Consider the following 922,746-nt stretch of genomic DNA (forward strand, 5'->3'; position numbering starts at 1 on the left):
TAGGTTTATCAAAAATATTTATTGAAGAGGTAAATATTTCCTCATTAATTTTATCTTTTAAAAAAGATGTGCCTCTTGCAATTGAGGAAGCAGATATTGCACTTGCAAATGTACTCAATATTCCTTTTGAAATTCTTCTATCAAAGACAATACTAATTTTTTCACTTTCTATTTTTCTTGGATCTAATTTTTGTAGTGTTTTTTTTGCTGCCATTTCACCAATTTGACTAGGTTTTAACATATCATTTAAATGACAAGTGCTGGTAAATTCATAATCTCTTTCCATTTTATTATTAGAATCTTTTGCTACAGCCACACATGATGCTGAAAAAGAAGAGGATTTATAACCATTTAAAAAACCATCACTGCTAGCTAATATAAAATTTGATTTTGACTCAGAGAAACCAGTTTCTGTATTAATAATTTCTTTTTTTTGAAATGCAGCCTCTTCTACTTCTTTTAAATATTCAATTTTTTCATCATTCTCTATATGGTCATCATCATATAAATTTAGATCATTAATTTTATTAGCCAGTAAGTCTTTATCTGGTAATGAATTATATTCATCCTCTGGAGTAATTTTTGTTGTCTCAATACATCTTTCAACCAATATCTTGATATTTTCTTCAGTAAGATTTGAAGAAGAAATACTTGATTTTTTTTTGCCGATATAAGTTGTAAGACTAACCCCTAGGCTATCTGACCGATCAGATTCGTCTAATTTTTTATTTCTAAAATTTACTGTTTCTGAGATGGAGTGCATCACAGCAGCAGTTGAGTCTGTTGCTCCAAGTTTTTTTGCTAAATCTATACAAAAAGAAGCTGTCTTTTTTAAATAATCTTGATCTTTAACCATATGATTTATAATTGCGTTCCACCAACAGTCATTTTATCAATTAAGATCGATGGTTGTGCCACACCTACTGGAACACCTTGCCCTGCTTTTCCACAAGTTCCAATACCTGGGTCAAGCATCATGTTGTTGCCAACCAATGAAACCTCCTTTAAAATTGAAGGTCCATCACCAATTAATGTTGCACCTTTAATAGGTGATCCAATTTTACCATTAATAATTTCATAAGCTTCTGTACAGTTAAATACAAATTTTCCTGAAGTAATATCTACTTGCCCACCACCAAAACTTACTGCAAATATTCCTTTATCAACTGATTTAATCATCTCTTCTTGAGAATATTTTCCATTTAACATCATGGTATTTCTCATTCTTGGTAGAACAACATGCTTGTAGCTTTCTCGTCTTCCACTACCTGTTGATCTTGTGTTCATCAATCTAGCATTTAGTCGATCTTGCATAAAATTTTTTAATATACCATTTTCTATTAAGACAGTTTTTTCAGTAGGTGTCCCTTCATCATCTATTGTTAAACTTCCTCTTCTATTATGAAGAGTTCCATCATCAACTATAGTAACACCCTCACTAGCAACTCTTTGACCCATTAAATTATGGAAAGCAGATGTTTTTTTTCTGTTAAAGTCACCTTCAAGACCATGCCCTATAGCTTCATGAATTAGTATTGCTGGCCAGCCCGATCCTAAAACAACTTTCATTTCTCCTGCTGGTGCAGGTTTACTTTCAAGATTTACTGAAGCAATTCTAAATGCTTCATCACATACTTTTTTCCAATTATCATCTTTAAGATATTCATCATAAGATTGTCTTCCACCAATTCCATAAACTCCTGTTTCTTTTTTTCCATCTTTCTCAAGCATGACTGAAACATTAAAACGAATTAAAGGCCTAACATCTGTTAACACTTCACCTCCAGATCTTATAATTTCTATAGATTTATGCTCACCTGCAAAACTAGCAGTGACTTGTTTTACCATTCCACCTTTAGCTCTTGTATAGTTATTAACTTCTTTTAAAAGATCCAATTTAGATTGTAGTGATTTTTCTTCTATCGGATTCACATCTTTATAAAATTTTTCATTAGTTTGTGGAATTTCATGATTGTAAATACCTTTTTGAGATTTTAATGTTGAGCTTAGATTGCTAGCTGATTGTTTTAATGATTTTTTTGAAATTTCATTTGAATGAGAATATGCTACTACTTCACCAGTAACCGCTCTTAAACCGTATCCTAGATCAGAACTATAACTAGAACTCTTTATTTTATCATCATCAAGTACAATAGATTCGCTTTTAGAGTTTTCTAAGTAAAGCTCACCATCATCACAACTATTTAATGTTTCTGATATAATGCTCTCAGCATCTTTTCTTGATAAATCTGTTTTAGTAAAAAAATCATTCATACATAACAAGTAATAGTTATAATTATTTTTTCAATTGTCGTATTTCGCACATATACAATCTATCGGATTCTATATAATTTTAGGAATAAATTAAAAAAAAGGACAATATAATGAAAAAATTTGATGAATTAATGAACGTTTCTAGCGAGATAAAAAATATTTCAGTTGATGAAGCCAAAGAAAAACTAAATGACCCAAATGTTCAATTTATAGACGTAAGAGATAAAAATAGTTTTGAGTCAGAAACTATTGGTAATGCTGTAAATTTAGAAAGAGGCTTATTAGAGTTTTATTTAGCTGATGGTAGTCCTTTAGAAAATGAAATGTTTAAGAAAAATCCTGACAAAGAATATATAGTTTTTTGCGGTCTTGGAGGTCAAAGCACACTTGCAACAAAAACTATGCAGGACATGGGAATAAAAAATGTGAAAAATATGACTGGTGGAATGACAGCTTGGAAAGATAAAAAATAGATTGTGAAAGTTTATTTTAATAATTCATGTAAAATTTGCCGTGCTGAGATAAATTTGTATAAAAAACAAAATATTAAAGACATAGAATGGGTGGATATTACAAATAATAAATCTGCAGAAATAGAAACTCAAAGAAATGCTAAAAACCTTTTGCGTAGACTTCATATTAAAGATGGGGAGAAAGTAATTGGAGGGGCAGAAGCTTTTTTATTAGTGTGGAAAAAAATTCCTAAATATAAGTTTCTTTATAGCTTTTTTAAAACTCCTATAATTTTTACTTTATTTTCATTTTTTTATGAGATTATTGCTTTCTTTTTATTTTTAAAAAATAAAAAACAACTTTTAAAATAAGTTTTTAATGTTGAGATGAGGTACTGAATAAAATATATTTTAATTATGAAAGTTTTTATACTATTCGTATTTATATTTAGTTTTGTTTCTTCTGCTCAGTCATCTCAGAAAGTTATTTTAAATAATCTTTTTGACCAACTTCAAATTATTGATAATTCAAAAAGTGCTGCTCTATTGGAGCAAAAAATTTGGTCTGTTTGGAATGAACATCCTAGTGATTTTAAATTAACTGAAAAGTTAGAGTTTGGAACAGAGTTAATGCAATATGGTGATTATAATTATGCATTAAAAGTTTTTAGTAATATCTTGGAGAATGACCCTAAATGGTCTGAAGCCTGGAATAAAAGAGCAACTGTATATTTTTTAATGAGTCAGTTTAAAAATTCATTAAATGATATTGATAAAGTTTTAGATATAGAGCCTAGACACTTTGGGGCTTTATCAGGACAAGCAAGAATTTTCATAAAACTTCAAGAATATGAAAAAGCTATTAAGAGTATTGAAAGCGCATTAGAATTCTATCCATCATTTAAAAGTCGTGAGCTAATACCTGAAATTGAAAGATTGATTAAGGAAGATAGTATCTAATTTAATCTTTTTTAGCTCTTTTTCTTGAAATTAACTGTGTTAACGAGTCAACCATTAGATCAGATGCTTTAAATATTTCATTTGATTTGAATTCATGAGATAAATTTTTTTCAGGATCTGATTTATCTTCAATGACTATCCCTTCATCAGGAGAATTATTTTTTATATAAATTAATAGCAGCCACTCTTCATCAGGTGCTTCATCCCATTTGATAAAGATCTCACCAGTTTCAAATCTTTGATCAATGCATCTAAAAATAGACATGTGTCTAGTGATGTGCCGTTTATTTAGTTGAAAAACTAAACTACTGGCACTTCTGTAAAAGCTTTCAAGAGAAAGTTCAATTTTCTGCCTCGCAACTTTATAATCTTTCTCTTTTTGAAGTAAAGTATCTCTATCCTCATCACCTTGGATTTTTACTCCTAAAGCTTCTACTCTCTCTCTAATTTTTTGGTCTCTTATGATTCTATATTTATCTTTTAGTTTCTCTATCCTTGCTTGAAGACCAGCATAATCATCTCTTTTTTCTTTTAATGAAATCTTTTCAAGTTTTTCTAATTCTTTAATCTCTCTTATTCTAAATTTTTCTATCTGTTTTTCTAATTGTAATTGTTTTAAAAACTGTTTTTGCCTTTCAGCATGTTCAATTCTAAGTAGTGCTTGCTCCTTACGTAAAAATAATTTTATGTCTCTTGCTCTTTCCTTTTCAAGTTTAATTTCTTCTTTTAATGCTTTTTCTTTAAGTTTAGTTTGCTCCTGTTCTTCTTTTACTTTTTGTTTTTGAATTTGTAATTTTTCTTGTTCTTTCTTTTCAATTTCTTCAAGTTGTCTTCTTCTTTTTTCTTCAGCCTTTAAGGTTTTGTATTCAGATATTCTATTGGCAATATTATCAAAAAAAGCTTGAATATATCTTTCTAAACTAAAATTAATTTTGAAGTTAAATTCTGGCTTTAAAGAATTTTGAAGCTCAACTACTCTTGATATTAAGGTTGCTTTTTTTTTAGAGTAAGTTTTTTGTTTTTTCTTATTTGTTTTGGTATTTTTGCTTATCTTTTTCTTATTATAAATATTTTTTTTAATTTTTAAATTTTTTTTCTGCTTTTTATTTGTAGTTTTTTTAACCTTCTTTTTTGCTAAAGGTTTTTTTTTAGCTAAATTTTTTTTTATTTTTTTCATACTTTAAGAAAATTAGATTTATCAATTAATTACTAATAAATATAGTCTCTTGTTTCTATATTATTGAAAATCTTATTTAATCTATCTTTAACGAATCTATTGTGAAATTAAGCTTACCAAGATCTTCTACAAGTTGTTTTTTATCTTTTTTGTTTAAAAGACTAACCGGTGGTATAACATTTTTGTAACAATCATCTTGATCTGACATAAAAGAATGTAATCCTGATATTAAATTGTATTGGTCAAAAGTACCCCTAACTTTGCCTAGTATCTCATTTACCGTTTGTTGTTTTTTTTCGTTAAAATCATCGTAAACTTTTCTAGATAAATTAGCAGTTACATTGCAAGTTGCTGTAATAATACCATCACATCCAAGCTCAAGACCCTTTAGGAGTTTTAGTTCTGATCCCGGCATAACAGAGAAATTATCAATCTTTAAATTTTCATATAGGTTATAGGAGCTATCTTTGACACCAACTATTTGTTTTGGAAATTTCTTAACAAGCTCCTTAACACACTCAACGCTAAATTTGTAGCCACACAACTTTTCAAAATTATATAAAATAATCTTACTGTCTGGCACAGCTTCAACTACTTTTGAGTAAAATTCTATTACCTCACTATCACCATACTTATAATAAGCTGGTGGCATTATTAAAAAATCACTAAAGTTTAAAGAGTTAGCCACTTTCATTAAATTTATAGTTTCATTTAAGGAATTTAGCCCAGTTCCAATTAAGTATTTTTCTTTATATTTGCTATTCGATAATTCATTTAAGAGGCTAATTTTTTCACTTATAGATATAAGTTGTGCTTGCCCAGTGCTTCCAAAAATAGCAACACCGTGACAACCTTGATCTATTATTCTTTCTGCATGATTTATAGTCTTGGCTATATTTAGACTTAAATCATCATTAAAAACTGACATTCCAGCTGCGTAAATACCTTTAATTTTTTTCATATTAATTCCTATAATGATTACTTATATACTTTAAACAATTAAAAATGAAAAAGAATAATTCAATAATCATAGGTTCTGGAGTTATAGGGAGTTATTTAGCAAAATTTCTATTATCAAAAAGACAAAAGATTATAGTAACTTCAAGAAAAAGAAAAAAGGCTTATACAAATTATAATAAATTAAATATTGAAAATAAAATAATATTTGAGAAGTTAAATTTTTTAAAAAAAGACGAAATATTAAAACTTTTAAAAAAATATACTCCAAAAAATATATTTTACTTTTCTGGGCAAAGCTCTCTTACAAAAAGTATCAAGCTTAAAAAAGTAACCAATGATTCTAATTATATTGGTGCTAAAAAGATTTTGGAAATTCTTCATAAATATGAATTAAAAACAAATTTTTATAAGGCTAATTCAGGATATATATTTGAACCAAATAAAGGATTGGTTAATATAAAATCTAAAATTTCAAAAAATAATAATCCTTATATTCAATCACAAATTAAGGCTCATAAAGAAGTCAAAAAATTCAGAAAAAAAGGAGTTAATTGCTCTAGTATATTTTTTTTACAAGTTGAATCTCCATTAAGAAATAATGATTTTTTTATAAAAAAAATTTGTACACATGCTAAGTTAAAAAAAAATATTACTGTTGGTAATCTTAATACGATACGAGATTATTCCTGGGCTCCAGAAATTGTTGAAGGCATTTATCATCTTACCAAAATTAAACCTAGAGATTTGATGTTATCAAGCGGTCAGGGAATTTCTGGCTATGAAATTTTAAAAACTGCCTATGAACAAAATAAACTTGATTACAGAAAATATTTTTCAATTAATAAAAAATTTATTAGACCTGATGAAGTTGAAGTAATGATGGGATCAAAAAAAAATTATGAAATATTAAATAAAAAATTTAAATATCAAATAAAAATTGGTGGTGCAAAATTAGTCAAGAAGATTTTTAACTCAATATGAAAACATGTATATACTTAAGCTATAAAGGTTTAGGTGCAAATTTATTACACCTTGCTTACTGTCATGAGATAGCTCAAAAATATGGTCCTGTCACGATTATTACATTGTGCAATAATTTAGAGGCTGCTTTAAAGGATGACCCATTAATTGATAAAATTATCTTTATAAATAAGTATCATAAAAGATTTATTGATATCTTAAGGTTAAGAAACTTTTTTAACTCTTTTAATTTTGATCAAATCTTTATTTTTTATCCAAGTGTAAGAATTTATCTAGCCTCAGTTTTATCTAATATTAAGAAAGTTTTTTGCTATCCATTATTCAAGAAAAATAAATTACATTTGGTTGATGCTGCAAAAAAATTCACTGAAAAATCTTTGGGAATAACTGATTGCTCAACTGAAACAAACTATTTCATTAAAGAAAATAAGATACAAAATATAAAAAAAAACATAGACACAAAAAAATTTACAATTGTTATTGGAGCTGGATCTTCTGGACCTACAACAAAGTGGGGTGCTAAAAATTATTCCAACTTGATAAACAAACTCAACAATAATGGAGATTATTATTTTTTTATTCTTTGTGGTCCAAAGGATAAAGATTTGTCCAATGAAATTACAAATAATATTAAAAGTAATAACTATGTTTCATTATACGATAAAAAGATAGAAGAAGTTATTCCATTTCTATGTTCGGCCAACATGTATGTTGGTAATGATTCATTTGGATCTCATATAACAGTTCAGTCAGGAATAAAAAGTTTAGTAATACTCTTAGATTCTCCTAAAGCATACACAGATTATAGTAAAAATTATCAGAGAATATTTCCAGAAAATATTAAAATTGAAAATATAACTCATGGATCAAATTTAAACCCAAACGATGTATCTGTTGAGAAAGTCTATCAAGAAATTCTTAATAATAAATTCTAGACTAAATTTTTTAAAACTACTTCCTTTGCTTCGTTTACAATCATCGATAATCTTGTGGTCTCTGGTGAAATATCAGGATGTATTTTTTTTTGGATTTTTATGTATGCTTTTTGAACATCATCTTTAGTAATTTTTTTTTTAATATCTAAGTTTAAGATCTTATAAGCCTCTTCTATAGTTATTGTGGAAGAATTTTTAATATTTTGATTTTGGTTAAATGAAAATCTCCCAGAGTTTCTAAGTGTTTGTATAAGTCTAAATAAACCAATTAATTGAAATATTGAAAACCCCTTTAGTTTAACTAAAGCTAAGCTAAGCAAAGTAAGTGGTATACTTAACAAAAACTTGCCAGCAACAAAAAGCAATATTGCCAAAATTATTAAACCTAAAAAAATTAATTTTCTTAAATGTTTTGATATTTTTTTTGATGAAGTATTCGCTACTAATTTAAGTAAAAAGTAAGTAATTCCCAAAAAAATTAGTGTATAAATAATAATATTCATATATTTAATTTGTATCCATGAAAATACCACATCTTAAAAAAAAATCAGAAATAAAAACGTGCCATAACATTAGTTGGGAAGATGATTATAGTTGGATACATCAAGATGATATCTTGGAGGTTTTAAAGGATAGCAAAAAATTAAACCCTGAAGTCAGAAAATATCTTGAAGAAGAAAACTCTTATACTGATTTTCACTTATCAGATACCAAGACCATTCAAAAAAAATTATTTGATGAAATCAAAGGAAGAATAAAATTAGATGATGAGTCTTTACCTTTTAAAGATTTTGATTATGAATATTGGTCAAAAACAACTACCAAAGGAAATTATTCCATAAAATTAAGGAAAAAAATCGGAACTAACAATATTGAAGAAATTTGGAATGGAGATGAAGAAAAAGAAAAACTAAAAGTAGAATACTTTGGTGTTGGAGATTTGGAGGTTAGTTTTAATGACAAATATTTGGGATACTCTTTAGATACAAAGGGTTCTGAATATTACACAATATATATTAGAGATATAAATACAAAAAAATTAGTTACTGAAAAGATTGAGGAAACATCAGGTAGCATAACTTTCAGTTTAGATGATCAGTATGTTTTTTATTCAAAACTTGATGAAAATCATAGACCAAGAAAAATTTATAGACACAAATTAGGTACTAAAGTTAGTGAAGATCAATTAATTTTCGAAGAAAAAAGTGAAGCCTTTACGGTTGGAATTGGTTTAAGTGCAGATGATAAATATTTCTTTATCAACTCTTCAGACCATAATACATCTGAGCAATATTACTTTGATGTTAATGAAAAAGATCCCAAACCTAAATTAATAAAAAAAAGACAAAGAGGAATTCTTTATTCTGTCAATTCTTGGGATGGTAAATTTTACAATCATACTAATGAAAATGCTGAAGATTTTAAAATAGACATAAGTAATAGTTTGGAAAAACCAGACTGGAAAACCTTTATTGCTGCAAAAGATGAGGTTCTAATTGGAGGTTTAACATTCTTAAAAAATTGGATCATTAGATCTGAAACTTCAGATGCTTTAGATAAATTATTTGTAAAAAATATTACAACTGGAATAGAAGAAGAATTAATTTTTTCTGATGAAACTGTATATGTTCCTGGTGCCTCTTTGATGCAAAGAGATAAAAATACAGATGAGATATATATAAGTTATTCTTCACCCAAGACGCAGTCTAGAGTTTATTCTTATAACTTAAGCACAAAAGAAAAAAAATTAGTTAAAGAACAAGAGATCCCATCCGGTCATAATCCTGATGACTACATTGTAGAAAGAGTAGATTGTAAATCACACGATGGAAGACTGGTTCCTCTTACAATTACAAGACACAAAAATACTAAAATGGATGGAAGTGCTCAATTGCTACTTTATGGTTATGGATCATATGGGAGTTCTATGAGCCCTAGTTTTTCTACTACTAGATTAAGTTTGATTAATAGAGATATCATCTGGGTTACAGCCCATATTAGAGGGGGTATGGAAAGAGGTATGAAGTGGTGGAAAGAAGGAAAGCTGCTGAATAAAAAAAATACTTTTGAAGATTATATTGCTTCTGCAAAATACTTAATTGAAAATAAATATACTTCAAAAAATCAAATAATAGGTATGGGTGGCTCCGCAGGTGGTCTTCTTATGGGTGCTGTAGTTAATCAAGCCCCGGAATTATTTCTAGGAATTATAATGGCAGTACCATTTGTAGACTCTCTGACAACTAATCTAGATCACTCTTTACCTTTAACAGTTGGAGAATTCGATGAGTTTGGAAATGCAAAAGATAAAAAAGATCACTTTGATTATATTTATTCTTATGCTCCCTATAATAATATTAAGAAAATGGATTATCCTCATATGTTGATCACAACAAGTTTAAGCGACAACAGAGTATTGTTTGATGAACCAGCAAAATTTACTGCCAAACTAAGAGAATATAAAACTGATAATAATTTATTGCTTTTAAAAACTGAAATGAACGCAGGTCATGGTGGTAAATCAGGTAGAGATGGGGCTATAGAAGAAATTGCACTAGATTATGCATTTGCATTAAAAATTTCTAAAAAAATTTAGTCGTCCTATCTTGAAATTTTTAGCATAATTCCTAAATAACATACGTAAGTCGCCTAATGGGGCTTACTAAATTAACCTTGCTAACAAAGGAGGAAACTATGACAAGTAGGGATCTATCTATATTTAACACTCTAAGACCTTTTTCAATTGGATTTGACGATATGTTTGACCAATTTGAAAATATGTTGGGAAATGGAGGGTTAACTATGCAGTCCAATTATCCACCGTACAACATTAGAAAAACTGGAAAAGACAACTACGCTATTGAAGTTGCTTTAGCTGGTTTTAATAAAAATGATGTAGAGGTGGAGTTTGAAGACAATTTATTAACTGTAAGAACTAAACAGGTTGATAAATCTGAGGACAAATCTGATGATGGTGAAATTATTCATAAAGGTATTTCACAAAGACAATTTGCAAGATCATTTACAATCGCTGAGGATGTGAAAGTTAATGGTGCTGAATTAAAAGATGGTCTTTTAACAATTGCCTGTGAAAGAATTGTACCTGAATATAAAAAGAAAAAACTTATTGAAATTAAATAAGTAAAAACCTTACTTGTGGGGTACATTCCCCACAAGTATTAAGTTTTTAAAAACAACCGTTTGAAACAAAACCAATCACTATAGAATTAGAATCTACCTCAAATCTTCTTTCGCAAAGTATTCCATATTTTTTGGTGTTGTAAACAAGCTCTAAGTTACCTTTATCATTTTTAAAATCTTCATCTGGCTTACCTAATTCCATTTGCAAATTGCTTGAAGTTTTTCCAATGTATTCACTTAACTTAGCATTTTCTTTTTCAACAATTGCGTCTGTTTTATTTTTGATTGTTTGACAGCCGGCAACAAGAGTTAAAAAAAATAAGCTTATTAAAATAAATTTTAATTTATGCATGCTTCAATGATAACACTCAAAATATGGCATAAATATAAACTTATAAGTTGAAATATGTTGATAAACTTAGATTTTTAAGAGTAATTTCTTAATTAATCTAATATTAGTCCATCTTAATCTTAGGAGGATCAATGTTAGAAAAATATTTCGACTATAAAAAACACAAGACCGATTTTAAAACAGAAGTAATAGCTGGTGTAACAACATTTTTGACAATGGCTTACATTATGTTTTTAAATCCATTTATACTATCAGGTGAATTTGCTGGACCAGAAAAAGGGTTCTTTGAATTTGGAGCAGTATACACGGCAACAATTGTTGCAACAGCGCTTGCTTGTTTCATAATGGCATTTTATGGAAAAACATGGCCGATAGGTTTGGCGCCAGGTATGGGAATTAATGCATTCGTTGCATTTGGTGTTTGTGCTGGAATGGGCTATACGCCTCAAGAAGCTTTAGGAGCTGTACTAGTTGCTGGGGTTTTATTCTTAATCATTTCATTAACACCTATCAGAGCGTGGTTAATTAATTCAATTCCAAGAAGTTTAAAATTAGGAATTGGCGCTGGTATAGGATTATTCTTAGCAATAATTGGACTTCAGATCATGGAAGTTGTTGTTGATAACCCAGTAACATTAGTTCAATTAGGTGACTTGAGTGATCCCCTTGTTCTATTGGGTTGTGCAGCATTTATTTTGATGGTTGTTCTTGAAAAAATGAAAGTTAAGGGAAATATCATTATTGGTATTTTACTATTCAGTATTATTGCATGGGCTACTGGACTTGCTAAATTTAATGGAATTGCAAGCTCACCACCTCCAATGACTTATCTATTTGATTTTGATTTATCAGCAGCATTAACAGCTGGTATGACAACTGTAGTGTTTACTTTATTATTTGTTGATTTCTTTGATACTGCAGGAACATTAACTTCAGTAGCAAACGTTGCTGGTAAGGTTGATAAAAATGGTAAAGTTAAAGACATTGAAAAAGCGATGATGGCTGACAGTGTTGGAACTGTAGCGGGTGCAATGATGGGAACAACAACTGTAACTAGTTATGTTGAGTCTGGTGCTGGTGTAAAAGCTGGTGGAAAAACAGGAATGACCTCTTTAGTAATTGGTCTTCTGTTTTTAGCTTGTATATTCTTTGCTCCTTTAGCAACAAGTTTACCTAAGCAAATTGATGGTGCAGCTTTAGTATTTGTTTCTGTTCTTTTTGTTAGAAACATAACTGATATTGAATGGGATGATATTGGTGAAGCAGCTCCTGCTATTCTTGCTATGATTGCTATGCCGTTAACATATAGTATTAGTAATGGTATTGCTTTAGCATTTGTATCATACGCATTAATCAGATTATTTACTGGTAAGTTTTCTTCAACTTCACCAGCGATATGGATTATTGCAATTTTGAGTGTTGTAAGTTTTGCAGTTGCTTAAAATATAATTTTTAGGGCTGGAATTATTCCAGCCCTATTTATTTTTCTTAATTATTTCTTCCATAGACATCTCTTCATAATGTTCCGTAGGCTGAACAATCCATGGATCTGAATCAAGTTTTACTGGACAAAAATCTGGCTCAAATGTGGATGATTTTTTTTTCCATAAACAGGCTGTTTTAACTTCATTTATATAATCTTTAGTTGGTTCATAATTCTTTAACCACTCAATACTTTTGTTTAAAGTTAATCCTGTGTCAGATAAATCATCTACTAATAAAACTTTATTAAAATCTTTATTCTCAGCTAAAGAACTAATTTCTCTTGCAAACATTAATTGACCCTGTTTATCTTCCATTCCTTTTCCTGAATAACTTTGGATAACTATATAAGCTATAGGTAATTTTAAAATTCTAGAGAGGATATCTAGTATAGGAGCAGCCCCTCTCATAATGCCTACTAGTACTGTTGGCTTATAATTATTGTGAATTTCTATTGCTAGTTTTTCTACAATTTTTGTATACTGATCAAAAGTGATAATTAATTTCTCTGCCATAAAATTCATTATCATATAAAAAATTATTTAAAAAGGAGAAATAATGAAAGCCTACTGGATCGCTTTATACAAAAGAATAGATAGCCAAGAAAATTTAAAAAATTATGGGGCAAAAGTTACTGGAATAATAAAAAGTTATGGAGGAAAGCCCCTTGTAAGAGGTGGAAAATTTGAAACTTTAGAGGGTGAAACTTACCCAAGAACTGTAATTTGGGAATTTCCAAATTATGAGCAAGCTATGAAGTGTCACGATTCTAAAGAGTATCAAGATGGTTGGGCTATAGCTAGAGATACTACTGAGCGAAACCTACAAATAGTAGAAGGTTTTAGTACTGAATAGGTTCTGGATCTATGCTTCTCCATAAATACCAAGTTGCAACTGAACAGTATGGACTAAATCTTTTGTTTAATAATTTTACATAAGATTCAGGTGGTAGATATTTTTTTTTATAATTTTTTGAAATTCCTCTTAAAAGACCAATATCTTGTATAGGCCAAATATTTGACCGATTATAAGTAAACAATAAAATCATTTCAGCTGACCATCTTCCAATTTGTCTTAACTGAGATAAATAAATAATAGCCTCTTCATCTGACATCTTGGGAATTAATCTAGGATTAAATGATTTATCTAATATTTGTTTAGCCAAACTTTTTATTCCCCTAACCTTTTGTCCACTTAATCCACAGCTTTTAAGTTGGACAGAAGAAAGTTTAGAGACTGTTTTTGCATTAATCTTATTTTTACATTTCTTTTTAAATTTCAAAAAAACTGAGTTAGCTGCAGCAACACTGATTTGTTGTCCAATGATACTCTTGCATAATGAAAAAAATATATCTTTTCTAGATGTAAGCACAGCCTCTGAAGGAGATTTATATTTATTTATCAATGATGACATTACTTTATCTTTATTGGATAAATATTTTTTTGCCGTATTCCAATATTTTGGTTTTTTATTCATGTCTAGTCGTTGATGGTATTTTTTGTTTATGATAAATTTCTCTTCTAAAAATTATAAGAGATGCAAGAACTACAAGCGATGCACCAATTAGTGTTTTTATAGTTGGTATCTCATTCCAAATAAAATAACCAAAAAATATAGCAAATACCAAAGCTAAATATTTTAAAGGTGCTACCAAAGATACTTCTGAAAGTTTATATGATTGAGTTAAAAATAAATTTGCAGAACCTCCTGTTACTCCAATTAAAGCTAAAAGAATAAAGTCTTGAAAATTTGGCATTTTCCATCCCATTGGAATTGTGGCCAAGCCAGCAATTGAAATAGTAATTGTAAAAAAAATTGATATAAGCCAAATAGGTTCTGTTGTTGATAGCTTTCTAATTGTGATGGTTACAAAAGCCATTCCAATACAAAATATTAGAGGAAGGAAATAAAGATAATTCATACCCTTAAAGCCAGGCTCAGCAATTATAATAACACCTATAAATCCAATTAAGACAGCTAACCATCTAAAAATACCCACTTTTTCACTTAATAGAAAAATTGATAATACAGTAATAAATAATGGTGCCGCATACGACAGGCTGACAACGACTGCCAAAGGAAGTTCTCTTAACGCAACAACTATTGCTATCAAGGCCATTAAACCCATAAGGCATCTGAATAAATGTTCTTTTGATCTTTCAGTTGTATAAAAAGTTTTTAATTTACCTTTTGGAATTAAAAAATATGTGGGCAACAGACCAAAAAAGCCTCTAAAAAATAAAACTTCCCCAGTTGGATAGTCGCTTGACCATTTTACCAGCAAATCCATAACAGAAAAGGTGCATACAGATAGAAACATGTACAAAAAACCTAATTGATTTTTAGTTAGCATAGCAATAATTTGTAAATCAAATTAAAGTATAATCAATGGAAATAGCAGTATTAGGATTGGGATGTTTTTGGGGGCCAGAAATTAAGTTTAGTAAACTTGAGGGAGTTATTAAAACTGAAGTTGGCTATTGTGGAGGTGACAGCAAAACAGTCACTTACAAAGAGGTATGTACTTGTAATACAAATCATGCAGAAGTTGTTAAGTTAGATTTTGATCCTAAAATTATCTCTTATGAAAAGATTTTAAATTTCTTCTTTGAAATTCATGACCCTACAACCTTAAATTCACAAGGACCTGATTTTGGGACACAATATAGAAGTGAAATATTTTACCTAAGTGACAGACAAAAAGAAATTGCTGAGAGTGTTATAAAAAAAGTAAATTTAAAATTATCAGGAAATGTTGTAACAAAATCTTCTTTATTAAAAAATTATTGTCCAGCAGAAGAATATCATCAGAGATATTTAGAAAAAAGATAATATGTCTTTAGTTGATACAAATTGGTTAGAAAAAAATTTTGATAAAGTAAAAATTATTGATTGCTCATGGCACATGCCTCAGACAGAACGTAATGGTTTTGATGAATACAAAAACATTCATATTAAAAATGCAATTTTTTTTGATTTAGATAAAAACTCTAAAAAAGATACTGATCTACCTCATATGTTAACTGATGCTAAGTCATGGGAAAATATTGTGTCTAGCATGGGAATTAAAAATGATGATCAAATAGTTATCTATGATAATTCAGATGTAATTAGTTCGTGTAGATGTTGGTATAATTTTATCTATTTTGGTCACAATCCAGAATTAATCCATGTATTAGATGGTGGATTAAAAAAATGGATTAAAGAAGATAAAGCAACCACTAGTGATATAATTAAGATTATTCCCACTAACTATATTGCAAATGAAAAAAGAGAGTTAGTAAAAGATATAAACCAAATTAACAAAAATATTTTAGAAAACGATTTTAATGTTATTGATGCAAGAAGTTTAGAAAGATTTGAAGGTAAAGTTCCTGAGCCAAGAAAAGGATTGCGAAGTGGCTCAATCAAAAACTCTTTTTGTCTACCTTTCTCTGAACTTATAAATGAAGATCATACATTTGTTAGTAAAGAAAAGATTCTTGAAAAATTTAAATCAACTGGATATGAGATGGGTAAAAACATTGTATTTACATGTGGTTCTGGTGTTACCGCTTCAGTTTTGGCTCTTGCTTATTCTTTGATAGATAATAAATATATGCCTAATATTTACGACGGATCATGGAGTGAATATGGAAAAAATTAAAATATGAAAAGATCTACAAAAATTGGAACTGCAATCCTTGCCTTCTTTTTAATCATTACAATAGTAATTGTTGGAAGAACAATGATAGGAAATCATTTTAAAAAAAAATTTAGCAAAAGACCTCCTCCAGGAATAATAGTAACTGAGGTTGTAGCAAAAAATTTCTCTCAAAAAGTTTCAACTTATGGAACAGCAATTCCTTTTAGAACTAAATCATATAAAATTGAAAAATATGAAATAGTTAACCCAATAGAATTCAATAGAAAATTGAAAAAAGGTGATTTAATAACAAAATTAAAAACTAGAAATTTAATAGCATCTTTTGATGGAGTGGTGACTAAAAGAGATTTTTCAAATGATATTAAAGTTTCTGAAAGTTCTCTTTTAATACAACTAGAAGATACTTCGATAATTTATGTAGATGTAGATATTCCTGAGCTTTACGCAAGTTTTATTAAAGAAAATTTAAATGTTGATGTTAAATTTTCAGGTAATAGTGAAAAAATTTATTCAGGTGTTGTTGACTCAACAGCTGGCAGGATTGATGTGGATACAAGATCTTTAGCTATAAGAATAAAATTAGAAAATGATAATTTTGAAATTTTACCAGGTTCTCTTTTGGAGATTATAGTTAAATATAATGAGAGAAATTCCATGAGTATTCCGGATACAAGTTTAATCATGGAAGGTAACAAAACTTATGTTTATAAAGTTGCAGAAGATAATGTGACTAATAAAACTGAAATTGTTATTGGAATAAGAGATTCTGGTTTTATTGAAGTGGTTTCAGGTTTAGCTAATGGAGATAACATTGTAGCTGAGGGTTTAAAAAAAGTTAGACCAAGAGGCAAAATTAAACCAATTAAAAAATAATGTTTATAACTGACGTAAGTATAAGAAGACCAGTTGTTGCTTGGGTAATGTCTCTTATATTAATTGTTTTTGGAATATTTGTTTTTTCACAATTGCCAGTAAGAGAACTACCCGAGGGCTTACAACCACCTGTAGTTCAAGTTAAAGTAGACTACAAATCTGCATCAGCTCCTATAATTGATCAGGAAGTAACACAAGTAATAGAAGACGTAATAGGTGGAGTAGAAGGAATAAAAAATATTAACTCAACATCAGAAAATGGGAGTAGTTCAATTAATGTTGAATTTAATCCTGATATAGATCTTGATAATGCTGCTAATGATATAAGAGAAAGAGTTGCAAGAGTTGTCGATAGATTGCCAAGTGAAGCAGCAGCGCCTCAAATACTTAAACAATCAGCAGGATTTTCAACCACTATGTGGCTGGCCGTATCTTCAGCAACCTGGAGTGATTTAGAGCTTGGAGATTATGTTGAAAGATATTTAGTAGATCAATTTTCAAGTGTTAAAAATGTTGGAACAATCTCAACTGGTGGCTTAAGAGATTTAAGTGTTAGGATCTGGATTGATCCAATTAAACTTGCTGCAAATAATTTAACTATTCAAGAAGTTGAAGGAGCAATAAGGAAAGAAAATGTCAGCCTACCCGCAGGAACATTAGAAGCTACCAACATAGATTTAATACTAAATTTAGATAAGTCATATAACGATATAGAAAAACTAAAAACATTACCTATTAAAAAAAATCAAAATAGTGTTGTAAGACTTTCAGATATTGCCAATGTTGAGTTAGGCCCAGTTTCAGAAAAAAATCTTTTTAAAGCTCAAAGTAAAGATGCTTTAGATTTAAAGACAGTTGGAATTGGTATTTATGCAAAAAGTGGCGCTTCAACTGTAGAGCTTTCTAAAGAAATAAGTAAAAAAATTGAAGAAGTTAAAAAAACATTACCAGATGATCTAAATATAGAAGTAGCTTTTAACAGAGCAACATATGTGGGTACAGCTATCGATGAAGTATACAAAACTTTAATCATCGCTTTTATACTTGTAGTTATTATTATTTATTTATTCTTAGGTAATATAAAAGCTGTAATTGTACCAGCAGTTGCACTACCTGTGAGCTTAATAGCATCGTTTTTGGGTCTTTATTTGTTTGGTTTATCAATAAACATATTTGTCTTATTAAGTTTTATTTTAGCAATTGGAATAATTACTGACGACTCGGTCATAATGACAGATGCAATTTATAGAAGAATTGAAAATGGAGAGAGCCCATTAATTGCAGCTTACAAAGGGTCAAAACAAATCAGCTTTGCAATCATTGCAACAACTTTAATTCTAGTTGCGGTATTTATTCCTTTAATTTTCATAGATGGAATTGCAGGAACATTATTTAGAGAAACAGCAATAGCATTATCTGTTTCGGTTGCGGTGTCCTCTTTTGTTGCTCTTACACTATCACCTATGTTAGCAAGTAAGTTTTTAAAGAAAGAGCCAAAACAAAATTTTATAGTTACTAAATTTGATAAATTTTTTAAATCATTGTTAAAATTTTATGAAGAAACATTGGGGTATTGGCTAAATAAGAAAAAAATTATAATTTCATTTATTGTCTTCACTATTATTATTTCTGGTGTTTTGTTTAGTATTACAAAAAAAGAATTATTACCCTTAGAAGACCGAGGGGTTTATCTTGTTCTTGGATTTACAGATGAAGGAAGTTCTTTTGAATATACTGAAAAAAGAGCAGAAGATGTTGAAAAAAGATTAATTCCCCTTCTTCAAGCTGAGGATAGTCCATATAAAAGATTTATAATGAGAGTGCCAGGCTTTGGTAGTAATAAAAATTCTTTTAATAGCTTTATAATAATTGCATTATTGGATGAATGGGCTGAACGAGATAAAAGTTCACAAACAATAATGAGAGAAGCAATTGGAAAAATTGTGACTGTTCCTGAAACAGTAGCTTTTCCAATATCACCTCAATCAATTAGAGTTTCTAGTTACAATAAACCTGTTCAAATGGTTATATTGGGCAGCACTTATGAGGAGTTAGAGGAAATACAGTCTAAAGTTATCAATAAATTAAGACAAAATAAAAATTTATCTAGAATAGAATCTGACTATTCTAGAGACAAACCAGAGGTCAAATTAGTAATTAATAAAAATAAAGCTAAAGATTTAAGTGTGTCTACTGACTCAATTGGCAAAACCTTAGAAACCCTTTACGGTGGAAAAACTGTAACAAAATTTAATAGACTTGGTAAAGAATACCCAATTATACTTCAACAATACTTGGCAGATAGACGATCGCAAGAAGGCCTTTCTAAAATATTTGTTAGATCTGAAAGCTCTGGTAAACTTATATCTTTATCAAATTTAGTAGAGTTCAGTGAAATTGGATCTGCAAAAAAATTAGCAAGATATAACAGGCAGAGAGCTGTAACAATATCTGCAAATATATCGGAATCTTATACACTTACAGAAGCAATTGCATATTTAGAAGAAACAATGGAAGAAATTGGCTCTTCTAATCAAATTGCATGGAAAGGTAAATCAGAAGAAATAAAAGAAACTAGTAATGAACTATTTATTATTTTTGGATTAGCATTTCTAACTGCGTACCTAGTAATGGCTGCAACCTTTAATTCATTTATTCATCCATTTATTATTATGTTAACTGTTCCACTTGCTTTGTTTGGAGGTTTAGTCTTTATATTATTCTTGAACAGTTCTATTAATATCTTCTCACAAATAGCGCTTGTCATACTAATTGGAATATCAACTAAAAATAGTATTCTAATTGTTGATTATGCCAATCAGTTAAGAACAGCTGGAAAAAATATAGAAACATCTGTTAAAGAAGCTTGTCAATTAAGATTTAGACCCATAATGATGACGTCAATAAGCACAATGATAGCAATGATGCCATTGGTTATAGGAAATATTGGGCCAGGCGCAGGTGAAGCTTCAAGATTAGCAGTGGGTGCAACTATTCTGGGAGGAATGATTATATCAACATTTTTTACATTATATGTAACGCCAACCATGTATTTGGTGTTAGCAAAGAATACGAAACGAATTGATGCTGTTGATATTGAGCTAAAAAAACAACTTCGTTAAAATATAATATATTTATTTTTATTTAATCTTTTCTGGCAATCTTGTAATTGTGATTTGTATTTATTAGATTGTTTTTCTACTTTTTTAGCTAAACCTATAACTTTCTGATTATTCTTATAATCTTTATAACCACCCCACCCTTCATGATACGCAAGATACTGTCTAAAGGCATCTTTCTTAGAAATTTTTAAAAGAGATTCAGTTTTATCGGTATACCAACCAATAAAATCAACACTATCTTTAAATCTTGTTCTTGTTGCTAATTTATTTCCTGTTTCATTTTTATACTGCTCCCAAGTTCCCTTTACTGCTTGTGAATATCCAAATGAACTAGAGGGCCTCTTAAATGGTATAATCTTAAATAATTTTTGCCTTGGCGGTTTAGCTAGCCAATCAAAGTCTGATTCCATCTTAATTATAGCTAACTGAATATAAATTGGGGTTCCCCATTTTTGTTCAGTTTTCTTTGCATGTTTATACCAAAGATATCTTTCATTAAAAATTGAGCAACTATTTGAGGTATTTTGAGGTATTGAGGAGCAGCCAGCTATAAAAATAATTAATAGTATTAAAAAATGATTTTTAAGTTTTGACATACCTAATTACAATCTTATAGATAAGTATAACTAATATTACACCTACAATATTTCCAAATAAATCACTCATCTCAAATCCACGATTTGGAATGATAATGTGAAATAGTTCTAAAAAAATTGATAATAGAATTAAATAAACACTTAAAAGATTAATCTTTTTTGTATTATGAAAAGAAAGTACCCCTAAGCTTGTAAGTAAAAGAAAAGCATAGAAATGGTTTGATGAAATTATAAAATCTTGAGTAATTTGTGGTTGTTTATAACAATCATTATACAAAAAGCATCCGAGAATACTGCCTGGGAATAAATAAAATATTATCAATATTATATTAGAAGAATAAAACCCAATTCTAGAAAAGTTTTTTAATTTATTCATAATAATCTTATTTATTTTATTTATTTTATTTATTTTATCAGTTATCAGAATATATCAAATGACTCATTTAATTTTAGTAAGACATGGTCAAAGTGAATGGAATCTTGAAAAAAGATTTACAGGCTGGGTAGATGTTGACCTTACAGGGCAAGGTAAATTGGAAGCCTGTAAAGCTGGAGAGTATATTAAGGAAACTAAAATTGATATTGATTATTTTTATTCATCATTTCAGTTAAGGGCTATCAATACACTAAAATTTATTCAGGACACATTAAGAGATAAAAGAGAACCAGTTAAAGCTTGGCAATTAAATGAAAGACATTATGGAGCTTTAACGGGGCTAAATAAAGATGAAATGAAAGAAAAGCTTGGTGAAGATAAAATACATGCTTTTAGAAGATCTTGGGATATTAAACCAGATCCATTAAATAGAAATAATCCGTATCACCCGTTAAATATAGAGGTTTATAAAAGTATTCCAAAAGAAAATATTCCTGACACCGAGTCCCTTAAAGATACCTACGATAGAGTAATGAAGTTTTATATTGATGAAATTCAAATGAAACTAAAAAATGATAAAAACATTTTAATTTCAGCTCATGGGAATTCTATAAGAGCGTTATGCAAATTTTTATTTAAATTAGACAATCAAAGGATAACATTACTCGAAATACCAACAGGCAATCCACTTTTGATAAATTTAGATTCAAAGCAAAATATTAAAGAATGCACTTACCTAGATCAAGATAGAGCTAAGGACTTGTTAGTTTTTTAATAATTTTTTGTAAATATTGAGATCTGTTAAATGTCTAAAGTCTTCAAAACTCTCAAAACCATATAAATCGTCTTTATCAATTAATTTATTCCAAATATTTGAAATGGAAAAATTGCCTACCTCATAAGAATCAAATAAACTCTTATTTATGATTTGGCACCCTGTATAAATTAAGTGATTAAGTTCATCTTTTTTTATAATATTTTTTTTAAGATTGAAATCACCCTTCAAATTTTTGTCAAAACTCAAGTTTTCATTAGCTAATAAAAGTATATTTTTAATTTTATTTAAAAAATAAAATTTCTCCATATCTTTAATATATTTTTTGTAATTCTCATTCCATACGGTATCTGGATTAAATATCATAAAATCTGTTTCATTAGATGAATTTATTAAATTTAAAATTCCACCTCCCGTATCTAAAATATTTGAGCCATCATTTATTATTTTAATTTCTAAATTAAATTTCTTATTATTAAGAAATTTTTCAATTTTTTCACTTAGGTAAAATGTGTTAATTAAAATCTTATTAATTCCCAAAGAGTGTATTAAATTAATACAATTTTCTAATAAAGTTATTTCATTTATCCTTAGTAAAGGCTTAGGGGTTCTCAGTGTTATTGGATTTAAGCGTTTACCATATCCAGCACATAAAATTAATGCAGTTTTAATCTTCATTTCTGATTTCTTATTTTTTTGGAAAAATTAAGCTCTAATAAGCTTTTGAGCTCAGAAAATTTTTTATTGTTGGAAATTCTTAATTCAATTAACTTCCAGGCATAGGGAATTAATTTCAAATATTGCTTTTTCTTATCTCTCATGGCCAATCTAGTGAATATTCCAATGATTTTCATATTTCTTAAAATGGACAATATTTCAAAATCACTTAATAACGTAGCCTTGTTAACTCTTTTTTTATTTAGTTTTAGATAATAACGATAAATTTTATTTTTAAATATTTCATCTGTCCTAAATCTAACATCATCAATTAGGGAAGCTAAATCATAAGCCCTATTTCCAATTAAAGCATCCTGTGAGTCGATAACTCCTATTTTATTTTTGAACTTCATTAAATTCGATACATGAAAATCTCTATGAACAAAAACTTTTTCTTTTGATTGAAGGTGCGTTAGTAAAAACCTAATTTGTTTTTTTATATCAATTTTAAACTTGGCTAGTTTATTTTGTTTTACAAATTTTTTTGCATACCATTCACAAAATAAATTTGCCTCATTGAATAATTTAACATTATCATAAATAGGAATTTTATAAGTTTTACCTTTAAAGTTTTTAGATCGATTTTGTTTAATTTTTTGAATCACTCCAAGTAAATCAATAGATTTTTTATAGAGAGTTTCTTTTTGGTTTTTATTTTTTTTTAATAAACTAAAAACCGAGTCGTCTCCAAAATCTTCAATTTCTATATAATTTTTTTTATAATTTTCGCTATAAAGTTTGGGTGCTAAAACTTTATTTTTAATTAGAAGACTATTTATTGCATCATATATTAGCAAATTTTTCTCTTTTTCCTTAGAAGCAAAAACTATGATTGATTTTTTTTTTGATAATGACTTTCTATAAAAAGATCTAAATGATGCGTCACCTTTAATTTTTTTTAATTTATCATTAGTTTGTAACATCTATTATTTATTTTTAACTCCCTTAATTGTTAAATATCTTTTATTTAAATCATCATTGTATTCAAAATGTAAATCAATTTTGGAGTCAATAGTTTCTTTTATTTTCTCAGGCCATTCAATTAATGTCACAACTTCTTCTCTATTTTCAAATAAACCAATGTTTTTTATCGCACTATAGTCAGTCAACCTGTACAAATCATAATGCTGTATTATAAAATTTCCAACATCATATTCATTTACCAAATTAAAGGTAGGACTAGTAACTTCGGTTAAATTGACTTTATTTAATTGTTGAAGATTATTAATGAGATGTCTTATAAATGTGGTTTTGCCAACACCTATTTCACCATGAAAATAAGCTACATCTCCTTTTTGTAGTGTTCTTGAAAAACTTTTAGCTAGCTCAGATGTTTTATCTTCTAGGGAGATGTCTATTTTTTCGCTATTAGTAGCGATAAGCATCTGGTTTGAATGGACCTTCTGTTTCAACACTTATATAGTCAGCTTGGTCTTTTGATAGTTTCGTAAGTTTGGCACCTACTTTTTTTAAGTGAAGCATTGCCACTTTCTCATCTAATGATTTTGGTAATACATAAACTTTATTTTCATAATTTTTATGATTATGCCAAAGTTCAATTTGTGCCATTACTTGATTAGTAAATGATGCACTCATTACAAAACTTGGATGCCCTGTTGCACAACCTAAATTTACCAATCTACCTTTGGCTAAAAGAATAATTCTCTTTCCATCAACTAATTCTATTTCATCAACTTCTGGTTTTACTTCTGTCCATTTATAATTTTTTAAGGCTTCTACTTGAATCTCATTATCGAAGTGTCCAATATTACAAAGGATTGCTCTATCTTTCATATTTCTCATATGATCTGCAGTAACAATATCTATATTACCTGTAGCAGTAACAACAATATCTGCCTTGCTTATAGCTTCATCCATTAAAACTACTTCATAACCTTCCATTGCTGCTTGGAGTGCACAAATTGGATCCGCTTCTGTAACCATCACTCGAGCACCACTTTGTCTTAAAGATGCAGCACTACCTTTTCCAACATCCCCAAAGCCTGCTACAATTGCAACTTTACCAGACATCATTACATCTGTGGCTCTTCTAATTCCATCTACTAAACTTTCTCTGCAACCATATAGGTTATCAAATTTTGATTTTGTAACTGAGTCATTAACATTAATTGCTGGAATCATTAATGTTCCATCTTTTTCCATTTTGTTTAATGCTTTAATTCCAGTCGTTGTTTCTTCTGAAACACCTTTTACTTCCTTTAACAAATCTTTGTAATCACTGTGCATCATTGCAGTTAAATCACCACCATCATCTAAGAGCATATTTGCTTTCCAGTCTTTTTTACCTTCTATTGTTTGTCTGATGCACCATACAGCTTCCTCTTCAGTTTCACCTTTCCAAGCAAAAACTGGTATTCCTGCTTTAGCTATTGCTGCAGCAGCATGATCTTGTGTTGAAAAAATATTACAAGAAGACCATCTAACCTCTGCTCCAAGCTCTACTAAAGTTTCAATTAAAACTGCTGTTTGAATTGTCATATGAAGACATCCCAATATTCTTGCTCCTTTTAAGGGTGCTTTTCCTGAGTATTCTTCTCTTAATGCCATTAGACCAGGCATTTCACTTTCAGCTATTGAAATTTCTTTTCTTCCAAAGTCTGCTAACGATATATCTTTGACTTTAAAATCATCCATTGCTCAGTTTTATATAATAAAAATTTAATTAATCAACTTATGATTAAACTTTAGGGAAGACAATCTCAACATTTGCACCTTCTTGCGTTACATTGTTTGAGGCATTAATGGTAGCACTATGGAGTTCAACAAGGTTTTTTACTATATTTAAGCCTAAACCAGAATGCTCTCCAAAGGTATCAGGTCTATTACTATAAAATCTATTAAATATTTTTTTTGTATCTGTTTCCTTAAATCCTTTACCTTCATCAATAACTTTAAAAATAATTTTATCCTTATCTCCTTTGTAAATTTCAACTAAGATTTTTTTGTTATCATCACTAAATGAAATTGAATTATCTAATAAATTTGCAATAATTTGTTCAATTCTATTTTCTATTCCATTAATAAAATATTCTTCTTGATCATCTTGATCATTTAACATTATTTTAATTCCTCTTTTTGCTTCATAAATATTATTAAAATCATCTACTACAGATCTTGCAATTAATTTGAGATTAATTTTTTTCATTTTTTCTTTACTTAATGCAACCTCATCTTTTAGTATTTGAGAATAATCAGTGATCAATCTTTCAATTCTTTGAACATCGTGATTGAGAATACTAATTAATTTACTTCTTTGAGATTGATCATCAGTCTCGTTCAATATTTCTGAAGCACTTTTTAATGATGTTAAGGGGTTTCTTATCTCATGAACAAGATCAGTTGAAAAATTTTCTGCATGTGAAATTCTTTTTTGAAGTTCACTTGTCATATCATCTAAAGAATTTGACAAAGTTCCTAGCTCGTCATTTCTACTTTTAAGTTCATTAATATTTGTTTTTTTTTTGCTCTTTTCTTTTATAATTTTTGTATATGCTACTAAGTTCTTTATAGGTTTTAGAAAATATCTATTTAAAACAAAAGAGAATACAAATATTACTATAATTATAAATATTGCTGTTCTTAGAATAAATGTTTTTCTTTCATCAATAGCAGATTTTACATCATTAGCATTTTCTGAAATTGCTAGGTATCCAATATTAACTCCATTTAGTGTAATGTTTTTAACTGTTGTTAGTAAAAATTGATCATAGCCTTCCTGTATAAAAGTAAAGGGCTTTCCATAGTCTTTTGACCACGAATAATTTGTAAGAACATCTTTGAATGAAACGGTTTTTTCTTTATTTATGTTTTTTGTTTCAACAATTTTTTTGCTTTTTTCTTCGTCTAATATTTCTAGCTCAACTATATCTAGTCTACTAGAAAAGGATCTCGGGTCTAAATCTAGCGTATCAGTATCACCTACTAAATTAAATTGATTATCAAATAAGATAACTCTATCTAAGTTTTGAAATAAAAATCTTGTTGAAAATAAAAATTTTCTAATATCTTCTTCCTCAAATTTTATATTTAACCTTAAAATATGCTCAATTGTATTGTTAATTATTTGAATATGTTTGGAGGTTTTATTTTTTATTAAATTAGGTTTTGCATTGCTAATGTAAAGTGCTGTTAAAATTCCTATAATTAAAAAAATAACCAAATTAATGAATAAAAATTTTTTTAATATAGATAAACTTTTTAGAAAATTACTGAACATTAACTAACGTTCCATCTGTATCCACTGCCATATCTTGTTTCTATAGCTGTAAAATCAGGATCAACTTTTTTAAATTTTTTTCTAATTCTTTTAACATGACTATCAATAGTTCTATCTTCAATATCAGTATCTTCTCGATAAGCAATGTCCATAAGCTGAGCTCTTTCTTTTATTATTCCTGGTCTCTTTGCTAATTCTTTAACTATTAAAAATTCTGTAGTAGTTAGTTTATCTGGTAGTTGCTTGTTATCCCATTCACATTCAAGTTGTGAAGGGTCAAGTTTTAGCTTCCCATGCGAAATAATATTTTTTGTGTCTTCAAGATTGTTGTTAATATCTTTTTTTCTAAGTTGAACCCTTATTCTTTCTATTAAAACTTTAATGGAAAAACCTCCTGACTTTTTTATAAAATCATCTGCACCCAATTTTAAGCCTAATAATTCATCTATTTCATCATCTTTTGAAGTTAAAAAAATTACAGGCAAGGAAGTTTTTTTTCTTAACTTTTTTAAAAGCTCTTCACCATCCATTTTTGGCATCTTTATATCTATAACAGCAAGGTCTGGTGGATTTCTAGTTAACCCAATTAAAGCACTTTCTCCATCAATATAAGTTTGAACTTTAAAGCCTTCTTTTTCAAGAGCTATACTTATACTTGTGAGTATATTTCTATCATCATCAATAAGAGCTATTGTTTGAGTTTGCATATTCTACTTTAAAAATACTAAATTGTTCTAATTTAGGCAATGGAGATAAATTAATGAAGTATTCCCCAATTGTCCCCTGTATTCACGTCTACCGTCAATGGTGTTGAAAAAGTGTGTAAATCACTTTCTGTAACACTCGTCATTTCATCCTTGATTATTTCAGTTATATTTTTGACTTCTTTTACTGGAACCTCAAAAATTAATTCATCATGAATTTGTAATAATATTTTTGATTTATTATTTTTAATGCTTTCAAATTTTTTATTAAGTCTAATCATTGCAAGTCGCATGATTTCTGATGCTGATCCTTGAATAGGAGCATTAATAGCTGCTCTTTCTTGAAAATTTCTCACATTGAAATTTTTATCATTAATTCCATTAAAGTGAGATCTTCGACCAAAAATATTGGTTACATATCCACTTTTTCTGCAAAACTTAATTGTATTATCCATATAAATTTTTATTTCGGGAAATTTTAAGAAATAGGCATTTAAAAATTCATCTGCTTCATGATTTGAAACGTTGATTTGTTTTGCAAGTCCATATTGTGAAATACCATAAATTATTCCAAAATTAATAGCCTTAGCCTTCCTTCTCATGTCTTGGTCTACTTTTTTAATATCAACATTAAATACCTGGCTTGCTGTAAGAGAGTGAATATCTTCATTGTTACTAAACGCTTTTTTCAGCTCTTTAACCTCTGCCAAATCAGCTAAAATTCTCATTTCAATCTGATTATAATCTGCAGATATTAATGTGAAGCCCTTTTCTGCTATAAAAGCTTTTCTTATATCTTTACCATCCTCTGATTTAATAGGAATATTTTGTAGGTTTGGATCACTGGATGCCAATCTTCCTGTTGTTGTTGCTGCCAATAAAAATGATGTGTGAACTCGTTTAGTATTTGGATTAATGTGTTCAGGTAAAGCATCTGAGTAAGTGTTTTTAAGCTTGGACACTTGTCTCCAATCTAGAATTAATTTTGGAAATTCATGTCCTTTAAACGCTAAGTCTTCTAACACACTTGCATTTGTGGCAAAACTACCTTTTCTAGTTTTTTTAAGTACAGCAATTTTCAAATCATTATAAATAATTTCACCTAATTGTTTTGGTGATGCAATATTAAATTCTTTTTTTGAAATTTTAAAAACTTCTTTTTCTAGTTTACTTATTTTTTTTTCAAATTTTTCAGACAAAACCTTTAAAAATTTATTATCAATTTTAATTCCTTCAATTTCCATAAATGCTAGTATCTTAATTAAAGGTTTTTCAAAGATTTCATAAATATTAGTTAATTTCTCTAATTTTAAATTTTTACTAAATATTTTGTATAATCTGTAAGTAATATCAGCATCTTCAGCAGCATACTCCATTGCCTTATCTAGCTCTACATCACTAAAGTTTATTTCCTTTTTACCTGTACCAACAATTTCTTTAAATGAAATTGTTTTATGCTGTAGATGAATCTCAGACAAGGTATCCATATTATGTCTATTTTTTCCAGCATCTAATACATAAGACATCAGCATTGTATCCTCCATTGAATTCATATTTATTCCCTGTTTATACAAGACAATAAAATCAAACTTAATATTTTGACCAATTTTTTTTACACTCTTGTCTTCTAAAAGTGGTTTGAGTTTTTTAATTACAGTTTCTTTTTTTAAACATCCTTTAAACTTATGACCAATTGGAATATAACAAGCCTGGCCAATTTTAGTGCTTAATGAAATTCCCACTAAATCAGTCTGATGTGCATCTAAAGAACTAGTTTCTGTATCAATTGCTAGCTCTCCAGCTTCTTCTGCTTCGTTAATCCACTCATCTATTTCTTTTTCATTAGTAATTAGATGATAATTTTTTTTACTTATATTTTGATGTTTTTTTTCAGGCTTTGTCTCTTTTGCTGTCTCTTCTAACAGTGGTTCTCCGTATGCAGAAATGACAGAACTAAGAAGTCTATTAAACTCCATTTCTCTTAAAAATTTATATAGTTTATTTTTATCAATCTTCTTTAGATGAAATTCCTCTAACTTTCTTTCAACAGGAGCATCCTTCATTAGTGTCACTAATTTTTTGCTAATTATCGCTTTATCTTTGTTCTCTATAAGTGTTTCTCTTCGTTTATTTTGTTTTATTTCTTGAGCGTTATCTAATAATTTTTCTAGAGTTCCATACTTATTAATCAGTTCTGCTGCAGTTTTTACACCTATCCCAGGTACTCCCGGAACATTATCACTACTGTCTCCAGCTAAGGATTGAACATCAATAACTTTTTCTGGGCCCACTCCAAATTTAGTTACTATATCTTCAGGTGTTATAAATTTATTTTTCATAGGATCGAATATACGAACGTCTTTTCTATACAATTGCATTAAGTCTTTATCTGAAGAGACTATTGTCACCTTTGCACCCTTTGCTAAAATTTGTTCTACATAAGTGGCTATTAAATCATCTGCTTCATAATTTGGAAGATCTACAGATGGTAAATTAAAAGCAACTACTGACTTTCTTATGTATTCAAACTGTGGTGCTAAATCATCTGGGGCTTCTGATCTATTAGCTTTATAGTCTGAATAAATTTCATTTCTAAAAGTTTTTCTAGCAGCATCAAATATTACAGCAAAGTGTGTTGGTTTTTGAAGATTTTCATTTGATTTTGAATCCTCTAATAGTTTAAATAGCATACTGCAAAATCCACTAACTGCACCTACTGGAAGACCGTCACTTTTTCTAGTTAGGGGTGGTAATGCATAATAAGCTCTAAAAATGTAACCTGAACCATCTATTAAATAAAAATGATCTGTTTTTTTTATTTTATCCATTAAATAATATTATCTTAAATATTTTAAATACTATAAATGTATTACCACGCATGGAGCAAAAAAATATACTTTCTGTTAAAAATTTAAAAAAAATTTATTCAAACAAACAAGCTGGGGACAACCTTGCATTAAACGATTTAAACTTAGACGTGAAAGAGGGAGAAATTTTTGGCCTTCTTGGTCCTAATGGTGCTGGGAAAACAACATTTATAAATATTTTAGCTGGAACAGTGGTTAAAACAGCAGGACGAGTAAGTGTCTGGGGTTTTGACTTAGATAAAAACCCAAGACAAGTTAGAGCTTCAGTTGGAATAGTTCCTCAAGAAGTAAATCTTGATCCATTTTTTAGCCCAAGAAAATTATTAGAATTACAGGCTGGTCTTTATGGAATTAAAGAAAAAGATAGAATTACAGATACAATTCTAAAATTAGTGTCCTTAGAAAAACAAGCTAACAGCTATGCTAGAAGTTTATCTGGTGGAATGAAAAGAAGATTGTTAATGGCTAAAGCTTTAGTTCATCAGCCACCAATAGTTATTCTAGATGAACCTACTGCTGGTGTTGATGTGGAGTTAAGACAAAATTTATGGAAAAATGTAAAATTATTAAATGAACTTGGTGTAACAATCATTTTAACAACTCATTACCTCGAGGAGGCTGAGGAAATGTGTGGAAGAATAGCTATATTAAATAAAGGAAATATTGTTGCCCTAGACAGCACTAAGAATTTATTAGATAGAATTCAAACCAAAAAAGTAACCTTTAAAACTGATATAAAGATAAATATTAACGATGATGATCTAGAATCTTTAAAAATAGTTTCACACTTAGATAATGAAGTTTGTGTTTCTTATGAAAAAAATAAAATTAATATAGAAGAATTAATTAATTTAATTAAGAAAAATAACGTCAAAATTATAGATATTTCAACTGACGACGGTGATTTAGAGGATGTTTTTTTAAGATTAATAAAAAACTAGATTATCACATTAATAAATAGTAATTTGTGGATATGGATCTATTAAAAACAAACACAATTCAAAAAGTATTAAAAACATTTATTCTAATTTTTATAGGAACAATGGCTTTAACTGTTTCAGCTAAATTAAAAATACCATTTTATCCTGTGCCTATGACAATGCAAACATTTGTAGTTCTTTTTTTAGGAATTGCTTTCGGGTATAAAATTGGCCTGGCATCTGTAGCTGTTTATCTTCTGGAGGGTATTCTAGGTATGCCTGTATTTTCTAACTCACCAGAAAAAGGTATTGGAATAGTTTATTTTACTGGTCCAACAATGGGATATTTAATTGGATTTTTATTTGCTTCTTTTTTTGCAGGCTATTTAAATCTTAATAAAAATATTTTTATAATTTTTGGAAAATTAATATTTTCTGTTTCTGTAATCTATGTATTTGGAGCTATTTGGTTGGGAACTTTAATTGGATGGGATAAACCAATTCTTCAATTAGGAGTGACACCATTTTTATTAGCTGAATTATTTAAAATTTGCTTATTAGCTATATTGGCTAAACAAATTATCAAATTTAGAAAATTTATCTAGGAGATCTTTTAGATAAAATTCTTTGTAACGTTCTTCTGTGCATTTTAAGTCTTCTAGCAGTCTCAGATACATTTCTATTGCATAATTCAAAAACTCTATGAATATGTTCCCACTTAACTCTATCAGCTGACATAGGGTTTTCTGGTGGTTCAGCTTTTTTCTCTGGATCGGCTAGTAATGCTTTCTCAACATCATCTGCGTCTGCTGGCTTTGCTAAGTAATCAATTGCGCCTTCTTTAATCGCAGCAACAGCCGTTGGAATATTTCCATATCCTGTTAACATTATAATTCTACTGCTTGGATTAGAAATTTGAATTTGCTTTACTACTTCAAGTCCATTTCCATCAGCTAGTCTTAAGTCGACAACTGCAAAAGCTGGTTTTTTCTCTTTAACAGACAGTATCCCTTTTTGTACACCCTCAGCTTGAAAAACCTCAAATCCCTTTTTTTCCATTGCTCTTGCAAGCCTGTCTCTAAAGGGATTGTCATCATCAACAATTAATAAGGATTTATTATCAAAATCACTTAATTTTTTTAAATTAGCTGCTTCAACCATATTATTAATATGGTGCCTTATCTGATAATTTCAACACCCATTATTTGCTTTACATTAATTAAGTATTGCCTTAATTGCATGATTTATATGAAAGTTTTTAAGTATTTAAGAACTTTTTTTTATTAAATTTTTTTTGGGGACATATGAAATGCAAAAATTTAAAACAGTTGATGAGCTTATAAATCAACTAAAACCAGAAAAGCCTATTTATTGTATTAGAAAAAAATCTATACAGTCTGCTTCTACTTATTTTAGGAATAAATTTCCTGGTAAAGTTCTATATGCTGTTAAAACTAACTCACATCCTGAGGTTTTAAAAACAATAGTAGAAAGTGGAATTGAAAACTTTGATGTAGCTTCAATTCAAGAGATTAAAGACATAAGAGCTATCTCCCCTGATGCAAAATGCTCATATATGCATACTGTTAAGAGTAGAGAAAGTATTAAGGAAGCTTACTTTAACTACAATATTAAAGCTTTTTCTTTAGACACTAAAGATGAATTAATAAAAATTATTGAAGCAACCAATCAAGCAAAAGATCTTGAATTATTTGTAAGGGTTGCTGTTTCAAATGAACATGCTGAAATAGATCTATCTAAAAAATTTGGTGTTTTAACCTCTGAAGCTACTGGTTTATTAAGACTAACGAAACAATATGCAAAAAAAATCGGCTTAAGTTTTCATGTTGGTTCTCAATGTATGCACCCAATTTCTTATGCAAAAGGAATTGGGGAGATTGGAAACATAATAAAAAAAACAAAAATTATTCCTGATTACATAAACATTGGTGGTGGATTTCCTGCAATCTATCCTAATTTAGTACCTCAACCTTTAGAAAATTATTTTGAAGAAATAAAAAAAAGTTTAACTAATTTAGAACTAGAAAAACTTCCAGAATTATTATGTGAGCCTGGAAGAGCAATAGTTGCAGAAAGTGGTTCTACAATTGTCAGAGTAAATCTTAGAAAAAAACAAAAACTTTATATAAATGATGGAACATACGGAACTCTTTTTGATGCTGGTACACCAAATATGGTTTACCCATCTCGTTTAATTAAATCTAGCAAGATAATATCAAAAAAATTAACTGCTTTTGATTTTTATGGCCCCACCTGCGATAGCATGGATTACATGAAAGGGCCATTTTTACTTCCAAATAATATTAAAGAAAATGATTATATTGAACTAGGTCAGCTTGGAGCCTACGGTCTAACTTTTAGAACTCAATTTAATGGTTTTTATTCTAATGAGATTTATGATGTAGAAGATGAGCCAATAATGACCATGTATGGTAAAGACAGCAATAAGGCTATACTAGTTGCCTAATGTCAGAAAACAAAAATTTAACTCATAATAGCAAAAAAAGCTTCTTACAAAATCCAGTTGAACACATAGATATTACATCGTTTGATGCAAGAAAGATAATTTCCTCAATGGAAAAAATGTCTTTTGTTTCAAGAGAAACAGCAAATGCAGCCAACATTTTTAATGAAATGATTCAAGATAAGGATTGTACAATTTTTTTAACACTTGCTGGTTCCACTTCTGCTGCGGGATGTATGAATATTTATAAAGATTTAGTTAAATACAATATGGTTGATGCAATTATTGCTACAGGAGCTTCAATAGTTGATATGGATTTTTTTGAAGCTTTAGGCTTTAAACATTATCAAGGTTCACAATTTCAAGATGACACTGAATTAAGAAAAAACTATATAGATAGAATTTACGATACATATATTGATGAAGATGAATTACAGGAATGTGATCAAAAAATATGTGAAATAGCAGATACACTTGATCCTAAAAGTTACACATCAAGAGAATTTATTTATGAAATGGGAAAATATTTAAAGAAAAATTCTAAAAAAAAAGACTCTTTAATTGAAACTGCATATGACAATAATGTTCCCATTTTTTGTCCTGCATTTACAGACTCGAGTGCTGGTTTTGGATTGGTCACTCATCAAGAAAATAATCCTAAAAACCATATTACGATAGATTCTATTAGAGAGCTTCGTGAATTAACTGAAATAAAGATTCAATCAAAAGGATCTGGCTTATTTATGATTGGTGGAGGAGTTCCTAAAAACTTTGTTCAAGATACTGTTATCTGTGCTGAACTTTTAGGAAAAGAGGTTGAGATGCATAAATATGCAGTTCAAATTACAGTAGCAGACTCTAGAGATGGTGCTTGCAGCAGCTCTACATTAAAAGAGGCAAGCTCGTGGGGTAAAGTAGATATTGCAAAAGAACAAATGGTTTTTGCAGAAGCAACTAGTGTCCTTCCTTTGATTGCAAGCGATGCTTATCATAAAGGTGATTGGAAAAATAGAACGAGAAAAAACTTCTCAAAAATATTTAAATAAAATTGAAATATCTTTCTAATAAAAATGGTTTTCTAGGAATTGACAATGATGTTAATTTTAAAGAAAAAGTAGTAGTTGTTCCATTTGGTTTAGAAAAAACTGTAAGTTATGGTGGTGGCACTCGTAATGGCCCTAAAGAAATCATCAAAGCATCTCATCAAGTAGAGCTATATGATGAAGAGTTACATTGTGAGCCCTATAAAAAAATTGGGATCAAAACTTTAAAACCATTTAAAATTGATAAAGACATTAAAAAAGCTCTTAAAAAGATGTCTGATATAAATCAAGAAATATTAGATAAAAAATTATTTCCAATCACTTTTGGTGGAGAGCACTCAATAACACCTGGATGTATTGCTCCATTTGTAAAAAAATACAAAGATATATGTTTACTACATTTTGATGCGCATGCAGATTTAAGAGAGAGTTATAATGGTGAAAAATTTTCACATGCTTCAGCTATTAAGAGATGTCTTGATCATAAAAATGTTTCCATAATTTCATTTGGGATCAGAAATATATCTCAAAGTGAAATACCATTCTTAAAAAAAAACTCATCTAGGATTAATATCTTTTGGGCAAAAGACAAAAATAAATGGGATCTAAAAAAATTTAAAAAAATGATAAAGAATAAAACAGTTTATTTAACATTTGATGTTGATGGTTTAGATTCAAGCATAATGCCCGCAACAGGCACACCTGAACCAGGTGGACTATTGTGGGATGAAACTTTAGATATCATACGGATAGCTGCTAAAAACTCTAATATTGTTGGTGCAGATATAAATGAACTTTCACCTATAAAAGGTTTTAATTCTTACAATTTTCTTGTAGCAAAACTTGCTTATAAAATATTGTCGTACAAATTTTTATACTAAGCTTTTGAAGCTTTAAAAGTTCCTAATAATAATCTAAATGGAATTAACATTGCTAAAGCAACAAATATTTTAACAGCTAAATCACCTAGAGATAAAGTGACCCATGGTATTCCCGTTGCATAAAATGAGATGGAGAAGAATAAAAATGTGTCAACAGTAGACCCAATTAACGAGGAAGTTAATGGAGCAATAAACCATTTCTTTTTTCTTAAATAGTCAAAAATTTGAACATCTAACAACTGTGCAACCATAAATGCTATACCTGAACCTATAGCAATTCTAACTGAAATTAAGTCTGCAAAATTTGTTGAAAAGAAAAGAGTAAATACAATCCCTATAATAAAGCCAACATAAACAATTTTTCTAGCTACAACCTTGCCATAAGATCTATTTCCCAGATCCGTAATTAAAAAAGCAACTGGATAGCTAAAAGCACCATAAGTTAATATTTCTTCTAAACCATAATAATTGATTGGAAATTGTACTAAATAATTTGAAGTTAAGACAACAACTCCCATTATAAATGAGAGTAGTATAAAAAACTTTTTCATTAAGCTGATTTACTAGGAGATGCTTTTGGTGCTTTTTTAATAAAAGGTGATTTAATTAATATACTTTTTTTTAATTTTTTTAGTCTAGGCGAAATATTTTTATTTTTTACAGTCTTTAAAAACTGATCAAAAGTACCTTTTTTATCAACGCTTCTAACACCGGCATTACTAACAGTTAAAGTTAGACTTCTTTTCAAAAGTTCACTTGTAAATTTAGCTTTTTTTAAATTAGGTAGAAATCTTCTTTTAGTCTTATTGTTAGCGTGACTAACATTGTGACCTTTCATAGGAATTTTACCAGTTAATTCACATTTTTTAGACATAATATTTAGTGACTATATAAGATGTGTTCATGATCTCGTCAAGTTTATTAGGATCAATTAGTCAGCTTCTTTCCTATTATTTCTTTAAAATTCTTAATACCTTCGTCAATTAATATTTCTTTAAGCTCTTTTTTTATCTTTCCTACAATGTTTGGTCCTTGAAAAACCATTCCTGTATATAATTGAACATAGCTAGCTCCTGCCTGAAACTTTTTATAAGCACTTTCTCCCGAGTCCACACCTCCTACACCTATAATTTCAATCTTGCCCTTAAGCAGTTTATAAAACTTACTTATTAGTTTATTGGCCTCTTCCTCTAGTGGCTTGCCTGATAGCCCACCCTTTTGATGCTTTAAAATATTATTCAATTTTTCTCTATTTTTAGCTGTTGTGTTTGAAACAATTATTGCACTAACTTTATGTTTAATTAAAATTTTACTTATTAGTTCAATTTGTTCGTCTGAAATATCTGGAGAGATTTTTACTACAATTGGAATTTTTGATTTAAGTTTAACTTTTTCTTTTTCTATTGCATTCAACAATTCATCAAATTTAGTCTCATCATGAAAAGCTCTTAGATTTTCCGTGTTAGGCGAAGAAATATTAACTGCAATATAGTCAGCGATATCATAAAAGTTTCTAAGTCCAATCAAATAATCATTTAATCTATCTTCACTATCTTTATTGGGACCTATGTTGATTCCTAATAAACCTTTATGTGAATTAGATCTAATTCTATGGCTAATATTTTCTGCTCCTAAATTATTAAAACCTAACCTATTTATAAGAGCCTGATCTTCAACCAACCTAAAAACTCTTGGCTTTGGATTTCCATATTGCTCAAGTGGGGTAACCGTTCCTACTTCAACAAAACCAAACCCAAGTTTAAACAGTGGGTTATAAACTTCAGCATTTTTATCAAACCCGGCAGCCATTCCTATTGGATTATCTATATTCTTACCAAATAAATTAGTCTTAAATATTGGATCTCCTTTATTTTGATCAGCTATGTTTGGTAATATGTTTAGTTTTAAAGACTTAATTGCTAAATTATGAGCAGTTTCAGGATCAATTTTGAAAATTAGTGATCTGAATTTTGAAAACATTATTTTATTTTTTCTTTAATTAACTCTTTAGTTTCGTTTACTCCAAAAAAACTTATAAAAAATCCCATTCTTGGTCCATTTTCATCTCCAAAAACAACCTCATAAATTAATTTAAACCAATCACGCAAGTTTTCTGCGTAACCATTTTCTTTTCCCGTTGAATAAATTAATGTCTGAATATCCTCAGGCAACATCTTATCATTGCAGCTATCAAGAGACTTAACCAGTGCTTCTAATGCAACTTTTTCATTTGCATCAGGGGTTTTGTATTTTTTTTGTAATTTTATTACGTCATTAAAATACTTAATCGCATAACCTATAAGATTATCAAAAATTGGGTGTTCTTTTTCTAAAAGGTTTTTTTTATATTTTTTTACAAACTTCCAAAGTAACTCCTTAGAGTCTGCATTGCTCGTTTCTACTAAATTTAAAAGCATTGAAAAGCTCATAATAGTATCTTCTTTAGGAATTAATCCATTATGCACATGCCAAACAGGATTCATTAATAGCTGTAACTCATTTTGTGTTTTAGCTTTTTCTATAAAGTCCAAGTACTCATCGACTGTTTTAGGAACTATTTCTTTATATAGTTTTTTTGCTCTTTTGGGATTTTGATACATATACAATGAAAGACTTTCGGGTGATGCATACTCCAGCCACTGATCAATTGTAATTCCATTTCCTTTTGATTTGGATATTTTTTCTCCTTTTTCATCTAAAAAAAGCTCATAAGCAAACCCAGATGGGTTTGTTTTTCCAATTAACTTGATTATTTTTGATGATAATATTGCACTTTCAATTAGATCTTTTCCATACATTTCAAAATCTATATCAAGAGCGTACCATCTCATTGCCCAATCTACTTTCCATTGTAATTTGCAATTCCCATCGAAGATACTTACCTCAAGTTTTTTTCCATTATTATCAAATATAATTTTGGATTTTTCTTTTAGTATTTCTAAAACTGGAATTTCTAAAACCTTACCGGTGTCTGGACAAATTGGTAAAAATGGACTGTAAGTTTTTTGTCTTTCTTTCCCTAGTGTTGGAAGAATTATATCCATAATACCTTGATAATTTTCTAGGATTATCTGTAATGTGGGATTAAAAAAACCACTCTTATAAAGAACTGAAGAGCTTTGAAAATTATATTCAAAATTAAATTTATTTAAAAAATCTTTTAACATTTCATTATTGTGTTCACCAAAACTTGAAAATTTTTCAAATGGATCTGGCACTTGAGTTAAAGGCTTATGAAGATTGTTATTTAAGAGCTCTTGATTTGGAACGTTTTCTGGAACTTTTCTAAAGCCATCCATGTCATCAGAGAAAGTTATGATTTCCGTTGGTATATCTGTGAGTTGTTTTAAAGCATTAACCATCATCGATGTTCTTGCAACTTCACCAAATGTACCTATATGGGGCAGCCCACTTGGACCATAACCAGTTTGTAAAATTATTTTACCTTTTTTATCAATAAAGGACTTTCTTTCACGCAGTAATTTTTTAGCCTCAACAAAGGGCCATGCGTTAGTTTTATCTAAATTATCTTTTTCAATCACTTTGTTTAATAACAAATATCTTATATTTGGTGTTTTTATTAATTCTTATAGAGTTGAAATTTATTTACCATAAAATAATGTTCTTTCAAAATGTCTAATTATAAAACTGTTTTTTTTACCTTGGGTGTTTTGCAAATTATTCTTGGAATTTCCATGATGATTCCAATTATAGCTCAGCTTATATATTCAGAAATTGACTCCTCTTTTATTGGAGGCTCTATAATTTCTATAATATTTGGTGTTTTATTTTTTTTAACAAATTTAAATCATGATAAAAAATTAAATCTACAACAAGCGTTCTTATTAACTGCTCTTTCTTGGTTAAGTATTGCAATATTTGGTTCTTTACCTTTTATTTTTTCTACTCTTGAACTTTCAATTACTGACTCTTTCTTTGAAAGTATGTCTGGAATCACCACGACAGGGTCGACAATTATCTCCAACTTAGAGAGTGCTCCAAGATCGATACTTTTGTGGCGAGCAATGCTTCAATGGTTAGGTGGAATTGGTATTATTGTAATGGCAATAACCTTAATGCCAATAATGAATGTTGGTGGAATGCAATTGTTTAAAATTTCAAGTAATGATTCTTCTGAAAAACTATTACCAAAATCAAAAGAAATTTCACTTAGACTAATTTACGTTTATTTAGGTCTAACCGTGCTTTGTGCTTCTACATATAAAATTTTTGGTATGAATATTTTTGATAGTTTAACTCATTCAATGACCACGATAGCAACTGGTGGCTTTTCAAATTATAACGAATCTATTGGATATTTTAATAGTCTACCTATCGAAATATCATCCATGGTTTTCATCATATTAGGGAGTTTACCTTTTATTGCTTATATAAAATTTTTAAATGGAGACAGAAAAATTCTTATCTCTGATGTTCAAATAAAGTCATTTTTAAAAATTATTATTTTTTCAATTATTATACTTTTTATATATTTACTTTTTCACAACAAAGATTTTTCTCAAATAAATATTAGGACTATTTGTTTTAATGTTATCTCTATATTAAGTGGAACGGGATATGTTACTGGAGAATTTGATGGATGGGGTAATTTTCCACTCATTTTCTTTCTAACTTTAATGTTCATTGGTGGTTGTGCTGGTTCTACCACATGTGGAATTAAAATTTTTAGAATTCAAATTTTATACCTTTTTATTATTAATCAATTAAAAAAGATTATTTATCCAAAAGGCATATTCATAATAAAATATGATAAAAATAATGTTGATGATAAATTTATGGCTTCCATCATTTCTTTTATCTTTCTTTATTTGGTTATATTTTTTTTAATAACTGCATTTTTATCCTTAAGTGGTCTAGATTTTGTTACTTCAATTTCTGGAGCTGCAACTTCTATCTCAAATGTTGGTCCAGGATTGGGCTCTACAATTGGTCCTAATGGCAATTTTTCAAGCTTACCGGAAATATCTAAATGGATTTTAAGTCTTGGAATGATATTGGGTAGGTTAGAATTATTTGCTATACTTGTATTGTTTCTTCCATCATTTTGGAGAAATTAACTATGATTGAAATTAAAAAACAATCCTTATCAGAAACTTTTGCTGTCTACTTTGATAAGAGAATGCTTAGAATATTGTTATTAGGTGCAATCTCAGGTTTTCCCTGGGTTTTAATTGGGAGCAGTTTAAGTCTATGGCTCAAAGAAGAGGGCTTAAGCAGATCAACAATTGGTTGGGCAGGACTAATATTTGCTGTTTATGCTTTTAATTATTTATGGGCCCCCCTTATTGATAGATTTCAAATACCCTACCTAACAAAAAAACTTGGTCATAGAAGAGGCTGGATAGTTTTAATGCAAATTGCAATTTTAGCTTGTCTTGTTACTTGGAGTTTCATTAATCCTACCGAAAACCTTGCGCTACTAATTACAGTTGGTTTAATTATTGCTATAGCATCAGCCACACAAGATATTACAGTTGATGCTTTAAGAATTGAACAAATAGGCGAACACGAAAGTAAATCAATGGCCGCTGGCGCTGCTATGGCTGTTGTTGGCTGGTGGAGTGGATACAAATTAGGTGGTGTAATAGCTTTATTTACAGCAGAATATTTAGAGAATATGGGTGTTACAAATTACTGGCAAATTACATTTTTAATTTTAGGAATTCTAGTAATTTTAATGAATATAGGTTTGATGTTTGTCCATGAGCCTCTTTATACTGACAGACAAAAAAAACAAAAAGAAACTGATAAACTTATAGAAGGTAAACTTGGATCAAAAAATATTATAACTAATTTTATAACATGGATAAGCAGCACATTAGGTGGCCCTATAATAAGCTTTTTTAGGAAAAATGGTTTTACAATTGCTGTTGGAATTTTAAGTTTTATTTTTTTATTTAAGATTGGTGAGGCCTTTCTTGGACGTATGTCGATAGTTTTTTATAAAGAAATAGGCTTCTCTAAAGGTGATATTGCAATTTATTCTAAAACTTTAGGTTGGATTACTACAGTTATGTTTACATTGCTGGGTGGACTTTTTGTAATTAGATCTGGTGTTTTAAAAGCAATGTTTGTTGCGGGAATATTAATGGCTGCAACTAACTTATTATTCACAGTCTTAGCGTGGAGTGATAAATCCGAGTTGTTATTCGCAGTAGCAGTCATATTTGATGATATAGCAGCAGCATTTGCAACAGTTGCATTTGTAGCATTTATTTCATTACTAGTAGACCGAACATATACTGCAACCCAATACGCGTTACTTGCATCAATTGGAACTGCAGGTAGAACTACACTTGCATCATCATCTGGAGCATTAGTAGATTGGCTTAATGGAGATTGGGGAGTATTTTTTATCATTACAGCCATCATGGTAATACCTTCTTTGATTTGTTTATGGCTTATAAAAGATAAATTAAAACTTCATGAAAGATAATTATTTTTATAAAAAACCATTATCAAATATCTATAAAAAGCCTAATGCATTTTCTGAAGTTACCTCTCAAATTTTGTATGGGGAAAAATTTAAAATTATATCTAAGAATAAAAATTGGATCAAAATAAAAGTTTCATTTGATAATTATACTGGATACATAAAAAATAAATATTACACAAAAGATCACCAACCAACCCATAAAATATTTACTCTAAAAGCGAATATTTATAATAAACAAAAAAATAAAACAAAAAATTTTTTGCCCTTTGCATCAAGAATTTCAATGATTGATGAAAATAAAAAATTCATAGAGTTTGAAAAAAATAAATGGATTAAAAAAAAAGATATAAAAAAAATTAATCATATTGAAAAAGATTATTTAAAAGTATTAAAAATGTTTTTAAAAATTAAATATCTATGGGGTGGTAAAACTTATAGAGGTATAGACTGCTCTGCTATTTTACAATTATTTTTTTACTATAATAATAAATTTTATCCACGAGACACAAAAGACCAAATAAAATATTCAGCAAAAAAAAATAAAAGTAAAGTTTTTAAAAAAGGTGATATTATTTTTTGGAAAGGTCATGTTGCTGTTTGTATTAACGCTCAAAAGTTAATTCATGCATATGGTCCTGAAAAGAAAGTTTTGATTATGAATATAAAAGAGACAATAAATAGAATTGAAAGAACAGCAAAATTAACAGTAAAAAAAATATCCCCTATAAAATACTAATTTCTTCCAAAATCTGGCTTATTAATATCTTGTTTTAGCTTAATTATTTTTTTCCTTACCTTCTTAGTATTAACTAATTTTTTAATAATAGATTTATTATTTTTAAATTGAATATCTCTTTTAAATGAACGTAAATTTTTAATAAATAGATCAATAACTTTTGAAATATTTTTTTGATTATTAAAAAAAATATCTCTCCACATAATTTCATTAGATGCAGCAATTCTTGAAAAATCTCTCAAACCACCGGCACTAAATTTTATTAATTCATATCTTTGTTGTTTTTCAAAGTCTGTAGCTGTTTTAACCAAATTATATGCAATTAAATGAGGCAAATGACTGGTCATAGAAAAAATCGTATCATGTTTTTTTGAGTCCATAATTGCAACTTTTGAACCAATTTTTTTCCAGAACTTGGTAAGTATCAGAAGATGTTTTCTGTTAGTATTTTTTTCTTTTATTAATATGCACCATTTCTTAAGGAATAAATTTTTTACTCCATTTTCTGGGCCACTAACTTCTGAACCTGCAATAGGGTGACTGGATGTCCAAAAAATTCCTTTTTTTAATTTTCTTTTAATTAAATCCATAGACTTTTCTTTAGATGATCCAACATCTGTAATAATAGTTTTGGGTAATAAATATCTGTTTATCTTTAAAATTATTTTTTCATATTCTCCTAGTGGAGTACAAAATATTATCAAATCTAAGTTTGGGATAATTTGCTTTAAATCATTTGTAATTTCACATGGTAATTTTAATTTTTTGATTTTTAAAATATTTGATTTTGATTTTTCATAGACAAATATTTTTTTAGCTATTTTTTTCTCAGAAATTGCTCTTAATAATGAAGAACCAATTAAACCACAGCCTATAATTAAAATATTTTTCATAATCAATTAAAGATAGCCTTAATTGTTGTTATGAATCTCATATTCTCTTTTGTTGATCCAATTGTTAATCTTAATTTGTTTTTAATATTATACCCATCCTCTGTAGATCTTAATATAATTCCTTTTGACTGCAGTTTGTTAAAAATATAGTTAGCTGAAAATTTACATCTATCAAAATTTAATAATAAAAAATTAGCCGTTACTTCATTTGAGAGAATTTTTAGTTTTTGTAAAGCATTTCTAACTTTATTTGCTTCTCTAATATTGTGTTTCACAGAATTATTAATAAATTTTCTATCTTTTAAAGCTTCTATTGCTGCCATCTGTGCAACTTGATTTACATTAAATGGAGGTCTAATTAAGTTCATTGCAGATATAATTTTTTTTGGCCCATGACCCCAGCCAACTCTTAAGGAGGCCAGTCCATATATTTTTGAAAAAGTTCTTATCACAACAACATTATCTTTATTTTTAAATAAATCTAAACCAGATTTATAATCTTTATTTTTCATATATTCAAAATACGCATCATCTAAAACTAGTAAAATGTTTTTATTTAATTTCTTTCTTAAGTCTATTAATTCTGCTCTAGTTAAGTATGTTCCCGTTGGGTTATTTGGATTGGCAATAAATACTAGCTTGGTTTTTCTTGTTACTTTCTTAATAATTTCATTTATCGAAACTTTAAAATTTTTTTCCTTAGAAAAAACAACTTTTGCCCCCACTATTTGTGCATATATCCTGTACATTAAAAAGCTATATTGAGGAACAATCACTTCATCAGAGGGTTTTAAGTATAACTGACAAATCATTTGAATAATTTCATCTGACCCTGCACCACAAATTATTCTCTCAAAATCACACTTAAATTTCTTTGAAATTTCTTTTCTTAAGTTTTTTGCTTTACCGTCTGGATACTTCGATATTAACAATTTTTTATTCTGTAAAATTTTCTTTACTCTCGGGCTTACACCAAGAGCTGACTCATTTGCTGATAATTTTATAATATTTCGTATTTTTGCTATATTTGACTTACCTGGTTTATAAGCCTCTATTTTGAATTTTTTAAATTTTGGAACTGTCATTATATTAATTTAATTTACCTTATAAATAAAATATTATCCTTTCATATAGAATAAATCATTTTTTAAAAAAATTGACATAAGAAATGCTATCTAGTACAAAAAATATGCGCTGATTTAACTGAATTGCGAGCGCTTAAAAAAAACCGCTAAATAAGTTTTTTTGTCTCACAATTCAAATTTGGCTAATACTTATGAATATAAATGTGAACATAAAAAATATTATAATTGATAAACCATTAAAATTAGATTGTGGCCAAACTATCAATAATTATTCTCTTGCTTATGAGACTTATGGCTCTCTAAATGAGAATAAAGATAATGCTATTCTTATTTTTCATGCCTTGACTGGTGATCAATTTGTATCTGGAATAAATCCAATTACTAAAAAAGAAGGTTGGTGGTCTTATGCTGTTGGGTCTGGTAAAGCTATTGATACTGATAAATACTTTGTAATTTGTGCAAATGTTATTGGTGGCTGTATGGGCTCGTATGGTCCCAGTGAAATTAACCCTGATACCAATAAAAAATATGGCACTACTTTTCCTGTTATTACTATTAATGACATGGTTAACGCGCAATTTAATCTCTTAAATTTTTTTAATATTGAAAAATTATTTGCTGTTATGGGTGGATCAATGGGTGGTATGCAGACACTTCAATTCGTTAATAACTTCCCTGATAAAGCAAAAGTTGCTATTCCAATAGCCTGTACAGCTAGTCATTCGGCACAGAACATTGCTTTTAATGAACTTGGTAGACAATCAATTATGGCTGATGCTAATTGGGAGAACGGTGATTATTCCAATCAAAATAAAAATCCTAATAAAGGATTATCTGTTGCAAGAATGGCTGCACATATAACTTATTTGTCTAAAAATGGTCTTCAGGAAAAATTTGGAAGGAAGTTACAAGAAAGAGATGATCTGAAATTTGGTTTTGATGCTGACTTTCAAATTGAAAGCTACTTAAGATATCAAGGATCTGTATTTGTTGATAGATTTGACGCCAATAGCTACCTATACATAACAAGAGCAATGGACTATTTTGATCTAGTAAAAGAACATCATGGTAATTTATCTAAAGCATTTGAAAAAACTAAAACTAAGTTTCTTATTATATCTTTTACTTCTGATTGGCTTTATCCAACCTCTGAAAATAAAGAAATTGTTATAGCCTTAAATGCTATAGGTGCTGAGGTCGGATTTGTTGAAATTGAATCTGACAAAGGGCACGATTCATTCCTTTTAAAAGTTCCTAAATTTTTAAATACTCTAGGTGACTATATTAAAACAGCTTATTCTAAAAACTAAACATGAAACAAGAATTTAAAATAATCTTCGATTTAATTGAAAAAAATACTAGAGTTTTAGATGTGGGGTGTGGAGATGGCATATTAATGGAATATCTTAAGTATAATAAAGAAATAGACATAAGAGGAATAGAAATCTCAAAAGATAATGTTCAAAAATGTTTATCAAAAGGACTAACTGTTATCGAAGGTGATGCAGAAAAAGATCTTTTACAATTTCCTGACAGTTCCTTTGATTTCGTTATTTTAAGTCAAACATTACAAGCATTTTTAAATCCTGAAATAGTTATCAAAGAACTATTAAGAGTTGGCAAAAAAGCTATTGTTACAATACCTAATTTTGGTTTTTGGAAGGTTAGACTTCACCTATTAATTAAAGGAACAATGCCAATTACAAAAAATTTACCTGATGAGTGGTACAATACTCCCAACCTTCATATGTGTACTATAAAAGATTTTTATAATTTTTGTGAAAATAGAAAAATTAAATTAGATAAATCATTAGCTCTACATAACGAAAAGATATCTTCTATTAATAGACTTAATCTAAATACTAAAAATTTGTCTGCAGAATTGGGTATTTTTTTAATTGAAAGTTAAATGGAAATTCAAATAATACGTTGTCTACAGGATAATTATTCTTATCTAATTGTTGATAAAGCTAAAAATATTGCATGTGTGATTGACCCTAGTGAAGCAAAACCTGTTATCAAATATTTGGAAGATAAAAATATACATTTAAAATATATATTAAATACACATCATCATTATGATCATGTTGGGGGAAATAAAGAATTAAAAGAAAAATATGGAGCTAGTGTTATTGGATACAAAGGAGACAAAGATAGAATTCCAGAAATAGATATACTTGTTGGTGATCAGGACATTTGGCACGAAGAAAATTTCCAGGCTAAAATATTTCATATACCTGGTCATACCCTTGGCCATATATGTTTTTATTTTTATAATGAAGAGTCTGTTTTTACTGGAGACACCCTCTTTTCACTTGGTTGTGGGAAAATTTTTGAAGGAACATACTCACAGATGTATAATTCATTAATGAAAATAAAAGCTCTACCAGAAAAAACTAAGATCTATTGTGGACATGAGTATACCAAACAAAACTCTAAATTTTGTATTGCTCATGACCAAGACAATGAAAACCTTAAAGTTAAGATTAAACTTATAGATGAAAAATTAGAAAAAAACCTACCTACTATTCCATCTACGATTAAAGAAGAATTAGAGTGCAATATTTTTCTTAGATCGGGTACAGAGGAAAACTTTTCAAAATTGAGAGATTTAAAGGACAATTTTTAGCTTATTCGCGCTTGACTATAATTTGGTCAAGACTATATTGCTGATTATAAAAAACAGATTAAACAATGTCATACGCAATAATACAAACAGGTGGAAAACAGTACAAAGTTAAAGCTGGTGAAATCCTTAAAATTGAAAGATTAGAAGATTCTAAACCTGAAACTAAAATCGAATTTAAAGAAATCCTAGCTTATGGAGATGATAAAACTATTGAAGTTGGTTCTCCAGTAGTTGAAGGTGCAAAAGTTGAAGCCGACCTTGTAGAAAATGGTAAAAATAGAACTATTTTAATATTTAAAAAAAGAAGAAGACAGAATTCAAGAAGAAAAAATGGTCATAGACAACAGTATTCATTAATTAGAATTAGCAAAATTTTTTCAAAAGATGGTAAAGTTTTATCAGAAGCTGAGAAAATGGTAAAACCAACTAAAAAAGTTGAAAAAGTTGAGACTGAAGTAGCAAGCAAATAAATTAGGTAAATTATGGCAACAAAAAAAGCAGGTGGATCATCGAGAAACGGACGAGATAGTGCCGGTCGTAGACTTGGCGTTAAAAAGTATGGTGGTGAAGTAGTAATTCCTGGAAACATAATTGTAAGACAAAGAGGCACAAAAATTTTTCCTGGTGAAAACGTGGGGATGGGTAAAGATCATTCAATTTTTTCTGTTGTTGAAGGAAAAGTTGTTTTCAAAAAGGGTAAATCAGATAGAACATTCGTTTCAGTAAAGCCCAATTAGTAGTACAACTAAAAAACTAAGAGTTGTATTATGAAGTTTCTAGATCAAGTTAAAATTTATGTAAAAGCAGGCAATGGAGGACATGGATCTCCTAGCTTCCGTAGAGAAAAATTTATTGAATACGGCGGACCTGATGGTGGCGATGGAGGTAAAGGTGGCACCATATATCTTAGGTCAGAAAGAAATTTAAATACTCTTATCGATTATAGATTTCAACAACACCATAAAGCAGGAAGAGGAGTTAATGGCTCTGGACAAAATCGTACAGGTCACAGTGGAGAAGATTTAATTTTAAAAGTTCCAATAGGTACGCAAGTTTTTGAAGAGGATAATAAAACCTTAATTTATGATTTTAAAAAAGAAGGTGAAGAATTTATTGTAGCCAATGGTGGTAAAGGTGGTCTAGGAAATACTCGATTTAAAAGTTCCACTAATAGAGCTCCCAAAAAATTTACTAAAGGTGCGCCAGGTGAAGAGTATGTAATCTGGCTTCAGTTAAAAACTATTGCTGATGTTGGTATTGTTGGACTACCTAATGCAGGTAAATCAAGCTTACTAGCTTCCATTACAAATGCGATGCCTAAAATTGCTAACTATAAATTTACAACATTAAATCCAAATCTTGGTGTTGCAAGTTATGATGATAAAGAAATAACTCTAGCTGATATTCCTGGATTGGTTGAAGGTGCGCACGAGGGTGTAGGTCTTGGTATTCAATTTTTAAAACACATAGAAAGATGCAAAACTTTAATGCATTTAATAGATATTACTGATGAGGACCTTGAAAATACGTATAAACAAGTTCGAAATGAGTTGGGGAGTTACAGTAAAGATTTACTAGAAAAAAAAGAGATAATTGTATTAAATAAGACAGACTTATTAGAAGAAGAAGAAGTGAAAGAAATTTTAAAAAATTTTTCTAAAAATAAAGATTCTGAGGTGGTTACACTCTCAACATTAGAAAAAGGCTCAATATCTAGAATTAAAGCTAAATTGCTCTCTTATGTATCTTAAAGATTCTAAAATAATTGTAATTAAGATTGGTTCATCCTTGTTAATAGACGACAAAAAAAAAGTAAGGAGAAAATGGCTTACTGAATTTGCTAAAGATATTCAGGAATTAATAAAACAGAATAAAAAGGTTATTATTGTAAGCTCTGGAGCAATAGCAATGGGTTGCAAAAAACTAAATATTAGCAAAAAAAACCTTAAGATTGATAAAAGTCAGGCTGTTGCTTCTATTGGGCAAATTGAACTAATGAACTTATTTTCAGAAACATTTGTTAAATTAAAAATTAATATTTCTCAAATTCTTCTCACTCTAGAAGATACAGAACAAAGAAGAAGAGCCCTTAACGCAAAAAGAACTTTTGATAATTTATTTAAACTGGGCTTTGTACCAATAGTAAATGAAAATGATACTATCGCTACTTCAGAGATTAAGTATGGTGATAATGACAGATTAGCATCTCGTGTTGCACAAATATCAGGTGCAGACTCCCTTATTTTGCTTTCTGATGTAGATGGTCTTTATACACATAATCCAAAAATATATAAAAATGCAAAATTAATAAAAGAAATAAGAAATATAGATAAAGATATAGAAAAAATAGCGACCAAAAGTATTAGTGAGCATGGAACGGGTGGCATGAAAACTAAAATAGATGCTGCTAAAATCTGTCAATTATCAGGATGCCAAATGGTAATAGCAAATGGCTTGGTTAACCGACCTATTAAAAAAATAACTGAAGAGAATAAATGTACATGGTTTTTACCTAAGGTTTCAAAATTAGATGCTAGAAAAAAATGGATTATCAGCTCTGTTTCACCTAAAGGTGCCCTGATTATTGATGATGGTGCGAAACAAGCACTTTCAAATGGTAAAAGTTTATTAGCAGCAGGAATAAAAAAAGTATCTGGGCGATTTAGTAAAGGAGATCATATTAAAGTTTTAGATAAAAATAATTATGAATGTGCAAGAGGACTTAGCTCTTTTTCATCTAATGAAATAGAAAAAATAATGGGTCACCACTCAAAAGAAATAGAAAAATTACTAGGATATATTTCCAAATCAGAAGTAATTCATAAAGATGATATAGTAGAGGTATAGAATGAGCAGATATATGAGATTAATAGGTCAAAATGCAAGAAAGGTATCACTTGATAAAGTTAATTCAAAAACTAAAAATAAAGTTTTAAAAAAATATGCTTTCTTATTAGGCAAAGAAAAAAAATCTATATTTAAAGCTAATCAAAAAGATATTCAATTTGCTCTAAACAAGGGCCTAAAAAGTAATCTGATAGAAAGATTAACTATTGATGAAAAAAAGTTAATAGGCATAAAAAATTCTATAAATAAAATTGCTAAATTGAAAGATCCTGTTGATGCTACTTTAGAAAAATGGAGCAGACCAAATGGTTTAACAATTAGCAGAGTGTCTATACCTATTGGTGTTATAGGTGTTGTTTATGAAAGCAGGCCCAACGTTACAGCTGATGTTGCAAGTTTATGCTTTAAATCTGGAAATGCTGTAATTTTAAAGGGTGGCTCTGAAGCTATAAATACTAATAAAATTTTAGCAAAACTATTTCGAAAGTCGCTTAAGGAAACTAGAGTGAATGAAAACTTTATTCAATTTATAGACTCTAAAGACAGAAAAATGGTCGACTTTATGCTTTCAAAAATGAAAGATTATATTGATGTAATAATACCTCGTGGTGGAAAAAATTTAGTAAAAAGAGTTCAACAATTTTCTAACGTCCCTATTATCGGTCACTTGGAAGGTCTTTGTCATACTTTTATTGATAAAGATGCCAATCTAAAGATGGCTACAAACGTTACCTATAATGCGAAACTAAGAAACACTAGTATTTGTGGCGCTACTGAAACAATTTTGATGCATGAAAAAATTGTTAAGAAATTCTGTAACCCAATTTTAAAAAAGTTAGAAGAAAATAACTGCAAAATTTATGGAGATCGTTTTTTGAAAAAATATTACAAGGGAAAGATTTATCCAGCAAAAGAAAAGGATTGGTCTACTGAATATTTATCATCAACAGTGTCTGTAAAAACAGTTAAAGATTGTGACGATGCTATTAGCCATATTAATAAATATGGGACTATGCACACTGACTCTATCATTACTAAAAATAAAAAAACTGCAAATAAATTCTTAAAAAATGTTAAAAGTTCAATAGCAATGCATAACACATCTACTCAATTTGCTGATGGTGGTGAATTTGGTTTTGGTGGTGAGGTTGGCATTTCAACAAATACTTTACCTCCACGAGGACCTGTTGGATTAGGGCAGCTCGTTTCATACAAATACGAAATTATTAGTAATGGTAAAACCAGAAAATAACTTAAATCAAAAAAAGACAAAAATTGGAATCTTGGGGGGAACTTTTGATCCTGCTCACAAAGGTCATTTAGAAATTTCTAAACAGGCTAAAAAAATATTAGAATTAAAAAATATTATATGGGCAATTACTAAACAAAACCCATTTAAAAATACAAGTAAAACAGATCTAAAAAATAGAATAAAATTTGCAAAAAAAATTATTGGTAAAAATAATTTTATTAAAGTAAAATTTTATGAGGAAAAAGTTCTCTCCAATAAAACAATTGACCTCATCAATTACTTAAATAAAGATAAAAAATTTGAGATCTATTTTATTATGGGTGCTGACAATCTAATCAATTTTCATAAATGGTATAAATGGAAATCCATTATAAAAAAATGCAATCTACTTGTATTTGATCGACAGGGATATAAAGCTAAATCGCTAAAGTCTGTGACCTATAACGGTGTAAATAAAAATAGATTATCTTTTATTAATTTTAAAAAGGTTAATATTTCATCTTCTCAATTAAGAAAAATTTGATAAGGTTAAATAAATTAATGGAAAAAAACATAGACCTTAAAGATTTAATCCTAAAAACCCTAGATTCTAATAAAGCCCTAGATATTATTTCAATAGATCTTAAAAATAAAAGTTCAATGGCTGACTATATGATTATAGCAAGCGGAACTTCTTCTAGACACATTCAAGCTTTATCTGAAATGGTGCTAGAAAAATTAAAGACCAATGGAATAAAAAATTCTAAAATTGAAGGAAAAGAAAGTGGTGATTGGAAATTAGTTGATGGTATAGATTTGATTGTTCATATATTTCATCCCGATAAAAGAAAATTTTATGAATTAGAAAAAATATGGTCAGAAATCATTCCTAAAGAAAAAGTGATGATATGATTTTGACTAAAAGATTTTTTCTTTTTTTTATAATACTATTATTTACTTTTCAAAAAAGTTTTTCTGAAAACACCGACTTATATAAAAAAATTGATTTGTTTGGTGAGGTTCTTGAGAAAATTAGCAAAGAATACGTTGATGAAGTTGATCAATCAAAAAGTATGGACTCAGCCATAAATGGTTTATTGCAATCTCTTGATCCCTATTCTGCATATATGACACCTGAAAGTTTTGAGGGTATGCAAACTGAAACTAGTGGAGAGTTTGGTGGGCTTGGTATTGAAGTTGGCATGGAAGCAGGTGTTGTAAAAGTAATATCACCAATAGATAATACTCCAGCATCAAAAGCAGGATTAAAAGCTGGTGATTATATTGTAAAAATTAATAATACCCAGGTCCAAGGCAAAACATTAATGCAAGCAGTAGACTTAATGAGGGGACCTGTTGGATCAAGTATTGAAATAACAGTTAGAAGAAGAGGTGTAAAAAAAGCATTAATTTTTAATATAACGAGAGAAGTTATTCAGGTTCAGTCTGTAAAATCTGAACTTATAGATAATAACATTGGCTATATAAGATTAACTTCCTTTAACGAAAATAGCAGTGAGCAAATTAAAGATAAAATTAATGAATTAAATAAAAAAAAAGATCTAAAGGGTTATATCTTAGATTTAAGAAACAACCCAGGTGGCTTGCTTTCTCAGGCAATTAAAATTTCAGACTTTTTTTTAGAAAATGGTGAGATTGTATCAACAAGAAGTCGACAAGCTTCAGAGAATAGAAAATGGTTTGCTAAAAAAGGTGATCTAACAAATGGTAAAACACTAATTATACTTATTAACTATGGATCAGCTTCAGCATCAGAAATAGTAGCTGGTGCATTAAAAGATCATAAAAGAGCTATTATACTTGGAGAAAATAGTTATGGAAAAGGTTCTGTGCAATCAATAATCCCTTTGAAAAATAGAGGTGCTATTAGATTAACAATCGCAAAATATTATCTCCCTTCAGGAAAATCTATTTCTGAAGTAGGTGTAACACCCGATATAGAAGTTGCAGAAGGTTCGGATGATTTTAAATTTAACTCTGAAACTGATAATCAATTGAATTTTGCAATAAAATTATTCAACGGATAAATGTCAGACAATAAAGTAAATTTACCTCTTAGAAATGGAGTTGGAATTGTTGTCCTGAACAAAGATAATAAAGTTTTTGTTGCAAAAAGGATTGATAATCAAAAAAATTTTTGGCAGATGCCCCAAGGTGGTGTTGATAAGGGTGAGGACTATTTAACTGCTGCTTACAGAGAGCTAGAAGAAGAAACTAGTATAAAAAATGTTGAACTAATCAAAGAATGTGATGGATTAATCTCTTATGAATTACCAAAAAACTTACTAGGTATAATTTGGAAAGGTAAATATAGAGGACAGGAACAAAAGTGGTTTATAATGAGATTTTTAGGACAAGATAATGAGATTGATATTAAAACTAAACACCCTGAATTTTCTGAATGGAAATGGATTGATCTAGAAAATATAACTGACCTAGTTGTAGACTTTAAGCTACATGTGTACAAAGATGTTAAAGAAAAAGTAAAAGAAATTCTTAATTAAGAGTTTTTAGCACATCAATTTTTTGATCAACTAGGTATTTATTTTGATCTGTAATGTCACTATTTTTTGAATTTTCTTCTGCTTGAGTAAGTAGTTCACTAATTTTATCTTTATCAATATCTTTAATATTAAAAATAGAACTTGTTAGAACTGATAAATTATTATTCTTAAATTCAACAATTCCATCCTCAACATAGTAATTATCCTCGCCTGATTTAGAAAAGATTTTAATAATCCCCGGCTTTAGAAATGAAATAATTGAGATATGGTCCTTTAAAATCCCCATTTCTCCCTCAAAAGCAGGTACAACAACTTCTGTTACATCTTCTTTTGAAAGAAAAGATTTTTCTGGGTTTACAATTTCTATTTTGAACTCTTCACTCATTATGCAGCAGCATCTTTCGCCATTTTTTCTGCTTTTTCTACAGCTTCTTCAATTGTGCCCACCATATAAAATGCAGCTTCTGGTAAATGATCATACTCACCATTACATATTGCAGCAAAACCCTTAATTGTAGATTCTAAATCTACTAATTTTCCTGGAGAACCAGTAAAGACTTCAGCAACAAAGAAAGGTTGTGATAAAAATCTTTGTATTTTACGCGCTCTAGCTACTGTTAATTTATCTTCTTCAGATAATTCATCCATTCCTAAAATCGCAATAATATCCTGCAGAGATTTGTAAGTTTGAAGAATTTTTTGCACTTCTCTTGCAACTCTGTAGTGCTCATCACCAACTATTCTAGGATCTAAAATTCTAGAAGTGGAATCTAGAGGATCAACTGCTGGATAAATTCCAATTTCAGCTATCTGTCTCGATAATACAGTTGTTGCATCTAAGTGAGCAAAAGATGTAGCAGGTGCCGGGTCAGTTAAGTCATCTGCTGGTACATAAATCGCCTGTACAGATGTAATAGAACCCTTGTTAGTAGTCGTAATTCTTTCTTGAAGATTACCCATGTCTGTTGCAAGTGTAGGCTGATATCCCACTGCTGATGGAATTCTTCCTAATAGTGCAGAAACTTCTGAACCTGCTTGAGTAAATCTAAAGATATTATCAACGAAGAATAATACGTCTTGTCCTTCTTGATCTCTAAAATATTCAGCCACAGTTAAACCTGTTAAGGCAACTCTTGCTCTAGCTCCTGGGGGTTCATTCATTTGACCATACACTAATGCAGCTTTTGATCCTGGACCTTCTGGCTTAATAACGCCTGAATCTATCATTTCGTGATAAAGGTCATTTCCTTCTCTAGTTCTTTCTCCAACACCAGCAAACACAGAAAATCCACCATGAGCTTTTGCTACGTTGTTAATTAATTCCATAATAAGTACTGTCTTACCAACACCCGCACCTCCAAATAAACCAATTTTTCCTCCTTTGGCGTATGGTGCTAATAGATCAACTACTTTAATTCCTGTAACTAGAATTTCTGTCTCTGTTGACTGATCACTAAATTCAGGTGCAGCTCTATGAATTGGCCATTTTTCTTTTGTTTTAACTTCACCCTTTTCATCGATAGGTTCACCTATTACATTTATAATTCTTCCTAAAGTTTCCGGACCAACTGGAACTTGTATAGGAGCACCTGTTGCGGTTACTTCGTCTCCTCTTTTTAATCCTTCAGTAGCATCCATTGCAATTGTTCTAACACTTGACTCACCAAGATGCTGAGCAACTTCTAAAACTAATCTGTTGTCTCCATTTTTACATTCTAATGCTGATAAAATTTCTGGTAGTTCTCCATCAAATTTTACGTCTACTACTGCTCCAATGATCTGTGTGATTTTTCCTTTGCTCATAATTATAAACTTTCCGCTCCTGATATGATTTCAATTAGTTCTTTTGTAATAGCTGCTTGACGACTTCTATTATACTCAATAGTTAGCTTGTCAACCATTTCACCTGCGTTACGGGTTGCATTGTCCATTGCACTCATTCTTGAGCCCTGTTCGCTAGCTGAATTTTCTAACATCGCTTTAAAAATCTGAGTAGATATATTTTTAGGCAATAAGTTGCTTAAAATTTCATCTTCGTCTGGTTCAAATTCATAATTATCCTCAGAAGAATTTTCTTCTGCTTCAGATGTTTTTAAAGGAATTATTTGTTGTTCTTGAGGTATCTGAGTGATTACATTTTTAAATTTATTATAAAAAATTGTACACACATCAAATTCTTCTTTTTCAAAGTTTTCAATTATCATTTTTCCCACTTTTTCAGCATCTAGATAATTGATAGTTTTTGAATCTTTAAAAGATATTCTCTCTACGATAGCATCTTTATAAACTCTTTTTAATTGATCATAACCTTTAGATCCAACAGTTATAATTTTTAAAGTTTTTCCCTCATCAGATATTTTTTGAAAATATGTTTTGGCTTTTTTAATAATATTTGTATTAAAACCACCACATAGACCACGATCAGATGTTAACACAATACATAAATGCACTTTATCTTCTCCTGTTCCTGAAAGAAGCTTAGGAGCATTTTCCTTATCAGAAATGCCACTAGATAAATTAAGAATAATGTTATTCATTTTTTCAGAATAAGGTCTTCCCTTTTCAGCATTTTCCTGCGCTCTTCTAAGTTTAGCGGCCGCAACCATTTTCATGGCTTTGGTAATTTTTTGTGTAGACTTTACACTCGCTATTCTTTTTTTTAAGTCGTCTAGTGTTGCCATATTTTAAGAATTAAAGTTCTTCTTAAGTTCCATGATAGTATCAACTAATGATTTTTCGGTATCTTCTTCAAGCTTACCTGAACTTAAAACAGATTCTAAAATTTCTGGTTTTTCAGATTTACATTTTTCAATAATCTTAGATTCGAACTCAGCAATATCTTTAAGTTCCACATCATCCAAATAACCTTTAACTCCACAGAAAACTGAAATTACTTGTTCAGCAACTGTCATAGGGGAATATTGTTTTTGTTTTAAAAGTTCAGTTAGTTTTGAACCTCTATTTAAAAGTTTTTGTGTAGATGCATCTAAATCAGATCCAAATTGTGCAAAGGCAGCCATCTCTCTATATTGAGCAAGCTCTAGCTTCATTGAACCAGAAACTTTTTTCATTGCTTTTGTTTGTGCTGCAGATCCAACTCTAGAAACTGATAGACCTACGTTAATCGCTGGTCTAATTCCTTGGTTAAATAATTCTGTTTCAAGAAATATTTGACCATCCGTAATTGAAATAACGTTAGTTGGAATAAAAGCAGATACGTCTCCACCTTGCGTTTCAATTATAGGAAGAGCGGTTAACGAACCTCCACCATGCTCATCACTAAGCTTGGCTGCTCTCTCAAGTAATCTGCTATGTAAATAAAATACATCTCCCGGATAAGCTTCTCTTCCTGGAGGTCTTCTTAATAAAAGTGACATTTGTCTATAAGCTACAGCCTGTTTAGATAAATCGTCATAAATGATTAATGCATGCATACCATTATCTCTATAATATTCACCCATAGTACAGCCTGTATATGGTGCTAAAAACTGAAGCGGCGCTGCATCTGAAGCAGTAGCAGCAACAATTGTTGTATATTCCATTGCACCAGCTTCTTCTAAAGTTTTTTGAATTTGTCTAACGGTAGATCTTTTTTGACCTATAGCAACATAGATACAATAAAGTTTTTGCTTCTCATCACCAGATTCATTTATTTTTTTCTGGTTAATAATCGCATCGATAGCAACTGCAGTTTTTCCAGTTTGTCTATCCCCAATAATTAATTCACGCTGTCCTCTTCCAACTGGAACTAGACTGTCAATTGATTTTAAGCCTGTTTGCATTGGTTCACTAACAGATTGTCTTGGAATAATTCCAGGAGCTTTTACTTCAACTCTACTTCTTTTAGTTGCTTTATCTAAAGCACCTTTGCCATCAATTGGATTTCCTAATCCATCAACAACTCTTCCTAATAATTCTTTTCCAACAGGTGTATCAACAATACTTCCTGTTCTTTTAACAACGTCACCTTCTTTAATTTTTCTATCGTCTCCGAAAATTACAACTCCAACATTTTCACTTTCTAAGTTTAGAGCCATTCCTTTTGATCCATCAGAAAATTCTACCATCTCTCCAGCTTGAACATTGTCTAATCCGTACACTCTAGCAATACCATCTCCTACTGACAAAACTTGACCAACCTCAGTCACTTCTGCTTTATCGCCAAATTTTTTAATTTGCTCTTTTAATATCTTTGTTACTTCTGATGGGTTTATATCCATTTATGCCTCTATCATCCTATTTTCGATTTGTTGTAATTTATTTTTAATGGAAGTGTCCACCATTGTGCTTCCGACTTGCACAATCAAACCCCCAATTAAACTTGCATCGTGTTTGTAGTTTAATTTTATTTTTGAACTAAAGTTTTTAGTCAATTCTTCTTTTATATTGTTAATTTCATTTTCGGTAAGATCTTTTGCAGAAGTTAATTCTGCTTTTAATTCACCTCTTTTGACTGAACATGTCTCAACAAAGCTTTTTAGAATTTTATCCACATAAAAGAATCTTCTTTTAGATATTAGAAAGCTTAAAAATTTAGTTAATAATTCATTCAATTTATATTGTTCTGAAATTTTACTTAGAGCATTTAATTGGTCTTCTTTGTTATTCGTTGGATCCTTGATTAAAGATTTAAAATCTTCACTTGAAGTAATTAAATTGATAATTGAAGCAGAATGAACCTCGATCTCATTTAAATTATTAGCTTCTACAGCTAATTCATAAAGTGCCAGGGAATATCTACCTGCTGATGTTTCAGAAAAACCTTTATTTTTGCTCAATTTATTGTTCCTTATAAATATTAGAAGATTTATTAAAATTTTGTTTTAATTAACATATGACTCCTAGCTCTTCAAGTCACACATTGTCTAAAAGTCTTGTTTTTTCTTTGTTAATTGAAGTTTATTGGGTCAACATCAACCGTTAGTTTCATTCCAGCTGGAAATTTGAATTTTTCAATGACTTTTGAAAGGGAATTTTGAACCTTGAGAGATTTTCGACCCCTGATCAAAAGTCTTACTCTAAACCTTCTTTTTAATCTAAATATAGGTGCATTTACAGGACCAAGCACTCTACCATCAACAGCACTTTCTATAAAACTTTTAAATTTATAAGCCTCTTTTTCAAGTTCTCTTTCATTATTACCGGTAATTATTAAGGCAATAAATCTTTGAAACGGTGGAAGGTTATTTTCCCTTCTAATTTCAAGTTCTTTATCTAAAAAAATATCAGGATCTTTATTGGTAATGTCTGTTATCATTTTGGTATCTAAATTATAAGTTTGAAAATAAACAGTTGCTGGCTTTCCTGTTCTTCCTGCTCTACCTGAAAGTTGATGATATAATTGTAAATTCTTTTCAGCACCTCTTAGGTCGTGACCTTGTGATGATAAATCGATATCAACAACAACAATACAATTTAAACTTGGAAAGTGAAATCCTTTAGAAATTAATTGAGTTCCAATTAAAATTTGAATTTTATTATCTATAATTTTTTCTAAAACATCTGCTGAACTTTTTTTATTCATTGTATCGCTAGAAAATATAGTTGTTTCATTGGTGGGAAAAATTTTTTTTACTTCTTCTGATATCCTTTCAACTCCAGGCCCACTAAAAATAAAATCACATTTTCCTTCTTTTGAGCAGTCCCTATTTAGTAAAGTTTTGTATCCACAGTAGTGACATAATAAATTTTGTTTGTTTTTGTGATAAACTAAATTTATTGAACAATTTGGACATGAATAACTAGTAAAACATTTTTTACATAAAACATGGGGTGAAAATCCTCTTCTATTTAAAAAAAATAATACTTGATCTTTTTTTTCAAGATGAAATTTTACTTTCTCGATTGTTTCTTTAGCTATCCAAGATTGAGATTCGAGTTTGGAATTATTTAGATTAATTATTTCATATTTTGGTAAAGATGCATTTAAATATCTTTGATCAAGTTTTGATAAACTATATTTGCCTTTTTTAATATTGTCATAAGTTTCAATAGAGGGTACGGCTGTTATTAAATTGATTGGAATATTTTCAAAGGATGCTCTAGAAATTGCCATATCTCTTGCGTTATAAGTTACTCCCTCATCTTGCTTATAAGATTGATCATGTTCTTCATCAACAATGATTAATCCTAGTTTTTTAAAAGGTAAAAATAATGAAGATCGAGCACCAATTACAACTTTAATTTTATCATTTGCTATTCCACTCCAAATAATTTCTTTATTTTTTTTTGTAATACCTGAGTGCCACACAGCAGGCTTGAAACCAAAAAATTCTATAAATTTATTTTGAAATTGTCCTGTTAATCCGATTTCTGGTAATAGAATTAATCCTTGAAAACCCTTATCAATTATCTCTTTTAAAGCTTCAAAATAGACCATTGTTTTACCTGAGCCTGTAGTACCTTGTAAAACATGAACTCTAAATTTTTGATTTAATACATTCATTTTTTTTAATGAATTTTTTTGCTCTTTAGAAAGTTTTATTTCATTTTCTTTGATATCAATTTTGAATGGCTCATAAGCTTCAATTGGTAACTTTTCTATGGCGCCACTACTTAATAATAACAATTTTAATGCCATACCTTTAGGGGTCATATTGTATTCAGAAAACCAATTTAAGAATTTAATTGTATTTTTCTTTAAGGGTGGAACATCTAATTTTCTTAAAACTTTTTTAATAGCAAAATTTTTGTTTGTTTTTTTTTCAAAATCATCCCATACAACTCCAGTCACCTCTGACTTTCCAAAAGGCACTGCCACGTAGTCTCCAACTTTTAAATTTAAATCTGAATTATAGGTAAATGGATGATTAAAAATATTTGGTATAAGAATCGGTACTTTCATATTTTTATAATATGAAAATACTTTAAGAGTGTATTGCTCTTTTATCTACTGATAAAGCTGCTTCTTTTACAGCTTCTGAGAATGTTGGATGCGCATGACACGTTCTTGCAATATCCTCAGCGCTAGCACCAAACTCCATTGCTACTCCAATTTCTCCAATTAATTCACCTGCATGAGGTCCAATAATATGTGCTCCTAAAACTCTATCTGTTTTTTCATCAGCTAAGATTTTCACAAAACCTTCTGCTTCATCAATTGCTTTAGCTCTTGAATTTGCCATAAATGAAAATTTACCAATTTTATATTTAGTATTTGCTTCTTTTAATTGTTCTTCTGTTTTCCCAATTGAAGCAACCTCTGGTGTTGTATAAACAACTCCAGGAATAATATCATAATTAACATGTCCTGATTGTCCTGCAATATTTTCTGCAACTGCAATACCTTCGTCCTCAGCTTTGTGAGCAAGCATCGGTCCATCAATTACATCTCCAATAGCATATACATTCTTAACATTTGTTTGAAATGTTTTGTCAGTTTTAATTCTTTTCTTTTCATCTAATTCAACACCAATTGCTTCTAAATTTAAGTTAGTTGTATTAGGTTTTCTACCAACAGATATAAGAACTACATCACAATCAAAATCTGCTTTTTTTCCATCTTTATCTGATGTTGAAACTATAGCACCATTAGCATTTTTTTTAATTCCTTCTACTTTTGTCTGCATATGAAAATTAATTCCTTGTTTCTTTAATATTTTCATAAACTCTGTAGATATTTCTCTATCCATACTAGGAGTAATATGCTCTAAAAATTCAACCACATGAACCTCAGCACCTAATCTAGACCAAACAGATCCCATCTCCAACCCTATATAACCACCACCAACTACAACCATTTTTTTTGGCACAGTTTCTAAAGTTAATGCTCCTGTTGAAGATACAATTATTTTTTCATCAAATTCAATACCTGGTAATGCAACTGGAACTGACCCGGTGCTAATAACTGTTTTATCTGTTTCAATTATAGTTTCTTTTTTTTGATCATCTAATATTGAAATTTTATTTGCAGATTTAAAGCTTCCTGTACCCTTAAAGTAAGTGACTTTATTTTTCTTAAATAAAAATTCTACACCTTTAGTCAAAATTGTTACTGCTTTATCCTTATTTTGCATCATTTTTTGAAGATTAAGTTTTACCTCACCCACTTCTATGCCAAGTTTAGAAAAATTTTGTGCCTTATGATAATTTTCAGAAATATTTAATAAATTTTTAGAAGGTATGCACCCTACATTTAAACAGGTTCCACCTAACGAACCTCTTGATTCTATACATGCGGTTTTAAGTCCTAATTGTGCTAATCTTATCGCACACACATAGCCTCCTGGACCACCACCTATTACTACTGCTTGAAATTTATCTGACATTTAAATATTTAAAAATAACCTTCTTGGATCCTCTAAATTTTCTTTAACCATTTTTAAGAATGATACTGACTCTTTTCCATCTATAATTCTGTGATCATAAGATAAGGCAAGATACATAATAGGTCTAATTTTAATCTCACCATCAACTACCATTGGTCTTTCGACTATATTATGCATACCTAATACACCAGATTGAGGTAAGTTTAATATTGGAGTAGATAACATTGAACCATACACTCCACCATTACTAATTGTAAAAGTTCCACCCTGAAGGTCTTCTATGGTTATTTTTCCATCTCTCGCTTTTTCAGAAATAGTTTTAATATTTTTTTCAATATCAGCAAATGACAATTGATCTGCATCCCTTAATACTGGTACTACTAATCCTTTTTCAGTTCCTACTGCAAAACTCATATTATAATAATTTTTATAAATAATTTCATCTCCATCAATTTCAGCATTAACAGATGGATACATTTTTAGTGCAGCAACACATGCTTTTACAAAAAATGACATGAACCCTAATTTAATTCCGTATCTGCTTTGGAAATCTTCCTGGTTCTCTTTTCTCATTTCCATTATGCCAGTCATATCAACTTCATTGAAAGTTGTTAATAATGCTGCATTTTCTTGTGCTTGTTTTAATCTTTTTGCAATTGTTTGTCTAAGCCTAGACATTTTAATTCTCTCTTCTTGACCGTATTTAATTTTTCTTTCTGATGGTTGAGGGTTCTCTCCCATCATACTAATTAGGTCACCTTTAAGAACTCTACCCTCTTTACCAGAGCCACTAACTTTTTTTAAATCAATTTTATTTTCAACTACAATTTTTCTTACTGCTGGTGAAAGTATTTCATTATTATTATTTGAAGAATTAGTTTTCTCCTCTTTAACCTCATTGGTTAATACCAATGGCTCTTCCTCTTCAGGTTCTTTAAGAACTTTAGGAGCTTCTTTTTTAATTTCTAAATTAACTACATTATTTTCTGTTTTCTTAGGTTCAATTTTTGTAATTATCTTTTTTTCAGATGGTTGAGCTCCATTTTGACTTATCATACCAAGAAGAGCACCTACTTCAACTGTTTCTCCATCTTTAGAATTTATTTCGGACAAAACCCCATCAATTGGAGATGGTACTTCTAAATTAACTTTATCAGTTTCTAATTCTACAATTGCCTCATCAGCTACCACTGTATCGCCTTCTTTCTTAAGCCACTTAGCAACTGTCGCTTCAGTAATGCTTTCTCCAAGAACTGGTACTAAAATTTTTTCGCTCATTTTTATTCAAAAACCTTTTTTATAATTTCTTGTTGTTGGGCAAGATGTCTTTTTGCATAACCTGTAGCTGGAGACGCGTCTGGGCTTCTTCCTATATAAGAAATTCCAGTATTATTAGCGTTAATAGTTTCTAATGTCCATTGTATATAATCTCTTACAGAAAACCATGCCCCCATATTTTTTGGTTCTTCTTGGCACCAATAAAAATTAGCATTTTTTGCATATTTTTTAATTTCTCTAACTAAACTTTTTACCGGAAAAGGATAAAGTTGTTCAATTCTGTACAATACTACATCGTCTTTCTTAAGTTTTTCTCTTGCTTCTAGTAGATCAAAATAAACTTTTCCTGAACATAAAATTACTTTTTTAATTTTTGAGCTTTCTTTTAATTTTATAAATCCATTTTCTTCATCTAGTGCATGATCCCATAAAATTCTATGAAAAAAGTTATCTTTACCAAAGTCTTCTATATTTGAAACACAATGCTTATTTCTTAATAAAGATTTTGGAGTCATTATTATTAATGGCTTTCTAAATTCTCTATGCATTTGTCGTCTTAAAGCATGATAATAATTTGCAGGAGTTGTACAATTCAATACTTGTAAGTTATCATTTGCGCATAGTTGTAAAAATCTTTCTAGTCTTGCTGAAGAGTGTTCTGGTCCTTGGCCTTCATATCCATGAGGTAAAAGCATTACTAGCCCTGATGCTCTAGTCCATTTTCTTTCTCCTGATGCAATAAACTGATCAATAACTACTTGTGCTCCATTTGCAAAATCTCCAAATTGTGCTTCCCAAATAGTTAAAGTATTAGGTTCAACTAAACTATATCCATACTCAAAACCTAAAACTGCTAATTCTGATAAAAAACTATCAACTATTTCATATCTCATTTGATTTTTTGAAATATTATTTAAAGGTATATATCTAGAGTTGTCTTCTTGATTCCTCAAAACTGAATGTCTTTGACTAAATGTTCCTCTACCAGAATCTTGTCCAACTAATCTTACTGGATAACCTTCTTCTAACAATGATCCAAATGCTAGTGCTTCAGCGGTTGACCAGTCAATACCTTTTCCATTAGATACCGATGCTTTCCTAGCATCTAAAATTTTAACAATAGTTTTATGTAATTTTAATTTTTCTGGAGTTGCATTAATTTTTTCAGAAATTTCTAAAAGTTTTTGTTGATCATAGCCACTTACACCTCTTTTATCTTTTCCTTTTTCTGGTTTATATCTTGACCATGTTCCCTCATACCATTCTATTTTTGGTTTATAGTCTTTTGCATTTTTATATTGATCATCAAGCAAATTTTTAAAATCTGTTTTAAATTTACTTAACTCACTTTCTGAAAGTGTATTTTCATTTACTAATTTTTTCCCATACATCTCAACTGGTGTAGGGTGAGACCTAATTTTTTTATACATCAATGGCTGTGTAAAAGAAGGTTCGTCTCCTTCATTATGTCCGAATCTTCTATAACAGATCAAATCAACCACTACGTCTCTATTAAATTTTAATCTAAATTCTGTTGCAATCCTTGTTGCATAAACAACTGCTTCTGGATCATCTCCATTCACATGAAGTATTGGAGCGTCTACCATTTTTGCAACATCAGATGGATATGGTGATGACCTTGCAAACCTTGGGCTTGTAGTAAAGCCTATTTGATTATTAACAATAATATGAATTGTACCACCTGTATTATGGCCTGGTAAACCAGACATGGCAAAACATTCAGTCACAACTCCTTGTCCAGCAAAGGCTGCATCTCCATGTATCAGAATTGGTATAACTTTATTTCTTTCTTTATCTTTGTGAAAAAATTGTTTTGCTCGAGTTTGTCCTAGTACCACAGGATTGACTGCTTCTAAATGTGAAGGGTTATCTGTAAGACTAACATGCACAGAATTGCCATCAAACTCTCTATTTGATGATGCCCCTAGATGGTATTTTACATCTCCCGCACCTTCTTCCCCTGATGTTTGAATATCTCCTGCAAATTCATTAAATATTCTTTTGTAAGATTTTTGTAATACATTTGCTAATACATTAAGTCTTCCTCGATGAGACATACCAATTTTTACTTCTTTAACTTTAGCTTGCCCACCAATTTTAATTATTTGTTCTAGCGCAGGTATTAAGCCTTCTCCCCCATCTAAACCAAATCTTTTTGTACCCACATATTTTTTATGTAAAAATTTTTCAAAACCTTCTGCTTGAATTAGTTTCATTAAAATAGCTTCTTTACCATTTTTCGTAAATTGAAGAGAGTTCTCATCTTGCTCAATTCTATCTCTAAGCCATTTTCTTTCTGTTGGGTTTGATATGTGCATATATTCATAACCAATTGGACCACAGTAAGTTTTATTTAGGAAATTTAATATTTCTTTTATAGAAGAGTGTTCTTTATTAATTACGCCATCTAAATAAATTTTCTCATCATAATTTTCTTTTTTAAATCCATAATGCTCAGGATGAAGTTCATCTAGATATTCTGTTTCCATCATTCCTAGAGGATCAAGCTTAGCTAATAAATGTCCTCTTTGTCTATATGCTCTAATTAACGCAACAGCTCTAATTGAGTTAATATTGCTTTTGACTAAATCTTTTGAATTAACTTTTGCAATGTTGCCTTCATTAGAAAGTTTTTTTTCATCTTCTTCAATCCTTTTTTCAACTTCATCAATATCAATTTTTTTTTTTATATTCCATGATGGACCATTAATTTCTTTGGCAATCATACTTAAATCTTCACTCATACCCTCAAAATAATTTTGCCAGCTTTCAGGAAGATCTTTGTCTTTATTTATAAACTTTAAATACATTTGCTCTATAAATGCACTGTTAGACTTACTAAGAAATGAAGTTTTTTCGAATTCGAGATTTTTTGATGATGACATCTATTCTATTGATATAATATCAGATAAATAATTTTCAATTAGATAATTTATTAAATAATGTTTTGCCAAGTTCTGATGGTGATTTTGCAATTGTAATTCCACATTCTTCCATTTTTTTTATCTTATCTTCTGCTCCGCCCTTACCACCTGAAATAATAGCTCCTGCATGACCCATTGTTCTTCCTGGAGGTGCGGTTATTCCAGCAACAAATCCAACCATAGGTTTTTTTATTTTATGGTTTTTAACAAATTCAGCCGCTTCTTCTTCTGCAGAACCACCAATTTCACCAATCATAAGAATAGATTCCGTCTCAGCATCATTTAAAAATAAATCTAAACAATCAATAAAGTTTGTTCCATTTATTGGATCTCCACCAATTCCTATACAAGTAGATTGTCCTAATCCGTTTTCAGTTGTTTGTGCAACTGCCTCATAAGTTAAAGTTCCAGATCTTGAAACAATTCCAACAGAACCTTTCTTGTGAATATTTCCAGGCATAATTCCAATCTTACATTCATCAGGCGTAATTATTCCTGGACAATTAGGTCCTATCAATCTGCTTTTTGAATTATTTAGCTTTTGTTTTACACGAAGCATATCTTGAATTGGTACACCTTCGGTAATACAAACTATAAGCTCAATGGATGCATCAATTGCTTCTATAATAGCTGCCGCTGCAAATTTTGCTGGCACATAAATCATAGTTGCATCAGCGCCAACTTCTTGTTTTGCTTCAGCTACAGTATTAAATACTGGACGGTCAAGATGTTTTTGTCCTCCCTTTTTTGGAGTAACTCCACCCACAAGATTAGTTCCATATTTTAATGCTTGTTCTGAATGAAAAGTTCCATGTGTACCTGTAAAACCTTGGCATATAACTTTTGTATTTTTATCAATTAAAACTGACATTCTATTTTATAGCCTCTACTATTTTTTGTGCAGCATCATCTAAATTTTCTGCTGAAATTAATTTTAATCCTGAATTATCTAAAATTTCTTTTCCTTCTTTAAAGTTTGTTCCTGCAAGTCTAACTACTAATGGAACACTTATATTTATTTCTTTGGCAGCATCAACAACACCTTGAGCAAGGACATCACATCTCATAATTCCCCCAAAAATGTTTATTAATATGCCTTTAACATTTTTGTCCGAAAGAATAATCTTAAGAGCAGCTGAAACTTTTTCTTTTGAAGCTCCTCCTCCAACATCTAAAAAATTTGCTGGCTCTTCACCATATAATTTAATTATATCCATTGTTGCCATTGCAAGACCTGCTCCATTGACCATGCAGCCAATGCTTCCATCTAGCTTTATGTAAGCAAGATCGTGTTTACTCGCATCTATTTCTGTGGGATCTTCTTCATTTAAATCCCTAAGCTCGATTATTTCAGGATGTCTAAATAAAGCATTAGAGTCAAAATTAACTTTTGCATCTAAACAAATTATTTTTTTTTCTTTAGTTAATATTAGTGGGTTAACTTCAACCATGTTGGCGTCTGTGCCTAAAAACATTTTATATACTGATTTTATCAGCGCTATTGCTTGTTTTTTTGCATCATCTGCTAAAGCATAAATTGCAATTATTTTTTCACAGTCAGCATCAGAAATTTCATCAGTAATATCTATTTTAGTTGTTATAATTTTTTCTGGAGTTTTTTCTGCAACTTCTTCAATGTCCATTCCACCTTGATCGCTGGATATAAATACTATTTTTGAACTTGCTCTATCTACTAAACAAGATAAATAAAATTCTTTATCAATATTAGAGGACTCTTCTACATATAATCTTTTTACTTCTCTTCCTGCTGGGCCAGTTTGATGTGTTACGAGTGTTTTTCCAAGCAATTCTTTTGCAGCAACACTTAATTCATCAATTGTGTTTAAAATTTTTACACCTCCAGCTTTACCTCGTCCACCAGCATGAATTTGTGCTTTTAAAACAAATTTTTCTGTTTTTAATGATTTTGCTTTTTCAATCAACTCATCAACTGTAAAAGCAAAAACTCCTTCAGGAACTACCGCTCCATATTTTTTTAAAATTTGCTTGGCCTGGTGTTCGTGAATATTCATTATTTAGAAAGATCTGGATCTATTTTAGATGCAGCTTCCCATAATGCTTTCACAGCATCTATAGAGTGCATAAATTCTTTTTTTTCTTTTTCATCTAAATCTATTTGCTCTATTTTTTCAACACCATCTTTACCAATTATTACTGGTACACCAGCATAAACATTACTAACTCCATATTCACCATTTAAATGAACTGCACATGGAAGTAATTTTTTTTCATCTTTTAAATATGCTTCTGCCATTTGTACACCTGAAGCTGCTGGTGCATAAAATGCAGAACCTTTTTCTAGATATTTAACAATCTCAGCTCCTCCATCTCTAGTTCTTTGATTAATTTCTTCTAACCTTTCTGGAGATATTTTTCCTTCTTTAACTAAGTCTAATAATGGTTTACCTGAAACTTTTGTAAATCTTGGTAGGGGCACCATTGTGTCTCCATGACCTCCCATAACCATTGCTTCAATTTCTTTTACCGGAACATTAAGCTCTAGGGATAAAAATAATTTAAATCTTGAGCTGTCCAAAATTCCTGCCATTCCAACTACTTTATTTGCTGGTAAGCCTGAAAATTTTTGAAAGGCCATCACCATAACGTCTAGTGGATTTGTAATGCATATTACAAATGCATTGGGTGCATTTTTTTTAATACCCTCTGCTACTTGTTTAATAATTTTTAAATTAATACCTAATAAATCATCTCTGCTCATTCCTGGTTTTCTTGGAACTCCTGCAGTGATTATTATTACATCTGAATCTTTTATATCTTCATAATTGTCTGTACCTGAAAATTTTACATTAAAACCATCAACAGAGGAAGATTGAGCTATGTCTAGAGCTTTTCCTTTAGCTATACCACTTGCAACATCAAAAAGTACCACCTCATCAGCTACTTCTTTAGTTCCTATTAAGTGAGCAAGAGTGCCCCCAATTTGACCCGCTCCTATTAAAGATATTTTTTTCATTTCTCTCCTTATTTCATTGTTGGCATGACAAATTCTGCATTAGATCTTATTCCAGAAGGCCATCTTGATGTTACTGTTTTAAGCTTTGTATAAAATTTAATTCCTTCAGCTCCGTGCATTGCACTATCTCCAAATAATGATCTTTTCCATCCACCAAAACTATGGAATGCCATTGGTACAGGTATTGGAACATTAATTCCAACCATACCAACTTGAATTTTACTAGCAAACGTTCTTCCAGCATCACCATCTCTTGTGTAAATGCTTACTCCATTACCATACTCATGGTCGTTAATTAACTTTGTTGCTTCTTCAAAAGTTTTAACTCTTATGACTGATAAAACAGGTCCGAATATTTCTTCTTTATAAATTCTCATATCCTTTTTAACGTGATCAAATAAACAACCCCCTATAAAAAAACCATTTTCATATCCTTGAAGTTTTATATTTCTTCCATCAACAACTAATTTAGCACCTTCTTCAACTCCAAGATCAACATAACTTTTTACTTTTTCTAAATGTTCTTTGGTAACTAGTGGACCCATCTCAGATGTTTTATCCATACCAGGTCCTACTTTTAATGCTTCAGCTTTTTTTGATAAACGAGCAACTAGCTCATCACCTATATCTCCTACAGCTACTGCTACTGATTGTGCCATACATCTCTCTCCTGCAGACCCATATGCAGCACCCATTAATCCATTTACCGCACCATCAAGGTCACAGTCAGGCATTACAACTAAATGATTTTTTGCACCACCTAAAGCTTGAACCCTTTTTTCATTTTTTGCAGAGTTTTCATAAATATATTTTGCAATTGGTGTTGAGCCTACAAAGCTTACAGCTTTGACATCTTTGTTTGTTAAAATCGCATCAACAGCTTCTTTATCTCCATTAACAACATTAAAAACACCATCTGGTAGTCCTGCTTCTGTTAGCAATTCTGCTAATCTTAGTGGGCAAGATGGATCTTTTTCTGATGGTTTTAAAATAAATGTGTTTCCACATGCAATAGCAATAGGAAACATCCACATTGGCACCATTGCAGGAAAATTAAAAGGTGTAATTCCAGCAACAACTCCAAGTGGTTGTCGCATAGACCAACTATCTACATTTGTTCCTACATTTTCTGAAAATTCTCCTTTAAGTAAATGTGGAATCCCACACGCAAATTCAACAACTTCTAGTCCTCTTGTTAAAGAACCTTTGGCATCTTCATAAACTTTCCCATGCTCTGAAACTATTAACTTTGTAAGTTCATCGGCATTTTTTTCTATTAACTCTTTAAATTTAAACATTACCCTTGCTCTTTGAAGTGAAGGTTTTAAAGACCAAGTTTCAAAAGCTTTTTGAGCTACTTCTACAGCTTTATCTAGATCAGTTTTACTGGCTAATCTTACCTCAGACTCTTGTTCACCAGTTGCTGGATTAAAAACTTTACTTTTTCTGTCAGAAGAGCCTGAAATTAGCTTTCCGCCAACAAAATGTTCTAATAAATTCATGAATGGTGTTATTTAAAGGGGTAATTAGCTTGTTGCAAGCATTTTTTTCAATTCAGCTATAGCTTTTGCTGGATTTAATCCCTTTGGACAAGCATTAGTACAATTCATAATAGTATGACATCTATAAAGTTTAAGCTCATCAGCTACTTTTTTTAATCTCTCTTTTTTTTCATCATCTCTACTATCAACTATCCATCTATAAGCCTGAAGTAAAACTGCAGGACCTAAATATTTATCACCATTCCACCAATAACTTGGACAAGATGTTGAGCAGCATGCACACATGATACATTCATATGCACCGTCTAATTTTACTCTGTCTTCTTTAGTTTGTAATATCTCAGTGGTTTCAACTTTTGTATTTGTTTTTAGCCATGGCTCGATTGATTCATACTGTTTGTATAATCCACTTAAATCACCAATTAAATCTTTTTTAACTTTTAAATGAGGTAATGGATAAATATTTATATCACCTTCAATTTCTGAATGAGGCTTTGTACATGCTAAACCATTTTTACCATCCATATTCATTGCACAAGATCCACAAACTCCATGTGCACACGATCTACGATAAGCTAATGATGGGTCAATTTCGTTTTTAATTTTATTTAAAATATCTAATACTTTTGAAGGACAATTATCCATATCCACTTCATAGGTATCTACTCTTGGGTTTTCTCCATTTGAGGGATCCCATCTGTAAACATTTACTTTTCTAATATTTTTTGACCCAGTCTTATCTTGGTAATAGTTGCCTTTTTGAACTTCTGAATTTTTAGGTAAATTTATTTGAACCACTAGTAAACTCTTTCTTGAGGTGGAAAGTATTGAACTTCATTTGTTAAAGTTGTTTTAGTAACTGGTCTATATCCAATTTTTGAATCTTTTCCATTGCACCAAGCAATAGTGTGTTGCATAAATTTTTCATCATCTCTTTTTGGGAAATCTTCTCTTGCATGCGCACCTCTACTCTCTTGTCTATTATAAGCAGAATCCACTGTTGTAATTGCTTGTCTAATCAAATTATCAAATTCCAATGTTTCCACTAAATCAGTATTGAAAACAAGTGACTTATCTTTTACAGAAATTGATTCCATTCCATCGTATGCTTTTCTAATATTATCAACACCCTCTTTAAGCGTTTTTTCTGTTCTAAAAACAGCACACTTTGATTGCATAGTTTTCTGCATTGAAAGTCTAAGTTCTGCTGTACTATTTTCACCGTTAGAGTTTCTTAATTTATCAAATCTTTCTAAGCATTTTTCTGTTTCAGCCTCTCCTATATCCTCGTGTGGAGTTCCTGGTTTTACAAGTTCTGCAGCTCTCTTGGCTGCAGCTCTTCCAAATACAACTAGGTCAATTAAAGAATTAGATCCTAATCTATTTGCTCCATGAACAGAAACACAGGCAGCCTCACCAATTGCCATTAATCCTGGAACTGTTTCAGAATCATTTCCTGTTAATACTTCAGCTTTATAGTTTGTTGGGATACCTCCCATATTATAATGAACGGTGGGCACTACTGGTATTGGCTCCTTAGTTACATCAACATTTGCAAATAATCTTGCTGCTTCCGTTATTCCTGGAAGTCTACTTTCAATAATATTTTTGTCTAAATGACTTAAGTGTAAATGAACATGATCCTGTTCTTTACCCACACCTCTTCCTTCGTTAATCTCAATTGACATTGATCTACTTACTACATCTCTAGATGCTAAGTCTTTAGCTTTTGGTGCGTAACGCTCCATAAATCTTTCACCTTTTGAATTAACTAAATATCCACCTTCACCTCTAACACCTTCAGAAATTAAAGTTCCGTGCCCATAAATTCCTGTTGGGTGAAATTGTACAAATTCCATATCTTGTAATGGTAAGCCTGCTCTTAAAACCATTGCATTTCCATCTCCAGTACAAGTGTGTGCTGAAGTTGCAGAATAATAAGCTTTTCCGTAACCCCCTGTTGCAATTATTGTGCTGTGCGCTCTAAATCTATGAATTGTTCCATCATTTAAATTCCAAGCAATAAGACCTTTGCATTCACCATCCTTCATTAATAAATCTAAAGCAAAATATTCAATAAAAAATTCAGTGTTATGTTTTAAAGCTTGTCCATAAAGAGTATGAAGTATTGCGTGTCCAGTTCTATCTGCAGCTGCACATGTTCTTTGAACAATTCCATTACCATAATTTTTTGTCATTCCACCAAAAGGTCTTTGGTAAATTTTGCCATCATCAGTTCTGCTAAATGGAACTCCATATTTTTCTAACTCTATAACAGCAGCTGGAGCTTCTTTACAAAGATACTCAATACTATCTTGGTCACCTAACCAGTCAGCACCTTTAACAGTATCATACATATGCCAACGCCAATCATCTTCACCCATATTCCCTAAAGATGCAGAAATTCCTCCTTGTGCAGCTGAGGTATGACTTCTTGTTGGAAATACTTTTGAAATGCAGGCTGTCTTTAAACCAGCTTCACTTAAACCAACAGCAGCTCTTAGACCTGATCCTCCGGCACCAAGTACGATGACATCGTATTCGTGGTCTATTATTTTATATGAGCTCATTAGTTTAAATTCAATATTACAGTTATTGTTATAATTGGCATTATTATAGCAAAAATATTAAGTACTTTGTTTGCGGCATTTTTGATTTTTTCATTCTGAATATAATCTTCAAATACTTCGCTAATACTTAGGGTAGAAAAAAAGTAAGCAAATACTAGTGTTAAAGAAACTAAAATTTTAGATGGTTGAGTGGTAAAGAAATTAACAACCTCAATATAATCTTTATCAAAAATTGAAACTAAATTTAGAATAAACCAAATCATTAAAGGTACTAAAATTACTGAACTAATTTTCATGAACAGCCATTTTTTTGTTACAGAGTTCATTTTAAATAAAATTCCTTCCTAATAGATAAAATAGAATTGTAAAAAAAATAGATCCAAAAATTACAAATAAACCTGTAATCTTTGTGGTCTTTAGTTCAAAACCATAACCAAGATCCATTACTAAATGTCTTATTTCACTCAATACCTGAAAGCTAAAAGACCAAGTTAAACAAATAATAATAAATTTTCCAAAAATAGATTGCAAAAATAATTTTGTTAGATCGTAGCTAGATTCTCCTAACAACAAAGAAAATATCCACAAACAAATTACTGTTATTGCAAATATATTAACTATTCCTGTAATCCTATGAGAAATAGAAACCAAAGAAGATATGTGCCATCTATAAATTTGAATGTGTGGTGATAAAGGGTTGTTATTATCCATTATTCTTCCTAATTAAAAGCTCAGCTATTTCTACTGCATTCAGTGCAGCACCTCTTAATAAATTATCTGATACTATCCACATATTGAGTGTATTTTTTTTTGTTTTATCTTCTCTAATCCTAGAAATATAAGTTTCATTTTTACCTTCTGCCTCTAAAGGAGTAATGTAGCCTCCATCTTCTCTTTTATCATACACCTCACATCCCTCTGCACTATCTAATAAAGAGTGTATTGTTTGTAAGCTAAATGGTTTTTCAAATTCAATATTTACAGATTCAGCATGAGAAACTAGCACTGGAATTCTTACGCATGTTGCAGTTAGCTCAATTTTGTCATCTAAAATCTTTTTTGTTTCGTTAACCATCTTTAATTCTTCTTTTGTGTAACCATCATCTGCAAAAACATCTATGTGAGGAATTGCATTAAATGCAATTTGTTTAGTAAAATTTTTAGAATTTATTTTCTTTTTATCTAATGATAATTTAGTTTGTTCAATCAATTCATCCATTGATGCTTTACCACCACCAGATACAGATTGATAAGTTGATATAACTACTCTTTTTATATTAAATTCATCATGTAAGGGTTTTAGAGCTATTACCAATTGTGCTGTAGAACAGTTTGGATTAGCAATAATATTTTTTTTTAAAACATTAATTGCTTCTGGATTCACTTGTGGAACAATTAAAGGTACATCTTGATCCATTCTGAAAAAGCTAGAATTATCAATTACTGTAGTATGTTTTGCTGCTTTTTCTGCATATTTTTCTGATATTTTTCCACCAGCTGCAAAAAAGGTAATTTCAGCTTTTGAGAAATCATAAGTCTCTAAGTTAAAAATCTCATGCTCCTTACCATTAAAATTTACTTTTTGACCAGCACTCCTTGAAGAGGCAACTAAAAATAATTGTTCTATTGAAATTTTTTTCTGCTCTAATACTTCGAGCATTTTTCTTCCAACATTACCTGAGGCTCCTACAATTGCTATATTCATGATATTATTTTACTTTTATACTAGATGAAGGGTAAATCACAAACGTTTCCATTAATGGTATTATCGTTTATTTGAATTTTAAAGCCTTGAGATGCTTCCCAGTGGGATTTCTTGATCATTGCTATGCCTATAACCTTTTGAAAATGAGGTGAATAACAAGCCGATCTTAATTCACCAATCACATTATTATTTTCATCATATATGTTTTTTGATCCCGTAAGACTAATTTCTTTTATATCAATTTTAACTCCCCTTAATTTTTTTTGGGGTCCTTTTAATTTTATTTCTTTCAATTTTTCTTTTCCTAAAAAATTTATATCACTATCTAAGCTAACATATTGATCAAAACCACATTCAAATGGATTGTCGTTATTATCAAAATCATTACCATAAGATAACAGTGCACTCTCAATTCTCTCTATTAAATTCGGACATCCTGGCCCTACATTAAATTCTTTTCCAACTTCAAAAAGATGGTCATACAATTTTTGTCCTGACTGTGTGTTTTCAACGTATACTTCATATCCTCCTTGTTTAGACCATCCTGATCTAGCTATAAGGTGCTTTGTGCCTTCAAAATCAAAATAATCAAACCCAAAGAATTTTAGCTCAGTAATTTTTTTTCCAAAAACTTTTTCCATTAACGCAAAGGATTTTGGACCTTGTATTGCCATAATATCAACTACTGGTTCTACAATTTTAACATCAAATTTGTGTCCTGATGCTAAGCCTTTGGCAAAAAAGATTACATCCGAATCTGCTATTGATATCCACCATTTATTTTCATCAAGTTTTAAAACAACTGGGTCATTAACTAAATTTCCATTTTCGTCTATTATTGGACAATAATAACATCTGCCTATTTTAGATTTTGATAGATCCCGACATGTCATCAATTGTACTAACTCTGCCGAGTCTTTTCCTGATATTTCTACTTGTCTTTCTGCAGCGACATCCCATATCTGAACATGTTCTTTTAAATGTTTGTAGCTATCCTCTATTGATCCAAATGCAGCAGGTAACAACATATGATTATATATTGTGTATGCTGTAACACCTTGTTTCTCTATTCTTGAGGTATAAGGAGTACTTCTTAATCTTCTTGATTTTGCTATTGAAAAATTTTTCATTTTTTTAAAAATTCAGAGATCTTTTCTCTCATTTCAAAAGCTTTTTCAAACATAATCATATGTCCACAATTTTTAATTATATGAGTTTTTGAATTAAGAACGAGCTCTGCAAATTTCTTACCTTTTTCAATATTAACCATCTTATCTAGCTCACCAAAGATAAATAATGTCGGACACTTGATTGACTTTAACGCCTCAGATCCATTTTTATAATTATTACATGCTATAAGATCGATAGCTAAAACTTCTCTAATATTTCTTGGAGAATTAATAATTTTTTCCACAGGATTACCTCCAATGAATTTTTTATAATTCTCATAGCTCCATTTCATCATTAACTGAACTGCTTTATCATCTCCATTTTCAGCAAGATCAATTAAATCTTGATTAACAGGCATTCTGTAAGAACCACCTATAAATATTAAATTTTTAACTCTTTTAGAATACCTTAATGAATATTCCAATGCTTCCAAACACCCTTGGGAATGACCTATTATTGTTAATTCAGAAACATTAAGTTTTTTAAAAACTTTTTCTAACCAATCTGAAATTTCTTCTATTGATTTTAAACAATCACCTTCAGAATTTCCATGTCCAGGTAAATCTATTGCTAAAACATTATAATTTTGATTTGATAAATACTGTTCTGTTAAGGACCAAACAATATGTGAGAGACCACTTCCATGCAGCAAAACTATTGTTGATTTTTTTTTATCAATACCTTGGCCTGAATCTGATGCAAAGACTTTTTTGTTGTCTACTTGAAAGATCAACTTAATTCCTTAACTTTCTTTCTAAGTTCAAATTTTTGAATTTTTCCTGTTGAAGTTTTTGGTAAATCACAAAAAATAACACTCTTAGGAAGTTTAAATCCTGCCAATGTTTCTCTACAAAAATCTATTATTTCTTTTTCTGTTGCTGGCTTATCTTTAATTAATTCAACAAAAGCACAAGGTGTTTCTCCCCATTTTTCATCTGGTTTAGCAACTACAGCTGCTAAAGAAACTGAAGGGTGTTTTGCAATTGCATTTTCAATTTCTATTGAAGAAATATTTTCTCCTCCAGAAATAATGATATCTTTAGATCTATCTTGAATTTTTATATATCCATCAGGATGAGTCACAGCTAAATCTCCTGAATGAAACCATCCACCTGCCATTGATTTATCTGTTGCTTCTTTATCCTTGTAATATCCCTTCATTACAATATTCCCTCTAATCATAATTTCACCCATAGTCTTTCCATCTTTAGGTACTGGCTTCATTGTTTCTGGATCCATTACAATAGCACCCTCTGTGTTTGGGTAACGTACACCTTGCCTTGCTTTGATTTCATTCTTTTTATCTTTTTCTAAAGAATTCCAATCATCATTCCACGCACACTGCAACATATGACCATAAGTTTCTGTTAATCCATAAACATGCATAACCTCAAAGCCAAGATTTTCCATTTTTTCAAAAATAATACTTGGTGGAGGTGCACCTGCTGTTAAAACATTGACTTTTCTTTTTAAGGCTTTTTGATCTTCCTTAGGAGCATTAACAATCATATTTAAAACTATTGGAGCTCCACCAAAATGTGTTACTTCATATTTATCAATTAGTTCAAACATCTTTTTAACATCAATATTTCTTAAACAAATTACTCTTGCGTGCAGCATTGCTAATGTCCAAGGATAACACCAACCATTGCAATGAAACATTGGGACAACACATAAAAAATTTAATTTGTTAGGCATATTCCAAGCTGTAACACTACCTGTTGCCATCAAATATGAGCCTCTGTGATGATAAACTACTCCTTTTGGGTTTCCAGTAGTTCCTGACGTATACCCTAATGAAATGGCTTCCCATTCATCTTTTGGTTTTTTCCATTCATAATTTTCATTACCTGTGTTTAAGAAACTTTCATATTCAAGTTCACCTATTCTTTTAAAAGAACTTGTGTCTATGTCCTGGTCGTCAATATCAATAATTGTAATTTTATTTTTAACATTTTTTAAAGCCTTCTCAATTACATCATGAAATTGTCTATCTACAATTAAAACCTTTGCATCACTATGTTGTAAAATATAACTTATAGTATTGGGGTCTAGTCTTGTATTGATTGCATTAATTACTGCCCCCACCATAGGTATTGAATAATGTGCTTCAAAAATTTCTGGTGTATTGAAAGCCATTATAGAAACTGTATCTCCAGTTTTCACACCCAATTTATCTAATGCGCTAGCAAACTTAACACATCTTTTATAAACTTCTTCCCAAGTATACGACCTACTTTCATAAACTAAGGCTTCATAATTTGGATATATATCTTTAGTTCTTTCTAAGAATGTTAAAGGGGAAAGAGGAACATAATTAGCCTCATTTTTATCTAAATTTGTATCGTAATGACTCATATTAACTAAATTTAAAATTCATTATATAGTCACTTCCTGATGTGGCTGTTTTAAAATGACTTTCGGCTCTTGGTAAAACTCTTTTAAAATAAAAATTTGCAGTCTGTATTTTATCTTCATAAAAGTCTTTGTTTTGTTCATAATCTTTAAAACTTACCTCTAAAACTTTTATCCACGAATGTGCTATGGACACAAACCCCAATGCTTTTAAATAGTCATTGCATGCTGCGCTTGCATCGTCTTTTGAGTTTTGCACTTTTTCTTTAATCCAATCAGTAAAAGTAGATAATATCTCTAGATGCGTTTTTAATTCTTTTATAAAAGGTTTTAATTTTTCATTTTCAGTACTGCAATCATTCTTGATCAGTTCTAAATATTTATCGATTATATCACCATTTTTATTTACCAATTTTCTAAAAACTAGATCAGCTGCTTGGATAGAATTTGTTCCCTCATAAATTGGGGTGATTCTATTATCTCTATATAATTGCTCTATACCTTGATCTTTCGTGTAGCCATAACCACCATGAACCTGCATAGCCTCACTGGTTATTTCCATTCCCATATCACTAAACATCGTTTTAACCACAGGTGTCATTAACGACACAAGATCTGAAGCTTCTTGTTTAATTTTTTCATCTGGGTGATAAAGGCTAACTTCTGTTTGTTGAGACAGCCAAAAACATAAAGCTCTTTCGCCCTCAATAATAGATTTCATATTAAGCAAAGATTTTCTAATATCTGCATGTTCAATTATAAAATCTGCTCCATTAGTTGATTTTGTATTATTTGTTTTTCCTTGTTTTCGTTCTTTTGCGTAACTCAAAGAGTTTTGATAGGCAATTTCAGAAATCCCCAAGCCTTGGATTCCTACAACAATTCTCTCTAAATTCATCATAGTAAACATTGCGTTTAAGCCTTTATTCTTCAATCCGATCATATAACCAGTTGCATCATCAAAATTTAATACACATGTAGCAGAACCTTTGATTCCCATTTTACTTTCTATAGACCCTGTAGAAACTCCATTTCTAGCTCCAATAGATCCATCTTCATTTACTAAAAATTTAGGTACTAAGAATAAACTTATTCCTTTTGTGCCTGCTGGTGAGTCAGCTGCTCTTGCAATAACTAAGTGGATAATATTTTCAGTTAAATCTTGATCACCTGATGTAATAAAAATTTTCTGTCCACTTAACTTAAAAGTTCCATCAGATTGTTCAATAGCTTTAGTTTTTAGAAGACCTAAATCAGTTCCACAAACTGGTTCAGTAAGGCACATCGTACCACTCCATTTTCCTTCAACCATTTTTGGAAGGTATTTTTCTTTTATTTCATCTGTAGCGTGATGAGAAATACAATTATATGCACCAATACTTAACTCACTATAAAGTTTAAATGATAAACTTGCAGATGATAACATTTCGTCAAAAAAAGCACTTACTGTTTTTGGCATTCCTTGTCCTCCATATTTTGGATCACAAGAAAGTGAAGTCCAACCATCTTCTATATATTTAGAATAAGCTTCTTTGTAGCCTGGCGGTGTTCTAACCACACCATTCTCTAGAACTGTTGGATTTTCATCACCTGATTTTGCTAATGGTAATATTAAGTTTTGATTAATCTTGGCTGCTTCTTCTAAAATATCTTTTACTAATTCTGAATTAACCTCTTTATACTTTTCCAGATCATTATAATTTTTATTATTTCTTAATTTATCAAAAAGAAACATCATGTCTTCGACTGGAGCAGTATAATTTGGCATTCCAGAACTCTAGAATAATTATTTAATTATTGCAATTTTGAAATGATTGCATCACCCATAGCTGATGTTGATACTTCTTTTTTTCCCTGAGAAAGAATATCTTTTGTTCTAAGACCATCATTTAAGACATCTTGCACAGCTTTTTCTAAAGCATCAGCTTCACTATCTAAATCTAAAGAGTATCTTAAAGCCATTGCAAAACTTAAAATTGAGGCTATTGGGTTTGCAATTTCTTTTCCAGCAATATCCGGTGCAGAACCATGAATAGGCTCATACATAGCTCTCATTTCTCCATCTTTATTTTTTGCACCTAAAGAAGCAGATGGTAATAAACCTAGAGATCCCGTTAACATTGAGGCTTGATCGGAAAGCATGTCTCCAAATAAATTGTCCGTAACAATTACATCAAACTGCTTTGGGTTTTTTAATAATTGCATTGCACAATTATCAGCAAGCATATGACTTAATTCTACATCTTTATATTCTTTGTCGTGTAGTTCTTGAACTTCTTCTTTCCAAAGTTGTCCTGCTTCCATTACATTTGACTTTTCACATGAAGTAACTCTATTTGATCTCTTTCTTGCTAAATCAAAAGCTACTTTTGCAACTCTAACTATTTCGCTAGTTGTGTAGGAATGGGTATTAATCCCTTTTCTTTCACCATTTTCTATCGGCTTAATTCCTCTTGGTTCACCAAAATAAATTCCACCTGTTAATTCTCTAACTATCATAATATCTAATCCAGACACGATTTCTGGTTTTAAGGTTGAGGCATCAACTAATTGTTCAAAACAAATTGCAGGTCTTAAATTTGCAAATAGTTTTAATTCTTTTCTTAATTTTAATAAGGCTCTTTCAGGCTTTTTTGAAAACTCTAAGTTATCCCATTTTGGTCCACCAACTGCACCTAACATAACAAATTCACTTTCTAGAGCTTTGTAAAAAACTTCATCCGTGATTGGTGTCCCATGCTTGTCATAAGAACAACCTCCAGCTAAATCTTCATCAATTTCAAAATCTAGAGATTTATTTGAATTCAACCATAAAATAACTTTTTTAACTTCTTGAATAACCTCGGGTCCAATACCATCGCCTGGTAAAAGTAAAATTTTTCTTTTTTTAATTTTTATCATTAAATATCCATGGTTTATTATTCTTTAGATTTTCTTCAAAAGTTATAATTTTTTCTTTTTTGGCTAACGATAGTGCAATATCATCAAGTCCTTCTAACAAACATTTTTTCTTAAAAGGATCAATATCAAACTTGATTTCACTATTTCCAAAAATTATTTTTTCTTCATTTAAGTCTATTGAAATTTCTTCTTTTCTTTTTGAATACTCTGATAATTCTTTTATTTTTTCTTCTGGCAGAGTAATTGGTAAAATTCCATTTTTGAAACAGTTGCTGTAAAAAATATCGGCATAACTAGAGCTTATCACACATGTTATTCCAAAATCTAGCAGTGCCCAAGGTGCATGTTCTCTTGATGAGCCACAGCCAAAATTTTTTCCTGCGATTAATATTTTTGATTGATTGTGAGGTTTTTGATTTAGAATAAAATCTTTAATTTCATTTCCATTATCATCGTATCTCATTTCAAAAAATAAGTTTTTTCCTAACCCTGTTCTTTTAATCGTTTTAAGAAATTGTTTTGGAATAATCATATCTGTATCAATATTTACTATTGGTAAATATGCTGGGATACTAGTAAGTGAATTAAATTTTTGCATTTTAGTTTTGATACTTTCTAACATCATCTAAGTTTCCAGAAATTGCAGCTGCAGCTGCCATTCCAGGACTTACTAAATGTGTTCTTCCACCTCTACCTTGTCTTCCTTCAAAGTTTCTGTTTGAAGTTGAGGCGCATCTTTCTCCTGGTTTTAATTTATCAGCATTCATGGCAAGACACATAGAACAGCCAGGCTCTCTCCATTCAAAACCTGAAGCTATAAATATTTTATCTAAACCTTCCTGCTCTGCTTGTTCTTTAACCAAACCTGAGCCCGGAACAACCATTGCCTGAACATGGGACGCTTTCTTTTTATCTTTTAATATTTTGGCAGCTTCCCTTAAATCTTCAATTCTACCATTTGTACAACTTCCTATGAAAACCTTATCAATCTTAATATCTGTAGCTAGTGTATCAGCTTTTAAGCCCATATAATTTAATGATCTTTCTAAAGAGTTCTTTTTATCTTCATCCTGTTCATTTTTAGGATTTGGAACTTTGCCATCTATAGTGATTACATCTTGTGGAGAGGTTCCCCAAGTAATCATCGGTAAAATATCTTCTGCAACTAAGTTGATTTCTTTATCAAATTTAGCTCCATCATCAGTTTTTAAACTTTCCCAATATTTCATAGCCTTATCCCAATTTTCATTTTTTGGAGACATCGGTTTACCCTTTAAATATTCAAATATTTTTTCATCAGGAGCAATTAACCCTGCTCTTGCTCCTCCTTCAATAGTCATATTGCAAATAGTCATTCGTTGCTCTACGCTTAAAGATGAAATTAGACTGCCGGCATACTCAATAACTGATCCTGTTCCTCCCGCAGTTCCAATCTGTCCTATAATTTGCAAGATTACATCTTTAGAGGTAACTCCAATAGGAAGTTTTCCGTTAACATTGATTCTAAAATTTTTTGCTTTTTTTTGAACTAATGTTTGTGTTGCTAGAACATGTTCTACTTCTGAGGTCCCAATTCCAAATGCCAAAGCACCAAATGCACCATGTGTTGCTGTGTGGCTATCTCCACAAACAATTACTGTACCAGGTTGTGTAAAACCTTGTTCTGGACCAATTATGTGAACAATTCCTTGTCTCTTGTCATTCATTCCTAAATATTGAACTCCAAATTCCTTACAATTGCTTTCTAAGGTATCTACTTGAATTTTAGACTCTGCATCCGCTATTCCTTTAGATCTATCAGTAGTTGGAACATTATGGTCTGCAACTGCTAGTGTTAAGCCAGGTTGTCTAACTTTTCTATTAGAGTTTCTTAATCCTTCAAAAGCTTGTGGGCTTGTTACTTCATGTACTAAATGTCGATCAACAAATAATAGTGCTGTACCATCATCTTGTTGATCTACTAAATGATCATTCCAAATTTTATCGTAAAGAGTTAAAGGCATTGAAAAAAAAATTATTTTTTTTCTTCTGATTTTTCTATTTTTGGTTCTGCTTGAACTTCTGTTTGTTTTTCTGCTTCTGCAGCTACTGGTGCTAAAGTTTCTTCTGTTACCATTTCTGGTTTAACATCAACTTCTATACCAATTTTTTTTCTAATTTTTTCTGCAATTCTAGCTGATTTACCTGTTCTGTCTCTTAGGTAATATAATTTTGCTCTTCTAACTTTACCATGACGGATAACTGTAATTGTATCTATAACAGTACCATATAGCGGAAATGTTCTTTCAACACCTTCACCAAATGAAATTTTTCTAACTGTGAATGAAGAATTTATATCTCTGTTTTTTCTAGCTATACACACACCTTCAAAATATTGAATTCTATCTTTTTTACCCTCTGTAATTCTAACACCAACTTTTATTACATCTCCTGGAAAAAAATCTGGGATTTTCTTCTCAGATAGTATTTTTTTAACGTTTAGTTGATTTATTTCTTCAATTGTTTTCATATTAGTATTTATCAAATTAATTTTTCTTATATTTTTCCCATAAATCTGGTCTTCGGACGCGTGTTATAGCCTCTGATTGTGATAAACGCCAGTCTTTAATTTTGTTGTGATCTCCTGATAATAGCACTTCTGGAACGCTTTTTTCCTCCCAAATTTGAGGTTTTGTGTATTGAGGATACTCCAAAAGTCCGTTCTCAAAACTCTCATCATTCTTTGATTGTTCATTTCCTAAGACACCTGGAAGCAATCTTAGAACACTATCTAGTACAACAAATGCTGCTGTTTCACCTCCAGATAAAATAAAATCTCCTATGCTAAGTTCTTCTATATTCCTTGTAGATAACAACCTTTCATCAACACCTTCAAAATGACCACAAATTAAACTAATAGATTTTTCTTTAGACAGTTCTAGTGCTAATTTCTGATCAAGCTTTTTTCCTTTTGGTGATAAATAAAAAATTCTTTCTCCTTCTTTTTTATTTTCATCAAGAGATTTTGCTAAAATGTCAGCTTTCAACAGCATTCCAGATCCACCTCCAAAAGGGGTGTCGTCTACTGTTTTATGTTTGTCCTCAGCAGCCTCTCTAAAATTTACAACTTTTAAATCCCAAATTTTATTTGTTAAAGCTTTTCCATATAGCCCTTTATTTAAAGGGCCAGGAAAAAAATCAGGATAGAGTGTGAATATCTGAGCTTGCCACATGAATCCAACTATTTAGCTTCTTCCTTTGGAGCTTCTGCTGCTGGTGCTGCTTCTGCTTTAGGAGCTTCTTCCTTTGGAGCTTCTGCTGCTGGTGCTGCTTCTGCTTTAGGAGCTTCTTCCTTTGGAGCTTCTGCTGCTGGTGCTGCTTCTGCTTTAGGAGCTTCTTCCTTTGGAGCTTCTGCTGCTGGTGCTGCTTCTGCTTTAGGAGCTGCTGCTGGTGCTGCTTCGTCTCCTTCTTTTTTTCTTTCTTTTTTAGGAATAGCTTTACTTGGATTACTACCGTTTGCAGGCATTGCTATAATACCATTTTCACCTAAAATTCTTGCAACTCTAGTAGTTGGTTGAGCACCTTGACCTAACCAATATTTAATTCTTTCTGCTTCTAGTCCTACTCTTTCTTTTTTATCTTTTGGTAAAAGTGGATTAAAGAATCCTACCTTCTCAATAAATCTTCCATCTCTTGCACGACGACTGTCAGCTATAACTACTTTATATACCGGTCTTTTCTTTGTTCCACCTCTTGATAGTCTTATTTTTATCATTTTTTTTCCTTTTTTTATTTAAGTTGATTTAGTAGCTCTGGAGGTATTCCTTTATCAGACATACCCTTCAGGTTTCCTTTTGACATCTTCTTCATCATTTCAGACATCATTTTAAATTGCTTAAGCAATTTATTGATAGTGGCCGCATCTGTTCCAGAGCCATTAGCAATTCTTTTTTTCCTAGAACCATCTATGATTTTAGGATTCCCTCTTTCTTTTTTGGTCATAGACAAAATTATTGCTTCGTTTTGAGTAATAATACTTTCATCAATTCCCGCAGCATCCATCTGTGACTTCATCTTTGAAACACCTGGCATAAATGACATTATTCCTTCTATACCACCCATTTTTTTCATTTGTCTTAGTTGGGATAGATAGTCCTCCATAGAAAATTGTCCTTTTTTCAAATTTTCTTCAGCTTTTTTTAAATTTTCTTCACCAAGATCTTCTGCTGCTTTTTCTACAAGGGAAACAATATCTCCCATTCCTAGTATTCTATTTGCTATTCTATCTGGATGAAAAACTTCTAAGTTTTCTATTTTTTCTCCTACCCCTAAAAACTTAATTGGCACTTGAGAAACATATTTCATACTAAGAGCTGCACCACCTCTTGCATCACCATCGGCTCTAGTTAAAACAATGCCTGTTAAGTTTACCGTATTTTTAAATTCTTTTGCAACTTCTGCAGCAACTTGCCCTGTTAAAGAATCTGCAACTAAAAATGTTTCAGTTGGATTGATTATATTCTCTATTTGTTTAATTTCGCTCATCATCTGAAGGTCAATTTGAGTTCTACCAGCTGTATCAAACAATATAATTTCTGCTCCATTTAAGCTTGCAGCACTAACTGCTCTTCTACAAATGTCTGCTGGTAATTGTCCTTCAATTATAGGGAGTGTTAAAATATTATTTTGTTCTCCTAAAGACCTTAATTGTTCTTGGGCAGCAGGCCTGTAAACATCAAGGCTAACCATCATTATCTTTTTCTTTTTATTTTTTTCTAAGTATTTGGCTAATTTTGCTGTTGTTGTAGTTTTACCAGAACCTTGAAGACCAACTAGCATCATTGGAACTGGCGGAACTGCATTTAAATTAATATCTGTGTTGCTTTCGCCTAAAAGGCTTACTAGTTCATCATAAACAATTTTAACAACCATATCTCCTGGTGAAGTTGATCTGATTATCTCTTGACCTAATACTTTAGGTTTAACTTTTGCTATAAAATCTTTAGCTACATCTAAAGAGACATCAGCTTCTAAGAGGGCCTGCCTAATAGCCCTTAAACCTTCATCTACTTGCTTTTCGTCAAGTGAAGGTGCTTTTTTTAAAGAAGAAAAAATTTCTTCGAATTTATTTGTTAAGTTTTCAAACATATTTATTACGCACAGCAGTTTCGCACTAGTGGGCGAATATCGCTGACTAGTGTTGATCTCTTTGTTTCCAAAGACACCACAAATTTAACGTTTTTGTGGAAACGAAATCAACCTATAATAGAGGTTCAAAAAGTCAATAAATAAGTTAAATATCTGTATATGGATATTAAAGCATTTAAAATGGATGGTTTAGGCAATGATTTTGTAATTATTGATCAAAGAAGCCAAGATTTTAATTTAGATAAAGATCAAATAATTAAGATATGTGATCGTAGTTTTATTGGATGCGATCAACTCATCCTAATTAAGAAAAATAAAGAAATAGATGCAAATGTAGAATTTTTTAATTCAGATGGAAGCATATCTGGTGCTTGTGGAAATGGCACTAGGTGTGTTGCAGATCTTCTATCAAAAGAAAGTGGTAAAAAAGAAATAACGCTCTTAACAACTTCTGGCTCACTAAAATCAAAAATTTTAGGAAATAATTTAGTCGAGACTGAAATTGGTATACCAAAAGTTAATTGGCAAGAAATTCCATTAAGTAAGCAGCTAGATACTCAAGACTTAAAAATTGAAATTATAGATAGAAATAATACCAAACATATTGGTGGAATAGCCATAAATGTAGGCAATCCGCACATAATTTTTTTTGTAGATGATATTGAAGCATTTGACTTAAAAAATATTGGTCCGAAAATTGAAAATCATCCTCTATTTCCTGAAAAATGTAATGTGACCCTAGCCAAAGTTATAAATAGAAATTTAATAAAAGTAAAAGTTTGGGAAAGAGGAGCTGGACTTACCAAGGCTTGTGGGACGGCAGCTTGTGCAACAGCTGTTGCAGCTAACATTAATAATCTGGTAGAAAAAACTACAGATATAGAGTTTGTCTTAGGTAGTTTAACAATTTCTATTGATGAAAGAAATAGCATTCATATGAAAGGACCTGTGTCTGATATTAAAAATATCAACATTAAGTTGTAATGGGAATTTTTGATAAATTTAAAATTGGTTTTAAGAAAAGTGCTTCTACATTTACATCTGGTTTAAGAGATATAATTGTAAAAAAAGAAATAGATGACAAAACATTAGATCAAATTGAAGAATATTTGATTCAATCAGATGTTGGTCTTGTTGCAGCTGAAGAAATTAAAAAAATTATTGCTCAAGAAAAAATTGACCCCAAAAAAGATATTATGCATGAGGTAAACTTGATTCTTAGAAACTATATAGTTACTTTAATGAAACCTTTGGAAAATGAGAATTTTTTTAATAAAAAAGAAAAACTTAATGCAGTCCTAGTATCGGGAGTTAACGGGGTTGGAAAAACAACAACTATTGGAAAAGTTGGTAAAATTTTAAAATCTAATGGTAACAAGGTTATGTTTTCTGCCTGTGATACGTTTAGAGCAGCTGCTATAGAACAATTAGAAAGTTGGGCTAATAAAATTGATGTGCAAATTACAAAATCTACTCAAGGATCCGACCCGGCATCAGTTGCCTACAAGGCAATAGAAGAGGCATTAAAGAACGATTTTAACCATGTTTTGATCGATACGGCAGGGAGATTACAAAATAAAAAAAATTTAATGGAAGAATACAAAAAAATTGCCCATGTAACAAAAAAAATAGACCCAGATGCTCCTCACGATGTAATCCTAGTGCTTGACGCAACCTCTGGCCAAAATGTTATCAGTCAAGTTGAAGAGTTTAACAAAATTATACCTCTTACTGGTTTGATAATGACAAAATTAGATGGTACTGCAAAAGGAGGAATTTTATTAGCCCTTGCTAAAAAATATAAGCTTCCAATAATTGCTCTTGGACTTGGTGAAAAAGAGGATGATTTACAAATTTTTAATGCAGAAAAATTTGCAGAAGCATTTACTCAAATTAATTGATTAAATTATTCGAAATTAAAGGTTTATAATAATTACATTTATAATTTTCTTTTAATTGTGAGTGACCACAGTTTTTTGCGATCGATGAAATTATAAATTCAAATTTTCCACTAGAAGGATATTGATTTAACTTTTTATTAGTAATATCGAATTGAAAATTTTTATTAATATTTTTAATAGCACTAATCATAACTAATGTATTATTATCTTTTAATAAATAATAAGCAAAATCTTCAGGGAACACTGGAAAATCATACTCTTCTAAAAAAAATTTAGCCTTTGAAGGAAACCACTCGTATGAAATTAGAGGAAGTGAAGTTTTTGTTTTATAGTTATAGATATAAAGATCCTGAGGAAAATCAGTTATATAATTAGATTCTTCCCCTCGTGCTAAAATAGGTTTTTCTCTAGTTTTAAAATAAAGACTAAAATTTTCATCATGTGAATTCATCTGACCTATATGAAAAAAATTATCCGCAGAATAATCTTTTTCATCCGCATAAGTAAAATTAGCTACAAAGATTATAATAAATAAAGTCCTAACAATTTTTTTCATACTTATTGTATAAATATGAAATTTGTAAATTATTTGTTTAGATTGTGGCTTAATTTATTTAAACTTTTCTCTTAACTATATATACCCCACCAAAAACAAGGGCTGTCCCTATATAATGATAATACTCGAGTTGCTCATTAAAGAATAAAACTCCATAAATAGCACTATAAACTGTAAAAATGTAAAGAGTAAATCCAGTTATAGATGCCCCAAGTTTTTTTTGTGCCATTGTATACAAGGTAAAAGCTATAATTCCCGGTGAAATAGCTGCAAATAAAACCCACATAAAAAAATCAGAATTAAATACAGTTCTTACAAAAAAAGCTTCTTCGATTAGATAAAATGGGAGCAAGCTAACCACTCCAAAAAATGCAATCAAAGTAAATCTATCAAAAATTTTTAGATTAGTTTTCCAATAAAATAGATAAATAGAATAAAGAGCCCAACCTATTGCAGAAGCTAGCATCCAGAGGTCACCAATTGTGAATTTAAGACTAATTAATAAAGATAAATCACCTTTAATAATAATGGCAAAAACACCTATTAAACATGAAACTAGTCCAATAATCCTAAGAAGATTGATTTTTTCCTTAAAAAATAAACTTGAGATTATGATTATAAAAATTGGAGAAGAGGAATATATAATTCCCATGTTGGTAACCGTTGTTGTTTGACCAGCTAAAAATGGAAAAGCTCCACAAACTCCACAACCCATCGATCCAATGAAAAATATTCTTTTATATTCTTGTTTTACAAACTTAAAATTTTTTTTTAAAGAACTGTAGGTGAATGGTAGTAATATTAAAAAAACTGCAGTCCATCTCCAAAAAGCTAAAGATATTGGAGGAACATACTCAACCCCACCTCTTGCAACGATTAAGTTGCTAGCCATAAAAATTGGTTGAATAAATAATAATAAGAAAGGTAAATAGCTATTTTTAGAATTATTCACTTAAAAGAAGATTTAATTCTTGTCGAAAAAAGCTTCGTAGAACATCATAAAAATTGCTACTGCCATTAAAATAAACACTGGCAATATATCCCAAAATCCTATCATCGAAGATCTAGTTAAAGTTGTTGCAAGGCCAATAAGAAATAATGTTGCAAGGCCTGACCCGATTAGAGTTGTTATTTTATTTAGCATATTTTTTACAATTTTTTTCTAGCCAGTTAGCTACACCTAGAAATCTTAAATCATCTAGCTTGTCTCCAATTAGCTGTATACCTAATGGTAAATTATTTTCTCCAACAAGTAAAGGTAATGAAATAGATGGTAGACCCATATAAGTCCAAATAGTACAAAATTCAGGGCTTCCAGTGCTCTTGAGACCCTTAGGTGCAACCCCTGCTGATGATGGAGTTAACACCCCATGATAATCTTCAAAAACCTCTTTATAAGATTCATAACTTCTCTTCATAAAATCTATCGCTTCAGCATATTCTTTGGCTGAGTATTTTAGTCCTCTTTCAATTGCACTGACCATTTCTTTAGAAAGATGTTTTTTTGATTTTTTATAATAACCTTGAAAATTATTTGCCATATCTGTTTCATGAATTATTTTATGGTATTTTGGAATATCATCAAAATAGGAAGGGGTATCAAATACTTCAATATTTTTTTTAAAAGTTTTTATAAAGAACTCAAAAGATTTTTGTGACTCTTTATCAATATTTTTCCAGTTTTTTGTTTTATAAAAAATAAATTTTGGCTCATAAAGTGGTCCTTTTTTACAAACAGTTAACATTTCATCTGCCGCATAATGAATAGTTGATGGATCGTATAAATCTTTTTTTATTAATGATTTTGCAAATAGGGCAACATCTTCTACCGTTTTTCCGAACACTCCGATGTGATCTAATTTATCAGATTGTCTCATCACTCCACTTCGTGAAATCAACCCATAAGAGGGCTTATAACCAACAACTCCACAGTAAGAAGCAGGTCTAATAATTGAGCCGTTAGTTTGTGATCCAATTGATAATGGTGCCATATGTGCTGCTATAACAGCCGCAGAGCCACTTGATGATCCTCCAGGTGTTCTTGAATTATCATGTGGGTTAGTAGTTTTGCCTGGGTGAAAATATGCAAGTTCAGTAGTTACAGTCTTTCCCATTACTATTGCTCCCTCAATCTTAAGTAGATTAACAACTTCAGAATCTTGTGAGCTTGGCATTTTTTTTCTGACAGGAGAACCACATTCAGTGGGCATTTCAAAAGTACCTATTATATCTTTAACTGCTATTGGTAGACCGTGCAAAGACCCAAGAGGTTTTCCTGATTTTCTATACTCATCTGCTTCAGCAGCTTTTTCTAAAAGCTTTTTTTTATCAAAATATTCCCACGCCTTTACATCTTTTTCAAATTTTTCAATTCTCTCAATATATTGATTACAAACCTCTACTGAAGAAATCTGACCCGATTTTAAGTGCTCAACTAATTTATTAGTTGTTAGAGTAAATATATTTAACATTTTAAATTATTTAGTTTGCAAATAACGTTTCTGGTAGCCACAAAGCAATACCTGGAAACATATACATAAGAAACATAGCAAATATTACTATTCCTAAGAAAGGCATAATTCCGGCAAATATTTCCATCAATTCAACATTTTTCTTTTGAACGCCCTTTAAGTAATAAGCGGACATAGCCATAGGAGGTGTTAAAAATGATGTTTGTAAATTTAGAGCGATTAACATTGCAAAGAAATATGGATTAACATCAAACACCTCAAGTAAGGGTAAAAATATTGGAACAAATATAATTAGAATTTCAGTCCATTCTAATGGCCATCCTAAAAGAAAAATTATTACTTGAGTAATAATTAAAAATTGCCAAGTTGATATTTCAATTGATGTAAAAAAATGTTCAAAAATTTCATGACCACCTAGATAAGAAAATACAGACGAAAAAGTCCAAGAACCAATGAATAACCACATAATCATCGCTGTAGTTTTTGCTGTTAGAAAAACAGATTCTTTAAAACTTTGCCATTTAAGTGTTTTGTAAAACCAAGATAACAATATAGCACCAAATGCTCCTGCTGCTGCTGCCTCTGCTGGCGTTGCTATACCTGCTAAGATTGTTCCAAGAACTAACATAATTAATCCAAAAAGAGGAACAAAAGAAACTAATACTTCTTTTAAAATTTCAGCTCGTGGCGGAATATCTTCTGCTCTTGGCTTAGGTGCAATTGATGGTTGGAGCCAAGCTCTACCTACTGCATAAGCTATATAAAGTCCTGCAAGTAAAAGTCCTGGAAAAATTGCTGCAGCAAATAATCTCAAAGGAGATAACTGAGCTATTACTGAATAAACAATTAACATGATACTAGGTGGAATTAAAATACCCAAACATCCACCCGCACAAATTACTCCTGAAGCAAATTTTTTATCATATCCTGCTTTAACCATTGCAGGCCAAGCAAGTAGACCCATTAGGGTTACAACGGCACCAATAATTCCTGTGGCTGTAGAAAATAAAGTACATGTTATTAGAGCAGCTACTGCCATTGAAGCTGGCAATCTGTGAGCTGCAAGTCTTATTGCAAAAAATAATTTTGATACAATTCCAGCTCTTTCAACTAGATACCCCATAAATAGAAATAGTGGGACGGCGGTGAGCACGTTATTATCCATAACGGTATAAGTATTTTTTACAAATAAAGAAAATATCCTATTATCAAATATGTGATCCATTAAAGCAGGATCGTAATAAGCATAATATCCAAAACCTATTCCCATAGCCATTAAAGTGAAGGCAATTGGAAAACCTAATAGCACCGCAAATAAAAATATCCCCATCATGAAGATGGCAACTTCTGGATTTGTTAAACTAAATAACATCTTTTTGATCCTCGTCCTGCGCTGTTCTCATTAAAATTTGTTCTGTTTCTTCTGCAACAACCATTCTTGCTGGCCAATGTCCAGTTTTAATACAAATAATTGCTCTAAATACTTCGGCTATTCCCTGAATAACTAAAAATACTCCCGCAGCTGGTATTAAGGATTTTACCATATAAATATTAATTTGTGCTGGGCTACTCCAACTAGTTTCTTTTATCTTCCAAGCAAGTGCAGCATATTCATAGCCATAAAATGCTAAAGACACGACACCAGGAAAAAAGAAAATAAAATAAAGTACTAAATCAATATAGCCTTGTGTTCTTGGTTTAAATAATCTGTAAATTACATCTCCTCTAACATGAGATTCAGTTGCTAAACAATAAGCACCTGACATCATTAATATTGCACCATACATCTGCATGCTAAAGTCAAAATTCCAAAGTGTTGGCTTATTAAATACATAGGCCATCATAACTTCATAACAAGTTCCACCCATCAAAATAACTATACACCAAGAAAAAGCCTTACCTATCGAGGTGCTTAACGTGTCAGCTAATTTTATGTAGGCTCTCATCATGATTTGAATAGGATACTCTAATTTTGTTAAAAACTGTACTATAAAAAAAGGGGGCCGAAACCCCCTTCTTAAATTATTAAAAAGTTAATTAGATTTTAACTTTTCCAATTGGTCCAAACTCATTTTCATAAGCTAGTTTGTAATTAGGCTGATTCATCAGCAAGTACTTCATTACTTTCTTAGCGTATGCTTTTTGAGAGTCTACCACTTTTTTGAAGAATGCATCTTTTCCAGAGAATTCTCCAACAACTTTATCCCAACCTTTTAACTGTTCAGCTAAAATAGCATCAGATGTTTGGTAAACGTTAACCTTATGTGTGTTCATCAAATCAGCTAAACTGTCAGAATATCTAACAAGTGCTTTGAAGTAGTTATCTGAGTTAGCAGCATAAGCAGCGTTCTTCAAGATAGCTTGATGAGCAGGTGAAAGGCTGTTCAGTCTCTTCGTGTTCATAGGAATTTCAAACATCTCTTGAGATTGGTGGAAACTTCCTAAGTGATAGTGTTTAGAGACATCTTGCATTCCAAACTGTGAGTCTGATGTTGGGTTGTTAAACTCAGCAGCATCGATCAAACCAGTTTTCATTGCTGGTTGGATTTCACCACCTGGTAATTGTCTTACGACCATCCCCATAGCAGTTAAAACGTTAGTCGCTAGACCAACTGTTCTATACTTCATACCTTTAACATCAGATACTTTAGTTACATTCTTTTTGAACCAACCAAAAGGTTGTGCTGGCATAGGCATATGAAAGAATCCAGTGTAGTTATATCCAACACTAGCTACTGCTTCTTCATATAATTTTCTTCCTCCACCATACTCCATCCATCCCATAACTTCTTGAGATGACATTCCGTATGAAGGACCAGTTCCAAAAAGTGAAGCTGCAGCGTTTTTACCGTACCAATACGCAGTCACCCAGTGACCCATATCAACGATTCCATCGCTTACCGCCGCTCCGATTTCTGAAGTTTTAACAATTGCGTTTACAGGCTGAAGATCAATTTTAAGTGATCCACCTGACATATCGCTAACCATGTTACAGTAGTCTTGCGCCATTTCAAAAAAGATGTTTGCGCCTGAAGGCCAAGCAGCTTGCATCTTTAATGTAACGTGTCCGTCTGCAGTTGCAATATTAGGCATTGCTACAGCTGTTGCTGCTGCTGCACCTGTTACTGCTGCTGCTTTAAAGAACTTACGTCTTGAAGGTGTTGAAGCCTTCAGAGATTTTTTATCTTTAATCATTATTTCTCCTCTATTAGTTAATTAACTATAAAGATTTAATTACAAATTAAGATTAGAGTCTATAGTGAAAATGACGCTACAATATCATTTTACAATCTGAGATAGAAATAGTTTGTGAATTTATATCAGTTTTTCGTCTTCATAAACACAACATCTGTCAGCAGGAATATGTAGTTTTACACTATCAGAGGGTACTTCAATTTCTCTATTTATTTTAGATTTGATTGTAAGATTCCCAACTTTAGCCGTTAGCAATTTATAATTTCCAAGATCTTCTACTTTATCTACAGTTGCAGCTAACACATTGTCTTTTTGATTTTCTGCTAATTTTATATATTCAGATCTTATTCCTAATTTAATATTTTTATCTTTTAACTTTGTTAGATCTGTTGTTGTTTTTATTAACGTATCATTAATCATAACACTATCATTAGATAATGCCTCTGTTTTAAACAAATTCATTGCTGGGGAACCTATAAAATATCCCACAAAAGTTGTATTAGGTCTTTCAAATAATTCTTTGGGCGTTCCTGTCTGAACTACTTCACCTTCACTCATAACAATTATATTATCTGCAAAAGTCATCGCTTCGTTTTGATCGTGAGTTACATAAACTAAAGTTGTTTTGTATTGTTCATTTATTTCTTTAAGGTTTCTTCTTAATTTAAATTTTAAATCAGGATCTATAACTGTTAAAGGTTCGTCCATTAAAACTGCAGCTACGTCTTCTCTTACAAGTCCTCTACCTAGTGAAATTAATTGTTTTTGATCAGCGGTAAGTTTTCTAGCAGGTAAATTTAAGAAAGATTTTAAATTTAATGTTTCTGCAACAGAATTAACTCTTTCTTCAACTATATCTTTGGAGAAGTCTCTACATCTAAGTGGAAAAGCTAGATTATCATATACTGTCATAGTATTGTAGATCACTGGAAATTGAAAAACTTGAGCAATATTTCTACTTTCAGTTTTAAGATCTGTAACATCTTTATCGTCAAATAATATTTTGCCAGATGAAGGTCTTACTAGGCCTGATACAATATTTAACATTGTTGTTTTGCCACATCCAGATGGGCCTAAAATTGCATACCTCTTTCCATCTTCCCATGTCATAGAAAATGGATTTAACGCATAAGTCGGATTGGGATCATTTGGATTATATGAATGAGATATCTTATTTAAATTAATTTTAGACATTACTACCCCCAAATGGAGATGAAGCTAAATTTCCAGTTTCATCAAACGCGTAAGCTTTATTTGATTTAAAATTAATTTTAACTTTATCACGGATTTTAAAATCCATAACTTCCTCTATACTTGTTATAATTTTTGCATTTCCTCTAGTAAGATGGAGTAAAGTTTCTGAGCCGCTAATTTCTGCAAGTTCAACTTCAAACTCAAAACCATTATCATTTAATTCGACATCTGATGCTCTTATACCAAAATTAAAACTCTCACTTTCTATTTTAGATAAATGATCTGGAATATCTATTTCAATATCTTCAAATTTTATTTTATTAGAATTTATATCAGCTTTTAAAATATTCATTGGTGGGTCATTTGAAATAGCCGCAACTTTTAAATTTTTAGGATTTTCAAATATTTCTTTTGCAGCGCCCACTTGGAGTACTCTACCCTCATCAAGAACAATGACTTCACCATTAAGTTCCATTGCCTCTCTAGGATCTGTTGTTGAAAAAATTACAATACTCTCTTCTGATAGGCCATTAATGAATATGTTTTTAAACTCTTCACGCAACTGCTCTCTTAACTTGTAATCTAAATTTACTAATGGTTCATCCAGTAGTAAAATCTTTGCATTTTTTACAAGTGATCTTGCAACTGAAACCCTTTGTTGTTGACCGCCAGATAATTCTTGGATTTTTCTTTTTTCATAACCCTCTAATCCTACTAATTTTAAGGATTTAAAAACTTCATCTTTAATCTTTTGAGGATCTAAACGTCTTTGCTTTAAAGGAAATGCAATATTTTCAAAAACATTTAGGTGAGGATAATTAATGAATTGTTGATAAACCATAGCAATATTTCTTTCCCAGACTGGCACCTCTAAAAAATTTTTATCTTCAAATTTAATTGTTCCACTATCTGGCATAAGTAATCCAGCTATTGTTTTTAATAGAGTCGTTTTCCCAGAAAGTGTTCTTCCTAGAATTGTGTAGAGTTTACCTTTTTCAAAATTAAAAGATATTTTTCTTAACTGTAATTCCTCAGTTAATTTGTATGATATATTTTCTCCAACTAAGTTCATTATTTAATTGCTCCTGATAAATTTCCTTTTGATAAGTATCTCTCAACAATAAATGCAACTATGATTAAAGGTGCAACAGAAACTAATGCTGAGGCGGATAAGCTCCACCATGGTGTGATTGAAGAATTTAGAGCTACTATTTTAACTGGCAATAATTGTACTTCTGTAAAGGTTAAAATGAATGCAAAAAAGAAGTCAATCCATCCAAATATTATACAAAACATTCCAGCAACAATTAACCCTGGTATTGAGTTTGGTAGAACTACTTTAAAAAATGCCTGATAAGGATTACATCCATCTATTAATGCAGTTTCATCTATTTCTCTTGGCACCTTATTAAAAAAATCAACCATTATCCAAACTGCTATCGGCATTAATAAAACAATATAAACAACTATCAGCCCAATTAGACTATCTAATAAATTGACCGCTCCTAAAAATAAGAAGAAAGGTATTGATAAAACAATTGGTGGCATAATTCTTTGAGAAATAAAGAAGAATGTAATGTCATTATTTTTTATTGGACCAGCTTTAAACGTATATCTTGAGAGTGCATACGCTGATAAAGTTCCAAGGATTATGCTTATTAAACTTGCAGTACATGTTACAAACAAACTGTTAAAATAAGGTTCGACAATATCCACTCCACCTTGTGCTGGAGATTTAATTAAAACTCTCCACCCTTCTAAGTTTGGTTCAAAATCAACCCAAGGAATATAAGTAACTCCTCCATTTACTGAATTAAAATCTTTAAAAGAAGTTGTGAGCGCCCAAAGAAAAGGAGCCACAACAAATACTGTCCAAATCGTTATAAAAAAATATTTTAAAAATGTATATAGTTTTCCCATATCTAATCTTTGAGTAATAATTTAGTTAATACTTTTGCTATAACAGTTAAGCTTATGATCATTATTATTAAATATGTGAATGACATAGAGGCTGCATAGCCCATTTGAAACTCTCTCAATCCCTTAATAAAAATATAAAAACTTGAAGTCTCGGTTGAGGTTCCTGGACCACCAGAGGTTAACACATAAACTGTATCCATTATCTTTGAGGCTTCAATCAATCTAATAATAATTGCACCGATAGATATAGGTGCCATTAATGGAAATGTTACATAGATAAATTTTCTGACTGGGCTAGCTCCATCAATCGCAGCTGCTAAAAATGGTTCCTTTGGAAGTGATAAAAGGCCTGCTAACAATAGTAAAAACATAAAAGGTGTCCACTGCCAAACCTCAACTATAATAACAGTAAATTTAGCTAAAGTGGGATCTGTGAGCCATTTTGGTGAAAGACCAAAGTTGCCCAGAATATCATTTACAGGACCTAGAGATTCATGAAAAAAAGTTCTCCAAATAACAGTCATGATAACTGGTGTGGTCATCATAGGTATTAAAAATAATACTCTAAAAAACCTTTGAAACTTAATTTCCTTCCAGACCATGTGTGCTAATGCAAAACCAATTACATATTGAAGAACAACAGTTGTTACTGACAAAAAACTTAATCTAAAAAATGATTCCCAGAACCTTGGGTCATCTGTAAATAATCTTATATAGTTCTCAAGGCCTATAAAATTTAAACCATTATAACTATTCCACCCTGATAAACTTAAACGAACTACAAATATTATCGGGAAAATTAAGATACCTATAAGAACAAATAAACCAGGAAATAGAAAAATGTATTTATGTTTAAAGTTCATGACTTTGAATATTGATTATATTGCATGTATATGGCCACCTAATTAAAGGTGGCCATATAAGATTATTTTTATAACTTATTGTCTTCCATTTTGACACCAACAGCATAATCCTCTTGTACTGCTGATTTACCAACTCTTTTGACAATTGCTTCCCACTCTTTAGCAACTTCATCCAAAGCTTCTTGAGGAGATAGCTGACCAGCTAAAGCCTTAGAAGTTCCAGTTGCAACTGCACTAGTGAACTCAAATACACCACGAACTCTTAAAGGGAAAACTCTATTCTTACTTTTTTCCATGTCTTTAAGTGTTTTAGTGTAAGATTCCGCAATCTCTTTATCCCAACCCATTGTATCTATGTAAAGATTTGGATCAAAATCAGAGTTTTTAAATGGATTAACACCAAAGTTACCAATAGCTAAGTCAGCTTGGTGGTTTGCTCCATTAGAAAAGAAACAAAGATAATCAAACGCCATCTCTTGAACTTTACTTTTCTTAGCAACACCTACTGCCCAACCCCATACAATGTACGGTGCTTGGTTGTATTGGTTTTCCCATTTGCCAGTAACTCTGTTCCAAACTTTGTCTGCGCCTGGAAGAGGAGCTGTACCTACTTTATTTTTAATAGGACTATCATCTTGCATTGCTGCAATAAAAGCATCATCCCATGAAAAACTAAATAGAGTTTGTCCACCACCAAATGATCCAATTTCATCACCTAGCCCAAAGTTAATTCCTCCTGGAGGAACATACTTAGTAGCTTCTACCCAGTCAGTTAAAGCTTCAACAAACCCTGGATTGTTAACATTTGGTTTCATAGTTTCTAAATCAAAAAAGAAACCACCTGGAGTTCTAGGATTTTTAGCATACGCTACTGATCTACTGAAAAAAGCTGCGAACATTAAGTCGTCTTTTTTCATAACTTCAGCTGAACCGTATTCTTTTTCTCCATCTCCATCCCAATCCCAACCATTAAAGTATTTGGCCATTTCGCCATATTCTTTCCAAGTTGTAGGAACTTTTAACTCTTTACCAGTGTCTGCTTTGTATTTTTTTTGCATTTCAGGATTATCTATTACGTCTTTTCTGTATTTTAGATAATGTCTGTCTCCATCAACTGGATATTGGTACATAGTTCCATCCCAAGAAGAAACACCCACATGAGATTTTGTAACGTCTTTCATCTCTTTTGTGTTCATGTATTTTTTTGGAACTGGTGCTAAATACTGTCTCCAGTCATTTATAAAGTTAGAAAAACCAAATACGATATCGTATGGGGCTTGACCAGCTTTAAAAGGAACCATAGCTTTTGCATACAAATCACCTGCAGGTGTATGTGTTACATCAACTGTTGCGCCGGTTAGTTTTGCAAACTGTTCAGCATGAAGAGCTGTAGGCTGTCCGATTACTGGAACTGCGTGCGTATTTATTTTAAGAGTTTTTCCTTTATAATTTTTCTTAGAAATTTCTTCATAAGAACAATCACCTGGAATATCTCCTGTCGCTTTGATATGTGGAAATTGATCACTCCACTTATCTGCATAAGCTGGACTAAATATCAGAATTCCTGATATCATAGCACTTAAGCAAGTTTTTATTATTTTCATTACTCTCTCCTTTTTTTATTATTATGGAACTAAAACAGCTCTTCCCTTAACTTTACCCTCGTTAAGATCATGAAGTGCTTTATTAGCATCGCCTAATTTATATTCTTGCATAGAAAGCGTAACTAAACCTTTGTTAGCTAACTCCATCAGCTCATATAACTCAGACCACGTTCCCACTAAATTTCCAACAATTGTTTTTTCTGAAATAATTACATCGACAGCTAGAACTCTGATTTCTTCACCATAGCCAACGATATAATAGTATCCACTTCCTGCTGTCATTTTGATACCCATTGCAGTGGATCCTTTTTCACCAACAAAATCGATTACAGCTTCACCACCTTTACCTTTGGTAAGTTCTAAAACTCTTTCAACTTCATTACCATCAATCAAAACTCCTTCATCACCACCAAGTGACATCGCATGTTTTAATGCTTCAGCAGATTTTTCAACAATAATAATATTTGCAGCACACATTGCTTTCAAACATTGAATTGCTATATGACCCAGTCCACCAGCTCCAATAATTACGCAAGTCTGACCTGGTAATAAATGTCTAGTAGCTTTTTTAACAACTCTATAAGCGGTAAGTCCTGCATCAGAAAATGGTGCAACATCTTTTGGCGCTAATATTGTTGGTAGTTTAATTAAGTTACGAACACTAGTTTTAAGCAGTTCAGCATATCCACCTTCTTTAATGTTTAGTCCTGGAAAGGCACCTTCTTCGGCATGCTGATCTAAGCCTCTACGACAGCTTAAACAAGTTCCATCTGTTCCAGAAATGATTGGGTGCAAAATTACTGGATCACCCTTTTTAAATCCAACGACATCCTTGCCCACTTCTTCAACCCAACCTGCATTTTCATGACCCATAACCATGGGTAATAAATCTCCTTTAGGATCTTGAATATGTTCCCATACACCTTCGATAATGTGTAAATCAGTTCTACAAACTCCTGCAGCACCAATTTTAACAATAACATCTGACGATTTTTCTAATTTTGGATCTGGCATTTCTTGCTCGGTCACCCAAACTTTTTCATCCATTTTTGGATTATATTTATGTAGAACTTGTGCTTTCATAATTACTCTCTATTTTTTTTGTTTGTTAATTTTTTTAATAACAAACCCTATCCAATATTCAGGTCAACTAAGAGTCAACTGCACAAAAAAGTGTCCAAAAAGTTAACAAAATACAACTTATGGTTGGTTGTTCATTTTTAATTATGTCCTAAAATAAGAAATGCCAAATTTAACATCTGTTGAAAAAGAATTCTCTAACCTCACTAAGAAAAGAGGTTTTTTATCTTCTTTGATTGATAAAGATATAGCTGATAGCTGGAAGAGATGTATTTCAACAGGATTGGATCCGCTTAAAAAACCAAAGAGAACGATTCTTTCTTCTAAAGAGCTTGATGAGCTTAAAGAAAAAAATGAATATATTAGAAGACTGATAAACCCTGAGCTTGAACTTCTATATTCACAAATAGCTGGAACAAACTTTATGGTAGCATATTCTGACAGCACTGGCTCAGTTATGGATACTATTTACGATAAAACCTGTCTTAAAACTGATGTTGGAAAAATTGTAATACCAGGTTCAATTTGGAGAGAAGAAATTGGAGGTACTAATGGATTAGGACAGGTTGTAACTCTCAATAAAGACTCCATAGTTTCAGGTAAAGAGCATTTTTTTGAGTCACATGGAAAATTATCTTGCTTTGCAAGTCCAATACTAAATCATGAAGGTAAAACAATAGGTATAATAGATGCTTCTACTGATGTGCATTCAAGAGAGCAGCACACACTAGCGCTAGTTAAGCTTGCTACAAAAAGCATCGAAACAAAATTATTTATAAATCAATTTAAAGATGAATTAATTTTATCTTTCCATCCACGCCAAGAATATCTTAGTACTAATAGTGTTGGTTTGCTTGCAATTAATGGTGATGGATTTGTTGTTGGTTCTAATTCAAACGCACGAATAATGCTACATGGACTAGCACCATTAAAGAATGAGAATTTTAATAATATTTTTACAACTTCATTTTCTTCAATAGCAAATGAACTTTTACAAAATAAAATCCTAAAAATTTCTGATCATTTAGGTTCGTCTGTCTTTATAATAAAAAGTCAAAATTTTAAGAAAAAAATATCCAAAGAAACAGGAATAAAAACTTATGCGTGCAATAACTGTAAAGGTTCTAAGTTTAAGGAAGAAAGATGTGTTTTAATTAAATCTGCATTTATAGAAACTGGAAATATTAGTGCAGCTTCCAGAAAACTTGGTGTATCAAGAACCACAATTTACAAACATCTAAAATAAAATTAATTTTTATAATTTCTTATTAAGAAAAATAGGTAGGAAAAGAAAGAAGTTAATAAAAAAAATATCATAGCAAATCTAAAGCCTGAAATTTCTGAATAGCCTAAGTTCATTGTGAGATCAATAATAACACCAATGATCCATTGAAGCGCAAATGCTCCAATAAAAAGAAGCAGATTAAATGATGTCAGTGCTTTTCCTGCATTTGAAAGTGAAAAAGCCATACCTACTGCTGGTTGGGTTAAGGATAAAAAAACAGAACTTACAGCAAAAAAAGCCCAGTGATATGCTCCTGCTTTAGGTCCAAGATAAATTATAAAAGCTAGAACAATTAAATTTAACGGTGCACCAAACTTCAATAATCTTATCGCATCTGAAACATTTTTTGAAATTTTAGGAACTAAATAGCCCCAAGATAGGAATGATATTAAGAGAGAAAAATAAATTAAGAAAAGACCATTTGCACTTTGTTCGGGTGTATATCCTGAAACTTTAATCATCCATGGTCCTGCCCAAAGTGTCTGAATAGCAAACAATCCACCATAATTAAAAAATCCCATTGGAACTAAGCTTTTAAAAAAACTATTGTTCCAAATTTCTTTTAAAGAACCATTATCATTTGAGTTACTTTGAATATTTGCTTTATTCCAATTAGGTATAAAAAAAATAATTAAGATAATACAAAATATGGTTAATAGAGCTAAAGTGATAAAAATCATTCTCCATCCAATTATCGGTAAAAAAAATTGTACAGGCAAACTAGAAGAGAGCATTCCAATTGCGCCCACCATTAACATCCATGAATTTGCTCTTTGTTGCGTTTCATCTTGATACCAAATTCTATATGCAGTAAGCGGCCCCATCAAACAAGCGCCTACGCCTATTCCAATTAAAATTCTTGATATTAAAAGAGTAATAAAATTTTCTGATAAAGAAAATGAAATCATACCCAATACAGCTATAAGTAAAAAATATGATACTATTTTTTTTGGTCCCTTATTATCTAATAAATAACCTAATGGAATTTGAACAGCAGCAAAACCTAAAAAATATCCACCTCCCAAAAGTCCTAAGTCACCAGCTGATAAATCAAACTCTGATATAAGATTAGGTGAAATAGTTGCAGTGATTGCTCTTAGTAAATTAGAGATATAATAACTGAGAGCAAATACTAAAAATATAGTTATCGCTTTTTGTTTTGGTAAAATAACTTTATTCATAATTAAAAATTATAAAGAAATTAATTTACTTTATTTTTGCAATTTCCTGTTTTGAAAAACTCATCAATATTGTCTATGGCTAGATTGGCCATAGCAATTCTTGTGTGCTTAGTGGCACTTCCAAGGTGAGGCAAAATAAAAACACTTTTAATCTTCAGATAGCCTGGATTTAAATTTGGTTCACCCTTATAAACATCAAGTCCTGCTGCGTAAATTTTTCTTCTGTTTAATGCATCTATTAAAGCTTCATCTTCAACAATGTCTCCACGAGCCACATTTGTTATAACCGCACCTGTTGGAAAATATTCTAATGTTTCTTTATTAATTAAATTTTCTGTTTCTTTTGTTGCGGGGCAACAAATTGACAATACATCTGAAACTCCAAAAAGACTTTTAATGCTATCATGATAAATGGCACCTTGTTCTTTTTCGTCACTTAGTTTTGATCTGTTGTGATAGTGAATAATCATTCCTAAAGATTTTGCAATTTTTGCAATCTTTTGACCTATTCTCCCCATTCCTAAAATTCCAAGCCTCGTACCAGTTAACTGTTTTCCTATCAAATAATCTGCAGACCATTTCCAGCTACTTTCTTTTGCAGCCTGAACACCCTCTGGAACTCTTCTACATGCTCCAAGAATTAATAAAATTCCAATCTCAGCTGTGGCATCAGATAAAACTTCTGGTGTATTAGTTACAGCTATTCCTCTTTTTTTTGCTGCTTCTAAATCAATGTTTCCAAAACCAACTGCAAAATTAGAAATTACCTTAATACTATCTGGTAATTTACTTATAGTCTCTTCATCCATCTTATCAGTTAAAGAAGTTAAGATTGCATCATGGCCTTCACTTAATTCAATAAGTTTTGACTGAGAATATAATTCATCATTACCATTAAGCTTTGCATCAAATGTTTTAGAAGCTTTTTCCTCAGATTCTTTTAATAGTCTTCGTGTAATTATAATTTTTTTCATAGTTAATTCTTTTGTAATATTTTTGGTTTTGGACCACCAGTATACCAATCTAATATCTCAATGGTATGTAAAATTGGAGTTTTGGTTCCATTAGAAATTTGGGTAATACAACCTATATTTCCAGTTGATATAAAATCTGGTTTCAAACTTTCAATATTTTTTACTTTTTTACTTAATAGTTCTTTGGCAATTTCAGACTGCAAAATATTATAAGTTCCAGCAGATCCACAACAGATATGTCCTTCTGGAATTTCCATAATTTCATTATTTGTTTTTGAAAGTAATGACATGGGTTGACTGTGTACTTTTTGTCCATGTTGCATTGAACATGCAGAATGATAAGCAATTTTATATTTCTTTTCTTTTGTTTTAAAGTTTAATTTTAAATTGGTATCTAAATATTCAGAAACGTCTTTTGTTAAATCAGAAATCACTTTTGCTTTCTTTTTCATTTCTTCATCATCTTTAAAAATAAAACCATAGTCTTTCATGGTCGTTCCACAACCAGAAGTATTTGATAAAATAGCATCTAAATTGCCTTTTTGATGTTCATCATACCAAGTATTAATATTATTTCTAAAATCATGGTGAGCATCATCTTCTTTTCCCAAATGATGGTTCAATGATCCACAACATCTAATTTTTTTAGGCACAACCACTTCAACTCCATGTCTATTTAAAAGTCTAATAGTTGCCTCATTAATCTGAGGAGAAATTTCTTTTTGAACACAGCCAGTTAAAAGAGCAACTCTTGCAATTTTATTTTTAGCACTTACAGAATAAACTTCTTTTTGTTTTATGGTTTTTTTAGGAAAACTTGTTGGCATCAAGCTGATCATATCTTTTATTTTTGATGGCATTAAAAACTGAAAGGGTTTAGCTAATTTAACCATATAACTTGCTAATCTAAAGTATCCAGTATTCGGTAATACTACTGATAAAAAGTTCCTAATTGTTCTATCAAAAAAAGATCTTTCATAGTTTTTTTCAATATATTTTTTACCATGATCAATGATGTGCATATAATTTACTCCTGCAGGACAAGTGGTCATACAGCTGTAGCAGGACAAACATCTGTCTATGTGCTTTACTGTCTTTGCTGTTGGTTTTTTTTGATTTTCCAACATGTCTTTAATCAAATAAATTCTTCCCCGTGGTCCATCTAATTCATCACCAAATATTTGATGGGTTGGACAAGTTGCATTACAAAAACCACAATGAACGCACTTTTTAAAAATTTTTTCCGTTTCAGCGTTATCACTGTCTTTTAATTGTTTTTCAGTAAAATTTGTTTGCATTAAATTCCTCTATACATTTTTCCAGGATTAAAAATTCTTTTAGGATCAAAACTTTTTTTGATCTTTTCTGATATTAAAAGTCTTATATCGTCTACTGTAAAAATTGTTTCTTCGTAATCATATTCATCCGATGTCTTTATGATAGTTAAATAACCACCTAATTCTTTGGTCAATTTTTTAATATCACTAACCTTAGAGTTCTTTTTTGATTGAACCTCTATCCAATATAATGAGCCACACCAATCAATATAATATTTATACTTATTACCTAAGAATTGTATCAACTTAGGGCCTTTTGAAGGGGGCACTACTACTCTTAAAAGATTATTTTTTGTTTGTTTGAATAATTCAAGGTTATTTATTTTTTTCCAAAATGGTGTTGATTGGTGAACATCTAAAACTGTTGTATTCAGCTTACTAAGCTCCAGTTCATTTGTTAGAGCTTTTATTTTTTCATCTATTGCAATTTTGTCTCCTTCTATTCTTAACGCCAAAAACGATCCTTTGTATTTTAAGTCATTAAATTTAAAGACCATCTCTTTGTTTTGGTCATAATTTTCATCTTTGGGTTCTTCAGGAATATAAACAGCTCCAGAGACTTCGCTACTTGAACTAGATATCTTATCAAATAAATTTTTAACTAATTTTTTATCATCAGTATGTATAGTAATTGTATTAGATAATTTTTTTTTAGGTAGAACTTTTAATGTTATTTCAGTTAAAGCAACTAAAGTTCCAAAAGATCCTGTTACTAGTTTTGATAGGTCATAACCTGTAACATTTTTTACAACTGTGCCACCTGATTTAATTATATCTCCTTTACCATTCACACCTCTAAAACCTAATATGTGATCTCTTAAACTTCCTACTTTAAATCTTCGAGAGCCAGCAAAGTTACAAGCTAAATGGCCTGCAATGGTGCCCTTATTTGATTTTCCATTTTCAATAAATCCAAAATCAATAGGCTCAAAAGCTAGTTCTTGATTGTTTTTTTCTAACTCCTTTTCAACTAACTCTAATGGCGTGTTAGCTTTAACCTTAATATATAGTTCTTCAGGCAAATACTCAATTACACCTGACAACTTAGACATAGATAGTTTTTTTGCAGATTGAATGTTGTTACCAATAAAATTTTTTGAACCTGTGCCAATTATTTCTGTTGGTTGGTTTTTTTTGTAAAGTTCCTGAACTAGATTTGAAACTTGCAGCTCATCTTCTGGATAATAAGTATTATTAGAATCTTGGAAGATCTGGGAATTTTTCTTCATTTCTGTGGACATGTACCCTTCCTTCCTCTGCACATTTTCTTAATATTGGATAAACTTTTCCTGGGTTTAGTAAATTTTTTTCATCAAGCGATTTTTTAATATCTAATTGTTGTTGAATATCTGTATTATTAAACATCTCACACATTAGTTCTCTTTTTTCTACTCCTACCCCATGCTCTCCAGTGATCACTCCCCCTAATCTAACGCACGTCTTTAGTATCTCAGCTCCAAATTCCTCTGTTTTTCGCAGTTGTTCTTTATCACTTCCATCAAACATTATTAATGGATGTAAATTTCCATCTCCTGCATGAAAACAATTTGCTACAGGTAATTTGTATTTTTCAGAAAGTCTTTTTATTTCAAGTAAAGCTTCCGCAAGTTTTCCTCTTGGTATGGATCCGTCCATACAATAATAATCTGGTGCCATAGCTCCACATGCTGGAAATGCTGCTTTTCTACCTGCCCAAAATGATAGTCTTTCTTTTTCATTTTTACTCAATTTTAAACTTGAGCAATTATTTTTTTCACAAATACTTCTGACTTGTTTTAATAATTCATCTACCTCAGATTCGGTTCCATCTAATTCTACAATTAATAAAAGCTCTGCATCTCTTGGATATCCTGCTTTACTAAAATTATCTGTTGCCTCTATCAAAGCTTTATCCATTATTTCCATACCTGCTGGAACAATTCCACTTGAAATTATTTCTGATGCTGCGTTTCCACCTTCTTCAATTGTTGGAAAGCCTATTAGCGCTGCTTTAACGACTTGAGGGTTTTTTAAAATTTTTACTGTCACTTCAGTAATCACTCCTAATAATCCTTCTGAACCACAAATTAATCCCATTAGATCATACCCTTCTTGATCAAGAGTTTTTCCACCAACTCTACAAACTGTTCCATCCATCATTACCATTTCAACACCTAAAATATTATTAGTTGTCGTTCCATATTTTAGAGAATGGACGCCTCCAGAATTTTCAGCAACATTACCCCCTATTGAGCATGCAAGTTGACTTGATGGGTCTGGTGCATAATAAAAATTTTTATGTTGTACGGCATGTGTTATTCCTAAGTTTGTTACACCAGGTTGGGTTACTACACATTTATTTTCAAAATCAATTTCTATAATTTTGTTAAATTTTCCAAGACTTAATAAAATTGCATCATTTAAAGGTAGAGCTCCCCCTGAAAGACCAGTGCCAGCACCTCTTGGTACAACTTTAATATTTTCTTTATGGCAAAACTTTAAGATATTACTTACTTCTTCAGTATTTTCCGGCATCACAACAGCTAGTGGTGTTTGTGTGTAAGCTGCTAATGCATCAGTTTCATATGGTTTAATATCATCTGCATGACTTAAAACATTTTCTGGATTGATAATTTTAGCAAGATTTTTAAAAATATATTCTTTTTTATTGATCGTTGCTTTGTCAATCTTTGGCAGAACTAATTCACTCATTAGTCTTAGCCTAGCATTTTTTTGATATTTTCCAATGCGTTAGATATGTTGTCTTGTGAAGCTGCATAGCTAAATCTTACGTAATCTTGGCAAGTTTTACCAAAAGCTGTTCCTGGAACTATTGCTACCCCTGCTTCATGCATACATTTTTTTGCAAATTCTGAACCATTCATTCCTGTTCCAATAACTTTAGGAAATGCATAAAAGGCTCCTCCTGGTAAACTGCATTCCACACCTGGTAAACTATTTAAACCTTCGTGAATCAATTTCCTTCTTTGATCAAATTTTACCATCATTTCATGGATTGCATCATCTGGTCCGTCTAAAGCTGCAATTCCTGCAAATTGTGACGGAGCATTAACACATGAAACACTATTAATAATTAGTTTATTTACATGTGGTATTAATTCTTCTGGCCACACACTCCATCCCATTCTCCATCCAGTCATTGCATAAGCTTTACTCCAACCATCTAAAACAATTAATCTATCTTGCAGATCAGGGTAATTAAAAAATGTTGGCATTTCTTTTCCATCATAAATTTGTCTACTATAAATTTCATCACTTAGGATTGCTACATGAGGATGTTTTTTTAACCCTTCTGCTAAAACATCTATTGCAGATTTTTCAACAAAACTTCCCGTTGGATTATTCGGGTTAATTAATATTAACAATCTAGTTTTATCTGTAATTAAAGATAGAATTTTTTCTGGATCAAATTTTAAATCTTTATCTTCTGTTAAGTCATAAGGGACTGGAGTTGAACCTGTGTAATTAATCATTGATTCATATATTGGGAATGCTGGTGTTGGATGTATAATTTCCGCACCTGGCTCCCCAAAACATTGTATCGCATAATACATTGTTGGTTTCCCACCTGGCATTATCAATACTCTTTCAGGGTCAATATCCTTATTGTAAAGTTTTTTAATTTTTCTAGTAACAGCTTGTCTGCACTCTAAAATTCCATTTGATAAAACATATCCATGATGACCTTCATCTAATGCTTTTTTTGCAGCATCTACTACGTGTTGGGGTGTCTTAAAATCAGGCTGACCTAAACCTAAGTGGATCATTGGTTTGCCTTGTGCTTCTAATTTTTTTGCTTCAGCTAAAACACTAAATGCAGATTCTGTTCCTAGTCTTTGTAAATTTTTTGCTAATTTCATAATAATTAAATTCTAGTATTAATAATTTATAATTTAATTTATTTTTTATATATATAATTTTGATAAGTAAAAACTATTTTCTATAAATTAATTTTGACGCGTCTAATTCTTTCAAGGTCTTACAACCCATTAATACCATATTTCTATTGATTTCATCATGCATGTTTTGCAATAGACGTTCCACACCTGGTTGACCCCCAGCACTTAAAGCAAATAAAAACATTTTCCCAAAGCTGCATGCTGTTGCACCAGCTGCTAAAGCTTTTAAAACATGAGTTCCACGTCTTACTCCGCCATCTAAAATAATTTCTAATTTATCCCCTACAGCTTCTCTAATTGCATTAACTTGATCAAAGGGTGATCTTGAGCCATCTAATTGTCTGCCCCCATGATTTGAAATCATTATTGCTGTACAGCCAATATCTATTGCTCTTTTTGCATCTTCAATTGACATCACACCTTTAAGTGCAAATGGGCCATTCCATCTTTTTACACAATATTCTGCATCCTTCCAATTCATGGCCGGATCATATTGTTCATTAATATATTCAATGACTGATTTTGAAATATTGGTTCCTTTATCTGTTTTATTTTTAACATTGGATAATTCAAATTTTTTATGAGTAAAATAATTAAATACCCATTCAGGTCGCATGGCAAAACTCATTAAGCTTTGAAGTGTCAATTTTGGAGGAGTAGTAAAACCAGTTCTGTGATCTCTTTCTCTGTTTCCAGCAACTAATGTATCAACTGTCAAACACATACCATTAAAACCAGACACTCGACATCTATCTATTAAGTCATCGGTAATTGATTGATCTTTGTGAACATATAATTGAAATAACTTTGGTCCATTTGAAATATCAGCAACTTCTTCAATAGTATTATTGGCCATTGTAGACATACTATAAAAGGTCCCAAATTTTTCAGCAGCTCTTGCTGAGGCTTTGTCACCTTCATGATGGTAGAGTCTTTGCATTGCAGTTGGTGAAAGAAAGATTGGCATATCAATTTTTTTTCCAAAAACAGTCGTTGAAAGATCTGGTTTACCAACACTAGCAAGAATATTTGGAATTAAATCACAATCATCGAAAGAATCTGTATTTCTTTTTAAGGTTTTTTCATCATCTGCACCGCCATCAATGTAGTGAAAAATTGGAGAAGGTAATCGTTTTTTTGCTAATTTTCTAAAGTCATTAAAATTATAGCAGTCTTTTAGGTTCATTGATTAAGTTAAAATGTTTTAAAAAAGTTAAACATATAACTATTAGCACCAGGATTTTTTGTTCCTAAGCTTGCATTAGAAAGATGATTATAAGAAAAACCAAGTTGACTATTACTAACAAAGTCTACTGAAATTTGTAATTCACTTTTAAATTCTAGAATATGACCAAGATCTTTACCATCACCCTTACTGTATAATCCTGGTGCAAAGCTTGGTGTAAAATTAATTTTACCTAGCTTATATTGTGCCTGAACACCTGTATAAATATATGCAGCAGAGTCTGCAGTCACTAATGCACCTGTTATGGGAGAAATATTACCTAAAAAAGTATCTCTATTTAAATCCTCATTTTGATGTTGAAATCCAATTAATGTTGATTTTTTACCAGTATCACTGAAATCAAACATTCCAGAATAAACATTAAATTTAGAACTATTTTCTTCAGCATAAACAACTGAAGATAATAGGCTGAAGAAAATGATAAAAATAAATCTTGATATCAACTTGTAATGTTTCATTTAAATTTTGTTATTTTTATTTAATATTATTTTTTTATATATTATTGCACCGCCAAACAAAAATAACAATAATGGTAATAACCATAAAACATATGTGTTTTTGTTTAATTGGGGGTCAAAAATTACCCAGTCACCATATTTTTCTCTTAAAAATTGATATATTTGTTTTTCTTTTAATCCTTCATTAATTTTTCTATCAACAATTAATTTGATGCTAGAAGCAAACTCTGATTCAGAATCGTATACTGACTGACCTTGACAAATTAAACAACGAACATTCTTTAAAATTTTATTCTTTAAAATATCATTTGTTTCAGCTGATTTTAACTCTGAAAAGTTTGCAACTACAAATAGGATTATAAATATTTTTAATACTTTCATTTAATAATTAATTTAATTTCACTAACAATTTCTTGATTGATTGGACCAACAAATTTTTTGATTATATCTTTATTTTTATCTATTAAAAAAGTTTCTGGAACTCCATAAGCTCCAAATTCAACTCCTAGAGTTCCATCTTTATCAATTAAAATTCTTGAATATGGATTGCCAAGGTCATTGATAAATTTTTTTGCATTATTAAAATTGTCCCTATAATTTAATCCAATTAGTTTAATTGATTGGTTTTTACTTAGTTGCATTAATAAGGGGTGTTCTGTTCTGCAAGGTACACACCAGGAAGCCCAAATATTTACAATATAAAAGATGTTCTCTTCAAAAATTTTCTCTGAATTTACATAATTGTTTGAATAAAAGTCTTTTGCTTTAAAGGTTGGGATATTTTTTTTTTCATTAACCTTGGGTGTGTAGTTATTTGGAGTATTTAATCCTTTATAAAAAATAACAAAACAAAAGCTTAAAAAAATAACTACAACAAATAAGCTAAACTTATTTTTCATATCTCCTTTTTAAATAAACTCATTAATCCACCAAGACTTAACAATAAAACTGATACCCATATCCAAACCATAAATGGTTTTATTTGATATCTAATATTAAAATATTCATTACCCTTTACAAGATTCATTACTAAAAACTTATCCTCTAATAGTGTTGTTCTTATATCTGCTTCACTAGTAATAATTATAGGCTGATTATAAATTCTAATCTCAGGTTTTAATTCTATAGTTTTGCCATTTTTGTCTTTTATTTCAAAAGAGGCAATGATGGAGTTAAAATTACTTTCTTTTCTTTCTTCTACCTTTTTAAAAAAAATTTCACCTTTATTATAATCATATCTTTCACCAATTTTTATGTTGGTTATAATTTCTGAGGATAAAATACTATTAAATAGAATGCTTAATATTAATAAACTAAAACCAAAGTGTGAAACAGTTTGAGAAATATTATTAAATTTTTTAATAAATAATTCTTTTAAAGTGGTAAAGAAAAGAAAAAAAGCAGCTGAAATTAAAACTGTATAAAAAAGTAAGTCAGCAGTTAAATTTTTTATAATAAAAAAGGTTAACATTACTGAAATTATAAATGTGATAATTAGTGAGTTCTTATTTTCAATTTTTGATTTAATCCATTTAAGTCTTGGTCCAAGAGACATGAATAATAGAAATGGTATTAAAAAAGGAACAATTAATTTATGATAAAAAGGAGGCCCTACTGATATTTTTTCACTAGATATTACATCTAGAAAAATTGGATATACCGTACCTATTAAAACAACAGCTAAAAAATACATCATAAACCAATTGTTTATTAAGATAGAAGTTTCTCTACTAAGCCAAAAAAAATTATTTGAGCTTTTATTATTTTCTTTGTGAAATATAAAAAATATTCCTAACGATAAGACAATTAGTGCAAATAAAAATATTAATATAAAAATACCTCTTGCAGGGTCATTAGCAAATGTATGTACAGAATTTAATATTCCGGATCTTACTAAAAAAGTTCCACACATACTTAGGGTAAATGTTGTAATAGACAGTATAACCACCCAAGATGTTAGTGATGCTCTTCTTTCTAACACTACAATGCAATGCAATAATGCAGTTAGTGTTAGCCATGGCATTAAAGAAACATTTTCAACTGGGTCCCAAAACCAAAAACCTCCCCATCCTAGTTCGTAATATGCCCAAATTGATCCAAGCATAATTCCAATAGTTAGAAAAATCCAAGAAACTAAAACCCATTTTTTAATATGCTGTCCCCATTCTTTGGTGACATAATTTTGTGTAACTGCGGCAAGGGATGATGAAAATATTATAGAGGTACCAACATAACCTAAATATAAAATTGGAGGATGAATTGCTAAAGCTGGATCTTGTAAAATTGGGTTAAGACCAAGACCTTCATTAGGAATTGGAAATAAATAATTAAAAGGATTAGATGTTATTAATACAAATAAGAAAAACCCGATAATTATTATTTGCTGAAATAATAAAGTTAAAATTCTATATTTTTTAGGCTGCTCTCTTGATTTAATTAAAAACAAAAAAATAAATAAAGTTAATACTAATAACCATAATAACAAACTTCCTTCATGGTTTCCCCAAGTTCCTGAGATTTTATAGAATAATGGTTTGGTTGTGTGAGAATTATTAAAAACAGTCTCATTACTAAAGTCTGAGTTTATAAAAGATACAATCAAGCTCAAAAAACTCACAATTACAAAAACTAACTGTAGAAATGATAGAGATAATATATTTTGGTTAATCTGCTTATTAGTTTTATTGAAGTCTTTAATTGAAACTCCACAAAGCAATACCGAAAGTAACAACCCTAAAATTAAAGAATAATAACCTATCTGATTAGCTAGCAATTTATTTATCTCCTAAGGCTTCTTTAACTTCTGGGGGCATATAATTTTCATCATGTTTTGCTAAAATTTTAGTAGCTGTAAAATAATTCTTATCTTTTAAAAAACCTTCAGCAACCACTCCTTTTCCTTCAGCAAATAAATTAGGGACTGCCCCTGTATAGACAATATTAATTTCATTTTTAAAGTCAGTAATGACAAAATTAACTTTATCAGAATCTATAAAAATCGATTGTTCTTTAACCATCCCACCCACTCTTATTTTTTTTTTATTTAATTCTATTAAAGATTTTATTTCAGACGGAGACTGAAAATATACAACGTTTTCTTTTAATGATTGTAAAACTAAAAAAACTGTTAAAATTACTGAGGCTAAGATTAAAGCTAAGAATATAAATCGTAATTTAACCTTTTTACCATACATGGTTTATTAGTTAAATATTTGATGTATTGGATAATATTTCTCTATTAATATTTTGTGATCTTGCAGCTCTAGCTTTCTCAACATTTAGAGAACCAAATTTAGAAGCAAATCTTTTTTGCTCTTTTGAAAGTTGTAATTTAGTTACAAAGTACAGGGCTGTAAAACTAATCAATGTAAATGAAAAAGCTGACCAAACGTAAGCTCCATATCCATTCATTGAAATTATTTCATTTATCATAATCTATCTAATCCTTTATTTTTAACTTTTATCAGTTCGGTATTATATTTCATCAAAAAAATGAGTAATGAAAAAAGAGCAAATGCCGCAGTCATAATACCCAATGGGACTAACATTGATGGGTGAATTGCTGTGTTGGTTGATAAAATATTAATTGAAGCTGGTTGATGTAACGTGTTCCACCAGTCTACAGAAAATTTAATGATGGGAACATTTACCACTCCTAAAATTGCAATTAAAGACGTAACCTTTATTACTTGTTCTTTGTCCTCATAAATTCTCCAAGCCAATAAATACATTCCATAAAACAAAGCTAAAATTAACATAGAAGTTATTCTTGCATCCCAAGCCCACCAAGTACCCCAAGTTGGTTTTCCCCAAATTGATCCTGTTCCTAATGCTATAATATTAAAAATGAATCCAGAAGGTGCTAAACTTTTAGCAATTAATGCAAAATTTTTATTTTTAAAAACAAAACTTCCAACAGACAAAAAAGCTAAACTTGTAAATATTCCAAGTGATATCCATGCAGCTGGCACATGAACATACATAATTCTTACTGCATCACTTTGTTTATAATCTTCAGGTGAAAGTATAAGCGCTTCTGTTAAACCAATTGTTAGGACAATAATAAATAAAAATAGAACATACTTTGGTGCTTTAGAGGTTATTGCAAAAATTTTATTAGGTTCAAAATATTTAAACATTTTTAAATTATATATATTAAAAAAAAGATAATTTAATTTTTTTTATGGAAGATCATCCTGATCAAGAATGCAGAGGGAGTCAATAATGATAAAAACGTTATTTAACACTCTTGATCAGAACATGAATATAGATAGCAACTATATATGTCGAAGATTTGAATTAATTGTGTTTGAAAAAAGAATTAATTAGAGGGCTTAAAGTAGCTAGAGCCTCTTTTACCAGAAAAAATCTCTTCAATTAAAGGATGTTTAATTGGATCTTCTGAATCGTCCATTAATAGATTTTGTTCTGAAACATATGCTTCATATGTAATTTCATCATTTTCGGCTAACAAATGATAAAAAGGCTGATCTTTTCTAGGACGAACATTCTTTGGAATAGATTGATACCATTCTTCAGAATTATTAAATTCGAAATCAACATCATAAATTACACCTCTGAATTCAAAGTGTTTATGTTTTACAATGTCTCCTATTGAAAATTTTGCTTTTTGAATTGCCATTACTATTAATATGGGGGTTTAAGAACAAAAATCAATAAAAAACATTTATATTTTTTTTATTATGTTAATATCTGTCAAGTGAATAAATCTTTTCTTAAATTTGCAACTGACTTTGGGCCTTTAGCCATTTTTTTTTATTATTATTATAATAATGATAAGAATCTAGCAGTTGCGATTCCTCCACTCATAGTTGCAACATTAACTGCGCTAGCTGTTGTTTGGTTTTTTGAAAAAAAAATACCTATGATGCCATTAATAAGTGGTATCTTAATTACATTTTTTGGGGGTCTAACAATTTATTTTGATGATCCAGTTTTTATTTATGTAAAGCCAACGATCATTAATATTTTATTTGCCCTTGCTTTATATTTTGGAAAATATTTTACAAAAGAACCTGTCCTTAAAAAGATTATGGGTAAGTCAATTGCTCTAACTGATATGGGTTGGGAATTATTAAACAAAAGATGGATGTACTTTTTCTTCTTCCTTGCAATCCTTAATGAATGTGTCTGGAGAACGCAAACAGAAGAGTTTTGGGTTAATTTTAAGGTATGGGGCATGTTACCAATAACCCTTGTCTTTACAGCATTTCAAATATCATTGATTAATAAATACAAGCTTGATGAATAGAAACTTAAAGCTAGTTGTAAATAATCCTCACAAACAAATAGAAGAAAGACAATTTTTTGAAAAAAATGAACTTAAAATCATTTTAGATCTATATGCAAAAATGGTCTCTGAAGGATCATGGAAAGACTATGGTCTAAACATTTCTAACAGGCAGGTTAGTTTTAGTGTCTTTAAAAATGCAGCAGAGAATGCTTTGTATAAAATTTGTAAAAACTTTAAACCTAGCAATAAAAATTTAAAGTATTTAATTACAGATTCTAATGGGAAAGTTTTAAAAAATTCCTTTGATCTAGAAATTTTACTTAAAAATACTAATTGGAAGAACCTTAAGAAATAAAAAGACTATCGTCTTTGACCAAATAATCTTAACAACATTATAAACAAATTTATAAAGTCTAGGTAAAGAGTTAAAGCACCCATTACAGCTTTTTTACCCATCAACTCACCCGTATCGCTTGATACATACATGTTTTTAATTTTTTGAGTGTCATAAGCAGTAAGACCTACAAAAATTAAAACACCTAGAATTGAGATTACAAAATCCATCATTGAAGATTTTAAGAACATGTTAACAACTGATGCAACAATAATTCCAATTAAGCCCATCATTAAAAATGATCCTAATTTTGTAAGATCTCTTTTAGTTGTGTAACCATACAAACTCATTGCACCAAAAGTAATAGAGGTAATAAAGAATACTCTAGTGATACTCGCTCCAGTATAAACTAAGAATATTGAGGATAGTGATAACCCCATTAAAGACGCAAAAACCCAAAAAGTTGTTTGAGCAGTTGAAGCTGTCATTTTATTAATTCTAGCACTCATGTAAAAAACTACTCCAAGTGGAGCAAGCATTACAATCCATTTAAAACCTGAAAGAAATATTGTATTTCCTAAGCTTGTTAATGCTGTAATTGATCCATTAGCATCTGTTACTACAGATAGTTTGAAAAATATTAAAGATATAAGTCCTGTTAACAAAATACCAGAAGCCATGTAGTTGTAGACTTTTAGCATGTAGGCTCTTAAGCCCTCATCCATTACTACTGTTGATTGCTGAGCTTCTTTTACTTTATTTAATATGTTTTGCTTATTGAATTCCATGACACATATATAATAGCCTTTTACTATTATTTCAAGATGTCTTAATAAGATTAAATAATTATGAATTATAAAAAATTAGGAAATACAGATTTAAAAGTAAGCACTATTTGTCTCGGTACTATGACTTGGGGTGAACAAAATACCCAAAATGAAGGTTTTGAGCAGATGGATTATGCTTTAGATCAGGGTGTAAACTTTTGGGACACTGCGGAAATTTATTCTGTTCCACCAAGACAAGAAACGTTTGGTCATACTGAGACTATTATTGGTAATTGGTTTGAAAAAACAAAAAAGAGAGACAAAGTAATTTTAGCTTCAAAAGTTTGTGGCCCAATGAGAGAGTATGTAAGAGGTGGTGGAAATCAATTTGGAGAAAAGAATATTACAGAAGCACTTGAAGGAAGTTTAAAAAGATTAAAAACGGATTGTATTGATTTGTACCAATTACATTGGCCAGAAAGAAAAACAAATTTTTTTGGCAAACTAGGTTATGAACATGATGATAGCAATGAGTGGACTAGGTTTGAAGATATTCTAGGAAATTTAAAAAAATTTATTGATCAAGGAAAAATTAAATACGTTGGTGTATCGAATGAAACACCGTGGGGATTATCTAAATATTTAGAGCTTTCAAAAGATAAAAATTTACCAAGAATGCTTTCAGTTCAAAATCCTTATAATTTATTAAATAGAACTTATGAAATTGGACTTGCAGAAATGTCTATTAGGGAGCAAGCCGGATTGCTAGCTTACTCTCCTCTCGCGTGTGGTTATTTATCTGGAAAATACAGAAATAAACAATTGCCAAAAAATTCTAGAATGGAAAGAGATGGTGATTTTTGGTCTAGATATAATAATCAAAATGCTGAAAAAGCTATTGAATTATATTATGAAATATCAAAGAAACACAATCTGGATTTAGCTCAAATGTCTTTAAAATTTTTAGAAATTCAGCCGTTTGTAACATCGGTTATCATTGGTGCAACGACAATGGAACAGTTGAAAACTAATATAGAAAGTATAGGTATAGATTTAAGTGAAGACGTAATTAAAGAAATAAATGAAGTACAAAAAATTTACCCTAACCCATGTCCATAATTAAAAATTTTATAATTCTAATTCTTGTAAGCTTATTTGCTGTTAGCGTAAATTCACAAGAAGTAAAAAAAGTTGGTAAATTTAAAGACTGGGAAACAATTATTATAACTGAACAAACCGGTAAAGTTTGTTTTGCTCAATCAGTTCCTGTGTTGCAGGCCCCAAAATCTAACCCTAGAGAAGCAAGAATGTTTGTTTCATTTAGACCTGCCGAAAAAATAAATGATGAAATAAGCGTTACTGGTGGCTATGAATTTAATAATCAAAACTCAATTATAGCTACTTCAGGTAAATCTAAATACAAATTTGATATTGCTCAAGAAGGTTTTGCTTGGATTGCTGATAACAAACTTGAAAACAAAATGATTAAGACCATGAAGAAAGGATCAAGAATTATGATCACTGGTCATAATCAAAAAGGCTCTCAAACTATAGACCATTATTCATTGTTAGGATTTACGAAAGCCTATAATGCTGCAAAAACTAGCTGCAGTTAATTAAATGAAATCTAAAAAGAAAATTGTACTCGCATATTCTGGCGGACTAGACACTTCTATTATTTTAAAATGGCTTCAAGAAAATTATGATGCAGAAGTTATTTGTTATACTGCAGATGTTGGGCAAGAAATTGATAGAAAAAAAATTATAAAAAATGCCAAAAGACTAGGTGTTAAAAATATCATTATTGAAGATTTAAAAGATACATTTGTAAAAGACTATGTCTTTCCAATGATTAGAGGGCATGCAATTTATGAAGGTGTTTATTTATTGGGTACTTCAATTGCAAGACCTTTAATTGCAAAACGTCAAATTGCTGCCGCTAAAAAATTTGGAGCTTATGCAGTTTCTCATGGTTCAACTGGCAAAGGAAATGATCAAGTGAGATTTGAATTAGGATATCATTACTTTGGTCCAAAAGTAAAAATTATTGCACCATGGAGAATATGGAAATTAAACTCTAGAACAGATTTAATTAAATATGCAAAAAAAAACAATATTCCAATTCCAACAGATAAAAAAGGTGCTCCTCCTTTCTCTATTGATGATAATTTATACCACACATCAACTGAGGGTAAGGTTTTAGAAAACCCAAAAAATTCAGCTCCTGAGTTTCTTTTTCAAAGAACAGTATCTCCTGAAAAAGCACCTAACAAAGCTTCATTTGTAACTATAGGATTTAAAAATGGAGACCCCATAACTGTTAATGGTAAAAAACTATCGCCTGGAAATTTGTTAGAAAAACTTAATAATGTTGCCGGCAAAAATGGAATAGGTAGAGTTGATTTAGTTGAAAACAGATTTATTGGGATTAAATCTAGAGGTGTTTATGAAACGCCTGGTGGAACACTTTTAATGTCAGCGCACAGAGCAATTGAGTCTATTACTTTGGACAAAGAAACTATGCATAAAAAAGATGAAATTATGCCTAAATATGCTGAACTTATTTACAATGGTTACTGGTACTCAAAAGCAAGATTTAAACTTCAAAAAATTGTCGATCTTAAAAAGAATAAAGTTAATGGCTCTGTTAAGCTTAAATTATACAAAGGCAATATCACTATAATGTCTAGACAGACAAAAAGTAATGCTTACTCAATGAAAAAAGTTTCTTTTGAAGAAAATAAAACCTTTAATAAATCAAATGTAGAAAGATTTATTAACTTTCATAAACAAAAGCTTCGTTCATAAATTAATGAAAATAAAAGTATTTGCTGACACAATTTGTGGGTGGTGTTTTATTGGTCAGACAAGATTAAATAAAGCATTAAAAAATTTTCCTGAGACTAAGTTTGAGATAGAGCATGTTCCATTTCAACTAAATACTGACATGCCTAAAGAAGGAATTGAAAGAAACAAGTACTTAGAAATAAAGTTTGGTGGGAAAGAGTTTGCTCAACCAATGTATGATCGAATGACAGAAGAGGCGAATAAAGAAAATCTTAATTTTAATCTAGATAAGATAAAGAAAACACCCAATACAGTATTTTCTCACTTATTAATAAAATTAGCCGAACAATCTAATGTACACAACGAAATTAAAGAAAAAATATATCAATCATACTTTATTGAAGGTCTTGATATTGGAGATAAAGAAATCTTAATTAATATTGGTAAAGAATTTAATATTAATGGAGATACAATCAATGATTTTTTTAATTTAAAAAATATTGAAGAAATTAATTCATATATTTTAGTCGCAAGAGAGAAAGAAATTAATGGAGTACCCTTCTTTGAAATAGGAACAGATTTTATTTCAGGCGCCCAAAGCTCTGCAAATTTAGAAAGTGTAATAAAGTCCAATTTAAGCTAAAAATTAAAGGACACTTTATCCTTTGCCTTTAACATATAAATATCTATTCTAGCTATATGGAAGCTCTAAAAAATTGGATGAAAGATGCTGCTAACATTTTATTTGATGATAGCAAAAATGATCTGAGGTCTTTACCAAGATCTGTTAGATTACAAATTTTATTAGTTCTGAGTTTCGTTTGGACAACTGTTTTTAGTTTATACATATTTTCTTATACAACTTTTGCATTTGGTTGGGCCGGTTTATACGTTGCTCATATTGGATTGATATTTGCAGTTTACATGACATTCAAACATTTTCATAAAGCAGAGGCGCAATCTAGCAGTGTATTCAAAACTAAAAACTTTGATCCATTTAAGATTATGGTTATTGTTTTTGTAATTGTATTCATCTTTGTATTTTCTAAGGGAATAGAAATTTTAACAAGTCCAAACCCTAGCTCTTATTCAATTCCATATGATGGACCAGTAAAATCTGTGTTTGAAAAGTGGCTACCATTTAGTAAGGATAAGTAATGGATAAAATAGCAAAAATTTTACAGCTTGCACTAATGTGCATTATTTTAGTGAGCACTGTAATTGCTGTTGGTATGGAAATTAATAATATGTTTCTAAATCAATCTGTAATGCTAGCAGATTTACTTTTAATGTTTCTTTATTTAGAAGTCTTAGCAATGGTTCGTGTTTTTTGGAATCAACAATCAATCAGTATAACTTTACCTCTTTTAATTGCCATCACTGCTCTCGCACGATTTATTATATTACAAGGAAAAGAAATGGATCCATCAGCATTAGTCTATGAAGCTATAGCTATAGTTCTAATTGCATCTGCAATAGTTATTTTAAGATTAAGACACAGTGATAAATTGGGTCTAAAGAAAAGAAAATCTAAATAGTTTAAAATGATTTTTGAAGCTTCAAGGGCTAAAGCCGTTGATAAATTAAATACTTTTGTTGAACAAAATCTTTCAGATTATTCAAAACTAAGAAATTTTGATTTTGGGCCTAGTAATAGATCTAATGTTTCTTGTTTATCCCCCTATATAACTCACGGAATAATTAATGAATTAGAAGTAATTAATAAATCTCTTAAAAAGTTTTCATTTGCAAATAATGAAAAATTTATTCAGGAAGTTCTTTGGCATGTTTATTGGAAAGGTTGGCTAGAACTAAGACCTGATGTTTGGTCAGATTACTTAATAGAATTAGATAAAATTAAAAAAGAATTTAAAAACAATCAAAGTTATTTGGATGCAACAGAAGGAAAAACAAATGTAGATTGTTTTAATCAATGGGTAAGTGAACTTAAAGAAAACAATTATCTTCATAACCACACAAGAATGTGGTTTGCTAGCATTTGGATTTTTACACTAGAATTACCATGGCAGTTGGGAGCTGAGTTTTTTATGCAACATCTATATGATGGGGATGCTGCATCAAATACCCTTGGTTGGAGATGGGTTGCTGGCATTCAAACTCAAGGCAAGCATTACCTTGCAAGTGAATGGAATATAAATAAATTTACAAATAATAGATTTAAAAACATAAAACTTAATGAAAATGCCAAACCTATATCCAATGATAAGATATATTCTGTTATTAGCAAAGGCTTTAAAAATTCTGAGATTTTGGAAGATAAAACTTTATTAATATTTGAAAATAATATGACATTTGAATTTTCTGATTTTAAAGAACATAAGTTTAAAAAAATTTTGTTAGTCTCAAATAAAACAGATAGAACTATCAAATTAAGTGAAAAGGTGTTGAAATTTAAAGCAAATCTTTTAGAGGATCAAAAAATAAGATTGAAAGAAAAATCAATAAATTGTGAAACTATTAACACTAATGATTTAAAAAATATTACCGAAGAAGTTTATGCGCTTTATCCAACCGTTGGTGAAAATTTAAATTTTATTCAAAATAATCAATTAAAAAATATAAGATTTTTATATAGAAAGTTGGATCAGTTTTCTTGGCAATATTGTAATAAAGGTTTTTTTAATTTTAAAAACTATATTCCAAAAATTATTGCTAATTTTAATTAAAACCAACGTATCATTCCAATTATACCTGCTGTTGCATAAAAAAATTGCAACACAAGTATTCCCTTGTGACCTCCTCTATATGCCCAGATACCAATTAAAATGGCAGACAACAGCAACAAACAAAATCCTAAAAACTCTATTCCAATGTTTAAGGCTACAAACATAGAATAAAGGATTGCCGTAATAACCCCTGCCCATTCAAAAAATTTATTATTCATAATAGCCTTTTAAAATTCTCATAAAGTATCTTAGAATAATTATTCATATCAGGCATATTATTTTTTGCAGCTTGATCAAATTTATCTAAAGCTCCCTCACCTAATTGACTTTCAAGAGCTTTTTTATATTCAGGCACACACCCCCACTCATTAACTGTTGTGTCTTTAATTTCTATATGAAATTGAATTGCATATGCGTGATTTTGGTATTTGAAAATTTGATATTTAGTAATAGGAGATGATGCTAGTAAAGTTACATCCTTATTATTATCTATTCCTTGCACTTCATATGAATGCCACTGCAAACTTTTAATTTGATCTGGAAATTTTGAAAATAAAATATCCTCCTTTTTTTCTTTAGTAAAATTTATATCCATTATTCCAATTTCTGCTGGATTTGATTTAACTACCTTACCACCTATTACCTCACCTAATAACTGACACCCAAGACAAAAACCTAAATAAGGTTTTTTTAAATTAACAACAAATTCTTTAATTGCTTTTTTTTCTTCAATTAGCCATGGATATTCTTGTTCCATAAAAGTATCCATTGGACCACCCATACAAAACATTCCATCAAATTTTCTTAGATCACTTGGGATTTTTTCACCTTCATCTAGCTCTATAGTGGTTAAGTTAAAACCATCAGCTAACATTAAATCTTTGATATAGCCTGGGTCTTCAATCTTTATATGCTGTAAGACAATTATGTTCATTACTATATTTATAGCATTTTAAAATAGTCTACTGAACAATACTTTAAGCTAAAAAGGTTTTTATTCCGTCTAAAATATACTGAACACTTAATCCAACTAGAATAATTGCTATTACTCTTGAAATTACACTAATAACTTTTTTATTTATTATCTGAGAAAATTTTGAAGCAGTAAAAAAAAATATAAAAGTTAAAAGCAAAACTGAAGCTAAAGCAATCATTCCAACAGATTGGTTTGTAAAATTACTTCCCATATCTGAAACAGAAACAATAACAGATGTGATTGCAGCTGGTCCTGCTATAATGGGTGTTGCTAAAGGAAATACACTTACATTTTCAGAATTAAAATCAATGTCATCTTCTTTTCGTTGTTGTCTTTTATCAAACAACATTTCCATGGAAATTATTAATAAAATGATGCCTCCACCAATTGTAAATGCTGGAAAAGATATATTCAAATAATTTAATAAAGTGCTTCCAAGAAATGCAAAGAATAGCAATATGATTGATGCAATTATTGTTGCACTCAATGCAGTTTTAACTCTTTGTTGGCTGCTCATATTTTGAGTTACTGCTAAGAATAATGGTGTATTTCCTAGTGGATCAATTACAATAAAATATAAAAAGAAAGTTTGAATAAATATTTCAAGCATTCACTTTTCTAGCATAGTTACCTGGATAAATTCAGCAAATATTAAAACAAATAATAAATTAAGACGTACCTACTTACTTTTCCAATTGCCACTAAAATAATAAAATCTAAAAATCTAACTCTTAATAAACCTGCAACTAAAGTCAGTGGATCACCTATTATTGGAACCCAAGCAAATAATAATGACCATTTACCAAATTTATTAAACCATTTTGAAGAGCTTTCTATTTGTTTGTCTTTAAACGGAAACCACTTTTTTGTACTAAGATTTCTTGAATAAAATCCCAAGACCCAGTTAACAACTGATCCCAAAATATTCCCAAAACTAGCAACAATTAACAATAATAAACTATCAAAATTTGATGTTGCAATTAATCCTGCCAATGTGAGCTCAGATGAAAATGGTAAAATGGTTGCTGCTAAAAAAGATATAGCAAATAAAGATAAGTAAATCACTTAGAGCACTTTTTGGAGCAATACTTTACCTTATCCCAATTAAGCTTCCACTTCTTACGCCAAACAAAAGGTCTTTTACAAACAGGACAAACTTTTGAAGGTAAATTTTCTTTTTTCATTAAATAGTATTTTGTTTAATAAATTTATCAGCTTCAGATAAAATCATTTTCTTTCTTTCATCTTTCATTTTATCAAAAACATAAACCATCATAGACAATCTAGGGTTCTTTAAAAAAAATTTTCTATTTTTATTTATAAACCTCCAATAAAGACCATCCATCGTATTACACCATTCCCCTTTTTTAAAATCCATCATTTTCATAAAATAACTTGATCCACAAATGTATGGTTTCGTTGCAAAAATACCTCCATCACTAAATAAGCCCATTCCATAAACATTAGGGACCATCACCCAATCAGAAGAATCTACAAACATTTCCATAAACCACTTATAAACAATTGTTGGTTTCACTTCACAAAGGTTCATTATATTTGATAAAATCATTAACCTTTCTATATGATGAGACCAGCCATGATTAACGGCATTTTTAATTGCATGATCCAGTGGAGGCAAACCTGTTGTGCCTTCATACCAAGACTTTTTCATTTTTCTTTCATGGTTGAAAAAATTTTTTGTTTCCATTTCATCAGAGTAACCTTGATAAATTCCACGCATGAACTCTCTCCAGCCTATTATTTGACGAATATAACCTTCAAGTGAGTTCATTCTAATTTTGTGTTTTTTATGAAATTCTAAAATTTTTTGAATGATAATTTCAGGGGTTATCAATCCTAAATTAATATACGGGCTTAATGCGCTATGAAATAAAATATTGTCTTTTTGATTAACAGCATCTTCATAATCACCAAATAAATTTGATTTTTCTTTAATAAAAAAATCTAAAAGTTTGACCACATCATTGTATTCTGTTGCTAACCAAAAATCATTAGTGCTACCAGGATGATCTTTAAATAGTTTTTCAATAATTGGTTTTAATTTTTTAGTATGATTAGTTTCGTTAATTTTTGGAAATTTTGGTATTGATATGTCTTTTGGTAATTTATTTCTGTTATCTTCATCAAAACTCCATTTGCCTCCAATAGGGTTTCCATCTGCTCCCATTAATATTCCAGATTTTTTACGAACTTCTTTGTAAAATGTTGCCATAAAAGGTTTTTTTGATTTTACTAAATAATTTTTAAACTCATCTCTTGAGTTTAAAAACATTGGAGTTTGAACAATATTCCAGTTAATTTTTTCTTTTTTTAAGAATTGTGAAATTTTCTTTTCAAAAGATTTATCCTCAACCTCAAAACTTGAAATTTCAGTAATTTTTTTTTGATTAATGATAATTTTTAATTTTTTAAAATAAGTATCTTTAAAACCTTTGTCCTCAATTTTAGAATATTCAAGTTTGTATTTATTTGCTCTAAGCATATCTGCATAAGACCTCATAGAAGAGAGAAATAGCAGTATCTTTTGCTTATGATGCTTTTCATAAGTACATAGTTCATAGTCTTCTGCCATGTAAAAAGAGTGGTCCTTTTTGAAGCGGTCTACGTATTTTAATGGAAATAATTGATTGCCAAGTATAAAAAACAATTTCATAGTTAAATATAACTAAATAAAAATTATATGTCAGAAAAATATCTTATTTTTGGTGCGACAGGTTCTGTGGGTTCCAGCTTAGCTGAACAATTGAAAAATTCAGGAAATGATATTCATCTAATAGCAAGAAATGAAAATGAAGTTAAAACTATTGCAGAAAAATTAGGCTGCACTTATACGGTTGCTGACGTTTTAGAAGAAGGATTTATAGAAAAAGTAAAATCAGACATTAGTGAAATTAAGGGTATCGCTTACTGTGTGGGATCTATTGATTTAAAACCATTAAGGATGGTTACAGAAGCAGATATGAATAAATGTATGAAACTAAACCTTTATTCAGCTATTGAAGCAATAAAAGGATTTCAAGAAAGTTTAAAAAAGAACAAAGGCTCAGTTGTTTTATTTTCAACTGTTGCTGCTCAAAGAGGTTTTACTAATCACACAATTATTGCTTCTGCTAAAGCTGCAGTTGAGGGACTAACTGTTACACTAGCTGCTGAGTTTGCTCCACATATTAGAGTGAATTGTATTGCACCCAGTTTATCAAAATCTAAAATTGCAGAACCAATGTTAAAAAATCCTGCAATTGCAGAAGGAATTGCTAAAGCACATCCTCTTAAAAGATTGGGTGAAGGAAAAGATTCTGCAGCGCTTGCAAAATTTTTAATTACTGAAGAGAGTTCTTGGATTACTGGACAGATAATAGCTGTTGATGGTGGTAGATCAAAACTTTCTTAAAGTGAAAAAATATTTTTTATTAATAATTTTTTTTCTTTTATTTGCTTCAAAAAGCTATTCCAATAATTATACATTCACTAAAATTATAGAGTTAGATGAACCTTGGGGATCATCCTTTATTAACAATGATGAAATCATTATTACTGAAAAAAGTGGAAAAATTAAAATTGTTAATATTATTTCAAAAGAAGTTACAGAGATTAAACATAATCTTAATTTTTTAGAAGTCGGCCAAGGTGGGTTATTAGATATTATTCATCAAGATAATACTCTGTGGATTTCTTATTCAGAAGATAGGGGAAATTTAAAAACAAGCACATCAATTGCAAAAGCACAATTAAACAAACAAGAATTAAATTTTAAAAATATTTTTCAAGCAAACCCTCCTATAGATTCTGGTTATCATTTTGGTTCAAGATTAGCGATTAAAGATAATTATATTTATGCATCAGCTGGTGAAAGAGGCCAAGGTATGATTGCCCAAGATCCCACAAAACATCCTGGTAGTATTATTAGAATTCATACTGATGGTCGTATTCCCAAAGATAACCCAAAGTTTACTGGTAAACCAGATTGGTTGCCTGAAATCTATCAAATAGGTGTTCGTAATCCACAAGGTTTAACACTCTCTGATTATGATGGAAAAATATATTTAAGTAATCATGGAGCAAGAGGTGGTGATTGGTTTGGAGAGGCAAAAAAAGGAGAAAATTATGGATGGAAAATTTTAGGCTGGGGTGGAAAAAATTATTCTGGAATTCCTATTGGCCCAAAATGGAAGCCAGGTTTTACTAAAGCAATTCAATATTGGGTACCTTCTATAGCTACAAGTGCTATTACAATTTACAGAGGAAATGAGTTTAAAGAGTGGAATGGGCATGCGCTAGTTACTTCTTTAAAAGATCGATCTTTAAGAAAACTAATATTTAATGATCCAACTAATGTGAAAGAAAATGTTATATTTAAAGATAATGTTGGAAGAATAAGAGATATTCAAGTTCATCCGTCTAATGGTAAAATATTTTTCTTAAGTGAAAATGCTTTATGGTTAATGGAAAAAAAATAATTTTAATTAGTTAATATATTTTTTAATGAATTTATCTCTCCAATTTTAAAGATTATAGCATCATCTTTTTTAAAACCATACTCCTCAGCACTAGCTTTAAATCTTACTGGTGGTTCCATAATAGGTTCTAGTGATAAAACAAAAGTTCCCCAGTGTGTTCCCATAACCTTTTTACTTCTTAAATCTTTTGCTACATTTAAAGCTTCTTCTGGTGTTGTGTGATAAATCGATTTATCAAACATAGGCTTAAAGTCATAAGCTCCAATATTAATCATTGTTAAATCAATTGGACCATATTTTTCACCTAATTCTTTGTAAATATTTCCATAGCCAGTATCGCAAGCAAATAAGATTTTTTTACCCTTATATTCAATTAAGAAATTGCCCCAGAGTGTTTTGTTCATATCTGTAAGGCTTCTCTTCGACCAATGGACAGCTGGGAGTAATGTTACTTTCAGATCATCATTAACCTGAATTTCCTCATACCAATCCATTTCATTTACATCTTTAAATTTATTTTTTGTAAAGTATTTTCCAAGATTTAGTGGGGCCAAAACTTTTGTATTCTTAAACGGATATTTTCTAATGGTCCCCATATCTTGATGATCATAATGATTATGTGTTAATAATAATAAATCAGTCTTTGGAATTTCATTTAAATTTAAAGCAGGCTCAGTAAATCTGTCTGGGCCAAAAATTAAAGGTCCCGCATTTTTTGAAAACACTGGGTCAGTTATAATTGTTGTATCTCCAAGTTTAATTAAGTAAGTAGCATGACCAATCCAAGCAATATAATCTTCATTTTTATACTTTTCTAAATCAGTTAAAACTTTTTCTTTATCAACAACGTGTTCTTTAGGAACCGTCATGTCTATTTTCTTTTTCAATTTAATGAATTGTGTGTAAGAAAACTTCGCTTGACTAGTTCTAACAGGTGATCCTTCTGGATTTCTAAAAGTTCCATCTGGTAAATGATGATAAGGTTTTTTTTCCATAGCAATTAGTGATGAGTTATATGCAATAATTATAAATATAAAAATTATAAATTTTGCCACCTATAATGATATTTTTATTTTTGAGATCTTTTAAAACACTCAATAGTATTTTTTAACAAGCAGGCAATAGTCATTGGCCCTACTCCACCTGGAACAGGTGTTAAAGCTCTTGCAACTTTTGAAACTTCTTCGAATGCAACGTCACCGACAATACCGTTTTCAGTTTTATTAATCCCAACATCTATTACAATTGCATCTTTTTTAACCCAGTCCGCTTTCACAAGCTCTGGAATGCCAACAGCAGCAACTATAATATCTGCCTCCAAGCATTCTGCTTTTAAATCTTTAGTCTTTGAATGAGTAATTGTTACTGTGCAATTTTCTTTTAAAAGTAACTGCGCCATTGGTTTACCGTTTAAATTTGATCTACCAATCATAACAGCTTTTTTTCCACTCAAATTTGGTTCAATTTTTTTAATCATTAAATAACATCCTAAAGGAGTACAAGGAACTGAACTTTCATAACCTGAAGAAAGATTTCCAACATTCATTGGGTGAAACCCATCAACATCTTTTCCTGGTAAAATAGTTTCAATAACTTTTTGCTTATCGATATGTTTTGGTAAAGGTAGTTGAACTAAAATTCCTGAAATACTTTCATCTTTATTTAATTCCTCAATTTTATCTAATACTGTTTTTTCTTCCACAGCTTCAGGGTATCTAATTACTTCAGATTTTAACCCTACTTCATTCGCAGCTTTCTCTTTCATACGAACATAAATTTGACTAGGGGCCATTTCTCCAATTAAAATAACTGTAAGCCCAGGAATTTTATTGTGTTTAGCTTTTAGCTCTACGACCTCTTGTCTTAATTGCTCTCTAAGTTCAGCTGCTATTTTTTTCCCATCTATTAAGATCATGTGTTCCTCTAAAAAATCATTGGCGCAATGTACAACTTCATACACATTTCTATAAACCAAATCAATAAAAGTAATATAACTGGTGAAATATCTATTGATCCTAAATTAGGTAAAAAACTTCTTATTTTATTAAGTGCAGGATTTGTTAATCGATAAGTCACCTCTAAAATAGAATAAACAAATCTATTTTGAGTATTTAAAACATTAAATGCGACAAGCCAGCTGATAACTACATTTGCAATTACCACATAAGAATAGAGCTTTAATATTTGAAGAACCAAATAAAAAATTGCTATCATTTTTTCTCGATATAAATTGACTGACTTGGGAATGCAAATGAAGCTTTGTTTCCTTCTACTATTTCTTTAATTGCAATCGCTAATCTTTCTTTAACTAAAAGAGAGTCGCTCCAACTGTTGCTGGCCGTAAAACATCTAACTAATAAATCTATTGAGCTATCAGAAAACTTTTCAATTCTTACCGCAACACCAACACTTTGGCTAAAGTCCTCGCTTTTATTAATATAGTTTTCTATTTCTTCTCTTACTTTTTTTAACTGTGCAACAGTGGTATCGTATTGAAGAGTAATGGACCATCTTATTCTCCAATTGGTTGTTTCACTAATATTAACTACTGAGTTTTCAGCAAATTGAAAGTTTGGAATTATTGCTAAAGATTTATCAAATTTTCTAATCACTGTTGATCTAAATCCAATTTTTTCAACAATACCTTCAATTGTTCCTTCAACTAAAATCCAATCTCCAATTTTAAATCTTTTTTCAACTAAAACTAAAATTCCTGATATTAAATTTTTAAATAAGTCTTGTGCACCTAAAGCAACTGCAACACCAAATAAACCCAGTCCAGCAATAATTGGTCCAATTTTTATTCCCCAAAGTTCAAGAACAGCCGCTAAGCCTAGAATGAAAATCAAAATTTTTAATGATTTAATAATCCAGCCAATTAACTCTCTAGTTAACATTTTATCTAAACCACTTAAAATATAAGAGATGGGTTCAACAATTTGATGTATCACCCAAAAAATAAAAATAGTTATTAAAGTTCTATTAATTGTATCAATAGCTACTTTACCATCTTCTCCAAAAGACATGTAATAACTTGCAATAAAAAAACCTAGAACAATGGGAAGAAATCTTGCTGGCCCAACCATTGCATGGACGAAAGTGTCATCTAGTTTATTGGTTGTTCTTTTAGAGATACTTTCTAATCTTTTAATAATTACTTTACTGATAATTCCTCTAAAAATTAAAAAAATAAAAAAAATCCCAATTCCAATTAATATTTGAAAAATATCAATACCGTGAATTCCCTTTGACCAAACTGAAAAAAATAAGTCACTAAAATTGTTAAAAATGTCCATAGCTAAATTTTATATAGCAAAAATTCCTCTTCTCCAGGGTTAAAAAGAAAAATTTTTTTCCACTTTATTTCATTAAGAATTGAAGAGGTTTTTTCTCCAATGCACATTAAATTAGTATTCATCCATAGGGTTTCTAACTGATAATTTTTAATTACTTTTAAAAAATTAATCGCACTATTTTGCGAATAAATGTAAGTAATTTCAGGCATTTTTAATTTTAATTTTTCGATAAAGCTTTCATCGTATTTTTCAATTGGGTTAGCTCTGTAATTAATTAATCGTTCTATCGTATACCCACTCGAAATAAGCTCTTTGTCCAAATCACTAGAGATTATCTCTCCACTTATATAAATTAGCTTTCCATCAGAAGGTTTAAAATTTTGCAAGATTAATTCCTTAAGATTACTAACATTTCCTTCAGCTGCAAAAACATTTTGAAAACCAACACTTCTGGCTTTTTTTTCAGTAGCACTTCCAACACAAAAGCATTTTAATTTTTTATCAATGTTCTTAATATCCAAAAATTTAACAGCATTAGCACTGGTAAAAATAATTGCTTTAAACTCCGAATAGTTTGGTGCTTCGTATTTTAAACCTTCAATATTAATTAAAGGTAAATGAGATATTTCATGACCCAATGATTGAAATTTTAATATCATTTCATGACAATCTTCTAGAGGTCTTGTGAATAAAATATGCATATTATTTTTTGTAAGAATTATTAGACATCTTTTTAAGAGTTTTTCCCATCTCTATTCCCAATTCTTCTGCTTTATTTACACTTTCAGATGATTTTAAATAAAATCTTTTACTGCCGTCTAGTGAAAAAAGTTCTACTTCAAGATTAATTTTGTTCCCCTCAATATTTGCAAATGCTCCTACTGCTGTTTCACAATCTCCTTCTAAAACCTTTAAAACATTTCTTTCAGCTTTTATGGAGCTATGTGTTGATTGGTGATCAACTTGTTTTAATAATTCAATTAAACTTTCATCGTTATCTCTACACTGCAAGGCAATAACTCCTTGTCCAGCACAAGGTATAATTTCTGAAGTAGAAAAAGTTTGAGAAATATTTTGATTTAATCCTAAAGAATCGATTCCAGCATAAGATAAGATAATTGCATCATATAAATTTTCCTTAAGTTTTCTTATTCTTGTATCAACGTTTCCTCTAATTAATTTACAATTAAGATCATCTCTTATTTTTTTAATCTGAAATTCTCTTCTATATGAAGATGTTCCAATAATTGAATTTGAAGCTAAATCTTTTAGATGTTTATTGTCTTTGCTAATTAAAATTTCTCTAGGATCATTTCTTTCTAAAAAGCAATCTGTCAACAATCCTCTAGTTTCTTCAGAAGGCATATCTTTTAATGCATGTACCGCTATATCTATTTTTTTTTCTAATAATTCAACCTCTATAGTTTTTGAGAAAAGTCCCTTACCCCCTACTTCTGATAACCTTTTGTCTTGAACTTGATCACCCTTAGTTACAATTTCTTTAATGATTACTTCTTCAATTCCAAAATCTTTTGAATGTTTGAGAATTTTTTCTCTGGCCTTTTCTGCATAGATTAGTGCTAATTTGCTTCCTCTAGAGCCTATAATAATTTTTCTATTTTTCATTTAATTGCTTTATACTTCATACTTATATTGAGAATGTATTATTAATAAAAACTAATTTAATGAATAAAAAACCCATAATCTTAGGAATTGAATCAAGCTGTGATGAAACAGCAGCCTCTATCATAACTGAAAATGAGCAAGGTATGCCAACAATTTTATCAAGTATTGTTTCAAGTCAGGTGGATGTTCATAAAGAGTTTGGTGGTGTTGTGCCAGAACTTGCCGCAAGATCCCATATGGAAAAAATAGATTTAATCACAAAAAAAGCATTTGATAAAAGTGGAGTAAAAATGGAAGATCTAGATGCAATAGCAGCAACTGCAGGACCTGGTCTTATGGTCTGTCTGTCTGTTGGTTTAAGTTTTGGAAAAGCAATGGCCTCTTCGCTAAACAAACCTTTTATAGCTGTTAATCATTTAGAAGGACATGCATTAAGCCCAAAACTAAATTCTGAATTAAATTATCCTTATTTATTACTTTTAATCTCTGGAGGTCACACTCAATTTTTAAGTGTGCAAGGCTTAGGAAATTATAAAAGATTAGGAACAACTATTGATGATGCTGTAGGTGAAGCCTTTGATAAAACGGCAAAATTATTAGGAATAGAATTTCCAGGTGGGCCACAAATTGAAGTGTATGCAAAAAAAGGTGATCCCAATAAATATGAGCTACCAAAGCCAATTTTTCATAAAGGAGGGTGTAATTTATCATTTGCAGGTTTAAAGACTGCTGTTTTAAAAATATCAAAACAAATAAAAACTGAACAAGAAAAATATGATCTTGCAGCATCTTTTCAAAAAACAATTGAAGAAATACTATATAAGAAAAGTAAAATTGCTTTTGAAGAATTCAAAAAAATGAACACAATAAATAAAAATAAATTTGTAGTTGCGGGTGGTGTTGCTGCAAACAAGAGAATTAGAGAAGTTCTAACTAATCTTTGCAAAGAAGAAGAATTTGAAGCAATATTTCCACCTATTAATTTGTGTGGAGATAATGCAGCAATGATTGCAATGGTTGGATTAGAAAAATTTAAGTTAAAACAGTTTAGTGAATTAGATAGTCCTGCAAAACCTAGGTGGCCCCTAGATGCAGATGCTGCTTTTTTAAAGGGTGCCGGAGTAAGACTATGACAAAATATTAGTTAATCTAAAAATAACCGTCATATAAAATCATTAGTAATTATTTCTCATTTGCGATAAAATTAGAGCAAATGATAATCTGGATTGCATCATACCCTAAAAGTGGAAATACTTATTTAAGATCTTTTCTTGCCAGTTATTATTATTCTGAAGATGGAAATTTTAATTTTGACCAACTACTTAAAATCCATCAGTTTCCAAATATTAAATTTTCAAAGTTTGATCCTAAAACAAATGAGGAAGCTAGTAAAAATTGGATGTTTAATCAAAACACTTTTTTTAGTAAAAATAAACTTAATTTAGTTAAAACACACAATTGTTTATATCCGTATGAAGGAAACAATTTTACATCAAAAAATCAAACATTGGGAGCAATATATGTAGTTAGAGATCCAAGAAACTTAATAACCTCACTAACTCATCATTATGTAATTGGTTATAAAGAAGCTATAGAAAAAATGTCTGATGAAAATAGTTCTTTATTAGAGAAATCTCATGATAATGATTATAGTAATTTTACTTATTTAAGCTCATGGTCTAATCATTATAAATCATGGAAAAATAACTCTGAATTTAAAACTCTTTTTATTAAATATGAAGATTTAAGAAAAAATAAAATTGAAATTTTTAAAAAAATTATTTTTTTTATTAATGAAGTTACAGGAGATAATAAAAAAATAGATGAACAAAAATTTTATAATTCTATTAAAACAACCAGTTTCTCAAATTTAAAAAATAAGGAGCTCAACGAAGGTTTTGAAGAAAGTGTTTATTCAAAAAAAACTGGTAAAAAAATAAATTTTTTTAATTTAGGGTTTAACAACCGTTGGCAAAAAATTTTACCCCTTGAAATAAAAAATCAAATAAATGAAATATTTAAAAAAGATCTACATGAGCTTGATTATCCATATGTATAATTATTTAAAAAAATTAGATAAATAAATGAACTACTGGTTAATGAAATCAGAACCTGATGTTTGGTCAATTGATCAACAAAAAAAAGCTGGTGCTAAAGGTGCTCCTTGGGATGGAGTAAGAAATTATCAAGCTGCAAAAAATTTAAGAGCAATGAAAAAAGGAGACCTTTGTTTTTTTTACCACTCAAATATAGGCAAAGAAATTGTTGGTACAGTTGAGGTTATTAAAGAAGCTTTTTTAGATAAAACTGACAAAGATGGACGATTTGTAGCTGTTCAAGTAAAGTTTAAAGAAAAATTAAGGAAAAGTGTGACTCTAGAAGAGATTAAAAAAACCAAGTCTCTTAGCCATTTATCACTTATTAGACAAAGCAGATTATCTGTTATGCCAATCGATTCTAAAAGCTGGAAAATTTTAAATAAGATGAGTAGTATTTAAATAAAAAAAATTCATGCCAAAAAAAAAGTCAATATCGAAAGCGAAAAAAAAAACTTCTAAAAAAACTAAGGCTAAAAAAAAAGTAAAGCCTTTTATAAAAAAGGTTTTAAAAAAAATCGAAGAAAAAGAATTAATCATAAAAACTAAACCTGAGTGGGTAAAAAGTGCTCTAGTAAATAAAGCGAAATATCAAAAAAAATACTCAGACGCGATTAAAAAAAATGATGACTTTTGGAAGAATGAGGGGAAAAGAATTACTTGGATTAAACCGTACAAAAAGATTAAAAATATAAAATACAGTAAAAAAGAGGTTAAAATTAAATGGTATGAGGATGGCACATTAAATGCTTCTGCCAATTGTATAGACCGTCACCTTAAAGATAAAAAAGATAAAACTGCTATTATTTGGGTAGGTGATGATCCAAAAGATACTAAAAAAATTTCGTACAAACAATTACATAATGAAGTTTCTAAAGCTGCAAATGGTTTAAGAAAACTAGGAATTAAAAAAGGTGATCGAGTTACAATTTATTTAACTATGATTCCAGAACTGGCAGTAACAATGCTTGCTTGTGCTAGAATTGGTGCAGTTCACTCTATTATTTTTGGTGGTTTTTCAGCAGACTCTATTTCTGGCAGGGTTAATGACTGTGAGTCAGAATATATAATAACTGCTGATGAAGGTGTTAGGGGGGGGAAAACTATTCCATTAAAACAAATTACAGATGAGGCTTTAAGAAGTTGTCCTAATGTCAAAAAATGTATTGTTGTAAAAAGAACTGGAAATAAAGTTAGTTGGGTTAAAGGAAGAGATGTTTGGTTTGACGATTTAATTAAAGATATGTCAACTAAATGTGAGCCTGAGGAAATGAATGCAGAAGATCCTTTGTTTATTCTTTACACATCTGGCTCTACTGGAAAACCAAAAGGAGTTTTACATACAACAGGTGGATATATGGTTTATGCATCCATGACCCATCAATATATTTTTAATTATAAACCAAAAGATGTTTATTGGTGTACTGCTGATATTGGTTGGGTAACGGGTCACAGTTATATTGTTTATGGACCACTTGCTAATGGTGCCACAACAATAATGTTTGAAGGAATTCCAACCTATCCAGACAGCTCAAGGTGGTGGCAAATTATTGATAAATACAAAGTTAATATTTTTTATACAGCGCCCACTGCTATTAGAGCTTTAATGAGAGAGGGTGATAAGCCTGTTAAGAAAACCTCAAGAAAATCTTTAAAATTATTAGGAACTGTTGGTGAACCCATTAATCCTGAAGCTTGGATGTGGTATTATAAAACAGTTGGAAATTCTAAATGTCCAATTGTTGATACATGGTGGCAAACTGAAACAGGTGGAATTTTAATTAGCCCTCAAACAGGAGCTATGAATTTAAAACCTGGTTCTGCAAGTAAACCCTTTTATGGAATTAAGCCCTCTATAGTTGATAAAGATGGTAAAGAAATCAAAGGAGCTGGTGAAGGAAGATTGTGCATTTCTCAATCTTGGCCTGGACAAATGAGAACTGTTTATGGTGATCATCAAAGATTTATTGATACTTATTTTTCTCAGTTCGATGGAAAATATTTCACAGGTGATGGTGCTAAAAGAGACAAGGATGGCTATTACTGGATAACTGGCCGTGTAGATGATGTAATTATTGTCTCTGGTCATAACCTTGGAACTGCCGAGATAGAAAGTGCTTTTGTTGCTCATCCAAAAGTTGCTGAAGCTGCTGTGGTTGGATATCCACATGATATTAAAGGTAACGGCCTATATTGTTATGTAACTCTAAATGTTGGAGAGAAATCAGATTTAGATCTTGAAAGAGATTTAAAGCTTTGGGTAAGAAAACAAATCGGTGCACTAGCGACACCTGACATTATTCATTTCTCACCTGGACTTCCAAAAACAAGGTCTGGAAAAATTATGAGAAGAATTTTAAGAAAAATTGCAGCTAATGAACATGACCAATTAGGGGATACAACAACTTTAGCTGATCCAAGCGTTGTGCAAAGTTTGGTGGATAATAGAAAGAATATTTAAAATTCTATTAATTTCTCAAATTCTTTTTTAATAATATCCCATTTCAATATCATAGAATTCAATACGATTTTTCGATCTAAAGTTTTAAGCTCTTCAGCTATTGGGGCCCATTCGTATAATGACAAAGCACTTGGATTAAAGGGTAAATCTTTATAATAAATTTCCCAGTTTATATTTTGAAGTCTTTCATTAAAAGTTTTTTTTGCTTCCTCAATAATATCAAGTGGCATCTTATTAGAAATCTCATCATCTAAAATTTTAGAAAAAATTTCTTTAGACTGGTCAAGGTTTTGATAATTAAAATTAACTTTTAAATAAGAAAACGTAAATAATGTCAGATCCTGTAAAGCAACAGAATAAATATTCCATCTGGCAATATCAAGAGATGCCATGAACACGTCATTGTCAAAATGAAGAACATACCTTGTTCCCATCCTGGTTTTTAAATAACTATATAAAGTTACTTGTGTTACCCAAGCAGATTTTGTTTGAATAAAGTGTTCAAGCTCATCTAAATTCTTAATTTTTTTCTTTGGAATAAAAGCCCTAAACATGGCAAACAAGTAAACTTTAAAATCATCAAACGATATGTCTTTCCAAGAGAGTTTATATTTTTGCATAAAAATTCATATATATGGTCATTATACCTTAAAAAAGTAAGTAAATAAGCACCTAATATGAACAATTTTAAGTCTTTTAAAAACTTACAGAATGGTTATGGTTTAGGGTAGTTATAACTAAAAATAGAGAGGTATAAATGTCAAACGCAACAAAACACTGGGAAAAGACTAGATCATTGTTATTCGTAACACTGGCTATTTGGTTTGTTTTCTCAATCGGCATCTTCCTTTTTGCAGCTGAAATGAATGAGGTTACAGGACCTTTCGGTTATCCATGGACATACTGGTTTACATGTCAAGGATCTCTTGGAATTTTTGTAATTTTATGTTTCTGGTTTGCTAATAGGCAAGAGAAAATCGATGAAGAATTTGGCTTCAACGAAAGGGGAGATCAATAATGATTAAAGGTAAATTTATAGACAATTTGCCAAAAGTTTACGGAATCTATACAGGAGGTTTTATAGGTTTCATAATCTTAATGGCAATTGGTGAGCAGATGGGTATGACTGCTAAAGCAATAGGTGTTGCTTTTGTAGCCTTTACAATATTCATCTATGCATTGATCGGTTATCTATCAAGAACAGCTCAAGCAGACGCATATTACGTGGCTGGAAGACAAGTGCCCACTGTATTCAATGGAATGGCGACGGCGGCAGACTGGATGTCTGGTGCTTCATTCGTTGCAATGGCAGGTGGTATTTACTTCAAAGGCTATGGATATATGGCTCTACTTGTCGGTTGGACTGGTGGTTACATATTAGTTGCAACTTTATTAGCACCATACTTAAGAAAATTTGGCTGTTACACAGTTCCAGATTTTGTAGGTACAAGATACGGTGGTAATTTAGCGAGACTATGTGCAGTAATAGTTTTAACTGTTGCTTCATTTACGTATGTGACTGCACAGATAAACGCTACAGGTACTATTGCATCTGTTGCTCTAGATATCGACTTTAAATACGCTGTATATATTGGACTAATAAGTATTTTACTTTGTTCAATGTTAGGGGGTATGAGAGCGGTAACTTGGACACAGGTTGCACAATATATCGTACTAATTATAGCTTACTTGCTTCCAATTTTTTGGATCAGTAACAAAATGGGTGCAGGTTTCTTCCCTCACTTTATGTTAGCTGATGAAGTAGCTAGAATTGGTGAGTTAGAACAACAGTTTGGTTTTGTTAAAAACTCTGCTGCTGATCTAGCAACGGTACCTAAAGGGTTAGCTGGAATAACTAAAGCACACTCTGCAGTAAATGCAACGCCTTGGGCATTTATTTCATTAGCATTGGCGATGATGATGGGAACAGCTTCATTACCGCACGTGATGATGAGATACTTTACTACTCCAAGCGTTAAAGCAGCTAGAAAATCAGTTGGTTGGTCGTTATTCTTTATCTTCCTTCTGTATTCTTCTGCACCAATGTTAGCAACACTATCTAAACTATCGTTGATCGATCCAACACTACCAACAGGTATTATTGGTAAATCATTTGCTGAAGTTCAATCAATAGATTGGTTCCAAAACTGGAATCAAGCAAACTTGATGTTCATCAGTGACTTTAACGGCAATGGAACTCTTGAGTTAAACGAGTTTTTCATGGGTGGTAAAGCGGTTGTGTTAGCAACACCAGAAATAGCTGGATTACCTTATGTAATCTCAGGACTGGTTGCTGCTGGAGGTATGGCTGCTGCCATGTCAACAGCTGATGGTTTGATTCTAGCAATTGCAAATGCGATCTCTCATGACGTTTATTACAAAATGATTGATCCAAAAGCAGAGACTGCAAAAAGACTTCTTGTTGCAAGGGTATTACTTGTAATAATTGGTTTTGCTGGAGCAACTATTGCGGCAATGGAGATCCAAGGTATCTTAGGTTCAGTGATCTGGGCTTTTGACTTTGCGATGTCTGGATTGTTCTTCCCACTTGTACTTGGTGTATGGTGGAAGAGAGCTAACAGAGAAGGTGCTATTGCTGGTATGGTTTTAGGTCTTGGTTCTGCTATTTGGTACCTTGTATGGGTAAGAAATGGTGGAAGTGGGTTCTTAGGACTTACTCAGCTAACATTTGGTATCTTCGGAGCAGCTGTTAGTTTTGTTTCAATGGTTGTAGTGAGTTTAATGACTCAAGAACCAGATAAATCAATTCAAAAAATGGTTGATGAAGTTCGTATACCAAGTGGTAAAACTGTTACTGGTAAGTAGAACTAATAAACTTTAATTTTAAGGGGCGATTAATTTCGCCCCTTTTAATTTAATCTCATTTCTAATATAACTCATTAAATGTCAGCAAACTTCCATCCCTTAATTTATTTTATAGATTACTTATTTGGTATGATTATGTGGACTTTAATAGGAAGAGTTGCGATGAATATTTTTCAAAAAGAAGACTCAGAGTTCTTTTTTATGAAGATTTTTGTCAAATATACCGATCCACTAATAAAAATTTTTAAACCAATAACCCCTTCTTTCATTATAGGACCTCTGGTACCATTATATGTAGCATGGTTCTTTTATATGATTAGATTTTACTTTATGCCATGGGTCTTAGGTTATTCTGTAATGGGAATGTTGTCATTTCCTCTAGAAAGTGAAATTTCTAAACAAATTTATCAATTATTTAATTCAATTAAATTTTAAAAATTGATACTAGTAGAGCTAGCAATCAATGAAAAAAATACAAATATCCCCTTCAATTTTATCTGCTGACTTTAGTCAATTAAGAAATGAAATAAAAAGACTTGAAGAAGGTGGTGCAGATATGATCCATGTGGATGTGATGGATGGTCATTTTGTTCCTAATTTAACCATGGGTCCACCAATCATAAAATCATTAAGAAAATTTACAAAACTACCATTTGATGTTCATTTAATGATTTCACCCGTGCATAAGTATATTAAAGATTATGCAGACGCAGGTGCAGATATTATTACTATACACCCAGAAGCAACTGAAAATTTAGCAGTCTCTATTGACCATATTAAAAGTTTAGGAAAAAAAGTAGGGGTTTCTTTAAATCCAGAAAGTAAAATTAATTTAATAACTGACTTATTAAATCAGATAGATTTAGTTTTAATTATGAGCGTAAACCCTGGATTTGGAGGACAAAAGTTTATGCCAGAAGTTTTAGAAAAAATTAAAGAATTAAAAAAAATAAGAGATCAAAAAAATATAGATTTTGATATCGAGATTGATGGTGGAATCAATTTTGATAATAATAAACTAGCAATAGAAGCTGGAGCAAATATTTTAGTTTCTGGGACAACTATATTTAAAAATAACAATGGAGATATAAAAAAAAATATAGACCTTTTAAAATCAAGTTAGAATAATGATTTTAAACAATTCATTTAGTCTTATTAAAAAAAAAATTCGTCACTTTTATTTAAACTCCTATCTATATAATAAAAAAATTACACCCTCTTCTATTGAGTTACTAGAATATCAGCCAAGCCCTAGCTTGTTAGATGGCCTTATAAAATATGATAAAAAAAAGATTAACATAGAAAATTATTCGTTAAATGAAATTTGGGATAATCCAAATTTAAAAGAAAAAGACCAACAAAATTTAAACAGTTTTTTTTGGCTATTTAGCCTAGATCTTAGATCTTCAAAAAAAGATACTCAAAATGTCATTAATCAATGGATTAATACAAATGACAGGTACAACTCTAAAAATTGGAAAATTGATATAATTGGAAAAAGAATAATAGCTTGGATTTCAAATTCTAGGCTTACCTATGAAGATGGCAATATAGATTATAAAGACAAGTTTAACGGCACTATAAAGAAGCAGATCAATCACCTTATTAATGAAATTGAAACCTCTGAATTAATCGATAATAAAATTATAGGGTGTGCAGCTATCATTTTAACTGGTCTATCGTACCCTCAAAATAATAATTATTTAAATACTGGGTTAAGTTTACTAAAAAAATTAGCCAAATATTCATTGGATAATGATGGCTTTCCAAAATCAAGGAATATTAGACAGTTAAGTTTTTACTTAAAATATTTTATATTAATTAGGGAATGGTTCAAAGAATCTCAAAATGAAATACCAGATTTTATAAATGAAAATATATATTATTTAGGTCAGGCTTACGCTTTTATTTGGCAAAACAATAAAATAGATTTTCTCTTTAATGGTAATCATAAAACAAATAACCATAATTTTGACCTTTATTTAAAAAGACTTGGATATAATTTTAAAAATCAAAATAATGAGCTGGGTGGCTATGTTGTCCTTAATAATAAAAAAAATTCTTTAATAATGGATATTGGATCGAGCCCAAATAAAAAATTATCTTCAGATTATCAAGCTGGTGCTTTATCTTTTGAGATTATATCAAATAATAAAAAATTAATTAGTAATTGTGGTTATTTTCAAAAAATTGATCATCAATTAAATGAGATATCTAAGTCAAGCGCAGTCCATAGCACACTAATTTTAGATGATAAATCCTCTTGTAATTTTAACAAAGTAAGAGGTAAAAAATCTAAAATTAATCAAGAATTAAGAATATTAAAAAAAAAAGTAGTATTTGAAAAAAATTATTGGAAAATTAATGCTTCTCATGATGGCTATTCAAAACCACTTGGTATTGTTCATGATCGAGAAATAGAATTTTACCCAGAACAATTAAAATTCATTGGCCATGATAAAATTATTTCTAACAAGGGTATTAAAAACTTAAAATTTGATATTAGATTTCATTTGGAGCCAAATATTCGATTAATGAAAACTCAAGATGAAAAATCAATACTTATTGATCTTGATGGAGAAGGTTGGAAATTTAGCTCAGAAAATTCTAAGATAAATATTGAAGAAGGGTTATATTTTGGAGAAAAAAATTCTTTTACAAATAATCAAAATATATTTATTTCAGGAATGACTAATGAAGAAAATCAAACTATAAGATGGGAAATCACAAAATTATAATGAAAAAAATAAAAAAAGCTCTTATTTCAGTATCTGATAAAAAAGATTTAGGCAGTCTTTTAAGAGTTTTAGCGAAATACAAAATTGAATTAATTAGCTCTGGAGGCACCTTTAAAGAAATAAAGAAACTTAAATTTAAATGCCAAGAAGTTTCAGAGTATACTGGTTCACCAGAAATTCTTGGTGGAAGAGTTAAAACGCTACACCCAAAAATTCATGCTGGTATATTAAGTAAAAGAAACGACAAATCTCACACTAAAGAACTAAAAGCTAATCAATATGATGAAATTGACCTTGTTATTGTTAACTTTTATCCTTTTGAAAAAACTTTAGATCAAACAACCAATCATTCAAAAATAATAGAGAATATTGATGTTGGAGGTCCCACTATGGTTAGGGCAGCTGCCAAAAACTATAACGATGTTACTGTTATTACATCCTCAGATCAATATGAAACCTTAATTAATGAATTGGAAAATAATAAAGGATCAACATCTATTGAATTTAGAGAAAAGATGTCTTTAGAGGCCTTTTCTGAAACAGCTTATTATGATGCTGTAATTTCTAACTATTTTAATAAAATTAAAAAAAACAATTTTCCCAAAAAAAAAATTATTTATGGAAATTTAATTGAAAAATTAAGATATGGTGAAAATCCACATCAAGAAGCTGCCATTTATTCTAAAACTCAAAATCTTAATATTAAACAAATTCATGGTAAGCAGTTAAGTTATAATAATTATAATGATATTTTTTCTGCATTAACAATATCAAAATCTTTACCAAAAAACTCCGGAACCGTTATAGTTAAACATGCTAATCCTTGTGGTGTTTCGATTAATAAAAATAGTTTGAAAAGTTATAAATTGGCTCTTGCTTCTGATCCAGTTAGCGCTTTTGGAGGAATAGTTTCTTGTAATTTCAAAATAAATAAAACTCTAGCATTGGAGCTTAATAAAATTTTCTTAGAGGTTATCATTGCTAATGGTTTTCAAGCTGATGCTTTAAAAATTTTAAAAAAGAAAAAAAATATAAGAATTATTGATGCATCAGAATTTATGATGAAAGATTTAATTAGATTTGGCTCTGTGAATGAATCTATATTAACTCAATCTGAGGATTTAAAAGTTTTTGAACCTAAAGATTTTAAAGTTGTTTCAAAACTAAGACCAAATAAATCTCAATTAAAAAATTTAATTTTTGCATTTAATGTTTGTAGATATGTAAAATCAAATGCAATTGTTCTTGCAAGCCAAGAAGCAACTGTTGGTATTGGCTCAGGGCAACCTAGTAGACTTGATAGCTGTCAAATTGCTATAGATAAAATGAATAAATTTCAAAACTTAAAAGAAGATATTGTGGCAGCCTCTGATGCATTTTTTCCATTTGTTGATGGTATTGAAAAATTAGTACAATCAGGAGTTTCAGCTGTAATACAGCCTTCTGGATCAATTAGAGATAAGGAGATAATAAAATTTGCAAACCAAACTGGTACTATTTTAGTTTTCTCTAAAACAAGACATTTTAGACATTAAAAATTTGATCAATTTTTGCTGCTAAAATAAAATCATTTTCTGACAATCCTTCAATAGCATGAGTAGTAATTATAATTTTAGCATATCCCCAACCAAAAGAAATATCTGGATGATGATTTTCATTTTCAGATATTTCACCAACTTTATTTATAAAATTTTGACTATTAACAAAATTCTTAAAAATAAAATTTTTCTCTAAAAAATATATTTCTTTTGTATTTTTTTTAACATCCCAACCATCAACTTTTTTTTGATATTTATGAATTTCACTAATATCAAAAGGTAAAATTCCACCCTCACATGGTACACATTTTTTATTAAGTAAATCACTCATTGATTAATATGTTTTAAAATTTTGGAGCGGGTCAAGGGAATCGAACCCTCTACCTAATCGTTGGCAACGATTCGCTCTACCAATGAGCTAGACCCGCTTATAAAAGACACTATAAATAGATGGTTTTTTTAGTTCAATCAATAATAAAGTGTTTCATTGGTATATAGATTTTCAAAAATTTGCTAAAAGAAAGAATGAAAAAACAAGATTTACCAAAAACTATCCCTGTATTTCCATTAAGTAACTTTATTATATTTCCTCATACAACAGTTCCATTAAATATATTTGAACCAAGATATATTGAAATGATTAATGATAGTATGAAAACAAACAAGATGATTGGTTTGATTCAACCAAAAAATAATGATGATAGTTCAATCCCTGGTCTTCATAAGGTTGGCTGTTTAGGTAAAATAACCAATTTTAAAGATACATCAGATGGCAGATATATGATTGATCTAAATGGTATAACGCGGTTTGAAGTAACTAAAGAAATTAAAAGTTCAAAACCTTATCGTATTTGCGAAACTACTTATGATAATTTTGAGCTAGATTTAACTTCTGAAAAAAAGAAATTAAAACTTTCTGATCTAGAGCCAATATTTAAAGATTTAAAATTATTATTTGAAAAAAAAGGATATATTATAAATTGGAAATCTTTAGAGAAACAAGATTTGAATGAAACGATAAATGCTCTAGCAATGGCATCTCCTTTTTCACTAGAAGAGAAACAAATTTTATTAGAAAGTAAGAATTTAGAAGCAAGAAAAGATAAAATTTCTGAAATACTGAGTACTTACAGTTTTGATGATTTTCACAATACAACTATTCAGTAGACTTAAAAATTTATTCCTACATCAGCTAGTTTAATAAAATAATTATTTAGATTTTTATTTTTTCCAATGTTTTTAATAATTTTGCTAAAGCTTTTATTTTGAACTTTTTTATCTAAATTGAAAGATTCATAAATTAAGTCTATGGCTTTAGAAAAAACAAAGTTTTTATCCTTCGTTTTTTTTTCAAATTCATCAAATATTTGTGAATCTAATTGCATACCCAATTCAATTTTGTCTTCAATAATTTTAGTTAGAATTCTAAGATCTCGTATTGTCATATTAAATCCCTGTCCTGCTAATGGGTGCACTCTGTGAAGCATGTCTCCAAAAGCTAAGATATTTTTATGATAATAGTTTCTTAAATTTGAAGAACTCAACTCAAAACTATTTAATTTATCAATTTTGTTAATTAGATATTTGGGGTTATTTTTATTAATTAAATCTATTACATCGCTATTATCAAATTTTTTATTCTTAATATCCATTGAGTATACTACAGATGTTTCGGTGCTAGAGATTGGTAAAAATGCAATTGGACCTTGCTTTGTAAAAATTTGAGTTGCTGTATTATTCTCTATTTTTTTATGTTTTAAAATAGTGGTATAAGCAAGATTATAATAATTTTTACTAATTTTTTTTGTAAAGTACTTTTTCGCTAAAAAATTATTTGCATCACAATTTATTATTAAATCATATCCTTTTTTATTTAAAAACTCCTCATTTATATTTTTGCTTAATATTATTTTTTTAAAAAATTTATTTTTAATAAGGTTACTATTTAACGATTTTAGAAGCTCATCATTTTTTATAATATAAAATAGATCATTTTTATCATTTTCAAATTTTAATAAATTTTCTGTATCAATTTTATCAGTATAAATTTCTATTCTATTTATTTTCCAGTAATTATTTTTTGAAATTTGAAAAATTTTTTCTTTGAAAAATTCAAAATTACTTTTGGATATTCCTATTGTTCTATTGGAGGAAAAATTACTATTTTTACTCTTATAATAATAATGAACATTTATTTTTTTATTTATAAGGCTTTTAGCTAAAGATAGAGCAGTTAGACCTTCACCAATAATACAAACATTCATAATAATTTTAATTTTAACAATAAAAATTAGATGATACAAAGTGATTAATTAGACTCATTTATTTATGGAATTTAAAAAATTAGCCAACAATACAATTAATTTCGGTATAAACAGAATTATAGAAACTGCTGGAATTGCTTTTGTTATAATTGGTCTTCTTTTGTTGGTTTCCCTTGCAACTTTTTCTCCCGATGACCCTAATTTTATTTTCCCAGATAATACAGAAATTAAAAATTTGCTTGGTTTTAATGGAAGTTACACAGCTGATCTTTTTTTTCAAACCTTTGGACTCATTTCTTTATTAATTCCATTTACGCTCATATTTTCTGGCATAAATATAGTTCTGAATAAGAAAATTTTTTTGATATTTGAAAGTATTTTTTATTCAGTTCTTTATTCTTCATTTGGTTCTTTATTTTTTTCTTTTTTTTACCCTACTGCCTTCAACCTTTATATTAATGGAAATGGTGGTTTTATTGGAAAATATTTAGAAACAACTTTTTTAACTTCTTTAATTAATATTAATTCTCAAATTTCTTATTACTTTTTAATTTTAATTATTTTAGTTTTATTTTTAATTAGTATTCATTTTAAAATTATTTATTTTTATAAATTAATAAAAAAACTTTTTAAATTAATCTTTATAAAAAAAGAAAAGAGTTATACTAATGAAAATGAGATAATTAGTGAATTTATACCACAAGAAGAAATTACAAATTTAATTCAAGAAGATTTACCTTTTATAAAAAGTGAAAATAAATCTCCAAGTAAAAAAATTCGCTTCAAACTACCTACTATCGACTTACTTAAAATCCCAACACAAAAAGATAGGGGAAAACTAAAAGATGAAGATTATATTGATAGTGAATTTTTAGAAAAAATCTTATTAGATTTTGGGGTTAGTGGGGATATAAAGAAGGTTAGTCATGGCCCTGTAGTAACACTAAATGAATTTGAGCCAGCAGCAGGTGTTAAAGTATCAAAAATTATTAATCTTTCAGATGATATTGCTCGGAATACTAGCTCTGAATCTGCAAGAATTGCTACTATTCCAGGACGTAGCACCATCGGTATAGAGCTTCCAAATTCTAGTCGTGAGAATGTTTATTTAAGTGAAATACTCTCTAACTCTGATTTTAATAAAAAAGATATTCGATTACCAATTGCACTTGGCAAGAACATTTCTGGTGTTCCTATTGTTGGAGACTTAGCTTCTATGCCTCATTTATTAATTGCTGGAACTACTGGATCAGGTAAATCTGTTTGTATAAATACTATTATCTTGTCGTTACTCTACAGGCACACACCAGACAAATGTAAGTTCATACTCATCGATCCTAAAATGCTTGAACTATCAACCTATGAAGGCATACCTCACTTATTGTGTCCTGTGATTACTGAGGCAAAAAAAGCTGCTTCTGTCTTAGGTTGGGTTGTTAAAGAGATGGAAAATAGATACCGACTTATGACCAAAGAAGGAGTTCGTAATATTGATGGCTATAATGCTAAGCATACTTTGGCTATGCCCTATATTGTTGTTGTAGTAGATGAAATGTCTGACCTAATGCTTGTTGCTGGTAAAGAAATAGAAAATTATATTCAAAAATTATCACAAATGGCAAGAGCTGCTGGAATTCACATTATAATGGCCACACAAAGACCAAGTGTTGATGTTATTACAGGAACTATTAAAGCAAATTTTCCAACCAGAATATCTTTTCAGGTAACCTCAAAAATAGATAGTAGAACAATTTTAGGCGAACAAGGTGCAGAGCAACTACTTGGCAAGGGAGATATGCTTTATATGTCTTCAGCAAATAGGATCGTTAGAATTCATGCTCCATTTGTATCTGAAACTGAAATTGAAAAAGTTAATAATTATTTAAGAAGTCAAGCAGAGCCAGATTATATAGATGAAATCCTAAATTTCGCTGATGAGAAAGAATTGAGTGGAGAAACTTCTAGCTCTGGAGATAAAGATGAGTTGTACCAGGCTGCACTTGATATCATTAAATCAGAGGGCAAGGCATCTACTTCATTTTTACAAAGAAAATTGCAAATAGGGTATAATAGAGCTGCAAGAATTATTGATATGATGGAAGCTGACGGGGTTGTGAGTAAAGCTAATCATGTTGGTAAAAGAGATGTGCTTTAATGCTTAAAGTAATAATCATCTTATTGTTTTTCAGTTTTTATCTTCCAGGCAACTCATCCCCAAAAGATAAAATAATTTCGCAAATGAAACTTACTAATAATTTAAATTTTAATTTCAAACAAACCATTAATGATAAAAGTGAAGATGGAAAATGTATCATTGAATATCCTAAAAAAATTTTTTGTGTATACAATAATGCTAATAAAAAAATTTTAGTTTCAAATGGAAGTTCTTTAGTTATTGAGACTAATAATAAAGGAAGTTATTATCGTTACCCACTTAACAAAACTCCTTTAGAATTTTTACTAGATAAAGAATATCTAATTTCTAAGATAGAAAAACTGGAACCAAGGGATATCGACAATAAGTATTTAAATTTTAAAATTTTTGAGAATAATAATGAAATTAATATTTTTTTTGATAAGAAAGATTTAAATTTGATTGGATGGCAAACTAAAGATATTTATCAAAATTTATCAATAACATTTATTTCTTCTATCAAAAAAAACCAAGAGATAGATGGAAATATTTTTAAATTACCTGAAAATAATTAATCATCTAATTAAGGTTTCAGACTTAAAATTTTTCATACCTCTAGCTAGATAATTTTTTAACGCATTTTTGTGATCTAGAGAACAAGTGTGAAGCCAAACTCTTACACCACCCATATTAAATGAGCATTTAATTGCCTCACTTAATAAATATCCTCCTAATTTTTTTCCAAAATATTCTTCTAAAATTCCAAAATAAGCAATTTCAGCTTCTTTGCTTTGTTTATTAAATAACAGTTCAAAATAGCCAGCTATTTCACCTTTATCTTTAAGAATGTATGTAAATAACTGATCATTAGAAACATAATCTGTCCATTTTAAATCTGTCCAAATAAGTCTATCAATCCATTGACAATTCTTACCAATGGATTTGTAAAAAAATTTATTTAATTGAAAATCTTTTGGTTCTACAAGCTCTACAGAATAATTCTCTGCAGGCCTCTTAACTTCTTTTAATTCATCTAGAGATCTTATCTCTAAATAACTTCGATAAATTTTTTCTGTCACACAACCATTTTTCCAACTTTTTCTCCTCCAAATAAATGGAAGTGTAAATGTGGAACCTCTTGACCGCCATCTTCACTCAAATTTGTTAAAGCTCTATAACCTTTACCTGTGTCTGTTGAGATATTTAATATTTTCGAAACTTCTGAAATAGCTTTACTTAATGCAATTATCTCTTGATCTGAAGCTCTAGCATTAAAATCATCTAAATCAATGTACTCACCTTTTGGAATAACTAGTGCATGTATTTTTTTTTGAGGACTTATATCATGAAAAGAAAGGACATATTCATTTTCAAATATTTTTTTACAAGGAATTTCTTTTCTCAAAATTTTTGCAAAAATATTATTTTTGTCGTAACTCATTATCTATTATTCTTTTCTTCAATACCTGATTGTTTTTTTCTGCCTTCCAACTCTTTTAAGACGTCTTCAAACTTAATATCAGCAGCCTCAAGTGTGACCAATATATGATAAATTGTATCTGCTGCTTCGTGGACTATATTAGATTTATCATTTAGGGCCTCTTTTAGTTCATCAAATTCTTCTTCCATTTTATCTATACATTTTGACAGGCCACCTGATAATAATGATGAAGTATAAGATTTATCTTCATCCTTATTTTTTCTGTCTCTAATTGTATTTACTAAATTTAATAGATTTTCTGACATCTTTAAATCCTAACGGGAATTCCTTTTGAATTCAAATATTGTTTAGCTTCATTAATTGAATGTGTTCCGTAATGAAAAATTGAAGCTGCTAGTACAGCGCTAGCATTGCCAAGCCTAATACCATCCACAAGGTGATCCAGGTTACCTACTCCGCCAGAGGCAATTATGGGTATGTTAACTGTTGAAGATATTTTAAACATTAAATCATTATCATAACCAATTTGGGTGCCATCTCTATCCATAGAAGTAACTAATAATTCTCCTGCTCCATTATCTTCCATTTTTTTTGCAAATTCTATTGCATCTATATTTGTGTTGTTTCTTCCACCATGAGTAAAAACCTCCCATTTATCGCCATTTTTTTTAGCATCTATTGCAACAACAATACACTGTGATCCAAATTTTTTTGAACTTTCAATTATCATTTCAGGGCTTTGAACTGCCGCAGTATTGATTGAAACTTTATCTGCACCACAATTTAATAATTTATTAATATCCTCGACTCCTCTAACCCCGCCCCCAACCGTTAACGGCACAAAACATTTTTTAGACGTTCTTTCAACCACATCATATATTGTGTCTCTATTTTCTTTGGAAGCAGTAATGTCTAAAAAACAAATCTCATCAGCACCACCATCACTATAAATTTTAGCTTGCTCAACTGGATCACCGGCATCCTTTAAATCTACAAAGTTAATTCCTTTAACAACTCTTCCATTTTTAACATCTAAACAGGGTATAATTCTATTTTTAAGCATCTAATTCTTTTACTAATTCTTCCAATTTAATATCACCATCATAAATAGCCTTACCAACTATTATTCCTTCAATATTTTTTAAACCTTTTGCTTTTTTAATGTCGTCAATTGAAGATACCCCTCCTGAAATAATTACCGGGCAATTAGATACATTTGCAACATTAGTTGTTTCTTCAAAATTAGGACTTTCTTTAGTGCCATCTCTATTTATGTCTGTATAGATTAATCTGCTTGCACCATAATCGTTTACTTCTTTTAAAAAATCTAAAGTCAATTGATTAGAATTTTCCTTCCATCCTGAAACCGACAAGTATCCATCTTTAGCATCTAGACCTAAGGCAATTTTGTTTGGAAATTTTTGACATGCTTCTTTTAAAAAATTTTTATTTTTTATAGCTGCGCTTCCTAAAATAACTTTTTCAACTCCTGCATTTATATATTTTTCAATACTATCAATGCTTCTAACGCCTCCACCTACTTCAATTTTTAAATCAAATTTATGAACTATTTCTTTAATAATATCCAGGTTAACTGTCTCTCCTGTTAAGGCGCCATCTAAATCAACAATATGTAAATTTTTAAAGCCATGATCTTTGTATTTACCAGCTTGATCAACTGGTGATATTTCATATTCAGTTTTATTATTAAAGTCCCCTTTAATTAATCTTACACATTTTTTGTCCTTAATATCTATAGCTGGAAATATTTTCATATTTATAAATTTAAAAAATTTTCTATGATTTTAAGTCCTAATTTATCACTTTTTTCAGGGTGAAACTGAGTTCCAAAAATATTTTCTTTTTCGACTGAGCAAACAATATTTGATGAATAATCTGTTGTTGCTGAAATTACACTTTTATCATCTGGAATAAATTCATAGCTGTGTACAAAATACATATGTGATTTATTTTTTATGCCCTCAAAAATCTTGCTTTCTTTAACAATATTAATTTCGTTCCAACCAATGTGCGGAAGTTTGAATTTATTATTTTGATTATCAATCTTTGAAACTTTTCCTGAAATCCAACCAAGCCCTTTTGTTTCAGTTTCTTCATATCCAAGATCTGCAAACATCTGTAAACCAACACAAATTCCAAGAAGAGGTTTTTTATTAGTGACTGTAAACTCATTTAGTGTCTCTACTAAACCATTTATGGCATTTAATGCATCAACACAGCTCTTAAACGATCCCTGTCCTGGTAAAACTACCTTGTCACTTGATCTAATCTTATTTAAGTCTGATGTTACTTCGATATTTACTTTATCTTTAGCGACTTCTTTAAAGGAATTTATTACAGAGCTGATATTTCCTGAATTATAATCAACAATTGTGACATTCATTAAACTTATAATGAGCCTTTAGTTGATGGAATGCTTTTCTTGTTTCTAGGGTCTATCTCTAAAGCTATTCTTAATGACCTTGCTAGAGCCTTATAACAAGACTCAATTATATGATGACTATTATCTCCATAAATATTTTCCATGTGCAAAGTTATTCCTGCTGATTGAGAGAAAGCTTGAAACCATTCTTTAAAAAGTTCTGTGTCCATCTCTCCAAGTCTTTCTACTTTTAATTTAACTTTCCATATTAAATAAGGTCTATTTGAAACATCAATTGCAACTCTTGTTAATGTTTCATCCATTGGGATCATTGCATGAGCGTATCTCTTAATTCCTTTAAAATCTTTCAATGCTTTTTTTAAAGCCTCACCTATAGCAATTCCTGTATCTTCTGTTGTGTGGTGAAGATCTATATGAGTATCTCCTTTTGCTTTAACTTTTAAATCAATCAGTGAATGCTTTGATAATTGTTCAAGCATATGATCTAAAAAACCTATTCCGGTATCAATTTTATATTGACCTTTACCATCAATATTAACTTCAACACTAATGCTGGTTTCTTTTGTTTTTCTGGAAACTTTTCCAATTCTGTTCATAATATATAATATGTATATAGGGATTAATTAACTATATCAATATTTGCAATCTGCTACTTGAAGAATAAAAATTAATATCCATTTATAATCTATGACTACAATAGTGCTTATTAGAAAAAACAATGAAGTAGTGGTTGCTGGAGACGGGCAAGTTAGTATGGGCAATACTGTTATAAAAAGCACTGCTGCAAAAGTTAGAAAAATTGAAAAAAGAAATGTAATAGCTGGATTTGCTGGGTCAACTGCAGATGCATTAACTTTGTTTGAAAGACTAGAAGCAAAACTTGAAAAACATGCTGGTAATCTTCCAAGAGCAGCTGTCGAGTTAGCAAAAGACTGGAGAACTGACAAATATTTGAGAAGACTTGAGGCTTTAATGGCTATTGGTGATAAAGAGAATAGCTTTATAATTTCAGGAACTGGTGATGTGTTAGAACCAGAGGGTGATGCCATAGGTATAGGATCAGGTGGAAATTATGCTTTGGCTGCTGCAAAAGTTTTATTGGATACAGATTTGAGTGCTGAAGAAGTTGCAAGAAAAGCAATTCAAGTTGCATCTGAAATTTGTGTATTCACTAATAATAATATTAAAATTGAAAAAATTTAATGAAAGACACAAACGTTACACCTTTTCCAAAAGAAAAAACTGAAAAGAAAGATAACTCTTTAGTCAGTTCTTTATCACCTAGAGAAATAGTTTCTGAATTAGATAGATATGTTGTTGGACAAAATAAAGCTAAAAAAGCAGTGGCTATTGCTTTAAGAAATAGATGGAGAAGACAAGCTTTAAAAGGTGAAATGAAGAATGAAGTTTTACCTAAAAATATTTTAATGATTGGGCCAACTGGGGTTGGTAAAACAGAAATTTCTAGAAGACTATCTAAGTTAGCTGAAGCTCCTTTTGTAAAGGTAGAAGCCACAAGATTTACTGAGGTTGGGTATGTAGGGAGAGATGTTGAACAAATTATAAGAGATCTTCTTGAAATTGCAATTGCAATGGAGAAAGTAAAAAAAAGAAAAGAAGTTCATGCAAAGGCACAAAAATTAGCAGAAGAAAAAGTTTTAGATGCTCTAGTTGGAGATAAAGCAAGTCTTGCTACTAGAGAAAGTTTTAGAAAAAGATTAAGAGATGGTGATTTAGATGATAACGAAATTGAAATTGAAGTAAATAATAGTGGCTCTCAAGCTGCATTTGAAATTCCTGGAATGCCTGGAGCAAACATAGGAATGATAAATATTGGAGAGATGATTGGAAAATCTGTTGGTAATAAACAAAAAAAGAAGAAAATGACTGTCAAAGAATCTCATGAAATTTTAATTAATGATGAAGCTGACAAGTTAATAGAAGAAGATAAAATTATAAAATCAGCAAAAGATTCAACAGAAAATAATGGGATAGTTTTTTTAGATGAAATAGATAAAATTTCAGGAAGAACAGATAGATCTGGTGGAGATGTTTCTAGAGAAGGAGTACAAAGGGATTTACTTCCTTTAATTGAGGGAACAACAGTAAGTACAAAATATGGTACAATTAAAACTGATCATATCTTATTTATTGCCTCTGGAGCCTTCCAGCTTGCTAAACCTTCAGACTTACTTCCAGAGTTACAGGGTAGACTTCCAATAAGAGTTGAACTTGAAGCTTTAACCAGTGATGACTTTAAAAGAATTCTTAAAGAACCAGACTATAGTTTGATAAAACAATATATTGCTCTTTTAAAAACAGAAAACGTTGAGCTAGAATTTTCTGATGATGGTATCGATGCAATTGCTAATATGGCTTCAGAAGTTAATAACACTGTAGAAAATATTGGTGCTAGAAGACTTCATACTATTATAGAAAGAATATTAGATGATATCAGTTTTACTGCAACAGATAGGGCTGGTGAAAAAATTATAATAGATTCTAATTATGTAAAACAAAATCTAGATGAGCTTGTTAAGGATACAGATTTATCTAAATTTATTCTTTAAATTTGTTTTTATTTTTAAGATAAATATAAAAAGCTCCACTACCACCATCTTCAATCTTAGCATCTGTTGTTTCAATAATAAATTGAGTTAAACTTATATTTTTTTCAATAAATTCTGGAACTGAATATTTTAGTATACTCAAATCTTTTGAGAGGTAAGGATTTTCAATATTTTTAGATCTTAGTCCTTTGCCTGTAATCACTATTATTTTAGTAACATTTTCATCAAAACATTTTTGAATAAATTGTTCTATGGCCTTATTTGCTTCTTCAATAGTGTAACCATGCAAATCTATTTTCTTTATCTTTTCATATCTTATATTTTTTTTAAGAATAAAATCTTTATTGGGAATTTTATCTTTATTATTTAAAAAGTTTTCCCAGTCTTGTTTGTTTTCGTCTGGATTATTTATATTTTTTTGTTTTGCAGAATTTTTATTGATAATTTTTTTTTTATTGTTTAGGAAATTTTCCCAATCTTCTTTATCTTTGTCTGTTATCTTCTTAATCAATTAGGTAATAGTATTAATTAATAACCAATTTGGATTTGATGATTTAATGTCTTTTGAAAAAACCCAAGTATCATAAACAGTTTTTATTTTATCACTATCCCCTGATACAATATTTTTATCTTTATCTTTTATACATGTTATAATTTCACTAACAAAATCTACTGTAACTTCTAAGCTATCTTCAATTTTTTTATGCGTTTTAATTACAGCTGACTTAATCCCTATAAAAGTTATTTCAGCAAAATGACCTTTGTTAGCTCTATCTTCAAGCGCCTCTTTAAACTGATCATAAATTTTTTTACTTAAAAGCGGTTTGCTTGCTATCAGCTTATTATCACTATCACTAAAATCTGTAATAATTGTTTCATAAGCAATTTTGGCGCCTTTTAAAAATTCTTTTTGTGACACTTCATCAAAATTTTCACTAACTGGTTTTGGGGTTATATTTGTTTTTTGAAATTCCTTTTCAAATTGTGGTGGAATTTTTCCTTCGAAACCAGTTTTTTTACCAAGTATTCCTCTTAGACGAAGAAAGATAAAACCAGCAATCATTGCTAAAAGAATAATATCTATGTACTCAAAACTATAACTCATAATTTAATAATATTTACTATGTTGATTAATTACAACTAGCAATTTAGACTAAGGACAAATGAACACATTTTTATTATTATTAGTTGGTATTCCAATCGTTGAGATTTATTTGTTTATCAAGCTGGGTTCTCAAATTGGAGCCTTTAACACCATTTTACTTATCTTTATTACGGCTTTTTTTGGGGTTATCTACGCCAGATATGAGGGCTTTAACACTCTAAAGTCGGGAATGTCTCAAATGGTAAAAAATGAACTGCCAGTTTATGAAATTATTTCAGGTGCAGCTTTAGCATTTGCAGCATTACTTTTGATTTTACCTGGTTTTGCTACAGACTTCTTGGGTTTATTAATAATATTTCCACCAACAAGAAAATTGATATTTAAAAAAGTATCAATTAAAAAAAAGCCTATAAATAAAAAACAAGATTTTATTAATGGTGAATTTGAAGATATAGAGGATGAAAATGACAGAAAATTATAAAATCATTGGAAATTTTATTAAAGATATGTCGAGTGAAACACCTGACACTCCAACATATATATTTGTAAGAGATAAAATTTCTAAATACAAATTAAACATTGATATTAATTCAAAGGCAGTGAAAAATGGAATTATTGAAGTTAACACAATCTTAAGATTTTCAGACCAACCTGAAATTTTAAAAAAAGCACATTTTGAGATAACTTACACATCTATAGTTAAAGTAGATGAAAAGGTTTCTGATAAAAAAGAAATGGAAAAAATTATTCTATGTGATGTCCCTAATAAAATTTATCCTGACCTAGAGAGAATATTTTTAAATTTATTAACCGACTCTGGTTATCCTGGAATAAAATTTGAAAAAAAAATTGATTTTACTGAATTATACAAACAAAGAGCTAATTAAAAAAATTCTTCTTTAAACTATTTTTTAAATATTCTTTATGAAGTTTAAGTTCTGCCTCTGATGGTTTAACTACTTTTTTGTAATACCGATTTGTGTCATTGGAGTTTATTATTATTTTTTCATTATCTTCATTTTTAAAATTTAAAGTTGGTTCTTTTTGATCAAGAAGATTAATATAAACTTTAGCTAATAAATCACAGTCAATAAGAGCAGTATGTTGTGTTCTTTTTGAGTTATCTATTCTGTATCTTTTGCACAACGCATCAAGACTTATTGGAGAGCCTGGAAATTTGTCCCTGGCTAAAGCAAGCGTATCCACAACATTTTCACTATTTAATTTTTCCTTGCCTAGCAATGATAATTCATTATTTAAGTGAGATAGATCAAATTCAGCGTTATGTATTACAAGTCTCTTATTTTCTATAAAAACTAAAAACTCATCAACTATATCTCCAAACTTTTTGTGAGTAGATAAAAATTCATCCGTATAACCATGAACTTCTAGGGCTTTTTCAGAAACTTTTCTTTCAGGATTAAGATAGCAGTGAAATCTATTTTTAGTTGGTATCAAATTTTCTAACTCGATGCATCCAATTTCTACAATTCTATGTCCATCTCTAACAGATAGTCCTGTTGTTTCAGTGTCTAGTATCACTTCTTTCATTTTATATAATTTCTTTTAGTATTTTTTTTACACTTTTCTTAACAAGCTTATTGGTAAAATTATTTTTAATAACATGATTCGCTTTTTTCTTTTTATAACTAAGTGGTAACTGTATTTTTTTAAATTGATTATATAAATTTAAATTAAAATTATCTCTTTTTTTTATTCTTTTAATAATTTCACTTTTTTTTGACTGAACAAAAACTATTATATCACTTTTTTGGTTTAATTTATTTTCTAATAAAAGAGGAATGTCTAAAATTATAGCTTTTCTTTTTTTATTTTTTTTTAAAAAAATAGTTAATTTCTTTCTAACTTCTGGATGAATAATTTTAGTAATTTTTTTTAAATTTTTTTCACTGTCCTCTATTGCTTTTATAATTTGTATTTTGTTTGCTGGAAATGCTGAAAAATATTTAGGTAAAATTTTTTTTAATTTTCTAAAACAATTTTTGTTTTTTTTATATATACTTGCTACTTCTTGATCTGCATTAAAAACTGGATAACTAAAAAGTTTAGCAATATGACTTTTTCCAGAACCAATATCCCCTACAACTGCAATTTTAATCATACATCTAAAAGATTAATTGTTTCACTGTCTACTTCTGGAACAATTTTATGCCAGATAAAAAAGGCTTTTTGAGCTTGATAAATAAACATCATTTTACCATTCTTTGTTATTCCACCGTACTTTTTTGCATTTTTTAAAAAATTTGTTTCTGGTGGATTATAAATTACATCATAAAAAAATTTGTCTTTGCTTATTTTTTGATAATTAATATTAATTTCATCTTCTTCTTTTAATCCAATGCTTGTTGCGTTTATGATCATATCAAAATCTATAGTTTCTCCCCATTTAATTATCTCAATTTCTGGAAAGTGTTTCTTCAACTCTATTGCCTTTAATTCTGTACGATTACTTAAATAAATTTTTTCAATTTGGATTTTTTTAAGTGCAATAATAATTGAAGAGACAACTCCACCCGCCCCAAGTATTAGAGCCTTTTTATTTTTAACATTTTGTTCTGTTTTTTCTAAACTAAGTTTAAAACCCTCAATATCAGTGTTATCACCTATAATTTTATTATCTCTTTTATAAATTGTATTTACCGATTGAGAAATTTCTGCTTCCTCGCTCAGCTCATCTAAAAAAGGTATAATCATCTTTTTAAAAGGGACTGTTATATTTAATCCATGAATTTTTTCTTTTCTAATATTAAAAATTAAATCTTCTATTTCGCTATGATCTAAAAGATTTTTTTCATAGGTTGCATTAATTTTATATTTTTTGATCCAATAATTATGTAGTTTTGGCGATAGGCTATGTTTAATTGGATTTCCTATAACTAAAAAAGTTTTTTTCATTTTATAATTTTAAGATATTCTTTAATTTTTTTGACTGGAAGGCCCATAATTGTATCTTCATCTCCTTCTATCTTTGAAAATAAATTTCTTCCTTCTCCTTCAATTTGATAAACATTATAAGCATACAGATCCTTATCAGAAATTTTTTTTAGGTAGTTCTCTAATTCTAAAAAAGTCATATTTTTCATGGTTAATGAGGCTTTATCAGTGTAATTCCATATCATTGATCCACCCCTTGATATACAAACTGAACTTATCAATTGATGAGTTTTTCCATTCATCCTTTTTAAAATTTCTAGTGCCTCTTCTCTATCATTTGGTTTTGAGATTATTTTGCCTTCTAAATCTATTACGCTATCTGCACCAAGTACAATTTCTTCTGTAAATTTTTGGCTAATTTTATTGGCCTTTAATTCTGCTAGATTTTTTGAAATAATCGTTGGAGTTACTTTTTCTTTTAACAAACTTTCTTTAACACTATCCTCATCCACATTAGATGGCTCCACCCTGAATTGAATATTATTTTCCTCTAAAATCTTTTTTCTCACACCACTTTTTGATGCAAGTATAATTTCTTTAACCATTATTTTTGTTTATTTCATATATTTTAATGATCGATGCTGCAGTCTCTTCCACTGATTTTCTAGTAACATCAATTGTTGGCCATTTGTATTTGATAAATGTTTTTTTGGCTTCGTTAATTTCTTTTTCTATCTTATTGATATTTGTATAGTTTGTATTTTCTTTTTCTTTAAGAGCATTCATTCTGTTTTTTCTAATATCAACTAAGCGCTGAGGTTCGGTTGTTAAACCCACTACACAAGAAAGTTTAGGGTTCTTTTTTAAGCTTTCTGGTATTGATTGTTCATTTACTAAAGGAATATTCAAAGTTTTATAACCTCTATTAGCAAGATAAATTGATGTTGGTGTTTTGCTTGTTCTGCTTACCCCCAATAATATCAAATCTGCTTTATCTACATCCTCAACAAGGTTGCCATCATCATGAGCCATAGTAAATTGGATGGCCTCTATTCTTTCATAATACTCTTCATTTAAAGCATGTTGCCCGCTTGGAACGTGAGATGCTTTTTGATTTAAAAGTTTTGAGAAGTTCATTATTAAATTTCCTAAAACACTAAAACATGGAATTTTCTTTTCATCTCCTTTGTTTGCTAAAAATTTTGCAAGTGAAGTGTCAACAATCGTATATAAAATTATTGCATTATCATTTTTTTTTGCCTCATCCATTATTTTTGAAACTTGATTTTCTGTTCTTGTAAAAAAATAAGATTTAACATCATATTTTATATTTTTGAATTGAGCCTTAATTGCTAGAAAAACTCTATCTAGTGTTTCACCTGTGGAGTCAGAAATAAGGTATATTTGATATGTATTACTCATGAATAAAATGTTGATAATTAAGTATTATTTTTATCATTCTTCAAAATAATCTTGTTTATTATTTTTCTTTGTAAAAACCCATTTTTATAAACATTAATAAACATGTTAAGCAATAATATACATTTTATCTAATAATATTAAATAAACCCTTAAATTTAAGACTATGTGCTAATTCTATAAATTATTAATTGTTAATAAATCATGTATAAAAACTGAAAAACAATTAATTACCATTATTCACATACTATATAACTAATACTATAATTAAATATTTACTTATTATTATGACACCCATCCAAGAAACCATAATAAACAAAAAAACTAATAATTCTCCAATATGGTTAATGAGACAGGCAGGTAGATATTTACCAGAATTTAGAGAAATTAGAAAATTAAATCCAGATTTTATAAACTTATGTCTAAACGAAAACCTATCTTCAGAAATAACCTTACAACCTCTTAAAAGATTTGACTTAGATGCGGCTATAATTTTTTCAGATATTTTAATGATCCCATATGGATTAAACCAAGAAGTAAAATTTGAAAAAAATTTTGGTCCAAAACTGGGTTTATTAGATTTAGAAAAAATATCTAAGATTGATGAAATTGATTTTGTAGAAAAATTATATCCAGTTTATAAATCAATCAAAAAAGTTAGTGAAGACAATTTAATAAAAAATAAAAATTTAATAGGATTTGTGGGTGCACCATGGACATTGTTAGTTTATATGATTAATAAACATTCCCCAAAAAAAGAATTAGTAAAAGATTTTTTTAAAGATGAATTTTTAATAAATAGGGTTTTAATAATTTTAGAAAAGTTTTTAAAATTACATATTGACCAGCAAATTAAAAACGGTGCAACTGTAATTCAAATTTTTGACAGTTGGGCGGGTCTCCTGGAAGAAAAAGACCTACCAAACTATGTGTATGTTCCAACACTAAATTTAGTGAATTATATTAAATCATTAAATATTCCTGTAATTTGTTTCCCCAGAGGAATAAAAAATTATAAAAATTATTGCGATATTGTTAAACCTGATGCAGTTAATATTGATTATGATGTTGATCCTGTTTCAGCATGTAAAGAAATAAAAATACCAGTTCAAGGAGGGCTCGATCCTAAAATTTTATTAACGGACAAAGAAAATTTGAAAAAAGAGACTTTAAAATATTTAAACACCTTTAAAGATCATCCCTATATATTTAATTTGGGTCATGGGGTGTTACCCGAAACCAATCCAAATATGGTAGAGTATTTGGTTAAAATAGTGAAAGATTATTAAATGAAAAAAGCAGTAATTTTGTTTAACCTTGGTGGTCCTGATAAAATTGAAAATGTTGAGCCATTTTTATTTAACTTATTTAATGATCCAGCAATTCTAAATTTACCAACTATATTAAGATACCCTTTGGCAAAACTGATATCCAACAGAAGAGCACCCGTTGCTAAAAAAATTTATAAAGAGCTAGGTGGCTCATCACCGATACTAAAATTAACCATGGCGCAATCAAAAGCACTTGAAACAAAATTAAACCAAACCGAAATCGATAGCGAATATAAATGTTTTATTGTAATGAGGTGTTGGAACCCTAGAGCAAATGATGTGATCAAAGACGTTCAATCATTTAACCCTGAAGAAATTATTTTGATGCCTCTCTATCCACAATATTCTGCTGCAACTTCTGGGTCTTCAATTAAAGAGTGGAGAGATGTTTGTAAAAAAAACAACTACCATGTTAAAACAAACACAATATGCTGTTATCCAACAGATCAAAATTTTATCAATGCACACACAAAAGAAATAATAAAAAAAATTAAAGATCTTAAAAATTTTAAATTAATATTTTCTGCGCACGGCCTGCCAGAAAAAAATATTAAAAAAGGAGACCCCTATCAATGGCAAGTAGAACAATCTGTTAAAAAAATAGTTGAAAATTTGAACATTGAAAACTTGGATTGGATATTAAGTTATCAAAGTAGAGTTGGACCACTGAAATGGATAGGTCCGTCCACTGAAGATATAATTGTTGAAAATTCTAAACTTGCGAAACATATTGTTTTGGTCCCTATCGCATTTGTTTCTGAACACTCAGAGACACTGGTTGAATTAGATATAGAGTATAAGGAGATTGCAGACGCTAATGGATGCAAAAATTATACACGAGTTCCAGCTCTTGGCACTAATGAGGATTTTATTAAAGCAATGTCGGAATTAATAATAAAAAAAAATGAATATAAATTTAGTGAAAACCTTTATCCTCCCAAAATTCAGTGTCCTTCAAATTTTAAAAAGTGTCCTTGTTTAAATTATGAATAGTTATCTTTTGTTTAAAAGTCTTCATTTGATAGCCGTAATTTCTTGGATGGCTGGCCTTTTGTATCTTCCAAGAATTTTTGTTTACCATATTGAAAATATTGATCATAAAATTTCTTCCTCAATATTTAAAACAATGGAAAGAAAATTATTTTATTTTATCATGATGCCAGCAATGATTTTATCTTGGCTCTTTGGATTAATATTAATCTCTGTTATTGGCCATGAGGTTATTTTAACACTTTGGTTAAAACTAAAATTAATATTAATAACTTTATTAACAATTTATCATTTCTATTTAGGAAAATTACTTAATGATTTTAAGCTAGATCAAAATACTAAATCCTCTAAATTTTTTAGAATAATTAATGAAGTGCCAACAATATTGCTTATTTTGGTTGTTTTTATTGTTATATTTAAACCGATCTAGACTTGAAATACTCGTTAGAGTATATATATTGAAATCATCCAACAACCTTAAACACAATCCCTCAACATGAATATTCAAGAACTAAAACTAAAATCGTCTGAACAATTAATAGCTCAAGCAGAAAAGCTTGGGATTGAAAATGCTAGCACACTTAGAAAACAAGAAATTTTATTTGCTATACTAAAAAAAGTTGCAGAAAAAGAGGAGATAACTGGAGCTGGAGTTTTACAATTATTACAAGATGGGTTTGGTTTTTTAAGGGCAATGGAATCAAACTATTTGGCTGGACCAGACGATATCTATGTTAGTCCAAGTCAGATTAGAAAATTTGGTTTAAGAACAGGAGACACCGTCGAAGGTCCTGTTAGAGCGCCCAAAGAGGGAGAAAGATATTTTGCATTATTACAAGTAGAAAAAATAAATTTTGAAGAACCAGAAAAAGCTCGTCACAAAATTGCATTTGACAATTTAACTCCACTCTACCCAAACAAACAAATGGTGATGGAAGTTGAGACAACCAAGATTGAAAAAAAACCAGATTTAACTCCAAGATTAATTGACCTTGTAAGTCCAATTGGGAAAGGTCAAAGATCAATAATTATATCTCCTCCTAAAGCGGGTAAGACAATGATTTTACAAAGTATTGCAAACTCAATAGCTAAAAACTATCCAGAAAGTTACTTGATGGTTTTATTGATTGATGAAAGACCAGAAGAAGTAACGGATATGAAAAGAACGGTTAAGGGTGAGGTTATCAGTTCTACTTTTGATGAGCCTGCATCAAGACACGTTGCTGTAGCTGAAATGGTAATTGAAAAAGCAAAAAGATTAACTGAGCATAAAAAAGATGTTGTAATTTTATTAGACTCAATCACAAGATTGGGTAGAGCTTATAATGCAGTAATTCCAAGTTCTGGAAAGGTGCTAACAGGTGGAGTTGACGCAAATGCACTTCAAAGGCCAAAAAGATTTTTTGGTGCCGCTAGAAATATTGAAGAAGGAGGATCATTAACAATCATCTCAACTGCACTGATTGACACGGGATCAAGAATGGATGAAGTTATTTTTGAAGAATTTAAAGGAACTGGAAATAGTGAAACAGTTTTGGATAGAAAGATTGCAGAAAGAAGAATTTATCCAGCAATTGATATAACTAAATCTGGAACAAGAAGAGAAGAATTACTTTTTGATAAGGATGACCTTTCAAAAATGAATGTATTGAGAAGGATCATCAGTCCTATGGGAACAATGGATGCTATTGAATTTATTAATTCAAAACTTAAAGAAACAAAAAGTAATGCGGATTTCTTTAGCTCAATGAACAAACCAGCTTAAAGTTAAACTCTTTTGAGGTAAAGCTAAGTATTTTTAATTTTTGTATTTAATTTATTATTAAAGATATCCAATCTCGAACATTTCTTTTTCCTCATCAATTTTATCACTCAGACCACTAAAATCTCCTCTTAATGGAAATTGTTTTATTCCTATATCATTAATATTTACATTTGCATCTTGCTTAAATAATAAAGAATCTAAAAATTATCTGACCTAAGTGCTTCCACCCTTTGGATATGAAGCTAACTAAATGATCATAAAAACAATATAATTTTATTGATTTTATCCGTTGTTCTTTTGAGGTATTTATTATCATAATGTCTATAAAACCTGAAAATATAAATCTTAATAAAATTTTTATAAAATATTTAAATGAAAAACAGTATAGCAAACTACAACTTCATTATGAAAAATTAGGCAAAACAGAAAAACAATTACCTGCAATAATATTTTATTATGCATGTGCTATAACATTAAATCCATCTTCAAATATTAAAAATCTCAAACACGCACACAATTTATTTGAGATGCTTTATGTTAATAATAGACATGACTTGCAACTATTATGCAACATGATTGAACTTAGTTTTAGAACTCAAGAATTTAAAGTCGTTTTGCCCTATGTTGAAGAAGCATATAAAATTAATCAGAGTGATGAGAGGCTATTACTTGGATTAAGTAAAATTCACCTTTATTTAGCTAATTTAAAAGAGTCTATAAAATATTATAAAATTCTATTCAAAATTAATCCCAAATCAAAAATTAATAGAGATGAATTTTTAACATCTTTAAATTATGCCAGTGGTATAACTCAAGAATATTATCTCTCTGAATGTAAAAATTATTTAAAATTATTAGAAACCAATAAAGATTTAGAAGATTATAATTTTAATTTTAAAAATTTAAAAAATAATAAAATAAAAATTGGTTTTTTATCAAGTGATTTTAAAACTCATCCAGTATCATTTTTTTTAAAAGGTTTATTATTAAATTTTAATAAAGATAAATTTGAGATTAGTTTAATTAGCAATTTACACAAATCTCATTATGATAATATAACCGATGAATTAAAGTTATTAACTAAAAATTGGATAAATATTAATAGTCTATCAGATTCTGAGGCTACTAATTTATTGAGATCATTTGAGCTTGATATTTTAATAGATCTTTGTGGTTTCTTTAGAGGAAATAGATTTCAAGTTATTTCAAATAGAGCAGCAAAAATTCAAGCTTGTTGGCTTGGCTACAATAATACAACAGGAATTAAAAACATGGATTATCTTATTGCAGACCATAATTTAATCAAAAAAGAAGAAGAAAAATTGTATTCTGAAAAAGTTTTATTTTTACCAAAAATATGGAACGCGATGACCCCATCAAACATTTTACCTGAAATACAAAAAAATAATTCGATATTTACATATGCTTCTTTTAATAATTTTCATAAAATATCAGATGACACTATAGATGTGTGGTCTAAAATTTTGAACAATTCTAATTCTCAAATTATTTTAAAAAACCCTATGCCATCAAGTATTGTTGGTGAAGAACTAAAATTAAATCTTTTAAAGAAATTTATAGCTAGAGGGGTGGAAAAAAAAAAAATTTTATTTATTAATCGTAAAAAAGATTTCCAAGACCATTTAGGCCTCTATAATAATGTTGATGTTGCGCTGGATACATTCCCCTACCCAGGTGTCACAACTACCTTTGATGCTGTTCTAATGGGTGTTCCTGTTTTAACAATGAAAGGTCATAATTTAAATTCACGATGTGGAGAAAGTATAAATATTAATCTTCAAATGCAAAACTTTATCGCTGAAAACAAAGACGATTATTTTAATAAAGCTCTTTCACTTCAAAAAGAAAAAAACATTTTACAAAATTTTGGAAAAAATTTGAGAGAAAAAGTATTAAAATCATCTCTCTTCGATACAAAAGATTTTACTAAGAGTTTTGAAAAAATTATTCAAAAAATTATTTCAAAATAATTTCATCCTTGTTAATTTAACGTTTTACAGAACTGTAAAATAAAAGTTATAATATCAGCATGACAATTTATGCTCTTTCCACTGGTCCAGGTATTTCAGGAATTGCTATTGTTAGAGTTTCTGGAAAAGATACTAAAAAAGTAATAAAACTATTAACCAACGCGGCTCTCCCAGAGACAAGAGTTGCTACTTTAAGAAAAATCAATAAAATCAATACTTCTGAGCTTATTGATGAAGGTATAATATTGTGGTTTCCTGGCCCTGAGAGCTACACAGGGGAGGATATGGCGGAATTCCACATACATGGAAGTAAAGCAGTAATTGATGCCCTGCATCACTCTATTTCAAAAATTAAAAATTGTCGTTTAGCTGATCCTGGAGAGTTTACAAAGCTTGCCTTTCAAAATGGAAAAATAAATTTGCTTAAGGCAGAGAGTATTGCAGATTTAATTTCAGCAGAAACTGAAATCCAAAGACAACAAGCAATTAAGATTATGAATGGAAAATCTGCAGATAAATTTAATAACTTAAGAGAAAAACTTTTAAAAATTTTATCACACGTTGAAGCAAAAATAGACTTTCCAGATGAAGATCTGCCAGAAGATATTTTAAAAAATATAAAAAAAATTTCTAATGAAGTAATTTTAAATATAAAAAAAATTCTAGACGATCAGAAAGTTGGTGAAAGAATTAGAGAAGGTTTTAAGATTGCAATCATAGGACCAACCAACGCTGGAAAGTCTAGCTTACTAAATCACCTTTCTAATCGAGATGTAGCAATTGTTTCAGAAATAGCTGGAACAACAAGAGATGTAATTGAGACTCATTTAAATATTGATGGTTATCCAGTTGTTGTTTCTGATACTGCAGGAATTAGAGATTCTAAAAATGAAATAGAAAAAAAAGGAATAAAATTAGCCCTTGATAAAGCAGACAATGCAGACTTAAAGTTAATTGTTATAGACGCTAAAAGCATTGATTTTAAAGGAGTTTTGAAGGAATTGATGGACGAAAATGCAATACTAGTGATTAATAAATCAGATCTTCTAAATAAAGATTTAAATTCTGAAATAAAAAATTATGAACATGTTTTAATTTCTGTAAAAAATAATCTCAATTTAGAAGATTTAATTTCAAAGATTAAAAATAAGTTAAAAAATAAATTTATCACAAGTGAGGATATTTTAATTACCCGTGCAAGACATAGACAACATCTTGAACAAAGCTTAAATTGTTTGAAAAACTTTGAAGAAAAAAATGAAGCAGAAGATTTTGATAAAGCTGCAGAAGATCTTCGTTTAGCAACACGACATTTAGGAATGATAGTTGGGAAAGTAGATGTTGAAGAGATATTAGGTAGTATTTTCAATGATTTTTGCATTGGCAAATAATCAACATTAGAGGGGTTTTTTAGCCTATTTTCTCTATTTTAGTTGATAACCATAACTAATTCTTCAATTTTAATCATAAAAAAGTAGCCTTAATTAACTTAAGAAATATTTATTAAAAAAATACTGTCTGCTTGTAAATATTTATATCAGTTATAAATTTAACTTATGAAAAATGATTTATCATTTGAGGTAGTAGTTATTGGAGGAGGACATGCTGGCTGTGAAGCTGCTGCAGCGTCTGCTCGTCTTGGAATTAACACTGCCCTTTTTACACACAAAATTGAGACCATAGGAGAGATGTCTTGTAACCCAGCGATAGGTGGTCTTGGCAAAGGTCATCTTGTTAGAGAGTTAGATGCTTTAGACGGTGTGATGGGAGATGTTGCAGATAAATCAGGTATACAATTTAGATTATTAAATAGAAGTAGAGGGCCAGCGGTACAGGGGCCTAGAACGCAATCAGACAGATCATTATACCGTAAATATATGCAAGAAAAATTACTAAACTATTGTAATTTAAGCGTTTTTTCTGATCCAGTAATAAAATTTATTTTTAATAAAAACACTATAAGTGGTTTTGAAACAAATTCAGGTAAAAAAATTTTATGTGGTAAGCTAATCTTAACAACGGGCACATTTTTGAATGGCTTGATTCATATTGGTGATGAAAGAACACCGGCTGGAAGATTTAATGAGAAGCCTTCAACAGGATTAAGTGAACAACTTGAAAAATATGATTTCAAAATAGGAAGACTTAAGACAGGAACACCACCAAGGCTTGATGCTAGAACAATTAAGTATGATAATTTAGAAGAACAGTTTGCAGATGAAGATCCTTACTTTTTTTCTTTCTTAACAAAAAAAAATTTAAACAAACAAATTTCATGTCGGATGACTTATACGAATGAAAAAGTTCATAAGATAATCCAAAAAAATTTAAAAAGAAGTGCGATGTATTCAGGTAGTATACAGGGGGTTGGCCCAAGATACTGTCCTTCAATAGAGGATAAGATAGTAAAGTTTGCAGATAAGGACCGTCACCAGATATATTTAGAGCCTGAGGGGCTAAATGACCACACAATATACCCAAATGGAATATCTACTTCACTACCTGAGGATGTTCAACAAGAAATATGTAACAATATCAGTGGTTTAGAAAATGTAAAGATAATTAGACCCGGCTATGCCATAGAATATGACTATATCGACCCTAGAGAACTATTTTTAACTCTTGAAACTAAAAAAATTCAAAATTTATACCTTGCTGGACAGATAAATGGGACAACTGGATATGAAGAAGCTGCGGCTCAAGGTTTAATAGCGGGAATTAATGCTGCGTTATCTTTTAAGAAACAAGAACCATTTATTTTAGATAGATCAGATGCATACATTGGAGTTATGATAGATGATTTGGTAACAAAGGGTGTTGCGGAGCCTTACAGAATGTTTACCTCAAGAGCAGAATATAGACTAAGCTTGAGAGCAGATAATGCAGACCAAAGGTTAACAAATAAGGGAATTGAAATAGGATTAATATCAAAAGAAAGAGAGGACATTTTTAAGGATAAAGAAAAAAAACTAGGAATAATATCCAAAATAATGGGTGAATCGTTAATTTCTCCAACAAAAATTAAGAGCTTTAATATTAAAATTGCAAAAGATGGCATTCTAAGAAAATCTAATGAAATATTAACCCAAAAAGGTGTTAATATGAAAAAAATAAGAGAAATTTGGCCTGAAATTCCTTATTTTGATAAAAAAATAGATGAGCAAATTGAAATAAATGCTCATTACAGAGGTTATCTTAAAAAACAAAAAGCAGATATATTAGCATTTAAAAGAGACGAAAATTTAGTTATACCTGAAAATGTTAATTATGATGATCTTTCTGGACTATCAAATGAGGTAAAAGCCAAATTTAATCAAATAAAACCAAAAACTATGGGACAAGCACTGAGAATTGATGGAATAACTCCAGCTGCAGTATATATTTTGTTGTCACATGTAAAAAGAAAGTCTATTAAGCTAATAGCTTAATGGAAGAAATTTTTAAAAATTATCCACTACTAAAAAATCAAAATGTTCCACGTGAAACATTAATTGAGTTTGATCTATTTATATCTATGCTACAGGAAGAAAATGAAAAAATTAATATAATAAGTAAAGAAACAGCTAAAAATGAGGTAATTAGAGAGCGTCATATAGTTGATTCAGCACAAATTATTGAATTTGTTGATTTAAATAGCAATATTATAACAGATATAGGTTCAGGCGGAGGTATGCCAGGTATAATTATATCTATTATGATCAAAAATCAAAAAAATTTAGCCAAAGTTCATTTATATGAAAAAAGTCACCATAAAAGCTCTTTTTTAAGAAAAGTATCTAGAGATTTAAAATTAAATACTGAAGTTATGCAAGAAAATATTTTTGAAGCAGAAAAATTAGACTCGGGTACAATAATGGCAAGAGCTTTTAAACCTTTACCAATAATTTTAGATTTAGTTTATAAAAATTTTAACAGTTATAAAAATTTAATTGTCTTTATGGGAAAAAACGGAGAAAAAGTTTTAGAAGAAACTTTAATGAATTGGGATTTTGATTTTGAAAAAAAAAAAAGTATTACGAGCGAAGATTCATTTTTATTAAATATAAAAAAAATTAAAAAAAAAAATTAAAAAACTAAATGCAAATTATTTCTATCATAAATCAAAAGGGTGGGGTTGGAAAAACAACAACAGTAATTAATCTTGCAGCAGGTTTAGCCCAACACGAAAAAAAAGTTTTAGTAATAGACCTTGACCCACAAGGAAACGCTACTACAGGTCTTGGTCTTTCCAATTTAGAAGGCTCGACAGATACTATTTATGGGGTGCTAAATGGAACAAGAGTCATTTCTGATGTGATTAGAAAAACTGAGTTTAAAAATTTAGATATTATCACTTCGAATGTAGATTTATCTGGGCTTGAGGTTGAGACAGCTGATGATAGCATGAGAGCATTTATTTTAAAACGCGAATTAACCGCTTATTTAAATGATTCTAGAGCAACCTATGATTATGTGCTTATAGACTGTCCGCCATCACTAAGCTTGCTTACGGTTATGGCTCTTGTGTCTTCTCACTCACTACTAGTTCCACTACAGACTGAATTTTTTGCTTTAGAGGGTTTAACCCAGCTGATGAAAACCATAGAACGGATAAAAGTTAATTTAAATCCTGAATTAAAAATTAGAGGCATACTTTTAACAATGTTTGATAAAAGAAATAAGCTATCCACACAAGTTGAAAAAGAAGCAAGAGACTATTTTAATGAAAAAGTTTATCTAACAGTGATCCCAAGAAATGTTAGACTGTCTGAGGCACCGTCCCATGGCATGCCAGTTTTAATGTATGATAAATCTTGTCCAGGTAGTAAATCATATTTTAACTTTACAGATGAATTTATTAATCAAGAACAAACAATAGGGAGCGCCGCATAATGGATGCAAATAAAATAAAAAAAGGCCTAGGTAGAGGTTTGTCATCTTTAATAGGTGAAACTAAAGTAGAAATAAATGTCAATAAAGTTTCGATATCTGATCTTGTAAGAAATAAATTTCAGCCAAGAAAAACATTTGATGCGGAAAGTTTACAAGATTTAACTAACTCAATAAAAGAGAGGGGTATTATTCAGCCTATTATTGTCAGAAGGTCTAGTGAAGATAACTCAAAGTATGAGATAATTGCAGGTGAGAGAAGGTGGTTGTCAGCACAAAAAGCAGGGCTACACGAAGTTCCAGTGGTTATAACGAACATAGATGATTTAAAATCTTTAGAATTTGCAATTATTGAGAATGTTCAAAGAAATGATTTAAATGTAATAGAAGAAGCACAAGGTTATCAGCGTCTTATTGAAGAGTTTTCATATGATCAAGAAAAAGTAGCACAATTTATTGGAAAAAGTAGAAGCCATATTGCTAATTGTTTGAGATTACTTAACCTTCCACAAGCAGTTTTAAAGTTAATTCAAACGCAAAAATTATCAGCAGGACATGCAAAAATTTTAGTAGGTCTGGATAATGCAGAGTTTGTTGCAAATAAAATAATTGAAAAAAATCTCTCAGTTAGACAGTCAGAAAATTTTGTTAAAATATTTAAAACTAAAAAACACTCTCTTAAAACATCTAAGGATATTAACCTACAAGTATTGGAGAACTCAATTAGAGAAAAAATTGGTCTTAATGTTTTAATTAAAAATAAAAAAAATAATTCAGGATCTTTATTATTAGAATATAAAGATTTAGATCAGTTGAATAAAATAATTGAAATTATTAAATCTAATTATTAGTTTTTTTTGAATTATTAATTATAAAATCTGCCAATATATTTTTAGCAAGCACTGAGTTTTTTTTGACTAAAAGTTCAATTTCATTAGTTTTATAAATTAACTGCTCTAACCCATCTTTTTTCCAAGATCTTATTTGTTGAATAACAAGAGGCTTGTCTTTCCAAAAAATTGGTGGTTTACAAGCAGTAATTGCTTGTTCAATATTGTTTTTTTCTTCAACTAATTCATGAATTTTGACTAGTCTTTTTAGTTTAGCTAATAATGTTCTAATTATTATGATATTATCTTCATCTGAATAGTTATTTTCACCTAAAATAGTGACTGTTTTCCTGGTATTTTTAGCAAGCGAGTGGTCCACGAGTTCAGAAGCACTATAATTGTCTGCAATGTTAGTTAACTTAATTATTTCTTGAATGTTCAAATTCTTTTTATTTAATGAAAAATTTTCAATTTTTTCTAATTCATTATTTAGATTTTTTCTATCACCCCTGCTTCTTTCTACTAAGACATTAATTAATTGCTGAGATATTGGGATTTTTTTATTTCTAAAAAAAAGACTAATAATTGAATTTAAAGTTTGATTATTATCTTCATAAAACGGGATACATGCAATTGATTTTTCTTTTTCAAAGAGTTTTCTTAAGCTGGATTTTTTTTCTAAATTTTTTGAATTTAAGATAATTTGTATATCTTCAGGTTTTTTCTCCATCAACTCTTCTATGATTGTTTTAATTTTATCTGTAGCTCTATTAATAATTATGAGTTTTTCATTATCAAAAAAAGATTTATTAAAAATATTATTAAAAAAAATATTAATATCATCTAGTATCTCTTTTTCTTCATATCTATGAATTTTATCTTTATAATTTTTTTCAAATAAATTTTTAATATTCTCTTCTTTTAAACCTTCGTTATCACCATAGAATAAATAAAATTTATAATTATTTAGTTTTATTTTGGGTAATTCAAACGACTTTAGTATCATTGAATATTAGATAGTTTAAAAATTAATTTATCTGCAGCTGTCTCAGCTAAATTATTTTTAATTTCATCTTCATATTTTTTCAAATTAAATTTATTAGAAATGCTATTATAATTAAAACTTTCCAAAATTATAAAATTACTTTTAAATTTATTGTTCATCAAAACTTCTACATTAATAGAAACTAAATTTTTAAAGGATGTGCTGTCCCCAGCAGTATTTTTTGCTAAAGTTATTTTTTCTGAAGTGCTAGAGATTCTTAGTATAAAATCTTTATCTTTTTTAGCTTGAGCATAGTTATTTAGTTTTTCTTTGATCTTTAGATTAACTATTCTATCTCCAACAAAGCTTAAATCACTTACTGAAAAACTATAATTTACAGAATTCTTTTTGGAGTAAATTGCTTCATACCCACATGATGATAGTAGTAATAAAAGAAGAAGTATAATTTGTTTTCGGAGCATTTTTTATAGTATAATATTTATAAGCCTGTTGGGTACAAATATTGATTTTTTTATTGTTTTGTCTTTTAAAAATTTTTCAATTTCTAGGTTTGTTTTTATGATCTCTAAAATTTCTTTTTCAACCACATCTCTTTTTATCTTTAAAATAGCTCTTTTTTTACCATTAATCTGAACAACAAAGTTAATATCTTCTTCTATCAAATCTTCCTTTGAAATTTCTGGCCAACTTATTTGATTTTCATTAATGGTACTTAAACATTCATTTGAAAAATGTGGAATAAATGGATTCATTACAATTAAAATTTTTTTATAGTTTTCAATTAAAATCTCTTTTTTTATAGGCTTGTCTATTTCTTTGATCAAAAAATTATACATTTCATAAAAGTTAGCAACTATTACATTATAATGAAACTTTTCTAGGTTTTGGGTTATTTTATTAATTAGTTGATTAGTAAATTTAGCTAAATCGTTACCCTCACTGCCTTGATCATTATTTTTTATTTTATCTAAAATTTTAGAATTTAATGTCCATAGTTTTTGAACAAATTTAAATGATGCTAACATTCCCTGATCTGACCATTGCACATCTTTTTCTGGAGGACTGTCTGATAAAATAAATAATCTAACAGAATCTGCCCCATAATTTTTTATTATATTCTCTGGATCTATTGTATTTTTTTTAGATTTTGACATAGACTCTGTTGGTCCAACAATTATTTTTTCAGAAGGATTATCTTTTTTATAAAATTTTTTACCATCTTCTGAAGTTACCTCATCAGGACTTAACCATTTATTATTTTGGTCTTTGTAAGTTTCGTGACAAACCATTCCTTGTGTAAACAATCCATCGAACGGTTCTTTTAATTTAAAATCATCATTTTTATAAGATAGTGCTTGCATAAAAAACCTTGAGTATAATAAATGTAAAATAGCATGTTCAACACCTCCAATATACTGGTCAACTGGCATCCAGTAGTTAGCCTCTTCTTGAGTAAATCCACGATCTAGATTATGAGGTGAACAAAATCTTAAAAAATACCAAGAAGAATCGACAAAAGTATCCAATGTATCGGTTTCTCTTCTATATTTTTTGCCATCTAAGATAAAGAATTTCCAGTTATCTTCTGAGTCCAAAGGATTTCCTGTGTTGCTTAATTTTTCAATTTCTGGAAGTTTAACAGGCAACATATCTCTTGGAATTTTAATAGGCTGATCATTTTCATCATAGGCTATTGGAATAGGACAGCCCCAGTACCTCTGCCTTGATATACCCCAATCTTTTAATCGATAATTAGTCTTTTTTGTTCCTAGATTATTCTTTTCAAGAAATTCTATAGTTTTAATAATAGATTGGCTTGGAACTTTTAAACCATCAAGAAAATCTGAATTACAAAGATATCCTTCACCCGTATAAGCCTCATTATTTATTTTAAAGTCTTTATCTTTTTCAGGTTTAACAACAGGTGTAATTTTTAAATTATATTTTTTTGCAAAATCTAAATCTCGTTGATCATGTGCTGGACAACCAAAAACAGCACCTAACCCATAATCCATTAATACAAAGTTTGCAAAATAAACTGGAACTTTCATATTTTTATCTAGTGGGTTAACTGCAATCATGTCAGTTTTAAAACCAAGCTTTTCTGCAGAAGCAATAGATTCTTCAGTAGTACCTGTTTTAGAGCACTCTTCTCTAAATTTTTGAAATTCTTTATCTTCCTCGTAATATTTTGCTAAAGGGTGGTCAACTGAAAGAGCAAGAAAGGAAAAACCAAATAAAGTATCAGGCCTTGTTGTATAACACTTAATACTCTCAATAGGCTTTTCACTTTCAATTTTAAATTCAACTTCACAACCAAACGATTTACCTATCCAGTTCTTTTGCATCACTTTTACTTTATTGGGCCAATTTTCTAATGCATCTAATCCTTGCAACAGGTCTTCTGAAAATTTTGAGATATTAAAAAACCATTGATTTAGCTTCTTTCTTTCAACTGTAGCTCCTGACCTCCAACCTTTCCCATCTACCACTTGTTCATTGGCAAGAACAGTTTCATCAACTGGGTCCCAGTTAACATAATTTTCTTTTCTGTAAACTAATCCCTTGTCGTACAGATCTAAAAAAAATTCTTGTTGGTGTTTATAATAATCTTCAGAACAAGTTGAAATTTCTTTGTCCCAGTCAATCGATAACCCAAGCTTTTTAAGTTGGGATCTCATAGTCTTAATGTTTGATTCAGTCCAGGTTTTAGGATCTAAATTATTTTGTCTTGCAGCATTTTCTGCAGGCATACCAAACGAGTCCCAGCCCATTGGATGAAGAACATTGTAGCCCTGCAATGTTTTATAACGTGCTAGCACATCACCAATTGTATAATTTCTAACATGTCCCATATGGATTTTACCAGATGGATATGGAAACATTTCTAGGCAATAAAATTTTTTTTTGGTTTTATCTAATTTTGATGAAAAAACTTTATTCTTATGCCAAAATTTTTGCCATTTTTCTTCTACAGTTTTAAAATTATATCTATCCATAAAATTAATTATTAATTTTATTATTATTTATTAATCTTTGGGGTCAGAAGTGATATATGGTTTGAAGTTTTTATCTTTCATTTGTTTTTCGTAAACAGCTGCGGTTTTTAAAATTTTATTTGTCAATTCAGAAACTAAATTCCCAGACTTTTCAGTTATCACACAATTAAATTGCACATTACACTCTCTATTAAAAACTTTTATATCTAAAGCATCAGACCTTACTTCATTAGTTAAAAACCTTATTGAGATTTTAATACTTTCATTGTCAACATTTGATGAATACCAATCTGTGATTATAATGCCTCCACTATAATTTACAGAAGCTAATGGCATAAAATCAATTGTGTCTAAGGAAGCTCTCCATAATTCATTCGAACTTGCAAACTCAAATGTTCCACCTTTATTTTTCCCAACATCTGAAAGTCTAAAACCTCTACCTTCCTCAATATTTTTTTTAACACGTGCTTCGGGGTTAGGAGGATATTTTCTTGCGTCAGCACCGGGTAATTTACCACCACAAGAATTTAAAAAAATTGCAGAAAGAAATATTAAAAATAAGAATTTTAGGTTTTTTGCTATATTCATGAAAAATTTATTGTTATTTTGAGAATTTACACACTTTACTTAAGAAAACATTAAAAATATAGGAAAATAGACATACAATGTGATGTATATATGCAACACATATTAAAAATTTAATAAATATATGGACTTTATAAACAACTAAAACCCAGATTTCTATATAGATACCGTGTTTAATATTAAACAATAAACAATAACAATAAGGAAAAAATATGAATAACTTAAAAAAAATAGGACTAACAGCTTTAGCTGGTTGTCTAGCCGTAACTTCAGTGCACGCATCTGAATTAACTGCATCTGGTTCAGCTAGTATTGGTTTCGGTGGTGCTGATAAAGGTACTTCTGCAAACGGTTTCTACATGAATGATGAAGTAACTTTTTCAGGTAGTGGAGAATTAGATAATGGTTGGAATGTAACTTTATCTATGCAAGTAGATAACAACGAAAACGTTGGAACTTCTACATTTGATAACAGAAGTGTGACTATTAATATGGGTGATGCTGGAACTTTTGCTTTTGGTGGTCATGGTCTTGATTCAGTTGTAGGTGGTGTTGACGATGTAATGCCAACAGCTTACGGTGAAACTTGGGATATCATTTCAAACACTGTAGATAATGGTGGTGTAACTTCTACTGCTTCTACATTATTTGGTGCTATCGGTTCAGCTGGAAGTAACAACATGATGAGATACGACAACACAACTGCTGTTGAAGGTCTTAAAATTTCTGCTTCATACGTTCCATCTGGAACTGGTGAAGTTGAAAGTTCAGTTGACTACGGTCTTGAATACACTGGCTACGAAGGTTTAACTCTTGGTTATGCTATGGGTGAAAACAATGCTGCTGGTGGAACTAGCAACACTGACAATGACACTATGTATGTTAAATATGCATATGGTCCAGTAACTGTTGGTTACCAAAAATCAGAAATAGATGCTACTACAGCAACTGATACTGACGAATGGACTGCATATGGTGTTACTTACGCTGTATCAGATAGTCTATCAGTTGGTTACGCTGAGTCTACTTACGATGCAGGTAGTTCAACTACTGACCAAGAAAACTCTAACCTATCAGTATCATACACTCAAGGTGGAATGACTTTAGCAGCAGGTTTTGCTGAAGAGAAAAACAGAGGTGGTTTAACTACAGCTGTTAATGATGTTAAAGGTTACGATATAAGTTTAGCATTTGCATTCTAATTAATTTAGAACACAAATTAATAAAAGGGCCCCTTTTTAGGGGCCTTTTTTTTGTTCAAAAAAAGAAATACCAGCAAAGCCTATACAGTTAACTAAATTTAATTTTTTCAAACTAGTCTTTGAAATACCACCAAGAGCTATAAATGGTTTTTTACTCAGACGAGATAGAAACTTAAATCTATTAATACCTAAAAAGTTTTTATTTTTTTTAAATATTGATGATAAAAAAATTGCTTTAACATTTTGTGATTCCTTATTTCTTATTTCAAAAACATTGTGAGCAGAACCTAAAATAATAAAATTTTTTTTAAAAGAATAAGAGAGATGTTTTTTGTCGTTATTAAAAGATGGAATGTACGCCCCATTCAAGTTAAGTTTTATGGCTAATTTTATGTTGTTTGATAGTAAGAATTTGTGACCTCTCTTTTTACAATAACTTTTTATTCTTAAAATTAGTTTTTCATCTATATCTTGGTCATAATTCCTGTAGATTATAGTGGTTTCTTGATCTTGTTTATCTATATGACTTTGATTAAATTTATTTATGAAGTAATATTTTTTTAGAATTTTATTATGCATAATACAGTTAAAAATTTAATTTATATAGAAGACCTCGTTAAATCTAAAGTAAATCATGTTAAATTGCCTAAAATTATTGCAGTATCAAAGACTTTTCCAATAGAAAATATTTTACCATTAATTGAGTATGGCCATCTTCATTTTGGAGAAAATAAAGTTCAAGAAGCCCTTGATAAGTGGGTTCACATAAAAAATCAAAATCCGAGTATTCAGCTTCATTTAATTGGAAGACTTCAAACCAATAAAGTAAAAGTAGCTTTAAGAATATTTGATTATATTCATGCATTGGATAGTGAAAAATTAGCTAATAAAATTGCTGATGAACAAACTAAACAAGGAAAAAAACCTAAGATATTTATTCAAGTCAATATTGGTAACGAAAATCAAAAATCTGGAATAAATAAAGAAAGACTGAGTGATTTTTATAAATTTTGCAAAAATTTAAATTTAGATATCATTGGTACGATGTGTATTCCACCAAATGATGACAATACCAAAAAATATTTTTCTGAGATGAATGAAATAAACCAAGAATTAGACTTTAAAGAGCTAAGTATGGGCATGTCGGGAGATTACTTGGAGGCTATTAGATATAATGCAACATATGTTAGAGTTGGCTCAAAAATATTTGGTAGTAGAACTTAACCAATTTTAATTTTAGTTTTTTTATCTATTAATTTTAGTAAAATTTCAAAATCTTTTTTTTTTAGAGTAACACATCCCGCTGTTGGTTTATAATCATCTGTTAAATGAATAAATACTGCGCTCCCTTTACCTGGAGTTTTTTTTTCATTGTGACTAATTGAAATTATATAATCATATTTATGATCTTTTCTATGAAGGTTTTCTCTAAAATTTTTATTGTTTGTTGTAATTTCTTCATTATATTTTTTGTGTTTTGGGTCATCACACCAAGCCATATCTTGTTCAATGATCTTTTTATTGATTTTGCATTTTGGGATACCAACACGATCTTTTCTAAAATATAATTTTCTTAAATTAAATAACCCTTTTGGGGTTGAATGATCTCCCTCTTTTTTATTAGAATTTAAGCCACTTTTTCCAACAGAGCATTTCAATTTAAATTCGTCAATTATAAGAGTGTTTTTATTTGGCACATGAATTATCATAAGTAATATTAAATATAATTATGCAAAATGTTTTTATTTTAAACTTTAATTCACTATATGAAATTTTAGACGAGATAAAAGAAAATTTATCTTTTACGATTATAAAAATTGAGAATGAAGAAGATTTTCAAAAGAAATTTGATCTAAATAGATTAGATTATTTAATAATTTCAAAAACAGGTCATAAATTACTACGAAATATTAATATAACTGATAAAAATTTTTTACATTTTAATGATCTGCCCTTATCATTTAAAAAATTAATAGAATTAATCAATATTAAATTAATCAAATTAAAATTTAACCAACAGTCTAAGATTATAATTAAGGGCTATGAGTTAAATTTAAATTCTAAATTCTTTTCTAAAGATAATTTAAAATTAAAGTTAACAGAAAAAGAAATTGAAATTATTTTGTATTTAAATAATAAAAAAATTAAACACAATGTTGAAGACTTACAAAAAAATATATGGTGTTACTCGGCAAATATGGAAACCCACACGGTAGAAACACATATTTATAGACTTCGAAAAAAAATAAGTGATTTATTCAAAGATGAAAAATTTATACTAAGCCATAAAAATGGCTATTTTATTGACTAAAATAGCTAATCTAGTCTGGCACCAATTTTTTGAATTATCTTTGAAGACATTGCAGTCCCTTTTTCGAGACATTCTCTAGTAGAACTATTATTGATTAACCCATGAAGAAAACCAGCCGCAAATAGATCTCCAGCACCTGTTAAGTCTACAATTTTTAAATTTGGTTTACTTTTACATTCTGTAATTTCTTGATTCTTAACAGCAATGCTTCCTTTTTCACCACGTGTGATAATTAAAAGTTTCCCCAGTTGTTTTCCAAATTCAATAACCTCTTCAAAGTTTTTAGCATTAATTAATGATCTAATTTCTTGTTCGTTAGCAAAGGTAATATCAAGTTTATTTTTAACTAAATCTAAAAAATCACTTTTATGTCTATCCACACAAAATTGATCTGATAAGGACATTGCTTTAGTGTTAGACATTGACATTGCCTTATCAAAAGCTGACTTGGGTTCTCCCTCATCCCACAAATATCCTTCTAAAAATATCATTTTACTTTCTTGTATAGCTTTTTCATTAATATCACTGGGGCTAATTTTTCCAGCAATACCTAAAAATGTAACCATAGTTCTTTCTGCATCTGGTGTGATTAAGATTAAACAAGTACCCGTTGGTGAGATTTCTTTTTTTTTATTATAAAAATATTGAACTTTTTCTTTAGTTAGACCTTCTTCGTATTTTTGTCCCAAATTATCATCGTTAACTTTACCTATAAACCCAACATCATTTCCTAATTGTGATAGTCCAACAATAGAATTTGCAACCGACCCACCAGAGATAGTTTGTTCTATCTTAAGACTTGATAAAAGTTTTTTAAATTCTATTTCGTCAACCAGTTTCATTGTACTTTTTATTAATTGATTATTTATTAAGTATTGGTCATCAACTTTACAAATGACGTCAACAATGGCATTACCAATTCCTAGTATTTTCATATTAAGCTTTTTTTATTTTAACTGGATTTTTTCGATTAGGATAACAAGTCGTGCAAATTTTACAAGTCAAACCATAACATTCCCTTGCCTTACAAAATTCTCTTCCATAATAAATTATTTGTAAATGCAATTTGCTCCATGTTTTTTCTGGGAATATTCTTTTTAAATCTTTTTCAGTTTGAATTACATTTTTGCCATTTGTTAAACCCCATCTTTGAGCTAATCTATGGATGTGGGTATCAACTGCAAAAGCTGGAACTCCAAAACCTTGAGACATAACCACACTTGCAGTTTTATGGCCTACACCAGGCAGTTTTTCGAGCTCTTCAAAGCTTTTGGGTACTTTGCCTCCATGCTTTTCAAGAAGCTGTTTAGACATCAAATAAATACTTTTAGCCTTAACTCGAAAGAGACCAATACTTTTAATCAATTTTTCTATTCGTTTTTTGCCTAATTTTACAAAATGCTCAGGTTTATTATATTTTGGATATATATTTTTAGTTACATTATTAACATTTAGATCAGTACATTGTGCCGATAAAAGAACTGACATTAAGAGAGTAAAGTTATTAATATGATCTAGCGGGATAGGGGTTGTTGGATAAAGTTTATTTAAAATTTTTAGTATTGTTTTTGCTTTATCTTTTTCATCCATTATCTAAAGTTCAATAAATCTCTCATCGAATAAAGTCCTGGTTTTTTATTAATCAACCATTTTGCAGCAGTTAAAGCTCCATCTGAATAAAGTGCTCTATCAAAAGCCTCATGATTTAATTTTATTATTTCTTTTCCACTGGAAAATGTAACTTCATGTTCACCAATAATTTCACCTTTTCTAATTGAATTAAAATTAATTTTTTTTCCATAAGGAAAAGATTTTTTATTTAAAAATTTTTTACCCATTAAGTTATAAAGGTTTTTATTTTTTCCATCTGCAATTCCTTTTCCTAGCATTAAGGCTGTTCCTGATGGGTAATCTTTCTTGTGTTTGTGATGAACTTCAAAAACCTTGCTTAAATATTCTTCATTTAGTGATTTTGAGGTAATTTCTGTTAAATACATTAATAAATTAACGCCAAGGCTCATATTCCCAGCTTTTAAAATTGGAATGGTTTTAGAAAATTTTTTAATCAAGGCCTCTTCTTTTTGATTAAATCCTGTTGTTCCAATTACTACTCTTTTTTTTAATTTTGAGGCAATTTTTAAAATATCTAAAGTACAGTTTGGGACTGTAAAATCTATTATTACATCAGTTTTTTTAAAAGTTTGTTCGGTGTTTACATCAAGCTTGATACCAGCAATTTTTTTACTGATAGCTTTATTTTCTGTTAGAGCAGTTAGTTTAAAGTTTTTATTATTTTTTGAGGATTTAATAAGCTGTTGACCCATTCTCCCTAGACAGCCAGAAATAGCTAAATTAATTTTTTTCATCTAAGAAAATATTAACCTTTTTTAGTAAATTAGTCTTTAGTTTTTCCAAAAACTTTTTGCTTTTTGAAAGAATTGTTTGATACTTGGATTAGACTTTTCATTTTCAATTTCTCTAAATTTTTCAAGTAAAGCTTTTTGCTCTTTATTTAAAGAAATAGGAACTTCAGTATTTACTTGGACATAAAGGTCTCCATTTCCACTACCTCTCATATAAGGCATACCTTTGCCTTTTAGCCTAAATTGTTTTCCATTTTGAGTTCCATCAGGTATTTTAATTTTAGCTTTTCCGCCATCAATTGTTGGTATCTCTATTGTGGTTCCTAAAGCTGCATCAGCAATGGATATAGGAAATTCAAAGAATAAGTTTTCATCAGATCTTTTAAATAAATCGTGTGAATGAACATTTACAAATAGATAAAGATCTCCATTTGCCCCACCTTTGGATCCCGCTTCACCTTTGCCAGCTAATCTAATCCTAGTTCCATCATCGACACCTTTAGGTATTGTAACTGATATTTTTTTGGAGGCTTGTTTGTTACCTTGACCATTACAATCTGTACATGGATTTGTTATTTCTTCACCAGAGCCTGCACATTGAGGACAAGTTTGTTGAACAGTAAAAAAACCTTGGTTAGATCTTACTTTTCCATTTCCACCACAAACTGTACATCTGTCTGGAGAATGACCAGGTTTAGAGCCATTACCATTACAAGTATTACATTTTTCTGTAGTTGAGAATTTTATATCTTGTTTTTTACCCTCATAAGCTTCTTCAAGAGTAATAGATAAATCATATCGAAGATCAGAGCCTCTATTGTTGGTTTTTCGTCTTCCTCTTGATTGTCCACCACCAAAATCTCCAAAAAAATCTTCAAAAATATCTGAAAAATCTGCTCCGCCAAAACCACCACCAAAGCCTCCTCCTTGTCTGCCTCCACCACCCTCAAAAGCAGCGTGGCCAAAGTTATCGTAGTTTTGTTTCTTTTCTTTATCTGAAAGGACGCCGTAAGCTTCACCAGCTTCTTTAAATTTATCTTCTGAGGCTTTATCACCTGGGTTTTTGTCTGGGTGATATTTTACAGCTAATTTACGGTAAGCAGATTTTAATTCTTCAGGGCTTGCACTTTTGCTAACCCCTAAGACGTCATAAAAATCTCTTTTAGCCATAAGTTACTTTAAGATGATAGTTGCTGTAAGTCTTAGGCGCTTTTTTCTTTATCTTCTTCTTTGCCTTCTTTGCTTTCTTCTTTAACTTCTTCAAAGTCAGCATCAACTACATTATCGTCTTTTTTTCCTTCATCATTTTTATCACCTTCTTTTGGTGAGCCTTCTTTTTTCTCTTGAGATTTATAAATTGCTTCACCTAACTTCATAGAGGCTTGAACTAAAGTTTCAGTTTTCTTTTTAATTTCTTCGGTATCAGTTCCTTTAATAGCTTCTTTCAAGTCAGTTGAGGCATCTTCAATTGCTTTTTTATCAGCATCAGAAACTTTGGCACCATGCTCTTTTAGATTTTTTTCAGTAGAGTGTAAAAGAGTGTCTGCTTGATTTCTAACATCAACAGATTCTCTTTTCTTTTTGTCCTCTTCTTTATTTGCTTCAGCATCTTTTACCATTTTTTCAATCTCTTCATCACTTAAGCCACCAGAGGCCTGGATTTGAATTTTTTGTTCTTTTCCCGTTCCTTTATCTTTAGCAGAAACACTCACAATTCCATTTGCATCAATATCAAAAGTTACTTCTATTTGAGGCACTCCTCTTGGAGCAGGCGCAATTCCAACTAGTTCAAAGTTTCCTAACATTTTATTGTCAGATGCCATCTCTCTTTCACCTTGAAGCACTCTTATCGATACGGCAGGTTGATTGTCATCAGCTGTTGAAAATACTTGGCTTTTTTTTGTTGGTATTGTTGTATTTTTTTCAATTAATTTTGTTGAAACCCCACCTAATGTTTCAATTCCAAGCGATAAAGGTGTTACATCTAAAAGAAGGACATCTTTAACGTCTCCTTGAAGAACACCAGCTTGGATTGCAGCACCCATTGCTACAACTTCATCAGGGTTTACACTTTTATTAGGTTCTTTACCAAAAAAGTTTTTAACTTCAGATAGAACTTTAGGCATTCTTGTCATTCCACCAACCATTACAATTTCATCAATTTCACTTGCAGTAAGCCCTGCATCTTTAAGAGCAGTTTTACATGGTGGTAATGTTCTTGAGATTAAATCTTCAACCAAAGCTTCTAATTTTGCTCTAGTCATTTTTAGATTGATATGTTTTGGACCAGTTTTATCAGCTGTTATAAAGGGTAAATTAACATCTGTTTGCTCTGCAGAAGATAATTCAATTTTTGCTTTTTCAGCAGCTTCTTTTAATCTTTGAAGAGCCAATTTATCTGATCTTAAATCAATTCCAGAATCTTTTTTAAATTCACCAATTAAATAATCAACGATTGTATTATCAAAGTCTTCACCACCTAAAAATGTATCTCCATTTGTAGATTTAACCTCAAATACACCATCACCCAACTCAAGGATAGAGACATCAAAAGTTCCACCACCTAAGTCATAAACAGCTATTTTTTTATTTTGCTTTTTATCTAAACCGTAAGCAAGAGAAGCAGCTGTTGGTTCATTAATAATTCTTAAAACTTCAAGACCAGCAATTTTACCAGCGTCTTTTGTTGCCTGTCTTTGAGCATCATTAAAATATGCAGGAACTGTAATTACAGCTTTAGTTACTTCTTGGCCTAAATATTTTTCAGCTGTTTCTTTCATCTTTTGAAGAATAAAAGCTGAAATTTGAGAAGGTGAATATTTTTCCCCTTTAGCTTCAATCCAAGCATCTCCTTTTTCTGAATTCACAATTTTAAAAGGTGCAGCTGCAATATCTTTTTTTACAGTAGGGTCTTCAAAACTTCTTCCAATTAATCTTTTTACAGCAAAAATAGTATTTTCAGGGTTAGTTACAGCTTGTCTTTTTGCAGGTTGACCTACAAGTTTTTCCCCATCCTCAGTAAAAGCTACAACCGAAGGAGTTGTTCTTGCACCCTCAGCATTTTCTAAAACTTTTGGCTGACTACCTTCCATGATAGACACGCATGAATTTGTTGTTCCTAAATCTATTCCTATAATTTTGCTCATAATTTAATTCCTTTCCTTCATATAAGTGTTAATTTTCAATCTACAAGTTCTTACAATTATAATTAATTGTCTGAATTTTCTTTATTTTCCTCACTTTTTTGATCATCTGGAGTTTTGGTTTTTTTTGAAACTCCGACTAATGCTGGTCTTAAAAGTCTATCTTTCATCATAAAACCTTTTTGAATTTCTTGAACTATTGTTCCAGGTTCTTTTTGATCGTCATCAATTTCCATCATAGCTTGGTGTTGATTGGGATCCAATTTTTTACCAATAGAAACAACAGGTGTAATTCCATTTTTTGAAAAAATTGACACCATATCTTTACTAATAATTTCAAAATGCTCTAAAGTTTTTTTTAAAGCTTCAGTATCTTTTAGTACTTCATCACTTTCTAAAATTTGTTTTGACCTTTCAAGATTATCAATTAAATTTAAAGCTTCTTTTGCAAAAGAAAATCCACCATAATCAAAAGCATCATCTTTTTCTTTTTCAAATCTTCTTCTTTGATTTTCCATTTCAGCAAAAGTTCTAGTAAGCTTATCTTCTAACTCCTTAATTTTTTCTTCAGGTGTAATCTCTTTTGCCTCTTCTGTTTTATCAGCTGAAATTTCTTGTTCTACTTGGTTTTGCTCCTCAGCTTTATTCTCTTTAATTTCTTCATTTTGGTTTTCAGAATTAATGTTTTGATCTTTTTCCATGACAACTTATATGGTATGAAATTTGATAATTGCTAGATGTTAAAGAATAAAATTATAAAATTGTTGGTAGGCACTAATAATAAAGGAAAATTAAGAGAAATTAAGGATTTATTGCCTAAAAATGTTGAAATATACTCTCCACAGGACTTTAAAATAAAAAGCCCTCCTGAAAATGGCAAAACATTTAAGGAAAACTCCTTAATCAAAGCTAAATTTTTTTCTAAAAAATCAAAAATGATATGTCTGTCTGATGACTCGGGCTTAGAAATAGATGTTTTAGATGGAGACCCTGGAATTTATTCAGCTAGATGGGGAGGTAAAAAAGGTGATTTTAAAAAAGCAATGAATAGAGTTTTTAAGGAGTTAGATAAAAAAGACAAAAATTGGCGAGAGAAAAAAATTAAGGCCAGGTTTATTTGTGCCTTAACCATTTATAATAAAAATAAAGAAATAATAAATTCTATTGGAAAGGTTGAAGGTTTTATTTCACCAGTTATAAAAGGTAAAAATGGTTTTGGTTATGATCCTATTTTCATACCACTTGGAAAAAAAATTACATTTGGTGAAATGAGAGCATCACAGAAATATAAAATAGATCATAGATTTAAAGCTTTTAAAAAAATTAAAAAACTTTTTTAAATTCTCCATCTTCAGCTTTATAAAAATTTAAAATATGATTAATTTTATTGTTTTTAATTTCAAAAACTCCAACCTTTCCTTTAAACAAGGTTTTTTTAGTAAACATTTTTTTATCAATAACAGATTCGTTTTGAAGAATTAAATAATACACAAGCCCAACCAAGTCATAACTTAAAAATGACAATTGATTAGGGTACTGATTATATTTTTCAAAATATTCATTAGAAAATTCATCATAATTATCTTTATTTGCAGAAGGAAAATACAAGGGTTGTGAGCTTGTCTCTTTTAAAAGAGACTCATCAAACCATTGATTAAGAGTAATAAAATATTTTTCTTTAGGAGTTATATCCGTATAAAGCAGGGAAGTTGTTACACTTTTTAAACTTTCATCAAAATCAGAAATTACCACTGAATCAAATTTTACACTACCAAGAGTATCTCTCTTTTTTAACCTTTCAATTAAGAGCTCTTTATTGCTTTGTTCCGATTTCTCTAATCTATTTATTTCATCTTCAAGGTTTTGTTTTCTAATTTCATAACGTGTAATTTTTTCAATTTGTTTGGTAAGTTTAGTTGGGTCAGTATTATAAATATAATTTTCTAATATTTTTATTTTAGAATTAGAAATAGCTTTTTCAATTTCATTTTTAAAACCTACATCTGGAGTAAGAAAGATAGTTTTTTTTATTTCGTTTAATTCTATAAACTTCTTAATTGCATTTAGTTGTGAAGTTGCATTAATTCCAGCGTTGATAATGTTTTTGGAAAAATTATCATTCTTATTCGTTAGAGCCAAGAATGTTAATTCACTTAACTCACTTAGGTAAATTAGACTTTCGTTAAAAACTGGACCAATTACAATTTTTATTCCTGAATTAGCCAACTCTTTAGCTGCCTTTAAAGTGACCTCAGGGTTTGACTGTGTATCTTTTGGTATAATCTCAATTGATGCATTGTTAATTGTATTAATTGCAAGACGTGTAGATTTAATTATAGATTGTCCTATTTCAGAGTTCTTTCCAGTTAAAGGGACAAGAAGACCAATCCTAATTTTCTCATTTGCCAAGAGTGCTACTGGAGTAATTGAGAAACCAAAAGCTAAAAAAAGTATAATTTTAATAATTTTGTTCATTTTAATGTTATTATTATAACTATTATAATTTGATGATTCTACATACTGAAAATATAAATAATAAAGTTAAAAGTGGTCTTTATATTGTATCTACTCCAATTGGGAACTTAAGCGACATCACTTTAAGAGCCCTAGAAGTATTAAAAAAATCGGATTATGTACTGTGTGAGGATACACGTATTTCAAAAAATTTATTAGAACGGTATGAAATTAAATCAAAACTTATTGCAAATCATAAATTTAATGAAAAAAAAAATTTATCGAAAGTAATTGATATTTTAAAATCAGGATCGGTCGTTTCTTTGATTTCTGACGCTGGAACTCCATCTATCTCAGATCCAGGAGCTATATTAGTCAATGAATGTGTTATTAATGAAATAGATATCTTTCCAATTCCGGGTGCGTCAGCTGTTTCTTCTGCAGTTTCCATAAGTGGATTTAATGAAAAATATTTTTTTTATGGTTTTTTTCCAGATAAAAATAGCAAATTAAGTGAAGATTTCGAAAGACTTGCAAATTTAGAGGGCTGTATTGTTTTTTTTATTTCTCCACGAAAATTTAATAGATCGATAAAAGATTTAAAACGTTACTTTTTAAATAGAAAAATTTTGGTTTGCAGAGAAATGACAAAATTTTATGAGGAATATATAAGAACAGATGTGGAGACACTTGAACCATTTAAATCTGATCCCAAAGGAGAGTTAACAATTGTTATTTCTGAAAAGGTAAAAGAAAAAAATTCATCGATAATATTAAAAGAATCTGATAAAGTAATTATTCAAAAATTAATTAAAAAACTAAGCATAAAAGATATTACAGATTTAATTAGCCAAAATACGAATGTATCAAAAAAAGAAATTTACAATTATTGTTTAAAAATAAAAAATGAAAAATAAAATATTTTTAATAAGTTTAATTTTTTTAATCTTAACAGGGTGTGTTGGGATTAGCTCAAAAGGAGTTTTTGGAACAGGTGTTAGTGTTGCGTTTGATCCAAGATCTTTAGGGACCCAAATAGACGATTCTGTAATGCAAAAAAATTTAGCTGCGAGATTAGCCCTAAGAGACAAGAGCTATATCTTAGCTGTTAGCACAAAAGTTTTAGATGGAAAAATTTTTGTAACAGGAAAAGTAGATGATCCTGAAGAAAAACTTCAAATTACTAAACTTGCATGGGAAACAAAAGGTGTCAGATCAGTTAAAAACGATATTAAAATAAAAGAAGATTTTAATTTCAAACAATCAGCTAAAGATTTGTTAATTACATCTCAACTTCGTACTGCTTTAATATTTAACAAAAAAATTAAAGCAACCAATTATCAAATTGATACTTATAAGAAAAAAATATTTATTTATGGGATTTCTTTAACCACAGAAGAAAGAAAAGAAGTAATAAATGAAGCAAAAGAAATACTAGATGTAGAAGATGTTATTGCAAGTATTGTCTTGGTTGAAGATTTAAGAATTCAAAAAAATTAACTTTTTTTATAATCAATTACATCAGCAGAGTAGGCAGCAACTGAAGCTAAATTTATGATTTCTGAAGTAGATGACCTTAAAGGAGCTATTTCAATGGGTTGACCCAATCCAATTAAAAGAGGACCAATAACTTTTGTGTCACCTAAGCTTTTCATCATTTTATAAGAAATAGCAGCACTGTGTTGGCCCGGCATTATTAATATATTTGCATTTCCTACAATACTTGAGAAAGGATATAATTCTTTGTACTCTTCATTTAAGGCAACATCTGGCTGCATGTCCCCATCAAAATCAAAATCTACATTTTTATCTTTTAAAATTTCAACAGCCTTTTTTATATGTTTAGTTCTACTTGTTAGAGGTTGACCAAAAGTAGAGTGAGAAACAAAAGCAACTTTTGGAACAAATCCAAACATTTTAACAACCCTAGCTGATGAAATTGCAATTTCTGCAAGCTCCTCTGAACTTGGATATTCATTTACACTCGTGTCTCCAACAAAAATAGTTTTTCCTTTAGCAACAACCATATTTAATCCAAACATGATTTCACCTGGTCTAGCATCTATAACTTGTGTAACTTTATCAAAAGAAGCTCCAAATCTTCTAGTATTTCCAGTGACAGCACCATCTGCATCACCACAAGCAACCATACAAGATGCCCATACAACCCTATCATTTCTAACTAATCTATCACAATCTCTTTCCAAAAGACCTTTCTCTCTTTGCAATTTTTCAAATAAAAAGTTTACGTACTTTTCTCTTTTTTCTTTGTCTTCAGAATTAACTATTTCAATATCAAAATTTTGATTGTAGCCAATTTCTTTTATTCTTTCTTTAATTTTATTTTTTTTACCAATTAAAATTGGTGTACCCAATTTAGAATTTTTAAATGCAATTGCCGCCTTAAGAGTGTTTTCGTCTTCTCCATCTGCAAAAACAATTCTCTTTTGATTTTTTTTGATATGAGAGTTAATACCTTGCATAATAGTTACTGAGGGATCTAGTCTTTGTTTGAGTTGGTCTCTATAAGCCTCAAAATCTTTTATATGTTTTTTTGCAACACCACTATCCATAGCAGCTTTTGCAACAGCTGCAGGAATTACACTAATCAGTCTTGGATCAAACGTGGATGGAATTATATAATCTTTTCCATATTTAGGACGATCTCCTCCCATTGCGGCAACAACTTCATCTGGAACATCTTCTCTTGCTAATTTTGCAATTGCGTTTGCAGCTGCAACCTTCATTTCTTCATTAATAGTTGTAGCTCTTACGTCTAATGCTCCTCTAAAAATATAAGGAAAACCAATTAAATTGTTTACTTGATTGGGATAATCAGATCTTCCAGTTGCAATAATGGCATCATCTCTAACTTCCATTATTTCTTCAGGTGTTATTTCAGGATCAGGATTCGCGCAGGCAAAAATTATTGGGTTCTTAGCCATAGTTTTTACTAACTCTTTTTTCAAAGCTCCTTTGGCAGATAATCCTAAAAATACGTCAGCTCCATTTATAGCTTCTTCTAAAGTTCTTTTTTTAGTTTCTACTGCATGGGCAGATTTCCACTGGTCCATTCCCTCAGTTCTACCTCTATAGACCACTCCTTTACGATCAAGCATGATTACATTTTCACTAAGTACACCACTATTTTTAAATAAATTTGTACAAGCAATTGCTGATGCACCTGCTCCATTTACAACAACTTTAATGTCTTTTATTGATTTACCACTAATATCTAAGGCGTTAATTAATGCAGCTGTAGTTATAATTGCTGTTCCATGTTGATCGTCATGAAAAACTGGAATATCTAAAATTTCTTTTAATTTTTCTTCAATTATAAAACAATCAGGAGCTGCGATATCTTCTAAGTTAATACCACCAAAACTGCATGCAAAGTTTTTAATACTATTAATAATTTCATCGGAATCTTGAGAGTCAATTTCTAAGTCAATAGAATCGATATCGGCAAATCTCTTAAATAAAACTGCCTTTCCCTCCATGACAGGTTTAGATGCAAGTGCTCCTAAATTACCCATTCCTAAAATAGCTGATCCATTACTTATCACTGCAACTAAATTTCCTTTAGATGTATAATCGTATGCTGTCTCTGGATCGTCAGCGATTGCTTGAACTGGAACTGCAACACCAGGAGAATAAGCTAATGCCAAATCTCTCTTAGTTGTCATTGGTTTTGAAGAATTTATTTCTATTTTTCCTGGCTTATTTAAGCTGTGGAATTCTAGAGCCTCTTTATCAGTATAATGATCTATTTTAGTTTTTTTCATTTATGTTAATTAGATATACAAATGGAGCAAATTTAAGACTAATATGATTTATGAACCTTATTAAGTCAACAAGCACGTTTAGCTTTTTTACAATAATTAGTAGGTTACTGGGCTATTTAAGAGATATTTTAATAGCAGTATTCCTTGGAACTGGAATTTTGGCAGATGCTTTCTTTGTGGCGTTTAGAATTCCCAACACTTTTAGAAGGTTATTTTCTGAAGGAACATTTAATGCAGCTTTTGTTCCAAGCTACTCATCATTATTGAATAAAAAAAAAGAAGCACAAAATTTTGCTAATAGTATTTTTAATCTACTCACCCTAGGTCTAATAATTTTAGTTCTGATTGTAGAGATATTGATGCCTTTATTTGTTTATCTAATTGCACCAGGTTTTGAAGGCGATTATGATAAAATGGAACTAGCTATAACCTTAACAAGAATTACCTTCCCATTTTTAATTTTCATAAGTTTGGCATCATTTTTTTCTGCAATTTTAAATTCACATAATAAATTTGCAATAGCGTCCGCTGCGCCAATTATTTTAAATATACTTTTAATTGGAGTTTTGTTATTTGCAAAAATATTAGACGATAATCTTGTTTATTATTTATCTTATGCTGTAACCATTTCAGGCGTTGTACAATTTATTTTTCTATACTTTTTTGTAAAAAAAAATTTTTCACCTAAGATTAAATTTAAAATTAACATTAATAAAAAAATTAAAAACTTTTTTAAAAAATTATTACCTAGTATTTTTTCATCAGGTGTTACTCAAATAAATATTTTAGTAGGAACAATTATTGCATCTTTTCAAGCTAGTGCGGTTTCTTACCTTTATTATGCTGACAGAGTTTATCAAATAAATTTAGCCATTGCTGGAATTGCAATTGGTACAGTTATTTTACCCCAACTATCCAAATATGTTAAAAGTCAAAATAAAGATAAAATAAACTTAATTCAAAATAAAGCTTTAGAACTTAGTCTATTCTTGAGTATCCCAGCAACAGTTGCATTATTAATTGCCTCAGAAGAAATTATTTCTTCATTATTTGGCTATGGTTCTTTTGATGAATTAAGTGTTAAGAATTCAGCAAAAGCTCTATTTTATTTTGCAATTGGTTTGCCTGCTTTTTCATTAATAAAAGTTTTTTCGACATTTTTTTTCGCAAGACATAATACAAAAATACCGTTTTATATTTCATTATTATCTGTTTTATTAAATATATTTATAAGCGTTATCTTTTTTAAACAAATTGGTTTTATAATCATACCAATCGCAACTACCACTTCATCCTGGTTTAATGCATTGCTATTGTTTATCTTTTTAAAAAAAGAAAGTTTTTTCAATTTTAATCATGTCTTTATAGATAGATTAATTAAAATTTTAACAGCATCAGTGATTATGGGAATATTTTTTAATTATATAATTTATTTTTTTAATAATGAATTATCCTATCAAGAAAATTTTAAAGCGATCTATTTAGTGGGTGCTGTTATTACTGGTCTTATATTTTATTTTTTCATTGCAGTTTTAATCAAGGCTTTTAAAAGAACAGATATTAATTTAAACTATTGATATGATTAAAAAAATTTTTTCTGGAGTACAACCTACTGGTAACTTACATTTAGGAAACTATCTCGGAGCAATTAAAAATTTTGTAAAACTCCAAAATGAAAAAGAAAATGAGTGTATTTTTTGTGTAGTTGACCTTCATGCAATTACAGTAAAACAAGATCCTAAGGAACTAAAAAAGAATATAAGAGAAACTGCGGCAACATTTATTGCAAGTGGAATAGATCCTAACAAAAGTATAATTTTTAATCAATCAATGGTTCCAGCTCACTCTGAAGCCGCATGGATATTAAGTTGTGTTTCAAGAATTGGCTGGCTTAATAGAATGACTCAGTTTAAGGAAAAAGCTGGAAAAGATAAGGAAAAAGCTAGTATTGGCCTTTACTCCTATCCAGTATTAATGGCTGCTGATATCCTGTTGTATGACGCAACTCATGTTCCTGTTGGTGATGATCAAAAACAACACTTAGAACTTTGTAGAGATATAGCACAAAAATTTAATAACGATTTTAATGCAACAGATTTTTTAAAAGTTCCAGAGCCCTTAATACAGAAAGAGTTTTCTAGAATAATGAGTCTTAAAGATGGTTTAAAAAAAATGAGCAAATCAGATCCTTCAGATTTGAGCAGAATTAATCTTACAGATAATAGCGAAGAGATTTTAAATAAAATTAAAAAAGCAAAAACGGATCCTTTGCCACTTCCTTCAGATATTAAAGATTTAAACGAAAGACCAGAAGCTGAAAATTTATTAGGGATTTATTCAAGTTTAAAAAATCAAAATTTAGAAAAATCTATTATTGAATTTAAAGGAAAAAATTTTTCGGAGTTTAAAGAGAAGTTATCAGAGACTTTAATTGAAACAATTGATCCAATTTCAAAAGAAATAAAAAAATTATTAAATGATGAAGGTTATTTAGATAAAATTCTTTTAGAAGGTTCTAATAAAGCTAATAAAATTGCTTCAAAAAAAATAAAAGAAATTAAAGATTTAGTAGGTTTTTAATAAGATTATATTAATTAGTTTAAATTTTCTCAGTAATCATTATATATAAAAAGATGTTTATTCAAACTGAAGTAACACCAAACCCAAATTCACTAAAGTTTTTGCCTGGAAAAACAGTTTCCAATAATGGATCATTTGAAGTGATAAAAAAAGAAGAAACTGATAATGAATTAGTAAGAAATATTTTATCAATTAATGGGGTAACAGGCGTATTTTTAGGAGAAGATTTTATATCTATAAATAAAAATGAAGAAGTAAATTGGGAAGATATTAAACATATAGCCATTTCACTGATTAATGATTTTTATTCTACAGGAAAAGAATTTGTAATTGCCAATGAGTTACTTGGAGAAAAAAAAGAGGAACACACTGAAATCGAAAAGCAAATTATAAGTATCTTAGAATCAAAGATTAGACCTGCTGTTGCAAAAGATGGTGGTGATATTAAATTTAAAGAATTTAAAGATGGAATTGTTAAGGTAGAATTACAGGGAAGCTGCTCTGGTTGTCCCAGCTCGACAATGACCTTAAAACAAGGTGTACAAAATCTTTTGTGTCACTATTTACCTGAGGTTAAAGAAGTGGTTGCAATATAGTTATGAGAAAAAAAACAATTATTAGAAAAAAACTTACATCATTTTTTGAAACTGCAAAAAATTTAAAAAAAAAAAATAAACTAGATGCACAAAAAAGTGGACTAGATAATCTTTCAAGAACTTTTTTATCAAGTTTAATCATTATATCGATTTTTTTTATAGCTCCATTAGCCATTAATCTTACAAAAGAAAAAATGATACTTTCTAAGGACTATGAAAATAACTCAAAGAATAATTTAAAAAAATTATTAGAAAACAAAACAACAAAACTAGATGAACAATTAAATAAAAAGTTTTTATATGAAGATGTTTTAACATTCGATGAACAGCCCTCAGATGCCATACTATTAAGTGCTGCAACAATTGAAGAACTTTTTAAATCAACAAATTATAATTTAAAAGATGTTAGAGAAAATAAATTAGTAAAGCCTATAAATTTAGATCTATTACCAAAAGAAATTGGAAAAATAGAAAATACTAAAAAAAGAAAAGAATTATTCATTCAGATAATTTTGCCTTTAGTCATTGATGAAAATAATAGTATTAAACTAGATAGAATAAAGCTCTTTAGTATTTTAAATAAAAGCAAAAATACAAAGACAGAACAAGAGTGGTTAAACATAAAATTTAAACAATATGGAGTTGTAAACAAAGATTTATCTACATTGAAAATTAGAATGGATGAAGTGCCCGTTTCAATGGCAATTGCACAAGCTGCAAAGGAAACTGGTTGGGGAACATCAAGGTTTGCTCAAGAGGGAAATGCATTGTTTGGTCAGTGGACGTGGAGTGGTGAAGGAATAAAACCGGCCGATGCAGAAGATGATAGTACACATAAAGTTATGAGATTTAAGGTTTTGCAGGCGTCCGTAAAAGCATATCAAAGAAATTTAAACACACACTCGTCTTATAAAGATTTTAGAAGTGCAAGAGCAGAATTGCGAGATGAAGGAAAAGAATTAGACAGCATGATTCTTACCGAATACTTAGATAAATATGCAGAGACAGGAAAAGAGTATGTTAAAATTTTACAACAAATTATTAGACAAAATGATTTAACAGATTTTGATGATGCGAAGTTATTACCATCTAGCAAAGATTTAGAAAGTTTAATTTAATTTTGATTCACTGAAAATTGAACGCCGAACCATCTCCATATTCCATCATCATTAAGTGAACAATTAACTCTACCTCTTCTGAATGTGAATTTTTCTCTAAAATTTATGTTTAGTATATTTTTATTAAAAGTAATATTTGACTTATCCCATCCACTACCCTCATCAGAGAAACAATTAATATTTTCTATATTTTTTTGATTTTCAAAAAATTCAACAGATAGTTTTGGTGGATTGTTATTGATAATATACTTGTCTTTAGGGTTTAAAGATTTGTATGGAAGTGGGCCAAGATTAATTAAAAATTTGAATCTTTCTAAGTCACCATATTTTTCATTAATTGGGAATCTGGGTAATTCATGAGGATCTTTATTAATATCAATAACACCAGAATGTTGTCCAAAAGCAAAATCAAAATTTTTGGAAATAAAATCTTTAATAGTTTTGCTATACTCACCAAATGGGTATGAAAAAAAAATTGGGTTATAGCCTAAGTTCTGATTAAAAATTTCAATTGAAGCATTAATATCAGCCAAAAAATTTTTTGTTTCTAGATCAACCAGGTAATTATGAGAATGTGAATGATTGCCAATGTAAGCATATGGCTCTTTTTCTACTTCTTGTATTTGTTGCCAACTCATATAGCCAGTTTTACCTACGGTTTCAGTTGAAACAAATAAAATAAAAGGAATTTTCTCTCTTTTCAAATATGGCCACGCAATTTTATAAAATGATAAGAAAGCATCATCTACAGTGATAAGTATTTCTTTTTTATTTTTTGGAAAATTAAATTCTTTTTGTAAATATTGTGGATCAAAAAATTTATAATTTGAGGTATTGATTATAGACATTTGTTCTTTGAAAATATCCATTTGTATATTTGTTGAAGGATACTTATTTTCATCAAATCGGTGATACATCAAAGAAAGAATGCCACTATCTTCAGAATAATATTTGATATTATTTTCTTCTGCTTTAGAATTGATAGCAAATAACATTATTATAATGAAAAATTTAATAGTAGATGCCACAAGAGATAAAATTTTTTTAACACTCATAGTTAGTGAAAATATTTATACTTGTACTCATGAAAATAGTAAAATTAATTTTGAAAAATTAATGATCTTAATTAATGATTTTTTAAAGGTAAATTCCTCTACTTTAGATCAAATTAATATTATTTATGTTAACAGAGGACCTGGCAGTTTTGCAGGAATTAGAAATTCATTAGCGACGATTAAAGCTTTATTTCTAACAAAAAAAATCAATTATTATTGTTTTAGTTTTGAAGATTTTAAAGGATTTAAAGAAGTTAAGTATGAAGAAGTCCCTAGTTTATGTGAAAAATTTAAAATTAAAAAGAATTTGATTAATCCTATTTATTTAAGTTAAAATTAAAAAATGTCAGAAAATATTGAACAAAAATGTTTAGCTAAAGGAGTTAAACTAACGGATCAAAGAAAAATTATCGCAAAAGTAATGTCAGAGTCTAATGACCATCCAGATGTAGATGAACTATATAATAGAGTTTCAAAGATTGATCCAAAAATAAGTATTGCCACAGTATATAGAACAGTAAAACTTTTTGAGGAGTCTGGAATTTTAGCTAAACATGATTTTAAAGGAGGCAAAGCTAGATACGAGGAATTAAATGAAGGACATCATGATCATTTAATTGATGTTAAATCAGGAGAAATTATTGAATTTGTGGATGAAGAGATAGAAAAGCTACAAGAAAAAATTGCTGATAAATACGGTTATCGATTGGTTGATCACAAATTAGAATTATATGGGGTTAAAAAAAAATCCTAACACAATGTTAAAAAAAATTTTTATTAAAACTTTTGGTTGTCAAATGAATGAATACGATTCAAATCGTATATTTGATACTGTAAAAAAAATAGGCTTTGAAAAAACTGAAAAATATGAGGATGCAAATTGTTATCTTTTAAACACCTGTCATATTCGTGATAAAGCAAAAGAAAAAGTTTACCATGAAATAGGAAGAGTCAAAAAAATTTTTAGAGAGAAAAAAAAACCAATTGTAGTTGTTGCTGGTTGTGTTGCTCAAGCTGAAAATCAAGAAATGTTAAAAAGAGAACCTTATATTGATATTGTAATTGGTCCACAGTCTTACCATAAAATAAATGAGGCAATATTAAATCATTTAAAAAACAAAAAAAAAGAGGAAGAAACAGAATTTGATACAATTTCTAAATTTAATTATTTAAGTCAGATTAAAAATAAAGACAGTAAAGTCTCTTCATTTTTAACAATCCAAGAAGGTTGTGATAAATTCTGTCATTTTTGTGTAGTGCCTTATACTCGTGGACCAGAATACTCCAGACCTTTTGACCAAATCATAAATGAAGCAAAAGAATTGGTTCAAAGTGGTGCAAAAGAAATTATCTTGTTAGGTCAAAATGTAAACGCATACAGTTATGATGAGGAAGGTAAAAAATATAGACTATCAGATTTGTTAATCAAGCTTGATAGCTTTGATAAACTTGAAAGAATTCGATACACAACATCTCATCCCAAGGATATGACAGATGATTTGATTAATGTTTATAAGACATCATCTAAACTGATGCCCCTTGTACATTTACCAGTACAAAGTGGATCAAATAAAATTTTAAATCTAATGAATAGAAAACACACCATTGAAGAATACCTGCTAGTTTATGAAAAATTAAGGAAGATTAACCCAAAAATTGAGTTTTCTAGTGATTTTATTATTGGATACCCAGAAGAAGATGAGCAAGATTTTAAAATGACAATGGAACTAATTGAAAAAGTAAAATTTATCAACTCTTATTCGTTTATTTTTAGCCCAAGACCAGGAACCGTTGCTGCAAATTTAACACTCGTGGATCAAAAAAAATCTAAACAAAGATTAGAGATAATTCAGGAGAAATTATTTAATAACCAAATAAAAAAAAATAAATCTTTAGAAAATAAAATTTTAAATGTTCTAGTAGAAAATAAAATGAAAGATGGGATTAAGTTATTTGGAAGAACAGAATATATGACATCAGTAATTTTTGATGGCAATATAGAAAATATTGGAAAACTTGTGCAGGTCGAAATAATAAGTAGTAATCAAAATAGTCTTTTTGGAAAATTAACTGAAAGCTCTAAAAAAAAGGTAGCTTAAAATTGAATAATACAGTTTCAAAAAAAATTAATTCAACATTAAAATTTGTATACTCTGATAATAACTCTTTAAGCGTTATCTTTCATGATAATGATTTATTAATGGGAGTTGTTGGTGAGTTTAATGAAAATTTAAAAGAACTTGAAAAAATTACTAATACAAATCTTTATTCAAGGGGAAATTCTATTTTAATAAAATCAACCCCAGAACAAAATGAAATTACAAAAAATGCTATTCAATTTCTTGCAAATCAATTTATTAACAATGGCAGTATTGAGAAAAAAGATATAATCTCATCTATAGATAAATTTATGATTGAAGAAAAAGTAAAAAATCAAAATGTTTCTGATATAATTAAAACACCAAAAAAATCTGTTATCCCTAGATCAGAGAGACAAAAAGAATATGTTAGAGCTTTAAGACAAAGTGATATTGTCATATCTGCAGGACCTGCAGGGACAGGTAAAACTTTTTTAGCAGTAGCAGTTGGATTAACTATGTTGCTTGATAAAAAAATTGAAAGAATTATTCTATCAAGACCAGCAGTAGAAGCTGGTGAGAGACTTGGTTTTTTACCAGGAGATATGAAGGAGAAAGTAGATCCTTATTTAAGGCCTCTATATGATTCTCTCTATGATTTATTTGATTTCGAAAAAATACAGAGAATGATTGAAATTGGTGATATTGAAATAGCACCACTTGCTTTCATGAGAGGAAGAACGTTAAAGAATTCTTTTGCAATTTTAGATGAAGCCCAAAATGCAACAGATACTCAAATTAAGATGTTTTTAACACGTATAGGTGAGAATTCTAAAATTGTTATAAATGGTGATCCTTCTCAAATAGATCTTCCAAATAAAAACATGTCAGGCCTAAGTAGATCTAAGAAATTACTTGGGCACTTAAAAGAAATTTCTGTTGTAGATTTTGATCATTCAGATGTGGTGAGACATCCTTTGGTATCTAAGATTGTAAAAGCGTACTCTGACCAAGAAAATGATTAAAATTGATGTAGTTTCGGAGTGCACTCTCTGGAGCAAAAAAATCAAAAGAAATAAAACTTTTTTTAATTCTATTCTAAAATTTTTTCCAAAAAAATATAAATTTATTGGTAAAAAAATAAATCTAACAATTTTACTTTCAAATAATAAGAATATTAAAAAGCTTAATAAAGATTTTAGAAATAAAAATAAACCTACAGATGTATTATCATTTCCATTTGAGAAAAAATTTAACCCAAAAAAATCAAATTATCTTGGTGATATAGTAATTAGCTATGAGTTTATGAATAAACCAAAAAATATAAGCATTTTAGAGTTTAAACAAAAAGTCGTTAAAATTTTTATTCATGGATTTCTTCATTTATTAGGACACGATCATATAAAACTAAAAGATTTTAAAAAAATGATTAAAGAAGAAGATTTAATTTATAAATTCATCAAAACAAAAGTTGCTTAACTTGCTTAAAAAAAATTTTTTAAACATATTATATGTATTTTTTTTAGGTGCTATCAGCTCTTACAGCTTGCCACCTTATAATTATTTTATAATTAATTTTTTTACTTTTTCGTTATTTTTTATTTTTCTTTTTACACAAAAAAAAAATAATCCAAATAATAAATCTTTCTTTAAATATGGATGGTTTTTTGGTTTTGGTTATTTTTTATGTAGTTTATATTGGATTGCAATTTCCTTAACTTTTGATGAAAGCTTTAAATTTTTAATACCAATAGCTATAGTTTTATTTCCTGCTTTTCTTGCAATATTTTATGGATTAATAACTTATTTGTTTTCTGTTTTTTATTCTAGAGATGTTGTTAGTACATTTTTTATTTTTTCAATTTTATTTGGATCTATTGAATTTATTAGAGGGTCCATTCTTACTGGTTTTCCATGGAATTTAATTGCTTTTAGTTTTTCAGAAAGTATTTATTTTATTCAAATTCTTTCAGTAATTGGGACTTATTCTTTCAATTTAATTTGTATATCTTTGTTTACTGTTCCAGCTGTATTTATCTTAAGAAAAACCAGAAAAGAAATTATTGTCTGTTTTTTCTTTATAATAATTTCTGTAGGTTTTTTAGTTTTTGGCAATTTAAAATATAATCAATTTAATACTACAGCTGATATTAAAAATAATTTTACAATAAGAGCCGTATCACCCAATATTAGTTTAGACCGATTTTATTCAAAGCAGGATGAATTAAAGATAATACAAGAACTAATTACCTTGAGTAGTCCAGAAAAAAAAGAGCCAATGATTTTTTTATGGCCTGAAGGAATTATTCCAGACAGTTATTTAAGAGATATGGATATATATAAGGAATTATTTTCAAATAGTTTTTCGAGTGATGATTTAATTATCATGGGTCTAAATAGTGTAAAAACTAAAAATAATGAAAATTTATTTTTTAATTCAATGGCGATTTTTAACAATAAATTGGATTTAATTCATAGTTATAACAAAAATAATTTAGTGCCATTTGGAGAGTTTACTCCATTTGAATCAGTACTTAGTTTAATAGGACTTAAAACAGTAACCAATGATTACCAATCTTTTTCAAAAGGTGAGAACCAAAAAGCACTTTTAATAAAAAATGACAAGATAGAATTAAAATTACTTCCCTTAATTTGTTATGAAATTATTTATTCAAATAGATTATTTAAAGACAAAAACTTTGATTATATAATTAATATTTCAGAAGATGGGTGGTTTGGAAATTCTATTGGCCCAAAACAACATTTTGCACACAGTATCTTTAGATCAATTGAAAGTGGAAAATATGTAATTAGATCAGCAAACAATGGAATATCTGCCATTGTTAATCCAATAGGTATTATAGAAAAAAAAGTTGAGTTTGGCACTATTGGATATGTTGATTTTAAAGAGAGTAAAATCCTTAAATCAACACCTTATATGAATTATGGGGATAAGATATTTTTTATACTTATTTTATTATATATTTTTTTAATTTTTTCATTTAAGAAAATTATAGATGAGTAATTTAAAAAATTTTTTATTTACAAGCGAGTCTGTTTCTGAAGGACATCCGGATAAAGTGTCAGATCGTATTTCTGATATGGTTGTGGATAGCTTTCTTTCAGGTGATCCTTTTTCAAGAGTAGCATGTGAAACTTTAACCACTACAAATAAAGTTGTTTTAGCTGGAGAAGTAAGAGGACCGAGCATCAAAGAAGAAGATCTTATTCAAAAAGTAAGAGAATGCATCAAGGATATTGGGTACGATCAAGATGGTTTTACTTGGAGAGAAGCTACAAAAATAGAAAGCCATCTTCATGCACAATCTGCTGATATAGCCATGGGTGTGGACTCATCAAGTAATAAAGATGAGGGAGCGGGTGACCAAGGAATAATGTTTGGTTATGCTTGTAACGAAACTGAAGAATTAATGCCAGCACCAATTCATTATTCTCATAAGATTTTGAGATTAATGGCGGAGGATCGAAAATCTGGAAAATTAAAAAATATTGAGCCAGATTCAAAAAGTCAAGTCACGTTTGAGTATGTGGATGGAAAACCAACCAAAGTAAAATCAGTTGTTATATCCTCACAGCACTCAGCAGATGTAGATCAAGCTAAAGTTAGAGAATTATTAAAACCTTATTTATTAAAATCAATTCCAGAAAAGTTTTTGAAAGATTTTAATGAAGAAGAATTATATATAAACCCAACCGGAAATTTTGTAATTGGTGGCCCAGATGGGGATTGTGGCTTAACAGGTAGAAAAATTATTGTAGATACTTATGGTGGAGCAGCACCTCATGGTGGAGGAGCTTTCTCCGGTAAAGATCCAACTAAAGTTGATAGATCAGCTGCTTATGCAGCAAGATATATTGCTAAAAATATTGTTGCTTCTAACATTGCTGAAAAATGTTTAATTCAATTAGCATACGCAATTGGAGTTTCTAAACCTTTATCAATTTATGTAGATTTATTTGATAATGATTTAGAAAAAAATAAATTTGTAACAGAAAAGATCTCAGAAAATTTTGATTTAAGCCCAAGAGGTATAAGAGAAATGCTTGGCCTAAATAAACCTATTTATGAAAAAACAGCAGCTTATGGTCATTTTGGAAGAGTGCCTGAAGCTAACGGCTCATTTTCATGGGAAAAAACTGATAAAAAAGACGTTTTTTCTAAATAGTTGCTATTGAATTAAAAAAAAATCTTTATATATTGCCCTTACATTATTGAAATTACAGAATGGGCTTTAGCCCATTTTTTTTTGGAGCTAATAAACTTATGTTAAATAGAAGATCAGATAAATTAGAATTATTAAGAATTGCTGAAGCAGTTGCTTTGGAAAAGTCTATAGATAAAGAATTAATTATAGATTCCATGGAAACGGGAATTGCAAAAGCTGCCAAATCAAAATTTGGACAGGACAATGAAATTAAAGTTTTAATAGACAGAGAAAGTGGTGATATTGGAATTTTCAGAAAATTAATTGTTGTAGAAAAACCAGAAAATACAAATACAGAAATTAATCTTCAAGATGCAATCATTTTAAATGAAGCAAACAAAGATAAAAAAATTGGTGACGAAATTTTACAACCGCTTCCCTCTTTTGATTTTGGAAGAATAGCTGCACAAACAGCAAAACAAGTTATTAGTTTTAATGTAAGAGAAGCAGAACGTGAAAGACAATACAATGATTTTATAGATAAAAAAGACTCAATTCTAAGTGGAATTGTTAAACGTCTAGAGTTTGGAAATGTGATAGTTGATTTAGGTAGAACTGAAGCAATTATTCAAAAAAATGAAATGATCCCTAGAGAAAACATTAAAGCTGGAGATAGAGTTAAAGCTTACTGTTATGATGTTAAAAGAGAAGCTAGAGGACAACAAATATTTTTATCAAGAGCACATCCAAAATTTATGGAAAAATTATTTGTTCAAGAGGTTCCTGAAATTTATGATGGTTTAATTGAAATTAAATCATCAGCAAGAGATCCTGGAAGTAGAGCAAAAATCTGTGTTAAAGCAGTTGATACTTCATTAGATCCAGTAGGAGCTTGTGTTGGAATGAGAGGATCAAGAGTCCAAGCAGTGGTTAACGAATTACAAGGTGAAAAAATTGATATTGTTAATTGGTCTGAAGATCCAGCAATAGTAGTTTCAAATGCATTGTCACCGGCTGAAGTTCAAAGAGTGAACGTTGATAGTGTTGCAAAAAAATTAGATGTAATTTTAACAGAAGAAAATTTAAGTAAAGCAATTGGTCGTAGAGGTCAAAACGTAAGACTTGCTACTAAATTATTAAATTACGAAATTAATATAATGACTGATGCAGAAGATTCAGAAAGAAGACAATCTGAATTTAAAGAAAAAACTGAAAACTTTGTTAAAAATTTAGAGCTGGATGAAACATTAGGACAATTACTTGTTGCTGAAGGTTTTTCTTCAATCTCAGATATTAAAGATAGTTCACCAGAAAATTTAATGAAAATTGAAGGTATAGAGGAAGACACTGCCAAGGCTTTGATTGAAAGAGCAAAAGAGTTTTACCAAAAAGATCAAGAAGATATTACTCAAAGAATTAAAGATTTGGGACTTCAAGATGATCTTATAAATCACAAAGGACTGACTCCTGGAATGTTAGTTACTTTAGGAGAACAAAAGATTTTAAAATTAGAAGATTTTGCAGACCTTGCCTCTGATGAATTAACAGGTGGTTATGATGTTGTAAAAGGTGAAAGAATTAAGATTCAAGGATACCTTGAAGATTTTGCTTTATCAAAAACAGAAGCAGATGAATTAATTATGTCCGCAAGAAGCATAATTTACAAAGATTGAGTAATGAAATATGGAAAACAAAAAAACAAAATTAACACTGTCTGGCATAGCCAAGAAATCGATAGAGAATATAGAGTTAGCAAAAACTCAAAGTAAAAATTCCGTTGTAATTGAAAAAAAGCCCAGCAAATTCGCACCTAGAAGTAGCTTTACTAGACCTGCTAGTGTTAGGTCAAAACCAGCAGTATCAACAACAAGTAGTTTCCCTCCAAGAACCGCATCAGTACCTAAACCGGCTTCTCCAATAACTAATGATTATGAAAAACGTAAGTTAGCTGAACAAAGAGCAACTAGAAGATTGAAAGGGGATACAGGTAAACCTGAAACTAAAAAAAGAGAATTAAAATTAACAGTATCAAGAGCATTAAGTGATGAGATCGAAGCAAGATCAAGAAGTATGGCTTCGCTTAAAAGAGCAAAATTAAAAGAAAATAGAGAACTAACTAAAGAAGAAATTCAAGAAAGTTTAAAGCCTGTAAAAAGAGATGTAAATATTCCTGAAGCAATAACAGTGAGAGAACTATCTAACAGAATGGCTGAGCAATCAAGCAATGTAATTAAACATTTATTTGGAATGGGTGTTACGGTTACTATCAATCAAACATTAGCAGCAGATACTGCCGAATACTTAGTAAAAGAATTTGGTCACAATCCGATTAGAGAAACAAAAGCAGAAGAAATTATTCAAAAAATAAAAGAGTCTAGATCTGAAAATTTAAAGAATAGACCACCAATCGTAACTGTGATGGGCCACGTGGATCATGGAAAGACCTCGGTATTGGATGTTTTAAGAAGTGCGAATGTTGTCTCTGGTGAATTTGGTGGAATAACACAACACATTGGAGCTTACCAAATACAACACGAATCTAATAAACTGACTTTTATTGATACACCAGGTCATGCTGCATTTACAGAAATGAGAGCTAGAGGATCAAAATTAACAGACGTTGTAGTATTAGTAGTTGCTGCAGATGATGGTGTTAAACCTCAAACAATAGAATCTATAAAACACGCAAAAGCTGCGAACGTTCCAATAGTTGTAGCAATTAACAAGTGTGATCTACCTGAGGCAGATCCACAAAAAATAAAGAACCAACTTTTAGAATACGAACTTATTGCAGAAGATCTATCGGGAGATACTTTAATGGTTGAAATTTCTGCAAAAAATAAAAAAAATTTAGATAAGTTAGTAGAGTCGATTGTTCTACAAGCAGAAATTTTAGACTTAAAAACTGACTTTGAATCTAAAGCTACAGGAATTGTTTTAGAATCTAAAATTGATATTGGCAGAGGAGCTGTTGCAACAGTTGTAGTTACATCTGGAACAATTAAAAAAGGTGATTTCTTTGTTAGTGGATTAAAATGGGGAAAAGTAAGAGCTTTAATTAATGATAAAGGAGAAAATGTTAATGAAGCACCACCATCAATGCCAGTTGAAATTCTTGGAATTAATGGAGCGGCTAAATCTGGAGATGATTTTATTGTACTAGATTCAGAAAAAGAGGCAAAAACATTAAGTCAGAATAGAGCAGAAGAAAGCAAAACTGGTGGAAGTCCTTTAACTTTTGCTACTCAAGACTCGGCTTTTGCTGATAAGTCAGCTGCAGAATTAAATATTATCGTAAAATCAGATGTTCATGGATCTGCAGAGGCAATCAAAAGTGCGATTAATCAAATTACCCATGATGAAGTAAAACCTAAAATAATTTTATCTGATATTGGAATGGTAACAGAAACAGATGTAACTTTAGCAAAAGCATCTAACGCTGCACTAATTGCATTTAATGTTAAACCAAGTAAGGAAGCAAAAAAATTAGCAGAAAATGAAAAAATTGTAATCTCTTCTTATAATATTATTTATGAAGTTTTGGATTATATTAAATTAAGAATGTCAGGACTTCTTGCTCCAGATGTTCAGGAAAAAATTATTGGTACAGCTCAAATTTTAGAAATTTTCAAAGTTTCAGGTACAGGAAAAGTTGCAGGCTCAAAAGTAACTGAAGGTGAAATAACTAGTGGCGCAAGTGCTAGGGTAGTAAGAGATGGAGCAATTATTTATACGGGTAAAATAAGTACTATTTTTAGAGAAAAAGATCAGGCAAAACAGGTTAGTAATGGCCAAGAGTGTGGAATAACGCTTAAGGACTTTATCGATTTCCAGAAAAACGATACAATAGAGGCCTTTAGTACGACTACAACGGATAGAACAGTATAATGGCTGATAGAATAGGAAAACCAGTATCACAGAGACAATTGCGTGTTGGAGAGATGATTAGGCAATCTTTAGGCATGATTTTTGCCAGAAATGAAGCTAAGGTCCCAAATTTAGAAACTAATACTATAACGGTTACTGAAGTAAAAATGAGTCAAGACCTTAAAATTGCAAAAGCTTACGTATTACCATTAGGTGGTAAAGATTCGGAGTTAGTTATTAAAAAATTAAAAGAATGTTCTTTCTTAATTAGAAAAGCTTTATCTAAAAAAATAATTATGAAATATTTACCAAAAATACTTTTTGCTAAAGACGACTCATTTGAGTACGCAGAAAAAATAGAAAACTTAATAAAACAAACAAATAAATAGGAAAATAAATAGTATGACGAAAAAAGCAGAAGAATTAAAAATGCACGAGAAGGACACTGGTTCTTCAGAAGTACAAATTGCATTATTAACAGGAAAAATTGAAACTCTTTCAGCACACATTAAACAATTCAAAAAAGATAAACACTCTTCGGTTGGATTATTAAGAGCAGTAAATAGAAGAAAAAAATTGTTAGAATATTTAAAGAAAAATAAATTTGATTCTTACAAAAATGTATTAACTCAATTAAATTTAAGAAAATAGACAGAAGGAAACGGAAAATAGATGTTCAAAGTATACAAGAAGGAAATTGAAGTAGCAGGTAAGAAGATAAGTTTAGAAACAGGTAAAGTAGCAAGACAAGCAGACGGAGCAATCATTGCTTCATGTGGTGAAACAGTTATTTTAGCAACAGTAGTAGGAGCCAAAAAAGTAAATCCAGATATGGATTATTTTCCTCTGTCTGTAAATTACCAAGAAAAATATTATGCAGGTGGTAAAATTCCTGGTGGATACTTTAAAAGAGAAGCAAGACCAACTGAAAGTGAACAATTGATTTCAAGATTAATTGATAGACCCATCAGACCTTTGTTTCCAAGTGAATTCAAAAATGAAGTTCAGTTATTACCAACTGTAATCTCATATGATAAAGACAATCAACCAGATATTTTAGCAATTACAGCTTCATCAGCTGCATTAGCCATTTCAGGAATGCCATTTATGGGGCCTGTAGGTGCTTCAAGAGTTGGTTTAGTTGATGGAAAATACATATTAAACCCATCAAAAGCTGAGTTAGAAAACTCTACTTTAGATTTAGTTGTAGCTGGTACTAAAGATGCTGTGCTGATGGTTGAGTCAGAAACGTCAGGTTTAACAGAAGAAGTAATGTTAGATGCAGTTAAGTTTGGTCACGAAGGTTTTGTTCCAGTAATCGAAATGATCGAGGAACTTGCAAAAGAATGCAGAAAACCAGAATGGACTGTTGAGAAAAAAGATTTATCAGAAGTTAAGAAAAAACTTGAAGAAAACTTTACAGAAGATTTAACTAAAGCTTTTGCAACAATAGACAAACAAGATCGATCAAATCAAATTTCAGAAATTTCTGATAAAGCAAAACAACTTTTTGCAGATGATGAAAATTACTCTGATTTCAATGTTAATGATGAATTAAAAAATCTTGAAAAGAAAATTGTTAGAACTGATATTCTTAAAAATAAAAAAAGAATTGATGGCAGAGGCTTGGCTGATGTAAGAGCTATTGAGTGTGAAGTTGGTGTTTTACCAAGAACTCACGGATCAGCTCTATTTACTAGAGGCGAAACACAAGCGATTGTAGTTACTACTTTAGGTACATCTGATGACGAACAAAGATTGGAAAGTTTAGATGGACAGCATAGAGAAAGATTTATGCTTCATTACAACTTCCCTCCTTTCTCAGTTGGTGAAACTGGAAGAATTGGAACTGGAAGACGTGAAGTTGGTCATGGAAAATTAGCATGGAGAGCAATTAACTCTTCATTACCTCCAAAGGAAGAGTTTCCATATACTTTCAGAATAGTATCAGAAATTACAGAATCCAATGGTTCTTCATCAATGGCGAGTGTTTGTGGTGCATCTCTTGCACTTATGGATGCTGGAGTGCCAATTAAAGAGCCAGTTGCAGGTATTGCAATGGGGTTAATTAAAGAAGGCGATGATTTTAGTGTCTTGTCAGATATTTTAGGTGATGAAGATCACCTTGGAGATATGGACTTTAAAGTTGCTGGAACTAAAGATGGAATTACTTCGCTTCAAATGGATATTAAAATTACAGGTATCACATTTGAAATCATGGAGCAGGCTTTAAAACAAGCAAAAGAAGGAAGAATTCATATCTTAGGTGAAATGAATAAAGCTTTAAGTGAATCAAGAGCTGATGTTGGTGAACACACTCCAAAAATGGAACAAATTACTGTTGATAAAAAAGATATTGCAGCTGTAATTGGAAAAGGTGGAGCAACGATTAGAGAAATTGTTGAAAAATCAGGTGCTAAACTAGATGTGAACGATGAAGGTGTGGTAACTGTTGCTGCTCCGGACGAAGAGTCCAGAAACATTGCTATGCAAATGATCAAAGACATCACAGCAAAAGCTGAACTAAATAAAATTTACTCAGGTAAAGTAATGAAGATTATGGAGTTTGGTGCATTTGTAAATTTCTTAGGTAAACAAGATGGTCTTGTTCACATTTCAGAACTTGCTACTAAAAGAGTAGAAAAAGTTACTGATATTGTTAAAGAAGGTGATGAAGTAAAAGTTAAAGTGATTGGTTTCGATAGAGGTAAAGTTAAACTTTCTATGAAACAAGCTGCTGAATAATTTTAAATTAAAATTCTAAACCTCTGGAATGAAAGTTCTGGGGGTTTTTATTTAAAAATTACTAAAAAACTTAAATGATTTTTAACTACTTAAAAGATATATACAAAAAATTATACATATTACAAAATTTATATATTAAGAATAAAATTTACAAAAAAAGAAAATTTTATTCTCAAAGCAAAGAAGACATCTTTGTATTAAAGTATTTCAAAAACAAAAAAAAGGGTTTGTACGTAGATGTGGGCTGTCATCATCCATCTAGAATTAATAATACATTTCTTTTATACAAACATGGATGGAGAGGTGTAAATATAGATATGAGCAAACTATCCATAGATTTATTCGATGTATCAAGAAAAGAAGATGTTAATATTCATTCTGCTGTTTCAACTAAAAATAAAATAATAGACTATTATACAAACAAAAATTTATTTTTAAGTGCGAGTATTATTCAAAAAAAAGGTAGCTCAAAATTTAAATATAAAGAAAAGGTTTCTTCAAAGCCTTTAACAAAAATTTTAGATAAAACAATTTATAAGGATAAGCAGATAGACTTTTTAAGTATTGATGCAGAAGGAGCAGATTATGAAGTACTAAAATCTTTAGATTTTAAAAAATATAAACCAAAATTAATTTGTATTGAAATTTGGCAAGATCAAATAGAAGAGTTTAATATCAAAAAACATGAAATTTATAAATTTTTATTTAACAAAAAATATAAATTAGTTACAAATTTAGCTGATAATTTTATTTTCAAAAAAATTATATAAAAAATATAAACACTCTATTTAAGTTAAGAGGTTTTTTTATATGTCTTTAATTGAAAAAACCTTTAGCCACTCTTTTGTTTTGCTGGAAAGTATTCTACTTCTGAAAAACGATCTGTCGGAAAAATCCAATAAAATTCAAGGGTTTCTTTTCCATTATTTTTCAAGGCATGTTCAGCATTTCCAGCTATATAAACTACATCGCCCTTTTTAATTGTTTCAAGTTTACCTGATTTATTTAAAATTCCTTTACCATTGGTAACCACATATATTTCTGCTGGTGAGTGATAATGAAGTGTTAAATCTCCACCAGGCGCTATTTCAGCAAAACCAAGGGATAAACCAGAACTACCATCAAAATCTGCATCAATTAAAAATTTCCACCTTACTCCAGGATACTTTTCAGTTGATGACCATTCTTGACTCAAAACAGAAGCAAGATTTTTTACAAAAATCATTCAAAATCTTAGCTTATGTCTTATTTTTTTTAAATATAAATTATTAAGTCTAAAAAATTCTTCCAAATTTTTTTAACTAAATTTAACTATATTTTAGGTAATATTTTTAGGATCTGGCATTCCAACCTTGTTATATCCAGCATCTACGTAATGAATTTCACCAGTAACACCATTTGCAAGGTCGCTTAATAGATATAATGCTGAATTTCCAACATCATGAATATCTACGTTTCTTTTAAGGAAAGAATGATCTTCGTTCCACTTGTATAAGAATTTTGCATCTCCAATAGCAGAAGCTGCTAAAGTCTTAATGGGTCCAGCACTTATAGCATTCACTCTCATGCCTTTAGCACCTAAATCTCTTGCAAGGTACTTAACACTTGCCTCAAGAGCTGATTTACAAACACCCATTACGTTATAATTTGGAATAGCTTTAGTAGATTCGTAAGTTAAGGTTAACATGCTTCCACCTTCTTTCATTATTTTAGATGCTTCTTTTGCAACTTCTGTAAATGAAAAACATGAGATTAACATACTTCTTAAAAAGTTTTCTCTAGTAGTGTTTAAATACTCACCTGATAATTCTGATTTATCTGAAAATGCAACTGCGTGAACCACAAAATCTATTTGTCCCCATTCAGATTTAATATCTTCAAAAAGTTTTATTACTTCTTCTTTATTCTCAACATCACAACTAAATGTAGCTTTTGAATTTAATTTTTCTGCTAAAGGGATTACTCTTTTCTTTAACGCATCACCAAGATAAGTGAATGCAAGTTCAGCTCCAGCTTCTGCAAGTTTCTGCGAAATACCCCAAGCGATAGACCTTTCATTGGCAACGCCCATGATTAATCCTCTTTTGCCTTTCATTAAACTCATTTAAACCTTTTCAAAAATTAAAGTTGCATTTGTTCCACCAAAACCAAAGCTGTTAGACATAACAGAGTTTAATTTAACATCTGTTTCAGTTTTAGTAACGATTGGGAATTTTTTTGCTTCATCATCCATGTCAGTGATGTTAGCTGAAGCTGTGATAAAATTATTTTTCATCATGATTAAACTATAAATTGCTTCATGAACAGAAGCAGCACCTAGTGGATGACCAGAAAGGGATTTAGTAGAGCTTATTTTTGGTACCTCAGCACCAAATGCTTCTCCAACACCTCTAAGTTCTGTTATATCTCCAACAGGAGTTGAAGTTCCGTGAGTGTTTAAGTAGTCCATTTTATTTTTAGCAGTTGCTAAAGCCATTTTCATACATCTAACAGCACCTTCACCAGATGGGGCTACCATATCATACCCGTCAGAAGTCGCTCCATAGCCTGTTAATTCAGCATATATGTTTGCACCTCTTGCTTTTGCATGCTCGTATTCCTCAAGCACCAAAACTCCACCACCACCTGCTATTACAAAGCCATCTCTAGTCTTATCATAAGCTCTAGAAGCAGTTTCAGGCGCATCATTGTATTTAGAAGATAATGCAGTCATCGCATCAAACATTGCAGTCATTGCCCAGTGTAATTCTTCACTACCACCTGCAAACACAACGTCTTGTTTACCCATTTGAATTAATTCACTTGCATGACCGATACAGTGTCCGCTAGTTGCACACGCAGAACTCATCGTATAATTAACTCCTTTAATTTTAAAAGGTACAGCAAGAGTTGCTGAAGATGTACTAGCCATAGTTCTTGGAACAATAAATGGTCCCATTAACTTTGGAGTTTTGGCTCTAGTCTTATCAACTGATAAAACAACATTCTCTATTGAAGGACCCCCAGAACCCATAACTATTCCAGTTTTAAAATTACTTATATCTTTATCCTCTAATCCTGAATCCTTAATAGCTTCTTTCATTGCAATGTAATTATATGCAGATCCAGAGCCCATAAATCTGATAGTTTTTCTATCGACATGATCTTCAAGTTTAATATTTGGTTTGCCATGAATGTGGCTTCTTAAATTATGCTCTTTATATTCCTCGCAAAAAGATATTCCAGATTTTGAATTTAAAAGAGATTGATAAACTTCTTCTTGATTATTCCCCAAACAAGAAACAACTCCCAAACCTGTAACTACTACTCTTCTCATTATTTAAATAACCCCACTTTTAAACTTTCTGCTGAATATATTTTCTTGTCATCGGCAAATACTAAACCATTTGCCAAACCAACCGTTGTTCCACCTGGTGCCATAATTTTTTTCATATCAATTTCATATCTTACATTTTTAACATTTTGTAAAACTTCACCAGTGAATTTTACTGTACTCACGCCTAAAGCTCTCCCTTTGCCTGGATTGCCAAGCCAACCAAGATAAAAACCAACTAACTGCCACATAGCATCCAAGCCAAGACAACCTGGCATAACAGGGTCTCCTTTAAAGTGACAATCAAAAAACCAAAGGTCTTTTTTGATATCAAGCTCCGCTTTTAAAGAGCCTTTGCTAAAAGCACCATTGTCCTCGTTGATTTCAGTTATTCTATCAAACATGAGCATTGGTGGAAGCGGTAATTTTGCATTACCTGGGCCAAAAAGTTCGCCATTTCCGCAGCTTATTAGCTCATCATATGTGAATGAGTTTTTTTTCATAAATTTCAGTCCCTTAATACTTGATTTATGATGATTATAATATAGAAATAGTTTAGAATTATTATAAACAATAATGAATAATATTAATATATACAAAGAAAAACTGAGAGAATCTGGCTTAAGACCAACTAGACAAAGGTTAAAAATCTGTGAAGTATTGTTTTCACCTGAAAAAACTTTTCATTTTACGATAAATGATTTGACCAAAATTATTGAAGAAAAGTTGAGTGAAAAAATTTCCCTAGCAACAGTTTATAATACAATTCATGCATTTAAGAAAAAAGGATACTTAAAAGAAATTTCAATTAATAGTGATAAAAGTTATTTTGACACTAACGTAACTGAACACCATCACTTTTTTGACGAAGATACAAATGAGTTGATTGATTGTAGCAACGAAGAAATTGATTCAGTGAATATAAAAAGAAATATCACAGGAAAAAAAATAAAATCAGTAGAAGTATTGATTAAAGTTGCAACTGATAATCAAACTCAAAAATAATTCAATAATTTCAATAATTTAATAATTACATTAAAATAATTCTAAACTGTTGACTTACAGTTTAGAATGATTATATGTACACCATAATCATTAAGGAGAAAAATATGTCATTAAAAGGAAGTAAAACAGAAGAAAACTTAAAGGATGCATTTGCAGGCGAGAGCCAAGCAAACAGACGTTATTTATATTTTGCTCAAAAAGCAGATATCGAAGGCTATAACGATGTAGCATCTGTATTTAGATCTACAGCTGAAGGTGAAACAGGTCATGCACATGGACACCTTGAGTATCTTGAAGAAGTTGGAGATCCAGCAACGGGACTACCAATTGGTGAGACTAAAGCAAATTTAGCTTCAGCAGTACAAGGTGAAACTCATGAATATACAGACATGTACCCAGGTATGGCAAAAACAGCTAGAGAAGAAGGTTTTCCAGAAATAGCTGATTGGTTTGAAACTTTAGCAAAAGCTGAAAAATCACACGCAGGTAAATTCCAAAAAACATTAGAATCTATTGCGTAAATAAAACTTAATTTATGGTGGGGTTTTCCCCCACCATTAAATCCTAAAATTTTAAATATGAGTAAAGAAGGCAGTATAGACGCACCCATTAGACACCCAATCAATTTTGAGCATCCAGATTTTTTAGATCCTAAAAAATTAGATGACGAAATGAGAAGAGCATTCGATATCTGCCATGGATGTAGAAGATGTTTTAATTTATGTGACTCGTTTCCAAAATTATTTGACATGATAGATGAGTCAGAAAATGAGGATGTAGAAAGTTTAAAAAGTGAACAGTTTGAACCTGTAGTAGATGCTTGCACATTGTGTGATATGTGTTTTATGACCAAGTGTCCTTATGTACCGCCACATGATTTTGATTTAGACTTTCCTCACTTAATGTTGAGATACAGAACAGCTCAAAAAAAATTAAATAAATTACCTGCAGTACCGGCACAATTAGCTCGAATTGATAGAAATGCAAAAATTGGTGTAATGTTATCATCCCTTATAAACTGGGCATCAAACATTAAAAATACATTTTTTAGAAAAATATTAGAATTAGTTGCTGGAATTGATATGAGGGTTAAGCTTCCAACCTACAATTCAGAAACATTTACAAAATATTTTAAAAAAAATAATATTCCAGTAAACAGTGAAGCTCCATCTAAAGATAGAAAAGTTGTAATTTATTCAACATGCTTTGTTAATTTTAATAAAAAAGACACTGGTGTAGCTGCATTAAAAGTTTTAAAAAAAAATGGAGTAGAGGTTCAAGAGGCTTACCCAGGTTGTTGTGGAATGCCTTATCTCGAGCAAGCAGATTTACCAAAAGTTGTGGAGCAAGCTAAAAAAGTTTCCAAAGATTTATTAGAGTGGGTAGATAAGGGTTATCAAATTATTACTCTAACAGCCAGCTGTGGTCTAATGTTAAAATTTGAATGGCCATTGCTATTACCAAACGATGAAAATATTAAAAGACTTTCAAAAAGTGTTAGTGATATAGATGAGTATATCGTTGATATAGCACAAAACGAAGGCTTAGCAGAGGGCTTACAAGAAATTGATGGTGGGGTTACAGTTCACAACGCTTGTCATGCAAGAGCACAAAATATGGGTATTAAATCTAGAGATATGCTTAAATTCATTCCTAATATAAAAATGGATGTTGTTGAAAGATGTGCTGGTCACGGAGGAACTTTTGGTGTGATGAAGGAAACTCACGATCTAGCTATAAAAGTTGGAACACCAACAGCAAAACAAATTAAAAATAAAAATAATAAATACATGGCTTCAGATTGTCCTTTGGCAGGTAAGCATTTGAAACAATTAGAAACAGACACAAATATTTCAAATGATGAGGCACTTCATCCTATCGAATTAATGGCAAAAAGTTATAGATTGTAATTATGAGTAAAGAAAAAAGACTAATAGAAAAAGAAGACTTACTACCATCTGATGTTTACGCAAAAAGTAGAAAACAAATCAGAAAAGATTTAGTTGAGTTTAAAAAAGATAGAAGAATAGCACTTGGTCCTTATGCTACTTTTTATTTTGAAAGTTTTGAAACTATGGTTGCCCAAGTTCAAGAAATGCTTCACATCGAAAAAGGTGGAGATGAGCAATTAAAAGATGAATTAATAGCCTACAATCCCTTAGTACCAAGTGGAAAAGAACTTATAGCAACATTAATGTTTGAAATTGATAATCCAATTTCAAGAGCTAAATTTTTAGGTAAAGTTGGAGGTATTGAAGAAAAGGTATTTATGAAAATTAATAATGAAATTGTTAAAGCAGTTCCAGAAGCAGATGTTGACAGAACATCAGCAGAAGGAAAAGCTTCTTCAGTACAGTTTATCCATTTCAAATTAAATGATGATCAAATTTCTAAATTTAAATCAGATAGTGCAACTATCGAACTTGGGATTGATCATAAAGAGTATACTCACACAACAAAACTATCAGAAAATAGCATTAAATCGCTATGTGATGATTTTATCTAATAGAACCCCAAATATTTTCAGTTTTGATCCAGCCTGAATAATCTTCAGTTTTTACGTTACACCATATATTTTCACATTTTTTTAAGATTAATAGTCTTCCCTTTTCTAGTTTGGCTATTGGTTTTGAAAAGTTAGATGGTTTTTTATATAAAATTTTATCTTCTAAAATAATAATAGAATTTGATTTTTTAATCTGAGAAATGTGGATCCATCCACTATTATTTTTTAAATCTACAATTCTCCTAAAATTTTCTTTTTGATCTATTTGTTTTATCGGTAAATTTATTTTTTTATAAATATATTTGATTTTTGAATCAAAACTTGGTCCATATCGAACATTTACTTTACTTTTTTTTAAAGAAAGAAACTTTTCTTCTGCCATTGAAAATTGACCAAATAAAACTGATAGACACAAAAACCAGATAGCTATTTTTTTTATCATTTACAAAAACAGTTTTTTCTTTTTTTAAGTTTAACTTTTCTAAAATTTAATTGTAATAAATCTAAGATAAAAATATATCCATCAAGACTTTTTCCAATACCAAGTATTTTCTTTAAAACTTCATTTGCTTGTATTGTTCCAATTATACCAGCAACAGTGCCAAGAATACCTTCTGACTCGCAATTTAATAAGTCATCTGAAATATCAGAGTCTTGAAAAAAACATCTTAAACATGGAATTTTTTTATTTTTAAAATTAAAAGTAAATATATGACCGTCAAATTTACTTATGGCTCCGGTTACAAGTATTTTTTTAAATTTATAACAAAAATCATTTAATAAAAATTTTGTTGAAAAATTATCAGAACCATCAACTATATAATCATAATCTTTTATAATTTTCTTAAAGTTATTTTTATCAAGTCTTATTTTGTAAATTTTAATTTTAATACTTGGGTTTATTTTTTTAATTTTAACCCTTGCTACTTGAACTTTAAATTTTTCTATATCGCTGGTGTTATAAAGACTTTGTCTGTGTAGATTAGATAAACTAACTTTATCATCATCAACTATACCTATCGAACCAACCCCAGCTCTTGCAAGAAATTCTGCAACAGGAGATCCTAAACCACCCATTCCAACAATTAAAACTTTTGAAGATATAATTTTTTTTTGTCCAATAGTGCCAATATCTTTAAGTACTATTTGTCTTGAGTATCTTTCTATTGATGCTTTTTTTAATTGGCTATTCATTTACCTGTTGAGCCAAATCCACCATCACCTCGCAATGTATCAGGTAAATTATCTGTTTCTTCAAACTCCATCTTAATTACAGGCATTAAGACCATTTGTGCTATTCTATCTTTATTGTTGATAAGGAAATCTTCTTTACCATGATTAAAAAGTATAACTTTAATTTCTCCTCTATAATCACTATCAATTGTCCCCGGAGTGTTTAAAACTGTAATACTTTTTTTAGCAGCCAAACCAGATCGAGGACGAATTTGAACTTCATAATCCTCTGAAAATGCCATTGAAAGCCCTGTAGGAACCAAATATGAGCTATTAGGTGCTATTCTAATAGGCTCCTCTATAAAAGCCATCAAATCCATACCTGAAGCACCATCTGTTTTGTAAGCAGGTAATTCTACTTTAGGATTTAATTTTTTGATTAATACTTTAGCCACTGAATTTTAATTTAATCTTTTAATAACTCTATCTACTATTTCATCAGAAATTTCAGATTTACTTTTTATTGTAAGCCTTTCATCATCCATATTTTTATCTCTATAATAAATCGAAACTTCATTAAAACTAGAGTCAAATCCAATTGCTTTATTGGAAACATCATTTGCAATTATCCAATCACAGTTTTTTTCATCTAATTTTTTTTTTGCATTTTCTTCTATATTATTAGTTTCTGCAGCAAATCCAATTACCAACTTTGGTCTAAGAGAATTATGTTTTGATACATAATTTAAAATATCAATATTTTTTTCTAGTTCTAGATTTAATTTTTCTTGCTTTTTAATTTTGCTATTACTTATTTCTTTAACTTTAAAGTCAGCAACAGCTGCTGAAAAAATTGCTACATCTGTTGGTAAATTATTTTGTGCAGCTTTAAACATTTCGTCTGCAGTTTCTACTTTAATTAAGTTTATATTGTTGCCTACTTCTAAATTTGTAGGTCCAGAAATTAAAGTGGTTTGAAATCCTTTTTTAGCAAATGCTTTTGCTAAAGCATAACCTTGTTTTCCAGAAGATTTATTTGTTATAAATCTTACAGGGTCAATATATTCATTAGTTGGTCCAGCCGTTACTAAGGCTTTTAATTTATAATTTTTATTTAATTCACTAAAGTATAAATTAATTTCTTGAACAATATTATCTGGTTCAGTCATTTTCCCTTCACCAAATTCTCCACAGGCCATATCTCCAATTTCAGGACCTATAATTTTATAACCAAATGATCTTAATTTTTTAAGGTTTTCTTTCGTCGATGGATGGTCCCACATTCTAACATTCATTGCTGGTGTTAAAAAAATATCTTTATCGGAAGCCAAAATTACAGTTGAGGCAAGATCATCTGAAGACCCTGTGCTTAATTTTGAGATTGTATTAGCGGTAGCTGGAGCTACAACAATTAAGTCTGCCCATCTAGATAGTGAAATATGATCCATTTCAGCCTCATTTTCAGGGTTAAATAAATCGTCATAAACTTTTTCTTGAGATAGTGAGGCAACGGACAAAGGAGTTACAAATTCTTTAGCACTTTTAGTAAGAATAGTTTTAACCTTTGCACCTAATTTTTTTAATGATCTGATTAATTCTAAACTTTTGTAAGCAGATATGCCACCACATATTATTAAAAGTATTTTTCTTTCAGATATATTATTCATTGTGAGAATTAAAATACTACTAGACCAAAAATTACAAGCAGTAATAAACCAACAATAGACTGATTTCTAAAGGCAGTCATTTCAGATCTCTTTTCATTTAAGGCAGTAAATGAATTTGAATTTTGGGGGATCTGTCCACTTGCTAAAAATGATAAAGCTTGATTGGCTTTATCCATAATCTCTGGAAAATCAGGCAATCTTTTAATTACTTCAGTAGTACTTTTTAAACTTTCATTTAAGGTATTAATTGGATCTTTTGTTTCTCTTAACCAACTTTCTAAAACTGGTTTTGAAGTTTCCCATATATTGGTATTAGGGTTAAGTTTTCTCGCAACACCCTCAACCACTACCATTGTTTTTTGTAACATTAATAATTGAGGTTGAGTTTGCATATTAAATTTTTCAGTAACTTCAAAAAGTTGTTTTAATAATTTTCCCCCAGAAATATCTTTTACAGATTGACCAAAAATTGGTTCACCAATTGATCTTAATGCTTGTGCTAAATCATTAACAGGCACATCTTTAGGAACTAGACCAGCAACCAAATGTACCTCAGCAACTTTTTTGTAGTCTCTTTGAATAAATCCAAATAAAATTTCAGCTAAAAATCTTTTGCTAAGATTGTCTAATCTTCCCATTATTCCAAAATCTATAGGAACAATTTGCCCATTATCGTCAATAAATATATTTCCTTGATGCATGTCAGCATGAAAAAAACCGTCTCTAACAGCATGTCTTAAAAAATGCTGAATTACATCAGAGGCTATTCTCTTAGTATCTATATTTCTTTTTTGTAAATCTTCTGTTTCACGAATAGAAACGCCTTCTACCCAATCAAGTGTCATGACATTTTCGCTTGTAAAATTCCAATAAATAGCAGGAACTCTAAAACCTGCATCATTCTTTGTATTTTCGGCATATTCATTTGCAGCTGCTGCTTCAAATCTTAAATCCATTTCTAAATTAGTTATTTCTTTAAGAAGAAAAACTACTTCTACCAATTTCAGCCTTTTTGTTTTTTTTATAAATGACTCAACCATAAAAGCAAAAAGCATCAAAGCATCTATCTCTTCATTAAATACTTTTTTTATATTTGGTCTTAAAATTTTAATAGCAACATCTTTTATGGTTCCATTGTCATTTATTTTTGCTTTATGAACCTGTGCTATTGAAGCTGCTGCAACTGGTTCACTTAAATCAATGATTGAATTGAAAGTATCATCTCCTAGGTCTTTTTTAATTATTGCCTTTGCTTCAGTTAAAGTAAAAGCGGGCAATCTATCTTGTAAGCCCTCTAACTGTTTTGCTAAATCATCTCCGATAATATCAGGTCTAGTAACCAAAAATTGTCCTAACTTAATAAATGTAGTTCCCATTGATTGTAGCGACTTAGAAAGTTTTGCTCCTTCATTTTCGTTTAAATTATTTTTATTAGGTGGAGAAAAAGAAAATGAAAGTATTTGGAAGAGAATCTTAATTGCTAATGGTGGTTTTTTAAATTTAGAAAGAATAGTTAATATATCAGAACGAGCTAATTTTCTTCCTAATTTAAATAAGATGAATATTTTTTTTAACATTAGATTTTCCAGCCTGAATGAATAGCTACAATTCCACCTGATAAGTTTCTATAACTGCAGTTAACAAATTTATTTTTATTCATTAAATCAATTAACTCTTCTTGATTAATAAACTCTTCAATACTTTTAACTAGATATTCATAAGGTTCTTTTTGTCCAACTATAGCTTTTCCAACTAAAGGAATAAGTTTTGAATAATTTTTATATATAAAGTCTAAATTAGAGTTTTGAATTTTAGAAAATTCTAAACATAAGTAACGACCTCCTGGTTTTAAAACTCTATAAGCTTCTGATAAAGCTTTATTTAGATCTTTAGTATTTCGTAGTCCAAAACTAATTGTATAATAATCACAAGAATTATCTTTAATAGGCAACTTTTCAGCTGGAGCAATTATCCAATTGATATTTTTATAAGTATTTAACTTTTCTTTGCCTTTACCAATCATCCCTTTATTTGGATCAACGCAAAATATTTCACCATTTTTATCAGTTGCATCTAAAAAAAGTTTACCAAGATCTCCAGTTCCGCAGGCGACATCAATTAAAGTTTTATTATTTGAAGGGTTCATCCAACTTAATAGATCTTTTTTCCAAATTCTATGAACACCCAATGACATAAAGTCATTCATTAAATCATATTTGTCATAGACATTATCAAAGACACTTTGGACAAGGCCCTTTTTGTTTTGGAGATATTGCTGCATATTAAATTTATTATTTATTGATAATATAGTCTCAAATGCCAGAATTACCAGAAGTAGAAATAGTCAAACAATCGCTATCTAAAAAATTAGAGCATAAAAAAATCAAAAAAATAATAATTACGAATAGAAATTTAAGGTTTAAAATTCCTTTAAAATTTGAAGAATTATTAAAAAATAAAATTATTAAAAAAGTAACTAGATTTTCAAAGTATTTGATCTTGAATTTTTCTGATCAATCTTTTTGTTTAATTCATTTAGGGATGTCTGGAACTGTTCATTTAATAAAAAAAAATAATATTAGTAAGTTTACCAATACTAGTTTTTATAATTCACCAAGCCTACCAAAAAAACATAATCATGTTGAAATTCATTTTAAAGGTTTAAGAGTTATATACAATGATCCTAGAAGATTTGGATTTTTTAAATTTATAGAAAACAAGAAGGAACTTGAAAAAAGATTTAGTCATTTAGGACCTGAACCATTTTTTAAAAATTTTAACTTAGAATATTTAATTGGTTATTTCACAAATAAAAAAAAGGATATAAAAAGTTTCTTATTAGATCAAAAATTTGTATCAGGAATTGGAAATATTTATGCTAGTGAAATTTTATTTTTATGTAAAATTAATCCAATTACCTATGCATCAAAGTTAACCAAGCAAGATTGCAAAAAAATTATTACTTATTCAAAAAGTGTACTTAATAGGGCTATTAAAAAAGGAGGGTCAAGTATTCGAGATTTTAAAAACATCACTGGAAAAAGTGGAAATTTCCAAAAAGAATTTAGGGTGTATCAAAGAGAAAATCTAAGCTGCTTAAGAACTAAATGTAATGGGAAAATTCAGAAAATATTTATATCTAATAGGTCAACATTCTTTTGTAATACATGCCAAAAATAGGGAATTATTCTATTGACCACTATAAATTCTCAAGCTATACCACTGCGCTTATGGCAAACACAAAATCAGCAATTAAAAGAATTAGAAGAATTGCTACACAAACATTGGTTAATAAGGCTCGTAAGAGCAAGTATAGAAATGCTATAAAAAAAATGAACCTTCTTCTGGTAGAAAAGAAAAAAGACGAAGCTCTAAAATTCTTGCCAAAGTTGAACTCTGAGTTAATGAAAGTTGCAAAAACTGGAATTATAAAGAAAGCAAATGCTTCAAGAAACATTTCGAGAATAACAAAGAAAATTTCAGCCTTATAATAAATTTATAAGACTATTTTAAATTTCAACTAATAGTACTTACATCATATAAGAAATCAAATTTTTAGATTAACTATATATAGATTTAGTAAAACAAAAAGAAACATAATTTATAAATCACACAATCATAGATTTTAAATTTGTAAAACTTAATCGTTCAATCAAACAACACTGTGGCAAAATAATTTTTAAGATTTAAAACAGACCACCTCTTGGTTGTAATATTATATCAGCTTAGAGAGAATATTCCCGTTTGAAATGAATCACCTATAGATTTAATTTATTTTTATTTTTACTAAATTATTTATTGCAAATATTAATTTTATTTATTTTTGCTTTTACAAAATTATTTATTGCAAAAAAATTATTTTGCTTCTAACTGACCTTATTCCTACAAATTTTTATGACAAGCAACAACACAACACAAAGTACAAAAGATGTTTCATCTGAAGCTTTAGATTGGGCTTTAATTCAAAAGGATATGAAAAATAAGCTAGGTAGCGATATATATGAAAGCTGGCTTAGAAAGATAGACTTCGTTGAAGAGATGAATAGCTATGTCTTACTTTCGGTTTCTACTAGATTTATTCGAGACTGGATTACTTCAAGATATTTAGACCAAATTTTGCAAATAGTAAAAACGTATAAGAAAGATTTAACAAGAATAGAGTTTAAGATTATTGAAAAAAACTCTGAAAATGAGATAGAAAATAATTTTACTAAAAATGAAAATAATGAAAACGTATCATTCATTAAAGATACATACTTACAATATAACAGAATAGACCCAAATAAAAGATTTGATAACTTTATAACAGGAACAAGTAATAAACTTGCCTATGAAGCATCCATGAAAGTTTCAGAAAATATTTCTCATTATAATCCACTTTATATTTATGGAGGAGTTGGAATGGGAAAAACACATTTATTAAATTCAATTGGTCTTTCATTAAAAGAAAAAAACAAAGTTATGTTTATTTCTGCTGAGAGATTTATGTATCAGTTTGTAAAATCAATCAAATCTAATGATATGGTGAAGTTTAAAGAGTATTTTAGAAATACTGACATATTATTGATAGACGATATTCAATTCATGAATGGTAAAGAAGCAATGCAAGAAGAGTTTTTTCATACGTTTAATGCACTATTAGATAAAGGCTCACAAGTTATAATCTCTGCCGATAGAGCACCGAACAAATTATCAAGAATCCAAGATAGAATTAAATCAAGATTTGCTGGAGGTCTTGTTGTAGATATACAAAAACCTGACTATGAACTTAGAAGTAAAATTGTTAAACAAAAAACAGAGGAACTAAACATTTTTTATTCAAATCAAGTAAATATTTCAGAAGAAATACAAAAGTTTATAAGCACAGAAATAACCACAAGTATTAGAGAGTTAGTAGGAGCAATTAATAGAGTTGTTTCTTTTTCAAGAATTTACAACAAAGTTCCAAATTTATCAGAGGTTAAAGTAGTTTTAAAAGATCTATTAAATATTGGAGAAAATAAAGTAACAATAGATTTAATACAATCAACTGTATGTAAGTTCTTCAAAATTAGTAAAAGTGAGATGCTTTCTTCAAGAAGATCTAGATATCTTGTAAGACCAAGACAAACAGCAATATATTTAACAAAAATTTTGACATCCAAGTCATTACCTGAAATTGGAAGAGAATTTTCTAATAGAGATCATACGACAATCATTCATTCAGTTAAAACCATTGAAAAATTGAAGGAAAAAGATCCAGAAATGACAAACAATATTAATAATCTAAAAAATCAGATATTGTATAATAAAGAAAATGAAATTTAACGTTAATCAACAAGATCTGCAACAAGCACTTAATTATTGCCAAGGCGTAATTGAAAAAAGAAGCACACTTCCTATTTTGTCAAACGTTTTATTAAATGCGAGTAATTCAAACCTAACAATTACAGCAACAGATTTAGATTTAATATTTATTCATCAAATTAACAATGTAGAAGTTATAGAAGAAGGAAACACAACTACTACGTCATCTATTATGTATGACATCATAAGAAAATTTTCGTCAGGAAAAAAAATTAATTTATCTTTAACAGACGTTAGCAAACTCCAAGTTGAGTCTGAAAAATCTGTTTTTAATTTAAATTGTATTAGTGCATCTGAGTTTCCACTAACAGATGAAAACTTTAATCAAAATGAATTTTCTATAAAATCAAAACAATTATTGAAATTATTAAATAAATGTAAATTTTCAGTTTCAAATGATGAAACAAGACACTATTTAAGTGGAATTTTTTTTCATCAAACACAAACTGAAGATAAAAATTTTTTAACAGCAGCAGCTACAGACAGTCATAGAATGTCTATTTCAAAAATAAGATTAGACCAGCAAGTAGATTTTGAACCAATAATACTTCCTAAAAAAACAATTTTTCAACTATGCTCATTGTTAGAAAGTTATGATGGCGATGTTAAAATTTCAAATATTAAATCTAAAATAAAATTTGAATTAAATAATAGTATATTAATATCTAAGTTAATTGATGGGAAATTTCCAAATTATATTCAGGTAATACCTAAGAATAATCAAAAGAAGTTAGAAATAGATTTAAAATTATTTTTAGACTCTGTTGATCGAGTTGCTTCAGTTTCATTAGATAAAAAAGATGGAGTTAAATTTAATTTGTCAAAAGATGTTTTAAACTTATCAGTTAACAACACAAATAGTGGTGATGGAAAAGAAAGTTTAACTGTAAAGTTTGATCATGATCTAGAAATAAGTTTTAATTCTAGATATTTAATTGATGTAGCATCACAACTTGATGGAGATAAGATTGAAATTTTTTTCAATGATACTGGGTCTCCGGCATTAATTAAAGATCCAGGCGATTTTGACAGTATATTTGTTGTAATGCCTATGAAAGGCTAGCTTAAAGTATCAAGTTCAGTATAAATAGTTTTTTCCAATTCTTTCGTAAAAATTTCCTTGCTTAGTCCAGGTTCAATAGGTTTTAAAATTGAAACAGTTAGAGTGGTATTAATTTTTTTCCAACCATGTTTTGGCCAGGTATTACCAGAATTGATTGCGATGGGTTGGCATGGAATATTTAATTCTTCATAAATTCTACCAGATCCTTTTTTAAAAGGAGTTCTATCTTCTGCAGAAAGTCTTGTTCCTTGTGGAAAAATTATTAAAGGTCTTTCAGATAATTTCACTTGTTTAGAAATATCATCGAAAAAACCTAAGTTTTCTTTAGAAATTTTATTTCTTTTAATTGAAATTGACCCTATTTTTTTTAAATACCAGCCAAATATAGGAATCATTAGCAATTCTTTTTTTAAAATAAAAACAGGAGAATTAAAGATAGTTTGTAAAAAAAAAGTTTCAAACATTGACTGGTGTGAAGCAGCTATAAAGAATTTTTTTCCTCTAATTATGTTTTCCCTACCTTTAATGATTATCTTTGTTGATAAAAATATTTTTAAACATAAAGAAGTCCAAAAGCCCATAATTTTTCCACCAAATAAAACTATTTTTTTTGGTAGTAAAATTGCTGGCAAGAAAATTATGGAAATTAAAACTATTCCTAAGAAAAAAAATAATGAAAATAAAAAATTTCTTATCATATTAATCAAAAACTAAATCAAATCTTTTAGTTTTTGTCTTTTTTTAATAATATTAATCTTTGATCCTTTAATTATTAATTCTGCTGGTTTTGGTCTTACATTGTAATTTGAGCTTAGTGACATTCCATAAGCTCCAACATCACACATTAGCACAAGATCTTTTTCTTTTAATTTCTGAAAACCTTTTATAGTTGTAAATTTGTCTGTACTTTCACAAATTGGTCCTACAAATTCATAAGTTTTGTTTGAAATTCTATTATTTTTTACTACAGGTATAGTTTGATGATTTGCACCATATAATGCTGGTCTCATAAGATCATTCATTGCAGCATCTAATATGATGAAATCTTTTTTGGTATTTTCTTTTATATAAATAACTTGAGAAATTAAAAATCCAATATTACCAACTATAGATCGACCAGGTTCAAATATTATTTTTGTTTTTTGGCCCTTTAGAAATTTTTGTATAGCAGTGTTATATTTTTGATAGTTAAGTTTTTTGCTATTTTTCTCATAAGAAATACCCATGCCTCCACCTAGATCAATAAATTCAAAGATATGGCCACTTTTTTTTATTATTTTATTCACTACACTGAGCATTTTTTCATATGGTTTGTGATCTAAAATTTGACTACCAATATGAACACTTAAGCATTTAAGGTTAATATTTTTAGAATGATTTGTAAAATTTACTAATTCAAAAAAAGTTTTTTCATCTACACCAAATTTATTTTCTTTTTTTCCAGTTGAAATTTGTTTTAATGTCTTAGCATCTGTATTTGGATTAAGTCTAATACCTATATTAACTATTTTTTTTTTTGATTTTGCAATTTTTTCAATTTCAATAATTTCACTTTTAGACTCAGCATTTATTAATAAAATTTTTTTATCAATTGCATAACTTATTTCTTTTGAAGTTTTACCCACGCCCGAAAAAACAATTTTTTTTGGGTCTATACCTGCTTTTAGAGCCATCATTAACTCACCCATTGAAACAACATCAGCACCTAGCCCTAATTTTCTAATTTCTCTTATCAGATTTACATTAGTATTGGATTTGACAGCAAAACAAATCAATGGAGAAAAGGAGCTAAAATTTTTTTTAAAATTTTTTATATTTTCTGTTAGCCGTTTGTGCGAATAACAATAAGTTGGTGTACCAAACTTTTTTGCTATTTTTTGAACATTAACTTTTTCAATTGTTAAGTTTTTCTTTATATATTTCATCAATCTACTGACTTTGGAAAAACCATTTCATTCCCCTCATATTGAGGATCTCCTTTTTTTCCACATGAAAACAAGAAAGAACAAATTATAAAAATTAAAATTAGTTTTTTTATCATTTTACGTCTTTTTATATTTCATTATCATTTTTTTGATATTATCAAAAGACGTTCCACCATAAGATTTTTTAGAGTTAACAGAGTTTTTCACATTAAATATCTTTAAAACTTCAATTGTGAGCCTTGGTTCAATTTTCTTTAGTTCGTCAATATTTAATTCATTCAATTTTTTCTTTTTTTTCTCTGCATAATTCACAATAGAAGCTGTAGTTTGATACGCTTTTCTAAATGGCATTGAATGATTTTTAACAAGATAGTCAGCTAAGTCAGTAGCTGTAATATAGCCTGAGTTAGCAAGGTCTAACATTTGTTGTTTATTAGGTTTTAGATTTTTTAAAACCTCATTAAGAATAGCAATACTGTTATTAAGAATTTCATTAGATTTGAAGAGTATTTCTTTATCATCTTGAAGATCTTTAAAATAAGATATGGGAAGCCCTTTAAGAATTGTCAACATTGAAAACAAATTTCCATAAACCGTTCCAGTTTTCCCTCTTAAGTATTCCAACAAATCAGGATTTTTTTTTTGAGGCATTATTGAAGAACCAGTTACCACTTTGTCTGAAAGTGTGATTAAATTGAATCCATCAGAGTTCCAAATAATTAGTTCTTCAGCTATTCTTGAAATATGCATTGAACAAACAGAAGCGCTATATAAAAAATCTAGAACAAAATCTCTATCTGCAACAGTATCAATTGAATTATTTGTTGGTCTTTTAAAGCCTAGTTTTTTTGAAGTAAAATTTCTGTCAATATTAAAAGAAGTACCTGTTAAAGCAGCAACACCCAAAGGATTTTCTGATAAACTTTCTAAATTATAGGTAAATCTTTTTTTGTCCCTATTAAACATTTCTACATAAGACATTAAATAATGCGCAAAAGATACAGCTTGTGCATTTTTTAAATGAGTAAACCCAGGCATTATGGTTTCAATATTTTTTTCTGAAATTTTGAGAATGGTTTTAATAATATTGTCTAAATTCTTATTAATTTCTTTAGTTGCTGAAGTCGTCCACATTTTAAAATCAGTAATTACCTGATCATTTCTAGATCTAGCCGTGTGAACATATCCAGCCTCTTCTCCTATAATTTGAAATAATCTTTTTTCAATATTCATATGAATATCTTCATATTTTTTATTATATTCAAATTTATTTTTTAAAATTTCTTTCTCAATTTTATTAAGTCCAAAAATTATCTTATTCTTAATTTTAAAAGAAATAATTTTTTGTCTAAATAACATCTCAACATGTGCGATTGATCCTAAAATATCTTCTTGAAAAAGCTTTTTATCAATATCTATTGAATTACCAACTTTTTGGAACAAAGTTGAAGCATCTTTCTTTATTCTTGATCCCCATATTGCCATATTGTTTTTATTTTTTACCATGATAATTAATTATACATATTTAGCATGAAATTATTATTAATATTTATCTACCTAATAACTAGCAACATTAGTTATGCACTAGAAAAACCTAATATAAAAAATTTAGTTTTATCAAAAAATACAAAAATATATGAGGGAGTAGTTTTTAAAGACTCAAATAATTATGATGTAAATTTAGATGATTTTAAAGGAAAATTGTTAATATTGAATTTTTGGGCTACTTGGTGTGCTCCTTGCAGAGAGGAGATGCCATCTCTAGATGACTTACAGTCAAATAGTAATTTTGATAACTTAAAAATTTTTCCTATTAATATTGGCCAGGAAAATTTCTCTAAATCAGATTCTTTTTTTAGAGAACTAAATATTCAAAATCTAGAGATATATTTTGATGCGCCAATTACTTTGGCTAAAAAATTTTCTTTAAGGGGAGTTCCTACAACTATTTTATTTAATAAAAAAGGTGAAGAGTTTGGGCGTATTATGGGATCTATTGATTTTAATAATTTGGATTTTATTAATTGGCTAAAACAATACGATTAATCTTTAAAGAAATAAGCAAAACTAACCAATGCTACTATAGCAATGAATTGCAGCAACACTCTTAGCTGCATCAGTTTATTCGAATATTTTTTGCTAGTTTCGCCACCTTTGAACAAAGTTCCAATTCCTAAGATCAAGACGACTGCTACAACTATTAAAAGCACAATACCTAAAATTTTAACTAATGTTCCTGTTATCATGAAACTATTGTAGAATAATTTTTAATAAAAAAAACATAATAAAAACATCTATGACACTTTGTCTATCAACTACAATTATTAAGCCAGAAAAAGATATGCCAATTAAAAATGCTATTATTTTACTGCACGGTTATGGGGGTGATGGGAAAGACATAAGTATGTTGACCTTAAATTGGAAAAGATTTTTGCCTAATACTATTTTTTTATGTCCAGATGGTCATGAAGAATGTAAAATTAACCCAGCAGGTTTTCAATGGTTTGATTTAACTAAAGATGATCCAAGTTATATTCTAGAAGAATCTAAAAAAGCAGAAAATAAACTCCAAAAATATATTGAAGAAGTTAAAACTGAATATAATCTTAATAATTCTCAAATTTGCTTATCAGGATTTAGTCAAGGATGCATGATGTCTATTAATTTAGGTTTAACTAGCAATCAAAATTATAATTGTATTGTTGGTTTTTCTGGTAAGATAATTAATCAAGATGATCTTAGTATGAGAAAATCTTCTTCTACTAAAATGCTATTGATACATGGTGATCAAGACGCAGTTGTGTCACCAACATTTTTATTAGAGGCAAAAGATTTCCTAATTAGAAATAATATTGAAATTGAAACCAAAATGATAAAGAATTGTGAACATCATATTCCTATTGAGGCATCAAGCGCGGCTTTAAATTATATTAAAAATAACTTTCAAATATAATTAAATTCTATTTATTGATAAATTATTTTTTTTCAGTTAGAGTTTTTTATAATGATTTTTAACGATCAGAATTTGTCTTTAGAAAAATGTCCTGCGCTAGTGTTAAATGCAGATTATAGGCCTTTAAGTTATTATCCATTGTCTTTATGGAGCTGGCAAGATTCTATAAAATCTGTTTTTTTGGATAGAGTTGTTATAGTTAGTAATTATGACAGAGTTATTAGGAGCCCATCGTTTAATATGAGATTACCAAGTGTTATTGCATTAAAAAGTTTTATAAAACCACAGTCTAATCCTAGCTTCACAAGATTTAATGTTTTTTTAAGAGATAAATTTTCATGTCAATACTGTGGAAGTGGTGAAGATCTTACTTTTGATCATTTACTTCCAAGATCTAAAGGTGGACAAACCAACTGGGATAATGTTGTAACTGCTTGTTCTTCATGCAATGTAAAAAAAGGTGGAAGGTTATTAAAAAATTTGGATATGAGCTTAAATCAAAAGCCATATCAGCCATCTACAGAAGACCTACATAAAAATGGTAAAAATTTCCCACCAAATTTCCTACACAAGAGCTGGATGGATTATTTGTATTGGGATGTTGAGTTAGAAGCTTAATTAAATTTTCTCAGAAATATTAATAGCAATTTTTGATCCAGTTTTAATTAATTTATCCAGAATAGAATACATTCCTTTTTTAGTTGCACCCTCTTTATAGGCTATATCTTTATGATGCAGCTCATCTTCTCTAAATTTAATTATTTTTTCTTTTAATTTTTTCTCATCGTTTTCTAACTCATTAATTTGATTTAGATAATGTTCGTCAATTACTTCTTCCACTGAGGCAGTGCATAGCATAGCAGCTTTTTTCCCCAGCATTGTTGAGCCAAAACCAAGTCCTACACCAAGCAAATCCCATAAAGGTAAAAACTTTGTAGGTTTTATATTTCTTTTTTTAATTTCATTTTCAAAATATTCACAGTGTTCTTTTTCGTGAATTTTCATTTCTTCAATTTTCTTTTTAAGGTTTTCATCTTTAACAAATGTATTTAGAGCTAGTAATTGGCCTTCATAAATCTTTATTGCACCTCGTTCACCTGCGTGATCAACTCGAATAAATTCTTTTACTTTTTCTTTATTTGTTTTTTTCATAAGTTAAGAAAAGTTTTATAGTTATAGTTGTGATTATTAAAGAGATAAAAATATTTATTGTAGCAAGAGATAATCCTAAAATTTTAAACGTTGCATCTTTACAGCTAACTGTAACCTCTTTTAGCTGATTTAGAAGAGCTTCTTTAGTCAAATCTGCATTATTAGAATTTAGGTCACAAACTAAAGACTCTTTTATAAAGCCTTGCTCTATTCCAAAATGATAAAACGAAATAGAGAATGCTATAATAAATGTAATACTTAAAATTATTAAAAAAAATCTTTCAAACTTTTGAATAAAAATAAAAAGTAAAATTATAACTATTGAAACAACATAAGGTATTCTTTCAATTAAACAAAGATTGCACGGTTGATGACCCAAAATATGTTCAATAAAATAGGCTGTTAAAAGAGCAAAAATACTGAATAACAATATAAGATGAAGTGTAGTTTTTCGTTTAATCATGTTTGTGTTATTTAATTGCAAAATATATTAGGGTAAAAATTAATACAATTATAATACCTAAAATTGTAAACCATTTTGCAGCATCAGTTTTCATAAACTTGCTAAAAATATCACCAAATTTATATGATAGGTATGAGACGATAAAAAATCTCAACCCTCTAGAAAATAGACAAATAATGAAAAATATAGGCAAATTAAAACCAATCATACCACTTGTTATTGTGAATACTTTAAAGGGCAAAGGCGTAAACCCAGCAAGAAATAATGTAGCAAGCCACACATAAAGACCACTTCCCTCAGATAAGCTATTTTTAAGATTAATTACCTTTTCTTCATAATTATAAAATTCTACTACAATCATTCCAAGATCAAAAAAATAAGATCCAATGAAATATCCAAGGATACCTCCAAGTGAAGAAAACAAAGTAGCTATTAAAAAAATTTTTAAATAATCATTTTTTTTTGCAATAACCATTGGAGCAATCATAACGTCAGGTGGGATTGGAAAAAAAGAACTTTCAGTAAAAGATAAAATTGCAAGATAAGTATTTGACTTCTTGTGGGCAGCAAGTTTTAAAGTTTTTTGATATAATTCATTAAGCATTTTTTTGTTTTTAATATAAATTATGTTCTTATACTATTTAATTTTATAGTTATAATAAGGAAAACAAAGGGCGAGTGGCGGAACTGGTAGACGCGCACGACTCAAAATCGTGTTTCGCAAGAAGTGAGAGTTCGATTCTCTCTTCGCCCACCAATATATTATGGAAATAAACAAAATTAATAATTTATTAGAACTATTTTATAAACAGTATCTTACACAAGATAAAACAAGTGTGTTTTTACAATCCTTAAAAGAAGTTGAAAAAAAATATTCTTGGGAAGATGTATATTCAAATGTCATTAAACTTTCTGAGGAAATATCAAGATATATAAAAAAAGGTGATAGATGCTTGTTAATATCAGAAAATAGACCAGAGTGGATGATATCAGATTTATCTATTATGCTTTCGGAGGGCATAACAGTTCCGGCTTATACAACTTATGTAGAAAGAGACTATGAGTATATAATTGATGATTGCACTCCGACTGTTTTAATCATTTCTAATAAGACACAGTATTTAAAAGTAAAAAATATTATACCTAAAAAAAAATTTATAAAAAAAATTATTTTTTTTGATGTAATTGAAGAATTTGACCAAGAACTTCATGTAAGTATTAATCAAATTTTTGCTAATAAAAACTTTAATTCCTTAAATTTTTCTGAATTAAAAATTCAAAGAAAAGATATTGCTTGTATAATTTATACATCTGGTACCCAGGGAAATCCAAAAGGAGTTGTATTAAGCCATGGTGGAATTTTAAACAATTGTGAGGGAGCCCTTGGTTTATTAAAAGAGTTTGTCTCAAAAAAACCTAAATTTTTGACATGGCTACCCCTTTCTCATTCATATGAACATACAGTCCAATTTGTTCAAATAGTCGTGGGAGCACAGGTATTCTATGCTGAGAGTATAGAAAAACTTATAAAAAATATGGAAAATTGTTCACCTGAGATAATGACAGCAGTTCCTAGATTTTATCAAAATTTACATCAAAAAATAAATACTAATTTTAGTAAAGCTACAGGAATAAAAAAATTCTTAATCAATCAAACTATCAAACTTGGAAATAAGAAATTAAATAGAGTGCAATTTTCATTAATAGAAAGTTTAATAAATTTTGTTTGTGATCTTTTAGTACGAAAGAAAATCAAAGAACAATTTGGTGGAAATCTAAAGGCATTTATTTCAGGAGGAGGAGCGTTAGACAAAGAAGTGGGTTGCTTTTTAAATGCAATTGGTCTCCCAACGTTACAAGGGTACGGATTAACCGAAACATCTCCTGTAGTAAGCTGTAATTCTATTAATGAAATTAGGGTAGAAACTGTGGGCAAACCATTTAGGGGAAATTTAGTTAAAATTGCAAATGATGGTGAGATTCTGGTTAAAGGAGAAAATGTGATGTTGGGTTACTGGAATAATGAAGAAGAAACAAATAAAGTTTTAAAGAATGGATGGTTATCTACAGGTGACATTGGAGAGTTTGATGGCGAGTTTTTAAAAATAACAGATAGAAAAAAAGATATAATTATAACTCCAGGTGGAGATAATATTTCTCCAATCAAAATAGAGAGTGATTTAAATAAATCTAATTACATAGAGCAAAGTTTAGTTTATGGTGACAACAAACCTTATCTAGTTTGTTTAATTGTTTTAAGCTCAGAATATAAAAATATAAAGAATGAAGAAATTAAAATAGAAATAGAAAAAATAAATAAAAATTTAAGTAAAATAGAAAAAATAAAAAAGTTTTTTGTAATTAAAAATCAATTTACAATTGAAAACAATATGATGACCCCTACTTTAAAATTAAAAAGATATAAAATTATAAAAACTTATCAAAATGAGTTAGAAAAACTTTTTAATTAATTTTTATAAAAGACATTATAAGTCGCATAAACGTTAATGTTTTTTACATAACAAAAATTTTAAATAAAAATTTTTTTTAAAAAATAAATTTATAATTTGCCAATTAATTAATGAATTGACATCACTTGTATAAAAAAATAAAAATAAGTTAACAACGAATCACTTTGATTCGTTTAACTTAAACAGGGAGCTAAAGATGGCTACAAAGAAAAAAGCTAAAAAAGCTAAAAAGAAGACTAAGAAAAAAGCTAAAAAAGCTAAAAAAGCGAAGAAAAGAAAAAGATAGTATCTTAGACTTTTCAAAAAACGCTTCTCATAACGTTATGTGTGAGAGGCGTTTTTTTTTGCCCTAATTTTTAATCCTCAGTATCGGTAATTGGCTCTGAGTCTGTGTCAGATTCTGTGATAGGTTCTTTAATCTTAGTTGGTGCAGCCACAGCTTTTGCTTGGCCCTCCAAATTTCTCTTTAAAGCCTTATCTAATTTTTTCTGGGTATCTTCTAATGATATACCCATCACTATTTGAAATTCAGATAAAATTCTTTCATAAGCTTTTTCAAACAACTGTCTTTCACTGTATGATTGATCAACCATTAAGTCGTCACCTTTATTTAAATCTCTAACAACTTCTGCAAGCTCATAGATTTTGCCTGAAGAAATTTTTGCTTCATATTCCTGTGCTCTTCTACTCCACATAGATCTTTTAATTTTTGGCTTGCTTTTTAAAATAGATATACATTTATTGACCTGATTTATTGTTGCAAGAGGTCTAAGATGAGATTGCTTATTTACAGGAACCATACCATTGGCTTTGTCTTTTTCAAATTTAAGAACATAAGTTTCAACATCAATTCCACCAATGTTAATTTTTTTAAACTCTGTAATTTGGCCAACGCCATGTTTTGGATAAACAACGTAATCTTTAACTTTATATTCTCTTTTTTCTGTTTCTTGTTTTTTTACCTTTTTAATTTCAGGCTTAACTTCATTACTTTTTGAAATTCTTAAATTATCAGTTTTAATTTCTACTTTTTCTGGAACAGCTTTTTTAGAGACTGTTTTTAAATTTTTTTTAATTTTAGTTGGAGTTGCTTTTATTGTTTTAGTTTTTTTTACTGGAATTTTTTTTTTTACAACTTTAGCTTTAGGAAGCGTAGGCTTTTTTGCTACCTTTGCTTTAGTTTTTTTTTTTACTTTTTTCTCAGGAGTTTTTTTAAAGATTTTCGCTAAAATATTTGTCGTACTTGTTTTCTTCATTTTTATATTTTTCATTATCCTCTGGAGGATCTTTTTTAATAGTTATATTTGGCCAAATTTCAGAATACTTTGTATTTAGTTCAAGCCATTTTTCGCTCCCAGACTCAGTATCTGCTACTATCGCATCTACTGGACATTCTGGCTCGCAAACGCCACAATCTATACACTCCTCGGGTTTAATTACAAGCATATTTTTGCCTTCATAAAAGCAATCAACAGGACAGACTTCAACGCAGTCCATTAGTTTACACTTAATACATTTATCATTTACAACGTATGTCATTTTCCCAATTCACTTTTTACTTTTAACTTCAAGTCTCCCATTGTCTTGGCATCCACATATAGTAAACCTGAGAGTCTTCTCATTAAGTTTGTTTCATAAATGTCAGCACTATTGTTTGAATAGATTATTTTCCATAATGACTCAATTATTTTAATTTTATCAGAATCTGGAACATTTTTTACTTCTCTTGTAAAATCTAATATTTGATTTGAGTTATCTTCAACAATTATTGCTTCAGACATAATTTTATCTATCTCAGAGACCGGTGCGCCTAAATCAATAAGCGTTTCTTTAATAATATCTTCTTCTTTTTTTTCATAAGCCTCATCTATTTTTGCTGCATGAATTAGCAAGGCAGCAATTTTAGAATAAGAGTTATCCTGAGGTTCATTTTTTTCTTTATTTTTAAAAAAGCTAATCATTAATTCAAATTTAAGTTTTTCAATACTTTAAATGGGCTGTTTGAAGTATCTATTTTTTTAAAAGTTTTTTTAATTTGTTTTTTTGGATTATATCTAAAATACATATCATTGTCTTTTTCTAAAGTTTTATAATTCATTTTTTCAATCAATTTCTTAAAGTTATCTTTACTACATCCTAATAAATTAAGCATCTCTGGTACTAGTTTAATTTCTTTATCCTTTTCGGGGCTAGCGTTAATAATTAGCATAAATAATCTCTCTAAGATGTCAATTCTAACAAAATAATTATCAAAATTTTCAAATCCACATAAAAGCATAAATTTTTTATTTCTTTTATTTTTGTCATCTAAAAAATTTAAACCAAACGTAGGTGGCGTCAACTCAAAATACTTTTGGTTAAAATTTTTCCATAATAAAGTTCTTAAAGAAACTGCTTCAGGTTTTAATAGTTTGAATAAAAAAATATGATAACGCCCAAACTTCACCCCTAAGTCTCTTAAAATTTTTCTTTCATCTTGCCCAAGTTTTTTTAAGTATTCGGTAACCATTTCTCTTTTAACTACACCATTGTTTTCATACAATTGATAAGCTAAAGCTTTAATGGATGAGTTACTTTCTTTTAAATTTCTTAGATCAATTAAACTTTTTAGTATTAAATTAATTTTTTCATTAACCCATTTTTCAATAAATTCTGATAATTTTTGTTTGTCATTATTTTCTAAAAGATCATCTACTATTAAAAGTATATCTGGATTTAAATAATCTTTTCCGGTTACTAATTTTGCAATAGGAAAATTTTTCCAATAGATTTTAAAATCATCTTTTAATTCAATTAGACCTGTTTCTATGATTAACTGAACTCTTTTTTGAAGCTCGGGCCCCACAGTCTGTCTTGCTGCCTTTTTCAATGATTTAATGTCAGTTTCTAAAGCCCCAACTTTTAAGTCCATTTCAAATTTTAGACCTTTTAAATCACCAATAAACTGCTCATCAATTATTACTTTGTCGTTTTCCATTATTTCAGTTTTAAAATCCATATCTTGGTTTAAGCCTCTTGCAAGTACGCTGGCTCGTTTATCAATAAATGTTTTTGTAAGTTCTTCATGTAGTCTATCTGATAATCTATCTTCTAATAGTTTTGTTTTCTCTATCCAATAATCTTGGTTTTCAACCCAATTAATTTTATTGGAAACATAAGACCAAGTTCTAACATTTGCAATTCTATTTGACAAAGAATCTACATTTCCTTCTAATTTATCTAATTTCATCAACTGTAATCTCATATAATCATTGGTAATTTTACCATAATTACTATTTAAAAAATTGAATACCTTGCCAACAACTTCAATATGATTTCCATATGTTTTTTTCACAAAGTCTGGAATTTGACAACACTCCCAAAGTAATTCAAGTGTTTCTCTGTTGTTTTCAATTTTGTTACCTTCCATATCTTTTAAAAAATATTTTAATACTTTTTCATCTCCGCACTCGTGTATTTTCCTTAACCAATCTTTATTGGGTTTTTCTTCAAGTGATTTAATTAAACTTAAAGCGTTATTAAAATTTAAATTAGAATTTCTCCAAAATAACATTCTAATTTCTTCAAATTTATGATTTTCAAGTAATTCTACTTCCTCAGCTGAAATATCTTTGCAGTCTCCAGTCACTCCAAAACTACCATCATTTAAATATCTGCCTGCTCTTCCAGCAATTTGCCCAATCTCAGACATATTAAGACGTCTTAATTTTTTACCATCAAATTTTTTAAGGTTTGAAAAATATACATTTTCTAAATCCATATTAATTCCCATACCAATTGCATCTGTAGCAACTAGGAAATCAACATCCCCTGATTGATATAATTCAACCTGTGCATTTCTGGTTTTTGGACTTAGAGAGCCCATAACAATAGCTGCTCCACCTTTTTGTCTACGTACAAGTTCAGCAATTGCATAAACTTCTTCAGTTGAAAAAGCTATTATTGCAGTTTTTCTATTTATTCTTGATATTTTTTTATGCCCTACATAAGTAAGTTTTGAAAGTCTTTCTCTATTTATAAACTCAGTGTCTTCATTCAATTTATTAACTATATTTTTAATAGTGCTAGATCCCATAAACATCGTTAGTTTTTCGCCACGAAGATTTAACAATCTATCAGTAAAAATATGACCTCTCTCATGATCTGCACACATTTGTATTTCATCAATACCCACAAAATCTAAATGCTTATTGATTGGCATCGATTCTACTGTGCAAAGAAAATATTTTGCATTAGGAGGAATTATTTTTTCTTCACCCGTGATTAATGCAACTTTATCAGAGCTTATTTTTTTTATAATTTTGTCATATACCTCTCTTGCAAGTAAACGTAATGGAAATCCAATCATTCCCGAATCAAAAGAAAGCATTGTTTCTATTGCAAGATAGGTTTTGCCGGTATTTGTTGGACCAAGAACAGCTGTAATTTTATTTTTAGACATTTCTATTGATGGTACCTTAAATTTTTACTCCACCATATATTGTTGTCCATAAAGAACAAAAATAGGTTAAAACATGACCGAATCATTAGAGAAAAGTTCTCATTTTAAAGTTTATAAAATTATTAAAAATTAACCACCTGGACCTAAGTTAGAAGATTTTATTTTTAAAATTTTCCATATACCTGAAGCAGAGGTTATAATTTTATTGTTACATTTTAGTTCACAAAACAAAAATACTAGTGAATTTGTTTTTTTTAAAATTCTTGTAAAACCGGTGATTTCATCTCCCACTTTAGATGCACCAATAAATTTTAAGTCTAATGAAATGGTTACACAAGGTGCATTACCTGACGCTCTGTGTGCAGCAGTTCCTGCACCTGCATCAATTAAGGCTGATAAATAACCACCATGAGTTATTCCTGCATTATTCAAATGGTTTTCATTAATTATAGATTTAAACTCATATTCTGTTTCAGACATAGTTCTAAATAAAACACCACCATTGTGTTTCATAAAACCAGATTTAATACTTATTTGTTCAAATTCATTACTCATAATTTTTATAATATGAAGGTTAAAATTAATAAGATTATAAAAACAATTATAAAAAAATATATAACTGATTTTTGTAGAGATGATTTTAGTAGCCAATCTAACATTTTTTTATTTATCCTTTTTGGTGGACCGCCCAGAACTCGAATCTGGAATCTCCCGGTTCGTAGCCGAGCGCCTTATCCAATTTGGCCAGCGGTCCTTAATTAAATAATTTACTCAGTATATCAAAGTTTTTAATGTAATTTAACTTATAAAATATTATGTTGTATTAGCAATGACCAAAAAACTAGATGATGTAGTTATTACAGCTGCATTAAGAACACCTATAGGCACATATAAAGGATCTTTAAAAGATTTGAGTGCTGATAAATTAGGTGCATTAGCTATTAAAGAAGCTGTCTATAAATCAAAATTAAAATCAGACGATATTGATGAAGTGATTATGGGACATGTTTTAACTTCTGGGCTAGGACAAAACCCAGCAAGACAAGCTTCTATTCATGCTGGAATTCCAGTTTCAAAACCTGCACATATAATCAATCAAGTATGTGGATCTGGATTAAGATCTGTAATTTCAGGATATCAGTCTATTAAACTAGGTGAAAATAAAATTATAGTTGCTGGTGGACAAGAAAATATGTCTAGAGCACCACATGCTATATTTTATCGAGAAGATAAAAGACTAGATGAAAATAAGTTAGTAGATACGATGATCAATGATGGATTAATAGACTCGTTTAACAATTATCACATGGGAATAACTGCTGAAAATGTTGCAGAAAAATATAAAATTTCTAGAGATGAACAAGATTTATTTGCATTAAATTCTCAAGAAAAAACTCAACAAGCTATAAATGAAAATAGATTCAAAAATGAGCTGATCAAATTAAAGATTGATACAGATAATAAAAATTTTCTTTTTGAAAAAGATGAACATCCAAGAAGCAATTTAAATTTAGAAGATCTAAAAAAACTAAAAACTGTTTTCAAAGAAAATGGAACAGTCACCGCAGGAAATTCATCAGGAATCAATGATGGTGCGGCAGCAACTATATTAATGTCTAGAGATGAAGCAGAACATAGAGACATAGAGCCTTTAGCTAAAGTAGTCTCTTGGGCAACTTGTGGTGTTGAACCCTCGTTGATGGGGTTAGGTCCAATTCAAGCTGTTAATATAGCTTTAGAAAAAGCTGAATGGAGGAGAGAAGATGTCGATTTATTTGAAATAAATGAAGCATTTGCAGCTCAAAGTATTGCTGTAATTAGAGATCTTAAAATTCCTAAAGAGATTGTAAATGTTAATGGTGGGGCAATTGCATTAGGACATCCAATTGGAGCTTCAGGAACCAGAATTTTAGTAACTCTTATTCATGAGATGATTAGACGAAATAAAAGCAAAGGTTGTGCCACCCTCTGTATTGGTGGTGGAATGGGAATAGCCATGTGCATTGAGAGAAATTAACTTCTTATTTATTTGTTAATTTTAAAGTTTTTTGTTCAATAAAAATACAGGTTTGCACAAAAAGGCTTATTATTGTGCTAAAATAACATGAGATATAGTTTTTTTTAAGTGTATAAATCGATTTAAAATAATGAGTGAAAAATTACTTGTTCCGGACATTGGTGAATTTGAAAAAGTTGAGGTCATTGAACTTTTAGTAAAAGTTGGAGATCAAATAAACTTAAATGATCCTGTTGTTACCATTGAGAGTGACAAATCTAGTGTTGAAATTCCATCAACAGTTTCTGGCAAGATAGAATCTGTAAATATTAAAGTGGGTGATAAAGTTTCTAAAGGAGACATATTATTAAGTATTGAGTCTTCAAAAGAAAGCCCTTCAGAAAAGCCAATTCCTAAAGATACAGAAAGTATTATTAAACAAGCAGAATCTGTTTTAAAGAATGAAAAAAAAGAAGAAGCTAGTCAACAAAGTCCAGCCCCAGAAAAAAAACAAACAATAATTCAAGTTACAAATGAAAATGATATTGATCCATTAGAGACACAAGATTGGTTAGAGTCTTTATCTGCAGTTGTTGAAAAAGATGGAAATCAAAGAGCTCATTTTTTGATAAAAGAATTAATCAACAAAGCATATCAAGAAGGTGCAAATATTCCTTATACACAACACACTCCTTACATAAATACAATCCCACCAGAGGCAGAAGTCAAGTCCAATGGAGATCAGAACATTGAAAGAAGAATTAGATCTTTAATTAGATGGAATGCAGCAGCCATGGTTGTGAGAGCAAATAAAAAATTTCCTGAATTAGGTGGTCATATAGGAACATTCGCATCTGCAGCAACACTTTATGATGTAGGAATGAATCATTTTTGGAGAGCTAAAAATAATAAATTTGGTGGTGATTTAGTTTATTTTCAAGGTCATAGTGCACCAGGCATCTATGCTAGAGCATTTTTAGAAGGCAGATTAAATGAAAAACAATTAGATAGTTTTAGACAAGAAGTAAAACCAGGGGGACTTTCTTCATATCCACACCCTTGGTTGATGCCAAAGTTTTGGCAGTTTCCAACAGTGTCAATGGGATTAGGACCTATGCTTGCAATTTACCAGGCGAGATATATGAAATATTTAATTAATAGAGGATTAATTAAAGATGAAGGTAGAAAAGTTTGGGCATTTCTTGGTGATGGAGAAATGGATGAGCCTGAGTCTTTAGGTGCTATAGGGTTAGCTTCTAGGGAAAAACTGGATAATTTAATATTTGTTATAAACTGTAATCTTCAAAGATTAGATGGACCTGTTAGAGGTAATGGAAAAATTATTCAAGAGCTAGAAGGAAGTTTTAGAGGAGCTGGTTGGAATGTAATTAAAGTAATTTGGGGTTCTTACTGGGACTCACTGATTGCTAATGATAAAACAGGTCATTTAGTTAAAGCTATGAACGAAACTGTTGATGGTGAGTATCAAGCAATGAAGGCTAGAGATGGAGCTTACGTTAGAGAAAAATTTTTTGGAAAATATCCAGAGACACAAGAGCTAGTTTCTAGTTTGTCAGATAAAGATATTTGGAGATTGAATAGAGGTGGTCATGATCCTCATAAAGTTTATGCAGCATATGATCAGGCATCAAAAAATCAAGGCAGCCCAACGGTTATAATCGCTAAAACCATTAAAGGTTATGGCATGGGAAAAACAGGCGAAAGTGTTAACACAACTCATCAAACTAAGAAATTAGACGTAGACGATTTATTATATTATAGAGATCGTTTTGATGTGCCCTTGACTGACGATCAAGTAAAAAATGTAGAGTATTTTAAGCCAGACGAAAAATCTCCTGAAATTAAATACATCAAAGAAAGAAGAACGAACCTTGGGGGTTCTTTGCCAGAGAGAACAACTTACGCAAAGCCAATTAAAGCACCAGCAAAAGATATTTTTGATTTTATGAAAGTATCAACAGGTGAAAAAGAAATGTCTACAACCATGGCATTAGTTAGAATGTTTACAAATTTGCTAAGAGACAAGAATGTTTCACCGAGGTTAGTCCCAATTATTCCTGATGAAGCAAGAACTTTTGGCATGGAAGGATTTTTTCAAAAAATAGGAATATATGCTCATGAAGGTCAAAAATATGAACCTGAAGACTCTGCACAGTTAAGCTCTTATAGAGAAGATAAAAGTGGACAAGTATTAGAGGAAGGAATTAATGAAGCTGGAGCAATGTCATCATGGATTGCAGCTGCAACAGCTTACACGAATCATGATATTGAAATGATTCCAATTTATATTTTTTACTCAATGTTTGGTTTTCAAAGAATAGGAGATCTTGCATGGGCTGCTGGAGATAGTCAGGCCAGAGGTTTTTTAATTGGAGCAACAGCTGGAAGAACTACTTTGGCTGGTGAAGGATTACAACACCAAGATGGACACAGTCACTTGATAGCTTCAACGATACCAAATTGTGTAACATATGACCCAACTTTTCATTATGAGTTAGCTGTTATTTTTAGAGAAGGCTTGAGAAGAATGCATGAAAAAAATGAAAATGTTTTTTATTATATCACAACCATGAATGAAAACTATTCACATCCAGGAATGCCAAAAGATAAAAATTGTGAAGAAGGAATTCTTAAAGGAATGTACAAGATTAAAGAATTTAATAGGTATGGAAAAACAAAAATTCAACTTTTAGGCTCAGGTACAATATTGAGAGAAATGATGTCTGCAGCAGAAATTCTTCAAAATGAATATCAGATAGATAGTGAAATTTGGAGTGTTACTAGCTTTAATGAGTTGAGAAAAGATGGCATGGAAGTTGAAAGATATAATCTCTTAAACCCTGATAAAGAACAAAAAGTTTCATTTGTAGAACAGTGTTTAGGAAAAACTGAAGGACCGATTATGGCAGCCTCAGATTATATGAGAATGAATTCTGACCAAATTAGACCTTATACTAATAAAAGTTTTTATTCTTTAGGGACAGATGGTTATGGAAGAAGTGACACTAGAAAAAACCTTAGAAAATTTTTTGAAGTTGATAAAGAGCATATTGTTGCCTATGGACTGAGTGTGTTAGCAAAAGAGCAACTGATAGCTTCTAAATACGCTAAAGAAGCCATAAAGAAGTATAATATTGATGGCAGCAAACCAATGCCAACAAAACTATAAGATGTCAGATAAAGAGATTAAAGTACCAAATATTGGTGAATTTAAAGACGTTGAGGTAATTGAGGTGCTAGTTTCAAATGGCCAGTCAGTTTCTAAAAATGATCCACTTATTACAATTGAGAGTGACAAATCTAGTGTTGAAATACCAGCTTCTTTTGATGGAAAGATTAAGTCTGTTAAAATTAAAGTGGGAGATAGGGTTTCAGAAGGTGATTTAATATTAACTATAGAACAGTCTGGAGAAGAAGAAAAAAAAATAGAACAAAAAACTATTAAAGAAGCAGAACAAGTTACAAATCAAAATCAAGTAGAAAAAATTGCAAAAGTCAATCCAGCACAAAATACAATAAAAAAAGATAATTCAGAAATTTCATCTGCAAGCCCAAAAGTACGTAAATTTGCTAGAGAACTTGGGGTTAATATTAATGAAATAGTTGGTAGTGAAAGACAGGGAAGAATTGTGGAAGATGATGTAAAAAATTTTATATCCTCTAGAATTAATAAAGCTCCAGATAAGACCGAAGTTCAACCAAAAAAAATTGTTAGTGAATATTCTCATTCTGATTTTGGTGAAATTGAAGTTAAAGATATGCCTAGAGTTAAAAAATTAGCCTCTACATATTTAGTTAATTCTTGGACTACAATACCTCATGTCACAAATCATGATGAAGCAGATATAACTGAAATGGAAGATTTTAGAACTTCACTTACTGACATGTATACAGGGGAAAGAAAAAAAATTACTCCATTAGCTTTTATTGTTAAAGCTTTAGTTGCATCTTTAAAAAAGTTTCCTAGTTTCAACTCTTCAATAGATGATATTGAAAATGGAAAAATTACAATGAAAAACTATTTTCATGTTGGGATTGCAGTGGATACTCCACATGGTTTAATGGTGCCAAAAATTAGAAATGCTGACAATAAAAGCATCTCATATATTAGCAATGAATTGAAAATAGTAAGTGACCAATGTAGAAATTTAAAAATAGATAAGAAAGAATTTTTTGGAGGATCTATGACTATTACGAGTCTTGGAGGAATTGGAGGTTCATTCTTTACACCAATAATAAATTATCCAGAAGTTGCTATATTAGGAGTAGGCAAGGCACAAAAAAAACAAATTTTTATTAATGGGAAATTTGAAACAAGAACAATGCTACCGCTTTCTTTATCATATGATCACAGAATAATTGATGGAGCTGAAGCAGCTAGATTTAATAATGATCTAAAAGAAAATTTAGGCAAAAATTTTGCTTATAAATTAGCTGTATAGATATTAATGTCAAAAACATCATCATTATTTTGTGCATTATTATGTACATTCATATGGGGAACGACTTTTATAGCTCAAGATACTGGAATGGACGACATTGGCCCTTTCACTTTTAATGCTGTCAGGTTTTTTGTTGGTTTTTTAGTAGTAGCTCCATTAGCTTTTATTTTTGAAAGAAAAAAAATATCAAAATCAGTACAAAAAAATCAAAAAGAATTTATCAACTTGGCTATTTTAATAGGCCTATCTTTATTTTTGGGATCAGCACTTCAACAAGTAGCTTTACTCTATACAGATGTTGCTAATGCTGCATTCTTTACGATTTTTTATGTGCCAATGGTTCCGTTTATAATTTTTTTCATGTATAAAAAGCCAATTCACTGGAGTATTTGGCCTTCTGTTCTTCTTTGTGTGATGGGAGGTTATTTGTTAACTAATTTTTATAGCGCAACAGTTAGAAATGGTGATGCACTTATAATAATAGGCGCATTTTTCTGGAGTACACACATTATTTTTACTGGCAAAATTATAGAAAAATATAATCTTCCATTAACAATTGGTGCGATTCAAACTTTAATTGTTTCCTCGCTATCATTAATTATAGGATTAATTTTTGAAGATTTTATTTGGTCCAATATTCTTAAAGAAAAATTTCAAATCTTATATGCTGGAATTTTGTCTGGAGGTCTTGCATTTGTTTTACAAATATATGCACAAAAAAATATATCCCCTGCTCCCTCAGCAATAATCTTTTCTTTAGAGGGTGTTTTTGCGACAATTGCTGCTTGGATTTTATTAGATCAAATTTTAGATATAAATAATTTATTTGGATGTTTATTTATTTTATTTGGTGTTTTGTTTTCACAATTAGCACCAATATTAAAAAAAAATTAATTATATATTATTATAAACAGAATTATTGAAATAATTATTCTGTAAATAACAAAAACATTCAAAGAAAATTTGTTTATATAATCTAGGAAAAACTTAACTGTAAAATAAGAAAATAAAAAAGAAAGAGTGATTGATATTAGTACAAGATAGTTAAGCTCAAAGCTTTGACCAATGGCATTTTTTAACTGTAGCACACTTGCTCCAGCTATAGCAGGTATAGCTAGTAAAAAAGAAATTTTACTTGAATCAAATCTATTAAATCTAAAAAGTCTTGCAGCCGTTATTGTAATACCTGCCCTACTCACACCAGGTATTAAAGCAAGTATTTGGAACAAACCAATATATAGTATTGTTTTAAAATTTAAATTAGATGATATTTTTTTATCAAATTTACTTTTATCTGCGAGATATAAGATAATTCCAAAAATTAATGTTGTCCAAGCGATTATCTTTAAATTGTTTTCTAATAGGTTAACTAGACCTGTGGAGCTGATTACGTAGCCAGCTATTACAATTGGTATTGAGCCAATAATTAATAAAGATAATAACTTCTGATTATTTCTAAGGTCCAATAACTCTCTTCTAAAATAAAAGACTATTGCAAGTAAAGAGCCAAGATGGAGACTAACATCAATCATTAGTGAGTTAGAATTAAACTCAAATATTATCTCAACAATATTCAAGTGAGCTGATGAACTAATTGGTAAAAATTCTGATATTCCCTGAACTATTGATAAGATTATAATTTCAATAATATTTGAGAACATTTAATGCTTCGTAGCTTAAATATTCAATAATTTAAACAATTCCATTTTAACATATTAGATATGCATAAATTAAAATATTAAGATTTAATTGGATTTATTTCAAATTTAAGGTCATATATGCTGACCTTGTTTGTCTTTTATTACATAAAACCTTGATATATGCTAAATTTATTGAGGGTTAAATATGTCAGAAAATATGCTTAAATTTGTTAAAATAGGTCAACAAACTCCACCTAAAAGAGAAGTTGGAAATAGAAAAGAAGACTTTAATGAAATTTATAAGGAATTTATTAACGATAAAGCAAGCGAACAATCTAGCAGGTGTTCTCAATGTGGAGTTCCTTTTTGCCAGGTCCATTGTCCATTAAGTAATAATATTCCAGATTGGCTAAAATTAACCGCAGAAGGACGATTAAAAGAGGCTTACGAATTATCTCAAAGCACTAACAACATGCCAGAGGTGTGTGGAAGAATATGTCCACAAGATAGATTGTGTGAAGGAAATTGTGTAATTGAACAATCTGGACATGGAACTGTAACTATAGGTTCAGTTGAGAAGTATATTACTGATAATGCTTGGGAACAAGGATGGGTAAATCCAATAAAGGTTAAAAATGAAAAGAGTCAAAGTATTGGAATTATAGGAGCAGGCCCAGCTGGTCTAGCTGCTGCGGAGCAGTTACGTAAGTCAGGTTATCAAATTACAGTATACGATCGATATGATAGAGCTGGTGGTTTAATGATTTATGGCATTCCAAATTTTAAATTAGAAAAATTTGTTGTAGAGAGAAGAACCAAATTATTAGAAGAAGGTGGAATTAAATTTGTTCAAAATTTTGAAGTTGGAAAAGATGCTACATTAGAGCAATTAAGAAAAAAACATGATGCTCTTTTAATTGCAACTGGAGTTTATAAAGCTCGAGAAATAGATCTTCCAGGAAAAGATTTAGGAAATATATTTCCAGCCATGGAATTTTTAACAGCTTCAAATAAAAAAGGATTAGGAGACAAAGTAGAATTATTTGATAATGGAACTTTAAATGCTGAAGGAAAAAATATTGTAGTAATTGGAGGAGGTGACACTGCAATGGACTGTGTTAGAACTTCAATCAGACAAAAAGCAAAATCAGTTAAATGTCTTTACAGGAGAGACAAAGAAAATATGCCTGGATCTGCAAGAGAGGTAGCCAATGCAGAGGAAGAGGGAGTAGAGTTTGTATGGCTATCTAGTCCCAAAGAATTTATTGGAACAAATAAAGTTGAAGGTTTGATAGTGGATAAGATCAAACTTGGGGAACCTGATGACAGTGGAAGACGTAAACCAGAAATTCAGAATAATTCTCACTTTAATATTAAGGCAGACATAGTAATTAAGGCTCTTGGTTTTGATCCAGAAAATTTACCAAAACTATTTGGTTCTGAGGATCTACAAGTTACTAAATGGGGAACATTAAAAACCAATTTTGATACTATGGAGACAAATTTACCAGGTGTGTTTGCAGCAGGAGATATTATTAGGGGTGCATCTTTAGTTGTCTGGGCCATAAAAGACGGAAGAGATGTAGCAGTATCAATAAAAAATTTTTTAGAGACCAAAGAACTCAGTAAAGAGAAGGTTGCTTAATGAAAAATTATAAAAAAAATCTTAAAATTCTTGAGGATGGTCATGTTTATTCTAAAGAAATGGAGCATGACGCTTGTGGAGTAGGGTTAATTGCTTCTACAGAAGGTAAAAAATCAAGGAAAGTAGTAGAATATGGAATTAATGCCCTAAAAGCGGTTTGGCACAGAGGAGCGGTTGATGCTGATGGAAAAACAGGTGATGGAGCTGGAATCCATTTAGAAATTCCCTCAGACTTCTTTGCTGAAAAGATAGAAATCACAGGTCATGACCATGATGGTTCAGAAATTTGTGTGGGTATGATTTTTTTACCCAGAAACAATTATCAAGCACAAGAAAATGCAAGAACTTTAGTTGAAAGTGAATTAACAAAAAGTAATTTTAGTATTTATGGATGGAGACAGGTTCCTGTAAATCCAAAAGTTTTAGGTGAAAAAGCAAATCTTACAAGACCAGAAATTACTCAAGTATTATTTAAACATAATAATAAAGATTTAACAGAAAAAGAGTTAGAAAGAAAAATTTATGAATCTAGAAGAAAAATTGAAAAAGAAGCTATTAAAGATGCGATAGAAGGTTTTTATATTTGTTCACTAAGTTCTAAGTCAGTTATTTATAAGGGAATGTTTTTAGCAGAGTCTATTGCAGATTTTTATTTAGATTTAAAAGATGAAAGGTTTATATCTCGATTTGCAATATTTCATCAAAGGTTTTCAACAAACACAGCACCTAGTTGGGATCTGGCACAACCTTTTAGAGCATTAGCTCATAATGGAGAAATAAATACATTCAAAGGAAATACAAACTGGATGAAAGTTCATGAGCAAGAAATGAATAGTCCATTATTTGATAATATGGAAAATTTAAAACCAGTTATACAACCAGGATCATCAGACTCTGCTGCACTAGATAGTGTTTTTGAACTTTTAAATATTTCTGGCCAATCAGCACCCCTTGCAAAATTAATGTTAATTCCAGATGCATGGTCTAAAAAAAGTCAAACATTATCAAAAGATCACCAACAATTATTTAATTTTTTAAATAGCACAATGGAGCCATGGGATGGACCAGCTGCTATTGCAGCTACCGATAATGAATGGGCCATTGTAGCAGCTGATAGAAATGGGTTACGCCCAATGAGATATACTATTTCAAAAGATAAAATATTGTGTGCAGGATCAGAAACGGGAATGGTTGAAATCGATGAGAAGCAAATTCTTAAAAAAGGCAGATTAGGACCTGGAGAAATTCTTGGAGTTAGAATAGCTAAAGGTAAAGTATTTTCTAATGTTGAAATAAAAGACTATCTAGCAAAAGAGTTTAAACATTTTAACAATCAAATAATTGATTTAGAAAAGAAATTCCCAATAAAGAATGAAAAATCTACTTTTTCAGGTGATGAGCTAAAAAAAAGACAACATACATTTGGTTATAGTTTAGAAGATCTGGAGCTTATTCTTCACCCGATGGCAGAAGATGCAAAAGAAGCCATTGGCTCTATGGGTGATGACACTCCACTTGCAGTATTGTCTGACCGTTATAGACCGCTTTACCATTTTTTTAGACAAAATTTTAGTCAAGTTACAAATCCACCAATTGACTCTTTAAGAGAAAACAAGGTTATGAGTTTAAAAACTCGTTTTGGTAATCTTGGAAATATTTTAGATTTTACTAATTTAACAGAAGAAAACATATACGTTTTAGACAGCCCCATATTATCAAATTCTCAATTAGAAAAATTTATTAATTTTTTTGGGGAAAAATCAATAACAATTGATTGTACTTTTGATAAAAGTGAAAATCTTGAAACTTCTATTGAGAGAATTAGAAAAGAGTCTGAAATTGCAGTTCGACAAGGCCTTACGCAATTAGTTTTAAGTGATAAAAATATTTCTGAAAAAAGATTACCCATCCCAATGCTATTATGTGTTGGTGCAATAAATACTTATCTTATTAAAAAAAAATTAAGAGGCTATGCATCAATCAATGCTCAAACTGGAGAAGCATTAGACACGCATTCATTTGCAACACTTATAGGTGTTGGGGCAACTACTGTTAATCCTTATTTAGCACTGGATAGTTTATATCAAAGGTTTGAAAAAAAATTATTTGGAAAGTTTGAGTACGATGAATGCATAGACAGATATATACAATCAGTAAATTATGGACTTCTGAAAATAATGTCAAAAATGGGAATTTCGGTCATAAGCTCTTATAGAGGTGGATGTAATTTTGAAACAGTTGGTTTGAGTAGAACAGTAGCATCAGAATACTTTCCAGGAATTTTATCAAAAATTTCAGGTATAGGGTTAAATGGAATAGAAAAAAAATTAAGAACTATTCACAAAGAAGCATTTGAAGGAACGGATGCAGTTTTACCAATCGGAGGAATTTATAGATATAGAAAGGATGGTGAAACTCATCAATATCAAGGTAAGCTCATTCATCTTTTGCAAAGTGCAGTTTCATCAAATTCTTTTGAAGCTTATAAAAAATATGCAGAAGGTATTTATAATCTTCCTCCTATACACCTTAGAGACTTGATTGGATTTAGAGATAAAAATTTAAACCCATCCTTAGATATTTCAGAAGTAGAACCAATCGAAAATATTTTAACAAGATTTGGAAGTGGAAGTATGTCTCATGGTGCATTATCGAAAGAAGCACACGAAACATTAGCTATAGGAATGAATAGAATTAAAGGAGCCTCTTGTAGTGGTGAAGGTGGAGAAGATGAAAAAAGATTTATTAAGATGGAAAACGGAGATAGTGCTAATTCTAGAGTTAAGCAAATAGCCTCAGCAAGATTTGGAGTAACACTTAAATATCTAAATAACTGTAACGAAATAGAGATTAAAATTGCACAAGGAGCAAAACCTGGTGAGGGAGGTCAATTACCAGGGTTTAAAGTTACGGAAGAAATTGCCAAATTAAGACATTCAACTCCGGGTGTAACCCTAATATCACCACCACCTCACCATGATATTTATTCTATCGAGGATTTAGCTCAATTAATTTATGATCTTAAACAAGCCAATCCAAAAGCAAGAGTTGGTGTAAAATTAGTAGCATCTTCTGGGATAGGAACAATCGCAGCTGGGGTAGCTAAAGCTAAAGCAGATATAATTTTAATTTCTGGACATAATGGAGGAACAGGAGCTACACCGCAAACAAGTGTTAAATATGTGGGGATACCTTGGGAGATGGGATTAACTGAGGCTAATCAAGTTTTAACTTTAAATAATTTAAGGCATAAAGTTACTCTAAGAACAGATGGTGGAATTAAAACAGGAAGAGATGTTGTTATTGCAGCCATGATGGGAGCAGAAGAATATGGAGTAGCTACTACAGCTTTAGTAGCCATGGGATGTATAATGGTTAGACAGTGTCACTCAAACACATGTCCAGTTGGAGTTTGTACTCAAGATGAAAAACTAAGAGAAAAATTTTCTGGTACGCCAGAAAAGGTAGTCAACTTATTTAAATTTATAGCTGAGGAAGTAAGAGAAATTTTAGCACAAATAGGATTTAAATCATTAAATGAAATAATTGGTAGGACTGATTTATTAAGACAGGTAAGTAAAGCTTCACCAAACTTAGATGATTTAGACCTAAACCCTTTATTTGTTCAAACAGATGCTGGTGAGAACACAAGATACTGTACAGTTCCAGAAATAAATTCTGTTCCAAATACTTTGGATCAAGAAATTTTACCTGAAATTAAAGAACAAATTGGAAAAGTAAAAATTATTGAAAAGGAATATATTATTAAAAATACTCATAGGACAGTTGGAACAAGAATTTCTAATCATCTTTATGAAAAATATGGATCTGAAAAACTAGAGGATGGCTTTTTATCTTTAAAGTTTAAAGGATCAGCTGGACAGTCATTTGGTGCATTTGCAATAAAAGGCTTAAAACTTATTTTAAAAGGTGATGCTAATGATTATGTTGGCAAAGGTTTATCAGGCGCAACAGTGGTAGTTAAACTTCCAGACGAAAGTAATCTAGTTTCACATGAGAATACCATAATAGGAAATACAGTTTTGTATGGAGCAACATCTGGAAAACTTTTTGCAGCAGGTCAAGCTGGAGAAAGGTATTCGGTAAGAAATTCAGGATCAATTTCAGTTATTGAAGGATGCGATTCTAATGCTTGTGAATATATGACTGGTGGCACAGTTATAATTCTAGGTGATGTAGGAGACAATTTTGGAGCTGGAATGACTGGTGGAATGGCGTTTATTTACGATATAAATAAGAAATTTGATAAAAAAGTAAACCCAGAGACTGTAGTATGGCAAACACCTGAAACAGATTATTGGATAACTTATTTAAAAAATTTAGTTCAAGAGCATCACCAGGAGACAAATTCAGATTTTTCTAAAAAGATTATAGAAAATTTTGATAGAGAAATTTCTAATTTTATTCAAGTTTGTCCAAAAGAAATGATTGATAAGCTAAAAAACCCAATAAGTTTAAAATCCATTATAAAAGAAGTTAGTTAAAATGAAGGATATAAATATTTTTTGTTTTGGTTTTGGCCAAGTCGCAAAAAATTTTATAAAGAAGCTTAGTGTTGAGCAGTATAATATTAATTTGTCAGCAACCTCTAGAAGTGAGTCTTCAAAAAAATCATTCAACGGTATTAATTATAATAGCTATCTATTTAATAGTGAGAACTTTGATCAAAGTTTAGTTGTAAAATTAAAAGAAGCAGATCATATCTTGGTTTCTATACCACCAGAAAATCAAGAAGATTTAGTTATAAAAAATTTTTCTAAATTTATAGAAAGCTCCAAAACAAAATGGATAACATACTTATCAGCCACTAGTATTTATGGTGATCATAAGGGAGAGTGGGTTAATGAAAATAGCAAAACAAACCCAATTTCAAATAATGGTATTGCAAGATTGAAAGCTGAAAATGCATGGTTTTCTTTAGAGAAAAATAAGAAAGTACCAATTCAGATATTTAGGTTATCTGGAATTTATTCTAATGAAAAAAATATTTTAATGCGTCTAAAATCAGGAGGCGTGAAAGTGATCAATAAAAAAAATCATTTTTTTTCTAGAATTCATGTAGATGATATTTCAAATATATTATTTAAATCTTTATCAAAATTTAAGTCAGGAGAAATATATAATCTATCTGATGATAAACCGTCTACATCTGAAGAGGTTACTTTATTTGGAGCAAAAATATTAAATATTGAAAATATCGAAAAAATTGAAGTTGACCAAATTAAAGGTGAGATGTTGAAAAATTTTTATAATGAGTCTAAAAAAGTTAGCAACAAAAAGATGAAAAGTTATTTTAATTATAATTTAAAATTTCCAAGCTATATCGAAGGATTAAACCATATTAGCTGTAATTTTATTTAGCTCTAAGAGTATTTTTTTTAAACCTCGTTTACTTGATAAGCTGTGATCACCATTTTTTATTATCACTAATTTTTTATTAGCTTTAGTAAATAACTTAAGAACTTTTCTAGAATAACTTGTTGGAACAACTTCATCTTTACTTCCATGAATCATGGTTACATTGATTTTGGATTTAATGTTTTTATTCAAGATTTTATTTTTTCTACCATCTTTTATTAACTGATAAGTGATTGGATACTCATAATTACCATGTTTTAAGTTATAAATTCCTTTCTTTATAGTTTCATTTTTCATTTTTTTTGTAAATTTTTTCCACATTAGGTTTTGTAAAAACTCTGGAGCCGAACCAATTCCTAAAAAACCTTTAATTTGATCTTTAAAATATTTAAATTGATTTAAGGAGAGCCACGCTCCCATACTTGAACCAACTAAGATAAATTTATTTTTTTTAACTATTTTTTTTATTACTATTTCAACTTCTTTTGACCATTGTGTGATATTTCCCTTGGTAAATTTTCCCGAAGATTTTCCATGACCAGAATATTCAAGAGCAAGAAAACCAAGCTTATTTTTTTTTGCAAATTTTTGTATTGCTTGAGGTTTTTCACCTTCAATGTTTGACATAAAACCATGTAAAAAAACAATATAAAGATTATCTCTATATTCCTTACTTAAGTATCTTATTTGCTTGTTATTAAGGATCTTAATGTATTTAAATTTATTCATATAAGTTTATTAGAATTAATTCTTAATATATAGTTCTATCAAATGTCTTCAGAATTAAAAGTACTGCAAGTAATTCCTAAACTTGGATATGGGGGTGCAGAAACAGGCTGTTACGATCTTGCACACTATTTACCAGAAAATAATTGTGGTTCTTATATAGTAACTAGTGGAGGAGAGTTATTAAAATTTATTGATAAAAAAAAAGTAAAAGTAATAAAACTTCCCGTCCATAGTAAAAATCCATTTTTAATGCTCTTTAATTCAATAGCTTTGATTTTTATTATTTTACTAAATAATATATCTATTGTTCATGCAAGAAGTCGTGCTCCAGCTTGGTCTTGTTTGTTTGCAACAAAAATTACAAGAAGAAAGTTTGTTACAACTTTTCATGGTACTTATAATTTTAAAAACTCAATTAAAAAATTCTATAATTCAGTAATGGTTAGATCAGATTTAATAATAGCAGGATCAAATTTTATTTTTTCACATATTAATCAAAATTATCCAAAATTTTTAGATTTAAAAAAAAAATTCTTAGTAATTTTTAGGGGAATTAATGTCGATTATTTTGAATTATCAACAATTTTAGACAGTGAAGAAAACAGACTTATTTCAGATTGGGAAGTTGATAGAAATAAAAAAACGATCCTAATGCCAGGTCGGTTAACTGCTTGGAAAGGTCAGGAGACATTTATTGAGGCATTAAATCTTGTTAATAAAGAACTGGGCTATGAGTCTTTTAATGCAGTTATTTTGGGTAGCGATCAAGAAAGAGACATTTATACCAAAAAAATTAAAAGATTGGCTGAGCAATATAGGCTAACTAGTCAGTTAAAATTTATAGAACATTGTAAAAATATGCCGTTAGCCTACAAAATATCAGACATTGTTGTTTCAGCCTCAGTAGAACCTGAAGCTTTTGGAAGGGTAGCAGTTGAAGCCCAATCAATGGAAAAACCAATAATTGCAAGTGATATTGGGGGATCTAATGAAACTATTATCGATAACGTGACAGGTTTTTTATTTCAGTCTGGCAATGCAGAAGCTTTGAGTAAAAAAATAATAGAAGTCTTACAATTAGACGAATCTAGATTGAAATCTATTGGTATAGAAGGTAGAAAAAATATAATTAAAAAATTTAATGTTGAAAAAATGTGTTTTTCTACATATTCAGAATACAAAAAATTATTGAATTAAATGCCATTAATAACATTGCCAGATGGAAACACTATTGAATTTCCAAATAAAGTAACAGGACTTGAGGTTGCTGAAAAGATTAGTAAATCTTTATCAAAGCAGGCAACTATTATTAGTGTTAATGAAGAGCTTAAGGATTTAAGTTTTGTTTTAGATAAAGATTGCTCAGTCAAAATTTTTACTTCAAAAGATAAAGAAGGATTAGAAACTATCCGTCATGATACGGCCCATATAACTGCAATGGCTGTTCAAGAACTCTTTCCTGGAACACAAGTTACAATTGGTCCAATTATAGAAAATGGATTTTATTATGATTTTTCAAGAAAAGAACCCTTTACAGAAGATGATTTGAATAAAATTGAAAATAAAATGAAAGAAATTGTTGATAGAGATGTTCCAACTACAAGAGAAGTTTGGAAAAGAGATAAAGCCATATCTCATTTCAAAGATAAAGGGGAAATATACAAGGCCGAAATTATTGAAAGTATTCCGCAGGGTGAAGATGTTTCTATATATTTTCATGGAGACTGGCATGATTTATGTAGAGGCCCTCATCTGTCTTCAACGGGAAAAATTGGTAAGTACTTTAAATTAACAAAGGTATCAGGGGCTTATTGGAGAGGTGACTCAAATAATGAAATGTTGCAAAGAATTTATGGAACAAGTTGGGCATCACAAAAAGATTTAGATGAATATTTAAAAAGAATAGAAGAAGCAGAAAAAAGAGACCACAGAAAACTTGGAAAAGAAATGGATTTATTTCACTTTAGGGAAGAAAGTCCAGGATCAGTATTTTGGCATGAAAAAGGTTGGAAGTTATTTCAAAAATTAGTTGCATATATGAGAGCTAGACAAGAAAAAGCTGGCTACAAAGAAGTGAATACTCCTGAAATTTTAGATAGATCTCTTTGGGAAAAATCTGGCCACTGGGAAAAATATGGAGAGCATATGTATACTTCTCAAACACCAGATGAAAAAATATTTGCAATAAAACCAATGAATTGCCCAGGTCACGTACAAGTTTTTAATCAAGGATTAAAAAGTTACCGAGATCTTCCTTTAAGAATTTCAGAATTTGGAAAAGTACACAGATATGAGCCTTCAGGTGCTTTACATGGACTTTTAAGAGTTAGAGCTTTTACTCAAGACGATGCTCATATTTTTTGCACAGAAGATCAAATTACATCAGAATGTTTGATTGTTACTAATTTAATTTTAGATATTTATAAAGATCTTGGATTTGAAGATGTAATATTAAAATATTCAGATAGACCAGACTTAAGAGTTGGTGATGATAATGTATGGGACAAAGCTGAAAAAGCTTTATTAGATGCAGTTAAAGCTTCAAAGCTTCAATACACAATTAATAAAGGAGAGGGAGCATTCTATGGTCCAAAAATTGAATTTGTTTTACGAGATGCTATTGGTAGGGATTGGCAATGTGGAACTTTACAAGTAGACCTTAATTTACCAGGAAGATTAGATGCTTCTTTTGTTGATAAAGATGGAACTAAAAAAATTCCTGTAATGCTTCATAGGGCGTTATTTGGATCATTAGAAAGATTTATTGGAATTCTTATAGAAAATTATGCAGGCAAATTTCCATTTTGGATAGCTCCTTTACAAGTTGTTGTAATTCCAATTTCAGAGGAATTTGACTCTTATGCAAAAGAAGTAAATGAAAAAATTAATAATGCAGGCATAAGCTCTGAGGTAGATTTAAAAAACCATAACTTAAATTATAAAATTAGAGAACATTCACTATCAAAAATACCACTTTTATTGATTTGTGGAAAAAAAGAAGTTGACAGTAACTCAGTAACGATTAGAAGATTGGATACGAACAAACAAGAAAATATGGAATTAAACTTATTCTTAGAAACTTTCTCAGCTTTAAACAAAGCATCCTCAAACTAAGTGGCAGATTTTAAACAAAATTATTTTCAAAGAAGAACTAAAGATAAAGGTCCAAGATCTAACAATAGAATTTCTTCACCTGAGGTTCAAGTAATTGGAAGCGATGGTGAAAATATAGGAATCATAAATACAAATGAAGCCATATCAATGGCTAAAGAGCAAGGATTGGATTTAATTGAAATAGCTCCAAACGCAAAACCACCTGTATGTAAAATTATTGATATGGGTAAATTTAAATATGATGCTCAAAAAAAAGCAAATGTTGCTAAAAAGAAACAAAAAATAGTTTTATTAAAAGAAATTAAAATGAGACCAGTTACAGAAACTCATGATTATGATTTTAAAGTTAAAAATGCTAAAAAATTTATTGGAAAAGGTGACAAGGTAAAATTTACAATACGATTTAAGGGTAGAGAGCTACAACACTCACACCTAGGTAGAGAATTAATGGATAAAATAAAAGCTGATATGCAAGATATTGGCAAAGTTGAATTGCACCCAAAGTTTGATGGTAAGCAAATGATCATGGTTATTCAGCCTTTATAAGGCTTAATAGAGGTTGTAAATCCATTCCAATATTTGTATAAGTCCGCAGAATTATGCCAAAATTAAAAACTAAAAGTTCAGCAAAAAAAAGATTTAAAATCTCAGCTACAGGGAAAGTTATGATGGCTCAAGCTGGAAAGAGACATGGTATGATAAAAAGAACAAATTCACAAATTAGAAAATTAAGAGGCACGACTGCTATGTCAAAACAAGATGGCAAAATAGTTAAATCATACATGCCTTACAGTTTAAGAGGATAAAATGGCTAGAGTAAAAAGAGGCGTAACAAGTCACGCAAAACATAAAAAAGTTTTAAAAGCTGTCAAAGGTCAATGGGGCAGAAGAAAAAGCACTATAAGAGTTGCAAAGCAAGCTATGGAAAAAGCTATGCAATATGCATACAGAGATCGTAGAACTAAAAAAAGAGAATTTAAATCTTTATGGATACAAAGAATTAATGCAGGTGTTAGATCTGAAGGAATAACTTATTCAAAATTTATTAATGGTTTAACTAAATGTGGAATTAAGTTAGATAGAAAAATACTAGCTGAAATAGCATACGATAGCCCAGAAGCCTTTAAAACGATCGTTCAAAAAGCTCAATCGGCACTAAATTAATCTTCACTATTGTTTTTCTTCGGTGAAGAAATAATCTCTCAATATGTCTGATATTAAAAAAATAAAAGATGAATTTCTTTTAAAGTTAAAAGAAAATTTAGATTTAAATCAAGTTAATCAAATTAAAACAGAACTATTTGGTAAAACTGGGTTAATCAGCTCGCAATTTAAACAGCTTGGAAAATTAGCAGAAGAAGAAAGAAAAAAATTTGCATCAGATTTAAACTTAGTCAAAAGTGAACTTGAAAATTTAATTACTATAAAAATTGATGATATTGAAAAAAAAGAGATTAACAAAAAATTAGAAAAAGAAAAAATAGATATAACTTTACCAGAGAGACCTTTTGTTCAGGGAAAAATTCATCCTGTATCTCAAGTTATAGATGAAATTTCTTCAATTTTTTCAGAAATTGGTTTTAGTGTAGAAGAGGGACCAGATGTTGAAAATGAATATAATAATTTTACTGCGTTAAATACACCTGATAACCATCCTGCTAGAGATATGCATGATACTTTTTATCTAGATGATACAAAAGAGCTACTTTTAAGAACACATACTTCACCAGTTCAAATTAGAACAATGCTTAATGATAAACCACCTTTTAAAATAATAGCGCCAGGGCGAACATATAGATCTGACAGCGATCAAACTCATACTCCAATGTTTCATCAAGTTGAAGGGCTACATATTGATAAAAATATAAATATGGGGCATTTAAAAGGATGCTTAAATTATTTTATTAAAGAGTTTTTTGAGGTTGATAAAATTAAAATGAGATTTAGACCTAGTCATTTCCCATTTACAGAGCCATCTGCAGAAGTTGATATTGGTTATGAAATAAAAGATGGAAAAATAGTAATTGGGGAAGGTGATAAATGGCTAGAAGTTTTAGGTTGTGGAATGGTTCATCCCAATGTTTTAAAAAATGTGAAAGTAAACCCTGATGAATTCCAAGGTTATGCATTTGGAATAGGAATAGATAGGCTCGCAATGTTGAAATATGGCATTAATGATTTAAGAGCCTTTTTTGATTGTGACTATAGATGGCTAAATCATTTTGGATTTGATCCAATAGATGTCCCAACAAACTATAGGGGCTTAAGCCGATGAAGATTACAACAGCATGGCTCAAAGATCATTTAGATACCAAACTTAATGAAAATCAAATCATCGATAAACTTACAGATATTGGTTTAGAAGTAGAGGGTGTTGATAGTCAGTCAGGAGAGCTTGATCAATTTGTAATTGCCAAAATTTTGAAGGCTGAAAAGCATCCTGATGCAGATAGGCTTAGAGTATGTGATGTTGATATAGGTTCGGGCAAATCAGTAAAAGTTGTTTGTGGAGCTCCAAATGCTAAAGAGGGTTTATTAACAATTTATGCTCCTCCTGGCGCTGTAGTGCCAAAAAGTCAAATGAAATTGGTGGTAAGCAAAATAAGAGGTGTAACCTCATATGGAATGCTTTGTTCAGAATCTGAACTTAACCTATCAAACGAAAGTGATGGCATAACAGAGCTTTTACCAGAAAAATATAACAAAAAAGTAGGAGAAAATTATTTTCCAAAAAAAAATTTAAATGTAATTGATATTTCTATTACACCAAATAGAGCAGATTGCTTAGGGGTTAGAGGAATAGCAAGAGATTTAGCTGCTGCAGGCGCAGGAAGATTAATAAATCAAAAAGAAAAAAAACTCGATAAAAAAAATAAACAAACAATTAGTGTAAAAATTGAAAATGAAAAAAATCAAGCATGTATATCCTTTGGTAGTTGTTTAATTAAAGGAGTAAAAAATACTGAAAGTCCAGAGTGGCTAAAAGACAAAATAATTGCTCTAGGCCAAAAACCTATTTCGGCAATAGTTGATATTACAAATTATATAATGTTTGATTTGAATAGACCACTTCATGCATATGATGTTGATAAAATAGATAAAGCAATAGTTGTAAGAAATTCTAAAAAAGGTGAAACATTCGAAGCATTAGATAATAAGGAGTATAAATTAGAGGATGAGATGTGTGTCATATCAGATGCGTCAGGCGTATTAGGTCTTGGAGGAATAATAGGAGGCACAAGAACTGGAACTGAACTAGATACAAAGAATGTGTTAATTGAGTCTGCTTACTTTAGTCCACGATCAATCAGAAAATCATCTAAAATCTTGAATATAGATACGGATGCAAAATTTAGATTTGAAAGAGGTATTGATCCATTATCAATTGACCAAGGACTTGAAAGAGCAGCTAATTTAATACAAGAAATATGTGGCGGTGAAGTTAGTGAATTTGATATTCAAAAAATTGAAGATGTTAAAAAAAAATCATTAAAATTTGATCCTTCTTTGTTTGAAAAAATTACTGGATTTAATATTGATATAAAAGAAATGATAAAAATCTTAGATAACCTAGGATTTGAAATTAAAGAAAACAAGGGAATACTAGATGCCGTTATACCATCTTGGAGACCAGATATTTCACAGGAAGTTGATGTGGTAGAAGAACTTGTAAGAATCAAGGGCTATGATCAAATTAAAATTATTGAACCAGAAAAAGTTAGAAAAAAACAAACATTAAATTTAAAACAAAAATTATTTCATTTTTTACAAAGATCTATTGCTTCTAAGGGGTATTTTGAAGCTATCACATGGTCTTTTACCGACAGTAAAATTAATCAACTATTCATTGAAAATAATAAAGAAATTAAAATAATTAATCCTATAAGTTCTGATTTGAACGTTTTGCGAAGTTCAATTTTTTCTAATTTGATAATTCATTTGAATAAGAATTTAGGAAGAGGATTTAAAGATTTGTCATTTTTTGAAATAGGTCCAACTTTTTTAGGATCTGAGCCAGGTGAGCAACAGACAGTCGCTACTGGATTAAGATCAGGAAAATTGGCTAGGCAGAGCTGGCTGGAAAAAGAAAGATTAATAGATGTGTTTGATGTTAAAAGTGATGTTATCAAAAGTTTAGTAGAAGCAGGTTATAATAAAGATAAGCTCTATATTGATGATGAAGCACCAAGTTATTATCACCCTGGAAAATCAGGAAGAATATTTCTTAATAAAGGAAAAGAAAAAGTAGTTGCTTTTTTTGGTGATATTCACCCAGGTATATTAAAAAAATTAGATATTAAAGTTGAATCATTAGTGGGTTTTGAAATATTTTTAGACAATTTAAAACAGCCAAAAAAATCATTAAAAGATCAAAAAACTCAGTATAAATATTCAGATTTTCAAAAATCAGAAAGAGATTTTGCTTTTGTTTTAGATAAAAATTTTAAAGTTCAAGAATTAATTGAAACCATCTCTAATGTAGACAAAGAGTTAATAAAATCTGTCAAAGTATTTGATGTTTATGAAGGAGCAAATATTCCTGAAGGTAAAAAATCAATTGCATTAAATGTAATTATTCAACCTTTAGAAAAAACTTTGACTGAGGATGATTTAAACAAAATTAATCAACTTATTATTTCTGCTGTTGAATCCAAAACTGGTGCTAAGATTAGATCATAATCATGACAAAAATTGATCACATCAGAAACTTTGCAATCATTGCGCATATTGATCATGGTAAATCAACAATTGCAGATAGGATAATTCATAGTTGTGGTGGTCTAACCGAAAGAGAAATGAAGGCACAAGTTCTAGACTCAATGGATATTGAGAGAGAAAGAGGCATAACTATTAAAGCTCAAACAGTTAAACTTAATTATAAAGCAAAAGATGGTAAAGACTATATTCTAAACATAATTGATACTCCAGGACACGTAGATTTTAGCTATGAAGTTAGTAGATCTCTGTATGCATGTGAGGGATCTATTTTAATTGTTGATAGTACCCAAGGAGTAGAGGCTCAAACATTGGCTAATGTTTATCAAGCTTTAGACACCAAGCATGAGATAGTACCTGTACTAAATAAAGTTGATTTACCAGCATCAGACTTAGAAAAAACAAAGAAACAAATAGAAGAGGTCATAGGTATTGATACTGAAAATGCTATACCTTGCTCTGGAAAAACAGGTGAGGGTATAGAAGATATTCTAGAACAAATTATTGTGTCACTACCAGCTCCAGAAGGAGAAAAAGATGCTGATTTAAAATGCTTATTAGTTGACAGTTGGTATGACACTTACTTAGGGGTGGTTATTCTAGTTAGAGTTATTAATGGAAAAATTTCAAAAAATATGAAAATTAAAATGATGTCTACTGACCAAGAATATATAATTGAAAAAGTAGGTGTGTTTACTCCAAAAGCAACTGATGTTAATGAATTAAACGCAGGAGAAATTGGTTTTATAACAACAGGAATAAAAATTTTATCAGAAACAAAAGTGGGAGATACTATTTGTGATGCAACTAAACCACCTCAAGAAGCACTTCCTGGATTTAAACCTAGTAAGCCAGTTGTATTTTGTGGTTTGTTTCCTGTAGATAGCTCTGAATACCAAAAATTAAAAGATGGATTAGGCAAACTTCAATTAAATGATGCTAGTTTTTCATATGAGGCAGAATCTTCCTCTGCGTTAGGTCTTGGCTTTAGATGTGGTTTTTTAGGTCTCTTGCATTTAGAAATTATAACTGAAAGATTAGAAAGAGAATTTGATATAAATTTATTAACCACAACACCAGGGGTTGTTTATAAAGTTCATATGAACAAAGGAGACATAATAGAGTTACAAAACCCTTCAAGTTTACCAGAACCTACTTTAATTAAATTTATTGAAGAGCCTTGGATTAAAGCAACAATTATTACACCAGATCAATATTTAGGAGCAATTATAAAAGTTTGTCAGGATAAAAGAGGAGTACAAACAAACTTGAGTTATTCGGGTAATAGAGCTGTTTTAAATTATGAAATCCCTCTAAATGAAGTTGTTTTTGATTTTAATGATAGGCTTAAATCAATGACTAGTGGCTATGCAAGTTTTGATTATGAGATCATAGGTCATAGAGAAGGAGATTTAGTAAAATTAGGAATACTTGTTAATGCTGAGCCAGTTGACGCTTTATCAATGATGGTTCATAAAGATTTTGCACAAACTGTTGGAAGAGAGGTATGTGAAAAATTAAAAGATTTAATCCCACGTCATAATTTTATGATTCCAGTGCAGGCAGCAATTGGAGGAAAAATTATAGCAAGAGAAACTATTAAGGGTTTTAAAAAAGATGTTTTAACAAAAATTCATGGTGGTGGAGCTAGAGATAGAAAAAGAAAACTACTAGATAAACAGAAAAAAGGAAAAGCCAGAGGTAAACAGTTTGGAAAAGTTGAAATACCACAAGAAGCATTTATAGGAGTGCTTAAAATTAATAAAGACCAGTAACTGGAGAGATGGCTGAGCGGTTTAAAGCGCACGCTTGGAAAGTGTGTGTACTGTTAAAGGTACCCAGGGTTCGAATCCCTGTCTCTCCGCCATTAATTTATTTATTTATAAAATAATAATCTGCATTTATTTTATTAATTTTTTTAAAGCCAAAATTATTTAACCATCTATTAGTCTTAATAAAATTATTGGGAAGTATTTCAATTTGTAAAAATATTTTATTATTTTTAAAAATTTTTTTTAGTCCATTTAAAACAAAAACCTCGTGTCCTTCAACGTCAATTTTTAAGCAAATAGTTTTTTTTTTATACTTGAATTTGTCATCAGCCTTTTTAAACACTGCAAACTCAGTATGTAGGTTTTTGAGGTTATCTTTATTATTTATAACACCATACCCACCAGATTGAATAAATTCTTTTTTAAATAATGCCTTCATCTTAAGTTTTGAATTTTTGTCAGATAAACCATAATTATATTTTCTTATATTTTTAAGGTTGGGGTTTAAAGAAATATTTTTTTTTAGTTTTTTAAAAGTAAATTTAACTGGTTCAAAGCTTAATGTAGAAGTTTTTGGAAATAATTTTGATATTATTAATGAATAAATTCCACAATTAGCCCCAACATCAAAAAAATAATTAATTTTATTTTCCTTAAATATCTTACATAAATATTTTATTTGTTTGTCCTCATAAAAATTAAATAAAAGAATAGACTTGTCGATTGGGTCTCGTATATCTAAATTAAGATAAACATTTTTGAATTTACTTAGAAAAATATTTTTATTCAAAAGATAAGAAAATTTAAGAAATAAAGATGGATAGATTCGTTTTAAAATTGGTATTGATCTTAATATACTTCTTAATTTCATAAATTTTTAAATGTTAAATCAGATATCTTTTTAGAAGAAATTAGCACTTAAAATAGGCATTTTTTTTAAAAATTTTAATTAAGAAAAACAACAAAATTCATCAATTTTATTTAAAAAGTGATATAAATAGATAATTTCCAAATATTTAAAAAATGAATAATAAAAATACATATCAGGCTGACTCTATCAAAGTTTTAAAAGGTCTTGAAGCTGTTAGAAAAAGACCTGGAATGTATATTGGTGATACCGATGATGGAACAGGTTTGCATCATATGGTCTATGAGGTTGTTGATAACTCAATAGATGAAGCTTTAGCAGGACACTGTAAAAATATAGATGTTAAAATAAACTCTGACGGAACAATTACAGTTAGAGATGATGGTAGAGGAATACCTGTTGATATGCATAAGGGTGAAAAAATGTCTGCCGCAGAAGTTATTATGACTCAGCTTCATGCTGGAGGAAAATTTGATCATGATTCCTACAAAGTATCGGGTGGTTTACATGGTGTTGGAGTTTCAGTTGTAAATGCATTATCAGAAAAATTAAAATTAGAAATCGATAGAGATGGAAATAGATATTTTATAGAATTTAAAGATGGAGCCTCAAAAGCACCTCTAAAAGTTATAGGAAAATCAAAAGAAACCGGAACACAAATAACTTTTTTACCATCAAAAGAAATATTTTCTTCAATTAAATTTACTCCAAGTATAATTATTAAAAGAATGCGTGAACTTGCATTCTTGAATAAGGGAATAAAAATAACTGTTAACGATTTAAATCAAAAAAAAGAAAAAATAATTGTATTTAAGTTTGATGGGGGAGTTTTAGAATTTGTTGATTTTTTAGACGAAAAAAGAGAAAAACTTGTTAATAAAACCGGTAATGATTTATTTAAGAAGCCTATTTATATTGAAGGAAAAAAAGACAATATTGAAATTGAATGTTCTTTAAAGTGGAACGCAAGTTATGGAGAAGACATCTATCCATATACAAATAACATTTATCAAAAGGATGGTGGTACCCATTTATTAGGATTTAGGAGTGCCCTTACTAGAGTCATTAATAAATATGCTACAGAGCATAATTTATTAAAAAAAAATAAATTAACTATTTCAGGAGACGATATTAAAGAGGGTCTTACATGTGTAATTTCAGCAAAAATACCTGATCCTAAATTTTCTTCTCAAACAAAAGATAAGCTTGTTTCATCAGAAGTTAGAATGATTGTGGAAAGTATTGTTAGTGAAAAACTTTCAATATGGTTTGATCAAAACCCAACTTTATCTAAGATTATTTTAGCTAAAGTAATGCAGGCAGCTCTAGCAAGAGATGTTGCTAGAAAAGCTAGAGAAAATGTTAGACGTAAAGGTGCTTTAGAATTAAGTGGATTACCTGGAAAATTAGCAGATTGTCAAATAGGCAAACAAGAAGGAACAGAATTGTTTATTGTTGAGGGAGATTCTGCGGGTGGTTCTGCTAAACAAGGAAGAAATAGGTCAAATCAGGCTGTTTTACCACTTAGAGGTAAAATTCTTAATACCTATGTGGAAGAGATTGTTCTTAAAAAAAATAGCAATAGAGATGGTAGCGAACATAGAACAAAATCTTTATCAAAAATGATGTCATCTAATGAGGTTGTGACTTTAATTAACGCACTTGGCCTTGATCCAAAAGTTGAAGATATTGATTTGAAAGATTTAAGATATGGAAAAATTATTATCATGACTGATGCTGATGTTGATGGTTCTCATATACGAGCATTATTACTAACATTCTTTAATAACAAGCCATTTAATAAACTAATTGAAAATGGACATGTTTATCTTGCACAGCCACCTTTATTCAAGATCAATAAGGGAACAAAAGGCATTTATATAAAAGATGAAAAAGAGTTAGAAGATTATATTTTAAAGAATAATAAAGAATTACAAAAAATTAAAAAAGGAACAAAAGAATTCACTAAAGCTTATGAAGATGAAAAATCTAGAATGAGCATTCAAAGGTTTAAGGGATTAGGAGAGATGAACCCAGAAGAGCTATGGAATACTACTTTAGACCCTGAAACAAGAAATTTATTACAAGTACAATACTCAAAAGATATAAAAAAAGATCAAGATTTAATACACACATTAATGGGTAATGATGTTGCATTGAGAAAAGATTTTATTGTTTCAAATGCAATTAATGTTCAAAATCTAGATATCTAATAATGAAGTTTTTCGAAACTTCTAAATATTTTTCATTAAAAAAATCGACCTATATTAATCTAAGATGGATTGCTATTATTGGCCAACTTATAACAGTTAATGTTATTTATTTTTTTTTTGATTTTAGATTTAATCTAATTCTAGAAAATTCAATAATTTTGATTGGAGCGCTAAGCAATCTTTATTTAATCTATATTAACAAAAACACACAATTGTCAGATAAAACAGCATTTCTTTTTTTATCTATTGATATTTTACAACTGAGTTGTTTGATTTATTTAACAGGTGGAATTATAAATCCTTTTTCAATTTTTTTGATTATCCCAGCTATATTTTCCTCATCTAATTTAGGTTTTAGGAGTAATTTATTGTTAGTTAGCCTCACAGTTTTAGTGATTATTTTTCTTACTTTTTTTAACCAACCTTTGCCCTATCCAATTAAAGAACATTTTCACGTAGACAGCTATTATTACTATTCAATTCCAATCGCATTAATTATTGCTTTAATTTTTTTAAATTATTTTGCCTTAACCTTTGGATCAGAATCTAGAATAAGGAAAGAGGCACTGAATAAAATGGAAGAAATCATGTCAAAAGAACATGAGCTATTATCATTAGGAGGACAGGCTGCTGCTGCTGCACATTCATTAGGTACACCGTTTTCAACAATGAAGATTATCTCCACTGATTTATTGGAGCGATTTAAAGATAATGAAGATGTTAAAAAAGATATTGAGTTATTATCCAGTCAATTAGAGAGATGTAGTGAAATTTTAAAAAAATTAACATTAAACCCAATAATCGAAGATAATTTTATTGATCGTGATTTAACAATGGCAGAATACGTAAGTGAAATAGTCAAGTCATTCCAAGAAGTAAGTAAAAAAGATTTTATTGTAAATTATGATCAAAATTCAAATCCACTAAATATAACTAAATCAATAGAAATTATTTATGGACTAAGAAATTTTATCGGTAATGCAAATAAGTTTTCTGAAAATAAGATTTTTATTAATATAAAAAGTGATAGTGATTTCACAGAAGTTATGATTGAAGATGATGGAGAGGGATACCCAAAAGATGTTTTGAGTAAAATTGGAGAGCCTTATATTAAATCTTTTAAGTCTTCAATAAAATCTAAATCTGGATTAGGTCTTGGAATTTTTATAGGCAAAACTTTACTTGAAAAAAATTATGCAAATATTTTATGCAGAAATTCCCAAACAAGAAGTGGGGCTGAAGTAAGTATTAAATGGAAAAATGAAGATCTTTTAAAACTTTAATGTAGTTTTTTTTTATTTTCAAATAAGCCACTCAATTGTGAAACCATAACATCCCCAAGTTCATGCACATCTGTTATTTTAATAGCTTTATTGTAATATCTAGAAACATCATGCCCAATACCGATAGCTAAAATTTCAACGTCACTCTTAGTTTCTATAAATTTAACCATTTTTTTTAAATGTTTTTCTAAAAAATCTCCTGAATTAACTGATAAAGTTGAGTCGTCAACTGGGGCACCATCTGAAATAACCATCAGTATTTTTCTTTCTTCTTTTCTTTTTATAATTCTATTATAGGCCCACGAAATAGCTTCCCCATCAATATTTTCTTTTAATAATCCTTCTTTAAGCATTAAGCCTATATTATTTTTTGCCTGCCTCCACTGTGTGTCTGCACCTTTATAAATTATATGTCTTAAATCATTTAATCTTCCAGGATTTTTTGGCTTATCATTTTTAGTCCAAGCTTCTCTGCTTTTACCACCTTTCCAATTTTTTGTAGTAAAGCCTAAAACCTCTACTTTCACTGAGCATCTTTCTAAGGTTCTAGATAATATATCTGCACAAAGTGCAGCAATTGTTATTGGCCGACCTCTCATGGAACCAGAATTGTCTATTAACAAGGTTACGATTGTGTCCTTAAAATCAAGATCTTTTTCTTTCATAAAAGATAAAGAATTATAAGGATCCATAATTATTCTAGTTAATTTTGAGCTATCTAATAAACCTTCTTCTAAGTCAAACTCCCAAGCTCTATTTTGTTTTGCAAGGAGCTGCCTTTGTAGTTTGTTAGCAAGCTTAGTAATTAAATCTTGAAACCCGACAAGTTGTTGGTCTAAATTTTTTCTTAATTTTTGTGTTTCTTTTATATCTTCTAATATTTCAGCTTTTGCAATTTCATCAAATTCTGTGGTGAATACTTTGTAATCTTGATCAATATTATCAATATTTGTTTTTTGTAAAACACTTTCTGCACTCTCTTTTAAAGAATCTGAATCTTCTAATTGCTCTTCCATCTGCTGGTCGCTTAGATCAAAGCCAGCATCTAAACTAGTCTGGCTATCATCTTGATTATTTTCTTCCTCTTTGTCATCAGACTGGCCGTCATTATCGTTCTCTGATTTATTATCTTGCTCATTTTCTTGTTCATCGTTTTCTTCATTATTTTCTTCATTATTTGAAGCAAAGACATCCATATTCTCTAAAATTTCTGAAAATTTTAAACTATAATTATTTTGATCTTCCAAATTTTTACTTAAAAAATCAAAATGCTTATCAATAGATTCGTCAAATTCTTTCTTCCAAAAATCTAACATTTTTGTAGACACATCATTGAGTTCTAATTTAAAGAATTTGTTTAACATATATAATTCAAAAGCTTCATTCACAGGAACATCTTCTTTATTTTTTAATTGTTCTTTACGATTAGAAAGTATTTTTTGGTTATAATTTTCACTTAAATTTTTTCCAACTCCTTTAAGCATTTTGCCCCCAAGAAGTTCATACCTGATTTTTTCAGCAATATTATATAAAGATTTACAAGAAGGATTATTAGGTAGGTTTTTATTAAATATTTCTTTATTTGAAAATTTTTTCTTTAAGGCTCCAGAGTCAGTTTCTGCTCTTAGTTTAACAAAATCGTTTTTATTTGATAAATTGGTTACATCAAAAAAATCAGTTTTTTTATTACTTAAATCTTTATCTAATTTTTTAACATCTAATTTATAATCTTCAGAAATTACTTTAGCTGTAGAAATTAATGCTTGTTTAAATTGCTCTTTAAAATTGTTTTCTTTTGAGCTCATTTAGATATGAATATTAACCATCGATTCTGGTAATTCTTCTCCAAAACATCTTTGATAATATTCAGCTATTGTATTTTTTTCTATATCGTCACACTTATTCAAAAAAGTGACCCTAAAAGCATAACCTGTGTCTTTGAAAATTTCTGCATTTTCAGCCCAATGAAGTACCGTCCTTGGACTCATTACAGTTGATATATCTCCAGCTATAAAGCCCTTTCTAGTTAAAGATGCAACTTTAATCATGTTAGAGACTTTTTCTTTACCTTTTGGATTGTTTAAATTTTTATTTTTAGCAAGAACGATTTCCATTTCTCTATCAAGACTAAGATAGTTTAAAGATGTTACAATATTCCATCTATCCATCTGCCCTTGGTTAATTTGTTGAGTACCATGGTACAATCCTGTTGTATCCCCTAGACCAACTGTATTTGAAGTCGCAAATAATCTAAAAAATTTATTTTGTTTTATAACTTTATTTTTATCTAAAAGAGTAAAATTACCTTCAGCTTCCAACACCCTTTGAATAACAAACATCACGTCTGGTCTTCCTGCATCATACTCATCAAAAACAAGTGCAACAGGGTTTTGAATGGACCAAGGTAAAATACCTTCTTTAAACTCAGTAATCTGTTTTCCATCTTTTACAACAATTGCATCTTTTCCAATAAGATCAATTCTACTTACATGACTATCTAAATTCACTCTAATACAAGGCCAGTTTAATCTAGCTGCGATTTGTTCAATGTGAGTAGACTTTCCTGTACCATGATAGCCTTGAACCAAGACACGTTTATTAAAAGCAAAACCTGATATGATAGCAAGGGTAGTATCTCTATCAAACTTATAATTTTTATCTATTTCGGGAACGTATTCACTTCTTTTAGAGAAAGCGTCAACTTCCATATCTGAGTCAATTCCAAAACTTTGCTTTAAAGACATTTTAATGTCTGGCTGTATGTTTAAATTAGGTGTCAATTTTTTCCTTATAAGTATTTTTTAGCTGAGTATAAGCTAAAGTAATTAATTTAAGTTTTTCTTCGTATTCTTTATTTCCCAAATTAATATCAGGGTGAAATTTTTTGACAAGAGTTTTGAACTGATCTTGTATTTGTTCCCATTTTTGGCCAACTGAAACACCTAAAATACTAAAAGCTTTAATATCATTAGCATCAAATTTGAATTGATTCATGTGGTTATATTCACCTCTAAGTTTGGTTTTATCAAACTCATCTTTTAAAGTGTTGTTCCATAGAACTTTAAAAAAATTATCTGAAGAGCTAAAGCTCTGAGTGGGTTTATGCCAGGTCATGTCAGACTTTAAAAAATCAAATACTTGCTCATCATCCATTCCTTTAAAATAATTCCAATTTTTATTGAATTCTTTAACATGAGCTAAGCAAAGCAATCTGTAGCGTTTGCTATTATCTTTCTCAATTGGTGCCTTATATTCACCAGTATCAAAGCAATTATTCCAATCACAAATATTTTTCATGCTATATAGTAATAAATTATTATTTATGAATATAAACGAATTAATTAAAATTGTTAAAAATAAACTTGAAGCAAAAATTGTTATACAAGATCTTAAAATCGAAGATAAAAGTTTTTTACATAAAAATCATAAAGGAAATCAAGAAGGAATGTTCCATCTAAAATTAATTATTAAATCTGAAGAGCTTAAAAAATTAAATAAGATAGTATCAACCAAGAAAATCTATAATATTTTAGATCATGAGTTAAAAGAACACATACATTCTATTCAAATACTACTTAGTTAATTCTTTTTTTAAAAAGAGATTAATAGTTTTTTCATTAAACTGTAATTTGTAAACTGGAGAACCTATTCTTTTAAGCAAAACCAGACTAATTTTCTTTGTATTATTTTTTTTATCTTTTCTCATAAAAGATATAATTGTATTTAAATTTTTTATTGAAAAAAATTTATTAATATCTCTTGGAAGATTTAGGTCATTTAAGTGACCATCAATTAATTCAAATTCTTTTTTATTTAAAATTTTATTTAATAAACTAAATCTAGCAGCAGTTTTAACACCGAGGATAACTGCTTCACCATGATTTAATTTTGCTGAATAACGCAGTGTTGCTTCAAAGGCATGAGCAAAAGTATGTCCAAAGTTTAGTATTTTTCTTATACCTAATTCTTTTTCGTCAGCTTCAACTACTTTTTTTTTAATCAAGCAGCTTTGATGAATAGCTGTTTGTATAAAGGGACTTTTTAATTGGATAATTTTTTTTCCATTTTTATTTAAAAAGTAAAAAAATTTTTTTCCATTAATAAGTGAGTGTTTTAAAATTTCACCATAGCCACATACAACTTCTCTTTTTGGTAAAGAGTTTAAAAAGTTAGTATCTGATATAACTAGACTAGGTTGATAAAATGAGCCAATTAAGTTTTTACCATATTTGGTGTTTACACCTGTTTTGCCTCCGATTGATGAGTCGACCTGTGAAAGTAGTGTAGTTGGTATATTTACAAACTTTAAGCCTCGCTTAAAAGTACTTGCTGCAAAGCCTGATACATCACCGGTAATACCACCACCAATAGAAATTAAACAATCATTTCTATTAAAACTTTTTTTTAAAAGAATTGATGTGATTTCATTGACACTTTTTAGATTTTTATTTTTTTCACTCGCATTAAAATAATGAATTGAAACAGATCCTTTTGGTAAAGATTTTAAAGTATCTTTTACTAAATTTTTTGGAATATTTTTGTCAATTACTAGAAGACATTGATTAAAATCAATAGAATTTTCTTTCAAAAATTTATTTACTTTTTTTAAAATATTATTTCCAATAATAATTGAATATTGTTGACTGTTGGTGTTAACTTTTAATTTAATTAAGCCCATATGTTTTTATTATAGTTTTAACTATTTCACTTTTTGTTAATTTATTACAGTTTATTTTAAAATTAGCTTTTGAATATACTTTCTTTCTTTTATTAATAATGGCTTTAATTTCAAGATCAGTTGAATTTGAGGCTAAGGGTCTTTTTTTACTACCTTTAATTCTTTTAATTAAAACTAAATCATCCCAATCGAGCCAAAAAGAAAAATGATTTTTTAAAATATCTTTTCTTATCTTGTCATTAATAAAACTACCTCCACCTAAAGAAACAACAACTTTTTTATGTTTTAAAGACTTAATAGTTATTTTTTCCTCTAAATTTCTAAAGTATGCCTCGCCATTTACTTTAAATATTTCTGAGATGGTCATACCAGCATGTTCTTCAATTAAATTGTCTATATCAATGAATGGAATATTTAATTGTTTCGAAACCATAGCTCCGATAGAAGATTTGCCTGACCCCATCATACCTAAAAAAACGAGGTTTTTATTTGAATTCATAAGCTTTCTTTATTGAAAAAACACAAATATGTCTTAATTTGAAATTACTAAAGAATATATGCAATTTTCAAAAAACACAAGTAATGGGAGTGGTAAAAGTTTATTAATCAAAATAGTATTTGTGCTAATTATTTTTATTGGAGCCATAGTACTACTTGGTAAAATTGAATTTCCATCTCCAAATAAAGACATTGAAAAAATCATCCCTAATGAAAAACTTAAAATTGTTAAGTAAGAACTATTTTTTAGTTATATTATTTTCTTTATTTTTTGGTTTTGCAACCAACTCACAAGAACCAGTGGATATCTGGGAAGTGGGAGAAAAAAAACCTAAAGAAAACTTAATCTTAACAGAAGATGAATTAGAAAAAAATATTCCCCAGAATAGTATTTATGATATGCAATCCCAAAAAGAAGGGGAATTAAGCATAGAAGAAACGCAAACTTTAATTTCAAAAGAAAAAAAATTAATCGGAATTTATGACCCTGCAGAAAATGGGTTGGATATTAATATGTGGTCCAATTCTAACGGAGATCAAATTTTAAATATCTTTAAAAGAATAGATAAATTGGAACTTTCAAGAGATGCTGAAGAGATTTTGGATGTTTTATTATTAACAAATGCACATTATCCAGAAATGAATATTTCAAAAGAACAGTTTTTAGAAATTAAATCAAAGTGGCTTATTAAGCGCTCAAACTTTGACTTGATTGAAAAATATTTATTAAATAATGAGATTATTAATGAACATCCAAAACTTACCAAACACTTAGTAGATCATTATTTGTCTCAATCAGATGTTGAAAAAGCTTGTGAAATTTTTTCTAAAATTAATGAACCGATACAAGATTTATATTTATCTAAATTCAACATTTATTGCTTAATTAATAATAATAAAAGAGATGAAGCTCAATTGCTTATCGATCTTCAATTAGAATTAGGCATTGCAGATAAGTTTTTTAATAAAAAAATTGATTATTTAATGGGGTATAATACAGAACCAGCAACAGAAGTTTCAGAAAAAACAATTTTAGATTTCCATTTATCTCACAGAACGAACCCAGAATTTAAATTTGAACCAAAAAATACTACATCCAGGCAAATATGGAAATATCTATCAACTTCAAATCTATTAGATGATATCAGTGATATTGAACTTACAGATATAGAGAAAATTACGAGTATTGAAAAAGCAACACATGAAGGAAATTATGCAGAAAAAGAATTATTTGAACTTTATAAGAGATTTCAATTTAATATTAATCAATTATTAAATATTAAAGAGTCAACAAAAGTACTCTCAAGAATAGAGACAAGAGCGCTAATTTATCAAGGAATTTTAATTACTACTGAAATTGAGAATAAGTTACAGTTAATGAATGCCCTCAAAAATTCTTTCAAGAATGACGGTATTGAGAATGCATTTAACATAGAATTAAAAAATTTTTTAAAAAATATAGAAGAGAACAAGGTGCCTTCAAATTTTACAACATTTTATCAAGATAATTTAGGTAATGAAGAGACAGAACAAGCAAATATTAAAATAAATAATAAAATTTTACATCAATCAAAATTAATAAATTATTTAAAATTAGAAAAATCTAAAAATGATCCCACAAAAGATATAAATGATTTCTTAAAAAAGATAAAAAAAGATAAAAAATATTTTTTTTCTAAAAAAGATGTAATTTTAGTTGAGACCTTTAAGTCCGATGGTGTCAAGATTTTAGAGAAGTATGATGATTTATACCAAATAAACGATTCAGAAATACCTTCTGATATTCAAATATTTGTTAACAGTGGTGATATGGCTGCTGCATTGCTTAGAATTGTTGAGGTTATAGGGCAGGACAGCTTAAATGCTATTGATGAAGATACGTTATACTTTATTATAAGCACACTTAATCAGCTAAATGCGGATCCACTAAGAAATAAAATACTCTTTAAAGTTCTTCCTTTAAAAGTTTAAAATTTATACTAAAATAATCAACCATAATGTCAGTTAAATCAATTTTAACAGAACCAAATAAACTATTAAGGCAGATTTCTAAACCAGTTGAAAATGTTGGTGATGAAGAAAGAAGACTAATGGATGATATGTTGGATACTATGTATGCAGCACCGGGAATAGGTCTTGCAGCAATTCAAATAGGGGTACCAAAAAGAATTATAGTAATGGATATAAGTAGAGATGAAGACAAAAAGGAGCCAAGATATTTTGTTAATCCAGTAATCAAAAATAAAAATGATATAACGTCAAAATATGAAGAGGGTTGTTTGTCAGTTCCTGATCAGTTTGCTGAAATAGAAAGACCAAATGAATGTGAAGTTGAATATTTAGATTACAATGGAAAAAAACAATTATTAAAAGCAGATGGATTATTGGCTACTTGTATTCAACATGAAATGGATCACTTAGAAGGAGTTTTGTTTATAGATTATTTATCTAAATTAAAAAAATCTATGATAATTAAAAAACTCTCTAAGATTAAGTCGAATAGAATAATCGTTTAAATGACAAAGAAAATTGTCTTCATGGGTACACCATTTTTTGCTGTACCAATTTTAAAATCTTTATATGAAAAAAATTATATAATACCTGCTGTATATACACAGCCACCAAAAAAATCTCAAAGAGGTCAAAAAATAAATAAGTCGCCAATACAAATTGTAGCAGAAGATTATAATATAGATTGTAGAACACCAGACACATTAAAAACAAATAAAGAAGAATATGAATATTTAAAACAACTAGATTTAGATTTAGTAATTGTTGTGGCCTATGGTCAAATAATACCCAAAGAATATTTAAATCTTGCCAAAAAAGGTTTTATAAATATTCACGCCTCCCTTTTGCCAAAGTGGAGAGGTGCTGCACCCATTCAAAGGTCTATTATGAATTTAGAGAAAGAAACAGGAATTAGTATTATGAAAATAGGAGAAAAACTTGATACTGGTCCAGTTGGCAATATTTATAGAATAAAAATTAAAGATAGTGATAATGCAGAAACAATATCAACTAAACTTTCAATTTTAGCTTCAGAAAAAATCATAGAAAATGTAGAAAATATATTTGAAGATAAATTAACATTTAAAGAACAAGATGATACAAGCGCAACCTATGCTTCTAAAATTGAAAAATCAGAGGGTGAAATTAAGTGGAATGATAATGCAGAAAGTATTATTGGAAAAATAAACGGATTATACCCAAGCCCTGGGGCCTTTTTTATTTTTAAAGATGAAAGATACAAAATTTTAAAAGCAGAATTAGGAAATAAAAGTGGTGAGATAGGCGAAGTAATGTCCAATGATTTAGAAATTAGCTGCGGTAACCAAAAATCTATCAAAATTATTGAAATTCAAAGACAAGGAAAAAAGCCTCAAAATATTAATGAATTTGTTCTTGGTTCTCAAATTATAAAAGGCTCAAGAATAACAAATGTTTAGATATCAAGTCTTAATAGAATATATAGGAACTAATTTTGTTGGTTGGCAAATACAATCTAAAGGAAAATCAATTCAAAAAGAAATACAAGTTAAGTTATCAAAATTTTTAAAAGAAAAAGTGGTTTTGATAGGATCTGGAAGAACAGACGCAGGCGTTCATGCAATAGAGCAGTCAGCTCATTTTGATTGCAAAAAAGAAATTCAAAATTTAGATAAGTTATTAAAGTCAATTAATCATTTTATAAATGATAAAGGTATTTCTGTTTTAGCAATTAAAAAAAGAAGTCTAAAATTTCATGCACGACATTCTGCCAAACAAAGAATTTATAAATATATAATTTTTAATAGATTAAGTAAGCCTTCTCTTGAAAAAGAAAGAGGTTGGCACATAATCAAAAAATTAGATATTGAGTTAATGAAAAAAGGATCAAAAAAACTTTTAGGTACTAAAGATTTTTCTACTTTTAGAGCATCAAGCTGTAATGCAAAAAGTCCAATCAAAACTATGAAATCTGTTAATATTAAATCAAAAGATGGAAGAATTGAAATACAATTTAAATCACAATCATTTTTACAACAACAAGTACGATCAATGGTAGGTAGTTTAAAGTACTTAGCTGAAAATAAATGGGATTTAAAAAAATTTGAATTTGTTATTAAATCAAAAAAAAGAATTCTTTGTGCGCCACCAGCACCTGCTGAGGGATTATTTTTAGAAAAAGTTATTTACTAGTTTTTTGTCGACCAATGCTAAATTTTTTATTAATTCTCCATCTAGATTCTGCTCTAACAATATAACCACAACAATTTTTTGACTTACATTTGCATGGAAACTGTTTGTAATCTTCATCATAACCAAAACCATAATCAGCTGTAATCTCTTCACCTTTTTTAATATCTTTTATAGCAACCACCCATAACTTTAAACCTGTCCCGTTATAATCACAATTATTAGAACAAGAGTGATTTATTAAACGTGCTGTGTTCCAAGAAACATCTCCATCCAAGTCATATTTTTTATTCAAATTAAATAAATATATGGGCTTTGCATTATCAAACTTTTGTGACTCTTCAGTTTGTTTCTTAGTGATAATTTTACCAACATAATCAATAATTCTAGTACCTTTTTTGATATCTTTTGCAGCATATAGGCCACGACCTTTTTTATCGATGTCAGATTTTTTAATTTTGTAAAGTTTCATTGTGAGTTCTTTAATGCGTATTGAGAAATTATCAATTAAATTCTAGTAAAGCTTTTACATGCATCTCAGTGCTTTCTTGAAGTGCTTGTAGATCGTATCCACCTTCTAAAATTGACACTACTTTTCCATCACAATATTGTTTTGATAACTCGAGTGTTCTTTTGGTAATATTATAAAAATCTTTTGACTCTAATTGAAGTTGTGCCAATGGATCATCTTTATGAGCATCAAACCCTGCAGAAAGTAAGATAAATTCAGGTTTAAACTCTTTAATTTTATTAAGTACAAATTCATAAGCATTTAAATATTCTTCGGAAGTTGTTCCTGCTGGCAAAGGAATATTTAATATATTGTTATGTTTTCCTTTTTCATCATTAGTGCCTGAGCCTGGGTAATAAGGGTATTGATGAGTAGAAATATATAGAACTTTTTCATTATCATAAAAAATATCTTGAGTGCCGTTTCCATGATGCACATCAAAATCAATAATTGCTATTTTTTTAAGTTTATATTTATTTATAAGATAATTGGCTCCAACAGCGACATTGTTATAAATACAAAAACCCATAGCTTTATTTTTCTCTGCATGATGTCCTGGAGGTCTAACGGCACAAAAAGCATTTTTAAAATCTTTATTTTGAACACCATCAATAGCTGTAATGATTGAACCTACTGCATCTAATGTAGCATCCTTACTTCCTGGGGAGACAATCGTGTCTCCATCTAAAAAGGATAATCCTTTTTCAGGAAAAGATTTTTCTACGAAATTTATATAATCGGAATTGTGAGTTATTTCTAAAAGTGATCGGTTAAATTTTGAAGGTTTTTTCCAAATTAAATTTTTATTATCCAATTTTTTGAAATTATCAATAACTACTGTAACTCTATCAATTTTCTCTGGATGACCGTCGCCCGTATTGTGATTTTGATAAGTATCAGAGGTTATTAAACCAGTTTTCATTTAAGATAGATATTCTTGGTAAATAGTTTCTCGTTCTACTTTTGGCATTCCTTTGGTTCTTTCTACAAACTCATTACGTTGCTCTCTATTTTTAAAAACAAAAAAACAAACTGTATCTTTAGAGTGATAAATAGCTTTTAATTCATCATCAATATCATTCAGTTCTTTAGGAATATCTGTTTTAATGCAAATCATTAAAAGTAATTTTTAAGAATTTCAGAATATATCTTTGTTAACTTTTTTAAGTCTGAAATAGATACTGCCTCATCTACTTTGTGCATTGTTTTACCTACTAAACCAAATTCTAAACATGGAGCAATTTTTCTAATAAATCTTGCATCTGAAGTTCCACCTGTTGTAGACAATTGAGGTTTAATTTTTGTAATTTTTTTTATTACATCTTGAATCATGTAAGTTGTTTTATTGGGCTTAGTTAAAAAAGCTTCACCTGATACACGATATTCTACTTTAAAATTAGACTTATCCTTTTTAGTAATTTTTTTGAAAATTTTATTTAATCTATTCTTTAAGCTAGAAGATGTATGTTTATTATTAAATCTTATGTTGAAAGTGGCTCTTGCAAGTCCTGGAATAACATTATCAGCTGTATTATTGATATTAATTTTAGTTACCTCTAAATTTGTAGGCTGAAAGTCTTTTGTTCCTTTATCAAATTTTATTTCTTTTATTTCATTTAGTATTTTTATTAATGAAGTCGATGGATTTTTAGCACGATGAGGATATGCAACATGACCTTGAGTTCCAATTATAGTTAATTCAGCATTGATACTTCCTCTTCTACCAATTTTAATCATTTCACCAAGTTTATTAGGGTTTGTTGGCTCACCAACTAAGCAAAAATCTATTTTTTCTTTTTTCTTTTTTAAGTAATCAACTACTTTTTTAGTACCATTAATTGCAACACCTTCTTCATCACCAGTAATTAATAAACTAATTGATCCATTAATTTTTTTATTAGTTAATACATAGTTGTTTACAGCAACAACCCAGCTTGCAATTGCACTTTTCATATCATTAGCACCTCTACCAATAAGATGATTTTTTTTAATAGTTGGACTAAAAGGTTTAATCGTCCAATCTTGTATATTTCCGGGAGGCACTACATCCAAATGACCAGCAAACATAAAGTTTGGTTGAGTATTACCCAATCTTGCATATAGGTTTTTAACTGGTTTAGAGTTTTTATCTTTAAACTCTAAAATCTTACATTTAAATCCAATAGTAGTTAATTTTTTAGCTAAGAATTTCATTACCCCAGCATCAATTGGTGTAATGCTTGGAAATCTTATTAGCTCTTTAGCTAATGTGATTTCATTATAAGTTGGCATTTAGTCTCTTAATAAGTCGTTAATAGAAGTTTTAGATCTAGTTTTTTCATCAACTTGTTTAATAATTACTGCACAATATAAAGCAGGACCTTTACCATCTTTACTAGGAATGCTACCTGGAACTATTACTGAGTATGGTGGAATTTTTCCATAAATTACTTCACCAGTTTCTCGATAAACAATTTTTGTAGATTGACCAATAAATACACCCATAGATAATACAGATCCTTCTCCAACAATTACTCCTTCAACTATTTCTGAACGAGCTCCAATAAAGCAATTGTCTTCGATGATAGTAGGGTTAGCTTGCATTGGCTCTAATACACCTCCAATTCCAGCACCACCTGATATGTGACAGTTCTTTCCTATTTGTGCACAAGACCCTACAGAAGCCCAAGTGTCCACCATAGTTCCTTCATCTACATAAGCTCCAATATTTACAAAGCAAGGCATTAGTACTGCATTCTTTCCAATAAAAGATCCTTTTCTAACTGGAGAATTTGGAACCATTCTAAAACCAGCTTTTATATGATCTTCCTTAGTCCAATTTGCTGTTTTACCTTTTAATAAATGAGATTTATCATACCAACTACTATACGGGCCGCTTAATGAATCCATATCATGAGTTCTAAAACTTAACATTATTGCTTTTTTAACCCACTGATTAACTACCCACTCATTGCCATTTTTTTCAGCAACTCTTAGCTCACCTTTATCAACAAGTTCAATTGTTTGGTTGATAGCATCTAATATAGATTTATCAGATTGACCATTTATGGAATCTTTATTTTCCCAAGCTGTATTAATAATGCTTTCAAATTCTTTCATAGTTTTATTTTATCTTTAGTAGGTTAGTTTTATTGTGCTTTTAATATATTAATTTCTTGAAGAAAAGAAGGCAAGTTCTTAATCTTATAATCAATATATGGTTTATCGGCATCTTTTTTTGCAAATACTTCATCATTCTCAAGCCAACAAGTTTTCATTCCTAAATTTTTCGCTTGTTCTAAATTATGAGCAATATCTTCGATTAATATTGATTTTGTTGGATCAAGCTCAAATTTTTCTACTATCTTTTCATAAGGTTCAATTTTTGGTTTTGGAATAAAATTTGCATCAACAATATCAAACGCTCCATCAAACAAACCATCTATACCTAGTTGTTTAGTTACATTTTCAACATGAGCGTGAGAACCATTAGTAAAAATATATTTCTTTTCTTTTATTTTAATTAATTCTTCTCTTAATATCTCATCTTTAGGAAGCCAGCTAATATCAATATCATGAACAAATTCCAAAAATTCATGTGGATCAATTTTATCGTGACTCATTAATCCAGATAATGTCGTTCCATATTCATAGAAGTATTTTTTTTGAATTTCTCTTGCTTTAATTAAATCGACATTAAATTTCTTTGAAATAAAAGAAGACATCTTTTTATCAACTTCAGAAAAAACCTTTGTTTGTCCAGAATACAAAGTATTATCTAAGTCGAATAGCCAGTATTTAGTATCAATTAAATTTTTCATTCTCTAATTAAAGTTCCTGAACCTTTATCAGATAATAGTTCAAAAAGGAGTGAGTGATTTTTTCTGCCATCAATTATTACAACTGCCTTAACTCCATTACTTGCAACATCTAGACAATTCTTAATTTTAGGTATCATTCCACCAGAAATTACTTCTTGATCAATTAATTCATTAGCTTTTTTAGAATTAATTTCAGGGATTAGTTTTTTTTCACTGTCTAATACGCCCTCAACATCACTAATAATCATTAATCTTCTAGCTTTTAGTTCAATTGCAATCGATCCTGCAGTAGTATCTGCATTTATATTAAAGGTCTGATTATCTTTATCCAAACCTAAGGGTGCAATGACTGGTACTTTGTTTGCTTTTATTATTTCAGTTAAGAACTCTTTGTTAATCCCAGTAGGCCTTCCCACAAATCCAAGGTCTTTGTTTTCTTGTACGACAGTAATTATATTATTTTCTTTTGAGGTAATTCTTTTTGCTTTGCAATCTAACTCATTTAAAGCTTCAACAATCTCTTTATTAAATTCGATTAATACATCCTCAACTATGTTGATCGTATCTTTATCAGTAACTCTTAGTCCGTTAATAAAATTGCTTTTAATATTAACTTCTAAAAGCTTACTATTAATTCTTTTTCCACCTCCATGAACAATTATAGGATTGAAACCAAGTTTTTTTAAAACGACTACATCTTCAATAAAAACTTTAAATAATTTTGGATCAACTAAAACACTGCCACCACACTTAATGATAATAAATTCATCATTATATTTTTCTAAATATTTTTTTACTTCTTCAACTGTTGGGCCATCTTTGGGTAGGATATTTATTAATTCTTCTTCTCTTAACGATGACATTTATGTTGTTTTGATAGTCATTTTTCTTTGAACAATATATTGTTGTATCATTGTGAAGATGTTGTTGAAGCTCCAGTAGATAACAAGACCTGCAGGAAATGGTGCAAGAATTACAGTTAAAAATACTGGAAAGAACATAAATATTTTAGCCTGTATAGGATCTGGTGGCGTTGGGTTAAGCTTTTGCTGTATCCACATTGTGATACCCATAATAATAGGCCACGCACCTATTAATAAGAAAGAAGGTGGATCCCAAGGAATTAAACCAAAAACATTGAATAAAGATGTTGGATCTCTATCACTTAAGTCATGTATCCATCCATAAAATGGCATGTGTCTCATTTCAATGGTTACAAATAATACTTTATATAGTGCAAAGAAAACAGGAATCTGAACCAGAATAGGCAGACAACCGCTCATAGGATTAACTTTTTCTTTTTTATAAAGAGCCATCATTGCTTGTTGTAATTTCATTTTGTCATCCTTGTGCAATTCTTTCAGACGAGCCATTTCAGGTGCTAATAACTTCATTTTACCCATAGACTTAAAACTAAAGTTGGCAAGAGGAAAGAAAGCCAATCTAATGCAAATAGTGACAGCAATAATTGCTAAACCGTAATTACCAAGCAATTTAAAGAAGTAATCTAATACAAAGAATAAAGGTTTTGTGATGAAATACATAAAACCCCAATCAATCGCTAGATCAAATTTGTTGATATTTAAATTTTCAGCATAACCATCAATGACGTTTACTCTTTTAGCAGCAACTATAATTTGAATTTTTTCTTCTATAGAGCTGTTTGCTTTAACTTCAATACCTTTGGTAGATATGTAATTTGCTCTGAATTTATTTTTATAGTCAAAAGTTGTTTTAAACTCTTTACCCTTTGGTGGTATAACTGATGTAACCCAAAACTTGTCTGAAATAGCAACAAATCCATCTTGTGCGATTTGAGTAAATTTTTTATCCTGGATATCGTCGTAATCTTCCTCAATTAATTCATCATCAAGTACAGATAAAAACCCTTCATGCAAAATATAAAAACCAGATATTTCTGGTAATTCGTTTCTAATTATTTGCCCATAGGAGTAAAAATTATAAGATTTATCTGATGAGTTAATTATTTTTTCTTTTACAGTAAATAAAAATTGATCATCTAGACTTATATGTTTTTCAAATGTAATCCCTTGAGTATTACTCCATGTTAGCTTTACAGGATTATTATTAGTTAATTTGTTATTTCCTGAAACTTCCCAGACGGTAGAAGCATCAGGTATATCTATATTTTTATTAGTGCTTACAAAGCCACTTTCAATTAAATAACCATCTTCAACATTTCTTGGGCTTAATAAGGTTATTTTTTCATTTCTATTAAGTTCAATATTGTACTCTTTAAAAGTCAGATCATCTATCGCCGCACCCTTTAAAGAAATTGACCCAACAACACTTCCATTTTCAAATTGAATTCTATCATTTTCTTTTAAAGCATCTGCTCTTGAAAGTTTTGAAAAATTTTCATTTTTATCTAAGCTAGGAGTGTCTTCATTATTTTCAATTTTATTTTGTTCAGCTAGATTTTTTTTAATAGTTGCAGGGTCAGGCTGAAAAAAAAGAGAGTATAAAATAATTACCGCTGCTGATAAGGATATTGCTGCGATTACGTTTCTAGTATCCATTATTTCTTAGCCTTGAATTCTTTATTTACTGGATCAAATCCTTCACCACCACCCAATATCTTAATAGGATGACATGAAAATATTCTTTTAGTACTTTTTGAGATTGCCTTAACAAGCCCATATGTTCTTAAACATTCAATTGTATATTCTGAGCAAGTTGGAAGATATCTGCACGAAGGAGTTAAGTAGGGGCTAATAACCATTTTATAAAATTTGATCAGGCCAATTAAAATGTTTGATATAATATTCATTACTTAATCTTTTCTATGTCTTGGAATAAAGTATCTTTTATTATCGCATATTCATTGTTTAGCATAGTTATTTTCGCAATCACAAGGTAAGAATAATTAAAGTTTATAGACACTTTTTTTATAGCTTCGTTCATTATATTTCTTAATCTTCTTTTAATTTTATTTCTCTTTACAGCACTACGGATTAGTTTTTTTTTAGCTACAAAGCTAATATTTAATTTTTTATTATCTTTATCTGCAAGAGGACCAAAAAAGAGAGTGATATATTTATTTGAGATTTTTTTTTTCTTAAGTAAATTTTTAAAATCTTCGTTTTTAGAAAGAGCAACAATTTTGCTTTTCATTTATTTTGAACTATTTACCCTGAGGTTTTTTTTGAGTGGATGACACTGTAAGGTTTTTACGTCCCTTATCACGTCTTCTCTTAATAAGTTTCTTCCCACCTTTAGTTGCCATCTTTGATCTGAAGCCATGCTTCTTAAGACGTTTTCCAACTTTGGGCTGATATGTTCTTTTCATAGGATTTATTTAAGTTTTTTTAAATTTCGCCCTTTATAGTAATTATATGTATAAATAGCAAATAGAAGATTTTATAATACGACCAATAAATTATGGAAAAATCAAAAAAAGTTAAGATAACTTTAGGTTTATTTTATCTTCTAGTTGTTTCATCATTTTTATACTTTTTTTTATCAAAATTCACCCTCGAAGAATTAACAAGCTATGAATTTATTAAAAACAATAGAGATTATTTTTTTGGATTAAAACAAACTAATTTATTTTTAATTTCTTTAATATTTTTAACAGCCACAATTATCTGGGTTGTGATGGCTGGATTTGGTTTGCCAGTTGCACTCTTAGCAGGGTTTATTTTTGGCAAGTGGCTTGGAACGATTATTCTAATAATTGGAATGACTATTGGTGCAACAATTTTATACATCATTGGAAATTATTTTTTTAAAGAAATTATTAAAGAAAAGTTTTTAAATAGATTTAAAAATTTAGAAGTAAAATTTAAAAAATCAGAATTTATTTATCTTTTAGCTTATAGATTTATTGGAGGCATTCCTTTTGCATTATCAAATGTGTTACCTTGTATTTTTAATGTTAGAGTGAGTAATTTTTTTTGGGCAACATTAATAGGATTAACTCCACCACTATTTTTAGTTGTTTCAATTGGAAGTGGACTTGAAAAAATCATAGAACAAAACTTAGAAGCTCCTAGAATCATTGATTTGATATATTCACCAGATATCTACATTCCAATGATTGCTTTTGGAGCTTTATTAGTAGCTGCAATTGTTGCTAGAAAAATATTCTACAAAAAATAATTTGGTGCCCCCACCAAGAATCGAACTTGAAATTTATCCTTACCATGGACATGTTATGCCATTTAACTATAGGGGCTAATTTGTTATTTTATTGAAGTATTTCTATAATAAATCATTTTTTCAAAAAATTGCCTTAATTTTTTTCATATAATGATTTATACCTACGGAGGAAATTTTATGGGCATTCATTACGATTATAAATCTACTAAAGGCAATAAGCTTATGGAGAAGCAGGCAAAGAGAGAAAAAAAGCTTGCTGAAAAAAAAGCAAAACGTGAAGCTAAAGAAGGACCAAAAGTTCAAGAAGAACCAGAGAAAACTTTAGATGCATCAAAGCCTATCACTTTAGATTTTTTAACTAATCCAGACAAATAATGAATGATAAAGAAAAAAATGAGAAGTTAAGTCTGGCTCTTAGAAAAAATTTAAAAAAAAGAAAAATTTTTCAAAAAAAAAATAAGAAGAAAAGTAAATAATGTCAGTACTTTCTGATAAATCTATAAGGAAGTTAGCAGTTGAGCAGTCAATGATTTCTCCTTTTATAGATAAGCAAGTCAGGGATGGTAAAATTTCTTATGGACTTAGTTCATTTGGCTATGATGCAAGAGTAGGAGATGAATTTAAGATATTTCATAATGTTAATTCTTCTATCGTTGACCCTAAGGAGTTTAGTTCAGATAATTTTGTAACCAAAAAAAGCTCTGATTATATTATCATTCCTCCTAATTCTTTCGCTCTTGGAACCACTATTGAAGTCTTTAAAATACCAAGAGATATTATGTGTATTGTTGTTGGTAAGAGCACATATGCAAGAACAGGAATCATAGTTAATGTAACTCCAATTGAATCTGAGTTTTTTGGAACAGTTACTCTTGAGTTTTCTAATACCACACCGCTACCTGCAAAAATTTATGCAAATGAAGGTGTTGCACAATTTTTATTTCTAAAAGGAGATCAGTCTCCAGAAACTTCATACGCTGACCGTAAAGGAAAATATATGGGTCAAACTGGAGTAACTTTACCAAAAGTATAATCATGAAAAAATTGGAAGTCTTTGGGGCAGCAAAGCTCAAGGGACAAATTAGAATTTCAGGTTCTAAAAATGCATCCCTTCCTATTTTAGCTGCAACATTATTATCAAATAAAAAGATATCTTTAGCAAACCTCCCACGGGTAAAAGATATTGAAACAATGATACTTTTATTAAAGTCATTAGGTTCAATTATTGAAGATAATAAAAAAGAATTGATTATCAAAAATACCAAGCAAACAAAAACTTTTGCAGCTTATAGTTTGGTTAAAACTATGAGAGCAGGAATATTAGTTTTAGGACCATTACTTGCTAAATTTGGTAAAGCAAAAGTTTCATTACCTGGCGGCTGCGCAATAGGGACAAGACCTGTTGATATTCATTTGCAAGCTCTATCAAAACTTGGAGTTAAATATAAAATTATCCAAGGTTATGTGCATGCTAATGCACCCAAAGGATTAATAGGAGCAAATATAAAATTTCCTAAAGTTTCAGTTGGTGCTACAGAAAATTTAATTATAGCCGCATGTTTAGCTAAAGGAAAAACAACTTTATCAAATTGTGCGATTGAACCTGAGATTAAAGATTTAGTTAATTTTTTAATTAATATGGGGTGTAATATTAAGTGGACTGCAAAGAGAACGGTTAGAATTGAAGGAGTGAACAATCTTAAAGAATTAGATTACTCAGTAATGCCGGATAGAATAGAGGCTGGAACTTATTTAATAGCTGCAGCATTAACTGAAGGAAATTTGAAAATTACTGGAATTGATCCTAAGATAATAAGTACAGAAATTAATATCTTAAAAAAAGTAGGATCAAAAATTACTTTAAAAAAAAATGAAATCCTTATTCAAGGAAGTAAAAAGATTAAAAATATAAATATTAAAACATCTCCTTATCCAGGGTTTCCAACAGATTTGCAGGCACAAATGATGGTATTATTATGTAAGGCTAATAAAAGATCTCATATTAAAGAAGAAATATTTGAAAATAGGTTTATGCACGTTGCAGAGCTTAATAGAATGGGAGCTAAAATTTCTATTAATGGAAATCAAGCAAGCATAGAAGGAAATATCAAATTTGAAGCAGCAGAATTAATGGCCACAGATTTAAGAGCCTCTGTATCTTTAATTCTTGCAGCTCTTGCAGCTAAAGGAAAATCAGTAATTAATAGAATATATCACCTTGATAGGGGCTATGAAGATATAGAGAAGAAATTAAAAAAAGTAGGGGCTAAAATTAAGAGAATTAATTAATGGATAAAAAATATTTATCAAAAATTATAGCTACAGATAATGAGGGATTACAAGTAATCTCAGCATGTTGCTCTGGAGCTGAAGTTAAAGTTAATGAAATTAAGTATCTTCAGAAAAACAAAGTTTTTCTATTATCATTAAAAAGATCTAAAGTAGAAACGGAAGAACAAGATAAAAAAATTATTAGTATTTGCAAATTTGAATTTGTAGATAGAGTTAAATCTAAAAATATTAAACAAAACGACCCTGAGGAAAAATTAGAGTTAATTGGGATGGATTATTTAAAAAATAATGACAATTATGAGATAAACTTAATGTTTACAAACAATGCATATATTACATTATCGACAGAAATAATTGAAGTAACTTTAGATGACCAAAACAAAGCTGATTAATGATTAAGATATTAGATAGTAAAAATAAAAACTTTGATAAAACTTTAGACGCATTACTGTCTAAACGAAAAAATAAAGTCCAACTTAATTCAGTTTCAGTTATTAAAATTATTAAAGATGTTAAGAAAAATGGAGATAAAGCTATTTTAAAGTATGAAAAGAGATTTAATAAAAATAGTATTATTGCCCCAAGCATAAAACAAATTAATAGAGCTATTCAGTCTTTAGATCAAAAAGTTAAAAAGGCAATCGATCTTGCTTATGATAGAATTTATAAATTCCATTCATTACAAAAATTTAAAAACATTTCTTATACAGACAAACTAAAAAATAAATTAGAGTATAAATACGTACCTATTGAATCAGTTGCAATTTATGTACCTGGTTCAACAGCTTCATATCCTTCCAGTGTTTTAATGAATGCAGTACCTGCAATTGTTGCTGGAGTGAAAAGACTAGTTATGGTTAATCCAGGTCAAAAAGGTAAACAAAATCCTGCGGTATTATATGCTGCTAAAAAATGTAAGATTAAAGAGATTTATTCAATTGGAGGACCATCTGCTATTGCAGCTGTTGCATATGGTACTAAGAAAATCAAAAAAGTTGACAAAATTATTGGCCCTGGAAATTCTTATGTAGCTGCAGCAAAAAAAGAAGTATTTGGAGATGTTGGAATTGAAGGAATGATTGCAGGTCCTTCTGAAGTGACAATTGTTTGTGATAAGTTTTCAAATCCTGAATGGATAGCGAGCGATCTAATAGGTCAAGCAGAACACGATAACCTTGCTCAATGTATTTTAATTTCAAAAGACAAATCAATTATTAAAAAAGTTAATTATGAAATTATCAATCAATTAAAAGAATTGCCTAGAGCAGTGATTGCAAAAAATAGTCTACTTAATAATGGAATTTTAATTTATATGCCGTCTGACCAAAAAATTATTAACACAGTAAATAAAATTGCTCCTGAGCACTTAGAGCTTAATACTAAGAACTATAAAAAGGTAGTGAGTAAGATTAAAAATGCAGGATCTATCTGTTTAGGAAAATATGCTGTAATGGCAATGACAGATTATAATGTTGGCTCTAATCATGTATTGCCAACCAATTCCTCAGCAAGATATTCAAGTGGAGTTAGTGTTAATGAATTTTATAAAAGAATTTCATATATAAACCTATCAAAAAAAGGGATTGAAACCCTTGGTCCATCAGTTATAACACTTGCAAACTACGAGGGTTTAGTGGGACACGCTAAGTCGGTAGAAAAAAGAATTAGGAGAAAATAAATTTGTCAAAACAAGAAATGCTGTCGTTCTCAGGAATTGTTGAGGATTTATTACCAAATGCAATGTTTAGAGTAAAATTAGAAAACGGCCATATTGTTACAGCTCATGCTGCAGGCAAATTGCGTAAGAACAGAATTAGAGTACTTCAAGGTGATAAGGTTCAAGTCGAAATGACACCTTACGATTTGACCAAAGGTCGTATCACTTTTAGAGGTTAATATGGGGCCCTGTAGCTCAGTTGGTAGAGCATCGGATTGAAAATCCGTGTGTCACTGGTTCGAGTCCAGTTGGGGCCACCACCACCTCCCTTAAAAATCTAAAAAATTATTGAAAAAATAAAAGAAATAAAATAACTTTTTTATATAAATAATAAAAGGATGAGTAAAAATGAGCACACTAAAAGGAACAGTAAAGTGGTTTAACGGTAAAAAAGGTTTTGGCTTTATTGAAAGAGAAGATAAAGAAAAAGATGCATTCGTTCACGCATCAGCAGTAAAAACTGCAGGTATGCGTTTTTTAAACGAAGGTGATAAACTAGAATTTGAGATGGAGGATGGCCCGAAAGGCCCTTCAGCTGTAAATTTAAAAAAAATAGACTAGTTCTTAAACTTCAAAAATCTATAAGGGCGTTTAATCCTTAAAAATAAGGTTAACGTCCTTTTATATTTAGGTGTTGAAAATTATTCTTAATTGTCTAAAAGACTGATCATGATTATAAATATTACATACAGAGAGACTTCAAGAAGTACTCACAGACTTTGTTTCCATAGCCTTTAGGCTATTTATTTATAATATAATTTTAAATCCACACAAAAATAATATAAACACAAGGAATGCCTGCGTAGTATAACGGTTAGTACGATAGTTTGTGGAACTATAGGATTTGGTTCGATTCCAAGCGCGGGTACCAAAAAGATGAATAAAGAAAATAAACTAATTCCTGGGTTACCCTCAGGATTTGAAGATCGATGGGGCAAAAAATTAATTCTCAAGAAAAAGTTAATTAATACTATTGAAGCTAATTTTGTAAAATTTGGTTTTGGTGCTCTTGAAACGCCTTCATTTGAAATTTCAGAGAACATAGGATCATTTCTTGCAGATGATGATAGTAATCCTATGTCTGACGTATTCTCATTCAAAGATGGGGAGAAAAATATTACACTTAGATATGATTTATCAAGTCCACTAGCTAGATTTGTTGCTCAAAATAATCAGGAATTACCCTTACCTTATAAAAGATATCAAATGGGTGATGTCTGGAGAAACGAAAAAGCGGGTAATGCTCGTTATAGAAGCTTTTTACAATGTGATGCTGATATAGTTGGTAACGTTAACCCAGCCCAAGCAAATGCTGAACTATGTAATTTGATTGCAAGTACACTTCTTGCCTGTGGTTTAAAAAAAGATCAGTTCGTTGTTAACATTAGTAATAGAAAAATTGTTCAAGGTTTAATTGAAGACCTTAAAATATCCGATGATAAGAAGATAAAGGTTATGAGAGCAATAGATAAATTAGATAAGCCTGGCTTTGGTTTAAGAGGAGTTGAAGATTTATTAAAAGAAGAAAGAGTAGATGCAAGTGGAGCTGTTACAAAGGGTGCTAACTTAACAGATGATCAAGCTTCACAAATAATCAATTTCTTAAAAGTAAAAGATTTAAAAGAATTAAAAGAAAATTTAAAAAATCCTTTATCTCAAGAAGGAATTAAAGAATTAGAAGATTTATTAGAAATAGTAAGTTATGGAGATTATTTAGATCAAATAAAGACAAACTTTACAATTGTAAGAGGGCTTGCTTATTATGATGGGTTTTGTGTTGAAACCAATTTAAATTTCAAAGCAAAAAACAGCAAAGGTAAAGAAGTTGATATAGGAAGTATTTGTTCAGGTGGACAATATAATAAATTAATTTCAAGATTTAAGGGAGTTGATATTCCAGGAACTGGAATGAGCTTTGGTGTTGACCGATTATTATTTGCAATGATGCAACTTGATCAAATTGAAGTGGATGAAAAAAAACCAGTCATTATTTGTGTAATGGACGAAAAGTATTTAAAAAATTATTATGAGATTTTAAAAGTTTTAAGAGATAATAATATTAACTCTGAAATATTTTTAGATAGTAAAAAAAATTTAGGCAAACAATTAACGTACGCAAATAAAAAACAATGCCCGGTAGCTGTTATTTGTGGTGAAAATGAATTTAAAGATAATACGATTACTTTAAAAAACCTTTTAGGAGTTAAAGGTGAAAACAATCAGTTAACGTTCCCAAAAGAAAATTTAATTAATGAAATCAAAAAATTTATCTGAAAAAATTCTTAGATCGGTTAAATCTAAAGGATTTAAATATATTGATTTACCTTCAGTAATTGAGGCCAATCATATCGTTCAACGATCTGGGGAAAATTTTAGAAAGTTTATTTTTTCATTTACTGATCAAAATGGTAGTGAGCTTTGTCTTAGACCCGATCTAACTATTGCATCATGTTTAAGATACTTAGAAAATAATCTTAAAGGAAAAGAGAAAATATTTTATAGCGGTCAGGCCTATAGAAAATCAAATAATAAAAGAGATTCTATTATTAGAGACCAAGTTGGCTTTGAGATTATTGGCTCTAAAGATGAAAAGAAAGATGATAAGGAAATTATTAATACAGCCTTAAAATCTCTATCTAATTTACAATATTCATCAGGAACTTTAAAAATTGGTAACGTTGAGATTTTCAATTTATTAATTTCAAAGCTAGATATCCCAAAAAGATGGAAATTAAGACTTTCAAGACATTTTTGGAGAGAAGAATACTTCAATGACTTATTAAAAAGATTAGAGACAAACTCTGATGTAGACCCAACGATTGTTGAAGTTGATAAAAAGAGATATTTAAAAATGTTAAAAGATAATCAGCAAACAATAGTTGCTGGACGATCAATTGAAGAGATTTTAAAGAGATTTGATAACAAGATTAAAGATCCAAGAAGAGCTAGTAGAGGTAAAAACGTTTCAAAAATTATTAAAGAGTTTTTAAAAATTAACTGTCCAATAGGACAAGCTGCTGAAAACCTTAATATTTTTTTTAAAAAAAATAAAATTAATTTAGTTGTGGATCAAAAATATTTCCCAACTTCATTAAATAAAATTCAAAAATTAAATGTAGAGTTCTCAGCGTCTTTTGGGCGTCAATTAGAATATTATACAGGCATGGTATTTAAAATCGATATTAAATCTAAATCTAAAAATATTAATGTAATCAATGGTGGAAGATACGACAAACTAATTTCAGACCTTGGATCTAAAAAACAAGTTCCAGCAGTAGGAGCTGCTTTAAATTTAAACTACTAATGACAAAAAATATTATTAATATTGGAATTCCAAGTAAAGGTAGATTGAGAGCTGATATCTTAAAGATATTTAAAAAAAATAAATTAAATTTAGTCTCAGAAAGAGGTGAAAGAGATTTATTAGGATCTATTAAAAACTTAAATAATGTTAAAGTATTATATCTTCATGCAAGAGAGATAGTTGAAAGACTTGGAGATGGCTCTTTAGATCTTGGCTTTTCTGGATTTGATTTATTAAAAGAAAGTGAAGTAAATATTCAAAAAAAGATAAGTGTTGTTAAGAATTATGGATTTGGTAAAGCAACATTGGTTGTTGCTATCCCAGACCCTTGGATTGATGTTCAAACAGTTGCTGATTTAGAAGAAATTGCTTTTGAATTTAAAGATAAAAAGAAAAAAAGATTAAGAGTGGCAACGAAATATCCTAATTTAACAAGAGAGTTTTTGTTTTCAAAAGGAGTTACTCAATTTAAGTTAGTTAGTAGTTTAGGTGCAACTGAAGCATATCCTTTTACAGGGTCATCTGAAATTATAACCGATATTACTTCATCTGGTGAAACTCTGAGAGCGAATAATCTTAGAATTCTTAAAGATGGCGAAATTTTAAAGTCAGAAGCCTGCATGATGGCTTCAAAATCTTCTTTAAAAAATAGTCTAGTTAAAAAATTAGTTAAGCTACTTTCTAAGTAGAGTATCCTTAACGTAAATTAAAATAATCTTAATAATATCAAGGTTTCTAAGTACTGCATAAGCCGTAACTATAGTTCCTGTAATAAGTAGTATTTTTAATACTAAGATTAATTCCATAGAGACAGTTTTAAATAATTACATATATAAATCAAATTTTTACTATAAAATATCTCATAGAATCATGGACATAATTTTATTAACAGTTTTAGTCTTATTACTAGGAGTTGCTTTAGCAATCCTTTATCTGAACTTAAGATCTAAGCCAAAAGATGAGAGCGAAAATAAAGAAGCTGAAGAGATGGCCAATTTAAAGACAGAAATTACTTCATTAAAAGATACCTTAAATACTACTATTAATACTTCACTTGGTTCAATGTCGACTTCATTTACCGCTCTATCAACTGGGGTGACTAAAGATATGACAGAAGCTTTAACAAAAGTTGATGAAAAAGTAGGAAACTTCAACAGTCAGGTCGAATTATTAAATAAAAGCCAAGAAGGTATAACAAAAATTTTAGCTGGAGTTAAAAAATATGGAACTCTTGCGGAGTTTTCATTAGATGCACTGATTAAAGACTTATTACCTGCTTCTCAATTCATGACTAACGTTAAGATGAAAGAGGACACAAGTGAAAATGTTGAATTTGCAATTAAGCTTCAGGGTGATGTTTTAGTACCAGTAGATTCTCACTTTCCAGTAGAAAAATTTAAAGCTATTACCGATGGTTATGACGCGGATGATAAAAGAGCTGTTGCAGATGCAAGAGCAAAATTAGCGACTGCATTTAAAGCTAAAGCTAAAAGTGTTAATGAAAAATATATTGTTCCACCAAAGACAACAGATTTTGCAATAGTTTATGCACCGACTGAAAGTTTATATAAAGAGCTAACTGAATACCAAGATCCAACTACTAAAGAGTTATTAACTCAAGAATTAATGAAAAAACATAAAGTTGTAATCTGTGGTCCAAACACTCTTTCTGCTTATTTACAATCATTACACATGGGCTTTCAATCTCTAAAAGTTCAAAAGGGCGCAACTGAAATTTACGATCATCTAAAAACAATTAGCTCAAGATTTGGAAAACACTTTGATAATATAATTGCTCTTAGAAAAAAATTAGAAGAAGCAATGATTGTTGTTGATAAGTTTGGAACAGATGCAAGATCGATCAGCAGAAGCCTAGAAAATATTAAAGATCCCGAACAAGTTGATAAAGCTGTTCAAACAGAAAATGTAGAAAAATTTGTTGACCATTCAAAACAAGCCAAAAATTAATTTCATTTTTCCTTCAATACCCCTTATAACAAACTATATGCAGTGGAATAATAAATTTACTTATCCAAAATCTATGAGATCAATGGTTAGTGGCTCAAGAATGTATGCTGTAAATCAAGAAAAACTTCCATCAGTAACTTCCATATTACAAGCAACACAAAGTGAAGAAAAAAAAGCATCTCTTGCAAATTGGAAAGCAAGAGTGGGCGCTGCTGAAGCTAATAGAATTAAAAATGATGCTTCAAGTAGAGGAACATCGATGCATTCTCATTTAGAAAAATATTTATTAGGTCAATTAAATTTAGAGCTATTAGAAGAAGAGGCTAGTAAATCCAAAAAAATGGCAGATGAAATTATTGAACAAGGTATAAAAGGAAAATTGTCAGAAATTTATGGTACTGAAGCAACATTATATTATCCAGGAAAATATGCGGGTACATGTGATGCTTGTGGAGTGTACGAGGGACAAGAAACTATCATTGATTTTAAACAGTCCAACAAACCGAAAAAAGAAGAGTGGATTGAGGACTATTACCTTCAATTAGGGGCTTATTCATTAGCTCATAACGTTGTTCATAACTCAAATATCACTCAAGGAATTGTCCTGCTATGTACGGTTGATAATTTATTCCAAGATTTTAGAATTCAAGGTGTTAAACTAGAAGAATATCAAAATAAGTTTTTAGAAAAAGTCGAACAATACTATCACCAAAGGAATATGAACTAATATGAACCTTGCAATATGGGATATCGAATCTAGTAGCGCTAATACTTCATGGGGAAGCATTATTGAAGTAGGTGGCATTTTAGTTGACCCAAATTTTAAAGAATTAGATCGTTTTAATTTTAGATGTAGATTGCCAGAAGGAGAAGTTCCTCAAGCAATGGCTTTAATAGTTAACAAAACTAGCGTTGATTTATTAACCAAAGGAAATTTAAGTCACTACCAAATGTTATCTCAGTTAGAAGCAACATTTAAAAAATGGAGCCCAGCAATGTTTATGGGTTGGTCAAATATTGGCTTTGATGATGAAATGATAAGAAATGAATTCTTTAGAGGAATTAGATATCCTTATATCACTAACGCAACTCCTAACAAAAGACATGATGGTTTAAACATTGTAAGAGGCGCTCATGCAGTAGATGAAAGTGTTGTAAAAACTGAAATAAATGCAAAAGGGAATGCGGTCATGAAACTAGAATCGTTAGCTAGAATGAATGGTTTTGAATCAAGTGGTGCTCACTCAGCTTTATTTGATGCAGAACTAACCGTTAAGGTTTTAGGATTAATTAAAAAAAATCAGCCTCAAACTTGGGATACATTTTTAAGAACAGCAAACAAGAGCGATACAGAAACAATATTTAAAACAGAAAAAATGTTTACATTAGCTGAATATCATTTTGGTAAAAATTATAGATTTGTAGTTGCACCACTTCACCCAAAACATTGTATTCACCCAATCTATCAATGGGGCCAAGCTTTTGACCTTAAAATTGATCCTATTCCATTATTTGATATGTCAATTTCTGAACTTAAAAGTGCTATTAAAAAATTAAAGTTTTTAAGAACTATACGATCAAATAAAGCTCCTATAATTCTAGACGCAAGTTATGGACTACAAGTTGAACCATATAGTAATCTTGATCCTGATCTAATTAAAGAGCGTGCAAAATTAGTAAACAGTAATGAGAGATTTTCTCAAAATGTTTTAACCGCATTACGAGAAACAGCTGAAGAAAAAGCACAATTCGATTCACAAGTTGATTTACTGGCAGAAGAGACAATTTATAAAAAATTTACTCCTCAAAAAGATACAGCTTTATTTCCAAAATGGCATGCAGCTTCTTGGAAAGATAAATTAATATTATTAGATAAATTTGAAGACGAGAGAATGGTAAGCTTTGGAAAAAAGATAATATATCAAGAATCACCTGAGACACTTCCACCTGATATGTTTAAGACTATTAAGCGTGGAATAGCCGAAAGAATATTAAGTGATGAAAAAGAAAAATGGTGGACATGCAAAGAATTTTATTTTGAGTGTGATAATTTAAGAGATAGATATACAAACGAAAAAGATGAGAAAAAGCTGAAGTTTCTAGACGAAATTAATGAGTTCGTAGAAGGTATTCAAAAAAAATACGAACAAGCATAATAAGTCTCTGTTAATTAACTAAAAAAATCATTTTTTACATATTGAATAAATCTAATAAGAATTTATATATGAATCATGCTTATTGATTTTAAAGACGAAGAATTTGAAACAAAAATTAAGAATGAAGATATCTCTGTAGTTCAATTTTCTGCAGAATGGTGTGCTCCGTGCAAGAGCCTTAAACCCATCATGGATAAGTTTTCAGATAGCTACAAAGATAAAGCAAACTTTTATTATGCTGACATAGAAAATGGTGGAATTAACACAGGTTCAGCTGCTGGTGTAAGAGGTGTACCTACTGTTATTGTTTACAAAAAAGGTGTTGAAGTAGACAGAAAAGTTGGTGGAGTTGCTGAAAGTCAAATGAAAGAATTTCTAGATAAGAATATCTAGTTTAAGTTTAAAACTTCTCCTGCAAGATACAAAGAACCTGTAATTAAAATAATATCATTTTCTTGAAGATCAATTGAGCTAATTGCTTCCTCAATAGAATTTTTATAATTAATATTTTCAAAATTTTTAATTTTCTCTTTAAGTTCACTTCCCTTAATAGCATTGGGTTGATTTGGAATGTCAATTGTTGTTAATGATTTAATATCTTTAAAGTAACTCATATATTCATTGTGGTCTTTGTTGGCCATCATCCCTAAAATAATATGTTTGTTACAATTTAGACTTTGAAGATATTCATTTAATACCTTTGCGCCAAGTGGGTTATGAGATCCATCAACAAATAATAAATTATTACTAGTTAAATCTTTTAATTTTCCAGATTTTAATTCTTGTAGTCGTGCGATACTTTCTATTTTAGTAATACCACTCTTAATATGTTCATCAGTTATTTTATAGTCTGTTAATTGTCTAACAGTTGCAATTGCCGTAGAGACATTTTCTAATTGAAATTCTCCAGGCAAATTAGGTTTTGGAAGTTTAAGAGCACCAAATTCATCCTCAAAATAAAAAAAATCATTTTCTTTTAATGTAAAATTATAATTTTTATTAAAGATTATTTTTTTAGAAGTATTGTCTTTAATTGTATTTTCAATACTTTTGCTTATTTCATTTGAACTTTGTTTTGCAACTACGATTTTAGAGTTTAACAAAGTGGATGTTTTCTCAAATATTATTTTTTCAACTGTTTGCTCTTCTTTTGGAAGCCAGTCTAAGTGATCCAGACCAATAGCTGTTACAATACTAGCTAAGTTTTTTTTTAAAATATTGGTTGCATCAAATCTATGAAATAGACCTGACTCAATTAAGTTAATGTTTTCAGGGTATTTCTTTGCATAATGAAAATAAGCAACCGTTAAAATTTCAAAGAAAGTGATTTGTGTTTGATTATTAGCTTCTTCTACTTCAGAAAAAAGATTGGCTAATTCATCATCTGTTAGAGGCTTATTGTTAAAGACAAATCTCTCATTAATTTTTTGAATGTGAGGACTGGTATAAATATTACATTTATAATCAGCCTCTTTTAAAATTGCATAAAGTGCCTGGATAGTTGAAAATTTTCCGTTCGTGCCAACAATAGAAATGCAGTTAATTTGATCTTGAGGATTGCCTAATTTTTCTAAAAGATTTTTAGTTCGATCTAGACTTAGATCAATCTCTTTAGGATGCAGCTTTTGTAAGCGCTCTACTATCTTCTGAAGTTTCATTTTCTGATGAATTTATAGCAGAATTTTTCTTTAACAATATTGATAATAATGATCCAATTTTTTCTCTTAAGTCTTTTCTCTCTACAATTAAATCTACAAAGCCAGTTTTTTCTACATACTCACTTCTTTGAAAGCCTTCTGGTAACTCTTCTCTTACAGTGCCTTGAATTACTCTTGCTCCTGCAAAAGCTATAAGAGCTCCTGGTTCTGCTAAGTGCAGATCACCTAACATTGCATATGACGCTGTAATACCACCAGCAGTTGGATCAGTTAGAACAACAATATAGGGTAAATTATTTTTCTTTAGTTCGTTAATTGCAAGTGTCGTCCTTGTCATTTGACTTAAAGATATAAGACTTTCCATCATTCTCATTCCGCCACCAGAAGTAAACACTACAAAAGGTTGTTCATTTTCTATTGCATGTTGAATTCCGTATAAAAAAGCTTCACCTTCTGCAGCACCAATTGAGCCACCTACAAAATCAAAATCAGATGCAATCGCTGTGATTTTTAAATTTAGAATATTAGTATTAACAACCATCATTCCACAATCCATGCCAGTTTTTTTTCTAGCAGCTTTTAATCTATCTTTATAAGGTTTTGCATCATTCCAATTTAAAGGGTCATCTTGAGGAATTGGAGTTTTTAAAACTTCATAATTATTTTTGCCAAATATAATGTCAAATCTCTGACGTGGGCTTATTCTGTGGTGTTTGTTACAAGATGGGCAAACCCATAAGTTTTCTTCTAAATCTTTTTTTAAGATTGGCCCTTTACAACATGAGGTCCAGTCACTATTAGCTATCTCTGTTTTGGTTGCACGTGCTTTAATGATGGTTTTAATCTTTTCACCAAATCTTAAAGTTTTTTTAATCCAATTCATGATATTTTTTTTCTTAACTTTAACACAATATTAGTTACATTTGTGACAGGATTTTGGCGTTTTTTAATAGAATTTGATATTTCTTTACATAAAGCACTGCCAACCACTAATCCATCAGCCTTTCTTAAAGATGCTATGGTTTTTTCAGTGATCCCAAAGCCTATTACAATATTCTTATTCTTGTTAAGTTTTTTAATTTTACCGTAACGCTCTAAAATTTTTTTAGGCGAAACCTTTAGCTTGCCACCAGTTGTTGAGAGCATACTGATATAATAGACCATATCATGTGAGTCTCTTATAATTTTTTTCATTCTGTCCAGAGACGTAGTAGGAGATACTAATTGAATAAAACTAATATCTTTTTTCTTACATTTTTTTGCAAATTCTTTATTTTCTGGATAAGGAAGGTCAACAACAATTAATCCATCTACTCCTACTTTTTTACAAATATTTATAAAGTTATTATCTCCATATTGATAAATCATATTATAATAACCCATCAATATTACGGGTTTTGATTGTTTTGATTTTTTAAAATTTTTAACTATTGAAAAAACATCTTTAATTTTGATACCATTTTTTAGAGCTCTATAAGCGCTTGATTGAATCTGTCCACCATCTGCAATTGGAGTGTTATGAGGAAATCCTATTTCGCAAATGTCAGCATATTTTGCAATTGATTTTAATATCTCAAGAGACTTCTTTTTAGTACTATCTCCAGCTACCGTGTAAGTTAGTAATGCAGGTCTCTTTTCAGTTTTTACTTTTTTAAATGCTAAGTTGATTAATGACATCTTAGTTAATTTTTCCCAATCTTTCTTTTAAAATATCACGATCCTTTTTGGCATCACCACAAGAATTAACAATAATGATAGTATCTTTGTTTAATTTTGGAGCAATTTTTATAGCTTCAGCAAAAGCATGACTAGGTTCAAGACTTGGGTTTATTTTTTCAAGTTTTGTAACTAGTTTGTATGCATTTAAAGCCGCCTCATCAGTTGCAGATGTATATCTTGCTCTTTTAGTATCTTTTAAGAAGCAGTGAATAGGGGATACCCCAGGATAATCTAATCCAGCAGAAATAGAAGCGGTATCGTTAATTTGTCCTTCACTATTTTGACAAACATAAGCTGCAGCTCCATGCAATATCCCAAGTTTAGCTCCATTAGTTAGAGGTGCTGCATGTAGTTTTGAATTTTTTGGTCCACCAGCTTCAACACCAATTAATTCAATCTGTTTTTTGTCATAATCAATAAACTCACTCCAAAACCCATAAGCTGAACTTCCACCTCCAACACAATTAATGAGTTTAATTTTTTTAGGCATCTTTTTAAATTCTGACTGAATTTGAACTTTCAATTCTCTTGAAATTTGAGCTGTACTCCAGCCACAAATTTTAACAAATATATTAGGGCCTACTGTTGATCCAACACACATATGGGTGTTATCGCAATTTGAAACCCAATAACGCATGCATTCACTGACAGCATCTACTAATGTTTGGCTTCCTGAATAAACAGGTACAACTTCTGCACCATTCTTTTTCATTGCATCTACATTAGGCTTTTGTCTTTTAATATCCTTTGCACCCATGAATATTTTGCATTTAAGGCCAAATTTTTTAGCAGCCATACTCAGCATCTTTCCAGCATACCCTGCACCCGTATCACCAACGACATATTTTTTCCCTGCCTTTTTAGCAATAAGGCAATGAACTGTTGCATTATAAATTTTATGAGCTCCTCCGTTCGCCTCAGACACCATTTTGGCATATATTTGAGCTCCACTTAAGTGATCTGATAGGTTTTGAAGTTTAATAAATGAAGTAGGAGAGCCTATATAATTCTTAAAATAATAGTCTCTTTCTTTAAGAAATTTTTTATCGTATCTAAGTTTTTCAAAAAGTTCAGTTAAATCCTCAATGGGCTTTTTTAATGTTTCAGGTATAAAATTTCCACCAAATTTACCACCCCAAAATCCATTTTTGTTGTGCTGATCAATTAAAGGAATTTTTTTTTTAAGTTTCATTGTTAATTAATTTAATTTTATTTAAAAAAATATTTATTTTTGAAACATCTTTTAATCCAGATGTTTCTAGACCTCCAGAAATATCTATAATGTCTGCAATTTCTTTATAATTTTCAAGGTTATCTTCAATTTGAATATTCCCAGCAAGCATCAATTCTTTATTAATTTTAATATTTTTAATTAATTGATGATCAAAGGACATGCTTTTTTCATAACCTTTACTGTCGAATAATATTATATCTGCAAGCTCATTATATTCTAAATATTTAACTGTGTCATTTTGATCTTTTACAGTTATCGCAACAATAATTTTCTTATTATATTTTTCTTTAACTGATTTAACTTCAGTAGGTGTACAATCATAAAGTTGATAATAATCGAATGGTAAATCCTTTATTTTTTCTAATATATCTTCATTAGGTTTAACTAATACAGCAACATATTCTGATTTTTTTTTATCAACTTTTAATAGCTTTTTAAGCTTGCTGTGTTCAACAAATCTTTTTGATTTAGGCCAATTACAAATAAACCCTATCATCTTAGGTGGAGTAGGATGGGAAGTTAAAAATTCTAAAGTTTTAGAGTCGGAGATCCCACAAATCTTGCAGGGTTGGATCATTGATTTAAGTGATTAATTAATCTTTTAATGTTGTTTTTGATATTACCCTTTATTAATGACCTTCCCATTACAATACCAGAAACTTTATTTTTAAAAGCATCATTAGGAGTCATTACTCTAGATTGATCATTTGCATCATCTCCAGGTAGCCTTATTCCTGGCGTAACAATAAATAAATTTTTGTATTTTTTCCTAACTATTTTTGCTTCTTGTGCAGAACACACAATTCCAGCTGCACCTGATTTTTTTATAAGACCAGCTTGTTTTAATACTAGCTGCTCTACGGTCTTGGTGTGACCAATTTCTTCAAGAGATTTTTTGTTAAGGCTTGTTAAAATTGTAACTCCTAATACTTTTAAATTTTTGTTAATTGATTTAGCTTTTTTTGTAATAGCTTTAAGCATTTCAAGGCCACCGCTTACATGAACTGTAATATATTTACATTTCTTTAAATCTTTTAAACTATCCATTGCAGATAAAGCAGTTTGTGGAATATCATTTATTTTTAAATCTAAGAAATAATCTCTCTTAAAATTTTGAAGAAAAGCTCTCCCACTTTTTGAATAAAAGAACTGTAAGCCAAATTTTGGAATTATTTGAAGTTTATTAGTTTTCGTATCGCTAATTATTTTTTTTATTTCTTTTAAGCTTGATGTATCACAAGCAACAAAGATATTTTTATTCATCATTGTTTAATTTTTTAAACATTTCCTTAGACATTTTAAAGTGAATTGTTTTTTTTTCAGGCGTATTCACTTTCTCTCCTGTTTTGGGATTTCTTGATATTCTTGCCTTTTGAATATTAGTAGAGAACATTCCAAAACCTCTTAATTCAACACGATCTCCTCGTTTAAGGGCCTGCTTTATTTCAGTAAGAATAATATCAGTAAACTTTTCTAAGTCTTTTTTTAAAAAATTTGGGTAGTTATTAGCGAGTTGTTTTAGAAGCTTTGATTTTACAATAGCCAATTTTTATTCGTCTTCTTTTTTCTTTTTCTCTAAATCATCAGATAATGATGAGAAAGGTAAGTTTTTACCACTTGCTTCAGAACCATAAGTATCTAGTGCAACTTTACGCTCAATTTCTTCTAAAAGTTTAATACTTAATGTTGCTTTTCTTTTATCTATATCTAACTCTTGAATAGCACAGTCAATTCTTTCTCCACCTGTAAATCTAGCAGGTCTTGCATCAGCAGCATTAATAGCTATTGCAGATTTTTTAATAATGAAGTCCATTTCACAGCCTTCAGGTCTTACAACAAGACCTTTGTTGTCAGTTGAAATAATCTTAACAGTGATAGTTTGTTTAACCTTTTTATCATTAAACCAATCAAAAGGGTCTGGTTGAGTTTGACGTAAGCCAACTCTAACTTTTTGTTCTGCTGCTTTTACTTCTAATACTTTAACTTTTAATTTATCGCCAATTTTATATTTAGCTAATTCTTCTTCACCATTATTTAGGTAAGTTAAATCATTACAATGCAAGAAAGCATCAATATCTAAGCCATCAACTTTTAAGAAAATAGAATATTCATTTTTACTTGCAACTTCACCCTCAACCTCAGATCCAATTGGGTAAGTTTTTTCAAATGTTTCAAAAGGGTTATCAGTTGTTAAACGGTGAGATATTGCCACTCTTCTTTTTTCTTTATCAATTTCAGTGATTACACAATCAATTTCATCTCCAACTTTAAACATTTTTTTTGCAGAAATATTTTTTTTAGTCCAACTTAATTCACTTGAGTGCAATAAAGTTGATAATCCTTTTTCAAGCTCACAAAAAGCTCCAAAGTCCATAAGCTTAACGACTTTTACTTTATAGATTTTGTTTAGTTCATAATTTGAAATGTTTTCAAAAGGGTCTGGTGTAAGTTGTTTTACTGAACAACCAACCTGAAGCTTTTCAAGATCAACACTGATTACTTTAAGGTCATGTTTCTCACCAATTGTAAAAACTTCATCAGGGTGATTAACTCTTGAATAAGAAATTTCTTGTAAGTGAACTAAAACATCAAGCTCACCATTAACACTAAAAAAACAACCAAATGAACTGTAGCCTTTTACTTCAGCACCTTTAATTATATCCCCAACTTTGAATTTTTCGACAATTTTAATTTTATCTTCTTTTTTAAATGAAGAGATTATTTCTCTTCTAGAAACACATGCGTTTCCTCTAACTTTATCTAATTTTATTAGAGCAAATTTTTGAGGCTCATTCATTAAATGACTAATGTCTTTTAATGGTTTATCTGAAATTTGAGATCCAGGTAAAAACATTAAAGAACCAGTATCGATGTGTTCAACTATGCATCCACCTTTAACACGTCCAGTAATTTTACCCATGATAGGTTCATTTTTTTCATACGCTTCAACAAGTTTGTCCCAACCTTGAATTTTTTGAGCTTTTGAAGCTGATACTAGTACTTCACCTTTTTTATCTTCTAACCTTTCAAGAAGAACAGAAATTTTTTCACCCACTTTTGCTTTATCAAGCATACCCATGCTTTTTAATTCATTAATATCTAAGATAGGCTCTGATTTTAAACCAGGTACTTCAAGAAATACAAAGTTATCAGTAACTTTGTTTACTACACCTGTAATAATTTTTCCTTCTTCAAGATTTGCTGTTTTAGTAAACTGTGAATTTAGTAATTGTTCGAATTCTTTAGAGGCGGGGTTTGAAAGGTCTTTATAAATTTCCATTAAGCTTTTAGTTTCCTATCCATAATTTGTTTAATTTTTAAAAAGCATGATCTTTTAGTTAAATTCGTGGTATTAATCAAGACCGAATCTCGAGTTCTCATAAGAGGTGAAACTTTTCTATTATAGTCACTTTTGTCACGGTTTTTGATACTTTTTAGGACTTCATTAAAAGATATTTTCTTATTTAGTCCTTTTAACTCTTTATACCTTCTTAAAGCTCTAGTCTTAGTATTTGCTGTTATAAAAAATTTAAAATCAGCATCAGGAATTATCTTATAAGTTATGTCTCTTCCATCTAAACAAGATCCATTATACTTTTTGGGAGGATGATAAGCGCTTTTAATTTGAAATGCATGAACAAGTTTTCTTATTTTTTTATCTTTTGATATAATTGATGCCATTGTTCCAACTTCATCTGATAACAATTTTTTATTTTGCAAATCTTTCATAGTTAATTTGAGCATCTTTTTTTTTATTAAACTATGACTATACTTATTTGGTTGAGTAAGTTTAATATTTGCAATTAATCTATAAATTTTTCCTGTATCTAAATAAAATAAGTTAAAATATTTAGAAATTAATTTTGCTTGAGTGCCGGCACCAGCAGCAGCAGGTGAGTCTATAGCGATTTTAATTTTTTTTTTAAGCTTCATAGTGATGAATGGTTTATATTTTTAATTATCTTCAAAAAAGATGGAAAGGAAGTGTTTATAGAGTCTTTATCATAAATTTTCCATTTTCCACCAAAGGTTAAAGCAGCAATTGTGCTCATCATAAAAACTCTATGATCCTTTAGATAGTTTTTAACAGTTATTGGTTTTTTTATTTCTAAATCAGGTTGTCCATAAATCTTAATAGAATCGTTTGTTAAATCTGTTTTTATACCCATCATATTTAAAATTTTAGAACCCCAAATTAATCTTGGACTTTCTTTTTGGTTTAGTTCTGAAAGGTCTTTAAAATAAGAAATACCTTTTGCTTTTGCTGCAATTAAAAAAATAACCAAAAATTCATCAATGGCACTACTATTTAATTCAACTGGACAATTAATAGCTTTAAGTTTTTTTGAACTTTTTATTAAAATATCAGAAATTTTTTCTCCTCTATAATTTTTTTGGTTTTCAAGTGTTATTTTGGCTCCCATTTTTTTTAAGATTGTAATAACTCCTACTCTAGAAGGATTGATATTTACATTCTTAATTAAAAGTTTTGAATTATCAGCAAGCGTTGTTAGTACCATAAAAAAAGCACTTGAGCTTATATCTCCTGGAATTTGATAATTGAAGGCAATAATTTTTTTTGGTTTTTTAATATCTATAAAATCAAATTTTTTAGTCTTTCTTACCTTGATTGGAATTTTTAAATATTTAAAAAGTAATTCTGTGTGATTTCTTGATTTCTTTGCTTTAATAGAGGTTGTTCCTGATGCATTCAATGCTGCAAGCATTACGCTACTTTTGCATTGAGCTGAACCTTTGTTCTCAAAATATTTAATACCTTTTGCTGATTGTGTGCCAAGAATTGTTAAAGGCAGTTTATTCTTTATTTTATAAAAAAATTTAACTCCGAATTTTCTTAGAGGTGTGGTTACTCTTGAAAAATCTCTTTTAGATAAACTTTTGTCACCAATTATCTTTATCTTTTTAGGAGATTTAATTAAAAGACCTAAAATTAATCTACCAAGTGTTCCGGAATTTTTAGCATCTATTGTTAAGTTTTTAATGTATTTAAAGCCATTAATTCCATTGCCTACTATTTCACAGTAATTTTTTTGTATCCGCACTTTTATGCCAAGTTTTTTGATGCTATCAATTGCAGCTAATACATCTTCTGACATTAAAAGGTTGTAACCTTTTGATTTTCCAATTGCTTGAGAAGCTAAAAGAACCCATCTTATACTTAAACTCTTATCTCCACTAACTCTTATCTGTTTATTAAATTTTTTTATTTTATCTTTAATTATGAGTGTTTTTGACATGCTTTAATTAAATTTAAAAGAGTCACCGAAATAAGCATTTTTGGCCTCAGTGTTATTAATCAATTCATTAGGAGATCCTTGCGCTACAATCTTACAGTTTGATAAAATGACTGCTACATCCACACAAGAAAGAAGATCTCGCGCTTGGTGATCACAAATACAAATAGTTATGTTGCTTTCTGTTTGTAAATTAACAATGATTTCCTGTAGCATCTTAATAGTCAGAACATCTAGTGCTGCGAAACACTCATCAAGTAAAAGCACCTTTGGGTCACTTAATAAGGCAAGAGCAATTACTAGCTTCTTTTTTTGTCCACCAGATAGAAACTTTGCTTTTATATCTCTGATAGCGTCTAATTCAAATTTAGCTATAAGCATATCAATCTTATGATGAATTAAATTTTTATCGTCGATTACGATTTCTGCTATTGCTTTTAAATTTTCTAATAAAGTAAGATCACTAAAATAACCACCGTATTGAGGAACATACCCAATTCTAAATTTTGTTGTTCTCAAATATATTGGGTAATCAACAACATCAATCCCCTCAAATTTAATTTTACCAAAGTCAGGTTTAATTAAACCTGTGATTAAATTAAAAATTGTTGATTTTCCAACTCCATTTGGTCCTAACATTCCTAAAATTTGTCCATGATTAATCTTAAAGCTTACGTTGTCTAAAATTTTTCTCTTACCAAATGATAATGATATATTTTCTAGAGAGATAAAGGGCTGAGGGTTTTTAAAAGATTTAATCCTAAATTTTTTTATTACACCCATATTACTTAGTTCCTTCGATTAATACTTTTTTTCCAGTATCATTCATAAAAATTTTAGTGTCTTTGGTAGTAAGATTCATTTCAATTTTATCAGCATATAAATTTGTTTTTTCTCCAGCATAAACGACATTTTCAGTAAATGTCCCAAGATTACTTAAAAAGGAAAAATCCAAGTATTCTCCTGATATCTTATGTCTTGGGTAAATAACTATTACATTTTCAGAAAAAATAGTATCATAATTTTTTGAATTATATTTGCCAAAATTAGAAGTAATTTTAACTGTGTCTGAATCTTTTATAAAAATAAAAGCTACAACGTCTCTTAAAAACATCACGTCAGAATTTTCAACTTTAATTTCAGCTTGTTTTGCAGTGATCTGATATTTATTACCTTTAACATCGGTAGAAACATAATTAATATCATCAATATAGGTTGAGTTGCTATTTTGATTTTCATCAATTTTTTCTTTAACTTGAGTTTCCTTTACATCTTCAAAATTCTCAGTGAAGTACTTTAAATAAAACCATAATGAAATAAGGATAATAATAAGAACCATTACAACTTGTAGGCCTGTTTTTTTATTCATTTAACGAATATTTGAATGAAGTATGTTGTGAATATGTAAAATTCCAATTGTCTTTTTTTTGTTTTTATCTTTGTGAACACATAATGAAGTGATTTTCTTTGCATTCATTATAGATAAAGCTTTTTCAGCAAGAGTGTCTAGATTGATGCTTATAGGGTTTTTGGTCATAACCTTTTTGACAGATAGATCTTGGAGATTATTGCTCATTGCATTAACTCTTCTAATTTGGCCATCAGTAATTATTCCTGTAGTGATTTTCTTATTATTTTGAACAATTAAAGTACCAAGTTTTTTATTTGAAATAATTTGTAAAGCTTTTTTCATATTTAAGCTTTCATTTACAAATGGAATTTTTTTTCCTGTGATCATTAATTCTTCAACAGTTCTAAGTTGTGCACCAAGATTTCCAGAGGGATGAAATTTTTTAAAATCTTTTTTATTAATATTTTTTTTATTTAAAACTGCTACTGCCAACGCATCACCTATGCTCAATTGATTAATTGTGCTTGAAGTTGGAACGATACCAAGACCTGCTTCAGTTACTTCTGGAATAAGGAGTTTGATATCAGACGCTTTGTATAATATCGAATTTTTTTTAGACATTATTCCTATTAGAGTGATTTTATTTCGATTTGCATATTTAATAATATTTTTTAACTCTTCTGTGGAACCAGAATAACTTATCAAAATTAAAATATCTTTTTTTGAAATACTACCAAGATCACCATGAGAACAGTCATTTGCAGATAGTGAAAATGAAGGTGTGCCAACAGAGGAAAGTGTTGCTGAAATTTTTGCTGCTATTAATCCACTTTTGCCTACCCCACATAATATCACTTTTGATTGACAGTTTGCCAACGATTCTACCGCTTCATTAAAAGAATTATTAATTGAATCTTTTAATTTTTTTAAAGCTTTGATTTCAAGATCAATTACACTCTTTGCAATTTTTTTATAATTTCTTTTTTTCATTTAATGAGACCATATATCGTCTTTAAATAAAGCCAAATCAAGATCAACTCTAGTTTTTAAAAATGCTAAACAGCTCTTATATAAATCAATTCGCTTTTCTCTTACTAGAATTTTATTTAATTCTTCATGAATTTTATGCAAATAAATAACATCATTAGCACAATATTTTAATTGTGCTGGAGATAGCTCTCCTCCAAAGTCTGAACTTTGAAATTGTTTACTTACATCTACGTTCATAAATTCTTTAATTAATGTTTTTAGGGAGTGACTATCAGAATAGGATCTAGCTAATTTTGAAGCTATTTTTGTATCAAGAATATTATTAGTTTCTGTTTTCAGGTAATGCTTAATGTGAGCCATGTCCGCCCTACCATAATGAAATATTTTTATGATTGATGCGTCAGAAAGAACTTTATTTAAGTTTGGAGCATCATATTTTTCCCTATCAAGCTGGATAATATGAGCATCAGAATTACCAGTTGATATTTGAATAAGGCATAAAGGATCACGCTTAACATTGAGACCCATAAACTCTCCATCAACCGCTATAATATTGCCTAAATCTAAATCTTCTGGTAGATCATTCTTGTGAAGTTTAATATCAATATTCATTTTTAATTATATATATATGAAAGCAAAAAATTGTCTAATTTTTGGCGGTAGTGGTCAAATAGGTCGTCATTTAATAAGAAAGCTTACTAAAAATAATTATAAAGTAACTGTGGTTACTAGAAACCTTCATCAAAAAGGATATGCAATAAAAACTCAAGCTAATGCAGGTTACATAGACATTGTTGAAGCTAATATCTTTGATGAAAAAAAAATTAGAAAGCTTTTCTCTCAAACTGATATTTGTATAAATTTAATTGGTATTTTATATGAAAGTGGCAAGGGCAATACTTTCAAAAATATTCACTCTATTTTTCCATCTATTTTATCTAAACTTTGTAAGGAATATAAAGTTCAGCAATTTATTCATTTGTCAGCATTAGGGATAAATGATGCACCAGACTCAGAGTATGCAAAAAGTAAATTAGATGGCGAACTTAATATTCAAAAAAATTTTCCTTTAGCAACAATATTAAGGCCTTCTGTAGTTTATTCAGTTGATGATAATTTTACTACGTCTTTTATGACTTTACTCAGTAGACTTCCATTTTTCCCTCTTTATTATAATGGATCAACTAAATTTGCTCCAATACATTGTTCGGATTTAACTGATACCATTTATCATGTTGTCTCTAAAAGTATTTACTCGAAAATTATAGAGTGTGTTGGGCCTGACATCTTATCCTTAAAAGAAATTTTAAAAAAATTATTACATTTAATAGATAAAAAAAGATTATTAGTACCATTACCTCTTTTTGTAGCAACTATGTCTGCTAAAGTTTTTCAATTATTTCCAAAACCACTCCTAACAATAGATCAGCTTACGCTTTTAAAATATGATAATGTTCCTTCAGGTAAATATCAAACTAATGCTGATATTGGGGTTCCAAGCACAAGAGTATTTGATAATGAAGTAGAAAAATATAGCTATATGTGGAGAGAAGGTGGGCAATTTTCTACAAAAAAATATAACCCTGCTAATTCTTAATAGAATTTCCTATACTAAAATTGTATGATTATTTATGATAATTAATATTATTTATTTTTTAATATTCTCAATTTTCTCTTATCTAATTTATCTAATCATAAAATCTCTGATTAGAGGGTTTAATGGGAAGAATAAGAAATAAAAAATTAAGATTAATTAAATTAATAATTATTAAGCAGTATTAATTTTTTTATCAATATACTGAGGTGTCTCTTCATCTTTATCAGCTACAGGCTCTTCTTTTCTTCCTTTTGGCTGATAGGCATATAGCAAATGAAGTTTGCAATATGAAAAATCTTTTAAAGACGATCGCCCACAAAAATAAAATGATTGTTCTTCAGGATGACCTATAGGCCATTTACAAGAGCTCTCGTCTAGTTCTTCTAATTTCTTAGGATTTTCTGGTTCAAAATCTTTTTCAATAATTAAGGATTGAAACTTACTTTTTCGGCCTCTTTTTTGCTTAGAAGAATTTTCTTCTGAACTATTATCAAAATTTTGGCTTGAAGATGCATTTCTAGTTTTAATTTTTGATGATAAATTTAATCTATGAGCTTTACCAATTACTGCATTTCTACTTATACCACCGATTATTTCAGCTATTTGGCTTGCAGTGCTTCCTTTGCCCCAAAGTTCTTTTAACTTTTCTACTTTTTCTTCGTTCCAGCTCATATTCTATATTTAGTATGTTAATTAATTTTTATAACTATATACAGATCACACAAGATTAAAAAAAAGACAACGGATTTTTCTGTTTTATACACATCTTTTTTTAAAATTTATATATGATTACTTATGGTTGAATTGGATAAAAAATATCATATCGGAGTTAAAAAGTTTGGCTTTGTAAATTGGATTGGCTTTAAAAGTCTATGGCTTAAAGAGTGTAACAGGTTCATGGCAGTTTGGCAGCAAACTTTGTTATCTCCACTTGTTTCAAGTTTATTATTTTTATCAGTTCTATCCCTAGCTTTAGGCAATAATAGAGGAGATGTACTTGGCTATTCTTTTATAAATTTTTTAGCTCCTGGTTTAATTGCGATGAGCATCTTAACACAATCATTTAGTCACTCTGTTTCTTCACTAATGATAGGAAAAATTCAAGGAAATATTGTTGATATGCTCTATGCACCATTATCAGCCCTTGAAGTATCAATGGCAATAATATTGGCTGCCTTAACAAGAAGTTTTTTAATAGCTATAATTTCAATAGCTGTCTTTTCATTAATAGTTGATATCACAATTTATAATATCTTTTATATTTTTGTCTTTGGTTTTTTAGGAGCATTTATTTTGGGAAGCTTAGGTTTTATCACCGGTCTTTGGGCTGAAAAATTTGATCATACAGCAACTGTAATAAATTTTATAATAACTCCATTAAGTTTTTTATCTGGAGTATTTTATTCAATAGATAAACTTCCACAATTTTTTCAAACGATAAGTCATATTAATCCATTTTTTTATATGATCGATGGGTTTAGATATGGCTTCTTAGGAAAATCAGATGGATCGATAACAGTAGGCTTAATCTATCTAATTATATTAAGTGTTCTCATGTGGTATGTTGCTTTTCTTCTTTACAAAAAAGGTTATAAAATTAAATCTTAGTTAATGAGCGCTTTAGCAAAAAATTATAATAGAAAAAAAATCTCTTTTAAATATGGTAAGGGAAGTTTTTTATATTCTACTAATGGAAAAAAATATTTAGACTTTGTTCAGGGAATAGCAGTAAATTCCTTGGGGCATGCAAACCCAAATTTAATAAAAGCAGTTAACAAACAATCTAAAAAACTTTGGCATGTTTCTAATGCATTTATCATTCCAGAGGGAGAAAAATTGGCTAAAAGATTGGCAAAAAAAACTTTTGCAGATTTTATTATTTTCCAAAATAGTGGAGCAGAAGCCACAGAAGCAGCAATTAAAGTTGCTAGAAGGTATTTTTATTCGATAGGACAACCTTCAAAAAATAGAATTCTTTGTGTTAAAAATTCATTTCATGGAAGAACATTAGCTACAATTTATGCTAGTGGATCAAAGAAGATGACGGAGGGCTTTGGACCGAAAGTTGATGGATTTGACCATTTTGAATTTGGAAATCATAAAGATTTTAAAAAAAAAATAACAAAAAAAACGGCTGCTATTATGGTTGAAACTGTGATGGGAGAAGGAGGAATTAAAGTTATACCCAATTGGTGTTTAAAAGAATTAAGAAAAATTTGTGATAAGAAAAAAATTTTATTAATTTTAGATGAAGTCCAGTGTGGAATTGGAAGAAGTGGAAATTTTTTTGCATTTGAAAATTCGAAAATTAAGCCCGATATTGTTCCAATAGCAAAAGGAATTGGAGGTGGGTTTCCGTTAGGTGCAGTTTTAATGAATAAAAAGGTAGCATCAGGAATGACAGCTGGAACTCATGGGTCAACATTTGGTGGCAACCCACTAGCTATGTCTGTTGGAAATGCAGTTTTAGATCAAATATCAAAAAAAGGATTTCTTTCAAATGTTAAAAAATTATCAAAATATTTTCATTCAGAATTAAATATATTGAGAAAAAAGTTTCCTAAAATAATTAAAGAAGTAAGAGGTGTTGGTTTATTAATAGGATTACAACTTCATAATGATCAAACAAAATTTATACAGAAACTAATGGATAATAAATTATTAACAATTAGAGCGGCTGAAAATGTTATTAGAATATTACCTCCTCTTAATGTTAAAAAAGAAGAAATAAAAATAGCAATAAATATTATTGAAAAAGTGTGTTCTACTTATAAATAAATATGAAACATTTCATCAACCTTAAAGATATACCTTCAGCAGATCTTAAAAAAATCATCATTGATGCAAAGAACAGAAAACAAAAAAGAAAAAATTATAACACTTTAGAAGTTGATAAAGATAAACCTTTAAAAGGCAAGTTACTCATTCAAATGTTTGAAAAAGCAAGTTTGAGAACGCGATTAAGTTTTTACCTTGCAATAAAACAACTAGGTGGAGGAACTATAACACTTAGAGCTAATGAATTACACCTAGGAAAAGGTGGGGAAAGTCTAGCAGATACTGCTAAAATTTTATCAACTTATGGGGATGGTTTTATGCTGAGAACTGACAGTGATAAAAAAATAGAAGAATTTAGCAGATACTTAAAGATACCAGTAATAAATGGTCTAAGTCCATCGTCTCATCCAACACAAGTGCTATCAGATATTTTCACAGTTGAAGAAATTAAAAAAAAATCTATTTCCAAATTAAATATTTGTTGGATTGGAGATTCTAATAATGTTCTAAATAGTTTGATTGCTGCTTCAGTTAAATTTTCTTTCAACTTAAATATTGGTTGTCCCAAGAATTATGGGCCTAAAAAATTTGTATTAGATTGGGTAAAAAAAAATAAAAGAAAAATTCACATCTTTTATGATGCTAAAAAAGCAGTTAAAAATGCTGATGTAATTTTTTCAGATAAAGTAATTTCATTGAACGATAAAGTTAATAAAAATAAAAAAATTAAAGATTTTAGAAACTTTCAAATCAATTCAAAATTGATGAGTTTTGCTAAAAAAGATACAACTTTTTTACACTGTCTTCCAAGGGGAGAAGAGGTTGCAGCAGATGTTTTTTTGGGAAAAAATTCTGAAGTATGGCTGCAGGCTCTAAATAGAGTGCATGTTCAAAAAAGTATTTTATTATATTGTTTTGGTAAATTAAGGTAGCTGTTTAGGGCTATCACTATTTTGATTTAGGTACTTAATAATCGAGGCTCTATCTGCTTCTTTTCTCAAGCCAGCGTAAGACATTTTTGTTCCTTTCAAATATGAGCTAGGTTTTGTTAAAAAACCATTGAGTTCTTCAAAAGTCCAGTCTTTACCATATGAGGCTAAAGTTTTAGAATATTTGTAGTCTTCTACAGCACCTACTTTACTGCCCACTACGTTATAAAGAGCAGGACCAATTTTATTTGGACCACCTTTTTCAATAGAGTGACATGCTGCACATTTTTTAAAAATTTTTTCACCTAAAGTTACATCGCCTAGAGCCATTATAGCGGCAATGTCTACTTTTTGCTCAACTTCAGCAACTTGAGATACTGTGGAAGCTGGTTGTCCTTCTACTTCAACTTGATACCCTGGATTTTCTGGTTTATTTACATGAAAGACACCGTCGGCAACTTTTCCTAAACCAATTACAAGAAGTGCAACCATTAAAATAGCAGCAATAATTTTATTAAGCTCGAACGAATCCATATAAATTTTATTATTTTGCAGATATAACATGATAATTAAAAAAATACTTAATTTTTAATTTTTAATTTTGCGTCTGTTAGACGCACAAATTGGTAAATTTATAATGGCTAAAACATTAATATTAATTCCATCAAGAATGTCAGCAAGTAGATTGCCAGGTAAACCGCTTTTAACAATTAATAATTTATCAATAATTTCTCATGTTTTTAAAAGGGCAGAAGAAACAAATATTGGCGAGGTAGTAGTAGCAACCGAAGATCAAGAAATACTCGATGATGTTGAAAAAAATGGTGGTAGAGCTGTTTTGACGAGTAACACTCACAAAACTGGCACAGATAGAATTTTTGAGGCTTACGAAAAGCTTAATATTAAAGACATTGATTTTATATTAAACCTGCAAGGGGATGAACCAAATATCAATAAAAATGATATTATAAATTTAAATAACTTTATGATTAATAGTAATTCTGGAATTGGAACGCTAGCAGCAGAAATTAAAAATGATAAAATGTTAATTGATCAAAATATAGTTAAGGTTATTACAGAAACAAAATTAGAAAAGAATAATTTTCCAATAGCATTAAATTTTACTAGAGATGGTTTTTCAAGAAATGATCAAAATATTTATCATCATATTGGAATCTATTCGTATAAAACAAGTACATTAAAAAAATTTGTTAGTCTGGACCAAACATTTAAAGAAAAAAAAAATAGATTAGAACAGTTAAGAGCATTAGATAATGATCTGAAAATCAACGTTGCTTTGGCAAACTTTTCTCCCATTGGTGTAGATACAAAAGAAGATTATCTAGCTATAAAAAAAATTATGGAATATAAATCCTAAAATGACCAAAATTTATTTTCAAGGAACGTTCGGTGCTTATTCACATTTAGCAGCTCTAGAAATAGATCCTAAAGCAGAAATAATTCCATGTAAGACATTTGATGAATGTTTTTTAAAAACATCTCAAGATAAAAATTCGAGAATGGTAATTCCAGAATCAAATCGAATTACAGGAAATATTGGAATCGAATATCTTATTTTTAAGTATAGACTTAATATTTATGCGGAACATTTTCAGAAAATTGAACATAATTTATTAGGACAGCCAGATAGCAATTTAAGTGATATCAAAGATGTTTATTCTCACGCTCAAGCTTTATCACAGTGCTCTAAATTTATTAAAAAAAATAATTTAGTTGAACATATTCGTGCAGATACTGCTGGTTCAGCTGAGACAATTTCAAAGTCTAAAATTAAAACAGAAGCTGCAATTGCCTCTACTTTAAGTGCTGAAATTTATGATCTAAAAATACTTTCAAAAAATATTGAAAATGAAAAAGGAAATGCTACGAGGTTTTTGGTAATGGGTAATGAAGTTTTACAGCCTGATTTTGGTGATAAAAAATACATAACTTCTTTTCTATTTAAGTTAAAAAGTAAGCCTGCAGCTCTCTATCAATCATTAGGTGGCTTTGCGATCAATGGAGTTAACCTTACAAAACTTCAAAGCTATCCAGAGCAAAATTCCTTTGAGTCATATTTTTTCTTATGTGATTTAGAGGGACACATAGACAATCCAAAAGTACAAAAGTCTTTAGAAGAATTAGGACTTCATTGCCAAGATTTTCACGTACTAGGTGTTTTTGAGGCTGATAAGTTTAGAGAAAAATAACTTAGAAAGTTTTCTTGTAGAATTGAAAACATTACTGTTATAATAGTTTTGGAGGCTAGAGGTGGATACTGCTTGAACCCGACCAGATCTTAACGGAAGCAGTCGTAGAGACAGTTATTCAGGTTCTAGTCTCCTTTATATAAAATGAATAAAAATACAAAAGTTTTAGCTTTAAAGTACAGACCTCAGACATTTAATGATCTTATAGGGCAAGATGTTGTTGCGGAAACAATTTCTAACTCTATTAAGGCTAATAAAGTGCCTAATGCCTATCTTTTTACTGGAATTAGAGGAATAGGAAAAACGACAACAGCAAGGATTGTTGCAAAATCTCTAAATTGTTCAAATGGAATAGATAATTTGTGTAAAGAGGAACTTTGTGAAAATTGTAATGCCATTTCTAACTCAAATCATATTGATGTATTGGAAATGGATGCAGCAAGTAAAACAGGGGTGGACGATGTAAGAGACCTTATTGAATTTTCTAGATATGGCCCAACTACTGCTAAATATAAAATATTTATAATTGATGAAGTTCACATGCTTAGCAAACAAGCATTCAATGCATTGTTAAAAACCTTAGAGGAGCCGCCAGAATATTTAAAATTTATCTTTGCAACAACAGAAATAAAAAAAATTCCAATTACAGTAGTCTCACGTTGTCAAAGATTTGATTTATCTAGAATTAAATCTTTAGAGTTGTTTGATTTTATTAGGAAAATTAAAGAAAAAGAAAATGGTAACGCATCAGATGATGCTCTTAAATTAATTGTTAAAATTTCTGAGGGTTCAGTTAGGGATGCGCTATCGTTACTTGATAGAGCTCTACTTACTTTGGATAAAGACAAAGAATTAGATCTTGCAGCAGCACAAAAAATATTTGGTTATTTTGATAAGTCTCAATTAATTGATTTATTTGAATTAATATTTGAAGGTAAAGAAACTGAAGTTCTCAACACTTACAGAGAAATATATAACCAGGGTGTTGAACCAAAAATTTTTATTAATGATTTCTTAGAGCTCTTATATTATTTTAAAAATATTGATTCACTAAATTTGGATGGTAATAATTTTTTATTGAATGATGAAGAGTTTAATAAAATTAAAGATCTTTCAGAAAAAGTTAACAATGAGACCCTAATATTATTTTGGCAATTTACTATTAAAACACTTGAGGAGCTTGATATTGTTTCTAATCAACATTTATCAATGGAAATGTTCTTAATTAGATTAATTCATTTAAAAAGCATTAAACAGGAAAGTGAAAAATATAAAGAAGATAGCAAACTATTAGTTGAAAGTGAAAACCAAACATCTTTTTCACCAAAAAAAACAAACGAAGATATCTTTGGAATAAAAGATAAATCTGAAACAATAGGTCAAATGAAAAATATTGTTCAGGAAAAAGATATCAAAGAAAAAGAAAATAATAACATTGAAACAAATACCAGTCTTATAAATTCATTTGATGATCTATTAAAAGCATGCTCTTCTAAAAAAGAGATTAAATTAAAATATGAATTAGAAAAAAATGTTAACCTTGTAAGTTTTGAGAACAAAAGAATTGAAATTTCATTTAATGAAGATTTAGATAAAGATTTTATTAAAGATCTTTCAACAAAACTTTTTGAATGGACCAATGAAAGATGGATTATAAGTCTAAGCAAAACCAAAGGACAGCCATCAAAAAAAGAAGAAGAAATTAATGAAAAAAAAGAACTGATAGAAAGTGTAAAGAACTCCTCAATTTATAAAGATATTTTAAAAAATTTCCCTGATGCAGAACTTATTGATGTTAAACCTAGAAAAGAAGATTAAAGAATGACTGATTTTACAAAAATTTTAGATAAAGCAAAAGAATTAGAGGCTAAAATGAAAGAGAGCCAAGAAAAAATAAAGAACATTCAGGTAGAAGGAACGTCTGGTTCAAATTCTGTAAAGGTTACTTTAAATGGTGAAAATGAAATGATCAAAATTGACCTTTCTGACGAAATATTAAAGGAAAATAAAATTATAATCGAAGATTTGATAGTGGCTGCCCATAATAATGCAAAATCAGAATTAAAATCTAAGACATCTGAAGAAATTTCTAAGTCTACAAGTGGATTAGGTATTCCTGGTTTTAAATGGCCGCTTTAAGAATATGCAAAATATTAATGAGATAGAAGAGTTAATTAAATTAATTTCTAAACTTCCTGGCTTAGGTCCTAAATCTGCAAAAAGAATTGTTTTAAAACTTATTAATAATAGGGATGAACTTGTAAAACCAATGGCAAACACTTTGGCGCAAGTTTATAAAAATGTTATTAGGTGTCAATCTTGTGGTACTTTAAAATCTAATTCATTAGGCTGTAACAATTGTGAAAATTCAAAAGAAAAATATAATAAAATATGTGTAGTTGAAGACATTGCAGATCAATGGTCAATTGAAAATTCTAATATCTATAAAGGCTACTTTCATATTCTTGGTGGCACTATTTCTTCTGCTGGCCAGAGAAAAGAAGATCTTTTGATTAATTCATTAGTAGAAAGAGTTTCAAGAGAAAATATTGAAGAAGTTATACTAGCAACAAGTGCAACAGTAGAAGGTCAAACTACCGCTTATTACATAGAGGATAGTTTAAAAAAAACTTCTACTAAGGTTACAAAACTTGCTCAAGGACTTCCTGTTGGTGGCGAAATAGAAAGTCTCGATGATGGAACTTTATATTCAGCTTTTAAAAACAGAACTGGAATTAAAACTAATTCTGACTAGATTTCTTTAATAATCGATTTAGATGTAATAACGGTTCTGTGTAACCCGAAGGTTGCTCTTTACCTTTAAAGATTAAATCACAAGCTGTCTTAAAAGCAATTGATTGCTCAAAATTTTCAGACATCATTTCGTAGCTTCCTCTTCCGGAGCGAGTATAGGCACCATCATTTTTATTTTGATCATCAACAATTTTTGCCATTTTTTTCATTACTTCCATAACTTGTGATTTTGTACAAATATCGTGATGTATCCAATTAGCTATATGTTGAGAAGAAATTCTTAAAGTGGCTCTATCCTCCATCAAACCAACATTATTAATATCAGGTACCTTTGAACAGCCAACTCCATGATCTATCCATCTGACGACATACCCTAAAAGAGTTTGTGCAGAATTGGAAATTTCGGAGTTAATTTCTTCCATTGACCAGTTTGGTCTGTCTGCTACAGGAATTGTTAACAAATCATCCAGTTTTGCAGATTCTCTTTTTTGAATTTCTTTCTGTTTCTCAAAAATATTTATTTCATGATAATGAAGAGCATGAAGAGCTGCCGCTGTAGGTGAGGGAACCCAAGCACAATTTGCACCAGCATTTAGATGGCTAGTTTTTTGTTCCATCATCTCTTTCATTTTGTCCGGCATAGCCCACATTCCTTTGCCAATTTGAGCCTTACCAGAAAGACCACATTGAAGACCTATGTCTACATTGTTATTTTCATATGCCCCAATCCATTTAGAAGATTTCATATCTCCTTTTTTAATCATAGGACCAGCTTCCATTGAAGTATGCATTTCATCACCAGTACGATCTAAAAAACCAGTATTAATAAAAAATACTCTATTTTGAAGTGTTCTAATACACTCTTTTAAATTAGATGAGGTTCTTCTCTCTTCATCCATAATTCCAATTTTACAAGTGTATTTTTCCAATCCTAAAACTTCTTCAACTTTAGTAAAAATTAAATCAGTAAATGAGGTTTCATCAGGACCATGCATTTTTGGTTTAACAATATAAATAGAACCAGTTCTAGAATTACCTTTTTTTTTAATATCATGAAGGCAAGCTGCTGAAGTTATAAAGGCATCCATAATACCTTCTGGTATTTCAGAACCATCTTTTAAAGTGATTGCTGAGTTAGTCATAAGGTGTCCAACATTCCTTACCAATAATAAACTTCTTCCATGTAGCTTTAATCCTTTTCCATCTTTAGAAATATAACTTCTGTCGGGATTTAATTTACGCTCATAAGTCTTTCCATTTTTTTCAAAAGTTGATTTCAAATCACCTTTCATAAGTCCAAGCCAATTACGATAACAAATAACTTTGTCATCAGCATCTACTGCAGCAACACTATCTTCATTATCACAAATAGTTGAAACTGCAGCTTCAACAATAATATCACTAATTTTAGCAGGATCTTGTTGAGCGCTAAAAGCATTTGGGTCTATAATTATTTCTATATGAAGATTATTATTTTTTAAAATTATTGCTGATGGATCATTGGCCTCTCCTCTATGACCAATATATTTATCTTTATTTTTTAAAGATGATTTATTACTATCTTTTAATACTGTTAAAGAGCCATTATCAATTTTAAAGGCTGTAATATTATGCCATTCAAAATTTTCTAGAGGAAAATATTTTTCTAAAAAGTCTCTTCCATATTTTATAACCATTTCTCCTCTTAAAGGATCGTATCTTTGAGTGGGACTATCCTCAGATTGATCGATTACATCTGTACCATATAAACTGTCATATAAACTCATCCATCTAGCATTAGCTGCATTCAGTGCATACCTTTCATTCATGATTGGAACTACTAATTGAGGTCCAGCAATACTAGTTATTTCTTCATCAACATTATTTGTTTTGATCTTAAAATCAGGGCCTACTTCTTTTAAATAATCAATTTCTTTTAAAAATTTTTTATACTCCTCTAGATTGATTTCATTTCCTTTATTTGCAATATGCCAATCGTCTATTTTTTTTTGTAAATCTTCTCTTATTTTTAATAGCTCTTTATTTTTTGGGGCTAGCTCATGAACTACTTGGTCGAAGCCTTCCCAGAATTTTTCAGAAGAAATATTTGTATCTTTAAGCAGCTCTTCATTAACGAAGTTAAGCAATTTATTAGAAACTGATAGATTGTGTATTTTTGTATATTGTTCTTTCATAGCACCCATTTTACCCCATCTGTATTTTTGCCTGAGAGTTTTGCTCCATCGGCGAGATAAATCTCTTTCCAGAGTGTTATGTTTGTTATCGGTCCATTTGCCTGAGAGTTTCCGGGGTGGTTGCTCCTTCGGCGCTATTATTTAATAGTCTCTCCCGATATCAATTAAGAGTACCTTTTAATAGAATTATGTCAAATATAAATTATTTAAAACATTTTATTGCCTTTTTTCTTAATTAATTAATAATTAAACAATCATATGAAAAATTATTTAAATTTTGAAACAGATATTAAAAATTTAGAGATAGAAATAGACAAACTTAAAGACCCTTATAATCAAGATGGTCTTTCGGAAGTAGATACCAAAAAAATATCTGAGTCTCAAAAAGAGATAGATAATAAACTACAAGAGATTTACTCTAACTTAGACCCCTGGCAAACTACTCTAGTTGCAAGACATGAAGATAGACCTAAAGCAAAATTTTTTATTGATAATTTATTTGAGGATTTTATCCCACTGTCAGGTGATAGATATTATGGAGAAGACAAATCCGTATTAGCAGGATTTGCAAAATTTGATGAAAAATCTGTCTTAGTTATTGGTCAAGAAAAAGGGGACAGCCTTGAAAGTAGAATTGAAAGAAATTTTGGAATGATGAGACCTGAAGGTTACAGAAAAACAATTAGATTAATGAAATTAGCAAATAAATTTAACATTCCGATAATTTCTTTTATAGACACACCCGGAGCTTACCCTGGTGTAGGGGCGGAAGAAAGAGGTCAAGCAGAGGCAATTGCAAAATCAATTGAGTGTTGTATGTCTTTAAACGTCCCAACTCTTGCGATTGTTATTGGAGAAGGTGGATCAGGAGGGGCAATAGCACTTGCTTCATCTAACAAGGTAATCATGTTAGAAAATGCAATTTACTCAGTAATATCTCCAGAGGGCTGTGCCACCATTTTATGGAGAGACCCTAAAAGAACTTTAGAAGCAGCAAAAGCTATGAAATTGTCTTCAAAAGACCTTTTAGAACTAAAAGTAATTGATGAAATTATTCCAGAGCCAATTGGTGGTGCCCACAGAGATAGAGACCTAATATTAGATAACGTAAGAAAATCGATTGAAAAAAATTTGAATGAATTTTTTAACATGAGTGGAGAAGAAATTTTTAATCATAGAAAAAATAAATTTTTAACTATTGGAAGATCTAAAGGTTTCGTAAATCAAATAGACGATCTAAGTACACTCAGCATGAAAGAAAGTAAGGTTAATTTATTTATTAAAAACTTCTTTAAATCAAAGTTAAATTTAGCAGTTTTATTTGGAGTAATAGTTTTATTGGGCTATTTTATATTTTCTTTATAAGGCCCCACAACAGTTTTTAAACTTTTTACCTGTAGCTTCACATTTCTCATTTCTTGAAATTTTTTCATTTTTTCTTTTTATTAGTAAACAATTTGGATCGTTAGATGTTTCTTTTTTTAATGGTCTTGAAATACTTTCACTAGGTTCTTGAACTATTTTTAAATTTATTAAAATTGTAACAAAATCCATTTTCAATTTATTCAATAAGTTTTCGAAAAGAAAAAAGGCTTCTTTTTTATACTCAACTAATGGATCTCTTTGACCATAAGATCTTAGGCCAATAACTTGTCTTAGTTGTTCAAGATATTGAATATGTGACTTCCAGTTTAAATCTATACACTGAAGAAAAATTCTTTTTTCAACTTCTTTTGCTTTTTCTTCATCCAACATTTTAATTCTTTCATTTCTTGCTTCTAAAAATTTAGAATTAATTTTATTTTTGAACTCTTCATCTTTTAATTCAGTAACATTTTTAAATTCATTATCATCAACACTTTTTCCTAGTAAAGTTTTTAACTGATTATTAAATTCATTATTTTTAGTTGTTGATAGTTTCTGTGTTTTTAAGCTGATTAGATGACTAATAATTTCAGATAAGAATTCATCTGAATAATCAAAAACTTTTTCACTATTCATCACGCCATTCCTTTGAGAGAATATTACATGTCTTTGATCATTTAACACGTCATCAAATTTTAATAAATTTTTTCTTATATCAAAATTTCTAGCCTCAACTTTTTGTTGTGCCCTTTCAAGTGCTTTATTAATCCAGGGGTGATCAATACTTTCTCCATCTTTTAAGCCTAATTTTTGAAGAATATTATTCATAGATTCTGAACCAAAAATTCTCATTAAGTCATCTTCTAAACTAACATAAAAAATTGAACTTCCTTCATCACCCTGTCTACCAGCTCTTCCTCTGGCTTGGTTATCAACTCTTCTAGATTCCATTCTTTCTGTACCAATAACAAATAGTCCACCGAGTGATTTTATTTTATTTTTATTTTCTAAAAGTTCATCATCAGGTTGACTTCCTTTTTTTCCACCTAACTGGATATCAACACCTCTACCCGAGATACTTGTTGTGATTATAACTGAATTCATTTTTCCAGCATTTGCAATGATTTCAGCTTCATTTTCATGATTTTTTGCATTTAAAACTACATGTTTAATTTTTTCATCATTTAGTAATTTTGAATAAATTTCTGATTTATTAATGCTAGAAGTGAAAACTAATATAGGCTGACCTTGCTTGTGACACTCCAGAACTTTTTCAATGATAGCTTTATTTTTTTCTTCTTCAGTTCTAAAAATTTGATCATTCCAATCTTTTCTAATCATTTCTTTATTTGTAGGGATGATAACCACAACTAAATTATATATTTCATAAAACTCCTGAGATTCAGTTGCTGCAGTTCCAGTACATCCTGAAATTTTATTATAGAGCTTGAAGTAATTTTGATAAGTTATTGATGCTAGAGTTTGATTTTCAGCTTGAACATCTATTCTTTCTTTGGCTTCAAGTGCTTGGTGTAAGCCATCTCCAAATCTTCTTCCCTCTAATATTCTACCAGTAAGTTCGTCAATAATTTTTAATGTTCCATCTTTAACAATATAATCCTTTCCTTTTTCAAATAGATGATGAGCTCTTAAAGATTGATTTACATGATGAACTAAACTTAAGTTTTCAGGGTCATAAAAGTTATTATTTTTTAGAATTCCAGCATCAGAGAATATTTTTTCTACATTATTTATTCCCTCATTGGTAAGCAATATATTTCTATCTTTTTCATCAATCTCATAATGTTCTGGTAATAATCTTTTTATAAGTTTGTCAATCGCAAGATATTGTTCTGTTTTGTCTTCAGCAGCTCCCGATATTACAAGTGGCGTTCTAGCCTCATCAATTAAACAAGAATCTATTTCATCCACAATAGTATAAACATGTCCTCTTTGAACCATTTGTTCTTTTGAAAATTTCATATTATCTCTAAGATAATCAAACCCTAATTCACTATTAGTTGCATATGTAATATCAAAATTATAATTTTTTTTTCTTTCAAGATCATCTTGGTCATTATTTATAAAACCAAAAGTTAATCCTAAAAATTTATATATCTCCCCCATTTCTTGCGAGTCTCTTTTTGCAAGATAGTCATTTACAGTAACTATATGCACCCCTTCTTCTGTCAGAGCATTTAAATAAGCAGCTAGACTTATTGTTAAAGTTTTACCTTCACCAGTTCTCATTTCTGCAATTTTGCCCTCGTGAAGCACAACACCTCCAAGTATTTGAACATCATGATGTCTCTCATTTCTTGTTCTCTTAGAAGCCTCTCTCACAAGTGCAAAAGCTTCAGGCAATAGGGTGTCTAAATTTTCACCATTTTTAAGTTTATCTTTCAATTCTGTAGTTTTTTTAGGAAAGTCTTCGTCACTAAGGTTTTTAACAGAAGCTTCTAAGGAGTTAACTTTTACAACTATTTTGTTAATTCTATCGAGCTCTTTTTGATTGCTAGATTTAATAAACTTTGTGATAAAATTTAAGGGATTAAGCATTTAATTTTCTGGTATATAATTAATTATAACTTTTAATATAAGTATTAAATAAATATTTTAAACACATGCCAATAAACGTTAAAAACTTTATAAACTCACTAAATTTAAAGTCAAAAAATAGTGACTTTCAAGATTTAGAACATCTAGATGGAGTTTCAATATCCACAGTTTGTGCAAATTTATACAGCAAACCCAGGGATGATTTGGTTATGTTTTATTTTAGAGACGGGGCAAACTATGCATCTGTTTATACACAATCAAAAATAGTTTCAGAGAACATTAAGTGGAATTTAAATATTAAAAGTAAAAAAATAAGCTCTCTAATTATTAATACTAGAAATGCTAATGCATTTACAGGATCAGATGGTTACAAAGGTTTAAAAGAAATAGCAGAAGAAGCAGCATTACAATTAACAAAAAAACAAACTGAAGACGAAGATTTTCCAAAGAAGATATCATCAAATCAAGTACTTTTTGGATGCACAGGGACAATTGGAGAAAAATATCCAACTGAAAAAATTAAAAAGAACATTCCAGAATTAATCAAAAAAATTAAATATACACAAAATAAATTTACCTGGATGAAAGCTGCATTAGGCATAATGACAACAGACCTACAGCCAAAAATTTCTATGGAGGAATGCAAAATAGGAAATAAAAATGTTAAGATTTATGGGATTGCTAAAGGATCAGGAATGATTTTTCCAAACATGGCGACCACATTAGGTTATGTTTTTACAGATGCAGATCTTTCAAACGATATTTTAAACAAACTATTAAAGAAAAATATTAATACAACTTTTAATGCAATTAGTTGCGATGGTGACACTAGTACTAATGATATGGTTTCTATTTTTTCAACAGGAAAAGTAAAAAACTCAATCATTAATAATATTAATGATAAAAAGATATTTAGTTTTGATAAAGCCCTACATTCAGTATTATTAAATTTGTCAAAAAGAGTGGTTAAGGATGGTGAAGGAGCTACTAAATTTATTACAATCAATATAGTTAAATCAAAAAGTGAGAAAGAAGCAAGAGTAATAGCTTTTTCTATTGCGAATTCAAATCTTGTTAAAACAGCCATCGCAGGAGAAGATCCAAATTGGGGTAGAATAATAATGGCCATAGGAAAATCTGGAGTGAAAATAGATTTAAAAAAATTAGCAATAAACTTTGGTGGTATTAAGATTATAGAAAAAGGACAAATTTTTAAATATTATAAAGAAAATGAAGCGACTAACTATATGAAAAGTCAATCAATAGATATTTCAGTAGATTTAAATATGGGATCAAAAAGTTTTACTGCTTACACAATGGATTTAACAAAAAAATATATTGAGATTAATGCTGATTATAGAAGCTAATTTGATATTGAATTAACTTTATTAACTATTAACTATAAACCATGATCAAATACAAGCTCATATGTAAAGATTGTGAAACTACTTTTGATAGTTGGTTTTCATCGTCCAAGGAATATGAAAAACTTAAAAAGAAAAAATTCTTAAATTGTCATTTTTGTAATTCTTTAAATGTTGGAAAGGGCTTGATGTCTCCTAATGTGAGTACTTCAAAAAATATTTTAACAGACATTGATTCATCCAGTGAAAAATATAAAGAAATAAAAAAAACAATTTATAAATATCAAGAATTTATAAAAAAAAATTTTGAATATGTGGGAGAAAATTTTGCTTATGAGGCAAGGTCTCTACATTATAAAGACAAAAAAAAAGCCAAAGGTATTTATGGTACCGCAACAAAAAAAGATCTTAACGAATTAAAGGAAGAGGGTATAAAAGCAGAAATACTGCCTTGGATAAAAGATACTACGAACTAATTTTTTATAAATTTTGTAATATAATTAACAGAAGTATCATTTGTTACTTTCCAGCTATTATCTAATATATTAAAATTCATTCCATCTAATTTTTTAAGAGATAGATTGTTTTTTTTACTTATATCTATTAGCTCACTAGGTTTAACAAATTTTTCCCAATCATGTGTTCCAATTGGAAGCCATTTTAAAATATATTCAGCACCCACTATTGCAAATACATAAGATTTTAATGTTTTGTTAAGGGTTGCGATAAACATTATTCCATTTTTTTTCAATAATTTTGAACTTTCTTTAATAAAAAAGTCTATATCATTAACATGTTCAACTATTTCCATGTTCAAAATTACATCAAATTTTTTTTTATCTTTTAACATCTCTGGAGATGCAACTTTATAGTCAATCTTAAGTTTATTTTTTTTTGCATGAAATTTTGCAACTTCAATATTTTTCTTTGATGCATCAATGCCAACAACACTTGCTCCTAGTCTGCACATCGGTTCAGATAATAACCCCCCACCACAACCAATATCAAGTAATTTAATATTTTTTAACGGCTTATCAGATGATCTAATTTTAAAATCTTTGATAATATTTTCTTTTATATATCTAATTCTTATTGGATTAAAATTATGCAATGGTTTGAATTTACCATTAGGATCCCACCATTCTTCAGCAATTTTGGAAAATTTCTCAATTTCTTTTTTATTTATTGAATTCATAATAGATAACTTGTGGACATAACAATTAAGATGTATTTTATCAAATATAAATTACAAAATTATCAATGAAAACTGTTGTATTAAAGTTCGGTGGAACCTCCGTTGGAAGTATAGATAGAATAAAGAGCGTAGCAAAAATTATTTCCTCTTACAAAAAGAAGAAAATGGGTGTCATTGTGGTTTCATCTGCAATGAGTGGCACAACCAATGAATTAATAAAAAAAACAAAAGAATTAAGTAATACCTTTGATGCAGCAGAATATGATGTTTTGTTAGCAACAGGAGAGCAAGCAACTTGTGCATTAATTGCTGGTAGATTAAAACACCTTGGTTTTAAAGCTAGATCATGGATGTCTTGGCAGCTACCAATTATTACAGAAGGACCTTATAGCTCTTCAAGAATTAGCAAAATCAATAAAGGAAAAATACTTAGTTTCATGAAATCAGGTGGAATACCTATCATAACTGGTTTTCAAGGCATTAACTTAGAAAATAGACTTACAACACTGGGCAGAGGTGGAACTGATGCATCAGCAATAATGCTTGCAAAATTTTTTAATACTGATGCGTGTGATATCTACACTGATGTAGATGGTGTTTATACTACAGATCCAAGAAATCATTCTAAAGCCAAGAAAATTCATAAAATTTCCTATGATGAAATGTTAGAGATGGCATCATTAGGCGCAAAGGTTATGCAACCTACATCTGTGCAAGATGCAAAACTAAATAATATTAATTTTTCAGTTAAATCTTCATTTCAAAAAAAGAAAGGCACATTAATAACTGGTACAAAAAAAACCTTCAGTAATCAAATAATAACTGGAATTACTTCTACAAAAAATGATTCTAAAGTTACGATTGTAGGTGTTAAGGACAGACCAGGAGTAGCAGCTGCTGTTTTTAAACCATTATCACTTAATCAAATTAATGTTGATATGGTAGTTCAAAATATTTCTTTAAATGGAAAAGAAACAGACTTAACTTTTACAATTAAATCTGAGGATGTAAAAAAAACAGAAAAAATAATTAAACAAAATAAAAGAATTTCATTTAGAAAACTTACGTATGACAATAATGTTTCAAAAGTATCTATTATTGGTGTGGGTATGATTACAACACCAGGAATTACCTATAGAATGTTCCAAGCTTTGGCTTCAAAAAAGATTAACATAATGGTTATTTCAACTTCTGAAATTAAAATTTCAGTTTTAATTTCAAATAAACAGATAAAAAAAGCAGTAGCAGTGCTTCACAAAGAATTTAAGTTAGATTAACTTATGAGCTTAAGACCATTTAGAGACATTCATAGAAAAAAAACAAAAGTAATAAATGTTGGTGATGTAAAAATAGGTGGTGACAATCCTATTTCTGTTCAATCAATGACCAATACCTTAACAACCGATATTCAGGCCACAATAAAACAAATTAATGATATTCATGAAGAGGGTGCAGATTTGGTTAGAGTTTCTTGCCCAGATGAAGAGTCTTCATTAGCTCTTAAAGAAATTACAAAACATGTATCTGTTCCAATAATTGCTGATATTCATTTTCACTATAAAAGAGCCATAGAAGCAGCTGAAAATGGAGCAAAATGTTTAAGAATTAATCCAGGAAATATTGGTGATAAATTAAAAATACACGATGTACTTAGTGCTGCTAAAAATAATGATTGTTCTATTAGAATAGGTGTTAACGCTGGCTCTCTTGAAAAAGATATTTTAGAAAAATATAAAGAGCCATGCCCAGAAGCTTTAGTTGAAAGCGCACAAAGGAATATTAAGATTTTAGAAGATCAAGATTTTTTTAATTTTAAGATAAGTGTAAAATCTTCAGATATATTTTTATCTATTGCAGCGTATCGTCAACTATCAAAAGTTACAGATTATCCATTACACCTAGGGATCACAGAAGCTGGAGGTTTTGTATCGGGTAGTGTTAAGTCATCAATAGGTCTTGGCTCACTTTTAATGGATGGAATAGGGGATACTATAAGAATTTCTTTGTCTGATGATCCAGTTAAAGAAATTAAAATTGGTAATGAAATATTAAAGTCACTTAATTTAAGAAATAGAGGTGTAAAAATTATATCTTGTCCGTCATGTGCAAGACAAGCATTTCAAGTAATTGACACGGTAAAAATATTAGAAGATAAACTAGCTCACATCAAAACCCCTTTAACATTATCGATTATTGGCTGTGTAGTTAATGGACCTGGTGAAGCAGCGATGACAGATATAGGAATTACTGGAGGCGGTAAGGGTAATAATATGCTTTATTTATCTGGCATTCAAAGTGAAAAAGTTTTATCAGAAGACATAATATCAAGAGTTGTAAGTGAAGTTGAAAAAAAAGCTGCTGAACTTGATAAAAAATTATAAATACAATGATACCTCTAAAAACTATTGAAGATTTAATATCTAAGCATTCTATTTTGGAGAAAGAGCTATCATCAGGTGAAGTGGATAAAAAACTTTTTGCCGAAAAATCAAAAGAATACTCGGATTTAAACGAAGTAATTGATGATGCTAGAAAATATTTTTCTTATGAGGGTGAAAAAAAAGATCTGGAGAAAATATTAAGCGACTCAAATAGTGATAATGAGTTTAAAGAAATGGCTGAAGTAGAATTAAAAGATTTAAAATTAGAAAACGAAACTATAGAAAAAAAATTAAAACTATTTTTACTACCAAAAGATGAGGCAGATAAAAAAAATGCAATTATAGAAATAAGAGCAGGTACGGGAGGGTTAGAGGCAAGTTTATTTGCTGCAGATCTTTTTAAGATGTATGAAAAAGTTAGTCATCAAAAAAAATGGGAATTAGAATTAATAAGTATGTCTCAGAGTGAGGCAGGTGGACTGAAAGAAGTTATTGCATCAATTAGGGGGAAAAATATTTATTCAACATTAAAGTATGAAAGTGGAGTTCATCGTGTTCAAAGAGTTCCAGATACAGAAACTCAAGGGAGAGTTCACACTTCTGCAGCAACTGTGGCTGTTCTACCAGAAGCAGAAGAGGTTGATATAAAAATAAATGATTCAGACTTAAGAATTGATGTATTTAGAGCTGGTGGCCCAGGTGGGCAATCTGTTAATACAACTGATAGTGCCGTGAGAATTACTCATATTCCAACTGGATTATCTGTATCTCAACAAGATCAAAAATCACAACACAAAAATAAAGCAAAAGGGATGTTAATTTTAAGATCAAGACTTTATGAATTAGAAAGATCAAGAATAGAGGGCGAAAGATCAGAAGATAGAAAAAGCAAAATAGGAACTGGAGACCGTTCTGAAAGAATTAGAACATATAATTTTCCACAAGGAAGAGTAACAGACCACCGTATTAATCTAACCCTACACAAACTTGAAGCTTTTTTAGAGGGTGAAGCCTTTGATGAAATGGTAGAAAATTTAACGCTGCAAGCACAAGAAGAAAAATTGAGCAATCTTAATTAAAATGAATATAGAAAATATTCTGAAAGAAGGAATCAAAATCCTACAAAAAAATAAGATAGCCAATCCTCAACTTGATAGCGAGATATTATTATCCAACTCGATTAAAAGAGATAAAAAGTATATTATTTTAAATCCTAAAGAAGTTTTGAACTCAGAGCAATTACGAAAATTTAAAAGTTTAATTGAAAGAAGAAAAAAAGGTGAACCAATTGCTTATTTAATAAATAAAAAAGAGTTTTGGAAAGATGAATTTTTTGTTAATAAAGATGTGCTAATTCCAAGACCTGATAGTGAACTAATAATAGAACAGGTTTTAAAGATTTATTCAAAAGATGATCATTTACAACTTCTCGATATAGGAACTGGATCTGGATGCATTCTTTTATCCATACTAAAAGAGAGATCTAATTTTTATGGAACTGGAATAGATATTTCTAAAAAAAGTATAAATGTAAGCAAATTTAACGCAAAACAACTAAACTTAACTAATCGAGTAAAGTTTTTTCACTCAAGTGTTGACAATTTTAACAATGGCAAATATGATATCGTTGTTTCAAACCCTCCATATATTGAACAGTTAAGTTTAAAATATTTGGAAAAAGATGTAGTTAATTTTGAGCCAAAGTTAGCTTTAAGTGGTGGGTTTGATGGTTTTTCAAAAATCAGAAAAGTAATCAATAAGACAAATAATCTGATTAAGAAAAATGGTAAATTTATTTTAGAGATAGGTTTTAATCAAAAAAATAAAGTTATAAAAATATTAAAAGAAGAAGGTTTTTACGTTAACAAAGCCATAAAAGATTATGGCAATAATGATCGCTGCGTAATCAGCACTAAAATTTAAATTGAAAAAATATTATGGTAACATTTAGAAGTAATAATAGTAATAACAATAGAAGACCTCCATTTAGAAGTAATAATAATAGAAGACCTCCATTTAGAAGTAATAATGAAGGGTCAAAATTTTCTAACAACGATAATTTTCAAAGAAAAGTTCCAGGCAGAAATAATCATAATGCCGTTAAACTTATTGAAAAATACAATGATTTAGCAAGAGAAGCTTTAGCTAATGAAGATAAAATTTTATCTGAAAATTATTTTCAACATGCGGATCATTTTACAAGAGTTCAAAACGAGCAAGAAAGCCTTAGAATGGCTAGAGTAAATTCATCTGCAACTGCAACTATTAAGCCACTAGATTCAGACAAAAAGGTTGAAGAAACTATTAAAACTGAAGCTGAAACGGTTAAAAAAGAAGTGACTGAACCTGAAGTTAAAAAAGTTGTAAAAAGTGTAGATAAAAAAGTGGTTGAAAAGAAAGTCGCTGCTAGTTAATTTTATCCAATAATTAATTCTGATTTTAAAACATCTAATTTAATTTTTTCTACCTCAAATATTTCTCTTTCTTTTCCTTTAAGTGTTTTGCCAGAAGGCAACTTTAATTTTTGAGAGTTAACCTTCTTTCCATTTACAACTACTTCATAATGTAGATGTGGACCTGTAGATTTTCCAGTCGACCCGACATAACCAATTATCTGACCCTGTTTTACTCTTATTCCCTCTTTTATTCCTCTAGCAAAATTTTTCATATGAGCATAAATAGTTTCATAAGTTGAATTATGTTTTATTTTAATACAATTTCCACCACCACCACACCATCTCGCTCTCGTTATCAGTCCACTTCCAGATGCCATAATAGGAGTGCCCATTGGGGCTGCAAAGTCAGTTCCTCTATGCATTTTATTAAAACCATCTATAGGATGTTTTCTCATTCCAAATGCAGAAGAAAGTCTTGCACCATTAATAGGAGTTTTCATCAATGCTTTTTCAACACTCTTACCATTTTCATCATAGTGTCCTTCACTTCCTTTTTTTTCAAAATAATATAATGCATTATTTTTTCCACTTAGCTTTAGATCTGCAAAAATTATATTACTTGTTTCAAATACTTTGCCCTCATCGTCTTCAAACACTTCATACATGATTTGAAAATTATCATTTTTTCTAATATCTCTTTGAAAATCAACCTGGAATCCATAAATTCTTGCAAACTCAATAATCACATTTGGCTGAACTTTCAAATCAATAGCTGTTTTATATAAACTTTGTGTAATTTTCCCTTCTTTAAAAATAATTTTTTTATTTAAATTTGTAATAATTGTTTTTTTTTCAAAAAGGTTATTATCTAGATTTCTTATTAATTGAATTTTTTCTGTTCTAGAAACTGGAAATAAAAAAGAAGTAATTTTTTTATTATTTGACTGGTCGATAGTAATTTTTATTTCAAGATTTGGCTGAAGATTATTTATATTGTAATCCGAATTTAATTTTTTTTTGATCTGATTAATTTCTTCATTTGGTATTGAATAATTATTTAAAATTTTATCAAAGGTTTCACCACTAGAAATTTTATGATCAATATTTTTATATCTTGGAACTAGATTGTCAAAAATTTCGTTAATACTTTTTTGGAAATAAATATTATTTATTAAATTTTTGTAATTTTCATCTATTAATACTTTTTTTTCATTATAGATGTTGGTGCTTGAAATCGTAATTAACAATAGTAAGAAAAGAAAAGTAATCTCAATATTTTTTTTTATTATTTTTATTATTTTATTTGAACTAAATATCATCTTGAACTTTGAATTATTAATTTAGTAATGACTAAAAATCAAAAAAAACCTAGTATTTATTGATATATTTGAGCATTTATTTAAATGCTAAATGCTTGATTTACTTTTATTTTAGCTTATAAGCAGCACACTTTCTCAGTAAAATTATTGTTTACTCAATAGATTAGTGAGGATTATTGGGCGTTTTAGACCCAATTAGCTATTTAAAAAGTAAAAATTTAAGAAGAGAAGTGTGGACGGTTAAGGTTACCAAAATTTGTCGTACACACTTCAAAATCGTATGGATTGTATTCTTACAATTTATATATGAAGCTAGTGTGCGCCGTTTTTTAACTTGAGAGTTTGATCATGGCTCAGAACGTACGCTGGCGGCACGCCTAACACATGCAAGTCGAACGAAGTAGCAATACTTAGTGGCAGACGGGTGAGTAACATGTGGGTATCTACCCTTTGGCCTGGAATAACACGAGGAAACTTGTGCTAATACCGGATAAGTCTTTACGGAGAAAGCTTTATGCACCATTGGATGAGCCCGCACTTGATTAGTTTGTTGGTAGGGTAATGGCCTACCAAGACTATGATCAATAGCTGATTTGAGAGGATGATCAGCCACATTGGGACTGAGACACGGCCCAAACTCCTACGGGAGGCAGCAGTGGGGAATCTTGCACAATGGAGGAAACTCTGATGCAGCGATGCCGCGTGAGTGAAGAAGGCCTTTGGGTTGTAAAGCTCTTTCGTCGGGGAAGAAAATGACTGTACCCGAATAAGAAGGTCCGGCTAACTTCGTGCCAGCAGCCGCGGTAATACGAAGGGACCTAGCGTAGTTCGGAATTACTGGGCTTAAAGAGTTCGTAGGTGGTTGAAAAAGTTGGTGGTGAAATCCCAGAGCTTAACTCTGGAACTGCCATCAAAACTTTTCAGCTAGAGTATGATAGAGGAAAGCAGAATTTCTAGTGTAGAGGTGAAATTCGTAGATATTAGAAAGAATACCAATTGCGAAGGCAGCTTTCTGGATCATTACTGACACTGAGGAACGAAAGCATGGGTAGCGAAGAGGATTAGATACCCTCGTAGTCCATGCCGTAAACGATGTGTGTTAGACGTTGGAAATTTATTTTCAGTGTCGCAGGGAAACCGATAAACACACCGCCTGGGGAGTACGACCGCAAGGTTAAAACTCAAATGAATTGACGGGGACCCGCACAAGTAGTGGAGCATGTGGTTTAATTCGAAGATACGCGCAGAACCTTACCAACACTTGACATGTTCGTCGCGACTCTAAGAGATTAGAGTTTTCGGTTCGGCCGGACGAAACACAGGTGCTGCATGGCTGTCGTCAGCTCGTGTCGTGAGATGTTGGGTTAAGTCCCGCAACGAGCGCAACCCTCACTTTTAGTTGCCATCATTAAGTTGGGCACTCTGAAAGAACTGCCAGTGATAAGCTGGAGGAAGGTGGGGATGACGTCAAGTCCTCATGGCCCTTACGTGTTGGGCTACACACGTGCTACAATGGCATCTACAACAGGAAGCAAAACGGCAACGTTAAGCAAATCCCGAAAAGATGCCTCAGTTCGGATTGCACTCTGCAACTCGAGTGCATGAAGCTGGAATTACTAGTAATCGTGGATCAGCGTGCCACGGTGAATGCGTTCCCGGGTCTTGTACACACCGCCCGTCACACCATGGGAGTTGGTTCTACCTTAAGGCAAGGTTTTAAACCCTTGACCACGGTATAGTCAGCGACTGGGGTGAAGTCGTAACAAGGTAGCCGTAGGGGAACCTGCGGCTGGATTACCTCCTTTCTAAGGATGAGTGAAAGTAAAATTTCACTCTAAATAATATACATCGGTAATGTTGACCGTCCTCATTTCTCTTCTTAAAGTAATGTTTCCTTCTTGTAGGGCCGGTAGCTCAGTTGGTTAGAGCACACCCTTGATAAGGGTGGGGTCGAAAGTTCGAGTCTTTCTCGGCCCACCATACTTAACTGGGGGATTAGCTCAGCTGGGAGAGCGCCTGATTTGCATTCAGGAGGTCAGCGGTTCGATCCCGCTATCCTCCACCAGGAAACATTTAGTTATTAAAACTGTAAATAAAAATAATTTATATCAATATCTATATCCGAACATTAAAAGTTATTATTTAATGTTCAAAATAAAAATTTGATCACAACATAGATAAATTTTCTGTTAAAAGAATTTTTTTCTGTGCATAAATCAAGCGTTTAAGGGCGTGTAGTGGATGCCTTGGCACTGAAAGCCGATGAAGGACGTGATATACTGCGATAAGTTTCGGGGAGCTGTATGTAAGCTTTGATCCGAAAATTTCCGAATGGGGAAACCCACCACTTTATGTGGTACTTTAAACTGAATACATAGGTTTAAAGAGACAACCTGGAGAACTGAAACATCTAAGTAACCAGAGGAAAAGAAATCAATTGAGATTCCGTTAGTAGTGGCGAGCGAACGCGGAGTAGGCCAGTAGTTTTGTTAGAAAAATTTGAATAGTTTGGAAATGCTAACCATAGAGGGTGATAGTCCCGTATGAGTAATGTCTAACAAAATTCTTGAGTAAAGCGGGACACGAGAAATCCTGCTCGAATATAGGGGGACCACCCTCTAAGCCTAAATACTCTTCAGTGACCGATAGTGAACTAGTACCGTGAGGGAAAGGTGAAAAGAACCCCTATTAGGGGAGTGAAATAGAACCTGAAACTGCATGCCTACAATCAGTCCGAGCCCTTTTTAGGGTGAGGGCGTACCTTTTGTATAATGGGTCAGTGACTTAATTTATTAAGCAAGCTTAAGCCATCTAGGTGTAGGCGCAGCGAAAGCAAGTCTTAATAGGGCGATTAGTTTAATGAATTAGACCCGAAAACGAATGAGCTTACCATGAGCAGGTTGAAAGTTGGGTAACACCAACCGGAGGACCGAACCAGTTGACGTTGAAAAGTCTTTGGATGACTTGTGGTAAGGGGTGAAAGGCCAACCAAATTCGTAGATAGCTGGTTTTCCGCGAAAACTATTTAGGTAGTGCGTCGAATAAATAGATGTTTAGAGGTAGAGCACTAAATGGGCTAGGGGGAAGAGATTCTTACCAAACCTAATAAAACTCCGAATGCTAGACATTGTTCTTCGGCAGACAGACTGTGGGTGCTAAGGTCCATGGTCGAGAGGGAAAGAGCCCAGACCACCAGATAAGGTCCCAAAATCATGATTAAGTGTGAAAGGATGTGGAAATTCCTTAACAGCCGGGAGGTTGGCTTAGAAGCAGCCATCCTTTAAAGATAGCGTAACAGCTCACCGGTCTAATAGAGTTTCTGCGCCGAAGATGTAACGGGGCTAAAATCATGTACCGAATCTGTGGCTTTACAAAGTTTTCGAACTTTGTAAGGGGTAGCGGAACGTTCTGTAAGCCTGCGAAGGGATACCCGTGAGGGATCCTGGAGGTATCAGAAGTGCGAATGCTGACATAAGTAACGATAAACGAAGTGAAAAACTTCGTCGCCGAAAATCTAAGGGTTTCTATGCAAGGTTAATCCGCGTAGAGTTAGTCGGCACCTAAGGCGAGGGCGAAAGCCGTAGTCGATGGAAACAAGGTTAATATTCCTTGACCTGATGGTAGTGACGGATTTCGTAAGTTGTGAGTTCTTAATGGATTGAACTTGCCGCGAAGAGGTCCCAAGAAATAGCTCCATCATGAAGACCGTACCCGAAACCGACACAGGTAGATTAATAGAGTATATTTAGGCGCTTGAGAGAATGATGTTGAAGGAACTCGGCAAAATGCTTCCGTAACTTCGGGATAAGGAAGACCCTTTTGTAGGCAACTATGGAAGGGTGGCACAAGCCAGGGAGAAGCGACTGTTTATCAAAAACACAGGGCTCTGCTAACACGTAAGTGGATGTATAGGGTCTGACGCCTGCCCGGTGCTGGAAGGTTAATGCGGTTGGTGCAAGCTAACTTCTGAAGCCCCAGTAAACGGCGGCCGTAACTATAACGGTCCTAAGGTAGCGAAATTCCTTGTCGGGTAAGTTCCGACCTGCATGAATGGCGTAACGATTTCTCCGCTGTCTCCAACATCAACTCAGTGAAATTGAATTCTCCGTGAAGATGCGGAGTTCGCGTAGTTAGACGGAAAGACCCCGTGCACCTTTACTGCAACTTTACATTGGTGTTAGGAAAAACATATTTAGCATAGGAGGGAGACTTTGAAGCAAAGGCGTCAGCTTTTGTGGAGTCACCAGTGAAATACCTCTTTTGTTTTTCTTGACATCTAACCGCTAGCCGTCATCCGGCAGCGAGACATTGTATGGTGGGTAGTTTGACTGGGGCGGTCGCCTCCCAAATAGTAACGGAGGCGTGCGAAGGTAGGCTCAGAACGGTCAGAAATCGTTCGTAGAGTGCAATGGCATAAGCCTGCCTGACTGTGAGACTGACAAGTCGAGCAGAGACGAAAGTCGGTCATAGTGATCCGGTGCTTCTGAGTGGAAGGGGCATCGCTCAACGGATAAAAGGTACGCCGGGGATAACAGGCTGATACTGCCCAAGAGCTCATATCGACGGCAGTGTTTGGCACCTCGATGTCGGCTCATCACATCCTGGGGCTGGAGCAGGTCCCAAGGGTTTGGCTGTTCGCCAATTAAAGTGGTACGTGAGCTGGGTTCAGAACGTCGTGAGACAGTTCGGTCCCTATCTGCTATGCGTGTAGAAGAATTGAGAGGAGTTGACCCTAGTACGAGAGGACCGGGTTGAACATACCACTGGTGGACCTGTTGTGGCGCCAGCCGCAGTGCAGGGTAGCTAAGTATGGAAGAGATAACTGCTGAAAGCATCTAAGCGGGAAACTCACCTCAAAACTAGTTCTTCCTATAGAGCCGTGGTAGACCACCACGTTGATAGGCTGGATGTGGAAGCGCAGTAATGCGTGTAGCTGACCAGTACTAATAGCTCAATTGGCTTGATTTATGCACTGAAAAAAATTTTTATAGAAAATATATATTGATATTCAAAATTGTGTGAGAAAAGTTATCATACATTTAAAAGTATTTGGTTACAAAGAGTAAACAATTTACATCTTTTATTATAAAAAACTTTAAAATTAAAATTTTTATTTTTTTCTTATTTTTTCATGTCTATTTGTTTGTTTTAAATAAAATAGATATTCCTTTATAAATTTTATTAGCTTATTAAATAACTGCTTACTAATATTAACCAACACAGCTGATTTTTTGCATATTATATTTTACTGCTTTTCTATCTACTGCAGATGATTGGAACGATTACAAGATTGCTTAATTTTATTTATATTACCTTGTACACTTTCGAAACCGTCACATTTTATAGATTTTTAACCGTAGATTCTATAAAGATTGTTAATATTTTGTAATTTTTTAAGTGTAAACTTTAATAAAATGAAAATAATAATAAATAAAAAAAAAATATCTAATTACACAGAAAGAGTATTTAGTGATATTTTTGTTCTAAAATCAAAATATATAAAAATTCTTAAAACTAAAGCAGATAAATCAAATAATAAAAGTTATAGGATTTTATTCCACAAAAATAACAGTCATCTTACTCATGAAATGATGATTTGCTTTAAAAAAAATGCAGTTGTACCAGTACATAAACATCCGGGTAAAAGAAGTGAATCTTACCATATAGTAGAGGGATCAATGGATGTTTATTTTTTTAAAGATAATGGAAAGCCAATTGGCTACATAAGCTTATCTAAAAAAAATAATCAAATTTTTTATAGACTTTCATCATCTAAGTTTCACCTTTTAGTACCCACAAGTGAATATTTAATTTATCATGAAACAGTAACTGGGCCATTTCTTTCTAAAGCTGATATAATTTATCCTAAGTGGTCTGCAAATTTTAATGAAATCTCGAAAATAAATTCATTTATTAAAAAAAATAAAAATGTTATTAAAAAATTATAAAAAAATACAAAATCTTAAAAACTTAGTTTTTTACCCTAAAAAAAAAAATGATTTCGTAGAGGTAAACCTTGAACTTTTAAAATGCATTAAAATTGCTGCAAAAGTAAATAGACAAAATGTTTTTTTGTGCATGCACAATTCACCAAAAGACAAATTTCATAATATGATTATTTTTCTATGGAAAGGAACTCATTACACAATGCACAAACATAAAAAAAAAGAAGAAATAATTAACATTATTACAGGAAAAAAAAGAATTAATATTCACAACTTAAATGGTAGATTAATTAAAAAAGTTATTTTAGACGCAAAGAATAATCCCATTATTAGAATAAATAAAAATAAATTTCATTCGGTAGAAGTTTTGTCTAAATTCGTAATTTACCACGAAATCAAACAAGGGCCTTTTAATTCAAAAAATAAATGACAATATATAATAGCTAATGAAAATATTATTAACTGGTGCAAGTAGCTATATTGGTCAATATATAATTTTAAACCTTTTGCAAAATAATCACAAAATCTTATCTACATCCAGAAGCGACCCAAAGATTAAAAATAAAAATCATAAATGGATTAGCCATGACCTTAGTAAGAAACCTTTAAAACTAAAAGACTTCAAGCCTGATGTAATAATTCATTTAGCAGGCTCTGCGTGGCTTAATATGTCTTCAGAAAATTATGTAAATTCAAACATATTAACAACAAATAACCTTGTTAAAACATTGGAGGGTAAAAAATTTAAAAAAGTTTTTTATCTATCATCAAGAGATATCTATGGTGAAGTAAAAAAAAGTGTACTAAACGAAAATACAATTATCAATGATCCATCAATTTATGGATATACAAAATTAATAGCTGAAAAGATTTTATTAAATAGTTTTCCAACAATAATATTAAGATTACCTGCAATTATTGGTTTAGGAACACATGGTTGGATAAATTCAGTTACCAATAAAATAAAAAAAAATAAAAAAATTATCTTATCAAATTCTAAATTTAATAATTTTATGCACGCATCTGAATTGCCAAAAATTATTATGAAATTATCAAAGTCTAAAATTAATTCTGATATTTTTTTAGTTTCATGTTCTAATATCTTGAAATCATATAATGTTGTTAAACTACTAAAGTTAAAATTAAAATCAAAATCTAAAATAGAAATAAAGAAAAATAAAGATTTAAATTATATTATTTCATCTGTTAAATTAAATCGTATTTATAAAACAATTAGTGTAGAAAAAGTTATTAATATTTATTCAAATGAATTGAGATCTAAAGAAAAATATACAAACTAGACAGCATCCAGTAATTTAGTTTTTCTTTCAATTAGACTGTTTATTTTTTTGAAATTAAATTTTCTTATGACTTTATCATTGCTTTTTAACAAATTAATTTTTGATCTAGGCTCCAAGTAATTAATCTTCAAATATTTAACAATTTTAAAATTTAATTTATTTTTTGAATATTTTTTTATTCGTTTAGCTAAAATAGATCTTGAAATTTTCTCTTTGTTTGCGATATGAAGAATTTTGCTTTTTGACATTAAGTGTTTTTCAATTATTGAACATGTATCCTTAACATTTGTTATTGAAAATAAGTTATCCTTGGCCATTTTAGCATTGTCTTTTTTAATACTATTGTAGGTTAACTCTATTACACACCTGCCATGAAGCACCTCATCACTATTCCAACTAGTTCTTAATATCAAATAGTTTTTAGTTTTTTTTTGGATATACTTTTCAATTTTATATTTTGCCTTACCATAAAAATTCAATGGCTTAGGCTTATCGGTTTCAAGGAAATATTTCTTTTTTCCATCAAATACTTCAACCGAAGACATAAATATTATTTTACATTTTAGTTTAATGATTTGATCAATTAGTTTTTTTGTTGTTAATACGTTAAGATCATTTGCTTCCCTTTTGTTTTGAGAAATCCATCCTGGGTTTGAATATGCTGATAGAATAATAAATATATCATTTTCTTTTATCTCTTTACTAATTTTTGTAATTTTGTCTTTTTTCATATTAAATTTGACAAATTTTTTATTTGTTCGATTTGAATTATAAGTTCCAATAGTTTTATATTTTTTTGTTAGGGTTAAAAATAAATTTTTCCCTATTAAACCTGATGCACCAATTATATAAACTTTCATTAATTATTAGTATTAGATATTGGATCTTTTATAAATGGGTACATTTCACTCAAGTCTGATGGCGCAAAGGAGCCATCAGCATTTTTTTTATAACCCTGTTTGAATAATGACGGTTGACTTTCGTCAACAATGAGATCAACTATTATTGGTCCTTTAATTTTATTACAATTCTGTATAAATTTTTTTGATTTATCAATTGTATTAATTTTTTTATATTTAATTTTAAATGCTTTTGCTAATCTTGAAAAATTTGGAAAAGAAATACCATCACTTGGATGTGTACCAAAATATCTTTCATTAAGAAATTCTTTTTGCGTATGTCTTATGGCAAGATAACCATTATTATTTACTATTATTATTAAAACATTAATATTTTCTTGATAAATAGTTTGTAAATCTTGGCAATTCATTAAAAAACTACCATCACCAATTATACAAATATGTTTATAAAATTTTTTAGATTTATGTGAACCTATTGTTTCTGATAATCCTGTACCCATTGATGAGATAGCAGATGAGCAAGTTATTTTTGTTTTGGAATCAATTACTGAACTTTGAAAACCTGCATATAGAGCTGTTCCACCTCCATCAATTATAATATTTTTCTTATTTTTTATTTTAGTAGTTAATTTTCTAATAAAAGAATTTGAGTTGGGTATTTTTTTTTCTAAAGGTTCGTACCAATTTAGTTTTTTAAATTGTTTTAGTTGATAGGTTTTTTTTTTAGTAAGATTTTTTATAATTTTTTGTAGGTAATCTTTACAATCCATATTTATTTTTAAATGAAATTTAACATTAAGATTTTTAAGCTGATCCTTATCAATATTTATTATTATTTTTTTTGCATTTGGAGCATAATTTTTATAAAGAGTTGTGGTGTGGGGTATTGATAGGTGATTTCCTAAGCACACAATTAGATCCGAGTTAAATACAGCTTTATTGGCACCTCTTTGTCCACTCATTCCAACTATACCTAAATTATATTTATTATTTGTAGGAATTAAATCTGCAGTATTCCAAGTTAATACGCTTGGAATTGATTTCTTTATCAGGGTTTGATTAATGATTTTTCTATCTATGCCAGAAAGAACAGCACCATAACCTATTATAAATAGTGGATTTGTTGATTTATTTATTAAATCTATAGATTTATTTATTTTTTTAGTTTGATTTATTTTTATCTTTTTTGGGATTATCTTTTTAATTTTTTTTAATAATGGAATGTTCTGCCACTGAATGTCGAGTGCAATATCAATCCAGACAGGACCAGGTCTACCAGAAATCGCAATTTTGATTGCCTTATCAATTTCAATTTGAAAGTTTTTTGTTTGGTTTATAAACGTAGTATATTTGGTTATTGGCCTCACTATGTCGCAAATATTAACTTCTTGAGTGCCCACTTGTCTGACCTTTTTTTTGTAAGACGTATGAATAGCCCTAGCTTGGCCACTTATAAAAATTACAGGAATAGAATCTTGCCAAGCTGCCAGTAAGCCTGTAATTGAATTTGTCGAGCCTGGACCTGTAGTTACCACGACACAGCCTATTCCATTTACACTTTTTGCATATGAGACAGCAGCTAACGCTGCTGATTGCTCATGATGAGTAAATGTTACAGAAATATTTTTTTTAATTAATGAATCAAAAATATGAACAACTGCCCCACCTTGTAAACCAAAAGCACACTTAAGATTATTTTTTTTTAAAACTTGTGCTAATAAATCAGTTGTTTTCATCTTTAATTAAAGTATTTTGATATCTTAGCTGTATATAATAAATAAATAAAATATGGAAATTGATTTTATAACAAACCATCATAAACAAACCAAAAGAGACTATTTGGCCAGAGTAAATAAGATAAACAAATCTGAGGCAGCGGTAAAAGCTAAAAAATGGGATTTTGATTACTGGGATGGTTCAAGAGATGTTAATTATGGAGGTTACTATTATGATGGAAGGTGGGAGCCAATAGCAAAAAAAATTATAGATTTTTATAAAATAAAACCAGGTAACAAAATTTTAGATATTGGGTGTGGAAAGGGTTTTTTATTATATGAATTAAAAAAACAAGTACCTGGAGTAATTATAAGAGGACTAGATATCTCAAGTTATGCAATTAAAAATGCAAAAGAAGAGGTAAAAGAATACTTAAAGATAGGAGATGCAAACAAATTACCATATTCTGATAAAGAGTTTGATTTGGTTTTAAGTATAAATACTTTGCATAATTTGTACTGCTTTGATCTATTTTCAGCATTACAAGAAATAGAACGAGTTGGAAAAGAAAAAAAATATCTTTGTGTAGAGTCTTATCGAAATGAGACAGAAAAAGTAAATTTATTATATTGGCAAGTGACTTGTGAAGCGTTTTTCAATACAGAAGAGTGGAAATGGATTTTTAATCAAAACAATTATAGAGGTGATTATTCATTTATTTTTTTTGAATAAAAGCTATGAAGGTTAAAAAATCATTAGGCGCAATACTAACAAAACAAAATCACAAACTTATAATTGATTATTTTTATTTTCCACCAAAACTTCTTAGAGGACAGGTTTTAATAAAAATAAACTTAACTGGAGTTTGTGGGTCTCAAATTGGTGAAATAAAAGGAGTAAAAGGAAAAGATGAATATTTACCACATTTACTTGGACATGAGGGCGTTGGAGTTGTAATCCAAAAACATAAATCTGTAAAAAAAGTAAATGAACATGATAAAGTTTTATTACATTGGATGCCCTCAAAAGGTATAGAAGCAGAAAATCCTAAATATTTATGGAAAAATAAACTATTAAATGCAGGAAAAATAACAACCTTTAGTGAATATGCAATCATATCTGAAAATAGACTTACTAAAATTAAAAAAAATTTTGATGACAATGTTGCAGTTTTACTTGGCTGTACTGCAAGTACGGCCATAGGATCAGTTGAAAAAATTACTAAAATCAATAAGAATTCATGCGTAGTAGTTGCTGGGTGTGGTTTGATAGGTCAATTTATAATAGAAATTTTATCTGCAAAAAAAATAAAAAAAATTATTGCAATTGATAATAATAATAAAAAAGTCAGTTTAGCAAAAAAAAGAGGAGCTCATGAATCTTTTTTAATCAAAAATAATTCATATGAAAAAATAACTTTACTTAAAAATAAAGTAGATTATTTTTTTGAATGTTCAGGAAATATAGATATTTTAAACCTTGGTTTTAAAATATTAAAATCTAATGGGACACAAATTTTAATTGGCGTCACTAAAAAGGGAAAACTTGCTAAACTTAATCCATTAGAGATAAATCTAGGAAAGAAAATTAAAGGATCTAAAGGAGGACAATTTGATCCAGACAAAGATATTTCAAAATTTAATCAAATATTGAAAAAAAATAAGATATCATGTAATAATTTTATTCAAGGTACATATAAAATAAATGAAATAAACTTGGTTATAAAAAAAATGATTTCTGGTCAAATCACAGGAAAACCTTTAATCAAATTCAAATAATGTATTTTACTACTAAAATAAGATGAAATTTAAAATAAAAGATAAATGCAATATTTGTAAAAAATTTTTTTTTACTCACAATTCTATAGATTTACCAAGATTACCAATTACAGAAATTTTCTTGAGATCACCAAATTATAAAAAAAAAATATTATTTGATCAAAAAATAAATTATTGCCAAAGTTGTCATCATATGCAATTACAAAACCAATATGATACATCACATTTTTATAATAAAGATTATTTAACCTCATCAACAAATTCATATTCTGGTCGATATACAAACGACATATTTTATGAATTCATAAAAAGTAATATTGACCAAAATAAAAAATATAATATTTTAGAAATAGGAGCAAACGATCTTTATTTAATAAAAAAAATGAAAAAATTTATTAGATCAGGTTGTACAATCGATCCATGCATTAAACCAGATAGCAGTTTAAAAAAAATAAAATATATCAAAAAATTTTTAGAAAATACATCTATTAATGAAATCGATTTTATACCAGACATAGTAGTTTGTAGTCATACTTTAGAACACATAGAAGATCCAAAGAAATTTATTAAAATGCTCACAAGTTTTGGTGATGATAAAACTAAGTATTTTTTTCAATTCCCAAGTTGTGAAAGTTTATTAGATAGAAGAGCTTTTGATCAAATTCATCATCAGCATTTTAATTTTTTTTCAATAAATTCAATTTCAAAATTATTAAAAAAAATTAAATTCGATGTTAAAGAATACGATATTGGAGAACTTCATTATGGCTCTTTAATGATTTATTTTAAGAAATCTAAAGATAACATCAAAAATAAAAATGTTCAAAAATTTAATGGAAAATTATCAGATATTTATTATGACTATAAAATGTATATGAAAAATTTAATACAAATTATTAAAAAATATCAAAAAAGAGGAAGTAAGGTTTATGGAATAGGAGCAGGTTTAATGCTACCGTTAGTAAACTATCATTTAAACAATTTATTAAAAGACTTTGATGGTATTCTGGATGATGACAAAAATAAATTAAATAAGTTTTATCCAAATTTAAGTACAAAAATTTCTAGTTTAAAAAATGCAGATTTATCAAATGCAGTTGCAGTTATATGTTCAACAGCCTCTTCAGTGACAACAAGAAAACTTGTAGAGATATGTAGATTAAAAAATGCTAAAATAATAATAATCCCAAGCATGACGCTATAATGAATATTGATCTAAAAAGAAAAACTGCCCTTGTGACTGGTGGTGCCACTGGATTGGGTAAGGGGATTGCTATTGCTCTAGCAAACTCTAATGCTAAAGTTGTAGTAACATCTAGAAATAAAAAAGATATTGAAAAAATTTCCAAACATCCTAGTGGAAACATTTTTGGTTACAATTTAGACATTACTAACTCTAGCGAACTTGAAACACTTTATAAAAATATAAAAAAAAAATATCAAAAAATTGATATATTGATTAACAATGTGGGCCATACGTTAGATATAAAAGATCCTTTTACAAATATAAATAACTGGAAAAAAGTAATGGATTTAAATTTTTTTACAGCAGTAAATGTAAATAATATGTTTATTAATGATATGAAAAAAAAAAATTGGGGAAGAATTATTAATATTACCTCTATAGCAGGGACAGAAATAAGTGGTCCTTCGACTTTTAATGCATCTAAAGCTGCACTAACTGCTTATACTAGAAGTGTTGGCAGACAATTAGCAATAGAAAAAAGAAACATTGTAATGACAGCTGTCGCGCCTGGTATTATTGCGACTGAAAGAGGTCACTGGAACAAGAAAACAGTTAAAAGCTTGCATGCAAAAAAATATTTGAAAAATAGAACTGCTATTGGTAGGTTTGGAACAGTGGATGAATTAACAGGTATTATTGTCTTCTTATGTTCTGAAAAAGCTTCATTTTTTCATGGATCAATTCTTCAGCCAGATGGTGGGCAATCAAGGCAGTATATGGCTTTTAATTATTTATAATTTTAAGAAATTCTTCTTAAAAAATCAGAATATAAAAGATCTTGCTTATCAAATTTTTTTTTAACATTCAAAAATTTCTTAAAATTAGGGTAAATCAAGTTAATATCTGACTTGTCTAAGAAAAAATCTTTTGCTAAATAAATTTTTAATTTATTTTTGATTATATAATTATTAATTTTTTTTATTTTACTGATTTTATCTTTATCATTATAATTACAAATAATGTTAATACTTATGCTGATACCTTCGTCAGCAAATGTTAAATAACCAATGCTTTTTTTATGAATCTTAATTCCAGTAATTAAAGCACTTAAATTTTCTTTTTTTAAAAGTTTTAAAAAATTTTTTAAAATCCTAATTTTTTTTTTAGGTATAATAAATTGTATTTCCACAAATGAATTAGGGTAAATTAAATTTGGGAGATCTATTGCGTTTACCTTAGAAAGTTCAACAATATCTTTTATATTTTCAATTTTTTTACTGAATCTTTTATTAATAATAAAAAAGATATAATTTAAAAAGCTCATAAAATCTCTTTTCATAATCTGAGATAAAAAAAATTTGATAATTAAATGTTTTAAATTATTAAGATTTTTTTTAATCTTATTTTTTTTAAATTCAGTACTATTAAGATTTATATGTTTGCTTTTAAAAACTATTCCTCTTCCTCTAACTGTATCCACCCAACTATAAATATAATCGTATTTATCTTTGTCTTGATAAATTACGTCAATTAATTGTTTGTAATCTTTACATTTATGATTTTCAGTAATTACATAAGATGTAATTTTTTTAACATTCAATTTTACATTTAAAATAATTCCTATTAATCCTAATCCACCAATAGCAGCATAAAATATTTCTTTATTAATCATTTTACTACATTTTTTGATCTTCCCATTAGGAAGCAGTATTGTAAAATCAATAATATTCTCAGCAAAAGTACCAAACTTAAAGCTATCCTTACCATGGACGTTATTAGATATACATCCACCTACAGTAATATTTAAATAACCAGGAAGATTATAGAGAGTTAAATTAAGAGGATTTAAAAATTGATAAATCTCTTCAAGTGTAACATTTGAGGACACACAAAGGTTTTTAGAACGATTAAGTTTAATTTGTCTATTAAATTTTTTTAAATTTATGATTATTCCATGTCTATTACTAACAGTATCAAACCAACTTTTTGAGTTACCTACACATAAAATTTTTTGTTTTTTTGTTTTAGCATATTTAAAAATTTTTTTTAACTCTGTTATATTTTTTGGATAGATATGATGAGCTTTATTTTTCTTATCATTGATATTAAATCTTGAATAATATTTGATTGTTTTTGGTTTTACGTTATTTAAAAAATCTAACATTTATTTGATATCATTGGAAATTACTTTAATTAAATGATGACTTTATAATAAAATTTTTTTAATTAAATATATTATTTTGTTTATGGATATAAAAACATTGGTCAGAGTTATTATTCTTTTTTATCTTAAGAAATTTATAAGTTTTAAGATCTAAATATAGCTTATTGTACCCAAGATTTGTTAATAATTTTTTTACTTTAACACTATGTGGATCTAAATATAGTACAGGCTTATATCTTTTCAAAGTTTTAATAGACCCTTTAATAATTTGATATTCAAAACCACCAGCTACTAGTTTTATAAAATCAGGCTTTAAATTAAATGTGTCCAACTTTACGATTTTAATGAAAAATTTCTCATACTCAAACTTTTTCCTAAAATATTTACTAAAACTTTTATTTAAATCATTCTTAGCTTTATCTTTTACAATACATGAATATGAAGTGAGATATACTTTCTTAAATAATACCTTATAAAACGGGACATATAAGTTTAGCATATTCTTTTTTTCTCCTAATCCTAGAAAGAATACTTTTAAATTTTTATTATCTATTTTTGAAAGACTAAACTCATTAAGAGGATTTGGCTCAAAAGCAAAAATTTTTTTTACTTTTATTTTTAGAGATAGGATTAAATTTAAAAAAATTCCATCATTGCTACCAATATCAATAATAGTTAAATTTTTATTTTTTATTTTTTCTAAAACTTTTAATTCTTTATCATAAAATATTTTTATTAAAATTGGATTATATCCAATAAGTTTTCTTACATAATAGTAAAAAAAGGGAATTTTTCTTGTAAGTTTTTGAAGAATGTTTAATAATTTTATCATAATTAAATCTTTATATAATATGAAATATCCCAGACATAAAGTTTTTATACCATTAATGACATTATTTATGACTTTTTTTCGTATGTTATTTGGAGACATTAAAAAAGAGTCTGCTCAAACTGAAAAACTTATATCAATAATTAAAAGTTATTGGGTAAGAAAAAATTGTATCCTAATGTCAACATGGAGAATAGGTCTTTATTATACGTTGAAACATTTAAATTTAGATAAAGATGATGAGATAATTATCACCCCTTTATGCATTGCCGACACAGTTAATTGTATAAAGTTAAATAATCTATCACCTATCTTAGTTGATTTGGATATAAATACTCATTGTATTTCTATAACAGACCTAAAAAAAAAAATTTCAAAAAAAACGAAAGTTATTCATATTACTTATTTAAGTGGAATGGTTCCAGATTTAGAAGAAATATTAAAAATATGTAAAGAAAAAAATATTAAATTAATTGAAGATATTTCACAAAATTATGGAGCAAGAGATACTAATAATAAACTGCTTGGGTCACAAGGTCATATTTCCGTTGGTTCATTTTCTTTTGGAAAGTGCTTTGCTTCTATCGGTGGAGGATTTTTAATAACAGATGATAATCAATTATTTAAAAAAATTAAAAAAGATTATTATTTAAACATAAAAAAAGTGAACAGATTTTTTTTAATTAGGCATTGTTTTTTTCAATTACTAGCTGCTATTGCAACATCAAAATATATTTTTAATTTTTTCACCTACTATATTTTTGTCTTATTAATTAAAACTAATAAGAAAATTTATGACAATTTTCACAAACCTAAATTTAGAATTAATAGTATGTCAGATTATATGTTAAATTCGCCTGTAATAAGAGAAGAATGGCCAAATACTATTTTTTGGATTTTTTCCGATATTCATGCGACCCCAGCAATTAAAACTTATAGATTATTGGATAAAGGTATTGAAAAAAGAAGATATCTTGCTCGAATTTTAATTGAAAATATTTCAGAAAAAGTAAAATCAAATATTCCAACAGGTAGTTTAGACTATAACAAATCTGTTTATTTTCATTTAGTAATATACAATAATATTAACAACAATAAGAATGATATTTATAAATTTCATAGATATTTGTTGGCAAATAAAATTGATGCTGTGGGCTATGGTTTATATTTAATTAATAATGATAGTTCATTAGGTTTGTCAGAATTTAAAACTCCAAATGCTAAATACATTAAAGATAACTCAATTTTTATTCCAATGCATGAAAGTTATGAAAAAAATGATATGATTTATATGGCTAAAATTCTTAATAAGTATTTTGATGATCAAAAATAAAAACTTAAGTCTAATTAATAATATGAATTAATCATATGAGATTAAGTATGAATATATAAGTCCTTTAATATCAAGTAAACTTTTTATAAAGTACAAAATAGTTATTTCTACTAGATAAATAATTTAGCACCTTAACTAATTGATATCGCTTATTCACTTGACTTTTTTTTTTTAAGATTTTATTGATCAATATAAAACTCCACCTTAAATAAATTATTGGTAATAAATATGACATTCTAAGATATTGTGATTTATTCAGTTTAAAAAGTTTATTAATAAATTCTATATATTTAAAATAAAATCTTAAAGAGATTTTCTTTTCAGGTTGTAAAAAATATACTGCAAATAATTTTGAAATATCGTCTAAACCAGAATATTCAAAATCTATATAAAATATTTTTTTATTATTAATTATCATATTTCTCCAATGATAATCGCAAGGAGATAATATCAGCTCATTTTTTTTAATTTTAGGAATTTTATCAAAATAGCTATTTTTAACTAAAATTTGAAATTTTTCTAATAACTTTTTAGATAACAATTTAGATTCTTCTAATTTAATATTTTCTAATATTCTTTTAGAAGATTTGAGTCTTTTATATAGTTCAAGTTTATAAGATTTACCATTTAAGCAGACATCTTTAGCTAAACTAAAGTTGTTTTTTTTAATGTCAAAATAATTAATATTATTTATAAATTTTATATTTTTCAATATTAATTGATCAATTTTCAAATTATTTTTTTTTTTGATAAAAGAATATTTAATCGATTTTTTATTATGAGAAATTTTTAGTATTTTTGGTGTCACATTTAAATTATTCTTTTTTAAATATTGATAAAATTTTAATTCATTCTTAAAAGAATTTTCATTACCAAAATTCTTGACCACAATCTTAAGTTTATTATAGATTTGAAATACTTTATTATTATTTTCTATATTATTTAAATTTTTAATCTTATTTTTAAAAAGTTTTATAATCTGACTCCAATTTTTATTTTTTAAATTATTATTTTTATTTTTCCCAAAAAAAATTTTTTCAGTTACTTTAGAAAATTTTTTGTGGTTAAGAATTTTATTAAGATCATCAATAAAAAAGTCACAATCTAACTCTTTAATTTTTTTAAGTTTATTATTTAAAGTTTCTTCAAAAAAAATATCTTTATTTTTAATAAATTTGTACCTTTTAATATTTTTATTTAAAAAACTTATTGCTGCATTGTGTAAATTAATTTTTTTTCCAATAATTGGAAATTTAGTTTTGTGACTTACTATGATAATTTTTATAGAATTTTTTTTCGCAAAATCTAAAAATTTTTGAAAATTATCACTTAATTTTGCCCTATGAATATACATTCCATAAACTTCACCCTGAGTTTTTGTCCATAAATTTAAACTTACGGACTGAAGTTTTTTTTTCAAAATTTTTTTGTGATTATCTTTTATAGACGTTTTTTTATTTAGTATGTTTTTAAAAACTGAATCATAATTTATAATTGTATTATCAAGATCAATACCTACTAACATTTTAGTTTATTTAGAAAATTCATTTTTTTTACAATTGCATTTTTATCTAATCCTAATTTTTTATGAGTATTTTTGATATCTCCACTTCCTATAATATAATCTTCTCCAGCGTTTAATGATAAAATAACATTATCTTTTATTCTTTGATTAACTTTAATTTCTGAAACAAGATTATAAAGACCACCATGCTTGTAGTGCTCTTCAACAATTAAAATTTTGTGATATTTTTTTAATATTTCTTTAATTTGTTTTTTGTTTATTGGTTTAAGAGTGTGCACATTGTATATTGAGGGGTTAATTTTTTTACTTAATTCATCAAGAGCATCAAGACAATTTCTTAAGATATTCCCATATCCTAAAATACATATATTTTTACCCTTTATTATTTGAGTTATTTTTCCAATTTTTGATTTACATTTATATGAATTATAAACAGTTCTTTCATTTTTTTTTCCAATTCTTAAATAAGCTGGTTTTTTTTGTTTAATAATTTGAGGCAGTAAAATCTCTAATTCTTGTTGATCAGCTGGCGCAAAAATATTCAATTTTGGAATATTCATTAACATCCCAATATCCTCGATACTATGATGGGTTGTTCCCAAATTTGAGTAACTTAAACCTGATCCAACACCAACAATTATTACTGGAAGATTTTGATAGCATATATCAAGTTTGATTTGTTCTATCGTTTTAAGAGTATTAAATGATGTTATTGTATAAGTTATAGGTTGATATCCGTTATACGCCAAACCTGCTGCAACTGTTGTCATATTGCTTTCTGCTACCCCACAATTATAAAAGTTTTTTGGAAATTTATTTTTAAAATCATCAAACAATTTATTGCCAATATCTCCAGCTAACAAAATTATTTTTTTATTTTTTTTTGTAATTTTAGTAATTACCCTTGCAAAAGTGTTTCTCATTATATTATAATTTTTTTTATCATTTTTATCTCCTTTGAATTTGGTACACGATAATGCCAATTATTGTCATCTTCCATAAATTTTATACCCTTGCCTTTGATAGTATTACAAATAATTGCTGTAGGCTTTTCCCTACTTTTTTTTGCTTTTTTTATAGCTCTGTATACTTGATTAACATCATTTCCATTAATTTCTTGAATATCCCAACCAAATGCTTTCCATTTTTCTTTCATTTCACCACCAAAAATTTCTTTTGATCTTCCCGTTGCTTGCCAGTTATTAAAATCTATTAAAGCAATTAAATTATTTAATTTTTTTGAAGAAGCAAAACCTGCTGCTTCCCAAACAGATCCTTCATTGCATTCACCATCACTCAATAAAACTAGGTTTTTATTATTTTTTTTTTTTATTTTTTCCCCAAGAGTAACGCCGCAGCCAAATGATAAGCCATGCCCCAAAGAACCTGTAGAACAAATTACACCATTAATTTTCTTATTAGGATGTTCTTCATAAATCGAGTTATTCTTACCATATTTTATTAAGTCTTTTTCACTTATAAAACCTTTTAATGCTAGGCATGCGTATAATGCTGTTGCAGCATGACCTTTGCTTAATATAAATTTATCTAATGTATTTTTTTTAATATCAAATTTGAGTAGATTTGAAAAAAATATTACACTTAGTATATCTACGCACGATAGTGATGACCCCAAATGAGCAGCTTTCGCTTTGTGACTAAGCTCACATACTGTAAATCTTATTTTTTTTGATATTTTTATTAATTTATTCATATAAATGTTATAAATAGCACAATTAATTTATAAATTTTAATGAAAAATATTCTTGTTACTGGTGGATGTGGATATGTAGGGGTACAGCTTGTGCCTCGATTATTAAATAATAATTATAAGGTTATTGTAATTGATACCTGTTGGTTTGGAAATAAGTTAAAGAAAAATAAGAATTTAACTATAATTAAAAAGGATATAAGAAGCATTGAGGAAAAATATTTTAATAATATAGACACAGTTATTCATTTAGCTTCAATATCTAATGATCCCTCATCTGAGTTAAATCCAAAATTAGCATGGGAAGTTGGACCTTTAGCAACTTACAAGATTCTTCAAATTTGTGTAAAAAAGAAAATAAAAAACTTTTTTTATGCATCATCTGGAAGTGTTTATGGTGTAAGTAAAAAACTTAAAGTCACAGAGAAAACTAATCTTCTTCCTATTTCAGATTACAATAAGCAGAAGATGGTAACAGAAAAAATTCTGGAAACATACTCAAGTAAAATTAGAACAGTAGCCATTAGGCCAGCAACTGTATGTGGTTTTTCAAACAGATTAAGATTAGATGTGACCGTAAATATTTTAACATATCAAGCATACAAAAATAAGATAATTACTGTCTTTGGAGGCAAACAGATAAGACCAAACATTCATATAAGTGATATGGTTGATATTTATTTATTTTTATTAAAAAATAAAAAAGTTAAGGGAATATTTAATGCAGGTTTTGAAAATTTATCTGTTTTAAATATTGCACAAAAAATACAAAAATTAACTTCATGTAAAATTAAAATTTTAAAAAGTAATGATCCAAGATCATATCGACTTGATTCTTCTAAATTATTAAAAACTGGTTTTAAGCCAAAAAGAAATGTTGATTTTGCAATATCAGAATTGTTAAATTTTTTTAATAAAAAGAAATTCAAATCTAATGATAATAATGTAAATTTAAAAGTTATAAAAAAATTGTATGAGTAAGATTATAAAATTTGATGAGCTCAATGAGTTAAAAAAAAAAACAAAAAATAAAAAAATTGTTCTTGCGCATGGAACTTTTGATTTTTTTCATCATGGCCATTTGCAACACTTGAAGAAATCTAAATCAATAGCCGATATTTTGATTGTTTCAATTACCTCTGACAGATATATAAAAAAAGGCCCCAATAGACCATTGTACAATCAAAAAAAAAGAGCTATTTTACTATCTCATCTAGATTTTGTTGATTATGTAGTTGTTGTGGATAATCCCACGGCTATTGAAATTATTAATGAGCTTAAACCAAACTTTTATTCAAAAGGTATTGAGTATAAAAACCATGATAATGATTATACCAATGCAATTTCTTTAGAATTTAAAGCTTTAAAAAAGAATAAAGGAAAAATTGTCTACACTAACGAAAAAGTGATGAGTTCCTCTAATATAATTAACTCAATTTTTGACGAAGAAAATAATGAATTAAAAAAGTTTAAAGAAAATTTTAGATTTAAGAACAAATTTAAAGAGTATTTTGAAATATTTGAGAAATTTAAGAATAAAAAAATACTTGTAATCGGAGATGTGATTTTAGATGAATATATAAAAACAATAGCACTGGCAAAATCACCCAAAGAAGAATTGATTTCGGTTAAAGAAGAAAAAAAAACAATCTACTATGGTGGTATATTAGCAACTGCAAAACATTTATCAAGTTTTTCAAATAATGTTAAAATTATTTCAGTGCTGGGTAAAAAAAGTAATAAAAATAAAATGATAATAAACCATATTCGTAAATACTGTAAATTTAAGTATTTTACCTCAAAGGATAGAGATAATAATATTAAAACAAGATATCTTGATACAAGTAATAAAAAATTATTTCAATCTAATATTGTCAATTTTAATTATATCGATAAAAGTCTAGAAAAAAAAATATTAGATTTTCTAACTAAAAATATAAAATCTTATGATGTAGTATTGATAAATGATTTTGGACATGGTTTAATGACTCAAAACATAAGGAATTTTTTGGAAAAAAATTCTAAAAAGCTTTGTTTAAATGTACAAACAAATAGTTCAAATTTTGGATTTAATTATTTTAATAAATATAATAAATGTGATTATCTTACATTAGATGAGCCAGAGGCAAGGTTAGGAACATTTGAAAGGTTTGGAGATACTAACAAAATAGCAAAAAAAATTCTTAAAGAAGTTAAAACTAACATAGTGTCAATTACATATGGGGCAAATGGAACTAGATCATTCAATTCAAAGAGATTAATTAAATATGTTCCAGCATTTACCAATAAAGCTATAGATACACTTGGAGCAGGAGACGCTTTTTTTGCAATCTCATCTCTATTTTTTTCTGAAAACAAAGATCCCGAAAAAATTGCATTTGTTGGAAATGTTGCTGGTGCATTGAAAGTACAGTATTTAGCTCATCAAAAGCATATTACAAAAAAAAGTTTTTATTCATTTTTAAAGTCCATTTTAGCATAAATGAAATATCATTTTTTAATTATGGCATTAAATGAGGAAAAAAATTTATACAAAACATACAAAGAATTAATTGATGTAATTAAGCATACAAATATTAAGAATTATAAGATTTATATAATTGATGATGGAAGTGTAGATAAAACATTCGAGATTAGTCAAAAAATTAAAAAAATAAATAAAAGAGTTATTCTTCGTCATAATCAAAAAAATTTAGGGATTGCAAATAATGTAAAAAAATTTGTATCAACTTCTCCTAATAGTGGAAAACTAATATTAATTAGTGGAGATAACGATTTAAGTAAAAATATAATTATAAAACTTATTAATGCCTCTAAAAAGTCAGATTTAGTAATTAGTTTTTTTACAAATAGAGAAATGAAAGGTATTTTTAGAGCTTTTTTATCAACAATGTTCAATTTAACTTGCTGCACGATATTCAAAGTTTACGCTTTTTATCTACAAGGACCATTTGTTTGGCCATTGAAACAATTAAAAAAAATTAAAATTTTTTCAAATGGTATTGCTTATGTAAGTGAAGTAAATATTAAACTATTAAGAAGTGGATTAAAATTTAATGAAATATCAGGAGAAATGAATACAGGGTCAGAAAACTCAACTTCTATAAAATTCAAAAATTTCATAGATATTTTTTTTACAATTATACATTTATTGATTGAAATATATGTTAAAAATAAATTCAAAAAAATTTCAAAAAGAGCATAAAACTAATATGAAAATATTTATAATTGGTTCTAATTCATTTATGGGGAATAGTTTTATCAATTACATATATAATAGAAATTATACAAATATTAAAATTATTGGGGCAAGTAGAACAAATCAAAATAATCTAAACCTTAACTCAAATATGCTATTTAAGAAAAAAAATTTTAAATTTTTCAAAATAGATTTAAATAAAGACTTGAAAAAATTAATTTTAATTTTAAAAAAAGAAAAACCAAATATTATCTATAATTTTGCAGCACAAAGTATTGTTCAAAATAGTTGGGATGCACCTTTAGATTGGTACAAAACAAATTTACTTTCAAATGTAAAACTTCTTGATTATCTTAAAAATGTGGATTACTTGGATAAATACATCCAATCATCAACGCCTGAAGTATATGGAAGCACAAAAGGTAAAATTATTGAAAGTTTTAATTATTTTCCAAGTACACCTTATGCATCATCAAAAGCTTCAATCGATATGTATTTAAAAAATTTATTTGATAATTATAAATTTCCAGTATTATTTACGAGAGCATCAAACATATATGGGCCAGGGCAAAAAATTTATAAGCTCATACCAAAAGCATTAATATCTATTATGTTAGGTAAAAAAATTAAATTAGACGGTGGTGGTTTATCAAAAAGGTCGTTTATTTATTCTGATGATGTTTCCTCAGCGCTAATGAAAATTAATAGTAAAGGAAAAGCAGGAGAAATTTATCATATAACAAATGAAAAAATGCACACAATTAAAGATATTGTAAAAATTATTTGTAAAAATCTGAATGTAGAATTTGAAGATTTTACGCAAATAGCAACAGAAAGACCAGGTAAAGATTTTTCTTACAACATGTCATCAAAAAAAATAAAAAAAATAGGCTGGAAACCAGAAGCAAATATTTTTTTTGGGATAGATCACACTAAAAGCTGGATTATGAATAATTTTGAAAAATTAAAAAAAAATAAGTTGGTATATGAACATAAAAGTTAAATATCATATTTTTTTCAAAATAGTAAAAAAATTATTTCTGAATACAGTTTTATAATCAATCTTTTTGAAATTTATTTCAGGGTAATCAATGTGGTTAAATATGATTAGATTTGGTAAATTGTTATAATCATTATACTCTCTATAAAAAAAATTAAATATTTCTTTAAATTCAATTTTATGAAACTTTTCACTTGTTATAGAATGATAAAAATCATCATCTAAATCAAGTCCAAAAAATAATTGTGCTATATTAACATTACTTTTAAAATAGAGAATATTACTCTTTTTAAATATTAATTCATAACAGTCATCCTCATAAATTTTGATAATATGACAAGTTTTAATAAATCTATCGAGTCTTTCTTTAGAATTATAATTATTGTTTTGATAACTTATTAATTGATTATCTATATCTAAATAATAATTAAAAAAATTAATAGTTGGTATATCTAATACAATAATATTTTTTTCATTTAGATATTTTTTTATTTCATATAAACTTTCAAAATATTTTGTTTGTATCTCTAAATTTTTTTTATATTCTATAAAGTAATTCAAAGAGTAATTATATTGTGCAATCAATAAAAATATTGCAAAAAAAGAAAATAAAATTGGTATAAACTTACTAATACCTACTTTTAATATTAAAAAAAAATTTAAAATGGTTAACCAATATGTAATATTTGAAAAATAATAAAAGTGGTCTTCACCTCCTAAAGAAATACCAGTTATTAAATTGCTATAATAGCAAAATAAAAATGAAATCTGAAAAAAAATTAAATAGATAGAATTATTTTTAAGATTTATTTTTTTATTAGAAATTTTTATAGATAATAAATTTATTGATATATAAATTAAAGATATTATTAATGTTTTTAAGTCATTTGGGCTTGTCTTATTAGAAATATCTTGAAAGTAGCCATTGGGATCAGATTGTAAAATTAAATAACACCAGAGTAAAAAAAAGAATAAGGTTAAAAGAATTGATAAAAATATTTTTTTCGTAAATTTATATTTATTCTTAATAAACTCATAAAAAAAAATTATATTAAAAAATACAAATAGAATTAAGGTATTATAAAAATATGAATAAAAACTGACTAATAGAGAAAAAAAAAGAAAGATAAAATTTTTATCTTTATTTAAAAATAGTAATAGAGAAATTAAAAAACATATATTGGTATTCCCAGGCGATTCTGATCTTGTAAGAGCCAATAAATGTGTACTGTTTAATGATATAATTTCAAAAATTTCATTATAGGTTTGAGGCCCATAACCTATAGTGAGTGTAAAAAAACATGCTAAATATAAATTATGTAAATTTGGAATATTTAAAATTTTACATAATATTATATAAAATAAGTAAAAATTCATCAAAAAAATAAAAATATTACTACTTAAATTAAGATAATTTAATTTGAAAATTTTATATAAAATAAAATTTTGTATAAATGAAAAAAAAGTTGAAATAAACACATATGTATCGTCAATTAAATTAAATGAATATTTACCTTGATCAACTAAATGTATTTTTAAAAAATAGGTATTTATTTCATCCCAAGAATGGTTGTTGTAAAAATAGTGCCAATAATTATTGTTTGTATGATAGAATTCAAATATATTAAAAATTACAACAGATGATAATGATAATAAAAGAACTGATATAATTTGAGTGTTTCTTTTGAATATCATTTAATTATTTTTCTAATATTTGTTTCTATTGATATACTAATTTATAGGTTTTTTAAAAAAAATATTATCTTTTCATTAAAATTCTTTATCATAATATTTATAATATTTATAAATATTTTTGAAATAAATCTTTTATTAATTAATATTTTATTTTTCTATTTTCTATTTTCTATCTTTTATACTTTAACTTTTACTGGAATTAAGAATACAAGCCCTTCATTATTTATGATTCATCATCTAGCTAATAATGATATGTCAAAAAAAATACAAATAAATGAAAATTTTTTAAACCAACAATTTACAAAAAAAAGACTTAAAGAAAATTTTCAAAAAAATTTTCTTATAAAAAAAAAAAAAAATATAATTATATCTAAAAAAGGAAAATTATTCATGTATATATTTTCAACGCTAAAAAAAACATATAATTTATAAATGAGTTTGATTTTATTAATTTTAGTATTTATTTTTACATTTTTATTGGGAATGTACTTAGCTCAAAAAATATCTAAAAGGCTAATCTTAAATTTTAAAATTATTTTTATTACAAATATAATAATTTTTTGTTTTTTTTTATCAAAATTCAATGATTTAAATTTAGTGAATTTTATTATATTGTTAGTTAATTTTGTCTTATTTAAGTTTATTTTTTTAATTACTTTACAAGCATCTATATCAAGTATTCAGTTGCAAATACTTTTTAATTTAAATAGATTTGGTAAGATAAATAATAAATATAATGATAAGCAAATTTTTCAAAACAGATTTAAAAATTTCAAAGAATCTCAAGTTTTTAAAATTGTTAGAAAAAAATATATAAGAATAAATAAGAGTTCTATTTTTTTTGTATACTATTTTTTTTTAGTTTTGAAAAAAATTTATAATGAGAAAATGTAAATATGAAAGACATTATTTTAAAAGATCTAAATTCTAAATCTCATATTATAAATAATTTAGATATTAAAAAATTAATAGATATTTCAAAAATTTTCAAAAATGCTATTAATAATAAGAGACTATTTTTTACTTGTGGTAACGGTGGATCAGCTTCTACTGCCGATCACGTAGCTTGTGATTATTTAAAAAGATTTAAAAAATTTAAATCAGCTATAAGAATCATTTCACTTTCTTCCAATAGTTCAACTTTAACAGCTATGGGTAATGATGTTAATTTTAATCAAATATATTCAGAGCAAATACAATGTCTCGCAAAAAGAGGCGATATATTGATAATTTTTAGTGTTTCAGGGAATAGTAAAAACCTATTAGAAGCTGCAAAAATATCAAAGAAAAAAGGTTTAAAAATTATTAGCTTTACTGGAAATAAGGGTGGTAAATTATTTAAATTAAGCAATATTTGTATAAATCTGAACTCCAAAAATTATGGATTAGTTGAGGACATTCATTTGAGTTTAACCCATTTATTATCAGATTATATATTGGGAAAAAAAAATATTATCAAATAATTGATTTAACTTCTTTTAATAAATTATTTCTTTTTAATTTGAATCTGACTCCGGCTTTCTTAGCTGCTATCTGATCAGATTTTAAATCACCAATCATAAAACTTTTTGACAGGTCAATGTTCATTTTTTTTTTTGCTAAGAAAAACAAACCTGGATTTGGTTTTCTATAACTAGCCTTGTATTTTTTTTTTTTAAAATTAGGATGGTAAAAAGCATAATAAAATTTATGAATCTTACATTTAAATTTTTTTAAACTCTCATTAATTTTTAAATTAAGTAAATCACAATCCTTTTTTTTGAAATAACCACGGCTTACACCTGATTGATTTGAAATAATTACTATGAGATAATCTTTTTTATATGCATATTGTATTGCTTTTTTTGCATCTTTTAACCAAATAAAATTTTCATATTTGTAAATATAGCCTAGGTTTTTATTTATTGTACCATCTCTATCTAGAAATAAACATTTTTTCATAATCATAATTTTGTTGATTGTAAAATATTAGATAGTTATTTATTTTAGGCTTTTTTTTATTTGAAGTTTTAACTTAATTGCTGTTGAAACTGCAGTAATCCATTTACCGCTATATATTGTAAAAATTTTTTCTGATAATTTTTTTACTTCAGTTTTTCTCGTGTCATTTTTATTATGATTGATTGCTCTTACAACAAAAAAAGATCCATGATATTTCGCTTTAGTTAGTATGGGTAAATATTTCTTCGAATCTTTAATAAATTTTTTAAAAAGAGAAACTTTCACATTTTTAACTAATTGCTTACTTAAATATTTTTTTTTGTAGTTATTGAATTTAACAAACCTTTTGTTTTGAATCTCAATTTTTGAATTTTTAACATCACTTAACAAGTGTAAATTTGTTCCCAAATATGGATCAATACAGACAAAGTTACCATCTAAAACAACTATACTAGTTTTAGAAAATATTGACGGCATTTTAACAAGAATTTTCTCAACAAGTTCATATCTTTTTTTTATAATATCTTTTGTTAAACCTTTAATATTTAAATTATTTTCTTCATAGGTGGCATAAATGATTTTATCATAATCTTCTATATTACTCTTATTAAATTTCGTATTAAGAGATAATTTAATTTTTTTATTATTTAAAATTTTGTTTTTTAAAAATTTTCTTGCATTAAATATATTTATAATTTTTTCTTTAACTAAAAAAACACTATCAATATTTTTTTTTTCAAAAAATTGAAATTTTTTTAAATTTCTAAAATATAAATTATTTTTTTTCAAAAAATCTAAATATTGACGAGAATTTGTTTTAGTTTTTTTATTTGTTATTGCGTAAAAATTTTTTGTTTTTTCAAATATATTTTTTGGAAAAAATGATTGAAATTTTTTTGTTGATTTTTGAACCTCTTTAACTGTGTCTTTAGATCTTGGATAGTGGTAACCTATATGAGCCCTCATTTGGTTTTTACCTGATGCCGATAGTAAAATATCTTCTTTTCTTTCATATAAATCAACGTACACATTTTTTATTTCTGCTAGTTTTAATGATGCTAAGCATCCAAAAAAACCTCCACCAACAATTGCAACTTTATGTTTCATTTTTTTTATCTATTTTTACAAATTTTGATAAACTATTATATACGATAGCTATAAGTATAAGTTGAAGTGCACCTCCTAGTCCAGAGGACAGATTACTTTCAGATGTAAGTGATATAAAGATACCTATTGATATCAACAAAAACGATAAGTAAGTATTTTTTTCTCTATTTTTATGAATGTAGAAATTTAAAATTCTGTATACCAAACCATAAAATATAGCTAAAAAAATGATACCCAAAAATCTAAAATTTATATAAGCCTCAATTATTGTTGAGGCCCCCACGCTGGTACTTTTATTATAAGATGGAATTAGCTTATAATTTCTTCCATATTTGTTTCCAAAAGTTTCATGCGGTTTATCTTTCCAAAGTTGTCTTGGGATAAATTTACTAAATAAGGGAATATAAGACTCACCATAAAGGAGTTTATGATTTTTTTTTGTCTCAATAATATATGAAAGCTGATCTAATTTATTTATTCTTGAAATTGGGGCACCTAAAACAGAATAGATTACATTATTAGACTTGAAAGGTTTATTGACATTATAAATGTAAATTTTTTGTGAAAGTTTATTCCAATTATAATCCGAATAGCTTCTTAAATTTGTCTTCCAAATGAAAGTTGTAATTATAACTATAATACCTACAGTACCTAAAATTGTAACATTAATAAATGTTAATTTATTTTTTAAATTTAAAAAAATACAAACAATAAAACTTAAAAAATAGAAATAAAAAATTAATTTGTAACTAATTGGTAAATTGTTTTTTGAACGCACCTCAACAATATACAAAAACGCTAAGATAACCAGAATCATAAAAAGAGCTAATTCTTTTTTATTTTTGCTTGTAAACATCAGTGTACAACTAATAAAAAGAAAAAATATTTTAGAAATTAAGATCAAGTTTTCAAAAAGATTAGACACTTTTCTTAATTCAAAATAATTAATAGTTAAAATAACAATAAAAAATAAAGAAAGTATTTGAAAATACTCCTTTTTTTTATTTTCAAGAAAATATACTTCGTAGTTTAAATGCTTATTTCTAAATACAAAAGTAAAAAAGGACGTTAAAAAAAATATTAATACATATAGTAATGAAGTATATATACTTTCTGGATCTATCTTACGAACAATACCTTGTGGCTGAGATAAACTATAGTTGCCATTATCTGAAAAAGTGTCAACTTCATTAGCTTCAATATCCGTACCAAATGATCCTTCGTGATAAATTCGTATATTAATTTCATCACCATATATTAAAAACGGTAGTAAATAATTTGATAAAGGAAACATTATTATAAAAAAATAAATTAAATGTGATGTTCTAATTTTTTGCATAATTTTTATAAATTTTTGATATAGCTTCTTTAAAATTTTTAAATGAAAAAATTTTTATAAGGCTATTTCTTAAGTTGTCCTTCACCATTTTTGACGAGAAATCTAAAGCGTTATAAAAAATAATAAGATCACTTATTAAAAATAAAATAGCGACAATAAATAAATTTGGTTTAAAATCCATAAAAAAATAAAGAGATAAAATGAAAATTACCGCATTAATAAAGTTATATAGTGTAATCTTTTTAAAATTATTTGTTGAAGTGAGAAGGGCCACGGATGAATTAAATAAACTCTGAAAAAAAGTTGAAATCAAGAATATAAAAAAAAGATTTTGATTTATATTAAAATCTTTTCCAATCCAAAAATTAAAAATTAATTGATTAGAAAAACTTAATACCAATATAATAGCTATTGAAACATAGAAAGTAACCTGGATATTAAAAATGAAAATTTTCTTTAAATTTTTTAATTGTTTACTTATCCATAATTTTGCTAATTCAATTTTTATAATACCATCGGTTATACTTGTAAGATTAACCATTACTCTTGCTAATGTAAGATAAATAGATAAAAGAGCCACATATTTTGGGCCTAAAATTGAATTGATTATTAAATTGGTTGATTGATATTTTAAGGCGTTCGTAATTGGAAATAACAAATAAGACAAAGCATGGTCCAGATTATTTTTAATATATTTTTTTTCTAATTTAAATTGAAATTTAATCCAATTATAACTTTTAACTATGTCAAAAATTATGAAAATAAAAAAAAAAATTTTATTAATCAGAAAATACAGAACAATAGTTTCAAAATTGTAATTATTATATAGGCAATAGAATAACAAAAAAGTTTCTATAATTTTTGATAAATATCCTAATCTTATTTTAAAATAATATCTATTATGTGCAGCATATATGGATATAAAAAGTCCATTAAGCTGATGGACAAAAGTATATATAATTAATATTATAGCTATTTTATAAAATTCGTTTGATTTAATAGGACCAAGTTTTAAAAAACCATTATCAAAAAATTCTTTTAATATTAAGAAAAAAAGTAAAGAGAATATTGCGTTTAAAATTATACTCAAATTTAAAGTATTTAAAAAATTTTTTTGCGCTAAATCAAATTTGTTTACTTTGATATTCATATTTATCTGATTTTGACCAACAGTAGAAAAGCCCAAATCACTTATCATTATATAGGCTGGTAGTGAAAATATTATTAACCAAATTCCATAAACTTCAATTGTAGCAAGATTTAAAAAAATTATTGGTTCAATAAATTTAATTATTATATTTATGAACCTATCAACGACATTTTCAGAAGTTCCTTTCAAAATCCTATTAAGAATTATCATTTGGTCAAAATTTCATTATATTTTTTTACTAATCTCGCACCATAAGCTTCTATAGTTAATTTCTTTTTTGCTATTATTGTTATTTCATTAGAATATTTTTTTAGATTTTCTGGATTTAATATAAAGTGGTTAATTTTTTCAGAAATTTGTTTAGGTGATCTGATATCTACTTCATCTCCTTTAATATTTTCATCGTAAAAAAAATCTATGCCTCCTGTATTTTTTGTAAAAATAATTGGAGTACCACAAAAAAGCGATTGAATTTGAACAATAGATTGGCCCTCTTCTATAGCTGGTTGAACTAAACAATCAGCATTATTATAAAATTTATATAGTTGATTTTGATTAATATGACCAAATAATTTAATATTTTTTTTATCTGGTATAATTGATTTTAAAAAGTCAGATATTTCTCCAACTATATGAAGTTCTATATTTTCATTATTTAAAATTTTAATTGCATCTAATAAATAATGTATTCCTTTTCTCACTTCAGTTGAACCTACGTATAAAACTATAAACTTATCATTTTTTTTTGTTTTATTAGCTCTTATGAATTGATTTTCATCTATCCCGTAATTGATAACAATAATTTTTTCTTTATCAATACCATTATCTGTAAAAGTTTTTTTAACAAATGATGATGGTACAGATATATAATCAGCTAAATCATATTCCTTCAATTGTTTTGCAATCAATGCTGTGTTATTTAAAAACTTGGGCTCTTTTAGACCCAATAACTTATATTCCTCTTTTAATATTTCTTGTTGAAATAAAGCATGAGAAGAGCCTCTCTCTAAAATTTTAATTGTTTTTGTTTTTTTTAGTTTTTCGAAAATTTCTAGAGATTTACTGGACCAACTTACGACTATGTCATTATCCATATCTATCTTTTTAGCTACTGACTTACTATATAAATTTGAGACAAATGGATTTATATCAATTTTTATGATTTTAAATTTTTGTAAAAATCTCAATAGTCTTGACAAAATTTCATAAAAAAAAAGGCTTTTAATATTTTTACTTGGTAATTTAGGTTTAACCAAAAATTTAGGATATGAGGTTATAATTTTATTTAAATGATTAGCTTTATGCAATGCTTTTGCCATGTAAAATGCATGAAATTTTCCAAATAATGAAATAGAGACTTTCATGTTTTAAAATTTATTATTTTTAATAATTGAGATGAGTAATTAAACAATCCTTCATTTACTTTTTTAAAACCATTATTTTTTATTTTTTCTCTTAACTTACTATTATTTAAAAAATATTTTACAGTTTTAAGTAATTCTAATTTATTATGATTAAAAAAAACTAGTTCTTTATTATTTTTAAAAATTTTTTTAATATATGGAGAATACTCGCTTAACATAAATCCTCCAGCAGCGAGAATTTCGACAGTTTTTGAATTATAAACATCTTGATTGTCTTTTCTTAAAAAACCCATATTTATTTTGGATGAAAAAATAGTTTTGTAAAATTTTGCACCATAGATTGCCTTTCCCTTTATGATTAAATTTTTATTTGATTTAATATTCTGCCAGCCATTTCCAAAAACAGTTACTTTAATATCATTTTGAGACAGATACTCTAGTAATTCAAATCTTTCTTTTTCATAAGTTCCTATGAAAGTAACATCGTATAAATATTTTTTTTTTCCTAATTTTTTTTTAATTTTTGTAACTCCAGGAAAACATCTAATTTTAAAATTTTTATTTAAAATATTTAAGTATTTTTCATTGAAAGGCTGTCTATAAATAATTTTATCAAAATATCTTAAAGAAAAAATTAAATTAAAGGTAAAGTAATTTTGATGAAGTAGTGGATCAATAAAAAGAGCGATAATTTCAATACCTTTATGTTCCTTTTTAATTTTTTTTAATGTTGAACCGTAAATATTGAAAGGTTGAATTATAATGATTTTTTGAAAATTATTATAATTAAGTTCATCTATTATCTTTTTATTTATATTAAACTGATCATAAAAAATTTTAAATTTAAGCAGTATTTTTGTAAAAATTGAAAAATCCAATTTTTTTTTATTAGATGGATATATAATTTTTGATTTTTTGAATTTTATTGCCTTTAAGGAATTTATTGCATTTGACCAAGCGTTTTTTGAGTTATTTGAAATAATTAGAGTTTTAAAATTTGAATTAAGATTATTTGTTGTATTTCTTAAATTTAGTATTTTAATATTATTTTTTGTATGGTAAATTTTCATGAATTTTTTGAACTTCCAATGAATAATCTTTGTATAATAATTTTAACTTTTAATGAAGAACTAAATATTAAAAAATGCTTAGGGTCGATAAAGAATTTTGCTGATGAAATTATCATAATAGACTCCTTTAGTACTGATAATACTAAAAGTATATGTGAGAATTATAAAGTAAAGTTTGTTCAAAATAAATTTGTTAATCAGGCTAAACAATTTAATTGGGCTTTATCAAATGTAGAAGTCAAGTCAGAATGGATAATGAGATTAGATGCTGATGAAGAGGTAACCGAAAATTTAGCAAGAGAGATAAAAAAAAATATTAATATAGAAAGTGAAAATAATGGATTTTATATTAATAGAAAATTGATTTGGTGTAGAAAATGGATAAGGCATGGGGGTATCTATCCACTTTGGTTAGCTAGAGTTTTTAAAAGAGGAAAAGCTGTTTATGAAGAGAGAACTGAAGAACATTTATTGATAGAAGGAAAAACAAGTAAAATTAGAGGAGATTTAATAGAAAATAATTTAAAAAATAAAATAGAATTTTTTACACTTAAACATTTGGATACAGCAAAAGGAGAGGCCAAAGAAATTTTTGATAAAAACTTTAATAAGAATATTTCTTCAGATCAAATTTATAACAAAAGTAAAATTAGAAGGTTTTTTAAAATAAATTTATTTAATAAAATGCCACTATTTTTTAGATCTACATCATATTTTATTTATAGGTATATTTTTAGATTAGGTTTTCTAGATGGAAAAGAAGGTTTTACATTTCATTTTTTTCAAGCTTTTTGGTATAGGATGTTTATAGATATGTTGGTTGATGAAAAAAAAAAAAATGAAAAAAAATAAAATTTCACCTTTTTATTTTGATTTAAATAAAAGTGAAAGAAAACACTTATTAAATGATTTTTCTGAAATTTTAAAAAATGGTAAATTAATTTTAGGAGATCAAACAATAAAATTTGAAAAAAAATTTGCAAAAGAAGTATCAACAAAATATGCAGTTGCTGTTAATTCGGGGACAACAGCTTTACAAATTTTATTGATGTTAAGTATTAAAACTAAAAATTCTTTAGTTGCAGTACCAACCAATACGAATTTTGCGACAGTTGCAGCAATCTTATATGCAGGCGGTAAACCTTTTTATTTAGATATGGATGAAAAATTTTTTGCTCCTAAATATGATGATTTTTTATATTTCTATAAAAAATATAAATTTAAGGGAATTGTTTGGGTACATATAGGAGGAATAATCTCACCAGATTTTTTAAAAGTAAGAAATTTTTGTAATAAAAAAAAATTATTTTTAATAGAAGATTGTGCCCATGCACATGGAAGCTCTATAAAAGGTATTAATGCTGGAGCAAAATCAACTGGTGGAGCTTTTTCTTTTTTCCCAACAAAAGTAATGACGACAATGGAAGGTGGTATGATCACGACTAATGATGAATCAATATATAAAAGATCAATGTCCTTAAGAAATCAAGGTAAGAGAGCTGGTAATTTTGGAGGACTTCATCATGATCTTGGAAACAGCTGGAGAATATTAGAAGTGTCAGCAACCCTGGGATTAATACAGTTAAAAAAGCTTAAAACAATGCTACGTAAAAGAAAAAAAATTTTTGATATTTATTCAAAAGTTTTTGAAAAAAAGAAAATTCCTTTTTGTAAAACCGATCATATGGATAGGTGTAGCAATTATAAGATGATAGTTTTTGCAAAAAGTATAGAACATAAAAAAAATTTAAAACAAAAATTGTTTAAAGAAGGTGTGGTGTGTGGAGGTGAAGTATACGAAATACCTTGTCACAGACAACCTGTCTTTAAAAAATTAGTTAAATCAAAAAGCTCCTTAAAAAGATCAGAATATTTTTGCTCGATTCATTTTTGCCCTCCACTTACTTCAGGTATGTCAGAGAAGGATGCTAAATATTGTGCTGAAATGATTGGTAAGATTTATTAATCAATGCTTAAAAACAAAATTATATTAGGGTTAAATGCATTTCATGCTGACTCTTCTGCTGCAATTACAATAGATAATGAGATAATAGCTGCCGCAGAAGAGGAGCGATTTAATAGAAAAAAACATTGGAGTGGTTTTCCATTAGAATCAATAAAATTTTGTTTAGAAAAATCAAATATTAATTTTAAAGACATCACAGATGTGGCAATTAATTCTAATCAATTTTCAAATATAAACCAAAAAATTTTTTATTCATTAATAAATCTTAAATTTGAAAATTTATCAAAATTTATAAAAAGAAATAAAAAAAAATTTTTAATTCAGAATATTATTGACTATAATTTTGGAAAAAAAAATAATTATAAATTTCATAGGATTGATCATCATTTAGCACATCTTGCTTCAGCCTTTTATCCATCTGGGTACAGTAAAGCACTTGGCTTAAGTATTGATGGAATGGGTGATTTTTGCAGTATCGCTGTAGCTGATTGTAATTTAGATAACAAAAATAAAATTAACATAATAAAAAGAATTTTTTACCCAAATTCACTAGGAATTTTATATGAGAGTATTACTCAATTTCTTGGATTTGATAAATATGGTGAAGAATATAAAGTAATGGGATTGGCTCCATATGGAAATCCAATTTATTTAAATGAAATTTCGAAATTATTTTTAGGTGATTTTGAGTTAGATCTTAAATTTTTTAATCATGATAAAAAAAATTATAATTATAAATTTGAAGGTACTCCTGTTCAAGAGACATTATTAAATAAAAAGTTTTATGATATATTGGGAAGCCCAAGATCTTCAAATGAAAGTTTAGAGCAATTTCATATGGATGTTGCTGCATCACTTCAAAAGGTATTTGAAGAAAAAATTTTTGTTTTGATAAACCAAAATTTGCATATTGATAATAAAAGATTAGTTTTGGCTGGAGGATGTGCAATGAATTCATCATGCAATGGAAAAATAGTAGAAAAAAAAATATTTGAGAATATTTTTATTCCACCAGCCCCAGGAGATGCAGGTGGAGCAATTGGTTCAGCTCTTGTGGTGCTAGAAAGAAATCAAAAATTTTTAGAACTTAAAAATTTTAAAAATCCTTACTTGGGAAAATCATATTCTAATGATGAAATTTATAGATTTATTGAAACAAAAATTGATAAAAAAAAATTTCAGATAGAAAAATTTAATGATGATGCTTCTTTACTTAAAAACACTGTAAAACTATTATTATCCCAAAAGATTATTGGCTGGTTTCAGGGTTCTATGGAATTCGGTTCAAGAGCTCTGGGGAATAGATCGATAATATGCGATCCAAGACTTAAGCATGCCAGGGATTTAATAAATACAAAAATAAAATTTAGAGAGAAGTTTAGACCATTTGCTCCATCTATTCTAGAGGAGGAAGTTGATAAGTGGTTTGATAGTGAAAATAAATCTTCATATATGTCATTTGTATATAAAATTAAAAAAGATAAACAAAAAATTATTCCTGCTGTCACTCATGTTGATGGAACAGGTAGACTTCAAACAGTTTCGAGAAATATCAATAAAAAATTTTATGATTTGATAAAAGAATTTAATCAAAATACTTCAGTGCCAATATTATTAAATACGTCATTTAATGAAAATGAACCTATTGTAGAAAGTCCATTAAATGCAATTAATACTTTTTTAAAAACAAAAATGGATGTTTTAGTATTAGAAAATTATGTTATTTCAAGAAAATAAATTTTCTCAAAAATTGTTCTTAGATAAATCTGTTTTAGAAATTGGATGTAATCAAGGTTTAACTACATTACAATTATCAAAGTTTGCGAAAAAAGTTACAGCAATAGACAATAATAAGAATCACATTTATTTTGCAAAAAAATTAAGAATCAAAAAAAATATAAAATATTTTCAAGTCGAAATGTTTAATAAAAAAGCAATGTATAAACTGGGTAAGTTTGAAATAATTTATTTAAGAGAAATCTTTAATTTTTTAAAAATTAATGATAAAAAGAAAATTATTAAAATTTTACAAAAAAATCTTAAAGCGAATGGAAAAATAATTATTACCGATTTTTATTCAAGTGTTTTTGTTAGAAAAAAAATTATAAATTTTATTAGATTAAATAATTTTGATATATTCAGCATTGATAAAAGAAGTATAATTTATCACTTCCAAGGTAAGAGGGATCTAAAGATTTTCTTCAATAAATTCAATATGAATTTATCGATATTTACAAAAGACCCCTTAACCAAACATATAGGTTTTTTATCAAAATTAATTGAATATATTTATCCATGTAAATATACGGCGATTGTTAAAAAAAAATAATTATTTTACAAATATTTTATGGAAGTATTTATTAGCTGTTTCTATACTCCAATTTTTTATAATTATCTTTGAGTTTTTTGAATACCTATATCTTATATCTTTATTGTTAATAATATTAATTATGGATTGTTCTAAATGAAATTTATTATTAAAAGCAACTCCATTTACGTTTTGTTTTACAAGATCGTATGATGAAATAACATTCCTTGAGGTTATAACAGGTTTTGAAAAACTCATTGCTTCATTTACTACAAGTCCCCAAGCATCATATTTAGATGGCAAAACAAATAAATCTGATAAAGCATAAAATTGACATAACAAGTTCTGATTTATAAAGCCAACAAATTTTATATTTCTAAAGTTTTTATATCTATTAATTAATCTATCTTTAATATTACCATCTCCCGCAATAATTAAAGTCACTGGGATTTTGCAAGCTTTCTCTATTTTTAAAAAAGACTTAATTAATAACTCTGGATTTTTTCTATCTATGATTTTTGCATTATAAAATATTATAAAAGAGTTTTGTTTAATTTGAATTTTTTTTCTTAAATTCATTAAATCCTCTTTTTTTATTATTTTTTTTTTAGATAAATTTCCAACAATGTAAGGAAGTTTAAGAATATTTTTTTTTGTATTATTAAGATAGAATTCTTTATTTTTTTTACCAATTGCTAGATAGTTTGTAATTAGTGGATCAATTATTTTAAAAAATAAAAAAATACTAATTTTAGATTTTAAATTGTTTTTAAAAAAATTACTACTTTCACCTCTTAACAAAACTTTGATACTTAACAAACGAGCAATAATTATTGATGACATTGAGTAAAAATTAGAATATCCATGTACCCAAAAATACTTAGGTTTTTCTTTAAACAATATCTTAGTGAGCCTAATTAAAAATTTTATTTTACTTTTATTTTTATCTTTAAATATAAATTGATGTTTGTGACTAAAGTTTTCAATATCATCGAATTTAATAGTTTTATTCAAACCTTCGTCGAAATAAGGTTTTAGAGAAAAGTCTGATAGATAAATAACGTTTAAATTAATTTTTGAAGAAAGTGATATTCTGTCTAAAAATGGATTTTGATATTGAATTGGATGGTCTAAAAAATAAAGAATTTTAATCATAGAAAAAAGTATATATAAAATATATATGCGAATCTGTGTAATTGTACCATCATTTTTTCCAGCAGTTTTTTATGGTGGAACAATATTCTCTATACACGAGAGTTTAAAATTATTTTCTAATAAAAAATTAGAAATATTTGTATCCACAACTTCAGCCAATGGAAGAACAAGACTTAAAGTTAAAAAAAATATTTTTTTGAAATTAAAACAAAACTATTTTGTGAAATACTATTTTGATGAAATCATAAACAGATTTTCACTATCTTTTTTATTTGGAATATGGAGCGATGTGAAAAAATCTAATATAGTTTATGTGCAAGATATTTTTTCTATTTTTGCTATTTTAGGATTTGTAGCCTCTCGTATATACAATAAAAAATGTATAATTGCTCCTAGAGGGTCATTATCTGAATATAGTTTAAAAAGTAGATTTTACTGGTTGAAAATGATTTGGATATTTATTTTTTTAAAGATTATGAACAAAAATTTTTTTTGGCATGTAACCTCTGAATTCGAAAAAAAAGATATTTTTAAATTAAATTTAAATGGAAAGATTTTTATTATTCCAAATTTTATTAAATTTGATTTAAAAAAAATAAAAAAACTAAAATCTTTAAACAGCTTAAGTTTAAATAATACTAAAAAAGTTTTAAAAATTGGTACATTAACAAGACTAGATAAAAAAAAAGGTTTGTTAAATTTAATTAGGGCATTTTCTAAATTAAAAACAAAGAAAGATGTACATTTATTTATTTGTGGTGAAGATCATGGATTAAAACAAGAAATTAAAAAAGAAATTAAAATTTGGAGTCTAAATAAAAAAGTTACTATTTTAAAGCCCTTATATGGAATTAAGAAATATCAATTCTTAAAAATGTTAGATGTTTTCTGCTTACCATCTAAAAATGAAAATTTTGGAAATGTATATTTAGAATCATTAAGAGTTGGTACTCCAATTATAGCAAGCAAATTTACACCTTGGAAAAATGTCATAAAATTTAAGTGTGGATTAATAACAAATAATATGATTGATAATATAGCATTAAATATTGATAAATTCATTCAAAACAGAAATAAATTTAAAAAAAGTAATTGTGAAAAATTAGCTAATTTATACAATGAAGTTGTTATTAAAAATTTATACTTAAAAATGTTTTATGAACTTAACAAATAAAATATACTCAAGTTATTCAAAGTTAGCACTAAATTCAGATACAGACTCAGAGCAAAATTTTAATTATTTTGATCAAGAATTAAAAAAGATTGATAATTTGTATGAAAAAAAAATTATTGAAATAGGTTATGGCAAAGGTTTTTTTCTTGATTGGGCAAAAAGTTCAAAATTAGATATTATTGGTTATGAGATAAATGAGGATTTTCATAAAAATGCAGAACAAAATCATAAAGTAATACTAGGTGATGGTAGTAATATTTCAAAAGAGGTATCAGATAAATTCGATCTAATAATATTGTTTGATGTAATTGAACATATAAGTAAAGAAAATTTATTAAATTTTTTTCAAAATTTAAATGAACTACTAAATAAAGAAGGAGAAATATTATTAAGATTCCCAAATGGCTCAAGTGCAGCTGGATTAGAATATTTTAATTCAGACTTAACTCATTTTTCATTTTTAAATAAAAGATCTCTTAAAATGATTGCAGAGATAAACAAATTAGAATTAGTTTACTATGGTAATATGCAAAGAGTTAAAAAATTTAAATCCTTAAGAGGAAAATTATTTGGAAGAATGATTTACTTTTTTAGAGATTTAATAGAATATGTTTATGGAAATTTATATTTTGGGCAAAAAATTCCTCTAGACCCTAACGTTGTTGGTGTACTAAAAAAAAATTAATTTATGTTTTTTTCAAAATCATTAATAATTTTTTCAAATCTTTTTTTGAATTCTTTATAAGAAAAATTATTTTTCCATCTATTTTTTGCATTTTTACCCATCTTCTTTAATTTTAAATTATTGTTTGAAATTTTGTCCATATAAATCAAAAGTTCATCTTTTTTTTTATTATTCAAGTCAGCAGAATAACCAGTTTTTCCATGTACATTTATTTCATGACCTGCATCTTGTTTTGATGTTATAATTGGTATTCCTCTGCTCATAGCCTCAATATATACCAATCCAAAACCTTCAACTTTTGATGGCATAATCAGCACATCTGTTTTAGACCATAGATTATTAAGTTTTTTTTCTTCTAAAAAACCGTACATTTTTACCTTTTTTTGTAAATTTAAACTTGCAATCTTTTTTTTAATATTTTTATATTCTGGACCTTTTCCAACTATTATTAATTTTATATTTTTTTTCTTTATCTTATTAAATGCGTCAATTGTTATTTGATGTCCTTTATTTTTTTCTAATCTTGATAAAAATAAAAAATTAAAGTTTTTCTTTTTTTTTTTTACAAATTTAATTTCATCATATATGGTAGATAACCAGCATACTTTTACATTTTTTAATGTTCCATGAGTTGTGAGGGCCTTATGTTTTGTAAAATTTGAAATTGCTATCGAAAGAGCACTATTTTTTTGGGCTTTAAGTCTTTTTTTGTTACTTTTATCCCATATATCAATTCCATATAAAAATACAATATAAGGTTTTTTTTTGATATGAAGCAGATTTGATCTTGCTAATCCTAAATGATCATACAAAATATAATCAGATTTTTTTGAATTGATAAAATCATTAATTGTAAAAGATAATTTAGATTTTCTATTAAATTTTTTTCTAACAAAATTGCTATTACTAATATTCTGTATATTATCGTCTCGAAATATGTTTAAAAAAGTTTTATCATTATTTAGTTTTGATCTATCTTCAAAAAATTTTAATACTAGATTTGCAACTCTAGATATTCCACCATCAGAAGAATTAAGACTTTCAAAATTGAGAGAAATATTTTTCATTTAGATTTATTATGATTGAGGTATTAATTAGTCGATTAAGAAAAATATTACCAGACACAATTTTTAATTTTTTTAGAAGAATATTAACGGCATTAATTACACCCATATTGTTTTCCTATAAATCTGGTCATTTTTTAAGCTCAATTCAATCAAAAGCAGTTGATAAAAAAAATAATCCAATTCCATGGTACACTTATTCTTGCATAGACTTTTTACAAACATTTAATTTTAAAAATAAAAAAATTTTAGAATTTGGCTCAGGTCAATCGAGTATTTGGTGGTCAAAACTTTCCCAGGAAGTTCACTCTTTAGAAGATAATGAGTATTATGAAAAAAAAATTTCAAAATTGAAAATTAATAATTTGAAGGTATATAATTGTGATACTTACTTAAATAATTTTGATAAATTAAATTTTGAAAACTTTTTTTTCGATATAATAGTGGTCGATGGTTTTGATAGATTTTTAAGTTTTAAAAAATCTTTAGACCTAATTTCAAAAACTGGAATATTTATTTTTGATAATTCTGAAGGATATAATGAACCAAGAGATAATTATAAATCTCATCCAATATTGAATATGATGAGTGAGCAAGGATTCCAAAGAATCGACTTTTATGGTTATGCGCCTGGAGTTATAAAGAAGCATTGTACATCTGTATTTCACAAACAAACTTCATTTATTAATCAATTGAATTTTAATATCAAAAGATTCTAGATGATTAAAAAAAAAATTAATTTAGGCATAATAGGATTTGGCTCTTGGGGTAAAAGAGTCTTCAATGTAATAAAAAAAAATCAAAATATAAAAATATTATTTATAGAAACTAAAAAAAATGACTTTTCAAACATGTATCATAAAGTTGATTGGGTTTATATAGTAACACCCCCTAATAATCATTTTGAACAAGTAAAAAAATTTTTATTACTTAAATTAAATGTTTTATGTGAAAAACCATTATCATTTAAAAAACAAGAACTAGTTTATTTATATGATTTAGCAAAAAAAAATAAAAAAAAACTTTTTATTAATCATATAGAATTTTTTAAAATTAATGAAAAAAAATTTCTGTACAAAAAAAATAATATAATAGAAAATTATTTTCCATTAAATTTAGATTATTCAGAGTCATTCTCAAGACTGTTATATCATGATTTTTATTTGTTATATAATTGCATAAAAAACCAATCATTTAATTTAAGATTGATAGATCAAAAAGATAATTACGAATTAGAATTCAAACATAAAAGTTTAGTTCAAAAAATTAAAACTTCATTATATAAAAAAAAAAAGCGTATTCATAAAATTAATAATGAAAATTTAGTTACGAATAAAGATTATATTAATGAATATTTTTATTCAATTTTTACTAGTCATCAGAGTTATTTAATTAATAAAAAGCAAGTTTTTTTTGTTTCAAAAATTTATGACAAATTTATGAATATTAAAAAAAAATAGATTTATTTCATTAAATGATTTGAAAAACAAATTTAACTTAAGCAAAAAAAAATACAAAAATAGCACTAGTTTAGCTGCTTCAGTATTAAATATACCCTTCTATTATAATATAAAAAATAACGATCAAATAAAAGTTGTTAAAGAAATTTCAAATTTTCAAAAAATAATTAGCTAACCAATTCTAAATTGTTTAATTTTTTGTAAATTTTTAAGTATTAAGGTAGTAAAACCACAAAGATTATTTTTTCTTATAATTTTGTAATCTTCAATCATTTTAACTAGAATATTTTTTACTGATTTATTGCTACTTCCACCCAAATTCATCTTTACAAGTGTTTTTGGAATATAAATAGCAGATATTTTTTTGTTTCGTAAAGCTCTTATTAAGAAATCATAGTCAGAGGATATTTTATAATTTGTATTAAACTTTCCAACTTTATAAATAAATTTTCTTAAGAAATATGTAGTAGGATGAGGTGGCATCCATCCGTATTTAAGTTTTTTATTAAAATATTGGTAATTTTGTAAAATATTCTCTTGATTGTTAGCAATCCATTTTCTTCTAACTTTATCATTTTTATTAATATAATTTAAATCTCCATATGTAAAATTGATATTATTATTTTTAAATTTTTTAACTATATTTGATATAACATTCCTTTTATAAAAAAAGTCATCAGAATGTAAAAATCCAACTATATTTCCATTGGCAAATTTTATACCTTTATTAAATGCATAAAAAATTCCTTGGTCCTTTTCACTAATTAAGATTGTTTTTTTATCTTTTTTGGATTTTAAGTATTCAAAAGTTCCATCATTGGAACAATTATCAATCCATATTTTTTGAATGTTTTTGTAGTCTTGATTGTAAATAGAATTTATTGTTTTTTTTATAGTCTTAATGGAATTAGAAGTTAAAGTAATTATAGATACTTTCATTTAACATGATTTTTTAAATAATTTTTTAACATAATTTTTACAAGTAATTTGAGAAGTGAAAATAGGATTGACGAAAGAAGTACCAACAAGAGATTGAGCAGCTAGATTATAATCTTCGTCAAACTTATAATTTTTGAATAATCTCATCAAACTACTAATTAGTTAAATCTATATTTACTATTTTGATTTTATTTTCCAAACCTAAATTTCTCGATCTACGTTTGTTATCTCTTGCCGACCTTTTATCTGCATCTATTACTTGATAATTTTTTGTTAAAAGAAACTGGGCTAGATAAGCTCCATTCTGTCCAGAAACATCAGTTATTAATGTAGTCTTTTTCATGGTTAAATATATTTAATATTATTATATATATAGTATATACCTCACAAACAAATGATTTATTTATCTCACAGAGGAAATCTTAGAGGTCGAAATAAAAAAAAAGAAAATCATCCAGATTATATTAATATGGCATTAAATAAAAAATTTTCTGTAGAAGTAGATGTCTTGTTTAAAAAAAGTAATTTTTATTTAGGGCACGATAGACCGCAGTATAAAGTTTCAGATAAATTTCTGTTAAAAAAAAACAATTGGGGTCATGCAAAGAATATTAGTGCCTTATCTGAACTAAAAAAAATAAAATCTCATTATTTTTGGCATCAAGAAGATCAATACACAGTAACAAGTAAAGGCTTTATTTGGGCATATCCTGGTGAAAAGTTAACAAACGATACAATATATGCATCTTTATCAAAATAAAAAAGATACATTATTATACCTACTTTATGTATTTCCAATAATTTTGGTTTTTAGCAAGTTCTTAGCAGAAATTTTAATTTTAGTTACTTTATGCTACCTTATTTTGTTTAATAAAAAAGTTACTTTTCAAATAATTAAAAAAGATTTTTTTTTTAAAAGTTTTTTAGTTTATATTTGTATATTAATAATTTTATCATTTTTTTCAGCAGATATTCTACCGTCGTTGAAGAGATCAGTTAGCTATTTTCGATTTATATTTTTTATAATTTTTATAAAATATTTTTTTTTAACAAATGAGAAAAGATTTATTAATTTTTTACTAATTACATCTTTATTTTTGATAATATTATCATTAGATATATTTTTTCAATTTTTTAATGGAAAAGATATTTTAGGCCATCCAAGTGTATCGGAGGGCAAAAGAAATTCAGGTTTTTTTGGCGATGAATTTATAGCTGGAGGATATATTGTTTTATTTTTTTTTCCATGTCTATTACTTTCAAATATTAACAAATATAAAAATATAATATTGTTTTTGATAATAATATTTCCTACCACGATTGTAATCACAGGTGAGAGATCTAGTTTATTTTTGATGTTTCTGGGTCTAATTTTATCTTTACCCCTACTAATTAGAGATAAAAGATTATCAATTGCACTAATTTCATCATTAATATTAATGACTTTAACAATAAATTTTTCTTCAAATGTAAATAATAGAATTATTCAAACTACCATAAGTCAAGTAACTAAAGGATTTGATAATAAATATTTCCAGAACAAAGAATTTGTTAAAGAGTATGATGAAAACTCTATAAATAATAAAAAAAATAGAATTGGTTTTTTAAACTCTGGATGGGGGGCCCACATCTTAACAGCTGTAGAGATATGGAGAGACTATCCAATATATGGAAGTGGGCTTAAAACATTTAGAAAATTATGCTCCAATGAAAAATATGAAAAAATTAAATCTTTAAATTTTAAAAATAGATGTGCCACACATCCACATCAAATATATTTTGAAATATTAAGTGAAACTGGAGTTATAGGTTTTTTTTCAATAATAATAATATTTATAATAATTCTTAATAGAATGTTTAAGATTTTGATTGTTAATAAAAAAGAATATAGCAGTATCTTAGTTTTATTTACACCTATAATTATCAAATTGTGGCCACTTACTACTACTGGAAGCTTTTTTAGTAATTATAATTTAATTTTATTAAGTTTTTTTATTGGATTTGTATTAAGTTTAGAAAATCTTGATATTAATAAACTAACTAAGTTTTCTTAATCTATTAATTAAAAATAAATAAATTATAAAAAAAATTATGATTAATGGTATTGTAATGTTATTAAAAACTTGATCTAAAATGATTGGTATTAACACAAGTAGACCGTATAAAAGAAAAACATATTTTTCAGGAACTATTTTTTTAAGATTGTGGTGCAGGTGATTTTTATCTCTTTTTAATGGGTTTTTTTTCATTTTCAATCGCTCAAGAAATAATCTAAGCATATCTAACCCAGGTATCATAAGAATTAAAAATATTTTATCTGTAAAAAATTTTTCATTAATTATTTTAAGATTATAAAATTTTATTAGATAAACAGCTAAAATAAAAGAAATTAGATAAGCACCATTGTTTCCTAAAAATAATTTTCCAAATAAATTAAATATTAATATTATAACAAGAAAAAAAATAATATTTATTATAAAAAAATGATCTACTTCACTTAAATCAAATAGTGTTATTAGTGAAGTAAAGAAAATAATAGCCAGAGATAAAGCTACACCATTAAAGCCATCTGTTAAATTGAAGGAATTCATTAATAACCAAAAGCATAATATTGTAAAAATGTATGAAAAAAAATTATTTAATACATAAGTTACATCGATAAAAGAAATAAGAATTTTTTTGATTAAAATCTCTTGATTAAAAAATAAAAAAATGAATATTACTGATATAAAAAAAAATGTTTTAAGATAAGGATTATTATCTTTTAAATCATCATAGTATCCTATAAAGAAAATTAAAAGTGAGGCCACTACTAATTTGCTATGAAAATAGTTTAATTCATCAAATATAAGATATTGAAAAAAAATACTTATATATAACAATAAAAAAATTACACCACCAATGGCTGGTGTTGGGTTTTTGTGTGTCTTTTCAGAATTAGGATAATCTATTAACTTAAGTTCTTTAGCAAAAAAACTAATAATAAAATAGAAAATAAAAAAAAGACAAAAATTGAAAATAAAAAATTTAAAAAACATGATTATTGTCTAATAATTTTATCATTCTTTTTAACTAATCATATAAATTTTTTTTATCTTAAACTTTATTTATACTGTAATTAAATTTTTAGTTTTGTTTAAAAGGGATAGTGTTATATTTAAGATATTATGATTTATGATTATACGATAATAGGTGGGGGAATTGCAGGCATTGCTATAGCAGAGTCCTTATCAAGAAACTCTGATAAAGTAATTTTAATCGAAAAAGAAAAGGAACTTATGAGCAAAAGTAGCTCAGATCAACATGGCTGGTTCCATATTGGAAGCCTTTATGCCTTTTTAGATAATAACAACTATTTAAAAGGATTAATTAAAAATACAAAAGATATAATTACATATTATTCCCATTTTGAAAATTTAAATATGTACTTAGATAAAAATGGTTTTTTAAAATTTAAAAAAAAGAACAATGGATGGTTTCAAACCAAAGATGTAAAATACTTAATAGCATCTAGAAATAATAAAGATTTAGATGATAAGCATATTTTTAAGAAAATCAAAAATATATTTGCTTGGGAAAAAAAAATTAAAAAATTTATTTCACGACATAATACGCTAAGAACACATAATTTAAATAAACACGAGTCCCCCACTACAATCTCAAATTCAAACTATTTTAATTATAATAAAAAAAGAATTTTAAAGCCAAATTTTAGTAATTTATTTATAAACAAAGATGAATTTTTTCTAATGAATGGCTTTGATAAACCAATGAGGTCCAAGTTAATTTATGCAGATCTGCTGGAGTCTTTTTATCTAAACAGAGGTAAATGCTTATTGAGTTACACCTTTTCAAAAATTATTGAAAAAAAAAATTACTGTGAACTGAATTTTAAAAATAAAAAAAAAAAGATTTTTTCTAAAAAAGTAATATTTGCTAATGGCACAGGTCTAAAAAAACTAGTTAAAGATATCAGTATTTATGAGTCTCCTCTAATGGTTACCTATCCTAAAATTTTCAATAAAAATATTGTAAAGTTAACTCCAAATAATAACAATACAATAAATCACTTCTTGCATGAGTCACAGAATGATTTTTATTCCGTAATAGGATCGGGATTGAGTTGTAAACTTGGGGATAATAAAGATAAAGCGAGGGTTTTAAAAAAATTTAAGAATACATGTAGATTATTTTTTAAAAACTTTGACAAAATTGATTTTAAAAAAATTTATTTTGGCAAAAAGGTTGAATTTACAAAAAAAACTAAAAGAAATTATGATTTTAAAATATTTGAATTATCAAAAAAGTCAGTTGCAGTTTTACCTGGTAAATTTTCCATGTCATTTAACTTGGCAACAAATATTTATAGAAGATTTAACAACCAACAAGATCCACCATTATTAAGATTAAAAAAAAATTTAAGATTAAGTAAAGATATTTCTAATACAAGACATTATAAAATGGTAAAAAAATATAAAAGTAAAATTTCATAATTAATGAGAAAAGTTTTAATTACAGGTGGCGCAGGGTACATTGGTGCCGCCACAACACAGCTTTTTTTAAAAAAGAATTTTTTAGTTTTTGCAGTGGACAATCTATCAACTGGAAAAAATTTACTTACACATAAAAATTATTTATTTATAAAATCTGATTATTCAAGTAATCATATTTTAAATTTATTAAAAAAAGAAAAAATTCAAGATGTGATACACCTTGCTGCATCTATAGATAATAATGAGTCTGTATTAAATCCTAAAAAATACTATCAAAATAATTTTTTTAAATTAATTAAATTTTTAGAAAATTGTAAAAAAGCTAAAATAAAAAATTTTATATTTTCATCCTCTGCAGCAGTTTATGGAGAGGTTAAAACCTTTAAACCACTAGCAGAAAATTTCATACTAACGCCCTCATCACCTTATGGGATCAGTAAAATGAAAGGTGAAATGTTGATAAGAAAAAAAAAATATTTTAATTCAATTATATTAAGATATTTTAATGTTGCTGGACCTACTTTTGACAATAAATTTCGTCAAAATTTTAAAAGTTACAAACACTTATTAAAAAAGCTTAATGAAATTAATTTTTCAAGAAATAAAAATATATTTAAAATCAATGGAAAAAATTATGATACAATTGATGGAACGTGTGTAAGGGACTTTGTTCATGTTCAGGATATTGCAAATATAAATTATCGTTCTCTTATATCTATAAAAAAAATTTTAAAAAATGATTATTCTTTAACTTTAAACTGTGGAAGTGGAAAAGAAAATAGTGTTTTGCAAATTGTTAAAAAATTTAAAATTATTAGTAAGAAAAATTTTAAAATAATCTTTACTAAACCAAGAATAGGAGACCCACCATTTTTATTAAGCGACAATAGACTTTTTAAAAAAAAATTAGGCCTAAAGTTTTTTGGTATTAATAAGATTATAAAAGATCTTATTAAATAAATAATTCCTATATACCTCAAATATAGCACGATATTCAATATGTGTGGATATTAAGCCATTACATTTTCGATAAAAGATTATTTAAAAAAAATAATTAAATTTTTCATTTAAGAATTATTTGAATTTATTGACTATAAATAATATGTATAATAAAGAAAATCTTTATTAATAAAATTTTATAAATGAAAAAAAAAGCAATTATTTTTGGTATTACAGGTCAGGATGGCTCTTATTTAGCAGAATTACTTTTAAAAAAGAAATACGAGGTTCATGGAGTTAAAAGAAGATCCTCATCTTTAAATACTAGTAGAATAGATCATTTATATCAAGATCCAAACGAAACAAAAAAAAACTTTTATCTACACTATGGAGATGTGACTGATAGTTTTTCAATTTCATCTTTAATTAATAAAATAAGACCAGATGAAATATATAATCTTGCTGCACAATCTCATGTTGCCGTATCTTTTGAAGTACCAGAATATACTGCTAATGCAGATGCTATCGGTGCATTAAGAATTTTAGAGTCAATACGAAGTAATAAACTTGAAAAAAAAACAAAATTTTATCAAGCTGGTACTTCAGAAATGTTTGGTAAAGTTCAAACAGTGCCTCAAAATGAAAAAACACCATTTTATCCAAGAAGTCCGTATGGAGTAGCCAAAGTTTATGCACACTGGGTTACAGTAAATTATAGAGAGTCATATAATATATTTGCTTGTAATGGAATTTTGTTTAATCACGAAAGCCCTGTAAGAGGCGAGACCTTTGTTACAAAAAAAATTGTTAATGCTCTTTGCAAAATCAATATAGGAAAACAAAAAAAACTTTATCTTGGAAATTTAGATGCCAGGAGAGACTGGGGGCACGCTAAAGACTATGTTATTGCAATGTGGAAAATGATGCAGAAAAAAATACCAGGTGATTATGTTATAGCAACTGGCAAGCAATATTCAGTAAAAGACTTTGTTAATTTAGTTCTAAGGGAATTGAAAATGAAATTTAAGTGGAAAGGAAATGGTATTAATACAAGGTGTTATGATCAAAACAATAATTGTATAATCGAATGTAGTAGAAAGTATTTTAGACCTTTAGAGGTAGATACTTTACTTGGTGATCCGCGTAAAGCAAAAAAAGAATTAAAATGGAAACCTAATTATAAAATAAATGATTTAGTTAAGGAGATGGTTTATTATGAAAATCTCATGCTAACTAAAAATGATTAATCGAAATTCAAGAATTTTTATTACAGGTCACAAAGGATTAGTTGGTAGCGCTATATATAGAAAATTAAAAGCTAAAGGTTACACTAATTTATTAATAGCCGACAGAAAAAAGCTAGATTTAACAAATCAAATAAAAGTAATTAAATTTTTAAAGAAAAAAAAACCTGATTTTATTTTTATTGCTGCCGCTAAGGTAGGAGGTATCTATTATAATTTAAAATATAAAGCAGATTTCATTACAGAAAACCTTCAAATACAAACTAATTTAATACATGGTGCTTACAAATGTGGAATTAAAGATCTAATTTTTTTAGGATCAAGTTGTGTTTACCCAAAAAATTGTAAACAACCAATAAAAGAAACTTATCTTTTATCTGGAAAGCTAGAAGAAACAAATGATGCATATGCAATTGCTAAAATTGCAGGCATTAAAATGTGTCAAAGTTACAATGAGCAATATAAGACAAAATATAAATGTTTAATGCCAACAAATACATATGGACCAAACGATAATTATGACAAAAATAACTCACATTTTATTCCAGCGCTAATAAAAAAAATACATAAATTAAAATTAAGCAAAAAAAACACAGTTATTCTATGGGGAAATGGAAAAGCAAAAAGAGAAGTAATTCATGTAGACGATATAGCTGAGGCATGTATATTTTTTATGAAAAAAAAAACCGAGCATTTTTTGATTAATATTGGTACTGGCAAAGATTATTCAATTAAATATTATTTAGAATTTATAGCAAAAGTTATTTTAGGTAATAAAAAAATAAAAATTAAATATGACAAAACAAAACCTAATGGATCACCAAGAAAAGTTATGGATATTTCTTTAGCAAAAAAATATGGATGGAAATCAAAGATGAGTTTAATTACTTCTATTAGAAATACCTACAAATCATTTGTAAGAGAGAATTTTTGATGAAAAATTTAATTATTGTAACAGGTGGAGCAGGTTTTGTGGGCTCAAATTTAATAGAGCTACTTCTTAAAAAAACTAAATATAAAATTTTAAGCATTGATAATTATTCAAGTGGTTTAAAAAAAAATCATATTAAAAATAAAAGATTAAAATATATAAAAGGGCATACCAAAAATATTACAAAGCTTCTGGCCTCTAAAAAAAAAAAAATTAAAGTTATTTTTCACTTTGGAGAATTTGCTCGAATATATCAAAGTTTTTTAAAAATGAATGAGTGTATTGATGCTAATTCTGTTGGATCAAATGAAGTTTTTAACTTCTGTTTTTTAAATAAAATTAAACTTATCTATTCTGCAACATCTGCTAGTATTGGAAATAATGGTGAAGATAAAAATCTTTCACCTTATGCCTTCACAAAATCAAAAAATTTAGAATTATTAGAAAATTTAAAAAAATGGTTTGGTTTTAAATTTGAAATAATTTATTTCTACAATGTCTATGGCCCAAATCAAATTGAAAATGGTGAAATGGCAACAGTTATAGGGATATTTGAAAATCAATATAATAATAATAAATATTTAACAGTTGTAAAGCCTGGGTCTCAAACTCGAAGATTCACCCATATTAAAGACACTGTTGATGCATGCTATTTAGCATTTAAAAGAAATAAAAATAGACATTACAGTATATCCCACAAAAAAAGTTACTCAATTTTGGAAGTAGCCAAAATGTTTACTCATAAAATTAAATTTATACCAGCGAGACCAGGAGAAAGGTTTGCATCAGCTTTAACTAATATGAACCTGTCAAATAAAGTTTATAAACTGTATGGAAAAATTAACTTAAAAAACTACATAAAATCACTTAAAAATAAATAATCTGATATCATTTCTTTGTTTACAATATGGATTAATTGGATATAAATCATTCGCCGGTGATTATTGCGAAGGGGTTATACCCGATCCCATTCCGAACTCGGAAGTCAAGCCCTTCAGCGCCAATGGTACTTTGTCTTAAGACACGGAAGAGTAGGACATTGCCGGCTATAAAAAAATATTATGAAAATTAAAAGCTCGTTAAAATCATTAAAAAAAAGAGACCTTAATTCTAAGTTAGTTAGAAGAAGAGGAAGAGTTTACATAATTAATAAAACAAACCCAAAATTTAAAGCAAGACAGAAGTAGTTTTTATGGACAATCAAGACCATAAGAATACCTGGAATAACTTCACAAAGTTTGTGTTGTGGGGAACTGTCGCTGTTATAGGTGTTTTAGTTTTAATGGCAATATTCTTGCTGTAGAGTTCTCTTATGAGAATTGTTTCAATTTTAGAAAATCAAAATATTGATAAAAGAATTGCTATCACTCCTGAAATTGCAAAAAAATATATAGCTCTTGGTTTTCAAATTACATTAGTTGAAAAATATGGGGAGCATCTAGGTTTTAAGGATAGTGACTACAAAGAGTTAGGTGTTGAAATTTCTACTGACGAAACACAAATATTAAGTAAAGCTAATATTATTATTCAGTTAGGGTTACTATCTGATGAAAATCTTTCAAATTTAAAAGAAAACCAAACACTCATTGGAGTATTTAATCCTTATAATAATAAAGAAAAAATAGAAAATTTGTCTAAAAAAAATATAAATGTTTTTTCTTTAGAAATGTTACCAAGAATTACTAGAGCTCAATCAATGGATATACTTTCATCTCAAGCTAACCTTGCTGGTTATAAAACAGTAATAGAGTCGTTTGCAAATTTTGAAAAAGCAATACCCATGATGATGACAGCAGCTGGCACTATTCCAGCTGCAAAAGTATTGGTGGTTGGTGCGGGTGTGGCTGGTCTTCAAGCAATTGCAACAGCAAAAAGAATGGGTGCAATAGTTTTTGCGACAGATGTTAGAATGGCTTCAAAAGAACAAGTTGAAAGCTTAGGTGGAAAATTTTTAACAGTTGAAGGATCTGAAAATTTAGAGACAGAAGGGGGTTATGCAAAAGAAGCATCTGAAGAATTTAAAAAAAAACAAGAAGATCTTTTAGCTGAAACTTTAAAAAAAATTGATATTGTAATATGTACTGCTTTAATTCCAGGCAAAAAAGCTCCATTAATTATTAAAGGTTCTATGATTGATAATATGCAATCAGGCTCTGTTATTTATGACTTAGCTGCAGTTCAGGGTGGAAATGCAGAATTTACTGAAGTTGATAAAGTTGTAGTTAAAAATGGAGTAAAGATTATGGGTGAAACAAATATCCTTAATAAACTTCCTGTTTCAGCTTCAAATCTATATTCAAAAAATGTATTTAATTTTGTGTCAAATTTATATGATAAAGAAAATAATAAGATTAATATTAATTTAGAAGATGAGATAATTGAAAAAACTTTAATAAAATAGAATTATGGAAATAGACCCTTTTATATTTAGATTAAGCATATTTATTTTATCAATTTTCATTGGCTATTACGTTGTATGGAGTGTAACTCCATCTCTACATACACCATTAATGTCAGTGACTAACGCAATATCATCCGTAATTATTGTTGGTGCTATAATTGCAGGGTTGGCCGGAAGTACAGAGAATGTTTTTACAATTTCGAACATTCTTGGTTTTTTAGCAATATCTCTTGCTGCTATTAATATATTTGGAGGATTTTTAGTTACTCAAAGGATGCTTCAAATGTATAAAAAAAAAAAGAAAGATAAATAATTATGTCAGCAAATTTATCAGCAATATTTTATTTAGTTTCAGGAGTTCTATTCATATTGGCATTAAGAGGTCTTTCATCGCCAGAAACCTCAAGACAGGGTAATTTTTTTGGAATTTTAGGAATGGTGATAGCTATTACTGTTACCTTTTTATCAGTTGGCAGTTTTTCTAGTGGGCTTATTTACGTACTGATTTTTTTATTAGTAGGTGGACTTATAGGGGCATTCATCGCTTATAAGATACCAATGACAGCTATGCCAGAGTTAGTAGCGGGGTTTCATAGCTTAGTTGGGCTATCAGCAGTTTTTGTTGCAATCTCAGCTTTCTTAAATCCGGAGGCATTTAATTTAGGATCACCCGGAGCCATTAAACTTGCAAGCTTAATTGAAATGTCAATTGGAGCTGCAGTTGGTGCAATAACATTCTCAGGCTCAATAATTGCCTTTTTAAAACTTCAAGGAATAATGTCAGGGTCACCAATAACTTTTAAAGGGCAGCATTTTCTTAATGCTTTATTGTTATTTTCAATTTTAGTTTTAACTTACTTATTATGCTCATCCCAGTCCTCTAATTTCTTTTGGATATTAATAGCAGTTTCATTTTTAATAGGATTTTTATTAATCATCCCAATTGGTGGAGCAGATATGCCTGTAGTGATTTCAATGTTAAATTCATACTCTGGTTGGGCTGCAGCAGGAATTGGTTTTACTTTAGAAAATACTGCATTAATTATAACAGGTGCTCTTGTTGGATCTTCTGGTGCAATTTTATCCTACATAATGTGTAAAGGTATGAACCGTTCTTTCTTTAATGTAATTTTAGGTGGATTTGGTGCAACAGAACAATCAGCATCAACTGGAAATAAAGAACAAAGACCAGTTAAGAGTGGTAATGCGGAAGACGCAGCCTTCTTAATGAAAAATGCATCATCTGTTATAATTGTTCCAGGTTATGGAATGGCGGTTGCTCAAGCACAACACGCATTAAGAGAAATGGTAGACACGTTAAAGAAAAATGATATTAAAGTTACTTATGCAATTCATCCTGTTGCAGGAAGAATGCCGGGGCATATGAATGTATTGTTAGCTGAAGCTAATGTTCCATATGATGAAGTTTTTGAACTTGAAGAAATCAATAATGATTTTGCTAATGCAGATGTTGCATTTGTAATTGGGGCAAATGATGTAACAAACCCTATTGCAAAAACAGATCCACAAAGTCCAATTTACGGAATGCCAGTTCTTGATGTTGAAAAATGTAAATCAGTATTATTTGTAAAGAGAAGTTTATCTCCTGGATACGCTGGAATTGATAATGAATTATTCTATAAAGATAATACTTTAATGCTATTTGCAGATGCAAAAAAAATGACTGAGGATATAACTAAAAATCTTTAAAATTAATGACAACAAAAATATTTTGTGACATTGCAGAATTAGATTTAATAAAGAAGTTCAATAAGAAAAAGATAGTTAAAGGTTTTACAACCAATCCTAGCTTAATGAGAAAAGCTGGAGCAAAAGATTACAAATCCTATTCAAAGAAAATATTAAAAATTTGCAACAATAAACCAGTCTCACTTGAGGTATTTGCTGACGAATACAAGGAGATGAAAAAACAAGCTCTTCAGATTAATACTTGGGGAAAGAATGTTTATGTAAAAGTACCGGTTGCAAACTCCAAAGGTATTTTTATGGGTAAAATTATTAAAGAACTTAATAACCTAGATATTAAACTTAATATCACAGCAATATATAGTGCAAAACAGACAGAAAAAATTCTGAAATTAATTAATAATAAAACTAAAGTTATAATTTCAATATTTGCAGGTAGAGCAGGGGATACTGGTAAGGACCCAGTTCCTGAATTTAAAAAAAGTATAGCTTTAGCAAAAAAATTTAAAAATGTAGAAATACTTTGGGCGAGCGTTAGAGAGCCCTATAATTACTTACAAGCAAAACAATTGGGATGTCATATTATAACTATCCCACCAACAACTATTGAGAAAATTGAAAATTTTGGGAAAACGTTTGATCAACTTACTAAGGAAACCGTTAAAGCGTTTTTGGTTGATAGTAAAAAATCTAAGTTTAAAATTTAATTAATTTGTTACTGAAATTGGTTGCGGGGGACGGATTTGAACCGCCGACCTTCAGGTTATGAGCCTGACGAGCTACCAGACTGCTCCACCCCGCGGTATATTTAAATTCTATTTTTAAGCTTATTAAGCTTTTTAACTCTTTTAATATTTTCTTGTAAAATTCTTTTTTTCTTTTCAGAAGGTTTTTCGTAAACACTTTTTAATTTTACTACTTTAAAAAAACCATCTCTTTGTAATTTTCTTTTAAGAACTCTAAGTGCTTGTTCAATATTGTTATCTTTGACTTCTATTTTCATAAATATTTTTTAAGAATGTTTAACTACCATCATATAATTTTGGTGTCTATTAAAATTATTCAATGTTCGAAACTTCTCTTGTTAGTTTGGCTTTCTCTTTTTCCTTTTTTTCCCTTTTTATTCTTCTTTCAGCTTTTTCAATAGCCTCAATTAGATCCTTTTGAGAGAACAACCCTAATGCTACAGGGTCTTTAGGATTTAAATTATTATAATTCCAATAACTTTTGTTTTTAATAGCGGTTACAGAAGCCTTTGTTATTCCAACTAGTTTTGCTATTTGTGAATCTTTTAATAATGAATGATGTTTGATCAGCCATAAAGCTGAGTCTGGTTTATCTTGTCTTTTAGACAAGGGAATATATTTTTTAATCTTTTTATCTTCAGTTGAAATTTCAATATCAGTATTTTTTATCTGTAATTCTTTATTTTCATCTTTAGATGCTAGCTCAATTTCTTCTCTAGTAAGCTGGCCCGATATAATCGGGTTGTAAGCCATTATTCCTTTTGCAACTTCACCATCTGCAATACCTTGCACTTCAACCTCATGTAAATTACAAAACTTTGAAATTTGTTTAAAAGTAAGTGTTGTATTCTCTACTAACCAAACAGCTGTTGCCATCGGCATTAATGGTACGTTTGACATTTAATCTTTCTTTTCTGATCTGAAGTTTTGGAATTTTTTATTGAATTTGCTTACACGACCCTTATCCATTAGTTTTTGCTTTCCACCTGTCCAAGCAGCATGAGATTTTGGATCGATTTCTAATTTTAAAACCTCTCCTTCTTTTCCCCAAGTTGATCTTGTCTCAAATTGTGTTCCATCAGTCATTTCTACTTTAATTGTGTGGTAGTCTGGGTGTATGTCTTTTTTCATATCGAGACTTATAGCAAAAGAATTTTATAAAACAATTAAAAGTTCTTTAATTTTTCAAGCATTTTGTCATTAATTGCCATACTAGAAGCTCTTATTTTGATATTTTTATTTTGTGAAAGGTCAATTTCATTAATTAAGCCACCTGCTTCTTTTACCAATATTATGCCAGCAGCTATATCCCACAAATTTAGATCATTTTGAAAATAACCATCGTACCTACCAGCTGCAACATAGGCAATATCAAGTGCTGCACTTCCAGATTTTCTTAAAGGCAAATCAACTTCATTTTTAGTTATGCCGCCTGTAGCAAACAAGCAGCTATTAAGCTCTCTTTTTTTTGATACTCTAATTCTTTGATTATTAAAGAACGCACCACTTTCTTTTTCAGCATAAAACATTTCATCTTTTATTGGGTCATAAATTAAACCTGAGACTATTTCATCACCAGATTTTAAAGCAATTGAAATTGCAAAGTGAGGAACACCATGCAAAAAATTAGTAGTGCCATCTATAGGGTCTATTATCCATGTATGTTCTTTATCTTTATTAGTTTCAGAACCTTCTTCTTCACTAATAATAGAATAGTAGGGTCTTGCTTTTTTTAATTCTTCTATAATTATTTTCTCAGCTTTTAAATCAGCATTTGATACAAAATCAGTAGGGCCTTTGATTGAAACTTGTAGTTTTTCTATTTCTCCAAAATCTCTAATTAAAGCTCTAGACGCTTTTTCTGCAGCCTTTATCATAACATTTAGATTGGCTGATATTGATTGCATATAATTTATATTTTTTTGACATATTCCATAGTTCTCGTATCGACTATGATTTTATCTCCGCTTTCAATAAATGGAGGGACTTGAATATTCACACCATTATCTAAAGTTGCGGGCTTATAAGAAGAAGAAACTGTTTGCCCCTTTAAAGCAACATCAGTTGTATCAACTGTGCACGTTACCTGATTAGGCAATTCAACTGTTAAAGGTTTTTCATTATAAAAACTTATACTGACTTCTAAGTTTTCAGTTAACATTTTACCTTTTTCTCCAATTGTTTCTTTTTTAATATTTATTTGTTCATAAGATTTTGGATCCATGAAATAATAATCAATTTCATCGCTATAAAGATAATTAAATTTTGTTTCATCTAATGAAGCTTTTTCAACGGACTCACTTGATCTAAATCTTTCATTTAATTTTGTATTTTTGTTAACACTTTTCATCTCAACTTGGGCAAAAGCACCACCTTTGCCAGGTTTTACATGTTGTGTCTTTAAAACTTGCCAAAGATCATTCTTATATTCAATTAACATTCCAACTCTAATTTCACTTGCGTATAATTTCATTTTAATTTTCTAATAGCTTCTAATGGTTTGTATTTTTTATTATTCCAAATGTAGCCTGAAATAGCCAAAAAGTTAGCTTTATTCAATAAAAGTTTTTTATAATTACTAAGCTTTATACCTCCAATAGCTACAATTGGTAAGGAGGTTATTTTTTTAATAGATTTTAATACAGTTAAACTGGCTCTATATTTAACTGTTTTAGTTTTAGTTGCATAAAATGCACCAAAAGCTAAATAATCAGCACCATCATTAATTGCTTTTTTTGCTAGATTTATAGAATTATGACAGGTCACACCAATAATTTTGTTCTTTAATATTTTTCTAGCTTTTATTAAGTCCATATCTTTTTGACCCAAATGGCACCCATCTGCATTTAATTTTTTAGCAAGTAAGGGGTCATCGTTGATTAAAAATTTGACTTTGTGCTTATTGCAAATTTTTTTAATTTTTTTTCCAATAATTAGTTTATTTAAATTTGTTTCTTTTTTAAGTCTTAGTTGAAAAAAACTTATTTTTTTGGAACTTAATACAAGAGCTAAATCATCATAAAAATTTATATCTGGTATTTTATTTGGAGAAATTAGATAAACAAATTTCTTATTTATTTTATTTTGCTTCAAGTTCTTTTGACCATTTACCTTGAGCCGCAAGTGTGCACATATTTGCTCTGTGGTTAAAGACTTTTTGAGTGCCACTAGTATTATTAATATCTTTTGACCAAAATTTAAGTGCACTTTGTTGTAAGGCTCTACCATATGAATAAGTCATAATAAAATTAGTGTCATTATACTTATTAATTAAGTTTAAATTCTCTGTAGCTTCTACTTCTGTTTGACCACCTGATAAAAAAGCAATTCCTGGTACGTCGGTTGGTACATTTTCTTTTAAACATTTAAGGGTAAGTTTTGCAACTTCTTCACTTGATATCTTTTTATCAGAAGTGGTTCCTGCTAAAATCATATTAGGTTTTAAAATTATTCCACTTAAATCAATTTTATGAAGTAATAATTCTTCAAAGCATTTTTGAATAACTTCAGAAGTTTTGTTAAAACAAGTTTCAGCAGCGTGATCTCCATCCATTAAAACTTCAGGCTCTACAATTGGAACCATTCCACATTCTTGAACTAAAGCTGAATATCTTGCCAGTGCATGAGCATTGGAGTGGATGGATAATTTGCTTGGATATTTATCTGAAATATTAAAAACACCTCTCCACTTTGTAAATCTTGCACCAAGTTTATAATAATCTTTTAGTCTTTCTCTTAAGCCATCCAGGCCTTCTGTAATTTTTTCTTCATGGGAGCCTGCTAGAATTTTTGCTCCTGTATCAACTTTAATACCCGGAACTGCTCCAGACTCAGAAATTAATTCTGGAATAGTCTGCTTCAAGTTAGATGTTTGGTTGATAGTTTCATCATACAAAATAACACCACCAATAAAATCTTTCATCCCACTTGATGAAAAGAGAGTTTCTCTGAATAAAAGTCTATTTTCTGGGCTGGAAGGTACATTAACTGACTCTAATCTTTTAGTCATGGTTCCATTGCTTTCGTCTGCTGCAAGGATTCCCTTGCCATTAGACAATATCTTTAATGCAATTTTGTTAAGTTCTGACATGTTAATTAAGAGCCTTTATACCAGGAAGTTCTTTTCCTTCAAGATATTCTAAAAAAGCACCACCCGCAGTTGAAACAAAATTAAAATTATTAGTTGCTCCAATACCATTCAAAAGAGAAACAGTATCACCACCACCTGCAACTGAGTAAATTGTATTATTCTTATTTTTTTCAATAATCTTTTTTGCTATTTCAATACTTCCTTTAGCAAAGTTAGGATTTTCAAAATAACCAGCTGGCCCATTCCATAAGATAGTACTACTTTCTTCAATTAATAAATTAATAGCTTTAATTGTCTTGGGACCAATATCTAAAATTAACTCGTCTTTAGAAATATTATTTAGTTCCTTTATTTCAGCTGATCCTTCTAAACTTTTCCCTACAGCAACATCCTCAGGGTAAATTATCTTACAGTTTTCTTTTTTTGATAAAGAAAATATTTCTTCAATAATTTTATCACAATTATCTTCTTGAATAGATTTTCCAATTTCACACTCTTTATATTTAAGTATATTATTAGCCATTCCACCAACTATTATAATATTATCAAATTTAGTAATTAAATTCTTAATGATATTAATTTTAGATGATATTTTAGAACCACCTATGATGCATGTTATAGGTCTTTGAATTTCAGATGTAATTTTAGTTAGTGCATCAATTTCTAGATTTAATTGAAGGCCAGCGTATGAAGGAATAAATTTAGTGATTTCAAAAATTGAAGCATGAGCTCTATGCGAACATGAGAAAGCATCATTAACATAGATATCTGCTAAACTTGCTAAATGCTTTGCAAAGCCATTGTCATTTTTTTCTTCCTCTTCATAAAACCTAAGATTTTCAAGTGTTACAATTTTTTCATCTTGTTCATTAAATAAATCATTAGAATTAATTTCTTTTATATTTTTTGAAATTAATCGTATATTTTCATTTAGTTTATTTTTTAGATCCTCACATATTGGTTTAAGGGAGAGTTCACTTACAACTTTGCCCTTGGGTCTACCTACATGAGATAGTATTATTATCTTTGCTTCATTTTTTAATAAAAAATTAATAGTAGGTAAAATTTTATCTATTCGAGTGGTGTCAGTAATTTTTCCATTATCTAATGGAACATTTAAATCCAACCTAAGTAATACTTTTTTTTGATTAAGATTAGTCTCGTCTTGAATATTTCTCATTAAGAGACTTGATGAAGATGTTCTGCTATGTCACACATTCTATTTGAAAAGCCCCATTCGTTATCATACCACGCTGAAATTTTTCCCATATTTTTACCAACCACATTAGTCAAAGATAAATCAACAATTGCTGAAGCTGAATTATGATTAAAATCAATTGAAACTAATTTTTCTAATGTAACTTCTAAAACTTTCTTTGATTGTTCTTTAGAGGCGATAGTAAATGCCTCATTAATTGTCTCTTTGCTCATCTCTTTTTTTGTACAAAAAACTAGCTCTATAAGGGAAACATTAGGAGTTGGCACTCTCATTGCAATGCCTTCAAGTTTTCCTTTTAATGAAGGAATAATCTCACCGATTGCTTTTGAAGCACCTGTGGAAGTTGGTACAATCGATTGACTAGCAGATCTTGCTCTTCTAGGATCTTTATGGGAATTATCTAGAATTCTTTGGTCACTTGTGAAAGCATGAATAGTTGTCATAAACCCTTTTTCAATTTCAAAAGTTTCATTTAAAATGTTAGCCACAGGTGCAAGACAGTTAGTTGTACAAGAGGCTGCAGAAACAATTTGATCATCTTTTGTCAAAATATTTTCATTTACGCCATAGACAATTGTTTTATCTGCATTTTTGCATGGAGCTGAAACTATAACTTTTTTGGCGCCATTTTTTATATGAGCTAATAATTTTTCTTTTGAATTAAATTTTCCAGTACATTCAAAAACATAATCAACATCAAATTTTTTCCAGTTAATATCTTCAATATTAGATTCTTGTGAAAATGTTATTTTATTATTATTAATAATTAAATGTTTTTCATCATAATTTAAATCGGCATTAAATTTACCATGAATAGAATCGTATTTAATTAAAGAACAGCTGGCTTCAGAGTTTGATCGGTTATTGATGTGTTTGATTTCTATGTTTTTGTTTTGGCTTTCTATGATAGCTCTAATTACCATTCTACCAATTCTTCCCATTCCATTGATACCAACTTTTATTGTCATATTTAACTCTTTATTAGTTTTTTTGCTTTTTGTGAAATATTTTGAACTGTTAATCCAAAATATTTATAAATTTCTTTATAGGGTGCACTTTTGCCGAATGTATCAATTCCAAAAGCTAAACCCTCAGTTCCAATATATTTTTTCCAGCAATCAGTTGAAGCTGCTTCAATAGATATTTTAAATTTTGCTTCATTAAGAATTTTTTTCTTATATGCTTTTGACTGCAAATCAAAAATATCCTGGCATGGTACTGATATAACTTTAGAATATATTTTATCTTTGGCTAATTTATGGCTAGTTTCAATTGCTAAATTAACCTCAGAACCACTAGCAAATATCGTTAAATTAATTTTTTTATTTGTTCTTGAAACCTCATAAGCACCTAAAGAGCATTTGTTCATATTTGAATATTTTTTTCTAATAGGTTCAAGATTTTGTCTAGTTAAAGATAACACACTTGGTGTCTTCGAGTTTTTTAATGCTAGCTCCCAACACTCGATAGTTTCCATTCTGTCTGCTGGTCTAAAAACATTTAAATTAGGAATAGATCTTAATCCAGAGAGTTGTTCTATAGGTTGGTGTGTTGGTCCATCTTCCCCTAAACCAATTGAGTCGTGGGTCATCACATAAATAACTCGCTGTTGCATCAAAGCAGATAAACGAATGGAAGGTTTACAATAATCAGAAAATATTAAAAAAGTTCCCCCATATGGAATAAATTTACTATGAAGTGCTAAACCATTCATTATTCCTGCCATGGCGTGCTCCCTAACACCATAGTGAATATAATCACCATTAAAATTAACAGAATTAATAGCGTTATGATATTTGGTTTTAGTGTTATTAGATCCCGCTAAGTCAGCTGAACCACCAATTAACGTATTATTTTCTCTCGTAAGAGCATTAAGAGTTAACTCAGAAGCTTTTCTTGAGGCTAGACTTTTGTTTTCTCTAAGAGAATTTTGTTTTTCACTTTTTAAAGCTTTAGAGAAATTATTTTTAAAGACTTTATCTACTAAATTTTTTTTTCTTTTATAAATTTTACTCCATGCAGAATCAAGTTTTGCACCCTTATTACCAATTTTTCTCCATTCATTCAAAATACTTTTGGGAATTTCAAAAGGTTTGTGTTTCCAATCTAATACTTTTCTAACTAATTTGATTTCATCTAAACCAATTGGACTACCGTGCGAAGAGGCTTTACCAGATTTATTAGGTGAACCATAACCAATTTTTGTTTTGCATGAAATAACTGTTGGTCTTTTAGCATTTTGAACTTTTTTTAATGCAGAAAAAATTTCTCTTTCGTTATGACCATTGATTAGTATGTAATCCCAACCATAACTTTCAAATCTTTTTTTGAAATTATCTGAAACTGCCAAACTGGTTGGTCCATCAATTGATATCGAGTTATTGTCAAAAAGCATAACTAGATTTTTTAACTTTAAGTGTCCCGCTAAACTCATTGCTTCATGGCTAATGCCTTCCATTAAACATCCATCTCCAGCTAAAACATAAGTTTTATGGTTTATTATTTCTTTACCAAGTTTTTTCTTCAAAATTTCCTCTGCAATAGCAAAACCAACTGAATTAGCAATTCCTTGTCCAAGAGGACCTGTCGTAGTTTCAATACCAGTACCAGGGTGATATTCAGGATGACCTGCACAAATAGATTTTAATTGTCTAAAATTTTTAACATCATTCAAAGAAATACTTTTGTACCCAGTTAGATGTAATAAAGAGTAAAGAAGCATAGATCCATGACCAGCAGATAAAACAAATCTGTCTCTATTTATCCAGTTAGGATTTTTTGGATTAAATCTAAGAAAATTTTTAAACAAAACTGTTGCTACGTCTGCCATACCCATTGGCATTCCAGGATGACCCGAATTTGCCTTTTGCACAGCATCTATAGATAAAAACCTTATTGCGTTTGATAAATCTTTATGTAATTTGTTCAAAAATATCCTATCTAGACTTAGAAGACTCAATTTAATAATATAAATATATATATATGAAAACAGACAGTGAAAAAGAAAAAAAACTTAGTTTTGCACTTAATAAATTGAAGAGTTTGAATTTACAAAACCCAACGCTAAAGTCTAATTTAGAAAACTTAAACATTCAAAAAAATCAATTAGAAATTGAAAAAAAACAAATAGAAGAAAAATATCAAAATTTAGAAAGTGAATACAAAGCTCTTAATCAAAAATTAGAAGATATTAACCAGCAAAAAATAGAAGAACAAAAAAAAGAGACAGAATTTTCAGAAAAAATAGATGAATTAAATCAAGAAACAGATACTTTATTAGAAGAAATAGACAAATGGCAAATGTAAATATTAAATTTAATGGCAAAGAGTTTCTTCTATCTTGTGATGATGGACAGGAAGAGCATTTAGAAGAATTGTTAACTCATATTAATCAAAAATTTAGCAATTTAAAGAATGACCTTGGAAACATAGGGGAAAATAAACTTCTATTGATTACTTCAGTTCAAATAATGGATGAATATTTTGAAACTAAAAAAAAGGTAGAGCAAAAAAAAACTGAATTACAGAATTTATCAAATAAATTTAGAGAATTGAAATCATTAGTTTATGATTACAGAGATAGAAAAGAAGAAGAGATGAAGGAACTTCAACAAGATCATGAAAGTTTTAAAAAAGAAATAGAAAAAAATAAAGAAGATTATGAAAAAATAATCGAAGCTGCGGCAGATGAAATTGAAAATTTTGTTGAAAAAGCAAATTTAGAAAATCCAATTCAGTAGATTTGTGTTAAAATCTGAATTAAGAAAAAAAATTCTTAAAATAAGAAAAAAATTTAATACAAAAAATATTCAGCTCAACTTCAAGCAAATTGTAAAAATTCTTAAAAAAGAAAAGATAACCAATCAGATTATGATAGGTGGATACTACCCTGTAAACTTTGAGATAGACGACTTGACACTGTTAAGAAAATTTAAAAAGAATAAATTTAATATTTCTTTGCCCATAATTAAGAAAAACTTTCAAATGGATTTTTATTCATGGTCATTTTCTGAGCCCTTAAAAATAAATAAATATGGAATACCTGAACCAGAAGCTAAAAATATAGTATACCCTGACGTTTTATTAATTCCCTTGGTAGCATTTGATAAAAATTTAAACAGACTTGGATATGGTGGTGGATACTACGATAGATTAATTGAAAAATTATCAAAAAAAAAAAATATCATAAAGATAGGTTTGGCTTTTTCAATTCAAGAAATTGATAAAGTGCCAACTAATATGTATGATAAAAAATTAGATTATATTGTAACAAATAAAAATATTATAAAATGAAAATACTCTTTTTAGGTGATGTAGTTGGTATTTCAGGACGGTCGATGGTTTTGAATAATTTGCTATCAAAAATTAAAGATGAAAAAATCGATTTTGTAGTTGTTAATGGTGAGAATGCAGCTGACTCAGGTGCTGGTCTTACAGAGGAAATATGTAAAGATTTTTTTAACTGTGGTGTAGATGTTATTACAACGGGCAATCATGTGTGGGATCAGAAAGAAACAATGGCTCATATTGAAAAAGAAAATCGACTTCTTAGACCTAAAAATTTATTTGAACCATCTCCAGGAAAAGGCTTTGGAATATTTACTGCTAAAAATGAAATGAGAGTAGGAGTACTTAATTTGATGGGAAATGTTTTTATGAAGAAATGTGAAGATGTATTTGAAGCAGCTGAAAAATTTATGAAAAAATATAAGCTTAAAGAAGATTATGATTTTTTATTAGTCGATTTTCACGGTGAAATAACAAGTGAAAAGTCAGCTATGGGACATTTTTTTGATGGTAAAGCAACATTGGTTGTTGGAACTCACACACATATTCCAACAAATGATACTAGAATTTTAAAAGGTGGTACTGCTTATCAAACTGATGCAGGAATGTGTGGTGATTATGACTCAGTTATTGGAATGAATAAAGATAATTCAATTAATAGGTTTTTAAAAAAAAAGTCCACAAAACACTTTCCAGCAATTGGTGAAGCTAGTTTATGTGGTGTGATTGTTGAATGTGATGTAGAAACAGGGTTAGCAAAAACTGTAAAAAATTTTATACATGGAGGAGAATTAAAAAATTCTCAATAATTATTATGTCGGGTCATTCAAAATGGGCAAGTATAAAACACTCTAAAGGAAAAGCAGACAAACAAAGATCTAAAGTATTTTCAAAATTATCTAAAGAGATAAGTGTAGCAGCAAAACTAGGTGATAAAGATCCTGCGATGAACCCAAGACTTAGATCTGCAATTCAAGCAGCAAAATCAGCCAACATGCCAAAAGATAATATTGAAAGAGCTATTGCCAAATCTTCGGTTAATTCTGAAACAAATTATGAAAATTTAAGATATGAAGGATTTGGTCCAGATAAAATAGCCGTAATTGTGGAAGCATTAACTGACAATAAAAACAGAACAGCTTCCAATGTTAGATCTATATTTGTAAAAAGTGGTGGTAATTTAGGAACTCAGGGATCTGCTTCACATAACTTTAATCAATTAGGGATTATTAAAATTGATAAAAAAGAAATCTCAGATGAACAAATTTTTGAACTAGCAATTGAATCTGGTGCAGATGAGTGTATTTCAAATGATGAATTTCATGAAATTCAATGTCCTATGAGTGAAATTTATAATGTAAAAAAAAATTTAGAAAAAACAATTGCAAATTTTATTTCAACTGAGATTGAATGGGTTCCTTTAAATAGTGTAGATGTTGAAAAAGATAAAGTGGAAGCTGCATTAGAGTTTTTAGAAACATTAGAAGATGATGATGATGTTCAAAGTGTTTATTCAAATATAAATTTTAAGAATAACTAATGCTTATTATTGGAATAGACCCAGGCATAACAGGTTCTATTTGTTTTTTTCAAGATGGTAAAATAACTGATGTTATTGAAATGCCCAATATGCCTGAAGGGAAAAAAAATAAAAAACAAGTTAATGGTGCTCAAATTTATTACGAAATTTCTTCAAGAATTAAGGATATAAAAAAGGAAGATATCAAAGTTATAATTGAACAAGTATCAGCTATGCCAGGTCAAGGTGTGACTAGTATGTTTAATTTTGGACAATCGTTTGGTATTTTGAAAGGAATTTGTTCTGCAATGCAATTACCAATGTATTTTGTAAGACCGACAAAATGGAAAAAGTATTTTAACCTTATTAATTCAGAAAAAGACGCTAGTAGAACAAAAGCAATAGAGGTATTTCCTTATTTTTCATCAGAGTTATCAAGAAAAAAAGACTCAAATAAAGCTGATGCGATATTGATTGCTAGCTTTTATTACGAAACTTATAAACTAGAAGAATAAATAAAGACTTTAAAAGTCAAATTCATGACACATTTAAGTGTGAAACCTTCAATATGGAAGCTGACATTACATCTCAAGCAGTAGGCCTTGCCTCAAATACTGATTTTTCCTTGTGGAGTTTATTTTTAAGGGCAGATTTTATTGTAAAGTCAGTAATACTTATGTTGATTGGCTGCTCTATATATTCATGGGCTGTTATTATTGAAAAATTTAGACTGTTTAAAAAAATTAATTTAGAGTCTGAGGAATTTGAAGAAAAATTTTGGAAATCAAAATCAGCCGAATCTTTTTACAATAGTTTGCCAGCTGATGTAGAGAACCCTACGGCTTTGTTGTTTAAAGATACAATGCAAAGTTTATTAAAAGCCAAGAGTAAAACTAACCTAAATGAAAGAATAGCAAGCATACTTGAGGTTAATATTGAAAAACAAATTTCAAAAATAGACAAAGGTTTTACTTTTTTAGCAACAGTTGGTTCGACAGCACCTTTTATAGGTTTGTTTGGAACTGTATGGGGAATAATGAACTCATTCCAATCTATAGCAATCTCAAGAAATACAAGTTTGGCAATTGTAGCGCCAGGAATAGCTGAAGCCTTATTTGCAACTGCTCTTGGATTATTAGCTGCAATACCTGCAGTTGTTGCTTATAATAAATTTAATAACGACTCAAAAAAATATTCACAAAGATTAGAAAATTTTTCTAAAAGATTTTTATCAATAATATAAAATGGCTTTTAATCTCAAACGTTCATCAAAAGAGCCTATGAGTGAAATAAATGTTACTCCATTTGTTGATGTAATGTTGGTGTTATTAATTATATTTATGGTAACAGCACCATTATTAACAGTTGGAATACAAGTTGATCTACCCGAAAGCTCTGCTGACTCATTACCTGAAGAATTAGAACCATTAACATTATCTATAAACTCTAAAGGTGAAATATTTATTCAAGAATCTAAAGTTGAGTATGATAAAATTATTGCAAAGATTTTAGCTGTATCTAAAAATAGAACAGACACTAGAATTTATGTTCGAGGAGATAAATCGATCAACTATGGTAGAGTTTTAGAAATAATGGGAATGCTATCTGGCTCTGGCTTTACCAAAGTAGCATTAATTTCTGAGCCATATAAAGAGAGGTAACTAAAGTGAATAGAAATATTGTTATTTCTTTTGGGCTTCATATATTTCTTGTGGTAATCACAGCTATGAGCTTACCATTCCTTGCTAAAAAACCGATTGATCTTCCTCCGATTATATCAGTTGAGTTGATTCAAATCACAGACAAAACTAATATTCCTTTTGCACCAAAAGCAAAAAAAATAATAGAGAAAGTTAAAGAAAAAGAAAAAAAATTAGTTTCTGAACAGGCACCACCAAAAAAAATAAAAAAACAAAAGCCAGATGCTGTGCCATTGCCAGATGAAAAAATAGAAAAAATAAAGAAAATTAAAGATGAAAAACAAAACCCTGAAAAAGAAGAAACAGAAATTAAACAAATTTCAGAGTTTGAAAAAAAAGAACTATTTGACACTAATAGTATTGCTGCATTAATTGATAAATCTAAGACTGAGAGTGCAGAAACAAATAAAAAATCTAATAAAGTTACCCAAGATCAGGATAAAGATATGGATTTTTCTGGATTAACTTTAAGTGAAGAAGATGCTCTAAAAGCTCAAATTTTTGGTTGTTGGAGTATTCCTCTAGGGTTGCCGTTTAACGAAGATTTATTAGTTAGAATTAAGTTACAATTAAAGCCAGATGGTTCTATTATAAAAACAGAGATTCTTGATCATGCTAGAATGAATAGGCCTGGACAGGGATTTTATAAAGTGTTAGCTGAAAGTGCATTAAGAGCTATAAAACTTTGCCAACCTCTTAGAGTGCCTAGTACAGGTTATGAAAGATGGAAAGATATGCAGCTAAACTTTGATGCTAGAGAAATGTTAGAAGGATAAAAATGTTATTAAGATATTTATTTATATTATTTATTATTATTCCCATTAAAGCTTTTGCTTTAATTGAAGTTGATATTACTAGAGGAAATTTAAATCCTTTACCAGTTGCTGTATCCCCTTTATCAATAGATAATAAATCAAAAGAAAATTTTAAAAAAATTTTAAAACAAGAAGACTTAGGATCAGAAATTTCAATAGTTGTTGAAAATAATTTAAGACAATCTGGTCTATTTAATCCACTAGACAAAAATGCATTTCTTCAAGAACCAGATGTAGCTAATTTAAAACCAAGGTTTGAGGATTGGAATTTAATTAAAGCACAAGCTTTAGTAACAGGCAAGGTTACATTTGTAGATGAAAAGCTAAGAGTAGAATTTAGATTGTGGGATGTTTTAGCTGGAAAAGAAATGATGGCCTTGGCATTTACCACTGTTCCTAGTAACTGGAGAAGAGTAGGTCACATTATTACAGATAAGGTGTATGAACGCTTAACTGGAGAAAAAGGTTATTTTGATACTAGAATAATATATGTTTCTGAGGAAGGTCCTAAAACTAAAAGAATAAAAAAATTAGCAATAATGGACCAAGATGGCTTTAATAATAAATATTTAACACTTGGAAATGAATTAGTTTTAACACCAAGATTTAGCCCAACAAATCAGATGGTCACATATCTTTCTTATTTTAGAAATTTACCTAGGGTATATTTATTAGATATTGAAACTGGAATGCAAGAAGTAGTTGGAGATTTTCCTGGAATGACATTTGCCCCAAGGTTTTCACCTGATGGAAAAAAAATTATAATGAGTTTTGCTAAAGATGGCAATTCTGATATTTATACTATGGATCTTGAAAACAGAATTGTTGAAAGAATTACCAATCATCCATCAATTGATACATCACCCTCTTACTCACCAGATGGAAAAAAAATTACTTTTAACTCAGACAGAAGTGGCTACCAACAAATTTATGTAATGGATAGTAATGGAAAAAATGTTAAGAGAATCTCATTTGGGAATGGCTTGTATGGAACTCCAGTTTGGTCTCCAAGAGGTGATTTAATTGCATTTACAAAGCTTCATAAAGGAAAATTTTATATAGGAGTAATGAGAACAGATGGAACTGGTGAAAGACTGCTAACAGAGAACTTTTATCAAGAAGCTCCATCATGGTCACCAAATGGAAGGGTTCTTATCTTTTATAGAGAAACTAAGACTAACTCTAAAGGAGAAGGATTTTCAGCCAAATTATGGTCTATTGATTTAACAGGGTACAATGAAAAGATGGTTGAAACCGAAACTGATGCTTCTGACCCATCTTGGTCGTCTTTATTAAGCAATTAGTCTTAATTTTACTTGATTTTTAACTTGAAAGGTCTAATTAAATATGAAAAATATAAAGTATTACAAAACAAGGATCAAGGAGCAACAATGAACTTAAGCAAGATTTTAAAAAATGGATTTCTAATTATTTTAGCAAGTTTAGTATTAACTGCTTGTGCTACAAAAAAAACAACAACAGGACAAATGCAAGGTGATGTTTATACAGGAACAGATTCTGTTGAATATTTAGCTTCTGGTGTTCCAGATAGAGTTTTCTTTGCAACAAATGAAACTGTACTTACAACAGCTTCACGAGAAACTTTAAGAAAACAAGCTGCATGGTTAAGAAAAAATTCAGATATTAACGTTGTATTAGAAGGTCATGCTGATGAAAGAGGTACAAGAGAGTACAACTTAGCATTAGGTGAAAGAAGAGCTAATTCAGCAAAAGACTATTTAATGACATATGGAATTTCTTCAGAGAGAATTTCTGTATTAAGTTATGGTAAAGAGAGACCAGTAGATTCTGGATCTAACCCTTTAGCATGGTCTAAAAATAGAAGATCAGTTACTGTTAAAGCGAACTAATCAATTTAATAAATTATAAAAGACCCTATCACATTTGTGAATAGGGTCTTTTTTTTGCCATCATTATAATTACTACTCAATTTATTATGTTTAATTATAAAAAAATAATTCGATTAAAATTAATATTAGTCTTTATATTTTTTCCAAATATTATTTTTGCTGACAATCATAATGTAAATGAAATTTTAGAGTTAATTCAAAAAGATTTAAAAACCCTGGAAAAAGCTGTTTACTCAGGGTCAATTAATTCAAATAGTCAAACAGGCACAAACGAAAACTCTGAGGATGTTTTAACAAGACATCTTCTAAAATTGTCTGATGTTGAAAAACAATTTCAAGAACTGACTAATAAGTTTGAAGAAATTAATTTCAAGTTAGATAAATTATCAAATAGGCTTTCTAAGGTTCAAGCAGACAACCAAATTAGATTTCAAGATCTGGAAAATGCTTTATCATCTGGAGAAATTGGAAAAAAATTAACTTCAATACCAAAGGAACAAGTAGACAAAACTTTACCAGGCTCTTCACAACCTCAAGACTTAGGGTCTATTTCATATAAAGATACAGAAAGTGAAGAAACTAGTCAGCAAATACAATCAGTAGAAACTACTGCATCAATAGTGACAGAAAACTTTGAATCAGAAAAAAATATACTTCCAAATGCTACTCCAGAAAAACAATATGAATTTGCAACTAGTTTTTTAAAGGTAGGTGATTACAGCACTGCAGAGAGAGCTTTTAGAGAATTTGTGATAAATAATTCAGAGCATAAATTGGCAGGTAATGCTCAATATTGGTATGCTGAAACGTTTAGAATAAGACAGCTTTATACAGATGCAGCTACTGCTTATCTTGAAGGATATCAAAAATATCCAAAAGGTGAGAAGGCTCCTATAAATTTATTAAAACTTGGTGTATCAATGGTTCAAATAGGAGAAAAAGAGCAAGGTTGTAAAATGATTGTGGGGGTTGAAGAGCAATATCCTAAAGCAAATCAATCTGTGCTTCAAAAAGCAAAATATGAATCAAAAAAGTTTGAGTGTTCAAAACAAAACTCATAAACAAATTCTTAGTTTTTTAAAAGATCGAAAAATCTCAAAGGTTTATAGTGAATTCTCTTCCTCTTTAAATTCTGAGGAAAATTTAGCAGTAGCAGTTTCGGGTGGACCCGATAGTTTAGCATTGGCTTACTTGGCTAAATGCTATTCAATAAAAAATAAAATAAAAGTTAAATTTTTTTTAGTTGATCATAGACTTAGAAATGAGTCGACAAAGGAAGCAACGTTAGTAAAAAAAATTTTACAAAAAATTGGTATTACATGCAAAGTATTAATCTGGAAAGGTAAAAAACCTTCTAGAAATATTCAATCTTTAGCAAGGGAAGCAAGATATTCTTTACTATCAAAAGAATGTAAAAAAAATAATATTAAGTACTTATTATTAGGACATCATTCAAATGATTTAGTTGAAAATTTTTTAATTAGAGTGGTTAGAGGGAGCGGACTAAATGGATTGGTATCTTTTAACAAAAGTGTGAAATATAAAGATGAAGATCTAAATATTTTAAGACCATTACTTAACTTAGAAAAAAATGATTTAATCAATATTTCTAAAATAGTATTTAAATTTTTTATAAAAGATCCATCCAATATTAACGAGATATATAAAAGAACAAGAATTAGAACTTTATTAGAATTTCTTGCAAAAGAGGGATTGGACTTAAAAAAACTAAAATTAACCATAGATAATTTAAGAGACTCAGACAAATCAATTAAGTTTTATGTTAACAAAAATTTGAAGGATAATTCTACACATATTAAAACAAAAGATACTTATATTTTAAGTCATAATTTTTTTGATCAATCGCATGAAGTTGTTTTTAGATCTTTGACATTTGTTATTCAAAAAATAGGAAAAAAATACTATCCTGTTAGAGGAAAAAGTATCAACGAACTGATTAACCGAATTATCCTAAAGACATTTTCAAAAATAACTTTAGGAGGTTGTTTTGTTGAAAGAGTTAATGAGACCATATTAATTTCAAGGGAAAACACTAATAAAGTTAAGGTTTTGTAACAATTTGACACTTGTTTAATTAATAATAATTATTATCTTATAAGTATGAATATGAAGAATTTAGCAATGTGGGCAGTAATTGTTTTTCTAACAATAGGCCTTTATAATATGTTTAAGAACCCTCAAGCTAATGTGGGCAAAGGTAATTCTATTATATTTTCAGAATTTTTATCAGAAGTTGATAATGGTGGAGTTATAAAAGTTGATATTCAAGGAAACAATATTAGAGGAGTATTAGCTAATGGAAATACTTTTTCTACTTATTCACCGAATTATCCAAATTTAATTGAGAAGCTATCTGAAAAAGGGGTAAGTATATCAGCTGCTCCTTTAGAAGATAAGATGCCGTCTTTGTTTGGTGTTTTATTGTCGTGGTTTCCGATGTTGTTACTAATCGCTGTTTGGATTTTCTTTATGAGACAGATGCAGGGTGGCAAAGGTGGAGCCATGGGTTTTGGAAAATCTAAGGCAAAGATGATGAATGAATTAAAAGGTAAAGTTACTTTTGATGATGTCGCTGGAGTAGAAGAGGCTAAAGAAGAGGTAGAAGAAGTTGTTCAATTTTTAAAAGACCCTAAAAAGTTTAGTAGACTTGGTGGAAAAATACCAAGAGGATGTTTGTTAGTTGGTCAACCTGGAACAGGTAAAACTTTACTTGCTAGAGCTATAGCTGGGGAAGCAGGAGTTCCGTTCTTTACAATATCAGGATCAGATTTTGTTGAAATGTTCGTGGGTGTTGGAGCCTCAAGAGTTAGAGACATGTTTGAACAAGGTAAAAAAAATTCACCCTGTATTATTTTTATAGATGAGATAGATGCTGTTGGAAGAAGCAGAGGTGCTGGTCTTGGAGGAGGTAACGATGAAAGAGAGCAAACTTTAAACCAGTTATTAGTTGAAATGGACGGCTTTGATACGAATGAAGGTGTAATAATTATTGCCGCTACAAATAGACCTGATGTATTAGACCCAGCATTATTACGACCAGGTAGATTTGATAGACAGGTAGTTGTTGGACTTCCAGATATAATAGGAAGAGAAAAAGTATTAAAAGTTCATGTTAAAAAAATTAAAATGGCACCTGATGTAAATTTAAGAACAGTAGCTAGAGGAACCCCAGGTTTTTCAGGTGCAGATTTAGCAAATATAGTTAATGAAGCGGCATTACTTGCTGCAAGAAAAAATAAAAGACTAGTTACTCTAACTGAGTTTGAAGAAGCAAGAGATAAAGTGATGATGGGATCAGAAAGAAGATCCATGGTCATGACAGAAGAAGAAAAAACATTAACAGCTTACCACGAAGCTGGACATGCAATAGTAACTATTAATGAGGATGCGGCTCATCCAATTCATAAGGCAACAATCATTCCGAGAGGTCGTGCTTTAGGAATGGTTATGCAACTACCTGAGAGAGATCAGCTATCTCAAACAAGAGAACAGCTTCATGCTCAATTAGCTATAGCTATGGGTGGAAGAGTAGCAGAAGAAATCATATTTGGAGAAGATAAAGTTACAACTGGTGCATCTAGTGATATTGAACAAGCAACTCAAAGAGCAAGAGCTATGGTAATGCAAGCAGGCCTTAGTAAAGAGTTGGGACCAGTTGCCTATGGTTCGAATGAAGAAGAGGTATTTTTAGGAAGGTCTGTTGCGAGAACTCAAAATATGTCTGAAGAAACCTCAAGGAAAGTAGACTCAGAAATTAGAAAAATTGTAGATAAAGGTTATGAAAGAGCAAGAACAGTTTTAACTGAAAAAATTGACGATCTACATAAATTAGCTAAAGCTCTCTTAACATATGAAACACTTACAGGTGAAGAAATTGAAAACCTGATAAATAAAAATATATATCCAAGTAATAAAGAGGATTTAAAAGTTGAAGATGAAGATAAAGGTTCAGCTTTAAGTTCAATGGGTCTTAAGCCGAAAATAGTTCATTAATACTAAATGAAAAAATATTACACAAGAGCGTGTAATTTTGCTTATGGTCAATTTTCAATTGAATTAGTTAGAAAAAAAAAAAATCTTCCACTAAATGGTAATAAGAAAATTTCTTTTGGACAAATTGAAATTCTTACACGAACTTCTATCAAAAAAATTGATCTTAAAGATATAAAAAAATTACCCAAACTACTGAAAAAAAAAATTAATAAAGATCTCAAGACTATCGTTAAAAAAAATAAAAACTTTTCAAGTTTAAATTTTAATAAAATACCTAATATAATGGGTATATTAAATTTAACACCAGATAGTTTTTCTGATGGGGGTAAATTTAATAAAAAGAAAAAAGGAATATCTCATGCAAAGAATTTATTTAAATCTGGAGCAGATATTATTGATGTTGGTGGAGAATCAACAAGACCTGGATCTAAACCTGTAAGTAAAAAGGAAGAATGGAATAGAATAAAAGAAATATTAAAAGATGTTAATAAAAAAATTCCACTATCATTAGATACAAGAAAATCAGAAATTATGATTAAAGGGATTCATTTAGGAGTTAAACTTATAAATGACGTGTCAGGTCTAAGTTATGACCCTAAAACAGTTAAGGTATTGATAAAAAGCAAAACTCCATTTGTCATTCAACATTCACAAGGTACACCAGAAAAAATGCAAAAAAACCCTAAGTACAAAAATGAATTATTAGATATTTATGATTTTTTTGAACAAAAGATTAAATTTTTAAGATCCATGGGTATAAAACATAATAATATTGTAATTGATCCAGGAATTGGTTTTGGAAAAAATTTGAAACATAATATGAATTTAATTAGAAGCGTTTCTATTTTTCATACTCTTGGTTTTCCTATATTACTTGGACTTTCTAGGAAAAAATTTATTAAGGATTTATCTGGAAAAAATGATAGCAAGGAAAGATTAGGTGGAACAGTATCTTCTTCCATGTATGCAATAATGCAAGGAGTTCAAATTCTAAGAATTCATGATGTGAATGAATTAAGACAAAGTATAAAAGTGTTTAAAGAATTAATTAAAAACTAATGGCAAAAAAATATTTTGGAACAGATGGAATAAGAGGTGCCGTTAATAGTAAAAATATTAATGGAGACATGTTTTTTAAATTTGGTCTTGCAACAGGAACTTACTTTAAAACTCAAAAAAAAAAGAAACAAATAGCAATAATTGCTAAAGATACGAGACTCTCAGGGTATAGTTTGGAACCTGCGTTAGTATCAGGACTTACATCGGCTGGTATGCACGTTTATACATTAGGCCCACTTCCAACTAATGGCTTAGCAATGCTCACAAAGAGTATGAAAGCTAACATGGGAATTATGATTACAGCATCTCATAATCCATATCATGACAATGGGTTAAAATTATTTGGACCAGATGGGTTAAAACTGTCAAATAAAATTGAAAAAAAAATTGAAACTTTAATTGATCAAAAAATTGAAAAATCTTTATCAAAACCAAAAAAATTGGGTCGTGTAAAAAGGTTAGAAACTGCAAATAAAGATTATATAAAAATTTTAAAAAATAATTTACCAAAAGATTTTAACCTAAGAGGTTTAAGAATAGTGATTGATTGTGCAAATGGGGCTGGATACAAGGCTGGGCCTGAATTATTAAAATCTTTAGGTGCTAAAGTATTTTCAATCGGAATAAATCCTAATGGTCTTAATATTAATAAAAATTGTGGATCTACTTTTCCAAATAAAATCAGATTAGCAGTAAAGAGATATAAAGCACATATAGGAATTTCACTTGATGGAGATGCCGATAGAATTATTATGTGTGATGAAAAAGGTATTGTAATTGATGGAGATCAAATAATTGCTGCAATAGCAATGAGGTGGAAAAGAAAAAAAATGTTAAAAGGAGGTGTAGTTGGCACTTTAATGTCTAACTATGGATTAGAAAAGTTTTTTAAACTACATAATATAAAATTCTTAAGATCAAATGTAGGAGATCGCTTTGTAAAAGAGAAAATGCAAAAAAATAATTTTAATTTAGGTGGTGAACAATCAGGGCATATTATTCTAGGCAAATTTGCAACTACTGGAGATGGCTTATTAGTTGCTTTAGAAGTTTTATTTTCATTAAGAAAAGGAAAAAAAGCTAGTAGTTTTTTTAATACCTTTAATAAAACTCCACAAATATTAGAAAATATTGATGTTAAAGACAAAAATATAATTAAAAATATTGATATTAAAAATTCTATAAAATTAGCAGAAAAATTAATTAAAGGTCAAGGTAGAATATTAGTTAGAAGCTCAGGAACGGAGTCTAAAATCAGAGTAATGGGAGAGAGTGATAATATTAAATTACTTCAAAAATGTTTGAAAATCGTTTTAAGAAAAATTAAGTAAATTGAAACCAAAATCTAAAATATTAGTTATTGCCGGATCAGATTCATCTGGTGGTGCTGGCATCCAAGCTGATATTAAAACTATCACAGCTTTAGGTTCGTATGCCATGACAGCAATAACAGCTGTCACAATCCAAAATACAACAGGTGTAAAATCAATAGTACCAATTGATCCTAAGGAAATTTCAAATCAAATAGAATTTACCTCAAAAGACATTAAACCTGATGCCATAAAAATTGGAATGTTGCATTCTACAAAAGTAATAAAATCAGTAATTCATTCATTAAATCTTATTAAAGTAAAAAAAATAATTTTAGATCCTGTTATGGTAGCTAAAGGTGGCGCAAAACTTATTGATGATAAGGCAATTCAGTTATTAAAAAATGAACTAATTAAAAAAGTTAGCCTAATTACTCCAAATATTCCAGAAGCGGAAATATTAACTAAAACTAAAATAAGAACAAAAGAAGATATGATTTTTGCTGCCAGCATACTAATAAAATTAGGAGCAAAAAATGTTTTTATAAAAGGTGGTCATTTAGAATCTAAAATCGTCCAAGATATTTTTGTAAACAAAAATGAAATTTTCATTATAAAAAATAAAAGAATTACAACCAGGAATACACATGGCACTGGTTGCACCCTTTCTTCTGCTATTTCTACATTCTTTTCATGTGGAAAAACCTTAAAGAGATCTTGTGAGCTTGCAACTAAGTATGTACACAATTCAATAAATTCAAACCTTAAATTCGGTAAAGGTCATGGGCCTATCAACCATTTAAGTTCAGTAACAATAGAAAAAAAATTTAGATAATGAAAAATGTTGTAGTTGTTGGATCTCAATGGGGTGATGAAGGAAAAGGTAAAATAGTCGACTGGCTATCAGACCAAGCAGATGTTGTTATTCGTTTTCAAGGAGGACACAATGCTGGACACACATTAGTAATTGATGGAACAACTTATAAATTAAGATTACTACCTTCTGGAATTGTAAGAAAAAATAAAATTTCTATTATAGGAAATGGAGTTGTTGTTGACCCGTGGGCACTATTAGAGGAAATAGAGGAAATTAAATCTAAGGGTGTTGAGGTTAATGTGGATAATTTTATAATTTCAGAATCTGCAAATCTTATTTTACCATTTCATAGAGAGATGGATGAAATAAGAGAAGATGCTGCTGGAAAAGGAAAAATTGGAACAACAAGAAGAGGAATTGGGCCAGCCTATGAAGATAAAGTGGGAAGAAGATCAATCCGTGTTATGGATCTAAGATCTGAGACTAATCTAGACCATAGATTGGAAACAGTGCTTCTTCATCATAATGCAATTAGAAAAGGGTTAGGTAAAAAAATTTTTGAAAAAGATAAACTTAAAGAAGAACTCTTAAAAATTGCTCCAGAAATATTAAAGTTTTCTCAACCTGTTTGGCTTAGAATTGATGAATTTAAGAAACAAAAAAAAAGAATATTATTTGAAGGTGCACAAGGAATACTACTAGATGTGGATCATGGAACCTACCCTTTTGTAACATCATCCAATACTGTTGCATCTGCGGCTGCAACAGGAACTGGTTGTGGTCCTAATTCTATTCATTATGTTCTTGGAATAACAAAAGCTTACACTACCAGAGTTGGTGAAGGACCTTTTCCAACTGAGTTAACAGATGATATTGGAGAATTGCTTGGTTCAAGAGGAAAAGAATTTGGGACGGTCACTAGTAGAAAAAGAAGGTGTGGTTGGTTTGATGGTGTTTTGGTTAGACAAACAATTAAAATTTCAGGCATAGACGGAATAGCATTAACTAAATTAGATGTTTTAGATGAATTAGATGAAATTAAGATGTGTGTCGAGTATGAGCTTGATGGCAAAAAAATGGATTACTTACCTGCTGCAGTTGAGGATCAGTTAAAAATTAAACCAATTTATAAAACTTTTCCTGGATGGAAAAGTTCCACACAAGGAATAAAGAATATTGAAAATTTACCAGAAAATGCAAAAAATTATATTTATGCATTAGAAGATTTTATTGGAACAAAAGTTTCAAGTATTTCAACAAGCCCTGAACGAGAAGATACTATTCTTTTAGAAAACCCCTTTGAGGTTTAGTTTACTGGAAGTAGATTTTTAGATTTAGCAGACAATAACATGTGTTTTTGAAGCTTCTCAAATGCTTTATTTTCAATTTGTCTAACTCTTTCTCTACTAATTTTGTATTTTTTACTTAAATCTTCAAGTGTTGTAGGTTCATCATTTAATCTTCTAGAGTATAAAATCTCTTTTTCTCTTTCATTAAGAATTTTTATAGAATCTTTAAGTAAGTTTTGTCTTTGACCCATTTCTTCTTGATGTGCAAATTTAAGATCATGATCAAGCTCTTTATCTACCAACCAGTCTTGCCACTCATCACCATCTTCTCCAACTTGTGCATTTAAAGAAAATTCTTTGCCAGATAGTCTTCTGTTCATTGAAATTACTTCATCTTTGTTGACATCTAACTTGTTTGCAATTTCAGTTACATGTTCAGGTCTTAAATCACCTTCAGATTGAGGAGCGATTTGATTTTTAATTTTCTTTAAATTGAAAAATAATTTTTTTTGAGCAGTTGTTGTTCCTATTTTTACTAAGCTCCAAGATCTTAGAATATATTCTTGTATAGAAGCTCTAATCCACCACATTGCATAAGTTGCTAATCTAAATCCTTTCTCAGGTTCAAATTTTTTAACAGCTTGCATTAGCCCAACATTTCCTTCTGAAATCATTTCATTTACTGGAAGACCGTATCCCCTGTAACCCATCGCAATTTTTGCAACGAGTCTTAGATGACTAGTAACAAGTTTTTCTGCAGCTTTAACATTTCCTGTTGCCTTCCAATTTTTTGCAAGCATATATTCTTCTTCTGCTGCCAGCATAGGAAATTTTTTAATTTGTTCCAGATAAGCTGATAAACCACCTTCATTAGAAAGTGCAGGAAGATTACTATTCATTGTAGTACTCATAAGTTGTATTTATTTAATTGACTATAGTATTATTTCAAGGTTTTATTTGCCAGTATTTCTAAGTAATACTAAAATATTTTCAAGTTCTTGTGGCAAAATTGAGGTAAAAACCATTTCCTCATTAGTTCTTGGGTGAATAAACCCCAATGTTTGAGCATGCAAAAATTGTCTATCTAATTTATAAATTAAATTTTCTAAATTAGTATCGATATTTTTAAGTTTTTTATATTTTTTTTTATATTTTCCATCACCCATAATACTATTACCCATATGTGTCATGTGAACTCTTATTTGATGTGTTCTTCCAGTTTCCAATCTGCATTCCACTAAGCTTAATGTAGGAGTTTTATCATTTTCAAAAATTTCAATTGTTTTGTAATTAGTGATTGCTCTTTTGCCTTTAGAATTGCTGACTTCCATCATCTGTCTATTTTTTGAGCTTCTAGTTATAAACGTATCAATTTTTCCAGAGGACGGTCTTAGTTTCCCCCAAATTAAAAGCTGATAAACTCTTGTAATTGTGTGCTCACTAAATTGATGTGATAAGTTTTCGTGTGTTTCATTATTTTTAGCAATAACTATTAATCCAGAAGTATCCTTGTCAATCCTATGAACTATGCCAGGTCTTAGTTCATCACCTATTGTGGATAACGAGTCCTTGTTATAATGCATTAAGGCGTTAACAATTGTTTCATCATAATTTCCTGCACCTGGATGCATGATTATACCTGCCGGCTTGTTGATTATTAGCAAATCATCATCTTCATAAACAATTTGTAACTTAAAATTATATGGTTTTAATGACGCTTCTTTAGGTTCTGGAATTTGAAGATTTATCTCATCTCCACTTAATACTTTTTTTGACGGACTATTAATAATTTGATCATTTATTTTTAATTTTTCTTTAAGAATTAAATTCTTAATTCTAGTTCTGCTAATTAAGTTTTCTCTTTTATTGATGAACACATCAAGCCTGAGATTATTTTCATCTTCACCAACTATTAAATTAATGTTTTTTTCCATAAAATGTAATATTAATACTATATGCGCTTGTAGCTCAACTGGATAGAGCGCCTGACTTCGGATCAGGAGGTTCTGGGTTCGACTCCTAGCAGGCGCACCATAACCAAACAAAATGTCTAATACTTTGATGCCCTCCGCAATCTATCATTTATAGTTTTACCAAGTCCTATATTAGGAATCTTTTCCACAGCAATCGATTTATAACCCTTATTTTTTATTTTTCTGAGACACGAATAAAGATTTTTTGCTGCTTCATCTAAATTACTTTTCGAAGTTAAATAAAAATAGCTTTTGAGTTTAGTTTTCTTTTTCTTAATTAAAATGAAAGCTTCGTTATTTTTGGGTTTTGTGACGTTCATTCTTAAAGGAATACCAGGAGAGTAATGTAGCCGTGATTGGCCGGGAGCTATTTTTTTCTTAGGATTGGTAGATATATTCATCTTAAAACCTAAAGCTTTTTGAATTTTTGAAATATCTAGACCTCCTAATCTTAGTATAGTTGGTTTAGCTGTAAGGTTAACTATTGTAGACTCTATTCCAATAGCGCAAGTACCTCCGTCTAAAATATATTTAATTTTATTACCGAATTCTTCTTTAACATCTTTTGCTTTAACAGCACTTACTTTAGTTGTAATATTAGCACTAGGTGCAGCCAATGGATAATCTAGCTGTTTTAGTAAATTTTTAAATATTGTGTGCTTTGGAAATCTTACTGCTAAACTTTTCTTATTATTAGTTACATATTTTGAAATCTTAGAGTTTTTTTTTAATTGTAATACGTATGTTATTGGGCCAGGGGAAAATTTTTTATAAAGTTTAATAAAATTATCATTTATTAAACAATCTTTTTTAAGAGAATCGATATCGTGATAATGTACAATTAGAGGGTTGTTTTTTGGTCTCTTTTTTAAATTATAAATCTTTTTTACCGCTGAATTCTTGTATGCGTTAGCTGCTAGACCATAAACGGTTTCAGTTGGTACGCCAATACAGTAATTTTTATCAAGGTATTTTTTTGCTTTTTTGATATTTGATTGATTAGATTTCATGTATTAATAATTATTATTATATGAAAGATAAAAATTTACCACTTGATAATAACACACTGTCTCTTGAGGAGTTAACAAAAGAGGCAAATAATATTATTGAATCTTTAGAGTCGGAGAAAGACTTGCAGAATTCAATTGATTCATACCAGCAATTATTAAAATTAAATAATATTATTGAAAAAAAATTCTATAAAACTTCAAAAATGATCAATGAAGAAACAAAAAAAAAAATTAACAATATAAATTCAAAAAAAAATGCAAAATAAACTTGCTAGAATAGCAAAAGATACAAACTTATTTTTAAAGCAATTTATTAAAGGACAAAAAAGAACAGAATTAATAGCTGCTATGGAATATGGGTTATTTCCAGGTGGAAAAAAAATTAGATCAAAAATTTTAATTGATATAGGAGCCATATTTAAAATTAATTATAAAACATTGATTTCTATTGGTGCTGCAGTTGAATGTATTCATGCTTATTCATTAATACATGATGATTTACCTTGCATGGATGATGATAAAATAAGAAGAGGAAAAATTTCTACACATATTAAATTTGGAGAATCAACAGCGGTACTAGCAGGAAACTCACTTTTAACAATGGCTTTTGAAATCTTGGTTAGCTCTAGCTTAAAGATAAATGAAAAAATAAAAGTAGATCTAGTAAAAAAACTCTCAGAGACTTCTGGACATCTAGGAATAGCTGGTGGCCAATATTTAGATCTTAGTTTTGAAAAAAAAAAAGTTTCTAAAAGTAAAATTATAGACATGGAAATAAAAAAAACAGGCAAGCTCTTTAGCTTTTGTTGTGCTGTCCCAGTTATTATTAAGAGAAAAAGTAATACACAAATAAAGTTTTTTGAAAATATAGGTTCAAATATTGGACTTTTATTTCAAATTGCTGACGATTTAATAGACTTTAAGGGCTCTACAGTTATTGCTGGTAAGTTAACCGGTAAAGACAAGAAAAAAGGTAAAGCCACTTTAATCAGTTTACTAGGATATCAAAATGCTATTAAATATGCTGATAAAATTAAGTCTAAAATAATTAAAGATTTAAATAAATATAGTTCAAACACTAACAGTTTAAATGAAACCCTAGACTACATTTTAAAAAGAAATAAATAATGCAAAACTATAAATTTCTCAAAGATATTAATTTTCCTTCTGACTTAAGAAAATTATCAGAGAACGATCTTCAAGAAGTTTCTAACGAAGTTAGAAAAGAGATGATTGATGCAGTATCTGAAACAGGAGGACACTTAGGTGCAGGTCTTGGGGTTGTTGAGCTAACCGTAGCTTTACATTACGTATTTGATACTCCAAATGACAGACTAATTTGGGATGTGGGTCATCAAACTTATCCACATAAAATTTTGACTGGAAGAAAATCAAAAATTAAAACATTGAGACAAGGCAATGGATTGTCTGGTTTTACAAAAAGATCTGAAAGTGAGTATGATCCATTTGGTGCAGCACATAGCTCAACATCAATATCATCAGCTCTAGGCATGGCGGAAGCAAATAAGTTATCAAATAAATTAAATAATATAATTGCAGTCATAGGAGATGGTGCAATTAGTGCGGGGATGGCATATGAGGCAATGAATAACGCAGGTGCTTCAAAAACTAAAATGATTGTTATTTTAAATGATAACGATATGTCGATTGCAAAACCAGTAGGTGCTATGAGAACTTATTTAGCTAAACTTTTAACAGGAAAAATTTATTTTAGTTTAAGGGAAACTTTTAAATTAATAGTTTCTGCTTTTTCTAAAAGATTTAGTGTGAAAGCTGGAAAAGCTGAGGATTTTTTAAGATCAGCTGTAACTGGGGGTACTCTTTTTAATTCTTTAGGTTTTTATTATGTTGGTCCAATAGATGGACATGATTTGTCTACACTCATACCGATTTTAAAAAATGCAAGAGACTCAAAGCATCAAGGTCCAATTATGATTCATATAAAAACTCAAAAAGGTAAAGGATATTCTTATGCTGAAAAAGCTAGTGATCATTATCACGGTGTTTCAAAATTTAATGTTGTAACTGGCGAACAGGTAAAAAGTGGAACAAATCTTCCAGCTTATACAAAGGTTTTTGCAAACACTTTAGTGAAACATGCAGAAAGAGACAGTAAGGTTGTAGGAGTTACTGCTGCTATGCCAGGTGGAACGGGTATGGATATTTTTGCCAAAGATTTTCCAAAAAGAATGTTTGATGTTGGAATTGCTGAGCAGCATGCTGTTACTTTTGCAGCAGGGTTAGCCACTGAAGGCTATAAGCCATATGTTGCAATCTATTCGACTTTTTTACAAAGAGCTTATGATCAAGTGGTTCATGATGTGGCTATTCAAAGTTTACCTGTGAGATTTATTATAGATAGAGCAGGTTTAGTAGGTGCTGATGGATCAACTCATGCTGGCTCATTCGATATTACTTATCTTTCTACTCTTCCTAATTTTATAGTAATGGCACCAAGTGATGAAGCAGAATTAGTTAAAATGACAAATACATCGATGACAATCAATAACAAACCTTGTGCTATTAGATACCCAAGAGGAAATGGTATAGGAGTGGAATTACCATCAATAGATGAGAACATAGAGATTGGAAAAGGAAGAGTTATTCAAGAAGGGAAACAAGTTTGTATTTTAAGTATAGGAACTAGATTGGAAGAATGTAAAATTGCAGCAGCAGAATTAAAAAATAAAGGAATTGAGTCAACGATAGTTGACGCTCGTTTTGCTAAACCCTTGGACCAAGAACTTATTTTAAAGTGTGCGCGAGAACATGAGGCTATGATTACTGTAGAAGAAGGATCTATTGGAGGTTTTGGCTCTCACGTGGAAAATTTATTATCAGAAAAAGGTATATTTGATAAAGGTTTAAAATTTAGAACCATGATATTGCCTGATATTTTCATCGAACAAGATAGTCCAAAAAAAATGTATGATGTTGCTGGTCTTAACGCATCTCAAATATCAAAAAAAATACTAGACATCTTATTTACAAAAGAGTCGATAAAAGTAGTTAAAAATTAAATTTAAAATTAGCTACACTGAGCTTTGTTCATTAAGTAATGGTCTAACAAAACACAATTCATCATTGCTTCCCCTACAGGAACTGCACGAATACCAACACAAGGATCATGCCGACCTTTAACTGAAATAGTAGTATTTTTTCCAAACTTATTTATAGTTTTTCTAGTTGTTAAAATCGATGATGTTGGCTTAACAGCAAATGAAACAACAATTTCTTGTCCTGTTGAAATACCACCAAGAATTCCACCTGCATTATTAGAATCAAATTTTAATTTTTTACCTTTTTGTGAAATTTCATCTGAGTTTTGTTCTCCACTTAATTGTGCAGAATTCATTCCAGATCCAATATTAACACCTTTAACAGCATTAATACTCATCATTGCAGAGGCAATATCCATATCTAATTTAGAATAAATTGGAGCACCTAAACCAACAGGAATTCCTCTGGCTCTTACTTCAATAACTGCTCCACAAGATGATCCAGACTTTCTTATATCTAACAAATATTTTTCCCAAAGTTTCAGCATATTCTTATCAGGACAAAAAAAGGGATTTTTGTTAATTGTTAGGTCGTTCCATTTTCTAGTATCACATCCCAATATTCCTAATTGAGTAACAGCCCCTACAACTTTAAATTTTTTACCTAATTTATTCTCTAAAACTTTTTTAGCAATTGCACCCGCAGCAACTCTTGCAGCTGTTTCTCTTGCAGAGGATCTTCCACCGCCACGGTAATCTCTTATTCCATATTTCTTAAAGTACGTAAAATCAGCGTGTCCAGGTCTGAATTTATCTTTGATATCTCCATAATCTTTTGACCTCATATCTTGATTGTAAATAATTAAAGAAATAGGTGTTCCAGTCGTTTTGCCCTCAAATACACCTGATAAAATTTGTACTTTATCATCTTCTTTTCTCTGTGTTGTAAATTTTGATTGTCCTGGTTTTCTTTTATCTAGCTCAACTTGAATATCTTGCTCTTTTAAGTTTATATTTGGTGGACAACCATCAACGACACAACCTAATGCTGGGCCATGAGATTCTCCCCATGTTGTGAAACGAAATTGCTTTCCAAAAGTATTAAATGACATTATCTATAGTATATAGATTATTTTGTTAAAATTATGAATCAAAAAAACTCATTAGGCCTTAATAAATGCTTTTTAGATAAAATTGATCCAATAGATTTATTTGAAGTTTGGATGAATGAAGCAAAAAAAACAGAGTTAAATGATCCAAATGCACTAGCTTTAGCCACATCAGATCAAAATAATTTTCCATCAATTAGAATGGTCTTATTAAAAGATTTTAACAAAGATGGATTTGTTTTTTATACCAATCTAAATAGTCAGAAGGGAAATGAATTAAAAAATAACCCAAAAGCATCCATGTGTTTTCATTGGAAAAGCCTTCTAAGACAAGTAAGAATTAATGGAATGGTGCAAAAAGTTTCTAATAAAGTGGCAGATGAATATTATAGCAGTAGAGGTTATGAGAGTAGAATTGGTGCATGGGCCTCAAAACAAAGCACTGTAATAAATAATAGAGATGAACTTTTAAACTCAATAGAAGAATATAAAAAAAAATATAGTAATAAAAATGATGTACCAAGACCAGAGCATTGGTCAGGTTGGAATTTGATACCCACAAGTATAGAATTTTGGTTAGATGGAGAGAGCAGAATTCATGAAAGACTTAAATATACTAAAGATACCGAGGGAAACTGGGTTAAATCTTTATTAAGCCCCTAAAAGGTTCTTTGCAGACTAAATGATGTAAGACTCTCTAAAATCTTTTTTTCATCACTATCCTTAAATACAGTTAAAGAATTTGATGCAAGGTTAATAAAATGTTCAGCTTTTTTGTAGCATTCATTTATTATGTTGTATTTCTTAATAAGCTCTAAGGTTAAATTTAAATCTTCATTTGATCTTGTTTCTTGTTTAAAAATATTTTTTAACTTATCTTTTTCTATTGATGATACATTCTGAAATAATAAAATAACAGGTAAAGTAATTTTACCCTCAAGAAAATCTTTACCAATTTTTTTACCAAAAAATTTTAGATCAGAATTGTAATCTAATGTGTCATCAGCAATTTGAAATGTTAAGCCTAAGTTTTTTCCATAAAACTCTAGTGCCTCTTTTTCTTTTGTTTCTTTATTAGATAAAATTGCACCAACCTTAGTTGCTGCAGAAAAAAGTTCAGCTGTTTTTGCTGTAATAATCTTAAAATATGTTTCCTCCAACATGTCTACTTCACCTTTGTGTTGTAGTTGTAATACCTCTCCTTGAGCGATCTTTGACGAAGTTGAGGATAAAAGTTTTAAAACTTCTATATTACCATCATCGACCATCATTTCAAAACATCTACTTAAAAGATAGTCACCAATTAATACAGAAGAGTGATTTCCCCAAATTGAATTTAATGTTTTTTTACCTCTTCTAATATTTCCAAGATCAATGACATCATCATGCATTAAAGTGGCCCCATGTATCATTTCTACACATGCTGCTAAATTAATATCTCGACCTCCTTTAGTGTAGCCACATAACTTAGCTGACCCAAGTGTTAGTAGGGCTCTTAATCTTTTTCCACCAGTGTCGATATGATATTCAGTCATTTTTTGAACGAGGTCTACATCACTCAAGAGTTTTGATTTAATCTTTTCTTCAACTAAAACTAATTTTTCATCAACAGAATCTTTTAGCTGATAATATGAATTATTTATTTGGTTTCTAAGTTGAACTACAGTTCCCATAAAAAATAAGTTAGTATAATTAAGTTATATTTATTACTTATCAATTGACGCACCTTAATCTTCAACTATAAGTAGGCTTTATATTAAATCAAAAATTCTATAAGGATTAACAATGTTCTCTTTTTTTAAAAAGAAAAAAATAATAGCTCATATCAAGCTAAATGGTGTAATTGGCAATGCTGGAAAGTTTAAACAGGGCATAGATTTTGCAGGACAAGAAGAGATTATAGAAAAGGCTTTTTCACTAAAAAAAGCAAAAGCAGTGGCAATTACTATAAATTCACCGGGTGGATCGCCAGTCCAATCACATTTAATCTACAAATTTATTAGAGCTCAAGCTAAGAAAAACAAAATAAAAGTAATAGTGTTCGCGGAAGATGTTGCAGCTTCTGGTGGATACTTAATAGCTTGTGCAGGAGATGAGATATATGCAAATTCAAGTTCAATTATTGGATCAATAGGGGTTATTTATTCATCATTTGGATTTACAGAACTAATTAAAAAAATTGGTGTAGAAAGAAGAGTTCATACAGCTGGAAAAAATAAAAGCTCATTAGATCCCTTTCAAGAAGAGAAGTCAGAAGATATTGAGAGACTTAAGAATATCCAACTAGATCTGCATAAAGATTTTATTAAAGTTGTAGAAGAAAGCAGAGGATCTAAACTTAAAAAGGATGGGATTGAATTGTTCTCAGGAGAGTTTTGGGCGGGTAGTAAATCAAAAGAGCTAGGCCTAATTGATGGACTTGGTAATGCTAATGAAATTTTAAAAGAAAAATTTGGTGAAGATGTGATTATCAAAAAATTTGAAAAATCTAAGGGTTGGTTAAGTAAGAAATTATCTTCATCTAGCAATCAAATAGATCAACTAGCAAATATTTTAGAGGAAAGATCTATCTGGCAAAGATATGGCTTCTAAGGAAAAAATTATAAAACCTAAATTTCAATCGTTTCAAGATACTATTTTGAATCTTCAAAAATATTGGAGCAAACAGGGATGTATTCTTCTACAGCCATATGACATAGAAGTTGGTGCAGGAACCTTTCATCCTGCTACAACCTTAAGATCATTAGGACCTAAGCCATGGAAAGCAGCTTATGTTCAGCCATCAAGAAGACCCACTGATGGAAGATATGGAGAAAACCCAAATAGATTACAGCATTATTATCAATTCCAAGTTTTAATAAAACCTTCACCAGATAATATCAAAAAACTTTATTTAAATAGTTTGGCAGTAATCGGTATTAATCATAAAGAACATGATATTAGATTTGTTGAAGATGATTGGGAAAGTCCAACTTTAGGTGCGGCAGGTTTAGGATGGGAAGTTTGGTGTGATGGAATGGAAATTACTCAATTTACATACTTTCAACAAATGGCTGGATTTGAATGTAAACCTGTTTCAGTTGAAATAACATATGGTCTTGAAAGAATTTGCATGTTTACTCAACAAATGAAAAATGTTTATGATCTAATATGGAATGATGAAGGTGTAAAATATGGGGATGTGTTTCTTCAAGCTGAAAAAGAGTTTTCAGCATATAATTTTGAACATGCCAATACAGAAAATCTATTCAAAATGTTTGATATGTTTGAGCTTGAAGCAAAAGCATTGGTAGATAAAAAAATTTCATTACCTGCATATGATCAATGTCTAAAAGCAAGCCATGCATTTAATATTTTAGATGCAAGAGGAGTTATAAGTGTTGCTCAAAGAGCGGGTTATATAGGGCGTATTAGAGACATTACAAAAGCAGTTGCCGAAAGTTGGTTAAGCAGTCAAACAGATTAATGTCAGATTTTTTTATAGAGTTGTTTAGTGAGGAAATACCAGCTGGTTTGCAGAGTAACTCACGTAATGTTTTATTAGAAAATTTTCAAAATTTATTTGAGGAAAAAAAAATTCTGTTCAAAAAAAGTTCTTCATTTTCAACACCAAATCGTCTTATAATTTTATTTGAAGGCCTATCTAAAGAAATAATACAAAAAGCTGAAGAAATAAAAGGACCAAATGTTAAAGCTCCAGAAAAAGCTATTGAGGGGTTTTTAAGGTCAAATCAAATAGAAAAAAAAGATCTTCTTAAAAAAACATTGGAAAAAGGAGAATTTTATTTTTTCAAGAAAGCATCAAGTAAAATTAATACCATAGATTTACTTCAAGAATATACACCTATAATCCTTGATAAATTACAATGGAAAAAATCTATGACATGGGGAAACTATAACCTTAGTTGGGCGAGACCATTAAAATCTATCCTAGCAGTTTTTGATGATAAAAGTTTAAATTTTAAATTTCATCATTTAATAGCCTCTAACTCAACATTTATTGACAAAGAGTTTGAAGATAAAAAAAAAATATTTAAAAATTTTAAAAGTTATAAAGATTTCTTTAGTCAGTCTGGCATAATTATAGATCACGTATTGAGAAAAGAATTTATTGTTAAAGAAATTGAAAAAATATCTAGAAAAAACAATTTCATTGTCGAGCCTAATAATAAACTTTTAGATGAAGTTACAGATATTGTTGAGCAACCAAATATTTTAGTGTGCAAGTTTGATCAGAAATTTTTGAATATTCCAAAAGAAATTTTGATTATTACAATGCAATACCATCAAAAATATTTTCCAACATTTGATAAAAAAGGAAAAATTACCAATGAATTTTTAGTTGTGGCAAATAACAATGATGAAAAAGGTTATATTAAGATGGGTAATGAAAGGGTTGTAGAAGCAAGATTAAGCGATGCTCAATTTTTTTGGGAAAAAAATAAATCTCAAAATTTAGTTAAACAAGTTTCAAAATTAAAAAATATGAATTATTTTAAAGGTCTTGGGTCTTATTTTGACAAAATTCAAAGAATGAGAAAACTTGGAGGAATAATTTCTGATGAATTATTAATTAGCAAAGATCAAGTTGAACTATCAGCATCGATTTGCAAAGTTGATTTAGTTTCTGATATTGTTGGTGAATTTCCTGAGCTTCAGGGAATTATGGGTGGACATTTTGCTGAAGTGCAAGGTTTTGATAAAGAGATAGCGCTAGCAATAAGTGAGCATTATCAACCAGTAGGTCTTGATAGCAAAACTCCAAAGAAACCATTTAGTATTGCTTTAGCTTTAACTGACAAAATTGATACCTTAGTAGGTTTTTTTGGAATTAACCAAAAACCAACTAGCTCAAAAGATCCTTACGCGCTTAGAAGGTCTGCACTTGGTGTAATAAAGCTATTAATTGATAATAATAAAGAGTTTAAGATTAAAGATCTTATTAGTTATTCCACTTCACTACATAAAGACCAAGGGTTTATTTTTTCAAACGACTCATCTCAAAAAGAATTATCCGATTTTTTAATGGACAGATTAAAATACTACATGAAAGAGAAAAAGATTAGATCAGAAATAATAGAAGCCAGTATAAAAGCACATGGATTAGACCATATGAACAAAATATATAAAAAAGCTTCAACACTTAATGGGCTAATTAGCAAAGTCATAGGAGAGGACATTATTACAAGCTACAAAAGAGCTTACAGTATACTTGAAAGTGAGTTAAAAAATACAGATCTTGAACTATCAAATACAACTGACCCTGGTATTTTTAAAAATGACTATGAAAAAAACCTATTTAAAAAAATTAATGAAATACGAAAATATTTTACAAATATTGGCAAAGATGAAAACTACCGAGAAACACTTGAAATTCTTGCTGGTGCTAAAAAAGCAACTTCAGAGTTTTTTGACAATGTTAAGGTCAATGATGATGATAAAAATATTAAAAAAAACAGATTGGAACTTTTACAAATGTTATGTAGAACATTTGATAATTACATAAATTTTTCAAATATAGATATCAAACAGTGAATAAGCTAATTTTAAACTTTAAATCAAAAGACTCAAAAAAAATTAAAAATCCTAAAAATTTTTTAGGTGGAAAAGGGGCAAACCTTTCTGAAATGGGCAGAATGGGACTGCCAGTTCCTCCTGGATTTACAATTTCAACAAAAGTTTGTGAATTATTTTATAAAGATAAAAAAAAATTAAATTCAAAAATTGTTAATATTATAAAAAAGGAATTAAAAATTATCGAAAAAGAAGTAGGGAAAAAATTTGGTGATTTAAAAAATCCTTTATTATTATCTGTTAGATCTGGTGCAAGAGTTTCAATGCCTGGCATGATGGACACAATTTTAAATTTAGGATTAAATGATAAGACCGTTCTTGCACTATCAAAAAAAACTTCTAATAGCAGATTTGCAAAAGATAGTTATCGAAGATTTATTCAGATGTATGGCAATGTTGTTATGGGTGTTGAGGGCTATCACTTTGAAGAATTAATTGAAAATTACAAATTAACCAAAGGTGTTCTTTTAGATACAGATCTTGATGCAGATGATTGGGAGGGATTAATTAATGATTTTAAAAAAGTTATTAAAGATCAAACCAAAAAAGAATTTCCCCAGAACGTATATAATCAATTATTGGGAGCTATTAGTTCGGTATTTCTATCTTGGGAAAGTAACAGAGCAAAAGTTTATAGAAAACTAAACCAAATTCCTGCTGAATGGGGAACTGCAGTTAACGTTCAATCAATGGTATTTGGCAATATGGGTAATGATTGTGCAACTGGTGTTGTCTTTACAAGAAATCCATCAGATGGGGTTAATGAAGTGTATGGTGAATACTTAATTAATGCTCAAGGAGAAGATGTGGTGGCAGGCACAAGAACTCCTCAGTATATAACCAAAAAAGCAAGAAAAGATGCAAAAGCAAAAGAAGCTTCGATGGAAGAAGCTATGCCAAAAGTATTTAAACAATTAGATAAGATTTTAAAAATTTTAGAAAAACACTACAAAGATATGCAAGACGTAGAATTTACAGTTGAAAATAATAAATTGTGGATGCTACAAACAAGATCAGGAAAAAGAACTTCAAAGTCAGCTGTTAGAATTGCAGTTGATATGGTTAAAGAAAAATTGATTTCTAAAAAAGAAGCAGTAATGAGAATAGATCCAGCTTCTTTAGACACATTGTTACACCCTACATTAGATGAAAAAAACACACTAAACGTTATAGCAAACGGTTTGCCAGCATCTCCAGGTGCTGCAAGCGGTAAGGTTGTTTTTACATCAGAGGAAGCAGAAAGATTAAACAATGTTATGCAGGATACTATTTTAGTACGTGTAGAAACTTCACCTGAAGATATTCATGGAATGCACGCTGCAAAAGGAATTTTAACAGCAAGGGGTGGGATGACTAGTCATGCTGCAGTGGTTGCAAGAGGAATGGGAAGACCATGTGTTTCAGGTTCTAGTGAGATTGATATTAACTATGAGGCGAAAACCTTTAAAACTTCTTCTATTGAAATTAAAGAGGGAGACATTATTACAATTGATGGTTCAACAGGAAGAATTATCCTAGGAGAAGTGCCAACGGTTAAACCAGAAATTTCAGGAGACTTTTCTAAATTAATGAGCTGGGCAGATAATTTTAGAAAACTAAAAGTGAGAACGAATTCAGAAACACCATTAGATACAAAAACTGCAAGAGACTTTGGAGCAGAAGGCATAGGACTTTGTAGAACCGAACATATGTTTTTTGATGAAGAGAGAATTTTATCTGTTAGAGAAATGATTTTATCAAAAACAGTAGAAGATAGAAACAGGGCGCTAGCAAAACTTTTACCACATCAAAAAAAAGATTTTGTACAAATATTCAAAATTATGAATGGTCTTCCTGTCACAGTGAGACTGTTAGATCCACCATTACACGAGTTTCTTCCAAAAACAGAAAAAGAAATTAATGATGTAGCAAAAGTAGTGGGGTTACCATTAAAAGAAATTGAGTCTCGAATTAACGAGTTACATGAACAAAACCCGATGCTTGGTCATAGAGGGTGTCGATTGGGAATTTCTTTTCCAGAAATTTATGAAATGCAATGTAGAGCAATCTTTGAGGCTTTATCTGAACTTAAGATAAAAAAAATTAAGTCGGCATTTCCAGAAATTATGATCCCTTTAGTATCAACTGAAGCTGAGATTAGAATAATGAAAGATTTAGTAGTCAGGGTTGCAAAAGAAGTTCAAAAGGATAAAAAAATTAAAATAGATTATTTAGTTGGTACAATGATTGAATTACCAAGAGCAGCAATTAAAGCTGATGATATAGCTAAACACGCTGAGTTCTTTAGTTTTGGAACTAATGACTTAACTCAAACAACATTTGGCTTAAGTAGAGACGATAGCGGTAAATTTTTAAATGATTATCTTGAGAATAAGATTTTTTCTATAGATCCATTTATCTCTATAGATGACGGAGTAGGTGATTTAATAGAAATTGCAGTTGAAAAAGGAAGAAAAACAAATAAAAAAATTAAACTTGGAATTTGTGGAGAACATGGTGGAGACCCTAAAAGTATTCACTTTTGTGCTAATGCTGGTTTGGATTATGTTTCTTGCTCACCATATAGAGTTCCAGTAGCAAGATTAGCTGCTGCACAAGCTGAACTTTCTAAAAAAAATTAGATTTCAAATTTAAAATCTATAGCTGGTACACTATGAGTGATACTTCCAATTGAAACTCTATCGACACCCGTTGCTGCAATTTTTTTAATAGATTTCAAATTAACATTTCCAGAAGCTTCTGTTTCATAATGTTTTTTAGCCATTTTAACACCTGCCTTAAGTGTTTTATTGTTCATATTATCGAACAAAACAGTATTAAATTTTAAACCCATTATTTTTTTAAGTTGATTTAAATTATCAACTTCTACTGTAATTTTTCTTCCTTTTTTGTTTTTGATTGCAAGAGATACTAAAGTTTTAATATCAGAACTTGCAATATGATTGTCTTTAATAAGAAATTCATCACTTAAATTAAACCTATGGTTTGTACCACCACCTAACGTAACAGCATATTTTTGTATTACTCTTAAGGTTGGAATTGTTTTTCTAGTACAGCAAATTTTAGTTTTTTTATTAGCTAATTTAACAAATTGATTGGTCTTAGTAGCAATTCCAGAGATATGACTTAAAAAATTTAAAGCAACCCTCTCACCAATTAAAATATTTTCAGCCCTACCTTCAATTGTTGCTACTACGTCGTTCTTTTTGACTATTGAACCTTCTTCTTTTTTAATAATAAATTTAATTTTATTATCAATTAATTTGAAGGTTTGTTTAACAAACTCTAAGCCAGCAATTACAGCTTGTTGGTTTGAAATTAATTTGATTTTTATAACTTTACTATTCTTAACTAAACTTGAAGTAATATCTCCATTTGGATAAAGATCCTCATTTAATGCAAGCTTAACTTTATTCTTGATATAATAGTTGCTTAATTTAATTTTAGGCACATTTATTATCTGCCAATAGCAGTCATTCTTTCAACGGGTATTCTTGCCTTGTTGATAGTTTCATTATCCATAATTATCTCACCAGTTTCATTTTCTAAACAGGCCAAAATTTTTGGTAGAGTAATTCTTTTCATATGAGGACATAGATTGCATGGTTTAATAAATTCAACATTAGGATTTTCTACCTGAATATTGTCACTCATAGAACATTCTGTAACCATCATTACCTTTTTAGGTTGATTGTCCTCTACATATTTGATCATTCCTGAAGTTGAACCAGCAAAGTCACTTGCTTTAATTACATCGGGTGGACATTCAGGATGTGCAATAATCTTTATTCCTGGATTATTTTTTCTTATATCGTGGATTTCTTTTTCGTTAAATTGGTCATGAACAATGCAAATTCCTTTCCAAGCAATAATTTCAACATCTGTCTGAGAAGCTACATATTTAGCTAAATAATCATCAGGTAGAAATATAACTTTTTTAACACCAAGAGAATTAACAATCTTAACGGCATTAGCTGATGTACAGCAAATGTCAGTTTCAGCTTTAACATCTGCCGAAGTATTTACATAGGAAACAACAGGTACCCCTGGATATTTTTCTTTTAATAATCTTACATCCTTACCTGTAATAGAGGATGACAAGGAGCATCCTGCAAGCATATCGGGTAACAAAACTTTTTTTTGTGGACTCATTAGCTTTGCTGTCTCTGCCATAAAGTGTACACCAGCCATTACAATAATATCTGCTGAAGTTTTTGAAGCTTCAATTGCAAGAGCTAACGAGTCTGCTGCAAAATCTGCTACACCGTGATAAATTTCTGGTGTTTGATAATTATGCGCAAGAATAACCGCATTTTTTTCTTTTTTTAATTGATTAATTCTATGGATATAGGGAGCATGAACTGACCATTCAATCTCAGGTAAAACCTTTGAGATTTTTTGATAAATTGGATCGGTTGCTTTTTTTACTTCTTCAGTAAACTCCATACTAAAACCTATCAATTTGATACAATCTTGTCATGCATTTATTCTGACGCACTAATTAATCCAACTAGGAATTTTGATTTTTAACTTGGCGTTTTTGCTTTTAAACTCATTTTCTTGATTAAAATTATCATCCAAATATTTAATTAAAGCAAAAGGATATTCATTACTTATTAAAACTTTTCCTATCTCAAAATCACCATTATAGATTAAATCATCTTGATTTATTTCTCCTTCAATTAAATAAATAGGTAATAATCTTTTTGAAAGTTTATTTTTTAATTTAATTCTTGCAGTATTCTCTTGCCCAACATAACAGCCTTTTTTAAAGTCTATTCCATTCAATTCTTCAAAGTTACATTCAATTCCAAATAGCTTATTCTGTAATTCATTCATGTTTTTTTGAGGAATTCCTAATTGATGACTCAATTTATAATATTCAGCAATTGGAGAATCTTTTAGCTCTAATTTTTTTAAAGACAGATAAAGCTTTTCTAAATTGATGATAAGCCTTGCACCTAAATCTTTATTTCTTGGGTCTAACAAGATGGAATCTTCTCTATATTTAATTGTGTTCCCAGCAATATCTTTTGATCCTTCAAATTCTAAAAATTTTTCTTTATTAAACGCAGCTACAACAAATTCGTTACTAAGATTCATAATTTCAACTTTTGATCTAAGTTTATAGACACTAAGTTGTTTGAAAAGTGCCTCTGTTTGAGATTTTTCACAGTCAATGAAGTAGCCAGACTTGTGTTTTATGATAATAAAAGCGAAAAGAAATTTTCCTTGAGGAGTTAATAGTGATGCAAAACAACTACTGTCTTCACTTACTTTATTAATGTCATTACTAATCATATTCTGTAAAAATTCTTTAGCATCTGCACCGTTTATATACAGAATTCCTCTATCTTCTAAAATGTATACATTTTGATTATTCATAATTGATTGATGTCTTAATATAATATAATTACTTTTTTCATAAATGTTAGATCTAATAATTAAAAACGGTTCTTGCTACATAGATAAAGATCTTAAAGATCAAGATATAGCAATCAAAGATGGTAAAATCATAGAAATTGGTAAAATTGATAGTGAAGCAAAAGAAGTTTTTGATGCCAAGGGATTAACTGTTTTACCAGGATGTATTGATACTCAAACTCATTTTAGGGAACCTGGATCAACTGACACAGAAGATCTTTATTCTGGAAGTAAGGCAGCAATTGTTGGAGGAATAACTAGTGTTTTTGAAATGCCAAATACTAATCCACCAACTTCTAATAAAATTGAATTTCAAAAGAAATTAGATCTTGCAAAAAATAGAATGTATTGCAACTATGCTTTTTATTTTGGCGCAACACCAGACAACGCTGATGAGTTAGCAGACTTAAAAAACTTAGAAGGATGTTGCGGAATTAAGCTTTTTGCTGGTTCTTCGACAGGAAATCTATTGGTTCAATTTGAAGAAGATATTGAGAAAGTATTTAAAAGTAGCTCTAAAGTTGTTTCAGTTCACTCTGAAGATGAAGAAATTTTAAATAGGAATAAAAAATTAATTAAAGATGGAGATGTTCACTCACATCCAATTTGGAGAAGTGAAGAATGTGCAATTTCATCGACTAGAAGAATTGTAAGAATAGCTGAGCGATATAAAAAAAAAGCACACATCCTTCATGTAACAACAAAACAAGAAATTGATTTTTTATCGCAGCACAAAGGTAACATCACATTTGAGATAACACCTCAACATCTAACAATCTATGCCCCAGATTGTTATGATAAACTTGGAACTTATGCTCAAATGAACCCACCAATAAGAGATAAGTCTCACTATGACAGGTTATGGTATGGAGTAAAAAATAATCTTAATGACACAATTGGATCTGATCATGCTCCACATTTAAAAGCAAATAAAGAAAAAAAATATCCCAATTCACCATCTGGAATGCCAGGTGTTCAGACACTTTTACCAGTTATGTTAAACCATGTTAATGATGGAAAATTAAGTTTAGAACAATTAATGAATTCTATATGTGAAAATCCAGTAAAAATTTTTGGCATTCAAGATAAAGGTTTTATTAAAGAAGGATTTGATGCAGACTTTACAATTGTTGATATGAATAAAAAAATTACAATTAAAAATGAAAATATTGAAAGTAAATGTGCTTGGTCACCTTTTGATGGGTATGAATTTAAGGGAACTCCCGTGTCAACAATTATTGCTGGCCAAATCAAAATGAGAGATGGTAAGATATTGGGAGAACCTGATGGTAAGCCTTTAAAATTTTAAATAGTTTTTATAGTAAAGCTATTTACCAGAACAACACCAGTAACAATAAAGAATAACCCTAAAACAGCCTGCCATGATAGTGATTGTTTGAAGAAAATATATCCTAATATTGCAATTGTAAATATACCAAGGCCACTCCATGTTGCATAAACAATAGCGATAGGAAGTTTATCAACCACAAATGTTAAAAGGTAAAATGAAGATAGATACAAAATTGCAAGTGTTGTGGTTGGAATTATTTTGGTAAAATTTTGTGACACGGGTAATAACATTGTTCCACCTACCTCACAAAAAATTGCAATAGTTAAAAATAAATATGTCTTTATCATTATTTAAGAATACTATTTTTCATTAAGTCTTCTTTTATCTCAGTTAAAATTGCAGGATCGTCAATAGTTGCTGGCATTTTATAATCTTCCCCATCAGCAATTTTTCTTATTGTTCCTCTTAATATTTTTCCAGATCTTGTTTTTGGCAATCTTTTAATAACAATTACAATCTTAAATGCAGCAACAGGACCAATTTTATCTCTAACCATCTGAATGCACTCTTTTGAAATTGTTGCGTGATCTTTTTCAACACCAGATTTAAGAACGACCAAACCAATTGGCAATTGTCCTTTTAGTTTATCTGCAACGCCTAATACTGCACACTCAGCAACTGATTGGTGTTCTGATAAAACTTCTTCAATTGCTCCAGTTGATAATCTATGACCTGCAACATTAATAATGTCATCTGTTCTAGACATAATCCAAATGTAACCATCTTCATCTATATGACCTGCATCATAAGTTTCATAGTAACCGTCATAGTTGGTCATATAATTATCTTTGTATCTTTTATCTGCATTCCATAATGTTGGAAAAGTCCCAGGAGGCAAAGGTAATTTTATAACTATATCTCCCATCTCATTAGGTTTTGCTAAAGTTTGATCTGGCTTCATAATTTGAACGTCATAACCAGGAACAGCCTTACAAGCTGAGCCATACTTTGTTTTCATCATTTCAATTCCTGTACAATTAGAACTAATTGCCCAACTAGTTTCAGTTTGCCACCAATGATCAATTACAGGAACTTTTAATAAATTTTCTGCCCACTTAATGGTATCTGGGTCTGCTCTTTCACCAGCTAAAAACAATGACTCAAATTTACTTAAATCATACTTGGAAAAAAATTTTCCCTCAGGGTCTTCTTTTTTAATAGCTCTAAAAGCAGTTGGTGCAGTAAAAAGTGATTTTACTTTATAATCAGAAATTATTTTCCAAAAAGCACCAGCATCAGGAGTGCCAACAGGTTTTCCTTCAAATAGTACTGTGGTGCAACCTTTAAACAAAGGAGCATAGACTATATAAGAATGACCAACTATCCAGCCAATATCACTTGCTGACCACCAGACATCATCAGTATCGATATTGTAAATATTTTTCATAGTCCATTTTAGAGCAACTATATGACCACCAATATCTCTAACTATTCCTTTTGGCACACCTGTAGTTCCTGAGGTATATAAAATATAAGCTAAATCATTTGAATTCATTTCAACACAATCTACTTCTTTTGCATTTGAAAGTGCCTCATCCCAACTGATTTCTCTTGGAGCATTTATATTTGCTTCATTTCCAGATCTTTGAAATAGGATTAATTTTTCTATCTTATGTGATGCCATTTTTATGGCCTCTTCCACTAGAGGTTTGTACTCAACAGTTCTTCCAGGTTCAAAACCACACGAAGCCGTAACTAATATTTTTGCTTTACTATCATCGATTCTGCTTGCTAATTCACTGGATGCAAAACCACCAAACACCACAGAGTGAATTGCTCCAATTCTTCCACAAGCCAACATTGCTATAACTGCCTCTGGGATCATGGGCATATAGATTATAACTCTATCTCCCTTATTAACCCCTTGGTTTTTTAAAGCTCCTGCAAATTTTGAAACCTTTTCTTTTAATTCTTTATAGGTAAACTGCTTTTTGTTGCCAGTTATGGGACTGTCATAGATTAAAGCTAATTTTTCACCTCTACCTTCATCGATATGAAGGTCTAAAGCATTATAACAGGTGTTAGTAACCCCATCTTCAAACCATTTATAAAAAGGAGGATTAGATTTATTTAGAATTTTTGTTGGTTTTTTAAACCAAAAAATATCGTTAGACACTTCTTGCCAAAAATCTTCAGGGTTTTTTATAGAGTTTTGATAAATTTCACTGAATTTTTTATTCATCTCTAATGATTCTTTATTTTGATATTTTAAGACTTATTAAATTAAAAATTGTATTAAAATTCAAAAAGTAAGTAAAATCAATACAAATTAGAGGCAATTAAACCTTCTAAAAACTTAATTATTTTGATAGTTAATCCTCAACATGACTTAAACATTTGTTTAAGTCTAGTTTATATAAACTAAAAAGTTAAAAACTAACGAAAGAGGGAGTTTTTTATGAAAAAACTAAAATTGTTTGCTCTTACAGCTGTAGCCCTAATGGGTGTTTCAGGTGTAGCAAACGCAGAAACTACACTGTTAGCTTCTGATGACTTTGTTGGAATTTCATTCTGGCTTGTGTCAATGGCGTTATTAGCGTCAACGGCATTCTTTTTTATTGAAAGAGCATCGGTTCCAGCTGGCTGGAGAGTTTCAATCACTGTTGCAGGACTAGTTACTGGTATTGCATTTATTCACTACATGTACATGAGAGATGTGTGGGTTATGACTGGTGAGTCACCAACAGTATACAGATATATTGACTGGTTAATTACAGTTCCATTATTGATGTTAGAATTCTATTTTGTTCTTGCAGCAGTAAATAAAGCAAACTCTGGAATTTTCTGGAGATTGATGATTGGTACTTTAGTAATGTTAATCGGTGGATACTTAGGAGAAGCAGGATACATCAACACTACACTTGGTTTTGTAATCGGTATGGCTGGATGGTTCTACATTCTTTATGAAGTATTCTCAGGCGAAGCAGGAAAAAATGCAGCGAAAAGTGGAAACAAGGCTCTTGTTACTGCATTTGGTGCAATGAGAATGATCGTTACAGTTGGTTGGGCTATCTACCCATTAGGTTATGTATTTGGTTACATGACTGGTGGAATGGACGCAAGCTCACTAAACGTGATTTACAACGCAGCTGACTTTTTGAACAAGATCGCTTTTGGTCTAATCATTTGGGCAGCAGCAATGTCTCAACCTGGTAGAGCTAAGTAGTTTTACTCGTTAAATAATTAGAAGAAGGGCAGGTATGTTTTTACATACTTGCCCTTTTTTTTTATCTCATTATATTTAGATATATGCCAAAGATTACATACTTAGAAGATAATGGAAAGTCTCATACCATAGAAGTCTCCAATGGATTGAGTGTAATGGAGGGCGCTGTTCAAAACGACATTCCTGGAATTGATGCTGATTGTGGTGGTGGAATGGCTTGTGCTACTTGTCATGTTTATGTCAAAGAAGAATGGTTTGACAAACTTCCAAAAAAAGAAGATGGGGAAGAAGATATGTTAGATATGGCGTTTGAACCAAAACAAAACAGTAGATTGAGTTGTCAAATATTAGTTTCAGATGAATTAGATGGACTAACAGTTAGCATTCCATCAAAACAAGGTTAAATGATTAAAACAGATGCATTAATAATTGGCGCAGGTCCAACAGGATTATTTTGTGCTCATCAACTAGGTTTAATTGGATTGAATTGTGAGATAGTTGATAATTTAGATAAAATTGGAGGCCAATGTATTGAACTTTATCCAGACAAACCAATTTATGATATTCCAGCAGTTCCAGAATGTACTGGAGAAGAATTAACTAATAATTTAATCAAACAAATAAAGCCTTTTAATATTAAATTTCATCTTAATGAAAGAGTAGAAGAAGTTAATAAAGTTAATAATAAGTGGATTGTAAAAACAAATAAAAAAAAAGAGTTTGTAACACCAAATATAATTATTGCTGGTGGTGTGGGATCATTTGAGCCAAGAAAATTTTCGCCAAAAGAATGTGAAAAATATGAAAATCGATCTTTATTTTACTCAATTAAAGATAAAACAATTTTTCAGGATAAAACAATTTCAATATTTGGAGGGGGAGATTCAGCATTAGATTGGGCAATTGAATTATCAAAAAGCTCATATGTAAACTTAATACACAGAAGAGATGAATTTACAGGAGCTCAATTGAGCATAGATAAAATTAAAGAATTAGAAAAATCTGGAAAACTAAAAATTTATACTAAATACCAATTAAACTCAGTTAAGGGAGAGCAAAATATTAAATCAATAGAAATAAAACATGACGACGAAAGTTTAAAAGAGTTAGAAACAAATTATGTTTTGGGCTTTTTTGGACTGATTATGAAGCTTGGTCCTATTGTAGACTGGGGTTTAAACTTAGATAAAAAAACAATTCCCGTTAACACAGAAAATTTTGAAACAAACCTAAATGGTATATTTGCAATCGGAGATATTTGTACCTATCCTGGAAAACTAAAATTGATACTTTCAGGATTTCATGAAGGAGCTTTAGCTGCTAGAGGATGTTTTAAATATGCTAGACCTGATGAAAAGTTAAGATTTGAATTTACTACCACATCAAAGGCGGCCCAAGAAAGACTTGGCGTTAAAAAGTGATAGAATTATTTACAGCAGATACTCCAAACGGAAAAAAAATTACAATAATGTTAGAGGAAATAGGTTGTGATTTTAAAATTACTAAAATTGATCTGTCAAAAGATGAACAATTTAAAACAGATTTTAAAAAGATAAGCCCGTTTGGAAAAATACCAGTAATTATAGATCACGAAAATGGACAGTCATTATTCGAGTCTGGAGCAATACTTATATATTTAGCAGAAAAATATAATAAATTTTATGAAACAAAAGATCGAAATGTTATAAATCAATGGTTGATGGCACAGATGGGAATTATTGGACCAATGATCGGGCAACATCATCAATTTCATCATTATAATCCTGGTAAAAGTGAATTTGGAGAAGAAAGATATTTTAAAATTACAAAAAGAATTTATAGCGAATTGGATGAAAGATTATCTTCATCAAAATACTTAGCAGGAAATGAATATACGATTGCAGATATTGCAACTTGGCCATGGATTGCAAGACATGAATGGCATGATATTGGTCTTAAAAATTATAGCAACTTAACTAGATGGTATTTAGATATTGCAAGAAGAGAAGCTGTTATTAGAGGGTACGATTTATTAAAAAACAACTCTAAGATTCCACAACCATAATAATCTTTATGAGTGTTTTGATTTCATCAATATACTTTAGTCCTGTAAAATCTTTATCTTTTACAAATATCAAATCATGTATCATTAAAAAAGATTTGGGAATTGTAAATGATAGAAGTTTTGCATTTACCAGAATTATTGACTCAAAAAAAGCTCTTATACTTGAGAAAAATCCAAGTGAAAGAAAGCTTAATAATTTCTTAACATTAAAAAATTCACCAGTTTTAAATAAATATAATTTTGAATACAAAAATAATAAATTAATTTTAAAACTTGGTGACAAGCAGCTATTATCAATAATAGCAGATGATCCAGAGCAAAAATCTATACTTGTAAATACAATACTAGAATTAGAAAATTCATTAACCAAACCAATTTTCTTATTACAAAGTAATATTGCCCCTTTCTTTGATACATCTCATTCAAATAAGATCTTTAATTCCATATCCCTTATAAATTTAAATAGTATTAAAGATTTTGAAAAAAAAATTAATCAAAAAATTGAATTAGAGAGATTTAGAGGAAATTTTTACATTGAAGGACTTGAAGCTTGGGAAGAGCGTAAATGGATTGGAAAGATTATAAAAATTAATAATATTTCTTTTAAAATAGAAAAAAATATTCCACGTTGTACTGCAGTTAATTTAAAACCTGAAACAGATATTAGTGATAAGAGTTTGCTGAAGTTATTAAAAAAAAACTACGATCATTGTGATATGGGTGTTTACTTGAGGTCTTTAGATGAAGGCAAAGTAGAAGCAGGAAATATAGTGGAATGTTAATAATAAAGAGGTTTTAGCTATCAATTTTTAAGTTTAATCATCAGCGTATACCTTTTCATCTTTTTCATGCTTTTCTTGTGCTGCAATACAAAGATGGGCAACTGGTCTAGCCATCAATCTTTTTAATCCAATTGGTTCTGCAGTTTCTGCACAAAATCCAAAAGTTTTATCTTTTATTCTTATTAAAGCTTGGTCAATTTTAGAAATTAATTTGATTTGTCTATTAATTGCTTTCATTTCTACAGTTTTATCCGTGTAAGAACTTGCTTGATCAACAATATCTGCTGAAACACTATTGTCATCCATTGACCCATTGTAAAGAGCTTCATTATTTGCTTTTACCAATTCTTTTTTCCATTCAGTAAGTTTTATCTTAAAAAAAGATAAATGCTTATCACACATATATTTTTCTGTTTCTTTTGGGATATATGTTTTTGAAATTTTAATTGGTGCCTTTACTTTGATTTCAGGTGTACTATTTTTTTTTATTACTTTAGTAGCTTTTTTGACTACAGCAGCAACTTTTTTTGTTTTAGCTGTTGGTTTTTTAGTAGATGGTTTTGAGATTTTAGGCATATGTATAAATTTAGTGGCCGGAGTATATTCAGCAATTAATACGTGTCAAGCAAGCTTAATTCATATAAAATCAATGAAATGTTAATCAATAAAAACAATATAAATAAATTGTTTTATAGTTTTCTTATAATTCATTTAATTTTATGGACATTGATTCCTACATTAACAAATAACAATTTACCACTTGATACAATTGAAGCCTTGGCTTGGGGAAGTAATTTAGATTGGGGATTTAATAAACATCCGCCAGCGAGTGCATTTTTTCCAGAAGTTATTTATCAAGTATTTGGTTCGCAGGACTGGTTTTATTATTTGTTAAGTCAATTGTTTGTAGTAACTGCATTTATTATTGTTTTTAAATTTGCTGAAGAACTTTTTAAGAATAAAACTTTAAGCTTAATATCGGTACTTCTTTTAGAGGGTATTTATTTCTATAATTTTACAACACCCGAATTTAATGTGAATGTTTGCCAATTACCTTTTTGGTCGTTGTGTGTTTATTATTCTTGGAAAATATTTGATAAAAAAGTAATAAACTTTAAACATTGTTTTTTGCTTGGAGTTTTTGCAGCCGTAGGTTTTTTATCAAAATATCTTTTTGTTTACCTTCTAATATCAATAGTTCTATTATTTTTTTATATAATTTTTGTAAAAAAATATCAAAAATTTGATTTTAAATATCTAATATCTTTTGAGGTCTTTATTGTTTTATTAATTCCTCATTTAATTTGGTTAACTAATAATGATTACATTACGATTACATATGGGCTAGCCAGAACAGGACTTGAGACTTCAAGTTTATTAGATCATATAACTTACCCTTTAATATTTTTAGGTAAACAAATAGGAATACTAATTCCATTTTTTTTAATGTCATTTTTTTTAATAAAAAAAATTAAGTTAAAAGTAACTTTAAAAGATAAGAAGCTATTGTTCTTAATATTTATTAATCTAATTCCAATTGGATTAATGTTCTTAACCTCCATGTTAACAGGGTCTAAAATAAGAACAATGTGGATGACCCCATTTTATTTATTTTTTGGTGTATTTATTATCTATATCTTTCAAGCACAAATAAATCTTAAAATGTTAAATGGGTTTATATCAATATTTTTGATCTTGTTTATTTTTTCACCCTTTGCTTATGCTTATATTTCAATTACTGAAACTGACAAAAGAACAGATTATTTAGGTAAAGAAATAGCAATTAAAACTGAATACTTATGGAAGCAAAATTATACATTGCCAATTAATGTTGTCCTTGGCGATGAATGGCATGCTGGAAATTTATCATATCACCTAAATTCTAGACCCGTTTGGGAAGGGGTGATTACAAAAGATAAGCTTAATTCATTGTCGAAATATATTTGCATTGATAATATTTGTGTAGGAAATAGATGAGCAAGATAAAAATTTTAATCCCTATATATAATGATTGGCAGTCAGCTTTTAAACTTTTAGAAGATATAGACTTACAAGTTAATGATTTAAAGCATGAATTCTCAATTATAATTGTAAACGATTGCTCTACGGAAGAAAAACCTTCCAATGATTTTAATTTTAATAACCTTACGTCTATCAAAATAATCAACATGAAAACAAATAAGGGACATGCTAGATGTAATGCGTCTGGCTTAAGATATATTGCTGAGCATGAAGATTACGATTATATAATTCCAATGGATGGAGATGGTGAAGATAGACCGGAAGAAATAACTCTTCTTATTAATAAGATAAATAATTATCCTGATAAAGTTATTACAGCTAATAGAGTAAAAAGATCTGAAGGTTCTTTCTTTAAACTTTGTTACCTTTTACACAAATATTTAACTTTTGTTTTCACCGGACAGTCTATTAAGTTTGGTAACTTTATTTGCTTACCTAAATTTGCAGTTAACAAAATGATAAAAGATAAAGCAACATGGAGTAGTTTTTCAGGTGCTGTTGCTAAACTATTTAAAGATAGAAAATCTATCCCATCAATAAGAGGTAAAAGATTTTTTGGTCCATCGAAAATGAGTTTTATTAACTTATTAAAACACTCACTATCAATTATAGCTGTTTTTAAAATGACACTATTGATTAGATCTATATTTTTTTTAATTGCTTACTTATTTTTAATTGCCAGTAATCTATCATGGATTACATTATTTCCTATTATAGGAGTTATTATTATGATGATTTCAGTAATTATACTTTCTCAGAGAGAAAGTATTTTAGAATTTGAAAACTCTTTAGAAAATATTAACAGCATAGATCAACTTAAATAGCTTTTATTATTGGTAGCGAATGAAAATTAGCTGTATCTATCTTTGAAGAGTGGTCTCTTCTCATATTCCATTTTTTATTTACTCCAGCGCTAGCTAAACTTAATGTTGATCGTCCATACTTATAATTTGTACTATCAATAGATCTCATTAAGCCTTTAATTTTCTCATCTTTTTCAGTGGAAAATAGATTTTTACTGCCACTTGAACTAACTAAACCAGTCAATGTTATGCCTGCTTTTTGATATCTGTATCCATTAATAAAGATTTCATTTAATGCAATCAAAGCAGTTTTAACTATTTCAATACTATTATTGGTAGCTATTGGAAAATCTATAGTTTTAGCATTTGAATAATACACCCCTCTATTTTGAAAAGGGCTTGTTCTAACAGACACAGTTATTGATTTTGCTATTAAAGATTCTGATCTAATTTTTTCTGAAGCATTTAAACAATAGCTTGCAACTGCCTCTTCTAACTCTTGAAACTTTTCAACTCTTGTACCAAATGATCTTGACACTACACAACTTTTTCTTTTGGAAGTTTTAGTTTCTAGTGGGATACAAGGAATACCTCTAAGTTCTAAGGCAGTTCTAGAACTTAAAACATTAGAACTTTTTTTAATCCAAGTATTTGACATATTTTTTAATTGTTTGGCATTATAAATTCCATTTTGATGATAAAATTTTGTCATCTGTTTACCAACTCCCCACACATCGTTGATATCTATTTTTTCTAATAGTGGATCAATATTTTCAATTCCTATCAAGTTTGTAACACCAGATTGTTTTTTCTTTGCTATATGATTTGCAATTTTGCTTAGTGTTTTTGTTTTAGCAATACCAATGCTAGTTGGAATTCCTGTCCATTGTAAAATAATGCTTCTAATTTCTTTTCCCACATCTTCTACTTCATCATCTGGATAATTACTCAAATCTAAAAAGGCCTCATCTACTGAATATATTTCTAATTCAGGATTAAATCTTTTTAAAGTTCTCATCACTCTTCTAGATAAATCTCCATACAAAGAATAATTTGAAGAAAATACATAAACTTTATTTTTAAGTATTATTTCTTTAGCTTTAAAGTAAGGCTCACCCATTTTAATACCAAGAAACTTTGCTTCATTCGATCTTGCAATAATGCAGCCATCATTATTCGACAATACGACAACTGGCTTATTTCTAATCTTAGGATTGAATAATCTTTCACAGGAAACATAAAATGAATTACAATCTACTAATGCTATTTTCTTAGTACGTTGAATGGATGACATAAGTCACAACCCCCCAGATAAATACTTCAGATTCATCTCCAATGATTATTTTATCTTCAATATTTTTTGAACCTGATGTTAAAAATTGTCCATCTTTAGATCTAACAAAACTTTTAACAACTAACTCATCGTGAACATTTGCAACCACTGTTGAAAAATTTTTAGGTTTTAAGCTTCTATCAATAACTAATAAGTCACCATCATAAATACCAACATCAGTCATCGATTTTCCCTGAACTCTAATGATAAAAGTTGCAGGAACATTTTTGATTAAGTGAACATTAAGATCTACATCTTCTTCAATGTAATCTGTTGCAGGAGAGGGAAAGCCAGCTCCAGCTTTATGCAAGTAAAAGGGAATAGTTAATTTCATGTTCTTGTTTTGTTCTAATCTATAGACTAGTTATGCAGTACACGCAATAGGTTGTATTTTGAGTCTGTAACTGAATCAAAGGTGAATCAAAACGTGAACATTGAAACTACATTTTGTGCTCTTGTGGATAACTTCAACCAGAGATAGTTTAAGCTTCATATTAAAATGAAAAAATTTCTATCAATTGTGTTTCTTAGCTTAATTATAACTTCTAACAGTATGTCATATGAAGAAGCAAACTATGAAGTAGTGAAAAAAAATGAAGTTTATGAAATCAGGAAATATTCTGATCGTTTAGCAATTGAAACAGATATATCAAATGAAGGCAACAGTTTTAGAAAATTATTTAACTACATATCAGGTAACAATACTAAAAATGAAGAGATTAAGATGACAACACCAGTCACCCAAATGGAAAAAAAAGGAAATATGACCATGCAATTTTATTTACCTTCAAGATTTAATAAAGAAAACATACCAAGCCCGTCTAATCCAGATGTTAAAATATTAAATATTAAAGGTGGTTATTATGCAGTTATTAGATATTCAGGAAGGGCTTCTGATAAAAATTTTATTAAACATAAAAGCATTTTAGAAAATGAATTAAAAAAAGATAATATGATAATTTTGAGCCCACCTATTAAAGCAACTTACGATGGACCTTTCACGCTACCCATGAATAGAAGAAATGAAGCAATGTTTGAAATAAATATAAAAAATAAAGGAGAAATATAAATGAAAAAACTAACATGTCACTGTGGAGAAGTAGAAGCAGAAATAAACATGCCTGATAACTTAGAAAAAGTTTTAAAATGTAATTGTTCTATTTGTAAAAGAAAAGGAGCAATAATGTCTATGGTTAAGAACGAAGATTTTAAAATAATTAAAGGTGAGGATAAGTTAAAACTTTATCAATTTCATTCAAAAATTGCGAAACACTATTTTTGTTCGAACTGCGGAATTTATACACATCATAATCCAAGAGCCAATCCAGCTATGACAGGATTTAATCTTGGATGCGTAGATGAAATAAATACGTTTGAATTAGAAAATGTTGCAGTCAATGATGGACAAAATCATCCTCTAGACAATAAGTGATTTTTTTATGCAAGCAGTTAATGATTGTTTTAAAAAAGTAAAAAAAGATTGTTTTAAATTTATCTCTTCTCAAGAAACTAAGAAGGATAAATTTAAAAATAAAGATAAGATGATCAAATCCTTTTTAATACCTGTTAGTTTTTGGATAGCAAAAAAAGTTAATAAAAAAAGACCATTAATGATAGGTTTAGCTGGAGGACAAGGGTCAGGCAAAACAACTATCTCATCAATTTTAACTTTAATTTTAAAAAAATATTTTAAGTTAAATGTTTTTAAAGTTTCTATTGATGATTTTTATAAAACAAGAAAAGACAGAATATTATTGTCTAAAAATAAACACCCTTTATTAATGACAAGAGGAGTACCAGGAACTCACGATGTAGATTTAATGTTAAATTTTTTTAAACAGATTAAAGATAAAAACTTTAAAAGTTTACAAATTCCAACATTTGATAAAGCAATAGATGATAGGTGCCAAAAGAGTTTGTGGTATAAAATCAAAACAAAGCCTGATGTGGTTATTTTTGAAGGTTGGTGTGTTGGAGCAAGAGCTCAATCAAGTAGCCAACTTAAAAAACCAATTAACTCACTTGAAAAAGTTTATGATCAAGGAACTAAATGGAGAACCCATGTTAACAATCAATTAAAAACTAAATATAAAACCTTATTCAAACAATTAGATGGATTACTGTATCTAAAGGCTAAAAACTTTAGCTTATTAAGAGAATGGAGATTAAAACAGGAGCGAAAGCTCTGGGTTCAAACAAAAAACAAGAAAAACCTAAAGATTATGAGCAGTGGAGATGTGATAAACTTTATGCAGACTTATCAAAGAATTACTCAACAAATGTTTAAAGATGCGATAAAAAGCTCATCAGTTATAATGAATTTAAATAGTAATCATCAGATTGAAAAAATAAAATTTAAAAAATAATGAAAAAAATAATATTAATATCCTTAGCTATTATTCTTTTTAATGGAAAAGCTTTTTCAGTACCTTTATCAAAAGCATTGTTACAAGCGTACAATGAAAACCCGGTATTAAATGCAGAACGTGAAAATATTCAAGTTTCTAGAGAAGATGTAAAAATATCAAGAAGTGAATTTTTACCAAGTGTAACACTGTCAGGTTCTAAGAGCCAAGAAAATACAGAAAAGCTAACTGATGGAACAGGTGCTAATTCATCTTTTACTGAAGTCGATCCAAAAACTCAATCAATAAATATTGAGCAAAAATTATTCCAAGGATTTGCAGGTATAGCCAGCATGGAAAAAAGTAAAATTGGATTAACTTTAGCTGAGGCAAAACTTTTAAAAACTGAACAGGAGATTTTGTACCAAGCTATTGAAGCTTATTCAGGTTTAGTTTTTTCTGATGAAAAACTTAAGATTAATCAAGATAACGTTAACCTGTTAAAGAGGCAAGTTGAGACCAATCAAGCAAGATTAGAAAGAGGTCAAATTACTATATCTGATTTAGCACAATCTGAGTCTTCACTTGCAGGTGCGCAAGCACAATTTTTACAAGCAAAAAATGAAACAATTACAGCTAAGCTAACCTATGAAAAAATTATAGGCCCAATTGTAAATACTAATACTTTGAGCAAGAATTCAGATTTAACTTTTGAATTACCAAAAGATTTAAATGAAGCAATTGAAATTTCAAAAACAACTAATCCAAATTTAATTATTTCAAGGTTAGAGTATGAACAATCTGAACAAGATGTAACTATAGCCAGATCTGATCTATCACCGTCTGCATCTTTATCCTTTAATAGTTCAAAATCAGACAATGTAAGTTCAAGTATTGGAGAGCGTGATAAAGAAATATTAAAAGCAACTATTTCATGGCCAATTTTTAATGGTGGAAAAAATACTGCCTCATTAAATAAAAGTAAAAATTTGAAAAATAGAAAAAAATTATTATTAGATAATACCTTAAAAACAAATGATGCAAATATTGCAAGTGCATGGTCAAGCTTTCAAGTATCAAAAAGTTTATTGAATTCAGTTACTGCGCAAGTTAAAGCTGCAGAAACGGCAAACGAAGGAATAACAGTTGAATATGAAACAGGTCTTGGAAGATCTACACTTGATGTTATTCAGTCAAACTCAATTTTATTAAACTCAAAAATAAGCCTAGCAAATTCTGAAAGAAATTATTTACTTTCACAATTTAAACTTCTTCAAGCCATTGGTTTGTTGAATAGCAATTACTTAAAAATACAGTAATTAAGCCATTTTATTATAAAAAAAATAACTATTGAAAATAAGAACAAAATGTGTACATTTAAGAGACGATTCGAACACTAATTATTTAATAAAAAAGGCATAAAATGACTAAAAACAACCTAAAAGTAGTTAAATCTACAAAAGCGCAACAATCAGAAGGCAACGAAAAAAACAAAGCTTTGGACGCGGCAATGAGCCAAATTATCGATAATTTTGGAAAAGGATCAGTAATGAAACTTGGCCAAAGAAGAGCGATGGACGTCGAGTCTATTTCAACTGGATCATTAAGTTTAGATGTAGCGCTTGGAATAGGTGGTTTACCAAAAGGAAGAGTTATTGAAGTCTATGGACCAGAATCATCTGGTAAAACAACTTTAGCATTGCAAGTATTAGCAGAAGCCCAAAAAGCTGGAGGAATTTGTGCGTTTATAGATGCAGAGCATGCCTTAGATCCAATTTATGCAAAAAAACTTGGTGTAGATACTGAAGAATTATTAATTTCACAACCTGATACTGGCGAACAAGCTTTAGAAATAGCTGATACTTTAGTTAAATCAGGATCGATTTCTGTTATCGTAATTGACTCTGTTGCAGCACTAACACCTAGAGCTGAAATTGAAGGAGAAATGGGAGATCACCATGTAGGACTTCAATCAAGATTAATGAGTCAGGCTTTAAGAAAACTAACAGGTTCAATCTCAAGCACGAACACAATGATGATTTTTATTAACCAAATTAGAATGAAAATTGGGGTTATGTTTGGAAGTCCAGAGACTACATCTGGTGGAAATGCACTTAAGTTTTATTCATCTGTTAGAATGGACATTAGAAGAATTGGTGCCATTAAAAATGGAGATGAAATTATTGGTAATTCAACAAGAGTTAAAGTGGTTAAAAATAAAGTAGCACCACCATTTAAAGTTGTTGAATTTGACCTAATGTACGGCAAAGGTATTAGTAAAGTGGGTGAATTAGTTGACCTTGGTTCAAAAGCTGACATTGTTGAAAAAGCTGGAGCCTGGTATGCTTATAAAGGTGAAAAAATTGGCCAAGGAAGAGAAAATGCTAAAACTTATTTAGAGCAAAATCCTAAAATTGCAGCAGAAATTGAAATGGCAATTAGAGAAAAGGCTGGAGTGATAGCAAAAAAAATTGAAGGTAATCCACTAGATCCAGAAAAAGCAGCAAAAGATCAAATAGAGGAGCCTAAACTGGAAACAAAGGAAGAAGTAACACCTCCATCTAAAAAGAATTAGTTAAAGTCATCTTTAATTATTAAAAGGCGCTTAATTTAAGCGCCTTTTTTCCCAGACTGTTTCTAGGAATACCAACGCTTATTCAAACATACTCACACCAGATCTTTGCTTTATCTCTAAAAGTTCTAGTTATGGTTCTAGTCATCCTATAAAATCCTATAACCCAGAACCACGATCCCTAAAAGTTTTTTCATATTATTTAAATTCACTGAAGAATGCTTTTTGATTATTGGCTTCTGCTCTCATTTTATTAATGTTAGCAACTGTCATATGACATTCTAGATAAACTGTTGCTTCTGTGATTAATTTTCCTAAATCTTTATTAGTTAATTCTTTATTGTTGGGTTGTGAAAATTTTAAGCTATTTGAGTTTGCAAAGGTTTTTAACGTTGAGGATTTAATTCCAAAGTGAACACCCTGTACACCCTCTTGAACCCATGAAGCTACTGCAATTCCCACAATATTTCCTTTTTGATTCATAATAGGTCCACCACTGTTACCTGCATTTATTGAAGCATCAGTTTGGAAGTTTGAATAATTATCCCCAGCTCCTGCAAGAGCTGTCACAACCCCTTTGTGAGTTTTAATTGCAGAACTAACTTTTTTTCCTAATGGATAACCTGCTACAACTACATCTTCTAACAATGAAACATCTTCATTTGATATTGGAAAGATACTCGCTGGTTTAATATTTGTTTTTAGTATTGCTATATCGTTCATCTTATCAACAGCTAATATTTGTGCATCTATTTGATTACCCTTAAAGCTAACTTTAGTTGTATTGCAGCCATCTATAACGTGATGATTGGTAATTATATGGCCCTCACTTGAAACAAAGAATCCTGAACCTGATCCTGCAGGAACTACTTTGTTGTCATCAGGTTTTGGTTTTTGCTTTTTAGGTTCTTTCTTTTTAGGTTTTTCTGAGAAACGAACACCTTTAATAATCTCCTCTGGTTTTAAAGTTTTTTCAAATATATCCACTTCATTGTCCCAGGGATGTCTTACAAACTCAGTACCATTGAAAGAGTCTATCCAACTAGAAATTTCATATTTAAACAATAAACATCCGTCCTCTCTAATATTCTTCAATTTTGACTCTTTTTTACATTTGTCTAATGCTTTTTTTTTTGAAATTTCGAGAGACTTCCTACCCTTAAATGATGAATATATTCCATCATACACCTTCTCTGTGTTACCCTTTGATAGCTCCATATCAAAATAATTTTTATATGCTACATAATAGCTTTTTGCATAAGCATTCCCACTTAACAACAAACCTAAAACAATGATCCCTAAAAGTTTTTTCATTATTAAACGTTATCAAAAGACTCGAGAATTAACCATCTGATTTATCTCAAAAAGTTCTAGTTGTGGTTCTAGTTTATTACTTAATTTGATGAGTCTTTACGCAAATTATCTTTAATCAATTTTTTATTATCTGCATAACTAGTGTAAGCTAGTGTGAGCTAGTGTGAGGTAGTGTGTCCCTCAAGTGCATAATTTAAGCGCCTTTTTTCCCTACACTTATCTAGACATCAAATAAAAAAGCTGTATTTTAATTATATGGCTGACAAAACACTAAATCAAATTAGAACAACTTTTTTAGATTATTTTGAAAAAAATGATCACAAGATTGTTGAATCTAGTAATTTAGTTCCAAATAATGATCCGACATTAATGTTTGCAAATTCAGGAATGGTACAATTTAAAAATATATTTACTGGATTAGAGAAAAGAGACTATGTAAGAGCAACAACTTCGCAAAAATGTGTAAGGGCAGGTGGTAAGCATAACGACCTTGAAAATGTAGGTTATACACCAAGACACCATACATTTTTTGAAATGCTTGGAAATTTTTCATTTGGAGATTATTTTAAAGAAGAGGCAATTAGTTACGCATGGAATTTAATAACTAAAGAGTTCGGAATTGATAAAAATCGTCTCTATGTAACAGTTTATCATAACGATGAAGAAGCATTTAACTTTTGGAAGAAAATAGCTGGTTTTAGTGATGATAGAATAATCAAGATAGCAACGTCAGATAACTTTTGGTCAATGGGTGATACAGGGCCTTGTGGACCATGTTCTGAAATATTTTATGATCACGGTGATCATCTAGAGGGTGGTTTACCTGGCACTAAAAACGAAGATGGTAATAGGTTTATAGAAATATGGAATTTAGTATTCATGCAATATGAGCAAATTTCAAAAGATAAGAGAATAAATTTACCAAAACCATCTGTGGATACGGGTATGGGTCTTGAGAGAATAGCGGCACTATTACAGGGAACACACGATAACTACGAAACAGATCATTTTAAAAAACTAATACTATCTGCATCTGACACATTAAACGTTAAAGTAACTGATGACAATCAATCAAGCTTTAGAGTAATAGCAGATCATTTACGAGCAAGTTCATTTTTATTAGCAGAAGGAGTTTTACCTTCTAATGAAGGAAGAGGTTATGTTCTAAGAAGAATTATGAGACGTGGAATGAGACACTCACATTTACTTGGTTCTAAAAAACCAGTTTTCTATAATATTTTTAAAACGCTTCTAGAAGAAATGTCTAATAATTATCCAGAACTTGAAAGAGCACAATCTTTAATAAAAGAAACATTAAAAACAGAAGAAGAAAAGTTTTTGGTTTTATTAGATAGAGGGATAAAAATATTAAATGAAGAGCTAGAGAAAGTAGAAAAGATATTGCCTGGTGAAGTGGCATTTAAGCTTTATGATACATTTGGTTTTCCATTAGATTTAACAGAAGATATTTTGAAAAATAAATCAATGACTGTCGATGGGGAGAAGTTTGATTTATTAATGAAAGAAAGTAAAAAATTAGCAAAAAAAAATTGGAAAGGATCAGGGGATAGTTCGGTAGATCAAATTTGGTTTGATATAAAAGATCGTTTAGGGGCAACTGATTTTTTAGGATATTCTACAGATAAAGCAGAAGGTGTAGTCACTTTAATTCTTAAAAATAATAAAGAGGTTCAAGATCTACAAGAAAACGATGAAGGCATTATAATAACAAATCAAACACCATTTTATGGAGAGTCAGGAGGACAAGTTGCAGATACTGGAATAATCTCTAAAGAGGCTTTTGAATTTGAAGTGTCTGATGTTCAAAAAAAATTAGGAGATTTATTTGTTCATTACGGAAAAGTTAAAAGAGGTTCAGTTAAACTAAAAGACAATGTTGAATTAAAAATAGATACACAGAGAAGAAATAATATTAGAGCTTACCATTCTGCCACTCATTTGTTGCACGAAGCATTAAGAAGAGTTTTGGGTGAGCATGTAACCCAAAAAGGATCTTTAGTTCAATCTGATCGATTAAGATTTGATTTTAGTCATATGAAACCTATTTCAGATGAAGAGATTAGAAAAATTGAACATTATGTAAACTCAATAATTGAAAAAAAGTCAGAGGTGAAAACAAGAATAATGACACCTAAAGAAGCTGTTGAAAATGGCGCCCTAGCATTATTTGGGGAAAAATATGGTGATGAAGTTAGAGTTTTGTCTATGGGAGATGAAGAAGGTAAATTTTTCTCAACTGAATTATGTGGAGGAACTCACGTTGTAAACACAGCTGATATTGGAAAATTTAAGATTATTAGCCAATCTTCTATTGCTGCAGGCGTAAGAAGAGTTGAAGCATTAAGAGACGCACAGTTAATTGATTTTTTAAAGGAAAAAGAAAACCAATCCAATTTGTCGGATCAAAAAAATGAGGCAGTTATAAAAGAATTAGAGACAAAGATTATTAAATTAGGAGGAAAACCTAATCTTCAAAACAAGGATCAAGTAACTTTAATAAAAGACCTTAATAGACAATTTGATCAACTTTCAGTTATCTCAATATTAAAAGATAAAGATAAAAATAAAATCAACGATCAAACCATTAATGGATTTAAAGTTAGATTTCAAAATATTATAGATTTACCATTTAAAGATTTACGTAAGCTAATTGATGAAGGCAAAAAAGAAATTGGTGAAGGGTTAGTTGTAATTTATGCAATCAATGATAATAAAGTTGGGTTGGCTGTAGGTGTTACCAAAACATTAGAAAAAAAGTTTGATGCTGTAAAAATTGTTAGAGCTGGTTCAGAAGTTATTGGGGGTAAAGGCGGTGGTGGCAGAGCTGACTTTGCACAAGCTGGAGGAACTTTGCCTGATAAAATTGAAGAGTCTTTTGAAAATATTAAAAAACTAATTAATTAAGCTTTTTCTTAAGCTGACCATCTAATTCATCTAAAAATTGATTAGTCGTTAGATAATTACTTGAGGGCCCAATTAAAATTGCCAAATCTTTTGTCATTGATCCATTTTCAACACAATCAATACAAACTTTTTCTAATGTAGTTGAAAATTTAATCAAATCTTCATTACCATCTAATTTTCCTCTATGTGCCAAACCTCTAGTCCAAGCAAAAATTGAAGCAATTGGATTTGTAGAAGTCTCTTTACCTTCTTGATGCATTCTGTAGTGTCTAGTTACAGTTCCGTGAGCCGCTTCTGCTTCCATAGTTTTTCCATCTGGTGCAAGAAGAACACTTGTCATTAGCCCTAATGATCCATAACCTTGAGCCACAGTATCAGATTGAACATCTCCATCATAATTCTTACAAGCCCAAATATATTTACCACTCCATTTCATAGCACAAGCAACCATGTCATCAATTAGTCTATGCTCATAAGTAATGTTAAGTTTATCAAAATCAGATTTAAACTCTTTATCAAAAATATCTTGGAAGATATCTTTGAACCTACCATCATAAATTTTTAAAATAGTATTTTTAGTAGAAAGATAAACGGGCCATTTTTTAATTATTCCATAGTTAAAGCAAGATCTTGCAAAGTCTTCTATAGATTTATCTAAATTGTACATCGATAAAGCAATTCCTGGTCCAGGAAAGTTAAAGACCTCATATTTAATTTCATCACTGCCATCTTCTGCAGTCCATTTTATTTCCATTTTACCTTTACCGGGTACTTTAAAATCTGTTGCTCTATATTGATCGCCAAAAGCATGTCTTCCAATAATTAAGGGGTCTGTCCAAGTTGGAACAAGTTTTGGAATATTTTTACAAATTATAGGCTCTCTAAAAACTGTGCCTCCAAGAATATTTCGTATCGTTCCGTTTGGAGATCTCCACATTTTTTTTAATTTAAACTCTTCAACTCGTGCTTCATCCGGAGTAATTGTTGCACATTTTATACCAACACTATGTTCTTTAATTGCGTTAGCAGAATCTATTGTTATTTGATCATCGGTATCGTCACGACTTTTCATACCAAGATCGTAGTATTTAATATCCAAATCTAAATAAGGCAAAATCAGTTTACTTTTGATGAATTCCCAAATGACTCTAGTCATCTCATCACCGTCTAGTTCAACAACTGGATTTTTAACCTTTATTTTAGCCATAAATGAATAATATATATTAGTAATTGTAATTTAGTGCTTTATATACATATTAATAAAAAATTATCAAATAGAAGCTTATGTTAGAGAAAATTTTCCCAAAAATTCATTCTGAAGGTTACAAATTTTTAGCGATAGCTATCATTGTAACAATATTTTTATATGTCCTGAGCACTTTTCTAGGATTAATTGGTCTAGTATTATCGATATGGGTTTATTATTTTTTTAGAGATCCAGAGCGAATTTCAATAAATGATGAAAACTATCTAACCAGTCCTGCTGACGGTGAAGTTTTGATGGTCCATGAAGTAGATGGTCCAAAAGAATTAGGTTTAGAAGATAGAAAATTTACTAAGATTAGTATCTTTATGAACGTATTTGACTGTCACGTAAATCGAACTCCTTGTGAAGGTAAAATTTCAGAAATACTTTATAAGCCTGGAAAATTTTTAAATGCATCACTTGATAAAGCAAGTGAAGACAATGAAAGAAACTATTACAAGATAACAAATACTCATGGCGAAGAAATAATAGTTGTTCAAATCGCTGGTTTAATTGCCAGAAGAATTGTTTGCGAATCTTCAAAGGATCAACAATTACAACAAGGTGAAAGAATTGGTATGATTAGATTTGGAAGTAGAGCTGACGTTTATTTTGAGAATTATGAATCGTTAGTTAAAGTTGGACAAAAAACAATTGCTGGTGAAACACTATTAGCTAAAAAGTAGCTTATGGAACAACCAAAAAATAATTTTAAAATAGTATCAGATAAAAAAGCTAGAATGCTTTTGCCTAATGCACTGACATTAATAAATGTGTGTATTGGATTAAGTTCTATTAAATTTGCATTAGATGAAAAGTTTGAATTATCTATTATAGCTATTATTTTTGCCGCAATTTTTGATGCATTAGATGGCAGAGTTGCAAGAATGTTAAAAGGAACTTCTTTAGTTGGAAAAGAATTAGACTCATTGGCGGATTTAATTAGTTTTGGAGTAGCTCCAGCTTTTATAATGTATTTTTGGTCTTTAAATAATTTAGGTAAATTTGGCTGGTTACTCACAATGATTTTTGTAGTTTGTGTTGCCCTTAGACTTGCAAGATTTAATGTAAGTTCAAACTCTGAACCATCATGGAAAGACAATTACTTTGAGGGTGTGCCGTCACCTGCAGGTGGAATTTTGGTATTGATGCCTTTAATATTAAGTCTAAGCGAGATAAATTTAATCAAAATTAATTACGATATAGTAGTACCAATACTGTTTATTTTGATATCATTTTTATTGATCAGTAAAGTACCTACATTTGCATTTAAAAAAATTTCTATTCCTCGTCACTTGACAATTTTTGCATTGTTTGGTGTTGTTTTATTTTTTGGACTTTTATTAATATACACATTTAAAGTTTTGGTCATTTGTGGATTAATCTATATTTGCTTAATTCCAGTTGGATATTTTAGTTATCAAAAAATTTATAAACAGAAAATTTTAAATGGTGAAAGTGACACTAAAGAAGACCTTGAAGACATTCTATAGATGAAAAAAAATGTAATTGTATCTCTGGCAGACTCAAATTACTTTGAATTGCTTAATGAATTGGTCGATTCTATTAAAAGTTTTGAACAAAGCAAAGATACAGCAATTTGCATTTTAGATGCAGGTTTATCCGAGCAACAAAGAAATATATTATCTAAAAAAGTAGATGAAATTAAATCAGCTGAATGGGATATTGATGTTCCAGCATTTAAAGTTAAAGGAAGAGAATGGCTAAAGAGTCAGGTATCTAGAGCTTTCTTACCAAAATATTTTCCTAGTTATGAAAAATTCTTATGGATAGATTGTGACGCTTGGGTAGGGGATTGGAATTCAATAGAGCTTTATTTTAAGGCCTGTGAAAATGGAAAATTAGGAATTACTCAAACCTTTACACCAGGATATAAAATAATGTCTAAAGTTAAATGGATATTTGGACAATTAGCAATAATTAAATCTCAAAATTTTAAACATGCAATAAAGTCAAAAATTGGAATAGATAAAGCGCGGAAGCTTGCTTTTGCTCCACATATTAATATTGGTGTTTTTTCCTTAGAAAAAAATTCAGATGGCTGGACGACTTGGCAAAAAAATTTAGAACAAACACTTAAAGCTGGAAATATTTTTGGTTCAGAACAATTGGCTATTAACATGTCAGTTTACATTGACGATTTAGAAACAGAGTTCCTACCTCATAATTGCAATTGGTTAGTTAGTAATCTTTTACCAAAATTTAATGAAAAAGAAAAAAGCTTTGTGGAGCCTTACTTGCCCAATCATAAACTTGGTATAATACATCTTGCATCAGGTATTTGGGATGGAGATAAAGACATGAGATTACATAGAGAAGTAAAGATAGATATAAAAACTTTAGAGGGTAAAATTTTATTAAAAAGCTTAAGGTTTGGTCGTTAATTGAAAAAAAATAGAATTTCTAAAAACTGGATTAATAAACAAAAAAGAGATATTTATGTTAGACAATCTCAGGTAGACGGGTATCGAGCCAGATCAGCATATAAATTAATAGAAATAGATGAAAAATTTAAGATATTTAAAAATGGAATATCTGTAATCGATTTAGGGGCATCACCTGGTAGCTGGTCTCAATATATTTCAAGAACAGTAAAAAGTGGAAGGTTGGTTTCAATCGACTTAAAAGGTATGGAAGAAATTGAGAATACAATCCAAATCAAAGGTGATTTTACTGATTTAGAATCTCAAGAAAAAATAAAAGCTTTATTCAAATCAAAAGTGGATGTTGTTGTCTCTGATATGGCTGTAAATACAACGGGTATAAAAGATATAGATGCAATTTATACTGGTGAACTTGCAATGGAGGCTATGAATTTTTCCAAAGAAATGTTGGTTAAAGAAGGACGATTTGTCTCTAAGATTTTTCTAGGCTCATCATTTAACGAAATTGTTGCTTTGGGCAAAAAATTATTTAAAGAAGTGAAGGTGTTTAAACCCAAGTCTAGCAGAAAAGAATCTAAGGAAAGTTTTATTATTTGTAAAATCTTAAGATAGGGACTTTTTTTTTGAGGGGAATCATATATAAATGATTATGGATCCTATAAAAGAAGCTCTCACTTTTGACGATGTTACAATGGCACCAAAATACTCAGAAGTTTTACCTTCTGAAGTTGATACCAGCACTAAATTATCATCTAATTTAACATTAAAAATACCTTTATTATCCTCTGCAATGGATACAGTTACTGAGAGTAAAATGGCTATAGCAATAGCTAAAGCAGGAGGCATTGGTGTAATTCATAGAAATTTGGATATTAAAAAACAAGTTGAAGAAATTAAAAAAGTTAAAAAATTAAACTTATTAGTTGGTGCGGCAGTTGGAGCTGGTCCTTTAGAACTTAAAAGAGCAAAAGCAATTTTAAAAGAAAAAGTTGATTTAATTGTTGTGGATACAGCTCATGGACATAGCAAAAAAGTAGCTGAAATTATTAAAGCTATAAAAAAATTAAAAACAAACAAAACAACTCTATGTGCTGGAAATATTGCAACAGCTGAAGCAGCAAAATTTTTAATAAAATTAGGAGTAGATATTATTAAAGTTGGAATAGGGCCAGGATCAATTTGTACGACTAGGCTAGTCGCAGGCATTGGTGTACCACAATTAAGTGCGATCCTTGCAGTTAAAAAAGGTGTTAAAAACAATAAAGTAAAAATAATTTCAGATGGTGGAATTAAATATTCAGGTGATTTAGCTAAAGCATTGTCAGCAGGTGCCGATGCTATAATGATTGGATCTTTGTTTGCAGGAAGCTTAGAAACACCTGGAAAACTAATTAAAAAAAATGGTAAGTTATTTAAAAGTTTTAGAGGAATGGGATCAGTTGGTGCGATGAATAAAGGATCAGCTGATAGATATTTTCAAACCAAACAAAAAGATATATCTAAATATGTTCCAGAAGGAGTAGAAGGTTTTGTGAAATATAAAGGTGATGTGAAAAGTATAATTTATAAATTAATTGGAGGATTAAAATCATCTATGGGATATCTAGGTGCAAAAAAAGTACCAAACCTTAAAAATAAACCAAATTTTGTAAAAATAACTAAGGCTGGTTTTTATGAAAGTATGGTTCATAATGTTGATCAAGTTAAAAATGAGAGCAAGTATTAATGAGAACAATAAATAAATTAATAATTGTCCTATTTATAATTTTAAATTTTGGAAGTTCTTCTTTTGCAGAAAATAACTTTTTTGAAGAAGGAAAAAATAAATACGATGAACAAAAATATGAAGAATCTAAATTTTTATTTCAAAGAAGTATTGTTTTTAACCCTAAGGACAAAGATTCATATTTGTATTTAGCAAAAATTTATAATTTTGAAGAGAACAAAAGAGAAGAACAAAAAAATATAGATACAGTGTTATTACTTGATCCAAAAAATGAAGAAGCAAACTACATGCTTATGGAAATAGAGTTAAAAAGATCTAATTATTCCAAAGTAAAAGAACTAGCAGATAATTTTTCAAAAATTTGCAATAAATTGTGTGATAAGAAAAATTCTATTTTAGAATCCTTAAAGAATTTGGAACCTAAAAATGAGTCTTAGTAATAATTTAAGTAAAATCTTAATAATCGATTTTGGTTCTCAATTTACACAATTAATTGCAAGAAGAGTAAGGGAATTAGGGGTTTTTTCAGAAATTGTAAGTCATAAAAAAATAAAAATAGCTCAAATTACAAAAGATAATATTGCTGGAATAATACTGTCTGGTGGACCTCTTAATGTTTATGAAAATGATAAATTTAAATTTGATAAGAAGATATTAAAACTTGGAATTCCAATCCTGGGTATATGTTTTGGACATCAGATATTGTCAAAACTATTAGGTGGCAAAGTTAAAAAATCAAAACATAGAGAATTTGGTTTAGCCACTATAAACAAAGTATCCAATAGTACTTTAACTAAGAATTTTTTTAATAAAAATAATAGAAGTGATGTTTGGATGAGCCATGCTGATCAAGTATCAAAGATGCCAAAAAATTTTAAAATTATAGCTTCTACAAAAAACTCTAAATTAACAATTATTGAAAATATTAAAGAAAATTTTTATGGTGTACAATTTCACCCTGAAGTAACACACACTAATAAAGGTAAAATTTTATTAAGAAATTTTGTTTTTCTTATTTGTAAAATTAAAAAAAACTGGTCATCAAAAGATCAAAAATTAAAATTAATTAATGAAATTAAAGACCAAGTAGGTGACAACAAAGTAATTTGTGGATTGTCGGGTGGTGTGGATAGTAGTGTGGTTGCACAATTATTAAGCAAAGCAATTGGAAAAAATTTAACTTGTATTTTTGTTAATAATGGCCTTTTAAGAAAAAATGAAGAAATACAAGTAGTTAATACTTTTAAGAAAAAATTAAAAATTAATTTGATTTATGTTAATGCAGAAAAAGAATTTATTAGAAAATTAACAAATGTATCTGATCCTGAAAAAAAACGAAAAATCATTGGTAATCTATTTATTAAAATATTTGAAAGATATGCTAATAGAATTAAGAATGTTAAATTTCTTGCTCAGGGCACTCTTTATCCAGACTTAATTGAAAGTAAATCTGTGACTGGTAGTCAAACTTCAAAAATAAAATCACATCATAATGTAGGGGGCCTTCCTAAAAGAATGAAATTAAAATTAGTAGAACCTCTTAAATTTTTATTTAAAGATGAAGTTAGAAAATTAGGATTAGAACTTAATTTATCTAATGACATAATCTCTAGACATCCATTTCCCGGTCCTGGTCTAGCTATTAGAATGCCCGGTATTATAACCAATGAAAAAATTAAAATTTTAAAAGAGGCTGATTTCTATTTTATAAAAGCTTTAAGAGAGCATGGGTTATATGATAAAATTTGGCAAGCATATGCTGCACTCCTACCAGTAAAAACTGTGGGTGTTATGGGTGATAATCGAACTTACGAACATATTTGTTTGTTAAGAGCAATTACCTCTGAAGATGGAATGACTGCTGATTTTTTTGATTTTCCTAAAGGTTTTATGCAATCAATCTCTAATCAAATTATTAATAATATTAGAGGTATAAACAGAGTTGTTTATGATGTTACTTCAAAACCACCTAGTACCATTGAATTAGAGTAATACTTTACTATAGAGTACATAATATTATGAAATATTTACACACCATGATCAGAATCTCAGACGTGGAAAAATCATTAGATTTCTACTGTAAGGGATTAGGTTTAATTGAAACTAGAAGAATGGAAAATGAGCAAGGTAGATTTACCTTAATTTTTCTAGCAGCACCTGGCGATGAAAAAGCCGAACTAGAGCTAACCTACAATTGGGATGGTGATGAGTTAGGTGATGGATCTCGTAATTTTGGTCACTTAGCATACCGTGTTGAAAATATTTATCAAACTTGTGAGAGACTTCAAGATATGGGATATACAATTAATAGACCACCTAGAGACGGTCATATGGCATTTGTCAGATCTCCAGACAATATTTCTATAGAAATCTTACAAGAGGGTAATTTAGAAATTAAAGAACCTTGGGCCTCAATGAAAAATGAAGGTGTTTGGTAAAAAATGAATAAAAAAATCTTAAACTTTATTAAAAAAAAAAATAAAACTAAAATTATAAGTCTTACTGCTTACTCTAAAAATATAGCATCAATAATAGATAGACACTGTGACCTTGTATTGGTAGGCGACTCCCTTGGCTCTGTACTTTATAGTTTTTCTTCTACAAAAAAAGTGACATTGGATATGATGATTGAACATTCTAAAAGTGTAAGAATGGGTGTTAAAAAAAGTTTAATGGTAGTAGACATGCCTCATAACACTTACCGTAACTCAAAAGAAGCCTTAAGTAATGCAAAAAAAATAATCTCTAAAACGAAGTGTGATGCAATCAAGCTTGAGGGGGGTAAAAAAGTAATTCAAATAATTAAAACTTTAATTAAGAATAAAATTCCTGTGATGGGGCATCTTGGTGTTCTACCGCAATCTGCAACAAATTTTAAATTTAAAGGAAAAGAAATAGCAGAAAGAAAAATTATTTTAAGAGATTCTAAACTTTTAGAAGATGCTGGTGTATTTTCAATAGTTTTAGAGTGTGTTGAAAGCTCGTTAGCAAAAGAAATTACTAAAACTGTTAAAGTTCCTACAATTGGAATTGGGGCATCAGTACATTGTGATGGTCAAGTTTTAGTTACTGACGACTTGATAGGTCTGAATAAAATTAAAGCTAGATTTGTGAAAAGGTATTCAAATATTGAAAAACAAATAAATGATGCTGCACTAAAATTTAAGAAAGATGTAATTAGAAGTAAGTTTCCTACTAAAAAACATTCATATTAAATTAAAAATATTGTTTGAATGTTTCGTTAATTGATAAGACGCCATAATCATTTAAACCACCAATTATTAGTTGAAGAGCTACAATTAAAATAAAACCTAACCCTACATAGGCTATCCATAAGTTTTTTTGAATATAATTAGCTAAATAAGTAGCTAATGCTCCAGTTAATACTACAGATAAAACAAGACCAAATATCATGAAACCAAAATGACCTTTTGCAGCACCAACTACCCCAATAACGTTATCAAAACTTATTGTAATATCTGCAAATAAAACTTTATAAATACTTTTTACAAATGAAGGTTCTGTTGATTTTTTTACTGGTGATTTAATCTTATTCTTCATTTCAACTAAATCTTTCCTTAAATCATTAACAATCCAAATTAGAAGTAGTCCACCTAAAATTTTAATATAATAAAATTCAAATAAGTAAGTAGCAAAAAGAGCAAAAATAATTTTAAAAACTAAAGCTCCAGCTACACCCCAGAGAATTATTTGCTTTCTATTTTTTGGTACAAAGTTAGCAGCAATTAATCCAATGATAATAGCATTATCAGCAGCTAAGATGATATCAATAAAGATGATTTGGGTTAAAATTATGAATTCTTCGATCAAGAGTTTTTTATAATATCAATTTATAATAATTCAATTAAAAAAATTATAAAAAAAAGGCGACCATGTTAATGATCGCCTTTAATAGTATTAGTCTAAATTATTTTTGAGACCAAGTTGGCATTGGGTATTGCAGTTTACATGCTGCTAGCTCAAATGGATAAACTGTACAGTATTTTCCATCTTGCACTTGCATCAAAATACCTCTTGTCTTTTCATTTTGTCCATCAGCACCAAATTTAATACCTCTGTAAGGAACGATAAGAGAGTCAGATGACATATCTAAATCTACCAATGCTTGTCTAATTTTTTCTGGGTCTGTTGATCCAGCATTATTAATTGCATTAGCTAATGCCATAAAACCAGTAAATGCTCTAGCAGGTACATCTGATAAATCTCTTCCACCAGAATGTGTCTTAAATATTTCATTTACAGTTCCAATCATTGGAATTGTAGTAGCCAAGTCAGTGTTGAAAGGAGATCTTGTAATTACACCTTCAGCTTTGCTTCCCATGGTAGCTATAAATTTTGGATCAGTATAACCAGCATTTTGAGCAACTAAAAGTTTAGGATTATAATCAAGTTCTTTAGCTGTGTTTAAAAATAAGTAAGCATCAGCGGTATAAGAAGATGGCAATAAAACATCAGGGTTTTTTGCTTTTAATCTTTGTACTTCAGAACTTAAAGAAGTTGTTTTTGCTTTATAGCTAATTTTCTCGACAACTTTATAACCTTTGTCTTTAGCCATTGTGTTTTGTGTTCCACCACTATCAGCTCCCCAAAGAGTATCTTCATGAATAATTCCAAGTGTCTTTAACTTATTACCATTCTTAGTGTTAAAATCGTCCATAAATTCAAACATCAATTGAGTAAACTCACCATCATGTGGTGTTACTCTAAAGAAATATTTAAACCCTCTTGTAGTTAATTTTGGTGAAGTCGACTCACCATTAACCCAAGGTATACCAGCTCTTTCAGATACTTGACTTGCTGCACCTGTTACAGATGAGTAGTAAGCACCAAACATTGCATGAACTTTATCAGAGTTTAACATTTTCTCTGTTTCACCAACTCCAATATCTGGTTTTCCACCATGATCACCAACAACAATTGAAATTTTTCCACCACCTAAACCTTTTAGGCCAGCATCTTTTGCTAAAGGCATACCAGGAATATTATGGCTGTTGTTTATAATATCTAAAGCAGTTTGAACTGCTGCTACGGCATCTTTTCCAACCTGAGCAACAGGCCCAGTTAATGGATAAAGTACTCCAATTTTAACATTTTCTGCAGCACTAATTGTAGGCGCACAAACTAATGATAAAAAAGTAAATACTGAAAGTATTATTTTTTTCATTTATTTTCCCTCATATTTGTTTTTTTTAAAAATATAATCTAATACTATATATGATATCAATTCAATGACTTACTATTCAGCAAACAGTATAAAATTTATAAAAAATAAATGACATCTGAAATAATCTTACAAGCAATGGTGACAGGATTAATGATGGGTTTAATTTATGCATTAATTGCTGCTGGGTTAAGTTTAATTTTTGGATTAATGGATATAGTAAATTTTGCTCATGGTGAACATTTGATGTTATCGATGTTTTCATCATTTTGGTTATGGTCTTTATTTGGGTTAGATCCAATTTTTTCAATTCCAATTACAATTTTATTAATGGCTTTTTGCGGAGTGCTAACTCATTATTTTTTGATTAGATATATATTGAAAGCCAAAATGCTAATCCAGATTTGTGCAACATTTGGATTATCAATATTCATTAGATCAATTGCACAGTTTTTATGGACACCAGATTTTAGAAATATTGACAAACCATTATTAGAAGGAAGATTAGAAATTTCAGGAATGTTTATTGGACAGCCTCAACTAATTGCTAGTTTAGTATGTTTGGTTGCTTTTATTCTTCTTTATCTATTCGTAACAAAAACTGAAACTGGTTTAGCACTACAGGCAACAGCACAAGACAGGCATGCAGCTGAAATTTTAGGTATACCATCTGATAAAATGTTTGCTATCGGTTGGGCAATAGGACTTGGTTGTGTTGGTGTTGCTGGAGGAATGATGGCTAATTATTTTTTTATCTTTACTGACGTAGGAATAAATTTTGCACTATTTGCATTTGTTGCAGTGGCATTAGGAGGCTTTGGAAGTATTATAGGGTGTTTGTATGCAGGAATTATTATTGGATTAGTTGAATCATTAGGTGGTTTGCTGATAGATCCATCATTTAAGCTTTTATATGTTTTTGCAATTTATCTATTAGTTGTAATTTTTAGACCACAAGGTTTGTTTGGAAGGTATTAATTATGGATAAATTATTAATAGCTAAATCTGAACCTCTCTGGAATACAGACAAAAGAATAATATCTTTAATTAGTAGTCTAATTGTATTGTTATTCGCTTTACCTCATTTTGGATTGAATTCTTTCTACCTTCATTTAATGATAATGATTTTTATGCACGCAGTTATGGCTCAATCTTGGAATGTAATTGCAGGTTTTTCAGGACAAATCAGTTTAGGTCATGGAGCTTTTTTTGGAATTGGAGCCTATGCAACATCATTTCTGTATGTTCAGTATGGTATATCCCCATGGATAAGTATTTTTCTTGGAATGATTGTTTCAGGAGTTGCTGCAGTTTTAATTGGCATCCCAATGTTAAGACTTAGTGGGCATTATTTTGCAATCGCTACTTTATTAATTGGAATTAGTTTTCAAGTTATATTTCAAAGGTGGGAGTGGGTAGGTGCAGCATCAGGAGTATGGGTTCCTATGACCTCAGGAGACTCTTTGTTGGCTCTTCAATTTCATAGTAGCAAAATGCCTTACTATTATATTTTTTTAGTATTTTTTATAATTACATTTTTTTTAGTATGGCTCTTAAGTAGATCAAAATTAGGTTACAGATTAAGAGCTGTAAGAGATGATCCACAGGCTGCATTAAGTTTGTGTATTAATGTTTCTAATTATAAAATCATAGCCTATGTAATCTCAGCAATGATAATGGCACCAATGGGAAGTTTATTTGCTCAGTACATACTTATTATTGATCCAGATAGAGTTTTTAATATAGAAATTTCAATTATTGTTTTATTGATTACAGTCCTTGGCGGGATTGGAAATGTTTGGGGCCCGATTGTGGGTGCAGCTATACTTATTCCAATTTCAGAATATTCTAGAATTTATTTAGGTGGAACTGGTGGGGCTGTAGACTTAATTCTCTATGGTTTAATTCTAATGCTAATTTGCATTTTTAGACCAGAGGGACTTATATCTTTTTTTCCAAAAAATATTTTAGAAAGAAAAAAACAAAGATGAAGATTTTATCTGTAGAAAATTTAAGTAGATCTTTTGGAGGTATAAAAGCCAATAATGATATTTCTTTTGAGGTTATAGAAGGTACAATTTTGGGAGTAATAGGACCCAATGGTGCAGGCAAATCTACTTTGTTTGATTTAATTACTGGCTATACAAAAACTGATAATGGTAAAGTTAGTTTCTTTAATAAAGATATATCAGGCTTAAGTCCTGATAAAATTAGTAGCTTGGGTATTGGAAGAACTTTTCAAAAATTAAAACCGTTTGCAGATCAAACATTATTAGAAAATGTAATGATTGGCTCTTTTGTTAAAGAAGATAATATTAAAAAAGCAAGGGATAAAGCATTAGAAATAATAGATTTTGTTGATCTTATAGAAAAGAGACATCATTTTGCTAGAGAGCTTTCGACAGGTCAAAGAAAAAGATTAGAAATGGCAAGAGCAATGGCAATTGAACCAAAACTACTATTGATGGACGAAGTTACTGGAGGTGTTGATCAAAAAACTATTCCAGGTTTAGTTGAGTTAATTAAAAAACTTAAAAAATCTGGCGTAACAATAATTACCATTGAGCATAATATTAATATTATAATGGAAATTTCTGACAATATTCTAGCGCTAGATCAGGGTAAAAGAATTGCATATGGTACACCAAAAGAAATTCAACAAAATGAAGAAGTAATAGACTCATATTTAGGAACTGTTGATGCTACTTGATATAAAAAATATTGATGTTTTATATGATGATTTTCAAGTTATTTGGGATGTATCAATAAATGTAGATAATGGAGAAATGGTTGCTCTTTTAGGACCTAATGGATCTGGCAAAAGTACAATTTTAAATACAATTAGTAATCTAGTTAGTCATAAGAATGGAAGCATACATTTTAAAAATAATCTAATTTCTGAAATCCCAACTTTCAAAAGAACTGAATTAGGAATTTCTCATGTTCTTGAGAGACGAAGAGTATTTCCACATCTTACTGTTATGCAAAACCTTATTCTTGGTGCTTGGCACCCTAAAGCAAAAGAAAAATTAAGTAGTTCTTTATCTAAAGTTTATAAAATTTTTCCAAAATTAGAATCTAGATCAAGCCAGTTAGCTCACACTATGTCTGGTGGTGAACAGCAAATGCTTGCTATAGCAAGAGGCTTGATGGGACTTCCAAAACTTTTGATGGTAGATGAACCATTTTTAGGATTATCACCTCTAGTAGTGAAAGATTTAATAAAAATATTCAAAAATGTGGTTAGTGAAGGAATATCAATTCTTTTTGTTGAACAAAATGTAAGATTGGCACTAAGCATGGCTGATAGGGGTTATGTTCTTGAGAGTGGAAGGTTGGTTATTAGTGGTAAATCTAATGAATTAATTAATAACGAAAAAGTTAAGAAGGTTTTTTTAGGGAACTAGTTATAAAGCTGCCAAATCATTATTTAATTTATCCGTAATAAGCATTTTTCCTGGAGCATGTGTTATACAAAAGTCTGGTTTTGAATCTTGTAAAACAGATTGAGGTGTTACGCCACAAGCCCAAAATACAGGAATTTCATTATTTTTAAATGCCTTAGGAGGATCGCCGTATTCAGGATTCATTATATCTTTTATTCCAATTTCTGATGGGTCACCTAAATGAATAGGAGCACCATGAACTGCTGGGAACCTAGAACTAATTTGAATTGATCTAATAGCATCTTTTGAATTTAAAGGTCTCATAGAAACAACCAACTTTCCTGAGAACTGTCCTGCTGGCTCACAATCTATTGAAGTTCGATACATTGGAACAATAGTATCATTTTCAATATGCTGGATAGGTATTCCTGCCTCAATTAATGGTAACTCAAAAGACATAGAGCATCCTAAAACAAATGTCGTTAAATCTTCATTCCAATATTTTTTGATGTCATATGGTTCATCAATAATTTTTCCTTTTTCCCATATTCTATATTGAGGAACATCAGTCCTAATATCAATATCCCCTAAATCTTTTAATGATGGATCTCCTTTTGTACCAAACCCTATTAAAGGGCATGGTTTAGGATTTTTTTGACAAAATGATGCAAAATCCATTGCATATTTGCTGGGCAATATACAAAGATTTCCCTGTACATATTTATTAGCAGTTCCTGCTGTTTGATTTCTGTACTCATTTTTTCTAATAACCTTTCTTGCTTCAATTGGATTTTTAATATCGAGCATAAATTTAATATTTAGATTTTTTAGTTCCTTCAATTATTTCTTTTAGTTCATCAAACTCTTCACAGTTACAGGTTTTTAAAACTTCTAACCTTTCTTTAGCCATATCTATTCGGTTTGTAACTACATAAAGCTCACCAAGGTACTCATTTATTCCATTATGATTAGGTTCAATTTCTAGGCCTTGTAAGTAAAATTTCTCACCTTTTTCATAATCTCCAAGTTTTCTAGTAGTAAAACCTAAATAATTTAAAGTATCTGCCTGTAATGGTTTTTTATCATTAGATTTTAAAAGAAGTTTCTGTGCTTTAGCATATCTTTCTTGTGCTTTTTCGATTTTTCCTTTTTTTTCATATTTTTTAGCAGCTTCAATTAAATTTTTTGCTTTTGTGTAGTCTGAAGCTTTAGGAGTAGAATCGCTATCACTGCTACTTCCTGCTGCAAATGAATTATTAGTGAGTGCTATAATTATTAGTAAAGTATAAATAAGTTTTTTCATATTTTAATTAAATTTATCCATTTTATTTAAAGGTTTTAGTTCTAAGCCATTATCAACCAAATTATTCCTGATAGATTTTGCAGTTGCCAATGAGCTTTCATTGTCACCATGTATACAAACCGAGTCAATCTCACAAGGTATCTGTTTACCACTGAGACAATTTATTGCCTGATTTTTAACCATACTCAACACATGATTTTTTGCTAATTCAGGGTCAGTGATTAAAGCGTTTGGTTTACTTCTAGAAATTAAATTTCCATTATCTTCATAATTTCTATCTGCAAAAATTTCACAAGCTATTTTCAAACCATTTTTCTTAGCAGCAACTTCCATTTGCGAACCTGTTGGTACCAGATAAATAATATCTTTATTAATCTCTTTAATGGCCACAGCTAGAGTTGTGGCTAATTCCAGATCTTCACAAGCCATATTATTAAGAGCGCCATGTGGTTTAATATGAGTAACATTTTCATTATATTTTTGAGCAATTTTTTGTAATATTTCATATTGGTCGAAAATTAGTTTTTTTATTTCTAAGGAACTTAAATTCATTCTTTTTCTTCCAAAGTTTTCAGGGTCATTAAATGATGGATGGGCACCTAAACTAACACCATTTTTTTTTGAAATTTGAATAACCATCTCCATTGTTTTTTCATCACCTGCATGGTAGCCACATGCAATGTTGGCAGAGTTTACAATATTAAGTAATTCTGGATCATTCTTGATAGAATGAAACTTAGATTTTTCTCCTAAATCACAATTGATATTAATTTCCATACTCTTTAGTCTGGAGTATAACATGACATGGTTAAAAATATATCAAATCTTGGTGATGCAGCGGTATATTGTGATTTTGGCTCAGAAGTTAATGAAGCAATAAATTCAAGCGTCATAGATTACTTTCACCATATATCAAAATTAATAAAAGATAAAAAGATCGAAGGAATAACTAACTTAACACCTTCTTATAATAAATTAATTGTTAGTTTTGATTTGACTGTAACCAACTATAAAAAAATTAAAAATTTTATAGAAGGCTTAACTATTAATAGAGATATTAAAAACAATAATCAAAAAATTAAGATTCCAGTCTGTTGTGACGATGAGTATGGATTAGATTTTTTAAGGCTAATTGAAAAATTGAATATAGATAAAGATAAAATATTAGAACTGTATTTTGGCAAAGAATATTTTTGTTATATGACTGGTTTTATTGCTGGAATGCCTTTTTTAGGAGATCTAAATGAAAATATTAGGTGTGATCGATTAGAAACACCAAGAGTAAAGATGCCAAAAGGATCGGTAGGAATAACAGAACAATTTGCAAATATTTATACTTTTGAAAGCCCTGGTGGTTGGAATATAATTGGCAACACCCCGAAGAAAATTTTTGATGATAAAAATTTAGATAAACCAGCCCTAGTTAATCCAGGTGATAAAGTAAGTTTTTATCAAATAACAAAAGAAGAATATTTAAATTGGAATGAATAAAGCATATTTTGAAATTTTAAGGGCAGGTGTTAACACTACCATTCAAGATAAAGGCAGAAATCACTTATATCATATCGGTATTGCAGTAAGTGGAGCAATTGATCAAAGAAATTATACATTATCAAATAGACTAGTTGAAAATCAATTAGATGAGCCTGTATTAGAGTTTGCATACCAAGGCCCTCTTTTAAAGTTAAAGAATGGAAAAATTAATTTTGCAATATCTGGAGATATTTTTTTTAAAATCATTAGAAAGAATTTAGAGGTTGAAGATGGTGAGTGTTACAAAAGTTATATTTTAAATGAAGAGGATCAAATAGATATAATATCAACCAAAAATTCTACGTATGGATATTTAGCTGTTAATGGTGGCTTTGATCTAGAAAAAACCTGGGGCAGTTATTCCATAAATACTAAAGCAAATATTGGACCAAATAATGGAAAAAAATATTCCATAAATGATAAAATTTTTATTAAAAAAATTGATACCAAAAGTGCAATGAACAAAAAAATAAATTATGATTATTCTACTGATAATATCATTAGAATTATTAAGGGTACAAATTTTGACTATTTTTCTAAGGATGCAATAGATAAATTTTTTAATGAAGATTTTTTAATCACAAACCTTGTTGATAGAATGGGAATAAGATTAAAAGGTCCAAAATTAGAAAATATAGAAAACACCAATATCAAATCAGAAGGTTTGGTAAGAGGAGTTATTCAAGTACCAGCTGATGGTAATCCAATAATAATGTTATCTGATCATGGAACAGTTGGAGGATATCCAAAGATTGGAGTAGTTATTACTGCTGATCTTGATTTAGTTGGGCAATTAACTCCTGGAACAAAAATAAACTTTAAGGAAGTAAGTCTTGAAGAAGCTCAGAATATATTTAAAGCATACACAGAAGATACAAATAAATATTTAAATGAATGTAATTAATAAAATTCCAGGTCCTATATTAGTTTTTATGGGAGCCTGCTGCTTAAGCTTTGGAGGCTTAATTGTTAAATCATTTGAAGGATCAACCTTATGGCAAATATTATTTTGGAGATCTTTATTTTTTTCGCTAACAGTCTTACTTTTTTTAATAATTACTTATAAAAAAAAATTATTTAAAGCGTTTTACGATTCAGGTTTACCAGGACTTATTGGTGGAGTTATTTTATCATTTGGTTTTTGTGGGTACGTCTTTGCGATGTATAATACAACTGTTGCCAATACTAATTTTATTATTTCGACGCAAATACTCTTTTTAGCAATATTTGGTTATTTATTTTTAAAAGAAACAATCTCATCTATCACCTTAGCTTCAATTATTTTAGCAATTACGGGTGTCCTATTAATGGTAGGTAATTCTTTATCACCAGGAGAGATGTCTGGAAACTTAGCGGCTTTTAGCATGCCAATTACATTTGCAGTCTTAATTATAATTGTTAGAAAATTTCCTACAGTTGACATGGTGCCAGCTCAATTTATAGCTGGTGTGAGTTCATGCTTTATTGGATTTTTATTATCTGAGAAGCTTATGATTTCTTCACATGATATATTTTTAGGTTTTACAGCAGGTTTTTTCCAAGTAGGATTTGGTTTTATATTTATAACTATGGGTGCACGTAGTACACCATCTGCAATGGTTGGTATAATCATGTTATCCGAATCTGTGTTGGGGCCAATGTGGGCTTTTTTATTTGCAGCTGAACGACCTTCTTTATTTACTTTAATCGGAGGAGGAGTAATTCTTTTTGCAGTATTATTGCAATTTTACTCACTACTTTTTTCAAATAAAAAAGAAAAAATTATTAATTGACTCTGTTACATATCTGGTAGATTATTCTTATATACGGGAGAGACTACAAACAATCGTAGCGCCGAAGGAGCAACCACCCAGGAATCTCTCAGGCAAAAGGACCGTAACATATTAACTCTGGAAAGAGATTAAGTTCTCGCCGACGGAATAAAACTCTCAGGCAAACATACAGATGGGTACAGTAAGTTAATATGGATATTTTAAAAACCGCACTTTACAGTTTACATCAAAAGCATGGAGCTAAGTTTGTTCCATTTGCTGGGTATCAAATGCCAATTCAATATTCTAAAGGAATTATTGAGGAACACAAAAGTACAAGAGAAAATGCAGGTATTTTTGATGTGTCCCATATGGGTCAGTTATTCATTAAAGGAGATGATAAGTTGGCAAAAGATCTTGAAAAAATTTTTCCAGCTGAATTGAGTAAGGCTAAATTAAATCAATCCAAATATAGTTTTTTAATGAATGATGAAGCAGGAATTTATGATGATTTAATTATCACAAAAGTTGAAGGTGGTTTTAACATTGTATTAAATGCTGCTTGTAAGAATACAGATTTTAAACTTTTAACTAAATTGTTAGAAGATAAGTATGAAATGATTTTAAGTGAAGAGCTATCGCTTATAGCAATTCAAGGTCCTAAAGCAGTCCAAATACTAGAAAAGATAATCAACGGAGTGTCAGATCTGAAATTTATGAATGGTGATACGTTTAATTATCTTAAAGAGGATATTTATATCACAAGATCAGGCTATACCGGTGAAGATGGATTTGAGATATCGATCAAAAATGAGAACGCAGAAGTGTTTGTGCAAAAACTCATAGATGAAGGGGCTAATTTAATTGGATTAGGTGCTAGAGATACCTTGAGACTAGAGGCGGGACTTTGTTTGTATGGTCATGACATGGATATTAATAAAAGCCCAGTAGAAGCAAATTTAAAATGGGCGATATCAAAAAATAGAATTCTTGAGGGTGGGTTTATTGGATGTGAAAAAATTAAATCTCAAATCGAGAAAGGAGTAAGCAAAATCCGCGTAGGTATTAAGCCAGAAGGAAGAATTATAGCCCGTGAAAAAACTTCAATATTTAGTGAGGATGATAAAAATATTGGGGAAATTACAAGTGGAACTTTTGGACCCAGCGTTCAGGCCCCAGTTGCAATGGGTTATGTAGAAAATTCATTTTCTAAAATTGATACTAAGGTTTTTTTAGAAGTGAGAGGAAAAAAATATCCGGCAATTATAAGTAATTTGCCATTTTATAAAAAAAGTTATGTGAAAGGAGCTAGTAAATGAGTGAAGTAAAATATTCTAAAGAACACGAGTGGATAAAGTTAGATGGAGACACTGCTGTTGTAGGAATTACACAACATGCAACCGAAATGCTAGGAGATATTGTTTTCGTAGAGTTACCAGAAATAGGATCTTCTGTGGTTAAAGATGGCAATGCTGGAGTTGTAGAATCTACAAAGGCTGCAAGTGATATTTATACTCCTGTATCTGGAGAAATTATCGAAAATAACCAAGCCATTGTTGACGATCCTGCAAAAGTTAATTCTGATCCAGAAAATGAAGCATGGTTTTTTAAATTAAAAATTACTGATAAGTCTGAAATGGACTCATTAATGAATAAAGAAGAATACGAAAAATTTTCAAAAGAAAGTGGTAGTTAAATGTTAAAAAATGCTCAAAAAGATTTTATACAAAGACATATAGGTCCATCTGTTGATGAACAAAACGTTATGCTTAAAGAGTTGGGATACCAAAATCTTGATGATTTAATAAAAGATACTGTACCAGAAAAAATTCTTCTTAAAGATGATTTAGATATTGGTGATCCAAATTCTGAATATAAAGCACTTAGAAAATTAAAAGATATTTCTAAAAAAAATAAGATTTATTCTAGTTTTATAGGAATGGGTTATTATGGAACTTATACTCCCTATGTAATACTTAGAAATATTTTAGAAAATCCAGGATGGTATACTTCTTATACCCCTTATCAGCCAGAAGTAGCACAAGGAAGATTGGAAATGTTATTAAATTTTCAACAAATGATAATTGACTTTACTGGAATGGATATTGCTAATGCCTCTCTTTTAGATGAAGGAACAGCTGCAGCGGAAGCTATGGGATTGAGTTATAGAATATCCAAGTCTGAATCTAAAAAAGTTTTTGTTTCAAAAAATTGTCATCCTCAAACAATTGATGTGATTAAAACAAGAGCTGAACCTTTAGGCCTAGAAATAATAGTTGGTGACGAAGATAAAGATATTAAAGAAGATATTATATGTGGTATCATTCAATATCCAGGAACCCTTGGAGATATTAAAGACCCAAGTGAGGCTATTAGTAAAATACATAAATTTAATGGAAAAGCAGTTTTAGCATGTGATTTGTTAGCACTTGCTAAACTAAAAACACCTGCTGAGTTAGGTGCCGATATTGCTGTCGGTAGCTCTCAACGTTTCGGAATTCCAATGGGTTATGGTGGTCCCCATGCAGCATTTTTTGCTACAAAAGATGAATATAAAAGATCAATGCCAGGCAGAATAGTAGGTGTGTCAGTAGATAGACATGGGAAAAAAGCATATAGACTTGCCCTTCAAACAAGAGAGCAACATATAAGAAGAGACAAAGCTACAAGTAATATTTGTACTGCACAAGCATTATTGGCAATAGTTTCTGCAGCATATGCGGTCTATCATGGTCCACAAGGAATTAAAAAAATTGCAGAAAGTGTCTCTCAATTAACTAAAAATTTTGCAGATAAACTAAAGCAATCTGGTTATGAACTTTATTCAAATGAATTTTTTGATACGGTTACAATAAAAACTCTAGATAAAACAGAGAAGATATACAAAAATGCTTTAGATCAAGGAGTGAACATCAGAAAAGTGAATTCTGAAATGTTAGCAGTATCTTTTGATGAGAGAAAAAATCTTTATAGAGCAAATCAGTTACTAAAAATCTTTAATTGTTCAGAAACAATTAAAGAAACTATGAATGAAAGTTTATCTAATATTCCAAAAAACCTATTAAGAACTTCAACTTATTTAGATCATCCAGTTTTTAATAGTTATCATTCGGAAACAGAAATGCTTAGATATTTAAAAAAATTAGAAGACTCTGACATTGCTTTAAATAAATCTATGATTGCCTTAGGCTCGTGCACTATGAAACTTAATGCAGTTGCAGAAATGATACCAGTTACCTGGAAAGAATTTTCACAGCCACATCCTTTTTCTCCTGTAGAGCAAATGGATGGTTATAGAGAATTATTTACAGATTTGAAAAACTGGTTGAGATCAATTACTGGATTTTCTGGAGTTTCATTGCAACCAAATGCTGGTGCTCAAGGAGAGTTTGCTGGTCTAATGGTAATACGTAAATTTCATGAAAAAAATGGTGAAACGAATCGTAATGTTTGTTTAATTCCAAGTTCAGCGCATGGCACAAACCCGGCTAGTGCTCAAATGGTTGGTATGAAAGTAGTTGTTGTTAAATGTGATCAATATGGAAACGTAGACTATGAAGATTTAAAAAATAAAGCTGAAGAACATTCAGAAAATTTAGCTGCCCTTATGGTCACTTATCCATCAACACATGGTGTATTTGAAGAGAAAATAACTGACATATGTGAGTTAATTCATAATCATGGTGGGCAAGTTTACATGGATGGAGCTAACTTAAATGCATTAGTAGGTATTGCTAAACCAGGAAATTTTGGACCAGATGTTTGTCATATAAATTTGCATAAAACATTTTGTATACCTCATGGCGGTGGTGGACCTGGTATGGGACCAATAGCGTGTAAAAAACATTTAGAAATATTTTTGCCAAAACATTCTGTGATAAAAGATTGTGGTCCAGTGACTGGAATGGGAGCGGTATCTGCAGCTCCTTGGGGTAGCTCAAGTATCTTATCGATTTCATGGATGTATATAAAGATGATGGGTTCTGAAGGCTTAAGAAAAGCATCACAAGTTGCAATACTAAATGCAAATTATATTGCCCACAAATTAAAAGACTCTTTTCCAATTTTATATAAGGGTAAAAGTGGCAATGTAGCTCATGAATGTATCATTGATATTAGAACGATAAAAAGTGAAACAGGGATCACTGAAGAAGATATTGCAAAGCGATTGATTGATTTTGGCTACCATGCTCCAACAATGTCTTGGCCTGTTGCTGGTACAATGATGATTGAACCTACAGAAAGTGAAAGTTTGAGTGAAATTGATAAATTTTGTTCTACTCTTATAAAAATAAAACAAGAAATAGATAAAATTCAGTCGGGTGAATATGACAAGACTGACAACCCATTGAAGAATGCGCCACATACTCACGTTGAATTAACATCCAATAAGTGGGATCATAAGTATGAAAGAGAAGAGGCCGCTTATCCTTCAGAGTTTTTAAGAACAAATAAATATTGGCCTCCAGTTGGTAGAGTAGATAATGTTTATGGAGATAAAAACTTGTTTTGCACATGTCCATCTATGGAAGAGTACGAAGACACAGCTGCTTAGATATTTACTAAGATGAAAATTGCTGTAGTAGGTGCTGGTATATCAGGATTAAGTGCTGCTTATTACCTATCTAAAAAACATAAAGTTGATTTATTTGAAAAAGAAAATCAATTTGGGGGTCACGCAAATACAATAAAGGTTGCTTACAACCCTAACAAAGAAATTCCAATAGATATTGGATTTATGGTTTTTAATAAGCAAACATATCCAAATTTAATTAATTTTTTTTTAGAAAATAAAATAGAGATTGAAAAAAGTGATATGTCATTTTCTGTTACTGTAGAAAATAGTGGATTAGAATATTGTGGAAAAGGATTAGGTGGAATTTTTTCTAATAAAAAAAATTTATTTAATCCAAAATTCTTAAAAATGTTTTTTGAAATTTTAAGCTTTTATAAAAACTGTGAAAAAATAGAAATTAAAAAAATTAGTTCGATAACATTAGGGGAGTATTTAACAGAAATAAAAATTTCAGAATATTTTATTAATTATCATATTATACCAATGGTATCTGCTATATGGTCGATGCCTCCATATGAAGCGAAACAAATGCCATTATCTTTTTTTCTAAGCTTTTTCAAGAATCATGGACTGTTTAAAATTAAAGATAGACCTCAATGGTTTACGGTTACAAATCGAAGCAAAACTTATGTCGATAAGATAATAGGCCAAGTTAGTGGAGAACATTTTAAGAATTACAATATAAATAAAATCACTAGAAATGATTTAGGTGCTAAAATTTTTTATGGGGAGGAAAATGAGTTCTTTGAATATGATAAAGTTGTAATAGCAACTCATGCAGACGAAGCATTAAAGATAATTGATAATCCAACACTAGACGAGAAGACAATATTAAGAAAATTTAAATATAGAGCAAACACTGCAGTAATACATTTTGATGAAAGTGTTATGCCTAAAAATAAAAAAGCATGGTGTGCTTGGAATTCTTCAATGGACTCAAATAATAATGAAAAGACAGCTGTAACATATTGGATAAATCAGTTACAAAATTTAAAGATAGATAGAAATATTTTTTTAACAATTAATCCATTTAAAGAAATTCCAAATGATAAGATATTTAAAAAAGTAGCATTTACTCACCCTTATTACGATACAGAAGCATTAGCCAATCAAAGCAACCTGCATAAAATTCAAAATAAAAAACATATTTTATTTTGTGGTAGTTATTTTGGTTATGGTTTTCACGAGGATGGAATAAAGTCCTCTATTGATATGCTAAAAACACTTAATGATTAAAAATTCTTATATTTATACAGGAAATGTAATTCATAAAAGATTTAAGCCCAAAATTCATAGTTTTAATTACAATGTATTTTCACTTCTTATAGATTTATCGGAAGTAGATTTACTACACAAATCTTTAAAGATATTTTCATACAATAAACTAAATATTATTAGTTTCTTTGATAAAGACCATGGAGCAAGAGATGGGAGCTCTCTTAAGGAATGGGTTTTAGGTAATCTTAGAAAAAATAATATTGATACTAACGATGTTCATATTAAACTTTTATGTTACCCAAGAATATTTGGATATGTATTTAATCCATTAAGTGTTTTTTATGTCTACGACAAAAATTTTGATCTAATATCTATATTATATGAAGTAAAAAACACATTTGGCGAGCAACATGTTTATGTTTTTAAAACTAAAAAAGACCAAAATCTGATTCAACATATGTGTAAGAAGAAATTTCATGTATCTCCATTTATAGAAATGAATTGTATTTATTTTTTTAGACTATTGAAACCTGGTAATAAAATATCTGTAATAATTGATCTGAATGATCCAGTTGGCAAAGTATTATACGCTTCACAAGATGGTATTAAAAGTGAATTGACCAATAGAAACCTACTTAAATCTTATTTAAAACATCCATTAATGACATTCAAAATCATTATAGCGATACATTATGAGGCATTTAAATTATGGACAAAAGGAATTAAATTTATAAAAAAAAAATTAAATATTAAGAATAATATTACTATCGAAAACTAATGTTAATTTACAAAATTTCAGATTTGATTGTGTTTAGTGCATTAAAAAATATTAAACATGGTTTTCTTGAAATTAAAAAAGTAAATGGTGAAGTTTTAAAGTTTGGCAACCCTGATGAAAATTTAAAAGTTTTTTTAGAAATTAAAGATGAAAGCCTAAATTATAATTTGATTAAAAGTGGAAGTATTGGTTTGGGAGAGTCTTATATGAAAGATCTTTTTATAACAAATAATCTTTCTGATTTGATTGAGTTAACAGCAAAGAATATAAAAACTATTTATAAATTTTCTGGAATCTTCGATTTGCCTTTTATCAATTTTATTAAAAATAAAATTATAAAAAATACTAAAAATAGAAGTAAAGAAAATATTGCCAAACATTATGATTTAGGAAATGATTTTTTTTCATTATGGCTTGATAAAACTTTAACCTATTCCAGTGCTATATTTGAAAGCCCCAAACAAGAACTTTTTGAAGCTCAGAACAATAAATATCAAAAACTAATTGATCTTATAAGACCCTCAAGTGGTAATAAAATTTTAGAAATTGGTTGTGGTTGGGGTGGTTTTGCTGAGTATTTAGGTACTAATTATGATGTTAAATTAGATTGTATTACTATTTCCAAAAAACAATATGAATTTGCTAAAGAGAGAATTCATCGATGTGGACTTAATGAAAAAGTAAATATTCAAATTAAAGATTATAGAGATTTAAAGGATAAATATGATCATATTGCATCAATAGAAATGATTGAGGCTGTAGGTCAAAACTATTTAGATAGTTATTTTAATACGATTAAAAATAATCTAACACCCTCGGGTACCGTGGGCATTCAAGCCATAACTATCGATGATAGTTTATTTAATAGATATAAAAATAAAAAAGATTTTATACAACAATATATTTTCCCTGGTGGTTTTTTACCCTCAAAAAGTGAATTACAAAATTATGTTGATAAAAATGGATTAAAATTTGGTGAGTATAATTCATATGCCAATCATTACTCCGAGACTTTGATTATTTGGAGAGAAATATTTATTAAAAAATGGGACTTAATTAAAAAACAAGGCTTTGATTTAAAATTTAAAAAAATGTGGGAATTTTACCTTTCATATTGTGAAGCTGGTTTTAAATCAAAAAACATAGACTTAATTCAATTTTCACTACAAAATAAATAACTATAGGAGCTACATGATAAACTTTAAGATAATTAGATTAACAGTGTTAATATTTGCTTTATTCTTTACAGCAAGTTGTATAAACAATAACTCTATGAAACCGACAGATTTTAAAAACACTGAACCAACTATGACTATAGAGCAATATTTTAATGGTCCGGTTAAAGCATGGGGTCTACTACAAGACCGTAGTGGTAAAGTTACTAGACAGTTTAAAGCTGATATGACAGGTAGTTTTGAGGGAGATATTTTAACTCTTAAAGAAGATTTTTATTGGACAGACGGAGAAAAACAAAATCGTATATGGAAAATCAAAAAGATTGATCAAAATTATTACGAAGGAACGGCACCCGATGTCGTCGGTACAGCTAAAGGTTATCAATATGGATCAGCTTTTAAATTTGAGTACGATTTAATGGTCCCATTTAAAGGAAAGAATATTAAAGTTTCTTTTGATGATTGGATTTTTAAACAGGATGAAGATGTTGCAATTAATCGAGCTACACTTACAAAGTTTGGATTTAAAGTTGGTGAATTGACAGTTTTCTTTAAAAAAAATTAATAATCAATCTTCTTCATACCTCTAGCAACTAGTTTAAAATATAAACTACTAGGTAGCATTTGAAGGAATTTTAAAAAATAGGTAAAGGCTTTGGGGAAATGTATTTCAAAACTTTTTTTGATTACTAATCCTTTATAAATTTCATCTGCAGCAAATTCTGGAGTTTTGATCATGGGCATTGGAAAATCATTTTGATCAGTCATAGGCGTTTTTATGAAACCGGGGCTGATTAACGAAACACGCACATTCTTCATTCTCATATCAAAGTTTAAGCTTTCAGCAAAGCTAGTAAGTGCTGATTTTGAAGCACAATATGCACCAGCTGCAGGTAATCCTCTATAGCCCGCAACTGAAGAAATTATAGATATTTGGCCATTTTTTTTCTCAGAAAAATAATCATAGATTGAATTAATTGAATTCATGGTTCCAAAATAATTAACTTCCATTATTTCTCTTATCTTGTCTAAATTAAATTTTTTTTCTGATTTTGGATCATGCATGCCAGTACCGAACACACAGATATCAATATTATTAAATTGTTTGATTATGTCTTTTGCGACTAATTTACATGCATCGACTTCAGTAACATCCAAAGGAAAAGGAAATATATTTTGATTAATTTTTTTAAGTTCATTTAATAAATTTTCACGTCTTGCAGATGCAGCAACCATCCACCCATTTTCTGCAAATTTGATTGCAAGAGCCTTACCAATTCCACTACTTGCACCTGTTATCCAAATAACTTTTTTATCTTCCATATTCTATTGTATAATAGAAATATGTTAAAAAACAAATTCTTATCTTTTTTATTGTTTGCTCTTGTAACTTTTTCTGCATCTGCAATAGGAGGTTTAGCTACTGTAGGTTTTAAAGAGCCTTGGTATTCTTTAATCATCAAACCTTCATTTAATCCACCAGATTGGATTTTTGCACCAGTTTGGACAACACTCTATTTTTTTATGACAATTGCTATCTGGAAATTTTGGCATAGTAAAAATAGAGACATGAACACTATTTACCTTTATTTCATTCATTTAATTTTTAATACAACTTGGAGTATAGTTTTTTTTGTTTTTCATAAAATAGTTTTAGCTATGATTGTATTAGTAATTTTAATTTTATTGATAATTATTCTCATAATTAGATTTAAGCGTGTCAACTTGTATAGTTATTATTTAATGATTCCTTATTTACTTTGGTGTCTCTTTGCTTTACTTCTTAATATAAGTTTAATCATATTAAATTAAAATAAATTATGGATGATGTTGTAATAGTAGGTGGTGGAATAATTGGAACTGCTACAGCTTATTTTTTATCTAAAGAAGGTAGAAAAGTAAAAGTTATAGAAAGAGACCCAACTTATAAAACAGCTTCATTTCCATTGTCCCTTGGTGGATTTAGAAGACAGTTTTTTCAAAAAGAAAACATATTACTTGGAAAGTTTGCTAGAGAATTTATTTTTCAAATACCAGAATTACTTAAAACTGAAAAAAATCCAAACCCTACAGCAAGCATGGTTACAAATGGCTACTTGTTAATGTTTGGTCCAGAGCATGCTGAGGAACAATATGAAGCCTTAAAAAATCATGAAGCTTGTGAAGCTGGAACTAAAAATATCAAAGGTTCTGAACTATCAAAAATATTTCCTTATATAAATAGTGAAGGTATTGAAACAGCAACTTATACTGACAACCAAAGTGAGGGATGGATTGATCCTTTCATGTTTCATAGCGCCTTAAAAAGTAAGGCAATTGAATTAGGTGCTGAATTTATTAAAGGTGAAGTGAAAAATATTTCAGATATCAAAGCTAAAACAATTATTTCGGCAGCAGGATGTTGGACTAAAGAATTACTAAAAGATATCCCAGTAGTTCCGCAAAAACACACAGTTTTTAGAGTTAAATGCCCTAAATATATTAAAGAAATGCCATTAACAGGAGATTTAACAACGGGTGTTTACTGGAGACCTGAGGGTGGAGAGTATTTAGCAGGTTCACCTAATTCAGTATTTGATGCTACTGATCTAGAACCAGCTTGGAATGATTTTGAAGAATTAGTATGGCCTGCATTAGCACAAAGAATTCCTGCTTTTGAAGAATTAAAATTAACTGGTGGATGGGCTGGTTATTATGATTGCAATAAATTAGACAACAATGCCGTAGTTGGTAAACACCCTAAATATGAAAATGTATATATGGCTTCAGGTTTTACCGGTAGAGGATTAATGCAAGCACCTGGAATAGGAAGAGCATTAACTGAATTAATCTCTACAGGATCTTATCAAACGATTGATATTAGTGATTTTTCTGTTGAAAGAGTTCTTGATAATAATGCTAGACCAGAACCCTATGTATTATAAATTTTTATAAAAAATGGTATAGTTTTTTATGAAACTTCATATAGGTGGTAAAATTCAAAAAAGTGGGTGGAAAATATTAAACATTCAAAATAAAGATGGTGTAGATTTTATTGGTGATATTTCTGATTTAAGTCAATTTGAAGATGAATCTATTAATGAAATTTACGCTAGCCATGTTTTTGAGCATGTGCCACAAAAAAAAATTATAAGTACTTTAAGTGGAATCAATAGGGTTTTAAAAACTGGTGGAAAGTTTTATGTATCTGTTCCAGACATAGATATTTTATTTAAATTTTTTTTAATGCCACTAAAAGATTATGCAACTAAAATTGATAAAACTGAAGGTGAAATAAAAATGCATGTATTAAGAATGATCTTTGGAGGTCAAACCGATGATTATGATTTTCATTATTTTGGTTGGAATTTTGGTTTTTTAAAGTCTGCTCTTGAAAAAACTAAATTTACAAAAATTGAAAAAGTAATAAATTTCGATATATTTGAAGATACAAGTTCTTATAAACCTTATGGTTTCCCAATAAGTTTAAATGTTGTAGCTTTTAAATAGATCTAAAGATTAGGTCCCACAAAAAGTTTGGTATTTTTCATCACTATGTGGAGCAGGTGACATAAGCTCTAAATCTCCGTTATTAACTAGGTAAGGATTTTTTAATATTTTTATTAATTTATTAAACAAGGTTAAATCACCATTATTAGCTAACATTAAAGCCTCTTCAATTTTGTGATTACGAGGTATTACCATCGGGTTACAAGAACTCATTAAGTCCACAGATTTATCATGAGTGTTACCAAACATTACTAATCTTTTCATCCATTTAGTTTTCCACAAATCAAAGTCCGCATTATCATAAACTTCAGAATTTTTAATTGTCTTATTCATCAAAAAAATAAAAGTATTTGTATAATCTGCTTTTTTTTCTTTCATCCAATTTAATAATTCCATAATTAAATTTTTATCTTCTTTATCTTCACCATATAACCCAAGCTTATCTCTCATCATATTTAACCATTTTGTTTCATAATTTTGTTCAAATTTATCTAAAGCCTCTGTAGCTAATTTAATCGCTTCATCTTCATTGGTACTAATAAGAGGAATTAGACATTCAGCAAACCTTGTTAAATTCCATTTGGTAATTTTTGGTTGATTTTCATAGGCATACCTTCCTAGTTGATCTATTGAACTAAAAACTGTTTTAGGATCATAAACATCCATAAAGGCGCAAGGACCATAATCTATTGTTTCACCAGAGATAGACATATTGTCAGTATTCATAACCCCATGAATAAAACCAACACGCATCCAATCAATTACAAGTTGGGTTTGTTTTTCGATTAAAACATTTAGTAAGTCTAATGCTTTATTCTTTGATGATTTTATATTGGGGTAGTACTTTTCAATTGTGTAATTAATTAAGATTTCTAAATCACTAATATTTTGTTTTGCAGCAATGTATTGAAATGTTCCAACTCTTAGATGGCCTAAGGCCACCCTTGTAAGAATTGCACCTTGTGAAATTTGTTCCCTAACCACATCTTCACCAGTTTTAACTACCGCTAAACTTCTAGTAGTAGGTATTTTTAAAAAATGCATTGCTTCACTTATTATATATTCTCTCAACATTGGGCCTAAAACAGCCCTACCGTCACCACTTCGTGAGAATGGAGTTCTACCAGAACCTTTGAATTGTATATCAAATCGTTCATTATTTTTGGTCAGGTGTTCGCCGATTAAAACAGCTCTTCCATCACCAAGCATTGTAAAATGACCAAATTGGTGACCAGCATAAGCTTGTGCTATAGAGTTAGATCCTTCAGGCAATAGATTTCCTGAAAAAATTTTTGATAAATCATCATCATTAATATTTGAAAAATCTAGATCTAATTTATTTGCCAGATCTTTATTTAATATTAATATTTCTGGTGCATTTACTGCAACAGGGTTGATATTTTCTTTGAATGTTTTTGGTAATCTTGAATAACTATTGTCGAAATGCCAACCAATTGTCATTTTATCGATTAGTTAACTTCTGCTTGATTTTCTTTTGGTTTGATTTCAGTTTTAAATTGGTTTGAGATTTTTTGAACTTCAACTGCTGAAACTTTGTATTCTGCACACATTGTTTCTTCATCTTTACCATGACCCGTTACCATATTAACCATGTGTTCTGGAAAATGGAATGTTGTAAATACTATGCCTTCTTTAACTTTATCTGTAACTTCTACTTTTAGAGCAACTTCTCCTCGTCCAGAATAAAGTCTTCCTATGTCACCTGTATTTAACTCTCTTTTGTTGGCATCATTTGGATGAACTAATAATAAGTCTTCAGAAACTATATTGATGTTACTTGTACGTCTTGTCATCGTAGCAGCATTGTAATGTTGTAGAACTCTACTAGTTGTTAAAATTAATGGGTATTCTTTTTTATTTGTTTCAATTTCTGTAGACTCTTTCCAATCAAAATTTTTAAGACGTCCTTTTCCAAGCTTAAAAGTTTCTTTATGTAAAATTTGTGTATCTGTTCCATCCTCTTGAACTGGCCATTGTAATCCCATTTTACCAAGTCTTTCTCTTGTTACCCCTTTAAAGAAAGGAACAATATCAGCTATCTCTGCTAGAACTTGATCAGCGTCATATTCAGGTTGGTCAAAGCCTAATTTTTGCATCATGTCTGTTACAATTGTTCCATCAGTTTTAGTACCAGGTAATGGAGGAACAGCTCGATTAACTCTTTGAATTCTTCTTTCGGTATTAGTAAAGGTTCCATTTTTTTCTAAGAAAGTTGTTCCAGGTAATACTACTGTTGCAAGTTTTGCTGTTTCACTCATAAAAATTTCTTGAACAACTAATAATTCTAACGAGTTCATTGCCTGAACCACATGTGCACTATTTGGATCTGTTTGAACAATATCTTCTCCAATAATCCAGACTGCTTTAACTTCTTTATTAATAGCACCATCAAACATTTCTGGAATTTTTAATCCTGCTTTGGTTGGGTGTACTACTCCATATTTTTCAGTGTAGAAATTTTGAACTTTTTCATCAGCTACTTCAAAATAACCTGCACCTTGATGAGGTTGACAACCCATATCAGCTGCACCTTGGACATTATTTTGTCCTCTTAATGGGTTAACTCCAACACCTTTTCTACCAATATTTCCAGTAATCATTGCAAGATCAGCAATTAACATCACCGTCTTAGATCCTTGTTCTTGTTCAGTAACTCCTAAACCGTGGAATTCCATAGAGTTTTTAGCTGTCGCATAAGCAATTGCTGCTTCTTTAACTAACTGTTTATCAACACCAGCGACTTTCGCTAGATGATCCATATCTTGTCTCTCAATTTCTTTAATGAAATTCGCAAAACCTTCAGTTCTATCTCTAACAAAATCTTTATCATAAAGGTTTGCTTTTAATATAAAATGTAACATCATATTTAAAACAGCCACATTTGTTCCTGGTCTAAGTTTAATATGATAATCAGCAAGTTTAGCAAGCTCAGTAGTAATTGGATCTAAAACTATTAGTTTTTTTCCTTTCATTACTTGTTGTTTAATTTTTGCTCCGGTAACTGGGTGAGCATTTGTAGGATTTGCTCCTATAACCATAAATAAATCTGCGTGATAAATATCTTCTGTAGAATTAGTTGCAGCACCAGTTCCAAAAGTTTGTTGCATTCCCCAAGCTGTTGGTGAGTGACAAATTCTTGCACAACAATCAATATTATTAGTTCCAATTGCAGCTCTAATCATTTTTTGAAATACATAATTTTCTTCATTAGTACATCTTGCAGAAGAAATACCAGCAACTGCATCAGGACCACTTTCTTTTGTAATTCTATTTAATTCTTTTTTAATAAAGTCATATGCTTCATCCCATGAAGCTTCTTCAAATTTTCCATTTTTTTTAATTAGAGGAGTTTTTAACCTATCTGGATGATCGTAAAATCCAAATGCATATCTTCCTTTAATACAAGTGTGACCTGCATTAACTTCAGATTCTTTAGGCGTAGATATTGCAACAACTTTATTATCTTTAATTGATGCTTCTAAATTACATCCAACACCACAGTAAGAGCAAGTTGTTCTAACTTTTTTATCTACTGCAACAGATTTTGATTGGTAAACATCAGAGATAGCATCTGTTGGACATGTGTGTGCACAAGCACCACAAGATACACAAGACGAATCTCCAAACAATGCATCGTTGTCAGTTGTGATTTTAGATTCAAATCCTCTACCACTCATTGTTAAAACAAAAGATCCTTGAATTTCGTCACAAGCACGAACACATCTTCCACAGTTAATACAGTTATCTAAATTCATTCTCATATAATCATGAGAGGTGTCTCTTGGAATACCTTTATGTTGTTTTGGTGTGTTATATCTATGATCTGAAATGCCTAAATCATTTGCAACATCTTGTAGTTCACAATTATTATTTACTTCACAAGTTCCACATTCCATTGGGTGGTCAGTTAAAACTAGTTCGACAATATTTTTTCTTAAAGCCGTTAAATTTTCATTATTTGTAAAGATGTATTGGTTTTCACCAACTGGTGTATGGCATGATGCTACAACTTTAGTTGGACCATCTTTTACAAGAGCCACCTCTACAGAACAAACTCTACAAGCACCATAAGGGGCTAAATTTGGATCATCACAAAGAGTTGGAACTTTTTTTTCACCCAAATAACTTTTTACAAAATTTAAAACAGACGTATGGTTTGGACCAATTTCATATGGTTTTCCATCTATGTAGGCGATTTTTCTTTTTTCTGAGCTCATTAATTATCTTTCACCATATCATCCTTCATTTCATCACCAAAATATTTTAATATATTCATGATGGGAGTAGGAATTGCTCCACACAAAGCGCATAAACAGCCTTTTTGCATAGTTACAAGCAGCTCATTTAGTAATTTTAATGGAATTTTAGCAGTTTTATTCTTTGCTTGATCAAACATTTCTTTACCCCTGTAAGAACCAAGTCTACCAGGAAAGCATTTTCCACATGACTCTTCGGCAGAAAACTCAAATAAATGATGAATATATTCAACCATAGGAAAGTCTTTTGGAATACTTACTATGCTCGCGTGTCCTAACATAAAACCTGCAGCAGTAAATTCTTGAAAATCTAAATTTAATTTTTCAATCTCGGTAATAGGAATTACACCTCCTAATGGACCTCCAATTTGTAATGCTTTAATGGGTTCTTTAAAACCACCACCAATATCATTTAAAACTTTTTTCATTGGTGTTCCCATTTCAACTTCATAAACACCTGGATTATTGAAAAAACTATCAAAGCAAACTAATTTGGTTCCAGCAGATTTTTTATTTCCAATTGCAGAAAACTTATCAGCTCCATTAATAAGTATACCCGTAGCTGCAGCTAATGTTTCAACATTATTTACAACTGTTGGTTTCTTGTAAAGACCTTCAGTGACAGGGAAGGGAGGTCTTACATCTACTTCAGCTCTTCTTCCTTCAATTGATGCAATCAATGCTGTTTCTTCTCCACAAATATAAGCACCTTGACCAATACAAATATTTAAATCAAAAGAAAATTTAGTTCCTAAAATATTTTCTCCAAGCAAGCCTGCTTTTTTTAAAGAATTAATTGCTCCATTTATTGCTTCTATAGATTTTGGGTACTCTCCTCTTATATATAAAACACCTTCATCACTACCAATAACATAACCACAAATAACCATTCCAAATAAAACTTTTAATGGTTGATCTTCTAATAAATATCTATCAGAGAAAGCACCTGAGTCACCTTCATCGGCATTACATATAACATATTTTTTTTCAGAAGGAGCTTTTCTACAAAAATCCCATTTCATACCAGTAGGAAAACCAGCACCACCTCTGCCAGTTAAATTAGAGTCTAGAAGGGATTTAGTTATTTCTTGTTTGTCAGTAGCAATAAATTTTTTTAATTGTTCATTAAATTGATCTAAATTAGAAAGTTTGTCATCCATTAAAAAACTAGTTGAGGCATAACTTTTAGAAAAGAATTTTTCTTGAACTATGTCTTCACCTTTAATTATTTGATCAATCTTATTAATATCGTTTCCGGCATAATTCTCACCATCATAATGAAAAGCATTATTTTCATAGCAGTGACCAAGGCAAAACATTTCACCAACTTTATCGTCACCTAATTTTTCTTGTAATTTTTTTTTAAGCGGCTCTTGAGTACCAGCACACATGCAAGCACTTCCATTGCAAACAAAAGCTTTTTTTTCTCTATGAGAGGGTCTTAAAAATTCATAAAAACTTTCTGCACCATGAATAGTTGAGACACCCATGTTATATTCTTTTGCAATTTCCTTAATACCATCAGCATTATTTGATTTTAATGATCGTTCAGATATTTTTTCGAACAGATTATTCTTTAAACCTATTCTGCCGGATAAATTACTTATATTTTTTGACACTTATTAACCTTTAATTATCACTCTGTCTTTGTTACTATAAATATTAAAACTATCTTCTTTTACAAAACCTATCAATGTAATGTCAAACTTATTAGCTAAATCGATCGCTAGACTTGTTGGCGCACCAACTCCAATTAGAATACCAATATTGGTCATTAAAACCTTTTGAACTAGCTCAAAATTTAGTCTTCCAGAGCACGTTATAAATTGTGAAGAGGGGGTTAATAATCCCTTATTTAATGAATAGCCAATTAATTTATCAAGAGCATTATGTCGACCAACATCCTCTTTTACACAAACTATTCCACCATCGCTTGTAAATAGACCGCTAGCATGAATGCCACCTGTCTTAGAAAACTCTGATTGATTATCCCTTAGCACAGAAGGAGATTTGATAATTATTTCTTTAGAGATTTTAGGTAAAGATTTTAAGACCTTATCTTTTTTGATAATCTCTAATGAATCTAAAGAGGTTTTACCACAAACACCACAAGATGAATTTGTTAAAAAATTTCTTTTAATCTTATCAATATCTATGTTTTCAGAATTGTTTAATGTGACAACAATTTTATTTTGAAGTTTATATTCACCTACATAATCTCCAACACTCTCAATTTTCTCAATATATTCATTTTTTTCAATAATTTTTTCGTTGAAAAGAAAACCTCTAACTAGGTCTTCATCATTACCTGGCGTTCTCATTGTTATAGAGATTATATTTTGTATCCAAGTTTCTTTAGTTTTAAATTTGATTGAAATTTCTAAAGGTTCTTCAATAGAGATTAAGTCTTCTACATTATTTAAATTATTAGACTTATATTTTTGTATTTTATATTTTGAGTTCATTGGATTAACTTAAGGGGTAGTTCTTTTTTAAAATAAATTTATTTAAGATTATTCCAAAAATTAAAATTATTAGACAACCAAAAATTATAGGATTTATTAAATATTCAAACGAAACACCTCCAATGATGACCATAATAGGGTTTCCACCTGCTGGTGGATGAACAACATCTAACACAATCATAAAAAAAATACCGAACCCAACTGCCAAGGCAATATTTATAAATATTGGCAGATCAACATAGTTTATAAACAAAATTCCTATTAGTGCAGTTAAGAAATGACCAAAGAATATATTTTTAGGTTGAGCGAATGGGCTTTCAGGAAATCCGTATAGTAATACCATTGAAGAACCAAAAGAGGCCGCTAAAAATAACCCCATTGTAGTTTTATATGTGAGCAGCGTAAGAAACCCAATAGTAATAGTTGATAAAACTCCTGCGATAGATGCTTTTAAAAGTTTTTCTTTAGTAATGTGAATCATGATTAAAACTTCAATGCCTTCGATATTGTTTTAAACGGTAATAAAAGACATTCTTTTCTTGAGATATTATCTTTATTCATAATTTCTTTGAAATCATTCCATTTTTTTTCAATTTTAATATCTGTTTCATTAAACAAACCTTCAATTGAAATAATAAGAGACTTAATATCACTTATATTTTGATCAATAATCTTTTGAGACAGCATACTAACTGATGCCTGACAATATACACATGAACGGCACTGGTAACCCATATCCTTAATTTTATCATTTTTCACAATTAATCTGATTTCCATTTCGTCACCACACAAGGGGTTTTTATTTTTTGAGTGATGGGTATGATTTTTAACTATTTTGTGATTTGCTGTGTTAGATGCAATTTCGAGAATTCTTAGGTCCATTATAATTCTTTAATTAAGAGATTAATGTTTTATATTTTGATTTATGAATGATAACAATATTTTAGCTGTTGTACTAGCAGGTGGAAAATCAAAAAGATTTGGGCAAGATAAAAATTGCGTAAAACTTGGATCCAAAACATTGCTAGAGCATGTTTTGTTCAAAATTAGCAATAAATTTGAAGAAATATTGATTGTCTCAAGTAATCCATTGAAGATAGAAGAAGCAAAAAATACCACAATAATTCCAGATTGTTTTAATGATCTAGGACCTTTAGCAGGAGTGCTAAGTTCCATGAAGTGGATAAAAGAAAATAAAAAATCATACAAATGGATTGCAACTTTTCCATCTGATACTCCATTTTTTGATCCAATTATTATTGAAGAATACAAAGCAAGAATTGAACAAAGTAAAAGCAGTTTATATTTTGTTAAATCTAACGAAAAAAGACATAATATTTTTGGTTTATGGTCAATTGATTTAATGGAAAAATTAGAAGAAGATTTAGTAATAAATAATTATCGAAAAGTTGAGGAATGGGCTAATAAAGTTGGTGTGAGCACAATTGATATTAAAATAAAAAATTACGATCCTTTTTTTAATATAAATACCAAAGAAGACCTTGATGTTGCTCAAACTATTTTAAATCTTGATAAAAATGATTGATTACAAAAAAGCAAAAAATATTTTAATAAAATCAAAAATAAACATTAAAGATGAAGTTATAAACACATCAAAATCATTAAATAGAATTAATGTTCAAGATATTTATTGTCCTGTGAATTATCCTGCAGGAACTAATGCTGCATTTGATGGTTTTGCTATTAATTCTAAAGACACATCTACGATTAATAAAAAAAATCCTAAAGAATTTAAAATTTTAAAATCAATATCAGCAGGTGATAATCCTAAATTAAATAAGGTAAAAAAATTTCAAGCTGTTGAAGTGATGACGGGTGCTCTAATTCCTAAATATTTTGACACCATTATTCCCATAGAAAAAATTGTGTTTACTAACAATAAAAAGTCTATCGTAATAAATGAAAAGATTAAAACTAATCAACATATAAGACATGCAGGATCTGATTATAAAAAAAATGAATTAGTTATTAATAAAGGAACTATTATTCAGCCATCGCATATCTTAGCCTTTAAAACATTAGGTATTAAAAGCATTAAGGTTAAAAAGAAGCTTAATATTTTATTTTTTTCCACAGGAAATGAAATTTCAAATAACATAGATATTGCTGATTGGAAGGTTAGAAATTCAAACAGTCATTATATAAAATCTTTATCTAATAATTTTTTGTTTAATTATATAGAAGGTGGAATTTTGAGAGATAAAGATGAACAGTTTTTTAAAAAACAAATTGATAAAAATCTTAGATCAAAAATAGATATCATAGTTACCTCAGGTGCTGTTTCAGCAGGTAAACATGATTTTATCCCCTCTGTAGTAAAAAAATTTAATTTATCAAATTTTTTCAAAGGGGTGGCCATTAGACCGGGTAAACCAATTTTATTTGCTAAATTTAAAGGAAGTGAAAAGGCTTTCTTTGGGCTTCCAGGTAATCCTATTTCTTCTTCCGCCTGCTTTAGATTTTTTGTATATCCCTATATTTTAAATATCCTTGGAGTTAAGGAGGAAAAACCTTTTAAAGCTAAGTTAAAAAATTCTTTCTTTAAGAAAAAAAATTTTACTAGATTTATAAAAGCAAGGCTTACTACAACTCATAATGGAAATTTAGAAATCAAGGTACTCAAAGGTCAGGAATCTTTTAGAATAAAATCTTTTGTAGAGTCTAATATTTGGGGCCTATTTAAACATGGTCAGTCAAATTTTAAAAAGAGCGAACTTATTGATTGCTATTCTCCAATTGGTTCAAATATTAATATTTTTAAATAGATCTCATTTTTATTGTAGTGCCAATTAATAAGCATTAAGTATCGAATTATGATTGAGCTAAAAAATGAAAAAATTGCAATTCCAGTAGTTTTATTAGCAGGTCTTATATGGTCCTTTGGACCTTTGGTTGTAAGATACATGGATCAACCCAATTTAGTTCCATGGCAATATATTTTTGCAAGAGGCTTAACAATTTTTTTGATTTTAAATCTTTATCTATTTTTTGAAGAAGGAAAAGATTTTTATAAGAATTATTTAAAAATCGGAATGTCGGGTGTTATTGGTGGAACTGGACTAGGTATTGCAATGATTACCTTTATTTATTCAATAACAAATACTAGTGCGGCTGTTACTTTACTCTGTTTAGCTGCAATGCCATTTTTTACAGCTTTATTAGGTTTCTTATTTTTAAAAGAAAAAATTTCACTTAATGTTTGGATAGCTATATTTATTGCAACCGTTGGAATAATAATTATAGCCATTGGTAATACTGAAAAAAATTCTTTATTAGGGCTTATTTTTGGGATGACTTCTTCAATTGGGTTTTCTGTTTTTTCAGTGACTTTGAGATGGAAAAAAGAAACACCAAAATTTACAACAGTAGCTTTTGCAGGTTTATTTTGCTTTGTAGTTGCTGCAATAGTTATTTTATCTAATGATATGGTTTTCTTGTCTTCAAGTTATAACGGAGCATTATTTTCTATACATGGAACGTTAGTTTGTATGGGTTTAATTTTATATTCTATTGGATCAAAAGCAATCCCCGCTGCAGAACTTACTTTATTGTCACTTACTGAGGTTATAGGGGGAATATTTTGGGTATGGGTTCCAATTTTAGGAATTAATGAGATCCCATCGACTAATACGATAATAGGTGGCTTCTTTCTTTTTATGTCTATCATTTACTATAGTCTTACAATTAAAACTAATAGACGGTTTATCGCTCTTAATTAATTATAATGGAAAGACCAAATTTTTTTACTCTAAAGAATGGTGAAAAGGCTAAACTACCTTTTACAGATCAAGAATATCAAAGTCGATTAACTAAATTAAGAACCACAATGAGTAAAAATAATCTTGATATGATTATTTTAACTTCAATGCACAACATTGCTTACTATACAGGATTTATTTATTGTTCTTTTGGTAGACCTTATGGCTGTGTAGTAACGGCTAATAAAATTTCAACAATTTCAGCAAACATTGATGCTAGTCAACCTTGGCGTAGATCTCATAGTGATAATGTTATTTATACTGATTGGAAAAGAGATAATTTTTTAAAAGCAATTGTTTCAATTATTGGAAGAGACGAACCTCCTAAGAATATTGGTATTGAAAATGATCATGTAACCTTAGATGTTAAAGAAAAGCTTACGTCTATTTTTACTTTTTCAGTTTTCAGTGATGTTTCAAAAGATTTAATGCAACTTAGAATGATTAAATCTGCCGAAGAAATAGAAATTATTAAAAATGGTGCAAGAATTGCTGATCTTGGGGGCGAAGAGATTGTCAAAAATATTAAGGTTGGAGAAAGCGAACTTGAAATTGCAATAGCCGGTAGAGATAGAATGGAACGTGAAATTGCAAAAACGTATCCGGATGCTGAATATATGGATACCTGGGTTTGGTTTCAGTCAGGACTTAATACGGATGGTGCTCATAACCCAAAAACCAATAGAAAATTAAAATCAGGAGATATTCTTTCTTTAAATACTTTCCCCATGATCTCAGGGTACTACACAGCTTTAGAGAGAACTCTTTTTTTAGATAAAATTGATGATGCATCCTTAAAAGCTTGGGAAGCAAATGTTAAAGTTCATAAAAGAGGACTAGAGTTAATTAAACCAGGTGTAAAATGTTCTGATATTTGTCATGAGTTGAATGAACTATTTGCTGAGCTTGGTTATCTTCATTATCGAACATTTGGTTATGGTCATTCATTTGGTGTCTTATCTCATTTCTATGGAAGAGAAGCAGGATTAGAATTACGTGAAGATATAGATACTGTCTTAGAGGAAAACATGGTGGTTTCTATGGAACCAATGATCATGATACCAGAGGGTAAACCAGGAGCTGGTGGATATAGAGAGCATGATATCTTGGTTATAGGAAAAGATAATGCTGAAAACATTACTAAGTTTCCTTTTGGTCCAGAACATAATATTATCAAATCATAAATTATGAGTGAAAAAACTGTAGTTAATAGTTGGAATGAATGGGATCCTTTAAAACATGTAATTGTTGGCAAAGCTGATGGCACTTGTATTCCAGCACCAGAACCAGCTTTAGATGCAAAAGTTCCAGAGGACAGTGACATGCGAGGTCAGTTTGGACCAAGAACAAAAGATACAGTTGATAAGGCAAATGAACTTTTAGACAATTTTTCAAACATGCTTGAAAAAAGAGGTATCAAGGTTGATAGACCAGACCCAATAGATTTTAGCCAAAAAACATCTACACCAGACTGGGAGGCGGAAACAATGTTTGGCTGCATGCCACCACGAGATGTGTTGTTAACTGTGGGTAGTGAAATTTTAGAAGCCACTATGAGTTATAGATGTAGATGGTTTGAGTACCTTTGTTACCGACCATTATTACAGAAATATTATAATGAAGACCCTAATATGAGACACGAGTCTGCGCCAAAACCAAGATTAACTGATGCAGATTATAGGAAAGATTATTTATCAGATAAAATTGGTATTCAAAAAAGATTAGAGTGGACTGAAGATAAGTTTTTTGTAACAACTGAAGAAGAACCATTATTTGATGCAGCAGATGTTTTAAGATTTGGAAAAGATTTAGTAGTTCAACATGGATTTACTACCAATCTTAAAGGAATTGATTGGCTTAAAAGACATTTTAAAGATCATAGAGTTCATGCTGTTAATTTTCCAGGTGATCCTTATCCAATTCATATCGATGCAACCTTTACTCCTATTAAAGAAGGATTAATCATTAACAACCCTCAAAGAAGACTACCAAAAGAACAAAGAAAATTATTTGAAAATAATGGATGGGAAATTATTGATAGCGCACAACCAGCACATAATGAACCACCACCATTATGTTATTCTTCAACTTGGTTATCAATGAATGTCCTAGTATTGGATCCAAAAACTGTTTGTGTTGAAAAAAGTGAAGTATATCAGGCAGAACAATTAGATAAATTAGGAATGGAAGTAATCCCTGTTGAATTAAGAGATGCTTATGCATTTGGTGGAGGTCTTCATTGTTGTACAGCAGATGTGTACCGTGAAGGTGAATTAAAAGATTATTTTCCAAAACAATAAATATGGCAACAGTTAAAACAAAAAGAGAGCGAATAAAATTTGCTTCTGATAATGTAGCGGGCGCATGTCCTGAGGTATTAGATGCAGTATTGAAAGCTAATGATGGTGATAGCACTCCATACGGTAATGACCAAATATCAGCCGAATTACAAAAGAAGTTTTCAGAACTATTTGAAAAAGATGTAATTGTTTTTCCAACTGCATCAGGAACGGCTGCTAATGCATTAGCTTTAGCAACAATGACACCATCATATGGTAATATTTATTGTCATAAACTTTCTCATATTAATACAGATGAATGTGGGGCACCTGAGTTTTATACAGGGGGTGGAAAATTAGTTACTTTAAATGGAATAAATGGAAAAATAACACCTGAAGAATTAGATCAGTCTATTACTGGTAAAGGCATTGTGCATCATACTCAACCTGCCTCAGTAAGCATTACTCAAGTTTGTGAAACAGGAGAAGTATACCAATTAGATGAGATTAAAAAGATTTCTGAAATTACGCACAAGCATAATTTAAATATGCATATGGATGGAGCACGATTTGCAAACGCTTTAACTGCATTAAATTGTACTCCTGCTGAAATGACCTGGAAATCAGGTATTGATGTTTTATCATTTGGAGCAACAAAGAATGGTTGTATTGCAGCTGAAGCAATTATTTTTTTTAATAAAGATCTAGTTGGTAATATTGCTTTTTTAATGAAAAGAGCAGGGCATTTATTGTCTAAGATGCGTTTTGTATCTGCTCAGCTTGATGCATATATTTCAAATGATGTCTGGCTAAGAAATGCAAGACATGCAAATAAGATGGGAAAAAAATTAAGTGAAGGATTAGCAAAACATAATAGTATCAAACTAGCATACCCAACAGAAGCAAACGAAGTTTTTGCAAAATTTCCAAGAAATATGATTGAGCATTTAAATTCAGAAGGCTACAAAATGAATGAAGATGAGCTTGATGGACAAGCAGTAAGATTAGTTGCTGCCTGGAATACTCAAGAGAGTGATGTGGATCAATTATTAGAGACCTTAAAAAAATCTAACTAGGATTTTGTTTTAAAAATTCAATATATTTAACAACTTCATCAAATTGTTCGTCAGGTATATCTTTATAAGAGTTCTCAAAGTTCTCTTTGACACATAGAGCAACATGGGCGTAGGGATTTCTTCCTTTAGGATGATTTGGATGGCTTGGTAACTGACCTAGTAAATAATCGCCAGCTTCCTGTATCATTTTCCACAGTTTACTTGCGTTTTCTTTATTCACACTGTCCCATTTTTTGTTTCATCTCTTTTAAATCGAGTTTAAATCGAGTTATCCTATAAAATCCTATGGTTATGTTTTCCAAATAAAATAATTTTATTTAATGTTACATCTAATTAGTTTTTCACAGGTGTCCGCCCTGCTTATACTGTCATAATAGGCTATTGTTGTTCCTGTCCATTTTTGGCTATAAACTCCAAACCTAAACATTGGCCCATGTTTTTTACCATCTATAGTCATGACTTTGCTCAGGGTTTTGCCTTTGTGGTCTAATTTTAATTCACTATTAACCCAAATCTTAAAAAAACCTTCGTCGTTATCAGTCCAGTTTGCATGTAATATGATATCGTGCCATTTTCCTCTTACATCATCGATATCTACCAACTTTTGATAAAATTTTTTGTGTAAAGATATATTATCTTTGTGCCATGAATTACAATACGTTACACCTGATCTGTCTGACATTAATCCGTCTTTATTGAGACGTATTGTTAGAGATATTTCTGTACAGTTTGAATCATTTTTATTTTTACCTCCTACAACATATTTCCTTGTTTTGGATAAATGTTTATTATGAGTTTTGAATTGTCCAAGTATGATCTGGCCATCAATATTTTTTGGGCGATTGCTCTCCTTAGGAATATATATACTCCATGAGTACCATTGATTTCCTGTTTCCCCCATAGATTTTGGATAATCCATAATTATCTCAGACCTTCCAATCCATTTTTCTGAAGTTCTTTTACAGTCTCCTTTATTTTTTTTAGGTCCACAATCATCTTTTCTTTTTTCAAATCTAAGAGAATATTCTCCATCTCTAACTATATCTTTTGAATATCGAAGAGCCCAAGGGGCATTACTTTGCCATCCATGCGTCCTCCAATTTTTGGACCATGTCCCTACATCCTCTAACCATTTTATTTTTTGATCTGGTTTAAAAATATAATTTTCTTTAAAATATTTTTTTTTAGCATAGGAATTGTTAGCAAATAACAAGGTTATAATTAGTAAGAAAATTATTTTTTTCATAATCCAAGATTAACAAATTCTGAACAATGAGTCTATTTGCTTTAAAAATAGCTATTTGATTTATCTATTTTAAATCGAGTTTAGCATCGAGTTTTTTAATTAAATTGACGAGTCTTTAAGTGATTTATTTCAAGCTAATTTTTTAATATCCGCATAAGTACTGTAGAATAGTGTAGCTTAATGCAGGATAGGTTGAACCTCTAATCCCGTAAATAATTGCCAGCTTCCTGTATCATTTTCCAGAGTTTACTTGTGTTTTCTTTGTTCATCAAAGTGAGATTAATCTCTAAAGTTTACAAATTCTACGGGAAGACCAATATCAATAGCAGTTATTGCCGACATTGCTTCTTGAAGGTCATCTCTTTTTTTTCCTTCAGCGCGTAACTCTTCTCCTTGAATTTTAATCTGAATTTTAAGTTTTAGTTTTTTTATTTCAGTAATAATTTTTTTTGCATTTTCTTGGCTAATACCTTCTTGGAGTTCACTAACCTGTCTAATCGATGAACCTGCAGCATTTTCTGAGTTTTTGATTGATAATACTCTTGGATCTACCTTTCGTCGTATAAGATGAACCTGTAATAATTCATTAACTTGTTTTAATTTTAGCTCATCGGGAGCTAATGTGGTGATAATCTTATCTTTTCTTTCAATTGAGATATGAAGTCCTTTAAAGTCAAATCGATTACCAATTTCTCTAAGGCAGTTTGCAAGAGCGTTATCAAACTCTGGGTAACTAACTTTACTGATTACATCAAATGAAGGCATAATTTTTTATTATATAATGAATTGACCTTAACAAAAATTTTCATAATTGACTATTTGATTTATTTTGAAACTCTTTTAAGTTGTAATTATATGGAAGATTTAGTCAAAAAATTAGAAGAACAGATTAGCTTTCTTCAAAATGAAATATCACAAATGAGTGATGAAGTGTATTCTCAACAAAAAGAAGTATCAGTTTTAAAAAAACAAGTTTCAAATCTTGAAAAAAGAATTAACGAATTAGAGAGCAGTGATGAAGCGGGTATGGTTATGATTGATAAAAAACCTCCACATTATTAAACTTTATTATTAATCCATGACAGAACAATTTGATGTTATTGTAGTAGGTGCGGGTGCCGCTGGTATGATGAGTGCCATAGAAGCTGGCAAACGGGGACGAAAAGTACTTTTAGTCGATCATGCAAAAAAGATAGGAGAAAAAATTAGAATATCGGGTGGTGGACGATGTAATTTTACCAACATACATACTCATCCTAGTAAGTTTATTTCAAACAATCCTAAATTTGTAATATCAGCTTTAAAACAATACACCCAAAATAATTTCATAGATTTAATAAAGAAACATAATATTAAATTTCATGAAAAAAAATTAGGACAGCTCTTTTGTGATGAAAGTGCTCAACAAATTATAGATATGCTACTTTTAGAGTGCGAGATGGCAAAAGTAGTTTTAAAAAAAGATACAACTATTGATGATATAGACAAACAAGATGATAACTATTTTATAGTTGTTGGAAGTGATAAATATTTCAGTCAGTCATTGATTATTGCAACAGGCGGTCTGTCTATTCCAAAAATTGGAGCAAGTAAATTTGGCTATGATATTGCTCAAAAATTTGGTTTAAAAGTTATTGAAACATTACCTGCACTAGTTCCTTTAACATTTAGTGAAAAAATACTAGCAATTTGTAAGGAACTTACTGGATTATCTGTTGAAGCAGTTGTTTCATTTAAAAAAACTTTTTTTGAGGAAGGAATGTTATTTACTCATAGAGGTTTGAGCGGACCTTCTATATTGCAGATCTCTTCTTATTGGAAATTAGGAGATAATATCAAAGTTAATTTATCACCAAAACTTGATGTAGATAAATTTCTAAATGATAGAAAGATCTCTAGTCCTAAACAAGATATAGGCATTATAGTTTCTGAAATTCTCCCTAAACGGTTAGCTCATATAATTTGTAATGAAAATAATGTTAATGGAAATATATGTGAATTATCCAACAAAGTATTAACTAGTTTGAGTAATTCTATAAACGCGTGGGTGATAAATCCAATAGGAACCGAAGGTTATAGAACTGCTGAAGTAACTTTGGGTGGTATTGATACTGAAGAAATTTCTTCTAAAACAATGATGTCCAATAAACACCCTGGATTATTTTTTATCGGAGAAGTTGTAGATGTTACTGGTCATTTAGGTGGTTATAATTTTCAATGGGCTTGGTCTTCTGGATATGTGGCAGGTCAATATGCTTAAAGACTAGTTATTGGTGGAATTATCTCAGTTTTTTTTATATTCAACACCTTTTCTATCCAGTATTTCTTTTACTTTATCAGAATAAGGTTCATCAATATGTTCGGTAGTAGGATTTAATTCGATTCCGGCTGGCGTGATAGTAGATGGCATAGCAACGAACTGAGAATCAGGATTTTCAACTGTTTCTCTAACCCTCATTCTGTAGATACCAAACACACCTATTAAAGCATGAAAGAAAAGTAAAAATACAAAAAAACCATTAGAGCCAACAATATTCATAAATATTGAACAAAGGAATGGACCACTCATAGCACCCAAGCCAAATGTAAATTGTATACCAGCTCCAGCTGCTACAAATTTTTCTTTTGGTATATAGTCATTAGTGTGCGCACAAATCAAAGAGAACATTGGTAAGCTACAAATTGAAAATAAAATTAAAAAAATAAAAAACCATACTTTACTTGTGGCAAGTTCACCAGGTAAGTACATCTGACCTGATGATAGAATAGCAAGTAAAGCAAATAAAGATGCACCAAATGTTGAAATTATTATTACTTTTCTCCTATCATATTTATCAGAAAGTTTTCCAATAGGATATTGAGAGATAGCACCAGAAATTGCTAAAAGAAAAGTCACAAGTGATATTTGAAAAATAGTAAAATTCATTGAGGCCGCATATACTGCTAACAATGTAAATAGTGCAGACTGGATTGTTCCATAAAAAAGAGCACTTACCATTCCAAATGGTGAAGTTTCATAAAGTTCTTTTAAAGGCATACCTTGAATTTTTTTAAATGTAGGTGGTTTTTTTTTAGTTAAGAGAATAGGTATAAGGGCAAGAGACGTAATAATTGAAACCAATATAAAGGGTTGATAATTTTCAGGTCTACTAAAGTTCAATAAAAACATTCCTATACCCATTGATCCATATAAAATAACCATATAAATCGATAAAATACTTCCTCTATTTTTATTGCTTGATCTGTCATTCAACCAACTTTCAGCAACAGTATAAATACAAACCATACTTATTCCTGTTAAAACTCTTAGAATAAACCATACATAAGGATTAATAAATATTGAGTGAACCAAGATAACCAAAGATGCTAAAGACGCAAAAGCTGCAAAAACTCTAATATGACCTACTTTGGAAATAAGATTAGAAATTGTCATTGCACCTATAAAGTACCCAACAAAATAACCTGACATCATAAACCCAGTTGCCGTTAGACTAAATTGTTCTTGAACAGCCCTTACACCTAATAGGGACCCTTGAAATCCATAGGCCATCATTAAGAACCCAATACCTAAAAACAATGCCCAAGAGTTCTTTAAAACTTTATTCATAAAACTGACCGTACTTATTTGCGATCTAGATGTAAATCAAGTCTTTATTATGATAAAATTATGAATTTCTTAGTTTAATAAAAGAGTGAATGGCAATTGCTGTAATGATAACAGCACCACCTTGGATAGTCTCCAGGCTGGGTTGTTCTTTAATAATTAACCACACCCAAATAGGACCAATTATAGTCTCTAGTAAGAAGAATAGGTTTACTTCAGCTGCAGGTATGAACCTTGGAGCTATAGTCACTAGCACAAAAGGTATAGCAACACACATAACACACATTAAAGGAACAATAATTAGATCACTATCAACTAGTGCAAAGCTTTCAATGAACAGAAGTGCAAACATTGCTACAATTAATTTTCCAACAACAGCTGCTGGGATTAAGTTTTTATCCTTTGCGGATCTAATAGTAACTGCTCCAACTGCCAAACCTAAAGCAGTTATTAGGCCTAATATATCTCCAAAAAAGTTACCTAATTGTATTGAATCGTAGAATATATAAATAGCAGCAGTAAAAGTTACAAATATTGTAATCCATGTTTTTCTATCAGGTAATTCTTTTAAAAATATTGCACCAAGCACTGCAGATAACATAGGAGCCATTGCAATCATAACTAATGTGTTTGCAACATTGGTATTTTGTATTGAAACAACAAAGGTAATATTGGTTACAGAGAAAGTACCAATATAAAGTAAGCCATGATAGCCACTTGAAAAAAGCATTTTAAAGAAATTTAATTTATAAATTAATAACATTCCTAAAAATACAGTGATGAAAGGAATAAGGCCTCGATAAAAAACAAGCCCCCAAGTATCAACATTAGAAAGTCTTATAAATAAACTATCGGGAGTAATAAACATTACTGCAACAAATGCGAGTAAAGATCCTTTTTGCTGGTCGGATAATTTGTTCAAGCTTTTAATCCTTTCCAAAATGTTTTTGCAAGATTAATGCTTGTAAGATCATAAAAAGATTTTAATCCTGTAGGAGAGGTTACATTAATATCTCCATTTAATTTTTGGTCGATAAAATCAATACCAGAAAAATAGATGTCATTTTTTTTAAGATCTTTACCAATTATATTTGAAATTTTATTTTCTAATTTTGTTAATTTAGCTGAGATAGGTATCGCTCCTTTACTCATGTTGCTTAAAAAAGATCCTTTTTTTGGAACTCTAGAGATCGCACCGCAAACTTTACCATTAATTATAAAAACTCTTTTATCTCCAAACTTAATCTTTGGTAAAAACTTTTGACACATAATATGTCCATGTTTTTTTATAAAATTTATAATCAATTTCTTATTTATTTTATTTTGAAATAAGTGAATATCATTTCCACTAAAACTATGAATAGGTTTTATAATCATTTTTTTATTTTTAGAAAAAAACTTATTAATTTCATTTATATCTTTTGTGAAAATTGTATCTGGCATATATTTTTGAAAAGATGTTGAGTATAATTTTTCAGAGATATTTCTAATAGAGGTTGGATTATTAATAATTTTAACTTTATTTTTTATCTTATCCAAAATGTAAGTTGTTGAAATGTATTCTAAATTAAAAGGAGGATCTTGCCGTATCAAAATATACTTACATTGTGTAAGTTCTAGTTTTTGTTGGTTTAATATTTTAAAATAACGCTTATTTGAATAATTAAACTCTACGTAAAATCCATTCGCTACGACCTTATCGTTAATAATTGAAAGGTCTTTAGGTTCATAATAAAAAATTTTGTATTTTAACCTTTGTGCTTCAATGGCTAGAAATATACTAGTATCCGTTAGAGGCTTTAGTTTTGAAGGATGATCACCTTGAATTGCAACTATCTTATTTGTCATATAAATCGTTTAAATTTTCATTCTTAGAAAATTTATCTATCATATGATCTGCGTTTGTTGTCTTATTATCAATCAGTTTATCTAAGTGATTTAAAAACTTAGCCTCATTATCATTAGATTTACTCAAAATGTCTCTGTTTAATAATCCTTTTCTAGAAATCCCAAGGAGCAAGGATGACCAATGTAATAGGTCTTTTCCCATCAACTCAGTGTTAAACCCTTTTTTAGGTGCTTCTAGGTAGGCATTAATTATTTTATTCTTATCCCACTTAGAAATTAATTCGTAAGCCTCATCTAAATTTCCATATAATATTCCAGTATTAAAAGCAGGTCCAGAACACAAACAATCCCAACCACAAGTGTCCATTGATCTTAACTCTATATATTTCTTAAGTCTATTTTCTGTAAAAATTGTACTTAGGTGAGTGGTTAAATCGTCTTCAGTTGGAAGTCGGTTGTTAATTTCACTAATTTTTCCATTCATGAAATCTGAAAATGAATAATTGCTTCCTGATAAATATTCTTTTTCGTTTTGAATAAATAATAAAGGAAAGTTTATTGAAAAATCTGCATATTTTTCAAAATCCATATTATCAAAAAAAACTTCAGGTAAACCTCCTCTCGATGTTTCTTGCCAAACTTTAGAACGATAAGAACTGAAACCACTATTTTTTTTTTCAATTATTGAAGAATTTGCAAAAAGGGCAATAGATATTGGAACTATAGAATTAACTATCTTAAACTTTTTAATAAAATCTTTTTCAGAATCGTAATCCAAGTTAAGTTGCGTACCACAAGTTCTATACATCATATCTAAGCTTAAAGAACCACCATTAGGCATATCCTTAGTCATTACTTGATATCTTTGTTTTGGATTATTAGGAACTTCACTAAGGGTTGAAATTGGATCAAAACCAGCACTAACAATTTTTAAATTTAATTTTTTTGTTACTTGCTGTAACTCAAATAAATAATCATGAGACTCAGCACATGCTTCATGGATATTATTTAGTTTATCACCTGATAACTCAATTTGATTTCCAGGCTCAAGAGTAATACTTTTTCCTTGTTTCTGTAATCCAATAATATTTTCTTTTTCCATTATTGGCTTCCAGCCAAATTCACTTAGCAGTGAAAACATTTTTAGGACAGTAGGGTAATCTACTCTTTTGTTTGTTTTTTCATCAAATAAAAATTTTTCATGCTCAATGCCAATTTTAAAATTTTTAACATCTTTAATTCCAGACTCAAAATATTTGATAATATGTTCTTTATGAGTGATCATTGATTTATATATAAGGATTTAAAATTCATTTTAAAGTCTTTATGTTTAACTCTTCTGTTTGAAAATTTTGTATTGGTTGCTTTAGTTATTTGAAGCGGTGCTTAGTAATGATAATTGAGTGATCTTATCATCCCCTAATTCATCTATAGGTTTAACAGGATATTCACCTGTAAAATAATGATCTGTTAATTGAGGATAATTATTATCTCTTTTGTTAAAACCCATTGCTCTATAAACACCTTCTAAGGATAAAAAATCTAATGATTTAGCACCAATATATTCACAAATTTCGTCATTAGTTTTATTTGCAGCAAGTAACTCTTTTTTAGTAGGAGTATCCACACCATAAAAATCAGGAAACCTAATTTCTGGACAGGCAATTTTTACATGAACTTCTTTGGCTCCTGCATCATATAACATTTTCACAATTTTATGAGAAGTTGTCCCTCTTACAAGCGAGTCATCTATTAAAATAATTATCTTATCCTTAATAGTTGATTGATTTGCATTTAATTTTAATTTTACACCAAGACTTCTAATTTTTTGACTAGGTTCAATAAAGGTTCGACCAACATAATGATTTCTAATCAAACCTAATTCAAAGTTAATTCCTAAGTGTTGAGCAAAACCAAGGGCTGCTGCATTACCAGAGTCTGGTACAGGAACTACAATATCTGCTTTGATTTTGTTTTCTTTTGCAAGTTCAATCCCAAATTGTTTTCTATGTTCATAAGCAGATTTACCATTTAGTAAACTGTCTGGTCTTGCAAAATAAATATACTCAAAAACGCACGGACGAACTTTTCTAGCAGGGAAGGGTTTGATGCTTTTTAGTTCATTATTCTCTATATAAACAACCTCACCGTTTTCTACATCTCGAATATATTTTGCACCAATTATATCTAGTGCACATGTTTCAGAAGCAAAGACATAGCTATCTTTGATTTTCCCAATTACTAATGGTCTGATACCATGAGGATCTCTTACACCAATTAAAGTATTTTGTGTTAGCATGACAAGCGCGTAACCACCTTGTATTTGGAATATGGCATCTATAACTTTATCAATTGTTTTGTTTCTTTTTGATTTAGCAATTAATTGAACAATTGTTTCTGTGTCAGATGTAGTATGAAATATTGCACCATCTTGAACCAATCTATTTCGAAGAGTTATTGAATTAGTTAAATTTCCATTATGAGCTACACCGATACCTCCAGCATTTGTATCTGCAAAAAAAGGCTGTATATTTCTTAAAGTGTTTTCACCAGTTGTACTATATCTGTTATGACCAATAGCATAATCACCAGGTAAACTATTTAACACTTTCTCTTTATTAAAATTATCTCCAACTAAGCCAAATCTTTTTTCAGAGTAATATTTTTTTCCATCAAATGTTACTATTCCACAGCCTTCTTGACCTCTATGTTGCAGAGCATGTAATCCTAAAGCGGTTAGTGCGGCTGAATCTTTATTGTTACTTACGCCAAAGACACCACATTCTTCTTTTAATTTGGGATTATAAATCTTGAATTTTTTCTTTGGAATCTTGATAGTTTTTTTCATTTGGAAACTCTTTCAATAAATAATTACTACCTTTTTCAATATATGGGAAGGCGTATGATTTATCAGTATTAATTGGCCATTTACTATAATTATACACAATATCTATAGCTGAAAATAAACAAATACAGATTACATAACTTCGGATAAATCCAAAAAATAACCCAAATAAGGAATCGAGTCTTCCAAGACCAACAAATTTTACCGTCTTACTAATGGCTTTATTTGTAATAAGAATAACAAAGATCACTAAAATAAAGATAGTTATGCCGAGCGCAATATCTAAAACATATTCACTATCAATTATATTTTTAAAATAAGGCTTAGCTTTTGGAAAAAGAAGTAAAGTTACAACATAAGCCAATACCCATTTTGAAGCTGACAATAAACTTAAAACAAAACCTTTACTATAACACTTGATAACTGAAAAAATTGTAATGATTAGAAATATTAGATCTATTAAAGACACTGCTTGATAAAAATCTTTTAAAGCATCAAGCATAATAATATTATTTTCCGAATGGTTTACTTATTAAAATAAGAGAGGGCAGTAAAGTTAATACTGAAATCATTGCAAGTAACATTGCTAAACCAGTAAACACACCAAAATAAATTGTGGGTATAAATTTAGAGAAAACCAAAATTGAAAACCCAAAGACAATGGTTATTGAAGTATTTAGGATTGCAACACCCACTGTTGAGTGACAAACTTTTAGTGTTTTATTATAGTCTTTAATTTTTAAAAACTCTTCTTTAAACCTATAAATGTAGTGAATACTATTGTCTACTGCTATTCCTATTGTGATTGCAGCAATAGTAATAGTCATCATATCAAGGGGTATTCCAAGCAGGCCAATAATTCCTAAAATAAAGAAAGCTGCAATAAAATTAGGAACAACACCAATAAGAGATAGTTTAAAATTTCTAAATAAAATCATAAACATTGCAAAAATTCCAACCATTACTAAACCCAATGTGAGTATTTGAGATTTAAAAAGGCTTTGGAGTAAATTATTAAACAAAATTAAAACACCCGCTAGTTTAAATTCTTCTTTGCTAAGTTTTAATTCATTTTCAAGGTCATAGTTTATTTGGTTTATTAAATCATTTCTTCTTAAACCATCCTGTGAGTCAATAATTCTAAGGCTTATCCTAGCCTCATTATCTTTTATGGATATATAAGGATCTATAATATCTTTTTTTATAGTTTCTGGAATTTTTGAATAAAGCACACCCATTTCTAAGGTTCCAAGGGGCTTGTTATTATTTAATTGTGTAGCAACTTCAATAATTGAACTAAATGATAAAACCTTTCCAACTGCAGGAAGATTATCTAAATAATTATGAACATTTTGAATTTTTTCAATTTTGTCTTTTGTAAACCAGTATTTTTCATCATCTTTACTGCCTTCATCATCCCAGCTTTCAAATTCGTCATCTTCGGTAGTCTCTACTATGATATTTTCAGGAAATTTTAATATAACTTCTAAAGGTGTCGTGCCACCTAGTTTTTCATCAATAAGTTTCATGCCTTTATAAATCTCAGTATTTTTATTAAAGTAATTTATAAAACTATTTTCAACTTCAAGCTTACTTATTCCAACAACACTTAAGACGACAACCAAACCTGTTACTAAAAAAATTATACTTTTATTATTAATAGAAATTTTACCAAAAAAAGAAGTAATTTTAGAATCTGCATCTTCTTTAATTTTTACTTTATTGCTAGACATAAAGCTCAATAGAGTAGGGAGTAAAGTAAATGTGATTATAAAAGAAGTTATTAATCCTAAAGTCATCATCCACCCAAAATCAATAATAGGTTTTATGCCACTAAAAACTAAAGATAGAAAAGCGCATATAGTTGTAAGAACTGTATAAATAATAGGCCAAAACATCTTACTAGTTGTCATTATAATAATTTTTAAATTATCTAAATTTGGAAAATCTTCTCTTAATTGTAGAAACCGGGTACTCATATGAATATTCATTGCCATAGTTAGAATTAACATTAAAGCAATAAAGTTTGAGGATATAACAGTAACCTTCCAGCCTAAAAGACCAAGTAGACCTGTCATAATTAAAACTGAAAAAAAGCAGCTACTAATTGGAACAATAATCCATATTAGTTTTCTAAATATAAACCACAGAGTAGCAATAATAAATAAAAGAACTCCTAGACCAAAAACAATAATATCACTTTTAATAAATGACATCATATCATCTGTGATCATTGGAATACCACCTAAGTATATTTTTCCAACATCTCCATAGGTTTTAATAACCTCTCTTATTTGGGTGATATTTTCATGATTTTTCTTTTTTAAAGTATCTTTATATTCTTCAATTTCTTGAGCTGATTTATTTTCAATATCTTTTAGTTCATCTTTTTTTATATAAACAATAATGCCACTTGTTTTACCATCCTCACTTATTACAAAATTTCTAAAAACTGGACTATTTAATATTTCATTAAATCCTCTTTCAGTATCAACACCTTCATCTTTTAAAGTTTTAAAACTTTCTAGTCTTTCTTGAAGAGGTGCTTCTGAATTATTTAATAAAGGGATATCAAGTAGTGTAATAACGCTATGAACCCAATCTAGACTTTGAATTTTATATTTTAAACTTAAAAGATTATTAATAGAAGATTCAGTAACCATTCCCTCATTAGGAGAATAAGTTAAGATTAAAAACTCTTTAGAACCATATCTTTCAGTGACTTCTTTCAAGTATTCAAGATCAGGATCCCCTTCAATTAACAAAGTATCAGATGAGGCATCTAGTCTAAAATCTTTAGAAAAATACCCAAAACTTAAGAGAGTAATTAACAGTAATATAAAAATTGATTTAGGATTTTTTAAAACAATATTTTGATAAAATAGAGAAAGCATTCACAGCTAATATATTGGATATTAGTTAATTTGAGTATCTTTAAATTTGGTAAACATTGCTTCAAATTCTACCATAACATTACCCGTTGGTCCGTGTCTTTGTTTTCCAATAATAAGCTCTGCTAGATTTGACACTTCATTCATTTTTGCTTGCCATTCAGCATGCTCAACAGTTGCAGGTCTAGGCTCTTTTCTCTCTAAGTAATAGGCCTCTCTATATACAAACATTACAACGTCAGCATCTTGTTCAATTGATCCAGACTCTCTTAAATCTGATAACTGGGGCTTATGATCATCTCTTTGTTCTACTGCTCTTGACAACTGTGATAGAGCAATTACTGGAAGCTTAAGTTCTTTTGCCATTGCCTTAAGTCCTTGAGTGATTTCAGAAATTTCTTGAACTCTACCATCTCTATTATTTCCAGATCCTCTCATCAATTGAATGTAATCTACAACAATCAAGTCTAAACCAAATAATCTTTTAATACGTCTTGCTCTGTTGCTCATAGCAGCAATACTGATAGCTGGCGTTTCATCTATATATAAAGGAAGTTCAGAAATATTCTTTGATGTCTCAATAAATTTATCAAATTGCTCATCAGAAATTCTTCCACGTCTTATATCGTTTGATTTAATTCTAGATTGTTCTGCTAAAATTCTAGTTGATAATTGTTCAGAAGACATCTCTAATGAGAAGAAAGCTACTGCAGATTTCTTTCCACTTTCTTGTAGTTTTTGAGCAGCATTAAAAGCTATGTTTGTTGCTAAAGCAGTCTTACCCATTGAAGGTCTACCTGCAATAATAATTAAATCTGAATTATGAAGCCCACCCAGTCTATCATCTAGGTCTCTTAGACCAGTAGGTACACCAACGATCCCCTCATCATTTTGATAAGCAGCTGAAGCCATCTCAATAGTTTGTTTCATCGCTTCATCAAATTTAATAAGTGATGAATTGAAAGAACCTTTTTCAGCAAGATCAAATAATAACCTTTCTGAATTTTCAATTATATTTTGGCCATTAACATCAAGTGCATTTAGTTTTGCAGCGTCAATAGTATTTTCAGATATTTTAATTAATTCTCGTCTGACGAACATATCATAAATAATTCTTGAATATTCTATTGCTTGTCTTGGAGGAGTAGAAAATTTTGTAACTTTTACTAAATACTCAGGAACATTTAACTCGTCTTTTTCATTTTCAAAATAATTTTTTAAAGTTATGGGGTTTGCAAGCATCCCTTTGTAAATTAGGCTTTCAATTGCTGAAAAAATACTTTGATGCATTGGGTCATAAAAGTTAACACTTGAAACGATAGTATTTATTTCATCAAACGTTTCATTTTGAACTAGTATTGATCCAATTACAGCCTGTTCTGCTTCAATATTGTTTGGAAGTTCTTTAAAAGTATCTTTAACTAGACTGAGGTTATTTTCCATGAAGAAATCTTATCTTAATTAAGATTTAAAAAAATAAAAAATATATGCTGGGGAAAAAATTGTATAATTATTGAATAGTATCAGCTGTAACTACATTAATAGTAATTTCAGAATCTACTTCAGAGTGTAGAATAATTTTAACCTTAAATTTACCAATTGATTTAATTTCAGTTATTGGTTGTATCATTGAAGGTTTAATATCTAGTTTGTCATTTTCTAATATCAGTTTTGAAATTTCAGTTGGTTTAACTGATCCATACAATTCTTTATTTTCAGTGCTTAATTTTTTAATTTCGTATTCTTTATTGTTAATTTGTTCAGAAATTTTTTGAGCTTCTTTTTTCTTTTCAGTATCTTTTTTACTTAGCTCAGATTTAATCTTTTCAACTTCTGCAATATTTTCTTTTGAAGCATAAAGAGCTTTTTTATTTGATATTAAGAAGTTTCTGGCAAACCCTCTTTTAACATCTATGATTTCTCCAATAGATCCAATTCTTCTTAAGTTTTCTAAAAGTATAACTTTCATTTAAATTAACGCTAAATTTCTAGCTCTCTTAATAGACAGAGATAGCTCTCTTTGTTTTTTTTGTGAAACATTCGTAATTCTTGATGGTAAAATTTTACCATTTTCAGACATATATTTTTTTAACAATCTGATGTTTTTATAATCAACTTCTGGAGCACCCTTAGCAGATAAAGGGCAAGTTTTCTTAAATTTATATTTATTAGGCTGAAAGATGCTTAGCTTTGCAAAATTACTTTGACTACCTTTCTTTTTATTTCCTGCTCTTTTTTTTGATGGCATAATTAGTCTCTATTATATTCTTTTTTATATTCTTTTTTTTCGTATTCATCTTTCTTTGAAAAATATTTAGCCTCTAAATTAAACTTTTTAACTTTAACTGTCATATATCTTAGAAGATTTTTATCAATTGCTTCATTTTTTTCTAATTCATCAATAATTTTTCCAGGACCTTTAATCTTAAAGTGCATATAGATACCCTTTTTATTCTTTTTAATAATGTAAGCTAAATTTAACAAACCCCAATCTTCAGTTTGTACTATTTCTCCTTCATTTTTTTCAACTATTTTAGAATATTTTTCAGTTAATTGCTTAACTTGCGCTGGGCTGGTATCTTGTCTAGCAACTATTGTGTGTTCGTATAAATTCATAATTGTTCTTTAATAAAAAGTGAGGATATACTATTATAATTATTGAATTACAACACTTAAAACCATAATAAATTTTAGATATTTAAATGTTTTCTGTTATTTTTCCAGGTCAAGGCTCACAATTAGTAGGAATGGGTAAAGACCTACATGCTAAATATAGCTTAGTTCAAGATCTATTCAAGGAAGCAGATGAAACTCTTGGTTTCTCACTATCAAATCTTATTTTAAATGGTCCTAAGGAAGAATTAGACTTAACTGAAAATACACAGCCAGCAATATTTTTGCTGAGTTACTCAATATTTAAGTTAATTAAAGAAGAGTTTAAAATTGATTTAGATAAAGCAAAATTTTATGCAGGACATTCTTTAGGAGAGTACTCTGCACTAACCGCAGCAGGGTCATTGTCATTTTCAGATACTTTAAAGATTTTAAAAATTAGAGGTAATGCGATGCAAAACTCTGTTCCAAAAGGAGTGGGTGGAATGGTTGCAGTTTTGGGTTCTGAAATTGAAATAATAAAAAAAATTATTGATGAGAATAAAGATAAATACGAATGCTTTATTGCAAATGACAATTCTGTAGGTCAGATCGTTTTAAGTGGAAAAATTGAAGACCTAGAGAAAATTATGGTTGATTTGAAAGCTTCAAATATTAAAAATATTAAATTACCAGTTAGTGCTCCGTTTCATTGTAAATTGATGAATAACGCAACACTTGTAATGAAAGAAGAAATAGCAAAATTAAATTTTAATGAACCTAAAAACATCCTTATTTCAAATGTAACAGGAAAAGAAATATCTAATTCGAATGAACTAAAAGAATTACTAGTTAAGCAAATTGAAAGTAGTGTTCGTTGGCGTGAGAGTGTTTTGTTAATGATTGAGAAGGGTGTTACAGAGTTTATTGAAATAGGACCAGGCAAAGTTTTATCTGGATTAATAAAGAGAATTGACAAAAATGTTAAAGTTAGTGCAATAAATTCAGAAGAGGATATAAAGTTAATTAATATCAATGAGTAGTTTAAAAGATAAAAATATTATAGTCACAGGTGCTTCAGGTGGAATTGGCAATTCAATAGTTGAGAAGTTAAACCAAAATGGTGCAAATATTTTAGCTACTGGTACAAGAATTGAAAAACTAGAAGAGTTAAAAGAAAAATTTAATAATATAAAAATACTTAAATTTGATATTTCTCAACATGATAAAATCGAAGAATTTATAGAAAATGCTACCAAAGAACTAGGTGGATCCTTAGATTGCATTGTTAATAATGCAGGCATTACAAAAGATAATTTAACTATTAGAATGAGCTTAGAAGAGTGGTCAAAAGTTATAAATATTAATTTAACCTCTACATTTCTAATGTGTAAATATTCGATTAAAAAAATGCTTAAAAATAAATCTGGAAAAATTATCAATATAACCTCTGTTGTTGGGCATACTGGTAATGTTGGACAAGCAAACTATACTGCATCTAAAGCAGGTATAGTTGCAATGTCAAAAAGCTTAGCTATTGAATATGCAAAAAAAAATATTAATGTTAATTGCATATCCCCAGGCTTTATAAGCACTGCTATGACAGATCAAATAGATGAAAAATTTAAAGAAACAATAATTGCTAAAATTCCATCTAATAGACTGGGTAAACCTGAAGATATTGCTAATGCAGTTAATTTCTTAAGCTCAGATCAGTCAGACTATATTAATGGAGAAACATTGCATGTTAATGGAGGCATGTATTTGGGTTGACAAAACTACTTTTTGAACTATTAACGAAATATAACAAAAAGGAACATTATGTCAGAAGATATTTCAAGCAAAGTTAAAAAAATTGTAGCAGATCACTTAGGTATTGATGAAGCTAAAGTATTAGACGATTCAAGCTTCATAGACGATCTTGGAGCAGATAGTTTAGATACAGTTGAGTTAGTAATGGCTTTTGAAGAGGAATTTGGTTCAGAAATTTCAGATAGTGAAGCTGAAAAAATTCTTACTGTAGGTGACGCTGTTAACTTTATAGCAGGAAAAGCAAACTAGAAATTAAATGTCCATAAAAAAAGATGGGATAATGGTAATTTTATCATCCCCATCTGGGGCAGGTAAAACAACTTTAGTAAAACTGCTCTCTAAGAATAAAAATTTTCATATTTCTATTTCTCATACCACAAGAAAACCTAGACTAAACGAAATTGCAGACAAAGATTATTACTTTGTTGATCATGATAAATTTGAAAATTTAATAAAAAATGAAGAATTCTTAGAGTACGCAAAAGTATTTAATCATCTTTATGGAACAACTAGAACACCAGTAATTGAAAAATTAGAAAAAGGTGAAAATGTAATATTTGATATTGATTGGCAAGGAGCTGATCAAATCAAGAATAAAAAATTAAATTATAAATTAATTACTTTTTTTATTTTACCTCCTAGTAAAGAGATACTATTTGAAAGACTATCAAATAGAGACATGAAAGATAAACTGATAGTAGAAGAACGTATGAAAGAGTTTAGTAGAGATGTTTTGCATTGGATTAATTATGATTATGTAATTATTAATGATGATCTAGAAGAGTGTTATTCTAAAATTAGCAGTTTAATTGATGCTGAAATTAACAATGGTTCGAAAGACTATGATAAAGATTTCATTAGAAAACATGTTGAAAAACTAACCTCTTAAATCTTCATATTCTTTTACAAGTTTAAAATATACATCTGGCTCAAGGTTTTGAGGTCTAAGATTAAGATCAATACCGAATTTTTCTGCAACTTCTTTTCCATTATCAAAAACTTGGTTAAAGGGTTTTTTTAACATTTTTCTTCTTTGGCTGAAGAATATTCTAGTAATTTTTTCAAGGTTTTTAGGATCCTTTAATTTAAAAAAATTTTCTTTGGGAGTGAATAAAAGTAAAGAACTATCTATTTTAGGTCTTGGTGAAAAGCTTTGTGGTTTAATGTCTAATATCTTTTTTACATTTAATTTCCAGCTAGATAAAATGGATAGTCTGCCATAATTAGAGTTATTAAATTCAGATATAATTCTATCAGCAACTTCTTTTTGGAACATTAAAACGAGACTATCGAACCAAAAATTTGAGCCAATATTAAGAATCCATTTAGATAAGATTTCTGTTGATATGTTATAAGGTAAATTACCAAAGACAGATAGTTTTTGATCCGAGATAGTACTTTCAGATACTTTTAAGATATCATCATTGATGATTTTAATTTCCGTATCAAACTTTTCCTTTAGTAATATGGCTAAATCATCATCTTTTTCTACAACATAGAGTTTCTTTGGTTTTTTTTTTAAAATGTATGTGGTTAGATTTCCACTACCTGGTCCAATTTCCAAGACTTCCTTGTTAGTAATATCGGTTATGGATACAATTTTTTCAAGCACCTCTCTATCTATTAAGAAGTTTTGTCCAAGGCTTTTTTTTGCTTTTACGAACACTTATTTATCCAAAAACTTTAAGGCCTGAATTAAGCTTTTTGGATCAGATAAATTTTTACCCAACATTGAATAATTTGGACCATGATCTGGAGAGATTCGAGTAAATGGTAGACCTAAAGTAATATTAATTGCATCAAAACCAAATAAAGCCTTCATAGGAGAAAGTACTTGATCATGATACATACCAATAATTACATCATATTTCTTTAATAAAAATTTTGTAAAGATAGTATCAGCTGGAAATGGACCATTAATTTTATTATTTTTTAATCGTAATTTCTTAATAGCTGGAATTATAACTTTATCCTCTTCAGAATTTTGAAAATTACTTTCACAGTGGGGATTTAACCCAGTTATTGCAATCCTTGGTAGTTTATTAAATTTTGTTTTATAAAATTTATTAATCAGGTTAACTTGAGTATATATTTTTTGTTTTGTTATTTTTTTATGAACATCTTTTAAAGCAAGATGGGTTGTAAGAGGACTAACAGATAAATTTTTATTAAATATTAACATTGCAACATCTTTTTTTTTGGTTTTCTTTGCAAGATATTCAGTGATACCTAAAGTTTTACCTTTTAAAAAAGACTTTTTGGAAACAGGACCATTGATAAATTTGGATAAATTATTTTGTTTCATAAAATTTAAAGCAACTTTAAAAGTTTCATCTATGTACTTATTTGACTTACTAGTAATTTTTTCAAAGCATTTTTTAAATTTATAATCAACATTAATTAAATTAATTTTTTTATTAGTTAGTTTGGAGAAATCTTTTAACTCCTTGTCAATATCATTTATTTTGAAATAAAAATCTAATTTTTTCATCTGTTCTTGAAGTAATTTTTTAGAAATAATGATTATTAAGGGTGACTTATAAATATTAGTTTTTAAACTTTTAAAAAAAATTTCTAAAAAAATACTGTTGGGCTCTCCACCCACTATTATTATTGGTTCCTTACCCATTAAAATCGAGATTCTTTTTGATCTTGTTATAATAAATTTTTGAATATTGATTCAACTGTCTGTTACGTTCATAGTTAATTGCTTTTTTTAATTCATTTTCAATATCAATAGTAGTTTCAGAACTTTTTATATTTATTAATTTTAATATTAATATACCGTTTGATAAAATTATAGGTTTTGTAAATTCTCCCACTTTTAAGCTGCTTATATTTTTTCTAATATTATTATTAAGTGAATTTTCATTGATCCAACCAATATCACCACCAATTTTAGCTGAATCAGAAAAACTATATGTTGCAGCACTATTTTCAAAACCTATTTCATTTATGCTTTTAACAACTTCTTTATATTTTTTTTCGATCTCTTCTTTGTTTTTAACTTCAAAGATAATTTCAGATAATTGATATTCTTTTGATTCAATTTTGTTATTTTTTAGAAGCTCTTCTTTTAATACAGCCTCATTAATTACAACTTTAGATGAATATTTTTTTATAATTAGTTCATTCCACAAAGCATCAATAGTAATTTTTTTTTCGATATCACTTATTTTTAAATCATAATCTTTTAAATAAATTTCAAATTCATTTATTGATTTTAGATTTAACCTTGAATAAATATTTTTTAGTAAAAGTTCAGAATAGTCTTCATTTAATTTTATTTCTTTAAAATTTTTTGATATTTCTATTTTTTTTATCTTCTCTCTTATTATTGATTCGTTAGAAATATTTAATATCTTTTCTTGATCTAACTCTTTTAAAGAATTATTTAGAGCCACAAGATATTTAAATTCATTTTTAATATCAATGTTAGTTATAATTTCGTCTTGAATATTATGAATTATTTTTGTTTCAATTGATTGAGCATGAAAACATATTATGACAAATAAAAATATTAAAATTTTCTTTTTCATATAATCCTATTTTAAAGCCATTTTATCTGGTGAAAAAGTTCCAAGTGGAACAATAGTTATAGAGAAAAATAATTCTTCAACTGGTTTAATATCAGCATCATTATAATAATTCTTCTTATATTTTATACCTGCAACCAAACAATCATTTTTATACTCATACACCAAATCATAGTACTCTGTTAAATCAAGCTTTCGATTTCTTCTTGTGTTAAATGATATAGAATTTTGATCATCAAAGTTATATTTTGTTGTATTTTCAATTATATTTGTACTGCCAACAGCACCTCTTTCCTCTAAATAATCAAAATGAGTAATAAAATTTCCAAATTCTATTTTAGTTATTAAAGAATTGTATTCAAAAGTATTCAAATCATCTGTTAAAGAAAAATTGTAGCCTAATGAAATATTTCTAGTAGGTTTAAAATTAAATTCCCCAAATATATTGGAGTTTTTTTTATTTAAAGTACTACTTGTAGGTATATTCTTTTCTTCATCTAATCTAAAAACTGATGCAAGTTTAAAATCAATATATTCTTCAATTTTATCTATTTTATTATCAACGTTAACTTTTTCTTTTTTGAAGTTTAAGCCCAATGTAATAGACTCACCGGACTCAAATGAGTTTCCTAAACTTAATCGATTAGAAGAAAAAACATTACTAATATCAATTCTTCTAGACTCGTTTTTATTATTTTTCATTTCATGGGGGCTAAACCTTAAAGACAGCTTTGGTTCTAAAGTATCGAATGTTGTGGAATTTTTTTTAATTAGTGGCAATGAAGCATTATATGTATATGCGCTCATTAATTCTGATTGTGGACTATTTTTATATGTAGGGTTATTTTTACCAACAGTATTGATATTTTTCAAAGCAATTTCAAAATTTGTTTTAATTCCATTATCAAAGAATTTACTTAAAGCAGAGTAAATTAAATCATTTGAAATTGTAGATCCAACAACATTCGTATCATTTAAAGTGTTATTTCCATATGAATTGAGATTAAAACTGCCATCAATATTATTAAAACTAAAATTTTTTGAAAAATTATAACTAGGTAGTACATATTGATATCTATCGCTATTGGAGCCATTTAAAGTTTCGTACATTTCAAATGAGGTTGTTAGATCATAGCTCTCATGCTCTAGATCAAATTGAATTTTAGATTCAAGCACACTATTGTCATCTAGTAGAAGGGGGGATTGTAAATCAAATAACTTCAAATAGTTATCATTTGATACTTTTTGATAGTTAATTTGAAGCATGCTTTTTTTGAAGTTGTCCAACGACAAATCTACTAACGTATTAGTGAAAAGATGAGACCTTGTACCCCCCTTGTCTTGAGCGCTAGAGTTATGGCCATTAACAAGGCTAAAATCGGCTATTGTAAGTGAATTCTTTGTTTTTTGTCTATACTCATTTTGTAATAAAAATTTATTATCTTCAAAGAGTCTTGGTTTTATTGTTAGGTCTTTATCTTCAGATATGGCCAAAAAATATGGCACATAAACTGAGCTACCAAGATTGTTTGAGCTGCTAAATTCAGGCTTTAAAAGACCAGATTGTCTTTTTACAGATGGGTCTGGATGAAAAAATTTAGGAAAATAAACAACGGGAAAATCATATATTTCTAACCAAGCATTTTTATAATTAATTTGTTTTTTAATTTTATCATGGTGAATTTCATCTGATGTAATTTTCCAGGGGGGACATTTATCTGTTTTTTTACATGATGTAAAAACACCTTTTTTAAAGTAGGTATTAATCTTGTCTCCAAATCCTGAAACTGCACTTATTCTTGGATCATTCTCGTTATCCCCGAATAAATCTTTGTGGAAGTTTGCAGTAATATCTTTTCCTAAAAATTCATTTTTTTTTAAGTCAAAAAAACCAGTTTTAAGAAAAAATTCATCACTTTTATTTTCTTTATCACTAGTTATAGCTACTATATTTTCACCCTTAAGAATTTCTTGATTAATAGAGTATTGAAACTGCTCAAGTTTATAAGTATTAGACTCATTATCGGTAATAATTGCATTTTTTTTAGATGATAAAATCATCTTATTTTTAAAAAGAATTAAATCAAAACCTTCAATATCGTATTTATTTGAAATTTTAATTAATGTTTTACCTACTGTGAAAATTTTTTCTTCATTCTTAAGATAAAAAATTTGTTGAGCGTTAATGGTTATGTTGTTATTTAAATCAAAAAGCTGAACATCACCATTTGCTTCCAGTCTATTGATTTCTTTTAAATACTCAAAGTTGTCTGATATTAATTTAAGCTGACTATCAGTTCTAATTGTACCTCTGTTATTGCCTTTATATATATTTCCATTTTCAGTAATTTCTAAATCAGAAATTTCAAAAATAAATTCTTCTCCAAGAACTCGACTAAAATTAGATATAGTAAATAAGATCACAAGAAAGAAAGCTATAAATTTATTTTTCATTTAACTTTATTATAGAGATGAAATTTATTATTGATAATATAATTAAAGGCAAAAAAATTGAAAGTGTTACAGGAATTTTTTCATTTGTGCCTAGGACACTTAAAAAATTATTAATATAGTAAATAATTACAGACAAAAAAATCCCTAATGTAATCTTATAAAAGGTATTTTTTTGGTAGCCAATGTTAAACATAATAATAGCAGAAAAAATTGTAATTAGAGTTAAGTAAACTGGATAAGAGACAATTTTCAATAAGTGAGAATTTATATCAGTTACAGAATAATTTAAAGACATATAACTTTTTCTTAATGTAATTAAATCAATTATACTTAAAGAAGAAAGGTTTGAAAATAAGCTATTTATTTTTTGTAAGTCAAAATTTGAATGTAATATCAATTCATTCAAAGTACTTTGTGAATTACCTTTTAGAGTTATTGGATTAAATATTTTCCATTTTTTTGATGTAATATCAACTCTTTCACTTTGTAATACTTCAACTAAATCAAAATCTTTATTGAACTTTGTTATGGAAACATTGAGTAAAAATTCATTGTTGACCTGGCGGGCATTAATTATGTTTATATTGTCATTTATTTCATCTTTGATCCAAAGACCATTTTCAGTGATAACAGCTAAATACTTATTATCACCTGAATAGTTATTTTTAATTAATAGATATGAGTTTTTTAAAATAGATGATCCGTTATAAAAAAAAATAACCATAATAATGCCAAGAATGAATGAATATAAACCTAAAATTTTTATGATTTTTATATTATTTAAACCAGAGTACTTAAAGACCTGTAGTTCATTTTTGTCAATAAGATGAATAAAAAATACTTGAGTGCCCAACAAAAAAATAAAAGGAAGTATTTCAAATAAGACCGAAGGTGTATTTAATAAAGACAAAAAGAAAAGATAAAAAAAACTTAAATCTATATTTTTAAAAAATTCAATTTGTTCAAGGATATTTGTAATTAAAATGATAATAAAAAAAGTAATAAAAATTTTTAATAATGAGATGTTAAAAAGGTTAATTAAAAATTTAATATAGGTTTTCATACTTTATTAATTTTTAATTTTATTACAAAATAGAGATAGATAATTAATGTTAAGATTAATGGAAAAATTGAAAGAAATATGTTCTGCATTAAATTCGTACTTATTAATTTTGAAGATGATTCTAAAAAAATAATAAAAAGAAAAGCAAATAAATAAATCTTAAATTTATTAATATTAAATGAATGGTCACTTTTAGATTTTAATATAAATAAAAGCGAAATTGAAATTAGAAAAGTTATATATAAAGGTTTTACCAATCTTGAGTATAGCTCTTTATAGACATTCTTTAAATTATCTAATCTACAGTTTTTAATATTTTCTATTTCTATATTTGTAGAATTAATTATTGAACCATTAAAAAATAAAGAGCATTTAATTAAATTTATTGTTTTTGCTTCTTGTGTCTTTTGGTAGGTAATTGTGTTAGAATTAAATTTTGAAATATTATAATCAGTTTTTGAGAATTCAAATTCTGAAATTTTCCCATTTATGACATTGATAGATTTACCATCATATAATGTTAATATCTTTTTATTATTGTCTATATTTACTATTGCAGTTTTAGCAAAAGTAGTTTGTGAGTTATTAATATCTGTTTTTTCATTTAAGAATATATTTATTAATTCACCTTTTTTATTTTTTTCATCAAAGTAAATTGTCAAATTTCCAATAATATCTATAAACTTTTTAGGTTTGAGAACACTTTCAAAAAAATCTAAGTTAGATGATCTTATAAAGGATCTTGCTTTATCTTGAGCAAAAGGAGTTATTACAGCATTCAATAATAAACTAATAAGTACGAACCAGAGAGAAAATTTTATAAAAAAATTTATAAAATTAATTTTTTTAATTCCAAAATTCCAAAATATAACTAGCTCATTTTTATTCTCATACTTTAATAATATGTATGAAAATGCCAAAAATATAGCAAAGGGAAAAATTCTACTAATTATTTTAGGAAAGCTAAGTAATGTATATTTAAAATATACAAGAAAACCATGACCGTCCTCTATAACAAAATCGAGATAATTAACTGCCTGCAATACCCAAATAATTATACTGATGGTAAATACAACTAATAAGAAAAAATTTACACAATCTTTAGATAATTTTTTATAAACAATTTTTTTCATTGAAATACAGTAAATTAGCTCTTATATACCACTCAACTCGCATAGAGTGTATTTAAAATTTATGACTATTCAAATTAATTACAAAAAAATAAGTTCAAAAAAAGACTTAGCCAACCTTGTCTTATTTGTTGATGAAAAATTCAATATTAACAATTTAAAAAAATATCTATCAAATTTAGAATTTTCTTACATATCTGATTTATTAAAAAATAGTGATTTGAAAAAAGATTTACTTTCTTTTGAAGTTAATTCAAAAAAGACAGTATTTTTAGTATCCATTAAGAAAGATATAAAAATATCAGATATAGAAAATTTAGGAGCTAAATTTCATAGTTATATTAATAATGATAAGAAAAAAGAATACTTTGTAAATTCAGATACGATTAATAATAAAATTAAAAATTTTGTTGGTTACTTTCTGCATGGACTCAAATTAAAATCATATGAATTTAATATTTATAAATCTAAAAAAAACAAAGAAACTGTTCTCATAAATGTTATAGGAAACAAAAATAAAATATCTATTCAAGATCATTTAAGATTTAAAGCTCTAGAAGAAGGAAGTTTTTTTGCAAGAGACCTTGTGTCTGAACCAGGTAATGTTTTACACCCTGATGAATATGCAAAAAGAATAAATACACTTAAAAAATTTGGATTGAAAATAAATATCTATGATGAAAAAAAATTAAAAAAACTTGGAATGAATGCGTTACTTGGTGTAGGGCAAGGTAGTATTAGAGGATCATATCTTGTAACAATGGAATGGAATGGAGCAAAAAATAATTCTAATCCTTTAGCTTTTGTTGGAAAAGGTGTTTGTTTTGACACTGGAGGTTACTCTTTAAAACCAGCAAAGTTCATGGAAGACATGACTTATGATATGGCAGGCTCAGCTACTGTGGTGGGTTTAATGAAAAATTTAGCAATAAGAAAAGCAAAAATAAATGCTGTTGGTGTTGTAGGGCTTGTTGAGAACATGGTTAGTGGAAACGCACAAAGACCTGGAGACATTGTAAAATCTTATAGTGGTAAAACAATAGAGGTATTAAATACAGATGCTGAAGGTAGATTAGTTTTGGCTGATGCTTTAACTTTTACTGAGAAAAAATTTAAACCTAAGTTTATGGTTGATCTAGCAACTTTAACAGGTGCTATTATAGTTTCATTAGGCTCTGAATATGCAGGTCTATTTTCAAATGATGATAAATTGTCAAAACAATTATTAGAAGCGGGTGATAAAGTTGAAGAAAAATTATGGAGAATGCCATTGCATAAAAACTTTGACAAACTTATAGACTCAAAAAATGCAGATATGCAAAATATAAATTATGTAGGTGGCGCAGGATCCACAACTGCAGCACAATTTTTACAAAGATTTATTTTAAATAAAACACCTTGGGCACATTTAGATATAGCTGGTATGGCATTTTCAAAATATGGTGGTGCTTTAAATTCAGGTGGTGCAACTAGCTATGGAGTAAGATTATTAAACCAACTAATAGAGGATAATTATGAGTAATATAGAACAAACACTATCAATCATTAAACCTGATGCTGTTGAAAGAAATTTAGATAATGAAATCAAAGAAATGTTTACGGATAAAGGTTTTAAAATTATTAAAGATAAAAAAATTCAGATAACAAAAGCAGAAGCAGAACAATTTTATAAAGTTCATGAAACTAAACCTTTTTATAATGATTTATGTGCTTATTTGTCTTCAGGCCCAATTGTCGTGATGATACTTGAAAAAGAAAATGCAGTTTTAGGAAACAGAGAATTGATGGGTGCAACTAAACCAGAAGATGCTGCAGAAGGAACTATAAGAAAAAAATATGGAATTTCTATTGATAAAAACTCTGTACATGGTTCTGATAGTGTTGAAAATGCTAAAATTGAAATTAATTTTTTCTTTAAAGATTAATTAAATAATTTTTTTATAGCCGCTGGATAGAGCTTGTGCTCTTGTTTTAGAACTTTTTTAGCTAAAGAAATAGAAGTATCTTTTTTTGAAATTTTAACTTTCTTTTGCAGAATTATTTTTCCTGAATCAAGTTTCGCTGTTACAAAATGAACAGTACAACCAGCTACCTTATCTTTATTTTGTATTGCTTTAAAATGAGTATCAAGCCCCTTATACTTTGGCAGTAAAGAAGGATGTATATTAACTATTTTTCCACTAAATTTTTTAATAAAACTTTTAGATAAAATCTTCATAAAGCCTGCAAGGCAAATAAACTTTATATTTTCTTTTTTTAATAAATTTAATATTTTTGTTTCAGCTATTTTATAGTTTTTAAAGCTTGATACATATTTTTTAATATTAAATTGATTTGAAAATTTTAAACCTTTGGCTTTTGAAGTATTTGAAACAATTAAATCTATAGATATAGGTGAATTTTTTATTTTAGAAAATTTTATTAAATTTTTTAAATTACTTCCAGTTCCAGATATAAATACTGCTGTTTTAATCTTTTTAGGACCAGTCAATTTTACCATGAAGTTTTACTTTATATTTTCCTGCAGTTATTTTTCCAATAACATAGGGTTTAAATTCCTTTGTAAAAAATTTAGTAATTTTATTTAAGTTTTTAGGATTAACTATTAAACAAAAACCAACTCCACAGTTGAATGTTTTTAACATTTCCTCATCATCAATGTTATTTTGCTTCAACCATTTAAAAATTTTTTTAGTTCTAACTTTATTTAAATCTATATCAGCGACTAATTTATCTGGAATAACTCTCTTAATATTATCTGCTAGGCCACCTCCAGTAATGTTTGCACATCCATTTAAAAGATTGTTATCAATTAAATTTAGAACTTCTTTGACATAAATTTTTGTAGGTCTTAGTAATTCTTTTTTTAAAAATGAATTATTTTTTAAATTAATCTTTTTTTTATTAAGCACATGTCTAACTAAAGAATAACCATTTGAGTGAACACCACTAGATGGTATAGCCAGCACTAAGTCATTTTTTTTTATATTCTTCTTTGATAGTATTTTCTTTTCATCAACCAAACCTACCGCAAAACCTGCTATATCGAATTTACCTTTTTCATAGGTACCTGGCATTTCTGCTGTTTCGCCACCAACCAATTCACAGTTTGAAATTTTACAGCCTCTTACTATTCCTTTGAGGATCAATTTTAATTTATTTAAATCAATTTTATTAATAGAAATATAATCTAAAAATAAAAGTGGTCTTGCTCCTTGAACAATTAGGTCGTTTACACTCATAGCAACTAAATCAATGCCAATTGTGTCATATTTATTGAGTAAATTGGCAATCTCTACTTTTGTACCAACACCATCAGTGCAAGCTACAATTTTAGGATTTTTAAGATTTTTTGGAATATTAGTTATAGAGCCGAAGCCACCAATATTATTAAACTTTTTTTGGCCTTTTTTGTTTGATGATATTGACGATATAAATTTAACAAAATTATCAGCAGCATTTATGTTTACACCACTTTTTTCATAGGTAAATTTTTCTTTTTTCATTAGTATAGTATATGCAAATAATTAATAAATTTTATAAATTACTGAATGTATATATTTATTTTATTTCATTCTCTCTATTAATAGTATTTTTTTCCACAACTTATTCAAATGCAAATGCATTTAGGGTATCTAAAATTGAAATATCCTCTCCATTTGAATTAAATTTTGAAAAAAATAACGTTATTGACAAAGGATTTCATACTTCCTTTTCTGATTTGATTTCAATGATTGCAACCTCTGGTGATAGAAAAAAGATTAAAAATGTTTCTATAAAAGAAATTAAGGGCATGATTGATTCTTTCACCATTAGTGATGAAAAATTTATAAATAATGAGTATTTTGCAAATTTAGAAACAACATTTAATAAAAAAAAAATTCTTAAATTTTTAGAAAATAAAAATATTTTTCCATCAATACCCCAAAGAAATAAGGTCCTATTATTTCCTATCCTTATAGAAACAAAAAATAACAATATATATCTTTTTAATAACAATATTTTTTACGATAAATGGAATGAACAAAAAAACTCTTATGATTTGTTAGATTATTTATTACCAAGTGAAGATATTGAAGATTTGATAGAGTTACAAAAAATCTCAAAAGATATTGAAACTTATGATTTTTCAAATCTAATTAATAAATATGATATTAAAGATAATATAATTTTGATAATATATAAAGAAAGCAACAGAATAAGAACACTTTCAAAAATTAATTTAAATAACAGCTTGAAAATTCAAAATAAGAACTATCCCAAATTAGATGTTTTGAATAATAATGACTTTTCTAATATTGTTGAAAATTTAAAACAGCTTTATGAAGATCAATGGAAAAAAAATAATGAAATTAATACTTCCATAAAACTTCCTTTAACAATATCTATTAATTCCAAAAAAACTAAAAAAATTATAGAGTTGGAACAGGTGCTTTATAGTTTAGATTTAGTTTCTGACTTTAGTATTTTGAATTTTAATAGTGAGATTATTCAATATAAAATTACTTATAATGGCACACCTAATATATTTTTAAATGACATGAAAGAAAAGAACCTTGAATTAGAAATTAAGAATAATATGTGGATATTAAAATGAAAAATTTAAATCAATTATTATTAGATTTTAATTATGAACAAAACTTTAAAGATGATGATTTTTATGTTGGAAAGAGTAATTTTTATGCTTTTGAAATGATTAACAAATGGCCAAAGTGGGAAAAAAATTTTTTAAACATTAATGGTGAAAAATTCTCTGGAAAAAGTCACCTGGTTAATATTTTTTTGAAAAAATTTAATGGCATTAGGATTGATGTTAATTCATTAAATGATGAAAATATTAAATCCATTAAACCTTACCAAAATATTGTTTTAGAGGATTTAAATTTAAATATAAATGAGAAGCTGATTTATTCACTTTTTAATATAATAGATCAAGATAATAAGTTTTTGATAGTCACATCAATGAAACCAATATCTGAGATCAATTTTAAACTTGAAGATCTTCGATCTAGAACAAAGAACTGTCTTTTTGCAAATATTCAAAACCCTGATGATGAGCTAATGTTTGCATTAATATTAAAAAATTTATCAGACAGACAAATTACTTTAGATAAAAAGCTGATTAACTTTATTATTAAAAGAATTGAGAGATCGTATGGCAAAATATTTGAATTCATATATAAAATTGACAAGATTAGTTTAAAAAAAAAGAAATCTATCGATTTTAAAATTATTAATGAAGCTCTTGAGGAATAAGTGAATAAATATAGAACACATACATGTAGTGAGTTAACAATAGATAGTAGGGGTAAAGATGTTGTTTTATCAGGCTGGATAAACAAAAAACGAGATCATGGAAATTTACTGTTCATAGATTTAAGAGACAATTATGGAATGACTCAATGCATCATAGATAAAAGTAACCAAAATTTTAATTCATTAGAAAAAATTCAATTAGAAAGCGTAATCAAGATAAATGGTAAGGTTGTAGAGAGAACAAAAGAAACTATTAACACCGATCTTCAAACTGGAGAGATTGAAGTTAATATAAATTCATTTGAAGTACTGGGTACTTGCAAAGAGTTACCAATGCCAGTTTTTAGTGATCAAGAGTATGCTGAAGAAATTAGACTCAAGTATAGATTCTTAGATCTAAGAAGAAAAAAAATTCATGACAATATTATTTTAAGGTCAAAAGTTATCTCTTTTATTAGAAGCGAGATGTCTAAACTTGGGTTTTTGGAATTCCAAACACCAATATTAACATCCTCTAGCCCTGAAGGTGCAAGAGATTTTTTAGTACCAAGTAGACTAAATCCTGGAAAATTTTATGCACTGCCACAAGCGCCACAACAATTTAAGCAACTTATAATGGTTTCTGGTTTTGATAAATATTTTCAAATAGCTCCATGCTTTAGAGATGAAGATGCAAGGGCAGATAGAAGTCCAGGTGAATTTTATCAGCTTGATTTAGAAATGTCTTTTGTTGAACAAGAAGATGTCTTTCAAGTTGTTGAAAAACTAATAGTCAATGTTTTTAAAAAATTTTCTGAAAAAAAATTGATGTATGAAAAATTTCCAAGAATACCTTATGAGGAATCTATGCTTAAGTATGGATCAGATAAGCCAGATTTAAGAAACCCATTAATAATTTCAGATTTATCAAACATTTTTATACGTGATGATGTTACGTTTGAGATATTTAAAAAGCTTGTAAAATCTGGTTCTAAAGTGAGATGTATAGTAACAAAAAATACAAAAGATAAACCTAGGAGTTTTTTTGATAATATTGATAAGTGGGCAAAAGAACAAGGGGCGTCTGGTCTTGCTTATTTTACAATTGAAAAAGAAGAAAATATTTCAGCAAGAGGACCGGTGGGAAAATTTTTTTCTAAAGAAGCACTAGAGGAAATTATGAAAATCACTGGAGCTGAAATAGGGGATAGTATATTTTTTGCTTGTGGAAAAATAAATGATGTTGAAAAAATAACCTCTTTAGCTAGAGATAAAATTGCTAAAGATTTAAAATTAATTGATGAAAATACTTTCGCATTTTGTTGGGTTGTTGATTATCCAATGTTTGAAAAAAATGAAGTAACTAATAAAATTGAATTTAGTCACAATCCATTTTCAATGCCTCAAGGAGACTTAAAAGATATTGATTTTGATAATCCTCTTAATATTAAAGCCTACCAGTACGATATTGTTTGCAATGGGATAGAGCTATCTTCAGGTGCAATTAGAAATCACGTGCCAGAATTAATGTATAAGCTTTTCTCGATTGCTGGATATCAAAAAGAACAAGTTGATGAAAAATTTAGTGGAATGATCAATGCTTTAAGTTATGGAGCCCCACCTCATGGTGGTATAGCACCTGGTATCGATAGAATTGTAATGCTATTAGCAAATGAAAAGAATATTAGAGAAGTTACAATGTTCCCAATGAATCAAAATGCTCAAGACTTAATGATGAACGCTCCATCAAACGTTAACGAAGAGCAACTTAAAGAGCTTGGTTTAGCTTTAAAACTGAAAAAATAATATTACTTTTTACCTTTTAAGCTTATCTTAACGTCAGATAAATCAACAAGATTTTTTTTGTAGTTATTTCTAACAAAACCTTTGCTAGTAACATCTTTTATAATTTTAAGTAATTGATTTTGATCCTCAGTATTTTCTTCCTCAGGTAAAGATCTATCTGATCCACCAATTGATGGAGTGTGAGCAAGATCTTCTCTATTTTGATATGAAATTGCTAATTCTCTAAAAATATAATCAAGTATTGAAGAAGCACTCATTATTCTGTCATTACCGTGTACTTTTCCAGATGGTTCAAATTTAGTATCAACATAAGCACTGATGAACTCATCTAAAGGAACGCCATATTGAAGTCCAAGTGAAATTGCTATTGCAAAATTGTTCATCAAAGCTTTTACCAGTTCACCCTCTTTACTTGTGTCTATGAAAATTTCTCCAATTTTACCATCTTCATATTCACCAGTATGGAGATAAACTTTATGGTCACCAATTGTCGCTTTTTGGATGTAACCTTTTCTTCTATCAGGCATACTAAATCTTTTACTGACACCCTCGTTAATTTTTTTAACAAAATTAGTATTATTTTCTTTTGAAATGACCTTAGGTTTGCTTTGCTCAGTAATAATATCTATTTTTTTAGTTTCGGTTACTTTATTATTTGCATCTAAACTTTTTGTTTTTCTTGTATCAAGTTTAACGTCTAAAACTTCAAATTTTCCATCGTCCCGTTTTTCAAGATTTGCTAACTCTGCTTCATTAATATCATCCAGATAATGATTAACTTTAAAGCTACAAGTATAATAAGTTTCTACTAAATATTTTGCCATTTTTCCTTTAATTAATTTTTTATTTTGAATCGTAAGATAATTAATTTATATACAAATCCTTACTTTAGTCTAATTTAAATAATACAATTTAGGATTGAAGAATTAATAAAATAATATGTTGACACTTTTAAAAAAAATTTTCATTTGGTGGAACCAAGAAACACTAGGTACAAAATTAAAAACTATTTTTTACGGAAAACTTGCTGGAAAAGATTCTAGTGGCAACAAATATTACGAAAGTAAATCTGGAAAACGATGGGTGATTTACAATGATGAAATTGATGCATCGAAAATCCCTAATGAATGGTTCTCTTGGATGCATTTCACTAATAATAGAATTGAAAACAATCATGAATTGAAAAAATATGATTGGCAAAAACCGCATCAATCAAATCAAACGGGTACTGAGAATGCCTATCATCCTAATAAAAATAATGATCCTATTAAAAAAAAATATACAATCTGGAAAAGTTAGTTTCTTATTTCTTTTAATTTATTTTTTTTTAACAAGCTTATCATCACCCCTAATAGCTAATGAAAATAACGAAGGAAAATTTGTTGAAATAAAAATTTTAGATAAAGTAAGTTCAAAGACCGATCTTTTAAAATTAAAGATAGGAGAGGAGCTAAGATTTAAAAGTTTGTTAATAAAAAGTCTCAAATGCAAAAACTCTGAATTTGATGACAACCCAGAAATTACAGTTTATATTCAAGTTAAAGACACGATTAAAAATGATAACAACGAAGTGTTTATATTTAATGGGTGGACTTTTTCATCTAGTCCTGCGGTAAATCCTTTTGATCACCCAGTGTATGATATTTGGTTAACAAGATGTTATTAGAATACTTTTTCATTATCTAGCCAGCTAACATTAAAGTCTGACTCAATAAATTTTTTATGATTTAGTAAAATTTTATGAAGAGGTATCGTTGTTGTTATTCCTTCAATGACAAATTCATCTAAAGATCGATTCATTCTTTGTATTGCTTCAGTTCTATTTCTTCCGTGTGTGATAACTTTACAAATCATACTATCGTAAAATGGTGTAACTTTATAACCTTGAAAAATTGCACCATCTACTCTTGTTCTAAAACCTGATGGTTGGTGACACATTCCTATAGTTCCAGGAGAAGGTTGAAAATTTTTACTCGCATCCTCTGCATTAATTCTGCATTCTATTGCATGCCCTCTAGGATTAATGTCACTTTGTTTTAAAGCTGTTTCACCAGTATATGCTATCCAAATTTGCTCTTTAATAATATCAATCCCAGTTACCATTTCAGTTACAGGATGCTCCACTTGAACTCGGGTATTCATTTCTAGAAAATAAAATTTTCCATCTTCATATATAAATTCAACAGTTCCAGCCCCCTCATAACCAATTTTACTAACCATATTTACAGTTCTTTCAAAAAGATCTTTTCTGATCTGATCTGTTAAAACTGGACTAGGAGTTTCTTCTATTAATTTTTGATGTCTTCTTTGAACTGAGCAGTCTCTTTCATGTAAATGTACTGTTCTATTTTTTCCAGATAATACCTGAACTTCAATATGTCTTGGATTTTGGAAAAATTTCTCAATATAAATTTCATCATTGCCAAAATATTTTTGTGCTTCAGACTTTGCTGTTGAAAATAATGTTTCAAATTCTTCTTCTTTACGAACGATTTTCATTCCCTTGCCCCCACCACCGGCGGATGCTTTAATTAGAACTGGAAAGCCTATTTTTTTACAAAGTTCTTTGGCTGTCTTTACGTCTGTTATTCCGCCTTCAGAACCTTCAATAACAGGTAGACCATGTTCTTTTGCAATTTTTTTTGCTTGAATTTTATCTCCCATCATCTCTATGAGTTTTGAAGAAGCACCAATAAATTTAATATTATTTTCCTCTAGTACTTTAGCAAAATTTGCATTTTCAGATAAAAAACCATATCCAGGGTGAACTGCTTCTGCTTTTGTAAGTTCTATTGCTGACATCAAAGCTGGGATATTTAAATAACTATTTGCAGGTTGGTGTGAGCCAATGCATACACTTTCATCCGCCAGTCTTACATGCATACTATCTTTATCAACATCAGAATGAACAGCGACAGTTGCTATACCCCATTCTTTGCAAGCTCTTATAACTCTGACTGCAATTTCCCCTCGGTTTGCAATTAGAATTTTTTTAAACATTACTCTACGATGATAATAGTTTGGCCGTATTCAACAGGTTGGCCATCTTCTACACAGATTTCTTTTATAATTCCATCTGCTGTTGATGGAACATGGTTCATAGTTTTCATAGCCTCAACTATCATAACCGTTTCACCTTTTTTAATTTTTTTACCAACTTCTACAAACTTTTTACCACCAGGTTCTGCCGCAAGATAAGCTGTGCCAATAATAGGAGATTTAACTTCAGTTCCAGACACAACAGTCGACTTAACTGTATCAAGGGCTGGTGTTGAAGCAGCAACACTTACAGTTTGATTTGAACTAGTTGGATTAGATTTTGATACTTTTATCTTAGTATCTTTATCAGTGTATTCAATTTCAGTTAAATTGAATTCATTTAAGTAGTCAGTTAATTCTTTAATAATGTTTTTATCTATTTTCATTTTGTAACATGTTTTGCATTGCAATTATGGCTAAAATATAACCATTATCACCTAAACCAAAAATTCCACCAGTAGCAATATCGCTGATTAAAGATTTGTGTCTAAATTCTTCCCTTTTATATATATTTGATATGTGAAGTTCAATAATTGGTTTTTTATAAATATCTAAAGCATCCCTGATAGCTACAGATGTATGCGTAAAACCTGCAGCATTAATAATTATACCATCAAATTTACTTTTAGCCTCTTGGATGGTTGTAACTATTTCACCTTCTATATTTGACTGGGAAAATTCTAAATTAATATTTAAATCTTTAGCTTTATCTAAACAATTTTCTTTTAACTTATCAAACGTTATTGATCCATATTGTGATTGTTCTCTTTCACCTAATAGATTAAGATTAGGACCATTAATAATTATAATATTATTACTCATCAAATTCTTATACATTATGAAAAAAATAAAAAAAATAAAAATTAAATTAAATGGTAAATTTTCAACAATAAATGAAAATTTATGCCTCTTAATTTTTTTAAAAGAACTAAAAATACCTCTTAAAAAAGTAGCAATTGAATTAAATCAAGAAATAATAGATAAAAATAATTTAAAAACTATAAAACTAAAAAATAATGACAAAATAGAAATTGTTCATTTTATTGGAGGTGGATAAAATTGGTTAACGATAAATTAATAATTGATAAAAAAAAATTTAATTCCAGATTAATAGTTGGAACTGGAAAATATAAAAGTATGGCAGAATGTGCAAAAGCTATTAAATTATCTGGAGCAGAAATTGTTACTGTTGCTGTGAGAAGAGTAAACATTTCTGATAAAAAAAAACCTTTATTGATGGACTACATTGATCCAAAAAAAATAACTTACTTACCAAACACTGCTGGCTGCTTTAATTCTGAAGAGGCTCTTAGAACATTACGTTTAGCAAGAGAAATTGGTGGATGGAAACTGGTAAAACTTGAGGTTTTAGGAGATAAAAAAAATTTATTTCCAGATATGATTGAAACATTAAAATCTACAGAAGTTTTAACTAGAGAAGGATTTAGAGTAATGGTTTACTGTAATGATGATCCTTTAATGGCTAAAAGATTAGAGAATGTAGGAGCTTGTGCAATTATGCCTCTCGCAGCACCCATAGGATCTGGACTTGGAATTCAAAATACAACAAACATAAAAATAATAAGAAGCCAAACAAAGCTTCCTTTGATAATTGATGCTGGCTTAGGACAAGCGTCAGACGCAGCTATTGCCATGGAGTTAGGTTGTGATGGAGTGTTGGCTAATACTGCAATCGCTAAAGCTAAAAAACCATTTCAAATGGCATTGGCATTTAAAAATGGAGTAATTGCAGGAAGACAATCTTATTTAGCAGGTCGTATAGAAAAATCTATATATGGAAGCGCATCTTCTCCAAAAACTGGAATCATCTAGGCTACTGGTTTTTTAAAAAATTTCTTTTTAAAAAAAGGTTTTTTTTTATAAGGCTTTTTTTTAATAGGACTTTCAAAAGATTTAACTTCTTTTTTTTGCTCTTCTAGGTTTTTTAACTTTTCTATATGTTGAACTATTTCTATTGTTTTTTTAGTTTTGTTTTGAAGGTCAATTATGTATTCAGGAATAATAAGACTGTTATCTGCAATTATATCGATCTTAATTAAGTTTTTTTCTTCAAAATACTTTAAATCTTCAATAAAGTTTTCTTTCATAAAGTCCGATATCTTTTCGCAAATCTTAAGTTCTACAAATTTTGCTTTTGTTAAAACAGCTTTAACCTCGACTAATTTAAGAATCTTCATCGCAAAAGACTCATCTGTAAGTGTAACTTTCCATTTTACAGCACTTTCCCTTAATCTTTGTCTAGACATTTCTAAAAGTCCAAATGTACTAATTCTTCCAATTTGAATTCTTGCCCTATCAGTTCTGCATTGTTCTTTAAGTTTTCTCTCAACCAACCTTCTATTTCCAAAACTCAACATATCAATAAAATCAATAATAATTAGACCAGACAGATCTCTTATTTTTATTTGTCGAGATATCTCTTCTGCTGCCTCAAGATTAGTGTCTAAAGCAGTACTTTCTACATTTTTTTGTTTAATAGAGCTTCCTGAATTTATGTCAATTGAAACTAGTGCCTCAGTTGGATTTATAACTAGGTAACCTCCTGATTTTAGTTTTATTTCTGAGTCATAAATTTGATTTAATTTTTCTTCAATGTTCTCTTTAAAAAATAAAGGAACTTTTTCTCTATATTTTTTTATTTTTTTTACATGAGAGGGCATCATTAACTTCATAAAGTTTTGGGCTTTTTTGTAACCTTCATTACCTTCAATGACGATACTATTTGTACTTTCATCATACATATCTCTCAAAGTTCTTTTTATAATATCACTTTCTTGATGGATTAATGATGGAGCTATAGAGTTTAATGCATTTTCTTTAATTTCATTCCAAGTTTTAATCAAAGTTTGAAGATCATGATCAATATCATTTTTTGTTTTGTTTGATCCTGCGGTTCTTACAATAAGCCCCATTTCTTTTGGGATAACTATATCGTTTAAAATAGTTCTAATTTTTTTTCTTTCTCCTGGGTTAAATATTTTACGAGATATGCCACCACCTTTTGGTGTATTGGGCATTAGTACAATATATTTACCTGCTATAGAAATAAAAGTACTCAACGCAGCACCTTTTTGTCCTCTTTCATCTTTTAAAACTTGTATTAAAATTACTTGGTTAGGTTTTATAACTTCTTGAATCTTATATCTTTTAGATCTAAATCTTGTTTCAGGTTTTCTACCATGTAGTACAGGCGAAGGTTGTTCTTTATCTTCATCTACTTGAGTGGTATCTGTAATTGGAGTATCACTCCCTTCTGTTATCTGATCATTTGTTTCAAATTCAGACTCAAGTTTTACTTCAACTGGATCATTAATATTAAGATTACCCTCGTTAATATTCTTTTGTTCTTCTAGCTCACTTTTTTTTAATAGTTCTTCTCTGGCTTTTTCTTCTTCTTCTTTTATTTTTGCTAAATCACTCTGAGGTATTTGATAATAGTCAGATTGAATATCGTTAAAGGATAGAAAACCGTGTCTATCTCTTCCAAAATCAATAAATGCAGCTTGTAAAGATGGCTCTACTCGGCTTACCTTGCCAAGGTAGATATTATTTTTTATTAAATTGTTTTTTAAGCCTTCGTACTCGTAGTCTTCAATGTTTTCACCTGACTTAAGTACAACTCTTGTTTCATTTGGATGCGAAGCATCAATGTATAAATTTTTTTCCATATATTTTTGATTAATTGTTTCATTTTATATTTAAATAATTTTAAATTTTGTTTGAATTCTGATGCCTTAACTTTAACAAATTCTTATATATATTAAACTAAAATGCATCGAATAATTAAAAATATATTTATAGTAGTTTTAAGTGTTGGTTTGTTATCTGCATTTTCTGTATTAGCTGTTTTGTGGGCTTTTTCTAACAATTTACCAGATTATAAATTCCTCAAAAATTATAAACCATCAGTTTCTAGTAAAGTTTACTCAGGGGATGGTGAGTTGGTGAATGATTTTTCATCAGAAAAACGAATATTTGTACCCTACAAATCAATATCAGAAAAAGTGATTAATGCTTTCTTATCTGCAGAAGATAAAAATTTCTATTCACATCCAGGAGTAGATGCCAAAGGAGTGTTAAGAGCAATAATTAATAACATTTCCAATGTAGTTGCATCAAGAAGATTGGAAGGTGCATCAACAATAACTCAACAAGTGGCAAAAAATTTTTTATTAACAAACGAAGTAAGTTTAAATAGAAAAATTAAAGAGGCAATTCTTGCCTTTAGAATAGAAAGAGCTCTTTCAAAAGAAAGAATATTAGAACTATACTTAAATCAAATATATCTGGGTGAAGGTACTTATGGCGTTGCATCTGCTAGCTTAGAATATTTTGACAAATCAATTAGTGAATTGAATTATGAAGAAGCAGCTTTATTAGCAGCTCTGCCAAAGGCTCCAAGTAGATATAACCCGTATAAAAATATAGAACTCGCAAAATTTAGAAGAGATCTCGTTATAAACAATTTGTTTGAAAATAATTATATAAGCAAACAAAATCAAAAAGAACTTTTGTCAAAAAAAATAATATTAAAAAAAAGAAAAAAAATATTTACAGAAGATACGAGTTACTACGTAGAAGATATTAGAAAAAATGTGGTTGAAAAATTAGGATTTGATAAAGTTTACAAACAAGGATTAAATATAAGTACACCTATTAATATTAGCTTGCAAAAAATTGCAACTGACTCATTGAGACAAGGTCTTATTGAATACGATAAACGAAAAGGGTGGCGTGGTCCATTGACTAATGTTAAAAATTTAGAAAAATGGAATAAAGATTTAGATAAATTTAGATTAGAAAGATCAATTAATTGGGATTTAGCAATAGTTAAAAAGATAGATAAATTTTCAATAGAAATTGAAACGGAATATGAAAAAAAAGGAATTATTAAGTACGAAAACATCTCGTGGATAAAAAAAGATTTTGATGAAATATTAAAAATTGGGGATGTTATTTATACTGAAAACATAAATAAAAATATATTTGCCTTAAGGCAACTGCCAGAAGTTAATGGAGGGATTGTTGTTATGGACCCTTTTACTGGACGGGTATTAGCTCTAAGCGGAGGATTTAGCTTTAAAAAAAGTGAATTTAATAGAGCCACACAAGCACTAAGACAGCCAGGTTCTGCTTTCAAACCTTTTGTTTATGCTTTAGCTCTTGAGAATGGATATACACCATCAACTTTAATTCTAGATGCACCACTAGTTTTAGAGCAAGGATCTGATTTAAAAATGTGGAAACCTGAAAACTACGGTAAAAAATTTTATGGACCATCAACACTTAGAATGGGGTTAGAAAAATCTAGAAACTTGATGACTGTCAGAATTGCACAAGATCTTGGAGTTAAAAAAATTGTTAATTTTTCAAAAAAACTTGGTATTTATGAAAATCCCAGCGAGCTTTTATCAATTTCATTAGGCTCTGCAGAGACAACTTTATTGAAACTAACATCTGCATACTCTTCATTTATTAATGGAGGAAAATTAGTTAAACCAATAATGATAGATAGAATTCAAGACAGTGAAGGGATTACAATTTTTAATAATGAAATGAGAGAGTGTATAAATTGTGATCAAATATCTCACTTAAGTAACAATTATCCAAATATAAAGGACAGTTTTGAGCAAATATTTTCGCCAGAAACAGCATATCAAATGACCTCGATATTGGAGGGAACTGTTCAAAATGGGACAGGAAAAAATTTAAAAGATTTAAATTTGGATTTGGCTGGAAAAACAGGCACAACAAATGGAAATACAGATACATGGTTTATAGGATTTACTTCAAAATTAGTAATAGGAGTTTATGTAGGTTCAGATAATCCAAGATCACTTGGAAGGTATGAAACAGGAGCAAAAACAGCATTACCAATTTTTAAAAGTTTTGTAAAAAAAGCTGTAAAAAAAGAAGATGCAAGACCGTTTAAAGTTGCAAAAAATATTTTAATGAAAGTTATTGATCCTGTTACAGGAGAAAAAGCTGAAATTGGTACAAGAAGAACAATTATTGAAGCTTATAAAGAAGTGAAAGTAGAAAATTTATCAAATAAAGATATTAATAATAGATTAAAAAATAATAATATATTAAGGTTCTACTAATGGACAACGAATATTTAAATTACAAATCTGAAATAGAAAAAATCAATCAAAGAGTTAAGGAGTACCTTTGAAAAAAACGATATTCATAAAAAATTAGAAAAGAATAACCAAAAAATATTAGAAGCTAATTTTTGGCAAGATAAAGCAAATTCTCAGAAAGTTATTAAAGAAAAAAAATTATATGAAGAATTAATAAATTCATATGAAAATTCATCTAAATCAATAATTGATCTTGATGAATTGAACGAACTTGCTTTAGAAGAAAAAAATCAATCTGTCATAAACGAAGTTCTTGAGAGTATTAAAAATTTAAAAAAATTAGCTAAAAAAAATGAAACTAAATGTTTTTTGTCAAATGAAACTGACAGTTTAGATTGCTATATAGAAATTCATGCCGGTGCTGGTGGAACAGAGAGCCAGGATTGGGCAGAAATGTTAAGAAGAATGTATTTAAAATGGTCAGATATTAAGAATTTTAAATCAGAATTAATTAGTGAACATAAGGGAGAGGAAGCAGGCATAAAATCATCAACTATTAAAATTGAGGGTGATTATGTTTTTGGATGGTTAAAAGCTGAGTCAGGAATTCATAGGTTGGTTAGAATATCTCCTTTTGATTCTGGAGCTAGACGACACACTAGTTTTGCAAGTATCTGGATTTATCCAGTCGTAGATGAAAATATTGAAATAGAAATTAATGAAAAAGATTTACGTATTGACACCTATCGATCAAGTGGAGCAGGAGGGCAGCATGTGAATACTACAGATAGTGCGGTAAGAATAACCCATCTACCTTCTAAAATAGTAGTTCAATGTCAAAATGAAAGATCACAACATAAAAATAAAGATACCTGTATGAATATGCTTAAGGCAAGACTATATGATTTTGAATTAAAAAAAAAAGAACAAGAAAGCCAAACAGTAGAGTCTTCCAAGTCAGAAATTGGCTGGGGTCATCAAATTAGATCTTATGTACTTCACCCATACAGAATGGTAAAAGATAATAGAACTAACTTTGAAAGCTCAAATCCTGATAAAGTCTTAGACGGTGAGATTGATGATTTTTTAGAAAGTTCGTTATATAAAGTGAAATAATGAAAAGAATAGTTAAAATTCTTGCAATATTAATAATAACCCTTGCGGCAATTGTTATTTACTTGAGCCTCTATGGAGTAAAAACTGACAAGTTTAATAAAGAAATTATAAAGAATGTTTCAAAAATTAATAAAAAAATTAATCTTTCATTAAATGAGGTTAATTATCTATTAAACCCAATGAATTTTAGTATTAATATTTCAACAAAAAACCCTAAAATATTATTGGAAGATAAAAGTCTAGATTTAAAAGACATTACTAGCAATATTTCATTAAAATCTTTTATAAGTAATCAGTTTTCTATTGATGATTTAAAAATTTCAACAAAAGAAATTAAAATCAAAGATTTAATCTCATTAACAAGAGCAGTTGAAGGGTCACCACAACTTTTTGTTTTAGATAGTATTACTAAAGAGGGATTAATTTCTACAGATATAAATCTTAAATTTGATTTAGATGGAGAAATAAAAAACAACTATCAAATAACTGGGAATGTCAAAAAAGCAAAATTTAATATTTTTAATAAGGTTGAAATTGATGATTTAAACCTTTTATTTAATATAAGCAACAATCAGCTAACATTAAAAAAGATAGAAACAAATCTTAATAGTATAAAATTAAAATCGCCTTTAATCAAAATCGAAAAAAAGAAAGATATATTTTTTGTTGATGGAGAGGTGGCAAATGAAGAACAAAATTTCGATATAAACAAATTAAAACCTATATTTGGAGACTTACTAAATAATATAGAGATAGAAAAAATTGACTTTAATTCTATAAATATTTTTTCTTTTAATGTTAACAGAAAATTAAAATTAAAAGATTTAAAACTAGAGACCAACTTGAACTTAGAAAATTTTCAAATAGTTAAAAATCCCCTTAATTTAAAAACTTTTTTACCTAATTATGCAGAGCAAATTAAATTTAAAGATCATAAAATTAAAATTAAATTAATAAAAGGTATATTGGATATTAGGGGAGATGGAGATATCTATATTGGAGACGAGTCTGAACAATTATCTTACAACGTTATTAAAGATGCGGGAGAAATAAAATTTGATACTAACCTTAATATTAAAAATAATCCATTAACAATAAATTTTTTAGATTATAAAAAGAAAAAAGGAAACAGTTCAGAAATTTTATTAAAAGGTATTTACAAAAAAAATAAAGAATTGATATTAAAAGATATCTCTTTAACAGAAAAAAATAATCAAATTTTAATTAAAGATTTAATGTTTAGTAAAAATTTTAAAGTTAAAGATTTAAGTTACATTAAACTTAATTATCGAAATAAAAATGATCTTCTTAACAATTTAGAGCTAAAAAAAAATAAATCTAATTTTTCCATAAATGGTAAAAGTTTTGATGCAACACAGTTAATTAACAACAGCATGAGTGATGATGAAAGTACAGCAATTTTTGAAAATTTTAATTCTAAATTTGATATTAAAATAGGCACAGCTTATATAAATAAAAACGATTATACTAAAAACTTAGCTGGATACTTCACTTTTAAAAATAATAAATTAGATAAATTAAATCTAGCATCTACTTTTCCTAACAAAAAAAAAATGAACTTATCTATTGAAACTAATAACCAGAATGAAACAATTACAAAATTCTTTTCAAACTACCCGAAACCTTTGATTAAAAGATATGACTTTATTAAAGGATTTGAAGAAGGTTATCTAAATTTTAATTCTATTAAAAAAGATGGTGTTTCTAATTCTGTATTAATTATTGATAACTTTAAAGTTAAAGAGGTACCTGTTTTTGCTAAGCTTTTAAGCCTAGCGTCACTTCAGGGTATTGCAGATCTTTTAACGGGTGAGGGAATAAGATTTACTGATTTTGAAATGAGATATTCAAGTCAAAAAGGTCTTACTAATATTGAAGAAATGTATGCTATTGGACCTGCTATTTCTATATTAATGGATGGTTATATTGAATCAAAGAAATTGGTTAGCTTGAGAGGAACATTGGTTCCTGCAACAACTATAAATAGATCTATAGCTTCAATTCCACTACTGGGCAAAATACTAATAGGAGAAAAAACAGGTGAAGGTGTTTTTGGTGTAAGTTTTAAAATAAAAGGACCTCCAAAGAATTTATCAACAACAGTTAATCCAATTAAAACACTAACACCTAGATTTATAACAAGAACTTTAGAAAAAATTAAAAAGAACTAAATTAACTCAACTTTAATATGTTTTTTCTTGCCAAGTGAAAGTTTAATTAAACTACTCTTAAATAAATCTTCAGTAATTAAAAACTTTTCATCAGAAATAGCCTGACCATTTATTTTAATTCCATTCCCTTTAATTAATCTTCGAATTTCACTTTTAGAACTTTCTAATTTTGATAAAATTACCAAATCTAGAATACTTATATTATCATCTAACATTTTTTTATTAATTTGAGTGGTTGGTAGATTATCACCTAATGAATTTTCAGAAAATGTTTGTTTGGCTGTTTCTTGGCATTTTCTTGCCTCATCTTCTCCATGCAACATAGAAGTAGCTTTGTTGGCAAGTAAAATTTTTAACTCATTAATATTGTCATCTTTAATATTTTCAATTTCATCAACATTAATATCTGTAAAAATTTTTAAAAACTTTAAGACATCTCGATCATCAATATTTCTCCAAAATTGCCAGTAGTCATATGATGAAAGAAATTTTTTATCTAGCCAAACAGCTCCAGATTCAGTTTTACCCATTTTTGCACCTGATGCCAATGTAATAAGAGGTGTCGTTAAACCATAAACATGATTATTTGAATATCTTTTTATAAGATCAACTCCATTAACAATATTACCCCATTGATCAGAGCCACCAATTTGAAGCATACATTTTTCTTTTTTGTTTAATTCTAAAAAATCGTATGCTTGTAAAATCATATAGTTAAATTCCATATAACTTAATGACTGCTCTCTCTCTAATCTAATTTTGACACTGTCAAAACTCAACATTTTGTTAATTGTAAAATGTTTTCCAACATCTCTTAGAAAAGAAATATAATTTAAATTTTTAAGCCATGTATAGTTATTAACAAATATAGGTTTTGTCTCTGGATCTTTATCATCTAAAAAATTTTTTAGAATTTTTTCAATATTATTTATATTTTTTTCAATTTCGTCTTCAGATAAAATTGTCCTAGTTTTATCTTTTCCAGATGGATCACCTATTCTAGTAGTGCCCCCTCCTAATAAAACAATTGGTTGGTGGCCATGTTTTTGTAGCAACCTAAGACACATAATTTGAAGTAAGCTACCAACGTGAAGACTTTCAGCTGTACAATCAAAACCAATATAAGCTCTGATTTTTTCTTTATCTAATAATTGAGATAGATTTTCTTCACCTGTACACTGGTAAAAGAAACCACGATCTTTAAATTCTTTTAAAAATTTATTCATAAATATGCTATCTAGAATATACAATATTTACTTTAAAAATAAGAATGGAAAAATTTTATACTTCTTTAGGGTTAATGAGTGGCACATCTATGGATGGGGTTGATGCGTCAATTATTAGATCAGATGGTGAAAGTAACTATGAACCTATATTTGATAAATATTTTGAGTATGATGGAGTAATTTACTCAAACTTACTAAATCTAAGAGATAAGATAAATTCAATAAAAGATTTACAAGATAATTCTTATCAAATTAACGAGCTCGAGAGAAAAATTACCTTATTTCATGCAAAAATTAGCAAAGAAATTATAAAGAATGCAGGAGTGGATGTAGATATAGTTGGGTTTCACGGTCAAACAATTTTTCACAATGCTCAGGAAAAAATATCAAAACAAATAGGAGATGGCAATTTACTATCAAGTCTTTTAAAAAAAAATGTAGTTTATAACTTTAGAGAAAATGACATTCATAATGGCGGCCAAGGAGCTCCATTAGCTCCAATCTTTCACAACTTACTTATAAACCAGAATAAAATAGAGAAACCTGCTTGTGTTTTAAACATAGGAGGTATCGCAAATATTACTCTTGTTATCTCAAAAAATAATGAAGATTTAAAAAGTTTTGATGTAGGTCCTGGTAATTGTCTTTTAGATGAATGGGTTAGAAGACACACACAAATGAAATATGATGAAAATGGAAAAGCATCAAATTTAGGAAAAACAAGTGAAGTTATTCTAAATCAAGCGATTGATAATTTTGACAATATAAGTAATCAAAAAAAACTTTCATTTGATATAAAAGATTTTGATTTAAGTTTTGTAAAAGGTCTCACATATGAGGATGGCTTATCTACATTAGTAGATTTTACAGCAATAATAATTTATCAATCAATTTTAAAATCAATCAACAGTGAAGAAAATAAAAAGTTATTAATAATAGTTTGTGGTGGTGGAAGAAAAAACCTTTCATTAATGGAGAGCATAAGAAAAAGACTACCAAAAAATATTTATTTAAAAATAATTGATGATTATAAAGTTGATGGTGATTTCATCGAGTCTCAAGCTTTTGCTTATCTTGCAATTAGGTCTGCACTTAAAAAAGTAATTTCATTCCCCAATACTACAAATGTCAAAAAACCGTCAATAGGTGGAGTTTTAGTTAAAAACTATTAAGATTAAAATAAAGCAGATTCTTTTTTGATATATTTATCTAAACATTTTACTAATACGTCTTCTGTTTTAGTAAAAAAATGATTAGCATCATTTATAGCCTGAAAGTCAACTTTAATACCTTTTTGGGCGCTCAATCTTTTATCTAGATCTGTAATATGTTCTAAGGGAACTAACTCATCCTTTTTTCCATAAATCATTAAACCTGAAGTAGGACATGGAGATAAGAATGAAAAGTCATAAACATTTGGTTGTGGCGAAATTGCAATAAATCTATTTATTTCTGGTCTTCTCATTAACAATTGCATTGCAATTAAAGACCCAAAAGAAAATCCTGAAACCCAACATTGTGAGTTATCAAAATTTTCACGCTCCAACCAATCTAGTGCTGCAGCAGCATCAGCCAGTTCACCTTGACCATTATCAAACTCACCATCACTTTTTCCAACACCTCTAAAATTTACTCTACATACAGAAAATCCATTTTCCATAAAAGTATGAAATGTATCAACTACAACTTTATTATTCATTGTTCCTCCATATTGAGGATGAGGTTGTAATACTAACGCTATTGGTGATGTAATTTTTTCACTTTTGTAATACTTGGCCTCCATTCTTCCAGCAGGCCCAGGTATAAAAACTTCAACTATTTTATTGTCCATAAATGATATTGATTATTATTCTCAAAAAAAAATACACATATCATAACTAAGCGACAATATGTTATCTTTTTTATGTATTGTATACTTGACTAATTTAGTCAGGTTTGTATAAAAAGCCCACTTAAATAAGGATAATATGAAATTAACTTCAAAAGGTAGATACGCAGTAATGGCTTTAGCTGATCTTGCTAAGTTCAATAGTGTTAATCCAGTATCTTTAAGAGATATATCGTTAAGACAAGGTATTTCTTTGGATTTTTTAGAACAAATTTTTTCTAAGTTAAAAAAATATAATATCGTAAAAAGTATTAGGGGTACTAATGGAGGTTATATCTTAAACAAAGAACCAGAAGAAATTAAATTAGCAAACATACTTAGTGCCGTAGATGAAGAAGTCAAAACTGTTCAATGCAAGAAGGAATCTAAAAAAGGATGCAATAGTAAGACTACGAAATGCATCACTCATAATTTATGGGACGAACTTGAAGTTCATATCAATCATTTTTTCGAACAAAAAAATTTAAAAGATCTTATAAGCAATTCTTCAGAAAGTAGAAATTAAAATGGATGCAAGAGAAAAAGAAATAGAAAAATTAAAAGATTATAAATATGGATTTTCAACTGATATTGAAAATACTAGAGCACCCAAGGGTTTAAATGAAGAGGTAATTAAGTTTATTTCAAATATTAAAAAAGAACCACAATGGATGCTTGATTGGAGATTGAAAGCCTTTGAAAGATTAAAGCAATTAAAAGAACCTAATTGGCAAAAACCTAAATATCCGAAAATAGATTATCAAGACCTTTATTATTATTCAGCACCAAAAAGCATGGATGACAAACCAAAAAGTTTAGACGAGTTAGATCCAAAATTATTAGAAACTTATAATAAACTTGGAATACCTCTTCAAGAACAAGCAAGACTTAATGGAATAGCAGTTGATGCTGTATTTGATTCAGTTTCTGTTGCAACCACTTTTAAGGGTGAGTTAAATAAAAAAGGAATTATTTTTTGTTCTATGTCTGAAGCTATACAAGATCATCCTGAATTAGTAAAAAAATATTTAGGGTCTGTAATTCCAATATCAGATCATTATTTTGCAACACTTAATTCAGCAGTATTTACCGATGGGTCATTTGTATATATTCCTGAAGGTGTAAGATGCCCGATGGAACTCTCAACTTATTTTAGAATTAATGCTACAGAAACAGGTCAATTTGAAAGAACTTTGATCATTGCTGATAAAGGAAGTTATGTAAGTTATTTAGAAGGATGTACAGCACCAATGAGAGATGAAAATCAATTACATGCAGCAAATGTAGAATTAGTTGCACTAGATGATGCTGAAATAAAATATTCAACAGTACAAAATTGGTATCCAGGAGACAAAGATGGAAAAGGTGGAATTTATAATTTTGTAACTAAAAGAGGTTTATGCAAAGGAAAAAATTCAAAAATATCTTGGACACAAGTTGAAACAGGTTCAGCAATTACATGGAAATATCCAAGTTGTATATTGATGGGTGATAATTCTGTAGGAGAATTTTACTCAATAGCAATAACAAATAATCATCAAAAAGCAGATACAGGTACTAAAATGATTCATTTGGGTAAAAATACAAAAAGCAAAATAATATCAAAAGGTATTTCAGCTGGATTTGCAGATAATACTTATAGAGGCTTAGTGGATATTTCAAAAAATGCTGATAATGCAAGGAATTTTACTCAATGTGACTCTCTTTTGATGGGTAACAAGTGTGGAGCGCATACTGTTCCATACATAAAGAATAAAAATTCTAGCTCAAATATTGAGCATGAAGCAACAACATCCAAAATTAGCGATGAACAATTGTTCTATTGCAATCAAAGAGGTTTAAATCAAGAAGAGGCTGTTAGTTTAATTGTTAACGGTTTTTGCAAAGAGGTTCTGCAACAATTACCAATGGAATTTGCTGTTGAAGCTCAAAAATTAGTAGGAATCAGTTTAGAAGGGAGTGTTGGTTAATGTTAACAATTAAAGATCTTAAAGCGAATATTGATAATAAAGAAATTTTAAAAGGTTTAAATTTAGAAATTAAACCAGGAGAGGTGCATGCAATTATGGGGCCTAATGGATCTGGAAAAAGCACTCTATCAAATGTTCTTTCAGGGAAAAAAGGATACACTGTAACTGGTGAAGTAAAGTATTTTAATGAAAATCTTTTAGAATTAGAAATTGAAGAAAGAGCTCATAAAGGAATATTTTTAGCATTCCAATATCCATTAGAAATTCCAGGGGTAAATACCAATATATTCTTAAAAACATCTTTAAATGCAATTAAAAAAGCTAAAGGTGAAAAAGAATTAGATGCTATTGAATTCTTAAAATTAGTTAAACAAAAAGCCGGAGAATTAAAATTTGATGAAAAAATATTAAGTAGACAATTAAATGTAGGTTTTTCTGGTGGAGAAAAGAAAAAAAATGAAATACTTCAAATGTCTATCCTTAATCCTAAGCTGTCGATTTTAGACGAAACTGATTCTGGACTTGATATTGATGCTTTAAAAATAGTATCTGAGGGTGTGAATGCATTAAGAAGTAAAGATAGTTCTTTTTTAATTATTACCCACTATCAAAGATTACTTGATTATATTAAACCTGATTTTGTTCACGTTCTAATTAATGGTCAAATCGTTAAATCTGGAGGTTCAGAATTAGCAATGGAATTAGAAAGCAAAGGTTACGAAACTCTTAGTTAAATGATTGAACAACTAAAATCAGATTTCAATAAGATGACAGAAAATTTAAAATTTTCTGAAAACAATATTGAGTTTAGAAAAAAAAATTTAATCAATTTTATTGATAAAGGCTTTCCAAATAAAAGAATTGAAGATTGGAAATTTTCAGATTTAAATCAAATAATATCATCTAATATTAAAAATTTAAGTTTTTATAACGATAAAACTTACGAACCTAAAGATCAAGTATCTTTAATTAATAAGTTTGAACATAATAAGATTATTTTTATTAATGGAGTTATTTCAAAAGTAGACATCAAGTATGAGGATGACACTAAAGTTTTAATTAATAATGATTTAGATTTAAGCAACAATTCGAATGGAATTAATCCATTAGTATCTTTAAACCATGCTCTTGTTAGTGCACATATTGGTATTATCGTTAAAGAGAATTATTCATTAAATAAACCTTTGGTTTTATACAATATTACTACTGAGGATGTTAATTCAACTGCACTCAATTTAAGAACGGATATTAAGTTAGAAAAAAATAGTAACTTGAAATTAGTTACTATATTTGATGATCAGTCTCAAAATAATTTCATTAATATAAATCAAAATTTTGATATTGCTCAAGATGCAATCCTTAAAAGTTACAAAATTGATCATAAAACCAATTCTAATATTAAATATTTTTATAATAATATTAATCTTGAAAAAAATAGCATCTCTGAAAATTTTATTTTTTCGACAGGATCTAAATTTATCAAAAATGAAGTAAATTGTAATCTAAATGATCAATACAGTTCAGCATTTATTAATGGTGTGATAAGTTTAAAAAACTCACAACATCATGAAATTAAAACGAACATAAATCATTTAGCAGAAAATACAAAAAGCTATCAATTAATCAAAACAGTTTTAAATGACAATTCTAAAGGTATTTATCAAGGTAAAATTTTTGTTGATCAAAAAGCACAGAAAACAAATGGGTATCAACTAAGTAAAGCTTTACTTTTAAATGAAAATACAGAATTCGATGGTAAACCTGAACTTGAAATTTACGCCGATGATGTAAAATGCTCGCATGGATCAACTTCAGGTAACTTAGACGAAGACTCGATATTTTATCTAATGTCTCGAGGTCTAAGTTATCAGCAATCAAAAGAATTATTGATTAATGGTTTTCTAATGGATGCAGTTGAAACAATTACTGATTTAGAAATCAAAAATTTAATCAAAGAGATGATGGGAGTTGTAGAGTGAGTATAGAAAATATTAAAAAAGAATTTCCAATATTTAATAATAAAGTTCATAATAATGATCTTGTATATCTTGATAGTGCTAACTCATCTCAAAAACCACAATCTGTAATTGATAGAGTTAATGATTTTTATACAAATGAATTTTCAAACACAGGTAGAAGCGTTCATTACTTAGCAGTAGCTGCAACTAATCTTTATGAAAATACAAGATCTTCTGTTCAAAAATATATTAACGCTAAAGATAAAAATGAAATTGTATTCACTAAAGGTGCGACTGAGGCAATTAATCTTGTAGCTAATACCTATGGTCAAAAATTTTTAAAAGAAGGGGATGAAATACTTATAACAGAACTTGAACATCATTCTAATTACGTGCCCTGGCATTTTTTACGACAATCTAAAGGTATAAAGATTGAGTTTGCAGAAATTAATGATGATGGAGAGATTACTTTAGAAAGCATTGAAAAAAAAATTACATCAAAAACAAAATTAATTGCTATTACACACTTATCAAATGTAACGGGATCAGTTTTACCAGTTAAAGAAATAACAGAACTTGCTCATTCAAAAGGTATTGCGGTTTTAGTAGATGGATGCCAAGGTGCTCCTCATTTAAAACTTGATATGCAAGACATAGACTGTGATTTTTATGCTATTTCTTGCCATAAAATGTACGGGCCAACAGGTCTTGGTGTTTTATATGCAAAGAAAAAGTGGCTAGAGGAATTACCACCCTATCAAGGTGGCGGTGGAATGATTCGAGATGTAAAAAAAGATAGCATTTCATATGGAGATTTACCTAATAAATATGAAGCTGGAACAATGGCTACAGCACAAGTTATAGCATTTGATCAATCTATAAAATTTTTAGAAAAAATCGGAATTGAAAACATGATTAAACATGAGCAAGAATTAATCCAGTATGGTCAAGAAATTTTAAGAAAAAATAATTCAGTTAAATTAATTGGTAACCCAAAACATAGGTCAGCAGTTTTGTCTTTTACTATAGAAGGTGTTCATCCACATGACATAGCTACAATATTGGATGAAGATGGTGTTGCTATTAGAGCAGGTCATCATTGTTGTCAAATCCTACATGACAAATTAGGAATACCTGCAAGTGCACGTGCTTCATTAGGTGTTTACAATACAAAAGATGATTTAGATCAACTTAATAATTCTATCAATAACTGTAAGAAAATTTTTAATCTCTAATGAATATAAAAGAACTTTATCAAGAAATAATTTTAGAGCATGGTAAAAATCCACGCAACTTAAGAAAAACTGAAAATTTTAATAAAGATGCAATGGGTAAGAATCCATTATGTGGTGATAATGTACATATATTTTTAAAACTTGATGAAAATAAAAAAGTAGAAGATATTTCATTTGAAGGTAGTGGCTGTGCAATTTCAATGGCCTCAGCATCAATTATGACTGATTTAATTAAAGGCAAAGAAGAAGTAGAAGTTAAAGAAATTGTAAATGACTTCTTAGGTATGATTAAGGAGAATCCTGAATTAAAATCAAAAAACCTAGAAGAAGATGAAAAAACTAAATTAATGTGCTTGTCTGGAGTAAAACAATATCCAATGAGAGTAAAATGTGCGACTTTATCATGGCATACTTTAATTTCTGCAATTGACAATACTCAAGAAGAAATTAATACTGAAAAATTAGATTAAATTATGGATTTAAGAGAACAAGTAATAGCTGAAATTAGAAAAATTTATGACCCAGAGATACCGGTCAATATTTATGAATTAGGTTTAATTTATGATGTTAAAGTAAACGAGTCTAAAGCTAAAATTATAATGACCTTGACTACACCAAATTGTCCTGTTGCAGAAAGTTTACCTCAGGAAGTTAAGGATAGTGCAATGCAAGTAGAAGGCATTGAAGAGGTTGATCTAGATTTAGTTTTTGAACCACCTTGGGAAAAATCAATGATGTCTGAAGCTGCTAAATTGGAGTTAAATCTATAATGAACCCTATCATTAAATTAAGTGATAATGCTGCAAGTCGTATTAAAGAAATTATGTCTGGAGTTGAGTCGAATTCAATTGGTGTTAGAGTTGCAGTTAAATCTGGTGGTTGTGCTGGCATGTCTTATGTAATGGAATATGCAAAAGAAATAAATCTTTCAGATGAAATAATTGAAGATAAGGGTGTTAAGGTTTTTGTTGATGCTGCAGCTGTTATGTACTTATTAGGCACTGAAATGGACTATAAAAAAGAAGAATTTTCATCATCATTCGTATTCAATAACCCCAATGAATCTGAACGTTGTGGTTGTGGCGAGTCATTTAAAGTATAACATTACCTAAACGCATATCAGTATTGCAAATATCACATATCTATGGTATTAAATAGTTATGAATAAATTTGAATTTAAAAATCTTGTTAAATCTCTAGAAAAGTCACTGAAAGAAAGAACTTTTTTCAAGACTCTTAGAAAAGAAGTAAACACTGGTGCTAATGGCACTCAGGATTACGTTGTTAAAAAAGGAATTAACAAAGATACAATCGCAACAACTAGACAGTAATTAGTTTTAGCTGCTGTAATACATCTCAAACTCTACAGGATGAGGTGCGTGTTCAAATCTATGTATCTCTTCAAATTTTAATGCAATGTAAGCATCAATTTGATCATCAGTAAATACACCACCTTCAGTTAAAAATTCTCTATCTTTATCTAAACTTTCCATTGCTTCTCTTAATGATCCACAAACAGTTGGAATGTTTTTAACTTCTTCGGGAGGTAATTCATAAAGATCTTTATCAAAAGATTCGCCTGGATGTATTTTATTTTTAATTCCGTCTAAACCAGCCATAAGCATAGCAGCAAAAGTTAAATATGGATTTCCTGAAGCATCAGGAAATCTTATTTCACATCTTGCACCATTTTTACTTAATGAAATTGGTATACGACATGAAGCAGATCTATTTCTTGCAGAGTAAGCAAGCAGAACAGGGGCTTCAAAACCTGGAATTAATCTTTTATAACTATTTGTTGTAGCATTTGAAAAAGCATTAATTGCTTTTGCATGTTTTAAAATTCCACCAATATAGTGAAGTGCTGTTTCAGATAACCCTGCATAAGCATCACCAGAAAAAACTGGTTTGTCGTCTTTCCAAATTGATTGATGAATGTGCATACCTGAACCGTTATCTCCTGCAATCGGCTTTGGCATAAAAGTTGCTGTTTTTCCAAATGAATGTGTAACCATTTGAACTACATATTTATATAATTGAACATTATCAGCTTGATCAACAAGTGTTCCAAAGTACATACCAAGTTCATGTTGACTTGGTGCTACTTCATGGTGATGTTTTTCAACTTTAATACCTACCTCTTTTAAACTTTTTAAGTATTCACCTCTCATATCTTGTTCACTATCAACTGGAGGGACTGGAAAGTAACCACCTTTTACTGGAGGTCTATGACCCATATTTCCATTTGCATACTCTGTTCCAGAATTATAAGGACCTTCTTTACTATCTATTTTAAAACCAGTGTTGTTTGGATCATTATTAATTCTAACATCATCAAAAACAAAAAATTCAGGTTCAGGACCAAAAAAAGCTTTATCACCAATGCCAGATTTTTTTAAATATGCTTCTGCCTTTTTAGCTGTTCCTCTTGGGTCTCTCTCATAAGGAGATCTTTTAACAGCATCTAAAATATCACAAAAAAGGATTAGAGTATTATGAGATGTAAAAGGGTCCATAATCATTCTAGAAGTATCAGGTATTAAAATCATGTCAGACTCGTTAATTGCCTTCCAACCAGCAATAGATGAACCATCAAAAAATACACCTTCATTTAACATTTCTTCATCAACGATAGTGTGATCCATTGTTAAATGTTGAAGTTTTCCTCGAGGGTCAGTAAATCTTAAATCAACAAATTCAACTTCTTTTTCCTTCATGAATTTTAGAACATTGGCAGCAGTCATAGTTTCTCCTTTTTTAAATTTTGTGGTCAATTAATAACAAATGTTTCTTTAATAATATTGCTTGAATAATAAATATCACCTATGCGTTTTTTACATATGAATTACAACATTATTTGTTAAATTATCAATCAATTATTAGTTGAAATATGAGCTTATTAGATAAAGAACCTGTTAAAAGAGCTGAAAAATTTCTTAAAAACTTTGACCAATCCTTAGAGGTAATAGTTTTAGAAAATTCAGCAAGAACAGCACAGGATGCAGCAACAGCTTTAGCTTGTGATGTAGGTGCAATTGTCAAAAGCTTATTATTTAAAGCGGAAAATACTTTTATATTATGCTTAGTAGCAGGCGATAAGAGGTGTTCATTAAATAAACTAAAAAAAGTTAAAGATAAAAAAGATATTTCAATGGCATCACCAGAAGAAGTTAAGACACAAACGGGCTATACAATAGGGGGTGTCTCACCTGTTGGGCATTTAGAGAGAATTGAAATTATAATAGACAATTCTTTAGAAAGGTTTAATGAATTGTTTGCTGCAGCTGGACATCCAAACTGTGTATTTAAAACAAACTATAACGATATTCAAAAGATTACGAATGGAAAAGTTGAAGATATAATTGAATGAGACAACCTAGATTAATTGATTATACATTATTAGTAGTTTTAGCTTTAATATGGGCATCAGCTTTTTTTAATATCAAAATTGCAACAGAATCTTTTGGACCAATTACAATTGCATTCTTGAGAGTTTTTTTTGGATCAATTCCAGTATTATTATTATGCTTTTATAAAAAAATTAAGATTGAAGCATTTTCCAAAGATTGGTATTGGTTTGCTATAATAGGATTTGTCAATTTGGTATTACCTTTTTTCTTAATAGCTTACGGTGTAAAATCTGTACAAAGTAATTTGGCAGCAATCTTAATGTCAACAACACCCTTGAGTTCAACAATATTGGGTCACTTTTATACAAAAAATGAAAAGTTCAATTTAGTTAAAACTTTTGGAATACTAATTGGTTTTTCAGGTATTATTTATTTGTTTTCAGATAATTTATTAATAAATGATAGTAATTTTATTTCTGCGTTATTAATATTGCTTGGGTCAACTTGTTATGTTATTGGAGGAGTTTTAACTCTTAAAATTAGTAAGAAAAAAAATGAAAATGTAACAGGCTCTATATTAATTTGGGCTATCCTAATTTTAATACCATTTGTTTATTTTATTGAAAAACCATGGAATTCAATTCCAAGCATTGAATCTACAATATCAGTAGTTTATTTAGGAATGGTTTCAACAGGTGTTGCTTGGTTGCTAAGATTTAAAATTCTAAAAGATAATGGTCTTATATTTCAATCACAAGTCTCTTACTTAATTCCAATATTCGGTACTATATTGAGTTATATTTTTTTAAAAGAAATAATAACACCTAAAATTTTATTATCTTTATTAGCAGTTGTTGTTGGAATTTACTTTGTTAAAAAAGCAGATCAAAAAAAAACTACTTAAACTGAACCATTTCTTTAATATGAGATGGTCTTGTTTCGCAACATCCACCTAAAATAGTAGCACCAGCATTTTTAAATTTTTTAACAAAATTTGCCATCAATTCGGGTGTTAAATCTTTTCTTTGACCCAAAAATTCATTTGGGTTACCAGTTTTACTGACATTATAACTATTAGTATAACCATCTTTAGGATTAGTTGTCACAAAAGCATTAAGCTTAAATCCAAACGGAACACCTAAATTTTTTACTTCTTCTAAATTTTCATAAAAGTTTTCAGGTGAAACACAGGATAAAATTAATCCTAGTAAATTATTATGTTTAATATTGTTAATAATATCTGATATTTTTTCACCACTTGGAAGATTTATTCCTTCAGAAATGTGAGCACCTATTAAGTATGGCTTATTAAATTCTTCAATTGCTTCAATTGCTAATTTAAACTCTTTTACACTAGACAAAACATCTAAGTAAAAAAAATCAATATAAGGATCTAATAATTTTGCTTGATCATAAAAATTTTGCTTAATTTCATCATCTGGTCTTGTATCTTCTTCGTATGTTAAATATTGAGGTGGAAGACCGCCTGCAATTAACACGTTAGGATGTTGTTCTTTAGCTTTCTGAGCTATTTCACCAGCTTTTTTGTTTAAGTATTCAAACTTATCTTCAATTTTATTATCACGTAATCTTATTCGTCTAGTAGTAAAGGTTGCTGTAACAATAACTTCAGCACCCGCTTTAATAAAGTCTAAATGTGTGTCTAGTAAGAGTTGATGGTATTCTTCTTTTAAAACAGCATTTGCACTCCACAATGTGCCGTTTGGCTTCATACCACGAGCTAACAATTCTTGTCCCATACCACCATCTAAAATTCGTGTTGTTTTAAAAAAATTAATATCCATTTTTATTCCTTACTTTTTTAGTGCTTTAGCTCTATGCAAGGTGCACAATACAGTTCAACTACCTTTACCAATTATATAATGATTTCCTTTTTAGCAGTTAGCACCTGCAATATGGATCAAATCGGTAAAATATTTATATATCTATTAGACTGATTAGTAAATCACTTCTTGAATAATATTTTAGCATTAAATGAGAAGGATCTTCTCTCACCATCAACGTTAAATGGATAAGCTGTGTGCATTAAATAATTTGGAAAAATCAATAGGTCTCCTAATTTAGGGTTTAAATTATAGATACTTTTACTTAAAAAGTTTTTTTGACCATTAATAAAATCAATAGTTCCATTAGTTTTAATCTTTTTATTCTTAACTAATTTATTTTGATTCATATCTTTTGGGATTTTAAGATATCCAACACCTGACAGTTGTCCTTCATGATAATGAATTGGATTATATTCATTTTTTAATTGCCTAACCACCCATAGATTTATTATCTTAATTTCTTTAATTTTTTTAACGCCTGACTTATCAAGGTAAACTTTAATATTTTTTAGTAATTCTTTAGACAAACTCTTATTAATTAAAGTTTTGGGTATCTTAATTTCATTCCTAATTTGACTTGCAAGTTTAGAGCTATAATCATTTTTTTTAGATAATTGAGACTTATCAATGTGATTATTTAATATAGTAATAATTTTTTTGGATAACTTTGTTTTTCCTATAGTGGGTCCAAATGCTCTAAATGTTTTCATAATCTTTCTATAATAATTTAATACTTCTGTTATGCAAACAACTTCAGTCCCATTCGAATAGCGACAAATATGACAAGTCCTGATGTCACTAGAGCTAATATTCTTGCAGGAAAAATTTTAAGATTTAAATAGTTTCCAAGCTGGCCGCCTATTAAAACAAAAAAAAATAATGGCCAATAATCATAAATTCCATTTATTGTTGATGCCTTTGTAAATTGGCCAGCAAGTCCTGATAAAGAATTAATCAGTATGAATAATGATGCTGCTGTTGCAATGTTTTTTGCTTTATCTACTCTAATTAATAACAATATAGGGCTTAAGAAAATTCCACCACCAATTCCAACTACACCAGACACAAATCCAATAGATGCACCAATTAATATTGATAATATTTTTGGTATCTTTTTATAAACTTCAATTTTTTGATCAAAAGATTGAAATTTCATGAGAAGTAGAACTCCTGCTAGTGCTAAGACTAAAAAAAGTAAAATTTCAAAAATTTCTTTATCTACTGATAAAGATCCTCCTATGAATGCAAGTGGCACAGATGATATCAAATATGGGGTAAGGATCTTAAAATTGATATTTCCAGCTTTAATATAATTTATACAATTTCCTGATACGACAATAATATTACAAAAGAGAGCAATTACAGGAAAGATCAAGTAAGGAATATCCCAAATTAATAGAAGGGCTAGATAGGTAGAGCCACCACCAAAGCCAACACTTGAATATAAAGTTGCTGTTAGAAGAAATAAAAATGATAATATAATCATGAAAATTATTTTAAATTTATGATTGTAAATATAGCACTTTTAACTGTTACGGACACCAGAACTTTTGAGAACGATAAGTCTGGTGCGATCTTAGTAAAAAAAATAGAGGAGGCTAAACATAAATTAATAGATAGAAAAATTTGTAAAGATAACAAAGATGACATTATTAAAATCCTTAAAGATTGGATTAATCAATCTGAAATAGATGTTGTAATTACAACAGGGGGCACTGGGCTTACAGGTCGAGATATTACACCAGAGGCAGTAAACGAGATAGCTGACAAACATATACCAGGTTTTGGAGAGGTGTTTAGAACAATAAGTTTAAAAACAGTTGGTACATCGACCATTCAATCTAGGGCTTGTGCAGTACTAGCTAATGGCAAATATGTATTTGCTTTGCCAGGTTCTTCAGGGGGAGTAACGGATGCCTGGGATGGAATTTTAAAACATCAGTTAGATATAAATCATAAACCTTGTAATTTTGTAGAACTATTTCCAAGACTTAAGGAAAAATAATTATTTTTGATATTTTTCTTTCCACTCAGAATAAGGCATACCATAAACATGCTCACGTGCATCTAGGTCTGAAATTTCAATACCTTTTTTCTCTGCTTCTTCTCGATACCATTTTGATAAACAGTTTCTGCAAAAGCCAGCAAGGTTCATAATATCTATATTTTGAACATCTTTTCGTTTATCTAGATGTTTGAGCAATCTTTCAAATGTAGCAGACTGTAATTCTTGTTTTTTATCTTCTCTCATAATTAAAATATTAGACACATTTCAATTAAGCACAAGATGTAGGCTGCATTCAATCTTAAGTAGAAAAATTAATGTTTAAAATATAGATATTATCATCTTTTTTTGTTTAAATATTTTATGGCTATTAAAAAAAAGATGGCTGGTAAAAAAAAGAAAACAGCCAAAAAGTCAAAACCTAAAGTTAAAAAAAAATCTAAAATTATTAAAAAAGTTAAAAAGAGTGTGACTAAAAAGAAGTTACACAAACCAATCAAAAAAAATAAGCTTAAGAATAATAATAAAAGAGAGAGGATAAAAATGAGCACAGAAACAGTAAAAGGTGGACGATCTCCGTTACTAGATACGTCTCACTTAAATGTCAAATTTCCATTTAAAGAAAAATATGGAAATTTTATAGGAGGAAAATTCGTTGAACCAAAATCAGGTAAATATTTTGACAACGTAAGTCCAATCAATAATGAAGTTATATGTTCCGTTCCAAGGTCAGATGCAAAAGATGTTGAGGCTGCATTAGATGCTGCACATGCTGCTTTTCCTACTTGGGGAGTTACATCAATAACTGAAAGATCTAACATGCTACTTAAAATAGCTGATGTTATTGAAAAAAATCTAGAACTATTAGCTACTGCTGAATGTTTAGATAATGGAAAACCAATTAGAGAGTGTATGGCAGCTGACTTACCATTAGTTGTTGATCATTGGAGATATTTTGCTGGAGTAATCAGGGCAGAAGAAGGTTCGGTTTCAGAGATAAGTAATAGTGAATATTCTTATCATATACCTGAACCACTTGGTGTAGTTGGACAGATTATACCATGGAACTTTCCATTATTAATGGCAACATGGAAACTTGCACCAGCACTTGCTGCAGGTAACTGTGTAGTTTTAAAACCAGCTGAACAAACACCAGCATCAATCTTACTATTAATGGAACTTATTGGAGACTTATTGCCTCCAGGAGTTGTTAATGTTGTAAGTGGTTTTGGTCTTGAAGCAGGTAAACCATTAGCTTCTTCTAAAAGAATTAGAAAGATTGCTTTTACAGGTGAGACTACAACTGGACGTTTGATCATGCAATATGCATCACAAAACTTAATTCCAATAACTTTAGAATTAGGTGGAAAATCTCCAAATGTTTTCTTTGAAGATGTTATGGATCAAGATGATGATTTCTTTGATAAATGTCTTGAAGGTTTTGCAATGTTTACTCTTAATCAGGGTGAAGTTTGTACTTGTCCTAGTAGAGTGTTAATCCAAGAATCTATCTATGATAAGTTCATGGAAAGAGCAGTTGCTAGAACGAAAGCAGTCAAGCAGGACAATCCTCTAAAAATGGAAACTATGATTGGTGCTCAAGTATCATTAGAACAAATGGAAAAAATAAAATCTTACTTAGATTTAGGTAAGAAAGAAGGTGCCAAAGTTCTATGTGGTGGTGAAGTTGCTAACTTAAACAGTGGTTTGGAAAAAGGAAATTATATCCAACCTACTATTTTTGAAGGCAATAACTCTATGAGAGTTTTCCAAGAAGAAATTTTTGGACCAGTTGTATCTGTTACTAAATTTAAAGATGAAGCTCATGCATTAGAAATAGCTAATGATACTCTTTATGGTTTAGGAGCAGGTGTTTGGACTAGAAATGGGAATATTGCTTATAGAATGGGAAGAGGAATCCAGGCTGGTAGAGTTTGGACTAACTGTTACCATGCTTATCCAGCTCATGCTGCTTTTGGAGGATACAAACAATCTGGAATCGGTAGAGAAACACATAAAATGATGCTTAATCATTATAGACAGGTGAAAAACTTACACGTGTCTTACAGTGAGAAAAAATTAGGCTTCTTTTAACAGATATATTATAATGGCCTGTATTAAACTGCAGGCCATATAACTATGAAAGTTTCAGCAACCCCTTCAGCTTTAGAACTAATTGAAGATCTAAAGAAAGATCATGGTAAAGAATTACTCTTTCATCAATCTGGTGGATGTTGTGATGGAAGTGCTCCAATGTGTTACCCTGTTAAAGAATTTTTAGTAAGTGATGACGATGTTTTAGTTGGAAAAATTGGTGGTATTCCTTTTTACATAAGTGAAACTCAACATGAAGCATGGAAAAATACAGATTTAATTATTGATTGCATTCAAGGTATGGGTGGAATGTTTTCTTTAGACAATGGAACTGGCAGAAGATTTTTAACAAGATCTGAGATTTGCGTTCCTGAAAAAAAATCAATTAATTAATTAAATTTCATTTTAACTCTTAGTGTAAGTAAAATTACTATAATAATAAGATAGATTAAGGGTTCAACTGTAACTACTTTAACTAACCATAAGTAGTGAATAATTCCTAATAAAGAAATTATATAAACAAGCTTGTGTAGTTTTTTCCATTTATCTCTCAACAACCTTATCATTCGTTTAGATGAAGTAAGAGCAAGTGGCACTAATAAAAGCCAAGCTAAAAATCCAGCAAATATAAATTTTTTTTTTATAATATCATCTCCAATACTAGACCAATCAAAACGATAATCTATGCCAACATATGTCATCATGTGTGCTGATGCATAAAAAAAAACAAACAACCCAAACATTCTCCTATAGCTAATCCAAAAATTTAATTCAGTAAATTTTTGTAAAGGAGTCATTGCAAGAGTTATTATGATAAAACGAAGTGTCCACTCACCAGTTACATGTGTTATTTTTTTCACAGGTTCTGGACCTAATTGATTAAAAATAATTTGATAAACAATGATTAATATTGGCAGTAAACAAAAAAAGAAAATTGGTATTTTTATATATTTCTGCATGTTTTATAAAACAAATTTATGTATCTAAAAGTTTTTCTTTAAATCCATACCTGAATATAAATGTGCAACTTCATCACCATACCCATTAAACATTTCAGTCTCAATCCTAGGAGCTAAAATACCTTCACCTATGACACGTTCTGTTGCTTGTGACCATCTTGGATGAGAAACATTTGGGTTAACATTTGAATAAAATCCATATTCTCTTGGGGACGATCTCATCCAAGATGATGTAGGCATATTTTCAACTAATTTTATTTTAACAATTGCTTTTGCACTTTTAAAACCATATTTCCAAGGAACAAAAATTCTTAATGGAGCTCCATTTTGATTAGGCAATGTTTTTCCATAAAGCCCAGTAACAACTGTTGTTATAGGATGCATAGCTTCATCAATTCTTAATCCTTCTCTATAAGGCCAATTTAGAACAGGGTATCTTTGGCCATTCATTTGTTCAGGGTCATAAACACTTTCAAATTCAACAAATTTTGCAGTATTTTTAATAGATACTTTACTAAGTAACCTACTTAGAGAAAATCCCATCCAAGGAATAACCATTGACCAACCCTCAACACACCTTAGTTTGTAGATTCTTTCTTCCGAAGGAAATAAAGAAATTATTTCTTCAGCTGAAATCGTAACTGGATTTTCTACTTCCCCCTCAATAGTTACACTCCAAGGTTTAGTAATAAATTCTTGTGAATTTCTATAAGGATCACTTTTACTGGTACCAAATTCATAATAATTGTTATACGTCGTAATATCTTCATATGATGTTAGCTTAGTTTTATTTTGTGAATAAGCATTGTTTAAGAATGGTATACTGCTCAAAGATATTGAACCAACACCAAGCCCAATTGATTTAATAAATTTTCTTCTTTTATTGTAAATTAATTCTGGTGTAATTTCTGAATGTTTATATTTTTTCATTTTTTAATAGGATTACCTTTTAACCATTCACTTTCATCATTTTTATAATGTTCTTTTTTCCAAATAGGTGATCTTTTTTTGATTTCTTCAATTATATACCTAGATAATACGTAAGCTTCATCTCTATGTTTGCAGGCAACTGCGATAATTATACTAGTTTCTCCAAGCCCCACATAGCCCTTTATATGCTCTATAAAGACTGCTTTATCTATAATTTTAAGTTTTTCTGTAGTCTCTTTATAAATTTCTTCAAAACTTTTTAGTACTAGTTCGTCATGACTATCATAAGCTATACCAATAACTTCTTTATTTTCATTAATATTTCTTACATTTCCTGTAAAAATAATTGAAGCTCCGTATGTAGATGATTTGATAAATGCTTCTGCTTCAGAAGTTTTTATTTTATTTTTTTCAATATCTATAATTTTTGCATGTAACATCAGCCACCGCCTATTGGAGGTATAATCCCAATTTTTTGATCTTTTGTAATTTTAAAATTATCATTAACAATATTATTATCTTCAGAGCAAAAAGCAGAGCTTTTAACTATTTTTATAAAATCTTCATTACCTTTAAAATTAATATCCAAGTAATCGATGATTTCTCTTCTTAAATCTTTGATTTCAATTTTTTCTTTAAGATCAAATTCTAAGTAATCTTTATTGCTAAAATCTCTACTTGCTCCAAATAACTCAAGTTTAATTTTCATGTTTAAAAAATATCTTTTAAAAACTCTGGTAGTCCATCAGGATTGATCCATAGACCACTTTTTCCACCTTCTTTAATTAATAATTTCACATTATCAATTCTAAGATGTGGGTTTACAATTTTACTAAGATCATAGATTGTAATTAATGCAGCATTAACTCCCATAATAGCTTCCATTTCAACACCAGTTTTTGCAACAGCTGACACAACACAAAAAACCTCTAAAGAGCTATCATCTTCATGCATGATAATTTTTGTTGCAGTATGATCTATTGGAAGTGGGTGACATAATGGAATTAATTCACTAGTTTTTTTAACACCTAAAATTGCTGAAACTTCAGCTAAAGTGATCGGATCACCTTTAGGCATTTCTTTATTTCTAATTAGATTAAAAACTTCTTTTCCTACATAAATTTTACCAGAAGCTAACGCTCTTCTAAATGTTTCTTTTTTTGATGAAACATCAATCATGTTAAAAGAATTTTTTTTAAAAATTTCTTTAGCCCAGTCTTTTAATTTTTCTTCGTTTATCACTTTTAAGTTTGCCATTTATCCTCCAGTACTAGATAAATTTGGAGTAATTCCAGTATCTCCAAGTTCTAAATAATGTGACTCTTTTTTAAGATGCAATTGTTTTATGATAAGATCTACAAGTTCATCTTTTTGAGCATCATCTTGCAATAAATGCCTGATGCTAATTCCGGTATTACCAAACAAACATAATCTTAAATCACCTCTAGAGGTAACTCTTAATCTATTACAAGTTTGGCAAAAATCTTTAGTATAAGGAGCAATTAATCCAAATTTACCCTTAAAATTTGGATGTATAAAATTTAATGAAGGACCCGCATCTTTCCCATAAGTTTGCGGTATCCAGTTATTTTTCTCTAAATAATCTTTGAATAATTTAGAGGAAACATGATTTTTTTTAAAATATTCTAAATTATCACCAGTTTGCATCAATTCTATAAATCTAAAATCAATATTGTTATCTTTTATGAAATTTCCAAATTTTTTAAACTCTTCATGGGTATCATTAATACCTTTGAGTAAAACGGCATTAATTTTTATATTTTTAAAATCTAGTTTTTGTAAAATCTTTATGCCTTCTAAAATTTCATTAAGCCTGTCATGTCCTGTTAGTTTTTTAAAAGTTTCTCTATTTAAACTGTCAATACTAATATTTATTCCATCTAAACCAGCTTCAAATAATTGTTCTGCAATTTTGTCCAAACGATAACCATTAGTTGTCATTGTTACTTTGGGTATATTGGAATTTTGCTTCATATCTTTTAAGATATCAAAAAAGTCTTTTCTAACTGTTGGTTCTCCACCAGTTAATCTAATTTTACAAACACCTAATTCAGACAATGCTTTTGTTAATCTGGATATTTCTTGAGCAGACATAAAACTTCTCGTGTCTCCAGGCGTTTTTTTATAACCTTGTGGCAAACAGTAGGAGCACTTATAATTACAGACGTCTGTGATCGATAGTCTTATGTAGGGAAATTTTCTTCCAAAAGTATCACTTAGTAATTTCATCTTATATTTATTATATTATATTATAATAATAATATATGAGCAAAATTATTACCAAATCGGAACTGGATCTATTTAAAAAAGACGGAGCTGTCTTAATCAAAGGTAAATTTGATAACGCATGGATTGAAAAGTTAAAAAAAGGAATCAAAAAAGGTAAAGAAAGTCCTAGTCCAAGATTTGTAAATCATACAAAAGATCAAAAATTACCAGGATATTATGAGGATTTTTGGACCTGGAATTTACATGAAGAATTCAAAGATTTTATATTTAATTCACCAACTCCAAAAATTGCAGCAGAACTTTTAGAAGCACAAAAGATTAACTTAGTGATGGATAATTGGTTTTTCAGGGAAGCTGGGTCGAAGTCATCACCACCTTTTCATCATGATATATCATATTTCGATTTTGAAGGATCTATGTGTGTATTGTGGTTACCACTTGAACCAATAAAAAAAGAGGATGGTATAGCATGGGTTAAAGGTTCACATTTATGGGATAAATTATTCCTAAGAACGCGGTTTAATGACGGCCATGAAGTTGATGGTGAACCAGGGATTGTTAATGGAAAAAAATATGAATTAACTCCTAACATATTAGAAAATAAAGATAATTATGAATTTCTACAATGGGATCTGGAAGTTGGTGACTGTATTTATTTTGATATTAGAACACTACATGGAGGATTAAATACTGTCACACCCAAAAAAGATATTCATAGATACACACTAAGAATGGCAAAAGAAAATTCTAGAATTATTTATAGAGGAGATTGGGCCAGAGAAGAAAGAGTTATTATGGAAGATAATGGTTATAAAAATGGTGATGATTTATCTGGAAAAATGTTTCCAACTTTATTTGAAACTAGCTAACTTCAAGCTTTTTACACTGGAAGTTAACATAAATAATTAACCAGCAGGTTTGTAGCCAGCCATAGCTTTAGCGGCAATCTCGGCAGCTTTATTCATATTCATCTCTTCAAGAATAACCATATTCTCTACTGTTCCGCTTGCTTCCACAGCTAATTTTATACCAGCAAAATTTTCATAAGGCATATCTCCTGAAGTGACAGCAACGAAATCATAAGGACCTCTCGTAATATAAAAAGATTCAAATTTCCCTCCTACTGCTTCAGTTAATGCTTTTACCGCAGTTGATCTATCTTGCTTAGGGTCCTTCATAAAACCTTGGAAGGCCTTTGCTGTATAATTACCCATTACAATATATTTTTTCATAACTTTCTCCTTTATTAATTTGTAAGATCTAATCATATTTGTTAAAAATTTAAAAATTTATTTTTTAAAAATCAACTCAAGGTTTAGCAAATTATGTACGAAAAATTTGGACAATTTATCGATGGCAATTGGTCGCCCTCTTCTAACAAGGAAACTTATAAAGTTATCAATCCTGCAACAGAAGAAGTTTTAGGCCACGCTTCAAAAGCAACACCTGTTGATGTGGATAGAGCATTAAAATCTGCAGAAAAGGGATTAGCTATTTGGAGAAAAACTCCACCATGGCAAAGAGCTTATACGCTTAGAAAAATTGCTGACATGGTAAGAGAAAAAAAAGATGTACTTGCTAAATGGATGACTTTAGAAAATGGAAAACCTTTAGCAGAAGGTGTTGGTGAAACGAATGGTGCTGCAGATATTTTTGAATGGAATGCTGAAGAGACAAAAAGAATTTATGGACAAATTGTAGAAAGTAGATTTGAAGACACGAGAGTGCATGTTTATTATCAACCGATTGGAGTAGTGGCTGCTTTGTCACCTTGGAATTTTCCACTTGTATTAGCTGCTAGAAAAATTTCTACAGCATTAGCTGCGGGCTGTTCAGTAATTATCAAGCCAGACACAATTACACCAGGTGTGGTTATGGAATTAGTCGATATTTGTAGGGAATGCGGAATACCCGCTGGTGTAGTTAATCTTTTGTCAGGTGATCCACCTGCAATTGCGTCACAATTAATTTCATCTGATATTATTAAAAAAATCTCAGTTACAGGCTCAACTAGAGTTGGTAAAATAATTTTAAAACAAGCTGCAGATAAATTACAAAGAGTAACAATGGAGTTAAGTGGTCATTCTCCTTTCATTGTATTTGATGATGCTGATTTAAATAAAGCAACGGACATAGCTATTGCTGCTAAATTTAGAAATAATGGTCAAGTTTGTATTTCACCTAATAGATTTTACATTCAGGAAAGTAAAAAAGATGAGTTCGTTGGTTTATTTATTGAAAAAACTAAAAAACTTAAGATTGGTAATGGTATGGATCCAGATACACAACTAGGACCGTTAACAACGCAAAAAAGACTAAATGAAGTTGAAGAGCTAGTTGAAAAAACGAAACAAGAAGGAGCTAAAGTTTTATTGGGAGGTAAGAGGCCTGCAGGATTTAATAAAGGTTTTTATTATGAGCCAACTGTTTTTGATGATGTTAAAGATGACTTTACGATCATGAAACAAGAACCATTTGGGCCATTAGTTCCAATGCTGTCATTTAAATCTTTTGATGAAGTTATTGAAAGAGCAAATGATAATGATTTAGGTCTTTGTAGTTATATTTGTACTAATTCAATGGATAAAGCTTATAGAGCCTCTGAATTAATGGAAGCAGGCATTGCTTGTGTGAATACTGGTGTTGTAGCAGTTGCAGAAGCTCCATTTGGTGGAATAAAACAAACTGGCTATGGTAGAGAAGGTGGCTCTAACGCAATTAAAGATTATCTAAATGTTAAATATACTCATATGGGTATTAAGGGCTAGTAAATAAGGTTGAATTAAATAAATCCTAAATTAAAAGTTTTATTTATGAATAATTATAATTTAAAGGGTAGAAGAGCAATAGTAACAGGTGGCGCACAAGGTTTTGGTTTTGCAATTACAAAAAGATTTTTAGAATCTGGTGCTGAAGTTATAATTTGGGATATTGATCAAAAAGCTGTTGATGAAGCATTAAAAGAGCTTTCATCTGAAAAATGTAGCCATCAAATAGTTGATGTCACTAACTTCGGTGACATAACAAAAAATATTGAACTAAGTACTAAAGAAAAAAATGTAGATATTTTTGTAAATAATGCGGGTATGGCCGGTAAAAATACACAAGTTTGGAATTATCCAAATGATGAATGGTTAAAAGTAATGAACTTAGATTTAAATTCAGTCTTTTATTGCTGTAAAGCAATAGCACCTCACATGATTAAGAATAATTATGGAAGAATAGTAAATATTGCATCTATTGCAGGAAAAGAGGGTAATCCGAATGCTAGTGCATATAGCACCGCAAAAGCGGGTGTTATAGGACTTACAAAATCGTTAGGTAAAGAATTAGCTGATAAAAATATTGCCGTTAATGCTGTAACGCCAGCAGCAGCTAAGACTAGAATTTTCGATCAAATGACTGAGGAACATATAAATTATATGCTCTCTAAAATTCCAAGAAATAGATTTGCTAAAGTTGATGAGTTAGCGTCATTAGTTACTTGGTTAGCTGCAGAAGAGAATTCTTTTTCAACTGCTGCAGTTTTTGATTTAAGTGGTGGAAGAGCAACTTATTAAGTTATGCAAATTGGATTTGACGTTGGTGCCACAAAAATAGAAAGTGTCATTTTAAAAGATAACGGTGAAGAAGTTGACAGAAGTAGAAGAGACTGTCCAAAAGATTACCTTTCAATAGTTCAAACCATAAAAGATGTTGTAGTTGAGCTAGAAAAAAAACATAATAAAACATTACCAGTTGGTGTATGTCATCCAGGCGTTCATTCTCCACAAACAGGACTAGTTAAAAATGCGCCTAACTGTGTTTGGATTGAAAAACAACCTTTTCAAAAAAGTCTTCGTGAAGCTCTAAATAGAGAAGTTTTTTGTGAAAATGATGGAAATTGTTTTGCATTATCTGAAGCAATAGATGGTGCTGGCAAACATTATAAAATTGTATATGGAATTATTCTTGGATCTGGTGCGGGAGGTGGATTGGTTATAGATAAACAGATTGTTTCAGGACCTAATGGTGTTGCTGGGGAATGGGGTCACAATCAGCTACCATTTATGGCTGCCCAAAAAGAGGAGCTTAAGACATTAAATCTAAGAGATGCAGAGGTTGAAAGTTTTGTATCAGGATTAGGGTTGGCTAAAAGATTTAATAAAAAGTATAAAAAAAATTTGAAAGCTAATGAAATATTTGAACTCTATAGAAGACATGAATTAGATGCAGAAAAAATGATAGAGGAATTTAAGACTAATCTTGCAATGTCTTTAGCTACTATAGTTAATATTCTTGACCCAGATGTTTTTATATTTGGTGGTGGTGTTACAAATGAAATAGATTTTTTTGATGAGATAGAAAACTTAACTAAAAAATATGTTATAGGCAAAGAATATGAAGGTGTTTTCTTAAAACCCAAATATGGAGATGCCAGTGGAGTTAGGGGTGCGGCAAGATTAGGTAGAAAATCAAGCTATTAAATTTTATATCTATTAAAAAGTGAAAAAATTTTTTTTATAAAATTTTTTATTCAAATAAAACATAGTTTAATTTAAAAATAATTAAATCAATCTTAGGTTGTAGAAAAAGTTTTTTGTTTAGGTTTTTTTGTTTTTTTAATAAGTTAATTTTTTAAATTAATTAATCGATTAATTATATTAACTAAAAAGAGGAAAATAAAATGAAAATGAAGAAACTGATAGTTGCTTTAATAGCTCTAGCTCTTACTCCAAGTGTTTCATTTGCAGCACCTAAGGCTGAGGTATTGCACTGGTGGACAGGTGGTGGTGAAGCAAAAGCTTTAAAAGTATTACAAGATGAGTTTGCTGCACAAAATGGAGTTTGGTTAGACATGCCTGTTTCTGGTGGTGGTGGAGATGCAGCAATGCAAACACTAAAAGCTAGAATAGTTGCTAACGATGCACCAGCAGCAGCTCAAATTAAAGGTCCTACAATTCAAGAGTACGATGAAGAGGGTGTAGTTGCACCTTACAACATTGATGCTGTTGCAAAAAAAGAGGGTTGGGACAATCTTTTAAGTAAGCAAGTTGCTAGTCATATGAAATGTGATGATGGTAAAGCGTATTGTGCTGCACCTGTAAACATTCACAGAATTGACTGGATCTGGGCTAATAAAAAAGTTCTAGATTCTAATGGTATTAAAATGCCTTCTACTTGGGCAGAGTTTAATGCTGCTGCGGATAAACTACAAGCAAATGGAATTATTCCTTTAGCTCATGGTAGTCAACCTTGGCAAGATGCAACAGTATTTGAAGCTGTAGCTCTTGGTGTCGGTGGTAATGATTTCTACAGAAAAGCTTTTGTAGATTTAGATGCTGCTACGTTAGGTGGATCAACTATGACTAAAGTGTTTGATCAAATGAGAAAACTTAAAGGTTACACTGATGCTGGTTCTCCAGGTAGAGACTGGAACGTTGCTACTGGTATGGTAATGGAAGGCAAAGCTGCTTTTCAAATCATGGGTGATTGGGCAAAAGGTGAATTTGCTGCTAACAACATGGCACCAGGAAAAGATTATATCTGTGCGCCAACTCCATCTAACAATGGATATCTTTACAATGTAGACTCATTTATTTTCTACAAAGTTAAAGGTAAAGATAAAGTTGAAGGTCAAAAACTACTTGCTAGCTTAATGATGGGAAAAAACTTCCAAAAAGTTTTCAACATCTATAAAGGTTCGATACCTGCAAGATTAGATGTTTCTATGGATGAGTTTGATATGTGTGCTAAAAAATCAAACGCAGACTTAAAAACTGCTGGTTCTAAGGGTGGATTACTACCAAGTTTTGCTCACGGTATGGCATTAAGACTTGCACAAAAAGGTGCTATTCAAGATGTAGTTACTGAGCATTTCAATTCAAATATGTCTTCATCTGATGCTGCTAAAAAACTAGCTGCAGCAGTTAAGGCTTCGCTATAATAAAAAAAAGTACGTTAAAATCTGCGCTTTCATAAAAATGATAGCGCAGATCTAATTAAAAATATGTTTTGGTTAAAAAAAAATTTACCTAAATTAGTTCTAGTACCATCACTTGGAATTTTATCTTGGTTTGTGTATGGTTTTATTTTTTGGACGATTTATATTTCTTTTACAAAATCTAAGATGCTACCAAGGTACGAAATTTGGGGGATAGATCAGTATATTAGATTATGGAATATGCCAAGATGGCATGTAGCAGTTGAAAATTTACTAATATTTACAGTGTTATTTATAATCTTATGTATTGCTATTGGAATTCTTCTTTCAATATTACTGGACCAAAAGATTAGAGCAGAAGGTTTTTTAAGAACAATTTATTTATACCCTATGGCTTTATCGTTCATAGTGACAGGAACAGCTTGGAAATGGGTTCTAAATCCAACACTAGGCATTGAAAAGTTTGTTAATGATATGGGTTTTGAAACCTTTAAATTTGATTGGTTAGTAACACCAGAAATGTCAATCTACACGATAGTAATAGCCGGTGTATGGCAATCTTCCGGATTTATTATGGCAATTTTTTTAGCAGGCCTGAGATCGGTTGATGATGAAATTATTAAAGCTGCAAAAATAGATGGTGCAGGAATTTTTTCAATTTATAGTAAAATTATTCTTCCAATGATGAGACCAGTTTTTATGAGTGCAATAGTAATTTTGGTTCATTTATCAATCAAGAGTTATGATTTAATTATAGCACTAACCTCAGGTGGGCCAGGAATTTCATCAGATATGCCCGCAGTGTTTATGACTGCTATGGCTTTTCATAGAAGTGAAGTGGGACTAGCATCTGCAAGTGCGATAATGATGTTTTTAACAGTATCTGCAATTGTTGTGCCGTATTTGTATTCAGAATTAAAGAGGGAAAATGCAAGATAAAGAAAAATTAAATCTTAATAGATTAGAAGCAAATTCTAAAAGAAAAAATATTATCTATAGATGGATTTTATATTTTATATTAGGAATTTTTGTATTTTATTATTTAACTCCACTATATGTAATGATTGTAACATCATTTAAAACTATGCCAGAAATTAGACAGGGTAATTTATTTTCTTTACCAGAATCTATTAAGTTTGATGCTTGGAAACAGGCCTGGGATGGAGCTGGATTTACAGGAGGTGATGTTGTTCTTAAACCTTATTTTTGGAATTCTATTAAGTTAGTAGTCCCAGCAGTTATAATATCAACTTTACTTGGAGCTATTAACGGTTACGCTTTAACAAAATGGAGATTTAAAGGAGATTCATATATATTTCTATTATTTTTATTTGGAACTTTTATACCCTATCAAGCAATATTATTACCAATGGCTAGAACTCTAGGTGTCCTAGGAATGTCAAATTCAATAAGTGGGCTAATATTAGTTCATGTAGTATATGGAGTTTGTTTTACAACATTATTCTGCAGAAATTATTATGTATCTATTTCAGATGAAATGGTAAGAGCTGCAAGAATTGATGGAGCAGGATTCTTTAAAATATTTTTTAAAATTATCCTACCAATTTCTATTCCTATACTAGTTGTAACTGTCATTTGGCAATTCACACAAGTATGGAATGATTTTTTATTTGGAGCTACTTTTTCATTTGGGGAAGCAGCACCAATTCAAGTAGCCCTTAATAATTTGGTATTAACAAGTACAGCTGTCAAAAGATATAACGTAGATATGGCAGCAGCAATTATTACAGGTGTTCCAACATTAATAGTTTATATTCTTGCTGGAAATTATTTTATTAAAGGACTAACAGCAGGATCAGTGAAAGGATAATATGGCAACTTTAAAAATTAATGACATCAATAAAAACTTTGGAAAAACTGAAGTTTTAAAAGGAATTAATCTAGATATTAAACACGGTGAATTTCTTGTACTTTTAGGACCATCTGGGTGTGGAAAATCTACATTGTTAAATACAATTGCAGGTCTAGAAACATCCAATAGCGGGGATATTTTGATAGACGATCATAATGTAAATAATATGGAGCCAAGTGATAGAGATATTGCTTTAGTGTTCCAGTCTTATGCTCTTTATCCAGCAATGACTGTTAGAAAAAACGTTACCTTTGGACTGGAACAAAGAAAAACTCCAAAAGAAAAAATAGAAAAAGCATTAAATGATGTTTCTAATTTATTACAAATAACACAACTGTTAGACAGAAAACCATCTCAATTATCTGGTGGTCAACGTCAACGGGTTGCAATGGGTAGAGCGTTAGTAAGAGACCCCAAAATTTTTCTATTTGATGAACCGTTATCAAATCTTGATGCAAAATTAAGAGTTGAAATGAGAAGAGAAATAAAAAAACTACATCAAAAACTTGGAACTACAATAGTTTATGTTACACATGATCAAACGGAAGCTATGAGCTTAGGTACAAATATTGCAATTATGGATCATGGATTAATTCAACAATGTGATACACCTAAAAATATTTACAATAAACCTGAAAGTGTCTTTGTTGCAGATTTTATTGGATCTCCATCAATGAATTTGATTGAAGGTAAATTAAAGAAACATGATAATAATATTATTTTTATGCCCAATGGTTCAAATGATAGTATTAAAATACCAGTTGGGAACTACTCTTTTAAAAATAAATTTGAAAACACTGAACTAACTACTTATTTAGGAATTAGACCAGAACACATTTACTTTGATAAAATTAATCCTGATTGTTTTGAAATTGATTTAAAGTCGGAGCTTTTAGAATACACAGGTCATGAGCAAATAGTAACGTTTGATTATCTTGGACAACAAGTTCTTGGTAAGTTTGCATCTACATTTGATATAGAAATAAATAAAGAATTAAAATTAAATATTGATACATCTCAAATTTCTTTATTTGATAAAGATTCAAAAAAGAGGATTTAAATGACAGCTATTTATGAAGATTTAAAAAATAAAAGAGTTTTTGTAACTGGAGGCGGTTCTGGTATTGGTGCCTCTATCGTAGAGCATTTCTGTGAACAAGGTTCAGAAGTATATTTTATAGATATAAATGAGAAAGCATCAAATAAATTAGTTTTAGAATGTAAAAATAAAAATTTTTCTGTTCCTACTTTTATAAAGTGTGACCTATTAAATATAAAAGATTTACAAAATACTATATCAAAAATTATTGATAATAATGGAGCAATCGATGTTTTGGTAAATAATGCAGCAAATGATGAGAGACATTCTATCGATGAAGTAACTGAGGAATTTTGGAACGAAAGAATGAATATTAATTTAAGACATTATTTTTTTACAGTTCAGTCAGTTAAAAAAGCAATGATAGCAAATAAAAGTGGCTCCATTATAAATATTGGGTCTGTTTCATGGATGATTGGACAAGGTGGAATGGCTGCTTATACTGCTGCTAAATCTGGCGTTGTGGGTTTAACGAGATCTTTTGCAAGAGACCTTGGTGAGTTTGATATAAGAGTAAATTCAGTAGTTCCTGGTTGGGTGATGACAGAGAGACAAGTTGAGAAATGGTTAACACCTGAGTCTGAGGCAGATATGTTAAAAAAACAGTGTTTAAAACATAAGTTAATGCCCTCAGATATAGCTAAAACAGTTCTATTTTTTGGTTCTGATGCTTCATCTGGATGTACTAATCAAGATTATGTAGTCGATAAAGGTTGGTTATAATAAAATTCACAAAAATGAAAAAAAAAGAATTAAGAAGCAAACAGTGGTTTGATAATCCAAATGATCCAGCTCTTACTGCTCTATATTTAGAAAGATATCTAAATTATGGAATGACAAGACAAGAATTGCAATCTGGAAAGCCTATAATCGGAATTGCTCAATCTGGTAGTGATCTATCACCATGTAATAGACATTTTCAAGAATTAAGTAGTAGAATTAAGGATGGGATTAGACAGGCGGGAGGAATACCCATTGAATTCCCAACTCATCCTATTCAAGAAACAGGTAAAAGGCCTACAGCTGGTTTGGATAGAAACTTATCTTACTTGTCTTTAGTAGAAGTTTTATTTGGCTATCCTATAGATGGAGTAATTTTAACAACTGGTTGTGATAAAACTACGCCAGCAGCATTAATGGCTGCGGCAACTGTAAATATACCAGCAATAGTTTTATCAGGTGGTCCGATGCTTGATGGAAGTTATAAAGGAAAAAAAGTAGGTTCTGGAACTGTAGTTTGGGAAGCGAGAAAACTGCACGCAAAAGGAGAAATTACATATGATGAATTTATGGACATGGTTGCTGCATCAGCACCAAGCATAGGTCATTGTAATACAATGGGAACAGCTTCATCTATGAACTCTATTGCAGAAGCATTAGGAATGTCTTTAACAGGCTGTGCGGTTATACCTGCTCCATACAGGGAAAGATCACAAATTTCATTTGAAACAGGAAAAAGAATTGTTGATATGGTTCATGAAGATTTAACACCTTCAAAAATCATGACTAAAGAAGCATTCGAAAATGCAATATTAGTTGCAAGTGCAATAGGAGCTTCAAGTAATTGTCCACCACATCTCACAGCAATAGCAAGACATATGGGTTTAGAATTAGATATAGAAAATTGGCAAACAATAGGTCACGATATCCCATTACTTGTAAATTGTCAGCCAGCTGGCGAACATTTGATGGAAAGATTTTATAGAGCAGGAGGGGTTCCTGCAATTATGCAAGAATTATTAAAAAATAATAAATTACACAAAAACGTACTTACAGTATCAGGGAAAACTGTAGAAGAAAATTTAAAGATTAAAATAGATGTAGATAGTGATGTTATTAAATCATTTGAAAATCCACTAGTAGAAAATGCAGGTTATATCGTTATGAGAAGTAATTTTTTTAGTTCTGCTGTTATGAAAACATCAGTTATTAGTGATGAGTTTAGAAAAAGATATTTATCAGATCCAAAAAATAAAAATGTATTTGAAGCTAATGCCGTAGTATTTGAAGGACCAGAGGATTACCATTCAAGAATAAACGACGAAAAGTTAAATATAGATGAAAAATCAATTTTGATGATTAGAGGCTGTGGACCCGTAGGTTATCCAGGTTCCGCTGAAGTTGTAAATATGCAGCCACCAGATAGATTATTGAAAAAAGGGATTAACACTCTTCCAACATTAGGAGATGGCAGACAAAGTGGCACTTCAGAAAGTCCATCTATTTTGAATGTTTCACCAGAATCGGCTATTGGTGGGGATTTATTGATAGTTCAAACAGGAGATAAAATTAAGATTGATCTTAACAATAGAAGGATAGATTTGTTAATATCAGAGACTGAGATCTCAGATAGAAAAAAAAATACCAAGATCCCAGTATTAACAAACCAAACACCATGGCAGGAAATTTCCAGAAAAATGGTAGGTCAATTAGAAACGGGTGCTTGCCTAGAAACTGAATCTTTATATTTAGATATAACAAACACAAAAGGGATGCCCAGGCATTCACATTAAAAAGGAAAAACATGAGCAATCGACTAGAAGGTAAAAATATTATTGTAACAGCTGCAGGCCAGGGAATTGGTAAAGCAACGGCTATAGCACTTCATAATGAAGGAGCAAATGTAACTGCAACAGATTTAAATAATAAAACTTTAGCTGAATTAAATAAAGAATATCCTAAAATTAAAGTTCAAACTTTAGATTCAACAGACAATAATGCTATTTCAGAATTTATGAAAAGTGTTGATAAAGTTGATGTTTTATTCAACGCAGTAGGTTTTGTTCATCATGGAACTATTCTAGAATGTGAAGAAAAAGATTGGGATTTTTCTTTTGATGTAAATGTCAAATCTATGTATCAAATGTGTAAAGCAATTTTACCTTTAATGGTTAAACAAAATGGTGGAAGTATAATTAACGTTTCGTCATGCGCCTCTAGCCTTAAAGGTTTTCCAAATAGATTTGTTTACGGAACTACAAAAGGAGCAGTAATTGGCTTAACTAAATCAATAGCTGCAGATTTTGTAAAACAAAATATTAGATGCAATTCTATTGCACCAGGAACAGTATTTTCACCTTCTTGGCAAGATAGAGTTAATCAAAGCCCGGACCCGGTACAAGCAAAGAAAGATTTTATAGCAAGACAACCAATGGGAAGACTAGGAACAGCAGAAGAAATAGCTGCTGTAGCAGTTTATTTAGCTGGAGACGATGCAACATTTACTACAGGAACAACAATTTCTGTTGATGGTGGAATTTCAATTTAATAAATTAAGAAAAGGTAAATTATGAAACTATTAAGAGTAGGTGTTAAAGGAAAAGAAAAACCAGCAGCATTAGATAAAAATGGAAAATTTAGAGATTTAAGTTCTCATATTACTGATTTAAATTCAGATACTGTAAATTTTGAAACTATTAAAAAATTAGAAAGTATAGATTTAGAAAGTTTAACTGAAATTTCAAATTCTGAGAGAATAGGAGCTTGTATTAATAAGCCAGGAAAGTTTGTAGCAATTGGTTTAAATTATTCTGACCATGCAGCAGAATCTGGTATGGATGCTCCATCAGAACCTATTGTATTCATGAAAGCGACAAGCTCAATTAATGGTCCTAACGATGATATTGAAATTTCAAAAGATTCAAAAGAGCTTGATTGGGAAGTAGAATTGGGAATAATTATCGGAAAAGACACTAAAAATATTAGTGAAAAAGAGGCTGAAAATCACATTCTTGGATATTGTTTAGTAAACGATGTGAGTGAAAGAGAATGGCAACTTAAAAAAATGGGACAATGGGTTAAAGGAAAATCACATGATACTTATGGACCAATTGGACCTTATTTAGTTACCAAGAATGAAATCTCCGACATTAACAGTCTTAATTTAAGCTTAGATGTTAATGGGCAAAGAATGCAAACTGGAAACACAGATAAAATGATTTTTAATGTGTTCTTTATTGTTTCATATTTAAGTAAGTACATGACGTTACAAGCGGGTGATATTATTACCACTGGAACACCTCCAGGAGTAGGTATGGGAAAAAAACCACAGGTATTTTTAAAAGCAGGTGACACAATTAGATTATCAATTGATAATTTAGGTGAACAAAACTCAAAAGTTGTAGCTGAATAATTTGAATATCATAACTTCAAAGCCCAAAGTTATATGGAATTCGAAAACAATATTAGGTGAAGGCACCTTATGGGTGCCATCACATAATTCAATTTACTTTGTTGATATTAAGAAAAAAAAGATTTTTACTTTAAATGTTAAAACTAATAAAAGAAGAATTATAAAGATTAATAAAGAAATTGGGTTTCTGGCTCACATTAAAAAAGATATCTTTATACTTGGTTTACAATCAGAGCTTAGAATTGTTAATCTAAAAAATAAAGAAACTATTAGATCTATTCCAATTGAAGAAGACAAACCTCTAAATAGAATAAATGATGGAAAAATTGATCCTGAAGGTAGATTGTGGTTTGGTACTATGGATAATCTTGAGAGAAACATTAAAAATGGATCTTTATATTGCTTAGATAAAAAACTTAATATTCATAAAGTCGATACAAAATACTATATTACAAATGGTCCTGCTTTTATTAACTCTGAAAACTTCTTACATACTGATAGTCGAAGTAAAACAATTTATAAAATTAGAATAAATAAAAAACACAAGATAATTAAAAAGACAAAATTTTTAAAATTTTCAAAAATAGATGGCTCACCCGATGGAATGACAATTGATTCAAAAAAAAATGTTTGGATTTGTCATTATGGTGGAGCATGTATTTCTGTTTATAATTCAAGAGGTAAAAAAATTCACAAAATTGAATTACCAGCAAAAAATATTACTAATTGTACGTTTGGTGGATTGAGTAATAATGAAATTTATATATCAACTGCCTTAAAGGGTATGACTAAAAATGAAATTAAGAAATATAAACTTTCAGGCTCTTTTTTTAAAATTAAAACAAATGTTAAGGGGATTAAGTCAAAATCCTTTAAAATATAAAAATTACAAAGTGATTAAGTGTAGTTTAAAAATATTATAGGATATAATAAATCATATGCAGAATATTAGCTTTATTGGAATTGGTCTTATGGGGTTTCCAATGGCAAAAAACCTTCTTAAATCAGGCTTTAACTTAAGAGCTTATAATAGATCTCAAGATAAAGCAGATAGATTAAAAGAATTTGGAGCAGAAATATCCACATCCATCAAAGACGTTGTTACAAATTCTGATGTAATTATTACGATGCTTACAGATGATGCTGCAGTAGAAAAGGTAATGGGCAGTGATGAGTTTATATCTAATATTAAAGAGGGAGCGACTGTAATTGATATGAGCTCAGTTAACCCCGTTATTACAAAAAAATATTTTAAGATTTTAAAAGAAAAAAATATTAATTATTTAGATGCACCTGTATCTGGCGGAACAATTGGTGCAGAAGAAGCCTCTCTTGCTATTATGGTAGGCGGTGATGAAGAAACATTTAAACAATGTTATGATCTTCTTAAAATATTAGGCAACCCAACACTAGTAGGCCCAGTGACATCTGGTCAAATTTCAAAACTAGCAAATCAAATAATTGTTGGTGTTACCATTGGAGCTGTAGCAGAAGCTGTTACATTATGTGAGAAATCAGGCACTAACCCAAATAAAATGATTGAAGCTTTATCAGGGGGTTGGGCTGATAGTAAAATATTGCAAACTCATGGAAAAAGAATGATCAACAAAGATTTTACCCCAAAAGGAAAAACTACAACACAACTAAAAGATATGACTAACATTATTAATGCTGGAAAAGCAGCTGAAACTCATTTGCCTATTTCTAGTTTAGTTAAAGAAATGTATAAAGATTTAGTAGCAGATGGTCAGGGAAATACAGATCATAGCTCTTTATATAAAGCAATAGAAAAAATAAATAAAAAATGAAATTTTTAAGAATTGGAAAGGCAGGTCAAGAAATTCCTGTAGCACTAGATAGAAATGGAAAATATAGAAATCTATCATCGATTATTAAAGATTTAAATTCAGAAACTATTAATTTTGAAACTTTAGATAAAATTAAAGATATAAATTTAGAGAACCTGGAAGAGGTAAATCAAAATGAAAGAATAGGGTCTTGTATTTCTAAACCAGGAAATTTTTTTGCAATTGGCTTAAATTATGTTGAGCATGCAAAAGAAACAGGAGCAAAAACACCTGACAACCCAGTTCTATTTAATAAGTCAGTTCATTCTATAGTTGGACCAAACGATAATGTGATTATTCCTAAGACTTCAAAAAAATTAGATCATGAAGTTGAAATTGCTTTTGTCATAGGAAAAAAAGCAAAAAGAGTTTTAGAAAAAGATGCACAAGATTATATTTTTGGTTATTGTATTTGTAACGATATCAGTGAACGTGAATGGCAAAAAGAAAAAGGAGGTCAGTGGGTAAAGGGTAAATCTGGTGATACATTTGGACCTTTAGGGCCTTATTTAGTAACTAAAGATGAAATTCAAGACGTTAATAATTTAAATTTAACGCTAGATGTTAATGGTCACAGACATCAAACAGGTAACACCAATCAGATGATTTTCAATTTTAACTTCTTGGTAGCTCATATTACAAGTTTTATAACGTTAATGCCTGGTGATATAGTGACTACAGGAACTCCTCCTGGAGTTGGACTTGGAATGGATCCTCCTGTTTTTCTTAAAGAAGGTGATGAGATGAAGCTAAATATTGACAGTTTGGGCTCTCAAAATTCAAAAGTTATTTTAGAACAATAATTAAGACAAGATGATCAAAAGAGACCTTTATTACGAACGAATACCAACAAAATCATTAAGAGAAGATGTTAGATATCTAGGTGATGTTTTAGGAAGAGTAATAAAAAAACAAGAAGGACAAAGTTTTTTTAAACTAGTAGAGGATACGAGATTACTTTCTAAAGCAAATTTAGCCAACAAACATGTCAAAGATCCTTTTAAGAATATTTTAAATAAAATTAAAAATCTAAACCCTGAAAATACCTTTAAGTTAGCAAGGGCTTTTAATCATTTCATGAACTTTATAAATCTGTCAGAAACTACAGATGCATCAAGAAAACTTGATGAATATGAAAATAATAAAAAAAACAGTAATAAAAATATTTTTATTGAAGAAATATTTGAAAAACTTTTTAAAGATAAAAAGATTACCAATAAAAAAATTTATGATGTTGCAAAAAAACTAAATATTGGAATTGTTTTAACAGCACACCCAACAGAAGTTAAAAGAAGAACACTAATACAAAAATATAACAAAATTATAAAAATTTTAGAACAAAGAGATTTATATAAAAAAAATCTATCAAAATTAAAAACCTTAGATAAAGATTTATATAATGAAATAACCATTATATGGAACACTGATGAGCTTAAAAGATCGAAACCTACACCGTCTGAAGAAGCAAGATGGGGATTGGCAGTAATAGAAGACAGTCTTTGGGACTCTATTCCCAAAGTATATAGAAGACTAAATAACATCTTTCTTAAAAATATGGGAAAATCACTCCCAAGAAACTTTAATCCAATTGAATTTGGATCATGGATGGGTGGTGATAGAGACGGTAATCCAAATGTTACAGCTAAAGTTACTAGCGAAGCCTTACTTTTATCTAGATGGGAAGCTGCAAAACTATATGAAAAACAATTAACGAATTTAATACGTTCATTGTCTATGAAAAAGTGCTCTACACAAATATTAAATATAACAGGTAAAACATTTGAACCCTATAGGGTTTTTTTAAGACCATTGAGGGACAAATTACGAGCAACACATATTTTGATAAAAGAACATCTGGTTAATAAAGAACCATTGGATCATAAAAAACTTTTATCTAATACTGGTGAAATTTTAACACCTCTTAGAGTTGTAAGAGACTCACTAATCCAAAACCAAAGTGAAAATATTGCTGAAGGTGATTTACTGGACTTAATTAGAAGGGCTAGATGTTTTGGAATTAATTTAGCTAAATTAGATATTAGACAAGAATCATCAAGACATACCAAATTAATCTCAGAAATTGTAAAAAAGAAATACAATAAAGACTATTTTTTATGGAATGAAAGTGAAAAACTTGCTTTTCTATCTTCAAGAATTAAAAGTAAAAAAAATTTAATAAAAAATTCTTTACTTAAAAACAAAGAAAATAAAGAAGTTTGGTCTACATTTAATGTACTTGTTGATCAACCTAAAGAATGTTTGGGTGCCTACGTTATCTCAATGACTTCAGCGGCATCAGATATATTATCTGTTGCCTATTTGCAAAAAGAAGCCAAAATTGTCAATAAATTAAGAGTAGTTCCTTTATTTGAAACTTTGGATGATTTGAGAAATGCCAAATCAATAATGAACAGTTTATTTTCGTTGCCTTGGTATAGAAAATCGATCAATTATAAACAAGAAATTATGATTGGTTATTCAGACTCGAGTAAAGATGCTGGTAAATTATCTGCTAGTTGGCATCAATATAAATTACAAGATGAAATTTTGAAATTGGCCAAGAAGTACAAAATTGACATTACTTTTTTTCATGGACGAGGTGGATCTGCAGGGCGTGGTGGAGGACCAATTCAAGCAACATTAAAATCACAACCAGCAAATTCAGTTAATGGAAAAATTAGAATTACAGATCAGGGTGAGGTTATCCAACAAAAATATGGTTATGAACCATTAGCAAAATATAATTTATGTAGCTATATAGGGGCAGTGGTTCAGGCAACGTTAAACCCTCCACCAGAACCTAAAATAAAATGGAAACAATTAATTGAAAAAATGTCAGAAATTTCCATGAAATCTTATAGGAGTAATATTAATGAAAAATCAGATTTTATAAGATATTTTAGAACTGTAACCCCTCATAAAGCATTGGGTAAACTTTCAATTGGTTCTAGACCTTCAAAAAGAAAAAATGTTGATAACATACAAAGTTTAAGAGCTATCCCTTGGGTTTTTGCATGGACACAAATTAGATTATTTTTACCTGCATGGCTTGGCACAACAGAAGCGTTAAATTATGCGTCATCCAAGGTATTTAAAAAAATATTAGTAGATATGGAAAAAAACTGGCCTTTTTTTAATTCAACAATGGATATTTTAGATATGGTAATTTCTAAAGTTGATCCAGAAATATCAAAAGTATATGAAAACCAACTAGCAGATAAAAAGCTTAAAATTGTAGGAAAAAAGTTAAGATCGCAATTTGAAACATTAAAAAGATTAAATAAAGTAATCACGCCATTTCAAATAAGAAAACAAAGAAAGGTATTTAGAACATCTGTTATTATTAGAAATATCTATTCTGAGGTGTTACACATAACTCAATCAATAGTTATGAAAAAACTTACATTAAAAAAATTAAATAAAAATAAGAAACAACATCTTGCTGATGCATTAATGACTTCTATTGCTGGTATATCTGCAGCCATGAAAAACACAGGGTAATATGATTGAATTAATTATAGCTTTTGGGGCTGGTTTAATCAGCTTTTTGTCTCCATGTGTTTTACCTTTAATACCTGGTTATGTTTCCTTTATTACTGGCAGTACATTAAGTGAAATTCTAGAAAAAAAGAAAATTGATTTATTACCGTTGATAGTTTTTTCATTAGGGTTTTCTTTTGTATTTATTATCTTTGGTGCAACTGCTTCTTTTTTGGGGCAAATTCTTTTACAAAATTCTCAAATTTTAAGAATTATTGCTGGAGTTATAATAATCATATTTTCTCTTCAATTAATTGGTGTTTTAAATATTAAATTTCTTAACATTGAAAAGAAATTTTATACAAAAAAATCAAATAATATTTTCTTTATATTTATTGTGGGAATGGCATTTGGCTTTGGATGGACACCATGTATTGGGCCTATTTTAGGGTCGATACTTGCCTTAGCCTCTACAGAAGAAACTATTTACAAAGCAATTTTACTTTTAAGTTTTTACTCACTTGGGTTAGCGATACCTTTTATTTTATCAGGTTATTTGATGCAAAAGTTTTTATTATTTTCAAAAAACTTCAAAAAAAATATTAATTTAGTCACAAAAGGTGGTGGTATAATACTTTTAATTACAGGAATTTTAATTTTAACAAATCAATTACAAGTTCTTGGCTACTATATTTTAAACTATTTACCCTTTTTGCAAAACTTCGGTTAATAGGTTAATAACAATCTATACTTATGAAAATTTATCAAATTGACTCAAGTGCCAGAAAAGAAGGATCAAGTTCAAGAGCATTAGCAAAAAAATTATTAAATAAAATCAAAAAACCAGGCGATGAAGTAATTTATAGAGATTTAGATGACGATATGCTTTTTGTTAGTGGTTTAACTGAGTCTGGAATGAAGATTGCAGAAAAAGACCAAACTGAAGAGCATAAAAAAATGTTTGAACTATCAGATAAACTTGTAAGTGAATTAAAAGAAAGTGATATCATTATAATTTCAGCGCCAATTTATAACTATGGCCCTCCAGCAACTCTTAAAGCTTGGTGTGATCTAGCAGCAAGAATTGGTGAAACTTTCAAGTTTAAACCTAATGGGAGAAGAGAGGGATTACTTAAAAATAAACAAGCTTATTTAGTAATTACTTCAGGTGGAACTAAATTAAATAGCTCAGAGGATTTTTTAACTCCATGGTTAAAATTTATATTAAATTTCTTTGGAATTGAAAAAGTTGAAGTAATAAGTGCTGATCAAATGGCGTTAGATTATGAGAAATCAATTAAAGAAGCTGAAAAACAAATTGAAAATATAATTTAATGAATTTATTAAATAAAAAGGATTACAAGTTATATTCTAACTTTCTAAATACCTTAGCAAAATACTTAAATAAATTTTATTTTTCAAAACTTAATAAAACTTTCATGATATCTAACAAACTTAAAGGTAAAGGCTATGACCCAGTAACAACATCTGACAAAGCATTTGAAAAATTTATTAGATTAAAGATAAAAAAAAAATTTCCAAGTCATCAAGTTATAGGTGAAGAGTTTGGTCACAAAAAATCAACTAGTGATTACACATGGGTCATAGACCCAATTGATGGAACAAGATCATTTGTAATAGGCAATCCAACATGGAGTAATTTGATATCTTTAAATTTTAAAGGTATACCCGTTATTGGTTTAGCAAACTTTCCAATACTAAATAAATATTATTTAAATTTTGATAATAAAAATTCTTTTGTTTTTGAAAAGGGTAAAAAAAGAAAAATCTCTGTTTCAAAAAATATACCATTTAGTACGATAAAAGTATCAGGAGCATTTCATGGAGCGGTCTCTCTTAAACAACAAATGAAAATTCCAAAAGTTTTAAAATTAATGCAATTTCCAACTGCAGACGCATTAAGTTACTCCCATTTATGTGAGGGGAAAATTGATGTTGTCTTTCAGGCTACTAATAAAATTTGGGATATTCACCCATTGATGCCAATTATAAAAGCTGCAGGAGGTATTGTTTCAACATGGGATAATAGAGACGCAGTTAATGCTGGAAATATTTTAGTTTCAGCTAATCAATCTATTCATAATAAAATGCTTAAGCTTTTAAAACCAGTTTCAAAATAAATGCATACAAGAACTAAAAAGATATTAGATTTTTGGTTTAAAGAAACCCCACCAAAAAAAAGATTTCAAAGACATAAAGATTTTGATGCGCTAATAAAAAAGAATTTTTTAAAAGATTATGAGTTAGCAGGTTCAAATGAGTATGATGATTGGCAAGATAGTCCCCTTGGTTCTTTAGCTCTAGTTATTTTATTTGATCAATTTTCAAGAAATATGTTTAGAGATGATCCGAAAGCTTTTATCCAAGATCATAAAGCAAGGTTGATAGTTAACGATTCTGTTTATGCAGGCTTTTTAGATGAAATGGATCAAGATCAAAGATTGTTTATGATATTACCACTAATTCACAGTGAAGAGATCACAGATCATGATATGGCCTATTATCTACTAGATAAATTCTTAAAAGATCATCCAGGTTTAATCTCTATAAAAAAATCTTGGAAAGATCACACCTTAGTAATAAAGAAATTTCATAGATATCCTCATCGAAACTTAGTGTTAGTTAGAAAATCTACTCCTGAGGAAATAGAGTTTCTAGCTCAACCAAATTCATCCTGGTAAAATGTTCACTAAATGAACAAATAAAATAAGCTATTCAATCTCTGCATTGCTGTAGTGACAATAAGTCATTTTAATATCTTAAAGTGCCGTCTATAAGGAGCCTACAAAATTCAAAAATTAACATTATCTTCTCTCTCTATTAGATAGTTAATATTAGCTTCCCTCGAAAGAGGGAAGTTTCTTATTGTTAATATCCCCACTGAATAATATAAATTTTAAATGAATTTCAAATTTGTTTATAAAATATGTACCAAATCTGAATGGCATGAAATTAAGAGCAAAGGTCAATTAACAGGTTCTAAAAAAGATTTGGAAGATGGCTATATTCATTTTTCAGGTGATGATCAAGTTGCCGGAACTCTTAAAAAATTTTACCAAAACCAAAAAGATTTAATTTTATTAAAGGTAGATACTTTAAAACTAGATCATTTAGTTTGGGAACAAGCATCAGATGGAAATATGTTTCCACATTTATATTCACCACTAGATATTTCTAATGTAGTAAATGAATTTGATATTACTTTAGATGATGAAGGCAATCATGTGTTGCCGGATATTTTTTGACCGCTTTTTTTTAAGGGGGTCACCCTTTCGGTAAACTCCAAAAGAGTTCCCCTATAAGTCAGCGGTTTACGCTAAAATCTATAATAATAGATTTTTTATTTTCTATGGTCTTATCTAGTCTTTGATTATTTAATCACACCAGTTATGTGTCAGGTGGTGATAAATTCATAATCATCCTCCTTTATTGATATTCATATATTAGCATTTTTGAATACTCTATTCAAAATATTTATTTCACTTTATGTTAAATATATTTATTGAATGCAACCTAGCAAAACTGTAGGGTTTCGATAATTTTAGAAACTCTTCTAACTAATTTTATTTAAATAATTTTATTAATTATTACCTAAAAGATTTACCATTAGTACACCCACAATAATAAAACATAAACCAACTATCGAATAAAGATTTGGAACTTGATTATATTTGATTATGCCAACACCTACAGTTGAGATAATCGCAAGACCCGCAAATGATGCGTAAGTAATTCCCATTGGAATATTTTTCATCACCATTGATAAGGCATACATGCACAAAACTATAGTAATTGCCGTAATAATACTTGGAACAAGTAGAGTAAAACCTTCGGCGCTTTTTGCAAAACTATTTGAAGCAACACCTAGTACTACTGCTAAAGCTAGAAATAAGTAGGAAGTTGTCATATTCATTAATTAGTTTTTCCCATTGTATTTAATAATATAACACCAATAATAATTAAAGATATTCCAAGAACAGCATAAAGGTTTGGTGTTTGATTGTATTTTACAACACCAAAGATTGTTACAGCTGTAATAGTGAGCCCCCCGTAAGTAGCGTAAGTAAAGCCAACGGGTATAATGGTCATTGCTTTAGATAAACAAAAGATACATGCAACAATTGTAATAATGCAAAAAATAGTAGGATAAATATTTGTAAAGCCATCTGTAGCTTTTAAGAAACCATTGGATGAAATACCAAGTATTATTGCTAATACTAGAAATATGTAGCCGCCAGTAAGATTCATCTAATTATCTTAAATGAAATATTGTTAGAGATATATAATTATTTAGATATTACCACCAACCCATTACACGGCCGTTACCAGCAATAATTAATAGGCAAGTTAATACATGAAGTGCTATCCAAAATGTTCTAAAAGCTAATGCTTTTTTAACATCGTTTTGTTTTATAGGTAAAAATTCAGGTTTGTCTTTGTCATTAATACCTATGGGCATCCCAACTGTTCTTGCCCAAATTTTTAACCAACGTCTTTGACCAGTCATAATTTTTATCTAAATTTAATCAATCCAATTGGGAAAAGGCAACCCTTTTTCCTCAAGAAAAGATTTGTTAAACATTTTGGTAGCGTATTTATCACTTTTATCACAAAGAATTGTTACAATAGTTTTTCCAGGACCCAACTCTTTACCCATTCTAATCGCACCAGCAATATTAATTCCACAGCTAGTACCAAGGCTTAAGCCTTCATTTTCAATTAAATCATAAAGTATAGGAAGCGCTTCATGGTCATCAATAGAGTAGGCGTCATCTATCTTAGCATTTTCAAAGTTTTTTGTTACTCTACTTGATCCAATTCCTTCAGTAATTGAACCACCTTCAGATTTTAATTCTCCATTTTTTATATAATTGTAAAGAGCAGATCCTTTTGGATCAGATAGAAATATTTTTATATCTTTATTTTTTTCTTTAAGAGCGTTACTTACTCCTGAAATCGTTCCACCTGTTCCAGATGAACATACAAAACCATCAACTTTACCTTCAGTTTGATCCCAAATTTCTTGTCCTGTTCCTTCATAATGACCCTTAGCATTTGCAACATTGTCAAACTGATTAGCCCAAACAACACCGTTATTATTTGATGGTCTTAATTCATCAGCAAGTTTTGCTGCAACTTTTACAAAGTTTGCATCATCTTTATAAGGTTTAGCTGGAACTAGTCTTAAATCAGCACCAATATTTCTAAGAAGATCTTTTTTTTCTTGTGTTTGGTTATCATTCATTACTATGATTGTTTTATAACCAAGTGAATTACCAAGTAGACATAAGCCAATACCAGTATTACCAGCAGTACCTTCAACAATTGTTCCACCTTTAGAAATTAATTTTTTGGTCTCTGCATCTTTAATTAAAGCAAGTGCCGCTCTATCTTTTACAGAGCCACCAGGGTTCATAAATTCAGCTTTACCATAAATATTACAACCAGTTATTTCTGATGCAGCTCTAAGTTTGATTAAAGGAGTGTTACCAATTCCAGAAATAAAATTGTCTTGAATATTTTTCATTAGTTTGAAGTATCTTTATCTACCTCTTCTACCGCATAAGGTTTAAATTCTTCAGTTGCTGTACCAACATTTTTAGCGGGTATTCCAACCATTACTGCATTCTCAGGAACATCTTTAGTTACAACGGCGTTAGCTCCAATTTTAGCATGAGTGCCAATTATTACAGGGCCTAATATTTGTGCACCAGAACCAACTACAACACAATCACCTAATGTAGGGTGTCTTTTAACTTGTCTTTGGTCATTTGAATTAATACTTGGCGCAATCCCACCTAAAGTTGCCATATGATAAATGGTTACGTTATTTCCAATTGCTGAAGTTTCACCAATTACAACACCCATACCATGGTCAATAAATAAATTTTTTCCAATTTTAGCACCTGGGTGAATTTCTATTCCAGTTAAAAACCTAGAGAGTTGAGAAATCATTCTTGCAACCAAATAAAATTTGGCTAGTTGAAAAAAATTTGCAATTCTGTGAAAAAAAACTGCTTTAACGCCTGGGTAAGTTAAAATTAAACTTAGTTTAGATTTTGCCGCAGGATCTCTATCAATTATAGATTGTAAAAAGTCGTTCATTATTTGCTAATGTTGATTATAAATTTATAGTGGTTTATATAAGCTTTAAATAAGTAATTTAAAGAGGAAAATCTATGTACAAAAACACCAACTGTTTTCATTTAGCAATACCTTGTGGCGATTTAGAGAAAGCAAAACATTTTTACAGTGAAATATTAGGGTGCAGATTAGATAACTCAGCTCAAGAATGGGCAGATGTAGATTTTTGGGGAAATGAATTAACTCTTCACGCAAGCGAGCATAAACTTGAAAGCGAAAGACATGATGTTGATATGGGTAACGTTTCTGTTCCTCATTTCGGTGTACATTTATCTAGAGAAAATTTTGATGCTCTTAAAAGTAGACTAAGAGAAAAAAATACTAAATATTATGACGAACCTTATTTAAGATTTAAAGGAACAAAATATGAGCAAGAAACATTCTTTGTTAAAGATCCTAATGAAAATATTTTAGAGATCAAAACATTAACTGCAAATCCTGGCTAAACTTTTAAATGACAAATAAAGTAGCTGCATACAGTGAAATTTTATATCATTTAATAAATTTTCGAACAGACCAATTCCAACAATTAAAAAAGATGTTAGGAATTGATTACGATTCTTTCATGATACTTTCTGTTATGGGGGCCCATTATTTAAAACATAGTGATAAGTTAGGATCAGATTGGGAAGCTGTATGGAAAAATTTAAGAACATCAAAAATAGAGGAGTTTTATATAGCACGTAAGTTAACAATTTATGCTGTAGCAAATATTTTAAATTTACCAAAAGAAACTGTTAGAAGAAAAATAGAAATTTTAAAAAAAAAAAAATTAATAAGTCATTCAACTAAAATGGGTCTTTTACCAACAAACAAAACCGAAGAAATAATGAAACCTTTTGCTGAAATTGAATTAAAAACTCTTTCAAAATTTCTAAAAAATCTAAAAAAAAATAACACTTTAGAAAAAGTTTTAAATTTCTAATATTTGTAATACCTTTAAAACCTATTTTGGGTCTATAAAACCTAAATTGGGTTTTTTTTTATTATCAATTTTTTTTTATTTTTATAATAATCTGTTTAATGAAATTTATAAAAATATTTTTAACATCACTCTGTTTAATAATCACAACTGTAGCTAATGCAGATGTAGCCTCTCAAGCTTTAAATAAAGTATCTGAAAAAATATCAAATTTAATCCCAGGTGAAGGAATTACTGAAGTATCTTTAGATTATAATGATGGTGATGAGGATCAGCTTAACTTCTCAATATTAGGGGTAAGAGATATTGAAACAACAGATAACTCTAATTTTTTTACTCAATTTAGTTTGATGAACCAGGAAATAAACAGTTCCGGAAGAATTATTGGAAACATAGGCTTAGGTTATAGAAAACTATCTGAAGATAAAAATTTTATGTTTGGCGCAAATACTTTCTACGATAGAGATTTAACAGAGGGTCAAGACAGATTAGGCCTTGGTATTGAAGCTAAAGGTTCAATTTTAGATTTAACTGCAAATAGCTATACAAAAATTTCAAACTCTGAAGTTGTTAATGGTGATAGAGAGCAAGTTTTATCTGGTTGGGATTTTAACTTAACATCTCAAATTCCAAGAGCACCATGGGCTAGAATTAATTATAATGGTTATAAATGGGAAACTGAAAAAGGATCTGCTGATCAAAAAGGTAATATTTATTCTCTAGAACTAGATGTAACAAACTCAGTAGAAGTTGTTGCAAGTTTAGACAAATCCTCACTAAATGGTGTGGATGATGAAACTTCTTTAAGTATTAATTATATTTATCCACCAAAAGAAAAATCTATGGTGATGTCTGACGGTTTATCAAATGACATGTTTGAAAAAAGTAACATGGAACAAAAATTAAAAGAAAAAGTTAGAAGAAGAAATAAACTAGTAATGGAAATTCAGGGAGCAGTCGTCATGACTAAAAAATAATATTATGATAAAAAATCTATTTTCTAAACTAATCATTTTTTCTTTTTATTTAATTTTCACAAATAGTTTATATGCAGCAGAAAATGTTAAAGGACCAGCAACAGAATATATAATAACAATGACTAAAGTCGAAATATGCGAAAGTGGCAGCACAATAGCAAATTGTTTAAATCCTATTGATATAACAACTGGTAATGGTGCAACAGCCGACATAGCTTCAGTAGAAGCTGGAGTAACAGCAGCAACAGTTGCAGATTTTGGAAAAGCTACATTAGGAAAAACTTATACGTATATTCAAACAACCATGTCAAGAGCAATGACGATAACAGGAACTGCAGGAAATTGTAAAACTAAAGCAGGTATAAACGGGTCTTTAGGTGGTTCTGCAGGAGGTGCAGCAGTTGGTCATACTGGTACAGCGGGCTCTGCAATATTATATGTTCCGCACTTTACGCAGGATACTGCAAATTATTCTATGATGGAGGGATCAAATGCTGACGGTAGTTCATTGGCTACATTAGCAACTGTAAGAACAACTGATACACATTTTAGATCAAGACAAATTTTAACATCACCTTACACTCCTGTTGCTGGATCAAGCCCTACAGTTTTTGTAGCATTTGACACTTCAGTTGCCGTAAATGAAGTTGATGATGCAAGTTGTACTGATGCTGGACTTCAAGCTGCACCACCTACAGTAACTCTAACAGTTCAAGGTCAGTAATTTTCTTTGAAAAAATTATTAGTATTCTTTTTAACCTTCTTTTTTTCTAATTTAACTTTTGCAGCAGACGAAAAACCTGGAAGGTTTTTTGAAGACCAGCCTGATGTAACAGATGACCATCAAATTCACTTTATATATTTATTACCATCTGATGGTGAAGACAGAGAGCTAGATATAAATGGTAGCATGGAAAGTATTTTAGAAAAAGTAAACAATACAATGTTTGAAGCTACAAAAGCAAATAAGGGTTCAGGTGGGTTAGGTAAAAAATACAGATATGATTACAGAAAAGATGGAAAACTAGATATCACATTTATTAGAACCAGTAAAAACTGGAAAGAATTACAAGATAAAAGTGTTAACACTCAAATGGGTCATTATTTCAATCAAGTTGGTGGTTTTAACAATAAAAAGAAAACATATTTCCTATGGACCGATGTTGATAGAGGAAATCATGGTGGAGATGCTGGTGTTGGAATAGGTGGAATATTTGTTAAAAGTAATGGTAGATCTGGAGATGTAATGAAACATGAAAAAGATTTTTTAAATATTAACCTTCATGAGATTTTGCATACTCAATTAATGGGAATTAAATGTATTAAAGGTATGGGAAAAATTCATTATTCAAATCATTCAAATAGTGGTGATAATCATATGCTTAGTAGTGGAACTAAGTTAAATAAAAATTTATATACCCATAATATTGAAGGATGTCCTCAGCTTATAGATAGCGTTTATCTAACACCAACCTCAGAAGATCCATACAATCCTTATGAGATAATGTGTGAAAGAAATCTTGGAAAATACACTCACCCTAAGTTAGTTAAAATAATGCAAAAAGCTAAAAAATCTAACAAGTGGTATAAAAATAGAATTGCACCAACTTGCAATTGGAGAGACTGGACTGGAAAATTTGCAAAGTCTGGAGAAAAGTTTGGTTTCTTTGGTGAGATGAAATAAATCTTGCTTTAGCACACTTAAGATATTAGCTTTAAATCTTAAATGACAATCGACTATAAAAAAATTTCTAAAAATCTAAAATTTGAAGGCAGAGCTTTTATTGATGGTAAATACGTTGATGCCATTGATGGTGAAAAATTTGAAAATATAAATCCTGCAACGGGTGAAACTCTTTGTTCAGTTTCAAAATGTAATCATAAAGATGTTGATTTAGCAGTTAAAGTTTCAAGAAAGGCTTTTAATAGTGGTGTTTGGTCTAGAACATCTCCAGAATTTAGAAAAGATGTCTTACTGAAATTTGCAGAATTATTAAGAAAAACTGGTGAAGAAAATTCTGTTCTTGAATGTGTAGATACAGGAAAATTAATTGGAGACTGCATTAATGAGGTTGCAAATGATGCGCCAATGCATTTTCAGTGGTATGGAGAATTAATAGATAAAGTATTTGGTAAAGTTGGACCAACAGAACCATCACTAACTAGTTTAATTGTTAAAGAACCAATTGGTGTTGTTGCTGGAGTTGTTCCTTGGAATTTCCCTTTAATGATGGCAGTTTGGAAAATGGCACCAGCATTAGCTGCAGGATGCTCTGTTATAATTAAACCAGCAGAAGATACACCTTTAACAGCAATTAGAGTTGCTCAAATTGCAAAAGAAGCAGGTATTCCAGATGGAGTTTTAAATGTATTACCTGGCTTTGGTGATGTTGGTGAAGCACTTGGTAGACATGATGATGTTGATGCAGTTTCATTTACTGGCTCAACAGAAGTAGGTGGACTGTTCATGAAATATTCTGGTGAAAGTAATTTAAAGACAATTGGTTTAGAGATGGGTGGTAAAAGTCCGTTCATCGTTTTAGAAGATGCAAAGATTACAGATAATTTAATTGATAATGCAATTAATTCTGCCTTTTGGAATGGTGGACAGAACTGCTCTGCAAATATGAGGCAAATAATTCACACTAAAGTTAAAGATGAATTTTTAGATAAAGTTTCCAAAAAAGTAAAAGCTCTTAAAGCTGGAGATCCATTAGATCCAAGTTCAAACATGGGGTCAATGATTTCTAAAAAACATTTAGCAACAGTTGATGGTTATATTCAAAAAGGAATTGATGAAGGTGCCAAATTATTATTTGGAGGAGTTTCAAGTAAAGATCAAAAAGGCTTTTTTGCAAAACCAACTCTATTTGATGATTTAAAAGAGAACATGACAATTGCTCAAGAAGAAATTTTTGGACCAGTACTTGGTGTTCTTACAATCAATAGTGACGAAGAAGCTTTGAAAATTGCAAGTAATTCAAAGTATGGATTGCACGCAAGTGTTTTTACTCAAGATATTGATAGAGCTTTTCATATGGCAAAAAGTTTACCTTGTGGAACTGTTTCAGTTAATACTTTTTCTGAAGGTGATATTAAAACACCTTTTGGTGGATACAGACAGTCTGGTTCATTGAGTAGAGATCAAGGTACAGAAGCTCTGGACCAATACCTTCAAACCAAGACTATTTGGATTAGTCATTCATAAAAAGATAAATAATATTAGGGATTATAAGTAGATAATTTTCTTTGACTTGCTCAAAAGTTTTAAGTTATGCTAGTTTTTTTAAATTAATCGAGAGGGATATAATGAAAATAATAAAAACTACACTTGTAGCTGGTTTGATTTCTTTATTTGCTACTTTTTCAACATTTGCTGAGAAAGTTAAAATTGGAGATCCAGGTTGGACAGGTGCAACAGCTATTGCAAATTTATTAGCAGCAGTTGTTAATGACAAAATGGGTGGAGAAGCAGAATTAGTTCCAGGAAATAATACTGCAATCTACGCAGCAATTGATAGAAGCAAAGGTGAGATAGAAGTTCACCCTGATATCTGGCTACCTAATCAACAGGCTTATACTAACGATCTAGTTCCTAAAGGAACTCTTAAGTTAAGTTCAAAACCTTATGAAGGAAACCAAGGATATTGTGTGTCTCAACAATTTGCTAAAAAAATGAATATTACAGCAATTGAAGACTTAGCTAGACCAGAAGTTGTTAAAGCAATGGACAGTGACGGAAATGGTAAAGGTGAGTTTTGGATTGGTGCTGATGGATGGGCTTCTGCAAATGTAAACCAAGTAAAACTTAGAGATTACGGTTTATACGATGCAGGCATTGAAGCAATCAGAGCTGCTGAAGCTGTAAAAAATGCAAGAGTGCTTGACTCTATTAAAAAAGGTGAAGGTTATGCATTTTATTGTTACAAGCCACATGCAATTTGGGGAATGGCTGATGTAGTTATGTTAACTGAACCTAAGTTCGATGAAGCAAAATACAAAATGGTTCAGCCTAAAGAAGATGCTGATTGGTACAAAAAATCTTATGTTGCATCAAAAGATGCTCTTAAGCAAATCCAAATCGGTTGGGGAACTTCTTTAGAAGCAAAGTCACCAGCGATTGTTGATTTCTTTAAGAACTTTCAATTGTCAGCAGACGATGTTTCATTAATGGCTTTTCAAATTTCAGTTGAGAAAAAAGATCCAGCTGATGTTGCTAGAACATGGATGAAAAACAATAAGTCTAAAGTTGATGGTTGGTTAGGCCTTTAAGTTAAACTAAATTTTACCCGGCAACCAAATTTGTTGCCGGGTATATTTCTTTAAAAAATTATTAAATTTTCGAACGGACTTGATGGACTCAGCTATAGAAATAAAAAATGTTTGGAAGATTTTTGGCAACACTTCTGTGGAAGCATTAAATGCCATTCAAAATAATCGTATTTCAAAACAAGAAGCTTTAGAAAAATATAATTCAGTAATTGGTGTATCAGATGTCTCTTTTGACGTTAAAAAAGGAGAAATATTCTGTGTAATGGGTCTTTCAGGAAGTGGTAAATCCACTTTAGTGAGACATATCAATAGATTACTAGAACCTACTTCAGGACAAATTTTGATCGATAATGAAGATGTAATGAAGTTTGATCCAAAAAGTTTACAAGATTTAAGGAATAAAAAGATAGGCATGGTTTTTCAAAACTTTGCTCTAATGCCTCACCGATCAGTTTTAGACAATATAGCAATGCCGCTTGAAATAAGAGGTATTAGTAAAAATGATAGATTGGATGCTGCTAATAAGATTTTAGATATTGTGGAACTTCAAGGTTGGGGAAATAAATTTGCCCATGAACTTTCAGGTGGAATGCAACAAAGAGTAGGATTAGCTAGAGCTTTAGCAGCGGATCCTGATGTTTTATTAATGGATGAACCTTTTAGTGCACTAGACCCATTAATAAGAAGACAGCTTCAAGCAGAATTTATCAAACTTTCAAAACAAATGAAAAAGACTACAGTATTTATAACTCATGATTTAGATGAAGCAGTAAGAGTGGGTCATAGAATTGCTATCATGAGAGATGGAAAAGTTATCCAAATAGGAACACCAGAAGAAATAGTAATGAAACCAGCAGATGATTATGTTGCTGATTTTGTAAAAGGAATATCTAGATTAAAAATTATTCAAGCAAAATCTATCATGCAGCCTGTTGAGAAATTTGAAAAAGAATTTGGATTAATATCAAAAAATTTAGAAAGCGTTCATGAAAATGATTTACTAAATAAGTTGATAGAAAAATCCTCTATTAAGGATGAGCCGATATTAGTAATTAATAATGAAAACAAAAATATTGGTATAATAACACAGGCAGAATTATTAAAAGCTGTTGTAGAGGGTAGTGATGGATAATAAAGCAAACAGAAACCCATCAAGAGATGAATTAATTACTGACTTTGTAAAAAGTAATCCAGACTATTATATTAAAGAGTTTAAAAAAATTGGTAGCAAGCCTACTTACTCATTTTCATTTAATTTATTTGCATTCATATTTGGACCAATTTGGTTTGGAATGCGTAATATTTGGAATTGGACTTTAGCTTTTTTAATTATTGAAACTTTTTCAGTAGTACAAATAATCAGAGGTTTATTTGGTAATATTACGGCAGAGGCCATTGCTAAAGTTGAACAAGTAAAAAGCACTATAGCCTTTAGAAATAAACAATTAGAAGCTGCGATAGAAAATAATCCAGACAAAATTGATGTCTTTGAAAGAAACATAAAATCCTTAGAGGATGCTATGCAAGGTTATTTAGATGAAATTACGAGAATAGAAGCTTCAGCAATTTGGATAGCAATTTTTGGTTTTATTTTATTGATAGGAATTAAAATTGTTCAGGGTGTTTTGGCAAATTCAATTTTAGAAAAGAAATATTCTGAATGGTTATCCGATAAATCTATTCATCCAGGGATGCAGATGAAAAATTATATTTTAAGTGGTGTTTTTACCTCTGTTATAATGATTTTTACAGTTATCCATTACAGTTTTCCGGGCTTACTTCAGATAATGGATACGTTCCCAACACATCCTGAAATAAGATTATTTTCAATTAAATGGATAGAAATTGTTTTTGATTATGCCGTTGTTAAAGGAGATTTAATTTTTACAGCTATAACAATTGGTATTAGGTCCGTATTAGATTTCTTAGAATTATTGTTTGTTAAAACTCCTTGGATTGTAATTATAACTGCAATTGTAACTTTAACTGGGTTATCTGCAGGACCCAGGGCTGCAATTTATTCTACAGGATTTTTATGTTACATGGGTTTTTTAGGTTTCTGGGTTAAAGCAATGACTACACTTGCCTTATTAGGAACTGCTGCAGTTTTAAGTATAGCAATTGGAATTCCGCTTGGAATTTTCTGTGCAAGACGACAAAGATTTTATTCATTAATTAGACCGATAATGGATTTCATGCAAACAATGCCAGCTTTTGTATTTATGATTCCAGTAATAGCGTTTTTTGGAACTGGAAAGGTTGCAGCAGTAATTATTACAATGATTTTTGGTGGTACACCTGTTGTAAGACTTACAGTTTTAGGGTTACGTGGAGTGCCAGAAACAATTCGAGAAGCTGCTATCGCATACGGTGCAACTAAATGGTATTTGCTGAGAAAAGTAGATCTGCCACTAGCTACACCTTCAATTTTAGCAGGTGTGAACCAAACAGTAATGTTAAGTTTAGCCATGGTAGTTGTAGCATCTCTAATCGGTGCAAAAGGTTTAGGTCAAGATGTTCTTGAGGCATTGCAATATGCTAATGTTGGACAAGGTATACTTGCGGGTATAGCTATTTTATTTGTTGCATTAATACTTGATAGGGTTGTTCAGGGTAAAAAAAGAGTTTAATAAAACTTAATGGATTATTTAATATTAGGTTTTTTAACTGGGTTAAGTTTAATTCTTGCAATAGGTGCTCAAAATATATTTGTCATAGAACAAGGCTTAAAAAAACAATATATTTTTATTGTATGTTTAATTTGTTCAATTTCAGACTTTTTATTAATTTTTTTAGGAATTTTTTTATTTCAGTATCTAAATCATTTTTTTACTCCAACTATTGAGTTAGTTTTTAATATTTTACTTTTAATATTTTTATTACATTTTATTTGGGGAAAAATTAAAACTAAAGTTTCAGAAACTTCATTTGATGTGGATAGTAAAACTAATAATTTATCTAACATTGTAGTTAAAACTTTAGGTTTTACTTTTCTTAATCCACATGTTTATTCAGACACTGTGTTTTTCCTTGGAAACTTCTCTAAAAGCCTTAGTCAAGTGGATAAGTATTACTTTGGTGCTGGGGCAGCCATTTCTTCATTCCTATTTTTTTTTATAATAGGATATCTTTCAAAATATTTTTCTAAATATCTTAAAAGTGCAACAGTGTGGAAAAGAATAAATTATTTGATTATTCTTTTTATGTCTATTTTGGCTTTAACAGTGCTAATGGAAATTATATAATTTAACTAGAATAACCGTACTTTTTAAGCCTAACGTCGCCTGTTCTTGCATGTGCTTCCATTCCTTCATATCTAGAAATTCTTGCAGCTGCTGCACCAACTAATTCAGTAGATTCTTTTGTCATTCTTTGAAAACTTAAAGTTTTAACAAACTTACCAACGAATAATCCACCCGTATATCTTCCCGCACCTTTAGTTGGTAGTATATGATTAGTTCCTGAACATTTATCTCCATAAGCAACAGTTGTTTCTTCTCCAATAAATAAAGAACCATAGTTTGTAAGTCTTTTGTGAAACCACTCTAAATTTTCTGTCTGAACTTCTAAGTGTTCTGGAGCATACTCATCACTAATAGTTGCCATTTCTTCATCAGTATCACAAAGGATAACTTCACCATAATCTCTCCAAGCAGCATCAGCGTTTGTTCTTGGAACTTCTGGTAGTTCAGCAATTAATTCTGGAACTCTTTTCATTACTTTTTCAGCAAGCTCTTTACTTGTTGTGTATAACCAACAAGGTGAATTATAACCATGCTCTGCTTGACCCACTAAATCTACAGCAACTATCTCAGGGTCAGCTTTAGCGTCAGCAATAATTCCAATCTCAGTAGGACCGGCAAACAAATCAATACCCACTTTTCCAAATAAAATTCTTTTAGCTTCAGCAACAAATTGATTTCCAGGACCAACGATAATGTCTGCAGGAGGGTTATTAAATAAGCCATTAGTCATTGCTGCAATTGCAGGAACACCACCTAAATTTAAAATTACATCAGCACCACAAAGATCTGCGGTATAAATAATTGTTGGATGTGCACCCACTCCTTCTTTTGGAGGACTACAGGCAATAACGTTTTTTACACCAGCAACCTTTGCTGTTGTTACACTCATAACAGCTGATGCAATGTGTGCATAACGACCTCCTGGTACATAACATCCAGCAGTATTAACAGGTATTAATTTTTGACCAGCAAAAAGTCCATCTGAAAGCTCTACTTCAAAATCTTGACCATAATTTTTTAATTGAGCTTCAGCAAATTTTCTAACTCTTTCATATGAAAATTGAACATCATCTTTTGTTTTTTGATCTAATGTTTTTTTAATTTCTTCAATTCTTTCTTTAGAAACGATGATTTCTCCATCGTACTTATCAAATTTTTTTGTAAGATCGATACAACCTTGTTCTTTTGTAGTTTCGATATTTTTTAATAAATCCTGAACAATTCCAGTTGTTTTAGTATCGTCTGTTGACGATGTTTTTGGTGATTTTTTTAAGTACGTTATAGCCATTGTTTCCCTCTCTAATTTTGAAGCTTTATTTAAAACATTAATGTAATTATTTCAATGAAGAATTAGTCTAAAGCAACAACAGCTGCAGCAATAGAGGCTAATCTAGCTTGTGCTTCATCAGATCTACTAGTAATTACTATTGGAACTTTACCACCCACTACCACACCAGCTGCACAAGCTCCCATAAAATAAATCATCATTTTAACCAAACTATTTCCAGTTTCAACACTTGGAACTAGCAATACATCTGCATCACCAGCTACAATATTTTTAACACCTTTTATAGCAGCAGATTTTTTTGAAATACTATTATCAAATGCCAAGGGACCAAAAACATCAGCATTTAAATTTTCTTCTTTTGCTAGTTTTGTAATTTCATCTGCATCGATAGAGCTTGGTACGCTATCTAAAATTTCTTCTGTTGCTGATAGAACTGCAATTTTGGGCCTTTCAATTCCTATACGGTTTGAAAAATCAATTACATTTCTTAAAATATGCATTTTTGTTTTTACGTTGGGTAAAACATTTAAAGCACCATCAGTAATTATAAGTGGCTTGTCATCTTTAGTATTTGTCATATGCCATATGTGACTAAGTCTAGTTTTACCAAGTAAATTGTAATCTCTTTTTAAAATTTCTTTCATTAAGACATCTGTATGAATATGACCCTTAACAATAATTTTTACTTTATCTTGGCTAGCAAGTTTTGCAGCAATAGCAGCAGTATTATTTTCAATAGGTTCATCAATGATTTCAAATTTTGAAATATCCCATTTTAAATCTTCAGCACATTTAAGAATTTCTTTTTTATTCCCTATAAAGATAGGTGTTATTAAATTTTCATTAACAGCATCTTGAACTGAAAGCATTGGTAAAGGCAACCCTGCATTTACGATTGCAGCATTAACACCTTTTTTCTTATGCGCATGATCCAGAAGGTTATTAGGACAAACAATTTCTTTATTTGAAAGCATGAGGTATATTTAGTCTGAATTTTTAAAAAGTATATACTGTAAATTGATAATGATTAAGCCTTTTAAATTAGATATTCCCGATAAAGTACTTCAAGAAATATACACTAAAGTAAAAAATTATCCATGGCATGAAATGCCAGATGATGGTGGCTGGAAATATGGAAGTAATCTTGATTATATGAAAGAGATCTCAAATTATTGGATTAAAGATTTTGATTGGAGAAAACATGAGGCAGAAATAAATCAATTTCCAAATTTCACAACTATTGTAGATGATATCGAAATACATTTTATTCATGAAAAGGGAAGTGGGTCCAACCCAACACCTTTACTTCTTATGCATGGATGGCCTGGATCAGTAATTGAGTTTTTACATATTATAAAAAGACTTGCACACCCTGAAAAATTTGGTGGAAATATTGAAGATGCTTTTGATGTAGTGGTCCCATCATTACCTGGCTTTGGTTTTTCTGGGAGACCTTCAAGACCCATGGGACCAAGAAAAATAGCCAATACTTTAAATAAACTGATGACAAAAAACCTTGGTTATAAAAACTATTTAGCACAAGGAGGTGATTGGGGAGCAACTATTGCAAACTGGATTGGTTATGATTATTCAAAATCATGTAAGGCAATTCACATTAATTGTTTAACAATGCGCCACCCTGATGGTCCACAAACAAAACAAGAGAAAGAATGGCAACAAAGATTTAATCAAGATCAAATAATGCAAGATGGATATAGAACTCAACAAGCAACTAAACCTCAAACTTTAAGTTATGGAATGATGGACAGTCCTGTTGGAATTGCAGCATGGATTATTGAAAAAATGTACTCATGGTCTGATTTAAAAGACAACAATATTGAAAGTGTTTATTCAAAAGATACACTCTTAGCTAATATTATGGTTTATGTAGTTACAAAAACTTTTAACACAGCTACTTGGATTTATTACGGAAGAAGAGAAGAGGGTGGACGTTTTTTTCCTAAAGATTTTAAAAAAATAGAAATTCCAACAGCTGCAGCAATTTTTCCAGCAGAAATGTCTGAGTGGCCACCAAAATCTTATGCAGATAGAATGTTTAATATTACTCAATGGACAGAGATGCCGAGGGGTGGACATTTTGCAGCGCTTGAAGAACCTGATCTTCTTGTTAATGATCTCGTAAAGTTTTCAAGATCTGTACGATAGTTAGATACTTTGTAAATATTCCAAGTCTTTTAAAACAGCTTTTGAAATATTAATTTCTTTTTTAAGATTACTTTTAAACCTATTAAACTTACTTTGTCCTGGGTAAAGAATTTCTTTAACACCTTTTATCTTAGGTAGTTTTTTTATAGTTTTGATATTGTCTTTTATTCTTTTATTGAAAGAATTTCCGACAAATAAATTAGGCTTTAAAACAAAAAATAGGTGACCAATATTTTGTGGACCACTAAAATCAGTAAATGGATCTTTAACTCTACCTGCATGATTACCACCTGTTAATACACCACTTAAAATATCAACCATCCAAGCTAATCCAGAACCCCTAAAACCAGCAATTGGTAATTGAACACCCTCTAATGCTTTTTTAGGATCCGTTGTTGGTTTACCAAATTTATCTAAGGCAACTCCCTCAGGAATTTTAGTTCCTTCTCTTGCTGCAACTCTAATTTTTCCTCTATTAATCATTGAGATTGAAGTATCTAAAATAAAAGGAACCTTTGATCCAGTAGGTGTTCCAAAACAAATAGGGTTTGTTCCAAATAAACTTTTTAAAGCTCCATGAGGTGCAACTGCTGGAGGTGCATTAGTGAATACCATTACCATTAAACCTTTTTTAACTGCTTGCTCTGCGTAATAACCAGATAAACCATAATGACCACTATTCTTAACTGCAACTAAGCCAATTCCAGTTTTCTTAGCATTGCTTATAGCAGTTTTAATAGCGGTATCTGCTGCAACAAAGCCAATACTATTGTTACCATCAACATGGGCAATGGATTGAGAAATTTTTTTAACTTTAATTTTAGCTTTTGGATTAATAACTTTTTTAGAAATACGATCACAGTACATCTTAAGTCTAGATAAACCATGTGATGGAGCACCAACTAATTCTGCATTGATTAAGGCTTCAGCACAAATAGTGGCATGATCTTTGTTTAATTTATACTTAATAAAGATATCTTTAATAATTCTTTTTAATTTCGAAGATTTCATAGTTTAATAAAAGTTTGATTAACCTTTACCATGCCATGGAATTGTTTTGTCAATTATTTTTCTTAAAGCAACATCAAATAATAAACCTAACATACCCATTACAAAAATAGTTATCCAAATAACTTCATATTGGAAGTATTTTTTAGCAACGTTTTCAACAAATCCAATACCTGTAGTACCGGCTAAAAATTCAGCTGCAACCAAAGTTCCCCAACACATTCCAACAGCAACTCTAACCCCTGTTAAAATTTCTGGTAATGAGTTTGGAAATATTACATGTCTTAATATTTGCCATTTAGATGCACCAAGTGAGTGTGAAGCATGAATTTTAGACAACTGCGTACCAGCAGCTCCTGCTCTAGCAGAGATGATCATAATTGAAAATGAAACCATAAATAATAAGAAAACTTTCCCAACATTATCAATTCCAAATACAGTAATAACTAGAGGAGCCCAAGCTAATGGGGGTACCGGTCTATATAGTTCAATTAATGGATCAAAAAATCCTTTAGCAAATCTGTTTAAACCCATAAATAATCCTAGTGGTACACCAAAAATAATTCCAAGTACTAAACCTAGGAGAACTCTTAAAAAAGAATCCCAGATATGACCCATCGGAACTGGTATCTTAAATAATTTAAACTCACCTGTAACAACACTTAAGACTTTACTCTTAAAGTTTGGAGTAACAGTTCCATCAGCATTATGAATTGGATATGCCCCAGGCATAGCATCTGCAATCCAATCAGGTAATATAAAACCAACTATTTTACTTACATCCATCATTTCATACCAAATTAGAGGTACGTTTTTAAATCCAATACTGGGTTTAAGGAGTAGCACAAATTTATTAAAGGTATCAGACGGTTTTGGTAACCATCTTCCAGATCCTTGTTCAGAACAATTTGGTCCACTTGAAACAATTGTACCAGCAGGAAATAAAAAAATATCAACTAGTCTTAAAACACCTTGTTCTTTCTTTTGAACTTCATCAAACTCTATTATTGATTTTTGCATATCATCAAGAGTATTAGGTGGGAAAATACTTGCGTATTCGATTCTTCGAGCAATTTTTAAAACATCTTTTGCTAATGCAGAAGCTACTTCTTGGGTATTATCTAAACTAGATCGATAAGCTTTAATCTCATCCTTAATCTCTTTCATTAACTGTTTATATTTATAGTTATGATTTCTTATTTTGAAAAAGTCATTACTAATAAGAGTTAATTCTTTTGCAGCTGCATCAAATTTTAAACCCATTTTTGTTTCAGGAATAGTTGGTATTTCAACTGTATTTTCTACAGCGGTTGCAGAGGCTCCCCATTTCCCTTGTTTTTTTAAAGCTTCAATTCTTGCGTTCTCTTCTTCAATACTTTTAATTGGTGGATAGCTTATTTTTTGAAAATCTTCTGTTAACCAAGTAATTCTATTTGTTAAATCTCGAATTTGACTTTTTGTTTCTTCTTCTAAAAGGTCAATATTGGTTAACAATGGAATTGATTGTTGAGTTTTTGCAATAAATTTTAAAAGAGTAGTTTTGTCTTGCTCTCTTATATTGGGTGAATTTTTAATTTCATTAGCTAGTTTTTGTATATTTTTGTTTTCACCTTTGATTATTGAAGTACTCTTAAATTCACGTTCTTCAATTGGAAATAAATATTTTAACGAAAGTAAAGAGTCGTTTACTTTTGCAACCTGACAAAGTTCATTTGCAGACTGGGGATAAAATGATTTCGCCATATCCCAAGAATAGTAAAGCCAAGTTAATAGTAAAAAACTACTACCAACAATAACCCAATGAACTCCACCTTTAGCTCTTTCAGGATTACCAAATACAGCATCTAATTTTTCAGTTTTTGCTAATTTTCTTCCATACAAAATAGATCCAATAACTGCAAAAATTACTACGAATGTTATAATACCTGTTAGCATACTAAATATCTTTACCCATAATTTCTTCTTCCATATTCCAAATCATAGTTAGAATTTCTTCTCTAGTGCTTACAAAGTTAGGTGTTTTTTTTATCTCTCTTAAATCACCATCAATACCCATTGATGCAAAAGGAAGATTATATTCTTTATGGATACGACCTGGTCTTGGTGCCATTACATACAATCTTTCACCTAGTAGTAAAGCTTCTTCAACTGAGTGGGTGATTAAAATAATTGTTTTTCCTGTTTCTTTCCAAATTTTTAAAACTAAAGACTGCATCTTCTCTCTTGTTAATGCATCTAATGCACCTAATGGTTCATCCATTAAAATTAGATCAGGGTCATTAATCAAGCATCTAGCAAGAGCAACCCTTTGCTGCATACCTCCAGATAATTGATAAGTAGGCGTGTTACCAAAACCTTGTAGACCTACTATATTTAACCACTCTTCAACTTTTTTTGCAGTTTTAACTGGGTCTTCTTTTTTCATTCTCAAACCAAAATCAACATTCTCTGCAACAGTTAGCCATTCAAATAAAGCACCTTGTTGAAAAACCATTCCTCGTTCAACACCAGGACCATCTATTTCATTACCATTAAGAGCAATAGCGCCCGAAGTGGGTCTTAGAAAACCAGCGGTAATATTTAGTAGAGTTGTTTTTCCACATCCTGAAGGACCAAGAACAGTTAAAAGTTCACCTTTTTTAAGTGTAAAGTTTACATCTTTTAATGCATGAACTGTTTCTCCTTTAGGAGTTTTAAAGATCATGTTTAAATTCTGAGAAATTAAATCACTCATAAGACAATACTATATTAGAATTTTTTTAAAAAAATAGGCACCAATTTATTAAATTGGCGCCTATTTAAATTTATTTAACTCTCTAAATTAAAGAGGTAAAAAGCTTGTATCAACTGCTCCGTTAGGAGTACCCATTCCTTTTAAAAATCCACTTAGATTTCCAGAAGTCATAGATTTTTCAGTCTCTTCAGGTGTAAGAAATTTAAATCCGCTTAAAGTTTCTTTCATATCACCAAGCTTCATCTCAGCATCTTTAGCGATAACATTTAAATCACTTTTACCTGCTGCATATCTAGCATTTGCTTCATGAGTTACTTCTATGAAAGTTCTCAGCATACCTGGGTTCTCTTTCATAAATTTGTCAGTAACAGATGTAATGTCAATACCTAAGATACCAGCATCACGCGCTTCTTGAACTGTTAGTAATCTACTTCCAACTGCAGTTGCAGCTTTAATAGAATTTCCACCAAATAAACATGCCATTACAACATCACCAGAAACTAGTGCAGCAGCACCTTCTTCAGGATCCATTTGAATAACTGTCATTTTACTTTTATCAGCACCAACAACTTTCATACTTTCATCAAAAACATACTCAGCCATTGTTCCAAGAGGAACAGCAACTTTTTTACCTTCTAATTCAGAAGCGTTAGCTTTTGTAATTCCAGAAGCATTAGATGTAACACAAGTTGTTCCACCCATTCCGTATTCCATAGCAATATCTACAAGTTTTAGTGGAGCTTTTGATTTAACAGCATTGATAAATGGCACTAAGCCTTGTGAGTAAGAAATATCAATATCTCCAGCTAACATAGCATCAGTCATTGCACCACCGTTTGAAAAGTTAGTCCATTTAACTGGAACACCTAGAGCTTTATCAAACATCTTTTTAACTTTGTCTTCTTGGTTTGGAGTAGGCCATTCTAAAAAGAATGCAACTCTAACTTCTTTAGCAGCTGCATTTGCAACTGACATAGATAAGTTAAGAGCAACTACCGTTCCAAGAATAAAACTAATTATTTTTTTCATTATTATCCCTCTGTTGTTAATTTAATTAAATTATTAGCATTTAAATTGAAATTACACTGGATGTAAAACAAAAAACGAATATACATCTTCAGGTTGTGTAATTTAAAGTCAAAGAAAAAAAAATAGTAAAAAATAAAATAAATCTAGAAAACCTTTTGATTTAGTCTAATAGTTAGAAATAAATTTATAACACCACATATATAGAGAGAGAATATTTATGAGCTCAGAAAATAGAACTTCAGTACCTAATTCATTAAATGAACATTGGATGCCATTTACATCTAATAAAGATTTCAAAGCAAACCCAAGGTTAATCACAGAAGCTAAAGGGGTTTACTTAAAAACTCATCATGGAAAAACACAAATAGATGCGAGCTCAGGTTTATTTTGTAATCCACTAGGTCACGGAAGAAGAGAAATTACAGAAGCTGTTACAAAGCAATTAGAAACTTTAGATTACGCACAACCATTTCAACAAGGTTTTGGTGGTTCATTTGAGCTTGCTACAAAAATTTCAAAACACACACCTGGTGATTTAAACAAAATGTTTTTTACAATTTGTGGATCTACAGCTGTAGAAACTGCAATTAAGATTGCTGTTGCTTATCACAGAGCAAAAGGGCACGCAGAAAGATTTAGATTTGTTGGCCGTGAGCGTGGTTACCATGGAATGAACATTGGCTGTATTTCAGTTGGTGGAATGGTGAACAATATTAAAACGTTTGCAAGTGTTTTAATGCCAGGTGTCCAACACATTAGACATACACATTTACCAGAACATAAGTTTGTGAGTGGTCAACCAGAAACTGGAGACTATTTAGCAAACGATTTAGAAACTATTTGTCAAAACTTTGGTGGTGAAAATATTGCTGCTTGTATTGTTGAACCGATTGCTGGATCAACAGGAACATTGGTACCACCCAAAGGTTATTTACAAAAATTAAGAGAGATCTGTGACAAGCATGGAATACTTTTAATTTTTGATGAAGTAATTACAGGATGGGGCAGAACAGGTTCTAAATTTGGCGCTGATGAATTTGGAGTAACTCCAGACATTATGACAATGGCTAAAGCTACAACTAATGGTGTTGTGCCAATGGGTGTTGTTGCTTGTAGTGATTATATTTATGATGCGGTAATGGATGCTTCACCAACGGGTGCAGTTGAATTATTTCATGGTTATACTTATTCAGGAATTCCAGTTGCAGTAGCAGCTGCTCTTGCGGTGCAAGACATTTTTGAAAAAGATGATATTTTTAATAGAGCAAAAAATTTAGCTCCTTATTTCCAAAAAGGATTATTCTCTCTTCAAGATCTAGAGTCTGTGGATAATATTAGAGGATATGGAATGATGGGTGGAATAGACATGAAGCTAAACACTAAACCTGGTAAAGCTGGCTATGAATGTTTTAAAGCATGTTATGAAGCTGGTGTTAACTTTAAAGCTACAGGAGATTGTTTAATTATAGCTCCTCAATTCATTTGTGAAGAAAAACACATTGATGAGATTATTGAAAAGTTAAGAACTGGTATTACTAACTATCAAAAAAATCAAAAAAACTAAAAACTTTAATAAAATTTAAAGTACTGAAAAGGGAGAGAGTGTTATGAAGATCGGCGTACCTAAAGAAATCAAACCACAAGAGCATCGTATTGGACTAACTCCTGACAGTGTTAAGACTTTAATATCAGAGGGTCATGAGGTTTTAGTTGAGAATAATGGTGGATATGAAGCCGGCTTTGAAAACGAACAATATATAAGCGTTGGTGCTAAAATCATTGATAAAGCTGAAGATATTTTTAATGATGCAGATATTATTGTTAAAGTAAAAGAGCCTCAATCAGTTGAAGTTAAGATGATTAGAGAAAATCAGATCATCTACACTTATTTACACTTAGCGGCAGCTAAAGAGCTAACTGAAGGTTTAATTAAATCTAAAGGTGTTTGTATAGCTTATGAAACAGTAACAGATGACAATGGCAGATTACCATTACTTGCACCAATGAGTGCAGTTGCTGGACGTATGTCTGTTCAAGCAGGAGCACATTGCTTGGAAAAAAATCAAAATGGTAGAGGTCTTTTATTAGGAGGAGCTCCTGGAGTTGAAGGAGGAACAGTTGTTATTTTAGGTGGCGGTGTTGTTGGTGAAAACGCTGCAGTTATTGCAACTGGTATGAGGGCTAAAGTTCATATCGTTGATAAATCTGAAGCAAGATTAAAACAACTGGTTGAAATGTTTGGTGATAAAATTATCCCAGAACAAAGTGATAAAATTGATTTAAATAAATTAGTTGCAGAAGCTGATCTTTTAATTGGCGGTGTTTTAATTCCAGGTGCAGAAGCTCCAAAACTAATTACTAAACCAATGTTGAAATTAATGAAAAGAGGATCAGTAATTGTTGATGTTGCAATTGATCAAGGGGGTTGTGTTGAGACAAGTAAACCAACAACTCACGGTGATCCAACTTATATTATTGATGATGTTATTCATTACTGTGTAGCAAATATGCCAGGGGGAGTTCCAAGAACTTCAACGATTGCATTGAACAACGCAACACTTCCGTATCTAGTTAAAATCGCAAATGATGGTTACGCCAAAGCATTAAGTGATGACAAACATCTACTTGCTGGATTAAACGTTTGCAAAGGTCAAGTAACCTATAAAGCGGTTGCTGATGTTTTTGGACATGATTACGTTGATCCTTTAAGTACTCTATAATTTTTTTAAACTAATGTTATCGGATAAAATTAAAGATTATTTAAACGAATACATTAGTCAGGAAGTTTACGTTCAAGTAGCTGTTGCTAAAGGTAAAAATAAAATCTCAACTAATGCTGCAATTAGCAAATATTTTGAAAGCAATCATTTTACAGGTTTAGCAGAAGGTAAACCCTACAATACTTTTTTAGATGATCTTAAAGATAAGTGTTTAGGAAAATTAGTAAACTCCCCAATGAAAGATAGTAAAACGGAAGATGAAATTATTATTGAACTTCAAAGAAAGCTTAACACTTTAAAAATTGAAGAATTAAATGACACTTACTGGGAAGTAGAGACTGGTGAATATTTAAGTGGAATGGATATCAAAGAAATTGAACTTGAGAGAGATACTTTAATTAAATTTTTAACTTCTAAAGATGAAGCGCACGACACAGTAAGCACTCTTTGTAAAAACTATGAAAAATTATGTAAAGAAAAGTATCCAGAAGCTCCATTACCACTAGAAATATTAGATACTAAACACTAAGTTTCTCTTTAATAATCTAAATTATAGTCTATAAAAATTGTAAGGGGTGTCGTAACTGACTGAGAATAAACCCTAATAACCTGTCCGGTAATTCAGAAAGGGAGAACAATGGATAAAACATACTTTATAAGTCAATCAACATCATTAACACTTGTCATAACTATAAGCTTAATCTTTACAATTGTTGGATTAATTTACTCTAAAAAATATCAAGGGATTAACAATTATCTAACTGCGAATAGAAACATTGGTTTCTTTTCACTAACAACAAGCCTAATTGCATCTGCGCTTGGGGCTTGGATTTTATTTGGTCCAGCATCTGCTGCAACATGGGGTGGAATAGGAGCTGTGATTGGTTACGCATTAGGAACAGCATTTCCTATGATCTTTTTAATTTCACTTGGAAAAAAAATAAGAACTGACTTTCCAAAAGGTTCAACGTTAATTGAATTTTTAAGAAAAAGATTTGGAAAGAGTTTATTTAAACTTATTTTGCTTATGACAGTATTTTATATGTTTGTTTTTTTATGCGCTGAAATTACAGCAGTTGCAATATTGATAAATTATATTTCAGGCACTGAACTTTGGGTTACCTCTTTAATTATTCTAATCGCAACACTTGCTTACACTTTATACGGTGGATTAAGAGCTTCAATTTTTACAGATAATATTCAAATGATTGTAATTGTAGCTTTATTATTAATTTCAGTATTTTATCTAACATCATTTACAGGGGATCAGTTTTCTTTCTCATTTATTAAAGAAAAAAGTCCTCACTTATTAAGTGCGAGTTATATTCCAAACTATACTGCAGGATTAACGTTCTTTATCGCGGTTGCTGCAACTAATCTTTTTCATCAAGGAAATTGGCAAAGAGTTTATGCTGCAAAAAATAATGAAGTTTTAAAGAAAAGTTTAATAGTAGCGTTCATCGTTATTATTCCAATTGTTTTTTTTATGGGCTTTAGTGGTTTAGTTGCAGTATCAGCTAATCCAAAAGTTATTCCTGACCTTGGTTTCTTTTCTTTATTATTAAGTGAACAGACAGAATTTTTATCATTAATAATTGTGATCCTTGGTTTATCATTAACAATTAGTACTGTTGATACATTGGTCAATGCAATATCAAGCTTAATAGTGGTTGATGGAAAAGCAACTTTAAATTTAAATAAGAAAACTAATTACTTAACTCTTTCAAAATATTTTATAGTAGTGCTTTCAATTATAGCTTTTGTAATTGCTTCAAAAGGATTCAGTGTTTTATACTTATTCTTGCTTGCTGATTTATTTTGTTGTGCGTTTGTACTTACTGTTTTTTATAGTTTCTATAATAAAAAGTTGAATGAAAAAACGGCATATATTTCAATTATTATTGGGTTAATTGGAGGGTTTCTTTTATTCCCAGCTCCTGATTTTTCAAAGAGTTTGTTAGTGGGTATAATTTTACCAGCAGATACTTTTCCAGCTTTTGTCTCTCAATCATTGTTGTTTTTATCTTTTATAATCGCAACTTTTTTGCCTGTAATATTTTGGAAAATAAAAGGATCTAAAAAATAGACCTAATAATTTGTAAAAGGTGTATAAGTAACTATATACACCCTAACAAATGTCTGAGATTCAAATATCCATTAACAACTTATCAAAAGTTTACGATAATGGCTTTAAAGCCTTAAATAATGTTAGCCTTAAAGTAAAACAAGGTGAAATTCTTGCAATGCTTGGACCAAATGGTGCGGGCAAAACTAGTTTAATCAGTATTATTTGTGGAATTGTTAAACCTACTTCAGGAACTGTCACAATTGATAATTATGATATTATAAAAGATTATAGAGAGACAAGATCAAGAATAGGGCTTGTTCCTCAAGAATTAAATTTAGAATCTTTTGAGACTGTTTTTGATACCGTATCTTATTCAAGAGGGCTGTATGGAAAAGCACCAAAACCGGAGCATATTGAGAAAATTTTAAAAGATTTAAGTTTGTGGGATAAAAAAGATCAAAGATTAAGACAATTATCAGGCGGAATGAAAAGAAGAGTTTTAATTGCAAAAGCTTTATCTCATGAACCTAAAATATTATTTCTTGATGAACCAACAGCCGGAGTTGATGTTGAGCTTAGAAGAGATATGTGGATGGTTGTTGATGACCTCAGAAAAAAAGGCGTCACAATTATTTTAACTACTCATTACATTGAGGAAGCTGAGGCTATAGCGGACCGTGTAGCTGTAATTAATCAAGGTGAAATTATTGTAGTTGAGGATAAAAAAGAATTAATTAAGAAAATGGGACACAAAAAACTAACCATTGAATTGCAAAAAAAAATTACAGAAATTCCAGAAGATTTATCTAAGTATAATCTTGAAATAAGTGAAGAGCAGATGTCATTAATTTATACTTATAATGTTCAGGCTGAAAAAACGGGTATTACTGATTTATTGCAAGATATAAAAGATACTGGCTTAAAGTTAAAAGATTTAAAAACAGAACAAAGTACATTAGAGAAAATATTTGTTGATTTAGTAAAGGAGAATAATGAAATTTAACTATTACGGCTTTAAAGCTATTTATGTTCATGAGATGAATAGATTTATAAGAACTATAGGTCAATCTCTTCTCTCACCTGTAATATCTACATCATTATACTTTGTTGTTTTTGGTTCAGTTATTGGAAATTATATTCAAAAAATTGATGGGGTTAGTTATGGGTCTTACATTGTACCAGGTTTATTAATGTTAACACTCCTTACTCAATCAATTAGTAACACTTCGTTTGGAATCTTTTTTCCAAAATTTAATGGAACTATTAATGAAATTTTAGCAGCACCCATTTCAACACTTGAAACCGTTCTAGCTTTTGTAGGGGCAGGAGCCACTAAAACTTTAGTCGTTGGTGCTGTAATTTATGCAACCGCCTCTTTTTTTGCTGATGTGAGTGTTATGCATCCAATGTTAATGATATTTTTATTAGTATTAGTTTCTTTTACTTTTGCTTTATTTGGATTTTTAATTGGTGTAGTTAGTAAAAACTTTGAGCAGATGTCGATTATTCCATCATTAGTCATTACTCCAATGGTATTCTTAGGGGGCAGTTTATACTCTCTTGATATGCTGCCACCATTTTGGCAAACAATTTCATATTTTAATCCAGTAGTTTATCTAATTGATGGCTTAAGATTTTCTTTCTACGGCGTCTCTGATTTTGATATTTGGATTAGTATTAGTTCGATGGTTTTCTTTTTAATTGTTTGTATTACCCTTGTGTCTATCTTGCTTAAAAAAGGCTATAATATTAAAAGTTAATTCGCTTTCATTTTAAGATTAATAACTACTAAAGTTTTATAATTGTTTGATTTAATTTCATGATATGAAATTCTAATCGAAGCTTAGGAAATTTTTTATTTAATAGTTGTTTTAGTTTTTGATAAGAAGTTTTGTGAATTTCATCTTCATCTAAATCTTTTTTACCTTCGGCAATTTTAATCGCCCCACAGTCTTCATGATTTATAACAATGAGTTTGCTTATTTTGTGAAGCTCAATTGAAGCTGATAAATTATCAATAAATGTTTGATGCCATTTTTTAAATTTATTATGAGTAACCCCGATAGCTCCACCTGCAATAGTAAATGAGCTATACTTTCCAGTTAAGTTCTTTTTTTTAGTAAATTTATAGACTAGGGATTGGAACCTTGGATCCATACAAGAAAGAACCATTGCTTTAAATTTTTTTTGCATAAAAATTAATTAATAAAATTTAAATACAAAATTTTTTTTTATTTGTCATTAATTTGTTTATTTTTTAAATGAATTGACTATTGAGAACAGCCTTAAAGTCAGTTAGAGTGTAATTATTATGCTATCTTATATATTGCCTTTTATTGCTTTAATTGTTGTGGTGGTATTTATCCATGAATATGGACATTATTATTTTGCTAAACGATACGGTGTAGGAGTTACTGATTTTTCAATTGGTTTTGGCAAAGAAATGTTTGGTTGGAATGATAAATCAGGAACTCGTTGGAAGGTTTGTGTCATACCTCTTGGGGGATATGTTAAGTTTTTTGGTGATAGAAATGTTTATAGCCAAGCTGATAATGACAAAATTATAAAAGAATATAGTAAAGAAGATCAGGATAAACTGTTTGTACTAAAGCCTTTATATCAACGAGCTTTAATTGTATTTGGTGGTCCTTTAGCTAACTTTTTATTAGCAATTCTGATATTTTTTTCAGTTTATACCTTTTTTGGAAAAGATTTTACACCAGCTGTAATTAACGAAGTTCAAAAGGATAGTCCTGCAATGGTAGCTGGTCTTAAAGACAATGATATTGTGGTCTCTATTGATGGCAACGAGGTTACAAGCATTATGGATGTTTCAAAATATATTATGATGTCTACTGATGAATTTATCAATTTTACAGTAAATAGATTTGATCAAGATTTAACCTTTAGAGTAAAACCGAATATTGTTGAAGGCGAAGATAATCTTGGAAACAAAATCAGCAAACGTATGGTTGGTATTAAACTTGGTGCTTATAACAATGAGGTAAATCACGTTAAACTCGGTCCTACCAAAGCGCTGTTTTATGCGGTTAATGAAGTTTATTATGTAAGCACTTCTTCTCTTAAATATATTGGAAGCATGCTCACTGGAAATGGTGATACTTCACAGTTGGGTGGGCCAATTCGAATAGCAAAAATTAGCGGACAAGTTGCAGAATTTGGAATTTTACCTTTTATAAGCCTTATGGCTTATATTTCTATTAGTTTAGGGTTAATAAACTTGTTCCCAATTCCAATGTTAGATGGTGGGCACTTAATGTTTTATGGAATTGAAAAGGTATTAGGGCGTCCATTATCACAAAAAACTCAAGAGGGTTTTTTTCGAATCGGAATGTTTTTATTGCTATCATTGATGTTTTTTACAACGTTTAATGATCTAAAAGACGTTGGTTTATTTAAGTTTTTTAATAATTATATTTCTTAAATAATCCTTTAAAATCAACATTTATTTAACAAATCACTATATATTGAGGTTTTTATTTTAGTAGACACTAATAAAAAGCTTGATTTATGAGGTTTAATGTCAATTATGTGAAAATAACCAATAAAACCGGAGCTAAATAAATGAACAAAAAACAATTAATAGCACAACTTTCAGGTTCTTTAAACCTAAGTAAAGCTGATGCTGAGCGTACTTTTGATACTATTACAAACACTATTCTAGATGCTTTAAAAGGTGACGATACAGTGAAAATTGCTGGATTTGGAACTTACAAAGTAGCAAAAAGAAAAGCTAGAGTTGGAAGAAATCCTAGAACTGGAGAGCAAATCCAAATCGGTGCTTCTCAAAAAGTTAAGTTCTTACCAGCTAAGGCACTTAAAGAAATATTTAATAAGTAATTAAATAGTAAATTCATTAACAGCCTTTTACAGAAATGTAATAAGGCTGTTACTATATGCAATCACTGCATACCTAAATTTCCCAATCAACATTAGTTTTTAAGTTCATCTAAAATATAAGTGAAAACTTAAACATGGAGGTCTTAATGATAAAAATAATAAAAAAAATATCAGTTCCACTTATTAGTTTATTTTTTTTAATAAACATGAGTAGTGCTGGAATAGCAGAAACAAATATTTCTGCTGAAGTAGGGTTTGTATTTAATACACTCCTATTTTTAATTTGTGGTTTTTTAGTAATGTTCATGGCGGCAGGCTTTGCAATGCTTGAGTCAGGAATGGTTACTTCTAAAAGTGTTTCTGTAATTTGTGCAAAAAATATTGGTTTGTATGCAATTTCAGGAATTATGTTTTGGTTAGTTGGTTACAATTTAGCATATGGTATACCAGAAGGCGGATATATAGGTACTTTTACACCTTGGTCAGACTCTAGTTCACTGGAGGCAGGTTACTCTGCTGGATCAGACTGGTTTTTCCAAATGGTATTTTGTGCAACAACAGTTTCAATTTGTTCAGGAGCAATGGCTGAAAGAATTAAGTTGTGGCCATTCTTTTTATTTGCAGCAATTTTATCTGGTGTTATTTATCCTATAGTAATGGGATGGCAATGGGGTGGAGGCTGGTTAGCAACTATCGGATTTTCTGATTTTGCTGGATCAACTCTAGTTCACTCAACTGGGGGTGCTGCTGCACTTGCTGGTATTATAATACTTGGTCCAAGATTTGGAAGATTTGATAGCAAAGGTAATCCAAAAGCCATTCAACCATTTGCAGCATCATCAATTCCATTAGTAACTATTGGTGTGTTTGTATTATGGTTAGGTTGGTTTGGATTTAATGGTGGTTCTCAACTAGCATTAGGTTCATTTGCTGATGCAGTAGCTATTTCAACAATCTTTATTAACACTAATTTAGCAGCATGTGGTGGTGTATTAGCTGCAGCCGTAGTTACAAGATTATTGTTTGGTAAAACTGATGTAATACAAATGTTAAACGGTGCAATTGGTGGGTTAGTTGCAATAACAGCTGAACCATTAGCGCCATCTCCATTAGCAGCAATATTAATTGGTGCTGTTGGTGGTGTGATAGTTGTATTTGGAACTAAACTATTGTTTTCATTTAAACTTGATGATGTAGTAGGTGCAATTCCAGCTCACATGTTTGCAGGTATATTTGGAACTTTAGTAGTACCGATCACAAATGCAGACGCAACATTCGGAGCACAGTTAATTGGTGTTTTATCAATTAATATTTTTGTTTTTGTAGTGGCTTACATAGTCTGGTCGATTATGAATAGTCTCTTTGGAATTAGATTGAGTAAAGAAGCTCAAGCCAAAGGTACAGATGTTACTGAAACAGGAGTAATTGCTTACGCAATCAGAGACTAATAAAAAACTATCTCTCTTATAGTTAGAAAATAGGCCCCTTAATTGGGGCCTTTTAATTTATAGAGTTTTTTAGGGTATCAAACACTTCTTTAGCATGATCCTTAACTTTTACATTATCCCAAATTTTTACTATTTTACCATTTGGATCAATTAAGAAAGTTGTTCTCACTATTCCCATAAACTCTCTACCCATAAATTTCTTCTTAGCCCAAACTTTGTATTTTTTTAAAATATTAAGCTCTACATCAGATAAAAGATCAAATTTGATTTTAAATTTTTCTTTAAATTTGTGGTGGCTTTTTAGATCATCTTTAGAAATCCCAAATATTTCACAATTCAGTTTTTTAAATTTAGGTAATAATTTGTTAAAATCATTAGTCTCAATTGTGCATCCTGGAGTGTCATCTTTAGGGTAAAAATAAAGAACTACATATTTGCCAAGTGAATCTTTTAAAGAATAAATCTCACCATCTGTTGAGTTTAATTTAAACAAAGGTGCTTTAGAATTTATTTTAAACATTATTAATATTTATTTTTTTTCCAAACATCGAGCCAATCTACCATTGGTGATAATCCATAAGCAGAATTAACATTTGTCATATGTAGTGATAGAGAGGGTATTGGTGAAAAACATTGTGTTTTTTTATAAAGCAAATGAAGAGGTTTTTCATAAGGATCAAAATTATTTAAAAACATTTTTTCATAAGTCTTCCAATTTTTTTTAAGTATATTATGAGAAATTAAATACGTACAAAGAGATTCGTTTACTCTACGCCAATGTTTTTTATGACCAGCTAAAATATTTGTTTGCTCAAATTTATTGTATAAATATGGATAATCAACAGGACACATAATTATATCCTTTTTATAGATAGTTGAGAATTTCTCATAACTAAAAATCATTTCTTCAATAGCATCGTGATGATGCAAATAGTCGTCTTCAACAAAATATATTAAGTCATAATTTGAATTAAGAGCAAATTCTTTTGATTGGTAAATATGTGAATTATGAGCGAGCATTCTTTTATTATTTGAAAATTTCATTTTGTTTTTATATTTATTAATATCAAGATTAGATATTTCAAATAAAACACTGTTTTGACTTGCAATTTTTTTCTGTAATTTAATTACGCTAGGTTTTGAGTTATCATCTATAATTTTTAAAAAAAATTTAATATTACTCATTTTTTTTTGAGCATTTTTAATATTAATACATATGGAATTTAAAGATCTTAAACTGTATTCTTTTTTTTGCTTTTCAAATAATCTTTTTTTATTTTGACTGAGCAGTGTATTTTCATTGGTAAAAGATCTGAATATAATCAAAAAGCTTTTAACTTTTCTTGTAATTTTAACTTCACCAAGTGGTAGAGTTATATTTCTTTTGTTTATTACACTGATATTATTATTTAAAGATGTATTGCTTGTAGGAATTGTGAAATTATTTTGATCGATAATTTCAAAACCTAGTTTTCTTGTAATTTTAATAAAATTTTTTTTAAAAAAATTAATTTTATTTTTATTTTTAAAATTTTTGATCACTATTTTTGTATTTTTGTATTTTTTTATTTATTTATATATATTATTATTATCATATGAATATAAAATCATCTCACACTCTAGTAGCTGAAGCCTTAAGAGAAATTAAAACTATAAGTCCTGAGCAGGCTTTAAAACTATCAAACGAGAACAAATGTAGCTTAATTGATATTAGGGAAAAGGGAGAACTTGATAAATCAGGACGTGTTGAAAATTCTCACCATATACCAAGAGGAATGTTAGAGTTTTGGCTAGATCCTGAGAGTCCTTATTTTAAAAATGGTAAGCTAGATATGGAAAAAGAAATTGTCTTATTTTGTGCTGGTGGTTTAAGATCTGCACTTGCAGCTAAATCATTAAAAGAAATGGGTTTTGAAAATGTTTCTCACATTGAGGGTGGCTTTGCAGCAATTAGCCAAAGTGATTTTAAAATAGTTTAATCTACTTTATTATATTCATCTAAGGCAAATTCCAATCGATCTTGTCCCCAAAATATTTTATTATTAACAATAAAAGTGGGCGCTCCAAAAACTTCTTTTTCATGGGCATTTTTAGTGGCATTTTTTAACTTTTCTTTAATAACAGGGTCTTTAATTGTTTTAAAAAAAATATCTTTATCAATCTTACATTGTTCAAGTAGTGGTATTAATATTTCTTCTTTAGAGATATCCAGATCATCTTTCCAATAAGCGTCAAACATTGTTTTTATATATTGTGCTTGATTTGATGAGCTAATATCTAAATAGCCACGCATAATAATCAATGAGTTTAAAGGAAATTTAGAGTTCCACTTAAAATCAAAATTATTTTTTTTTGCAATTAACAAGCAGTCATTAATCATATGTTTTAATTTAGGTTTGATAAATGCTGGTGCCGTTATACCTTCTAAATTATGAAGACCACCTAATAAAATTGGCTTATAATTTATTCGAATATCTTTTGGTAACGTTTGGATTTTTTGGTAAGCTAAATAAGCGTAAGGACTAATAAAATCAAAATAGAAATCTATTTCCTTAATCATAAAGATTAATTCTTTTTGCGTAAAAAATTCTTATAATCCAATAAAGAGTAAGTCCAATAGGACCAATAAAATATGTTATTAATAACGGAAAAGACATTATTATTTTATTGATACCAAATTTTTGTGAGTCCTTAACAATCCATCCACCACAAAATAGATTAATAGATAGAAAATGAGTCCAAAATAAAATTAAGAAGGATTTATCGTTAAACAAATAACTAATTGAATCTAAGCCTAAATATAGCTCAAAATTCCTAACAAAGTCATAGCCCCCATTAAAAAGTACATAAGTTAGATAACCGTAGGCAAAACTTAAAATAATAAAAGGAAAAATTGATGTGATAAAAACTCTACATATTTGTGATTGTGGAAAGAAGACTAATATTAACCAAAAAGGCAAGACACCTAGATTTAACCAAAGAAAAATCATTTCAATTGTAAAATATGTATAGATTTGATCGATCATTTTTTAGTGTATTATACAATAAGCTATTAAGATTCATATGAGAAATAGAAAAAAAACATTACAAGTGACGGTAGAGGAAATGAGAAATTTCTCATTTGCCTATATCGAAAGATATGCACCATCCAAACAACAGCTTAGAACCTATCTATTAAAGAAGTATCTAAAAGCTAATTTAGAAAATATTAAAAAACAAGATATTACAGATTTAATAGATGTTGTTTTGCAAGATCTTGAAAAAACTAAGTTTATTAATGATAAATTCTATTCTGAAAGTAAATCTAGGAGCTTAATCCAAAGAGGCAGTTCGGTTAATAAAATTAGAAACTATTTAATGACTAAAGGAATTAATGATCGCTACATTAAAGAAACAATAGATAAGATTAAAGAGGATAACTCTGACCAAGATTTTTTTTCTGGAATAAAAATATGTAAAAAAAAGAGAATTGGACCAGCGAGAGTAGAGGATAATAGAGCCCTATTTTATAAAAAGGATATTGCTTTACTAGCAAGAAATGGTTTTGATTTTGAAACCTCTAAAAGGATCATGGATATTGATAAAGCTGACTATATGAAAATAATTAGATTACTTTAATTTTTTTTCTTTCTCTTCTTCTTCAACAAGAGACTGAATTCTATTTCTAATAACATTTTTAACAAATACAAAAACTAATAAACCAAAGATAGAAACTGATACTATAATTATTAAAATTATTCTTAATTGCTCATCCATTATAATATGTTTTTACTTTTTAAAATTAAACTTGGATTTTTAAATTCAGTTTTTCCATAGAGTATTTCATTATAATTAAAGTCAGTCACTTTCCCTCCTGAGTGCTCAAGGATTGCATGACCAGCTGCAATATCCCACTCACAAGCCCTTGGTTCAGCAACATACATATCAAATTCACCTGCTGCAATAACACAAAATTTTAGTGAGCTTTTCATTTTTTGAAAAGAACTTATTTTATATTTTTTATGAATTTCTAAAATTTCAGGTTTAAGATCGTTAGAATAACTTACTGCTGTATGTCCAACATAGTTTTTCTCTTTATTCATTAATGAAATTTCTTGATTGTTAATTAACTCGTAACTGTGAGACAAACCGTAAGAATAAAAAACTCTTTTTTTTGCTGGAACTGTTATGATCCCAATAGCGGGTTTTTTATCCAATATTAATGCTGCATTTAAAGTAAATTCATCACGGTTATTTATATAATCTTTGGTGCCATCTATTGGATCGATTAACCAAAAAGTATTTAAATCATTATCCATCTTATGGTTTGTACTCTCTTCTGAAACAATAGGGATATTTGGAGTTATTTCTTGGATCTTGCTGGTTAAAATTTTATTAACTTCGATATCTCCATTACTTACAGGAGTATTGTCTGATTTAATTTCTTTTTTTAAACCAGCTCCTCTTAAATCTAAAGCTACCTGACTTGCTTTATTAAAAGTTTCTATCAGTGAAAGAGTAATTTTCTTTTTTTCTTCAAGGTTCATTTATGTAATTTTTCTAATTGAATTATTTTTGAATTAATAACTTTTTTTCCAACATTTTCAAAATTTACAGTAACTTTACCATTAATTATTGATTGAACTTGTCCTGTTCCCCAGTCTTTGTTGTTAGGATTGATAACTTTGTCACCTGGTTCAAAATCTAAAATCATTAATTTACTTATAGTTAATATACTAATAAATATCATTAAATATGACAAAATTGAATTCTATTGGAATAGCTAAAGACCCAAAAGACACCTTAGTTATTGTTGCAATGTCAGGTGGAGTAGATTCTTCAACGGTTGCAGCTATGATGAAAAATGAAGGTTACAATGTCATTGGTATTACTCTTAAACTTTATAATGACAGTAAAGAGACAGCTTCTTCAAAACAATGTTGTGCAGGCCAAGATATTATGGATGCAAAAAGAGTAGCTGATAAATTAAAGATAGAGCATAAAATTTTATATTATCAAAATAAATTTAAAGAAGGAGTTATTGATAATTTTATTGATAGCTATCTAAATGGAGAAACACCTATTCCATGTGTGCAATGTAATAAGACAGTTAAATTTACAGACTTATTTGAAGAAGCTAAAAGACTTAACGCTGATGCTTTAGTAACAGGACACTACGTTAAAAGTATTACTGAAAAAGATAATACAGATATGTACAGAGGAATTGATTTAAATAGAGATCAAAGTTATTTTTTATTTAATACCACAAAAGATCAATTAAATTTTTTAAGATTTCCTTTAGGCAATCTTCTTAAAGATGAAACAAGAAATATTGCAAGAGAACTTGATCTTAATGTTGCAGACAAACCTGACAGCCAAGATATTTGTTTTGTACCAAATGGAGACTATGCTTCAGTTATAGAAAAATTTAGACCAAACTCTTTTAGTAAAGGTAATATTAAAAATATGAATGGTGAAGTGATAGGAGTTCATGACGGCATTATTAATTATACAATTGGTCAAAGAAAAGGAATTGGAGTTTCTGATAAGAACCCATTGTATGTAGTAAAGATTATTGCTGATAAAAATGAAATTATTGTTGGAGCCAAGGAACATCTTGTTAAAACAAAAATAAATTTAAAAGATTTGAATATTATTACAAACGATCAAAATGATTTTAAAAATGAATTGTTCGTAAAGGTAAGGTCTACTGGAAGATTAATTAAAGCCAAGATAGATATCAATGATACCAATGCGAACGTTAATTTATTGGAAGAGGAGCACGGTATTGCGCCTGGTCAAGCGTGTGTGTTTTATGCAAAAAACAATAATGGCTATAAGGTTCTTGGTGGTGGTTGGATAAAAAGTTAGGTATTATTGAGATATAAAAGTTAAGAGACTATTTTTTCTTATTTTTTCTTTTAGCTCTTCTTTTTTTAGAGCCCTGTTTTCTTCGACCTCTATGTTTTTTTGGGTAACCCATACTATCCTATTTATAATTTTATTGACGTTATTGGAGGGATATAGCATTCTCCCTTTAACTTATCAAATTTTTTATGACTAAATCATTCAAGACTTTTCTTAAACATACTGCAAAAGATTACCATAATCAGTCAGTTAACCCCCCTGTGGTAAGAGCGTCGACTATTATCTTCAAATCCATGCAAGATATTAGAAAAATGCAGGATAAGAGCAAAAAAGATCCAACAGGTGGACATTTTGATTATGGAAGACAAGGAACATCAACAACTCATGTTTTGTCACAAATACTTAAAGAAATGGAAGAGTGCTATCATGTATTTTTAACACCAACTGGATTTGGATCAGTTTTCTTGTCTATATTTAGTATTGTTCGTCCTGGTGATGAGATTATTGTGGCAGATCCAACATATTCACCTACGAGAATTTTAACTCAAGACTTTCTAAAAGAATTTAATGTAAAATCTGTGTTTTATGACCCACATGATTTGAAAACTTTAGAAAAAGCAATTACAAAAAAAACAAAATTAATTTTTGTTGAAAATCCTGGAAGTAATACGTTTGATTTTCAAGATTTAGGTAAAATAGTATCAATTGCAAAAAGGAATAAAATTTTTTCTGTAATTGATAATACATGGGGAACCCCTTATTTTTTAAAACCAATTAAACTTGGTTTTGATATGTCAATTGTATCTGCTACCAAATATTATTCAGGTCACTCAGATGTTATGGGTGGAAGTTTAGCTGTTAATAAAAAAGTTTTTAAACAAGTTGATAAAGCGAATAAGATAACTGGTTTGAGGCTTGGCCCTGATGATGCTTATTTAATAACAAGAGGACTTAGAACTTTAGATGTTAGATTAGACAAACATGAAAAAAGTGCAAAACAAGTAGCTGAGTTTTTATCTAATTATAAAAATATAAAACTATTATACCCGCATAAAAAAGATTCCTTTAATTTTAGAATGTGGAAAAAATATTATTCTGGTGCCTCAGGATTGATGGGTCTGAAAATTAAATCAAAAAACAAAAACTCTGTAATTAAGTTTGTTAATTCTTTAAAATTATTTGGTTATGGATATAGTTGGGGTGGATTTGAAAGCCTTGCTTTATATCAAGATAAACGTGAACAAGGTAATAGAGAATATCTAAAATTAGCAAAAGATGAACATTTAGTAAGATTACATATTGGTTTAGAAGACCCAAAAGACCTCATTGATGATTTAAAAAAATCTCTTAAATATATAAAATGAGTTCAGAAAAATTTATTCAAAATAAAACAGCCTTAATAACGCTGATCGCAGCTTGTATTGTAGTTTTAATTTCTCTTGGTGTTAGGCAAACTTTTGGTTTGTTTTTCATGGATTTTAAAAATGACCTAGATATTTCAATAACTCAATCTGGATTAGCAATAGGCATTCAAATGTTAATGTGGGGTTTAACAGGTCCTATATTTGGAGCCATTGCAGATAAATATGGTGGACACAAAGCAATTTGTTTAGCTTTTGTTTTTTATATTTTGGGAATTTATTTTTTGTATGCTGGTCCAAATACTGGAATTTTTTTTCAAATCGATTTAGGACTTTTAGTTGGAATTGGTTTAGGTGGAACTGCAATTAGTATTCCAATGTCAATTGTTGGAAAGCATTTTCCATTATCAAATAGAACAATAGCAATGAGCATTGTTACAGCTGTTGGTTCTTTGGGCTATTTTATCTCTCCACTTTATACGAGCTATTCATTAATTAAAAATGGATGGGTGGATACACTTTTTGTATTCACAATATTCTTATTTATCGGGCTTATAATAGCTTTTTTTGTAAGATCTCCATCTGCTGCTCAGTCTATTGAAAAACCAAACAACCAAAGCGCCATAGAGGCATTTAAGGAAGCTTTCAAAAACAAAAGTTATATACTTCTAGTCTCTGGATTTTTTGTATGTGGTTTTCATATAACTTTAGTTGGAACACACGTTCCAAAATACGTAATAGATAGAGGCTTAGAAAGCTGGACGGCTGCTGCAATATTGTCATTAATTGGATTATTTAATATATTTGGTTCTTTATTAAGTGGATACTTATCTACGAAAATTAGTAAAAAAATTATCTTAAGCTCTATTTACGCATTAAGAGGAATTTCAATTATCTTATTTATATTTTTACCCGCAAGTAACATTAATGCATTTATCTTTGGTGCAAGTTTTGGTTTTTTATGGCTATCAACAGTGCCTGCTACAAGTGGAATAGTTGCTCATATTTTTGGAACAAAATATCTTGGTATTCTTTATGGAATAGTTTTTTTAAGTCATCAAGTAGGCTCATTTTTTGGAGCATTTCTTGGAGGACTATTTCATGATTTATATGGCTCTTATGATTATGCTTGGTATTTAGCAATTGTTTTATCTATTTTTGCAGCAATAATACATCTACCAATTAAAGAAGAAGCAGTTCTAAGATTAAAAATAGAATAAAAATTGAATAAGAAAAACTACTTACTAGATTTAAATAATTCAAAGAAACCTTTTATAATCTATAAATCAGATAAAGGGTTTGATCTTTATACAGACTTTTCAAAAAAGATTATTTTAAACAATAATAATATTGAAAAATTTATTAACAAAAATAATAGGTTAAAACTTCCCTATAAAGAAACTGATCTGTTTATTGGTTTTTTTGGCTATGAAATATTAAATAATTTAATTGACGTAAAAATAAAAAAACAAAAAACAATAAATTTCCCTAAAGGCATATTTTATAAACCTGAAACAAAAATAAAACTTCCAAACAACCTTGAGTATAAAAAAACAAGATCATTAAATTCTAATGATTTATTCAAAATAAATATTAATAAAAAATCCTATAAGGTAATATTTGATGAATTTAAAAAGAAAATAAAATCTGGAGAAACATATCAGATTAAAATTTGTACTAAATATAGTAATAAATCAGAAATAGATGCTTTAGATTTTTTTAGTAGACTTGTAAAAAGTAATATGGCGCCTGAAGCATTTATGATTAAGGATAAAAATTATTCAATAATAAGTTGTTCTCCTGAAAATTTGATAACAAAAAAAAATAATTTTATAACAACAAAACCAATTGCAGGCACTTTAAAGAAAACTAAAAAATTAAATAAAAATAAAGCCCTTACTTTTTTTAGAAAAAACTTAAAAGAATCCAAAGAACACAACATGATTGTTGATATGGAAAGAAATGACTTATCTAAAATTTGTAAACCAGGTTCAGTAAAAATTTTAAAAAAAAAGATAGTTGAAGAATATAAAGATCTTTATCATTATGTGAGTTTAATTGGAGGACAACTCAAAAATAGAGTTACCTCATTAGAGATTATAAAGGCAATGATGCCGGGAGGATCTGTAATAGGATGTCCTAAAATTAGTACATTAAATTTGTTAAACAAACAGGAAAAACAAAGTAGAAATATTTATACAGGTAGCTTTGGTTACTTAAAGTTCAATGGAGATATGAGGTTTAATATCATTATTAGATCAATATTAAATTTTAAAGGTAAATCGGAAATTTCTGTGGCATCTGGTGTTGTAATTGACAGTAATGCAGCTCATGAATTTAATGAAAATTATATTAAAGCAAAGTCATTAATGGATCTTTATAAATGATATACATTATCGATCATCATGACTCTTTTACTCAAAACGTAGTACATCAATTTCAAAATTTTGATGAAGTTGTTTGCACTAATTTTAATGAAATAAATCAAAATAAATTAAAAAAAGCAGATATTATTGTTTTTTCACCAGGTCCAGGTGCTCCAAAAGATTATCCAATTAGTTCTGAGATTTATAAAAAATTTAAAGGTAAAAAAAAAATTATTGGAATTTGTCTTGGGTTTCAACAAATTCTTCATTGTGAAAATGGAAAAATAGTTGAACAAAAAAAGATTTACCATGGTTTCCAATCTAAAATAAAAGTAACTAGCAAAAATTCATTGTTTAAAAAAAATAGTCAATTTACTGTAGGTAGATATCACTCTCTAAAATTAAAAGAGCCGTTTGCTGCAAAAAATTTTGAAATTACAATGAGGTGTGCTATTTCAAATACAGCAATGACAATAGAAAATAATAAAGAGAAAATATTTGGCTTTCAATTTCATCCTGAATCTTTTTTAACTGAAAATGGTAACTTACTTATTAAAAAAATCTTATCAGCATAAAACTTACAAAGAGATTAATTTTAAAGATCTTTGGGGGGATAATGGTGTATTCACTACAATGTGGATTTTTGGAAAACCTGCTAAAATACTTTTTTTTAAAAAACATATTAAAAATTTAATAAAATCTTTAAAAGTTTATAAATTAAATAACCCAAATCTTGAAAAAAATATTCTTAAATTAATCAAACTGAATATTGATAAAAAAAGATCTTATAATCATCTTCTTAGAGTTGCAGTGAATAAAAAGATGATATCAATTTCTTTGAGAAACAGAAAAACTCCTAAATTAAATTTTAATTTAAAGCTTATCCGTCACAAACGATTTGACCCTAAATTTAAAAATCTTAAATATAACTTTATATTAAAGCATTTATCTAAAATGGATAATACCACTTCAGATGTTGGTCTTTGTTACAAGAATACAATTTTAGAAAGTGGAACTTCAAATATGCTGTTTATAAAAGATGATAAAGTGTACTCTCCAATTAATAATATTTATAAGGGCATTACCTATAAATTTTTTAATAAAAAATTAGGTAAGATTATTAACAAAGATATATTGATAAAAACTTTATCTGAATTTAGTGAAATTCTTCTCATTGGTTCTGGAAAAGGTGTTGCTTCAATAAAAAATATTAATGAAATCAAGTGGAAGAGAAAAAGTTTTAAATTTTATAAAAAACTATCTAATTTTTATAAAAATGAAGTTAACAAATGCTCTATCTATAGATAAAATTATGTTTGACCCAAATAATCCTTGTTTATTCTGCAACTCCAAACAAAGTGGACTAGCTGCTGAAAATGATTTGGCTTATGCTAGTTATGACACATATCCAGTGTCCGAATTCCATTGTTTAATTATTCCAAAACGGCATGTTGTGGATTATTTTGATTTAAATGACGATGAAGTGATTGCTTGCAATAATTTAATCAAACAAATTAAAGAGGAAATATTGTTAAAAGATCCGGCAGTTAAAGGTTTTAATATTGGAACAAATGCTGGAGTTATTGCTGGACAATCAATCTTGCATTGTCATATTCATCTAATTCCTCGTAGAGAAGGCGATGTTGATAACCCACAAGGAGGAGTTCGGTCGGTTATACCAAAGAAACAGCATTACAAGCGTAAGGTGTAAAATCTTATATGGTAAAATAACCCATACAAAACGGTTGATCTATTATTTCATCTGTACTAAATAATCACAATCAACATAGATTCTAAATAAAGGTATTACTAATTATGATGTCAATTAACCCTTTTTCAGTTTTAGCTGAAACAATATCTCCTGCAGCCATACAATTTTTTGTTTTAGCTATGATTGCTTTAATTATTATTGGAACAATAGTTCAGATGATCCATCATAAAAATGTAACTTACTTTTTTAATAATGCAAAAAAAGCAAAATTAGCAGCTGAAAGAGAATTAGGAGCTGGAGAAAAAACATCAATTATTTTAAAAACTGTAGCTCATGATATCGCAACTACTGCAGAGCTTGGAGCTGGTAAAAGAAGAGTTGCACACGTTATGGGAATGTATGGAACTATTTTATTTTGGGTTGCATCTGTTGTAATGGTTTTTTGTTATACAGCACAAGGAACTACCACACCGACAGTTTGGCCTATAATTTGGCATGTCGGAGCAATTATGACTTGTGTAGGTGGATATTGGTTTTGGTTATTTTTAAGAGTGGATGTGTTAGCCGAAGCTCATCCTTGGTATAGAATTATTAAAGCTGACTTATTTGTTTTAGCACTTCTTGCATGTGCTACTACTGGACTTGCTTGGTCATACTTTCAATCTTCAGGATCAGCTGGATTAGGATATTTATTTTTAATTTTATTTATTACCTCAAACATTGTTTTATTTGGGGGAGTTTATTGGTCAAAATTTGCACATATGTTTTATAAACCTGGTGCAGCAATCCAAAAAAACTTAGCAGAAGCAGACGGATCAAGAGACAATCTTCCTCCACTTGCAGATGCACCAAAACAATTTGGACTAGGAATTAAAAGAGAACAACCAAAACATTATTAAAAAGAGAGAGGTAAAATAATATGTCAACTTTTGTATACATGACGAGATGTGATGGATGTGGTCACTGTGTGGATATTTGTCCATCAGATATAATGCACATCGATGAAAATATTAGAAGAGCAGTAAATATTGAACCAAATTTTTGTTGGGAATGTTATTCTTGTGTAAAAGCTTGTCCTAATCATGCAATTGATGTTCGTGGTTATGCTGACTTTGCTCCTATGGGTCACAGTGTAAGAGTTAGACGTGAAGAAGAAAAAGGAACTATTTCTTGGAAAATTAAATTTAGAAATGGAACTACAAAAGATTTTGTATCTCCAATTACAACAAAACCTTGGGGAAAATTTATTCCTAAATTAGCAGAAGGTGAAAAACCTAATCAAGGTGAGATCAATTCTCAAATGCTTTACACCGAGCCTAATGGTTTAAATATTGATGGTAAATTACCGGTAGTACCAAAAGATTCATTTAAAAAAGGGGTTTACTACTAATGGCTAAGCATAAAACACATTTTGAAGATTGCGATGTTCTAGTTGTTGGTGGTGGAATGGCTGGAACTGGTGCTACTTTTGAAGCTAGGCACTGGGGAAGAGACATGAAAATTATTTGTGTTGAAAAAGCTAACATCGATAGAAGTGGAGCGGTTGCTCAAGGTTTATACGCTATTAACTGTTATATGGGTATGCAGTGGGGTGAAAACCAACCTGAAGATCACGTAAGATATGCACGTAATGATTTGATGGGTATGGTTAGAGAAGATTTAGGTTATGACATGGCTCGTCACGTTGATTCAACTGTTCATATGTTTGATGAGTGGGGTCTACCAATGATGAAGAATGAAAAAACAGGTCGTTACCTTAGAGAAGGTAAATGGCAGATCATGATTCATGGTGAAAGTTATAAGCCAATCGTTGCAGAGGCTGCAAAAAAATCAGCTGATAAAATTTACAATAGAATAATGATTACTCATCTTTTAATGGATGAGGCTCAAGAAAATAGAGTAGGTGGAGCTGTTGGTTTTAATATGAGAACTGGTGATTTCCATGTATTTAGAGCAAAAACTGTAATCGTTGCAGCAGGTGGAGCATCTCACATTTTCAAACCAAGAGCAGTCGGAGAAGGAATGGGAAGAACTTGGTATGCACCATGGAGTAATGGTTCAGCTTATGCATTACCTATCGCTGTTGGAGCTAAAATGACACAAATGGAAAACAGAATTGTGTTATGTAGATTTAAAGATGGTTATGGTCCAGTTGGAGCATATTTCTTGCACCTTAAAACATATACTCAAAATGCAAATGGAGAGAATTATGAAAAGAAATGGTATGACCAAACTAAAGAATTAGTTGGTGAGTATATTGATCACCATCCAACACCAACATGTTTAAGAAACCATGCATTTATACAAGAAACTATTGCAGGCGGTGGACCTATTCATATGGTGACTACTGAAGCATTCCAAGATCCACATTTAGAAACAGTTGGTTGGGAAAACTTTTTAGGTATGACCGTTGGTCAAGCTGTTGTTTGGGCATCTCAAAACATAGATCCTAAATACACAAATCCAGAATTAACTACATCTGAGCCATATGTTATGGGTTCTCATGCAACATGCTCTGGAGCTTGGGTTAGTGGACCTGAAGATTTATCTCCACCAGAATATTTCTGGGGTTATAACAGAATGTTAACAATTGATGGTCTTTTTGGTGCAGGTGATACTGTAGGTGGAAGTGCCCATAAGTTTTCTTCTGGATCGTTTACCGAAGGTCGTTTAGCTGCAAAAGCTGCTGTTAAATATATTCAAGATAAAAAAGCAGAAGGTATTAAAGTTACTGATAAACAATGTGAAGACTTTAAAACTGCTGTATTCAAACCTTTAGAGACATACCAAGTAGCTCAAAATGAGATCACAGGTGGAACAGTTTCACCAAGTTATATTTCTCCTATTCAAGGTCTTCAACGTTTACAAAGAATTATGGACGAATATGTTGGAGGTATTGCAACTAACTACATGACAAATGGTAATATGCTTAAAAGAGGCCTAGAATTACTTGCTTGGTTAGAGGAAGATTTAGAAAAAGTAGGAGCTGAAGATTTGCACCAACTTATGAGAGCTTGGGAATTAAAACACAGAGCTTTAACTTCTCAATGTGTAACTGAACACACTATGTTCCGTGAAGAAACACGTTGGCCTGGTTACTATTATAGAGGTGATCATATGAAACTTGATGATGATAATTGGCATTGTTTAACAGTTTCTAGACGTGATCCTAAAACTGGTAAATTCTCTCTTGAGAAAGTGCCGGTTTACCACATAGTTGACGAGAACGAGAAGAAAAAAGCTTCTTAAAACAGTTAAACTTAAATTATGAGTCTTTTAGAGAAATCTGATGATGAGATTATAGCAATTGCTAATCCTATTTGGGATAATCTTGTTAAAACTTCCAATATGAAAGATTATGGTGGTTTTACTAAAGATTTTGGAACTCAAATGTTATTTGGAGCAAATGAAGTAGAGCTTGGAAAACAGTGGGCTAATAATAAACTTTTAACAAGCCTAAAAGAAGACTACCAAGCATTTGGTTGTTTAAGACGAGGTCAAAACATCACCGTTCTATTTAAACAAAGAAGTAAAGAGATTGAAGGTGAGTTCCTTGGTAGATTGGTTCTTGGTATCGAGGGTGATGATGTTAAGGTTTTTGGAGCAACAATCTACTAATAAAAAAAATCACTTTATATTAAATATTTATTTGACAAATAATTAACTGGGTGTATTGACGGTTGTAATGTCAATTTCCAACATAAAAATATTAAAAAAAATTTTAGATTTTAAGGCAACTATTATCAAAACAGGTATCTTTGTTAGCTTAGCTGCTTATTGGGGTGTTATTTTAGTTGGAACTTTTATCACATTTAATTAGTTTGTTTTTTAACAACTAATAATTTTTTATGGATGTATTTTTACCAATAGCTCAAGTATTTGTTAACCCGATTGAAATACTTTTATTGAGTGCAATCGTTGGAGTACTTTCTGGTTTATTTGGTGTTGGTGGTGGTTTTTTAATGACGCCATTCTTAATTTTTTTAGGTGTGCCACCTGCATATGCGGTTGCAAATGAAGCTAACAATATTCTTGCAACATCAGTATCAGGATCAACAACTCATTATTTAAAAAATACTTTAGATTACAAAATGGGTCTTATGATTGTAATTGGTGGATCAATTGGAACAGCTTTAGGTATTTATACTTTTACATATTTTAAAGGTATTGGAAAGATTGATACGGTTATTTCTTTAGCCTACATGTATATACTTGCAATTATTGGTACATTAATGTTGGTTGAAAGTCTTAGAGAAATAGACAGAGCAAAAAGAAATCTTGTAGTTAAAAAAAAATTACACGTTCATTATTGGATACATGGTCTTCCATTAAGAATGAGGTTTCCAAAATCAAAATTATACGAAAGTATTTTTACTCCAATTATAATTGGTTTAGTTGTAGGATTTATTGCCGCTATAATGGGGATAGGTGGTGCTTTTATATTAGTACCCGCAATGATTTATATAATTAAAATGCCAACAAAATTAGTTCCAGGAACTTCTTTGTTTGTTACAATTTTTGTCAGTGTCATAGTTACTTTTTTGCATTCAATTAATTTTGGTTCTATAGATTTAATGTTGGTATTTATGTTAGTTATTGGATCAATTGTAGGGGTTCAAGCGGGACAGAAACTTGGTGAAAAAATTGATAGTTCTGGTTTAAAAGCATTACTGGCAATTTTATTATTGATAGTTGGAATAGCTATTGCCTATGAAACTTTTTTTGCAGAACAAACTGAAAAAGAAATAATACAAGTTTTAAATGCAGATTTGAATTTTTTCTCATTATTTATTTTAGAATTTTCAGAAGACATGCCATTCTTTTACGGGTTATTTTCAATTATGTTTGCAATTCTGTTGGGTGTAGGTGCTGCTCTTATTAGACGTATTTTCTCTAATTTCAAAAAAAAGATGTTACTGAAGAAGTCTTAGTTTAAAAAGTTAATATAGAATTCTATACTCAAAATACTTACCAAACCTACTGTCGCCATCCCTATAAATCCGACTAAAAAAGGTTTGTAACCCATGCTTTTAAGATCTCTCAGATTTGTAGATAAACCAATAGCAGCCATTGCCATTGTTAAAAATACTTTTGAAGATGATTTGATAATATCAACTGTCTCTATCCATAAATTATTATATGAGTTTAAAAAAAATTGATCCCCAATATTTCTTAAAATTATCATAGCTACAAAACCTATTACAAAATAAGGGAAAATAGCCAATATTGAGTAATTTTTTTTAACAACATTGTTTCTATTATAAAGAAATGCAAATAATGGAATCATTATTACCAAAAAAGTATTTCTTATTAATTTTGTGACTGTTGCAATATTCAATGTTTCTGGGCTGTTAAACTGTTGATCGTAAATAAGTCCAGCTGCAGCAACTTGCGATGTTTCATGAATTGATGTACCTAAAAATAAACCAACAAACATTGGTTCAGCATCAAAGTAATAATTAGCAAAATAAGGATATATAAGCATCGATAAAATTCCAAACAAAGTGATGTTAGCAATTGCATATGATACTTCATTTTTTTTTGCACCAATTACTGGAGCAGTTGCCATAATTGCTGTTGTCCCACAAACTGTGCTACCAATAGATATTAAGTAAGCCATTCTTGTTGGGATTTTAAGTTTTTTAATTAACAGTTTTATAACTATTAGTACTGTTACAATACAAATTATAATTAAAGGTATAGCCACAGCTCCAAATTCTAAAAACTCAAAAGGTTTTAATTGAATTCCTAAACAAATTATTCCAAGTTTGAGAATATATGATTGAGTAAAGTCCAAACCCTTTACAAAGTTATCTCTTATTTTGAATATATTTCCAAAAAGCATTCCAAGTAAAATAGCAATCATGGCTGTCGATATTGGACTTTTATCGTAACCTAATAATTCAATACCAATAATATTATTAAATCCTTGAGATAAACTGTAGAGAACAAACGCTAAAACAATACCTGGCAAAATGACCAGATATTTTTTAAATAACATTACTTTATAGATAAATTTTTAAGCACTTCTGTAAAGTTTAGTCATAACAAACTCTTTATGACCTAAAGCTTCAGCACAAGTTAATCTACCGTTAGCAACTCTAATCATTGATTTGATTAATTCGTCACCAGCTTGTGATAAATTCATTTCACGAGATAGAATTTTCGATACATCACAATCAATATGCTCACCCATACCTTTTACAGTTAATGGGTTGGCAGTTAACTTAACAACAGGTTCAATTGGATTACCTACGATATTACCTTGACCTGTTGGGAATAAATGAATGTTAAATCCAGCAGCTGCTTGAAGTGTAATACACTCTGCTGCAGCAGATGAAGTATCCATAAAGTATAATCCTTTTCCTTTAGTAGGCTCTTCAGCTGGTTCTAAAACATCAATAAACTTACAATTTCCAATTTTTTGGAAATTACCAAATGCTTTTTCTTCAATTGTAGTTAATCCACCTGCAATATTTCCCGCAGTTGGTTGACTTTCAGAAAGATCATCTGTTGCTTCTTTTAAAATAAAGTCGTTGTAATCGCTCCAAGTTTTCATGAATTTTTCTGAAGCTTCTGGAGTGGCACCACGTGTAGCACAAACTTTTTCAGCACCAGTTAATTCTGAGGTTTCACCAAAACATAAATGAACTCCTAATGGCTCTAATTTATCCATTAAGTTTCCAACTGTTGGGTTAGCAGCAAGACCTGATGTTGTATCAGATTCACCACATTTAACTGAAATCCATAAATCGCTTAAAGGACATTCTTCTCTTTGTTTTTCAGAAGCCCACATTGCAAATTCTTGTGCTTTTTTAGAAGCCTTCATGATTGTTCCAATATCACCAGTTCTTTCAATGTGAAATCCTTCAACTGGTTTTCCAGTTTTAGCAATTTCATCAACAATTCTTTTTGTCCATTTAGGTTCAATTCCAATAACAATTACAGCAGCAACGTTAGGATTTTTCCCAGTCCCAATCATTGTTCTAAAGTGTAGATCTAAATCAGCACCAAATTGAAGTCTTCCGTAAGAGTGAGGAAGAGCTATTGTACCTTTAATATTATTTGCTACAGCTTCAGCACAAGCATTTGATATATCATCTACAGGTAAGATGATTACGTGATTTCTAGTACCAACTCTGCCATTTTCTCTTTTATAACCTAAAAAACTTTTTGGAATTTCCATATTTTTTACCACTTCTTCGTTTTTACATTGTGAACGTGAACATGTTCACCTTTTTTGATTGATTTAACTACTTTTCCAATATCGTGACCATATTTCAAAATAGTATCACCTTCATTAAGGTCAACCATTGCAATTTTATGTCCTAATTGAATTTCATCTACTGATTGAATTTGAACTGTTTTATCATTCTCCATAATCCAACATGCGCAATCTTGTTTTGGAGTAATTTTATCAATAACAACTACTCCTACGTTGTCTTTCTCGTCGTGTATAATAATATCTGTAGCCATAATTGTGTCGATTTGTTTGTTTGAAATTTTTTAAATCTTATATATTAATCTTTAAAATTAACAAATTATTTATAGATTTTTTAACAACTTAAGCAGGAAGGCCTAATTATTATGACTAAAATGACAACAGAAGAAGCTTTTGTAAAAGTTTTACAAATGCATGGAATTGAACACGCATTCGGAATTATCGGTTCAGCTTTTATGCCTATTTCAGATATCTTTCCTGATGCTGGAATTACCTTTTGGGATGTTGCTCATGAAACAAACGGTGGATTAATTGCTGATGGTTACACAAGATCTACTGGCAAAATGTCAATGGTTATTGCTCAAAACGGTCCTGGAATTACCGGTCTTGTAACACCAATTAAAACTGCATACTGGAACCACACACCATTATTATTAGTAACACCTCAAGCTGCCAATAAAACTATGGGTCAAGGTGGCTTTCAAGAAGTAGAACAAATGAATTTATTTAAAGATATGGTTTGCTATCAAGAAGAAGTTAGAGACCCTTCAAGAATGGCAGAAGTATTAAATAGAGTAATTGAAAAAGCGATCAGAGGATCAGCTCCAGCACAAATAAATGTTCCAAGAGATTATTGGACACAAGTAATTGATATAGATCTTCCTCCAATTGTTAGACTTGAAAGGCAAGCAGGTGGAGTTGATGCAATTAAAAAAGCAGCTGACTTATTATCAAACGCTAAGTTTCCAGTAATACTATCTGGTGCAGGTGTTGTTATTGGTGGGGCAATTGAAGATTGTAAAAAATTAGCTGAGAAATTAGATGCTCCAGTTTGTTCAGGGTATCAACATAATGATAGTTTTCCAGGAAGTCACCCATTAGCAGCTGGACCTTTAGGCTATAATGGATCAAAAGCTGGAATGGAATTAATTAAGAAAGCTGATGTTGTTCTTGCACTTGGTACAAGATTAAATCCTTTCTCAACTTTACCAGGTTATGGAATGGATTACTGGCCTAAAGATGCAAGTATCATTCAAGTTGATATGAATTCAGATAGAATTGGTTTAACTAAAAAAGTCACAGTTGGTATTTGTGGGGATGCAAAATTAGTATCACAACAAATTTTAGCTCAACTTTCTCCAACAGCAGGAGATACAAATAGAGAAGAGAGAAAAAATACAATTCACCAAACTAAATCTGCTTGGTTACAAGAGTTATCAAGTTTAGATCACGAAGATGATGATGAAGGTACAGTTTGGAATGCAGAAGCAAGAAAAAGAGATGCAGATAGAATGTCTCCTAGAGAAGCATGGAGAGCAATTCAAGCAGGTATGCCTGATGATGTAATTATCTCAAGTGATATTGGTAATAACTGTGCAATTGGAAATGCTTATCCAACATTTGAAAAAGGTAGAAAATATTTAGCACCAGGATTATTTGGTCCTTGTGGTTATGGTTTTCCAGCAATTCTTGGAGCAAAAATTGGATGTCCTGATACACCAGTAATTGGTTTTGCAGGTGACGGTGCATTTGGTATTAGCATGAACGAAATGAGCTCATGTGCTAGATCAGAATGGCCAGCAATTTCAATGGTAATCTTTAGAAATTACCAATGGGGTGCTGAAAAAAGAAATACTACTTTATGGTTTGATGATAACTTCGTTGGAACAGAGCTTGATCCAGAATTAAGTTATGCAAAAGTTGCTGATGCTTGTGGATTAAAAGGGGTTACTGTTCGAACCATGGAAGAGACTACTGCTGCTATCAAGCAATCATGTGAAGATCAAAAGAAAGGGATTACAACATTTATTGAAGTAATTCTTAACCAAGAACTGGGAGAGCCTTTCAGAAGAGATGCTATGAAAAGACCAGTTAAAGTTGCAGGGATCAAAAAAGAAGACATGATCAAGCAACCTTCGCTAGTTTCATAAATTGTTTTAATATCAAATAAAATACCATAATATTCTATTATGGTTAGTTATGATGCTATAATAATTGGTGCAGGCTTTTCAGGTATTTATCAATTACATAGCTTAAGAGATAAATTAAAACTTAACACTCTAGTAATTGAGTCAGGTAAGGACTTAGGTGGTACTTGGTATTGGAATAGATATCCAGGGGCCAGATGTGACTCAGAAAGTCATACTTACAACTTTACATTTTCAAAAGAGATATTTGAAAATTGGTCATGGCCAGAAAGATATTCAAAGCAAGACATCATATTAGAATATTTAAATTATGTTGTTGAAAAATTAAGTTTAAAAAAAGATATGCTTTTTGATAATAAAGTTATTAAAGCACATTTCGATGAAAAAAGTAATTTATGGAACATCAAAACCAATAAAGACAAAACTTTTTTATGCAAATATTTAATTAGTGCTGTTGGCTGTTTATCAGCAGCAAACATTCCAAAAATAAATGGTTTAAGAAAATTTAAAGGTAAATGGTACCATACAGGAAAATGGCCTCATACTGGTGTAGATTTTAAAAATAAAAGAGTTGCACAAATTGGTGTTGGTTCTACTGGAATACAGTTGGCACCCGAGATAGCTAAATCAGCAAAGAAGCTTTCAATTTTTCAGAGATCACCAAATTTTAGTATTCCAGCAAGAAATGAAATTGTTAATGATAAATATAAGAAAAAGATAAAAGATAATTATCAAGAAATTAGAGATTTAATTAAGTCAACACCAACTGGTCACGCTTTTCATTTTTCAAGTCAGTCCACTTTTGATGTCAGTAATGAAGATAGAAAAAAAATTTATGAAAACGGGTGGCAAAAGGGTGGGTTGGGTTTTCGCGGTCTTTTTAAAGATATAACAACAAATTTGGATGCTAATAAAACAATTGTTAATTTTATTAAAGAAAAGGTAGAGACAACAATGCTAAATAAACATTATGCTAAAGTTGTGACAGATTTTAAATATCCATTTGCAACTAGAAGACCAACTTTAAATACTGATTATTATGAAACTTTTAATAAAGATAATGTCGAATTAATTGATATCTCGAAAGACTCAATAAAAGAAATTACTGAAACTGGAATCAGCACCATAGAAAATAACTATGAATTTGATATAATTGTATTTGCAACAGGGTATGACGCTATTACAGGTGCACTATTATCAATTGATATGGTGGGTAAAAATAATATCAAACTAAGTGAATTATGGAAAAATGGTCCATTAACTTATTTAGGTCTACAGATACCTGGATTTCCTAATTTTTTTACCATTACCGGACCTGGAAGTCCCTCAGTATTAACAAATGTTCCAATGGCTATAGAGCAACATGTCGAGTTTATAACTGATTGTATTTCACATATGGAAAAAAATAAATATTCAACAATTGAAACTAATAATGATTACTCTTTAAAGTGGAGAGGGGTAATTGATAAAGCTGTAGAAGAAACATTAATACCAGAGTCTAAAAGCTCATGGTTGTATGGCGGTAATATTGAAGGAAAACCCAAAGTTTTTATGCCTTACCCATCTGGACTTCCAAAGTATAAAAAGATTTGTGAAGACATTGTTTTAAAAAACTATGAAGGTTTTAATTTTGATAAGCATTAAAATTATTTAATAATTATGAATAAAATTGATTTAAAAAATAAAATTGCAGTAGTAACTGGAGGAGCTCAAGGTTTTGGATTGGCTATTTCAAAACGCTTTATAGAATCTGGTGCAACTGTTGTAATTTGGGATATAGATTCAATAGCTACTAAAGACGCAATAAAAATTATAAATTCAAAGAAATGTTATGCTTTTCCAATTGATATAACAAATTATAAAAAAGTTAAAGAAGGCATCAAACAAGTTTTAAAGATTTGTAATAAGATAGATATTTTTGTTAACAACGCTGGATACCATGGGATAAATGCAAATACATGGGATTACCCAATTGATGAATGGGAAAAGATTTTAAAAATTAATTTAACAGCAACATACTACTGCTGTAAGGCTGTTGTTCCTCACATGATTAAAAATAATTATGGAAGAATTGTTAACATTTCATCAAATGCTGGAAAAGAAGGAAACCCAACTGCAGCATGTTACAGTTCTGCTAAAGCTGGAACTATCGCTTTAACTAAATCTTTAGGAAAAGAATTAGCTGATAAAAATATTTCTGTTAATTGTGTTACACCTGCAGCTGCAAAAACAAGAATTTTTGATGAAATGGAACCTGAATTTATAGACTATATGCTTTCAAAAATTCCTAGAAAAAGATTTGCTAAAGTTGAAGAGTTAGCCTCTTTAGTTTCCTGGCTTTCTAGTGAAGAAAATTCTTTTGCTACTGGTGCCGTTTATGATCTTACGGGCGGAAGAGCAACATACTAAAAATATGAGGATAGTAAACGACTTAGGCTGTAGCTGGATTAGTGACCTTGATAGAAGATCTAATATAAAAAATTTAGATAAAGATAAATCTTGTGACTGGTTAATAGTAGGTGCTGGTTATACAGGTTTGTCTGCTGCTAGAAAATTATCAGAACTTCATCCAGATCAAAAAATTATTGTTGTAGATGCCCAATTAGCAGGTGAGGGTGCAAGTGGAAGGAACTCTGGTTATTTAGTTGATACTACACTTAATGATGGTTTCACGTCTAACAAAGAACTTTCTAAATATAGAAAGAAAACAGACATTTATAAATTGGGAATTGATGTTGTAAAAAAGTTTATTAAAGAACATCAGGTAGATTGTGATTGGAATGAAAGTGGAAAATATTTTGCCTCATCAAATCAAAAAGATAGAAAGATATTAGAAAATTTTAGTAAAACTTTGTCAAAATTAAACTTCGGACATAATATTTTAGAAAAAGATGATTTAAGTAAAAGATTAGGTACAAATTTTTATAACCTTGCCCTTTATACCAAAGGTGGAGTGTTATTGCATCCGGGAAAATTAGTCAGAGCTATGATTGATACCTTACCTGATAATGTTGAGTTGCTTGAGAATTCTCAGCTAAATGAATGGGCAAAAAATACTGATAGAATTATTTGTAAATTTAATAAGCATCAAATAATTACTAAAAAGATTATTTTTTGTACTAATGGTTTTTTAAAATCACTTGGTGTAAAAAAAAATTATAATTTTCCCTTAACTTTAACTGCAAGCATGACAAGACCATTAACTGATAGAGAATTTAAGTCTATTGGTGAGCCTAGAGAGTGGGGTGTGCTACCTATTAGACCAATGGGCGCAACCATTAGAATGACAAAAGATAAAAGAATTTTAATTAGAAACACTGCTGAAGTTCATAGTCCTTTTAAAATGTCTAAAACAGAGTTGGATGAAAGATCTTTAACTCAAAAACTTGGAATAAAAAAAAGATTTCCAAGTTTAGCAGATAATATTATTGAATCTAGTTGGTCTGGGGTTGTATCTAGAACTAGAAATAGTTCACAAATTTTTGAAAAAGTAGAAGACAATGTTTTTGTGGCAGGCTGCTATAACGGTTCTGGTATTGGAGTTGGAACTTTATTTGGTGAACAGATAGCAATTAAAGCAAGTAATGAAAATAGTGATGAAATTAATATAATAGAATCTAGAACTAAACCTACTTGGCTTCCACCTCAGCCTTTTTTAAATATTGGGGTTAAAACAAGATTGATGTTTGAGAGGTTTAGATCTCGATCTGATGTGTAGTTATTGATTTCTTATAAGTGGATAAACTTTAGGGCTTAAATACTTAAAATTAGTAATCATAATTAAGATTAATGTTGCAAGCCCAATTCCAATAGTTACCTGTAAAAATATTGCTAAATCAAACTTCCAAGTGATTTGAAAAATATTTTCAATGATAAATTGTGAACCTATGATCGCAAAAAAGAGAGCTATTAGAATTATGGATGTGAATATTATAAAAAACTCAATAATTGAAGAAAGTATAACCTCAACTTTGGAAAAACCTAAAATTTTGAATATTAAATTTTGAAATTCTTTAATTTTACCCTGAACTATAATTGCACTTGAAATGACAATTAAACCAATGACTATAGTTATTGCAGAGATAACGGTTACAGCAATAAACACTTTGTTTAAAAGATCTGTTACTTTCTCCAAGTAATCAGTAATTTTTATAATAGAAAGACTAGGCATTTTATCTAGTAAAGCAGTTTCGTTAAAATTCTCTAAACTTTTAAACTTTGAAGTAGCCAAATATTCGTGAGGTATATTTTTTGCAAATTGAGGATTTAATAACATTGCAAAGTTAATAGAAAAATCTCTGTAGTCTACTAATCTAAAATTTACTATTTCACCTTCAATTTCACGTCCATAAATATTAAGAGTAAAAATATCACCAATTTTAATATCAAAATCTTTAGCAATTTTACTATCAAGTGAAATTTGAAGTTTATCAGGTCTATCTAGATCCCACCATTTGCCTTCTACAATTGGGTTATCTTTTAAAACTTTATCAGCCCAAGAAGACCTTCTGTCATTTCTGATCACCCAGTGGCTATCATTACTTGAATCGATATAAGTATTTGGATCTATTCCATTTATTTTTACAATACCTGTTGAAACCATTGGAACAATTTCAAGGTTAGCTTCTTTATCCATGTCAAAAATTAAATCTTCAAATATTTGTCTTTCATCACTTTGAATACCAATGAAAAAATAATCAGGCGCAAGTTCTGGTATAGATTTAGCAATTTCTCTTTTAAAATTTGAACCTACAAAAGCTAAAGTTAATAGTAAAGTGACCCCCAAACCTAAAGACATAATAGTTATAGGGGTAATACTTTTAGTTTGAGTAATATTTTTAACTGATACTTTAATTGAAATATTTGGATGCTCTTTAAGTCCTTTAAACAATTTAATGATTAAGTTTGATAATAAGTAGAAGACTAATAAACAAACAAAGAAAGCTCCAAAATAACCCAAACTATAAACAGGTCGAGCAGAACCGATGGTAAATAAAGAAATTAAAATTGATAATAGTAACAGACTTAAAAGAATTGATTTTTTTGAATAATAAAATTGAAGGTTTTGAAATACATTTCTAAATAAGTTTGATGCCTTAACTTGATCAATTGCATTAATGGTTGGTATAGAAAATATGATTAATACTAATAACCCTACTAAAAAAACTTTGAAATAATTAAGAATAGAAAAACTACCTTCAATATTTAATCCAAGACCAGCTGACAGATAAACATCAACAATAGGGACTAGAAAGAAACTAAAAGAGTAGGCGGCAGTTGATATTATGAATAGTAGAATGAGCAATTGTAAATAGTAGACTATCTTTATATCCTTTGAGAAAAAGCCTAAAGACTTCTTAACTGCAATAGACATATTATTCTGATTAATGAATGAAAGTAGAGTGTTAGCAATTCCAATTCCTGCAATTAACATTGCACTGATTGATACAAGAGATAAGAATTGAGAGAAATTATCAATTATTCTCTTTAAAGGACCGTCAGATTTTTCGTGATATCTAATTCTAACCTTCTTTTCATTTTTGAATAACTGCTCAATTTTTTTAGATAAAGTATTTGGATTATCTCCCTCATTAAATTTTACTTTATACTCATAATTTAAAAAGCTCCCTAGATTATTAAGTTTTAATAATTCTAATGTTTGTTTGCCAGCTAAAGCAAAATCACCAAATACAAAAGCACCCCCAATATCAGGTACTGATTTTACGATACCAATTACAGTAAATAACTGATCTTGAACTTTGATTTTATCATTAATTTTTAAATTGAGATTTTTGAAAATGTTTTCATTAACAAGGATTGTATTCTCTATAGTTTGTAATTTTTCAAATGCACCACTTGGTTCATAACCTACCTTGCCAAATAATGGGTAATTTTGATCTACTGTTTTAATTCTAGAAAATATTGATTTATTTTTAGATTGGTTGGTAGTTGAGATCATGGTGCTAAACTCAACCATTTGTGAAACAGTAGCAAATTCTTTAACTTGGTTAATTAATTCTAAGTTGCCAACATTACGATTATAGTCAATTTCAATATCTCCACCTAAAAGTGCTCTTGAATTATTATTTAATTCTTTATTCAAACTATCTTCAATGGTGAAAATTGAACTTAAAATAAATAGGCTGATAAAAAGTGTTAGAATAATACTAGAAATTTTTTTATAATTTCTACTCAAGTCTCTTAAGGCATATATCAAAGTTAACTTGTACTCTGAAAGCTTAGACAATTTTTCCATCTTTGATTTTAATTTTTCTTTTTGCTTTATTTGCAAGTTTTGGGTCATGGGTGACCATAATTAAAGATGATTTTTCTTCTTTAATATATTTGAATAAAATATCTGCAATCATTTGTGAATTTTCACTATCTAAATTTCCCGTAGGTTCATCTGCCAAAATTAGCTTAGGTTTCATGGCTATAGCTCTAGCAATTGCTACACGTTGTTGTTCACCACCTGAAAGTTGACTAGGTAAATTATTAAATCTATTTTTTAGTCCAAATCGATCCAACAACTCTTTGGCTCGTTCAGTAGGGTTTTTTAAATTATTTAACTCTAAGGTTAGAGCAACATTTTCAACAGCAGTATAATTTGGAATAAGATAGAAAGATTGAAAAACAATACCAATATTTTTTCTTCTAATTTTAGAAACTTCATCTTCACTCATTTTAGATATTTCTTGATCTTCAAAAAATATCTTACCAGAGGTTGCTTTCTCTAGTCCCCCAGCAAGCATGATTAAGCTAGTTTTTCCAGATCCACTTTCACCCACTATTGAAATAGACTCATTTTTTTTAGTTTCTAAATTAATATTCTTTAAAACCTTAATAGTATCATTACCAGTTTGGTATTTAAGATTAACGTTTTTTAGCTTAAGAAGACTATCCATGATTAAAAGATTTATTATTAAAATTATTGCCGTCTGTCTAGTGAGCATAAACGTCAATGCTCTAGAAAACGTTATCTTATTTGGTGATAGCTTAATGGCAGGCTATGGTCTTCCACAGGAAAAACATTTAGCCATTGTCCTTCAAAATAACCTTAATGATAGTGGTTATGATCTTGGAATTATTGATGGAAGTGTATCTGGAAGCACATCTGCTGGAGGATTAAATCGAGTTGAATGGTCTTTATCTCAACCGAATATTGACTTAATGATCTTAGGATTGGGTGCTAATGACATGTTAAGAGGAATAAGCCCAATCGAGACTGAAAAAAATTTAGAAAAAATTATTCAAACAGCAAAATTAAAAAATATAGAAATAATTTTAGCAGGAATGATTGCACCAACAACTCATGGAATTAGTTATAAAAAAAAATTTGATAATATTTATCCAAGTTTAGCTCAAAAATATGAGTTAAATTTAATTCCTTTTTTATTAGAGGGAGTTGCTTTAAAACCTGAACTTAATCAAGAAGACGGTATGCACCCAAATGAAAAAGGAACTATAATTATAAGTGATACACTTACAAAAAGTATCATCAATTTTATAAAAAAATAGTATATCGTGATAAAATGTTTTTAAATACTAAACTACAATCCAGAAAAAAACCGATAAAAGTTGCATTCATTGGCTGTGGAAAATTTGTAAGCATGTTTCTTGCTCAATACAATCAATTACAAAAAATTACTATTGATACTATCGTTGATATTAATATTGATAACGCCAAAAAAAACTGTCTTAAGAGCGGTTTAACTACAGAGACAGTTAATAAAATAAATTTTGTAACTACTTTAGATGAGGCAATTGATAGAGATGTTGAAGTTTTTATAGAAGCCACTGGAAATCCAATTATAGGAACAGTTCATGCTGTAAAGATTATTAAAAACAAAAAACACATCATATTAGTAAATGTTGAAGCTGATGTTACTTGTGGGAAATACCTTGCTGATCTTGCAAAAGAAAACAATGTTATTTGTTCAATGGCATATGGTGATCAACCTTCATTAATTATGGAACAGATTGAATGGGCTAAGTTAAACGGTTTTTTTGTAGTTTGTGCAGGAAAAGGAACGAAGTACCACCCAGATTTTGAATATTCAACACCAGACACGGTTTGGGGTCACTACGGTTTAAGTAAAGAACGTGCTGAAATTGAATCTGGTATGAATCCTAAAATGTTTAATAGTTTTTTATGTGGAGATAAATCTGCAATTGAAATGTGTGCAGTCAGTAATGCATCAGATTTAAAATGTCCAAGTAATGGATTAACTTTTCCACCTGTTGGGGTTTATGACATTGCTAAAAAATTAATTCCAAAAGTGGAAGGAGGATTAATTGATTATGAAGGTCAAGTAGAGGTGATATCTAGCATTGATTTAAATCAAAAAGATATTCCAAATGATCTTAGATGGGGTGTTTACATAGTAATTAAAGCTCAAAATCAATATGTCAAAAATTGCTTTAAAGATTATGGAATGGTGACCGATTTGTCTGGCAGTTATTCAGCTATATGGAGGCCATATCATTATATTGGTTTAGAACTTGCTCAATCGATATATGCAATTGCACTTGATCAAAAAGCAACAGGTCAAACTATAAATTATAATGCAGATGTTGCAGCTTATGCTAAAAAAGATTTAAAAATTGGTGAGCGATTAGACGGTGAGGGTGGTTTTTGTGCTAGAGGGAAATTAATTACTTCTAAAAAATCAAAAGATGAAAAAATTTTACCTCTTGGTTTAACTGATGGAGCAATTGTTAAGAAAGATATTAATAAAGATCAATCTATAAGATTAGATGATGTGGAGTTAGATCTTCCAGAAGATGTTGTTAAAGCTAGACAGTATCAATATGATTTAATTTAAAGAACAACCAAATCCAACTTTTGCTTACCTAATCTCTCATTACCATTCTCGGTCACCAAATAGGTTTCACCTAAATTCATAGCAAGTTTACTATCTGAATCCATTAAGATCATATGCATAAAGAAGACATTACCAGGAGTTATTACATAAGGATTACCCGTGTATAACATTGGCCAGTCCATCCAATTGGGTGAGAAGGTTGTCCCTAATGAATAGCCACAAGCATTCATTCTTGATTTATTGTACCCAAGATCATCAAAAGTTTTAGCATGTACATCAAATACATCACCTGCAGTTTTTCCTGGTATTAGGGTTTTTGCACAATTAGTTAAAGCCTCAAGACATGCCTCATGCATCTTAATATGCTTTGGATCAGCTTTACCAATAGGAATAGTTCTAAACATTGCAGAGTGATAATGTTTATAAGTACCAGCCCATTCAATAGTTAACTGATCAGTATCTGATAAAATTCTTTTCTCGGATTGATATCTGCATAATAATGCATTGTGTCCAGAGCCTATAATATATTCATTTGCTGGATAATCACCGCCACCTTCTAAAACAACTCTTTGCATTTCAGCTAAAATTTTTGCTTCACTAGCACCAGCTTTTGCATATTTCCAAGCCTCATCAAGCGCTTGATCTGCAAGTTCTGCAGCTTTTTTTACATAAACAATTTCTTCAGTAGATTTAACAACCCTATGTTTGGTGATTAATTCTGATTGATCTTCTACCTCACAATAACCTTCTAGCGATTTATTAAGTCTTAAAGCATTACGACCTGTCATACCGTAAGCTTCGTATTCAACTCCGATTTTTTTATCTTTTAGATTTAATTCATTTAAAATTATTTTAAGATTATCTGTAGGGTTAGACTGGTCTTTATCTACCCAAATTCTTATGTCTTCAATGTTTGATGTATTTTGTGCTTGTCTTAAATCTGGAGCCCTTGTTAAAAGAATAATATCCCCTTTATTGTCCAATATTAATGTTTGAAAGAAAACATAACCAAAGGTATCGTAGCCTGTAAGCCAAAACATAGACTCTTGACGAAACATTAAAAGAGCATCAAGATTATGCTCTTTCATTGATTTTAATGTAGCCAGTTTTCTTTTCTCAAATTCTTGTTTGCTAAAATGAAGTGCCATAATAAAAACTATAACTTTTAAAAATATTAATCACAAGTAGCCTTAAATTAAGATTTTTTTTGGTAAAACGAACCCAAATTATTGTTAAAAACTAAGGTTTTTTAAATGAAAATCTAAAATTAATGAATAATAGCTTTAGCTGAACCTAGTTGATCAACTTTTCCAGTATAAAGACCTTTACCTAGGATTGGAACAACACCAACAGTCGATCCTGTAAATACATAAAAATCTTTATCAAGAATTACTTTATCTTTTTTTAACTCATTCAAAACAAATCTAAGTGAGTTTAATGGATTTATATAAACAGTATTTGTATTTCCATTAACGCTTTGTCCAATTTTTTTATTAGCAATATTTGTCTTTAAATTTCCAATATTAATTTTTTTATATTTTTTCTTTTGCCCAATTAAAAACTTAACATTAGCGCCAAAATCACTACATAAATCTCCAAAACTAGTAATGCCTTTTTTCTTTTGTCTGTAACCAATAACTTCAATACAAGCTGCCATGTGAGAAATATGTTTTGTTATATTTTTCGTAGTAATTGATCCTTTTGATGAGAAAAAGTTTTTCTTAATTAGGTAACAAACCTCAAGTTCTATCCCTAAAGTTGATTTATTAATTTTTACTTTTTTTCCACTTTTTATAAAATTCTTTTTAAAGATTGCAGCATAGAAAGGTTTTTTTTCTTTAAGTTTTTTCATGACAGGTATACCTGTCCCTGCAGCTTTAAATCCTATTATTGGATCTTTAACTTTGCTCTCACATAATTTTCTTAGCTTTTGAGCTTCACTTAATGTTTTTGTAAATTTTATTGGAAGTGGTGCAATTATTTTATTGTTAACAAAAGCATTAACTAATTTATCTGCTGTTTTTTCTAATATGGTTTTTTTCATTATTGAATGTTTAATATAGTTGCAGGATCTAGTCTAGTACCAAACCAATTAAGTCTTACATCAAGATGTGGTCCAGTTGACCTACCAGAGGAACCAACTGTAGCAATGATATCTCCTTTTTTAACATGATCACCTACATTTACAAAAATTTCATCCATATGCATGTAGAGAGTTGAAACACCATGACCATGGTCAAATATTAAAGTTGCACCTGTATAAAATAAGTCTTTTTCAGCCAGAGTAACAACACCGTTATTCATTGCTTTAACAGGTGTGCCTTTTTTTTGAGCAAAATCTAAACCGTAATGAGGCCATTTGGGTATGCCATTTAAAATTCTTTGACTACCATAAACACCAGTAATTATTGCATCATCAACTGGGATAATAAACTTTTCTTTAAAAAACTGTAAGTCACTTTCAATTTCTCTTGCATCAGCTATTAATTTGTTTTCCTTTTTTATTCTTGCATAAAATTCTTCAGGTGGTGTAACTTTTTTTTTAGGTAAGCCTTCAATTTTTTGAATATTATATTTTCTTTTTTTAATTTTTTTTACAATTTTTTTGTTATTTTCAGTAATTGTAATGTCAAATTTTCTATCTTTTTCAATTCCAAATGCAAAATAACCATCTTTTGTGACTTTAACTTTTTTTTTATCTACAAAAATTGATGACCCAGGCTTAGTTTTTCCAATAATGTAATGTCCTTGAATGAATTTTCCCTGAAACTCTACTGCAAAAGATTGAGTTGAAAAAAATAACGCTACTAATGAAAGTAATCTATATATTACTTTGCTGTCCATCCACCGTCTACTAGGATTGATGTGGCTGTAATCATCGATGAAGCGGATGAAGCTAAAAAACAAACGCTTGTTGCAACATCACTTTCTGTTGCTAATTTTCCCATAGGAATATTGCCTAAAGCTAGTTTTTTAAATTCTTTGTTTTTAAAAAATCTTTTAACCATCGGTGTTGCTACAAAAGTAGGGGCCACTGTATTTACTCTAATATTGTTTTTTGCAAGCTCAACACCCATACCTTTAGTCAAACCTTCAATACCAAATTTTGTCATATTATAAACATTTCTACCAGACATTCCAACATGACCAAGTTGAGATGACATATTAATAATAGATCCACCTCTTTTTTTATTCTTTAACATTTTTTTAACAACTAATTGAGCAACATTAAAAGCAGCTTTAAGGTTTAAATCTACTAAGTAGTTCATGTTTTCTTGTTTAATTTTTTCAAAAGGTTCTGGAATATTTGTCCCAGCATTATTAACTAAAATATCTATAATCTTAATCTTATCTAGTTTTTCTTTAAGATCTTCATAATTCATTACATCACAATTAACTTTGATAACTTTACCTTTTATCTTTTTTATTTCTTTTTCAAGTTTATCAAGATCTGATTGAGTTCTACTTAAAGCAATGATTGTAGCTCCAGCTTCAGCAAGAGCAATTGAGCAAGCTCTTCCCAATCCTTTACCTGCACCTGTAACTAATGCATATTTGTTTTTAAGATTTATTTTTTGTAAGTACATTTAAATAAATAACTTTAAATCAGTATAAATTAATTCGATAGCAACAACCAGTATAGCAATTAAACCAATCCAGGCTATCCATTTATATTCATTAATCCATCTTGATATTACAGTAGCAGCTGTTGCCATAAGAATTATTGATAAAGCTAAACCAAATATTAATAATACATAGTGATCACCAGCAGCACCAGCTACACCTAATACATTATCCAAACTCATCGTAAAATCAGCAAGTAAAACTGTCCATATAGCCTTCATAAAGCTTGAATTATCTACTTTAATATCTTCATCACCTGACTGACCTTTGATTACATCTGTATAGAGTTTGTAGACTATATAAAGAAGAAGCAATCCTCCTATTAATCTTAATCCTGTTATTTGTAATAAATAAGCAGTTAACATGGTTAAGATAATTCTTAAAATTACTGCACCACCTATCCCCCAAAAAATTACTTTTTTTCTTTGTTCGGGTGGAAATTTAGAGGCAACCATTCCAATAATAATGGCATTATCACCAGCTAATACTAAATCGATAAATATAATTTGGCCTAAAATTATAAGTTGTTCAGGCCCGAATAATTCTGCAAACATCAGCTGCTTAGTATCATATCAGCACCTTTTTCTGCAATCATTATTGTGGGTGCGTTAGTGTTTCCAGAGGTGATATTGGGCATTATTGATGCATCTATTACTCTTAAATTTTTAATTCCATGAACTTTTAGCTGATCATCAACAACGGCCATATCATCTTGACCCATTTTACATGTTCCAACAGGATGAAAAATAGTTTGAGCATAATCTGCTGCTGCTTTTAAAATATCTTCATCTTCTGTTAAATGAATTCCAGGTCGGTATTCTTCTGGGCTAAATTTTTTAAATGTCTCAGATTCTAAAACAATTTTTCTTGTTAATTTAAGACCAGCTGCTGCAATTTTTCTATCTTCATCTGTCGACAAATAATTCATTTTTATTTTTGCGTAAGTTCGTGAGTCTTTATCTGTTATACTAATATGACCTCTACTAGTTGGTCTAATTTGTGAAACTGTTGGAGTAAAACCATGAAAATCATGGTTTTTGGTAGCTCCCAATGTATCCATACTCATTGGCTGAACATGCCATTGTAAATCAGGCAGCTCTAATGAAGGATCACTTTTTGCAAACATACACATTTGACTTGCACCCATAGTCATGGGCCCACTTCTATTAAAGATATATTCCAATCCAATTAACAAGTTACCAAATAAACTATTAATTTTTTTATTAAGAGATTTTATATTTTGTATTTTATATATTGGTCTAAACATTAAATGGTCTTGTAAATTTTCACCTACACCCTTTAATTCATGCACCATTTCAATTCCTAGTTCCTTTAATTTATCTGAATTTCCAACTCCAGATACTTGTAATAATTGTGGAGAACCTATTGCTCCTGAAGATAAGACAATTTCTTTATTTGCACTTACAGTGAATATTTCATTTTCAATCCAATACTCAACTTCTTTAGCAACTTTGTTTTCAAAATTAATCTTTTTAACATGAGCTTTTGTAACTATTTTTAAATTAGGTCTTTTCTTAGCTGGGTTTAAATAACCAACAGCAGTACTACATCTAAAGCCATCCTTTTCTGTTACTTGAAAATAACCACAGCCATGATTGTCTCCTGTATTAAAATCTTTAGTTTTTGGAATTCCAAATTCCTCAGCCGCTTTTTGAAACTGATTTAATAAAGGCAATTGTATTCGTTGGTCAGAAACAGACAAAGGACCTCCTACACCATGAAATTCACTTTCTCCTCGTTCTTGATTTTCAGCTTTGATGAAATAAGGTAATACATCTTCCCAACTCCAGCCTTTATTTCCTAGCTGCCTCCAAACATCGTAGTCTCTGTGTTGACCCCTAACATAAAGTAGACCATTTATTGATGAGCTACCTCCAAGAGTTTTTCCTCTAGGATACCTTATGGACCTATTGTTCATAGTTTCATCCGGTTCTGTATTATAACACCAATCAACATTGGGGTTATGCATAGTTTTGAAATATCCTACTGGTATATGAATCCATGGGTAATTATCTTTACCACCAGCCTCAATTAAAAGGACTTTGTTTTTTGGATTTTCAGATAATCTATTTGCTAAAACACAACCTGCTGATCCAGCTCCAATAATAATGTAGTCAAAATTATCCATATATATTTTTATAAATTAATTTTTATTAATAATCTAATAATATATAGAAAAGCATATTTATTTCTGATATTTGAACAACTACAAAATAATGAAAAAAATATTAATATTTATATGTACAATTTTTTTATCTTTATCATTTCACGTTCAGTCTGTTGAAATTGAAATTATTAATGATAAGCCTGGTACGGGAAAAAAGATTATAAAGCATTCTTGGGTTCAGCTTGAATACACAGGCTCATTTGAAAATGGAAAAGTTTTTGATACAAATATTGGTAAAGATAGACCTTTAGTAGTACAAATGAGTATGAAAGAGGTAATTCCTGGTTTTGAACAAGGAATAATGGGAACTACCAAAGGAACTAAAAGAAAAATTAAAATTCCAGCTGAATTAGCCTATGGAAAAAAGGGTGGTGGAGATATTATACCACCTAATACAGATCTAATATTTGAATTTGAAGTAATTGACGTTTTAGATCCTAGTTATAAATCAGTTTCATCAGATGAATTGATAGAAATGATTGAAAATAATGCTGTGGCACTTGATATTAGAACAGAAGAAGAGTGGGATAAAACAGGTGTTATCAAAGGTTCATTCCCAGAAACAGCTTTTGATAAAAATGGTAAATTTCAAGTGTATGTTATGGATAAAATTAGAGCACTAGCTGCTTCTCAATCTCAAGATGTTAATTTGATTTTTATAAGTCATGATGGAGAAACGGCATCAATGTTGGCTAATTCATTTTCTGAAGACTTGGGCTTTACTAATGTTTCGGTTTTAAAAGGTGGAATTAAAGCTTGGCAGAGTGAAAATAAAAAACTTGGCCCTCATAAGTAATATCATTCTATCGATAAAAGTTTTTTCTTTGTAAGTTTTTAAATCTAATTTCATCATTTAATAAATCAATTGCTCTTTCCTGGTCTTTTCCAATAACGCTTGACATTTTCCTTTTATTAATACTTCCCCATTTAATTAAAGCTCTAATTATTGGTAAGCTAGAGCTGCCAAATTGTGTTAAAGAATATTCAACAGTTATTGGGTTTGATTTAATAACCTTTCTTTTTACTAGAGTGTCATTCTCCATTTCTTTTAATTGTTTAGACAACATTTGAGCAGTTATCGTATTTAAATCTTTCTTAAGTTTACCAAATCTTATTGGTTTATTAATTAACTTTTCAAGTATCTTAATTTTCCACTTTCCACTAATTAATTTTAAAGCATTATTTAATGGATCTTTATTTATTTCTAATTTATTTACCATGGTATGTTTAATATACTAGTTTAGTTTTAATACCAAAAAAATTTTATATTTAATAATTCTTTTGATTAATATTTTAAAAAGTAATAACTTAATTAAAATTAAAAATTTTTATAACAGGATTTCAATGAAACTAAAAGATAGAATAGCAATAGTCACAGGTGGTGGAAAAGGAATTGGTGCAGAGATTTGTGTAAGACTAGCAAGTGAGGGAGCAAAAATTGTTATAGCTGAAATGGATATTGAAAATGGTGAAAAAATTTCTAAAAAAATTCAAGGTAATAATGGTGAAGCAATTGTTGTAGAAACAAATGTTGCCGAAGAAGATAGTGCAAATAACATGGCTGATGTTGCTATTAAAAAATTTGGTAAGATTGATATTCTTGTTAATAATGCTGGTATAAGACATATTAACAATATTCTAGATCATACAAAACAGCAATGGGATGACATGATATCGGTAAACTTAACCGGACCATATCTATGCTGTAAGTCTGTTATTCCTCATATGATAAAAAATGGTAAAGGAAAAATTATTAATTTTGGATCTATTGCAAGTTTTATGGGTAGACCTGATAGAGTAGCCTATGTTGCTGCAAAATCTGGTATACTAGGTTTAACGAGAGCCTTAGCGGTCGATTTAACTGGGAAAAATATTAACGTAAATACTATTTGTCCTGGGTTAATTTCAACACCTTTCAATCAAAAATTTGCTGAAGATCCTACTCACGGTAAAGCTTGGGGCAAAGAAACTATAGTTGGACGTTGGGGTTTGCCATCTGATATATCTGGTGCAGCTGTTTTTCTATCTAGCGATGATGCAGATTTTATAAATGGATCTGAAATAAAAATTGATGGTGGATGGTTAGCAGCAAAAACTAGAAAAGGTGAAATAAGTAATTAATGAGTGATGATTTTAAAAATAATTTAGAACTAGCACTAGGTAATGCAAAAAGATTATCTAATAAAATTTTAATTAATGGAAAATTGTCACCTGCTAAAGCTGAAGCTAAAATTAGCGTATTAAATCCAAGTACAGGTGAAAATATTGGTGAAGCTCCACAGTGCAATAAGGTTGATGTGAATATAGCGGTTGATGCAGCAGAAGCTGCATTTCAAAAATGGAAAAAAGTACCTGCGAGAGAACGTGGTAAAATAATGACGGCTGCTGCTAGAAAATTAGAAGATAGAAAAAATGAAATTGAAACATTATTAGCTTTAGATACTGGTAACGCACTTAGAACTCAAGCCATACCGGAGACAGCAGCATCAATTGAATTAACTCATATGTTTGCTGGACTTGCAGGAGAAATAAAAGGTGAAAATTATCCACCAAACATTCCAAATACAATTCATTACACAACCAAAGATCCAATTGGAGTTGTTTGTGCAATTATTCCTTGGAATGCTCCTTTATTTTTGACTGTTGCAAAAATTGCACCAGCTATTGTAGCGGGAAATACTGTAGTGTTAAAAACTGCTGAGCAAGCACCACTTTGTGCTTTACTCTTATGTGAAATATTACAACAAGAACTTCCTCCTGGAGTTTTAAATGTAATTTCAGGCTATGGAGAAGAGTGTGGTGAACCATTAATTGATCATCCTAAAGTTAGAAAGGTTACTTTTACAGGATCGTTTTCTGTTGGAAAAATTATTGCAATAAAAGCTGCTCCAAAATTATGTCCAGTTACATTAGAATTAGGTGGAAAAAATCCAAATATTATAATGAGTGATGCTGACTTAGATATAGCAATACCAGGCGTAATTGATGGTATGAGGTATACTCGTCAAGGACAGGCTTGCACCGCAGGATCAAGAGTTTATATACACGAAAAAATTTATGATAAAGTTTTAGAAGGTGTAGTTTCTAAATTAAGTAAACTTAAGATGGGAAATGCACTTGATAGTAAATCTGATATTGGCGCAATAATATCTAATGAACAACTCAAAAGAACCTTACATTATATGGACATTGCTAAAAAAACATCATCTGCAAAGGTTTTACATGGTGGCAATCAACCTAAAGGAGGAGATTATAAGGAAGGTTTCTTTTATGAACCAACCTTATTGTCAGGCGTTCCTGTAGAATCTCCTGTATGTCAAGAAGAGGTATTTGGCCCTGTTGCTTGCGCAATTCCGTTTAAGAGTTTTGATGAAGTTATGAAAAGCGCTAACGACACACCTTTTGGTTTATCAGCCGTTTTATGGACTCAAAACTTATCTAGAGCATTGCAATTTGTAGATGAAATTGAAGCTGGCTTTGTTCAGGTAAATCAATGCGTTGCTCCAAGAGCCAATGTTTCTTATGGAGGAATTAAAATGAGTGGTTTAGGTAAAGAATATGCTTTTGATAGTATGATTAACCACTTCACACAAAGTAAAACAGTTTTAATTAATAGAGGTAAATCAAATTTAGATGACTAATCACATTGCATTTATAGGTGTTGGAAATATGGGAAACCCTATGGCTGATCAATTAGTAAAAGCTGGCAAAGAAGTAAAAGCTTTTGATGTTTCACCAGAGGTAATAAAAATTGCAAAAGAGTCAGGTTTAAACGTTGTATCCACTATTGATGAATTATTAGATGGCGCTAGTACTGTTATATCTATGCTACCAGAGGGAAAGCATGTTCGATCTCTTTATTTAGGAGACAAAGGAATATTAAATAAAATTCCAAAAGAATGTTTGATAATTGATTGCTCAACAATTGATATTGAGACTTCTCTAGAGCTAGGTAATGAATCAAAAAAACTTGGAATTAAAATGATAGATGCACCAGTTACTGGTGGTGTGATGGGAGCAAGAATTGGAAAATTAAATTTTTTAGTTGGTGGAAGTGATGAAGCTGTAGCATTAGCAAAACCTTTATTTGATATTATGGGACAAAAAATTTTACATGCAGGTGTTCAAGGAAGTGGAGTAGGTGTAAAAATTTGCAACAATATGTCTTTGGGAATTTCTATGATAGCAGCATCTGAATCTTTAATGTTAGCTAAAAGATTAAAAATGGATATTAAAAAGGTTCATGAAATAATAAAAGCAGCTTCAGGAAATAATTGGGCTATGACTAATTATACACCTTTACCAAATCTTACTGATGGAGTTCCTTCAAATAATAAATACCGACCAGGTTTTACAGCATCAATGATGAGAAAGGATTTAAGGCTAGCCATGGATGCCGCTCAGTCTGTAGATGCCTCTACACCATTAGGTAAAGCTGCTTTAGAAATTTTTTCAAAATTCTGTGATGAGGGTGATAGTGACACTGACTATTCAGGTATATCTAAAATGATTGGTGGTGATGCTTGGAATTATCCATTTGATCCAAAAGGAAATAAATAAAAACAATATTTGTAAATTTACTTAACAGTATTAAAAGTATACCAAACAATTCAATTGATTGTAGTATATTATAGGTTGTATCGTCTGTATTTAACTTATTTTAAGTTTACTTTTCTCCTACAATAATGTTTATTTCAAATTTATTAAGACTAAATAAAAAAACAGAGAGGGATAAACATGAAAAAAATCACATCATTGATTTTAAGTTTAGTATTTGCAGTATCTATTATTGCTTCTGCTTCTGCTAAAACTTTAAAAATACAAATGACCTTTCCAAAAACTTCTTATGATGCGCAAATCGTAGGAATGTGGGCTGAAAGAGTTACTGGCCTTACTGGTGGTTCATTAAAATTTGAACTTCTAGGAGCTGGAGAAGTTGTAGGTGTTAAAGAAACATTAGAAGCTGTTGACAAGGGTCTTGTTGATGGTGGTGCTGCTTGGACTCATTACTGGTCTAACTATCACCCTGCTGCAATGTTATTTGGTTCGCCAGTTGCAGGTGGTGGTATTGGTTTAAGTACTAAATCTTGGTTAGCTTGGTATTTTGATAACGGTGGAAAAGCTTTATACGATCAACTATGGGATGAAATGGGTATGAACGTAAAAGGTTTCATCATGGCATCTTCTGGTCCAGAGGCTTTAGGTTGGTTCAAAGAGCCGATCAACAGTATGGCTGATTTCAGAAAATACAGATTTAGAACTCCTCCGGGAATTCCTGGTCAAACATACAAAGACATTGGTGTTGCATCAGTTTCAATGGGTGGTGGAGATATTCTACCAGCACTTGAAAAAGGAACAATCGATGCTGCTGAATGGTGTTGTCCAAAACCAGATCTAGTATTTGGTTTCCAAAAGGTATTGAAAAATTACTACCTTCAAGGCTTACACCAAAACGTTGTAAATGGAGATGTGTTCTTTAACAAGGATGTTTATAATAAGTTAACTGACCAAGAGAAATATGCAATGGAAATTGCTTCTGAAGCGATGATAACTAGAAACATCACTAACAGAGCTGTTGAAAATGGAAAAGCGTTAATTGAATTAACATCTAAGCATGGTGTTATCCTTCATGATACACCAGCTGATTACTTTGTTGAGTATATGGCTGCTGCTAAAGCTACTATTCAAAAGAACTCAAAAGAAAATAAGTTCTTTGATGAAGTTTACCAGCACATGACTGCTCACGCAAAAATCGTAGTACCTTTTATTGCTCAAATGGAAACATCTGATGCATCAATTGGAACTGCATTTGCAAAAGCGCAAAAGTAAATAAATAATTTAAACGGGGACTTAATATTTTTAAGTTCCCGTTTTTTTAAAATAGAAAAAATTTTAATCGACATTACCAATCAATAAAATGGTCAAAAAAAAATCACATTCTGCTGGTGTTAAAGAAACTCTAGATATTACTGATGAGTTAATAGCAGAACGTCGAACTAGTTTAAAAATGCCTAAGGATATGGTTCCTTGGATGGCAAAAACTATAGAGTTTATCGACCTTAACATGTTGAGAATTGGTAAAGTAATTTGTTGGATGGTAATTCCTTTAATTTTTGCAATGACTTTTGAAGTTATTGGTAGACATTTTTTTAATAGACCAACTCTTTGGGCTTATGATGTAACCAGAATGATTGCAGGAGCATTTTTTATGTTGGGTGCTGGTTACGCATTATCAAAAGGTATTCATATAAGAGCTGATTTTTTATATAGAAATTGGAATGTTAAAACTCAAGCAAAAGTAGATCTATTCTTATATTTATTATTCTTCTTTCCAGGTTTCATAGTCTTCTTTTGGGTAAGTTTTGATTATGCTTATACTTCTATATGTGGGAGATCTATTTTAGCAGAATGCTTAGATGGAAAAGTTAGAATTCAAAGAGCAATGGATACTACTTGGATGCCAGTAATGTGGCCATTAAAAAGCTGCATGCCAATTGGAGCTTTTTTGTTATTAATTCAAGGGATATCAGAATTATTTAAAACATATTATGCGTTTGTGAAAGGTAGATGGCCATAATGGAAATTTTTTCACAAGAATTAATTGGAGCAATAATGATAGGAGTAATGCTATTTGCTATCTTTATTGGTTTTCCTATTTCATTTACATTAATATTTTTAGGTCTTGTGTTTGGTTATTGGGGTTTTGGAAAGTTAGTTTTTTATTTAATGACCCTACAGTTTAATATGATTATGACGGAAAGTACGCTGGTTGCCGTCCCACTCTTTATATTTATGGGCATATTAATGGAATCTGCAGGTCTTATGGAAAGACTATTTTCAGCCATACAATTAATGCTATCTAGAACAAGGGGTGCATTATTTTATGCAGTTATGTTTGTGTCTACAATTTTTGCTGCTGCAACAGGAATAGTTGGGGCATCAGTAACAATCCTTGGAATCATGGCAGGTAAAACTATGATTAAATCTGGATACGATACTAGATTATCTGCAGGCTTAATATGTGCCGGAGGAACTCTTGGAATTTTAATTCCACCAAGCATTATGTTAGTGGTAATGGGGCCTGTTTTAGAAATCCCAGTAACAGATTTATTTGCTGCAGCAATAATTCCAGGAATAATGTTGGCAGTTCTTTATGCTCTTTACACCACTGTTAGATGTTATTTTGATCCAAAACTTGGTCCAATTTTACCAAAAAGTATGCAACCAAAAAGTATGGGTAAAGTTTGGGTAGAATTCTTTTTAGGGTTAGTACCGCCTGCGGGATTAGTATTTTTTGCTCTAGGTAGCATATTATTTGGTTTAGCAACACCTACTGAAGGTGCCGGTATTGGAGCTATTGGATCTTTGTTACTTGCTTTAGCATATAAAAAATTAACTTTAAAAACTTTAAAAAATTCTTTAATTAAAACTTTAGAGATTACTGCATTGATAATGTTTTTAGTTGCTGCATCGAATTTCTTTGGAGCAGTTTTTTCAAAATTAGGAACACCATCTTTATTAACTGAATTTTTATTAAACTTAGAAGTTAACAGATATGTTATTTTAGCTATACTAATGGCAGTAATTTTCTTGTTAGGTTGGCCTTTAGAGTGGGTACCAATAGTTCTTATTGTATTACCAATATTTGTTCCATTGATTAAAGAATTAGACTTCAACTTGACTTGGTTTGCAATACTTGTAGCTGTGAATTTACAGACCGCCTGGTTATCTCCACCTGTAGCTCTATCTGCGTATTTTTTAAAAGGTGTTGTGCCAGAATGGGAACTTAAAGATATTTATCTTGGTATGATGCAGTTTATGGGAATACAGCTTTTAGGTTTAATTTTGATCATCGCATTTCCTCAAATTGCACTTTGGTTACCTAGCGTAATGTACCCTTAAGAGTTTATTTTTTATTTATATAAGGAATTACAGTTCCAACTAAAATAATTCCCAATGAAATAAATATCTTTAAAGTAATTTCTGCATCAATTACTACCCAGGCAGATAAAGCTCCTATGGGCCCTGTTAAAGGATACATAAGACTAATTCTTCCTATTGGAACCCTTCTCAAGGCATAATTATAAAATAAATAAGAACCAAAAGTTATAAAAGATAAAGTGATTGCAGCTATTACTGATGGTGTAAATTCTAAATGAAATGAATATCCAAAGGTAGAGTTAGGCCAAATAATAAATAATATTAAAAATGATAAAATGAAACCAGTAAAATATTGGTAAGTATTTACACCTAGCTGGTTAACATTAGTTTGCATTTTTTTTCTACCAATAACTTCATTAATTGAAGCCAAAGTCATTCCTGCAAAAATAATAAAGTCCCCAATATAATTTCCCTGACCAATAATAGTTTGACTTGATAAGAGGATATAAGTTCCAATAATTGTTATAAAAGCTCCTATTAAAACCTTTATCTCAATTTTTTCATTTAAAAATATTTTAGCAACAAAAGGTTGCATGATTGGCATTGTACTTATAATAGCAACACCATTAATAGGCGACGTAAGCATTAAACCTACATGGAATGCTAATGTTACAAGAAAAGGGTTTAGCAAACCCATCAAGAAAGGTGCTAGACCTATTTTTTTAATTGACAAGTCAACTCTCATTATTAAAGCAAAAGTTAACATAAGCAAAAAAGCAATTGCAAACCTTACAGCTAGTAAATCAACAATTTGAAATTCTTCTAGAGCAAGTTTTACAAACGGAGGACCTGAGCCAAAACCAATTACAGCAAGAAACATTGCCAAGTAACCAATATTTTTTTTAAGAAAGAGCATTAGATCCAAAATACTATTACAAATGAAAAAAAAAGATATTCCATTTTAACTTATTAGTTTATTATTTATTAGTGATTCAGCGTAAAAATAAAATTAATCTTATTAACTGGGAATTAGTGTCAGTTAACCCAAATGATAAAACTTGGAATTGGAAGGATATTTTTTGCTTTTGGGGCATTAATATACAAAGTGTTATTGCTTTTTCCTTAATAGCATCATTGTATCTTGTTTATGACTTAAACATTGCAGTTGTTTTTTTAGGAAGTTTAATTGGTTCTCTTCTAGTTTATTTTTTAGCTAACTTGATAGGAAAACCCTCTCAAAAATATGGTCTTCCATTTCCCGTTATCTTAAGGACTTCATTGGGTGTGTTTGGGGCAAAATATTTTTCTTTAATAAGAGGTCTTGTTGGTATCTTCATGTTTGGAATTCAAACATATTTTTTATCAAAAGCATTTAGTTATTTAATTCGAATATTTTTCTTTTCGGTTGATAATACTTTCCTTCAGCATGATATTTTTTTAATTTTTGTTTCAGGTCTTAACATTATTGATTGGGCTGCTTTTTTAATAGCAATTCTATTACAATCTTTTTTATTCAGTAAAAGTCATAAATTTAATAAGCTAATTATTAATTATTCAGCAATAACAGTTTACACAGGGATGCTATTATTTTTTTTTGTTGTACTTCTCTTAGATGTTAAGGAGGTTTCAAGATCATTTGCTGACATTTTTACTTATAGCAATATATTTCTTAAGAGTAATATTGCTCCCTTGATTACTGTAGTTGGAATAGTATTTGCTTACTTTTCAATTATTCTTGTAAATTTTGGAGACTTTGCCCGTTACGTTAAAGATGAAGAGGAATTAAAAAAAGGTAATTTGAGTTTATTTTTAAATCTTATTATATTTTCATTTTTTGCTGTATTTATAGTTGTCGGGGCTGATGTAATTTTTCATCAGAAACTTGAGGAAATTGGAAAGATACTTACAAATCCTACAGATATTATAGGAACTTTAGATAACACTATTATAACTGTAATAGTTTTATTTTTTATTATTGTAGCTTCAGCATCTACTAATCTAATTGCAAATTATGTGCCTGCTCAAAATTCTTTGTTAAATTTTTTTCCAAGTAAACTTAATCTAAAAACTTCCTCTTATATAATTATTATTTTTGGATTTATAATTGGTATTTTTTGGTTACCATTATTAAGTCAGATAGGAATTTTATCTTTTATTGATACATTTGCTGCATTTTTTGGACCTCTTTTTGGTGTTATAATCATAGATTATTATTTAGTTAAAAAATCAAACTTAGATAATAAAGATATACTTTCAGCAGAACCTGATGGAGTTTACTTTTACTCTAATGGATGGCATATAAAAGCGGTATACTCTATTACTCTAGGTTTTATTTTTGCTGCTTCAACAATTTGGAATGAAAGTTTAATGAATTTTAATTCTTACTCTTGGTTAATTGGTGCTTTTGTCTCTTCATTGACTTACTATTTATTAACAAGTAAATAATTTCATGCATCAATTTGATTTAAAAAATAAAACAGCAATTATCACCGGTGGTGCACAAGGTTTTGGTTTAGATATTGCTAAACGGTTTTTAAAGTCAGGAACAAAAGCTATTATCTGGGACATCGATGAAGAAGAATTAAAAAAAGCTGTTAAAGCTGTGAACGATCCAAATCTTTCATATAATGTTGTTGACGTATCTGATTTCAAAAATGTCAAAGATACAGTTGATGAAATAGCAAAATCTTCAAATATTGATATTTTAATTAATAATGCAGGTATTACTGGGTCTACGTCTTCACTTTGGGATTACGATGTAGTTGAATGGAATAAAATAATAGAAATTAACTTAATGGGTACATTTAACTGTTGTAAATGTGTGGTGCCTTATATGATTAAAAATGATTATGGTAGAATAGTTAATGTTGCTTCTGTTGCTGGAAAAGATGGTAATGCAAACGCAAGCGCTTATAGTTCAGCAAAAGCGGGTGTTATTGGTTTAACAAAATCGCTAGGAAAAGAACTGGCTGATAAGAATATAGCTGTAAATGCTGTCACTCCAGCAGGAGCTAAAACAAGAATTCTTGATCAAATGTCAAAAGAACATGTTGCCAGAATGCTTTCTAAGGTTCCTAGAGGTAGATTTTTGGAGATAGAAGAGTTTACTTCATTAATTTGTTGGCTAGCTTCAGAAGAAAACTCATTTTCAACAGCAGCTGTTTTTGATATTAGTGGTGGTCGTTCTACTTACTAACTAGCACTTTAGAATCAATATTAAGAGACTTACTTTCTTTAGAAATAACTGGTGCCAGTAGAATTATGGACCAATATATTAATAAAACAAATATAGAAATTAATTTCATTCTATTTATATAGTATCCAATATTGATAATTTAATGATTAAAGTGTGTTCAAATATTGTTTTAAAATTTAATTTAGATATACCCCCATACTGATGAAATTTTTTTTAATATTATTAGGATATTTATTTTTAATAACAAAACCTTTGTTAGCTGAAAATGTTTACGTTTTTGATTTTACTAACAATGAGCTAAATACATTAAAAGTTAAAAAAGTTAAAGGAGAGACCAGCTGGAAAGTTGGGTCTAACGAAAATGGTAACTTTATAAGAGCAGAGGCTGAAGGTGTTGGGTCAGGCTTGGGAAAAGAAATTAAAATTGATCTTAATAAAACTCCTTTTATTAATATTACATGGAAAGTTGAGAAAGATTTATCTGGAATTATAGAAAATAGTAAAAAAGGGCACGATTATGCCGCTAGAGTTTTTGTAATAAAGAAAACAGGTTCTACACCATTATCTAACAGGGCAATTAATTATATTTTTTCAAGTAATAATGATGTTGGAAAATATTGGCCAAGTCCATATACAAAAAAATCTATTGATTATGTTCTCTCAACTACAAAAAATAACAAAAATACATGGGTTACTGTTAAAGCAAATGTGCAAAAAGATTTTAAGAAACTTCATGAAATTGATGTTACAGAAATTTCAGGTATTGCTATAATGACTGACACTGATAATTCGAAATTAAAAGCTATATCTTATTATCAAGATATTTATTTTTCAGCTGAATAAGATTATTTAAATACTTTTTTAAGACCAATACTTAAAAAAGATAAAAGTACCGCAACAATTACATCTTCAATGGGTGCAGCATTAGGGACCAAATAATTCCAAGCAATTACACCTAAAAGCCAAGTTATATAAACTTTCATTGTTATATTATATCTTAGTTTGATGTTAAAAATATTTATTTTTGATAGTATAAATTCATGCACAAAAATTTTTTTCACAATATAAAGGTTTATTATGAAGACACTGATGCTGGTGGTGTTGTTTATTATGCGAACTATTTGAAGTTTCTTGAAAGAGCAAGAACAGAAGCATTGTTTACAATCGGTTTTAATAATAAAAAAATTAAAGAAGATTATGGAGCCTTAATTGTTGTTAAATCTTGTAACATTGAGTACAAAAAACCCTCTTATCTTGAAGACGAGTTAAAAATTAGATCCTTTGTTAAATCTATTACAAAGACTTCTTTTTTTATGTCACAATTTATTTCTAGAGATGAAGAATTAATTGTTGAGGCAAAAGTACATTTAGTTTTTGTAGATAAAAATGGAAAACCTATAAAAGTTCCAGAGGACATTTTCAAAGATTTTAAACCTTATTTTTGCGATAACATTAAAATTAAATAATTTTCTTAGCCTTCTTTAACAAGCTTACCATTTTTTGTGTATTAATTATTTTTCTATTAACATTTCTTGGACTAGGGTGATAACTAGGAATTAGAATTTTATTATCTGGTAATAAATATTTTACACCATGTATGAAGATTAATTTTTTATCAAAATGATAATTTTTTTTATAAAATTCTATACAATTATCAAATGAAACTTTACCTAACGCTATAATAACTTTTAAATTTTTTAATAAGATCAATTCATTTTTAAAAAATGTTGAACAGTTGATTAATTCATTTTTTAAAGGTTTATCTTCTGGAGGGACACATTTAAGAATATTTGTAATATAGGTTTTATTTAATTTTAAACCATCATCAATATGCGTAGAAGTTGATCTATTCGATATGTTAGCTTTAAATAAACAGTTAAATAGAAAATCTCCAGATTTATCTCCAGTGAAGGCTCTGCCTGTCCTAGTACCTCCATGAGCTGCAGGTGCTAGACCTACTATTAATAGTTTAGCGTTAATATCACCAAATCCTGTAACTGGTTTAGCCCAATAAGTTTCTTTCATATTTTGTTTTCTTTTTTTTACAGAAATTTTTTTACTAAATTCAATTAACCTAGGACAACTTTTACATTTAACTATTGAATTATTTAATTTTTTGAATTTTATACTCATATATGCAATTTATAAAATTTTTTTTATTAATACTTTTATCTTTCAATATTTCAGTAAAAGCAAATTCAAATGATGAAATACAAAGTTTGTTAAAAGAAGGTAAAAAATTAATATTTATAAGACATGCAATTGCACCAGGTGGAGGTGATCCGTTAGATTTTGATATATTAAATTGTGAAACCCAACGAAATTTAAGCATAGAGGGTATTGAACAATCTAAAAACATTGGGAAGTTTTTTTCAGAAAATAATATTAAAATTGATAAAGTATTATCAAGTGAGTGGTGTAGATGTAAACAAACAGCTCAGCATGCTTTTGATAAATATCAAACAAAAAGTTTCTTAAATTCATTTTTCAGTGCAAAATTTGCAAGTAATAAAAATAAACAAATTTATGATTTAAAAAAATATATTAATGAATGGAACGGTGATAATAATTTAGTGTTAGTAACACATTATGTAACAATTCAAGAAGTACTAAATATTTCACCTTCTTCTGGAGAGATAATCATTTCAGATAAAAATTTTAATGTTCTTGCTCGACAAAATTTTTAAAAAATATAAACTAATAAAATGTCATCTAAAAAAGCTATGAAGTTAGCTCAAAAACAAGCTTATGCTAAACATAGAAGCAATATAACTAATAGTAGATTTGGTTCAAAAAAAATAAATTTTACAAGTAAAGTTAACAAGAAACATAAAAAATCTTAATTTTTTTACAAAAACTTGCACTTATCAACATTTAAATTTTGGAGGCACCTGTGTCTCTATTTATTACTGCTTTAATTTTAATTAATATTTTTTTCATTTTTGTCTGCATAAAAAAGTGCAATTAATAAAATCGCTGTCCAAATTATCCCTATAAAAGCTTTGGGTCCAGTTTCTGCACTCCATATATTTAAAACCAATGCTCCAAAGATTAATCCCGCAACATAAATTAATATAGCTAAAGTAGATTTACTCATTATTCAAATTCTTTTTATAAAGTGAAATTCCATTTTCAATCTTATGATCATAAGATTCTTTAAAACTCTCTAATTGCCAGCCACTCAGACGTGTCTGAATAATCGTTAAGTTTGATTTTTTCCATTCTTCTGTAGTTTCTTGCATTTTCCACATTTTTTTTTCCTCATTATTTCTTGCACAACCATAACAATATCCTGTTTGAGGATCTGTTTTACATATGCTTATACATGGAGAAATAATCATTTTTTTTAAATTATTAGTAAATATAATTGATTATTAATATATTTCATTATTATTGTCATTGGACAAATAGAAACTATCCTATATAAAGCCACAAGAATTGTGGGCGAATGGCGGAATTGGTAGACGCGCTGGTCTTAGGAACCAGTATTGAAAGATGTGAAGGTTCGAGTCCTTTTTCGCCTACCAACAAGTTTAAAAAATTATGAAAGTTACAGTAGAAAATAAAAAAGGTTTAAACAAAGACATTAAAGTTTTCATAGATAAAGAAACTATGAATTCTTATATGGATGAAAAATATGAAGAAATTAAAAAGACTGTTAACTTAAAAGGTTTTAGACCTGGGAAGGTGCCTAAAGAAGTTTTAAAAAGACAATTTGGCCAAGCAATTTTTAGTGAAGTTCTAGATAAAGTTCTAAAAGACACATCAGTTAAAGCTTTAGAAGATAATAAAATTAAGCCAGCCGGACAACCAAAGCTTGATCTTAAAACCTATGGTGAAGATAAGGATTTAGAATATGTAATGTCGATAACAGAACTTCCAAAAGTAGAGTTAAAGTCTGTTGAAAATATTAAATTTGATGAATATTCAGTTAAAATTGACACAAATGAAACAGATAAAAGAATTAAAGAAATTGCCAAAAGTCAGAACAATTTTAAAGAAGTTGCAGCAGATGTTAGAGCAGTAGAGGAAAATTTAGTTATTTTTGACTACAAAGCAACGATTGATGGAAAAGATTTTACTGGTGGTGAAGGAAAAAATACTCAATTAATTCTAGGTAAGGACTTATTTATTAAAGGCTTTGATAAGCAGCTTATCGGCGTTAAAAAAAATGATGAAAAATCTGTTGACGTTACTCTGCCTGAAAATTATCCACAAAAAGAATACGCAAATAAGAAAGCTAATTTTATTTGTAAAATTACAGAAGTAAAAAAATCAGAGGAAGTAAAAATAGATGATGTTTTTGCTAAAAACTTAGGTGCAAAAGATCTTGCTGATTTAAAAGTATTAGTTAGTAAACAAATTAATGATGAATATAAAAATTCTCTAGATAAATTGGCAAAAACTCAAATCTTAAAAGAAATTGAAAATTTTAAAGTAGATGAAATTCCAGAAAACTTAATTGAAGAAGAAGTTAAGATTTTATCTCAAGGTATGACTGAAGAAGATTCTAAAAAAAGTAGAAAAAATTTTGAGGAAATCGCTAAAAAAAGAATTAAAGTTGGGTTGATCTTAAATGAATTCGGTGAACAAAATAAAATCAAAGTAACCGAACAAGAAGTTCAAGCTGAAGTTCAAAAACAACTTAGAATGATGCCTGGCCAAGAAAAGATGGTTATGGAATTTTATCAAAAAAATCCATCAGCATTAGCTAGCTTAAGAGGAACCGTGTATGAAGAAAAAATTATCGATTTAATTAAAACTAAAGCAAAACCATCTAAAAAAGAAATTAGCAAAGAAGAAGCAGAAAAAATTTTAAAGGAACATCAAAAACAAGATCATAATCATGAACATGACCACAATCATGACCACGATCATCCTGAGGAAAAAAAAGCTTCAAAATCTACTAAAATTGAAAAAAAACCAAAACCCTCAGCATCTAAAAAACCTTCAACAAAAAAAGTTAGTAAAAAGTAATCACAAGTTGTATAAGTAAGAGAATCAACTTATGACAACAAATTTATTAGATCAAATGAATACTCTTGTACCTATGGTTGTTGAACAATCAAATAAAGGTGAGAGAGCTTATGATATTTATTCAAGACTTCTCAAAGAGAGAATTATTTTTTTGGTAGGACCAATAAATGATAACGTAGCATCTTTAGTTACAGCTCAACTTTTGTTTTTAGAGTCTGAGGATCCAAAAAAAGAAATCAATTTATATATCAATAGTCCTGGAGGACTAGTGACAGCAGGTCTTGGAATTTATGATACTATGCAATACATTAAACCAGATGTTTCAACATTATGTATTGGTCAAGCTGCATCAATGGGTTCATTTTTATTAGCTGCAGGTAAAAAAGGTAAAAGATTTTCTTTGCCAAATTCTAGAATTATGGTTCACCAACCTTCTGCTGGTTTTCAAGGACAAGCTACAGATATTGAAATTCATGCTAACGAAGTTTTAGCCTTGAAAAAAAGACTTAATGAGATTTATTCAAAACATACTGGAAAATCTGTTGATGATGTGAAGAAAGCACTAGAACGTGATAACTTTATGACTCCAGATACAGCAAAAGAGTTTGGTTTGATAGATGAAGTAGTTGAAAATAGATCTTAATACACAACATCTTGACACCCCTTTAAACTGATACTTGATTAGTATGAGTCTTCTATATTAAAGTAACTTTACTGATTCGTTTATAAATTATATGACAACAAATAATAAAAATATTCTTTACTGTTCTTTTTGTGGAAAGAGCCAACATGAAGTTAGAAAACTTATTGCAGGTCCAACTGTATTTATATGTGATGAATGCGTTGAACTATGCATGGATATCATCAAAGAAGAAAGTAAAGACACGTTTGTTAAACATCATGATGGGTTACCACCGCCTAAAGAAATTTGTGCTGTATTAGATGATTATGTTATTGGGCAGCCTCACGCAAAAAAAGTTTTATCAGTTGCTGTTCATAATCATTATAAGAGACTTAATTACGAGACTAAAACTAGCAAAACAGTTGAACTTTCAAAATCAAATATTCTTTTAGTTGGTCCAACTGGTTGTGGAAAAACTTTATTAGCTCAAACTCTAGCAAGAATCCTTGATGTTCCTTTCACAATGGCAGATGCAACCACTTTAACAGAAGCAGGTTATGTTGGTGAAGATGTTGAAAATATAATTTTAAAATTATTACAAGCTGCTGATTACAACGTTGAAAAAGCACAACGTGGAATTGTATACATCGATGAAGTTGATAAGATTAGCAGAAAGTCAGAAAACCCTTCTATAACTAGAGACGTGTCTGGAGAAGGTGTACAACAAGCTCTATTAAAAATTATGGAAGGGACAGTGGCAAGCGTTCCACCTCAAGGTGGCAGAAAGCATCCACAACAAGAATTTTTACAAGTAGACACTACAAATATTTTGTTTATTTGTGGTGGAGCATTCGCTGGCTTAGATAAAATAATATCTCAAAGAGATAAGGGTACATCAATAGGATTTGGTGCAAATGTAAAAAAAACAGATGATAAAAAAACAGGTGAGTGGATGAAAACTTTAGAACCTGAAGATTTGTTAAAGTATGGCTTAATCCCAGAATTTATTGGAAGACTTCCAATGATAGCTACATTAGAAGATCTTGATGAAAAATCTCTAGTTAAAATACTACAAGAACCAAAAAACTCACTAATTAAACAATACCAAGAATTATTTAAATTAGATGGAGCTAAGTTAAGTTTTAAAGAAAATGCGATCAAAGAGATTGCACAAAAAGCAATTAATAAGAAAACTGGGGCTAGAGGCCTTAGATCAATCTTAGAAAATATTTTATTAAAAACAATGTACGATCTTCCAAGTCAAGACAATGTGGAGGAAGTTATTGTAGACGCTAGTGCGGCCAAAGGACTATCTCAACCAATCATAGTTCATTCAAAAAATAGTAGCAAAACAAAGACTGACAAAACTTCTGCTGCCTAATTTCACGTTAATAAGTAATAAATAGCTATTGCAATATCATATTTAATATCCATATTTAGATGATGGATGTAAAAATTGAACGACCTTTATTACCGTTAAGAGATATTGTTGTATTTCCAAATATGGTAGTCCCATTATTTGTTGGCAGAGATAAATCTATTGCCGCTTTAAATGAAGTTATGAAAAAGGACAAAAAAATTGTTCTAGTTACTCAAAAAAATTCAGAAATAGATGACCCCAAAAAAACTGATGTTTTCATGTATGGTTGTGAAGGTAATATTCTTCAGTTATTAAAATTACCAGACGGTACAGTAAAAGTTTTAGTAGAAGGAAGTAAAAGAGTAAAAATTTTAGATTTTAAAGATAATGAGAAATTTATTATTTGTGAATATGCTCATCACCATGATGTAGTGACTAAAGATGAAGACTTAATACCACTAGCAATGACTGCTGTAAGAAGATTAGAAAAACTAACTTCAATTAATAAAAAAGTATCAAGTGAAACAATTAATAATATTAAAAAATTAACTAATGCATCACACATCGCTGATAATATCGCATCTCACCTAACAGCTACAATTTCAGAGAAGCAACAAATATTTGAAACTATAGATGTTAAGAAAAGACTGAATTCTATAATTAAAATAATGGAGAATGAAACGAGTATTATTGGAGTAGAAAAAAGAATTAGAGGAAGAGTTAAAACTCAAATGGAGAAAACTCAAAGAGAATATTATTTAAATGAACAACTTAAAGCTATTCAAAAGGAATTAGGTGAAATTGAAGATGGAAAAGATGAAACTTCAAGTTTGAATAAATTAATTATTAAAGCAAAAATGCCAAAAGATGTTGAGAAGAAATGCATGGCTGAGCTTAAAAAATTAAAAAATATGAGCCCAATGTCTGCTGAGGCTACTGTTATCAGAAATTATCTTGATTGGATGACAGATCTACCTTGGTATAAAAAAAGCCAAGTTGATATTGATCTAAAAAAAGCACTTGCAGTTCTTGATGCAGATCATTTTGGTTTAGAAAAAGTTAAAGAAAGAATTATTGAATTTTTAGCAGTCCAAAAAAGAATGGAAAAAATTAAAGGTCCAATTTTATGTTTAGTTGGTCCTCCAGGTGTTGGTAAAACATCATTAGGAAAATCAATTGCAAAAGCTACTAACAGAGAATTTGTAAGAGTTTCTGTTGGTGGTATGAGAGATGAAGCGGAAATAAGAGGACACAGAAGAACTTATATAGGCTCTTTACCTGGTAAAATTATTCAAATGATGAAAAAAGCAGGTACAAAAAATCCACTTATTCTTCTTGATGAAATAGATAAAATTGGAAATGATTATAGAGGAGATCCATCTTCTGCTTTGTTAGAAGCATTAGATCCAGAACAAAACACAACATTTAATGATCATTATCTAGAAGTTGATTATGATTTATCTGATGTCATGTTTGTTACTACAGCTAATACTTTGAATATTTTACCACCGTTATTAGATAGAATGGAAGTCATTAGATTAGCTGGTTATACAGAAGATGAAAAAATTAGCATTGCAAATAAGTATCTACTACCCAAACAGGTTAAAGATAATGGAGTTAAAGAAAATGAAATGACTTTATCTGAGGATATAATTAAAGAAATTATCCAAAGCTATACAAAAGAGTCTGGTGTAAGAAACCTAGAAAGAGAAATTTCAAAAGTAGCCAGAAAAGTTGTTAAGAAAGTAGTTTCTGGAGAAGAGAAAGAAGTTAAAATTGATTTAAAAAATTTACCAGACTATTTAGGAATTCAAAAATTTAAATTTGGTGAACTTGAAAGTAAAGATAAAATCGGTGTTGTTACTGGTTTAGCTTGGACTGAATACGGTGGGGAAATTCTTAAAATTGAAACTGTTATAATGCCAGGAAAAGGCAGAATGCAAATTACAGGAAAATTAGGTGAGGTTATGCAAGAATCTATCAAAGCTGCAAAATCTTTTATTAGATCAAAGAGTTTAGATTATGGAATCATTCCTCCTTTATTTGAAAAAAAGGATTTTCATATTCATGTTCCAGAAGGAGCTACTCCTAAAGATGGACCCTCAGCAGGTATTGGTATGGTCACTTCAATAGTTTCTGCAATCACAAATAACCCCGTCAGAAGAGATGTTGCAATGACAGGCGAGGTAACATTAACAGGTCAAGTATTACCAATTGGTGGATTAAAAGAAAAACTATTAGCAGCACACAGAGCTGGGATAAAACAAGTTATAATTCCGAAGGAAAATGAAAAAGATCTTGTTGATATGCCTAAGAAAATTATTGATGATATAAAAATTACTCCTGTTGAGCAAGCTGACGAAGTATTAAAAATAGCTTTAACAAAAGAATTAAAAAGAGTTGAGTGGGTCGAGGTTGAGAAAATTTCTCAATCTAATGATAAATCTCAAGCCAGTATTCAATAATTACCAATTTACATTATCTATTCCTTGATGTAATAGTAGCGCTTGTTTTGGGCGGTTAGCTCAGTTGGTAGAGCATCTCGTTTACACCGAGGGGGTCAAAGGTTCGAGTCCTTTACTGCCCACCAAAACAACTAAAGTGGGGGTGTAGCTCAGTTGGTTAGAGCGATCGCCTGTCACGCGATAGGTCGAGGGTTCGAGTCCCTTCACTCCCGCCACTTTTTCCCTATTAATTAACATTTATATTATTAAAAATGTGACGTAAGTACCCTTCAACAAGAGGTAAAAACTGCTATATAGACTCAAATGCTTTCAGAATTTTTAAAAGATTACTTACCAATTATTATATTTTTGATTATTGCACTTGGTCTGAGTTGTGCTTTTGTTGTTGTAAACTTAATATTATCACCAAAACATCCAGATCCAGAAAAATTATCTGCGTATGAATGTGGTTTTGAACCCTTTGAAGATTCAAGAATGGAATTTGATGTAAGGTTTTATTTAGTGGCAATTCTATTTATAATCTTTGATTTAGAGATAGCTTTCCTTTTTCCTTGGGCAATATCATTGGGTAATATTGGAGGTCTTGGCTTTACTTCAATGATGATATTTTTATTCATTCTTACGGTTGGATTTATTTATGAATGGAAAAAAGGTGCACTAGACTGGGAATAAAATTTTAGATTATGAACTTAGAAAATAAAAATAAAGAAATTCCTGAAGAATTTAAAAAACTTGCTGAAGACTTTAGTAAAAATGGTTTTATCACAACTTCACTTGATAATTTAATAAACTGGTCAAGAGCTGGTTCATTACACTGGATGACTTTTGGTTTAGCTTGCTGTGCTGTTGAGATGATGCAAACAGCAATGCCAAGATATGATTTAGAAAGATTTGGTGCTGCACCAAGAGGGTCACCAAGACAATCTGATGTTATGATTGTAGCTGGAACTTTAACTAATAAAATGGCACCGGCATTAAGAAAAGTTTATGATCAAATGCCTGAACCGAGATATGTTATTTCGATGGGTAGTTGTGCAAATGGTGGTGGTTATTATCACTACTCTTATTCTGTAGTCCGTGGTTGTGATAAGATAGTACCTGTGGATATTTATGTGCCAGGATGTCCTCCATCAGCTGAAGCATTACTTTATGGAATCTTGCAATTACAAAAAAAAATTAGAAACAAAGGATCTTTTGAAAGGTAATTTATATGCAAAATTTAATAGATCTTGAAAAAAAAATTAACTCGGAACTTACAACTAAAATTAAAAAAACTGAGATTAGACATGAACAGTTATATATTAATATTGATAATGAAGATTTGATAGATGTAACGTTATTTATTAAAAGTAACGAGAATACAAAATTTAGACAGTTAATTGATATTACAGTTGTTGATTACCCTGAAAATGCTCAACGTTTTAAAGTTGTGTATTTGTTTTTAAGTCATGAATTTAATCAAAGAATTATATTAAGTTACCTAATAAGTGAAAATGAAGTTATTCCATCACTAACACCCATTTATCCTGCAGCAAATTGGATGGAGAGAGAAGTTTTTGATATGTATGGAGTTAAGTTTAAAGACCATCCAGATATGAGAAGAATACTTACTGATTATGGCTTTGAAGGACACCCCTTAAGAAAAGATTTTCCTTTAACTGGTCATACTGAAGTTAGATATAGCGAAGATCAAAAGAAAGTTATTAGTGAACCAGTTAAGTTAGAGCAAAATTATAGAAATTTTGATTACGAAAGCCCTTGGGAAGGAACAAAATATATTAAAGATCAAACTGACCTTGAAAATGACAAAAAAAATTAAAACATTAAATCTAAATTTTGGACCTCAGCACCCCGCAGCTCATGGTGTGTTAAGATTAATTTTAGAATTAGATGGAGAGGTTGTTGAAAAAGCTGATCCACATATTGGTCTTCTACACCGGGGAACAGAAAAGTTAATAGAAAATAAAACGTATATGCAAGCAGTCCCTTATTTTGACAGACTTGATTATGTTGCTCCAATGAATCAGGAACATGCTTTTGCTTTAGCTATAGAAAAAATTTTAAAGATAAATGTTCCAATTAGAGCCCAATTAATCAGAGTAATGTTTTGTGAAATTGGAAGAATATTAAGTCATATATTAAATGTTACAACTCAAGCTCTTGATGTAGGCGCTTTAACTCCATCACTATGGGGTTTTGAAGAACGTGAAACATTAATGACATTTTATGAAAGAGCATCTGGTTCAAGACTACATGCCAATTACTTCAGGGCCGGTGGTGTTCATCAAGATTTACCGATGGGTCTTGCAGAGGATATAGGTAATTTTTGTGAGTCGTTCCCGAAGATAATAGATGATCTTGAAACATTATTGACTGACAACAGAATATTTAAACAGCGAAATGTTGATATAGGAATTGTAACCAAGGAAGATGCGTTAGATTATTCTTTTAGCGGTGTTATGATTAGAGGCTCTGGTGTTCCTTGGGATCTAAGAAAGTCTCAACCTTATGACTGTTATGAACAACTAGAATTTAAAATTCCAGTAGGAAAAAATGGAGACTGTTTTGATAGATATTTATGTAGAATTGAAGAAATGAGAGAAAGTGTTTCAATAATCAAACAATGTTTAAGTAAAATGGAAAAAGGACCAATTAAATCATTAGATGGAAAAATTAGTCCTCCACCTAAAAAAGATATTAAACAATCAATGGAAGCTTTAATTCATCACTTTAAATTATTCACTGAAGGTTATCGTGTTGACAAAGATGAAATTTATACTGCTGTTGAAGCACCAAAGGGTGAATTTGGTGTTTATTTAATATCTGATGGAACCAGCAAACCTTACAAATGTAAAATTAGAGCTCCTGGCTTTTCTCACCTACAAGCAATGGATTATTTGATTAAAGGACATATGCTTGCTGATGTACCTGCTGTTTTAGGTTCGTTAGATATTGTTTTTGGAGAGGTTGATAGATAATGAGTTTAAGAAAACCTGCAAAAGAACAACCAGAAAAATTTGAATTCACAGCAGATAGTTTAGCTGCAGCAAAAGAAATGATTTCCAAATATCCAGAAGGAAAACAACAAAGCGCTGTAATGGCATTACTATATATCGCTCAAAAACAAAATGATAACTGGATACCACTTGCAGCAATGAAATATATCGGAAAGTTTTTAGATATGCCTTATATAAAAGTTTATGAGGTGGCCACTTTTTATACAATGTATAACCTATCACCAGTTGGAAAACACTTTATTCAAGTTTGCACAACTACACCATGCATGATCAGAGGAGCTTATAAACTTGTTGAAGCATGCAAAGAAAAAATTTCAGAAAATGAAAATGAATTATCCACTGATAAATCATGCTCATGGATGGAAGTTGAATGTTTGGGTGCATGCGTTAATGCCCCAATGATGCAAATTAATGATGACTATTATGAAGACCTAGATAAAGAAAAAACTTTAAAAATTTTAGATGAGATACTTGACGGTAAGACGCCAAAGCCAGGATCTTATAGAGGAAGAGTTAATAATGAACCTGAAAATAACAGAAAAACACTTTTGGATTTAAAAAATGCTTAACGATAAAGATAGAATATTTCAAAACCTATATAATGATAAAGGTTCAGATGTTGAGTCTTCAAAAAATAGAGGTGACTGGGTAGATACTGCTGAAATAATAAAAAAAGGTAGAGAATGGATTATAGAAGAAGTTAAATCATCGGAATTAAGAGGAAGAGGTGGTGCTGGATTTCCTACGGGTCTTAAATGGTCTTTTGCCCCAAAAGAACTTGGTTCTAGACCTCACTATCTAGTTATAAATGGTGATGAATCTGAACCTGGCACATGTAAGGATCGTGATATTTTAAGGTTTGAACCTCACAAATTAATAGAAGGATGTTTGATTGCTTCTTACGCAGTTCAGGCCCATGTTTGCTATATTTATATACGCGGCGAATATTTTATTGATGGACAAAAACTTCAAAAAGCAATCGATGAAGCTTATGAAAAAAAACTTATAGGAAAAAATGCCTCTGGTACTGGCTGGGACTTAGATATTTATATTCATTATGGAGCAGGCGCTTATATATGTGGTGAAGAAACAGCACTTCTAGAAAGCATCGAAGGTAAAAAAGGTCAGCCAAGATTAAAACCTCCTTTTCCAGCTTTAATAGGATTATACGGATGTCCAACAATAATTAATAACGTGGAAACTATAGCTGTTGTTCCGACGATTTTGAGAAAAGGTGGTAAATGGTTTGCGTCATTAGGAAAAGCGAAAAATACAGGAACTAAAATATTTTGTATATCTGGAAATGTTAATAAACCATGTAACGTTGAAGAGGAAATGAGTATATCTCTTAAAGAGTTAATAGAAGTACATGCTGGCGGAGTAATTGGTGGATGGGATAATCTACAAGCAGTAATACCAGGTGGATCTTCTATGCCTATTATACCAAAAAAAACATGTGAAACTTTAACAATGGATTTTGATTCACTTGTTGCTGAGAAAAGTGGTTTAGGAACCGCAGGTATTGTCGTTATAAATAATGATCAGGATATTATTAAATGTATGGCAAGAATTGCTAGATTTTATAAACATGAAAGTTGTGGACAGTGCACACCATGTAGAGAAGGTTCTGGATGGATGTGGAGAATGTTAGAAAGAATGGCTAAGGGAGAAGCGTCAAAAGATGAAGTAGAAATGCTTGGTGATGTTACAAATCAAATTGCTGGTCATACTATTTGTGCTTTTGGTGAAGGATCTTCATGGCCTGTCCAGGGTTTGTTAAGACATTTTAGAAAAGAAATTGAGGAACGAAACAATTTTGAACCAACAATAAAAAAAAATAATGAAGTTCCTTATTTAGTCGATCAACATTTATTGGATAAAAAAAATGCCTAAATTAAAAGTTAACAATATTGAAGTTGAAGTTGAAGATGGCTTAACAGTCTTACAAGCTTGTGAAAAAGCTGGAGTTGAAATTCCAAGATTTTGTTATCACGAAAAACTTTCAATTGCTGGAAATTGTAGAATGTGCCTGGTTGAAATGGAAAAATCTCCAAAACCAGTTGCGTCATGTGCGATGCCTGTTGCTGAAGGTATGAATATTAAAACGAATACTGAATTTGTTGAAAAAGCAAGAAAAGGTGTGATGGAATTTTTACTTGCAAATCACCCATTAGATTGTCCTGTATGTGATCAAGGTGGCGAATGTGATCTTCAAGATCAATCAATGTTTTATGGGGTAGATAAATCTAGATTTAAAGAAAATAAAAGACAAGTTCCCGAAAAAAATATGGGTCCTTTAATTAAAACTCAAATGACTAGGTGTATCCATTGTACTAGATGTGTTAGGTTTGCAACAGAAATTGCTGGTGTACCAGAAATAGGAGCAATAGGACGTGGTGAAGATATGCAAATAACTACTTACCTTGAGCAATCAATGCAATCAGAATTATCTGCTAATGTTGTTGATTTGTGTCCTGTTGGAGCTTTAACATCTAAACCATATGTTTTTGAAGCAAGACCTTGGGAATTAAAAAAGACTGAATCTATTGATGTTATGGATGCTATTGGCTCTAATATAAGAGTTGATACCTATGGCTGGGAAGTTAAGAGAATTTTACCAAGAATAAACGAAGACATTAACGAGGAATGGATTTCTGATAAAACAAGACATGCTTGCGATGGTTTATCAAATCAAAGACTAGATACACCTTATATTAAGTATAATGGAAAATTTGAAAAAGCATCATGGTCTGAAGTTTTTAATATAATCAAATCTAAGTTTAAAAACACTGATAAAGAAAAAATCTGTGGGTTAACTGGTGATTTAGTCAATATGGAATCACTTTATATATTTAAAGAATTTTTTAATAAAACATTAGGCTCTCAAAATATAGAGTCTAGAGATAATTACAGTTATTTAAATCCAGAAAAGCGAGAAAATTATTTATTTAACTCATCAATTAATGGAATTGAAGAAGCTGATTTTATTTTCCTTTTAGGGACAAACCCTAGATTTGAAGCAACAATTTTAAATGCCCGAATTAGAAAATCCTATCTTCAAAACAAAACTAAAATTATTTCGCTAAATGAAGTAGGTGACCTTACATATCCTTACCAGTCTTTAGATGGAAACACTGAAACTGTTAAAAAAATTATCGAATGTAAACATGAGGTATCTGATTTAATTAAACAAGCAAAGAAACCTATGATTATAATGGGTCAATCTGCACTAAAAAGTAAATCATCTAAATATATTTTTGAATCAATCAAGCAATTTTTAGATGAAAATAATAAACTTTCCAATGATTGGAATGCTTTAAATATAATTTCTGAAAATGCATCCACGGTAGGTGCGTTTGATCTTGGTGTATATAAAACAACTGATGGTGACAATGAAGTTTTGAAAGACTTGGAAGATCACAAGTTTGAAATTGTTTATCTTCTAGGTCTAGACACTATTAATTTTGAAAAAAAAAATGAGTTTATTATTTATCAAGGCTCTCATGGAGATAAAGGAGCGGAAATAGCAGACATTATTTTGCCAGGGGCTGCTTATACAGAACAAAATGGTTATTTTACAAATTTAGAAGGTAAATTACAAAAAGCCTACAAAGCATCTTATCCACCAGAACTTGCAAAAGAGGATTGGGTAATAATAAATGAACTTGCAGAGTCCATGAATCATAGAAAATTATTTAATGATAAAGATGAGCTGGATAGCAGTTTAATTAATCAAATAAATCTACATATTGAAAAAAATAACTCTTTAACTTCATCAAAAGTTAAGGAATTAATTTTTGAAAATGAATTGATTAAAATAGATAATGATTATTATTATTCAAATGTAATTGCTAGAGCTTCAAAAACTATGTCTGAGTGTAGACATTTAAAAGCAGATTTAAAGTCTACAGGAACAGAAGGTTAATTTATGGAATATCTTAATATTATTTTTTTACAAACTTACAAAATATTATTTTTATTAGTTCCTGTTTTAGTTTCTGTGGCTATGATTGTGTGGCTTGACCGACGTATTTGGGCCTTTGTACAAAAAAGGCAAGGACCTAATGTTGTTGGACCTTTTGGTTTGCTTCAATCATTAGCTGATGCATTAAAATATATTTTTAAAGAAGTTATAATTCCTTCAAGTTCAAATAAAGTAATCTTTATACTAGCACCAATTGTAACTATGACTTTGGCCTTAGTTTCGTGGGCTGTTATTCCATTCAGCACAACTCAAGTATTGGCAGATATTAATGTAGGTGTCCTTTATTTATTTGCTGTTTCTTCTTTAGGTGTTTATGGAATTATTATGGGTGGTTGGGCTTCAAATTCAAAATATCCTTTTTTAGGCGCTATTAGATCTGCCGCACAAATGGTTTCTTACGAAGTATCAATTGGAGTCATTATTATTAACGTTTTGCTTTGTGTTGGTTCTTTAAATTTGAACGATATAATTATGGCTCAAGAAAATTTATGGTTTATAATTCCATTATTTCCAATGTTTGTGATTTTCTTTATTTCTGCATTAGCGGAGACAAACAGACCGCCATTTGATTTGCCTGAAGCAGAAGCAGAACTTGTTGCGGGTTATCAAACTGAATATTCAGGCATGATGTATGCAATGTTTTGGCTTGGAGAATATGCAAATATTCTTTTGATGTGTGCTATGGGGTCAATACTTTTTTTAGGTGGGTGGCTATCGCCCATTGATCTTTATCCATTTAACTTAATTCCAGGCGCAATTTGGATGATTTTTAAAATATTATTCTTATTTGTTTTGTTTGCCTTGGTTAAAGCTGTTGTTCCAAGATATAGATACGATCAATTAATGAGACTAGGATGGAAGATATTTTTACCATTATCATTAACATGGGTAGTTCTAACAGCTAGCTATTTGTTTTACTTCAACTTATTACCGGTTAATTAATTATGAAAATTTCAAGAATATTTAAAACAATTTTTTTATTAGATTTTTTAGGCGGCTTAAATATTGCTATCAAAGAAATATTTAAATCTAAAAAAACAATAAATTACCCTTTTGAAAAAGGAAAAATAAGCCCAAGATTTAGAGGTGAACATGCTTTAAGAAGATATCCTAACGGTGAAGAAAGATGTATCGCATGTAAGTTATGTGAAGCTGTGTGTCCAGCTCAAGCAATCACAATCGAGTCCTCTGAAAGAGCTGATGGTAGTAGAAAAACTACTAGATATGATATTGACATGATGAAATGTATTTATTGTGGTCTTTGTGAAGAGTCTTGTCCAGTTGATGCGATTGTACAGGGGCCTAATTTTGAATTTTCAACTGAAACAAGAGAAGAGCTTTATTATAATAAAGAAAAATTACTCGATAATGGAGATAGATGGGAAAATGTTTTAGCAGCCAATATTAAAGCTGATAATTCTCACAGATAATTATGTTAGCACACGCAATATTTTTTTATACGTTTTCTTTTATAGCAATTGTTTCTGCTATAATGGTAACAGTATCTAAAAACACCGTTCATTCTGTTTTCTTTTTAATTTTAGATTTCATAAGCATTTCATGCCTATTTATAATGATCGGCGCTGAATTTTTGGGAATGATCATGTTGATTGTTTATGTAGGCGCGGTTGCTGTTTTATTTTTATTTGTAGTTATGATGTTAAATGTAGCTCAACAAAAAAATCAGTGGTTTAGTGCACAGGAAAGTTCAAAACATATACCTATTGGACTAATAGTAAGTGTTATAATATTTTTCGAATTAATAATTGTAATTGGTGGATGGAAATATAAACCTGATCTTGTCTCGGCAATGTCTTTAACAATAGATAAAAATATAACCAATACTCATTCAATTGGTTACGTTCTATATACAGATTACATTCATGTTTTTCAGTTAAGTGGAATGATTTTATTAGTTGCAATGATAGGTGCTATTGTTCTTACATTTAGACAAAGATCTGGAGTTAAAAGACAAAGTTATTTTAGTCAAATATCTCGTGAAAGATCAGATGGTGTTGAATTAATTGATGTTGAGAACAATAAAGGAGTTAAATCTGATGATTAGTATAGGTTTAGGTCACTATCTTACATTGGCTGCAATAATTTTTACTATCGGCATAGTCGGATTATTTTTAAATAGAAAAAATATTATAGTAATTTTAATGAGTATTGAGCTTATTTTATTAGCTGTAAATATTAATTTAGTTTCATTTTCAATATTTTTAAACGATATTTCTGGTCAAATATTCACTCTTTTTATATTAACTGTTGCAGCGGCAGAGGCGGCAATAGGTTTAGCAATTATTGTTGTCTATTATAGAAACTCATCAACAATTGATGTTGAGAAAATTGACAGTTTAAAAGGATAATATGGAATTAGCTTTAATATTTCTTCCATTATTAGCCTCAATAACTTCAGGTTTTTTTGGTAAATATTTAGGTGATAGGAATTCAGAAATTGTAACTAGTCTTTTTGTGTCAATTTCAGCGCTACTTTCAATTATATTATTCTATCAAGTAATTGTTAACGGATATGAAAGTAATGTAGTTGTAGCAACTTGGATTAACTCTGGAACTTTAGATGTTAATTGGTCTATTAAAGTTGATGCTTTATCATCTGTAATGCTTGTTGTTGTAACTTTAGTTTCAGCTTTAGTGCATATTTACTCAATTGGTTATATGTCTCATGATCCACATAAGCCAAGATTCATGGCTTATTTGTCACTTTTCACTTTTTCAATGCTAACATTGGTTACCTCTGATAATTTTCTTCAGCTATTTTTTGGATGGGAGGGTGTAGGGCTTTGTTCATATTTCTTGATTGGTTTTTGGTTTAAAAAAGAAACAGCAAATGCAGCTGCAATAAAAGCCTTTGTAGTAAATAGAGTAGGTGATTTTGGCTTTGCTTTAGGAATTTTTTTAATCTTTTATTTATTTGGTACTGTAAACTATGTAGAAGTTTTTAATCAAATTCCACAAATTGTTGAAAAAAAACTTTTATTTTTAGGAATGAATGTTGGAGCAATTGATTTAATTTGTATTCTTTTATTCATAGGTGCAATGGGTAAATCAGCACAAATTTTCTTACACACTTGGTTGCCAGATGCCATGGAAGGCCCCACACCAGTTTCAGCTTTAATTCATGCGGCTACCATGGTTACAGCTGGTGTTTTTTTAGTTGTAAGATGTTCTCCAATTTTTGAATACTCACCTCTTACACTAAATATAATTACTGTTGTTGGAATGACTACAGCTTTTTTTGCTGCAACTGTAGCTTTAGTGCAAACTGATATAAAAAAAATAATTGCATACTCAACTTGTAGTCAGCTTGGTTATATGTTTTTTGCGGCAGGAGTAGGTGCTTATAATGTTGCTATGTTTCACTTATTTACTCATGCCTTTTTCAAAGCTTTACTTTTTTTAGGTTCTGGATCTGTAATTCACTCATTTAAAGATGAGCAAGATATTAATCAGATGGGAGGTGTTTATAAAAAACTTCCATATACCTATATATTTATGATTATTGGAACATTAGCTCTTACTGGTTTTCCATTCTTATCTGGTTTTTATTCAAAAGATGCAATTATAGAATTTGCGTATCTTAAAGGAAATACAACAGGATATTATGCGGCAGGTGTAGGAATTTTGACTGCTGTTTTAACATCAATTTATTCTTGGAGATTAATTTTTAAAACGTTTCATGGAGATTATAATAATAAAAAAATTAATATTAACGAAATGCACGAATCCCCATTAGTAATGCTTTTACCTTTATTTATACTTGCTATTGGAGCTATTTTTGCTGGTTTTTTATTTAAGGATTTGTTCATTGGTAATAGTAGTGGAAATAGTTTTTGGGGAGATTCAATTAAATTTTTAAATCCATTAAGTACAGAACATCCTCCTTTATGGTTTCTTTTAACTACACCAGCACTTGTATTAACCTCCATTCCAATTGCTTATTATTTATTTGTTAAAGATAAAGATATTCCAAATCGAATTGCTCAATCCAATAAACCATTACATAATTTTTTAATAAACAAATGGTATTTCGATGAACTTTATGATGTTTTGTTCATTAAATTTTCAAAAAAATTAGGAATATTTTTTTGGAAGGTGGTTGATGTTAAAATTATTGATAAATTTGGACCAGATGGAGTTTCTTCATTGATTAATAGGCTATCTTTAAAAGCAAGTAAATTTCAAAGTGGATTTATCTATCAATATGCATTTATGATATTATTAGGATTTTCTGCGTTATTAACATTTTTAATTTTGAATTAATGAATTTTCCAATTTTATCATCTTTAATTTTACTACCTGTAGTGGGCTCTTTGTTTCTATTATTTTCCAAAGATAAGAATTCTAATACAGGTAAATATGTTGCTTTATTTACATCGTTTGTTAACTTTTTGATTTCTTTATACCTCTGGTATCAGTTTGACCCAACCACTTCTGATTTTCAGTTTGTTGAAGATAGAGAATGGTTAAAGGGAATTATTAATTATAAGATAGGTATTGATGGAATATCAATCTTATTTATAGTTTTAACTGCGCTAATAACTCCACTTTGTATAATCTCAGTTAACAATACTGTTAAAGACAGACTTAGAGATTTCCTGATTGCTATCTTAGTAATGGAAAGTTTAATGATTGGTGTTTTTTGCTCTCTTGATCTTGTTATATTTTATTTATTTTTTGAAGCTGGATTAATACCTATGTTTTTAATAATTGGAATATGGGGTGGAGCAAGAAGAGTATATTCAGCATTTAAATTTTTCTTATACACATTACTTGGTTCTGTTTTAATGCTAATTGCTATAATTTCGATCTACTGGATATCAGGAACCACAGATATAACTCAGCTTTATGAACTTGGTATAGACACCAAATATCAAAATTTATTATGGTTAGCTTTCTTTAGTTCTTTTGCTGTCAAAACTCCAATGTGGCCTGTACACACTTGGTTGCCAGATGCACACGTTGAAGCGCCTACTGCTGGCTCTGTTTTGCTTGCAGCTATATTACTTAAAATGGCTGGTTATGGGTTTATTAGGTTTTCTTTAGGACTTTTCCCAGTAGCTTCTGATTTATTTACGCCTCTTGTTTATGCCTTGAGTTTGATTGCTATTGTATACACATCTCTTGTTGCGCTGATGCAAGAAGACATGAAAAAGTTAATAGCGTATTCTTCAGTTGCACACATGGGATTTGTTACATTAGGTATTTTTACAATTACCCAACAAGGTATTGAAGGAAGTATAGTTCAAATGATAAGTCATGGTTTGGTTTCAGCAGCATTGTTTTTATGTGTTGGAGTTGTTTATGATCGTATGCATTCCAGGTTAATAGCAACTTACGGTGGCTTAGTTTCGGTTATGCCTAAATATTCTATATTATTTATGCTTTTCACTTTAGCTGCATTAGGCTTACCAGGTACTAGTGGTTTTATAGGTGAATTTTTAATACTGATGGGGGCATTTAAAGATAATTTCTTAGTAGCAGTTATAGCTAGTTTAGGTGTTATTTTTGGCGCCGCATATATGTTGTGGCTATATAGAAGAGTTGTATTTGGAGAAATTAAAAATAAAGAACTTTTAAAAATGCCTGACCTTAATAATTCAGAAAAATTTATTTTGTGGTGTTTAGCAATACCAGTTTTATTTTTTGGATTTTATCCAGAACCTCTTATTAACACGATTGAAATTTCTGTAAAAGATTTAATAGAGATGTACAATTTTAACTTAAATATGAATATAACAGAGATACAAAATTAATGGATAATTTAAATTTTATACTACCTGAAATATTTATCTCTTTGTCTATAATGTTTTTATTGCTTCTTGGAGTTTATAAAAAGAATAGCTCAAATATTGTTCATAATCTTGCAGTAGGATCTTTACTTATTACGGGTATTTTAATTTTTAATAATCCGTTAGATCAAAATATTTCACTATTTAATGATGGTTACGTTGTGGATAATCTTTCATCATTTATGAAAATACTCACTATTTTAGGAGGTGCATTTGTTTTATCAATTTCAACAAGATATCTCAAAATATTTAAGATTTTTTTAATAGAATATCCAGTTTTAATTCTTTCTTCAATTTTAGGCATGATGGTAATGATCAGTTCAAATGATCTTATGGTTTTTTATATAGGTCTTGAGTTGCAATCTTTAGCTTTATATGTGTTAGCATCATTTAATCGAGATCAATTAAAGTCTTCAGAGTCTGGACTAAAATATTTTGTTTTGAGTGCTTTATCATCAGGATTATTGTTGTATGGATGTTCTTTGGTTTATGGGTTTTCTGGATCAACTAATTTTAATGTTATTGGTGATTTAATGAATTCATCTCATTATGGTTTAACATTTGGAATTGTTTTTATACTTGTTGGTTTGGCATTTAAGATATCAGCTGTACCATTCCATATGTGGGCACCAGATGTGTATGAAGGCTCTCCAACTGCTGTCACATTATTCTTTGCAATTGTACCAAAAGTTGCAGCTCTTACGGTTTTCATAAGATTTTTATATATACCTTTTGTTAATATGATCGATCAATGGCAACCTATATTAATATTTTTATCAATCGCCTCTATGATCTTTGGTGCTATTGCTGCAATTGGTCAAAATAATCTTAAAAGGTTGATTGCATATAGTTCAATAGGTCATATGGGTTATGCTCTAGCTGGTTTGTCTACAGGTTCAAACGAAGGCATTCAAAGCTCCATTGTATATATGTCGATATACTTGGTTATGAATCTTGCCTTTTTTAGTTGCCTATTGATGTTAAAGAGAAATGATGCTTACTATGAAACCATTGATGATTTATCAGGGCTATCAAAAAATCATCCAATTTTATCATTATCATTACTAGCTATTCTTTTTTCATTAGCAGGGATTCCTCCACTAGCTGGTTTTTTTGCAAAATTTTATATTTTTAAAGCTGTCATAGAGCAGTCAATGTACTTCTTGGCTATTGTGGGTCTTTTATCAACAGTAATAGCTGCATTTTATTATCTCAAAATAATTAAGGTTATTTACTTTGATAAAGAAAAAGAAAGTTATGACACAGATCATAATATTTGGCTAAAAGGATCCCTGACTTTTTCAACATTATTAATTCTCTTATATTTTATTTTTCCAAGCAAATTATTGGAAATTGTATCTAGAATTAATATTATTTAATGAAATTAAAAAAGTTTAATTTTAAAACTGTAAATAGTACTAACGATCTAGCCATACAAATAATTAAAAAAACCAATAATAAATCTGGAATTATAATTGCTGAAAAACAAAAAAAGGGAAGGGGTCAATATGGAAAAAAATGGACTTCTTTTAAAGGAAATTTATTTGTTAGTATTTTTTTTAAAATTAACAAAGTCCAATTATCATTGAAAGATTTAACAAAAGTTAACTGTCTTTTAGTTAAAAAATTATTATCAAAATTTTATAATGGTAAAATTACAATTAAAAAACCAAATGATTTATTAATTAATAGAATGAAAATTTCAGGTATTTTACAAGAAATATTAACCAAATCTGGTGAAAAATTTATTGTTGTTGGAGTGGGTGTAAATTTGACTAAGAGTCCAATTATAAAAAACTATTTAACTACAAATTTGTTTGACTTAACTGGTACCAAAATTACCCCTAATTATGCTGCTTTAAGGTTAAAAAAAATTTATGAAACTTTTATTCCAATGTTTCCTAAATTTAATATAAAAAACTTAGATAGAAATTTAAAATGATTATTGTTGGCGATATAGGAAATACTGAAACTAAAATTTGTTTAGTAAACTCTAAAAATATTATCATTAAACGTGTTATTTTGTTAACAAAAAAAATAAATCACTCCTCACTTAATAAATCTTTACTTGGCCTAAATTTAAAAAATAAATCAATTAATAAATGTTTATTTTGCAGCGTCGTACCAAAAAAATTTAATGCAGTTAAAATCTTTTTTAAAAAAGTTTATAAAATTAAGTGTCACGAACTAAAAAAACTTAATTTAAATAAATTGATTAAGATTAAAGTTAATTATAAACAAATTGGTTCAGATAGATTAGCAAATGCAATTAGCATCATTAATAATAAGGATAATTTTATAATTTTAGACTTTGGAACTGCAACCACATTTGATGTTTTGATTAAAAATACTTATCATGGTGGCGTTATAGCACCTGGTGTTAAACTCTCATTGGATACATTAACCGATAAAGCATCACAAATTCCAAAGATCAATTTAAAAAAAACAAATAGAGTAATTGGTTTAAACACTATTAGTGCTGTTAGAGCAGGTTTTTTTTGGGGATATGAGGGTTTAATTGACAATATTGTTAATTTAATTAAGAAAGAGACTAAGATGTCCTTTAAAATTATTATTACTGGAGGATTTTCTGGTTTATTCAAAAATTCAATAAAAACGAAAGTTACATTAAATAAAGACATAACAATTAAAGGCCTAATCAGAGCCACTACTTTAATTAAATAAATATGAAAGATGAATTATTATTTTGCCCTCTAGGAGGGTCCGGAGAAATTGGTATGAATATGAACCTATTTGCCTACGGTAAACCTGGTGAGCATAAATGGATCATGGTTGATATTGGGGTTACATTTGCTGATGATACTTTACCAGGTATTGATCTTATTTACCCAGATCCTGGATTTATTGTTGATAAAAAAGATGACCTTTTAGGAATTATTTTAACTCATGCACATGAAGATCATATTGGTGCGATCGCACATCTTTGGCCTCAACTTAAATGTAAAATCTTTGCAACTCCATTTACAGCGGTTTTAATAAAAGAAAAATTTAAAGAAAAAAATATAGATGTAACCAAGTTTCTCAAAATAGTTCAATTAAATGGAACAGTAAATTTAGATCCATTTAAAATAGAATATATAACTCTAACTCACTCAATCCTTGAGCCCAATGGTCTTAGAATTGAAACTCCAGCAGGTGTAATATTGCATACTGGTGATTGGAAGATTGATCCTGAGCCACTTATTGGTGAAAAGATTAATTCAGATAGACTTAAAGAAATTGGTAATGAGGGCGTGCTTGCTATGATTTGTGATTCAACAAATGTATTTAGCATGGGTAAAGCTGGTTCAGAGTTAGATGTTAGAAAAAGTTTATTAAATATCATGGGTAGCCTTAAAAAGAGAATTGTTATGGCTTCTTTTGCTTCAAATGTTGCACGTATGGAAACAGCTTTTTATTGTGCAGAAAAAACTGGTAGACAAATATCTTTAGTAGGAAGGTCCATGCATAGAATATTTAAAGCAGCAAGACAATGTGGTTATTTAAAAAATGTTATAGAACCTATCGATGCGCGTGATGCCAAAAAAATTGCTAGAGAAAAAATAGTTTATCTTTGTACAGGTAGCCAAGGGGAACCTATGGCAGCACTAATGAGAATTTCTAGTAATACTCACCCGGATGTATTCATTGAAAAAGATGATGCTGTTATTTTTTCTTCAAAAATTATTCCAGGTAATGAGAAAAAATTGTATAAATTACAAAATCAACTAGTTAAAGATGGTGTTGAAGTTATTTCAGAAGAAAGCGAATTTGTTCATGTTTCTGGACATCCCAATAGAGATGATCTTAGAGAGATGTACGATTGGGTAAAACCTCAATGTGCAGTTCCTGTTCATGGTGAACACAGACATATGATTGAACATATGAAGTTTGCTAAAGAAATGAAAGTTCCACATCCTGTTCAAGTTGAAAATGGAGATATTGTAAAATTAGCACCTGGTAAACCACATGTTTTTGATAAAGCACCAAGTGGTAGACTTTATTTGGATGGTAATATGAGTGTAGAAGAAGATGCTCAATCAATTAAAGATAGAAAAAACATTAGTGCAAATGGATATATGGAGGTTACTATTTTAATTACTGCAAAAGGTAATATCCACAAAAGACCCGTGTTAACTTTTAGAGGACTGCCTGTTTATGATGTTGATGAGTTTATATACGAATTAGAAGAAGCAATCGAAAAAACAACTAGAACTTTTTCTATAAAAAGTAAAAAGCAAGAATTTAATTTAATTGATGCTTTAAAAATAACATGTAGAAAATGTGCTAAAGATTTCACTGGTAAAAGACCATTTATCAATATCAACCTAGTAAGAATTTAAATGAGTGCAACAGGTCTTGCTATAATTTATATAATAATTTGGTGGATAGTTTTTTTTACAATCCTTCCAATTGATGTAAATAGACAAAAATCTATCAAAATTGATGGTGAAGACGCAGGTTCTCCTGAAAATCCTAAGATGCTAAAAAAATTCATTTATTGTACTGGTATAACAACAGTTATTTTCGTGATAATTTATTTATTGATAAAATATGAATATTTAAATTTAAGATATATAATTAATTAAAATGTACATTTCAAAGTCATTCATTCCAATATTAAAAAATAACCCATCAGAAGCAAAAATTAAATCACATCAGTTAATGCTAAGGGTTGGTATGATTAAACAATCCTCAGCAGGTATTTATTCATGGCTACCTTTAGGTTTTAAGGTGATGAAAAAAATTGAACAAATAGTAAGAGAAGAACAAAATAAAATTGGTGCCCAAGAAATACTTATGCCAACTATACAGCCCAGTGATATTTGGAAAGAAAGTGGTCGTTATGACGATTATGGTGATGAAATGCTTCGTATTAAAGACCGTCAAGGTAGAGAAATGCTTTATGGACCAACCAATGAAGAGTTAGTTACAGATATATTTAGATCAAGTGTAAAATCTTATAAGTCACTTCCTCAATTATTATATCATATACAATGGAAATTTAGAGATGAAGTTAGACCAAGATTTGGAATAATGAGAGGTAGGGAGTTTTATATGAAGGATGCATATTCGTTTGACGTTAATGACGAAGATGCAACATTCTCGTATAATAAATTCTTTTTCTCATATTTAAAAACATTTAAAAGATTAGAACTTTCAGCAATACCAATGGCAGCTGATACGGGACCAATTGGTGGAAATTTATCTCATGAATTTATTATTTTAGCAGATACAGGAGAAAGTAAAATTTTTACAGATAAAAGAGTTTTTGATTTAGGTAGTGAAGGAACTGTATTGGATAGACAATCCTTACAAGACTTAAGAAAAAAATATGAACAATATTACGCTGTAGCCGATGAAAAATTTAATAAAAATGAATTTGAAGAAAAGGTGTCAGAAGAAAATAGGTTAATTACAAAAGGTATAGAGGTAGGTCACATTTTTTATTTTGGAGATAAATATTCAAAAGCTTTAAATGCAGCTGTAGATCTCCCAGGTGGCAAAAAAGATTTTGTTAAAATGGGATCTTATGGAATTGGTGTATCAAGGCTAGTTGGAGCAATTATAGAAGCTAAATATGATCAAAAAGATGAAATAATGAAATGGCCATTTTCTGTAGCACCATACGAACTTGCAATAATACCTATGATTAACAAAAATGATACATCGGCATTAGATAAAGCGAATAAACTTTTTAAACATTTTGAAAGTAAAAATATTGATACAATTATTGATGATATGGATGAAAATCTTTCATCTAAAATTAAAAAATTTAATTTGATAGGTGTGCCTTATCAAATAATTTTAGGAAAAAATTCAGAAGATAATTTATTAGAGTTTAAAGAGATTGGAAAGGATCCTAAAAGTTTAACACTAGATCAAATAACTCAAATTTTAACTGAACAAAAATTAAAAAATTGATTTCTGCATTAGAAAAAGAAATTACACTTAGATATTTAAAAACCAGAAAAAAAGACGGTTTTTTAAATATAATATCCATTTTTTCATTTATTGGAATTAGCCTTGGTGTTGCAGTACTTATTATTGTGATGTCTGTTATGAATGGCTTTAGAAGTGAATTAATTAATAAGATTGTAGGATTTAATGCTCATGTCACTGTTAAGCCATATGAAACTTCTATTAATTTAGAAAAACTAAATAGTGAAAATCTAAAATTAATTTCAAAAGAATTAATACTTAGTAATTCTGGTGAAGCAATTGTTATTAGTAAAAACTACACTAAAGGTTTAATTTTAAGAGGTTATAGTAGAGAAAACTTTCTAAAACTTGATGTTGTAAAAAAAGGAAACTTAATTGGTAAATCAAACCAATTAACAAAGAATTCGATATCAATAGGTAAAGAATTAAGTTTTAATTTAGATCTTAGTGTAGGAGATAAAGTATCAATAATGTCTCCAGTAGGCATTGAAACAATAATAGGAAGTCTACCCCGGCAAGAAACTTTTATTATTAGATCTATCTTTGATAGTGGTTTAGCGGATTTTGATGCAAATATTGCTTTTATAAATTTAGAAACATTGGAAAACTTTTTTAGTTTTAAAAAAGAAGACCGTAACCTAGAAATTTATTTGAACAAACCATCAAATATTGAAGAAGCAAAAAATAAAATTCAAGAAATATTCAAAAATGAATTTGTATATAGTTGGGCTGATATGAATAGCTCATTGTTTTCTGCATTAAAGGTTGAAAGAAATGTAATGTTTATAATCTTATCTTTGATTATTATAGTAGCTGCTTTTAACATTATTTCGGGTCTTACAATTTTAGTTAAAAATAAGACAAGAGATATAGCTATACTCAAGTCGATTGGTGTCATGAACAAGTCTATTGTTAAGATATTTTTCCTTGTTGGTGTTATTATTGGAACTACAGCAACACTTTTTGGAATCTTTTTAGGTGTAATATTTTCTCTATACATTGAAAACCTGAGAGAATTCTTAAGTAATACATTTAATATTAGCTTATTTCCTGAAGAGATTTATTTTTTGAGCACAATGCCCTCTGAAATAAACCCAACTTCAATTTTTATAATTTCTCTTTGTTCAATTTTTATAACTATTATCGTTTCAATTTTTCCAGCAATAAAAGCTTCAAAATTAGACCCTGTTAAAGGACTTAAGTATGAATAATTTGATATCATTAAAGAACATATCTAAATCTTTTTCTAACAATAAAAAAATAAATGTTTTAAAAAAAATTAATTATTCTTTTACAAAAGGTAAGATTTATTCTCTAGTTGGTCCATCTGGATCTGGAAAGTCTACATTATTAAATGTTTTGTCACTAATAGATAAACCTACCACTGGTTCATTGATAATTAATAAAACACCAGTAAACTTTAATGAAAATGCGAAAAATGATAAAATTAGATCAAGTAAAATTGGTATTATCTATCAACAAAATAATTTACTTCCAGATTTTACTGCATTAGAGAATGTTTATTTAGCTGGTTTAGCTTTAACAAATGATAAAAAAAATTCAATTGAAAGAGCAAAAGAAATTATAAAAACAATGGGTCTTTCATCACGTGAAGCTCATTTTCCATCTGAACTATCAGGAGGTGAAATGCAAAGAATTGCAATGGCTAGAGCACTAATTAATGAACCTGAAATTATATTAGCAGACGAGCCTACTGGCAGCTTAGATCATACTACTGCTAAAGAGGTTTTTAATGTTTTATATAAATTAAAAAATAAAAATAGATTAATAATTTATGCAACTCACAATAGATTTTTTGCTAATATGGCTGATTGCAAATTAGAAATGATTGATGGTAATATAAAAGCTATCAATGCCAGAATTAAATAATCAAAATTTTAATCACTTAAAAATTCATACACAGTATTCAATTTGTGAAGGTGCTATCAAAATTGATAACTTAAAAGATTTTTGTAAAGAAAAAAAAATACCTTGCTTAGGTATTTCAGACACATCTAATTTATGTGGTGCATTAGAGTTTGCTGAAAATATTTCTAAGGTTGGTACACAGCCAATTATTGGCACTCAAATCTATTTTAAATTTGAAGATACAACAGGGCTATTACCCCTAATAGCTCTTAACGAAAATGGATATAAGAGAATTATTGAACTTTCCTCAAGGTCTTACCTTGAAAATGATGCATTATCTGACCCTCATTTAGATGTAAAAGAACTTTTAATAGACACTGAGGGCGTGTCCTTACTTTCCGGGACTATTCAAGGTTTATTTGGTAAACTATTTGAAAAAGGTCGTTTAGATGAAATATCAAAACTATATAGAAGCTTATCATCAAAATTTAATGATAATTTTTACCTAGAAATCCAAAGACATGGTGATCAAAACGAAATTGCTTTTGAAAAATTCAATTTAGAACAATCTTTAAAAATTCAAATACCAATTATAGCTACAAATGAAGTTTATTACTTAACACCTGACATGCACGAAGCTCATGATGCTTTAACGTGCATTGGTTCTAAAACTTATGTTAATGAAAAAAATAGAATTAAATATAGCAACCAGCATTATTTTAAATCTAATGAAGAAATGTCAAAGCTATTTTCAGATCTTCCTGAAGCTTTAGAAAATAACTTCAATTTACCATTTAAATGTAATTTTAGACCACAGTTTTCAAAACCTGTACTTCCAAATATTAGTTCTGAAAAAGGAGGTAGTGCTGATGAAATACTTAAAAAAGATTCGCTAGACGGATTAAAAGAAAAATTTCAGAAAGTTTTTAAAATTGAAGAAAATAATTTAAAAACAGATGATAAATTCTTGAAATACAAAGACAGACTAGATCATGAGTTAAAAATCATAATCGAAATGAAATATCCAAGTTATTTTTTGATTGTATCTGATTATATTAAATGGGCTAAAAATAACGATATTCCAGTAGGACCTGGTAGAGGTTCTGGTGCTGGCTCACTGGTTGCTTGGTGTTTATCCATTACGGATGTTGATCCGATTAAATTTAATTTAATATTTGAAAGATTTTTAAACCCTGATCGAGTATCAATGCCTGACTTTGATATAGATTTTTGTGAGGAAAAAAGAGATCTTGTTTTTAAATATTTAACTACAAAATATAAAGATAGTGTTGCTCATATAATTACATTTGGAAAATTAAAAGCAAGAATGGTTATTAGAGATGTTGGTAGAGTATTAGGTCTACCATATGGTTTTGTTGACAGTATTTCAAAAATGATCCCTTTTGATCCCTCTAGACCTCAAAGTCTAACTGAGTGTATTAATAGTGAACCACGACTTCAAAAATTAGTTAATGAAGACCCACGTGTAAAAAAATTAACTGATCTTTCTTTAAAATTAGAAGGTTTAAATAGAAATGTAGCAACTCATGCAGCAGGCGTTGTAATAGCTGATAGAAAATTAACTGAAGTTGTACCTTTATACAAAGATGCTGCAGCAGACTTGCTGTTACCATCAACACAATTTGACATGTATTCAGCAGAAAATGCTGGCTTAATCAAGTTTGATTTTTTAGGATTAAAAACTTTAACAGTTATTAATAGAACACAAAAATTGATTAATAAAAAAGTTAAAGATTTCAAAATTGAAGATATTGATTTTGATGATCAAAAAGTTTTTGAACTTTTATCTTCTGGTAACACTGTTGGATTATTTCAAGTTGAAAGTGCTGGTATGCGCGAAGCTTTGTTGCAAATGAAACCCAACCATATTGAAGATATTATTGCTCTTGTTGCACTTTACCGTCCAGGACCTATGAGCAACATACCAATTTACAATGACTGTAAGCACGGAAGACAAACACCTGATTATTTGCATCCATTACTTGAGGATATTTTAAAACCTACTTATGGAGTTATTATTTATCAAGAACAAGTGATGCAAATAGCACAAAAACTCTCTGGTTTTACCGCTGGTGAGGCAGATATTTTAAGAAGAGCTATGGGTAAAAAAAAAAGAGCCGAATTAGAAAAGCAGAAACAGGGATTTATTGCTGGTGCTTTGAAAAATGGAATTAGCAAAGAAGTTGCAGCTAGTATATTTTTAAAAATTGAACCATTTGCTGAATATGGATTTAACAAAAGTCATGCTGCTGCTTATGCTATAATTTCCTATCAAACTGCTTTTTTAAAAACCTATTATCCTAAAGAGTTTTTTGCAGCATCTATGACAATGGATATTTCAAATCAAAATAAATTGGGAGAATTCCATGAAGAACTAAAAAGAATTAATATTAAAGTTATACGACCTGATATTAATAAGTGCTTTGCAGATTTTCAATTCGATGACAATAATTTTTATTATGCTCTTGGTGGAATTAAAAGTGTTGGTTATGAAGCAATATCAAATGTTGTTAAAGAAAGAAATGAAAATGGAGATTTTAAATCTATAAATGATTTTTTAAATAGAGTTAATCCTAAAGATATAAATAAACTTCAATTAGAAGGTTTGGTTAAAGCAGGAGCTTTTGATAATATAGATAACAATCGACAAGCCTTATTTAATTCTATTCCAAATTTTATTTTAAAAACAAAAAATATTTATGAAAACAAAGCAGCAAATCAAATTGATCTTTTTGGCTCAGATGATGAACAGGATAATGAAATAGTTCTAAATATTGAAGATTGGAAGTTTGAGGATCGTTTATCAAGAGAATTTGAAGCTATTGGTTTTTTTATATCTGACCATCCTTTAAATCAATTCAAAGAAATTTTTGATGACTATAAAATTGTCGATTATGCACAGTTTAATTTGAATGATACAATAAAAGAGGCAAATATTGCAGCTACACTTTTAAAAATCACTGAAAGAAAAACTGCAAAAGGTAATTCATACGGAGTTATTAAGTTCACTGATTTAACTAGTGTTTTTGAGCTGTTTATTTTTTCAGATATTTTAGAACTTAATAGAGAGGCTTTAGTGGAGGGTAGCTCTTTAATCATAACCTTGATCAAAACCATTTCTAACGATGAAAATAGATTTAAAAGAATAAATGTTCAAAAAATTGCATCTCTCAAGGATCTTTTTAATATGCCTGTTAACGAAATTGTATTTAATATTAAATCAATTAAAGACATCGATAAAATATCTGATTTAGTCAATGAAGAGGGGACAACTGAGGTAAAAATTAATATAACCGATAAAAACAATGAAATTAGCTTTAAATTGAAAAACAAGCGTCTTATTGACAGGAAAGCTATTAATATTATCAGAAATAAAGATATTTCGACTACTATTCATTAAAAAAGACTTGTTTGTTCTATAAATAATTTGTAAATAACTCTTAAATTAAATTAACACGCACACAGTTTGTGGTTTTATACCTCCGGTCCTTAAATGGAAATTACTGTGGTGGCTTAACCGGGAATAAATATGAAAATACCAAGTCTAACTATCCAACAACTATTAGAAGCAGGCGTTCATTTAGGTCATAAGACCTTAAGATGGAACCCAAAGATGAAAAAATACATTTTTGGAAAAAGAGATTCAATTCACATTATTGATTTAACTCAAACATTAGAATTAACCAATGTAGCTTTGGAAAAAGTTTACAATACGATAGCCAATAATGGCAAAATTCTTTTTGTTTCTACAAAAAAACAAGCATCAGAAGCTATTGCTGAAGTTGCAAAAGAAACTGGACAATACTTTGTAAACTACAGATGGTTAGGTGGAATGCTAACCAACTGGGGAACAATCTCAGGATCAATTAAAAAGATGAAAAAATATGAGGCTGATCTTGTAGCTGAAAATAGAGGCTTTACAAAAAAAGAACTATTAAAGATGAGCGTTAAAAAAGATAAATTAGAAAGAGCATTAGGTGGAATTGCAGAAATGAAAAAGGTTCCCGATCTAGTTTTTATTATTGATACTAATTATGAATCTCTAGCTATTGCTGAAGCTTCTAAATTAGGTATTCCAATCTGTGCTATACTTGACAGCAATTCTAATCCTGATGGTATTGATTACCCAATTCCAGGTAACGATGATGCTAGAAGAGCGATTGATTTGTATTGCAATTTAGTAAAAGAAACTATTGAAAATGCAAAAAAAGCTGCTCCATCTAAATTTGAAGAAAAACCAGATGTTGATGATACAAAAACCAAAGAAACTTCATCAAAAACTATTCAGGAGATTGATAGAGAGAAGTTAGATGCTAAATTTTCAAAAAAAGATAAGGAAAAACTAAATTAACATGAGTGATATAGAAAAAGTAAAACAATTACGTGAAGCAACTGGTGCTGGATTTAAAGATTGTAATTTAGCAATCAAAGAATCTGGAGGCGACCTAGATAAAGCTGTTGAAATTTTAAGAGTAAAAGGAATTTCTAAAGCTTCAAAAAAAATGTCAAGAGATGCTAAAGAAGGTGTTATTGCAACTTCAGGCGATGAAAATAAAATATCTATTATTGAAATTAACTGTGAAACAGATTTTGTTGCTAAAAATGATGACTTCGTATCCTTTGCAAAAGAATTAAGTGAACTGAATAATCAAAATTCATCTGACTTAGAGAAACTCAATAAATCAAAAATGGCAAATGGAGAAACAGTTGAAGATAGCCTTGTTGCATTAATTGCAAAAATGGGAGAAAAGATAACACTTGGTAAAGCAAAAACATTTAGCCAACCAGGTTCTAAAAACTTTAATTATTTGCATACTGTAGTTAAAGATAATTTGTCTAAATTATCAGTCATAACTTCACTTGAGACCTCAAACGATAGTGAAGATGTTAAAGCTTTTGGTAAACAACTTTCAATGCATATTGCAGCTTCAAATCCTTTGGCACTAAGTTCAGATTTAATTGATAAAGATCTTCTTCAAAAAGAACAGGATCTTGTTGCTGAAGAGTTAAAAAACTCAGGAAAACCTGAGGATATTGCACAAAAGATTAGTTTAGGTAAAATGAATAAATTTAAAGAAGAAAATGCCTTATTAACACAAGCCTGGGTTATGGAACCAAAAAAGAAAGTTCAAGATATCATAAAAGAACTAAACATACCCGATTTAAAGATTAACAATTTTCTAAGAATTAAAATAGGTGAATAAATGTTTAATGAAAAATCATATAGCCAGAAGATGGATAAAACCATTGAGGTTTTTCAGAAAGAGTTAACATCATTAAGAACTGGCAGAGCAAATTCCTCGATGTTAGATCTTGTTAAGGTTGATGTTTATGGTCAAGCAATGCCTTTAAATCAAGTATCAAGCATAACAACTCCAGATGCTAGAACTATTAATATTCAAGTTTGGGATCTTAATAATGTGCCACTTGTTGATACTGCAATTAAAAAATCAGAATTAGGTTTAAATCCTCAAATTGATGGTCAATTAATTAGACTTCCTGTACCAGACTTAAATGAAGAACGAAGAACAGAGATTAAAAAATTAATCAAATCTATGGGTGAAAAGTGTAAAATCTCAATTAGAAATATTAGAAGAGAAGCCAATGATGATTTAAAAAACCTAGTTAAAGAAAAAATAATTAGTGAAGATGAAGAAAAGATTAATGAAAAATTAGTACAATCATTTACAGACGAACATATTAAAATCATAGATACTAAAGTTGAAGTTAAAGAAAAAGAAATAATGACCATATGAACCCAATTAAACATGTTGCCATCATCATGGATGGAAACGGTAGATGGGGCGTTAAGCATAAACAATCAAGAAATGCAGGTCATAGAGCTGGTTTAAACACAGTCGATCTAATCATTAATCATTGCATTAACCATAAAATTAAGTTTTTAACTCTTTATACCTTCTCTTCTGAAAATTGGAAAAGACCCAAAAATGAAATTGTTTTTTTATTTAAATTATTAGAAAACTTTTTACAAAAAAAGATTAGTAAAATTATTGAAAAAGATATTAAGCTTAAGTTTATTGGTGAATTAAATAAATTACCTACAAAACTTCAAAAATTAATTAAATTATCAGAAAAAAAAACTTTTAATAAAAAAACGTTACAAGTTAATATTGCTTTAAACTATGGTTCGAAAATTGAATTAATTAATACCGTAAAAAAAATTAAACGAAAAAAAATTACAATAAATGAAAAAAATATAGATAACAATTTGTATACAAAGCATCTACCGAACCCTGATATTTTAATAAGAACTGGAAATACCAATAGACTAAGCAACTTTTTACTTTGGCAACTATCTTACACAGAGATATTTTTTGAAAAAAAATTATGGCCTGATTTTAAAGGTAAAGATTTTGATAAAATTATGAATAAATTTAAAAATATTAAAAGAAATTTCGGATCAATTTAATGAATTCAAATATAAAAAAAAGAATTTTAACTTCAATACTTCTTATTGCTCTTTTAATAGGAATGTTTTTTTACTCGTATATAATGATAATTTCTTTAATTATTATAGCAATAATTTCATGGATTGAATTTTATGCATTAATATCAAAAATTTTTAAAAAAGATATTTTAAAGGATAAATTTTTTAGATTCTCTTATAAAGCTTTATCATTAATTTATTTATCAGGATTAGTTTATTTAATTTTTACTATAGAATCAGAGAATTCTAATCTTAAAATCTACCTTTTATATTCTGTTTTAATTGCAATATTGTCAGACATTGGAGGGCTTGTTTGTGGAAAAATATTTAAAGGAAAAAAACTAACTAAAATCAGCCCTAATAAAACAATTTCTGGATCAATTGGTTCTTTCATGTTCTCCATGCTGTTGATCCCCTTTTTTTATAAAGTTCAAATTGATCAATCAATAGTAAATCTTTTTTTAATAACAATCATTATTTCCCTAACATCTCAATTAGGAGATCTATTTATTTCACTTTTAAAGCGCAAAGCAAAAGTTAAAGATACGAGTGATTTGCTGCCTGGCCATGGAGGAGTTTTAGATAGAATAGATGGAATAATTTTTGCAATACCACTTGGGATTTTTTTGTTTATATTTATTTAGTATGAAAAAAATTGCAATTTTTGGATCTACAGGCTCTATTGGATCATCATTATTAAAGATTATTAAAGATGATCAAAAAAACTTTAAAATTGAATTACTCACAGTAAATAAAAATTATAAGAAATTAATAAAACAAGTTAAATTGTTTAATGTTAAAAATGTAATTGTCACCGATTATAATTCTTTTTTAATTACAACCAAACTTTTGAAAAATGCTAAAGTTAAAGTTTTTAATAACTTTGATTCATTAAACAAAATTTTTAATACAAATAATAAAATTGATTATTCAATGTGTGCAATTTCAGGATTTGACGGATTAAAACCAACTTTGGATATTATTAAATTTACCAAAACTATAGCGATAGCAAACAAAGAATCCATTATATGTGGATGGAATTTAATTAAAAAAGATTTAAAAAAATATAAAACATATTTTGTACCAGTAGATTCTGAACATTTTTCTATTTGGTCACTATTAGATAACAATAAAAAAAACAATTTTGAAAAAATTTACATAACAGCTTCTGGAGGTCCTTTTAGAAACTTATCATTAAAAAAATTTAGAAATATTTCAGTTAAAGATGCATTAAAACATCCTAATTGGTCGATGGGAAAAAAAATTACAATCGATTCTGCTACAATGATGAATAAAGTTTTTGAAATTATAGAAGCAAAAAAAATCTTTAATTTAAATTATAAACAACTTGAAATATTAATTCATCCAAAGTCATACCTACATGCAATAGTAAAATTTAATAATGGTTTATCGAAACTTTTAGTTCATGATACCAATATGACAATTCCAATATTTAATTCTATTTATTTTAATACCGACAAAAAACTTAAATCAAAAAATATCGATATTAAAACGTTAAATAATCTAAATCTTAAAAAAATTGATAATATTAGATTCCCAGTAATTAAAATTCTTAATAATTTGAGTAATGAAGATTCTTTATTTGAGACTATAATTGTGAGTGCAAATGATAAATTAGTGAAACTTTTTTTAAATAATAAGATTAAATTTAATGATATATCTAATACATTGATAAAAATTTGTAATACTCCTGAATTCAATAAATTTAAGTCAATGAAGCCCAGAAATATTGATGAAATTCAAAATTTAAATGATTATGTAAGTTTAAAAATTAGCTCTATGAGTGTATAAACTCGCTATGTTTAGATTTTTTATTCAATTAATATTACTCTCTATTTTTTTGACATTTTCGTCAAACTCAAAAAATTATGAAAAAATCATTATTAATGGTAATGAGAGAATATCTAATGAAACAATATTAGTTTTTTCAGAAATTCAAGACAACATACCTTTAGACGAAAATTCCATAAATGAAATTTTAAAAAAATTATATAAATCTGGTTTTTTTAAAGATGTTGCAGTTAAAATTGAAAATAATAATCTAACTATAGATGTATTGGAAAATCCAATAATTCAAACAGTTTTAATAGAGGGAATTAAAAGAAAAAAAACAAAAGAATCTTTATATGAAATTTTATCTTTAAAAAATAGATCCTCTTATAACTCAACTTTAATTAAAAAAGATGAATCAGCTATATTAAGTTTTCTTAAAGATGATGGTTATTACTTTTCTAAAGTCACATCCTCCTATCAAGATTTAGGGGATAATAAAATTGATCTCCTTTACCAAATTGAACTTGGTGAAAAATCAAAAATCTCAAAAATTTCATTTATTGGGGATAAAAAATTTAAAGACAGCACATTAAAAAATATAATTATTAGTGAGGAATATAAATTTTGGAAGTTTCTTTCTGGTAAAAAATACTTGAATGAAAATTTAATTAATTATGATAAAAGATTGTTAAATAATTTTTATAAGAATAAAGGTTTTTTTAACGTTGTAATTGAGTCGTCATTTGCTAACTATCTTGGCAATGATGAGTTTGAAATAATCTATAATATTTCATCTGGTAATAAATTTTATTTTAATGAATTTAATCTTAATCTTCCATTAGATTATGATCGTGCTAATTTTCAGCAATTAGATAATATCTTTAAAAATCTTAAAGGAGAAAATTATTCTCTCAACTCCATTGATAAAATTTTAAAAGAAATTGATAAAATTGTTTTGAATGAACAATTTGAGTTTCTAAAATCTACTGTTAACGAGAGTATAGAAGACAATTTAATTAATCTTACATTCGATATAGATGAATCAGAAAAATTCTATGTCGAAAAAATTAACATATTAGGTAATAATGTTACCCTTGAAGAAGTAATTCGAAATAATCTTCTGGTTGATGAAGGAGATGCTTTTAATGAGTTACTTCAAACCAGAACATTAAATAACTTAAGAGGACTTAATTTTTTTCGTAAAGTTGAGACTGAAATTTTAGATATCGATAATGAAAATAAAAAAATAATTAATATTACAGTTGAAGAAAAACCTACAGGGGAAATTATGGCTGGAGCTGGTGTTGGTACTGGTGGTGGAACTTTTGCTTTTGGTGTATCAGAAAATAATTTTCTTGGTAGAGGTATAGAGTTTGCATCTGATATTTCAGTCAGCACTGAAAGTCTTAAAGGAATTATTTCAATGAATAATCCTAACTATAAGGGCTCTAACAGATCATTAAACACCTCATTGGAAAGTACGATCACAGATAGACTTAAAAATTTTGGTTATAAGTCAAATAAAACTGGTTTTTCTGTTGGAAGTGGTTTCGAGTTTTATGATGACCTTTATTGGAATACAGGTGTTTCTTCGTATGTTGAAAAACTAGAAACCGATAGCACAGCCTCTGCTAGTATGAAAAAACAAGAAGGTTCATATTTTGATACCTTTTTTAATCATACTTTTAGTTATGATAAGAGAGACCAAAGATACAAAACCTCTGATGGTTACATTAGTAGGTTCTCACAAAATATTCCTTTAATAAGTGAAAGTTATACCTTAACCAACACTTATGATTATAAAATCTATAATGAATGGCTAGACGAAAATATTTTTTCGATTGGTTTTTTTGGGCAAATCTCAAATTCTTTAGCTGGTAAAGATATTAAACTTTCTGATAGATTGTATTTACCAGCAAGTAAACTAAGAGGGTTTGAGTCTGGAAAAGTTGGTCCAAAAGATGGGGCTGATTTTATTGGTGGTAATTATGCAGCTTCAATAAATATAGCAACAAGTCTTTCTCAAATATTACCTAATTCACAGAATACTAATTTTTCTGTTTTTTTTGATGCAGCAAATGTCTGGGGTATAGATTATAGTTCATCATTAAGCGATGAAAGTAAAATTAGATCATCTGTAGGAATAGCTGTAGATTTCTTCACGCCAGTTGGTCCTCTAAACTTTTCTTTAACTGAAGCTATTACTAAAGGTAAAAATGATATAACTGAATCTTTCAGGTTTAATTTAGGTACCACTTTTTAATGAAAAAACTACTCGCATCATTTTTAATTATTTTTTTATTTTCTACGAATATAGTTTTTTCTGAACAAAAAATAGCATTCATAGATATGGATAAAGTTATTTCAACATCTAATGCAGGCTCTTCAATTTTAAAACAATTAACAGATCTTAATAAAAAAAATTTAAAATTTTTGAATGAGGAAGAAAAAAAATTCAAAGAAAAAGAAACAAAATTAATTTCTCAAAAAAATATTATATCTGAAAATGATTTTAAAAATAAGGTTAATGAACTGAAATCTGAAATTAATAACTACAATCAAAATAGAAATAAAATGTTGTCTGATTTTAATAAATTAAAAATAGATAATACCAATAATCTTTTAAAATTGATTAATCCAATTTTAGTTAAATTTTCAAATGACAAAGAAATAGCTATTATTTTACAAAAAAAAGATTTAGTTGTTGCTAAAACACAACTAGACATTACAGACGAAGTTATTAAAATTGTTAATTCAGAAGTTAAAGAATTTAAGATTAACAAATAAATAGAGATGCTAGATAAAAAACAAATTGCTAATTTGCTACCTCATAGGGAGCCAATGTTACTAATCGATGAATTGCACGATATTAAAAAACTATCTTCTGCCACAGCTATTGTTTATGTAAAAAAAGACAGTTTTTTTGTGCAAGGTCATTTTCCCAATAATCCTGTTATGCCAGGCGTTTTAATTGTAGAAGCATTCGGTCAGGCTGCTGCAGCATTAACGGCTCATGGTTTAGATAAAGAAACATATGATAATAAGCTAGTTTTTTTAATGGGTATAGAAAAAGCAAGATTTAGAAATCCTGTAATACCTGATTGTAAACTAGAATTAAAAATTCAAGCGATCAGAACTCATGGTAGGGTTTGGAAATATAAAGGTGATGCCTTTGTTGATGGAAAAAAAATGGCTGATGCTCAATGGTCAGCTACTATCGTTGATAAGAAATAATCAGCAACAAATCTTGATAACACAGCTTAATTAGCTTTGGTAAAAAGGATTTGTGATTAATCCTTTTTTTAAAAATAATGGTCCCCTTAATATATCTGATATTTTACAATTAATAAATCTTGATGACCTTAATATTGATAATGATCAAGAAATTAATGATATTAAAGATCTACTTACATCAAAAAAAAATGACATTACTTTTTTTCATTCTAAAAAATATAAAAATTTTGCAAAAAATACCAAAGCCTCTTTTTGTTTAACAACTGAGATTTTAAAAGACGAATTACCAAAGAGTTGCTTACCATTAATTGTTGAGAATGTTTTGGTTTCAACTTCTAAAGTTACATCAAAGTTTTATCCTTCTTCAATTAATGATAACTTTGATTATACAGCAAGAGATATAGCTGAAACAAAATTTAAAGATAAAGTAAAATGTGGAAAAAATGTTTTAATTGGTGACAATGTTACCCTTGGATCTAATTGCTTAATTGGTCATAATTCTATTATTGAACAGAATGTTTCAATTGGTGATAATTGCTCAATAGGATCAAATGTTATTATAAGAAACACATTAATTGATAATAACGTTACAGTTTTAGATAATTGCGTTATTGGTAAGCATGGGTTTGGTTTTTTTCCTGTTAGTAAAAAAAATTTAAGATATCCCCATATTGGAATTGTAATAATTGGTGAAAATTCTGAAATCGGTTGTGGTTGCACTATTGATAGAGGCTCTATGTCTAACACTGTTATTGGAAAAAATTCATTTTTAGATAATCAAATTCACATTGCTCATAATGTTAAAATTGGAGATAATTCAATTATAGCAGGTCAAGTAGGAATTGCTGGTAGCTCCATCATTGGCAACAACGTTCGAATTGGTGGACAAGCTGGGATTTCTGGTCATTTAACTATTGGCAATAATGTTGAAATAGCAGGTGGTAGTGGAGTGATAAAAAACATCAAGGATAATTCAAAAGTAATGGGATATCCTGCAAAAAATATTAGAGATTTTTTAAAAGAAAGTAAATGATACATAAAACAGCAATTATTGATCCAAAAGCTAAAATTAGTGCCAATGTTAGTATTGGAGCTTACGCTTTAATAGGTCCCAATGTTGAAATAGGAGAAAATTCCATAATACAATCACATGTAAGTATTGTTGGACATACCAAAATTGGAACTAATAATAAGATCTATTCATTTGCATCAATTGGAAATGATCCTCAAGATTTAAAATTTGCAGGTGAAGAAACGAAGCTTGAAATTGGTGACAACAATAAAATTAGAGAATATGTAACCATTAACCCCGGAACTGCTGGCGGTGGTGGAATAACTAAAGTAGGAAATAACTGTTTATTTATGGTTTCTTCACATATAGCACATGATTGTTTAGTCGAAGATAACGTTATTCTAGCTAACAACGTTCCTTTAGGAGGACACGCTCATATAGAAAGTAATGTCATAATAGGAGGTAATTCAGCTGTACAGCAGTTTACTAGAGTTGGAAGGTCAGCAATGATAGGAGGAATGTGTGGTGTTGTAAGAGACGTCATACCCTACGGAATTGCTCATGGTAATCGAAGTGTATTACAAGGATTAAATTTAATAGGTTTAAGAAGAAAGAATATTCCAAATAAAAAAATTTTAAATTTAAGTGATGCCTATAAAGAAATTTTTAAGGATGAGAATTTAACTCAAAATTTAATCAAACTAGATCAAGATTTTAAAAAGAACGAGCTTGTATTAGAGGTAGTGAATTTTTTAGAGAAAGATAAAAAAAGACCTATTTGTACACCATTTTCAAAATAAAATGATTGGACTATTTTTAGGAGATACAGATTTTTCAGAAGCTGTTCTTAAAAATATAAAAAAATTAAATAAAAGATATTTTATAATTGATTTTTCAAAAAATAATAAATTTAAAAACGATATAAACTCTAATCGAATAAGCATTGGTAAGTTTGGTAAAATAATAGATTTAATTAAAGAAAAAAAATCAAAAAAAGTTTTATTTGCAGGTAAAATTGCAAAACCAAAATTTTCAACATTAAGATTGGACCTTAAAGGCATTTATTATATGCCTAGTATCTTAAAAGCAGCAAAATTAGGTGATGCAGCAATTATTAAAGCTATAATAAAAATTTTAGATAATGAAAAAATAAAAGTTCTTAGTTCTGTCTTTTTTAATCCTGAACTAACGGTTAAAAGAGGAAATTATACTAAATTGAAAGCTAATAGAAAGGACATCAACTCTATTAAAATGGGAATTACTTACTTTAATAAACTAAAAAGTCTAGACCACGTTCAAGCAATCATTGTTAAAGATAATACTATTCTAGCTATTGAAGACCAGCAGGGAACTAAGAAAATGTTATCAAAATTAAAGAAAAAATCTGAAGGAATATTGATTAAGCTACCTAAAAAAAAACAGGATTTAAGAATGGATTTACCAACTATTGGCCTTCAAACTCTGAAAGATTGTAAAAAATATGGCCTAAAAGGAATAGTATTAAGATCTAAAAAAAATATATTTTTAGATAAAGCTAAATGCATAGCATTTGCTAATAAAAATAAGATTTTTGTTAAGATTATATGAAAAAAATTTTTATTTTAACGGGCGAACCCTCTGGTGATAAATTAGCCTCAACAGTTATCTCTAAACTTAAAATGAATAATCCAAATATTGAATATTTGTCAGTAGGTGGAACACATATTAAAAAATTAGGAATTAAATCTATATTTGATCTCAAAGAGATTACATATCTTGGTTTTACTAGTGTGCTGTTTAATATCTTCAAAATTAGAAAAAAAATTAACAAAACTGTTGAGGAAATTATAAAATTTAATCCTGATATCTTATTTAGTGTTGATAGTCCTGATTTCACATTAAGAGTTGCTGAAAAAGTAAAGAATATCAATCACAACATAAAGATAATTCATTATGTCGCTCCTCAGGTATGGGTTTGGAGAAAAAATAGAGTTAAAAAAATTAAAAAATTTATTGATCACATACTTTTATTATTTAATTTTGAAAAAAAATATTTTGATGAAGAAAATATTAAAAATACTTTTGTTGGGCATCCCTTAATTGAAAAAAAAGACAATGTAATCACATCATTAGATAATTTAATTTCTAAAGATAAAAAAATTATATCCTTATTCCCAGGTAGTAGAAAATCAGAAACAAGTGTTCTTTTACCAATTTTATTAAATTTTATTAAATTGATGAACAAAAAAAAACTTGATCATTTATTTGTTTTTCATGCAACAGACGAAAATAAAGAATTTATAATCAATAAAGTAAAAAAAACTAATTTAGATAATATAGATATAATTTCAGATGAAGATATTAAAAATCAGGTTTTATCTAATTCAATCTTTGCAGTCTCTAAATCAGGTACAATTTCACTTCAAATTTCTAGTGCCAATATTCCTTCAATAATTATTTATAAATTAGGTTTTATAAATTTTATGATATTTAAATTATTAGTTAATGTTAGATTCGCAAACATCATTAATATTATTAATGACAAGGAGGTGATACCTGAATTATTACAAAAAGAATGTAATGCTGAAGAGATATATAAAACTGTTACATATTTTCTTAAAAACCCAGAGTTAATTGAAAAACAATTAGTTGATTGTAAAAAAACTTTAGAGGGAATTAAGTCAAAATCTTCTTCATCAAGTGAAGCAGCTTTAATCTTAAATAATTATCTTGTTTCCTAATCTTCGTTCCACTTCTTCATTCCCCAAAGAAATAATTATATCATACAGGCCAGGACCAAATTTTGATCCTGTTAAAGCAATTCTTAGGGGCTGACCTACACCTTTAAAATTAGTTTCATATTTTTTTATTAAATCGTTAACTATGGGTTCAAGTGTTTCTTTATTTAATGTATTTATTGAAATTAGTTTTTCCTTAAACTCTTTTATGATACTTTTTGCTTTATCATCAATTAATTCTAAATCTTTATCTTCAAATTTTACATCATCAAAAATTATATATTTAGCATTATTAAATATATCTTCTAATGTTTTTGCTTTATTCTTAAGAAAGATTAATGAAGGTTTAATTTTTGTTTCTTTTTCAGGTTTAATTTTTTCCTTATAAATTTCACAATATTTTACAAGATGATCGTAAAGTTCATTTTCATTAATAGTTTTTATATAATGTTCATTCAATGATAATATTCTGCTCATATCTAGTTTTGATGGAGACTTACCAATTCCTTCTAAATTAAAGAGTTCAATGCTTTCTTTTAGTGTAAATATTTCTTTATCCTGATAAGACCAGCCTAATCTTAATAAGTAATTTCTTAAAGCATCAGGCATTATTCCTATTTTAGAGTAATCGTCCAATGTTGATGCATTGTCTCTTTTTGATAGTTTTTTTCCTTCAATAGTATGGATTAATGGAATATGTGCAAAATTAGGAAGATCCCAACTCATTGCTAAATATATTTGCATTTGCTTGAATGTATTAATTTTATGATCATCACCTCTAATTATATGTGTCATTTTCATTTGATGATCATCTACAGTAGCTGAAAGGTTGTATGTCGGCGTTCCATCATTTCTTAATATTATAAAATCCTCTATTGTAGTATTCTCAATTTCAACATCTCCTTGCACCAAATCTTTTAGTACTGAAGTTCCTTCAATTTTAATTTTAAATCTAATTACTGGTTTGATAATTGTAGGTGCATTAGTCTCTTGAAGATCTCTACATTTTCTATTGTAAACATAAGGAAGTTTTTTTTGTCTTGCTCGTTTTTTTTGCTCTTCTATTTCAGCACTTGAACAATAACATTTATAAGCATGACCATTTTTAAGCAGTTCATTAGCTACATTTACATGATCATTAATTTTAGTTGATTGAATGTATTCATCACCATCATGATCAATGCCAATCCATTTTAAAGACTTGATAATTTGAATTTTGTGTTCATCTTTAGATCTTTCCTTGTCTGTATCTTCAATTCTTAAATGAAAGGTCCCATTTTTATTTTTAGAATATAGCCAATTGAATAAAGCAGTTCTTACACCACCAATATGAAGAGCTCCAGTAGGAGAGGGAGCAAATCTTGTTGCTACTTTTGACATCAATGATTTTTAGACTATTTTCTTAGAAGTTTCTATATAAAGATACAAGAACACCTTGAACTTTTACTCTATCTGGACCAAATATTTTGGTTTCATAGTTTCTATTAGCACTTTCAAGTGCTACAGTTTTTCCTTTTCTTCTAATTCTTTTCAACATTGCCTCGTGTTCATCTATTAAAGCTACTACAATTTTACCGTTATCAGCAGTGTCAGATCTTTTTATGATAACAGTATCACCTTCATTAATCCCAGCCTCAATCATTGAATCACCTTGAACTTTTAGACCAAAATATTGACCGTTTTTTTCAAGGTTGCTTGGAAGAGGTATACGAGAAACTTCATTTTGTATTGCCTCCACAGGTGTTCCCGCTGCTATACTACCTAATACAGGTATTTCCATTTCATTTAAGTTAGTATTTTCTGTATCTAGACCACCCTTGATAACACTAGGTGAAAAGCTATTGTAAATATCATTAGCAGAAGCTGTTTCAGGAAGTTTTATAACCTCTAAAGCTCTAGCTTTATGAGCTAACCTTCTAATAAAACCTCTTTCTTCTAAGGCACTTATTAATCTGTGTATTCCTGACTTAGACTTTAAATTTAAAGAATCTTTCATTTCTTCGTATGAAGGAGATACACCTGAGGCTCTCAACTTTTTGTTGATGAATAAAAGCAGGTTTTTTTGTTTTTTTGTTAGCATAAGAACAAATAAAGTACAAAATCTGTTCTACAAGTGTTCTTTTAATTCTGCAATAGCTAAAAAATGTTTAAAATAGGGGCTTATTTTACTAGAGAACGGAAAAAATAGAATTTTTATTTAAATTTTTTAAAAGTGATTCACCAATTAAAAAAGTTTTTATTTCTGTTTTGTTCTCTAAAGAAAGAAGTTCTTCCTTTGTTTTAATGCCGCTTTCAGAAATTAAAGGGGAGGAGTGATTACTTAAGACGTTATAGATATCATAAGTTGTATTAAGATCTGTTTTTAAAGTTTTAAGATTTCTATTATTTATTCCAATTAATGCTTCTTTAAAGTTAAGAGCTTTTTCAGCTTCTTCAATTGTATGGACCTCAACAATTATTGACATATTAAGTCTCATTGCTTCTTCATATAATTCATTAGCAAGGTCGTCAGAGACACCAGCTAATATAATTAATATTGCATCCGCACCATAACTTTTTGCAAGAGGTACTTGAAACTTATCAATAAAAAAATCTTTACATAAGACAGGTAAATTTATTTTTTCTTTCACTTTACTAATGTCACTTAGGCTGCCCAAAAAGAAATCTTCTTCAGTAAGAATTGATAAACATGTTGCTTTATTGTTATTGTAGATTTTTGCAATTTCTATAGGGTTATAATCATCTATTATAATACCAGCAGATGGGCTTGCCTTTTTTATTTCTGCAATTAGTGAAATTTTATTATTATCAATGTTGTTTTGAATTTTATCTTTAAAGTTAATAAATGATTTATTTTGATCTATTTGTTCATTTAAAGAATTTAATGAAATTGATTTTTTTAATAAATCAACTTTTTCAATTTTTTTTTTAATAATTTCCTCTAGTACATCTTTAGACATTTTGAATTTCCTTTAAGTCATTGTATGTTTTTCCTGACAATATATGTGTTCTTGCTTCGTTATAAGCATCAATAAAAATTGTATATTTTTCTGAAACGATAAGACCTGCTGCAGCATTTAAACAAACAGCCTTTGAAAAATCATTATCCTCACCTTTAAATATATCTAACATTTTATTTGCGTTAAATTTTGCATCATCACCAAGTAAATTTTCAAATTTATTTGCACCTATATTTAGTTTTATAGGATCAATTAACATTTCAGAAATTTTACCATCTTTTAATTGAACAACATTAGTTTTTGAATAAGGTGATATTTCATCCAATCCATCTTCACTATTTACAATCCAGGCAAATTTAATATCTAAATTATTCAAAGCATTAGCAAAAATTTTTAATAGTTTTTTATCAAAAACACCAATTACTTGTCTATCAACTAGTGCAGGACTACTTAAGGGACCAATCATATTAAAAATTGTTCTTTTTCCTATTTTTTTTCGAGTAGGACCAACAAACCTCATTGCACTGTGATAGTTAGGTGCAAACATAAAACCAAAGTTATTTTTTTTAATTTGTTCCTCAATATCTTTAGGCTCTAAATCTATCTTTATATTTAAAGCTTCCAAAACATCTCCTGAACCACATTTAGAGGAAACAGCTTTATTACCATGTTTTGCAACCTTTATCCCCATACTAGATAGAAGTAGTGCTGAAGCGGTTGAAATATTAAGTGTGTTCATACCGTCTCCACCCGTTCCACATGTATCTATACAATCATCAACGTTAACTCTTTTAGATTTATCTCTTAATACAAAAACCCCTCCAGCAATTTCATCTGAGCTCTCACCTTTAGATGAAAGTAGAGTTAAAAAATCAAAAATCTCATCATCTGAAGCTTTGCCATTCATTAGGATTTCAAAAGCATTTTTGCTTTCAGCAAATGATAAATCTTGTTTATCTTTTAATTTATCTATGAAAACTCTCATTTACTTTTGTAATTAATAAAATTTTTTAATATTTTAATTCCAATGGTAGTTTTTATACTTTCAGGGTGAAATTGAACACCGTGAATATTATATTCTTTATGCATTATGCCCATTATAATTCCATCTTCAGTTTCTGCAGTAATTTCAAGATGATCAGATAACGTTTTTTTATCAACTATAAGACTGTGATACCTTGTAGCTTCAAATTTAGAGGGAAGATTTTTAAGTATACCTATTTTTTTTGATTTTATAAAACTAGTTTTCCCATGCATTAACTTTTTTGCTTGAATAATATTTGAACCAAAAACTTGACCAATAATTTGATGACCTAAACATACTCCAAGAATTGGTATTTTTCTATAAAGTGCTTTTACTATTTTAATACAATTTCCTGATTGATTTGGATTACCTGGTCCTGGTGATATAATAATTCTGTCATATTTAATTTTTAGTATTTGTGTATGGGTGATTTTATCATTTCTAACCACATCAACTTTAACGCCTAGTGATGATACATAGTGATATAAGTTAAATGTAAAACTATCATAGTTATCTATTAATAAAATTTTCATTATTTTAATGCATTCATTAAAGCTTTGGCTTTATTAACAGTTTCTTCGTATTCTTTAATTGGATTACTGTCAGCTACTATTCCTGCACCAGCTTGGACATAAAATTTTTTATTTTTTACAACAGCAGTTCTTAATGCAATGCATGTGTCAAACTCACCATTCGCAGAAAAATAACCTATTCCTCCAGCATATACTTTTCTTTTAGTGGTTTCTAGCTCATCAATAATTTCCATAGCTCTAATTTTAGGTGCACCAGAAACAGTCCCTGCAGGAAATCCAGCAAGTAGTGATTTAAATTTTGAAATTTTTTTATTATAAATGCCCATCACATTAGAAACTATATGCATTACATGAGAGTATTTCTCGATCATAAAACTATCTGTAACTTTAACAGTTCCTATTTTAGAAACTTTACCAGCATCATTTCTACCTAAGTCAAGTAGCATTAAATGTTCAGAAAGTTCTTTTTTATCTTTAAGCAAATCTTTTGCAAAAAAGCTATCCTCCTTTAAATCTTTACCCCTAGGTCTAGTTCCAGCAATTGGTCTAACAGTAATCTTGTTATCTCTTAGTCTTACTAAAATTTCTGGACTAGCACCTATAATTTGAAAATCATCAAAATTAAAAAAATACATAAATGGAGATGGGTTAGTAGTTCTAAGTTTTTTATAAATTTCTAATGGTCTTTTAGACAATTTAGCTTCAAACCTTTGACTTAAGACGACTTGAAAAATATCTCCAATTTTTATGTATTTTTTAGCTTTGCTCACCATCTTTAAAAACTTATGCTTAGTTGTATTAGATTTAATTTTTATATTTTTCATAATGGTTTTATTAAGATCTTTTTTTTGGAGAGAGGCTTGAATTAATAATTCATTTATTTGTTTTTCAATTTCAAGGTATCTACTCTTATAATTTGTAATTTTTTCATCCTTAAAGATATTAACAATATAAAAAATCTTTTTTTTCAAGTTATCGTGGACAACTAACACCCTTGGTCTTAAAAGCCTTACATCAGGTAGTTTTAAATCATCTCTACATTTGTTTGGAATTTTTTCTATGTATCTAATTGAATCATAAGAAAAATAACCAGAAATTAATGAACTAATAGGAGGAAGCCCTGATGGTATCTTAAATTTAAATTCTTCAATTATCTTTTCTATAATTTTTTCAGGTTTTCCTTTAATTCTTTTTTTAGTTTTGTTTGTAACTAAATATGAATTATTATTATTGAACTCCCAAATTTTATCAGGGTTTTTACCAAAAATAGTGTATCTACCTCTTATTTTTCCCTTTTCTACGGATTCAAAAACAAAACTATTTTTTTCTATAAGAAAATTATCTATTAGATTTAGGATTTCGTCATCATTTCTTATTTTCCTAGTGGTGTAGAGGATTTGATTTTTGTTTCTTTTATGTTGAAACTTAAAATCATTAAAGTTTCTGTTTAACATTATTTAAAATAATTTTTAACTCGCTCAAGTGTTTTTTCATTCACAACAACTTGGTATCTGTTATTTAAAAATAAATCATATGATTTTAAAATATTATTTTTACTTTGAGCTCCCTCTTCAGAAGATATTTTTCCAAAATTAGCAGAATTTTTGTTAATGTTTTTTTCTTCGTATTTTATAGTCTTTGCAATAAACACATCATTTTCATTGTTTGCAATTAATGTAAAAGAATTAATAGGAAGAGAATAGAGTATTTGAATTGAGTTTGTCTCAAATTTTTTAGTATCATTTATAGAATCTAGCTTAATTTCTTTTATATTGTTTTTACCAAACTCATCAAATGACACTTGATTGAATGTTTTTTTATTAATTTTTTCTAAAATATTTTTATTAAATTCCAACTTTTCTTTTTGAAATAGAAGATTTGTAATTTGTTCTTTAATTATAGGATTTTCAAGATCTGGCAATTTAGAGATTGAATTATTTATATTGTAAAAAATATAAGCACCATTATTTTCAAGAATTTCAATTTTATCTTCTCTTGAATTATAGATCATATTTTCTATTATTTTTTTATTATCAAGATTTATGTATGAGTTAACTTCGGTAGGGGAAATATCCAAATTTTTAACTATAGTTTTAAAGTCAATATTTTTTGATATTTGGTTTTCTATATCGTCAATTTTATCAAAAAATGCTTGATTAAAATCATCAATACCTAGTAAGTTTTTTGGGCTAATTTCAACAAAAGAGAAATCAATATAATCTTGTTTTAATTTTTCTGCATTTTCTTCAACGAAAAACTTAATATCGTTATCTGTAAACATTTCCTTTTTTTTATAAAAGGTACTTAGATCGATATATTCGATATCTAATTTTTTGTTATTTTCTTTATAAAATTTATTAATTAAAAATTCTGGTGATTTTGTTCCACCACTTATGTAGGTAAATAATTGTTTTTGAAGTTCATTATTTTTCAAGCGTATTTCAAACATGGCTGCAGAAGAATTATTTGTTAATAAAAATTTTTCATATAATGTTCTTTGAAATAATCCATTTTCATCATGGAAATTTTTATTATTTTTAATTTTTCTAATCAATACGTCTTCTGTGATTGAAAGATTAAGTTCTTCTATTTCAAGATCAAGAAGAGTCGTGGATACTAATGTAGATAAAAGTTCTTCTATAATATTTTTATCGATATTTTCTTTAATTACCTGTTGGCTTAATCCTGATTCATTTAAATAATCCATAAAATCTTGTGTAGAAATATTAGTATTATTTATCTTAGCTATGTTGTTTTGATTGCCAGTGCTAAATCCTCCACCAAAACCACCAAAACCAAAAGCTACTATAATTACAAAAATTAGTAGTAGACCACCAATTTTCTTTTTAGAAAAATTTTTAAAAGGATTTATCATTACTTCATTAATTTATTGATCTTTAAAATACCAAGCTATAGATTAAATTTTTCATTATGACAAATAAATATATGTATTTTGTAGCTAATTGGAAAATGTATGGGAATTTATCTTCTTTAAATACATTGGATAAAGTTATTAGATTTTCAAAATCTAAAGAAATAAAGGGAGGTAGATTAATTTACTGCCCTCCAAATACTTTAATAAGTTCTTTTGCTAAAAAATTTAATAATTGTCAAATTGGTATTGGTGGACAAAATTGTCATGAAAGCAAAGATTATGGTGCTCACACTGGCCATGTTAATTCCCGTATGTTAAAAAACATTGGTGCGCATTTTGTAATTATTGGTCATTCTGAAAATAGAAAACAAGGTGAGAGTGATAAACTAATTAATCTAAAAATAAAAAGTGCTCTCGAAGCTAAATTAAAAGTTATTTTTTGTATTGGTGAAACTTTAAGTGAAAAAAGAAAAAAAAAGACACGTTCAATTTTATCTAAACAAATTAAAATTGGTCTAAAAAATATTAAAAATAAATCTAATATTTTTATTGCTTATGAGCCTGTTTGGGCTATTGGCAGTGGCATTATACCAAAATCATATGATCTTTTTAAAACTATAGAATTTATTAAAAGTAAATTTAGAGATAAATTGCCAAAAGTTTTATATGGAGGTTCAGTCAACCCTGAAAATATTACAAACTTAAAAAAAATTAATAATATTGATGGTTTTTTGATTGGTGGTGCATCTCAAAGTGCTAAAAAATTTATTGATATAGTCAAAAAAACGTATAGTTAAGCCACATGGAAAATATTTTATTAGTAGTCAACTTAGTGCTAGCAACAATACTTGTACTTTTGATACTTGTACAAAAATCAGAAGGTGGTGCTCTTGGCATAGGTGTCTCTCAGGATAATTTTATGCTTTCCAGATCTGCAGGTAATTTTATGGGGAAGGCTACTGCAGTAGTTGCAACTTTATTTATAATTTGTAGCTTAGCTTTAACAATTATATCTAGAGGTGAGTTAACACCTACTGAATCAGTTTTGGATATCATTGAAGAAAAGTCTAGTGATACACCTTCAATTCCTGAAAATAATTAAAAAATTAAAAAAAAAGTTTAAGAAATAAATACTTTTACCTTTAAAAACCCAAACTGGTCACTCAACCTTTATTAGAATATTTCTAATGATTTATAAAGAGTTCGTGTACCAAAAAATTATAAAAATTGTATTAATCTTAAGCCTTAGCTTGTTGGCTTCGTGCGCCAATAGAGGCCCATTGCCATTTTCTTTTGATTTTTTAAAGAAATCTGCTGATGAAGATATTGAAAAAATTTCAAAAATTAGAAAGCAAAATGAAATATTACAAAAAAACTTAGACATTGATTTATATACAGCGATCGCCCTTGCAATCGAAAATAACAAAGATTTAAAAGTAAAATTATTCGAAACCGCATTAGCGGACCGTCAATTGAAAGACGTAAAGTTTGACATGTTACCAACCATGTCAGCTAATGCAGGTTATTCTGGAAGTGACAATTATCAATCATCCACAAGTGCAACTGTTGGAAATAATGATATAGCAGCATCCAAAGGGTCTACATACTCTACATCACGAAATAGAGATGTTGTTGATCAAGATATAGGTTTTGCTTGGAACGCACTTGATTTTGGTTTGTCTTATATCAGAGCAGGGCAAACAAGCGATCGATTTTTAATTGCAAAAGAGATAGAAAAAAAATCAGCTAACAATATTGCAAAAGAAGTTATTCGATCTTATTGGAATGCTCTTTCTGCAGATAAGTTAATTCAAAAATACGATCCTTTAATTAAAAAAGTAAAAATAGCTTTAAGCGACTCTCAAAAAATAGAAGAGATGTTGCTACAAAAACCAATGGATGCACTTTTGTATCAAAAAGAATTGCTAGATATAAAGAGAGCTCTTATTACACAAAGACAAACTTTAATTAATTCTAAAATTGAATTAGGAACCTTAATGGGATTGTTGCCCAACCAAAGCTATAAATTAGTAGCAACCAATCAACCTATCAATATTTTAGACATGGATTTAAAAAACATGGAAAAACATGCTTTAGTTAGTAGAGCAGAGTTATTAGAAAATCGATATCAAGAAAGAATATCCGTTGCTGAAACTAAAGTTGGATTAAGATCTTTGTTACCTAATTTTAATATTAACGCAGCTTTCACAAGTTCTTCAAATGATTATCTACAAAATAAATCAAATTTTGAATTTGGTTCTTCAGTTGGCGCAAACTTATTAAATGTCTTTAGAGCACCATCGATTAAGAAAATGAATGAGGCAAATACAGAAATTATTAAAGAACAACGTCTTGCTTTATCTATGGCTATTTTATCACAAGTTCATTTAGCAAATATCGATTTTCAAATGAGCATGGAAGAATATGATACGGCTGAACGTTATTTAAAAGTTTCAACAAAAATTGCCGACCAAGTTCGAAACGCACAAAAAATTGCAAGATTTGGCGAATTAGAATTAATTAGAGAAGAAGCGGGTACTCTTGTTGCTGAACTAAGAAGAGACATTTCATTCTCTAAAATGCAACATTCAATTGCACAAGTTTATACCTCAGTTGGAATTGATATTACCACAAGAGACACCATAGTAGGGGGAACGGAATTATTTGCATATGAAATTAAGAATAAATTTAGTGGTTTAGGTAAAAAATACATTGCAAAAGTAACAGAACCTATTCAAAAACAAAATCCAGTTGCTAAACAATTTGATGAAAATTATAAAAAATTTGAATTTTCAGATAAAACATTCAAACTTGAAGGTCAAGGTTCTGTTCAATATTCAGCAAGATTAGCAAATGATCAACCATTACCTAGTTGGATAGATTTTTTACCAACGCAAAGAGCGTTTTTAATAGACTCGGTACTAAAAGGTGACATTCATGAAATAGAGCTCATTGTTAATGCAAAAAATATCAATTCTACAGTTGATGATCAATTTACTTTGATAGTGGATCCAATTTTAAAGAGCCAAAAAGATTTAGCAAAAATAATAGGTACCACATTAAAAGAAAAAGCTGAAATAGTTAAAGCTTCAAAAATCCAATAAATTAAGGAGATCTAATGAAGAAAATTACAAAGAATATTAAGGTTAAAGTTGCCTCGAATAAAAAAAAAGTTTCAGGAAACATATTGAATGCACCTAAAACACATAAATTACCTCGTGTGGTTAAAGCAAGAGCAGGACAAACTATAACAGGTAAAATTGGAGGTATTAGAAAGACACCCAATAAATCAATTGCAAAACCAGGACAAACAATAACTGGTAAAATTAGACGAAGAACCAATTGACCCAAAAACCTAAAAAGAAACAGAAAATATTTATAGAAGCCCTTGAGCAGAGGATAATGCTCGACGGAGCAGGGGCCTCAACCTTTTTAGATTTAATTGATGAACGTAATCAAGAAGATATAAAAAAAAACTCTAAAATAATCGATACCACTAAAGACAACAATGAAGTTCCTTTTGCAAACACTGCAAGAGACCAAAACAAAAAAAATGTAGTCTTTATTGATAGTGCTGTCTCTGATTATGAAACCATTATTAATTCATTTAAAGAAAACACTGAGTTTTATTTAATCAACTCCAATGAAGATGGATTTAAAAGAATTAGTGAAATTTTAAATGATCGAAAAGATATTGATGGTTTACACATCATCGGTCACGGTAGTGCTGGACAAATTTTATTTGGTAATGCCTTTTTAAATAACGATACCATCACTAATTACCAATCAACTTTAGCATCCATTGGTCAATCGTTAACCACAAGTGGAGATATTTTATTTTATGGTTGTAATGTAGCTTCCACTGAACAAGGTGAAATTTTAATTAAAAAAATATCAGAGATTACTAAAGCAGATATTGCAGCGTCAGATGACCTTACTGGTAAAGGTGGAGACTGGGTATTAGAAAAAAAAGAAGGTTTAATTGGTGAAGAAGAACTTAAAGTTAAAAATTACAAACATGCTCTTGGATCATTATCTTCTTCAGGTGTTCTATCTAACTCAGGTGTTACTCATATTGATAGCAATGTTACAATGATGAATTCTGGTAATGTTGGACTTGGAAGCTCAGGAGCTTTTGCAACAGTTGGTTCTGATTTTGGTTTAGCTGTAGAACAACAAAATGTTTCTGTTTCTAGTGGAGAATTAATTTCGAATCTTGATGTTGATTCAACTTATATTTTCGATGACGATAATGATACTGGAGATGCTGCATTACAAAATGGAGCTAATCAAAATGCTTCAAGCAATATTACGGTAAATTCATATCTAATGTTTCTAGTAGAGGATATAAACAAAAGAGCCAGTGGTTCAGCTGGAGAAGTTGTTTTTGACGGTGAAATAGTTGGAATATTTTTTGATCAAGCAAAAACTCGAGCAGCAAGTGTTGGTGGTAACACATATCATTCTGGCAATTTAATTTATGCAATGAGTGGTAGCGGAGGAAGTAGCAATTCTTCAGATAATGACGGTGGTAGAATGGCAGAGGGTAAAAAAAGTCATACTGGTATGACAAACTTCTTTAATACTACTCAATCTCATAGTTCATCTGCAGCTATTGCAAATGGTAGTAGCGGTTCTGATTGGGTTTCTGTTTCAAATCATGGAAGTGGAACAAATAATCTTTTACAATTTGGAGCGCAGAATGCGAATGTTTCCGCTGGAGATTATATAAGAATTCTCGTTGTACCAAACTCATCAGATGGTTCAGCAACTGTTGAAGAAGATGGCTCTGTATCAGTTAGCAATGGAGGAAGCGCTTCAAGTCCTGATCCAATTACAGTCGACTCAGGATCTACATTAAGTTCATCATCAGGTAGCCCAAGAAGAATGACTTTTAGCGATGATGGGACTAAATTATTTGTTCTAGAGCATACTAACGATACAATAACTACACATAATCTTGGAACTGCTTACGATATTTCAACCCAAACTTCATCAGTAACAGGTACTACTTTAGCCTCAAACCCTCATTCCAGTTCCAGGGCTTATGGAATAGCTTTTAGCAATGATGGAACTAAAATGTTTACATCAGATCTTGATACAGGATATGTTTATCAATCGACTTTGACTACCCCCTGGGATGTGTCCACAAATCAAAGAAGTTCTTCAGATGATTTAAATACAGTTTCTCTTTATGGAGTAACAGCTAGTAATAGCTTATATAATAGAGACATTACATTTAGCGAGGATGGAACCAAATTATTTATTTTAGGGTCTGATAAAACAGTTCATCAAATTAGTTTAGGAACAGCATGGGATCTATCATCTTATCAAACTCCAGATGTTGAAAAAGATCTTTCATCAATCCTAACCGACACATATGCCAACTCAATTAGCTTTAGTCCAAATGGAAAAAAAATGTTCATCAATGAATATAATAACACAATTCATGAGTTTTCAATTGCAACTGCTTGGGATTTATCTTCAACGGTTACCAATGAAGGAAGTTTTCAATTAGGAACAGAAATAGCAAGTAATAATTTTGGAGAAGTTACTTGGAATAAAGATGGAACAAAACTTTTTGCAATAGATGATTTAGCTGAGGATATTACTGAGTATACTGTTTCAACACCATTTTCACTTGCAAATGTGGATCAAACTAAATCTGCCGAAAGTATCTCAACTGTTTCATCAATTAGAACAGGAACAGTTGCTGCAGGAAGTGGAACATCAGGTTCAACTAATACTGCTTTAACCGGAACTTACGGTCAGTTAACTATTCAATCCAATGGTTCATATAGTTATGTTGCAAATCAAGATGCAGCGGATGCACTAGATCCAGGGGATATTGTGTATGATTATTTTACTATTAATGGAGATACAGATTTAACAATTACCGTTATAGGTATCAATGATACACCAATCGCTGACAATGAAACTAATTCAACAGATGTTAGTACAACATTAACTGTTACAGATGGGTCTTCAGATGTTTTAGCAGGTGATACGGATGCTGATGCAGATGCATCTTTAACTGTTTCTGCAATCAGAACAGGTTCATCAGAAGGTTCAGGTGACGCAGGTACAATTGGTTCAGCTTTAAATGGAAGTTATGGTGCTTTAACAATGAACTCTGATGGTACCTATACTTATGTTGCAAGTTCAAGCGCTGGAACTGATAGTTTTAACTACACTGTAACCGATGAATTTGGTGCAACAGATATTGCAACGTTAACTATTACTGTTAATTCATCTAACGCTGCACCTACCGCATCTAATTCAACAGTATACATTAATGAAAATAACCAAGTATCTTCAGCAGGAGATAGAACACCATCTAATATTTCAAAAATATTTGCAGCCAGTGATTTTAATTATTCAGACGGTGATAGTGATAGTTTATCAAAAATAAAAATTACTACTTTAGAAAGTGCGGGTGTTTTAGAATATTCATCTAATGGATCATCTTGGGCTGATGTAACTTTAAATCAAGAAATAACAGCGTCAGATATTAGTAATAATAAATTAAGATTTACCCCAGCTGCAAATTCAGAAAGTAATGTAACGTTTGGTTTTAAAGTTCATGATGGTACAGATTATAGTTCATCAGCTTACACAATGACAGTATCTGTTAACGCTGCACCAAATGTTACAGATGCAACAGTTGGATCAACAGTGTCTGCTGATGGAACCAGTTCCGGTGATGTTCATGATGGTGTTGCAGATAGTGATGATGCTGATAGTGTTTTAGTAGTAACTGGTGTTGCATCAGGAAATGAAAGTTCAAATAATTCAATTGTAACCGATAATACTGGGGTTGGTTCAGCAGTATCTGGAACCTATGGTTCATTAAATATTGCTGCAAACGGTACTTATACTTACACAGCAAGTTCAACAAATAATATCGCGTACGATGCAACTGCAACAGACATTTTTACATTTACTACACGTGATGATGAAAGTAATTCAGGATCTAATGCCTATGACGTAGGTAGCATTACTTTTACCGTTGCAAGTTCAATTTCTTTAACAGATGACACGGATAGTGTTAATGAAGATGCAACAATTACTAAAACTGGTTCTCAAGACGATGTATTAAATGATGATGCTGCTGATACTAATGGTTTAGTAGTCACCCATATTAAAAAAGATGGTGGATCAAATTCAACAGTTGCTAGTAGTAGTACTTATACATCTAACGGAACTTCTGTTACGGGTACTTATGGTACTTTAGTAATTGGTGCGGATGGTTCTTATACTTATACAGCCGATCAAAGTGCTGCTGATGATTTAGATTTAAATGATGAAGTAACAGATGTATTTGTCTATACGGCAGATGGTGCTACAGCAAATTTAACTATTACAGTAACTGGTATCAATGATGTACCAGAAGCTGCAGATAAAACTGTAACTACAAATGAGGATACAGCTTATGTATTTTCAGCATCAGATTTTGGCTACACAGATGCAGATGACGATGATGCGTTAGTAAGTGTAAAAATTACAGGATTAGAAGATGCTGGTGCTTTACAATATAATAATGGTAGTGCTTGGGTAGATGTAACTGAAAATCAAGTGATAACAGCAACGGATATCGGTAATAATAAATTGAGATTTAACCCAGCTGCAAATGAAAATGGATCTTCTTACACTAGTTTTGATTTTACAGTAAATGATGGCGATGCAGATAGTGCCTCAGCTAATACAATTACAGTCAATGTAACAGCAGTTAACGATGCACCTGTTGCAGATAACGAAACTAATTCAGTCAATGAAGATGCAACATTAACCGTTACCGATGGAACTTCAGATGTTTTACATGGAGACACTGATACTGAAAATGATGCATTAACCGTTACCCAAATTGCAGTAACAGGTGCATCTGCTTCATCAGTTGCAGGAAGTAGTACTTACAATAGTAACGGAACATCAAAAACAGGTACTTATGGTACTTTAGTAATTGGTGCGGATGGTACTTATACTTATACAGCAGATCAATCAGCTGCTGATGACCTTGATGCTGGAGATACCGCAACCGATAGTTTTACTTACACGGTTTCAGATGGAACCGCAACGGATACTGCAACAATTACAATAACAGTGACAGGTATCAATGATGTACCAGAAGCTGCAGATAAAACTGTAACTACAAATGAGGATACAGCTTATGTATTTTCAGCATCAGATTTTGGCTACACAGATGCAGATGATGATGATGCGTTAGTAAGTGTAAAAATTACAGGATTAGAATCTGCTGGTGCTTTACAATATAACAATGGATCAGCTTGGGTAGATGTAACTGAAAATCAAGTGATAACAGCAACGGATATCGGTAATAATAAATTGAGATTTAACCCAGCTGCAAATGAAAATGGATCTTCTTACACTAGTTTTGATTTTACAGTAAATGATGGCGATGCAGACAGTGCCTCAGCTAATACAATTACAGTCAATGTAACAGCAGTTAACGATGCACCAACTGCAAGAGGTGACACTGGTATTGTAAATGAAGATGTAACGTTAACAGTTTCTAATAGTAGTAATGCAACAACAAGTGTTACTGCAGCTTCATTTGTTAGATCTAAATCTTTAGGGGATGCAGGATATCAAAGTCAGGAAACAAAATTTAGTCCTGATGGAACAAAAATGTTTGTGCTTGATACTTATCAAAATACAAATGAAATTCATCAATATACATTAACAACCGCCTTTGATATTTCTAGTGCTTCATTTGATGGTGCAGATGAAACTTTTGACCTTAGTAATGAGAATTCTTCATCGAGTAATTTCACATTTAATAATGATGGAACCAAATTCTATTCAGCTTATTCGGGTAGATTATATGAATATGACGTATCAACTGCTTATGATATTTCCACAAGTTCTTATAATAATAATTTCTTTGATTTAATACTGGAGTACCCAAATACTCGTAATATGGGTAGTGGTGTAAACGTAGCATTTAATAGCGATGGAACCAAATTATTTGCGCTAGATGCACAACAACGTGAAGTGCATGAATACTCTCTTTCAACTGCCTTTGATGTAACTTCAGCATCTCGTACAAATAATTATGTAAGTGTTGGCACTCAAGAAGCAAGTCCATACGGTTTTGCATTTAGCAATGATGGAAAAAAAATGTTTATATCTGGATTGGGAAAGGATGTTAATGAATATACACTCTCAACTGGTTTTGACTTATCATCTACTTTTGAGTTTGTAGGTAGTTTTGATGTTTCATCTAAAGATTGGTATCCACTCGGTATTACATTTAACAATGATGGTACAAAAATGTTTGTGACAGGCTCACAACAAGATAAACTTTTTGAATATTCGCTTACTACTCCTTTCAGCTTAATAGATGTATCAGGTGAACATTCAGGAGATGTCATTAACACAAGTTCAACAGATAATTATGATACAGACCCTGAGGGCGACGCACTAACGGTTACAACTTACTCTCATACATCAGCAACAGATCAAGATGGGGGTAGTATATCTTCAACAAGCAGTACTGGAACAGCTGGAACCAACAATGTTACAGGTTATTATGGAACATTGGATTTAGAAGGTAATGGTTCTTACACTTATACTGCAGATCTAACAGTAACTCAGGCCTTAGATTCAGGAGATACTGTAACAGATATATTTACTTATACTGTAGATGATGGAAATGGTGGAACTGATACAGTAACTATAACAATTACAGTAATTGGTATGAATGATGCTCCAGTTGCACAAAATGATGTTGGAGTTATTGTCGAAGATGGAACTTTAACAGTTTCAAATGGTGCTAATGCCAATGTTTCAGGTTCTTATGATGCAACAGGTGAACATTCTGGTGATGTAATTGATACTAGTTCAAGTTCTCATACAGATAGTGATGCCGATGCTAGTGCATCTCTAACAGTTTCAGCAATTAGAACAGGCTCAAGCGAAGGTTCAGGAACCGCTGGTTCAATTGGTTCAGCTTTAACGGGTACTTATGGTCAATTAACCATTGCAGCAGATGGCTCTTATTCTTATGTAGCTAATCAAGATGCAGCGGTAGGTGACTCAGTCACAGAATCATTTAATTACACATTATCAGATGGAACAGCAACAGACATTGGAGTAATTACAATTACAATTCTTGGAGTTAATGATGCAGGTTTCATTAAAGAAGGTGGAACTTTAACTGTTGCAAATAGTGCAGCCGCTAACTCTGGAGCAAGCACCGGTAATCATACTGGAGATATTACTGATAATGGTAGCAATATTACTAGTATCACTGCAACGACAGCAGGTGGAAATGCACAAACAACTTTTTCAAGTAACTCTGAAACAGTGACAGGTGAGTACGGTACTTTAACAATTAACTCTGATGGTTCTTACTCTTATGTTGCAAACTCAAATATATCAGGCCTTGATGCAGGAGATGCAAATATAAAGGATGTCTTCACTTATATCGTTTCAGATGGCTCCACTACATCTACTGCAACCCTTACAATGAATATTATTGCTAGCCAAGATCTAACTGCACGAGATGATAATGGTACTGTAAATGAAGATGCAACGTTAGAAGTTGATGATGGTGATAATTTAACAACTGTTGCACCAGCATCTTACGATGATAGCGATAGCTTTACTATTGCAGGTTCAGATTCAAATCCTGTTACTACTCAAAGTACTTTTAACGATTTACTTTTTAATCCTGATGGAACAAAAATGTACACATTAGGATCTGCTTCTGGTCTCTCTGGTAGAAGCCTTTTTCAATACACATTATCAATTCCTTTTGACGTATCAACTGCTTCAGTTTCAAGTAATGATAATGCTGATGTTGGAGGCTCATGGACTACAGACAACGAAGCTATGAGATTTAATAATGACGGAACAAAGCTTTTTGTTCTTTTTGATTCTCCTAATCAAAATACTTCAAGTTATATGTATCAATACACTTTAAGCACCCCTTACGATATTACCAGCACTGTAACAGCGGGTAATTCCCTCCGGTTAGGGAATCAGTATAAAAATTATAGAACATTTCTTTTTAATGACGATGGTTCAGAGATGTTTATTAGTGAAGTTAGTGGTATATACAAATATACTTTAAGTACTTCTTTTGATACTTCAACTGCTTCAAAAACTTCTTCATATTTGTCTGCAAGTGTTACTGGTATGCAATATAATAACGATGGTACAAAGTTATTTACAGTTTATCAAACAACAACAATTGGTTCTACAGCAAAAATATCACAGTGGTCATTGTCAACTGCTTATGATCTTATGACTGCAAGTTCAAATAGCACCTATTTTGATACTGGTGAAGCTACTGGTTCTCTTGGTAATGGAGTCCCTACTCAATTTATCACTTTTAACAATGATGGATCAAAATTCTTTAGTTTTAATGGTAGTAGTGATCCAGCAAAAATTAAAGAATGGAATCTAGCTTCACCTTTTAATGTAGTAAATGTTAGCGGCGAACATTCAGGAGATGTCATTAACACAAGTTCAACTGCTAATTATGATACAGACCCTGATAGCGATACTCTTACAGTTACTGCGATTAGAACAGGATCAAGTGAGGGATCGGGTACCGTAGGATCTGTTGGTTCAGCTTTAACAGGAACATACGGTCAATTAACAATTGCTGCAAATGGATCATATACCTATGTAGCAAATCAAGATGCAGCGGATGCATTGGATCCAGGTGATGTGGTAACTGACACTTTTAATTATACAGTTTCAGATGGACAAGGTGAAACGGATATTGCAGTTTTAACTATTACTGTTAATGGAATTAATGATACACCTGTTGCAGATGCTGAAACAGGTTCAGTTGATACAACTCAAACTTTAACAGTCACTGATGGTACTTCAGATCTTTTACATGGGGATACGGATGCAGATGCTAGTGCTTCATTAAGTGTATCGAGTATTGTTGCAACCACAGCAAGTGGAAGCGCAACTGCTGTTAATCCAGGAACTGCTTATAATTCAGGTTACACATCAGTTACTGGCAGTAAGGGAACTTTGAGAGTTGGTGCAGACGGTACTTATCAATACATTGCAGGTTCAAGTACTGGTACCGATGTTTTTACTTACACATTATCAGATGGAACAGCAACACATACAGCTACTTTAACAATTACAGTTAATAGTAGTAACAATGCTCCTTCAGCTGTTGCAGATACTGATAGTGTTAATGAAGATGCAACAGTTACTCAAAGCTCAGGTTCAGGTTTATTAAATGCAGATGATTCAGATGCTGATGGTGATAGTTTAACGGTTACTCAAATTAAAAAAGATGGTGGAAGTAATTCATCCGTATCTGGAGGAAGCTCATATAATTCAAGCGGAACATCAGTCACAGGAACCTATGGAACATTAACGGTTGGAGCTGATGGAACTTATACATATGTTGCGGATCAAGCTGCAGCTGATGCTTTAGATGCAAGCGACACTGTTACAGATGTATTTACTTATACTATTTCAGACGGCAATGGTGGAACAGATACTGCAAATTTAACTATTACAGTCACAGGTGTTAATGATGCACCTTCAGCTACAAATGACACAGGGTCAGTTAATGAAGATGCAACTTTAACAGTTTCAACAGCATCAAGTGGTGTAACTCAAGATAATGATACAGATGCGGACGCCGATGATAGCGCATCATCATTGGTTATTACTCAAATTAAAAAAGATGGTGGATCAAATAGTTCAGTTAGTGGAGGAACCAATCATAGCAACGGAACTTCGGTTACAGGAACTTATGGGACATTAGTCATTGGTGCTAATGGAACTTATACTTATGTAGCTGATCAAGATGCAGCGGATGCATTAGATGCAAGCGACACTGTTACAGATGTATTTACTTATACAGTTTCAGATGGAAATGGTGGAACAGATACTGCCAATATTACAATTACTGTTACAGGAGTGAACGATGACCCAATTGGAGTTAATGATACAGATAGTGTTAACGAAGATGCAACTATAACTGAAAGCTCAGGATCAGAATTATTAGTTGCTGATGATACAGATGCAGATGATAGTTCATCTTTAACGGTGACACAAATTAAAGTCACAGGTGGATCAAATAGTTCTGTTGCTGGAAGTAGTACTTATAATAGTAATTTTACAACAGTTACTGGAACTTATGGAACATTAAAAGTTGGTGCTGATGGATCTTATACTTATGTTGCAGATCAAGCTGCAGCGGATGCACTAGATGTTGGTGATAATGTGACAGATAGTTTTACTTATACAGTCTCAGATGGAACAGCAACATCTACAGCAACATTAATAATTACAGTAACTGGTATCAATGATGTACCAGTTGCAGTTAATGATACAGATGCTGTAAATGAAGATGCAACTATAACTGAAAGCTCAGGATCAGAATTATTAGTTGCTGATGATACAGATGCAGATGATAGTTCATCTTTAACGGTGACACAAATTAAAGTCACAGGTGGATCAAATAGTTCTGTTGCTGGAAGTAGTACTTATAATAGTAATTTTACAACAGTTACTGGAACTTATGGAACATTAAAAGTTGGAGCTGATGGATCTTATACTTATGTTGCAGATCAAGCAGCAGCTGATGCGCTAGATGCAAGTGATACTGTGACAGATAGTTTTACTTATACCGTATCAGATAATACATGGTTTGATACAGCTACATTAATAATTACAGTAACTGGTATCAATGATGTACCAGAAGCTGCAGATAAAACTGTAACTACAAACGAAGATACTCCTTATGTATTTTCAGCAAATGATTTTGGCTACACAGATGCAGATGACGATGATGCGTTAGTAAGTGTAAAAATTACAGGATTAGAAGATGCAGGTGCTTTACAATATAATAATGGTAGTGCTTGGGTAGATGTAACTGAAAATCAAGTGATAACAGCAACGGATATCGGTAATAATAAATTGAGATTTAACCCAGCTGCAAATGAAAATGGATCTTCTTACACTAGTTTTGATTTTACAGTAAATGATGGCGATGCAGATAGTGCCTCAGCTAATACAATTACAGTCAATGTAACAGCAGTTAACGATGCACCTGTTGCAGATGATGAAACAGGAGCTGTTAATGAAGATGCAACATTAACTGTTACGGATGGAACCTCAGATGTTTTACACGGAGATACAGACGCAGATAGTGATACTTTAACAGTTACAACTTATTCTCATACATCAGCTACAAATCAAAGTGGTGGAAATGCATCATCTGCAAACGGAAACAGTGGAACAGCAGGAACAAATGCTGTCGTAGGTTATTATGGTACATTAACTTTAGCAGCGGATGGAACTTATACTTATGCAGCTGATCAAAGTGCTGCAGATGATTTAGATGCTTCAGACACTGCAACAGATGTCTTTACCTATACACTATCAGATGGAACCGCAACGGATACTGCAACAATTACAATAACAGTGACAGGTATCAATGATGCTCCAGCTGCAGTCAATGATACTGATGCTGTAAATGAAGATGCAACAGTTACCAGAACTTCAGGTGATAATTTATTAATGGCAGATGATAGTGATGCTGATGATGATGATAGTTTTACCGTTACACAAATTGCAGTAACAGGTGGATCAAATAATGCAGTTACTGCAAGCAGTACTTATAATTCTGGTTCACCAGAAACGGTAACAGGAACTTATGGTACACTTACTGTTGGTGCTAATGGAACATATACTTACGTTGCAGATCAATCAGCGTCTGATGATTTAGATGCTTCAGACACTGCAACAGATAGTTTCACTTATACAATATCGGATGGAACAACAACAGACACTGCAACATTAATCTTTACGGTAACAGGAATTAATGATGTACCAACTGCTGCAGATAAAACTGTAACTACAAATGAGGATACAGCTTATGTATTTTCAGCATCAGATTTTGGCTACACAGATGCAGATGACGATGATGCGTTAGTAAGTGTAAAAATTACAGGATTAGAAGATGCAGGTGCTTTACAATATAATAATGGTAGTGCTTGGGTAGATGTAACTGAAAATCAAGTGATAACAGCAACTGACATTGCTGCTAATAAATTAAGATTTAACCCAGCTGCAAATGAAAATGGATCTTCTTACACTAGTTTTGATTTTACAGTAAATGATGGCGATGCAGATAGTGCCTCAGCTAATACAATTACAGTCAATGTAACAGCAGTTAACGATGCACCTGTTGCAGATGATGAAACTAATTCAGTCAATGAAGATGCAACATTAACCGTTACCGATGGATCGTCAGATGTTTTACATGGAGATACCGATGTTGATAGTGGCGATACTTTAACAGTTACAACTTATTCTCATACATCAGCTACAAATCAAAGTGGTGGAAATGCATCATCTGCAAACGGAAACAGTGGAACAGCAGGAACAAATGCTGTCGTAGGTTATTATGGTACATTAACTTTAGCAGCGGATGGAACTTATACTTATGCAGCTGATCAAAGTGCTGCAGATGATTTAGATGCTTCAGACACTGCAACAGATGTCTTTACCTATACACTATCAGATGGAACCGCAACGGATACTGCAACAATTACAATAACAGTGACAGGAATTAACGATGCTCCAGTTGCAGTCAACGATACTGATGCAGTTAACGAAGATGCAACAGTTACCAGAACTTCAGGTGATAATTTATTAATGGCAGATGATAGTGATGCTGATGATGATGATAGTTTTACCGTAACTCAAATTGCAGTAACAGGAGCTTCTAATTCTTCAGTTGCAAGCTCAAGTTCTTATAATAGCAATTTTACTTCAATTACTGGAACTTATGGAACATTAAAAGTGGGTGCTGATGGTACTTATACATATGTAGCCGATCAAAGTGCAGCTGATGATTTAGACTTAAATGATACTGCAACAGATAGTTTCACTTACACAATTTCAGATGGTGATACTACTGACACTGCAACATTAATCTTTACGGTTACAGGAATTAACGATGCTCCAGTTGCAGTTGATGATACTGATGCTGTTAACGAAGATGCGACAGTTACAAGAAGTTCAGGATCAAGTTTATTAATGGATGATGATAGTGATGCTGATGATGATGATGCATTTACAGTTACACAAATAGCAGTAACAGGTAGCTCCAATAATGCAGTTACTGCAAGCAGTACTTATAATTCTGGTTCACCAGAAACGGTAACAGGAACTTATGGTACACTTACTGTTGGAGCTGATGGTACTTATACATATGTAGCTGATCAAAATGCTGCTGATGATTTAGATGCTTCAGACACTGCAACAGATAGTTTCACTTATACAATATCGGATGGAACAGCAACAGACACTGCAACATTAATCTTTACAGTAACTGGTGTTAATGATGTACCAGAAGCTGCAGATAAAACTGTAACTACAAATGAGGATACAGCTTATGTATTTTCAGCATCAGATTTTGGCTACACAGATGCAGATGACGATGATGTGTTAGTAAGTGTAAAAATTACAACATTAGAAAGTGCTGGTGCATTACAATATTATAATGGTAGCGCTTGGGTAGATGTAACCTTAAATCAAGTAATAACAGCAACAGACATTGCTGCTAATAAGTTGAGATTAAATCCAGCTACTAATGAAAATGGTTCGCCTTACACTACTTTTAATTTTACAGTAAATGATGGGGATGCAGATAGCGCAACTCCAAATACAATTACGGTAAATGTTACAAATGTAAATAACGCACCTGTTGCAGATAATGAAACTAATTCAGTTAATGAAGATGCAACAGTCACAGTCACAGATGGAACGTCTGATGTTTTACATGGAGATACGGATGCAGATAGTGGTGATACCTTAACAGTAACTCAAATTGCAGTAACAGGTGGATCAAATAGTTCAGTTGCTGGAAGCAGTGCTTATAACAGCAATTTTACTTCAGTTACTGGAACTTATGGAACATTAAAAATAGGTGCTAATGGAACATATACTTATGTAGCTGATCAATCAGCGTCTGATGATTTAGATGCTTCAGACACTGCAACAGATAGTTTCACTTACACAGTTTCAGATGGAACAGCGACAGACACTGCAACATTAATCTTTACAGTAACAGGAATTAACGATGCTCCAGTTGCAGTCAACGATACTGATGCAGTTAACGAAGATGCAACAGTTACCAGAACTTCAGGTGATAATTTATTAATGGCTGATGACAGCGATGCTGATGATGATGATAGTTTCACAGTAACTCAAATAGCAGTTACTGGTAGCTCTGATAACGCAGTTACTGCAAATAGTACTTATAATTCTGGTTCACCAGAAACAGTAACAGGAACTTATGGTACACTTACTGTTGGTGCTAATGGAACATATACATATGTAGCTGATCAAAATGCTGCTGATGATTTAGATTTAAACGACCAAGTAACAGATAGTTTCACATATACAATATCGGATGGAACAGCGACAGACACTGCAACATTAATCTTTACAGTAACAGGAATTAACGATGCTCCAGTTGCACAAAATGATGTAGGAGTTATTGTCGAAGATGGAACTTTAACAGTTTCAAATGGTGCTAATGCCAATTTATCAGGAAGTTATGATGCAACAGGTGAACACTCTGGTGATATTATTGATACTAGTTCAAGTTCTCATACAGATAGTGATGCTGATGATAGTGCATCTCTAACTGTTACTGCAATTAGAGTAGGCTCAAGTGAAGGTTCAGGAACAGCAGGATCCATTGGATCTGCTTTAACGGGAACGTATGGTCAATTAACCATTGCAGCAGATGGTTCTTATTCTTATGTAGCCAATCAAGATGAAGCGGATGCATTAGATGCAGGTGACTCAGTCACAGACTCATTTAATTATACATTATCAGATGGAACAGCAACAGATATTGGAGTAATTACAATTACAATTCTTGGAGCAAACGATGCTCCCGTTGCTAATAACGATACTGGTTCAGTAAATGAAGACGCAACCTTGACAGTTTCCTCAGCTTCAAGTGGAGTTACACAAGATAACGATACAGATGTAGATGGTGATGATACAGTTTCATCTTTAACAGTTACACAAATAGCTGTTACTGGAAGTTCAAACTCAAGTGTTACTTCAAGTACTACTTATTCTAATGGAACTTCTGTAACGGGAACTTATGGTACACTGGTTATTGGCGCAAATGGTACTTATACATATGTAGCTGATCAAAGTGCTGCAGATGATTTAGATTTAAATGATACTGCAACAGATAGTTTCACTTACACAGTTTCAGACGGAACAACAACAGACACTGCAACATTAATCTTTACAGTGACAGGTATCAATGATGCTCCAGTTGCAGTCAATGACACCGATGCATTAAATGAAGATGCAACAGTTACCAGAAGTTCAGGTGATAATTTATTAATGGCAGATGATAGTGATGCTGATGATGATGATAGTTTTACTGTTACACAAATTGCAGTAACAGGTGGATCAAATTCAAGTGTAAACTCAAGCACTACTTATTCTAATGGAACTTCAGTAACTGGAACATACGGTACTCTAGTTGTTGGAGCTGACGGATCATATACATATGAAGCAGATCAAAGTGCTGCTGATGATTTAGATTTAAACGACCAAGTAACAGATAGTTTTACATATACAATATCGGATGGAACGGCAACAGACACTGCAACATTAATCTTTACAGTGACAGGAATTAACGATGCTCCAGTTGCAGTCAATGATACTGATGCTGTTAATGAAGATGCCACAGTAACCAGAAGTTCAGGCTCAAGTTTATTAATGGCAGATGATAGTGATGCTGATGATGATGATGCATTTACAGTAACTCAAATTGCAGTAACAGGTGGATCCAATAGTTCAGTTGCTGGAAGTAGTACTTATAACAATAATTTTACCTCAGTTACTGGAACTTATGGAACATTAAAAGTTGGTGCAGATGGAACATATACATATGTAGCCGATCAAAGTGCTGCTGATGATTTAGATGCTTCAGACACTGCAACAGATAGTTTCACTTACACAGTTTCAGATGGAACAGCGACAGACACTGCAACATTAATCTTTACAGTAACTGGTGTTAATGATGTACCAACAGCTTCAGATAAAACAATTTCTACTGCAGAAGATACCCCTTACGTATTTTCAACTTCTGATTTTGGATACACAGATGCAGATGATGACGATGCATTAGTAAGTGTGAAAATTACAACATTAGAAGACGCTGGTGCCTTACAATATTATAATGGTAGCGCTTGGGTAGATGTAACTTTAAATCAGGTGATAACAGCAACAGACATTGCTGCTAATAAATTAAGATTAAATCCTACTGCAGATGAGAATGGATCTCCTTATACAACAATTGGTTTTTCTGTAAATGATGGTGATGCAGATAGCGCAACTCCAAATACAATTACGGTAAACGTTACTGCTGTTAATGATGCTCCAGTAGCTGACAACGAAACTAATTCAGTGAATGAAGATGCAACAGTAACTGTGACTGATGGAACCTCAGATGTTTTACATGGAGATACTGATGTTGATAGTGGTGATACCTTAACAGTAACTCAAATTGCAGTAACAGGTGGATCAAACAGTTCAGTTGCAAGCTCAAGTTCTTACAATAGTAATTTTACTTCAATTACTGGAACTTATGGAACATTAAAAGTTGGTGCTGATGGTACTTACACTTACGTTGCAGATCAAAGTGCAGCTGATGATTTAGATGCTTCAGATACTGCAACAGATAGTTTCACTTATACAGTTTCAGACGGAACAGCTACTGACACTGCAACATTAATCTTTACAGTGACAGGAATTAACGATGCTCCTGTAGCAGTTAACGATAGCGATGTAGTTAATGAGGACGCAACAGTAACACAAACTTCAGGCTCAAGTTTATTAATGGCAGATGATAGTGATGCTGATGATGATGATAGTTTTACTGTTACACAAATTGCACTAACAGGTGGATCAAACAGTTCAGTTGCAAGCTCAAGTTCTTACAATAGTAATTTTACTTCAATTACTGGAACTTATGGAACATTAAAAGTTGGTGCTGATGGTACTTACACTTACGTTGCAGATCAAAGTGCAGCTGATGATTTAGATGCTTCAGATACTGCAACAGATAGTTTCACTTATACAGTTTCAGACGGAACAGCTACGGATACAGCTACATTAATCTTTACAGTGACAGGTATCAATGATGCTCCCGTTGCAGTCAACGATACTGATGCATTAAATGAAGATGCCACAGTAACCAGAAGTTCAGGCTCAAGTTTATTAATGGCAGATGATAGTGATGCTGATGATGATGATGCATTTACAGTAACTCAAATTGCAGTAACAGGTGGATCAAACAGTTCAGTTGCAAGCTCAAGTTCTTATAATTCAAGTGGGACTCAAGTTACAGGTACATACGGTACACTTACTGTTGGTGCTGATGGTACTTATACATATGTAGCCGATCAAAGTGCAGCTGATGATTTAGATGCCTCAGATTCTGTAACAGATAGTTTCACTTACACAATTTCAGATGGTGATACTACTGACACTGCAACATTAATCTTTACAGTAACCGGAATTAATGATGTGCCAACTGCATCTGATAATGCAGTTACTACAAACGAAGATACCCCTTATGTATTTTCAGCATCAGATTTTGGATACACAGATGCAGATGATGATGATGCATTAGTAAGTGTAAAAATTACAACTTTAGAAGATGCTGGTGCATTACAATATTATAATGGTAGCGCTTGGGTAGATGTAACTTTAAATCAGGTGATAACAGCAACAGACATTGCTGCTAATAAATTAAGATTAAATCCTACTGCAGATGAGAATGGATCTCCTTACACTACTTTTAATTTTACAGTAAATGATGGGGATGCAAGTAGTTCAACACCTAATACTATTACGGTAAATGTAACAGCAGTTAATGATACTCCAACAGCTACTGATGATACAGCTAGTGTTAATGAAGATGCTACTACAACCATTTCATCTGCATCAAGTGGAGTAATAGATGACAATGATACAGATCCAGATTCATCAGATACTTTAACTTTAACTAACGTTGCTCATACAAATGGAAACACAGAAAGCGTTACATCGAGCACCACTTATTTAAATGGTCAATCAATTACTGGAACTTATGGTGCTTTAACAGTGGGTGCTGATGGAACATATACATATGTAGCAGATCAAAGTGCTGCTGATGATTTAGATGCTTCAGATACTGCAACAGATGTCTTTACCTATACACTATCAGATGGAACAGCAACCGATACTGCAACAATTACAATTACTATTACTGGTGTTAACGATGCTCCCGTTGCAGTCAATGATACTGATGCTGTTAACGAAGATGCAACAGTTACCAGAACTTCAGGTGATAATTTATTAATGGCAGATGATAGTGATGCTGATGATGATGATAGTTTTACCGTAACTCAAATTGCAGTAACAGGAGCTTCTAATTCTTCAGTTGCAAGCTCAAGTTCTTATAATAGCAATTTTACTTCAATTACTGGAACTTATGGAACATTAAAAGTTGGTGCTGATGGAACATACACTTACGTTGCAGATCAAAGTGCTGCTGATGATTTAGATGCTTCAGATACTGCAACAGATAGTTTCACTTATACAGTTTCAGATGGAACAGCGACAGACACTGCAACATTAATCTTTACAGTGACAGGAATTAATGATGCTCCAGTTGCGGATAATGAAACAAATTCAGTAAATGAAGATGCAACACTTACAGTCACAGATGGAACTTCAGATGTTTTACATGGAGATACGGATGCAGATGACAGCGCATCTCTAACAGTTTCAGCAATTAGAACTGGAGCGGAAGGCGGAAGTGGAACTGCAGGCTCAATTGGTTCTGGTTTAACTGGTACTTATGGAACTTTAACTTTAGCAAGTGATGGAACATATACATATGTAGCCGATCAAAGTGCTTCAGATGATTTAGACGCTTCAGACACTGCAACAGATGTATTTACCTATACAGTTTCAGATGGAACCGCAACGGATACAGCAACAATTACAATTACTATTACTGGTGTTAACGATGCTCCAGTTGCAGTCAATGATACTGATGCTGTTAACGAAGATGCGACAGTTACAAGAAGTTCAGGATCAAGTTTATTAATGGATGATGATAGTGATGCTGATGATGATGATGCATTTACAGTTACACAAATAGCAGTAACAGGTAGCTCCAATAATGCAGTTACTGCAAGCAGTACTTATAATTCTGGTTCACCAGAAACGGTAACAGGAACTTATGGTACACTTACTGTTGGAGCTGATGGTACTTATACATATGTAGCTGATCAAAATGCTGCTGATGATTTAGATGCTTCAGACACTGCAACAGATAGTTTCACTTATACAATATCGGATGGAACAGCAACAGACACTGCAACATTAATCTTTACAGTAACTGGTGTTAATGATGTACCAGAAGCTGCAGATAAAACTGTAACTACAAATGAGGATACAGCTTATGTATTTTCAGCATCAGATTTTGGCTACACAGATGCAGATGACGATGATGTGTTAGTAAGTGTAAAAATTACAACATTAGAAAGTGCTGGTGCATTACAATATTATAATGGTAGCGCTTGGGTAGATGTAACCTTAAATCAAGTAATAACTGCAACCGATATCTCAAATAATTATTTAAGATTAAATCCTACTGAAAATGAAACAGGCTCACCCTATACAACAATTGGTTTTTCTGTAAATGATGGAGATGCGGACAGTTCATCTTCGTATACAATGACCGTTAATGTAATCAATACAAATGATGCTCCAGTAGCTGACAACGAAATTAATTCAGTGAATGAAGATGCAACGGTCACAGTCACCGATGGAACTTCAGATGTTTTACATGGAGATACGGATGCTGATAGTGACACTTTAACAGTAACTCAAATTGCAGTAACAGGTGGATCCAATAGTTCAGTTGCTGGAAGTAGTACTTATAACAGCAATTTTACCTCAGTTACTGGAACTTATGGAACATTAAAAATAGGAGCTAACGGAACATACACTTACGTTGCAGATCAATCAGCGTCAGACGATTTAGATGCCTCAGATACTGCAACAGATAGTTTCACTTACACAGTTTCAGATAGTAATGCGACAGACACTGCAACATTAATCTTTACAGTAACTGGTGTTAATGATGTGCCAACAGCATCAAACAATGCAGTTTCAACAGAAGAGGATACACCATATGTATTTTCAACATCTGATTTTGGCTACACAGATGCAGATGATGACGATGCATTAGTAAGTGTAAAAATTACAACATTAGAAGACGCTGGTGCGTTGCAGTATTACAATGGATCAAACTGGGTAGATGTAACCTTAAATCAAGTAATAACTGCAACAGATATCTCAAATAGTTATTTAAGATTAAATCCTACTGCAGATGAAAATGGATCTCCTTATACAACAATTGGTTTCTCTGTAAATGATGGCGATGCAGATAGTGCTTCAAGTTACACTATGACAATTAACGTAACCGCTATAAATGATAATCCAGTTGCTGATAATGAAACGAATACCGCAACAGAAGGCACTACTACAACAGTCACAGACGGGACTTCAGATATTCTCTATGGCGACACAGATACAGAGGGAGATACATTAGAAATATCAGGCATAAGAACAGGAACAGAGTCTGGCTCTGGAACATTTGGAGCAATAGCTACACCTTTAACTGGTACTTATGGATCTTTAACAATTAATTCAGATGGAACATATAGTTATACGCCTAATGATGTTTTAGGTAGTGGAGAAACTGGAATAGATTATTTTACATATACAGTTTCAGACGGTAATGGTGGAACAGATACAGGACAACTTACTATAACGGTTACAGGTGCTAATGATGCCCCAGTTGGTGTTAATGATAGTAATACAATTGATATAGCAGCAACTTCAACTTTAACAGTCACAAATGACTCTGAAAAAGATGTGTTAACTAACGATACTGATCCAGACTCAAATGATACATCAATAGTAACCGAGATAAGAACAGGATCAACTGAAGGCTCAGGTACTGCTGGAACATTAGGGGAGGCATTAATTGGAACTTATGGTTCTTTGATAATGAACTCAAATGGTAGTTACACATATATAGTTAATGAAGGTTTAAAAGATACATTGGATCCAGGTGAAATAGTTTATGAATATTTTAATTATACAGTTAGAGATGGTAGTGGTGTTACGGATACAAGTTCAATTGTATTAAAATTACAAAATGGTGGTGGTGTTGTTAAAGAAATTAGAGAAAAGAAAGCTGAAAGAATTATTATAAATCAAGCTAGAATGGAAGCAAGAGTTCAAGTTGAAAATACTTTCACAGAACTAAATCAATCAACAGAATTTGATTTAAATAATTTTGAATTTGAACAAACTGCAAGAAAAACAGATTATTCCCAAGGTCTTAAATTAGTTGATTTAGTTGCCGAAACAGACTCTCTTCAAATTTCTGAAGGAGAACTTTCAAACCTTAAAGTTAAAGACAAACAAGAAGGTTTAAAATTGAAATTTGGTGTCATGAATGAAGCCGACAATGAGATTGTTAAATTTGATGGAAAAATGAGTGATGGTTCTGCATTACCTGAGTGGATTAAAATTAATCCTAAAACAGGTCAAACAACCACAAATATTCCAGAAGGTGTAGATAAAGTTGAAATTATGATTATTGCAACGGATAAAAACAATGAAACTCGAGAAATTGCAGTTGAGATTGATCCTGAAAAAATAAAACAAGATAGAAAAATTATCAAACAAGCAAAAAGAACAAATTCTTCAATTACTGTTAATGAAGATGGTACGGTTAATATTGTAAAACAAAATGAAGATGGATTAGTTGAAAGATCATTTAACAAAACATTAAATTTTAACAATCCAGCAGATATCAATGAAATTATTGAAACGTTTAAACCAGAAACAATTTTTCAACTTAAACCTTTAAATATTGGAAATGATTTAATTATAGATTTACCCAATGAGCTAAAAGGTAATTTTAATAATACTAAACTTGTTCTTAAAGATGGAACCGAAGTACCTGACTGGCTTGAGTATGATCCTGTAACGGGTCAAATTATTGCAGAAAATCCACCTGAAGATGTTTCTCAATTAGAATTAAAACTTATTATTGAGCAAGATGGAAAAATTATTGTAAAAGATTTAGAAGTTGATTTACAAGAGCAAAATGTATCCCAAAATTTTGATGGGGGTGAAAATAATAGATTTGTTACTTTAAGCGACCAATTAGATAAAGAATTTAATGATTGGGAAGATTATGGTAATGACCTTATTAATAGACTATAAAATAACTTAGCCTCATGAAACAATTACTATTTATATTATTTATTTATTTATCATTTTTAAACCCTGTTCATTCTGAAGAAAGGGAAGCTCGAGGTTTAGTGAGCGCAACGGAGAAAGTTTCCATTTCCAGTGAAATTGCTGCAAGAGTTCAAAGTATTAATTTTTTATTAGGAGATGCTTTTAAAGAAGGGGATGTGCTGATTAGTTTTGATTGTGAAATTTATAAAGCACAAAAAGATGTAATTAAAGCCGAACATGAGAGTGCAAGAATACAATTAGAAAATGATAAAGAGTTATTAGAACTAAGATCAATTGGTAAACTCCAATACCAATTAACAGTTTCAAATTATGAAAAGGCTAAAGCAGAATTGAGTATTGCAACTTTAAATGTGGATCGATGTGAAATCATTGCTCCTTATGATGGAAAAGTGATGGATGTTTATACAACTATTTTTACCAGTATAGAACAAAGACAACCCTTAATGGACATTGTTGGGGATGGATTATTAGAAGCTGAAATTGTTGCTCCAAGTAATTGGCTTAAATGGTTAAAAAAAGGACATAACGTAAAAATCATTATTGATGAAACTGGAGAAACGTTAGATGCAACCGTTATTAGTTTAGGAGCTACAGTGGATGCAATTAGTCAAACAATAGAATTAAAAGCACAGTTTAATGAAAAATACGATTCATTAATACCTGGAATGAGTGGGATCGTTAAATTTTGAGTGAAGATAAAAACATAAAAGTTGCTCGGTTATTTGGTTTAGAAAAAAAAGCAAGAGAAGCAAGATCTCAAGACGAACTACATTTTGTAATCGCAAATGAGACAAGACAAATTATCGATTATATCAGTGCGTTTTTATTATTAAAAACACCAGCGGATAAATTTAATATTAAAGCAACCTCTGATTTAGCTACAGTTGATAGAACGTCACCTTTACTTACTTTTATAGAAAACTTTGTGAACAACGATAAATCGTTAAGTGATAAAGAAATTCAAAATTTAGAATTAGACAAAATTGCTAAAAATATTAATTCTGAGAAACCAAAAAATTTACCCGAAAACATTTTATTTATTCCAATTATTTCACCTCAAAAAGGCCTACAAGGTTATTTATTATTAGTAAGAAGTGAAAAATTTTCTGAAAACGAAATTGAACTTGCCGGACATTTGTCTTCAACTTATGGTCATGCTTTTAATTCGTTCTTAAAAGATTTTTCAATTAAAAATCATTATAAAAAATATTTAACTGGAAAAAAATCATGGAAAATTTATGCAGCTATTTTTATAATTTTAATTTTACCTATTCGAATAACTAGTACGGCTCCAGTTGAGGTTATAGCAAAAAATCCAAGCTTAGTTACTTCACCATTTGATGGGGTGGTTAAAAATATTGTAGCAAGTAATAACGATAAAATTAAGCAAGGTGATTTATTGGTTTTATTAGAAGATATCGAACTTAAGAATAATTTAAATATTACAAACCAATCCCTTCAAGTAGCTCAAAAAGAACTTCTTCGAAGCAGACAATCATCCTTTACGAATAATGAGGAAAAAGCTCGATTAGCAGAATTAGTGGCACAAGTAGAATTAAAAAAAGTAGAAGTAGCATCAGCACAAGAAAAGCTAAAAAATACAAAATTATTTGCAAAACAAAAAGGAATTGCAATTGTAGATCAAAAAAATGATTGGCAAGGACGACCCGTTGCAGTGGGTGAAAAAATTATGACTGTTGCAAATCCTGATGAAGTTGAGTTTTTGATATGGTTGCCGGTTAAAGACTCGTTAGTTATTAAAGAAAATTCTAAAGTTAAAGTGTTTTTAGACATCAATCCAATTAGCTCGTTAAAAGGAAAACTTTTAAGATCTTCTTACGAACCTTCTTTGTCTCCTGAAGAAATATTATCTTATAAATTAGGAGCTAGTTTTGAGGGAAAAAAACCTCCAAGAATAGGATTGAGAGGAACGGCTAAAGTTTATGGTTCAAGAGTTTTTCTATTCTATTATGTTCTTAGAAAACCAATTACTTTTGTAAGACAATTAATAGGAATATGATCGTTCCTTATCTAAGACAAGATTTAGAAGTTTTTCGTGGTAATAGCCGTGAAGATGGTTCGCCCGCATGGCTTTTATATGATGCAATTCGAAATAAATACTTCACACTTGGTTTAACTGCTTTTAAACTTATTAAAAACTGGAGTGGAGGTGAAGATATTAAAAACTTTGAAAAGAAAATTAATTCATCAGGAATTGAAACCAATGAAGATGAAATAAAAAGTTTTATTAGTTTTCTTCACCAAAATAATTTAATTGTCCAACCTTCTGGTCAAAACGTTAGCTATTTACTACAACAAAAAAATAGCATGAAGAAGAGCTGGTTATTATATTTAATACACAGTTATCTATTTTTTAAAATTCCATTATTTAAACCAGACAATTGGCTTTCTAAAACTTTAAAATATGTAAAATATTTTGGTTCAAAACGATTTAGAAATATTACTTACTTCTTTGGTTTTGTTGGTTTATTTTTAGTCGCTCAACAATTTGAAACCTTTAAAAGCACTTTTCTTTATTTCTTTTCTTTTCAAGGGTTAATGCTTTATTTCTTAACTTTAGTTTTTGTAAAATGTCTTCATGAGTTAGGACATGCTTATATTGCAAAACACTATGGTTGCAGAGTATCTGCGATTGGAATAGCTTTTTTAGTTTTTTTTCCATTTTTATATACCGATACAACTGATGCCTGGAGACTTAGAAATCACAAAGAAAGATTATTAATAAACTTTGGTGGTATACTTACAGAATTACATCTAGCGTTATTTGCAACTTTTATTTGGGGAATTTTACCTGAGGGTGGATTTAAAAGTGCAGCCTTTTTCATTGCAACAACATCATGGATTTCATCCTTAACAATTAATGTAAGTCCTTTCATGAGATTTGATGGCTACTATGTTTTTTCCGATTGGTTAAAAGCTGAAAATTTACAACCTCGTTCATTTGCTCTTGCAAGGTGGAAAATAAGGGAAACTTTATTTGGTCTTAATCATAGTCCTCCAGAAGAAATTAACCCCTCAAGAAGATGGACTTTTATCGTTTATGCTTGGGCGACATGGCTGTATCGATTTTTTCTATTTTTAGGTATTGCACTTTTAGTTTATCACCTAGCATTTAAATTTTTAGGAATCATACTGTTTGCGGTTGAAATTTATTGGTTCATTATGTTACCGGTAATTCGTGAAGTGAATAATTGGTACAAATTAAAATCTGAAATAAAATTTAACAAACAAACCAAAAGAACTTTAATCATTATTACTGCTTTATTAATGGTTTTATTCTTACCCTGGAAGTCATCTTTAAAAATACCTGCAGTATATATTTCTGAGCAGTATTTAAAAATTTACGCACCTTATCCTTCAATGATTAAAAGAATATTAGTTGAAAAAGATGATGAAGTTGAAAAAGGACAAAATCTAATTGAACTTTATTCGCCTGATTTAGAGAATGAAATTATTTCATTAAGAAGAAATATAAAACTAATCAAGACAAAGATTAATCGATTAAGTAATTCAGCAGGAAATATGGATCAATACTTAACGTTACAACAAAGATTAATTGCTCTACAAACAGAATTATCTGGTCTTACAAAAGTTCAAAATAAGCTTTTAATTAAAGCACCCATTAAAGGAAAGATAAAAGATTTTTATAATTTATCTGAAGATATGTGGGTTAGTAATTTAGATCAACTTTTAGGTATTGTTCAATTCGGTACTGGAAAAGTAAAAGGATTTATTAAAGAAGAACAAATAGATCGATTTTTAGAAAAAAACCCAGCTGTCTTTATTCCAAACGATGGAATTCATGATAAAGTTTATTTAGTTTCAAAATCACTAGATTTATCTGCTGTTAATAATCTTCCTTACATTTCATTAAGCTCAATTCATAATGGTCCAGTTGCTATAAGAAATTTTACAGGAGGAAAATTTCAATATCGTCCACAAACAGCACATTATATTGCAGACTTCAAACTTGCGAAACGTAGTAAAATTCAATTCGAATTACCTGGTTATGTTCATATTGAAGGGAGTCGATACAGCCCTTTTACAAAATTGTTTAAAAATATTATTGCTATTCTTGTAAGAGAAAGTGGTTTTTAAATATCATTAGTTTATTAAACCTAAAATGGACGTCTTTTGATATAAAAAGATACATCAAATCAATTATAATTTTAAAAATGAAAGTTATAAATAATAAAAAAGGTTTTACCTTAATTGAATTATTAGTGGTAGTTGCCATCATTGGTATTTTATCATCTGTCGGGGTTGTTGCTTATAATGGGTATACAGCTGGGGCTAAAGAATCAGCTTGCAAAGGTAATTTTAGAACCATAGTTAAATCTGTTTATGAAAATATAATGTGGTGTGAGCTTAACCCAACAATTAATTTTTTGTGGAATAATGAACAATCTTGGGAATTTGATTGTGATACTATGTTCTATAACGGCATGTCAGTTGCGTCTCAGTGGGGGTACACGACAACTGAACAATTAGTCAGTCTTACTGTAAGAGATATTTCTAGTCAAGATAGTCATAGAAAACCAGACTCAAATATAGGTTCAAGAACAACACTTAAAACGATGACTAATCCCTACACTGGTTCTGGTTCTGTTTCTGGTGGTACTGCAAGGAGGGAAATTTATGATGGAGATAGATATGATATGAGAGGTAGTGTATCTCTTTTAAAAAGAGATAGTAGTGGAAATGAATTAAGCAATAATTGGCAGCAAGAGGGACAACTGTATCTAATAACTAAATGTCGTGATAAAGTGATAGAATACGAATTTGATATCTATTGAAAATTTATATGTTTTCTTAAAATGGATAAATAATTAACATAAAATACTTCTTTCCATTTTCATATTTAATGTCTATAAGATACTACCATGGCGCGATATATCTTTGTCACCGGCGGTGTGGTTTCTTCCCTTGGTAAAGGTCTCTCTTCAGCATCATTAGCTTATCTATTACAATCAAGAGGTTACAAAGTTAGAATTAGAAAACTAGATCCGTATTTAAATGTGGATCCAGGAACTATGAGCCCATTTCAACATGGAGAAGTTTTTGTAACCGATGATGGAGCTGAAACAGATTTAGATTTAGGTCACTATGAAAGATTTTCAGGAGTGTCTGCAAAAAAATCAGATAATATTACAACAGGAAAAATTTATAGCGATGTTCTTAGAAAAGAAAGAAAAGGAGAATATTTAGGAAAAACTGTCCAAGTTATTCCACATATTACTGATCGTATAAAACAATTTATCAAACACGATTCATCCAAAGAAGATTTTGTTATTTGTGAAATAGGTGGAATAGTAGGGGATATAGAAAGCCTGCCATTTGTAGAGGCGATTAGACAATTTGCAAATGATGTGGGTAAAAAAAATGCATTATTCATTCATTTAACCTTAGTTCCTTACTTAAAAGCATCGGATGAAATAAAAACAAAACCAACCCAACACTCAGTTAAAGAATTAAGAAGTATAGGTATTCAACCAGATATCATCATTTGTAGATCGGAAAGACCTATTCCATTAGATCATAGAAAAAAAATATCATTATTTTGTAATGTGGATATTAAAAATGTTATTGAGACAGTAGATGTAAGAACTATTTATGAAGCTCCAATGAGCTTTTTTAAAGAAAAATTAGATTTGCAAGTTTTAAATTATTTTAAATTAAAATCAAAAAAACCTGCAAACTTAAATCCTTGGAAAAAAATAACTAAAATAATTTTACATAATAAAAAACAAGTTAATATTGCAATCATTGGAAAATACGTGGAGTTAAAAGATGCTTATAAATCTTTAGATGAAGCATTAACCCATGGAGGAATTGATAATAAAGTTAAAGTCAATTTAGTTAGAATAGATTCTGAAAAATTAAAAATTTCTGAAATTAAGAAGAAGCTTAAAAATATTTCAGGCATATTAATTCCCGGTGGATTTGGTAAAAGAGGCACAGATGGAAAAATTGAAGCTATCAAACACGCCAGACTAAATAAAATTCCATTCCTTGGAATTTGTTATGGAATGCAAATGGCCATCATTGAATTTGCAAGAAATCAATTGAATTTAAAAAATGCTACCTCAAGTGAGTTTGATAAAAAAGGATTACCTATTATTGGATTAATCAATGAATGGACCAAAGATGGTAAAAAGATTAAAGGAACCGATAAAGATTTAGGAGGCACAATGAGACTGGGTTCTTATGATGCAAAACTAAAAGATAATTCAAAAATCAGTAAAATTTATAAATCCAAATTAATTAAAGAGAGACACAGACATAGATATGAAGTCAATATTGCTTTTAAAGATAAATTTGAAAAAAAAGGGATGATTTTTTCAGGGTTATCGCCTGATAATAAGTTACCTGAGATTATAGAGTTAAAAAATCACCCATGGTTTATAGGGGTTCAGTTTCACCCTGAATTTAAATCTAGACCTTTAGCTCCTCATCCTTTATTCTCTTCATTTATCAAGGCAGCTAAAAATCATAAATGAGTAGTAAAAAAGTTAATTGCGGAAATATAGAAATTTCAAACGATAATAAGATTTGTATTATTGCTGGACCTTGTCAGCTTGAAACTGAACAACATGCAATGGACATGGCAGGTAAAATTCAAGAAATTACAAAAAAATTAGGTCTTGGATTTATCTATAAAACTTCATTTGATAAAGCGAATAGAACCAGTTTAAAAGGGCAAAGAGGGGCCGGTTTAGAAGCTTCCCTTCCCGTATTTGATAAAATTAAAAAAGAACTCAACGTTCCAATTTTAACCGACATTCATAACGCAGAACAATGTTCATTATTAAAAGATCATGTTGATATTTTGCAAATACCTGCATTTCTATGTAGGCAAACGGATCTGTTAATCGCTGCTGCAAAAACGAATAAAATTATAAATGTTAAAAAAGGTCAATTCCTAGCACCATGGGATATGGTTAATGTTACAAAAAAAATTTCAGACTCGGGTAATAATAACATTTTAGTTACAGAAAGAGGAGCAAGCTTTGGTTATAATACTCTTGTCTCTGACATGAGATCTCTACCCATAATGGCAAAAAATGGTTATCCTGTTATTTTTGATGCCACACATTCAGTTCAACAACCTGGAGGCCTAGGCGAGACTAGTGGTGGTCAAAGAGAGTTTGTTGAGTACTTAGCAAGAGCTGCGGTTGCTGTAGGTGTTGCGGGTGTTTTTATTGAAACACATCAAGACCCAGATAATGCTCCATCTGATGGACCTAACATGGTTCCATTAGATAAATTAGAAAAATTATTATCTCAATTATTTGAAATAGATAATCTGATTAAAAAATAAATGAGTAAGATTTTAAAGATTAAAGCTCGTCAAGTTTTTGATAGTAGAGGAAACCCCACAATTGAAGCTGAAGTTTATTCAAAAAAATTAAGTGCGTCTGCCATTTGTCCATCGGGTGCTTCAACCGGAACTTATGAAGCATTTGAAAAAAGAGACGATAACAATAAAAAATATTTAGGTAAAAGTGTTTTAGGTACAGTCAATTTAGTTAATACGAAAATTTCAAAAAAATTAATAGGTACAAATATTCATGATCAAACACGTATTGATACAATCTTAATTAATCTTGATGGTACTAGGCAAAAAACAAATTTAGGTGCTAATGCAATTTTAGCTGTATCAATGGCTGCTAAAAAGCTTTCAGCAAAGATTAAGAATGTTCCACTGTATAAAACTTTTTTAGTAAAAAATAATTATAAATTACCATATCCATTAATGAATATTATTAATGGTGGAGCACATGCTAATAACGGATTAAGAATTCAAGAGTTCATGATTAGACCCGATAAAGCTAAAAACTTTTCAGAAGCTATGAGAATATGCTTTGTTGTAATTAATAACTTAAAAAAGCTAATTATAAAGAAAGGGTTGTCAACATCTGTAGGAGATGAGGGGGGCTTTGCTCCAATGATTAGTAATAATGAAAAAGCTTTAGATTTAGTTGTTGCTGCAATTAATAAGTCTGGTTTTAAAAATGGCAAAGATGTTTCGATTTGCTTAGATGTAGCGGCAAATGAATTAATGAAGAAAGATAAGTATTCTATTCATTCAAAAAAATTTGTTTCGGTAGATCAATCTATTAAAGAATATAAGAAAATAATAAATAAATACAAAATTAAATCTATTGAAGATCCATTTGGAGAAAATGATTGGATGGCATGGAGTAAATTAATGAAAAATACTAATAATGTGCAAATAGTTGGAGATGATTTGTATGTAACTAATTTAGAAAGACTTAAAAAAGGCTTTTTAAATAATTCTTCAAACTCTATATTAATTAAACTCAATCAAATTGGTACGGTATCTGAAACACTTGAAGTTATAAAGTTTGCACAAATTATTGGATATAAAACAATAATTTCTCATAGATCTGGAGATAGCGAAGACACTTTTATAGCAGACCTGGCTGTAGGTACAAATTCAAATCAAATAAAAACTGGATCTTTAGCTAGATCAGAACGTGTTGCAAAATATAATCAATTATTACGTATAGAAGAAGAACTTGGAAAAAAAGCATCAATGAGTAAAATTCATTAATGCTGGGGAAATTAAAAAAAAATTATTTTTTATTAATCTCTACTTTTTTAATACTTTATTTTTTCTTTAACCTTCTAGATGGTGAAAGAGGTCTTTTTTCTTATTTTAAAAAAAAAGAAATTTTAGTTAATTTAAAAATTGAAGAAGCTAATTTATCTAATAAAATCAAAGAGCTTGAATTTAAAAACTCTCTATTAAGTACTAAATTAGACCTAGATTATGTTGAAACCTTAATTAGAGAAAAATTTATGTTTGGCAAAGAAGGAGAGACCCTTTATATAATTAAAAAGAATGACAACTAAGCCAAGACATCCAGAAAAAGTTAACAAACCTTTAAATCCAATCAAAAAAAAACCTGATTGGATAAGATCTAAACTTGTTAATAGTAAAGAGTTTTTTCTAACAAAAACAATTGTTAATAATAATAATTTAGTAACGGTATGTCAGGAAGCTAACTGTCCAAATATCACAGAATGTTGGAGCAAAAGACATGCAACATTTATGATAATGGGTGATACTTGCACAAGAGCATGTGCTTTTTGCGATGTAAAAACAGGTAGGCCTGGAAAACTAGACTCATTAGAACCCGTTAAAATAGCTGAAGCCGTAAAAAAATTAAATTTAAAACATGTCGTAATCACTTCTGTTGATAGAGATGATCTCGACGATGGAGGATCAAATCATTTTTTTGAGGTAATTGATCAAACAAGAAAAAGAAATCCTAATACATCAATTGAGGTTTTAACACCTGATTTTCTAAGAAAAGGAGATGCTTATAAAAAAGTACTAGAAGCTAATCCTGATGTTTTTAATCATAACATTGAAACTGTGCCTAGACTTTATTTAAAAGTAAGACCAGGCTCTAGATATTTTTCATCATTAGAACTCTTAAAGAATGCAAAATTAGTTAATAAAAATGTTTTCACAAAATCAGGATTAATGGTTGGATTAGGTGAGAATAAAGAGGAGATCATTCAAGTGATGGATGATCTAAAAGCAGCTGATGTAGATTTTTTAACTATTGGTCAATACTTACAACCCTCTGTAAGACACCACCCCTTAGATCGTTATTACCATCCAGATGAATTTAAAGAGTTAGAAACTATTGCAAAATCAAAAGGATTTTTATTAGTTTCATCGACACCTTTAACTAGATCTTCATATCATGCAGATGAAGATTTTGCTAAACTTCAACTAAATAGAATTAACAATCATTAATGCCTAAGGCATCAGTTAAAAGAAGTATAAATAAAAAAAAAAATAAACTTATTGAGTTTGTTTTGGATATCGAAAAATATCCAGAATTCATCCCTTTTTGCCTAGACTCAAAAGTCTACGATAGAAAAGATGAAAATAATCAAATTTTAATCATAGCAGATTTAACAATTGGAAAGGGTCCTTTTAGCGATACTTATAAAAGTGACGTTAGATTTAATAAAAAAGATGACACGATTAATGTTACTAATTTAGATGGACCACTAAAACATTTACAAAATAATTGGAAATTTATAGAAAATAATAACATCACTGAGGTTTATTTTGATGTTGATTTTGAAATTAAAAATAAGTTTTTAAATTTGTTAATGGAAAAATCTTTTGAATTTGGTTTAAATAAAATTGCTGATGCTTTTCAAAAAAGAGCTGAAACAGTATAAAAAATTTAAAAAACTGCTCAAATTAAAGAGCTAACAATATCCAAGGCCCTTTTAACTGAAGCTTTTTGAATTGAGCTTCTTGTTTTTTGTTTAAAAATATTTTTTGTTATCACCAATTTATTGGATCTTTTTACTCCTATATAGACTAATCCGATGGGTTTGTTTTTAGTTGCGCCATTAGGACCTGCAATTCCAGTGACAGATACATTTATTTGAGCTTTAGAAATCTTTGTTAAATTTTTAACCATAGCCTCACAACATTCAGCACTAACAGCACCATATTTCTTAATAATATTTTTATTTACTTTTAAAATATTGATTTTTGCTTGATTAGAATAGGTAATAAGACCTATGTTAAATACTTTAGATGCACCACTAATAGAAGTAATAGATGCAGCTAACAGCCCTCCTGTGCAAGACTCGGCAAAAGATATTTTAAGTTTTTTTTTGATTAATTTTTTTACAATATTTTTCATTATAAAATATAATTCTTTAAAATCATGAAACATACAAGGGTTAGAACCACATAAAAACCAGCACAGATATCATCCATAATTACACCAAAACTATTCTTAAAGTTTTTATCAAAAAAGTTTACAGGAAATGGCTTCATGATATCAAAATATCTAAAAAGAATAAAAAATAGAGCATAATAAACGATAGCTTCACCACCATCTTTTGTTGTTCCATGTGATATCTCATAAAGATATATAGGAATTGATTGACCTAAAAATTCATCAATTATTATTTCACCAGGATCCTTATTTTCACTATTTTCTATATAACTTGAAACAGCATAAAATGAGTAAATAAATATTATTATCAATCCAAATAAAATTATATTTGGTGAAATATTTAAAGTGTGAAATAGATAATAAAGAATAATTACAGTCGCCAGTGACCCAAATGTTCCAGGCATATATTTAATTTTACCAAGACCAAACATAGTAACTAATAATGAGTTGAAGGAATTAATCATTTTTAATAACTGAGGCTATAACTTCACAAGCTATAGCTTTTTCTTTACCAATTACACCTAACTTTTCAGTTGTTTTACCTTTTATATTAATTTGAGTGGGAGAGATATTACAAATTTTTGCAATACAGTTTAATATTTGTTTTTTATATTTTTGAATTTTAGGTTTTTGAGTAATGATATTAATATCAAGATTATTTATTAGATAACCTTTTTTTAGAGTTTGCTTAATTATTTCACTTAATAGAATTGTAGATCTAATATTTTTAAATTTCTTATTCTTATCTGAGAATTTTTCACCAATATCACCCATAGAACACGCTCCAAGTATAGCATCTGTTACAGCATGTAACACAGGATCTCCATCAGAATGACCTAATGTGCCAATAGGTGAGGGTATTTTAACCCCACCTAAATAAAGTTTTTTGTTAGGCACTAACCTATGAACATCAAAACCTATTCCAAATTTTATTAAATTATTAAATTTAATATCTGAATTTATTGTAATTTTATTATTAGTAGTTTCGCCCTTTATAATCTTTATTTTTTTACCAGCTCTTACAAATAAGTTAGCATCATCAGTAACTTCCTCACTTTTATTATTTTGAAGTTCAAAAAGTTTTTTATAGTTAAATGCTTGAGGTGTTTGGATTAAGTAAATATTTTCTCTTTTTAAATTTTTAACATTATTCGATATTTTCTGCTTAACTGTATCTGCAGTTTGAATTGCGGGAATTACACAATCATTTAATTTTAATTCATTCATTAATTTATTTAAAAGTTTTAAAGAAAAATTTGGTCTTGCAGCATCATGAATTATTACATTTTTAAAATTATTTTCTTTAATACTTTTTAAGGCATTATAAGCAGACTCTGCTCTTGTTTTTCCACCTGTGATAATTCTGATGTTTTTAATATTAAGTTTCTTGATAAAATTTTTGTGTTTTTTATTTACTACCAGAACAATTTTATTAAATTTATTAAAAACTTTAGCTTTATCAATTGAATGCAATAATAAAGGTTTACCTTTATAATTTGTGTAGGGTTTTGGAGTATTTGAATTAAATCTTTTACTTTCACCTCCAGCAAGTATTATAAAGCAACTATTCATGATAAAAATATATAACACATTATTTTGTTCAAAATGATTGATTTTATTAAAAAAAATATATTCATCATTCTAGTATTTTTAATTACTTTATTCATAGGTTTTATAACTTTTTTAACGTTTATTGATAAAAGTTTTTTAAAATTATCTGATGACAATCTCCAACTATTATTAATTGGAAATATTGCATTGTTAATACTTCTTTTTTTTATGATATTTTCAGAAGTAAGAAATTCTTTAAAGATAGATGTTGATGTAAGTGGCTCTAAAGCCAATAGAAAATATATAACATTCTTTGCATTATTTACTTTAATTCCTTCGATTTTAATTTCTTTATTTTCATTATTTCTCCTTTCATTTGCTCTTGATAAATATTTAGATAAAAAAATAACAACAGCTGTTAATAATTCTTATGAAATTGCAAAAAGCTATACTGAGGAAGTTAGAACAAAAACACAATCAGAAATAATTTTAATAGCATTTGATTTAAACAAAAGTATCAATTTTTTAAATACAAATATTAATCAATTTAAAAGTTTTCTTAAAACTCAAAAACTAATTAGAGGTATGGATGAAGTTCATATTATTGAAGGTAATGGAAATTTATATTTATCAACTTTAGAAGATACTACTTTATATACACCTCCTTTAAGTGATGCTTTAGAAATGGTCCAAAATGATAAAAGACCACTTAAGATTATTAATGCTTATAAAAATCAAACAGCATCTATTATAAAGCTTGAAAACTTTGAAGGTAAGTATTTATATATTGTAAAGTATTTAGATAAAAAAATTTCTCAATATTTACTAGAATCTCAAGAAGCTCTTAATTTTTACTACACAGTTTTAAATAAACAAACCGGGATTAAGATATCATTTGTATTTATTTATCTAGTTATAGTTTCACTATTATTATTTTTATCCATATCAATAGCTATAAGATTTTCATCAAGATTTTTTAGGTCTATTAATAATTTAATTATTGCATCATCCAATATTGGAAAAGGTAATCTAGATATTAAAGTACCAGAAATTAAAACTGATAAAGACATGGAGATTTTAAATCAAAATTTTAATTTAATGATAGATAAATTAAAATCACAACAAGAAAAAATTATAATAAAAGAAAGACACGAAGCTTGGGAAAATTTAGCTAGAAAATTAGCTCATGAAATTAAAAATCCACTCACACCTATTCAATTAACTATCGATAAATTGAAAAATAAATATTCTGAAAAAATAGCAGATCATGAAAAAGAAGATTTTTCCAAAAGTTTATTAATTATTGGAAAGCAAATTAAACAAATTGAAAATTTAGTTAATGAATTTTCTGATTTTGCAAGAATGCCAAAACCAATTCTCAAAAATAACAACCTAGTTTCTTTGATAAAAGATAATGTTAAATTAATAAATGAATTAGATAATGAAATCATAATTGATTTTAAATCAAGTAAATCTAAAATTCTTTTAAACTCTGATAGTGAACAATTAAGCAGAGTTTTCTTCAATTTAATTAAAAATTCTATTGAAAGTATACAGGATAAGAAAATTAATAATGTTAATTTTAATGGAAAAATCGATATCTCTATAAATGAGAATGAGGAAATAATTAACTTCATAATTATCGATAATGGATTAGGATTTGGAATATTTAAAAACAATATAAAAGACATTCTAAATCCTTATTTTACAACTAAAAAAAAAGGTACGGGCTTAGGTTTATCTATTGTTAATAAAATAATAAATGATCATAATGGTAAAATAAATTTTATATCACTTGAAATGGGTGCAAAAATTGAAATTACATTTACAAAATAATGAGTACTGAAATATTAATTATTGATGATAATGCAGATATTAGAAACATTATTAATGATCTAATAATTGAAGCTGGTTACAAAACAAGATTAGCTGCAAACTATAATCAAGCATTAAATGAGATTGATAAAAAACTCCCAGATGTTGCAATAATAGATGTTAAGTTAGATAAAAGTGACAATGATGGTTTAGAACTGTTATCACACATCAAAACTAAGGATAAAAATATTCCAGTTATAATAATTACAGGGCATGCGAATGTTGAAATGGCAATCAAAGCTTTAAAAGCTGGTGCTTTCGAATTTATTGAAAAACCTTTTAATCAGGAAAGATTATTAAATTTTATTAATAGGGCTGTTGAAAATTTAAATCTTAAAAATAAGAATAAAGAATTTGAAAGTAAACTTTTTTATTCTTATGAACTAATTGGTGTTAGTGACAATTTTAAAAAAATAAAAGATCAAATAGATAAAATATCAGTTTCCGAAAGTAGAATTTTTATCAATGGACCTACTGGCTCAGGTAAAGAGTTGATAGCAAGAAAGATACATAAAGAATCCAAAAGACAGAAGGGTCCTTTTGTTATTCTGAATGGCGCATTACTTGATATTAAAAAATATGAATTAGAATTATTTGGTGAAGAAAAAAATAATGGCTCTATAACTTATGGCGCTTTAGAGAAATCAACAAAGGGTATACTTTTAATAGATGAAATTTCTGAAATCCCACTTGATACTCAATCTAAAATTTTAAGAGTTTTAATAGATCAAAAATTTAGAAGAATTAATGGCAGCCATGATATTAATGTTGATGTAAGAATTATATGCTCATCTAGTAAAGATATAAAAAAAGAAATAAAAAATGGTAATTTTAGAGAAGACTTATATCATCGACTTAATGTATTTGAAATTAACATCGACCCTTTAAAAGACAGGGTTTCAGATATACCTTTGTTAGTTGAATATTTTTCTGAAAAAATTTCAATAAACTACAATTTAAAAAAACTAAGTATTGATACAAATAATAAATATTTACTCAATTATGATTGGCCAGGAAATGTTAGAGAATTAAGAAATTTAATAGAGAGAATAGCAATACTTGCGCCTGATAGTACTGATAAAATTTCAAATATTATTAAAGAATCTCTAAAAACACCTGATATTAGAAATATACCATCAGAAAACTCTTTATCTATACCATTAAAAGAAGCTAGAGAAAATTTTGAAAAAGAGTATTTAACTACCCAATTAAAAAAATTTAATGGCAATATATCAAAAACTGCCGATTTTATTGGAATGGAAAGATCTGCCTTACATAGAAAGCTTAAAGGTTTAGGGATCAAGGAATTAAACTAAATGAATATTATAATTTGTGGAGCTGGTAGAGTGGGCTTTACTATCGCAAAAATTTTAAGTGAGCAAGGACACTCAATAACCATAATTGATCAATCAAGTGAAGATATACAAAAGATTGATGACACACTAGATGTAAAGTCTATTGTGGGTAAAGCTACTTATCCATCAATCTTGGAAAAGGCAAACGCAACCGAAGCTGATATGATTATCGCAGTAACTCGTAATGATGAAATTAACATGTTGATATGTCAAATTGCATTTTCAATATTTAATGTTCCAAAAAAAATAGCAAGGATCAGATCACAAGATTATTTAAATCCAAAATTTACAAAAGTTTATAATAAAGAAAATTTACCAATAGATGTTATTATCTCACCTGAGATTGAGATAGCAAAGTCACTTCAAAGAAAACTAGAAGCCCCTGGTTCACTAGATAATGTTCCTTTTGCTAATAATAAAATTAGATTGCTTGAGATTTTGATAGATGAAAATTGTCCAATAAAAGATATCAAACTTAATGAACTTACAAAAAAATTTCCAAAACTTAATTCTAATATAATGGGAGTAATTAGAGATGAAAAATTTGTTTTATTAAAAAAAACGGATGTAATGCTTAAAGAAGATAAAGCTTATGTTGTAATTAATGCCTCACAAATGAATGAAACCTTAGCAGCCTTTGGTCATACAGAAAAAATTTCTAATAAAATTTTAATAATTGGAGGAGGAAATATAGGATTTAACTTAGCAAAAAATTTAGAAGAAAGTTTTGATTCTGCAAGAGTTAAGATAATAGAAAAAGATAAGGAAAGAGCAGAACTTATTGCAAGTCAATTAAATAACACAATTGTTATAAATGGAGATGCTTTAGATGAAGAAGTTTTATTGGAGGCAAATTTAGAAGAGGTTCAAACTGTTTTGGCTCTGACAAATGACGACGAAGATAATTTAATGATAAGTGTATTGGTTGAAAAATTTGCTAAAGACAATGATGAATTAAGTGACAAAAGAACTATGGCTTTAATTAACAAGCCTAATTATTCTCTTTTACAATCTTCTTTAAAAATTGATGATTTTATTGATCCTAGAATGAATACTGTATCAAGTATCTTAAAACACATTCATAAAGGCACTATTGAAAATGCTTATAGTATTTTGAATGGTGAATATGAGATTATTGAAGCTGAAATTATTGAAACTTCAGAGTTAGTAAATAAAGAGTTAAAAAATTCTAACTTACCAGATGAAATAAGAATAGGTGCAGTTTTAAGAGGTGAAGAAGTAATTATTCCTAGATCAAATTTTGTATTTAAAAAAGAGGATATTGTTGTTCTTTTGGCTAATAAAGATTTCTTACATGTTGTAGAAAACATGTTTCGTATAAGCTCTATTTAATTTAATGAAATACTTTAAACTCATTTACTTGAGTGTTTTTTTTGGAATAGTTTCAATTTTAGCTTTTTTTAATATCACTTACTCTTACTATCTAAACCTCTATCTAAATCTAAATACTTATATATTTACATTTATAGTCTCTATTCTTTTAACAATATTATTTTATTATTCAAAAAATAATGATGAAAAAAAAATAACTATATATGATAAAATATTAACAATACTTCTTGGTTATTTTTTATTACCACTAGTTATTTCTATACCTTTTTATTTTAGTATTTATAATTTAACTTTTGTTAACGCTTTCTTCGAATCAATTTCTGGATTTACCTCAACAGGCTTTACTATTTTTAACAATATTAATCATATTGATCAAAGCTTAATATTATGGAGATCTGCATCTCAATGGATAGGGGGTCTTTATTTTTTATTTTCTATAATACTTTTAATTGATATTTTTGATCATAGTTTTAAAAAATCTTTAACTAATTTTTTATCTTTTAATAAATCTGAAACATTCAAGCAAGCATTTAAAATTTTTTTATTTTATTCATTAATTACACTTTCAATTTTTATAATTCTAAGTTTATTTGATATTAGGTTATTTAATTCTCTAAATTTAGCAATGACCATAATTTCATCAGGTGGTTTTTTACCATCTAATAATTTGTCTAATATATTGGTCAATAATTCCCAAGTTATAATTATATCAACTTTATTACTATCTTCTTTTTTTAGTATTTTTTTAATTTACAATTTAATCTTTACAAAAAACCATAACCTTAATTTCTTTAATGAAGATATTCATCTGTTATTTTATTTCTTATTTTTGTTGATTATTTTTTTTGTATTTTTAAATTTTGAAAATAATTTTAGTGAATTATTTTTATCCTTAACGAGCAGTATTTCTAATGTAGGTTTTTCTCTTAATAATTCTTCTAATAATTTATCTTTTGTTTTTCTAATACTTGTTATTATTGGAGGATCTTTTTTTTCGACAAGTTCTGGTATTAGGTTTTTAAAAATTTATTCTTTATTTAAATATTCAATTAACGAAATTCTTTCTTACAGTAGACCTAAAAATATTTACATAAATAAACACTTGTTTTCAAAAGATACATTTAAATTAGATGAAATTTATAAATATTTTTTATCTGTAATAGTTTTTATAATTTCTTTATTAATTTTAACCTTTCTATTAACTTTAAGTGAAATTGATTTTGAAAGCTCTTTTAAACTCTCAATATTAACCATAATGAATACAGTAAATTCATCAATGTTTGGGTTGGCTGATTTTAGTTTTTATGATCTACATTTTATCACTAAGTATTATCTTATTTTCTTTATGATTATTGGTAGACTAGAGCTTCTAACTTTATTAATTATTTGTAAAAAATTTCTTTTTAAAAATTAAATTCGTACTATAAATATACAAATATTAATTTGCGCTCTTAGCTCAGCTGGATAGAGCATCGGTTTTCTAAACCGAGGGTCGGTGGTTCGAGTCCACCAGAGCGCACCATCACTATATGTAACACATTGTTTTTAATGGAGCACAACATATAGTTAAAACAATTCTAAAAACTAAAATTTTATTTTGATGCGAGTTATAAAATGTTAAACATCTGACTTAATTCAAATCATTTTGAATTATTTGTTAACAAATAAATAAATAAAACAGAGGAATAAAATATGTTTAAATACGTAAAACAATTAACTTCTCTAGTTGCTATGGTTGCAGTTCTGTTTACTTTTACAACAGAAACAATGGCCGCTAAGAAGTCAAAAACTCTTAAGAACACTCAGAAAAAAGGTTTCGTAAGATGTGGTGTATCTCAAGGTCTACCTGGATTTTCAAATGCTGACGCTGCTGGAAATTGGACTGGTGTTGACGTTGATGTATGTAGAGCGGTTGCTGCTGCAGTATTAGGTGATGCGAACAAAGTTAAGTTCACTCCACTAAGTGCTAAAGAAAGATTCACAGCTCTAACTTCTGGTGAGATTGATATCTTATCAAGAAACACAACTTGGACACTTTCTAGAGATGCTGACATTGGTTTAACATTCGTTGGAGTTAACTTCTACGATGGCCAAGGTTTCATGGTAAGAAAAGACTCAGGAATTACTTCTACGAGCCAATTCAAAAATGGAATTTCAGCATGTACTAACATTGGTACTACAACTGAACTAAACATGAGAGACTTCTTTAATTCAAAAGGAATTTCTTATGAGCCAGTTGCTTTTGAAAAAGCTGATGAAGTTGTTGCAGCTTATGACTCAGGCAGATGTGACACTTACACAACTGACAAATCTGGTCTAGCAGCACAAAGAACAAAAATGACTAACCCTGATGATCACGTAGTGTTACCAGAGACTATTTCTAAAGAGCCTCTAGGACCTGTTGTACGTCAAGGTGATGCAGTTTGGGAAGACATCGTAAGATGGTCACTAAACGTAATGATCGAAGCTGAAGAGTACGGTATTAACTCTGCAAACGCTGACATGATGAAAACTTCTGAAAACCCACAAATCAAAAGACTTGTTGGTTCTGAAGGTGAATTAGGTGCAGCATTTGGTTTAGATAACGATTGGAGCTTAAGAATTATCAAACAAGTTGGTAATTATGGAGAAAGCTACAAGAGAAATATCGCTGATACTGGTATTTTACCTGACAGAGGTCCAAACCAAATTTGGACTAAAGGTGGACTACTATACGTACCACCAGCAAGATAATTATTATCTAACAAAACATAAAAAGGGCTAGATTTATCTAGCCCTTTTTTTATAATACTCATCACATGAAATTAAAAAAAATCTTACCTCAACTATTAACATTATTATTTATAGTTTTAATATTTGGTTTCTTTACCATGAATGCTCAAGAGAACATGGATACAAGAGGTATCGAATTTGGTTTTGGTTTTTTAACTCAAGAGGCATCATTTGATATACAATTTTCTTTAATTGATTATGATGGGTCACACTCCTATGCAAGAGCATATCTTGTTGGATTATTAAATACACTCTTAGTAGCTTTCATTGGAATTATTTTAGCTACATTATTGGGTCTTATTGTTGGTGTTGCAAGATTATCTCCAAATTATTTGATTAGAAAAACTGCTTCTTTTTACATAGAATTTTTTAGAAATGTTCCATTATTATTACAGATTTTCTTTTGGTATTTTGCAGCTCTAAGAGCTCTGCCAATGCCTCAAGATGCTACATTATTATTAGGTTCATCTTTTATGACCATAAAGGGACTTTATACACCAGCTCCAATTTGGACAAATTTCGATATTTTTTTTACAACGTTAATTGTAGCAATGATTTTAATTTTCTTTTTTGTCAAATTTGCGAAAAAGAAACAAGAACAAGAAGGAAAACAATTGCCAGTATTAATTATCTCATTAGCTATTTTTATAGGTCTACCACTGTTAACATTTTTAGTGGGTGGTGTTGATTTATCTTTTAGCTTTCCAGAATTAAGAAAAATGTCTCAATCTTCTTACACATTTGATGGGGGTATGGGTATACCACCTGAGCTAATTGCGCTAACTTTAGCCTTAACTCTCTATACGGCAACTTTTATTGCAGAAAATGTAAGAGCAGGTATTCAAGGTATTGGTAAAGGGCAAAAAGAAGCTGCTGCATCAATTGGTTTAACACCAAGCCAAGTTTTGAAATTAGTAATTATGCCTCAAGCGTTAAGAATAATTATACCACCTACTACTAATCAATATTTAAATTTAACCAAAAACTCTTCTTTAGCAGCAGCAATTGCTTATCCAGATCTAGTTTTAGTTTTTGCGGGTACTGCAATGATGCAAACAGGAAAGGCAATTGAAATTGTTGGTATTACAATGGCCACATATTTAACTATTAGTATAGCAATTTCATTACTAATGAATTGGTACAACCAAAGAATAGCGATAAAGGAAAAATAATGAATTCAAAAAATCTTGATTTATCAAAATCTAAAATTCAAATAAATAGAAATACTTCTCTGATTATTGGAATTTTATTTTTTTTCTTAGGTATTTTTGATTTTTGTTTAAATAATTTTTTAGGTACAAATATTACCTCTTTCTTACCTAGGTTTATTAATTTTTTTACCCCTTTAATCTTTGGGGTAATTGGTCTTCATTTTATTAGAATTGAATTTTCAGGTATTAAAATTTTAGATAGCCTTAATAAAAATATTAACCCAAGTAATTTTAATGCAGCTTTAAGTTTGTGTATTATTTTTCTTATAATATTTTCACTTCCTCCATTATTAAATTGGTTCATTTTTGATGCTAATATTTCTGGTGACACTAAAGAAGCGTGTACTGGTGGTGGCGCTTGTTGGGTTTATATCAAAGTTTGGTTTAATAGATTTATGTATGGAATGTATCCTAATGCAGAACAATGGAGAATTAATATTACATTTATTGCTGTATTATCCTTTATGGCAGCTGGATTTTTTGTACCTGCTAAATTTAGAAATTATCTTTCTCTTTATTACACCCTTATATTACCAATTATTTCTTTTATCTTAATCTACTATTTGATTTCAGGAGGTTCTTTTGGACTTGAGTGGGTTGAAACAGGTGCGTGGGGTGGCTTATCTTTAACCTTTATAGTTTCTTTTTTCTCTCTAATTTTTTGCTTTCCAATTGGTATGATGTTGGCTCTTGGTAGAAGATCTGATTTACCGGTTGTTAAATATTCATCTCTTTCATTCATTGAATTTTGGAGAGGTGTTCCTTTAATTACAGTTTTATTTATGTCAGCTGTAATGTTTCCAATGTTTTTACCTGATGGAACATATGTAGATAAACTAATTAGAGTTGTTGTAGCAATTACTTTATTTGAAGCGGCTTATACAGCTGAAGTTATAAGGGGAGGATTACAAGCACTTCCGCGAGGCCAGTATGATGCAGCTAAATCACTTGGTATGGGTTACTGGAAACTTCATATTTTTGTTATTCTTCCACAAGCTTTAAAATTAGTAATTCCAGGAATAGCGAATACGTTCTTAGCACTTGTAAAAGATACACCACTAATTTTTGTAGTAGGTCTTTTAGAGGTAGTTGGTATGTTAAATTTAGCTAAAACTAATCCCGAATGGCTAGGATTTTCGATGGAAGGATATGTATTTGCTGGAATAATATTCTGGATTATTTGTTATAGTATGAGTAAATATAGCCAGAAATTAGAATTAAAATATAAAACAGATAGATAAATTATGTCAGATTCAATTATTCAAATTCAAAATGTAAACAAGTGGTTTGGGGATTTTCAAGTATTAAAAGAAATAAATCTTGAAGTTAAACCTAAAGAAAAAATCGTTGTGTGTGGACCATCTGGATCTGGAAAATCTACACTAATTAGATGTATTAATAGACTAGAAGAGCATCAAAAAGGATCAATCATTGTTGATGGTACTGAAATTTCAGAAGATACAAAAAATATAGAACAAGTTAGAGCTGAAGTTGGGATGGTTTTTCAACAATTTAATTTATTTCCTCATTTATCTATTTTAGATAATTGTACGTTAGCTCCAATTTGGGTAAAAAAAATGCCCAAAAAAGAAGCAGAAAAATTAGCATTAGAACACCTTGAAAGAGTACAAATTTTAGATCAAGCTCAAAAATTCCCAGGTCAATTATCGGGTGGACAACAACAAAGAGTTGCTATTGCAAGAGCACTTTGTATGGAACCTAAAATTATGTTATTTGATGAACCTACTTCTGCGTTAGATCCTGAAATGATTAAAGAGGTACTAGATGTTATGGTTAATTTAGCAAAACAAGGTATGACAATGATTGTTGTAACTCATGAGATGGGCTTTGCTAAAGAGGTAGCTGACCAAATGATATTTATGGATGAAGGAATGATTGTAGAAAAGGCCACTACTAAAGACTTTTTTGCTAATCCTAAAAGTGATCGTACTAAACTTTTCTTAAGCCAAATTTTATAAGTCTTTTTAAAGCTTATAGTTCAACAATTTTATTTTTTCATTTTATATTATAAGTTCTTGACACATTTTGTTATTTTCTACTTAACTTTATAAAATAAATAAATTTTTGTGTTGCGATAACAGTCAAAAATTAGTTCAATATGTTTTTAAAAACAAACTTTAAGAGGGGTCTTAATGGAAGATAATTTCAACAAACATTTAGGTAACAAATTAAAGCTAAGAAGATTAGCTTTAGGTCTCACACAAACAAAAGTAGCAAAAGCAATTAATGTTACATTTCAACAAATTCAAAAATATGAAAAAGGAACTAATGGAGTTAGCTCAATAAGACTTCTTCAATTAGCAAATTATTTAAAAGTTCCAGTAAATTATTTTTTTGAAGATTTTTCAGAATATTTAATAAATCTAGAAAGATCTCAAGAAGGTCACATGAATGTAAATTATAATTTTTTAGTTAAATTATATTCTGAACTTAATAACGATCAAAAGTTAAAGTTTAGTAAATCTTTACAGTCTTCAAATATTGGGATTTCAAAAGCAGTTTAATTTTTATTAAATTAATGACCCCTATAAATTTTGAAAATCATTTTTAAAAAAATTTTTTATAATTTCATATTTTAATGAAAAGTTTATTAAAAGTTTTTTTATTATTTATATTATTAAGTGGAAATGCTTTTGCAAAAGTAAAATCTAAAGACATTAATTTTCCAGGCAAATATTATACTAAAGAAATTAAGACTTGTTCAGCAATTCCTAAGGATAAATCATTTAGTAATAAATCAACTATTGATACCGTTAACAGTGTAGTTGGTTTTGATTGGTCAGCTTACCATGAGAAATATAGTAATTCTATTTTGGTAGAACATGCAGCAATCACGAAACCTATAAAAGTTATGATTGCAGGAACCCACATGGCTATTGGTGATAAAAATCAAACTAACATCAATATAGCCAAAGGTTTATTATTAGAAATAGCTAAGGCAAATACTTTATATAACAGCATAAGTTATGAAGAATTAAAAAAAAAAGGAAAGTGTTGGAAAGATAATAACCCCAAAGCTCCTTGTTGGTACCATGAATATGAATTTGCAGGTCAATGGTTTGGAAATTATATGATTAGTGCAGTAATGCTTAAATCTGAATTGAATAAAGAGGAGTTTAAGATTGTGAATAATTACATTAAAAAAATGTACAAAAAGTTCTTAAAACCAATTCAATTTAAAAAAAATGACAAAGGGTTTTATGCAATGGCTAATGGAGGATTATCAACATTAGTTTATGCATCATGGACAGAAGATAAAAAACTTGCTGCTAAAGAAATTAATCACACATTAAAACAAATAGACAAACTATTTTATGATGATGGATACATTAACGATAACTCTTTCAGGGGTCTCAGAGGGCAATGGTACCATTCATATGGAGTTGATATTGCCCTAGGATATATTTATATTGCTGAATTATGGGGAGCTAATGTTCCAAAAAATATACATGAGAAACTATTTAATTCAGTAAAAGTAGTAAATTTAGCGATTACTGATCCTGAAAAGTTTTTAGAAAGAAAAAATCCTAATGGTCTAGCGAGAAATAGAATTACAGATCCAAAAAAAGCAACACCTCATACACATCAAATGGCTATAGCTATAGACACTCTTATGGAAATAGTGACAGGTATAAAATTGGAACATGATCCGATATACTTACGAAAAAGAAAAATGCATACGCCTGATGGGATAGATGATCTAATTGGTTTCAATCCCAATTGTATAATTCGATAAATCTAAAAGATAAAGATTTTGGCTCCTCGGGCAGGACTCGAACCTGCGACCAATTGATTAACAGTCAACTGCTCTACCAACTGAGCTACCGAGGAATATCAAAAACACAACTTACTTTTTTTTAAGAGTAAAACAAGATTTTTTTTTTGGAGGCATCGCCCAGAATCGAACTGGGATACAAGGATTTGCAATCCTCTGCGTAACCATTCCGCCACGATGCCCTCTCCTCTCAATTTAAATTAAATAGAGAGCCTTTTATATATTAAATATATAAAATTAGTCTACCAAATAAGCCTTCAAAATGATTATTGTTAATTAATATTATTAAATTATAAACTTATTATCACCTATGAGTAACGATAAATATATACATACAGACGTTGAAGATAAGATTTATTCTTATTGGGAAAAAAACAATTTATTTAAACCCACTAAAAATAAGAAACAATTTTCAGTGGTTATACCTCCGCCCAATGTAACTGGTAGCCTTCATATGGGTCATGCTTTGAATAATTCAATTCAAGATCTTTTGGTTAGATACCACCGTATGAATAATTATGAAACCTTATGGCAACCTGGAACAGATCATGCAGGTATTGCCACACAGGCCTTAGTTGAGAAAAAATTAACCGCTGATGGTATTGATAAAAATGAAATTGGAAGAGAAAAGTTCATAGAAAAGGTTTGGGAATGGAAGGAAGAACATGGTGATATCATTTTAAATCAACTAAAAAAACTAGGTTGCTCTTGTGATTGGTCAAGAAATGCTTTTACAATGGATGAAAACCTTTCAAAATCAGTTTTAAAAGTTTTTGTAGAGCTTCACAAAAAAGGTTTAATTTATAAAGATAAAAAACTAGTAAACTGGGATACGGTTTTAAAAACAGCAATATCTGATTTAGAAGTGGATCAAAGAGAAGTTAATTCTAAGATTTACTATATTCAATATCCTATAGAAGCTTCTAGTGATTTTATAACTATAGCAACAACAAGACCTGAAACCATGTTGGGTGATACAGCGATAGCTGTAAATCCAAAGGATGATCGATTTAAACATTTAGTTGGTAAGTTTGTAACAGTACCAATTGTTGGAAAAAAAATAAAAATTATTGAAGATGAATATGCTGATCCTGAGATGGGAACGGGTGCTTTAAAGATAACACCAGCACATGATTTTAATGACTATGAAGTGGGACAAAGAAATAATTTAGAAATCATAAATATTTTTACTGAAGGTGGCAAAGTAAACGAAAACGCTCCTAAAGAATATATTGGACTTGATAGATTTGAAGCTAGAAAAAGAATTATAAAAGAACTTAAAGAAAAAGAGTTTTTTGTTAAGGAAGAGAACATAAAGAATAAAGTTCCTTATGGGGATAGGTCTAATTCAATAATTGAGCCTTTTTTAACAGAACAATGGTTTGTCGATGCAAAAAAATTATCAATTAAAGCTAAAGATATAGTTAACTCTAAAAAAACTAATTTTTTTCCTGCTAATTGGTCAAAAACTTATTTTCAATGGATGAACAATATTGAGCCATGGTGTATCTCAAGACAGCTTTGGTGGGGACATCAAATACCTGCTTGGTATGGACCAGATAAAAAAATCTTCGTTGCAATAAATGAAGAAGAAGCAAAATTGGATGCAAAAAAATTCTATAATAAAGATGTAGATTTAATTCGTGACCCAGATGTATTGGATACTTGGTTTTCATCAGGTCTATGGCCTTTTGCTACATTGGGTTGGCCTGACAATAAAGAATATGTAGATAAATTTTACCCGACATCAGTACTGGTTACAGGGTTTGACATTATATTTTTTTGGGTAGCACGCATGATCATGTTTGGAATGGAGTTTCTAGACAAAGAGCCTTTTAAAGATGTTTACGTTCACGCCCTTGTTAAAGACGAGAAGGGACAAAAAATGTCTAAATCTAAAGGAAACGTAATTAATCCCTTAGACCTAATTGAAAAATATAGTGCAGATGCTTTAAGGTTTACTCTACTGTCAATGGCGTCACCCGGAACAGATGTAAAACTTTCTGAAGATAGAGTTAAGGGTTATAGAAATTTTTTAAATAAATTATGGAATGCAAACAATTTTTTAATTACCAATAATTGTGATTTTTCTAAAATTGATGAAAAACCAATTTTATCAATTAATATTAACAAATGGATCTATGCTGAACTTATAGAAACTAAAAATAAAATTGAAAAAAATCTAAAAGATTACAGGTTTGATGAAGCTGCAAAAAATGCCTATCAATTTACTTGGCACTCTTATTGTGATTGGTATTTAGAGCTATCTAAAACAATCCTATTTTCAGAAGATGAAAAGGCAAAAGATGAAGTAAGACAGGTATCAGCTTACGTATTTAAACAGATATTAATATTATTACATCCATTTATTCCATTTGTGACTGAAGAAATTTGGCTAAATAATAAATTTGATAACACAGGTAAAGACTTTTTAATGTTAGCTAATTGGCCTTCTGGAGAGTTTGAAAGAGATACATCCATTAATCAAGTTGAAAAAATTATCAGTATAGTTTCTGAATTAAGATCATTTAAAAATGAATTAAGTGTAAGCCCTGGGTCATTTATAGATATTTCAATAGAGACAGTTAGTAAAAAAGAACAATCATTTTTTACTGAAAATGAAATTATTCTAAAAAAACTTGGTCGTATCAAAAATTTATATAATAAAGATCTGGATAAACCAACTGCTACATTGATGGTTTCTGGAGATTTATTCAAAGTGTATTTTGATGAAGATGTCGATTTAGAATTAATTAAAAAAAACTTAACTACAAGGCAAAATAAATACCAAGAAGAAATGAATAAAATATCACAAAGATTAGCTAATAAAGGCTTTGTTGATAGAGCACCAAAAGATATTGTTGATCAGGAAAAAACTAATTATAATAATTTAAAAAATGATGTTGAGAGAATATCGATAACTATAAAGGGTTTATAATGGCAAAATTTAATAAAAAAAAATTACCAAGCAGACATACTTCATTAGGTGCTGATAGAGCTCCACATAGATCATTTTACTATGCAATGGGTGAAACAGAAAAAGATGTAGCAAAGCCATTTGTTGGTGTTGTGTCAACTTGGAATGAAGCTGCTCCTTGTAATATTGCTTTAATGAGACAAGCTCAATCTGTCAAAAAAGGCGTTAGAGCTTCAGGTGGAACCCCTAGAGAATTTTGTACGATAACAGTAACTGATGGTATTGCCATGGGTCACGAAGGAATGAAGTCATCTTTAATCTCTCGCGAGGTAATTGCTGATTCAACTGAACTTACTGTGCGTGGTCATTGTTATGATGCGCTTGTTGGTATTGCTGGTTGTGATAAATCTTTACCTGCCTTAATGATGGCAATGGTTAGATTAAATGTTCCAAGTGTATTTATTTATGGTGGCTCAATACTTCCAGGTCAATATAAAGGTAAAGATGTAACTGTTGTTGATGTTTTTGAAGCAGTTGGAAAACACTCAGCTGGAAAAATGTCTGCAAAGGAATTAAGAAAATTAGAGTTAGTTGCTTGCCCAAGTGCAGGTGCATGTGGAGGTCAATTTACTGCAAATACTATGGCCTGCGTTTCTGAAGCTATTGGTTTAGCATTACCTTATTCAGCTGGAACACCTGCTCCATACGAAGAACGTGATAAGTATGCATTATTAAGTGGCAAGACTGTAATGAATTTATTACAAAAAAATATTCGTCCAAGAGACATTGTTACAAAAAAATCTTTAGAAAATGCTGCAACAATTGTAGCGGCTACTGGTGGATCGACAAATGCTGCTTTACACCTACCAGCTATAGCTAATGAAATTGGAATTAAGTTTGATTTAATGGATGTAGCTAAAATTTTTAAAAAAACTCCATATCTTGCAGATTTAAAACCAGGTGGAAAATATGTTGCAAAAGATATGTGGTTAGCTGGTGGAGTACCTATGTTATTAAAAACTCTTTTTGATGGTGGTTTTATACATGGTGATTGCATGACTGTTACTGGAAAAACAATGAAACAAAATTTAAAAAATATTAAATTTAATCCTAAGCAAAAAGTATTAAGAGCATATGATAATCCTTTATCACCAGATGGCGGTGTTGTAGGTCTTAAAGGTAACTTAGCTCCTGATGGTGGAATTGTTAAAATTGCTGGTTTAAAAAAATTACAATTCACTGGAAAAGCTAGATGTTTTGATAATGAAGAAGCAGCAATGGCTTGTGTGCAAAAGAAAAAATATAAAGCAGGTGATGTAATTATTATTCGTTACGAAGGACCAGTTGGCGGTCCTGGTATGAGAGAAATGCTTTCAACAACAGGTGCTATTTATGGTCAAGGTATGGGTGAGAAGGTTGCTCTAATTACAGATGGTAGATTTTCTGGGGCTACAAGAGGTTTTTGTGTGGGTCATGTTGGCCCTGAGGCGGCCTTAGGCGGCCCTTTAGCTCTTTTACGCAATGGAGATGTAATTGATATAGATGCCAAAAAAGGGACTATTAACGTTAGATTAACTAAATCACAATTAGCCACAAGACATAAGAAGTGGAAAGCAAAAAAATCAAGCTTTGGATCGGGTACTATTTGGAAATATGCTCAAACAGTAGGTCCCGCTTATTTAGGTGCACCAACACATCCCGGTAAAAGAAAAGAAGTAAAAGTTTACGCTGATATTTAATGAAAATTAGACCCGTTATATTATGTGGCGGAGCAGGAACTAGACTTTGGCCTAATTCTAAAAATCATCAAGCAAAACAATTTATTGATTTTGGTAATTGGACTTTATTAGGAAAAACTCTTGAAAGAGTTAAATCTTCGACCTTTGATGTACCGATCATAAGTACAAATCTTAAATATTTAAAAGAGGTAAAAAAACATCTTAAGAAACATAAGATAAGTAAATATAAAATTGTTTTAGAACCCGCAAAAAGAAATACAGCACCAGCAATTCTTGCATCAGCATTAATTAAAGATATTCCAAATGAACAACCCTTAATGTTTTTTGCAGCAGACCACTTAATAGAAAAAGCTAATATTTTTAATAAAGCTATTAATAAAAATAAAACTAATTTAACAGACCAAAATATATTCATCTTTGGAATTAAACCAACATCTCCATCAAGTGAATATGGTTATTTTTTAACAAAAAAAGTTAAAGGAAATATTAATAAAGTAACAAAATTTATTGAAAAACCTAAAGAAGCTAAAGCTAAACAAGTCATTAAACAAAAAGGTTATTGGAATTCTGGTATGTTTTTTTTGAGAAAAGACTCAATAATAAATAACTTTAAGAAATACCAACCTACAATGTATAAAAATTGTCTTAATGCTGTTTCAAAAGCTAAACTTAAAGATAACACTTATTATTTAAATAAAGCTTCATTTGAAAAAGCTACAGCAAAATCTTTTGATTATGCAATTTTAGAAAAAACCAAACAAATTAATGCTATTAAATTAGACATTCCTTGGTCAGATCTTGGCAGCTGGAAAGAGATCTTAAAAATGTATGATAAAAATAAGAATAAATATTATAAGAAAAAAAATGTTTATTACCGGCCTTGGGGTAGGTACGTTAATTTATTCGAAGGTAAAGGTTTTTTAATCAAAGAACTATTTGTTAAGCCTAAAGGTGTTTTAAGTTTACAAAAACATCATCATCGATCAGAACATTGGTTTGTAACTCAAGGAACACCTAAAATTACACTTAATAAAGATAGTTTTTTTAGAAAAAAAAATGATCATATATTCATTCCATTAGAAGCAATTCATAGAATTGAAAATAAAGGCACAAAGCCTGTTAAAATTATTGAAGCACAAGTTGGATCGATATTAAAAGAAGGTGATATTATCAGGTTTCAAGATGTGTATGGTCGTACTTAATAATATTAATACAGCTACATAAAGATGTAAGATACAGCTTGTTCTATTCAATTAATCCTAAAATATAATTTTATAAATTCCAATTAAAAATAATGGTATCTGTAACCCAAAGTTTGTTAATATGGCTTTATCTTTTGATATAAAACCAGCTATTGTCCAACCAATAACTCCAAGACCATGGAAGTAGATGTTAATAGGGTAGATATTTAAGTTAGTTAATAATATTCCAGTTAATACTAAAGCAGTGCTGATCCATTTTAGGTATTTTTTTATAAGCATAGTCTCCTTTAAATGTAAGTTTTGTTAGGAATTTATTACAATTATAGAACAAACAAAAACCTTTATTACTGGGGTATTGACATAAAAAAATGTTATGTTATAACATAACAAAATGAATAATCACGACATAGTTTTTGATATAATTAAGAAATCTAAAAAGCATTTAACGGCTTATGAAATATTAGATAAATTTCAAAAATTTAAAAAGATACAGCCAATGGCTGTTTACAGATCTTTAAAAAAACTAATTGAAGAAGATAAGATACATAAATCTAATCAAAATAAGACCTATGTATTGTGTAGTCATGAGCATGTTAAGCATAATCCATCTATAGCTATTTGTAGAGATTGTGGAGACACAGAAGAGCTTAAATCAGAATTATTTGAAACAATATTTAAAAAAAACCCAATCAAAAAATATGACTTCAGTGATTTTCAGCTTGAAGTCTCAACAAAATGTAGGAGATGTAACTAATGGAACACGCACATGAATTACCAGAATTTCTTCACTTTTTAGAAGAACTTATAGAGGAATATGGAATATTAAGAGGATTTGTATTTGGTTTTGTTCATACGTTAATACCATTAATTGGTTTTTATTCAGGTTGGAGCATAAACCGTTTTTTGAAATTAGTTTCTAATGGTGCAATTGCTGGAATAATTGGAATAGTTTTAGCTCATATTATAGCAGACTTTATAGCAGCATTACTTGATCCAAATTTAAAAAGTGCTGCCTTTGGAATTGTTCTTGGTGGCTTCTTACCTTTATTAGCGGTACCATTTTTAGAAAAATATGTAACGAAAAGCCAATACCATAATGTTGTTGGTGATCATGAAGATCTAAAAAAAGATTTGAAAAGCAAGCATAAATAATATTTAATATTGGGATGAGTACAGTTCCCTTAACATTAAAAGAAATTTTAGAACTAGCCAAAAAAACACTATTAGCTAATGGTTGTGATGAGGAAAATGCTAATATTTTAGCAGATACTATTATGAGGGCTGAAAGAGATGGCTCAGTATCACATGGCTTGTTTAGATTACCTGCTTATGTAGCAGGCTTAAAAAGTAAAAAGATTAATGGTAAGGCTAGACCTGAATTAGAAATTGTTGCTCCAAGTATTATTAAAGTATTAGGTAATAATGCAGTTGCTCCTATGGTTTTAAACTTTGGATTACCTGCAGTTATTGATTTAGCAAAAAAAAATGGTGTAGCAATTCTTGCTATAAAAAATTCACATCATATGGCAGCCCTTTGGCCTGAAACTGAAGCTATTGCTGAAGCAGGACTTGTTGGTATTGCTTGCACATCTTATAAGCCAGCTGTTGCACCAGCGGGTGCTACGAAACCTTTATATGGAACAAATCCAATTTCTTTTGCTTGGCCTAGACCTGGTAAAACTCCAGTTGTCTATGATATGGCAACTGCTTCAATGGCAATGGGTGAAGTTCAGATTGCGAAAAGAGAAGGGCACAAAGTTCCCCTTGGAACGGGTTTAACTAAAGAGGGTAAAGAAACAACCGATCCTGGAGAAATAGCTGATGGTGGAGTTATACTTCCTTTTGGAGGCTATAAAGGATCTAGTATAGCAATGATGGTTGAATTATTAGCTGGAGCATTAATAGGTGAAAATTTTAGTTTTGAAACTGCTGCTAAGGATAATAACGATGGTGGTCCTCCAAGTGGTGGTGAATTTATCATAGCAATCTCACCAGAAAAAATTTCTGGTAAAGGTTGGGATAAACACGCTGATGAATTTTTTAGTAAAATGTCAACTATGGAGGGTGTTAGGCTTCCAGGAGAAAGAAGACATAAAAATAGATTAAATAAAGGACCAAGAAATATTAATGAAGAACTCGTTAATAAAATTAAATCTTTAAGCTAATTCAATTTCAATAGGTGTGTGATCAGAGGGTTTCCCTTTTCCTCTTGGGTCTTTATTAATATTAACATTTTTTACTATATTTAATAAAGAATTTGATACTAAGAAGTGGTCAATTCTTAATCCATTATTTTTCTGCCAAGCACCTCTCATATAATCCCAATAAGTATAACCTTCCTTTTCACCATGAATGTGACGGTAGGCATCATGAAAACCTAGATTAATCATTTCTCTAAATTTTTTTCTTATCTCAAGTCTGTATAAAGCGTCATCTTCAAACCCTTTAATATTATAAGCATCTTCAGCTGAGGGAAGAATATTAAAATCTCCAGCTAAGATAATATTTTCATTTTTCTTTGAAAGAGTTTTTAATTGTTTAATTAATTTATCTAACCAGTTTTTTTTATAAGTGTATTTATCAGTATCTACAGGATTACCATTTGGAGTATAAATATTAATCAGTTGAATATTTTTTTTCTTATGCTTTAGTTCAGCTGAAATAATCCTAGATTGTTTCAATTTATCTTTAATCAAATCTATTTTAACATTTTCTAGTTTGTGTTTGGATATAATAGCAACACCATTATAACTTTTTTGTCCAAATACATGACTCTCATAATCTAATGCTGAAAAATCATCATAGGGAAAAGTCTCATCTTGTGTTTTAATTTCCTGCATCATAACAACATCTGGAGAAAATTTTTGAAGATATTCTTTAATATTTTCAATTCTTGCTCTAACAGAATTAACATTCCAAGATGTAATAATCATTATATAGAGAAAGAAACACCACAACCGCAAGAAGATTTACTTTGTGGGTTAGTGATCTTGAATTGATCGCCAATTAGTTCTGAAACAAAGTCCACTTCTGAACCTTTTAATAAGTCTGCTGAAGTTTTATCTATAAGAATATTTTCATGTTTTAAGTCGTCAGCTTCTAATTTTTTGTCAAAAGTAAACTCATATTGAAAACCAGAACAACCACCGCCTTTAATAGCGATTCTAAAAAAAGACCCTGGATCTTTTTGAGACAACAAATTATTAATCTGTTTTATAGCTTTATCTGTAAATTTAATTTCTTTAATCATATAACAACACTGATAATACTAATATAATATCAATTTATTAAATTTAAAGTATGAATAATTACTCAAATTTAGCTTTATCTAAAAGCAAAGGTCGTATTTTTAAAGAAGCTAATTCACTTTACAGAACTCCATTTCAAAGAGACAGAGATAGAATTATTCACAGTGCCTCATTCAGAAGGTTAAAACATAAAACACAAGTTTTTGTTAACACAGAAGGGGATCATTTTAGAACTAGAATTACCCATTCAATTGAGGTTGCGCAAATTGCAAGATCAATAGCTAAACATTTAGGTTTAAATGATGATCTAGCTGAAACCTTAAGTTTGGCTCACGACTTAGGGCATACTCCGTTCGGTCATGCTGGAGAAGATGCTCTTAATGAATGTATGGTTAACTTTGGAGGCTTTGACCACAATCTTCAAACCTTAAGAATAGTTATGTTTCTTGAGCATAAATACCTTAAATTTAAAGGCCTGAACTTAACATTAGAAACTTTAGATGGATTATTAAAGCACAATGGCGCAATTGATGATCTCTCCACAGTTAATAGGTTGATTGGATTAAAAAGTTTTAAGAATAAAATAAACTTTAATAACTCTGGTTCATTGGAAGCTCAAATATCAGCAATCTCGGATGACATTGCTTATAATAATCATGACATACAAGATGGAATTAGAGCCAAAATGTTTAATTTAAACGACTTGATTGAAATTAATTTTTTTAAAGATATTTATAAATCACACAAAAATAATATTAAAAACAACAATAAAGATATTTTGATATATCAAATAATACGAGATTCAATTGATTTAATGGTTAGAGATTTAATTAAGAATACTAAAAATAATTTAAAAAATAATAAAGTCAAATCTTTAAAAGATGTTTATAACTTAGATGATCCTATAGTGTGTTTTTCAAGTAAATTTCTTAAAATTGAAAAAGAAGTTAGGTTTTTCCTAAGAAGCAAAATGTATAACAATAAAAAAGTATTATTAAAAAATAATCATGGAAAAAAGATTATTAATAAACTCTTTTATAAAATTAAGAATAAGCCCAAAAAATTTTTAAACGATGATCAATTAAAGAATGACACAAATAGAGCAATAGCTGATTTTATTTCAGGTATGACAGATAGATACGCAATCAATTTAAATAAAGGTATTTAATGAACATTTTTGATCTCTACTTGGATAAAATAATAATCTTGATTAAAAAGCTTAATAAAGATGGTTCTTTAGAATTACCCGAATCTTTAAATGGAGTTAATGTAGACATACCACCATCAAATTTTGACTGCGATATATCAACCAATGTAGCCATGGTGCTCTCTAAGGCTAATAAAAAATCTCCAATTGATATTGCAAATATTTTAATTGAATTAATTAAAAATGAAGATGAAAAAATAGAATCTATTTCTGCAGCAAAACCAGGATTTATTAATATTAAATTTAAGACAATATATTGGAATAATTTTATTAAAAGTATTAATCAAAATCACAAGGATTACGGTGTCAATAATAAAGAAAAAAAACAAAAATATCTTATAGAATTTGTTTCAGCTAATCCCACTGGCCCTCTTCATGTTGGACATTGTAGAGGAGCAATATTGGGAGATGTTATTTCAAATATATTAATTTTTAACAAGCATGATGTTTCAAAAGAATATTATGTTAACGATTATGGTAATCAGATCTTAAATTTTACAAAATCTGTTTTTTTTAGAATTAGAGAAATACTTTTTAATGAAAAATTCCCTATTGAAAACTCAGATTTATATCCTGGTGATTACTTAGTTGGTATTGCTAAAAATATTATAAAATCTAATAAAGTTTTAAAATTTGATAAATTTGAAAATGTTTCAAAAGAACTAACTTTATTATCGGTTTCAGAATCTTTAAAATTGATTAAAAATAATTTATCAAATCTTGGAATAGTGCACGATAGATTTACAAGTGAAACTGATATTGTCTTAAATAATGAAGTTCAGAAAGCAATTGATAAATTAAAGGAAAAAAAGCTTGTTTATAGTGGAAAAATTAAGGCTCCCAAAGGTGAAGATGATGAAAACTGGGTAGAAAGGGAGCAACTTTTATTTAAATCAACAGATTTTGGTGACGATAAAGATAGAGCACTTCAAAAGTCTGATAAATCGTGGACTTACTTTGCTAGTGATGTTGCCTATCATGATAATAAATTAAATAGAAATTACGATACACTTATTAATATATTAGGGGCTGACCATGCTGGCTATATTAAAAGGATAACTTCTGTCGTTGAAGCTCTATCAGGAGATAAAAAAAAATTGATTTGTAAAGTAAGTCAACTCGTCAAATTAATTAAAGATGGAAAACCTTTTAAAATGTCAAAAAGAAAAGGTGACTATATAACAGTTGAAGACTTGATAGCCGAAGTTGGTAAAGATGCCACGAGATTTATTATGCTTAATAGAAGTAGCGATGTAGAGTTAGATTTTGATTTTACAAAAGTTAAAGAAAAATCTAAAGATAACCCACTTTATTATGTCCAATACTGTTATGCTAGAATATCATCTGTCTTTAGACACGTAAATCTTAATATAGAAAATGATTTGAATATAAAAGATTACGAATTTGCATATACGGGTGATGAAATAAAGATATTAAAAAAAATAGCAGAATGGCCTAAGTGTATTGAAGCTGCAAGTCTAAGACTTGAACCCCACAGAATACCAGTTTATCTTTACGAACTATCATCAGAATTTCATTCTTATTGGAATATGGGCAAAGAGGATCAATCAAAAAGGTTTATTAACGAACAAAAGAAAATTTCAAATGATAAATTAGTTTTTTTAAAAGTTATATCTAATGTTATCAAATCTGGAATGGATATTGTTGGAGTAGACACTCCTCAAAAAATGTAATGTTAAAAGAACTTAAATATCTTTTATTTTTGATTGTTATAATTTTATTTTTTTTTCTATCTTTCAAATATTATTTTTCAAATGAAAATAAAAAAAATTCATACCGATCTTTGAAAAATATTGAGGATAAAACTGAAAATTATTCTCGCAATCTTATTATACTTAAAAGTGATACTGTTGATATTGTTGAATATGTTGAAAAAACCATAGATAAAAATAAAAAGAATTACAAGTTTTGGGAACTAATTAATAATGATGGATAATCGTAAAAGTTTCATAGTTGGTTTAAAATCTACTAAATTATTGACTAGTGAAAAAAAATTTCTAATTAAACACAAGCCTTGGGGAATAATACTTTTTTCAAGAAATATTAAAAATATTGAACAATTAAAAAAATTAACAGGTCAAATTAGAAAAATATTCAATGATAAAAAATATCCTATTTTAATTGATCAAGAGGGTGGTAGAGTTAATAGATTAAAAAAATTTTTTAAAGCAGATAAGTTTACTGGAGAATTTTTTGGTAATCTTTATCTTAAAGATAAAAAAAAATTTTATATCGAATATAAAAAGTTTATCAATAAAACTGTCTTATTATTAAAAAATGTAGGAATTAACATAAATACTTTACCAGTCCTTGATGTTAGATCCAAAGGATCAAGTGCAATAATTGGTGACAGAGCCTTTTCAGACAATGCAAAGATTGTTTCAGAAATTGGAGATATTTGTATTAAAGAGTTTCATAATAATAAAATTGCCACTGTGATAAAGCATATACCAGGACATGGTTTAGCAAAGGTCGATAGTCATAAAAAAACTCCTACAATCAATAAGGAATTAAGATATTTAAATAATCATGACTTTTTGGCATTCAAAAATAAAAACAGTTTATTTGCAATGACAGCACATCTTATTTATAAAAAAATTGACAAAGTTAATACCGCAACACATTCGAAGAAAATTATAAAATTAATAAGAAATCTAATTAAATTTAGAAATATTTTGATGTCCGACGATATATCAATGAAAAGTTTAAAAGGCTCTATAGCAATTAATACAAAGAAATCTTTTAGTGCAGGTTGTGATTTAGTTCTTCATTGTAATGGAAATTTAAAAGAAATGAATGATGTAGCCCTATATTCACCAGTTATAAGTAAGTTTATTAAAAAAAAAACATCACAATTTTATAAGATTATAAGCTAATATTTGTCATGGCCGATTCTGATTCTAAAAACTTTAATGTAGATCTTGATAATTATAACGGCCCACTTGATGTGTTATTAGATTTGGCAAAAGCTCAAAAAGTTAATCTTGAGAATATTTCTATAACATTACTGGCTGATCAATTTCACAATTATATTACTAATGAAAAAAATCTAAATCTAGAATCTGCATCAGAATACTTGTTGATGGCTACATGGTTAACTTATCTTAAATCAAAACTTTTGTTGCCAGGAAATCCAGAAGAAGAATTTAAAGTTTTAGAAGTTGCTGAAAAATTAAAATTACAATTAAAAAAATTAGAATTGATTAGATTACTTTCTGACCAAATGTTACAAAGAAAAAGACTTGGTAGAGAAATAAGAACTAGAGGAATTAAAGGAAATATACGATCTATATATAGTACTGAATATAAACTAAATCTTTACGAACTTTTAAAATCTTATTCCTCAATTATTATGACCAAAGATTTTCAAAGGATGAATATTCCTAAACTTCCAGTTTTTACCACTGAAGATGGCATCAAAAGAATAAAAGAATTCTTTGGTAAATTAATTGATTGGAGAAATATTAATGAACTAATACCTTCTTCATTTAAAAGTGGCTCAAAATTTAAAACAACCGGTAAAGCAGGAATTTTTGCTGGTTCCTTAGAGCTGGTTAAAGAGGGCAATCTGACTATAAAGCAAGAAAACTTATTTGATGATATTTATATTAAAGAATTAAAATGACAAAAATAAAAAAAGAAACAAATAACAATATAGTTACTTTCCCATCAAAAATGAATGATGGCGAAAGAGAAGTTGAGGCAATAATTTTTGCTGCTGCTGAACCATTAGATATTGACACTATCGAATCTAAAATTTCAAAAAAAATTGATGTTTTAAAATCATTACAGAAATTACAAAAAGAATATTCATTAAGAGGAATTAATCTAGTTTGTATTTCTAATAAATGGTCTTTTAGAACTTCTGAAAATTTATCGAACCTTATGTCTCAAGAAAAAACTGTAGAAAAAAAATTATCAAGAGCTGCAGTTGAAACATTAGCAATAATTGTTTATCACCAACCTGTTACTAGAGCTGAAATAGAAGAAATAAGAGGTGTTGCTTTTGGAACAAACACACTTGAGATTTTAATGGAGCTAAATTGGGTAAAACCACAAGGCCGTAAAGATGTACCCGGTAAACCAATTCAGTATGGAACAACTGATGATTTCTTAAGTCATTTTAGTCTTCAAAAATTGTCTGATTTACCTACAGTTGACGAATTGGGATCTGCCGGTCTTATTGATAGCTCAAATATTGATAATGCAATATTTGGTACTGGTAAATTTTACAAAGAGAAACAAGTTGAAAAAAAAGAGGATATTTATGAAAATATCGATGAGATGTTAGGTGGAACACTAAGTCCAGATGAAGAAAAGTAAAAAGTTACTTTAAAAATAAATTTAAAAGAGGTATAAAATATTATGAGCATTGGAATTTGGCAAATAGCAATCGTAGTTATTCTTGTTGTACTTTTATTTGGTAGAGGCAAGATATCTAGCTTAATGGGTGATGTAGCCAAAGGTATAAAAAGTTTTAAAAAAGGTATGGCTACAGACATTACAGACGAACCTGAGCCTAAAAATGTTTCAGAAAATAATCAAGATAGCAAAGACAAAGAATAGATTAAATGCCCACTATTGGCTGGTTTGAGATTTTAATAGTAGTTGCTGTTGCAATCATTGTTATTGGACCCAAGGACTTCCCCTATATGTTAAAAAAAGTTGGTTCGTGGATTGGAACTACAAAAAGATATATTAGCAATATACAAAATGAGGTAGCTGACCTTGATATCAATTCTAATGAAATACAAAAACCTATAGAAGAAAAAAAAGATAATGACAAAATCTGAAAATGAAGGCGGTTTTGTAAGCCATCTAACTGAACTTAGAAAAAGATTAATTCATTCTTTTATTTTTTTATTCATTTTTTTTATTGGATGTTATTTTTTTTCAGAACATTTATATGGTTTTTTAGTTGAACCTTTCGCTAAAGCAGTAAATGAAAGTGGAACTGATAGAAGGTTAATTTTTACAGCTTTACAGGAAACATTTTTAACATACTTAAAGGTTTCTTTTTTTGCAGCATTCTTTGTTACATGTCCCTATATATTGGTACAAATATGGAAATTTATTGCACCAGGACTCTATAAGCATGAAAAAATTGCAATTGTTCCTTATCTAGTTTTAACGCCTATATTATTTTTTCTAGGAGGCATGCTTGTTTATTATTTAATAATGCCACTAGCTATTAAGTTTTTTCTCTCTTTTGAGAGTACAGGAGCTTCAACAGGATTACCCATTCAATTGGAAGCTAAAGTTAGCGAATATCTTTCTCTGGTTATGAAATTAATTTTTGCATTCGGTATAAGTTTTCAGTTACCAGTTGTCCTTAGCTTATTAGCTAGAGTAGGTATTGTTGATGCTGAATTTCTTAGAAAAAAAAGAAAATATGTCGTTGTAATGATTTTTGCTGCAGCTGCACTATTAACACCACCTGATCCCATAACTCAAATTGGACTAGCAATACCATTATTGATTTTATATGAATTATCTATATTTTCTGTAAACATTATTGATAAGAAAAATAAAAAAAATGCATAATATTAAAAAAATTAGAAATGATGTTGAGGCTTTTAAAAAAGCTTTGAATAAAAGATTTATAGAAATAGATGTGGATAAGATTTTATCGTTGGATGAGAATAATAGAGATTACATCCAACAAAGAGAATTACTTGAAAAAGAAAAAAAAGATATCTCAAAGTCTAAAGATCAATCACTTTTTGAAAAATCAAAAAAGATAACTGTTGAAATAGATAATATTAGTAAATTACAAGCTGGTGTTAAAAATGAATTGGAAACAATTTTGTCATCAATACCAAATATACCTCATCCAGACGTTCCTACAGGTAAAGATGAAAACTCAAATGTAGAAATTTCTAAATCAGGAACAATACCAAATTTTAAATTTAAACCTAAATCACATTATGAATTAGGTGAAAACTTAAACATGCTTGATTTTGATCTAGCAACGAAAACTACTGGTTCAAGATTTGTTTTTGTAAAAGATAAATTGGCCATGCTAGAAAGAGCTTTATCAAATTTTATGCTTGATACACATGTGAATACTAATGGTTATGAAGAAATATCTCCGCCACTAATTGCAACAGATGCCACTATGTATGGTACGGGACAATTACCTAAATTTGATAATGACCAGTTTGAACTTAAATTAGACGACTCTAGTGACAGAAAATTTTTAATTCCAACTGCTGAAGTTATTTTAACCAATATTGTAAAAGACCAAATTATTGATAAAAAAAAACTTCCAATGCGAATGGTTGCCTCAACACCCTGTTTTAGAAAAGAAGCAGGAAGTTATGGTAAAGATACTAAGGGAATGATTAGACAGCACCAATTTTACAAAGTTGAAATGGTGAGTATTGTTGAAATTGATAAGTGCTTACCAGAACTTGATAGAATGACTGATTGTGCAACTAAAATTTTAGATTTACTAAAACTTCCATACCGAAAAATTGTTTTATGTACTGGTGATATGGGTTTTAGTGCTGAAAAAACTTTTGATATTGAGGTGTGGCTTCCATCAGAAGATAAATACAGAGAAATCTCAAGTTGCTCTTCATGTGGATCATTTCAAGCTAGAAGAATGAAAGCCAGATATAAAAACGAAAAAAAAGAAACTGTGCTTGTTGGCACCTTAAACGGCAGTGGTTTAGCAGTTGGTAGAACATTAGTTGCTATATTAGAAAATTATCAACAAGAAGACGGGTCTATTCTAGTGCCAGAAGCTTTAAAGCCTTATATGAATAATATTGAAAAAATCGTTAAGATTTAAAGTTGTTTTAATTAGATAGATGTTGTAAGAATTCATTTTAATTAAGGAGAATTATGGATCAAGGAATAGGCCAATTTATACCACTAATTTTAATTTTTGTTATTTTTTACTTTTTTTTAATAAGACCTCAACAAAAGAAAGTTAAAGAGCATAAAGCCATGGTAGAAAACTTATCAAGAGGAGACAAGGTTGTAACTTCTGCTGGTATTATTGGGACAGTTGAAAGAATTATTGATAATGAAAAAGTTGAAGTGCAAATTGCTGACAACGTTAAAGTAGAAATTATTAAATCTACAGGTATTCAAGGATTACTTAACTCCCCTGAAGTAAAAAAATAACATTTTACTAAAGTGTTATACTTTTCTAAATTAAGAATTACCTTAGTTTCTTTAGTATCAATTTTTTTTATTTTTATTGCTGCATCAAATTTTCAAAACCCTGAAGACAGTTTTATTTCTAAAAAGATAAATCTAGGTTTAGATTTACAAGGCGGATCATATCTTTTACTAGAAATTGATAATGAACCCGTTGAAATTCAAAAATTACAAAATACAACAACTGTTATTAGAAATTTTTTAAAAGATAAGAAAATAACTTTTAATGATCTAAGAATTGAAGATAAAAAAATAATATTCAGTATACCCAATGATAATATTGAGTTGGTTCAATCTTTTTTTCTTGATAAAGAAAGTGATATTAACCCTTATTATTTTCAATATAAATCACATCAGTTTGATGTAAATATTCAAGATAATGAATTTACGCTAACTCTATCAAAATATGGACTTATTGAAATTAAAACATCTTCACAAGATCAAGCTATAGAAATAGTTAGAAGAAGAGTTGATGAAGTTGGTACAAATGAACCCAATATACTGAAAAGAGGTAATAATAGAATTCTAGTTGAGCTTCCAGGACTTGATGATCCCATGCGTATCAAGTCACTTTTAGGAAAAACTGCAAATTTAACATTTAGATTTGTAACTCAAAATAATAATGACACTTTTGGTACTGAAATGCTTCAATTTGAAGATGGAACTAGCGAAGCAATGGTTAGCAAAAGAATAATCTTAAATGGTGAGAATTTATTGGATGCTCAACCACAAATGAATAATCAAACCAACGAAACAGTAGTATCATTTACACTTGATAGAGTGGGGGCAAAAAGATTTGGTAAAGCAACCAGTACAGGAATTGGCAAACAATTAGCAATTGTTCTAGATGGTAAAATTGTTAGTGCTCCAGTAATAAGGGATACTATAGCAAGTGGAAATGGTCAGATCAGTGGAAATTTCACATTTCAATCTGCAACAGACTTGGCATTACTTCTAAGATCAGGAGCGTTACCAGCACCACTTAACATTATTGAAGAAAGAACAGTTGGACCTGACCTTGGTCAAGATTCAATTAATGCAGGAGTTATCGCCCTTATGATTGGTTTCTTATTGGTGATAATTTTTATGTTTGTTAAATATAGAATTTTTGGTCTAATTGCTAACATAACACTATTAATTAACTTATTTTTTTTAGTTGGTATTTTAACTTTATTTGAAGCAACATTAACACTTCCTGGAATAGCAGGTATCATTTTAACGGTTGGTATGGCAGTTGACGCTAACGTGTTAATTTTTGAAAGAATTAAAGAAGAATGCAAGAAAGAAAAAAATAATATTATAGCTTTTGATACAGGTTATGTGAAATCAAAAACTGCAATTATAGACGCAAACATAACCACATTAATTGCAGCAGTAATCTTATTCTTTATGGGCTCTGGACCTGTTAAAGGTTTCTCTGTGACTTTAGCTATAGGAATTTTTACAACACTGTTTTCAGTTTATTTTATTGCAAGAATGCTTACTGGCCTTTATGTCGTAAGAAATAAAGAAAAGACTGAACTAATATAATGATTAATTTTAATAAATTTTATAAACTATTTAATCTAATCTCTTTAAGTTTAGTTGTTGCATCTGTTCTATTATTATTTTTTAAAGGACTTAATTTTGGTGTAGATTTTAAAGGTGGAACTTTAATAGAACTAAGGTCTAACGATAAAAATATTAACGTTACTTCTTTAAGGCAATCTTTTAACAAAATGAAATTAGGAGATTTTAATATTAAAAAATTTGGCAATGAAAATGATTTTTTAATCAAAATAGAAAAAAAAGATACAAGTGCAAATGCTATAGAAGTTATTAAAAAAGATTTAACATCTTCATTGGGGAGTTCTTTTAATTTCAGAAGAGTTGAAAATGTAGGTCCAAAAGTTAGTTCTGAATTATTAAAGTCTGGTATTATTGCAATCGCTCTATCTCTAGCTGCAATGTTATTTTACATATGGATAAGATTTGAATGGCAATTTAGCTTAGGTGCTATTTTAGCCCTATTTCATGATGTCATTATAACACTTGGTCTTTTTTCACTATTTAGTTTGGAAATAAATCTATCAATAGTTGCAGCCGTTTTAACTATAGTTGGTTATTCCATGAATGATACCGTTGTCATTTATGACAGAGTTAGAGAAAATTTAAGAAAGTTTTCTGATATCAAGATTTATGAACTTACAAATATCTCAATCAATGAAACACTTTCTAGAACTATAATTACATCAGTCACGACATTGCTTGCTTTAGTTTCAATTTATTTATTTGGTGGAGAAATATTAAAAGGTTTTTCACTAGCTATGATAATGGGTGTAGTATTTGGAACTTATTCTTCAATTTATATAGCTAATCCTATACTTGTGAAACTTAGAGTGTCCCAAAAAACAATCCTAAAAGAAGAAACGGAATAGATTTAATAAAGATTTTGAGCTGCTACCATTGTAAGTAACATTGGTAACGATAAAAGAGTATTTGTTCTTGAAAACAACATTGCTGTCCTTGCTGATTTTGCTTTAAGATCAGGTTCGCACTCAACAATACCTAGTGCTCTTTTTTGATTTGGCCAAATTATAAACCAAACATTAAAAGCCATGTATAAGCCAAGCCACATTCCAATACCAATAGCTGTACTTTTTCCACCACCACCTAAAGTCATAGCATCATGTAAATAACCATTTAAATAAGCTAAAATTAATCCAGACAATACTGTTAGTAAAGCTGCCCATCTGAAATAAAACAAAGCTGCTGGCGCAATAACTTTACCTATAGCAGGTTTTTGTTCGTCAGGAATTTTAGGCATGTTTGGAATTTGAACAAAGTTAAAATACCAAAGAAGTCCAATCCACATAATAGCGACCGTTACGTGAATAAATCTTGTTAACCAGCTCCAAAAAATTGTATCAAAATCAAAACCACCATTACCATAAAATAATCCTAGAAAAAGGATAATTGCTAAAGCTAATGATGCATGAATTGTCCTTGGAAGAGATGATAATAAATTACCCATAATTAGAATCACTTATACACTAATTTTTTAAATCTTTAACTTCTTTTTAAATTTTTCTTCCAGCATAGGTTTTAAGAATTCCCCAGTATAACTACCTTTTATTTTTATAATATCCTCAGGTTTGCCTTCTGCGATAATATTTCCCCCTTTGACACCACCTTCAGGACCCATATCAACAATATAATCAGCTGTTTTAATTACATCTAAATTATGCTCAATAACAACAACAGTATTTCCTAGAGCCACAAACGTATGTAGTATTTCTAATAATTTTTTAATATCATGCTGATGAAGTCCAGTAGTTGGTTCATCTAAAATATACATAGTTCTTCCTGTAGATCTTTTCGATAGTTCCTTGGCTAACTTAATACGCTGAGCTTCTCCACCAGATAATGTTGTAGCCTGTTGTCCAATCTTTATATAACCAAGCCCAACTTTTTTTAATGTTAATAGTTTGGTTTTTATATTTGAAATATTTTCAAAGTATTCACATCCTTCATCAACAGACATATTTAATACATCGGCTATACTTTTATCCTTAAACTTTATTTCAAGAGTTTCTCTATTATACCTAGTTCCCTTACATTCATCACATTGTATATAAACATCAGGTAAGAAATGCATCTCGTATGTAATTACGCCATCGCCTTCACAAGCTTCACATCTTCCACCTTTAACATTAAATGAAAATCTTCCAGGTTTATACCCTCTTGTTTTTGACTCAGGTAGTGCAGTAAACCAATCTCTGATAGGCCCAAAGGCTCCGGTATAGGTTGCTGGATTTGATCTTGGTGTTCTCCCAATTGGTGATTGATCTATATCAATTATCTTATCTATAAGCTCAACACCCTTATAACCTTTAAATGCTTTTGGAACTTTTCTAGCTTTGTTATTTAAGGTTAAATTTAATGCATGATATAATGTTTGCAATATCAATGTAGATTTACCACTGCCAGAAACTCCAGTAACGCAAGTAAAGCTTCCTGTTGGAATTTTAAGATTAACGTTATTCAAATTATTTCCACTAGCTCCATTAATTTCTACAAATCTACCATTCTTAGCAAGTCTTCTAGTTCTCGGAATTTCTATATATTTTTTATGAGATAGGTATTGACCAGTTATACTATTTTTATTTTTAAGTATCTCGTTATAAGTTCCTTGTGCAATGATCTCACCACCGTTAGTACCAGCTTCTGGTCCTAAATCTATTATGTGGTCAGCATTTTCCATAGTTTCAGTGTCATGCTCAACAACGATTACTGTGTTTCCAAGATCTCTTAGTCTTTTCAATGCATTAATTAGTTTAACATTATCTTTTTGGTGCAAACCTATAGAAGGTTCGTCAAGAACATATAATACTCCTGTCAATCCTGAACCAATTTGCGAAGCAAGCCTAATTCTTTGTGCTTCTCCACCAGAAAGAGTCCCGGACTCTCTTGATAAAGTTAAATACTCAAGTCCAACATTTAAAAGAAACGTTAACCTCTCATTAATTTCTTTTAGAATATGTTCTGCTATTTTAAATTGTCTTTTATCAAGATTTTGTTCCAACCCCTTAAACCAGTTAGCAGCATCTAAAATAGATTTTTTTGTAACATCGCTTATATTTTGATTATCAATTTTAACACATAAAGCTTCCTCTTTTAGTCTATTACCATTACAACCTTCACATGCAGAATCTGATTGATATTCCGCTATAGCTTCTCTCTTCCACTCGCTGTCAGATTCAAGAAATCTTCTTTCAAGATTGTTTATGACACCTTCAAAAGTTTTTTTATGAGAATATTTTTCATATCCATCATCATAGACAAATTTTATTTCTTCTTCGTCTGATCCAAATAAAATCACATCTTTAAATTTTTTGGGTAATTTTTTCCATTTTTCATCTAAAGAAAATCCATAGTGCTTAGCAATAGAGGCTAATGTTTGAGCATAATATAGTGTGGTTGATTTAGCCCACGGTTCTATAGCACCATCAGCTATACTTTTTTTTTCATCAGGAACTACTAAATTTGGATCTACATTTAATTTAATACCAATACCTTCACATTCAGCACAGGCCCCATATGGACTATTAAAAGAAAAAAGTCTTGGTTCAATTTCTTCGATTGTAAAACCACTTTCTGGACATGCAAATTTTGTCGAGTAAATTAATTTTTCAATTTTTCTAAATTTTTGAGGTAAAGTTTCGTCTTCGTACTCAACAAATACAAGACCATTTGATAAATTTACAGCTGTTTCAATACTTTCTGCTAAACGATTTCCTAGATTTGAGTTCAAAACAATTCTGTCAATTAAAACAGATATATCATGCTTAAGTTTTTTATCTAATTCAGGTGCTTTATCTATGTCATAAAGAACCTCATCAATTTTAATTTTTCTAAAGCCTCTTCTTTTATAGCTTAAAATATCTTTTCTATATTCACCTTTACGGCCACGGACCACTGGCGCATATATATAAATTGTAGATTTTTTGGGAAGTTTTTTTATTAAATCAACAATCTGTGTAATTGTTTGTGAAGTTATTGGCTTTCCAGTAAATGGAGAATAGGGCACACCAGCTCTTGCATAGAGCACTCGCATGTAATCATAAATTTCTGTAACTGTAGCAACAGTTGATCTTGGGTTCTTTGATGTATTTTTTTGTTCAATAGCTATTGCTGGACTCAATCCTTCAATAAGGTCAACGTTAGGTTTTTTCATTTTATCTAAAAATTGACGAGCATAAGCAGATAAACTTTCAACATATCTTCTTTGTCCTTCTGCATAGATAGTGTCAAATGCTAATGAAGATTTTCCAGAACCGGAAAGTCCAGTAATAACAACAAATTGATCTTTGGGTATTTCTACAGAAACATTCTTTAAATTATGCTCCTTTGCACCCTTGATAACTATCTTTTTGATCATAATTTTAGTTGCTTTAAATTAATAAAATTAATATTGAGTTTATATTGTGATATAAAACTAAATAAATAAATAAACACTTATAAAATATTATGGCTGGAAGTTTAAATAAAGTATTATTAATTGGGCGTTTAGGCGCAGACCCTGAAATTAAACAAATGGTAAACGGCAAAAGCGTTGCAAGATTGAGTTTAGCAACTAGTCAATCATGGAAAGACAAGACAACAGGTGAAAAAAAAGAAAAGACTGAGTGGCACCGAATAGTTGTATTCAATGATGGGTTAGTAAATGTTGTTCAGCAATATTTAAAAAAAGGAGCTCAAATTTATGTTGAAGGACAAATAGCTACTAGAAAATGGAAAGATGAACAATCTGGACAAGACAAATATTCTACAGAAATTGTAATTCAAGGATATAACTCTTCACTAACAATGTTAGGTGGAGGAAATACTGGTGGTGGAATCCAAAATGATAACACACAAGGACCTGCTAATAATTTTGAAGATAGTCCACAAACTTCAAATGATATGGATGACGAAATTCCATTTTAGTTTCTATGAAAGACACAGAAATACCTAAAGATAAAAATATTAAACTTATCTCCATGCATGATGAGATGAGTTCATCGTATTTGTCATATGCGATGAGTGTAATTGTGAGTAGGGCTCTTCCTGATGTTAGGGACGGACTTAAACCAGTTCATAGAAGAATATTATTTGCCATGTATAAAGGTGGTTACGATTGGTCAAAACAATTTAGAAAATCTGCAAGAATAGTTGGAGATGTTATTGGTAAATATCACCCACATGGAGATCAATCTGTTTATGATGCTCTAGTTAGAATGGTTCAGGATTTTTCTATGAGTTTACCTCTTGTTCAGGGCCAAGGTAACTTTGGATCTATTGATGGAGATCCAGCTGCGGCTATGAGATATACCGAGACTAGATTGGCTAAAGTTTCACAATACTTAATAGACGATATTGAAAAAGATACCATCGAATACAAGAGTAACTACGATGAAACAGAAAAAGAACCATCAGTTTTACCCGCTCAATATCCTAATTTATTGGTTAATGGAGCCGGTGGTATAGCAGTTGGAATGGCAACAAGCATACCTCCACATAATTTAGGTGAAATCATTGATGGAACATTAGCCTTAATTGAGAATAAAGATATTAAGATTAAAGAATTAATGAAACACATTCCAGGTCCTGATTTTCCTACAGGTGGTGTCATCATTGGTAAAGAAATTATTAAAGCAGGATATAATGTTGGTCGTGGATCATTTAAAATTAGAGGTGAAATAAGTGTTGAAGCACAAAAAAATGGTAGAGAAAGACTAGTTATTACATCTGTACCTTATCAAGTAAATAAATCAGTTTTAAATGAAAGAATTGCCCAACTGGTTAGAGAGAAAAAAATTGAAGGAATAAAAGATATTAGGGATGAGTCTAATAGAGAAGGGATTAGAGTAGCAATTGATTTAAGAAATGGTGTTGAGCCAGAAACTATTAAGCGATTACTTTATAAAAATACTTCGATAGAGAGTTCTTTTGGTTTTAATACTTTAGCAATCGTTGATGGCAAACCTAAAATATGTAATTTAAAAGAGTTTTTAACAAATTTTTTAACGTTTCGTGAAGATGTTGTTATTAAGAAAACTAAATTTGACTTAAAAAAAGCAGAGGACAGAGCTCATATTTTGATTGGGTTATCTGTATCTGTTGAGAATTTAGATAAGATTATAAAAATTATACGGTCTTCAAAAACTCCTGATGATGCTAAAAAATCATTATTAAACACTAAGTGGAAAATTAATAAATCTTTAAAGTTAATTTCACTTGTCGAAGATAAGAAGGAGAAAAATTTATACTCATTATCTGACCCACAAGTAATTGCTATTTTAGAACTTAGACTTCAAAAACTTACAGCCCTTGGTATTAATGAAATAGAAGTCGAAATTAAAAAATTAGCTGATTTAATTAAGGGATATAAGAAAATAATTAATTCCAAAAAAGAACTTTTAAACGTGATAAGTGAAGAGCTTAAAACTATTAAAGAAAAATTTGCTGTACCACGAAGAACTAAAATTATAGATGCTATTTTAAACTATGATATTGAAGAAACTATTCAAAAAGAGTCTGTTATAATTACAGTTACACTTCAGGGATATATTAAAAGAGGAGCATTAAGCAGCGTTAAACAACAAAAAAGAGGTGGCAAGGGTAAATCTGGGATCACAACGAGAGATGAAGATTCTGTAGTACAAACTTTATCAGTTAACACACACACTTCTGTTCTTTTCTTTTCGACAGAAGGACTTGTCTACAAAATTAAAGCTTGGAAGATACCTGAGGGATCAACTACATCAAAAGGTAAATCTCTATTTAATATCTTGCCTTTAAAAAATCATCAATCAATCAGTTCAATTATGCCATTCCCTGATGAAGAAAGTGATACGAAAAATCTTCAAATTGTTTTTGCAACTGCAAAGGGCAAGGTTAGAAAAAACAGTCTAGAAGACTTTTCTTCCATTAATTCAGCTGGAAAAATTGCAATAAAATTAGATCCCAATGATAAAATCGTAGGAGTTGAAATTTGTAAAGATGATCAAGATGTAATGCTAAGTACAAAAAATGGTAAATGCATTAGATTTGAATCAAAGAAACTAAGAATATTTAAAGGTAGATCCTCCAAAGGTATAAAGGGTATAGAACTATCTCCTAATGATGAGATTGTTTCTCTTTCAATAACAAATAAAGAAAAAATCAAAAAAGATACTAAATCTGATGGAAGATTTGTTTTATCAATTACAGAAAATGGATACGGCAAAAAAACTTTAAACAATGAATATAGAGTTACCAATAGAGGTGGTAAGGGCATAATTGGAATTGTTAACTCACCTAGAAATGGCAGTATATGTTCGTCATTTCCTGTTATAGAGGGAGATGATGTGATGATTTCAACAAATAAAGGTAGAGTGATTAGAGTTGCCGTTAAAGAAATCAGAACAGCGGGAAGAAATACTCAAGGTGTAAGAATTATCAAATTATCTGGTGATGAAAAAGTTGTTTCAGCAATAAAAATTGATGATAACTTGGAGTAATGAAAAAAGTTGCCGTATATCCTGGAACATTTGACCCAATTACCTTTGGTCATATTGATGTTATAAATAAAGCTTTAAAATTATTTGATAAAGTTATTATTGCTGCTTCTGATGGTGCTAATAAAAATTATCTTTTCAATTCACTTGAAAGAGTACAATTAATTAAAAAAGCCTTATTTGTTGATTTAAAGTTTGATAAAAAGAAGATTGAAGTTATTTCATTTACATCATTAACAACTGATTTATGCAAAAAATATAAATCTAATATTATTTTAAGAGGTTTAAGAGCAGTATCTGATTTCGAATATGAATTTCAACTAGCTGGAATGAATAGAAAATTGAACAATAATATAGAAACAATTTTTTTAATGTCTGATGTTGAAAATCAAATCATTTCATCAAGATTTGTTAAAGAAATAGTTAGACTAAAAGGCGATATCAAAAAATTTACTACAAAAAGTACAATAAAATCTTTAAAAGAAAAATATGAATAAACTTATAACAAAATTTTTAATTTTATTTTTTATACTAACCAACAACACAATCGCAGAGGAGAATATTATGATTTTAAAGCTTAAAGATGGAGACGTTAAAATTGAACTTTTTGAAGATGTGGCACCCAATCATGTCAAAAGAATTAAGCAATTAGCAAAAGATGGTAAATACGATGGTGTTGTATTTCACAGAGTGATTGATGGCTTTATGGCGCAAACGGGTGATGTTCAGTTTGGTAACTCTTCTAATGATCAATTTGATTTAAGAAGAGCTGGAATGGGTGGCTCTGATTTACCTGATCTTAAAGAGGAATTTAGTGATTTACCTCATGAAAGAGGAACGCTATCTATGGCTAGATCACAAGATCCAAATAGTGCAAACAGCCAATTTTTTATATGTTTTAAAGAAGCGTCTTTTTTAGATAGACAATATACGGTATTTGGTAAAGTTATTGAAGGTATGGATCTTGTTGATAAAATCAAAAGAGGAGATCAAAACAATAACGGTTCTGTTTCTAACCCAGATAAAATCATTAGCTTTAAATAATTTTAGTTTACAAATTTCATGGCGTTAAAGAATTTCAAATTTAATGTCATAGAAAGCAATAAATTTGCTAGAGTTGGAGTAATCGAAACTCATAGAGGCAATATTCAAACACCTGCTTTTATGCCTGTTGGAACACAGGCAACTGTAAAAGCTTGTCTTATTGACGATGTTATTAAAACAGGATCTGAAATAATTTTATCAAATACCTATCACTTAATGATCAGACCAGGTGTTGATAGAATTATTTCTGCTGGTGGTCTACATAAATTTATGAATTGCAAACTTCCCATACTTACAGATTCTGGTGGGTTTCAAGTTATGTCTCTTTCTAAATTAAACAAAGTAGACAGAGAAAAGGGTGCAATATTTAACTCTCATGTAGATGGTAAAAAATTTATATTAAGTCCAGAAGAAAGCATAAGAGTTCAAAAGGGTTTAGACTCTGATATTGTTATGATTATGGATGAGTGTCCTAAGAAAACTACTGACTATAAAGTAATTAATAAATCCATGGAACTATCCATATATTGGGCCGAAAGATCTAAAATAGCTTTTGGATTAAATCCACATAAAGCTTTATTTGGAATAATCCAGGGTGGTCTATTCAAAGATCTAAGAACAAAATCTCTTAATAACTTAATTAAAATTGGCTTCGATGGATATGCTATTGGTGGACTTGCTGTAGGAGAAAGTCAAAATGAAATGTTTAGTGTTTTAGATGATTTAAAAAATATTATGCCTGATGATAAACCAAGATATTTAATGGGTGTGGGGACGCCAGCCGATATTCTTGGAGCTGTTAAGAGAGGTGTTGATATGTTTGACTGTGTAATGCCTACGAGATCTGGAAGAACTGGTTTAGCTTTTACTTGGAATGGTCGTGTGAATATCAAAAATAATAAATATAAAAATGATAATGAACCTCTTGATCCAAATTGTTCAAATTTAAATCTTAACAAGTATTCAAAAAACTATATAAATCATCTCTTCAATACAAACGAAATCTTAGGTTCTACACTTTTAACCTTACATAACATCAACTTTTATCAAGAATTAATGTCTTCTATTAGAGAAAATATTAAAAAAGGTACATTTGATAAATTTCATGATGAATACATTGATAAGTTGTAATTTAAATATTTGCAATTTCCGATGTTATGGAATAAATAATTGTTTTTTGGTAATAAAAATTATTTAAGTTTGATATTTTTTTATTGTTTAAATTTTTAAGTGTAAAGAAATTTAAAAATTTTAAAGAAGACTTCACCAAAAGTTTTTTTTTAAAATTAAATAAAAAAAAACATTAATCTCAACTTTAATAATTTATATGTGGGCCCTTAGCTCAGTTGGTAGAGCAATTCCCTTTTAAGGAATGGGTCGATGGTTCGAGTCCATCAGGGCTCACCACTAAAATAATCTTTTAAATGTTAGCTAATTGTAATCGGTGAATAGTCTAATATGACACTATTTTCCCATTCTGATAAATCTTTTATTCTTTTTGAGGATGATGGGTGGGTGCTCATAAATTGAGGTGGTTCTTTGCCTTTATTTTCTGCCTTCATCCTTTCCCATAACTTTTTAGTTTCCCTTATATCAAAGCCAGATAAAGATGCAAAAATCATTCCCAGGTAATCAGCTTCACTTTCTTGAGTCCTTGAGAAAGGATTCATTATTCCTATTTGTGATAATAAACCTACGGTGTTCATGCCTGTAGCTTGATTGATTTGCCCTAACTTTCCACCTGAAAAAATATCGATCAAAGAAGTTCCAGTTTGTAAAAGTGCACTTCTACTGGCTCTTTCAACCGAATGTTTAGCAACAGCATGTGCAATCTCATGACCCATAACTGAGGCAAGACCGTTTGTATTTTTTGTTACATCAAGTATTCCTGTATACACAGCTATTTTACCACCTGGCATGCACCAAGCATTTTTTACTTTTTTATTATCTATTAAAATATACTCCCAATCAAAATTAACAGTTGGATCATTTTGACCTGCTCTATAAAAATACTCAGATATAGCGTCTTCCATTCTTTTTCCAATATCTTTAATTTCATTGAGTGTTTTAGTGTCATCACTCATTTTTTCTTTTTCTTTAACTTTTTCAAAAATTTGAGCTGCCTGAGCATTTAATTTTGATTCAGGTATAATTTTCAATTGTCTTCTGTCTGTTATTGGGGCCGTAGAACAAGCACCGAGCATTAAGCCCGAACATCCGCATCCAATATAATTTAAAAATTTTCTTCTATTCATTTTATTAAAATTTTGATAATCATATAAATATATACTTTTATGAATTTAAACAATAAAATCTTGGTTGTGCTTTTTGTTATAGCTGTATCTTTTGTAATTTATTCTAGCTATCATTAAATTTTTATGTCTATTAAGAAGAAAAAATCATTTGCTTTAAGATTAAGAAACTATTTTTTTACAGGTGTAATTGTTTTAATTCCAATTGGTTTTACCCTTTATTTAAGCAAATTTTTAATTAATTTTTCTACTAAATTAGTACCATCAGGTCTAAATCCTAATACTTATCTTCCTTATGCGATACCTGGTATTGAAATAATTTTAACAATTATTTTTATTACAGTTGTTGGTGGTCTTTCTTTAACTTTTATCGGTAAAAAATTTTTACAAATAATTGATGATTTGTTTAAAAGAATGCCAATATTAAGAACAATCTATTCTGCCATTGGACAAATGACAGATTCCTTTCGGGCGCAAGAAGGCAATAAAAAAAGTGTTGTACTAGTTGAGTATCCAAGAAAAGGATCTTGGGCCGTAGGTTTTGCTACGAAAGAAAATACAGGTGAAATTAAAGCAAAAATAAATATTAACTTAGTTAATGTTTTTGTTCCAACAACTCCTAACCCAACAAGTGGTTTTTTATTAATGATACCAAAAGATGATTTGATCTATTTAGATATGACATTTGAAGAAGCATCAAAATTTATAGTCTCGGCTGGAACTTCTAAGCCTAAAAGCTAAACCATATCATTAATTATATCTGCTTGATCGTATAACTTGAGTAAAGCTTTATATTTTTTGATATCAGTATTTTCTAATTCTATCTTTTTAATTTGTTTCTCTGCCATTAAAAATAAATCTTCATTTTGAATGGGGTCTGCTAACCTAAAATTTTTAATTCCACTTTGTTTAAAACCAAGTAAATCACCAAAACCTCTTAACTTCATATCTTCTTCTGAAATTTCAAAACCATCATTAGAGTTTTTTAAAATATTAATTCTTTTTTTAGCATTCACACTTAAATTCGACTTAAACATCAATATACAGCTTGCCTGTTTTGTTCCACGTCCAACTCTTCCTCTTAACTGATGTAGCTGAGATAATCCAAATTTGTTAGCATTTTCTATTATGATTACATTAGCATTAGGAAAGTCAATACCAACTTCTATAATTGTTGTCGAAACTAAAATTGAATATTTTTTATTAAGAAATTTATTTAATATTTCTTCCTTCTCTTCATTTGCAATTTTTCCATGTAGTAGCGCAACTTTATTTGGAAAAATTTCATTAAGAAATTTATATTTCGTAACTGATGATTGGTGATCTAATTTTTTTGATTCTTCTATCAAAGGACACACCCAGAAGATTTGGTTTCCTTCTTTTATTTCTTTTTTTACAAAGTTGATAACATCATCTATTTTACTTTCTAATTTGCTATAAGTTTTAACTTCTTTTCTATTACTTGGTTTTTCTTTAATAATAGAAACATCCATATCACCATAAACTGACATAGTTAGAGTTCTCGGAATTGGTGTCGCTGACATTAAAAGAACATCACAATTATCACCCCCTTTATCTGATAAAAGTTTTCTTTGTCTAACACCGAATTTGTGCTGTTCATCAATTATAATATAACCAAGGTTTGCAAAAATAATTTTTTTTTGAAAAATTGCATGTGTGCCAAATACCATTTGAATTTCATTGTTTTCCAGGTTTTTTATAATTCTCTTTTTTTCACTATTTTCACTCTTACTAGAAAGTAATTCAATTTTGATATCTTTAGGAAATAGTTTTTTTGCTAAAGTATAATGCTGTCTTGCCAATATTTCAGTAGGAGCCATTAATGCAACTTGGAACCCTGAATTAATGACATTCAACGAAGAAATCAATGCAACAATAGTTTTACCACTCCCAACGTCACCTTGCAAAAGTCTAAACATTTTACTTTTAGAATTTAGATCCTTATTAATATCACCCAATGAAATTTTTTGATCATTGGTAAGTGTAAAGTTTAATTTATTAACTATATTTTTATGAGCTTTTTCGCTGAAGTTTTTAGAAATTTTTTTAATTTTCTTAATTTTTTTTCGAATTTCCGAATTAACTAAAAAAGATGCTAATATTTCATCATAAGCAAGTCTTTTATAAAAATCAGATTTATAATTTTCAATATTTTTTGGATCATGTAATTTTATTATAGATTCATTCCAACTTTCATTATTAAAAATTTTTAGAATATCTTTATCGTGCCACTCTGGTAAAATAGGTAAGTTTTTTAAAATTTGATTAATAATTTTATTATAGGTTTTTTCAGTAATACCTTCTGTTAATGAGTATTTATTATCAATATTTTCAATTAATGAACTGTCTTGTGAAATATATGTGGGATTCGTTATTTGATATCGGCCTTTATAATTGCCTATCTTCCCACTAATTGTCACTTCTTCATTTAGTGGTAAAATTTTTCTTACATATCCTTCATGACTATTAAAGAATATACAATCAATCTTTCCAGTTTCATCAATACAATTAACTCTATTGGGTAAGTTTCTAACTCTTGGAAATTGATATTTTAATGGAACAATTCTGATAGTTTGGATTACTCCTATTTGAAGATCGCAAATTTTACTAACAAGTGTTCTATCTGTATAAGATTTAGGCAGTCTCCACAGCAAGTCAAAAATATTATTTACTTTTTTTTTCTTCAAAATTTCCATGGTTTTTTTACCCACACCATTTAATTTGGTTAGATCAGCTAATAAATAATCATAATTATTCTTATTTTTCATATTAGTTGTAATATATTAAATATTATGACCATTAATATAAAGGATTTAAAAAATAAAATAACTTATAGAGCTAACTATAGAGGCACCAAAGAAATGGATAAATTGTTAGGTTCATTTACTAAAAAATATATTGATCAGTTTAATGAACAAGAGCTAACCCTTTTGTGTGATTTGTTAGACTTAGATGATGATAATCTTTATAAATTTAATCAAGGTCAAAATCCAACGATTCAAATTGAATTAAACAAAGTTACAGAGATGTTTCAAAACTATAATTATGCAAGTGAATAGTGGCGGAGAGACTGAGATTCGAACTCAGGAAAGAGTTGCCCCTTTGCCGGTTTTCAAGACCGGTGCATTCAACCGCTCTGCCATCTCTCCGTTAGCAACGTTTTATTATTATAAATTTTTAATTCAACAATAAAATTGATAAATTAAACAGATAATCATTTAATAGGTATAAATTTATTACTGTGGAAAAGCAAAAATTCAATACAGGTATAGGATTAACTGCACTAGGTTCTTTTTGGTGGGGTGTTATTGGTGTTATTTACTTCAAATATATTTCATTTGCAGGCTCTATAGAGGTAGTGATCCATCGTTGTGTGTGGACATCTGTAGCTTTAATAATAACTACTTTTTATTTTTCTAAATGGGATATTTTTTTTGAAATTATAAAAAATAAAAGAAATATAATTTATTTATTTTTTTCAAGCTTACTAATTTTTATAAATTGGGCAACCTGGATTTATGCAGTGGGTACTGAAAAAATTATCGATGCAAGCTTTGGTTATTTTATTATGCCAATCTTAAGCGTATTCCTGGGATATATCTTTTATGGTGAAAAAATTAATAAAAGAAGATGTCTTTCCATACTTCTTGTTTTGCTGTCTATATCATTTCTTTTATTTAAAAGTTTTCATTCAATACCATGGGTTGGAATAATTGTAGCTCTAAGTTGGGGTTTTTATAATCTTCTTAGAAAAAAAGTAAATGTTGATACCGATGTTGGACTTTTAATAGAAAGTCTTTTTATATTACCATTTGCGTTATTTGCTTTTTTTTTACTTTTTAAAAATAATTTAAATCTTTTTAGTATTAACGAGCCTTCATTGATGTTTATACTAATGTTAGCTGGACCAATGACTGTTATACCTCTATTTCTATATGTAAGAGGTGTTGAGTTGTGTGGCCTTGGACCCACTGGAATGATTTTCTACATAACCCCAACATTTCAATTTTTATTGGGCTTTTTTTATTATGATGAGGCTTTTTCTTTTGATAAATCATTAAGTTTCATTTTAATATGGATTGCTGTAATTATTTATTTAAAAGATTTATATGAACATAATTAAATATTTTATAATTATATTTTTCACATTTATTCACGGAACACTATATGCCAATGAAAAAGAATTTAAGGAGTGGTTGGTTAATTTCAAAGCTTATGCTTTAGAAAAAAAAATCTCAGAAAAGACATTCAATTTAGCAATGTCTGATGTTGTGTTTTTACCTGATGTAATAAAATATGACCGTTTTCAGCCTGAGTTTTATGAAGATACCAAAACTTACATATCCAAAAGAACCTCTAAACAAAAAGTAAGTGCGGGCATTAAACTTTATGAATTAAATAAAGATTTCATAAATTCTGTCGACAATAAATTTTCTGTTGAGAAAGAGTTGCTTTTAGCATTAATGGGAATAGAGACTAATTTTGGAACTTATGTTGGAAAAATGGATATATTATCATCACTTGCAACTTTAAGTTATGATCAACGTAGATCTGATTTCTTTACCAAAGAATTAATTACTATTCTTCAATTAATAGATGAGGGGAAAATAAACCATAACATTTTATATGGGTCATGGGCAGGTGCCTTTGGTTTTTTTCAATTTATGCCATCTACAATAGACAACTATGCAATAGACTATGATAAAAATAACATTATTGAGCTTAAATCAACTAAAGATTCATTTGCATCTGCAGCTAACTACATAAATAAAATAGGATGGAAAAAAAACCAACCTTGTTTCATTAAAGTCAAATTAAAAGAAAATATACCTAACAATATATTAAATATATCTGCAAAAAAACTTCACCATAAAATTAAATTTAAGCTTTTAAAGAAATATATAATTAATGAAGATAGTTTTAATTCTATTAATGAAAATTTGATTGCATCAATAATAACGCCAGACAAAGATATAATACCAGATGCACAAAACTTAGATCCAGCCTACATAGTTTTTGATAATTATGAAAAAATACTACAATGGAATAGATCTTTAAGATTCAGTCTCGCAGTATGCACATTAAAAGAAAAGTTTGAAAATGCTTTATAAAAAACTATTAATTTTATGCTGTTTAATTTTATTAAATAACTGTACAGCAACAACCACAACCAAAAATAAAAATCTTAATTCATTAGAAAATCCATTTATAAATAAAGGATTTAGTCTTATATATAATGATAAACTTTATTATGATAAGGTTATTTCCAAAAAAATTGATGAACGAAGCTTAGTTATTTTTCAAAAAAATTTAAAAAAAAATACAATTGTTAAAATTACTAATATTTTAAATAACAAATCAATTATAGGTACTGTTGGTAGTAATGCTGATTATCCTTTTTTTAACAATGGAGTATTATCATTGAGAATAGCAGATGAAATTGGTTTGAATGAAAATGAACCTTATGTAGAGATTTTAGAAGTCCTTGAAGATGCAATATTTGTTGCAAAAAGAGCAAAGACGTTTGAAGAAGAAAAAAAAGTTGCAAACAAAGCACCAGTTAACAATATTAATATTAGTGATCTTAATACTAAACAAAAATACACTAAAAATGAACTAAGTAAAAAATTTTCTTATGAAATAAAAATAGCTGATTTTTATTTCAATGATACAGCATCATTGCTAGTTGATAGAATCGTAAAAGAAACCATGATTAAAAATGTCAAAATCAAAAAAATTAATGAAAAAAAATATAGAGTATATGCAGGTCCTTTTAATAACATTAACTCTCTACAAAAATCATTTAATGATATAAGCATACTTGAATTTGAAAATATTGAGATTATAAAAAATGATTAAATCAAGACTTATAACGATTTTATTGACCCTCTTACTAACAACTAATGCTAATGCAGCATTTGATGTAAAGGCTAGAACAGCAATATTACAAGATTATCTTTCTGGTGAAATATTATTTGAAAAAGATGCCGATAAATCAATTTATCCTGCATCAATGACAAAAATTATGACAGCCATTATTGCGTTTGATTTAATTAGAAGCGGTGATCTAAGTTTAGATGAAAAATTTTTAGTATCAGAGAATGCCTGGAGACTTTCATCAGCTGGCTATTCTTCAATGTTTATAATGGTTGGTGATGAAGTTAGTGTGGAAAATTTACTTAAGGGAATAATTATTGCATCTGGTAATGATGCTTGTGTTGCGTTAGCTGAAGGTATTGCTGGAACAGAAGATGAATTTGCAGTGATGATGACGGCTAAAGCTAAAGAAATAGGAATGAATAATACTAATTTTGCTAATTCATCAGGCATTAATGATACTGAAAACCTATCAACTGTAAGAGATATTATGCTTATGTCTAATTATCTTATTAAAGAGTTTCCTGAAGAATATAAGTATTTTGCAGAAAAAGAATTTACTTGGAATAGAACAGGGGGTGACCCCATTACTCAAGGTAATAGAAATCCGTTATTATATAAAAGCCTTGGGGCAGATGGAATTAAAACTGGTTATTTAGCAGTTGAAAAATACTCACTAGCATCATCTGTTGAAAGAAATGGAAGACGACTAATAGCTGTAGGTAGTGGCTTTAATACTAAAAATGATAGATCTCGTGAAAGTGCCAAACTTTTAACATGGGGTTTAACTAATTTTGACCTGGTTGAAATTACAAAAGCAAACACACCAATAGAAGACATTGATGTTTGGTTGGGTAAAAAAGATACTGTTAAAACTTATATAAAAAATGATATCTACAAAACTATTCCTAAAGCAAAAAAAAGACTATTGAAGGTATCATTGAATTATAATGGTCCAATTCAAGCACCTATTAAAAAAGATGATATCTTAGGAAAATTAAAGCTAATCTTTGATGGTGAACTTATCGAAGAATATGATCTACTTGCTTATGAAGATGTTAAGAAATTAAATGTTTTTTCACGGTTAATGAAATCAATTAATTTTTTAATTTGGGGTGATGTCTAAAAAACCAATAATTGTATTTGAAGGTATAGAGGGGACAGGCAAATCTCATCATATTAAAAATGTTGCTAACTACTTAACACGTAAAAAAATTAAATTTATTCAAATTAGAGAACCTGGTGGCAGTGCAAATTCAGAAAAAATAAGAAATCTTATTCTTAATAATAAATCTACATTTAATAAAGAAACTGATTTACTGCTTTATCTTTCGGCAAGAAGTGAAAATATAGAAATTATAAGAAAAAATGTTGGTAAAAAAATAATATTAATAGATAGATTTTCAGATTCAACTATTGCCTACCAACATTATGGTATGGGTGTAAACCTCAAGTTTATACAAAATATTAACAATCATCTTTTAAAAAATATTAAAATTGATTTTACTTTTTTAAATACAGTAAATTTATCAAATATGAAAAAAAGGCTTAAACTAAGAAAAAAGCTTAACAGATATGATAAATTTAACAGTAAATTTTATGAAAAAGTACAAAATGGTTTTATAAAGATATTAAAAAAAAATCCTAAAAAATATATTAGAATAAATTCAAATCTAGATATAGATCTTAATGAAAATATAATATTAAATAAAATTAAAGACTTAATTTAGATTTATGAATTTAAAACCATCTGAGAACACTAAAATTTATGGTATGGAAAATTTTTTTCATGAATTAAGTGGACTATATAAGCACAAAAAATTGCCTAATAAAATTTTACTGTCTGGAAAAAAAGGATTAGGAAAATCAACATTAGCCTATCATTTAATCAACTATATTTTATCCGAAAATGAGGATTATAAATATAATTTAGAAAATTTTTGCATCCATAAGGACAATAAATCTTATAAACTTTTGCAAAATAACTCCCATCCAAATTTCTATTTAATAGATTTATTAACAGAAAAAAAAAGCATTGATGTAGGTCAAATACGTGAAATGATTAGTTACACAAATAAATCAACATTTAATAATATGGCAAGATTTATTTTAATAGATAATGTTGAAAATCTAAATAAGAATTCTGTCAACGCATTACTTAAAATTATTGAAGAACCAAATGAAAATGTTTTTTTTATCTTAATAAATAATAGTGAAAAAAATATACTACCCACACTAAAATCAAGATGTTTAACATTCAAGATTAATTTTACATTTAATGAGTCCTTAAGTATTTCAAATTTAATACTGGATAAAAATGTACTTGATTTTATTAATTATGACTTACTAAGTTTTTATAATTCACCCGGTGAAATTATTAGTTTGTTTAATTTTGCAGAAGAAAAATCTATTAATTTAAAGGATCACACTATTTCAAGTTTTATAAGTTCGATAATAGATAATAATTATTATAAGAAAAATAAACCTGTCAAAATTTTATTAATAAATTTAATCGAGCTATTCTTTTTGAAAAAATATCTGATAACCAATTCAAAGGTTACATTAATTAATTTTTATCAAAAATTTATAAAAAAAATTTATAATACAGAAAAATTTAATCTAGACGAAGAAAGTTTATTTTTAGAATTTAAATCAAAATTGTTATAAATGGATAAAAATTACTATATAACTACACCAATTTATTATCCTTCAGCGAGACCCCATATGGGTCATGCATACTCAAGTATTGTTGCTGATTTTTTTGCAAGATTTAAACGTATAGATGGGTTCAATGTTCATTTTTTAACAGGTACGGATGAGCATGGTTTAAAAATACAACGAGCAGCAGAGAGAAAAAAAATTGATCCTCAAACTTTTTGTGATGAAATTAGTCAAACGTTTAGAGATCTTTCAAAAACATTAAATTTATCTAATACTGATTTCATTAGAACTACTGAAGAAAGACACAAAAAAACAGTTCAACATCTGTGGAATGAACTTGAAAAAAATGACGATATTTATTTATCAAAATATTCTGGTTGGTATTCTGTTTCTGATGAAGCTTATTACAGTGATGAAGAAATTAGTGAAAAAGAAAACGTTAAAATTGCCATTTCATCTGGTTCTTCGGTTGAATGGATAGAGGAAGAGTCTTATTTTTTTAGATTATCTAAGTGGCAAGATGAACTACTAAAATATTATGAAAAAAATCCAGACTTTATTTCACCAAAATCCAGAAAAAATGAAGTAATTAGTTTTGTAAAAGGTGGGTTAAAAGACTTATCCATAAGCCGTAAAGCATTCTCTTGGGGCATCAAGGTTCCTAATAGTCAAGATCATGTGATTTATGTTTGGCTTGATGCTCTAACAAATTATTTAAGTGCTTTAAACTACCCAGATACAAATGATGAACTGTTTAAAAAATTTTGGCCTGCATCTGTTCATTTAATAGGTAAAGATATATTAAGATTTCATTCTGTATATTGGCCAGCATTTTTAATGGCTGCAAAAATACCTTTACCTAAGAAAGTATATGGTCATGGCTGGATTTTATCTGGTGATGAAAAGATGTCAAAATCAAAAGGAAATATTCTTGATCCATTAGATATTATTGAAATTTATGGACTTGACCCATTAAGATATTATTTGATTAAAGAAGTTTCATTTGGAAATGATGGTAATATTTCTCAAGATAGATTAGAGGATTGTATCAATAGTGATTTGGCTAATAATTATGGTAATTTATGTCAAAGAGTGACTGCATTTGCTGAGAAGAATTGCTCTTCATTAGTACCAGATAATACAAAATTTAATGATGAAGATTTAGTGATGCTAAATAAATTTACTGATAATTTAGATCTAATAAGAACTGAAATTGATAATCAAAATATTAATTATTATATTAATTTCATTGTTAGCGCTTTATTTGAAGCAAATAAGTATTTTAACGATCAAGAGCCTTGGAAAAAAAAAGATGATAAAGATAGATTAAATACCATTGTCTATACATCTTTAGAAATGATTAGAAAAATTTCATTTATGCTTTATCCAATAATTCCAAGCTCAATAGAAAAAGCCTTAAAGATTTTTAATTTAAATATTGATGCGATTAATTTGGAATCTATTGCAAAACATGACTATCTAATATCTGGTAAACCTATCAACAAAATAGATATTTTGTTTAAAAAAATTGAAAAAAAACATGATTGATTCTCATTGTCATTTAGATCATGAACCTTTACTTGAAAATTTAAATGAAGTTATAAAAAGATCTAAAGAAGCTGGTATCTCAAAATTATTAACCATATGCACTACACCTGAAAGTTTTGATAGGATCAAAAAAATTATTATAACCGACCCAATGATTTTCGGAACTTTTGGTATTCACCCTCACGAGACTGAGAAAAGTCATTTAATTGATAAAAATTATATAACAAGTCAAGTAAATCAAAATGAGCGAATTATTGGTATTGGTGAAACAGGCTTAGATTTTTTTTATAATCATAGCAATAAAGAAAGACAAATCGATAGCTTTAAAGCTCATATAGAGGCTTCTATAGAGCTTAATATGCCTATTATCATACATTCTAGAAATGCAGAGAGTGAAACATATGAAATTTTAAAATCATATAAATCAGAAAAACTTAAAATTTTGATGCACTGTTTTACTGGTTCGTTAAATTTTGCAAATAAATTAATAGAATTAAATGCTTTTTTTTCAGCAAGTGGAATAATTACTTTTAAAAATAGTTTAGAGCTTCAGAAAACTTTTAAAAGTATTCCCTTAAATAAACTGCTTGTTGAAACAGATAGTCCATTTTTAGCGCCCATACCAATGAGAGGGAAAAAAAATGAACCAAGTTTTATTAAATATACTTTAGAAAAATTATCTATTTTAAAAGAAAAAACTAATCAAGAAATGTCAGATTTAACTACTCAAAATTTTAATAAACTTTTTAATCTATAATGTCTCTTAAATTTGTTATTTTGGGTAGTGGTAGCTCAATGGGTGTACCTAGAGCAGATGGATATTCTGGAGATTGTGATTTAAAAAATAAAAAGAATTTTAGAACAAGGTGTTCTGCTCTAATTAAATTTAATGATCAAAATATTCTAATAGATACATCGCCAGATTTGAGGTCTCAACTTCTAAAAAATAAAATTAAATCTATTAGTAAAGTTTTTTATACACATCTTCATGCTGACCAGACACATGGTATTAATGACTTGCGCCCATTTTTTTTGATAAACAAGAAACAAATTCCAGTCTATGCGGACATTAATACTAAGAAATATTTGCTTTCAACTTTTAAATATTGTTTTAAATCATCTTTTGGTTATCCATCAACTTTAAATATTAATAGCCTTAAAAAAAAACATGAATTTATAATTAAAGATAAAAAAATTAAAATTGAATCAATACCTGTTCAACATGGTAAGATTAAAAGTATTTGCTATTTAATTAACAATAAATTAGCCTATGCAAGTGATATTAGTCTATTCTTTAAAAAAGATTACAAAAAATTAAAAAATTTAGAATATCTAATTATTGATTGTCTGTGGTACCGTAATCATTCAGCTCATTTCAATTTAGATCAAGTTTTAGAAATAGTTAAAATCCTTACTCCTAAAAAAACTATATTAACAAATATGCATAGCGATTTAGATTATGCAAAACTTAAGAAAAAATTACCCAAAAATATTATTCCTGGTTTTGATGGTTTGACTGTTAGTTTAAAGAATTAAATCTATTTGTTTTGTTATCTTATCTGACATTGGTGTAATAAAAGAATTGAACGTGTCCTGTATTTTTCCTTCTTTATTAATCAATATTTTATGAAAATTCCACTTAGGAACAGTTGAATTACCATAATTTTTTTTTGCCCATTTATATAAGTCATGGGCATTATTACCTTTAACATCAGTTTTGTCTGTTATTGGAAAAGTAATATTAAAATTAGTTTCACAAAAATCTTTAATTTCTGAATTAGTGCCTGGTTCTTGACCACCAAATTGATTTGATGGAACGCCAATTACATAGAAGCCTCTGTCTTTATACTTTTCATAAAGTTCTTGCAGACCTGTATATTGCTTAGTAAATCCACACTTACTAGCAACATTTACCAAAAGTATAGTTTTTCCTTTGTATTGATTTAAATCAATAGTTTCATTATTTATATTTTTTATCGAATGATCAAAAAATAGCTTTTCGTATTTAGCATCAACTTTTTCAAAAAATGTAAACATAGATAGGATTAATAGAATTAATAAATTATTTTTATAAACCATGACTTATTTTTTAGAGGCATACAATAATATAAAATATCCAAATACAGTAGACAGTAAAGATCCAGCAAGAACACCAATTTTTACTCCATCAATATACTGAATATTTTCGGCAAAAGCTAAGTTTCCAACAAACAAACTCATAGTAAAACCAACCCCAGTTAAAATTGAAACTCCGTATAAGCTTAACCAGCTAGATTTATCTGGCATTTGAGCTACACCAAATTTAACAGCAATGAAAGAAACAACCATAACCCCAACTTGTTTACCAACAAATAACCCTAAAAGAATACCTAATGGAACAGGTTCTAATAATGAAGTTAATGATAGCCCCTCTAAAGATACGCCAGCATTAGCAAATGCAAATATAGGCATTATTATAAAAGCAACATATGGACTGATTGCATGTTCTAATTTAATTAATAAAGAGAAATCTTTTTCTTTAATTCTGTGAGGTATGGTTGAAGCTAAAAGAACACCTGCTATTGTTGCGTGAATTCCAGACTTATATGTGAAAAACCACATGAAGGCACCAATTATTAAATAGGGAATAAACTTTTTAACACCAAATTTATTTAAAGTAAGTAGTAAAATATATGAAATTAAGATTAAACTTAAATAACTTATGCTTAAGTCACCTGAGTAGAAAAAAGCTATAATTAATATTGCACCAAGATCATCGATTATAGCAAGAGCCGTTAAAAAAACTTTTAAAGAAATTGGAACTCTTGAACCAAGTAAGGACAAAATTCCCAAAGAAAACGCTATGTCTGTAGCAGATGGAATTGCCCAACCATTCAATGTTTCAGAATTACCAAGGTTTATAAAAACATAGACTAGAGCAGGGACCACCATTCCCCCAACAGCTCCTATAATTGGCAGCAATGCTTTTTTTAAATTAGAAAGCTCACCTTGAATAAATTCTCGTTTTATTTCTAGTGTTACGAAGAAAAAGAAAATTGCCATTAACAAGTCATTAATCCAGTGATGTACCGAAAGTTTTAAACCGAAATCATTAATACCTATAAATAGGTATTGGTTTAATGTATCAAAATATAAATTACTTAAACTAGAATTGCTTATTACCAGAGCAATAATTGCTGCAATTAACAATACAAGACCACTTGCCGCTTCTAATTGAAAAAACCATTTAAAAGGTTTTGAAAGATTTTTGATCATAATTTTATATTAAATCTCTAATAAATAATGAGATATCTTTAATACTTTCATACAAATTATAAAGTATAAATTCGACATTTGGGACAATTTTCCCAATAGGATATTTAAACGTGTCCACAATAATTATAAAAGCTACGAATGAAATAATTGATACAACAAAAATATTTAATATTTTAAAATTTTTTTGTTTTTTTGGCTGTGTATTTACTTGTGTGCTTTCACCATTATTTATCTCAATTTTTTCTTTAGTTTTTTCTTCTAAGTTAACTTCTACTTCGTCATTAGATGTGTCTGATACACTTTCTACATCATTGATCGGTGAATTATTTTGTTCAAAAATATTAACATTATCATTACTAATATCTTCATTAGTTGGACTTACTGTGTTTTCAGGAGCTACTTTTTTAAAAAACCATTTATGATCACAGCTAGCACACTGTAATAAACGACCCATGTCGGGAATTAAACTTGAGTCTACATCGAATTTTTTATTACAATTATTGCAAGTGATGATCATAAATGATGTATATCTGATTCTTGTAAAAAAGCCTTGTTTTTGATGTTCTTTATTCTTTGAAATTATCAATATCTAATGTATTAGTACCTCAATCGGGGCGTAGCGCAGCCTGGTAGCGCATCTGGTTTGGGACCAGAGGGTCGCAGGTTCAAATCCTGCCGCCCCGACCATTTTATGAAAAAAGCAAAGATTTATATACCCACTAAAAATTCAATGCAGTCTGGTTTAGGTAAATCAGACAAATGGTTAATTGAATTTAAAACTGAAGATACAGGAATTAACCCTTTAATGGGTTGGGAAACTAACTCTAATACTCTTTCAGAATTAAATTTAGAATTTTCCTCTAAAGAATTAGCAATAGAATATGCAAAAAAAAATAAAATTGACTTTGAAATCATTGAACCTCAAAAAAGAAAAACTGTTAAAAAATCTTACGCAGATAATTTTTTAAAATAATAATGTTTAAATTTTTCACTCAAAAAGAATGGCGATTATGGTCATGGGTTGGTTCATTTATTATTCTTTCATCGCTTTGGGTTCAGGTACAAATTGATGTTAAAATAAATGAATGGTTTGGTCAGTTCTATGACATGATACAAAAAGCTCTAGCAGCCCCTAACTCAATCACAATTGGAGAGTACTGGGCAAGCTTATTATCATTTATTACATTAGCAGGTATTTATGTGGCTTTGGCTACGGTTGTAGCTTTCTTTACCTCACATTATTTATTTAGATGGAGAACTGCCATGATTGATTGGTATCACAGTGTCTATGATAAGGCCCGAACTATTGAAGGTGCTTCACAAAGGGTTCAAGAAGACACAATAAAGTTTTCAAGAATTATGGAAGGACTTGGTACAAGTTTTATAGAAGCAATAATGATGCTTGTTGAGTTCACACCTATATTATTTGGTTTAAGTGTTGGAATACCTATTTTATTCTTTGGGGATTGGAATTATGGTTTAGTGACAGGTGCATTTATATGGACTGTAGGTGGAACCCTTTTCTTAATTGTATTAGGTTCAATTTTAAGATTAGTTGGAGTAGAATACGATCTTCAAAAAAATGAAGCCTCTTATAGAAAATTACTTGTTATAGCTGAAGATAATATAACAATAAGACCAAAGAATTTAGATGAATTATTTAACGATGTAAGAAAAATTCATTTTAAATCTTATCTAAGATATTTTTATTTTAATTTGGGTCGTATAACTTATCTTCAAGCGAATGTTCTCTCAGCCTATGTTTTTTTAGCTCCAGCAATAGTAGCAGGCGTTGTGACATTAGGGGTAATGCAGCAAATTATAAGAGCTTTTGGTAGAGTAGAAGGGTCTATGCAATATATCTTTAGATCATGGCCTACTATCATAGAACTCGCCAGTGTTTATAAAAGGTTAAAAGAATTTGAATCCAAGATCAATGCTACTGAATCGATTACTCAAAAAGATTAATGGCTATCGATAAAAAATATGTTGATCAAATTTTAAAAGTTTCTGAAAAAGCAGCACTTGCCTCGTCATATTTAGTTGGAAAAAAAGATAAGATTGCAGCAGATCAAGCGGCTGTTGATGCAATGCGATCAGAATTAAATAAAATTGATATGAATGGTGAAGTTGTTATTGGTGAAGGTTCACTTGATGAGGCACCAATGCTTTATACAGGTGAAAAACTTGGAAATAAGGATGGACCTTATTTTGATATTGCTGTTGATCCTTTAGAAGGAACAAATTTTGCAGCAAATAATTTACCTGGAGCAACATCTGTTATTGCAATTGCTGAAAAAGGAAATCTTTTTAATGCACCAGAAACTTATATGGATAAAATTGCAACTGGACCAATTGAAAAAGGATTGGTTGATCTAGATTTTCCGTTAAAGAAAAACCTTACAAATCTTGCAGATTTCTTAAACAAAGACATCTCATCACTGACAGCCTGTATATTGGATAGACCAAGACACAAAAAAATAATTGATGAATTAAAGCAACTAAATATAAATATTAAATTAATTACTGATGGTGATGTTCTTGGTGCATTGTATGTGACAAATCCAAAATATAATATTGATATATTTTTGGGTATTGGCGGTGGTCCAGAAGGAGTGTTGGCAGCATCAGCCCTTGATGCTTTTGACTGCCATTTTCAAGGGAGATTTATATTTGATAACGACAAGGATATTAAAGATGCAAACAAAATGGGAATAACTGATTTAAATAAAAAATACGAATTAATTGAAATTATAAAAGGAGACTCTATATTTTGTTCAACAGGAATTACTACAAGTGAGATGTTAGCTGGTGTAAAAGTTGATAATAACAAATATACAACCGAAACATTGGTTACACACAAAAGTTTAAAATTTAAAGAAACGGTAAAAAGAACAAACCTTATCGAAGAATGATTTCTGTTTCAGGTAAGAAGTGGGAACAAAAAAAAATTAATCAGAATATTGTTGATAAATTAAAACAAGAACATGATTTTAGTGAAATTTTATCTAGATTAATTATTTCAAGAAAATTTGATAATGATGAAATAGCAACAATCAATACAGATTTAGATTTAAACAATGTTTTTTTAAATAATAAAGATTTCAGTCAATCTATTAACCTTGTTGTAAATTCCATCAATAATAATGAAAAAATATGCATTTTAGGTGATTATGACGTTGATGGCTCTGCAGCTACATCTTTATTTGTTAAATTTTTTGAAGATATAAATCATCCATTTTTTTACTATATACCTGATAGAGAAAAAGATGGTTATGGAGCTACCAAAAAACTATTCCAAAAACTGATCTTAGAAAAGCCTAAATTAATTATTATGGTGGATTGTGGCTCAACATCTAATGAAGCAATAGATTTTTTAAATGAGAATGAAATAAAATCTTTAATCATTGATCATCACGAAATTAATAAGCCTTTTCCAAATGCAAATTCAATTATAAACCCAAAAAAAGATAATAGTTATAAAGAATATGACTATTTGTGTGCAACTACACTTACATATTTTTTTTTAGATTTATTGATTAAAAAAATCAAAACTAAAATAAATATATCTGATTATTTGATATATGTTTTGTTGGCTACAGTATGTGATGTTATGCCTTTAAGAAAACTTAATAGATTAATTGCATTAAATGCCCTTAAAAATTTTGATATAACAAAAAATTTACCACTAAGTACTTTGTTTGACTTAAATGAAAAAAAAAATAAAATTAATATTAATGATTTAGGCTATTTAATTGGCCCTATATTAAACGCTGGTGGTAGGTTGGGTAAGTCACAATATGCTACGGAATTATTATCTTCTAATAACGATCAGGTTATCAAAGATAGGTCTACTTATTTAATTAAATTGAATAATAAAAGAAAAGAAATAGAAAATTTGCTATTAAATGAAATTGATTTTAAAAAAATTGAAAAAGAAAATAAAGAAGTAATAATTTATTATAATCCAAATATAAACGAAGGTTTAATTGGAATTATTGCAGCAAGATTAAAAGATTACTTTAATAAACCCTCCATTGTTATTACAGCATCTAATGAATTATTAAAAGGATCTGCAAGATCAGTTTATAATTATAATATTGGTCGCATAATTAAAAATTTACTAGATAAAGATATAATTATAAATGGTGGTGGTCATAATATGGCTGCAGGATTTACGCTAAATAAAGCAAATCTTAAAGATTTTGAAAATTATATATTAGAGGATTTTTTAAAATCTAATACTGTAAATAATAATATATTTTCATATGAATCAGAAGTTTCGCCATTAGCATTTAATCAAGATTTTTATGATGATATAAAAAAATTAGAACCTTTTGGTACAGGAAACTCAGTACCCACATTCATGCTAAGAGATCTAAAAATAATTAAACCAATAGTTCTAAATAACAAGCATATATCTGTAATATTAAAATCAAAAACAGGATTTTCAATTAAATCAATATCGTTTAATACTATTAATACTATGATTGGTGAACACTTAATGAGTTATAAAAATAACATTAATGTAATAGGCCAAATCGGAGAGAATATCTGGAATAATAAAAAAACTCTTCAATTAACTATTAGAGACCTTATCCTATAACTTAATTACACTTGATAAATAATGACTTTTAAAATAAAAGATCACCTCATGGTCCCTTCGTCTATCGGTTAGGACAGCTGGTTTTCATCCTGCAAAGGGGGGTTCGATTCCCCCAGGGACCGCCATAAATATGTTATATTACACATATATGCTCAAATCTATTTCAGCAGGTTATAAAAAGACTTACGTTGGTTATACAAATAATTTAGAGCTAAGACTGAATAAACACAATTCTAATAATGGTGCTAAAGCCACAAAGGGATATAAATGGATTTTAATTTATAGTAAAAAATTTAGAGATAAAAAGGAAGCTATGTCATTTGAGTATAAACTTAAAAATAATAAGAATTTAAGAAAAGAATTATTAAAAAAATCTCTATAATGAAAATATCAATATTACTCCCTTATAAAGAAAATTTTTCATCTGAATATGCAGGTGCAGTTTCTATATTTATAAATGATACTGTTTTAAAAAGTAAATATAAAAAAACAACAAATGTATATGGAAATACTGATTTTAAAAAAGATTTATTAAAAAATTATATTAATTTATCATTAAATAAAAAAAAATTACTTGAGAGTAGCAGTAATTTTTATGTTAATAATTTTATAAAAAAAAGAAGTGTGATTAATTCAGATATAATAGAAATACATAATAGACCCAATTACGTAAAAAAAATTCTAAAAATTAAAAAATCTAAAAAAATTTTATACTTTCATAATAATCCTCTTGAAATGAATGGATCCAAATCAATTAAACAAAGATTGTTTTTGATCGAAAATCTTGATCAAATTATATTTAATAGTGAATGGACTAAAAAACAGTTCTTATTTAATTTGCCAAAAGTTTATATTAAAGTTCAAAAATTAACTGTTATCTATCAGTCAACAATAAAACCTAAGATAGATTTAAAAAAAAAACAAAATATTATAACTTTTATTGGAAAATTAAACTCTGCAAAAGGGTACGATATCTTTGGTGAAGCAGCTATCAAAATATTAAATGAATTTCCAAATTGGAATGTGGAAGTTGTAGGTGATGAATCTCGAGAAAAAATTTATTTCAAACATAATCGTTTTAACCTTAATGGTTTTCAAAACCATAAAAATGTTCTTAAAATTTTAAAAAAAACCTCCATATCTGTTGTTTGTTCAAGATGGAATGAACCTTTTGGAAGAACAAGCCTTGAATCATCTAGCCATGGATGTGCGACAATCATTAGTAGTAGAGGTGGATTACCCGAAACAACTTCGGATGCGTTAATTTTAAGAAAAATTGATTCTACTAATCTGTATATCTTAATTAAAAAATTAATTATTGATGAAAAACTAAGGAATAATTTACAAATAAATTCAATTAAGAATTTTTATCTTACTAATAAATTTGTATCAAAACTAATAGATGATACTAGAGAAAGACTATCAATAAAATATTTTATTAAAAAGAATAAAAAATTAAAGATACTTCATATTACAAACTTTAATGAACGCCATAATGGTAGATTATTTTATAATACTGGTAGAAGAATAAATAATGGACTAGTTCGATCAAATCATTCAGTTTTAACAATAAGTGATAGAGATATAGTGAGTTATCATAGATCACTTAAAGATTTTGATGGTTCAAAAAAACTTAACTCAAAAATTATTGACACGATTGCCAATTATCTTCCTGATTTAATTATTCTTGGTCATGCTGACTTGGTCAGTTTATCTACATTAAAGTTTATAAAAAAAAATTATCCATCAATTAAAATTACACAATGGTTTTTAGATAAAATGAATGAAGGTTGGAAAAAAAATAAAAGACGATTTCTTGATAAAATAGAGTTAATGGATTGTAGTTTTTGCACCACATCTCCTGATGCTCTATCTTTTCCTAAAAAATATAAAATTTTTTACATGCCCAATCCTGCAGATAGTTCATTTGAAACTCTAAAATGCTATGATAATAAATATCCCGTATATGACCTTTTTTTTGCGATGTCTCATGGTGTACACCGAGGTATTTTAAAAAAAGGCAAATTTGATCAACGAAGCTTAATTATAAAAGAATTAATAAAAAAAAACCCTAACATAAAATTTAATTTACATGGCTTGGGTGATGAACAGCCCGTATGGTCAGACGACTTTAAATTATCTTTAAAAAAATCAAAGATGGCTCTCAATTTAAGTCAAGGAAAACCAACGAAATATTATTCTAGTGATAGAATTGCCCAATTAATAGGAAATGGAATTTTAACTTTTGTTGATATAAAAACTAAATTGAAGAAATTTTTTTCTAATGATGAGGTAATTTTTTATAAATCGATGAATGATCTTTCGAAAAAAATAAATTTCTATAAGGTAAATCACAAAATAAGAAATAAGATTGCAAAAAAAGGACAAGAGAAATATCTCAAATATTTTAATTCAAACAAAATTGCTAATTTTATAATTGATAAAAGCATGAATTTGAAAAAAAAAAATAAATATTTTTGGGAATAAATGAGTACTTCTAATAAAGTACCAATTTTAATGTATCATTCTATATCAGATAGTAAAAACTCTCTAAGTCTTTCGGTTGATAAATTTTATAATCAGATGAATTTTATGAAAAAAAAAGGCTATAACACCATCAATTTAAATGAAATTAATCAAAATGATAAAAATAAATTTATTATTACTTTTGACGATGGTTACGAGGATGTTTTGATAAATGCTTTACCTATATTAAAAAAATTTGATTTTAAAGCTACATGCTTTTTTGTAACTGATTATTTGAATCTTCATAACATTTGGGATCAACACAAAAATGATTTTATTTTATTAAAAACTATGAGTAAAATACAAGTTGATGAGTGGTTAAAAAATGGTATGACAATTGGATCTCACACCTCCTCACATAAAAATTTACAAAAAATTAATATAAATGAAAAAATTAGTCAGATATCAAGATCTAAGAATTTTTTTAAGGAAGAATTTAACATTGATGTAAAATTTTTTTCATATCCTTATGGATCATATGATAATGAAACTGTTAAAATCATTAAGAAATATTATGAATTTGCTGTAACAACAAAAAGATCCAGGTATATAAAAGATAAATTTAATGAATATCTTTTACCCAGAGTTCCTGTTAATAAAAATGACAGTTTAGTTAAATTTTTTTTAAAAATAAAAACACCCTATGAAGATATTAAATATAAGAATGACTAAAATGTATAAATACCCACTCTTGACTAATGCATTCAATTCAAAAGACATAAATGAAGGTATTAAAGTTTTAAAAACTAGATTTATAACAATGTCAAAAGTTACAGAAAAATTTGAAGACTATTTCGCAAAAAAAATGGGATCTAAGTATGCTGTTATGACCAATTCAGGATCTTCTGCTAATTTATTAGCTTTGTCATGCTTAACACATCCGTTTAATAAAGAAAAATTATCATCAAAAGATGAGGTAATAATCCCCGCTATTTGCTGGTCAACAACTTTATGGCCTATAATCCAAAATAATCTAAAACCAATATTTGTAGATGTCGATTTGAACAGTTTTAATATAGATACAGCCAAGATTATTAGTAAAATAAATAAACGAACAAAAGCAATAATGTTAGTACACGTTCTTGGCACATCAGCTAATATGACAAAATTAGTTAAAATTGCAAAAAAGTATAAACTTAAAATTATTGAGGACACATGTGAAAGTTTGGGTGCAGAATATAATAATAAAAAATTAGGTACAATTGGAAATTTCGGTACTTATTCATTTTACTATTCTCATCAAATAACTTCTGGGGAAGGGGGGATGATTGTTTGTGATAATTTACAAGATTATAATATTTTAAAAACTTTAAGATCACACGGCTGGTCTAGAAATACATCTTTTCACAATTATTATAAGAAAAAATATAAAATGTTAGACGATAAATTTCTATTTATAGGACCTGGCTACAACGTTAGACCTACAGATATTCAAGCCGCAATAGCTTTAAATCAATTTAAAAGACTAAATAAATTTATCAAAATTAGAAATAATAACCGTAGTAGAATAATTAAGACTCTACAAAAACACAAAAAATGGGATAATCAATTTAAGTTTGTAAGTGTAGATAAAAAAATAAAACCAAGTTGGTTTGGTTTGCCTATTCAAATTAATGATAAATTTTTTAAGAGTAAAAAAAAATTTTTAAATTTTTTATCTACTAAAGGTATTGAAACAAGGCCAATTATAAGTGGAAATTTTTTGAATCAACCTGCGTCTAAAATTTATAAGTTTAAGTCTAAAAAAAAAGATTTTATAAATGCTAATGAAATTGAAAAAAAAGGTTTTTTTATTGGTTTGCACACCAAACCACTAAAAAATGATGAACTAAAATTTATTGTTGAAAATCTTTTAAATATCAACTTATTTAAATGAAAATAGGCATAACTGGATCAAGTGGCAATTTAGGATCTTATTTAAAAAATCAATTTAGAGAATATAAGCTAGATTATTTTAATGGAAGAATTGAAAATAAGAGTGATGTTAATAAATGGATTGAGGGAAAAAGTTTTGATGCTATAATTCATTTGGCTGCAATTGTACCAACCTCCGTTGTAAATAAACATAAAAATAAAGCATTAGATGTAAATTTTTATGGAACTAAAAACTTAATTGATTCAATAAATAAACTTCACAAAAAAAAAATATGGTTTTTTTATGCCTCAACATCTCACGTTTATCCATTTAATAAAATTGCTGCAAAAGAAGTTACTAAAACAAAACCTATTTCATATTATGGTAAAACTAAATTACTAGGTGAACAATATATTTTAAAAAAAACAAAAAAAATTAGTCCATGCATAGCTAGGATATTTAGCTATACAACTAAAAACCAAGATAAAGAATTTATTATTCCAAGTATAATTAACAAACTTAATACAAAAAATAATATAATTAAATTTTCAAATATGAATCATGTGCGTGATTTTTTAGCTATAGAAGATATATGTACTGCCATAAAAGTTTTATTTAAGAATAAAGCCGTAGGTATCTTCAATATTTGCTCTAATAAAAAGATCAATTTAACCAATATAGCAAATGTAATTAATTCAAAATATAAAAAAGAATTAATATTTGATAATAATGAATCTACAATCTTATTTGGTAATAATAATAAAATCCTAAAATTAGGATGGTTACCTAGAAAGATTGATTATGAAAATTATTTATTAAAGGTAATATAATTTAATATGAGTTTTTTTTTAGAAATTAAATCCAATACTGTTAAATGTCCAAATGGTTGTAAATTATTTAATGATAAAAGAAATTTTTCTTATTGGGAAAGTAAAAATGTAACTAAGGATGAAAAATATATAGTTGATTATTTAAATATCAATTCTGAAGTACTTAAAAATAAAAATATTTTACATGTTGGTATTGGAAATTCTTACATTGCAAAGAAATTGTTATCTTATAATAAAATTGATGGAATATCATTGTCTCAAAATGAATTAGATTATGCCTCTAAATTAAATTTATCAAACTATAATTTTTTTTTTCAAAATAAGTATGCTAATCAAAAGTTATTTGATGATAAATTAAATTTTTATAATATTATTATTGACATTAATCTAAAATCTTTTAGCTGTTGTGAGGTTGCCTTTGATGAAATGTTTAAAATGTATGTGAAGATAATTAATAAAGATGGCAAAATTATTACCAGTAGAACCGGTCTCGAATGGTCTAGGATTATTAAACCTGTATTAAGTTTTTCTTTTAAAAATTTTCTCTATAAACGATTAAAGGAGTTTGATGGACCAGAATCTAATATTCTTTCTATTCAGAACTGTGAAGAAATTTCAAAAAAATTTAACTTAGATATTGATCTTTCAGATCAAAATCTAGTTATATTTACAAAAAAATAAATGCATGAAAAAAATTCTAATTTTTAAAAAAGATAGAATAGGTGACTTCCTAAATATTTCTCCAATATTATACAATTTAAAACATAATTTTCCTGAAGCACATATTACTATAGTATGCTCTTCTTACAATTACTCGATTGCAAAACATTACACATTTATAAATAAATTTTTGATTTTTAAACATTCTGCTTTATTTTTCTTGATAAAGAATTATTCATCTTTCTTCTTTAATAAATATGATCTTATTTTACAATTAGATTCAAAAAATTCATCGTATTTATTGGCCGCACTTATTAGGGCTCATAAAAAAGCTAGTATCAAATTTATTAAATATAAGAATTTTTTTGGTATAAATATTATTAAAAAACGACCTTCATTTTTAATATCATTATTCTATAATTTTTTTTTAACATCTAATGAAAATTATGATCACCCAAATAATAAAAAAAACCATTATTTATCACTATATCTTCAGATACTAAAACAACTTAATATAAAAATACATTCTGAGAAACATTACTTACCCTATATGCCTACTAAAAATATTTACTTAAATAATTACTATAATATTCACATTGATGAAAGATGGTCATTTTTTAAAAAACCTTTTTTAGAAAGATTTGAAAAAAAGCTTTCAGATCTAGTTATTGATAATACTGTTGTTCTAACCTCTAACCTCGGTGGAAATGATTTTTTCAATTTTCTCTTCTTTAAATACAAAAATAATAAAAATATTTATTTTAATAATAAAGCCACTGTAAATGAGTTAATTAATATTATTTATTATTCTCATTCAGTTATTAGTAGCCACACTGGTTTAACCGTTCACATTGCGGCAGCATTTGATAAAAAAATTATTGATATTGTTTCACCTAAAATTTTTAATGAATTAGATAGGTGGATACCTATTAGTAGTAACTATCAGAGATTTAATTTTGAAAATTTTTTTTTTGAATGATTGTAATTTTTTTAAGAATTAATTAGTAATTTTTAAAATAGTGATCTTTATTAACATTTTTAATAAATTTATAACCTATTTTTTTTAATATTTTAAAAACATCTTTTTTACGACTTTTAAATATTTCAACCTGTAATAAAACATTATTTTTCTTTAATAGGTTTATAGCACCCTCTATTACATTTTTTTCATGCCTTTCGACATCTATTTTAATGACAATTTTCTTTTTTTTAAAAATTAATATTTCATCCAATATATCGCAAGATACTTTTTTTTTATATATTGAATTATTTGCATATTTTTTAAGCTCTTCGTCTTGTTTATTATATATAGAAAATCCACCTGTTTTATCTTTATTTGGTACCCACATTATAATTTTTTTTTTTATATTAGATAATGCTAGGTTGTATATCTTAACATTTTTAAAATTATTAATTTTCATATTTTCTTTTAATTGATTGAAATTTTCTATTATAGGCTCAAATGAATAGGCACTTTTAACTAATTGAGATAAATTTAACGTGTAAAAGCCCATATGAGAACCAATATCTATAAATATTTCCACTTCCTCTTTAATAATTAGTTCTCTTAAATATTTTATTTGCTGATTTTCATAAGCATCTCTTAGGTATATTTCTCTATCGATTGGATTTTTCAAGTTTAATTTTAATAACAAATTATTATGATTAATAATAATGTCAGACTTATTCATAATTTTTAAAAATATCTTCAATACTGATGGAACTAGTCGTTTTAATATTTTGATTTTATACAAGTTGATAATTAATTTTCTCATTTTTAATCTTTATATTTTTATTTTGTTTAATGCATTATTTCTAAATAAATTTGCATCCTTAATATATCTTCTTACCATTTCTGTTGATTTATGACCTGTCATTGCCATAATATTTCGCTCTTCCACGCCTGACTCAGCAGCAGATGTTGCAAATCCAGATCTTAGACTGTGACCTGAATAATTCTTAGTATCTATTCCTAACATGCTTAAGTACTCCTTAATAAGCAAAGCTACTGTTTGATCTGTTAATCTGTTTTCTGATAACTTTGATCCCTTAATAAATCTTCTAAATACAGAGCCTGATTTTATCCTTGATATCTCTAGCCAGTTTCTCAATGAGACTACAGGACAATATTGAGAGCTGTCAAAGTAGGGTAGTGCTTTTGTAAAACCTTCACCAAATTGGTCTGTTTTAGACCTCTTGATATTAATTTTTAAACCTTCTGAAACAAAATCAAGGTCATCAAAGTCTAATGAAACTATCTCATTTCTTCGAAACCCACCTGAAAAGCCTATTAAAATTATAGACCTATCTCTAATTTTTTTAATTTCTTCTTTTTTTTGTTGATCTATGACATCAATTATTTGCTTTAAATTATTGATTAATAAAGGTTTTTTCCCTTTTTGAATACTACCTTTTCTTCTTTTTATACCCATAATATTTTCAATTATTGCAGGATGTTTTGTGTCCAAATAATGACCTTTTAACTTATGAATAACTCCAATTGATACTAACCTTCGTTTTAAAGTGCTCATTTTAACTTCTTTTGTTGATAAATAAGTTAGGTATAACGAAACTATTTTTGGCTCAGATGGTAGAGACTTAAATCCATTTTTGACACAAAATAAACTAAAATCGGTAAAGTCTGATTTATATGCTCTTGCAGTGTTGATGGACTTAGAACTTTGTAGGTTTAATAATGTTTCTTTCTTTAGGGCATTTATATCTGTTATTATTTCATTCATGTTTATTACTATTGATAACCATTAATTATCGTTAGTAATATATTAAGTGATTTCTTATGTCAATAGCTATAATTTAAGATAATGAAAAAAGAATATCTTATTATCTTATCCATACTTTTAGTTTAGATCATTGTCTCTATAGAAACAATTATGGAAACTACTTATGAATTAAGAGCCAAATTAAAATATGCGAAGAACATTACAAGCTATAAAAAAAAATTGATAAATGTAAAAGGGCTTCAAGTTTTGAAAATTTAAACAATTAGTATATATATCAATAATTTAAAATTGTTATTTAATGCAAATGATTAGAAAATTAGAGCAAAAAGACAAAGAAAATTGGAATAAATTATACAATGGTTATGCTGATTTCTACAAAGTCCCAATGAATACAGGGATTTTAGACACTCTTTGGGGCTGGATTCACGATGAAAGCCACGATGTTAAGGGTCTTTGCTTTGAATTAGAGGGTAAAATCGTTGGAATTGCTCATTACAGAACAATGCCAAGACCAATTAAGGGTCAATATATTGGTTTTTTAGACGATTTGTTCGTAGAGCCAGAATTTAGAGGTCAAAAAATAGCTCAAAAACTTATTAGTCACCTAAAGTCATTATCTGAAACCAATAATTGGGATGGAATTCGTTGGATCACCCACTCCTCCAATGAAAATGCAAAGAAATTATACGATAAAATAGCTAATAATACTGGATTTGAACTCTATGAACTTAAAGGGAACTAAGCTTCAGCTAAAAGTTTGGAATTACCTAAAGAAAATACCCAAAGGTAAAGTTAAAACCTACTTGGAAGTTGCTAAAGCTATTGGAAAACCTAAGGCATTCAGAGCTGTTGCTAATGCAGTGGGTAAAAACCCCTATCCAACTAAAATACCCTGTCATCGAGTAATCAGATCAGATGGAAGTCTAGGCGGATACTCTGGAAAAGGTGGAATTCAACAAAAACGACGTTTATTGAGATCAGAAAAAGTCTTCATAAAATAGTACTTTTAACCTCAAAAAACGCCAAAAACCCTTGTTATTGAACATTTTTTAGGTATTTTGCCATATTTTCGTTTAATTGCTGTAATACATCCTTCAGTTGTACTACAAATATACTTTTGGCTAAAATAGACCATCCTATGAGCGTTTAAACAGTATATTCTCATACTGCATTGCTCTACTTGTCAACAATAGCAACGATTATAGAGAGAGTAAAAAAGACCATTTTACTAGTTTTTTTAACCCCCTATTCTACACTATAAATACTCTAATTTTAACAAAAATACCCTATTAATTGAAATAAGTATTTAATATCAATACTAAATCACAATTTTAGCCAGCTTAAGAACTATATTTAATTAACTAAAAATTAAAATTACCCAATTCTAGCTTTTTCAACGTTAGAAAAATAGATTTATGCTACTTTTATTTTATTTTAAGCTATTTTAGTAACTATAATTTAACTATTTTTAAATATTATCATATTTTATCTGTAATTTTTATAAATTAATAATATTATAATTAAATCAATAATTACAGTGGCATATAATATATTAATAATGTATAATATTAGATATTAGTAAACAAGTAATACCTAGTTAATAGGATTTTATATAAGATTCTCTTCTAGAGATATAAACTCCACTCATAATAATAATGGATAAGCCTAAGAATGTCCAATTATCAGGAAAGTCACTAAAGAAGTAATACCCAATAATTATATTAGTAATGATTTCAAAGTAGCTAAATGGAGCCAATTTAGAGGCATCAGCGTATTTAAGTGATAATATAAGAAATAAGTGCCCAATGCAGGCAAATACGCCTATTGAGGCCATCATAGACCATTGAGAAGGAGTTGGATTAACCCATACAAATGGCATTAATCCTGAAACGGCGATTAACCCAACTAATCCGGTTAGTAATAAAGTTAATAAAGGGTTATCTGAAGTGCTTAATTTACGTGTAATTATTAAATAGAAACCATACATTACACCTGTTCCTAATGCAGCTAGACTGGCCAAGTTAATCTCCACAAAACCTGGTCTTATAACCACTAGAGAGCCTATAAATCCTATAATAACAGCAGTCCACCTTCTTATACCCACCTTCTCACCCAAAAATATAGGAGAAAATGCAGTAACAATTAAAGGTGCTACAAAAGCAAGTGTCAGAGCTTTAGCTAGAGAGATAACAGATATTGCGTAGAAAAAACAAATATTAGCAGAAAGTAGTATTAACCCTCTTATTATTTGTAACTTAGGCTTATCTGTCCAAACAAGCTGCTTATTATAAAACAAGAACATTATTGGAAGAGTGAATGCGACCGTAAAAAAATATCTAGCCCACGTGATCTGTAAAACGGGCATATCGGCACTTAAATATTTTGCAAAACCATCCATGATTGGAAGCATTACCCAGGCTAAAAGGTTAAATATGATGGCTTTCATAAGCCAATAGATACAGTTTAATTAAAGTATTTTAAAGCAAAGAATACGACAACAGGAATAGTAAAAAAAGACATGACTGTTGAAACAACAATGGTACTAGCAACACTATCTACAATCTTTTTTGGCGAATAAATTGATGCCACAAGATAATTTAAAACAGCGCTGGGCATTGAGCATTGAATTAATAGAACACCAGCAGCAAAACCTGAAAGGTTAAAATATTTTATTATTGAAAAACCAATTATTGGGCCAAGTATTACCCTTCCTATTGATGATATAAATGCTTTTTTGAATGAAAAAATCTTAAAACGAGTAAGAGCAATTCCTAAAGACATTAATATTAAAAAAATCGTAGCATACATTAGCAGAAAAGTTGTATTTTCAACGAAGAGAGGAAGTTCTATTCTAAAGTATAGAAAGATTACTGAAATTATAATTGCATAAAAAGGTGGGTTTTTAAGAATTACACTTATATCAAATTTTCTATCAGCAAGAAATACTCCAAGAGTAAAATGGCATAGCACTATTAAGGCTGAAATTGCAGCAGCGATACCCAAACCTTGAGTGCCGTAAGCGAATAAACATATTGGTAAACCCATATTACCAGTATTAGGCATAACAAAAGGGGGTAACTCACGAATAATATCTTTAGTATTTAAAAAAAATAAAAAAACTATACCTACTATTGTAAAAATAAAAATTGCTATCAAATAGTACCAAAAATAATTTTTAAAAATGTCAAAAGACATTCCAGTTGATGTTAAAGAATATATTATCATTGCTGGAGTACCAATATTTGCTGCAAAGGTAGTAATAAAAGATGTATCTAATTTCGGATTATTTTTGCCAAGATAATAACCAATACCAACAACAAAAAAGACAGGAAATAAAACCTCAAACAGTTTTAGATATATTTCCATTAATTATAAATTCTAATCAATGTTGGGTATCTTAGAATATTTTTGTCTTTATTAAAAACAGAAAGACAGTTCTTAGAATTAAGTTCATTAGTTTTATGAGTAATAATAACAATAGTAGCTTTATTATTTTTTTTGTCAGGAGTTTGGATTAATCTTTTTACTGAAATTTTATACTTAGCTAGTCGGTTTGTGATTGTTGATAAAACACCTGGTTTGTCTTTAACTTCAAATCTCAAATATAGTGAATTTACATAATTATTAACGTTGTAACATTTAATCAATTTACGTTTACTGCCTGGAATACCAAATGGCTTCTTAATATTACCTCTTAAAATTGAAAGTAAATCTGATAATAAAGATGAAGAAGTAGGTCCAGGGCCAGCTCCCTCCCCTTGCAATATACTTTCACCCACAGGTTTTCCTTCGAGAATAACAGCATTCATAACACCACCAACGTTACCAATATAAGAACTTTTACTAACTAAGCATGGGTGTACAGTTTCAAAAAGTTGGCCATTAATTAGTTCTGAAATGCCAAGGAGTTTGATTCGTAAATTTAATTGATTGGAAATTTCTATGTCTTTTAATTCAATTTTTTCAATACCTTCCAATAAGCATTTATGTTTTGAAATTTTAGTATTAAAAGCTAGAGCAGACAAAATTCTTACTTTAGCAAATGCATCAAAACCATTTAAATCTAATTTAGGGTTACCTGGTTCAGCGTATCCCAATTTTTGAGCTTTTTTTAATACATTTAAAAAACTATCATTAGAATTTTCCATTTCTGAAAGAATATAATTAGAAGTACCATTTAAAATTCCATAAACTTTAGAAATTTTGTTAGTTGCAAGACCCTCTTTAATGGTTCTTAATATTGGAATACCACCAGCAACAGATGCTTCAAATTCTAAATTAACATTATTTTCCTCTGCTAATTTTCCCAAATAATCACCATGTTTAGAGATAAGTGCTTTATTAGGAGTGATTACATGTATTTTATTTTTTAAAGCAGTTTCCACAACTTTTTTTGAAATCCCATCTGACATACCTATAGCTTCAAATAAAATATCTACTTTGGTCTTATCAAAAATTTCTAATGGGTTTTTAAAAAAAATTTTTTTATTAACTTTAAATCTTCTTTTTTTAGAAATGCTTCTTGCCGAAACAGCTACAACGTTAATCTTTTTACCTGTCTTAAGTTCAATATCTTTTTTTTTAGTATTAAGTTCATTTAACAAATAAATACCAACTTGTCCTAGACCAACTACAGCAATGTTGATTATATTTTTCATCTATTGGTTAATATCTGGGTATTCTGAATTTTTTGAATAATCTTTAAGAAAGAGGTTAAATTCATCAAAAGTCATAGATTTGTAATCACCAGTCTTTTTTAATATCTGAGAAAGTTTTTTTTCATCAGTAGACTTTTTAATAGGATCTTCATTCCAATAAGTAGATTCGTTGTTTAATGAGCACGAAGTTAAAAATACAATTAGGGATAAAAATAAGTATTTCAAATTAATCCTTTTGTTTCATTAAAACCATATTTGATATTCATATTTTGTATTGCTTGACCTGCCCCACCTTTAATCAAATTATCAATAACAGATAAAATAATAACTCTATTTTTATACTTAGTTTTACAAATTACTATAGAGCAATTATTTGTGTTAATTACGTCATTTGTACTTAACAATGAATTTGTTTTTAAAATTTTAACGAATCTGTTTTTTGAATATTGACTCTTTAAAGTGTTTTCTAAATTTTTAATACCTACACCTTTGTTAAGGTCTAAGTAAATAGTACTAAGTATCCCTCTAAACATTGGTGTTAAATGGGGTGTGAATGTAAAAGAAAATTTCTTTTTAGTGTAGTTTTCGATTTCTTGTTGAATTTCAGAGTTATGTCTATGGAAACCAACACCATAAGCGCTTAAGGATTCATAAAGATTTTTATTCTTATATTTTTTATGCACGCCTCTTCCAGCACCAGAGTAACCAGATTTTGAATCTATAATAACATTATCTGTTTTTATTAAATTTTTCCTAACTAATGGAATAAGTGGTAAAAGTATTGATGTTGGGTAGCAACCTGGACATCCGATAATATTAAATTTCTTTAATTTGTCACCATTTATTTCTGGTAATGAATAAATTGATTTTTTAATATTTTTGACAGATCTGTGTTTTTGTTTGTACCATTTTAGATAATTTGATGCTTTATTAAGTCTAAAGTCTGCAGCTAAATCAATTAATATATTGTGTTTTAATAAATCATTTGAAATATCTTGTGCTTCACCATTAGGTAGAGCTGTAAAAACAAGGTCTATGTTTTTTAAAAGTTCTTTATTGTATCTAATAATTTTAGGTAATTTTTTTGAACTTAATGACTTTTCATAACTTGAAATATTTTTTCCAACAGACGTATTACCACAAAGATATTTAATGTTAACATTGCTGTGTTTAACTAATAATTTAATTAATTGAACACCAATATAACCTGTTGAACCAGCAACTAAAACATTAAGCTTAGGCATTTTTTTTATTATAACAGTTTAGAGTTAAAAAAGAATTATCTTTTCGAGAATTGGAAGCTTCTTCTTGCTTTTCTACGACCAGGTTTTTTTCTTTCAACCGATCTAGAGTCTCTAGTATTAAGCTTTTCTGTCTTAAGTACTGCTCTATTCTCTGAATCAAATAAGATTAATGCTTTAGCAATACCATGAACCATTGCACCAGCTTGACCTGTGTGACCACCACCTGCTACGCTACATCTTACATCATAATCAGTTGCTTGGTTTATAATCTCAAATGGTCTTGTGATTTGCATTTTGTGACTTCCGCTAGTGAAATACTCATCCATAGTTCTGCCATTAACGTAAATTTTGCCTGTACCTTTTTTCACCCAAATTTTTGCAATAGATTTTTTTCTTCTACCAGTTGCGTATTTACTATCTTTAAAATCTAATTTAATTTTAGGTTTTTTTGTAGATACTTTATTTGGTGTAGCTGTTGTTACCATATTAATTTCTTATTAAATTTTTACTGTTTAATTTACCTAGGTCTAAAAGTTTTGGGTTTTGTGCTGCATGAGGGTGTTCTTCACCAGCATAAATTTTTACTTTAGTTAACTGTTTTCTTCCTAGAACTCCCCCAGGTAACATTCTTTTAATAGCTAATTTTAATGTCTCGCCAGGTTTATTTTTTTCTAATAACTTTTCAGGAGTAATTTCTTTAATTCCACCTGGGTGACCAGTATGTCTATAATATTTTTTATCTTTAAATTTTTTTCCTGTGAACTTTGCTTGTTCAACATTTTTAACAACAACAAAATCACCATCATCCATATGAGGTGTAAAAGTTGTTTTATTTTTTCCTCTAACAATCATAGCAATAATAGAAGCTAATCTGCCAACTACAGCATTTTTAGCGTCTATCTCAAACCAGTTACTGTTTAAATCACCACTTTTTAGAAATTTTGTCATTGTGCGAGGATTAATACTATTATTAGATATAATGTCAATTTTATATTTCTCTTGCAATATCTTGCTTAAATGATATTTTTATATAGCCGATTTGTTCCTATTGCAGGCTAGTTATTGCTAAAAAGGATTTTTTAACCACATTATCGGTAGGCGCATTTGAACTGTATTGTACGCCTTGCATAAAGCAAAAGTACTAAAAAAGGAGTATTAAGATGAGTACAAAAAGACAAAACCCTGAGACTATAGCTATACATGGTGGTGATTATAGAAGTGATCCAACAACCAAAGCAGTAGCAGTTCCAATTTATAGAACAACATCGTATCAATTTGATAGTACTGAACATGCTGCAAATTTGTTTGCTCTTAAGGAATTTGGAAATATTTATACAAGAATAATGAATCCAACAAATGATGCTCTTGAAAAAAGAGTTGCTTCATTAGAAGGAGGATTAGCCTGTTTAACAGTAGCATCTGGACAAACCGCATCAACTTTTGCAATTTTAAACGTTGCACAAGCCGGAGATAATATAGTCAGCTCTACGGATTTATATGGAGGTACTATTTCGTTATTCACGCATACATTAAGTAAACTTGGTATTGAAGTTAGATATGCAGACCCTTCTGACCCAAAAAACTTTGAAAAAGCTGTTGATGATAAAACTAGAGCTTTTTATGGTGAGACTTTACCAAATCCTTATTTGAGAGTTTTTCCAATTAAAGAAGTTTCTGATATTGGTAAAAAATACAATATACCATTAATAATGGACAACACAGCTGCTCCTGTAATTTGCAAACCTTTAGAACATGGTGCTGCTGTAGTAGTTTATTCATTAACAAAATATATAGGTGGTCACGGTACAGTTGTAGGTGGAGCTTTAGTTGATGGAGGTAATTTTGATTGGACAGCTGATCCCAAAAGACAACCTTTATTTAACGAACCTGACGCAAGTTACGGTGGAGCTATATGGGGAAAAGTGGTTCCAGAATTGACTGGGGCTAATGTTTCTTTTGCAGTAAGAGCGCGGGTTACATTACTAAGAGATCTTGGTTCTGCCCTATCACCTGACAATGCATTTGGAATTATTCAAGGGCTTGAAACAGTTGCTCTTAGAATGAAACAACACTGCTCAAATGCATCAAAAGTTGTTGACTATTTAAAGAAAAATAAAGAAGTAACAAGAGTAATCTATCCAACAGAACATGAAGGTAAAATTGCTGATCGTGCTAAAAAATACCTTAATGAAGGAAATGGTGGTTTAGTTGGTATCGAGCTCAAAGGTGGTATTGAAGCAGGTAAGAGATTTATCGAGTCTTTAAAAATGTTTTATCATGTTGCAAATATTGGGGATGCAAGAAGTTTAGCAATTCATCCTGCAACAACAACTCATAGTCAGTTAACAGAAAAAGAATTGTTAGCCTCAGGTGTAACTCCTGGATACGTAAGATTATGTATTGGTATTGAGCATATAGATGACATTATTGAGGATTTAGACCAAGCTTTAAATAAATCTTCTAAAGGGAATTTGAAAGCAGTTAGTTAGAGTTTTTATATAATATCAAAAAATAAGAACTCAAAACTAATATTGAACCTAGCTGGTGTAGTGAAGCATATGTAATCTCTACACCAGAAATCAAAGTTATAATTCCTAAAAAAATTTGAAACAAGATAGCAACATCAAAAAATAATACATATTTAAAATCATATTGTTTTTTAAAATAGATAAAATTTAAAATGATTATAAAAAAAAGAAGCAAATATGCAGTTGATCTATGCAAAAATTGAATAATTGATGGGTTGTTAAATAATTGAGTAGTAATTAAATCACCATAACTAACATCATTTGGAAAAAAACTACCATTCATATCAGGCCATGAATTATAGATGAGACCACCATCTAAACCTGATAAGAAAGCACCCAATACAATCTGCAAAACTATCAATTTAAGTATGAATAATAAAAATAAATTTGGAATTTTATTTTCAAATTTTTTAATTTTATGAATATCTAAAATATACCAAAAAATTAAACATAAAATAAATAAAGCCAAAGATAAATGAATGCTAAGTCTAAAGTGACTAACGTCATTATTTTCAATTAATCCACTAGATACCATATACCAACCGATGAACCCCTGAAGACACACAAGGAAAAAAATCCAATAATATTTATTAGAATAATGCAGAGTTTTTTTAAAATAGAGAGTAAAGAAAAGCAAAGGCACTAAAGTAAACAAACCTACAAATCTTGCTAACAATCTATGAGCATACTCCCAATAAAAAATAACTTTAAATTCATCTAAGGACATGCCGTAGTTAATATTTTTATATTCAGGAATTTTTTTGTATTCTGTGAAATAAAAATTCCACTCATTAATATTCATAGGTGGGAGTATTCCAGTAAAAAGCTCCCAAGCTGTGATTGATAAACCAGAGTCTGTTAATCTAGTAAGACCACCGACAGCTACCATAAGAACAATTAATGAAAATAAAGTTATTAACCACAATTTTAAATATTTTATATAGTTGTCGCTATTTACAAACATAAATTATACTTATAATAATTATCTTAATAACCAATTGAATAAATGTCGCCTACAAATAAAAAAAAACTAAATCAGATTAGAATTAAGCTTGATAAACTTGATAATGATTTACTTAAATTAATCAAAAAAAGATCTTCATTAGTCAATGAAGTGCTAAAAGTAAAAATCCATAAAAAAGAAATAATTGATCAAAAAAGGATCAATTTTATACTTAAAAAAATTAAAAAAAAATCAATACAAACTAATATTGACCCAAAAATCACTAATAGAATTTGGAAAAATATGATTTGGTCTTTTATTGATTACGAAAAAAGAAATTTTAGAAAAAAATAGTACTATTTACTGTGTGGAGGTAATTTTTTTTCCACAAACATTTCATGTTTTCTTGTAGAAGGGTTATATTTCTTTGCAGACAATTTAACTTTAGCTTTTTCACCACCCGCAGGTTTTTTAACATAATAAAAAAAAGGACTATCAGGTTTAGCCTCTGGTACTAATCTAACTTTAACGTGCGTTTTTTTTGCCATTTTATTTTAAACTTTTTATTTTTTTTATTAAATCAGAAATCTTCTTAAGTTTATTTTTTAAATTATAATCAGCATTTATAGAATTATTTGGTAATTCGTCAAGTTTTAATGATTTATCAGAATTAAAAACTTTTTTAACACCAATAATTGTCATTCCTTGATCTTTCAGTAGATATTTAACTTTTTTTAAAACCTCAATAGTATCATTATTATAATATCTTCTATTACCATTTAAAATTTTTGGCTTAATTTGCTTAAATTCCTTCTCCCAAAATCGAATAGTATGAGTATTCAAGGTTCCTTTTTTTTTGTTTACAAGACCAAGAATTTTAGCAACCTCACCTATTGACTTATAAGCATCACTATTTTTATGAATCATTCTTAGAATTTACCAAATCTTTAAATTCCTTAGAAGCTTTAAATAAAACAACATCTCTATTAGATATAGTTGTTTGTTCTTTTGTTTTGGGATTTCGTCCAATTCTACTTTTTTTTGCTCTTATAGAAAAAGTACCAAATTTAGAGAGCTTTAATTTTTTTTCTATTTTTAAATTGTCTACTATTGTAATTAGAAAATCGTCAATTAAATTTTCAGATATATTTTTTGAAAAACCAATTTGCATATAAATTGAATTTATAAGATCTTTTTTTGTTAAGTTTGTTCTTTGCATTAACATATGTTGTTTCTTATCTTTTCTATTAAATTTCCAGTGACAATTCTAGTACAAACACTTAATGAGTTTGAAAAACCTATATAATCTGTTCCACCATGGCTTTTAATAACAGGAGAATCTAAACCTATGAAAATTGCACCATTATAAAGTCTTGGATCTAATCTTTCTTTAAATTTTTTTAAATTTGAAATATTTAGTAAAGATGAAATTTTACCAACAATATTACCTGTCATGGCTTTCTTTAATTCACTGGTAATAAAATTTGCAGTACCTTCGGCTGTCTTCAAAGCAATATTCCCAGTAAATCCATCTGCAACGATAACATTTACATCGCCATTCATTAACTGATTACCTTCTATATAACCCTTAAACTCAAAGTCAGTGTTATTTCTTTGATTTAATTGTTGGTAAGTTTCTTTGATAGTCTCATTACCTTTAATTTCTTCAGACCCTATATTTAATAAAGCAACTTTAGCGGTATCATCAGGATATAACGATTTAAATAACGAAGATCCCATTATAGAAAAATCAATTAAATTTTTTGGACTACATTCGATATTAGCTCCTAAATCTAACACTACACTCATATTCTTTTTATTTGGCCATAAAGCAGAAAGAGCTGGTTTATCAATGTTTTCAATCATCTTTAGATTAAGTTTTGAAATAACAAGTAATGCTCCAGTGTTACCGGCAGAAATAACTATGTCAGATTTTTTTTCTTTAACACTTTGTATGGCTAACCACATACTAGTATTTTTTCCTCTTTTAGCTCCTTCTAAAGGACTATCAGTTCCTTTAACCAAATCTTTGGTGTGAATTATTTCAAATGAAGATGTGGGTAATTGATTGATATAATTTTGGATTTTTTCCTTATCACCAAAAATTTGATAAAAAGTATTAGTGTTACTTTTATAATGATGATTAATTCCATCAATAATTTTTTTTGGTGAATTATCTCCACCCATTGCATCAACTGCAATTTTTATTATTTTGCTCATTTAATTTTGGACTTTTATTCCTTAGGATCTAAAACTTGTCTACCTCTATACATACCTGTTTTTAGATCTAAGTGATGAGGCAATCTGTATTCTCCAGATTTCTTGTCCTCAACAATATTGGTAGATTTGAACTTCATATTCTGAGCTCTTCTCATTCCAGTTCTTGACGGTGATTGTTTTCGTTTAGGTACAGCCATAATAAAATTAGTGCTTAACTACACCTTTTATATAAGAATTTAAAGTATTATTTTTTAAATTTAACCTATAATTTTCAAAATAATTAACCAAATACTCAATATTAGATGAATTATCTAAAAAATTTACCAAAATAGAGTTTCTAGATTCTATATCTAATTCATCCCAACTGTGAATTTTGTCGATCATTCCATAGAATAAGTTTAGGTAATCTTTCATTTTTTTATTAATTGATTGATCACCATAACCAATTTCCCTGATGCTTAATTCAACTTGTCTGAAGGTAAAATCATAAATCTCTTGTAGTATTTTTTTATCATTATTTTCCTTATAAACTTTCAAAAAGAAAGCAAAATGAAGTAAAAAGAATATTAATCTATCAGAAAAAGTGTCTTGGTTTTTAAAATCTTTATACAAATCTTTATTTCTAGTTAATTGAACTAAATTGTTGTAAATATTTATATAGTTTTTATCCATGAGAAAATTATTTGTATTTATTATAATATCATTATTTATTTCAGCTTGTACTTTAAAAAAAGTTGAAAAACACCACGGTGTTCATTTTTTAAATAAAAAACAAGAAAAACTTACTGTTAATCAGTCAAATAAAAACGATATTTTAAAATTATTAGGTTCACCATCAACTAAAAGTACTTTTGACAATGATTTATGGATTTATATTGAAAGAAAAACAGATAATTCATCTCTTGCAAAATTTGGCAGTGAAAGAATTATTGTAAACAATGTTCTATTATTAGAAATCAACAGTATGGGTCTTCTAGAAACTAAAGAGTTTCTAGATCTCACTAATATGCAAGAATTGAAATTTGCAGAACAAACCACTGAAAATCAATACAAGAAAAACACATTTGTATATGACTTTCTATCCAGTATGAGACAGAAAATTAACGACCCCTTAGGTAAAAGAAAAAGAAATTAATCTTTTCTTAGCCAGCAATTACAGCTAACAATAATAAAGCTACAATATTAGTAATCTTAATCATTGGGTTTACAGCAGGACCAGCAGTATCTTTGTACGGGTCTCCAACAGTGTCACCAGTTACAGCAGCTTTGTGTGCTTCAGAACCTTTTCCACCGTGATTTCCGTCTTCAATATACTTTTTTGCATTATCCCAAGCACCACCACCTGCAGTCATTGAAACAGCTACAAATAAACCTGTAATAATTACACCTAACAACATTGCACCTACTGCAGCTAAAGCAGCAACTTGACCACCTATAGCTAGTATTACAAAGTATAAAACAATAGGAGAAAGAACTGGCAATAATGAAGGTATAATCATTTCTCTAATTGCAGCTAAAGTTAATAAATCTACTAATTTAGCATAATCAGGTTTTTGTTTACCCTTCATGATACCTGGATATTTTTTAAATTGTCTTCTTACTTCGACAACCACTGCACCACCTGCTCTACCAACGGCTTGCATACCCATTGATCCAAATAAATATGGAAGCATTCCACCAATTAATAACCCAACTACAACGTAAGGATTTGATAAATCAAAAGTTACAACAATTCCTTCAAGCTTTGAACCTGCTACACCTGAAAAGTGTTTGATATCCTCAACATAAGCTGCAAATAATACTAGAGCACCTAAACCTGCTGAACCTATAGCATAACCTTTAGTAACAGCTTTAGTCGTATTACCTACTGCATCTAATGCATCGGTAGTTTTTCTAACACTATTTGGTAATTTAGCCATTTCAGCAATACCGCCAGCATTATCTGTTACAGGACCATAAGCATCAAGAGCAACAACCATACCTGCTAATGCAAGCATTGTAGTTACTGAAATAGCGATACCATAAAGACCAGCGATTGAATTTGTTGCTAATATACCGGCAACAATAATTAAAGCTGGTACAGCAGTGGCTTCCATAGAAACAGCTAAGCCTTGGATAACGTTTGTTCCATGACCAGTTGTAGAAGATTTAGCAATACTTCTTACTGGTCTGTATTCAGTACCAGTGTAGTATTCAGTAATCCAAATTAATAGTCCAGTAATAACTAAACCAATTATTCCACAGTAATACAAACTCATACCAGTAAAACTTTTACTATTAACAGTATATTCGCTTGCAAATCCGATTACATAATCAGTAACAGGGTATAAAATTATTAATGAAGAAACAGCAGAAACTACAAATCCTTTATATAAAGCGTTCATAACATTTTTACTTTTTCCAAGTTTAACAAAGAAAGTTCCTAAGATTGATGTTAAAATACAAGCCCCACCAATAGTTAGAGGATAGATCATCATATTTATATCACCATAGAAAAATATCGAAGAAAGAACCATTGTTGCAACAATTGTTACAGCGTAAGTTTCAAATAAGTCTGCTGCCATACCAGCACAATCACCAACGTTATCTCCAACATTGTCAGCAATTACAGCTGGATTTCTAGGATCATCTTCTGGAATACCTGCTTCAACTTTACCAACTAAGTCAGCACCAACATCAGCACCTTTTGTAAAAATTCCACCACCTAATCTTGCAAAAATTGATATTAAAGAAGCACCAAAACCTAATGCTACTAATGCATTAATAACTTCTCTGTCATCAATGCCTGCTTTTAATAAAAAATAGTAATAAACTGCGATTGCAAGTAAAGCTAATCCAGCAACTAACATTCCAGTTACAGCACCTGATTTAAATGCAACTGCAAGACCACTTGCTAAACCTTTTCTTGATGCTTCAGCAGTTCTAACGTTAGCTTGAACAGAAACTAACATTCCAACATAACCAGCTATACCTGATAATGTAGCACCAATAAAATAACCTAAACCAACTAATGGACTGAACACAAAGAAAATAATGACTAAAACAACAACTCCAACCACGGCAATTGTTTTATATTGTCTTGCTAAATAAGCCTTAGCACCAATTTGAATTGCTGATGCTATTTCTTGCATCTTGGCATTTCCTGCACTTGAGTTAAGGATATTCATGCCTGTAAAAAAACCATAAACGATTGAAAGAGATCCAGCTGCTATGGTAAATAATAATATTGTTTCTATTAGTGAGTTCATTTTGCCTTTGGTTGTTTGGTTGTTAAATTTTATTCTTTAAAGTCCGGACAATACAAAAAAAGCAATAAAAGGCAATATTTAACTTTTTAAAACTTATGAAAATAACCTTTATTTTTAAGGGTAATTTGCCGATTTTCAACATCTACAATGGATGATTTTTTAACATGGCTTTGAATTGTGCCAATTTTAGTTAGCTTAACTCTGCAATTAGTAGCTATTTTTCTTATGATTCTCATCTTATTTTTAGAAGCTGTAAATAAGACCTGATAATCATCACCATTAGAAATGTAATTAATCTTAGATAGTTTTTTAAGAGCAAGTATCTTCTTTAGGTTACTTGAAATTGGAATATCTTTTAAAAAAATTTTATAAGATAATTTCTGATTATTAATCATTTTAACAAGGTCCGCTATAAGTCCATCAGATATATCAATTGAGGTATTGGCAAACTTTTTAATTTGATCAATTAATTTTAATTGAATATTTGGCATAAAATATTGATTAGTAAAATATTTTTTTAATCTTGAATTAAGCTTAATTTTATTTTTTAAAACTAATAGCCCTAAATAGCTGTCTCCTATATTTCCAGAGACATATACATCATCATAAAGTTTAGCTTTGTTTCTATAGATAATATTATCGGCAAAACCTATTGAAGTAATTGTAAAACTTAACTTGTTAGAAAAAACTGTATCTCCACCACTTAAAAATATTTTATATTTATTTTGTTCTTGATTAAGTGATTTGCTGATTTTTGATAAATTTAATTTAGAAAAACTTTTTTTATTACCAGAACCAGAAATAAAATAATATTTTGGTTTAATACCTTTGCATATTAAATCTGAAATTGATGATCTAATTATTTTTTTAATGACAAGATCAGGTCTTTTAAAGTCTATGAAATGATTGCCTTCTGTATAAGTATCAACAGATACTGCTAATTTATTTTTTTTATCAAAAAAAACATCATCATTCAAATTTAAGGCACTTGGTGATTTTTTAGAAAGTTTTTGAAAATAATTTTTTATTAATTCAAATTCATGCATTAGTGGTTCTTATTTTTTTAGCTATTTTGTCTAATATTGCATTTAAATATTTAGTTTGACCATCTTCTAAAAAAAAGTTTGATGCATCAAGATATTCTTTAATAATTATTTTAGAAGAAACTTTAGGTTTGTATAAAAACTCAAATATAGCAGATTTTACTATCACTTGAAAAACCTGGTCTAAATTAGTTAACTCTAAGTCCTCACTTAGATATTTTTTAACCTCTTCTTTAATAACTTCATCTCTTTCAATAGTACCTAAAACAACATCCTTAATGAATTTTTTAAATCTATGTTTGGGAAAAGTTAAGTCTGTGTCATCATTAAAAAAATTTCCATATAATTTTTGGATAATAATTACCCTCGGACTTTGATTGGGATTATATGGAGTTCTCATTGTTATTGAGAAAGAACAGATATTACAGCTTGAGCTGCTTCTCTACCCTTTTTCTTCCTAGCTATAGCTTGACGCATATTAAGACAGGTAATAATTCCATTACCAATGGGTTTTTTGCTATCTACAGAAAGTTTCATTATTGCATCAGTTGAAGAATGAGAAATAAAATCAAAATGAGGTGTTTGGCCTTTAATAACACAACCAAGAGCTAAAAAAGCATCGTATTTCTTAATATTCTTTGAAATCGTAACTGGTATTTCAAAAACACCAGGAACATTAATAATTTTTATTAAACTAGATTTAGGTAATATGCTCTTTGCACTACTTAGTAAACCCTTTGATATATCTTTATAATAATCAGCAATAACTATTAGATATTTTCTTTTCATTAAATAATTTCCTGTTTAGTAATCTTTATATCATAACCTTCCAAACCAATAACTTTTTTAAGAGACTTAGTAATTAATATCATATTTTTAATCTTTAAATCTTTAATTATTTGAGCACCAATACCATAATTTCTTATAAGCTTATCATTTCCTTTTTTATAGAAATTTTTGTTTTTATAATCCTTAAGTGTTTGTGTAACAGATTTTAAATTTGTATCTTTTATAAAAACTAAAACACAGTTATTAAATTTCTTAAAATAATTTAAAGTTTTATCAAATGAATTTGGTAATTGTTGATTGATTAAATAATTTTGAACTACGTTAGAAGAAATTACTCTAACTCTTGGTATTATCCCTTTTTTAATATTTCCTTTAATCAAAGCAAAATGCTCAGATCCATCTAAAAGGTTTTCATAAATTCGAATTTTATATTTTTGATTTTTTACTTTAATATCTGATTGTTTTTTAAGTTTAATTAATTTTTCTTTTTTTAAACGATAAGCAATAAGATCTTCAATTTTACCTATCTTTAAATTATGTTTGTTTGCAAAATCAAATAAATCTTGGCCTTTGGCCATTGTCCCATCTTCATTCATTATTTCACAAATAACTGCAGAGTTATTTTTTTTAGCAAGTTTTGAAATATCAACAGAGGCTTCTGTGTGACCAGCTCTTACTAAAACGCCGCCGTCTTTCGCAATAATTGGAAAAACATGTCCAGGTGAAACTATGTCTTTCTTATTTGCATTTTTTTTTGAAGCAATTTTAATTGTCTTTGCTCTATCTTTTGCTGAGATACCTGTTGTTATTCCTTTTTTTGCTTCAATAGAAATTGTAAATGCAGTTTTATTCCTTGATTGATTGATTGGTGACATCAAAGATAAATTTAATCGCTTTGCTTGTACACTATCTAGCGCCAGACAAATTAATCCACGACCATATTTTGCCATAAAATTTATATTTTTAGCGCTTGAGTCAGTGGTTGATATTATTAAGTCTCCTTCGTTTTCTCTTTTCTCATCATCAACTAAGATGAACATACCACCTTTCTTTGCGATATTTATTATACTTTCAATGGATGCATAATTATTTTTTTTCATTAAAATAATTTCTAACGTATTTAGATAAGATATCTATCTCTATATTAACTAGACTGCCTTTTTTTAACGAAGATAAATTAGTTAGCTTAAAGGTGTGTGGAATAACCCAAACTTGAAAACCTTTTTTGGTTACTTTGGAAATTGTTAAAGAAATTCCATTTATACATATAGAGGCTTTATCAATTAAATTTGCTCGTTCTTTTTTAGGAATTTCAAAATTAAATAAATATGATTTATCAATTTTTTTAATACTCTGTATTTTGCCTACCGCATCGATGTGGCCTTGGCAAATATGTCCTGATATTTTTTGGCCAAATTTTAAAGGAAGTTCAAGATTAATTTTATCATTTATTTTTAAGAATTTAAATTTTGATCTTTGTATAGTTTCATCAGAAAGATAAAATTCCATTATCAGATTTTTAATATCGATTAATGTTAAGCAAACACCATCACAAGCAACTGATACACCCAAATCTTTACGAGTTAATTTTAAATTAGCTTTTACAAAAATATTAATACCTTTTGATCTTTTTTCAAATTTAGTAATTAAACCTTGATTAAAAATTATTCCATTAAACATAATATTATTTGTAAAGCGTGATTACGTCTTTGCCTAATTTTTTATTAATTTTCAATTTATTTTTATAATTTTTCTTTAATTCTTTAAGAAAACCAAACTCTTTATGATTAACTAACTTTGATAAACTTTTACTACATTTGTATAAATAAAATTCATTAAATAATTTTTTTTTAATAATGTGTTTAGAAAGATCATTTCCCCCTTCAACTAATAAATTCCTACAGCCAAGGACATAGAGTTTCATTAAAATTGATTTAATATCAAAGCTATTTTTATTTAATTTACTTTTGATTAAAGTTATACCTTTTTTTTTTAACATTAATTTCACCTCAGCTTTGGCGTTATAATAAAAAATTATAGTATTGTCTTTATTTGCTGTTTTAAAAATATATGAATTCTTTTTAATTTCTAAGTTTCTATCTAAAATTATTCTTTTAGGAGAAAATTTACTCAAACCTTCTAGTCTGCAATTGAGTTTTGGGTCATCTTTATTTAACGTTTTGGAGGAAATCATTAACGAGTCATTTTTATATCTAAGAAAATGTGTAAATCTATCAGTATGAATATCTGAAATTCTTTTAGTATCTTTGCTATATATCAAATTATTTTTAGAAATTGCAATTTTACCAGTAACATAAGGAAGGTTTTTTTTTCTATTAAAAAAATAAGGTGCGTAAAATTTATTAATTTGTTTTTTGAGTAAATCTTTTTTTACTAAAATATTTTTTGACTTAAGAATATTTAAAGTTTTACCTTTAACTTTTTTATCAATATCTTCAACTCCATAGACAACTTCTTTAATTTTATTTTTAATTATAATATTTGTGCATGGGGGTGTTTTTCCATAATGACTACATGGTTCAAGGGTCACATACATTTTTGAGCCTTCTATATTTTCATGTGAATTTTTAATGGCATTAAATTCTGCATGAGGCGTACCTTTAAAACCTGTTTGACCAATTGAAAGTATTTTATTATTTTTGACAATCACACAGCCTACAGAAGGATTAATTCCAGTTAGTCCATGACGAGCTTTTGCCAAATTCAAGGCAAGCTCCATAAAAATTTTATCTTTAATTGAAAATTTATCTTTTTTTGTAGACATCTAATTTGTCAACGAATTGCACAAAGTCTTTTTCTTCTCTAAAATTTCTATAAACAGATGCAAATCTAACGTATGCAACAGGATCAAGATCTTTCAAACCTTCCATAACCATTGTGCCAATTGTATTTGATGAAATTTCACTTTGACCAAGTTCTTCTAAAGCTCTTGAAGTTCGACTAATAAATTTTTCTGCAGTTTCGGTATCAATAGGTCTTTTCTTTAATGCTATATAAATTGATTTAGAAAGTTTATCTCTATCAAACGATGATTTTCTTCCATTCTTTTTGACGACCATTATTTCTCTAAATTGTACTCTTTCGAAAGTTGTGAATCTAGCTCCACACACACAAAGTCTTCTTCTTCTTATGGCAGTTCCATCTTCTGTAGGTCTAGAATCTACTACTGATGTTTCACCTTTTTTACAAATTGAACAAATCATTATTTCAAATTTTTATATATTGGAAAGTTAGATGTAAGATCTATAACTTCATTTCTAACCTCTTCTTCAATTTTACCGTTGTCCTCAGGGTTTTCAGACAAACCTTTTACAACTTTAGTAATTAATTCACCTACTTTCTCAAACTCTTTTAAACCAAAGCCTCTAGTTGTTGCAGCTTGAGTTCCAAGTCTTATCCCAGAAGTAATCATTGGCTTTTCAGAGTCAAAAGGTATTCCATTTTTGTTACAGGTAATATTAGCATTAGAAAGGCTTTCAGCAGCGGCATTACCCTTAACATTGAAAGGTCTTAGATCAACTAACATTAAATGAGTATCCGTTCCACCAGAATAAATTTTAAAACCATTATTCTTAAGTGTCTCAGATAAAATTTTGGCATTTGCCAAAACTGATTTGATATAATCTTTAAAATCTGGCCTTAAAGCTTCCAAAAACCCAGCAGCCTTTCCAGCGATGACATGCATCAACGGTCCACCTTGATAACCAGGAAATACTGCAGTATTAAATTTTTTTGCTAGGTCTTCATGATTAGTTAAAATAATTCCACCTCTAGCACTTCTGAAAACTTTATGAGTTGTTGAAGTAACTACGTGTGCGTGTTCACATGGGTTAGGATAACCTTTACCAGCAACTAAACCTGAAAAATGAGCCATATCCACCATCAAATATGCCCCTACTTTATCAGCAATCTCTCTAAATCTTTTAAAGTCAATTACTCTAGAATAAGCGCTACCACCACAAATTATGAGTTTTGGTTTATGTTCTAATGCAAGTTTTTCAACATTATCATAATCAATAAGTTCAGACTCTTTATCAACGTCATACCCTATGGGATTAAACCATTTACCTGACATTGATATTTTTAACCCATGAGTAATATGTCCACCAGAATTTAAACTCATTCCCATAAATGTATCACCAGGATTTAATAGCGCTAAAAATACAGCACCATTTGCTTGAGCCCCAGAATGTGGTTGGGCATTTGCAAATTTACAATCAAAAATTTTCTTTAATCTCTCTATGGCTAAATTTTCAGCAACATCAACATGCTCACATCCATTATAGTATCTTTTTCCAGGATATCCTTCTGCATATTTATTTGTTAATACAGAGCCTTGAGCCTCTAAAACAGCTTGAGAAACTATATTTTCAGAAGCAATTAATTCTATATGTTGTTGTTGTCTTTTTAGCTCATCACTTATGGCTTTATGTAATTCTGGATCAGTTACAGATAAGCTGTCATCAAAAAAGCTTTTATAATTTTCATTTAAATAGTTTTTTTCACTAGACATAATTAAATCTTTTTAATTCTTTTTGCGTGTCTTCCACCTTCAAACTTTGTATTTAAAAAAACGCTTACACAATTTATAGCAGTTTTTTTAGTAAGAAGTCTTGAACCTAATGTAATGATATTTGCATTGTTATGCAATCTTGATAATTTAGTTGATTTCAAATTAAAACACTGAGCGGCGCGTATATTTTTATGTCTATTTGCAGCAATATTCATTCCCATCCCAGAGCCACATACGAGTATGCCTGCATGATTATTGTTTGTTTTAACTTTTTTAGCAACTTTATGAGCATAGTCTGGATAGTCAACACTTTCACTATTGAATGGACCTAAGTCTGTATAGTTAATTTTCTTTTTATCTAAATGAAGTTTAATTAATTCTTTTAATTTATAGCCAGCGTGATCAGAGGATAAAAATATTTTTTTCAATTTAATTAAACTTATAATCTAAAACACAGGCTACCAAGTGAACTCTGTTTTCTTCACCACCATTAAAGGCATTATGGTATTTTACATTATTAGTTACCCACACTGAGCCATCAGCAGGCATATGTTTTGCGACATTATCAATAACCATTAAGCAACCAGGGTTTGTAATTATAGGTATATGTAACCTTGGCTCTGGATCTCTATGCCAACTCAATGTTGATCTTGGCTCCTTAAGTAAAATTCTAACTCTACCTAATTTGTATTTTGAAGAAAGTGCATCAAATACTTCCTTGAAATAAGTGTTTTCATAGTCTGGTATAAATTCAGAGTATGCAGCCTCATCTATTGAAACATCTCTAGTAACTTCTTTTCCTGATTTGTCTGGTTTTGTCCAGTAAGAGCCTCTAGCCTTACTTCCTTTAATAGAATCTGGATCTCCAGGAATTTGTGTTAAACAAATAGCCCCAAAGTGAGCAATACCACCGCCATCATCAAATTTTCTTGTTTGAACAATTTGGTTATAAGCTTCTTGGAGTTTATTAATATCAAATTTAATATCTTGTTTTTGAAAATCACTAAAATCTAAAACTTTTTGATCTTTTTTTAGATCTAAGTCAATTATGTTTTTGTTGTCTAAGCTCATGCAGTTGTTTTCTACCTTTTTTAATATATATTTGTATAATACATTTGTCGCATTTTAAAAGCAGATTTAAACATGATTACAGGAAATTACCCAAATTTAAGACTTAGACGTAGTCGTAAAAATGATTGGTCTAGAAGATTAGTTCAAGAAAATAGCCTGTCATCTAGCGATTTTATATTACCTATATTTTTGATTGATGGAAAAAATATAAAACAATCCATTAAAACAATGCCTGATGTTTATAGATACACAATAGATAAACTTGGAATTATTGTTGATAGAGCAATCAAAAGCAAAATACCTATGGTTGCATTGTTCCCTTATACAAATAAAACAAAAAAAAATGAAATTGGAAGTGAGGCATTGAATGAAGACAATCTTGTTTGTAAGGCCATTCGATATATTAAAAAAAGATATAAAAATGAAATTGGTATTATGTGTGATGTAGCTTTAGATCCTTATACCTCACATGGTCATGATGGTTTAATAAAATCAGGCTACGTGTTAAATGATGAAACTATTGAAGTATTAATAAATCAATCATTGTTACAAGCAGAAATTGGCTGTGATATTCTGGCTCCCTCAGACATGATGGATGGAAGAATAGGTAAAATAAGAAAAGCTTTAGATAAGGAGGGTCATGAAATGGTTCAACTACTTTCTTATGCAGTAAAATATGCTTCAAGTTTTTATGGTCCATTCAGAGATGCAGTTGGTTCTAAAGGTTTGTTAAAGGGTGATAAGAAAAATTATCAAATGGACTTTAGAAATAGCAATGAGGCAATAAGAGAAGTGGCGTTAGATATTAAAGAAGGAGCTGATATGGTTATGGTTAAACCCGGTATGCCCTATCTTGATATAATTAAAACAGTTAAAGATAATTTTAAAATTCCTGTTCTTGCTTACCAAGTATCAGGTGAATACTCACTATTAAGTAATAGTATCAAAAAAGGTCTAATAGATAAAAACTCAGTGTTAGAGAGCTTGATTGCTTTTAAAAGAGCCGGAGCAAACGCTATAGTAAGCTATTACGCAGATAGAATTGAAGATTTAATAAAATAACTATTTTAAAAGATTAATAAAATGAGTTCTAGAAGTAGGAAGATTTAAATTATTTGGTTTTAGAATACTTTTTTCAAGGTAATCACTAACAAGCTTGAGACCTTTAAGTAAATTTTTTAAATTAACATCCATATTATTTTCATCTATTAAAAAATTTGGAATACTTTTTTTTTCAGTTGAGGATTTAACGTAATAATTGACTTCACTATCAACAATTTCTTTTTCAGCCATAGTTTTTAATTCCAAATCATATCCCAATAATTTTAAAAGTTCTAACTCCCAGAAAATATATTTTTGAATCCAATTTTCAGAGTTTAATATTTCAAAAAATTTATCAATTAATTTAAAAATTTCTTTATTAGATTGTGCTTCAGCAGTAAGAAGTTTTATAAGGTGCATTGCCGATGTAATGCATGATAGTTTCTGATTTTGATCGAAATAGAGCGGTGTTAAGGCTTTTAAAATCTCTATTTTGAAATAACCAATTCTAGTAACACTTTTAGAATTATAGTTTACATAAATCTTATTACCAATTTGCAAGTAGTTTTTGATTTTCTTTGAAGTCCCACCAAAAATTATCCCTGAGATTTTTCCATGGTTTTCTGTAAAGACCTCAGCGATTATTGAATTTTCACTATATCTATTTTTAGAAACTAAATAAGCGCTATCGTCCCAATTCATTTTTTAAAAATATCCTGTAAACATAAAGAAGCAGCATTCTGCTCTGCATCTTTTTTAGAAGTTCCTTCTGCTGTAAAAAATTTAGTATTTTTTAATTTAACGGCAACTTTAAAAAGAGGTTTATGTCGGGGCCCTGTATTTGAGATTAGTTTATAAATAGGCAAAACTTTGAAAATTTTAAGTGAGTATTCTTGTAGTTTTGTCTTAGCATCAATTTGAGTTATAACACTTGCTGTAATATGTTCGCTCCATAAATTAAGAATAAATCTTTCAGTAAAATTTAAACCTTTATCAAGATAGATCGCTCCGATTAAGGCCTCTAAACAATCTGCTACAATTTTATCTTCAATTTCAATTTTTTTATTCTTGGGGTTTAAAACTAAAATATATTTCTCTAGTTCTATTTTTTTTGCAATTTCTAAACATTTTTTTTTATTTACCAATGAAGCAAATTTTTTATCTAACACCCCTTCTTTTTCATCAGGATAAAGTTCTAGTAATTTTTTTGCAATAATAAGACCTAAAACTCTATCCCCTAAGAATTCAATCTTTTCATTGTTGTTTATTGAGTCAAAACTTTTATGGGTTAAACTCTTAATAAAAATTTTTTGATCAGAAAACTTTAACTTTAATTTTTTTTCTAATTTTATGGGGTTAGTTTTCATTAAATAATTTTCTTAAAAAACCTGTCGAGTCTAATTGTCTTATGCCATTTCCAAAAAGAAAAAATATTTCCAATTCTAAAATCGGATGAAAAAAAAATAAATTGAGCTTTACCGACTAAATTATCTTCATGTACATATCCAACACTAGTCAAATATCTACTATCTTTAGAACAGTCTCTATTATCTCCTAAAAAAAAGTAGTGTTGAGGCGGAACTATAAAGTTATCTGAACTTTGAAAACTATAACTTTTTAAATATACACTATTATGTGTTTTGCCGTTTGGAAGCTTTTCTTCAAATGTATTAACATCTATTGTTTGATTTCCACAATAAATTTTATCCTTTTGAGAAATTCTAGATTTTAATATTTGATTATTATTTACGAATAAATCGCCGTTAATAAATTGAACATTGTCACCTGGGAGACCAATTAATCTTTTAATATAATCAGTTCTGTTATCAGCTGGTGTTTTAAAAACAATAATATCTCCAACCTTAGGTTTATTATAAAATAGTCTTCCATTTATTATTGGTGGACTAAAAGGAAAAGAATGCTTGCTATAACCATAAGAATATTTCGTAACAAACAATCTATCACCAATTAATAACGTTGGTTCCATTGATGATGAAGGAATATAAAAAGGCTGAATAAAAAGAGATCTAATAACAATAGCTATAACTAAAGCATAAAAAATTGTTTTAATATTATCGATTATAATTTTTTTTGATATCATTTTTTTTGTAAAATCACGTAGGCTACAGAATATTTTTTTTCATCTGAAATTGACAGAAAGAAATTAAAGGATGATATTTTAAATCTCTTTTTAACAATTTTTTTTATTTTGTCTGTGACCACAAATGAGGGTTTACCTAACTTATCGTTAATTACAGTTATATCCTTAAAATTCAAATTCTCTCTAAAACCAGTTCCAATTGCTTTAGAAAATGCTTCTTTGGCAGCAAATCTTTTAGAATAAAAAGATTTTTTATTAGTTATTTTTTTTGCTAACAATATTTCTGAGCTAGAAAAAACTCTTTTAATAAAATTAACATTTTTTAAAGATTTATGTATTCTAATATTTTCTACTATATCAACACCAATACCTAGAATTTTCATATTTATTTATTGGTTATTTCTTTAAATATTGTAATGGTTTTTTTTAAACCATGAGTAAGTGACTCACCAATTATAAAATGACCAATATTAAATTCCGTAATTTCTTTAATTTTACTTAGTATAGAGGTAGTTTTGTAGTCAAGACCATGACCTGCATGAACCTCGATACCAAGTTTAACGCCCAGTTCTGAACATTTTTTTATTTTTAAATATTCATTTTTATAACTTTTATTTTCTTTTATTAAATTTGAAATTTTTCCTGTATGTAGCTCAACACAAGTAGCATTTAATTCTTTTGCAATTTTTATATCTTTTAAGTTTGGGTCAATAAATAGACTTGTTCTAATACTCTTCTTATTAAATAATGATATTATAGATTTAATTTTTTTCTTATTTTTAATTAAATTTAATCCACCTTCTGTTGTCACCTCTTTTCTTTTTTCAGGAACTATACAAATGAAATTAGGTCTATTCTTTAATGCTATATCAATTATTTCTTTGTTGAGTGAAATTTCTAAATTGGTAATTATTTTTCTACTTTTACAAATTTTAACAACATCAGAATCTTTTATATGTCTTCTGTCTTCTCTTAAATGAATGGTAACTGAATGTGCTCCACATTTAATTACGTGTTTGGCAATAGTAAATGGGTCAGGATGAAAAGATCCTCTTGCATTTCTAACTGTAGCAACATGATCAATATTAACTCCTAGTCTTTTCATTTAATAAATCTACTTCCTGGTACTGTAATTGGAGTATTTTTAAGACTTTCAGGTAATTTATTAGTCTTAAATGTTGGAACATCTATCTTCATATGAGAGATAATATTTTTTTTTATTTTTAATGAATTTTTGGTTGATCTGTCAATAATTGAAGCAAAACCAATAAGTTTTGCACCAGGTTTTGTTATTAATTTAACACACTCTAAACTCGATTTACCAGTTGTTATAACGTCTTCGATTATTAAAACTTTTGATCCTTTTTTTATATGAAAACCTCGTCTTAAAGCAAATTTGCCATTAACTCTTTCACAAAAAATTGTTTCTTTTTTTAAAATTTTACCAATTTCATAACCAATAATAACTCCACCCATTGCCGGAGCTAAAATCAAATCTATAGATTTAAATTTTTTTTTAATTTTTTTTGCTAATGAATTACAAATATCTTTTGCCAAATGTGGAAAACTTAAAAGTTTGGCACATTGAATATATTTAGGTGAATGCAAACCTGATGATAGAACAAAATGACCTTCTAAAAGAGCATTAGTTTTTTTTAAAATATTTAAAGATTTTTTGTGTGAAAGCATTTCTTTTTTCCTCATGTCTAATGATTTTAAATTTAATATCTTTTTGTTTTAGCTCACTAATAAAATTTGTAAAGTTTTTCAAGTCTCTAATAATAAGGTTAAATCTGAAGTTAATATAATCTTTAGTTTTTTCTTTCATCTCTACACTGGATATATTCAGTTTATGAGAGCCTAATGATGTGGTTATTTCACCAAGTTTACCAGGTTGATCTGGGAGAGAAATCCAAAGTGTTGTATTGTATTTTTTTATTCTTTCCTCTTTTTGTTCACCTTTAGAATGCCAGTATCTTCTAATAGCAGCTCTTGCTTTTCCAGTTTTTGTAATTGGTATCCAATGCAATGATGGTGATTTATTTTTAGAGGTTATGATTTCAACTACGTCACCGTTATAAAGTATGTTTTGTAATTCACTGTCATTACCGTTAATTTTACAAGATATTGCATGATCGCCAACTTTTGTATGAACAGCATATGCAAAATCTATTGGTGTTGCATCTTTTGGCAATTTGATAACTAAGCCTTTTGGTGTAAAGCAAAAAACATTTTCTTGAAACATTTGTAGTTTTGTATACTCAAAAAAATGTTCAGGGTTTTCATTTTTACCAATAATTTCCACAAGGTCGGCTAACCAGTCATATTCTTTCCATGTTAATGAATCAAATTTTTCAGATGATTTATATTTCCAATGGGATGCAATACCTCTTTCTGCAAATTCATGCATTGGCATAGTTCTTATTTGAATTTCAATAGGTCTTCTATTTGGACCTATCACAGCTGTGTGCAATGACTGATAATTGTTTATTTTTGGTGATGATATATAATCTTTAAATTTTCCTGGTATACAATTCCAGTGTTGATGAAAAATTCCTAATGCTTTATAGCAATCTTCTCCACTATTAAGAATAACTCTAAATCCAATTATGTCTGTAATTTGCTCTAATGATGTTCTTTTTTTTTGAACTTTTCTCCATATAGAAAATGGAGTTTTTTCTCTTCCAAAAATTTCAGCATTAATCTTATGTTCGTTTAAAAGCTCACTTAATTGTAAAGAAATAGAATTAAAACTATTTACTTTGTCTTCTTTAATTTCGTCTAATCTTTTTTTAATAAGTTCACGTGCTTCATTATTCAAAACTTTAAATGATAAGTCTTCAAGTTCATCTCTAATTCTATGCATGCCCATTCTATCTGCTAAAGGAGCATAAATTTCCATTGTCTCTCTCGCTATACGTTCTTTTTTTTCAACTTTAGATATAGCATCAATAGTTCTCATATTATGTAAACGATCTGCCAGCTTTACAAGTAATACTCTTATGTCTTTTGATGTAGCTAAGATTAATTTTCTAAAGTTTTCTGCTTTAGATGATGATGTTGCTTGGTTTTCAAAAACAGAAATTTTGGTTACACCATCTACAAGATTAGCAATCTCTTCTCCAAATTCATCTTTAATATTTTCATAAGTTGCGTGAGTATCCTCAATCGTATCATGTAAAAGCCCTGTAACAATAGTAGCACTGTCTAACTCTAGCTCACTAAGTATTGAAGCAACAGCTATAGGGTGATTTGAATAAGGATCACCTGAATCACGTTTTTGGTTTTCATGAGCTTTAACAGCATAATTATATGCTTTACTTAATTTTTCTGGATTTAAAAATTTATTATAAGTTTTAACTTTATTTATTAACTCTTCTGAATTAATCATTTTTAACTATAACATCAATTTATATTTGTTTAATAGATCTTAAATCTTTAATTGATAAAGAATTAATTAAATTTACTATATTAATCTTAGATTCTGGATGCTTCCAACTTCTGTTTATCTCAAATAATGGTAACAATACAAAATTTCTCTTGGTCATCTCTGGATGAGGTATTATTAATTTGTCACTATTTATATTCAAAATTTTTTTATCATAATCAATTATATCAATATCACATGTTCGTGGAGCATTTTTTTTTAGTCTAACCCTGCCTAATTTTAATTCAATATTGTTACAAATTTCTAATAATTCTAAAGGTGTTAAGATTGTCTCGATTTCTATTACAATATTTATGAAACTTGGCATTAAAGGATTTGGCCAAGATTTTGATAAATAGTGAGATGAAACTTTTTTTATCTTAATTTTATTTTTCTTAAGTTCAGACAAGGCTATATGAATGTTGGTAATTTTATTACCTAAATTTGATCCTATTGCTAAATATGATTGTTTAACTTGATTTTCTAATATGTCTTGCTTTTTCACGATTCCAGTCTCTATTTTTTTTAGTAGCTCTTTTATCAAATTGTTTTTTACCTTTTGCTACTGCTATTTCTATTTTAGCTTTTCCTTTTTTAAAATACATCTTTGTTGGAACAAGTGTAAAGCCATCCCTCTGCATTTTACCAATTAATTTGTTAATTTCCTTTTTGTTTAATAATAATTTTCGTTCATCTGTTGGATTGTGATTTGAATAACTGGCTTGCTTAAATGCAGCGATATGAGAGTTAATTAAAACTATTTCACCGTCTTTCTCTACAGCATAAGAGTCTGCAATATTAACTTTTCCATCTCTAATTGATTTAATCTCAGACCCTTTAAGAACTATCCCAGCTTCAATTAAGTCTTCAAAAAAAAAATTAAAACTTGCTTTTCTATTTAAGCAAATAATTTTTAAACCAGGATTGGCTTTCTTGTTCATTAGAGTAGATTTGCTGATACTAAAGCTTCTTTAACAATATCCTTAGTTGGGTCTGTAACTTTAACTAAAGGTAATCTAACCTCATCATCACAAAGACCCAGAAGTTTTGCGGCATATTTAACAGGGCTTGGATTGCTTTCTATAAACATTGAGCTGTGAATGGGTTGTAAAATTTTATCTAATCTGATTGCTTCAAGCTTGCTTTCATTATTTTCTATTTTTGAGGCTTTTTGAAAATCAGAACATAACTTAGGAGCAATGTTAGCTGTTACACTTATAGAGCCTACCCCACCTCTGTTATTAAATTCTAAAGCGTTATCATCATTACCTGTTAGTTGAACAAAATCAGTTCCCATTTTATCTTTTTGTTGATTAACTCTATCTAGATCACCAGTTGCATCTTTAACACCAACAATATTTTTCAATTCAAATAATCTAGCCATTGTATCAACAGACATATCAATTACAGATCTTCCAGGAATATTATAAATTATAATTGGTATCCCACATTTATCGTTTATTGCTTTATAATGTTGATATAAACCCTCTTGAGTTGGTTTGTTGTAATATGGAGTTACTATTAGAGCCGCATCTGCTCCCGCTTTTTCTGCATGAGTTGTTAAAGAAATTGCTTCTTTAGTCGAATTAGAGCCAGTGCCAGCAATAACTATATTTTTTCCATTGCTTTCTTTAACACATAAATCTATTACTTTTTGATGTTCATCATGGCTTAATGTTGGCGACTCACCTGTTGTCCCAGCAGGAACCAAGCCGTTTGTACCGTTTGATATTTGAAAATGAATTAGCTTAATATAAGCCTCAACATCTAGCTCATTATTCTTAAACGGGGTTATTAAAGCAACATTTGATCCTTTGAACATAAATACTTATAACATAGTTTAAAGATTCATTTAGTAAATTTATGCCCAGAAAGATAATTTTTTTTATAAAATCACTATTATTAAGTTTGGTAATTATAGGGAATATATTTGCTGCTGAAATATCAATAATTCCTTTAAAAAAACCTATTTTAGATGAAGAAGTTAAGAAGCAAAAGATATCTCAAGGGATCCTTAAACCTAAACCTAAACCATCACAAAAAAAAGAAGAAGTCAAAATCGTAACAGTCAAAAAAAATAAAAAAAAAATTAATTTTCTCATTCCTAAAAGTAAGCCATTAATAGTTAAAAGTGAAAAATCTGTAGTTCAAAAAAGATCAAAATACTACAGCCAAAAAGACTATGATATTGCAAAAAAATCTATCCAGGCAATGGAAAAAAGTCAATGGACAACTGCATTGAAAAATTCAAAAAATGCTAAAGATAAATCCATATATAATTTTATACAATGGAGACATTTATTAACAACAGGAAACCAAGCTACGTTTTATGACTACATGACTTTTATACAAAACAATAAACACTACCCAAGAATAAGTAGAATAAAATATTTAGCAGAACAAAAACTTTCAACGGATAAAATTTCTCCTAAAAAAATTATTAATTGGTTTGGAGTTGATGAGCCCTTAAGTGGCTATGGTATGCTGGTATTAGGTGAAAGCTTTATACAAACTGGAGATAATGAAAAAGGAATTGCTTTAATTAAGAGAGGCTGGATTACAGCAGAACTTTCTAGAGCTAGCATGAAATCTTTAAGTAAAAAATATAGAAAATATTTAGACTCAAAAGATTATATAAATAGAGCTGATTATTTAGCATGGGAAAATAAATATTGGGATTTAAAAAGAATGCTTCCTTATTTACCTAAAGATTATCAACTACTTTATACAGCTAGACAAATTTTGATGAGTAAATCTTATGGTGTTGACCAGGCAATAAAAAATGTTCCACAAAAATTCAAAAATGATGCTGGTCTCAATCATGATCGACTTAAATGGAGAAGAAAAAGAGGCAGAATTGATAGTTCACTTGAAATATTGTTTTCAATTAAAAATAATAAAGATTATCTAGTGAGACCAGATAAATGGTGGGTTGAGAGAGCAATCATGACACGAGCTCTTATTTATAAAAATAAATATGAGACAGCTTATAAAGTTGCTAGCCAACACTCACTAGATAAAGGATCAGAGTTTGCTGAGGCTGAATGGTTGAGTGGTTGGATTGCATTAAGTTTTTTAAATGACCCTATTTTAGCAGTTGACCATTTCAATAACTTTTATCAAAACGTTAGCTACCCTATAAGTTTGGCAAGAGGCGCTTATTGGCTTGGTAGATCTTATGAAAAAATTGGTGATAAACGACAATCAGAAGATTGGTATCGTGAAGCAACAAAATATCTAACAACTTACTATGGTCAATTAGCCTTTTTAAAAATCAACCCTAGTCAAAATTTTGAACTTGAAGAACAAGCTGATGTTGAAGATGACTATCGAAAATATTTTTACAATAAAGAGCTTGTAAAAATTACACATCTTTTAAATGAATTAAATAAAGATAAATATACCAAAAATATACTGAGACATTTGGCTAATGACAATATTGCAAGTGGAAGTGAGATTTTAGCAGCTGAGCTTGCTACAAATATATCAAGATACGATTTTGCGATCCAAATATCAAAGTTAGCCTCATATGAAAAAAGATTTCATAATACTTTTAATTATCCAATTATAAGTGTCCCCCAGTATGTTAATGGCAGAAAAATACCTGAAACAGCTTTTATACTTTCTCTTATAAGACAAGAAAGTGAATTTGACATGAGAGCAAACAGTCATGTTGGTGCACAAGGTTTAATGCAAATAATGCCCTATACGGCTAAGCTAGTTGCTAAACAAGCAAAACTTCCATATTCAAAATCAAGGTTAACTTCTGATCCTGAATATAATATTAATCTAGGCTCTCATTATATAGCTGGTTTAATTTTACAATATGATGGTGCCTACCCTTTTGCTACCGCAGCATATAATGCCGGTCCTAAAAGAGTTAAACACTGGAAAAAAATAAACAAAGATCCTCAAAAAAAACAAATTGATTTTGTAGACTGGGTTGAATTAATTCCATTTAAAGAAACTCGTAACTATGTTCAACGTGTTATGGAAAACTACAATGTTTACAGATATATCTTGGAAAAAAAGCCTATTAAAATTAAAGACTTTTTTAAAGATCAGCCTTTATTTTAATGGCGGAAGAGGAGGGATTCGAACCCTCGGTACAAGTTTCCCCGCACGGTCATTTAGCAAACGACTGGTTTCAGCCTCTCACCCACTCTTCCACTGCGACATTGATATAACCGATTGTATTGAATATTCAATATTTATAAAGTAATTCTTGAATAATATTATGAAAAATAAGTATTCAATATTCTCATTAGTCAAAAATGCTTTTTCCTATCATGAAAATTGGCAAAAAGCCTGGAAAGATCCCACTGTAAAAAAAGAATATGATGCAGTTATTATTGGTGGTGGTGGTCATGGTTTGGCAACTGCTTACTATTTAGCAAAAAAACATAATATGACAAATATTGCGGTAGTAGAAAAAGGCTGGATTGGTGGTGGTAATACAGGAAGAAATACTACGATTATAAGATCTAATTATTTATGGGATGCTAGTGCTGGTCTTTATGATCATGCTTTAAAATTGTGGGAAGGTTTATCTCAAGAAATAAATTACAATGTAATGTTTAGTCAAAGAGGTGTGATGAATCTTGCACATAACTTACAGGATGTTAGAGATTTAAAAAGACGAACACATGCTAATAGATTAAATGGCATAGACGCAGTTTACTTAAGCACAGAAGAAGTCAAAAAATTTTGCCCTATTATTAATACCTCACAAGATATTCGATATCCTGTACTGGGTGGAACTTTACAAAGAAGAGCTGGTACCGCAAGGCATGATGCTGTTGCTTGGGGGTATGCTAGAGGTGCAGATGAAATGGGTGTAGATATAATTCAAAATTGTGAAGTTAAAGGAATTAAAAGAAATGGTGATGAAGTAGAAGGTATTGAAACAACCAAAGGTTTTATAAAAACTAAAAAAGTTGGAGTAGTTGCTGCTGGTCATTCAAGTGTGCTAGCAAACATGGCAGGTTTAAGATTACCTTTAGAAAGTAAACCTCTTCAAGCTCTAGTTTCAGAACCAGTTAAACCTATTATTGATACAGTAGTGATGTCTAACGCTGTACATGCATATGTTAGTCAGTCTGACAAAGGTGAGCTAGTAATAGGTGCAGGCACTGATGATTATGTTTCTTATTCACAAAAAGGTAGTCACGATATTGTTGAGGGAACATTAAATGCAATCTTAGAACTTTATCCAATTTTTAGTAGAATGAGAATGCTTCGACAATGGGGTGGAATTGTAGATATCTGCCCAGATGCTAGTCCTATTATTAGTAAAACGACGATAAAAGGTTTGTACTTTAATTGTGGCTGGGGAACTGGTGGATTTAAAGCAACACCTGGATCAGGTGATTTATTTGCTCACACAATCGCAAATGATGAACCACACAAACTAAATGCTGCATTTAATTTAAATAGGTTTATCAGTGGAGACCTTGTTGATGAACATGGTGCAGCGGCGGTAGCTCATTAATGTTTTTAATTACTTGTCCTTTTTGTGGTGAACGAGAACAAAGTGAATTTAAAGCTGGTGGTGAAGCTCACATTGAAAGACCTAAACAACCCACAGAATTAAGTGATGATGAATGGGCAGAATACTTATTTATGAGAAAAAACATTAAAGGAATTCAATTTGAAAGATGGAACCATGCTCACGGATGTAGAAAGTGGTTTAACATGGTGAGGGATACTTCAAATGACCAAATTAAAGCTGTTTATAAAATGGGTGAAAAACCTCCTATAAAATAATTTAATGCTAAAAAATTTAAGAGTTACAACTAGTAAATATATTGATGAAACTTCCAGAGTTTCTTTTAAATTCAATGGAAAATCTTATTTTGGATACAAAGGTGATACCCTTGCCTCAGCTTTGCTAGCTAATGGTATTCATTTAGTAGGAAGAAGTTTTAAATATCATAGGCCACGAGGAATAATGACTTCAGGATCTGAAGAGCCTAATGCAATTGTACAGGTTAATAACAACACAGCACTAACAGAACCCAATGTTAGAGCAACCGAACTAGAAATCTATCATGGGCTTGAGGCAAACAGTCAAAATTGTTGGCCTAGTGTTAACTTTGATATTGGAGGTATAAATAATTTCTTATCCCCACTTCTGCCTGCTGGTTTTTATTATAAAACATTTATGTGGCCTGCTAATTTTTGGGAAAAGTATGAATATGTTATAAGACATTCAGCAGGACTAGGAAAATCTCCAACAGTGCCTGATCCTGACATATATGATCATAAATACATTCACTGTGATGTTTTGGTTATCGGAGCTGGCATTAGTGGAATTATAGCTGCAAAAACTGCAGCAAAAAATAATCTTAAAACATTATTACTTGATGAAAAAAATGAAATCGGAGGATCTACAATTTTCCAAAATTCAGATCATATAAAAATAAACGATCAAAATTCTTCTGTTTGGTTAGAAAATGAAATTAATGAATTAAGAAATATTGAAAACCTAGAAATTAAAACAAGAACTAGTGTTGCTGCTTATCATGGATATAACTATTTATTAGCTAGAGAAAATTTAACTGATCACCTTCCTAAAAATGAAAAAAATAAAAAAGTAAGACAAAGATTATTAAAAATTAGAGCTAAAAAAGTTATTGTTGCTACTGGTTCTTTAGAGCGACCTCTGGTATTTAATAATAACGATAGACCTGGTATTATGCTTTCATCTGCAGTTAAAAAGTATGCAGATTATTATGGTGTTGCAACTGGTCAAAAAAATATATTTCTTACTAATAATGACACAGCTTATGAAAGTGCAATTTCATTACAAAAAAAAGGTATTAAAGTTGAAGCAATCATAGATATTAGAAAGCAATCTAAAACTGCATTTACTAAAGAAGCTGACGATTTAGGGATTAAAGTTTATAGATCACACACAGTTGTAAATACTGAGGGTTATAAAAGAATTAATAAAATTACAATAATGGAATTGTCAGAAGATGGTCAATCTTTTGCAAATCCAGAAAAAATAGAACTTGATTGTGATTGCCTAGCAATTGCAGGTGGATGGACGCCAGCCGTTCATTTGTTTACTCAATCAGGAGGTAAATTAAAATTTAGAGAAAAAGATCAAGTATTTATTCCTGATATATATTCATCAGCTCAAATTAGCATTGGTTCTTGTAATGGTGATTTTGATTTAGATGATGTTATAAAAAATTCTACAAAATCTTTAAAAGAATTTTTAAATATAAATGAAACTGAATTTGACAATTTAGAAATAAATTGTCCTAAAGATAATAAGATTAGAAATATTTGGCTACTTCCATCCGATAAAGTTTTAGGAAAAACAAAACCTTTCGTAGATTATCAAAATGATGCAACTGCAAAAGATATTAAACTTGCTCTAAGAGAAGGTTTTAGATCGATTGAACATGTAAAAAGATATACAACAACTGGAATGGGTACCGATCAAGGAAAGCTTGGTAATATGCATGCCCTTGGTATTATTGCAGAAACTGCTGGTGTTAAGATGGGTGAGCTTGGAACTACAACGTTTAGACCTCCTTACACTCCATTAACATTTGGAACAATTGTTGGACGAAATGTTGGTGAATATTTTGATACATTTAGAAGAACGCCAATGAATGACTGGCACATAGAAAATAAAGCTGAATTTGAAAATGTTGGTCAGTGGAAAAGAGCTTGGTACTATCCAAAAAATAATGAAACAATGCATGAGGCCGTTCAAAGGGAAAGTAAAGCTGCAAGAAATAGCGCTGGTATATTAGATGCTTCAACTCTTGGTAAAATTGATATTCAAGGAACGGATGCTTCAGAATTTTTAAACAGAGTTTATACAAATGCTTGGTCAAAACTTGCCATTGGAAAATGTCGTTATGGTTTAATGCTTAATGAAGATGGTATGGTTTACGATGATGGGGTCACAACTAGACTTGATGAAAATCATTATATTATGACCACAACAACAGGTGGTGCTGCAAACGTATTAGGAAAACTAGAAGATTACCTACAAACTGAATGGCCTGAACTAGATGTGTATTTGTCATCTGTAACGGATCATTATGCAACAGCTAGCATCTGTGGGCCTAATAGTAAAAAAATTCTTAATAAATTAATACCTGATCTTGATCTTTCAGATGAAAGCTTTCCACACATGTCATTCAAAAATACAAAAATTGGCAATATTAAATGTAGAATTATGCGTATTAGTTTTACTGGTGAACATAGTTATGAAATTAATATCCAAGCTAACTATGGTGAAGACTTATGGAAAAAATGCATGGAAGCAGGTAAAGAATTTAACATCACTCCTTATGGCACTGAGACAATGCACTTATTAAGAGCAGAAAAAGGATTTATTATTGTTGGCCAAGATACGGATGCAACGATGACACCTATAGATTTACAGATGGATTGGATTGTTAGTAAAAAGAAATATGACTTTATTGGTAAAAGATCTCTTTATAGATCTGACACCATGAAAGAAGATAGAAAACAATTAGTAGGTTTACTGACAGATAATCCAAGTGAAGTTTTAGAAGAAGGAGCTCAAATAGTTGCTGACACTAGTTTAAAACCAGTTGAAATGCTAGGTCATGTAACTTCAAGTTACTATAGCCCTAATTTAAATAAATCAATTGCCCTAGCAGTAGTTAGAGGTGGAAAAAATATGCTAGGTCAAAAATTATTTATCCCAATGGAAAATAAAAATATTAATGTGACGATTGTTGATCCTGTTTTTTTTGACAAAGAAAATTTGAGGTTAAATGCTTAATTATAAAACTTCTATTAAAGGGGATATAACATATTCTGATTTAGAAATTAAAGAAATCAAACCTATTATGAAATTAATCATAAGAGGTAAAACAAAAGATTTTATTACTGCAGTAGGTAAAAATCTTAATATGGTTTTACCCACTGAGGCTAATACGTCTACATCAGCAGAGAAATTAACTGCATTTTGGTTAAGTCCCGATGAATGGATGTTAATATCAAATGAAACTGTGAGTGAGGAAAGTAACACTTATCAAGTTGAAGATGAATTAATTAAAAATATATCTAAAGTTAAATTGGGCGCTGTAACTGATGTTAGCGACCAATTTGTAATGTTAAATATCAAAGGTGGTAAGGTTTTTGATTTATTTGCTACAGGTTCCCCTTTCAATTTTAATGATTTTAAAACAAAAAAAGGACCAGTTGTTCAAACAATATTATCTCATATTGATGTAATTATTCATCATAAAGAGATTAATGAGGTAAATTTATTTGTTAGAAGGTCTTTTTCTGAGCATTTACACTCTTGGTTGAGTGATAGTGCGTCAAGGTTATAAGCTTATATTTATTAAAATTATTGTTATAAAAAGTTTATGAAAAAAATACTTCTTGTGGTGCTATTAGCACTTTTACCCTTCTCTCTTAACGCAGAATCAAAACTTGATCAGATTTTATCCTCTGGTGAGTTAAAAGTTGGAACAACAGGCGACTGGGATCCAATGGCCATGAAAGATCCTGCTACAAATAAATATAAGGGATTTGATATTGATGTCATGCAAGAATTAGCAAAAGATATGGGTGTGAAAATTACCTTTGTACCAACTGAATGGAAAACAATTGTTTCAGGAATTACCGCAGGAAGATATGATATTTCCACAAGTGTCACTAAAACTCCAAAAAGAGCAGAAGTTGCTGGATTTACAGATTCTTATTACAAGTATGGAACTGTTCCATTGGTACTTAAAAAGAATTTAAAAAAATATTCAACATGGAAATCTTTAAACAATAAAGATGTAACGATTGCTACAACACTTGGGACTTCTCAAGAGGAAAAAGCTAAAGAGTTCTTTCCTTTGTCTAAATTACAATCAGTTGAGTCACCTGCAAGAGACTTTCAAGAAGTATTAGCTGGTAGAGCTGATGGAAACATTACAAGTTCAACAGAGGCTAATAAATTAGTTGTCAAGTACCCTCAATTAGCAATTGTTCCTGATGGAGAAAAAAATCCTGCCTTTTTAGCAATGATGGTTAGTAAAAATGATCAAGTTTGGAATGATTATGTAAATGAGTGGATCAAAAGTAAAAAATCCTCTGGTTTCTTTAATAAACTACTCGCTAAATATAATTTAAAAAGCTTATAAAAAATTAGATATTAATCTCTAATTCATTATAACTTTAAGAGTGAAAAATTTACTTTTTTTACTTTTAATTTTACCCCTTACCTCTTGTAGTGGTCAGGAATTGGGTTGGTTTATTCTATCACCTAACAATGTTGAAGGTTTAACAAACCTAAAATTTTTATTAAGTGGTTTAACTACAACTATTTATATTTCAGTAGTATCTATAATTATATCTGCAATTTTAGGGTTTATCGTTGCAATTCCTTCTTTAGCTAAGAATAAATTTTTAACATACATAAATATTGGATATGTGGAAATTGTAAGAGCAATACCGTTACTTGTTTTAATATTATGGATTTATTATGGTTTACCTATAATGACTGGATTAAGTTTCAGTCCATTTGTGTCTGGAATAATTGCGCTGGCAATAAGTGAAAGTGCTTTTCAAGCAGAAATTTTTAGAGCAGGAATAAACTCAATTAAAAAATCACAATGGGAAGCAGGCTCATCACTGGGTTTAACTTTTTATAAAAGGTTAAGATTAGTAATTCTTCCACAAGCAATTAAAAATATCCTTCCTGCATTAGGCAACCAGTTTGTATATGTATTAAAAATGTCTTCATTGGTATCAATTATAGGTATTGGTGACTTAACAAGAAAAGCAAATGAATTAGTTGTGTCAACCTATAGACCATTAGAAATTTATACATTTTTAATCTTGGAATATTTAATTTTGATATTAATTGTTTCTTTCATAGTAAGAAAATTTGAAAAAAAACTTAAACAAGATGGTAATAATTAATGAGTAATTTAGACTATGATGTTGAACTAAATGATGGTGTTATTACTTTTAAAAACATTAATACTACACTTGGTTTTGTTCGGTATAATGAGACAGCCGAAGTGGAGTATATTTTTGTTAACCCCATGTTTAGACGTCAAGGACTTGCTAAAAAACTATTAAGTATCGTTGAGGAAAAAACTAAAATCAAACCCACACCTCAAGACCCAATCAGTCCTTTAGGTGAAAAGCTCTTTAAAATTAATAAACAAGAGATTAACTAGAATTTTGGAGCACCTGTTAACAGAACTACCCTATTAGCTTTAATTTTTCTTAGATTTTCTGTAATCCCAAGGATAATCAAATTCCATAGACCACATACCTATTTTATTAATTCTTGCATAATCTTCATCAGATACAAATTTTTTTGAATACCTTCTATAGGCAAATGCATAGCCACTTCTAACTAAATAACTTGATAAGCTTTCGTTATTAACAAAACATTCAGCCAGTGTTCTTTTGTATTGATCTTTTCCTTCACTAATACATTCAACGCTATTGTTTGAAATTTTATCAATAAGGATTTGTTTTGCTGTAATTCCACAAGGATCCTTAGCTCCTTCGTTAAGGCAAGTTTGTTTTAATTCAGGTGTATCTATCCCTGTAAATCTAATTTTTTCTCCATTAAGATGAATTGTGTCTCCATCTACAATTTTAATTGTTTGAGATTTGACTTGGTTAATAGTTAAAATAAATATTAGTGCGGAAACACTAATAAGAAAAATGGCTTTTTTTTTGTTTAAAAACATTATTTAAAAAATATCCAATAAAGATGATTACTGCAATACCCATAAACCAATTGGTTGCCATGATGGTATAAAAAATATCCGCATAATCTCCTCCTCTAATATTAATTACATACCATAATGATAAGAACGGAAATGCAGTTAACCTTAGAACGCTTAAGTAAAGACTATAAATTGGTTTTTTAAGTGCCTGAAAGACTGCTGTTGTAATAAAGAATACTGGGTAAATAGGAGCTATTAATGCAGCAACTTTTAAATATATAGCACCATGATAAATAGCTTCTACATTATCTGTAAACTGAGATACAAAAAACTCTGCACCGAAGAATAAAACCACACCTGCTACGGCCATAAACGATGATCCAAAAAATAATGCCTTAGTATAAAGCTCTCTAATACGGTTATAATTTTTAGCACCAAAGTTTTGTCCACCGATAGAAAGTACTGCTGTATTTAAACCAATTACTGGAAGTAAGAAGACTTGCTCAACTCTTAAAGCTGCACCATAGCCTGCTGTTGCAAGATCACCAAATTGTCCAATAAAATATAATATGTTAAAAATACCTACTCCAATAAACAACATACTAATCATAATTGGCATTGCTTGTGCGAACAATTCTTTAAGAAGAATAAACTTAGGAATAAAGCATTTAATAGATAAATACTTTCTTAATTTACATGAGTTAATTTTATAGGCTAAATAAATAGTACCAATAGATTGAGCGATAACAGTTGCTATTGCAAGGCCACCTATACCATAAGCTGGAACAATTCCGTATCCCCAGATAAATAATGGGTTTAAAAAAATATTTAAAAAGAAGCTAAAGATAAGAACATTTCTATAACTTTTAGTATCTCCCTGTGCATTTAAAGCTCCATTTAAAGAGATTTGGATCATAACTATAAATGTTCCATAAAAAATTATATCTAAATACTCTCTAGTTAAAGCGATACCAGCAGCATCAGAGCCCATAACACTCAAGAGAAAATTAGAGGCGTTTAATCCAAATAAAGTAACTACAATAGAAGTAACCAATGAAAAAATTACTGATTGAGCAATAAATAGTGAAGCTTTATTAATTTTTTTAGCACCTAATAAATTGCCAATACATGAGTTCGTTGCAGCTCCAATACCAACACCAACAGCAATGATAACAAAATATATGGGAAATGACTTAGCAATAGCACCTATAGCTTCTGCAGAAATTCTACCCGCAAACCATGTATCAACTAAATTATAAAATGTTTGAAATAATGAACCAACACTTGCTGGGATAGTTACTTTTCTAAGTAATTCCCAAATTGGATCTTTAGTTAATTTAATGGCTTTGGACAATTATTTTTCCTATTTAAATTCTTTTTGAAATATATGCTTCGATCCAGTCTTTTTAGCAAGGTTTATTTGCTTTTGTCTCATTCGAAATCTCTCTTTTTGAGTTTGAGTTAAATTATCATGACAGTTTACGCATGAAACACCCTCCTCATATTTTTTAGACTTCTTATCTTTTGGTGAAACCGGTTTTCTACATCCACTACACATTGAGTATGTGCCAGTTATTAATCCATGTTTAACACTGATTCTGTTATCAAAGACAAAACATTCCCCATTCCATAAACTTTCCTTTTTCTTAATATTTTTTAAATAATTTAAAATTCCACCTTTTAACTGATAAACATTTTTAAAACCTTTTTTTTCTAAAAATACTGAAGCTTTCTCACATCTTATTCCACCAGTACAAAACATTGCAATTGGTTTTGTTTTTTTTAGTTTATTCAGGTATTTTGGAAATTCTCTAAAATTAGCAACATCAGGATTAACTGATCTTTTAAAGGTACCCACATTATATTCAAATGGTTTTCTTGAATCTAAAACTAATGTGTCTTTATCATTAATTAACTTATTCCATTTTTTAGGATCTATATGATTATTTTTCTTATTTTTTGATGACAAAGAAAGACCCATGGGAACTACTTCTTTTTTAATTTTTACTTTTGGCTTATGAAATGGTTGAAATTTACTTTTTGAAATATTTTCACTATCAAACTTTTTAAAATTCAATATCTTTTTAATCTTGGTGATAGTTGACTTTAGATCGTTAGCTTTTCCTGAGATTGTTGCATTTACTCCTTCATTAGCTATAATTATTGTTCCTCGAATATTTTTTTTAATCAAATAATCCTGTAGTAAAATCTTATTTTTTTTTAAAGAAGTGAGTTTTTTAAATTTGTAAAAACCAAAAACATCAAACATTATATCACTCTACAAACAGTCATACCGTCACCTAAAGGGACAATGATTTGTTCCACTCTTTTATCGTTTGCAACATAAGTATTAAAATCTCTAATATTTACAGTGAATTTATCTAAATTATCTTCATCAGCGACCTCACCATGCCATAAAACATTGTCTACAATAATCAATCCTCCTTTATATAATAACTTCAGTGATCTTTCATAATATTCTTTATAATTCATTTTATCGGCATCAATAAAAACCATATCAAATTTACTATTCTTTAATTCATCTAAACTATCTAATGCAGGCTTAACAATTGTTTGAATTTTATTATTAAGATTAGCTTTTTTAAAAAAATTTACTGCAATCTTGTTGGTTTCTTTGTCTTTATCTAGCGCTATAAGTTTGCCATCATCTGGTAGTGCTAAAGCTATTGAAAGTGCACTTAACCCAGTAAAAGTACCAATTTCAAGTACATTTTTAATGTTAGAGGTTTTTATAATTAAATGAAGAAAATGACATTGAGATGTTGCAACTTGCATTCTCTTAACATCCCCAAGTGTATTATTGTATTCGATTATTTCTTGCTGGATGGGATTTAACTTTAAACTAAAATTATTTATATATTTTTCAAGCTTTTCAGTAATTCTAATTGCTTTACCCATGGTATTTTAAGTCCTTTGTGTCTACCTATTTTAAGACTATTGAAGTTTTTTTTTTAATATTTCATTTATTAGTTGTGGATTAGCTTTACCACCTGAAACTTTCATTGCTTGACCTACAAAGAAACCAAATAGCTTTTCTTTACCATTCTTATATTCAATAGCTTTTTCTCTATTAGTATCAATTATTTTATCTATTAACGCCTCTAAAGCTTTAGGGTCACTTTCCTGTTTTAAACCTTTTTCTTCAACAATTATTTGAGGATCTATGTCTCCATCAATCATCAATTCAAATATTGTTTTAGCTATTTTTCCAGAAATTGTTCCATTCTTAATTAGATTAATTAACTTTGCTAAATTTTTGGCACTTACTGGGCTTTCAGATATTTCTAAATTTTTATTATTTAAAACAGCAAATAATTCACCTGTAATCCAGTTAACTGCTAACTTCATATCTTTGTTTTTGCCCATTTTAGCAACTACCTCTTCAAAATATTTAGCTGTTTCAATATCTGATACTAAAATTGTTGCTTCGTAAGCAGAGACTTTAAACTCATCAATAAATCTTTTTTTCTTATCGTCTGGTAATTCTGGGATATCTGCTTTAAGTTTTTCAATAAATTCATCTGTTACTTCTAATGGTAATAGGTCTGGATCTGGAAAATATCGATAATCATGAGCATCTTCTTTAGATCTCATAGATCTTGTTTCATTTTTTTTAGTATCAAATAATCTTGTTTCTTGATCAATTGTTTTACCATCTTCAATTAAATCAACTTGTCTATTAGCTTCATAATCAATAGCCATTTGCATAAATTTAATTGAGTTAACATTTTTAATCTCACAACGAGTTCCAAGTTTATCAGAACCTTTAATTCTAACAGAAATATTGACATCAGCTCTTAAAGAGCCTTCCTGCATATTTCCATCACACGTACCAAGGTATCTCATAATAGATCTTAATTTTTTAATATAAGCACTAACTTCATCTGGAGTTCTCATGTCTGGTTTGCTAACAATTTCCATCAAAGCTACACCAGATCTATTTAAGTCAACCAATGTATTTTGTGGGTCCATATCATGAATACTTTTTCCAGCATCTTGTTCTAGGTGTAATCTTTCAATCCCTACTTCTTTTTGGCCATGTGCCATATCAAGAATAACTGTTCCCTCTCCTACTATTGGATACTTAAACTGTGAGATCTGATAACCTTGTGGAAGATCTGCATAAAAATAATTTTTTCTATCAAAAACTGATCTTTTATTAATTTGAGCTCTTAAACCTATGCCCGTTTTAATTGCCTGTTTTACACAGTACTCATTAATAACTGGAAGCATTCCTGGAAATGCAGCATCCACTAAACTTACTTGTGTATTAGGTTCAGCACCAAAGGTAGTTGATGAAGATGAAAATAATTTAGAATTCGATGTAACTTGAGCATGAACTTCAAGGCCGATTACTACTTCATAAACATTATCTCGTCTTTCAATTAAATATTCTGAATTATCTTTAGTCATCTATTTAATCCACCAGTCAGTAATTTTATTTTTAAACTGAATTTTCTCTTCCATAGCATAAGCTATGTTTAAAATATTTTGTTCATCAAAAGCTTTACCAATAATTTGTAGTCCCAATGGATAACCTTTAACATCTATTCCTGCTGGAATTGAAATTGCTGGTAATCCAGCTAAATTCACTGGAACTGTAAATATATCATTTAAATACATTGAAACTGGGTCATTAGTTTTTTCACCAATTTTAAAAGCAGCACTTGGTGTTGATGGGGTTAAAATTGCATCAACTTTTTTATAAGCTTCATCAAAATCGTTTTTTATTAATTTCCTAACTTTTTGAGCCTTTAGATAATAAGCATCATAATAACCAGAGGACAAAACATAAGTCCCAATCATTATTCTTCTTTGAACTTCGCTACCAAAACCTTCAGATCTTGTCTTTTCATACATATCAATAAGGTTTTCACCTTTAGATCTAAAACCATACTTAACACCATCATATCTTGCTAAGTTTGAAGAAGCTTCCGCAGGGGCCACTATATAATAAGTAGGTAGAGCATAGTTTGTATGAGGTAATGAAATTTCTACAATTTCAGCACCACAATCTTTTGCATACTCAATGCCCTTCGTCCATAAATCCTCTATTTCTTTTGGCATTCCATCAACTCTATATTCTTTAGGAATTCCAATTTTCTTACCTTTAATATTATTTGTTAATTCTTTACTGTATTCATTTCTTTTAAAATCAATTGATGTTGAGTCTTTTTCATCATAAGTACTAATTATTTCTTGAAGCAATGCGCAATCTTTTACATCTTTAGACATTGGTCCTGCTTGATCTAATGAAGATGCAAAAGCAACAATTCCATATCGTGAACAACTTCCATAAGTAGGCTTTAATCCAACGGTACCTGTAAATGAAGCAGGTTGTCTAATAGAGCCACCTGTATCAGTTCCAATTGTAATAGGCGTTAAATTAGCTGCTAGAGCTGATGCAGAGCCTCCTGAAGAGCCACCTGGTACTAAACCTTTGTCTATTGGACTTTGTACATTTCCAAAAAAACTAGTTTCATTAGATGAGCCCATTGCAAATTCATCACAATTTAACTTACCAAGTAATATCGCACCTTCATTCCAAATATTTTGAGTAACAGTAGACTCGTATGGTGGAATAAAATTATTTAAAATTTTACTACCTGCTGTAGTTTTAACATCTTTGGTACAAAACAAATCCTTAACAGCTATTGGAACACCCGGAAGTTTTAAATCAAAATTTGGTTTTTGATCAAAACTTTTAGCTTTCAAAAGTGCATTAGAAAAATCTTCTGTTATGTATGTATTTAAATCTCTAGATTTTTCTCCTCTATCAATAAAAGCTTTTGTAGTTTCTTCAGAAGAAATCTTTTTATCTTTAATATTTTTAACTAATTCAGTTAAAGTGAGTGATGTAATATCAGACATTATTCAACAACCCTTGGTACTACAAAAAAATCTTCATTTTCCTCTGGTGAGTTTTTTAATATTTGATCTCTAATATTTTCACTTTTAACCTCGTCGGCTCTTAATTTTAATGTGGTCTCTGCAACAGAAGTTAAAGGCTCAATATTATCAGTATTGAGTTCATTTAATTTTTCAATGAAATCAAATATAGAGTTAAGATCTCCAGCTAATTTATTAGCTTTTGCATCATCAACTGAGATTCTTGATAATTTAGATATATGCTTTATTGTTTTAAGATCAATTGTCATGTGGTAATTAAATATGTCGGCAAACTATCACTTAAGTATAAAATATACAATATGATCACAATTGAAGATTTTAAAATAAAACACACAAATAAGGTGAGATTTATTGGTTTAGATTTAGGGTCTAAAAGAATTGGTGTATCAATTTGTGATGAAAGACAATCCATAGCCACACCCTTTAAAACCATAAACAAAACCAACACAAACGAACTAATTGATGAACTTAAGATAATAATTAAGGATAATAATATTGGTGGAATAATTGTAGGGAACCCAGTTAATATGGATGGCAGTCTAGGTAGATCAGCTCAATCAGTTAATGATGTTGCATCAAATATATCAAAATCTATAGACCTGCCAGTAATTTTATGGGATGAGAGACTTTCAACAGTTGGAGCATTTAATCTATCGAGTTTATTAGACGTTAACGTTTCAAAAAGAGTTAAAACAATTGATCAAAATGCTGCGGCCTTTATTTTACAAGGGGCAATAGACTTTTTAAATAATTAATACTTGCCATAGTGATGGTTAATAGTTATAGAGTTAATTTTAATGGCAACCAAAATAAATAAAGCTATTAAAATCTCTCAAAAACACCTCCTAGGTATTCAAGATCTATCAATTAATGATGTTAATTTTATTTTAGAAGAAGCTAAAAGTTTCATCAAATTAAATCAAAGTAAAAACAAAAGATTAAATGTCTTAAGTGGTAAAACTCAAATTAATTTGTTTTTTGAACCTTCAACAAGAACACAGAGTTCATTTGAATTAGCTGGAAAAAGATTAGGTGCAGATGTTATGTCAATGAATATGGCAAATTCAGCTATTAAGAAAGGTGAAACACTCATAGATACTGCAATGACTTTAAATGCAATGCATCCTGATATAATTGTAATTAGACACCAAGATTCAGGTGCGTGTAATCTTTTATCTCAAAAAGTAAATTGCGCAGTACTTAATGCTGGAGATGGAAGCCGTGAACACCCTACTCAAGCTTTACTAGATGCTTTAACAATTATAAATCGAAAAAAAAAAATTGAAGGTTTAAGAGTTGCGATTTGTGGTGACATAACTCATTCACGTGTTGCAAGATCAAATATTTATCTTTTAAATATGTTAGGTGCAGAAGTTAACATTATTGCACCATCAAATTTAATGCCAAAAGAAATAGAAAAGTTTGGGGTTAATACTTTTACAGATATGAAAAAAGGTTTGAAAGATTGTGATATTGTAATGATGTTAAGGTTACAAAATGAAAGGATGACTAGTTCTTTCTTGTCTTCTAATAGAGAGTACTATGAATATTATGGACTAACTCCAGATAAACTTGCTCATGCAAAAGATGATGCTTTAATTATGCATCCAGGCCCTATGAATAGAGGGATCGAAATTGACACTAAATTAGCAGATGACATTAACAGAAGCGTAATTAAGGAACAGGTTGAACTAGGTGTTGCAGTAAGAATGGCTTGTTTAAAAATATTTTGTGAATAAATGAAAAAACAATACTTTATAAATGCAAATATAATTGACCCTTATAACTCTATCAATGAGAAAGGTGGATTAATTATTGGAGAAGATGGCTTTATTGAAGCTGTTGGTAAAAAAGTAAATACTAATAACATTCCTTCAAGAGAAAAAGTAATAGATTTAAATGGCAAATATATATTCCCAGGTCTAGTTGATATGCGTGTCTTTGCAGGTGAACCTGGTTATGAATATAAAGAAAATTTTAGAACGCTAAGTAACGCAGCTCTTGCAGGAGGTGTTACTTCAGTTGTTACTATGCCTAATACTGACCCAATTATAGATAACGTTTCAATAGTAGATTTTTTAAAAAGACGTGGAAGAGATAAATCTAAAATAAATGTTTTTCCAAGTGCAGCCCTTACCAAAAATATTGAAGGAACTACCATGACTGAATTTGGTCTACTTCAAAGTAGAGGAATAATTGGATTTACTGATGGAGTTAAAACAATTCAAAATACTAGATTAATGTCACGCATAATGAATTCAGCTAAAGACTTGGGTACACTGATCATGCAACACGCTGAAGATTATGATTTATCCAAAAATGGAATGATTAATTCTGGAATTATTGCAACTAAACTTGGATTATCTGGAATACCTGCTGTTGCTGAAAGAATAATTATTGAAAGAGATTTAACGTTACTTGAAAACATTAAATGCAGATATCACATATCACAGATTTCAGCTGCTAAATCAGTAGAAATTATTGAGGAAAGAAAAAATAAAGTTAAATTTACAACAGGTGTCTCCATAAATAATCTTTCATTAAATGAAAATGATATAGGAGATTTTAGAACTTTTTTAAAATTATCACCGCCATTAAGAACTGAAGAAGATAGAATTGCTCTAGTACAAGGATTAAAAGATGAAACGATAGACGTTATTGTATCTGATCACAAACCAGAAGATGAAGAGCAAAAAAGATTAACGTTTGCACAAGCATCTACAGGGGCCTCTGGAATAGAAACGCTTTTATCATTAAGTCTAGAATTATATCACAATGGCTCTGTTAAATTAGAAACTATCATTAAAGCTTTAACATCAAACCCTGCAAAAATTTTAAAAATTGATAAGGGTAATCTTTCAGTGGGCAATGAAGCAGATTTTTGCATTGTTGATATTGACAAGCCATGGGTTGTCAAAAAAGATAAGCTTGTCTCCAAATCAAAAAATACCTCTATTGAAGACAAAAAACTTCAAGGAAAAGTCACCAATACATTTGTAAAAGGTGAAGAATTATTTAAGTTATAATAATGGAATATTTAATTGTTGCATTAAGTTCATATTTATTAGGATCAATACCTTTTGGTTTTATACTTACAAAAATATTTTTAAAAAAAGATATTAGAGATATTGGCTCAGGAAACATTGGGGCAACAAACGCTCTTAGAACAGGCAATAAAACATTAGGCTACGCAACTTTACTACTGGACATAACAAAAGCTGTATTGCCTGTTTTATATGTAAAATTTAATTATCCTGATTACATCTTCATTGCATCATTAAGTGCATTTTTAGGTCATGTTTTTCCAATATGGCTTAAGTTTAAAGGGGGTAAGGGTGTTGCAACATATGTTGGAATATTATTTTCGATAAACATTTTTTTGGGTTTGGTATTTATTATTAGTTGGGCTGTTACATTTCTTATTTCAAAATACTCATCACTTTCATCACTAGTTGGTAGTTTAATGGTGCCAATGTATTTAATAGTTTTTGAAAATTATAATTCAATATTTTTCATAATAATGTTTGTGCTTATATTCTACACGCACAGAGAAAACGTCAAACGATTGAAAAACAAAGAAGAAACTAAGACTAAAATTTATTGATTTGACTATCTAAGTCTTTTAAGTAATTTGTTTAGTAATGAATCTTGTAGTCGTAGAAAGTCCAGCTAAAGCAAAAACTATCAACAAATATCTTGGTGATGATTATATTGTTTTAGCGAGTTATGGTCATATTAGAGACCTTCCCTCAAAAAATGGTTCTGTTGATCCAGAAAATAATTTTAAAATGGAATGGGAAGTCGATAGTTTTTCTAAAAAATATCTTAAAGAAATTACAGATGCAGCTAAGATTTCATCAAAAATCATATTAGCAACTGACCCAGACAGAGAGGGAGAAGCAATTGCTTGGCATGTTAAAGAATATTTAAATGAAAAAAAATTAATTAAAGACAAGCATATAGAAAGAGTTGTTTTTAATGAAATTACAAAAAAAGCTGTTATTCATGGAATTGAAAACCCTCGACAAATAGAGCCATTACTTGTTGATGCCTATATGGCTAGAAGAGCCTTAGACTATTTAGTTGGCTTTAATATATCACCAATTTTGTGGACAAAGTTACCAGGTTCTAAATCTGCTGGTCGTGTTCAGTCAGTTGCCTTAAAATTAATTACAGAACGAGAACATGAAATAGAGCTTTTTGATCCTGAAGAATTTTGGACTTTAAGTATTCAATTCAACGATAGTAATAAAAATTCTATATTAGCAAGTATCACTCAATTGAATGATAAAAAAATTGAAAAATTTTCTTTTAAAAATAAAGCTGAAATTGATAAAGCAATGAAAGAGGTTAAATCTAAGAATTTCAATATAAATGACATCTCTAGCAAAGTTGTTAATAGAAACCCTTCTGGCCCTTTTACTACCTCCACATTACAGCAAGTTTCTTCTGGTAGGTTAGGATTTGGAGCGTCACGTACAATGCAAATAGCTCAAAAACTTTATCAAGGTATAGAAATTGATGGTGAAACTATTGGTCTTATCACGTATATGCGAACAGATGGCACTAACCTGTCCACAGACGCTATAGATACTTTTAGAAAATATATAAAAAATGAATTTGGTGATGAATATGTTCCAGATAACGCTGCAAGTTACTCTGGAAAAAAAGCTAAAAATGCTCAAGAAGCACATGAAGCAATTAGACCCACAGATATAATGCGAGCACCAGATACAGTTAAAAAATACCTAAGTCCAGATCAGCATAAATTATATGATTTAATTTGGAGTAGAGCCCTATCCTCTCAAATGAAACCCGCTCAATTTGATAGAAATACTATAACGATAACTTCGGATGATAATGGAACAATTTGTAAAGCTAGTGGATCTGTTATTAAATTTGATGGCTTTTTAAAAGTTATGAAAGATACTAAAAAAGATGATGATGAAGATATCCTTCCTGAAATGAACAAGGGTCCAGTTAATATAGAATCTCTATTAGATGAACAGCATTTTACACAGCCACCACCAAGATATTCAGAAGCTAGTTTGGTTAAGAAATTAGAAGAATTAGGTATTGGAAGACCTTCAACATATGCAAGTATAATATCTGTTATATCTACTAGAGGATATGCGGAAACAATTAATAAAAGATTTCACCCAACTGATCGTGGTAAATTAATTTCTGCTTTTCTTGAAAAGCTTTTCTCTAAATATGTTGACTATAATTTCACTGCAAGTTTAGAAAATCAACTTGATGATATTACTACCGGGAAGGAAGGATGGATAAAAGTTCTAGAGTTATTTTGGAAAGACTTTAATCAAAACGTATCTGACGTTAAAGAGAAAAGAACTAGGGAGGTTTTAGATCTATTAAACGATAGTCTAGGAAGTTTAATTTTTGAAAGAGATACAGAAGGAAATATTAATAGACAATGCAAGTTATGTAACGGTGGATCATTAAGTTTAAAAAATAGTTTTAGAGGTGGTGCTTTTATTGGTTGCTCAAATTATCCAGATTGTAAATTTACCAGACCCCTGTCTAAAGCAAAAGCAGCTGCTCAATCTCAATTAGCTGAACCAAAATTTATAGGTAAGCATGAAAATGGAAATGACATGTACCTTAAAAATGGAAGGTTTGGTCCCTACTTACAGTATGAAAAAATTGAGGAAATAAAAGATGAGATTATAATTGAAACAAAAAAGAAAAAAAAAACAAAAAAAAAAAAGATAGAAAAAGAAGATAATAATTTAAGAAATGTCTCAATACCTAAAGGAATTACATTAGATAGCGTTGATCTTGATAGAGCTAAATTTTTATGCTCATTACCAAAAAGTTTAGGCATTAACCCTGAAAATCAGAGAGATATAATATTAAACTCAGGAAGATTTGGCCCATATTTGAAATGTGAAAACAAATCAGCAAGGATTGAAAATGTTGAGGAGATCTTCTCAATTGGGCTTAATAGAGCAATAACTCTAATAGCAGAGGCTAAACCTGGTAGAATGTCTGCATCAATTATAAAAGATCTAGGAGAGCACCCTGAAGACAAAAAACCTGTTAGAGTAATGAAAGGACAATATGGGCCTTATATTAAATATAAATCTCTTAATGCAACAATTCCAGAGGAAAAAGACCCTTTAGAACTTAATATGGAAGAAGCTTTAATATTAATTGAGAAAAGAAAAGAATACGATAAAAATAAAAAAGTTAAAAAAAAGAAAAAGAAATGAAAAAAATAATATTTATAACATTAATTACATCAGCACTTATGTCTAATGCTATGGCTGAAAAAATTGATTGTAATCAGTTTGAAAAGGTTAGTGCTAAATACATAGAGTGTTCAGCAAAAAATCTAAAAGAAAAATCTTCAGAACTTAAATTAAAAGCAACGGTTGGAGCTGAAGAACTTAAAGATAAAATAACTACTAATGCTAAAAGTGGAAAAAAGAAATTTGACAAACTTAATTTAAAAGAAAAACTTGTTAAATTTAAAAACAGTAAAACATTAACTGAATTTATGGAGAAATAATCATGTCATATGAAGATAAAATTAAAGAATTAAAGTTAGAACTGCCAGAAGCAAGAGATCCTGTTGGATCATATCTTGCATCAAAACAAATTGGTAAGATGTTATTCATCTCAGGACAAATTTCTACTGCAGCAAATGGAGAATTAATCAAAGGTAAGGTTGGTAAGGATCTAAAAACTGAAGATGGATATGAAGCAGCTAAACGTTGTGGTTTAAACATTATATCTCAAGTTAAAAAAGCTTGTGGTAATGATCTTTCAAAAGTTAAATCTTGTATAAAACTTACAGGATTTGTTAATTCAACAGAAGATTTTACAGAACAACCTAAAGTAATAAATGGTGCTTCAGATTTAATAGTTTCAGTTTTTGGAGACTCTGGAATGCATACAAGAGCAGCTGTTAGTACAAACAGTTTGCCCCTTGGTGTGTCAGTTGAGGTTGATGCTATTTTTGAATTAAATTAATTTCCAATACTAAAATATTTAATTTTATTATCTTTCATTTTATCAGCTGAGTAAATATTTCTCATATCAAAAATTGAGAATTTTTTATTTTTCACATCTTTTTTAAAATTAATATTTTTAAAATCATTCCATTCTGTGTGAATAATGATTAAATCTGATTTTTTAATTGCGTCTTTAATGTTGTTTGAAAAAGTAACATTATTAAATTTTTTAAAATCTAGTTTTTCTCCAGTTGGATCAAAATAATTTATCTTTGCACCTTTTTTAATTAATGCAGGGATCATTGTTAGGCTTGAAGAATCTCTCATATCATCTGTATTGGCTTTAAATGTTACCCCTAAGAAACAAATATTTTTATTTTTTATTTTATTTTTTAAAATCTCGAAAACTTTTTTTAGCATTAGTGATGATCTATTTTCATTTGATTTAATAACACTTTTAATCACTGTTAAATTAGTTTTGAATTTATTTGCAGTGGCTGTAATGGCCTTAGTATCTTTTGGAAAACAAGATCCACCATAAGCAGGACCAGCTCTTAAAAAACGACTGCCAATTCTATTATCAAGGCCCATACCAATAGAGATATCTTCAATGTTAACATTAATTTTTTCACATAAATTGGCTAGCTCATTAATAAAAGTAATCTTTGTTGCTAGAAAAGCATTAGAAGCATATTTTATTAATTCGGCTGCTCTTCGAGACGTATTAACGTATTTTGCACCTTTTGATATCAATGGCGAATAAAGATTTTTTAAAATCTTATTAGATTTTTTATTGTGAGTCCCAATAACTACTCTGTCAGGGTAGGTAAAATCTCTTATAGCATCACCTTCTCTTAAAAATTCAGGATTTGAAACCACTGAAAAAAGTTTTTTTGATACTTTTTTTGAAATAATCTTTTCTATTTCGTCTCCAGTTGTCACAGGTACAGTAGATTTAGTTATAATAATTTTAAATCTTTTAATAGATTTGCTAATTTCTTTTGCAACATTGTATACCTGGCTTAAATCAGCATTATTTCCATTTTTTTTAGTGGGAGTGCCAACACAAATAAAAATAATATCCGATTTTGAAATTGAATCTTTTAAATTTGTGGAGAATCGTAAACGATTATTTTTATAATTTTTAATGAGTAATTCTTCTAAACCAGGTTCATATATTGGGATAATACCATTTTTTAAGTTTTCAATTTTATTTAAATCTTTATCAACACAAATAACGTCATTTCCTAAATCAGAAAAACAAACTCCACTAACTAAACCGACATACCCCGTTCCTATCATGCAAAGTTTCATTGTTTAGAAATCTCCAACGTTGATTTAATATAACCTTTCATTGTTCCACAATCTAAGTATTTACCTGAAAAATTGTGACCAATAAATTGATTATCATCTTCTATTAAAGCTTGGATAGCGTCAGTGATATGAAATTCACCACTTTTACCTGGTTTAAGAGATTTTAATTTAGAAAAAATTGTTTTAGGTAATATATATCTTCCTATTACAGCATTATTAGAAGGTGAAGTTTTTATAGAAGGTTTTTCAACAACATTATTTATAATAAAATTATTTTTATCAATTTTTTTTCTGATGTTGTAGATACCCCACCTAGATACATCATTTTTATTAACCTTCATACTTGCCATAACTGATGCTTTAAATTTATTATGCACGGCAATCATTGACTTAGAGCAGTTTTTTTTAATTATCAAATCATCAGGTAATAACATTAAAAAATATTTATCTGTAATAAATTTTTTAGTCTTGTAGACAGCATCACCAGTTCCTAATGGTTTGTCTTGAAAAACAAATTTAATCATTTTTTTATATTTGAGAATTTTTTTATATTCTTTGATAATTTTTGGATCATTTTTTTTCTTGATAATATCTTTGTAAAATTTATCATTATAAAAATATTTCTTTATCATCAATTTTTTTTTAGAAATAATAAATACAATTTCCTTAATACCAGCCTCAATACATTCTTCGATAATATATTCTAAGCCTGGTTTTCCATTAATAGGTAGAAGCTCTTTAGCAAAAACACTTGTTAGTGGTAGTAGTCTAGTACCAAGACCAGCTAAAGGAATTATAGCTTGTTTAATCATATAAATGTTTTACTTATTAATATTCTTATTACAAATGAAATTAATAAAATTAAAAACTGATTTAATTAAGGCAATTGAGTTAGATAGAAGATTAGGTTTTGTCCCAACAATGGGTAGTTTGCACGAAGGTCACAAAACATTAATAAAAACATCACAAAAAAACTGCAAAAAAACATTAGTCAGTATTTTTATTAATCCAACTCAATTTAATAATAAAAAAGATTACAAAACATACCCAAAGAATTTAAAGCAAGATTTGAGTTACCTTAAAAAACTTAAAGTTGACTATGTATATTTGCCAACCATTAAACAAATTTATTGGAAAAAAAATAATGAAATTAAACTAAATAAATCACAAAAAATATTATGTGCAAAATTTAGAAAAGGACATTTTGAAGGTGTACTTAATGTTTTAGATCGTTTTATTGAATTAATTTCTCCACAAAAAATGTTTATGGGAGAAAAAGATTTTCAACAATTTTTCTTGGTTAAAAACTATATTGAAAATAAGTACAATACCAAAGTTCACGTATGTAAAACAGTCAGAGAAAAAAACAAACTAGCTTTATCTTCCAGAAACTCTTTATTAAATAAGAAAAGTTTTATTAATTCAGGAATAATTGCAAAAAAATTATTATCTTTAAAAAATGAAATTAAGAAAAACAAAAAAAATTACAAAAAAATGATATTTTATTTAAAGGAAGAGCTATCTAAAAATTTTGATATTAAAATTGAATATTTGGAATGTAGAAACACACATAATTTAAGCACAAATATTATGAACAAACCTTTTAAACTTTTTGTGGCCTACTATATTAATAACGTACGTTTAATTGACAATTTTTAGAGAAAATAAGCACTAACACCAAGAAATGAAACAAAACCTATAACATCAGTAATAGTTGTTACAAACACACTTGATGCAATAGCAGGATCAATATCCATTTTTTTTAAAGTTATAGGTACTAAAATTCCAAATAAACCTGCAACAATCATCGTAACTATCATTGACATAGAAATTATTAAAGAAAGTAGAGAATCTTGAAACCAAACTTGAACTACTAAAGCACTTATTATTGCAAATATGATACCATTTAAAATACCAATATTAAATTCTTTTAAAATATTTTGAGTAAAATTGTTTTTTGTTAAGTCATTTGTTGCTAATGTTCTTACAGTTACAGCCAAAGTTTGCATTCCAGCATTACCACCCATAGATGCAACGATTGGCATAAGAAATGCAAGCACAACCATTTGTTCGATTGTTGCACCAAATAAACTAATAACCCACGTTGCAAGAAATGCTGTAAATAAGTTTAATAAAAGCCAGTTAAATCTTCTTCTAGTTTTCTTAAAAACTCCATCAGTAATTTCTTCATCCCCTACCCCAGCTAATCTTAAGGCATCTTCTTCGGCTTCTTCTTTTAATACAGTTAAAACATCGTCATACATGATCATACCAACCAACTTGTTTGATTTATCAACAACAGCTGCTGAATTTAAGCTATAGTTTTCAAACACGTTACCAACTTCTTCTTTGTCCATATCAACAGGAATAAGTAGTTGAGATTCTGACATAATAGAAAGCATTTTAGTTTCTCTCGAAGTAGTTAAAACTTTAGATGATGGAACAGTTCCAATCGGTTTAAAATCTTCATCTATAATAAAAATTTCAAGAAATTCCTCAGGTAAATCTTTATTTTCTCTTAAATAGTCAATTGTTTGACCAACTGACCAATTACTAGGAACTGCCGTGAATTCACGTTGCATTATTCTAGCAGCTGTGTCTTCCGGATAACTTAAGCTTTCAAGTAAAGCAAATCTATCTTTTGGAGGTAAGGAGCTTAATATTGTATTCTTATCTTTTTCATCAACATTTTCTAAAATTGTAATCGCATCATCAGATTCAAGATTTTTTAAAAGTCTAACAATAGTATCAGGTGAAAGATAAGCTATGATTTCAGACTGCACCGACTCGTTTAATTCAATAAAAACTTCTGGATCTATATTGAAATTATTAAGTTTAATTAAGCTTTCTCTATCATTTTGACCAAGATGTTCAATTATATCAGCCGCATCAGCTGGGTGCATCTCATTAAAAGAATTAGTAATAAATTGAGCATCATTATTAGCAATCTTAGAAGTAACAACTTTTATGTACTCTTTATTAAACTCAAAATTAACTTTTTTATCTTTTATTTTTTTTATTAAAGACATAAATTTACCTATAAATCAATTTTGCACTAATAGTGCATAATAAAAATAATACAATTTATAAATGAATATAGAGATTAAAAAGTCAATAAAACCAATAAAATATGAAGATGCAATAAAACTACTTGAAGAAAGATTATTAGAGATAAACAATGGTCAAAAAGAGGATTTAATATGGATCTTAGAACATGAAGAGGTTTATTCAGCAGGTACGAGTTACAAAGAAAAAGAAATTCTTAATAAAGATATTAGTCTAGTAAAAACAAACCGTGGAGGAAAAATTACTTATCATGGTCCAGGTCAATTGATTTGTTATTTTGTGATAGATTTAAAAAAAAGAAAAAAAGATATAAGAAAATTTATAACTTTAATTGAAGAGACGATTATTGACAGTTTATCAAAATTTAATATTAAGACATTTGGTGATCCAAAAAACATTGGTATTTGGACTGACCATAAAGGTAAAATTAATAAAGTTGCAGCAATTGGTGTAAGAGTAAGTAAGTGGATAGCATATCATGGATTTGCAATAAATATTAATAACGATCTTTCAAAATATAAAAATATTATTCCGTGTGGTATTTCAGACAAAGGCGTAATCAATCTTAAAGAAATTAAAGATCAAGACTATAAGAATTTAGATGAAATTATTATTGAAACCTTTTCTAAGAATTTGGAAATCTAAGTCTTTTTGTTTTTAAAAGTTTTTTAAAATAATCTGGTAATAATGCTGTGTAGGTATATTTTTTATCATTTATCATAAATTTAATTTGATATGAATGAAGCATTAAATTTTTATTTATTGCTTTATCTGTGTTACTAAATTTATATTTTTGATCCCCATAGATTGGACATCCTACAGCATAAAGTTGTTTTCTTAATTGATGTTTTCTTCCTGTAATTGGTTTCATTTCAACTAGACTGCATATAGAATTTTTATCTAACACTTTGTAAAGTGTTCTAGCTTTTTCAACTACTTCTCTATCATTATCGTATCTGGTTAAATCATCATTCCACTCACCAGAGTCCTTTTGCAGCTCTCCATGACATATGGCCAGATAAGTTTTATGAACTTTTCGAAGTCTAAATAAAGAGGTTAATAACTGGGCAGATTGTCTATGTTTTGCCATAATAAAAACTCCAGACGTATCTTTATCAAGTCTATGTACAGAAAATGGTTTAGTGTCCTGAAAAATTTCACTACGAGCAAATATATCTACAAGATTTTTTTTAGATTTAGTTCCACCTTGAACTGAAATACCAGAGCTTTTATTAAGAACAATGAAATCATCATTATTATCAATTATTAATTCTTCATTTTCTTTAATAACTTCTTCTGAAGGTACAAATTTAATTGTCTTTTGAACAATTGTTTCTTTAAAATCAAAGTTGAATAAATCTATAGTGTCACCGGTCTTTACTTTATGAGAGCTTTTAATTTTTTTATTATTGATTTTAACTTTTCCACTTTTTAAACTTTTTTCAATTAGACCTTGAGGGTAATTGCCAAGATTATTACGTATCCATCTATCGATACGCATATCGTTAAACGTTGAATCAACGTTAAAAGACTTTTTCATGATGATATAATTTTATATAAAAAATTAAGCAGTAGCTAATTTTTTCTCTTCAGTTTTATCTTTAGCTGGATCTTTTTTCTTTCTATCAACTCTTTTTGCCTCAACATCTCTATCTACAAATTCAATTACAGCCATAGGTGCATTGTCACCATATCTAAAGCCAGCTTTGATGATTCTTGTGTAGCCACCATTTCTTGCTTCATATCTTTTTGACAATGTTTTTTTGACTTTATTCGCAGATGTTATATCTTGTAATTTAGACATTAACATTTTTGTAGTTTGAAGAGTCTCTTTTTTTCCTAAAGTTATGATTTTATCAGCTTGAGGTTTTAAGAATTTAGCTTTTGGAAGTGTTGTAGTGATCTGCTCATATTTTATTAAAGAATTAAGCATATTCTTCAATAAAGCTTTTCTATGTTCAGAAGTTCTATTTAACTTCTTATTAGCCATACCATGTCTCATTAGATTTGCTCCTCTAACTTTTTAGACATTTCAGCTATATTTTCTGGTGGCCAGTTCGGAATCTCCATACCTAAGTATAAAGACATACCAGTTAAAACTTCTTTTATTTCATTAAGTGATTTTCTTCCAAAGTTAGGTGTTCTAAGCATTTCACCTTCTGACTTTTGAACTAGATCTCCAATGTAAATAATATTATCATTTTTAAGACAATTCATAGAACGCACAGATAATTCAAGTTCATCAACTTTTCTTAATAAATTCTTATTGAATTCAGGCTCAGATGAAACTTCTTTTACAGGTACTTCAACAGGTTCGTCAAAATTAACAAACATATTTAGTTGATCTTGGAAAATTCTAGCAGAATAAGCAACGGCATCTTCAGCAGAAATTGATCCATTAGTTTCAACTTCCATAATTAATTTATCATAATCAAGGGCTTTTCCTTCTCTTGCTGTGCTTATAGAGTAAGAAACCTTCTTAACTGGACTATATAAAGAATCTATAGCAATTAATCCCAAAGGTGGTTCTTCTGGTTTGTTCATTACTGCAGGAACGTATCCCTTACCTGTTCCAACATTCATTTCCATATGGAAATGCGTATTTTCATCTAAATTACAAATAACCAGATCAGGATTTAAAATTTCAATATCGGCAACTGGTGCTATGTCAGAAGCTTTAATTTCTCCAGGACCTTTAGCATCTAAAATAAGTTTTTTAGTAGTTTCTGATGAGCTTTTTAAAGCTAATGATTTAACGTTTAAAACTATGTCAGTAACATCTTCTCTAACACCTTTGATAGATGTAAATTCATGTAAAACACCATCAATTTGAATTGAAGTTACAGCAGCACCTCTGATTGATGAAAGTAAAATTCTTCTTAAAGAATTACCTAAAGTTAAACCATATCCTTTTTCTAAAGGTTCTGCGATAATTTTTGCATGTGATTTGTCATCACTAATTTTAACATCTAATTGAGCTGGTTTAATTAATGCTTTCCAATTTTTAGCATTTACATTTAAACTTTCCATTTATTAAACTCTCCTTTTTTTTGGTGGTCTTACGCCGTTATGTGGCATTGGTGTTGTATCTTTTATTGAAAGAATCTTAAATCCTCTCGCTTGTAAAGCTCTTAATGCGGTTTCTCTTCCTGAACCAGGTCCTTTAACCTCAACTGATAAAGTTTTCATTCCATATTCTAAAGCTTTAGATGCAGCAGAATCTGCAGCAATTTGTGCAGCATAAGGTGTTGATTTTCTTGAACCTTTAAAACCTTTTTGTCCAGCGGATGCCCAAGAAATTACATTTCCATTAGTATCTGCAATTGAAATTATTGTATTGTTAAAAGTAGACTGTACATAAGCAATACCATTAAGAATATTTTTTTTTATTTTCTTTTTTTTGGAATAAGAACTTTTCTTAGATTTTTTATCTACTTTTTTTTCTACAACAGCATCTTTATTCTCAACTTTATCTACTTTAGCCATAAATTAATTATTTTTTAAGTGGAGTTAATTTTTTACCAGCAATTGCTATTGCTTTACCTTTTCTTGTTCTTGCATTACATCTTGTTCTTTGTCCTCTAACAGGAAGTTTTTTTCTATGTCTAGATCCCCTGTAACAAGCAAGGTCAATTAATCTTTTAATAGTTAAAGAGTAATCTCTTCTAAGATCACCTTCGACTTTAAAATTTGCATCAATGTATTCTCTAATTTTTAAAATATCTTCGTCAGTAAGTTCATTTATTCTTTTTGCTTTAGGAATTTCTAAAGAAGTACAAATTTGGCTAGAAAATTTATTACCAATACCATAGATGTACGTTAGTCCTATGTGGACAAGTTTGTTTTGCGGAATGTTTACACCTGCTATACGAGCCATATTTTTGAGAATAAATTTAGCCTTTTATATAAGAAGATGTTCCAAAGTCAACGTCTTAAACCTTAAGAATTTCATTAATTTTATTGGTTATTTGATCAATTTCACCTGCTCCATCAATTTCAGTGAAATTTGAATTTTTTGAATAGAATTCTAACACTGGTTTTGTTGAAGACATATAAGTGTCATATCTAGAAATAACAATTTCAAGATTGTCATCTTTTCTTTTCTTTAAGTGTTCAACACCACAAGGATGAAGCTCTATTTGCTCCTTATTAAAATATTCATTTAACGTCATATTACATTTTTCACAGGTCATTCTGCCCATAATACGTTTTTCAATAATGTCTCTTGATACATTTAAAAATATAGTATGCCCTATTGTTTGGTTAAACTCATTTAATAAAACTTCTAAATTAATAGCTTGTTCAACATTTCTTGGATAGCCATCAAAAATAATTCTATCTCTATATTTTAAATTAGTTAAAGATTGTCTTAATAAAGTATTTACGATCTCATCTGAAACAAATTTGCCATTAGATATTAGCTTTTCTATATCCACTCCAAGATCAGTTTTAGATTTAACTTCATCTCTTAATAGATTTCCTGTTGATAATTGGAAGTAATTATGTTTTTTAACAATAGATTGAGCTTGAGTCCCCTTACCCGCTCCTGGAGGACCAAAAAGAATTATATTCACTTAATTATTTTCCGAATTTTGTTTTTTTAATTAATTGCTCATATTGAGAGCTCATTAATCTAGTTTGGATTTGTGTAACGGTATCAATTGCAACTACAACAACAATCAAGATTGAAGTTCCACCTAAATAAAAGGGTATTGGATAATTAGCAATTAGAAATTCTGGCATTAAACAAACTATTGTTAAATACAATGCCCCAATTGTCGTAAGTTTTGTCAAAATTTTTTCAATATACAAAGCTGTATTTTCACCTGGTCTAATTCCAGGTACAAAACCACCATATTTTCTTAAATTATCAGCAGTCTCAGTTGGATTAAATGTTATGGATGTGTAGAAAAAAGTAAAAAATATTATTCCAGAAGCATAAAGCAACATGTAAAGGGGTTGTCCTTGTGTAAAGTATGAACTTAAATTTAAGAATGTATCATTGTCTGAAAAACTAAAATTAGAAAAGGTAACAGGCAATAATAATAAAGCTGAAGCAAAGATTGCTGGAATAACACCGGCTTGGTTAATCTTTAAAGGTAAATGAGAAGATTCACCACCGTACATTTTATTTCCCATTTGTCTTTTAGGGTAATTTATTAAAATTTTTCTTAATGCTCTTTCCATGAAAACAATGAACATAATTGTTGCGACTAATAATACAAAAATTCCAATAATCATAATTGTAGATACAGCGCCCGTTCTACCCAACTCGAATGTAGTAACTAAAGCACGTGGAATTTCAGCAACAATACCAGCAAAAATAATCAACGAAATACCATTACCGATACCTCTTTGTGTTATTTGTTCACCAAGCCACATTAAAAACATTGTACCAGCAACAATGGTTGATACCGCTGTTATAGTAAAAAATAAGCCTGGATTAATAACTAAGTCAGCAGAAGATTGTAAACCTATAGATAATCCGTAACCCTGAATAGTAGCAAGAATTACAGTTCCATATCTTGTGATTTGAGTTATTTTTGCTCTTCCAGTTTCACCTTGTGCCTTTAAATTTTTAAAATAATCAGATACGCCAGTTAATAACTGAACTATGATTGAAGATGAAATATAAGGCATAATTCCAAGTGCGAATATAGCCATTCTACTTACAGCCCCGCCTGAAAAAACATTGAACATTCCAAGTAATCCTTTTTGATTACCACTCATCATTGTTTGTAATTGCTCAGGGTCAATGCCTGGAATTGGCACAAAAGTACCAAATCTATAAACTGCTAAGATAAATATTGTAAAGATTATACGATTTTTAAGATCATTAGTTTGAGAAGAAGAGCTCATAATATCTTAATTATTTTTTTAATTGTATTGTTCCGCCAGCTTTCTCTAATTTTTCTACAGCAGATTTAGAGATTAAGTCAGCTTCGATATTAACTTTATCTTTAATTTCACCTGTACCTAGTATCTTTAATTTTTGTGAATTTTTATTGATCAATTTAAGTTTTTTAAGTAATGCCATATTAATAACATCACCAGAATTAATTGTTTTTTCAGTTATAAAAGTTTGAATTTTTTCCAAGTTCATTATTGCAATAACAGCTTGGTATCTCTTAATTGCATTAAAGCCTCTTTTAGGTAATCTTCTATATAAAGGCATTTGACCACCTTCAAAAGCTTTAATAGCAACACCAGATCTAGATTTTTGACCTTTAACACCTCTGCCAGATGTTTTTCCTTTTCCAGAACCGATACCTCTACCGACTCTCATCTTTTTTTTGTATAAAACTTTTCCTGTAGTATTTAATGTAGTCATTATCCTCTTTTTTCGATTACATCAGAAATTTTTTTATTTCTAATTGTTGCAATATGCTTTGGTGAATTTTGTTTTGAAAGAGCTTTCATCGTCGCTCTTATCATGTTGTGAGGGTTTGATGTACCCATTGATTTAGCAACTATATCTTTAATTCCTAAAACTTCACAAACTGCTCTTACAGGACCTCCTGCAATAATACCTGTTCCCTTAGGAGCAGATCTTAAAATAATTTTACCAGCACCATCTTTACCATAAACATCATGATGAATAGTTCTGCCTTCTCTTAGCGGCACATGGATTAAAACTCTTCTTGCTGTTTCATTGGCTTTTTTAATTGCATCAGGCACCTGTTTGGCTTTAGCATGTGCTACTCCAATTTTACCTGCTTGATTACCAACTACTACTAAAGCTGAAAAACCAAATCTACGACCACCTTTTACTACTTTTGTAATTCTGTTGATGTGAACTAATTTTTCTAAAATACCGTCGTCTTTTTTGTCTTTAAAATCCATAATTAAAATTCCATTCCATTTTTACGTAGTGTTTCAGCAAAAACTTTAACTCTGCCGTGGTATTTGTATATACCTCTATCAAAAAATATTTTTGATATTTTCTTTTCTTGGGCTTTCTTTGCAAGTTTCTCTGCTACTATTTTAGAAATTTCTGTTTTATTTACTTTGTCCATAGAACGAATGTCTTTTTCAACAGAAGAACATGACACTAAAGTAATGTTTTTAACATCATCAATAATTTGAGCTGAAATATTTTTTGCAGATCTTGATATGCTAAGTCTTAATCTATCAGATGATGCAACTTTTTTTAATTTACCAGTAACTCTAAATTTCTTTCTTTGGATGGTATTTAATTTCATTATTTCTTCTTCCCTTCTTTTCTTAGAATGTATTGACCTTGCTCTCTAATACCTTTGCCTTTATATGGCTCTGGTTTTCTAAAAGCTTTGATTTTTGAAACAACCATACCTACTTGCTGTTTATCAGATCCACTAACTTTAACTACCGTCTGTTTTTCAACAACAATTTTAATTCCTTCAGGAATATCAAAATTAATATCGTGGCTATAACCTAATTGCAAATTTAACTGTTTATCTTTTAATGCAGCTCTGTAACCCACTCCAACAAGCTCAAGAATTTTTTCATAGCCAGTACTTGACCCAATAACAGCATTATTGATTAAGCTTCTATTCATGCCCCATAATCTTTTTGAGTTTTGATCCTTTACTTTAGGGCTGATAGATATTTCTTTTCCTTCGGTAACGTCAAGATTAAACATTTCAAGATCAATATTAAGTGATTTTTTACCTAATGGTCCCTCAATGTTAAGAACACTACCAGAAAGTACTGCTTTAACTTTTTCAGGGATTGAAATACTTATTTTACCAATTTTAGACATTAAAATACCTTACAAATTATTTCGCCACCAACTTTTTGTTTTCTAGCTTCAATATCAGTCATTACACCTTTTGGTGTTGATACAATAGCTATTCCTAGTCCGCCATTAATTTTTGGCAAACTATCAGCACTTGAAAATATTCTTCTACCAGGCTTAGATACTCTCTCAAAAGTACTAATTACTGGATTTCCAGAATAATATTTTAAGTCAACTGACAATGTGGGTTTATTATTTTCAGTTTCAATTTTATAGTCTTTTATAAATCCTTCACTTTTAAGAATATCTGCAATCTTAACTTTAAAGTTAGAAGAAGGTAATGCTACTTTCTTGTGATTTCTCACTTGTGCATTTTTTATTCTTGCGATCATATCCCCTATTGGGTCACTTAAACTCATATTATCCTTTCTACCAACTCGACTTAGTCATGCCAGGAATTAATCCATGCAGTCCCAAGTCTCTTAAGGCTATTCTTGATATTTTTAATTTTCTGTATACACCGTGTGGTCTTCCAGTAATTTGGCATCTATTCATAACTCTGTTTTTTGCAGAATTACGAGGTAAATTTGAAAGCTTTTGCTGTGCTTTAAATCTTTCTTCTAATGATATTTTTTTATCCATTACAATTTTCTTTAATGCTTGTCTTTTTTTGAAAAGCCTATCTGAAAGTTTAATTCTTTTATTGTTTTTATTTACTGCGCTTACTTTAGCCATTCTTAATTGTCTCCTTTTTTAATAAATGGAAAATTTAGTTTTTCTAAAAGAGCAAAACTATGATCTTTATTTAAAGCAGAGATCACAACTACAATATCAAGACCTCTAATCTTATCAATTCTATCAAAATTAACTTCTGGAAAAATTATATGTTCTTTAATGCCAAACGTATAATTACCAAACTTATCAAATCCTTTGGGAGATAAGCCTCTAAAGTCTTTAATTCTTGGTAAAGCAATATTTACAAGTCTATCTAAAAATTCATACATTTTGTTGCCTCTTAAAGTAACTTTTAAACCAGCGTTTGTACCTTTTCTCGTTTTAAAGTTTGCTACTGATTTTTTAAATTTAGTCACAGTTGGTTTTTGACCTGTAATTTTCCCTAAATCTTCTTCAGTAGATTTCATAATTTTTGCATCAGCACCATCAAGACCAAGACCCATGTTAATAACAACTTTTTCAACTTTTGGCCCCATATAGGTATTTTTATATCCAAGGGTTTCTTTAAGCTGTGGTTGGATTTCTTTGTAATAAAGTTCTTTTAATCTAGGTATCATTATTTCTTAGCCTCAGTTTTTTTTGTTTTAGCTTTTTCGTCAATAAGTTTAAGGTTTGAAATGTGGATGAAGCTCTCTTTAGAGACTATTCCACCTTTTTTTTCTTTTGTAGTTTTAACATGTTTTTTCACAATGTTAATTCCTTGAACTTTTGCTCTGTTATTAGGTCTATCGATTTCAATAACCTCACCCTCTTTTTTTTTATCTCTTCCTGTTAAAACTCTAACTTTTAATCCTTTTTTAATCATTTATAAAACCTCTGGAGCCAATGAAATTATTTTCATTTGACCTCTACTTCTTAATTCTCTTGTTACTGGACCAAAAATCCTAGTCCCCACTGGTTCACCTTTATCATCAACTAAAACAGCTGCATTATTATCAAATCTAACTTTAGATCCATCTTCCCTATGAATTCCCTTTTTAACTCTAACTACAACAGCTTTATGAACAGAACCTTTTTTAACTTTTCCTTTAGGTAATGCCTCTTTAACTGCGATAACGATAGTATCACCAATACTTGCGTATCTACGTTTAGAGCCACCTAAAACTTTAATACATTCTATTCTTTTTGCACCAGTGTTATCAGCTACTAATAATTCAGTTTGTACTTGTATCATTTAGATTCATCCATTACTTGAAATTTTTTATTCTTAGAAAAAGGCTTACACTCAATAATTGACACTGTGTCTCCAGTTTTAAATTTATTATTTTCATCGTGTGCGTTATATTTTTTTCTAACTTTAACTACTTTTTTTAATACTGGGTGCGAATATTTTCTTTCAACAGATACAGTTATAGTTTTGTTTGGTTTATCGCTTGTTACTACTCCTGTTAATATTTTTTTAGGCATTTAATTTTCCTTTTAGTGTAGTTTTTAATCTAGCTATAGTTTTTTTAGTTTGTCCAATTTTAGATGGATCTGTAACTTGTGAATTAATTTTTTGAAATCTAAAGTTAAATAAATCTTTTTTTAATTTATCAATATTTTTGATAACTTCGTCCTTAGATAATTTTTTAATTTCTTGTTTTTTCATATTATGCAAATCTCTTAATAAATTTTGTTTTTATAGGTAGTTTAGCTGAAGCCTTATAAAGTGCTTCTTTTGCTATTGTTTCTGAAACACCATCAATTTCAAATAAAATTCTACCTGGCTTCACTCTGCAAGCCCAATATTCAGGAGCTCCTTTACCTTTACCCATACGTACTTCAACAGGTTTTTTTGAAACGGGTATATTTGGAAAGATTCTTGTCCAAACACGTCCCTGTCTTTTCATGTGTCTTGTTAAAGCAACTCTAGCAGCTTCTATTTGTTTTCCTATAATTCTCTCTGGCGCCATAGCTTTTAATGCAAAAGATCCATAGTTAATCTTGCTAGCACGTGTAGCTGTTCCATGAATTCTTCCTTTATGAGCTTTTCTGTATTTTGTTCTAACTGGCTGTAACATAATTATTCTTTAACCTCTTTTGGAACTATCTTGTTAGTTTCTTGGCTAAATTCTTTAGCGAATACTTCACCTTTATAAATCCAAATTTTTATTCCAATAATACCAAATGTTGTTAATGCTTCAGCTTCTGCATAGTCAATATCTGCTCTTAAAGTATGTGATGGTATACTTCCTTCTCTTAACCATTCAGTTCTAGCTATTTCATTTCCACCTAGTCTACCACTAATAGAAACTTTAATGCCTTTTGCACCAAGTCTTAAACATGATTGCATAGCTCTCTTCATGGCTCTTCTATATGATATTCTTTTAACTAATTGTTGTGCTATATTTTCAGCAACTAAATAAGCATTTGTTTCCGGCTTTTTAACTTCTTTAATATTAAGTGTTACTTCATTGTTAGTAAATTTAGATAAATTGTTTTTTATTTTATCAATATCGCTACCTTTCTTTCCAATTACAAATCCAGGTCTTGATGTGTAAATAGTAACAAAACATTTATTAGAGGTTCTCTCTATCATAACTTTAGATACACCAGAATTAACAACATTTTTCTTGATATATGCTCTGATCTTAAAATCTTCGATAAGATAATTTCCAAAATCTTTCTTTTTTGCATACCAGACAGAATCCCAACCTCTGTTTACACCTAGTCTGAAACCAACAGGATTAACTTTTTGACCCATGACTCTCCATTTGTTTTGCTTCTGATAATATAATTGTAATAGTTGAATAAGGTTTTAAAATTGGTGCAGCTCTACCTTTTGCTCTTGGTCTGAATCTTTTCATAACAACTTTTTTCCCACAGTATGCTTCTTTAACAATTAGTTTATCTATGTCGTATTGATTGTTATTTTCAGCGTTAGCAACAGCTGATGAAACTGTTTTTCTTATTTCTCTAGTAATTCTTTTTGCAGAAAATTGAAGCTCTCTAATAGCTACATCAACTTTTTTTCCAACAATTGCTTTAAGTATTGGGTTAAGTTTTCTAACACTAGATCTAATATTATTATTTACAGATCTAACTGTATCTACTTTAGTTCTGTTAATTTTCTTTTTTTTATTCATAATTATTTTTTCTTCTCAGCTGGTTTTCCTTTTTTTTCAGCTGGTGTATGTCCAAAAAATGTTCTAGTTGGAGAAAATTCACCTAATTTATGACCCACCATATCTTCAGATATAGTAACTGGAATGAATTTTTTTCCATTATAAATCAAAAAACTAACCCCTATAAACTCAGGAATTATTGTTGATTTTCTTGACCACGTTTTAATAGGCATTTTTTTTGGATCTAATTTTTGTTTTTCAACTTTTTTAATCAAGCTCTCTTCAACAAAAGGTCCTTTCCATACTGATCTAGCCATTATTTTTTAGAATCCTTCCTGTTGTTTCTTCTTCTAACTATAAATTTATCTGTACTCTTATTGTCTCTAGTTTTTAATCCTTTTGCAGATTGACCTGTTGGAGATACTGGATGTCTACCACCTGCAGTTTTACCTTCACCACCTCCGTGTGGGTGATCAACAGGATTCATCACAACTCCTCTAGTATGAGGTCTTCTACCAAGCCATCTTGATCTTCCAGCTTTACCAATCTTAATGTTTTTTTGATCTGGGTTTGAAAGCACACCAATTGTTGCCATGCATCTTGAATCAATTTTTCTAACCTCTCCAGAGGTCATTTTAATTAATGAGTAATTTCCATCTAACCCACTGATAGTAACAGATGTACCTGCAGATCTAGCTATTTTTCCACCAGCCCCAGGTTTTAGCTCTACATTATGGATATTGATACCAACAGGAATATCTCTAAGTGGCATACAATTTCCAACTTTAATTTCTTTTTCCGATCCATTTTCAACTTTATCGCCAACTTTAATTTTTTGAGGAGCTAAATAGTAAAAATGTTGTCCATCATCAAACTTAACTAACATGATGTAGCAAGATCTATTTGGATCATATTCAATTCTTTCGACAGTACCTGGCATGTCGATTTTCTTTCTATAGAAATCAACCAACCTATACATTTTCTTGTGTCCACCACCTGACATATTACGAGAAGTTATGTGTCCATTATTATTTCTTCCACGCATTGAATTTTTTGGCTCAACTAAAGCCTTAAATGGTTTGCCTTTCCAAAGACCAGCTCTATCAACTAAGATTGTTCCTCTTGTTGATTTTGTATACGGTTTGAATGTTTTTAATGCCATTTTTAAATTCCAGATGTTAGGTCAATACTTTGACCCTTTTTAAGTGTTATTATTGCTTTTTTGTAACCTTGAACATTAACTTTTTTTCCCCTAGCTACTTTAGTTCGATTTTGTTTATTGATAATATTTATCTTCGTAACATTAACTTTAAAAATCTTTTCAATATTTTTCTTCAAATTAGTTTTGTTTGCAGCTCTTGGTACTTTAAAAACAATTTTGTTTTGTTCTGACAAGTTAGTAGTTTTCTCAGTAACCATTGGTGATAGAATTTTATCGTATAAATGTATTTTATCCATTTTAAGAATATCTCTTTTCTAGTTCTTTAATTGAACTTTCTGTAAAAACTACTTTTTTAAACTTTATAATATCAAATGCACTGAAATGATTAATATCCGTAACTTTAACATTTGGAATATTTCTAACTGACTTTTCAATTTTCTCTTTAGATGATTTATCTAAAATGATTAATGAATTTGTAATTTCAAATTTTTTAATAATTGAATGCATTTCTTTAGTTTTTTTAATCTCATTTCCAAAATCACTAAAAATTATCAAATTATTAAGTTTATTCTTCTCAGTAATTAGTGAAGCAATACTTAGTTTTTTTTCACTTTTATTTAATTTTCTTTTTTTGTATGCCAGTTCACCTTTAGGTCCATGTGCAACACCACCACCAACGAAAATAGGTGCTTTTCTACTTGCGTGTCTAGCTCCACCAGTACCTTTTTGAGCATAAATTTTAGATGTAGATCCAGTAATCTCATTTTGTTGTTTAGTTTTTGCGTGTCTACCTTTGTAATTAGCATTAGTTTTATATAATACGTTATCAACCAATCTTTTGTTAATTTTAGCAGAGAAAATTTTATCTAAAACTTCAATTGAATCTTTTTTACCGTCTAAGTTTAATTTATCAATTTTCATTATTTTTTCTTTTTATCTGGTGTTTTTTTAGCTTCTTCAGCAGCAGCAATTTTTTCATTAATAGTCATTTTGTTTATAACTTTTACTGATTTTTTAACTAAGATTTCAGTATTTTTTGATCCAGGAATTGATCCTTTTAAATATAACAATTCATTTTCAATATCTGTCTTAATAATCTCTAAATTTTGCATAGTTCTAACTCTATCACCCATATGACCAGCCATTTTTTTACCTTTAAAAACTTTACCAGGATCTTGTCTTTGTCCAGTAGATCCGTGAGATCTATGTGATACAGAAACACCGTGAGTAGCTCTTAACCCACCAAAATTGTGTCTCTTCATGGCACCTGCAAAACCTTTACCAATAGTTTTTGAAGTTGTATCAACAAACTTAACTTCATTAAATATTTCAAGACCAAATTCGTTACCTTCTTTATATAATTCTGTATCTTTAACTCTAAATTCTTTTAATTTTTTCTTAGCTTCTGTATTTTTCTTTGCATACAAGCCCTTCATTGCTTTTGTAAGTTTAGATGCTTTAATTTTACCAAACCCTAATTGCACAGCTTTGTATCCACGTTTTTCTTCTTCAATAACTTGGATCACTCTAGCCTTTTCCATTTTAATAACAGTCACAGGAACTAAACGTCCTGTTTTATAGAACTCTCTAGTCATACCAATTTTTTTTCCAATTAATGCAATTTCACTCATAATTAAATTTTTATCTCCACATCAACACCTGATGCTAAATCAAGTTTCATTAAAGCTTCAACAGTTTGAGGTGTTGGCTCTATAATATCTATTAATCTTTTGTGTGTTCTTGTTTCAAATTGCTCTCTACTTTTTTTATCAATGTGAGGACCTTTTAAAACGGTGTATCTTTCAATTCTAGTTGGTAAAGGTATTGGTCCTTTTATCGTGGCACCTGTTCTTTTTACAGTATTTACAATTTCTTCTGTAGATGCATCTAGAATCTTATTGTCGTATGCTCTTAATTTAATTCTTATATTTTGTTTTTCCATAATAATTAGCCTGCAATCTTTTTAGTTACTTCATCCTGAACATTTTGTGGGACTTTAGAGTAATGATCAAAAAACATTGAATACTGAGCTCTACCTTGAGACATTGATCTTAAACTATTTATATAACCAAACATATTAGCTAAAGGAACCATAGCTGTAATCACTGTTGCATTTCCTCTATTTTCTTGAGTACTGATTTGGCCTCTTCTACTATTCAGGTCACCAATAACATCACCCATATAATCTTCAGGTGTAACAACTTCAACTCTCATAACTGGTTCTAATAATTTCAAAGTTCCTCTAGTACAAGCTTCTTTAAAGCAAGCTCTACCTGCTAATTCAAATGCAAGAACACTTGAGTCAACATCATGATGTAATCCATCTAAAATTGTAACTTTATAATCAATCATTGGAAACCCTGCTAAAATTCCGCCATCTGAAATTGTTTCAATTCCTTTTTCAACACCAGGAATAAATTCTTTAGGAATTGCACCACCTTTAATTTTGCTTTCGACAGATCTACCTGAACCAGGCTCTTGTGGCTCAACCAAAAGTTTAACTTTTGCAAACTGACCAGCACCACCACTTTGTTTTTTATGAGTATATTCAAATTCTGAGGCATTTTGTAATGTTTCTCTATAAGCAACTTGAGGAGCACCTACATTTGCCTCTACATTAAATTCTCTTTTCATTCTATCGACAATAATATCAAGGTGTAACTCACCCATTCCTTTAATAATAGTTTGACCAGATTCTTCATCTGACGTTACTCTGAATGATGGGTCTTCTTTAGCCAATCTTCCTAATGCTTCACCCATTTTTTCTTGGTCAGCTTTTGTTTTAGGTTCAACAGCAATTTCGATTACAGGTTCTGGGAACTCCATTGGTTCTAATAAAACAGGATTAGCTTCATCACAAAGAGTATGTCCTGTTATCGTATATTTTAAACCAGCTAAAGCAACAATGTCACCCGTATTTGCTTCTTTGATATCCTCTCTTGAGTTCGCATGCATTAAAAGCATTCTACCAACTCTTTCTTCTTTATCTTTTGAAGTATTATAAACAGCAGTTCCAGTTCTAATCGTTCCCGAGTAAATTCTAATAAAAGTTAATGAACCAACAAATGGGTCATTAGCAACTTTAAATGCTAATGCAGAAAACCCTGTGCCATCATCAAATTTCATTTCAACAACATCTTCACTACCAGGTTTAGTTCCATTAATAGACCCAATATCGATCGGGCTTGGTAAGTAGTTAATTACAGCGTCAAGTAAAGGTTGAACACCTTTGTTTTTAAAAGCTGAACCTGTAGTTATTGGGACAAAACTAAAATTTAATGTTCCTTTTCTTATGCATTTTACCAAATCTTCTTCTTTGATTTCTTCCCCATTTAGGTAAGCTTCCATTAGTTTTTCATCTTGCTCTACAGCCATTTCAACTAATTCAGTTCTGTATTTTTGTGAAATTTCTTTTAAATCATCAGGAATTTCTTTGTATTCCCATTCAGCTCCTAAAGCTTCATTTTTCCAAACTTGAGCTTTCATTTTAACTAAGTCAACAACGCCAGATAAATCTGCTTCAATACCAATAGGGATTTGAATTGGTAGAGGTTTACAGCCTAATCTATCCTTAATCATTTCAACACATCTATAAAAATCAGCACCCGTTCTATCTAACTTGTTTACAAAACAAATTCTAGGAACTTTATATTTATCAGCCTGTCTCCATACTGTTTCAGATTGAGGTTCTACACCGGCAACACCATCAAAAACACAAACAGCACCATCTAAAACTTTTAATGATCTTTCTACTTCAATCGTAAAGTCAACGTGTCCAGGCGTGTCGATGATATTAATTCTATGATCATTCCAGAAGCAAGTTGTTGCTGCTGATGTAATCGTAATACCTCTTTCTTGTTCTTGTTCCATCCAATCCATTGTTGCAGCACCATCATGTACTTCACCAATTTTGTGACTTTTTCCTGTGTAATATAAAATTCTCTCAGTGGTAGTTGTTTTACCAGCATCAATATGAGCCATGATACCAATATTTCTATATTTATTTAATGTATGTGTTCTAGCCATAATTTATTACCACCTAAAATGAGCAAAAGCTTTATTTGATTCTGCCATTTTATGTACATCTTCTCTTTTTTTAACTGCAGAACCTTTTTTTTCATAAGCATCATACAGTTCGTTAAAAATTTTATCTGACATGTGTTTGTCTTTTCTTTTTCTAGAAGCATCAACTAACCACCTAATTGCAAGTGCTTGTGCACGTTTAGTTTTAACTTCAACAGGAACTTGATAAGTTGCACCACCTACTCTACGTGATCTAACTTCTACAGTAGGTTTGATGTTATTTATTGCTTCATTAAAAACATTAATGGGCTCTTCTTTTGTTTTTGATTTTATTTTTTCTATAGCTTCATAGACAATTTTTTCAGCAACTACTTTTTTGCCATCGTACATTATTGAGTTAATTAATTTAGGGATTATTGTAGAATTAAATATTGGGTCTGGAGTAACAACTTTTTTGGGTTGTGTTTTTTTTCTAGACATAATTATTTACCTTTTTTAGTTCCATACAAAGATCTACGTTTCTTTCTATTTGCAACACCTTGTGTGTCTAAGTTTCCTCTAAGGATATGATAACGAACACCAGGTAAATCTTTTACACGACCGCCCCTAATTAATACAACTGAGTGTTCTTGTAGATTATGACCTTCACCACCAATATAAGCTGTAACTTCAAAACCATTAGATAGTCTAACTCTAGCAACTTTTCTTAATGCTGAGTTGGGTTTTTTAGGAGTTGTTGTGTAAACTTTTACACAAACGCCTCTCTTCAAAGGTTGTTTCTGAAGTGCAGGAACTTTATTCCTAGCAACAGGTTTAATTCTTTTTTTTCTTAACAACTGGTTAATAGTTGGCATAAATTTTTTAAATTAATTAATATATTTTTGAGTGAAAATAACTGACAGGTTATTTTGTGGCAGCGTTTAGTTCCGTAAAGTAGGTACTACATTCCAACCAAAAACAGCGTCAAAATACTATTAAATCTCTGATTGTCAAACTAAAACTACAAGTTAAACGTGTTTTTTTTATTAATTTGCTGGAGTTTCTGTGGTCTCTAAAGGCTCAATTTTCTCTTGCTCAGCTAAGAATTTATTATCGGCATCAATGGCATTCTTATTCCATTTGTTCTTAATGTGACCTGTTCCAGCTGGAACTAATCTACCCACAATAACGTTCTCTTTTAAGCCATTTAAAGGGTCAACTTTACCCTTAATCGCAGCATCAGTTAAAACTCTAGTAGTTTCTTGGAATGAAGCAGCAGAAATAAATGACTCCGTTTGAAGTGAAGCTTTAGTAATACCCATTAAAACTCTTTCACCAGATGCTGGATTCTTTCCTTCAGCAACTAGTTTTTCATTTGTATTATCAAACTTAATTCTGTCAATCATTTCACCAGGTAAGTAAGACGAGTCGCCAGACTCTTTGATTTCAACTTTTTTAAGCATTTGTCTTAATATCGTTTCGATATGTTTGTCGTTAATAATTACACCTTGTAACCTATAAACTTCTTGTACTTGGTTAACAAAGTATTCTGTTAAATCTTTTATACCAAGTATTCTTAAAATATCATGGGGCAATGGTTGTCCATCTAAAAGATACTCACCTTTTTTTATTTTTTCACCTTGGTTAAAATTAATATGTTTACCTTTTGGAATTAGATAGTTTGAAGGTTCACCATTATCTGGTTGTATGGAAATTCTTTGTTTTCCTCTAACTTCTTTACCAAATAAAACTTGGCCATCATTTTCTGCAATTATTGCACTGTCTTTAGCTTTTCTAGCTTCAAATAATTCTGCGACACGAGGTAATCCTCCAGTAATATCTTTTGTTTTAGTAGTTTCCTTTGGAAGTCTAGCTATTATATCACCAGCAAATATTTTTTGACCGTCTTTCACTGAAAGAATTGAATCTGGAACCAGATAATATCTGGCTTCATTATCATCAGCTTTTTTAATAACATTTCCTTTATCATCTCTTAAAGTAATTCTTGGTTTTAAATCAGTATTTTTAGATTGAGCTCTCCAATCAATAACTGATTTAGATGAAATTCCTGTTGCATCATCAGTTGTTTCTTGAATTGAAACACCATCAATTAAATCTACATAACCAGCTATACCGCTTTTCTCTGCGATAACTGGAGTTGTATAAGGATCCCATTCACAAATTTTTTCATTTGCTTTAACTTTATCACCATTCTGGAAAAATAATTTAGAGCCGTAAGCAACTTTATAAACAGCAACTTGAACTCCATTATTATCTTCAATTGATAATTGAGTGTTTCTTCCCATTACAATTAAATTTTTCTTAGAATCTTCTAATAGGTTAGAATTTATAATTTTTAAAGTTCCAGCTGTTTTCGTTACGATCTGAGACTCTTGTTTAACAGAAGCAGTACCACCAACGTGGAAAGTTCTCATTGTTAACTGAGTACCTGGTTCACCAATCGATTGTGCTGAAATCATACCAATTGCTTCACCAACATGAACCATTTTTCCTCTAGATAAATCTCTTCCATAACAAGTAGCACAAACACCAAGTTTAGAGCTACAAGTCATAACTGAATAAGCTTTGATAAATTTAACACCAGCTGCATCAATTTTATCGCAACCAGCTTCATCAATCATTGTTTCTTTTTTAATGACTACTTCGCCAGTGATTGGATTTTTTACATCGAAAGCTGTAACTCTACCAAGTGCTCTTTCTGATAAACTAACAACAACATTTCCACCTTCCAAAATTTCTGCTAATTCAATAAACCCTGGGTTATCACACTTAATTTTAGATATAGTAAGATCTTGAGCTACGTCACAAAGTCTTCTTGTTAAATAACCCGAGCTTGCAGTTTTCAGGGCTGTATCAGCTAAACCTTTTCTGGCTCCGTGTGTTGAGTTGAAATATTCTAGTGCAGTTAAACCTTCTTTGAAATTAGAAATAATTGGTGTTTCGATAATTTCTCCAGATGGTTTTGCAATAAGACCTCTCATACCAGCCAACTGTTTCATTTGCGCAGCTGAACCTCTAGCTCCACTATCTGCCATCATAAATACTGAGTTAATCTTCATGCCATCAGGAGTACTTTCCGTAGCCGAAATACCTCTCATCATTTCACCAGCAACTTTATCTGTACATTTTGACCAAGCATCAACAACTTTGTTATATTTTTCACCTCTAGTAATTAAACCTTCTGAATATTGATTTTCATAATCTGCAATTAATTTTTTAGTATCTTCAATTAGTTGTCCTTTATTTGCAGGAATAACCAAATCATCTTTACCAAAAGAAATACCAGCTTTAAATGCATGTTTGAAACCTAAATCTTTTAAATGATCGCAAAATATAACTGTAGTCTTCTGACCACAAAATCTAAATACACTATCGATAATTTCTGAAACAGTTTTTTTAGGAAGCAATCTATCAATCATTGAAAAAGTAATATCTTTATGTTTTGGAAGTAAATTAGCTAATAAGAATCTTCCAGCTGTCGTTGTGTGTTTTTCAACTCTTTTGTTTCCCTTCTCATCTAATGTTTCAAATCTAGAAACAATAGTAGAGTGAACTTTTATTTGACCTGTAGATAGCGCATGTTCAATTTCATCATTATTTATGAAGTAACCATCTGGCTTTTCAGTTTGAAAAGGCGCTTGAGATAAATAGTAAAGACCTAAGATCATATCCTGACTTGGTACTATGATAGGTTTACCGTTTGATGGACTTAAAATATTATTTGTTGATAACATTAAAATTCTTGCTTCTAGTTGGGCTTCTAAACTTAGAGGAACGTGAACAGCCATTTGGTCACCATCAAAGTCAGCATTAAAGGCTGCACAACATAAAGGATGAAGTTCAATTGCATCTCCTTCAATTAACTTAGGTTCAAAAGCTTGAACCCCAAGTCTGTGAAGCGTTGGTGCACGGTTTAATAAAACTGGGTGTTCTCTTACAATAAGTTCTAATGCATCCCAAACAGCATTTGTTTCTTTTTCTACCAATTTTTTTGCTTGTTTGATTGTAGAAGCTAATCCTAGTTTATTTAATCTAGCATATAAGAATGGCTTAAATAATTCTAAAGCCATCTTCTTAGGCAAACCACATTCATGCAATTTAAGGTCTGGCCCTACAACAATTACAGATCTTCCTGAATAATCTACTCTTTTTCCTAGTAAGTTTTGTCTAAATCTACCTTGTTTACCTTTAAGCATCTCTGCTAAAGATTTAAGTGGACGTTTACCAGTTCCAGTAATTACTCTTCCTCTACGACCATTATCAAATAATGCATCAACAGATTCTTGAAGCATTCTTTTCTCATTTCTAACAATGATATCTGGAGCCTTTAAATCCATTAATCTCTTAAGACGATTATTTCTGTTTATAACTCTTCTATAAAGATCATTAAGATCTGATGTAGCAAATCTTCCACCATCTAATGGAACTAAAGGTCTTAATTCAGGTGGTATAACTGGTATTACAGTTAAAATCATCCATTCTGGCTTTTGACCAGTTTCAATAAATGACTCGATCAATTTAAGTCTCTTAATTGATCTTTCTTCATTAACTTTTGATTTTGTTTCTTTAATTGTATTAATTAAAAGCTTTCTTTCAAGCTCAAGATCCATTGATTTAAGAATAGATAAAATTGCTTCAGCTCCAATACCAGCTTCAAATGACTCTTCACCAAACTCGTCTTGGTATTTTGCTAATTCTTCTTCGTTAAGTAATTGATTTTTTTGAAGACCGGTTAAACCAGGCTCAATAACTATGAAGTTTTCAAAATAAAGAACTCTTTCAACTTCTTTTAGCTTCATGTCAACAGCTAATGAAATTCTACTAGGTAAAGATTTTAAAAACCAAATGTGTGCAACAGGAGTAGCAAGGTTTATGTGACCCATTCTCTCCCTTCTTACATTAGATTTTGTTACTTCAACTCCACATTTTTCACAAATAATTCCTCTAAACTTCATACGCTTGTACTTACCGCACAAACATTCGTAATCTTTTATTGGTCCAAAAATTCTAGCACAAAACAAACCATCTTTTTCTGGTCTAAAAGTTCTATAGTTAATAGTTTCAGGTTTTTTAATTTCACCATATGTCCAAGATTTAATTTTTTCAGGGCTAGCTAAAGTAATTTTAATGCTATTAAAATTTTGTGCTTCAGAAACTTCACTATTTTTAAATAAATCTGTTAATTCTTTTTTCATATTTAATTTAACTCTATGTTTAGTGCTAATGATTTAATTTCTTTAACTAGAACGTTGAATGACTCTGGAATTCCAGACTCAAAATTTTCTTCACCTTTAACAATCGTTTCGTAAACTTTAACTCTTCCAGCAACGTCATCTGACTTAACTGTTAAAATTTCTTGTAATGTGTACGAAGCTCCATACGCTTCAAGAGCCCACACTTCCATTTCACCAAATCTTTGTCCACCAAGTTGTGCTTTACCACCCAATGGCTGCTGTGTAACAAGACTATAAGGACCAGTAGATCTTGCGTGAATTTTATCCTCAACCAAGTGATGCAGTTTAAGCATATAAATAATACCAACGGTTACAGGTCTATCAAACATTTCACCTGTTCTACCATCCCATAAATTAGTTTGACCTGAAGTAGGTAGTTTTGCTAACTCAAGCATTTCAGAAACATCTTTTTCTTTAGCTCCATCAAATACTGGAGTTGAAATAGCTATACCATTTTGTAAGTTTTCACATAAATCTGAAAATTCAGTTTTGTTTAATTTTTCAATTCCACCATCAAACACTTCTTTACCATAAACAGATTTTAGGAATGATGAAATTTTTTCAGTTTTTTCAAATTTTTTATTATTTTCATTAACTAATCTTTTAACTTCTTCACCAAATTCTTTACAAGCCCAACCAAGGTGAGTTTCTAAGATTTGACCTACGTTCATACGACTTGGAACTCCAAGTGGATTTAATACAATGTCAACAGGTCTGCCATCTTCTCTATAAGGCATATCTTCAACAGGGACAATTTTACTGACTACACCCTTGTTTCCGTGTCTACCTGACATCTTATCACCTGGTCTTAATCTTCTTTTAATCGCAACGAAAACTTTTACCATTTTCATAACACTTGGTAATAAATCATCGCCACTTCTAATTTTTAAAACCTTATCTTCAAATCTTTCTTGAATATCTTGTTTTGCTTGATTGTATTGATCTTTTAATTGAGCAATACTCGCTTCATCATTAACATTGCCTACTGTTATCTTGAATACATCGTTAATATTAATTTTATTAATTATCTCAAGATCAAGTTTGGTACCTTCGTCTAAATCTTTTATTTTTTTAGTTAAAGAAGCTCCTGATAAAATTTGATTAGCTCTTTGTTTTATGCTTCTTTCTAGAATTTCTTCCTCTACAATTTTGTCTTGTTGAACAGTATCAATTTCTGCTCTTTCAATTGTAATAGATCTTTCATCTTTTTCTATACCATGTCTATTAAATACTCTAACATCAACAACCGTTCCACTGCTTCCTCTAGACATTTTTAATGATGTGTCAGTTACATCGATTGCTTTTTCACCAAAAATAGATCTTAATAATTTTTCCTCAGGTCCAGATGCTGAATCTCCTTTAGGTGTAACTTTACCAACTAATATATCACCAGCTTTTACTTCAGCGCCAATATAAACAATTCCAGATTCATCAAGGTTTTTTAGGGCTTCTTCATTTACATTTGGAATATCTCTAGTAATTTCTTCTTCACCCAATTTTGTATCTCTAGCCATAACTTCATATTCAACAATATGAACTGATGTAAATACATCGTCTGTAACACATCTTTCTGAAATTAAAATAGAATCTTCAAAATTGTAACCTTGCCAAGGCATAAATGCTACTGTCACATTTTTTCCGAGTGCTAACTCACCTAGTTTAGTAGATGGTCCGTCAGCAATAATATCTCCTGATTTAACTTTATCACCTACTCTAACAAGTGGTTTTTGGTTAATACATGTATTTTGGTTTGATCTTTTAAATTTTTGCAGGTTATAAATATCCACACCTGATTTAGTGAAATCCGTTTCTTCAGTTGCTTTGATTACAATTCTTTTTCCGTCAATTTTATCAACTGTACCATCACGACTAGCAACAATAGTTACACCTGAATCAAGAGCAACATCACTTTCAATTCCGGTACCAACTAAAGGAGACTCTGGTTTTAATAAAGGAACCGCTTGTCTCATCATGTTAGATCCCATTAGAGCTCTGTTCGCATCATCATTTTCTAAGAAAGGGATTAGAGAGGCTGCAACAGAAACTAACTGTTTAGGTGAAACATCAATATAATCAATTTTACTTGGATTTGATAAAACGAAGTTTAAATTTTCCCTACAAGGAACAAGTTCTTCTAAAATTTTTCCAGATTTATCTATTTTTGCATTAGCTTGAGCAATTGTATATTTTGTTTCTTCCATCGCTGAAAGATATTCAACTTTATCTTGAACTATACCGTTTAGAACTTTTTTATAAGGACTTTCAATAAAACCATACTTATTAATTTTAGCATAAGTAGATAAACTATTAATCAAACCAATGTTCGGTCCTTCAGGTGTTTCAATTGGACAAATTCTTCCGTAGTGAGTTGGATGAACGTCACGTACTTCAAACCCAGCTCTTTCTCTAGTTAACCCACCTGGTCCTAAAGCTGAAACTCTTCTTTTGTGTGTAATTTCTGATAATGGATTTGTTTGATCCATAAATTGAGAAAGTTGTGAACTTACAAAAAAATCTTTAAGAGAAACTGTTAATGGTTTTGCATTAATCAAATCTTGTGGCATTGCTGACTCAATATCAAGAGTTGTCATTTTTTCTTTAATCGCTCTTTCCATTCTGTAAACACCAATACGCGCTTGGTTTTCAACAAGTTCACCAACAGATCTTACTCTTCTGTTACCTAAGTGATCAATATCATCAACTTCATCTTTACCATCTCTTAAATCTAACATTTTATGAACGATAGCAATTATGTCGTCATTTCTTAAAATTGTAATTTTATCAGAACACTCAAGGTTCAGTCTCGAGTTCATCTTAACTCTACCAACATCAGAAAGGTCGTATCTATCTGAACTAAAGAACAGATTGTTAAATATCTGTGTAGCAATCTCAACTGTTGGTGGTTCACCTGGTCTTAAAACCTTGTAAATTTCAGTAATTGCATCATTTTTTGAATTATTTTTATCATTTAAAATTGTTGTTAATAAATAAGGTCCTTTATTAATAGAATTAGTAATAGAAATTTCAATTGAGCTAATATTAGCCTCTAAAATTTGCTTAATAATAGTGTCATTTAACTCTGTACCTATTCCAAAAGTACCTTCTTCTTCATCATCACTAACTTTAACTTCATTATGCAAATATTTTCCAATCAAAGACTCTTGAGATACAAGAATGTCTTTAAGCCCATCTGAAGCTAACTTTTTAGCAGTTAAAAAATTAATTTTATCACCAAGCTTAATTACAACATTTCCTGTTTTAGCATCAGTAACTTCTTCAGAAAAATTTTTTGCTTTGTAGTTTTCAGGATTAAATTTTGTTTTCCATTTACCTGTTTTTGCATCAAACGAATAAGTGTCTTTATCATAAAACTCATCAGCAATTTCTGATTTAGTTAAACCTAAAGCCATCAAAAGAGTTGAAGCAAATATTTTTTTCTTTCTATCAATCTTAAAATATAAAAAATCTTTAACATCGTATTCTAAATCTAACCAAGATCCTCTGTTAGGAATAACTCTACAATTAAATAATAATTTACCACTTGCATGTGATTTACCTTTATCATGATCAAAGAAAACACCCGGACTTCTGTGCATTTGGTTTACAACAACTCTTTGAACACCGTTTGTTATAAAAGTTCCACTATCAGTCATCATAGGCACTTCACCCATATAAACTTCCTGCTCTTTGGCAGATAAAATATCTTTAGTATTGTTTTCTTGGTCAATTTCGTAAACAACCAATCTCAAAGTACATTTTAACGCTGACGTAAAAGATAATCCTCTTTGAATACATTCTTCAGTATCAAATTTTGGTTTTTCAAGTCTATAAGAAACATATTCTAATGTTGCTTTATCATTTAAATCTTCTATTGGAAAAATACTTTTAAAAACTCTATCAAATCCTTTTGATAAATCTCCAGCTTCACTGTCAAAATCAGTAAGTTGTTTGTATGAATTTTTTTGAACTTCAATTAAATTTGGAATAGATAAAGTTTCCGCAAGCTTTCCAAAGCTTTTTCTTACATTTTTCTTTTGAGTAAAAGATAATTGCATTTATTACTAATCACTGATTAATAAATTAACCAGTTATGAAATCTTTCTAATTAATTTATTTAAGTTCTACTTTTGCGCCAGCTGCTTCCAACTTAGCCTTGATCTCTTCAGCATCTTTTTTGTTTACACCAGACTTAACTTCTTTTGGTGCACCCTCAACTAAATCTTTTGCTTCTTTAAGACCTAAAGATGTTGCTGCTCTAACTTCTTTAATAACATTAATTTTTTTATCACCTGCAGAAATTAACATGATTGTAAAATCATCTTTTGCTTCTTCAGCTGCACCGCCTGCTGCTGCTGCTGGTGCTGCTGCAGCCATAGCTGTAACACCCCACTTTTCTTCAAGCTGTTTTGAAAGTTCAGCTGCTTCAACGACAGTTAAACTTGATAAGTCTTCAATAATTTTGTTTAGATCAGGCATATTTTTTTTTACTCTTTAGGTTGTTTTTTAAGAATTTTCTGGGCTCAAACTACTCATTTTTTCGGATCGTGCAAGTAAAATACTTACTAATTTTGATGCTGGTGTAGCCAAAATTCCGACAAGATTAGCTCTTGCTTCATCAAGTGTTGGTAAATTTGCTACATTTTGAACTGCAGCTTGGTCTAATACCTCATTACCCATAATTCCACCTAAAAGTTTCAAACTTTCGTTTGTTTTGGCAAATTTAGATAAAATTCTAGCTGATATTATCGCGTCATTAGAAAAAGCAACTGCAGTAGCGCCTGTAAATAAATTTGATAGCTCCTTACACTTAGTTTTTTCTAGTGCAATTTTTGTAATTCTATTTTTTGTTATAGTGAACTTAATGCCATGTTCTCTCATTTGCGCTCTAAGTTCATCAAGTTGAGACATTGTAAGTCCTTGGTAGTGAGTTACCATTACAGCTTCATTATTCTGAAACTGTGTTTCCATTTCACTAATATAATTCTTTTTTTGTTCCTTGTTCATCATAACTATATAGCTTTTCCTAATTTAACTTTATACGAAACACCCATGCTTGACGTTATAAAAGTATTTTTTATTAAGTCACCTTTTAAAGTTAGGTTTCCTTTTTCTTTTTCTAAAGTATCTAAAATAGCATGAAAATTTTTAAGTAATTGATCATCATGGAAAGATTTCTTGCCTATACTTACACCAATATTTCCATCTTTATCGTTTCTAATTTCTGCTTGTCCTGATTTAGCATTTGTTACAGCTTGCTTAATGTCCTCTGAAACTGATCCTAATTTTGGGTTAGGCATTAATCCTTTTGGACCTAAAACTTTTCCAAGCTTAGATAATTTAACCATCATACCTGGTGTACAAATTAATTTTTCAAAATTAAGTTCACCAGCTTTAATTTTATCAATAAATTCATCGCTACCAACTATATCAGCGCCAGCATCTTTGGCTTCTTTGGCTTTTGTATCCTCACAAACAACAGCTACTTTCACTTTCTTACCTGTTCCACCAGGTAAGTTAACTACAGTTCTAATATTTACTTCACCTTTTTTTTGTTTGTTGTTCACTTGAAAGCTCAAGTCAATTGATTCATCAAATTTTGTAGTACAATTTTTTTTAACAGTCGCTAATAAATTTTCAATAACATCAGCAGTTAAATCTTTTGTTTTTTCAGGTAATTGTTTAAATCTTTTTGATGGCATTAGTCTTTAACCTCTATCCCCATTGATCTTGCTGATCCTGCAATAATTTTTACCGCTTGCTCAAGATCGTGAGCATTAAGATCTTTCATCTTTTGGGTTGCAATTTCTTCTGCTTGTTTTTTTGTAATTGATCCAGCAATACTTCTGCCTGGCTCTTTAGATCCACCTTTAAGTTTAGCAGCTTCTTTAATAAAATGTGATGCTGGCGGTGATTTAATTTCAAAATCAAATTTTTTATCTTTATATACTGTGATAACTACTGGAATTGGTTTTCCAGCAAATGCTTTTGTTTTATCGTTAAAAGCTTTACAAAATTCCATTATATTAATTCCACGTTGACCTAACGCAGGACCAACTGGCGGTGCTGGATTGGCTTGGCCACCCATAATTTGTAACTTTATATATCCACTAATTTCTTTTGCCATTAACTTGCTTTCTCTACTTGGTTATATTCTAAATCAACTGGTGTTGGTCTTCCAAATATTGAAACTGAAACCTTAAGTCTTGATTTCTCTTCATCTATATCTTCAACCATACCGCTGAATGATGCAAAAGGACCGTCAACGACCTGAACTTTTTCACCAATGCTGTATTCTATACCAGATTTTGGCTGAGCTACACCATCTTTTATTTGTCCTAAAATCTTTTCTATTTCTTTATCTGAAACAGGAACAGGAATGCCCTTTGAACCTAAAAACCCACTCACACGCTTTAAGTTTTTAATTAAATGATAAAGATCATTATCCATTTCACTTTTAATCAAAACATAACCAGGAAAGTATTTCTTTTTTCTCTGAATTCTCTTTCCTCTTTTTACTTCTGTTACATCGTGTGTTGGAACAACAATTTCTTCAATTTTGTCAGAAATTTTTGCTTTTTCAGCTTCTTCCTTAATTAATCCAGCAACTTTATTCTCAAAATTTGAGTGTGATTGAACAATATACCAATTTTTCATTAAATACTTACCTTTAGTAAAGCTTCCAATAAAAATTTAAGTACTTGATCAAGAAGCAAAAAGAAAAGAGACATAATAACTGCCATAGCAAATACCATTAATGCACCTTGCATTGTCTCTTTTCCGGTAGGCCAAGAAACTTTAAAGGCTTCTTGTTTAACTTCTTGGATAAATTTTATCGGGTTTTTCATAATATACTGTTTAGCTTATTGGCAGGAGCGGAGGGAATCGAACCCTCAACCTCCGGTTTTGGAGACCGGCACTCTACCAATTGAGCTACACTCCTATAGAGTTTACTCTATAATTTTAGTTACTACTCCAGCTCCAACTGTTCTACCACCTTCACGAATAGCAAAGTTTAATTTTTCGCTCATCGCAATTGGAGTAATTAATGTAACAGTGAATTTAGCGTCATCACCAGGCATAACCATTTCAGTTCCAGCTGGTAATGTAACTTCTCCAGTTACATCAGTTGTTCTAAAGTAAAACTGAGGTCTGTATTTAGTAAAGAAAGGAGTGTGTCTTCCACCCTCATCTTTTTTAAGTACATAGGCCTGAGCTTCAAATTTAGTGTGTGGTGTAATTGAAGCAGGTTTACAAAGAACTTGTCCTCTTTGAATGTCATCACGTTCAACACCTCTTAATAGTATACCAACGTTATCCCCTGCTTCACCAGAATCTAAAAGTTTTCTGAACATTTCAACACCAGTACAAACTGATTTTTTAGTTGCAGTAACCCCTACAATTTCAACTTCTTCACCAGTTTTAATAACACCAGATTCAATTCTTCCAGTTGCAACAGTTCCTCTACCTGAAATTGAGAAAACATCCTCAACAGGCATTAGGAAAGGTTTGTCAATATCTCTAGTTGGTTGAGGAATAAATTCATCAACAGCTTTCATTAATTCTATAATAGAATTTTTTCCAATTTCTTCATCTCTACCTTCAACAGCAGCTAATGCAGATCCTTTAACGATAGGAGTTTTATCACCTGGATATTTGTATGAAGTTAAAAGTTCTCTAATTTCTTCTTCAACAAGTTCAATCATATCTTTATCATCAACTTGATCTACTTTATTTAAGTAAACAACAATTGCAGGAATACCAACTTGTCTTCCTAAAAGAATGTGTTCTCTAGTTTGAGGCATAGGACCATCAGCAGCATTAACCACTAAGATAGCTCCATCCATTTGAGCTGCACCGGTAATCATGTTTTTTACATAGTCAGCGTGACCTGGGCAATCAACGTGTGCGTAGTGTCTTTTTTCAGTTTCATATTCAACGTGAGCAGTTGAAATTGTAATCCCTCTTTCTTTTTCTTCAGGGGCTTTATCAATCTGATCGTAAGCAACAGCTTTTCCTCCACCAAGTTCTGCTAATGTAATTGTGATAGCAGCTGTTAATGTTGTCTTACCATGGTCGACATGACCAATTGTACCGATGTTACAGTGTGGTTTATTTCTTACGAACTTTTCTTTTGACATTACGTTTTTACCTCAGTTTTAGTTTTATTAATAATTTCTTTTTTTCTTGGAGCGGGTAAAGAGAATCGAACTCTTACATCCAGCTTGGAAGGCTAGCGTTCTACCATTGAACTACACCCGCACAACATCAAGAATAACACTCCATTGTTATAAAAAATTTTATTGATTGGTGGAGGGGGAAAGATTCGAACTTTCGAAGACCGAAGTCAACGGGTTTACAGCCCGCCCCATTTGACCGCTCTGGAACCCCTCCTTTTTGGGGAAGTGTCCCCTTGCTCAATAAAGCTTCAAACAACATGCGTTTTATATATTTTTATTATGCAATTGCAACACGAGATTTACTGTGAAAATGGAGGAAAATACGTATAAAACAAAGATAATTTTATGAATAAATCATCTTTTTTAATCGTTGGTCAACATGCTGTAATTGAGGCTTTAAGAAACCCAAAAAGAAAGGTTTTAAAAGTTTTTTTAACAGAAGAAAGTAAAAAAAATATTCATAGAAAAAACCCAAAGAAGAATGTCCTTGAAGACGTTAAAGTCTATTTTAAATCAAAAAAAGAATTAGATAAGTATACCTCTAAAGATCAAATTATGCACGGTGGGTACATTGCAGAAGTTGAGCATATCGATCAACCCGACTTAAAAGAATTTATAAAAGGAAAAAATGAATTAACATTTGTTTGCATAGATGAAGTAACAGATCCTAGAAATATTGGATCGTTAATTAGAAGTGCTTCTTCATTTCATATAGATGGATTAATAGTTAAAGAAAGACAATTCCCGTCTGATAGTAAGCTTATGTATAAAGCCGCAAGTGGATGCATGGAGCATATTAATATTTTTGAAGTATCAAACATAAATTCAACACTTAAAAATTTAAGAGAAAAGAATTTTTGGGTTTATGGGTTTGATGCGAGAGGAGAAAAAGACTTTACAGAAATTAAATGGGAAGGAAAGAATGTTCTTTTATTTGGATCTGAAGGTTTCGGTATGAGAGAACATACTGGAAAGTACACAGATTTTTTTGTGAAGATTGACATAAATAAGGATGTAGAAAGCTTAAATATCTCAAATAGTGCAGCGATTGTGTTTCATCATTTAAGTTATTTGAAAAAAAATTCTTGATTAGTCTAAGATTTCTTAATAGAAATCGTTTATGCCCTTGTAGCTCAGCTGGTAGAGCAATTGATTTGTAATCAATAGGTCCGCGGTTCGACTCCGTGCGGGGGCACCATCACTTAATTATTTGAAGTTTCTTTACGCGTTTGTTCAATCTTTATTTTTTTGTGAAGACTGTTATTTTTATCATATAATAATTCAAAGCTAATTTTTTTATTGGCTTGAATTTTAATTGTTTTTGCATTTCTAACCTCAAAATTATCTGCAACAGCGCTGATAGGTCTTTTATTTGTATCTAAATTTTTTATTAAAATTTTAGATTTATCACTAATAATTGTACCCTTCCATCTTCTAGGTCTAAAAGGACTAATCGGAGTTACTGCTAGCTTTCTTGAATCTAAATTTAGAATTGGTCCATGTGCTGATAAATTATAAGCCGTACTACCTGCAGGTGTTGAAACTAAAACGCCATCAGAGATTAGATTTTTAATAATATTTTTATTATTAGCAGTAATCGAAATTGATGATGCTTGCTTACTTTGTCTTAATATTGACACCTCATTGATAGCTATTGATTTTTTTGTTTGATTTTTTTTATTAGTCACAGTCATTTGTAGAGGATAAATTTTAACACTATTAGAGATATTCAAATTTTTAATAAAGTTTTCATTAGAAAACTTATTCATCAAAAAACCATAGTTTCCAGAATTAATTCCATAGAAAGGTTTTTTATATTTATGTAATTTTTTTAAAGTTTGAAGCATGAAACCATCTCCTCCTAGAACAATTATTATGTTGGATTTTCTTAAAGATGTAATGTTAACTTTTTTAATAAGAATTGATTTAATCTTAAGAGAGACTTTGGTTTTATCAAATACTAAATATACTTTATCTCTCATTTAGTGGTGCCCTCGGCCAGACTCGAACTGGCACTCCAAAAAGGCACGGATTTTAAGTCCGTTGTGTCTACCAATTTCACCACGAGGGCATGTACTATTTTCATTTGTTTAACTGTTTTTATTTATAACTCAACTTCTTTTTGTTAACAAATCATATCAATATTTTAATTAAGCTTTTAATGCTTTTTTAAGAATACGATTATCTAAATTACAATCTTTATAACCTCTCTTTACAACATTTAAATATCGTTCTGTTGGATATGCAAATAAAGTTTTTTTAGTCATGGTATAGGTCATTACTTTTTTACCATAATAAGTAAAATAATATTTTTTATATAGAACTGGATAATCTTCATAAACATCTAATTTTTTTTCATCACTTTTAGATATTTCAAATAAAGCACCAGGAACAATTGAGTTTTTTTTAGGTTCTATATCAGCAGCTCTATATTTGCTTCTAAAGGTTAGTTTAAAATTAGTTAAATTAATTTTTTTTAAAAAGACACTGTCCTTGCATCTTCTTTTCATTTGAAAATGATTAAGATTACTTCCGTAAGCAAAATAAAGCATTAAACTATCTAACAACTACTTCTATTTTTTTTAGATTAACAAACTCTAATACTTCAGAACTGCACTTATCAATTTTAAGTTGGTCTTCAGATCTTATTACTATTGATACTCCTAATTTTCCTGCATGAAAAAATGGATAACTTCCAATTTCAACATCTTTATTGTTATCTTGAACATTGGTTAAAGAGTTTGCAATTTCACTTTCAACTGTTTTTAAACTTATTGTATGGCTTAATATTGGATCTCCCCCTACTATCTTGTTTTTTAATCCACCCAACATTGATTTTAAAATTGAAGGAACTCCCGGTAAGCAAAAAACGTTTTCTATATAAAATCCCGGGGCACCACTTGTTGGATTTAATATTAAATTAGCATTACGTGGCATCCATACCATTTTTTGTCGACCTTCATTAAATTCACCCACTTTGTAGTAAGATTCTAATATTTTAAAAGCTTCTTTATGAATTTCATACTCAAGATTAAATGCTTTAGAAATAGACTGAGCAGTAATATCATCATGAGTTGGTCCTATACCACCAGTTGTAAATACATAATTATTAACCTTTCTTAAATGATTAACGGTCTCAATAATTGTATTTTCTATATCTGGAATAACCCTAACTTCATTAACTTTTACACCAATTGAGTTTAGCCATTGTGCTATTGTGCTGGTATTAGTGTCTTGCGTTCTTCCAGATAGGATCTCATTACCTATAATAAGTATTGCTGCATTAAATTTTGTATTTTGGGTCATTATTAAATATACAATTTAAATATGGAATTTACCAAAGCTTTAATAAAAGGCAAACTGATCAAACGTTATAAGAGGTTTTTTGCAGACGTTAAAATTGGCAAGGAAATTGTTACGGCACATTGCCCTAATACTGGATCTATGAAGGGCTTATTAGATGAAGGAAATATGGTTTATGTATCTAAAAATGATGACCCAAAAAGAAAGTTAAAATATACCCTTGAAATAATTAAAGTTAAAAAAAATTTAGTTGGTGTTAATACTCATTTTGCAAATAAAATTGCCTTCCATGGTTTAGTAAATAATCTAGTTAAAGAAGTTGCAAACAATGACAGTATCAAGGCTGAGGTATTTTTTGATAAAGAAACACGGTTTGATTTTTTAGTTGAAAAAAATAAACAAAAAATATTTGTAGAAGTTAAAAATGTTACTTTATTCAGAGAAGAAAAAACTGCAGAATTTCCAGATGCCGTTACCACTAGAGGGTCAAAGCATTTAAAAACACTTATAGAGGCGGTTAAAAAGGGCTATAAATCCTATCTATTATTTTTAGTCCAAATAGAGGGTGTGGATAATTTTAAAATAGCAAAAGACATTGATAAAGAATATTATGAAAATTATTTACTTGCAAAAAAAGCTGGAGTTAACTTTTTGGCTTATCAATGTAAAATAAATTCAAAAGAAATTAAAATAGATAAAAAAATTAAAATTATTAATGCCTGATTATTTAGAAAAATTTGAAAAGATGAGAGTTGCTGGAAATCTTGCAGCAAGAACTCTTGATATGCTTACAGATAATATTAAGCCAGGTGTAACCACAGAGTTTGTAGATAAATTAGGATATGAATTTATTAGGGACAATGGTGGTTACTCAGCTCCACTTTTTTATAGAGGTTTTAAAAAATCATTATGCACTTCTTTAAATCATGTTGTCTGTCACGGTATACCTTCTGATAGAGTTTTAGTTGAAGGTGATGCTTTAAATGTTGATGTAACCGCTATAGTTGATGAACATTATGGTGATACAAGTCGAATGTTTTGTATTGGAAAAACTCCTGTTAAAGTTAATAACTTAATTGATGCTACATACGAGTCGATGATGAGAGCAATTAATTTATTAAAGCCAGGATTAAAATTAGGTGACATTGGATATGAAATACAATCTTTTATTGAAAAAAAAGGCTACTCAGTTGTTAGAGATTTTTGTGGTCATGGAATAAGCACAACATTCCACGAACCACCTAATATTTTACATTATGGAAGAAGAAATACAGGGATGGAACTTAGACCTGGAATGACTTTTACAATTGAGCCTATGATAAATATCGGTGAATGGGATGTGAAGATGCTAAAAGATGGCTGGACAGCAGTTACAAAAGACAAATCTTTATCAGCACAATTTGAGCATACGCTAGGTATTACTGAAAATGGTTATGAAATCTTTACAGAATCTGTTAAAGGTTATTCTAAGCCCCCTTACTTATAATTAATGATTGAACGATATTCTAGAAAACAACTAACTGACATATGGTCAGAACAAAACAAATACCAAATTTGGCTCGATGTAGAGGTTGCAGCAGCAGAAGCCATGGAAAAATTAGGTCAAATTCCTAAAGGTGTTGCATCAGTTGTTAGAAAAAAAGCTAAAATAAACGTTAAAAGAATTCATCAAATTGAGAGTAAAGTTAAGCACGATGTAATAGCATTTTTAACCTCTATTACTGAAAAAGCAGGGATTAAAGCAAGATACCTTCACCAAGGTATGACCTCTTCTGATGTTTTGGATACCAGTTTAAATATTCAATTAGTTCAATCAGGTAAAATTCTACTCAGTGATATTGATCAAATTCTAAAAGTTTTAAAGAAACAAGCCAAAAAATACAAATACACTCCTTGCATGGGTAGAAGTCACGGAATTCACGCTGAACCTATAACTTTTGGTTTAAAATTAGCATCATTTTATGAGGAGTTTAAGAGAAATAGAAAAAGATTAGTTGATGCAATTGATGAAATTTCAACATGCGCAATCTCTGGTGCTGTTGGCACATTTGCAAATATTAATCCTAATGTTGAAAAACATGTAGCAAAAAAACTTGGATTAAAAGTTGAGCCTATATCAACACAGGTAATACCAAGAGATAGGCATGCTTTTTATTTTTCAATTCTTGGAATTATTGCAGGATCAGTTGAAAGAGTTGCAGTTGAGATTAGACATTTACAGAGAACTGAAGTTTATGAAGTGCAAGAGTTTTTTTCAAAGGATCAAAAAGGTTCTTCTGCAATGCCTCATAAAAAAAATCCAATCTTAAGTGAAAATTTAACAGGACTTGCTAGAATGGTTCGAAGTGCTGTTATCCCTGCTCTTGAAAATATTGCACTATGGCATGAAAGAGATATTTCTCACTCAAGTGTTGAAAGAAATATTGGTCCAGACGCAAATATTACCTTAGATTTTGCTTTAGCAAGACTAAGTAATATTTTAGATAAAATGATTGTCTATCCAAAAAAAATGATTGAAAATTTAAATATAACTAAAGGTTTAATTTTTTCACAAGAAGTAATGTTAGAGCTAACAAAATCAGGTTTAAGTAGAGAACAATCTTACAAAATGGTTCAAAATTATGCAAAAAAATGTTTTGCAGAAAATCTAAATTTATTTGATGTTATATCAGATGATAAATTCATAATGGCTAAAATTTCATCAAAAAGATTAAGGGCTATATTCAATTATTCATCGCATTTTAAAAACGTAGATTTAATTTTTAGAAGAGTATTCAAATAATGAAAAAAGGTAAAAAATTATACGAAGGTAAAGCTAAAATAATTTACGCAACATCTGATAAAAATTTGGTTATTCAATATTTCAAAGATGATGCAACTGCTTTTAATAATTTGAAAAAATCAACAATTGAAGGCAAAGGTGTTTTAAACAATAGAATTTCAGAACATATTTTATCAAACTTAACTCAAATTGGGATTAAAAATCATTTAGTAAAAAGACTAAATATGAGAGAACAAATTATCAAATTAGTTGAAATTATACCTATTGAATTCATTGTTCGTAATGTTGCAACAGGCTCTATTACTAAAAGATTAGGTATCGAAGATGGAACAGTTTTAAAACAGCCACTATTAGAGTATTGCCTTAAAGATGATAAATTAGGTGATCCACTTATTGCTGAAGAGCATATTTTAGCTTTTGATTGGGCTACAAAATCTGAATTAGAAAAAGTTAAAAAAATGATTCTTAGAATTAATGATTTTATGATTGGAATGTTTAGAGGAGTTGGGATTAAACTAATTGATTTCAAACTTGAATTTGGAAGACTTAAAGAAAATGGGAAAAATGAGGTTATTCTGGCTGATGAGATTAGTCCTGACACTTGCAGATTATGGGACAGTATTACTGATAAAAAACTAGATAAAGATAGATTTCGTAAAGATTTGGGTGATTTAATACCTGCATATACTGAAGTTGCAAAAAGACTTGGTATATTGCATGAGCAATCAAATTTAAGTGCTGTTAATGTTACAAAGTTAAGATCAGTTAAAAAAAGAAAATAATATGAAAATATCTGTAATTATAACACTTAAAAAAGATGTTTTAGATCCTCAAGGTAAAGTTATCCATCAAACCCTGGACGGTATGGGATTTGAAGGGATTAATGAAGTAAGACAAGGAAAATATTTTGAAATTGACACTAAAGAAGACGATAAGAAAAAAGCTGAAAAAAAAGTTGAAGAAATGTGTAAGAAACTTTTAGCAAACTTAGTGATAGAAGACTTTAAAATTATTGGATCACAATAATAAAAAATGCATTCATCTGTAATAACCTTTCCTGGATCTAATTGTGATAGAGACATGGATGTTGCTTTAAAGAAGTTTGGTTTTAAAAACAAAATGGTTTGGCATGACGATGTTGAGCTGCCAAAAAGTGATTTAGTAGTTTTACCAGGTGGTTTTTCATACGGGGATTACCTTAGATGTGGAAGTATGGCATCAAAATCAAAAATTATGAAATCGGTTCTAAACTTTGCTCAAGGGGGTGGTAAAGTTATGGGAGTTTGTAATGGGTTTCAAATTTTAGTTGAATCTGGATTACTGCCTGGTGTGCTGCTTAGAAATAAATATTTAGAATTTATTTGCAAAAATGTTTTTGTTAAAGCTAACAATAAAGATAACTCTTATTTTAAAGATGATAAAAAAAACATCTACGAGTTTCATATAGCTCATAATGAGGGAAATTACTTTTGCTCTAATGATCAAATTAAAGAAATTAATGACAATAACCAAATAGCTTTATTTTATTCAGATGAAAACGGAAATGTTAATGAACAATCTAATCCAAATGGTTCATTACAAAATATAGCTGGTGTGTTTAATAAACAAAAAAATGTTTTAGGAATGATGCCTCATCCAGAAAGAATGATAGACCCTGCTCTTTCAGGTGAAGATGGTTCAATTTTTTTTCAAAACTTAATTAATAATTTAAAATAATGATAGTTAACGAACAGCTTGCAATTGATCATGGTTTAAAAAAAGATGAATATAAAAAAATCTGTGATTTGTTAAAAAGAGTTCCCAATATTACTGAGCTTGGTATTTTCTCAGCAATGTGGAATGAGCATTGTTCTTATAAATCTTCAAGATTTCATCTTAAAAACTTACCTACTAAAGGAAAAAACGTAATTCAAGGTCCTGGTGAAAATGCTGGTGTTATTGATATTGGCGATGATGATGCAATAGTATTTAAAATTGAAAGTCATAATCACCCTTCATTTATTGAACCTTATCAAGGTGCCGCAACGGGTGTTGGTGGAATTATGAGAGATGTCTTTACAATGGGAGCAAGACCAATAGCTAATTTAAACTCAATTCATTTTGGCTCACCTCAGCATAAAAAAACTAAGAATTTATTACGTGGAGTTGTTCACGGTATAGGTGGATATGGTAATTGTATGGGGGTTCCAACAATTGCTGGTCAAACTAGTTTTGACGAATCTTATAATGGTAATATTTTAGTAAATGCTATGACCCTAGGTCATGTAAAAAAAGATAAAATTTTTTATTCAAAAGCTGCAGGTTTAGGGAAACCTGTGATCTATGTTGGTTCAAAAACAGGTCGAGATGGAATTCATGGTGCAAGCATGGCATCAGCTTCATTTGATGATAAAATTGAAGAAAAAAAACCGACTGTTCAAGTTGGTGATCCTTTTACAGAAAAACTATTATTAGAAGCTTGTTTAGAATTAATGGCAGGAGATTCGATTATTGCTATTCAGGATATGGGTGCTGCAGGATTAACTTCTTCAAGTATTGAAATGGCTTCAAAAGGAAATTTAGGAATTGAGATCAATTTAAGTAAAGTTCCTTGTAGAGAGGCAAACATGTCCCCTTATGAAATTATGCTATCTGAAAGCCAAGAGCGAATGCTTATTGTTTTAGAAAATGGCAAAGAAGAAATGGCTAAAAAAATATTCGATAAATGGAATTTAGATTTTGCTGTAATTGGTCAAACAACAAAAAGTAAAAAAATTGAACTTTATTTTAATGAAGAAAAAGTAGCAGATATTCCTGTTAACACATTGGTTGAAAACTCACCTATGTATGATCGAAAATGGAAAAAAGCTAAATTACCTAAAAGAATTAAAGTTGATAAAGAACAATTTAAAACCTTAAAAGTAAAAAATGTTTTAAATAAAATATTATCT

General features: G+C 29.4%; 951 protein-coding genes, 27 tRNA genes, 3 rRNA genes and 4 riboswitches (2 of these 985 only partly in view). Of the genes, 539 read left to right on the forward strand and 442 right to left on the reverse strand.

Annotated elements, in window-relative coordinates:
* Both SAR11_RS00845 and tldD read right to left on the reverse strand, forming a co-directional pair.
* Window positions 1-856, reverse strand: the 5' portion of a protein-coding gene (locus SAR11_RS00845; protein WP_011281516.1) for a TldD/PmbA family protein. It extends 464 nt beyond the left edge of the window; the window shows 856 of its 1,320 coding nt (coding positions 1-856); it begins with the start codon at window positions 854-856; the stop codon falls past the left edge of the window.
* Between the two features lie 5 nt (window positions 857-861).
* On the reverse strand, window positions 862-2,274 hold the full coding sequence (gene tldD / locus SAR11_RS00850) for a metalloprotease TldD (protein WP_011281517.1): 1,413 nt from the start codon (window positions 2,272-2,274) through the stop codon (window positions 862-864).
* 110 nt (window positions 2,275-2,384) lie between these two features.
* Here tldD and SAR11_RS00855 point away from each other — a divergent pair, with 110 nt between their 5' ends.
* The 3 genes from SAR11_RS00855 to SAR11_RS00865 are packed head-to-tail and all read left to right on the forward strand — an operon-like array spanning window position 2,385 to window position 3,686.
* Complete coding sequence (locus SAR11_RS00855; protein ID WP_011281518.1) at window positions 2,385-2,747, forward strand: rhodanese-like domain-containing protein; 363 nt, start codon at window positions 2,385-2,387, stop codon at window positions 2,745-2,747.
* A gap of 3 nt (window positions 2,748-2,750) precedes the next feature.
* Complete coding sequence (locus SAR11_RS00860) at window positions 2,751-3,098, forward strand: thiol-disulfide oxidoreductase DCC family protein (protein WP_006997738.1); 348 nt, start codon at window positions 2,751-2,753, stop codon at window positions 3,096-3,098.
* A 45-nt stretch (window positions 3,099-3,143) separates the two neighbouring features.
* Window positions 3,144-3,686 carry a tetratricopeptide repeat protein gene (locus SAR11_RS00865; protein WP_011281519.1) on the forward strand — a complete coding sequence of 181 codons (543 nt, stop codon included), beginning with the start codon at window positions 3,144-3,146 and terminating at the stop codon, window positions 3,684-3,686.
* A gap of 1 nt (window position 3,687) precedes the next feature.
* Here the strand turns inward: SAR11_RS00865 and SAR11_RS00870 are convergent, their stop codons facing one another.
* Together SAR11_RS00870 and SAR11_RS00875 are read right to left on the reverse strand one after the other, a co-directional pair.
* The gene (locus tag SAR11_RS00870; RefSeq protein ID WP_011281520.1) at window positions 3,688-4,863 is read right to left on the reverse strand and encodes a hypothetical protein; all 1,176 of its coding nucleotides are present in this window, start codon (window positions 4,861-4,863) and stop codon (window positions 3,688-3,690) included.
* Between the two features lie 76 nt (window positions 4,864-4,939).
* The gene (locus tag SAR11_RS00875; protein ID WP_011281521.1) at window positions 4,940-5,824 is read right to left on the reverse strand and encodes a dihydrodipicolinate synthase family protein; all 885 of its coding nucleotides are present in this window, start codon (window positions 5,822-5,824) and stop codon (window positions 4,940-4,942) included.
* A gap of 44 nt (window positions 5,825-5,868) precedes the next feature.
* Between SAR11_RS00875 and SAR11_RS00880 the strand changes: the two genes are divergently transcribed.
* Both SAR11_RS00880 and SAR11_RS00885 read left to right on the forward strand, forming a co-directional pair.
* Window positions 5,869-6,804, forward strand: a complete 936-nt coding sequence (locus SAR11_RS00880; RefSeq protein ID WP_011281522.1) for a GDP-mannose 4,6-dehydratase — start codon at window positions 5,869-5,871, stop codon at window positions 6,802-6,804.
* Window positions 6,801-7,739, forward strand: coding sequence for a glycosyltransferase family 9 protein (locus tag SAR11_RS00885; RefSeq protein ID WP_011281523.1), 939 nt, complete (start codon window positions 6,801-6,803; stop codon window positions 7,737-7,739). Before SAR11_RS00880 ends, SAR11_RS00885 begins: the two co-directional genes overlap by 4 nt.
* Here SAR11_RS00885 and SAR11_RS00890 read toward each other — a convergent pair.
* Complete coding sequence (locus tag SAR11_RS00890; RefSeq protein ID WP_011281524.1) at window positions 7,736-8,242, reverse strand: J domain-containing protein; 507 nt, start codon at window positions 8,240-8,242, stop codon at window positions 7,736-7,738. The genes SAR11_RS00885 and SAR11_RS00890 overlap by 4 nt on opposite strands.
* Window positions 8,243-8,259: 17 nt before the next feature.
* Between SAR11_RS00890 and SAR11_RS00895 the strand changes: the two genes are divergently transcribed.
* Both SAR11_RS00895 and SAR11_RS00900 read left to right on the forward strand, forming a co-directional pair.
* Window positions 8,260-10,335 (forward strand): S9 family peptidase, encoded by a 2,076-nt coding sequence (locus SAR11_RS00895; protein WP_011281525.1) that lies wholly within the window; start codon window positions 8,260-8,262, stop codon window positions 10,333-10,335.
* A gap of 98 nt (window positions 10,336-10,433) precedes the next feature.
* Window positions 10,434-10,880, forward strand: a complete 447-nt coding sequence (locus SAR11_RS00900; protein WP_006997730.1) for an Hsp20 family protein — start codon at window positions 10,434-10,436, stop codon at window positions 10,878-10,880.
* Between the two features lie 46 nt (window positions 10,881-10,926).
* Here the strand turns inward: SAR11_RS00900 and SAR11_RS00905 are convergent, their stop codons facing one another.
* Window positions 10,927-11,232: a hypothetical protein gene (locus SAR11_RS00905; RefSeq protein WP_011281526.1), complete on the reverse strand. Its 306-nt coding sequence runs from the start codon at window positions 11,230-11,232 to the stop codon at window positions 10,927-10,929.
* A gap of 131 nt (window positions 11,233-11,363) precedes the next feature.
* Between SAR11_RS00905 and SAR11_RS00910 the strand changes: the two genes are divergently transcribed.
* Window positions 11,364-12,674, forward strand: a complete 1,311-nt coding sequence (locus SAR11_RS00910; protein ID WP_011281527.1) for an NCS2 family permease — start codon at window positions 11,364-11,366, stop codon at window positions 12,672-12,674.
* A 33-nt stretch (window positions 12,675-12,707) separates the two neighbouring features.
* Here SAR11_RS00910 and SAR11_RS00915 read toward each other — a convergent pair whose 3' ends face one another.
* Window positions 12,708-13,244 (reverse strand): phosphoribosyltransferase, encoded by a 537-nt coding sequence (locus SAR11_RS00915; RefSeq protein ID WP_011281528.1) that lies wholly within the window; start codon window positions 13,242-13,244, stop codon window positions 12,708-12,710.
* Between the two features lie 28 nt (window positions 13,245-13,272).
* On the opposite strand from SAR11_RS00915, the gene SAR11_RS00920 reads away from it, so the two are divergent.
* Window positions 13,273-13,569 (forward strand): DUF1330 domain-containing protein, encoded by a 297-nt coding sequence (locus SAR11_RS00920; protein ID WP_011281529.1) that lies wholly within the window; start codon window positions 13,273-13,275, stop codon window positions 13,567-13,569.
* On the opposite strand, the gene SAR11_RS00925 is transcribed toward SAR11_RS00920, so the two are convergent.
* Both SAR11_RS00925 and SAR11_RS00930 read right to left on the reverse strand, forming a co-directional pair.
* Entirely contained in the window at window positions 13,556-14,191 is a 636-nt protein-coding gene (locus SAR11_RS00925; protein WP_041185768.1) for a DNA-3-methyladenine glycosylase family protein, read from the reverse strand. The two genes, SAR11_RS00920 and SAR11_RS00925, sit on opposite strands and share 14 nt — an antisense overlap.
* Window positions 14,184-15,068 carry a DMT family transporter gene (locus tag SAR11_RS00930; RefSeq protein ID WP_011281531.1) on the reverse strand — a complete coding sequence of 295 codons (885 nt, stop codon included), beginning with the start codon at window positions 15,066-15,068 and terminating at the stop codon, window positions 14,184-14,186. Before SAR11_RS00930 ends, SAR11_RS00925 begins: the two co-directional genes overlap by 8 nt.
* Window positions 15,069-15,103: 35 nt before the next feature.
* Between SAR11_RS00930 and msrA the strand changes: the two genes are divergently transcribed.
* The 4 genes from msrA to SAR11_RS00950 are packed head-to-tail and all read left to right on the forward strand — an operon-like array spanning window position 15,104 to window position 20,356.
* Window positions 15,104-15,547 carry a peptide-methionine (S)-S-oxide reductase MsrA gene (msrA, locus tag SAR11_RS00935; RefSeq protein WP_011281532.1) on the forward strand — a complete coding sequence of 148 codons (444 nt, stop codon included), beginning with the start codon at window positions 15,104-15,106 and terminating at the stop codon, window positions 15,545-15,547.
* Window position 15,548: 1 nt separating this feature from the next.
* Entirely contained in the window at window positions 15,549-16,361 is an 813-nt protein-coding gene (locus tag SAR11_RS00940; protein WP_011281533.1) for a rhodanese-like domain-containing protein, read from the forward strand.
* Between the two features lie 3 nt (window positions 16,362-16,364).
* Entirely contained in the window at window positions 16,365-17,234 is an 870-nt protein-coding gene (locus SAR11_RS00945; protein WP_011281534.1) for an efflux RND transporter periplasmic adaptor subunit, read from the forward strand.
* The gene (locus tag SAR11_RS00950) at window positions 17,234-20,356 is read left to right on the forward strand and encodes an efflux RND transporter permease subunit (protein WP_011281535.1); all 3,123 of its coding nucleotides are present in this window, start codon (window positions 17,234-17,236) and stop codon (window positions 20,354-20,356) included. Before SAR11_RS00945 ends, SAR11_RS00950 begins: the two co-directional genes overlap by 1 nt.
* Here SAR11_RS00950 and SAR11_RS00955 read toward each other — a convergent pair.
* Window positions 20,353-20,952, reverse strand: coding sequence for a lytic transglycosylase (locus SAR11_RS00955; protein WP_011281536.1), 600 nt, complete (start codon window positions 20,950-20,952; stop codon window positions 20,353-20,355). The two genes, SAR11_RS00950 and SAR11_RS00955, sit on opposite strands and share 4 nt — an antisense overlap.
* Before the next feature lie 434 nt (window positions 20,953-21,386).
* Here SAR11_RS00955 and SAR11_RS00965 point away from each other — a divergent pair, with 434 nt between their 5' ends.
* On the forward strand, window positions 21,387-22,103 hold the full coding sequence (locus tag SAR11_RS00965; RefSeq protein ID WP_011281538.1) for a 2,3-bisphosphoglycerate-dependent phosphoglycerate mutase: 717 nt from the start codon (window positions 21,387-21,389) through the stop codon (window positions 22,101-22,103).
* Here the strand turns inward: SAR11_RS00965 and SAR11_RS00970 are convergent.
* Genes SAR11_RS00970 through polA form a run of 7 tightly spaced genes read right to left on the reverse strand, consistent with a single transcriptional unit; the run spans window position 22,092 to window position 30,589 of the window.
* On the reverse strand, window positions 22,092-22,781 hold the full coding sequence (locus tag SAR11_RS00970; protein ID WP_011281539.1) for a sugar phosphate nucleotidyltransferase: 690 nt from the start codon (window positions 22,779-22,781) through the stop codon (window positions 22,092-22,094). The genes SAR11_RS00965 and SAR11_RS00970 overlap by 12 nt on opposite strands.
* Window positions 22,778-23,743 carry an aminoglycoside phosphotransferase family protein gene (locus SAR11_RS00975; protein ID WP_011281540.1) on the reverse strand — a complete coding sequence of 322 codons (966 nt, stop codon included), beginning with the start codon at window positions 23,741-23,743 and terminating at the stop codon, window positions 22,778-22,780. The genes SAR11_RS00970 and SAR11_RS00975 overlap by 4 nt, the downstream gene beginning before the upstream one ends.
* Window positions 23,744-23,746: 3 nt before the next feature.
* Window positions 23,747-24,205 (reverse strand): bifunctional tRNA (adenosine(37)-N6)-threonylcarbamoyltransferase complex ATPase subunit type 1 TsaE/phosphotransferase, encoded by a 459-nt coding sequence (locus SAR11_RS00980; protein WP_011281541.1) that lies wholly within the window; start codon window positions 24,203-24,205, stop codon window positions 23,747-23,749.
* Complete coding sequence (ahcY, locus tag SAR11_RS00985; protein WP_006997713.1) at window positions 24,189-25,475, reverse strand: adenosylhomocysteinase; 1,287 nt, start codon at window positions 25,473-25,475, stop codon at window positions 24,189-24,191. Before ahcY ends, SAR11_RS00980 begins: the two co-directional genes overlap by 17 nt.
* Before the next feature lie 43 nt (window positions 25,476-25,518).
* Window positions 25,519-27,057, reverse strand: coding sequence for a sensor histidine kinase (locus tag SAR11_RS00990; RefSeq protein WP_011281542.1), 1,539 nt, complete (start codon window positions 27,055-27,057; stop codon window positions 25,519-25,521).
* Complete coding sequence (locus SAR11_RS00995; RefSeq protein WP_006997711.1) at window positions 27,057-27,764, reverse strand: response regulator transcription factor; 708 nt, start codon at window positions 27,762-27,764, stop codon at window positions 27,057-27,059. Before SAR11_RS00995 ends, SAR11_RS00990 begins: the two co-directional genes overlap by 1 nt.
* A 50-nt stretch (window positions 27,765-27,814) precedes the next feature.
* Window positions 27,815-30,589 (reverse strand): DNA polymerase I, encoded by a 2,775-nt coding sequence (polA, locus tag SAR11_RS01000; protein ID WP_011281543.1) that lies wholly within the window; start codon window positions 30,587-30,589, stop codon window positions 27,815-27,817.
* Window positions 30,590-30,639: 50 nt separating this feature from the next.
* Between polA and SAR11_RS01005 the strand changes: the two genes are divergently transcribed.
* Together SAR11_RS01005 and SAR11_RS01010 are read left to right on the forward strand one after the other, a co-directional pair.
* Window positions 30,640-31,569 carry an ABC transporter ATP-binding protein gene (locus SAR11_RS01005; protein WP_011281544.1) on the forward strand — a complete coding sequence of 310 codons (930 nt, stop codon included), beginning with the start codon at window positions 30,640-30,642 and terminating at the stop codon, window positions 31,567-31,569.
* 32 nt (window positions 31,570-31,601) lie between these two features.
* Window positions 31,602-32,153, forward strand: a complete 552-nt coding sequence (locus SAR11_RS01010; RefSeq protein WP_006997708.1) for a biotin transporter BioY — start codon at window positions 31,602-31,604, stop codon at window positions 32,151-32,153.
* Here the strand turns inward: SAR11_RS01010 and SAR11_RS01015 are convergent.
* Window positions 32,146-32,709 carry an ActR/PrrA/RegA family redox response regulator transcription factor gene (locus SAR11_RS01015; RefSeq protein ID WP_006997707.1) on the reverse strand — a complete coding sequence of 188 codons (564 nt, stop codon included), beginning with the start codon at window positions 32,707-32,709 and terminating at the stop codon, window positions 32,146-32,148. The genes SAR11_RS01010 and SAR11_RS01015 overlap by 8 nt on opposite strands.
* Window positions 32,710-32,857: 148 nt before the next feature.
* Here SAR11_RS01015 and SAR11_RS01020 point away from each other — a divergent pair, with 148 nt between their 5' ends.
* The 3 genes from SAR11_RS01020 to speB are packed head-to-tail and all read left to right on the forward strand — an operon-like array spanning window position 32,858 to window position 35,957.
* Window positions 32,858-34,036 (forward strand): type III PLP-dependent enzyme, encoded by a 1,179-nt coding sequence (locus SAR11_RS01020; RefSeq protein WP_011281545.1) that lies wholly within the window; start codon window positions 32,858-32,860, stop codon window positions 34,034-34,036.
* Window positions 34,036-35,079, forward strand: a complete 1,044-nt coding sequence (locus SAR11_RS01025; protein WP_006997705.1) for a 1,9-bis(guanidino)-5-aza-nonane synthase — start codon at window positions 34,036-34,038, stop codon at window positions 35,077-35,079. The genes SAR11_RS01020 and SAR11_RS01025 overlap by 1 nt, the downstream gene beginning before the upstream one ends.
* Before the next feature lie 2 nt (window positions 35,080-35,081).
* On the forward strand, window positions 35,082-35,957 hold the full coding sequence (gene speB / locus SAR11_RS01030) for an agmatinase (protein WP_006997704.1): 876 nt from the start codon (window positions 35,082-35,084) through the stop codon (window positions 35,955-35,957).
* Here the strand turns inward: speB and SAR11_RS01035 are convergent.
* The 4 genes from SAR11_RS01035 to SAR11_RS01050 are packed head-to-tail and all read right to left on the reverse strand — an operon-like array spanning window position 35,954 to window position 39,499.
* A complete protein-coding gene (locus tag SAR11_RS01035; protein WP_011281546.1) occupies window positions 35,954-36,508 on the reverse strand; it encodes a queuosine precursor transporter in 555 nt (184 codons plus the stop codon). The genes speB and SAR11_RS01035 overlap by 4 nt on opposite strands.
* Window positions 36,508-36,831, reverse strand: a complete 324-nt coding sequence (gene rpmB, locus SAR11_RS01040) for a 50S ribosomal protein L28 (RefSeq protein WP_006997702.1) — start codon at window positions 36,829-36,831, stop codon at window positions 36,508-36,510. The genes SAR11_RS01035 and rpmB overlap by 1 nt, the downstream gene beginning before the upstream one ends.
* 53 nt (window positions 36,832-36,884) lie before the next feature.
* On the reverse strand, window positions 36,885-37,937 hold the full coding sequence (locus SAR11_RS01045; protein WP_011281547.1) for a quinone-dependent dihydroorotate dehydrogenase: 1,053 nt from the start codon (window positions 37,935-37,937) through the stop codon (window positions 36,885-36,887).
* Window positions 37,937-39,499: a lysine--tRNA ligase gene (locus SAR11_RS01050; protein ID WP_236608322.1), complete on the reverse strand. Its 1,563-nt coding sequence runs from the start codon at window positions 39,497-39,499 to the stop codon at window positions 37,937-37,939. The genes SAR11_RS01045 and SAR11_RS01050 overlap by 1 nt, the downstream gene beginning before the upstream one ends.
* Window positions 39,500-39,589: 90 nt before the next feature.
* Here SAR11_RS01050 and SAR11_RS01055 point away from each other — a divergent pair, with 90 nt between their 5' ends.
* From SAR11_RS01055 to SAR11_RS01065, 3 genes are read left to right on the forward strand one after another with little or no spacing between them, the layout of a single operon-like run.
* A complete protein-coding gene (locus tag SAR11_RS01055; protein WP_006997698.1) occupies window positions 39,590-41,035 on the forward strand; it encodes a TrkH family potassium uptake protein in 1,446 nt (481 codons plus the stop codon).
* Window positions 41,036-41,037: 2 nt separating this feature from the next.
* The gene (locus SAR11_RS01060) at window positions 41,038-42,414 is read left to right on the forward strand and encodes an AmpG family muropeptide MFS transporter (protein ID WP_011281549.1); all 1,377 of its coding nucleotides are present in this window, start codon (window positions 41,038-41,040) and stop codon (window positions 42,412-42,414) included.
* Complete coding sequence (locus SAR11_RS01065; RefSeq protein ID WP_011281550.1) at window positions 42,404-43,150, forward strand: C40 family peptidase; 747 nt, start codon at window positions 42,404-42,406, stop codon at window positions 43,148-43,150. Before SAR11_RS01060 ends, SAR11_RS01065 begins: the two co-directional genes overlap by 11 nt.
* Here the strand turns inward: SAR11_RS01065 and SAR11_RS01070 are convergent.
* Together SAR11_RS01070 and hisC are read right to left on the reverse strand one after the other, a co-directional pair.
* Complete coding sequence (locus tag SAR11_RS01070; protein ID WP_011281551.1) at window positions 43,147-44,043, reverse strand: prephenate dehydrogenase; 897 nt, start codon at window positions 44,041-44,043, stop codon at window positions 43,147-43,149. The two genes, SAR11_RS01065 and SAR11_RS01070, sit on opposite strands and share 4 nt — an antisense overlap.
* A gap of 2 nt (window positions 44,044-44,045) precedes the next feature.
* Window positions 44,046-45,128 (reverse strand): histidinol-phosphate transaminase, encoded by a 1,083-nt coding sequence (hisC, locus tag SAR11_RS01075; RefSeq protein WP_006997694.1) that lies wholly within the window; start codon window positions 45,126-45,128, stop codon window positions 44,046-44,048.
* A gap of 191 nt (window positions 45,129-45,319) precedes the next feature.
* Here hisC and metX point away from each other — a divergent pair, with 191 nt between their 5' ends.
* The 12 genes from metX to SAR11_RS01135 all read left to right on the forward strand — a co-directional run bounded on the left by metX (window position 45,320) and on the right by SAR11_RS01135 (window position 54,360).
* Window positions 45,320-46,438: a homoserine O-acetyltransferase MetX gene (metX, locus tag SAR11_RS01080; RefSeq protein ID WP_011281552.1), complete on the forward strand. Its 1,119-nt coding sequence runs from the start codon at window positions 45,320-45,322 to the stop codon at window positions 46,436-46,438.
* Between the two features lie 2 nt (window positions 46,439-46,440).
* Window positions 46,441-47,037: a methionine biosynthesis protein MetW gene (gene metW, locus SAR11_RS01085; RefSeq protein WP_006997692.1), complete on the forward strand. Its 597-nt coding sequence runs from the start codon at window positions 46,441-46,443 to the stop codon at window positions 47,035-47,037.
* A complete protein-coding gene (gene gloB / locus SAR11_RS01090; protein ID WP_006997691.1) occupies window positions 47,038-47,757 on the forward strand; it encodes a hydroxyacylglutathione hydrolase in 720 nt (239 codons plus the stop codon).
* A gap of 65 nt (window positions 47,758-47,822) precedes the next feature.
* Window positions 47,823-48,227 carry a 50S ribosomal protein L21 gene (gene rplU / locus SAR11_RS01095; protein ID WP_006997690.1) on the forward strand — a complete coding sequence of 135 codons (405 nt, stop codon included), beginning with the start codon at window positions 47,823-47,825 and terminating at the stop codon, window positions 48,225-48,227.
* 12 nt (window positions 48,228-48,239) lie between these two features.
* Window positions 48,240-48,494 (forward strand): 50S ribosomal protein L27, encoded by a 255-nt coding sequence (gene rpmA, locus SAR11_RS01100; protein WP_006997689.1) that lies wholly within the window; start codon window positions 48,240-48,242, stop codon window positions 48,492-48,494.
* Between the two features lie 30 nt (window positions 48,495-48,524).
* Window positions 48,525-49,508 carry an Obg family GTPase CgtA gene (gene cgtA, locus SAR11_RS01105; protein ID WP_006997688.1) on the forward strand — a complete coding sequence of 328 codons (984 nt, stop codon included), beginning with the start codon at window positions 48,525-48,527 and terminating at the stop codon, window positions 49,506-49,508.
* The gene (proB, locus tag SAR11_RS01110) at window positions 49,498-50,604 is read left to right on the forward strand and encodes a glutamate 5-kinase (RefSeq protein WP_006997687.1); all 1,107 of its coding nucleotides are present in this window, start codon (window positions 49,498-49,500) and stop codon (window positions 50,602-50,604) included. Before cgtA ends, proB begins: the two co-directional genes overlap by 11 nt.
* Window position 50,605: 1 nt before the next feature.
* Window positions 50,606-51,856 carry a glutamate-5-semialdehyde dehydrogenase gene (locus SAR11_RS01115; RefSeq protein WP_011281553.1) on the forward strand — a complete coding sequence of 417 codons (1,251 nt, stop codon included), beginning with the start codon at window positions 50,606-50,608 and terminating at the stop codon, window positions 51,854-51,856.
* Window positions 51,837-52,379 carry a nicotinate (nicotinamide) nucleotide adenylyltransferase gene (gene nadD, locus SAR11_RS01120; protein WP_011281554.1) on the forward strand — a complete coding sequence of 181 codons (543 nt, stop codon included), beginning with the start codon at window positions 51,837-51,839 and terminating at the stop codon, window positions 52,377-52,379. The genes SAR11_RS01115 and nadD overlap by 20 nt, the downstream gene beginning before the upstream one ends.
* A 17-nt stretch (window positions 52,380-52,396) precedes the next feature.
* A complete protein-coding gene (gene rsfS / locus SAR11_RS01125) occupies window positions 52,397-52,747 on the forward strand; it encodes a ribosome silencing factor (protein WP_006997684.1) in 351 nt (116 codons plus the stop codon).
* The gene (locus SAR11_RS01130; RefSeq protein WP_006997683.1) at window positions 52,744-53,883 is read left to right on the forward strand and encodes a S41 family peptidase; all 1,140 of its coding nucleotides are present in this window, start codon (window positions 52,744-52,746) and stop codon (window positions 53,881-53,883) included. The genes rsfS and SAR11_RS01130 overlap by 4 nt, the downstream gene beginning before the upstream one ends.
* Window positions 53,884-54,360: an RNA pyrophosphohydrolase gene (locus SAR11_RS01135; RefSeq protein ID WP_006997682.1), complete on the forward strand. Its 477-nt coding sequence runs from the start codon at window positions 53,884-53,886 to the stop codon at window positions 54,358-54,360.
* On the opposite strand, the gene atpC is transcribed toward SAR11_RS01135, so the two are convergent.
* The 29 genes from atpC to ffh form a co-directional block, all read right to left on the reverse strand.
* On the reverse strand, window positions 54,353-54,745 hold the full coding sequence (gene atpC / locus SAR11_RS01140; protein ID WP_006997681.1) for an ATP synthase F1 subunit epsilon: 393 nt from the start codon (window positions 54,743-54,745) through the stop codon (window positions 54,353-54,355). The two genes, SAR11_RS01135 and atpC, sit on opposite strands and share 8 nt — an antisense overlap.
* Window positions 54,745-56,163, reverse strand: a complete 1,419-nt coding sequence (gene atpD, locus SAR11_RS01145; protein WP_006997680.1) for a F0F1 ATP synthase subunit beta — start codon at window positions 56,161-56,163, stop codon at window positions 54,745-54,747. Before atpD ends, atpC begins: the two co-directional genes overlap by 1 nt.
* Before the next feature lie 2 nt (window positions 56,164-56,165).
* A complete protein-coding gene (locus SAR11_RS01150) occupies window positions 56,166-57,041 on the reverse strand; it encodes a F0F1 ATP synthase subunit gamma (RefSeq protein WP_011281555.1) in 876 nt (291 codons plus the stop codon).
* Between the two features lie 3 nt (window positions 57,042-57,044).
* Window positions 57,045-58,580 carry a F0F1 ATP synthase subunit alpha gene (gene atpA / locus SAR11_RS01155; RefSeq protein ID WP_006997678.1) on the reverse strand — a complete coding sequence of 512 codons (1,536 nt, stop codon included), beginning with the start codon at window positions 58,578-58,580 and terminating at the stop codon, window positions 57,045-57,047.
* Entirely contained in the window at window positions 58,581-59,138 is a 558-nt protein-coding gene (gene atpH, locus SAR11_RS01160; RefSeq protein ID WP_011281556.1) for an ATP synthase F1 subunit delta, read from the reverse strand. It lies immediately after the preceding gene.
* A 110-nt stretch (window positions 59,139-59,248) separates the two neighbouring features.
* Entirely contained in the window at window positions 59,249-61,204 is a 1,956-nt protein-coding gene (gene priA, locus SAR11_RS01165) for a replication restart helicase PriA (protein WP_011281557.1), read from the reverse strand.
* Window positions 61,205-61,226: 22 nt separating this feature from the next.
* Window positions 61,227-62,627 carry a dihydrolipoyl dehydrogenase gene (lpdA, locus tag SAR11_RS01170; RefSeq protein ID WP_011281558.1) on the reverse strand — a complete coding sequence of 467 codons (1,401 nt, stop codon included), beginning with the start codon at window positions 62,625-62,627 and terminating at the stop codon, window positions 61,227-61,229.
* Window positions 62,628-63,905 carry a 2-oxoglutarate dehydrogenase complex dihydrolipoyllysine-residue succinyltransferase gene (odhB, locus tag SAR11_RS01175; RefSeq protein WP_011281559.1) on the reverse strand — a complete coding sequence of 426 codons (1,278 nt, stop codon included), beginning with the start codon at window positions 63,903-63,905 and terminating at the stop codon, window positions 62,628-62,630.
* 2 nt (window positions 63,906-63,907) lie between these two features.
* Window positions 63,908-66,811, reverse strand: coding sequence for a 2-oxoglutarate dehydrogenase E1 component (locus tag SAR11_RS01180; protein WP_011281560.1), 2,904 nt, complete (start codon window positions 66,809-66,811; stop codon window positions 63,908-63,910).
* 34 nt (window positions 66,812-66,845) lie between these two features.
* Window positions 66,846-67,721 (reverse strand): succinate--CoA ligase subunit alpha, encoded by an 876-nt coding sequence (sucD, locus tag SAR11_RS01185; RefSeq protein ID WP_011281561.1) that lies wholly within the window; start codon window positions 67,719-67,721, stop codon window positions 66,846-66,848.
* Window position 67,722: 1 nt separating this feature from the next.
* Window positions 67,723-68,883 carry an ADP-forming succinate--CoA ligase subunit beta gene (gene sucC / locus SAR11_RS01190; protein ID WP_011281562.1) on the reverse strand — a complete coding sequence of 387 codons (1,161 nt, stop codon included), beginning with the start codon at window positions 68,881-68,883 and terminating at the stop codon, window positions 67,723-67,725.
* Complete coding sequence (mdh, locus tag SAR11_RS01195) at window positions 68,883-69,845, reverse strand: malate dehydrogenase (RefSeq protein ID WP_011281563.1); 963 nt, start codon at window positions 69,843-69,845, stop codon at window positions 68,883-68,885. Before mdh ends, sucC begins: the two co-directional genes overlap by 1 nt.
* Window positions 69,846-69,853: 8 nt before the next feature.
* On the reverse strand, window positions 69,854-71,347 hold the full coding sequence (locus SAR11_RS01200) for a CoA-acylating methylmalonate-semialdehyde dehydrogenase (protein ID WP_011281564.1): 1,494 nt from the start codon (window positions 71,345-71,347) through the stop codon (window positions 69,854-69,856).
* 24 nt (window positions 71,348-71,371) lie between these two features.
* Complete coding sequence (locus SAR11_RS01205) at window positions 71,372-72,145, reverse strand: succinate dehydrogenase iron-sulfur subunit (protein ID WP_011281565.1); 774 nt, start codon at window positions 72,143-72,145, stop codon at window positions 71,372-71,374.
* Window positions 72,145-73,917: a succinate dehydrogenase flavoprotein subunit gene (gene sdhA / locus SAR11_RS01210; RefSeq protein WP_011281566.1), complete on the reverse strand. Its 1,773-nt coding sequence runs from the start codon at window positions 73,915-73,917 to the stop codon at window positions 72,145-72,147. Before sdhA ends, SAR11_RS01205 begins: the two co-directional genes overlap by 1 nt.
* Window positions 73,917-74,243: a succinate dehydrogenase, hydrophobic membrane anchor protein gene (gene sdhD, locus SAR11_RS01215; RefSeq protein ID WP_011281567.1), complete on the reverse strand. Its 327-nt coding sequence runs from the start codon at window positions 74,241-74,243 to the stop codon at window positions 73,917-73,919. Before sdhD ends, sdhA begins: the two co-directional genes overlap by 1 nt.
* Window position 74,244: 1 nt before the next feature.
* On the reverse strand, window positions 74,245-74,628 hold the full coding sequence (sdhC, locus tag SAR11_RS01220) for a succinate dehydrogenase, cytochrome b556 subunit (RefSeq protein WP_011281568.1): 384 nt from the start codon (window positions 74,626-74,628) through the stop codon (window positions 74,245-74,247).
* Window positions 74,621-75,622: an aspartate-semialdehyde dehydrogenase gene (locus tag SAR11_RS01225; protein ID WP_011281569.1), complete on the reverse strand. Its 1,002-nt coding sequence runs from the start codon at window positions 75,620-75,622 to the stop codon at window positions 74,621-74,623. The genes sdhC and SAR11_RS01225 overlap by 8 nt, the downstream gene beginning before the upstream one ends.
* A 20-nt stretch (window positions 75,623-75,642) precedes the next feature.
* Window positions 75,643-76,752: a dimethylsulfoniopropionate demethylase gene (locus SAR11_RS01230; RefSeq protein WP_011281570.1), complete on the reverse strand. Its 1,110-nt coding sequence runs from the start codon at window positions 76,750-76,752 to the stop codon at window positions 75,643-75,645.
* Window positions 76,749-77,525: an alpha/beta fold hydrolase gene (locus tag SAR11_RS01235; RefSeq protein ID WP_006997662.1), complete on the reverse strand. Its 777-nt coding sequence runs from the start codon at window positions 77,523-77,525 to the stop codon at window positions 76,749-76,751. The genes SAR11_RS01230 and SAR11_RS01235 overlap by 4 nt, the downstream gene beginning before the upstream one ends.
* On the reverse strand, window positions 77,522-79,150 hold the full coding sequence (locus SAR11_RS01240) for an acyl-CoA synthetase (protein ID WP_011281571.1): 1,629 nt from the start codon (window positions 79,148-79,150) through the stop codon (window positions 77,522-77,524). Before SAR11_RS01240 ends, SAR11_RS01235 begins: the two co-directional genes overlap by 4 nt.
* 1 nt (window position 79,151) lies before the next feature.
* Window positions 79,152-80,915 carry an acyl-CoA dehydrogenase C-terminal domain-containing protein gene (locus tag SAR11_RS01245; RefSeq protein WP_006997660.1) on the reverse strand — a complete coding sequence of 588 codons (1,764 nt, stop codon included), beginning with the start codon at window positions 80,913-80,915 and terminating at the stop codon, window positions 79,152-79,154.
* A 26-nt stretch (window positions 80,916-80,941) separates the two neighbouring features.
* Entirely contained in the window at window positions 80,942-82,048 is a 1,107-nt protein-coding gene (gene leuB / locus SAR11_RS01250; RefSeq protein ID WP_006997659.1) for a 3-isopropylmalate dehydrogenase, read from the reverse strand.
* Complete coding sequence (leuD, locus tag SAR11_RS01255; RefSeq protein ID WP_011281572.1) at window positions 82,035-82,646, reverse strand: 3-isopropylmalate dehydratase small subunit; 612 nt, start codon at window positions 82,644-82,646, stop codon at window positions 82,035-82,037. Before leuD ends, leuB begins: the two co-directional genes overlap by 14 nt.
* A gap of 1 nt (window position 82,647) precedes the next feature.
* Window positions 82,648-84,051 carry a 3-isopropylmalate dehydratase large subunit gene (gene leuC, locus SAR11_RS01260; protein ID WP_006997657.1) on the reverse strand — a complete coding sequence of 468 codons (1,404 nt, stop codon included), beginning with the start codon at window positions 84,049-84,051 and terminating at the stop codon, window positions 82,648-82,650.
* An 11-nt stretch (window positions 84,052-84,062) separates the two neighbouring features.
* Window positions 84,063-84,557 carry a 50S ribosomal protein L19 gene (gene rplS, locus SAR11_RS01265; RefSeq protein ID WP_011281573.1) on the reverse strand — a complete coding sequence of 165 codons (495 nt, stop codon included), beginning with the start codon at window positions 84,555-84,557 and terminating at the stop codon, window positions 84,063-84,065.
* 16 nt (window positions 84,558-84,573) lie between these two features.
* On the reverse strand, window positions 84,574-85,260 hold the full coding sequence (trmD, locus tag SAR11_RS01270; RefSeq protein ID WP_011281574.1) for a tRNA (guanosine(37)-N1)-methyltransferase TrmD: 687 nt from the start codon (window positions 85,258-85,260) through the stop codon (window positions 84,574-84,576).
* An 8-nt stretch (window positions 85,261-85,268) separates the two neighbouring features.
* Complete coding sequence (gene rpsP / locus SAR11_RS01275; RefSeq protein WP_011281575.1) at window positions 85,269-85,802, reverse strand: 30S ribosomal protein S16; 534 nt, start codon at window positions 85,800-85,802, stop codon at window positions 85,269-85,271.
* Between the two features lie 14 nt (window positions 85,803-85,816).
* A complete protein-coding gene (gene ffh / locus SAR11_RS01280) occupies window positions 85,817-87,175 on the reverse strand; it encodes a signal recognition particle protein (protein WP_011281576.1) in 1,359 nt (452 codons plus the stop codon).
* Window positions 87,176-87,334: 159 nt separating this feature from the next.
* On the opposite strand from ffh, the gene dapF reads away from it, so the two are divergent.
* Both dapF and ftsY read left to right on the forward strand, forming a co-directional pair.
* A complete protein-coding gene (gene dapF, locus SAR11_RS01285) occupies window positions 87,335-88,159 on the forward strand; it encodes a diaminopimelate epimerase (protein WP_011281577.1) in 825 nt (274 codons plus the stop codon).
* Entirely contained in the window at window positions 88,159-89,076 is a 918-nt protein-coding gene (gene ftsY, locus SAR11_RS01290; RefSeq protein ID WP_006997651.1) for a signal recognition particle-docking protein FtsY, read from the forward strand. The genes dapF and ftsY overlap by 1 nt, the downstream gene beginning before the upstream one ends.
* On the opposite strand, the gene SAR11_RS01295 is transcribed toward ftsY, so the two are convergent.
* From SAR11_RS01295 to SAR11_RS01355, 12 genes are all read right to left on the reverse strand, one after another.
* Window positions 89,069-89,632 carry a hypothetical protein gene (locus SAR11_RS01295; RefSeq protein ID WP_006997650.1) on the reverse strand — a complete coding sequence of 188 codons (564 nt, stop codon included), beginning with the start codon at window positions 89,630-89,632 and terminating at the stop codon, window positions 89,069-89,071. The two genes, ftsY and SAR11_RS01295, sit on opposite strands and share 8 nt — an antisense overlap.
* 58 nt (window positions 89,633-89,690) lie before the next feature.
* Entirely contained in the window at window positions 89,691-90,584 is an 894-nt protein-coding gene (locus tag SAR11_RS01300; RefSeq protein ID WP_011281578.1) for a DMT family transporter, read from the reverse strand.
* 181 nt (window positions 90,585-90,765) lie between these two features.
* On the reverse strand, window positions 90,766-92,103 hold the full coding sequence (locus SAR11_RS01310) for an amidase (RefSeq protein WP_006997647.1): 1,338 nt from the start codon (window positions 92,101-92,103) through the stop codon (window positions 90,766-90,768).
* A 10-nt stretch (window positions 92,104-92,113) separates the two neighbouring features.
* The gene (locus tag SAR11_RS01315; RefSeq protein ID WP_006997646.1) at window positions 92,114-93,475 is read right to left on the reverse strand and encodes a TRAP transporter large permease; all 1,362 of its coding nucleotides are present in this window, start codon (window positions 93,473-93,475) and stop codon (window positions 92,114-92,116) included.
* Window positions 93,465-94,049: a TRAP transporter small permease subunit gene (locus SAR11_RS01320; RefSeq protein ID WP_011281580.1), complete on the reverse strand. Its 585-nt coding sequence runs from the start codon at window positions 94,047-94,049 to the stop codon at window positions 93,465-93,467. Before SAR11_RS01320 ends, SAR11_RS01315 begins: the two co-directional genes overlap by 11 nt.
* A gap of 91 nt (window positions 94,050-94,140) precedes the next feature.
* The gene (locus tag SAR11_RS01325; protein WP_011281581.1) at window positions 94,141-95,298 is read right to left on the reverse strand and encodes a TRAP transporter substrate-binding protein; all 1,158 of its coding nucleotides are present in this window, start codon (window positions 95,296-95,298) and stop codon (window positions 94,141-94,143) included.
* A 120-nt stretch (window positions 95,299-95,418) separates the two neighbouring features.
* A complete protein-coding gene (locus SAR11_RS01330; protein WP_011281582.1) occupies window positions 95,419-96,492 on the reverse strand; it encodes an ABC transporter ATP-binding protein in 1,074 nt (357 codons plus the stop codon).
* On the reverse strand, window positions 96,485-97,564 hold the full coding sequence (locus SAR11_RS01335; RefSeq protein WP_011281583.1) for an ABC transporter ATP-binding protein: 1,080 nt from the start codon (window positions 97,562-97,564) through the stop codon (window positions 96,485-96,487). The genes SAR11_RS01330 and SAR11_RS01335 overlap by 8 nt, the downstream gene beginning before the upstream one ends.
* Window positions 97,564-98,412, reverse strand: coding sequence for a carbohydrate ABC transporter permease (locus tag SAR11_RS01340; RefSeq protein WP_011281584.1), 849 nt, complete (start codon window positions 98,410-98,412; stop codon window positions 97,564-97,566). Before SAR11_RS01340 ends, SAR11_RS01335 begins: the two co-directional genes overlap by 1 nt.
* Window positions 98,413-98,414: 2 nt before the next feature.
* Window positions 98,415-99,275, reverse strand: a complete 861-nt coding sequence (locus SAR11_RS01345; protein ID WP_011281585.1) for a carbohydrate ABC transporter permease — start codon at window positions 99,273-99,275, stop codon at window positions 98,415-98,417.
* Window positions 99,276-99,343: 68 nt separating this feature from the next.
* Complete coding sequence (locus tag SAR11_RS01350; protein ID WP_011281586.1) at window positions 99,344-100,879, reverse strand: ABC transporter substrate-binding protein; 1,536 nt, start codon at window positions 100,877-100,879, stop codon at window positions 99,344-99,346.
* Window positions 100,880-100,900: 21 nt separating this feature from the next.
* Entirely contained in the window at window positions 100,901-101,962 is a 1,062-nt protein-coding gene (locus tag SAR11_RS01355; RefSeq protein ID WP_011281587.1) for an NAD(P)-dependent alcohol dehydrogenase, read from the reverse strand.
* A gap of 160 nt (window positions 101,963-102,122) precedes the next feature.
* Between SAR11_RS01355 and SAR11_RS01360 the strand changes: the two genes are divergently transcribed.
* Window positions 102,123-103,205 carry a GAF domain-containing protein gene (locus tag SAR11_RS01360; protein WP_011281588.1) on the forward strand — a complete coding sequence of 361 codons (1,083 nt, stop codon included), beginning with the start codon at window positions 102,123-102,125 and terminating at the stop codon, window positions 103,203-103,205.
* 2 nt (window positions 103,206-103,207) lie between these two features.
* On the opposite strand, the gene SAR11_RS01365 is transcribed toward SAR11_RS01360, so the two are convergent.
* From SAR11_RS01365 to hspQ, 15 genes are all read right to left on the reverse strand, one after another.
* Window positions 103,208-104,425 (reverse strand): MFS transporter, encoded by a 1,218-nt coding sequence (locus tag SAR11_RS01365; protein ID WP_011281589.1) that lies wholly within the window; start codon window positions 104,423-104,425, stop codon window positions 103,208-103,210.
* A gap of 20 nt (window positions 104,426-104,445) precedes the next feature.
* Window positions 104,446-105,399 carry a 2-hydroxyacid dehydrogenase gene (locus SAR11_RS01370; RefSeq protein ID WP_011281590.1) on the reverse strand — a complete coding sequence of 318 codons (954 nt, stop codon included), beginning with the start codon at window positions 105,397-105,399 and terminating at the stop codon, window positions 104,446-104,448.
* 2 nt (window positions 105,400-105,401) lie between these two features.
* A complete protein-coding gene (glcF, locus tag SAR11_RS01375) occupies window positions 105,402-106,697 on the reverse strand; it encodes a glycolate oxidase subunit GlcF (protein WP_011281591.1) in 1,296 nt (431 codons plus the stop codon).
* Window positions 106,697-107,965, reverse strand: coding sequence for an FAD-binding protein (locus tag SAR11_RS01380; protein WP_011281592.1), 1,269 nt, complete (start codon window positions 107,963-107,965; stop codon window positions 106,697-106,699). Before SAR11_RS01380 ends, glcF begins: the two co-directional genes overlap by 1 nt.
* Window positions 107,931-109,427, reverse strand: coding sequence for an FAD-linked oxidase C-terminal domain-containing protein (locus SAR11_RS01385; protein ID WP_011281593.1), 1,497 nt, complete (start codon window positions 109,425-109,427; stop codon window positions 107,931-107,933). Before SAR11_RS01385 ends, SAR11_RS01380 begins: the two co-directional genes overlap by 35 nt.
* Before the next feature lie 5 nt (window positions 109,428-109,432).
* The gene (locus SAR11_RS01390; protein ID WP_011281594.1) at window positions 109,433-110,596 is read right to left on the reverse strand and encodes a pyridoxal phosphate-dependent aminotransferase; all 1,164 of its coding nucleotides are present in this window, start codon (window positions 110,594-110,596) and stop codon (window positions 109,433-109,435) included.
* Between the two features lie 73 nt (window positions 110,597-110,669).
* Entirely contained in the window at window positions 110,670-111,821 is a 1,152-nt protein-coding gene (locus SAR11_RS01395; RefSeq protein WP_011281595.1) for an alpha-hydroxy acid oxidase, read from the reverse strand.
* A gap of 8 nt (window positions 111,822-111,829) precedes the next feature.
* On the reverse strand, window positions 111,830-112,339 hold the full coding sequence (locus SAR11_RS01400; protein WP_011281596.1) for an acyloxyacyl hydrolase: 510 nt from the start codon (window positions 112,337-112,339) through the stop codon (window positions 111,830-111,832).
* Window positions 112,340-112,720 carry a cytochrome c-type biogenesis protein gene (locus SAR11_RS01405; protein ID WP_011281597.1) on the reverse strand — a complete coding sequence of 127 codons (381 nt, stop codon included), beginning with the start codon at window positions 112,718-112,720 and terminating at the stop codon, window positions 112,340-112,342. It abuts the gene before it with no gap.
* Window positions 112,717-113,238 (reverse strand): DsbE family thiol:disulfide interchange protein, encoded by a 522-nt coding sequence (locus tag SAR11_RS01410; RefSeq protein WP_011281598.1) that lies wholly within the window; start codon window positions 113,236-113,238, stop codon window positions 112,717-112,719. Before SAR11_RS01410 ends, SAR11_RS01405 begins: the two co-directional genes overlap by 4 nt.
* Window positions 113,235-115,112: a heme lyase CcmF/NrfE family subunit gene (locus SAR11_RS01415; RefSeq protein WP_011281599.1), complete on the reverse strand. Its 1,878-nt coding sequence runs from the start codon at window positions 115,110-115,112 to the stop codon at window positions 113,235-113,237. Before SAR11_RS01415 ends, SAR11_RS01410 begins: the two co-directional genes overlap by 4 nt.
* 1 nt (window position 115,113) lies before the next feature.
* On the reverse strand, window positions 115,114-115,533 hold the full coding sequence (gene ccmE, locus SAR11_RS01420; RefSeq protein WP_011281600.1) for a cytochrome c maturation protein CcmE: 420 nt from the start codon (window positions 115,531-115,533) through the stop codon (window positions 115,114-115,116).
* 10 nt (window positions 115,534-115,543) lie between these two features.
* A complete protein-coding gene (locus SAR11_RS01425) occupies window positions 115,544-115,771 on the reverse strand; it encodes a heme exporter protein CcmD (RefSeq protein ID WP_011281601.1) in 228 nt (75 codons plus the stop codon).
* The gene (gene ccmC, locus SAR11_RS01430; RefSeq protein ID WP_011281602.1) at window positions 115,768-116,478 is read right to left on the reverse strand and encodes a heme ABC transporter permease CcmC; all 711 of its coding nucleotides are present in this window, start codon (window positions 116,476-116,478) and stop codon (window positions 115,768-115,770) included. Before ccmC ends, SAR11_RS01425 begins: the two co-directional genes overlap by 4 nt.
* 182 nt (window positions 116,479-116,660) lie before the next feature.
* Window positions 116,661-116,981 carry a heat shock protein HspQ gene (hspQ, locus tag SAR11_RS01435; protein ID WP_006997624.1) on the reverse strand — a complete coding sequence of 107 codons (321 nt, stop codon included), beginning with the start codon at window positions 116,979-116,981 and terminating at the stop codon, window positions 116,661-116,663.
* Window positions 116,982-117,059: 78 nt separating this feature from the next.
* Here hspQ and SAR11_RS01440 point away from each other — a divergent pair, with 78 nt between their 5' ends.
* Entirely contained in the window at window positions 117,060-117,611 is a 552-nt protein-coding gene (locus SAR11_RS01440) for a septation protein A (protein ID WP_006997623.1), read from the forward strand.
* Window positions 117,604-117,948 carry a DUF2794 domain-containing protein gene (locus tag SAR11_RS01445; RefSeq protein ID WP_011281603.1) on the forward strand — a complete coding sequence of 115 codons (345 nt, stop codon included), beginning with the start codon at window positions 117,604-117,606 and terminating at the stop codon, window positions 117,946-117,948. Before SAR11_RS01440 ends, SAR11_RS01445 begins: the two co-directional genes overlap by 8 nt.
* Before the next feature lie 5 nt (window positions 117,949-117,953).
* Here SAR11_RS01445 and SAR11_RS01450 read toward each other — a convergent pair whose 3' ends face one another.
* Entirely contained in the window at window positions 117,954-118,715 is a 762-nt protein-coding gene (locus SAR11_RS01450; protein ID WP_018413646.1) for a Bax inhibitor-1/YccA family protein, read from the reverse strand.
* Window positions 118,716-118,775: 60 nt separating this feature from the next.
* Here SAR11_RS01450 and SAR11_RS01455 point away from each other — a divergent pair, with 60 nt between their 5' ends.
* Genes SAR11_RS01455 through SAR11_RS01485 form a run of 7 tightly spaced genes read left to right on the forward strand, consistent with a single transcriptional unit; the run spans window position 118,776 to window position 124,168 of the window.
* Complete coding sequence (locus tag SAR11_RS01455; RefSeq protein WP_011281605.1) at window positions 118,776-119,813, forward strand: aldo/keto reductase; 1,038 nt, start codon at window positions 118,776-118,778, stop codon at window positions 119,811-119,813.
* Complete coding sequence (locus SAR11_RS01460; RefSeq protein ID WP_011281606.1) at window positions 119,804-120,310, forward strand: invasion associated locus B family protein; 507 nt, start codon at window positions 119,804-119,806, stop codon at window positions 120,308-120,310. Before SAR11_RS01455 ends, SAR11_RS01460 begins: the two co-directional genes overlap by 10 nt.
* A 4-nt stretch (window positions 120,311-120,314) precedes the next feature.
* Window positions 120,315-121,502 (forward strand): argininosuccinate synthase, encoded by a 1,188-nt coding sequence (locus tag SAR11_RS01465; RefSeq protein WP_011281607.1) that lies wholly within the window; start codon window positions 120,315-120,317, stop codon window positions 121,500-121,502.
* Between the two features lie 4 nt (window positions 121,503-121,506).
* Window positions 121,507-122,124, forward strand: coding sequence for a DsbA family oxidoreductase (locus SAR11_RS01470; RefSeq protein ID WP_011281608.1), 618 nt, complete (start codon window positions 121,507-121,509; stop codon window positions 122,122-122,124).
* Between the two features lie 56 nt (window positions 122,125-122,180).
* A complete protein-coding gene (locus SAR11_RS01475; protein ID WP_011281609.1) occupies window positions 122,181-122,639 on the forward strand; it encodes a membrane protein in 459 nt (152 codons plus the stop codon).
* Entirely contained in the window at window positions 122,639-123,019 is a 381-nt protein-coding gene (locus SAR11_RS01480; protein ID WP_011281610.1) for a phosphate-starvation-inducible PsiE family protein, read from the forward strand. The genes SAR11_RS01475 and SAR11_RS01480 overlap by 1 nt, the downstream gene beginning before the upstream one ends.
* A gap of 6 nt (window positions 123,020-123,025) precedes the next feature.
* The gene (locus SAR11_RS01485) at window positions 123,026-124,168 is read left to right on the forward strand and encodes an FAD-binding domain-containing protein (protein WP_011281611.1); all 1,143 of its coding nucleotides are present in this window, start codon (window positions 123,026-123,028) and stop codon (window positions 124,166-124,168) included.
* On the opposite strand, the gene SAR11_RS01490 is transcribed toward SAR11_RS01485, so the two are convergent.
* The 6 genes from SAR11_RS01490 to SAR11_RS01515 are packed head-to-tail and all read right to left on the reverse strand — an operon-like array spanning window position 124,165 to window position 127,818.
* The gene (locus SAR11_RS01490; RefSeq protein WP_011281612.1) at window positions 124,165-124,386 is read right to left on the reverse strand and encodes a hypothetical protein; all 222 of its coding nucleotides are present in this window, start codon (window positions 124,384-124,386) and stop codon (window positions 124,165-124,167) included. The genes SAR11_RS01485 and SAR11_RS01490 overlap by 4 nt on opposite strands.
* Window positions 124,383-125,102: a type 1 glutamine amidotransferase gene (locus tag SAR11_RS01495; RefSeq protein WP_011281613.1), complete on the reverse strand. Its 720-nt coding sequence runs from the start codon at window positions 125,100-125,102 to the stop codon at window positions 124,383-124,385. Before SAR11_RS01495 ends, SAR11_RS01490 begins: the two co-directional genes overlap by 4 nt.
* A 43-nt stretch (window positions 125,103-125,145) precedes the next feature.
* The gene (locus SAR11_RS01500; RefSeq protein ID WP_011281614.1) at window positions 125,146-125,754 is read right to left on the reverse strand and encodes a MarC family protein; all 609 of its coding nucleotides are present in this window, start codon (window positions 125,752-125,754) and stop codon (window positions 125,146-125,148) included.
* Window positions 125,755-125,795: 41 nt separating this feature from the next.
* Window positions 125,796-126,209 (reverse strand): YqaA family protein, encoded by a 414-nt coding sequence (locus SAR11_RS01505; protein WP_011281615.1) that lies wholly within the window; start codon window positions 126,207-126,209, stop codon window positions 125,796-125,798.
* Window positions 126,206-126,328 carry a DUF2256 domain-containing protein gene (locus SAR11_RS06900; protein ID WP_018413654.1) on the reverse strand — a complete coding sequence of 41 codons (123 nt, stop codon included), beginning with the start codon at window positions 126,326-126,328 and terminating at the stop codon, window positions 126,206-126,208. Before SAR11_RS06900 ends, SAR11_RS01505 begins: the two co-directional genes overlap by 4 nt.
* Window positions 126,328-127,818: a cryptochrome/photolyase family protein gene (locus SAR11_RS01515; protein WP_011281616.1), complete on the reverse strand. Its 1,491-nt coding sequence runs from the start codon at window positions 127,816-127,818 to the stop codon at window positions 126,328-126,330. Before SAR11_RS01515 ends, SAR11_RS06900 begins: the two co-directional genes overlap by 1 nt.
* A 27-nt stretch (window positions 127,819-127,845) precedes the next feature.
* Between SAR11_RS01515 and SAR11_RS01520 the strand changes: the two genes are divergently transcribed.
* Window positions 127,846-128,556: an SDR family NAD(P)-dependent oxidoreductase gene (locus SAR11_RS01520; RefSeq protein WP_011281617.1), complete on the forward strand. Its 711-nt coding sequence runs from the start codon at window positions 127,846-127,848 to the stop codon at window positions 128,554-128,556.
* Window positions 128,531-129,622: a PQQ-dependent sugar dehydrogenase gene (locus SAR11_RS01525; RefSeq protein WP_011281618.1), complete on the forward strand. Its 1,092-nt coding sequence runs from the start codon at window positions 128,531-128,533 to the stop codon at window positions 129,620-129,622. The genes SAR11_RS01520 and SAR11_RS01525 overlap by 26 nt, the downstream gene beginning before the upstream one ends.
* A gap of 2 nt (window positions 129,623-129,624) precedes the next feature.
* Here the strand turns inward: SAR11_RS01525 and SAR11_RS01530 are convergent, their stop codons facing one another.
* The 6 genes from SAR11_RS01530 to hemC form a co-directional block, all read right to left on the reverse strand.
* Entirely contained in the window at window positions 129,625-130,617 is a 993-nt protein-coding gene (locus SAR11_RS01530; RefSeq protein ID WP_233788028.1) for an MBL fold metallo-hydrolase, read from the reverse strand.
* A gap of 74 nt (window positions 130,618-130,691) precedes the next feature.
* On the reverse strand, window positions 130,692-131,537 hold the full coding sequence (locus tag SAR11_RS01535) for a bifunctional 5,10-methylenetetrahydrofolate dehydrogenase/5,10-methenyltetrahydrofolate cyclohydrolase (RefSeq protein WP_011281620.1): 846 nt from the start codon (window positions 131,535-131,537) through the stop codon (window positions 130,692-130,694).
* An 8-nt stretch (window positions 131,538-131,545) separates the two neighbouring features.
* Window positions 131,546-131,836 carry a YggT family protein gene (locus SAR11_RS01540; protein WP_006997601.1) on the reverse strand — a complete coding sequence of 97 codons (291 nt, stop codon included), beginning with the start codon at window positions 131,834-131,836 and terminating at the stop codon, window positions 131,546-131,548.
* A complete protein-coding gene (locus SAR11_RS01545; protein ID WP_006997600.1) occupies window positions 131,833-132,918 on the reverse strand; it encodes a mechanosensitive ion channel family protein in 1,086 nt (361 codons plus the stop codon). The genes SAR11_RS01540 and SAR11_RS01545 overlap by 4 nt, the downstream gene beginning before the upstream one ends.
* Window positions 132,919-132,920: 2 nt before the next feature.
* Window positions 132,921-133,619, reverse strand: coding sequence for a uroporphyrinogen-III synthase (locus SAR11_RS01550; protein ID WP_006997599.1), 699 nt, complete (start codon window positions 133,617-133,619; stop codon window positions 132,921-132,923).
* Window position 133,620: 1 nt separating this feature from the next.
* Entirely contained in the window at window positions 133,621-134,544 is a 924-nt protein-coding gene (gene hemC / locus SAR11_RS01555) for a hydroxymethylbilane synthase (RefSeq protein WP_011281621.1), read from the reverse strand.
* Between the two features lie 59 nt (window positions 134,545-134,603).
* On the opposite strand from hemC, the gene tsaD reads away from it, so the two are divergent.
* From tsaD to acs, 4 genes are all read left to right on the forward strand, one after another.
* Window positions 134,604-135,677: a tRNA (adenosine(37)-N6)-threonylcarbamoyltransferase complex transferase subunit TsaD gene (tsaD, locus tag SAR11_RS01560; protein ID WP_011281622.1), complete on the forward strand. Its 1,074-nt coding sequence runs from the start codon at window positions 134,604-134,606 to the stop codon at window positions 135,675-135,677.
* 80 nt (window positions 135,678-135,757) lie between these two features.
* Window positions 135,758-136,603, forward strand: coding sequence for a sulfotransferase domain-containing protein (locus tag SAR11_RS01565; protein WP_011281623.1), 846 nt, complete (start codon window positions 135,758-135,760; stop codon window positions 136,601-136,603).
* 25 nt (window positions 136,604-136,628) lie between these two features.
* Window positions 136,629-137,042, forward strand: coding sequence for an EVE domain-containing protein (locus tag SAR11_RS01570; RefSeq protein ID WP_011281624.1), 414 nt, complete (start codon window positions 136,629-136,631; stop codon window positions 137,040-137,042).
* A 13-nt stretch (window positions 137,043-137,055) separates the two neighbouring features.
* The gene (acs, locus tag SAR11_RS01575) at window positions 137,056-139,101 is read left to right on the forward strand and encodes an acetate--CoA ligase (RefSeq protein WP_011281625.1); all 2,046 of its coding nucleotides are present in this window, start codon (window positions 137,056-137,058) and stop codon (window positions 139,099-139,101) included.
* On the opposite strand, the gene SAR11_RS01580 is transcribed toward acs, so the two are convergent.
* On the reverse strand, window positions 139,098-139,721 hold the full coding sequence (locus SAR11_RS01580; protein WP_006997593.1) for a hypothetical protein: 624 nt from the start codon (window positions 139,719-139,721) through the stop codon (window positions 139,098-139,100). The two genes, acs and SAR11_RS01580, sit on opposite strands and share 4 nt — an antisense overlap.
* A 137-nt stretch (window positions 139,722-139,858) precedes the next feature.
* Between SAR11_RS01580 and SAR11_RS01585 the strand changes: the two genes are divergently transcribed.
* The 6 genes from SAR11_RS01585 to purH all read left to right on the forward strand — a co-directional run bounded on the left by SAR11_RS01585 (window position 139,859) and on the right by purH (window position 146,200).
* Window positions 139,859-140,119 (forward strand): DUF4212 domain-containing protein, encoded by a 261-nt coding sequence (locus SAR11_RS01585; RefSeq protein ID WP_006997592.1) that lies wholly within the window; start codon window positions 139,859-139,861, stop codon window positions 140,117-140,119.
* Window positions 140,119-141,927 (forward strand): sodium:solute symporter family protein, encoded by a 1,809-nt coding sequence (locus SAR11_RS01590; protein ID WP_011281626.1) that lies wholly within the window; start codon window positions 140,119-140,121, stop codon window positions 141,925-141,927. Before SAR11_RS01585 ends, SAR11_RS01590 begins: the two co-directional genes overlap by 1 nt.
* Before the next feature lie 78 nt (window positions 141,928-142,005).
* Window positions 142,006-142,362: a hypothetical protein gene (locus SAR11_RS01595; RefSeq protein WP_006997590.1), complete on the forward strand. Its 357-nt coding sequence runs from the start codon at window positions 142,006-142,008 to the stop codon at window positions 142,360-142,362.
* Window positions 142,363-142,390: 28 nt separating this feature from the next.
* Window positions 142,391-143,050 (forward strand): ribulose-phosphate 3-epimerase, encoded by a 660-nt coding sequence (gene rpe / locus SAR11_RS01600; protein ID WP_011281627.1) that lies wholly within the window; start codon window positions 142,391-142,393, stop codon window positions 143,048-143,050.
* 4 nt (window positions 143,051-143,054) lie between these two features.
* Window positions 143,055-144,665, forward strand: a complete 1,611-nt coding sequence (locus tag SAR11_RS01605) for a heparinase II/III family protein (RefSeq protein WP_011281628.1) — start codon at window positions 143,055-143,057, stop codon at window positions 144,663-144,665.
* Window positions 144,644-146,200: a bifunctional phosphoribosylaminoimidazolecarboxamide formyltransferase/IMP cyclohydrolase gene (gene purH / locus SAR11_RS01610; protein ID WP_006997587.1), complete on the forward strand. Its 1,557-nt coding sequence runs from the start codon at window positions 144,644-144,646 to the stop codon at window positions 146,198-146,200. The genes SAR11_RS01605 and purH overlap by 22 nt, the downstream gene beginning before the upstream one ends.
* On the opposite strand, the gene SAR11_RS01615 is transcribed toward purH, so the two are convergent.
* Together SAR11_RS01615 and SAR11_RS01620 are read right to left on the reverse strand one after the other, a co-directional pair.
* Window positions 146,190-146,534, reverse strand: a complete 345-nt coding sequence (locus SAR11_RS01615; RefSeq protein WP_006997586.1) for a 4a-hydroxytetrahydrobiopterin dehydratase — start codon at window positions 146,532-146,534, stop codon at window positions 146,190-146,192. The genes purH and SAR11_RS01615 overlap by 11 nt on opposite strands.
* 22 nt (window positions 146,535-146,556) lie before the next feature.
* Window positions 146,557-146,631: transfer RNA gene (locus SAR11_RS01620), tRNA-Gly, on the reverse strand.
* Between the two features lie 97 nt (window positions 146,632-146,728).
* Between SAR11_RS01620 and SAR11_RS01625 the strand changes: the two genes are divergently transcribed.
* A complete protein-coding gene (locus tag SAR11_RS01625) occupies window positions 146,729-147,370 on the forward strand; it encodes an LON peptidase substrate-binding domain-containing protein (protein ID WP_006997585.1) in 642 nt (213 codons plus the stop codon).
* 2 nt (window positions 147,371-147,372) lie between these two features.
* Here the strand turns inward: SAR11_RS01625 and SAR11_RS01630 are convergent, their stop codons facing one another.
* A complete protein-coding gene (locus tag SAR11_RS01630; protein ID WP_230454316.1) occupies window positions 147,373-148,467 on the reverse strand; it encodes an FAD-dependent monooxygenase in 1,095 nt (364 codons plus the stop codon).
* Between the two features lie 64 nt (window positions 148,468-148,531).
* Here SAR11_RS01630 and SAR11_RS01635 point away from each other — a divergent pair, with 64 nt between their 5' ends.
* Window positions 148,532-150,622, forward strand: a complete 2,091-nt coding sequence (locus SAR11_RS01635) for an FtsK/SpoIIIE family DNA translocase (RefSeq protein ID WP_011281630.1) — start codon at window positions 148,532-148,534, stop codon at window positions 150,620-150,622.
* Window positions 150,622-151,176 (forward strand): LolA family protein, encoded by a 555-nt coding sequence (locus tag SAR11_RS01640; protein ID WP_006997582.1) that lies wholly within the window; start codon window positions 150,622-150,624, stop codon window positions 151,174-151,176. The genes SAR11_RS01635 and SAR11_RS01640 overlap by 1 nt, the downstream gene beginning before the upstream one ends.
* On the opposite strand, the gene SAR11_RS01645 is transcribed toward SAR11_RS01640, so the two are convergent.
* From SAR11_RS01645 to hisB, 7 genes are read right to left on the reverse strand one after another with little or no spacing between them, the layout of a single operon-like run.
* Window positions 151,177-151,680 carry a GNAT family N-acetyltransferase gene (locus tag SAR11_RS01645; RefSeq protein WP_006997581.1) on the reverse strand — a complete coding sequence of 168 codons (504 nt, stop codon included), beginning with the start codon at window positions 151,678-151,680 and terminating at the stop codon, window positions 151,177-151,179.
* Window positions 151,677-152,042 carry an HIT domain-containing protein gene (locus SAR11_RS01650; protein ID WP_006997580.1) on the reverse strand — a complete coding sequence of 122 codons (366 nt, stop codon included), beginning with the start codon at window positions 152,040-152,042 and terminating at the stop codon, window positions 151,677-151,679. Before SAR11_RS01650 ends, SAR11_RS01645 begins: the two co-directional genes overlap by 4 nt.
* Window positions 152,042-152,347 carry a phosphoribosyl-ATP diphosphatase gene (gene hisE / locus SAR11_RS01655; protein WP_006997579.1) on the reverse strand — a complete coding sequence of 102 codons (306 nt, stop codon included), beginning with the start codon at window positions 152,345-152,347 and terminating at the stop codon, window positions 152,042-152,044. Before hisE ends, SAR11_RS01650 begins: the two co-directional genes overlap by 1 nt.
* Before the next feature lie 2 nt (window positions 152,348-152,349).
* On the reverse strand, window positions 152,350-153,105 hold the full coding sequence (gene hisF, locus SAR11_RS01660) for an imidazole glycerol phosphate synthase subunit HisF (RefSeq protein WP_011281631.1): 756 nt from the start codon (window positions 153,103-153,105) through the stop codon (window positions 152,350-152,352).
* The gene (gene hisA, locus SAR11_RS01665; RefSeq protein ID WP_006997577.1) at window positions 153,098-153,817 is read right to left on the reverse strand and encodes a 1-(5-phosphoribosyl)-5-[(5-phosphoribosylamino)methylideneamino]imidazole-4-carboxamide isomerase; all 720 of its coding nucleotides are present in this window, start codon (window positions 153,815-153,817) and stop codon (window positions 153,098-153,100) included. Before hisA ends, hisF begins: the two co-directional genes overlap by 8 nt.
* Window positions 153,818-153,819: 2 nt before the next feature.
* Window positions 153,820-154,446: an imidazole glycerol phosphate synthase subunit HisH gene (hisH, locus tag SAR11_RS01670; RefSeq protein ID WP_006997576.1), complete on the reverse strand. Its 627-nt coding sequence runs from the start codon at window positions 154,444-154,446 to the stop codon at window positions 153,820-153,822.
* A 5-nt stretch (window positions 154,447-154,451) separates the two neighbouring features.
* Window positions 154,452-155,042, reverse strand: a complete 591-nt coding sequence (gene hisB, locus SAR11_RS01675) for an imidazoleglycerol-phosphate dehydratase HisB (protein WP_011281632.1) — start codon at window positions 155,040-155,042, stop codon at window positions 154,452-154,454.
* Window positions 155,043-155,133: 91 nt separating this feature from the next.
* Between hisB and hslV the strand changes: the two genes are divergently transcribed.
* Window positions 155,134-155,649, forward strand: a complete 516-nt coding sequence (gene hslV, locus SAR11_RS01680; protein ID WP_011281633.1) for an ATP-dependent protease subunit HslV — start codon at window positions 155,134-155,136, stop codon at window positions 155,647-155,649.
* Window positions 155,649-157,016: an ATP-dependent protease ATPase subunit HslU gene (hslU, locus tag SAR11_RS01685; RefSeq protein WP_011281634.1), complete on the forward strand. Its 1,368-nt coding sequence runs from the start codon at window positions 155,649-155,651 to the stop codon at window positions 157,014-157,016. The genes hslV and hslU overlap by 1 nt, the downstream gene beginning before the upstream one ends.
* On the opposite strand, the gene SAR11_RS01690 is transcribed toward hslU, so the two are convergent.
* Together SAR11_RS01690 and SAR11_RS01695 are read right to left on the reverse strand one after the other, a co-directional pair.
* Window positions 157,006-157,527, reverse strand: coding sequence for a Smr/MutS family protein (locus SAR11_RS01690; protein WP_006997572.1), 522 nt, complete (start codon window positions 157,525-157,527; stop codon window positions 157,006-157,008). The two genes, hslU and SAR11_RS01690, sit on opposite strands and share 11 nt — an antisense overlap.
* Window positions 157,528-158,121 (reverse strand): Tim44/TimA family putative adaptor protein, encoded by a 594-nt coding sequence (locus tag SAR11_RS01695; RefSeq protein WP_011281635.1) that lies wholly within the window; start codon window positions 158,119-158,121, stop codon window positions 157,528-157,530.
* A gap of 58 nt (window positions 158,122-158,179) precedes the next feature.
* Here SAR11_RS01695 and SAR11_RS01700 point away from each other — a divergent pair, with 58 nt between their 5' ends.
* Window positions 158,180-158,602, forward strand: a complete 423-nt coding sequence (locus SAR11_RS01700; protein WP_006997570.1) for an FxsA family protein — start codon at window positions 158,180-158,182, stop codon at window positions 158,600-158,602.
* Window positions 158,586-159,008 carry a protein-export chaperone SecB gene (locus SAR11_RS01705; RefSeq protein ID WP_006997569.1) on the forward strand — a complete coding sequence of 141 codons (423 nt, stop codon included), beginning with the start codon at window positions 158,586-158,588 and terminating at the stop codon, window positions 159,006-159,008. The genes SAR11_RS01700 and SAR11_RS01705 overlap by 17 nt, the downstream gene beginning before the upstream one ends.
* Here SAR11_RS01705 and dnaQ read toward each other — a convergent pair.
* The 5 genes from dnaQ to SAR11_RS01730 are packed head-to-tail and all read right to left on the reverse strand — an operon-like array spanning window position 159,001 to window position 162,438.
* Window positions 159,001-159,672 (reverse strand): DNA polymerase III subunit epsilon, encoded by a 672-nt coding sequence (gene dnaQ, locus SAR11_RS01710; RefSeq protein WP_006997568.1) that lies wholly within the window; start codon window positions 159,670-159,672, stop codon window positions 159,001-159,003. The two genes, SAR11_RS01705 and dnaQ, sit on opposite strands and share 8 nt — an antisense overlap.
* Window position 159,673: 1 nt before the next feature.
* Entirely contained in the window at window positions 159,674-160,243 is a 570-nt protein-coding gene (gene coaE / locus SAR11_RS01715) for a dephospho-CoA kinase (protein ID WP_011281636.1), read from the reverse strand.
* On the reverse strand, window positions 160,240-161,037 hold the full coding sequence (aroE, locus tag SAR11_RS01720; protein ID WP_006997566.1) for a shikimate dehydrogenase: 798 nt from the start codon (window positions 161,035-161,037) through the stop codon (window positions 160,240-160,242). The genes coaE and aroE overlap by 4 nt, the downstream gene beginning before the upstream one ends.
* Complete coding sequence (locus tag SAR11_RS01725) at window positions 161,034-161,621, reverse strand: Maf family protein (protein WP_011281637.1); 588 nt, start codon at window positions 161,619-161,621, stop codon at window positions 161,034-161,036. Before SAR11_RS01725 ends, aroE begins: the two co-directional genes overlap by 4 nt.
* Window positions 161,614-162,438, reverse strand: coding sequence for a pyruvate, water dikinase regulatory protein (locus SAR11_RS01730; RefSeq protein ID WP_006997564.1), 825 nt, complete (start codon window positions 162,436-162,438; stop codon window positions 161,614-161,616). Before SAR11_RS01730 ends, SAR11_RS01725 begins: the two co-directional genes overlap by 8 nt.
* 284 nt (window positions 162,439-162,722) lie before the next feature.
* Here SAR11_RS01730 and hemE point away from each other — a divergent pair, with 284 nt between their 5' ends.
* The 10 genes from hemE (at window position 162,723) to SAR11_RS01780 (ending at window position 174,232) form a co-directional block, all read left to right on the forward strand.
* Window positions 162,723-163,724: a uroporphyrinogen decarboxylase gene (gene hemE / locus SAR11_RS01735; protein WP_011281638.1), complete on the forward strand. Its 1,002-nt coding sequence runs from the start codon at window positions 162,723-162,725 to the stop codon at window positions 163,722-163,724.
* On the forward strand, window positions 163,725-164,759 hold the full coding sequence (gene hemH, locus SAR11_RS01740) for a ferrochelatase (protein ID WP_011281639.1): 1,035 nt from the start codon (window positions 163,725-163,727) through the stop codon (window positions 164,757-164,759).
* Entirely contained in the window at window positions 164,752-165,186 is a 435-nt protein-coding gene (hemJ, locus tag SAR11_RS01745) for a protoporphyrinogen oxidase HemJ (protein ID WP_011281640.1), read from the forward strand. Before hemH ends, hemJ begins: the two co-directional genes overlap by 8 nt.
* A 66-nt stretch (window positions 165,187-165,252) precedes the next feature.
* Window positions 165,253-166,521: a transcription termination factor Rho gene (gene rho / locus SAR11_RS01750; RefSeq protein ID WP_006997560.1), complete on the forward strand. Its 1,269-nt coding sequence runs from the start codon at window positions 165,253-165,255 to the stop codon at window positions 166,519-166,521.
* A 317-nt stretch (window positions 166,522-166,838) separates the two neighbouring features.
* The gene (locus SAR11_RS01755) at window positions 166,839-168,512 is read left to right on the forward strand and encodes a peptide transporter (protein WP_011281641.1); all 1,674 of its coding nucleotides are present in this window, start codon (window positions 166,839-166,841) and stop codon (window positions 168,510-168,512) included.
* A gap of 59 nt (window positions 168,513-168,571) precedes the next feature.
* Entirely contained in the window at window positions 168,572-169,903 is a 1,332-nt protein-coding gene (mnmE, locus tag SAR11_RS01760) for a tRNA uridine-5-carboxymethylaminomethyl(34) synthesis GTPase MnmE (protein ID WP_011281642.1), read from the forward strand.
* Between the two features lie 165 nt (window positions 169,904-170,068).
* Complete coding sequence (gene mnmG, locus SAR11_RS01765; RefSeq protein ID WP_011281643.1) at window positions 170,069-171,940, forward strand: tRNA uridine-5-carboxymethylaminomethyl(34) synthesis enzyme MnmG; 1,872 nt, start codon at window positions 170,069-170,071, stop codon at window positions 171,938-171,940.
* Complete coding sequence (locus SAR11_RS01770; protein WP_011281644.1) at window positions 171,940-172,581, forward strand: 16S rRNA (guanine(527)-N(7))-methyltransferase RsmG; 642 nt, start codon at window positions 171,940-171,942, stop codon at window positions 172,579-172,581. The genes mnmG and SAR11_RS01770 overlap by 1 nt, the downstream gene beginning before the upstream one ends.
* 8 nt (window positions 172,582-172,589) lie before the next feature.
* Window positions 172,590-173,384, forward strand: a complete 795-nt coding sequence (locus tag SAR11_RS01775) for a ParA family protein (protein ID WP_011281645.1) — start codon at window positions 172,590-172,592, stop codon at window positions 173,382-173,384.
* Window positions 173,384-174,232, forward strand: coding sequence for a ParB/RepB/Spo0J family partition protein (locus tag SAR11_RS01780; protein WP_011281646.1), 849 nt, complete (start codon window positions 173,384-173,386; stop codon window positions 174,230-174,232). Before SAR11_RS01775 ends, SAR11_RS01780 begins: the two co-directional genes overlap by 1 nt.
* Here the strand turns inward: SAR11_RS01780 and holA are convergent.
* Genes holA through SAR11_RS01800 form a run of 4 tightly spaced genes read right to left on the reverse strand, consistent with a single transcriptional unit; the run spans window position 174,222 to window position 178,804 of the window.
* On the reverse strand, window positions 174,222-175,217 hold the full coding sequence (gene holA, locus SAR11_RS01785; protein ID WP_011281647.1) for a DNA polymerase III subunit delta: 996 nt from the start codon (window positions 175,215-175,217) through the stop codon (window positions 174,222-174,224). The two genes, SAR11_RS01780 and holA, sit on opposite strands and share 11 nt — an antisense overlap.
* Window positions 175,214-175,678, reverse strand: coding sequence for a hypothetical protein (locus tag SAR11_RS01790; RefSeq protein ID WP_011281648.1), 465 nt, complete (start codon window positions 175,676-175,678; stop codon window positions 175,214-175,216). The genes holA and SAR11_RS01790 overlap by 4 nt, the downstream gene beginning before the upstream one ends.
* A 3-nt stretch (window positions 175,679-175,681) precedes the next feature.
* Window positions 175,682-178,216 carry a leucine--tRNA ligase gene (gene leuS, locus SAR11_RS01795; protein WP_011281649.1) on the reverse strand — a complete coding sequence of 845 codons (2,535 nt, stop codon included), beginning with the start codon at window positions 178,214-178,216 and terminating at the stop codon, window positions 175,682-175,684.
* 30 nt (window positions 178,217-178,246) lie between these two features.
* Entirely contained in the window at window positions 178,247-178,804 is a 558-nt protein-coding gene (locus tag SAR11_RS01800) for a DUF3576 domain-containing protein (protein WP_011281650.1), read from the reverse strand.
* A gap of 209 nt (window positions 178,805-179,013) precedes the next feature.
* Here SAR11_RS01800 and SAR11_RS01805 point away from each other — a divergent pair, with 209 nt between their 5' ends.
* Window positions 179,014-180,003: a porin gene (locus SAR11_RS01805; protein ID WP_011281651.1), complete on the forward strand. Its 990-nt coding sequence runs from the start codon at window positions 179,014-179,016 to the stop codon at window positions 180,001-180,003.
* A 36-nt stretch (window positions 180,004-180,039) separates the two neighbouring features.
* Here the strand turns inward: SAR11_RS01805 and SAR11_RS01810 are convergent, their stop codons facing one another.
* Entirely contained in the window at window positions 180,040-180,582 is a 543-nt protein-coding gene (locus SAR11_RS01810; RefSeq protein WP_011281652.1) for a thiamine phosphate synthase, read from the reverse strand.
* Between SAR11_RS01810 and SAR11_RS01815 the strand changes: the two genes are divergently transcribed.
* Window positions 180,577-181,227: a YggS family pyridoxal phosphate-dependent enzyme gene (locus SAR11_RS01815; RefSeq protein WP_006997546.1), complete on the forward strand. Its 651-nt coding sequence runs from the start codon at window positions 180,577-180,579 to the stop codon at window positions 181,225-181,227. The two genes, SAR11_RS01810 and SAR11_RS01815, sit on opposite strands and share 6 nt — an antisense overlap.
* On the opposite strand, the gene SAR11_RS01820 is transcribed toward SAR11_RS01815, so the two are convergent.
* Entirely contained in the window at window positions 181,224-181,700 is a 477-nt protein-coding gene (locus SAR11_RS01820; RefSeq protein WP_230454314.1) for a L,D-transpeptidase family protein, read from the reverse strand. The genes SAR11_RS01815 and SAR11_RS01820 overlap by 4 nt on opposite strands.
* A gap of 32 nt (window positions 181,701-181,732) precedes the next feature.
* Here SAR11_RS01820 and SAR11_RS01825 point away from each other — a divergent pair, with 32 nt between their 5' ends.
* The gene (locus SAR11_RS01825) at window positions 181,733-182,314 is read left to right on the forward strand and encodes a helix-turn-helix domain-containing protein (RefSeq protein WP_011281653.1); all 582 of its coding nucleotides are present in this window, start codon (window positions 181,733-181,735) and stop codon (window positions 182,312-182,314) included.
* Window positions 182,315-182,319: 5 nt separating this feature from the next.
* Here the strand turns inward: SAR11_RS01825 and SAR11_RS01830 are convergent, their stop codons facing one another.
* The 6 genes from SAR11_RS01830 to SAR11_RS01855 all read right to left on the reverse strand — a co-directional run bounded on the left by SAR11_RS01830 (window position 182,320) and on the right by SAR11_RS01855 (window position 188,521).
* Window positions 182,320-183,249: an adenosine kinase gene (locus SAR11_RS01830; RefSeq protein ID WP_011281654.1), complete on the reverse strand. Its 930-nt coding sequence runs from the start codon at window positions 183,247-183,249 to the stop codon at window positions 182,320-182,322.
* 1 nt (window position 183,250) lies between these two features.
* Window positions 183,251-183,904, reverse strand: a complete 654-nt coding sequence (gene nth / locus SAR11_RS01835) for an endonuclease III (protein ID WP_011281655.1) — start codon at window positions 183,902-183,904, stop codon at window positions 183,251-183,253.
* Window positions 183,904-184,680: a 4-hydroxy-tetrahydrodipicolinate reductase gene (gene dapB / locus SAR11_RS01840; protein WP_011281656.1), complete on the reverse strand. Its 777-nt coding sequence runs from the start codon at window positions 184,678-184,680 to the stop codon at window positions 183,904-183,906. The genes nth and dapB overlap by 1 nt, the downstream gene beginning before the upstream one ends.
* 36 nt (window positions 184,681-184,716) lie before the next feature.
* The gene (gene dnaJ, locus SAR11_RS01845; protein WP_011281657.1) at window positions 184,717-185,847 is read right to left on the reverse strand and encodes a molecular chaperone DnaJ; all 1,131 of its coding nucleotides are present in this window, start codon (window positions 185,845-185,847) and stop codon (window positions 184,717-184,719) included.
* A gap of 32 nt (window positions 185,848-185,879) precedes the next feature.
* A complete protein-coding gene (gene dnaK / locus SAR11_RS01850; RefSeq protein WP_006997539.1) occupies window positions 185,880-187,823 on the reverse strand; it encodes a molecular chaperone DnaK in 1,944 nt (647 codons plus the stop codon).
* A gap of 62 nt (window positions 187,824-187,885) precedes the next feature.
* Window positions 187,886-188,521, reverse strand: coding sequence for a nucleotide exchange factor GrpE (locus tag SAR11_RS01855; protein ID WP_011281658.1), 636 nt, complete (start codon window positions 188,519-188,521; stop codon window positions 187,886-187,888).
* A 36-nt stretch (window positions 188,522-188,557) separates the two neighbouring features.
* Here SAR11_RS01855 and rdgB point away from each other — a divergent pair, with 36 nt between their 5' ends.
* Complete coding sequence (gene rdgB / locus SAR11_RS01860) at window positions 188,558-189,160, forward strand: RdgB/HAM1 family non-canonical purine NTP pyrophosphatase (protein WP_011281659.1); 603 nt, start codon at window positions 188,558-188,560, stop codon at window positions 189,158-189,160.
* On the opposite strand, the gene SAR11_RS01865 is transcribed toward rdgB, so the two are convergent.
* Entirely contained in the window at window positions 189,144-190,295 is a 1,152-nt protein-coding gene (locus SAR11_RS01865) for an ABC transporter substrate-binding protein (RefSeq protein WP_011281660.1), read from the reverse strand. The two genes, rdgB and SAR11_RS01865, sit on opposite strands and share 17 nt — an antisense overlap.
* Window positions 190,296-190,327: 32 nt before the next feature.
* Here SAR11_RS01865 and rsmI point away from each other — a divergent pair, with 32 nt between their 5' ends.
* Window positions 190,328-191,191 (forward strand): 16S rRNA (cytidine(1402)-2'-O)-methyltransferase, encoded by an 864-nt coding sequence (gene rsmI, locus SAR11_RS01870; RefSeq protein WP_011281661.1) that lies wholly within the window; start codon window positions 190,328-190,330, stop codon window positions 191,189-191,191.
* Complete coding sequence (locus SAR11_RS01875) at window positions 191,181-191,774, forward strand: BON domain-containing protein (protein WP_011281662.1); 594 nt, start codon at window positions 191,181-191,183, stop codon at window positions 191,772-191,774. The genes rsmI and SAR11_RS01875 overlap by 11 nt, the downstream gene beginning before the upstream one ends.
* On the opposite strand, the gene SAR11_RS01880 is transcribed toward SAR11_RS01875, so the two are convergent.
* Window positions 191,771-194,059: an NADP-dependent malic enzyme gene (locus tag SAR11_RS01880; protein WP_011281663.1), complete on the reverse strand. Its 2,289-nt coding sequence runs from the start codon at window positions 194,057-194,059 to the stop codon at window positions 191,771-191,773. The genes SAR11_RS01875 and SAR11_RS01880 overlap by 4 nt on opposite strands.
* Window positions 194,060-194,109: 50 nt before the next feature.
* Here SAR11_RS01880 and murJ point away from each other — a divergent pair, with 50 nt between their 5' ends.
* Genes murJ through SAR11_RS01900 form a run of 4 tightly spaced genes read left to right on the forward strand, consistent with a single transcriptional unit; the run spans window position 194,110 to window position 198,353 of the window.
* Window positions 194,110-195,636, forward strand: coding sequence for a murein biosynthesis integral membrane protein MurJ (murJ, locus tag SAR11_RS01885; RefSeq protein WP_011281664.1), 1,527 nt, complete (start codon window positions 194,110-194,112; stop codon window positions 195,634-195,636).
* A 1-nt stretch (window position 195,637) separates the two neighbouring features.
* Entirely contained in the window at window positions 195,638-196,639 is a 1,002-nt protein-coding gene (gene trpS, locus SAR11_RS01890; RefSeq protein WP_011281665.1) for a tryptophan--tRNA ligase, read from the forward strand.
* Between the two features lie 53 nt (window positions 196,640-196,692).
* Window positions 196,693-197,235: a NifU family protein gene (locus SAR11_RS01895; protein ID WP_006997529.1), complete on the forward strand. Its 543-nt coding sequence runs from the start codon at window positions 196,693-196,695 to the stop codon at window positions 197,233-197,235.
* A 2-nt stretch (window positions 197,236-197,237) separates the two neighbouring features.
* Window positions 197,238-198,353, forward strand: a complete 1,116-nt coding sequence (locus SAR11_RS01900) for a glucosaminidase domain-containing protein (RefSeq protein WP_011281666.1) — start codon at window positions 197,238-197,240, stop codon at window positions 198,351-198,353.
* Here the strand turns inward: SAR11_RS01900 and SAR11_RS01905 are convergent.
* The gene (locus SAR11_RS01905; RefSeq protein ID WP_041185803.1) at window positions 198,350-199,348 is read right to left on the reverse strand and encodes a polysaccharide deacetylase family protein; all 999 of its coding nucleotides are present in this window, start codon (window positions 199,346-199,348) and stop codon (window positions 198,350-198,352) included. The genes SAR11_RS01900 and SAR11_RS01905 overlap by 4 nt on opposite strands.
* 7 nt (window positions 199,349-199,355) lie before the next feature.
* Between SAR11_RS01905 and SAR11_RS01910 the strand changes: the two genes are divergently transcribed.
* The 13 genes from SAR11_RS01910 to SAR11_RS01970 all read left to right on the forward strand — a co-directional run bounded on the left by SAR11_RS01910 (window position 199,356) and on the right by SAR11_RS01970 (window position 213,034).
* Window positions 199,356-199,742, forward strand: coding sequence for a peptidase M22 (locus SAR11_RS01910; protein ID WP_011281668.1), 387 nt, complete (start codon window positions 199,356-199,358; stop codon window positions 199,740-199,742).
* 9 nt (window positions 199,743-199,751) lie between these two features.
* Window positions 199,752-200,162, forward strand: a complete 411-nt coding sequence (locus SAR11_RS01915) for a Fur family transcriptional regulator (RefSeq protein WP_006997525.1) — start codon at window positions 199,752-199,754, stop codon at window positions 200,160-200,162.
* On the forward strand, window positions 200,140-201,507 hold the full coding sequence (gene miaB, locus SAR11_RS01920) for a tRNA (N6-isopentenyl adenosine(37)-C2)-methylthiotransferase MiaB (RefSeq protein ID WP_041185770.1): 1,368 nt from the start codon (window positions 200,140-200,142) through the stop codon (window positions 201,505-201,507). The genes SAR11_RS01915 and miaB overlap by 23 nt, the downstream gene beginning before the upstream one ends.
* 2 nt (window positions 201,508-201,509) lie before the next feature.
* The gene (locus SAR11_RS01925; RefSeq protein WP_011281670.1) at window positions 201,510-202,511 is read left to right on the forward strand and encodes a PhoH family protein; all 1,002 of its coding nucleotides are present in this window, start codon (window positions 201,510-201,512) and stop codon (window positions 202,509-202,511) included.
* On the forward strand, window positions 202,504-202,965 hold the full coding sequence (gene ybeY / locus SAR11_RS01930; RefSeq protein ID WP_011281671.1) for an rRNA maturation RNase YbeY: 462 nt from the start codon (window positions 202,504-202,506) through the stop codon (window positions 202,963-202,965). Before SAR11_RS01925 ends, ybeY begins: the two co-directional genes overlap by 8 nt.
* Window position 202,966: 1 nt before the next feature.
* Window positions 202,967-204,511 carry an apolipoprotein N-acyltransferase gene (lnt, locus tag SAR11_RS01935; protein ID WP_011281672.1) on the forward strand — a complete coding sequence of 515 codons (1,545 nt, stop codon included), beginning with the start codon at window positions 202,967-202,969 and terminating at the stop codon, window positions 204,509-204,511.
* Window positions 204,504-205,673, forward strand: coding sequence for a methionine adenosyltransferase (metK, locus tag SAR11_RS01940; RefSeq protein WP_006997520.1), 1,170 nt, complete (start codon window positions 204,504-204,506; stop codon window positions 205,671-205,673). Before lnt ends, metK begins: the two co-directional genes overlap by 8 nt.
* A gap of 98 nt (window positions 205,674-205,771) precedes the next feature.
* Window positions 205,772-207,325: a transcription termination factor NusA gene (gene nusA / locus SAR11_RS01945; protein WP_011281673.1), complete on the forward strand. Its 1,554-nt coding sequence runs from the start codon at window positions 205,772-205,774 to the stop codon at window positions 207,323-207,325.
* Window positions 207,326-207,335: 10 nt separating this feature from the next.
* On the forward strand, window positions 207,336-209,540 hold the full coding sequence (gene infB, locus SAR11_RS01950) for a translation initiation factor IF-2 (RefSeq protein WP_011281674.1): 2,205 nt from the start codon (window positions 207,336-207,338) through the stop codon (window positions 209,538-209,540).
* Window positions 209,540-209,908, forward strand: a complete 369-nt coding sequence (gene rbfA, locus SAR11_RS01955; protein ID WP_011281675.1) for a 30S ribosome-binding factor RbfA — start codon at window positions 209,540-209,542, stop codon at window positions 209,906-209,908. The genes infB and rbfA overlap by 1 nt, the downstream gene beginning before the upstream one ends.
* A gap of 13 nt (window positions 209,909-209,921) precedes the next feature.
* Window positions 209,922-210,170, forward strand: coding sequence for a 30S ribosomal protein S15 (gene rpsO / locus SAR11_RS01960; protein ID WP_006997516.1), 249 nt, complete (start codon window positions 209,922-209,924; stop codon window positions 210,168-210,170).
* A 21-nt stretch (window positions 210,171-210,191) separates the two neighbouring features.
* Window positions 210,192-212,264 (forward strand): polyribonucleotide nucleotidyltransferase, encoded by a 2,073-nt coding sequence (gene pnp, locus SAR11_RS01965; protein WP_011281676.1) that lies wholly within the window; start codon window positions 210,192-210,194, stop codon window positions 212,262-212,264.
* Window positions 212,265-212,338: 74 nt separating this feature from the next.
* Window positions 212,339-213,034 carry an FkbM family methyltransferase gene (locus tag SAR11_RS01970; RefSeq protein ID WP_011281677.1) on the forward strand — a complete coding sequence of 232 codons (696 nt, stop codon included), beginning with the start codon at window positions 212,339-212,341 and terminating at the stop codon, window positions 213,032-213,034.
* Window positions 213,035-213,096: 62 nt separating this feature from the next.
* Here the strand turns inward: SAR11_RS01970 and SAR11_RS01975 are convergent, their stop codons facing one another.
* From SAR11_RS01975 to fabA, 4 genes are all read right to left on the reverse strand, one after another.
* Window positions 213,097-213,489, reverse strand: a complete 393-nt coding sequence (locus SAR11_RS01975) for a cupin domain-containing protein (protein ID WP_011281678.1) — start codon at window positions 213,487-213,489, stop codon at window positions 213,097-213,099.
* A gap of 93 nt (window positions 213,490-213,582) precedes the next feature.
* The gene (locus SAR11_RS01980; RefSeq protein WP_006997513.1) at window positions 213,583-214,368 is read right to left on the reverse strand and encodes an enoyl-ACP reductase FabI; all 786 of its coding nucleotides are present in this window, start codon (window positions 214,366-214,368) and stop codon (window positions 213,583-213,585) included.
* Complete coding sequence (gene fabB / locus SAR11_RS01985) at window positions 214,369-215,580, reverse strand: beta-ketoacyl-ACP synthase I (RefSeq protein WP_011281680.1); 1,212 nt, start codon at window positions 215,578-215,580, stop codon at window positions 214,369-214,371.
* Window positions 215,580-216,080 carry a bifunctional 3-hydroxydecanoyl-ACP dehydratase/trans-2-decenoyl-ACP isomerase gene (fabA, locus tag SAR11_RS01990; protein WP_011281681.1) on the reverse strand — a complete coding sequence of 167 codons (501 nt, stop codon included), beginning with the start codon at window positions 216,078-216,080 and terminating at the stop codon, window positions 215,580-215,582. The genes fabB and fabA overlap by 1 nt, the downstream gene beginning before the upstream one ends.
* Window positions 216,081-216,153: 73 nt before the next feature.
* On the opposite strand from fabA, the gene SAR11_RS01995 reads away from it, so the two are divergent.
* The 4 genes from SAR11_RS01995 to SAR11_RS02010 all read left to right on the forward strand — a co-directional run bounded on the left by SAR11_RS01995 (window position 216,154) and on the right by SAR11_RS02010 (window position 219,088).
* Complete coding sequence (locus SAR11_RS01995) at window positions 216,154-216,582, forward strand: Fur family transcriptional regulator (protein ID WP_006997510.1); 429 nt, start codon at window positions 216,154-216,156, stop codon at window positions 216,580-216,582.
* Window positions 216,583-216,686: 104 nt separating this feature from the next.
* Window positions 216,687-217,103: a rubrerythrin family protein gene (locus tag SAR11_RS02000; RefSeq protein WP_006997509.1), complete on the forward strand. Its 417-nt coding sequence runs from the start codon at window positions 216,687-216,689 to the stop codon at window positions 217,101-217,103.
* Window positions 217,104-217,160: 57 nt separating this feature from the next.
* Window positions 217,161-218,492, forward strand: a complete 1,332-nt coding sequence (locus SAR11_RS02005) for a (Fe-S)-binding protein (RefSeq protein ID WP_006997508.1) — start codon at window positions 217,161-217,163, stop codon at window positions 218,490-218,492.
* Between the two features lie 2 nt (window positions 218,493-218,494).
* Window positions 218,495-219,088 (forward strand): DUF3501 family protein, encoded by a 594-nt coding sequence (locus tag SAR11_RS02010; protein WP_006997507.1) that lies wholly within the window; start codon window positions 218,495-218,497, stop codon window positions 219,086-219,088.
* On the opposite strand, the gene SAR11_RS02015 is transcribed toward SAR11_RS02010, so the two are convergent.
* The 6 genes from SAR11_RS02015 to ubiE are packed head-to-tail and all read right to left on the reverse strand — an operon-like array spanning window position 219,081 to window position 224,209.
* The gene (locus tag SAR11_RS02015) at window positions 219,081-219,530 is read right to left on the reverse strand and encodes an SH3 domain-containing protein (protein WP_011281682.1); all 450 of its coding nucleotides are present in this window, start codon (window positions 219,528-219,530) and stop codon (window positions 219,081-219,083) included. The genes SAR11_RS02010 and SAR11_RS02015 overlap by 8 nt on opposite strands.
* On the reverse strand, window positions 219,527-220,282 hold the full coding sequence (locus SAR11_RS02020) for a HesA/MoeB/ThiF family protein (protein WP_011281683.1): 756 nt from the start codon (window positions 220,280-220,282) through the stop codon (window positions 219,527-219,529). Before SAR11_RS02020 ends, SAR11_RS02015 begins: the two co-directional genes overlap by 4 nt.
* Window positions 220,279-220,716, reverse strand: coding sequence for a dUTP diphosphatase (gene dut / locus SAR11_RS02025; protein WP_006997504.1), 438 nt, complete (start codon window positions 220,714-220,716; stop codon window positions 220,279-220,281). Before dut ends, SAR11_RS02020 begins: the two co-directional genes overlap by 4 nt.
* 6 nt (window positions 220,717-220,722) lie before the next feature.
* Window positions 220,723-221,928, reverse strand: coding sequence for a bifunctional phosphopantothenoylcysteine decarboxylase/phosphopantothenate--cysteine ligase CoaBC (coaBC, locus tag SAR11_RS02030; protein WP_011281684.1), 1,206 nt, complete (start codon window positions 221,926-221,928; stop codon window positions 220,723-220,725).
* 8 nt (window positions 221,929-221,936) lie between these two features.
* On the reverse strand, window positions 221,937-223,505 hold the full coding sequence (gene ubiB, locus SAR11_RS02035) for a 2-polyprenylphenol 6-hydroxylase (RefSeq protein ID WP_006997502.1): 1,569 nt from the start codon (window positions 223,503-223,505) through the stop codon (window positions 221,937-221,939).
* Window positions 223,505-224,209 carry a bifunctional demethylmenaquinone methyltransferase/2-methoxy-6-polyprenyl-1,4-benzoquinol methylase UbiE gene (ubiE, locus tag SAR11_RS02040; RefSeq protein ID WP_011281685.1) on the reverse strand — a complete coding sequence of 235 codons (705 nt, stop codon included), beginning with the start codon at window positions 224,207-224,209 and terminating at the stop codon, window positions 223,505-223,507. Before ubiE ends, ubiB begins: the two co-directional genes overlap by 1 nt.
* Before the next feature lie 35 nt (window positions 224,210-224,244).
* Between ubiE and mutM the strand changes: the two genes are divergently transcribed.
* The 4 genes from mutM (at window position 224,245) to dnaN (ending at window position 228,337) form a co-directional block, all read left to right on the forward strand.
* Entirely contained in the window at window positions 224,245-225,108 is an 864-nt protein-coding gene (gene mutM / locus SAR11_RS02045) for a bifunctional DNA-formamidopyrimidine glycosylase/DNA-(apurinic or apyrimidinic site) lyase (RefSeq protein ID WP_011281686.1), read from the forward strand.
* A 50-nt stretch (window positions 225,109-225,158) separates the two neighbouring features.
* A complete protein-coding gene (gene rpsT / locus SAR11_RS02050; protein ID WP_011281687.1) occupies window positions 225,159-225,419 on the forward strand; it encodes a 30S ribosomal protein S20 in 261 nt (86 codons plus the stop codon).
* Between the two features lie 403 nt (window positions 225,420-225,822).
* A complete protein-coding gene (dnaA, locus tag SAR11_RS02055) occupies window positions 225,823-227,235 on the forward strand; it encodes a chromosomal replication initiator protein DnaA (RefSeq protein WP_020169003.1) in 1,413 nt (470 codons plus the stop codon).
* On the forward strand, window positions 227,225-228,337 hold the full coding sequence (gene dnaN / locus SAR11_RS02060) for a DNA polymerase III subunit beta (RefSeq protein ID WP_011281689.1): 1,113 nt from the start codon (window positions 227,225-227,227) through the stop codon (window positions 228,335-228,337). The genes dnaA and dnaN overlap by 11 nt, the downstream gene beginning before the upstream one ends.
* Here the strand turns inward: dnaN and SAR11_RS02065 are convergent.
* The 3 genes from SAR11_RS02065 to argH form a co-directional block, all read right to left on the reverse strand.
* Window positions 228,334-229,035 carry a lysophospholipid acyltransferase family protein gene (locus SAR11_RS02065; protein WP_011281690.1) on the reverse strand — a complete coding sequence of 234 codons (702 nt, stop codon included), beginning with the start codon at window positions 229,033-229,035 and terminating at the stop codon, window positions 228,334-228,336. The genes dnaN and SAR11_RS02065 overlap by 4 nt on opposite strands.
* A gap of 12 nt (window positions 229,036-229,047) precedes the next feature.
* The gene (gene lysA, locus SAR11_RS02070; protein ID WP_011281691.1) at window positions 229,048-230,262 is read right to left on the reverse strand and encodes a diaminopimelate decarboxylase; all 1,215 of its coding nucleotides are present in this window, start codon (window positions 230,260-230,262) and stop codon (window positions 229,048-229,050) included.
* A gap of 117 nt (window positions 230,263-230,379) precedes the next feature.
* Window positions 230,380-231,768 carry an argininosuccinate lyase gene (argH, locus tag SAR11_RS02075; RefSeq protein ID WP_011281693.1) on the reverse strand — a complete coding sequence of 463 codons (1,389 nt, stop codon included), beginning with the start codon at window positions 231,766-231,768 and terminating at the stop codon, window positions 230,380-230,382.
* Between the two features lie 24 nt (window positions 231,769-231,792).
* On the opposite strand from argH, the gene SAR11_RS02080 reads away from it, so the two are divergent.
* Complete coding sequence (locus tag SAR11_RS02080) at window positions 231,793-232,308, forward strand: TlpA family protein disulfide reductase (RefSeq protein ID WP_006997492.1); 516 nt, start codon at window positions 231,793-231,795, stop codon at window positions 232,306-232,308.
* On the opposite strand, the gene SAR11_RS02085 is transcribed toward SAR11_RS02080, so the two are convergent.
* Window positions 232,305-232,508, reverse strand: coding sequence for a twin transmembrane helix small protein (locus SAR11_RS02085; RefSeq protein ID WP_018413748.1), 204 nt, complete (start codon window positions 232,506-232,508; stop codon window positions 232,305-232,307). The two genes, SAR11_RS02080 and SAR11_RS02085, sit on opposite strands and share 4 nt — an antisense overlap.
* Window positions 232,509-232,558: 50 nt before the next feature.
* On the opposite strand from SAR11_RS02085, the gene SAR11_RS02090 reads away from it, so the two are divergent.
* Together SAR11_RS02090 and SAR11_RS02095 are read left to right on the forward strand one after the other, a co-directional pair.
* On the forward strand, window positions 232,559-233,215 hold the full coding sequence (locus SAR11_RS02090) for an alpha/beta hydrolase (RefSeq protein WP_020169009.1): 657 nt from the start codon (window positions 232,559-232,561) through the stop codon (window positions 233,213-233,215).
* 51 nt (window positions 233,216-233,266) lie between these two features.
* Window positions 233,267-233,833: an HNH endonuclease gene (locus SAR11_RS02095; RefSeq protein WP_006997489.1), complete on the forward strand. Its 567-nt coding sequence runs from the start codon at window positions 233,267-233,269 to the stop codon at window positions 233,831-233,833.
* On the opposite strand, the gene SAR11_RS02100 is transcribed toward SAR11_RS02095, so the two are convergent.
* Genes SAR11_RS02100 through SAR11_RS02110 form a run of 3 tightly spaced genes read right to left on the reverse strand, consistent with a single transcriptional unit; the run spans window position 233,834 to window position 235,434 of the window.
* Complete coding sequence (locus tag SAR11_RS02100) at window positions 233,834-234,367, reverse strand: demethoxyubiquinone hydroxylase family protein (protein ID WP_006997488.1); 534 nt, start codon at window positions 234,365-234,367, stop codon at window positions 233,834-233,836.
* Complete coding sequence (locus tag SAR11_RS02105; RefSeq protein ID WP_006997487.1) at window positions 234,351-234,830, reverse strand: disulfide bond formation protein B; 480 nt, start codon at window positions 234,828-234,830, stop codon at window positions 234,351-234,353. Before SAR11_RS02105 ends, SAR11_RS02100 begins: the two co-directional genes overlap by 17 nt.
* A gap of 7 nt (window positions 234,831-234,837) precedes the next feature.
* On the reverse strand, window positions 234,838-235,434 hold the full coding sequence (locus SAR11_RS02110) for a YqaA family protein (RefSeq protein WP_006997486.1): 597 nt from the start codon (window positions 235,432-235,434) through the stop codon (window positions 234,838-234,840).
* A gap of 68 nt (window positions 235,435-235,502) precedes the next feature.
* Between SAR11_RS02110 and SAR11_RS02115 the strand changes: the two genes are divergently transcribed.
* Both SAR11_RS02115 and SAR11_RS02120 read left to right on the forward strand, forming a co-directional pair.
* Window positions 235,503-235,587: transfer RNA gene (locus SAR11_RS02115), tRNA-Leu, on the forward strand.
* Window positions 235,588-235,594: 7 nt separating this feature from the next.
* The gene (locus SAR11_RS02120) at window positions 235,595-237,301 is read left to right on the forward strand and encodes an AMP-dependent synthetase/ligase (protein WP_041185772.1); all 1,707 of its coding nucleotides are present in this window, start codon (window positions 235,595-235,597) and stop codon (window positions 237,299-237,301) included.
* Window positions 237,302-237,657: 356 nt separating this feature from the next.
* Here the strand turns inward: SAR11_RS02120 and SAR11_RS02125 are convergent, their stop codons facing one another.
* The 6 genes from SAR11_RS02125 to SAR11_RS02150 form a co-directional block, all read right to left on the reverse strand.
* The gene (locus tag SAR11_RS02125; protein ID WP_041185773.1) at window positions 237,658-238,572 is read right to left on the reverse strand and encodes a CarD family transcriptional regulator; all 915 of its coding nucleotides are present in this window, start codon (window positions 238,570-238,572) and stop codon (window positions 237,658-237,660) included.
* A complete protein-coding gene (gene fdxA / locus SAR11_RS02130; RefSeq protein WP_006997482.1) occupies window positions 238,514-238,840 on the reverse strand; it encodes a ferredoxin FdxA in 327 nt (108 codons plus the stop codon). The genes SAR11_RS02125 and fdxA overlap by 59 nt, the downstream gene beginning before the upstream one ends.
* Window positions 238,837-239,262 (reverse strand): TerB family tellurite resistance protein, encoded by a 426-nt coding sequence (locus tag SAR11_RS02135; RefSeq protein WP_011281698.1) that lies wholly within the window; start codon window positions 239,260-239,262, stop codon window positions 238,837-238,839. The genes fdxA and SAR11_RS02135 overlap by 4 nt, the downstream gene beginning before the upstream one ends.
* Entirely contained in the window at window positions 239,262-241,742 is a 2,481-nt protein-coding gene (locus SAR11_RS02140; protein ID WP_011281699.1) for a helicase-related protein, read from the reverse strand. The genes SAR11_RS02135 and SAR11_RS02140 overlap by 1 nt, the downstream gene beginning before the upstream one ends.
* A 129-nt stretch (window positions 241,743-241,871) precedes the next feature.
* Complete coding sequence (locus tag SAR11_RS02145) at window positions 241,872-242,297, reverse strand: PaaI family thioesterase (protein WP_233788033.1); 426 nt, start codon at window positions 242,295-242,297, stop codon at window positions 241,872-241,874.
* Window positions 242,298-242,419: 122 nt separating this feature from the next.
* Window positions 242,420-242,496, reverse strand: a tRNA-Arg gene (locus SAR11_RS02150).
* Window positions 242,497-242,571: 75 nt separating this feature from the next.
* Between SAR11_RS02150 and SAR11_RS02155 the strand changes: the two genes are divergently transcribed.
* From SAR11_RS02155 to SAR11_RS02170, 4 genes are all read left to right on the forward strand, one after another.
* Window positions 242,572-243,759, forward strand: a complete 1,188-nt coding sequence (locus SAR11_RS02155) for an acetyl-CoA C-acetyltransferase (protein WP_011281701.1) — start codon at window positions 242,572-242,574, stop codon at window positions 243,757-243,759.
* Between the two features lie 130 nt (window positions 243,760-243,889).
* A complete protein-coding gene (gene aceE, locus SAR11_RS02160) occupies window positions 243,890-246,928 on the forward strand; it encodes a pyruvate dehydrogenase (acetyl-transferring), homodimeric type (RefSeq protein ID WP_011281702.1) in 3,039 nt (1,012 codons plus the stop codon).
* A gap of 1 nt (window position 246,929) precedes the next feature.
* The gene (locus SAR11_RS02165; RefSeq protein WP_011281703.1) at window positions 246,930-248,201 is read left to right on the forward strand and encodes a 2-oxo acid dehydrogenase subunit E2; all 1,272 of its coding nucleotides are present in this window, start codon (window positions 246,930-246,932) and stop codon (window positions 248,199-248,201) included.
* A 6-nt stretch (window positions 248,202-248,207) separates the two neighbouring features.
* A complete protein-coding gene (locus tag SAR11_RS02170) occupies window positions 248,208-249,095 on the forward strand; it encodes a DMT family transporter (protein ID WP_011281704.1) in 888 nt (295 codons plus the stop codon).
* Here the strand turns inward: SAR11_RS02170 and SAR11_RS02175 are convergent.
* Window positions 249,092-249,862 (reverse strand): undecaprenyl-diphosphate phosphatase, encoded by a 771-nt coding sequence (locus SAR11_RS02175; protein WP_011281705.1) that lies wholly within the window; start codon window positions 249,860-249,862, stop codon window positions 249,092-249,094. The genes SAR11_RS02170 and SAR11_RS02175 overlap by 4 nt on opposite strands.
* Before the next feature lie 184 nt (window positions 249,863-250,046).
* Here SAR11_RS02175 and SAR11_RS02180 point away from each other — a divergent pair, with 184 nt between their 5' ends.
* The 3 genes from SAR11_RS02180 to SAR11_RS02190 are packed head-to-tail and all read left to right on the forward strand — an operon-like array spanning window position 250,047 to window position 256,868.
* Window positions 250,047-251,486 (forward strand): NAD(P)-dependent oxidoreductase, encoded by a 1,440-nt coding sequence (locus tag SAR11_RS02180; protein WP_011281706.1) that lies wholly within the window; start codon window positions 250,047-250,049, stop codon window positions 251,484-251,486.
* Complete coding sequence (gene gltB / locus SAR11_RS02185) at window positions 251,486-255,991, forward strand: glutamate synthase large subunit (protein ID WP_011281707.1); 4,506 nt, start codon at window positions 251,486-251,488, stop codon at window positions 255,989-255,991. Before SAR11_RS02180 ends, gltB begins: the two co-directional genes overlap by 1 nt.
* Window position 255,992: 1 nt before the next feature.
* The gene (locus SAR11_RS02190) at window positions 255,993-256,868 is read left to right on the forward strand and encodes an oxidoreductase (protein WP_011281708.1); all 876 of its coding nucleotides are present in this window, start codon (window positions 255,993-255,995) and stop codon (window positions 256,866-256,868) included.
* Here SAR11_RS02190 and SAR11_RS02195 read toward each other — a convergent pair.
* Window positions 256,839-257,594: an alpha/beta hydrolase gene (locus tag SAR11_RS02195; protein WP_041185775.1), complete on the reverse strand. Its 756-nt coding sequence runs from the start codon at window positions 257,592-257,594 to the stop codon at window positions 256,839-256,841. The two genes, SAR11_RS02190 and SAR11_RS02195, sit on opposite strands and share 30 nt — an antisense overlap.
* A gap of 42 nt (window positions 257,595-257,636) precedes the next feature.
* Between SAR11_RS02195 and SAR11_RS02200 the strand changes: the two genes are divergently transcribed.
* The 9 genes from SAR11_RS02200 (at window position 257,637) to SAR11_RS02240 (ending at window position 267,291) form a co-directional block, all read left to right on the forward strand.
* Entirely contained in the window at window positions 257,637-258,791 is a 1,155-nt protein-coding gene (locus SAR11_RS02200) for a glycosyltransferase family 4 protein (RefSeq protein ID WP_011281710.1), read from the forward strand.
* Complete coding sequence (thrS, locus tag SAR11_RS02205; RefSeq protein ID WP_011281711.1) at window positions 258,792-260,708, forward strand: threonine--tRNA ligase; 1,917 nt, start codon at window positions 258,792-258,794, stop codon at window positions 260,706-260,708.
* Window positions 260,709-261,254: a translation initiation factor IF-3 gene (gene infC / locus SAR11_RS02210; RefSeq protein WP_006997463.1), complete on the forward strand. Its 546-nt coding sequence runs from the start codon at window positions 260,709-260,711 to the stop codon at window positions 261,252-261,254.
* A gap of 53 nt (window positions 261,255-261,307) precedes the next feature.
* Window positions 261,308-261,514: a 50S ribosomal protein L35 gene (rpmI, locus tag SAR11_RS02215; RefSeq protein ID WP_006997462.1), complete on the forward strand. Its 207-nt coding sequence runs from the start codon at window positions 261,308-261,310 to the stop codon at window positions 261,512-261,514.
* Window position 261,515: 1 nt separating this feature from the next.
* A complete protein-coding gene (gene rplT / locus SAR11_RS02220) occupies window positions 261,516-261,872 on the forward strand; it encodes a 50S ribosomal protein L20 (protein WP_006997461.1) in 357 nt (118 codons plus the stop codon).
* Window positions 261,873-261,915: 43 nt separating this feature from the next.
* The gene (gene pheS, locus SAR11_RS02225) at window positions 261,916-262,983 is read left to right on the forward strand and encodes a phenylalanine--tRNA ligase subunit alpha (protein ID WP_006997460.1); all 1,068 of its coding nucleotides are present in this window, start codon (window positions 261,916-261,918) and stop codon (window positions 262,981-262,983) included.
* On the forward strand, window positions 262,980-265,388 hold the full coding sequence (gene pheT / locus SAR11_RS02230; RefSeq protein ID WP_011281712.1) for a phenylalanine--tRNA ligase subunit beta: 2,409 nt from the start codon (window positions 262,980-262,982) through the stop codon (window positions 265,386-265,388). Before pheS ends, pheT begins: the two co-directional genes overlap by 4 nt.
* A gap of 2 nt (window positions 265,389-265,390) precedes the next feature.
* A complete protein-coding gene (gene lepA, locus SAR11_RS02235; RefSeq protein ID WP_011281713.1) occupies window positions 265,391-267,199 on the forward strand; it encodes a translation elongation factor 4 in 1,809 nt (602 codons plus the stop codon).
* Between the two features lie 2 nt (window positions 267,200-267,201).
* Window positions 267,202-267,291: transfer RNA gene (locus SAR11_RS02240), tRNA-Ser, on the forward strand.
* Window positions 267,292-267,296: 5 nt separating this feature from the next.
* Here SAR11_RS02240 and SAR11_RS02245 read toward each other — a convergent pair.
* Window positions 267,297-268,067, reverse strand: coding sequence for an FkbM family methyltransferase (locus SAR11_RS02245; RefSeq protein ID WP_011281714.1), 771 nt, complete (start codon window positions 268,065-268,067; stop codon window positions 267,297-267,299).
* A 152-nt stretch (window positions 268,068-268,219) separates the two neighbouring features.
* On the opposite strand from SAR11_RS02245, the gene SAR11_RS02250 reads away from it, so the two are divergent.
* A complete protein-coding gene (locus SAR11_RS02250) occupies window positions 268,220-270,277 on the forward strand; it encodes a DNA gyrase subunit B (RefSeq protein WP_011281715.1) in 2,058 nt (685 codons plus the stop codon).
* A 2-nt stretch (window positions 270,278-270,279) separates the two neighbouring features.
* Entirely contained in the window at window positions 270,280-271,560 is a 1,281-nt protein-coding gene (locus SAR11_RS02255) for an ActS/PrrB/RegB family redox-sensitive histidine kinase (protein WP_011281716.1), read from the forward strand.
* Here the strand turns inward: SAR11_RS02255 and SAR11_RS02260 are convergent.
* The 3 genes from SAR11_RS02260 to SAR11_RS02270 are packed head-to-tail and all read right to left on the reverse strand — an operon-like array spanning window position 271,557 to window position 274,857.
* On the reverse strand, window positions 271,557-273,365 hold the full coding sequence (locus SAR11_RS02260; protein ID WP_011281717.1) for a cobaltochelatase CobT-related protein: 1,809 nt from the start codon (window positions 273,363-273,365) through the stop codon (window positions 271,557-271,559). The genes SAR11_RS02255 and SAR11_RS02260 overlap by 4 nt on opposite strands.
* Complete coding sequence (gene cobS / locus SAR11_RS02265) at window positions 273,366-274,340, reverse strand: cobaltochelatase subunit CobS (protein ID WP_011281718.1); 975 nt, start codon at window positions 274,338-274,340, stop codon at window positions 273,366-273,368.
* A complete protein-coding gene (locus tag SAR11_RS02270; RefSeq protein WP_006997453.1) occupies window positions 274,330-274,857 on the reverse strand; it encodes a J domain-containing protein in 528 nt (175 codons plus the stop codon). The genes cobS and SAR11_RS02270 overlap by 11 nt, the downstream gene beginning before the upstream one ends.
* Window positions 274,858-274,882: 25 nt before the next feature.
* Between SAR11_RS02270 and SAR11_RS02275 the strand changes: the two genes are divergently transcribed.
* Window positions 274,883-275,143 (forward strand): BolA/IbaG family iron-sulfur metabolism protein, encoded by a 261-nt coding sequence (locus SAR11_RS02275; protein ID WP_230470851.1) that lies wholly within the window; start codon window positions 274,883-274,885, stop codon window positions 275,141-275,143.
* Here SAR11_RS02275 and aroB read toward each other — a convergent pair.
* Together aroB and SAR11_RS02285 are read right to left on the reverse strand one after the other, a co-directional pair.
* Entirely contained in the window at window positions 275,132-276,238 is a 1,107-nt protein-coding gene (aroB, locus tag SAR11_RS02280; protein ID WP_011281720.1) for a 3-dehydroquinate synthase, read from the reverse strand. The genes SAR11_RS02275 and aroB overlap by 12 nt on opposite strands.
* A complete protein-coding gene (locus SAR11_RS02285) occupies window positions 276,225-276,737 on the reverse strand; it encodes a shikimate kinase (protein WP_011281721.1) in 513 nt (170 codons plus the stop codon). Before SAR11_RS02285 ends, aroB begins: the two co-directional genes overlap by 14 nt.
* A 58-nt stretch (window positions 276,738-276,795) precedes the next feature.
* On the opposite strand from SAR11_RS02285, the gene SAR11_RS07045 reads away from it, so the two are divergent.
* From SAR11_RS07045 to truA, 5 genes are read left to right on the forward strand one after another with little or no spacing between them, the layout of a single operon-like run.
* On the forward strand, window positions 276,796-276,972 hold the full coding sequence (locus SAR11_RS07045; RefSeq protein ID WP_011281722.1) for a hypothetical protein: 177 nt from the start codon (window positions 276,796-276,798) through the stop codon (window positions 276,970-276,972).
* Window positions 276,947-278,707: a hypothetical protein gene (locus SAR11_RS02290; protein ID WP_041185776.1), complete on the forward strand. Its 1,761-nt coding sequence runs from the start codon at window positions 276,947-276,949 to the stop codon at window positions 278,705-278,707. The genes SAR11_RS07045 and SAR11_RS02290 overlap by 26 nt, the downstream gene beginning before the upstream one ends.
* Window positions 278,708-278,733: 26 nt before the next feature.
* A complete protein-coding gene (gene def, locus SAR11_RS02295) occupies window positions 278,734-279,252 on the forward strand; it encodes a peptide deformylase (RefSeq protein ID WP_011281724.1) in 519 nt (172 codons plus the stop codon).
* A complete protein-coding gene (gene fmt, locus SAR11_RS02300) occupies window positions 279,253-280,185 on the forward strand; it encodes a methionyl-tRNA formyltransferase (protein WP_011281725.1) in 933 nt (310 codons plus the stop codon).
* Complete coding sequence (truA, locus tag SAR11_RS02305; protein WP_011281726.1) at window positions 280,178-280,918, forward strand: tRNA pseudouridine(38-40) synthase TruA; 741 nt, start codon at window positions 280,178-280,180, stop codon at window positions 280,916-280,918. The genes fmt and truA overlap by 8 nt, the downstream gene beginning before the upstream one ends.
* On the opposite strand, the gene SAR11_RS02310 is transcribed toward truA, so the two are convergent.
* From SAR11_RS02310 to rpmH, 11 genes are read right to left on the reverse strand one after another with little or no spacing between them, the layout of a single operon-like run.
* Window positions 280,908-281,387: an SET domain-containing protein gene (locus SAR11_RS02310; RefSeq protein WP_006997444.1), complete on the reverse strand. Its 480-nt coding sequence runs from the start codon at window positions 281,385-281,387 to the stop codon at window positions 280,908-280,910. The two genes, truA and SAR11_RS02310, sit on opposite strands and share 11 nt — an antisense overlap.
* Before the next feature lie 31 nt (window positions 281,388-281,418).
* A complete protein-coding gene (locus SAR11_RS02315; protein ID WP_011281727.1) occupies window positions 281,419-282,348 on the reverse strand; it encodes a histone deacetylase family protein in 930 nt (309 codons plus the stop codon).
* Window positions 282,349-282,543: a hypothetical protein gene (locus tag SAR11_RS02320; protein ID WP_011281728.1), complete on the reverse strand. Its 195-nt coding sequence runs from the start codon at window positions 282,541-282,543 to the stop codon at window positions 282,349-282,351.
* Entirely contained in the window at window positions 282,543-283,697 is a 1,155-nt protein-coding gene (gene dapE / locus SAR11_RS02325) for a succinyl-diaminopimelate desuccinylase (protein WP_011281729.1), read from the reverse strand. Before dapE ends, SAR11_RS02320 begins: the two co-directional genes overlap by 1 nt.
* The gene (gene dapD, locus SAR11_RS02330) at window positions 283,698-284,525 is read right to left on the reverse strand and encodes a 2,3,4,5-tetrahydropyridine-2,6-dicarboxylate N-succinyltransferase (protein WP_006997441.1); all 828 of its coding nucleotides are present in this window, start codon (window positions 284,523-284,525) and stop codon (window positions 283,698-283,700) included.
* Window positions 284,526-284,554: 29 nt separating this feature from the next.
* Entirely contained in the window at window positions 284,555-285,226 is a 672-nt protein-coding gene (locus SAR11_RS02335; RefSeq protein ID WP_011281730.1) for a pyrimidine 5'-nucleotidase, read from the reverse strand.
* The gene (gene argB, locus SAR11_RS02340) at window positions 285,223-286,089 is read right to left on the reverse strand and encodes an acetylglutamate kinase (protein ID WP_011281731.1); all 867 of its coding nucleotides are present in this window, start codon (window positions 286,087-286,089) and stop codon (window positions 285,223-285,225) included. The genes SAR11_RS02335 and argB overlap by 4 nt, the downstream gene beginning before the upstream one ends.
* Window positions 286,090-287,766: a membrane protein insertase YidC gene (yidC, locus tag SAR11_RS02345; protein WP_011281732.1), complete on the reverse strand. Its 1,677-nt coding sequence runs from the start codon at window positions 287,764-287,766 to the stop codon at window positions 286,090-286,092. It abuts the gene before it with no gap.
* Window positions 287,766-288,017, reverse strand: coding sequence for a membrane protein insertion efficiency factor YidD (gene yidD, locus SAR11_RS02350; protein WP_006997437.1), 252 nt, complete (start codon window positions 288,015-288,017; stop codon window positions 287,766-287,768). Before yidD ends, yidC begins: the two co-directional genes overlap by 1 nt.
* Window positions 288,017-288,361 carry a ribonuclease P protein component gene (gene rnpA, locus SAR11_RS02355; RefSeq protein WP_011281733.1) on the reverse strand — a complete coding sequence of 115 codons (345 nt, stop codon included), beginning with the start codon at window positions 288,359-288,361 and terminating at the stop codon, window positions 288,017-288,019. The genes yidD and rnpA overlap by 1 nt, the downstream gene beginning before the upstream one ends.
* Window positions 288,362-288,371: 10 nt before the next feature.
* Window positions 288,372-288,536 (reverse strand): 50S ribosomal protein L34, encoded by a 165-nt coding sequence (rpmH, locus tag SAR11_RS02360; RefSeq protein WP_006997435.1) that lies wholly within the window; start codon window positions 288,534-288,536, stop codon window positions 288,372-288,374.
* Window positions 288,537-288,628: 92 nt separating this feature from the next.
* On the opposite strand from rpmH, the gene SAR11_RS02365 reads away from it, so the two are divergent.
* Window positions 288,629-289,348, forward strand: coding sequence for a TVP38/TMEM64 family protein (locus tag SAR11_RS02365; protein ID WP_011281734.1), 720 nt, complete (start codon window positions 288,629-288,631; stop codon window positions 289,346-289,348).
* A 2-nt stretch (window positions 289,349-289,350) separates the two neighbouring features.
* On the opposite strand, the gene SAR11_RS02370 is transcribed toward SAR11_RS02365, so the two are convergent.
* Window positions 289,351-289,424 (reverse strand) — tRNA-Thr (locus SAR11_RS02370).
* 101 nt (window positions 289,425-289,525) lie between these two features.
* On the opposite strand from SAR11_RS02370, the gene SAR11_RS02375 reads away from it, so the two are divergent.
* From SAR11_RS02375 to hisG, 12 genes are all read left to right on the forward strand, one after another.
* A complete protein-coding gene (locus SAR11_RS02375) occupies window positions 289,526-289,723 on the forward strand; it encodes a hypothetical protein (protein ID WP_006997433.1) in 198 nt (65 codons plus the stop codon).
* Between the two features lie 100 nt (window positions 289,724-289,823).
* Window positions 289,824-290,381, forward strand: coding sequence for a dCTP deaminase (gene dcd, locus SAR11_RS02380; RefSeq protein WP_006997431.1), 558 nt, complete (start codon window positions 289,824-289,826; stop codon window positions 290,379-290,381).
* A 2-nt stretch (window positions 290,382-290,383) separates the two neighbouring features.
* Window positions 290,384-291,637: a UDP-N-acetylglucosamine 1-carboxyvinyltransferase gene (gene murA / locus SAR11_RS02385; protein WP_011281735.1), complete on the forward strand. Its 1,254-nt coding sequence runs from the start codon at window positions 290,384-290,386 to the stop codon at window positions 291,635-291,637.
* Complete coding sequence (locus SAR11_RS02390; RefSeq protein ID WP_011281736.1) at window positions 291,637-292,032, forward strand: DUF2948 family protein; 396 nt, start codon at window positions 291,637-291,639, stop codon at window positions 292,030-292,032. The genes murA and SAR11_RS02390 overlap by 1 nt, the downstream gene beginning before the upstream one ends.
* Window positions 292,032-293,318: a histidinol dehydrogenase gene (gene hisD / locus SAR11_RS02395; protein ID WP_011281737.1), complete on the forward strand. Its 1,287-nt coding sequence runs from the start codon at window positions 292,032-292,034 to the stop codon at window positions 293,316-293,318. Before SAR11_RS02390 ends, hisD (SAR11_RS02395) begins: the two co-directional genes overlap by 1 nt.
* A gap of 2 nt (window positions 293,319-293,320) precedes the next feature.
* A complete protein-coding gene (gene infA, locus SAR11_RS02400) occupies window positions 293,321-293,536 on the forward strand; it encodes a translation initiation factor IF-1 (RefSeq protein WP_006997427.1) in 216 nt (71 codons plus the stop codon).
* A 5-nt stretch (window positions 293,537-293,541) separates the two neighbouring features.
* A tRNA-Phe gene (locus SAR11_RS02405) sits at window positions 293,542-293,617 on the forward strand.
* A gap of 88 nt (window positions 293,618-293,705) precedes the next feature.
* Window positions 293,706-293,918 (forward strand): cold-shock protein, encoded by a 213-nt coding sequence (locus tag SAR11_RS02410; RefSeq protein WP_006997426.1) that lies wholly within the window; start codon window positions 293,706-293,708, stop codon window positions 293,916-293,918.
* Window positions 293,919-294,153: 235 nt separating this feature from the next.
* Window positions 294,154-294,228: transfer RNA gene (locus SAR11_RS02415), tRNA-His, on the forward strand.
* Window positions 294,229-294,233: 5 nt separating this feature from the next.
* Window positions 294,234-295,631 carry a histidine--tRNA ligase gene (hisS, locus tag SAR11_RS02420; RefSeq protein WP_011281738.1) on the forward strand — a complete coding sequence of 466 codons (1,398 nt, stop codon included), beginning with the start codon at window positions 294,234-294,236 and terminating at the stop codon, window positions 295,629-295,631.
* Window positions 295,609-296,661: an ATP phosphoribosyltransferase regulatory subunit gene (locus SAR11_RS02425; protein WP_011281739.1), complete on the forward strand. Its 1,053-nt coding sequence runs from the start codon at window positions 295,609-295,611 to the stop codon at window positions 296,659-296,661. The genes hisS and SAR11_RS02425 overlap by 23 nt, the downstream gene beginning before the upstream one ends.
* The gene (gene hisG, locus SAR11_RS02430; RefSeq protein ID WP_011281740.1) at window positions 296,661-297,350 is read left to right on the forward strand and encodes an ATP phosphoribosyltransferase; all 690 of its coding nucleotides are present in this window, start codon (window positions 296,661-296,663) and stop codon (window positions 297,348-297,350) included. The genes SAR11_RS02425 and hisG overlap by 1 nt, the downstream gene beginning before the upstream one ends.
* Here the strand turns inward: hisG and SAR11_RS07110 are convergent.
* Window positions 297,336-297,467 (reverse strand): hypothetical protein, encoded by a 132-nt coding sequence (locus SAR11_RS07110; RefSeq protein ID WP_269077266.1) that lies wholly within the window; start codon window positions 297,465-297,467, stop codon window positions 297,336-297,338. The two genes, hisG and SAR11_RS07110, sit on opposite strands and share 15 nt — an antisense overlap.
* Window positions 297,468-297,531: 64 nt before the next feature.
* On the opposite strand from SAR11_RS07110, the gene SAR11_RS02435 reads away from it, so the two are divergent.
* From SAR11_RS02435 to SAR11_RS02450, 4 genes are all read left to right on the forward strand, one after another.
* Window positions 297,532-298,629, forward strand: coding sequence for a DNA recombination protein RmuC (locus SAR11_RS02435; RefSeq protein WP_011281741.1), 1,098 nt, complete (start codon window positions 297,532-297,534; stop codon window positions 298,627-298,629).
* 37 nt (window positions 298,630-298,666) lie between these two features.
* Entirely contained in the window at window positions 298,667-299,356 is a 690-nt protein-coding gene (locus tag SAR11_RS02440; RefSeq protein ID WP_041185804.1) for a hypothetical protein, read from the forward strand.
* 1 nt (window position 299,357) lies between these two features.
* Window positions 299,358-300,785, forward strand: coding sequence for an exonuclease domain-containing protein (locus SAR11_RS02445; protein ID WP_011281743.1), 1,428 nt, complete (start codon window positions 299,358-299,360; stop codon window positions 300,783-300,785).
* Window positions 300,786-300,860: 75 nt separating this feature from the next.
* Complete coding sequence (locus SAR11_RS02450; protein ID WP_011281744.1) at window positions 300,861-301,178, forward strand: thioredoxin family protein; 318 nt, start codon at window positions 300,861-300,863, stop codon at window positions 301,176-301,178.
* On the opposite strand, the gene SAR11_RS02455 is transcribed toward SAR11_RS02450, so the two are convergent.
* From SAR11_RS02455 to SAR11_RS02520, 14 genes are read right to left on the reverse strand one after another with little or no spacing between them, the layout of a single operon-like run.
* Complete coding sequence (locus SAR11_RS02455) at window positions 301,175-302,443, reverse strand: bifunctional folylpolyglutamate synthase/dihydrofolate synthase (protein WP_011281745.1); 1,269 nt, start codon at window positions 302,441-302,443, stop codon at window positions 301,175-301,177. The two genes, SAR11_RS02450 and SAR11_RS02455, sit on opposite strands and share 4 nt — an antisense overlap.
* Window positions 302,397-303,326 carry an acetyl-CoA carboxylase carboxyl transferase subunit beta gene (locus SAR11_RS02460; protein WP_011281746.1) on the reverse strand — a complete coding sequence of 310 codons (930 nt, stop codon included), beginning with the start codon at window positions 303,324-303,326 and terminating at the stop codon, window positions 302,397-302,399. The genes SAR11_RS02455 and SAR11_RS02460 overlap by 47 nt, the downstream gene beginning before the upstream one ends.
* Entirely contained in the window at window positions 303,323-304,120 is a 798-nt protein-coding gene (gene trpA / locus SAR11_RS02465; RefSeq protein WP_011281747.1) for a tryptophan synthase subunit alpha, read from the reverse strand. Before trpA ends, SAR11_RS02460 begins: the two co-directional genes overlap by 4 nt.
* 1 nt (window position 304,121) lies before the next feature.
* Window positions 304,122-305,354 carry a tryptophan synthase subunit beta gene (gene trpB / locus SAR11_RS02470; protein WP_006997415.1) on the reverse strand — a complete coding sequence of 411 codons (1,233 nt, stop codon included), beginning with the start codon at window positions 305,352-305,354 and terminating at the stop codon, window positions 304,122-304,124.
* Entirely contained in the window at window positions 305,344-305,973 is a 630-nt protein-coding gene (locus tag SAR11_RS02475; RefSeq protein ID WP_006997414.1) for a phosphoribosylanthranilate isomerase, read from the reverse strand. Before SAR11_RS02475 ends, trpB begins: the two co-directional genes overlap by 11 nt.
* On the reverse strand, window positions 305,970-306,662 hold the full coding sequence (gene pyrF, locus SAR11_RS02480) for an orotidine-5'-phosphate decarboxylase (protein WP_011281748.1): 693 nt from the start codon (window positions 306,660-306,662) through the stop codon (window positions 305,970-305,972). Before pyrF ends, SAR11_RS02475 begins: the two co-directional genes overlap by 4 nt.
* A complete protein-coding gene (locus tag SAR11_RS02485; protein WP_006997412.1) occupies window positions 306,652-306,942 on the reverse strand; it encodes an HU family DNA-binding protein in 291 nt (96 codons plus the stop codon). Before SAR11_RS02485 ends, pyrF begins: the two co-directional genes overlap by 11 nt.
* Before the next feature lie 3 nt (window positions 306,943-306,945).
* On the reverse strand, window positions 306,946-308,676 hold the full coding sequence (locus tag SAR11_RS02490; protein ID WP_006997411.1) for a S1 RNA-binding domain-containing protein: 1,731 nt from the start codon (window positions 308,674-308,676) through the stop codon (window positions 306,946-306,948).
* Window positions 308,676-309,329, reverse strand: coding sequence for a (d)CMP kinase (locus SAR11_RS02495; protein WP_006997410.1), 654 nt, complete (start codon window positions 309,327-309,329; stop codon window positions 308,676-308,678). The genes SAR11_RS02490 and SAR11_RS02495 overlap by 1 nt, the downstream gene beginning before the upstream one ends.
* A complete protein-coding gene (gene aroA, locus SAR11_RS02500) occupies window positions 309,326-310,654 on the reverse strand; it encodes a 3-phosphoshikimate 1-carboxyvinyltransferase (RefSeq protein WP_011281749.1) in 1,329 nt (442 codons plus the stop codon). Before aroA ends, SAR11_RS02495 begins: the two co-directional genes overlap by 4 nt.
* Window positions 310,655-310,657: 3 nt before the next feature.
* Window positions 310,658-311,434 (reverse strand): ATP-binding cassette domain-containing protein, encoded by a 777-nt coding sequence (locus SAR11_RS02505; RefSeq protein WP_011281750.1) that lies wholly within the window; start codon window positions 311,432-311,434, stop codon window positions 310,658-310,660.
* A gap of 1 nt (window position 311,435) precedes the next feature.
* Window positions 311,436-312,020, reverse strand: coding sequence for an LPS export ABC transporter periplasmic protein LptC (lptC, locus tag SAR11_RS02510; protein WP_011281751.1), 585 nt, complete (start codon window positions 312,018-312,020; stop codon window positions 311,436-311,438).
* Window positions 312,021-312,992: a KpsF/GutQ family sugar-phosphate isomerase gene (locus SAR11_RS02515; RefSeq protein WP_011281752.1), complete on the reverse strand. Its 972-nt coding sequence runs from the start codon at window positions 312,990-312,992 to the stop codon at window positions 312,021-312,023.
* A complete protein-coding gene (locus SAR11_RS02520; RefSeq protein ID WP_011281753.1) occupies window positions 312,993-313,604 on the reverse strand; it encodes a ribonuclease D in 612 nt (203 codons plus the stop codon). It abuts the gene before it with no gap.
* 16 nt (window positions 313,605-313,620) lie between these two features.
* On the opposite strand from SAR11_RS02520, the gene SAR11_RS02525 reads away from it, so the two are divergent.
* A complete protein-coding gene (locus tag SAR11_RS02525) occupies window positions 313,621-314,589 on the forward strand; it encodes a complex I NDUFA9 subunit family protein (protein WP_011281754.1) in 969 nt (322 codons plus the stop codon).
* Window positions 314,590-314,760: 171 nt separating this feature from the next.
* On the opposite strand, the gene SAR11_RS02530 is transcribed toward SAR11_RS02525, so the two are convergent.
* Entirely contained in the window at window positions 314,761-315,261 is a 501-nt protein-coding gene (locus SAR11_RS02530; protein WP_006997403.1) for a GcrA family cell cycle regulator, read from the reverse strand.
* A 123-nt stretch (window positions 315,262-315,384) separates the two neighbouring features.
* On the opposite strand from SAR11_RS02530, the gene SAR11_RS02535 reads away from it, so the two are divergent.
* Genes SAR11_RS02535 through argF form a run of 3 tightly spaced genes read left to right on the forward strand, consistent with a single transcriptional unit; the run spans window position 315,385 to window position 318,299 of the window.
* On the forward strand, window positions 315,385-316,197 hold the full coding sequence (locus SAR11_RS02535; protein WP_041185777.1) for an ABC transporter permease: 813 nt from the start codon (window positions 315,385-315,387) through the stop codon (window positions 316,195-316,197).
* A gap of 3 nt (window positions 316,198-316,200) precedes the next feature.
* Entirely contained in the window at window positions 316,201-317,367 is a 1,167-nt protein-coding gene (locus SAR11_RS02540; protein WP_011281756.1) for an aspartate aminotransferase family protein, read from the forward strand.
* A gap of 2 nt (window positions 317,368-317,369) precedes the next feature.
* Window positions 317,370-318,299, forward strand: coding sequence for an ornithine carbamoyltransferase (gene argF, locus SAR11_RS02545; RefSeq protein WP_011281757.1), 930 nt, complete (start codon window positions 317,370-317,372; stop codon window positions 318,297-318,299).
* Here the strand turns inward: argF and SAR11_RS02550 are convergent.
* The gene (locus tag SAR11_RS02550) at window positions 318,291-318,830 is read right to left on the reverse strand and encodes a c-type cytochrome (RefSeq protein WP_011281758.1); all 540 of its coding nucleotides are present in this window, start codon (window positions 318,828-318,830) and stop codon (window positions 318,291-318,293) included. The two genes, argF and SAR11_RS02550, sit on opposite strands and share 9 nt — an antisense overlap.
* Window positions 318,831-318,933: 103 nt before the next feature.
* Between SAR11_RS02550 and kdsB the strand changes: the two genes are divergently transcribed.
* The 5 genes from kdsB (at window position 318,934) to recR (ending at window position 323,261) form a co-directional block, all read left to right on the forward strand.
* A complete protein-coding gene (kdsB, locus tag SAR11_RS02555) occupies window positions 318,934-319,674 on the forward strand; it encodes a 3-deoxy-manno-octulosonate cytidylyltransferase (protein ID WP_011281759.1) in 741 nt (246 codons plus the stop codon).
* A gap of 1 nt (window position 319,675) precedes the next feature.
* Window positions 319,676-320,506 (forward strand): prephenate dehydratase, encoded by an 831-nt coding sequence (locus SAR11_RS02560; protein WP_011281760.1) that lies wholly within the window; start codon window positions 319,676-319,678, stop codon window positions 320,504-320,506.
* A gap of 144 nt (window positions 320,507-320,650) precedes the next feature.
* Entirely contained in the window at window positions 320,651-322,324 is a 1,674-nt protein-coding gene (dnaX, locus tag SAR11_RS02565; RefSeq protein ID WP_011281761.1) for a DNA polymerase III subunit gamma/tau, read from the forward strand.
* Window positions 322,325-322,327: 3 nt separating this feature from the next.
* Complete coding sequence (locus SAR11_RS02570) at window positions 322,328-322,645, forward strand: YbaB/EbfC family nucleoid-associated protein (protein ID WP_006997395.1); 318 nt, start codon at window positions 322,328-322,330, stop codon at window positions 322,643-322,645.
* Window positions 322,646-322,649: 4 nt separating this feature from the next.
* Window positions 322,650-323,261, forward strand: a complete 612-nt coding sequence (recR, locus tag SAR11_RS02575; RefSeq protein ID WP_006997394.1) for a recombination mediator RecR — start codon at window positions 322,650-322,652, stop codon at window positions 323,259-323,261.
* Here recR and SAR11_RS02580 read toward each other — a convergent pair.
* A complete protein-coding gene (locus SAR11_RS02580; RefSeq protein WP_011281762.1) occupies window positions 323,248-325,443 on the reverse strand; it encodes a malate synthase G in 2,196 nt (731 codons plus the stop codon). The two genes, recR and SAR11_RS02580, sit on opposite strands and share 14 nt — an antisense overlap.
* Window positions 325,444-325,513: 70 nt before the next feature.
* Window positions 325,514-325,601, reverse strand: a riboswitch (glycine riboswitch).
* 91 nt (window positions 325,602-325,692) lie between these two features.
* On the opposite strand from SAR11_RS02580, the gene SAR11_RS02585 reads away from it, so the two are divergent.
* Window positions 325,693-326,799 carry an acetyl-CoA carboxylase carboxyltransferase subunit alpha gene (locus SAR11_RS02585; RefSeq protein ID WP_011281763.1) on the forward strand — a complete coding sequence of 369 codons (1,107 nt, stop codon included), beginning with the start codon at window positions 325,693-325,695 and terminating at the stop codon, window positions 326,797-326,799.
* Here SAR11_RS02585 and secA read toward each other — a convergent pair.
* Window positions 326,794-329,358 (reverse strand): preprotein translocase subunit SecA, encoded by a 2,565-nt coding sequence (gene secA / locus SAR11_RS02590; protein ID WP_011281764.1) that lies wholly within the window; start codon window positions 329,356-329,358, stop codon window positions 326,794-326,796. The two genes, SAR11_RS02585 and secA, sit on opposite strands and share 6 nt — an antisense overlap.
* A gap of 65 nt (window positions 329,359-329,423) precedes the next feature.
* Here secA and argJ point away from each other — a divergent pair, with 65 nt between their 5' ends.
* Both argJ and SAR11_RS02600 read left to right on the forward strand, forming a co-directional pair.
* Entirely contained in the window at window positions 329,424-330,725 is a 1,302-nt protein-coding gene (gene argJ, locus SAR11_RS02595) for a bifunctional glutamate N-acetyltransferase/amino-acid acetyltransferase ArgJ (RefSeq protein ID WP_011281765.1), read from the forward strand.
* A 41-nt stretch (window positions 330,726-330,766) separates the two neighbouring features.
* Window positions 330,767-331,198 (forward strand): DUF1178 family protein, encoded by a 432-nt coding sequence (locus SAR11_RS02600; RefSeq protein WP_011281766.1) that lies wholly within the window; start codon window positions 330,767-330,769, stop codon window positions 331,196-331,198.
* Here SAR11_RS02600 and ubiG read toward each other — a convergent pair.
* Window positions 331,195-331,917, reverse strand: coding sequence for a bifunctional 2-polyprenyl-6-hydroxyphenol methylase/3-demethylubiquinol 3-O-methyltransferase UbiG (ubiG, locus tag SAR11_RS02605; RefSeq protein WP_011281767.1), 723 nt, complete (start codon window positions 331,915-331,917; stop codon window positions 331,195-331,197). The two genes, SAR11_RS02600 and ubiG, sit on opposite strands and share 4 nt — an antisense overlap.
* 65 nt (window positions 331,918-331,982) lie before the next feature.
* Between ubiG and SAR11_RS02610 the strand changes: the two genes are divergently transcribed.
* Genes SAR11_RS02610 through SAR11_RS02630 form a run of 5 tightly spaced genes read left to right on the forward strand, consistent with a single transcriptional unit; the run spans window position 331,983 to window position 336,712 of the window.
* Window positions 331,983-333,194 (forward strand): aspartate kinase, encoded by a 1,212-nt coding sequence (locus SAR11_RS02610; RefSeq protein ID WP_006997387.1) that lies wholly within the window; start codon window positions 331,983-331,985, stop codon window positions 333,192-333,194.
* A gap of 3 nt (window positions 333,195-333,197) precedes the next feature.
* Window positions 333,198-334,298 carry a flavodoxin-dependent (E)-4-hydroxy-3-methylbut-2-enyl-diphosphate synthase gene (gene ispG, locus SAR11_RS02615; protein WP_011281768.1) on the forward strand — a complete coding sequence of 367 codons (1,101 nt, stop codon included), beginning with the start codon at window positions 333,198-333,200 and terminating at the stop codon, window positions 334,296-334,298.
* A gap of 5 nt (window positions 334,299-334,303) precedes the next feature.
* Window positions 334,304-335,377 (forward strand): peptide chain release factor 1, encoded by a 1,074-nt coding sequence (gene prfA / locus SAR11_RS02620; RefSeq protein WP_011281769.1) that lies wholly within the window; start codon window positions 334,304-334,306, stop codon window positions 335,375-335,377.
* Window position 335,378: 1 nt separating this feature from the next.
* The gene (gene prmC / locus SAR11_RS02625) at window positions 335,379-336,221 is read left to right on the forward strand and encodes a peptide chain release factor N(5)-glutamine methyltransferase (RefSeq protein ID WP_011281770.1); all 843 of its coding nucleotides are present in this window, start codon (window positions 335,379-335,381) and stop codon (window positions 336,219-336,221) included.
* Between the two features lie 14 nt (window positions 336,222-336,235).
* The gene (locus SAR11_RS02630; protein WP_011281771.1) at window positions 336,236-336,712 is read left to right on the forward strand and encodes a DUF4167 domain-containing protein; all 477 of its coding nucleotides are present in this window, start codon (window positions 336,236-336,238) and stop codon (window positions 336,710-336,712) included.
* Between the two features lie 2 nt (window positions 336,713-336,714).
* Here the strand turns inward: SAR11_RS02630 and SAR11_RS02635 are convergent, their stop codons facing one another.
* Entirely contained in the window at window positions 336,715-338,013 is a 1,299-nt protein-coding gene (locus SAR11_RS02635) for a M23 family metallopeptidase (protein WP_011281772.1), read from the reverse strand.
* Between the two features lie 330 nt (window positions 338,014-338,343).
* Here SAR11_RS02635 and SAR11_RS02640 point away from each other — a divergent pair.
* From SAR11_RS02640 to SAR11_RS02670, 7 genes are all read left to right on the forward strand, one after another.
* Window positions 338,344-339,818, forward strand: a 16S ribosomal RNA gene (locus SAR11_RS02640).
* 98 nt (window positions 339,819-339,916) lie between these two features.
* A tRNA-Ile gene (locus SAR11_RS02645) sits at window positions 339,917-339,993 on the forward strand.
* A 9-nt stretch (window positions 339,994-340,002) separates the two neighbouring features.
* A tRNA-Ala gene (locus tag SAR11_RS02650) sits at window positions 340,003-340,078 on the forward strand.
* A gap of 149 nt (window positions 340,079-340,227) precedes the next feature.
* Window positions 340,228-342,981: ribosomal RNA gene (locus tag SAR11_RS02655) — 23S ribosomal RNA — on the forward strand.
* The 16S and 23S rRNA genes sit together here with 2 tRNA genes alongside, the layout of an rRNA operon.
* A 446-nt stretch (window positions 342,982-343,427) precedes the next feature.
* Window positions 343,428-343,961, forward strand: a complete 534-nt coding sequence (locus SAR11_RS02660) for a WbuC family cupin fold metalloprotein (protein WP_011281773.1) — start codon at window positions 343,428-343,430, stop codon at window positions 343,959-343,961.
* Window positions 343,942-344,388, forward strand: coding sequence for a WbuC family cupin fold metalloprotein (locus SAR11_RS02665; RefSeq protein ID WP_006997380.1), 447 nt, complete (start codon window positions 343,942-343,944; stop codon window positions 344,386-344,388). Before SAR11_RS02660 ends, SAR11_RS02665 begins: the two co-directional genes overlap by 20 nt.
* Window positions 344,389-344,404: 16 nt before the next feature.
* Entirely contained in the window at window positions 344,405-345,259 is an 855-nt protein-coding gene (locus tag SAR11_RS02670; RefSeq protein ID WP_006997379.1) for an NAD-dependent epimerase/dehydratase family protein, read from the forward strand.
* Here SAR11_RS02670 and SAR11_RS02675 read toward each other — a convergent pair.
* Window positions 345,256-346,119 carry a sugar nucleotide-binding protein gene (locus tag SAR11_RS02675; RefSeq protein ID WP_006997378.1) on the reverse strand — a complete coding sequence of 288 codons (864 nt, stop codon included), beginning with the start codon at window positions 346,117-346,119 and terminating at the stop codon, window positions 345,256-345,258. The two genes, SAR11_RS02670 and SAR11_RS02675, sit on opposite strands and share 4 nt — an antisense overlap.
* On the reverse strand, window positions 346,119-347,855 hold the full coding sequence (locus tag SAR11_RS02680; protein ID WP_011281774.1) for a thiamine pyrophosphate-binding protein: 1,737 nt from the start codon (window positions 347,853-347,855) through the stop codon (window positions 346,119-346,121). The genes SAR11_RS02675 and SAR11_RS02680 overlap by 1 nt, the downstream gene beginning before the upstream one ends.
* Window positions 347,856-347,907: 52 nt before the next feature.
* On the opposite strand from SAR11_RS02680, the gene SAR11_RS02685 reads away from it, so the two are divergent.
* Genes SAR11_RS02685 through SAR11_RS02700 form a run of 4 tightly spaced genes read left to right on the forward strand, consistent with a single transcriptional unit; the run spans window position 347,908 to window position 351,596 of the window.
* Entirely contained in the window at window positions 347,908-348,567 is a 660-nt protein-coding gene (locus SAR11_RS02685; protein WP_006997376.1) for a class I SAM-dependent methyltransferase, read from the forward strand.
* A 5-nt stretch (window positions 348,568-348,572) separates the two neighbouring features.
* Entirely contained in the window at window positions 348,573-349,613 is a 1,041-nt protein-coding gene (locus SAR11_RS02690) for an MDR/zinc-dependent alcohol dehydrogenase-like family protein (RefSeq protein ID WP_006997375.1), read from the forward strand.
* Between the two features lie 22 nt (window positions 349,614-349,635).
* On the forward strand, window positions 349,636-350,817 hold the full coding sequence (locus SAR11_RS02695) for a class I SAM-dependent methyltransferase (protein WP_011281775.1): 1,182 nt from the start codon (window positions 349,636-349,638) through the stop codon (window positions 350,815-350,817).
* Complete coding sequence (locus tag SAR11_RS02700; protein WP_006997373.1) at window positions 350,817-351,596, forward strand: SDR family NAD(P)-dependent oxidoreductase; 780 nt, start codon at window positions 350,817-350,819, stop codon at window positions 351,594-351,596. Before SAR11_RS02695 ends, SAR11_RS02700 begins: the two co-directional genes overlap by 1 nt.
* 2 nt (window positions 351,597-351,598) lie before the next feature.
* On the opposite strand, the gene SAR11_RS02705 is transcribed toward SAR11_RS02700, so the two are convergent.
* Together SAR11_RS02705 and SAR11_RS02710 are read right to left on the reverse strand one after the other, a co-directional pair.
* Window positions 351,599-352,963, reverse strand: a complete 1,365-nt coding sequence (locus SAR11_RS02705) for an FAD-binding oxidoreductase (protein WP_006997372.1) — start codon at window positions 352,961-352,963, stop codon at window positions 351,599-351,601.
* Window positions 352,964-353,021: 58 nt separating this feature from the next.
* The gene (locus tag SAR11_RS02710; protein WP_006997371.1) at window positions 353,022-353,795 is read right to left on the reverse strand and encodes an FkbM family methyltransferase; all 774 of its coding nucleotides are present in this window, start codon (window positions 353,793-353,795) and stop codon (window positions 353,022-353,024) included.
* A 67-nt stretch (window positions 353,796-353,862) separates the two neighbouring features.
* Between SAR11_RS02710 and SAR11_RS02715 the strand changes: the two genes are divergently transcribed.
* Window positions 353,863-355,125: an aminotransferase class V-fold PLP-dependent enzyme gene (locus SAR11_RS02715; protein ID WP_236608327.1), complete on the forward strand. Its 1,263-nt coding sequence runs from the start codon at window positions 353,863-353,865 to the stop codon at window positions 355,123-355,125.
* 70 nt (window positions 355,126-355,195) lie between these two features.
* Here the strand turns inward: SAR11_RS02715 and SAR11_RS02720 are convergent, their stop codons facing one another.
* From SAR11_RS02720 to SAR11_RS02730, 3 genes are read right to left on the reverse strand one after another with little or no spacing between them, the layout of a single operon-like run.
* On the reverse strand, window positions 355,196-356,650 hold the full coding sequence (locus tag SAR11_RS02720; protein WP_011281776.1) for a hypothetical protein: 1,455 nt from the start codon (window positions 356,648-356,650) through the stop codon (window positions 355,196-355,198).
* Window positions 356,644-357,573: a transketolase family protein gene (locus SAR11_RS02725; protein ID WP_006997368.1), complete on the reverse strand. Its 930-nt coding sequence runs from the start codon at window positions 357,571-357,573 to the stop codon at window positions 356,644-356,646. The genes SAR11_RS02720 and SAR11_RS02725 overlap by 7 nt, the downstream gene beginning before the upstream one ends.
* Window positions 357,573-358,364 (reverse strand): transketolase, encoded by a 792-nt coding sequence (locus SAR11_RS02730; protein ID WP_006997367.1) that lies wholly within the window; start codon window positions 358,362-358,364, stop codon window positions 357,573-357,575. Before SAR11_RS02730 ends, SAR11_RS02725 begins: the two co-directional genes overlap by 1 nt.
* A 39-nt stretch (window positions 358,365-358,403) precedes the next feature.
* Between SAR11_RS02730 and SAR11_RS02735 the strand changes: the two genes are divergently transcribed.
* From SAR11_RS02735 to SAR11_RS02750, 4 genes are read left to right on the forward strand one after another with little or no spacing between them, the layout of a single operon-like run.
* Window positions 358,404-359,342: an SDR family oxidoreductase gene (locus SAR11_RS02735; protein ID WP_011281777.1), complete on the forward strand. Its 939-nt coding sequence runs from the start codon at window positions 358,404-358,406 to the stop codon at window positions 359,340-359,342.
* Window positions 359,335-360,843: a PfkB family carbohydrate kinase gene (locus SAR11_RS02740; RefSeq protein ID WP_006997365.1), complete on the forward strand. Its 1,509-nt coding sequence runs from the start codon at window positions 359,335-359,337 to the stop codon at window positions 360,841-360,843. The genes SAR11_RS02735 and SAR11_RS02740 overlap by 8 nt, the downstream gene beginning before the upstream one ends.
* Window positions 360,844-361,566, forward strand: a complete 723-nt coding sequence (locus SAR11_RS02745) for a glycosyltransferase family 2 protein (RefSeq protein WP_006997364.1) — start codon at window positions 360,844-360,846, stop codon at window positions 361,564-361,566. It begins immediately after the preceding gene.
* Between the two features lie 7 nt (window positions 361,567-361,573).
* Window positions 361,574-362,563, forward strand: a complete 990-nt coding sequence (locus SAR11_RS02750; protein WP_011281778.1) for a GDP-mannose 4,6-dehydratase — start codon at window positions 361,574-361,576, stop codon at window positions 362,561-362,563.
* 3 nt (window positions 362,564-362,566) lie between these two features.
* Here the strand turns inward: SAR11_RS02750 and SAR11_RS02755 are convergent, their stop codons facing one another.
* Window positions 362,567-364,255 (reverse strand): hypothetical protein, encoded by a 1,689-nt coding sequence (locus SAR11_RS02755; protein ID WP_011281779.1) that lies wholly within the window; start codon window positions 364,253-364,255, stop codon window positions 362,567-362,569.
* Between the two features lie 252 nt (window positions 364,256-364,507).
* On the opposite strand from SAR11_RS02755, the gene SAR11_RS07095 reads away from it, so the two are divergent.
* Complete coding sequence (locus tag SAR11_RS07095) at window positions 364,508-364,687, forward strand: hypothetical protein (protein WP_236608328.1); 180 nt, start codon at window positions 364,508-364,510, stop codon at window positions 364,685-364,687.
* Between the two features lie 464 nt (window positions 364,688-365,151).
* Complete coding sequence (locus SAR11_RS02770; protein ID WP_006997359.1) at window positions 365,152-365,718, forward strand: SIS domain-containing protein; 567 nt, start codon at window positions 365,152-365,154, stop codon at window positions 365,716-365,718.
* Here SAR11_RS02770 and SAR11_RS02775 read toward each other — a convergent pair.
* Genes SAR11_RS02775 through SAR11_RS02800 form a run of 6 tightly spaced genes read right to left on the reverse strand, consistent with a single transcriptional unit; the run spans window position 365,711 to window position 372,226 of the window.
* Window positions 365,711-366,196 carry a D-glycero-alpha-D-manno-heptose-1,7-bisphosphate 7-phosphatase gene (locus SAR11_RS02775; RefSeq protein WP_034400308.1) on the reverse strand — a complete coding sequence of 162 codons (486 nt, stop codon included), beginning with the start codon at window positions 366,194-366,196 and terminating at the stop codon, window positions 365,711-365,713. The genes SAR11_RS02770 and SAR11_RS02775 overlap by 8 nt on opposite strands.
* A 39-nt stretch (window positions 366,197-366,235) precedes the next feature.
* Window positions 366,236-367,303: an FAD-dependent oxidoreductase gene (locus tag SAR11_RS02780; RefSeq protein ID WP_006997357.1), complete on the reverse strand. Its 1,068-nt coding sequence runs from the start codon at window positions 367,301-367,303 to the stop codon at window positions 366,236-366,238.
* Complete coding sequence (locus SAR11_RS02785; protein ID WP_011281781.1) at window positions 367,293-368,642, reverse strand: membrane protein; 1,350 nt, start codon at window positions 368,640-368,642, stop codon at window positions 367,293-367,295. The genes SAR11_RS02780 and SAR11_RS02785 overlap by 11 nt, the downstream gene beginning before the upstream one ends.
* Entirely contained in the window at window positions 368,629-370,002 is a 1,374-nt protein-coding gene (locus tag SAR11_RS02790) for a lipopolysaccharide biosynthesis protein (protein WP_006997355.1), read from the reverse strand. The genes SAR11_RS02785 and SAR11_RS02790 overlap by 14 nt, the downstream gene beginning before the upstream one ends.
* On the reverse strand, window positions 369,999-371,156 hold the full coding sequence (locus tag SAR11_RS02795) for a glycosyltransferase family 4 protein (RefSeq protein WP_006997354.1): 1,158 nt from the start codon (window positions 371,154-371,156) through the stop codon (window positions 369,999-370,001). Before SAR11_RS02795 ends, SAR11_RS02790 begins: the two co-directional genes overlap by 4 nt.
* Window positions 371,153-372,226, reverse strand: a complete 1,074-nt coding sequence (locus tag SAR11_RS02800; RefSeq protein WP_006997353.1) for a glycosyltransferase — start codon at window positions 372,224-372,226, stop codon at window positions 371,153-371,155. The genes SAR11_RS02795 and SAR11_RS02800 overlap by 4 nt, the downstream gene beginning before the upstream one ends.
* Between SAR11_RS02800 and SAR11_RS02805 the strand changes: the two genes are divergently transcribed.
* Genes SAR11_RS02805 through SAR11_RS02820 form a run of 4 tightly spaced genes read left to right on the forward strand, consistent with a single transcriptional unit; the run spans window position 372,212 to window position 376,521 of the window.
* Window positions 372,212-373,078 (forward strand): glycosyltransferase family 2 protein, encoded by an 867-nt coding sequence (locus SAR11_RS02805; protein WP_272866820.1) that lies wholly within the window; start codon window positions 372,212-372,214, stop codon window positions 373,076-373,078. The genes SAR11_RS02800 and SAR11_RS02805 overlap by 15 nt on opposite strands.
* Window positions 373,065-374,192, forward strand: coding sequence for a DegT/DnrJ/EryC1/StrS family aminotransferase (locus tag SAR11_RS02810; protein WP_011281784.1), 1,128 nt, complete (start codon window positions 373,065-373,067; stop codon window positions 374,190-374,192). Before SAR11_RS02805 ends, SAR11_RS02810 begins: the two co-directional genes overlap by 14 nt.
* Window positions 374,193-374,195: 3 nt before the next feature.
* A complete protein-coding gene (locus tag SAR11_RS02815; RefSeq protein ID WP_006997350.1) occupies window positions 374,196-375,929 on the forward strand; it encodes a carbamoyltransferase family protein in 1,734 nt (577 codons plus the stop codon).
* The gene (locus tag SAR11_RS02820) at window positions 375,910-376,521 is read left to right on the forward strand and encodes a methyltransferase domain-containing protein (protein WP_006997349.1); all 612 of its coding nucleotides are present in this window, start codon (window positions 375,910-375,912) and stop codon (window positions 376,519-376,521) included. Before SAR11_RS02815 ends, SAR11_RS02820 begins: the two co-directional genes overlap by 20 nt.
* On the opposite strand, the gene SAR11_RS02825 is transcribed toward SAR11_RS02820, so the two are convergent.
* A complete protein-coding gene (locus tag SAR11_RS02825) occupies window positions 376,522-377,655 on the reverse strand; it encodes a glycosyltransferase family 4 protein (RefSeq protein WP_006997348.1) in 1,134 nt (377 codons plus the stop codon).
* 25 nt (window positions 377,656-377,680) lie between these two features.
* Here SAR11_RS02825 and SAR11_RS02830 point away from each other — a divergent pair, with 25 nt between their 5' ends.
* Together SAR11_RS02830 and SAR11_RS02835 are read left to right on the forward strand one after the other, a co-directional pair.
* Window positions 377,681-378,829 carry a glycosyltransferase gene (locus SAR11_RS02830; protein ID WP_006997347.1) on the forward strand — a complete coding sequence of 383 codons (1,149 nt, stop codon included), beginning with the start codon at window positions 377,681-377,683 and terminating at the stop codon, window positions 378,827-378,829.
* A complete protein-coding gene (locus SAR11_RS02835; RefSeq protein WP_006997346.1) occupies window positions 378,813-379,514 on the forward strand; it encodes a class I SAM-dependent methyltransferase in 702 nt (233 codons plus the stop codon). Before SAR11_RS02830 ends, SAR11_RS02835 begins: the two co-directional genes overlap by 17 nt.
* On the opposite strand, the gene SAR11_RS02840 is transcribed toward SAR11_RS02835, so the two are convergent.
* Window positions 379,511-380,581: a glycosyltransferase gene (locus tag SAR11_RS02840; RefSeq protein ID WP_006997345.1), complete on the reverse strand. Its 1,071-nt coding sequence runs from the start codon at window positions 380,579-380,581 to the stop codon at window positions 379,511-379,513. The two genes, SAR11_RS02835 and SAR11_RS02840, sit on opposite strands and share 4 nt — an antisense overlap.
* Before the next feature lie 11 nt (window positions 380,582-380,592).
* On the opposite strand from SAR11_RS02840, the gene SAR11_RS02845 reads away from it, so the two are divergent.
* A complete protein-coding gene (locus SAR11_RS02845) occupies window positions 380,593-381,297 on the forward strand; it encodes a hypothetical protein (protein WP_006997344.1) in 705 nt (234 codons plus the stop codon).
* On the forward strand, window positions 381,298-382,038 hold the full coding sequence (locus tag SAR11_RS02850; RefSeq protein ID WP_006997343.1) for a Gfo/Idh/MocA family protein: 741 nt from the start codon (window positions 381,298-381,300) through the stop codon (window positions 382,036-382,038).
* Between the two features lie 171 nt (window positions 382,039-382,209).
* Here the strand turns inward: SAR11_RS02850 and SAR11_RS02855 are convergent, their stop codons facing one another.
* The 3 genes from SAR11_RS02855 to SAR11_RS07120 are packed head-to-tail and all read right to left on the reverse strand — an operon-like array spanning window position 382,210 to window position 383,320.
* Window positions 382,210-382,977 (reverse strand): glycosyltransferase family 2 protein, encoded by a 768-nt coding sequence (locus SAR11_RS02855; RefSeq protein ID WP_006997342.1) that lies wholly within the window; start codon window positions 382,975-382,977, stop codon window positions 382,210-382,212.
* Window positions 382,978-383,124: a GDP-mannose 4,6-dehydratase gene (locus SAR11_RS07115; RefSeq protein ID WP_011281786.1), complete on the reverse strand. Its 147-nt coding sequence runs from the start codon at window positions 383,122-383,124 to the stop codon at window positions 382,978-382,980.
* A gap of 7 nt (window positions 383,125-383,131) precedes the next feature.
* Window positions 383,132-383,320 (reverse strand): GDP-mannose 4,6-dehydratase, encoded by a 189-nt coding sequence (locus SAR11_RS07120; RefSeq protein ID WP_006997340.1) that lies wholly within the window; start codon window positions 383,318-383,320, stop codon window positions 383,132-383,134.
* A gap of 51 nt (window positions 383,321-383,371) precedes the next feature.
* Here SAR11_RS07120 and SAR11_RS02865 point away from each other — a divergent pair, with 51 nt between their 5' ends.
* Window positions 383,372-383,737, forward strand: coding sequence for a hypothetical protein (locus SAR11_RS02865; protein ID WP_006997339.1), 366 nt, complete (start codon window positions 383,372-383,374; stop codon window positions 383,735-383,737).
* Window positions 383,718-385,031 carry an O-antigen ligase family protein gene (locus tag SAR11_RS02870; RefSeq protein ID WP_006997338.1) on the forward strand — a complete coding sequence of 438 codons (1,314 nt, stop codon included), beginning with the start codon at window positions 383,718-383,720 and terminating at the stop codon, window positions 385,029-385,031. The genes SAR11_RS02865 and SAR11_RS02870 overlap by 20 nt, the downstream gene beginning before the upstream one ends.
* On the opposite strand, the gene SAR11_RS02875 is transcribed toward SAR11_RS02870, so the two are convergent.
* Window positions 385,014-386,015: an MraY family glycosyltransferase gene (locus tag SAR11_RS02875; protein ID WP_006997337.1), complete on the reverse strand. Its 1,002-nt coding sequence runs from the start codon at window positions 386,013-386,015 to the stop codon at window positions 385,014-385,016. The genes SAR11_RS02870 and SAR11_RS02875 overlap by 18 nt on opposite strands.
* Before the next feature lie 129 nt (window positions 386,016-386,144).
* Here SAR11_RS02875 and SAR11_RS02880 point away from each other — a divergent pair, with 129 nt between their 5' ends.
* From SAR11_RS02880 to SAR11_RS02930, 12 genes are all read left to right on the forward strand, one after another.
* Window positions 386,145-387,470 (forward strand): FAD-dependent oxidoreductase, encoded by a 1,326-nt coding sequence (locus SAR11_RS02880; protein ID WP_006997336.1) that lies wholly within the window; start codon window positions 386,145-386,147, stop codon window positions 387,468-387,470.
* Window positions 387,471-387,473: 3 nt separating this feature from the next.
* The gene (galE, locus tag SAR11_RS02885; RefSeq protein WP_006997335.1) at window positions 387,474-388,430 is read left to right on the forward strand and encodes a UDP-glucose 4-epimerase GalE; all 957 of its coding nucleotides are present in this window, start codon (window positions 387,474-387,476) and stop codon (window positions 388,428-388,430) included.
* Window positions 388,431-388,612: 182 nt separating this feature from the next.
* Window positions 388,613-389,656, forward strand: a complete 1,044-nt coding sequence (gene gmd, locus SAR11_RS02890) for a GDP-mannose 4,6-dehydratase (protein WP_006997334.1) — start codon at window positions 388,613-388,615, stop codon at window positions 389,654-389,656.
* On the forward strand, window positions 389,649-390,587 hold the full coding sequence (locus SAR11_RS02895) for a GDP-L-fucose synthase family protein (RefSeq protein WP_011281787.1): 939 nt from the start codon (window positions 389,649-389,651) through the stop codon (window positions 390,585-390,587). The genes gmd and SAR11_RS02895 overlap by 8 nt, the downstream gene beginning before the upstream one ends.
* Complete coding sequence (locus tag SAR11_RS02900) at window positions 390,587-391,465, forward strand: NAD-dependent epimerase/dehydratase family protein (protein WP_006997332.1); 879 nt, start codon at window positions 390,587-390,589, stop codon at window positions 391,463-391,465. The genes SAR11_RS02895 and SAR11_RS02900 overlap by 1 nt, the downstream gene beginning before the upstream one ends.
* Before the next feature lie 52 nt (window positions 391,466-391,517).
* Window positions 391,518-391,632 (forward strand): 5S ribosomal RNA (gene rrf, locus SAR11_RS02905).
* Window positions 391,633-391,645: 13 nt separating this feature from the next.
* Entirely contained in the window at window positions 391,646-391,771 is a 126-nt protein-coding gene (gene ykgO / locus SAR11_RS02910) for a type B 50S ribosomal protein L36 (RefSeq protein ID WP_006997331.1), read from the forward strand.
* A 5-nt stretch (window positions 391,772-391,776) separates the two neighbouring features.
* Window positions 391,777-391,887: an aa3-type cytochrome c oxidase subunit IV gene (locus SAR11_RS06905; protein ID WP_018413861.1), complete on the forward strand. Its 111-nt coding sequence runs from the start codon at window positions 391,777-391,779 to the stop codon at window positions 391,885-391,887.
* 9 nt (window positions 391,888-391,896) lie between these two features.
* A complete protein-coding gene (locus tag SAR11_RS02915; RefSeq protein ID WP_006997330.1) occupies window positions 391,897-392,985 on the forward strand; it encodes a Re/Si-specific NAD(P)(+) transhydrogenase subunit alpha in 1,089 nt (362 codons plus the stop codon).
* A gap of 4 nt (window positions 392,986-392,989) precedes the next feature.
* On the forward strand, window positions 392,990-393,298 hold the full coding sequence (locus tag SAR11_RS02920) for a proton-translocating transhydrogenase family protein (protein ID WP_006997329.1): 309 nt from the start codon (window positions 392,990-392,992) through the stop codon (window positions 393,296-393,298).
* Window positions 393,299-393,300: 2 nt separating this feature from the next.
* Window positions 393,301-394,695 (forward strand): NAD(P)(+) transhydrogenase (Re/Si-specific) subunit beta, encoded by a 1,395-nt coding sequence (locus tag SAR11_RS02925; RefSeq protein ID WP_011281788.1) that lies wholly within the window; start codon window positions 393,301-393,303, stop codon window positions 394,693-394,695.
* Window positions 394,696-394,700: 5 nt separating this feature from the next.
* Complete coding sequence (locus SAR11_RS02930) at window positions 394,701-395,399, forward strand: transaldolase family protein (RefSeq protein ID WP_011281789.1); 699 nt, start codon at window positions 394,701-394,703, stop codon at window positions 395,397-395,399.
* A gap of 18 nt (window positions 395,400-395,417) precedes the next feature.
* On the opposite strand, the gene SAR11_RS02935 is transcribed toward SAR11_RS02930, so the two are convergent.
* The 11 genes from SAR11_RS02935 to tkt all read right to left on the reverse strand — a co-directional run bounded on the left by SAR11_RS02935 (window position 395,418) and on the right by tkt (window position 403,676).
* Window positions 395,418-395,494 (reverse strand) — tRNA-Met (locus SAR11_RS02935).
* Between the two features lie 6 nt (window positions 395,495-395,500).
* Window positions 395,501-395,695, reverse strand: a complete 195-nt coding sequence (gene rpsU / locus SAR11_RS02940) for a 30S ribosomal protein S21 (RefSeq protein WP_006997326.1) — start codon at window positions 395,693-395,695, stop codon at window positions 395,501-395,503.
* Window positions 395,696-395,750: 55 nt separating this feature from the next.
* Window positions 395,751-396,338, reverse strand: a complete 588-nt coding sequence (locus SAR11_RS02945) for a DUF1013 domain-containing protein (RefSeq protein ID WP_011281790.1) — start codon at window positions 396,336-396,338, stop codon at window positions 395,751-395,753.
* Window positions 396,339-396,569, reverse strand: a complete 231-nt coding sequence (gene rpmE, locus SAR11_RS02950; protein WP_006997324.1) for a 50S ribosomal protein L31 — start codon at window positions 396,567-396,569, stop codon at window positions 396,339-396,341.
* Window positions 396,570-396,604: 35 nt separating this feature from the next.
* Window positions 396,605-397,345: an inositol monophosphatase family protein gene (locus tag SAR11_RS02955; RefSeq protein ID WP_011281791.1), complete on the reverse strand. Its 741-nt coding sequence runs from the start codon at window positions 397,343-397,345 to the stop codon at window positions 396,605-396,607.
* 5 nt (window positions 397,346-397,350) lie between these two features.
* The gene (efp, locus tag SAR11_RS02960; protein WP_006997322.1) at window positions 397,351-397,911 is read right to left on the reverse strand and encodes an elongation factor P; all 561 of its coding nucleotides are present in this window, start codon (window positions 397,909-397,911) and stop codon (window positions 397,351-397,353) included.
* A complete protein-coding gene (gene thiE / locus SAR11_RS02965; RefSeq protein ID WP_011281792.1) occupies window positions 397,908-398,531 on the reverse strand; it encodes a thiamine phosphate synthase in 624 nt (207 codons plus the stop codon). The genes efp and thiE overlap by 4 nt, the downstream gene beginning before the upstream one ends.
* Window positions 398,518-399,528, reverse strand: coding sequence for a class I fructose-bisphosphate aldolase (locus tag SAR11_RS02970; protein ID WP_011281793.1), 1,011 nt, complete (start codon window positions 399,526-399,528; stop codon window positions 398,518-398,520). The genes thiE and SAR11_RS02970 overlap by 14 nt, the downstream gene beginning before the upstream one ends.
* A 1-nt stretch (window position 399,529) precedes the next feature.
* On the reverse strand, window positions 399,530-400,708 hold the full coding sequence (locus SAR11_RS02975) for a phosphoglycerate kinase (protein WP_011281794.1): 1,179 nt from the start codon (window positions 400,706-400,708) through the stop codon (window positions 399,530-399,532).
* A complete protein-coding gene (gene gap, locus SAR11_RS02980; protein WP_011281795.1) occupies window positions 400,708-401,715 on the reverse strand; it encodes a type I glyceraldehyde-3-phosphate dehydrogenase in 1,008 nt (335 codons plus the stop codon). Before gap ends, SAR11_RS02975 begins: the two co-directional genes overlap by 1 nt.
* Before the next feature lie 2 nt (window positions 401,716-401,717).
* The gene (gene tkt / locus SAR11_RS02985) at window positions 401,718-403,676 is read right to left on the reverse strand and encodes a transketolase (RefSeq protein WP_011281796.1); all 1,959 of its coding nucleotides are present in this window, start codon (window positions 403,674-403,676) and stop codon (window positions 401,718-401,720) included.
* 53 nt (window positions 403,677-403,729) lie between these two features.
* On the opposite strand from tkt, the gene SAR11_RS02990 reads away from it, so the two are divergent.
* The 18 genes from SAR11_RS02990 (at window position 403,730) to SAR11_RS03075 (ending at window position 419,449) form a co-directional block, all read left to right on the forward strand.
* On the forward strand, window positions 403,730-404,053 hold the full coding sequence (locus SAR11_RS02990; RefSeq protein WP_006997316.1) for a hypothetical protein: 324 nt from the start codon (window positions 403,730-403,732) through the stop codon (window positions 404,051-404,053).
* On the forward strand, window positions 404,041-404,487 hold the full coding sequence (gene zapA, locus SAR11_RS02995; protein ID WP_006997315.1) for a cell division protein ZapA: 447 nt from the start codon (window positions 404,041-404,043) through the stop codon (window positions 404,485-404,487). The genes SAR11_RS02990 and zapA overlap by 13 nt, the downstream gene beginning before the upstream one ends.
* A gap of 4 nt (window positions 404,488-404,491) precedes the next feature.
* The gene (locus SAR11_RS03000) at window positions 404,492-405,040 is read left to right on the forward strand and encodes a 5-formyltetrahydrofolate cyclo-ligase (protein WP_006997314.1); all 549 of its coding nucleotides are present in this window, start codon (window positions 404,492-404,494) and stop codon (window positions 405,038-405,040) included.
* Entirely contained in the window at window positions 405,037-405,843 is an 807-nt protein-coding gene (locus SAR11_RS03005; RefSeq protein ID WP_011281797.1) for a TIGR00282 family metallophosphoesterase, read from the forward strand. The genes SAR11_RS03000 and SAR11_RS03005 overlap by 4 nt, the downstream gene beginning before the upstream one ends.
* A gap of 5 nt (window positions 405,844-405,848) precedes the next feature.
* A complete protein-coding gene (locus SAR11_RS03010) occupies window positions 405,849-406,574 on the forward strand; it encodes a YebC/PmpR family DNA-binding transcriptional regulator (RefSeq protein ID WP_011281798.1) in 726 nt (241 codons plus the stop codon).
* Complete coding sequence (locus SAR11_RS03015; protein ID WP_011281799.1) at window positions 406,574-407,068, forward strand: hypothetical protein; 495 nt, start codon at window positions 406,574-406,576, stop codon at window positions 407,066-407,068. The genes SAR11_RS03010 and SAR11_RS03015 overlap by 1 nt, the downstream gene beginning before the upstream one ends.
* A gap of 53 nt (window positions 407,069-407,121) precedes the next feature.
* Complete coding sequence (gene tolQ, locus SAR11_RS03020) at window positions 407,122-407,796, forward strand: protein TolQ (RefSeq protein ID WP_011281800.1); 675 nt, start codon at window positions 407,122-407,124, stop codon at window positions 407,794-407,796.
* 1 nt (window position 407,797) lies between these two features.
* On the forward strand, window positions 407,798-408,214 hold the full coding sequence (gene tolR / locus SAR11_RS03025) for a protein TolR (RefSeq protein WP_006997309.1): 417 nt from the start codon (window positions 407,798-407,800) through the stop codon (window positions 408,212-408,214).
* A gap of 5 nt (window positions 408,215-408,219) precedes the next feature.
* Window positions 408,220-409,029, forward strand: coding sequence for a hypothetical protein (locus tag SAR11_RS03030; RefSeq protein ID WP_006997308.1), 810 nt, complete (start codon window positions 408,220-408,222; stop codon window positions 409,027-409,029).
* 2 nt (window positions 409,030-409,031) lie between these two features.
* Window positions 409,032-410,372, forward strand: coding sequence for a Tol-Pal system beta propeller repeat protein TolB (gene tolB, locus SAR11_RS03035; protein ID WP_006997307.1), 1,341 nt, complete (start codon window positions 409,032-409,034; stop codon window positions 410,370-410,372).
* Between the two features lie 24 nt (window positions 410,373-410,396).
* Window positions 410,397-410,939, forward strand: coding sequence for a peptidoglycan-associated lipoprotein Pal (gene pal, locus SAR11_RS03040; protein WP_006997306.1), 543 nt, complete (start codon window positions 410,397-410,399; stop codon window positions 410,937-410,939).
* 86 nt (window positions 410,940-411,025) lie between these two features.
* Entirely contained in the window at window positions 411,026-412,000 is a 975-nt protein-coding gene (gene ybgF, locus SAR11_RS03045; protein WP_011281802.1) for a tol-pal system protein YbgF, read from the forward strand.
* Window positions 411,960-413,015: a tRNA lysidine(34) synthetase TilS gene (gene tilS / locus SAR11_RS03050; protein WP_041185778.1), complete on the forward strand. Its 1,056-nt coding sequence runs from the start codon at window positions 411,960-411,962 to the stop codon at window positions 413,013-413,015. The genes ybgF and tilS overlap by 41 nt, the downstream gene beginning before the upstream one ends.
* Window positions 413,016-413,066: 51 nt before the next feature.
* Window positions 413,067-414,953 (forward strand): ATP-dependent zinc metalloprotease FtsH, encoded by a 1,887-nt coding sequence (ftsH, locus tag SAR11_RS03055; protein ID WP_011281804.1) that lies wholly within the window; start codon window positions 413,067-413,069, stop codon window positions 414,951-414,953.
* A 6-nt stretch (window positions 414,954-414,959) separates the two neighbouring features.
* Window positions 414,960-416,012 carry a dihydropteroate synthase gene (folP, locus tag SAR11_RS03060; protein WP_011281805.1) on the forward strand — a complete coding sequence of 351 codons (1,053 nt, stop codon included), beginning with the start codon at window positions 414,960-414,962 and terminating at the stop codon, window positions 416,010-416,012.
* Entirely contained in the window at window positions 416,012-417,343 is a 1,332-nt protein-coding gene (glmM, locus tag SAR11_RS03065) for a phosphoglucosamine mutase (protein ID WP_011281806.1), read from the forward strand. Before folP ends, glmM begins: the two co-directional genes overlap by 1 nt.
* Before the next feature lies 1 nt (window position 417,344).
* Window positions 417,345-418,157 carry a bifunctional hydroxymethylpyrimidine kinase/phosphomethylpyrimidine kinase gene (gene thiD, locus SAR11_RS03070; protein WP_006997300.1) on the forward strand — a complete coding sequence of 271 codons (813 nt, stop codon included), beginning with the start codon at window positions 417,345-417,347 and terminating at the stop codon, window positions 418,155-418,157.
* Complete coding sequence (locus tag SAR11_RS03075; RefSeq protein WP_011281807.1) at window positions 418,157-419,449, forward strand: adenylosuccinate synthase; 1,293 nt, start codon at window positions 418,157-418,159, stop codon at window positions 419,447-419,449. The genes thiD and SAR11_RS03075 overlap by 1 nt, the downstream gene beginning before the upstream one ends.
* Here SAR11_RS03075 and rpoH read toward each other — a convergent pair.
* Entirely contained in the window at window positions 419,446-420,327 is an 882-nt protein-coding gene (gene rpoH / locus SAR11_RS03080) for an RNA polymerase sigma factor RpoH (RefSeq protein ID WP_011281808.1), read from the reverse strand. The genes SAR11_RS03075 and rpoH overlap by 4 nt on opposite strands.
* A 54-nt stretch (window positions 420,328-420,381) precedes the next feature.
* Complete coding sequence (locus SAR11_RS03085; protein WP_011281809.1) at window positions 420,382-421,362, reverse strand: RluA family pseudouridine synthase; 981 nt, start codon at window positions 421,360-421,362, stop codon at window positions 420,382-420,384.
* 23 nt (window positions 421,363-421,385) lie between these two features.
* Here SAR11_RS03085 and SAR11_RS03090 point away from each other — a divergent pair.
* Window positions 421,386-421,462: transfer RNA gene (locus SAR11_RS03090), tRNA-Arg, on the forward strand.
* A gap of 16 nt (window positions 421,463-421,478) precedes the next feature.
* Here SAR11_RS03090 and SAR11_RS03095 read toward each other — a convergent pair.
* The gene (locus tag SAR11_RS03095; RefSeq protein WP_011281810.1) at window positions 421,479-422,411 is read right to left on the reverse strand and encodes an L-threonylcarbamoyladenylate synthase; all 933 of its coding nucleotides are present in this window, start codon (window positions 422,409-422,411) and stop codon (window positions 421,479-421,481) included.
* A 20-nt stretch (window positions 422,412-422,431) separates the two neighbouring features.
* On the opposite strand from SAR11_RS03095, the gene SAR11_RS03100 reads away from it, so the two are divergent.
* The 3 genes from SAR11_RS03100 to dxs are packed head-to-tail and all read left to right on the forward strand — an operon-like array spanning window position 422,432 to window position 425,452.
* Window positions 422,432-422,677 (forward strand): hypothetical protein, encoded by a 246-nt coding sequence (locus SAR11_RS03100; RefSeq protein ID WP_006997295.1) that lies wholly within the window; start codon window positions 422,432-422,434, stop codon window positions 422,675-422,677.
* A complete protein-coding gene (locus tag SAR11_RS03105; protein ID WP_011281811.1) occupies window positions 422,667-423,539 on the forward strand; it encodes a polyprenyl synthetase family protein in 873 nt (290 codons plus the stop codon). Before SAR11_RS03100 ends, SAR11_RS03105 begins: the two co-directional genes overlap by 11 nt.
* On the forward strand, window positions 423,539-425,452 hold the full coding sequence (dxs, locus tag SAR11_RS03110) for a 1-deoxy-D-xylulose-5-phosphate synthase (protein ID WP_011281812.1): 1,914 nt from the start codon (window positions 423,539-423,541) through the stop codon (window positions 425,450-425,452). The genes SAR11_RS03105 and dxs overlap by 1 nt, the downstream gene beginning before the upstream one ends.
* 8 nt (window positions 425,453-425,460) lie before the next feature.
* Here the strand turns inward: dxs and aroC are convergent, their stop codons facing one another.
* On the reverse strand, window positions 425,461-426,543 hold the full coding sequence (gene aroC / locus SAR11_RS03115) for a chorismate synthase (RefSeq protein WP_006997292.1): 1,083 nt from the start codon (window positions 426,541-426,543) through the stop codon (window positions 425,461-425,463).
* Window positions 426,544-426,576: 33 nt separating this feature from the next.
* On the opposite strand from aroC, the gene pdxH reads away from it, so the two are divergent.
* The gene (gene pdxH / locus SAR11_RS03120) at window positions 426,577-427,203 is read left to right on the forward strand and encodes a pyridoxamine 5'-phosphate oxidase (protein WP_006997291.1); all 627 of its coding nucleotides are present in this window, start codon (window positions 426,577-426,579) and stop codon (window positions 427,201-427,203) included.
* Here pdxH and SAR11_RS03125 read toward each other — a convergent pair.
* Entirely contained in the window at window positions 427,200-428,213 is a 1,014-nt protein-coding gene (locus SAR11_RS03125; protein WP_006997290.1) for a polyprenyl synthetase family protein, read from the reverse strand. The genes pdxH and SAR11_RS03125 overlap by 4 nt on opposite strands.
* A gap of 112 nt (window positions 428,214-428,325) precedes the next feature.
* On the opposite strand from SAR11_RS03125, the gene SAR11_RS03130 reads away from it, so the two are divergent.
* Genes SAR11_RS03130 through ppdK form a run of 4 tightly spaced genes read left to right on the forward strand, consistent with a single transcriptional unit; the run spans window position 428,326 to window position 434,735 of the window.
* Window positions 428,326-429,132, forward strand: a complete 807-nt coding sequence (locus SAR11_RS03130; RefSeq protein WP_006997289.1) for a S49 family peptidase — start codon at window positions 428,326-428,328, stop codon at window positions 429,130-429,132.
* A complete protein-coding gene (locus SAR11_RS03135) occupies window positions 429,122-430,006 on the forward strand; it encodes a glycine--tRNA ligase subunit alpha (protein WP_006997288.1) in 885 nt (294 codons plus the stop codon). The genes SAR11_RS03130 and SAR11_RS03135 overlap by 11 nt, the downstream gene beginning before the upstream one ends.
* Window positions 430,006-432,075 carry a glycine--tRNA ligase subunit beta gene (gene glyS, locus SAR11_RS03140; protein ID WP_006997287.1) on the forward strand — a complete coding sequence of 690 codons (2,070 nt, stop codon included), beginning with the start codon at window positions 430,006-430,008 and terminating at the stop codon, window positions 432,073-432,075. Before SAR11_RS03135 ends, glyS begins: the two co-directional genes overlap by 1 nt.
* Window positions 432,072-434,735, forward strand: a complete 2,664-nt coding sequence (ppdK, locus tag SAR11_RS03145) for a pyruvate, phosphate dikinase (RefSeq protein ID WP_011281813.1) — start codon at window positions 432,072-432,074, stop codon at window positions 434,733-434,735. The genes glyS and ppdK overlap by 4 nt, the downstream gene beginning before the upstream one ends.
* On the opposite strand, the gene nadC is transcribed toward ppdK, so the two are convergent.
* From nadC to SAR11_RS03160, 3 genes are read right to left on the reverse strand one after another with little or no spacing between them, the layout of a single operon-like run.
* Window positions 434,732-435,565, reverse strand: coding sequence for a carboxylating nicotinate-nucleotide diphosphorylase (gene nadC, locus SAR11_RS03150; protein WP_011281814.1), 834 nt, complete (start codon window positions 435,563-435,565; stop codon window positions 434,732-434,734). The genes ppdK and nadC overlap by 4 nt on opposite strands.
* 5 nt (window positions 435,566-435,570) lie before the next feature.
* A complete protein-coding gene (nadA, locus tag SAR11_RS03155) occupies window positions 435,571-436,560 on the reverse strand; it encodes a quinolinate synthase NadA (RefSeq protein ID WP_011281815.1) in 990 nt (329 codons plus the stop codon).
* 51 nt (window positions 436,561-436,611) lie between these two features.
* Window positions 436,612-437,499: a YgfZ/GcvT domain-containing protein gene (locus SAR11_RS03160; protein ID WP_011281816.1), complete on the reverse strand. Its 888-nt coding sequence runs from the start codon at window positions 437,497-437,499 to the stop codon at window positions 436,612-436,614.
* A gap of 43 nt (window positions 437,500-437,542) precedes the next feature.
* Between SAR11_RS03160 and SAR11_RS03165 the strand changes: the two genes are divergently transcribed.
* Window positions 437,543-438,847, forward strand: coding sequence for a dihydroorotase (locus SAR11_RS03165; protein ID WP_011281817.1), 1,305 nt, complete (start codon window positions 437,543-437,545; stop codon window positions 438,845-438,847).
* On the opposite strand, the gene SAR11_RS03170 is transcribed toward SAR11_RS03165, so the two are convergent.
* Both SAR11_RS03170 and SAR11_RS03175 read right to left on the reverse strand, forming a co-directional pair.
* Entirely contained in the window at window positions 438,844-439,176 is a 333-nt protein-coding gene (locus SAR11_RS03170) for a DMT family transporter (RefSeq protein WP_006997281.1), read from the reverse strand. The two genes, SAR11_RS03165 and SAR11_RS03170, sit on opposite strands and share 4 nt — an antisense overlap.
* Window positions 439,176-441,071, reverse strand: a complete 1,896-nt coding sequence (locus SAR11_RS03175; protein WP_011281818.1) for a propionyl-CoA synthetase — start codon at window positions 441,069-441,071, stop codon at window positions 439,176-439,178. Before SAR11_RS03175 ends, SAR11_RS03170 begins: the two co-directional genes overlap by 1 nt.
* Before the next feature lie 216 nt (window positions 441,072-441,287).
* Between SAR11_RS03175 and SAR11_RS03180 the strand changes: the two genes are divergently transcribed.
* The 5 genes from SAR11_RS03180 (at window position 441,288) to SAR11_RS03200 (ending at window position 444,881) form a co-directional block, all read left to right on the forward strand.
* Entirely contained in the window at window positions 441,288-442,055 is a 768-nt protein-coding gene (locus SAR11_RS03180) for a bacteriorhodopsin-like (RefSeq protein ID WP_011281819.1), read from the forward strand.
* Between the two features lie 83 nt (window positions 442,056-442,138).
* A complete protein-coding gene (locus SAR11_RS03185) occupies window positions 442,139-442,459 on the forward strand; it encodes a 2Fe-2S iron-sulfur cluster-binding protein (RefSeq protein ID WP_011281820.1) in 321 nt (106 codons plus the stop codon).
* Window positions 442,460-443,476, forward strand: coding sequence for an NAD(P)/FAD-dependent oxidoreductase (locus tag SAR11_RS03190; protein WP_011281821.1), 1,017 nt, complete (start codon window positions 442,460-442,462; stop codon window positions 443,474-443,476).
* Window positions 443,473-444,099: a glutathione S-transferase family protein gene (locus tag SAR11_RS03195; protein ID WP_011281822.1), complete on the forward strand. Its 627-nt coding sequence runs from the start codon at window positions 443,473-443,475 to the stop codon at window positions 444,097-444,099. Before SAR11_RS03190 ends, SAR11_RS03195 begins: the two co-directional genes overlap by 4 nt.
* Window positions 444,100-444,107: 8 nt before the next feature.
* The gene (locus SAR11_RS03200) at window positions 444,108-444,881 is read left to right on the forward strand and encodes an MOSC domain-containing protein (protein ID WP_011281823.1); all 774 of its coding nucleotides are present in this window, start codon (window positions 444,108-444,110) and stop codon (window positions 444,879-444,881) included.
* A gap of 33 nt (window positions 444,882-444,914) precedes the next feature.
* Here the strand turns inward: SAR11_RS03200 and SAR11_RS03205 are convergent, their stop codons facing one another.
* Window positions 444,915-445,457, reverse strand: a complete 543-nt coding sequence (locus tag SAR11_RS03205) for a TraR/DksA family transcriptional regulator (RefSeq protein WP_011281824.1) — start codon at window positions 445,455-445,457, stop codon at window positions 444,915-444,917.
* Between the two features lie 78 nt (window positions 445,458-445,535).
* Here SAR11_RS03205 and SAR11_RS03210 point away from each other — a divergent pair, with 78 nt between their 5' ends.
* Together SAR11_RS03210 and SAR11_RS03215 are read left to right on the forward strand one after the other, a co-directional pair.
* Complete coding sequence (locus SAR11_RS03210) at window positions 445,536-446,858, forward strand: glycosyltransferase family 39 protein (protein ID WP_041185805.1); 1,323 nt, start codon at window positions 445,536-445,538, stop codon at window positions 446,856-446,858.
* Complete coding sequence (locus SAR11_RS03215; RefSeq protein WP_011281826.1) at window positions 446,855-447,727, forward strand: glycosyltransferase family 2 protein; 873 nt, start codon at window positions 446,855-446,857, stop codon at window positions 447,725-447,727. Before SAR11_RS03210 ends, SAR11_RS03215 begins: the two co-directional genes overlap by 4 nt.
* On the opposite strand, the gene SAR11_RS03220 is transcribed toward SAR11_RS03215, so the two are convergent.
* Window positions 447,720-449,000 carry a Y-family DNA polymerase gene (locus SAR11_RS03220; protein WP_011281827.1) on the reverse strand — a complete coding sequence of 427 codons (1,281 nt, stop codon included), beginning with the start codon at window positions 448,998-449,000 and terminating at the stop codon, window positions 447,720-447,722. The genes SAR11_RS03215 and SAR11_RS03220 overlap by 8 nt on opposite strands.
* The gene (locus SAR11_RS03225; protein WP_006997268.1) at window positions 448,978-449,373 is read right to left on the reverse strand and encodes a LexA family protein; all 396 of its coding nucleotides are present in this window, start codon (window positions 449,371-449,373) and stop codon (window positions 448,978-448,980) included. Before SAR11_RS03225 ends, SAR11_RS03220 begins: the two co-directional genes overlap by 23 nt.
* Window positions 449,374-449,538: 165 nt before the next feature.
* On the opposite strand from SAR11_RS03225, the gene SAR11_RS03230 reads away from it, so the two are divergent.
* From SAR11_RS03230 to recA, 5 genes are all read left to right on the forward strand, one after another.
* On the forward strand, window positions 449,539-450,108 hold the full coding sequence (locus tag SAR11_RS03230) for an SOUL family heme-binding protein (RefSeq protein ID WP_011281828.1): 570 nt from the start codon (window positions 449,539-449,541) through the stop codon (window positions 450,106-450,108).
* Window positions 450,109-450,471: a GFA family protein gene (locus SAR11_RS03235; RefSeq protein WP_011281829.1), complete on the forward strand. Its 363-nt coding sequence runs from the start codon at window positions 450,109-450,111 to the stop codon at window positions 450,469-450,471.
* 7 nt (window positions 450,472-450,478) lie between these two features.
* On the forward strand, window positions 450,479-451,405 hold the full coding sequence (locus tag SAR11_RS03240) for a uridine kinase (RefSeq protein WP_027306694.1): 927 nt from the start codon (window positions 450,479-450,481) through the stop codon (window positions 451,403-451,405).
* Window positions 451,405-452,703: a TolC family outer membrane protein gene (locus SAR11_RS03245; RefSeq protein ID WP_011281831.1), complete on the forward strand. Its 1,299-nt coding sequence runs from the start codon at window positions 451,405-451,407 to the stop codon at window positions 452,701-452,703. The genes SAR11_RS03240 and SAR11_RS03245 overlap by 1 nt, the downstream gene beginning before the upstream one ends.
* 104 nt (window positions 452,704-452,807) lie before the next feature.
* Window positions 452,808-453,959, forward strand: a complete 1,152-nt coding sequence (gene recA / locus SAR11_RS03250; protein ID WP_011281832.1) for a recombinase RecA — start codon at window positions 452,808-452,810, stop codon at window positions 453,957-453,959.
* Window positions 453,960-454,154: 195 nt separating this feature from the next.
* On the opposite strand, the gene SAR11_RS03255 is transcribed toward recA, so the two are convergent.
* Window positions 454,155-455,270: a S1C family serine protease gene (locus SAR11_RS03255; RefSeq protein WP_011281833.1), complete on the reverse strand. Its 1,116-nt coding sequence runs from the start codon at window positions 455,268-455,270 to the stop codon at window positions 454,155-454,157.
* A gap of 255 nt (window positions 455,271-455,525) precedes the next feature.
* Between SAR11_RS03255 and alaS the strand changes: the two genes are divergently transcribed.
* Complete coding sequence (alaS, locus tag SAR11_RS03260) at window positions 455,526-458,195, forward strand: alanine--tRNA ligase (protein WP_011281834.1); 2,670 nt, start codon at window positions 455,526-455,528, stop codon at window positions 458,193-458,195.
* Here alaS and SAR11_RS03265 read toward each other — a convergent pair.
* A complete protein-coding gene (locus SAR11_RS03265; protein ID WP_006997261.1) occupies window positions 458,188-459,402 on the reverse strand; it encodes an NADP-dependent isocitrate dehydrogenase in 1,215 nt (404 codons plus the stop codon). The two genes, alaS and SAR11_RS03265, sit on opposite strands and share 8 nt — an antisense overlap.
* Window positions 459,403-459,479: 77 nt before the next feature.
* Between SAR11_RS03265 and SAR11_RS03270 the strand changes: the two genes are divergently transcribed.
* From SAR11_RS03270 to panB, 9 genes are read left to right on the forward strand one after another with little or no spacing between them, the layout of a single operon-like run.
* Window positions 459,480-460,127 (forward strand): phosphatidylserine decarboxylase, encoded by a 648-nt coding sequence (locus tag SAR11_RS03270; RefSeq protein ID WP_011281835.1) that lies wholly within the window; start codon window positions 459,480-459,482, stop codon window positions 460,125-460,127.
* 3 nt (window positions 460,128-460,130) lie between these two features.
* Window positions 460,131-460,934: a CDP-diacylglycerol--serine O-phosphatidyltransferase gene (gene pssA, locus SAR11_RS03275; RefSeq protein WP_006997259.1), complete on the forward strand. Its 804-nt coding sequence runs from the start codon at window positions 460,131-460,133 to the stop codon at window positions 460,932-460,934.
* Window positions 460,935-461,846 (forward strand): glycosyltransferase, encoded by a 912-nt coding sequence (locus SAR11_RS03280; protein ID WP_011281836.1) that lies wholly within the window; start codon window positions 460,935-460,937, stop codon window positions 461,844-461,846.
* Window positions 461,847-462,458: an RlmE family RNA methyltransferase gene (locus SAR11_RS03285; protein WP_006997257.1), complete on the forward strand. Its 612-nt coding sequence runs from the start codon at window positions 461,847-461,849 to the stop codon at window positions 462,456-462,458.
* A gap of 37 nt (window positions 462,459-462,495) precedes the next feature.
* Window positions 462,496-463,572 (forward strand): IMP dehydrogenase, encoded by a 1,077-nt coding sequence (gene guaB / locus SAR11_RS03290; RefSeq protein WP_011281837.1) that lies wholly within the window; start codon window positions 462,496-462,498, stop codon window positions 463,570-463,572.
* Complete coding sequence (locus SAR11_RS03295) at window positions 463,572-464,009, forward strand: tetratricopeptide repeat protein (protein ID WP_006997255.1); 438 nt, start codon at window positions 463,572-463,574, stop codon at window positions 464,007-464,009. The genes guaB and SAR11_RS03295 overlap by 1 nt, the downstream gene beginning before the upstream one ends.
* Window positions 463,999-465,564, forward strand: coding sequence for a glutamine-hydrolyzing GMP synthase (gene guaA / locus SAR11_RS03300; RefSeq protein WP_011281838.1), 1,566 nt, complete (start codon window positions 463,999-464,001; stop codon window positions 465,562-465,564). Before SAR11_RS03295 ends, guaA begins: the two co-directional genes overlap by 11 nt.
* A 26-nt stretch (window positions 465,565-465,590) precedes the next feature.
* Window positions 465,591-466,010: a VOC family protein gene (locus SAR11_RS03305; RefSeq protein ID WP_011281839.1), complete on the forward strand. Its 420-nt coding sequence runs from the start codon at window positions 465,591-465,593 to the stop codon at window positions 466,008-466,010.
* Window positions 466,011-466,013: 3 nt separating this feature from the next.
* A complete protein-coding gene (gene panB / locus SAR11_RS03310) occupies window positions 466,014-466,787 on the forward strand; it encodes a 3-methyl-2-oxobutanoate hydroxymethyltransferase (protein ID WP_011281840.1) in 774 nt (257 codons plus the stop codon).
* Between the two features lies 1 nt (window position 466,788).
* Here panB and SAR11_RS03315 read toward each other — a convergent pair whose 3' ends face one another.
* Both SAR11_RS03315 and SAR11_RS03320 read right to left on the reverse strand, forming a co-directional pair.
* The gene (locus SAR11_RS03315) at window positions 466,789-467,403 is read right to left on the reverse strand and encodes a YjbE family putative metal transport protein (RefSeq protein ID WP_006997251.1); all 615 of its coding nucleotides are present in this window, start codon (window positions 467,401-467,403) and stop codon (window positions 466,789-466,791) included.
* 97 nt (window positions 467,404-467,500) lie between these two features.
* A complete protein-coding gene (locus SAR11_RS03320; RefSeq protein WP_011281841.1) occupies window positions 467,501-468,757 on the reverse strand; it encodes an ABC transporter substrate-binding protein in 1,257 nt (418 codons plus the stop codon).
* Between the two features lie 108 nt (window positions 468,758-468,865).
* Between SAR11_RS03320 and SAR11_RS03325 the strand changes: the two genes are divergently transcribed.
* The 4 genes from SAR11_RS03325 to SAR11_RS03340 are packed head-to-tail and all read left to right on the forward strand — an operon-like array spanning window position 468,866 to window position 472,161.
* Window positions 468,866-469,732, forward strand: coding sequence for a branched-chain amino acid ABC transporter permease (locus SAR11_RS03325; protein WP_020169177.1), 867 nt, complete (start codon window positions 468,866-468,868; stop codon window positions 469,730-469,732).
* Window positions 469,733-469,734: 2 nt separating this feature from the next.
* A complete protein-coding gene (locus tag SAR11_RS03330; RefSeq protein WP_011281843.1) occupies window positions 469,735-470,745 on the forward strand; it encodes a branched-chain amino acid ABC transporter permease in 1,011 nt (336 codons plus the stop codon).
* The gene (locus tag SAR11_RS03335) at window positions 470,742-471,464 is read left to right on the forward strand and encodes an ABC transporter ATP-binding protein (protein WP_011281844.1); all 723 of its coding nucleotides are present in this window, start codon (window positions 470,742-470,744) and stop codon (window positions 471,462-471,464) included. Before SAR11_RS03330 ends, SAR11_RS03335 begins: the two co-directional genes overlap by 4 nt.
* Window positions 471,454-472,161, forward strand: a complete 708-nt coding sequence (locus SAR11_RS03340; protein ID WP_011281845.1) for an ABC transporter ATP-binding protein — start codon at window positions 471,454-471,456, stop codon at window positions 472,159-472,161. The genes SAR11_RS03335 and SAR11_RS03340 overlap by 11 nt, the downstream gene beginning before the upstream one ends.
* On the opposite strand, the gene SAR11_RS03345 is transcribed toward SAR11_RS03340, so the two are convergent.
* Genes SAR11_RS03345 through SAR11_RS03355 form a run of 3 tightly spaced genes read right to left on the reverse strand, consistent with a single transcriptional unit; the run spans window position 472,162 to window position 474,220 of the window.
* Window positions 472,162-472,947 carry a putative hydro-lyase gene (locus SAR11_RS03345; RefSeq protein WP_011281846.1) on the reverse strand — a complete coding sequence of 262 codons (786 nt, stop codon included), beginning with the start codon at window positions 472,945-472,947 and terminating at the stop codon, window positions 472,162-472,164. It lies immediately after the preceding gene.
* 4 nt (window positions 472,948-472,951) lie between these two features.
* Window positions 472,952-473,443, reverse strand: a complete 492-nt coding sequence (locus SAR11_RS03350; RefSeq protein ID WP_011281847.1) for a tetratricopeptide repeat protein — start codon at window positions 473,441-473,443, stop codon at window positions 472,952-472,954.
* A gap of 3 nt (window positions 473,444-473,446) precedes the next feature.
* Window positions 473,447-474,220 (reverse strand): 5-oxoprolinase subunit PxpA, encoded by a 774-nt coding sequence (locus SAR11_RS03355; protein ID WP_230470845.1) that lies wholly within the window; start codon window positions 474,218-474,220, stop codon window positions 473,447-473,449.
* A gap of 27 nt (window positions 474,221-474,247) precedes the next feature.
* On the opposite strand from SAR11_RS03355, the gene SAR11_RS03360 reads away from it, so the two are divergent.
* From SAR11_RS03360 to SAR11_RS03405, 10 genes are all read left to right on the forward strand, one after another.
* On the forward strand, window positions 474,248-474,934 hold the full coding sequence (locus SAR11_RS03360; protein ID WP_011281849.1) for an allophanate hydrolase subunit 1: 687 nt from the start codon (window positions 474,248-474,250) through the stop codon (window positions 474,932-474,934).
* Complete coding sequence (locus SAR11_RS03365; protein ID WP_011281850.1) at window positions 474,927-475,880, forward strand: biotin-dependent carboxyltransferase family protein; 954 nt, start codon at window positions 474,927-474,929, stop codon at window positions 475,878-475,880. The genes SAR11_RS03360 and SAR11_RS03365 overlap by 8 nt, the downstream gene beginning before the upstream one ends.
* On the forward strand, window positions 475,867-476,748 hold the full coding sequence (locus SAR11_RS03370) for a DMT family transporter (RefSeq protein ID WP_011281851.1): 882 nt from the start codon (window positions 475,867-475,869) through the stop codon (window positions 476,746-476,748). The genes SAR11_RS03365 and SAR11_RS03370 overlap by 14 nt, the downstream gene beginning before the upstream one ends.
* 24 nt (window positions 476,749-476,772) lie before the next feature.
* A riboswitch (glycine riboswitch) is annotated at window positions 476,773-476,862 on the forward strand.
* A gap of 77 nt (window positions 476,863-476,939) precedes the next feature.
* The gene (gene gcvT / locus SAR11_RS03375) at window positions 476,940-478,046 is read left to right on the forward strand and encodes a glycine cleavage system aminomethyltransferase GcvT (protein ID WP_011281852.1); all 1,107 of its coding nucleotides are present in this window, start codon (window positions 476,940-476,942) and stop codon (window positions 478,044-478,046) included.
* On the forward strand, window positions 478,043-478,423 hold the full coding sequence (gene gcvH, locus SAR11_RS03380) for a glycine cleavage system protein GcvH (RefSeq protein ID WP_006997244.1): 381 nt from the start codon (window positions 478,043-478,045) through the stop codon (window positions 478,421-478,423). Before gcvT ends, gcvH begins: the two co-directional genes overlap by 4 nt.
* Entirely contained in the window at window positions 478,424-481,282 is a 2,859-nt protein-coding gene (gene gcvP, locus SAR11_RS03385; RefSeq protein WP_011281853.1) for an aminomethyl-transferring glycine dehydrogenase, read from the forward strand.
* Between the two features lie 12 nt (window positions 481,283-481,294).
* The gene (locus tag SAR11_RS03390) at window positions 481,295-482,539 is read left to right on the forward strand and encodes an NAD(P)/FAD-dependent oxidoreductase (RefSeq protein ID WP_011281854.1); all 1,245 of its coding nucleotides are present in this window, start codon (window positions 481,295-481,297) and stop codon (window positions 482,537-482,539) included.
* Window positions 482,532-483,299, forward strand: a complete 768-nt coding sequence (locus tag SAR11_RS03395) for a DUF1365 domain-containing protein (RefSeq protein WP_011281855.1) — start codon at window positions 482,532-482,534, stop codon at window positions 483,297-483,299. The genes SAR11_RS03390 and SAR11_RS03395 overlap by 8 nt, the downstream gene beginning before the upstream one ends.
* Window positions 483,299-484,477 (forward strand): SAM-dependent methyltransferase, encoded by a 1,179-nt coding sequence (locus tag SAR11_RS03400; protein WP_011281856.1) that lies wholly within the window; start codon window positions 483,299-483,301, stop codon window positions 484,475-484,477. Before SAR11_RS03395 ends, SAR11_RS03400 begins: the two co-directional genes overlap by 1 nt.
* Before the next feature lie 13 nt (window positions 484,478-484,490).
* Window positions 484,491-485,039: a DUF3833 domain-containing protein gene (locus SAR11_RS03405; RefSeq protein WP_011281857.1), complete on the forward strand. Its 549-nt coding sequence runs from the start codon at window positions 484,491-484,493 to the stop codon at window positions 485,037-485,039.
* Here SAR11_RS03405 and SAR11_RS03410 read toward each other — a convergent pair.
* On the reverse strand, window positions 485,036-485,797 hold the full coding sequence (locus SAR11_RS03410) for an SDR family NAD(P)-dependent oxidoreductase (protein WP_011281858.1): 762 nt from the start codon (window positions 485,795-485,797) through the stop codon (window positions 485,036-485,038). The genes SAR11_RS03405 and SAR11_RS03410 overlap by 4 nt on opposite strands.
* Before the next feature lie 21 nt (window positions 485,798-485,818).
* Between SAR11_RS03410 and SAR11_RS03415 the strand changes: the two genes are divergently transcribed.
* Genes SAR11_RS03415 through SAR11_RS03425 form a run of 3 tightly spaced genes read left to right on the forward strand, consistent with a single transcriptional unit; the run spans window position 485,819 to window position 487,963 of the window.
* On the forward strand, window positions 485,819-486,286 hold the full coding sequence (locus SAR11_RS03415) for a TspO/MBR family protein (RefSeq protein WP_011281859.1): 468 nt from the start codon (window positions 485,819-485,821) through the stop codon (window positions 486,284-486,286).
* An 8-nt stretch (window positions 486,287-486,294) separates the two neighbouring features.
* On the forward strand, window positions 486,295-487,398 hold the full coding sequence (locus SAR11_RS03420; RefSeq protein ID WP_011281860.1) for an NAD(P)/FAD-dependent oxidoreductase: 1,104 nt from the start codon (window positions 486,295-486,297) through the stop codon (window positions 487,396-487,398).
* A 28-nt stretch (window positions 487,399-487,426) separates the two neighbouring features.
* Window positions 487,427-487,963, forward strand: coding sequence for a class I SAM-dependent methyltransferase (locus SAR11_RS03425; RefSeq protein WP_011281861.1), 537 nt, complete (start codon window positions 487,427-487,429; stop codon window positions 487,961-487,963).
* Between the two features lie 9 nt (window positions 487,964-487,972).
* On the opposite strand, the gene SAR11_RS03430 is transcribed toward SAR11_RS03425, so the two are convergent.
* The 6 genes from SAR11_RS03430 to SAR11_RS03455 are packed head-to-tail and all read right to left on the reverse strand — an operon-like array spanning window position 487,973 to window position 495,587.
* Window positions 487,973-489,424 (reverse strand): protein adenylyltransferase SelO, encoded by a 1,452-nt coding sequence (locus SAR11_RS03430; protein ID WP_011281862.1) that lies wholly within the window; start codon window positions 489,422-489,424, stop codon window positions 487,973-487,975.
* An 8-nt stretch (window positions 489,425-489,432) separates the two neighbouring features.
* Window positions 489,433-492,201, reverse strand: a complete 2,769-nt coding sequence (gene fdhF, locus SAR11_RS03435; protein WP_011281863.1) for a formate dehydrogenase subunit alpha — start codon at window positions 492,199-492,201, stop codon at window positions 489,433-489,435.
* Window positions 492,201-493,859 carry an NADH-ubiquinone oxidoreductase-F iron-sulfur binding region domain-containing protein gene (locus tag SAR11_RS03440; protein WP_011281864.1) on the reverse strand — a complete coding sequence of 553 codons (1,659 nt, stop codon included), beginning with the start codon at window positions 493,857-493,859 and terminating at the stop codon, window positions 492,201-492,203. The genes fdhF and SAR11_RS03440 overlap by 1 nt, the downstream gene beginning before the upstream one ends.
* Window positions 493,860-493,862: 3 nt before the next feature.
* Window positions 493,863-494,705: a formate dehydrogenase accessory sulfurtransferase FdhD gene (fdhD, locus tag SAR11_RS03445; RefSeq protein WP_011281865.1), complete on the reverse strand. Its 843-nt coding sequence runs from the start codon at window positions 494,703-494,705 to the stop codon at window positions 493,863-493,865.
* Window positions 494,706-494,709: 4 nt separating this feature from the next.
* On the reverse strand, window positions 494,710-495,186 hold the full coding sequence (locus SAR11_RS03450; RefSeq protein WP_011281866.1) for an HPP family protein: 477 nt from the start codon (window positions 495,184-495,186) through the stop codon (window positions 494,710-494,712).
* A gap of 2 nt (window positions 495,187-495,188) precedes the next feature.
* Complete coding sequence (locus SAR11_RS03455; RefSeq protein WP_006997229.1) at window positions 495,189-495,587, reverse strand: iron-sulfur cluster assembly scaffold protein; 399 nt, start codon at window positions 495,585-495,587, stop codon at window positions 495,189-495,191.
* A gap of 43 nt (window positions 495,588-495,630) precedes the next feature.
* Here SAR11_RS03455 and SAR11_RS03460 point away from each other — a divergent pair, with 43 nt between their 5' ends.
* The 6 genes from SAR11_RS03460 to SAR11_RS03485 are packed head-to-tail and all read left to right on the forward strand — an operon-like array spanning window position 495,631 to window position 501,839.
* Window positions 495,631-496,251 (forward strand): molybdenum cofactor guanylyltransferase, encoded by a 621-nt coding sequence (locus SAR11_RS03460; RefSeq protein WP_011281867.1) that lies wholly within the window; start codon window positions 495,631-495,633, stop codon window positions 496,249-496,251.
* The gene (locus tag SAR11_RS03465) at window positions 496,244-497,491 is read left to right on the forward strand and encodes a molybdopterin molybdotransferase MoeA (RefSeq protein ID WP_011281868.1); all 1,248 of its coding nucleotides are present in this window, start codon (window positions 496,244-496,246) and stop codon (window positions 497,489-497,491) included. The genes SAR11_RS03460 and SAR11_RS03465 overlap by 8 nt, the downstream gene beginning before the upstream one ends.
* A gap of 48 nt (window positions 497,492-497,539) precedes the next feature.
* The gene (locus SAR11_RS03470; protein ID WP_041185781.1) at window positions 497,540-498,445 is read left to right on the forward strand and encodes a DMT family transporter; all 906 of its coding nucleotides are present in this window, start codon (window positions 497,540-497,542) and stop codon (window positions 498,443-498,445) included.
* 5 nt (window positions 498,446-498,450) lie between these two features.
* Window positions 498,451-499,668: an aminopeptidase P family protein gene (locus SAR11_RS03475; RefSeq protein ID WP_006997225.1), complete on the forward strand. Its 1,218-nt coding sequence runs from the start codon at window positions 498,451-498,453 to the stop codon at window positions 499,666-499,668.
* A 3-nt stretch (window positions 499,669-499,671) separates the two neighbouring features.
* The gene (locus tag SAR11_RS03480) at window positions 499,672-500,784 is read left to right on the forward strand and encodes a serine/threonine protein kinase (protein ID WP_011281870.1); all 1,113 of its coding nucleotides are present in this window, start codon (window positions 499,672-499,674) and stop codon (window positions 500,782-500,784) included.
* Between the two features lie 2 nt (window positions 500,785-500,786).
* Window positions 500,787-501,839: a threonine aldolase family protein gene (locus SAR11_RS03485; RefSeq protein WP_011281871.1), complete on the forward strand. Its 1,053-nt coding sequence runs from the start codon at window positions 500,787-500,789 to the stop codon at window positions 501,837-501,839.
* On the opposite strand, the gene SAR11_RS03490 is transcribed toward SAR11_RS03485, so the two are convergent.
* The 3 genes from SAR11_RS03490 to SAR11_RS03500 form a co-directional block, all read right to left on the reverse strand.
* On the reverse strand, window positions 501,832-502,059 hold the full coding sequence (locus tag SAR11_RS03490) for a hypothetical protein (RefSeq protein WP_041185782.1): 228 nt from the start codon (window positions 502,057-502,059) through the stop codon (window positions 501,832-501,834). The two genes, SAR11_RS03485 and SAR11_RS03490, sit on opposite strands and share 8 nt — an antisense overlap.
* A gap of 93 nt (window positions 502,060-502,152) precedes the next feature.
* Window positions 502,153-503,085 carry a polysaccharide lyase gene (locus tag SAR11_RS03495; protein WP_011281873.1) on the reverse strand — a complete coding sequence of 311 codons (933 nt, stop codon included), beginning with the start codon at window positions 503,083-503,085 and terminating at the stop codon, window positions 502,153-502,155.
* Window positions 503,086-503,364: 279 nt separating this feature from the next.
* Complete coding sequence (locus SAR11_RS03500; protein ID WP_011281874.1) at window positions 503,365-503,850, reverse strand: YajQ family cyclic di-GMP-binding protein; 486 nt, start codon at window positions 503,848-503,850, stop codon at window positions 503,365-503,367.
* 90 nt (window positions 503,851-503,940) lie between these two features.
* Between SAR11_RS03500 and SAR11_RS03505 the strand changes: the two genes are divergently transcribed.
* The gene (locus SAR11_RS03505) at window positions 503,941-504,147 is read left to right on the forward strand and encodes a SlyX family protein (protein ID WP_041185783.1); all 207 of its coding nucleotides are present in this window, start codon (window positions 503,941-503,943) and stop codon (window positions 504,145-504,147) included.
* Window positions 504,148-504,163: 16 nt separating this feature from the next.
* Window positions 504,164-505,345 (forward strand): NAD(P)/FAD-dependent oxidoreductase, encoded by a 1,182-nt coding sequence (locus tag SAR11_RS03510; protein ID WP_006997219.1) that lies wholly within the window; start codon window positions 504,164-504,166, stop codon window positions 505,343-505,345.
* 24 nt (window positions 505,346-505,369) lie between these two features.
* On the opposite strand, the gene SAR11_RS03515 is transcribed toward SAR11_RS03510, so the two are convergent.
* The 11 genes from SAR11_RS03515 to rpsF form a co-directional block, all read right to left on the reverse strand.
* Window positions 505,370-506,692 carry an MFS transporter gene (locus SAR11_RS03515; protein WP_011281876.1) on the reverse strand — a complete coding sequence of 441 codons (1,323 nt, stop codon included), beginning with the start codon at window positions 506,690-506,692 and terminating at the stop codon, window positions 505,370-505,372.
* 58 nt (window positions 506,693-506,750) lie between these two features.
* On the reverse strand, window positions 506,751-507,611 hold the full coding sequence (locus SAR11_RS03520; protein ID WP_011281877.1) for a DMT family transporter: 861 nt from the start codon (window positions 507,609-507,611) through the stop codon (window positions 506,751-506,753).
* The gene (gene gshB, locus SAR11_RS03525) at window positions 507,608-508,537 is read right to left on the reverse strand and encodes a glutathione synthase (RefSeq protein WP_006997216.1); all 930 of its coding nucleotides are present in this window, start codon (window positions 508,535-508,537) and stop codon (window positions 507,608-507,610) included. The genes SAR11_RS03520 and gshB overlap by 4 nt, the downstream gene beginning before the upstream one ends.
* The gene (locus SAR11_RS03530; RefSeq protein ID WP_011281878.1) at window positions 508,527-509,822 is read right to left on the reverse strand and encodes a glutamate--cysteine ligase; all 1,296 of its coding nucleotides are present in this window, start codon (window positions 509,820-509,822) and stop codon (window positions 508,527-508,529) included. The genes gshB and SAR11_RS03530 overlap by 11 nt, the downstream gene beginning before the upstream one ends.
* A gap of 81 nt (window positions 509,823-509,903) precedes the next feature.
* Window positions 509,904-511,385: an amidophosphoribosyltransferase gene (gene purF, locus SAR11_RS03535; protein WP_011281879.1), complete on the reverse strand. Its 1,482-nt coding sequence runs from the start codon at window positions 511,383-511,385 to the stop codon at window positions 509,904-509,906.
* Window positions 511,339-511,884, reverse strand: coding sequence for a CvpA family protein (locus SAR11_RS03540; RefSeq protein WP_006997213.1), 546 nt, complete (start codon window positions 511,882-511,884; stop codon window positions 511,339-511,341). Before SAR11_RS03540 ends, purF begins: the two co-directional genes overlap by 47 nt.
* A 7-nt stretch (window positions 511,885-511,891) precedes the next feature.
* Complete coding sequence (locus SAR11_RS03545) at window positions 511,892-514,276, reverse strand: efflux RND transporter permease subunit (RefSeq protein WP_011281880.1); 2,385 nt, start codon at window positions 514,274-514,276, stop codon at window positions 511,892-511,894.
* A 21-nt stretch (window positions 514,277-514,297) separates the two neighbouring features.
* The gene (locus SAR11_RS03550; RefSeq protein ID WP_006997211.1) at window positions 514,298-515,716 is read right to left on the reverse strand and encodes a replicative DNA helicase; all 1,419 of its coding nucleotides are present in this window, start codon (window positions 515,714-515,716) and stop codon (window positions 514,298-514,300) included.
* A 67-nt stretch (window positions 515,717-515,783) separates the two neighbouring features.
* Window positions 515,784-516,242 (reverse strand): 50S ribosomal protein L9, encoded by a 459-nt coding sequence (rplI, locus tag SAR11_RS03555; protein WP_006997210.1) that lies wholly within the window; start codon window positions 516,240-516,242, stop codon window positions 515,784-515,786.
* Window positions 516,243-516,521, reverse strand: coding sequence for a 30S ribosomal protein S18 (gene rpsR / locus SAR11_RS03560; RefSeq protein ID WP_006997209.1), 279 nt, complete (start codon window positions 516,519-516,521; stop codon window positions 516,243-516,245). It lies immediately after the preceding gene.
* A 2-nt stretch (window positions 516,522-516,523) separates the two neighbouring features.
* Complete coding sequence (gene rpsF, locus SAR11_RS03565; protein WP_006997208.1) at window positions 516,524-516,889, reverse strand: 30S ribosomal protein S6; 366 nt, start codon at window positions 516,887-516,889, stop codon at window positions 516,524-516,526.
* Between the two features lie 86 nt (window positions 516,890-516,975).
* Between rpsF and fabD the strand changes: the two genes are divergently transcribed.
* The 4 genes from fabD to gmk are packed head-to-tail and all read left to right on the forward strand — an operon-like array spanning window position 516,976 to window position 519,566.
* Window positions 516,976-517,908 (forward strand): ACP S-malonyltransferase, encoded by a 933-nt coding sequence (gene fabD / locus SAR11_RS03570; protein WP_011281881.1) that lies wholly within the window; start codon window positions 516,976-516,978, stop codon window positions 517,906-517,908.
* A complete protein-coding gene (gene fabG / locus SAR11_RS03575) occupies window positions 517,901-518,638 on the forward strand; it encodes a 3-oxoacyl-[acyl-carrier-protein] reductase (protein ID WP_011281882.1) in 738 nt (245 codons plus the stop codon). The genes fabD and fabG overlap by 8 nt, the downstream gene beginning before the upstream one ends.
* A gap of 48 nt (window positions 518,639-518,686) precedes the next feature.
* Window positions 518,687-518,926, forward strand: coding sequence for an acyl carrier protein (locus SAR11_RS03580; protein ID WP_006997205.1), 240 nt, complete (start codon window positions 518,687-518,689; stop codon window positions 518,924-518,926).
* A 7-nt stretch (window positions 518,927-518,933) separates the two neighbouring features.
* Window positions 518,934-519,566, forward strand: a complete 633-nt coding sequence (gene gmk / locus SAR11_RS03585; RefSeq protein ID WP_011281883.1) for a guanylate kinase — start codon at window positions 518,934-518,936, stop codon at window positions 519,564-519,566.
* On the opposite strand, the gene rsmA is transcribed toward gmk, so the two are convergent.
* Genes rsmA through SAR11_RS03615 form a run of 6 tightly spaced genes read right to left on the reverse strand, consistent with a single transcriptional unit; the run spans window position 519,555 to window position 526,863 of the window.
* Complete coding sequence (gene rsmA / locus SAR11_RS03590; protein ID WP_011281884.1) at window positions 519,555-520,343, reverse strand: 16S rRNA (adenine(1518)-N(6)/adenine(1519)-N(6))-dimethyltransferase RsmA; 789 nt, start codon at window positions 520,341-520,343, stop codon at window positions 519,555-519,557. The two genes, gmk and rsmA, sit on opposite strands and share 12 nt — an antisense overlap.
* On the reverse strand, window positions 520,344-521,306 hold the full coding sequence (gene pdxA, locus SAR11_RS03595; RefSeq protein ID WP_011281885.1) for a 4-hydroxythreonine-4-phosphate dehydrogenase PdxA: 963 nt from the start codon (window positions 521,304-521,306) through the stop codon (window positions 520,344-520,346).
* Window positions 521,299-522,216 carry a peptidylprolyl isomerase gene (locus SAR11_RS03600; RefSeq protein WP_006997201.1) on the reverse strand — a complete coding sequence of 306 codons (918 nt, stop codon included), beginning with the start codon at window positions 522,214-522,216 and terminating at the stop codon, window positions 521,299-521,301. Before SAR11_RS03600 ends, pdxA begins: the two co-directional genes overlap by 8 nt.
* A gap of 6 nt (window positions 522,217-522,222) precedes the next feature.
* Complete coding sequence (locus SAR11_RS03605) at window positions 522,223-524,667, reverse strand: LPS-assembly protein LptD (protein WP_006997200.1); 2,445 nt, start codon at window positions 524,665-524,667, stop codon at window positions 522,223-522,225.
* The gene (locus SAR11_RS03610) at window positions 524,657-525,730 is read right to left on the reverse strand and encodes an LptF/LptG family permease (protein ID WP_006997199.1); all 1,074 of its coding nucleotides are present in this window, start codon (window positions 525,728-525,730) and stop codon (window positions 524,657-524,659) included. Before SAR11_RS03610 ends, SAR11_RS03605 begins: the two co-directional genes overlap by 11 nt.
* A complete protein-coding gene (locus SAR11_RS03615; RefSeq protein ID WP_011281886.1) occupies window positions 525,727-526,863 on the reverse strand; it encodes an LptF/LptG family permease in 1,137 nt (378 codons plus the stop codon). Before SAR11_RS03615 ends, SAR11_RS03610 begins: the two co-directional genes overlap by 4 nt.
* Window positions 526,864-526,924: 61 nt before the next feature.
* Here SAR11_RS03615 and SAR11_RS03620 point away from each other — a divergent pair, with 61 nt between their 5' ends.
* Entirely contained in the window at window positions 526,925-528,382 is a 1,458-nt protein-coding gene (locus SAR11_RS03620) for a leucyl aminopeptidase (protein WP_006997197.1), read from the forward strand.
* Window positions 528,375-528,785 (forward strand): nucleoside-diphosphate kinase, encoded by a 411-nt coding sequence (ndk, locus tag SAR11_RS03625; protein ID WP_006997196.1) that lies wholly within the window; start codon window positions 528,375-528,377, stop codon window positions 528,783-528,785. Before SAR11_RS03620 ends, ndk begins: the two co-directional genes overlap by 8 nt.
* Here the strand turns inward: ndk and purN are convergent.
* Window positions 528,782-529,360, reverse strand: a complete 579-nt coding sequence (purN, locus tag SAR11_RS03630) for a phosphoribosylglycinamide formyltransferase (protein WP_011281887.1) — start codon at window positions 529,358-529,360, stop codon at window positions 528,782-528,784. The genes ndk and purN overlap by 4 nt on opposite strands.
* Window positions 529,338-530,366 (reverse strand): phosphoribosylformylglycinamidine cyclo-ligase, encoded by a 1,029-nt coding sequence (gene purM, locus SAR11_RS03635; protein WP_011281888.1) that lies wholly within the window; start codon window positions 530,364-530,366, stop codon window positions 529,338-529,340. Before purM ends, purN begins: the two co-directional genes overlap by 23 nt.
* An 11-nt stretch (window positions 530,367-530,377) precedes the next feature.
* On the opposite strand from purM, the gene SAR11_RS03640 reads away from it, so the two are divergent.
* The 3 genes from SAR11_RS03640 to aspS are packed head-to-tail and all read left to right on the forward strand — an operon-like array spanning window position 530,378 to window position 533,901.
* The gene (locus SAR11_RS03640) at window positions 530,378-531,457 is read left to right on the forward strand and encodes a hypothetical protein (protein ID WP_011281889.1); all 1,080 of its coding nucleotides are present in this window, start codon (window positions 530,378-530,380) and stop codon (window positions 531,455-531,457) included.
* Window positions 531,454-532,116: a DnaA ATPase domain-containing protein gene (locus tag SAR11_RS03645; RefSeq protein ID WP_011281890.1), complete on the forward strand. Its 663-nt coding sequence runs from the start codon at window positions 531,454-531,456 to the stop codon at window positions 532,114-532,116. Before SAR11_RS03640 ends, SAR11_RS03645 begins: the two co-directional genes overlap by 4 nt.
* Complete coding sequence (gene aspS, locus SAR11_RS03650) at window positions 532,117-533,901, forward strand: aspartate--tRNA ligase (protein ID WP_011281891.1); 1,785 nt, start codon at window positions 532,117-532,119, stop codon at window positions 533,899-533,901.
* A 2-nt stretch (window positions 533,902-533,903) separates the two neighbouring features.
* Here the strand turns inward: aspS and SAR11_RS03655 are convergent, their stop codons facing one another.
* Window positions 533,904-534,725, reverse strand: a complete 822-nt coding sequence (locus tag SAR11_RS03655; protein ID WP_011281892.1) for a ribonucleotide reductase — start codon at window positions 534,723-534,725, stop codon at window positions 533,904-533,906.
* A gap of 115 nt (window positions 534,726-534,840) precedes the next feature.
* Here SAR11_RS03655 and SAR11_RS03660 point away from each other — a divergent pair, with 115 nt between their 5' ends.
* Together SAR11_RS03660 and SAR11_RS03665 are read left to right on the forward strand one after the other, a co-directional pair.
* Complete coding sequence (locus SAR11_RS03660) at window positions 534,841-535,200, forward strand: NADH-ubiquinone oxidoreductase subunit NDUFA12 family protein (RefSeq protein WP_011281893.1); 360 nt, start codon at window positions 534,841-534,843, stop codon at window positions 535,198-535,200.
* The gene (locus tag SAR11_RS03665) at window positions 535,160-535,567 is read left to right on the forward strand and encodes a DUF2155 domain-containing protein (protein WP_011281894.1); all 408 of its coding nucleotides are present in this window, start codon (window positions 535,160-535,162) and stop codon (window positions 535,565-535,567) included. The genes SAR11_RS03660 and SAR11_RS03665 overlap by 41 nt, the downstream gene beginning before the upstream one ends.
* Here the strand turns inward: SAR11_RS03665 and accC are convergent.
* From accC to aroQ, 3 genes are read right to left on the reverse strand one after another with little or no spacing between them, the layout of a single operon-like run.
* Complete coding sequence (accC, locus tag SAR11_RS03670; protein ID WP_011281895.1) at window positions 535,564-536,901, reverse strand: acetyl-CoA carboxylase biotin carboxylase subunit; 1,338 nt, start codon at window positions 536,899-536,901, stop codon at window positions 535,564-535,566. The genes SAR11_RS03665 and accC overlap by 4 nt on opposite strands.
* A complete protein-coding gene (locus SAR11_RS03675) occupies window positions 536,901-537,326 on the reverse strand; it encodes an acetyl-CoA carboxylase biotin carboxyl carrier protein (protein WP_011281896.1) in 426 nt (141 codons plus the stop codon). The genes accC and SAR11_RS03675 overlap by 1 nt, the downstream gene beginning before the upstream one ends.
* Window positions 537,313-537,762: a type II 3-dehydroquinate dehydratase gene (aroQ, locus tag SAR11_RS03680; protein WP_011281897.1), complete on the reverse strand. Its 450-nt coding sequence runs from the start codon at window positions 537,760-537,762 to the stop codon at window positions 537,313-537,315. Before aroQ ends, SAR11_RS03675 begins: the two co-directional genes overlap by 14 nt.
* 16 nt (window positions 537,763-537,778) lie before the next feature.
* Between aroQ and thiS the strand changes: the two genes are divergently transcribed.
* Both thiS and SAR11_RS03690 read left to right on the forward strand, forming a co-directional pair.
* A complete protein-coding gene (thiS, locus tag SAR11_RS03685) occupies window positions 537,779-537,997 on the forward strand; it encodes a sulfur carrier protein ThiS (RefSeq protein ID WP_011281898.1) in 219 nt (72 codons plus the stop codon).
* Window positions 537,998-537,999: 2 nt separating this feature from the next.
* Window positions 538,000-538,773: a thiazole synthase gene (locus SAR11_RS03690; protein WP_006997183.1), complete on the forward strand. Its 774-nt coding sequence runs from the start codon at window positions 538,000-538,002 to the stop codon at window positions 538,771-538,773.
* On the opposite strand, the gene SAR11_RS03695 is transcribed toward SAR11_RS03690, so the two are convergent.
* Window positions 538,770-540,629 carry an Rne/Rng family ribonuclease gene (locus SAR11_RS03695; RefSeq protein ID WP_011281899.1) on the reverse strand — a complete coding sequence of 620 codons (1,860 nt, stop codon included), beginning with the start codon at window positions 540,627-540,629 and terminating at the stop codon, window positions 538,770-538,772. The genes SAR11_RS03690 and SAR11_RS03695 overlap by 4 nt on opposite strands.
* Before the next feature lie 102 nt (window positions 540,630-540,731).
* Between SAR11_RS03695 and SAR11_RS03700 the strand changes: the two genes are divergently transcribed.
* From SAR11_RS03700 to SAR11_RS03710, 3 genes are read left to right on the forward strand one after another with little or no spacing between them, the layout of a single operon-like run.
* Window positions 540,732-543,065 carry a penicillin-binding protein 1A gene (locus tag SAR11_RS03700; protein WP_011281900.1) on the forward strand — a complete coding sequence of 778 codons (2,334 nt, stop codon included), beginning with the start codon at window positions 540,732-540,734 and terminating at the stop codon, window positions 543,063-543,065.
* A 45-nt stretch (window positions 543,066-543,110) separates the two neighbouring features.
* Window positions 543,111-544,160 carry a peptide chain release factor 2 gene (gene prfB / locus SAR11_RS03705; RefSeq protein WP_080502256.1) on the forward strand — a complete coding sequence of 350 codons (1,050 nt, stop codon included), beginning with the start codon at window positions 543,111-543,113 and terminating at the stop codon, window positions 544,158-544,160.
* A complete protein-coding gene (locus SAR11_RS03710; protein WP_011281902.1) occupies window positions 544,160-546,352 on the forward strand; it encodes a hypothetical protein in 2,193 nt (730 codons plus the stop codon). The genes prfB and SAR11_RS03710 overlap by 1 nt, the downstream gene beginning before the upstream one ends.
* On the opposite strand, the gene tyrS is transcribed toward SAR11_RS03710, so the two are convergent.
* Entirely contained in the window at window positions 546,349-547,578 is a 1,230-nt protein-coding gene (gene tyrS / locus SAR11_RS03715) for a tyrosine--tRNA ligase (RefSeq protein ID WP_011281903.1), read from the reverse strand. The two genes, SAR11_RS03710 and tyrS, sit on opposite strands and share 4 nt — an antisense overlap.
* 44 nt (window positions 547,579-547,622) lie before the next feature.
* Between tyrS and SAR11_RS03720 the strand changes: the two genes are divergently transcribed.
* Window positions 547,623-548,750, forward strand: coding sequence for an anhydro-N-acetylmuramic acid kinase (locus SAR11_RS03720; protein WP_011281904.1), 1,128 nt, complete (start codon window positions 547,623-547,625; stop codon window positions 548,748-548,750).
* Window positions 548,751-548,752: 2 nt separating this feature from the next.
* Here the strand turns inward: SAR11_RS03720 and SAR11_RS03725 are convergent, their stop codons facing one another.
* On the reverse strand, window positions 548,753-549,409 hold the full coding sequence (locus tag SAR11_RS03725; RefSeq protein WP_011281905.1) for an alpha/beta hydrolase: 657 nt from the start codon (window positions 549,407-549,409) through the stop codon (window positions 548,753-548,755).
* Between the two features lie 136 nt (window positions 549,410-549,545).
* Here SAR11_RS03725 and SAR11_RS03730 point away from each other — a divergent pair, with 136 nt between their 5' ends.
* Genes SAR11_RS03730 through SAR11_RS07050 form a run of 9 tightly spaced genes read left to right on the forward strand, consistent with a single transcriptional unit; the run spans window position 549,546 to window position 555,939 of the window.
* On the forward strand, window positions 549,546-549,971 hold the full coding sequence (locus tag SAR11_RS03730) for an RrF2 family transcriptional regulator (RefSeq protein ID WP_006997175.1): 426 nt from the start codon (window positions 549,546-549,548) through the stop codon (window positions 549,969-549,971).
* 1 nt (window position 549,972) lies between these two features.
* Window positions 549,973-551,415, forward strand: a complete 1,443-nt coding sequence (gene sufB / locus SAR11_RS03735; RefSeq protein WP_011281906.1) for a Fe-S cluster assembly protein SufB — start codon at window positions 549,973-549,975, stop codon at window positions 551,413-551,415.
* Complete coding sequence (gene sufC, locus SAR11_RS03740; protein WP_011281907.1) at window positions 551,415-552,149, forward strand: Fe-S cluster assembly ATPase SufC; 735 nt, start codon at window positions 551,415-551,417, stop codon at window positions 552,147-552,149. The genes sufB and sufC overlap by 1 nt, the downstream gene beginning before the upstream one ends.
* A complete protein-coding gene (locus SAR11_RS03745) occupies window positions 552,150-553,394 on the forward strand; it encodes a SufB/SufD family protein (RefSeq protein ID WP_011281908.1) in 1,245 nt (414 codons plus the stop codon).
* The gene (locus tag SAR11_RS03750; RefSeq protein WP_011281909.1) at window positions 553,391-554,608 is read left to right on the forward strand and encodes an aminotransferase class V-fold PLP-dependent enzyme; all 1,218 of its coding nucleotides are present in this window, start codon (window positions 553,391-553,393) and stop codon (window positions 554,606-554,608) included. Before SAR11_RS03745 ends, SAR11_RS03750 begins: the two co-directional genes overlap by 4 nt.
* Window positions 554,608-555,078 carry a Fe-S cluster assembly sulfur transfer protein SufU gene (gene sufU, locus SAR11_RS03755; RefSeq protein ID WP_006997170.1) on the forward strand — a complete coding sequence of 157 codons (471 nt, stop codon included), beginning with the start codon at window positions 554,608-554,610 and terminating at the stop codon, window positions 555,076-555,078. Before SAR11_RS03750 ends, sufU begins: the two co-directional genes overlap by 1 nt.
* Window positions 555,079-555,081: 3 nt before the next feature.
* Entirely contained in the window at window positions 555,082-555,378 is a 297-nt protein-coding gene (locus SAR11_RS03760) for an iron-sulfur cluster assembly protein (RefSeq protein ID WP_011281910.1), read from the forward strand.
* Window positions 555,378-555,710, forward strand: a complete 333-nt coding sequence (locus SAR11_RS03765) for a HesB/IscA family protein (RefSeq protein ID WP_011281911.1) — start codon at window positions 555,378-555,380, stop codon at window positions 555,708-555,710. The genes SAR11_RS03760 and SAR11_RS03765 overlap by 1 nt, the downstream gene beginning before the upstream one ends.
* A 58-nt stretch (window positions 555,711-555,768) precedes the next feature.
* Window positions 555,769-555,939: a hypothetical protein gene (locus SAR11_RS07050; RefSeq protein ID WP_006997167.1), complete on the forward strand. Its 171-nt coding sequence runs from the start codon at window positions 555,769-555,771 to the stop codon at window positions 555,937-555,939.
* Window positions 555,940-555,945: 6 nt separating this feature from the next.
* Here SAR11_RS07050 and glnA read toward each other — a convergent pair whose 3' ends face one another.
* Window positions 555,946-557,352: a type I glutamate--ammonia ligase gene (glnA, locus tag SAR11_RS03770; protein WP_011281912.1), complete on the reverse strand. Its 1,407-nt coding sequence runs from the start codon at window positions 557,350-557,352 to the stop codon at window positions 555,946-555,948.
* Between the two features lie 146 nt (window positions 557,353-557,498).
* On the opposite strand from glnA, the gene SAR11_RS03775 reads away from it, so the two are divergent.
* Window positions 557,499-557,978, forward strand: a complete 480-nt coding sequence (locus SAR11_RS03775; RefSeq protein WP_011281913.1) for a YbaK/EbsC family protein — start codon at window positions 557,499-557,501, stop codon at window positions 557,976-557,978.
* Window positions 557,975-558,862: a DMT family transporter gene (locus tag SAR11_RS03780; protein ID WP_011281914.1), complete on the forward strand. Its 888-nt coding sequence runs from the start codon at window positions 557,975-557,977 to the stop codon at window positions 558,860-558,862. Before SAR11_RS03775 ends, SAR11_RS03780 begins: the two co-directional genes overlap by 4 nt.
* Here the strand turns inward: SAR11_RS03780 and SAR11_RS03785 are convergent.
* The 3 genes from SAR11_RS03785 to SAR11_RS03795 all read right to left on the reverse strand — a co-directional run bounded on the left by SAR11_RS03785 (window position 558,855) and on the right by SAR11_RS03795 (window position 561,291).
* A complete protein-coding gene (locus SAR11_RS03785) occupies window positions 558,855-559,763 on the reverse strand; it encodes a homocysteine S-methyltransferase family protein (protein WP_011281915.1) in 909 nt (302 codons plus the stop codon). The two genes, SAR11_RS03780 and SAR11_RS03785, sit on opposite strands and share 8 nt — an antisense overlap.
* A gap of 9 nt (window positions 559,764-559,772) precedes the next feature.
* A riboswitch (SAM riboswitch) is annotated at window positions 559,773-559,836 on the reverse strand.
* 88 nt (window positions 559,837-559,924) lie between these two features.
* Window positions 559,925-560,515: a 2OG-Fe(II) oxygenase family protein gene (locus tag SAR11_RS03790; protein WP_011281916.1), complete on the reverse strand. Its 591-nt coding sequence runs from the start codon at window positions 560,513-560,515 to the stop codon at window positions 559,925-559,927.
* Window positions 560,516-560,544: 29 nt separating this feature from the next.
* Window positions 560,545-561,291, reverse strand: a complete 747-nt coding sequence (locus SAR11_RS03795) for a sulfite exporter TauE/SafE family protein (RefSeq protein ID WP_011281917.1) — start codon at window positions 561,289-561,291, stop codon at window positions 560,545-560,547.
* Window positions 561,292-561,309: 18 nt separating this feature from the next.
* Here SAR11_RS03795 and SAR11_RS03800 point away from each other — a divergent pair, with 18 nt between their 5' ends.
* Window positions 561,310-561,810, forward strand: a complete 501-nt coding sequence (locus tag SAR11_RS03800; protein ID WP_011281918.1) for a molybdenum cofactor synthesis domain-containing protein — start codon at window positions 561,310-561,312, stop codon at window positions 561,808-561,810.
* On the opposite strand, the gene SAR11_RS03805 is transcribed toward SAR11_RS03800, so the two are convergent.
* Window positions 561,811-562,056 (reverse strand): DUF1244 domain-containing protein, encoded by a 246-nt coding sequence (locus SAR11_RS03805; RefSeq protein WP_011281919.1) that lies wholly within the window; start codon window positions 562,054-562,056, stop codon window positions 561,811-561,813.
* Between the two features lie 297 nt (window positions 562,057-562,353).
* Between SAR11_RS03805 and adh the strand changes: the two genes are divergently transcribed.
* Together adh and SAR11_RS03815 are read left to right on the forward strand one after the other, a co-directional pair.
* Window positions 562,354-563,904, forward strand: a complete 1,551-nt coding sequence (gene adh, locus SAR11_RS03810; RefSeq protein WP_011281920.1) for an aldehyde dehydrogenase — start codon at window positions 562,354-562,356, stop codon at window positions 563,902-563,904.
* A gap of 45 nt (window positions 563,905-563,949) precedes the next feature.
* Complete coding sequence (locus tag SAR11_RS03815; RefSeq protein WP_006997157.1) at window positions 563,950-564,297, forward strand: DUF779 domain-containing protein; 348 nt, start codon at window positions 563,950-563,952, stop codon at window positions 564,295-564,297.
* Here SAR11_RS03815 and SAR11_RS03820 read toward each other — a convergent pair.
* Genes SAR11_RS03820 through moaA form a run of 6 tightly spaced genes read right to left on the reverse strand, consistent with a single transcriptional unit; the run spans window position 564,294 to window position 568,043 of the window.
* Window positions 564,294-564,863: a sulfite oxidase heme-binding subunit YedZ gene (locus SAR11_RS03820; protein ID WP_011281921.1), complete on the reverse strand. Its 570-nt coding sequence runs from the start codon at window positions 564,861-564,863 to the stop codon at window positions 564,294-564,296. The two genes, SAR11_RS03815 and SAR11_RS03820, sit on opposite strands and share 4 nt — an antisense overlap.
* A gap of 24 nt (window positions 564,864-564,887) precedes the next feature.
* Window positions 564,888-565,793 (reverse strand): protein-methionine-sulfoxide reductase catalytic subunit MsrP, encoded by a 906-nt coding sequence (gene msrP, locus SAR11_RS03825; protein ID WP_011281922.1) that lies wholly within the window; start codon window positions 565,791-565,793, stop codon window positions 564,888-564,890.
* A complete protein-coding gene (locus tag SAR11_RS03830) occupies window positions 565,790-566,233 on the reverse strand; it encodes a molybdopterin synthase catalytic subunit (RefSeq protein ID WP_011281923.1) in 444 nt (147 codons plus the stop codon). The genes msrP and SAR11_RS03830 overlap by 4 nt, the downstream gene beginning before the upstream one ends.
* Window positions 566,233-566,502 (reverse strand): hypothetical protein, encoded by a 270-nt coding sequence (locus SAR11_RS03835; RefSeq protein WP_011281924.1) that lies wholly within the window; start codon window positions 566,500-566,502, stop codon window positions 566,233-566,235. The genes SAR11_RS03830 and SAR11_RS03835 overlap by 1 nt, the downstream gene beginning before the upstream one ends.
* 2 nt (window positions 566,503-566,504) lie before the next feature.
* Window positions 566,505-567,050 (reverse strand): cyclic pyranopterin monophosphate synthase MoaC, encoded by a 546-nt coding sequence (gene moaC, locus SAR11_RS03840; protein ID WP_011281925.1) that lies wholly within the window; start codon window positions 567,048-567,050, stop codon window positions 566,505-566,507.
* Window positions 567,051-568,043, reverse strand: coding sequence for a GTP 3',8-cyclase MoaA (moaA, locus tag SAR11_RS03845; protein ID WP_011281926.1), 993 nt, complete (start codon window positions 568,041-568,043; stop codon window positions 567,051-567,053).
* A 35-nt stretch (window positions 568,044-568,078) separates the two neighbouring features.
* Between moaA and SAR11_RS03850 the strand changes: the two genes are divergently transcribed.
* Window positions 568,079-568,912 (forward strand): phytanoyl-CoA dioxygenase family protein, encoded by an 834-nt coding sequence (locus SAR11_RS03850; RefSeq protein ID WP_011281927.1) that lies wholly within the window; start codon window positions 568,079-568,081, stop codon window positions 568,910-568,912.
* Window positions 568,913-568,948: 36 nt separating this feature from the next.
* Here SAR11_RS03850 and SAR11_RS03855 read toward each other — a convergent pair whose 3' ends face one another.
* On the reverse strand, window positions 568,949-569,311 hold the full coding sequence (locus tag SAR11_RS03855) for a GYD domain-containing protein (RefSeq protein ID WP_236608312.1): 363 nt from the start codon (window positions 569,309-569,311) through the stop codon (window positions 568,949-568,951).
* Window positions 569,312-569,368: 57 nt separating this feature from the next.
* On the opposite strand from SAR11_RS03855, the gene SAR11_RS03860 reads away from it, so the two are divergent.
* The 20 genes from SAR11_RS03860 (at window position 569,369) to SAR11_RS03955 (ending at window position 589,663) form a co-directional block, all read left to right on the forward strand.
* The gene (locus SAR11_RS03860; RefSeq protein ID WP_011281929.1) at window positions 569,369-570,811 is read left to right on the forward strand and encodes an NAD-dependent succinate-semialdehyde dehydrogenase; all 1,443 of its coding nucleotides are present in this window, start codon (window positions 569,369-569,371) and stop codon (window positions 570,809-570,811) included.
* A 45-nt stretch (window positions 570,812-570,856) separates the two neighbouring features.
* The gene (locus SAR11_RS03865; RefSeq protein ID WP_011281930.1) at window positions 570,857-571,603 is read left to right on the forward strand and encodes an SDR family NAD(P)-dependent oxidoreductase; all 747 of its coding nucleotides are present in this window, start codon (window positions 570,857-570,859) and stop codon (window positions 571,601-571,603) included.
* Window positions 571,604-571,606: 3 nt separating this feature from the next.
* Window positions 571,607-572,509 carry an ROK family protein gene (locus SAR11_RS03870; protein ID WP_011281931.1) on the forward strand — a complete coding sequence of 301 codons (903 nt, stop codon included), beginning with the start codon at window positions 571,607-571,609 and terminating at the stop codon, window positions 572,507-572,509.
* Between the two features lie 200 nt (window positions 572,510-572,709).
* The gene (locus tag SAR11_RS03875) at window positions 572,710-573,969 is read left to right on the forward strand and encodes an ABC transporter substrate-binding protein (protein ID WP_006997146.1); all 1,260 of its coding nucleotides are present in this window, start codon (window positions 572,710-572,712) and stop codon (window positions 573,967-573,969) included.
* A 63-nt stretch (window positions 573,970-574,032) separates the two neighbouring features.
* Window positions 574,033-574,905 carry a carbohydrate ABC transporter permease gene (locus SAR11_RS03880; protein WP_006997145.1) on the forward strand — a complete coding sequence of 291 codons (873 nt, stop codon included), beginning with the start codon at window positions 574,033-574,035 and terminating at the stop codon, window positions 574,903-574,905.
* Window positions 574,895-575,797 (forward strand): carbohydrate ABC transporter permease, encoded by a 903-nt coding sequence (locus tag SAR11_RS03885; RefSeq protein ID WP_006997144.1) that lies wholly within the window; start codon window positions 574,895-574,897, stop codon window positions 575,795-575,797. The genes SAR11_RS03880 and SAR11_RS03885 overlap by 11 nt, the downstream gene beginning before the upstream one ends.
* Window position 575,798: 1 nt before the next feature.
* Window positions 575,799-576,899 carry an ABC transporter ATP-binding protein gene (locus tag SAR11_RS03890; protein WP_006997143.1) on the forward strand — a complete coding sequence of 367 codons (1,101 nt, stop codon included), beginning with the start codon at window positions 575,799-575,801 and terminating at the stop codon, window positions 576,897-576,899.
* On the forward strand, window positions 576,900-577,661 hold the full coding sequence (locus tag SAR11_RS03895) for an SDR family NAD(P)-dependent oxidoreductase (RefSeq protein WP_006997142.1): 762 nt from the start codon (window positions 576,900-576,902) through the stop codon (window positions 577,659-577,661). It begins immediately after the preceding gene.
* Between the two features lie 14 nt (window positions 577,662-577,675).
* Window positions 577,676-579,451, forward strand: coding sequence for an IlvD/Edd family dehydratase (locus SAR11_RS03900; protein ID WP_011281932.1), 1,776 nt, complete (start codon window positions 577,676-577,678; stop codon window positions 579,449-579,451).
* Between the two features lie 11 nt (window positions 579,452-579,462).
* A complete protein-coding gene (locus SAR11_RS03905) occupies window positions 579,463-580,206 on the forward strand; it encodes an SDR family oxidoreductase (RefSeq protein ID WP_011281933.1) in 744 nt (247 codons plus the stop codon).
* A 21-nt stretch (window positions 580,207-580,227) separates the two neighbouring features.
* Window positions 580,228-581,070: a fumarylacetoacetate hydrolase family protein gene (locus tag SAR11_RS03910; RefSeq protein WP_006997139.1), complete on the forward strand. Its 843-nt coding sequence runs from the start codon at window positions 580,228-580,230 to the stop codon at window positions 581,068-581,070.
* A gap of 1 nt (window position 581,071) precedes the next feature.
* On the forward strand, window positions 581,072-581,953 hold the full coding sequence (locus tag SAR11_RS03915) for an SMP-30/gluconolactonase/LRE family protein (RefSeq protein ID WP_011281934.1): 882 nt from the start codon (window positions 581,072-581,074) through the stop codon (window positions 581,951-581,953).
* Between the two features lie 55 nt (window positions 581,954-582,008).
* The gene (locus SAR11_RS03920; protein ID WP_011281935.1) at window positions 582,009-582,878 is read left to right on the forward strand and encodes an NAD(P)-dependent oxidoreductase; all 870 of its coding nucleotides are present in this window, start codon (window positions 582,009-582,011) and stop codon (window positions 582,876-582,878) included.
* Window positions 582,875-583,720, forward strand: a complete 846-nt coding sequence (locus SAR11_RS03925) for a fumarylacetoacetate hydrolase family protein (RefSeq protein ID WP_011281936.1) — start codon at window positions 582,875-582,877, stop codon at window positions 583,718-583,720. Before SAR11_RS03920 ends, SAR11_RS03925 begins: the two co-directional genes overlap by 4 nt.
* A 10-nt stretch (window positions 583,721-583,730) precedes the next feature.
* The gene (ppc, locus tag SAR11_RS03930) at window positions 583,731-586,418 is read left to right on the forward strand and encodes a phosphoenolpyruvate carboxylase (RefSeq protein ID WP_011281937.1); all 2,688 of its coding nucleotides are present in this window, start codon (window positions 583,731-583,733) and stop codon (window positions 586,416-586,418) included.
* Between the two features lies 1 nt (window position 586,419).
* Window positions 586,420-587,127: a cytochrome c biogenesis CcdA family protein gene (locus SAR11_RS03935; RefSeq protein WP_011281938.1), complete on the forward strand. Its 708-nt coding sequence runs from the start codon at window positions 586,420-586,422 to the stop codon at window positions 587,125-587,127.
* Between the two features lie 23 nt (window positions 587,128-587,150).
* On the forward strand, window positions 587,151-587,732 hold the full coding sequence (locus tag SAR11_RS03940; RefSeq protein WP_011281939.1) for an FMN-dependent NADH-azoreductase: 582 nt from the start codon (window positions 587,151-587,153) through the stop codon (window positions 587,730-587,732).
* Window positions 587,732-588,538: an inositol monophosphatase family protein gene (locus SAR11_RS03945; RefSeq protein ID WP_011281940.1), complete on the forward strand. Its 807-nt coding sequence runs from the start codon at window positions 587,732-587,734 to the stop codon at window positions 588,536-588,538. The genes SAR11_RS03940 and SAR11_RS03945 overlap by 1 nt, the downstream gene beginning before the upstream one ends.
* Complete coding sequence (locus SAR11_RS03950) at window positions 588,539-589,099, forward strand: DUF924 family protein (protein WP_011281941.1); 561 nt, start codon at window positions 588,539-588,541, stop codon at window positions 589,097-589,099. It abuts the gene before it with no gap.
* 219 nt (window positions 589,100-589,318) lie between these two features.
* Window positions 589,319-589,663 carry a DUF952 domain-containing protein gene (locus tag SAR11_RS03955; protein ID WP_011281942.1) on the forward strand — a complete coding sequence of 115 codons (345 nt, stop codon included), beginning with the start codon at window positions 589,319-589,321 and terminating at the stop codon, window positions 589,661-589,663.
* A 335-nt stretch (window positions 589,664-589,998) separates the two neighbouring features.
* Here the strand turns inward: SAR11_RS03955 and SAR11_RS03960 are convergent, their stop codons facing one another.
* The 5 genes from SAR11_RS03960 to epsC are packed head-to-tail and all read right to left on the reverse strand — an operon-like array spanning window position 589,999 to window position 592,523.
* Window positions 589,999-590,331 carry a DMT family transporter gene (locus SAR11_RS03960; protein ID WP_006997130.1) on the reverse strand — a complete coding sequence of 111 codons (333 nt, stop codon included), beginning with the start codon at window positions 590,329-590,331 and terminating at the stop codon, window positions 589,999-590,001.
* On the reverse strand, window positions 590,331-590,666 hold the full coding sequence (locus tag SAR11_RS03965; RefSeq protein WP_011281943.1) for a DMT family transporter: 336 nt from the start codon (window positions 590,664-590,666) through the stop codon (window positions 590,331-590,333). The genes SAR11_RS03960 and SAR11_RS03965 overlap by 1 nt, the downstream gene beginning before the upstream one ends.
* Before the next feature lie 49 nt (window positions 590,667-590,715).
* On the reverse strand, window positions 590,716-590,925 hold the full coding sequence (locus SAR11_RS03970) for a hypothetical protein (protein ID WP_011281944.1): 210 nt from the start codon (window positions 590,923-590,925) through the stop codon (window positions 590,716-590,718).
* Between the two features lie 15 nt (window positions 590,926-590,940).
* Window positions 590,941-591,945 carry a cysteine synthase A gene (locus tag SAR11_RS03975; RefSeq protein WP_011281945.1) on the reverse strand — a complete coding sequence of 335 codons (1,005 nt, stop codon included), beginning with the start codon at window positions 591,943-591,945 and terminating at the stop codon, window positions 590,941-590,943.
* The gene (gene epsC / locus SAR11_RS03980) at window positions 591,945-592,523 is read right to left on the reverse strand and encodes a serine O-acetyltransferase EpsC (protein ID WP_011281946.1); all 579 of its coding nucleotides are present in this window, start codon (window positions 592,521-592,523) and stop codon (window positions 591,945-591,947) included. Before epsC ends, SAR11_RS03975 begins: the two co-directional genes overlap by 1 nt.
* Window positions 592,524-592,597: 74 nt before the next feature.
* On the opposite strand from epsC, the gene SAR11_RS03985 reads away from it, so the two are divergent.
* The 10 genes from SAR11_RS03985 (at window position 592,598) to SAR11_RS04030 (ending at window position 601,978) form a co-directional block, all read left to right on the forward strand.
* Window positions 592,598-593,008, forward strand: a complete 411-nt coding sequence (locus SAR11_RS03985) for a VOC family protein (RefSeq protein WP_011281947.1) — start codon at window positions 592,598-592,600, stop codon at window positions 593,006-593,008.
* 8 nt (window positions 593,009-593,016) lie between these two features.
* A complete protein-coding gene (locus SAR11_RS03990) occupies window positions 593,017-593,487 on the forward strand; it encodes a hypothetical protein (protein ID WP_011281948.1) in 471 nt (156 codons plus the stop codon).
* A gap of 98 nt (window positions 593,488-593,585) precedes the next feature.
* Window positions 593,586-594,461 carry an inverse autotransporter beta domain-containing protein gene (locus SAR11_RS03995; RefSeq protein ID WP_011281949.1) on the forward strand — a complete coding sequence of 292 codons (876 nt, stop codon included), beginning with the start codon at window positions 593,586-593,588 and terminating at the stop codon, window positions 594,459-594,461.
* A 4-nt stretch (window positions 594,462-594,465) separates the two neighbouring features.
* A complete protein-coding gene (locus tag SAR11_RS04000) occupies window positions 594,466-595,185 on the forward strand; it encodes a hypothetical protein (RefSeq protein WP_011281950.1) in 720 nt (239 codons plus the stop codon).
* A 6-nt stretch (window positions 595,186-595,191) separates the two neighbouring features.
* Complete coding sequence (locus SAR11_RS04005) at window positions 595,192-596,145, forward strand: hypothetical protein (protein ID WP_011281951.1); 954 nt, start codon at window positions 595,192-595,194, stop codon at window positions 596,143-596,145.
* A 42-nt stretch (window positions 596,146-596,187) separates the two neighbouring features.
* A complete protein-coding gene (locus SAR11_RS04010; protein WP_011281952.1) occupies window positions 596,188-597,669 on the forward strand; it encodes an aldehyde dehydrogenase in 1,482 nt (493 codons plus the stop codon).
* A 101-nt stretch (window positions 597,670-597,770) separates the two neighbouring features.
* The gene (locus tag SAR11_RS04015; protein ID WP_006997122.1) at window positions 597,771-598,733 is read left to right on the forward strand and encodes a glycine betaine ABC transporter substrate-binding protein; all 963 of its coding nucleotides are present in this window, start codon (window positions 597,771-597,773) and stop codon (window positions 598,731-598,733) included.
* 82 nt (window positions 598,734-598,815) lie between these two features.
* Entirely contained in the window at window positions 598,816-599,865 is a 1,050-nt protein-coding gene (locus SAR11_RS04020; RefSeq protein ID WP_011281953.1) for a quaternary amine ABC transporter ATP-binding protein, read from the forward strand.
* Window positions 599,858-601,363, forward strand: coding sequence for an ABC transporter permease (locus SAR11_RS04025; protein WP_011281954.1), 1,506 nt, complete (start codon window positions 599,858-599,860; stop codon window positions 601,361-601,363). Before SAR11_RS04020 ends, SAR11_RS04025 begins: the two co-directional genes overlap by 8 nt.
* 9 nt (window positions 601,364-601,372) lie before the next feature.
* Window positions 601,373-601,978 (forward strand): LysE/ArgO family amino acid transporter, encoded by a 606-nt coding sequence (locus tag SAR11_RS04030; protein ID WP_006997119.1) that lies wholly within the window; start codon window positions 601,373-601,375, stop codon window positions 601,976-601,978.
* Between the two features lies 1 nt (window position 601,979).
* On the opposite strand, the gene hisD (SAR11_RS04035) is transcribed toward SAR11_RS04030, so the two are convergent.
* Window positions 601,980-603,266 (reverse strand): histidinol dehydrogenase, encoded by a 1,287-nt coding sequence (gene hisD / locus SAR11_RS04035; protein WP_011281955.1) that lies wholly within the window; start codon window positions 603,264-603,266, stop codon window positions 601,980-601,982.
* 62 nt (window positions 603,267-603,328) lie between these two features.
* Window positions 603,329-604,240, reverse strand: coding sequence for a bifunctional enoyl-CoA hydratase/phosphate acetyltransferase (locus SAR11_RS04040; RefSeq protein WP_020169284.1), 912 nt, complete (start codon window positions 604,238-604,240; stop codon window positions 603,329-603,331).
* Between the two features lie 49 nt (window positions 604,241-604,289).
* Here SAR11_RS04040 and SAR11_RS04045 point away from each other — a divergent pair, with 49 nt between their 5' ends.
* Entirely contained in the window at window positions 604,290-605,432 is a 1,143-nt protein-coding gene (locus SAR11_RS04045; protein ID WP_011281957.1) for an epoxide hydrolase family protein, read from the forward strand.
* Here the strand turns inward: SAR11_RS04045 and SAR11_RS04050 are convergent, their stop codons facing one another.
* From SAR11_RS04050 to SAR11_RS04065, 4 genes are all read right to left on the reverse strand, one after another.
* A complete protein-coding gene (locus SAR11_RS04050; protein WP_011281958.1) occupies window positions 605,433-606,443 on the reverse strand; it encodes an Ldh family oxidoreductase in 1,011 nt (336 codons plus the stop codon).
* A gap of 18 nt (window positions 606,444-606,461) precedes the next feature.
* On the reverse strand, window positions 606,462-608,375 hold the full coding sequence (locus SAR11_RS04055; RefSeq protein ID WP_011281959.1) for an ABC transporter permease: 1,914 nt from the start codon (window positions 608,373-608,375) through the stop codon (window positions 606,462-606,464).
* A 1-nt stretch (window position 608,376) separates the two neighbouring features.
* A complete protein-coding gene (locus SAR11_RS04060; protein ID WP_011281960.1) occupies window positions 608,377-609,174 on the reverse strand; it encodes an ABC transporter ATP-binding protein in 798 nt (265 codons plus the stop codon).
* 87 nt (window positions 609,175-609,261) lie between these two features.
* On the reverse strand, window positions 609,262-610,203 hold the full coding sequence (locus tag SAR11_RS04065; RefSeq protein WP_011281961.1) for an ABC transporter substrate-binding protein: 942 nt from the start codon (window positions 610,201-610,203) through the stop codon (window positions 609,262-609,264).
* Window positions 610,204-610,420: 217 nt separating this feature from the next.
* Between SAR11_RS04065 and SAR11_RS04070 the strand changes: the two genes are divergently transcribed.
* The 6 genes from SAR11_RS04070 (at window position 610,421) to SAR11_RS04095 (ending at window position 616,751) form a co-directional block, all read left to right on the forward strand.
* The gene (locus SAR11_RS04070; protein WP_011281962.1) at window positions 610,421-611,767 is read left to right on the forward strand and encodes an aspartate aminotransferase family protein; all 1,347 of its coding nucleotides are present in this window, start codon (window positions 610,421-610,423) and stop codon (window positions 611,765-611,767) included.
* A 43-nt stretch (window positions 611,768-611,810) separates the two neighbouring features.
* Complete coding sequence (gene ald, locus SAR11_RS04075) at window positions 611,811-612,923, forward strand: alanine dehydrogenase (RefSeq protein WP_011281963.1); 1,113 nt, start codon at window positions 611,811-611,813, stop codon at window positions 612,921-612,923.
* Between the two features lie 13 nt (window positions 612,924-612,936).
* Entirely contained in the window at window positions 612,937-613,452 is a 516-nt protein-coding gene (locus SAR11_RS04080) for a hypothetical protein (RefSeq protein ID WP_011281964.1), read from the forward strand.
* A 108-nt stretch (window positions 613,453-613,560) separates the two neighbouring features.
* Window positions 613,561-615,009 carry a sodium:solute symporter family transporter gene (locus SAR11_RS04085; RefSeq protein ID WP_011281965.1) on the forward strand — a complete coding sequence of 483 codons (1,449 nt, stop codon included), beginning with the start codon at window positions 613,561-613,563 and terminating at the stop codon, window positions 615,007-615,009.
* A gap of 49 nt (window positions 615,010-615,058) precedes the next feature.
* The gene (locus SAR11_RS04090; protein ID WP_006997106.1) at window positions 615,059-615,994 is read left to right on the forward strand and encodes an ABC transporter ATP-binding protein; all 936 of its coding nucleotides are present in this window, start codon (window positions 615,059-615,061) and stop codon (window positions 615,992-615,994) included.
* The gene (locus tag SAR11_RS04095) at window positions 615,984-616,751 is read left to right on the forward strand and encodes an ABC transporter permease (protein WP_006997105.1); all 768 of its coding nucleotides are present in this window, start codon (window positions 615,984-615,986) and stop codon (window positions 616,749-616,751) included. The genes SAR11_RS04090 and SAR11_RS04095 overlap by 11 nt, the downstream gene beginning before the upstream one ends.
* Before the next feature lie 28 nt (window positions 616,752-616,779).
* Here the strand turns inward: SAR11_RS04095 and SAR11_RS04100 are convergent, their stop codons facing one another.
* On the reverse strand, window positions 616,780-617,184 hold the full coding sequence (locus SAR11_RS04100; RefSeq protein WP_018414011.1) for a carbonic anhydrase: 405 nt from the start codon (window positions 617,182-617,184) through the stop codon (window positions 616,780-616,782).
* A gap of 118 nt (window positions 617,185-617,302) precedes the next feature.
* Here SAR11_RS04100 and rseP point away from each other — a divergent pair, with 118 nt between their 5' ends.
* The 3 genes from rseP to SAR11_RS04115 all read left to right on the forward strand — a co-directional run bounded on the left by rseP (window position 617,303) and on the right by SAR11_RS04115 (window position 620,300).
* A complete protein-coding gene (rseP, locus tag SAR11_RS04105; RefSeq protein ID WP_011281967.1) occupies window positions 617,303-618,436 on the forward strand; it encodes an RIP metalloprotease RseP in 1,134 nt (377 codons plus the stop codon).
* A gap of 140 nt (window positions 618,437-618,576) precedes the next feature.
* The gene (locus SAR11_RS04110; RefSeq protein WP_006997102.1) at window positions 618,577-618,852 is read left to right on the forward strand and encodes an HU family DNA-binding protein; all 276 of its coding nucleotides are present in this window, start codon (window positions 618,577-618,579) and stop codon (window positions 618,850-618,852) included.
* A gap of 146 nt (window positions 618,853-618,998) precedes the next feature.
* A complete protein-coding gene (locus SAR11_RS04115; RefSeq protein ID WP_011281968.1) occupies window positions 618,999-620,300 on the forward strand; it encodes an ammonium transporter in 1,302 nt (433 codons plus the stop codon).
* Between the two features lie 52 nt (window positions 620,301-620,352).
* On the opposite strand, the gene bcp is transcribed toward SAR11_RS04115, so the two are convergent.
* Both bcp and SAR11_RS04125 read right to left on the reverse strand, forming a co-directional pair.
* On the reverse strand, window positions 620,353-620,820 hold the full coding sequence (gene bcp / locus SAR11_RS04120; protein ID WP_011281969.1) for a thioredoxin-dependent thiol peroxidase: 468 nt from the start codon (window positions 620,818-620,820) through the stop codon (window positions 620,353-620,355).
* Between the two features lie 2 nt (window positions 620,821-620,822).
* Window positions 620,823-621,842 carry a hypothetical protein gene (locus SAR11_RS04125; protein ID WP_011281970.1) on the reverse strand — a complete coding sequence of 340 codons (1,020 nt, stop codon included), beginning with the start codon at window positions 621,840-621,842 and terminating at the stop codon, window positions 620,823-620,825.
* A 53-nt stretch (window positions 621,843-621,895) separates the two neighbouring features.
* Here SAR11_RS04125 and SAR11_RS04130 point away from each other — a divergent pair, with 53 nt between their 5' ends.
* Complete coding sequence (locus SAR11_RS04130) at window positions 621,896-622,279, forward strand: rhodanese-like domain-containing protein (RefSeq protein WP_011281971.1); 384 nt, start codon at window positions 621,896-621,898, stop codon at window positions 622,277-622,279.
* On the opposite strand, the gene SAR11_RS04135 is transcribed toward SAR11_RS04130, so the two are convergent.
* Both SAR11_RS04135 and SAR11_RS04140 read right to left on the reverse strand, forming a co-directional pair.
* Window positions 622,276-622,860, reverse strand: a complete 585-nt coding sequence (locus SAR11_RS04135; protein WP_011281972.1) for a 2-hydroxychromene-2-carboxylate isomerase — start codon at window positions 622,858-622,860, stop codon at window positions 622,276-622,278. The two genes, SAR11_RS04130 and SAR11_RS04135, sit on opposite strands and share 4 nt — an antisense overlap.
* Window positions 622,853-623,326: an ABA4-like family protein gene (locus SAR11_RS04140; protein ID WP_011281973.1), complete on the reverse strand. Its 474-nt coding sequence runs from the start codon at window positions 623,324-623,326 to the stop codon at window positions 622,853-622,855. Before SAR11_RS04140 ends, SAR11_RS04135 begins: the two co-directional genes overlap by 8 nt.
* A gap of 37 nt (window positions 623,327-623,363) precedes the next feature.
* Between SAR11_RS04140 and SAR11_RS04145 the strand changes: the two genes are divergently transcribed.
* Complete coding sequence (locus SAR11_RS04145) at window positions 623,364-623,918, forward strand: regulatory protein RecX (protein WP_011281974.1); 555 nt, start codon at window positions 623,364-623,366, stop codon at window positions 623,916-623,918.
* On the opposite strand, the gene SAR11_RS07055 is transcribed toward SAR11_RS04145, so the two are convergent.
* The 3 genes from SAR11_RS07055 to SAR11_RS06910 are packed head-to-tail and all read right to left on the reverse strand — an operon-like array spanning window position 623,910 to window position 625,029.
* Window positions 623,910-624,056: a hypothetical protein gene (locus SAR11_RS07055; RefSeq protein ID WP_006997093.1), complete on the reverse strand. Its 147-nt coding sequence runs from the start codon at window positions 624,054-624,056 to the stop codon at window positions 623,910-623,912. The two genes, SAR11_RS04145 and SAR11_RS07055, sit on opposite strands and share 9 nt — an antisense overlap.
* Window positions 624,056-624,826: a 3'(2'),5'-bisphosphate nucleotidase CysQ family protein gene (locus SAR11_RS04155; RefSeq protein WP_011281975.1), complete on the reverse strand. Its 771-nt coding sequence runs from the start codon at window positions 624,824-624,826 to the stop codon at window positions 624,056-624,058. The genes SAR11_RS07055 and SAR11_RS04155 overlap by 1 nt, the downstream gene beginning before the upstream one ends.
* A complete protein-coding gene (locus tag SAR11_RS06910; protein ID WP_011281976.1) occupies window positions 624,823-625,029 on the reverse strand; it encodes a DUF3553 domain-containing protein in 207 nt (68 codons plus the stop codon). The genes SAR11_RS04155 and SAR11_RS06910 overlap by 4 nt, the downstream gene beginning before the upstream one ends.
* A gap of 5 nt (window positions 625,030-625,034) precedes the next feature.
* Here SAR11_RS06910 and mnmA point away from each other — a divergent pair, with 5 nt between their 5' ends.
* The 13 genes from mnmA (at window position 625,035) to SAR11_RS04220 (ending at window position 636,516) form a co-directional block, all read left to right on the forward strand.
* On the forward strand, window positions 625,035-626,150 hold the full coding sequence (mnmA, locus tag SAR11_RS04160) for a tRNA 2-thiouridine(34) synthase MnmA (protein ID WP_006997090.1): 1,116 nt from the start codon (window positions 625,035-625,037) through the stop codon (window positions 626,148-626,150).
* A 185-nt stretch (window positions 626,151-626,335) separates the two neighbouring features.
* Window positions 626,336-627,511, forward strand: coding sequence for a trans-sulfuration enzyme family protein (locus tag SAR11_RS04165; RefSeq protein ID WP_011281977.1), 1,176 nt, complete (start codon window positions 626,336-626,338; stop codon window positions 627,509-627,511).
* The gene (locus SAR11_RS04170) at window positions 627,508-628,728 is read left to right on the forward strand and encodes an MFS transporter (protein WP_011281978.1); all 1,221 of its coding nucleotides are present in this window, start codon (window positions 627,508-627,510) and stop codon (window positions 628,726-628,728) included. The genes SAR11_RS04165 and SAR11_RS04170 overlap by 4 nt, the downstream gene beginning before the upstream one ends.
* 3 nt (window positions 628,729-628,731) lie before the next feature.
* Complete coding sequence (locus SAR11_RS04175; RefSeq protein ID WP_011281979.1) at window positions 628,732-629,895, forward strand: chorismate-binding protein; 1,164 nt, start codon at window positions 628,732-628,734, stop codon at window positions 629,893-629,895.
* Window positions 629,892-630,449, forward strand: coding sequence for an aminodeoxychorismate/anthranilate synthase component II (locus SAR11_RS04180; protein ID WP_011281980.1), 558 nt, complete (start codon window positions 629,892-629,894; stop codon window positions 630,447-630,449). Before SAR11_RS04175 ends, SAR11_RS04180 begins: the two co-directional genes overlap by 4 nt.
* The gene (locus tag SAR11_RS04185; protein ID WP_041185785.1) at window positions 630,412-631,182 is read left to right on the forward strand and encodes an aminotransferase class IV; all 771 of its coding nucleotides are present in this window, start codon (window positions 630,412-630,414) and stop codon (window positions 631,180-631,182) included. The genes SAR11_RS04180 and SAR11_RS04185 overlap by 38 nt, the downstream gene beginning before the upstream one ends.
* On the forward strand, window positions 631,151-631,585 hold the full coding sequence (locus SAR11_RS04190) for an HIT family protein (protein ID WP_011281982.1): 435 nt from the start codon (window positions 631,151-631,153) through the stop codon (window positions 631,583-631,585). The genes SAR11_RS04185 and SAR11_RS04190 overlap by 32 nt, the downstream gene beginning before the upstream one ends.
* A 104-nt stretch (window positions 631,586-631,689) precedes the next feature.
* Complete coding sequence (locus SAR11_RS04195) at window positions 631,690-632,484, forward strand: hypothetical protein (RefSeq protein WP_011281983.1); 795 nt, start codon at window positions 631,690-631,692, stop codon at window positions 632,482-632,484.
* A gap of 20 nt (window positions 632,485-632,504) precedes the next feature.
* Complete coding sequence (gene aprB / locus SAR11_RS04200) at window positions 632,505-632,975, forward strand: adenylyl-sulfate reductase subunit beta (protein WP_011281984.1); 471 nt, start codon at window positions 632,505-632,507, stop codon at window positions 632,973-632,975.
* A complete protein-coding gene (gene aprA, locus SAR11_RS04205; protein WP_006997080.1) occupies window positions 632,975-634,834 on the forward strand; it encodes an adenylyl-sulfate reductase subunit alpha in 1,860 nt (619 codons plus the stop codon). The genes aprB and aprA overlap by 1 nt, the downstream gene beginning before the upstream one ends.
* A gap of 18 nt (window positions 634,835-634,852) precedes the next feature.
* Window positions 634,853-635,203 carry a hypothetical protein gene (locus SAR11_RS04210; protein ID WP_011281985.1) on the forward strand — a complete coding sequence of 117 codons (351 nt, stop codon included), beginning with the start codon at window positions 634,853-634,855 and terminating at the stop codon, window positions 635,201-635,203.
* 67 nt (window positions 635,204-635,270) lie between these two features.
* The gene (locus SAR11_RS07125; protein ID WP_011281986.1) at window positions 635,271-635,405 is read left to right on the forward strand and encodes a hypothetical protein; all 135 of its coding nucleotides are present in this window, start codon (window positions 635,271-635,273) and stop codon (window positions 635,403-635,405) included.
* Between the two features lie 28 nt (window positions 635,406-635,433).
* Window positions 635,434-636,516, forward strand: coding sequence for a sulfite exporter TauE/SafE family protein (locus SAR11_RS04220; protein WP_011281987.1), 1,083 nt, complete (start codon window positions 635,434-635,436; stop codon window positions 636,514-636,516).
* Here the strand turns inward: SAR11_RS04220 and SAR11_RS04225 are convergent.
* Genes SAR11_RS04225 through SAR11_RS04235 form a run of 3 tightly spaced genes read right to left on the reverse strand, consistent with a single transcriptional unit; the run spans window position 636,513 to window position 639,061 of the window.
* Window positions 636,513-637,586, reverse strand: coding sequence for a YeiH family protein (locus SAR11_RS04225; protein WP_011281988.1), 1,074 nt, complete (start codon window positions 637,584-637,586; stop codon window positions 636,513-636,515). The genes SAR11_RS04220 and SAR11_RS04225 overlap by 4 nt on opposite strands.
* Window positions 637,587-637,604: 18 nt before the next feature.
* Window positions 637,605-638,771, reverse strand: coding sequence for a UxaA family hydrolase (locus tag SAR11_RS04230; RefSeq protein WP_006997075.1), 1,167 nt, complete (start codon window positions 638,769-638,771; stop codon window positions 637,605-637,607).
* A gap of 5 nt (window positions 638,772-638,776) precedes the next feature.
* Window positions 638,777-639,061, reverse strand: coding sequence for a UxaA family hydrolase (locus SAR11_RS04235; protein WP_006997074.1), 285 nt, complete (start codon window positions 639,059-639,061; stop codon window positions 638,777-638,779).
* Between the two features lie 111 nt (window positions 639,062-639,172).
* Here SAR11_RS04235 and xsc point away from each other — a divergent pair, with 111 nt between their 5' ends.
* From xsc to SAR11_RS04255, 4 genes are read left to right on the forward strand one after another with little or no spacing between them, the layout of a single operon-like run.
* Window positions 639,173-640,957 (forward strand): sulfoacetaldehyde acetyltransferase, encoded by a 1,785-nt coding sequence (xsc, locus tag SAR11_RS04240; protein WP_006997073.1) that lies wholly within the window; start codon window positions 639,173-639,175, stop codon window positions 640,955-640,957.
* A 39-nt stretch (window positions 640,958-640,996) separates the two neighbouring features.
* Window positions 640,997-642,598: a flavin-containing monooxygenase gene (locus tag SAR11_RS04245; RefSeq protein ID WP_011281989.1), complete on the forward strand. Its 1,602-nt coding sequence runs from the start codon at window positions 640,997-640,999 to the stop codon at window positions 642,596-642,598.
* 15 nt (window positions 642,599-642,613) lie between these two features.
* Window positions 642,614-643,363 (forward strand): SDR family NAD(P)-dependent oxidoreductase, encoded by a 750-nt coding sequence (locus SAR11_RS04250; protein ID WP_006997071.1) that lies wholly within the window; start codon window positions 642,614-642,616, stop codon window positions 643,361-643,363.
* A gap of 4 nt (window positions 643,364-643,367) precedes the next feature.
* Window positions 643,368-644,672 carry an NAD(P)/FAD-dependent oxidoreductase gene (locus SAR11_RS04255; RefSeq protein ID WP_011281990.1) on the forward strand — a complete coding sequence of 435 codons (1,305 nt, stop codon included), beginning with the start codon at window positions 643,368-643,370 and terminating at the stop codon, window positions 644,670-644,672.
* Here the strand turns inward: SAR11_RS04255 and SAR11_RS04260 are convergent, their stop codons facing one another.
* Entirely contained in the window at window positions 644,673-647,258 is a 2,586-nt protein-coding gene (locus tag SAR11_RS04260; RefSeq protein ID WP_080502257.1) for an ABC transporter permease, read from the reverse strand.
* The gene (locus SAR11_RS04265; RefSeq protein WP_011281992.1) at window positions 647,194-647,859 is read right to left on the reverse strand and encodes an ABC transporter ATP-binding protein; all 666 of its coding nucleotides are present in this window, start codon (window positions 647,857-647,859) and stop codon (window positions 647,194-647,196) included. The genes SAR11_RS04260 and SAR11_RS04265 overlap by 65 nt, the downstream gene beginning before the upstream one ends.
* On the opposite strand from SAR11_RS04265, the gene SAR11_RS04270 reads away from it, so the two are divergent.
* On the forward strand, window positions 647,858-648,472 hold the full coding sequence (locus tag SAR11_RS04270) for an arylesterase (protein WP_011281993.1): 615 nt from the start codon (window positions 647,858-647,860) through the stop codon (window positions 648,470-648,472). The two genes, SAR11_RS04265 and SAR11_RS04270, sit on opposite strands and share 2 nt — an antisense overlap.
* 14 nt (window positions 648,473-648,486) lie before the next feature.
* Window positions 648,487-649,779 carry an NAD(P)H-dependent oxidoreductase gene (locus SAR11_RS04275; protein ID WP_011281994.1) on the forward strand — a complete coding sequence of 431 codons (1,293 nt, stop codon included), beginning with the start codon at window positions 648,487-648,489 and terminating at the stop codon, window positions 649,777-649,779.
* On the opposite strand, the gene SAR11_RS04280 is transcribed toward SAR11_RS04275, so the two are convergent.
* The 6 genes from SAR11_RS04280 to SAR11_RS04305 form a co-directional block, all read right to left on the reverse strand.
* Window positions 649,776-650,927, reverse strand: coding sequence for a M24 family metallopeptidase (locus SAR11_RS04280; protein ID WP_011281995.1), 1,152 nt, complete (start codon window positions 650,925-650,927; stop codon window positions 649,776-649,778). The genes SAR11_RS04275 and SAR11_RS04280 overlap by 4 nt on opposite strands.
* 119 nt (window positions 650,928-651,046) lie before the next feature.
* A complete protein-coding gene (locus tag SAR11_RS04285; RefSeq protein WP_011281996.1) occupies window positions 651,047-651,823 on the reverse strand; it encodes a fumarylacetoacetate hydrolase in 777 nt (258 codons plus the stop codon).
* Window positions 651,823-652,623 carry a M23 family metallopeptidase gene (locus SAR11_RS04290; protein WP_011281997.1) on the reverse strand — a complete coding sequence of 267 codons (801 nt, stop codon included), beginning with the start codon at window positions 652,621-652,623 and terminating at the stop codon, window positions 651,823-651,825. The genes SAR11_RS04285 and SAR11_RS04290 overlap by 1 nt, the downstream gene beginning before the upstream one ends.
* Entirely contained in the window at window positions 652,608-653,366 is a 759-nt protein-coding gene (locus tag SAR11_RS04295; protein ID WP_006997062.1) for an SDR family NAD(P)-dependent oxidoreductase, read from the reverse strand. The genes SAR11_RS04290 and SAR11_RS04295 overlap by 16 nt, the downstream gene beginning before the upstream one ends.
* Entirely contained in the window at window positions 653,367-653,957 is a 591-nt protein-coding gene (locus tag SAR11_RS04300) for a TerC family protein (RefSeq protein ID WP_011281998.1), read from the reverse strand. It lies immediately after the preceding gene.
* Window positions 653,957-655,552: a GMC family oxidoreductase gene (locus tag SAR11_RS04305; protein ID WP_006997060.1), complete on the reverse strand. Its 1,596-nt coding sequence runs from the start codon at window positions 655,550-655,552 to the stop codon at window positions 653,957-653,959. Before SAR11_RS04305 ends, SAR11_RS04300 begins: the two co-directional genes overlap by 1 nt.
* An 88-nt stretch (window positions 655,553-655,640) precedes the next feature.
* On the opposite strand from SAR11_RS04305, the gene SAR11_RS04310 reads away from it, so the two are divergent.
* Entirely contained in the window at window positions 655,641-656,387 is a 747-nt protein-coding gene (locus tag SAR11_RS04310; RefSeq protein WP_006997059.1) for an FKBP-type peptidyl-prolyl cis-trans isomerase, read from the forward strand.
* Between the two features lie 7 nt (window positions 656,388-656,394).
* Here SAR11_RS04310 and SAR11_RS04315 read toward each other — a convergent pair whose 3' ends face one another.
* Window positions 656,395-656,811 carry a winged helix-turn-helix transcriptional regulator gene (locus tag SAR11_RS04315; RefSeq protein WP_006997058.1) on the reverse strand — a complete coding sequence of 139 codons (417 nt, stop codon included), beginning with the start codon at window positions 656,809-656,811 and terminating at the stop codon, window positions 656,395-656,397.
* Window positions 656,812-656,935: 124 nt separating this feature from the next.
* On the opposite strand from SAR11_RS04315, the gene SAR11_RS04320 reads away from it, so the two are divergent.
* The 6 genes from SAR11_RS04320 to SAR11_RS04345 all read left to right on the forward strand — a co-directional run bounded on the left by SAR11_RS04320 (window position 656,936) and on the right by SAR11_RS04345 (window position 663,493).
* Window positions 656,936-657,712, forward strand: coding sequence for an SDR family NAD(P)-dependent oxidoreductase (locus SAR11_RS04320; protein WP_006997057.1), 777 nt, complete (start codon window positions 656,936-656,938; stop codon window positions 657,710-657,712).
* Complete coding sequence (locus SAR11_RS04325; RefSeq protein ID WP_006997056.1) at window positions 657,712-659,232, forward strand: aldehyde dehydrogenase family protein; 1,521 nt, start codon at window positions 657,712-657,714, stop codon at window positions 659,230-659,232. The genes SAR11_RS04320 and SAR11_RS04325 overlap by 1 nt, the downstream gene beginning before the upstream one ends.
* Complete coding sequence (mmsB, locus tag SAR11_RS04330; RefSeq protein ID WP_006997055.1) at window positions 659,225-660,151, forward strand: 3-hydroxyisobutyrate dehydrogenase; 927 nt, start codon at window positions 659,225-659,227, stop codon at window positions 660,149-660,151. The genes SAR11_RS04325 and mmsB overlap by 8 nt, the downstream gene beginning before the upstream one ends.
* 177 nt (window positions 660,152-660,328) lie before the next feature.
* Complete coding sequence (locus SAR11_RS04335; protein WP_006997054.1) at window positions 660,329-661,420, forward strand: TRAP transporter substrate-binding protein; 1,092 nt, start codon at window positions 660,329-660,331, stop codon at window positions 661,418-661,420.
* Window positions 661,421-661,508: 88 nt separating this feature from the next.
* On the forward strand, window positions 661,509-662,168 hold the full coding sequence (locus tag SAR11_RS04340; RefSeq protein WP_006997053.1) for a TRAP transporter small permease subunit: 660 nt from the start codon (window positions 661,509-661,511) through the stop codon (window positions 662,166-662,168).
* Window positions 662,168-663,493 (forward strand): TRAP transporter large permease, encoded by a 1,326-nt coding sequence (locus SAR11_RS04345; protein WP_006997052.1) that lies wholly within the window; start codon window positions 662,168-662,170, stop codon window positions 663,491-663,493. The genes SAR11_RS04340 and SAR11_RS04345 overlap by 1 nt, the downstream gene beginning before the upstream one ends.
* Window positions 663,494-663,497: 4 nt before the next feature.
* Here SAR11_RS04345 and SAR11_RS04350 read toward each other — a convergent pair whose 3' ends face one another.
* Window positions 663,498-664,388 (reverse strand): DMT family transporter, encoded by an 891-nt coding sequence (locus SAR11_RS04350; RefSeq protein WP_041185786.1) that lies wholly within the window; start codon window positions 664,386-664,388, stop codon window positions 663,498-663,500.
* A 116-nt stretch (window positions 664,389-664,504) separates the two neighbouring features.
* Here SAR11_RS04350 and SAR11_RS04355 point away from each other — a divergent pair, with 116 nt between their 5' ends.
* From SAR11_RS04355 to SAR11_RS04365, 3 genes are all read left to right on the forward strand, one after another.
* Window positions 664,505-665,917: a cytosine permease gene (locus SAR11_RS04355; protein WP_236608314.1), complete on the forward strand. Its 1,413-nt coding sequence runs from the start codon at window positions 664,505-664,507 to the stop codon at window positions 665,915-665,917.
* Window positions 665,918-665,921: 4 nt separating this feature from the next.
* Window positions 665,922-666,668, forward strand: coding sequence for an SDR family NAD(P)-dependent oxidoreductase (locus tag SAR11_RS04360; protein WP_011282001.1), 747 nt, complete (start codon window positions 665,922-665,924; stop codon window positions 666,666-666,668).
* 201 nt (window positions 666,669-666,869) lie between these two features.
* Entirely contained in the window at window positions 666,870-667,511 is a 642-nt protein-coding gene (locus tag SAR11_RS04365) for a DUF3047 domain-containing protein (RefSeq protein WP_041185787.1), read from the forward strand.
* 2 nt (window positions 667,512-667,513) lie between these two features.
* Here SAR11_RS04365 and SAR11_RS07060 read toward each other — a convergent pair whose 3' ends face one another.
* Complete coding sequence (locus tag SAR11_RS07060) at window positions 667,514-667,651, reverse strand: hypothetical protein (protein WP_011282003.1); 138 nt, start codon at window positions 667,649-667,651, stop codon at window positions 667,514-667,516.
* Between the two features lie 57 nt (window positions 667,652-667,708).
* Between SAR11_RS07060 and SAR11_RS04375 the strand changes: the two genes are divergently transcribed.
* Window positions 667,709-668,134 (forward strand): YbgC/FadM family acyl-CoA thioesterase, encoded by a 426-nt coding sequence (locus SAR11_RS04375; protein ID WP_011282004.1) that lies wholly within the window; start codon window positions 667,709-667,711, stop codon window positions 668,132-668,134.
* Here the strand turns inward: SAR11_RS04375 and SAR11_RS04380 are convergent.
* Window positions 668,127-668,801: a uracil-DNA glycosylase gene (locus tag SAR11_RS04380; RefSeq protein ID WP_011282005.1), complete on the reverse strand. Its 675-nt coding sequence runs from the start codon at window positions 668,799-668,801 to the stop codon at window positions 668,127-668,129. The genes SAR11_RS04375 and SAR11_RS04380 overlap by 8 nt on opposite strands.
* Before the next feature lie 2 nt (window positions 668,802-668,803).
* On the opposite strand from SAR11_RS04380, the gene SAR11_RS04385 reads away from it, so the two are divergent.
* The gene (locus SAR11_RS04385; protein ID WP_011282006.1) at window positions 668,804-669,355 is read left to right on the forward strand and encodes a histidine phosphatase family protein; all 552 of its coding nucleotides are present in this window, start codon (window positions 668,804-668,806) and stop codon (window positions 669,353-669,355) included.
* A gap of 18 nt (window positions 669,356-669,373) precedes the next feature.
* Window positions 669,374-669,511: a hypothetical protein gene (locus SAR11_RS07065; protein ID WP_011282007.1), complete on the forward strand. Its 138-nt coding sequence runs from the start codon at window positions 669,374-669,376 to the stop codon at window positions 669,509-669,511.
* Between the two features lie 77 nt (window positions 669,512-669,588).
* Here SAR11_RS07065 and SAR11_RS07070 read toward each other — a convergent pair whose 3' ends face one another.
* Window positions 669,589-669,765 (reverse strand): hypothetical protein, encoded by a 177-nt coding sequence (locus tag SAR11_RS07070; RefSeq protein WP_011282008.1) that lies wholly within the window; start codon window positions 669,763-669,765, stop codon window positions 669,589-669,591.
* A complete protein-coding gene (locus SAR11_RS04395; protein WP_011282009.1) occupies window positions 669,758-670,009 on the reverse strand; it encodes a DUF1289 domain-containing protein in 252 nt (83 codons plus the stop codon). Before SAR11_RS04395 ends, SAR11_RS07070 begins: the two co-directional genes overlap by 8 nt.
* A gap of 101 nt (window positions 670,010-670,110) precedes the next feature.
* Between SAR11_RS04395 and SAR11_RS04400 the strand changes: the two genes are divergently transcribed.
* The 42 genes from SAR11_RS04400 to lpxB all read left to right on the forward strand — a co-directional run bounded on the left by SAR11_RS04400 (window position 670,111) and on the right by lpxB (window position 711,948).
* Window positions 670,111-670,195 (forward strand) — tRNA-Leu (locus tag SAR11_RS04400).
* Between the two features lie 16 nt (window positions 670,196-670,211).
* Entirely contained in the window at window positions 670,212-671,645 is a 1,434-nt protein-coding gene (gene tig, locus SAR11_RS04405; protein WP_011282010.1) for a trigger factor, read from the forward strand.
* Between the two features lie 31 nt (window positions 671,646-671,676).
* Entirely contained in the window at window positions 671,677-672,288 is a 612-nt protein-coding gene (clpP, locus tag SAR11_RS04410; protein ID WP_006997039.1) for an ATP-dependent Clp endopeptidase proteolytic subunit ClpP, read from the forward strand.
* Window positions 672,289-672,379: 91 nt separating this feature from the next.
* Window positions 672,380-673,648, forward strand: a complete 1,269-nt coding sequence (clpX, locus tag SAR11_RS04415) for an ATP-dependent Clp protease ATP-binding subunit ClpX (RefSeq protein ID WP_011282011.1) — start codon at window positions 672,380-672,382, stop codon at window positions 673,646-673,648.
* A 59-nt stretch (window positions 673,649-673,707) separates the two neighbouring features.
* A complete protein-coding gene (lon, locus tag SAR11_RS04420) occupies window positions 673,708-676,092 on the forward strand; it encodes an endopeptidase La (protein ID WP_011282012.1) in 2,385 nt (794 codons plus the stop codon).
* A 49-nt stretch (window positions 676,093-676,141) separates the two neighbouring features.
* Window positions 676,142-676,217: transfer RNA gene (locus tag SAR11_RS04425), tRNA-Val, on the forward strand.
* A 13-nt stretch (window positions 676,218-676,230) separates the two neighbouring features.
* A tRNA-Asp gene (locus SAR11_RS04430) sits at window positions 676,231-676,307 on the forward strand.
* 88 nt (window positions 676,308-676,395) lie between these two features.
* Complete coding sequence (locus SAR11_RS04435; RefSeq protein ID WP_006997036.1) at window positions 676,396-676,764, forward strand: NADH-quinone oxidoreductase subunit A; 369 nt, start codon at window positions 676,396-676,398, stop codon at window positions 676,762-676,764.
* 11 nt (window positions 676,765-676,775) lie between these two features.
* Window positions 676,776-677,297 (forward strand): NuoB/complex I 20 kDa subunit family protein, encoded by a 522-nt coding sequence (locus tag SAR11_RS04440; protein ID WP_006997035.1) that lies wholly within the window; start codon window positions 676,776-676,778, stop codon window positions 677,295-677,297.
* 5 nt (window positions 677,298-677,302) lie between these two features.
* Window positions 677,303-677,911, forward strand: a complete 609-nt coding sequence (locus SAR11_RS04445) for an NADH-quinone oxidoreductase subunit C (RefSeq protein WP_006997034.1) — start codon at window positions 677,303-677,305, stop codon at window positions 677,909-677,911.
* Complete coding sequence (locus SAR11_RS04450; protein WP_011282013.1) at window positions 677,895-679,070, forward strand: NADH-quinone oxidoreductase subunit D; 1,176 nt, start codon at window positions 677,895-677,897, stop codon at window positions 679,068-679,070. The genes SAR11_RS04445 and SAR11_RS04450 overlap by 17 nt, the downstream gene beginning before the upstream one ends.
* Window positions 679,070-679,678, forward strand: coding sequence for an NADH-quinone oxidoreductase subunit NuoE (nuoE, locus tag SAR11_RS04455; protein ID WP_011282014.1), 609 nt, complete (start codon window positions 679,070-679,072; stop codon window positions 679,676-679,678). The genes SAR11_RS04450 and nuoE overlap by 1 nt, the downstream gene beginning before the upstream one ends.
* Window positions 679,671-681,002, forward strand: a complete 1,332-nt coding sequence (gene nuoF / locus SAR11_RS04460; protein WP_011282015.1) for an NADH-quinone oxidoreductase subunit NuoF — start codon at window positions 679,671-679,673, stop codon at window positions 681,000-681,002. The genes nuoE and nuoF overlap by 8 nt, the downstream gene beginning before the upstream one ends.
* On the forward strand, window positions 680,995-683,034 hold the full coding sequence (gene nuoG / locus SAR11_RS04465; RefSeq protein ID WP_011282016.1) for an NADH-quinone oxidoreductase subunit NuoG: 2,040 nt from the start codon (window positions 680,995-680,997) through the stop codon (window positions 683,032-683,034). Before nuoF ends, nuoG begins: the two co-directional genes overlap by 8 nt.
* 3 nt (window positions 683,035-683,037) lie before the next feature.
* On the forward strand, window positions 683,038-684,036 hold the full coding sequence (nuoH, locus tag SAR11_RS04470) for an NADH-quinone oxidoreductase subunit NuoH (protein WP_011282017.1): 999 nt from the start codon (window positions 683,038-683,040) through the stop codon (window positions 684,034-684,036).
* A 2-nt stretch (window positions 684,037-684,038) separates the two neighbouring features.
* On the forward strand, window positions 684,039-684,524 hold the full coding sequence (nuoI, locus tag SAR11_RS04475; RefSeq protein WP_006997028.1) for an NADH-quinone oxidoreductase subunit NuoI: 486 nt from the start codon (window positions 684,039-684,041) through the stop codon (window positions 684,522-684,524).
* Window positions 684,525-684,526: 2 nt separating this feature from the next.
* Complete coding sequence (locus SAR11_RS04480; RefSeq protein WP_006997027.1) at window positions 684,527-685,159, forward strand: NADH-quinone oxidoreductase subunit J; 633 nt, start codon at window positions 684,527-684,529, stop codon at window positions 685,157-685,159.
* A complete protein-coding gene (nuoK, locus tag SAR11_RS04485) occupies window positions 685,155-685,463 on the forward strand; it encodes an NADH-quinone oxidoreductase subunit NuoK (RefSeq protein WP_026225064.1) in 309 nt (102 codons plus the stop codon). The genes SAR11_RS04480 and nuoK overlap by 5 nt, the downstream gene beginning before the upstream one ends.
* A 1-nt stretch (window position 685,464) precedes the next feature.
* On the forward strand, window positions 685,465-687,378 hold the full coding sequence (gene nuoL, locus SAR11_RS04490; protein ID WP_011282018.1) for an NADH-quinone oxidoreductase subunit L: 1,914 nt from the start codon (window positions 685,465-685,467) through the stop codon (window positions 687,376-687,378).
* Window positions 687,378-688,871, forward strand: coding sequence for an NADH-quinone oxidoreductase subunit M (locus tag SAR11_RS04495; protein ID WP_011282019.1), 1,494 nt, complete (start codon window positions 687,378-687,380; stop codon window positions 688,869-688,871). The genes nuoL and SAR11_RS04495 overlap by 1 nt, the downstream gene beginning before the upstream one ends.
* On the forward strand, window positions 688,871-690,286 hold the full coding sequence (nuoN, locus tag SAR11_RS04500) for an NADH-quinone oxidoreductase subunit NuoN (protein WP_011282020.1): 1,416 nt from the start codon (window positions 688,871-688,873) through the stop codon (window positions 690,284-690,286). Before SAR11_RS04495 ends, nuoN begins: the two co-directional genes overlap by 1 nt.
* Window positions 690,286-690,849, forward strand: a complete 564-nt coding sequence (locus SAR11_RS04505) for a biotin--[acetyl-CoA-carboxylase] ligase (protein ID WP_011282021.1) — start codon at window positions 690,286-690,288, stop codon at window positions 690,847-690,849. Before nuoN ends, SAR11_RS04505 begins: the two co-directional genes overlap by 1 nt.
* On the forward strand, window positions 690,846-691,592 hold the full coding sequence (locus SAR11_RS04510; protein WP_006997021.1) for a type III pantothenate kinase: 747 nt from the start codon (window positions 690,846-690,848) through the stop codon (window positions 691,590-691,592). The genes SAR11_RS04505 and SAR11_RS04510 overlap by 4 nt, the downstream gene beginning before the upstream one ends.
* Window positions 691,593-691,594: 2 nt before the next feature.
* Window positions 691,595-693,250, forward strand: a complete 1,656-nt coding sequence (locus SAR11_RS04515) for a ribonuclease J (RefSeq protein ID WP_011282022.1) — start codon at window positions 691,595-691,597, stop codon at window positions 693,248-693,250.
* Window positions 693,251-693,496 (forward strand): DUF1467 family protein, encoded by a 246-nt coding sequence (locus tag SAR11_RS04520; protein WP_011282023.1) that lies wholly within the window; start codon window positions 693,251-693,253, stop codon window positions 693,494-693,496.
* 1 nt (window position 693,497) lies between these two features.
* Window positions 693,498-694,832, forward strand: a complete 1,335-nt coding sequence (proS, locus tag SAR11_RS04525) for a proline--tRNA ligase (protein ID WP_011282024.1) — start codon at window positions 693,498-693,500, stop codon at window positions 694,830-694,832.
* Window positions 694,829-696,061, forward strand: coding sequence for an FtsX-like permease family protein (locus SAR11_RS04530; protein WP_006997017.1), 1,233 nt, complete (start codon window positions 694,829-694,831; stop codon window positions 696,059-696,061). Before proS ends, SAR11_RS04530 begins: the two co-directional genes overlap by 4 nt.
* Complete coding sequence (locus SAR11_RS04535; protein WP_011282025.1) at window positions 696,054-696,740, forward strand: ABC transporter ATP-binding protein; 687 nt, start codon at window positions 696,054-696,056, stop codon at window positions 696,738-696,740. The genes SAR11_RS04530 and SAR11_RS04535 overlap by 8 nt, the downstream gene beginning before the upstream one ends.
* On the forward strand, window positions 696,724-700,140 hold the full coding sequence (dnaE, locus tag SAR11_RS04540; RefSeq protein ID WP_011282026.1) for a DNA polymerase III subunit alpha: 3,417 nt from the start codon (window positions 696,724-696,726) through the stop codon (window positions 700,138-700,140). The genes SAR11_RS04535 and dnaE overlap by 17 nt, the downstream gene beginning before the upstream one ends.
* 129 nt (window positions 700,141-700,269) lie before the next feature.
* Window positions 700,270-701,091 carry a 30S ribosomal protein S2 gene (gene rpsB / locus SAR11_RS04545; protein WP_011282027.1) on the forward strand — a complete coding sequence of 274 codons (822 nt, stop codon included), beginning with the start codon at window positions 700,270-700,272 and terminating at the stop codon, window positions 701,089-701,091.
* 1 nt (window position 701,092) lies between these two features.
* Window positions 701,093-701,944 carry a translation elongation factor Ts gene (gene tsf, locus SAR11_RS04550; protein WP_006997013.1) on the forward strand — a complete coding sequence of 284 codons (852 nt, stop codon included), beginning with the start codon at window positions 701,093-701,095 and terminating at the stop codon, window positions 701,942-701,944.
* Window positions 701,945-702,496 (forward strand): ribosome recycling factor, encoded by a 552-nt coding sequence (frr, locus tag SAR11_RS04555; protein WP_011282028.1) that lies wholly within the window; start codon window positions 701,945-701,947, stop codon window positions 702,494-702,496.
* On the forward strand, window positions 702,493-703,170 hold the full coding sequence (gene uppS / locus SAR11_RS04560; protein WP_011282029.1) for a polyprenyl diphosphate synthase: 678 nt from the start codon (window positions 702,493-702,495) through the stop codon (window positions 703,168-703,170). The genes frr and uppS overlap by 4 nt, the downstream gene beginning before the upstream one ends.
* On the forward strand, window positions 703,170-703,832 hold the full coding sequence (locus SAR11_RS04565; RefSeq protein ID WP_011282030.1) for a phosphatidate cytidylyltransferase: 663 nt from the start codon (window positions 703,170-703,172) through the stop codon (window positions 703,830-703,832). The genes uppS and SAR11_RS04565 overlap by 1 nt, the downstream gene beginning before the upstream one ends.
* A 1-nt stretch (window position 703,833) precedes the next feature.
* Window positions 703,834-705,000 carry a 1-deoxy-D-xylulose-5-phosphate reductoisomerase gene (locus SAR11_RS04570; protein ID WP_011282031.1) on the forward strand — a complete coding sequence of 389 codons (1,167 nt, stop codon included), beginning with the start codon at window positions 703,834-703,836 and terminating at the stop codon, window positions 704,998-705,000.
* 7 nt (window positions 705,001-705,007) lie between these two features.
* Window positions 705,008-707,245 carry an outer membrane protein assembly factor BamA gene (gene bamA / locus SAR11_RS04575; RefSeq protein WP_011282032.1) on the forward strand — a complete coding sequence of 746 codons (2,238 nt, stop codon included), beginning with the start codon at window positions 705,008-705,010 and terminating at the stop codon, window positions 707,243-707,245.
* A complete protein-coding gene (locus SAR11_RS04580; RefSeq protein ID WP_011282033.1) occupies window positions 707,245-707,769 on the forward strand; it encodes an OmpH family outer membrane protein in 525 nt (174 codons plus the stop codon). Before bamA ends, SAR11_RS04580 begins: the two co-directional genes overlap by 1 nt.
* 6 nt (window positions 707,770-707,775) lie before the next feature.
* Entirely contained in the window at window positions 707,776-708,216 is a 441-nt protein-coding gene (gene fabZ / locus SAR11_RS04585) for a 3-hydroxyacyl-ACP dehydratase FabZ (protein WP_011282034.1), read from the forward strand.
* A 52-nt stretch (window positions 708,217-708,268) separates the two neighbouring features.
* Window positions 708,269-709,249 (forward strand): UDP-3-O-(3-hydroxymyristoyl)glucosamine N-acyltransferase, encoded by a 981-nt coding sequence (lpxD, locus tag SAR11_RS04590; protein ID WP_011282035.1) that lies wholly within the window; start codon window positions 708,269-708,271, stop codon window positions 709,247-709,249.
* The gene (lpxA, locus tag SAR11_RS04595) at window positions 709,246-710,028 is read left to right on the forward strand and encodes an acyl-ACP--UDP-N-acetylglucosamine O-acyltransferase (RefSeq protein ID WP_011282036.1); all 783 of its coding nucleotides are present in this window, start codon (window positions 709,246-709,248) and stop codon (window positions 710,026-710,028) included. Before lpxD ends, lpxA begins: the two co-directional genes overlap by 4 nt.
* Window position 710,029: 1 nt before the next feature.
* Complete coding sequence (gene lpxI / locus SAR11_RS04600) at window positions 710,030-710,815, forward strand: UDP-2,3-diacylglucosamine diphosphatase LpxI domain-containing protein (RefSeq protein WP_011282037.1); 786 nt, start codon at window positions 710,030-710,032, stop codon at window positions 710,813-710,815.
* Window positions 710,812-711,948 carry a lipid-A-disaccharide synthase gene (gene lpxB, locus SAR11_RS04605; protein ID WP_011282038.1) on the forward strand — a complete coding sequence of 379 codons (1,137 nt, stop codon included), beginning with the start codon at window positions 710,812-710,814 and terminating at the stop codon, window positions 711,946-711,948. The genes lpxI and lpxB overlap by 4 nt, the downstream gene beginning before the upstream one ends.
* On the opposite strand, the gene gltX is transcribed toward lpxB, so the two are convergent.
* The 7 genes from gltX to SAR11_RS04640 all read right to left on the reverse strand — a co-directional run bounded on the left by gltX (window position 711,925) and on the right by SAR11_RS04640 (window position 719,337).
* Window positions 711,925-713,325, reverse strand: coding sequence for a glutamate--tRNA ligase (gltX, locus tag SAR11_RS04610; protein WP_011282039.1), 1,401 nt, complete (start codon window positions 713,323-713,325; stop codon window positions 711,925-711,927). The two genes, lpxB and gltX, sit on opposite strands and share 24 nt — an antisense overlap.
* Window positions 713,326-713,347: 22 nt before the next feature.
* Window positions 713,348-714,025, reverse strand: a complete 678-nt coding sequence (gene lexA / locus SAR11_RS04615; RefSeq protein WP_006997000.1) for a transcriptional repressor LexA — start codon at window positions 714,023-714,025, stop codon at window positions 713,348-713,350.
* Window positions 714,026-714,113: 88 nt separating this feature from the next.
* Window positions 714,114-714,905: an indole-3-glycerol phosphate synthase TrpC gene (locus SAR11_RS04620; protein WP_011282040.1), complete on the reverse strand. Its 792-nt coding sequence runs from the start codon at window positions 714,903-714,905 to the stop codon at window positions 714,114-714,116.
* Window positions 714,898-715,890, reverse strand: coding sequence for an anthranilate phosphoribosyltransferase (gene trpD, locus SAR11_RS04625; protein WP_011282041.1), 993 nt, complete (start codon window positions 715,888-715,890; stop codon window positions 714,898-714,900). The genes SAR11_RS04620 and trpD overlap by 8 nt, the downstream gene beginning before the upstream one ends.
* A complete protein-coding gene (locus SAR11_RS04630; protein WP_011282042.1) occupies window positions 715,887-716,462 on the reverse strand; it encodes an anthranilate synthase component II in 576 nt (191 codons plus the stop codon). The genes trpD and SAR11_RS04630 overlap by 4 nt, the downstream gene beginning before the upstream one ends.
* Window positions 716,462-717,916, reverse strand: a complete 1,455-nt coding sequence (trpE, locus tag SAR11_RS04635; RefSeq protein WP_011282043.1) for an anthranilate synthase component I — start codon at window positions 717,914-717,916, stop codon at window positions 716,462-716,464. The genes SAR11_RS04630 and trpE overlap by 1 nt, the downstream gene beginning before the upstream one ends.
* The gene (locus tag SAR11_RS04640) at window positions 717,916-719,337 is read right to left on the reverse strand and encodes a SurA N-terminal domain-containing protein (protein ID WP_011282044.1); all 1,422 of its coding nucleotides are present in this window, start codon (window positions 719,335-719,337) and stop codon (window positions 717,916-717,918) included. Before SAR11_RS04640 ends, trpE begins: the two co-directional genes overlap by 1 nt.
* A gap of 56 nt (window positions 719,338-719,393) precedes the next feature.
* Here SAR11_RS04640 and SAR11_RS04645 point away from each other — a divergent pair, with 56 nt between their 5' ends.
* The 15 genes from SAR11_RS04645 to SAR11_RS04715 all read left to right on the forward strand — a co-directional run bounded on the left by SAR11_RS04645 (window position 719,394) and on the right by SAR11_RS04715 (window position 754,986).
* Window positions 719,394-720,134, forward strand: a complete 741-nt coding sequence (locus tag SAR11_RS04645; RefSeq protein WP_006996994.1) for a triose-phosphate isomerase — start codon at window positions 719,394-719,396, stop codon at window positions 720,132-720,134.
* 5 nt (window positions 720,135-720,139) lie between these two features.
* Window positions 720,140-720,439 (forward strand): preprotein translocase subunit SecG, encoded by a 300-nt coding sequence (gene secG, locus SAR11_RS04650; RefSeq protein WP_006996993.1) that lies wholly within the window; start codon window positions 720,140-720,142, stop codon window positions 720,437-720,439.
* 85 nt (window positions 720,440-720,524) lie between these two features.
* On the forward strand, window positions 720,525-722,441 hold the full coding sequence (locus SAR11_RS04655; RefSeq protein WP_041185788.1) for a TolC family protein: 1,917 nt from the start codon (window positions 720,525-720,527) through the stop codon (window positions 722,439-722,441).
* Between the two features lie 14 nt (window positions 722,442-722,455).
* Entirely contained in the window at window positions 722,456-722,683 is a 228-nt protein-coding gene (locus SAR11_RS04660) for a hypothetical protein (protein ID WP_011282048.1), read from the forward strand.
* Window positions 722,684-722,739: 56 nt separating this feature from the next.
* A complete protein-coding gene (locus SAR11_RS07035) occupies window positions 722,740-744,693 on the forward strand; it encodes a VCBS domain-containing protein (protein WP_011282049.1) in 21,954 nt (7,317 codons plus the stop codon).
* 14 nt (window positions 744,694-744,707) lie between these two features.
* Complete coding sequence (locus tag SAR11_RS04670) at window positions 744,708-745,421, forward strand: efflux RND transporter periplasmic adaptor subunit (protein ID WP_011282050.1); 714 nt, start codon at window positions 744,708-744,710, stop codon at window positions 745,419-745,421.
* Window positions 745,418-746,752: an efflux RND transporter periplasmic adaptor subunit gene (locus SAR11_RS04675; protein ID WP_006996984.1), complete on the forward strand. Its 1,335-nt coding sequence runs from the start codon at window positions 745,418-745,420 to the stop codon at window positions 746,750-746,752. Before SAR11_RS04670 ends, SAR11_RS04675 begins: the two co-directional genes overlap by 4 nt.
* Window positions 746,749-748,851 carry a site-2 protease family protein gene (locus SAR11_RS04680; protein WP_011282051.1) on the forward strand — a complete coding sequence of 701 codons (2,103 nt, stop codon included), beginning with the start codon at window positions 746,749-746,751 and terminating at the stop codon, window positions 748,849-748,851. The genes SAR11_RS04675 and SAR11_RS04680 overlap by 4 nt, the downstream gene beginning before the upstream one ends.
* Before the next feature lie 77 nt (window positions 748,852-748,928).
* Window positions 748,929-749,549: a type IV pilin protein gene (locus SAR11_RS04685; protein WP_041185789.1), complete on the forward strand. Its 621-nt coding sequence runs from the start codon at window positions 748,929-748,931 to the stop codon at window positions 749,547-749,549.
* A gap of 87 nt (window positions 749,550-749,636) precedes the next feature.
* Entirely contained in the window at window positions 749,637-751,253 is a 1,617-nt protein-coding gene (locus SAR11_RS04690) for a CTP synthase (protein WP_011282053.1), read from the forward strand.
* Window positions 751,250-752,074, forward strand: a complete 825-nt coding sequence (gene kdsA, locus SAR11_RS04695; protein ID WP_011282054.1) for a 3-deoxy-8-phosphooctulonate synthase — start codon at window positions 751,250-751,252, stop codon at window positions 752,072-752,074. Before SAR11_RS04690 ends, kdsA begins: the two co-directional genes overlap by 4 nt.
* Window positions 752,075-753,331, forward strand: coding sequence for a phosphopyruvate hydratase (gene eno, locus SAR11_RS04700; protein WP_011282055.1), 1,257 nt, complete (start codon window positions 752,075-752,077; stop codon window positions 753,329-753,331).
* On the forward strand, window positions 753,331-753,633 hold the full coding sequence (locus SAR11_RS04705) for an FtsB family cell division protein (protein WP_006996975.1): 303 nt from the start codon (window positions 753,331-753,333) through the stop codon (window positions 753,631-753,633). The genes eno and SAR11_RS04705 overlap by 1 nt, the downstream gene beginning before the upstream one ends.
* Entirely contained in the window at window positions 753,623-754,549 is a 927-nt protein-coding gene (gene lipA / locus SAR11_RS04710; RefSeq protein ID WP_011282056.1) for a lipoyl synthase, read from the forward strand. The genes SAR11_RS04705 and lipA overlap by 11 nt, the downstream gene beginning before the upstream one ends.
* Window positions 754,549-754,986, forward strand: a complete 438-nt coding sequence (locus SAR11_RS04715; RefSeq protein ID WP_006996973.1) for a type II toxin-antitoxin system RatA family toxin — start codon at window positions 754,549-754,551, stop codon at window positions 754,984-754,986. The genes lipA and SAR11_RS04715 overlap by 1 nt, the downstream gene beginning before the upstream one ends.
* 17 nt (window positions 754,987-755,003) lie before the next feature.
* Here the strand turns inward: SAR11_RS04715 and SAR11_RS04720 are convergent, their stop codons facing one another.
* From SAR11_RS04720 to ispD, 3 genes are read right to left on the reverse strand one after another with little or no spacing between them, the layout of a single operon-like run.
* Entirely contained in the window at window positions 755,004-755,495 is a 492-nt protein-coding gene (locus tag SAR11_RS04720; RefSeq protein ID WP_011282057.1) for a CinA family protein, read from the reverse strand.
* A complete protein-coding gene (locus SAR11_RS04725; protein ID WP_011282058.1) occupies window positions 755,462-755,965 on the reverse strand; it encodes a phosphatidylglycerophosphatase A family protein in 504 nt (167 codons plus the stop codon). The genes SAR11_RS04720 and SAR11_RS04725 overlap by 34 nt, the downstream gene beginning before the upstream one ends.
* Window positions 755,958-757,073, reverse strand: a complete 1,116-nt coding sequence (ispD, locus tag SAR11_RS04730) for a 2-C-methyl-D-erythritol 4-phosphate cytidylyltransferase (protein WP_011282059.1) — start codon at window positions 757,071-757,073, stop codon at window positions 755,958-755,960. The genes SAR11_RS04725 and ispD overlap by 8 nt, the downstream gene beginning before the upstream one ends.
* 33 nt (window positions 757,074-757,106) lie before the next feature.
* Here ispD and SAR11_RS04735 point away from each other — a divergent pair, with 33 nt between their 5' ends.
* From SAR11_RS04735 to SAR11_RS04785, 11 genes are all read left to right on the forward strand, one after another.
* Complete coding sequence (locus SAR11_RS04735; protein ID WP_011282060.1) at window positions 757,107-758,888, forward strand: sensor histidine kinase; 1,782 nt, start codon at window positions 757,107-757,109, stop codon at window positions 758,886-758,888.
* Window positions 758,888-760,243: a sigma-54-dependent transcriptional regulator gene (locus SAR11_RS04740; protein WP_011282061.1), complete on the forward strand. Its 1,356-nt coding sequence runs from the start codon at window positions 758,888-758,890 to the stop codon at window positions 760,241-760,243. Before SAR11_RS04735 ends, SAR11_RS04740 begins: the two co-directional genes overlap by 1 nt.
* Window positions 760,244-761,635, forward strand: coding sequence for a Trk system potassium transporter TrkA (gene trkA, locus SAR11_RS04745; RefSeq protein ID WP_011282062.1), 1,392 nt, complete (start codon window positions 760,244-760,246; stop codon window positions 761,633-761,635). It abuts the gene before it with no gap.
* 4 nt (window positions 761,636-761,639) lie between these two features.
* Entirely contained in the window at window positions 761,640-763,049 is a 1,410-nt protein-coding gene (locus tag SAR11_RS04750; RefSeq protein WP_011282063.1) for a potassium transporter TrkG, read from the forward strand.
* 31 nt (window positions 763,050-763,080) lie between these two features.
* Window positions 763,081-763,157, forward strand: a tRNA-Arg gene (locus tag SAR11_RS04755).
* Between the two features lie 170 nt (window positions 763,158-763,327).
* Window positions 763,328-764,368 (forward strand): amino acid ABC transporter substrate-binding protein, encoded by a 1,041-nt coding sequence (locus SAR11_RS04760; protein WP_011282064.1) that lies wholly within the window; start codon window positions 763,328-763,330, stop codon window positions 764,366-764,368.
* 65 nt (window positions 764,369-764,433) lie between these two features.
* Window positions 764,434-765,579 (forward strand): amino acid ABC transporter permease, encoded by a 1,146-nt coding sequence (locus tag SAR11_RS04765; RefSeq protein WP_011282065.1) that lies wholly within the window; start codon window positions 764,434-764,436, stop codon window positions 765,577-765,579.
* On the forward strand, window positions 765,579-766,859 hold the full coding sequence (locus SAR11_RS04770) for an amino acid ABC transporter permease (protein WP_011282066.1): 1,281 nt from the start codon (window positions 765,579-765,581) through the stop codon (window positions 766,857-766,859). The genes SAR11_RS04765 and SAR11_RS04770 overlap by 1 nt, the downstream gene beginning before the upstream one ends.
* Window positions 766,860-766,862: 3 nt before the next feature.
* Window positions 766,863-767,597: an amino acid ABC transporter ATP-binding protein gene (locus SAR11_RS04775; protein ID WP_006996961.1), complete on the forward strand. Its 735-nt coding sequence runs from the start codon at window positions 766,863-766,865 to the stop codon at window positions 767,595-767,597.
* Between the two features lie 174 nt (window positions 767,598-767,771).
* Window positions 767,772-768,143, forward strand: a complete 372-nt coding sequence (locus tag SAR11_RS04780; protein ID WP_006996960.1) for a helix-turn-helix domain-containing protein — start codon at window positions 767,772-767,774, stop codon at window positions 768,141-768,143.
* A 74-nt stretch (window positions 768,144-768,217) separates the two neighbouring features.
* A complete protein-coding gene (locus SAR11_RS04785) occupies window positions 768,218-769,375 on the forward strand; it encodes a hypothetical protein (protein ID WP_006996959.1) in 1,158 nt (385 codons plus the stop codon).
* A gap of 19 nt (window positions 769,376-769,394) precedes the next feature.
* Here the strand turns inward: SAR11_RS04785 and SAR11_RS04790 are convergent.
* Window positions 769,395-769,470 (reverse strand) — tRNA-Asn (locus tag SAR11_RS04790).
* A gap of 52 nt (window positions 769,471-769,522) precedes the next feature.
* Window positions 769,523-769,596 (reverse strand) — tRNA-Cys (locus SAR11_RS04795).
* A 128-nt stretch (window positions 769,597-769,724) separates the two neighbouring features.
* Here SAR11_RS04795 and SAR11_RS04800 point away from each other — a divergent pair.
* The 3 genes from SAR11_RS04800 to SAR11_RS04810 are packed head-to-tail and all read left to right on the forward strand — an operon-like array spanning window position 769,725 to window position 775,272.
* Window positions 769,725-772,352, forward strand: a complete 2,628-nt coding sequence (locus SAR11_RS04800) for a valine--tRNA ligase (protein WP_011282067.1) — start codon at window positions 769,725-769,727, stop codon at window positions 772,350-772,352.
* Window positions 772,352-774,070 carry a dihydroxy-acid dehydratase gene (ilvD, locus tag SAR11_RS04805; protein ID WP_011282068.1) on the forward strand — a complete coding sequence of 573 codons (1,719 nt, stop codon included), beginning with the start codon at window positions 772,352-772,354 and terminating at the stop codon, window positions 774,068-774,070. Before SAR11_RS04800 ends, ilvD begins: the two co-directional genes overlap by 1 nt.
* The gene (locus SAR11_RS04810) at window positions 774,070-775,272 is read left to right on the forward strand and encodes a sugar phosphate nucleotidyltransferase (protein WP_011282069.1); all 1,203 of its coding nucleotides are present in this window, start codon (window positions 774,070-774,072) and stop codon (window positions 775,270-775,272) included. The genes ilvD and SAR11_RS04810 overlap by 1 nt, the downstream gene beginning before the upstream one ends.
* A gap of 57 nt (window positions 775,273-775,329) precedes the next feature.
* Here SAR11_RS04810 and SAR11_RS04815 read toward each other — a convergent pair whose 3' ends face one another.
* Window positions 775,330-775,551, reverse strand: coding sequence for a DUF6552 family protein (locus SAR11_RS04815; protein WP_006996955.1), 222 nt, complete (start codon window positions 775,549-775,551; stop codon window positions 775,330-775,332).
* Between the two features lie 112 nt (window positions 775,552-775,663).
* On the opposite strand from SAR11_RS04815, the gene SAR11_RS04820 reads away from it, so the two are divergent.
* The 3 genes from SAR11_RS04820 to SAR11_RS04830 are packed head-to-tail and all read left to right on the forward strand — an operon-like array spanning window position 775,664 to window position 777,437.
* On the forward strand, window positions 775,664-776,026 hold the full coding sequence (locus tag SAR11_RS04820) for a Fur family transcriptional regulator (RefSeq protein WP_006996954.1): 363 nt from the start codon (window positions 775,664-775,666) through the stop codon (window positions 776,024-776,026).
* Window positions 776,026-776,424: a hypothetical protein gene (locus tag SAR11_RS04825; protein ID WP_006996953.1), complete on the forward strand. Its 399-nt coding sequence runs from the start codon at window positions 776,026-776,028 to the stop codon at window positions 776,422-776,424. The genes SAR11_RS04820 and SAR11_RS04825 overlap by 1 nt, the downstream gene beginning before the upstream one ends.
* 14 nt (window positions 776,425-776,438) lie before the next feature.
* On the forward strand, window positions 776,439-777,437 hold the full coding sequence (locus tag SAR11_RS04830; protein WP_011282070.1) for an Ldh family oxidoreductase: 999 nt from the start codon (window positions 776,439-776,441) through the stop codon (window positions 777,435-777,437).
* On the opposite strand, the gene xth is transcribed toward SAR11_RS04830, so the two are convergent.
* Together xth and SAR11_RS04840 are read right to left on the reverse strand one after the other, a co-directional pair.
* Window positions 777,429-778,205, reverse strand: coding sequence for an exodeoxyribonuclease III (gene xth, locus SAR11_RS04835; protein WP_011282071.1), 777 nt, complete (start codon window positions 778,203-778,205; stop codon window positions 777,429-777,431). The two genes, SAR11_RS04830 and xth, sit on opposite strands and share 9 nt — an antisense overlap.
* On the reverse strand, window positions 778,205-778,522 hold the full coding sequence (locus tag SAR11_RS04840) for a HesB/IscA family protein (protein WP_006996950.1): 318 nt from the start codon (window positions 778,520-778,522) through the stop codon (window positions 778,205-778,207). Before SAR11_RS04840 ends, xth begins: the two co-directional genes overlap by 1 nt.
* Before the next feature lie 50 nt (window positions 778,523-778,572).
* Between SAR11_RS04840 and SAR11_RS04845 the strand changes: the two genes are divergently transcribed.
* The 13 genes from SAR11_RS04845 to secF are packed head-to-tail and all read left to right on the forward strand — an operon-like array spanning window position 778,573 to window position 789,335.
* Window positions 778,573-779,688: a deoxyguanosinetriphosphate triphosphohydrolase gene (locus tag SAR11_RS04845; protein ID WP_011282072.1), complete on the forward strand. Its 1,116-nt coding sequence runs from the start codon at window positions 778,573-778,575 to the stop codon at window positions 779,686-779,688.
* Complete coding sequence (argS, locus tag SAR11_RS04850) at window positions 779,688-781,421, forward strand: arginine--tRNA ligase (RefSeq protein ID WP_011282073.1); 1,734 nt, start codon at window positions 779,688-779,690, stop codon at window positions 781,419-781,421. The genes SAR11_RS04845 and argS overlap by 1 nt, the downstream gene beginning before the upstream one ends.
* Window positions 781,421-781,684 carry a hypothetical protein gene (locus SAR11_RS04855; protein WP_011282074.1) on the forward strand — a complete coding sequence of 88 codons (264 nt, stop codon included), beginning with the start codon at window positions 781,421-781,423 and terminating at the stop codon, window positions 781,682-781,684. Before argS ends, SAR11_RS04855 begins: the two co-directional genes overlap by 1 nt.
* On the forward strand, window positions 781,674-782,624 hold the full coding sequence (locus tag SAR11_RS04860; RefSeq protein ID WP_011282075.1) for a glycoside hydrolase family 3 N-terminal domain-containing protein: 951 nt from the start codon (window positions 781,674-781,676) through the stop codon (window positions 782,622-782,624). Before SAR11_RS04855 ends, SAR11_RS04860 begins: the two co-directional genes overlap by 11 nt.
* A gap of 8 nt (window positions 782,625-782,632) precedes the next feature.
* Complete coding sequence (locus SAR11_RS04865; protein ID WP_011282076.1) at window positions 782,633-783,373, forward strand: segregation and condensation protein A; 741 nt, start codon at window positions 782,633-782,635, stop codon at window positions 783,371-783,373.
* Window positions 783,370-784,071, forward strand: coding sequence for an SMC-Scp complex subunit ScpB (scpB, locus tag SAR11_RS04870; RefSeq protein WP_011282077.1), 702 nt, complete (start codon window positions 783,370-783,372; stop codon window positions 784,069-784,071). The genes SAR11_RS04865 and scpB overlap by 4 nt, the downstream gene beginning before the upstream one ends.
* A 42-nt stretch (window positions 784,072-784,113) precedes the next feature.
* Window positions 784,114-784,314: a twin-arginine translocase TatA/TatE family subunit gene (gene tatA / locus SAR11_RS04875; protein ID WP_006996943.1), complete on the forward strand. Its 201-nt coding sequence runs from the start codon at window positions 784,114-784,116 to the stop codon at window positions 784,312-784,314.
* Window positions 784,315-784,319: 5 nt separating this feature from the next.
* Window positions 784,320-784,541: a Sec-independent protein translocase protein TatB gene (gene tatB / locus SAR11_RS04880; RefSeq protein WP_006996942.1), complete on the forward strand. Its 222-nt coding sequence runs from the start codon at window positions 784,320-784,322 to the stop codon at window positions 784,539-784,541.
* Complete coding sequence (tatC, locus tag SAR11_RS04885; RefSeq protein ID WP_006996941.1) at window positions 784,528-785,292, forward strand: twin-arginine translocase subunit TatC; 765 nt, start codon at window positions 784,528-784,530, stop codon at window positions 785,290-785,292. Before tatB ends, tatC begins: the two co-directional genes overlap by 14 nt.
* Window positions 785,285-786,544 carry a serine--tRNA ligase gene (gene serS / locus SAR11_RS04890; protein WP_011282078.1) on the forward strand — a complete coding sequence of 420 codons (1,260 nt, stop codon included), beginning with the start codon at window positions 785,285-785,287 and terminating at the stop codon, window positions 786,542-786,544. Before tatC ends, serS begins: the two co-directional genes overlap by 8 nt.
* A gap of 50 nt (window positions 786,545-786,594) precedes the next feature.
* Window positions 786,595-786,882 carry a preprotein translocase subunit YajC gene (gene yajC / locus SAR11_RS04895; protein WP_420887231.1) on the forward strand — a complete coding sequence of 96 codons (288 nt, stop codon included), beginning with the start codon at window positions 786,595-786,597 and terminating at the stop codon, window positions 786,880-786,882.
* 12 nt (window positions 786,883-786,894) lie between these two features.
* Complete coding sequence (secD, locus tag SAR11_RS04900; protein ID WP_011282079.1) at window positions 786,895-788,448, forward strand: protein translocase subunit SecD; 1,554 nt, start codon at window positions 786,895-786,897, stop codon at window positions 788,446-788,448.
* A complete protein-coding gene (gene secF / locus SAR11_RS04905) occupies window positions 788,448-789,335 on the forward strand; it encodes a protein translocase subunit SecF (RefSeq protein ID WP_011282080.1) in 888 nt (295 codons plus the stop codon). The genes secD and secF overlap by 1 nt, the downstream gene beginning before the upstream one ends.
* Window positions 789,336-789,337: 2 nt before the next feature.
* Here secF and SAR11_RS04910 read toward each other — a convergent pair whose 3' ends face one another.
* Window positions 789,338-789,931, reverse strand: a complete 594-nt coding sequence (locus SAR11_RS04910; protein WP_011282081.1) for a urate hydroxylase PuuD — start codon at window positions 789,929-789,931, stop codon at window positions 789,338-789,340.
* 27 nt (window positions 789,932-789,958) lie between these two features.
* A complete protein-coding gene (gene uvrA / locus SAR11_RS04915) occupies window positions 789,959-792,838 on the reverse strand; it encodes an excinuclease ABC subunit UvrA (RefSeq protein WP_011282082.1) in 2,880 nt (959 codons plus the stop codon).
* Between the two features lie 89 nt (window positions 792,839-792,927).
* Here uvrA and ssb point away from each other — a divergent pair, with 89 nt between their 5' ends.
* The 6 genes from ssb (at window position 792,928) to SAR11_RS04945 (ending at window position 798,389) form a co-directional block, all read left to right on the forward strand.
* On the forward strand, window positions 792,928-793,386 hold the full coding sequence (ssb, locus tag SAR11_RS04920) for a single-stranded DNA-binding protein (RefSeq protein WP_011282083.1): 459 nt from the start codon (window positions 792,928-792,930) through the stop codon (window positions 793,384-793,386).
* 5 nt (window positions 793,387-793,391) lie between these two features.
* Window positions 793,392-795,941: a DNA gyrase subunit A gene (gene gyrA / locus SAR11_RS04925; RefSeq protein WP_011282084.1), complete on the forward strand. Its 2,550-nt coding sequence runs from the start codon at window positions 793,392-793,394 to the stop codon at window positions 795,939-795,941.
* Window positions 795,941-796,435, forward strand: a complete 495-nt coding sequence (coaD, locus tag SAR11_RS04930) for a pantetheine-phosphate adenylyltransferase (RefSeq protein ID WP_011282085.1) — start codon at window positions 795,941-795,943, stop codon at window positions 796,433-796,435. The genes gyrA and coaD overlap by 1 nt, the downstream gene beginning before the upstream one ends.
* Entirely contained in the window at window positions 796,428-796,982 is a 555-nt protein-coding gene (locus SAR11_RS04935; protein WP_011282086.1) for a peptidylprolyl isomerase, read from the forward strand. Before coaD ends, SAR11_RS04935 begins: the two co-directional genes overlap by 8 nt.
* Window positions 796,983-797,000: 18 nt before the next feature.
* Complete coding sequence (tgt, locus tag SAR11_RS04940; RefSeq protein ID WP_011282087.1) at window positions 797,001-798,113, forward strand: tRNA guanosine(34) transglycosylase Tgt; 1,113 nt, start codon at window positions 797,001-797,003, stop codon at window positions 798,111-798,113.
* A 200-nt stretch (window positions 798,114-798,313) separates the two neighbouring features.
* Window positions 798,314-798,389, forward strand: a tRNA-Lys gene (locus tag SAR11_RS04945).
* Between the two features lie 20 nt (window positions 798,390-798,409).
* Here the strand turns inward: SAR11_RS04945 and SAR11_RS04950 are convergent.
* On the reverse strand, window positions 798,410-799,237 hold the full coding sequence (locus tag SAR11_RS04950) for a M48 family metallopeptidase (RefSeq protein WP_027306947.1): 828 nt from the start codon (window positions 799,235-799,237) through the stop codon (window positions 798,410-798,412).
* A 123-nt stretch (window positions 799,238-799,360) separates the two neighbouring features.
* Here SAR11_RS04950 and SAR11_RS04955 point away from each other — a divergent pair, with 123 nt between their 5' ends.
* Window positions 799,361-799,975: a DUF502 domain-containing protein gene (locus tag SAR11_RS04955; RefSeq protein WP_011282090.1), complete on the forward strand. Its 615-nt coding sequence runs from the start codon at window positions 799,361-799,363 to the stop codon at window positions 799,973-799,975.
* On the opposite strand, the gene SAR11_RS04960 is transcribed toward SAR11_RS04955, so the two are convergent.
* Window positions 799,972-802,023, reverse strand: a complete 2,052-nt coding sequence (locus tag SAR11_RS04960) for an ATP-dependent DNA helicase RecG (RefSeq protein WP_011282091.1) — start codon at window positions 802,021-802,023, stop codon at window positions 799,972-799,974. The genes SAR11_RS04955 and SAR11_RS04960 overlap by 4 nt on opposite strands.
* A gap of 24 nt (window positions 802,024-802,047) precedes the next feature.
* On the opposite strand from SAR11_RS04960, the gene SAR11_RS04965 reads away from it, so the two are divergent.
* The gene (locus SAR11_RS04965) at window positions 802,048-802,314 is read left to right on the forward strand and encodes a succinate dehydrogenase assembly factor 2 (protein WP_011282092.1); all 267 of its coding nucleotides are present in this window, start codon (window positions 802,048-802,050) and stop codon (window positions 802,312-802,314) included.
* Here the strand turns inward: SAR11_RS04965 and SAR11_RS04970 are convergent.
* A tRNA-Ser gene (locus tag SAR11_RS04970) sits at window positions 802,315-802,404 on the reverse strand. It abuts the gene before it with no gap.
* 92 nt (window positions 802,405-802,496) lie between these two features.
* Between SAR11_RS04970 and rarD the strand changes: the two genes are divergently transcribed.
* Genes rarD through SAR11_RS05015 form a run of 9 tightly spaced genes read left to right on the forward strand, consistent with a single transcriptional unit; the run spans window position 802,497 to window position 810,877 of the window.
* Window positions 802,497-803,378 (forward strand): EamA family transporter RarD, encoded by an 882-nt coding sequence (gene rarD, locus SAR11_RS04975; RefSeq protein ID WP_011282093.1) that lies wholly within the window; start codon window positions 802,497-802,499, stop codon window positions 803,376-803,378.
* Window positions 803,365-804,366: a lytic murein transglycosylase gene (locus SAR11_RS04980; RefSeq protein ID WP_011282094.1), complete on the forward strand. Its 1,002-nt coding sequence runs from the start codon at window positions 803,365-803,367 to the stop codon at window positions 804,364-804,366. The genes rarD and SAR11_RS04980 overlap by 14 nt, the downstream gene beginning before the upstream one ends.
* Window positions 804,356-805,114 (forward strand): hypothetical protein, encoded by a 759-nt coding sequence (locus SAR11_RS04985; protein WP_011282095.1) that lies wholly within the window; start codon window positions 804,356-804,358, stop codon window positions 805,112-805,114. The genes SAR11_RS04980 and SAR11_RS04985 overlap by 11 nt, the downstream gene beginning before the upstream one ends.
* Entirely contained in the window at window positions 805,107-806,258 is a 1,152-nt protein-coding gene (locus SAR11_RS04990) for a D-alanyl-D-alanine carboxypeptidase family protein (protein ID WP_011282096.1), read from the forward strand. The genes SAR11_RS04985 and SAR11_RS04990 overlap by 8 nt, the downstream gene beginning before the upstream one ends.
* Window positions 806,251-806,862, forward strand: a complete 612-nt coding sequence (gene tmk, locus SAR11_RS04995) for a dTMP kinase (RefSeq protein WP_011282097.1) — start codon at window positions 806,251-806,253, stop codon at window positions 806,860-806,862. The genes SAR11_RS04990 and tmk overlap by 8 nt, the downstream gene beginning before the upstream one ends.
* A 4-nt stretch (window positions 806,863-806,866) precedes the next feature.
* Complete coding sequence (locus SAR11_RS05000; protein WP_011282098.1) at window positions 806,867-807,799, forward strand: AAA family ATPase; 933 nt, start codon at window positions 806,867-806,869, stop codon at window positions 807,797-807,799.
* On the forward strand, window positions 807,800-809,341 hold the full coding sequence (gene metG, locus SAR11_RS05005) for a methionine--tRNA ligase (protein ID WP_011282099.1): 1,542 nt from the start codon (window positions 807,800-807,802) through the stop codon (window positions 809,339-809,341).
* Window positions 809,334-810,098 carry a TatD family hydrolase gene (locus SAR11_RS05010; RefSeq protein WP_011282100.1) on the forward strand — a complete coding sequence of 255 codons (765 nt, stop codon included), beginning with the start codon at window positions 809,334-809,336 and terminating at the stop codon, window positions 810,096-810,098. The genes metG and SAR11_RS05010 overlap by 8 nt, the downstream gene beginning before the upstream one ends.
* Window positions 810,098-810,877: an MBL fold metallo-hydrolase gene (locus SAR11_RS05015; RefSeq protein ID WP_011282101.1), complete on the forward strand. Its 780-nt coding sequence runs from the start codon at window positions 810,098-810,100 to the stop codon at window positions 810,875-810,877. Before SAR11_RS05010 ends, SAR11_RS05015 begins: the two co-directional genes overlap by 1 nt.
* Here the strand turns inward: SAR11_RS05015 and SAR11_RS05020 are convergent.
* The 3 genes from SAR11_RS05020 to SAR11_RS05030 are packed head-to-tail and all read right to left on the reverse strand — an operon-like array spanning window position 810,866 to window position 813,182.
* Window positions 810,866-811,420, reverse strand: a complete 555-nt coding sequence (locus SAR11_RS05020; RefSeq protein WP_049752873.1) for a glutathione peroxidase — start codon at window positions 811,418-811,420, stop codon at window positions 810,866-810,868. The two genes, SAR11_RS05015 and SAR11_RS05020, sit on opposite strands and share 12 nt — an antisense overlap.
* A gap of 3 nt (window positions 811,421-811,423) precedes the next feature.
* Window positions 811,424-812,596 (reverse strand): Na+/H+ antiporter NhaA, encoded by a 1,173-nt coding sequence (gene nhaA / locus SAR11_RS05025; protein ID WP_006996915.1) that lies wholly within the window; start codon window positions 812,594-812,596, stop codon window positions 811,424-811,426.
* 4 nt (window positions 812,597-812,600) lie between these two features.
* Complete coding sequence (locus tag SAR11_RS05030) at window positions 812,601-813,182, reverse strand: zinc-ribbon domain-containing protein (protein WP_236608317.1); 582 nt, start codon at window positions 813,180-813,182, stop codon at window positions 812,601-812,603.
* A gap of 24 nt (window positions 813,183-813,206) precedes the next feature.
* Between SAR11_RS05030 and SAR11_RS05035 the strand changes: the two genes are divergently transcribed.
* The 13 genes from SAR11_RS05035 (at window position 813,207) to SAR11_RS05095 (ending at window position 824,052) form a co-directional block, all read left to right on the forward strand.
* Window positions 813,207-813,283 (forward strand) — tRNA-Pro (locus tag SAR11_RS05035).
* Window positions 813,284-813,287: 4 nt separating this feature from the next.
* The gene (locus SAR11_RS05040) at window positions 813,288-813,569 is read left to right on the forward strand and encodes an ETC complex I subunit (RefSeq protein WP_011282104.1); all 282 of its coding nucleotides are present in this window, start codon (window positions 813,288-813,290) and stop codon (window positions 813,567-813,569) included.
* Between the two features lie 2 nt (window positions 813,570-813,571).
* The gene (locus SAR11_RS05045) at window positions 813,572-814,564 is read left to right on the forward strand and encodes a putative transporter (protein WP_011282105.1); all 993 of its coding nucleotides are present in this window, start codon (window positions 813,572-813,574) and stop codon (window positions 814,562-814,564) included.
* On the forward strand, window positions 814,564-815,511 hold the full coding sequence (gene glpX, locus SAR11_RS05050) for a class II fructose-bisphosphatase (RefSeq protein ID WP_011282106.1): 948 nt from the start codon (window positions 814,564-814,566) through the stop codon (window positions 815,509-815,511). The genes SAR11_RS05045 and glpX overlap by 1 nt, the downstream gene beginning before the upstream one ends.
* Complete coding sequence (recJ, locus tag SAR11_RS05055) at window positions 815,508-817,202, forward strand: single-stranded-DNA-specific exonuclease RecJ (protein WP_011282107.1); 1,695 nt, start codon at window positions 815,508-815,510, stop codon at window positions 817,200-817,202. Before glpX ends, recJ begins: the two co-directional genes overlap by 4 nt.
* Window positions 817,203-817,252: 50 nt before the next feature.
* Window positions 817,253-817,327, forward strand: a tRNA-Glu gene (locus SAR11_RS05060).
* A 23-nt stretch (window positions 817,328-817,350) separates the two neighbouring features.
* Window positions 817,351-817,584: a GIY-YIG nuclease family protein gene (locus tag SAR11_RS05065; RefSeq protein ID WP_148193091.1), complete on the forward strand. Its 234-nt coding sequence runs from the start codon at window positions 817,351-817,353 to the stop codon at window positions 817,582-817,584.
* Window positions 817,584-819,689, forward strand: coding sequence for a glycosyltransferase family protein (locus SAR11_RS05070; RefSeq protein WP_011282109.1), 2,106 nt, complete (start codon window positions 817,584-817,586; stop codon window positions 819,687-819,689). The genes SAR11_RS05065 and SAR11_RS05070 overlap by 1 nt, the downstream gene beginning before the upstream one ends.
* The gene (locus tag SAR11_RS05075; RefSeq protein ID WP_011282110.1) at window positions 819,690-820,400 is read left to right on the forward strand and encodes a polysaccharide deacetylase family protein; all 711 of its coding nucleotides are present in this window, start codon (window positions 819,690-819,692) and stop codon (window positions 820,398-820,400) included.
* A complete protein-coding gene (locus SAR11_RS05080) occupies window positions 820,372-821,604 on the forward strand; it encodes a DegT/DnrJ/EryC1/StrS family aminotransferase (RefSeq protein ID WP_041185790.1) in 1,233 nt (410 codons plus the stop codon). The genes SAR11_RS05075 and SAR11_RS05080 overlap by 29 nt, the downstream gene beginning before the upstream one ends.
* A complete protein-coding gene (locus SAR11_RS05085) occupies window positions 821,601-822,413 on the forward strand; it encodes an NAD-dependent epimerase/dehydratase family protein (protein WP_011282112.1) in 813 nt (270 codons plus the stop codon). The genes SAR11_RS05080 and SAR11_RS05085 overlap by 4 nt, the downstream gene beginning before the upstream one ends.
* A 6-nt stretch (window positions 822,414-822,419) precedes the next feature.
* Window positions 822,420-823,094, forward strand: a complete 675-nt coding sequence (locus SAR11_RS05090; protein WP_011282113.1) for a hypothetical protein — start codon at window positions 822,420-822,422, stop codon at window positions 823,092-823,094.
* 4 nt (window positions 823,095-823,098) lie between these two features.
* Window positions 823,099-824,052 (forward strand): glycosyltransferase family 9 protein, encoded by a 954-nt coding sequence (locus tag SAR11_RS05095; protein WP_011282114.1) that lies wholly within the window; start codon window positions 823,099-823,101, stop codon window positions 824,050-824,052.
* A gap of 22 nt (window positions 824,053-824,074) precedes the next feature.
* On the opposite strand, the gene SAR11_RS05100 is transcribed toward SAR11_RS05095, so the two are convergent.
* Both SAR11_RS05100 and SAR11_RS05105 read right to left on the reverse strand, forming a co-directional pair.
* Window positions 824,075-824,848, reverse strand: coding sequence for an FkbM family methyltransferase (locus SAR11_RS05100; protein WP_011282115.1), 774 nt, complete (start codon window positions 824,846-824,848; stop codon window positions 824,075-824,077).
* Between the two features lie 9 nt (window positions 824,849-824,857).
* Complete coding sequence (locus tag SAR11_RS05105; RefSeq protein ID WP_011282116.1) at window positions 824,858-825,814, reverse strand: site-specific integrase; 957 nt, start codon at window positions 825,812-825,814, stop codon at window positions 824,858-824,860.
* Between the two features lie 304 nt (window positions 825,815-826,118).
* On the opposite strand from SAR11_RS05105, the gene SAR11_RS05110 reads away from it, so the two are divergent.
* Window positions 826,119-826,556, forward strand: a complete 438-nt coding sequence (locus SAR11_RS05110; RefSeq protein ID WP_041185810.1) for a GNAT family N-acetyltransferase — start codon at window positions 826,119-826,121, stop codon at window positions 826,554-826,556.
* Window positions 826,537-826,815 (forward strand): methylated-DNA--[protein]-cysteine S-methyltransferase, encoded by a 279-nt coding sequence (locus SAR11_RS05115; RefSeq protein WP_187145648.1) that lies wholly within the window; start codon window positions 826,537-826,539, stop codon window positions 826,813-826,815. The genes SAR11_RS05110 and SAR11_RS05115 overlap by 20 nt, the downstream gene beginning before the upstream one ends.
* Window positions 826,816-827,411: 596 nt before the next feature.
* Here the strand turns inward: SAR11_RS05115 and SAR11_RS05120 are convergent.
* The 7 genes from SAR11_RS05120 to rplM are packed head-to-tail and all read right to left on the reverse strand — an operon-like array spanning window position 827,412 to window position 832,664.
* Entirely contained in the window at window positions 827,412-828,260 is an 849-nt protein-coding gene (locus SAR11_RS05120) for a DMT family transporter (protein WP_041185791.1), read from the reverse strand.
* Between the two features lie 17 nt (window positions 828,261-828,277).
* The gene (locus tag SAR11_RS05125) at window positions 828,278-829,180 is read right to left on the reverse strand and encodes an AEC family transporter (protein ID WP_011282120.1); all 903 of its coding nucleotides are present in this window, start codon (window positions 829,178-829,180) and stop codon (window positions 828,278-828,280) included.
* Window positions 829,180-830,472: a homoserine dehydrogenase gene (locus SAR11_RS05130; protein ID WP_011282121.1), complete on the reverse strand. Its 1,293-nt coding sequence runs from the start codon at window positions 830,470-830,472 to the stop codon at window positions 829,180-829,182. Before SAR11_RS05130 ends, SAR11_RS05125 begins: the two co-directional genes overlap by 1 nt.
* On the reverse strand, window positions 830,473-830,697 hold the full coding sequence (locus SAR11_RS05135; RefSeq protein WP_011282122.1) for a hypothetical protein: 225 nt from the start codon (window positions 830,695-830,697) through the stop codon (window positions 830,473-830,475). It lies immediately after the preceding gene.
* Window positions 830,694-831,716 carry an N-acetyl-gamma-glutamyl-phosphate reductase gene (argC, locus tag SAR11_RS05140; protein WP_011282123.1) on the reverse strand — a complete coding sequence of 341 codons (1,023 nt, stop codon included), beginning with the start codon at window positions 831,714-831,716 and terminating at the stop codon, window positions 830,694-830,696. Before argC ends, SAR11_RS05135 begins: the two co-directional genes overlap by 4 nt.
* Before the next feature lie 35 nt (window positions 831,717-831,751).
* A complete protein-coding gene (gene rpsI, locus SAR11_RS05145; RefSeq protein ID WP_006996897.1) occupies window positions 831,752-832,201 on the reverse strand; it encodes a 30S ribosomal protein S9 in 450 nt (149 codons plus the stop codon).
* A 1-nt stretch (window position 832,202) separates the two neighbouring features.
* Window positions 832,203-832,664: a 50S ribosomal protein L13 gene (gene rplM / locus SAR11_RS05150; RefSeq protein ID WP_006996896.1), complete on the reverse strand. Its 462-nt coding sequence runs from the start codon at window positions 832,662-832,664 to the stop codon at window positions 832,203-832,205.
* 139 nt (window positions 832,665-832,803) lie between these two features.
* A riboswitch (SAM riboswitch) is annotated at window positions 832,804-832,872 on the forward strand.
* Window positions 832,873-832,876: 4 nt separating this feature from the next.
* Between rplM and SAR11_RS05155 the strand changes: the two genes are divergently transcribed.
* A complete protein-coding gene (locus tag SAR11_RS05155) occupies window positions 832,877-834,205 on the forward strand; it encodes an O-acetylhomoserine aminocarboxypropyltransferase/cysteine synthase family protein (RefSeq protein ID WP_006996895.1) in 1,329 nt (442 codons plus the stop codon).
* Here SAR11_RS05155 and SAR11_RS05160 read toward each other — a convergent pair.
* The gene (locus tag SAR11_RS05160) at window positions 834,198-835,208 is read right to left on the reverse strand and encodes a COX15/CtaA family protein (RefSeq protein ID WP_011282124.1); all 1,011 of its coding nucleotides are present in this window, start codon (window positions 835,206-835,208) and stop codon (window positions 834,198-834,200) included. The two genes, SAR11_RS05155 and SAR11_RS05160, sit on opposite strands and share 8 nt — an antisense overlap.
* 42 nt (window positions 835,209-835,250) lie before the next feature.
* Here SAR11_RS05160 and SAR11_RS05165 point away from each other — a divergent pair, with 42 nt between their 5' ends.
* Entirely contained in the window at window positions 835,251-835,541 is a 291-nt protein-coding gene (locus tag SAR11_RS05165) for a chorismate mutase (protein WP_006996893.1), read from the forward strand.
* Window positions 835,542-835,543: 2 nt separating this feature from the next.
* On the opposite strand, the gene SAR11_RS05170 is transcribed toward SAR11_RS05165, so the two are convergent.
* Genes SAR11_RS05170 through SAR11_RS05195 form a run of 6 tightly spaced genes read right to left on the reverse strand, consistent with a single transcriptional unit; the run spans window position 835,544 to window position 838,079 of the window.
* Window positions 835,544-835,735, reverse strand: a complete 192-nt coding sequence (locus tag SAR11_RS05170; RefSeq protein ID WP_006996892.1) for a 50S ribosomal protein L33 — start codon at window positions 835,733-835,735, stop codon at window positions 835,544-835,546.
* Between the two features lies 1 nt (window position 835,736).
* Window positions 835,737-836,114: a MerR family transcriptional regulator gene (locus SAR11_RS05175; protein WP_011282125.1), complete on the reverse strand. Its 378-nt coding sequence runs from the start codon at window positions 836,112-836,114 to the stop codon at window positions 835,737-835,739.
* Entirely contained in the window at window positions 836,104-836,406 is a 303-nt protein-coding gene (locus SAR11_RS05180; protein WP_027306977.1) for an integration host factor subunit alpha, read from the reverse strand. The genes SAR11_RS05175 and SAR11_RS05180 overlap by 11 nt, the downstream gene beginning before the upstream one ends.
* Entirely contained in the window at window positions 836,406-837,407 is a 1,002-nt protein-coding gene (plsX, locus tag SAR11_RS05185) for a phosphate acyltransferase PlsX (RefSeq protein ID WP_011282127.1), read from the reverse strand. Before plsX ends, SAR11_RS05180 begins: the two co-directional genes overlap by 1 nt.
* A 14-nt stretch (window positions 837,408-837,421) precedes the next feature.
* Window positions 837,422-837,604 (reverse strand): 50S ribosomal protein L32, encoded by a 183-nt coding sequence (gene rpmF / locus SAR11_RS05190; protein ID WP_011282128.1) that lies wholly within the window; start codon window positions 837,602-837,604, stop codon window positions 837,422-837,424.
* 7 nt (window positions 837,605-837,611) lie between these two features.
* Window positions 837,612-838,079, reverse strand: a complete 468-nt coding sequence (locus tag SAR11_RS05195) for a ubiquinol-cytochrome C chaperone family protein (protein WP_006996887.1) — start codon at window positions 838,077-838,079, stop codon at window positions 837,612-837,614.
* On the opposite strand from SAR11_RS05195, the gene bamE reads away from it, so the two are divergent.
* On the forward strand, window positions 838,078-838,542 hold the full coding sequence (gene bamE, locus SAR11_RS05200) for an outer membrane protein assembly factor BamE domain-containing protein (RefSeq protein ID WP_011282129.1): 465 nt from the start codon (window positions 838,078-838,080) through the stop codon (window positions 838,540-838,542). The two genes, SAR11_RS05195 and bamE, sit on opposite strands and share 2 nt — an antisense overlap.
* A 7-nt stretch (window positions 838,543-838,549) precedes the next feature.
* On the opposite strand, the gene SAR11_RS05205 is transcribed toward bamE, so the two are convergent.
* From SAR11_RS05205 to SAR11_RS05255, 11 genes are all read right to left on the reverse strand, one after another.
* Window positions 838,550-840,655 (reverse strand): sodium-translocating pyrophosphatase, encoded by a 2,106-nt coding sequence (locus tag SAR11_RS05205; protein WP_011282130.1) that lies wholly within the window; start codon window positions 840,653-840,655, stop codon window positions 838,550-838,552.
* Between the two features lie 86 nt (window positions 840,656-840,741).
* Window positions 840,742-841,701, reverse strand: a complete 960-nt coding sequence (gene thiL / locus SAR11_RS05210) for a thiamine-phosphate kinase (protein ID WP_011282131.1) — start codon at window positions 841,699-841,701, stop codon at window positions 840,742-840,744.
* Window positions 841,694-842,098, reverse strand: coding sequence for a transcription antitermination factor NusB (locus SAR11_RS05215; RefSeq protein ID WP_011282132.1), 405 nt, complete (start codon window positions 842,096-842,098; stop codon window positions 841,694-841,696). Before SAR11_RS05215 ends, thiL begins: the two co-directional genes overlap by 8 nt.
* A gap of 2 nt (window positions 842,099-842,100) precedes the next feature.
* Window positions 842,101-842,487 carry a 6,7-dimethyl-8-ribityllumazine synthase gene (gene ribH / locus SAR11_RS05220; protein WP_006996882.1) on the reverse strand — a complete coding sequence of 129 codons (387 nt, stop codon included), beginning with the start codon at window positions 842,485-842,487 and terminating at the stop codon, window positions 842,101-842,103.
* Complete coding sequence (ribB, locus tag SAR11_RS05225; protein ID WP_006996881.1) at window positions 842,487-843,587, reverse strand: 3,4-dihydroxy-2-butanone-4-phosphate synthase; 1,101 nt, start codon at window positions 843,585-843,587, stop codon at window positions 842,487-842,489. The genes ribH and ribB overlap by 1 nt, the downstream gene beginning before the upstream one ends.
* Entirely contained in the window at window positions 843,574-844,167 is a 594-nt protein-coding gene (locus tag SAR11_RS05230; RefSeq protein ID WP_011282133.1) for a riboflavin synthase, read from the reverse strand. The genes ribB and SAR11_RS05230 overlap by 14 nt, the downstream gene beginning before the upstream one ends.
* A 4-nt stretch (window positions 844,168-844,171) precedes the next feature.
* Window positions 844,172-845,272, reverse strand: coding sequence for a bifunctional diaminohydroxyphosphoribosylaminopyrimidine deaminase/5-amino-6-(5-phosphoribosylamino)uracil reductase RibD (ribD, locus tag SAR11_RS05235; RefSeq protein ID WP_041185792.1), 1,101 nt, complete (start codon window positions 845,270-845,272; stop codon window positions 844,172-844,174).
* The gene (gene nrdR, locus SAR11_RS05240) at window positions 845,253-845,711 is read right to left on the reverse strand and encodes a transcriptional regulator NrdR (protein WP_006996878.1); all 459 of its coding nucleotides are present in this window, start codon (window positions 845,709-845,711) and stop codon (window positions 845,253-845,255) included. Before nrdR ends, ribD begins: the two co-directional genes overlap by 20 nt.
* Complete coding sequence (glyA, locus tag SAR11_RS05245) at window positions 845,711-847,021, reverse strand: serine hydroxymethyltransferase (protein ID WP_011282135.1); 1,311 nt, start codon at window positions 847,019-847,021, stop codon at window positions 845,711-845,713. Before glyA ends, nrdR begins: the two co-directional genes overlap by 1 nt.
* Window positions 847,022-847,023: 2 nt before the next feature.
* Window positions 847,024-847,449 carry a ribose 5-phosphate isomerase B gene (rpiB, locus tag SAR11_RS05250; RefSeq protein ID WP_006996876.1) on the reverse strand — a complete coding sequence of 142 codons (426 nt, stop codon included), beginning with the start codon at window positions 847,447-847,449 and terminating at the stop codon, window positions 847,024-847,026.
* Between the two features lies 1 nt (window position 847,450).
* Window positions 847,451-848,092: an aspartyl/asparaginyl beta-hydroxylase domain-containing protein gene (locus SAR11_RS05255; protein ID WP_011282136.1), complete on the reverse strand. Its 642-nt coding sequence runs from the start codon at window positions 848,090-848,092 to the stop codon at window positions 847,451-847,453.
* 72 nt (window positions 848,093-848,164) lie between these two features.
* On the opposite strand from SAR11_RS05255, the gene hemB reads away from it, so the two are divergent.
* Window positions 848,165-849,154 (forward strand): porphobilinogen synthase, encoded by a 990-nt coding sequence (hemB, locus tag SAR11_RS05260; RefSeq protein ID WP_006996874.1) that lies wholly within the window; start codon window positions 848,165-848,167, stop codon window positions 849,152-849,154.
* On the opposite strand, the gene recO is transcribed toward hemB, so the two are convergent.
* The 10 genes from recO to dapA are packed head-to-tail and all read right to left on the reverse strand — an operon-like array spanning window position 849,155 to window position 856,483.
* A complete protein-coding gene (gene recO, locus SAR11_RS05265) occupies window positions 849,155-849,835 on the reverse strand; it encodes a DNA repair protein RecO (RefSeq protein ID WP_006996873.1) in 681 nt (226 codons plus the stop codon).
* Window positions 849,832-850,500: a ribonuclease III gene (gene rnc, locus SAR11_RS05270; RefSeq protein ID WP_006996872.1), complete on the reverse strand. Its 669-nt coding sequence runs from the start codon at window positions 850,498-850,500 to the stop codon at window positions 849,832-849,834. The genes recO and rnc overlap by 4 nt, the downstream gene beginning before the upstream one ends.
* Window positions 850,500-851,234 (reverse strand): signal peptidase I, encoded by a 735-nt coding sequence (lepB, locus tag SAR11_RS05275; RefSeq protein ID WP_006996871.1) that lies wholly within the window; start codon window positions 851,232-851,234, stop codon window positions 850,500-850,502. Before lepB ends, rnc begins: the two co-directional genes overlap by 1 nt.
* Window positions 851,231-851,617 carry a holo-ACP synthase gene (gene acpS, locus SAR11_RS05280; RefSeq protein WP_006996870.1) on the reverse strand — a complete coding sequence of 129 codons (387 nt, stop codon included), beginning with the start codon at window positions 851,615-851,617 and terminating at the stop codon, window positions 851,231-851,233. The genes lepB and acpS overlap by 4 nt, the downstream gene beginning before the upstream one ends.
* Window positions 851,618-851,619: 2 nt before the next feature.
* Window positions 851,620-852,339, reverse strand: coding sequence for a pyridoxine 5'-phosphate synthase (locus SAR11_RS05285; protein ID WP_006996869.1), 720 nt, complete (start codon window positions 852,337-852,339; stop codon window positions 851,620-851,622).
* The gene (pyrE, locus tag SAR11_RS05290; protein ID WP_011282137.1) at window positions 852,336-852,923 is read right to left on the reverse strand and encodes an orotate phosphoribosyltransferase; all 588 of its coding nucleotides are present in this window, start codon (window positions 852,921-852,923) and stop codon (window positions 852,336-852,338) included. Before pyrE ends, SAR11_RS05285 begins: the two co-directional genes overlap by 4 nt.
* A complete protein-coding gene (locus SAR11_RS05295) occupies window positions 852,880-854,625 on the reverse strand; it encodes a bifunctional (p)ppGpp synthetase/guanosine-3',5'-bis(diphosphate) 3'-pyrophosphohydrolase (RefSeq protein WP_006996867.1) in 1,746 nt (581 codons plus the stop codon). Before SAR11_RS05295 ends, pyrE begins: the two co-directional genes overlap by 44 nt.
* 19 nt (window positions 854,626-854,644) lie before the next feature.
* Window positions 854,645-855,166 (reverse strand): 2-amino-4-hydroxy-6-hydroxymethyldihydropteridine diphosphokinase, encoded by a 522-nt coding sequence (gene folK / locus SAR11_RS05300; RefSeq protein WP_011282138.1) that lies wholly within the window; start codon window positions 855,164-855,166, stop codon window positions 854,645-854,647.
* Window positions 855,132-855,602, reverse strand: a complete 471-nt coding sequence (smpB, locus tag SAR11_RS05305) for an SsrA-binding protein SmpB (protein ID WP_006996865.1) — start codon at window positions 855,600-855,602, stop codon at window positions 855,132-855,134. Before smpB ends, folK begins: the two co-directional genes overlap by 35 nt.
* On the reverse strand, window positions 855,602-856,483 hold the full coding sequence (dapA, locus tag SAR11_RS05310; protein ID WP_006996864.1) for a 4-hydroxy-tetrahydrodipicolinate synthase: 882 nt from the start codon (window positions 856,481-856,483) through the stop codon (window positions 855,602-855,604). Before dapA ends, smpB begins: the two co-directional genes overlap by 1 nt.
* Before the next feature lie 41 nt (window positions 856,484-856,524).
* Here dapA and SAR11_RS05315 point away from each other — a divergent pair, with 41 nt between their 5' ends.
* Window positions 856,525-858,738 carry a lytic transglycosylase domain-containing protein gene (locus SAR11_RS05315; protein WP_011282139.1) on the forward strand — a complete coding sequence of 738 codons (2,214 nt, stop codon included), beginning with the start codon at window positions 856,525-856,527 and terminating at the stop codon, window positions 858,736-858,738.
* Here the strand turns inward: SAR11_RS05315 and SAR11_RS05320 are convergent.
* Window positions 858,739-858,830: transfer RNA gene (locus SAR11_RS05320), tRNA-Ser, on the reverse strand.
* 68 nt (window positions 858,831-858,898) lie between these two features.
* Between SAR11_RS05320 and SAR11_RS05325 the strand changes: the two genes are divergently transcribed.
* From SAR11_RS05325 to SAR11_RS05355, 7 genes are read left to right on the forward strand one after another with little or no spacing between them, the layout of a single operon-like run.
* Window positions 858,899-860,152: a sarcosine oxidase subunit beta family protein gene (locus SAR11_RS05325; RefSeq protein ID WP_006996862.1), complete on the forward strand. Its 1,254-nt coding sequence runs from the start codon at window positions 858,899-858,901 to the stop codon at window positions 860,150-860,152.
* Window positions 860,152-860,427, forward strand: coding sequence for a sarcosine oxidase subunit delta (locus tag SAR11_RS05330; RefSeq protein ID WP_006996861.1), 276 nt, complete (start codon window positions 860,152-860,154; stop codon window positions 860,425-860,427). The genes SAR11_RS05325 and SAR11_RS05330 overlap by 1 nt, the downstream gene beginning before the upstream one ends.
* Before the next feature lie 4 nt (window positions 860,428-860,431).
* A complete protein-coding gene (locus tag SAR11_RS05335; protein ID WP_006996860.1) occupies window positions 860,432-863,440 on the forward strand; it encodes a sarcosine oxidase subunit alpha family protein in 3,009 nt (1,002 codons plus the stop codon).
* Window positions 863,433-863,996, forward strand: a complete 564-nt coding sequence (locus tag SAR11_RS05340) for a sarcosine oxidase subunit gamma (protein ID WP_006996859.1) — start codon at window positions 863,433-863,435, stop codon at window positions 863,994-863,996. The genes SAR11_RS05335 and SAR11_RS05340 overlap by 8 nt, the downstream gene beginning before the upstream one ends.
* Before the next feature lie 36 nt (window positions 863,997-864,032).
* Window positions 864,033-864,800, forward strand: coding sequence for a transporter substrate-binding domain-containing protein (locus SAR11_RS05345; protein ID WP_011282140.1), 768 nt, complete (start codon window positions 864,033-864,035; stop codon window positions 864,798-864,800).
* A 40-nt stretch (window positions 864,801-864,840) separates the two neighbouring features.
* On the forward strand, window positions 864,841-865,581 hold the full coding sequence (locus tag SAR11_RS05350; RefSeq protein WP_006996857.1) for an amino acid ABC transporter permease: 741 nt from the start codon (window positions 864,841-864,843) through the stop codon (window positions 865,579-865,581).
* Window positions 865,581-865,844, forward strand: a complete 264-nt coding sequence (locus SAR11_RS05355) for a GNAT family N-acetyltransferase (RefSeq protein ID WP_006996856.1) — start codon at window positions 865,581-865,583, stop codon at window positions 865,842-865,844. Before SAR11_RS05350 ends, SAR11_RS05355 begins: the two co-directional genes overlap by 1 nt.
* Window positions 865,845-865,883: 39 nt before the next feature.
* Here SAR11_RS05355 and SAR11_RS05360 read toward each other — a convergent pair whose 3' ends face one another.
* Genes SAR11_RS05360 through gatC form a run of 7 tightly spaced genes read right to left on the reverse strand, consistent with a single transcriptional unit; the run spans window position 865,884 to window position 872,527 of the window.
* Window positions 865,884-866,369 carry a thermonuclease family protein gene (locus SAR11_RS05360; protein WP_006996855.1) on the reverse strand — a complete coding sequence of 162 codons (486 nt, stop codon included), beginning with the start codon at window positions 866,367-866,369 and terminating at the stop codon, window positions 865,884-865,886.
* The gene (locus SAR11_RS05365; protein WP_006996854.1) at window positions 866,332-867,702 is read right to left on the reverse strand and encodes an MATE family efflux transporter; all 1,371 of its coding nucleotides are present in this window, start codon (window positions 867,700-867,702) and stop codon (window positions 866,332-866,334) included. The genes SAR11_RS05360 and SAR11_RS05365 overlap by 38 nt, the downstream gene beginning before the upstream one ends.
* A 9-nt stretch (window positions 867,703-867,711) precedes the next feature.
* Window positions 867,712-868,617 (reverse strand): rhodanese-related sulfurtransferase, encoded by a 906-nt coding sequence (locus tag SAR11_RS05370; protein WP_011282142.1) that lies wholly within the window; start codon window positions 868,615-868,617, stop codon window positions 867,712-867,714.
* Window positions 868,617-869,267 carry an O-methyltransferase gene (locus SAR11_RS05375; protein WP_011282143.1) on the reverse strand — a complete coding sequence of 217 codons (651 nt, stop codon included), beginning with the start codon at window positions 869,265-869,267 and terminating at the stop codon, window positions 868,617-868,619. The genes SAR11_RS05370 and SAR11_RS05375 overlap by 1 nt, the downstream gene beginning before the upstream one ends.
* A 36-nt stretch (window positions 869,268-869,303) precedes the next feature.
* Entirely contained in the window at window positions 869,304-870,782 is a 1,479-nt protein-coding gene (gatB, locus tag SAR11_RS05380; protein WP_011282144.1) for an Asp-tRNA(Asn)/Glu-tRNA(Gln) amidotransferase subunit GatB, read from the reverse strand.
* On the reverse strand, window positions 870,783-872,240 hold the full coding sequence (gene gatA, locus SAR11_RS05385) for an Asp-tRNA(Asn)/Glu-tRNA(Gln) amidotransferase subunit GatA (protein ID WP_011282145.1): 1,458 nt from the start codon (window positions 872,238-872,240) through the stop codon (window positions 870,783-870,785). It abuts the gene before it with no gap.
* Window positions 872,240-872,527 carry an Asp-tRNA(Asn)/Glu-tRNA(Gln) amidotransferase subunit GatC gene (gatC, locus tag SAR11_RS05390; RefSeq protein ID WP_006996849.1) on the reverse strand — a complete coding sequence of 96 codons (288 nt, stop codon included), beginning with the start codon at window positions 872,525-872,527 and terminating at the stop codon, window positions 872,240-872,242. The genes gatA and gatC overlap by 1 nt, the downstream gene beginning before the upstream one ends.
* Window positions 872,528-872,578: 51 nt before the next feature.
* Between gatC and ruvX the strand changes: the two genes are divergently transcribed.
* Genes ruvX through SAR11_RS05425 form a run of 7 tightly spaced genes read left to right on the forward strand, consistent with a single transcriptional unit; the run spans window position 872,579 to window position 879,275 of the window.
* Window positions 872,579-873,034, forward strand: a complete 456-nt coding sequence (gene ruvX, locus SAR11_RS05395) for a Holliday junction resolvase RuvX (protein ID WP_006996848.1) — start codon at window positions 872,579-872,581, stop codon at window positions 873,032-873,034.
* 42 nt (window positions 873,035-873,076) lie between these two features.
* Entirely contained in the window at window positions 873,077-874,018 is a 942-nt protein-coding gene (locus tag SAR11_RS05400; protein WP_006996847.1) for an aspartate carbamoyltransferase catalytic subunit, read from the forward strand.
* The gene (pyrC, locus tag SAR11_RS05405; protein WP_011282146.1) at window positions 874,019-875,305 is read left to right on the forward strand and encodes a dihydroorotase; all 1,287 of its coding nucleotides are present in this window, start codon (window positions 874,019-874,021) and stop codon (window positions 875,303-875,305) included.
* Between the two features lie 2 nt (window positions 875,306-875,307).
* The gene (plsY, locus tag SAR11_RS05410) at window positions 875,308-875,883 is read left to right on the forward strand and encodes a glycerol-3-phosphate 1-O-acyltransferase PlsY (RefSeq protein WP_006996845.1); all 576 of its coding nucleotides are present in this window, start codon (window positions 875,308-875,310) and stop codon (window positions 875,881-875,883) included.
* 37 nt (window positions 875,884-875,920) lie between these two features.
* Window positions 875,921-878,512 (forward strand): type I DNA topoisomerase, encoded by a 2,592-nt coding sequence (gene topA / locus SAR11_RS05415; RefSeq protein ID WP_011282147.1) that lies wholly within the window; start codon window positions 875,921-875,923, stop codon window positions 878,510-878,512.
* The gene (locus tag SAR11_RS05420; protein ID WP_011282148.1) at window positions 878,509-878,811 is read left to right on the forward strand and encodes a hypothetical protein; all 303 of its coding nucleotides are present in this window, start codon (window positions 878,509-878,511) and stop codon (window positions 878,809-878,811) included. Before topA ends, SAR11_RS05420 begins: the two co-directional genes overlap by 4 nt.
* A gap of 2 nt (window positions 878,812-878,813) precedes the next feature.
* A complete protein-coding gene (locus SAR11_RS05425; protein ID WP_006996842.1) occupies window positions 878,814-879,275 on the forward strand; it encodes a RidA family protein in 462 nt (153 codons plus the stop codon).
* Here SAR11_RS05425 and SAR11_RS05430 read toward each other — a convergent pair.
* Together SAR11_RS05430 and SAR11_RS05435 are read right to left on the reverse strand one after the other, a co-directional pair.
* Complete coding sequence (locus SAR11_RS05430; RefSeq protein ID WP_011282149.1) at window positions 879,272-880,570, reverse strand: UDP-glucose dehydrogenase family protein; 1,299 nt, start codon at window positions 880,568-880,570, stop codon at window positions 879,272-879,274. The two genes, SAR11_RS05425 and SAR11_RS05430, sit on opposite strands and share 4 nt — an antisense overlap.
* Window positions 880,567-881,382: a sugar phosphate nucleotidyltransferase gene (locus tag SAR11_RS05435; RefSeq protein WP_011282150.1), complete on the reverse strand. Its 816-nt coding sequence runs from the start codon at window positions 881,380-881,382 to the stop codon at window positions 880,567-880,569. The genes SAR11_RS05430 and SAR11_RS05435 overlap by 4 nt, the downstream gene beginning before the upstream one ends.
* Window positions 881,383-881,386: 4 nt before the next feature.
* Here SAR11_RS05435 and panC point away from each other — a divergent pair, with 4 nt between their 5' ends.
* Window positions 881,387-882,229 (forward strand): pantoate--beta-alanine ligase, encoded by an 843-nt coding sequence (gene panC / locus SAR11_RS05440; protein ID WP_011282151.1) that lies wholly within the window; start codon window positions 881,387-881,389, stop codon window positions 882,227-882,229.
* On the opposite strand, the gene mgtE is transcribed toward panC, so the two are convergent.
* Entirely contained in the window at window positions 882,226-883,599 is a 1,374-nt protein-coding gene (mgtE, locus tag SAR11_RS05445; protein ID WP_006996838.1) for a magnesium transporter, read from the reverse strand. The genes panC and mgtE overlap by 4 nt on opposite strands.
* 61 nt (window positions 883,600-883,660) lie before the next feature.
* On the opposite strand from mgtE, the gene lipB reads away from it, so the two are divergent.
* Window positions 883,661-884,281 (forward strand): lipoyl(octanoyl) transferase LipB, encoded by a 621-nt coding sequence (gene lipB / locus SAR11_RS05450; protein ID WP_006996837.1) that lies wholly within the window; start codon window positions 883,661-883,663, stop codon window positions 884,279-884,281.
* On the opposite strand, the gene SAR11_RS05455 is transcribed toward lipB, so the two are convergent.
* The 42 genes from SAR11_RS05455 to SAR11_RS05660 form a co-directional block, all read right to left on the reverse strand.
* A complete protein-coding gene (locus SAR11_RS05455) occupies window positions 884,262-885,176 on the reverse strand; it encodes an RluA family pseudouridine synthase (RefSeq protein WP_006996836.1) in 915 nt (304 codons plus the stop codon). The genes lipB and SAR11_RS05455 overlap by 20 nt on opposite strands.
* Window positions 885,177-885,200: 24 nt before the next feature.
* The gene (gene rplQ, locus SAR11_RS05460; protein ID WP_006996835.1) at window positions 885,201-885,638 is read right to left on the reverse strand and encodes a 50S ribosomal protein L17; all 438 of its coding nucleotides are present in this window, start codon (window positions 885,636-885,638) and stop codon (window positions 885,201-885,203) included.
* Window positions 885,638-886,666, reverse strand: coding sequence for a DNA-directed RNA polymerase subunit alpha (locus SAR11_RS05465; RefSeq protein WP_006996834.1), 1,029 nt, complete (start codon window positions 886,664-886,666; stop codon window positions 885,638-885,640). The genes rplQ and SAR11_RS05465 overlap by 1 nt, the downstream gene beginning before the upstream one ends.
* Before the next feature lie 3 nt (window positions 886,667-886,669).
* Complete coding sequence (gene rpsK, locus SAR11_RS05470) at window positions 886,670-887,122, reverse strand: 30S ribosomal protein S11 (protein ID WP_006996833.1); 453 nt, start codon at window positions 887,120-887,122, stop codon at window positions 886,670-886,672.
* 7 nt (window positions 887,123-887,129) lie between these two features.
* Window positions 887,130-887,513, reverse strand: coding sequence for a 30S ribosomal protein S13 (gene rpsM, locus SAR11_RS05475; protein ID WP_006996832.1), 384 nt, complete (start codon window positions 887,511-887,513; stop codon window positions 887,130-887,132).
* Window positions 887,514-887,568: 55 nt separating this feature from the next.
* Window positions 887,569-888,210, reverse strand: a complete 642-nt coding sequence (locus tag SAR11_RS05480; protein WP_006996831.1) for an adenylate kinase — start codon at window positions 888,208-888,210, stop codon at window positions 887,569-887,571.
* 4 nt (window positions 888,211-888,214) lie between these two features.
* A complete protein-coding gene (gene secY / locus SAR11_RS05485; protein WP_011282152.1) occupies window positions 888,215-889,495 on the reverse strand; it encodes a preprotein translocase subunit SecY in 1,281 nt (426 codons plus the stop codon).
* A gap of 10 nt (window positions 889,496-889,505) precedes the next feature.
* Window positions 889,506-889,967, reverse strand: a complete 462-nt coding sequence (gene rplO, locus SAR11_RS05490) for a 50S ribosomal protein L15 (RefSeq protein WP_006996829.1) — start codon at window positions 889,965-889,967, stop codon at window positions 889,506-889,508.
* On the reverse strand, window positions 889,967-890,479 hold the full coding sequence (rpsE, locus tag SAR11_RS05495; RefSeq protein ID WP_006996828.1) for a 30S ribosomal protein S5: 513 nt from the start codon (window positions 890,477-890,479) through the stop codon (window positions 889,967-889,969). The genes rplO and rpsE overlap by 1 nt, the downstream gene beginning before the upstream one ends.
* A 2-nt stretch (window positions 890,480-890,481) precedes the next feature.
* Window positions 890,482-890,838: a 50S ribosomal protein L18 gene (gene rplR / locus SAR11_RS05500; RefSeq protein WP_006996827.1), complete on the reverse strand. Its 357-nt coding sequence runs from the start codon at window positions 890,836-890,838 to the stop codon at window positions 890,482-890,484.
* Complete coding sequence (rplF, locus tag SAR11_RS05505) at window positions 890,838-891,377, reverse strand: 50S ribosomal protein L6 (RefSeq protein WP_006996826.1); 540 nt, start codon at window positions 891,375-891,377, stop codon at window positions 890,838-890,840. The genes rplR and rplF overlap by 1 nt, the downstream gene beginning before the upstream one ends.
* Window positions 891,377-891,772 (reverse strand): 30S ribosomal protein S8, encoded by a 396-nt coding sequence (rpsH, locus tag SAR11_RS05510; RefSeq protein WP_006996825.1) that lies wholly within the window; start codon window positions 891,770-891,772, stop codon window positions 891,377-891,379. The genes rplF and rpsH overlap by 1 nt, the downstream gene beginning before the upstream one ends.
* Window positions 891,773-891,782: 10 nt before the next feature.
* Complete coding sequence (rpsN, locus tag SAR11_RS05515; protein WP_006996824.1) at window positions 891,783-892,088, reverse strand: 30S ribosomal protein S14; 306 nt, start codon at window positions 892,086-892,088, stop codon at window positions 891,783-891,785.
* A gap of 2 nt (window positions 892,089-892,090) precedes the next feature.
* Entirely contained in the window at window positions 892,091-892,645 is a 555-nt protein-coding gene (rplE, locus tag SAR11_RS05520; protein WP_011282153.1) for a 50S ribosomal protein L5, read from the reverse strand.
* A complete protein-coding gene (rplX, locus tag SAR11_RS05525; protein ID WP_006996822.1) occupies window positions 892,645-892,893 on the reverse strand; it encodes a 50S ribosomal protein L24 in 249 nt (82 codons plus the stop codon). Before rplX ends, rplE begins: the two co-directional genes overlap by 1 nt.
* The gene (rplN, locus tag SAR11_RS05530) at window positions 892,894-893,262 is read right to left on the reverse strand and encodes a 50S ribosomal protein L14 (protein WP_006996821.1); all 369 of its coding nucleotides are present in this window, start codon (window positions 893,260-893,262) and stop codon (window positions 892,894-892,896) included. It abuts the gene before it with no gap.
* The gene (gene rpsQ, locus SAR11_RS05535; protein ID WP_011282154.1) at window positions 893,259-893,495 is read right to left on the reverse strand and encodes a 30S ribosomal protein S17; all 237 of its coding nucleotides are present in this window, start codon (window positions 893,493-893,495) and stop codon (window positions 893,259-893,261) included. Before rpsQ ends, rplN begins: the two co-directional genes overlap by 4 nt.
* Window positions 893,488-893,679: a 50S ribosomal protein L29 gene (gene rpmC / locus SAR11_RS05540; protein ID WP_006996819.1), complete on the reverse strand. Its 192-nt coding sequence runs from the start codon at window positions 893,677-893,679 to the stop codon at window positions 893,488-893,490. The genes rpsQ and rpmC overlap by 8 nt, the downstream gene beginning before the upstream one ends.
* 1 nt (window position 893,680) lies before the next feature.
* Window positions 893,681-894,091 (reverse strand): 50S ribosomal protein L16, encoded by a 411-nt coding sequence (gene rplP, locus SAR11_RS05545; protein ID WP_006996818.1) that lies wholly within the window; start codon window positions 894,089-894,091, stop codon window positions 893,681-893,683.
* A 2-nt stretch (window positions 894,092-894,093) separates the two neighbouring features.
* Window positions 894,094-894,774: a 30S ribosomal protein S3 gene (gene rpsC, locus SAR11_RS05550; protein WP_011282155.1), complete on the reverse strand. Its 681-nt coding sequence runs from the start codon at window positions 894,772-894,774 to the stop codon at window positions 894,094-894,096.
* Window positions 894,758-895,156, reverse strand: a complete 399-nt coding sequence (rplV, locus tag SAR11_RS05555; RefSeq protein WP_006996816.1) for a 50S ribosomal protein L22 — start codon at window positions 895,154-895,156, stop codon at window positions 894,758-894,760. Before rplV ends, rpsC begins: the two co-directional genes overlap by 17 nt.
* Window positions 895,157-895,158: 2 nt before the next feature.
* Window positions 895,159-895,452, reverse strand: a complete 294-nt coding sequence (gene rpsS / locus SAR11_RS05560) for a 30S ribosomal protein S19 (RefSeq protein WP_006996815.1) — start codon at window positions 895,450-895,452, stop codon at window positions 895,159-895,161.
* Window positions 895,452-896,297 carry a 50S ribosomal protein L2 gene (gene rplB / locus SAR11_RS05565; RefSeq protein WP_006996814.1) on the reverse strand — a complete coding sequence of 282 codons (846 nt, stop codon included), beginning with the start codon at window positions 896,295-896,297 and terminating at the stop codon, window positions 895,452-895,454. The genes rpsS and rplB overlap by 1 nt, the downstream gene beginning before the upstream one ends.
* Before the next feature lie 2 nt (window positions 896,298-896,299).
* Window positions 896,300-896,593: a 50S ribosomal protein L23 gene (gene rplW / locus SAR11_RS05570; protein ID WP_006996813.1), complete on the reverse strand. Its 294-nt coding sequence runs from the start codon at window positions 896,591-896,593 to the stop codon at window positions 896,300-896,302.
* A 1-nt stretch (window position 896,594) separates the two neighbouring features.
* Window positions 896,595-897,218 (reverse strand): 50S ribosomal protein L4, encoded by a 624-nt coding sequence (rplD, locus tag SAR11_RS05575; protein WP_011282156.1) that lies wholly within the window; start codon window positions 897,216-897,218, stop codon window positions 896,595-896,597.
* Window positions 897,218-897,928 carry a 50S ribosomal protein L3 gene (gene rplC, locus SAR11_RS05580; protein ID WP_011282157.1) on the reverse strand — a complete coding sequence of 237 codons (711 nt, stop codon included), beginning with the start codon at window positions 897,926-897,928 and terminating at the stop codon, window positions 897,218-897,220. Before rplC ends, rplD begins: the two co-directional genes overlap by 1 nt.
* A gap of 2 nt (window positions 897,929-897,930) precedes the next feature.
* Window positions 897,931-898,239, reverse strand: a complete 309-nt coding sequence (gene rpsJ / locus SAR11_RS05585; protein ID WP_006996810.1) for a 30S ribosomal protein S10 — start codon at window positions 898,237-898,239, stop codon at window positions 897,931-897,933.
* 5 nt (window positions 898,240-898,244) lie between these two features.
* Window positions 898,245-900,323, reverse strand: coding sequence for an elongation factor G (fusA, locus tag SAR11_RS05590; RefSeq protein ID WP_006996809.1), 2,079 nt, complete (start codon window positions 900,321-900,323; stop codon window positions 898,245-898,247).
* A gap of 6 nt (window positions 900,324-900,329) precedes the next feature.
* On the reverse strand, window positions 900,330-900,800 hold the full coding sequence (gene rpsG / locus SAR11_RS05595; RefSeq protein ID WP_006996808.1) for a 30S ribosomal protein S7: 471 nt from the start codon (window positions 900,798-900,800) through the stop codon (window positions 900,330-900,332).
* A gap of 2 nt (window positions 900,801-900,802) precedes the next feature.
* Entirely contained in the window at window positions 900,803-901,174 is a 372-nt protein-coding gene (gene rpsL / locus SAR11_RS05600) for a 30S ribosomal protein S12 (RefSeq protein ID WP_006996807.1), read from the reverse strand.
* A 171-nt stretch (window positions 901,175-901,345) separates the two neighbouring features.
* The gene (gene rpoC / locus SAR11_RS05605; RefSeq protein WP_011282158.1) at window positions 901,346-905,515 is read right to left on the reverse strand and encodes a DNA-directed RNA polymerase subunit beta'; all 4,170 of its coding nucleotides are present in this window, start codon (window positions 905,513-905,515) and stop codon (window positions 901,346-901,348) included.
* A gap of 2 nt (window positions 905,516-905,517) precedes the next feature.
* Window positions 905,518-909,609: a DNA-directed RNA polymerase subunit beta gene (rpoB, locus tag SAR11_RS05610; protein WP_011282159.1), complete on the reverse strand. Its 4,092-nt coding sequence runs from the start codon at window positions 909,607-909,609 to the stop codon at window positions 905,518-905,520.
* Window positions 909,610-909,664: 55 nt separating this feature from the next.
* A complete protein-coding gene (rplL, locus tag SAR11_RS05615) occupies window positions 909,665-910,030 on the reverse strand; it encodes a 50S ribosomal protein L7/L12 (protein ID WP_006996804.1) in 366 nt (121 codons plus the stop codon).
* A gap of 27 nt (window positions 910,031-910,057) precedes the next feature.
* A complete protein-coding gene (rplJ, locus tag SAR11_RS05620) occupies window positions 910,058-910,558 on the reverse strand; it encodes a 50S ribosomal protein L10 (RefSeq protein WP_006996803.1) in 501 nt (166 codons plus the stop codon).
* A 5-nt stretch (window positions 910,559-910,563) separates the two neighbouring features.
* The gene (gene rplA, locus SAR11_RS05625; RefSeq protein ID WP_011282160.1) at window positions 910,564-911,253 is read right to left on the reverse strand and encodes a 50S ribosomal protein L1; all 690 of its coding nucleotides are present in this window, start codon (window positions 911,251-911,253) and stop codon (window positions 910,564-910,566) included.
* On the reverse strand, window positions 911,253-911,678 hold the full coding sequence (gene rplK / locus SAR11_RS05630) for a 50S ribosomal protein L11 (protein WP_006996801.1): 426 nt from the start codon (window positions 911,676-911,678) through the stop codon (window positions 911,253-911,255). The genes rplA and rplK overlap by 1 nt, the downstream gene beginning before the upstream one ends.
* The gene (gene nusG / locus SAR11_RS05635) at window positions 911,678-912,208 is read right to left on the reverse strand and encodes a transcription termination/antitermination protein NusG (RefSeq protein WP_006996800.1); all 531 of its coding nucleotides are present in this window, start codon (window positions 912,206-912,208) and stop codon (window positions 911,678-911,680) included. The genes rplK and nusG overlap by 1 nt, the downstream gene beginning before the upstream one ends.
* Complete coding sequence (secE, locus tag SAR11_RS05640) at window positions 912,208-912,399, reverse strand: preprotein translocase subunit SecE (protein WP_006996799.1); 192 nt, start codon at window positions 912,397-912,399, stop codon at window positions 912,208-912,210. The genes nusG and secE overlap by 1 nt, the downstream gene beginning before the upstream one ends.
* Window positions 912,400-912,418: 19 nt before the next feature.
* Window positions 912,419-912,494: transfer RNA gene (locus tag SAR11_RS05645), tRNA-Trp, on the reverse strand.
* A 7-nt stretch (window positions 912,495-912,501) separates the two neighbouring features.
* Entirely contained in the window at window positions 912,502-913,692 is a 1,191-nt protein-coding gene (gene tuf, locus SAR11_RS05650) for an elongation factor Tu (protein WP_006996798.1), read from the reverse strand.
* A gap of 47 nt (window positions 913,693-913,739) precedes the next feature.
* Window positions 913,740-913,813, reverse strand: a tRNA-Gly gene (locus SAR11_RS05655).
* Window positions 913,814-913,859: 46 nt separating this feature from the next.
* A tRNA-Tyr gene (locus tag SAR11_RS05660) sits at window positions 913,860-913,945 on the reverse strand.
* A gap of 131 nt (window positions 913,946-914,076) precedes the next feature.
* Here SAR11_RS05660 and rlmB point away from each other — a divergent pair.
* A complete protein-coding gene (gene rlmB / locus SAR11_RS05665; protein WP_006996797.1) occupies window positions 914,077-914,820 on the forward strand; it encodes a 23S rRNA (guanosine(2251)-2'-O)-methyltransferase RlmB in 744 nt (247 codons plus the stop codon).
* A 33-nt stretch (window positions 914,821-914,853) separates the two neighbouring features.
* Window positions 914,854-914,929, forward strand: a tRNA-Thr gene (locus tag SAR11_RS05670).
* Window positions 914,930-914,933: 4 nt separating this feature from the next.
* Here SAR11_RS05670 and SAR11_RS05675 read toward each other — a convergent pair.
* The 4 genes from SAR11_RS05675 to SAR11_RS05690 all read right to left on the reverse strand — a co-directional run bounded on the left by SAR11_RS05675 (window position 914,934) and on the right by SAR11_RS05690 (window position 917,037).
* Window positions 914,934-915,713 carry an NAD kinase gene (locus tag SAR11_RS05675; protein WP_006996796.1) on the reverse strand — a complete coding sequence of 260 codons (780 nt, stop codon included), beginning with the start codon at window positions 915,711-915,713 and terminating at the stop codon, window positions 914,934-914,936.
* Window positions 915,714-915,717: 4 nt separating this feature from the next.
* Window positions 915,718-915,802: transfer RNA gene (locus SAR11_RS05680), tRNA-Leu, on the reverse strand.
* A gap of 79 nt (window positions 915,803-915,881) precedes the next feature.
* Window positions 915,882-916,283: a gamma-glutamylcyclotransferase family protein gene (locus tag SAR11_RS05685; RefSeq protein WP_011282161.1), complete on the reverse strand. Its 402-nt coding sequence runs from the start codon at window positions 916,281-916,283 to the stop codon at window positions 915,882-915,884.
* 4 nt (window positions 916,284-916,287) lie between these two features.
* Entirely contained in the window at window positions 916,288-917,037 is a 750-nt protein-coding gene (locus SAR11_RS05690; RefSeq protein WP_006996794.1) for a competence/damage-inducible protein A, read from the reverse strand.
* Between the two features lie 21 nt (window positions 917,038-917,058).
* Here SAR11_RS05690 and sfsA point away from each other — a divergent pair, with 21 nt between their 5' ends.
* The 7 genes in view from sfsA to purL are tightly spaced (at most 6 nt apart) and all read left to right on the forward strand, a layout consistent with a single transcriptional unit that may run on beyond the window.
* The gene (gene sfsA / locus SAR11_RS05695; RefSeq protein WP_006996793.1) at window positions 917,059-917,757 is read left to right on the forward strand and encodes a DNA/RNA nuclease SfsA; all 699 of its coding nucleotides are present in this window, start codon (window positions 917,059-917,061) and stop codon (window positions 917,755-917,757) included.
* Entirely contained in the window at window positions 917,750-918,520 is a 771-nt protein-coding gene (map, locus tag SAR11_RS05700; protein WP_006996792.1) for a type I methionyl aminopeptidase, read from the forward strand. Before sfsA ends, map begins: the two co-directional genes overlap by 8 nt.
* A 3-nt stretch (window positions 918,521-918,523) precedes the next feature.
* Window positions 918,524-919,816 (forward strand): adenylosuccinate lyase, encoded by a 1,293-nt coding sequence (gene purB, locus SAR11_RS05705; protein ID WP_006996791.1) that lies wholly within the window; start codon window positions 918,524-918,526, stop codon window positions 919,814-919,816.
* A complete protein-coding gene (gene purC, locus SAR11_RS05710; RefSeq protein ID WP_006996790.1) occupies window positions 919,816-920,598 on the forward strand; it encodes a phosphoribosylaminoimidazolesuccinocarboxamide synthase in 783 nt (260 codons plus the stop codon). Before purB ends, purC begins: the two co-directional genes overlap by 1 nt.
* A 1-nt stretch (window position 920,599) precedes the next feature.
* Window positions 920,600-920,842, forward strand: a complete 243-nt coding sequence (gene purS / locus SAR11_RS05715) for a phosphoribosylformylglycinamidine synthase subunit PurS (protein ID WP_006996789.1) — start codon at window positions 920,600-920,602, stop codon at window positions 920,840-920,842.
* A gap of 6 nt (window positions 920,843-920,848) precedes the next feature.
* Window positions 920,849-921,532, forward strand: a complete 684-nt coding sequence (gene purQ, locus SAR11_RS05720; protein WP_006996788.1) for a phosphoribosylformylglycinamidine synthase I — start codon at window positions 920,849-920,851, stop codon at window positions 921,530-921,532.
* A protein-coding gene (gene purL / locus SAR11_RS05725; RefSeq protein WP_006996787.1) for a phosphoribosylformylglycinamidine synthase subunit PurL crosses the window boundary here: on the forward strand, window positions 921,532-922,746 show its 5' portion. 978 nt of this gene lie beyond the right edge of the window; 1,215 of the gene's 2,193 nt are visible here — the first part of the coding sequence; it begins with the start codon at window positions 921,532-921,534; its stop codon lies off the right edge, out of view. Before purQ ends, purL begins: the two co-directional genes overlap by 1 nt.

Source organism: Candidatus Pelagibacter ubique HTCC1062 (genome assembly GCF_000012345.1).
GTDB lineage: Bacteria > Pseudomonadota > Alphaproteobacteria > Pelagibacterales > Pelagibacteraceae > Pelagibacter > Pelagibacter ubiqueversans.

Coding starts and splice junctions, on each gene's coding strand:
- tldD (WP_011281517.1), bottom strand. CDS start 2,274: ATGAATGATTTTTTTACTAAAACAGATTTATCAAGAAAAGATGCTGAG.
- SAR11_RS00855 (WP_011281518.1), top strand. CDS start 2,385: ATGAAAAAATTTGATGAATTAATGAACGTTTCTAGCGAGATAAAAAAT.
- SAR11_RS00865 (WP_011281519.1), top strand. CDS start 3,144: ATGAAAGTTTTTATACTATTCGTATTTATATTTAGTTTTGTTTCTTCT.
- SAR11_RS00870 (WP_011281520.1), bottom strand. CDS start 4,863: ATGAAAAAAATAAAAAAAAATTTAGCTAAAAAAAAACCTTTAGCAAAA.
- SAR11_RS00875 (WP_011281521.1), bottom strand. CDS start 5,824: ATGAAAAAAATTAAAGGTATTTACGCAGCTGGAATGTCAGTTTTTAAT.
- SAR11_RS00880 (WP_011281522.1), top strand. CDS start 5,869: ATGAAAAAGAATAATTCAATAATCATAGGTTCTGGAGTTATAGGGAGT.
- SAR11_RS00885 (WP_011281523.1), top strand. CDS start 6,801: ATGAAAACATGTATATACTTAAGCTATAAAGGTTTAGGTGCAAATTTA.
- SAR11_RS00890 (WP_011281524.1), bottom strand. CDS start 8,242: ATGAATATTATTATTTATACACTAATTTTTTTGGGAATTACTTACTTT.
- SAR11_RS00895 (WP_011281525.1), top strand. CDS start 8,260: ATGAAAATACCACATCTTAAAAAAAAATCAGAAATAAAAACGTGCCAT.
- SAR11_RS00900 (WP_006997730.1), top strand. CDS start 10,434: ATGACAAGTAGGGATCTATCTATATTTAACACTCTAAGACCTTTTTCA.
- SAR11_RS00905 (WP_011281526.1), bottom strand. CDS start 11,232: ATGCATAAATTAAAATTTATTTTAATAAGCTTATTTTTTTTAACTCTT.
- SAR11_RS00910 (WP_011281527.1), top strand. CDS start 11,364: ATGTTAGAAAAATATTTCGACTATAAAAAACACAAGACCGATTTTAAA.
- SAR11_RS00915 (WP_011281528.1), bottom strand. CDS start 13,244: ATGATAATGAATTTTATGGCAGAGAAATTAATTATCACTTTTGATCAG.
- SAR11_RS00920 (WP_011281529.1), top strand. CDS start 13,273: ATGAAAGCCTACTGGATCGCTTTATACAAAAGAATAGATAGCCAAGAA.
- SAR11_RS00925 (WP_041185768.1), bottom strand. CDS start 14,191: ATGAATAAAAAACCAAAATATTGGAATACGGCAAAAAAATATTTATCC.
- SAR11_RS00930 (WP_011281531.1), bottom strand. CDS start 15,068: ATGCTAACTAAAAATCAATTAGGTTTTTTGTACATGTTTCTATCTGTA.
- msrA (WP_011281532.1), top strand. CDS start 15,104: ATGGAAATAGCAGTATTAGGATTGGGATGTTTTTGGGGGCCAGAAATT.
- SAR11_RS00940 (WP_011281533.1), top strand. CDS start 15,549: ATGTCTTTAGTTGATACAAATTGGTTAGAAAAAAATTTTGATAAAGTA.
- SAR11_RS00945 (WP_011281534.1), top strand. CDS start 16,365: ATGAAAAGATCTACAAAAATTGGAACTGCAATCCTTGCCTTCTTTTTA.
- SAR11_RS00950 (WP_011281535.1), top strand. CDS start 17,234: ATGTTTATAACTGACGTAAGTATAAGAAGACCAGTTGTTGCTTGGGTA.
- SAR11_RS00955 (WP_011281536.1), bottom strand. CDS start 20,952: ATGTCAAAACTTAAAAATCATTTTTTAATACTATTAATTATTTTTATA.
- SAR11_RS00965 (WP_011281538.1), top strand. CDS start 21,387: ATGACTCATTTAATTTTAGTAAGACATGGTCAAAGTGAATGGAATCTT.
- SAR11_RS00970 (WP_011281539.1), bottom strand. CDS start 22,781: ATGAAGATTAAAACTGCATTAATTTTATGTGCTGGATATGGTAAACGC.
- SAR11_RS00975 (WP_011281540.1), bottom strand. CDS start 23,743: ATGTTACAAACTAATGATAAATTAAAAAAAATTAAAGGTGACGCATCA.
- SAR11_RS00980 (WP_011281541.1), bottom strand. CDS start 24,205: ATGCTTATCGCTACTAATAGCGAAAAAATAGACATCTCCCTAGAAGAT.
- ahcY (WP_006997713.1), bottom strand. CDS start 25,475: ATGGATGATTTTAAAGTCAAAGATATATCGTTAGCAGACTTTGGAAGA.
- SAR11_RS00990 (WP_011281542.1), bottom strand. CDS start 27,057: ATGTTCAGTAATTTTCTAAAAAGTTTATCTATATTAAAAAAATTTTTA.
- SAR11_RS00995 (WP_006997711.1), bottom strand. CDS start 27,764: ATGCAAACTCAAACAATAGCTCTTATTGATGATGATAGAAATATACTC.
- polA (WP_011281543.1), bottom strand. CDS start 30,589: ATGGATAAAATAAAAAAAACAGATCATTTTTATTTAATAGATGGTTCA.
- SAR11_RS01005 (WP_011281544.1), top strand. CDS start 30,640: ATGGAGCAAAAAAATATACTTTCTGTTAAAAATTTAAAAAAAATTTAT.
- SAR11_RS01010 (WP_006997708.1), top strand. CDS start 31,602: ATGGATCTATTAAAAACAAACACAATTCAAAAAGTATTAAAAACATTT.
- SAR11_RS01015 (WP_006997707.1), bottom strand. CDS start 32,709: ATGGTTGAAGCAGCTAATTTAAAAAAATTAAGTGATTTTGATAATAAA.
- SAR11_RS01020 (WP_011281545.1), top strand. CDS start 32,858: ATGCAAAAATTTAAAACAGTTGATGAGCTTATAAATCAACTAAAACCA.
- SAR11_RS01025 (WP_006997705.1), top strand. CDS start 34,036: ATGTCAGAAAACAAAAATTTAACTCATAATAGCAAAAAAAGCTTCTTA.
- SAR11_RS01035 (WP_011281546.1), bottom strand. CDS start 36,508: ATGAAAAAGTTTTTTATACTACTCTCATTTATAATGGGAGTTGTTGTC.
- rpmB (WP_006997702.1), bottom strand. CDS start 36,831: ATGTCTAAAAAATGTGAATTAACTGGTAAAATTCCTATGAAAGGTCAC.
- SAR11_RS01045 (WP_011281547.1), bottom strand. CDS start 37,937: ATGTTTTCAAAATTCAGATCACTAATTTTCAAAATTGATCCTGAAACT.
- SAR11_RS01055 (WP_006997698.1), top strand. CDS start 39,590: ATGTCTAATTATAAAACTGTTTTTTTTACCTTGGGTGTTTTGCAAATT.
- SAR11_RS01060 (WP_011281549.1), top strand. CDS start 41,038: ATGATTGAAATTAAAAAACAATCCTTATCAGAAACTTTTGCTGTCTAC.
- SAR11_RS01065 (WP_011281550.1), top strand. CDS start 42,404: ATGAAAGATAATTATTTTTATAAAAAACCATTATCAAATATCTATAAA.
- SAR11_RS01070 (WP_011281551.1), bottom strand. CDS start 44,043: ATGAAAAATATTTTAATTATAGGCTGTGGTTTAATTGGTTCTTCATTA.
- hisC (WP_006997694.1), bottom strand. CDS start 45,128: ATGACAGTTCCAAAATTTAAAAAATTCAAAATAGAGGCTTATAAACCA.
- metX (WP_011281552.1), top strand. CDS start 45,320: ATGAATATAAATGTGAACATAAAAAATATTATAATTGATAAACCATTA.
- metW (WP_006997692.1), top strand. CDS start 46,441: ATGAAACAAGAATTTAAAATAATCTTCGATTTAATTGAAAAAAATACT.
- gloB (WP_006997691.1), top strand. CDS start 47,038: ATGGAAATTCAAATAATACGTTGTCTACAGGATAATTATTCTTATCTA.
- rplU (WP_006997690.1), top strand. CDS start 47,823: ATGTCATACGCAATAATACAAACAGGTGGAAAACAGTACAAAGTTAAA.
- rpmA (WP_006997689.1), top strand. CDS start 48,240: ATGGCAACAAAAAAAGCAGGTGGATCATCGAGAAACGGACGAGATAGT.
- cgtA (WP_006997688.1), top strand. CDS start 48,525: ATGAAGTTTCTAGATCAAGTTAAAATTTATGTAAAAGCAGGCAATGGA.
- proB (WP_006997687.1), top strand. CDS start 49,498: ATGTATCTTAAAGATTCTAAAATAATTGTAATTAAGATTGGTTCATCC.
- SAR11_RS01115 (WP_011281553.1), top strand. CDS start 50,606: ATGAGCAGATATATGAGATTAATAGGTCAAAATGCAAGAAAGGTATCA.
- nadD (WP_011281554.1), top strand. CDS start 51,837: ATGGTAAAACCAGAAAATAACTTAAATCAAAAAAAGACAAAAATTGGA.
- rsfS (WP_006997684.1), top strand. CDS start 52,397: ATGGAAAAAAACATAGACCTTAAAGATTTAATCCTAAAAACCCTAGAT.
- SAR11_RS01130 (WP_006997683.1), top strand. CDS start 52,744: ATGATTTTGACTAAAAGATTTTTTCTTTTTTTTATAATACTATTATTT.
- SAR11_RS01135 (WP_006997682.1), top strand. CDS start 53,884: ATGTCAGACAATAAAGTAAATTTACCTCTTAGAAATGGAGTTGGAATT.
- atpC (WP_006997681.1), bottom strand. CDS start 54,745: ATGAGTGAAGAGTTCAAAATAGAAATTGTAAACCCAGAAAAATCTTTT.
- atpD (WP_006997680.1), bottom strand. CDS start 56,163: ATGAGCAAAGGAAAAATCACACAGATCATTGGAGCAGTAGTAGACGTA.
- SAR11_RS01150 (WP_011281555.1), bottom strand. CDS start 57,041: ATGGCAACACTAGACGACTTAAAAAAAAGAATAGCGAGTGTAAAGTCT.
- atpA (WP_006997678.1), bottom strand. CDS start 58,580: ATGGATATAAACCCATCAGAAGTAACAAAGATATTAAAAGAGCAAATT.
- priA (WP_011281557.1), bottom strand. CDS start 61,204: ATGAAAGTACCGATTCTTATACCAAATATTTTTAATCATCCATTTACC.
- lpdA (WP_011281558.1), bottom strand. CDS start 62,627: ATGTCAGATAAATTTCAAGCAGTAGTAATAGGTGGTGGTCCAGGAGGC.
- odhB (WP_011281559.1), bottom strand. CDS start 63,905: ATGAGCGAAAAAATTTTAGTACCAGTTCTTGGAGAAAGCATTACTGAA.
- SAR11_RS01180 (WP_011281560.1), bottom strand. CDS start 66,811: ATGTCATCATCAAAAAATCTCGAATTCGAAAAAACTTCATTTCTTAGT.
- sucD (WP_011281561.1), bottom strand. CDS start 67,721: ATGTCAGTTTTAATTGATAAAAATACAAAAGTTATATGCCAAGGTTTT.
- sucC (WP_011281562.1), bottom strand. CDS start 68,883: ATGAATATTCACGAACACCAGGCCAAGCAAATTTTAAAAAAATATGGA.
- mdh (WP_011281563.1), bottom strand. CDS start 69,845: ATGAAAAAAATATCTTTAATAGGAGCGGGTCAAATTGGGGGCACTCTT.
- SAR11_RS01200 (WP_011281564.1), bottom strand. CDS start 71,347: ATGAATTTATTAGAACATTTTGTTGGCGGAAAGCTAATTTCAGGCTCT.
- sdhA (WP_011281566.1), bottom strand. CDS start 73,917: ATGAGCTCATATAAAATAATAGACCACGAATACGATGTCATCGTACTT.
- sdhD (WP_011281567.1), bottom strand. CDS start 74,243: ATGAACTCTGTAACAAAAAAATGGCTGTTCATGAAAATTAGTTCAGTA.
- sdhC (WP_011281568.1), bottom strand. CDS start 74,628: ATGGATAATAACAACCCTTTATCACCACACATTCAAATTTATAGATGG.
- SAR11_RS01225 (WP_011281569.1), bottom strand. CDS start 75,622: ATGAATATAGCAATTGTAGGAGCCTCAGGTAATGTTGGAAGAAAAATG.
- SAR11_RS01230 (WP_011281570.1), bottom strand. CDS start 76,752: ATGAAAAATTTTTCAATAGCAAAATCAAGAAGATTAAGAAGTACTCCT.
- SAR11_RS01240 (WP_011281571.1), bottom strand. CDS start 79,150: ATGAGTCATTACGATACAAATTTAGATAAAAATGAGGCTAATTATGTT.
- SAR11_RS01245 (WP_006997660.1), bottom strand. CDS start 80,915: ATGCCAAATTATACTGCTCCAGTCGAAGACATGATGTTTCTTTTTGAT.
- leuB (WP_006997659.1), bottom strand. CDS start 82,048: ATGATAAAAATTAAAAAAAGAAAAATTTTACTTTTACCAGGCGATGGT.
- leuD (WP_011281572.1), bottom strand. CDS start 82,646: ATGCAAAAATTTAATTCACTTACTAGTATCCCAGCATATTTACCAATA.
- leuC (WP_006997657.1), bottom strand. CDS start 84,051: ATGCCTTTAACTCTTTACGATAAAATTTGGAATGATCATTTAGTAGAT.
- rplS (WP_011281573.1), bottom strand. CDS start 84,557: ATGAAAACAATTGAAGAAATAAATCAACTAAACGTTAAAAAAATACTA.
- trmD (WP_011281574.1), bottom strand. CDS start 85,260: ATGTGGCAAGCTCAGATATTCACACTCTATCCTGATTTTTTTCCTGGC.
- rpsP (WP_011281575.1), bottom strand. CDS start 85,802: ATGATAAAAATAAGACTATCAAGAGGTGGAACAAAGAAAAGACCGGTA.
- ffh (WP_011281576.1), bottom strand. CDS start 87,175: ATGTTTGAAAACTTAACAAATAAATTCGAAGAAATTTTTTCTTCTTTA.
- dapF (WP_011281577.1), top strand. CDS start 87,335: ATGGATATTAAAGCATTTAAAATGGATGGTTTAGGCAATGATTTTGTA.
- ftsY (WP_006997651.1), top strand. CDS start 88,159: ATGGGAATTTTTGATAAATTTAAAATTGGTTTTAAGAAAAGTGCTTCT.
- SAR11_RS01295 (WP_006997650.1), bottom strand. CDS start 89,632: ATGAAAAAAATTGTTAGGACTTTATTTATTATAATCTTTGTAGCTAAT.
- SAR11_RS01310 (WP_006997647.1), bottom strand. CDS start 92,103: ATGTTAAATATATTTACTCTAACAACTAATAAATTAGTTGAGCACTTA.
- SAR11_RS01315 (WP_006997646.1), bottom strand. CDS start 93,475: ATGTTATTTAGTTTAACAAATCCAGAAGTTGCCATCTTCATGATGGGG.
- SAR11_RS01320 (WP_011281580.1), bottom strand. CDS start 94,049: ATGAGAGCCTACATAAAATTAGCTGACACGTTAAGCACCTCGATAGGT.
- SAR11_RS01325 (WP_011281581.1), bottom strand. CDS start 95,298: ATGATTAAAGATAAAAAATCTCTGAAGGCTTCAACACCTTCAAGACGT.
- SAR11_RS01330 (WP_011281582.1), bottom strand. CDS start 96,492: ATGTCTAAAATTAATTTAAATAAGATATCTCATTCATATAATCCAAAT.
- SAR11_RS01335 (WP_011281583.1), bottom strand. CDS start 97,564: ATGAACTTAGTTGGAGAAAATATATCATACAAATTAACTGAGGAATTA.
- SAR11_RS01340 (WP_011281584.1), bottom strand. CDS start 98,412: ATGGGAAAACTATATACATTTTTAAAATATTTTTTTATAACGATTTGG.
- SAR11_RS01345 (WP_011281585.1), bottom strand. CDS start 99,275: ATGAACTTTAAACATAAATACATTTTTCTATTTCCTGGTTTATTTGTT.
- SAR11_RS01350 (WP_011281586.1), bottom strand. CDS start 100,879: ATGAAAATAATAAAAACTTGCTTAAGTGCTATGATATCAGGAATTCTG.
- SAR11_RS01355 (WP_011281587.1), bottom strand. CDS start 101,962: ATGAAAGCACAAGTTCTACATAAATATAATCCAAAAATGGATGAAAAA.
- SAR11_RS01360 (WP_011281588.1), top strand. CDS start 102,123: ATGCCAAATTTAACATCTGTTGAAAAAGAATTCTCTAACCTCACTAAG.
- SAR11_RS01365 (WP_011281589.1), bottom strand. CDS start 104,425: ATGAATAAAGTTATTTTACCAAAACAAAAAGCGATAACTATATTTTTA.
- SAR11_RS01370 (WP_011281590.1), bottom strand. CDS start 105,399: ATGAAAAAAATTATAATTACACGAAGACTATTAAAAGAATCTGAGGAA.
- glcF (WP_011281591.1), bottom strand. CDS start 106,697: ATGCAAACAAATTTTACTGAAAAACAATTAAAAGACAGTGATAACGCT.
- SAR11_RS01380 (WP_011281592.1), bottom strand. CDS start 107,965: ATGAAGAAAAATTCCCAGATCTTCCAAGATTCTAATAATACTTATTAT.
- SAR11_RS01385 (WP_011281593.1), bottom strand. CDS start 109,427: ATGAGTGAATTAGTTCTGCCAAAGATTGACAAAGCAACGATCAATAAA.
- SAR11_RS01390 (WP_011281594.1), bottom strand. CDS start 110,596: ATGAAATTAGCAAAAAATTTACAAAGACTAGGAACAGAATCTGCATTT.
- SAR11_RS01395 (WP_011281595.1), bottom strand. CDS start 111,821: ATGAACCTAAAAGACTGCTATAATTTTAATGACTTTAGAAAATTAGCA.
- SAR11_RS01400 (WP_011281596.1), bottom strand. CDS start 112,339: ATGAAACATTACAAGTTGATATCAAGATTTATTTTTATCATTTTCTTC.
- SAR11_RS01405 (WP_011281597.1), bottom strand. CDS start 112,720: ATGAAAGTATTAAAAATATTTATAATCCTATTTGTAGTTGCAAACTTT.
- SAR11_RS01410 (WP_011281598.1), bottom strand. CDS start 113,238: ATGAAAAATAAGTTTAGCTTATTTGTTGTAGTTATTTTTTTAAGCTTT.
- ccmE (WP_011281600.1), bottom strand. CDS start 115,533: ATGTATGGTAAAAAGGTTAAATTACGATTTATATTCTTAGCTTTAATC.
- SAR11_RS01425 (WP_011281601.1), bottom strand. CDS start 115,771: ATGATAAATGAAATAATTTCAATGAATGGATATGGAGCTTACGTTTGG.
- ccmC (WP_011281602.1), bottom strand. CDS start 116,478: ATGTTTAAATATTTTGAACCTAATAAAATTTTTGCAATAACCTCTAAA.
- hspQ (WP_006997624.1), bottom strand. CDS start 116,981: ATGGCAATTCAAAAAGCAAAATTTTCAATAGGAGACATTGTAAAACAT.
- SAR11_RS01445 (WP_011281603.1), top strand. CDS start 117,604: ATGAATAGAAACTTAAAGCTAGTTGTAAATAATCCTCACAAACAAATA.
- SAR11_RS01450 (WP_018413646.1), bottom strand. CDS start 118,715: ATGGAATTCAATAAGCAAAACATATTAAATAAAGTAAAAGAAGCTCAG.
- SAR11_RS01455 (WP_011281605.1), top strand. CDS start 118,776: ATGAATTATAAAAAATTAGGAAATACAGATTTAAAAGTAAGCACTATT.
- SAR11_RS01460 (WP_011281606.1), top strand. CDS start 119,804: ATGTCCATAATTAAAAATTTTATAATTCTAATTCTTGTAAGCTTATTT.
- SAR11_RS01465 (WP_011281607.1), top strand. CDS start 120,315: ATGAAATCTAAAAAGAAAATTGTACTCGCATATTCTGGCGGACTAGAC.
- SAR11_RS01470 (WP_011281608.1), top strand. CDS start 121,507: ATGAAAATAAAAGTATTTGCTGACACAATTTGTGGGTGGTGTTTTATT.
- SAR11_RS01475 (WP_011281609.1), top strand. CDS start 122,181: ATGGAAGCTCTAAAAAATTGGATGAAAGATGCTGCTAACATTTTATTT.
- SAR11_RS01480 (WP_011281610.1), top strand. CDS start 122,639: ATGGATAAAATAGCAAAAATTTTACAGCTTGCACTAATGTGCATTATT.
- SAR11_RS01485 (WP_011281611.1), top strand. CDS start 123,026: ATGATTTTTGAAGCTTCAAGGGCTAAAGCCGTTGATAAATTAAATACT.
- SAR11_RS01490 (WP_011281612.1), bottom strand. CDS start 124,386: ATGAATAATAAATTTTTTGAATGGGCAGGGGTTATTACGGCAATCCTT.
- SAR11_RS01495 (WP_011281613.1), bottom strand. CDS start 125,102: ATGAACATAATTGTCTTACAGCATATAAAGATTGAAGACCCAGGCTAT.
- SAR11_RS01500 (WP_011281614.1), bottom strand. CDS start 125,754: ATGCTTGAAATATTTATTCAAACTTTCTTTTTATATTTTATTGTAATT.
- SAR11_RS06900 (WP_018413654.1), bottom strand. CDS start 126,328: ATGAAAAAAGAAAATTTACCTTCAAAAGTTTGTCCTGTTTGTAAAAGA.
- SAR11_RS01515 (WP_011281616.1), bottom strand. CDS start 127,818: ATGAAATTGTTTTTTATACTTGGCAATCAATTATTTCCATTAAAATAC.
- SAR11_RS01520 (WP_011281617.1), top strand. CDS start 127,846: ATGTCAGAAAAATATCTTATTTTTGGTGCGACAGGTTCTGTGGGTTCC.
- SAR11_RS01525 (WP_011281618.1), top strand. CDS start 128,531: ATGGTGGTAGATCAAAACTTTCTTAAAGTGAAAAAATATTTTTTATTA.
- SAR11_RS01530 (WP_233788028.1), bottom strand. CDS start 130,617: ATGGAAAAAAAACCTTATCATCATTTACCAGATGGAACTTTTAGAAAT.
- SAR11_RS01535 (WP_011281620.1), bottom strand. CDS start 131,537: ATGATCTTAATAGATGGGAAAAAAATAGCAGCTGAACTTAGAGAGCAA.
- SAR11_RS01540 (WP_006997601.1), bottom strand. CDS start 131,836: ATGATAGCAATTTTTTATTTGGTTCTTCAAATATTAAAGCTCTATTCT.
- SAR11_RS01545 (WP_006997600.1), bottom strand. CDS start 132,918: ATGGACATTTTTAACAATTTTAGTGACTTATTTTTTTCAGTTTGGTCA.
- SAR11_RS01550 (WP_006997599.1), bottom strand. CDS start 133,619: ATGCATATTTTATTCACAAGACCTCTAGAAGATTGTCATGAAATGATA.
- hemC (WP_011281621.1), bottom strand. CDS start 134,544: ATGAAAAATAGAAAAATTATTATAGGCTCTAGAGGAAGCAAATTAGCA.
- tsaD (WP_011281622.1), top strand. CDS start 134,604: ATGAATAAAAAACCCATAATCTTAGGAATTGAATCAAGCTGTGATGAA.
- SAR11_RS01565 (WP_011281623.1), top strand. CDS start 135,758: ATGATAATCTGGATTGCATCATACCCTAAAAGTGGAAATACTTATTTA.
- SAR11_RS01570 (WP_011281624.1), top strand. CDS start 136,629: ATGAACTACTGGTTAATGAAATCAGAACCTGATGTTTGGTCAATTGAT.
- acs (WP_011281625.1), top strand. CDS start 137,056: ATGCCAAAAAAAAAGTCAATATCGAAAGCGAAAAAAAAAACTTCTAAA.
- SAR11_RS01580 (WP_006997593.1), bottom strand. CDS start 139,721: ATGCAAAAATATAAACTCTCTTGGAAAGACATATCGTTTGATGATTTT.
- SAR11_RS01585 (WP_006997592.1), top strand. CDS start 139,859: ATGTCAAACGCAACAAAACACTGGGAAAAGACTAGATCATTGTTATTC.
- SAR11_RS01590 (WP_011281626.1), top strand. CDS start 140,119: ATGATTAAAGGTAAATTTATAGACAATTTGCCAAAAGTTTACGGAATC.
- SAR11_RS01595 (WP_006997590.1), top strand. CDS start 142,006: ATGTCAGCAAACTTCCATCCCTTAATTTATTTTATAGATTACTTATTT.
- rpe (WP_011281627.1), top strand. CDS start 142,391: ATGAAAAAAATACAAATATCCCCTTCAATTTTATCTGCTGACTTTAGT.
- SAR11_RS01605 (WP_011281628.1), top strand. CDS start 143,055: ATGATTTTAAACAATTCATTTAGTCTTATTAAAAAAAAAATTCGTCAC.
- purH (WP_006997587.1), top strand. CDS start 144,644: ATGGGAAATCACAAAATTATAATGAAAAAAATAAAAAAAGCTCTTATT.
- SAR11_RS01615 (WP_006997586.1), bottom strand. CDS start 146,534: ATGAGTGATTTACTTAATAAAAAATGTGTACCATGTGAGGGTGGAATT.
- SAR11_RS01625 (WP_006997585.1), top strand. CDS start 146,729: ATGAAAAAACAAGATTTACCAAAAACTATCCCTGTATTTCCATTAAGT.
- SAR11_RS01630 (WP_230454316.1), bottom strand. CDS start 148,467: ATGAATGTTTGTATTATTGGTGAAGGTCTAACTGCTCTATCTTTAGCT.
- SAR11_RS01635 (WP_011281630.1), top strand. CDS start 148,532: ATGGAATTTAAAAAATTAGCCAACAATACAATTAATTTCGGTATAAAC.
- SAR11_RS01640 (WP_006997582.1), top strand. CDS start 150,622: ATGCTTAAAGTAATAATCATCTTATTGTTTTTCAGTTTTTATCTTCCA.
- SAR11_RS01650 (WP_006997580.1), bottom strand. CDS start 152,042: ATGAGTTACGACAAAAATAATATTTTTGCAAAAATTTTGAGAAAAGAA.
- hisE (WP_006997579.1), bottom strand. CDS start 152,347: ATGTCAGAAAATCTATTAAATTTAGTAAATACAATTAGAGACAGAAAA.
- hisF (WP_011281631.1), bottom strand. CDS start 153,105: ATGCTTAAAAATAGAATTATACCCTGTTTAGATGTTAAAAATGGAAGA.
- hisA (WP_006997577.1), bottom strand. CDS start 153,817: ATGAAAATATTTCCAGCTATAGATATTAAGGACAAAAAATGTGTAAGA.
- hisH (WP_006997576.1), bottom strand. CDS start 154,446: ATGAATGTCACAATTGTTGATTATAATTCAGGAAATATCAGCTCTGTA.
- hisB (WP_011281632.1), bottom strand. CDS start 155,042: ATGAACAGAATTGGAAAAGTTTCCAGAAAAACAAAAGAAACCAGCATT.
- hslV (WP_011281633.1), top strand. CDS start 155,134: ATGACTACAATAGTGCTTATTAGAAAAAACAATGAAGTAGTGGTTGCT.
- hslU (WP_011281634.1), top strand. CDS start 155,649: ATGAAAGACACAAACGTTACACCTTTTCCAAAAGAAAAAACTGAAAAG.
- SAR11_RS01695 (WP_011281635.1), bottom strand. CDS start 158,121: ATGAGTTATAGTTTTGAGTACATAGATATTATTCTTTTAGCAATGATT.
- SAR11_RS01700 (WP_006997570.1), top strand. CDS start 158,180: ATGAACACATTTTTATTATTATTAGTTGGTATTCCAATCGTTGAGATT.
- SAR11_RS01705 (WP_006997569.1), top strand. CDS start 158,586: ATGACAGAAAATTATAAAATCATTGGAAATTTTATTAAAGATATGTCG.
- dnaQ (WP_006997568.1), bottom strand. CDS start 159,672: ATGAAAGAAGTGATACTAGACACTGAAACAACAGGACTATCTGTTAGA.
- coaE (WP_011281636.1), bottom strand. CDS start 160,243: ATGATTAAAATTGCAGTTGTAGGGGATATTGGTTCTGGAAAAAGTCAT.
- aroE (WP_006997566.1), bottom strand. CDS start 161,037: ATGAAAAAAACTTTTTTAGTTATAGGAAATCCAATTAAACATAGCCTA.
- SAR11_RS01725 (WP_011281637.1), bottom strand. CDS start 161,621: ATGGTTAAAGAAATTATACTTGCATCAAAAAGTGGTGTGAGAAAAAAG.
- SAR11_RS01730 (WP_006997564.1), bottom strand. CDS start 162,438: ATGAGTAATACATATCAAATATACCTTATTTCTGACTCCACAGGTGAA.
- hemE (WP_011281638.1), top strand. CDS start 162,723: ATGACACCCATCCAAGAAACCATAATAAACAAAAAAACTAATAATTCT.
- hemH (WP_011281639.1), top strand. CDS start 163,725: ATGAAAAAAGCAGTAATTTTGTTTAACCTTGGTGGTCCTGATAAAATT.
- hemJ (WP_011281640.1), top strand. CDS start 164,752: ATGAATAGTTATCTTTTGTTTAAAAGTCTTCATTTGATAGCCGTAATT.
- rho (WP_006997560.1), top strand. CDS start 165,253: ATGAATATTCAAGAACTAAAACTAAAATCGTCTGAACAATTAATAGCT.
- SAR11_RS01755 (WP_011281641.1), top strand. CDS start 166,839: ATGTCTATAAAACCTGAAAATATAAATCTTAATAAAATTTTTATAAAA.
- mnmE (WP_011281642.1), top strand. CDS start 168,572: ATGACAATTTATGCTCTTTCCACTGGTCCAGGTATTTCAGGAATTGCT.
- mnmG (WP_011281643.1), top strand. CDS start 170,069: ATGAAAAATGATTTATCATTTGAGGTAGTAGTTATTGGAGGAGGACAT.
- SAR11_RS01770 (WP_011281644.1), top strand. CDS start 171,940: ATGGAAGAAATTTTTAAAAATTATCCACTACTAAAAAATCAAAATGTT.
- SAR11_RS01775 (WP_011281645.1), top strand. CDS start 172,590: ATGCAAATTATTTCTATCATAAATCAAAAGGGTGGGGTTGGAAAAACA.
- SAR11_RS01780 (WP_011281646.1), top strand. CDS start 173,384: ATGGATGCAAATAAAATAAAAAAAGGCCTAGGTAGAGGTTTGTCATCT.
- holA (WP_011281647.1), bottom strand. CDS start 175,217: ATGATACTAAAGTCGTTTGAATTACCCAAAATAAAACTAAATAATTAT.
- SAR11_RS01790 (WP_011281648.1), bottom strand. CDS start 175,678: ATGCTCCGAAAACAAATTATACTTCTTCTTTTATTACTACTATCATCA.
- leuS (WP_011281649.1), bottom strand. CDS start 178,216: ATGGATAGATATAATTTTAAAACTGTAGAAGAAAAATGGCAAAAATTT.
- SAR11_RS01800 (WP_011281650.1), bottom strand. CDS start 178,804: ATGAATATAGCAAAAAACCTAAAATTCTTATTTTTAATATTTCTTTCT.
- SAR11_RS01805 (WP_011281651.1), top strand. CDS start 179,014: ATGAATAACTTAAAAAAAATAGGACTAACAGCTTTAGCTGGTTGTCTA.
- SAR11_RS01815 (WP_006997546.1), top strand. CDS start 180,577: ATGCATAATACAGTTAAAAATTTAATTTATATAGAAGACCTCGTTAAA.
- SAR11_RS01810 (WP_011281652.1), bottom strand. CDS start 180,582: ATGCATAATAAAATTCTAAAAAAATATTACTTCATAAATAAATTTAAT.
- SAR11_RS01825 (WP_011281653.1), top strand. CDS start 181,733: ATGCAAAATGTTTTTATTTTAAACTTTAATTCACTATATGAAATTTTA.
- SAR11_RS01830 (WP_011281654.1), bottom strand. CDS start 183,249: ATGAAAATACTAGGAATTGGTAATGCCATTGTTGACGTCATTTGTAAA.
- nth (WP_011281655.1), bottom strand. CDS start 183,904: ATGGATGAAAAAGATAAAGCAAAAACAATACTAAAAATTTTAAATAAA.
- dapB (WP_011281656.1), bottom strand. CDS start 184,680: ATGAAAAAAATTAATTTAGCTATTTCTGGCTGTCTAGGGAGAATGGGT.
- dnaJ (WP_011281657.1), bottom strand. CDS start 185,847: ATGGCTAAAAGAGATTTTTATGACGTCTTAGGGGTTAGCAAAAGTGCA.
- dnaK (WP_006997539.1), bottom strand. CDS start 187,823: ATGAGCAAAATTATAGGAATAGATTTAGGAACAACAAATTCATGCGTG.
- SAR11_RS01855 (WP_011281658.1), bottom strand. CDS start 188,521: ATGGAAAAAGATCAAAACATTAATTCTGAAAACCAAAATGAAGAAATT.
- rdgB (WP_011281659.1), top strand. CDS start 188,558: ATGTTAAAGAATAAAATTATAAAATTGTTGGTAGGCACTAATAATAAA.
- SAR11_RS01865 (WP_011281660.1), bottom strand. CDS start 190,295: ATGAACAAAATTATTAAAATTATACTTTTTTTAGCTTTTGGTTTCTCA.
- rsmI (WP_011281661.1), top strand. CDS start 190,328: ATGATTCTACATACTGAAAATATAAATAATAAAGTTAAAAGTGGTCTT.
- SAR11_RS01875 (WP_011281662.1), top strand. CDS start 191,181: ATGAAAAATAAAATATTTTTAATAAGTTTAATTTTTTTAATCTTAACA.
- SAR11_RS01880 (WP_011281663.1), bottom strand. CDS start 194,059: ATGAAAAAAACTAAAATAGATCATTATACTGATAAAGAGGCTCTAGAA.
- murJ (WP_011281664.1), top strand. CDS start 194,110: ATGAACCTTATTAAGTCAACAAGCACGTTTAGCTTTTTTACAATAATT.
- trpS (WP_011281665.1), top strand. CDS start 195,638: ATGATTAAAAAAATTTTTTCTGGAGTACAACCTACTGGTAACTTACAT.
- SAR11_RS01895 (WP_006997529.1), top strand. CDS start 196,693: ATGTTTATTCAAACTGAAGTAACACCAAACCCAAATTCACTAAAGTTT.
- SAR11_RS01900 (WP_011281666.1), top strand. CDS start 197,238: ATGAGAAAAAAAACAATTATTAGAAAAAAACTTACATCATTTTTTGAA.
- SAR11_RS01905 (WP_041185803.1), bottom strand. CDS start 199,348: ATGTTATTTGCTATCAATTCTAAAGCAGAAGAAAATAATATCAAATAT.
- SAR11_RS01910 (WP_011281668.1), top strand. CDS start 199,356: ATGAAAAATTTAATAGTAGATGCCACAAGAGATAAAATTTTTTTAACA.
- SAR11_RS01915 (WP_006997525.1), top strand. CDS start 199,752: ATGTCAGAAAATATTGAACAAAAATGTTTAGCTAAAGGAGTTAAACTA.
- miaB (WP_041185770.1), top strand. CDS start 200,140: ATGGGGTTAAAAAAAAATCCTAACACAATGTTAAAAAAAATTTTTATT.
- ybeY (WP_011281671.1), top strand. CDS start 202,504: ATGATTAAAATTGATGTAGTTTCGGAGTGCACTCTCTGGAGCAAAAAA.
- metK (WP_006997520.1), top strand. CDS start 204,504: ATGAGTAATTTAAAAAATTTTTTATTTACAAGCGAGTCTGTTTCTGAA.
- nusA (WP_011281673.1), top strand. CDS start 205,772: ATGTTAAATAGAAGATCAGATAAATTAGAATTATTAAGAATTGCTGAA.
- infB (WP_011281674.1), top strand. CDS start 207,336: ATGGAAAACAAAAAAACAAAATTAACACTGTCTGGCATAGCCAAGAAA.
- rbfA (WP_011281675.1), top strand. CDS start 209,540: ATGGCTGATAGAATAGGAAAACCAGTATCACAGAGACAATTGCGTGTT.
- rpsO (WP_006997516.1), top strand. CDS start 209,922: ATGACGAAAAAAGCAGAAGAATTAAAAATGCACGAGAAGGACACTGGT.
- pnp (WP_011281676.1), top strand. CDS start 210,192: ATGTTCAAAGTATACAAGAAGGAAATTGAAGTAGCAGGTAAGAAGATA.
- SAR11_RS01970 (WP_011281677.1), top strand. CDS start 212,339: ATGATTTTTAACTACTTAAAAGATATATACAAAAAATTATACATATTA.
- SAR11_RS01975 (WP_011281678.1), bottom strand. CDS start 213,489: ATGATTTTTGTAAAAAATCTTGCTTCTGTTTTGAGTCAAGAATGGTCA.
- SAR11_RS01980 (WP_006997513.1), bottom strand. CDS start 214,368: ATGAGTTTAATGAAAGGCAAAAGAGGATTAATCATGGGCGTTGCCAAT.
- fabB (WP_011281680.1), bottom strand. CDS start 215,580: ATGAGAAGAGTAGTAGTTACAGGTTTGGGAGTTGTTTCTTGTTTGGGG.
- fabA (WP_011281681.1), bottom strand. CDS start 216,080: ATGAAAAAAAACTCATTCACATATGATGAGCTAATAAGCTGCGGAAAT.
- SAR11_RS01995 (WP_006997510.1), top strand. CDS start 216,154: ATGAATAATATTAATATATACAAAGAAAAACTGAGAGAATCTGGCTTA.
- SAR11_RS02000 (WP_006997509.1), top strand. CDS start 216,687: ATGTCATTAAAAGGAAGTAAAACAGAAGAAAACTTAAAGGATGCATTT.
- SAR11_RS02005 (WP_006997508.1), top strand. CDS start 217,161: ATGAGTAAAGAAGGCAGTATAGACGCACCCATTAGACACCCAATCAAT.
- SAR11_RS02010 (WP_006997507.1), top strand. CDS start 218,495: ATGAGTAAAGAAAAAAGACTAATAGAAAAAGAAGACTTACTACCATCT.
- SAR11_RS02015 (WP_011281682.1), bottom strand. CDS start 219,530: ATGATAAAAAAAATAGCTATCTGGTTTTTGTGTCTATCAGTTTTATTT.
- SAR11_RS02020 (WP_011281683.1), bottom strand. CDS start 220,282: ATGAATAGCCAATTAAAAAAAGCATCAATAGAAAGATACTCAAGACAA.
- coaBC (WP_011281684.1), bottom strand. CDS start 221,928: ATGAATAATATATCTGAAAGAAAAATACTTTTAATAATATGTGGTGGC.
- ubiB (WP_006997502.1), bottom strand. CDS start 223,505: ATGTTAAAAAAAATATTCATCTTATTTAAATTAGGAAGAAAATTAGCT.
- ubiE (WP_011281685.1), bottom strand. CDS start 224,209: ATGCAGCAATATCTCCAAAACAAAAAGGGCCTTGTCCAAAGTGTCTTT.
- mutM (WP_011281686.1), top strand. CDS start 224,245: ATGCCAGAATTACCAGAAGTAGAAATAGTCAAACAATCGCTATCTAAA.
- rpsT (WP_011281687.1), top strand. CDS start 225,159: ATGGCAAACACAAAATCAGCAATTAAAAGAATTAGAAGAATTGCTACA.
- dnaA (WP_020169003.1), top strand. CDS start 225,823: ATGACAAGCAACAACACAACACAAAGTACAAAAGATGTTTCATCTGAA.
- dnaN (WP_011281689.1), top strand. CDS start 227,225: ATGAAATTTAACGTTAATCAACAAGATCTGCAACAAGCACTTAATTAT.
- SAR11_RS02065 (WP_011281690.1), bottom strand. CDS start 229,035: ATGATAAGAAATTTTTTATTTTCATTATTTTTTTTCTTAGGAATAGTT.
- lysA (WP_011281691.1), bottom strand. CDS start 230,262: ATGAAATATATAAAGAAAAACTTAACAATTGAAAAAGTTAATGTTCAA.
- argH (WP_011281693.1), bottom strand. CDS start 231,768: ATGGTAAAAAATAAAAACAATATGGCAATATGGGGATCAAGAATAAAG.
- SAR11_RS02080 (WP_006997492.1), top strand. CDS start 231,793: ATGAAATTATTATTAATATTTATCTACCTAATAACTAGCAACATTAGT.
- SAR11_RS02085 (WP_018413748.1), bottom strand. CDS start 232,508: ATGATAACAGGAACATTAGTTAAAATTTTAGGTATTGTGCTTTTAATA.
- SAR11_RS02090 (WP_020169009.1), top strand. CDS start 232,559: ATGACACTTTGTCTATCAACTACAATTATTAAGCCAGAAAAAGATATG.
- SAR11_RS02095 (WP_006997489.1), top strand. CDS start 233,267: ATGATTTTTAACGATCAGAATTTGTCTTTAGAAAAATGTCCTGCGCTA.
- SAR11_RS02100 (WP_006997488.1), bottom strand. CDS start 234,367: ATGAAAAAAACAAATAAAGAAAAAGTAAAAGAATTTATTCGAGTTGAT.
- SAR11_RS02105 (WP_006997487.1), bottom strand. CDS start 234,830: ATGATTAAACGAAAAACTACACTTCATCTTATATTGTTATTCAGTATT.
- SAR11_RS02110 (WP_006997486.1), bottom strand. CDS start 235,434: ATGCTTAATGAATTATATCAAAAAACTTTAAAACTTGCTGCCCACAAG.
- SAR11_RS02120 (WP_041185772.1), top strand. CDS start 235,595: ATGGAAATAAACAAAATTAATAATTTATTAGAACTATTTTATAAACAG.
- SAR11_RS02125 (WP_041185773.1), bottom strand. CDS start 238,572: ATGAAAAATATAAAAATGAAGAAAACAAGTACGACAAATATTTTAGCG.
- fdxA (WP_006997482.1), bottom strand. CDS start 238,840: ATGACATACGTTGTAAATGATAAATGTATTAAGTGTAAACTAATGGAC.
- SAR11_RS02135 (WP_011281698.1), bottom strand. CDS start 239,262: ATGATTAGCTTTTTTAAAAATAAAGAAAAAAATGAACCTCAGGATAAC.
- SAR11_RS02140 (WP_011281699.1), bottom strand. CDS start 241,742: ATGTCTAAAAATAAAATTACAGCTGTTCTTGGTCCAACAAATACCGGC.
- SAR11_RS02145 (WP_233788033.1), bottom strand. CDS start 242,297: ATGAGTAATGAATTTGAACAAATAAGTATTAAATCTGGTTTTATGAAA.
- SAR11_RS02155 (WP_011281701.1), top strand. CDS start 242,572: ATGACCAAAAAACTAGATGATGTAGTTATTACAGCTGCATTAAGAACA.
- aceE (WP_011281702.1), top strand. CDS start 243,890: ATGAGTGAAAAATTACTTGTTCCGGACATTGGTGAATTTGAAAAAGTT.
- SAR11_RS02165 (WP_011281703.1), top strand. CDS start 246,930: ATGTCAGATAAAGAGATTAAAGTACCAAATATTGGTGAATTTAAAGAC.
- SAR11_RS02170 (WP_011281704.1), top strand. CDS start 248,208: ATGTCAAAAACATCATCATTATTTTGTGCATTATTATGTACATTCATA.
- SAR11_RS02175 (WP_011281705.1), bottom strand. CDS start 249,862: ATGTTCTCAAATATTATTGAAATTATAATCTTATCAATAGTTCAGGGA.
- SAR11_RS02180 (WP_011281706.1), top strand. CDS start 250,047: ATGTCAGAAAATATGCTTAAATTTGTTAAAATAGGTCAACAAACTCCA.
- gltB (WP_011281707.1), top strand. CDS start 251,486: ATGAAAAATTATAAAAAAAATCTTAAAATTCTTGAGGATGGTCATGTT.
- SAR11_RS02190 (WP_011281708.1), top strand. CDS start 255,993: ATGAAGGATATAAATATTTTTTGTTTTGGTTTTGGCCAAGTCGCAAAA.
- SAR11_RS02195 (WP_041185775.1), bottom strand. CDS start 257,594: ATGAATAAATTTAAATACATTAAGATCCTTAATAACAAGCAAATAAGA.
- SAR11_RS02200 (WP_011281710.1), top strand. CDS start 257,637: ATGTCTTCAGAATTAAAAGTACTGCAAGTAATTCCTAAACTTGGATAT.
- thrS (WP_011281711.1), top strand. CDS start 258,792: ATGCCATTAATAACATTGCCAGATGGAAACACTATTGAATTTCCAAAT.
- rpmI (WP_006997462.1), top strand. CDS start 261,308: ATGCCAAAATTAAAAACTAAAAGTTCAGCAAAAAAAAGATTTAAAATC.
- rplT (WP_006997461.1), top strand. CDS start 261,516: ATGGCTAGAGTAAAAAGAGGCGTAACAAGTCACGCAAAACATAAAAAA.
- pheS (WP_006997460.1), top strand. CDS start 261,916: ATGTCTGATATTAAAAAAATAAAAGATGAATTTCTTTTAAAGTTAAAA.
- pheT (WP_011281712.1), top strand. CDS start 262,980: ATGAAGATTACAACAGCATGGCTCAAAGATCATTTAGATACCAAACTT.
- lepA (WP_011281713.1), top strand. CDS start 265,391: ATGACAAAAATTGATCACATCAGAAACTTTGCAATCATTGCGCATATT.
- SAR11_RS02245 (WP_011281714.1), bottom strand. CDS start 268,067: ATGAAATTAAGAAGTATATTAAGATCAATACCAATTTTAAAACGAATC.
- SAR11_RS02250 (WP_011281715.1), top strand. CDS start 268,220: ATGAATAATAAAAATACATATCAGGCTGACTCTATCAAAGTTTTAAAA.
- SAR11_RS02255 (WP_011281716.1), top strand. CDS start 270,280: ATGAAGTTTTTCGAAACTTCTAAATATTTTTCATTAAAAAAATCGACC.
- SAR11_RS02260 (WP_011281717.1), bottom strand. CDS start 273,365: ATGAGCTCAAAAGAAAACAATTTTAAAGAGCAATTTAAACAAGCATTA.
- SAR11_RS02270 (WP_006997453.1), bottom strand. CDS start 274,857: ATGAAAAATATTTGTGATTGGAATAATTGCTTTGATACTGGTGAATAT.
- SAR11_RS02275 (WP_230470851.1), top strand. CDS start 274,883: ATGAATATAAACGAATTAATTAAAATTGTTAAAAATAAACTTGAAGCA.
- aroB (WP_011281720.1), bottom strand. CDS start 276,238: ATGGGCTTAATTAAATTAAAAGTTAACACCAACAGTCAACAATATTCA.
- SAR11_RS02285 (WP_011281721.1), bottom strand. CDS start 276,737: ATGAATTCAAATAAAAACCTCGTTTTTTTAGGTATGATGGGGTCAGGC.
- SAR11_RS07045 (WP_011281722.1), top strand. CDS start 276,796: ATGCAATTTTCAAAAAACACAAGTAATGGGAGTGGTAAAAGTTTATTA.
- SAR11_RS02290 (WP_041185776.1), top strand. CDS start 276,947: ATGAAAAACTTAAAATTGTTAAGTAAGAACTATTTTTTAGTTATATTA.
- def (WP_011281724.1), top strand. CDS start 278,734: ATGTCAGTTAAATCAATTTTAACAGAACCAAATAAACTATTAAGGCAG.
- fmt (WP_011281725.1), top strand. CDS start 279,253: ATGACAAAGAAAATTGTCTTCATGGGTACACCATTTTTTGCTGTACCA.
- truA (WP_011281726.1), top strand. CDS start 280,178: ATGTTTAGATATCAAGTCTTAATAGAATATATAGGAACTAATTTTGTT.
- SAR11_RS02310 (WP_006997444.1), bottom strand. CDS start 281,387: ATGAAACTTTACAAAATTAAAAAATCTGACATCGATAAAAAAGGTCGT.
- SAR11_RS02315 (WP_011281727.1), bottom strand. CDS start 282,348: ATGAAAACTGGTTTAATAACCTCTGATACTTATCAAAATCACAATACG.
- SAR11_RS02320 (WP_011281728.1), bottom strand. CDS start 282,543: ATGATTTGCATTAAAACAGATATTCCTAAAGAACTGAATGATATTGAT.
- dapE (WP_011281729.1), bottom strand. CDS start 283,697: ATGCCAACTTATAATGAAATCACATTAGCTAAAGAGCTAATAAGATTT.
- dapD (WP_006997441.1), bottom strand. CDS start 284,525: ATGAAAGAATTTGAAAGCATTATTAATACAGCTTGGGAAAATAAAGAT.
- SAR11_RS02335 (WP_011281730.1), bottom strand. CDS start 285,226: ATGAAAAATTTAATTGATACTAAATACTGGCTATTCGACTTAGATAAT.
- argB (WP_011281731.1), bottom strand. CDS start 286,089: ATGTCATCGTTAAGAGAAGAAGAATTAATAAATATCCTACCCAAAGAT.
- yidC (WP_011281732.1), bottom strand. CDS start 287,766: ATGGATACTAGAAACGTAATCGCAGCAATATCCTTATCAGCAGCGGTA.
- yidD (WP_006997437.1), bottom strand. CDS start 288,017: ATGAATATTATATCAAACATTTTAATTGGCCTGATCAAATTTTATAAA.
- rnpA (WP_011281733.1), bottom strand. CDS start 288,361: ATGAAAAGCAAAATTGTTGCTCTTTCTAAAAACGAAGATTTTAAAAAT.
- rpmH (WP_006997435.1), bottom strand. CDS start 288,536: ATGAAAAGAACATATCAGCCCAAAGTTGGAAAACGTCTTAAGAAGCAT.
- SAR11_RS02365 (WP_011281734.1), top strand. CDS start 288,629: ATGGAAAAATCAAAAAAAGTTAAGATAACTTTAGGTTTATTTTATCTT.
- SAR11_RS02375 (WP_006997433.1), top strand. CDS start 289,526: ATGGGCATTCATTACGATTATAAATCTACTAAAGGCAATAAGCTTATG.
- dcd (WP_006997431.1), top strand. CDS start 289,824: ATGTCAGTACTTTCTGATAAATCTATAAGGAAGTTAGCAGTTGAGCAG.
- murA (WP_011281735.1), top strand. CDS start 290,384: ATGAAAAAATTGGAAGTCTTTGGGGCAGCAAAGCTCAAGGGACAAATT.
- SAR11_RS02390 (WP_011281736.1), top strand. CDS start 291,637: ATGGATAAAAAATATTTATCAAAAATTATAGCTACAGATAATGAGGGA.
- hisD (WP_011281737.1), top strand. CDS start 292,032: ATGATTAAGATATTAGATAGTAAAAATAAAAACTTTGATAAAACTTTA.
- SAR11_RS02410 (WP_006997426.1), top strand. CDS start 293,706: ATGAGCACACTAAAAGGAACAGTAAAGTGGTTTAACGGTAAAAAAGGT.
- hisS (WP_011281738.1), top strand. CDS start 294,234: ATGAATAAAGAAAATAAACTAATTCCTGGGTTACCCTCAGGATTTGAA.
- SAR11_RS02425 (WP_011281739.1), top strand. CDS start 295,609: ATGAAATCAAAAAATTTATCTGAAAAAATTCTTAGATCGGTTAAATCT.
- hisG (WP_011281740.1), top strand. CDS start 296,661: ATGACAAAAAATATTATTAATATTGGAATTCCAAGTAAAGGTAGATTG.
- SAR11_RS07110 (WP_269077266.1), bottom strand. CDS start 297,467: ATGGAATTAATCTTAGTATTAAAAATACTACTTATTACAGGAACTATA.
- SAR11_RS02435 (WP_011281741.1), top strand. CDS start 297,532: ATGGACATAATTTTATTAACAGTTTTAGTCTTATTACTAGGAGTTGCT.
- SAR11_RS02440 (WP_041185804.1), top strand. CDS start 298,667: ATGCAGTGGAATAATAAATTTACTTATCCAAAATCTATGAGATCAATG.
- SAR11_RS02445 (WP_011281743.1), top strand. CDS start 299,358: ATGAACCTTGCAATATGGGATATCGAATCTAGTAGCGCTAATACTTCA.
- SAR11_RS02450 (WP_011281744.1), top strand. CDS start 300,861: ATGCTTATTGATTTTAAAGACGAAGAATTTGAAACAAAAATTAAGAAT.
- SAR11_RS02455 (WP_011281745.1), bottom strand. CDS start 302,443: ATGAAACTTCAGAAGATAGTAGAGCGCTTACAAAAGCTGCATCCTAAA.
- SAR11_RS02460 (WP_011281746.1), bottom strand. CDS start 303,326: ATGAATTGGATTAAAAAAACTTTAAGATTTGGTGAAAAGATTAAAACC.
- trpA (WP_011281747.1), bottom strand. CDS start 304,120: ATGTCATTAATCAACTTAGCATTTAAAAAAGTAAAAACTGAAAAGAGA.
- trpB (WP_006997415.1), bottom strand. CDS start 305,354: ATGAAACTTAAAAAAAAAATTCCTTTAATTGATCAGCACAACAAAAAT.
- SAR11_RS02475 (WP_006997414.1), bottom strand. CDS start 305,973: ATGATCCAACCCTGCAAGATTTGTGGGATCTCCGACTCTAAAACTTTA.
- pyrF (WP_011281748.1), bottom strand. CDS start 306,662: ATGATGAATAAAAATATCTTTGTTGCTTGTGATACATCAAGCTTAAAA.
- SAR11_RS02490 (WP_006997411.1), bottom strand. CDS start 308,676: ATGGAAATTTATAAAGACCTTTCAAACCCCGCCTCTAAAGAATTCGAA.
- SAR11_RS02495 (WP_006997410.1), bottom strand. CDS start 309,329: ATGAAGCTTAAAAAAAAAATTAAAATCGCTATAGACTCACCTGCTGCT.
- aroA (WP_011281749.1), bottom strand. CDS start 310,654: ATGTCAAAAACACTCATAATTAAAGATAAAATAAAAAAATTTAATAAA.
- SAR11_RS02505 (WP_011281750.1), bottom strand. CDS start 311,434: ATGGGTGTAATAAAAAAATTTAGGATTAAATCTTTTAAAAACCCTCAG.
- lptC (WP_011281751.1), bottom strand. CDS start 312,020: ATGAATAAAAAAACAGGCCTACAAGTTGTAATGGTTCTTATTATTATC.
- SAR11_RS02515 (WP_011281752.1), bottom strand. CDS start 312,992: ATGAAAAAAAGAAATTATAAAAAAATTGCAAAGAGTGTAATTGATCTT.
- SAR11_RS02520 (WP_011281753.1), bottom strand. CDS start 313,604: ATGAATATTGATATTAAACTTCACAAGAATGATCTACCAGAAGATTTA.
- SAR11_RS02525 (WP_011281754.1), top strand. CDS start 313,621: ATGAAAGCAAAAAATTGTCTAATTTTTGGCGGTAGTGGTCAAATAGGT.
- SAR11_RS02530 (WP_006997403.1), bottom strand. CDS start 315,261: ATGAGCTGGAACGAAGAAAAAGTAGAAAAGTTAAAAGAACTTTGGGGC.
- SAR11_RS02535 (WP_041185777.1), top strand. CDS start 315,385: ATGGTTGAATTGGATAAAAAATATCATATCGGAGTTAAAAAGTTTGGC.
- SAR11_RS02540 (WP_011281756.1), top strand. CDS start 316,201: ATGAGCGCTTTAGCAAAAAATTATAATAGAAAAAAAATCTCTTTTAAA.
- argF (WP_011281757.1), top strand. CDS start 317,370: ATGAAACATTTCATCAACCTTAAAGATATACCTTCAGCAGATCTTAAA.
- SAR11_RS02550 (WP_011281758.1), bottom strand. CDS start 318,830: ATGGATTCGTTCGAGCTTAATAAAATTATTGCTGCTATTTTAATGGTT.
- kdsB (WP_011281759.1), top strand. CDS start 318,934: ATGGCTAAAACATTAATATTAATTCCATCAAGAATGTCAGCAAGTAGA.
- SAR11_RS02560 (WP_011281760.1), top strand. CDS start 319,676: ATGACCAAAATTTATTTTCAAGGAACGTTCGGTGCTTATTCACATTTA.
- dnaX (WP_011281761.1), top strand. CDS start 320,651: ATGAATAAAAATACAAAAGTTTTAGCTTTAAAGTACAGACCTCAGACA.
- SAR11_RS02570 (WP_006997395.1), top strand. CDS start 322,328: ATGACTGATTTTACAAAAATTTTAGATAAAGCAAAAGAATTAGAGGCT.
- recR (WP_006997394.1), top strand. CDS start 322,650: ATGCAAAATATTAATGAGATAGAAGAGTTAATTAAATTAATTTCTAAA.
- SAR11_RS02580 (WP_011281762.1), bottom strand. CDS start 325,443: ATGGGTGCTATGAAAGAACAATATACAAAAATACACAATCTATCAGTT.
- SAR11_RS02585 (WP_011281763.1), top strand. CDS start 325,693: ATGAAAAATTATTTAAATTTTGAAACAGATATTAAAAATTTAGAGATA.
- secA (WP_011281764.1), bottom strand. CDS start 329,358: ATGCTTAATCCCTTAAATTTTATCACAAAGTTTATTAAATCTAGCAAT.
- argJ (WP_011281765.1), top strand. CDS start 329,424: ATGCCAATAAACGTTAAAAACTTTATAAACTCACTAAATTTAAAGTCA.
- SAR11_RS02600 (WP_011281766.1), top strand. CDS start 330,767: ATGATCAAATACAAGCTCATATGTAAAGATTGTGAAACTACTTTTGAT.
- ubiG (WP_011281767.1), bottom strand. CDS start 331,917: ATGAATTCAATAAATAAAAAAGAAATTGAGAAATTTTCCAAAATTGCT.
- SAR11_RS02610 (WP_006997387.1), top strand. CDS start 331,983: ATGAAAACTGTTGTATTAAAGTTCGGTGGAACCTCCGTTGGAAGTATA.
- ispG (WP_011281768.1), top strand. CDS start 333,198: ATGAGCTTAAGACCATTTAGAGACATTCATAGAAAAAAAACAAAAGTA.
- prfA (WP_011281769.1), top strand. CDS start 334,304: ATGATACCTCTAAAAACTATTGAAGATTTAATATCTAAGCATTCTATT.
- prmC (WP_011281770.1), top strand. CDS start 335,379: ATGAATATAGAAAATATTCTGAAAGAAGGAATCAAAATCCTACAAAAA.
- SAR11_RS02630 (WP_011281771.1), top strand. CDS start 336,236: ATGGTAACATTTAGAAGTAATAATAGTAATAACAATAGAAGACCTCCA.
- SAR11_RS02635 (WP_011281772.1), bottom strand. CDS start 338,013: ATGATATTTAGTTCAAATAAAATAATAAAAATAATAAAAAAAAATATT.
- SAR11_RS02660 (WP_011281773.1), top strand. CDS start 343,428: ATGAAAATAATAATAAATAAAAAAAAAATATCTAATTACACAGAAAGA.
- SAR11_RS02665 (WP_006997380.1), top strand. CDS start 343,942: ATGTTATTAAAAAATTATAAAAAAATACAAAATCTTAAAAACTTAGTT.
- SAR11_RS02670 (WP_006997379.1), top strand. CDS start 344,405: ATGAAAATATTATTAACTGGTGCAAGTAGCTATATTGGTCAATATATA.
- SAR11_RS02675 (WP_006997378.1), bottom strand. CDS start 346,119: ATGAAAGTTTATATAATTGGTGCATCAGGTTTAATAGGGAAAAATTTA.
- SAR11_RS02680 (WP_011281774.1), bottom strand. CDS start 347,855: ATGAAAACAACTGATTTATTAGCACAAGTTTTAAAAAAAAATAATCTT.
- SAR11_RS02685 (WP_006997376.1), top strand. CDS start 347,908: ATGGAAATTGATTTTATAACAAACCATCATAAACAAACCAAAAGAGAC.
- SAR11_RS02690 (WP_006997375.1), top strand. CDS start 348,573: ATGAAGGTTAAAAAATCATTAGGCGCAATACTAACAAAACAAAATCAC.
- SAR11_RS02695 (WP_011281775.1), top strand. CDS start 349,636: ATGAAATTTAAAATAAAAGATAAATGCAATATTTGTAAAAAATTTTTT.
- SAR11_RS02700 (WP_006997373.1), top strand. CDS start 350,817: ATGAATATTGATCTAAAAAGAAAAACTGCCCTTGTGACTGGTGGTGCC.
- SAR11_RS02705 (WP_006997372.1), bottom strand. CDS start 352,963: ATGTTAGATTTTTTAAATAACGTAAAACCAAAAACAATCAAATATTAT.
- SAR11_RS02710 (WP_006997371.1), bottom strand. CDS start 353,795: ATGATAAAATTATTAAACATTCTTCAAAAACTTACAAGAAAAATTCCC.
- SAR11_RS02715 (WP_236608327.1), top strand. CDS start 353,863: ATGACTTTTTTTCGTATGTTATTTGGAGACATTAAAAAAGAGTCTGCT.
- SAR11_RS02720 (WP_011281776.1), bottom strand. CDS start 356,650: ATGTTAGTAGGTATTGATCTTGATAATACAATTATAAATTATGATTCA.
- SAR11_RS02725 (WP_006997368.1), bottom strand. CDS start 357,573: ATGAGAAACACTTTTGCAAGGGTAATTACTAAAATTACAAAAAAAAAT.
- SAR11_RS02730 (WP_006997367.1), bottom strand. CDS start 358,364: ATGAATAAATTAATAAAAATATCAAAAAAAATAAGATTTACAGTATGT.
- SAR11_RS02735 (WP_011281777.1), top strand. CDS start 358,404: ATGAAAAATATTCTTGTTACTGGTGGATGTGGATATGTAGGGGTACAG.
- SAR11_RS02740 (WP_006997365.1), top strand. CDS start 359,335: ATGAGTAAGATTATAAAATTTGATGAGCTCAATGAGTTAAAAAAAAAA.
- SAR11_RS02745 (WP_006997364.1), top strand. CDS start 360,844: ATGAAATATCATTTTTTAATTATGGCATTAAATGAGGAAAAAAATTTA.
- SAR11_RS02750 (WP_011281778.1), top strand. CDS start 361,574: ATGAAAATATTTATAATTGGTTCTAATTCATTTATGGGGAATAGTTTT.
- SAR11_RS02755 (WP_011281779.1), bottom strand. CDS start 364,255: ATGATATTCAAAAGAAACACTCAAATTATATCAGTTCTTTTATTATCA.
- SAR11_RS07095 (WP_236608328.1), top strand. CDS start 364,508: ATGTCAAAAAAAATACAAATAAATGAAAATTTTTTAAACCAACAATTT.
- SAR11_RS02770 (WP_006997359.1), top strand. CDS start 365,152: ATGAAAGACATTATTTTAAAAGATCTAAATTCTAAATCTCATATTATA.
- SAR11_RS02775 (WP_034400308.1), bottom strand. CDS start 366,196: ATGAAAAAATGTTTATTTCTAGATAGAGATGGTACAATAAATAAAAAC.
- SAR11_RS02780 (WP_006997357.1), bottom strand. CDS start 367,303: ATGAAACATAAAGTTGCAATTGTTGGTGGAGGTTTTTTTGGATGCTTA.
- SAR11_RS02785 (WP_011281781.1), bottom strand. CDS start 368,642: ATGCAAAAAATTAGAACATCACATTTAATTTATTTTTTTATAATAATG.
- SAR11_RS02790 (WP_006997355.1), bottom strand. CDS start 370,002: ATGATAATTCTTAATAGGATTTTGAAAGGAACTTCTGAAAATGTCGTT.
- SAR11_RS02795 (WP_006997354.1), bottom strand. CDS start 371,156: ATGAAAGTCTCTATTTCATTATTTGGAAAATTTCATGCATTTTACATG.
- SAR11_RS02805 (WP_272866820.1), top strand. CDS start 372,212: ATGGTAAATTTTCATGAATTTTTTGAACTTCCAATGAATAATCTTTGT.
- SAR11_RS02800 (WP_006997353.1), bottom strand. CDS start 372,226: ATGAAAATTTACCATACAAAAAATAATATTAAAATACTAAATTTAAGA.
- SAR11_RS02810 (WP_011281784.1), top strand. CDS start 373,065: ATGAAAAAAAATAAAATTTCACCTTTTTATTTTGATTTAAATAAAAGT.
- SAR11_RS02815 (WP_006997350.1), top strand. CDS start 374,196: ATGCTTAAAAACAAAATTATATTAGGGTTAAATGCATTTCATGCTGAC.
- SAR11_RS02820 (WP_006997349.1), top strand. CDS start 375,910: ATGTTATTTCAAGAAAATAAATTTTCTCAAAAATTGTTCTTAGATAAA.
- SAR11_RS02825 (WP_006997348.1), bottom strand. CDS start 377,655: ATGATTAAAATTCTTTATTTTTTAGACCATCCAATTCAATATCAAAAT.
- SAR11_RS02830 (WP_006997347.1), top strand. CDS start 377,681: ATGCGAATCTGTGTAATTGTACCATCATTTTTTCCAGCAGTTTTTTAT.
- SAR11_RS02835 (WP_006997346.1), top strand. CDS start 378,813: ATGAACTTAACAAATAAAATATACTCAAGTTATTCAAAGTTAGCACTA.
- SAR11_RS02840 (WP_006997345.1), bottom strand. CDS start 380,581: ATGAAAAATATTTCTCTCAATTTTGAAAGTCTTAATTCTTCTGATGGT.
- SAR11_RS02845 (WP_006997344.1), top strand. CDS start 380,593: ATGATTGAGGTATTAATTAGTCGATTAAGAAAAATATTACCAGACACA.
- SAR11_RS02850 (WP_006997343.1), top strand. CDS start 381,298: ATGATTAAAAAAAAAATTAATTTAGGCATAATAGGATTTGGCTCTTGG.
- SAR11_RS02855 (WP_006997342.1), bottom strand. CDS start 382,977: ATGAAAGTATCTATAATTACTTTAACTTCTAATTCCATTAAGACTATA.
- SAR11_RS07115 (WP_011281786.1), bottom strand. CDS start 383,124: ATGAGATTATTCAAAAATTATAAGTTTGACGAAGATTATAATCTAGCT.
- SAR11_RS07120 (WP_006997340.1), bottom strand. CDS start 383,320: ATGAAAAAGACTACATTAATAACTGATGTTTCTGGACAGAATGGAGCT.
- SAR11_RS02865 (WP_006997339.1), top strand. CDS start 383,372: ATGATTTATTTATCTCACAGAGGAAATCTTAGAGGTCGAAATAAAAAA.
- SAR11_RS02870 (WP_006997338.1), top strand. CDS start 383,718: ATGCATCTTTATCAAAATAAAAAAGATACATTATTATACCTACTTTAT.
- SAR11_RS02875 (WP_006997337.1), bottom strand. CDS start 386,015: ATGTTTTTTAAATTTTTTATTTTCAATTTTTGTCTTTTTTTTATTTTC.
- SAR11_RS02880 (WP_006997336.1), top strand. CDS start 386,145: ATGATTTATGATTATACGATAATAGGTGGGGGAATTGCAGGCATTGCT.
- galE (WP_006997335.1), top strand. CDS start 387,474: ATGAGAAAAGTTTTAATTACAGGTGGCGCAGGGTACATTGGTGCCGCC.
- gmd (WP_006997334.1), top strand. CDS start 388,613: ATGAAAAAAAAAGCAATTATTTTTGGTATTACAGGTCAGGATGGCTCT.
- SAR11_RS02895 (WP_011281787.1), top strand. CDS start 389,649: ATGATTAATCGAAATTCAAGAATTTTTATTACAGGTCACAAAGGATTA.
- SAR11_RS02900 (WP_006997332.1), top strand. CDS start 390,587: ATGAAAAATTTAATTATTGTAACAGGTGGAGCAGGTTTTGTGGGCTCA.
- ykgO (WP_006997331.1), top strand. CDS start 391,646: ATGAAAATTAAAAGCTCGTTAAAATCATTAAAAAAAAGAGACCTTAAT.
- SAR11_RS06905 (WP_018413861.1), top strand. CDS start 391,777: ATGGACAATCAAGACCATAAGAATACCTGGAATAACTTCACAAAGTTT.
- SAR11_RS02915 (WP_006997330.1), top strand. CDS start 391,897: ATGAGAATTGTTTCAATTTTAGAAAATCAAAATATTGATAAAAGAATT.
- SAR11_RS02920 (WP_006997329.1), top strand. CDS start 392,990: ATGGAAATAGACCCTTTTATATTTAGATTAAGCATATTTATTTTATCA.
- SAR11_RS02925 (WP_011281788.1), top strand. CDS start 393,301: ATGTCAGCAAATTTATCAGCAATATTTTATTTAGTTTCAGGAGTTCTA.
- SAR11_RS02930 (WP_011281789.1), top strand. CDS start 394,701: ATGACAACAAAAATATTTTGTGACATTGCAGAATTAGATTTAATAAAG.
- rpsU (WP_006997326.1), bottom strand. CDS start 395,695: ATGAAAATAGAAGTCAAAGATAACAATATTGAACAAGCACTTAGAGTT.
- SAR11_RS02945 (WP_011281790.1), bottom strand. CDS start 396,338: ATGTCAAACGTACCATTAATGCCGATGGCAACAGCTGTTTGGTTAGTA.
- rpmE (WP_006997324.1), bottom strand. CDS start 396,569: ATGAAAAAAGACATACACCCAGACTACCACACAATTAAAGTAGAAATG.
- SAR11_RS02955 (WP_011281791.1), bottom strand. CDS start 397,345: ATGCAATCAATATCAGCCAATCTAAATGTTATGATAAAGGCTGCAGAA.
- efp (WP_006997322.1), bottom strand. CDS start 397,911: ATGAAATTATACGCAAGTGAAATTAGAGTTGGAATGTTAATTGAATAT.
- SAR11_RS02970 (WP_011281793.1), bottom strand. CDS start 399,528: ATGTCAGAACTTAACAAAATTGCATTAAAGATATTGTCTAATGGCAAG.
- SAR11_RS02975 (WP_011281794.1), bottom strand. CDS start 400,708: ATGAGAAATATTCAAGACGAGACTAATCTTAATCAAAAAAAAGTATTA.
- gap (WP_011281795.1), bottom strand. CDS start 401,715: ATGACAATAAAAGTTGGTATCAATGGAATGGGAAGAATTGGTAGAATG.
- SAR11_RS02990 (WP_006997316.1), top strand. CDS start 403,730: ATGAAAACAGACAGTGAAAAAGAAAAAAAACTTAGTTTTGCACTTAAT.
- zapA (WP_006997315.1), top strand. CDS start 404,041: ATGGCAAATGTAAATATTAAATTTAATGGCAAAGAGTTTCTTCTATCT.
- SAR11_RS03005 (WP_011281797.1), top strand. CDS start 405,037: ATGAAAATACTCTTTTTAGGTGATGTAGTTGGTATTTCAGGACGGTCG.
- SAR11_RS03010 (WP_011281798.1), top strand. CDS start 405,849: ATGTCGGGTCATTCAAAATGGGCAAGTATAAAACACTCTAAAGGAAAA.
- SAR11_RS03015 (WP_011281799.1), top strand. CDS start 406,574: ATGCTTATTATTGGAATAGACCCAGGCATAACAGGTTCTATTTGTTTT.
- tolQ (WP_011281800.1), top strand. CDS start 407,122: ATGGAAGCTGACATTACATCTCAAGCAGTAGGCCTTGCCTCAAATACT.
- tolR (WP_006997309.1), top strand. CDS start 407,798: ATGGCTTTTAATCTCAAACGTTCATCAAAAGAGCCTATGAGTGAAATA.
- tolB (WP_006997307.1), top strand. CDS start 409,032: ATGTTATTAAGATATTTATTTATATTATTTATTATTATTCCCATTAAA.
- ybgF (WP_011281802.1), top strand. CDS start 411,026: ATGTTTAATTATAAAAAAATAATTCGATTAAAATTAATATTAGTCTTT.
- tilS (WP_041185778.1), top strand. CDS start 411,960: ATGAATCAAAAAAGTTTGAGTGTTCAAAACAAAACTCATAAACAAATT.
- ftsH (WP_011281804.1), top strand. CDS start 413,067: ATGAAGAATTTAGCAATGTGGGCAGTAATTGTTTTTCTAACAATAGGC.
- folP (WP_011281805.1), top strand. CDS start 414,960: ATGAAAAAATATTACACAAGAGCGTGTAATTTTGCTTATGGTCAATTT.
- glmM (WP_011281806.1), top strand. CDS start 416,012: ATGGCAAAAAAATATTTTGGAACAGATGGAATAAGAGGTGCCGTTAAT.
- SAR11_RS03075 (WP_011281807.1), top strand. CDS start 418,157: ATGAAAAATGTTGTAGTTGTTGGATCTCAATGGGGTGATGAAGGAAAA.
- rpoH (WP_011281808.1), bottom strand. CDS start 420,327: ATGAATAGTAATCTTCCTGCACTTTCTAATGAAGGTGGTTTATCAGCT.
- SAR11_RS03085 (WP_011281809.1), bottom strand. CDS start 421,362: ATGGAAAAAAACATTAATTTAATAGTTGGTGAAGATGAAAATAATCTC.
- SAR11_RS03095 (WP_011281810.1), bottom strand. CDS start 422,411: ATGAAATCTAATCAATCAAATATCAAAAAAGCAAAAAAATACCTTGAT.
- SAR11_RS03100 (WP_006997295.1), top strand. CDS start 422,432: ATGAAAGATAAAAATTTACCACTTGATAATAACACACTGTCTCTTGAG.
- SAR11_RS03105 (WP_011281811.1), top strand. CDS start 422,667: ATGCAAAATAAACTTGCTAGAATAGCAAAAGATACAAACTTATTTTTA.
- dxs (WP_011281812.1), top strand. CDS start 423,539: ATGCAAAACTATAAATTTCTCAAAGATATTAATTTTCCTTCTGACTTA.
- aroC (WP_006997292.1), bottom strand. CDS start 426,543: ATGTCATTTAATACTTTTGGAAAGCAATTTCGTTTCACAACATGGGGA.
- pdxH (WP_006997291.1), top strand. CDS start 426,577: ATGAATCAAAAAAACTCATTAGGCCTTAATAAATGCTTTTTAGATAAA.
- SAR11_RS03125 (WP_006997290.1), bottom strand. CDS start 428,213: ATGGGAACTGTAGTTCAACTTAGAAACCAAATAAATAATTCATATTAT.
- SAR11_RS03130 (WP_006997289.1), top strand. CDS start 428,326: ATGTTCTCTTTTTTTAAAAAGAAAAAAATAATAGCTCATATCAAGCTA.
- SAR11_RS03135 (WP_006997288.1), top strand. CDS start 429,122: ATGGCTTCTAAGGAAAAAATTATAAAACCTAAATTTCAATCGTTTCAA.
- glyS (WP_006997287.1), top strand. CDS start 430,006: ATGTCAGATTTTTTTATAGAGTTGTTTAGTGAGGAAATACCAGCTGGT.
- nadA (WP_011281815.1), bottom strand. CDS start 436,560: ATGGAGTTTACTGAAGAAGTAAAAAAAGCAACCGATCCAATTTATCAA.
- SAR11_RS03160 (WP_011281816.1), bottom strand. CDS start 437,499: ATGAATAATCAAAATGTATACATTTTAGAAGATAGAGGAATTCTGTAT.
- SAR11_RS03165 (WP_011281817.1), top strand. CDS start 437,543: ATGTTAGATCTAATAATTAAAAACGGTTCTTGCTACATAGATAAAGAT.
- SAR11_RS03170 (WP_006997281.1), bottom strand. CDS start 439,176: ATGATAAAGACATATTTATTTTTAACTATTGCAATTTTTTGTGAGGTA.
- SAR11_RS03175 (WP_011281818.1), bottom strand. CDS start 441,071: ATGAATAAAAAATTCAGTGAAATTTATCAAAACTCTATAAAAAACCCT.
- SAR11_RS03180 (WP_011281819.1), top strand. CDS start 441,288: ATGAAAAAACTAAAATTGTTTGCTCTTACAGCTGTAGCCCTAATGGGT.
- SAR11_RS03185 (WP_011281820.1), top strand. CDS start 442,139: ATGCCAAAGATTACATACTTAGAAGATAATGGAAAGTCTCATACCATA.
- SAR11_RS03190 (WP_011281821.1), top strand. CDS start 442,460: ATGATTAAAACAGATGCATTAATAATTGGCGCAGGTCCAACAGGATTA.
- SAR11_RS03200 (WP_011281823.1), top strand. CDS start 444,108: ATGAGTGTTTTGATTTCATCAATATACTTTAGTCCTGTAAAATCTTTA.
- SAR11_RS03205 (WP_011281824.1), bottom strand. CDS start 445,457: ATGCCTAAAATCTCAAAACCATCTACTAAAAAACCAACAGCTAAAACA.
- SAR11_RS03210 (WP_041185805.1), top strand. CDS start 445,536: ATGTTAATCAATAAAAACAATATAAATAAATTGTTTTATAGTTTTCTT.
- SAR11_RS03215 (WP_011281826.1), top strand. CDS start 446,855: ATGAGCAAGATAAAAATTTTAATCCCTATATATAATGATTGGCAGTCA.
- SAR11_RS03220 (WP_011281827.1), bottom strand. CDS start 449,000: ATGTCATCCATTCAACGTACTAAGAAAATAGCATTAGTAGATTGTAAT.
- SAR11_RS03225 (WP_006997268.1), bottom strand. CDS start 449,373: ATGAAATTAACTATTCCCTTTTACTTGCATAAAGCTGGAGCTGGCTTT.
- SAR11_RS03230 (WP_011281828.1), top strand. CDS start 449,539: ATGAAAAAATTTCTATCAATTGTGTTTCTTAGCTTAATTATAACTTCT.
- SAR11_RS03235 (WP_011281829.1), top strand. CDS start 450,109: ATGAAAAAACTAACATGTCACTGTGGAGAAGTAGAAGCAGAAATAAAC.
- SAR11_RS03240 (WP_027306694.1), top strand. CDS start 450,479: ATGCAAGCAGTTAATGATTGTTTTAAAAAAGTAAAAAAAGATTGTTTT.
- SAR11_RS03245 (WP_011281831.1), top strand. CDS start 451,405: ATGAAAAAAATAATATTAATATCCTTAGCTATTATTCTTTTTAATGGA.
- recA (WP_011281832.1), top strand. CDS start 452,808: ATGACTAAAAACAACCTAAAAGTAGTTAAATCTACAAAAGCGCAACAA.
- SAR11_RS03255 (WP_011281833.1), bottom strand. CDS start 455,270: ATGAAAAAACTTTTAGGGATCATTGTTTTAGGTTTGTTGTTAAGTGGG.
- alaS (WP_011281834.1), top strand. CDS start 455,526: ATGGCTGACAAAACACTAAATCAAATTAGAACAACTTTTTTAGATTAT.
- SAR11_RS03265 (WP_006997261.1), bottom strand. CDS start 459,402: ATGGCTAAAATAAAGGTTAAAAATCCAGTTGTTGAACTAGACGGTGAT.
- SAR11_RS03270 (WP_011281835.1), top strand. CDS start 459,480: ATGTTAGAGAAAATTTTCCCAAAAATTCATTCTGAAGGTTACAAATTT.
- pssA (WP_006997259.1), top strand. CDS start 460,131: ATGGAACAACCAAAAAATAATTTTAAAATAGTATCAGATAAAAAAGCT.
- SAR11_RS03280 (WP_011281836.1), top strand. CDS start 460,935: ATGAAAAAAAATGTAATTGTATCTCTGGCAGACTCAAATTACTTTGAA.
- guaB (WP_011281837.1), top strand. CDS start 462,496: ATGGATCCTATAAAAGAAGCTCTCACTTTTGACGATGTTACAATGGCA.
- SAR11_RS03295 (WP_006997255.1), top strand. CDS start 463,572: ATGAGAACAATAAATAAATTAATAATTGTCCTATTTATAATTTTAAAT.
- guaA (WP_011281838.1), top strand. CDS start 463,999: ATGAGTCTTAGTAATAATTTAAGTAAAATCTTAATAATCGATTTTGGT.
- SAR11_RS03305 (WP_011281839.1), top strand. CDS start 465,591: ATGAAATATTTACACACCATGATCAGAATCTCAGACGTGGAAAAATCA.
- panB (WP_011281840.1), top strand. CDS start 466,014: ATGAATAAAAAAATCTTAAACTTTATTAAAAAAAAAAATAAAACTAAA.
- SAR11_RS03320 (WP_011281841.1), bottom strand. CDS start 468,757: ATGAAAAAAATAATACTTTCAGTATTTACTTTTTTATCATTAGTTTGT.
- SAR11_RS03325 (WP_020169177.1), top strand. CDS start 468,866: ATGACATCTGAAATAATCTTACAAGCAATGGTGACAGGATTAATGATG.
- SAR11_RS03330 (WP_011281843.1), top strand. CDS start 469,735: ATGGATAAATTATTAATAGCTAAATCTGAACCTCTCTGGAATACAGAC.
- SAR11_RS03335 (WP_011281844.1), top strand. CDS start 470,742: ATGAAGATTTTATCTGTAGAAAATTTAAGTAGATCTTTTGGAGGTATA.
- SAR11_RS03340 (WP_011281845.1), top strand. CDS start 471,454: ATGCTACTTGATATAAAAAATATTGATGTTTTATATGATGATTTTCAA.
- SAR11_RS03345 (WP_011281846.1), bottom strand. CDS start 472,947: ATGCTCGATATTAAAAATCCAATTGAAGCAAGAAAGGTTATTAGAAAA.
- SAR11_RS03350 (WP_011281847.1), bottom strand. CDS start 473,443: ATGAAAAAACTTATTTATACTTTACTAATAATTATAGCACTCACTAAT.
- SAR11_RS03355 (WP_230470845.1), bottom strand. CDS start 474,220: ATGGAAATTAATATCAATTGTGATTTAGGAGAAAAATCTAAGTTTCAT.
- SAR11_RS03360 (WP_011281849.1), top strand. CDS start 474,248: ATGGTTAAAAATATATCAAATCTTGGTGATGCAGCGGTATATTGTGAT.
- SAR11_RS03365 (WP_011281850.1), top strand. CDS start 474,927: ATGAATAAAGCATATTTTGAAATTTTAAGGGCAGGTGTTAACACTACC.
- SAR11_RS03370 (WP_011281851.1), top strand. CDS start 475,867: ATGAATGTAATTAATAAAATTCCAGGTCCTATATTAGTTTTTATGGGA.
- gcvT (WP_011281852.1), top strand. CDS start 476,940: ATGGATATTTTAAAAACCGCACTTTACAGTTTACATCAAAAGCATGGA.
- gcvH (WP_006997244.1), top strand. CDS start 478,043: ATGAGTGAAGTAAAATATTCTAAAGAACACGAGTGGATAAAGTTAGAT.
- gcvP (WP_011281853.1), top strand. CDS start 478,424: ATGTTAAAAAATGCTCAAAAAGATTTTATACAAAGACATATAGGTCCA.
- SAR11_RS03390 (WP_011281854.1), top strand. CDS start 481,295: ATGAAAATTGCTGTAGTAGGTGCTGGTATATCAGGATTAAGTGCTGCT.
- SAR11_RS03395 (WP_011281855.1), top strand. CDS start 482,532: ATGATTAAAAATTCTTATATTTATACAGGAAATGTAATTCATAAAAGA.
- SAR11_RS03400 (WP_011281856.1), top strand. CDS start 483,299: ATGTTAATTTACAAAATTTCAGATTTGATTGTGTTTAGTGCATTAAAA.
- SAR11_RS03405 (WP_011281857.1), top strand. CDS start 484,491: ATGATAAACTTTAAGATAATTAGATTAACAGTGTTAATATTTGCTTTA.
- SAR11_RS03410 (WP_011281858.1), bottom strand. CDS start 485,797: ATGGAAGATAAAAAAGTTATTTGGATAACAGGTGCAAGTAGTGGAATT.
- SAR11_RS03415 (WP_011281859.1), top strand. CDS start 485,819: ATGTTAAAAAACAAATTCTTATCTTTTTTATTGTTTGCTCTTGTAACT.
- SAR11_RS03420 (WP_011281860.1), top strand. CDS start 486,295: ATGGATGATGTTGTAATAGTAGGTGGTGGAATAATTGGAACTGCTACA.
- SAR11_RS03425 (WP_011281861.1), top strand. CDS start 487,427: ATGAAACTTCATATAGGTGGTAAAATTCAAAAAAGTGGGTGGAAAATA.
- SAR11_RS03430 (WP_011281862.1), bottom strand. CDS start 489,424: ATGACAATTGGTTGGCATTTCGACAATAGTTATTCAAGATTACCAAAA.
- fdhF (WP_011281863.1), bottom strand. CDS start 492,201: ATGAGCTCAGAAAAAAGAAAAATCGCCTACATAGATGGAAAACCATAT.
- fdhD (WP_011281865.1), bottom strand. CDS start 494,705: ATGAACTCAAAATATAAAATACAAAAATATAAGTCTAATAATTTAAAT.
- SAR11_RS03450 (WP_011281866.1), bottom strand. CDS start 495,186: ATGATTCACATTACTAAAGAAAAACTTTTAAAAGCATCTATCGCAGGA.
- SAR11_RS03455 (WP_006997229.1), bottom strand. CDS start 495,587: ATGGACCTAAGAATTCTCGAAATTGCATCTAACACAGCAAATCACAAA.
- SAR11_RS03460 (WP_011281867.1), top strand. CDS start 495,631: ATGAATGATAACAATATTTTAGCTGTTGTACTAGCAGGTGGAAAATCA.
- SAR11_RS03465 (WP_011281868.1), top strand. CDS start 496,244: ATGATTGATTACAAAAAAGCAAAAAATATTTTAATAAAATCAAAAATA.
- SAR11_RS03470 (WP_041185781.1), top strand. CDS start 497,540: ATGATTGAGCTAAAAAATGAAAAAATTGCAATTCCAGTAGTTTTATTA.
- SAR11_RS03475 (WP_006997225.1), top strand. CDS start 498,451: ATGGAAAGACCAAATTTTTTTACTCTAAAGAATGGTGAAAAGGCTAAA.
- SAR11_RS03480 (WP_011281870.1), top strand. CDS start 499,672: ATGAGTGAAAAAACTGTAGTTAATAGTTGGAATGAATGGGATCCTTTA.
- SAR11_RS03485 (WP_011281871.1), top strand. CDS start 500,787: ATGGCAACAGTTAAAACAAAAAGAGAGCGAATAAAATTTGCTTCTGAT.
- SAR11_RS03495 (WP_011281873.1), bottom strand. CDS start 503,085: ATGAAAAAAATAATTTTCTTACTAATTATAACCTTGTTATTTGCTAAC.
- SAR11_RS03500 (WP_011281874.1), bottom strand. CDS start 503,850: ATGCCTTCATTTGATGTAATCAGTAAAGTTAGTTACCCAGAGTTTGAT.
- SAR11_RS03505 (WP_041185783.1), top strand. CDS start 503,941: ATGGAAGATTTAGTCAAAAAATTAGAAGAACAGATTAGCTTTCTTCAA.
- SAR11_RS03510 (WP_006997219.1), top strand. CDS start 504,164: ATGACAGAACAATTTGATGTTATTGTAGTAGGTGCGGGTGCCGCTGGT.
- SAR11_RS03515 (WP_011281876.1), bottom strand. CDS start 506,692: ATGAATAAAGTTTTAAAGAACTCTTGGGCATTGTTTTTAGGTATTGGG.
- gshB (WP_006997216.1), bottom strand. CDS start 508,537: ATGACAAATAAGATAGTTGCAATTCAAGGTGATCATCCTTCAAAACTA.
- SAR11_RS03530 (WP_011281878.1), bottom strand. CDS start 509,822: ATGATCACTCATAAAGAACATATTATCAAATATTTTGAGTCTGGAATT.
- purF (WP_011281879.1), bottom strand. CDS start 511,385: ATGAAAAAAACTATCAAGATTCCAAAGAAAAAATTCAAGATTTATAAT.
- SAR11_RS03540 (WP_006997213.1), bottom strand. CDS start 511,884: ATGCTTGATGCTTTAAAAGATTTTTATCAAGCAGTGTCTTTAATAGAT.
- SAR11_RS03545 (WP_011281880.1), bottom strand. CDS start 514,276: ATGCTTTCTCTATTTTATCAAAATATTGTTTTAAAAAATCCTAAATCA.
- SAR11_RS03550 (WP_006997211.1), bottom strand. CDS start 515,716: ATGGAAAATAACCTCAGTCTAGTTAAAGATACTTTTAAAGAACTTCCA.
- rplI (WP_006997210.1), bottom strand. CDS start 516,242: ATGAAAGTTATACTTTTAGAAAACTTAAGAAGAATTGGATCTATTGGA.
- rpsR (WP_006997209.1), bottom strand. CDS start 516,521: ATGCCATCAAAAAAAAGAGCAGGAAATAAAAAGAAAGGTAGTCAAAGT.
- rpsF (WP_006997208.1), bottom strand. CDS start 516,889: ATGAATTTATACGAACACACAATAGTTGCTAGACAAGATACCAGCCCA.
- fabD (WP_011281881.1), top strand. CDS start 516,976: ATGTTTTCTGTTATTTTTCCAGGTCAAGGCTCACAATTAGTAGGAATG.
- fabG (WP_011281882.1), top strand. CDS start 517,901: ATGAGTAGTTTAAAAGATAAAAATATTATAGTCACAGGTGCTTCAGGT.
- SAR11_RS03580 (WP_006997205.1), top strand. CDS start 518,687: ATGTCAGAAGATATTTCAAGCAAAGTTAAAAAAATTGTAGCAGATCAC.
- gmk (WP_011281883.1), top strand. CDS start 518,934: ATGTCCATAAAAAAAGATGGGATAATGGTAATTTTATCATCCCCATCT.
- pdxA (WP_011281885.1), bottom strand. CDS start 521,306: ATGGGTAAGGAACCAATAATAATAGTGGGTGGAGAGCCCAACAGTATT.
- SAR11_RS03600 (WP_006997201.1), bottom strand. CDS start 522,216: ATGAAAAAGAAAATTTTAATATTTTTATTTGTCATAATATGTTTTCAT.
- SAR11_RS03605 (WP_006997200.1), bottom strand. CDS start 524,667: ATGAAAAATAAATTTATAGCTTTCTTTCTTGTGATCTTATTTACTATA.
- SAR11_RS03610 (WP_006997199.1), bottom strand. CDS start 525,730: ATGAAAACCTATATTAAATTTTTAATTAACCTTTTTAACATCTCATTA.
- SAR11_RS03615 (WP_011281886.1), bottom strand. CDS start 526,863: ATGAAAAAAATTGTTTATAAAAAATTATCTAAAGATTGTGTAAATTTT.
- SAR11_RS03620 (WP_006997197.1), top strand. CDS start 526,925: ATGACTATTCAAATTAATTACAAAAAAATAAGTTCAAAAAAAGACTTA.
- ndk (WP_006997196.1), top strand. CDS start 528,375: ATGAGTAATATAGAACAAACACTATCAATCATTAAACCTGATGCTGTT.
- purN (WP_011281887.1), bottom strand. CDS start 529,360: ATGGTAAAATTGACTGGTCCTAAAAAGATTAAAACAGCAGTATTTATA.
- purM (WP_011281888.1), bottom strand. CDS start 530,366: ATGAAAAAAGAAAAATTTACCTATGAAAAAAGTGGTGTAAACATAAAT.
- SAR11_RS03640 (WP_011281889.1), top strand. CDS start 530,378: ATGCAAATAATTAATAAATTTTATAAATTACTGAATGTATATATTTAT.
- SAR11_RS03645 (WP_011281890.1), top strand. CDS start 531,454: ATGAAAAATTTAAATCAATTATTATTAGATTTTAATTATGAACAAAAC.
- SAR11_RS03655 (WP_011281892.1), bottom strand. CDS start 534,725: ATGGCAAAATATTTAGTAGAAACTTATTATACTTGTAGCTTTAAAGTT.
- SAR11_RS03660 (WP_011281893.1), top strand. CDS start 534,841: ATGTTGACACTTTTAAAAAAAATTTTCATTTGGTGGAACCAAGAAACA.
- SAR11_RS03665 (WP_011281894.1), top strand. CDS start 535,160: ATGATCCTATTAAAAAAAAATATACAATCTGGAAAAGTTAGTTTCTTA.
- accC (WP_011281895.1), bottom strand. CDS start 536,901: ATGTTTAAAAAAATTCTAATTGCAAACCGAGGGGAAATTGCAGTCAGA.
- SAR11_RS03675 (WP_011281896.1), bottom strand. CDS start 537,326: ATGAAAATAGATAAAAACATTATTAAAGAATTAACTGACTACTTAAAT.
- aroQ (WP_011281897.1), bottom strand. CDS start 537,762: ATGAGTAATAATATTATAATTATTAATGGTCCTAATCTTAATCTATTA.
- thiS (WP_011281898.1), top strand. CDS start 537,779: ATGAAAAAAATAAAAAAAATAAAAATTAAATTAAATGGTAAATTTTCA.
- SAR11_RS03695 (WP_011281899.1), bottom strand. CDS start 540,629: ATGGAAAAAAATTTATACATTGATGCTTCGCATCCAAATGAAACAAGA.
- SAR11_RS03700 (WP_011281900.1), top strand. CDS start 540,732: ATGCATCGAATAATTAAAAATATATTTATAGTAGTTTTAAGTGTTGGT.
- SAR11_RS03710 (WP_011281902.1), top strand. CDS start 544,160: ATGAAAAGAATAGTTAAAATTCTTGCAATATTAATAATAACCCTTGCG.
- tyrS (WP_011281903.1), bottom strand. CDS start 547,578: ATGAATAAATTTTTAAAAGAATTTAAAGATCGTGGTTTCTTTTACCAG.
- SAR11_RS03720 (WP_011281904.1), top strand. CDS start 547,623: ATGGAAAAATTTTATACTTCTTTAGGGTTAATGAGTGGCACATCTATG.
- SAR11_RS03725 (WP_011281905.1), bottom strand. CDS start 549,409: ATGGACAATAAAATAGTTGAAGTTTTTATACCTGGGCCTGCTGGAAGA.
- SAR11_RS03730 (WP_006997175.1), top strand. CDS start 549,546: ATGAAATTAACTTCAAAAGGTAGATACGCAGTAATGGCTTTAGCTGAT.
- sufB (WP_011281906.1), top strand. CDS start 549,973: ATGGATGCAAGAGAAAAAGAAATAGAAAAATTAAAAGATTATAAATAT.
- sufC (WP_011281907.1), top strand. CDS start 551,415: ATGTTAACAATTAAAGATCTTAAAGCGAATATTGATAATAAAGAAATT.
- SAR11_RS03745 (WP_011281908.1), top strand. CDS start 552,150: ATGATTGAACAACTAAAATCAGATTTCAATAAGATGACAGAAAATTTA.
- sufU (WP_006997170.1), top strand. CDS start 554,608: ATGAATATAAAAGAACTTTATCAAGAAATAATTTTAGAGCATGGTAAA.
- SAR11_RS03760 (WP_011281910.1), top strand. CDS start 555,082: ATGGATTTAAGAGAACAAGTAATAGCTGAAATTAGAAAAATTTATGAC.
- SAR11_RS03765 (WP_011281911.1), top strand. CDS start 555,378: ATGAACCCTATCATTAAATTAAGTGATAATGCTGCAAGTCGTATTAAA.
- SAR11_RS07050 (WP_006997167.1), top strand. CDS start 555,769: ATGAATAAATTTGAATTTAAAAATCTTGTTAAATCTCTAGAAAAGTCA.
- glnA (WP_011281912.1), bottom strand. CDS start 557,352: ATGACTGCTGCCAATGTTCTAAAATTCATGAAGGAAAAAGAAGTTGAA.
- SAR11_RS03775 (WP_011281913.1), top strand. CDS start 557,499: ATGAGCTTATTAGATAAAGAACCTGTTAAAAGAGCTGAAAAATTTCTT.
- SAR11_RS03780 (WP_011281914.1), top strand. CDS start 557,975: ATGAGACAACCTAGATTAATTGATTATACATTATTAGTAGTTTTAGCT.
- SAR11_RS03785 (WP_011281915.1), bottom strand. CDS start 559,763: ATGGATATTAATTTTTTTAAAACAACACGAATTTTAGATGGTGGTATG.
- SAR11_RS03790 (WP_011281916.1), bottom strand. CDS start 560,515: ATGAAAACATTTAGAGCATTTGGACCCACTATAGGAAAAACAAAGTTA.
- SAR11_RS03795 (WP_011281917.1), bottom strand. CDS start 561,291: ATGATTATATTATCATTTTTATTTCTTCTAACAGCAACTTTATATTCA.
- SAR11_RS03800 (WP_011281918.1), top strand. CDS start 561,310: ATGATTGTAAATATAGCACTTTTAACTGTTACGGACACCAGAACTTTT.
- SAR11_RS03805 (WP_011281919.1), bottom strand. CDS start 562,056: ATGAGAGAAGATAAAAAACAAGAATTACAGTCTGCTACATTTGAAAGA.
- adh (WP_011281920.1), top strand. CDS start 562,354: ATGAGCACAGAAACAGTAAAAGGTGGACGATCTCCGTTACTAGATACG.
- SAR11_RS03815 (WP_006997157.1), top strand. CDS start 563,950: ATGAAAGTTTCAGCAACCCCTTCAGCTTTAGAACTAATTGAAGATCTA.
- SAR11_RS03820 (WP_011281921.1), bottom strand. CDS start 564,863: ATGCAGAAATATATAAAAATACCAATTTTCTTTTTTTGTTTACTGCCA.
- msrP (WP_011281922.1), bottom strand. CDS start 565,793: ATGAAAAAATATAAACATTCAGAAATTACACCAGAATTAATTTACAAT.
- SAR11_RS03830 (WP_011281923.1), bottom strand. CDS start 566,233: ATGTTACATGCAAAAATTATAGATATTGAAAAAAATAAAATAAAAACT.
- SAR11_RS03835 (WP_011281924.1), bottom strand. CDS start 566,502: ATGAAAATTAAACTTGAGTTATTTGGAGCAAGTAGAGATTTTAGCAAT.
- moaC (WP_011281925.1), bottom strand. CDS start 567,050: ATGGCAAACTTAAAAGTGATAAACGAAGAAAAATTAAAAGACTGGGCT.
- moaA (WP_011281926.1), bottom strand. CDS start 568,043: ATGAAATTACTAAGTGATACTTTTGGAAGAAAATTTCCCTACATAAGA.
- SAR11_RS03850 (WP_011281927.1), top strand. CDS start 568,079: ATGAGCAAAATTATTACCAAATCGGAACTGGATCTATTTAAAAAAGAC.
- SAR11_RS03855 (WP_236608312.1), bottom strand. CDS start 569,311: ATGATTAGATCTTACAAATTAATAAAGGAGAAAGTTATGAAAAAATAT.
- SAR11_RS03860 (WP_011281929.1), top strand. CDS start 569,369: ATGTACGAAAAATTTGGACAATTTATCGATGGCAATTGGTCGCCCTCT.
- SAR11_RS03865 (WP_011281930.1), top strand. CDS start 570,857: ATGAATAATTATAATTTAAAGGGTAGAAGAGCAATAGTAACAGGTGGC.
- SAR11_RS03870 (WP_011281931.1), top strand. CDS start 571,607: ATGCAAATTGGATTTGACGTTGGTGCCACAAAAATAGAAAGTGTCATT.
- SAR11_RS03875 (WP_006997146.1), top strand. CDS start 572,710: ATGAAAATGAAGAAACTGATAGTTGCTTTAATAGCTCTAGCTCTTACT.
- SAR11_RS03880 (WP_006997145.1), top strand. CDS start 574,033: ATGTTTTGGTTAAAAAAAAATTTACCTAAATTAGTTCTAGTACCATCA.
- SAR11_RS03885 (WP_006997144.1), top strand. CDS start 574,895: ATGCAAGATAAAGAAAAATTAAATCTTAATAGATTAGAAGCAAATTCT.
- SAR11_RS03890 (WP_006997143.1), top strand. CDS start 575,799: ATGGCAACTTTAAAAATTAATGACATCAATAAAAACTTTGGAAAAACT.
- SAR11_RS03895 (WP_006997142.1), top strand. CDS start 576,900: ATGACAGCTATTTATGAAGATTTAAAAAATAAAAGAGTTTTTGTAACT.
- SAR11_RS03900 (WP_011281932.1), top strand. CDS start 577,676: ATGAAAAAAAAAGAATTAAGAAGCAAACAGTGGTTTGATAATCCAAAT.
- SAR11_RS03905 (WP_011281933.1), top strand. CDS start 579,463: ATGAGCAATCGACTAGAAGGTAAAAATATTATTGTAACAGCTGCAGGC.
- SAR11_RS03910 (WP_006997139.1), top strand. CDS start 580,228: ATGAAACTATTAAGAGTAGGTGTTAAAGGAAAAGAAAAACCAGCAGCA.
- SAR11_RS03920 (WP_011281935.1), top strand. CDS start 582,009: ATGCAGAATATTAGCTTTATTGGAATTGGTCTTATGGGGTTTCCAATG.
- SAR11_RS03925 (WP_011281936.1), top strand. CDS start 582,875: ATGAAATTTTTAAGAATTGGAAAGGCAGGTCAAGAAATTCCTGTAGCA.
- ppc (WP_011281937.1), top strand. CDS start 583,731: ATGATCAAAAGAGACCTTTATTACGAACGAATACCAACAAAATCATTA.
- SAR11_RS03935 (WP_011281938.1), top strand. CDS start 586,420: ATGATTGAATTAATTATAGCTTTTGGGGCTGGTTTAATCAGCTTTTTG.
- SAR11_RS03940 (WP_011281939.1), top strand. CDS start 587,151: ATGAAAATTTATCAAATTGACTCAAGTGCCAGAAAAGAAGGATCAAGT.
- SAR11_RS03945 (WP_011281940.1), top strand. CDS start 587,732: ATGAATTTATTAAATAAAAAGGATTACAAGTTATATTCTAACTTTCTA.
- SAR11_RS03950 (WP_011281941.1), top strand. CDS start 588,539: ATGCATACAAGAACTAAAAAGATATTAGATTTTTGGTTTAAAGAAACC.
- SAR11_RS03955 (WP_011281942.1), top strand. CDS start 589,319: ATGAATTTCAAATTTGTTTATAAAATATGTACCAAATCTGAATGGCAT.
- SAR11_RS03960 (WP_006997130.1), bottom strand. CDS start 590,331: ATGAATATGACAACTTCCTACTTATTTCTAGCTTTAGCAGTAGTACTA.
- SAR11_RS03965 (WP_011281943.1), bottom strand. CDS start 590,666: ATGAATCTTACTGGCGGCTACATATTTCTAGTATTAGCAATAATACTT.
- SAR11_RS03970 (WP_011281944.1), bottom strand. CDS start 590,925: ATGACTGGTCAAAGACGTTGGTTAAAAATTTGGGCAAGAACAGTTGGG.
- SAR11_RS03975 (WP_011281945.1), bottom strand. CDS start 591,945: ATGAAAAATATTCAAGACAATTTTATTTCTGGAATTGGTAACACTCCT.
- epsC (WP_011281946.1), bottom strand. CDS start 592,523: ATGAACGACTTTTTACAATCTATAATTGATAGAGATCCTGCGGCAAAA.
- SAR11_RS03985 (WP_011281947.1), top strand. CDS start 592,598: ATGTACAAAAACACCAACTGTTTTCATTTAGCAATACCTTGTGGCGAT.
- SAR11_RS03990 (WP_011281948.1), top strand. CDS start 593,017: ATGACAAATAAAGTAGCTGCATACAGTGAAATTTTATATCATTTAATA.
- SAR11_RS03995 (WP_011281949.1), top strand. CDS start 593,586: ATGAAATTTATAAAAATATTTTTAACATCACTCTGTTTAATAATCACA.
- SAR11_RS04000 (WP_011281950.1), top strand. CDS start 594,466: ATGATAAAAAATCTATTTTCTAAACTAATCATTTTTTCTTTTTATTTA.
- SAR11_RS04010 (WP_011281952.1), top strand. CDS start 596,188: ATGACAATCGACTATAAAAAAATTTCTAAAAATCTAAAATTTGAAGGC.
- SAR11_RS04015 (WP_006997122.1), top strand. CDS start 597,771: ATGAAAATAATAAAAACTACACTTGTAGCTGGTTTGATTTCTTTATTT.
- SAR11_RS04020 (WP_011281953.1), top strand. CDS start 598,816: ATGGACTCAGCTATAGAAATAAAAAATGTTTGGAAGATTTTTGGCAAC.
- SAR11_RS04025 (WP_011281954.1), top strand. CDS start 599,858: ATGGATAATAAAGCAAACAGAAACCCATCAAGAGATGAATTAATTACT.
- SAR11_RS04030 (WP_006997119.1), top strand. CDS start 601,373: ATGGATTATTTAATATTAGGTTTTTTAACTGGGTTAAGTTTAATTCTT.
- hisD (WP_011281955.1), bottom strand. CDS start 603,266: ATGGCTATAACGTACTTAAAAAAATCACCAAAAACATCGTCAACAGAC.
- SAR11_RS04040 (WP_020169284.1), bottom strand. CDS start 604,240: ATGCTTTCAAATAAAGAAATTGTTTGTCCTAATAACCTTCTGGATCAT.
- SAR11_RS04045 (WP_011281957.1), top strand. CDS start 604,290: ATGATTAAGCCTTTTAAATTAGATATTCCCGATAAAGTACTTCAAGAA.
- SAR11_RS04050 (WP_011281958.1), bottom strand. CDS start 606,443: ATGAAATCTTCGAAATTAAAAAGAATTATTAAAGATATCTTTATTAAG.
- SAR11_RS04055 (WP_011281959.1), bottom strand. CDS start 608,375: ATGCTAACAGGTATTATAACATTCGTAGTAATTTTTGCAGTTATTGGA.
- SAR11_RS04060 (WP_011281960.1), bottom strand. CDS start 609,174: ATGAGTGATTTAATTTCTCAGAATTTAAACATGATCTTTAAAACTCCT.
- SAR11_RS04065 (WP_011281961.1), bottom strand. CDS start 610,203: ATGAAAAAAATAATTAGTTTTATTCTTGGAACGGTAGTTGCTCTTAAC.
- SAR11_RS04070 (WP_011281962.1), top strand. CDS start 610,421: ATGAGCTCAGAAAATAGAACTTCAGTACCTAATTCATTAAATGAACAT.
- ald (WP_011281963.1), top strand. CDS start 611,811: ATGAAGATCGGCGTACCTAAAGAAATCAAACCACAAGAGCATCGTATT.
- SAR11_RS04080 (WP_011281964.1), top strand. CDS start 612,937: ATGTTATCGGATAAAATTAAAGATTATTTAAACGAATACATTAGTCAG.
- SAR11_RS04085 (WP_011281965.1), top strand. CDS start 613,561: ATGGATAAAACATACTTTATAAGTCAATCAACATCATTAACACTTGTC.
- SAR11_RS04090 (WP_006997106.1), top strand. CDS start 615,059: ATGTCTGAGATTCAAATATCCATTAACAACTTATCAAAAGTTTACGAT.
- SAR11_RS04095 (WP_006997105.1), top strand. CDS start 615,984: ATGAAATTTAACTATTACGGCTTTAAAGCTATTTATGTTCATGAGATG.
- SAR11_RS04100 (WP_018414011.1), bottom strand. CDS start 617,184: ATGCAAAAAAAATTTAAAGCAATGGTTCTTTCTTGTATGGATCCAAGG.
- rseP (WP_011281967.1), top strand. CDS start 617,303: ATGCTATCTTATATATTGCCTTTTATTGCTTTAATTGTTGTGGTGGTA.
- SAR11_RS04110 (WP_006997102.1), top strand. CDS start 618,577: ATGAACAAAAAACAATTAATAGCACAACTTTCAGGTTCTTTAAACCTA.
- SAR11_RS04115 (WP_011281968.1), top strand. CDS start 618,999: ATGATAAAAATAATAAAAAAAATATCAGTTCCACTTATTAGTTTATTT.
- bcp (WP_011281969.1), bottom strand. CDS start 620,820: ATGTTTAAAATAAATTCTAAAGCACCTTTGTTTAAATTAAACTCAACA.
- SAR11_RS04130 (WP_011281971.1), top strand. CDS start 621,896: ATGAATATAAAATCATCTCACACTCTAGTAGCTGAAGCCTTAAGAGAA.
- SAR11_RS04135 (WP_011281972.1), bottom strand. CDS start 622,860: ATGATTAAGGAAATAGATTTCTATTTTGATTTTATTAGTCCTTACGCT.
- SAR11_RS04140 (WP_011281973.1), bottom strand. CDS start 623,326: ATGATCGATCAAATCTATACATATTTTACAATTGAAATGATTTTTCTT.
- SAR11_RS04145 (WP_011281974.1), top strand. CDS start 623,364: ATGAGAAATAGAAAAAAAACATTACAAGTGACGGTAGAGGAAATGAGA.
- SAR11_RS07055 (WP_006997093.1), bottom strand. CDS start 624,056: ATGGATGAGCAATTAAGAATAATTTTAATAATTATAGTATCAGTTTCT.
- SAR11_RS04155 (WP_011281975.1), bottom strand. CDS start 624,826: ATGAACCTTGAAGAAAAAAAGAAAATTACTCTTTCACTGATAGAAACT.
- SAR11_RS06910 (WP_011281976.1), bottom strand. CDS start 625,029: ATGATATTTATTAGTATATTAACTATAAGTAAATTAATGATTTTAGAT.
- mnmA (WP_006997090.1), top strand. CDS start 625,035: ATGACAAAATTGAATTCTATTGGAATAGCTAAAGACCCAAAAGACACC.
- SAR11_RS04165 (WP_011281977.1), top strand. CDS start 626,336: ATGACTAAATCATTCAAGACTTTTCTTAAACATACTGCAAAAGATTAC.
- SAR11_RS04170 (WP_011281978.1), top strand. CDS start 627,508: ATGAGTTCAGAAAAATTTATTCAAAATAAAACAGCCTTAATAACGCTG.
- SAR11_RS04180 (WP_011281980.1), top strand. CDS start 629,892: ATGATATACATTATCGATCATCATGACTCTTTTACTCAAAACGTAGTA.
- SAR11_RS04185 (WP_041185785.1), top strand. CDS start 630,412: ATGGTAACTTACTTATTAAAAAAATCTTATCAGCATAAAACTTACAAA.
- SAR11_RS04190 (WP_011281982.1), top strand. CDS start 631,151: ATGAAGTTAACAAATGCTCTATCTATAGATAAAATTATGTTTGACCCA.
- SAR11_RS04195 (WP_011281983.1), top strand. CDS start 631,690: ATGATGTCAATTAACCCTTTTTCAGTTTTAGCTGAAACAATATCTCCT.
- aprB (WP_011281984.1), top strand. CDS start 632,505: ATGTCAACTTTTGTATACATGACGAGATGTGATGGATGTGGTCACTGT.
- aprA (WP_006997080.1), top strand. CDS start 632,975: ATGGCTAAGCATAAAACACATTTTGAAGATTGCGATGTTCTAGTTGTT.
- SAR11_RS04210 (WP_011281985.1), top strand. CDS start 634,853: ATGAGTCTTTTAGAGAAATCTGATGATGAGATTATAGCAATTGCTAAT.
- SAR11_RS07125 (WP_011281986.1), top strand. CDS start 635,271: ATGTCAATTTCCAACATAAAAATATTAAAAAAAATTTTAGATTTTAAG.
- SAR11_RS04220 (WP_011281987.1), top strand. CDS start 635,434: ATGGATGTATTTTTACCAATAGCTCAAGTATTTGTTAACCCGATTGAA.
- SAR11_RS04225 (WP_011281988.1), bottom strand. CDS start 637,586: ATGTTATTTAAAAAATATCTGGTCATTTTGCCAGGTATTGTTTTAGCG.
- SAR11_RS04230 (WP_006997075.1), bottom strand. CDS start 638,771: ATGGAAATTCCAAAAAGTTTTTTAGGTTATAAAAGAGAAAATGGCAGA.
- SAR11_RS04235 (WP_006997074.1), bottom strand. CDS start 639,061: ATGGCTACAGATATTATTATACACGACGAGAAAGACAACGTAGGAGTA.
- xsc (WP_006997073.1), top strand. CDS start 639,173: ATGACTAAAATGACAACAGAAGAAGCTTTTGTAAAAGTTTTACAAATG.
- SAR11_RS04245 (WP_011281989.1), top strand. CDS start 640,997: ATGGTTAGTTATGATGCTATAATAATTGGTGCAGGCTTTTCAGGTATT.
- SAR11_RS04250 (WP_006997071.1), top strand. CDS start 642,614: ATGAATAAAATTGATTTAAAAAATAAAATTGCAGTAGTAACTGGAGGA.
- SAR11_RS04255 (WP_011281990.1), top strand. CDS start 643,368: ATGAGGATAGTAAACGACTTAGGCTGTAGCTGGATTAGTGACCTTGAT.
- SAR11_RS04260 (WP_080502257.1), bottom strand. CDS start 647,258: ATGACCCAAAACTTGCAAATAAAGCAAAAAGAAAAATTAAAATCAAAG.
- SAR11_RS04270 (WP_011281993.1), top strand. CDS start 647,858: ATGATTAAAAGATTTATTATTAAAATTATTGCCGTCTGTCTAGTGAGC.
- SAR11_RS04265 (WP_011281992.1), bottom strand. CDS start 647,859: ATGGATAGTCTTCTTAAGCTAAAAAACGTTAATCTTAAATACCAAACT.
- SAR11_RS04275 (WP_011281994.1), top strand. CDS start 648,487: ATGTTTTTAAATACTAAACTACAATCCAGAAAAAAACCGATAAAAGTT.
- SAR11_RS04280 (WP_011281995.1), bottom strand. CDS start 650,927: ATGGCACTTCATTTTAGCAAACAAGAATTTGAGAAAAGAAAACTGGCT.
- SAR11_RS04285 (WP_011281996.1), bottom strand. CDS start 651,823: ATGAAAAAAACCATATTAGAAAAAACAGCAGATAAATTAGTTAATGCT.
- SAR11_RS04290 (WP_011281997.1), bottom strand. CDS start 652,623: ATGGACAGCAAAGTAATATATAGATTACTTTCATTAGTAGCGTTATTT.
- SAR11_RS04295 (WP_006997062.1), bottom strand. CDS start 653,366: ATGTACTTACAAAAAATAAATCTTAAAAACAAATATGCATTAGTTACA.
- SAR11_RS04300 (WP_011281998.1), bottom strand. CDS start 653,957: ATGTTTGCAGAATTATTCGGGCCTGAACAACTTATAATTTTAGGCCAA.
- SAR11_RS04305 (WP_006997060.1), bottom strand. CDS start 655,552: ATGGATAATTTTGACTACATTATTATTGGAGCTGGATCAGCAGGTTGT.
- SAR11_RS04310 (WP_006997059.1), top strand. CDS start 655,641: ATGAAAAAAATATTAATATTTATATGTACAATTTTTTTATCTTTATCA.
- SAR11_RS04315 (WP_006997058.1), bottom strand. CDS start 656,811: ATGGTAAATAAATTAGAAATAAATAAAGATCCATTAAATAATGCTTTA.
- SAR11_RS04320 (WP_006997057.1), top strand. CDS start 656,936: ATGAAACTAAAAGATAGAATAGCAATAGTCACAGGTGGTGGAAAAGGA.
- SAR11_RS04325 (WP_006997056.1), top strand. CDS start 657,712: ATGAGTGATGATTTTAAAAATAATTTAGAACTAGCACTAGGTAATGCA.
- mmsB (WP_006997055.1), top strand. CDS start 659,225: ATGACTAATCACATTGCATTTATAGGTGTTGGAAATATGGGAAACCCT.
- SAR11_RS04335 (WP_006997054.1), top strand. CDS start 660,329: ATGAAAAAAATCACATCATTGATTTTAAGTTTAGTATTTGCAGTATCT.
- SAR11_RS04340 (WP_006997053.1), top strand. CDS start 661,509: ATGGTCAAAAAAAAATCACATTCTGCTGGTGTTAAAGAAACTCTAGAT.
- SAR11_RS04345 (WP_006997052.1), top strand. CDS start 662,168: ATGGAAATTTTTTCACAAGAATTAATTGGAGCAATAATGATAGGAGTA.
- SAR11_RS04350 (WP_041185786.1), bottom strand. CDS start 664,388: ATGCTCTTTCTTAAAAAAAATATTGGTTACTTGGCAATGTTTCTTGCT.
- SAR11_RS04360 (WP_011282001.1), top strand. CDS start 665,922: ATGCATCAATTTGATTTAAAAAATAAAACAGCAATTATCACCGGTGGT.
- SAR11_RS04365 (WP_041185787.1), top strand. CDS start 666,870: ATGAAATTTTTTTTAATATTATTAGGATATTTATTTTTAATAACAAAA.
- SAR11_RS07060 (WP_011282003.1), bottom strand. CDS start 667,651: ATGAAAGTTTATATAACTTGGCTTTTAGGTGTAATTGCTTGGAATTAT.
- SAR11_RS04375 (WP_011282004.1), top strand. CDS start 667,709: ATGCACAAAAATTTTTTTCACAATATAAAGGTTTATTATGAAGACACT.
- SAR11_RS04380 (WP_011282005.1), bottom strand. CDS start 668,801: ATGAGTATAAAATTCAAAAAATTAAATAATTCAATAGTTAAATGTAAA.
- SAR11_RS04385 (WP_011282006.1), top strand. CDS start 668,804: ATGCAATTTATAAAATTTTTTTTATTAATACTTTTATCTTTCAATATT.
- SAR11_RS07065 (WP_011282007.1), top strand. CDS start 669,374: ATGTCATCTAAAAAAGCTATGAAGTTAGCTCAAAAACAAGCTTATGCT.
- SAR11_RS07070 (WP_011282008.1), bottom strand. CDS start 669,765: ATGAGTAAATCTACTTTAGCTATATTAATTTATGTTGCGGGATTAATC.
- SAR11_RS04395 (WP_011282009.1), bottom strand. CDS start 670,009: ATGATTATTTCTCCATGTATAAGCATATGTAAAACAGATCCTCAAACA.
- tig (WP_011282010.1), top strand. CDS start 670,212: ATGAAAGTTACAGTAGAAAATAAAAAAGGTTTAAACAAAGACATTAAA.
- clpP (WP_006997039.1), top strand. CDS start 671,677: ATGACAACAAATTTATTAGATCAAATGAATACTCTTGTACCTATGGTT.
- clpX (WP_011282011.1), top strand. CDS start 672,380: ATGACAACAAATAATAAAAATATTCTTTACTGTTCTTTTTGTGGAAAG.
- lon (WP_011282012.1), top strand. CDS start 673,708: ATGATGGATGTAAAAATTGAACGACCTTTATTACCGTTAAGAGATATT.
- SAR11_RS04435 (WP_006997036.1), top strand. CDS start 676,396: ATGCTTTCAGAATTTTTAAAAGATTACTTACCAATTATTATATTTTTG.
- SAR11_RS04440 (WP_006997035.1), top strand. CDS start 676,776: ATGAACTTAGAAAATAAAAATAAAGAAATTCCTGAAGAATTTAAAAAA.
- SAR11_RS04445 (WP_006997034.1), top strand. CDS start 677,303: ATGCAAAATTTAATAGATCTTGAAAAAAAAATTAACTCGGAACTTACA.
- SAR11_RS04450 (WP_011282013.1), top strand. CDS start 677,895: ATGACAAAAAAAATTAAAACATTAAATCTAAATTTTGGACCTCAGCAC.
- nuoE (WP_011282014.1), top strand. CDS start 679,070: ATGAGTTTAAGAAAACCTGCAAAAGAACAACCAGAAAAATTTGAATTC.
- nuoF (WP_011282015.1), top strand. CDS start 679,671: ATGCTTAACGATAAAGATAGAATATTTCAAAACCTATATAATGATAAA.
- nuoG (WP_011282016.1), top strand. CDS start 680,995: ATGCCTAAATTAAAAGTTAACAATATTGAAGTTGAAGTTGAAGATGGC.
- nuoH (WP_011282017.1), top strand. CDS start 683,038: ATGGAATATCTTAATATTATTTTTTTACAAACTTACAAAATATTATTT.
- nuoI (WP_006997028.1), top strand. CDS start 684,039: ATGAAAATTTCAAGAATATTTAAAACAATTTTTTTATTAGATTTTTTA.
- SAR11_RS04480 (WP_006997027.1), top strand. CDS start 684,527: ATGTTAGCACACGCAATATTTTTTTATACGTTTTCTTTTATAGCAATT.
- nuoL (WP_011282018.1), top strand. CDS start 685,465: ATGGAATTAGCTTTAATATTTCTTCCATTATTAGCCTCAATAACTTCA.
- SAR11_RS04495 (WP_011282019.1), top strand. CDS start 687,378: ATGAATTTTCCAATTTTATCATCTTTAATTTTACTACCTGTAGTGGGC.
- nuoN (WP_011282020.1), top strand. CDS start 688,871: ATGGATAATTTAAATTTTATACTACCTGAAATATTTATCTCTTTGTCT.
- SAR11_RS04505 (WP_011282021.1), top strand. CDS start 690,286: ATGAAATTAAAAAAGTTTAATTTTAAAACTGTAAATAGTACTAACGAT.
- SAR11_RS04510 (WP_006997021.1), top strand. CDS start 690,846: ATGATTATTGTTGGCGATATAGGAAATACTGAAACTAAAATTTGTTTA.
- SAR11_RS04515 (WP_011282022.1), top strand. CDS start 691,595: ATGAAAGATGAATTATTATTTTGCCCTCTAGGAGGGTCCGGAGAAATT.
- SAR11_RS04520 (WP_011282023.1), top strand. CDS start 693,251: ATGAGTGCAACAGGTCTTGCTATAATTTATATAATAATTTGGTGGATA.
- proS (WP_011282024.1), top strand. CDS start 693,498: ATGTACATTTCAAAGTCATTCATTCCAATATTAAAAAATAACCCATCA.
- SAR11_RS04535 (WP_011282025.1), top strand. CDS start 696,054: ATGAATAATTTGATATCATTAAAGAACATATCTAAATCTTTTTCTAAC.
- dnaE (WP_011282026.1), top strand. CDS start 696,724: ATGCCAGAATTAAATAATCAAAATTTTAATCACTTAAAAATTCATACA.
- rpsB (WP_011282027.1), top strand. CDS start 700,270: ATGAAAATACCAAGTCTAACTATCCAACAACTATTAGAAGCAGGCGTT.
- tsf (WP_006997013.1), top strand. CDS start 701,093: ATGAGTGATATAGAAAAAGTAAAACAATTACGTGAAGCAACTGGTGCT.
- frr (WP_011282028.1), top strand. CDS start 701,945: ATGTTTAATGAAAAATCATATAGCCAGAAGATGGATAAAACCATTGAG.
- uppS (WP_011282029.1), top strand. CDS start 702,493: ATGAACCCAATTAAACATGTTGCCATCATCATGGATGGAAACGGTAGA.
- SAR11_RS04565 (WP_011282030.1), top strand. CDS start 703,170: ATGAATTCAAATATAAAAAAAAGAATTTTAACTTCAATACTTCTTATT.
- SAR11_RS04570 (WP_011282031.1), top strand. CDS start 703,834: ATGAAAAAAATTGCAATTTTTGGATCTACAGGCTCTATTGGATCATCA.
- bamA (WP_011282032.1), top strand. CDS start 705,008: ATGTTTAGATTTTTTATTCAATTAATATTACTCTCTATTTTTTTGACA.
- SAR11_RS04580 (WP_011282033.1), top strand. CDS start 707,245: ATGAAAAAACTACTCGCATCATTTTTAATTATTTTTTTATTTTCTACG.
- fabZ (WP_011282034.1), top strand. CDS start 707,776: ATGCTAGATAAAAAACAAATTGCTAATTTGCTACCTCATAGGGAGCCA.
- lpxA (WP_011282036.1), top strand. CDS start 709,246: ATGATACATAAAACAGCAATTATTGATCCAAAAGCTAAAATTAGTGCC.
- lpxI (WP_011282037.1), top strand. CDS start 710,030: ATGATTGGACTATTTTTAGGAGATACAGATTTTTCAGAAGCTGTTCTT.
- lpxB (WP_011282038.1), top strand. CDS start 710,812: ATGAAAAAAATTTTTATTTTAACGGGCGAACCCTCTGGTGATAAATTA.
- gltX (WP_011282039.1), bottom strand. CDS start 713,325: ATGTCAAAAGTAGCAACAAGATTTGCTCCCTCTCCTACTGGAGCTCTT.
- lexA (WP_006997000.1), bottom strand. CDS start 714,025: ATGCTAACAAAAAAACAAAAAAACCTGCTTTTATTCATCAACAAAAAG.
- SAR11_RS04620 (WP_011282040.1), bottom strand. CDS start 714,905: ATGTCTAAAGATGTACTAGAGGAAATTATTAAAAAAAAAATTGAAAAA.
- trpD (WP_011282041.1), bottom strand. CDS start 715,890: ATGAGAGTTTTCATAGATAAATTAAAAGATAAACAAGATTTATCATTT.
- SAR11_RS04630 (WP_011282042.1), bottom strand. CDS start 716,462: ATGAAAATTTTATTAATAGATAACTATGATAGTTTTACATTTAACTTA.
- trpE (WP_011282043.1), bottom strand. CDS start 717,916: ATGTTAAACAGAAACTTTAATGATTTTAAGTTTCAACATAAAAGAAAC.
- SAR11_RS04640 (WP_011282044.1), bottom strand. CDS start 719,337: ATGATAAATCCTTTTAAAAATTTTTCTAAAAAGAAAATTGGTGGTCTA.
- SAR11_RS04645 (WP_006996994.1), top strand. CDS start 719,394: ATGACAAATAAATATATGTATTTTGTAGCTAATTGGAAAATGTATGGG.
- secG (WP_006996993.1), top strand. CDS start 720,140: ATGGAAAATATTTTATTAGTAGTCAACTTAGTGCTAGCAACAATACTT.
- SAR11_RS04655 (WP_041185788.1), top strand. CDS start 720,525: ATGATTTATAAAGAGTTCGTGTACCAAAAAATTATAAAAATTGTATTA.
- SAR11_RS04660 (WP_011282048.1), top strand. CDS start 722,456: ATGAAGAAAATTACAAAGAATATTAAGGTTAAAGTTGCCTCGAATAAA.
- SAR11_RS07035 (WP_011282049.1), top strand. CDS start 722,740: ATGCTCGACGGAGCAGGGGCCTCAACCTTTTTAGATTTAATTGATGAA.
- SAR11_RS04670 (WP_011282050.1), top strand. CDS start 744,708: ATGAAACAATTACTATTTATATTATTTATTTATTTATCATTTTTAAAC.
- SAR11_RS04680 (WP_011282051.1), top strand. CDS start 746,749: ATGATCGTTCCTTATCTAAGACAAGATTTAGAAGTTTTTCGTGGTAAT.
- SAR11_RS04685 (WP_041185789.1), top strand. CDS start 748,929: ATGAAAGTTATAAATAATAAAAAAGGTTTTACCTTAATTGAATTATTA.
- SAR11_RS04690 (WP_011282053.1), top strand. CDS start 749,637: ATGGCGCGATATATCTTTGTCACCGGCGGTGTGGTTTCTTCCCTTGGT.
- kdsA (WP_011282054.1), top strand. CDS start 751,250: ATGAGTAGTAAAAAAGTTAATTGCGGAAATATAGAAATTTCAAACGAT.
- eno (WP_011282055.1), top strand. CDS start 752,075: ATGAGTAAGATTTTAAAGATTAAAGCTCGTCAAGTTTTTGATAGTAGA.
- SAR11_RS04705 (WP_006996975.1), top strand. CDS start 753,331: ATGCTGGGGAAATTAAAAAAAAATTATTTTTTATTAATCTCTACTTTT.
- lipA (WP_011282056.1), top strand. CDS start 753,623: ATGACAACTAAGCCAAGACATCCAGAAAAAGTTAACAAACCTTTAAAT.
- SAR11_RS04715 (WP_006996973.1), top strand. CDS start 754,549: ATGCCTAAGGCATCAGTTAAAAGAAGTATAAATAAAAAAAAAAATAAA.
- SAR11_RS04720 (WP_011282057.1), bottom strand. CDS start 755,495: ATGTTTCATGATTTTAAAGAATTATATTTTATAATGAAAAATATTGTA.
- SAR11_RS04725 (WP_011282058.1), bottom strand. CDS start 755,965: ATGATTAATTCCTTCAACTCATTATTAGTTACTATGTTTGGTCTTGGT.
- ispD (WP_011282059.1), bottom strand. CDS start 757,073: ATGAATAGTTGCTTTATAATACTTGCTGGAGGTGAAAGTAAAAGATTT.
- SAR11_RS04735 (WP_011282060.1), top strand. CDS start 757,107: ATGATTGATTTTATTAAAAAAAATATATTCATCATTCTAGTATTTTTA.
- SAR11_RS04740 (WP_011282061.1), top strand. CDS start 758,888: ATGAGTACTGAAATATTAATTATTGATGATAATGCAGATATTAGAAAC.
- trkA (WP_011282062.1), top strand. CDS start 760,244: ATGAATATTATAATTTGTGGAGCTGGTAGAGTGGGCTTTACTATCGCA.
- SAR11_RS04750 (WP_011282063.1), top strand. CDS start 761,640: ATGAAATACTTTAAACTCATTTACTTGAGTGTTTTTTTTGGAATAGTT.
- SAR11_RS04760 (WP_011282064.1), top strand. CDS start 763,328: ATGTTTAAATACGTAAAACAATTAACTTCTCTAGTTGCTATGGTTGCA.
- SAR11_RS04765 (WP_011282065.1), top strand. CDS start 764,434: ATGAAATTAAAAAAAATCTTACCTCAACTATTAACATTATTATTTATA.
- SAR11_RS04770 (WP_011282066.1), top strand. CDS start 765,579: ATGAATTCAAAAAATCTTGATTTATCAAAATCTAAAATTCAAATAAAT.
- SAR11_RS04775 (WP_006996961.1), top strand. CDS start 766,863: ATGTCAGATTCAATTATTCAAATTCAAAATGTAAACAAGTGGTTTGGG.
- SAR11_RS04780 (WP_006996960.1), top strand. CDS start 767,772: ATGGAAGATAATTTCAACAAACATTTAGGTAACAAATTAAAGCTAAGA.
- SAR11_RS04785 (WP_006996959.1), top strand. CDS start 768,218: ATGAAAAGTTTATTAAAAGTTTTTTTATTATTTATATTATTAAGTGGA.
- SAR11_RS04800 (WP_011282067.1), top strand. CDS start 769,725: ATGAGTAACGATAAATATATACATACAGACGTTGAAGATAAGATTTAT.
- ilvD (WP_011282068.1), top strand. CDS start 772,352: ATGGCAAAATTTAATAAAAAAAAATTACCAAGCAGACATACTTCATTA.
- SAR11_RS04810 (WP_011282069.1), top strand. CDS start 774,070: ATGAAAATTAGACCCGTTATATTATGTGGCGGAGCAGGAACTAGACTT.
- SAR11_RS04815 (WP_006996955.1), bottom strand. CDS start 775,551: ATGCTTATAAAAAAATACCTAAAATGGATCAGCACTGCTTTAGTATTA.
- SAR11_RS04820 (WP_006996954.1), top strand. CDS start 775,664: ATGAATAATCACGACATAGTTTTTGATATAATTAAGAAATCTAAAAAG.
- SAR11_RS04825 (WP_006996953.1), top strand. CDS start 776,026: ATGGAACACGCACATGAATTACCAGAATTTCTTCACTTTTTAGAAGAA.
- SAR11_RS04830 (WP_011282070.1), top strand. CDS start 776,439: ATGAGTACAGTTCCCTTAACATTAAAAGAAATTTTAGAACTAGCCAAA.
- xth (WP_011282071.1), bottom strand. CDS start 778,205: ATGATTATTACATCTTGGAATGTTAATTCTGTTAGAGCAAGAATTGAA.
- SAR11_RS04840 (WP_006996950.1), bottom strand. CDS start 778,522: ATGATTAAAGAAATTAAATTTACAGATAAAGCTATAAAACAGATTAAT.
- SAR11_RS04845 (WP_011282072.1), top strand. CDS start 778,573: ATGAATAATTACTCAAATTTAGCTTTATCTAAAAGCAAAGGTCGTATT.
- argS (WP_011282073.1), top strand. CDS start 779,688: ATGAACATTTTTGATCTCTACTTGGATAAAATAATAATCTTGATTAAA.
- SAR11_RS04855 (WP_011282074.1), top strand. CDS start 781,421: ATGTTAAAAGAACTTAAATATCTTTTATTTTTGATTGTTATAATTTTA.
- SAR11_RS04860 (WP_011282075.1), top strand. CDS start 781,674: ATGATGGATAATCGTAAAAGTTTCATAGTTGGTTTAAAATCTACTAAA.
- SAR11_RS04865 (WP_011282076.1), top strand. CDS start 782,633: ATGGCCGATTCTGATTCTAAAAACTTTAATGTAGATCTTGATAATTAT.
- scpB (WP_011282077.1), top strand. CDS start 783,370: ATGACAAAAATAAAAAAAGAAACAAATAACAATATAGTTACTTTCCCA.
- tatA (WP_006996943.1), top strand. CDS start 784,114: ATGAGCATTGGAATTTGGCAAATAGCAATCGTAGTTATTCTTGTTGTA.
- tatB (WP_006996942.1), top strand. CDS start 784,320: ATGCCCACTATTGGCTGGTTTGAGATTTTAATAGTAGTTGCTGTTGCA.
- tatC (WP_006996941.1), top strand. CDS start 784,528: ATGACAAAATCTGAAAATGAAGGCGGTTTTGTAAGCCATCTAACTGAA.
- serS (WP_011282078.1), top strand. CDS start 785,285: ATGCATAATATTAAAAAAATTAGAAATGATGTTGAGGCTTTTAAAAAA.
- secF (WP_011282080.1), top strand. CDS start 788,448: ATGATTAATTTTAATAAATTTTATAAACTATTTAATCTAATCTCTTTA.
- SAR11_RS04910 (WP_011282081.1), bottom strand. CDS start 789,931: ATGGGTAATTTATTATCATCTCTTCCAAGGACAATTCATGCATCATTA.
- uvrA (WP_011282082.1), bottom strand. CDS start 792,838: ATGATCAAAAAGATAGTTATCAAGGGTGCAAAGGAGCATAATTTAAAG.
- ssb (WP_011282083.1), top strand. CDS start 792,928: ATGGCTGGAAGTTTAAATAAAGTATTATTAATTGGGCGTTTAGGCGCA.
- gyrA (WP_011282084.1), top strand. CDS start 793,392: ATGAAAGACACAGAAATACCTAAAGATAAAAATATTAAACTTATCTCC.
- coaD (WP_011282085.1), top strand. CDS start 795,941: ATGAAAAAAGTTGCCGTATATCCTGGAACATTTGACCCAATTACCTTT.
- SAR11_RS04935 (WP_011282086.1), top strand. CDS start 796,428: ATGAATAAACTTATAACAAAATTTTTAATTTTATTTTTTATACTAACC.
- tgt (WP_011282087.1), top strand. CDS start 797,001: ATGGCGTTAAAGAATTTCAAATTTAATGTCATAGAAAGCAATAAATTT.
- SAR11_RS04950 (WP_027306947.1), bottom strand. CDS start 799,237: ATGAATAGAAGAAAATTTTTAAATTATATTGGATGCGGATGTTCGGGC.
- SAR11_RS04955 (WP_011282090.1), top strand. CDS start 799,361: ATGTCTATTAAGAAGAAAAAATCATTTGCTTTAAGATTAAGAAACTAT.
- SAR11_RS04960 (WP_011282091.1), bottom strand. CDS start 802,023: ATGAAAAATAAGAATAATTATGATTATTTATTAGCTGATCTAACCAAA.
- SAR11_RS04965 (WP_011282092.1), top strand. CDS start 802,048: ATGACCATTAATATAAAGGATTTAAAAAATAAAATAACTTATAGAGCT.
- SAR11_RS04980 (WP_011282094.1), top strand. CDS start 803,365: ATGAACATAATTAAATATTTTATAATTATATTTTTCACATTTATTCAC.
- SAR11_RS04985 (WP_011282095.1), top strand. CDS start 804,356: ATGCTTTATAAAAAACTATTAATTTTATGCTGTTTAATTTTATTAAAT.
- SAR11_RS04990 (WP_011282096.1), top strand. CDS start 805,107: ATGATTAAATCAAGACTTATAACGATTTTATTGACCCTCTTACTAACA.
- tmk (WP_011282097.1), top strand. CDS start 806,251: ATGTCTAAAAAACCAATAATTGTATTTGAAGGTATAGAGGGGACAGGC.
- SAR11_RS05000 (WP_011282098.1), top strand. CDS start 806,867: ATGAATTTAAAACCATCTGAGAACACTAAAATTTATGGTATGGAAAAT.
- metG (WP_011282099.1), top strand. CDS start 807,800: ATGGATAAAAATTACTATATAACTACACCAATTTATTATCCTTCAGCG.
- SAR11_RS05010 (WP_011282100.1), top strand. CDS start 809,334: ATGATTGATTCTCATTGTCATTTAGATCATGAACCTTTACTTGAAAAT.
- SAR11_RS05015 (WP_011282101.1), top strand. CDS start 810,098: ATGTCTCTTAAATTTGTTATTTTGGGTAGTGGTAGCTCAATGGGTGTA.
- SAR11_RS05020 (WP_049752873.1), bottom strand. CDS start 811,420: ATGGTTTATAAAAATAATTTATTAATTCTATTAATCCTATCTATGTTT.
- nhaA (WP_006996915.1), bottom strand. CDS start 812,596: ATGATCAAAAATCTTTCAAAACCTTTTAAATGGTTTTTTCAATTAGAA.
- SAR11_RS05040 (WP_011282104.1), top strand. CDS start 813,288: ATGAAAAAAGCAAAGATTTATATACCCACTAAAAATTCAATGCAGTCT.
- SAR11_RS05045 (WP_011282105.1), top strand. CDS start 813,572: ATGTTTAAATTTTTCACTCAAAAAGAATGGCGATTATGGTCATGGGTT.
- glpX (WP_011282106.1), top strand. CDS start 814,564: ATGGCTATCGATAAAAAATATGTTGATCAAATTTTAAAAGTTTCTGAA.
- recJ (WP_011282107.1), top strand. CDS start 815,508: ATGATTTCTGTTTCAGGTAAGAAGTGGGAACAAAAAAAAATTAATCAG.
- SAR11_RS05065 (WP_148193091.1), top strand. CDS start 817,351: ATGCTCAAATCTATTTCAGCAGGTTATAAAAAGACTTACGTTGGTTAT.
- SAR11_RS05070 (WP_011282109.1), top strand. CDS start 817,584: ATGAAAATATCAATATTACTCCCTTATAAAGAAAATTTTTCATCTGAA.
- SAR11_RS05075 (WP_011282110.1), top strand. CDS start 819,690: ATGAGTACTTCTAATAAAGTACCAATTTTAATGTATCATTCTATATCA.
- SAR11_RS05080 (WP_041185790.1), top strand. CDS start 820,372: ATGAAGATATTAAATATAAGAATGACTAAAATGTATAAATACCCACTC.
- SAR11_RS05085 (WP_011282112.1), top strand. CDS start 821,601: ATGAAAATAGGCATAACTGGATCAAGTGGCAATTTAGGATCTTATTTA.
- SAR11_RS05090 (WP_011282113.1), top strand. CDS start 822,420: ATGAGTTTTTTTTTAGAAATTAAATCCAATACTGTTAAATGTCCAAAT.
- SAR11_RS05095 (WP_011282114.1), top strand. CDS start 823,099: ATGAAAAAAATTCTAATTTTTAAAAAAGATAGAATAGGTGACTTCCTA.
- SAR11_RS05100 (WP_011282115.1), bottom strand. CDS start 824,848: ATGAGAAAATTAATTATCAACTTGTATAAAATCAAAATATTAAAACGA.
- SAR11_RS05105 (WP_011282116.1), bottom strand. CDS start 825,814: ATGAATGAAATAATAACAGATATAAATGCCCTAAAGAAAGAAACATTA.
- SAR11_RS05110 (WP_041185810.1), top strand. CDS start 826,119: ATGATTAGAAAATTAGAGCAAAAAGACAAAGAAAATTGGAATAAATTA.
- SAR11_RS05115 (WP_187145648.1), top strand. CDS start 826,537: ATGAACTTAAAGGGAACTAAGCTTCAGCTAAAAGTTTGGAATTACCTA.
- SAR11_RS05120 (WP_041185791.1), bottom strand. CDS start 828,260: ATGAAAGCCATCATATTTAACCTTTTAGCCTGGGTAATGCTTCCAATC.
- SAR11_RS05125 (WP_011282120.1), bottom strand. CDS start 829,180: ATGGAAATATATCTAAAACTGTTTGAGGTTTTATTTCCTGTCTTTTTT.
- SAR11_RS05130 (WP_011282121.1), bottom strand. CDS start 830,472: ATGAAAAATATAATCAACATTGCTGTAGTTGGTCTAGGACAAGTTGGT.
- argC (WP_011282123.1), bottom strand. CDS start 831,716: ATGCCTAAGCTTAATGTTTTAGTTGCTGGTTCAACAGGTTATATTGGT.
- rpsI (WP_006996897.1), bottom strand. CDS start 832,201: ATGGTAACAACAGCTACACCAAATAAAGTATCTACAAAAAAACCTAAA.
- rplM (WP_006996896.1), bottom strand. CDS start 832,664: ATGACAAAATTTCTAAAAAGTGGTGATTTAAACAGTAACTGGTTTGAG.
- SAR11_RS05155 (WP_006996895.1), top strand. CDS start 832,877: ATGAGTACAAAAAGACAAAACCCTGAGACTATAGCTATACATGGTGGT.
- SAR11_RS05160 (WP_011282124.1), bottom strand. CDS start 835,208: ATGTTTGTAAATAGCGACAACTATATAAAATATTTAAAATTGTGGTTA.
- SAR11_RS05165 (WP_006996893.1), top strand. CDS start 835,251: ATGTCGCCTACAAATAAAAAAAAACTAAATCAGATTAGAATTAAGCTT.
- SAR11_RS05170 (WP_006996892.1), bottom strand. CDS start 835,735: ATGGCAAAAAAAACGCACGTTAAAGTTAGATTAGTACCAGAGGCTAAA.
- SAR11_RS05175 (WP_011282125.1), bottom strand. CDS start 836,114: ATGATTCATAAAAATAGTGATGCTTATAAGTCAATAGGTGAGGTTGCT.
- SAR11_RS05180 (WP_027306977.1), bottom strand. CDS start 836,406: ATGCAAAGAACAAACTTAACAAAAAAAGATCTTATAAATTCAATTTAT.
- plsX (WP_011282127.1), bottom strand. CDS start 837,407: ATGAGCAAAATAATAAAAATTGCAGTTGATGCAATGGGTGGAGATAAT.
- rpmF (WP_011282128.1), bottom strand. CDS start 837,604: ATGGCTGTACCTAAACGAAAACAATCACCGTCAAGAACTGGAATGAGA.
- bamE (WP_011282129.1), top strand. CDS start 838,078: ATGAGAAAATTATTTGTATTTATTATAATATCATTATTTATTTCAGCT.
- SAR11_RS05195 (WP_006996887.1), bottom strand. CDS start 838,079: ATGGATAAAAACTATATAAATATTTACAACAATTTAGTTCAATTAACT.
- SAR11_RS05205 (WP_011282130.1), bottom strand. CDS start 840,655: ATGAACTCACTAATAGAAACAATATTATTATTTACCATAGCAGCTGGA.
- thiL (WP_011282131.1), bottom strand. CDS start 841,701: ATGCATGAATTTGAATTAATAAAAAATTATTTTCAAAAACTTTCTAAA.
- SAR11_RS05215 (WP_011282132.1), bottom strand. CDS start 842,098: ATGAGAACTCCATATAATCCCAATCAAAGTCCGAGGGTAATTATTATC.
- ribH (WP_006996882.1), bottom strand. CDS start 842,487: ATGAAAAGAAAATATCTAATAGTTATTGCTGATTATTATAAAGATATA.
- ribB (WP_006996881.1), bottom strand. CDS start 843,587: ATGAAAAAAAATAATTATGCATCCATTGAAAGTATAATAAATATCGCA.
- SAR11_RS05230 (WP_011282133.1), bottom strand. CDS start 844,167: ATGTTTAATGGAATAATTTTTAATCAAGGTTTAATTACTAAATTTGAA.
- ribD (WP_041185792.1), bottom strand. CDS start 845,272: ATGTCTACAAAAAAAGATAAATTTTCAATTAAAGATAAAATTTTTATG.
- nrdR (WP_006996878.1), bottom strand. CDS start 845,711: ATGATTTGTTCAATTTGTAAAAAAGGTGAAACATCAGTAGTAGATTCT.
- glyA (WP_011282135.1), bottom strand. CDS start 847,021: ATGTCTAGTGAAAAAAACTATTTAAATGAAAATTATAAAAGCTTTTTT.
- SAR11_RS05255 (WP_011282136.1), bottom strand. CDS start 848,092: ATGAGCTTAGACAACAAAAACATAATTGACTTAGATCTAAAAAAAGAT.
- hemB (WP_006996874.1), top strand. CDS start 848,165: ATGATTACAGGAAATTACCCAAATTTAAGACTTAGACGTAGTCGTAAA.
- recO (WP_006996873.1), bottom strand. CDS start 849,835: ATGAATTGGGACGATAGCGCTTATTTAGTTTCTAAAAATAGATATAGT.
- rnc (WP_006996872.1), bottom strand. CDS start 850,500: ATGAAAACTAACCCCATAAAATTAGAAAAAAAATTAAAGTTAAAGTTT.
- lepB (WP_006996871.1), bottom strand. CDS start 851,234: ATGATATCAAAAAAAATTATAATCGATAATATTAAAACAATTTTTTAT.
- acpS (WP_006996870.1), bottom strand. CDS start 851,617: ATGAAAATTCTAGGTATTGGTGTTGATATAGTAGAAAATATTAGAATA.
- SAR11_RS05285 (WP_006996869.1), bottom strand. CDS start 852,339: ATGAAAAGACTAGGAGTTAATATTGATCATGTTGCTACAGTTAGAAAT.
- pyrE (WP_011282137.1), bottom strand. CDS start 852,923: ATGCTTTCACACAAAAAATCTTTAAATATTTTAAAAAAAACTAATGCT.
- SAR11_RS05295 (WP_006996867.1), bottom strand. CDS start 854,625: ATGATTAATTCAGAAGAGTTAATAAATAAAGTTAAAACTTATAATAAA.
- smpB (WP_006996865.1), bottom strand. CDS start 855,602: ATGAACAAGAAAGCCAATCCTGGTTTAAAAATTATTTGCTTAAATAGA.
- dapA (WP_006996864.1), bottom strand. CDS start 856,483: ATGTTCAAAGGATCAAATGTTGCTTTAATAACCCCGTTTAAGAATAAT.
- SAR11_RS05315 (WP_011282139.1), top strand. CDS start 856,525: ATGCCCAGAAAGATAATTTTTTTTATAAAATCACTATTATTAAGTTTG.
- SAR11_RS05325 (WP_006996862.1), top strand. CDS start 858,899: ATGAAAAATAAGTATTCAATATTCTCATTAGTCAAAAATGCTTTTTCC.
- SAR11_RS05330 (WP_006996861.1), top strand. CDS start 860,152: ATGTTTTTAATTACTTGTCCTTTTTGTGGTGAACGAGAACAAAGTGAA.
- SAR11_RS05335 (WP_006996860.1), top strand. CDS start 860,432: ATGCTAAAAAATTTAAGAGTTACAACTAGTAAATATATTGATGAAACT.
- SAR11_RS05340 (WP_006996859.1), top strand. CDS start 863,433: ATGCTTAATTATAAAACTTCTATTAAAGGGGATATAACATATTCTGAT.
- SAR11_RS05345 (WP_011282140.1), top strand. CDS start 864,033: ATGAAAAAAATACTTCTTGTGGTGCTATTAGCACTTTTACCCTTCTCT.
- SAR11_RS05355 (WP_006996856.1), top strand. CDS start 865,581: ATGAGTAATTTAGACTATGATGTTGAACTAAATGATGGTGTTATTACT.
- SAR11_RS05360 (WP_006996855.1), bottom strand. CDS start 866,369: ATGTTTTTAAACAAAAAAAAAGCCATTTTTCTTATTAGTGTTTCCGCA.
- SAR11_RS05370 (WP_011282142.1), bottom strand. CDS start 868,617: ATGTTTGATGTTTTTGGTTTTTACAAATTTAAAAAACTCACTTCTTTA.
- SAR11_RS05375 (WP_011282143.1), bottom strand. CDS start 869,267: ATGGGTAAAGCAATTAGAATTACTGAAAAGCTTGAAAAATATATAAAT.
- gatB (WP_011282144.1), bottom strand. CDS start 870,782: ATGACTAAAGATAATTCAGAATATTTAATTGAAAGACGAGATAATGTT.
- gatA (WP_011282145.1), bottom strand. CDS start 872,240: ATGTCTGATATTACATCACTCACTTTAACTGAATTAGTTAAAAATATT.
- gatC (WP_006996849.1), bottom strand. CDS start 872,527: ATGACAATTGATCTTAAAACAATAAAGCATATATCTAAATTATCAAGA.
- ruvX (WP_006996848.1), top strand. CDS start 872,579: ATGATCACAATTGAAGATTTTAAAATAAAACACACAAATAAGGTGAGA.
- SAR11_RS05400 (WP_006996847.1), top strand. CDS start 873,077: ATGGCAACCAAAATAAATAAAGCTATTAAAATCTCTCAAAAACACCTC.
- pyrC (WP_011282146.1), top strand. CDS start 874,019: ATGAAAAAACAATACTTTATAAATGCAAATATAATTGACCCTTATAAC.
- plsY (WP_006996845.1), top strand. CDS start 875,308: ATGGAATATTTAATTGTTGCATTAAGTTCATATTTATTAGGATCAATA.
- topA (WP_011282147.1), top strand. CDS start 875,921: ATGAATCTTGTAGTCGTAGAAAGTCCAGCTAAAGCAAAAACTATCAAC.
- SAR11_RS05420 (WP_011282148.1), top strand. CDS start 878,509: ATGAAAAAAATAATATTTATAACATTAATTACATCAGCACTTATGTCT.
- SAR11_RS05425 (WP_006996842.1), top strand. CDS start 878,814: ATGTCATATGAAGATAAAATTAAAGAATTAAAGTTAGAACTGCCAGAA.
- SAR11_RS05430 (WP_011282149.1), bottom strand. CDS start 880,570: ATGAAACTTTGCATGATAGGAACGGGGTATGTCGGTTTAGTTAGTGGA.
- SAR11_RS05435 (WP_011282150.1), bottom strand. CDS start 881,382: ATGATTAAACAAGCTATAATTCCTTTAGCTGGTCTTGGTACTAGACTA.
- panC (WP_011282151.1), top strand. CDS start 881,387: ATGTTTTACTTATTAATATTCTTATTACAAATGAAATTAATAAAATTA.
- mgtE (WP_006996838.1), bottom strand. CDS start 883,599: ATGTCTTTAATAAAAAAAATAAAAGATAAAAAAGTTAATTTTGAGTTT.
- lipB (WP_006996837.1), top strand. CDS start 883,661: ATGAATATAGAGATTAAAAAGTCAATAAAACCAATAAAATATGAAGAT.
- SAR11_RS05455 (WP_006996836.1), bottom strand. CDS start 885,176: ATGAAAAAGTCTTTTAACGTTGATTCAACGTTTAACGATATGCGTATC.
- rplQ (WP_006996835.1), bottom strand. CDS start 885,638: ATGAGACATGGTATGGCTAATAAGAAGTTAAATAGAACTTCTGAACAT.
- SAR11_RS05465 (WP_006996834.1), bottom strand. CDS start 886,666: ATGGAAAGTTTAAATGTAAATGCTAAAAATTGGAAAGCATTAATTAAA.
- rpsK (WP_006996833.1), bottom strand. CDS start 887,122: ATGGCTAAAGTAGATAAAGTTGAGAATAAAGATGCTGTTGTAGAAAAA.
- rpsM (WP_006996832.1), bottom strand. CDS start 887,513: ATGGCTCGTATAGCAGGTGTAAACATTCCGCAAAACAAACTTGTCCAC.
- secY (WP_011282152.1), bottom strand. CDS start 889,495: ATGAGCTCTTCTTCTCAAACTAATGATCTTAAAAATCGTATAATCTTT.
- rplO (WP_006996829.1), bottom strand. CDS start 889,967: ATGACTACATTAAATACTACAGGAAAAGTTTTATACAAAAAAAAGATG.
- rpsE (WP_006996828.1), bottom strand. CDS start 890,479: ATGGATTTTAAAGACAAAAAAGACGACGGTATTTTAGAAAAATTAGTT.
- rplR (WP_006996827.1), bottom strand. CDS start 890,838: ATGAAATTAAATACCATCCAAAGAAAGAAATTTAGAGTTACTGGTAAA.
- rplF (WP_006996826.1), bottom strand. CDS start 891,377: ATGTCTAAAATTGGTAAAATAAGTATTTCAATCCCTGAAAAAGTTAAA.
- rpsH (WP_006996825.1), bottom strand. CDS start 891,772: ATGAGTTTAAGTGACCCAATAGGGGATATGATCGCAAGAATAAAAAAT.
- rpsN (WP_006996824.1), bottom strand. CDS start 892,088: ATGGCTAAAGTAAGCGCAGTAAATAAAAACAATAAAAGAATTAAACTT.
- rplE (WP_011282153.1), bottom strand. CDS start 892,645: ATGATACCTAGATTAAAAGAACTTTATTACAAAGAAATCCAACCACAG.
- rplX (WP_006996822.1), bottom strand. CDS start 892,893: ATGATTAAAAAAGGATTAAAAGTTAGAGTTTTAACAGGAAGAGATAAA.
- rplN (WP_006996821.1), bottom strand. CDS start 893,262: ATGATACAAGTACAAACTGAATTATTAGTAGCTGATAACACTGGTGCA.
- rpsQ (WP_011282154.1), bottom strand. CDS start 893,495: ATGCCTAAAAAAATATTAACAGGAGTAGTAACAAGCGATAAACCAAAC.
- rpmC (WP_006996819.1), bottom strand. CDS start 893,679: ATGAAAAAACAAGAAATTAAAAAATTATCTAAGGACGAAGTTATCAAA.
- rplP (WP_006996818.1), bottom strand. CDS start 894,091: ATGTTACAGCCAGTTAGAACAAAATACAGAAAAGCTCATAAAGGAAGA.
- rpsC (WP_011282155.1), bottom strand. CDS start 894,774: ATGGGTCAAAAAGTTAATCCTGTTGGTTTCAGACTAGGTGTAAACAGA.
- rplV (WP_006996816.1), bottom strand. CDS start 895,156: ATGAATAAAAAAAAGAAAATTAACAGAACTAAAGTAGATACAGTTAGA.
- rpsS (WP_006996815.1), bottom strand. CDS start 895,452: ATGGCTAGATCAGTATGGAAAGGACCTTTTGTTGAAGAGAGCTTGATT.
- rplB (WP_006996814.1), bottom strand. CDS start 896,297: ATGGCATTAAAAACATTCAAACCGTATACAAAATCAACAAGAGGAACA.
- rplW (WP_006996813.1), bottom strand. CDS start 896,593: ATGGATAAAATACATTTATACGATAAAATTCTATCACCAATGGTTACT.
- rplD (WP_011282156.1), bottom strand. CDS start 897,218: ATGAAAATTGATAAATTAAACTTAGACGGTAAAAAAGATTCAATTGAA.
- rplC (WP_011282157.1), bottom strand. CDS start 897,928: ATGAGTGAAATTGCATTAATTGGAAAAAAAATTGGTATGACTAGAGAG.
- rpsJ (WP_006996810.1), bottom strand. CDS start 898,239: ATGGAAAAACAAAATATAAGAATTAAATTAAGAGCATACGACAATAAG.
- fusA (WP_006996809.1), bottom strand. CDS start 900,323: ATGGCTAGAACACATACATTAAATAAATATAGAAATATTGGTATCATG.
- rpsG (WP_006996808.1), bottom strand. CDS start 900,800: ATGTCTAGAAAAAAAACACAACCCAAAAAAGTTGTTACTCCAGACCCA.
- rpsL (WP_006996807.1), bottom strand. CDS start 901,174: ATGCCAACTATTAACCAGTTGTTAAGAAAAAAAAGAATTAAACCTGTT.
- rpoC (WP_011282158.1), bottom strand. CDS start 905,515: ATGAAAAAAGAATTAACAGATTTATTTAAAAATAGTGAAGTTTCTGAA.
- rpoB (WP_011282159.1), bottom strand. CDS start 909,609: ATGCAATTATCTTTTACTCAAAAGAAAAATGTAAGAAAAAGCTTTGGA.
- rplL (WP_006996804.1), bottom strand. CDS start 910,030: ATGCCTGATCTAAACAAAATTATTGAAGACTTATCAAGTTTAACTGTC.
- rplJ (WP_006996803.1), bottom strand. CDS start 910,558: ATGAACAAGGAACAAAAAAAGAATTATATTAGTGAAATGGAAACACAG.
- rplA (WP_011282160.1), bottom strand. CDS start 911,253: ATGCCATCAAAAAGATTTAAACAATTACCTGAAAAAACAAAAGATTTA.
- rplK (WP_006996801.1), bottom strand. CDS start 911,678: ATGGCAAAAGAAATTAGTGGATATATAAAGTTACAAATTATGGGTGGC.
- nusG (WP_006996800.1), bottom strand. CDS start 912,208: ATGAAAAATTGGTATATTGTTCAATCACACTCAAATTTTGAGAATAAA.
- secE (WP_006996799.1), bottom strand. CDS start 912,399: ATGAAAAACCCGATAAAATTTATCCAAGAAGTTAAACAAGAAGCCTTT.
- tuf (WP_006996798.1), bottom strand. CDS start 913,692: ATGTCAAAAGAAAAGTTCGTAAGAAATAAACCACACTGTAACATCGGT.
- rlmB (WP_006996797.1), top strand. CDS start 914,077: ATGAATAAATCATCTTTTTTAATCGTTGGTCAACATGCTGTAATTGAG.
- SAR11_RS05675 (WP_006996796.1), bottom strand. CDS start 915,713: ATGAGAGATAAAGTATATTTAGTATTTGATAAAACCAAAGTCTCTCTT.
- SAR11_RS05685 (WP_011282161.1), bottom strand. CDS start 916,283: ATGCTTTATTTTGCTTACGGAAGTAATCTTAATCATTTTCAAATGAAA.
- SAR11_RS05690 (WP_006996794.1), bottom strand. CDS start 917,037: ATGACCCAAAATACAAAATTTAATGCAGCAATACTTATTATAGGTAAT.
- sfsA (WP_006996793.1), top strand. CDS start 917,059: ATGGAATTTACCAAAGCTTTAATAAAAGGCAAACTGATCAAACGTTAT.
- map (WP_006996792.1), top strand. CDS start 917,750: ATGCCTGATTATTTAGAAAAATTTGAAAAGATGAGAGTTGCTGGAAAT.
- purB (WP_006996791.1), top strand. CDS start 918,524: ATGATTGAACGATATTCTAGAAAACAACTAACTGACATATGGTCAGAA.
- purC (WP_006996790.1), top strand. CDS start 919,816: ATGAAAAAAGGTAAAAAATTATACGAAGGTAAAGCTAAAATAATTTAC.
- purS (WP_006996789.1), top strand. CDS start 920,600: ATGAAAATATCTGTAATTATAACACTTAAAAAAGATGTTTTAGATCCT.
- purQ (WP_006996788.1), top strand. CDS start 920,849: ATGCATTCATCTGTAATAACCTTTCCTGGATCTAATTGTGATAGAGAC.